The following is a 670886-nucleotide window of genomic DNA, read 5'->3' on the forward strand; positions in this document are numbered from 1 at the left end:
GACGGAGAGCTGCTGCCGCAGGCCGTGGCCGTCGCCCTCGGCATCGGCGAGCGCGGCGGCCGGGTGGGCGTCGAGGCGCTCGTCCACGCGCTGGGCACCCGCCGCATGCTGCTCGTGCTGGACAACGCCGAGCATGTGATCGAGGCCGGCGCAACGCTGGCCGCGACCCTGCTCAGCCGTTGCCCCGGTCTGCGGATTCTCACCACCAGCCGGGAGGCGCTGCGGGTGCCCGGCGAGGTGGTGTTCCGCGTGGGGGTGCTCGCGCTGGCCCCCGACGACGAGGAGCCCGGTGCGGACGGGCAGCAGCCCGTGGAGGCGGTCCGGCTGTTCGTCGCGCGGGCCCGGACCTGCGCCCCGGATTTCACCCTGGGGCCCGGCAACGCCCATACCGTGGCAGAGATCTGCCGGCGGCTGGACGGCCTGCCGCTGGCCGTCGAACTCGCGGCCCGCAGGGTCGGTTCCCTGACGCCGGCGGACATTCTGCGCGGGCTGGACGACCAGCTCGGCCTGCTCACCGACGGCAGCCGGACGGGACCGGGCCGCCATCGCGAACTCGGCGCGGCGATCGACTGGAGCCATCGGCTGCTGGACCCCGCGGAGCGGATCGTCTTCCGGCGCCTGTCGGTGCTGGAAGGCGGCTTCGACGCCGCCGGGGCGGCCGCGGTCTGTGCCGGCGGTACGGAACTCGGCATCGATGCGGTGGATGGGACAGGCGACGGTGCGACGCCGGTCGCCGGGGTGCCTTCCGGGCAGGTGCTACGGGTGCTCTGCGCGCTGGAGGCCAAGTCCTTGATCGTCCGGGTGCCCGGTGACGCACCGCACGCGGCCCGCTTCCGGCAGCTGAGCGCGATCCGCGCCTACGGAAGGAACCGGCTCACCGAGGCGGGAGAGCTGCACGCCACCTGGCACCGCGCGCTCGACCGGCTGGCCGGCCAGGCGGCCGAGGACCACGGTTCGGTGTTCGCCGACGCCACGGTGCGTCCGCCGGTCATGGAACGGGAGAACCTCGTGGCAGCCGTCGCGTACACCACGGACCGGCCCGACCCCCGTTATGTCCCGCTCGCGCTCGCCCTGGCCCGACTGCACTACCACCAGGAACAGTTGACACTTGCCCGCGCCCTGCTGACCGGAGTGCTGGCCCGGGCCCGGGACGGCGGGGCCCGGGGCGCGGCGCTGGCGCTGGCAACCCGTGCGGCCTGCCTCCAGGCAGACCACGGGGCCGCCCTCGCCTTCGCCGAGGAGGCGGTCGCCGTGGCCCGCACACAGCGCCGCCCCGCCGCGACGGCCAATGCGCTGGACGCACTGGGGGCCGCCCGGCTGTGCCGGGGCGAATTCGCCGAGGCGGTCGCCGCCTTCGCCGAGTGCCTCGACGTGGTCCGCCCGCTCGCCCGCCCGCTGGACACCGCGCTGTGTCTGCACCACCTGGCCTGGGCGCAGCTCCAGACGGGCAGGGTGGCCGCGTCCGACGCGCTGATGGCCGAATGCCTGCCCACGCTGCGCGCCGAGGCCCCTCCGGGGCAGTTGACAGCAGCACTGCACACCGCCGGTGCCGTCCGGCTGGCCCAGGGCGACACCGGCGGCGCGGAGGAGTTATTCGTGGAGGTGCTCCATCAGGCGCCCATGGAGAGCTACCACTCGCTGTATCCGCTGGAGGGCCTCGCCATAGCGGCGGCCGGACGAGGCGAGGCGGAACGGGCACTGCGGCTGTGTGCGGCGGCCTCGGAGATGCGACGGCGGATCGACACGGAGCCCGAGCCGCACTGGCAGCGGCAGGTGACCACAGCCACCGCACGAGCGCGGGAGCGATTGCGTCCGGCCACCGCGGACCGGGCCGTGGCCGCCGGCCGAAGGCTGCGCGGAGAGCGGCTGACCGGGTACGCCCTGCGCCGTACGGACAGCGCATCCGCGGGCATCGAAGCCGCCGCAGACGGCTACCGCTCCTCCGACGCCGAAGGACGCGTATCCGGCCCGCCCGAGGGTCTCGGCGGTGCGGACCCCTACGGATACCCGGGCGCCGGGCCGGCGTTGACCGCACGTGAGGCGGCGGTCGCCCGACTGGTCGCCGAGGGCCTGACCAACCGGCAGATCGCCACGCACCTGGGCCTGTCCCCGAGCACCGTGGGCGGCCATCTCGACCGGGTCCGCGACAAGTCGGGGCTCCGTACCCGCACGCAGATCGCCCTGTGGATCACTGGGCGGAACCCCCGGCCCGCTCGGTGAGGCCCTGCGGTCCTGCGCCTGCTGATGAGTGACGAGGGGGCCCGGCCCCGCCGTTTCGTTACGCGCGCAAGTCACCGGTCATCCGACCCGTGTACGGAACGGCGCGGCCCCGGAAACTGTGCGGAACGGGGCGCTCCGGGGCTGCCGGACCCTGCGGCTTCCTTCCCAACGGGGAGCCCCGCCCACCGAGTTGGAGCCGATGCCCGGCTCGACGCCGATTCCACCTGGAGGCGCAATGCGGTACGACGACGAAGCGAAAGCGCCGGACGCCCACGGCGGCGCCCGGCGCCCGGACGCCATGCGCGTCCCGGACGGCACGGACGCAACGGACGGCAAGCGGGGCAACTCCCGAAGGGCGTTCCTCAGGACCACCTCCGCGGGCGTGACCTCCGCCGCCCTGGCGGCAACGGCCGGCGTTGCGGCCACCTCGGCCGCCTCGGCGCAGCAGACCGTACCGGCCACCACGCCGAAGCAGCCGTCACGGGTGCGCCCCGCAGGACTCACGAAGCCCGTCACGCCCGCCTGTTCAGGCCAGGAGACTCCGGCGTCGGTCGAAGGCCCGCTCTTCAAGCCCGCCTCCCCCGAGCGCGGTGATCTCGTCACGCCCGGTACCCAGGGGGTGCGGATCGACCTCGCCGGCGTCGTCTACGACACCTCCTGCACCCCGCTGCCGGGCACCCTCATCGAATTCTGGCAGTGCGACCAGAACGGGGATTACGACACCTCGGGATTCGCCCTCCGCGGCCATCAGTACACCAACAACCGGGGCGCCTATCTGCTCCGGACCATCATCCCCCGTGACTACTGGGGCCGTTGGGGACAACGGGCGCCGCATATCCACACCCAGGTCCAGGCACCGGGCAGCCCCGTCCTGGTCACCCAGCTGTACTTCCCCGACGACACCGAGGCGTACGGCCGGGACTTCGCCGCCCTCAACGCCGCGGACCGGCTGCTCAACCGCGCCTGCACCATCGCACTCACCGCACGGCCCGGCGCGGCCTACTCCGGCACCTTCGACTTCGTCCTCAAAACCACCGCCTGAGCCCCTGCCCCCCACCGCCCATGACTCCCCACCGACGGAGGACCCCATGACGCCCGCACACCCCTCCACCACCCCGGCACGGGAGCCGAGGCGCCGCCGAGCGCCCCTGCTCGTGGCGCTCGCCGCCGCCGTTGTCGCCGCGCCCCTCGGCCTGGCCGCCCTGGCCGGCGACCCCGCCGCGTCGGCCGCGCCCGCGACACCCGTAGGGGCCGTCGTGCACGCCGGCACGTGGCAGCGCACACCGGTACCCGTGGCGAAGGGCGACCTGACCGCCATCGCCGCACTCAGTGACACCCAGGCCTGGGCCGTGGGCTACCGGCTGAAGAGCGCCACCGCCCTCGAAGCGGTCGCCCTGCGCTGGAACGGCACCACCTGGAGGCAGGAATCCACGCTGCCGGCGAACAGCTTTCCGCAGGCCCTCGCCGTCCGGTCGGCCGACGACATCTGGGCGGTCGGTTCCGCGACGGAGCACTGGGACGGCAGCACCTGGACCACCCGTCCCCTGGACCGGGATCCGGCGGGCCGGGTCGTCCCGGACGCCGTGGCGAGCGCGCCCGGCGGTCGGGCATGGACGGTGGGGCGGGCCATGTCCCGCTCGGTCAAGGACGGCGTGCCGGCCGTCCAGCTGTGGGACGGCACGTCGTGGAAGCGACAGACCTTGCCCGACGTGGGCACCGGCGAGCTGAGCGGAGTGACCGTCGTCGCCGCCGATGACGTATGGGCCGTGGGCACGTCGTACACCGCGGACGAGAAGACGCCACAGACCGCTCTGTTGCTGCACTGGGACGGCACCGCCTGGAAGAAGATCACCGCTCCCGGTCCGGCAGGCGCCCACCAGTGGCTGACCGGCGTCACCGCGCTCGGTGCCGATGACATCTGGGCGGTCGGAGGCAGTGCGACAGGCGGCTCCGAGCGCCCGTACGCGGTCCACTGGGACGGCACGAAGTGGACCACGACCACGACTCCCGACGTCCCGGACGGCCGGCTGCGCGCCGTGGGCCGGGCCGCGGACGGCACGCTGCGGGCGGTGGGCGGGAAAGGGAGCGCCCCCGTGGCCCTGCGATGGAACGCACCGGCCGAACGGTGGCAGCAGACCACCGGCCCAGGCATCGTCGTCCGCGGATTCACGACCGTCCCGAAGAGCTCCCGGCTGTGGGCCGCGGGCATCGCCACACACGGCGACCTCGTCCCGGCCATCACCCGCTTCTCGGGGACGTCCGGCAAGTAGCCCGCGGTCGTGGGAAGAGGACGGAACGCTGACGGCTGGTGGTCCGGACCGCCGGCCGTCAGACCGCACTGCCCGCCTTCCCCTCGGACCAGGACATGTTCCGTCCATGGAGTCCGTTGTCCGGCTCGATGGTCTTTCGTGCGCGTTCTTCACGACGACGCCATCGTCGATCAGGGGGCGCATGCCGGTGACGGACGGCCGGACCGGCGCTCAGAGGAGATACGCCGGGCCCGAGCGTGCCCCGGACCCGGCGTGGTGGCCTCAGACGGAGGCCATCGGGCGGGCGTCGTCGGGGGTGGCAACGGCGGCCGGGTCGGCTTCCGTGGGGGTCGGAGCGCTGGTCAGGCCGCGTGCGTGGGCCTTGACCCCGGAGCGGACGGCCCAGAAGTAGAAGACCGGGGCGGTGACCGCGATCAGGGCGGTGCCGAGTACGCCGGGGAGGACGCCCCGGCCGCCGAACTCCTCGCCGCCCAGGGCGGACACCGTGGCCGTCCACACCAGGAAGGCGATCATCCACCAGGCCGGCGCGAACTGCCGCAGCAGCTGCCGCTCGCCCCGGCGCCACAGCACCAGGGCCGCGACCGGTGCGGCCACCAGCGTCAGCACGGTGATCTTTCCGGTCTCCGGCCACTTCGACCAGTACAGCGCGCAGGCGGCGAAGGCGAAGGTGACCGGGCACAGCACCCCGGCGGCCGGCAGCCGGAACGGACGGGGCAGCTCCGGGCGGGTGCGCCGCAGCACGCCGACCGCGATCGGGCCGATCAGATACGAGATGACCATGGCCGCCGACACCACTCCGGCCAGCGCCTGCCAGCTGCGGCCGACGGTGAGCAGCAGCACGACGGAGAAGGCGAGGTTGAGCCACATCGCGGGGCGGGCGGTGCCGTAGCGGGGGTGCACGGCCGCCAGCTTCCGGGGGAAGAATCCGGTCTCGGCGAGGTTGGTGACCATGTACGCGGCCGAGGCGACATTGGCGATGTTGGACCCGGCCGGCGAGATGAACGCGCCGAACTGGAGCATGGTGACCACCCAGTGCAGCATCAACAGCCCCGCCAGGTCGGCGAACGGCGAGTTGAGGTTCACGCCCTGCCACCCGCCGGCCCGCTCCAGCAGCTCGGGCGGCACCGACCCCAGGTACGCGACCTGGAGCGCCGAATAGATCACCAGGCCCAGCGCGAGCGCACCGATCAGCGCGACCGGGATGGCCCGGCCCGGGTTCTTCGCGGCCCCGCCGAGGTTGACCACGGCCTGGAAGCCGTTGAAGGCGAAGACCACACCGCAGGTGGTGACGGCGGTGAGCACGGCCGGCCAGCCGTACGGGGCGAAGCCGCCGTGGTCGGTGAAGTTCGAGGTGTGGAAGCCGGACCCGACCAGGGCGAGCACCGCCAGCACCGGGATGGCGAACTTGACCAGGGTGAGCACGGTGTTGGCGCGGGCCAGCAGCTGGACCGACCAGAAGCAGGTCAGCCAGAGCGCGAGGGTCAGGATCAGCGACACCACCGTGCCGGAGAGGGTCAGCTGATGGGTGGCCGGATCGACCAGGCCCTTCGCCCAGCCGAAGCTCCAGGACGTCATGTACTGGGTGGCCGCGATCGACTCGATCGGAATCAGCGAGGCGGTCGCGATCCAGACCGCCCAGCCGGTCAGGAAACCGAGCACCGGCCCGTGCGAGAGGTGCCCGTAGCGGGCCATGCCGCCGGGGATCGGGTAGGCGGAACCGACCTCCGCGTACGACATCGCGATCATCCCGATGAAGATGACGCCGATCACCCAGGCGACCAGCGCCGCGGGGCCCGCCACCTGGGCAGCGGAGCCGGCCCCGAAGAGCCAGCCGGAGCCGAAGATCGAACCGATGCCGATCATGATGAGGGCGAAGAGGCTGAGCCCCTTGCGCTCGCCGGCGCTCATATCCATGGGAAGTGTTGTCCGTCCTGGTGGTGCGCATACCCCCGCACTATCGGCGGGGCCGCTCTCGTCTGCCGCCGACCACCTTATTTCCGGCCACACCGCGCGAACGCCCGCTGAGCTGCCGGAACACCCCGCGGCCCGGCCCCGCCGGACCACGTCCCCGGCACCAACAGCCCCGCACCTACGGCCCGTTCACTTCCCGCCCGCCACTCATCGGCGGCCCGGGAGATCACCGCATGAGACGCGTCACAGCTAGGGGTGGAGGGGGCGTTTGTCCGTGGGTGGGGGGCGTCATCGCGCGGGCCCGGTGCGACATCACTGTGACGGCGGGTCCCGCCGGGCTGACGACGGGGCCGTCGCCGGGGGCTTCGAGGGGCAACCGCCGTACGGTCGCGGAGATCAGTAAACCGAAGTATTTCCCTGGCCGAATTCCTCATTCCGTAAGCGCTATTCGGCCTCAGTGGCCGAGAAACGCCACCTAGCCCCGTGATGTGAGTCACGTTTCGGCGTTGATGTGCACCCTTTGGGGGGTTTTGCCGAAGGCTCAAAGTCGCCCCTACTTCAACAACCCGCCATTTCGGCCATGTCGGGCGGCTCGTGCGACGAATTCCCGTGTGAATAGAGTCCTGGTGTCCGGCGGGAGTTCGCCGGTTGGCCTTGAGAGCGGAAATTCTGATTCCCCTTCGCGGATTTCTGGATTCCGTTTCAACGGGCCGTCGCGCTACGGCAAGGGGGTGCCATTATGCGTTACGCGTACTGAGGTATATGAGGCGTCGGCCGGGGTCACTGGACCCCGGCCCGCGCGACTTTTGATTTACGTAGCCCTCGTGTTCCTCTCACTCGCTCAGGACGGAATGTGTCTGACTACGATCCGCTTGACGCGGCCACGGTGGCCGATCCTTATCCCGTCTATGAGCGGCTGCGGAAGAATTCGCCGGTGTTTTGGAGTGAGCGTTTCGGCTCGTGGATCGTGACGCGCTACTCGGATTGTCACAGCGTGCTCAGCGATGTGGACGTATTCGCCAGCGACTGGCGCAGGGCGGGGCATGAGGCGCCACCCACCGCGGCCCTGAGCATGCAGGAACTCGACCCGCCCGACCACACACCGGTCCGCCGGCTGTTCACCACGGCCTTACGCGACCAGGATCTCGATGCGATAGCGGCCTTCGCGGTGCGGGACACCGCCGTGGTCTTCGAGCAGCTGGCCGATGCGCCCTCCTTCGACTTCACCGCCGAAGTGGCCCGCCCGGTGGCGCTCCAGGCGGTATGCCGTCTGCTCGGTGTGGACCCCCCGCCGGTCGCCGCTTTCGCCGAGCTGTCCGACGCGCTCGTACGGGGCATGGACGCGGGCCTGCTGCCGGAGGTACTGGAACCGGCGATGGCGGCCCGAGGCCGGATCAACGAGCTCATGGCCGAGTGGTTCACCGCCCACCGCAGGCCGGGCCTGCTCACCCAGGTCCTCCACGGCGCGGGCGCCGCGGGCGTCACGGAAGACGCGGTGTGGAACAACGTCCGCGTACTCTTCCTGGCCGGATTCAGTACCACCGTCGGCGCGGCCGCCAACGCCGTGCTCGCCCTCCTCGAACATCCCGGCGCGCTGGAACGCCTGCGTGACCCGGCCCTGCTGGACTCCGGAGTGGAGGAACTCCTCCGTTACGACGGCCCGGTTCAGGGCACCACCCGCGCCTGCGTCGACACCACCAAGATCGACGGCGTCACCGTGGAGCGCGGCCAGCTGGTGCTGGCGCTCTTCGGCGCCGCCAACCGCGACCCCGAACGGTTCGCGTCCCCCGACGAGTTGCTGCTGGACCGGCACCCCAACCGGCATCTCTCCCTGGGCTGGGGCCCGCATGCCTGCTCGGGCGCCCTCCTCGCCCGGATCATCATCAGGGCCCTCGTCCAGCAGCTGCTGGACGCACCCGCGCCCCCGCGACTCGCCGCCCCGCCCGTCAGGGTGCCGCGTGCCACCCTGCGCTACCCGGACCGGCTGCCCGTCACGTTCCAGAACGCTGAGCCCGAACGCTGAGAGTGAGAGCCATGACCACTGACGCCGCAGTCGAATACCACCCACTCGACCCGCACACCCTGCTCGACCCGTACCCGGTGTACGCGTCCCTGCGGGCGACCGGCGCACCCGTGTGGAACCAGAAGCTCGACAGCTGGGTGCTCACCTCGTACCGGGACTGCCGTCAAGTCCTCCTGGATCACGAGAACTTCGCGGCCGACTGGCGGCGGGCGGGCGAGACCGTCCCCGACCCCGCGCTGGACGTCCACACCATCGACCCGCCCGACCACACCGCGATCTACGGAGTACTCGCCGACTCACTGCGGGACATGGCTTCGGACGGCCTCGCCGCCCGCACCAGGGACCACATCGCGGCCATGCTCGACGAGCGGCCGGCCGGGCCCTTCAACGCGATCACCGAATTCACCGAGCCGCTGGCACGCTGGTTCATCCCCGAGGCCATCGGAGTTCCCCCCTTCGATCTGACCACCGTCCGGCCGATGGCGGAGGCCATCACCCAGGCCATGGACTCCGGCCTCAACCCGGCAGCCAGGGAGCCGGGCGTCGCGGCACAGCGTCAACTGGCCGCGATGATCGAGGACTGGGTGACCGGGATGGACGCGGGCCACCCCATCCGCGAACTGGTGGCCCATGCCATGGCCGCCGGTGTGCCACGCCATATCGCGATGAACTCGCTGCGCACCCTGGTCGTCAACGGATTCACCGCCGTACCGGCCTCGCTCGGCAACGCGCTGAACGTGCTGTCCAGGGATCCGAGCCTCCTGGCCGATCAGCTCGGCAGCCCCGAGGCGATCGACCGGGCGCCTCATGAGTTCTTCCGTTACGAGGCCCCCATCCAGGGAACCACCCGCCTGGCCGTCCGGGACATCGAATTCAACGGTGTACAGGTACGCCGCGGCCAGGGAATGCTGATGCTCTTCGCCGCCGCCAACCGCGACCCCGAGCAATTCGACGCCCCCGACACCGTACGGCTCAACCGGTGGCCGAACCACCATCTCACCTTCGGCTACGGCGCCCATGCCTGCACCGGATCGCTGCTCGCCCATCTGCTCCTGCGTGAGTTGCTGACCGTACTGGTGGAGCGCGGCACCACTCTCAAGCCGGCCGGGCCCGCCGTACACAAGAAACTCGCCACCGTCCGCACCCTCGCAGAACTGCCCCTGGAAATCGGTAAATGAGCAGGTACCGCACTGCGCTGGGCATCCGCGAATTCCGGGCGATCTTCACGGCACATGTCGTCTCCATGGTGGGAGCGGTCACCGCGAATTTCGCGCTGGCCATGCTCGTCTACTCCCGCACCGGCTCGTCGCTGCTGTCCGCACTGGTCTTCGCACTGGTCCTCGCACCACATCTGATCGCGGGCACCCTGCTGTCCGCACTCATCGACCGGCTCCCGGCCCGGCGCCTGCTGGTCTGCTGCAATCTGCTCTCCGCGGCGCTCGTCCTCGTCATCTCGCTGGCCGGCACCCCGGTGGCCGCCGTACTGGCGCTGGCCTTCGCCCTCGGCCTGATCGAGCCGGTGTTCTCCGGCGCCCGCGCGGCCACCCTGCCCGACGTGCTCCCCGGGGACGCCTACGTGCCGGGCCGCAGCCTCATGCGGCTGGTCGCCCAGGGCGCGCAGCTGGGCGGATTCGCGGTCGGCGGCCTGCTGATGGCGGCCTTCTCGCCGCAGGTGATGCTGCTCATCAACGCGGGCTGCTTCCTCTTCTCGGCCCTCGTGCTGCGGCTGGGGACCAAGGAACGCAGGCTGCACCCCGACGACGGCACCACCGGGCGGACCTCCCTGCTGCGCGACTCCCTCAACGGGATCGGCGCGGTGATGCGGGTTCCGGCCGTACGCCGCACACTGCTCCTCGGCTGGGCGGTCCCCGCACTGGGAGTGATACCGGAGGCCCTGGCGGTGCCGTACACCGCCGGGCTCGGGGGCGGGGCGACCGCCGCGGGCCTGCTGCTCACCGCGATCCCGCTGGGGACCGTGGCCGGCGAGGTCCTCACCAACTGGCTGGTCCCGAAGGCACGGCAGATCCGCATGATCGGGCCGGCCGCCCTGCTGGTGTTCGTGCCGATGCTCCTCTTCGCGCTCCGCCCCGGCCTGGTGCCCGCGATCGCTGTGCTGTTCGTGTGCGGCCTGGGGTTTTGCACCCAGCTCGGCCAGGACCGGCTGCTGCTCCAGGTGGTGCCCGAGGAACTGCGGGCCAGGACGCTCAGCCTCCAGACGGCCGGGCTCATGTTCTGGCAGGGGCTCGGCTTCGCCGCGGGTGGCGCGGTGGCCGAGCTGTTCAGTCCGAGCGCCGTGATCTGCGCGGGGGCGGTGGCCGGCCTGTTCGCCGTCCTCCTGCTGCTGCGAGGCGCGGTGTTCGACACCGAGAAGTGGAGTTCCAGGAGTGCGGACGGAGTCGTCAGTGGCTGAGACGGGTGACGGGGTCGATGAGGAGCGGTGGAAGGCACGCATCGGAGTCGCCCATGTGACGGTGCCCCGCTGGGCCCGCGACGCCCCCGACCGCTGTGTCTACCGGTCGAACGCCACCGGTACATGGGAGTTGTACGAGTGGGACCGGGCCAGTGACACACGCCGCAGGCTCACCGACCGCCCCCACGGCACCGCCCTGGGCTTCCTCGACCCGGCCGGCGCCTGGGTGTGGTGGTTCGCCGATACCGACGGGGACGAACGTGGCGTCTGGATGCGCCGACCGTTCGGCGGTGACCACGACGAACCCGCCGTGCCCGCTCTGGGCCCCGCCCACCAGGCCGGACTGGCCCTCGGCGGGAACGGCCTCGCCGTCATCGGCACCACCATGACCGGCGGCACCACCATCCATGTCTGCCGCCCGGAAACCGCACCCCGGACGCTCTACACCCACCCCTCGGACGCCCACGTGGGGGCCCTGTCCGCCGACGACACCCTCGTCGCGATCGGCCACAGCGAACACGGCGACAGCCGGCACAAGGCGGTGCGCGTACTGAACCTGGACGGCACGGTGGTTGCCGACCTGTGGGACGGCGAGGGGCGCGGCCTCGGCGGGATCTGGGACGGCCCGGGCAAGGGCCTCGGCGGTATGGCGTTCTCCCCGGTCCCCGGCGACAACAGGCTGCTCATCGAGCACGAGCGCCACCGCCGGCCCGAGCCCATGATCCTGGACGTCGCCACCGGCGAACAGCGCGAGATCGCACTCGACCTGCCCGGCGAGGTCAGCGCCGCCTGGTACCAGGACGGCTCGGCACTGCTGATCTGGCATACCCATCACGCCCGCGACGAGCTCTACCGACTGGACCTGGGCACCGCGGAGACCGGCGAACTGATCCGCCTGGACACCCCCAAGGGCGTCATCAGGGGCGCCGGGACACGTCCGGACGGCACCGTGGAGTTCGTCTGGTCGAGCGCCGCACACCCGCCGGTCGTCAGGTCCACCTCGGGCGGGACCGTACTGGCCCCGCCGGGACCGACGGCCCCGCCCTCCGTCCCGGTGACCGACGCCTGGGTCGACGGCCCCGGGGGCCGCATCCACGCGCTGGTCTCCCGGCCCCCGGGGGCCGACGGCCCGCTCCCGTGCGTCTTCGAGGTACACGGCGGCCCGATCGGTTACGACGACGACGCCTTCGACCCCGTGGTCGCCGCCTGGGTCGACCACGGCTTCGCAGTCGTCCAGGTGAACTACCGGGGCTCCACCGGCTACGGCTCCCGATGGCGGGACGCGATCGAGGGCCGCCCCGGCCTCACCGAACTGGAGGACATCGAGGCCGTCCGCGAATGGGCCGTCACCAGCGGCCTCGCCGCCCCCAAGCGCCTCGTCCTGTCCGGCCGTTCATGGGGCGGCTACCTCACCCTGCTGGGCCTCGGCACCCGCCCGGACAACTGGGCTGTCGGTATCAGCACCATGCCGGTCGCGGACTACTTCGCCGCCTACGAGGACGAAATGGAGGCCCTGCGCGCGTACGACCGCTCCCTCTTCGGCGGATCCCCCGACGAAGTACCCGAGCGGTACCGGGCGTCCTCCCCCCTCACCTACGCGGACCGCGTCACCGCACCGGTCCTGGTGATCGCGGGCGAGAACGACCCCCGCTGCCCGATCCGCCAGATCGACAACTACGTCAACCGCCTGGCCGCACTGGGCAAGCAACACGAGGTATACCGCTACGACGCGGGACACGGCTCCCTCGTCGCCGACGAACGCATCAAACAGATCGGGGCGACGATCGCGTTTGCCCGCGCTCACCTGCCGTCATAGGACCCCCTCGGGAAGTCCCTCTCCATCGCGCGGAAGAAGCGGAACGGATCCGCATGCTCCGTCACAGATCTGGATGCTTCGTCGCCACGTGGTAGTACCCCGAGTGGAAGACCAGAGGGGTACCGCCGTCGGCCTCGTACTGTTCGACCTCGCCGAGGAAGATGATGTGGTCGCCGGCGTCGAGGCGTTGGACGGTGCGGCACTGGAAGCGGGCAACCGCGCCGTCCAGGAGGGGGGTGCCGGCGATGCCGGGGGTGGTGGGCGTACCGCGGAATTTGTCGTCGGCCGGGGTGGCGAACTGGCGGGAGAGGTGGTGCTGGTCGGCGGCCAGTATGTGGACGGCGAAATGCGAGGCGTCGGTGAAGTCCGGGAGGCTCGGGCTGTTTTTGCCGGGGCACCACAGGACGAGGGGCGGGTCCAACGAGACGGAGGTGAAGGAATTCGCCGTCATGCCGACGTTGCGGCCGTCGGGGGCGCGGGCCGTCACCACGGTCACGCCGGTGGCGTACTGGCCCAGCGCACGGCGCAGTTCGCGGCCGTCGAAGCGGGCGGCGTGCTGGGCGCGCTTCTCGGCGAGGAAGCGGTGCGCCTCGGCCTCCTCGAACCACCAGCGGTAGAGGGTGCGCGGGTCGTCGAATCCGGCGGCGAGGGCGCCGGCGACAGCGGGGATTTCGGCCGCCGCTGTCAGGAGGTCGTGGTGGTGGGGACTCAGGTCGGTCAGGAGCGAGTTGGTCCAGCCGACGGCCCATTGAGCCCAGCCGCGCCAGAAGTTGTCGAAGGTGCGCTGCATCCACTGCGGGGTGAATTCGGCGGTGCCGTGGCGGAGGATGCTGTCGAGGTAGTGGGTCGCGGCCTGGGCCGCGTTGTTCGAACCCTGGCCGGTGATCGGATCGTTGAGGACGACGGCGTCGGCCATGCCGAGGACGTGCCGGCCGGAGGCCAGACGGGCGACGGGGTGCCGAACGGTCGGAGTGATCCTGCCGCGCAACACGCCCTGGTTGTCGGTGAGTCGGGCGTGCCGGCAGCGCTCGTATTCGTCGGGGAAGAAGCGGTGGAGGATTTCCAGTGAGCGGGTGAGGTGGCCTTCAGGCGTGCGGATGTCGTCCCAGCAGTCCATGGGGCCGCCGGGGACGCCCTCGAAGACCATGATGTCGCAGGGTCCGGTGGTGGTGAGGGCGGGGAAGGAGAAGTACTCGCCGACGCCGGGGACCATGCGGTAGTGGACGGCGGCCTCCCCTTCCCGCGGCCCCGTTCCCGTGACGTACGTCAGGGCAAGCGCACGGCGCGGCCGGTCGTACGGGGAGAGTTCGGAGTTGCGCGGGAAGAGTTGGCTCAGCTCGCCCTTGCCCGTGGAGACCACGACGAGATCGTGCGTACGGGCATACCATTCGAGGTCATTGACGCCCGCCTCGTGCAGCACGATCTCGCCGCGGCCGCCGTCCGCGAACTGCTCGATCCAGGCGGCACACTTGACCCGCTGGTCGACGGAGTGGGCAGGGCCCTCCAGCGGCGCGCGCCAGGAGACGTCCGGAGTACCGTGCGGACCGATGAGAGAGAGCGCGATACCGGAGATGTCCGGGGCCTGGTCCTCCCAGTGGTGCAGGCCGAGTTCGCGCTCGCTCTGGAGCGCGGTGTCGAACATGCACTGGCTGGACATGACCGGGCCGCGACGAATCTCGTCGGGGCCGCGGTCGGTGACCAGGGTGACGTCATAGCCGTGCGCCTGGAGTCCCAGGGCGAGTTGGGCACCCGCCTGCCCGGCGCCGATCACCGCGATCCTTCTCATGGTCCTGCTGTCCTGCTCTCGTTACGTACGTACCACTGACGAGCCGTCAGTCTGCTGACCGGGTCCTGAGGGACCTCAGGCACTGACCTCGGTCAGGTAGTTCTTCGCGGCGACCGGGTCCATGAACCAGTGGAAGAGGTCGCGCGGGTCATCGAAGCCGTTGACGAAGCGGGCGGCGATACGGGAGTTGGCGCTCGCCGCGCCGAAGAGCTCCAGGACGTGCTGCGGCGGGGCGCCGAGCATCGCGTTGGTCCAGGTCGTGGCGGACTGCGCGGTGTCCCAGAAGCGGCCGAAGGCCAGCTCCATGAACGCGGCGTCGTACGGGCGCTCGCCGTGGTCCAGGATGGTGGCGAGGTAGGAAGCCGCGCACTTCGAGGCGTTGTTGGACCCCTGGCCGGTGATCGGGTCGTTGAGGACGACGACGTCGGCGAGGCCGAGCACCTGCGCGCCGGAGGGCAGCGTGGCGACGGGCTTGCGGACGGTCGGCGCGAAGCGGCCCGCGAGGGTGCCGTTCTGGTCGGTGAGCGCGACATCGGTGCAGCGCTCGGCCTCCCACGGAACGTACGTCCGCAGCAGCTCCTGGAACTTCGCCAGCTGCTGGTGGGGGGTGAGCCCGTCGAAGCAGTCGAGCGGGCCACCCGGGATGCCCTCGAAGAACATGATGTCGCAAGGGCCGCTGGTGGTGAGGCTGGGCATGGTGAAGTACTCACCCACACCGGGGATGACGTTGAAGCTGACGCCGGGGCGGTCGGGCAGCGGTGCCATGCCGGTGACGTACGCCAGGGCCAGCGCGCGCTGCGGAGCGTCGTACGGGGAACGCATGGCGTCCCGCTCGAACAGCCCGGCGATCTCGCCCTTGCCGGCCGCGACGATGACCAGGTCGGACTCGGCGGCGCAGCGCTCCAGGTCCTCGATGCCGGCCTCGCAGAGCTCCAGACGGCCGCCGCGGCGCGCGAACTCACCCATCCAGAGCGGCATTTTGACGCGCTGGTCGATGGAGCGGGCGGTGGCCTCAAGACGGGCGCCGAAGGAGAGCGCCCGGCCACCCTGGCCGTCGGCGATGCTCACGCCGAGACCGGCGATCGACGGGCAGGCGTCGCCCCAGAAGTCGAGGCCGAGGTTGCGCTCGTGGGCCAGCGCGGTGCCGAACATGGCCTGGCTGGACATGACCCGGCCCTCGCGGATCTGGTCCCCGGTGCGGTTGGACACGAGGGTGACGTCAAAACCGTGGTCGATCAGGCCGATGCCGAGCTGGAGACCGGCCTGGCCGGCTCCGACGATGGTGATCTTGCGCATGAGGGGGATCTCCGGGGTTGGATGTGCGGTTTTTTGAGCGGTGCCGTGCGGTGCCGTGCGCTGTGCAGCGTTGCGGCGCGTAGCGGCGGCAACGAGAGGGCAGCGGCGGTGGGGGATGCGGCTGCCCGCCGGAGGGGGGGTTGGCGGGCAGCCGCGGGAGGCCGGGGCACCCGTAGGACCGGGGGAGGGGCCCCGGGTAACCCGGCCGGCTAGAGGGGCCCGGCCGCATCGGCGAGCCGGGGCAGCAGAGGCAGGGGTGCCGCGATGTGCGGGGGTACGGCCATGGCGGCCCCCGCCGCGCCGGTCGCGCGTAATAAGCGCAGCGCGCATGCGACGGGCTGTCCGCTGGGCGTGACTGCGCCTCTGACGAGCGCAGTCCGGCCCGGCACTCCCTGCATTGTTGATTCCCAGGATTCTCTCGGGTCCGCGGCGTTCAGGCAGCAATCTTGGTATGGCAAGATCACCTTCGCTATCCGGATCACGCGGGTTGCTGTCCCGATCGCGCATCTCGGCGGTGGAGGTTTATATGCCCGCTGAAGAGTCCCCCCTCGCAAATCACCAGCGGTTTCATACAACGGACATCTGGGAAGCGCGGGCCGAGGTCGGCCGCGCCTTCTGTCCGCATGAGCTGCGCATCACGCGGCGCTCGGCGACGCTCGACGCCAGGCTGCACGGCGCACCCTTCGACCGGACAGGTCTCTATTACCTCGATTACGGAACGGAAGTCCGGATCACACCGGGCGATCTGGAGAGCTTTTTCCTTGTCCAGATCCCGCTCGCCGGTTACGCCGAAATCACCTGCGGCCGCGAGGAGATCATTTCCTCCCCGGAACTCGCTTCTGTCCCCTCTCCGACCGGAAAGTTGGACATGCGCTGGGGTGACGGCAATCCGCAGCTGATCGTGTGGTTCGACCGATCGTCACTGGAATCGCACCTGGGCAGTTTGCTCGGCCGCGCCGTGCGCCGCCCGATCTTCTTCTCGCTCGGCATGAACCTCACCACACCGGGCTCCCGGTCCTGGCTCAACATCGTCGACCTCATGCGCCGGGAGGCGGAGGGACCTGGCGACATGACAAGCCGGCCCCTTGTGACAAAACAGCTTGAATCACTCCTCATGACCCAGCTGTTGATGGCTCAGCCCCACAACTACACATCGGCGCTGCTCGGCGAGCAGCCGCGCGTCGCACCGCCCGCGGTCCGCCGCGCCATGGAGGTCATCGAGGGACACGCCGCTGAGCCGCTCACGGTCGCGGAGATCGCGGAATGTGTCGGCGTCGGCGTACGGGCCCTTCAGGAAGGCTTCCGCCGGCACCTCGACACGACACCGCTCGCGTACCTGCGCGAGGTCCGCCTGGACCGCGTACGCAAGGAACTCCTGGCCTCCGATCCCGGTGCCGCGACCGTCACTGCCGTCGCCTCCCGCTGGGGTTTCCTGCACCCGGGTCGTTTCTCACTCGCCTACCGCCAACAGTTCGGGGAGTCGCCTTCGGAGACGTTGCGGTCATAGGAGGAATTCGGTCTTTCGACGGCCCTGCCGATCAGCGGGCGGCGGGCGGCGAGCGGCGGGCAGGACGATGCAGGCCGTTCTGTCCATCCTCAGTCCTGACCGTGCCGCTCGGCCTCGACCAGGCAGGGCCGCCAGGCGGTGGCGTCGCCGCAGGCACCATGAAATCCGGGAGCCGGGCCGAACGCCGGCTCCCTTTCGTGCCGGTGCGTACTCGCCGGCCCGGTGGTCACGGCGTCAAGTCGAGAAATTCCCAGTGCGCTCGCGGTTGCGCTCCGCTGAGCCATTTCCCGCAGTTCTGCAGGACCGTGGGGCTTGAGGTGATGTGCTGGGTACCTGTGCCGAGATCACGCAGAAACCGGTCGATCGGCCCGCGCCGGATCGCCGCCGTCCCCGCCCATCGGTGCACCGTCTGACCCACGTCCTGCACGGTCCATGTCGTGTGGTTGAGCGCCAGCCTGAGCAGAGTGTCCTGCTCGGTACTCGGCAACTCGCCTGCATCCAGAATGTCTTCGATACCTCGCCACACCTCCATCGCCCACGCCCGTGCCGAACGAAGCTTGGCCTCGGCGGTCGCGTACTCCGCGTGGAACTGCGCGGTGTCGACGGCGGCGTTACGTGTGCCGGATTTGGCCGCGGCGACCAACTTCAGTTCATCGAGCAGGCGCCGCCCGACACCGAGCGCCCACCCGGTGTGTCCGATTGCGGACATGTTGACCAAGCCGAGGCGGTAAATCGCGCCGCCGTTGGCCGGGTTCATCGTCGTGGCGAGATAGGTGTGCGACTCCGGGACAAGCGCATCGGCGCAGTGGTAATCAATACTGTGCGTCGCACGCAGCCCGAGCACATCCCAGTTGTCGACGAGTTCCACCTGCGACTTCGGCATCGCCAGCACCCGCAGCTCCCCGGTGCCCTCGACCTGGATCGCGCTGTGGATATGGGTGGCGTGCGCCATACCGGAGGCGAACTGCCAACTGCCGCTCACCAGATATCCACCCTCCACCGGGACGGCCCGGCCGGGCCGGGTGCCGTGCCCAGCCAATAACGCGTGATCCCCATCCGCGACATCAGGGAACAAGTCGGCCGCCGCAACGGCATCGAGATAGGCCGCAGTGGTGCCGGTCATCAACTGAAGCGCCATCATCGTCCAGCCGGCCGCGGAATCGTGGTAACTGACCCGCTCGACGGTCTCTATCAATTGGCGTGGGGAGAACTCGTAACCGCCGAGGCTCAGCGGCAGTGCGGCTCGCACGACCCCAGCCCCCAGCAACGCCCGCGCAATGTCCTCGGTGAGTCTGCCGAGTTCCTCGGCCGCGTCCGCGTCCGCCTCCAGCGCCCCGCCGAGTGCGTCAATCCGCTCGCGCATCGCGGAAAATTCCGGGCTGACATGCAATCCGATCGAGACCGCCATCGATGGTCGCTCCTCGCTCGCAGTATTGAGTCAGCGTCACCATAAGGGAGGAGCCGTACCCGTTCCCCGTCCTGCTCAAAAAACCTCCGTGCTGCCGGGGCTCGCAAAAAGGGGCTCCGGTAGGCGAACCGGGCGACCATGCCATCGACCGGTCCCGCGGCGGGCTGACCACAACGATCCACCTTGCTGCCGACGACCGCTGCCGGCCACTGAGCCTCGTTCGCACCGCCGGTCAGGCCGCGACGCGCCAAGCATTTTCCTCCGGTCCGCCCGATGACGAGCGAACTGCCTAGTCGGCACGGAGGACCAGGTCGAGAAGGCCGGGGAAGCGGGCGTCGAACTCTTCGCGGCGCAGGCGGTTGAGCCGTTTGGTGCCCTGGTCGCGCTGTTCGACGAGGCCGGCGTCGCGCAGGACGGAGAAGTGGTGGCTCTTGGCGGCTCTGCCCACGGACACGTCGAAGTTGCTGCAACTGAGCGTCCAGTCGGAGTGGTCCGCCAGAGTGCGGATCAGATCCATGCGCACAGGGTCCGCGAGCGCGGACAGGGCGGTGAGCACGGGGACATCGTCGGGGTGGGTGTGCACGGGCGCCGGTCGGTGCCCTGCGGCTGCAGCCTGCTCCGGCATCCCTCAGCCTCCTCCGCGGCTCCGCACTCGCTTGCTGAATGTTCGATCCCCATCGTACATTGCTAATGTTCGCTTCCGGTTGAACATTCCCCGGCAAGCAGTTCACGACGCAGGCCGCCTGCAAGACCCACGGCCCGGGCAGCCCCCTGCCCGGGCCCAGAACCGCGGACGGAGAAATGCAGCAACGAAGTGCGGACCGAGGATTCTCCGCCGTCGCGGGCAAGGTGCCCGCGCCCTGCCTCGTACTGGCCGGAGTGAGCGGGATCCAGTTCGGAGCAGCCCTCGCCCCCAGCGCCTATCCCCAGGCAGGAGCCGCGGGCGTGGTGTTCCTGCGGCTCCTCATCGCCGGCCTGATCCTCTGCGCGCTGTGGCGCCCGAGGCACCAAGCACTCAAAGCGGCCAAGGGAGCCTGGAAGACCGTGCTCGCCGCCGGAACCCTGCTCGCCGGACACCACATCGCCTTCTTCGAAGCCGTCAATCACATCCCGCTGGGGATCGTCGCCACGATCGAATTCCTCGGCCCCTTCGCCATCGCCCTCGCCGGCTCCCGCCGCGCGCTCGACCTGCTCCCCGCGTGCCTGGCCGTAGGCGGTGTACTCCTGCTCGGCGGCGGAGGCAGCGCCTCTCTGCCCGCGGTCGGCCTCGCCCTGGCCGCAGGGGCGGCCTGCTGCTGGGCCGGGTACATCCTGGTCTCCGCCCGCATGGCCACCCGCCTCAGCGGTGGCCAGGGCCTGGCCGTGGCCATCGCCTGGGCGGCGCTGCTCAGTGCCCCCTATGGCATCGCGCGCGCCGGCTCCGGCCTGCTGGACCCGCATGTCCTGTGGGTGGCGGCCGTCGTGGCAGTGGTATCCAGCGTGCTGCCGTACTCGCTCAACCTGGAAGCCCTGCGCCGGATTCCGCCGCGCGTCTTCGGCGTACTCACGAGCCTGGAGCCGGCCGCGGGCGCCCTGTTCGGCCTGCTCGTCCTCGGCCAGCGCCTCGACCGGTCCCAGTGGCTCGGCATCGCCGCAGTCGCCTGTGCCTCCATCGCCGCCACCTATCTGGGACCCGGGAAGCGCAGGATTTCACGCGTCCGGGCAACGAGCGGCTCTCTCCCCGAGAATGGATCTACGCGGAACGGGACCGGCATTCCCGAGGGCACCCAGGGCGCCCGGTAAGGCGACAATTCCCGTCTGGAAGCCGTCGGGCAACGCCGTGAGCCGGATCAGGCGGTGATCGAGTGCCGGGTCACCGAGCCGCGTTCACCGGTGAGCGGCCAGCACTGCCGCGAGGCCTTCTTGCAGGTCCTTGACGAAATACTCGGGAACCTCCAGCGACGGGAAATGTCCCCCGGCTTCGGGCGACCTCCATCGGACGATCTGTCGGTACCGCTCCTGCGCCCAGGGGCGCGGACACTTCTCGACGTCGCGGGGATACATGGTGAGTGCTGACGGGACGTCGACCCGAAGTTCGGGATCGAGCGAGTTGTGGCTTTCGTAGTAGATGCGGGCCGACGATGCGCCGGTCCGCGTCAGCCAGTACAGCGTGACGTTGTCAAGAACCCTGTCCCTGGACATCGTCTCGAACGGGCTGTCCTCGGTATCTGACCACTCGGCGAACTTGTCAAGGATCCAGGCGAGCAGCCCGACCGGTGAGTCGACGAGCGAGTAGCCGATGGTCTGCGGTCGGGTCGCCTGCTGCTTCGCATACGCCGCGCGGTGGCGCCAGAAATCGCGGGTGTCCTCGGTCCACTCGCGCTCGTCCGCCGTCAGCCCGTCCGTCGTCAATCCGGGTGGCGCCGCCGCGAACGTGGTGTGGATGCCGAGAACGTGCTCCGGGAACCTGCCGCCGAGCACCGTGGTGATATTGCCTCCCCAGTCGCCGCCGTGGGCTGCGAACTTGCGGTAGCCGAGCCTTCCCATGAGTTCCACCCACGCGGCCGCGATCTTTTCGGTTCCCCACCCGGTGGTGGCCGGCTTGTCGCTGTAACCGAAGCCCGGCAGCGACGGGACCACGACGTGGAACGCCGGTGCGTCTGCGTCTTTCGGATCTGCCAGCTCGTCCACTACATCGATGAACCGGGCAATGCTGTCCGGCCAGCCGTGCGTCAAGAGCACAGGAGTGGCATCTGCGCGCGCGGATCGGCGGTGCAGGAAGTGGATTCCCAGATCGTCGATGGTCGTGCGGAACTGGCCGATCCGGTTGAGGCGCTCTTCGAACGACCGCCAGTTGTACCCGGTGCGCCAGTAGTTCACGACATCGACGAGGTCCGCGAGCGGAACACCCTGTTCCCATCGGCGAGGGCCGGGCGCGGCGCGATGGACCGTCTCGGCCTCCGGCAGCCGCGCCGCCGCCAGTCGCGCGCGCAGATCGTCGAGGTCGGCGTCGGTTGCGTGGGCTTCAAATGCTTGCACGTCGCTGGTTGGACGGGGCATGAGACCTCCTGGCCATCGCGGAACCGGCTAAGACGGTTCTAGCAGTTCTCCGAGCCGCGCTGCAACCGTCTAAGGTGGTTCCATGCGTGCTGGATTCCCTGACTTCCGCCTCGGCAACGTGCTGGCGACCAGCTTCACGGGGACGCTGTCGGAGCGCCATGGCGACGCTGTGGAGCGCATTCCCACGCCGCACCGACTCGTCGACTGGCTGACGGTGTACGGCCTCGCCGTGGACTCCTGCACCCCTGCCCAGCTCGACCTCGCCCGGGAACTGAGGGAGTCGATTCACGCCGCCGCGACAGCGGCCGCGATCCAGGACGCTCTCCCTGCATCTGCTGTCCAAGTCATCAATGACTGCAGCGCTCAGGGGCGGGCCGCGGCGATCCTGACGCCCGAGGGCAAGCGGCGATGGCGGCTCAGCTCGGCTTCCTGCGTGGAAGATGCCCTCAGTGTGATCGCCGCCGACGCGATCAGCATCATCGCAGGTGAACGCGACGGAAAATTGGCGTTGTGCGCATCACCCACCTGCCGAGCCGCCTTCTTCGACACCAGCCAAAGCCGCACCCGCAAATGGTGTGACATGAACACGTGCGGGAACCGTCAGAAGAAAGCGCGCTTCCATGCCAACCAGCGCAAAAACCCCAGATCAGCGGAGTGATCGTTACCTCGGTACAGCCAGGTGGGCCCCACAACGCCCCACCCGCGACCCTGACCCCGTAGCTATCCGAGCGAGCTCTTCACCACCTGAGATGTGTCTCCTGCGGGCCGTGGTCCGTGGATGTACTGGTCGGCCCAGGCGCTGATGATGCGGGCGGCTCGCTGTGCTTGTCCTCGGGCGGTCAGGAGATGGTCTGCTCCTTCGAGTGAGACGAAGCTTCGCGGGTGTCGTGCCTCGCGGAAGATCTCTCCGGCGTTGTCGATGTGGACGGTGTTGTCGGTCGGCGAATGCAGGACGAGTAGGGGTAGGTCCAACTCGCCGATCCGGTCCCGCAGATGAGCACGGCGGACGTCTTCGACGAAGGCGCGCTTGAGGACCAGGGTCCTCCCGCCGACGAACCACTCGTGCGACCCTTCGCTGAGCACGCGATCCACGACCGCGTCGTACTGTCGCTCGACGTGGCTGGGATCGACCGGCGCCCCGATCGTGGCGACCGCGCGGACGCCGGTTGCCTCGGCCGCCGCGGCGAGGGCGGCGGCGCCTCCCCATGAGTGCCCCACCAGCAGGTCTGCCGGAGTCCCTCGCTCCGCCATCATGGCCGCGGCACGGATCGTGTCCTGGACCTTGACGGTGAAGGAACCGTCCCCCCAGTCGCCGTCGGAGTCCCCGATCCCGAGGTTGTCGAAGCGCAGCATGCCGATCCCCTCGCGGGCCAGCTGCTTGCTGACACGCGACGCGGCCGGCGAGTCCTTGCCGAGCGTGAATCCGTGCACGAATATCCCCCGGCCGCGGATCTCGCCGTCCGGCAGGTCGATCGCTCCGGCCAGTTCGGGGCCGACGACGCTCGGGAATCTCACTTTTTCGCTCATGTTCTGATCACCTAGGCAGGGGCTGTTCGTGGAGCAGGGAAGACAAGGGTGCCACCGGCCGGCGCCACGCGCGCGCTCCGGGCAGGGGAGCGGCGAGCGCGGTGCCTGCCGTGATCGGCGCGTCAGGCGGTCGGCTTCTGGTCGGAGGACTGCTCGGTGGTGAGCAGCGCGGTGATCTCCTCGGCGAGGTGCGGGCCGAGCTCGCCCCAGCCGTCCTTGTAGCCGTAGACGCCGGCCAGGGTGCGGGCCTCGTAGTCGCCGTTCATGATCTCGATGTCCGTGGCCGTGATGAGCGCCGGGTGGGCGACACCGACGGCCGCCGAGATCTTCATCAGCTCCGTGCGGAGGGTCCGTAGGTAGACAGCGGCCCGGGTGGCCTTCGAGGCCGGGTCGAGGCCGCGGGCCAGCCACGGACTCTGGGTGGCGATGCCGGTGGGGCACTTGTCGGTGTGGCACTTCTGCGCCTGGATGCAGCCGATCGACAACATCGCCTCACGGGCCACGTTGATCATGTCGGCACCCAGAGCGAAGGCGACCGCGGCGTTCTCGGGCAGGCCGAGCTTGCCGGAGGCGATGAAGGTCAGGTCGTCGGTCAGCCCCCGCTCGGCGAAGACGCCGTAGACCCGGGAGAAGCCCATCCGGAAGGGCAGCGACACCGAGTCGGAGAAGGTGAGCGGCGCCGCCCCGGTGCCGCCCTCGCCACCGTCGATGGTCACGAAGTCGACACCACGGTCACCACGCGCCATCAGCGTGGCCAGCTCCTGCCAGAACTCCATCTCGCCCACCGCGCTCTTGATCCCGACCGGCAGGCCGGTCTCGGTGGCGAGCAGTTCGACGAAGTCGAGCATCGAGTCGACGTCGCCGAACGCGGTGTGTCGCGACGGGGAAGCGCAGTCCTCGCCGAGCGGGATGCCGCGGATCTCGGCGATTTCCGGTGTCACCTTCGCGCCCGGCAGCATTCCGCCCAGCCCGGGCTTGGCACCCTGGGAGAGCTTGATCTCTATCGCCTTGACCGGGGCGCCGGCGACCACATCCTTGAGCTTGTCGATGTTGAAGCTGCCGTCCTCGTTGCGGCAGCCGAAGTAGGACGTACCGATTTGCAGGACGAGGTCGCCGCCGTTGCGGTGGTACGGCGAGAGACCACCCTCGCCCGTGTTGTGCAGGGTGCCCGCCAGTGCCGCCCCCTTGTTGAGCGCCGTGACGGCCGCGCCGGAGAGCGATCCGAAGCTCATCGCCGAGATGTTCACCACGCTCGCCGGCCGGAACGCCTTGGCACGCCCGCGCGGCCCGCCCAGCACCTTGGCTGACGGCAGTAGGGCCTGTGGGTCGTGCAGGTCGGGCAACGCGCCGGCGAACGTGCGCTGCTTCAGGTACGCGTGCCCCTGCATGTGCTCAACGTCATTGTCGGTTCCGAACCCGAAGTAGTTGTTCTCGCCCTTCGCCGACGCGTAGATCCAGGTGCGCTGGTCACGACTGAACGGGCGCTCCTCGTCGTTGGAGGTCACTATGTACTGCCGCAGCTCCGGCCCGATCGTCTCCAACAGGTACCGGGCGTGCCCGAGCACCGGGAAGTTCCGGAGCAATGCGTGCTTCTTCTGGACAAGGTCACGAGCGGCCACCAGTGCCAATGCTGTTGCGGTGGCCGTGGCGATGCTCCGGGCGCGCATGAACGTTCCTCTCCTCGATGCTCGACTCCACTGCCATGCGGCGGAGTCGTCGTGTCGTGTCGGGCGTTGGGCACGACTCAGCGGGCGTCAGCGTTCGTCGGAGAACGCCAAGTGATAGTAGGGGCTCGCCCGGAAAGAGGGTCGCGGGTGGGGTGGTCTTCCCAGTGGTGGGTGGTCCAGGCGCGTCAGAACAGGCTGTGCACGGTGACGCTCATGTCACACGGCGTAACGCCTGAGCGCCGGCCGAGCCGGGCGAGGCAAGGGCTGATCGAGTACGCGCAGCAAGGAGGCGGTGACGACGCGGGTTCCGCGGCCCCTACGCAGGACTCGGCAGGGGGGCTCCCCGCGTCGAACCAGGTCGTAGCCTTTGGCACGCAAGAGCCCGAATGCCCTGGAGGCCGGAGAGCACTCCCGACCATCCTTGAGCTTGCGTTCCTCCGCCGGCTCACCACCGACAACCGCACCCTCGACGATCGGCTCAAGGCCGCCCGCTCGAACCTGCGCTTCCAGGACCGGCGGGTCGCCGACCTCGAAGCCCGCATCGCCGAACCGGCACCGACGTCCTGATCCCCCCCCGCCCAACCACTCCACGGCCGTTCACCGTCCCGGTGGACGGCCGTCCCATGAGACATCCCAGGCGAGTTACCGCAACTGTCCTTTGACAGTGAACCCAGTCGCTCCGTCATCCGACCCAGTCGACGCCGACAACGCCGCCGGCGTCGCCCCGGCACACCGGCTTGAGCGGGATTGTCGATGCTGCTTCTCGGCATTTGCCGGTCCGATGCGGACTTCCACGGCGGCAGGCAGCGCCACCGCCCCAGATCCTGAAAAGACCTGTGCAAGAGGGCACTTGGACAGGGAAATCGCAACTTCGACATGGCTCGCAGAGGCAGCTACCTTCACCTGGTCTTCGGCGATCGCCCACGGTCGCACAGGAGTTCCTTCAGGCTGAGCCACCCGCGACGGGCTGAGTTGGTCACGCCCCACGAATCCGCGCCCCCATGCGTAAGCCACCGAACCGGGTCCACACCAGGCACCCCCCAACCAAGGAGAGACGCATGCCCCATCTTGCGCTGTACACATTCGGTGTCCTGAAGTCACCTCTCGCCGATCCCGCACCTCTCACGCGCGAGTTCTACGACATTGGTGAGGACGTCTACCGGAAGATCAGTCAGCACCCCGGATACCTCGGGCGTGCTGAAGCGGCAGACGGTGACCGGGGCATGCTCTTCGGGGCGGACTGGGGTGCATGGGGAGAATTCGCCGTACCGACCTGGTACGGCAAGGGCCGCACGGTGGAAACCACCGCCCTGGCCGCGACACTCTCACTATGGACCGACCTGCGCCCCGCCTTCGACGCCGTCTACACCGGTCTGCACCGTGAGGCGCTGAACAGGCGTTACGACTGGTTCGAGAGGGCAGAGCACCCGAATTACGTGTGCTGGTGGGTCTCCGACGGCGTGATACCCACCTGGCAGGACGGGGTTTCCAGGCTGGAACACCTCCACGGCCACGGCGCCGTGCCGCACGCCTTCACCTTCCACCACTCATTCGCCCCGGACGGAACTCCGACCAGGATCAAAGGCATCGGGCCGAAGAGCGACCAGGTTCGCTGACAAGGAAGCCTCAACGACTGGATTCGCTGTCAAACGCCTCGATTGAATGACGGCGAACAGCAACGGCCTGGCTTTGTTCACGAGAACCCGGTTCTCGTGAACAAAGCCAAACGGCTCCGACTCCCCGTCACGGACCTGTGGCCTATGAGTCGTCGCATTTCAGAGCCGGTTCACGAGTTCCTGCGGTCGGTAAAGTCGAGTACAAGCGCGGCACCGATGCAGACGTGATCAACCAAAGGCACTTCTACCTGTCCTGGCTTATGGATCACCGGGCCGAGTTCGAGCACCTCGTCCGCGACCGGCTCGGGTCCACAGCCGCGCCCCAGGTGTTGTGGAGCGCACCGAGACGTCCCGGCCGCAGCTGATTGCTTCTGGATGTGCCCAGGACCGCTTAGCAGGACCCGTGGTTCCGTACGCGACAAAGGGTGCTTGCAAGGGGCGGATTCGGCGGGGCCAGGCATCCCGTGAGGAGAGGCCCCGGGGGAGGGAGACGGCCCCGGACTCCTCGGCTCTCTCCGCGGTTGCCAAGGCCCCCTGCCCGCACGCCTCACCCACCTCAAACCCGATGTACCGGTTTCGGTCATCTGTGACAGAAATTGGCTGTGGAACGCCTGTGAAGGTTGTGATGATCAGGTGAAGATGGATTGACCTGACCATGCCGGGACCATCTCCGCAGGGCATGACCACGGAACCGCGCGCCCCGATCTGCCGCGACGCGCACCGAGCCGACCGACATCTCTGATCGCATCGGCGTTCCGCATGGCTGGTCTTTGACATCCATGTATGGGGGGAGTTCGTATGAGGTGGCGTGGTGTGCTGGGGCGGCCGATGTCAGTGACACTGGCCGCGCTGACCGCGGTGGCCGCCTGGGGCACGGGCCCCATGGCCGGAGTGTCGGCGGCGGCGCCCGGTGATGGATCGGATTCCCTGGTGGAGGATTTCGCTTACCCCGACCGGGACAAACTGCTCGCGGAGAAGGGCTTGAAGCTCGTCTCAGGTGACGGCCACATCACGCTCGTCGACTGCGCCTCCGGTGGCAGCGATCTGGTCCGGGTCAACAGCCGTACCAGCGGCGACGCGTGTTTCGCGGTCTCCGGGCCGGTGGGGTACCTGGCTCTGGAGATCAAGCGCTCCTACCTGGCCAAGTCCGACAGCCGGGAAGGCGTCACAGCGACGGTGCGGACGGAGAACCCCGCTACCAATGAGAGCAAGGTCGAGGAAGTCGTCCTCGAACCCGGTGCCTGGAAGTCGCTGGGCGAGGGGCTCGACCCCGCCCTCGATTCCACCGTGCTGGAACTCAGCGTGGGTGAGGGCAAGACGCCCGTGATGACCGGAGACTCCGCTCGCCCATGGCTGGCCCGGGTGACCGTGGGCCGGCCCGGGCAGCAGGGGGGCAAGGGGTGCAGCGGCGCCCTCGTCGACCGGACCTGGGTTCTCACGGCGGCGAGCTGCTTCTCCGGCGACCCGGCCAAGCCGGTGCCGGCGGGCGCGCCGCCGCGTGAAGCGACGGCCGCTTTCGCGGGCAAGGCGCCGGTGCGGATCAACTACGTGGTGCCGCGCGACGACCGTGACGTGCTGCTGGCCCGGTTGGCCGCTCCGCTGACCGACATCGCCCCTGCCAGGATCGCGGGCAGCTCCCCCGGCGACGGGGCGGCACTGGTCGCGGCCGGATACGGGCGAACCGGCACGGCGTGGGTGCCCGCCGGTCCGCATAACAGCAACGTGACCCGGAGCAGCGCCACGGACACCACCATGGCGCTGACGGGCGGCAGGATGTGCAAGGGCGATGCCGGAGGGCCGGTCCTCGACGGGAACGGGCGCATCACGGCGGTCCAGAGTCTCGCGGCCCACGCCGGCTGCCTGGGCCAGTCCGGAGACGGCGACGGCTCCACCGCTGCGCGTACCGACAACATCGTCTCGTGGCTCACGGGCAGTGCCTTCAACGGCAAGGCCGCCTTCCCCCTGGATGAGGATGCGGGTTCGCGGCGGGTGCTGGGTGGTGCGGCGCGAGAGTTCACGGCGGAGCTGGTCGGTGGAGCCGAGCCGGGGACGGTCGGCAAGGTCGGCACTGCCCTGAAGCTGAACGGCACGTCTGCCTATGCGGCCACCGCCGGGCCGGTCGTCGACACCACCAAGTCGTTTGCCGTTTCCGCTTGGGTCAAGCTCGACAACAAAGACAAGAACCAGACGTTCCTGTCTCAAGCGGGTAATCGCGCCAGCGGATTCCAGCTGTACTACTCGAAGAACTACGACAAGTGGGTCTTCAACCGGCACAACGGCGACACTGACGACACCACCATCGCCCGCTCGATCAGTACGGACACGGCACAGACCGGGGTGTGGACCCATCTGACCGGCGTCTATGACAGCGCCGCGAAGAAGGTCCAGCTTTTCGTGAATGGCAAGCCCCAGGCGGCAGCTGACTTCACCACCCCCTGGCGGGCCGGTGGTGCCCTCCAGATCGGCCGCCTGCGGTGGCAGAACACCTGGCAGGAGAATGCGGCGGGTGCGATCGATGAGGTTCGTACGGTGCAGTCCGCTGTGACGCAGGCGGATGCCATGGCGCTCTCCGTCGGCCAGTTCCCCGCGCACTTGCAGGAATTGGCGTCCTTCCCGCTGGATGAAAGTGCGGGGGCGACCCAGGTCAGCGGAGGTATGGGTGCCGGTCCGGTTGCCACGGTGGCCGGTGGCGGCGCTCAGCTCGGCGTACCGGGCAAGGTCGGCACCGCTCTGAAGTTGAACGGCACCTCTGCTTATGCGGCCACCGCCGGGCCGGTCGTCGACACCACCAAGTCGTTTGCTGTTTCCGCATGGGTGAAGCTCGACGCCAGGGACAAGAACCGCACGTTCCTGTCTCAGGCGGGTAATCGCGCGAGCGGCTTTCAGCTCTACTACTCGAAGAACTACGACAAGTGGGTCTTCAACCGGCACAACGGCGACACTGACGACACCACCATCGCCCGCTCGATCAGTACGGACACGGCACAGACCGGGGTGTGGACGCATCTGGCCGGTGTCTATGACAGCGCCGCGAAGAAGGTCCAGCTTTTCGTGAATGGCAAGCCCCAGGCGGCAGCCGACTTCACCACTCCCTGGCGGGCCAGTGGTGCCCTCCAGATCGGCCGCCTCCACTACCAGGGCACCTTCCAGGAGCACTTCGCCGGGACCATCGACAACATCCGCATCTGGGATCGGGCCGTTGGCGTGGACGAGATCTTCAACGACGGGATCCAGACCAAGAATTAGCGGTCTCCGGAGTCATTCCCCACCGGGGCCTTGACCGGCGATTTGCGCCGGGCCGGGCCCCGGCTTCCGTAAGCACGGAGACGCGCTCTCCGCATGCCCCAACGCTTGATGAACAAGGATCAGAGATGAAACTCCACGGTCGATTAGTGCTGCCCTTGATGGTGGCAACCGTATTGGCCACCGGTACCCCGGCGATGGCGTCGAGCGATCCGCTCGCGGCTTCACCGGCCGGGCGCGCCCCCTCCGTCCGGTCGGCCGGCGTGGCCGAGGACGCGGCCTTTTCCCTGGATGAGGACGCCGGTTCGCGGCGGGTGCTGGGTGGTGCGGCACGGGAGTTCACCGCAGAGCTGGTCGGTGGAGCCGAGCCGGGGACGGTCGGCAAGGTCGGCACCGCCCTGAAACTCAACGGCACCTCTGCCTATGCGGCCACCGCCGGTCCCGTCATCGATACCACCAAATCCTTCTCCGTATCCGCATGGGTCAAGCTCGACACCAAGGAAAGGAACCAGACTTTCCTCTCCCAGGCCGGCAACCACGCCAGCGGATTCCAGCTTTACTACTCAAAGGCCTACGACAAATGGGTCTTCAATCAGCACACCGCCGACACGGACGGCCCGGACCTCGTGCGCGCCGTGAGCAAGGATGCCGCGCAGCCGGATGAGTGGACCCATCTGACCGGTTCCTATGACGCGGAAAAGCGCTCGCTGTCGCTGTTCGTGAACGGTCGACTCCAACAGTCGGTGCAGGCAGCCGCCGTGTGGCGGGCCACCGGCGGTCTTCAGATCGGCCGGCTGCGCTCGCACAGCGCCTGGAAGGAGAATGCGGCGGGCGCGATCGATGAGGTTCGTACGGTGCAGTCCGCTGTGACGCAGGCGGATGCCACGGCGCTCTCCGTCGGCCAGTTCCCCGCGCACTTGCAGGAATTGGCGTCCTTCCCGCTGGACGAGACCGCGGGGGCGACGCACGTCAGCGGAGGTATGGGTGCCGGTCCGGTCGCCACGGTGGCCGGAGGCGGCGCCCAGCTCGGCGTACCGGGCAAGGTCGGCACCGCCCTGAAGTTGAACGGCACCTCCGCTTATGCGGCTACCGCTGGGCCGGTCGTCGACACCACCAAGTCGTTTGCCGTTTCCGCATGGGTGAAGCTCGACAACAAAGAAAAGAACCGCACGCTCCTTTCCCAGGCCGGTAATCGCGCGAGCGGCTTTCAGCTGTACTACTCCAAGAACTACGACAAGTGGGTCTTCAACCGGCACACCGCGGACGCCGACGACACCACCATCGCCCGCTCGATCAGCACGGACACGGCACAGACCGGCGTCTGGACCCATCTGACCGGCGTCTATGACAGCGCCGCGAAGAAGATCCAGCTCTTCGTCAACGGCAAGCCCCAGACCGCAGTCGACTTCACCACCCCCTGGCGGGCCAACGGTGGGCTCCAGATCGGCCGCCTCCACTACCAGGGCACCTTCCAGGAACACTTCGCCGGGACCATCGACAACATCCGCATCTGGGACGAGGCCGTCCTGGTCGGCTGCTCGCGCACGAATGCCATCGGGCACCGTGGCGCGCCGGAAATAGCCCCGGAGAACACGCTGGCCTCCTTGGAGGCCGCGGCCGATCGCGGTGCGGACTGGGTCGAGACCGATGTGCAGTTCACCAAGGACGGCCGGCCGGTCATCATGCACGACGCGACCGTGGACCGGACGACCGATGGCACCGGGCGGGTCGACGAGCTCACCGCCGAGGAGATATCCCGGCTGACGGTCAAGGGCGGAGGCCAAGTCCCAACGCTGGAACGGGTGTTGGCCTCGCTCAAGGACAGGCCGGCGCGGCTCCTCCTGGAGATCAAGGGACCGCAGTCGTCCGCCGCGGTCAACCGGGCCCTCGGGCTCGTCTCCGAGGCGGGGATGAGCGAGCGCACGCTGCTCCAGTCCTTCGACGAGCAGGTGGTGCGGGACGCATCCGCCTCCCCGCACCGGACGAAGGTGGCGTTGCTCCGGTCGGTCCTGGACGCCGACCCCGTGGCCACCGCACGGCAGTTCTCGCTCAGCGCGTATGCGGTCAAGTTCAGTGGCCTCTCGGCTCGTCCCGCGGCCGTGGAAAAGCTCCGGGCCGCCGGCGTCGAGGTGTTCGTCTGGACGGTCGACATCGAGGCCCAGTGGCAGACCGCGACGGCATGGGGCGTCGACGGCGTCATCACCAACCGCGCCGATCACTTCGTCCAGTGGCGGAACGCGCACTGCGCCGAACGCTGACGCGGACTTCCGGCGCGCCTCGGGCCGTGCCGCCCGAGGCGCGTCGGGAGACGCACCGTCTGGCTGTCCATGAGAACCGTTCACTCACTCACAAGGAGAAACCGTTGTGGTAGCAGGATTACGGAGCGCCTCGGGCCGGCGCGGTGTCGTGGCGACGCTGCTGGCCCTGGCGCTGATAGCGGGCGCGGATCTGCCTCCCGCCGCGGCCGATGAGGGGCCGGAGTACGACAGAACCGACGTTCTCTGGGAATGGAAATTCGGCGGACCGGGCGTGCGCAAGGCGGCCGAGGCCGTCCTGCTGGAGCCGGATCCGGACGTCGACACGTTCATGGAAAAGGAACTTCCGTCGGTCAGGGAAGACGACCTGCGGGTTCAGGTGGCGCAGGTCATGGCCATGGGCGGGCCGGGCGTACGGGAGGCCGCGAACAAGGCGCTGGACGGCGGGGTCCAGGAGTTGCAGGCGTTCCTGGACGGCGGGCTCGTTCAGCCCTATGACGACGATCTGCGTGTCGAGGTGTCGCAGATCATGGCCGCCGGTGGGCGGGGTGTGAAGGAGGCGGCCGGCAAGGCGCTGGACGGCTCGGCCGACGAGTGGCGCCGGTTCATCGATGACGGGCAGTTCCGGGCGGGGGAGGAGGACAACCGGGTTCAGGTCGCCCAGTTGATGACCGCGGGTGGCCCGAATGTGAAGAAGGTCGCGCAGCAGGCTCTCGACGGTTCTCCGGAGGATGTGCAGGAGTTCCTGGACGAGGGGTGGCAGGTCGCTGCCGCGCGGGACCAGGAGGCCCTTACGGTCTCGCAGTTGGCCGCACTCGCTGACCGGGCGCAGAAGAAGGCCAAGGAACTGACCGAGGAGGCCAAGGAGGAAGCGGCCAAGGCGGAGAAGGCGACTCAGCGGGCCAAGGAGGCCGCGCAGGTCGCGGCGAAGGAAGCCGAGGGGGCCAAGTCGTCGGCTCACAAGGCGGCGGCAGCGGCGTCGCGGGCGGCTGCCGCGGCCGACCGGGCGGCGCAGGCGGCGCGTACGGCGGTGGCGGCGGCTGCTGCGGCGAACCGGGTGGCACGGGTGGCCGCGACGGCTGCGGCGCAGGCGGCGTATGCCGCCGGGCGGGCCGGGAGCGCGGCCTCTTCGGCCCGGTCGGCGGCAGCGGCGGCGGCCGGTAATGCGTCCAAGGCCAAGGAGGCCCGGCTGGCGGCGCAGAAGGCGCGTGATGCGGCCGCCGGGGCGAAGAAGGCGGCGGACGCCGCTGATCAGGCCGGTATTGCCGCGGACAACGCGGCGAAGGCGGCGGGTGCCGCGGCCAGCGCGGGCGCCAATGCGGCCGCGGCGGCCACGTCGGCCGCCGAGGCGGGGCGCTGGGCCGGTGAGGCCGGTGCGAAGGAGGCCGAGGCGAAGGCGGCGGCGGCCCGGGCCCAGCGGCTGGCGGGCCAGGCCACGCGTGCGGCGGAGGCGGCGCAGACCAATGCTCGTCAGGCCGCGGTGGCCGCACGGCAGTCGCGCAACGCCGCCAACGATGCAGCGAAGCATGCCGAGGCCGCGGCGAAGGCGGCGGACAAGGCCGCGGACGAGGCGGGGCAGGCGGTGGATGCGGCCAAGGAGTCGACGGCTGCGGCGGACGCCGCCACGGAGGCCGCCAATGACGCGCAGACGGCAGCCGGTCAGGCCAGGACCGTGGCGGAGCTGGCCCGCAAGGCCGACGCCGAGCGGCTGGCGGAGCAGCAGGAGGAGAACGTCCTCGCGGCCGAGGAGGCCAAGAAGGGACACGACGCGAGCGTCGCCGCCGCCCAGTGGCAGGCCGGCCGGGTCCAGCAGTTCAACACCGCGACCCAGAAACTCCGGGAAGAGGCCACCGCGGCGTCCGACCCCCAGGTCATGGCGGCCAAGGGGCGGCAGCTCGCGGTCAACCTCGCCTCCAGCGGTGGCCCATGGGTCCGCGCCGTCGCCGAGCAGACCCTGATAGGGACCGACGCGGAAGTGGTCGAGTTCGTGCGCACAGGGCTGACGGTGGCCATGGAGCAGGACGACCGGGCCAGCGTGGGGCACATCGCCGCCACGAGCGACAACCCGGCGTTGCAGGGGGCCGCTCTGGCCGTGATGGACAAGCCGGCCGACCAGGTGCGGGAGTTCCTGCGCACCCAGGCCTACCCGGGCAAGGAGCACGACGACCGCATCGCGGTCTCCCGGATCATGGAGGCGGGCGGCCCGGGGGTGAAGGCTGCGGCCAACAAGGCCCTTGACGGCACCCCCGCCGACCTGCACCAGTTCCTGGAGACCGGGCAGTACAAGGCGCGCGAGGGCGACGAACGGGTCGCGGTCTCCCAGGCCATGACGGCCGGCGGCCCCGAGGTCAAGGCAGCGGCCCAGGCCGCGCTGTCGGCACCGCCGTCCGATCTGCACGACTTCCTGCAGATCGGGCTCCACCGGGCGCGGCAGCGCGACGCCAACGCCGCCGCCCACATCGCCGAGATCGACATCCTGCTGGCGGGGGCGGACCGGTCCGCGGCGCTCGCCCACAAGGACGCCGCCCAGGCACAGAGCGTCGCCGCCGACGCCCGCGACGAGGCCACGCAGGCCGTCACCTGGGCGGAGAAGGCGCGTAAGTCCGCCGAGAAAGCAGACACCTACGCCAAGCAAGCTGACAAGTCCGCCGACCAGGCCGCCGACTCGGCCAGAAGCGCGGCCGAGTCCGCCAGGAAGGCCAACAGCGCCGCGGCGTCCGCCCGCAAGGACGCGCAGGCGGCGGCCCGCTCCGCGGAGCGGGCCGAGCACTCCTCGGGCATCGCGTCCTCCTACTCCCTGCAGGCCAACTCCGCCGCCTACGAGGCGAGCGTCTCCGCTCAGGCGGCGGGTAAGGACGCCACCGCGGCGGCCAAGGCCTCGACCGAGGCGATGAAGACCGCGGCCGACCTGCTGCTCTCGGAGATGAAGGCGCAAATCCAGGACGAGCTCCTCAAGAAGAACAAGCCCCTGTCCGACAGCGAGATGCGCAAGACCCTCGACAAGCGGCTGATCGAGTACCGCAGAAGCCTCCTGGGAAGCGGGGGGCTGAAGCCCGGCCAGGTGGTCCTGGTCTGCGCGGGCGACGGAGCAGGCGGGATGAGCTGCACGAACAGCACCTACCTCGACCGCCTGATCGCCTGGTACGTGGGCGCGGAAGAGATCGAACAGTGCCTCCAGACGAAGAAACTCTCGTGCCTCAAGGGCCTCGCGTTCAGTGCTCTCAAGCTCAAATTCCTGAAGAAGGGCAAGCCCTGCGGGAAGAACAGCTTCATCCCCGGCACCCGCGTCCTGATGGCCGGTCACCGGAGCAAACCGATCGAGGACATCCGCACCGGAGACCGGGTCATCGCCACGGACCCGCGGACCGGCCGCACCGCGGCGAAGCGTGTTCAGGCGACCATCACCGGCTTCGGCCGGAAGGATCTCGTGCGAGTCACCGTCACCGGTCCCGGTGCACGGACCTCCGGCACGGTGACCGCCACCGGCAAGCACCCGTTCTGGGTGACGGGTGGCAGGAACGCCTGGCGCGACGCCGAGCAACTCAAGCCGGGCGAAAGGCTGCTGACCGAAGCCGGAAGCCAGGCGCGGATCGACACGACCAGGTCCTGGACCACGTCCCGGCAGCGCGTCCACAACCTGACGGTCGCCGACCTGCACACGTACTATGTGCTGGCAGGCAGGACCCCGGTCCTGGTGCACAACGCTTCCTGCGAATTCATCCCCGGAGACATTCCTGACGCGGCGAACATCGATCGTGGTTCCCTGGTCAAGATGCGGGAGAAGCAGCTTGAGAAGGCGCTCAAGAGCCTTGATGAGGACCCGCACGGCTTCAAAGCAGACTGGGTCGGGAAGAACAATGTGTCGAGATTTGATGCGATGCGCGACGGCGACGGCAGGCTCATTCTTGTGAGCAAGGATGGAAAGATCTTGGTTCCGACGAATTACAAGTACGTGCCATGAGCGCCTTTCGCATGTATCTCAGGGTGGTCAGTGATTCCTTGCAGCCGGAGGACATCTCCAGGAGGCTGGGAGCGCAGCCCGACGAATCGACGTCGATCGGAAGTCGCAGACATCCGCAGTCGCCTCCGCGGTCGCATGCGACCTGGATCCGATGGGCCGCAACGGCAAAAGGATGCGCGCGGCCTGAGGATCTGGAGCCGGTGGTCGTCGGGTGGGGGCCGGATCTCGCCGATGCCCTGGGGCGACTGGCCGACTCCGGGGAGGCCGTTGTCTCGCTGGAGATCGTTCAGGAGATCAGAGACCTCGACGACCCGCGGCAGAAGGGCATTCTCCTCGGGGCCGACCTGCTGGCCTGGATGAGTAAGGCCAAGGCGTCCCTCGACATCGACCAGTACATCTACCACGAGTGCGGCGATGACCAGGACGATGCCATTCCGTAGAGTCGGGTCTCTCGACTGAGGAACGCGCCGGGTGAGGAACCCCCGCCGGCTTGCCGGCGGGGGTTCTGCGTCCGGGGAGGACGCGGTGAGGTGTTCGGCACGGTCTTGCTGTGCTCCGGTGCCCCCCGCCCAGGTGCCTGCCCGGCATCTGCCGGACAGGCACCCTTCGGACGGTTCCCGGGTATCGGGGGTGGGGGCCTACTGGGGGGTGGGGTGGAGGTAGAAGGTCTCGTTGCCCACGGGGTAGGACCCGCTGCCGGTCTCATAGGGGGACTGGATGGCCCAGGCGCCGTCACGGGTGGAGTTGCCGCTGATGCTGACGTAGTCGCCGGTGGCCTGGTTGCGGAGCACGGTCATGTTCGGCTGGTGCGCAACGGGATGCTCCACGGTGAAGTTCTGGGTGTCGTGCAGGTAGCCGCCCGGCTCGGGCGCCCCATCGGGCAGGTGGCACGTATCGATCTCGAGGTAGTCACCGTCCTTTGAGTGCTGGCCGTTGTGCACGTCCAGGCACTTGTAGCCGGTCGCGCTCACGAGGCGGTACAAGGGCTGGCCCGGTGGATTGGTTCGATGGAGAGGGCGCAGGAACCAACGGGAGGCTTCGCCGTGGTCCTGGGACTGGACGACATGCGTTCCGTTGGCCGAGTTGCCGTGGTCGACGTTCAGCAGCAGGTCGCTGTGCTGCGCCTCCATGGTGAACGAGCGGGGCCCGGCGGCGCCCAGCAGCGCGCCGAACCGTACGGGCCAGTGGTCGCTGCCGGGGTTGGAACGCACGGTGGCCTGCCACCTGTCGGTGGTCAGATTCGCGACCATGTAGTCGTATTCGCTGCCGTTCACGTGCGTGGGCTGACCGGGGTTGTACACCCGGTAATTGCCCGGCGGGAAGAGCCGCCCGATGCTTTCCGGGGCGATGTTGAAGTCACCAATCGCGGCCCAGTGCGCGATGCCCTCAGCGGCGGCCTCCAACGCGACTTCCCACAGCAGTCTCCCGGAGTCACCGCCCTGGCGGGACGACGCGTGCACGGAGGCGAACATGATGCCGTCGGCGCGGTCGATCACACCGAGCGCGGGCCGGTAGACACTGGTGATGTTCAGGACGTCGTCGGGCGTCCACGAAGTGATCATTCCGAGGTTCCGGCTGGGCGTGCGCAGGATGTACAGGTGACGCTCTTCGCCCCGCTCGCCTTCCTGCCACAGGTAGTGGTCGACACCGTTGACCGTGCCCTGGTGGCGGGCAGCGTGCGGTGGGGTACTGGGGACTTCCTGTAGGGCGACCACGTCGTGAGTGATTGCCAGCTCGTAGGCGCCTGTCCAGCGGGCCCTGCTCTGATCCATGTTCCAGGTCGCCGGCCTGTGACTGTCCGGGGCGGCCGCCTGTGCGGTACCGGTCGAGGTGGCGATGCCGGCGCAGGCCAGCAGAAAGGCGACCAGGAGGGATACCGCCGAGCGTAATCGCCGGGTTCTGCCCGACTGCCGGACGTCGGTGCCATCGTGTCGGATGAGGCTATGAGGGCTCATCAACTCGCCTTTCTTCACTGGGTTCGATGCACGCACCGGGCCAGTTGCACAGGTTGACGTTCGTCATGGTCAGGCCATGAATGACGCCTGGTGTGCGTGAGTGCGCAGACCGCTTCCGCCGCTATGGCGGTGGGGCCGCCCCGCCGCAGCCGGGCGGGTCTTTACTTGTGGGCGCTGATCACACCGCCGGCGCTGAGCACGATGTACCCGCCGTTGGCTTCGACCCCCACGTCGTGCCCGTTCGTCTCCAGCGTGGCGGCCACGCCCTCGAAGCCGATGATCTGCGCGCGGTACCGCAGCTCGCCGACCTTCGTGACCTTGGCCGTCCAGCCGCCCGCGAGCTTGAAAGTGCCCGGTCCCCGGTGCTCGCCGCCCATCCAGGAGTGCACCTCGCCGCCCATCGTGAGCACGACGAACATGCCGTTGGCGTCGAGCCCGGCGTCGGCGTCCTGTCCCGTCGTCTCCATCGCGGCCACGACCGAACCGTCGCTGACGATCTCGGCGCGGTAGCGCTGGGAGCCGAGGTCGTAGATCTTGGCCGTGCTGCCGTCCACCAGGGTCTGGGTGCGGACCGGGGATCCCGTCTTGGCCCTGGCGGACTGCGCGCCGCCCGACTGCTTGCCCGCAGCGACCGACTTGGTGCCGATGTGGGCATCGGGGCTGGCCTTGCCCTCAGAGCTCTGAATTCCGGACCAGCCCGAGGCGGCGGACTTGGCGGCGGAAGAGCTCGTGCTCGGGTGGCCCGCGGACTTCGCGTCGGCGGCGTCCGAGCCGGAGCAGGCGGTCAGGGTGAGGCCGGCGGCTGCGGTCAGGGCCGCCGCGGCGATGCGCAGGGTGCGGCGACGGGCGGTGCGGGCGGTGGTGCTGGAGCTCATTTCAGGTCCCCCGGGGGCGGTCGGGTCGTTGTCTCTCGTACGTCACCCACTCTGGTCCGGGCCACTATCGAGAAGCTGCCGCTCCGCCAACACCCGGCTAACACAGATCGGAGAGACAGGCCCTAAGGGGTGTCCCGTAACTGGCCTGTGGAATAAGGGTGGTTGGTTGGTCAGTACTGGATCCTGGGGACCACCGCTGGGAGGCGGAGCCCCTCTGATATGTTGCGCCGATGTCAGCGATCAAGAAGTTGCAAGTCACCTTTGACTGCGCAGAACCTGAGCGCCTCGCTCGATTCTGGTGCGAGGTGTTGGGGTACGTCATACCGCCGCCACCGGAGGGCTTTGCCACTTGGGACGATTTCAAGTGCTCGCAGCCACCTGAGCAGCGGGATTCCTGGTTCGCTTGCAGTGATCCCTCAGGTGTGGGCCCGCGACTGTACTTCCAGCGCGTTCCCGAAGGAAAGGCCGCCAAGAACCGGGTGCATCTTGATGTGCGGGTCGGCACCGGGCTCGTGGGGAAAGAGCGCCTCGCCGCACTTGAGGCCGAATGCGCACGACTGGTCCCACTCGGCGCGGTACACGTGCAAACGCTGTATGACGGCAATGATTCGTGCATCCCCATGCTGGACATCGAGGGCAACGAGTTCTGTATCGACTGAGCACGCTCCGAGCCGGAATGATGCCGCGAGCGGCCGACTTCGCCCCCCCCCGAACAGCGGGGCGAGCTGCCGCAGCGTCAAGTTCGTACGTCAGTAGGCCGCTACCAACAGGATCCGGGCCGTGGTGGGGATCGCTGAGCGGCTGGTGCTGCTTGCAACACGTCTCTTGGTGTGGCGCTCAACCACCAGACGCGGATGACTCGTGCGCGGGTTGGAGCGGCAGAGGTGGAGGACCGTCCGGTCTTTCCGGCTCGTGTGACGCGGCGGCGCGGCTTTACGAGACTGTTTCGGGCGCACGGAGACGCGCCCGCCTGGTCGCGGTACTGGTGGCGCTTGCCCGGGCTGTCACGGGGGGAACCGCTCCGGGCAGAAGTCCGCGAGCATCTCATTTCTCTTGCCGCTGAGGATCTCCGAGGCAAGCAGCCGGCCGATTACCGGCCCGAGGGTGATGCCGCTGTGGGAAACGGCCTCGTAGTAGCCCGGCACGGACGGCACCGCTCCCACCGAGGGGAATCCGTCGGCCGGGATGGGCCGGTGGGCTACCCGTGTCTGTGCGATGCGGGCGTTGCCGAGTTCGGGAACGACCTGCCGCGCCGATTCGTGGAGCAGCCGTGCGAGTTGCGCTGGATCTTCGCCTGTGTCGATGAGTGCGTCGATCTCGCGGCTGTGGAGGACCACCGAAGCATCTCCGTCAGGACGGATCTCGATGTGCGGCGCGTGCATGGCCCGGTGAACCGGGACCTGAGTGCAGTCGATCCGGGTGACGGCGCCGGGTTCCCGGCGCATCGGCAAGTGCCGTGCGATGAGCTCGGCGACGTGCGAGGCGCTGGGGCCTGCTGCGTTCACGACGATGTTGACGTCGAGACAGCTCCCATCCGATAGAGCAACCTTCTGGACGCTCCCGTCGGCACCTGTGTCGATGTCACAGACCGCGGTGCCGGACCGGAGCTCGGCGCCGGATGCAACGGCCTGGCCGACCAGGCGGCTGACGAGATGACGTCCGTGCACCCAGGCTTCGTCGGGGTAGAACACGACTGGAACCTCACTGGGCATCGTGAGAGCAGGTTCGAGGCGGCGGCGCACCTCGGCCCCCGTGTACACCTCAGCCCGGTAGTCCCAGTTGGCCAGCTGTTCGGCCGTTTTCAGGAGCTTCGTCTCCGCTGCGGGATCGTCTGCCCAGCGCAGGTGGCCGCTGGGATACCACCATGAGTCTGGCCCGATGGTCCTGGCAAGCTCACGGTGGGCTGCCATGCCCGCGACGTTCAGGTCGAAGTAGGACTTGAGCGTGGTCTTGTTGCTGGCGTTGACCCAGGAGAAAGACCAGTTGGTGACGCCTTCGCCCGGCTGGCCTGCGTCGACGAGGACGACCTTGGCGCCGTGCCGGGACAGGTTCCAGCCCACGCTGGCTCCGATGATGCCCACTCCGATGACAGCAACACGTTCCGGCCGCTTCACGGACTCGGTCCTCACGAACGCCCCCTTCCCGGATTACGGGCGAACTCAACTCCCGTTTCTAGCATGCAGGCATGTGGAACGGTGAGCACTATGAGGTCAGCTCATTTGGTGAGTCTGCGGAAGCAGATGAGGGTGCAGGCGATGCGGTGATCAAATGAATCTTTGAGCCGTAATTGCCTCGGTCGACAGGATTCGGACCTGTCAGGTCCCCCTTTGCAGGGCCCTCATGTTCACCGAGTCGATCGCGCATCGCGACCAGTCCAGCTCGCCGCGGGAGCCGAGTTCATCCAGGACCAGGCGGTGCAGCTTGGCAAAGACCCGGGCCTTCGTCCACTCGGCGAAGCGGCGGTGGGCCGTCGCTCCCGAGGGCCCGAACGACGCGGCGGGCAGCTGCTGCCAGGTGCACCCTGCGTGGCCGCGAACACGATGGCGGCCAGCACCTCGCGGTCCCCGTGAAGGCGTCGGCCACCGCCCTGCGGGCGCGACGGTGCCTCCGGCACCACCCGCTGGAACAACGCCCACAACTCGTCCGGCACCAGCCGCTCAACGATCCCCATCACGGTCCTGAGCCTACGGACCCCACCACATGAGATGACTTCTTAGAACATGGGTGGGGCCCGGACCGTTTGCACCACCCTCGGACCGGGTCCGTCCCGAGGGTTTCTTCCGCGGCGGCCGCCACCGCCCGCGGCATGACGGGGTCGACCGCCCGGTCGTGGCCGTCTACGGAGTTCTCGTCGCCAATCGACAAAGGCTGAGACGGCTTGCCGGAGAACGGGCCGCGTAGAGGTCCTGTGTCGCGCTGCTGGGCTCAGCGCGAACGCCTCCCCCCCCCGTAAGGACGGTTAGAACAGATCGCGGTACTGGTTGAAGCCAGAGCCGACCTTCACCCGGGACGTGAATGGCGACGACGCCTTGCCCGTGCCGTGGTACAGCCACAGGTTGCCCTTGGGGTCGCGGGCGAGGAGGTCGCTGTGGCCGTCGCCGTCGACGTCACCCGTGGCCACCAGCTTGTTGAACTGGTTCCAGCCGGGACCCACCTTCACGCGGGACGCGAACGGCTTCCGCAGATCGCCCGTGCCCTTGTACAGCCAGAGGACGCCCTGCTTGTCGCGGGCGACGATGTCCGGCTTGCCATCGCCGGTCAGGTCGCCCTGACCGGCGATCTGGGTGAACTGGTCCCAGCCGGCGCCGACCTTGACGCGCGGTGCCAGCGAGCCGTCCGCCTTGGTCTGAAAGCGCCACAGGACGCCCTGCTTGTCGCGGGCCAGCAGGTCGGGGTGCTTGGCGCCGCCCAGGGTGCCGGGGGAGAAGACGACGTTGTACTGACCCCAGCCGGTGGCCACCTTCTTGAGGCGCCCGTTGCGCCAGAGATTCAGCGCGCCGTCGTCCATGACGTGGTACGCACCGTCCTGGTAGCCGGTCAGATCGGGGTCAATCGCCACCCCGTGCCGGAAGTGCGGCCAGACGTAGGCGCCCGACCTGTCGTCGAAGCCGCCCTTCCCGTCGGGCATGTAGGCGTACATCTGGCCCGACGGCAGGATTCCGGAGAGGAAGAAGAACGGCGCGGCCGGGGTGGGCTTGTGCTGCCCGGCCGTGGCGGCGCTCCGGGCGACGTTCTTCGCCGGACCGGTCGTCGCAGGAGCGTCGGCCAGAGCGGTGCCGGCGGTGGCACCGACCAGGACGACGGAGACCGCCGAGGTGACGAGCCGCGACAGGGCGCGTGCACGCCGGGAAGACTGGGTCACGTATGACTCCATGAGGTATGCGGAATGGGGCGGTGCGCTCCGCATAGGAGTGGGGAGCGCACCGCCTCATTGTCCGGATCTTTGCACGTCTGTCCCAGTGGTTTTGCGATGGGGTGTGGAATGCTGAATTCCGTCCGGAGGGCAACGCGGACGGGCGGCAACTCCGCTGGGGACAGCCGCCCTTGGTGATGTCGATTTCGTCTCACGGCCCAGGCGCATCCCGACAAAGGGCGCCTGCCGGGCATCTGCCCTGGCCAGGCGCCCTTTTTTTGGCGTCTAGAAGAACCCGAGCTTCTTCGGGGAGTACGACACCAACAAGTTCTTCGTCTGCTGGTAATGATCCAGCATCATCTTGTGGGTCTCCCTGCCGATACCGGACTGCTTATAGCCGCCGAAGGCCGCGTGAGCCGGGTAGGCGTGGTAGCAGTTGGTCCAGACGCGGCCGGCCTGGATGGCGCGGCCCGCGCGGTAGGCGGTGGAGCCGTCCCTGGTCCAGACGCCTGCGCCCAGGCCGTAGAGGGTGTCGTTGGCGATGCCGATCGCGTCGTCGAAGTCGCTGAACGGGGCGACGGCCACCACGGGGCCGAAGATCTCCTCCTGGAAGACCCGCATGTCGTTGTTGCCCTCGAAGATGGTGGGGCGGACGTAGTAGCCGCCTTCCAGTTCGCCGCCGAGTTCGGCGCGGGAGCCGCCGGTCAGGATGCGGGCGCCCTCCTTCTGGCCGATGTCCAGGTAGGAGAGGATCTTTTCCAGCTGGTCGTTGGAGGCCTGGGCGCCGATCATGGTGTCGGTGTCGAGCGGGTGCCCCTGGACGATCTTCTCCGTACGGGCCACGCCGGCTTCCAGGAAGTCCTGGTAGTGGCCGCGCTGGATCAGCGCCCTGGACGGGCAGGTGCACACCTCGCCCTGGTTGAGGGCGAACATGGTGAAGCCTTCCAGCGCCTTGTCGTGGAAGTCGTCCGCGGCGGAGGAGACATCGTCGAAGAAGATGTTGGGGCTCTTGCCGCCCAGTTCGAGCGTCACCGGCCGCAGGTGCTCGGACGCGTACTGCATGATCAGACGGCCGGTGGTGGTCTCACCGGTGAAGGCGACCTTGGCGACCCGGGGGCTGGAGGCCAGTGGTTTGCCGGCCTCGGCGCCGAAACCGTTGACGATGTTGACCACGCCGGGCGGCAGCAGATCGGCGATCAGGCTCATCCAGAAGTGGATCGAGACGGGGGTCTGTTCGGCCGGCTTGAGGACCACGGTGTTGCCTGCGGCCAGGGCCGGGGCGAGCTTCCAGGTCGCCATGAGGATGGGGAAGTTCCAGGGGATGATCTGGGCGATCACCCCGAGCGGCTCGTGGAAGTGGTACGCGACGGTGTCCTCGTCGATCTCCGACAGCGAGCCCTCCTGGGCGCGGATGGCGCCCGCGAAGTAGCGGAAGTGGTCGATGGCGAGCGGGATGTCGGCCGCCAGGGACTCCCGTACGGGCTTGCCGTTCTCCCAGCTCTCCGCGACCGCCAGGGCTTCCAGATGCTGTTCCATCCGGTCGGCGATCTTGTTCAGGACGGCGGCGCGTTCGGCGGCGGCCGTGCGGGCCCAGCCGGGGGCGGCCGCGTGTGCCGCGTCCAGGGCGCGCTCGACGTCCTCGGCGGTGCCGCGGGCGACCTCGGTGAACGGTGCTCCGTTGACCGGGGTCGGGTTCTCGAAGTACCGGCCCAGGGCGGGCGCCACGTACTCGCCGCCGATCCAGTGGTCGTAGCGGGGCAGATAGCTCATCACGGCATCGGCGGAACCCGGGCTGGCGTAACGGGCCATGGTGCGGCCTCCCAATCGCTCTCGGCGCGGTGCCCGGCACTCCGTGTGACGGGCGTTGCGCGCAGGCTAGAACCGGGGAGGTTGCGTGAACGTTGCGACGCGCGCGGCGGCCGGTGCGCCCACCGCCCCGCCACCGGTCAGGCCGTACGCCGCGCGCAGCCGGTGCGCGGTGGCCAGCGGTGCGCTGCGGGCCGGGGAGCGCTCCGGGAGGGCGTCGACCAGGGCTTCCCAGATCTCCAGGTCGTCCTCGCCCCAGGGAGTGCGCGACCACTCGCGCAGCAGGCCGGGATCGCGGGCGCTGAGCAGCGCGGACCGCATCCGGTCCGCCAGCGCGCCGCGCAGCCGCTGGACACCGGGCGCCTCCGACGACGGCAGCAGCGGGCCGCGATAGGCGTTCAGCGCGGAGCGCACCTCGCCGACGGCCAGCGCCTCCTCGACCGCGTCCAGGTCGGTCTCGACGGACCTGCTCAGCCGGTACGGACGGGAGTGCAGCAGGGTGCCGGCCAGCTGCCGCAGCCGGGACAGTTCGGCCCGCAGTGTCACCGGGCGCCTCTCGCGCTCGCCGTACAGCAGCACCGAGAGCTGATCACCCGTCAGGCCCTCGGGATGCCGGGCCAGCAGCGTGATGATCTCGCTGTGCCGGCGGCCCAGCCGGAGCCGCTTCCCGTCCATGACCAGCAGTGCCTCGTCCCGGCCGAGGGCGGAGAGACAGACACCCAACTCCGGTACGCCCGACGTGAGATGGGCTTCCGCGGCGCGGGCGGTGGCCTGCACCAGCGCCAGGCTGTGCGGACTGGCCACATGGTCCCCGCCGGTGAGGTCCACCGCGCCCAGCAGCCGGCCGGTCCGTGGATCGTGCAGCGGGGCGGCGGCACAGCTCCAGCGCTGCACCTGCCGGTTGTAGTGCTCGGCGGCGAAGATCTGTACGGCGTGCTCGGCGGCGAGGGCGGTGCCCGGGGCGTTGGTGCCGGCGTGCCGCTCGTCCCAGCGGGCGCCGACGACGAAGTTCATCCGCTCCGCACTGCGCCGTACTCCGGGGTGCCCCTCCACCCACAGCAGCCGTCCCTGCGGATCGCAGACGGCCAGCAGATGCGCGCCGTCCTGCGCGAAGCTGCCCAGCAGCTCCCGGAAGACCGGCATGGCGCGGGCCAGCGGATGCCCGTCCCGGTAGGCGTGCAGCGCGGCCTCGTCCAGCTCGATGGGCGCGGCGCCGTCGGCTGCCGCGTGCGCGTCGGCGGACCGGCGCCAGGAGTCGGCGACCACCTGGCGGACCGGCGGCGCGACCGTCCCGTCGGCCAGGAACGCCGCATGGGCCCTGCGCACCGTGCGGGTGCGCTCCACCGGATCGGCTCCGGCCTCCATCGCCAGCCAAGGGTTGACCACGTGTCACCTCTCCGATGCGGCTCCTGCACCCGTACGGCCGATGGTGCTCGTAGCGGGCGGGACCGTAAACCCCGCGGGGCGCGCCGGGTGCCCACGAGGGGCGCGCATCGAGCGGTCGTGCGCCCGTTCCGGCAGCCCGCGGGGACGGCAGCCCGCGGGCAGCCGGGGATGCCGGACGACGAACGGGCGGAAGGCCGCTGCCCCCCGCCCGACTCCGCGCCGGTTACCGCTACTTGATCGCCTTGATCAGCTCACCATTGGTGGTGTCGCCGCTCAGCTCCCAGAAGAACGTGCCGCCCAGCCCCTGTGCGTCCTTGAAGGCCATCTTCGTGCCGATGGTCTCCGGGGTGTCATAGCTCCACCACTGGTCGCCGCACTTGGCGTAGGCGGTGCCGCCCACCTTGCCGGTGGCCGGGCAGCGGCTCTTGAGAACCTTGTAGTCGTCGATGCCGGCCTCGTACTTGCCCGGTGCCGCGCCGGTCGCCGTACCGCCCGGTGCGTCCTGGGTGACGCCGGACCAGCCGCGGCCGTAGAAGCCGATGCCCAGCAGCAGTTTGCTCGCCGGCACGCCCAGGCCCTTGAGCTTGGCGAGGGTGTCGGTGCTGTTGAAGCCGGCCTTGGGGATGCCGCTGTACGACGTCAGCGGGGAGTGCGGAGCCGTCGGGCCCTTGGCGTCCCACGCGCCGAAGTAGTCGTAGGTCATGGGGTTGTACCAGTCGACGTACTGGGCCGCGCCCGCGTAGTCGGCGGCGTCGATCTTGCCCCCGGCCGAGGCGTCCGCGGTGATCGCGGCGGTCACCAGATTGCTCTGGCCGAACTTCGACCGCAGCGCCCGCATCACCTTGGTGAAGGCGTCCCGGCCGCTGGTGTCGCAGGTCAGACCGCAGGCGTTGGGGTACTCCCAGTCGATGTCGATGCCGTCGAAGACATCGGCCCAGCGCTTGTCCTCGACCAGGTCGTAGCAGGACTGCGCGAAGGCCGCCGGGTTCTTGGCGGCCTCGCCGAAGCCGCCCGACCAGGTCCAGCCGCCGAACGACCAGATCACCTTGAGGTTCGGGTGCAGCTTCTTGAGCTTTCCGAGCTGGTTGAAGTTGCCGCGCAGCGCGCCGTTGTCCCAGGTGTCCGCCTTGCCGTCGACGCTCTGGTCGGCGGTGTAGGCCTTGTCGTAGTCGGCGTAGGAGTCGCCGATGGCGCACCTGCCGCCCTGGACGTTGCCGAAGGCGTAGTTGATGTGCGTCAGCTTGGCCGCCGAGCCCGATGTCTCGATGTTCTTGACGTGGTAATTGCGGTCGTAGACACCCCAGTTGGTGAAGTATCCGACGACCTTGCCACCTGCCGCGGCGGGTGCCGCCGGGGCGGTGTCGCGCGGTGCGGTGGGGGCGTTCGCGGGGCTGGCGGAGGCCGGTCCGGCGAGCAGGGTGCCGGCCAGCGCCGCCGTACACAGCGCGGTCACGGCGGCGATCACTCTGCGCGGGGCGCGCAGCCGGTGCGGTATGGGCATGTCGTCTCCTCGGAGGGGGGTAGGGGTGTCCGCGCTCCCCAACGGCCCGCGCTCCAGACGGACGGCGGGGCTCTGCGGACACTCCCTGGAGGGAGCCTGACCTGCGTTCCGAATTGGCATGAACGCGTTGAACGTTGAAGGTGAAGGTAGAAGGACTAGACCAGTGAGTCAATGGTTCGGACCAATTTCCCGTCCGGCCGGTACCGGGGCCGGATCCCCTTGGCCAGTAATGATCAACCCGTGACGCGGAGCCTCCGATCGGGCATACTCCTAGCGCCACAGTCGCAGGTCATCGCCTTCCGAGACCCGGAACGCGATCATCGGCCTGGCACTACGGAAACCGGCGCCGCCGCCCACCCCGCGCGTGTCGCCGCAGCGCCCGACAGGGAGGAGAGCGCCGCCATGACCGAGTACGGCCCCCGGCCGGTGGACCGCAGGCTGCCCACCGAAGAAGCCCGTGACCTGATGACGCTCGTACGCGAGCTCGCCGACCGCGAGATCCGGCCAACGGCCGCCGAGGAGGAGGACGCCGGCCACTTCCCGCGCGCGACCTTCACCCTGCTGTCGGAGTCCGGCCTGCTGTCGCTGCCCTACGACGAGGAATTCGGCGGTGGCGGCCAGCCGTACGAGGTGTACCTCCAGGTGCTGGAGGAGCTCGCCGCGGCCCGGCTCACCGTCGGCCTCGGCGTCAGCGTGCACACCCTTGCCTGTCATGCACTCGCCGGATTCGGCAGCAAGGAGCAGCGCGCCGAACGCCTCCCGGAGATGCTCGGCGGCGGACTCCTCGGCGCGTACTGCCTCTCCGAGCCCTCCTCGGGCTCCGACGCCGCCTCTCTGACCACCCGGGCCACCCGCGACGGCGATACCTGGACGCTGGAGGGCACCAAGGCCTGGACCACCCATGGCGGCGTGGCCGATTTCTATACCGTGCTGGCCCGCACCGGCGGCAGCGGCGCCCATGGCATCACCGCCTTCCTCGTGCCCGGTGACGCCGAGGGCCTGAGCGCCGCGGCACCCGAGCGCAAGATGGGCATGAAGGGCTCCCCGACCGCCCAGCTGCACTTCGACGCCGTCCGGGTCCCCGACTCCCGCCGCATCGGGGAGGAGGGCCAGGGCTTCGCCATCGCCCTGTCCGCCCTCGACTCCGGGCGCCTGGGCATCGCGGCCTGTGCGGTCGGCGTCGCTCAGGCGGCGCTGGACGAGGCGCTCGCGTACACCGCCGAACGACAGCAATTCGGCCGCCCGATCGCCGACTTCCAGGGTCTGCGCTTCATGCTCGCCGACATGGCGACGCAGATCGAGGCGGGCCGCGCCCTCTACCTCACCGCCGCCCGGCTGCGGGACGCCGGTCTGCCGTTCTCCAAGGAAGCGGCGATGGCCAAGCTGTTTTGCACCGACACCGCGATGCGGGTGACCACCGACGCCGTCCAGCTCCTCGGCGGCTACGGCTACACCCTCGACTTCCCGGCCGAGCGCTATATGCGCGAGGCCAAGGTGCTGCAGATCGTCGAGGGCACCAACCAGATCCAGCGGATGGTCATCGCCCGGCACCTCGCCGGCCCCGAGAAGCGCTGAGCGGGACGGGGTGGGCGGGGAGGTTCCCGCCCACCCCGCGGCTCCCGCCCGACCGGGTCCCGGTGTCAGCCCCCCAGCCCCTTGAGCCCCGTCGCCGTCCCGATCGCCACCACCAGCGCGCCGGACGTACGGGCCTGCGCACGTGCCACGGCGACCCCCACGGCGGACGACGGTTCCAGGAGCAGGCCCTCGGCCGCCAGCCGCCGGTGCTCGGCCGAGATCGCCTCGTCGTTCACCGCGACCGCCGTGCCTCCGCTGCGCCACAGCGCGTCCAGCCCCTGCCAGCACGGCCGCTCCTCACCGAGGGAGAACGCCACCGTCGGCCCGGCGGCCACCCGGGTCCGCTCCTGGTCCGCGCGGTCCGGGTGGCGCAGCGCGGCGGTGAACGGCGCCGCGGCGGCCGGTTCCGCGGCCACCAGCCGGGGCTCCCGGGCGATCAGCCCGGCGGCCGCCAACTCCCGGAAGCCGCGGCCGATTCCGGCCAGCAGATCCGCCCGGCTGGTGGGCACCACCACCGTGTCGAGCCGCCGCCCGGCGAGGTCCCGCGCCAGCTCGTAAGCCACCGACTTGTACCCCTCGTTGGCATACGGATTCCCGCCCGGTGAGGGGGCGGAGTAGCTGGTCAGCGGGTACCACCCGGGCTCCTGGACGGCCCGCGCCATGGCCGCGTTCCGGTCCGCGGTGGTGCCCGGGTGGACCACCCGCTCGGCGCCCAGCGCATCGATCTGGGCCCGCAGTCCCGCCGGTACCGCCTCGTTGGTGAACACCACACAGCGCAGCCCGGCCCGCGCCGCGTACGCCGCGGCCGCCGCCCCCGCGTTGCCGGAGGACGCGGCGACGACGGTGTCCGCACCGGCCGCCACCGCCGCGGCCACCCCGACGGCCATCGCCCGGTCCTTGTGCGAACCGGTCGGGTTCCCGCCCTCGTGTTTCAGCCGTACCTCACCGGCGGGCCCGTCCGCGCCGTCCCGGTCCTGGTCGTTCCGCAGCCGGATGAGCGGGGTGTTGCCCTCGCCCAGCGTGACCGGCGGACCGGACACCGGCAGGGCCGATGGCAGCCCCCACGGCCCGCCGGGATACCCGGTGAGGTCCACGCCGCCCAGGTCCGCGAGCGGCGGCATCGTATTGACGCCGATGCCCTCCGCGGCGCAGGTCCGGCAGCCGTCGAAACCCTCCGCGGGACGGGCGCAGCGCAGACAGTGCAGAGATCGTGAGATCACCATGGCTCCAGGGAATCAGTGGCGCGTGGACCAGAAGACGGTAACAGGCGAAGTGTATTGGCGCCCCCTACTTCTCTTCCGGGTCTGGCCGTCCGTCCATAGCTGACGTACCGTCAATTTCCGTTTGTGAGCGTCGTACCGGGGTGACGCCCGGCCGCCCGCGCGCCCAGGAGGAGACCGTGCCCGACCGCCCGATCGCGCTCGACGAGTACCCGATCCATCAGGTCCCGCTGTCCCTGCGGCATGTCGCCACCAGTGACCGCAACGCCTACGACCGGTGCATCTTCCATGTCATGGACCACTCCGGCCGCGCCCTGCTGATCGCCGGTCTCGGCGTCTACCCCAACACCGGTGTCATCGACGCCTATGCCACCCTCCGCCTCGGCGACCGGCTGTATGCCGTACGGGCCTCCGACGCGCTCACCGACGACCGCCTCGCGCTCACCGTCGGCCCGCTCACCGTCACCGTCGAAGAACCGCTCGCCCGCCTGCGGCTGACCTGCGCCGCGGACCCCGATGACCCGGACGGCCTGGCCTACGACCTGACCTGGAACGCGGCGTGTCCCGCCACCTGGGAGCCGCACCACACCCAGTACCGCGGCGACCGGCTGATGCTGGAAGGCCGCCGGTTCGTCCAGGCGGGCACCTGCACCGGCAGCATCCGCGTCGCAGGCCAGGAGCTCGCCGTCACGGCGGGGGAGTGGACCGGTACCCGCGACCGCAGCTGGGGCGTCCGCCCGATACCCGGCGAGGACGGCGGACGGGCCGCGGAGGAGCTGCGGCCCGAGGGATTCCACTGGGTCTGGTGCCCGGTGCGCTTCGACGACCGCTTCGTGATGGTCATCGTCCAGGAGGACGCCGACGGCCACCGCACCCTCAACGAGGCCCTGATGGTCCACGGCGACGGCCGCGAGGTCCAACTCGGCTGGCCCTACACGGACATCGCCTACCGCCCCGGTACCCGCCACCCCGAACGCGCCGTCATCCACCTCACCGGCCCGGGCCGCAAGCCTCTGGAACTCACCGCCGAGATCCTCACCTCCTCGCCCCTCGCCCTCGGCGCCGGCTATGCCCCCGCCGACGACTGGCAGCACGGCACCTGGCGGGGCCGGGGCTGGACCGACCGGCGCAGCTACGACCTCACCGACCTGGCGGCCCACCCGCTCGCCGCCTACGGAGTCACCGACCACGCCGCCCGCTTCACCCTCGACGGCCGGACCGGCTACGGCATCTTCGAGCACGGCAGCTTCGGCCGGCACGACCCCAGCGGCTTCACCGGCTATGACTCCGTCGCGCGGGAGGCCGGCCGATGACGGCGCACCCGCCGCCCGCCGCCACCCCCGGCGGAAGGGAGCCCGGGGGAGTGCCCGCCGGGCGGCGCCCCCGCACCACCACCCGCGACCCCGAAGCCCTCACCCGACGGCTCACCGCCTGGCTCGGCACCCGGCTGCCCGGCACCCGCGCCGTCGCCGCGACCGTCCCGGACTCCAACGGGATGTCCAGCGAGACGCTGCTCTTCGACATCGAGCACCCCGAGCCGCCGTCCCCCGCGCCCCCGGCCGGGCCGGAACAGAGCGCGGCACCTGTCTCCTGCGCACTCCGGCTCGCCGCCGACCCCGCCGCGTACACCGTCTTCCCGCGGTACGACATGGCCCGGCAGTACCGCACCATGCGCCTGGTCGCCACGCACACCGACCTCCCGGTGCCCCGCACCCTCTGGCTGGAGGAGGACCCGGGACACCTCGGCGCGCCGTTCTTCGTCATGGCCCGCGCCGACGGCCGCGTCCCGCCGGACGTCATGCCCTATACGTACGAGGGGAATTGGCTGCACGACGCCACCGATGCCCAGCGCGCCCACCTGGAAGCCGCCAGTGTCTCGGTCCTCGCCCGGCTGCACGACCAAGTCCCGCCCGCGGCGGCCGACTTCCTCGCCACGCCCGGCACCGGGAGCGCGCTGCACCGGCACGTCGAGGCCCAACGGGACTACTACGCCTGGGTCGTTGACGGCCGTCCGCGCTCACCGCTCATCGAGCGGGGCTTCGTCCGGCTGGCCGACCACTGGCCGTCGGACCCCGGCGAGACCGTGCTGAGCTGGGGCGACGCCCGGATCGGCAATATCGTCTACGACGGGTTCGAACCGGCCGCCGTCCTCGACTGGGAGATGGCCGCCCTCGGCCCCCGCGAACTCGACCTGGCGTGGATGATCTATCTCCACCGCTTCTTCCAGGATCTCGCCGAGGCCGGCGGCCAACGGGGACTGCCCGGCCTCCTGACCCGCGACCGCGTCGAGAGCCGCTATGCCGCACTCACCGGACACCCGCCCCGCGACATGGACTTCCACACCCTCTACGCGGCCCTGCGGCACGCCATCGTCATGCTGCGAGTGGCCTACCGGCAGGTCCACTTCGGTGAGATGCCGGTTCCGGCCGACGCCGATGCGCTGATCCTCCACCGGGAGACGCTGGAGGCGATGATCGAGGGCCGCTACTGGTGAGCGCGGCCCCTCGTGAAGACTCGGAAACCTCTCAGGCGCCCGGACGCATCCCCGGCACCCGCACCGGACGGGTGCCGGGCCCGCCGATGTGCGAAAACGGCTGACGGCGCCAGTCCAGGCTCTCCGGGAGCGTCAGCAGCATCGCCGCGTCCTGCTCCTGGGCGTCCAGGGTGTCCTCGGACTCCGGTGCCTCGGACGCCGCCCGGCCGGAGCCCTGGCACACCGTCAGCCCGAAGGGGTTCCACGGCGAGGCGCACAGGGCGTGCTCCGGCAGTGTGTCCTCGTCCGCCAGCAGCGCGATCGGCTGAAGGCAGTCGGGGCAGGTCACTCGGTAGATCTCATAGGTGTCGAAAGAGTCGTACGCACCGTCGTCGCCGGAGAGGCCGGTACTGTCGCCCTCCTGGGCGCCGATGTTCGCGGCAGCGGAGTCCTGCTTAAGGCGTCGCATGATGTCCATCCCCCTCGGGTGGGCCGGTCGTACCGCTGACTTCCTGTGACGGGCGGTCCCGGCCACCAGCAGCAATTCCCTTCATGCCGCACGCATAATCGCCGGCACCCCACCGACACCGGATCGCGTGTGTGGCATTGGTCACATGGCCCGGCGCAAGGGTGTCCACGATCCGGCGCGCGGTGCGCACACGCGCCCGCGCGCAGTAGGTTGAGTGCGTGGAGGAGTTGGACCGACAAATCGTGGATCTGCTCGTCAAGGACGGGCGGATGAGCTACACCGACCTGGGCAAGGCCACCGGCCTGTCCACTTCGGCGGTGCACCAGCGGGTGCGCCGCCTGGAGCAGCGCGGCGTCATCCGGGGCTATGCCGCCATCGTGGACCCCGAAGCGGTGGGCCTGCCGCTGACCGCCTTCATCTCGGTCAAACCCTTCGACCCCAGCGCGCCGGACGACATCGCCGACCGCCTGGCCGAGGTCCCCGAGCTGGAGGCCTGCCACAGCGTCGCGGGCGACGAGAACTACATCCTCAAGGTACGGGTCGCCACCCCCTTGGAGCTGGAGCATCTGCTCACCCGTATACGGACCCTCGCCGGCGTCTCGACCCGCACCACGGTCGTGCTCTCCACGCCCTACGAGGCCCGCCCGCCGCGCATCTGACCGGTGATCGCCCCCCTGTGCGCGGCCCGTCCGCGCACAGGGGCCAGACTGTCCGGTATGAGCGAGCACATCCCCGATCCGGCCCGACCGCACCCCACCGGCCCGGCACGCCCCCGTACGGTCCTGCTGCGCGGCGGTGAGGTGCACAGCCCCGCGGACCCCTTCGCCACCGCCATGGTCGTCGAGGGTGACCGCATCGCCTGGGTCGGCGAGGAGGGTGCGGCCGACTCCTTCGCCGAAGGAGTGGACGAGGTCGTCCGGCTCGACGGCGCGCTCGTCACCCCGGCGTTCACGGACGCACATGTGCACACCACCGCGACGGGGCTCGCGCTCACCGGTCTCGATCTGTCCGGCGCCGGCACGCTGACCGAGGCGCTGGCCCGTATCCGCGAGTATGCGGCCGCGCGGGACGCGGACCGGATTCTGCTCGGCCACGGCTGGGACGCCAGCGCCTGGCCGGAGGGCCGTCCGCCGTCCCGCGCGGAACTGGACGCGGCCACCGGCGGCCGGCCGCTCTACCTCACCCGGGTGGATGTGCACTCCGCGGTCGTCACGACGGCGCTGCTCGATCTGGTCCCCGGCGTGCGTGAGCTGGCCGGATTCCGGGCCGACGCCCCGCTGACCGGCGACGCCCACCACGCGGTGCGGCAGGCCGCGTACGCCACCGTCACCCCCGCCCAGCGCGCCGAGGCGCAGGCCGCCGCGCTCGCCCGCGCCGCCTCGCTCGGCATCGGCAGCATCCACGAGTGCGCCGGCCCGGACATCTCCGGTGCGGACGACTTCACGGCGCTGCTCGCCCTCGCCCGGGAGGGCAACGGCCCGCGCGTCGTCGGCTACTGGGCCGAGCTGATCGCGTCCGCAAAGGACGCGGAGCGGATCCGGGAGCTCGGGGCCATCGGCGCCGCGGGCGACCTTTTCGCCGACGGCTCGCTCGGCTCGCACACCGCCCATCTGCACGCCCCGTACGCGGACTCCGGCCACACCGGCGCCGGGCACCTCGACGCCGAGGCCGTCGCCGCCCATGTCGCCGCCTGCACCGAGGCCGGACTCCAGGCCGGCTTCCACGCCATCGGTGACGCGGCCCTGACCGGCGTCGTCGACGGTGTACGGGCCGCCGCCGAGCGCATCGGCCTCGACCGGATCCGGGCCGCCCGGCACCGTGTCGAGCACGCCGAAATGCTCACCGAGCAGACCATCGCGGGCTTCGCCGACCTGGCCCTGACCGCCTCCGTCCAGCCCGCCTTCGACGCGGCGTGGGGCGGCGCGGAGGGCATGTACGCCGCCCGGCTCGGCGTCGACCGGGCCCGCACCCTCAACCCGTACGCCGCGCTGCTCAAGGCCGGGGTCCCGCTCGCCCTCGGCTCCGACAGCCCGGTCACCCCGCTCGACCCCTGGGGCACCGTGCGGGCCGCCGTCTTCCACCGCACCCGCGCCCATGGCATCTCCGCCCGCGCCGCGTTCACCGCCCACACCCGCGGCGGCTGGCGCGCCATCGGCCGGGACGACGCGGGCGTCCTGGTGCCCGGCGCGCCCGCCGACTACGCGGTCTGGCGCACCGGCGAACTGCTCGTCCAGGCCCCCGACGAGCGGGTGGAACGCTGGTCCACCGACCCCCGATCCGGCACCCCTGGCCTGCCCGATCTCACCCCCGGCAACGACCTCCCGGTGTGCCTGCGCACGGTCGTCGGCGGGCGGACGGTCTTCGGGCCGCCGAACGAGTGACATCGCGCAGGCAGGTGCCACCACGGACCGTGCTTGCTGCTCCTTGGCCCACCGGCGGGCGCTCGCGGCTGACCTGGGGCGACGCGAAAACGACGCAGGCGGAGCACCTGTTGACAGCAGGCGGTCGGCGGCCGGTAGGTTCGGCCGAGTCCACCACAGGACGTCCGACCGGTAGATCTCCGCGCAGTCGTCGAACGCAGCTGGGCCATGGGGCGGTGCGCCACTGGGGCACACCGCCACTGGGAGCCAGGTCCAGGACCCGCGGCACGGGGCGACGGAAGGTTTCGGCCGGCCGGCGGGTGCGACCCGGGTGGGGCCCGGACGCTCAGTAGACAACGGCTCTCGGTCGACCCGCAGCCAGCGGGTCCCAGGTCGGCCCGAAGGGCGCCGGGCCCCTATCCGCACCGCACCGCCTCCCTGCGCCCTCCCCGGATGCCCCTTCACGTTTTGTGCACCCCGCATCCGTAACCCCGGCCTCCCGATGTACGGTCAGCTCACCACCACGACCTGCAGGAAGGCTCGCGACCGTGCCATCGGGCTCCGACACCACCGAAGAAGCCGTCAGCGGCAGCACGCCCGACGGCCCGGTGCCAACCGCCGGGACGGGCTCCCCGGCCGCCGTGCCCGTACGCCCCGGACGCGCCCGGCGGCTCGCCGCGCTGGCCCGCCGTGAGGCGCCGCGCACCGGCCTCGCGGTCCTCGCCGGTCTCGTGCTCGGACTCGCCTTCCCGCCGTACGACCTGTGGCCGCTGTCCCTGGTGGCCGTCGCCGCACTGTCGCTGCTGACCCGCGGCCGGACCGCCCGCCAGGGCGCCTGGACGGGCTTCGCGTTCGGGCTGCCGTTCTTCCTGATCCTGCTGAAGTGGCTGCATGTCGTCGGCTGGGACGCGGTGGTGGGCCTCTCGATCGCCGAGGCGTTCTTCCTGGCGCTGCTGGGCGCGGCGCTCGCCGTCACCTCCCGGCTGCCGGGCCGGCCGGTGTGGGCCGCCTGTCTGTGGGTCGCCGAGGAGTGGGCCCGCGACCGGCTGCCGCTCGGTGGCTTCCCGTGGGGCCGGCTGGCGTTCGCCAACACCGGTTCGCCGTTCACCCCGCTCGCCGCGCTCGGCGGCGCTCCGCTGGTGACCTTCGGCGTCGCGCTGGCCGGTGCGCTGCTCGCCGCCTGCGCCGCCACTCTCTGGGGGCTGCGCGGGAACGGGTCGCTGCGCCGGGCCGTGCCGGCCGTGGAGGCGTTCGGGCTCGCCGCCGCGATCACCGCGGCCGGTGTGCTGGTGCCCGTGCCCACCAAGGCCGATGACACCGTTGACATCGCTGTCGTCCAGGGCAACGTCCAGTCACCCGGTATGGACTTCCTGGGCCGCCCCATGATGATCACGGACAACCACGCCACCGCCACCGAGAAGCTCGCCGCGGACGTCAAGGCCGGCCGGGTCAGGAAGCCGGACCTGGTCATCTGGCCGGAGAACTCCTCCGACCTCGATCCGTACAAGTACCCGCAGGCGTACGACCGGATCGACGAGGCCGTGAAGGCCATCAATGTGCCCGTCCTCGTGGGCGCCCTGGTGGATCACCCCACCAAGGAGGGCTATGTCTTCAACGAAGGCATCGTCTGGGATCCGAAGAAGGGGCCGGGCGCCTCCTACACCAAGCAGCACCCGGTGCCGTTCGGTGAGTACGTGCCGTTCCGGGAGCAGCTCAGCAAGATCATCACGCGCTTCAAGCGGGTGCCGCGCAACTTCTACCCCGGGGACCACACCGGCCTGCTCAAGGTCGGCCCCGCCCGGCTCGGCGACGTCATCTGCTTCGAGGTCGCCTACGACCAGATCGTCCACGACACCGTCAACGCCGGCGCCCGCGCCCTGGTCATCCAGACCAACAACGCCACCTATGGCCGCACCGGCCAGCCCGAGCAGCAGCTGGCGATGTCCAAGCTGCGCGCCGTCGAACACGGCCGCGCCGTGGTCACCGCCGCCACCAGCGGCATCAGCGCGGTGGTCGCCCCCGACGGCACGATCACCCACCGGATCCCCGAGTTCACCCAGGGCGTGGTCTCCGCGCGGATTCCGCTGCGGGACGAAACGACGCTCGCCGACCGCGTCGGTGCCGCTCCGGAGTGGGCGCTCGCTATCGTGGGCCTTCTGTCCTGCGCCGCCGCGGCAGTCCTCGGCCGGCGTGGGCGTACGAAGGACGAGAAGGGGCAGCAGTGACAGACGGTCAGCGGAAGTACGGTCCGCTCGGCACCACGTTGGTGATCATCCCGACGTACAACGAGGCGGAGAACATCAAGCCGATCGTCTCGCGGGTGCGGTCCGCCGTCCCCGAGGCACATGTCCTGGTCGCGGACGACAACAGCCCCGACGGCACCGGCAAGCTGGCCGACGAGCTGGCCGCCGGGGACGACCAGGTCCATGTCCTGCACCGCAAGGGCAAGGAAGGGCTCGGCGCCGCCTATCTCGCCGGCTTCCGGTGGGGCATCGACCACGGCTACGGCGTGCTGGTCGAGATGGACGCCGACGGTTCGCACCAGCCCGAGGAACTGCCCCGGCTGCTCACCGCCCTCAAGGGCGCCGATCTCGTCCTCGGTTCGCGCTGGGTGCCCGGCGGCCGTACCGTCAACTGGCCCAAGTACCGCCAGCTGATCTCCCGCGGCGGCAGCACCTACTCCCGGCTGGCGCTGGATCTGCCGCTGCGCGACGTCACCGGCGGCTTCCGGGCCTTTCGCGCGGAGGCCCTCAAGGGACTGGGCCTGGACGATGTCGCCTCCCAGGGCTACTGCTTCCAGGTCGACCTCGCCCGCCGCGCCGTGCAGGCCGGCTATCACGTCGTCGAGGTCCCGATCACCTTCGTCGAGCGCGAGTACGGCGACAGCAAGATGAGCCGGGACATCGTCGTGGAGGCGCTGTGGCGCGTCACGGCCTGGGGCGTCGGCTCACGGGTGGACAAGCTCCGCGGTCGCTGACGCCCGGCCCGCCACCGGAGTGGATCTTTCCGGCGACCCTTGGGAAAGGCGGCCGGACGGGCCAGGCACACTTGAGGCATGACGTTCGGAGCCACGCCCTCGCCGAGTCCCCGCCCGCCCCAGCGTTCGCGCGCCCGTAGGTTCGTCCCCTTGGGCATCGCCGCCTGGATGGTGCTGGAGATCTGGCTGCTGACCGTCGTCGCCGGTGCCACCAACGGTCTGACGGTGCTGCTCCTGCTGGTTGCCGGAGTGATCGTCGGCGGTTATGTGATCAAGCGGGCCGGCCGTCGTGCCTGGCGGAACCTCACCGAGAGCTTTCAGACCGCCGGCGATCCGGCAGCGGCCGGTAACTCCCCGTCCGGCAACGGCAGATCGGGCAACGACAAGCCGGGCAGCGGCAATACGCTCCCCATGGTGGGCGGGCTGCTGCTGATGCTGCCGGGGCTGGTGTCCGACGCCCTGGGGCTGCTCTGCCTCTTCCCGCCGACCGGGAAGCTGATGCAGCGCCGCGCCGAGAAGCTGCTGTCGCGGCGGGCGGGCTATGCCCCGGGCTCGTTCGGTGACGCGTTCCAGCAGGCCCGGATGCACCGGCCGGACGGCAAGGTCGTCCAGGGTGAGGTCATCCGCGACGACGAGCCGCCGGCCCCGCGCCGGCAGGACCCGCCGCTGACCGGCTGAGCGCGCCGACGGACCGGCCGTGCGGACGGCAAAGGCCGGGGCCACTGCGTGATGCAGTGGCCCCGGCCCTTGTTGCTTGCTTGGCGCAGGTCCGTTGTCAGGCGGACTTGCGGTTGCTGTCGCGCGGATGCACGGCGATGTTCATGGTGCCGGAGCGCAGGACGGCCAGCCTTTCGGCCAGCACCTCCTCCAGCTCCTCGCGGGTGCGCCGCTCCATGAGCATGTCCCAGTGCGTACGCGCGGGCTTACCCTTCTTCTCCTCGGGGCCGTCGCCATCCACCAGAAGAGAGGGTGCACCGCATACCTTGCACTCCCACTCCGGCGGAATCTCGGCCTCAACCGAGAACGGCATCTCAAATCGATGTCCGTTCTGGCATGCGTACTCCACCGCCTGGCGCGGGGCCAGGTCGATGCCGCGGTCGGTCTCGTAGCTGGTCACCACGAGTCGCGTGCCGCGGAGAGCTCGCTCACTCATGAATCGTGCCTCCCGGGCTTGTCGCCCACAGGACAGGTGTCGCTGTCGTCGTCATCCGGTCAACGTCCGGTCGGCGGTGAAGATTCCCGAATCCGGGATATGAGCCCACCCGTCGCCCACCACCGCCCTTGACGGAGGCGCTGTGCGCCGCTGCCTACCTTCGTGCCGCCCCTTGTTGTACCCACCGGCGCCCGGTTTGTCACATCTGGCAGCAGATGTCACCCAGCGCCTTCCATGCTTGAGCGCGCAGTAACGGTCCGCCTGGTGAGCCAAAGGCGTACACTACCGCCCCACACGCCCGGAGGCTAAATCCGGTCAGGTACCGGATTTCCGGCCGCCGCGATGGCCCGGCTCACCGGGACCCGCGCCAGCAGCACGAAACCGACCACGAAGAACGCCACCAGGGACACGATCGCGTCCCGGTAGCTCCCGGTGAGCTGATAGGCCACCCCGAACACCAGCGGTCCCAGCCAGCTCACACCCCGGTCGCTGATCTCGTACGCGGAGAAATACTCCGCCTCCTTGCCGCGCGGCACCAGATGCGAGAAGAGCGAACGCGACAGCGCCTGGCTGCCGCCCAGGACCAGGCCGATGCCGACGGCGAGGGCAAAGAACCACAGGGGCGCCTTCGCGGGCAGGAAGTAGCCGGCCGCGAGGGTCAGCGCCCAGGCCACCAGTGAGCCCAGGATCGTGCGCTGCGCGCCGTACCGCCTGGCGAGGCGGCCCATCAGCAGGGCGCCCGCCGCGGCCAGCACCTGCACCAGCAGGACCGCGACGATCAGCGTCGTCTGGTCCAGCCTCAGCTCCTCGGCGCCGTACACGGAGGCCTGGGTGATCACCGTCTGCACCCCGTCGTTGTAGACGAGATAGGCCAGGAGGAAGGACAGGGTGAGGGGGTGGCGGCGCATCCCGCGCAGCGTCTCGCGCAGCTGCCGCCATCCCCGGCGGGGCGAGGCGCCGAGGCCCGCGCCGGGCGCCCCGGTGGTGGCCGTTCGCCGGTCGCGCAGCCGGCGCAGCGGAATCAGTGCGAAGGTGCCCCACCACAGCCCCGCCGACGCCAGGCAGATGCGCACCGCGGTGCCTTCGGATATGCCGAGGGCGTCGTGCTTGCCGTAGAGCGCCAGATCGGCGACCAGGACCAGTGCCCCGGCCGCGTAGCCGAAGGCCCAGCCCCGGGCGGAGACCGCGTCCCGTTCGTCGGGCCGGGCGATCTGCGGCAGGAAGGAGTTGTAGAGCATCATCGACACCACGAACGACACATTCGCGATGATCAGCAGCGCCCCGCCCAGCAGATAGCGCTCGCCGTCCAGGAAGAACATCCCTGCCGTCGCCGCCGCGCCCGCATAGGCGCAGCAGCCCAGCAACGGCTTCTTCCGGCCGGTCCGGTCGGCCAGCGCCCCGGCGAGCGGCATCGCCACTACGGACAGCAGCAGCGAAGCGGACACCGAGTACGCATAGAAGGAGCCTGCGCGCACCGGGAGGCCCAGTGGATGCACAAAGCCGTGCGCGTCCGCGGCGGCCTTCGCCACCGAGGTCAGATACGGCCCGAGGAACACCGTCAGGACGGTGGTCGAGTAGACGCTGTTGGCCCAGTCGTACCAGTACCAGCCGCGCTGTTCGCGGCGCCGGCCGGCCGACTCGTCCAGAGCCTCCGCCGGTGTGCCGTGCACGCCCGTCCCCGTCATCCCGCCCCCGTTCACCGCGGCGGACGGCCGACGGCTCACGGGCGGCTCAGACCCAGCACCCACGCTCGGTCAGCACCGTCCGCAGCGTCTCGATGTGATCGGTCATGATGCCATCCACGCCGAGATCCAACAGGGCGGTCATCCGATCCGCGTCATTGACCGTCCAGACGTGCACCTGCATGCCCAGCGCATGCGCGGCGCGCAGGAACAGCGGATCGACGACCGGGAGGCCGGACTGCCGCTCGGGGACCTGCACGCAGACCGCGCTGCGCCGCACCGCCGCGCCCAGCAGCCGGTCGAGCGGCAGCACTCCGCGGCCGTACGAGCGCAGCCGCAGCCCGGCCACCCCACGGGTGCCGAGCGAGCTGGCCATCCGCCGGCCGGCCAGCCGCTGGGCCCGGGCCACCCGGGCCTCCGAGAACGAGCCGACGCACACCCGGTCCCAGGCGCGGGTGCGGCGGAGCAGGTCCAGCAGCGGCGGCAGCGCGGCCTCGGCCTTGAGGTCGACGTTCCAGCGCGCCTCGGGGAACTCCTCCAGCAACTCCTCGAACAGCGGCAGCGGCTCCCGGCCGCCGACCCGGGCCCGGCGCACCGCCCGCCAGGGAAGCGCTCCGATCGCGCCGCGGGTGTCCGTGACGCGGTCGAGTGTCGCGTCATGGAAGGCGACGAGCCGGCCGTCCGATGTGGCGTGCACATCGGTCTCCAGATAGCGGTAGCCGAGGCCGACCGCGCGCCGGAAGGCGGCCGCGGTGTTCTCCAGGCCCTCCGCGTCCCCGCCCCGGTGGGCGAAGGGGAGCGGTCCGGGGTGGTCGAGATAGGCGTGGCGGATGCGTATCGCTGAGGTCACTCCGGCAGTATGGCGCGCTCAGGTGAAGGCTCTCCGCGGGCCACCACCGGGGACCGCTTCTCGGGTGCCCGGACCGCGAAGCGGCGGAGGAAGAACTGCGCCAGGGGGCCGATGGCCAGCGCGTAGACGACCGTGCCGACGCCGACGGACCCGCCGAGCGCAAAGCCCGCCGCCAGCACCGTCACCTCGATGCAGGTCCGCACCAGCCGCACCGGGCGGCCGGTCCGCCGGTGCAGACCGGTCATCAGCCCGTCGCGCGGCCCCGGGCCGAAGTCGGCGGAGATGTACAGCCCCGTCGCGGCGCCGTTCAGGAGGACGGCGCCCGCCAGCAGCGGGATACGGGCGCCGAGCGAGTCCAGCTCCGGCACCCAGGCCAGCGTCGCGTCCATCACCAGGCCGAGGATCACCACATTGGACACCGTGCCCAGGCCGGGGCGCTGGCGCAGCGGTATCCACAGCAGCAGGATCAGCGCGCCGGAGACGATGGTGACCGTGCCGATCGACAGACCCGTATGACGTGATATGCCCTGGTTCAGCACGCTCCATGGCTCCAACCCCAGCTCGGCCCGCAGCATCAGGCCCATGCTCACGCCGTACAGCGTCAGTCCCGTATAGAGCTGGACCAGGCGGCGCACCGGCAGGCCCCTCCGCGGGCCGGGCTCACTGATCATGGACACGACTTTTCCCCCTCCTGGCAGGATTGGACCGACGCATGACACCATGTGGCGTGTCCGGGCTCGGGAAGTAGAGCCAATTCGGGGAAGGTGGACTGATCTTCATGGCTCAGTGGACTTCAGCGGTTGGCGCGACCCAACTCGCCCGGCTGCTCCGGTCGCAGGACCCGCGCGATGCCCAACTCGCGGTCGGCGGCCGCCGGTTGCCCGCCTACCGCAGCCTCGCCGACGGTGTGCGCCTGCTCGTACTGGAAGGCCGGATACCGGTCGCCGCCCGCCTGCCTGCCGAGCGCGAACTGGCCGCGGCCTTCGGCGTCAGCCGCACCACCGTCGCCGCCGCCTACGAAGCGCTGCGCGCCGAGGGGTTCCTGGAGTCCCGCCGCGGCTCCGGCAGTTGGACCGCCGTCCCGGCCGGCAATCCGCTGCCCACCCGCGGTCTGGAACCACTGCCCCCGGAAGCCGCCGGCTCCATGATCGACCTCGGCTGCGCCGCCCTCCCGGCCCCCGAACCCTGGCTCACCCGCGCCGTCCAGGGCGCCATGGCCGACCTTCCGCTCTACTCCCACACCCACGGCGACTACCCGGCCGGGCTGCCCGTCCTGCGGCAGGCCCTCGCGGACCGCTACACCGCCCGCGGTATCCCCACCATGCCGGAACAGATCATGGTCACCACCGGCGCGATGGGCGCCGTCGCCGCGATCTGCCGGCTCTGTACCGGCCCCGGCGAGCGGGTGGCCGTCGATTCGCCGTCGTACGCCAATATCCTCCAGCTGATGCGGGACGCCGGTGCCCGGCTCGTACCGGTCGCCCTCGGGGACAAGCTGGCCGGCTGGGACATCCCCGTCTGGCGCCAGGTGATGCGCGATGCGGCCCCCCGTATGGCCTATGTCGTCGCCGACTTCCACAACCCCACCGGCACCCTCGCCACCGAGGACCAGCGCCGCCGCCTCGTCGACGCCGCCCGGTCGGCCGGCACCCTGCTCGTCGTCGACGAGACCATGACCGAGCTCCGGCTGGACGAGGACGCCGAACCGCCCCGGCCGGTCTGCGCGTTCGACCCGGCCGGCAGCGCGGTGATCACCGTCGGCTCGGCGAGCAAGGCGTTCTGGGCCGGGATGCGGATCGGCTGGGTGCGCGCCGCTCCCGACATCATCCGCAGCCTGGTCGCCGCCCGCGCCTACTCCGACCTGGGCTCACCGGTCCTCGAACAGCTCGCCATCGCCTCGCTCCTGGAGACCGGCGGCTGGGAGCAGGCCATCGGCATCCGCCGCGAGCAGGCCCGCGAGAATCGCGACGCCATCGTCGAGGCGCTGCACCGGCATCTGCCCGACTGGGAATTCAGCGTGCCCCGCGGCGGCCTCACCCTCTGGGCGCGGACGGGCGGACTCTCCGGCTCCCGGATCGCGGAGGCGGGGGAGCGGCTCGGCGTACGGGTGCCCTCCGGCCCGCGCTTCGGCGTCGACGGCGCCTTCGAGGGCTTCGTACGGCTGCCGTTCACGGTCAGCGGGGCGGTCGCCGACGAGGCCGCGGTCCGGCTGGCCGGCGCCGCGCGACTGGTGGCGACGGGCGCGCCGGTGGAGGCGGAGCTGCGGCACACGTTCGTGGCCTGACCGCTCGCCCCGGCCCCGTCCTTCAGGGCTGGGGCAACCCGCCGGGAGCCGGTCCGCCCCACCGGGCGGCGGAACTCACCCCTCCGCTCGCACGGCCTCCACCGACCCCTTGATCACCCGGGGCTCGCCGCCCTTGTCGGTCCGCACCCGCGCGCTCGCGCCCACCGGTTCGGCCACGGACCCGGACTCCTCGGCCTGCGGTGCCTTGGCCGCCGCGGATCCGTCGTCCGCTTCCGCTCCATCGGCGCGCGCGGCCGGGCCGGCCGCCACCGCCTTGCCGACGTCCACCCGCTTGCCGCCGGCCACCGGCTCGCCGGGCCCCGCCCCGTCGGCCGGCATCGTGTGCTCCGGCAGCAGCGCCGTGACCGCCTCCCGGTGTGCCTGGCCGGTGGCGTCATCGAGCGGATCGGGTGTGGCCGGCACCTGGAGCCGCAGTACGGGTGCGTTCCCCAGCCGCGCGTAGCCGCGGCCCGGCGGCACCTGTGCCGGCGGTGTGGTGTGCGGCGGCGCCCCCAGCACTGCCCGGACCTCTTCCGCCGTGGCGGGGCCGAGCACCACCCGCGCCTTGGTGTGCGCCCGCACCGGGTCGCTCAGCAGCTCGGCGGTCTCGAACTGGTCGGCCACCACCACCGTGACCTGGGCGGCCCGGCCGTGCCGCAGCGGCACCTGGAGCCATCGCTGCGGATCGTCCCGCTCCTCGGCGACCGCGATATGGGACAGCGCCGTCGGACGGTCCGCGATGATCCACAGCGGCCGCCGGGTCTCGTCCGGCGCCGCCCCGCCGGCCTGCCGCGCCCGGTTCCCCGCGATCAGCCGCCGCTCGGTCTCGTGCGAGGCCCACTCCAGCGTCGCCAGCGCCCCCGCCAGCCCGCTCTCCACTCCCAGCACGCCCTGGCGCCCGACCAGACAGCCGTACTCACCGGTGCCGCTGCCGTCGATGACCAGTACATCGCCGTGCTGGAGCGCCTGGAGGGCGATCGAGCGCAGCAGCGTCGTGGCGCCGGTCCCCGGCTGCCCCAGGACGAGCAGATGCGGTTCGGTGGAGCGCTGCCCGGTCCGCCAGACCACCGGCGGGGCATCCCGGGTCTCCTCCCCGCCGGTGACCGGCAGGGTCCGCTGTACGGAGTCCGGGTCGGTGAAGCCGAGCACCGTCTCGCCCGGCGAGGTGACGAAGCGCTGGGCGGCGATATCCGTGGGCAGCGCGTCGAGCACGGTCAGCGTGAGCTGATTGGCCAGCTCGTCCCATGTGAAGCGGTACTCCCGGCCCCGGCCGGCCTTGGCGTACAGCACCTGCTCGATGCGGACCCGGGACCGGTCCTCACCGTCGGTGAAGTACGCCGGGTACTTCAGCTGGAGTCGTTCCAGCCGCCCGCTGTCGTCGAAGGCGTACTCGGCGAAGGCCCGCTCCCAGTCACCGCCGTGCGCATACAGCGGGCTGGGGTCACCCTCGGCGGAGAGGTAGGGCACCAGCGCCTCGTACAGCGCCCGCAGCCGCTCGGTCTCGGCCTCGCTGGGACCGGTCACCACGGGCGTCCGCTCCCGCCCCGCCCAGGCCCCCGCGCCCATCACCCCGATCAGGGCGAGCAGCGGCCCGTACGGCACCAGCCACACCACCAGCACACACGCGCCCACGAAGAACGCCAGCGGACCGCGCTGATCCTTGGGCGTCCCGGCCCAGCGTTCCCGGCCGGCCGCGCCCAGCCGGCGCAGCCCCCGGCCGATGGTGATCAGCGGATGGAACACATCGGAGGCGCTGTCGGCGGCGGTGCGCGCGAGTTCGCGGCTGCGGGCGAGCGAGGCGCTGTGTGCCATACGGGCGAGCGGTGCGCTGTTGGTCAGGATGCGGGGCAGAGGGCGCCGGGCCACATCTTCTCCTGTTGCTCGTGCGGTGGTTGTGGGGGATCGGCGGGGCTGCGGGCAGGGGGCGCACACGGAGCCGCCCGGACGGGAGCCGGTGCGGCCCGTTCGGGCGGGTCCCGTGGCGGTGCGCCGGAAGCGGACTGCGGGACAGCCCCTAGATCTTGATCCCCCCGAGGAGGCTCGCCAGGCTCGCGCCGCCGGCCTTGATGCTGGGCGCGATGGCGGAGCTGGCGAGGTAGAACCCGAAGAGCGCGGAGACCAGAGCGTGGGACAACTTCAGGCCGTCTTTCCGGAAGAAGAGGAAGACGATGACACCGAGCAGGACGACGCCGGAAATGGACAGAATCATGGGGGGTTCTCTCCTGGGTGGTGGGGACGGTCACCATGAGTTCTTCCAGCCTCACAGCACGTATCAAGCCATGAAAAGCTGCAAATGGGTGATTTATCAGGGAAATTCCCTAAATGGACGCAACGCCAGGGCGTGCCGGGTCCGGGTGTGCTCGGCGTGTCGCGGAGCGGCCCCGCCGAACCGGCACAATCGTGGGGTGTCGAAGCAGAAGAACAAGCCCCGCCGCCCCGCCGCCGTCACCCCCGCCTCGCCGTGCCCCTGCGGACGCGCCGAGACCTACCGCGACTGCTGCGCCCCGTTCCATCAGGGGCATGCCACGGCCCCGACCGCGGAGCGTCTGATGCGCTCGCGCTACAGCGCCTTCGCCGTCGGTGACACCGGATATCTGCTGCGTACCTGGCACCCGACGACCCGCCCGGCCGGCCTCGACCTCGAACCGGCCCAGCGCTGGACCGGCCTGGACATCCTCGGCGCGACCGGCGGCAGTGCCTTCCACGCCGAAGGCACCGTGGAATTCCGCGCCCACTACAGCCTGCACGGCCAGGCCGACAGCCAGTACGAGCACAGCCGCTTCGTCCGCGAGGGCGGCCAGTGGGTCTATCTCGACGCGCTGCCGTCGGCGTAGCCCGCACCCGTCGGGGCGGGCCCGTCCCCGTGCTCGCAGCGGCCGGGCCGGGTCACCGTCCGCCGCGCAGCTGGTCGATCTCGCGGCGGTCGCGCTTGGTGGGACGGCCGGTGCCGCGGTCGCGATGCCCGGCCACCGGAATCTCCTCGCGCGGCGGGGCCGGCGGGCTGTTGTCGATGAAGCACTCCGCGGCGATGGCCGCGCCCACCCGCTTGCGCACCAGCCGCGAGACGACCACGATCCGCTCCCGGCCCGCGTGCCGCAGCCGCACCTCGTCACCGTTGCGTACGCCGTGGGCCGGCTTCACCCGCTCGCCGTTGACCCGTACGTGCCCCGCGCGGCAGGCGGCCGTGGCCAGCGAGCGCGTCTTGGTGAGCCGTACGGACCAGATCCAGCTGTCGATGCGGGTGGTCCCCTCGTCTGAAGCCATACCAAGACTCTAGAACGGACGCCCGCCGGTGCGGCGGCCCGACGGCCCTACGCGGACGACCTCTTGCTCGTCTTCTTGGCCGCGGTCTTTTTTGCCACCGTCTTCTTGGCGGCGGTTTTCTTGGCGGCGCTCTTCGACGTGGTCTTCGTCGCCGTGCTCTTCCGGGAAGTACCGGCGGCTGCGGTCTTCTTGGCCGTCGACGTGCCCTTCGCCCGACCGCCGGCCGTCTTCGGGGCGGCCGCCGTCTTCTTCGCCGGAGCCTTCTTGGCGGCGGCCGGGGCGGTCTTCTTGCCCGGGGCCTTCTTCGCCGCCGTACCGCTCTTCTTGGCGGCGCCCCGCTCCGCCTCACCCTTCTTCGCCGTCTTCCGCCCCCGTATGGGCGTCACGGACGCCGACTCCGCCTCCGCGTCCGCCTCCCCGCCGCCCCGTGCCGCCCGCACGCTCTTCTCCAGCGCCGCTGTGAGATCGATGACCTGGGCGCCGGACGTGCTCGACGCGGCGGGGGCGACCGGCTCGCCCTCCAGCTTGGCGGCGACCAGTTCCTCGACGGCCTCGCGGTAGTCGTCGTGGAGTTCGGCGGGGTCCAGCTCGCCCAGGGAGTCCATCAGGGTCTCGGCCAGCGTCAGCTCGTTCTCGCGGAGCTCGACATCGTCGGGTGCCACACCGGTGACGGGCCGGATCTGATCCGGCCACAGCAGCGTATGCATCACCAGCGCCCCGTCGTGCGCCCGCAGCATCGCCAGGGATTCCCGTCCCCGCATCGCCACCTTGCCGATCGCGACCTTGCGATGGTCCTCCAGCGCCTCCCGCAGCAGCGCATACGGCTTGGTGGCGGCCGCCCCGTTGGGCCCCAGGTAGTAGGCCTTGTCCATCTGGAGCGGGTCGATCTCGTCCGGGTCGGCGAACGAGAGGATCGACAGCGTCTTGGCGGTGGGCATCGGCAGCCGGGACAGATCGTCGTCGGTGATCGGCACGACGGTGTCGTCGCCCGGCGCCTGATAGCCCTTGCCGACCTCCTCGTTCGGGACTTCCTCGCCGTCCAGCTCACAGATCTTCCGGTACTGGATCTGCGCGCCGTCCTTCTCATGGATGCGTACGAAGGACACCGACGAGGTGCGGTCGGTGGCGCTGTAGGTCTTCACGGGGATGGTGACCAGGCCGAACGATATGGACCCATTCCATATAGAACGCATATTTCATCCCTTGTGTGGGATTCTCATCGTATGTCGCCGATCACCGTCGTGGAGGGGCGGCGCCTCTCGCTGACCAATCTGGACAAGGTCCTCTATCCCGAGACCGGCACCACCAAGGGTGAGGTGCTGCACTACTGCACCACCACCGCGGGCCCGCTGCTCGCCCACCTCCACGACCGGCCGCTCTCCTTCCTGCGCTACCCCGACGGGCCGGACGGCCAGCGCTTCTTCACCAAGAACGTGCCGCCCGGCACGCCCTCCTGGGTGACGACGTGCGAGGTCCCCCATTCGAGGTCGGGGCCCACCCGGCAGGTCCTGCTCCAGGACCTGCCCGCGCTCGTCTGGGCCGCCAACCTGGTCGTCGAACTGCACACCCCGCAGTGGACCCGGCAGGCGCCGGGCGTCGCCGACCGGCTCGTCTTCGACCTCGATCCCGGCGACCCGGCCACGATCGTGGAGTGCTGCACCGCGGCACAGTGGCTGCACGACCGGCTGGCCGCCGACGGCCTCGATGTCTATGCCAAGACCAGCGGCTCCAAGGGCCTGCACCTCATCGTGCCCGTCGAGCCCACACCGTCCGAGCGGACCACCGCCTACGCCAGAAGCCTCGCCGTCGAGGCCGCGGCGGCCCTCCCGGACCTGGTCGTGCACAAGATGACCAAGGCGCTGCGCCCCGGCAAGGTCTTCATCGACTTCTCCCAGAACGCCGCCGCCAAGACCACCGCGGTCGCCTACACCCTGCGCGCCCGTGCCACCCCCACCGTCTCGGCCCCGGTCACCTGGGACGAGATCGCCGCATGCACCGACCCGCAGCAACTCACCTTTCTCTTCGACGAGATCGAGCCCCGCTGCGCCCGGTACGGCGATCTGCTCGCCCCGCTCCTCGACCCGGACCACGCCCGCCCGCTGCCGGCCGCGGCGTCCCGTCGGCCGGGAACGGCCCGGGGCGAGCCCCGGGCCGGCGGCTCATACCGCGTGCGGCCGCGGCCATGACGCGCGCGCGGCGGTCCCGAGCCAGTTGATGACGGCACCGGCCGTGGTGTCGCCCAGGGCCGCGATCTGCGCCAGGGCGGCCAGGTCCCCGTCCGTCGGAGCGACCCCGGCCGCGGTCAGCGCCGCCTGGAGGTCCTGCCGCCGGCGATCGGGCAGGGCCACCGGCCCCTGCCGCTGCTCCTCGGGGCGCGGGGGCAGGAACGGCCGGTCCTGCTGCTGCGGCGGGCCGAACGGAAGCCGGTCCTCCGGGCGCGGCGGCGGCAGCACATGGTCCACATGGGACGGGGGCGGCGCCCCCTGCGGATCCGTGGGCGCGCCGAGGCGTTCCTCGGGGCGCGGGGGAGCGAGCACATAATCCGGCGTCACGCCGTACGGCGGGGGAGTGGGGCGAAAGTGCGCCATGGGGCCTCCACAACTCACGGTCCGAAGAATCCAAGGGATTCGGAGAATGCGGCTGTCACTTCTTCGGAAGCCGGGCGGCGCCTGTTCGGTTGCGCAGGGCGCGTGGGTTCACCCGATGAGCCCAAAGTGCGCCGCCGTCCTCGCTACGGTGGCCGGATGTCTCGCCGTGACGCAGCACCCCACCCGTACTGGAACCACAACGTGCACTACCACCGGCTGGTGCTCGACGCGGTGCCGGACGGCTGTGGCCGGGCGCTGGACGTCGGCTGCGGTGACGGGCTGCTGGTCCGCAAGCTGGCGGGGCGGGTCCGCGAGGTGACCGGGGTGGACCGTTCGGCCGCGATGGTGCGGCTGGCCCGCGAGCGCAGTGCACAGGTCCCGAACGCACGCTTCGTCGAGGCCGACTTCATGACGCCGGACGGTGCCCCGTCCGGCGGTTTCGACCTGCTCACCGCCGTGGCGGTCGTCCATCACCTGGACTTCGCCGCCGCGGTCCACCGGATGGCCGAACTGCTCGCCCCCGGCGGCCGCCTCGTCCTCGTCGGGCTCGCCAGGAACCGGACGCCCCTGGACTGGGCCCTCAGCGGCGCGGGCGTGCCCGCGGCCCGCTTCCTCGCCCGGCGCCACGGCGGCAAGACCGGGCCGCCGGAGATGCCGGTCCTGGACCCGGCCATGGCGTGGGGCGAGGTCCGGCGGGCCGCCCGGGAGTGTCTGCCGGGCGGCCGCTTCCGCCGTCATCTGCTGTGGCGCTATTCGCTGGTGTGGGACAAACCGCGTCGTTGAACGACGCGCAGGGGGCCGGTACTTCGGCCGCGGTCGCCGAGCCCGGCGGGCCGAAGGCAGGCAACTCGGCGACGAGGCAAGGTCCTTGGTGAACCGGCGGTATTTTCAGGCGAATTCGGTGATTGCCACGGGGCGGACACATAACTCTCCCCTGATGTTCACACTGTGGTGATTACCGCGATGGAAAGCTGTTAACGGCCGCTCCCAACGGCCGGTGCCGGTCGTGCCCCACATTTTCACGACTCGGCGCCACAATTCGGGGAGAGGACACCCCTCGTGGACAACAAACGCGTGACCCGTCGCGCCCGTATCGCGCTGGCTCTCGCCGGCGGCACGGCATTGACTGCGGTGGTCGCACAGATTCCGGCGAATGCGACGGCCGGCCAGGCCGCACCGCACCGTGCCGCATCCGCTGCTCAGCATGCGTCCCGGTCCGCCGGCACGGCTGACGGTACGTCGTATGACGACACGTACTACAAAGACGCCGAGGGCAAGACCGGCAAGGCGCTCAAGGATGCGCTGCACCGGATCATCAGCAGCACCCAGACCGGAAAGCTGACGTACGACCAGGTCTGGGACGCCCTCAAGGAAACCGACCAGGACCCGGACAACAGCGGAAATGTCATTCTGCTGTACACCGGCCGCTCGCAGAGCAAGGACGCCAACGGCGGCAACCCGGACGACTGGAATCGTGAGCACGTCTGGGCGAAGTCGCATGGTGACTTCGGCACCGATACCGGTCCCGGTACCGATATCCACCATTTGCGGCCGGAGGATGTGTCCGTCAACAGCATCCGCGGCAACAAGGACTTCGACAACGGTGGTACGAAGGTCGACGAGGCGCCCGGAAACAACACCGACGACGACTCCTTCGAGCCCCGTGACGCGGTCAAGGGCGATGTCGCCCGCATGATCCTGTACATGGCCGTCCGCTATGACGGGGGCGACGGATTCGCCGATCTGGAGCCCAATGACAACGTCGACAACGGCACCCAGCCGCATATCGGCCGGCTTTCCGTCCTCAAGAAGTGGAGCGAGCAGGACCCGCCGGACACCTTCGAAAAGCACCGCAACCAGGTGATATTCGACAAGTACCAGCACAACAGGAACCCGTTCATCGACCACCCCGAATGGGTCGGCGAGATCTGGTAGCCCTGCCGGCCGGGCCCGGTGGTCATTCCGCCGGGCCCGGCCCACCGCCTACGGCAGTCGGGGCGCTCGCGCATCGGATGGAGTAGGCCAACCAGCGCTTGGCCGCGGTCGTTTTTAGCGTGGGCCACATGTCTAGCGTGAGTTGGGCCTCCGTCAGAGTCGTTACCGCCGCCACTGTTTGTGCCGCGAGCCTGTGGGCCGTGCCCGCCCCGGCGGTCGCCGATGGCCCGCACGGCATCGACGATCTGCGGCCCGCGGCCCACACGGCCGACCCGGCCGAGGCCGAGGCCGAGAGCCGGCTGGACGGGCGCGGAGTGCAGTTCCGGCCCCGGCCGGACGTGCCCGAGCTGCCGGAGGTCACCGCCCTGTCGTGGATGGTGACCGACGTGGCGAGCGGAAAGGTCCTCGCGGCCAAGGACGCCCACCGGCCCCTGCCACCCGCCAGCACACTCAAGACGCTCTTCGCCCTGACGGTGCTGCCGAAGTTCTCCCAGGGGGAGGTGCACACCGTCTCCCTGGAGGATCTGGCCGGGATCGAGTCGGGCAGCTCCCTCGCCGGTCTCAGGGAGGACATGCCCTACCAGGTCGCCGACCTGTGGCACGGCGTGTTCCTCAGCTCGGGCAGCGATGCGGTGCACACCCTGGCCAGCATGAACGGCGGCTGGCGCAAGACGATCGACGATATGCAGGAGACCGCCCGCCGCCTCGGCGCCCGCGACACCCGGGTGGCGTCAGCGGACGGCTTCGACACACCGGGACAGGTCTCGTCCGCCTACGATCTGACGCTCTTCGGGCAGGCCGGGCTGACCAACGCGGACTTCGCCCACTTCGCCTCGACGAAGCGGGCTCAGCTCCCGCAGGACGGCGGTCCGGACTCGTTCACCATCCAGAACACCAACCGGCTGCTGGTCGGCTCACACGGCGTCAGACCGTACGACGGCCTGATCGGGGTGAAGAACGGCTATACGACCCACGCCGGCAACACCCTGATCGCCGCCGCCCGGCGCGACGGCCGGACGCTGCTGGTCACCCTCATGAATCCGCAGTCCGGCGGCCGGAACGCCGTCTACGAGGAGACCCGCGCCCTGCTGGACTGGGGCTTCGAGGCGGCGCCCCGGGCCGCGGCCGTCGGCGTGCTTCCCGTCATGGAGCCCGATGAGCTCACCGGTGAACCGCGGCCCGTCGCCCACCGGCCGCGGCCGGTGCCGCTGCACAAGGCAGGGATCGCGGCGCAGACCGACGGCGCGCCGTTCACGCGGTACTGGTGGTTCCTGTCCGCGGCCGGAGCCGTCGGGGTCATCGGCGCCGCCGGGCTCGGTACCGCGCTGTGGCGGCGCCGGCGCACCGCGCGCGCGAGCGGGGGCGGCGAGTCCGAGCCCGGGGCCTCCTGAGGCCGTAGCCGCGCCGCCGGCCGTCGTACATCCATCCGATCGGTCAGGAATACGGAGGACAGCCGATGGCCTTGCCCGGTGAAGGGCGACGCGTCAGTCACGGTTGTGCGGCCTGCCGGGCGTTGCTCGGTGTAGCGTCCTGATCAGCTGTCGTGGTTCCGAAGTGCCGGACGCCCGTGTCGCCTTCACGGGCGTCCTTGCTGTGTAGCGCGTCTCCGGGCCAGGGCGATCACCTCCGGGTTCCGCAGCACGCGGAAGCCGATTCGAGCCCATTGAACGAAGGAGACGGAATATGGCTTCCGGCACAGTGAAGTGGTTCAACTCGGAGAAGGGCTTCGGCTTCATCGCCCAGGACGGCGGCGGCGCCGACGTCTTCGCGCACTACTCGAACATCGACGCCACGGGCTTCCGCGAGCTTCAGGAGGGCCAGAAGGTGACCTTCGAGGTCACCCAGGGCCACAAGGGCCCCCAGGCGGAGAAGATCCGGCTGGCGTAGGTCCGCCCGGCTCGCCCCTCGGTGCCCGCTCCCGACCCCCGGGGCGGGCACCGTCGTGTGGCGCGCGGCCCGAACGGACCACGCGGTGCTCATCCGTACGGCGCAATCGGTGGGGCGGCGGTGACCGCCGCCGGTTCAGGGCCGCTGTTTCAGGGCCGCGGCGGCTGATCCGGGCCCGGCCCGCCGCCGAATTCGTCCCTGAGCTTCTCCTGGCCGGTGTCCACCTGGCCCTTGAACTTGCCCCGGCTCTTGTCGTCGGCCATGTCGCCGGTCTTGTCGATGCCCTTTTCCGTCTGGCTTTCGTGGCCCTTCAACATGCTCTTGATCTTGTCCATCATGGACATGATGCGTCCTCCTCACGAAGGTCCCCCACGACTCCAGCATCACCCCCTCCCAGGCGATCTGCATCCGCGCGCCAGGGGCACCGCCGGGCGCCCCGGCCGCCGGGGCGCCCCGTTCAGGAACCGCTCGGGACCGGGGCCTTCATTTGGTCGCTGATGAACTTGATCGAACCGGCCGCCATGCCCTTCTGGTAGTCCCAGGCGTTGTGCCGGCCGTCGGGGATGATCTGTAGGGCGGTGTGGATCGGGCCCTTGCCGTAGGTCTGCCGGAAGCGGTGTATGGGGGCGGTGACCTTGGTGCCCTCCCTGGAGCCGGCCTGGAAGGCGAGATAGACGTCCGGGCCGCCCTTCCGCAGCAGGCGCTGGGCGAGCTTCGCCGGATCGTTGGCGTCCTTCTCCGCCTGGTGGCCCGCCCACAACGGCGAATCGGGCGCCAGATCCGGACCGCTGGCTATCGCCGCCTTGAACTTCTCCGGGTGTTTCAGTACCGACTTCAGCCCGGCGAAACCGCCCGAGGACGACCCCATGAAGGCCCAGCCGTCGCGGGACTTGAAGGTACGGAAGTTGGCCCGGGCCAGCTGGACGACGTCCTCGGTCAGCCAGGTCCCCATCTTCTGGCTGCCGGGGATGTCGCTGGCGTCGTGGTACAGGGTGTCCGGGTTGAGCATCGGCATCACCACGAGGAACGGCAGGCTCTTGCCCTCCGCGGTCCACCGGGTGAGGTTCTCCTGTAGCTCGATGTCGCCGCCGACCCAGTAATTCGTGACCCCGCCCGGTTCCTTGGGGCTGCCCAGACCGCCCGGCAGGGCTATCAGCACCGGAAATCCGCTCTTGGCGTATTTCGGGTCCCCGTATTCCTTGGGCGCCCAGACCCAGACGCTTCCGGTGACGCCGGATTTCTGGCCGTGCAGCGTCGCCCGCGCTATATGGGTGCCGTCGTCCAGTGTCCGGGTGTTACGGAAGTCGCTCTTCGGGCCGGTCGGCATCAGGGTGTCGTCGTCGACGGGCTTGGCCCGCGCGGCGCCGTCGCCCTTCCCGCCGGCATTGAAATCGACCGGCTGACCGGTGTCCGAGCAGCCGGCGAGCAGCACGGAGGAGGCGGCGAGCGCGGTGGCGAGCACGACGGCGTAGGGGCGTTTCACAGGGGGACTCCGCGGCTGAGTGATCACGTTCAAGTGCTCATAAAGAGGGAAAAGGGGTGCCGCGGGTTCCCTTGCCGCGAGCCGGGCCGCGGGGCTCGTCCCACCCGTATGGAGCAGCGTCTCCCGGGCGGTTTCCACGGGGCGGTCCCCGGCTCGCTCGACGGGCACGGTCCCGTGGTCCGGCCGAGAATGCAGCGGTGAGCGATGAACACCGCAGTGCCGATGACCCCGCGCCGCGCGCCGTGCCGTGTGACGAGGAACGACGGCTCGCCAGGAAGGCGCTGGCCGGCCGTGCGCGGAACGCGGACGACCTGTCGTTGTTGATGGACATGCTGGGCCTGGATCCGAGCCGTGATCGGGACCATGAGGCGGCGTACGGCCATGAGAGGGGGCGCGGGCAGGACTGTGGCGGCGGCCCGGGGAACGGGCGCGGCTCCGGACGGGAGCGGCGGCCGGAGCTGCGCCGGGACGCCCGGTCGCGATGGGGCGGGCCCCGGGCGTAAACCCACGCCCCAGGGCGTCCCGCCCCCGTCAGAGCGCCCCGCCCCCGTCCGGCCGCTACCGGCCGCCCGCCCGGGGCAGCCGCACGGTCACGATCTGGAACGGGCGCAGCCGCATCCGCAGGGTGTTGCCCTGCCGCTCGATCGCCGGACCGTCCTCCGTGGGGCGTTCGAGCAGATCCGTGGTGACCGCGCCGGCCGGCTCGAAGGCGGTGGTGAGGGTGGTGACGGCCCGCCCGCCGTGTGCCTCGTGGAGGCGGACGATCACATCGCCGCTCCTGTCGTCGGCGAGCTTGACCGCGGTGATCACGGTGGCGTCATTGTCGGCCGTGACCAGCGGTGCCACCGCCGCGGCGCCGGTGATCCGGCGCTCGGGCAGATTGATGCGATGGCCCTCGCGCACCGCGTCCCCGATGGCGGCGCCCGGTACGAGGGCATGGCGGAAGCGGTGGACGCCCTGGTCGGTCTCCGGGTCGGGGAACCTCGGGGCGCGCAGCAGGGAGACCCGGACGGTCGTGGTGGTGCCCCGGTCGCCGTCCTCCCGGACCGTACGGGTGACGTCATGACCGTAGGTGGCGTCATTGACCAGTGCGACGCCCCAGCCCGGCTCCTCAAGGTGCACGAACCGGTGGGCGCAGGCCTCGAACTTGGCGGCCTCCCAGCTGGTGTTGGTGTGAGTGGGCCGGTGGTAATGGCCGAACTGGGTCTCGGCCGCATAGCGCTCGGCGTGCAGGTCCAGCGGGAAGGCGGCCTTGAGGAACTTCTCGGTCTCGTGCCAGTCGACCTCGGTGCCGAGATCCAGCCGCCGCTGTCCGCGCGCCAGCGTCAGTGTCTGCACCACCCGCGAGGCACCGAAGGTCCGGGTGACGCGCACCGTCGCCGCCTCCCCGGACACCGCGCCGAGCACGACCTCGTCCGCGCCCGTCAGATCGGTGACGACATTGCGGTAGAAGGCGTCCACGTCCCAGGCGTCCCACATATTGGGGAAGTCCGGGTGGATCTGGAGCAGGTTCGCCGCCGCGCCGGGCGCCACCGTCTCGCGGTCGGCCACCCGGTCGTACACGGAGACCACCAGGCCGCGCCCGTCGATCCCGACCCGCAGCAGACCGTTGGTGAGGGTGAATCCGCCGCCGTTGCGGGGTACGGCGGAGACCTCGGGCCCCTCGTTCCCCCCGGGCCCTACGGCCCCCGCCGCGACGCCGCCGCGGGCGTGCGGGGCGGAGTTCACCACCAGCTCCGCCCCGCCGGGGCCGGTCAGCGCGGTCAGCGCGGCGGCGATGAGGCCCTCCAGCTCGGCGGCGACCGCCGCATAGGTCGCGGCCGCCTCACGGTGCACCCAGGCGATGGAGGAACCGGGCAGGATGTCATGGAACTGATGGAGCAGCACGGTCTTCCAGATGCGGTCCAACTCCGCGTAGGGGTAAGGGTGTGGTGTCATCACTGCTGCCGTGGCCGACCAGAGTTCGGCCTCCCGGAGCAGCTGTTCGCTGCGCCGGTTGCCGCGCTTGGTCCGCGCCTGGCTGGTGAGCGTCCCGCGATGCAGCTCCAGATACAGCTCGCCCACCCACACCGGCGCCTGCGGGTACTCCGCCTCCGCCTTGGCGAAGAAGTCCGCGGGCCGCTCCCACTCGACCCTCGGTGAACCGTCCAGATCGCGCAGCCGCCGCGCCTTGGCGATCATCTCGCGGGTGGTGCCCCCGCCACCGTCGCCCCAGCCGGTCGGCGCGAGCGAGTGCCGGGCCACCCCCTTGTCCTTGAAGTTCCGTGCCGCATGGGCGACTTCTCCGCCCGCCATCTGGCAGTTGTAGGTGTCCACCGGCGGGAAGTGGGTGAAGATCCGGGTGCCGTCTATGCCCTCCCAGCGGAAGGTGTGATGCGGAAAGGCATTGGTCCGACTCCAGGAGATCTTCTGCGTCAGCAGCCATTTCGACCCGGCCGCCCTGATGATCTGCGGCAGCCCGGCGGCGAAACCGAAGGTGTCCGGCAGCCACGCCTCCTCGTTCTCGACGCCGAACTCCTCCAGGAAGAACCGCTTCCCGTGCACGAACTGCCGGGCCATCGCCTCCGACCCGGGCATATTGGTGTCCGACTCCACCCACATGCCGCCCGTCGGCACGAACCGCCCCTCCGCGACCGCCTTCTTGACCTTGGCGTAGACCTCGGGCCGGTGCTCCTTGATCCAGGCGTACTGCTGCGCCTGCGACATGGCGAAGACGAACTCCGGCTCGTCCGCCAGCAGCGCCGTCATGTTCGACGTCGTCCGCGCCACCTTCCGCACCGTCTCGCGCAGCGGCCACAGCCACGCCGAATCGATATGCGCATGCCCCACCGCGCTGATCCGGTGCGCGGAGGCCCCGGCGGGCGCCGACAGCACCTCCCGCAGTTCCGAACGGGCCGCCGTCGCCGTCCCGTTGACGTCCTGGAGATCCACCGCGTCCAGCGCCCGCCCCGCCGCCCGCAGCAGCTCCCAGCGCCGTGGGCCGTCCACCGCGAGCTCGGCCATCAGCTCACCGAGCACTTCGAGGTCCTGGACCAGCTCCCACACCTCGGTGTCGAACACCGCCAGATCCATCCGCGCCAGCCGGTACAGCGGTGCGCTGCCCGCCGTCTCCGGGTCGCCGAGCGGCGTCGGCCGAAACGGGTGGACATCGAGGATGACGGGGTTGGACGCGGCCTCCAGATGCCATTCGACGCGCTCCCCGCCGCGCACCGGGGCGCCCACCCGCACCCACTGGTTGCGCGGGTTGAGCGCCTTGACCGGGCTGCCGTCCGGCAGATACACCAGCGCCTCGCACTGGAAGCCGGGCATCCGCTCGTCGAAGCCCAGGTCCAGTACCGCCTCCACGGTGCGGCCGGCCCACTCCCGCGGCACCTCACCGCAGACCTTGAACCAGGTCGTGGCCCAGGGCGCGCCCCAGGCGTCGCCCACCGCCACCGGCGTATGGGCGGCGGTCAGGCCCTCCGCCACCGGCATGGTCTGCGGCGCTCCCGATTCCGCGCCGGTGGCAGAGGCCCCCATGTCCGGTGCGACCCAGGCCGCCACCTCCAGGGGAACCGACGCCGGATACAGGGCGGGCCGGATGCGCTCGTCCAGGACGCGCTTGAGGCGGGCTTCGGTCAGGGCACGGTCGTCATGCATGGGAGAGGCTCCGTAGCGTCGTGAGGTGGGGCCGGCGGGCTGACAGCCACTTACCAGGGGAGCTGGACCGTCGACGGCTTCGAGATGGTGAACAGTTCATGCACCGCGCGTACTTCGAGCCGGGCGGCCGGCTCGTGCCCCGCGCGCCGCAGGCCCGCGACGTAGTACGCCGTGCCGCAGGTGCCACCGAGGAACTCCCGCCGCCCGTACGGGAGTTGGCGATGCAGTTCGTAGTGGCGCACCGGGCCCGTGGCGCGCCGCCAGCTCAGCCGTACCGCGGTCGCCCCGTCCGCGGCGGCAGTGCCGGTGACCGTCAGCCCGCTCGGCGCAGCGGGGGACGCGGCGCCGTCGCGGACCGCGAGTGCCCCCAGCCGCCAGGCCACCGCCGCGCCACCCCGGCCGGTCAGCCGCACCCCCAGGGCATACAGGGTCCCGGTGCCGAGGGCGCCCAGGCGCACGGAGAGGGTGCGCCAGCCGTCGCCCGGCTCCAGGGTCCCGGCCGGCAGATGGACGTACGGGGCGGGCTCGCCCGGTGCCGGGGCGTCCCGCGGTGCGACGGCCACCTCGACGGTCACCGGCCCCGACGACGGGTCGAGGCGATGGGTGAGGTCGAGGACGGTGGCGGCGCCGGCCGGCAGCCGGGCGGGGAACAGGTCCAGGGTGGCCGGCCGGTCGAGGGCGCCCCGCACCAGCAGACTGCTGCCACCGCGCCAGGCGTCGGCGAAGTCGAAGGACACCTCCGGGCGCCGGCCCTCGGTGCGTATGGCCCAGCGTCTCGGTGGCAGCCGGTCCTGTAGCCCGAGGTGGTTCCAGGGGGTGTCGGAGGTGGCCGCACCGTCCTCGTACCAGCGCAGGCCGTGCCCCGTGTTGAAGGTGGTGGCGAAGGGCAGCGCGGTGAGCGTCGAACGGTCGGCGACGGCGGAGGCCGGTGCCCGCCAGCCGTCGCCCGTGCCGCCCGGCCCGGCCGGATCCAGTCCCTCGCCGCACCAGAACCGGTCGTCCGCGGCATGGAACCGGCCGGGCGTACGCCCCGCGGGCAGATGGCTGAGCGTCCACTCGGGACGGTAGAAGCCGTACGAGACGACATGGTCGCGCCCGGTGGGGAGGATCGCCTCCCAGTCCGTGACGCTGTCCCAGCCCGCCGCTTCGACATCGACCCCGGCCCACAACTCATAGCGGCTGCGTCCGAGTTCCTCCGCCAGCCGCCCCGAGTCCGCCAGCCGCCCGGCGGTCCACCGGAAGTCCAGGAACATCGAGTCGGCGACCGGCCCGGCACCGTCCTGGAAGAACGGCCGGTTCAGCTCGTCGAGCGCGCCCTGCCAGCCGACCTGCCCGGTCCGGTTCATCGCGTCGTACCAGGTGATCCGCAGACCGTGCCGGGCGCCCGCGGTACGCAGGGCCCGCAGGAACGCCTGCATCTCGGCGGCCAGCGCGGCGTCGCCGCCACCGGTCTCCGCGTTGAGGAACCAGCCGTCGAAGCCGTACACCCGCGCGACCTGCACCAGCTTCGCGGCCAGTGGGAAGCGTCCCGCCGCGTCCCGCCGCACCAGATCGCGGGTCCAGCGCAGCTGCCCGCCGTAGGCGACCGGCGGGAGGAAGACCGTGCCCAGTACGGGGACCCCGTTGCGGTGGGCGGCATCGACGACCGGGGCGTTCGGCGCCAGGATCAGGCCCTCGCCGGACGAGCCGCCCCAGAAGACCAGCTCATCAAGGTAGGCCCAGTGGGTCGGTGCGTAGTAGTCGGCGGTGGCCGAGCCCTGCGACGGATTGCCTGCGGTGTGGTCGAAGGCCGCCAGCGCACTGATCCGGGCCTGCCCGGCGCGAGCGGTGGTGTTCGCCGGGACCGGCGTGAACCGCTCGGCCAGCGGCACCGTCGCGGTGTTGAACGGCAGATCCCGGTCGGTCGCGGGCGTCCAGGCCGCCAGACTCCGCCAGGTGATGCCGTCGCCCGGGGTGCCCGACGGCAGCGAGTCGGGGAACCAGTAGGAGGCATGGGGCTGCAAGGAGTCCGCGGCGCCGGCCCCGGGCGGTCCGGCGGCCGCCGCCGCACCACCCCCGGGGGACGGCCCGAGCAGGGCGGCCGCGGTGCCCGCCCCGGCCAGCAGCACCCGGCGGCGGGAGACGGGGAACGGTTGCCGGTTCATGAGGTGCTCCTCCGGTGGGGGACGGCCGGTGACGAGCGGCGCCGGGGCCGTCCGACGTCCTCGGGTGTGCGGACCTCGGTGATGCCACGTGACGTCAAATGCGCGGTGTCAGTGGCGAGTTCGGACAGTACGAGGGCGGGGCGGGCCCCCTGGGCGGTGAGCTCGGCCCAGGCCTCGAAGACCGGACCGCCGGGGGCGCACACCGAGCGGCGGGGTGCGGCCTCGGCCCCGCCGGCATCGACGGTCAGCGCGGTGCCGCGGACCGGCGGCCGGTGTGTGCGGCGGCGCTGCTCCGCGATCAGCGCTGCGAGGGCCCGCCCGGCCGGCTTGAGCGTACGGTCGCTGCCGAGCAGCCCCAGCCCGTACTCCAGCTCGGGGAAGTCCGCGAGCGACCGCGGCACATCGTGCGAACACCACCAGGTGACGCCCCAGACGTCCGGACAGTCCAGCGCGGCGGTGACGGTGGCCTCGGTGAACCGCGCCGCGCCCGCCGCCGGGATGTGCGGGGCCGGCGCGCCGACCTCCTGGAGCCACACCGGGCGGTGCGGGTCCGTCGCCCACGCCTTGGACAGCTCGATGAGATAGGCGGCGTGCTGTTCGGTGGCGGTACCCGTCGGACCGTGCCGCTGCGCGGTGCCGTTGAAGACCCAGGAGTGCACGGCCGTGACGGCGCCCAGCCGGGCGGCGTGCGCCGGGGTGAAGGGATGCCCGTCCCGGTACCAGGCCGCGTCGTAGGCGGCGTGCAGATGCATCCGGCCCGGCGCGCCCCGCTCGCACGCGGCCAGCATCCGCGCCAGCCAGGCCCCGGCCTGCTCGTCGGTGATCCGGTCGGGGTCAGGGTGCGGCCGGTCCGAGAACTGGTTGAACTCGTTGCCGAGCGTCATCCCGAGGAAGTGGGGCCGGTCGGCGAGCGCGGCCGCCAGCGTCCGCAGATACTCCTCCTGGCCGGACAGCACCTCGGGGTCGGTGAAGAGGTTGCGGCGGTGCCAGGTCCGCGTCCAGGCGGGCAGGAAGTCGAAGCTCGACAGATGGCCCTGCAACCCGTCGACATTGACGTGCAGACCGCGTTCGCCCGCGGCGTCCACGAGCTGCACCAGCTGTTCCACGGCGCGCGGCCGGATCAGCGTGCGGTTGGGCTGGAACAGCGGCCAGAGCGGGAAGACCCGGATGTGGTCCAGGCCCAGGCCGGCGAGGGAGTCGAGGTCGGCGCGTACGGAATCCAGGTCGAAGTCCAGCCAGTGGTGGAACCAGCCCTGGGTGGGCGTGTAGTTGACACCGAAGCGCATGGGGCTCCTGTGGGTATGGGGGTGGGGACTCGGCGGGGCGGGCAGGTCAGCCCTTGACGGCGCCCTCGCCGACGCCGCGGAAGAAGAAGCGCTGGAGGCCCGCGAACAGCACCAGCAGCGGGAGCACGGCGATGACGGTGCCGGCCGCGACCAGCCGCTGATTGTCCGCGAAGGTGCCGTGCAGAAAGTTCAGCCCGATGGTCAGGGTGAACTTCGACTGGTCGCTCAGCACGATCAGCGGCCACAGGAAGTCGTCCCAGGCCCCCATGAAGGCGAAGATCGCGACCACCGCGAGGGTGCCCTTGACCGACGGCAGCGCGATCCGTACGAACCGCTGCCAGGCATTGGCGCCGTCGACGTACGCGGCCTCCTCCACCTCGTACGGCAGCGCCGCGAAGGCATTGCGCATCAGCAGCACATTCAGCGCGCCGATACAGCCGGGCAGCACCACCCCGAGCAGGGTGTTGTTCAGCTGGAGCTCCCGCATCGTCACGAACTGGGCGATCAGGATGCTCTCGACCGGCACCAGCATCGCCATGACGAACACCACCAGCGCGCTCCGACGGCCCGGGAAGCGCAGCCGGGCCAGCGCATAGCCCGCGAGCGCCGCGCCCGCGCAGTTGGTGAGCACATTGGTGACCGCCACCTTGAGGGAGTTCAGCGCGAAGTCCCAGACCGGGATGGTCTCGGCGACGCCGGCGTAGTTGTCCAGGGTGACCTGGTGCGGCAGCAGGCTCGGGGAAGAGCGGTAGATGTCCTCGCCGGGCCCCTTGAGGGAGGTGGACAGCTGCCACAGGAACGGCCCGATGGTCAGGGCCAGCACGGCGAGCAGCAGCAGATAGCGGAGCAGCAGCTGCCACCGCGGCATCCGGCGCCCGGCGCGCGCCCACCCGGCCCGGCGCTCCGGCTCCCGCTCAACGATGGCGCTCATGCGTCCTCCGTGCGGTGGGCCCGCAGCACCAGCAGCATCAGCCCGAGCGTGAGGACGAAGACCACGACGGACAGCGCCGAGGCATAGCCGACCCGGCCGCTGAGGCCGGTGCCGACCTGCTGGACGAGCATCACCAACGTGGTGTCCTCACCGCCGGGGCCGCCGGTCGGACCGGCCATCAGATAGACCTCGGAGAACACCTTGAACGCCCCGACCGAGGACAGCGCCGCGACCAGCACCATCGTGGAGCGCACCGCGGGGACGGTGACGGTCAGGAAGCGGCGCACCGCCCCCGCGCCGTCCACCGCGCAGGCCTCGTGCAGCTCCCGGGGGACGTTGGCCAGCGCCGCCAGATAAATGATCATGTAGTAGCCGAGGCCCTTCCAGACCGTGACCGCCATCGCGCTGAGCAGCAGCAGCCAGGGATCGCTGAGAAAGCCGACCCGGCCGAAGCCCAGGCCCTCCAGCAGCGCATTGATCAGCCCCCGGTCGTCCAGCAGCCACACCCAGATCAGCCCGACCACCACGACGGAGGCGACCACCGGCGTGTAGAACGCGGCCCGGAAGAAGGTCATCCCGGGAAGGTGCCGCTGCACCAGCATCGCCAGCAGCAACGGCAGCATCACCAGGAGCGGTACGACCCCGAGGACGTACAGCAGGCTGTTGCGCAGCCCTGTCCAGAACATCGCGTCATGGATCAGCTCCTGGTAATTGGCACCGCCGACGAATTGCCCCGCGGTGAGGGTGCGCGCATCGGTGAAGGAGTGGGCCACCGTGCTCAGGAACGGATACAGGCTGAATGCGGCCACGACCAGCAGCCCGGGAGCCAGGAAAAGCCAAGGGCTGGACGGAAGTTGTGTACGGGGGCCTGCGGCGCGCCGCCGTGACGGGGCCGGCGGGGGAGCGGGGGCCGGTGCCCCAGCCGTCGCGTGCCGGGCTCGCGCGGTCATTCCGGTCTTCACCGAATACCCCGGGCTCAGGCGGTCTTGAGCAGGCGATTGCACTCGGCCACCGCGCCGTCCAGCGCCGCCTCGGGGGACTGCTTTCCCTGTACGGCCTTGGCGACCGCATTGCGCAGCACGGTCTTCATCTGGTCACTGAGCAGCACCGGGGTGTAATTCACCGCGGTCTTCAGCGACTTGGCCGCGGCCACCCGCACCCGGGTCGCATCGGTGCCGTCCTCCTTGGTGAAGTACGGATCGTCCAGCGAGCCCTTGGTGCTGGGGAAGATCGTGACCTCCTTGGCGAAGGCCATCTGGTTCTTCCTGTCCGTGACGAAGTGCGCGAACGCGACCGCCGCCGGCTTGACCTTGCTCTGCGCGTTCACCATCAGGCCCTGGACATACATATTGGCCTTACCGGTGTTGTTGACCGCGTCGGTGATGCCGATGTGCCGGTAGAGTCCCGGCGCCTCCTTCTTGAAGTTCTCCAGGTCGTGCGCGCTGCCCGGATTCATCGCCACCGACTGCTGCTGGAACTTCCGTCCCGCGGACTCGGCCTGTGCGGTCAGCGCCTGGGAGTCCAGGGCCCCGGCCGCATACAGCTTCTTGTAGTGCTCCAGCAGCTCGACGCCCGCCGGCTCGTTGAAGGTGAACTCCGTGCCCCGGGCGTTCATCAGCCGCACGCCATAGCGGCCGAAGTCCTCGATCGACGGCGTGCCGGCGAGCATCGCTATCTTCCGGTCGCTCTTCCGCGCCATCGTCAGGGCGTCCCTGAAGAGCTGGTCGTACGACGTCGGCGGCCGCCGCGGATCGAGCCCGGCCTTGCTGAAGAGCTCCTTGTTGTAGAACATCGGGCCGGTGTTCAGATACCAGGGGAAGGCATAGACGCCCGTCATCCCCGGCATCCGATGGCTCTCCCAGGCGCCGTCGAGATACTCCTTCCGGTATTTCCCGGCGGCCTTTTCCAGATCGAGAGCCAGCCCGGCCCTGGCCAGCGGATAGGCGAGATCCGGCGACACATTGACGACATCGGGCAGCGTGCCGCCGGCGGCGTCCGCGCTCAATTTCTCCGGATATCCCTCGGCCGGCTGGTCCACCCAGGTGACCTTGGTACCCGGATATTTTTCCTCGAAGTCCGAGATCACACCCTCGAAATATTTCTTGAAATTGGCCTTGAGGTTCCAGGTCTGGAAGGTGACCCGGCCCTCGACCTTCCCCGCGGCGCTGTCCGGTCCGCCGGCTCCCGGGGAGCCGCATGCGGTCAGGACGAGCGCCGAGGTGACCAGGGCCGCGGCGGTGGCGGCTGCTCGACGGAGTGGACGCATGGCTGGCGGCTCCTTTGCTCGGACCGGACACCAGGAGAATTGTCACGAGCGGCCGGAAATTCCCATTGTTTTATGGCAGCCAGAAATGACGTGGCGACCTTTTCGGCCATTGAGCAGGTGATTGCGCGAGTCCTCGGGCGACGATGCGGCAGACGCTACTAATGCGTTTTAGTAGGTGTCAATACCCCGTCGGACAACTTCCCTTACGGTGCGACGGACCGACCTGATTCCGGACGCCCCAGCGACGTTTGACAGGCCACTCGACGCTGATCAAACTATGCGCACTAATGCGGTTCAGTACGAGGGAGAGCCCGCCATGACAGCGCCCGGTGAGGCGGCCCGGCGGAAACCGGCCCGCCGCCCGACGATCAAGGACATCGCCCGCCGGGCCGGGGTCTCGGAGAGCGCCGTCTCGTTCGCGCTCAACGACCGGCCGGGCGTCTCCCAGGAAACCCGCGCCCGGGTACGCCGGGTCGCGGAGGAACTCGGCTGGCAGGCCAACAGCGCCGCCCGCGCCCTGTCCGGCGAACGCGCCGGCGCCCTGGGACTGGTGCTCGCCCGGCCCGCCCAGACCCTGGGTGTGGAGTCCTTCTTCCTCCAACTGGTCTCCGGCATCCAGGAAGTGCTCTCCGCGCGGCAGATCGCGCTCCTCTTCCAGGTCGTCGAGGACCTCGGCACCGAGTGCGCGCTCTACCGCCGCTGGTGGGCCGAACGACGGGTGGACGGCGTCCTCGTGGTCGATCCGCGCACCGAGGATCCCCGCCCGGAACTGCTCGCCGCACTCGGTCTGCCCGCCGTCGTCGTCGGCGGCCCCGCCACACCCGGGCCGGACCCCTCGGAACCGGCCGCCGGACCCGCCGCCGCCCCGGCCCACCCGCTGCTCTCCACCGTCTGGGCCGACGACGCCAAGGCCATGGCACGGGTCCTGGACCACCTCTACGGCCTCGGCCACCGCCGGATCGTGCATATCGCCGGGCTGCCCGGCCTCGCCCACACGGCACGCCGGATCCGCTCGCTGCGTACGGAAGCGGACCGGCGGGGCCTCGACCACCGCCAGGTCCACTCGGTGACCACCGACTACTCCGACGCCGAGGGAGCCGAGGCCACCCGCCGTCTCCTCGACGCTGAGCGGCCGCCGACGGCGATCGTCTACGACAACGATGTGATGGCCGTGGCCGGCGCCTCGGTGGCCGCCGAGCGCGGTATCCCCGTACCGGGCGCGCTGTCGATCGTGGCCTGGGACGACTCGGCGCTGTGCCGGGTCACCCACCCCCGGCTCACCGCACTCGTCCGCGACACCCCCGGCTTCGGCAGGCTCGCCGCCCAGGAACTCCTCGCGGTCCTCGACGGCGGCCCGCTGCGCACCGTCCAGGGTGAACTGCCGCACCTGGAGGCGCGGGAGAGCACCGCGTCGCCCTCGCCCCGCTGACCGGACGAGTCACCGCGCGGTGCTTTGCCGGGCACCGCCCGCTGCGCCAGGTGCGCCTGATCAGGACAGCCCGGCGGAGGCACCCTGGCCCGCTGCCCCCTGACCAAGCCGTGATGCCTGGCAGCCGAACCGGTGACAGACTTGGCGGGCAGGCTGATCATGCTGCTACCGAGCCCGGAGGAGGCCGCGCGGATGGCCGGCACAGGCGGCAGGCGGCGCCCCACGGCGGCCCCGTGCGCCCTGGTCACCGGCGCCACCGGCTATATCGGCGGCCGTCTGATCCCCGAGCTGCTGACCGCCGGATACGCCGTACGGGCCCTGGCCAGGACACCGGAGAAGCTGCGCGATCACCCCTGGGCCGGGCGGACGGAGGTGCTGCGCGGCGATGTCACCGACGAGGACTCGGTCCGTACCGCGATGGCCGGCGTCGAGGTCGCGTACTACCTGGTGCACGCCCTGGGAAGTGGCGGCCGGTTCGAGGACACCGACCGCCGGGCCGCGCAGATCTTCGCCCGGCAGGCCCGCGCCGCCGGAGTCCGCCGGATCGTCTACCTCGGCGGCCTCACCCCCGAGGGAATCCCGGAGCAGGAGCTCTCGCCCCACCTGCGCTCCCGTGCCGAGGTCGCGGACATCCTGCTGGCGTCCGGTGTTCCCACCGCCGTGCTGCGCGCCGCCGTCATCATCGGCTCCGGCTCGGCCTCGTTCGAGATGCTGCGCTACCTCACCGAGCGGCTGCCGGTCATGGTCACCCCCAGCTGGGTGCGCACCTGCATCCAGCCGGTCGCCGTCCGCGATGTGCTGCGCTATCTGGTGGGCTGCGCCCGCCTCCCCGACGACGTCAGCCGGGCCTTCGACATCGGCGGACCCGACATCCTCACCTACCGCGACATGATGCAGCGCTACGCACGGGTCGCCGCACTGCCGGAACGGCTGATCCTCCCCGTGCCGATGCTCACCCCGCGCCTCTCCAGCCTCTGGATCGGCCTGGTCACCCCGGTGCCGCCCGGCCTGGCCCGCCCGCTCGCCGAATCACTGCGCTATGAGGTCGTCTGCCACGAGCACGACATCGCCCGCTACGTCCCCGACCCGGACCCGCCGGGGCACCCCATCGCCTTCGACGACGCACTGGAACTGGCGCTGCGCCGGGTACGGGACGCCGAGGTCGCCACCCGCTGGTCCAACGCGGCGGTCCCCGGGGCACCGAGCGACCCGCTGCCGACCGACCCCGACTGGGCCGGCGGCAGCCTCTACACCGACCGGCGGGTGCGGGCCGTGGACGCCCCGCCCGAGGTGCTGTGGCGGGTGGTCGAAGGCATCGGCGGCGACAACGGCTGGTACTCCCTTCCGCTCGCCTGGGCGGTGCGCGGCTGGCTGGACCGGCTGGTCGGCGGGGTGGGGCTGCGCCGCGGCCGACGGGACGCCGGCCGGCTGCGGGTCGGCGACTCGCTCGACTTCTGGCGCGTCGAGGAGGTCGAGCCGGGCCGGCTGCTGCGGCTGCGCGCCGAGATGCGGCTCCCCGGCCTGGCCTGGCTGGAACTGACGGTCGGCCGCGACGCCGACGGCCGTACGCTCTACGGCCAGCGGGCCCTGTTCCACCCGCACGGACTGACCGGCCACGCCTACTGGTGGTCCGTCTCCCCCTTCCACGCCGCGGTGTTCGGCGGTATGGCCCGCAACATCGCGGCCGCCGCGGCGGCCGAGCACCGGAGCCGTCCTCAGTGACCGGACCGCGCCCGAGCCTGAGCGCCGTCAAGTGGTCCCACAAGCAAGCGAGTTGAGGCTCGCGACCCGCCCCACAACCCGCCCCGCGATACGCCGACGGCGGGTTCCCGGGCGGACGCTGCCCGGGAACCCGCCGTCGTGGGGGATCAGTGGTGTGTCACCACACCGGGCGCCATCCGGCCGCAGTTGGAGCCGGAAACGCTGACGCTGACCGACTCGATCGCGCCGCCCCAGTCCACACAGATGCCCTTTCCGGGCAGATAGACGGGGCCGGCGTACGAGGTGTACTGACCGCTGTCGTAAACCCAGTCGGAACTGCCGTCGGTGGCCGTGAGATAGGTGTACATGTACACCCGCTTACCGGGGCTGTTCCGCACGGTCACGACACAGTTCTTTCCGGTCCTGGCGCTGTATGTCAGGTACACGGTCCCCTTTCCGGTGACCGGTACGGAATTCACTACGCTGTAGCCGCTTCCGCAGGCTCCGTTGTAGGCGGCGGCGGCCGTCGGTGCGGCGGACGCGGTGGTGGCTGTCGCCATCGTGGCGATACCGGCCACGGCCAGTGCCGCGGCTCCTGCGATGGCACGAGAACGCTTCATGGAAAACCCCCCGTTGGGTGAAGTGCGTCGCGTGGTCATTTCACAGTGTTGGACAGCGTTCGGCCGTGGATGGTTGTACCGCGGCGGGAATTCGCGGTCATCCCGGAGCAGTTGTCCAAAAAGCGGTGCCCGGCCGTCGCCGCGCACCAAAAAAGGCCGGTCCCCGGCGCCGCAGGGGGCGCGCCGGGGACCGGCCGTGGCGTATGGGGTCAGTTGCCGTCCGCGAGGACCTTGAGGCGGGTGTACGAGCCGTTGAAGCGGTTCCGGTCGCCGACCACATGGCCCGAGGAGGTGTGCTGCCAGATGCTGTGGAAGTGCCAGCCGGCCGGCAGCGCGCCCACGGACGAGCCGTAGCGCGGGATCCACAGCGGATTCGTCCGGCCGAACTTGCCGGAGTTGCCGGTGCACTTCTTCCACCAGTTGGTGGAGGTGTAAATGACCGCGTGGCGGCCCGTCTCCTCCCGGTAGGTCCGCACGAAGTCGCGGATCCAGCTGACCATCGCCTTGTGGCTCTTGCCGTAGCAGGTCGCGCCGTAGGGGTTGTACTCCATGTCGAGCGCGCCGGGCAGCGTCCGGCCGTCCCGGGACCAGTCGCCGCCGTGGTCGACGAAGTACCGCGCCTGGGAGCCTCCGCTGGAGTGGTCGGGCAGGGCGAAGTGGTACGCGCCATGGATCATGCCGGAGTGGTACGAGCCCCTGTACTGCTGAGTGAAGTACGGGTTCGTGTAGCTGGTCCCCTCGGTGGCCTTGACGTAGGCGAAACGCACCCCGGACCTGCGCAGCGAGGACCAACCGACCTTCTTGTTGTGGCTGGAGACGTCGACGCCGGACACGCCTCTTCTGGACGAGGCCCGCGCCCCGGAACCGCCGGCCGCCGCCCGGTCGCCGCCCTCGTGGGCCATGATCGTGGACCCCATCCAGTCCTGCTCGGGGTGGGCGGGTCTCTTCTCGGCGTCCGACGCCGTGGCGGAGCCGGGCAGCGCGAGGGGCAGAGCGAGCACGGAGAGAAGAGAAACGAGAGTTCCGGCCGCAAGAGGGACTGTACGGCGGGCCGGACCGGATCTGCGCAAGGGCATCGCATGCCTCCGAAGGCCTTCGGTTGAGTCAGGTTCGGCAGCTTTTGAGCAGAATCCTGCCGATAAGTGACATATACGCAGAACCGCCTGACTCTATGACCCAATGGCCCGTCAGTCCGCCGACCGGCCCTGCATCTCACCCGTCCGGCGGGCGGAAACCGTCACCCACGCCCCCGTTGCGGGCCTCCGGGTCGCACGACAGAGCGAAGCGGGCCCCGGCAATGCCGGGACCCGCTCCACCGCGCAGCGGCGAACGCGCCATTCCGCCGCTTCGCAAGCTGCTCTATGCCGAGCCTGCCGGCTCGCTTGTGTGGTCCGTCATATCCCTCGCCTCATCTGGCTCGGCCGGCCTCGGGTGCCGGTGACGGCTCTTCCGCTCTGTCGGCTCAGTAGGCCGAGTCGACGTTGTCGATCGAGCCGTACCGGTCGGCGGCGTAGTTGGCCGCTGCGGTGATGTTGGCGATCGGGTCGGTGAGCTTATGGGGGGTGCCGGCGACGTGGTAGGCGTCGAAGGTCGGCTGGATCACCTGGAGCAGGCCCTTGGAGGGCACGCCGTTGATGGCGTTGATGTCCCAGTCGTTGACGGCGTTGGGGTCACCGGCGGACTCCCGCATGATGTTGCGGTGCAGGCCCTCGTACGAGCCGGGGATGCCCTTGGCCTTCATGATGTCCAGCGACTCACGGATCCAGCCGTCGAGGTTGTTCGGGTACTCCTTGACGTCCTTGCGCTCGGCGGAGCGGTTGGCGGCCTGCTGGGCGCTGTGCTGCTTCTCGACGGCGGTGACCTTGACGTGGTCGGCGACCGAGGCGGTCACCGGACGGCTGGTCTTGGCGTCGTCCGCCTTTGCCGGCTGACCCTTCGCGCTGACCGGCTTGACCGCGGCGGGGGCGTGCTCAGAAGCGGCCTGAGCGGTGTCCGGGGCGGAGGTGAGGGCCAGGCCCGAGGTGGCACCCGCGGCGGCCAGGACGGCCACGGCGACCTTGTGGGTACGGGTGATGCGGGTGATACGGGCAGCGCGGGGCAGGGTGAAGCTGGGCATGCAGAGTGACCTCTTCCAGGTACTGGGGACGGGGAGGCGGCCTTTTTTGGCGGCGCGTAACGAACCGGAGGTCTTTGTTGCGTCCGCCTTGGGGCGTGACTCGCAAACTCGCTCTCGGTGCGTCGGAATCCATGGTTAACGCCGGTCCCGAATCGAGGCAATGGTGCTCTGTACTACTCATCTTCGTGAGATAAACCCGTATCCCGGAAGTGGTAAGCGTTTCCGGCGGCGTTGGCCCGGAATGGGCGCATGGGTATCGACTAGGCAGGGTCGTAAGTGACATACATCGCGTGCCTCGGGTCACCCGATAACGCCCTCAAAGGCCGCTCGCACCCCGCCCATAAGTTGCCTGGCTCACACCGGATTTAGCGTGATCCGGCGCCGGTTCGAGCGCCAGTGGCAGCAAATTCAGCCGGGTGCGGGCACGGCGGGACGGGCCGGTGATCCGTAAATGTGGCGCGGGGCACTGTGGCGGCGGCCAAAAGGGCGGCAATTGTGCCCCGATTCACTATCGGCCACGGCCGGATTTTGCCGCGGTGCGGAGCGGGAGAAGGTCGGAGGGGCTCGGCCGTTGGTGAGGGCTCCGCTACGGCAATACGGCGGTGCCGCTGGTCCGTTCGCAGCAGCGCCCGGAGCTGTCGCATGACTCCGGGCCCGCCGCCCCGGAAGGTGGCAGCGCACACAGTCACCACTCACGGTAGGGACATCCATATGCTCCGTCGTATTTCCGTCGTGCTCACCGGTCTTCTCGTCACCGGCTTCCTCGCGACCGGTGCGGCCGCCGCGGCACCGGCCGATGGCCGCCACCAGGACCGCCTCACGGCCAAGGAACGGCAGGGACTCCGTATCGCCTCCGAGGTTCTCGACACGCTCTTCGGCGAGGGCCTGCCCCGGCGCGACCGCTACTGACCGGCGGCGCCGGGCGCCAAAACCTGGCGCCGGACCACACATGGCAACGGCAGTGGCCCCACCCGCGGGATGCGGGCAGGGCCACTGCCGTTGCTGTGTTCGGGGCCGCGGCGCGGCTCCCGGATCAGTCTGCTCCGACCGTCCTGGCGGTCGCGTTTGCCCGGCTCAGTAGGCCGAGTCGACGTTGTCGATCGAGCCGTACCGGTCGGCGGCGTAGTTGGCCGCTGCGGTGATGTTGGCGATCGGGTCGGTGAGCTTATGGGGGGTGCCGGCGACGTGGTAGGCGTCGAAGGTCGGCTGGATCACCTGGAGCAGGCCCTTGGAGGGCACGCCGTTGATGGCGTTGATGTCCCAGTCGTTGACGGCGTTGGGGTCACCGGCGGACTCCCGCATGATGTTGCGGTGCAGGCCCTCGTAGGAGCCCGGTATGCCCTTGGCCTTCATGATGTCCAGGGACTCACGGATCCAGCCGTCAAGGTTGTTCGCGTAGCGCTTCGGGGCGGCCTTGTGGACCTTCGGGGCGGCCTTGGGGGCGGCCTTGGGGGCGGCCTTCGGCGCGACCAGGGCCTTGCGCTCGATGGAGCGGTTGGCGGCCTGCTTGGCGGCGTGGCTCTGCTTCTCGGCCGGGGCCACCTTGAGGCCGGCGGCGACGGAGGAGGCGACCGCACGGGCCTGCTTGCCGTCGTCGGACCGGTCCTTCGCGGTGAGCGGCATGCCGTTGGCGCTGACCGGCTTGACCGCGGCCGGCGCGTCGGCGGCCGTGGTGGTCTCGGCGTTGCCGGGCGCCGCGGTGAACGCCAGGGCGGCGGCGCAGCCCGCGCCGGCCACGAGTGCGGCGGAGACCTTGTGCGTACGGGTGAGGCGGGCAGCGCGGGGCAGGGTGAAGTTGGGCATGCGGAGGTGACCTCTTCCAGGGCTTGGTGGCGGGGGAAACGGCCTTCGGTTGGCGCGTGAGGACCGAGGGTCATTGCCGCGTTACGCCGCTCCGGCTGAGATCGCGGGCTCGTTCTCGGTGCTAACGGGAAACATGGTTAGCGCGGGCCCGGGATGGTGGCAAAGATGCCTTGTACTACCTATCTTCGTGAGATTGGGCGGAATGTCCGTTGTAAATGCCGCGAATCGCGGTAAGTACGGGGTCGGCCGCGACTAGGAATGCTCGTACGTGACGTACGTCGCGTGCCACGCATCACGCGGCCCGGGCGCGGCATTCCGTTTCACGGCGCCGCGGAGTTGCCTGGCTCACACCTCGCGGGGGCAATTTCCGCGGCCGTTGCCGACGGGTCGGCAATGCCGAGGAGCGGCCCCATGAGTGGCCCCATGCGCGACGCCCCCTATGGAGTCCATAGGGGGCGCGAGTATGCGGCGGTAAAGGGGGAGGCGGGAATTCAGTCCGCCATCAGCTGCGCGGCGAGCTGCTCGATCCGTTCGTGCCAGGCGTCCAGCGCGGCATCCGTATCGAAGTCCTGCGGGCCGGTCTGGGTGAGGATGAGCCGCGGGCCATGGCCGGTGCCCCGGCCCAGCTCCCAGCGGACCGTGCCCTCCGGGTGCCAGCGGTACGCGAGCACCGCCGGGGCCGCGACCTCGGTGACGGGCCCGGCCGGTGCCTGTCGACTGGTGAAGCCCGCCGGCGCGGGCGACCCCGCGGTGGGCTCGTCCCCCGAGGTCAGCGTGGCCCAGACGGTCTCGGTGGACCGTACGAGCTGACGCTCGAAACGGACGCGCGGCCCGTCGGCGGTGTCCTCGACCACCCCGCGCCCGAGGTCGAACTGCTCCAGATACGCCTCGTGCAGCTCGCCCGTGTCCCGCTCGACATGCGGCGAGTCGCCGTCGAGCAGCTGTGACAGTGCGGTGAGACACAGGTGCCAGCCGGAGGCGAAGCTGGCGCCGCCGAACCGGTCGCCGAAAGTGTGCACCAGGACCAGCAGTGAGCCGTCGCCATCCGGGGTGATCTCCCAGCGCAGATGGTCCTCGCCCCAGGTGAACGCGAACAGCCGGGGCTCCTCGGCGTCGGTGACCGTGCCGGTCATGGCGATATCGCTCACCCCGGGCATGGCGAAGGTCATCGCGCCGCCGGGGCGGAGCTCCACGGTGACCTCGGAGGGGAACCACTGTCCGAGGTGCGCCGGGTCGGTGATCGCCGACCAGACCTTCGCGGGCGGATGGGCGAGCCTGCGCTCCATACGCAGTGCGGTGCGGCCGTCGCCGGTGGTGAGGGTGTCGGAGTGCGGATTCATCGGGGGTCGTCCTCCATGGCGTCGAGGTGCCGTTCCAGGGCATCCAGGCGGCCGGTCCACAGATGCCGGTAGTGGGCGAGCCAGGCGTCCAGCTCCGCCAGGGGCTCGGGCCGGAGCTCGTACCAGCGGCGCTGGGCGTCCTGCCGGACCTGGACGAGCCCGGCCTCGCGCAGCACCCGGAGGTGCTTGGAGGTGCCGGGCTGGCTCAGCCCGAGCTGCTGCGTGAGCTCACCGACCAGCCGCGGGCGCTCCAGCAGCAGGTCGAGGATCTTGCGCCGGCTCGGCTCCGCGAGTACGTCGAACGGTAGGGGCATGCCGTCAGCATGCCATTCGGGTTATATAGCCGCAAGGGAATGCTGTGGCCCCGGGCTCACACACAGGCCGGATCGGCCGGCGACGGCTCCTCGCGCACCACCGGCGCCAGACAGGGCGCCGAGCTCAGCGGACCGTCGGTGAAGAACCGGGCCGCCAAGTCCGCGACCTCCTGCGGGCGTTCGAGCACCACCCAGTGATCGGCGTCGGGAATCGTCAGAAAGCGGCTGTCCGAGATGGTGGCCGCGAAGTCCCGCTGGCGGGCCGGGGAGGTCACCGTGTCGTGCTCGCCGCTGAAGACGAGGGTGGGGACGTCGGTCAGCCCGCCGGAGAAGTCCGGACGGTCCAAGATCCCGCGGTGCAGCGAGTCGACCGCATGCCGGGAGTTCCGGGCCGCGTGCAGCATCGAGCGCCGGACATAGCGGTAGGCCAGCTTCCGGCGGGCGACGTGCCGACGGTCGTCGAGGCACATCAGGCCCTGGGCGACCAGGGTGGCGAAGGCCTCGTTGTCGCCCTTCGCGAGATGGTCGGAAGCCCGCCGCCACAGCTCGACCTGGGCGTCGCTGATGTGTGCCGGCACCCCGCCGAGGGCGAGCCGTGCGATGCGCCCGGGAAACCGCCGGGCACACCCGTAGGCCAGACCCGCCCCGTACGAGAACCCGAAGAGGTTGATCCGTGGGACCTCCAGATCGTCGATGATCCGCTCGATCGCCGCGCACACGACATCGATGCTCGGCCCCGGGGGGAGCGGGTCCGCGCTGCCCATGCCCGGCAGATCGGCGGTGACCACGTCCGCCACGGGCCCCACGTGATCCTCCATCTGCGGCCAGCCGTACATCCCCTGAAGGGCGCCGCCCAGCACCAGAACGGGCTCGGTGATCCGCTCCGGCTGGCACAGCCGCCGGTAGGAGTAGGACACCCCGCGCACCGACAAAGAACGGATCATTTCCTCGGACATGGCAGATTCCTTCTCGGGGCACCGGCGGGAGGGGCGCGCCGGCAAGGGCGCGCGATGGCGGACAGGCCCTAGGGGGTGTCTCTGCGATCTCCGTGGGCCTGCGGACATCGAAGAGACACCCCCTAGCGGGTCAGTACGAGCGCGGCATTGTGCCCGCCGAAGCCGAGCGACGTCTTGACCGCGCAGTCGAATGCCGCCTGCCGGGCCTCCTTGCGGACGATGTCGATCGGGATCCGCGGATCCGGTACCTCAAGATTGGCGGTCGGTGGCACCAGCTGCTGTTCCAGGGCGAGCACGGTGAGCGCGGTCTCGATCCCGCCGGCGGCACCCAGCGCGTGCCCGGTCATCGCCTTGGTCGAGGTGACCAGCGGGTGATCGCCGAGGACCCGTCGCAGCACGGTGGCCTCGACGCGGTCGTTGACGACCGTCGAGGTGCCGTGCGCGTTGACATGGCCGACGTCCCGGCCCCGCACCTGCGCGTCCGCCAGCGCGCTGCGCAGCGCCCGCTCGATGCCGTTGCCCTCGGGGTCCGGGGCGACCGCCGCATAGGCATCGCTCGACGCGCCGTAGCCGCGGATGTGGGCACGGACGGGGGCCCGGCGGGCGCTCGCGTGCTCGGGCCGTTCCAGTACGAGGAGCCCGGCGCCCTCGCCGACCACGAAGCCGTCCCGGCCCGCGTCGAAGGGGCGGCAGGCGGTGGCAGGGTCGTCCCGGCGGGTGGAGACCGCCTTCATCTGGCAGGCGCTGGCGATCAGCAGCCGGGACAGCACCGACTCCGCGCCGCCGGCGACGGCGATATCGCAGACCCCGGCGCGCAGCAGCTGGTGTGCGGTGCCCACGGCGACCGTGCCGGAGGAGCAGGCCGTCGCCACGCCCATGCTGGGGCCCTGGGCGCCGAGGTCCATGCAGACGCTGCTCGCGGCACTGTTGACGACGGTCAGCGGGGCGAGCTTGGGGGAGACCCGGCGGGCGCCGCGCCCGGCCATCGCGACATGCTGCTGGTCGTAGAAGGGCAGCCCGCCGTGCGCGGAGCCGATGACCACCGCGACCCGGCTGCTGTCCCAGGACTCCGGGTCCAGCCCGGCATCGGCGACGGCCTCCCGGGCGGCGATCACCGCGAGCTGCGAGAAGCGGTCCATCAGCCGCTGGGTGGCCACTCCGAGCAGCTCGGTCGTGTCCAGATCCGCGATGGTGTACATGAAGTCGCAGGGCAGATCGGCGAGTTCTTCCTGGTGGCTCACGCCGCCGGGCACGGTTTCCTGGGTGACGGTGTGCCAGGTGGCCTTCGCCCCCACGCCCGCCGCGGTCACCAGTCCCAGTCCTGTCACGGCCGCGGAGAACGGCTCCTGGCGGGCCGTCATGCCGGCACGTTGCCGTCGACGGCCGTCACCAGCTGGCCCACGGTGTTCCGCGGGGTCAGCGACACCTCGTCGAGGTCGATGTCCAGCCGCTCCTCGATGAGGACGCGGAGCTCCTCCAGGGCCAGGGAGTCCAGGCGCAGGCTGCGCAGCGGAGTCTCGTCGGTGATGTCGGCGGGGGAAACCCCGAATCGTTGGACCAGCAAGGTGTTGACAACTTCTGCCGCGTTCACGTGGCGCTCCTCCGCTTGTCGTAGGCGATGCTGCCAACCGCGTCGTGGGCGGGATATCACCGGCGGCTCCGGCTGGTTTGACCACCCTTTATACGCCTTTGTCCCGATGACTCCCCAACCTTGGTAGCTCAATGGGGTGATGAGCGACCGGGGTGGACAACGTGTCCGCACCTCGCCTTGCGGACACCGCGGAAAGCACCTACGTACGTAACGCCGCGGGCCACCGAGAGGTACGGGGCGAAGGCCGGCGGACTCGGGAAGCGCCCGGGGTCAGGCCTCGTCGAGGGCGCTCGTCACCCGGCCCAACAGGCTCTGGAGCGTGCGCAGTTCCTCGATCGTGAGGCCGGTCGCGGCCAGCATCCTGCGGGGGACCGGCAGGGCCTGTTCGCGCAGCTCGTCGCCGGCCGGGGTGAGGTGGATGGTGACCGACCGCTCGTCCTCGGTGCTCCGTTCGCGGCGGACCAGGCCGGCCGACTCCAGGCGTTTGAGCAGCGGGGAGAGGGTTCCGGAGTCCAGCCGGAGCTGTTCGCCGATGGTTTTGACCGGCTGGGAGCCGCGCTCCCACAGGACCAGCATGACCAGGTACTGGGGGTAGGTCAGGCCCAGGCCCTTGAGGGCGTCCCGGTAGACGCCGCCGAAGGCGCGCGAGGCGGCGTGCAGGGAGAAGCAGACCTGGTGGTCGAGGCGGAGCAGTTCGGCGTCGGGTACCGGGGGCCTGGTCGCAGGGGTCATGGCCCCAGGTTAGCTCGCCGAGCTATTTAGTTGTGCGCAATTGAGTTGCGCGCAATTTAGATGTGTGCGACGGTGTGGGACATCGGGCGGCCGGGGAACGGCCGCCGCGCTACCGAAGGGGAACCGTGATGGACGCGCTGTACACCGCTGTCGCCACCGCCAATGGCCGTGAGGGCCGGGCCGTCAGCTCCGACGGCAAGATCGACCTGGCCCTGGCCATGCCTCCCGAGCTCGGCGGCAACGGCGCCGGCACCAATCCGGAGCAGCTCTTCGCCGCCGGATACGCGGCCTGCTTCGCCAGCGCGATGGCCAATGTCGGCCGGCAGATGAAGATCGACACCAAGGACGTCTCGGTCACCGCCGAGGTCTCCATCGGCAAGGACGACACCGGCTTCGGGCTGGCGGTCGTCATGCGGGTGGAGCTGCCGGAGACCCTCGCGGGCGAGACCGGCCGGCAGCTGGTCGAGGCGACGCACCAGTACTGCCCGTACTCCAAGGCCACCCGCGGCAACATCGAGGTCGAGCTGGTCATCGAGTAGCGGCGCGCCGCGTGGCGGACCGCCGGCCCCGGCCAGGGTGCGGGGGCCGGTCCGCCGGGCGGGGACGGCTCAGGACAGGGGCGGGGCGCCGCGGCGCGCATGGCCGCGGATCAGCCCGGCGTAGTGCCGGCCGCTGTCCTTGAGGGTGCGGATCTGGGTCGCCCGGTCGACATGGAACAGGCCGAAGCGCTTGTCGTAGCCGTAGGCCCATTCGAAGTTGTCCATCAGTGACCAGGCGAAATATCCGGCGAGCGGGGCACCCTTACGGGCCGCGCGGGCGCAGGCCGCCACATGCCGGTGCAGATAGTCGGTGCGCTCGGGGTCGGCGACGGTGCCGTCGGGGCGGAGTATGTCCGGATAGGCGGAGCCGTTCTCGGTGACATACAGCGTGCGTGCCCCGTATTCGTGCGTCAGCCGCAGCAGCAGGGTCTCGATGCCGTCCGCGTCGATCTCCCAGTCCATGCCCGTACGGGGGGCCTGTGGGCGGCGCACCGGGCGGGCGAACGGGGGAGGGCCGTCCGGATCGGCGGCGACCACGGCCGGGAAGTAGTAGTTCAGCCCCAGCCAGTCCAGCGGCCGGGCGAGGATCTCCGGGTCACCGGCGCGCTCCGGCAGCGGCACGCCGTACACCTCGCGCATGTCCTCGGGGAAGCCGCGGCCGTGCACCGGATCGAGCCACCAGCGGTTGGTGTGCCCGTCCATCCGCCGGGCCGCCGCGGCATCGGCCTCGGACCCGGTGGCGGGCTCGACGGTGCTGAGGTTGTTGACGAGGCCGATCCGGGCGTCCGGCGCCGCGGACCGGATCGCCTGGACGGCCAGACCGTGCCCGAGCAGCAGGTGGTACGAGGCGCGCACCGCCGCGGTGAGATCCGTGTGGCCGGGCGCCATCCGGCCTTCGAGATGGCCGATCCAGGCCGAGCACAGCGGCTCATTGAGCGTGGCCCAGTGGGAGACGCGGTCGCCGAGCTTCCCGGCGGCCACGGCGGCGTACGCCGCGAAGTGCTCGGCGGTCTGCCGCACGGGCCAGCCGCCCCGGTCCTGGAGGGCCTGCGGCAGATCCCAGTGGTAGAGGGTGACGAAGGGGGCGATGCCCGCTTCGAGGAGCCCGTCGACCAGCCGGTCGTAGAAGGCCAGGCCCGCGGCGTTGACCGGGCCGTCCCCGTCCGGCCGGATCCGCGGCCAGGCGAGGGAGAACCGGTAGGCGCCGACGCCCAGTTGACGCATCAGGCCGATGTCCGCGCGCCAGCGGTGGTAGTGGTCGCACGCCCGGTCACCGGTGTCGCCGTTGTCGATCATTCCCGGGGTGTGGGCGTAGGTGTCCCAGATGGACGGGCCGCGGCCGTCCTCGGCGACCGCTCCCTCGATCTGGTACGCCGACGTGGCCACGCCCCAGGTGAAGCCGTCCGGCAGGGCGGCGAAGTCGATCCGGTCGCTCACGGAGTTCCTTTCGGCGGGGGTCATTTGACGGCTCCGGCGGTGAGCCCGGCCACCAGATAGCGCTGGAGCAGCAGAAACCCGGCGACCACCGGGACGCTGACGACCAGGGAAGCGGCCATCACCTGGTTCCAGTAGACGTCGTTCTGGGTGGCATAGCCCTGGAGGCCGACCGAGAGGGTGCGGGTGGTGTCGTTGGTCATGACGGAGGCGAACAGCACCTCGCCCCAGGCCGTCATGAAGGCGTACACGGCGACCGCGATGATCCCCGGGAGCGCGGCCGGCACCACGACGCGGAAGAGCGCGCCGAGCGGACCGCAGCCGTCCACGTACGCGGCCTCGTCCAGCTCGCGCGGCACCGAGGCGAAGTAGCCGGTCAGCATCCAGAGGGAGAAGGGGAGGGAGAACGTCAGATAGGTCAGCACCAGCCCGCCGCGGGAGCCGTAGAGGGCGACACCGGTGGTGTTGCCAATGTTGACGTAGATCAGGAAGAGCGGGAGCAGGAAGAGGATGCCCGGGAACATCTGGGTGGACAGGACCGTGACGGTGAAGATCCGCTTGCCGCGGAAGTGATAGCGGCTCACCGCGTAGGCCGCGAAGACCGCGACGAGCACCGAGCAGACGGTGGCCGAGCCCGCCACGATCAGCGAGTTGAGGAAGTACCGGGCCAGCGGCACCGTGTGCCAGATGTCGAGGTACGGACGGACGGTCAGCTCGCTCGGCAGCCAGCGGAAGGCGCCCGAGACGTCCTCCAGGGGCTTGAGCGAGCTGCTGAACATCACGTACACGGGGAGCAGGACGAAGCCGGTCAGCGCGGTGAGGAAGATCCGCCGGGTCCAGAGGAAGGTGCGGGGCGGAGCGGTGGGGGAGCGCCTGCGGCCACCGGGGCGGGGCGTGCGGGCAACGGGGCTACGCATCGGCGGATTTCCTTCCGCGCGAGGTGGCCAGGAGGTAGCCGGCCGTCACCACCAGCAGGAAGAGCAGCAGCAGGACGGACATGGCCGAGCCGGTACCGAAGTTCCAGGTGACGAAGGAGGACTGGTAGATGTGGATGGAGAGCAGGTCCGCGGCCTCCGGGGCGGCCTTGCCGAACAGCACATACGGCGTATTGAAGTCGTTGAAGCTCCACAGGAAGAGCACCAGCAGCAGGACCTGGTTGATGGGCCGTAAGGACGGCAGGGTGATCCGCCGGATCTGCCGGATGAGGCCCGCGCCGTCGAGCGCCGCCGCCTCGTAGAGGTCCTTCGGAATGCTCTGGAGCGCGGCCATCACCACGAGGAACGCGAACGGCCAGGTCTTCCAGACGGAGACCACGAGCAGCGCGACGAAGCTGTTGTCGCCGAGCAGCCAGAAGGGCCGGTCGCCGGTGAGCCCCAGTTGATCGTGCAGTACGTGATTGACCAGGCCGTTGTCCCGCTGGAAGAGGAAGGCCCAGGTGATGACTGCGGCGTAGACCGGCAGGGCGTACGGCGTGAGGAAGACGGCCCGCAGCAGGCCGCGGCCCCGGAAGTTCTCCTGGAGGAAGATCGCGGCCGCGGTGCCGAGGAGCCAGCACAGGCCCACCGTCAGCACGCTGAACGCACAGGTGACGACGAACGAGTGCAGCAGTGTGGCGCCGGCCGGGGCGTCGAAGTCCACGGTGACGCGGTAGTTGCCCAGCGCCTTCCAGGGGGCGGTGCCCCAGTGGGCGATGTGGAGCTGGGTCAGTTCCTTGAAGCTCATCACGATGCCGATGACCATCGGGACGAGGTGGACCAGCAGTTCCAGAAGCAGCGCGGGAAGCAGCAGGAGATAGGGCAGGCCGACGCGGCGCAGCCGGGCGCGGCCCCTCATTGCGCCATCTGCTGCTGGGCCTTGGCCAGCCGCGCCTTGACCGAGGCGGTGGTCACCGGGTGGCCGGCGGCCGCGTCGGCGAACAGGTCCTTGATGGCGGTGCCGACGGACGTCTCGAACTGGGACTCCTCGGCGATCTGAGGCAGCGGCGCGGCGCTTTTGGTGAGCGTTTCGCGCAGCACCTTGGTGTCCTTGCGGTCGAAGGCCGGGTCCCGCTGGGCGGCCTTGACGGGCGGGATGGAGCCGTAGGCCTTGTTGAGCAGCCGCTGTTCGGCGTCGCTCGTCATGAACCGCACGAATTTCTGCGCGCCCCGGAGATTGCGGGTGTTCTTGAAGACGGCGATATTGATGCCCGCGAGCATGGAGTTGATCTGCCGGCCGGTACCGGGCGTGCCGGACGGGACGGGGACCGGCGCGACGCCCCAGTCGCCGGGCTTCATTCCGTCGGCGCTGAAGGTGGTGGCCGCGGCCTGCCACAGCACCATCGCGGTCCGGCCGGTGGCGAAGTCCCTGAGCGACTGGTTCTGTCCGTACTCCGCGTTGCCCGGGGCGATGATCTTGTCCTTGGCCATGAAGTCGATGTACTGCTTGACCGCCGCGACCGCGCCGTCCGAGGTGAAGCTGGGCTTGCCCGCGGCGTCGAAGAAGTCGGCGCCGTGCTGCTTGCCGAGGGCGAACGCCTGGTGGATGTTGTTGGTCAGCTGACCGCCTTCGGCGCCCAGGCCCCACTTGCCGTCCTTGGCGATCCGCTTGCCGTCCGCGACCAACTCGTCCCAGGTGGCCGGGGGTTTGCTGATCCCGGCCTCCTGGAACATCCGCTTGTTGTAGTAGAGCGCATAGGCCAGTGAGTACAGCGGTACTGCGGCCGGGTCCTTGCCCGCCGCGCCCGTCGCGTCCAGGGCCGGCGCCAGGAACCGGTCGCGTCCGCCGATCGCCGCGAAGTTCTTCCGGTCCCAGGAGAGCAGCGCACCGGTGGCCTGGAGCGAAGCGGACCAGGTGTTGCCGATGTTGAGCACATCGGGGCCCTGGCCCGAAGTGGTGGCGGCCAGGATCCGGTTGAGCAGCTCGGGCCAGGGGATGACCTCCAGCTTGACCTCGATCCCGGTCCGCTGCTCGAACTTCTTCAGCTCGGGGCCGAGGATCTTCTTGTCCGCCTCGACGTTCGGCCCCTGATTGGACGCCCAATACGTCAGCGACCGGGGGGAGTCGTCACTGCCACCGCCGCCGAAGCCCGACCCGCCGCCGCAGCCGGCCGCCACGGCGGCGAGTGCGGTAACGGTGGCGGTGACGGTCGCGGCTCGGAGTATGCGCATGACGGATACGCCTCTCTCTGAGGAGTCCGAAGGCCGGCCATGTTCCGTTCCTGAACAGCCTCATGGCTTAACTTAGGGTGTGAGTTAAAGCCCGGGGGAAGGGCGCGTCAAGAGAGCGAGAACCGGCACCGGCCGGCCGGGAGGGGAACCAGATGGCCGAACGCACCCAACGGACCGTGCGTGACCTGCGCAGGGCCAATCGCACCGCGGTGCTGCAACGGCTGTATGCCGACGGTCCGATGAGCCGGCAGGAACTCGGTCCCGCAACGGGCCTCAGTTCGGGCTCCGTCAGCAATGTGGTCACCGAACTCACCGAGGACGGACTGCTGGAGGAGGCCGGTGTGGTCGGATCCGACGGCGGCCGGCCGCGCACCCTGCTGCGCGTCGCCCCGGGGAGCGGCTCGCTGATCGGGGTGGACGTGGGCGAGACCCGGGTCAGGGTCGAGCTCTTCGACCTCGCCATGGGCGAACTGGCCCGCGCGGACCTCCCGCTGCGGCACCACGGCTACGACGTGGACCTGGTCGTCCGCCATATCGCCGACGGCATCGCGACCGTGCTGCGGGACAGCGGGGCGTCCCCCGGCCGGCTGCTCGGTGTCGGCGTCGGCGTCCCCGGCATCCTCGACCGGAGCCGGCCCGGCGGCGCGGTCGTGCACGGCCAGACCATCGGGTGGGACGCCGTTCCGCTGGAGGAGCTGCTGCACCGCAGCGTCGAACTCCCGCCCGGGGTGGGCTTCTTCCTCAGCAACGGGGCCAAGGCCCTCGGTCAGGCCGAGATGTGGTTCGGCGGCGGCCGCGGCGCCCGGAACGCGGCCATCGTGCTCTTCGGCTCCGGCGTCGGCGCCTGCCTCGTCACCGATGGCGTCATCGACGGCGGGGCACGCGACAGTGCCGGGGAATGGGGGCATCTGACGGTCAGCGTCCGCGGCCGGCGGTGCCGCTGCGGCGCCCGCGGCTGCCTGGAGGCGTACACCGGATCCGAGGCGCTGCTGGAGCGCTGGCAGGAGGCGGGCGGCCAACCGCCCGCGGACGCCGACGAGGAGACGGCGCTCGCGGCCCTGGTCGCCGCCGCCCACCCACCGGAGGGCGGTCCGGCCGCCGACCCGGTCGCGCGCACCGTCCTGGACGAGACCGCGGAGTACCTCGGCGCGGGCATCTCCGGCCTGATCAACCTCTTCAGCCCCGAACGGGTCCTCATCGGCGGCTGGGCCGGCCTCCAGCTCGGCCCGCACCTCCTCCCCGCCGTCCGCGCCCATGCCACCGCCTACTCACTGGCGCACCCCGCCGGCCGGGTCACCATCGGCCTCGGCACGCTCGGACCCGACGCCGTCACCGTCGGCGCGGCGACCCTGCCGCTGGCGGCCTTCTTCGCCGACGGGGGCCGGCGGCGCGCCGCCCCCCTCGAACCGGGGGAGCGGGTGACGGTGCCGGGGTGGCGTACCGCACTGGAGGCGCGGGCACGGGCGGGGCGTGGCTGACGGGCCCGGCGGTGTGGCGCCCTGACCCGTGCCCGAGCCCGCGGACGGGACGCCGGAGCCCGTCGGACGCGGTCCGGCCGGACGCTCCGACGGGCGAGCCCGCTACACCGCGCCCTCAGGCGTCATCGGCCGCGTACACCCGCTCTCCCCCGACGAAGGTCTGCAGCACCCGGGTCGCGGCGATCTCCTCGTCGGCGCCGTCGAACGGGTCGCGGTCGAGCACCACCAGGTCGGCGAGCTTCCCCGGCTGGATGGTGCCGGTCTCATCGAGGTGGTTGGCGTAGGCGCTGCCGGCCGTGTACGCGGCGAGCGCCGCACCCAGGTCGATGCGCTGCTCGGGCAGGAAGACCGGCGCCGACGGCGGGTCCTCCGGCGCACGGCGGTTGACCGCGACATGCAGTGCGGCGATCGGGTCGGGGGAGCTGACCGGCCAGTCGCTGCCCGCCGCCAGGGTGGCGCCGGAGCGCAGCAGATCACCGAACGGGTACTGCCAGGCGGCGCGCTCGGGCCCCAGGAAGGGAATGGTCAGCTCGTCCATCTGCGGCTCGTGGGCCGCCCACAGCGCCTGGATGTTCGCGGTCGCCCCGAGCCGGCGGAAGCGCGGGATGTCCTCGGGGTGCACGACCTGGAGGTGGGCCAGGTGCGGCCGGGTGTCACGCAGCCCGTTCGTCCGCCGGGCCGCCTCGACCGCGTCCAGCGCCTCGCGTACGGCCCGGTCGCCCAGGGCGTGGAAGTGCACCTGGAAGCCTTCCGCGTCCAGCTCGGTGACGTAACTCCGCAGCGCCTCGGGGTCGATGAAGGAGATGCCGCTGTTGTCGGAGGCGCAGCCGCATGCGGTGAGGTAGGGGGTGAGCATGGCAGCCGTGTGGTTCTCGGCGATGCCGTCCTGCATGATCTTGACGCTGGTCGCCCGCAGCCGCCCGGCCGTCAACTCCGCCCGCCGCGCGATGAGTTCGGGGATCTGCTCCGCCCCGCGGGCGCGGTCCCACCACAGCGCCCCGGTCACCCGCGCGGTCAGCTTCCCGTCGCGCCGGGCGGCCACATACGCGGGGGTGGCATCGGGCATACCCGGGGCATGGCCCAGCATCGCGTCCTGCCAGGCGGTCACTCCGTACCCGTGGAGGAGTCGCTGGGCCCGGAGCAGCCCCTCGGTCTGCTCGGCGAGCGTCGGTTCCGGGATCAGGCCGGCCACCAGCTGCATGGCGCCTTCCTGGAGCATGCCGGTCGGCCGGCCGTCGGCGTCCCGCTCGATCCGCCCGTCGGCCGGGTCCGGCGTACGCTCGGTGAGCCCGGCCCGCTCCAGGGCACAGGAGTTGGCCCAGCCGCCGTGGTGGTCGCGGTTGACCAGGAACACCGGGCGGTCGGGGACCAGCGCGTCCAGGAACTCACGGGTCGGTGTGCCGCCGGGGAACGCCTCCATGGACCAGCCGCCGCCGGTGATCCAGGCAGTCTCCGGATGCGCCGCCGCGTACGCGCTGATCAGTTCGCGGTACGCCTCGGCCGTGACCGCCGCGCTCAGGTCGCACAGCGCCAACTCCCGCCCGCCGCCGACCGGATGGACATGCGCGTCCTGGAATCCGGGGATCAGCAGCTTGCCGTGCAGATCGACGATCTCCGTGGCGGGCCCGATCAGCGGGCGGACCTCCTCCTCGTGCCCGACGGCGAGGATGCGGTCGCCGCGCACGGCTACGGCGCTCGCCCGTGTGCGCGCGGAGTCGACGGTGTGCACGGGACCGGAGAGGAAGACGAGGTCCGCGGGGCCGCCGTCGGCGGAGCCGGGGGTGCGGGCGTCCGGGGTGGTGCTGAGGTCCATGGGGTGGCTGCTCCAGTGGTGTGGGGAGTGTGGTGGATGGAGAAGGGGCTCGGTGGCTGGGTTGCAGGGGTCGCTTCGGGTGTGGTCAGCCCTCCACGGGGTTGGGGAGCGGGGCGCCGTCCCCGTCCATCGGCAGGGTGATCGCGTCGGCGTCCGTTCCCTGGCCGGTGCGGAAGTACGGGGCACGGCGTACCCACTTGGCCCAGGCGGCGGTCGCCAGGCCGGCCAGGATGAACAGGGCGGGGAGCAGCAGCATGAACCAGCCGTTGTCCGGGCTCACCTCGAAGTGGTCGCTCATGGTGGCGTAGTCCCAGACGAGATAGCCGCCGAGACCGAACAGCGCCAGCGCACTCGCCGCCGGAACGACCACGTCCCGGAGCGCGCGCACGGCTCCGGCGCGCAGGCTGTCCCGGAAGCGCACCGCACAGGCGAGCGCGGTGAGTCCGTAGTAGAGGGCCACGGTCAGACCGATCGAGTTGACGGCCGTGAGGATCATGTCGTTGAGCTTGGGGATGCCGACCGCGAGCACGGCGAGCAGCGCCGCGATGGCCATGATCAGCAGGGTGCCCACGGCGGGGGAGCCGTAGCGCGGGTGCACGCGCTGCCACACCGGGCCCAGCGTCCGGTCGCGGGCCATGGCAAGCGCGCCACGGGCGGTGGGGATGACGCTCGACTGGAGCGAGGCGAAGGCGGAGCACATCAGGGCGGCCAGGGGCAGCGAGGCCCAGGGTTCCGGGGCCAGGGCGCCGCCGAGGAAGGTGAGCGCCTGCGGTCCGTTGTGCAGGAGTTCCCCGGTGCTCATCACCCGCTGGAACGCGAGCGCGCCGACGAGGAACAGACCCATCATCACCACCAGCGCGATCAGTCCGCCGCGGGCCGCGTCGGTGGAGTTGCGGGTCTCCTCGTTGACGCTGAACGCGGCGTCCCAGCCCCAGTAGAAGAACACCGCCAGCACCATCCCCTGGGCCACGGCTTGCAGTGACCCGATCTCGAAGGGGTTGATCCAGGACAGCGAGAACGGCTGGTCGCCGACGAAGAGCGCATAGCCGCAGAAGACCAGCAGAACCGCGTACTCGAAGATCAGCAGCCCCATCTGGAGCCGGGTCGCGGCCCGTACGCCCGTGATGGCGGTGACGGTGACGACGACCAGTGCGACCAGACCCACGGCCGTGCTGATACCGGTCGAGGCCGGATCCAGCCGGAGCCCCCACACGCTGTGCAGGCCCAGCTTGTTGAGGAACTGGAGCACGACGGAGCCGGTCACCGCCCCCGTGTACGCCATGAAGATCACGTTGCCGACCAGCACCACCCAGCCGGTCAGGAAGCCGGGCCAGGGGCCGATCGACCGGCCCACCCAGGTGTAGCCGCTGCCGCAGTTCGGCTCGCTGCGATTGAGCCGGGCGTACGAGAGCGCGATGCCGAGGATGGGCACGAAGGCCAGCAGCAACAGGGCGGGCGTCTGCCGGCCGGCGTAAGCGGCCAGGGTGCCCATACCGATGCCGATGCTGGTGGTCGCGGCGGTGCTCGACGCGGCGATCGCCACCCCGTCCTTCACGCCCAGTGAGCGGCGCATGCTCGGTGGGCCGGGGTCCTGCTGCACTGCGGAAGGCATGGCACTCACTCCTTGGACGGGCGGGCCGGGCCGGTCTCGGCCGGACCTGGGGGAACGGGGAGGTGCGGGGCGGGGGGCGGAGCAGGGCGGCGCGGGCCGGGCCCGGGATCGGGGCCAGGCCGCGTCGTACGGAAGGGGGTGGTGCGGGATGCGGCACCGCGGTGGTCCGTGTATGTCCGCCGATGAAACAGGCCGTTGATTCTTGTGTCAACGGTGTTGACGTAACCTGGTGATTAACTGGCTCCGAGAACGGCCCGGGGGCCGGGGCGGAGCGAAGCGGAGGGGTACGGCGTGGCGGAGAGCGAGCGCGTCCCGGTCGAGCGCAAGCGGCGCCGGCCGACCAGTTCAGGCGTGGTCCTGTCGGCCGACCTCATCATCGACGCGGCATGTGAACTCATCGACGCCCAGGGGGCGCAGGCCTTCACCGTGCGCAAACTCGGTGCGGCGCTGGGCGCCGACCCCTCCGCGGTCTACCGCTACTTCCGCAACACCGAGGATCTGCTGCTGGCGCTGGCCGACCGGCTCATCGGTGAGTCCATGGCCGACTTCGCGCCCGGCGGCGACTGGGCCGCCGATCTGCGCGACCTCGCACTGCGGGCCTACCGTTCCGCACTGCGGCATCCGCAGATCGCGGTGTTCAGCACCGTGCGGGTCACCGGCCGGCCCCATGAGCAGCGCGCCGTCGACACGGGCGTCGGTCTGCTGCTCCAGGCCGGCTTCGACGACGCCACCGCCGTCCGGCACTACCACACCCTCGTGGACACCGCCCTCGGTCATGCCGCCGTGGACGCCGGCGTCCTGCGGCTGGCCCCCGCCCAGCGCGCGGCGGACGAACAGGCCTGGCAGGACGAGTACGGCAACCTGCCCGCGGACGAGTACCCCAGCCTGCACCGCGTACGGGAGCAGCTGCCGCTCATGGGGGGCTCGGCCGTCGAGCCGGCACTCGATCTGCTCATCGCGGCCATGCGGCAGGAGGCGGCGGAGCGCTCGCGATAACGGGATGAGCCGGGCATTCCGCCCGCCCCGGTGCCACCATGAGGCATGCCCTTTCCTTGGCCGAGGCAGCTCCGGGGACGACGGGAACTGAGTCGTGTCCTGGTGCTGATCCCGGTCGGGATCATCGTGGCGGTCTGCACCATCGACGTCCTCGCGCCGCCGGACATCCATCTGGGGCCCCTGCTCGTCGCGGCTCCCGCGATCACCGCGGCCTTCGCCGGGCCCCGTCTGACGGCGGCGATCGGTGTGCTGGCGGTGGCCGCCCAGGTGTTCATCGGCATCGCGCGCCATGTGCTGTTCACCGAGAACCTGGAGGCCCAGATCGCCGCGCTGGTGATGGTCTCCGCGCTGGTCGTGCTCTTCACCGTCGTCCGGGAGCGCAATGAGCGCCGGCTCACCCGGAGCCGCTCGGTGGCCGGAGTCGCCCAGCAGGTCCTGCTCCGGCCGCTGCCCGCGCGCAGCGGCTTCCTGGAGATCGCCTCCCTGTATTTGGCGGCAGAGGAGGAGGCGGAGATGGGCGGTGATCTGTTCGCGGCCGCCCGCACCACCAGCAGCACCCGGCTGATCATCGGCGATGTCCGGGGCAAGGGGCTGCCCGCCTACAGCCATGCCGCCCTGATCCTCGGCGCCTTCCGCGCGGCCGCCCACCGCGAGGCCACCCTGCCCAGACTGGCCATCCACCTCGACGGCGCCGTCCGCTGGGACAGCAGCCAGTGGCACCACGCACCGGGGGCCGAAGGCGTGGCGGACACGGCGGCCGACCCCGCCCCGGACGCCGCCCCCGACCCCGCCGCTACGGAGGCCGCACCCGGCCCCGACATCGACACCGATGAGACCTTCGCGACCGTGATCCTGCTGGACATCCCCGATCACCGGCCCGTCGTGGACACCATCACCTGCGGCCACCCGCCCCCGCTGCTGCTGGCCGACGGGCGGGTGCGCACCCTGGCGGCGGAGCGGCCCGCGCTGCCGATCGGGCTCGGCGCTCTGCCCGGCGCCCCCGATTACGAGGTCGAGAGCTTCCCCTTCGAGCCCGGAGAGCTGCTGCTGCTCTACACGGACGGGGTGAGCGAGGCCCGCGACGACAGGGGCACGTTCTACCCGCTGGTCGAGCGGGCCGGCGCCTGGAGCGACTTCGGCCCGCAGCAGGTGCTACGGCAGCTGCGCACCGACCTGCTGGCACATACGAACGGCCGGCTGGGCGACGACGCCGCCGCGGTCGCGGTACGACGCCTGCCCGGCCGGCCGTCGGACGACGAAGGTTCAGGCGCCCGCTGGCGTCGCTCGCCGGACGGGCAGCCACCACAGTTGTAGTACGCCACATCCCGGTGGACGTACGAGGTGCCGGCCGCGGCCACCGGCGCAGCCACTGCGAGCATGACAACGCTGAGCCCGGTCGCCGCCATGCGTCGGGGCATGAATACGTCCTGGGAGCGGGCTGGAAGCCCGAGCGTGGCCCGGCCCGCGGGGCGCGTCAACGGGGCCGGCGGCCCAGGCGCCCCGGCGGGCAGCCGATCTGGTACGGATGAATTTCATCACGCCATGAATTCACGCACATATCGGGCATATCGTGATGAATATTCCATCAACCCTTCCGAATTGCCCCTATCTGTAACCCTTCACTCCATCACGCTCTGTAACCACTCCTCCCCTCCATTGGCCCCCTGCTCAGGCCCGCCCCCTCTGACGCTTCCTCAGTGCCGCCCCACTTGATAGACACGTCCGAATCATCCGCAAGTGGCATGGGACGCGCACCATGAACGACCGCAACACCTCGGAACCCCGGATACCGGAACACCGGACATTCGAGTTCGACCTCACCGCGCACGAAACCCAGCGGCGGACCGAGGTCCTCGCGGCGCTGGGCGACACCTGGGACCCGATCGCGGTCATGGAGGGCGAGGCGGACGCGTACCGGCTCCTCTACTCCGGCCTGGACGCGGAGCAGCAGGCCACCTACGACGCGCTGGTCGCCGCCGGGGTGCTGCCGGCCTCCGGTCAGGGCTGAGCATGCTGCCGCTCGACCCCACCGCCGATATCGGCCGCCGGGCCTGGGTCCCCTGCCCCGGCTGCCAGGACCACCGAGATTGCGGAACCTGCCTCGACGGCCGCACCTGCGCCGACCACTGGCGCTACCTCCTGTCGAACAAGGGCAGTGTGCTGCACCTCCAGTGCCCCAACTGCACCCACCTGTGGGCCTGGCAGTCGGGCTTCGGAGCCGGCGGCCGTACGGACGCTTGACGGCGGACGGCGGACGGCTGAGGCGCAACGGTCGGCCGACGGCCGAGGCCCGCCCGCCCCTCCTGCCGCTCCGCCCCCTGTTACGCGAGGCGTCGTATCGCCTCCTGATACGCCGTTTCGAGCGCCTTATCGGCCGCCACGGCACGATCCGGCCGCACCCCGACGCCCTCCCAGTTGGTACCCGTGACGGCATTGATCGTCCGGGCCGTCGGGACCGTGACGGTGATGTGCGCGGTCACCGGATGCCGCTCGGTGGGGTGCGCCCCGCCCCCGGTCGTCTCACCGACCAGCTCGGCCCGCCCGAGCGCCTGCAAGGTGTACGCCACGTCCTCGCCGCCCGAGAACGTGGTCGCGCTGGTGAGGACGTACACCGGCCGGCCGAGATAGCGCGGCGCGGGCAGCTGCGACAGGGTCCAGAACTGCCGCGTGGAGTCGGTGGCGCGGTGGTAGAAGTCGTTGAGGTGCACCTGATCGTCGGGGAAGAAGTAGCTGCACCACATCGCGGCCCCCGCGGGCGAGCCGCCCCGGCACTCCCGCAGATCGAGAATCAGGGCGAGGGTGCCGGCGACCAGCTCCATGGCCGCGCCGATCGCCCGGGCCCCTTCCCCCGCGTCGGCGATCCACCGGATATCGAGGCAGCCGATATTGCCGTCGAGCTGCTCGACCCGCCGGATGCCCTGGTTCTGCTCCCGCAGCAGTGCGAGGAAGGCGCGGCCCGCGTCATCGTCCTCGGGCTCGGTGGACCGCGGCTCGTCCTGCCACAGCAGCCTGAGGTGTCTGTCCGGGCAGACCTCCTGAAGATGCGCGGTCACCGCCTCGCAGAGCGCGGCCCCGCCCAGTGCGTCGTACGCACCGGTGGCCAGCCGGGCACGGATCGCCCGGTCGACCTCCTCGGCGCGCTGCGGAAAGACATAGCCCGCGACGATCCGGCCGAGGGCACGGTCAATGATCTGCGCGTTGTCGGTCATCGCTGGTGCCTCGATGTGTGCCTTGCCGGTCATGGACGATGCCTTTCGATGCGGGTCGGGTCCGCCGACGGGGGCGGCGGACCGGGCGGTCTTCGCCTTCGGTGTGCTGCGGCCGGCGTCGGGCGGCGGTAGCGTGCGCTGCATGGAGCTGCAAGCACGATCGCTTTGGCTGTTGACCGAGCCGCTGCACGCCGTGTGCTACTTCGACGAGCGATGCCGTGGCCTGGGTAAAGATCTCGGTCTCAAGGGTTTCTGGATGGGGTATTTCGCCTCGCGCACCGCGCCGTTGGGAGCCGTGGAGCCCGCGGCGGCCACGGCCATCCTCGGGGGCTTCGCCCCGGGGATGGTCGCCCGTGCGCTGCCGGCGGCCTGGAGCATCGTCAGCCCGGCACATGTCCTCGACGAACGCGGCAGCCGCGCGGCGCACGCCCTGCGCCGGATCGACCCCGAACTGGACGACGCGGCGGCCGAACTGCTGCCTCCGCTCCAAGCGGTCGTGGACGAGGCACCGGCCACCGCGCGGCCACTGTTCGCCGCCAACCGCGCGCTGTGCGACCACGCCGACCCCGTCGAGCGCCTGTGGCAACTGGCGACGGCGGTCCGGGAGTTCAGGGGCGACGCCCACCACGCCGTGCTCGCCGATGAGGGCCTGGACGGATGCGAGGCCCTGGTCCTGGCCGCCGCGTCCGGACGCGTCCCCAAGGACACCATGCGGGAGGACCGCGGCTGGACCGAGGAGGAGTGGGCCGCCGCGGCGGACCGGCTGCGCTCCCGTGGCCTCGTGGACGCACACGGCGATGCGACCGACCACGGCCGCCGGGAGCGCGAGCGCATCGAGGAAGCCACCGACCGGCTGGCCGGCCGACTGCTGCGCGCACTGCCCGAGGCGGAGACCGAGGGGCTGCTGCACGGCTTGGAACCCGTGGTCCGCCGCATCCTGGCTGCTGATGTCCTCCCCTTCCCCAACCCGATCGGCCTGCCCCACCTCGACGAGCCGGTACGCCGCGACACCTGAGGCGTGTCCGCGAAGTCCCGCCTGGCTCGCGATGCCTAGCCCAGCCGCCGGCTCGCCTCCTTGAGCTTCTGTTCCGGATCCACGGTGTCGGATGCGGGCGGCGCCTGGACCGTGACCGGCTTGTCGATGTCGAGGAACCGTATGGACACGTCCAGCGGCCCCTGGGCCGCCCGCGCCCGCTGACGGAACTTCACCGTGCGGTCGCCGGGACCGACCCAGAGGTCGAGCTTCAGCTCGCTCACCCCGAGCTCCTTGTACTGCTCGATGACCTTGCTGCGGCGCTCGCCGGCCGATGGACGCTCGCCGGCCGACTGCTTCGCCGCCTCCGCCACCTCGACCACCCCGGCGTAATGCGCCGTCCGCACCCCGTCGACGATCTCCTCGCCGACCTTCCGGACGTCATCGGACCCGGGGAGCAACGACGCCTGCGCCGCCGGGTCCTGGTCGGCCTGCCGCTGCATGCCCCCGAAGCCGCCGGCCTCCTGGTCCTTCAGGGCGAGCTTGAGCCAGTGCTTGCCGCCCAGCACGGCAGCCGCTTGCCCGCCCCCGCCGACATACACAGCCTCTCCCACGAGCCGCACCGAGAACTCGCCCTCCCGCACGCCCCCGGACGCCGTCATCCGCATCTCGGCGACGCGCGGGCGGAGGCTGAACGACGCCTTGCCCTTGACGGACCCCTGCCCGGGGACCTGGCCGGCGACGCGATACGACAGGGAGTTGAGCCCCGCGCCCTTGGTGACGGCCCGCTGCACCGCAGCGACCGTGGTGGCGTCGGGCCGCCGCGACGCGCCGGAGCGGTCCCCGGCCGCGCCGTCGGCCGTGCATGCCGCCGTGCCGCCCAGCACGGCGCCGGTGAGCAGCGCCCCGACGAAGCGGGACGCGGTGCGGGAGCGATAAGCCATGGTTCCCCCATGAACACCTGGAAATGCGAAGATGCGACTGATCAGGACAGTAGCTCACGGCACTGACAATCCGCGTTGCGTATTTTCGCGGGCCTGTGGCCAGGGCATATGACCCCGGACGGGGTACGGAGCGATGCGGAGTCGCGCACCCGGGACGATTTTCATCTGGTGGTTCGATGGGTGCTTTGGGGTGCTTTGCTGAGCCAGATCGGGACACCTGCGCCGAAGAGGCGTTGAATGAGTATGGATCCTAGAGAGTTGTGGGACCGCAACGCCGTGCTGGCGGAAGCGTTTTGCCTGGGGGACGAGCGGGTGCGTGAGGCGCAGGCCAGGCTTGACGAGGCCCAGGCCGACCGGTCGCGGGTTCTGGCGGCATTCGCGGTGACGGTGGGGAGCACCGGCGCGGTGGCCGGGCTGTTCGGTCTGAACGAGCGGGAAGTGCGCATCGCCCGGCGCACGGTGGGCAAGGAGGACGCCCGCGCCGTCGCCGACGAACTGCTGGCGGCCGCTACGCCCGCCGCACCCCCGCCCGAGGAGACCACCCCGGCTCCGGAGCCCGCGGCCGAATATTCCCACCAGAACCCGTCCGCCGGAGCGCGCCCGGCCGGCACCACCCGCGAGGCCACCGGCGGCGTAGGGGCCGCGGAGCAGACCTGGTCCCCGGCGATGGACGCGGTGCTCATCGGCAGTTGGCAGACCGGAGTGGATCTGCGCGAACTCGCCGCTGAATTCGGGCTCGACCTCACCCGCTTGGTCACCCGGGCCCAACAGCTCTCCGCCCAGGGGCGGTTCTATCCCGGCCCGGTGGAAACCCACGCGGGACGCCACCGGCGCGGCCCCGGCGATGTTCATGAATCCGAATACTCCATCCCCGCCCAGCAGACCGCCTCCTGGAACGCCGCCCCCTCGGCGCACCCCATGGCGTCCGCGTGGCACACCGGCGCGATGCCGTCCACGGACTCCGTCCCGGACATGGCCGCCCTGGCCTCCGAGTGGGACAACGCGCTCGCCCCGTGGGGCACCCTCGCGCCCTCACACGAGGAGACCGCGCCGGCCCATCAGCCCTGGGCCCAATATCACCTCAGTTCCTGACGCCACCCCGGTTCCTGACGGACCCGATTCGATGCCGATACGTACGTACCCTGCCTCGCAGACCGTCCCCGGCCCGGCCCGGGACGACGCGTCCCCGCCCGGGACTCCCTGGCCCGGGGTGACGAAAGGGATGACAAGAGAGCAGGCCACAGACCTGATGGGCGCGACGCGCGGGCAGGCGCGCCGACGCCCAAGGGGGAGGACGGGAGGGGGAGGTGGCGCCGGTGGCCGGCGCCACACGAGGTGCCCGGGCGCCGACGTTCGCCGACAGCGCGGCGTTTCAGTCCACCAGCAGAGGCGAGTAAGGCTCGCCCTCCGGCGTGAAGATGAGGACGAAGTCCTTGCCGGCCCCGACGGCCACGTCCCGCAGGCGAGCCAAGGCGGCTGCCTCGGTGGGCAGGTCAAGGCCAAGAGCCGCGGCGGCACGGTCCCGACGGGCCACCAGGTCCGGTATGTCCTCCAGGTAGTCGGCTGCGAGCTCCTGGCTCTCCTCTGCGGTGAATGTTCGGCAGTCGCGCCACCACGGGGCGACCAGCAGGAGCCGCAGGAGTTCGGGCAGACCGATCGCGAGGAGTGCGGCACCTCCCTCGGAGTCCGCGTACAGGACCGGACGTTCCTCGCCGCCCGCACCGCAGAAGAAGAAGGTGCCCCCGGCACCGTCGCCCGCGAACCCCTCCAGCGCGGCGCCCGAAGCGAGGTGGACCTCCTCGACATGGTCGCCCCGGTCCAGCTCGAAATCCCCGGGCCAGGCGAGGAGATCGGCGGCCTCATCCCGTTCGCGGATGGCAGTGATCAAGGACTTCAGGTGTGGCACGGACCGGCCCTAGCCCGCCAGCTCTCCCGCATGGGGCGACAGCGTCCCCGCCGCGACCAGGGCGAAGAGGGCTATGCCCAGGAGGATGCGGTAGATGACGAAGGGCATGAAGGACTTGTTGGAGATGAACTTCATGAACCAGGCGATCACCGCGTAGCCGACGACGAAGGCGATGATCGTGGCGAACACGGTGGGGCCCCAGGAGACATGGCCCTGGCCGGCGTCCTTGAGTTCGTAGACGCCGGAGGCCAGTACGGCGGGGATGGCGAGCAGGAAGGAGTAACGGGCCGCGGATTCACGGGTGTAGCCCATCAGCAGTCCGCCGCTGATCGTGGCGCCGGAGCGGGAGACGCCGGGGATGAGCGCCATGGCCTGGCAGACGCCGTACAGGAGACCGTCCTTGACGCTGAGGTCGGTCAGGGTCTTGCGCTGCTTGGCGGCGCGGTGCCGGCCGCCGGTCTCGTCGCGGGCGGCCAGCCGGTCGGCGATGCCGAGGACCACACCCATGACGATGAGGGTGGTGGCGATCAGCCGCAGATCACGGAACGGGCCCTCGATGGCGTCCTTGAGCGTGATGCCCAGCACACCGATCGGGATGGAGCCGACGATCACCAGCCAGCCCATCTGGGCGTCGTGATCGTGCCGCAGCTCCCGGTTGAAGAGTGAGCGGGACCACGTCGAGATGATCCGCCCGATGTCCTTGCGGAAGTAGATGATGACGGCCGCTTCGGTGCCGATCTGCGTGATGGCGGTGAACGCCGCACCGGGGTCCTGCCAGCCGGCGAACGCCGCGGTCAAACGGAGATGCGCGCTGGAGGAGATGGGCAGAAACTCGGTCAGCCCTTGGACAAGTCCGAGGACGAAAGATTCAAACCAAGACATGGAAAATACGCTATCCAAGGGTGATCAAGCGCTGACCTGCGCGAGACGGGAGAAAGCGGACAGTGGCGGCGGATGCGGATCACCGCCGACCCGGGCAGCGTAACGTCCGAAGATGTCCGGGCGGCCAAAGGGGCCTGGACTGCCGTACTTGCCCCGCGGCGGCCGAGGTGATGTCCGTCGCCCGCCCTGCCGTGTTCAGCGCCCGCGCAGCGCCTTCCGTTTGCGCCACGCCACCGCCAGCGCGCCAAGACCGCTGACGGCGATGAAGCCCAGGGCGACGAGGAAGACCGGCGAGGTGGGCGTCGCGGCCCGCGCACCGGCGACGGCGTACGCCGCGGTGTTCGGGATGCTGCCGAGCGCCGTCGCGAGGAGGAAGGGGAACCAGCGCATCCGGGAGACCGCGGCGCAGTAGTTCGTGGCGCAGAACGGCAGGCCGGGGAAGAGCCGGAGGGCCAGCATCGAGCGGAAGCCGTGCTCGCTCAACTGCCGGTCGGCAGCCGTCAGCCAGCGGGCGCGCAGCAACGGACGCAGGGCGTCCTGGCCGAGGACCCGGCCGAGCCCGAAGGCCAGCCCGGCGCCCAGCACCGTCCCGGCCAGTGCGGCGGCCAGGCCGGCCTGGCCGCCGAAGAGGGCACCCGCCGCGAGGTTGAGGACCGGGCGCGGCACGAAGGCGGTGGTGCACCCGCCGTAGACCAGCGCGAAGAGCAGGAGAGCGGTCGGGCCGGACAGCCGGCCGGGCCAGCCACCCGTGAGGAGGTGCTGCGGCTGCCAGAGCAGCATGGCGGTCGCGGCGCAGGCCAGCAGGGCCAGCAGCAGCCCCAGCCGGGCCCAGGGGGAGAACAGCACACGCGTGCAGCGCGCGGCGAGGCCGTCGGGCGTTGCGGCGGGCGGGAACATCCCGGGAGCGTAACCGACCGGGACGCCCGGGAGCCGTCACCGGGCCCGTACGCCCCGTGAGCCGAGCGCATCGCCGTTCTGGCCCGGTCCTCGGCGGGCCGGGCATGGTCGAGGCGCCGCGGCCCGTGTCCCGGATAAATCGTTCGACGCCGGGGAGGTCGACCGGCACTATATGACGCATGTTCCGGCATGCCTTCCTCGCGCTCCCGTCCGCAGTCGCGGACGCGCCGAAGGCTGCCGTCGATCATCTCGCGGCCCTCGCCGCAGCGGACTTCGCACCCGTAGGTGCCGATGCGGTGGCAGCGGCCACCGCCGTCGCAGCAGCCGCCGTCCCGGCCGCCGCAGCGACCGACGGCGCACGAAGCTGACCCTCTCCGGATCGTCCGGCGGACCCCGCAGGGGGAGGGTCGGCCGGTCTCAGGGGTCCCCACGGCGTCAAGTCGCCGTTCTCACCGCATTGTTGCGAGGAAGAACACCATGCCCAAGACGGCATATGTGCGCACCAAGCCGCACCTGAACATCGGCACCATGGGCCACGTCGACCACGGCAAGACCACTCTGACCGCGGCCATCACCAAGGTGCTCAGTGACCAGGGGAGCGGGACGTTCGTGCCGTTCGACCGTATCGACCGGGCCCCGGAGGAGGCCGCCCGTGGCATCACCATCAACATCTCGCACGTCGAGTACGAGACCGGCACCCGGCACTACGCCCATGTCGACATGCCCGGCCACGCCGACTTCATCAAGAACATGGTGACCGGCGCGGCGCAGCTCGACGGCGCGATCCTGGTCGTCTCCGCGCTCGACGGGATCATGCCGCAGACCGCCGAGCATGTGCTGCTCGCCAGGCAAGTCGGCGTCCGGCACATCGTCGTGGCCCTCAACAAGGCCGACGCCGGCGACCCGGAGCTCACCGACCTGGTGGAGCTGGAGGTGCGCGAACTGCTCGGCGCGCACGGCTACGACGGGGAGCATGTCCCCGTCGTCCGGGTCTCGGGGCTGCGCGCGCTGGAGGGCGACCCGCGCTGGACGCAGGCGATCGAGGCGCTGCTGGACGCCGTGGACACCTATGTCCCGATGCCCGAGCGGTATGTCGACGCGCCGTTCCTGCTGCCGGTGGAGAACGTGCTGACCATCACCGGGCGCGGCACGGTCGTCACCGGAGCCGTCGAGCGCGGCACGGTGCGGGTCGGCGACCGGGTCGCGGTGCTCGGCGCGGAGACCGAGACGACGGTCACCGGGCTGGAGACGTTCGGCAAGCCCATGGAGTCCGCCGAGGCCGGCGACAATGTCGCGCTGCTGCTGCGCGGTCTCCACCGTGACCAGGTGCGCCGTGGGCATGTGGTCGCCGCGCCCGGCAGCGTCACACCACGGCGCCGTTTCACCGCCGAGGTGTATGTGCTCTCCACCGAGGAGGGCGGCCGCCGGACGCCGCTCTCCACCGGCTACCGGCCGCAGTTCTACATCCGTACCGCGGACGTGGTCGGCGACCTCGACCTCGGCGAGCGGGGCATCGCCCGCCCCGGCGAGACGGTGACGGTGTCGGTGGAACTCGGCCGCGAGGTGCCGCTGGAGCGGGGGCTGGGCTTCGCCATCCGTGAAGGCGGCCGGACCGTCGGAGCGGGCACCGTACGCACCGTCGAGGAGTGAGAAACCGCAGGTCATCAGGCTGTGCCCGGCGCCTCTTCGGTGCCGGGCGCAGCCGCCCGCTGTCCCGGGGACAGGCGGGTGCGAGACTGCTCGCCACGGATGACGAGGGTGATCCGGCCGCGCCGTACTGGTGCGGCCGGTCGTCCTGAAGGCGCGAGGGAGACCCCATGGCGGGCACGGCACTGGTCCTGGGCGGCGGCGGGCTCACCGGGATCGGCTGGGAGATCGGGATGCTGGCCGGACTCGCCGAGGCGGGCGTCGACCTCACCGGGGCCGATGTCGTCATCGGCACCTCCGCCGGCTCGATCGTCGGCGCCCATCTCACCTCCCGGCAGCTGTCCCTGGAGGAGATGTACGAACGCCAGCTCGCCGTACCGGAGGCCCGGTCGGCCGCCCGTATGGGCCCGGCCGCCCTGGCCCGGTTCGCGGCCATCGCGCTGCGCTCCCGTGACACGGTCGCCTTCGGCGTCCGCATGGGCAAGCTGGCGCTCGCGGCCCGTACCGTCCCCGAGGAGGAACAGCGATCGGTGATCGCCCGGACCCTGGGGATGACCGACTGGCCGGCCCGCCGGCTGGTGATCACGGCGGTGGAGGCGGTGACGGGGGAGCGGACCGCGTTCGACGACACGAGCGGGGTGCGGCTGCTCGACGCGGTGGGCGCGAGCTGCGCGGTCCCCGGCATCTATCCGCCGGTCACCATCGACGGCACCCGCTGGATCGACGGCGGGGTGCACTCCAGCGCCAACGCCGACCTGGCCGCCGGATATGGCCGGGTGGTGGTCGTCGCGCCGATGGCGGCCTCCGGCGGGCCGATCGCCGGACCGCGGGCGCAGGGCGCGCGACTGGCGCGCGGCGGCGCCCGGGTGTGTGTGATCACCCCGGACCGGGTGGCGAGGTCGGCGTTCGGCCGTAACGTCCTCGACCCGGCCAAGCGCGCGGACGCGGCCCGTGCGGGGCGCCGGCAGGCCGCCGCGCATCTGGCGGAGATCCGGCGGGTCTGGTCGGACTGACCGGTCGGCAGGTACCCGCGGCGACCGTGGCCCGGGCGCCCCACCCGCACCGGCACAATGGGACGGTGGACGAAGCACCCGAGCCGATACCCGTCACCAGGACCGTGGACTGCGGCACCGCCAAGCTGCTGCCGGACGTCGACCGGCCCCGCGCCTGGCTGCTGACCGTGGACGGCGCACCGCAGTCGTACGTGGACCTCGACGCGCCCGCCCATCTGGAATTCGAGTACGTGCGCCGGCTGGCATACGTCCTGGACGAGGCGGCCGCGCCGGGGCAGCCGCTCGACGTGCTGCATCTGGGCGGCGGGGCGCTGACCCTGCCGCGCTACCTCGCCGCCACCCGTCCGCACTCCCGGCAGGACGTCGTCGAAGCCGACCGCGGGCTGCTCGCCCTGGTCACGGAGCATCTGCCGCTGCCCGGCGGCAGCGGGATCACCGTGCATGCCGAGGACGCCCGCGCGGCACTGGAGGCCGCGCCGGAGGACAGCGCCGATGTCATCGTGGCGGATGTCTTCGGCGGGTCGCGGGTGCCGGCCCAGCTCACCTCGGTCGAGTACGCACGGGCCGCCGCACGGGTGCTGCGGCCGGACGGCCGCTATGCGGCGAACCTCGCGGACAGCGCGCCGTTCGCCTTTCTGCGCGGCCAACTCGCCAATTTCGCCACGGTCTTCGAGCATCTCGCCCTGATCGCCGAGCCCTCGGTGCTGCGCGGCCGCCGGTTCGGCAACGCCGTGCTGCTCGCCTCGCGGGAGCCGCTCCCCGTCGCCGACCTGGCCCGGCGGACGGCCGGTGACGCCTTCCCGGCCCGGGTCGAGCACGGCGCGGCGCTGCGGCGGCTGATCGCGGACGCGGATCCCGTACGCGATGCCGAGGCGGTGGCGTCCCCGGTGCCGCCGGACGGCGCGTTCAGCGTGGGCTGACCCCGGCCGGCTACGGCCCGGCGCCGCCGCTACCGGCTACTCCGCCGCCGCGGTGTCGGGTTCCGTCGCCCCGGCCGTGCGGGCGGCCGGCACCCCGGCGGCCGGCTCCGGCGTCGTACGCCGTGTCAGACGCCGGATATCCGGTACGCACAGCACCGCCGCCGTCAGCAGCACGATCAGCGCGGAACAGCCCCACAGCGCGGCCCGCCGGCCGATGGCGTCCTGGACGGGGCCGGCCAGTGCGGTGGCCGGCGGGACCAGGGCCAGGGACCCGAGCCAGTCGTAGGACGAGACCCGGGAGAACTTCTCCTCAGGGATCTCCTGGTGCAGCGCCGTCATCCACGTCACCGCGAAGACCTCGATCGCGATCCCGGTGGTGAACATGACCGTGGTGAGTCCGGCCGCGGGCAGCGGGACGGCGAGCGCGGCGGACGGGAGGGCGAGCGGGAAGACGCACAGCGCACCGGTCAGCAGCATCCGGCGCGGTCGCACCCGGGCCATCAGCAGGGCGCCGCCCACGGTGCCCACACCGAACGCGGCCAGCGCCAGCCCCCAGGGCCCGGGGCCGCCCAGATGCTGCTCGGCGACCAGGGGGCCGTAGACCGCCTCGGCGGCCGACACCACCGCGTTGACGATGGAGAACTGGACCACGACCGCCCACAGCCAGGGCCGGGAGGCGACCTCGCGCCAGCCGTCCCGCAGATCGTGCAGCATTCCGCCGCCGGGGCCCCGCTCGGGGACCCCGCTGACGTCGAGGAACGCGCGCAGCGCCGCCGCGAGCGCGAAGGCGGCCGAGTTGACGGCCAGCACCCAGCCGGGCCCGACCGCGGCGACCAGCGCGCCGCCCAGGGCCGCGCCGCCGATGTTCGCGCCGTTCATGCCCATGCGGAACACGGCGAAGGCGCGCCCGGCCTGGTCGCCGGAGACGCTGGCCAGCACCATGCCCTCGGAGGCCGGAGCGAAGAACGCCTGCCCGGTACCGCCGAGCGCGGCCAGCAGCGCCATCTGCCACAGCCGCGGCTCCCCGGCCAGTACGAGCAGCGCGAACAGGCCCTGGGAGAAACAGCTGAGGGCGTTCGCGGCGACCATGACGCGATGCCGGGGGAACCGGTCGGCGACCGCGCCGCCGACCAGCAGGAAGCAGAGCAGCGGAACCGTCCGTGCGGCGGCGACCAGACCGACCTCGGTGCCGGAACCGCCGGCGGCGAGCACCGCGAAGGCGGTCGCGATCAGTGCGCCGGAGCTGCCGAGGTTCGCGATCACCGTGGCGCCGGTGAGCAGCAGATAGTTGCGCCCCGCCCATGGGGGGACGGCCTTCACCACGACCGCACCGGCCGGGAAGGTGCCGTGGCGGACCGCTTCCGGCTCGGGTCGTCCGGCCGGTGCACGGGGCGTGCAGGGCACGTCACCCGTCCGTCTCCGCTGTGCTGCTGTCCTGGCCACATGAGCGTCAACGATAAGGCGGGCGGGACACGGGCAGCACGGGTTGTTGCCGGGCGTCCGGCGAAGAGCCGGCCCATGACGCGGCCGGCTCTTCACACCTAAGCTACCGCTAGGTAACATGACCGTATGTCCTCCGAGACCCTGCCGTCGATCGGCGAAATGATGGCGGCATCCGTGCCGATGGCCCGCACCCTGAACCTCGAGTTCACCGAGACCACCGCCGAGCGCGCCGTGGTCCGCATGCCCGACCAGCCCGACTTCCACAACCACGTCGGCGGTCCGCACGCCGGCGCGATGTTCACCCTCGCCGAGTCGGCGAGCGGTGCCATCGTGATGGCGGCCTTCGGTGACCAGCTCGGCCGCGCGGTGCCGCTGGCGGTGCGCGCCGAGATCGGCTACAAGAAGCTCGCCATGGGGCCCGTCACGGCCACCGCGGAGCTGGGCCGGCCGGTGGCCGAGGTCGTCGCCGAGCTCGACGCCGGAGAGCGCCCGGAATTTCCGGTGAACATCGCCATCACCCGCGAGGACGGCGCGGTGACCGGCGAGATGAGCATCGTGTGGACCCTGCGCCCCAATAAGTGAGCTGCCTCTCCATCGGGCCCTCACGGCCCGCCGTGCACCGCGCGGCGGGCCGTCGTGGTGTCCGGGCGCCAGATGTTGCGTAGCGCACGTGGATTCGGCCCCCGGGCGGCCCGATCGAGTACTCTTCCCGGGGCGCGCTGCGGTGCGCCAGGGGACTGATCGGCACGGTGTCACGGACGTCGGGCCACGGCCCACGGGGCCCTACACCAGCGGAGGAATCGGCGTTGCACATCCAGGAGTGGCTCGAGTCGGTACCGGCCGTGAGCGTCTACCTCCTGGTGGGGGTGGTCATCGGCCTGGAGAGCCTGGGCATTCCGCTGCCCGGCGAGATCGTCCTCGTCAGCGCGGCGATCCTCGCGGCGACCCAGGACCACATCAATCCGTTCGTGCTGGGCGCCTGTGCGACCGCTGGCGCGATCATCGGTGACTCCATCGGGTATCTGATCGGACGCAAGGGGGGCCAGCCCCTGTTGCAGTGGGCCGGCCGCAAGTTCCCCAAGCACTTCGGCCCCGACCATGTCGCGATGGCCGAGGCGAAGTTCGACAAGTGGGGTATGTGGGCGGTCTTCTTCGGCCGTTTCATCGCGCTGCTGCGCATCTTCGCCGGCCCGCTCGCCGGTGTCCTCAAGATGCCGTACTGGAAGTTCCTGATCGCCAACGTCCTCGGCGGCATCGTCTGGGCCGGCGGTACGACCGCGCTGATCTACAGCGTGGGTGTCGTCGCCGAGGAGTGGCTCAAGCGCTTCTCCTGGCTCGGGCTGGTCGCCGCCCTGCTGTTCGGCCTCGGCTCCTTCCTCCTGATGAAGCACCGGGCGAAGAAGGCGGCCGCCGCCCGCGAGGCGGCCGAGAGCCCGGTCCCGGCGACGGTCGACTGACCGCGCGGCCGTTTCCCGCGGCTCGGTCCATGGGGCGTAATCGCTGGTGAACACCGGTAGTTGAACGCCCGAGCACGGCAACTCACCTACAGGCGACGCCCGTCCGGTCCGTCACGGACGGGCCTCGCGTCAGGGCATCAGCCAGACGTCGGGTCCGCCGTCGCGCCATTCGAAGACGCCGGTGTCGTCCCAGACGAAGGTGGAGGCGCAGAAACCGGCCCGGCGCAGGATCGCGGCCACGTCACCGGGGCGCAGCGCCCGGCCCAGATCCTGTCCGTAGAGCGTCACACGGCGACCGCCTGTGCAGGGCGGATGCACGATCACGGGGGCACGCTTCATACGCCCCAGCATGCGACCGTCACGGCGCCCCCGCATCCCGAGCGCGACAGGCCCGTCACCCACCGTGTCCGCCTTCCGGGCGGCCACCGGCCACCCCGGCCTTCACGGCCCCGTCCGCAGCCGCGAGAAGAACGGCTGCGGCGGTACGTCCGGCCCGCCGGGCCGCCACCACGGGGCCTCCTCGTCAGGGTCCGGCGGCGGCTCCCCGTCGCGCACCTCACGCCGCAGACCGGCCAGCAGATCGCGGGCCCCGGCGATGAACAGGGGGTCACCGATGAGCTTTTTGGCTGCCAGTGCCGCATGGCAGGCCCGCAGCGCCGCCGCCGGCTCCCCATGGGCGCGCTCGGTCGCCGCACAGGCATAGAGGATCGTGGAGTACAGCCAGAAATCGCCGTCCGAGTGCCGGCTCTCCCAGGCGCGACGGGCCGCGTCCCGGGCCCGCTCCGGGTCGTGCGACGACAGGGCTACGGCGAGCAGCGCCCAGCTGTGGGCGGGCCCCGGGCCGAACCACGGGTCCCGGGAACGGTGCCGGGCCGCCTCCTCCAGACAGGCCACCGCCGCCTCGGTGTTCCCCCGGTACAGCGCCAGTACGCCGTGCGCATGCGCGATACGGGCCAGCCCGTCGGAGTCCGCATGCATCACGGCCGCCGTCCACGCCTCGTCGAGCAGCGCCTCCGCGGCGCCGAGCGCGTGCTCCTGCGCCGCGAGGTATCCGGCCAGCCACAGCGCGCGGGCCCGCAGCGCGGTGTCGTCCCGCGAGAGCAGCAGCAGCCGGTCCAGATGTGCCCGCCCCTCGCGGCGGAAGCCGCAGGCCGCCCAGTGGAACCACAGCGATACCGCGATCTCCAGCGCGCCGAGCGCATCCTCCGCGTCCTGCGGGGGCCGGGTCAGCGCCGCATCGAGATTGGCCTGTTCGTCCTCCACCAGACGTACGGCGATCTGCTGATGGGGGCCCTGCCAGGCGATCTGGGCCTCGGCCGCGAGCGCCGCGCAGGCCTGCCGGAACCGTCGCAGCGCCGCGGCCTCCTCGCCCGCCTCACGCAGCTGCGTCCGCCCGAAGTCGCGGGCGGCGCGGGGGAGTCGGTAGCGCGGTGGCAGCGCCGCCCCGGTGTCCTCCTGCGTGCCCCCGGCGTCGCGTACGCGCTCCACGACCGAGGCGGTGAGCAGTCGTTCCAGCGCGCCCTCGACTGCGGCCGCAGGAACGTCACAGCTGGTGCAGACACAACCGGCGAGCCAGGGATCGAAGTCGCCGGGCAGCACCGAGAGCCGCGCCCAGACCCGCCGGTCGAGGGGCGAGCAGAGGGCGTAGCCCGCGGCCTGCGCGGCGTAGAGCGAGGTGTGCCGCACGGTCGCCGCCGGCCCCGAGTAGAACAGCGGACCGTCCGACCCCACCTGTGCCGCGAGCTGTGGCAACGACATCCGGTCCAGCTGTTGCGCGGCCAGCGCGATCGCCAGCGGCGAGCCCTCCAGCGCCTGGCACACGGCGACCAGGAGCTCCGGCGTGGCGGCCCCGGCGCGTGCGGCCAGCAGCTCGACGGCCGGCCCGGCGACCCCCTCGCCCAGTGTCACCGGAAGCGGTGCGATGGCGACGGTCCGCTCCTCGGGCAGCCCGAGCGCACCACGTGCGGTCGCCACGATGCGCAGCGTGGGATCGGCCCGCAGCAGCCGGCGTACGAGCTGTACGCATTCGTCGCGCAGTGGATCGCAGTCGTCCAGCAGCACGGTCGCGCGATAGCGCCGGCAGTGCGCGGCGAGCGCGGCAATCGCCGTATCGCCCGCCGGAGCAGGCCCAGTTGGCGCCTCCGCCGGCCCCGTCCGGCCCTGCACCGCCTCGCCGACGCAGGACGGGGCAGTCCGCCGGACGAGGGCCGTCGTGGTGTCCCGGCGGGTGCTGTCCGCCGGCCGCGCCGCCCTGAGCAGCGCCTCCGCCAGCCCGCCCGCGGGCAGCCCGTCCCAGCAGCCGACGCGGAGGACCGTGCCGTCGTGCCGGGCGGTGTGCTCCTCCAGGACGGCGCGGGCCAGCACGCTTTTGCCCACTCCCGCGGCTCCGGTGAGCGTCACGAGCGGTGCGCTGCCCAGCAGCCCGGAAACCAGCTCGTGCTCAACGGCCCGCCCCACTAGGCCGGGCAGCGGCCGGCGATCGGCACTCGCGGTCATCGGTCATCCCCAACCACGGCACAGCGCCGCGCCCTTCGGAATTGGGAACCCACCTTGCCAGAACCGACCGACCGGTAAACAACTCGTGGCCTCATCGAACGAGGGAAACCCGGCCGGTGTACTTGACGTGCCGGTGCGTCGTTGCGCGGAACCGCGCGTGCGGACCACCAGGTCAGGGCCCCCGGGGGCGGCATCGAGGGTGCCGCGGGCGATCTCAAGGCGATGTCTTGCGACCGGTGGCTTGGTGGCAGCGTGACTGCTCGCGGCCGGCCCGAGGAGCCAAGGAGACGTCCCGATGAAGTGCCTGCGCGTCCGCGCTGTGGTGAGTGTGGTGGCCCTGGGGCTGCTGGCCGGCTGCGGCGACGGCCGGGACACCGTCCACGCCTCCGGCATGCCGCAGCCGCCGGCCCATGCCGCGGACGCCCGCAACGGACAGCCCCGGGTGGTGCCGCCCCGCGGACCGCGCTCGTCCTTCACCGTGTTCCGTCCGACCGGGGGCGGGACCCGGGTCGTGACGACGAAGTGGCACGGCCGCAAGTCCGGTTTCACCGGCGGCATATGGGCCTGGGTGCCGCCGGAGTACCACCAGGCGCGCTACGCCAGGAGCGGCTTCCCGGTGCTGATCGCGCTGCCCGGTGCCTACGGCTTTCCGTTCAACTACTGGGCGGGGGAGGCCTTCGCGCTGGAGGAGCGGATCGCGAAGTGGTCGCGGCAGGGCCGGACGCTGCCGTTCATCGTCGTGATGCCGGTGCTCAATCCGGGCCGGACGTACTACGACGGCAGCGACATCCCCGGGCAGCCCAAGATGGGCACCTGGCTGACCGAGGACGTGCCGGACTTCGCGCGGGCCAACTTCCGTACGTACGACAGCCGTGACGGCTGGGCCTTCATGGGTTCCTCGTCCGGTGGCTTCGCCGCGCTGAAAGCCGTCCTCAAGGAACCGCAGAAGTTCAAGGCGGCCGTCGTCAACGGCCCTGACACCGCGCCGGATTCACCGCTGTGGCAGGGGCACCCGGCGGAGATGCGCGCCAACGACCCACGCCATCTGGCCCGTCGGCTGGCCGCGCGCAAGGACTTGCCGGTCTATCTCGCCTTCGAGCTCGGGAGAAAGGAGGCGGCGGTACCCGATGTGAAGCGCTTCATCAAGGAGTACACCGGCGGGCCGGTCCATTCCACGCTCTTCGAGATACCGGACGGCGTGCACAGTGGCCACACCTACATCCGGCGGATGGCCGAGTCGCTGCACTGGATCAGCCGGCGGATGCGGGGCCCCGAACCGTCCGCGTGACGCACCGTCGCCCGGCCGGGCGCACGACGGGGACTCCTGTTGCCGCAACCGGGCCACCGGCAAGAATTGTCCGTGACCCGGCACGTGGGCACGGCCGGTGTCCGTGTGGTGCCCAGGCCGAAGGAGAACTGTGCGGAATCTGCGAGCTGTCGGCCTGGTGCTGGCCGGTACGGCTCTGCTGGCAGGCAGCTTCACGGCGGGCAGCCGGTGGCTGACGGACCGGGATGCGACCAGTGAGGTGGACGGGACGTCCGACACCGTCCCGCGCGACGAGATCGCCCGCTCGATCTCGGGCCATCTGTCGCTTCCGGTGATCCCCAGGGGACCGCGCTCGGTCGACTGCGCGAAGGACCTGCGGGCCGTCAAGGGGGCCCGGACCCAGTGCACGGCCCACTATCTGCGGGGCACCGACCGGGACATGACCGTACGGGGCGTACGCGTCCGCGGCGGCGAGATCACCTATGTCCATGACGCGCCCCATCGCTGACCTTTGCTGAACCCGGTTGCACGTTGCGTTCGCTACGGCGCAGGGGGCAGCGCGTCAACGGTCCGTCAGGAAGCGGGCGGTCCGGTTGCGCCGTCAGGACCGGCATCAACGCCCAATGGACCCAAAGTGGGCCTTTGTTGAATCTGCTTCAGATGCTGCAACTGTTCAGATCGCCGTTGGACGACGGGTGTTGCTGTGATGCTAAGATCATCGCACTTGCCAACCGGGTAGTCACCTGCTAAGGCAAGAAAGAAATTCCGCGCATTGGCCTAAGAAAACCGCCACCCCGGGGAGAACTATGCCATTAGCCGGCCCTTCGATGGCTTTCTGGCAGGCGACTGTGCGCGGCCGTACACGTATGTCTGGGGCCGTGGGTGATTCTCTGCGTCGCGGCCAGGCATACGACACCTGGTGGCTCCGTCGTCCGAAGAGAGTCTTATGACGCAATATTTCCAGGATCCAGCTTTCTGGGGATTGATCGCTGGTACCCCTGTTGCTGCAACCGCGGTTATTCGCGGCAGAATGAAGATCGCGGATCTTCGAAAAGAAAAGGCCGAGCTCAAGCAGCACTACGCCAATCTTGAAGATCACTACACGGAGGCCGTCGAAGAGGCCAAGGACCGGGCCGAAGAGGCAACCAAGACGACCCTGAAGGCCGCCATGCGGACCCTCCAGGGGCTGGCCAGCGAACAGCAGCTGGCGATTTCCAAGCTCCAGGAAACCTATGGCGAGCACAAGATCCTTCAGGATCTGCTCGACATCGACCACATGAACTCGCAGTTCGCGCGACGTGCCCAGTCCATCGCCGTGCTCTGTGACGGCTGGCTCGGCCGGCGCCGGCACAATGCCTCGCTCTACGATGTGGTCCGCAGCGCCAAGGGCCGTATTCGCCATTTCACCCGCGTCGAGATCCGGTCCCAGAGTAATTTCGCCATCGTGAGCCGCGCGGTGGAACCGGTTGCGCTGGTGCTTGCCGAACTGCTGGACAACGCCACCAGCTATTCGGCGCCGGAAACGATGATCGAGATCAATATCCGGCCGGTGCCCAAGGGCGTCTGCATCATCGTCGACGACGCCGGTGTCGGTATGAACGAGGAGGAGAAGGCACGGGCCGCTCAGCTGCTGTCGAGCGAGAATGCGGCCAGTGTCTCCAGCCTCGGTAACCCGCCGCAGTTCGGATTCACGGTCATGGGTGTGCTCGCCGCCCGCTACGGCTTCAGCGTATCGGTGGATTCGACCTCTCCCTACGGTGGCGTGCGCGCGGTCGTCCTGCTCCCCGACGATCTACTGACGTCTCTGCACGAGCCCGAGGAGAGCCCTGCCGTGGCCGCGTCCGCTCCGTTGCCGCCTGAGAACGCCCCTGGTCACCCGGCCCATGGCACCCCGGCGCCGGCCGCGCCCGGATACCCGCCGGCCGGCCCTCCGGCTCCCGGCCCGTCGCCGCTGGGACAGCCGTCCGGTGCCCGTCCGGTCCCCGAGACCACGGCCGGCGGTCTGCCGAAGCGCCGCCGCCGCGGGGCGATTTCCATCGTGCCGACCGAATCCGAGAGCACGGAAACCCCGGTGCGTGACAGCGCAAAAGCGGCGTCCGTCATGGGCGCATTCCAGCGCGGCACGCAGTCCGGCCGACGTTCCACCAATGCAAGCAGTGAAGGGCCTGAGGTTCAGTGAACTACGATCTGTCGTGGATGCTTGACAGTGCTCTGGAATTGCCGGAAGCGCAGCATGCCATCCTCGTCTCCGCGGACGGTCTGCTCATGGCCCGTTCGAAGGACGTCGGCCGGGACCACGCCGATACCGTCGCCGCGGCCATGAGCGGAATGCAGTCGCTGAGCCGTACGGTCGCCGACTTCTGCCACGGCGGTGCGCCTGCCAACCGGCCGCAATGGCGGCAGACACTCGTCGAGTTCGACCATGGCTGGGTCTTTCTGATCTCGGCCGGCGAAGGCGCCTATCTCGCGGTTTCGGCGTCGCCCGATGTCGACATGGCAGAGATCACGTTCCGTATGCAACAGCTGGTGGGCCAGCTCGGTAAGGCACTGACCAGTCCGCCTCGTGAGAGGGCTGATATCCAGCCATGACCACTGACGACGAGCCGGAGCTGGAACACGAAGCAGCGGAATTAGTACGGCCGTACGTCATCACCAACGGCCGCGATCTTCTTGACGGCAGTGACTTCTCGCTGATCACCCTGGTCACCGTGCACGCGGATCCACCGCGCACGAAACCCCTCGATCCGGAGAAGCTCAGCCTGCTGGAGCTGTGTTCGGGGGGTTTCCTCTCGATCGCCGAGATAGCCGGGCACACCCGGCTGCCGGTGGGCGTCGTCAAGATTCTGGTGTCCGATCTCGCGCGCGAGGGATATCTCTTCTCCCGCGCGCCCATACCTACCGCTCAGCTTGTCGACCGGCAAATCCTAGAGGAGGTGCTGAATGGGCTCCAGGCTCGCTTTGGATGACGGCGTGTACCTGCGCAATTCAGTGCAGACCGCGGCAAAGATCCTCGTGGTCGGACACTTCGCCGTGGGGAAGACGACATTCATCGGCACCATGTCCGAGATTCCGCCGCTGCGGACCGAAGAGATAATGACCCAGGCGGGCGCCGGAATTGACGACCCGAAAGGCGCGCCCGATAAGACCACCACCACGGTCGCCATGGACTTCGGCCGGCTCACGCTCAGCGAGAAGCTGGTCCTCTACCTGTTCGGAACACCCGGCCAGCAGCGCTTCGTTCAGGTGTGGGAGGACATGACGCGTGGTGCGCTCGGGGCGCTGGTCCTGGTCGACCCCCAGCGGCTCGACGAGTCGTTCCCTGTCATGGACCTGGTGGAACACTACGGAATCCCCTACGCCATCGCCGTGAACCGCTTCGACGGGACGCCTGCGCACTCGCTCGACGAGATCCGGGAGGCTCTGGACCTGCTTCCCGAGACGCCTGTGGTCAGTTGTGACGCACGGGACCAACGTTCCTCGGCCGATTCACTGATCGCACTCGTCCGATATCTCCAGTCCCGCCTCAACTAGGAGTTCAGGCATGCAATCTCACTCGGAATTCCAGAGCCCGCCGCCCGGCTGCCCCGCACACGCCGGCGGCGAAAGGGCGCCCCTGCACGGGCCGGAGTTCGCCGCGGCGCCGGAAGCCTTCTACGACATGCTGCGGCAGTACGGACCCACCGCGCCCGTCGAGCTGGCTCCCGGAGTGGAGGCCGAACTCGTCACGGAGTACGCCACGGCGCTCCATGTCCTTCAGAACCCGGACACGTTCGCGCGGGATTCCCGCCGCTGGCGCGCGCTGAACGAGGGGCGTGTTCCGCTGGACAGCCCCGTGCTGCCGATGATGATGTACCGGCCGAATTGCATGTTCTCGGACGGTGCGGAGCATCTGAGGCTGCGTCAGGCAGTGACGGAGAGCTTCGGACGTCTGGACATGCACCGGGTGAGCAGGCATGTCGACCGCGTCGCGGCGTACCTCACCGACCAGTTCAGTGCCCGGGGCAAGGCCGATCTGATCAGCGACTATGCGCAGCTGCTGCCGCTGCTGGTCTTCAACGATCTCTTCGGCTGCCCGGCGGAGATCGGCGACCGGCTGATCAGTGCCATCTCCAACCTCTTCGACGGGGTCGATGCGGAGCGGGCCAACGAGGTCATGGCGGGCGCCCTGTTCGAGCTGGTGGCCCTGAAGCGCGTCACGCCGGGTGAGGACATCACCTCGTGGCTGATGCAGCACCCGTCGCGGCTGACCGACGAGGAGATGGTCCATCAGCTCGCCCTGCTCATCGGGGCCGGCACCGAGCCGGTGCAGAACCTCATCGCCAACGCGCTGCGGCTGCTGCTGTCCGACGAGCAGTTCGCCGGCGGCGGTGGCGATCTCCTCGTCGAGGACGCCATCAACGAGGTGCTGTGGAACAGCCCGCCGATCGCCAACTACGCGACCCACTACCCCGTGCACGAGGTGGAGCTCTCCGGGAACAAGCTGGCAGCCGGAACCCCGGTGCTGGTCAGCTTCGCGGCGGCCAACGGGGACCCCAGCCTGTCCGCGACCCGGCAGACGTTCAGCAAGCGGGCCCATCTGGCCTGGGGAGCCGGGCCGCATGCCTGCCCGGCGAAGGATCCCGCGCTGCTGATCTCCATACGGGCGATCGAGAAGCTGCTGAACACGCTGCCCGACATCGAGCTGGGCGTGCCGGCCGAGACGCTGACCTGGCGGCCCGGTCCGTTCCACCGGGCGCTCAACGCGCTGCCCGCGCGCTTCACCCCCGTACGCAGCGAGCGGCGGGGCCAGCAGCCCGGCGCGGCGGCCGGTCCGGGCGGGGATGCCCGCAACCGGGGGCAGCAGAACAAGCCGCAAAAGGGAAGCTGGTGGAGCGGATTCCTCAGCTGGTGGCGGGTGTGATGTTCACGACAGCTTGAATGTCCGTGCGTCGCATGAACGTTCGGCAGTAGGGGTATGCAGGGCAGGCGACTTATTGAGTGATCTTCCGAAAGAAGGTGTCGCCTTGCAGCCCGCCCTGGCCGCTGCCCCCATTGACCGACGCAGTGTGGTTTCGCTTTTTTCCCGTCTGCGCACGGCCGATGGCCAGTCGAATTCATTGCCGTTGTACGCGAAACTCAGGGCGATGGGGGATATCGTTCAGGCGCCCTGGGGAGGCTACTTGGCGACCTCGTACGGGCTGTGTCATCAGCTTTTGCGAAGTAGATCCTGGCGGGTCCCGGACAGCGCCTGGCGGGCCCGCCAGGACGATGCGGCCCGCTGGAACGCCTCTGCGTCACGCCAGATGGGTGACACCCTGCCGATGCTCAACCCACCGCACCACACACAGGTGCGGCGCTCGTTGGGCAACGTTTTCGACCGTAAATCCCTGGCCGACATGAAGAGTTCGGTCGAGCAGACGACGAGCCGGCTGCTCGACCGTTTCGAAGAAGAACTCGCGTACGGCCCGGCCGATTTCTGCGCCCTGGTCAGTGAAGAACTTCCGGTGATCACCATCGGTGAATGGCTGAAAATCCCGCCCGCCGACTATGCGCTGCTGCGTTCGCTCACCCATGACCAGGTGTACACCCAGGAATTGTTTCCGACGCCGAGTCAACTCGCGCTCTCTGATGAATCGACTCGCCAATTGCGGGAGTATTTCACTGCCTTGGTGAGTGAACGAAGGCGAAAACCGGGCAATGATCCGGTCTCGTCATGGCTGCGCGTCTGGGACGCACAGGAGCCCGACCGGGAAGCCGCCGGCGAGGCGGTCTACGCCCTCACGCTGTTCATGGTCCTGGCGGCACTGGAGACGACCGCACATGTCCTGTCCAGCGCGGTCCGGCTGCTCCTGGAGCACCCCCGCCAGCTGAACTGGCTGCGGGTCCACCCCGAGCAGATACCGGACGCGGTCGACGAGGTGCTCCGCTACGACGCCCCGATCCACATGATCAGCCGGGTGGCTCCCGAGGACACCGAACTCGCCGGGGTGACCGTCCGCAAGAACGAGATGGTGCAGCTCATGGTCGGTGCCGCCCATCACGACCCGAACCACTACGCCGCCCCGGAGGACTTTGACATCCGCCGTCGGGCGTCCCATCTCAGCTTCGGCGGGGGGATTCACTTCTGCCTGGGCAACGCGCTGGCCCGTATGGAGGCGGACTGCCTGCTCACCGCGCTGCTGGAGCGGCTGCCGGGGCTGCGGATCGGCGCCCCGCCCCTCTGGGAGCCCCGGGTGGCCTTCCGCCGCATGATCACACTTCCGGTTGTCCGTGGCTGACATCGGCGGGCACCGGTCTCCCGCACAGCGGAACAACGAAACAAGGAACACCATGATCCACGACTTCAAGTCCCTCCTCGTGACACAGGAAGGGCCCGTCCTCACGGTGCAGTTGAACAGCGCCGAGACAGGTAACGCCATCTGCGGTGAGATGCTCGACGAGCTTCTCACCGTACTGGGCGCCCTGGACGACGACTCCGGTATCAGGGTCCTGGTCTTCTCCGGCGCGGGCGAGGACTTCTGTCTGGGCGGTGACCGCGCGGAATTCCCCGCTCTGCTCGCCGAGGACCCCAGCGGGGTGGGGCTGCGCGCCCTCGGGAACAAGGCGCGCCGGGTGTGCGATGCCCTGGCGAGCACCGACGCGGTGACCATCGCGCGGCTGCACGGCGGGGTGGTCGGGGCCGGCGTGGGGCTGGCGGTCTTCTGCGATCTGCGGGTCGGCGCGGACACCTGCCGCTTCCGGCTGCCGGAGCTGGGGCTGGGGGTGCCGCCCGCCTGGGGCGGGATCATGCCGCGGCTGCTGCACGAGGTGGGCGCGGCGAGGATCCGTGAGCTGATATTGACCGCCGACAACTTCGACGCCACGACCGCGCAGGAGCTGTCCATCCTGCACAAGGTCGTCCCGGAGGAGCAGCTCGACCGTGCCGTCACGCAGTGGATCAAGCCGCTGGTCCGCCGGTCCCCCTCGGCTCTGCGGACCGCGAAGCTGATGCTGAACGCCTACGCCAACGTCAACCGCCTCGCGGACGCCACCCTGTTCGACGCCGAGCTGCTGTCCTCCGCGCTGACCGTCGCCGCCTCCACCCGGCGCTGAGCCGCCGGCCGCGGCGCGGGCCCGTCCCACGGCCCGCGCCGCGGCGTCCGGACCCCGCGCCGTCCCCGTAGGCCGGATCAGTCCCCGGCGCCCGCGACCGCTTCCCGGTGCTGTGCCGCCAACTCCAGATACATGGCCGCGTTGAGCTTGATGGTCTCGCGCTCCTCGTCGGTCAGCTGCCGCTTGACCTTCGCCGGCACCCCGGCGACCAGCGAACCGGGCGGGACCTGCATGCCCTGGGGGACCAGCGCCTGTGCGGCGACCAGCGAGCCGGCGCCGATGTGCGCGCCGTTCAGCACCGTGGCACCCATCCCGATCAGGACATCGTCCTCGACCGTGCAGCCGTGCAGCACCGCGTTGTGCCCGACCGAGACCCGTGCGCCGACGGTCACCGGGAAGCCGGGATCGACATGGACCGTGCAGTTGTCCTGGATGTTGCTGTCGGCGCCGAGCGCGATCGGACCGCAGTCAGCCCGCAGCACCGTGTGGTACCAGACGCTGGTGCCCGGAGCCATCGTGACCTCGCCGAGCACGACGGACGTGGGGGCGGTGAACGCCTTCTGATCGATCTTCGGCTCCTTGCCGCCCACCGGTGAAATCAACGCCCGTGCCGTCATCCTGGACCTCCTCGTCGTTCTGCGCCGCGCCGACAGCACCGTAGACGACGGGCGGCTGCGGGCGGTGCCGGACGCCGGTGGGGCGAAGATCACAGCCCGTGGCGGGGCCGTCCGGCCGCGGGCTGAGTACGGTGTCCGAGTGCCGATAAACCAGAACGTGTTCTCGTCTGTCGCGGCCTGGCGGCGCCGGGCCGTGTCGCGCGCCGTCCACCGTGGCGCGCGCTGGGTGCGCGAGGCCGCGGCCGTGACGGCCGAGCGCCCGGGCCCGTACCGCTTCCGCCGGATCGGCACCGGCACCCGGCTCGCCTACCCGCAGGGCACGGTCTTCGGTGACCCGTGGATCGAGCTCGGCGACCACTGCATCATCGCCCAGGACGTGACGCTGACGGCGGGCATGATGCCGGACCTCGATCTCGGTGCGGAGCCGATCCTCACACTGGGAAACGGTGTGGTGCTGGGCCGCGGCAGCCATGTGATCGCCGATGTCCGGCTGACGATCGGCGATGACTGCTTCTTCGGTCCCGGCGTCTATGTGACCACCACCAACCACAGTTATGACGACCCCGAGGTGCCGGTCGGCAAGCAGTGGCCGCGCAGTGACCCGGTCGCCATCGGCCCCGGCGGCTGGATCGGGACCGGTGCGGTGATCCTGCCCGGGGCGCGGCTGGGCCGGAATGTGGTGGTCGCGGCCGGGGCGGTGGTGCGTGGTGAGGTCCCCGACCACGCGGTGGTCGCCGGCGCGCCCGCCCGGATCGTCCGGCGCTGGGACCCGCGGCAGGGCTGGCAGCCGCCGCTGCGCACACCGGCGCCGGTGCCGATCCCCGAGGGCGTCACCCCGGAGCAGCTGGTCGCGCTGGAGGAGTGGCAGGCGGCGCAGTCCGGCGAGGCGTACGAGTCGTCCTGATCCGGCGTCAGGCGCGGCGGAGCGCCGACGGCCCCGATGTGGTCAGCCGCCGGAGGCGAGCAGGGCCGAGCCGACCAGGGCGAGGGAGGCGCCGGCCGTCTGGACGGCCCGCAGCCGCTCCTTGAGGATGCCGAGTGCGGCGAGCGTGGTGACGACCGGGTAGAGGGAGGCGAGCACCGCGGCGATGGTGACCGGTCCGCTCTGCGCGGCGAGGGCGTAGGTGCCGTTCGCGGCGACATCGGCGATACCGACGAAGCCGAGTGCGGGCAGCGCGTCCCGGAGGGCCGGCAGCCCGCCCTCGGGCAGGGCCGGGGTGCCGCGCCGCACCGACGCGTACAGCGCGACGCCGCCGACCGCGACATTGCACAGCCGCTGGACGAACAGGGCGAGAAAGAGCCCGGTCACGGTCGTTGACGCCTCCGAGATCAGCGCCATCACCGCGCCGAAGCCGAGCGCCGAGATCACCGTCAGTGCGATCGTCCGCCGGGCCACCGAGGCGCCGCTGATCCGCGGGCCGCCGGCCAGCACGACACCGACCACGGCCACCAGCATGCCGGTGACCTGGAGCAGCCCCGGCCGCTCACCTGCCACGATCCCGACGCCGAGCGGGACGAGCACGGTGCCGAACGAGGCGAGCGGGGAGACCACGCCCATCGGGCCGAGCGCCAGCGCGCGGTAGAAGCAGAGCATGGCGGTGGGGCCGACGACACCCGCTCCGACCGCGAACCACAGCTGCGGCCCGGCCTCCCGCCAGCCGCCGGTGGCCAGCACGATGGCGCCCAGCACGACGGCGGCCAGGGCCTGGGAGACCACCACTACGGTCAGCGCCTGGAGGCGTCGGGTGAGCAGTCCGCCGCCGAAGTCGGCGAGCCCCCACAGCAGGCTGGTGGCCAGGGCGAAGACCGCTGTCATGGTGAAACCTCGCAGTACAGTGAACCGGACGCTGAAGTACAGCACACCGTAGTGCAGCAGACTGTACTGGGGTATCGAATATATTGGCCTCGACTTGGACGGACCGTGACGGATCTCGACCAGCTCACGCAGTCGCTCGCCCGCAATCTCAAGCACTGGCGCGCCGAGCGCGGCTTCACCCTCGATGCGCTGGCGGCCCGCGCCGGTGTCAGCCGCGGCATGATCATCCAGATTGAGCAGGCCCGTACGAACCCCAGCGTGGGGACCACTGTCAAGATCGCCGACGCGCTCGGCGTCAGCATCACCACGCTCCTTGACTACGAACAGGGCCCGCAGGTACGCATCGTGACCCCTCAGGAGGCGGTCCGGCTCTGGTCCACCGACGCCGGCAGTTTCACCTCGCTCCTGGTAGGCGCTGAGGCACCCGGCCCCTACGAACTGTGGGACTGGCGGCTGATGCCCGGCGACGGCAGCACCTCCGATCCGCATCCGCCCGGCACCGTCGAACTGCTGCATGTCCGGGCCGGCACGCTGACGCTGGTCGTGGACGGCGAGGAGCACGAGGTGCCCGCCGGTGCCTCGGCGACCTTCGAGGCCAAGGTCGCGCACGGCTACCGCAACGACGGCACGGAACCGGTCGAGATGACCATGTCGGTGATCATCCCGCCCGTACGCTGAGACGGCCCGCCGCCGGGCCGTCCCGGCTGTTAGCTTGGCGGGCATGCCCGTCCCGATGGATGCTTTTGACGAGGTCCGGCCCGCCGTCGAGTGCCTGGACCTGCTGCCCGAGCCGGTGGCCGCCGCGATCCGTGCCTGGGGCGGCTCCGTGCCCGTCGAGGAGCTGCGCCACGTCGACACGGATCCGGCGATCGCCGACACCGCGCCGCTCGTCGAGCGCTACGGCCCCTGGCTCCTGGAACAGTCGGCGAACTGTGTGGTGGTGGCCGGCAAGCGCGGCGGCGAGACCACCCTGGCCGCCTGTGTCGTCCTCTCGCACACCCGCGTCGACGTCAACGGGGTGGTACGCCGTCAACTGGGCGCTCGCAAGGCGTCGTTCGCGCCGATGGACAAGGCCGTCGGCGACAGCGGGATGGAGTATGGCGGCATCACCCCGATCGGCCTGCCCGCCGACTGGCCGCTGTTCGTGGACGCCGCCGTCGTCGACACCCCCTACGCCCTGATCGGCAGCGGCAGCCGCCGCGGCAAGCTCATCGTCCCCGGCAAGGCCCTGGCCGAACTGCCGGGCGCGACGGTGTTGGAGGGGCTGGGGATCGCCTGAGGGCTGCGCGCCCGGCCGGTCCGCGCGGAACGGCGGCTCGCGTCACGCTCCCGTACGGACGCCCGCCGCCCACCGCTCAGCCCAGACGGGGCAGCTCGATCGCCGGACAGCGGTCCATCACCATGTCGAGACCCGAGTCGCGCACCCGGTCCCAGGCCGCCTCGTCGACCACCCCGAGCTGGAACCAGACGGCCTTCGCCCCGACCGTCACGGCCTCATCGGCGACCGGGCCCGCCAGCTCGCTGTTGACGAAGACATCGACCACATCGACCGGGAAGGGGATCGCGGAGAGCGAGGGGTACCCCTGCTCGCCATGGACGCGCTCGGCCTTCGGATGCACCGGCACGACCCGCTTGCCGTAGCGCTGGAGCACCTCCGCGACGCCGTGCGCCGGGCGCTGCTCGTTGTTGGACAAGCCCACGACCGCCCAGGTGTCGCCGAGCTCGGTCAGGATTCTGCGGATCGTACCGGGGTCGCCGTACACGCACTGCCTCCTGCGGATGGAAGGGTCCTGTGCCGCTCAACGGACGGCGTGACCCGGAGATTCCCGTCGCGGAGGGCGACCCCTGCGCGGGGTGACGGCAGCCGGTGCGCGCCGTACGGCAGACGCCCCGCCCGAAGGGGAAGACGGGCGGGGCGGGTCTTCTGCGCGGTGGTTCAGTTCGCGCCGCGGGCCATTCCGCTGCCGGCCATCCCGGCCCCCACCACGGTGCTGCCCTTCGCGGCACGGGCCGGTTTGCCGATGCCCCGGCCGCTGCCGACGGGCTCGGCGCCGCCGGCCCCGGTCCCCGGACGCGGTGCCACGGGCGCGGCCGGTTCCCGGGATTCCGTCCCGGTCACCCCGGCCAGCGCCGCGCGCAGCTCCTCGGTGTCCACCAGCATGCTCACCGGCCCGGTCGGGTTGAGGTACAGGGCGTGCCCCGGCGGCAGCTGCTCGACGAGCTCGGCCACCGGCCGGCGGTCGTACAGCAGCCGGCCCACCGATTCGAGGTAGCTCTGCGAGGTATAGACAGGGATCACCGGGGTGCCCTCGGGCGAGGCGGCGGCCAGTGGCGTACCGGTCGCGGTCACCAGGACGGAGACCTCCGCGCGCGCCAGCGCCTCCGAGACGTCCTGCCCCGGCCCGTAGCCGGTCGCGGCGAGCTGGAGTGCGCCGTCGACCGCGTCCGTCGGCTCGGACCAGTCCAGCATCTGGGGCGACGGCCGGTACTCCGGATTGTCCCGCCACTCCTCGATCTCGCCCGTCGGACCCGACCGCCACTGGCCGATCAGCGCCCACAGCGGTGGCGGCCCCTCTCCCCGCCAGGTCAGATCCACCATGGCCAGCCAGTGGTCGGGCGCCGTGCGCGCCGCCTCGATGACCTCCGGCGGGGGCTCGGGCATCTCCTCGCCCGTTACCGGAACGCCCGCCGTCATCGCCGACTGTGTGCTCTCTTCCATGCAGCCCTCCGCAAACCCGCCGTTCCTACCTGTACGAGCGGGGCCCCGGAAACACGAGGCTCTCGCACCGCCCTCACAGTGCCCACGGGCAGCGCGGACGTCTCCCCGACGCACCGTGCGGACGGGGCGGGTACGCCGCGTGGCCGTGCGCACTGCGCCCGTACGGCGGACCCCCGCGCCCTTACGGCGGACACCCCCGCGCGGCGCGGACCACCGGGACCGGCCGGTGCCCGAGGTCGCCGGCGCCGCATAGGCTGGCCCGATGCAGGAGCAGTACCGCACGCTCGCGCGCGAGGGTGTCCACGAGATCGAGATCAACAAGTCCCGCTTCCTCTGCGCGCTCGCGCCCGTCGCGACCGAGGCCGAGGCCCAGGACTTCATCGCGCGCATCCGCAAGGAGCACCCCACCGCCCGCCACCACTGCTTCGCCTACGTCCTGGGCGCCGACGGCGGTATCCAGAAGGCGAGCGACGACGGCGAGCCGGGCGGTACCGCGGGCGTGCCGATGCTTCAGATGCTGGTGCGCCGCGAGGTCCGCTATGTCGTCGCCGTCGTCACCCGCTACTTCGGCGGCGTCAAACTCGGCGCCGGCGGCCTCATCCGCGCCTACGGGGGCGTCGTCGGCGAGGCGCTCGACACGCTGGGCACGGTCACCCGGCAGCGCTTCCGGCTGGTGACGGTCACCGTCGACCACCAGCGGGCCGGCCGGGTGGAGAACGACCTGCGCACCACGGGGCGGGCGGTGCGTGAGGTGACGTACGGGGCGGAGGTGCGCCTGGAGATCGGGCTGCCGGAGGCCGATCTGGACACCTTCCGCGCCTGGCTGGCGGACACCACGGCCGGTACGGCGCGGCTGGAGCTCGGCGGCGAGGCTTATGGGGAGCTCTGACCGGGCGGGCCTGGCGCGCAGTTGCCGTTTTTCGACGGTGGCCGGTCGCGTCGCCGCCCGGCACCGGCGGTGGGTCCCTCCGCGGCAGGCGTTCCGGTACCGCACCGGCAAGCCGAGGCTGCTTCTGTTCGCCTGAACGGCCGGGCAACTGCGGACACCTGCACCGGCCACGGATGCAAGAATGAGGCCCGCAAGGAACGGGGCGCGGACAGTGGTCGCCGTGGTGGGAGCCGGTGGCCCGGGCCGTGGTGGCAGGGTGCCGGTTCGTGGGCTCTCGGAGGGGAAATATGCAGGTCGGAGTGGCTGGGTGAGATTTCTGCACACCTCCGACTGGCATCTCGGGCGGTCCTTTCACCGGGTGAATCTGCTCTCCGCCCAGCGCGCGTTCCTCGATCATCTCGTCGAGACGGTGCGTGCCCGGGAGGTCGACGCGGTGCTGGTCGCGGGCGATGTCTACGACCGTGCCGTGCCGCCGCTCGCCGCCGTCGAGCTGTTCGACGACGCCCTGCACCGGCTCGCCGGGCTCGGTGTCCCGACGGTGATGATCTCCGGCAACCATGACTCGGCCCGCCGGCTGGGCGTCGGCTCCGGGCTGATGGAGCGGGCCGGAATCCACCTGCGGACCGACCCGGCCGACTGCGGCACCCCCGTGCTGCTCGCCGATGCCCATGGTCCGGTGGCGCTCTACGGACTCCCGTATCTCGAACCCGCCATGGTCCGCGACACCCTCGGGGCGCGGCGTGCCGACCATGCGGAGGTGCTCGGCGCGGCCATGGAGCGGGTACGGGCCGATCTCGCCGGGCGGCCCGCGGGGACGCGTTCCGTGGTGCTGGCGCATGCCTTCGTCACCGGCGGCGCGGTCAGCGACAGTGAGCGCGATATCACCGTCGGCGGGGTCGCCTCGGTCCCGGTGGCCGTCTTCGACGGGGTGGACTATGCCGCCCTCGGGCATCTGCACGGCTGCCAGACCCTCACCGAGCGGGTCCGCTACTCCGGCTCTCCACTCGCCTACTCCTTCTCCGAGGCCGAGCACCGCAAGTCGTCATGGCTCGTCGATCTCGACGCGGACGGCGCCGTGCACGCGGAGCGGGTGGACTGCCCGGTGCCGCGGCCGCTGGCCCGTATCCGCGGACGGCTGGAGCAGCTGCTGGAAGACCCCGGACCGGCCCGGCACGAGGACTCCTGGGTCGAGGCGACCCTCACCGACCCCGCTCGCCCGCATGAGCCCATGGCCCGGCTGCTCAAACGCTTCCCGCACCTCGTCAGCCTGGTCTTCGACCCCGACGACGGGCCCACCCGCTCGCTGGCGTCGTACGCGCAGCGGCTGCGCGGACGCAGCGACCAGGAGATCGCCGAGGACTTCGTGGAACACGTACGGTCCGGCCGCGCGGCCGATGAGCAGGAGCGGGCCGAACTGCGTTCGGCGATCGACGAGGTACGCGTCGACGACATGGCGGCCGAGGTGGCGCGTTGAGACTGCACCGGCTCTCCGTCACCGCCTTCGGGCCGTTCGGCGGCACCCAGACCATCGACTTCGACCGGCTGACGAGGGACGGTCTCTTTCTGCTGCACGGCGCGACGGGTGCGGGCAAGACCTCGGTCCTGGACGCGGTGTGCTTCGCGCTGTACGGGTCGGTTCCCGGGGCGCGGCAGAGCGGCCAGGCACTGCGCAGCGATCTGGCGGACCCGCTGACGCTCACCGAGGTCGTGCTCGAACTGACCGTGGGCGAACGGCGGTTGGAGATCACCCGGCTGCCCGAGCAGCCACGCCCCAAGAAGCGGGGCAGCGGCACGACGAAGGAGAAGGCGCAGAGCAGGCTGCGGGAGTTCGTGCCGGCCGGGGCCGGGGGACCGGCGGACGGCGACGGGCCGGAGGGTGATGGCGGGCCGGGACGCGGCGACGAGCCCGGGGGCGTCGGCCACTGGAAGGCGCTGAGCCGCTCGCATCAGGAGATCGGTGAGGAGATCGGCCAGCTGCTCGGTATGAGCAAGGAGCAGTTCTGCCAGGTGGTGCTGCTGCCGCAGGGCGACTTCGCGCGCTTTCTGCGGGCCGATGCCGAGGCGCGTGCCCGGCTGCTGGGGCGGCTCTTCGACACCCGGCGGTTCGCCGCGCTCGAAGAGCAGTTGACCGCGCGCCGCAAGGCCGCCGCGGACACCGTCACGGCCGGTGACGAACGGCTGCTGGCGCTGGCGCACCGGATGGCGCAGGCGGCCGGGGAGAGCGCCGACCTCACCGATCCGTCGGTCCCGGCGCCGGACCGGGCCGGGGCGGCGCAGCAGGGCGCACCGGCGCGCGGACGTGGCGCGGCGGCTGCCGGCGGGCGCGGGCGGGCGACGGCGACGGCCACGAAGCGGGCGACCGTACCGGGGCAGGCCGGGGCCGTGGAGCCCGGCGGACCGGCCGCATCGTCCCGTGCTGGCGCCACGGAGGATCCGGCCGCACCGGGCCCCGGCGAGCCGGGCTTCGCGGACGCGGTGCTGGTCAGAGCGGCGGTCGCCCGGGTGAGCACACGGGAACGGCTGACGGTCGCGGACTCCGCGCTGCACGCCGCCGAGGCCGCCGAGCGGATGGCGGCAGAGAGCTGGGAAGAGGCCCGTGAACGCGACCGGCTCCAGCAGCGGTACGCGGACGCCCGGCGGCGGGCCGCCCGGCTGGAGGCCCATGCCGAGGAGCGTGCGCACACCCGCGAGAGGCTGGAGCGGGCCCGTGCGGCCGCGGAGGTCGCGCCCGCGCTCGCGCTGCGCGACGCCGCCTGGCGTGAGCTGGACGCCGCCCAGCGTGCCGAGCGGCAGCGCCGGATCCCGCTGCCGCCGGATCTCGCCGATGCGGAGAGCGATCGACTAGCCGCGCTGGAAAGGGAGTTGCGGGAAGATCTGGGATCGCTCGGCGCGGCCCGGCGGGCCGAGCGGCGGGCCGCCGACATCGGCCGGGAGCGCGCCGCCCTCGACCGCGAGACGCGCGCCGACGAACAGACGCTGCTGGACGCCGCCGAGTGGCTCGCCGCGTGGGACGACGCCCAGCGTGCCCATCAGCAGCGCATCGAGACGGCACAGGAGGCCACCACCCGGGCCGAACAGCTCGGCGCCCGGATCGAACCGGCCACCGAGCGCTGGGAAGCCGCCCGCCGCCGCGACCGTCTCAGCGAAGAGGTGCGGTCGGCGGAAGCGGAGTTGCTCGCCGCCAGAGAGCGGTCCGCGGCGGCTCACGAGCACTGGCTCGACCTCAAGGACCGCAGGCTGCGCGGGATCGCCGCCGAGCTCGCGGACGGACTGCGTGACGGCGAGCCCTGCGCGGTGTGCGGTGCGACCGAGCACCCCCGGCCGGCCCGGGCCGGTGCGGGCCATGTCGACCGGGCGGCCGAGGAAGCCGCGCTGACCGCGTACCGGCAGACCGAGGACGCCCGGCAGCAGACGGAGGCCCGCTGCCAGTCGGCCAAGGAGGCGCTGGCCGCCGCGGCGGCCACGGTCGGGGATACTCCGGCGGACGAACTCGCCGCGGAGGTCGCGGAGTTGCGCGCCGCATACGCCGACGCCCATGCGCAGGGGGCCGACCTCCATGCCGCCCGCGAGGCGCTCGCACGCGCCGAGCGCGAATACGAACGGCGTCGCGCCGAGCAGCAGCAGACCGAGCGCCGGGCCGCCGCCCGTACCTCCCACCGGGAGGCGCTGGACCGCGAACGGGCCACCCTGGAAGAGGAGCTGACCCGCGCGCGCGGCGACAGCCCGAGCGTCGCCGACCGGGCCGCCCGGCTGGAGCGCCAAGTGGCCCTGCTGGCCGCGGCGGCGGAGGCGTCCCGTACGGCCCACTCCTGTGCCCAGCGGCTCAAGGAGGCCGAAGCCGGGCTGTCCGACGCCGCCTGCCGCGCCGGATTCGACACCCCGCGGGCCGCCGCGGAGGCGCTGCTCCAGGACGACGCCTGGCGGGCACTCCAGCGACGGCTCGATGAGTGGCAGGCCGAATCCGCCGCCGTGGAAGCCGAGTTGGCCGAACCGGAAACCGCTGCCGCGGCGGCGCTGCCGCCCGCCGACCCGGCCGCCGCACAGTCCGCGCACCAGGCCGCGGCAGCCCGGCTGCGCACCGCCTCGGCCACGCATGCCGCGGCCCGGGAACGCTGCACCGAGCTCGACCGGCTGTCCGCCCGCGCCGAGGCCGACGCCCGCACGCTGGCACCGCTGCGCGCCGCCTACGACCGCATCGCCCGCCTGGCCGCACTCGCCTCGGGCACGTCCAGCGAGAACGAGCGGCGGATGCGCCTGGAGTCGTATGTGCTCGCCGCCCGGCTCGAACAGGTCGCGGCGGCCGCCAGTGCCCGGCTGCACCGGATGTCCGCCGGCCGCTACACCCTCGTCCACTCCGACGAACGGGCCGGCGGCGCCCGGCGTTCCGGCCTGGGGCTGCATGTCATCGACGCCTGGACCGGTCATCAGCGGGACACCTCCAGCCTCTCCGGCGGCGAGACCTTCTTCGCCTCGCTCGCGCTGGCGCTCGGCCTCGCCGATGTCGTCACCGACGAGGCGGGCGGCACACGACTGGACACCCTCTTCATCGACGAGGGCTTCGGCAGCCTGGACGAACAGACCCTGGACGAGGTGCTGGACGTGCTGGACTCGCTGCGCGAACGGGACCGCAGCGTCGGCATCGTCAGCCATGTCGCCGACCTCAAGGCACGGATCCCCGCCCAGCTGGAGGTCGTCAAGGACCGGTCGGGCTCGACGGTCCGGCACCGCGTACGGAGCTGAGCCCGGGGGCCGTCACCGGCTGCCGGTCGCGGGCCGCCCGTCACGGGCCGCCGGTCACCGCCCCCGAAAAGCGGGTGACGCCCCGGCCGGCGGCGGCGAGGGTGGGGTGTCATGACCTACGACAAGAGCAGCTCCGCCGAAGGCCTCCGGCCCGCCACCGGGGCCGCCGCACCTCACCGCGACCCGTTGCCGCTCCTCGGCCGTACCGCCCTGGTCACCGGAGCGAGCCGGCGCCGTGGCATCGGTTACGCCGTCGCCCGGCGCCTGGCCGCCTACGGGGCCGGCGTCTATCTGCACCATCATGTGCCGCACGATGCCGGCCAGCCGTGGGGAGCGGACCCGGGCGGCCCGGACGCGGTCGCCGACGGGGTGCGCGAACTCGCCGCCCCCGGCGCGGTGGTGGCCCACGGACCGGCGGATCTGTCGCAATCCGACGCCCCCGCCCGCCTCCTCGACACCGCCGCCGAGGCGCTCGGCGGCCGGCTGGACATCCTCGTCGCCAACCATGCCCTCAGCAGTGGCGACGGCGCCCTCGACACCATCGACGCGGCGATGCTCGACGCCCACTGGGCGGTCAACACCCGCTCGGTGATCCTGCTCGCGCAGGCCTACGCCCGCCGTCGCCCCGCGGGGCTGCCGGGCGGGCGGATCGTGCTGATGACCTCCGGCCAGGACCTCGGTGACGGGATGCCGGAAGAGATCGCCTACGGTCTGGCCAAGGGGGCGCTGGCCTCGGCGACCCGAAGCCTGGCCACCACGTTCGCCGGTCTCGGAGTCACCGTGAACACCGTCAACCCGGGCCCCGTGGACACCGGTTACGCGGTCGGCGAGCTCCGTGAGCGGGTCGCCGGATGCTTCCCCGGCGGGCAGTGGGGCACGCCCGACGACCCGGCCCGTTTGATCGCCTGGCTGGCGACCGACGAGGCGAGCTGGATCACCGGTCAGGTCATCAACTCCGAGGGCGGCTTCCGTCGTTGACACCCGGATACCGCCGCCATCCCACCCGTTCCGTCCCGCTGTGATGCCGACGGGCCCACGGACGGGGGCGGCGGCCGGCCATCACTGGCCATGGCCGGCTGCCGCCCCCGGAAGACCTGGTCAGAGCGCCGACAGCTCGCTCAGCAGATCGTCCAGGCCCAGCGAACCCTGCGACAGCGCCGCCATGTGCCAGGCCTTGAGGTCGAAGTCCGCGCCGTGCCGGGCGCGGGCCGCCTCCCGGCCTTGCAGCCACACCCGCTCGCCGAGCTTGTAGCCGATGGCCTGGCCGGCCATGCCCTGGTAGCGGATGATCTCGCTCTCGACGAAATCGGCCGGGCGGCTGCTGTGCCGGGCGAAGAACTCGTGCGCCAGCTGTGGCGTCCAGCGCTCACCCGGGTGGAACGGCGAGTCCGCGGGGATCTCCAGCTCCAGATGCATCCCGATGTCGATGATGACCCGGACGGCCCGCATCATCTGCGCGTCCAGGTAGCCCAGGCGGCGTTCGGCGTTGGTCAGGAAGCCCAGTTCGTCCATGAGCCGCTCGGCGTACAGCGCCCAGCCCTCGGCGTTGGCGCTGACGATGCCCACCGTCGTCTGGTACCGCGAGAGCGAGTCGGCGACATGGGCCCACTGCGCCAGCTGGAGGTGATGGCCGGGGACCCCCTCGTGGTACCAGGTGGAGACCAGGTCGTACGCCGGGAAGCGGGTCTCCCCCATCGTCGGCAGCCAGGTCCGGCCGGGGCGGGAGAAGTCCAGCGACGGCTGGGTGTAATACGGGGCCGCGGCGCCACCGGGCGGGGCGATCCGGGACTCGACCCGGCGCACCCGCTCCGCCAGCTCGAAGTGGGTGCCGTCGAGCGCGTCGATGGCCTCGTCCATGAGCGACTGGAGCCACTGGCGGGTCTCCTCGACGCCCTCGATCGCCTCGCCGTGCTCATCGCACCAGGCCAGCGCCTCCCAGGGCGTCTTCGCGCCGGGCAGCACCTTCTCGGCCTCGGTCTCCATCTCGGCCAGCAGCCGGTGGAACTCGGACCAGCCGTACGCATACGCCTCGTCCGCGTCGAGGTCGGCGCCGTTGAAGTAGCGCGCGAGGCGGGCGTAGCGCTCCCGGCCCACCACGTCCGGAGCGCCCTCGATGGCGGGGGCGTAGGTGTCGCGGAACCAGTCGCGCAGCTCCACCAGCGCGCCGGTCGCCACCTCGGCGGCCTCGGTCAGCTCGACGCGCAGGGCGTCCGGGCCCGGGTCGGTGAACTCGGCGAACCAGCTGCGGTCCGTGCCGATCCACTCGTCCAACTGGCCGATGACGGTGCGGACTTGGAGCGGACCCGCGGGCAGGTTCTGCTTGCGGCCGGCGTCCAGCGCGGAGCGGTAGCCCTCCAGCGCGGCGGGTACGGCCCGCAGCCGCCGGCCGATCGCCGCCCAGTCCTCGTCGGACTCGGCGGGGGTGACCGTGAAGACCTCACGGACGTGGTGCAGCGGCGAGCTGAGGTTGCTGACCGTGCGCAGGCCCTCGCCCGCCTCGTGAACCGCCAGCTCGGCGGTCAGCCGCTCGCGCAGCAGCCGGGCGCAGACCTGCTCGGCGGCGCTGTCCGCGCCCGGCCTGGCCTCGGCCTCGGTGAGCTTCTCCAGGGTCGTCCGGGCGAGCTGGGCCACCGCTTCCTGGCCCGTCGGGGAGAAGTCGGGGAGCTTGTCGGAGCTCTCGGCGACGCCGAGGAAGGTGCCGGTGATCGGGTCCAGTTCGACGAGGGCGTCGACATAGGCGTCGGCGACCTCGCGGGGCAGCGGGCCGCCCCCGGAAGTAGTGGTGTTGGACATACGGCCATCCTCGTACGGATCGCCCCGCCGCGTCACCATCAAAAAGCTGTACGTTGCTGTCGCTTTTCGGCGTCCTTGCCGGCTGCCGCGGCCGGTCGGGCGTCCGTACGCCCGGCCGGCCGGGGTCCCGTGTCCGGTGGCCCGGGGACTCAGCGGCGCCCGCTGCCGTCATGGATGCGTATGCTCTCGCGCGGCTCCCGTGGGGCGGTCAGCCCCGTCGGGCGGGCGGTGATCACCAGGGTGCCTTCCTCGATCTGGTAGTCGAGCGGCAGCCCGAGGCCGCGCATCGCGGCCACCATGCCGGTGTTCGAGGCCTGGGTGATCGCGTACACGCTCTCGCAGCCGGTCTCGGCCGCCATCGCCACCAGCCGCCGCAGCAGCTCGGCGCCGATACCGCGCTGCTGCCAGGCGTCCTCGACCAGCAGGGCGACCTCGGTCTCGTCGCCGTCCCACAGCAGATGGCCGAGCGCCACCAGCCGGCCCGAGGCGGTCTCCACGGCCAGGGTGCGGCCGAACCGCGGGCTGAGCAGATGGCTCAGATAGCGGTCCGCGTCGCCGACCGGGCCGTGGTAGCGCAGCCCCAGGGTCTTCGACGAGCAGCGGTCGTGCATCTCCCGGGCCGCGGACAGGTCGGAGGTGTCGGCGCGGCGGACCGTGATCTCGTTGCCCTCCGGCAGCGTCAGCACATCACGCCGTGGCGGCACCCGCTGGCCGAGCCGGGCATCCAGATCGACCAGCGCCCGGACCCGGGCGAACTCGGTGGGGGTGAACGGCAATTGCGGCCTTTCGATGGTGAGCGACCCCCCGGAGGGGTCGCGGAACTTCATGCGGTGCTCCTCCAGCACGCCCTCCGTGGGGACCTGCTCGGCGAGCGGGTGCCCGTGCAGGGAGCGTGCGGGCACCGAATGGATGGTGCAGCGGCCCAGCAACTGCCGTAGTGCGAGGGGGAGTTCGGCGGAGTCCAGGGCCGTGCGGGTCGCCAGGCCCAGCATCCGGGTCGGCGCGTCGACGAGGTCGTGTGCGTCGGCCCGCTCCAGCCAGCTGTGCCTGCCGCCCGCGCCGGCGACCGTACGGGTGAGCTCGTCAGCGGTCAGCGCATCGGGCGCGCGCAGCAGGAACTCGTCGACCGTGCCGTCGGAGAGCGGATGGGTCTGGAGGCTGAGGATGTCCACCCGGCGGGCACCCAGCGCCGTGCACAGCGCGGCCAGGCTGCCCGGCTCGTCCCGGACCGTGGTCCGCATCCGCCACAGCACCGTCTCCTGGCCGCCGGCCCCCGGGGCGCGGTCGGTGGAGGACGGCGCCGCGGCGCCGGTATCGGTCGGCGGCGGCGCGTTTTCGTGGCGTCGTGACCACCAGAAGCGGAAGCCGGCCGTGGCGGCCGCGAAGAGGCCGGCCGGCTGGAGGGCGTCCCGCCGCCGGTGCGGGCGGCGGGCGGAAGGGGCAAAGGATGCTTCAGTCATGCACACAAGCCTGACGGACAGGTGTTGCCTGATCACCAACACCTTGTGTCCGACGGGTAAAAGACGCAATCGGCGCATTGGGCCCTACTGTCCTACCCGTCCTGGTTGCAGCACCTTGCTGAACAACACCTGGCCACCCTCCTGACGCAGCCGCACCGTCAGCTCCCCGCTGCCCCCGTCGATATCGACCTCGCCGAAGTACTGCGGACTCTCCGCGGGGGAGGTGTTGGCACGGTCCGGCGCCTTGATGAACGGTTGCTCGGGCCCGAAGGTTCCGTCCATCTTCAGCGCCTGGAACCCGCCCGCGTTGAGCGGACCCGACACGAACTCCCAGAACGGCTCGAAGTCCTTGAACGCGGCCCGCTCCGGCGCGTAGTGCTGTGCCGAGGTGTAGTGGACGTCCGTCGTGAGCCAGACGGTGCCGGTCACCCGGTCGTGCTTGATGTGCCGCAGCAGCTCGGCCAGCTGTAGCTCACGCCCCAGGGGAGCGCCCGGATCGCCCTGGGCCACCGCCTCGAAGTTCGTCTTGCCGTCCGGGACGACCAGCCCCAGCGGCATATCGGAGGCGATCACCTTCCACACCGCGCGGGACCGGGAAAGCTCCCGCTTGAGCCAGCGCAGCTGCTCCGCGCCGAGGATGCCCTGCGGGTCGTCGGTCTGCCGGCCCGGCGAATTGGCGTTCCGGTAACGGCGCATGTCCAGCACGAACACATCGAGCAACGGGCCGTGCGACACCACGCGATAGACCCGCCCGCCCCGGTCGGGCCGGAGCGTACGGATCGGGAAATACTCGCTGAAGGCGCGCAGCGACCGTGCGGAGAGCACATCCGTGGCCTTCTCCGTGTACCGGTCGTCGTCGAGCAGCTGCCCCGGGTACCAGTTGTTGTGCACCTCGTGGTCGTCCCACTGCGTGATCGTCGGCACCTGCGCGTTGAAGCGGCGCAGATTGTCGTCGAGCAGGTTGTAGCGGAACGCGCCCCGGAACTCCGCGAGCGTCTCGGCGACCTTGGACTTCTCCTCGGTCGTCACATTCCGCCAGATCCGGCCGTCCGGCAGTGTCACCCGCTCGGGGATCGGGTTGTCCGCGTAGATGTTGTCGCCGCTGCACAGGAAGAAGTCCGGGTTCCGGCGGCGCATGTCCTCGTAGATGCGGTAGCCGCCGCGGTCCGGATTGATGCCCCAGCCCTGCCCGGCCAGATCGCCCGACCAGTGGAAGCGGAGGTCCGTGCGACGCCCCGTGGGTGCCGTGCGGAAAGTGCCGGAGACCGGCTCACCGGTGCGCCGCGGGTCATCCGGGTCGGCGAGCAGCACCCGGTAGTGGACCTGCTCACCGGACGGCAGGCCGTGCAGCGAGGTCACGCCGGTGAAGTCGGTGTCCGGCCCGAGCACCGGGCCGTGCCAGGACCGGGCATGCCGGAACGACTCGGTCGCCGCGGTCTGCACCACCATCCGGGCCGGCCGGTCGGACCGCACCCACACCAGGCCCGAGGAGGTGGTGACATCCCCGACCTGGACGCCCCAGTCGGCGCTCGGCCGCCCGCTGCGGGCCTGCGCCGGTGCGGCGCAGGAGAGCGCGGGCAGTGCCAGCGCCGCCGAACCCGCCGCCGCACCCCGCAGCAGCGACCGCCGTCCGAAGCCGCTGCCGGATCCCTGCGCCATCTCCAACCTCCATGCCTCGCCCGACTTCACTGCCCGCCCGTTCGTATCGCTGTCCGGTGCCCCACAGCCGAACGGACGGTGAACACCGGCCCGTTCGTCGATCACGGTGCACCGTTCGCCCGGCCGGCCCCGGGTCCCGCGACCGGCGGACCCGGGCCATGGTCGCAAGACCACCGTCCGATCGCCAGGACGCTGACGTGGTGCATACGTCCCCGATACGAGGCACCGGAACGGGTGGACGCGGGGAGAACGGCACCGCGGGCTCAGCCCACCGTGTCGAGGATGATCCGCGCCACCAGCGCCGGATCGTCGTTCATCGGCACATGCCCGCAACCCGGCAGCCGTACGAGCCGGGCGCCCGGGATGGTGTGCTTGGCGCGTACGCCCTGGCGGGGGAGGAGCAGCCGGTCGCGGCTGCCCCAGGCGATCGTCACCGGGACGCCGGGTACATCGGAGGTGAACCGCACCTCCCGGCCGGCCGCCAGCGTCGGCGCGAAGCCGGGCGCCTCGCGCAGCGCCCGGGTCTCCGCCACGACGGCCTCGGCCGAGCGGCGCCCGGGGTGGGCGTAGATGGTGCCGGTGAGCGAGGCGCGGCCGAGGGCGCTCCGGGCCAGCGACTCCACCACCGGCTGGGGCAGCGCCTGGGCGCCGGCGTACATCCCGCGCAGCACACCGAAGGCGTACCGCCGCTCGGCCGGGGTCCAGAAGCCGGCGGGTGAGAGCGCGGTGACCGACCGCACGGCGTCGGTGCGGCCCAGCTCCAGCGCGAGCAGCCCGCCCAGCGAGTTGCCCACCACATGCGGGCGCTCGACGCCGAGTTCGGTGAACGCCGCGGTGAGCAGCGGGATGACCGACGTCAGGTCGTACGAGGAGCCGCCGGGCAGCGCGGGGGAGGCGCCGAACCCCGGCAGATCGAGCGCGATGACCTCATGAGAGGCGGCGAGGATGTCGCACACCGGGCGCCAGGCCTGGAGATGGTGGCCGATGCCGTGCAGCAGGACGATGGGTTCGCCCGCGCCCTTGCGGTCGTAGGCGACCGTGAACGGCGGCCGGTCCGCGGGGGTGATACGGGCGAAGGAGACCGGGGCGGCCATGGGTGAACTCCTCTGGGGGTGCGGGACTTCCGGTGGTGCGAGCGTGCGCTGACACGATGCCAGCTGGGGCTACTGAGCGGTATGGGGCAGCCGGGGCGAGGGCCAGTGTGCCGCACACCACGCGTCCGCGCGCCGGCCCGCCACCGTTTTCGCTGGACAACGCCGGGGCGGCCGAGTGGGATGGAGGGGTGCTGAAGGATTCCACGACCGAGGTCACCGACGTTTTCGAGGAACACCGCTCCGTACTCTTCGGGGTGGCCTACCGGATGCTCGGCCGGGTGGCCGATGCCGAGGACGTGCTCCAGGACGCCTGGCTGCGCTGGTCGGACGCGGACCGTGCCGCGGTACGGGAACCGCGCGCCTTTCTCGTACGGATCACCACCCGGCTGGCCATCGACCGGCTGCGTCAGGTCCAGTCACGACGCGAGTCCTATGTGGGGCCCTGGCTGCCGGAGCCGCTGCGGACGGACGTCGGCGGCATCGCCCCGGACACCGCCGAGCGCGCGGTGTTCACCGAGTCGGTCACCCTCGCCGTGCTCGTCGTCCTGGAGTCACTCTCCCCTCTGGAGCGCGCGGTGTTCGTGCTGCGCGAGGCCTTCGGCTATCCGTACGCGGAGATCGCCACCACTCTCGACCGCAGTGAGGCGGCGGTCCGGCAACTGGCGGGCCGGGCCCGGCGGCATGTGGAGGAGGGCAAACCACGCTACGAGGTCGATCCGGACCGGCAGCGGGAGCTGACCGAGCGGTTCCTGGCCGCGGCGGCCGGCGACGATCTGGACGGGCTGCTGAGCCTGCTGGCGGCCGACGCCCGGCTGGTCGGGGACAGCGGAGGGAAGGCCAAGGCCCCGCTGCGGATCATCGAGTCCGCGGACAAGGTCGCCCGCTTCCTCTTCGGCGTCACCAAGTCCCTGCCGGCCGGCCTGGAGTTCTCCGTCCTCGAACTCAACGGCGGGATCGCGGTGTTGGCGCTCCTCGACGGTGTGCCGGACACCGTCATCCAGCTCGGGATCGCGGACGGCGAGATCAAGACCGTCTACATCGTCCGCAACCCCGCGAAGCTGGAGTCGCTCGCGGCCCGCTGAGCGGCGGCCAGCAGACCGAGCCGCGGACTCGACAGCACCGGGACATCGCCGTCGAGTCCCTCGGCGGCCGGCGCCATGGAGGCCTGCGCCAGGACGATCACATCGGCGTCCCGGACCTCCCGTACCGCGGCGGCGACCGTCGACAGATAACCGTCGGTGTCGCCGCTCTCGAAGCGCTCCCAGGCGCCGGGCACCAGGACGCTACGCACCCCGACCGCGCGGCCGGCCCGTAGCGCCTCGTGGTTGATCAGGGCTTCCGTGGGGGCGAGGGTGCTCTCCAGAGCGGCGAGTACGGCGATCCGCGGGCCGGTGGCGACCGCGGCCGCGGCCATCGGACGGTCCACCCGGAGGGCGGGGAGGCCGAGCGCGGCGCCCGCCGTCTCCGCCACCGCACCGATCGTCGAGCAGGTGCAGAGCACGGCCCGTGCCCCGTGGCCAGCCGCGTCTGCGAGTACGGCGGAGATCTCGGCCGAGACGGCCTCCGGCCCCTGCTCCCTTGCCCGGGCGAGGAGTTGAGGGTGTACGAGGTGACGCAGTGCCAGGCCGGGGGTCTCCGCGTCCCGTAGTGCGTCGAAGACCGGGACGTGGACGGGCGAGGTGTGCAGCAGCGCGAGCATGACGGAGACGGTACCCAGCGGCCCCGCTGAGGGCGTGGGCGGGACGGCCCGTTCGGGCGTGCGGGCGGGCCGAAAGTGATCCCGGATTGGTCTTGACCAAGGGTGGGGGCGGCCATATCGTCGGGATACTGCAACAACCTTTAATAAAGAAGCGCTCATAATCGGGCGCGCAGCGGGCTCACATCTGCCGAACGCGCGCGGCCCGAGTCCCATGGGGGAGCAGCCCCGGTAGCGGCCAGTGCGGAGGACAGGGTGGGGACCACGCAGCTCGAAACGGTGCCGGAGCCGAAGTACTGGCACCTCAAGACCGTGCTCAGCGAGGCGCTGGACTCGGAGTTCGCGGTCGGCGAGATTCTGCCCAACGAGCGTGATCTGGCGGCGCGGTTCGGCGTCGCGCGGGCCACGCTGCGGCAGGCGCTCGAACAGCTGGAGCTGGAAGGCAGACTCCAGCGTCGCCGCGGTGTGGGCACCACGGTCGCCCCGCCCCGTGTCGGTGTCGCCGTCGCACCCGCCCGCCACAGCTGGCCCGGCGCCGCGGGCGACGACTGGCAGCCGGTCGGCTGCGACGTAAGCGACACGGTGCCCTCCGTGGTGGCCCGCCTGCTGGAGACCGCCGCGGGCGACCGGGTGCACATCGTCCGCCGCAGCCGGGTCACCCAGGACCGGCCCCTCGCCGCCGAGTCGCTGTACGTCCCGGCGGCCGTGATCCCCGGCAGCGCGCAGTTCGACCTGCTGACCGGCCCGGCGCGGGCCCATGCGGTCCTACAGGAGCTGCAGTCGCTGGAGTTGGAGGGCCAGGACCGCACCGTCGAGCTCGGCTCGGCCCGTGCGGAGGACGCCAAGCAGCTGGACCGGCTGCCCGGCGCACCCGTCCTGGTCGTCACCACCCGCTATGTCTCGGGCGGCCGTACGACAGCCGTCGCGGTCTCCACCTACCGGGCGGACACCTGCCGTCTGACCTTCGGTGAGAGCGACGCGGTCGCGTTTCTCGCGGGGTGAGACGGCCCGGCAGCTGAGGGGGCCCGCTCCGTTGTGGCGGGCCGCCGCCGCTCCGTAGTGGCCGTCAGCGCGCCGCGGTTCGGCGGCGGCCGGTCACCGTGCTCTCCACCGCGAAGAGTTCACCCTCCACGTGGTCGAGCGCGAGCCGCAGCGCCCCGGTGGCCACCGCTGCCTCGCCCAGCTGCGACAGGGCGACCTGTGGTGGGCGCAGGCAATAACGCGCCAACTCCCGGCGCAGCGGCTCCAGTACACCCGCCAGGCCCGCCGCCCAGCCGCCGATCACCACCAGCTCCGGGTCCAGCGCCAGCACCAGTGCCGCGACATCGTGCACCAGCCGCCGGAGGAAACGGTCCACCGCTTCCCGCGCCTGTGCGTCACCGTCCCGCGCCGCTGCGAAGACCGCCGCCACCTGCGCCTCGTCCAGGGGATGCAGCGGTTCTCCGGTCGTCGACAGCAGCTTCTCCGGTGTCGCCTCCCGGCCGAGCAGATGCAGTGCGCCGATCTCCCCGGCGGCTCCGCCGAAGCCGCGGTGCAGTCGGCCGCCGATCAGCGAGCCGGCCCCCGGGCTGAGACCCGCCAGCACGAAAACGATGTCATCGGAGCCGGTCGCCGCGCCCTGCCAGTGCTCGGCCACCGCGGCGGCGTTCGCGTCGTTCTCGACCAGCACCGGGCAGCGGAACGACCGTCGCAGCCGCTCACCCAGCGGGAGACCCGTCCAGCCCGGCAGCGCGGTGCTCAGCCGGACGGTGCCGTCGGCCTCCACGATGCCGGGGCCGGCCACCCCGACGGCCCGCAGCGAACCGCGGGACACTCCCGTACGCCGCAGCAGATCGGCCACCACGGCACGGACCCGCTCCAGCCGCTCGTCGGCGGGAGCGCGCTCCTCCACGGGGCGCTGTGCGCTGTCCAGCACCCGGCCGCCCAGATCGGACAGCAAGGCGGCGACGCGGTGCGGGCCGATCTCGATGCCCAGCAGATGGCCGGCCTCCGTACGGAAACGGAACCGGCGGGCGGGCCGTCCCTGGCGACGCGTCGCACCCTCCCCGACGGCCGCCTCGACCACCAGACCGGTCTCGATGAGCCCCTCGACCACACCCTCGACCGTCGGCCGGGACAGCCCCGTCACCTGGACGAGGTCGGTGAGCGTGGGGGAGTCCGCGGCGCGCAGCGCCTGCAGCACCACCGCGGAGTTGATCCGTCGCAGCAGGGACGGGTCCCCGCCGGTGAGCCGCCCCAACGTCCGTCTCCCTCACTTTGTGTGTGGGGCGGATCGTAGCCGGTCAGAGGGTGCGCGGCGAGCCCCGCGGGAGGGGGCCGCCGGCCGCCGTGCCGCCCGCCCGTCGGTCGCGGTGCGCGCGAGACCCACCCGTGCCGGGCCGCGGGAGGGCCAATTGTCAGACCCGCGCGGTTTACTGACGACATGACCATTGACAAGCATCTGACGGTCATCGACCGACTGCGGCTGCGGGAGTTCCCGGCGGTGCCGGACCGGTCCGCCATGGTCGAGAGCGGACCCGGCTACCACATAGCCGGGCTGCGGGTCAGCGAGGAGTTCTGGGACGCGGACGCCGCCGAGGTGGCGGAGGCCGAGGAGGACTTCACCGCCGAGCTGACGGCGCTGGTGCAGGCGCTGTCGTTACGGTGGGGCGCCCCCGAAACCGTCGATCTCGGGGCCCACTTGGAACGGACCGCGCGGGGCCTGCCGGTCCGGCCGCCGCTGGACACGCTGTGCGGCTATGTCCCGCGGATGCACGGCTGGCGGGTGCAGGGCCGCTGGATCGGTGTGGGGGTGGGGCAGGGCGCGCGCGAGCTGCCGTTCCAGCTGCTGGTGGCTGTGGGGGAGGGGACGGTGGTTCAGGGTTCGCCCCCGGACAGCCCCTAGCGGGAGAAAGCGGGGGCGAGGGCCGCGGAGAGGAGGCGGTGCGGGGCGCCGGTGCCGTCGGCGGGGACGGTCCAGAGGTCCGATCCGTAGTCGCCCGGCAGCGAGTAGACCAGCGTTCGGCCGTCGCGCCAGACGGCCTGGTCGTCGATGTTGCGGTGTTCAGCGGTCGCGGTCTCGCGCAGGGTGCGCAGGTCGAGGACGTACAGCCGCCACGGAGCGTCGGGGTCGGCGCCCGCGACGCGCTTCTTGTAGGCGATCCGGGTGCCGTCGGGGGACAGCGAGGGGCATTCGACGTTGGGGTGCAGGGCCCGGAGGGTTCCGGTGTTGCGGTCGCCGCGGACGAGATAGGTCTTTCCGCCGGTGGCGGCGGTGGCGTAGAAGCGGGTGTCATCGGCGAAGGTGACGCCCCAGACGTTGATGTCGGCGGCGCGGACCCGGTGTCCGTCGACGGTCAGCGCATAGGTTTCCAGATTGGCGTCCAGGTGCCGTCCACCGGTGTCGACGACGGAGGTGCGGGTGGAGAAGGCGGTGCCCGCGTAGGAGTCACCGCTGACGAAGACGGTCCAGGCGACGGTGCGGCCGCTGGGGGAGACCCGGGCACGGGTGGGGGTGCCGGCCACGTCGTAGTGGCGCACTTCGCGCAGCCGGTTGTCCAGGAGGACGGCCCGGTAGCTGTCCCGGAGTTCGCCGTGGACGGCCTGGAGACAGATACCGGTCCCGGCGGCCGCGTGGAACCGCAGACAGTGCACCCCGGACGCGGTGCGCGGCCCGCTGAGCCGCCCTTCCGGCACGGCGGTGATCTCGTCGCGGTGCGGCCCCCAGGCCATGTTGCGGAAGAGACTCTGGTCCGGCCCGTCCAGGCGTACGGTTCCGGGGGTCACCTTCGGGCCCCCGGACTGTGTGCGGTCCTTCCGGTCGGCGCGCCCGGCGGCGGCCAGGGTCGCGCCGACGGCGACCGCGCCGAGGACGACGACGGTGGCGAGCAGGATGAGCAGGCGCGCGGTACGGCTCAGCGGGATGCGGTTCACGATGTCTGCTCCGAGGGGGAGTTCGGGCCGGCCGCCGGTCCGGCCGGGCGCAGCAGCCGGGCGCTGAGGGCCGCGGCCAGGGCCAGTCCGACGGCCGCGGCGAGGACGGCGGTGTGGGCGCCCCAGGCGGTCCAGGCGGCACCGAAGGCGAGGGAGCAGACGAAGCGCGCGGCCGTCTGGCCGGTCTGCACCACGGCCAGGCCGCTGCCACGGGCGTCCTCGGGCACCGCGTCGGCGGTCGCGGCGGCCAGCACTCCGTCGGTCGCCGCGTAGAACGCACCGTGCAGGACGAGCACGGCACAGACCGGCGCCGCGCCGTCGCCGAGGGGTGCCAGCAGCAGCCCGTAGGCGCACAGCAGCACCAGATGCCCGGCCAGGAACAGCCGCCGCCGGCCGATGCGGTCGGCGATCGCCCCCATCGGCACCGCCAGCGACAGAAACGCCGCGGCGGTGCCCAGCGGGAGCAGCGGGAACCACCCCGCCGGGAGGTCCAGCCGCCGCTGGAGGGTCAGATACAGGAAGGAGTCGCTGACGGTGGTCAGCCCGAGCAGCACGGCGCATCCGGTCAGCCGGCGTATCTCCGGCTGGCCCAGCAGCGCGCGCACCGGCGTCCGTGGCCCGGCCGATGTCCGTGGCTCGGCCGAGGTCCGTCCGGCGGTGTCCGCCGCGGCGGGCAGGGCGCGGCCCGGGACGAACAACAGCAGCACGACCACGCCCAGTACGGCGACACAGAAGCTGACCGTGAACACCGCGTCATAGCCTTCGGCCGCCGCCCGCAGCAGCAGGAACGCCACCAGCGGGCCGCACAGGGCGCCCGCGGTGTCCATCGCCCGGTGCACCCCGAACGCCCGGCCACGGGCGGCCGGTTCGGCGGCCAGCGAGATCATCGCGTCCCGCGGCGCGGTCCGCAGCCCCTTGCCGGTCCGGTCCACCGCCAGCACCGCCCCGATCAGCGGCAACGAGTGCACCAGCAGCAACAGCGGTTTGCAGAGGGCGGAGAGCCCGTACCCCACCGCGGCCACCGCCTTGTGCCCGGCGCCCCCGCCGCGGTCCGACAGCCGGCCGCCCACCAGCCGGACCAGCGCGCTCACCCCGTTGTAGACCCCGTCCAGCACCCCGAACCCCAGCGGGGACAGCCCGAGTTCGGCGACGAGGTACAGCGGGAGCACGGCGGTGACCATCTCCGAGGAGATGTCGGTGATGAGGCTGACGGTGCCCAGGACCAGCACCGTGGAGGGGACGGCGGCGCGGACGCGGCGGCTGCGGCCGGTGCGCCGGCCGCCCGGCGATGCGGAGGTGGCGGGTGCCGGGCGGCCGTCTGCGAGATACACGGGTCAGCCGGCCCAGATACCGCTGATGTCCTTGGCGTCGGCGGCCCGGCCCGCGTGCGAGGTGCCGTACATGTCCTCAAGGGTGCGTAGCACGTCGTAGTGGTTGTAGGTGGTGGCCGAGGTGGAACCGGCCTGTACGGGCTGGCCGTACAGCACGGTCGGGATGCGGTTGCCGCTGAGCCGGTTGTCCTCGTCGAAGGTGACCAGCAGCAGACTGTTGTGGGTCTTGGCCCAGTCGGCGTAGCTCTTGAGGTGGTTCTTCACCCAGGTGTCACCCGTGGACACCGAGCAGTCGTGCATGTCGCTGCACAGGTTCGGCACCACGAACGAGACGGTGGGCAGCTTCGAGAAGTCGGTCGGGAAGGCGTCGAAGGTGTGGGCCGAGCCGGTGGAGACGTTGCTGAAACCGAACCACGGGTTGTGCTTCTGCGCGTAGTTGCCGCTCTTGCAGGTGGTCGAGCCCTCGGACGGCAGCGATTCGTTGTAGCTCGCCCAGGACTTGCCGGCCGCCGTCAGCTCGGAGGCGAGGTTGGGGGCGTCGCTGAACCCCGGGTCGACGCAGCTGTCGTCGGTGACGCCCTGGGTGTCGCCGGAGAAGAGGGCGTAGTAGTTGGGCTGGCTGGGGTGGGTCTCGGCGTAGGAGGCGGTCAGGTTGGCGCCGCCGGAGGCCAGGGAGTTGAGGTACGGGGCGCTGGAGCTGCCCATCACCTGGTCGTAGGCGTGGTTCTCGAAGACGACCACGACCACATGGTCGGGGGTGGGCACGGCGGCCGTGGCGGCCTCGGCGCCGAAGCCGTTGCCCGCCCAGATGCCGAGACCGGCGGTGGCCAGGGCGAACGCCCCGGCGAGCGCGGTGACTTTGCGGCGTCGTGAGCGGCGGATGCGGTGGGAGGAGGGGGCTTCGGCGGCGGAGGGCGACGCGGACGTGGCAGGCACAGGAGTCTCCGTACGGGAGTGGGGGCTGCGCGGGCGGCGTCAGAGTAGAACCGTCCGGTAGGCATGTACATGCCTTCAAGGTGACGACCGGCCGAACGGTGCACGGCTTTATCCGCCGTCGCCCTCCGCGAACGCCGCGGCGCGCAGCCGTCCGTACTCCTCCGCCATGGCCGCCACCGTCCAATGGGCGTTCAGCCCGCTGGGGTTGGGCAGGGCCCAGATGCGGGTGTCGCCCAGTGTGCGCCGCTGGGGCCCGATCGCGGCCTTCTTGTCGTCGAAGGCGACGCGGTACGCGGTGACACCGGCGACGGCCAGCCAGCGGGGGCGCAGCAGCGCCACCTTCTCGGCCAGCAGCCGGCCGCCCTCGCGGTACTCCTGTGCGGTCAGCTCGTCGGCCTTGGCCGTCGCCCGTGCCACGACATTGGTGATGCCGAGGCCATGGGCGAGCAACTCCTCCTGCTCGGCGGGCCGGAACTGGCGCGGGGTGAAGCCGGCGGCGTGCAGCACCGGCCAGAACCGGTTGCCGGGCCGGGCGAAGTGGTGGCCGGTGGCGGCCGTCATCAGCCCGGGGTTGATGCCGCAGAAGAGCACGCGAAGGCCGCTCGCGGCCACGTCGGGGACGAGGCGGTCGCGAGCGGCTTCCAGCTCTTCGGGGGTGAAGCCCATGGGCCCTCGCGTCAGAGGATCGAGCCGGGGGTGTACGCCGCGGCCTCCGGGTGCTGCTTGGCGATCTCCCCGATCCGGGTGACGACGGCCGTCACCTGGTCGGCCGCGGCGCCGGTGAAGGAGAGCTTGTCCGCCATCAGGGCGTCCAACTGTGCCTTGTCCAGCGGGATCCGCGCATCGGCGGCGAGCTTGTCCAGCAGCTCGTTGCGCTCCGCGCCCTGCTCCCGCATGGCCAGCGCCGAGGCGACCGCGTTCTCCTTGATCGCCTCATGCGCCTCTTCGCGGCCCACACCGGCGCGCACCGCACCCATCAGTACCTTCGTCGTGGCGAGGAACGGCAGATAGCGGTCCAGCTCGCGGCCGATGACGGCGGGGAACGCGCCGAACTCGTCGAGCACGGTCAGGAACGTCTCCAGCAGGCCGTCCAGCGCGAAGAACGAGTCCGGCAGGGCCACCCGGCGCACCACGGAGCAGGACACATCGCCCTCGTTCCACTGGTCGCCGGAGAGCTCACCGGCCATCGAGGCATAGCCGCGCAGGATCACCATCAGGCCGTTGACGCGCTCGCAGGAGCGGGTGTTCATCTTGTGCGGCATCGCCGAGGAGCCGACCTGGCCGGGCTTGAAGCCCTCGGTGACCAGCTCGTGGCCGGCCATCAGCCGGATGGTTTTGGCCAGCGAGGAGGGGGCGGCGGCCAGCTGCACCAGCGAGGTCACCACGTCGTAGTCCAGCGACCGGGGGTAGACCTGGCCGACGGAGGTGAAGGCCCGGCCGAAACCGAGGTGCGCGGCGATCCGCTGCTCCAGGTCGGCGAGCTTGGTGGCGTCGCCGCCCAGCAGGTCGAGCATGTCCTGGGCGGTGCCGACCGGGCCCTTGATGCCGCGCAGCGGGTAGCGGGAGAGCAGCTCCTCCAGCCGGGCGAACGCCACCAGCAGCTCGTCCGCGGCGGTCGCGAAACGCTTGCCGAGGGTCGTGGTCTGGGCGGCGACGTTGTGCGAGCGGCCCGCCATGACCAGCTCGGCGTGCTGGGCGGCCAGCGAGCCCAGGCGCGCCAGCACGGCGACCGTACGGTCCCGCATCAGCTCCAGCGAGAGCCGCACCTGCAACTGCTCGACGTTCTCGGTCAGGTCGCGGGAGGTCATGCCCTTGTGGACCTGCTCATGGCCGGCGAGGGCGTTGAACTCCTCGATACGGGCCTTGACGTCGTGCCGGGTCACCTTCTCGCGCTCGGCGATGGAGGCCAGGTCGACGTCGTCCAGGACCCGCTCGTAATCGGCCAGCGCCTGCTCGGGGACCTCCACCCCCAGGTCCTTCTGCGCGCGCAGCACGGCAAGCCACAGCTTCCGCTCCAGCTTGACCTTGTATTCGGGGGACCAGAGCACGGCCAGCTCCGCGGAGGCGTAGCGGCCGGCCAGAACATTGGGGATGCGAGGCTTCGCAGACACAGCAGTCACGTGGTCAGAGTCTACTGGCGGTTTGCGCAGGCCAGCGCCCCGGTCCCGGCTGTATGTTCCTCCAAGCCGGATGCGGGGCCCCAGCCCGGTGCGCCGCCCGGTGTCAGCCCTCGTACGGCAGCAGCTCGGGGCGCTTGGCCGGACGGCCGTCACCGGAGGACCGGCCGGTGAGCCGACGGACTGTCCACGGCCCCAGATGTTCGCGCGCGAACCGCAGATCCGCGGCGCGCCGCGCACCCCAGCCCGGCGGTGCGGCGGCCGGCAGCGGCGCGTCCCACTCCGACTCGGCGGCCAGCCCGAGCGCCTGCCAGACCGCCTCCGCCACCCGGCGGTGCCCCTCGGCGTTCAGATGCAGCCGGTCATCGGCCCACAGTCGCGGGTCGGACAGCGCCTTGGAGGCGTACAGATCCACCACGACGGCACCGTGCCGCGCGGCCACCGCGTCGATCCGCGCGAACAGCTGCTCCATGCGTGGCCGGAAGCGCTCCAGTACGGGACCCTGCCGCCCCGGGCTGCGCATCAGCACCAGCTGCCCACCGCCCTCGGCCAGCCGCCCGGCGGCGTCCTCGAACCGGGCGCACACCCGGTCCACGTCGCACCGGGGCCGCAGAACGTCATTGAGCCCGCCGACCAGCGTCACCAGATCGGCGCCCATCGCGGCCGCCGGCCCGCACTGCTCGTCGGCGATCTGCCCGATGAGCTTGCCGCGCACCGCGAGATTGGCGTAGCGGAAGCCCGGTGCGGCGGCGGGTTCCCCGGCCGGGCCCCGGGCCGCGGCCGCCAGCCGGGCGGCGAGCAGATCGGCCCAGCCGCGGTACGAGCCGTCCGGCAGGGCGTCCGACATTCCCTCGGTGAAGCTGTCGCCGACCGCGACGAAACTGGTGTAGCGGGCATTCATCTCCATGGCGCGGTGATCCTACCGCCCGCCGTACCGCGCGGTATGCCCGGTCCCCGGGGAGGCGGATCCCCATCAGGCCGCGGGGCGTTGCAGCACCAGCTCCCGGAGCACGTCCTCCATCGTCACCAGCCCGGCCAGCCGCCCGTCGTCGCCGATCACCGCGGCCAGATGCGTACTCGATCCGCGCATCGCCGTCAGTACGTCGTCCAGCAGCGTCGAGGCCTTCACCCGGGCGATCGGGCGCAGCGTGGAGACCGGGAAGGCCAGATTGCGGGGGCTGGCGTCCAGGGCGTCCTTGACGTGCAGATAGCCGAGGATCCGCCGGGTGTCGTCGACCACGGGGAAGCGGGAGAAGCCGGACTCGGCGGCCAGCCGCTCCAGCCCCTCGGGGGTGATCCCCATCTGCGCGGAGACCACCTTCTCGACCGGCAGCACCACGTCCCGGACCGGGCGGCGGCCCAGCTCCAGTGCGTCGCGCAGCCGCTCCTGCGCCCGCTCGTCGAGCAGACCGGCCTCCCGGGAGGCCTCGACCATCTTCGCGAGCTGATCGTCCGAGAACGTCGCGGCCACCTCGTCCTTGGTCTCCACCCGCATGAGCTTGAGCAGCCCGTTGGCGAGCGCGTTGATCGCGAAGATCGCCGGACGCAGCGCCCGGGTCAGGGCGACCAGGGGCGGCCCGAGCGTCAGGGCGCTGCGCACCGGCTCGGCCAGGGCGACGTTCTTCGGCACCATCTCGCCGAAGAGCATGTGCAGATAGGTGGCCAGCGACAGCGCGATCACGAATGAGATCGGGTGGATCAGCGCGGTCGAGATGCCCACCGCGTGGAACACCGGCTCCAGGAGATGGGCGATGGCGGGCTCGGCGACGGCGCCCAGCACCAGGGTGCACAGGGTGATGCCCAACTGGGCCGCCGCCAGCAGGGCCGAGACATGCTGGAGCCCCCACAGCACGCTGGTCGCCCGGCGGTCACCGCGCTCCGCGTACGGCTCGATCTGGCTGCGGCGCACCGAGATCAGGGCGAACTCGGCGCCCACGAAGAAGGCGTTGACGACCAGCGTCAGCAGACCCACGAACAGCTGGACCGCGGTCATCGGCGGGCCTCCTTCTCCTGCTCGCCGGTGCTGCCCGGCAGCGGGGCGTGCAGCAGCACCCGCGCCGCGCGGTGGCCGGTGGCGTCCAGGACATCCATCGACCAGCCGGCCACCTCCAGGGTGTCGCCGGCTTGCGGTATCCGGCCGAGTTCGGTGGCGATCAGACCGGCGAGGGTCTCGTACGGGCCTTCCGGGAGCCGCAGGCCGATCCGCTCCAGCTGGTCGGTGCGCGCGGCGCCGTCGGCGTGGTAGGCCTTGCGGCCCGCCGCATCGGTTCCGGCGGGCGCCAGATCGGGGGTCTCCAGCGGGTCGTGTTCGTCGCGGACCTCGCCGACCACTTCCTCGACGATGTCCTCCAGCGTCACCACCCCGGCCGTACCGCCGTATTCGTCGATGACCACGGCCATCGTGCGCTTGCCGGAGAGCCGGTCGAGCAGCCGGTCCACGGTCAGCGTCGTGGGGACCAGCAGCGGCTCGCGGACCAGCTCGGAGACCGGGTGGCGGGGGCGGCGCTCAGCGGGGATGGCCAGCACGTCCTTGATGTGCGCCACCCCGACGACGCTGTCCAGGCTGCCGCGGTAGACGGGGAAGCGGGACAGCCCGGTCGCCCGGGTCGCATTGGCCACGTCCTCGGCGGTGGACTGCACCTCCAGCGCGATCGCCTGCACCCGCGGTGTCATCACGTTCTCCGCGGTCAGATCGGCGAGATTGAGGGTGCGGACGAAGAGCTCGGCGGTGTCGGGCGCCAGCGCGCCCTCCTTGGCGGAGTGCCGGGCCAGCGCCACCAGCTCCTGCGGGCCGCGGGCCGAGGCCAGCTCCTCGGCGGGCTCCAGGCCCATCCGGTGGACCGTGCGGTTGGCGGTGTTGTTGAGATGCCGGATCAGCGGCCGGAAGGCGGCACTGAAACCGCGCTGGGCGGTGGCGACCTTCTTCGCGATGGCCAGCGGGTGGGAGATGGCCCAGTTCTTCGGGACCAGCTCGCCGACGACCATCAGGACGACGGTGGAGATCGCCGTACCGAGGACCACGGCCAGCGAATCCGCCACCGAGCGCGGCAGGCCCATCGCGTCCAGCGGTCCCGCCAGCAGAGTGGCGATGGCCGGTTTGGACAGCATGCCGATGACCAGGCCGGTGACGGTGATGCCCAGCTGGGCCCCGGAGAGCTGGAAGGTGAGACCGCGGACCGCCTTCAGGGCGCTGTCCGCGCCCCGCTCGCCGCGCTCGGCGGCGCGCTCGAGTTCGCTGCGCTCGACGGTCGTCAGCGAGAACTCGGCCGCGACGAAGACACCACAGGCCAGGGTCAGGAGGAGCGCCACGCCCAGAAAGAGCAGGTCGGTCATCGAGTCACCTCCGTCCCATGATCGAACAGGATCGGGAGGTTCGCGCTCTGTCGGGAGGGTGCCCGGCAACTGGGAGGCTCGCCCATGGCTGGACGCTCACACACCTTTCACTGAGGAGGGGGAACACCATGGTAAAGGATCAGCAAAGTCGCTGGTGGGCCAAAGTCGCTGGTGAGCAAAGAGCCCGCCCCGGGGCCGGGGCGGGCTCTGCGTGCTCTGGGGATGCCGGGCTCAGCTGTCGAGGTGTTTGACCCAGCGGCTCCACTGGGGCTCGGGCGCGTAACCCGCCGCGCGCCACGCATGCTGCGCCGGCTCATTGCGGTCCAGCACCATCGCATCGCCGCGCCGGCCGCCCAGCGCGCGGAACCGCTCCTCGGCGGCCGCCAGCAGTGCGGTGCCGATGCCCTGCCTGCGGTACCCGGGGTGGACCGCCAGCCGGTAGAGATGGCAGCGCCAGCCGTCGAAGCCGGCTATCACGGTGCCGGTGAGGACGCCGTCGCGCTCGGCGAGGAGCAGGGCCTCCGGGTCCCGGGTGACGAGCCGGGTCACTCCGTCGTGGTCGTCGCTGATGCTGGTGCCTTCCGCGGCCGTGCGCCAGAACGTCAGCACGGTGTCGATGTCCGACGCGGTGGCGCTGCGGATGTGGAGATCGCTCATGGGGTGAGCCAAGCAGAGCGCCGAAGTGATCGGCGACCCCTTTCCGTATGGACGGACCCGGACCCGAAGCTCAGACGTAGAAGCGCGTGACGCTCTGGAGTACGGCGGCGGGTTTGCTGCCGCCCTCGATCTCTATCGTGCCGTCCACCGTCATCTGCACTCCGCCACTGATGTCGTCGACGGAGGCGAGGACGGCGCTCAGCCGGAGGCGGCTGCCGACCGGGACGGGCGCGGGGAAACGGACCTTGTTGAGGCCGTAGTTGACCTTGGTGGTGACGCCCTCGACGTCCAGCAGGTCGGTGAAGAGCGGGATGAACAGCGCCAGGGTCAGATAGCCGTGCGCGATGGGGCCGCCGAAGGGCCCCCGTCGCGCGCGTTCGACGTCCACGTGGATCCACTGGTGGTCGCCGGTGGCGTCGGCGAATCCGTTGACGCGGTCCTGGGTGAGGTCGATCCAGTCACTGGTGCCGAGCGGGCTGCCGGACAGTTTCTTGAGCTCGTCGATGCCGTGGACGGAAACAGTCACCTTGATTCTCCTCGGGGAGGGGCGGAAAGGGGGGCGGTCAGAACGGAAGGGGGTGGTCAGAGGGCGCCGTACCGGGCGCGGACCTGCTGCTTGAGGAGCTTTCCCGAGGCGGTGCGCGGGAGTTCACCGGCCACGACCAGGGTCTTCGGGATCTTGTACTTGGCGAGCCGGCCGGCCAGCGAGGTGAGGATTCCGGCCGGGTCGGGCGCCGCCCCTTCGCGGGGGACGACCACCGCGCGGCCGACCTCGCCCCACTCGTCGTCGGGGACGCCGATGACCGCGCACTCGGCGATATCGGGGTGGGCGAGGAGGGCGTTCTCGACCTCGGCGGGGTAGATGTTCTCCCCACCCGAGATGATCATGTCCTTGAGCCGGTCGACGATGGTGACATAGCCGTCGGAGTCGATCCGCGCGGCGTCGCCGGTCCGGAACCAGCCGTCGGTGAAAGCCACCGCACTCTCCTCGGGAAGACCCCAGTACCCGGGCATGACATGCGGCCCGCGTACGACCACCTCGCCGGTCTCTCCCACGTCCACCGGCGTCAGGTCGGGCCGGGCGACGCGTACCTCGCTGAAGAAGTGCGGGACGCCGGCGGAGCCGCCCTTGCTGACGGCGTGCTCGGCGTCGAGGAAGAGGGCCCCGGGGGCCGCCTCCGTCATCCCGTACCCCTGAAGGAACGACAGGCCGCGGCGCTGGTAGGTCTCGATGAGCGAGCCGGGGACCGGTGCGCCGCCGCAGGTGAGGGTGCGCAGCGAGGAGAGGTCCGCCTGCTGCCAGCGGGGCCGGCCGGCGAGCCGGCTGTACATGGCCGGCACCCCGAACATGAACGTCACACGGTGCTCCTCGATCAGATCGAGGGTCGCATCGGGGTCGAAGGACCCGGTCAGGACACAGGCGCCGCCCTTCAGCAGTACGGGCAGGGTGAGCATGTTCAGCGCGGCGGTATGGAACAGCGGCGCCGACACCAGCGCCACCTCGTCGGCCGTCAGATCGCTGTCCACCAGGACATTGACCGCGTTCCAGGTGAGGTTGGCGTGGGTGAGCATCGCGCCCTTGGGGCGGCCCGTCGTGCCCGAGGTGTACATGATGAGGCCCACCTCGTCGCCGCCGACGGGTTCGTCGACGGGGTCGCGCGAGGAGGCCGCGAGGAGGTCCTCGTACTCCGGGCCCACGGTGACGGTTCTCCGCAGGTCCACGGCGCCCCGCAGCTCGTCGACGACGGCTGCCTGCGCCGGGGAGTGCACCAGCACACTCGTCCCGGAGTCCATCAGCTGGTACGCGATCTCGGGTGCGGCGAGGCGGGTGTTGAGCGGCACGAACACCGCGCCGAGCAGACCGGCCGCGAAGAACGTCTCCAGGAAGGACGGGTGGTTGGGGCCGAGGTAGGCGACCCGGTCGCCGCGCCGGACCCCCGCTTCGCGCAGCGCGTGGCCCAGACGGGTGGTGCGCTCGTGGAGTGCGGCATAGGAGGTCGGCGCGCCCTCGTGGAGGAGGGCGGTACGACCGGGGGTCTTACGGGCCCGGCGGGCGGGCCATGACCCCAGTCCCTCGTTGCGCATCACAATCTCCTTGTCAGGAGCGGGATTCGGGGTCCGGACCGACGAGCCCGAGGAGCCGGGCGGCGTTGTCCCTGAGGATCTTCGGCCTGACCTCGTCCTTGAGCGGAAGTTTGGCGAAGTCGGCGAGCCAGCGGTCGGGCGTCAGGACGGGGTAGTCGGAGCCGAAGAGCACCTTGTCCTGGAGCAGCGTGTTGGCGTAGTGGACGAGCTGTTTCGGAAAGTACTTGGGTGACCATCCGGACAGGTCGATATGCACGCCCGGTTTGTGTGTCGCGACGGCGAGAGCCTCGTCCTGCCAGGGGAACGACGGATGCGCCAGGATGATCTTCATCTGTGGGAAGTCGGCGGCGACGTCATCGACATACAGCGGGTTGGAGTACTTCAGCCGGATGCCCCCGCCGCCGGGCACACCGGCGCCGATGCCGGTCTGGCCGGTGTGGAAGAGCGCGATGGACCCGGTCTCCTCGATCACCTCGTACAGCGCGTAGGCGAGGTCGCGGTCGTTGGGGAAGAAGCCCTGGATACTGGGGTGGAACTTGAAACCCCGGACGCCGTACTCCGACACCAGCCTCCGGGCCTGCTTGACGGCGGTCCTGCCCCGGAAGGGGTCGAGCGAGGCGAAGGGGATGAGTACGTCGGGGTTGGCGGCCGCGGCCTCCGCGACCTCCTCGTTGGGCACCGGAGGTGTGCCGGTGGCGGATTCGGCGTCGACGGTGAAGACGACGGCAGCCATCCTCCGTTCCCGGTAGTACGCGGCCATCTCCTCCAGGGTGGGCTTGCGCTCGCCCTCGACCTTGAAATAGGCGCTGGAGGCGGCATACAGGTCGTTGTCCAGGGCATGGTCGCCCTTGGCCGACACCTCGGCATGGGTGTGGACGTCGATCGCGACGAGCTCGTCGGTGTTCATCGGCTCACCGGGCCTGGGGAGCGGGGATACCGACCGTCTGCGGAGCGCTGCCCACCGAGTGATGCCAGGTGGCGGCGATGCCCTCCGGCGTCCAGCCGCCATCGGCGTAGGCGACCGAGACCTCCTGCGGATGCGACCACAGCGCGAGCTTGTCACCGCCGATGCCGATGCACTGCCCGGTGACGTCCCGCGCCGCGTCGGAGGCGAGGAAAGGCAGCAGCGCGGCACAGTCCTCGGGGGTACCGAACCCCTCGCCCTTGCGCAGGAACTCCGGCAGCGGCTCACCGCGGTGCAGGGCCTCGATGTACGGGGCGAAGGCCGGGATTGTCTCGGTCATGGCGGTCGCCGCCACCGGGACGACGGCATTGACGGTGATGCCCGCCCGGCCCAGCTCCATGGACCAGGTGCGCACCATGGCGCCGATGCCGGCCTTGGCCGCGGCGTAGTTGGTCTGGCCGAAGTTGCCGCGCTGGCCGGCCGGCGAGCCGATCAGGATCAGGCTGCCGCCCTCGCCCTGTTCGCGCATCCGGACCGCGGCGGCGCGGGCGCAGGTGAAGGTGCCCCGCAGATGCGTGGTGACGACGCTGTCGAAGTCGTCGTCCGTCATCTTCCACAGGACGCGGTCCCGCAGGATCCCGGCGTTGGTGACCATGATGTCGAGCCGCCCGAACTCCTGGACGGCACGGGCGACCAGGCGGTCCGCGGCCTCGGTGGTGCCGACGGCCGCCACCTCGGCCACCGCCCGGCCGCCCGCATCGGTCAGGGACCGGACGGCCTGCCCGGCGATCCCGGCGTCCACGTCATTGATGACGACGGCGGCGCCGGCCCTGGCCAGCGCGGTGGCGTAGGCGAGGCCGAGGCCCCGGCCGGAGCCGGTGACCACGGCCACCTTGCCGCTGAGGTCGGTGGAGGAAGGGGGAGTGGGGTCTGACATGGCGATGTGCTCCTTCTCTTGGGAGGGAGGGTGCGGGAGCCCTGGGCTGCGGCTCGGCGCGGTCCGACTCTCCCGAAGGAAGCTAAGACCAATCATTGTTGTCGTCAATAGTTGCCGTGGACCTCGGTATGCTCCATGCTGAGACGGCCCCACCCCGCCCACGCTCCCGTTCCCACGGGACCTCACACCGGAGCCAGAGATCGCCGAGACCGACGCCGACGTCCCCTGGATGCGCGCCCTCCACGCCGACACCGGCTACCTTCTGTACCGCCTCGGCCTGCGGTCGGGGAGCATGTTCAACACGGCGCTCCAGGAGTACGGCCTGCGGCTGCGCCACTACGCCCTGCTCCGGTATCTGACGACCGTGGAAGGGGCCCTGCAACGGGAATTGAGCGAACGGCTGGGCTACGACCCGAGCGCGATCGTGAGCCTGGTCGACGACCTCCAGGACCTCGGTTACGTCGAACGCCGGCCCGCGCCCGGCGATCGCCGCAGCCGCATCGTCGTCCTCACGGACCAGGGCCGCAGCGCCCTGCGCGACACCGACGAGTCCAGCCGTGAGGTCACCGACGAGCTGCTCGTCCCGCTCGATGCCGATGAACGGGAGCTGCTGCACGCACTACTGCTCCGGGTCGCCGAGCCGGAGCAGTAGCCCCGCCGGCCCGGACCCGCGCTACCGGGCCGGGCCGGTAGCGCGTTCCTCGTTCCGGGGCCGGGTGCGCCGGCGCTGCGTCAGGTAGCCGGCGGCGGCGACCGCCAGCAGCAGCGCGACCGTGCCGAGGGTGAACGCCTCGAAGCTGAGCCGGGAAACGCCCCAGACCGCCCGGAAGTCGTACGGGAGGCCGAACAGCCGCTCCAGCGTGCCGGGAAACAGCGCCACCCATGAGCCGAGCACGATCCAGCAGTAGACGAGCAGCGTCGCCACGGTGAAACCGCGGGTGCCGAAGGGGACCTGGTAGGGCCGGGGCACCTCGCGGTGGCGCAGCCGCAGCGCCAGCAGCGAGGGAACGACCGCGAGATAGGACAGCAGCAGGGTGGTGATCGCGACGGTCAGCACCACGCCGAAGACCGCCGAGGCGTCCCCCTTCGCCAGGTTCATCGCGGCGGCCATGAACACGGTGGCGGTGACGCCGGAGAGCAGATTCATCCGGACCGGCGTACCCAGCCGCGGATGGAAGGCGCCCAGGCCCCGGCTGAAGAACCCGCCGTCGGCCGCCGCCATCGCCTGCATCCGGTCGGCGACGATCATCCAGGCGCTGCCCTGCGTCAGCAGCGCCACCACGAACAGCACCGCGACGAAGGTCAGCACCGGTTCGCGCCCGTCGCCGTAGATCCCGAAGACCAGCCGGGCGGCATCCATGAAGCCGCCGACGCCGGTGACCCGGCCGGGCGGCGCGGCCGAGAGAATGGCCAGCACCGGCAGCAGATAGCAGCAGGTGGCGATGGTCCCCGACACCCCGATCGCCACCGGCACATCGCGCTGCGGAGCGAGCATCTCGTCGCCCGCCGCATTGGGCGCCTCGAAGCCGACGAACGCGAACAGCAGCACCGGCACCAGCGCCAGAAACCCCACCCCCGTGGGGGAGAAGCCGGCGCCCTGGAGGCCTCGGAAGCCGTGCTGGATCCCGTACGCCACCGCCGTACCGGTGAAGAAGGACAGCGCCAGGACCTTGGCCCCGGCGCCGGCCGTGGTGATCCACTTGCCGCGGCGCAGCGAGACCACCGCGGTGAGGATCGCGGCCCAGATGAAGGCCAGCTTGAAGGCGTAGTCCGCCACCGTTCCCGAGCCGAGCCGGAGCACGAAGCCGTCCCATGCCGCGGCCGCCACGAAAACCAGCGAACCGCCGAGCCAGACGGGGTTGGTGACCCAGTAGAACATCGTGGTCAGCACGGCCGCCGGCCGCCCGAAGGCCACCTCCACCCAGACATAGGGCCCGCCTTCCTGCGGGAACGCGGCCCCGGTCTCGGCGAACACCAGGGCGTAGGGCAGCAGGAACGTCACTGCGAGGACCGCGATCCAGGTGACGGCCTGCCCGCCGCCGGCGGCGATCTGCCCGATCACATCGAAGGAGATCACGGCGGCGACGCCCATCGCCATGATGTCGAAGCGCCGCAGACTGCGCTTCAGATGCGGGACGGGGGCGGGGACGGACACGGCGTGGGTCCTCCTGATGGCCGGTGCGGTCGCGGTGGGTCCGGTCCGTCGCTGCCCTCCGTGGGCCGGGCCCGCGACGGTCACATCGTGCGGCATCGGCTCCGGCCGCATCGGCAGCGGCACGCCCTGCGGCGAATGCACCGGCCGGTATCCGTCGTTCGTCGAGTCACGCTCGGAGGCTGGTGGAGAACCGCGCGCCGGCGCCGTGCGTCTCGCACCACATGGAGATCCCGGGGAGGACGGATCTTGGTCATTGACCTGGTGGCCCGGGTGCCCGAGACTCCGTTCAGCCCCCCTCGTCGGCCGCCGCCCCACCGGTCATCCGGCAGCTCCACGCTGCCCGTCCGCCGGTTGGCCGTCCCGTCACCCACCAGCCCGCGACCCCGCGCGGGCCAGCCACGAGGAGGCCGCCGTGATCGATCGGCACGGAGCCGCGCAGCCCGGCGCGGTCGGAACCCACACCGCCGACGAAGTGCCGGAGCGCGCACGGCACGGGGGTGCCCGTGCGCTGTTCACCCTCGGATTCGGTACCCATATCGCCCCGTTGGCCCTGGTCACCGGCGCGATGACGGTGCAGGTGTTCCACCAGCCGCTGTGGTCGGGCGTCTTGGCGGTGCTCGTCGGGCAGTTGTTGGGCGGGGTGTGCACGGCGTCGCGTGGGGCGAGGGGTCCGCAGCCCGGTGGAGCGCGCAGCCCCCGGAGCCGGGTCCGGTTCGGCTCGCCGGGCGCACTGCCGAGCGTGGCCGTCGCGGCCGCCGTGTACGTCGGGTTCTTCGCCGCTCACCTCGTGCTCGCCGGGCGGTCGCTGCATGCCCTCGCGCCCAACCTGCCGGCCGGCGGGGGCATCCTGCTCGCCGCCGTCGGCTCCGCGCTGCTCTGCCTGACCGGCCGGCGCCTGCTCCACTTCCTCCACAAGACGGCGGCGGTGGTCCTCGGCCTCGGCAGTCTGGCCGGCCTCGCCGCCGTCGTGGCCCGCGGCCTGCCCTCGGACTTCCTCACCCGGGGCGGCTTCACCTTCGCCGGCTGGCTCGCGATCGTCTCTCTCAGCGCCCTGTGGCAGCCGGCCCTCGCCCCGTACGTCGCGGACCCCGCGCGCTCGCTGCCCCGGCCCGCCCGCACCGCCGTCGCCTTCCGGGCGAGGTACGGGGGCTCCTGCCTGGGCTCCCTGCTGCCGTTCCTGGCCGGTGCGGTTGTCGCCCCCGTTTGCCCGGGCCCGGACCCGGCCGCCGGATTCGACGCCGTGGCCGGGGCGTTCGGGCCGGTGCTGCTGGCACTCTTCCTCTTGATCGTCCTCCACCACAGCGCGCTCAACCTCTACCGCGCGGTGCATACGACCCTCACCTTCGGGCAGTCACTCCGGGCCCGTCGGGTCCGCGGCGCGGTGGGCGCTCTTGTCCTGGCCGGCGGGCCGGCCCTCGCCCTCGGCCTCGTCGGCGACTTCGTGCCGCGTTTCGCCGATCTGGCCCTGGTGCTGCTGGCCGTGCTGGTGCCCTGGGCGGCGATCAATGTCATCGACGTCGCTCTCCTGCGCCACGGCAGCCAGTACCCCGAGGAGGCCGACGCCCCGGACGACGACCACCACGGGCGCTTCGACCCGGTCGCGCTCGGCTCGTACGCCCTGGGCCTCGCCGTCCAGCTCCCGTTCCTCGCCACCGGCCCGTACACCGGCCCGATGGCGGCGTACTTCGGCGGCGCGGCTCTGTCCTGGCTGGTCGGGCTGACCGTGACCGCGCCGTTGTACTTCCTGTGGGCGCGGTCCCGGCGGCGGTGCGACGGGGGAGCGGTGTTCAGTGTGCGCGAGCAGGCCGCCCGCATCCTCGATCCGCTCCGGCCGCTGTACCCCGAGGACGTACGAGGCTTCGCGGACACCCGTTAGGACCCCCGCTGAAGGCACCGCCCGCGGCCCGCGGCCCGGCTGAAGCGCCCCGCACTCCCAGGCCCAGAATTTCTGTGCCTGGCCCGAAAATCGCTTTCTCTACCCCGGGGTTGAAAAGGCGCTGGGCATCGTACGGAACTCGCGGGCGATTTACCAACGGCCGCCATATCCCCGGTGCAAGTTCCTTTGTGACGATGCTTTCCGGGTCCGCCGCACCGCCGAACTTCTCCCGATACGCAGGATCCGTGTCGCGTTTTCAACTCCCCTATATAGAAGGGGAGTTGGCGGTGAAGCGGAAGGGGCGAGGTGTTGAAGGTGGCGCTGTCATGCATTCAAAGAGGCTCTAAAGCGGGCATGTTGCATCATTCCGTCCGCGCCCGGAGGGTGGTGGTGCATCTTCGGCTGAATTCGAGTCCGGAATGCTTTGTTACGGTGACCCCTGTTCCCGGAAAGGCAGTTCGGATGGTCGAACGGCCTGCGGGGAGTGGTGGTGCCGCCGTGTGCTGTCCGCTTTCCGTTCCGGCATTCCCTCATGGAGACGATTTAGTTGAACGTGAAATTCTCTTCGGTGAAGCGCGAGGCGCGTGGTGCTCACCGGCGCCGGGTTCGGATGATTCCGATCGGTATCCTGGCCGCGGCCGGTGTCCTCGGCGGATCGCTGGCCGTGTTCAATTCCCAGGACAACGCGACGGCGAGCGAAGCCTTCCCCCGGCCCTCGGGCAGCACCACCCCCGACGCCTCACCGAGCGACCGGCCCTCCACGCCGGCGCCGAAGGCGACCACGCCGGGCAACAGCAAGATCGACCGCTACGAGGCGGAAATCAACCGGCTCGTCAACAAGGCACGGGTCGAGCACGGCTGTGCGCCCCTGCACCGCGACCCCCGTCTGGACAAAGCCGCCCGGCTGCACAGCCAGGACATGGCCGCCCACAGCCACTACTCGCACACCTCCACCGACGGCAAGGGTCCGAAGGAGCGGATGGAAGCGCAGGGGTACGAGGATGCCTCGTCGGAGAACATCGACGCCTGGCCGACGACTCCCAAGGATGCGTTCGACGCCTGGATGCACAGCCCCGACCACCGGGCCAACATCCTTGGCTGCCAGTCCAAGGCCACCGGCATAGGTGTCGCCCTGGGCGGTAAGCACCGGGCCTACTGGACCCAGGACTTCGGCTACAAGTAAAGCCGGGCCGTGGGCGCCGTCCGCCCGGTTGCCGCGCAGTGGGGCGACCGGGCGGACGGGCCCCGGGGCTCCACCGCCCCGCCGCTTGCCGCTGCTAGCGGATGCGCGCTAGCTTTAAGGGGTGGCGAAGACGCAGCTGAACGTCAGGGTGGACGAGGCCACTGCCGAAGCGGCGCGAGAGCGCGCTACGCAGCGGGGAGTGAGCATGAACCGCTATATCGAGGAGCTCGTCCTCAAGGACGCCGGCGAGGTCGGCCAGACCTTCGTCGAGGCGGCCTCCGACTTCATGAAGCAGTACGAGCGCGTCTTCGCCGAGGAATTCGGCCGGCAAGAAGGCAGTCCCCCTGCCACCCCGGGCACCACCGACCACGAAGGACTGCCGGGCACCACGTGACACTGCGCATCGACCTCGCCTGGCTCCTTCTGATCGCCGAACAGCACACCCCCGGAGACCCCCAGGTCACCGACTGGGGCGCCCTGGTGGCCGCCGTCAGCCGCCATGAAGCCGAGATATTCGGTGTGCCCGTCTACACCGATCCCCAGGACCGCGCCGCCGCGCTGCTCCAACTCCTGCTCCAGGTACCGGCGTTGGAGGAGGCGAATGCGATGTTCGCGACCGCCGTCGCCTATGGCTACCTCGTCGCCAGTGGTCTGAAGATCGCCACCTCCCCCGAACAGGTCCGCGACCTCGCCCGCCTCGTCAGGGACGGTACGGCCGACGTCCGGGCCATCGCCGACGCGCTGCGCACCTGGACGGTCTGAGCGCCGCCCGCGCGCGGGCCGCTCAGTCGGCCGGCCGGCGGGCCGTGCCCAGCACCGCCGGTGAGGTCGGCAGCGTCGGCCCCCGCTCCGGCACCCGCAGCCGGCGCACCCGCAGTACCTCGAACCCGGCCGTGCGGATCTCGCCCAGCGGGTCCCGGCCGGTGTGACAGCCGCCCATCAGCAGCGGCCAGACGGTCCGGTCCAGCGACCACTGCACCGCCGCCAGCCCGCGCCCCGCGGCCCGCCCGTGCTCGAAGAACCGCAGCTCACCGCCCGGCCGCAGCACCCGCCGCAGCTCCAGCAGCGCCCGCTGCACCTCGCGCACCGAACACAGCACCAACGACGCCACCGCGGTGTCGAACGCTTCGCTCTTGACCGGCAGCGCCTCCGCCACCCCCGGCACCAGATCCACCGGGACTTCCGCATGCGCCGCCGCCGACCGGGCCACTTCCCGCAGGGTGGGCTCCGGCTCGATGGCCACCACCTCCGAGACCGTCCCCGGATAGTGCGCGAAGTTCAGCCCGGTGCCCGCGCCGACCTCGATGACCCGGCCGGTGGCGCCGGTCAGCAGCTCTTTCCGGAGCGCGGCCACCCCCGCCCGGGCATCCGCGGCCGGACCGCAGCAGTTCGCGTAGAAACGGGCGAACACCGGGTGGTGCACCGTGCCGTGCGGAACTCTTCTGCGCTGCCACATGACGGACCCCTTCGCCGACGATGCCCGCTCCTGGAGTCAGTCTCCCCGCCGGGCGGGCAAGGAGTCTTCGGGAGCCACCCCGTCAGCGGTCCGGACATCCGTACGAGGCGGGAGCGGCCCTGGCACCCGGGGCAGGGGCCGTACGTCTCCCGTCCTCGCGCACCGCGCGGCGCGTACGGCGGTGTGCCGAGGCCGCACCACCGTCACGAGGGGATGTCGAACGCGCCCGATCCGCCGAGCGCCGGAGCCAGCCAGTCCGGGGCCGCGGTGCGGAAGGCGTGGGGCGCGAGCCCGCCGGAGCCCTCCGGGACCACGCCGAGGAGCGGGGCGTCCGCGGCGTCCGGTAGGTCCGCCAGATTGCAGCGGGACGCGAGGTCGGGCTCGGCCGGCCAGCTGCCGATGACGACGCCCGGGGAGTCGAGCCCGTACGAGCGCAGGGCCAGCGCGGTCAGCGCGGTGGCGTTGAGGGTGCCCAGGCCCGCCTGGGCGACCACCAGGACGGGGGCCCCGGCCAGCCGCGCGGCGTCGGCGAGCGTATGGCCGTCCGCGTCGAAGCGGACCAGCAGCCCGCCCGCGCCCTCGACCAGCACCAGGTCGTGCGAGGCGGCCAGTTTGGCGACGGCCTCGGCGATGTCCCGCGGCCCGACCGGCGGCAGCCCGGCCCGCAGCGCGGCCGTCGCGGGCGCCAACGGCTCCGGAAAGCGGGCGAGTTCGACGCCGGTGACCGGGCCGGCCAGCCGCTCGACCTCCGCCACATCACCCGGCTCATGGGCCGTGACGCCGGTCTGGGCCGGCTTGAGCACGGCCACCGAACGGCCCCGGGCGAGCGCCGCCGCGGCGATCGCGGCCGTGGTCACGGTCTTGCCGATCTCCGTGCCCGTGCCCGTCACGAACAGCACCGACATGGTTGTGCCTCCGACTCTGCGCGGCCGATCCCGCGCGCAATGACTGGGAATGTTGCTGGGTGCCCGGTGCGTACCGGCACCGGTACCGGGGCGCAGGCGGCGGCGCCGGGCGGCGGGGGCGCGGACACCCGGCCACCGCCGCCCGTACGGTCAGCCCTCGCGCGCCGCCGCGCACACCGCGGCGCAGATGCGGGCCACATCGTCGTCGCCGGTGATGTACGGCGGCATGGTGTAGATCAGATCCCGGAACGGACGCAGCCATACGCCCTCCCGGACCGCCGCCCGGGTCGCGGCCGCCATGTCCACCTCGTGGTCGAGCTGGACGACGCCGATCGCGCCGAGCACCCGCACGTCACGCACCCCGGCGACGCTCCGGGCCGGGGCCAGACCGTTCACCAGCCCGGCCTCGATCCGCTTGACCTCCTGCGCCCAGTCCTGGGACAGCAGCAGTTCGATCGAGGCATCGGCGACGGCAGCGGCCAGCGGATTGCCCATGAAAGTCGGGCCGTGCGCCAGCACCGGCAGTGCGCCGCGGGAGATCCCGTCCGCCACCGCCGCCGTGCACAGCGTCGCCGCCAGGGTGAGATATCCGCCGGTCAGAGCCTTGCCCAGGCACATCACATCGGGCGCGACGCCCGCATGTTCAGCGGCGAACAGGGCGCCCGTACGGCCGAAGCCGGTGGCGATCTCGTCGAAGACGAGCAGCACGCCATGGGCGTCGCAGGCCTCCCGCAGCACCCGCAGATAGCCGGGGGAGTGGAACGACATCCCGCCCGCCCCCTGCACCACGGGCTCCACGATCACCGCCGCCAGCTCCTCGGCGTGCCGGGCGATCAGCTCGCGCAGCTGCGCGGCATACGCCTCGTCCGGCGCCGCGTCGAAGCCGGCCGGCGGGGTGTCCGCGAAGATCTGCCGCGGCAGCACCCCCTGCCACAGCTCATGCATTCCGCCGTCCGGATCGCACACCGACATCGGCTGCCAGGTGTCGCCGTGATAGCCGCCCCGCCAGGTCAGCAGCCGCTGTTTGCGCGGCTTCCCGAGCGAGCGCCAATACTGGAGGCACATCTTGACGGCGACCTCGACCGACACCGAACCGGAGTCGGCGAGGAAGACATGTTCCAGCGGCTCCGGGGTGATGTCGACCAGCCGCTTCGTCAGCCGGACGGCCGGCTCATGGGTCAGCCCGCCGAACATCACATGGCTCATCCGCCCCAACTGGCTCTGTGCGGCGTCATTGAGGACCGGGTGGTTGTAGCCGTGCACCGCCGACCACCAGGACGACATGCCGTCCACCAACTCGTCCTGACCCTCGACCGGTTCGGCCAGCCGGAGCCGGACACCGGACGCGGACTCCACCAGCAGCGGTGCGGTCCGGCCGGGCATCGGCCCGTACGGATGCCACACATGCTGCCGGTCGAGCGCGAGCAGTTCGCCGGGGGTGAGCGGCTCAGGCATTGGGCGGCAGGTCGGTACCGGCACCGCGGCGGCGCACCGAGACCAGATCACGGCGGGTGTCGTCGGACGGTGCCGGGACGGTGGCGGCGATCTCCTCGGAGTCGCCGTCCGCGTCGTCGGCCTCGTCGGCCGCCGCCGCGCCGCAGTCCTGCCTGCGGTGCTCCGGCAGTGTCGTGGTGTCCGTGCCCTCGACCTCGAACCCGGCGTCCGCGATCATCGCGAGGTCGTCCTTGCCGGCCTGGCCCTCACTGGTCAGATAGTCGCCGAGGAAGATGGAGTTGACCAGGTGCAGGGCGAGCGGCTGGAGACTGCGCAGATGGACCTCGCGGCCGCCGGCCAGCCGTACCTCGATGTCCGGGCAGACGAACCGCACCATCGCCAGGATCCGCAGCGCACGCTGCGGAGTGAGGTTCCACTCCTTGGCGAGCGGGGTGCCCTCGAAGGGGATCAGAAAGTTGACCGGGACCGAGTCCGGGTCCAGTTCGCGCAGTGCGAAGACCACATCGACGAGGTCGGCGTCGCTCTCCCCCATACCGGCGATCAGCCCGGAGCAGGCGGACATACCGGCCGCCTGGGCCTGCTGGACGGTGGACACCCGGTCCGAGAAGTCATGTGTGGTGCAGATGTCGCCGTAGGTGGCTTCCGAGGTGTTCAGGTTGTGGTTGTACGCATCGGCGCCCGCCGCGCGCAGCCGGCCGGCCTGGCCGTCGGAGAGCAGACCGAGACAGGCGCAGACCTCCACGCCCTCGTTCTGCTCCTTGATGGCGGAGATGGTCTCCGAGACGCGGTCCACGTCCTTGTCCGTGGGGCCCCGGCCACTGGCCACCAGACAGACGCGCTTGGCGCCGCCGGCCACCCCGGCGGCCGCCGCCTTGGAGGCGTCATCCGGCTTGAGCCAGGTGTACTTGAGGATCTCGGCCTTCGAGCCCAGCCGCTGGGAGCAGTACGAGCAGTCCTCGGGGCACAGACCCGACTTGAGGTTGACGAGATAGTTGAGTTTGACCCGCCGCCCGAACCACTGGCGGCGCACCTTTCCGGCCGCGGCCACGACATCGAGCAGTTCGTCATCGGAGGTCGCCAGCACGGCCAGCGCCTCTTCGCGGGTCGGCAACTCGCGCCGCAGTCCCTTGTCCACCAGTGTGTTCAGCAGGTCCATGGCGTTGATCCTGGCGTACGCCACCGCCTCCGGCCAAGGAGGATCTCCACAACGAGCCCCGATCGAGGTGTGTGTATCACCACACCGTGAGCGTGCGGAACGACCGCTAACGTCTATCGACAGCCGACAATCGAGGCCGACAGACGAAGGACGCCGATGCCGCAGGACTCCGCCCCGTCGCTGCTCCACGACACCGCGCCGGCGACCCCCGGCGAGCCCCCCGCCGCTGCCTCCCGGCCGGTGTACGACGCGGCGTTCGACTGGATCGACACGGCCCGCGCCGCACGCCATCGTGCCGGTCTGGTCCGCACGCTGCGCCCCCGCCCCGCCGACTCCCCGCTGCTCGATCTGGCCAGCAACGACTATCTCGGACTCGCCCGGCACCCCGAGGTCACCCGCGGTGCGGCCGCCGCCGCGCACCGCTGGGGAGCCGGTGCCACCGGCTCCCGGCTGGTCACCGGCAGCACCGAGCTGCACGCCCGGCTGGAGGCGGAACTCGCCGCGTTCTGCGGCTTCGAGGCCGCTTTGGTGCTGTCGTCCGGTTATGCCGCGAACCTCGCCGCCGTCACCGCGCTCACCGCCCCCGGCACCCTGCTCGTCTCCGACGCGGGCAACCACGCCTCCCTCATCGACGGCTGCCGGCTCTCCCGGGCCCGTACCGAAGTGGCCCCGCACGCCGACCCCGAGGCCGTGCGCGCGGCGCTGACCGGCCACGACGGCCGGGCGCTCGCCGTGACCGACTCGGTGTTCTCGGTCGACGGCGACGCCGCGCCGCTGCCCGCGCTCGCCGAGGTCTGCCGGGCCGCTGGCGCCGCGCTGCTCGTCGATGACGCGCACGGCCTGGGCGTCCTGGGCGACGGGGGCCGCGGCGCGCTGTGGGCCGCCGGGCTCGCCGGTGACGGCGATGTGGTGACCACCGTGACGCTCTCCAAGTCCCTCGGCTCCCAGGGCGGTGCGGTGCTCGGCCCGGCCCGGGTCATCGAGCACCTGGTCAACACCGCCCGGTCGTTCATCTTCGACACCGGACTCGCCCCGGCCGCGGCCGGCGGCGCCCTGACCGCGCTACAACTGCTGCGCCGCGAACCACAGCGCGCCGCCCGGGCCGGCCAGGTCGCACGGGAGCTGCACGAACGGCTCACCGCGGCGGGGCTGGCCGCGGTCCGGCCGGACGCCGCGGTGGTCTCGGTCCGCGCCCCCTCGCCGGAGGCGGCGGTCCGCTGGGCCGCCGACTGCCGTGCGGCCGGACTCGCGGTCGGCTGCTTCCGGCCGCCGTCCGTGCCCGACGGGATCTCCCGGCTGCGGCTCACCGCCCGCGCGGACCTGACGGATGCTCAGCTCGACACGGCGGTCGGCACGATCGTGGCCACGGCGCCGACGGCCTGACGCGTACGGCGTTCCGGCCCGGGGGCGGCCGCCGCCACCGGCCCGGAAGCATCCGAACCCCGCTGGTGCGGTGCTCCCAAATCCGGTCTCGTGTGGCAGAGTTCACCGCAACGAGCGATAGGGCTCCGTATATGTGGGTGGATCGGGTATCTCATCGCCGGCGGGGGTGGCAGTCTGGCTGCCCAGCAGAAGCCCGAGGCCGCACCGGTGTCCGGAGCGGCATCCCGGCTCCGGTGCGCACCGGACCCGGGCCTCGGTGGGAAAGGGACGGCGCCTCGATGGCAGACCACCAAGCATCCTCACTGACTCTGCCGAGCGCCCCCGCCTCGGTCCGCACCGCCCGCACCCACGCCCTCGCCGTGCTCGCCGAATGGGGCCTGCCCGCCGGCTCCGCACTCGCCGACTCCCTCCGGCTGATCGTCTCCGAACTCGCGACCAACGCCGTCGTGCACACCGTCGGCCGGTCACCGGACTTCACCGTCGAGCTGCGGCTGGAGCGCGACGAACAGCTGCGGGTCGGCATCACCGACAGCCATCCCCGCCGCCCGCGCCGGCTACCCGCCGCCGTCCAGCAGGACAACGGCCGGGGTCTGGTCATCATCCGCTGCCTCGCCGCGGAAGCCGGCGGCCGGCTCTCGGTCGTCCCCACCGAGTCCGGCGGGAAGACCGTATGGATCACCGTGCCGTGGCAGAACGCGGTCCGCTGACCACCTCTGCCGCACCCGACACCTGGGACTACGGCGCGGGGACGTGGCGGGTGAAGGCCCCGCGCAACAGGGCGCGCAAGGTGTCCGCGGCCGGGGCGCCGCCGTCGGGGCGGTAGGCCACCGAGATCCGGCGGAGCAGTTCCGGCGGGTCCAGCCGGCGGACACCCAGCGGGGTCACCGAGCCCTCCGCCATCATCTCCGGGACCACCGCCACCCCGAGCCCCGCGCTCACCAGCGCACACACCACCGCATAGCTCGGCGACTCGCAGCGCACCGCCACGCTCGCCCCGGCGGCCGCCAGCACCGCCTCCACGGCACGCCGGTTCGGGTTGGCCGGTGCCATGCTGACCAGCGGCTGACCGGCCAGCTCGGCGAGCGGCAGACGTCCGGCGCCGGCCGACAGGGCGTGGCCGGGCGCGGTGACCAGCACCAGTTCCTCGGTCAGCAGCGGTTCGAGCCGCACCCCCTCCGGCGGCGGCATCGCCTCGCCCGGCACATACGTGTGCGTCAGGGCCAGGTCGACCTCGCCCAGCGCCACCGCCGCGGTGGCCTGCGGAGGCACGTACTCGATGACGCTCAGCTCCACATCGGGGTGCGCTCGCCGGAACGCGCTGAGCGCGGGCGGCAGCAGATGCGTCCCGGCGGTCATGAACGTGCCGACCCGCAGCCGGCCGCCGGACAGCCCCGTCAGCCGGGACAGCTCGTGCCGCGCCTGATCCAGCTCGTCGAGCACCCGCCGGGCCCGTACGAGCAGCAGCTCACCGGCCGCCGTCAGCCGTGCCCCGCGGTGGTGGCGCACCAGCAGCGCCGTACCGGCCTCCCGCTCCAACTTGGCGAGCTGCTGGGAGAGCGCGGGCGCGGTGTAGCCCAGCCGGTCGGCGGCTCTGCTGATCGAACCGGCCTCCGCCACCGCCACCAGAGCGGCCAGCCGCGTGGGGTCGTACATAAGAACCTCTTTAGGCCCCCCAAGAACATTGCCACTCCCCATTAAAGGCTCTGACCAGCGAAACTGCTCCCATGGACGGACAGCTGATCGCCTTCACCGGAGTCGCCGCGGGCATGGTCGCCATGCCGGGCGCGGACTTCGCGGTCGTGGTGCGCAACGCGCTCGACTCGCGCCGGGCGGGGGTGGCGGCCGCCGTCGGAGTGGCGGGCGGGCTGCTGGTGCACACCGCACTGGCGGTGGCCGGGCTCGCGGCCGTGCTGGTCGCCGTGCCCGCGCTCTTCGGCGCCGTCCAACTCCTGGGCGGGGTCTATCTGTTGTACCTCGGTGTCGGTGCGCTGGTCGCGGCCGTCCGCCGCAGGGGGACGCCCGACGGTGCCGCGACCGGCCCTGCCGCGGCACCGGCCGACGCCCCGGCCGCTCGCCCGGGCACCGCGCGGAGCCTGCGCCAGGGCTTCCTGACCAACGCCCTCAACCCCAAGGCACCGGTCCTCTTCCTCAGCCTGCTCCCGCAGTTCGTCCCGGCCGGCGAGCCCGCGCTGCCCCGTACGCTGCTGCTCGCGACGATGGTCGTCGCCATGGCGCTGGTGTGGTTCCCGGCCGTCGCGCTGCTGGTCGACCGCCTGGGCAGCTGGCTGCGCCGCCCACGGGTCACCCAAGCGCTGGAAGCCGTCACCGGAGCGCTGCTCACCACGCTGGGCGGCATCCTGCTCGTCGAGGTCGCGCTGGCCTGAAGGACGGGCACGGGCCCTAGGCCGGCCGCGCCTTTCAAGGGCACACCAAGTGCGCCAATCCCACTGTGAATTGATCACACGTGAGACGAAATTCCGGTCAGCCCACACGTCCGTAGGAGACCGCGCCGCTCCAGATCCGTTCCAGCCGCACCACGCTCCCGGCCTTGGGGGCATGCCACATCCGGTCCCGGCCCGCGTAGATGCCGACGTGGTAAATGCCGCGTGCGGAACGGAAGAAGACCAGGTCACCGCGTCTGCGCAGGGAGGCCGGGAGATGCCGGGTGCGGACGTACTGCTCGGCGGCGGTACGGGGCAGGGCCCGCCCGGCGCGCTTGAACGAGTACAGCGTCAGCCCCGAACAGTCGAAGCGGTACGGCCCTTGGGCGCCGTACTGGTAGGGCGCGCCCCTTTTGGAGGCCGCGATCCGCAGCGCGTAGGCGGACACGGAGGCGGCTTCGGCGTTCCCGGTCTCTCCCGGGGCGACGGTTGTCCCGCCCAGGGTGACCAGCGTCAGAGCGGTGACGGTGCCGGCGCGCGCCAGCAGATTCGGCGTATGCATGCGCACAGTCATGCGCAAACCCTTCGTCAGCCGCCTGCGAAGGAAGACCTGTCGGGTTCGGGCAGGCGAAGATGCCCGGCCGTGCGTACGGCTTCACCCCAAGGAGCCCTCGGCCGTCAGGCCGGGACCCCGTCCTGCTCGGGTCCTCCGCTCCCGCCGATCCACAACGTCGACCGGACATCCGGTACGGCGGCGGGATTAGGCGCCCGTCCGGACCGCCCCGTCGCTGTGGCGGGGTCTTGCCGTCGAAGGGATCGTCACGCACCCGCCACCGGAATTCCGAGCTGAAAATGCCGTATGTGACATGGGTCACACTTCGCCTGAATGGTTACTTTTGTTCCGTCAAGTGCCAAGGCGCGGGGCGTCGCACCCTCTGGACCAGGGACGAAACATCCAAGGTCCAAGGAATTGTGTCTCCCTGCGCAATTCGTCGCCTCCTCACATCGGGCCCGGACGCTACGCCGTATGCGCAGCCCCGTGTGCGTGTCGCGTCAACTCTCCGTGGCCGGCGGCACCATCACGAGCCCGGCCCGGCGCTCGCCCTCCAGTACCCGGAGCGCCCGGGCCAAGGTCTCGCGGTGCAGTTCGCTCTCGCCCCGGTCGTGCATCAGCGTCAGCGCGTCGCGCAGTCCGGCGGCCTTGCCGACCAGTGCCTGGGCGGCCCGCAGCCCGGTGTAGGTGTCGCCGCCCCGGGCCGGGTTGATCCTGCCCAGCAGGTCGAGCACCTCCAGGTAGCGGTCGATCAGCTCACCCTCGGCCCGCGTCAGGGCGGGCAGTGGCGGCAGTTCCGGCAGCAGCATCCGGGCTCACCGCGCGCCGAGTTGGGGGACGGACTGCTTGCGCTGACGGGTGAGCCCGTCGATCAGGCCGTACTCTCGGGCGGCTTCGGCGTCGAAGATCTTGTCGCGCTCGATATCGGCGGCGATCCGCTCCCGGGGCTGTCCGGTGTGCTCCGCCAGCATCCGCTCCAGCATGTCCCGGGTGCGCAGCAACTCCTCGGCCTCGATCTGGAGATCGGTGGCCTGGCCCTGGATCGGCTCGTGGAGCGACGGCTGGTGGATCAGGATCCGGGCGCCGGGCAGGGCCAGTCGCTTGCCGGGGGTGCCGGCGGCCAGCAGTACCGCGGCGGCGGAGGCGGCCTGCCCCAGGCAGATGGTCTGCACATCGCACGACACGAAGCGCATCGTGTCGTAGATGGCGGTCATCGCCGTGAAGGAGCCGCCGGGGGAGTTGATGTAGAGCGAGATGTCCTGGTCGGGCGCGGCGTGTTCGAGGTGGATGAACTGCGCCATCACATCGTTGGCGGAGGCGTCGTCGACCGGGGTGCCCAGGAAGATGATGCGCTCACTGAGCAGCTTGGAGTACGGGTCCATGGTGCGCGTCCCCTGGGACGTGCGCTCGGTGAACTCGGGAAGGACATAGCGGGCCATCGGTCGCAGCATGAGCTTGCTCCTCTCTCTGTAAAAAATGTACAGGATGTACGTCCAGTTAGAATGGGAGCATGGCCTACGAAATTCCGGTGACGCAAGCCCGGGCGGAGCTGGCGGATCTGATCAACCGCGTTGTCTACGGCGGTGAGCGGGTGGTCGTCACCCGGCACGGCAAACCGCTGGTGGCGCTGGTATCCGCCGCTGACCTGGAGCTTCTTGATGAGCTCGGGCGGCGTGAGCAGGGTGCGGAGGACGAGCAGGTGATCAGCACGGTCTCGACCGTGCGGCAGTTCCCGTCCGCTCCGGGCGAACGGCGGCGGTTCGGGATCGCCGCGGAACACCGCGACCCGGCTGCCGGGGACCGGCGGCCGGGTCGCGAGAGCTGACGGTCAGCTGGTGCTGACCGTGCGGGGGTGCGGGTGGTTCAGGAGCTGAGCTCCCACAGCGCGTGGGCGATGGCGTCGGTGTTGTTGTCCAGCGCCTTGTCGTCGATGTTCTTCGAGGTGTCGCAGGACTGGTGGTAGCAGGCGTCGAAGGCCTTGCCGGCCTCGCCGCCCCAGTTCTTCGCCTGCTCCTCGGTCTTCTTGTAGTCGGCGCCGGAGAAGAGGCCGCCGACGGCGATGCCCGCGTCCTTGAAGGAGGCGTGGTCCGAGCGGCCGTCGCCCTCGGTCTCCTTCTCGGTGGCGATGTTCTTCTTGGCGAAGAAGTCCTTGAAGACCTTCTCCAGGCGGGTGTCGTCGTCGTAGACGAAGTAGCCCGGGTTCGGTGAGCCGATCATGTCGAAGTTCAGATACGAGTCGATCTTCGACTTGTCGGCGCCGAGCTTGTCGACGTAGGCCTGCGAGCCAACCATGCCGTCCTCTTCGTCGCCGAACCAGGCGAACCGGAGGTGCTTGGTGGGCTTCAGCTCCGCCTTGGCGACGGCGAGCGCCACCTCCAGGATGCCGGCCGAACCCGAGCCGTTGTCGTTGATGCCGGGGCCGTCGGGGACCGAGTCCAGGTGGGCGCCGGCCATCACGGTCTTGCTCTCGTCGCCGCCCGGCCAGTCGGCGACCAGGTTGTAGCCCTTGGCGCCGCTGCCGTCGAACTCCTCGACCTTGGTGGTGAATCCGGCCTTGTCGAGCTTGCCCTTGATGTAGTCGACGGACGCCTTGTAGCCCGGCTGTCCGTGGGCGCGGTTGCCGCCGTTGGCGTCGGCGATCGACTGGAGCTGGTCCAGATCGCCCTTGACGGCCTCGACGTCGATGTCCGGGGCGGCCGCCGGCGCGGTCCCGGCGTAGGCGCCGGCCGCGGTGAAGACGGTGGCGGCAACGGCGGCGACGGCGCCCGTGGCCAGCGCGGCCCGGCGTATTCGCGTGGAACGAGTCACTGTGTTTGCTCCGATACTGGTGTGGGGGGATGGAGCTGTTTGACGCGCACATGAGAATTGCGATCACTTTGCAAACCGTCAAGAGCGCATACCGGACAGTTGTGTTCGGCGAGCGGGCCGGGTCTGGTTTACGCCGATAGTGGCGTTTCATGGCGCATGGCAGTCATCTGTTCCGTGCGCCCGCGCGGGCTTCAAGGGGTGGAATTCGCCAGCGAATTGCTTGTGCGGCCCGGGGTGTGACGGGTCGCCAGCCGCTGCGGGAGAGGGTGGCCGTGCCGTAACGGGCGGTGATAACGCCGCGTTACGCCAGGGGAAAGAAGGGGTGTCGACAGGTCCCTGGCTGTAACGCCGCTGAAATCCCGCCGAACTAGCCTCCTGGTGTGGGGCGCTTGATGGCCAAGTGCTGAAAGTCGGTTTGCTCCTCCTTTAATTACTGCGTGGTACATCTATCGACACGGGTGTGCCCACGCCTGTGACCTGGGCGAATGTGTCCGGGCGGGAAGACTGTGAGGTGGAAGGTATGCAACTGACCCCGCATGAACAGGAGCGCCTGATGATTCATGTGGCGGCAGACGTGGCTGAAAAGCGCCGCTCCCGGGGGGTGAAGCTGAACCACCCCGAGTCGATCGCGCTCCTCACCGTGCACATCCTCGAAGGCGCCCGGGACGGCCGTACCGTCGCCGAGCTGATGTCCTCCGGCCGCAAGGTGCTCACCCGCGACGAGGTCATGGACGGCGTCCCCGAGATGATCCACGACGTACAGGTCGAAGCCACCTTCCCCGACGGCACCAAGCTCGTCACCGTTCACGAACCCATCAACTGAACGGGGAGAGCAGAACATGATCCCGGGCCAGATCCTCCACGCCGACGAGCCGGTGCGCCTCAACGAAGGCATGCCCCGCACGCGGCTGACCGTCCTCAACGCCGCCGACCGCCCCGTCCAGGTCGGCTCCCACTACCACTTCGCCGAGGCCAATCCCGGCCTCGACTTCGATCGTGCGGCCGCGCACGGCAAGCGGCTGAACGTCCCGGCCGGCTCCGCCGTGCGCTTCGAGCCCGGCATCCCCACCGAGGTCGAACTCGTCCCCATCGGGGGCAAGCGCATCGTCATGGGCCTGCGGGGCGAGACCGGAGGAACCCTCGATGGCTGAACTCACCCGCCAGGCGTACGCCGACCTCTTCGGCCCGACCGCCGGCGACCGCATCCGGCTCGCCGACACCGACCTCCTCATCGAGATCACCGAGGACCGCTCGGGCGGCCCCGGCCGGGCCGGCGACGAGGCTGTCTTCGGTGGCGGCAAGGTGATCCGTGAATCGATGGGCCAGTCCCGCGCCACCCGCGCCGAGGGCACCCCCGACACCGTGATCACCGGCGCGGTCGTGCTCGACCACTGGGGCATCGTTAAGGCCGACGTCGGCATCCGTGACGGCCGGATCGCCGCCCTGGGCAAGGCCGGCAACCCCGAGACCATGGACGGCGTCCACCCCGACCTGGTCATCGGCCCGGAGACCGAGGTCATCGCGGGCAACGGCAAGATCCTCACCGCCGGTGCCATCGACACCCATGTGCACTTCATCTGCCCGCAGCAGGCGGACGAGGCGCTGGCCTCCGGCGTCACCACGATGATCGGCGGCGGCACCGGACCCGCCGAGGGCAGCAAGGCCACCACCATCACCCCCGGCGCCTGGCATATCGCCCGGCTGCTGGAGTCGATGGACTCGCTCCCGGTCAACGTCGGTCTCCTCGGCAAGGGCAACACCACCTCCCTCGCGTCGATGCGCGACCAGCTGCGGGCCGGGGTCCTCGGATTCAAGATCCATGAGGACTGGGGTGCCACCCCCGCCGTCCTCGACGCCTGTCTGACCGTCTGCGAGGAGAGCGGCGCACAGCTCGCGATCCACACCGACACCCTCAACGAGGCCGGCTTCCTCGGTGACACCCTCGCCGCCATCGCGGGCCGTTCGATCCACGCCTTCCATGTCGAGGGCGCCGGTGGCGGCCACGCCCCCGACATGATCGCGATGGTCTCCGAGCCGAACGTCCTGCCCGCCTCCACCAACCCCACCCGGCCGCACACCGTCAACACCGTCGAGGAACACCTCGACATGCTGATGGTCTGTCACCACCTCAACCCCGCGGTCCCCGAGGACCTGGCGTTCGCCGAATCCCGGATCCGGCCCTCCACCATCGCCGCCGAGGACATCCTGCACGACCTCGGCGCCATCTCGATCATGGCCTCGGACGCCCAGGCCATGGGCCGGATCGGCGAGGTCGTACTGCGCACCTGGCAGACCGCGCACGTGATGAAGCGGCGCCGCGGCGCGCTGCCCGGCGACGGCGCCGCGGACAACCACCGGGCCCGCCGCTATGTCGCGAAGTACACCCTCAACGCGGCCATCGCCCAGGGCATCGACCACCTCGTCGGCTCCGTCGAAGCGGGCAAGCTCGCCGACCTCGTGCTGTGGGACCCGGCGTTCTTCGGCGTGAAACCGCAGCTGGTCATCAAGGGCGGCCAGATCGCCTATGCGCAGATGGGTGACGCCAACGCCTCCATCCCCACCCCGCAGCCGGTCCTGCCCCGCCCGATGTTCGGCGCCACCGGCCGGGCCCCGGGCAGCAACTCGGTCAACTTCGTCGCCCCGCAGGCACTGGCGGACGGTCTTCCCGAGCGCCTCCCGCTGGCCAAGTCCTTCGAGGCGATCCGCAGCACCCGCGGCGTCACCAAGGCCGATATGCGCAACAACGATGCCCTGCCGCGCGTCCAGGTCGACCCGGACACCTTCACCGTGACCATCGACGACGAGGTGGTCGAACCCCGCCCCGCCGCCGAACTTCCCATGACGCAGCGGTACTTCCTCTTCTGAGGGGACACCCATGAGCACCCCGACGAAGGGCATGTACCCCCGATGAGCCGCGCAGCGCTGCTCGTCCTCGCCGACGGCCGGTTCCCCGCCGGCGGGCACGCCCACTCGGGCGGCGCCGAACCGGCCGTCGCCGCGGGACGCATCAAGGACGCCGCCACCCTGGAGAGCTTCTGCCGGGGCCGGCTGCACACCGCTGGCCTGGTCGCCGCGGGCCTCGCCGCCGCGGCCGCGGCCGGCCACGACCCGCTCCTTCTGGACGACGCCGCCGACGCCCGTACCCCCGTCCCGGCGCTGCGGCAGGTCGCCCGGCGGCTCGGCCGGCAGATGATGCGGGCGGCCCGCGCCACCTGGCCGAGCGCCGCCCTCGACGCACTCGCCACGGCCCGTCCCCGCGGCGCCCACCAGCCCGTCGTCCTCGGCCTGGCCGCCCGGTCCGCCGGTCTGCCGCCGCTCGATGCCGCGTACGCCGTCGCCTACGAGAACATCAGCGGCCCGGCCACCGCGGCGGTCCGGCTGCTGAGCCTGGACCCCTTCGACGCCACCGCCGTGCTCGCCCGCCTCACCGCCGACCTCGACCGGGTCGCGGAGCAGGGCGCCGAAGCCGCGCGGCGGGTCGCGGCCGAAGGAGTCGGCGCACTGCCCGCGGCCTCCGCGCCGCTGCTCGACATCACCGCCCAACAGCACGCTGCCTGGCCGGTACGCCTCTTCGCCTCCTGACCCGCCGGCCCTCCTGCCGGACCCCACCACCGCCCGCGGCCGCACCCACCACCGGAGTGACCATGCACCTCGACCACAAGGACACCTTCCCCGAGCGCCACACCTACAGCGCGCCCGAGCCCGTACGGGCCGGCTCGGCAGCCAAGGAGCGAAAGGAGAGCCGAGGCGGAGCGCAGCGGAGCGGCACCCGGCGGGCCCTGCGCATCGGGCTGGGCGGTCCGGTCGGCACCGGCAAGACCGCCACCGTCGCCGCGCTCTGCCGCGCCCTGCGCGACGAGCTGTCCCTCGCCGTCGTCACCAACGACATCTACACCCGCGAGGACGCCGAATTCCTGCTCCGCGAGGCGGTGCTGCCCGCCGAGCGGATCTCCGCAGTCGAGACCGGCGCCTGCCCGCACACCGCCATCCGCGACGACATCTCCGCCAACCTCGAAGCCGTCGAGGACCTGGAGGAGGCGGTCGGCCCGCTCGATCTCGTGCTGGTCGAATCCGGCGGCGACAACCTCACCGCGACCTTCTCCAAGGGCCTGGTCGACGCCCAGATCTTCGTCATCGACGTCGCCGGCGGCGATGACATCCCCCGCAAGGGCGGGCCCGGCGTCACCACCTCCGACCTGCTCGTCGTCAACAAGACCGACCTCGCTCCGTACGTCGGCGTCGACCTGGAAGGCATGGCCCGCGACGCCAAGGCCCAGCGCGGCGAGCTGCCGGTCGTCTTCACCGCGCTGAAGTCGGAGAACGGCGTCCGTCCCGTGACGGAGTGGGTCCGGGAGCGGCTGGCCGACTGGGCCGCGGGCCCGGCATGACCACCGCGCTCCGCACACCGCCGCAGACCGCCGCCGCTCCGGCCGCCGGTCTGCGGGCCACCGCCCGTATCGTCGCGCGGGTTGACGAGGAAGGCGGCGCCACCCGGCTGCCGGTCCTCGACGGCGACGGCCCGTTCGCGCTGCGCCGGGTCCGCGGGCCCGGCGGACAGGCCCGGGTCTGTGTCGTGGGCGCCATGAGCGCTCCCCTCGGCGGTGACCGGCTGGCCATCGAAGCCACCGCAGAGGCGGGCGCCGCACTGCACCTCACGGCCGCCGCCGCGACCGTCGCGCTGCCCGGCCGCACGGCCGACCACGCCACCTACGACGTGCGGCTGAGGGTGGACGACGGTGCCCGGCTCGACTGGCTGCCCGAACCGCTGATCTCCGCGGCCGGCAGCGCACTGCGGATGACCACCACCGTCGAACTGGCTCCCACCGCCCACCTGGTACTGCGCGAGGAGCAGGTCCTGGGACGCAGCGGCGAGGAGACCGGCGCGCTGCGCAGCCGGATCGTCGTCCGCCGGGGCGGCCGGACCCTGCTCGACCAGGAGACGGCGTACGGGCCCGGCGCCCCCGGCTGGGACACCTCGGCCGTGCTGGACGGACACCGCGCCCTCGGCCAACTCCTTGTGGTGAAACCGGAGTTCGACCAGTGTCCGGCCGAGGTGCGGCTGCTGGGCGAGGCGGCGGGGGAGCGGTCCGGCGACGGCGCGGGGCAGGGCGTACTGGCACCGCTCGCCGGTCCCGCGGCCCTGGCCACGGCCGTCGCCCCGGACGCGCTCCGGCTGCGGCGCCTCCTGGACGAGGCCGCCCGGAGTGCCGCCGCCGGGTGACGGCGGCGGTGACGGGGCGGGCCGGCTCAGACCTCCAGGTCGGCCTCCAGCCGGGCGAGGCGGTGGCGCGCGAGTGCGAGATTGGCGCGCTTGCGGTCCAGCACCAGATAGAGGAAGAGACCACCGCCGTTCTTGCCCGTCACCGGGCGGATGATGTGGTACTGGGCGGTCAGGGTGATGAGCATGTCCTCAATGGAGCCCTGGAGTTCCAGCATCTCCATGGTGCGCATCTTGGCGCGTACGACATCGGTATTGCCGGCCGCCGCGATATTGAGGTCCAGCGCCTGATTGTCGCCCAGGGTGGCCAGTGCCATACCGCTGGTGTAGTCGACCAGGGCGACGCCGACCGCGCCCTCGATGGTCGACATCGCGTCGGCGAGAGCGGTTTCCATTTGAGCCATGAGGGGTCAGACCTTTCGATTTCTTGACGGTGTTTCAGCGGTTCCGGGGTTGCGCGGTTCCGGGATTCCGGGGTGTCGAGGTGTCACGCGTTCCGGGGGTTTCTGCATGCGTGCGGGGACGGTGGGGGCGTTGTCGTGTCGGGGGTGTGCTCTTATCGGTGGGGCGCCGCGTCCACGAGGGCGCCGATGCGTTCGGCGGCCTTCCGGGCCTGGAGATGCAGCCGCCCCACGTTGGTGTCCGTGCTGGCCACGGCCGTGAGGACCGCGCGGCGCCCGGCCGAATAGGCGGCTATGTAGCCGGTGGCACCGCGGGTCAGGGATTCCTCGAAGGCGCCCTGGCCGGTCGCCTCGGTGAGGCGTTTGGCAACGCCGATCGCGGCGGCGGTGAGCGCGGCCAGCCCGTCCGGTTCGATATCCGGCAGATCGTGGGCGATCACCATGCCGTCCACACTCGCGACCATCCCGCCCTGGAAATGGCGCACTTGATCGCGCAGTGTGTGCAATTCATCCCGTATCCGGGGTTCGATCGTCATCAGTCTCCTTTTCCGGGCGCGTTTTCCGATGACGCGCCTCATGGTGTGCACCGTCTTCGTGCGTCAGGGCTCACAGGTTTTCCTCCAGCGCCGTACGCAGTCGGACAAGGAGGGCAATATCCGGATCGGCGGTATCGAGCAGGTCCGGAACCGGTAGTTGCCAGGTCGGGGTGGGGTGTCCCTCGGAGGCGGGGGCGTCGGGCCCGTCCAGGCAGGCGCCGGGCCGGCGCCGGGGGAGCGCCGTCGGTGCCGGGGGCAGTTGGACGAGGCCGGCGGCCGCGAGACGGCGGATGTCGAGCAGGGTCGCGAACGCGGACTGGCCCAGCAGCCGGGCCAGTTCCTGCGGGGTGTGCCGGCCGTCGGCGCGGTCGAGCAGCCGCCGCTGCCGGCCCGTGGTGGGGGCGGCCGAGGTGCGCGGCCGGACGGGTATGACGGGGGAGGAGTCGACCGCCGCCCACGGGTGGAGCCGGTCGAGCAGCGCCCGGCGGCGGGCCGTCGCCTGCTGGAGTGCGCCGGCGCTGATCGGCCGTACGACACCCAGCCAATGGGCGGTCCCGGGCGTGAAGGAGGTGGACTCGGGCGGCAGCGGCAGGGCGAAGAACGCCGCGTCGAGCAGGGCGGCGAGATGGCATATCTCCAGTTCGCTCTGGGTCAACCAGCCCTCGCTGACCAGGATTTGAGCGACCTGCTGCTGTGGCCCCGCCCGCTCGACGGCGTACTGCCAGCCCTGTGGCGGCACCTTGCCGGCCGCGATGAGGAGGATGTCGAGACCGGGGGCGGCGGTGCCCTCGACGCAGTAGACCGCGCCGTCGAGAAGGTAGAAGCAGCCGTGCGGACCACGGAGGGCGCCGGTGACCCGCTCGGCGGCGCACCGGTCGAGCAGCCCTGCCGGTGCGGGCGGGGGAGGGGATATGGGCAGGCCCATGGCTGGTTCCTTTAACGTGCGTGCGGTGTGGCGGAGCGCGTGCTCAGGGCGCGACCAGCTCCGCCGCCAGATCGCGCAGCCGGAGCCGCGCGACGGCGAGATTGGCCTGGGTACGGTCCAGCCAGAGGTAGAGGTAGGTCTGGCTGTCGAAGGCCGTGTGCACAAAACGGATGAGGTGGTAGCTGCTCTCGGCCGTGATGATCAGGTCTTCGAGGGCCGGGCCGCCGGCGCCCGAGGTGTCGAAGGTGGCGTTGCGGGCCACGGCCTGCACCACCTCGGCGGTGTCGGCGGCGGCCGCATCATGATCGCCGTGCGGAGCCTGCCCCGCCGTGCCGAGTGTGAGACCACTGGTCCAGTCGATCAGTCCGGCGCCCAGAACGCCCGGGATCCCCATTGCCTGGGACAACACCTGATCGATACCCGGCACTTCGGATCTCCTTCGCGACAACTCTGACAGCGCGAAAACGCCGAAGCCCTCCCGTGGCAGTGAGTGGGAGAGCCTTCACGGAAGGTTACTGAAGCTGTGCGGCTGGCACATGCCTGTGGGGCAGGTCTACGGCAATTGACGTATTCTCGCCCCTGCGCGCCCCCTTGGCGGCCATCGCGCCGTACCGCGCTCCGGCAGCTCGCCCACCGTGCTGCGCGCCCTGTCGAACCGCCCGGCCTGCTGGTTCGCCTTCTCCGTCCGGCATCGGCCGTAAGTCCGGACCGAGTTGAGGATGCCACCGCGGGGTCCGAATGGCGGGGGAAAGTTCGTCATGGGGCGGCGGCCTTGGCCGGAATGGTGAGGTTCCCCTGCGAGGACCGGCCGTTCGGCCGCGGCCGGTCCGGGCCCGGGCGCACCGCCGGCGGCGGGGCAAGAAACCTACAGGTTGGTAAAGAAGTGTGGGCCAAACCTGTTCAGGAGGGGACGGCGCACGACAGGATCCCTCTGTAAGCCTGTGATCAACGCCGCCACAAGTGGCGCACCATGCAGGGGGAATTGACCACGTGAGAAAAACAGCAGCGCTCGGCGCCGCCGGAACTCTGGTCTCCGGCGCGCTTCTCGCCGGAGCGATAACCGCCACGCCCGCCCAGGCGGGTGAGCAGCACCAGCGCGGTTCGGCCGAAGCACGCGGTGTGGCCACCGCCGCCGCGCGCGCAGCCAAGAAGGGCATCGACTGGCAGGACTGCCCCGCGGACTGGGGCCTCAAGTCGCCGGTCCAGTGCGGCTATGTCACCGTCCCGGTCGACTACGCCCGGCCGAACGGCCGCACCATCAAGATCGCCGTCGACCGTGCCCTCGGCACCGGCGGCAAGGAGCAGCACCAGGGCTCCCTCCTCTACAACCCCGGTGGCCCCGGCGGTTCGGGCATGAAGTTCCCGACCCGCATCACCACCAAGAACCCGCTCTGGGCCAAGACCGCGAAGGCGTATGACTTCGTCGGCTTTGACCCCCGCGGCGTCGGCCACTCCGCGCCGATCTCCTGCATGGACCCGCAGGAGTTCGTCAAGGCGCCCAAGGCCGATCCGGTGCCGGACAGCGAGGCCGACAAGCGCGCCCAGCGCAAGCTCGCCAAGCAGTACGCCGAGGGCTGCGCCGAGCGCAGCGGCCGCCTGCTGCCGTACATGACGACCCCGAACACCGCCCGCGACATGGACGTGATCCGCGCCGCGCTCGGTGAGAAGAAGCTCAACTACCTGGGCGTCTCCTACGGCACCTACCTGGGCGCGGTCTACGCGACGCTCTTCCCGGGGCACGTGCGCCGGATGCTCGTCGACAGCGTCGTCGACCCCTCCCGCGAGAGGGTCTGGTACCAGGCCAACCTCGACCAGGACCTCGCGTTCGAGACCCGCTGGGGCGACTGGAAGAAGTGGGTGGCCAAGAACGACGCCACGTACCACATCGGCAACACCCCCAAGAAGGTCCAGGCGGCCTGGGAGAAGCTGCGGGCGACCGCCAAGAAGAAGCCCATCGGCGGTGTCGTGGGCCCGGCCGAGCTGACCGGTTTCTTCCAGAACGCTCCGTACTACGACTCCATGTGGGCCTCGGTCGCCGAGGTCTGGAGCGCGTACCTCACCGGTGACAGCAAGCCGCTGGTGGAGAACGCCGGTCCGAACCTCAAGGACACCGCGGGCAACATCGCCTCGGAGAACGGCAACGCCGTCTACACGGCCGTCGAGTGCACCGACGCCAAGTGGCCCACCAGCTGGAAGAAGTGGGACCGCGACAACACCCGCATCCACCAGCAGGCACCGTTCATGACCTGGTCCAACGCCTGGATGAACCTGCCCTGCGCCACCTGGCCCGTCAAGCAGCAGCGGCCGGTCGACGTCAAGACCGGCAAGGGTCTGCCGAACGTGCTGATCGTGCAGAGCGTCCGTGACGCGGCCACCCCCTACGGCGGCGCGGTCGAGCTGCACCGTCGCCTCAAGGGCTCCCGTCTGATCACCGAGCGGGACGCCGGATCGCACGGTGTCACCGGTCAGGTCAACCCCTGCATCAACGACCGGGTCGACGCCTACTTCCTGTCCGGAAAGACCGACGCCAAGGACGTGACCTGCGCCCCGCACGCCACGCCCAAGCCCAGCAAGCTGTCGGCGGCGAAGTCCCTCCTGGGGGCTTTGGACGTGCCCGCCGTGCACTGATGATGACGGCATGAACGGTGCCGGCATGAACGCTGCCGGCACCCCATGACGGCACGCAGGGGCGGCCGGGAATTCTCCCGGCCGCCCCTGTCGTTTCGGCCCGCCTCCCCGCTCCGGCGCTCAGGCCGGAAAGACCTCGGCGAAGGCGGCCCTGGTCGGGGAGTCCTCCCGGCGGTCCAGCACGGCGAACACGACCCGGTCGAACCAGCCGGCGAACCGGCCGCCGTCCAGCAAGGCCGCCGCGAACGCCCGTGCCACATCGGCCGGTTCATTACGGAACACCCCGCAGCCCCAGGCACCGAGCACCAGCTGACGGTGCCCACCGGCCGCCGCGACCTCCAGCACCCGCTCCGCCCGTACGCCCAGCGCCGCCGCGATCCGCCCCGTCCCGTCCGGGCTGCGCCGGGCGATCACCCCGGCGTTCGGTGCCGCGGCCGTCAGGAAGCCCGCCTCGTACGGCACATCGAGCAGCCTGCCGCGGTCGTCGCGGAACACCGGGACGCCGGGGGAGAGGATCACCCGGTCGCTGTAGAAGGGGCTGGGGTCGGCCCGATGGGCGCCGTAGAAGTCCGGGGCCTCGCGCACACAGGCGTAGAGCGCCGACCCACGGCACAGCGCCTCCTCCTGGGCCTGCGCGCCGTTGAGATAGCCGCCGCCGGGATTGCGCGCCGAGGCGAAGTTCAGCACGGCGAGCGGGCCCGGGCCCGACTCGGCCAGCCGCCGCCCCGCCGTGAGACTGCCTTCCCCCGTCACCTCGAAGACCGTGTCCACGCCCGGTGGCGGCCCCGCCACGGCGACCGGCTCCGGACCGTACAGCCGGGTGCCGGCCCGGGCCCGTCCGACCGCCGCCGCGATCTCCACCAGCCGTCCGCTCGGGGTGCGGTACGCACCCGCCGCGACGATCCGCTCCGTCTCCTGAGCCATGCCACGCAGCCGGGCGCTCATCGTCGGCACCCCCGTATCCATTGCTTCACAGCGATCAAGGTACGGGCCGGCCGCGCGCCCCGCGAACGGATATCACCGGCCGGTGCGGTCCTCAGCGCTGCCCGCCCCGCTCGGCCAGCCACCGGTCCTCGGCCGCGTACCCGAACAGCTTCTCGTCCGGATAGAAGCCGGCCATCCGCGGGAACACCTCCCACCAGTCCCGCCCCTTGACCTGGTCGGCCAGCCAGGCCACCGTCGTGGGAAGCGACTCCTCGTATGTCGTCACCGCGCGATAGCCCAACTCCCGCTCCGCCGCGGTCATGTCGTAGACCAGCGGATGCGGGACGGACCACGGGGTTTCGCCGACGTCGGACGACGGCGGGGGGCCGTCCACCGTCACGATCTCGCTCCGCGGCGCGCCCATCGCCGCATCCACCGCCGCCGAGATCTCGGCCACCGTCGGCGCCTGCGGATCGGCCGCGTTGAGCACCCGCGAGCCCGGCCGGCGGGCCGCCAGCCGGACCAGCTCCGCGAGGTTGTCGACATGCACCGGATGGAAGCGGCTCTTGCCGCCGTACGCGAGCACCCGCACCCGGCGCCCGTCCAGCACCCGCTTGACGAAGTACAGCTCCCGGGGCAGCGGACTGTACGGGCCGTGCACGGCGCAGGCCCGCAGCAGCGTCACGGGCAGCCGGTCGCCCAGCGCCAGCAGGGCCTGTTCCAGGGCGGCCTTGCGGGTGCCGTAGTCCTCGTCGCCCGGCCGCACGGTCGGCTGGGACTCCGGGACGGGCAGCGGATAGACCGGGAAGCCGTCCGGTTCCTCCATCGTCGCGAAGCTGCGCCCGCGGTCGTCCTCGTACACCACGCAACTGGAGATCACCACGGCCGACCCGATTCGGTCCGCCAGGGATGTCAGCTGCTCCGCGTGCGCGGCGCCGTACGCCACACAGTCCAGCAGTACGTCACAGCCCTCGCCGATCAGCCCGGCCAGTGCCGTGTCGTCCTCCCGGTCCATCGCGACCGCGCGGACCTCCCCGGGCCACGAGGCGTCGCGTCCGCCGTTCCGTGACGCGGCCCGTACCTCCCAGCCGTCCCGCGCCAGGGCCCGCACCGCCGCGCGCCCGATCTGTCCACTCGCCCCGATCACCACTGCGCTGCCTGAGGTCATGCCGGGACCCTACGGACCGTCAGGCCATGCCCGCCGCACGGTTCGCCCTCGGCGCAAGGCACCCCCCGGACGCCGGACCCGCGCCGCCGCTCAGCGCGCGGGCCCCTTCCCGCCCCCGTGCCCCCGCCGCCCCTGTGCCCGCGCCTGTGCCTGCGCCTCGGCCTTGGCCTCGCCCGCGTAGGTGTCGACGTACTCCTGCCCGGACAGGGTGAGGATCGCGTACATGATCTCGTCGGTGACGGCACGCAGCGCGGTGCGTTCGTCCGCCAGCCCGGCATAGCGCGAGAAGTCCAGTGGCGCGCCGAAGCGGATGGTGATCCGCATGGCGCGCGGCAGCCGCCGGCCCGTCGGCTGTGCCTCGAATGTGCCGATCATCGCGCACGGCACCACCGGCACCCCCGCGGTGACGGCCATCGAGGCGACGCCGGTACGCCCCTTGTAGAGCCGTCCGTCGTGCGAGCGGGTGCCCTCCGGGTAGATGCCGAGAAGCCGGCCCTTGCGCAGGACGGCGAGCCCCGAGGAGAGCGCCGCCCGCGAGGCGCGGCCGCCGGACCGGTCGACCGGAATCTGCCCGACCCCCCGGAAGAACGCCGCGGTCAGCCGCCCCTTCAGACCGGGCCCGGTGAAGTACTCCGCCTTGGCCAGAAACGTCACCCGGCGCGGCACGATCGCCGGCATCACGAAGTGATCGGCGAACGACAGATGATTGCTCGCGATGATGGCCGCGCCCTCTTCCGGCACATGCTCCAGCCCCTCGATACGCGGCCGGAACACCAGCCGCAGCAGGGGCCCGAGAAGAAGGTACTTCAGCACCTGATAGAGCACAGCGCAGCTCCCTGATCCGTCGGCCCGCCTGGGCGGCTACCTCGTCCCAGGTGACGAGCGGCCCGGAGACGGCCAGTGAGTTTATGGGCAAGTGCCGCGGCGGGTAACCACCTTGGGCCGGATCGGTACTGACTCCTTCCCAGCAGGCCGCGGACCTCCTGACCGCGGGCACCCGGCTGATCCGACGGGGCGAGGCGCAGGACGCCCGGGGCACTCCTGCCCTCTCAGTGCGGTGCGGCTTCCAGAAGCGCACGGAACCGGCGGGCGAAGGGGTACGCATCGCCAGGCCGGCGCGCGGACAGATAGCTGCCGTCCTGCACCACGAACGCCGGGGGCATCGGTCGCGGTGCCCCGCGCGGCAAGGACCCCCGGCCCGCGCGCGAACTGCGTGCCCTCCTCCGCGGCACCGAGCTGTCCGAAGAGGACGCCGCGGAGGAGCCGCGGGTCGCCTGCCGGCCGGGTCCCGGCGTGTTCGGTGGCGAAGACGACCCGGTGGCCGGCGTCGGTGAGCAGCCGCCAGGGCACCGCCACCTCGGTGACATCGAAATCGCGGTCGGGGACCGGCATCAGTACGCGCACCGGGCAGCGTCGCACCCGCTTGTTACCTTTCGGTATCCACTTTGGCATCCGCGGACAACTTTCTACTCGCCCTGAAACGCGGTGAGTTGGTGCGACGTACTGTCCGGCAACCGAGCCCACCCCCACGGTCCGGGCCGAGGACAGGAGTCATGGATGTCCCGCAAGAAGAAAGCCGGCCGGCGTCAGAAGATCATCGTCTGTGTCAGTGCCGCGGCTCTGGTCGGCGGTATCGCCATCGTCACCACGGGCACCAGCCAGGCATCGGCGGCATGCGACGGACTGGCCACCGCGCTGAGCAACAATCAGAAGTTCATCGCCGACCAGAAGGCCAAGCCGGACGCCCAATCGGCGGCACGGATCGCCAACCGGGAGGCCGTGATCAAACAGATCCAGTTGCAGCAGCGGGAAGCAGGCTGTTCCGGGGGCGGCGGGGCGGCCGCGGGAGCTCCACCGGCGGCGGACCAGCCACCCGCCGACGACGCGGCCGCGCCGCAGGAGCCGTCCGGATCGGCGCAGCCACCCGCCTCGGACGACCCGCCCGCGTCCGATGACTCGTCCGCCGCCCCGCCGGCCGGCGACGGCGACGTGGTGTGCCCCGGCTCGACGGTGACCCTCTCCGGCGAGGGCGGCGCACCGGCGGCGTCCAGCGGCGAGTTCCCCACCGGGACCAAACTGAAGGTCACCAACCTGGACAACAACAAGTCGACGACGGTCTCCGTCACGTCCACGTCGGGCAGCTGTGTGCTGCTGAACAACGCGGCGTTCGAGGAGGTACGTGAAGAGGGCAAGAACCTGATCCGGCGCGCCCGCATCGAGCGCGTGGGGTAACCCCGGTCCGGTGGCCGGCAGCGGAGCCGCCTCCTCCGCTGCCGGCCACCCTGTCTCCCGGGCGGCTTCCGCAGGCCGTACGGGCGACCTCACGGCGTGGCCGCTTGTCCGCCGGGTCGCGGCGAGATGCCCTGGGGCCGCCGGGCGCCGCGTGACCCTGTCGGGCTCCGGCATGTGATCCCACCGAGCGTTCCCAGGAGACCACGATGCCCGTGAGCCGTCGACGCCGATCCGCCCGTGCCACCCTGCCCGCCACCGCGCTTGCCACCCTGTCGCTGGCCCTGCTCTGCGCCGGTCCGGCCGGCGCCGATGAGCCGCCGGCGCCGGCCGGAGACCAGGGACTGGTGCTCACCATGTCCGGAGCGGGCAACACCTGGACCCGGGGGGTGCGCCTCAGCTGCCCGGACATCCACCGCCGACATCCGCACGCGGGCGCCGCCTGCGACGCGCTGACCTGGGCCCGCGGGGACCTGGACGCCCTGCCCGGCGAACCGCACACCTGCACCAGGGAGTACGACCCGGTCACCGCCACCGCGACCGGCACCTGGCGAGGTGTCCCCATCAACTGGCGCAAGGAGTTCCCCAACGCCTGCACGATGGACTCCGCCACCGGGCCCGTCTTCCGCTTCTGAGCGGCGCCCCGCGCCGGCGGGTTCAGACCGGCCGGGCGGCCACCACCCCGATCGTCACCAGTGCCACCACCACCCAGGAGAACCAGAGCCACCCATTGGCGCCCAGCGCCACGGTGTAAGCGGTCGCGGCCACCAGCCCGCCCACCGTGCACACGGCCATCGTTTTCGCAGATCCGGGCATACCCGCACCCTCCTCACGGCGGCCGGGCGCCGAGGAAAACGACGCGGGCCGCGGCCATGGGACCATCGTCCCCGGCCGCGGCCCGTACCGCCAGAGTGGCGACGCGCGGTCACTGCCCCCGGGCGTTGAGCGAGGCGAGATAGGCGTTGTAGTCGGCCAGATCCTTGTCGCCGTTGCGGTCGGCGGCCCGGTCCGCGCGCTGCGACTGACGCTCCTCGGACTTGTACCACTGGAAGACCAGGGCGATCAGCACCACTACGGACGGGATCTCGCTGAAGGCCCAGGCGATACCGCCGGCGGCCGACTGGTCGGACAGTGCGTCGATGCCGAGCGAGGCGGGCGGGTTCAGGAAGGTGGCGACCATCGGCTCCGAGGCCATCATCAGCGCGATACCGAAGAACGCGTGGAACGGCATGCCCGCGAACAGCTCCAGCATCCGCATCACATAACCCGGCCGGTGCGGACCCGGGTCAACGCCCATGATCGGCCAGAAGAACACCAGGCCCACCGCGAGGAAGTGCACCATCATCCCGATGTGCCCGGCCCGGGACTCCATCAGGAAGTCGAACAGCGGCGAGAAGTAGAGCGCGTAGAGGCTCGCGATGAACAGCGGGATGGTGAACGCCGGGTGCGTGATGATCCGCATGTAGCGGCTGTGCAGCAGCGCCACCAGCAGTTCGCGCGGACCCTTGCGGCCCCGTCCGGCGGTGGGCAGGGCGCGCAGCGCCAGCGTCACCGGTGCCCCGAGCAGCAGCAGGATCGGCGACAGCATGCTGATGACCATGTGCTGGACCATGTGCACGCTGAACATCGCCATGCCGTAGTCATTCAGCCCGGTGCACATCACCAGGGCCACCGACACCACGCCCAGGGCCCAGGCGACGGTCCGGCCCACCGGCCAGGCGTCCCCCCGGCGCCGCAGCCGGATCACCGCCCAGCCGTACAGTCCGAGCCCCAGCAGACAGCCGACGAGAAAGACCGGATCACCACCGAACTCCAGGCCCCTCCCCAGCGTGAACGGCGGCAGATCCATGTTCATGCCGTCCATGCCGTGCCCGCTGTGATCCATCCGCTCGCTCCTGATTCGTACCAATGCTCCGGCGACAAGAGTAGAACCGCCCCCGGCCATGGCGGTGGCCGGGGGCGGTTCGTGGAGCGCTGAACTACCGCTGGATCACAGCACGCACTCGGCCTCGTCGTAGCGCTCCACGGGCACCGTCTTGAGCGTCTCCACGGCCTCGGCCAGCGGCACCAGCGTGATGTCGGTGCCGCGCAGCGCGGTCATCATCCCGAAGTCCCCGCGGTGCGCGGCCTCGACGGCGTGCCAGCCGAAGCGGGTGGCGAGCACCCGGTCGTAGGCGGTCGGGGTGCCACCGCGCTGGACGTGCCCGAGGATGACCGGACGCGCCTCCTTGCCGAGCCGGTTCTCCAGCTCCACGGACAGCTGCCGGGCGACCCCGGCGAACCGCTCGTGGCCGTACATGTCCTTACCGCCGACATCGAAGGACATGGTGCCCTCACGCGGCTTGGCGCCCTCGGCGACGACCACGATCGCGAACTTCTTGCCGGCCTCGAACCGCTCGGAGACCCGCGCGGTCAGCTCCTCGATGTCGAAGGGCCGCTCCGGCACCACGATCGCGTGCGCACCGGCCGCCATGCCCGAGTGCAGCGCGATCCAGCCGGTGTGCCGTCCCATCACCTCGACGATCATCACCCGCTGGTGCGACTCGGCGGTGGTCTTGAGCCGGTCCAGCGCCTCGGTGGCGACGCCCACCGCGGTGTCGAAGCCGAACGTCACATCCGTGACCGCGATGTCGTTGTCGATGGTCTTCGGTACGCCCACGATCGGCAGCCCGGCGTCCGACAGCAGCCGCGCCGCCTTCAGCGTGCCCTCGCCGCCGATCGGAATGATCGCGTCGAGGCCCAGCTCGGCGACATGGCCGCGGGCCCGCTCCACACCGTCCCGCAGATGCGCGGGCTGCACCCGGGACGATCCCAGGATGGTGCCGCCGCGCGCCAGGATGCCGCCGACGGCATCGAGGTCGAGCTTGCGGTAATCGCACTCCAGCAGGCCCTTCCAGCCGTCGCGGAAGCCGATCACCTCATCGCCGTGATCAGCGGTGGCGCGGTGGACGACGGACCGGATGACGGCGTTCAGTCCGGGGCAGTCGCCGCCGGAGGTGAGGACACCAATACGCATTGCTCGAAAAACCTCTGCAACTCAACCGGGGGCCCGGACCCCGTCGTCCGGTTGGATTCCGCACACCCTACAAGCGCGGAGCCGCCGGGAACACGTACGCCCGCAGTGCGGACTGCGGGCGTACGGAATGCCGTCATTGCGGGCACGGAGCGGATATCGGCAAACCGCCCGAAAGCGCGCCAACGGTATTAAGCGGGCTGGGTCGCCGCGGCGATCCGCTCCTGGCGCAGCGCCTCGTACCACTGGTCGTCCACCGGAGGCAGGGCGTTGACATCCAACGCCAGCTTGATCAGCAGGTCGGCGATATGCGGATTGCGCGCCATCACCGGGCCGTGCATGTACGTACCGAAGACGGTGTCGTTCCACGCGCCCTCGTAGCCGTCACCGACGCCGTTGCCCTTGCCGAAGCGCACCTTGGCGAACGGCCGGGCGGTCTTGCCCAGATGCGTCACGCCCTGGTGGTTCTCGAAGCCGGTCAGCGGCGGCAGCCCCAACTGCGGGTCGATATCGGCGAGTACGTCGCCGACGCAGCGCTCGGCCTCGCCGCGGGTGCTCACCACGTCCAGCAGCCCCAGGCCCTGCTGCCGCTCCCCGAGGTCATTGATGAACTCATGGCCCAGGATCTGGTAGCCGGCGCACACCGAGAACACGATCGCGCCGTTGGAGACCGCACGGCTCAGCCCGCCGTCGCGGATCAGCCGCTCGGAGGCCAGCCGCTGCGGCCGGTCCTCACCGCCACCGATCAGGTAGATGTCGCCGGAGGTCGGGATCTGCTGGTCGGACCGTACGTCCAGCCGCTGGACGTCCAGACCGCGCTGGCGCGCCCGCCGCTCCACCACCAGGGCGTTCCCCTGGTCGCCGTACGTGCTCAGCAGGTCCGGGTAGATCCACACCAGACGCAGGCTGTTGTCACTCATGCTCGCTCGTCCTTGTCCGCGCATCACGTCAGTTGCCCACCCGTCGGCGCAGGTCCTGGAAGGCCGTGTAGTTGGCGATGACCTCGATCCGGCCGGGCGGTGCCAGCTGCACCGCCTCGTCGAGACTCTCGCAGACCTGGAAGTCGAGGCCCGCGACCTCCAGCCGCACCGCCAGGTCCAGCTTGCGGTCGCCGAGCACGAAGATCGGGTGCCCGGCCAGCCGGGTGTAGTCGACGTCCCACAGCCAGGAGGTGTCGGTGCCGTCCGCGCCGCGTGCGTTCACCGACATGATCACCGGGGTCGGCGGCGGGTCGATCAGCGAGAAGGTCTCCAGCCAGCCGGCCGGGTTCTTCGCCAGCAGCAGCCGCAGCTCCCGCTCCATGAAGCTGACCACGTCATAGCGCCCGGCCACCGCCTGCACCGAGAACATCCGCTCCAGGGCCACCTGCGGCGGCACCCCGAAGGCGGCGGCGACCGCGGCGGACGTGGTGGCGTTCGCCTTGTTGGCGCGCCCCGGCAGCTGGAGCTTGATGGGCCAGGCGCTGCCGTGCGGGTCGAGCACATGATCGCCGGACAGTGCCCAGCTGGGCGTCGGTCGGCGGAAGCCGCACTCGGCGCAGAACCAGTCCTCGCCCGGCCGCTGCATCACACCACCGCACGAGGGGCAGGACCAGGCGTCGTCCTTCCACTCCTGCCCGGCCGCGACCCACACCACGTTCGAGGACGACGAGGCCGCCCACACGATCAGCGGGTCGTCCGCGTTGGCGATGATCAGCGCCTTGGAACCGGACAGCCCCTCCCGCCAGTGCTCGGCCAGCATCCGGGTCTCCGCGGCGCGGTCGAGCTGGTCGCGGGAGAGGTTCAGCAGCGCTATGGCCTTCGGCGTCACATCGCGGGCGACACCGGCGAGGTACTTCTCGTCCACCTCGATGACGCCGTAGCGGGCGTCCGATCCACCGGCCAGCGCGGACGTGATACCGGCCGGCATGTTGGCGCCGAGCGCGTTGGAGACCACCGGGCCGCTGGCCCGCAGCGCCTCCGCGATCAGCCGTGTCGTGGTCGTCTTGCCGTTGGTCGCCGACACCAGGATGACGTCCAGGTGCCGGGCCAGCCGCGCCAGCAGGTCGGGGTCGAGCTTCAGCGCCACCCGGCCACCGATCACCGATCCGCTGCCGCGGCCCGCCGCGCGCGATACCGCCGCCGCGGCCTTGCCTGCCGTCACGGCCAACTTGGCCCGCGGCGACAGCGGCTCCGTGTTGCCTGCCATCGTCTTTGATCCTCCTTGCATCCGGCGCCCGCCTGCCGTGGGGCTGCCGTGGAACGCCTCCTCCGCAGCCGATGACCGGCCGGGGCTTCGGTCGGGGATCAGCCTATCGAGATCCGGCCGCAGCCCCGAACCCCGCCACCCGTGCGGCGACATCCGCTGTGTGCAGGACCGTACGCTTGTCCCCATGCGTCCCCGCACCATTCCCGGCAGTTCCGGCCATGTCCGCCCGCTGCGATTGCTGGGCGATCCGGCCCTGACCGAGCCCTGCCAGGAGGTCACCGTCTTCGACGACGAGCTGGCCCGGCTGGTCGAGGACATGTACGCGACGATGTACGCCGCACACGGAGTGGGCCTCGCCGCCAACCAGATCGGCGTCCCGCTGCGGGTCTTCGTCTATGACTGCCCCGACGACGAGGACCGCCGTCATCTGGGGCATCTCGTCAACCCCCGGCTCGTCGAGGCCGACGGCCAGGTCATCCGCGGACCCGAGGGCTGTCTCTCGCTGCCCGGTATCGAAGCCGGCACCCCGCGCCACGACCGTGCCGTGGTGACCGGGGTCAGCGTCACCGGTGAGCCCGCCACGGTGACCGGCACCGGCTTCTTCGCCCGCTGTCTCCAGCACGAGTGTGACCATCTCGACGGGGGGCTCTACGTCGACCATCTGACCGGGCTGCGCCGCCGGCGGGCCCTCCGGGCGGCGGCGAAGGCCCCGTGGGCCGCGCCGACGGAGGCGCCCGGCCGCTGAGCGACCGGCGCCGACCGCCGCTTCACGGACCGGCGCTCAGAATCCGGGGCCGTCCGTGCGGTCGTCGACCGCGGCCAGCTGTCCCCAGAGCAGATCGGCCAGCTGCTTGACCAACTGCTCGCGCGAGCACGGGCGTTCGCGCAGCCACCAGTCACCGGCGTGCTGCATCATGCCGACGATGCCGTGGCCCCAGACGCGCGCCGTCAGCTCGCCGCCCGGACCCAGGTCGAGCCGGTCGGTGATCACCTTGGCCAGCTCCTCGCCGAGCCGGCGCAACAGGGGTGCGGAGTGCCGTCCGACGTCGAAGCCGGACTCGGAGGCGTTGTCCTCGTCCGACGGGTGCATCAGGAAGCGGTACACCTGCGGCCGGGCCTCGATCGCCGACAGGTAGGCGTCGAGGGTGGCCTCGACCCGGTCCCGGCGCAGGACGGGGGCGTCCAGCGCGGTCGCCAGATTGGCGAGCAGGGCATCGGTGTGCCGGACGGCGAGCGCGCGGTAGAGCCCGCCCTTGTCGCCGAAGTGCCGGTAGAGGATCGGTTTGGTGATGCCTGCCTCGGCGGCGATGGCGTTCATCGAGGCGTCCGGGCCGTCGCGCAGCACAATGCGCTCGGCGGCCTCCAGCAGCTCCCGCCGTCGGCGCTCGGTCGCCGTCTGCCGGCGGCCGCTGTGCTCTGTGCTTTCCATGGTCGTGCTCCCCACCCTTGTGAATCCGTGGCGCTGGCGCAACGTAACACCCGATCTCCACGGCGATTTCGTTCCCAGGGGAGTTGACAGCCTTTACTGGCGAGTAACACACTTCGGGTTACCGCTAGTAACACCGCACTGCCGCAGCAGCTGGAGGGGACATGGCCGAGTTCACCATGGAGCTCAATGACGAGCAGAAGGAAGTCCGTGACTGGATTCACGGCTTCGCCGCGGACGTCATGCGCCCCGCCGCCGCCGAGTGGGACGAGCGCGAGGAGACCCCCTGGCCCGTGATCCAGGAGGCCGCCAAGATCGGCCTGTACTCCCTCGACTTCTACGCCCAGCAGTTCTTCGACCCGACGGGCCTCGGCATCCCCATGGCCATGGAGGAGCTGTTCTGGGGCGACGCCGGTATCGGCCTGTCGATCGTGGGCACCGGCCTGGCCGCCGTCGGCGTGCTCGCGAACGGCACGGAGGAGCAGATCGGCACCTGGGTCCCGCAGATGTACGGCGATGTCGATGACGTCAAGGTCGCCGCCTTCTGCTCGTCGGAACCGGACGCCGGCTCGGACGTGGCCGCGATGCGCACCCGCGCGGTCTACGACGAGGCCAAGGACGAGTGGGTGCTCAACGGCACCAAGACCTGGGCCACCAACGGCGGCATCGCCAATGTCCATGTCGTCGTCGCGGTCGTCGACCCGGAGGCCGGCTCCAAGGGGCATGCGTCCTTCATCGTCCCCCCGAACACCCCCGGCCTCTCCCAGGGGCAGAAATTCAAGAAGCACGGCATCCGCGCCTCGCACACCGCCGAGGTCGTCCTGGAGAACGTCCGGGTCCCCGGGCACTGCCTGCTCGGCGGCAAGGAGAAGCTCGACGAGCGCCTCGCCCGGGCCCGCGAGAACGCCAGGAAGGACGGGCAGGAGAGGGTGAAGAACGCCGCCATGGCCACCTTCGAGGCGTCCCGGCCCGCCGTCGGCGCGATGGCGGTCGGCACCGCGCGGGCGGCCTACGAGGAGGCCCTGGAGTACGCGAAGACCCGCTCCCAGTTCGGCCGCCCGATCATCGACAACCAGGGCGTGGCCTTCCAGCTCGCCGATATGCGCACCCAGATCGACGCCGCCCGCCTGCTGGTCTGGCGCGCCTCCTGGATGGCGGTGACCGGTAAGCCGTTCACCTCCGCAGAGGGCTCCATGTCGAAGCTCTTCGCCAGCGAGGTCGCCAAGAAGGTCACCGCCCAGGCCGTACAGATCCTCGGCGGCAACGGCTTCACCCGCGAGTACCCGGTCGAGCGGATGCATCGCGACGCCGCCATCTACACCATCTTCGAAGGCACCAGTGAGATCCAGCGCCTGGTGATCGCCCGGACGCTGTCCGGGATGCCGATTCGCTAGGTCAACTGGAAGGCGAGCGCGCCGACTTAGCGTCCAGCAAGGCCCCACCCAGTCATTGGGTGGGGCCTTCGGCGTTTCCGGCCCCGTCATGACGTCACGCCAGCGCCCCGCCTCCCCTCCCCTTGACGACGGGAACGCCGCGCTCTACTTTCCTTCCATAAAGCAAAACATTAGTTCCACGATACGGAATCAATCCTCTTCGCCGCTTCGCTGGAGCTTGCCCGTGACAGGTCGACGCAGGAGTACTCGATGCCTCGAATGACAGCCGCCCGCGCCGCGGTGGAGATCCTCAAGCGGGAGGGCGTGGCCCACGCCTTCGGAGTGCCGGGTGCCGCGATCAACCCCTTCTACGCGGCACTCAAGGGCGCGGGCGGCATCGATCACACGCTGGCGCGCCATGTCGAGGGCGCCTCGCACATGGCCGAGGGCTACACCCGGACCCACCCGGGCAACATCGGCGTCTGCATCGGGACCTCGGGACCGGCCGGCACGGACATGATCACCGGGCTCTACTCCGCGATCGGTGACTCGATCCCGATCCTGTGCATCACCGGCCAGGCCCCCACCGCGGTGATCCTCAAGGAGGACTTCCAGGCCGTCGACATCGCCTCGATCGCCAAGCCGGTCACCAAGGCCGCCACCACCGTGATGGAGGCAGCACAGGTCCCCGGTGTCTTCCAGCAGGCCTTCCACCTGATGCGCTCCGGACGCCCCGGGCCGGTTCTCATCGACCTGCCGATCGATGTCCAGCTGACCGAGATCGACTTCGACCCCGAGACGTACGAGCCGCTGCCCGCTTTCAAGCCGGCCGCGACCCGCGCCCAGATCGAGAAGGCCGTCACGCTCCTCAACGCGTCCGAGCGCCCGCTGATCGTCGCCGGTGGCGGCATCATCAACGCCGACGCGTCCGAGCTGCTGGTGGAGTTCGCCGAGCTGACCGGTATCCCGGTCGTGCCCACCCTGATGGGCTGGGGCATCGTCGCCGACGACCATGAGCTGAACGCCGGCATGGTCGGCCTCCAGACCTCGCACCGCTACGGCAACGCGAACTTCCTGGAGTCCGACTTCGTCCTCGGCATCGGCAACCGCTGGGCCAACCGCCACACCGGCAAGCTGGACGTCTACACCCAGGGCCGCACCTTCGTCCATGTCGACATCGAGCCGACCCAGATCGGCAAGATCTTCGCCCCGGACTACGGCATCGCCTCGGACGCCAAGGCCGCGCTGGAGCTGTTCGTCGAGGTGGCCGGGGAGCTCAAGGCCGCGGGCAAGCTGCCCGACCGCAGCGCCTGGGCCGCGTCCACCCAGGAGCGCAAGGCACAGCTCCAGCGCCGTACGCACTTCGACAACGTCCCGATGAAGCCGCAGCGCGTCTACGAGGAGATGAACAAGGCCTTCGGCCCGGAGACCCGTTACGTCACCACCATCGGCCTCTCCCAGATCGCCGGCGCGCAGATGCTGCACGTCTACAAGCCGCGCCACTGGATCAACTGCGGCCAGGCCGGCCCGCTCGGCTGGACCATCCCGGCCGCGCTGGGTGTTGCCACCGCCGACCCGGAGACACCGGTCGTCGCGCTCTCCGGTGACTACGACTTCCAGTTCATGCTCGAAGAGCTGGCCGTCGGCGCCCAGCACAAGATCCCGTACATCCATGTCCTGGTGAACAACGCCTACTTGGGCCTGATCCGTCAGGCGCAGCGCAACCTCGACATCAACTTCCAGGTCAACCTGGAGTTCGAGAACATCAACGCGCCGGAGCTGGGCGTCTACGGCGTGGACCATGTCAAGGTCGCCGAGGGCCTGGGCTGCAAGGCCATCCGGGTCACCGACCCGAGTGGGCTGGGTGCCGCCTTCGAGGAGGCCAAGAAGCTGGCCGCCGAGCACCGCGTCCCGGTCGTCGTCGAGGCCATCCTCGAACGGATCACCAATATCTCGATGAGCGGTTCCGACATCGCCAGTGTCAACGAGTGGGAGGACCTGGCGACCGAGCCCGGTCACGCACCCACCGCGATCAAACCGCTCAAGGTCTGACGCCGGACCGGCACCGGACCCGATCCGGACGGTGCGCCGGGGGCGGTGCGAACCCCCCGCGCCCGGCGTCACCACCTCACCCGTAAAGCCCCGGACGGCACCCCTCCGCCGCCGTCCTCCCCTTCCGTGATGTGAGAGAGGCACCGCATGAGCAATCTTCCCAAGGTCGCGTGGATCGGTCTGGGCATCATGGGCTCGCCCATGGCCGAGAACCTGATCAAGGCCGGTTACCCGGTGACCGGCTACACCCTGGAGGCCGACAAGCTGGAGCGGCTGGCCAGGAACGGCGGAAGCGTGGCCGGCTCGATCGCCGAGGCGGTCGCCGACGCCGACGTCATCATCACCATGGTCCCCGCCTCCCCCCAGGTCGAGGCCATCGCCTACGGACCCGACGGCATCCTGGCCCACGCCCGCCGCGGGGCCCTGCTGATCGACATGTCCTCGATCACCCCGCAGACCTCCATCGACCTGGCCCACGCCGCCGCCGACAAGGGCATCCGGGTCCTGGACGCCCCCGTCTCCGGCGGCGAGGCCGGCGCCATCGAAGCGGTCCTGTCCATCATGGCCGGCGGCGACCAGGCCGACTTCGACGCCGCCCGCCCCCTGCTGGAAGCCCTCGGCAAGACCATCGTGCGCTGCGGCCCGCACGGCTCCGGCCAGACCGTCAAGGCCGCCAACCAGCTCATCGTCGCCGTCAACATCCAGGCCTGCGCCGAAGCCGTCGTCTTCCTGGAGAAGTCCGGCGTCGACCTCACCGCCGCCCTCGACGTCCTGGGCGGCGGACTGGCCGGCTCCACCGTCCTGGCCCGCAAGAAGGACAACTTCACCACCCGCGACTTCCGCCCGGGCTTCCGCATCGACCTCCACCACAAGGACATGGGCATCGTCACCGACGCCGCCCGCGCGGTCGGCGCCGCCCTCCCCGTCGGCAGCGTCGTCGCCCAACTCGTCGCCTCCCTGCGCGCCCAGGGCGACGGCGGCCTCGACCACTCCGCCCTCCTGCGCGGCGTCGAACGCCTCTCCGGACACACCACCGAAGGCTGAGCAGGGCCGGGGGCGTGTCTCCCGGTGGGCGGGGCGTACCGCGCGCGGGCGGGTGACGGTCATCACCCCGCCGGCCTGGAACGCGCAGCTGTTGTTCACCGTTCAATTGGGTGTGGGTGCTGCGGCACCCCTCCCGAGCCGCCCCGGCCAGTCACCCCCCGTCTGGCCGGGGCTTCCTCTTGCCGCGGGCGACGGCCACGGCCCGCAGGTCCAGGGGCCCGGGCCCGCTACGCCCCGTCCGCGTCCAGCGGATTGGCGGCGATCCGCGCGGCGATGCCCTGGCGGACCGAGGCGGCGGCGGAACTGTCCGGCTTGCGCTCGGCCTGGTCCCGGAAGCACGCCAGGAATTCTTCGCCGAGGCCGAGCCGTGGATAGCGCGCCAGCACCTCGGTACGGAGGTCCGCCGGCAGCGCGTCGGGCCGCCGTCCGGAGATGTCCAACGAGGTGGAGTACACCAGCAGATGGGCCTCCGGATCCATGGCCACGTCCACCTCGTCCCACATGTGCCGGACGACCACCTCGGACGCCCGCACCCGCCGCTCCACCGGCCACCCGGCACCCGCCGCGAACACCCACGCCACATGGCCACCCGCCTCGTCGAAGGGCACGGTGTGGCTGTCGAACTCCTTCACCAGCCCCATGTCGTGGAACATGGCCGACACATAGAGGAGCTCCGGATCGAAGGCGATGTCGTGGGCCGAGGCGTAGGCGGCCGCCCAGAGATACGCCCGCACGGAGTGGTTCAGCAGCGCGGGCGAGCAGTAGGCGCTCGCCACCTCCAGCGCGGCACGACAGGCGCGGGTATCGGGAATCACAAGATCATCCATGGTCATGGCCATGATTCTGGCGCATCCCCCTGTGCCCGTCGCGGAGGATTGACGCTCACGGCGGCTGCCGAAATGCGCGAGCGCGGACCCCGGCGCACGCTGGATGCATGACCGAGCACCCGCCTGTCATCGTGCACCCGCCGACGCCGTCCGGTGGCCGACGGGTGACCGTGCGTGGGCAGATCGTCGGCCTGGCCCATGGCCGCGGCGATGTTGCCGAGTTCCTCCGTCGCGCGGGCGTCACCGGCCCGGCCGGGAGTATCGCGCTCGACGATCCCCGCCTCGTCGAATGGCGCGGTGGCTCGCTGGACGACTGGCCGATGCCACCGGCGTGACATCCGGGCCGATCAGCCGTTCGCCGTGGCCGTACCCGTCTCTCGGTGCCGCGGGCCCGAGGGATACGCTGACCTCCGGCGATCGGCAGGGCCGTCGGTCGGTGAGCCGGCGGCAGGGAGCGGAGCAGGGCGTGAGCGACGACAGCGGGAACAGCGGCAGCAGCGACGACGGCGTGTTCTCGACGCGCAGTGGCGGGTCGGGCGGCTCTTCGGACCTGAGTGTCCTGCGGAGGGCGATGCGCTGGGAGACTCTCGTGATCCTCCTGATTCTCGTGATCCTCACGGTAGTGGCCTCGTAGGACGGGTTCGATACCGGGGAATCCCTGAACTCGCGTCGGCCTCTTGGGAGTTCAGGTGCTCACGTGCTGACCGGGCACGGTCCCGGAATCCTCCCTGGCAGGGCCCGTGGGCCTGAACTCCCTTACCGTTAAAGGCTGTTGTCCGCCGGGCCGGCGGTGACCCGCGGTCCGGCGGTGTGCCGCGATCCTGTGGGGCGGCACGGCCTCAAGGGGGGCGGGCGCCCGCACCCCCAAGCGCGTACGCGTGGCCCCGTGGGCCCGCCCCGGCTCCCCGAACGCACCGTCCGATTTCCGCCAGCACCGCCGCCTGACCTGCTGCACAGTGGAACCGTGATGAACGAGGACAGCAGGTACGAGGCGGTGCGCAGCAGGGACGCCCGATTCGACGGCGCCTTCTTCTTCGCGGTGTCCACGACCGGGATCTACTGCCGGCCGAGCTGTCCCGCCACCACGCCCCGGCGCCGTAATGTCGCTTTCTTCCCGACCGCCGCGGCCGCCCAGGGCTCCGGATTCCGCGCCTGCCGGCGCTGCCGCCCCGATGCGGTGCCCGGCTCGGCGGAGTGGAATGCCCGCGCCGATGTCGTCGGGCGGGCGATGCGGCTGATCAGCGAGGGTGTGGTCGACCGGGAAGGCGTCGCCGGGCTGGCGGCCCGGCTCGGCTACAGCGCCCGGCAGGTCCAGCGGCAGCTGAACGCCGAGCTGGGCGCCGGGCCCGTGGCCCTGGCGCGGGCACAGCGCGCCCACACCGCCCGGGTCCTGCTTCAGACCACCGGACTCCCGGCGGCCGAGATCGCCTTCGCGGCGGGCTTCGCCAGCGTGCGGCAGTTCAACGACACCATCAAGGAGATCTACGCGCTCACTCCGAGCGAACTGCGCGCCGCCCGCCCCGGCAAGGGGACCCGCTTCGGCCCGGTGGCGCCGCCCACCACGCCCGGGGTGCTGCCGCTGCGGCTGGCCTTCCGCGGGCCGTATGCGGCGCGGCAGCTCTTCGACCACCTCCAGCGGCGTGCGATCACCGGCATCGAGGAGGTCAGCGGCGAGCCCGGGGCCCGTACCTACCGGCGGACCCTGAGGCTGCCGCACGGCGCCGGGATCGCCGAGGTCGACGAGGCGGCCGGGGACGGCTGGCTGGACTGCCGGCTGCACCTGGCGGAGCTGCGGGATCTCACCACCGCGAGCCAGCGGGTGCGCCGCCTCTTCGATCTGGACGCCGATCCGTACGCGGTCGCCGAGCGGCTGCGCGCGGATGCCGTACTGGCGCGGCTGGTGGACCGGCACCCCGGGCTGCGCTCGCCGGGCGCTCCCGCCCCGGACGAGCTCGCCGTCCGTGCCGTCCTCGGCCAGCAGGTCTCGGTCGCGGCCGGCCGCACACTGGGCGACGCCCTGGTCGCCGCGTACGGAGAGCCGCTGCCCGAACCGGCCGGTGCGCTCACCCACCTCTTCCCCCGCGTCGACGACCTGGCGCAGGCCGCGCTCACCGAACTCGGGATGCCCGAATCCCGGCGCGCGACCCTGCGAACCCTGAGCACCGCCCTCGCCGACGGCACGGTCGTGCTGGACGCCGGAGCCGACCGGGACGAGGCCGAACGCGCGCTTCTCGGACTGCGCGGCATCGGCCCGTGGACCGCCGGATACATCCGGATGCGCGCCCTCGGGGACCCCGATGTCCTGCTGGTCGGCGATGCGGCCGTACTGGCCGGGATGCGCCGGGCCGGCGCTCCCACGGCCGGTCTGCGGGAGCGGGCGAACGCCTGGCGCCCCTGGCGCTCGTACGCGATGCACCACTTCTGGAACGCGCCGGTCACGGAGCCGGCGAGCCCCCGCCCGACCACCACGGAAAGCACCCGACCATGACGCTCTACACCACCCTCGACAGCCCGCTGGGCGAACTCCTGCTGGTGGGCGAGGAATCGGCCACCGCCCCGGGCGGCACCGCGCTCGCTTCGCTGTCCGTACCCGGGCAGAAGGGCGGGGCGACCGTCCAGGACGGCTGGACGTACGCCCCCACCGCCTTTGCCGGCATCGCCCACCAGCTCCGCGCCTACTTCGACGGGGAGCTGACCCGCTTCGCCCTTGCCTACGCCCCCAGCCGGGGCACCGACTTCCAGCAGCGCGTGTGGCAGGCCCTGGAGGCCATCCCGTACGGCACCACCACCACATACGGGAAGATCGCCGCCGACATCGGTGCGGCGCGCGGTGCGGTACGCGCCATCGGAACGGCGATCGGCGCGAACCCGCTGCTCGTCGTCCGGCCCTGCCATCGGGTCATCGCCGCGAACGGTTCCCTGTCGGGCTACGCGGGCGGGCCCGCACGCAAGCAGCAGCTCCTCGGCATCGAGGGCGCTCGGCCGGAGCTCCGCTGAGCTGCCCCCACCGCCGAGCGCCGCACCGACCCACGCCCACTGGAGCGCTCCATGACCACCACGACCACTGCGACCACCGAGCGCCACACCCGCCCCGGCACCCTCGCCCGGCGCGTCACGGCCGCCGACTGGACGGCGCTGGCCGAGGAACTGAACACCCTGGGCTGCGCGGTGACGCCACGTCTGCTCACTCCGGCCGACTGCCGTGCCCTCAGCGCGCTCTACGACGGATCCGCCGCGGTCGACGGCACGGACCCCGCCAGCCGGGCCCGCTTCCGCTCGACCATTGACATGGCACGGCACCGCTTCGGCTCGGGCCAGTACCGCTACTTCGCCGACCCGCTGCCCACACCTGTCCAGGCCCTGCGCGAGGCGTTCTACCCGCACCTGCGGGAGATCGCCCGCGACTGGGCGGACAAGCTCGGCAGACCGGCCCCCTGGCCGGACACCCTGGAGGAGTGGCTGACCATGTGCCACGAAGCCGGGCAGACCAAGTCCTCGCAGATTCTGCTGCGTTACGGCGCGGGGGACTGGAACGCGCTGCACCGCGACATCTTCGGGGAGATGGTCTTCCCCCTCCAGGTCGTCATCGGCCTGGACGAGCAGGGCACCGACTACACCGGCGGCGAATTCCTCCTCGTCGAGCAGCGGCCGCGCGCCCAGTCCCGCGGCACCAGCACCGTCCTGCCACAGGGCCACGGACTGATCTTCACGACCCGCGACCGCCCCGTACGCTCCGCCCGGGGCTGGTCGGCCGGCCCCGTACGCCACGGTGTGAGCACCGTCCGCTCCGGCCGGCGGCACTCCCTGGGCCTGGTCTTCCACGACGCCTGAAGCGGCTGCCGCTGCACGCGGGCCCAGGGGGCCGACGGCCTCAGAGCATGGAGCCGCCGGTGACATCGATGCGCTGGCCGGTGATCCAGCGGGACTCGTCGGACGCGAGGAAGGCGGCGACGTCGGCGATGTCCTGGGGCTGGCCGATCCGGTTGAACACCGAGAGGGAGGCCAGCGCGGCGTGCGCCTCCGGAGTCGCCCGCATCGACGCGTTCATATCGGTCTCGATGAAGCCGGGGGCGAGGGTGTTCACCGTGATGCCCCGCGCTCCGAGATCCTTCGCCAAGGTGAGGGTGAAGGCGTCCACCGCGCCCTTGGAGACGCTGTAGGCGATGGTCGAGGGGAACGCCGTACTCGTCACCGCCGACGAGACGTTGATGATGCGTCCGCCGTCCCGCATCCGCCGCAGACCGTGCTGGGCGATGAAGAACACGGCCTTGGTGTTGACCGCGAGGGTGCGGTCGAAGTCCTCGGGCGTCACCTCGTCGATGTGCCCCGGGATGCTGATCGCCGCGTTGTTGACAAGGATGTCGAGACCGGGCTCGGCGCCGTACGCCGCCAGCCCCTCGTCGAACGCAGCGTAGAGCGCCTCGGCATCACCGGGAACACCCAGTTCCGCACCGATTATGAAGGCCCGGCCGCCCGCGTCGAGGATGCTCTCGGCCGTTTCCTTGGCCGCGGTGTCATTACTGCGGTAGTGGACGGCGACCAGTGCCCCGTCGGCGGCGAGGCGCTGCGCGATGCCCCGGCCGATACCCCGGCTGGATCCCGTCACCAGCGCGGTCTTTCCCTTGAGTTCACCCATGGTGGTCTGGCCTTTCACGTGCCGGTGGTGGGCATACCGCCCCCGAGGACTGTCGAGTGGTGTGGTGGTGACGTGGCCGGACCGGGCCGGCTGCTCCGCGTGGTGCGTCGGCCGACGGCGAACGGTCCGCCGTGAGAACGGGTCGTCAGTCCCGTGGGTCCAACGCCGTCAGGGTGGAGACGAAGACCGGACTGCCGTTCTGCAAGCCGGTCACCTGCACCGTGGTGGTGCAGGGCAGCGCCGACGGGACGCGGTGAGCTTCGATCACACAGGGGGTGCCGTGCTCGGCGTACCGGTGGAAAACGGTCCCGAAGGCGTACGGGACGAAGGCGCCGGGCGAGGTGAGGGTGCGGGCGGCCTGCTGGGCGGCGTCGAGCAGCACCATGCCGGGGACATGGTCGTTCGCCGGGTTCACCACCGCGGGGTGGCCGGGCGCGATGCGCAGCAGCCAGCGGTCGGGCCGGCCGGTGGGGGAGAGCAGGACGTCGTGTTCCTTGGCGCTGCCGGTCGGCCGGGGCGGAACGGGGGCGGGGAGGGGGCCGGGGGTGTGCCGCGCACTCAGTCGATCGCCGCGGAGCCGGCGGTAGACGGCGGGTGAGGTGACCGTGACGTCGGAGTGGCCGGTCGCGACGATCCGGCCCGCCTTACGGAAGGTCATGTCGAAGCGGCCACTGGTCAGCGTGCCCGCCCGCATACGCGTCCGACTGCAGAGGACGTCGATGGTCAGTGGCGTGGGCCCGCTTCCCACCGCGAGATGCTCGGGGTGGGTGGTGTACACGAGGTCGCCGAGGATGAAGTGGTGGCCGAGCGGGACACCGAGTTCGGCGTGGCAGAGCAACAACCCGGCCTGACGGATGGTCTCACCCGTGAGGATGAGATGGTGTCGCCCGCGATTGGGGGTGAAGTAACCGTGATCGTGCGGCCACTGGGCGGTCAGCGAGAAACGCGTGTCACCGACCCGGCGCCATGAGGTGACCAGCATGTCGTCGGCGAGAGGGCGGTGTACGAACTCCTGGGGGACCTGGGCGCCGTGGGGGCTCCGCGGTCCGGTCGCCCGGTCCCCGACGGGGGCCGGCAGTTGGTGTGGAGACCTGGGCTGAACAGTGCTGACCTGCATCGTGTCGCTCATGACTACCCCCAGGCGTCGCTACGGGTGGAATTACATCGCTGATAAGATACGTACCATCCGGTTTTATTTTCAATGCCGGGCCGTCGAAAAGGGGAAAGTAGCTGATCGAGCGACGACTTGAGCTGTAGCTAACTGTTGCGGAACGTAGAGACATCGAGAGACAGGAGGCGTCCTGTGGCACAACAGGACCGCGCGATTCGGACCCGGCGAGTGATCTTGGAGGCGGCTGCGTCGGTTTTCGACGAGCAGGGTTACGACCGCGCGACGATCGCCGAAGTCCTCGAGCGCGCCGGCGTGACGAAGGGCGCCTTGTACTTCCACTTCGCCTCCAAGGAACAGTTGGCGCTCGCGGTGATCGAGGAGCAGGTGGTCGATATCGCCGTGCAGCCGCAGACGATCAAGCTGCAGGAATTCGTCGACTCGGGCCAGGTGCTGGCCTTCCGGCTGCGCAGCGACCCGATCCAGCGGGGAGCGGCGCGACTGGCGGTGGAGCAGGGCTCCAATCACCTCGACCGCAAGCAGTCGATGCTGTCGTGGACCCGGTTCGTCGAGGGCTTGCTGAACGACGCCCGGAGCCGCGGAGAAATTCTGGAGAGCGTTGTCGTGGGGGAGACCGCCGAGTTGTTCGTCGGCGCCTTCGCGGGGCTGCAGATGATGTCGCAGGCCCTGACCAACCGGGCCGACCTCAGTCGTCGGCTCACCGTCTTCTTCGAACACACCCTCCCGAGCATCGCCGTGCCGGCCATCCTCGCCAAACTCAACCTGGACTCCGAACGGGGTGCCCAACTCGATGCCGCCCTGCAGGCGAAGGCGGTGGTGAAGGTTGCGGCCGACGCCGATGCCGGAGTGGCCGCCGGCTGATCCCGCCCCGTCCGATGTGCAGTTGCGGTCGCGGGAGGCGGAGGATGTTTTGGTGCATCACGACCGCTGAAAACATACCGCGTGTGCGGTGTTGAATATCGAAGTGTGTGCAATGCGTGGGTGAGCTGTGCAGGTCAGGGGCGTCGCGGAAGAGCCGCGGCGCCTCTCGGCGTTGAGGTGGCGGCAGGATGTGCGGGAGCCGCGAACGGTGGCCGGCGAAGGCGCGGCACTTCGGGCTCGGGTGGATGTCAGTGGTGTGCTGTTCACTGGACTCGGCGGGCTCGGAGAGGCCGCGTCCGGGACGAACGGGGGAGGTCCGGTGCACGGGTTGAGGGAGAGCGAAGGCCGGGGCGGCGTGACGGAGATCACCGATGCCGGGATCGGGTGCCGGGTCGTACGGCGGAATAGAACGCCGGGGTAGAAGCGTTCGTCATGCACGTATCAGCCGTGCGCGGAGAACTCCCCACTCGTCAGCGGCCTGATCACGCCGATGCCCGTAGACGACACCACACTTCGACCGCTCCTCCGACGATCCCTCCGCCGCCCTCGTGCTGTGCCGTCCCATGTCCCGACGACGCTCACACCCCAGGCCGCGTCCGCCTCCCTCTGCTCACCCCTGCTCCGTCACCCGCTGATGACATCCATCCACCTCTGCCGCCCTGGAGGCCGCACGCATGACCCGGACGACGACGGACCAACTCCCCGCAAGGGCCGCGGAGATCGCGGCCACGCCCCCGGGGTCCGACCCGGCCGTGGGCGGGCGGCGGAGATCTGCCGGCGGCATCGTCCCGGTCCTCGCCTTCGCGGGCATCGTCGTCGCGGTGATGCAGACGCTGCTCGTGCCGGTCATCAAAGACCTGCCGTTGCTGCTCAACACCGCGCCCAGCAACGCCACTTGGGTCATGACGGCCACCCTCCTCGCCGGTGCCGTCTCGACCCCCATCATGGGGCGCCTCGGCGATCTGTACGGCAAGCGGCGGATGCTGCTGACCAGCCTCGCGGTCATGGTCGTCGGCTCGCTGGTCTGCGGCTTCACCAGTGATCTGGTCACCATGATCGTGGGCCGGGCGCTCCAGGGCTTCGCCATGGGCGCCATTCCTCTCGGGATCGGCATCATGCGCGACGAGCTGCCGCGCGAGCGGCTCGGCTCGGCCATGGGCCTGATGAGCTCATCGATCGGCGTCGGCGGCGGGCTCGCCCTGCCGGCCGCGGCCCTGGTCGCCCAACACGCCGACTGGCACACCCTGTTCTTCGGCGCCGCCGGGCTCGGCGTGCTGTCGATGGTGCTCACCCTCCTCGTCGTCCCGGAGACCGCGGTACGGGCCCAGGGGCGCTTCGATGTGGCGGGCGCCCTCGGGCTGTCGGCCGGTCTGGTGGCCCTGCTGCTGCCCCTCACCAAGGGCAGCGACTGGGGCTGGGGTTCGCCGACCACCCTCATACTCTTCGGTGTTGCGGTCGTGATCCTGGTGCTGTGGGGCGCGATGGAGCTGCGTCTCGCCGACCCGCTGGTCGATCTGCGGACCACCGCGCGCCGTGAGGTGCTGCTGACCAACCTCGCCTCGATAACGGTCGGTGTGGCGTTCTACGCCATCTCCCTGGTGCTGCCGCAGCTGCTCCAGCTGCCCACGTCGACCGGCTACGGGCTGGGTCAGTCGATGGTGGTGGCCGGGCTGTGCATGGCGCCCCTGGGTCTGACGATGATGTTCGTCGCCCCGCTGTACGCCCGGATCGCCGCCCGGCGCGGCCCCAAGGTCTCGCTGCTGCTCGGCATGCTCGTCATCGCGCTCGGCTACGGCGCGGGCATCGGCCTGATGAACGCCCCCTGGCAGACCGTCATCATCGCGGTGGTCGTCGGCGCCGGTATCGGTCTGGCGTACTCCTCGCTGCCCGCCCTGATCATCGGGGCCGTCGACGCCTCGGAGACCGGTGCGGCCAACGGCCTGAACACCCTGATGCGCTCCATCGGCACCTCGGTGTCCAGCGCGGTGATCGGCATGGTCCTGGCCGATATGTCCCAGAAGACGGGGCCGGTCACGGTGCCCACGATGGCCGGCTTCCGGGTCTCCTTCCTCATCGCCACGGCCGCCGTCCTCGTCGGCGTCGCGCTGGCGTGTTTCCTGCCGTCACAGCGCAAGGCGTCCCGCCCGACCCTGCTCGCCCAGAGCACCGACGGCGCGGCGGACGCGGTGGACGCCGATGGAACGCGGGGTGCGGCGCGCCCGCCGGCGATGCCCGCTGCGCCGCTCACCGCCACACCGCCCGTACACGCTGCCCCCGCCGCAGCGGACGACGCAGCCGAATCGGCCGTCCCGGCCGAGGCAGTTGAACCGGCCGCCCCGGCGAAAGCAGCCGAACCGGCCGCCCCGGCGAAAGCAGCCGAACCGGCCGCCCCGGCGAAAGCAGCCGAACCGGCCGCCCCGGCCAAAGCAGTTGAACCGATGGCCGCGGGTAACGCAGTCGCACTTACCGCCGCAGAGGAGCAGCCGGCCCCGCTGGTGAAGTCGGCGCCGTCCTGGGCGCGGCCGGTCACCGAACCGGACGAGGTCCGCACCCCGCCGTCCTCCGGGGCGACGGCCGCCAGCGCAGACCCCGCCGGGTTCCGGGGCCGGGTGGCGGACACCTCCGGCGGCCCGGTCCCCGGCGCGAGCATCACCCTGATCGACCGGCAGGGCCGCCAGGCCGGCATCGCCACGGCCGACGCCGACGGTCACTTCGCAGTCGACGCCCCCACGGCCGGCACCTATGTCCTCACCGGCGCCGCGCCCGGCCACACACCCCACGCGGCCTCCGCCACCTACCGCGGCGAAGGCGCCGCGACCCGGCTCGACCTCGTCCTCGCCGGCACCGGCCGACTGGGCGGCACCTTGCTCGGCGGCACCGAGGGCACCCCGCTGGCCGGCGGGAGCATCGTCGTCACCGATGCCGAAGGCGCTGTGGTGGCCCGTACGGCCTCCGGCGCCGAGGGGAGCTGGGATGTTGCCCCACTGCCGCCCGGCCACTACACCCTGGTCCTCAGTGCCGCCGGTCACCAGCCGCAGGCCCGTGCCGTGGACCTGTCCGGCAGCGCACCGGAACGCCAGGACGCCCGCCTGAAGCCGGCGGCCACCGTTCGCGGGACGGTACGGGGCCCGAACGGCCGACCGCTCGCCGAAGCTGCCGTGACCCTCGTCGAGGACGACGCGATCGCCGGACACACCGTCACCGGACCGGACGGCGCCTTCGCCTTCTCCGGCATGAGCGGCGCCCACTACACCCTCACAGCGGCCGGTTACCCACCCCACGCCGTCCCGATATCCCTCACCGCCGGCGCCCACGAAACCCTGGACCTGGACCTGTCCCAGCCACCGACAGCCGGCGGCTGACGGCCTCCGGCACGCGGACGCACGACGGCAGACAGACACCAACGCCCTGCCGAGAGCCACTCATCCGGCAGGGCGGCGGCTGCTCGGCCGCGGCCCCAAGTCGGCTTCTCCGCCGACGACCTGGCACGCAGCCGTCCGCCGCCGGCCCCGCCTTGCCGTGGCGTGCTTCAGGGCTTCGGTGCGGCCGGAGGGAGAAAGTCGTCGAACTTCGGTGTGCCGGGTTCCGGGGTGAGCCTGCCGGCGCGGGCGGTGAAACTGATGGCGTGGTACCAGCCGCACAGCATCAGCAGGTCCAGGAGCTGTTCCGGGCTGAACTCCGCGCTGAGACGCTCCCACAGCGCGTCATCGATGTCGTGGCCGGTGTGCAGGGCATCGGCCGCGTCGAGGAGGAGCCGGTCGCGGTCGGTGGTCCAGCAGGCGTCCGCGCTGTTGCCGTGCGTCAGGGAGCTGATGTGCGCCGGGGTCAGTCCGACGCGGGGTGCGAAGCGCGCGATATGCACGCCCCATTCGTACTCGCAGCCGCAGCGGGCGCAGGTGCGGTCGATGAGGATCTCGCGGTCCCGCAGGCCGAGGCTGAGTTGCCGGCTGAGCTGGTACGAGCCCCAGGCGTGCAGCGCCTCGGCCAGCGGGAGGTTGCGTGCGTACAGCCGGAAGAGCGCGATCGGCTCCTCGTCCCCCGGCATCATGCGGTGCAGTACCGCCGCCACCTCTGACGAGTGCGGCGCTTCGGCCGGTGCAATCCGGGCAGGCACGACTCCCCCTTCCACTGATTCGCGTTTCGAAGCAGCGAAAGGAGGCTAGTGCTTCTGAAATCGAATCGCTAGCGCTGCCGGCGGCCCGCTCAGCCCTGGTACTCCGTGAGATCGATGCTGTGCACCGTCAGTGCATGGCCGTACTCCGGATGTGTCGCCTCCCTTTCGAAGGCCATGCCGAGCTTGCGTACGACGTTCAGGGAGGACTCATGGCCGAGCCGGTTGACGGCGATGACGCGGTCGAGGCCGCGGTCCTGGAGGGCGAACTCCAGCACGGCCTGGGCGGCTTCGGAGGCGTAGCCCTGGCCCCAGTACTGCCGGCCCAGGCGCCAGCTGATCGCCACCTCGTGCCGGACCTCCGGGAGGAACGCGGGAACGGACAGGCCGGCGCATCCGGCGAGTTCGCCCGAGGCGAGGAGTTCGACGGCGAAGATGCCGAAGCCCTCGTCATCCCACTCCTCCTCCCATCGCTCGATCTCCTCGGCGGTTTGGTCCAGGCCGAGGGTGGAGCCGTCGCCGATCCAGCGCATGACGAGCGGGTCCGCGTGGATGTCCGCCATGGGGGCGAGGTCGTCGTCGGTCCAGCGGCGGAGGATGAGGCGGGGGGTGCGGATCTCGGTCATGCCGCCCATCCTGTCGAATGCGGGGGCGCGACGGTAATCGGCGGGTGTCCGTTCGCGGGCCGTCCGGTGCAGGTCAGCGACCCAGGAGCGGCGCCGGCGTGGCCTGTGCGGAACTCGCCGTGTAGCCGGGGCGCAGCGAGTGGAGGGCTGTCGCTGATGCCGATGACGGATGAGGTCTTCGACCCGGTCACGGACGGCAGCGCCGCGGAGGTTCTGGGGTTCTGGCGCCTCCCGGGAGGGTTCGAGAGGCTGCGGCCGTTGATCGGCGAGATCAGGGGCCGCTGATCTACTTCCCGATGCGATGGAGCATGGCTGAGGAAGCCTCCGCCTTCGCAGCGGACGTCGCGCAGTCCATGGGACTGGCCTGCTTCGACCCTCAGCATCTTTCGGTCGTCTGCGTCCCGGCGACCCGTACGCCGACGCACCACGCCACCGTCGACCACCTACGTCCCGGCAGGGCGGGAGCCATCGGCGCGACGGCCCGGCGGCGTCACCGTCCGTGACCCTCGATTCGCCGGTGCCACGGCGCACACTCCCCGCTCGCCGATCCGCAGCACGCCTGCCACACCACCTCTCCGCCCGCAACTCGGGGAGTCCGGGCGGGTGACACCGGAGCGGTGCCACCGGGACGAGCGGGCGCGCAGGGGTTCGTGGGGCCGGTGGTCTCGGTCGACGGAACGGCCGAACCCGGCGGTGCCGCATCCGCAATTCGGGAATTTTCTGCGAGTCTGAGCGGCACGCCCCACATCCCGGCTGGTCACGCCGGTTGCCGGGGTTTTCGGCGTGTCGGTGACCCACGCTCGTTAGTGGTGTGTTAGTGCCTCGTTAGCGGACCGGCAGTGCCCACGGCCACGCTGGAACGAGCAACGGACGGACCGCACCCCACTACGAGAGCTCGCACCTACCAGACGAGGGGGACACTTATGTCGCTCACCATCAAGACGCTCGGCCGCGGTCGTCGTGTCGCCGCCGGATCGCTGATCGCTGTCGCGGCGCTTGCGCTCACCGCCTGTGAGGGCGGCCCCGACGCCGCATCCCGCCCCTCGTCGGCCGCCGCATCCGCCACGTCCCACGGCAAGGAGAGCGGTGGCTCCTCGTCGTCCCACGGCAGCGCCGAGTCGGCCGGTGCGAAAGCGCAGTCCTCCGCGGGCGGTCAGCGGCCGTCGGCGAAGGCGGCGGCCACGCCCGGTGGCAAGCCGACGGGCAAGGCCCCCAGCGCCGCAGAGGCCCACACCTCCGCCGAGGCGACCTCGGACCGCTGCACCGCCGCGAATATGTCGCTGCGCCTGGGCGCCGCCGACGCCGGCGCGGGCAACATCCGCTACCCCCTCGTCTTCACGAACAAGGGTACGAAGGCCTGTTCGCTGCGCGGTTTCCCGGGCGTTTCACTGATCAACCGTGACGGCTCGCCCGTCGGCAAGCCCGCCACCCGCGAGGGCGGTGCCGGCGGTGTCGTCCGGCTCAAGCCGGGCCAGAGTGCACACGCCCTGCTGCACACCCTCAACGAGGGCGTCTCGGACACCCCGTGCTGGGCCAAGTCGCAGATCGTCTTCGTCTACCCGCCCGGCTCCAAGGAGTCGATGACCACCGGCAGCCGCGGACTGCGGGTGTGCGGCGGACGGTTCGACGTGACCGCGGTGGAGGCCGGTGCCCTGGGCTGACGGCCCGGTCCGTGGACCGCGACCAGGACAGCCGCGGGCGACTCCGCCACGACAGCACGCCCCCGGCGCACGGTGCGCCGGGGGCGTGCGGTGCGTAGGGGCGGACCGGCATCCGGCAGCGGAACGTGACCGTCGCCGGCGGTGACCCGTTGTGGTGCTGTGGCCTTCGATTCGGACGCTCGGGTGGTGTGTCACCGCAACGGCCCCTGGTGACCGCTCCGGGTCCGGGAATCGGTGTTACCAAGGTGGATGGAAGCCTTGAATGAGCGCTTTCGTTGCATATCTGCCTAGGAGACATGCCCATGTCCGCAGCTTCGAGCGTGGCCGACAAGGCCGCTGCGAACGGAAAGCCGTCCGCCGAGGACGAGTCCCCGATCCACATTCTCTGGATCAACGCCGGCCTGAGCTGTGATGGCGACTCGGTGTCGCTCACCGCCGCGACGCAGCCGAGCATTGAGGAGATCGCGCTCAGTGTGCTGCCCGGGCTGCCCAAAATCGCCGTCCACTGGCCACTGATCGATTTCGAAAGCGGTCCGGTCGATGGCGCGGACACCTTCATCGAGTGGTTCTTCAAGGGCGAACGCGGCGAGATCGACCCGTTCGTGCTGGTCATCGAGGGGTCCATCCCCAACGAGTCCATCAAGCCGGAAGGCTATTGGTGCGGCTTCGGTGACAACCCGGAGACCGGCCAGCCGATCACCACCAGCGAGTGGATCGACCGGCTCGCCCCCAAGGCGCTCGCCGTGGTGGCGATCGGCACCTGCGCCACCTACGGCGGTATCCACGCGATGGCGGGCAACCCGACCGGAGCCATGGGCGTGCCCGACTACCTGGGCTGGGACTGGACGTCCAAGGCCGGGATCCCGATCGTCTGTGTGCCGGGCTGCCCGATCCAGCCGGACAACTTCTCGGAGACGCTGACCTATCTGCTCTACCAGGCGACGGGCGCGGCACCGATGATCCCGCTGGACGACCAGCTGCGGCCCACCTGGCTCTTCGGCGAGACCGTGCACGAGGGCTGTGACCGGGCCGGCTACTACGAGCAGGGCCAGTTCGCCGCCACCTACGACTCGCCCAAGTGTCTGGTGAAGCTCGGATGCTGGGGTCCCGTGGTCAAATGCAACGTGCCCAAGCGGGGCTGGATGGACGGCATCGGCGGCTGCCCGAACGTCGGCGGTATCTGTATCGCCTGCACCATGCCCGGCTTCCCCGACAAGTTCATGCCGTTCATGGACGAGCCGCCCGGCGGCAAGATCTCCAGCAGCGCCAGCTCCGCGTACGGCAGCATCGTCCGCCGTCTCCGGAGCATCACGGCCAGGACCGTCGACCACGAGCCCAAGTGGCGCCACCGTGGCGACCAACTGACCACCGGCTACCGGAAACCGTGGTGAACACACCCCGCCCGTAGCCGTCCGGCAGCACCCCGGACCCTCCGTCCGACCTCACCTCCGCGCGCACGCAAAAGAAGGGCACGGCACTCACGATGGCACCGAGAACGAAGGCGGCCGACGGCAGCGGTCTGACGGAGATGTCCTGGGATCCGATCACCCGGATCGTGGGAAGCCTCGGGATCCACACCAAGATCGACTTCAAGCAGAAGCGGGTGGCGGAGTGCTACAGCACCTCGTCCGTCTTCCGTGGCTACAGCGTCTTCATGCGCGGCAAGGACCCGCGTGACGCGCACTTCATCACCAGCCGGATCTGCGGTATCTGCGGTGACAACCACGCCACCTGCTCGGTGTACACCCAGAACATGGCCTATGGGGTGAAGCCCCCGCACCTGGGGGAGTGGATCATCAACCTCGGCGAGTCCGCCGAGTACATGTTCGACCACAACATCTTCCAGGAGAACCTGGTCGGGGTCGACTACTGCGAGAAGATGGTCCGCGAGACCAACCCCGGTGTCTGGGAGCTCGCCCAGCGCACCGAGGCCCCCCACGCGGGCGACCACGGCTACCGCACCATCGCCGACATCATGAGCTCCCTCAACCCCATCGAGGGCGAGTTCTACCGCGAGGCCCTCCAGGTCAGCCGCTACACCCGGGAGATGTTCTGCCTCATGGAGGGCCGCCATGTGCACCCCTCCACGCTCTACCCGGGCGGTGTCGGCACCATCGCCAGCGTCCAGCTGTTCACCGACTACCTCAGCCGGCTGATGCGCTATGTCGAGTTCATGAAGCGGGTGGTCCCGCTGCATGACGACCTGTTCGACTTCTTCTACGAGGCGCTGCCCGGGTACGAGGAGGTCGGCCGGCGACGCGTGCTGCTCGGCTGCTGGGGTGCGCTCAATGACCCGGACCACTGCGACTTCACCTATCGCAACATGACGGACTGGGGACGGAAGATGTTCGTCACCCCGGGCATCATCGTCGACGGCAAGCTGGTCACCAACGACCTCACCGAGATCAACCTGGGTATCCGGATCCTGCTGGGCAGCTCCTACTACCAGGACTGGGAAGGCCAGGAGCAGTTCGTCACCCACGACCCGCTCGGCAACCCCGTCGACCCGCGCCACCCGTGGAACCAGCACACCATCCCCGCCCCGCAGAAGCGGGACTTCAACGACAAGTACAGCTGGGTGATGTCCCCGCGCTGGTTCGACGGCAAGGAGCATCTGGCACTGGACACCGGCGGCGGCCCGATCGCCCGGCTGTGGTCCACGGCCCTGTCGGGGCTCGTCGACACCCCGTACGTCAAGTCCACCGGCCACAGTGTCACCATCGACCTGCCCCGCTCCATGACGCGGCCCGAGGTCCGCTTCGAGTGGAAGATCCCCAAGTGGAGCAACGCGCTGGAGCGCAACCGGGCCCGCACCTACTTCCAGGCGTACACCGCCGCCATGGCGCTGCACTTCGCGGAGAAGGGCCTGGAGGAGGTCCGCGCCGGACGCACCCAGACGTGGGAGAAGTTCGAGGTCCCCGACGAGTCCATCGGCTGCGGCTTCACCGAGGCGGTGCGCGGCGTCCTCTCGCACCACATGGTCATCCGGGACGGCAAGATCGCCAACTATCACCCGTACCCGCCGACCCCGTGGAACGCCAGCACCCGGGACACCTACGGCACCCCCGGCCCGTACGAGGACGCCGTCCAGAACACCCCGATCTTCGAGGAGAACTCCCCGGATAACTTCAAGGGCATCGACATCATGCGCACGGTACGCAGCTTCGACCCGTGTCTGCCGTGTGGCGTCCACATGTACGTCGGCAACGGCAAGTCGGTGGAGAAGATGCATGTGCCCACCGGTCTGAGCGGGCTCTCCGGATGAGCGCCCGCGCCACCACGGCAGAGGCCGCCGCACCGCGGACCGGTGTGCCCGAGGCCGCCGCTCCGTCCGCCGCCTCCGCCGCCGTCCCGAACGCCGAGGCGACCGGCCGGCGTGTGGAAGAGGTGCTGGACCGGCTCGCGCAGCGTGACGACCGCGAGGCGAGCGCCGCCGCCGAGGAACTCGTCCGCGTCCTGATGGACTTCTACGGCGCGGGACTCGCCCGGATCATGCACCTCATGGGCAGCGCCACGGGCGACGACGGCCCCCGGCCGGCGCTGCTGCGCGACGAGCTGGTGACCAGCCTGCTGGTGCTGCACGATCTGCACCCCGAGGACACCGCGACCCGCATCGGCCGCGCCCTGGACAGTGTCCGTCGCCAACACCCCGCCGAAATCGCGGAGTTCGACGCGGACACCGGAACGCTGCGGCTGCGCGCCGCCGACTCCGGCGGCTGTGGCTGCCCGAGCACCAGCCAACAGGCCCAGCAGGCCGTCGAGGCCGCCGTCTCCTGTTTCGCGCCCGAGGTGACCTCGATGGGGTGGGAGGCGGCGGGCGAACGGGCCGAGCCGGCGCTGTTGCAGATCTCTCGTCGCCCGCCGACCGCCGCCACCGCCTCGTGAGCGGCCGGCCATCGGCGCTCCCGCGCCTCGGACCGCCGCCCGCCCACCGTGGCCTGCGCCGCTTCCGGGCCCCGGTGCCGGCCGCCGCCGAGCGCTGCGAACTGTGCGCCGTGGTGCTCGCCGAGCACAACCACCGCCATCTGGTCGACACCGCACGCCGCGCGCTGGCCTGTGCCTGCACCCCGTGCGCGCTGCTCTTCGACCGGCCCGACGCCGGCACGGGACAGTTCCGTACGGTCCCCGACCGCTATTTCGTCGACCCCGGCCACACCCTCGACGACACGTCCTGGGACCGGCTCCAGATCCCCGTCGGTGTCGCCTTCTTCCTGCGCACCGCCGACCCGGACCGGCTGGCCGCCCTGTACCCCAGCCCGGCCGGCGCCACCGAGAGCGAACTCGACCCGTCGACCTGGCAGACCGTGCTCTCCGCCAGCCGGCTGGCCGCGCTCCTCCGGCCCGATGTGGAGGCGCTGCTGCTGCGGCGCGCCGAGGGACGGATCGACTGCTACTTGGTGCCCGTCGACATCTGCTACGAACTCGTCGGCCGGATGCGCCTGTTGTGGCAGGGCTTCGACGGCGGCGCCGAGGCACGTGCCGCGCTCGCCGACTTCTTCACCAAGGTCGCCCGCCGGGCCCGCGAGCCGAGAGAGGACGACCGGCTGTGACCGAGCTGTCCTTCGTCTGCACCGGCGTACGCGCCGACCGCTACGCGGCCGCCCCCACCCTCCTCTTCCGGCTGCGTATCACCGCCGCCGAAGCGGCCCGGGTGCACGCCCTCGCGCTGCGCTGCCAGCTCCGTATCGAACCGGCCCGCCGCGGCTACCGGTCCGACGAGGCCGATGCGCTGTCCGACCTCTTCGGCGAACGGTCCCGCTGGGGCACCACCCTGCACCCGCTCCAGTTCGCCCAGGTCTCGCTGGTCGTCCCCGGCTTCACCGGCGAGACCGAGGTGGATCTCCCGGTCCCCTGCACCTACGACCTGGACGTCGCGGTCGGCCGCTACTTCCATGCGCTGCGCGAGGGCGAGGTCCCGCTGCTGCTGTTGTTCTCCGGCACGGTGTTCGCCGGCGCGGGCGGCTTCCAGGTGCACCCGGTGCCCTGGAACAAGGAAGCGTCCGTACGGATGCCGGTGGCCGTCTGGCAGGAGATGACCGAGGCACACTTCCCCGGCTGCGGCTGGCTGCGGCTGCCCCGCGAAACCCTCGACGCGCTGCTCGCCTACCGCTCCCGGCACGCCCTGCCCTCCTGGCAGGCGACCGTCGAGTCGCTGCTGGCCGCCGCCGACGGAACCCCACCGCCCGCACCGCGTGCCCGGCTCTTCCCGGGCGCCGCCGTCCGCCCCGTCACCGAGAGGACCGCGCCGTGACGACCAGCGTGCTGCCCGAGGAGATGGCGGACCGCTTCGCCGCCGCCCGTCAGGTGGCGGACGCCGTGCTGTTCGAGGGCTATGTGCTCTACCCGTACCGCGCGTCCGCCGCCAAGAACCAACTCCGCTGGCAGTTCGGGGTGCTCGTCCCGCCCCACTGGGGCGCCGGCAGCGCGGAGCACTCCTTTCAGCGCACCGAATGCCTGATGGAACCCCGCTCCGGTGCCCGGCTCTCGGCCGAGCTGCGGTTTCTGCGCGCCCAGCGGCGCACGGTCCAACGCCGTTCTCCGGACGGCGGGTTCGAGACCGTGGCCGAACTCGAACTGCCCGACCGGGTGCTGGTCCCCTGGGACGAGGGTGTCGAGGAGCGCGTCACGCTCACGGCCGATGTCTCCAAGCTGACCGGCGAGGGCGTTACCGTCCCGTTCACCCGGCCCGCGCGGGACGAGACCGAGCCGGTCCATGACGCCGACGGACAGCTCGTCGGCCGGCTGGTGCGCCACACCGCCCGGATCGACGGCCGGGTCCGGCTGACCGCGAGTGAACTGGACGGCCCGTACGCGGCGTTCCGGCTGACCGCGACCGTCGAGAACACCAGTAGCTGGCAACCGGACGACGCCGGCGCCGACCGTGCCGCGGCACTGCCCCGCTCGCTGGTCGGGGCCCATCTCCTCCTCGGCCTGAGCGCGGGCGCGTTCGTCTCCATGACCGACCCGCCGGAGTGGGCCAAGGCGGCCGTCGCGGCCTGCCGCAACGAGCACGCCTGGCCCGTGCTGGCCGGCGAGTCCGGCCGCACCGATGTGGTGCTCTCCGCGCCGATCATCCTGGAGGACCACCCGGCCATCGCCCCGGAGAGCCCCGGCGCGCTCTACGACGCCCTGGAGATCGACGAGATCCTGACCCTGCGCACCGCGGCCCTCACCGACGAGGAGAAGCGCGAGGCCCGCGGCACCGACCCCCGCGCCGCCGAGGTCATCGAGCTCGCCGACACCATGCCGCCCGAGGTGCTGGAGCGGCTGCACGGCGCCGTACGGGCACTGCGCGAGGTCACCGGACCCGGCCCGGCCGCCCCGGACACGCTCGCCCCGGACGTGCCGGGCGTCCGCCCGGACACCCCCTGGTGGGACCCGGAGAGCGACCGCAGCGTCGATCCCGTCCGCGACCGGATCACCCTCGACGGGCGGTCGGTCGGCGCCGGCAGCCGGGTACTGCTGCGCCCCGGCCTGCGGCGCACCGACGCCCAGGACCTCTTCCTCCAGGGCCGCACCGCGCAGGTCGAGGCGGTCCTGCACGACGTCGACGGCGGGGTGCACCTCGCGGTGACCGTGGAGGGCGACCCGGGCGCCGACATCCGGCGCGAGCAGGGCCGGTTCCTGTACTTCCAACCCGACGAAGTCGCTCCCCTGGAGGACGCGTGAGTCCCGAGGCATCCGTCGCCAGGCGGCCCGCGAAGACGCTGATCGCCGGCGTCGGCAACATCTTCCTCGGCGACGACGGCTTCGGCGTCGAGGCCGTCCGCCGGCTCGGTGAGCGGCAACTCCCCGACGGGGTCGAGGTCGTCGACGTCGGCGTACGGGGCGTGCACCTCGCCTACCAGATGCTGGACGGCTACCACACCGTGCTCCTCGTCGACGCCTCCGCGCGCGGCGGCGATCCCGGCACCGTCTACCTCCTCGACGCCACCGCACCCGCCGCCCGCCCGCCGGACACCGCGCTGGACGGCCACCACATGACCCCCGACGCCGTGCTCGCGCTCCTGGACACCCTCAGCGCGGGCACCGGCGGCCGGCGCCCGGAGCGCGTCCTGGTCGTCGGCTGCGAACCCGCCGATGTCGCCGAAGGCATCGGGCTCAGCGAACCCGTCGACGCCGCGGTCGACGAGGCCGTACAGCTCATCCTGCGGCTGGTCGGCGCGGAGGAACCGACCCCGGCCGCCGCCGGACCGCACACCAGTGAGAGGAACACGACACCATGCTGAAGCTCGCCCTGAGCGGAGCGCTCGCCGCCGCACTCGCTCTCATCGTGAAGTCGATGCTGCCCGACCTCAAACGCTATCTGCGCATCCGCGCCATGTGACGGGGCGGCGCTGCACCGAACGGTGTACGCCACCGCGCCGCCCCGGCGAGGCACCCCGGCCGCCCTCCGGCCGCGCCGTCTAATGAAGCCGAGCGGCACCCGGTCGTCCCCGCACCAGAGAGGGACCGATGCACGAGATGTCCATCGCGCTTGCGGTCGTGGACCAGGTCGAAAGCGCGGCCCGGCCCGCCGGGGCCACCGCCGTCCACAGCGTCCGGCTGCGGGTCGGGGAACTGGCCGGGGTGGTCCCCGACGCGCTGGCCTTCTCCTTCGAACTCGCCTGTGCCGGAACGGTGCTGGAGGGCGCGGAGCTGGTGACGGAACCCGTCGCGGCCCGCGCCCGCTGCGAGCCCTGTGCGGACACCTGGCCGGTGGGCATGCCGCCGCAGCTCAGCTGTCCGGGCTGCGGCGGAGCCACGGCCGAGCTGCTGTCCGGCCGGGAATTGCAGATCGTCAGTGTGTGCTGGAACGACGCCCCGGTACACGCACCGACCCACGAGGAGCGCTGAACCATGTGCCGTGTCGTCGACCTGCAACAGGCGGTCCTTGCCAAGAACGACGCCTGTGCCCACACCCTGCGCGAGGACCTCGCCGCCCGTGGCACCGCGCTCGTCAATCTGCTCTCCAGCCCCGGCAGCGGCAAGACCGCGCTCCTGGAACGTGAACTCACCCTCGCCCGCAGCCGGGGCATTCCCGTCGCGGCGCTCACCGCCGACCTCGCCACCGAGAACGACGCCGTCCGGCTGGCCCGCTCCGGAGTACCCGTCAAACAGGTGCTCACCGACGGGCTGTGCCACCTGGAGGCCGAGATGCTCGGCGGGCACCTGCACGGCTGGCTGCCCGCGGACACCCGGCTGCTGTTCATCGAGAACGTCGGCAATCTGGTCTGCCCCGCCTCCTACGACCTCGGGGAGGCACTGCGCGTCGTGCTGGCGTCGGTGACCGAGGGCGAGGACAAGCCGCTGAAGTACCCGACCGCCTTCGGTCTCGCCCATCTGGTGGTGGTCACCAAGACCGATATCGCCGATGCGGTGTCGTTCGACGAGAAGGAGTTCCGCGCCAACGTCGAGCAGATCAACCCCGGTGTGGAGGTCGTCCTCACCTCGGCGCGCGGCGGGGAGGGCGACGGGCTGCTGCTGGACCGGGCGCTGGCGGCGCGGGACGGCGCACCGGTGCACATCCCGGTCATGACCCGGAAGTCCCACCACGTCCATGACGCGGAGGACGGCCAGCCGTGCGACGAGGGGCACACCCACACGCCGGACCACTCGCACGGGGAGCACACCCACGCCGGGGAACACACCCACCCGCACCGGGCACCGGGCGGCCGTGCGCACACCACCGACCCCGACACCGTGGCGTCGAGCCGCTCATGACCATCCGGCAGGCCGAGGGGAGCACCGTGACGGCCCCTCCCACCGCCGCACGCCGCCGGATCACCGTGCGCGGTGTCGTCCAGGGCGTCGGCTTCCGTCCGTTCGTCCACACCCTCGCCACCGAAATGGGCCTGACGGGCCATGTGACCAACACCGGTGAGGGCGTGGTCGCCGAGGTCGAGGGCGCCCCCGCGGCGCTGGCCCGCTTCGGCGAACGCCTCAGCGGCGAGGCCCCGCCGCTGGCCGTCGTGGAGACCGTCGACGGCCAGGACATCGCCGTGGCCGGCGACTCCGGCTTCCGGATCCTCCCCTCCCGCGCCCACGGCCCCTCCCGCACCCTGGTCGCCCCGGACGCCGCCACCTGCGCGGCCTGCCTCGACGAGCTGACCGACCCGGCCGACCGCCGCCACCGGCACCCCTTCCTCAGCTGCACCCACTGCGGGCCGCGCTTCACCATCGTCACCGCGATCCCCTACGACCGGGCGCTGACGACCATGGACCGCTTCCCGATGTGCCCCCGCTGCGCGCGGGAGTACGCGGACCCGGGCGACCGGCGGTTCCACGCCCAGCCCATCGCCTGCCATGACTGCGGCCCCCGGCTGCGGCTGCTGACCGCGGACCCCGCCGACCGCGCCTGCCCACCGCGCCCGGCCCCCGGCACCGACCCGGTCGCCGACACCCGGCAATTGCTGGCCGACGGCGCGATCGTGGCCGTCAAAGGTCTCGGCGGCTACCACCTCGTCTGCGACGCCTCCGACGACACCGCCGTCGCCCTGCTGCGCCATCGCAAGGCCCGCGGCGACAAGCCCTTCGCCCTGATGGCCCGTCATGTCGACGAGGTGACCCATCTGGTGCGCGTCGGGGCGGAGGAGCGCGCACTGCTCACCGGGCCGGTGCGCCCGATCGTCCTGCTGCGCCGCACCCCGCATCCCGCCGCCCCGGCCCCCGGCGCACCCACGCTGTCCGACGCCGTCGCCCCCGGCAGCCCCGACCTGGGCGTGATGCTGCCGTACACCCCGCTGCACCACCTGCTCCTCGGACTGCCCGGCGACCCTCCGGGGCCCCGGCTGCTCGTCATGACCAGTGGCAATGTCGCGGGCGAACCGATCGTCACCGACGATGACGAGGCCGTACGGCGCCTCGCGCACCTGGCGGACGCCTGGCTCACCCACGACCGGCCGATCCGGATTCCCTGCGACGACTCCGTGGTCCGGATCAGCGACGGGGAGCCGCTGTTCGTCCGCCGCTCCCGCGGCTATGCCCCGTTCCCGGTCCCGCTCCCGGTGCCGGTCCGGCCCGCGCTCGCGACCGGCGGCGACCTCAAGAACGTGTTCTGCCTCGCCGAAGGGCACCGTGCCTGGCTGTCCGCGCACATCGGCGACATGGACGATGTGGCGACCCAGTTCGCCTTCGAGCGGGCCGAGGAGCATCTGGAGACGGTCACCGGGGTACGCCCCCAACTCCTCGCCGCCGACCGGCATCCGGGCTACCGCTCCGGCCGGTGGGCGCAGTGCCACACCGACGGCCGGCCGCTGGTCCGCGTCCAGCACCACCACGCCCATGTCGCCGCGGCCATGGCCGAACACGGGCTCCGCGACGGCCACCCGGTCATCGGGGTCGCCTTCGACGGCACCGGCTACGGCGACGATCACACCATCTGGGGCGGCGAGATCCTGCTCGCCGACTACGACGGCTACCGCCGCTTCGGACAGCTCGCCTACGTGCCGCTGCCCGGCGGCGACACCACCGTACGGCGCCCCTACCGGATGGCCCTCGCCCACCTGCGCGCCGCCGGTATCGACTGGGCCGCGGAGCTGCCCCCGGTGGCGGCCTGCCCACCGGACGAGCGGCGGCTGCTGGCCCGGCAGCTCGAACGGAACCTCAACTGCGTGCCCACCTCCAGCATGGGCCGGCTCTTCGACGCCGTCTCCTCGCTGGCCGGGGTCTGCCACCAGGCCGGGTACGAGGCCCAGGCCGCCGTCGCCCTCGAAGCCGCGGCCCTGAGCGCGGGCGAGGACCCCGGCCCCGGCTACACGTTCGCGCTGCGCGCCGGGCAGACCGGACCGGCGGCCGCCGACCTCGTCGCCGACCCGGCGCCGGTGCTCACCGCCGTCGTCGAGGACCTCCGTGCGGGCACCGCCGTCCCGCTGATCGCGGCCCGCTTCCACACCGCGGTCGCCGACCTCGTCCGGCGCTGCTGCGCGTCGGCCCGGGAGCGGGCCGGCCTGACGACCGTGGCCCTGACCGGCGGGGTCTTCGCCAACACCCTGCTGGCCGAGACCACCGCCCGCCTCCTGCGGGAGGACGGCTTCACCGTCCTGCGCCACCGCCGCGTCCCGCCCAACGACGGGGGACTGGCGCTCGGTCAGATCGTCGTGGCGGCGCGCACGGCAGGAGCCGCCGTGCGCTGAGCGGCACCGCGGCGCGGCGGACGCAACGTACCCACGACGAGGAGAGGCCCCATGTGCCTGGCGGTACCCGGCAAGGTATTGGACATCGAGGAACGGGACGGCACCCGCATGGCGACCGTCGACTTCGGCGGTGTGGTCAAGGAGGTGTGCCTGGAGTACGTCCCCGACCTGAAAGTCGGTGAGTACGCCATCGTCCATGTCGGCTTCGCGCTACAGCGGCTGGACGAGGAATCCGCCCGGCACACCCTCGCCCTGTTCGAGGAACTGGGCCTGCTCCAGGAGGAGTTCGGCGACCCCTGGGAGGCGGCTGCCGCCCCCGAGGGATGGGACGGGGCGGGCGGCACACCCCCGGCCGTCCGCAACGACGGAGCGCGGGAGGCGAGCCGGTGAAGTACCTCGAAGAATTCCAGAACCCCGAGCTGGCCCGGCGGCTGCTCGACGAGATCCGGGCCACGGCGACCCGGCCCTGGGCCCTGATGGAGGTCTGCGGCGGGCAGACACACACCATCATCCGGCACGGTATCGACCAACTTCTGCCGGATCAGGTCGAGTTGATCCACGGGCCGGGCTGTCCGGTCTGTGTGACGCCGCTGGAGGTCATCGACAAGGCCCTGGAGATCGCCGCCCGCCCCGACGTGATCTTCTGTTCCTTCGGTGACATGCTCCGCGTCCCCGGCAGCGACCGCGATCTCTTCCAGGTGCGCGGCCAGGGCGGTGACGTCCGGGTGGTCTACAGCCCGCTCGACGCCCTGAAGATCGCCCAGCAGAACCCGCACCGCGAGGTGGTGTTCTTCGGCATCGGCTTCGAAACCACCGCACCTCCCAACGCCATGACGGTCCATCAGGCCCGCAAGCTCGGCATCCCCAACTTCAGCATGCTGGTCTCCCACGTCCGGGTGCCGCCCGCCATCGAGGCGATCATGACGTCGCCCAGCTGCCGGGTCCAGGCGTTCCTCGCCGCGGGCCATGTGTGCAGTGTGATGGGCCTGGGGGAGTACCCCGAACTGGCCGACCGCTTCCAGGTGCCCATCGTGGTCACCGGCTTCGAACCACTGGACATCCTGGAGGGAATCCGCCGCACCGTCCGCCAGCTGGAGCGCGGCGAACACTCCGTGGACAACGCCTATCCGCGCGCCGTCCGCAGCGAGGGCAACCCGGCCGCGCAAGCCATGCTCGCCGATGTCTTCGAGGTCACCGACCGCTCGTGGCGCGGTATCGGCACCATCCCCGCCAGCGGCTGGCGGCTGTCGGAGCGCTACCGCGACTACGACGCCGAATACCGCTTCTCCGTCGACGGCATCACCACCCGCGAACCCGCCGCCTGCCGCAGCGGAGAAGTCCTCCAGGGGCTGATCAAACCGCACGAGTGCGAAGCCTTCGGCACCACCTGCACCCCGCGCTCCCCGCTCGGCGCCACCATGGTCTCCAGCGAGGGCGCCTGCGCCGCCTACTACCTCTACCGCCGACTCGGCATCACGCCCACCCCGCAGGAGGCGAGCCCCGTTGCCTGACACCAAGCACCCCACCCCCGGTGGCCCCACCCCGGCCGACCGCGGTCTGCCCACCGTCGACATCTCCGGCTGGACCTGCCCCACCCCGCTCCGTGACCAGCCCCGGGTCGTCATGGGGCACGGCGGCGGCGGTGCGCTGTCCGCCGAACTCGTCCAGCAGATCTTCGCCCCCGCCTTCGGCGGCGAGATCCTCGCCCAGCTCGGCGACTCCGCCGCGGTGTCCCTCGGGGGCGTCCGCCTGGCGTTCTCCACCGACTCCTATGTCGTGCGGCCGCTCTTCTTCCCGGGCGGCTGCATCGGCGACCTCGCCGTCAACGGCACCGTCAACGACCTCGCCATGAGCGGCGCCAGAGCGTCCTATCTCTCCTGCGGCTTCATCCTGGAGGAGGGGGTCGAGATGCCGGTGGTCGCCGGGGTCGCCGACGCCATGGGCGCGGCGGCGCGGGCCGCCGGGGTCGAGGTGGCGACCGGTGACACCAAGGTCGTCGAGGCGGGCCACGGTGACGGCGTCTACCTCAACACCGCCGGCATCGGCCTGATCCCGCCGGACGTCGATCTGCGTCCGCAGCGGGTCGTCCCCGGCGATGTGGTGATCGTCAGCGGGGACATCGGTCTGCACGGTGTGGCCATCATGAGCGTCCGTGAGGGCCTGGAGTTCGGCGTCGAGATCGAGAGCGACTGCGCGGCCCTCGGCGGCCTCGTCGAGTCCATGCTCGCGGTCACGCCCGATCTGCATGTGCTGCGCGACCCCACCCGCGGCGGGCTGGCCGCCGCCCTGTGCGAGATCGCCACCGCCTCCTGCACCGGCATCGTCGTCCAGGAGCGCGCGATCCCCGTGCCGTCGGCCGTCGCCAACGCCTGCGCCATCCTGGGTCTGGATCCGATGTACGTCGCCAACGAGGGAAAGCTGGTGGCGTTTGTCCCCCGCGAGCACGCCGACGCGGTGCTGGACGCGATGCGTGCGCATCCGCTGGGAGCCGGTGCCGCGATCATCGGGGAGACCGTCGAGACGCACCCCGGCATGGTCGTGGCCCGCACTCCGCTGGGCGGCACCCGGGTCGTCGATCTGCCGCTGGGCGAGCAGCTGCCGCGGATCTGCTGAGGCACGCATGAGGGCGGCGCCGGACGTCGGGCGCCGCCCTCGTGCCGTGCGGTCGGGCCCGCTCAGGTCTTCTGAAGCAGCCGGGACCCGAACCAGTCGTCGGCGTCCCGTACCCCGGGCAGGATGAAGAAGTAGCCGCCGCCGATGGGTGTGATGAACTCGGACAGCGGCTCGTGGCGGAGGCGCCGCTGTACGGTCGCGAACTGCCGCTCCGGGTCCTGCTGGTAGCCGCAGAACACCAGCCCGAGGTCCATCCGTCCCTTGCTGTCGTAGCCGGCGTCGTAGTTGTAACTCCGGCGCAGGAAGCGGGACTTCTCGGTCTTCTCGGTGCGGGGGTTGGCCAGCCGGATGTGTGAGTTGAGCGGGATCTTGCTGCCGTGCGGGTCCTCGCGGTACCGCGGCGCATCCGACTCGTGCGTGCCGTCCAGCGGCGCACCGCTCGCCTTGCGCCGGCCGAAGATCTTCTCCTGGCGCTCCAGCGGCACCTTGTCCCACTTCTCGATCTGGAAACGGATCAGCCGCAGCACCTGATAGCTGCCGCCCAGCGCCCAGTCCGGCTCCCCGCAGGGCGGGGTCACCCACAGCAGCTGGTCCATCTCCCGCGCCGAGCCGGTGTCCGGATTGACGATCCCGTCCTTGAAGCCGACGAAGGTACGCGGCGCCCCCGAGGGCCGCGACGGGTTGAGAAAGGCGTCCGCGCGCCAACGGGGCCGCAGCAGCCCCTCCGTCTCCCGCGCCAGATCGCGCAGCACATGGACGACCGCGTCCGGGTGCTGGGCACAGACCTGCAACGACAGATCACCGTGGCAGCGGGCCGGCTCCAGCCGGTCGTCGGGGAACGCCGGCATCGCCTTGAGGTGCCGGGGCTTGTGCCCGGACAGGCCGAAGCGGTCGTCGAACAGGGAGGCGCCCACGCCGAGGGTGATGGTGAGGGAGTCGGGGGTGGGCTCCTCCGAGGCGCCCTGCTCGTCCCGCGGCTTCACACCGGCCGCCAGCACCCGCGACCGTCGGGTGAGCCGCTGGAACAGGGAGATCAGGCCGTCGCGGTCCTGGGCCAGCACATCGAAGCCGACGAAGCCGGCGAAGAGCTGCTGCGGGGTCACGATGCCGGCCTGATGGTCACCGTGGAAGGGCACCTTGTCGGGCAGCGGCCCGCCGTCGCGCAACCCACCCACGGGCCGGTCCGCCGCGGTGGCCGGCCCGCCGAGCCCGGCGGCGGCCACCCCCGCGATCCCCGCCGCACACTTCAGAAACCCCCGGCGTCCGTCGTGCCGCGGAGCGGCACACCCGTCCTCGGCCTGATCACGTCTCATGGTCCCGCCATCCTGACTGCGTCATCCGGCAGCCGCGTGCCTGCACATACCTGTGCGCGATGCTCGCCGCCCACGACGTGAGGGCCGGGAGCAACACGGCCCCGGCCCCGGATATCACGCCTGGGCCCCCGGCGGGTCGTCCGAATGGCGCAGCCGAGGGGCCCAGCGCGCGACAGCGCCCCGGCACGCTTCTAGCGTCGGCCCTGTGACCTGCCCGAACTCTCCCCGTGCACCGTCGGGTGGCAGGTCAGCCACCGCGCCCCACCGCCGAGCCATGGACCCCCACACATGAGCACATCCACCGACGCGAGCACCGTCCTCAGCGAGGCCACCCGCCTCGGCGAGGACACCACCCTGGACGAGCGCGCAGCCGAGGGCGCCGCCGTCTCCCTCGGCGAGGTCCCCGCCGTCAACGGGGCGCCAGCCGTAGCGGCCGAAGAGGACACCGTCGCCGACGCGGGCGGGGGCCCGGACGAGAGCGTGCCCGTCGGCGGCACACCGCCCACCGGGGGCGGCGGCCCGGCCGCCGGAGGGGAGGGCGCAGCCGTCGACGGCCCCACGCCCCTCGACGGAAGCGCGCCCGACGGTCCGCCCGTCTCCTGGCTGCGTATCGAGAAGGGCCATGCCGAGCCGGAGGAAATCGCGGCGATCAGCGTCGTGCTGTGCGCCCAACTCGCCGGACTGCACGCCCTCGCCGAGGACGGCCGGCCCGCGGAACCGCCCCCGGGACGGCGGCGTCCGCCGCACCGCTCGGCCTGCTGGTCGGGTTGCTGGATCTGCGGCTGAGCCCCTGCGGCAGCCTGGCCGGCGGTCAGCCGAAGGCGATCAGGAGTACCGACACCACGGCGACCACGACTGCGCCGATGGCGAAGCCGGAGATCACCGTGCGCTGCCAGGGCGCCGGACGGCCCCCGTGCAGTGCGCTGCCCATCCGGCCGTACTGCTCGATCCGTCCCATGGGTGTCAGGGGCTCGGTCCGCCCCTGCGGCATGCCCTGCGTCCAGTCGGGCCCCGGCTGCGGGTACCGTCGCCGCCAGCTCTCGTCCTCACGCCACGGCAGTGTCATCCGATTGCTCCTCGCCTCGTTACCAGTAGTCGCGGCGGAGCCGGCATCCCCCTGTGCCGATGCGGCTTCCCCCGCCGGTCTCCTACCCGTCTCCCGCGAATGATGTGCGCCCCCGTCGCGTGAGTCGGGAGGATCACATGGCGTCACCTACGCGGTGCCCGGGCCCGGGCCGGCGCGTGCCGGTCAAAGCCGCTGCCCGTGGTGCCGCCCACCGCGCTGACCAGGGGTGAGTGCTGTGTCCCGCGCTGCACGCTCCGTGCCCCGACGCTGCGCTCCGTGCAGGAAGTGTCCGCTGGTGGAACGCGGAATTCCCCCTCGGTGATCGTCGAGTAGGGTCCGGCGAGCCGGAACAGTGAATCAAGGAGGCCGTTCTCGTGGCGGAGCGTCAGGTATCGGGTGAGGGCGACGGGGCGGCTGCCCCGGAAGTGCAGGCGCAGGAGCGCCGATTGCGCCGTGACCTGGGCTTCTGGGGGCTGACCGGCATCGGCTTCTCCAATATCGTCGGCTCCGGCTGGCTGTTCGCCGCCCTGTACGCGGCCCAGACGGCCGGCCCCGCGGCGCTGCTCTCCTGGGTCGGCGCCGGTCTGCTGTGCGGGCTGGTCGCCCTGGTCATGATCGAGCTGGGCGCGACCCGGCCGGAGGGCGGCGGCACGGTCCGCTGGCCGCTGTTCGCCAGCGGCCGGCTCGTCGGCACCCTCATCGGCTGGTCGACGCTGCTGTCGGTGGGCGGCACCGCGGCCGAGATCAGCGCGATCATGCAGTACGCCGCGCACTACCTGCCGGGCCTCTACAACGGCCACACCCTCACGCTCTCCGGGCTGGCCCTGGCCGCCGGACTGAGCACCGTGCTGACGGCGCTGAACTGGTTCGCGGTGCGGATGTTCGCCCAACTCAACAACCTGGTCTCGGTGTTCAAGATCGTGATTCCGGTGGTCACCGTGATCGCGCTGATCGCCTCCGGCTGGCACTCCGGCCGCCTGACGGACCACGGCGGCTTCGCCCCGTACGGCTATGTCGCCTGCCTGACCGCGCTGGCCGGCGGCGGCATCGTCTACTCCGTCAACGGTTTCCAGGCTCCGCTGGACTTCTCGGGCGAGACCCGCAACCCCCGCCGGACCATTCCCGCCGCGGTGCTCACCGGCATCGGCCTCGCCGTGCTCATGTACCTGGCCCTTCAGGTGGCGTTCCTCTTCACCGTCCCCGAGCACCTGCTCGGCAACGGCTGGAAGGGAGTCTCCTTCGAGTCGCCCTTCGGCCAGCTCGCCCTGATCCTCAATCTGCACTGGCTGGCCAGCCTGCTGTACGCGGACGCGGTGATCTCGCCCGGCGGTTCGGCGTACGTGGGGGTGGCGCTCAACGCGCGGCACACCTACGCGCTCGCCAAGAACGGCACCATTCCCCGCTACTTCATGAAGGTCAACGAGCGGTTCGGCATCCCGCGCCGGGCACTGGCGATCAACCTCGTCGTCATCATGGTCTTCCTGCTGCCGTTCGGCGGCTGGCAGGACATCGTCAGCGTCATGGGCGACATGTATCTGCTGATCTACGCGGCCTCCGCGGTCGCGGTCGCCGTCTTCCGCGCCGAACCGGGCGGCCGCACCGCCGGCTGGGTCCCGGGGCTGCGCTGGATCGCGCCGCTCAGCTTCGTGGTGGCCAGCGAGTTCGTCTACTGGTCGGGCTGGCACGACCTGCGCCTCGCCCTGCCTCTCGTGCTCGGCGGCCTGCTGATCTTCCTGGCCATGCGCCGCCCCGGCGCCCGCGACAAGGCCGCCCTGGAAAGCGACGGTGGTGGCCCGAGCCGCTCGCTCGGCGCGGAACTCCGCACCGGCGCCTGGATGGTGGCCTACCTCGTCGGCCTGACGGTGCTCTCCTGGCTGGGCACCTTCGAGGGCTCCGGCCGGCTCCCGGCCCCGTACGACTCGGTCACCGTGGCCGCCCTCGCGCTCGCGGTCTTCTTCTGGGCCGTGCGGTCCGGCGTCCGGCATCTGGAGGTGGCCCATCCGGCGACCGCCTGAGACGCGGCCACCGAGGGCGAGGGGGCGGGCCGGGCCGCGCCTGCGTCGTCAAGCGGAAGTCCCCCCGCAGAAATATGATGAATCGGGAGAGGCGGGCTCCCCGAGAGCCCCCATGAGGCCTGGTCCGGCGGCCACTGCGGAGACGCATGAGCGCGCCCGCGGTGGCCTTCGCACCGACGCACCTGGGAGCGGCCCATGCTTCGGCGTCGTCCCCCGCGGTCGGCGAGCGCGGACGATCTGCTGACCACGCTCGGGCGGCTGACCGCCCAGGCGCGGGAGGGCGCCGAGAAGCAGCGGGCCCGGGTCGAGCTCGCCGAGGCGCTCCAGCGGGAGATGCTGCCCGCCGTACTGCCGGGGATACCGGGGCTGCGCGCCGCCGCCACTTACGCACCCGCCCGGCACGGCCTGGACATCGGGGGCGACTGGTACGACGGTTTCCCGCTGCCGGACGGCTCGCTCGCCTTCTGCGTCGGCGATGTCCAGGGGCATGACGTCGAGGCGGCCGCCTTCATGGGGCAGATCCGCTTCGGGCTGCGCGCCGTCGCCGGCCACGCCGCCGACCCGGGGGAGGTGCTGAGCCGGGCCAACGACCTGCTGCTCTCCGTCGACTGCGGGCTCTTCGCGACCTGCACCTTCGTCCGCTTCGACCCGGTCGCCTGGGAGCTGACCAGCGCCCGCGCCGGTCATGTGCCCGGCATCTGGGCCACCACCAACGGCCGGTCCGGCATCGCCGACGACCCGGGGGGCCTGCCGCTCGGCATCGTGCCGGGGGAGAGCTATCCGGTCACCCGCCGCCGGTTCGCCACGGCGGGGGCATTCGTCCTGCTCACCGACGGCGTCGTCGAAGGGCCGTCGTTCCCGATAGAGGCGGGACTGAGCCAGGTGACCCGGCTGGTCAGCGCCAACGCCGACGGCGATCCGGCCACCGTGGCGGACGTGGCGATGAGCGTGGCCGAGTTCACCGGGCACACCGACGACTCCGCGGTCCTCGTGCTGCGCTTCGACGCGGCCGCCCCCAGAGCCGGGTGAAGCGCGGCCCGGGCGCGCGTGTCGCGGACGGCGCCCGGCCGTCCGCGTTGTCTGATGGCTGATGTGGTGCGCACCGAGGAACTCCGCCGTCCCGCACCAGCAGCCCTGACGATCCTCGTGCTCGCCGGCGTCTACTACGGCACCGCGCAGATCGGGCTGCTGGAGCAGGTGGTGATCGCGGGTGCCAGGGTCACACCGTTATGGCCCCCTACGGGTATCTCCCTGAGCTGTCTGCTGCTCCTGGGCCTGTGGACCTGGCCGGGCATCGCGCTCGGCACCCTGCTGGTCGTCGCCTCCCTCAGCCCGCTCGACGTCTCGGTCCTCGGCATCATGGCGGGCAACACCCTGGCCCCGGTGTGCGCCTTCCTGATGCTCCGTCGGGTGGGCTTCCGTACCGGGCTGGACCGGCTGCGCGACGGGGTGGCGCTGGTCGCCCTCGGCGCCTTCGCCGGGATACTGGTCAGTGCGACGGTGGGCAGCGGCACGCTCCTCCTCAGCGGGGCGCTGCCGCCCGGCGGCTTCTGGCGGACCTGGGCGGCGTGGTGGGTGGGCGACGCCATGGGCATCCTCGTCGTCACCCCGCTCGTCCTCGCCTGCCGCAAGGTCCGCCGGCCTACGGGCGTCCCCGCCTATCGGTGGGCCGAGGCCGCAGCCCTGCTGGTCGCTTCCTTCGCGGTCTCGCTGGTGGCGGTCACCAGCGAGCTCTCGCTGCTGTTCCTGGTCTTTCCGCTGATCGTGTGGGCGGCGCTGCGCTTCCAGCTCGCGGGCGCGGCGCCCTGTGTGCTGCTGGTGTCCGTCCTGGCCATCATGGCGGCGACGCGCCGCACCGGACCGTTCGAGGGCCAGAGCCTGCTGGAGGCGATGGTCAACCTTCAGGCCCTCAACGCGTCGGCGGCCCTCACCGCGCTGCTGCTGTCGGCCATCGTCACCGAGCAGAACAGCATCCGCCGCAAGATCGAGCAGGCCTGCCGCGAACTGGCCGAAGTGGTGGACCGGCTCGCTCCCGGGGAGAGCCGGCGCCGCTGGCCGTCGGAGGGGGAGGAGAGCTGATCCGCCCGGGTGTGGTCGGTGGCCCGTACGGTCAGCCCCGCAGCAGTTCCTCCAGGTCGTAGCCCACCGGCTCCTCCAGCTGCGCGTAGGTGCAGCTCTCCGGCGTACGGTCGGGACGCCAGTGACGGAACTGGGCGGTGTGCCGGAAGCGGCTGCCTTCCATGTGGTCGTAGGCCACCTCGCACACCCGCTCCGGGCGCAGCGGCACCCACGACAGGTCCTTGCCGCCGCTCCAGCGGCTGGGCCCGCCCGGCATCCGTCGCGCCGCATGCGCCGCCTCGTCGGTCCACTCGCCCCACGGATGGCCCGTGACGTCGTCCATCCGCAGCGGCGCCAGCTCCTCGACCAGCTTGCGGCGCTTGGCCATGGGGAACGAGGCGCACACCCCGACGTGCTGGAGCTGCCCGGCGTCGTCGTGCAGCCCCAGCAACAGGGAGCCGACCACCGGCCCGCTCTTGTGCAGCCGGTACCCCGCGACGACGCAGTCGGCGGTGCGGGCGTGTTTGATCTTGTACATGGCCCGGTCGCCCGGCCGGTACGGCAGATCGAGCGGCTTGGCGACCACCCCGTCCAGCCCCGCCCCTTCGAACTGGGTGAACCAGCTGCGCGCCAGCTCCTGGTCCCGCGTCGCGGGCGCGGTGTACACCGGTGGACGGGCCGGCCGCAGCGCCTCGACCAGCGCTTCCCGCCGCGCCGACTGCGGCTCGTGCAGCAGCCCGGCGGAGTCGAGGGCCAGCAGGTCGAAGGCGACGAGCGAGGCGGGCGTCCGCTCGGCGAGTGTACGGACCCGGGAGTCCGCCGGGTGGATGCGCTCCAGCAGCTCCTCGAAGTGCAGCCGGCCGTCATGGGCGATCACGATCTCGCCGTCGATGACGCAGCGCCGGGGCAGCTCGGCACGGGCCGCGTCGACCACTTCGGGGAAGTAGCGGGTGAGGGACTTCGTGGTGCGGCTGGCGATCTCGATGTCGTCGCCGTCCCGGAAAACGATGACGCGGAAGCCGTCCCACTTGGCCTCGTACTGCATACCGGCGGGAATCTCGGCCACCAGCTTCGCGAGCATCGGGGAGACCGGGGGCATGACGGGCAGGTCCATGTCCCGATCCTGCGGGCTGCGGACGCATCCCGCGCGCCGGGGGCGCGGCCCTTCCGGCGCGCGGCGGCGGCGCACGGTACTTAACGTGGAGTCATGGCCGGAGCCGGAGCTGTGGAGCTGGATGTCGCGGGACGAAAGGTGCGCCTGTCGAACCCCGACAAGACGTACTACCCGGAGCGCGGCTTCACCAAGATGGATGTCGCGCAGTACTACCTCGCCGTCGCCGAGGGGGTGCTGCGGGGGCTGCGCGACCGGCCCACCACCATGCAGCGCTTTCCCGACGGCATCGAGGGCGAGTTCTTCTACCAGAAGCGGGCGCCCAAGGGCATGCCGGACTGGCTGCCCACCGCCCGGATCGCCTTCCCGAGCGGACGGTTCGCCGACGAGATGTGCCCCACCGAACCGGCGGCCGTGCTCTGGGCGGCCAACCTGGGGTGTCTGACGTTCCACCCCTGGCCCGTCCGCCGCGGTGACACCGAGCACCCCGACGAGCTGCGGATCGACCTCGACCCGCAGCCCGGCACCGACTTCGCCGACGCCGTCAAGGTCGCCTTCGATCTGCGCGAGCTGCTGGCCGAGCACGGGCTGCGCGGCTGGCCCAAGACCTCCGGCGGCCGCGGAGTGCACGTCTATGTACCGATCCGCCCCCGCTGGACCTTCACCGACGTCCGACGGGCCGCGATCACGCTGGCGCGGGCGCTGGAACGCCGGATGCCGGATCTGGTGACCTCGGCGTGGTGGAAGGAGGAACGCGGCGAGAAGGTCTTCGTCGACTACAACCAGATGGCCCGGGACCGGACCATCGCCTCCGCCTACTCCCTGCGCGCCCGGCCCCGGGCGACCGTCTCCACCCCGCTGCGCTGGGACGAGCTGTCCGACGCCGCCCCCGAGGACTTCGATCTGCGCACGGTCCCGCCGCGGTTCGCGGAACTCGGTGATGTGCACGCGGACATGGCGGACCACGCCTTCGGCCTGGATTCCGTCCTGGAACTCGCGGACCGGCAGGCGGTGGACGAGGGCCTCGGCGATCTGCCCTATCCGCCCGACCACCCGAAGATGCCGGGCGAGCCGTCCCGGGTCCAGCCGAGCCGGGCCCGTAAGCGTTGAGGGCGGGGCGGTCCGTAGGGCGGCCCCGGAGCCCCGTGGCGGCTCCGCTCTCTTGGACGGCGCTGTTCGCCGTGGGGTTACCGCTGGGTCTGCCGCCGGTGCCACCGATGCACAGGCCCTCGTCATCGTGCGGCTCTGACCAGCCCGTTCGCCGGTTTGCTTTGCCAATTCATTGCCGCGACTGGAGCAATTCTTGGGGCCGTTGGAGTGGCTGTCCGTCGTGTCTGCGGGGTTTTCGGTGAGACGCGGTACTCATCGAATGTCAGATTTCCTGCCACACAGGAGAAACGCAATGCGCAAGTTCATAGGCCGCTCCGTGGCCACCGCGGCCCTTGCCGCCGCTACCGTCCTCCCGCTCGCCGGCATGGCTTCGGCCACCCCGCAGGCGCCGGCCGCATCGTCAAATGGCGACCACCACGGTCGTCACCACCATGGTCGTCACCACCATGGGCACCACTGCCACCACAACGGCGGCTACAACGGCTTCAACGGCTTCGGCGGCTTCGGCGGCTTCGGCGGCTACAACGGCTACAACGGCTTCGGTGGCTGCGGCTACGACAACTACGGCTACGGCTTCTGGGGCTTCCCCTTCGGCCTGCTGGGCATCCTCTGACCGGCAGTAGCACTGACAGGCCGCCGCAGCCCTTGGCTGCGGCGGCTCGTCGCTGTCATGCCAGGGTGCCGGCCTCCTGCTCGGCCCGCCGGCGCAGCTCCTTCTTGTCCGGCTTGCCCACATCGGTCAGCGGCAGCGCCTCGACGAAGGTGATCCGGTGCGGCTCGTACATCGCACCGCGCTCCGTGCGCACCATCGCACGCAGCTGTTCCCCGTCGACCTCGCTGCCCGGTGCCCGCACCACCGCTGCGTGCACCCGCTCCATCCGGTCGGCGTCCCGGACACCGAACACCGCGCTCTGAAGTACCTGCGGGTGCGAGTTCAGCAGGTCCTCCAGCTCCGTGGTGTACACATGGCCGCCGACCACGACGATCATGTCCTTGAGCCGGTCAACGATGGTCAAGTACCCCTCGTCGTCGAGGAATCCGATGTCCCCTGTGTGCAGCCAGCCGTCCCGCAGGACCTCGGCGGTCAGCTCGGGCTGCTTCCAGTACCCCTTCATGATCATGGCGGAGCGCACACAGACCTCGCCGTGCTCACCGGCCGGCAGATCGCGGCCGGACTCGTCGCGGATCGCCACCTCGACGTCGGGCAGCACCTTCCCCGCCGAACGCAGCCGGTCGGGGCGCTGCGGATCGTGGTCGTCCTGGGCGAGCACGCTGATGCCGCCGGCCTCGTTCTGCCCGTAGCCCTGCATCAGCACCGGGCCGAACATCCGCACCGCGTCGGCTATCCGGGCCGGGGAGGCCTGGCAGCCGCCGTACGTCAGCATCCGCAGACTGGAGGTGTCGGTGTGCGGGGCGTCCGGGTGGTCCATCAGCTGATAGAGCAGCGGCGGCAGCAGGAACAGCTCGCTGATGCGCTCCCGTGCCAGGGTGGCGAGCACGGTGCCGGGGTCGAAGTCGTCGAGCAGGACGACCGTACCGCCCGCGTGCAGGGTGCTGTCGGCCATCATGCCGGCGGCGTGCGCGAGGGTGGTGCAGACCAGCTGCCGGCGCTCGAACTCCGGCTGCTGCGGCAGCACTCCGTGGAACCAGCGCGCCTGCTCGAAGGTGGTGCAGATGCCCTTCGGGTGGCCGGTGGTGCCGCCGGTGTGCCGGATGGTGCACACATCGTCGGGCCGGGCCCGGCTCGCGAACGGCTCGTCCGACTGTCCGGCCGCCAGCTCCAGCAGATCCGCGCCCACCTTCGCGGGGCCGAGGACGAGGACGTCCGGCACCGGCGCCAACTCGGTGACCTCGGCGGCCCGTTCGGCGTACCGCGGGTCGACGATCAGGGCCCGGGTCTCGACATCGCGGACGATGGCGGCCTGCGACTCGGCGGACAGCTTGTTGTAGAGGTGGTTGACCCGGGCGCCGATCAGATTGGCGGCGTAACGGGCGGCGAGGGTCTCCGGGAGATTGCCGCTGAGCAGGGTGACGGTCGCTCCGCGGTCGACACCCCGGGCGCGCAGGGCGCGGGCCAAGCGGTGGATCAGCGAGCGGAGTTCGCCCGCGGTAACGCGGCGGCCCTGGTGGACCAGGGCTTCGCGCGCCGGGTCGGCGCTAAGTGCATCGAGGTTCTCCTCCACGTAGGTACGGAATGTCCGGGCGGCGATGGGCATGATGTAGGGCTTCCTCCTGACGCCGGCGGGTGCGGGCACGTACGCCGGGGTGGGGCGTTTGGTTGCCACAGGCAACTAATGTCAGGGTAGTCGCTGGAGATCAACATCTCCAAGTCGGCTGCCGGGGACGGGGTGTGCGCCGGTCACGGGCTGCCGCGGCCGGTCTGGCGGCGCGCGGTGGTCGCCGGTAGCGGCGGGCCGCACGGTGCCCGGTGATCACCGGCTGCGGTCGGCCGCGCGACGTACGGTCACCGGCCCTGCTGCCCCCTCGGAATCCCGTCCGGAATCATCGCCCCGAATATCGTCAACGCGGTCGCCGACCTGGGAACCGCGTCGGATAATGCTCCCTCGCGCACGGGACGCGGACGCCCTGCGGATCTCGCTCTCCCTGCGGGTCCGTCCCGTGTCGAGAGATGATGGGGAGCAACGGAAGCACAGCGAGAACCGGCCGATGTACGGAGAGCGCCACGGCTGTCGGTCTGTGATGACCGGCGGAAGGAGTGCCTGGATGGGTGCGACCGACGCGTTCCCCGAAGGTGCTGCCCAGGTGGGGGCCACACCCGGGCAACCCGGCGGCCTGCTGGACGTGCTGGGCGTCGCCGCGGTGATGCTGGACGCGGACGGACGGATCACCCTCTGGAGCCCGCAGGCCGAGTCGCTGTTCGGCTGGACCGCGGAGGAAGCGCTCGGCCGGCCCGCCGCACAGCTCCTGGTGGGACCGGAGCACTTCGATCTGGTCCTGGGGCTGTTCTCCCAGGTCATGGCGGGCGGCGAGAGCTGGGCCGGAGTCTTCCCCGTCCAGCACAAGGACGGCAGTACCCGCCTCGTGGAATTCCGCAATATGCGGCTGCTGGACGAGCGCGGTGAGTCCTACGCCCTGGGCATCGCCACCGACCAGGCCGTGCTGCGGCGGGTCGAGCGGGACCTGGCGCTGTCCGTCCGCCTGGTGGCCCAGTCGCCGATCGGCCTGGCGGTCCTGGACACCTCGCTCCGCTTCGTGATGGTCAACCCGGCGCTGGAGCGCATCAACGATCTGCCCGCCGACCAGCACATCGGCCGCGATGTCCGGGAGGCGCTGTCGTTCCTGGACACCGAGACCATCGTGTCCAGCATGCGCGCGGTCCTCGACACCGGCACGCCACTGCTCGACCAGTACACCGTCGGCCGCACCGCCGCCGACCCGCACGCCGACCGGGCCTGGTCGGTGTCGTACTACCGGCTGGAGGATGCCCACGGCCGGGTGCTGGGGCTGGCCACCTCCGTCGTGGACGTCACCGAGCAGCACCGGTCCGCCACCGAGGCGGCCCGCGCCCGCAGGCGACTGGCCGTCATCGCCGACGCCTCCGCCACCGTCGGCACCACCCTCGATGTCGACCAGACCGCGCACGAACTCGCCGATGTCATCGTGCCCGAGCTGGCGGACCTGGCCGCGGTCGATGTCCTCGACGCCGTACTGGACGGCCGCCGTCCGACCTCGCTCTCCCGCGGCGGCCCGGCCCGCTTCCGGGCGCTCGCCGTGTCCGCGGCCTACTCCACCGAAGCCGTCCGGGCCGCCGACCCCACCGGCCAGATCGCCTCCTACGAGGCCGACCGGCTGATCACCCGGTGTGTGACCGAGGCCCGTCCGGTGCTCATCCCTCAGGTCAGCGAGGGCGATCTGCCGCATATCGCCGCCGGCCCGCAGGGCGCCGCGCTCCTCGGAAAGGCCGGACTGCACTCCTACCTCGCCGTGCCGCTGATCGCCCGCGGCGAGGTCCTCGGCGCGCTGTCGCTGTACCGCGTCCGCAATCCGGTGCCGTTCGACGAGGACGACGCGGTGCTCGCCGTCGAACTGGCCGCCCGGGCGGCGGTCTGCATCGACAACGCCCGTTCGTACCAGAGCGAACGCCGCACCGCGCTCACCCTCCAGCGCCATCTGATGAACCACCGGCCGCCGCAGCCCACGGCCATGGAGATCGCCTACCGCTACCAGCCGGCCCAGGCGGCCAGTGAGGTCGGCGGTGACTGGTTCGACGCCATCCCGGTGGCCGGTGACAAGACCGCGCTGGTGGTCGGCGACGTGATGGGCAGTGGCATCAACGCCGCCGCCACCATGGGCCAGCTGCGCACCACCGCCCGCGCCCTGGCCGACCTCGACCTCGACCCCGCCGAAGTGCTCCGCCACCTCGACCACATCGCCGTCGGCCTCGACCCGGCCTTCGCCACCTGTCTGTACGCCGTGTACGACCCGCACCGCATGGAGTGCCGGATCGCCGTCGCCGGGCATCTGCCCCCCATCGTCGTACGGCCGGACCGGGCGCCCGAGTTGCTCGATCTGCCCACCGGGGCGCCGCTCGGGGTCGGTGGCGTCCCCTTCGAGCAGACCACGGTAAGGCTCCGCGAGGGCGACCAACTGGTGCTCTACACCGATGGGTTGATCGAGACCCGGGACCAGCCCATCGACGCCCGTCTGGACACCCTGCTGGAGCTGCTGGCCGAGCCCCAGCAGGATCTGGAGGGCCTGTGCGACCGCCTCCTGCGCTCCCTGCGCGATGAGCACGACCACGACGATGTCGCGCTGCTCATCGCCCGCCCGCATACGTACAAGGACTGACGGGACGGGCGGGCAGCGCGGGGCGGCGGACCGGCCCGCGGCCCGGGAGACCGGCAAGAGATCCGGCGGCGGCCCGCGGGAATCCGCACCTTCCGTCCGGCCGCGGAATTCGCTTGATTTCCGCGATGGATCATGGATAAGCGTTTCGAGAGTCCGCAAAAGCAACGGATTTCGTTGTCTGCGGGGCTTAACGAGGCCTTGACGTGAGTCGTCGGCAGGGGTTGTATTCGGTCACCGAAGCGGGGCCCGTGGGAATCCGGGTCTGCACCGTTTTGCGGCGCTCGTCCCCCGAAGCGCCACCCCTCATGCCGCCAGCACCGATGGGATACGGATAGCGATATGCCCTACACGCCTGTTGCCCCCGCAGCACCTGAGCGGGACACCCGTAGCGCGACGGAGGGGGACGCCTCCACCGGCCCCAAACTCACCCGGTCGATCGGTGTGGTCGGCGGCACCCTGCTCACGCTGTCCTGTCTGACCCCGGCGTCCTCGCTCTTCGTGATCGTGCCGGACTCCTTCGCCGGCCTGGGCACGGGCACCGCACTGACCATCGCCGTCGCGGCCCTGCTGTGTATCGGGGTGGCCTTCACCTACTCCGAGCTCGGCACGCTGATCCCGAGCTCCGGCGGCGAGTACGCCATGGTCGGCACGCTCATGGGACGTCTGGCCGGGTGGCTGGTTTTCGTGCTTTCGCTGATCGTCGTCATGATCGTGCCGCCCATCATCGCCCTGGGCACCGCCGACTATCTGGCGCCGATCGTGCACCTGGATCCGCAGTACACCGCCGCCGCCGTGATGCTGCTGGCCACCGCGATGGGCCTGCTCGACCTGCGCGCCAACGCCTGGATCACCGGCATCTTCCTGGTGCTGGAAGTCGTGGCCTGCGCGGTCGTCGCCTTCCTGGGCTTCACCCACACCGAGCGCTCCGCGTCCGTGCTCGTGCACCCCGTGGTCGATGCCGGCGGCGGCCACAGCACCGCCGTCACCGCCGGGCTCATCGTGACCGGGCTGGCCACCGCGCTCTTCATCCTCCAGGGCTTCTCCACCGCCGTGTACCTCGCCGAAGAGATGGACAACCCCCGCCGCAACGTCTCCCGCACCGTGCTGTGGACGCTCGGCATCGGTGTGGCCGTCGTTCTGATCCCGGTGGTCGCGATCACCCTCGGCGCCCCCGACCTGAAGACCCTCGGTGCCGGTGATGTCGCCGGCATGGTGCAGGACTGGAGCAACTCGGGCATCGGCACCTTCGTCAGCCTCTGTATCGCCCTGGCGATCATCAACGCGGCGATCGTGATGGTGATCCAGAACTCCCGCGTGGTCTTCTCCTCGGCGCGCGACGCGGCCTGGCCGGCCGCCGTCAACCGTGTCTTCTCGCACGTGGGCCGGCGCTTCGGCTCCCCGTGGGCGGCCACCCTCGCGGTGGGCGTACCCGGCGCGGCGCTGTGCTTCGTCAACCTCGACACCCTGAGCGAGGTCACCGGGGTGGCCGTCGCCGCGATGTATGTCTTCGTCGCCCTGGGGGCCCTGGTCTCGCGCCGGGGTGAGCACAAGCACCGGGCGGCCTGGCGGATGCCGCTGTGGCCGGTGGTCCCGGCGCTGCTGGTCATGGTGCTGGCGTGGGTGCTCTACCAGCAGAGCACCGAGAGCCTGGTGATCACCGGCGTCATCGTGGCCGTCGCCGCGCTGTACTGGGCGTGCTATCTCCGGCCGCGCCAGGAGACGCACTGGGTGATCTCGGTCCCCGAGGATGAGCAGGCCCCGCCCGAGAAGCCCGCCTCGCTGCCCGTATAGGGGCCGTGGAAGCCGCAGAACCGCCCGCCCGGAGCTCTCGCCCGGGCGGGCCTTCTGTTTACCGCCCGGTGAGCCGGGAGAGCGCCAGCGCGTCCAGGAGGAGGCATACGTGGTCGACGGCGTCCCGCCCGGCGGGGCTCTCGGCCACCGGTGCGTCGTCGAGCAGCCCGGCGGTTCCCCGCAGCAGGTCCAGCAGTCGCCCGGTCATGTCGGCAGCCGGTTCCGTGTGCGCAAGGGCGGACCGGATCTGCTCGCTCGTGAGCGGCAGACCGGTTTCGAGGAAGTGGAACAGCGCCACGGCGGTACGCCGGTCGGCATCGTTCGGCTTCCACAGTCCGAGCGCGTGGTGGTCGATGAGCGCGGCCGCCTCGGCTCGGATCTCCTCGGGAACATGCATGCCCACGAACGTCTCATACCGTCCCGACGGCGAGTGCGACGCCAAGGGTGCCCCCTGGGCCGGTCCGGTGTGGCCCCCGGGGTCCCGGTGAACCGCGCTGACCAGGCACGTTGCGCGGGCGTTGAGCTCACTCGACCGGCAGAGCCCGATCAGGCAAGCGGCCGGGCCTGTGGGAAGAGTTACATGAACCCCCGGCGCCTTGGGCGATTTGTTCCCGATGCGGTGGCGCCCGGCCGCGGCCGGGTATGTCCCCTTAGTCGGAGAGGTTCGCATGTGTGCAGCAGTAAAACCTACCCGGGGGTCTTCCCGCCCTCTGGCGCCCCGCGGCGGATCACGGGATCATCCTCGGAAAAGCCGTGAGGCCGCCCGGCGGGACGGGACCTCGCGGACATGCCCTGGTGGCTGCTGCGCTCCGCATCGCGCGGCTCGCCCACCGTATGCGGGAGGTGTAGAAAGAGGACATGGCCGGACGCTACGGCCGCCCGCGTTCGGTTCTCAGGATGCGAACTGTCGCAGGTCAGGTCTTTCTCCTGCAGGTGGCGATCGTGGTGTTGCTCGTCGCCGCCGCCATTGCGGCACTTGTGCTGCAATCCCGGTCCGACGCAGACCGCGAAGCCCGCAACAGGTCCGTCGCCGTCGCTGAAGCCTTCGCGAACGCGCCGGGCATCGAGGCAGCGCTGAAGAACGACCACCCGACCACCGTGCTGCAGCCGCGGGCGGAGGCCGCCCGCAAGCGCTCCGAGGTCGACTTCATCGTCGTGATGAACACCCAGGGCATCCGCTACACCCACCCCATCGCCAACCGGATCGGCAAGAAGTTCGTCGGCACGCTGCAACCGGCGCTGGCCGGCCGCGTGGTCACCGAGAAGATCACCGGCACCATCGGGCCGCTCGTCCAGGCCGTGGTGCCGGTCTTCAGCCACAGCGGCACGGACAAGGGAAAGGTCATCGGGCTGGTCTCGGCCGGGATCACCGTCAACCGCGTGAGCGGTGTCGTCGACGATCAGTTCCCGCTGCTGTTCGGCGCCGCGGCCGGCGTCCTCGCGCTGACCACCGGCGGCACCGCGCTGGTCAGCAGGCGTCTGCGGCGGCAGACCCACGGCCTCGGCCCGGCCGAGATGACCCGGATGTACGAGCACCACGACGCGGTGCTGCACGCCGTACGCGAAGGCGTGATCATCGTGGGCGGCGACGGCTGTCTGCTGCTCGCCAACGACGAGGCGCGCCGGCTGCTCGGCCTGCCGCCGGACGTGGAAGGGCGCCAGGTCGCCGATCTCGGGCTCGACCCGGCCACCGCCCATCTGCTGGCCTCCGGCCGGGTCGTCACCGACGAGGTCCACCCGGTCGGCGACCGGCTGCTCGCCGTCAACCAGCGCTCGACGGACCAGGCCGGCGGGCCGCCCGGCAGCGTCACGACGCTGCGCGACACCACCGAGCTCCGGGCGCTGACCGGCCGCGCCGATGTGGCCCGCGGCCGTCTGAAGCTCCTCTACGACGCCGGTACCGAGATCGGCACCACCCTCGACGTGGTGCACACCTGCGAGGAGCTCGCACAGTTCGGCGCCACTCGCTTCGCCGATATCGTCACCGTCGATCTGGCCGAGGACGTGCTGATCGGCGAGGAGCCCACGCCCCCCGGCGGCGCGATCGTCGAGATGCGGCGGATAGCGTCCAGAGGTGCCCCGCCGGACAGCGGCCTCTACCCCGTCGGCAAGCTGATCCGCTTCGAGCCGGCCACCGCCCTCGGCGCCGGCCTCACCAGCGGCGAAGCGGCCCTGGAAGCGGATCTGACGGCGTTCGCCGGCTGGCATCTCCAGAGCCCCGAGCGTGCCAGGAAGATCGTCCAGCACGGTATCCATTCGAGGATCGCGGTGCCGCTGCGCGCCCGCGGCGTCATCCTGGGCGTGGCCATCTTCTGGCGCTCGAACGAGCCGGAGCCCTTCGAGGAGGAGGATCTCTCCGTCGCCGAGGAGCTGGTCGCCCGCGCCGCGGTGAGCATCGACAACGCCCGCCGCTACACCCGCGAACACACCATGGCGGTCACTCTTCAGCGCAGCCTGCTGCCGCGCGCCCTGCCGGAACAGAACGCCGTCGAGGCGGCCTACCGCTATCTGCCCGCCCAGGCCGGCCGCGGCGGGCTCGGCGGCGTCGGCGGTGACTGGTTCGACATCATTCCGCTGCCCGGCGCCCGGGTGGCGCTCGTCGTCGGCGATGTCGTGGGGCACGGACTGCATGCCGCCGCCACCATGGGCCGGCTGCGCACCGCCGTCCACAACTTCGCCAACCTGGACCTGCCGCCCGACGAGATCCTCTGGCACCTCGACGAGCTCGTCACCCGCATCGACCAGGACGAGGGCGCCGAGGAGGCCGAGGGCTCGGTCACCGGGGCCACCTGCCTCTACGCCATCTACGATCCGGCGTCCGGGCACTGCACCATGGCACGCGCCGGGCACGTCCAGCCCGTCCTGCTGCGGCCGGACGGCACCGCCGAGGTCGCCGACGTGCCCGGCGGCCCGCCGCTCGGGCTCGGCGGCCTGCCCTTCGAGACCTGGCAACGGCAACTGCCCGAGGAGAGCCGTCTGGTGCTCTTCACCGACGGCCTCGTCGAGGACCGGAACCGGGACCTCGACGAAGGCATGGCGCTGCTGAGCCGCACCCTGGCCGACCACCCCGGCCGGACACCGGACGAGACCTGCGAGGCCGCGCTCGGCGCGCTGCTCCCGGACCGGCCCAGTGACGACATCGCGCTGCTCGTCGCCCGCACCCGGGTGCTGGACACCGAGCATGTCGCCGACTGGGACGTGCCGCCCGACCCCTCGGCGGTGGGCCAGATACGGGCCGCGGCGGTCCGCAAGCTGATCGAGTGGGGCCTGGCGGAGGAGGCGTTCACCGCCGAGCTGATCCTCAGCGAGCTGGTCACCAACTCCATCCGGTACGCCGCCGGTCCCATCCGCGTACGCCTGATCCGGGACACCTCCCTGATCTGCGAGGTCTCCGACCGCAGCAGCACCTCGCCGCATCTGCGGCAGGCCGCCACCACGGACGAAGGCGGCCGCGGACTCTTCCTGGTCGCCCAATTGGCCGAACGGTGGGGGACCCGCTACACCACCAGCGGCAAGGTCATTTGGACGGAACAGGCCCTCAGCGGCCTGGATGTGGTCGCGGCGGAGGCCGACGGCGAGGGATCCTTGAGCTGACGGAAGGATGAGCTCGGGGGCTCCCAGCGCCATAGGAGGCCGTGATGGACTACCCGCTGCTCAACGCGTTCTGGACCATGTGCCTGATCTTTTTGTGGGTCATGTGGCTGATCCTGCTGTTCCGCATCATCGGTGACATCTTCCGCAGCCATGACCTCAAGGGGTGGGGCAAGACCGGCTGGCTCGTCCTGGTGATCCTGCTGCCCTTCCTGGGTGTCTTCGTCTATGTGATCGCCCGCGGTCACGGGATGAGCGACCGGGAGATCGCCCAGGCCGAACGGCAGCAGAAGCAGTTGCAGGAGTATCTGCGAAAGACCGTGGCGACCGGTGACGACGAGACGAGCCGGCACGCGGATTCCCTGGCGAAGCTCGCCGAGCTGAAGAACCACGGGGACATCACGGAGGAGGAGTTCCAGAAGGCCAAGGCGAAGATCCTCGCCTGACCGCACAGCACCCTGAGGTGGCGCCCGCCGCTGCCTGCTCGACTGCTACTCTCGAATTGCGCGAAACACGCAACTTGAGAGGTCCCTTCGGGACGCCGGCAGCGACGGCAGGCAGAGGCGGGCAGTGACGTGACCAGTGGGGAACGCTCGGCCACCCGGCGCCGGCGCGAGCGGATGGTGGAGCTGCTCGGCGCCGGCGACATCAGCGTGCACGATCTCGCGGCGGAGTTCGATGTCTCGCTGTCCACCGTCCGCCGCGACCTGGCGACACTGGCCGCCCTCGGCCGGATCACGCGCACATACGGCGGCGCTGTCGACCACCGGGCCGTCGAGCGGTCCTGGCACGACAAGGAGCACGAGCAGCGCGGCGAGAAGGACGCCATCGCCCGCGCCGCGGCGGCGCTGGTCCGCAGTGGCGATGTCGTCCTCCTCGACGCGGGCACCACCGTCGCCCGGCTGGCACATGAGCTGCGGGACCGCGGCGACCTCACCGTCGTCACCAACGGCCTGTCCACTCTGGTCGAGCTGGCGGACGCGGAGGTGGAGGTCGTGGTGCTCGGCGGCCGGCTGCGGCGTCCCAACGAGTCGCTGCTGGGCACCCGGACCGAACAGGCGCTGCGCCGGCTCACCCCGGACATCGCGTTCCTCGGTGTCGACGGTCTGGATCCCCGGCGGGGCATCAACTGCCCGGACCCGGAACAGGCCGCGCTGAAGGAGACGATGGCCGAGTGCGCCCGGGCCGCCTGGGTGCTCGCCGACCACTCCAAGCTCGGCGGGGGAGGGGGCTTCCCCTACTGGGCGCCTATGCCGGCGGGGACCGGTCTGATCTCCGGGGGCGGGGAGCGGGAGCTGGCCGCGTTCACGGACGCGGGGTGGTCGGTGCACTCGGCCGCGGTGAGCCCCGGGGACGGCGCCGAGGGCGCCCCGCTGCACACCTCTTGACAGCCCGTTCGGCGAGTCGCCACCCTGAATTGCATGAACCGCGCAATAAAAATGCGCGGTTCGGTCACTTCGGGGTCGGCGACGGCACCGGAGCCGACGGGAGGAGACCGGGTGGCCCAGGTGCTCGTCATCGCAGACGACCTCACCGGCAGCAATGCGACCGGTGCCCTCTATGCGCGCCAGGGCCTGCGGGCCGTCACCGTTGGCGACCTCGACCGCATCACGCGCTACGCGGACCGGGTGGACGTCCTCGTCGTCAACACCGCCTCGCGCCACTGGAGCCCCGCCCGCGCCTACGCGGCCGTCCGGGCCGCCGCCGAAACCGCGGGCACGGCGCCACTGATCGTCAAGCGCGTCGACACCACCCTGCGCGGCAATCCCGGCAGTGAACTCGACGCGGTGGTGGATGCCCTCGCCGTCCGCGAGCCCGAGGCCCGGATCCGGACCCTGGCCGTCCCCGCCTTCCCCGACGCCGGCCGGACCACGGTGGGCGGTCTGCATCTCGTCGACGGCGTTCCGCTGACCCGGACGGCCGTGGCCCACGACCCGTTCGACCCGGTCCGGCATGCCCGGGTCGCGGCCGTACTGGGCGCCCAGAGCGGGCGCAGCACGGCCGAACTGGCCCTGGACGTGGTGGAGCGGGGAACCGAAGCGGTGGCCGCGGCGTTGCGGGAGAGCCCGGCCGACATCGTGGTCTGCGACGCCACCGAGAACGCACATCTGCGTACGGTCGCGGTCGCCGCGGCCCGCCTCGCCGCCGAATCCCGCATCCGCTGGGTCGCGCTGGACTCGGGCCCCTTCGGCGCCGCCCTCGCCGCCGAAATGGGCCTGCGGCCCGAAGGCGGCGCCCCCGCCACCGTCCTGGCGGTCGTCGGCAGTGTCACGGACCGCACCTGCACCCAGCTCGCCCGCACGGAATCCGCGCTCGGCGCCCGCTGGGCGGACCTCGACCCCACCGCCCCGGACCCCGACCGGGTGCTGACGGCACTGCGCGCGGCGGCGGGGGAGGGGGCCGCGGTGCTCGGCGTCCGGGTCGCCTCCGAACCGCCGACCGCCGCAGGTTCCGGCCCCGTACGAGATCCCCGCACCGCGGCCCGCATCCTGCGCGCGCTCGCCGAGGTCGCCCACCGTGCGGTCGCCGAGCTTCGCCCCGGCGGGCTGTACGCCTCCGGCGGCGATGTCGCCGCGGCGGTCACCTCCGCGCTGGGCGCCGACGGTTTCGCCATCGAGACCGAGGTGCTCCCGCTCGCCATCGCCGGACACCTGGTGGGCGGCCCCCACGACGGACTGCTCTTCGCCACGAAGGGCGGCCTGATCGGCGGCCCCGACGCCGCCCGCGACTGCCTGGAACACCTGCGCGCGGCCTGCACCCGGCGCACCCTCGGCCCCACGTTGAGCGCGAAGTGAACACCGCACCCCGAAAGGTGATCCCATGAACGACCCTCAGCCCGCGACCGGCCCCCGGACGGACCGTCACCGTCCGGATGCCGACGGCCCGCTGCCGCTCCTGGCCGTCACCCTCGGCGATCCCGTCGGCATCGGCCCCGAGATCACCGCGCGTACCCTCGCCGACCCGGCGATCACCGCACTCGGCCGCGGACTCGCCGTCGGCGACGCCGCCGTACTGCGCCGTGCCGTCGCCGTCTGCGGGCTGGACGTCGAGGTCAACGCCGTCGGTGCGCCCGGCGAGGCACGGTTCGAGCCCGGCACCATCGATGTACTCGACCTCGGGATCGCCCCCGCGGACCTGCCCTGGGGCACGGTCGACGCGGTGGCGGGCCGCTCCGCCGTGGCCGCGATCGAGGCAGCGACCCGCGCCGCGCTGGCAGGTGAGGTGGACGGCATCGTCACCTCGCCGATCAACAAGGAGGCCATCTGGGCGGCCGGTTCGCAGCACCTCGGCCACACCGAGATGCTCGGCGAACTCACCGGCGCCGCCCACTTCGACACCATGTTCGTGGTCCGTGGCCTCAAGATCTTCTTCACCACCCGCCATCTCGCCCTGCGCAAGGCGCTCGACCAGATCACCGAGGAGCGGGTCGCATCGAGCATCCGGCACGCCACCACCGCACTGCGCGTCTTCGGCCATGACGAGCCCCGGCTCGCCGTCGCCGCGATCAATCCGCACGGCGGCGAGGGCGGCCACTTCGGCGACGAGGAGATCACCGTCCTGCGTCCGGCGGTCGAGAAGGCGGCCGCCGAGGGCCTCGGCGTGGTGGGGCCGGTCCCCGCCGATTCGGTCTTCCATCAGGGACTCGAAGGCCGCTTCGACGGCGTGCTGTCGCACTTCCACGACCAGGGCCATATCCCCGCCAAAACCGTCGACTTCGACGGCACCGTCTCCGTCACGGTGGGGCTGCCGATCCTGCGGACCTCCGTCGACCACGGCACCGCCTTCGACATCGCGGGCAGCGGCCGCGCCTCGTACGGCACGATGGCCGCGGCCTTCCGCGCCGCCGCCGGCTTCAGCCGCTTCACCGACCGGATCCGGGCCGCCTACGGAACGGCGGCCGCCCGGTGACGGACGCCCGCCCGCAGCCGATCCCGCCCTCGCCCTCGCCCGCGGTCCCCGCCAAGCGCTGGGCGTACGTCATTCCGGTCGCCGCGATCATGTACATGCTGGCGTATCTCGACCGGAACAATGTCTCCGTCATCCTCCCCTACATGCACGGCGACCTGGAGCTGTCCAACGCCGACAAGGGGCTGGCCGGCGGCATCTTCTTCGTCGGCTATGTCTTCCTCCAGATCCCGGCCGCGATCCTCGCCCAGCGCTGGAGCGCCCGGAAAACCGTCCTCATCCTGATGGTGGCGTGGGGGCTGGCCGCGTCGCTGTCCGGTCTCGTCCAGACCAAGTCGCAGTTCTACGCGGCCCGTTTCGTGCTCGGCTTCTTCGAAGGCGGTGTCTGGCCGGCCGTACTCATCCTGCTCGCCTCGTGGTTCCCGCTGCGCGAACGGGCCCGCGCCAACGCGCTGTGGATGGCCTGCCTGCCGCTCTCCTCGGTGTTCATGGCGCCCCTGTCGGGGTGGATGCTCGACCATGCGAGCTGGCGCTGGGTGCTGGTGCTCCAAGGGATGCCGCCTCTGGTGTGGGCGCTGGTCTGGTGGTTCGCGGTCGCCGACCGGCCCGCGCAGGCCCGGTGGATCTCCCGCGCCGAGGCCGACCATGTGGAGCGCTCCATCGCCGCCGACGAGGCCGCGAAACCACCGGCGGGCAGCGGCTCGTACCTCGACGCGGTCAAGCAGAAGTCCGTCCTCGTCCTCATCGGCGTCTACTTCTTCTGGATCACCGGCTTCTACGGCTTCAATCTGTGGCTGCCCTCGGTCATCAAGGAGCTGACCCACGACGGCTCGTCCACCGAGGTCGGGCTGCTCACCGCCATCCCCTTCACGATCGCCCTCGCCGTGATGATCGCCAACGCCGCCTGGTCCGACCGCACCGGCAGACGCCGCCAGGCGGTGGCCGTCCCGCTCGTCGTGGGCATCGCGGCACTGCTGCTGGGACAGGCCGTGGACGGCGCCCTGCCGCGGATGCTGCTGTTGTGTGTGACGGCCGCCGCGGTCTACGCGCCGTACGGCCCGTTCTGGGCGATCCCCGGTCAGTTGCTGCGCTTCGAGGTGGTGGCCGTCGCCATGGGCCTGATCAACGCCCTGGGCAATCTCGGCGGCTTCGCCGGGCCCTATCTGGTCGGCTGGCTGACCGACGCCACCGGCTCCAGCGTGACCGGTTTCGCGGTGCTCTCCGGCTTCCTCGCCGTCGCCGTGGCGCTGGTGACGCTGGGCCTGCGCACAGGAACTCGCCCCGTACGCCGGCTGTCCGAAGAGGCGCCGGAAGGGGCCTGACGAGTCGTCGCCTGATGCTCCATCAGTACTGCGCGTGCAGGCTTCTCATGCAGCCGTCCCCGTCGAGATCGCCGACGGGGACGCTGCTTTTTCCTCAACGCGGCGTATCCGTACACGAGAGGGAGGATCGGCGGGTTGATCAATTACTCCAACTCGCCCAATTCACGACGTGTCAGGTTTTGGGAGATTCCGTAAAGGTGCATCCTGAAAAGGTCGATATACCCCTTTGATCCTCTCGAGGAGCAGACATGCGCATCCGCGCCGCGATCGCAGCCAGCGCCCTGGCCACCACCATCGTCATGGGCGGTGCGAGCGCCGCCCTGGCCTGCAACATGGGCAAGGAGCACAAGGACCGTCACCACCACCACTACAAGAACCACCACGGCCACGGCCACCACGCGTCCTGCTGGCTCTCCGCGGGTGTGATCCACCATGTCGGCCCGGTCTTCAGCGAGGGCTGCGAGCGCGGCGGCTGGGGCTGGGGCGGCGACGACGACCACCGTCGCAATCACTGAGTCTTTCCAGCCGGTGCCGGCCGAACGGACCCACGGGTCCGTTCGGCCGGCACCGTCGGCATGTGCGGGCCGCGCCGCCCGCCCGGCGGATCAGGTACGGGGTGAACCCCGGCCGGGCTTCCGCGCCGTCAGTTCCGGCAAGGTGGAGAGGGTTTGCAGTGCCCGCAGGAGGCCCGCGCGGTCGGCGGCCGGAAGCCGGCCGAGCAGCCGTTCCTCACCTTCCTGAATCGCGGCCTGTGTCGTATCCCGCAGCCGCCGGCCCTCGGCGGTGAGGGACAGCAGGCGCACCCGGCGGTCCTCGGGGTCCGGCTGACGGCGGATCAGCTCCCGGCCCTCCAGGTCGTCCAGGACGGCGATGATGCGGGTCTTGTCCGCCCGGATGGCCTCGGCCAGCGCCGCTTGCGTACGGATCGGCGTCTCGTCGAGATGCAGCAGGACCGCGTAGGCCCACATCGTCAGACCGTGTGCGTCAAGGACCGGCTGCTCCGCCGCCATCAGCGCACGGCCCAACGGCACGACCATCGCCGCAAGGTCGGGGCGGGGCGGCCGCCCTCCGGATGGGGTGCCCTTGTCGGCTGCGTTCTCGGCCATGGTCACGAAAATACCCGTTGACAATTCATGGGCTTGAGCTGATCGTAAGCGCATGCATACGAATACTGTGAACGCCTCCGCACCGCACCCGGACTTCGCCGGCCTCCGGCGGCTCCACACCGAGGCGGTCCGGGACAGCGTGACCCTGGTCCGACGGATGACTCCTGGCGATCTGTCCCGGCCGACCCCCTGCTCGGCATGGACGCTGGCCGATCTGCTCGCCCATATGACCGCCCAGCACCACGGCTTCGCGGCGGCAGCGCGGGGAGCGGGGCGGGAACCGGCGCACTGGTCGGTCCGGCCGCTCGGTACGGACCCCGTCGGGGAGTACACCGCCGCGGCAGAGAACGTCATCGCCGCCTTCGCGACCGTGGAAGGGCCGGACCAAGCGTTCGCCCTCCCCGAATTCAGCGTCGGCCGGACCTTCCGCGCCGCCCGTGCGATCGGCTTCCACCTCATCGACTACGTGGTGCACAGCTGGGACGTCGCCCGCACCCTGGGCCTGGCATACACCCCGGCCCCTGAACTCCTGCGGGCCGCCCTGCCGATAGCCCGCGCCGTCCCGGACGACGACTCCCGGCTCGCTCCGGGCAGCGCCTTCCGGCCGGGGCTGACCGCCGGGGAGGACGCGGACATGTTGGAGCAGATCCTGACGGCTCTCGGCCGCTCGCCGCACTGGCCCGGCCCGGAGCGCGGAGCGGCCACGCGCGACGTCGGCCGCTGAGCATCGCGGAGGCGGCCGAGCCGTCGGCGCCGCCCAGGGCGCTCAGCTCTGGAGAAACGCCAGCAGATCGGCGTGGAAGTCGTCCTTGTACGAGCCGACCGCCGAGAGGCCGTGCGGTGCCCCCGGGTAGATCTTGAGCGTGGCGTTCGGCACCAGCTTCGCCGACTTCTTTCCGGAGGCCACGAAGGGCACGATCTGGTCGTCATCGCCGTGAATGATGAGGGTGGGGATATCGAAGCGCTTGAGGTCCTCGGTGAAATCGGTCTCCGAGAACTCCTTGACGCAATCGAACGCCCCCTTCAGGCCCACCTGCATGCTCCACATCCAGAACGCGTCGCGAATGCCCTGGGAGGCGGCGGAACCGGGCCGGTTGGCGCCGTAGAACATCTCGCTGAGGTCCTGGTAGAACTGCGACCGGTCGCCGGCGACACCGGCGCGGATGCCGTCGAAGACCTCGCGCGGCAGGCCCTCCGGGTTCGCCTCGGTCTTGAGCATCAGCGGCGGGACCGCGCCGAGCAGCACCGCCTTGGCCACCCGGCCGGTGCCGTGCCGGCCGATGTAGCGGGTCACCTCACCGCCACCGGTGGAGTGCCCGACCAGCACCGCCTCCCGCAGGTCCAGGGCCTCCATCAGCTGCGCCAGGTCGTCGGCGTAGGTGTCCATGTCGTTGCCCTGCCACGGCTGGCCGGAGCGGCCGTGGCCCCGGCGGTCGTGGGCGACCGCCCGGTATCCGTGGGCGGCGACCAGATGCATCTGGTCGTCCCAGACATCGGCGTTGAGCGGCCAGCCGTGGCTGAACACCACGGGGCGGCCGGTTCCCCAGTCCTTGTAGAAGATCTCCGTGCCGTCGGTCGTGGTGAAGGTGCCCATGAGGTGGTCGGTCCTTTTCTGTCGTTCACCGGCGTCGGCAATGCGGGCCGCGGGCGGCCGGGAGTGGCTGGAGAAGACGGTGTGCTGGATCTCAGCGTTTCCGGCCTCGGCCGGCGAAGCGTGCCCGGACAGGCAGCGGGGTGAAGACGGCCGTCCATCCGGGTGGCGAGCGGCGGTGCCGTTCATACGGGAGCGCGGGGGAGGGGCGCCGGGCGGGTGGCGCGCTCTGGACGGGCCCCAGGCGGTGCTCTAGCGTCAACAGCCGGCCGTGCACCACCGTCCGAGCCCGATGCCGCTCAGCGAAGCCGAGGACGTGTTGTGACCACTCTCCCGCAGCCGCCCGACATCCTGTCACCGCAGTTCGCGGCCGACCCCTACCCCGCGTACCGCATCCTGCGGGAGCACTACCCGGTCTTCCACGACCCGGGCACCGACAGCTTTCTGCTCTCGCGCTACGAGGACGTGGCCCGGGCCTTCCGCGATCCGGTGTTCACCAGCGACAACTACGAGTGGCAGCTCGAACCGGCACACGGCGGCCGGACCCTGCCCCAGATGAGCGGCCGCGAGCACTCCGTACGCCGGGCCCTGGTGGCCCCCGCCTTCCGGGGCCGGGAGCTGCGGGAGAAGTTCCTGCCGGTCATCGAGCGCAATGCGCGGGAGCTGATCGACACCTTCCGCGACGCGGCGGAGACCGATCTCGTGGCGCAGTTCGCGACCCGCTACCCCATCAACGTCATCGTCGACATGCTCGGGCTCGACCGGGCCGACCACGACCGCTTCCACGGCTGGTACGGCTCCGTCGTCGGCTTCCTGTCCAACCTGGCCCAGGACCCCGAGGTCGCGGAGGCCGGCCGGCGCGCCGGCCGGGAGCTCGCCGACCACCTGCTCCCGGTCATCCACGAACGGCGGGCCGCCCCCGGCGACGATCTGCTCTCCACGCTCTGCACCGCCGAGGTCGAGGGCACCCGGATGAACGACCAGGACATCACCTCGTTCGTCAGCCTGCTGCTCGCGGCCGGCGGCGAAACCACGGACAAGGCCCTCGCCGCCCTGTTCCGCAATCTGCTGTGCCACCCGGACCAGTTGGCCGCCGTACGCGCTGACCGGTCGCTGGTCCCCGCGGCCTTCGCCGAAACCCTGCGCTATACACCGCCGGTCCAAATGATCATGCGTCAGACCGCCGTTGAGGTGCCCCTCAGCGGCGGCACCATCCCCGCGGGCGCCACCGTCACCTGTCTGATCGGCTCCGCGAACCGCGATGAGCGCCACTATGCCGCGCCGGACACCTTCCACGTGCTTCGCGACGATCTGACGCCCACCACCGCCTTCAGCGCCGCCGCCCAGCACGTCGCCTTCGCCCTCGGCCGGCACTTCTGCGTCGGTGCGCTCCTGGCCAAGGCCGAGGTGGAGATCGCCGTCAATCAGCTGCTCGACGCGTTTCCCGCGATGGACTTCGCGGAGGGTACGCCGCCCACCGACGCGGGTGTCTTCACCCGTGGGCCGGAGCGGCTGCGGGTGCGGCTGGTGCCGGCGGACGACCGGGGCCGGACGAACGAGGACTGACAGACCGTCGGAAGAACGGTGCGGGTTCCGGTACCCGGCGCCGGTCAGTTCTCGTCGGCCGGCGGGTGTCGCAGTACGTAGAGGCCGACGGCGACGGCGAGCACGATGACACAGGCGGAGAAGGTCAGCCCCGCGCCGCGCAGGCCGAGCACCAGGGTGAGGGCACCGACGCCGACCACCGGCAGCGAGATGCCGAGATAGGCGACGAGGAAGAAGGCCGAGATGGTGCCGCCGCGGTGCGCGGGCGGTGCCGCGCGTCCCACGGCGGTCAGCCCGGCCCGGAACGCCAGGCCCTGGCCGACGCCGCCGCACACCGCGCCGGTGACCAGCAGCGGAAGGGAGGTCACGGCCAGCGAGGTGGCCACCAGCAGAAGGCCCACCACCAGCACCAGGCAGCCGCCCGGCAGCGCTCGGCGGACGCCGATCCGTTCCGTCAGGGACTGCCCGGCGGTGGAACCGAGGAACACCGTGAAGACGACCGCCCCGGCAACGGCCAGATTGCGCACCCCGAGAGTCTCGTGGAGGAAGCTCGGCGCGACCGCGGTGAACAGTCCCAGGAGGGCGAAACCGGCGAACGCGGCGACGGCCGAGGGGGTGAAGACGCCCCGCACCTCGGGCGGGAGCCGCAGGCCCTGGGGCCGCAGCTTGTGGAGGCGGTGCGGAGCAGCGACGGTCTCCGGCAGGAACCAGGTCACCCCGGCCGCCCCGGCCACCAGGAGGAGATGCACCAGGAACGGCAGGACCAGCGGCCACGGCGCGTACTGGGCCAGCAGCCCGGACAGCAACGGGCCGCAGCCGAGGCCGCCCATGTTCGCGGCGGTGGCGGCGAACCCCGCATGCGCTTCCTGGCCGGGCCGGGCGAGCTCCAGTACGGCCGCGGTGGCGGCGCCGCTGAACAATCCGGCGGCGAAGCCGGACAGCACCCGTCCGAGCAGCAGCATCGGCAGCCCGCCCTCGAACACGAAACACAGCGCGCTCGCCGCCGACAGCCCCAGCGCGCACAGCAACACCGGCCGCCGGCCCACCTCGTCGGAGACATTGCCGGCCAGCAGCAGCACCGTGATCACCCCGAGGGCGTACACGGCGAAGACCACGGTCACGATCAGCTCGGAGAAGCCGAGCTGGGCGCGGTAGAGCCCGTACAGCGGGGTGGGCAGGGTCGTCCCGGCCATGCCGACGGCGAACACACCCGCCGCAGCCGGATAGCCGAGCCGCCGGGTCCCGCTCGTGCGATCGATGATCATGGCGACAAACGTAGGCTTCCGCTGCCACCCCGTCGAGGACCCACCGCAGGGGCCCCGACGAGCGGGAAAAGCCGAGCGTGGCACCCCCGCGGTCGGCGGGGGCACCACGCAGGGCCCGGTCCGGGACGGATCAGTGCTTGGAGGGCGTGTTGGACGCCTTCACATTCACGGCCGCCCAGGCCTTGTTCACCGTCTTGTACTCGGTGCTGTTGGCGCCGTACATGTCCTTGGCCGCACGCAGGGTCGCGGTCCGGGCGTCGTGGAAGTCGGTCGTGGAGACCATGTACCGGGTGAGTGCCCGGTAGAAGATCGCCGTGGCCTTCTTCCGGCCAATGCCGGTCACCTTGGAGCCGTCCACGGTGGGGGAGTTGTAGGCGACCCCGCCGATGGTCTTCTTCCCGCTGCCCTCGGCGAGCAGGTAGTAGGCGTGCGAGGAGACGCCGGAGCCGGCGTGCACCTCGGTGTCGTAGGACGCCTTCGACCAGTAGTCGACCGTGCCTTCGAGCTTGTCGAGGGACGGCTTGTCCAGGCGGCGCAGGAACTTCTGGTCGAGACCGAGCTTCTCGCCCAGCAGGTAGTTCGGCGGGTTCTTCGGGTTGTTGGTCGAGAACTCGACCGCGCTGCCGAAGATGTCCGCCAGCGACTCGTTGAGCGAGCCGGGCTCACCGAACTGGTTGCCCTCGATGTCCACCCGGGTGGGCTGGAGGTTGGCGGTCGCGTCGACGACGCCGTGGGAGAGCTCATGGCCGGTGACGTCCAGGACGACCAGCGGCTTGGTGAACGTCCGGCCGTCGCCGTCGCCGTAGAGCATGCAGCCGCAGTTGGGGGACCAGAAGGCGTTGCCGACCTTCTTGCCGAAGTGCACCAGGGCCCGCGCCCCACGGCCGTCGTTCTTGATGCCCTTGCGGCCGAAGGTCTTCTTGTAGAAGTCGAGGGTGCTGGCGATGCCGTACTGGGCGTCGACGGCGGCGGTGGCCCGGTTGCTCGTGGTGCCGTTGCCCCAGCGGTTGGTGGTGCTGGTGAACGCCTTGCCGCCGCTGAACTTCTCCAGTTCCTTGTCGCCGGCGTCCCGGGTCTCGGTGTTGCCGCGGGTGGAGTCCTTCAGGGTGAAGGACTTCTTCGCGGTCTGGGTGGTGGACAGCGGCACACTGCCGACGAAGAAGGACGCGCCGGTGCCCTTGGCCGCGGCCGGGAAGCCGGCCGACTTCGCCGTCTGGCCGGTGGCGGGCGCGGCGGGGGTGAACAGCCCGGTCGAGGGGTTGAGCCGCTCGCCCCGCGCGCGCAGCTTGCGCTGGAGGGCGGGCGACAGGAACGAGTCGTCGGCCTGGACGTTGCTGAGCACCGCGCCGGTCGCCGCGTCGAGGACGACCGTACGGTCGCCACCGGACTCGGCGGTACGGCTGTCGGTCACCTGCACCTGATAGGCCAGCGTCGTACGGCCGTTGCGGGCGTCCACGACCAGTTCGGCGTCGCCGGCCTGGCCCTTGCCCACGGCAGCGGCCTTCGTCCGTGCCTCGCCGGCCGACAACTTCGGGTCCGAGCCGGACATGTCGACCTGATGACGGTAGGCCCGGGTCACGCCCTCGTACGCCGAGTCGGCCGTCAGGTGGACGACGAGGTCGCCGCCGAGCACCGGCATTCCCCGGTGGGTCCGGACGAAGCGGACATGCTGCCGGCCGTCCGGGTCGACGAGCGTGTCGGTGGCCTTGAGGGTGTCCTTCTTGCTGACCCCGGTGGCCGAGGCGTGCGCGTACGCGGCGTCGCGGGCCGCGTCAACAGCCTTCTGCAGGGCGGGAGTTGCGGAGGAAGCAGCGACCGGCGAGGCCGGCGGGGTCGCGGAGGCACTGCCCGCCACACCCGCTGTCAGGGTGGCGGCCGTCGTCACGGCGACCGCGATGGCCAGGCGGTGTCTGCGTATGTGGGGTCTACGCACTGATGTCGATCCTTAGTGCTGCGGGGGCGGTCGGCTCGCCAACCGCCCGTACGCGCGGTGCTGTTGTGCACCACGGGGGCCGCGGGGCCCCGCGCAAACCCTGGTATGCCTGGCATGGGCATGTAAAGAGAAAAAAACAGGAATCGAGTTTCGTGGGCGAAATTTAACAATTGGTCAGCATTAAGTAGCCAGCAGGTGACCAACTGTGGTCCACCTGAGGAGACATGCGGTGGCGCGAAATGGTTGCTCGGAAGATGAGCGAATCTGCGGGCTGCTACGGGAGCGGGCTCGCCTGCGGCAAACGGCCGTCAGCGCGGGGTCGTCGGAGTGGGGGAGCGCTCTCATCCCGTGCAGATCGCGACGATCTGGCCCGCGCTGTGATCCGGTCCGTGGTGCGGCGGGGACGGCTGCCCTATCGGCGGATCAAGGCATGGCCGGCTGGCCACTTCCTCAGGCTCGGCCGCCGCCCAGAGCCGTGCCGATCAGGGCCTCCGCCGCCCCGGGATCGCCGGCGAGCCGCCCGGCGTCGCGGATCTGCTCCTCGTCCAGGGCCCCGGCCTTCGCCAGCTGGATCGCCTCGTGGATGCCGTCTCCGTCGCCGTGGGCGAGCATGACGAAGAACCAGCGCACCGCCTGCACCGGGTCCGGCGTGGTGCCAAAGCCGTCGCGGTACCAGCAGGCGGCGGCGTTCATCGCCCCCGTATGCCCGCGCTCGGCCGCCCAGACGTACCAGCCCAGCGCCTCCTCGTCCCGGTCCAGAGCGGACAGCCGGTCGGCGAGGACGGCAGCGGCGGCGACGATCCCCTCGCGTGCCGCAGCCTCCAACAGCCGCAGGGACTCGTCAGGGTCGTCGACCAGCTGGGCGAGGTTGAACACGGCGTAGGCGTCCCCGCCCTCGGCGGCCGCCCGGAACAGCTCGGCGGCACGGGCGCGGTCCTCCGCGACGCCCAGACCCATCACCAGCATGTGCCCATAGGTGCGCTGCCCGGCCGGAAGCCCGGCCTCGGCCGCCGCACGGGCATAACGCACAGCTGCGGGCAGGGCCGACTCGTCGAAGTACTCCAAGTAGATCCCGGCGAGCAGCGCGGCGGCCTCCGCCGACCCGCCATCCGCCAGCGGTACAAGCTCGGCCGTCACTTGGGCCGCCAGCTCGGCACCCTCCGTACTGCCCTCCATCGCGGCCCGGACGAAGGCGTGCGCCGCAGCTACCCAGTCCCCGGCCTCGGCTGCCCTTCGGCCCTCGTCCAGTTGCATGCGGGAACCTTATGCCATCGGAGCCACCCCATTGTCCCGGCGTGATCAGCAAGGCCATGGGGCGGCAGCCGCCTTCACCGGCGAGATGGTCATTGCAGGTCAGGCCGCCCCGGGACCGTCCGAGTCCCTCGTCGGCCAGAACATCCGCAAGGGTTCTTGTCCCACGTGCCGTCCGCCGTTCGGTGTCTGTGCCGCTCGGCTCATCCAACGCCCGCCGCGCCGACCGTACTTGGGTAGCTGCGGCTTCGGCCGGGTCCATGCCCGGTTCGTCGGATCTCCCCGCCCCGTGCCCATGCCGGCGACCCGAACCTGAACGCAGTCACAAGATCCGCCGGACCCGCCCCAGGGCCTGATCCAAACGACAGGCCCTAGTGGTGAAACAGCTCCTCCAGGGAGGCGTCGGCGCGCTCTCCGCCGCGTACGGCTTCGACGACGGCCTGGTGGAAGGTGCGGCTGGCCTCTTCGGAATCGCACGGGACGGGGCTGCCGGCCATGGTGTACCAGTCCGACGCCCCGGTGTACTGCACAGCTACGTGGGCCAGGTTCTCCGACCAGGTCGTGTGAATGGTCAGGTCACCGTTGATCACGCCGATCTCCGCGGTGTGAACCGCGCCAGGTAGGGCGTGGATCCCCACAGTGGTCCAAGATGCCCAGGTCATGATGTTCCCCTCGGCGACAAGGGCCCCGGCCGGCGGCCGGGCGCGGTGACTCAAGTTTGGCACTTGAGGTGCGGCAGCGCACCGCATGCGGTGCCACGGATTCCGCTTGAGGCGTGGAGGCCGGGCCGGGCCTGCAAACCTCAAGCTATTTGAAGGAACAACTTGAAGGTGTGGGCCCGGTGCCTGGGCGTCCGGCCGGGCGGAGCCAAGGGCGGACCCGGAGGTCCGTGGGGAAGCTCAGTCGATGACCGTATGGAAGAAGGTGACGGCGGCACCGAAGGCGGCGCCGCCGACGAGGGTGGCGGAGGCCGGGGTGCCGCCGTTGAAGAAGGTGAGCACCCCGGCGGCGATAGCGGTGAGGGCGCCAAGGAGGAAAATGACGGCGGCGCGCTGACTCAGCAGGGTTGATCTGTTGTCGGACACATCAACTCCGATCTGCGCGGGAGCGAAGGGTCGCTCGGTGCGGATGCTGATGCTCTGACTGATCATCTCATCCCTTGTCCAGAATTTTCGGCAGCACACGACGAAATTCCCAAAGGGATGGGGAAATGCCGCGATGTGGCGGCGGCCGTGGAGTGATGACGGGGAGTCATGCCGGTCGACGGGTGTCGTGGATCAGTTGCGTCCGCGAACGGGCACCGGCCGTGGCCCCGCCGCCGCGCCCCGCCGCCACGTCACCGGACGGGGCTGCTCCCCCTGTGCGGGGCCCGCATCCCGCCCTCCATCTGCCGGGTGACCGCGAGCACCGCCATATCGTCGTCGCGCGGGCCGCCGGTCCAGTGCTCGACGTCCCGCACCAGGCGGTCGATCACGTCCCGTGGCCCCCGGAACGGGCCGTGGCCCGCCAGCTGTGCCGCGGGATCGTAGAAGCGGCCGGTGGCGTCGCGGGCCTCCGTCACACCATCGGTGATCAGCAGCAGGGTGCTGCCCGCCGGGAACGGCCGGTCGGCCGGGAGGGTCCGTTCCACTCCCAGCGTGCCCATCCCCAGCGGCAGCCCCGGATCACCGGCCTCCAGGACGCGTACCTCGTCGTCGTGGCAGAGGTAGGGCGCGGGGTGGCCGCAGTTCAGCATCCGCAGGCCCGCGGCTCCCGGGAGGACTTCGCAGAGCAGGGCCGTGATGAAGCCCTCCAGCCGGTCCTCCTCGGAGGTGTGCTCGCTCTCCCGCAGCAGGGCGCGCTCCATCCGGTCGGCCAGCGTCGCGAGGTCCGGCTCCTCCTCGGCGGCCTCGCGGAACGCGCCCAGCAGCACCGACACCGCGCCCACCGCGCCCAGCCCCTTGCCGCGCACATCGGCGATCAGCAGCCGGACGCCGAACGGGGTCCGCTGGACGGCATAGGCGTCGCCGCCGATCCGGGCCTCGCTCTGGGCGGCCTGGTAGCGGGCGGCGATGGCCAGCGGGCCGATGCGTTCCGGCGGTGCGGGCAGCACGGCACGCTGGGCGGCCTCCGCCACCGAACGCACCACATCCAGATGGCGTCCGTGGCGGGCGATCACCCGGTTGACGCCGACCCCCATGAGCGCGGCGAAGAGGGTGTTGATGAGCTCCAGATAGCCCACGATGTCGCCGGCGGTGCCGTCCTTCACGGTCAGTGCGAAGACGCCGCCGACGAGAGCGGCGCCGATGGCGAGGGTGTGCCGCAGGGAGAGCAGCGCACCGGCCATCACGCTGGCGGCCGTCAGCATCGGGTCGCCCCAGTAGTCGGCCGGTGAGAACGCGTCCCAGACGAGCCCTCCGGCGACCAGGACGCTCGGAGCGAACTCGACGTATCGGGGCCATCGAGGGGCGAGGGAGGGCATAGGCATTCCTGACCAGCGGTCCATGTCGGCTAGCAGGAATATGCCTTTTTTGTGCTGTTTTATACCGGGGGTGCGGTGGTCGGCACGCGCCGTTGTGTCCAGTCTGTGGGTCACCGCGGGACGCCGGCTGTGGGGAGCCGGGGAGCGGGGATGCCGCCCACCGGTCCGGGCCGTCCCGCACCCGGCTCCGTACTCGGCCCCGGCCCCCGGCCCCCGTGTCACCCCTTCGTCGCGAGCCGGGCGTAGGCGCGGACATCGGCGTCCGGGTCGTCCGCGACCGTGGCCAGTGCCTGGCGGGCGTCCGCGCGGGACGCGTGCGCGCGCAGGGCGAGTACCCCCGCCTTGCGCACATCCGCGTGCCCGTCGGAGAGCGCGGAGCGCAGTGCGGCCACGGCCGGCTCGGGGGCGGCGGCGGTCAGGGCCGTGGCGGCGCCGGACCGGACCTGCCAGGCCGGGTCGCCGAGCGCCGCGACGGCCGCCGCGTCATAGGGCGGCGGGCAGCCGGTGGTGGCCAGCGCCGCGAGCGCCGCGGCCCGTACGAGGACGTCCTCGTCGCGGAGCGGCACCGCCAGATCCCCGGGGCTGCCGACCGTGCCGAGTCCGTGCGCGGCGGCCACCCGGACCTCACGGGAGGCGTCCCGGGCGGCCCGGCGCAGCTCGTCCGCGGCATCGACGGAGACCAGGGCGCGGACGGCCTGGACGCGTACCTCCACGGCGGGGTCGGTGAGCGCGGTGACGAAGAGGGCCCGGTCGCCGAGGCGCAGCGCACGCAGCACCTCCACGGCCGCCGACCGGACGACCGCGTCGGGTCCGTGCACCGCGGCGGCCAGCGGCGCACGCAGACCGGGCTCCGGGGGGAGGACCTCGATCAGCTCACGCAGTGAGGCGCCCGCGGCCGCCCGTACGGCGGGGTCGGGGTCGGCGAGGGCGGTGGCGAGGGCCTGGCCGGTGCCTGACGGGACGGTTTCGGTGAGGGTGTCGACAGCGGCGCGCCGTACGGCCGGGTCGGGGTCGGCGAGGTAGGGACGCAGCGCCGGGAGGTCCGGCTGGTCCTCGGCGAGGGCGAGGAGTTCGAGGATGCGGGGAGACGTGCCGGCCCCGGGCCCGACCCCGGTACCCACTCCGGCCGCCGCACCGACTCCGGCCCCCGCTCCGGGCGTGGTCCCGGCCGTGGCGTCGGCACCGGCAGCCCCCGGCGTGGCTACGGCCGTGCCACCGCCACCGCCGGCCCCGCCGTCCGCCCCCAGAGGCGCCACCCCTTCCGCACCCACCGCCGGAGCCCCCACCACCGAAGCCCCCACCGGCGGCCTGTCCCTCCGCCCCGCCGTCGCGACCTGCTCCGGGTGGACCTCGCCGAGGAACCGGGGCGCGCCGCCCACGGGTCGGTACTCGTCGACCGGGACGAGGTACGGCGCCACCGGGCGGGCCGTGAACTCCATCCGTCCCGTCGCCGATTTCCGCAGATCGAGGTGGTGCAGCCATTCGGTGTCATCGGTCTCCGGGTGGTCCGTGCGTGCGTGGTAGAGGCCCCAGCGGGACTCGGTGCGGGCCAGCGACGAGCGGGCGGCCATCTCGGCGCAGTCGCGGATGAAGCCGACCTCGGCGCAGCGCATCAGCTCGTGCGGGGTGCGGGCGCCCATCGCGGCGAGGTCGGTGTGCATCCGCGCGAAGTGCTCGACGGCCAGCGACAGCCGGGCGCCGCTCTTGGGCGGGGCGACATAGTCGTTGACGAAGCGCCGGAGCTTGTACTCGACCTGCGGCTGCGGCGGGCCGTCGGGATTCCGCAGTGGCCGGTAGATCAGTTCATGGGCGTCGCGCAGCTGGTCATGGGGCAACTCACCCTCGTACGCCCGGTATTGGGCCGCGTCCGCGCCCGCCAGATCACCGAAGACGAACGCACCGATCATGTAGTTGTGCGGGACACAGGCCAGGTCCCCGGCCGCGTACAGGGCCGGCACGGTGGTGCGGGCGTGGTCGTCGACCCGTACCCCCGACGCCGAGTGCCCGCCGCACAGGCCGATCTCGGAGATGTGCATCTCCACGTCATGGGTGCGGTAGTCGTGGCCGCGTCCGGCGTGGAAGGTGCCGCGGGTGGGGCGCTCGGTGGTGTGCAGGATCGTCTCCAGGGCGGAGACGGACTCCTCCGGGAGGTGACTCAGCTTCAGATAGACCGGACCGCGTTCGGAGGCGACCTCGGCCGCGAACTCCGCCATCATCTGCCCCGACCAGTAGTCGGATTCCACGAACCGCTCACCGTGCCGGTTGACCTGGTAGCCGCCGAACGGATTGGCCACATAGGCGCAGGCCGGGCCGTTGTAATCCTTGATCAGCGGATTGATCTGGAAGCACTCGATGCCGGTCAGCGCGGCGCCCGCGTGATAGGCCATGGCGTAGCCGTCACCGGCGTTGGTGGGGTTCTCGTAGGTGCCGTACAGATAGCCCGAGGCGGGCAGGCCGAGGCGGCCGCAGGCGCCGGTGGCGAGGATCACCGCGCCCGCCCGGACCGTGACGAAGTGCCCGGTGCGGGTGTGGAAGCCCGCCGCCCCGACCGCCCGGCCGCCGGAGGTCAGCACCCGCACCGGCATGATGCGGTTCTCGATGCGGATCCGCTCGCGCATCTCACGGCGGCGCAGCTGCCGGTAGAGGACCTTCTTGACGTCCTTGCCCTCGGGCATCGGCAGCACATACGAGCCGGAGCGGTGCACCTGGCGGACCGCGTACGCGCCGTGTTCGTCCTTCTCGAACTTCACGCCGTACGCCTCCAGCCGCTGCACCATCGCAAAGCCGCGGGTGGCGGTCTGGCGGACGGTGGACTGGTCGACGATGCCGTCGTTGGCGCGGGTGATCTCGGCGACATAGTCGTCGGGTTCCGCGCGGCCCGGGACGACGGCGTTGTTGACCCCGTCCATCCCCATGGCGAGCGCACCGGAGTGCCGGACGTGCGCCTTCTCCAACAGCAGGACGGATGCGCCGTGTTCGGCCGCGGTGAGCGCCGCCATCGTTCCGGCGGTGCCCCCGCCGATGACGAGGACGTCGCAGGACAGCTCCTCGGCGGAGTCGAGGGCGGGGATCGCCATGGCTTCCGTGGTCCCGCCGACGGTGCCTTCCGGCATGACAGTGCCTTTCGCTCGCCGGTCACGTACGAGGACGTGCCGGTCAGGTCGGTGATGTTCGGGCCGCGCCGGTGCCGGGCGCCGGTCAGGAACCGGGCCGGCCGTCCAGGGAGGCGAGGACCTCGCGGCGCAGGGCGAGCGTTGCCGGATCGGTGTGCGCCCCGCGCAGGCGTGGCCGTGGTACGTCCAGCACCCGGCCGGTGCCCAGCAGCGCGACCCGGTCGCCCAGGAACAGCGCCTCGTCGACGTCGTGGGTGACGAACACGACGGTCGCCCGGGTACCGCTCAGCGCCGTGACCAGCAACTGCTGCATGCCGGCCCGGGTCTGTGCGTCGAGCGCGCCGAACGGTTCGTCCATCAGGACCGCGCGCGGCCGCCCGGCCAGCGCGCGGGCCAGCTGGGTGCGCTGCCGCTGGCCGCCGGAGACCTGGTGCGGCAGCCGGGCGGCGTGCTCGGTGAGCCCGACCCGGGCCAGCCACTCCTCGGCCAGCGCCCGGCGCCGCGCACGGGCCACTCCCCGGATGGCCAGCGGGAGTTCCACATTGGCCCGCAGGCTGCGCCAGGGCAGCAGCGCGTCCTCCTGGAAGACCAGCGCCCGCTCGGCGGCCGGCCCCGCGACCGGCGCACCGTCCTGGGCCAGCCGGCCGCCGAGGAGCGGCAGCAGCCCGGCCAGCGTGCGCAGCAGGGTGGACTTGCCGCAGCCGGACGGTCCGACGACGGTGAGGATCTCGCCCGCGGCGACATCGAGGTCCACCTGATCGAGGACGGGGGCACCGGGCCGGCCGAGCACGGCATCGCTGAGGGTCAGTTGGAGGCCCGGTGCGGGTGCTCGCTCCGGGGCCGCCGGGGCGGTCTCGATGTCGGTGCCGGTCTCGGTACGGGTCATGACGGCTCCCCGACTGCCGTCCGGGCCGTTCGCCACCGGGCCCGGCCGCCCGCGGTGGCCCCCTGGCCGCGCGCGGTGCGCGGCAGCCAGCGCGTCAGTCGCCGCCCCAGCAGTTCCACCGCCGTGGACGTGAGCCGCCCGAGCAGGCCGATGGTGGCCATCCCGACGAAGACCCCCGGGTAGTCGACGATGGTGTAGTCCTGCCAGGTGCGATAGCCCACGCCGTACTCGCCGGAGATCATCTCGGCGGAGATCACACAGATCCACGAGACGCCGATCCCCACCGACAGTCCGCCGAGGATGCCGGGCAGCGCCCCCGGCAGCACCACCGACCGCAGCACCCGCCACCGGCCCCCGCCCATGGTGCGCACGGCCTCCTCCCAGACGGGCGTCAGTGCCCGCACCGCGTGCCGGGTGGAGACCGTGACCGGGAAGAACGCGGCGGTGAACGTGATGAAGACGATGCCCTGTTCATTGCTGGGGAACAGCAGGATCGCCACCGGGACCAGCGCGATCGCCGGTATCGGGCGCAGCACTTCGAGCAGTGGACCGAACAGATCGGAGACGACGGGGGAGCGGGCGAGGGCGGTGCCGATGGCGATGCCGAGCACGGCCGCGAGGAGGAAGCCGCCGACGATCCGGGTCAGGCTGTCGGAGACGTCCTGCCAGTACGTGGCGGTGCCCAGCCGGCGGGCGAACTCCCGCGCCGTCTCGGCGACCGTGGGGAACTGGGCGAACCGCAGCCACAGATTCACCCGGTACTGGGCGAGCAACTGCCAGCCGGTGAGTGCCGCGAGGACCGCGGCCGTGATCCGCGCGTAACGGAGCCAGGCCACTCGGTGCGGGCCGGTCCGTCCCGTGCCGTCGGCCGTGGCGGGGGGCGCGCTCATCGGGCCTCCTTCAGAGCGGCGGCGTAGCCGACGGTGCGGGCACCGTGGTGCCGCCGCGTCCAGGCGTCGGCGGTGGCCCGGGTGGCGAAGGGCAGCAGCCGTGCGCCGTCGCGGACCCAGACCGACTTGTCGGCGAACCAGCGGGTGCCGGTCGTCGTATCGGCCACATACGCGGCACGCACCTTGTCGCGATGCGCGGCGACGAACCGGAGCAGCGCCTGAGGACCGGCGAAGGAATGGGTACGGTCCGCGCCGCGCAGCCACACCTCGTCGGGTGACGGGTGCCCGGTGGCGCGCACGGACCGGGCGTAGTCCCGGCCGTAACTCGGCCTGAGATAATGGTCGTTGACGAACGAATCGACATCCACCGGCCCGGTCAGCTTCGCCGCGCGCAGCACCGGGACGTCCTTCTTCAGCGCGGCGATCAGCTGCGGTTTGAGGGTGGGATCGAAGGTCGCGATGCCGCCGGCGCCGTTGTAGAGGTAGACCACCTCGGGCGGCAGCCCGGTGGCCCTGGCGACCCGCTGTGCGGCGTCGACGGGGTGGGCCCGCAGCGAGCGGGTCGCCTCCCGCTGTGCGGCGAGGAACGCCCGGACCACGGCCGGGCGCCGGGTGGCGAACGCCTCCCGTACGGTCACCCCGTGGAAGGTGGGCAGGCCGAGCGCGCCCCCGTCGTAGAGCGCCCGGGCCTTGCCCTGGAAGGCGAGCAGCCCCGGCCAGGCCACGAACTGCGACAGCGCGTCCACGCTGCCCGACTGGAGCGCCGAGGCACCCACCGCCGGCTGCTGGTTGAGTTTGTGGATGTCCTGCTCCGGATCGAGCCCGGCTTGCCGCAGCGCCCGCACCAGCGTGCCGTCGGATGCCGAACCGACGCTGCTGGAGACTTTCTTGCCACGCAGGTCCCGCACCGAGCGCAGCGCCGAACCGGGCCTGGTGACAACGGTGTTGAGCGCCCCGCGCAGGTTGTAGCCGGTCACCGAGACCAGCCGGGTGGGGGCCCGCAGCTGCTTGCCGCGGGCGGCGTTCAGCAGCAGCGGGAAGTCGCCCATCGAGCCGATGTCGACCTTCCCGGCGACCATCTGCGCGGTGATCGGCGCACCGGTCGCATAGTCCTGCCACCGCACCTTGTACGTCCTGCCGTCCCGCTTGCCCTGGGCGCGCAGGGCACGCTCGAAGAAGCCGAGCGAGCGCAGCAGCGTACCGGCGGTGACCGTGTTGATGGTCTTGGACTGGTAGCCGACGGTCACGGTGACGGTCTTGCCGTCCGAGGCGTCCGCGGGTGTGCCGCAGGCGCTGAGCGAGCCCAGCAGCGCGCACGCCAGCGCCGCGGCGAGCGCACGGCGGCGAGCCGGGCGCGGTGCGGCAGGCGGGGAACCGGGAGCGGCCGGGGCCGGGGACGGGGACGGGGACGGCGGAAACGGGGAGCCCGGAAATCGGGAGCTCATGAACGGGGGCCTCTCATCGCAGCAGATAGGGCATGTTGACCGTGACCGCGCCGGTGGGACAGCGAGCGGCGCACGGGCCGCAGTACCAGCACTCGTCGACGTGCATGTACGCCTTGTTGCTCGCCGGGTCGATGGCGAGCGAGTCCAGCGGGCACATGTCGACGCACAAGGTGCAGCCGTCGATGCACTTCGATTCGTCGATGGTCACCGGCACATCGGCGCGTTGCGGCACAAGAGGCATGGCGGTCTCCAGGGCATGGCGGGGGAGCGGGAGCGGTCGGGGAGGGGAGCGGTGCGGGAGTGGCTCAGATCGTGCGGTGCAGCAGGCCCCGCATGGTGAGGCGATCGCCGCGGAAGCGGATGAACTCCAGGTCGACGGGGGTGCCGTCGGCGAGATGGGTGAGGCGTTCGAGCATCAGCACGGCGGCGGCGCGTGGGGCCTCCAGGACAGCGGCGGAGTGCGCATCGGCGTTGACGGCCTCCAGGGTGATCTCGGCGGTGCCCAGCGGCTGTCCTGCGGTCTCCTCGATCAGCCGGAAGACGTCGTTGTTCTCCAGGTCGGCGTCGAGCAGCGCCAGCCCGACGGGCATCGGGATATAGGTCAGGTCCAAGGACAGCGGCAGACCATCGAGCCTGCGCAGCCGCTCCACGTAGAGCACCTCGGTGCGCGGCGGAAGCCGCAGCCGGTCCGCCACCGGGGCCGGCGCCGCGACCGGGCTGATGGTGCGTACCTCATTGGTGACCCTGCCGTGCGGGTGCAGGGTCTCGGCGAGCCCCCTCAGCCGGTCGAGCGCATGCGGGTACTTCTGACCCACCACCACCGTGCCCACCCCCGGCTGACGCTCCACGAGCTGTTCGGCGCGCAGTAGATCGAGGGCCTGGCGGACGGTGTTGCGGGACACGCCGTAGTCCGCGCCGATCGCCTCCTCGTGGGGCAGGACGCCGCCGGGGAATCCGCCCCCGAGCACCTGGTGGCGCAGCAGGTCGGCGAGCTGCCGGGCGTGGTCCGCGCGGCGCCGGCGACGGCGCGCGGCCGCTACCGGAGTCGTGTGCTGGCGGGTCCGTTCGGCTGGCATGCGGTGGACCATACCGACGAGATCCGGCCATTGGTGTTGCCGCAGTGTTGCGCCACCTGCCGCCGCCGGGGCCACGGCTGTGACCTGGCGTTTCGACACCGGGGTGCCAAGATCTGCCACCCCGGGGACGGCCGCCCGGAGGCCGGGCCGCGGCCGCCCGGCGCCCCGGACGCAGCCACCCCGGCACCCGGGAAGCATCCGTCCGGCTCAGCGAATACGGCCCCGGCGCCCGTGTCGCCGGGGCCGTCCCGTCGGCCGCCGGATAGCGTCGAGGACCGGTACAGCGCCGCCCCGCCGCCGCCCGGCCACCACGGCGCGGGCCCCGCCCCGGTGCCCGGGTGGCCGACGAGGAGGTGGGCCGTGACCACGTGGCCGGCCGTACTGTTCGCACTGCTCGCGGCGGCCAGCAACGCGCTGGCCACGGTCCTCCAGCGCCGGGCCGCCCGCACGGTCCCGCTCTCCGCCGGACTGCGTCTGGGGCTGCTGGTCGACCTGCTGCACCGGGCCGTCTGGCTCGGCGGGATGCTCGCGGTCGTCGCCGCGGCCTGTTTCCAGGCGCTGGCACTGTCCCAGGGAGCGCTGTCCGTGGTGCAGCCGCTCTTCGTCCTCGAACTGCCCCTCGCCCTGCTCATCGGACGGGTCCTCCTCGGGGGACGGATCCCCCGCTCCGGCTGGGTCGGGGTAGCGCTGCTCGTCGTCGGTCTCGGCTCCGCCCTCGCCGCCGCCGCGCCCACCCTCGGCACCACCCACGCCCCCTTCGACCGCTGGGTGCCCGCCCTGGCGGTCTGCGCCGCGGTGATCGTCACTGCGGTCGGTGCCGCGCTCCGGCGCGGGGCGGGCGGCGTACGGGCCGCTTGCTTCGCCGGGGCGACCGCGGTCGGGTACGCCCTCACGGCGGCCATGCTGAAGGACGCCACGCATGCCTGGCAGACCGGCGGCCCCGCCGCGTTCTTCAGCACCTGGCAGACCTATGGCTTCGCCCTGACCGGCGTACTGGCCATCTTCCTGCTGGAAAACGCCATGCAGTCGGGCCCGCTGACCGCCTCGCAGCCGGTCCTCACGCTCGGCGACGCGCTGCTGAGCCTGTCGCTGGGCGTCACCCTCTTTGACGAACGGGTACGGACCGGCTGGTGGCTGCTGCCCGAGGCGGTGGGCGTCGCGCTCGTCCTGTGGGGCGCCGTGCTGCTCTCCCGCGTGGCGCTGGCCCGGGATCTGACAGGTGCTCAGGACGAGGCCCCGGCAGCCGTCCGCGAGGGTACGGAGCCCGGGCCGGCGGACATCTGAGCACGCCGCACGCCGCCCGTAGCCCGGGGCCGTGGGTGTTCACCCGGACGATCCCGGTGTGCGGGGCGCGGGTGGCCCGCATGGCCCGCGCGTGGTCGTGGGTCCACACGCTCGCGGCGTCGCGGTCCCCGGCTGCTCCGGAGCCGTGCCTCACCCCGTGCCGCTGATGCTCTGCGGTTCGATGACGAAGAGCACGCGTTCCTCGTCGCGGCCCCCGTACCAGGGGTAGGGCCTGCCGAGGTACTTCTGGGCGAGCTGTTCGATGTGCTCGACCGCGCCCTCGGTCGTGGTCTCGACCACCCGGCCGCGCACCTGGAAGTAGCGCGCGGGGTGATCCGGATCGGAGACGGCGACGGCCACGCGGGGGTCGCGCCCGATGTTCCGGGTCTTGACGTGGCTCCGGACGCTGTTGATCAGCACATGGGTGCCGTCGGTGTCGACCCAGGTCTGGGTCAGCTGAGGGGACCCGTCGGGCATCGAGGTGGCCAGAAAGCAGACGCTCGGCCGGCGCAGCAGCGCGAGAAGTTCAGGGGGAAGGTGCACAACGGTCTCCGGCCGGTCGGATGGCGGCGGTCTTCCGGTTTCCGTACGCCGCCGGGTTCACCTGCGCCGCTCGTAGAGGGGGCGTGGCGGAGCATATACGGCCGGACCGTTGCCTCCGCACCCCCATCTCCGCGCCCGTACCCCGGGGTTGGGCGGTGCGGAGCGGGCGATTCCAGCCGCTATGCTTGCTGGATACAAGCAAGATATCCACGGTCGATGACCGCACCGCGAAGGATCACGACGATGAGTAAGGGCACGGTCCATGACTGTGACCGGGCTGCCCCGGAGGTCACCGCCTCGTCGGGGCTGGAGGAGGCGGCCGCCGGGCTGGGCACGGAGATCGTCCGCTTCTCGCGGCTGATCGCGGCCTGGAAGCAGCGGGCCAAGGGCGACGGCGGTGCCGCGGACCGGGTGCTGCTGGCCAGGCTGGTGGTCGGCGGGGATCAGCGGGCGACCGACCTGGCCGCCGATGCGTTCCTCGACCTGTCGACCGTCAGCCGGCAGGTGCGCTCGCTGGTGGAGAGGGGCCTGGTGACCCGCCGCCCGGACCCGGAGGACCGCCGCGGGTCGCTGCTGGCCGCGACCGAGGCGGGGCGTGCCGCGTTCGCGCACTACCGCGCGCAGCGCGACGCGGAACTGGCCGGGCTCCTCGAACCGTGGTCGCCCCAGGACCGGGCCGACCTGATCCGGCTGCTCGGCCGTCTCAACGAGGACATGGCAGAACGACAACACACACGGCTGGGTCCCGGGGGAGACCAGGGTGCCACCGTGGAGCAGGGAGACCTACGTACATGAGCACCGCCACCTCCCCGCCCGGGGCGGGAACCGGGGAGATACCCGGACCAGGAGTCCTGAGCCACCGTCAGATCCTCACCATCCTCAGCGGTTTGATGCTGGGGATGTTCCTCGCCGCGCTCGACCAGACCATCGTCAGCACCTCGATCCGGACCATCTCCGACGATCTGCACGGCCTCAGCCAGCAGGCCTGGGCGACCACCGCCTATCTGATCACCTCGACGATCGCCACGCCGCTCTACGGCAAGCTGTCCGACCTGTACGGCCGCAAGCCGTACTACCTGGCCGCGATCACCATCTTCGTCGTGGGTTCGGTGCTGTGCACCTTCTCCACCTCGATGACCGAACTCGCCGCGTTCCGGGCGGTGCAGGGCCTGGGCGCCGGTGGTCTGATGTCGCTGGCGCTGGCGATCATCGGGGACATCGTCCCGCCCCGTGAACGCGCCCGCTACCAGGGCTACATGCTGGGCACCTTCGCCACCTCCAGTGTCGCCGGGCCGCTGATCGGCGGGGCCCTCGCCGGGCAGGACCAGCTGCTGGGCATCACCGGCTGGCGCTGGGTCTTCCTGGTCAACGTCCCGATCGGGATCATCGCGCTGTTCGTGGTCGCCAAGGTCCTCAACATTCCGCACACCCGGCGCGACCACCGCATCGACTGGTGGGGAGCGCTCACCCTCTCCGTCGGTGTGGTGCCGCTGCTGCTCGTCGCGGAGCAGGGCCGGGAGTGGGGCTGGGACTCCTCCCGGTCGAACGCCTGTTATGCGATCGGTGGCGTCGGCATCATCGCCTGGATCTTCGTCGAGCGGTGGATCGGCGACGACGCGCTGATCCCGATGCGGCTGTTCCGCAACGGCACCTTCAGCAAGACCAGTGTGCTGTCCGTGCTGATCGGTATGGGGATGTTCGGCGGGATGCTGATGATCCCGCAGTACCTCCAGATCGTGAAGGGTGCCAGCCCCACCAGCTCGGGTCTGGAAATGCTGCCGCTGATGGCGGGCATGTTCATCGCCTCGATCGCGTCGGGCCAGATCACCGCCAAGACCGGCCGCTACAAGATCTTCCCGATCATCGGGACCGCGCTGATGATCGCGGCGATGCTGCTCTTCCACTTCCGGGTCCAGTGGGACACCCCGCTGTGGGAGACCATGATCTACATGCTGGTCTTCGGCCTCGGCCTGGGCGGCTGTATGCAGACGCTGGTGCTGGCGGTGCAGAACGCGGTACCGCCGCGGGACATGGGGGTGGCGACCGCCTCGTCCACGTTCTTCCGTCAGATGGGCGCCACCGCCGGTACCGCGGTCTTCCTGTCGGTGCTGTTCAGTACGGTCGGTGACAAGATCTCCGCGGCGTTCAAGGACGCGGTGTCCACCGAGCGGTTCCAGGCCGCGCTGCATGACCCCGCGGTGCTGCACGACCCCGCCAACAAGCCCGTGCTGGACATGCTCAAGCACCCCGGCAACGCGGACTCCTCGGGCGTGCTCAGCGACTCGTCGTTCATCCAGCACCTCGACCCGCGGCTGGCCGAGCCGTTCAAGCGCGGCTTCGCGGACTCGATGCACACGGTCTTCCTCATGGGGGCGATCGTCGTCGCGCTGGCCTTCCTGCTGATGTGGTTCATCAAGGAGGTCCCGCTGCGGCAGATCTCCGGGCTCCAGGCCCGTGCGGAGGCCGACGCCGAAGCCGATGCGGCGGCGGATTCCGCCGGTGGTGCGACGGACGCCGTCGACGGGGCGGCGGACGGTGCCGAAGACGCGGTGGTCACCCCGCCGCCGTCCGGGCCGTCCGAGCCCGCCGGTGCGCCGCGCGCCGACGCCGTACCGGCCGTGGCCGCGGCATCCGCACCCGCCGCGGACCGTGGTATCGGCACGACCGGGCCGGAGATCCGGGGAACCGTACGGGACGGTGACGGCCGGCCGGTGGACCGGGCCGCGGTCACCCTGATCAGCGTCGACGGCCGGCAGCTCGGCCGTGCCGCGACCGCGGCCGACGGTGGCTACGCCCTGCCCACGACGGGCGCCGGCAGCTATGTGCTGATCGGCTCCGCGGGGGCCCGGCAGCCGCAGGCCGTGACCGTCGTGGTGGGCGGCGAGCCGGTCTCGTACGACCTGACCCTCGGCGGCGCGGCCGGTCTTGAGGGCGAGGTCCGCGACGAGAAGGGCGAGGACCCGGTGCCCGGCGCGCTCGTCGTGGCCACCGATGTCACCGGCGAGGTGGTGGCGTCAGGAGTGGCCGGCCAGGACGGGAGCTTCGCGTTCGGTGAACTGGCCCCCGGCAGCTACACCCTGGCCGTCAGTGCCGCCCGCCACCGCCCGTCCGCCCTCCCGGTGGAGGTCACCACCGGCGACCGCAACTGGTACGAGGTCCGGCTGACGCCCGGTGCCCAGGTCCGCGGCACCGTACGCACGGTGCACGGCAGCCCGGTCGACGACGCCCGGGTGACCCTGCTGGACCCGGCGGGAAATGTGGTGGGCACCGCCACCAGCGGGCACGACGGGGAGTATGTCTTCACCGACCTCGACAGCGGTGAGTACACGCTGATCGCCAGCGGCTACCCGCCGGTGGCCACTCCGCTGCAGGTGGCGGCTGCCGGAGACGGTGAGTTCGACATCGAGCTGGGGCACGACCCGGTGCGGTGACGGCCGGGGGAATACGGCAGGACGAGGGCCCGGCACGTGCGGAGTGCCGGGCCCTCAGCCCTGACCGGTGGGGCGCCGCTCCACCGCCCCGCGCCACGCTCACCAGCACGAGCGCCCGCCACCGGGTTTGTTCGCAGCAGCCCGGGCTCAGTACAGTTCCGCCGAAGCTTGAATAGAACACACGATCCCAGGAAAGCGGCAGCGGCGATGACGGTGACCGAAACAGGCCGGGCCGATGGCACGGGTATCGACTCGGAGCGGATGGCGGTCTGCCTGAGCGTGCTGGAGGAGCTCGACGCGCTGCCCGTCGACCACCCGGACGCGATCACCATACGGCGCGCCACCGCCGGCATCTACCGCAAGGTGAAGCAGCGGCGGCGGCAGGAACGCCGGGCGGCCAAGAGCGCCAACGACAGGGCGGTGACCGCCGCCACGGCCACCGGGGCCCCCGACCGGATCGACGACGAGACCCAGGGCCTGGCCCTCGCCAGCTCCGTGAGCACCGAGCTGGCCGGCATCCTGGAGCGGCCCCGTTCCTGCTACACCTGCAAGACCCGCTATGTCGAGGTCGATGCCTTCTACCACCAGCTCTGCCCGCCCTGCGCCAAGGAGAACCGGGCCCGCCGCGACGCCGGCACCGACCTCACCGGCCGGCGCGCGCTGCTCACCGGCGGCCGGGCCAAGATCGGCATGTATATCGCGCTCCGTCTCCTGCGCGACGGCGCCCACACCACCATCACCACCCGCTTCCCGAGCGACGCCATCCGCCGCTTCAAGGCGATGCCGGACAGCGCGGACTGGCTGCACCGGCTGAAGATCGTCGGGATCGATCTGCGGGATCCGGCCCAGGTCATCGCGCTCGCCGAGACGGTGAGCGCCGAAGGCCCGCTCGACATTCTGATCAACAATGCCGCGCAGACGGTCCGCCGGTCACCCGAGGCGTACGGACAGCTGATCGCCGCCGAGTCGGCCCCGCTGCCCGCCGGGGAGCTGCCCGCCTCCGTCGTCCTCGGGCACTTCGGCAGCGGCGTCCCCGCGGCCCTCCCCGCCGCCGCGGGCACCTCCGGCGCGCTGACCGCGGCCGACCTCACCGCCCTCGCCCTGACCACCGGCTCCGCCACGCCTGCCCGGATCGAGGCGGGCACCGCGATCGACGCGGGTGGGCTGGTACCGGATCTGCACGCCACCAACAGCTGGATCCAGAAGGTCGACGAGGTCGACCCGATCGAGCTGCTGGAAGTCCAGCTGTGCAATATGACCGCCCCCTTCCTGCTGGTGAGCAAGCTGCGCCCGGCGATGGCGGCGGCCCCGGCCCGCCGCAAGTACGTGGTGAACGTCTCCGCCATGGAGGGCCAGTTCAGCCGCGGCTACAAGGGCGCCGGCCACCCGCACACCAATATGGCCAAGGCGGCGCTGAACATGCTCACCCGCACCAGCGCGCGGGAGATGCTGGAGACCGACGGCATCCTCATGACCGCCGTGGACACCGGCTGGATCACCGACGAGCGTCCGCACCCCGACAAGATGCGGCTGGCCGACGAGGGCTTCCACGCCCCGCTCGACCTGGTCGACGGAGCGGCCCGGGTGTACGACCCGATCGTCCGCGGCGAGCGCGGTGAGGACCTGTTCGGCTGCTTCCTGAAGGACTACGCGCCCACGGCCTGGTGACCGGGGGCGGCGCCGACGGCCTGCCGGGCGTTCCCGGCACCCGCTGCCTCTCGCGCGTCTCCGGCAGGCCCGGCGGCCGCTGTGCCGCCACCGCTTCCCACCGCGGGGAGCGCGGCGCACAACCGTTCCAGGAGGGCCCGGGCGGCGGGGCCGACGGGGCCTGCCGCCCGCCAGGCCAGGGCGACCCGGCCGCGCGGCCGCGGCGCGGTGATCTCCAGCGTGCGCAGACCCGCGGCGGCCGCCTCGTCCGCCGGCAGCGCCGGGACGACGGCCACCCCGAGGCCACGCGCCGCCAGCCGGGCCAGGACGTGCGGGGCGGCCGCCTCGAAGGCGATCCGGGGCCGGAACCCCGCCTCCGCACAGGCACGTTCGAGCGCTCCGCGCAGTCCGGTACCGCGCGGCAGGCTGATCAGGGCACGGTCGCGGAGCGCGGTCAGCGGGATGCCCGTCCGCTCAGCGTCCGCCGTCAGGAGGGCGTCGTCCGGTGCGACGGCGGCGACGAGCGGCTCGTCCACCACGATCTGGCAGGCCGTACCCGGCGGCGGCTCCTCGTCCATGAGGCCGATCACGGCGATATCGAGCGCACCGTGCTGGAGTTCGCCGAGCATCCGCTCCGAGGTGTCCTCGGTGAGCGAGATCTCGACCTTGGGGTGGGCGTCGTGGAAATCGGCGAGAAGGGAGGGCATGTCGAACCGGCTACTGGCGGCGCCCGAGAGCAGGCCGATTCTGACGCGGCCGCGGAGCAGCCCGCTGAACTGGTCCACGGTCTGCCGTATCCCTTCGGCGGCGGCGAGCGCGGCCCGCGCATGGGTGAGGACGGCCTCACCCACCTCCGTCACGGTCACCGACCGGCCGGAGCGGTCGAGCAGCGGCTGCCCCAACTCCCGTTCCAGCTGCCGGATCTGGGCGCTCACCCCCGGCTGCGCCAGATGCAGGCGGGCGGCGGCCCGGGTGAAGTTGGCCTCCTCCACCACAGCGACGAAGTACTGGAGCTGTCGAAGTTCCATAACCGGTGATTCTAGAGAGCAGAACCACCGGCTCTTGGACTTATGGCGACGCTGCCAAGATCCTTGACACCAGGGGCGGTTCGAGAGGAGAACTCCGATGGACACCAAGGCGGCGATCGCGGCCGAACGCCGGGAACTGGCGGCCATGCTGGACGGTTTGCCGGCCAAGCAGTGGGACGCACCGACGCTGTGCGCGGGGTGGCGGGTGCGGGAGGTCGTGGCGCATATGTCGATGGGGTTCCGCTACTCGCTCCCCAAGACGCTCGCCGAACTCGTCCGCGCGGGAGGCAATCTCCACCGGATGACCGACCGGTGCGCCCGCAGGGACGCGGCCGCCGCTTCGACGAGCGAGCTCGCCGGCTTCCTCCGGGAGCATGCGCACCATCCCTGGACGCCGCCGGTCGGCGGCTTCGCGGCGGCCCTGGGGCACGACGTGGTGCACGGCCTGGACATCACGGTCGCCCTGGGCCACGACCGGCGCGTTCCCGAAGACCGGGTGCGCCTCCTCCTGGAGAAGATCACCCCAGGGACGGCCAGGTTCTTCGGCGCCGACCTCCGCGGCATCCAGCTCCGCGCCGACGACCTCGACTGGTCCTTCGGCACCGGCACACCGCTGTACGGCTCGGCCCAGGACCTGCTGCTGGTCGCCTACGGCCGCAAGCTGCCGCCCGGCCGCCTCCACGGGGAGCCGCACCCGCGCTTCGTCGCCGGCTGAGCGGCGCGGCGGTACGACGGCCGCTCCGCCGGTACGGAGCGGCCGCCACCCGTGATCAGCCGGGCGCCGGGGACCTCCGGGGTTCAGCCCGTCAGCCCGTCAGCCCGTCAGCCCGTGACGGTCCAGCAGCGGTCCGATCTCCGCGTCGCGGCCGACCACCGCGCGGAACGCCGCGAGCGGGTCGACACTGCCGCCCCTGCCGAGGAGTTCCCGGCGGAAGATCTCACCGCTCTCCCGGATCGTCCGCCCGTTCTCCCGGAACCAGCGCACGGTGTCGGCGTCCAGCACCTCGGCCCAGCGGTAGCCGTAGTACCCCGCCGCGTAACCGTCGCTGAAGATATGGGCGAAGTAGCCGGTGCGGTAGCGCGGCGGGATCGCGGCCATCGCCAGCCCGTAGCGCTCCAGCGCGGCCGCCTCGAACGCCTCCGCCTCGTCCGCGCCCGGCATGTCGCCGTCCGTGGAAAGGGTGTGCCAGGCCCAGTCCAGCACCGCGGCGGCCTGGTGCTCCACCATCCGGAAGCCCGCGCCGAAGTTCTCCGCCTCGCGCAGCCGGGCGGGGAGTTCGGCCGGCATCGGCTCACCCGTGACGTGGTGCCGGGCGTAATGTGCCAGCACCTCGGGCCAGTCCGCCCACATCTCGTTCACCTGCGAGGGGAACTCGACGAAATCTCGGGGCACTTGGGTGCCGGAGAGCAGCGGATAGCGGACATCGGAGAACAGGCCGTGCAGGGCATGCCCGAACTCGTGGAACAGCGTGTTGACCTCACTCCAGCTCAGCAGCACCGGCTCGCCCGCCGGAGGCTTGGCGACATTCATGTTGTTGACCACCACCGGCCGTTGCCCGAGCAGCTTCGACTGCGCCACCAGTGAGTCCATCCAGGCGCCGCCCCGCTTGGACTCGCGGGCGTGGAAGTCACCGATGTACAGGCCGAGCGGACTGCCGTCGGCGTCGTGCACCTCGTAGACATGGGCGTCCGGGTGGTACGAGACCAGATCGGGACGCCGGGTGAAGGTGATGCCGTAGACCAGCCCGGCGGCGTGGAAGACACCGTCGTGCAGCACGGTGTCCAGCTCCAGGTAGGGCCGCAGCGCCGCCGCGTCGAGGTCGAACCGCTCCTTGCGCACCCGCTCCGAGTAGTACTGCCAGTCCGCCGCGCCGATCTCCGCCACCCCGGCCGCCTCGGCCAGCGCCGCGCCCTCCCGCTCGGCGTTGGCGACGGCCGGGGCGACCAGCCGGCCGAACAGCTCCTCGACGGCCGCCGTGGTGCCGGCGGTCCGGTCCGCGACCTCCCAGGCGGCATGATGGGGGTAGCCCAGCAGCGCGGCGCGCTCGGCGCGCAGCCCGGCCAGGGCGACGGCGACCGGGCCGTTGCTGTCGATACCGCGCCCGAGGGAGGCGGCGAGCAGCCGCTCGCGCAGCGCGGGATCCTCCAGCGCGGCGAGTTCGGTCTGGCAGGAGAAGTTCTTCAGGGTGAGCGCGAACTTGCCGGGGTGCCCGAGGGCCTGCGCCTGCTCGGCGGCGGCCGCGATCCGGTCCGCGGGCAGGCCGGCGAGTTCCTCGGCCCGGTCCAGCACCAGCGCGGCGGCCGCGGTGGCCACCCGCAGGTTCTGCATGAACTCGGTGCTCAGCGCGGCGATTTCGGCATTCAGCTCGCGCAGCCGCCGCTGCTGCTCGGGGGCGAGCCGGGCACCGGCCCGTACCCGGTGGGTGTGGTGGCGTTCCAGCAGCCGCAGTTGCTCCTCGTCCAGCCCGAGTTCCCCGCGCTGCTCGTACAGCGCGTCCAGCCGGTCGAACAGAGCGGGGTCGAGCAGCAGCAGGTCGGCATGGGCGGCCAGCCGGGGCGCGATCTCGACCTCAAGTGCCTGGATCTCCTCGTCGGTGTCCGCCGCCACCTTGTTGAAGAACACCCGGCGCACCCGGTCCAGCACCGCACCGCTGCGCTCCAGCGCCTCCACGGTGTTCTCGAAGGTCGCCGGCTCGGCACAGGCGCCGATCGCCGCCACCTCGTCCCGCTGGTCGGCCATGCCGCGGGTGAACGCGGGCAGAAAGTGATCGTTCCGGATCCGCGCGAAGGGCGGCAGTGCGTACGGCAGATCACTCGGCTCGAAGAAAGGATTCGACGTCGTCACGGACCGACACTACGCCCGGAGACGGCGCCGGGTCCGGCAGTCGTCCCAGGAGGCAGCCCCCGTCCCGCCGCGGCCGGATGTTCCGGCCGTCCCGGTGAGCATCTCGGGGGCATCCGTGATGTGATCGAAGGCGAGGCATGCAAGCACACTCCTGCGACAGGAGGAATCATGGCCACCAAGTTGCGAGCCCGAGACATCATGTCCGGCGGAGCGCACTGCGTGGGTGCACACGAGTCCTTGCACGACGCGGCGAAGATGATGCGGGATCTGGACGTCGGCTGCCTGCCCATCTGCGGCGACAACAACAAGCTCATGGGCCTTATCACCGACCGTGACATCGTCATCGCGTGTTGTGCCGAAGGGATCGACCCGGCGACGGTGCAGGCCGGTTCCATGGGCGGGACGCTGCACTGGATCGACGCGGACGCGGGCGCCAGTGAGGTTCTCCAGACCATGGAGCAGCACCACATCAAGCGGCTGCCGGTGATCGACGTCAAGGGCGGCCACCGTCTGGTGGGAATGATCACCGAGGCCAACCTCGCCAAGAACCTCAGCGACGCGGAGATCGCGGAGTTCGCCAACAAGGTGTACGCGACCGCGTAGCACGGCGGAAACGGAGCCGTCCGCCCGCGCCGGCCGCACCGTCGGCCGGGCGGCAGCGACGCCCTCGCACCTGTCCCCATCACGCACTCGTATCCACCCGTCCCCTGACGTCTTGTCAGGAATGCCTGGCGCCGGAGGCGGGGGAGCGCTCCCGCCTCCGGCACTCCCGGCGGCCGATCACCACACCCGGCCGTCGCCACCCCTTTCCGCGCCGGCCCGTCCCCTCCGGCGGGCCATCTCGCGGTGTGGGTAAGGAGTTTCAGCGGAATTCCCCCGCGTCTGCGTCATGATGTACCGGGAATTCCGGAAGGTGCTCAGCGGGTGCCGGAGTGCGGCAGAGCCAGTCGTGTGCCGGGGAAAATCAGATGCGGATTCGCCCCGATCACGCGACGGTTCAGCCGATAGAATTCCTGCCAGCCACAGCCGTGTGCGTAGGCGATACCGCTCACGGTGTCCCCGGCGTTGACGACGACCGAGCCGCCGGTACTCCTATGGCGCCCCACTTTGTAGCGCTTCTCATGGGACTGCGGATGCCGGACCCGGCCGCGGGACGACGGGGCGGCGTGCCGCTGCGGCGCGGGGCGGGCCGTGGTGCTCCGTGGAGTGCGGTGCTCGGTGGCCGAGTTGAGACCCAGCGAGGCCGAGCAGGCCGGCCACGCGCCCCAGCCCTGACGGGCCAGCACCCGCTTCGCCACCTGGATCTGCTGGGCCCGGGTCGCCCGCGCCGCCCGTGCCGCATAGGCGCCGCCACCGAACGAGTGCCAGGTGGAGTGGGCGAGCTGAAGCCCTCCGGAGAACCCGTTCCCGGTGTCGATACGCCAGTTCCCGCCGCTCTCGCAGCCGGCCAGGCGGTCCCAGGTCCCGCCGCCCCGGGCCTCGGCGGGCTGCGCGGTGACCAGGTTCAGCGCACCGGCCGCCAGCAGGACGGCTGCTGCCGTGATGCCCCGGGCCCCGTAGCCCCGGAATTCACTCCGGGTCGTCGATTCCGATACCTGAGGAAATTGCATGCCTTTACTCCCGTCGCTCGCCGCGCAGTTGCCTGGCAGCCATTCAGGAAACCTGGCGCCGGTGCGGCGTATCGCGTTCGAATGGAGCTCGAACTGCGATTTCCGCGCGGCGCCATGAATTCGACGGGGAAGAGACAACCACGCCCCGAGTTGTTATCGGCAGAGCGCGCGGTAGCGCCGCCGCGGACCGGCCTGCCCCCTTGCCGTCGGCGCGCGGCCGTGCCTGCACACGGCGCACCTGTTCAGGCGGGCGGGGGCGCACCCCGCAGGCCGTGGGCGCATGACCTTCAGAAGCCCGGCGATCACCTGCTCGGCCGGGGGGTGTCCGCCGAGCGCAACCGGCGCACTTGATGCACGCGCTGCGCAGGTACGCATGCACCGCGCACGGGTCCTGAGCGGTGTAACGGCCCGTTCTCCGGTGGGGCCGTCCATCGGAAATGGACAGCCCCACCGCGCTGTGTTCCCTTGGGAAGGAGTGTGGTTCCGCCCGGGAGGCAGCCATGGCCGATGTGGATGTCCTGGTCGTCGGTGCGGGCCCGGTCGGGTTGACGGCGGCCTGTGAACTGCGGCGGCGCGGCGTACGATGCCGCATCGTCGACCGGCTGCCCGCCCCGCAGCCGTTCGCCAAGGCGGTGGGCATCCAGCCCAGGACGCTGGAGATCTGGGACCTGATGGGGGTGGCGTGGCAGGTCCTGGAGGCCGCGGCCCCGCTCCGGGGACAACTGATCTACGTCAACGGCGCGGAGCAGGCGCGGATCGAATTGACCCTGCCGCCGGATGTGCCCTATCGCTTCGCCGCACTGCCGCAGTACGCCACCGAACGCATCCTTGCCGAACGGCTCGCACGCTGGGGAACCCACGTCGAACGCGGCACGGAGCTGCTGAGCTTCGAGCAGGACGCCGACGAGGTCCGGGCCTGCCTCGCGCTGCCGTCCGGCGCACAGGAGCGGATCCGCACCGGATTCCTCCTCGGCTGCGACGGCGCCCACAGTGTCGTCCGCAAGGCTCTCGGCCTGAGCTTCGAGGGCGGTTCCTTCCCCGAGGAGTACATGCTGGGGGATGTCGAGGTCGACTGGGAACTGCCCCACGGCTACGCGGTACGGGCCATGCACCAGACCGACGGCCGCACCGACGACCTGCTGGTCTGCATCCCGCTGCCCGGTCGTAACCGCTACCGGATGTCCATGCTCGTCCCGCCCGAACTCTCCCTGCCGCAAAAGCCGCACGAGGAAGACGTGGCGCACGGTCTGGAAGCCGGGCCCGCGCCCGGCCTCCCGCACATCCAGGCGGTCCTCGACCGGCTCTCACCGCAGCCCACCCGCGCCTCCTCGCTCCGCTGGTCCTCGGTCTTCCGCATCAGCCACCGTCTGGTGGACCGCTACGGAGCGGGCCGGGTGTTCGTCGCGGGAGACGCCGCCCATATCCATCCGCCCACCGGCGCCCAGGGCATGAACACCGGCATCCAGGACGCCTACAACCTGGCCTGGAAGGTGGCCCTGGCGGTGCGGTCGAACGCGAGTGAGGGGCTGCTGGCCAGCTATCACGCGGAGCGCCACCCCGTGGGCGAGGAAGTGGTGCAGCGGACGGTCCGGCACGCCGGCAGCGGCGTCCAGGCGGACCCCGACGACCCGTCGACGGTGATCCGGCGCGAGGCCCAACTGCTCGTCGGCTACCGGGGCAGCCCGATCGTCGGGCCGGACCGGCAATGGCCCGAGGGCCCCGCCCCCGGCGACCGGGCACCGGACTGCGACGGCCTCCGCCACGACCTCACCGCGTTCCCGTCCCGCCTGTTCGACCTGCTGCGCGGGCCGGACCACACCCTGCTGCTCTATGCGGACGACGAGGCCCAACTGGCGCCGTACGACGAGGTGGTGGCGTCGGCGCGGCGCGGCGCGCAGGGGCAGCTGAGCGCCTGGGTGGTCGCGGCCCCGCACCTCCGGACGGACGGCCTGTCGCTGCCCGTCGTCCACGACGGCCTCGACACGTTCCGGAAGATGTACGGGGCGCGGGGCGGTGAAGGGTTCCTCATCCGCCCCGACGGCTACCTGGGACTGCGCGAGAGCCCGGTGAGCGCTCCGGGGCTGAGGGCGCACCTCGCACTGACCTTCCGCGGCTGAGAGTCGGCTGAGAGCCGGGCGAGGCTTCGTGGCCGGGCCCTGGGGCGCCTACTCGGCCGGCCAGGCCTCGACCAGCAGCCGCCCGTCGCCGTCCCGGTCCAGCGCCGCGAAGGCCTCCGCCGCCTGTGCGGCCGAGTACCCCGCCGCGCGGTGCACCACCGCGAAGTCCTCCCGGCTGACCACACCGTCCCCGTCGGCGTCGGCGAGGGCGACGGTCGCGGCGATCGACGGTCCCACCACCTGGCCGAGAGACCCCGAGGCACCCGCGCGCGCGAACGCCGCGACGAACTGCTCCCGGTTCAGCCGCCCCGTGGCGTCGACCTGCGCCAGCGCGGCGAGCTGCTCGAAGGTGTGGCGCATCCCCGCACCCAGCGCCCGCGCCTTGGGGGAGTCCGCCGGCTCACCCACCGCGTCCGTCAGCAGCCGGGCCCGGTCGGTGAAGTCCTGGGCGGTCAGGTAGCCGTCGCCGTCGGTGTCGTACATGGCGAAGCGGTGCTCGTACTCCGCACGCACTGCATCGGTGATCATGCGTCGTCCCTTCTGGGCGGGGGTGACTCCAGGGGGAGCCCGGGAAGGCGGCCGTCCGCGGGCGCCGCAGCCGGCCGCCATAAGCACATTAAGTGGCGATGCGACAGCGGAGGGTTATCGGGAGGGGCGTGTTCGCCGTCGGCCCTGTCGTCCCGTTGTGGTGGAAAACCTCCTGGCGCCGCACGGGAGATCACGTATGATCGCCGTCAAATTGAACATCTGTCGCAGTCGCCCGCACAGACGGATATTTCTCCGTCCATGACCAGACCAGGGCGGCTGCGCGGGGGGAAGGAAGCCACCGATGAAGTCATCCCGTATACGGCGCCGTCTCGTCGGCGCCTCGGCCGCCGCGGTCCTGGCCGGTGCCGGCGTACTGGTCGCCGCGCCGGCGGCGGTCGCCAAGGCCAACATCCTGGCCATCGACAACGTCTCGCTGCACGAGCCCGGCCTGCAAGTGAAGGTCACCTACTCCTGTGACGTCGACATCAACCACCAGCTGGTGGCCAGGGCGGTCAAGATCAACGGGACCGGCCACGACGCGCCGTACGCCGCCGGCACCGTCAAGATCGACAAGCTGGTCTGTGACTACCGCGACCACACGGCGCTGGTGAACCTGCGCCCGGCCGCCGTGTCGCACTTCGCCAAGGGCGACAAGCTCAAGGTCACCGTCTTCTACTTCGACGACGACGGCTTCAGCTACGCCCACCAGAAGAAGGTCGTGGTGCTGTAAGGCGGTCCCGCTTCCCCGGTGGACGGGACGCCGTTCCGTCCACCGGGGGCGCGGATCACGTACCAGATATTTCGGGTCGGTCACGCCTGCAACCGGCGGGTCGGGCAAACAGTCCTACGGGGCATGAAAAGACGACTGAACCTGCGTGTCCCGCGGTCCGGCGCCGGTCGTCGGGCGGGCGCGGCGCTCGCCCTCACGGCGCTGACCGTTCCGCTGACGGTGGCCTTCGGCTCGACCGCTCAGGCCGCCACCGCGTCTTCGTGCACCGCGAGCCGCGGCCCCTACCAGAAGCAGGCCGAGAAATTCCTCGGACTGCGGGTGGACGGCCGCCAGTCGGCCGCCGACTGCCGGGCGATCCGTGCCTTCCAGACCACCCACGGCATCACCCCGAACATCGGCTACGCCGGACCCGTCACCTGGGGCGTGATGCGCGTCGTGGCACAGCAGAACGCGGCCGGGCGCACCCCCAACAAGGCGGGCCACTGCCCCACCAACAAGGGGCGGATAGCCTGCGTCGACCTCACCCGCCAGCTCAGCTGGATCCAGGACGGCGGAAAGCTGGTCTTCGGCCCGGTCCCGGTCCGTACGGGCCGCGACGGCTACGAGACCCGCACCGGCGCCAAGAAGATCTACTGGCGCCATCTGCACCATGTGTCGACCCTCTACAACGTCCCCATGCCGTACAGCCAGTTCTTCGATGGCGGGCAGGCGTTCCACTCCATCAGCGGCAGCGTCTGGTCGGCCCCCGGCTCGCACGGCTGCGTCAATATGCGCAGCAACGACGCCAAGAAGTACTGGTCGCTGCTCAAGAACGGTGACGACGTCTACGTCTACGGCCGCAAGCCCGGCACCTGACGGTGTAGCACCTCGGCCGGGCACCGCCGCGGACCGCCGGAGGAGCGCCGGGGAAGGGGCGGATGGGCCGGCGGCACGGCGCTGACGCGTCCCGCGGATCCCGCTACGGCTGCTTCCGGGCGGCGGGGGAGGACGGCAGCGCACAGGCCGCCGTCCCGCCCGGCATCCGGTGCCGGTTGCGTGCGATCAGCCGGTACACCCCATGGGCGGCCCAGCGGAGGGGCGGGAGGGTGAGCAAAGCGCCCACCACCGGCCACCCGCGGGGCGCGCTCAGCAGCAGCTTGGCGACCGCCTGCGCCCCGCCGTGCACGGCACCGGTCGGCGTCACCCACAGCACCTCGTGCTCGGCGCGACGCCGGCTGATGCCGAGCTCGGTGAGATCGGTGAACTGCCAGGGCGTGGCCGCACAGCGCGGACGCAGCCGCCGTTCCGCGAACCGCACCGAGGACGTACAGAAGGCGCAGTCGCCGTCATAGACAAGAACGGGTTGCTGCCGCATGGTCCGTCACCCCTCGCACCGATGGCTCAATGATATGCGCCACGTTACCGGGAGGAATTCCGGTGCCGTCGGGTGCGCCCGCGCGGGGGTCAGTCGGCCAGCAGGTTGTACAGGGCCATCGGTGTCACATAGCCCGGCCAGCGGCCGTCCGTGAACAGATGGACCCCGCCGTCCTGATAGCTCTGGTCGACGAGTTGGGAGCAGATCATGTGCCCCGTGCCGGCCACATAGCGGCGCAGCCCCGGGAGGGGAAGGTGGAAGCGGTGCGCGGCGATCGCCAGATAGTCGAGGAAGCTGTAGGGCACCCCGACGTAGGCGGTGGCCGCGGCGCAGATCGCGGTGCGCTGCTTTTCGGTGAGCCCTTCCGGGCAGACGTAGCACACCGGGGTGCCGTCGTAGGTGGTGAGGGGCTTGATGCGGGCCCCGCCCGGCTCGGCTTCCAGCAGCCGGCCGTCGGGCAGGACGAGAAAGGCGTGCTGATAGTCGGCGAAGCCGTCTCCGTTGATCCATTGTCCGAAGCGGATCAGCCGGCCGGTGATGCCGGATATTCGGGTGAGTCCGATGTCGCCGGGCAGGGGATGCGTATGCCTCATGAGCAGCTCCCGGGAGCAAGGGGGTTCTCTGGGTATTACCCGGTGTCCGGCCGTGCGCACCGCGTCCGGGGAATGCCGGCCCGCATTTCTTGGCCATCCGGCTTTCTCCGTGGGGCAGATGAGAAATACGGATACCAGAGGGGGAAGGGAATTCTGTGGCCCGACGGGGTACGGATTTCCGGACCGTGCAGTCGGCCACCCCGACCGAGGAATCCGAGCGCGAGGAGCGGGACGCGATGGGCACCGGAGAGACCGAGCACGCCGCGACGGCACACCGGAGCGCCTCCGGGGCGGGCCGCGGCGTCGACCGGAAGCCGCTGACGGGCAGTGTGGCGCTGGTGACCGGCGCCTCCAGCGGCATCGGTGCCGCCACCGCCCTGGCGCTCGCCCGGCAGGGCTGTTCCCTCGCGCTGGTGGCCCGCCGCACCGGGCGACTGGAGGAGCTGGCGGAGGAGATCGGCGCGCAGGGCGGCGCGTCCCTCGCCGTGACCGCCGACCTCGCCGCCGCCCCCGAGGCACGCCGGACGGTCGATCAGACCGTGGGCCACTTCGGGCGGCTGGACCTCCTGGTGAACAACGCCGGATTCGGCGCCCGCGGGGCGGTGACGGACAGCGACCCCGAGGACTGGGAGCGGATGGTCGACCTCAACCTGAAGGCGGTGCTGCGGATGTCCCATGCCGCGCTGCCGCATCTGCTGCGCGCGGCGCACGAGGGGCCGCGCGGCGTGGCCGACCTGGTCACCGTCAGCTCGGTCGCGGGCCGGGTGCCCCGCAAGGACAACAGCGTCTACTCGGCCACCAAGCACGCGGTGTGCTGCTTCAGCGAGGCGCTGCGCCAGGAGGTGACCGGGCGTCAGGTCCGGGTCGGGCTGGTCGAACCGGGCATGACCTCGACGGAGATGACGCGCGGTGGCAGCCAGGCCGCGTCGGCGCACGGACTCCCGCCCGAGACCTGGCTCCGGGCCGAGGACATCGCCCGCTCCGTCGTCTTCATGGTCACCCAGCCGCCCCATGTGGCGGTCAACGAGCTCACTGTGCGGCCCACCGCGCAGGAACGCTGACCGCCCGGCCCGCGTCCGTGAGCACGTCCCGAGGAGAGTTCCCGTGCGACTCCTGCTGCTGTCCGACACCCATCTGCCCAAGCGCGCCAAGGCGCTGCCGCCCCAGCTGCTGGACGAGGTGCCGGACGCCGATGTCGTCGTGCACGCCGGTGACTGGGTCGACACCGCCACCCTCGACCTCTTGGAAGGCCGCGCCCGGCGGCTGATCGGGGTGTACGGCAACAACGACGGCCCGGAACTACGGGCGCGGCTGCCCGAGGTGGCGTACGCGGAGCTGGCGGGGGTGCGGCTCGGCGTGGTGCACGAGACCGGCCCCGCGCAGGGCCGGGAGCGCCGGTGTGCCGAACGGTTCCCCGAGCTCGATGTGCTGGTCTTCGGACACAGCCACATCCCCTGGGACTCCACGGCCGGCGACCGGCTGCGCCTGCTCAACCCGGGCTCGCCGACCGACCGCCGCCGGCAGCCGTACTGCACCTATATGACGGCGGAGATCACCGCCGGCCGGCTCACCGCTGTGGAGCTGCATCGCCTGCCCCGCAGACGATGAGCCCGCCGCTCAACGGCCGAGCAGGCCCCGCACATAGGCCGCCTGCCCGGCGTGCTGGAGGTCGTCGGCGATGACGCTGACGAGCCGGACGCCCAGGGTGACCGGCGGTGTCCAGGCGCGGTCGACGACGCGCTTCATGTCCTTGTCGTCGACCCCGGCCAGGTACTGCACGGTGTTGTCGTGGACCGCGCCGTGATAGCCCATCAGCAGCTCATCGGTCAGGTCCCGTACGGCCGCCACCTCCTTCGCGGAGTGGCCGTAGCCGGTGTCGTCGGGTGAGAACGGGAGGCCGAAGCGGTCGTACCAGCCGTCCGAGGTCCAGATCTGCTCGGTGCCGGCCACACCGGCGAGGTGGTCGTCCTGGATCCGGGTGAGATGCCAGACCAGCCAGCCGATCGAGTTGGCGCCGTCATCCGGGCGGGTACCGAGCTCATCGGGGTCGAGCCCGGTGACCGCGTCCTCGACACTCTCCCGGATACGTCCGAAGGCATCGACGAGCAGGTCCGTGCTGGCGTTCATGGGGGGCTCCTTTGCGGCGACGGAGGGCGTCAGCCCGGCAGCCCGCCCATGGTCGCAAGCCGGGCGCGGGAAACCGCGAGGGGCAGGCCGGGGGAGAGGTGATTTCCCGGAGCACCATGTCCCCGGCACGGCGTGACGGCAGCAGCGCCCGGTGGCCGAGGGGGCACCGGGCGCTGCGTCGTCACACCGATCGGGTCACCGCTCGGACGGGCCGGCCATCTCGGCCAGTACGGAGCGCCAGTCCTCGCCCGGCTGGAGACGCAGGGACGGGGACAGCCGGTCGGCGTGGTAGTGCCAGCGGTGGTCGAGGTCCGGGTGGACCTCGTCCGCTTCGCGGATCTCGCTGTCACTGCCGAGCAGCTCGGTCAGCGTGGCGGCGAGATCCCGCCAGGTGACATGGCCGCTGACGGCGTTGGCGACGCCGTGCACGGGAGCATCCAGGCAGGAGACCACGGACCGGGCCAGGGCCGCGGCGTGCACCCAGGCCGCGCCGAACCAGGCATGGCCACCGGTACCCGGCCGGGGCAGCACCAGCGGCCGGCCCTCCCGTGCGGCCTGGTAGAGCAGACCCGTCGCGCCCCAGCGCAGCTGGTCCCGCAGCCGCTGGTGCGGGCCCCAGACGAGGGGGGAGCGGACGGCGCTCGCCCCGCCCCGGCCTTGCGAACCGGCGGCCCGCAGCAGCAGCGCTTCACAGTCGAGCTTCGCCTGCCCGTACGGGCTCAGCGGCTGCCCCGGGGCGGACTCCTCCGCCACCCACTCGCCGGCGGGGTGTCCATAGGCGTCCACGCTGCTGACGAAGACGAACGGGCCGCGCGACCAGGCGCCGACCATCGCCGCCATCGCCGTCACATCGACCTCGGGGCGGGTGAACGTACAGGCCGCGTGGATGACCGCATCGGCGCTCTCGACGGCCTTGCGCAGCCCGGCCACGTCGGTGAGGTCGCCCTCGATGACGTCCACGCCGTCGCCGGCGACCAGGTGCGCGGACTCGGGGCGGGCCAGGGCCAGCACCGGGCGGCCCTGTGCGGCCAGTTCGCGCAGGACGAAGGCGCCGACCCCGCCGGTGCCGCCGGTGACCAGGACCGTGCCCTCGCGTGAGCGCCGCGGACGGGACGCGGTGACCGTGGGCGCGGCGGCCCGTTCCTCCGCCCGGGCGTCCAGCAGCGCGGTGACCGCGCGCGGGGTGCGGGCCTGCATGATGTCCAGGCCGGTCAGCGGCAGTTTCAGCGCCCCGCGCAGCCGCTCGGCGAGCTGCACGGCGACCAGCGAGTGACCGCCGAGGAGGAAGAAGTCGTCGTCCGGCCGGGGCTGACGGCCCAGCAGCGCGGCGAAGCCTTCGGCCACGGCCTCGGCGCGGGCGCCTTCCGGCGCGGGCGCGGACGGCAGTCCGGGCAGCCGGGCCGGGTCGGGCGCGCCGTCGGCCGTCCGCGGCAGCGCGTCCAGCAGCGTCACGGCGGCGGGCACCAGTTCCGGAGCCAGCACCGCCCGCAGACGGGAGCGGAGTTCGGCCGGTGTGGGACCGCCGATCCCGCGCAGCACGGCATAGGCCAGGAGGGGGCCGCCGGCCGGTGCGAGCACCGCCGCCTCGGCCACCCCGGGGTGCGCGCGCAGCAGCGTCTCGGCCGGGTGCGCATCCGTCTCGTCCCGCGGCGCCGGTACCTCACCCGGCAACTGGGACAGCCGCAGGTCCGGGTCGTCGGCGACGGCGGTGAGCAGCGCGCCGTAGTGCACACCGAGAGCGGCCGCGGCTTCCTCGTCCAGCGCGGCCCGGCCGTACTGGACGAGGCCGGCCGGGGCATCGGTGTCCACCAGCGCGAAGGAGAGGTCGAACTTGGCCTCACCGGCGCCGACCTCGACATACTCGCTCACCGTGCCCGGCAGCCGCAGGGTGGTGGGTTCGCCCAGGACGTCCGCGCTGACCCGTATCAGGGCCGTCCCGTCCGTGTCGCGGGCGGCCGCCCCGAGCCGTTCCAGGATGAGATCGAAGGGCACCTCACGGCTCTGCTGGGCATCGAGCAGCGCCTCCCGTACGCGCTCCACGAGCACGGTGAAGGACGGGTCGCCGCCCGCGTTCACCCGGACCGGGAGGGTGTTGACGCACAGGCCGACCAGGCCGCGCATCTCCGCGCCCTGCCGGTGGCTGCCGGCGACGCCGATCACCAGGTCGTCCTGGCCGGTGAAGCGGTGCAGGGCGGCGAAGCCCGCGGCCAGGGCCACGGTGAAGAGGGTGGCCCGGCGCTGCCGGCCCAGTTCGCGCAGGGCCGCCGGCACCCGCGGGTCGAGCGGGGCGGTGTGCGTTCCGGCGGACCGGGTGCCACCGTCGGCGGGCGGGTGCGCGGGGCGGGGCAGACGCAGCGGGGAGATGCCGTCGAGGCGGGCCTCCCAGTGGCGCAGCCCCTGTTCGAGGCGGTCGGTGGCGGCCTGCTCCCGACGGGCGAAGTCCGCGTACTGCGGGGGAGCCGGCTGCTCGGCGGCGGTGCCCCCGGTGGCGGCCGTGTACAGCTCGGCCAGTTCCCCGGCGACGGTCTCCAACGAGGCGCCGTCCAGGGCGATGTGATGGAACGTCAGCAAGATGGTGTGGTCCTGCGGTCCGTGCCGCAGGACCAGGGCGCGCGGCACGGGGCCGGCGGCGAGGTCGAACGGGCGGTGCGCCTCCTCGGCCAGCAGGCCGCCGGCGCCCTCGGCGGCCGTCTCCACGACGCGCGGCGCCATCGCCTCGGGTGCGGGCAGCACCTCCTGGTAGGGCTCGCCGTCCTGCTGCCCGTACCGGGTGCGCAGAATCTCGTGGCGGCGCACCAGGGCCGTCAGCGCGGAGGCCAGCGCGTCCAGGTCGAGCGGACCGCGCAGCCGGGTGGCGAACGGCACGCTGTAGGAGGCGCCGCCCTGGCCCAGCCGGTCCATCAGCCACATCCGGCGCTGGGCGTGGGAGAGCGGCGCGGGCCCGTGGCGGACGGTCTCGGGGGCGGGAGCGGGGCGGGCGGCGCGGGAGCGCGCCCGGCGCAGCAGTTCCTCCTGGAGCGCCGCCGTGGTGGGGGTGTCAGTGGGCATCGGTGTCCTCCGGGGCGCCGGGGCGCAGATCGCTGTGCGCGGCGAGCAGGGCCCGCTCGACCAGCGCGGCGTGTCCCGCCACCGTGGGGGCGGCGAAGAAGTCGGCGAGGGTCAGCTCGACACCGAGCTCCTCGCGCAGATCGTCGGTGACGGCCAGCGCCAGCAGCGAGTGGCCGCCCAGCGCGAGGAAGTCGGCATCCGCACGGGCGACTTCACGGCCCAGCGACCGGCTCCAGATCTCGGCGACCGCCTCTTCGAGCGGGCCGAGCGGACCGGCCGGGGCGCCGGGCGCGTCCGTCGTGACGAGGTCCGTCAGGGCGCGGCGGTCGACCTTGCCGGAGGGCGTGAGCGGCAGCGCGTCGACGAGCCGCACCTCGTCGGGCACCAGATGGGCGGGCAGGACGGTCGCGAGCCGCTCGCGCAGCGCCTCGGGTCGGGGGACCGGCCCGGACGCGGCCACGACGAAGGCGGCCAGCCGGGCGTCGTCGGGGGAGGGGCGGTGCACGGTCACGGCCGCGTCGGCCACCTCGGGCCGCTCACGCAGGGCGTGTTCGATCTCGGCCGGCTCGATCCGGAAGCCGCGGATCTTCACCTGGTCGTCGGTGCGCCCGTGGTAGTCGAGGAGCCCGTCCGGACGCCGGGAGACCAGGTCGCCGGTGCGGTAGAGGCGCCCCAGTTCAGGGTGCTGGACGAACCGCTCGGCGGTCAGCTCCGGCTGCCCGGTGTAGCCGTGTGCCAGCCGGCTGCCGCCGATCCACAGTTCGCCCTGTGCACCGTCCCGGACCGGCCGGCCGGCGGCGTCGAGAAGATGCACGGCCGCCCCGGCGACCGGCCGGCCGATGGGCACCTGACCGTCGCAGTCGGCGTCGGTGACACGGTGGGTGGTGGTGAAGGTCGTCGCCTCCGTCGGCCCGTAGCCGTTGACCAGCTCCAGCCAGGGGAAGGCCCGCAGGACCGCGCGGGCATGGTGCGCGGACATCGCTTCGCCGCCGACGATCACCGTGCGCAGCGGCGCGAAGATCCGGGAGCGGCGGCCGGCCAGCTGGTGGAAGAGCGCGGTGGTGAAGAAGGCGACGGTGACGCCGTGGCGCTCCACGTGCCGGGCCAGATCCTCGAACGACGGCCGTTCGTCGGTGCACACCACCACCGCGGCGCCGTTGGCCAGGGCACCCCACACCTCGAAGGTCGAGGCGTCGAAGGTCATCGGAGAGTGGAAGAGCACCCGGTCGCGGGGGGTGAGGGTGAGATACGCGGGGTCGGAGACCAGCTCGGCGATCGCATGGTGCGGCACGGCCACGCCCTTGGGGCGGCCGGTGGAGCCCGAGGTGAACATGATGAACGCCGTGGCGTCCGGGCCCGGTTCGGCCGCCGGGGCGGGGTCGCCGTCCACCAGCGGGTCACCGGGCAGTGCGAGGGTGGCCCCGGTGAGCGCCGCGGATTCCAGGAGCTTGCTGTCGCCGACGGTCAGCGTGGCACCCGCTTCGGCGGCCAGGGCCTCGGAACGGGCGCGCGGATGGGCCGGATCGAGCGGCACACACACGGCGCCCGCCCACCACAGCGCGAGCTGGGCGACGACCGTCCGGGCGCAGCGGGGCATCAGCAGGGCGACGGAGTCACCCGGGCCGACGCCGTGCGCCCGCAGATGCGCGGCGAGCGCGCGGCCCGCCGAGACCAGCTGCGCGTAGGTGAGCGTGCTGTCGCCGTCCGCCACGGCCAGGGCGTCGGGGGTCCGGGCGGCGTGCCAGGCCACGAGGGCCGGCAGACCGGCCGAGGGCGCGGGCCGGTCGGCCGCGGCGCGCTCAGCGGACGGGCGGTGTGCGGGGGACGGGGTGCCTTCGGTGGGCACGGGGCCTTCCTTCCGGGTGTCGGGCAAGGACGGGAACGCGGGGGTGCGGGCGGTCATCTCAGGCACCCGCCGGCTGCCGGGAGGCACGCTCATCGACGAGCCGGGCCACGGCCCGCAGATCGGGCTGGCGGAGCAGCTCGGGGGCGCGCAGCCGTATCCCGCTGTCCTTCTCGATGACGGTCAGCAGCCGGGCGGCGAGCACGGAGGTGCCGCCGGCCTCGGTGAAGTTGTCCGCCAGGGAGATCCCGGGCCGGCCGAGGATGTCGCGGGCGGCGCTCAGCACGAGGCGCTCACCGGGAGTGGCGTCGGCTGCCCCGTCGCCGTCCGCGGCGGTCCCGTCCGGAGCGGTGCCGCCGGAGCGGGACAGGCCGGACTCGGCCGCCCGCCGGGTGAGTTCGGCGCGGTCCACCTTGCCGTTGGCGTCCAGGGGGAAGGAGTCCACGATCCGTACGTCCGAGGGAACGGCCTGCTCGGGCAGCCAGGTCCGCAGGGCCGGCAGCAGCGCGTCCGCCGTGAGCCCGGCACCGGCCGCCGCCCGTACGTACGCCACCAGGCGGGCCCGGCCGTCGGCGGTGCGCGGCGCGGTGACGACGGCGCTCAGGACCGCCGGGTCCTGCTCGAACGCGGCCTCCACCTCGGCCGGTTCGATCCGCACCCCGCTGATCTTGACCTGGTCGTCGAGGCGGCCGAGGAACTCCAGCTGCCCGTCGGCCGCCATCCGCACCCGGTCACCGGTGCGGTACACCCGCTCCACACCCGGCAGTTCGAGGCCCCCGGGCACGGCAAGGAAGCGGCACGCGGTCAGCTCGGGGTCCAGATAGCCGAGCGCCAGCCCGCTGCCGCCGATGAGGAGTTCACCCTCCGTACCGCGCTCGACGGGCCGGCCCTCCGGGTCGGCGACGAGCACGGTCACGCCCGGTACGGGGTGGCCGATCGGCGGCGCGGAGTCCGTGCCCGCCGCGCTGTCCGTGCCGTGCATGGCGTAGGTGGTGGCGACCACGGTCGCCTCGGCCGGGCCGTAGGCGTTGTGGACGGTGGCGGTCACCGCCGCGCCGGGACGGCGGCGCATCCGGTCACCGCCGACGATCAGATGACGCAGCCTCAGATCCTGCGGCCAGGGGCGGTCCAGCAGCGGCTCGACCATCGGGGTCGCCGCGACCGCCACCGACACCTCGGCGGTGCGCCACCAGTCGGCGAGCACCACGGAGTCCCAGCGGACCTCGTCCGGGGCGGGCACCAGCGCCGCTCCCGACGTCAGCCCGGCCCACAGCTCCAGCAGATGGGGGTCGAAGGCGACGCCGATCAGCAGCGACTGCCGGTCACCGGGGCCCAGACCGGTCGTGGCCCGGTACCAGTCCAGCAGCCCGGCGAGCGCGGGCTCACCGACGGCCACCGCCTTGGGGCGGCCGGTGGAGCCGGAGGTCAGCACGGCGTAGAACGTTCCGGCGGGCGCGGAGTGCGCGCCGGCACCGGGCGCGGCGAAGGCCGCCACGACCGTGGTGGTGGCATTGGCTCCCTCGCCGGGCAGCGCCAGATCCAGCCGGTCGCCCGTCCGGTGCCGGGGCGGCAGCAGCTCGGGATCGCCGATCAGACAGCCGACGTTCAGATCCTCGGTGACGGCGTCGGTGCGGTGCTCCCCGGGGCGGGGCCCCAGCGGCAGATAGACGGCGCCGAGCCTGGCGAGCGCGACGGCGGTCACCACGAGGGCGGCCGAGCGGTCGAGGCAGACACCGACCAGGTCTCCGGGCCGTACCCGGGCACGCAGCGCCGCGACGGCCTCGTCGGCGGCGGCGCCGATCTGCCGGTACGTCCAGCTGTGCGCCCCGTCGATCACCGCGGGCGCGTCGGGGGAGCGGCGGACCCACTCCTCGAAGCGGGCGAGGACCTCGGTCCCGCCGTCGGTGGCGGGGCGCGCGCCGTGGGCGATGCTCAGCGTGCCGGCGGGCGTCGGGGCCGGCGTCCGGGCGGTCATCGGCTGGGTCATCGGGACTCCGTCACGGTGGTCGAGGCGGCGGGAACGGGCGAGGTGTGGCCGGCGGCAGCGGTGCCGACGGCGGCGAGCGCGGCGGCCTGGTCGGTCAGCACCGGGTTCTGGAACAGCAGCCGCAGTGGCGGGCGCTGCCCCAGCCGCGGCTCCAGCCAGGAGGCCAGCTGCGCGGCGAGCAGCGAGTGGCCACCGGACCGGAAGAAGTCCGAGGACGGGTCGAACCGCTCGTGGCCCAGGGCCTCGCGCCAGCCCTCGACGAGCAGCGCCGTCATCGGATCGGCCGGCTCCACCGGTTGCCCGGCGCCGGACTCCTCGGCGGGGACGGCCGGTTCCAGCGCGGCGGCGCTGCGGGTCAGCGCGGTCCGGTCCGGCTTGCCGCCGGCCAGCCGCGGCATGACGTCGAGCCGGGCCCAGCGTCCCGGGACGAGGGCGCTCGGCAGCCGTCGGCTCAGCTCCGTGTGCAACGCCTGCTCGTCCCAGGGCCCGTCGTCGTCCGCGTTCTCCAGGAAGCCGACCAGCCGGGGCCCGCCGGGGGCCTCGCGGTCCAGGACGACGGCGCAGGACCGCCCGCCGAGCGCGGCCGAGGCGGCCGCCTCCACCTCTTCCAGTTCGATGCGGTAACCCCGCAGCTTGATCTGGTGGTCCAGGCGTCCCAGGAAGTACAGCAGCCCGTCGAGGCCCCGGTAGCCGCGGTCACCGGTGAGGTAGACCCGCTCACCGCCGAGCGCCTCGACGCGGCGGAACCGGGCGTCGGTGACCTCGGGGTTGCCCACATAGCCCTCGGCCAACCCTGCCCCGGCGATGGCCATTTCACCGACCGCGCCGTCCGGCAGCGGCCGGTGGTGGGCGTCCAGGACATGGACCCGCTCGCCGGGCAGCTCGGTGCCGAGCGGGATCTCCGCCCCTTCGGTGAGGCCGTCCCGGGTGATCTCGTGGACGGTGGTGCTGATCGCGGCTTCGGTGACGCCGTAGACGTTGAGCACGGTGCTGTCGGTGTCGGCCAGGAACGCGCGCAGCGCATCCGCCGGCAGACGTTCACCGCCGAGCACCAGCAGGCGCGGCGCCCAGTGACCGTCCCGCAGCGCGGGGCGCATCTCCTGACGGGTGGCCAGGAAGTAGCTGGTGGGCAGGTTGGCCACGGTCACCCGGGCGGCGACCAGCAGTTCGGCCAGCTCGGTGCCGGTCGGGACCTCGCGCTCGGGGGCGACGAGGCACGCCCCGGCGTACAGCGACGGCAGCACCTCTTCGAGGGCCACATCGAACGACGGCTGGGCGAACAGCAGCACCCGGTCACCCGCACCGAGGCCGAACCGCTCAGCAGCTCCGGTCAGATGGTTCTCCAGCGCCGCGCGGCCGACGGCGACGGGCTTGGGTATGCCGGTCGACCCGGAGGTGTGAATGAGGTACGCGGCGCCGGGCACGGTCTCCGCCGCCCGCGCCGGGGGCAGGACCGCGGCGTCGACGGTGGCCGACGGCAGCCCGTCGGGAACGGAGACGGGGGCGTCCGCCGAGGTCAGCACCAGTGCCGGGGTCAGCCGCTCCAGCAGCAGCGTCAGCCGGGCCGGCGGATCGGACGGCGAGAGCGGGCAGTACACCGCCCCCGTGCGCAGACAGGCCAGCAGCGTCACGACCGAGTCGGCACCGCGGGGCAGCACGGCGGCCACCGGCTGACCGGCGGTCACCCCCGCCGCCAGCATCCGCTGCGCGAGCGAGGCGACCCGGTCCGCCAGGTCGCCGTAGGTGAGCCGGCGGGCGCCGACGAGCAGCGCGGGCAGCGAAGGGTCGTGGGCGGTGGCGGGGTCGAGCGGGTCATGAGCCGGCGCCTGCGGAGCGGCGGCCGGCAGGGCCGACGGTGCCGGCGGCGGCGCCAGGTCCGCGAGGGCGGTGCCGGGCGCGTCGAGATACGCCCGCAGCAGGTCGAGGAACCGCCCGGCCAGCAGCTTCGCCACGTCCTCGCCGAACAGGTCGGCGTCGTAGTCCCAGACCAGCGTCATGCCCGGTGCGCCGTGCCGGGGACCGACGCCGCGGCGGTCGTCCGGCAGCAGCACCACGTCCAGGTCGAACCGGGTGGTGCCGGTGTTGAAGCCCTCGAACAGGGTGATGTCCAGGCCGGGCACCTCGATGTCGGGCAGTTCGGCGTCGTGCGCGCTGAACATGACGTCGAACAGCGGGTTGTCCGCCCCCGAGGTGTGCAGCCCGAGCGCGCGGGTCAGCTCCTGGATCGGCACCTCCTGGTGCGGCAGCGCACGGATGAGGGTGTCGGTCACCTCGTCCATGGACTCCTCGGCCGGTGCGGCCGGGTCCAGCCGGAGCGGGAGCGGGATGGTGTTGACGAACATGCCCACGGCGTCCTCGAAACCGCGCGGACGGTTGCCGACCGCGGTGCCGATCACCATCTGCGCGCGGCCGCTGTGCCGGCGCAGCAGCTCGGCGAAGAGCCCGAGGAGCGTGGCGAACGGGGTCAGACCACGGTCACGGGCGTGGGCACGCAGGCGCTCCGCCAGATCCGCACCGATCGACTGGCGCAACTGGCCGCCGTGGTGCCGCCGCCGGGCACCGGGCCGGGCCAGACCGGGCAGCGGCAGGTCGTAGGACTTGTCCCGCAGCGCCTCGGCCCAGAACTCCAGACCCTCCCGCCGCTCCGCGGTTGCCTCGTCCCCGGACCGGGCCCGGACATGGTCGGCGTACGAGGAAGCGGGCGGCAGCTCCACCGGCTCACCCAGGACGCGGCCCCGGTAGACGGTGAACACGTCCCGCAGCAGGATCGCGAACGAGTGGCCGTCGTGGATCAGATGGTGTTCGACGTGGATGAGCCGGTGCCGGTCCTCCGCCAGCCGGACCAGTGTCCAGCGCAGCAGCGGTGCCTCGTAGGTGTCGAGCGGGGTCTCCGCCTCGGTGCGCAGCAGCTCCTGGAACGCGGCCTCCGGGTCCGCCGCTCCGCTCAGGTCCACCGTGCGCAGCCGCGGCGCACAGGCCCCGGCGACCCGCTGTCCCGGCATCGCCCCGGCCACGGCGACGAGTTCCAGTCGCAGACCGGCGTGCCGGTCGAGTGCGGCGGCGAGCCCGTCGCGCAGCGCGTCGGTGTCGAGCGTGCCCCACAGGTCGAGGGCGGCGGTGAAGTTGTAGGCGCGGCTGCCCGGTTGCACCTGTTCGTGCAGCCAGACGATCTCCTGCGAGGAGGAGAGCGGAAGCATGGGCGATCCCTGAGGTCGTCGGGTCTTGGTGTGCTCGGCCGGGGCATGGTCGGGCCCGGCCGGTGGGGTGCACGGACCGCGCCGCGGATCGCGCGGCAGGTCCGGCGGGTTCGGTGGACGGGTGCGGGGCGGGCCCCGGGTCAGCCGGCCGTCGGCACGGGTGTCCGTACCGCGTCGGCCAGTGCGGTGAAGGCGCTCTCGGCGGCGTGATCGGGGAGGACCGCGCGGTCCCACACCATGCGCAGCCGCAGTTCGGGGCCCTGGGAGACGGAGACCGCGAAGGGTCCGCGGACCGCCCGGCCGTCGACATGGATCTCCCGGCCGGTCACCCCGCCCAGGCGGAGCGGGGGTTGGCGTCGGGTGTCGTCGACGGTCAGCATGCCGTCGAGCCGCCCCCGCCAGCCGGAGCCGGCCGCGCGGGCGGCGTGCACCACGGCGTCGAAGGGGGTGGCGGCATGGTCCAGGTCGTCCCACCAGGCGGCCGCCGTGGCCGAGGCGGTGGGCGCGTCGCCCGTGGTGGTCGGGAAGACCACGGTGTTGAGGAAGCAGCCGAGCACCGGCGCGGCACCGGCCGGCCGCCCTCCCCACGGGTAGCCGAGCGGCACCACGTGGCCCGCTCCGTAGAGCACCGCTGCCGCGGCGCGACAGGCGTTGAGCAGCTCGGGGAAGGGCACCCCGCCGGAGGGCGCGGGCATCCGCAGTGCGGCCGAGCCGCTCGGCGGCGTACCGGGGGAGAGGGGTTCCGGCCGGGCCACGGGGGCCTGTTCGCACACCGTGCGCAGGCGTTCGCCCCAGTAGACCATCGCCTCCGGCGCCCCCGCGCGCTCCTCCGCGTCGAGCTGCCGCAGCACGGCGTCCTGGTAGGCGGCCAGTTCGGCCGCGACATCGGCGGGAGAGGGGCCCTCGGCCTCCAGGCCCTCGTCGTAGCCGGCGCCGAGTTCTTCGACGAGCCGGGCCAGCGACTGGCCGTCGCACGCGCTGTGGTCCAGTACGACGGCGAGGACCTCCTCGGTGCCCTCCGGACCGTCCGGCACCAGGAACAGCCGCAGCGGTGCGCCCTCCGGCTCCCACCGGCCCAGCGCCCGGCGCAGCACGGTGGCCGCGTCCTCGCCGGGCGCGCAGGTCTCCTGGATCACGGGGACCTGCGGCCGCTCCAGGCGGAGTACGGGGGTGCCGCGCAGCACGGTGGGCCGGGCACGGAGTACGGGGTGCCGGGCGGCGAGACGGTTCGCGGCCGCCGCGAGGCGTTCGGGGTCCACCGTGCCGCGTGGAAAGGCGAAGAACATCGGCACGAGATCCGGCCGCCCGTGGGGGTCCATGGCACGCACCAGCGCGAAGCGACGCTGGGCGCCCGTGACGGGCAGCAGGACCGGGGTGCCGTCACCGGCGTCCAACCGCCGGAAACGGGCCAGGTACTGGCTCGTGATGCTGAGCACGTGATCCTCTTTGTCGTGACGGTCGCGCATCGCCGGGAGGTGATGCGGGTGGGAAGGCCGTGCGCGGAGAGAGAAGGGGCGGGCCGGATACGGCGGCCGCGGGGTCAGCCGACGGACGCGGGCTCGGCCGGGTCCGTGGTGTCGGCGGGGGTGTCCTCGGCCGCCCCGGCGGCCGGCAGGTCCCGCATCCGGCGCAGCGGGGAGAGCAGCAGCGGCAGCGGCACGACCAGGATTCCGGCCGCGCACCACGCCAGCGCCGTGCGGGCGCCGAACGCGTCGGCCAGCGCACCGCCGGCCAGGGCGCCGAGCGGCAGGGTGCCCCACATCAGGAACCGCAGGGTGGCGTTCATCCGGCCGAGCAGCCGGGGCGGGCAGAGCGCCTGACGGAAGCTCACCTGGGCGACGTTGTAGACGACGGCACCGAAGAAGACCACGCCGGAGCCGACGGCGAACAGTGCGGCGCCCGCGCCGCGCCCGGACAGCGGCCACAACAGCGCGAACGGGCCGGTGGCCAGCACGGACAGCCAGATGATCCTGGCCTGGCCGAACCGGGCGGCGAGCCGCCCCGCGCACAGTGCCCCGGCGAGCCCGCCCACCGCCGAGGCGGCCAGCACCAGGCCGACCACACCCGGCGCCAGCCCGAGCACCCGGACCAGGAAGACGGACTGGGTGGCCATCAGCGTCGCGGTGAAGAAGTTGGCCAGGCCCGTCGTCACCGCGATCACACGCAGCAGGCGGTGCCCGAACACGAACCGCAGTCCCTCACCGATGTCCTGGCGCAGGGACGTCTCCGCGACGCGCTCCGGGCGGCTCTCGGGCTGCTTGATCCCCCACAGGAACAGCGCCGAGAGCACATAGCCGACCGCGTCGGCGACGATGGCGAGGGAGGCCCCGAGCAGCTGGACGAGTCCGCCGCCGAGCCCGGGACCGGCCACCTGCGCCGAGGAACGGATGGTCTCCAGCGCCCCGTTGCCCGGGACCAGCTGATCCTTGGGCAGCAGATGCGGCACAAAGCTCTGATGCGCCACGTCGAAGAAGACCGTCGCCACTCCGGTGACCAGGGCGACGAGATACAGCTGAGCCATCGTCAGCACCCCGGCGACGGCGGCCAGCGGGATGCTGGCCATCGCCACGGCCCGTACGACATCGGCCCGGATCATCAGCGGCAGCTTGCGCATCCGGTCGACCCAGGCCCCGGCCGGCAGTCCGACCAGCAGGAACGCGGCGGTCTCCGCGGCCGTGAGCAACCCCACCTGAAAGGCGGGGGCGTTGAGCTCCAAGACCGCGACGAGGGGCAGGGCGACCAGGGTGACCTGGGCGCCGAGTTGGCCGGCCGCGGCACCGGCGAGCAGAAGACGGAAGTCGCGCAGGCGCAGCGGGCCGCTGGCCGCGGGTCGGGGTATGACGGGCATGCGAAGGACCATCGCTGAGCGGCCGATCAATGGTCAAAAACCGATGCACACTTTCGGTCGCCTTTCTTCACCATTTACCCACACAGACAAAAAATTTTCCGTCAGATACGGGCAACTGCCGGAGCATCGCCACCTGTCGCGCCCCTGGCGGGCGAGGGATCCCATGGTGGGGGCCTGCTAGGAACGGGCGATCATACGCAGAGCGTTACGTGCCGGACTCCGACCGAAAACAGTCGTTGATGTCCGCTTATTCACCGAAGCGCTGAGTTCATCCGCTATGGCGGCCGTGCCGACGCCGTAACCGTGTGGTGGCGGGGCCTCCCACCGGTGTAAACATGCGGCTGCCCCCGCCGTGGGGCGGGGGCAGCCGGGGTTCAAGATCGGTCAGACCGGCCGGAGTTCCGTCTCGACGGCGCCGCGGAGCAGCTCATGGGCCCGCTGGAGCGAGGTGGTGCCGCTCAGCCAGCGTTCGCTCAGGCCCTCGACGAGTGCGGTGAGCCGCTCGGCCGCCGCATGGGGGTCCGTCCCGGCTCCGTTCGGAACGGCATCCTGAGCGCGGCGCAGCAGCCCGGCGAGATCGTCCACCCACTCCTGGGTCGCGGCCGCCAGCAGCTCCCGCAGGTCCGGGTCGAAGACGGCGGTGGCACGCAACTCGCCCCAGGCCGCGCTGTTCTCCCTGACCTGGGGGCTGTCCTGGAGCTCCAGCAGCAGCATCTCGGTGAGCTGCACCCGGGGATCGTCGGAGGCCTCCAGCGCGGCGTCCGTGTGGCGGACCGCGCGCCGGCTGATGAACTCCAGGGTGCGGCGCAGCAGTCCGGCGCGGTCCTTGAAGTGGTAGTAGATCAGCGCGGTCGAGACGGCGGCCTCCGCGGAAACCTCCTCGACGCGCAGCCCGCGGACGCCCCGCCGGGCGATCAGCCGGGCGGCGGCTTCGAGGATCTGGGTGGGCCTGTCCGGCATCGCATGCTCCCGCTGTCCGAGGAAATCAAGGTGGCTCGGATCCGATCATGCCCTACCATCGTCCTGACCAAATTTTCAGTCAGGGAGCTGATCGTGGAAATATCCCGACGTCAGACACTGCAAGCGGCGGTCGCCACCGCCCTCGGGGGAGCCCTGAGCGGCTGCGGCACACCGGACCGCGACGGGGCCGCGTCGCCCGGGGCCGACGCCGTCCCCGCGGCGGCGCGGCCCGGCGGCGGATGGCGGCTGCCCGATGAGGCGCATCCGCACGAGGCGACCTATATGTCCTGGCCCAGCCGGCGGATCTGGGGGCCGGACACCGCCGGAGTGCGGGCCGACATCGCCCGACTCGCCCGGACCGTCGCCGAGTTCGAGCCGGTGCTGCTGCTGGCCGGGGACCGGGACGCGAAGGCGGCACAGCGGGCCTGCGGGTCCGGGGTGGAGGTCGTCCCGGTCCCGGTGGATGACCTCTGGATGCGGGACACCGGACCGGTCTTCGTGCTCGGCCCCGACGGCGTCGCCGGCGTCGACCTCAACTTCAACGGCTGGGGCGGCAAGCAGGAGCACGGCCATGACCGCCGGGTCGCCCGCGCGATCCTGGCCGACGCACGGATCCCGCGGATCAAGGCCCCGCTCATCAGCGAGGGCGGCGCCGTGGAGGGCGACGGCCGGGGCACCCTGATGGTGGCCGAGAGCTCCCTCGTCAACGACAACCGCAACCCCGGCAAGACCCGCGCGGACCTGGAGCGGGAGCTCAAGGACCTGTTCGGCGCCCGGAAGGTGATCTGGGTGAAGGGCGTCAAGGGCAAGGACATCACGGACTATCACATCGACGCGCTGGCACGGTTCTCCGCGCCCGGCGTCGTGGTCCTCAGCACCCCCGCGCAGAACGCGCCCCGCAACGCCTTCACCGGTGCCTACGAACAGGCCCGCAGTGTCCTGGACCGGGCCGTCGACGCCCGCGGAAAGCGGATCGAGGTCGTCGAGCTGCCCGAGCCGTCGGACTTCGGGCGGCGCGGGAAGGAGTTCCTGGCCTGCTACGTCAACTACTACGTGGCCAACGGCGCGGTCGTCATGCCCCGCTTCGGCGACCGGAAGGCCGACAGCAGGGCGGCCGCGATCCTGCGGGAGCAGTATCCGGGACGGAAGGTGGTGCAGGTGCCGGTCGACAACATCGGTGAGGGCGGGGGCGGTATCCACTGCTCCACCCAGCAACTCCCCACGGCGGACCGGCGGTCACCGGACCCGGTAGCAGACCCGCTGACCGCACCCCGCGGCTGACGGGCCGGGGACCGTCCGGCCGGCGGCACGTCAGATGTGCCCGTCGCGGACGGCCTCCTCGGTCCGCCAGCCCCAGGCGGTGAGCATCCCGGGGGAGAGACCGGCGCAGTCGTCCGACGACAGCTCGCGCCCGGCCCGCTCGATCCGGGCCGCGTCCACCTGCCCCGTCGCCAGCATGGCGTCCCGCGCCCGGTCCCAGGTATCGGCCCAGAAACCGCTGAGGGGGCTGCCGGGCACCAACGGGGGGACATGGATCTCGGCGGCCACCCGGCTCAGGCCCTCCTCCCGCAACAGGTACGGACAGTCGGGCACCCAGGAGATGTCCGTACCGATGGACTGCCGGAGCCCGTGCCACATCGCCCGCATGACCGTGGTGTACGGGGTGGCCGGCGCCCCGGCGGTCGTCAGGTCCACGGCGTCGCTGAGCACCAGCACACCACCGGGCGCGACCAGTGAGGCCAGCTTGGTGATCATGCGGCGCCAGGAGCGCAGGTGCATCAGTACGAACCGTGCGTGGACCAGCTGGAACCGGCCGGGGGCAAAGTCCGGCGCGGTGATGTCGGCGGTCAGCGTCGACAGTCCCGGTGTCCGGTCGGCGTCCAGGGACCGGGTGTCACGGTCGACCGCGAGGACCGCCGTGACACCCGCCGACTCCAGCAGCCACCGCGCGAGGGTGCCGGTTCCCGCGCCCACGTCCAGACAGGACCACCCGGGCCCGGCGCCCAGCGCCGCCAGCCGGGCCGTGCTCACCTCGTCATAGGCGAGCGCACCCAGGTCGATACGGTCGGCCTCGCCGGTCTCCTCCGGACGGAACAGGCCTTCGCCGTAGCGCCCGGCTTCGGTACCCCGCACGTCCCCAGTATGACCGTGCCGCTCAGGGGTTTCCTGCTGTGGTGACCAGCTCCGTCTCCGGCTCGGCCACCGGAGCGACCCTGCGCCGGCCCGGGGCACGCCGCAGGACCAGCTGGAGGACCACCATCACCACACCGGTGGCCAGCGCGCTGTGCCACAGCAGCGCGTCCAGCCGGCCCGCCGAGAGATAGGCCCCCGCGGCCACCGCCGCCAGCGCACACACGCCCCGGTCCACGATGCTCTCGACGGACAGCAGGGTGGCCCGGGGCGCCCCCGCCGGGATGGCGTCGTTCACCAGCTTGCGCTGGAGCGGATAGGCGAAGCCGGTGACCGCGGCGAACACGCACAGCAGGGCGACCACGGTCCACGGTCCGCCCAGGGTGCTGCCCGCCAGCGTGCCCGCCATCGCCAGACTGAGCAGCGACACCCAGGCCACCGGTGACAGCCGCCTGCCGAGCCACTGCGGACGCGCCGAGGCCACCGCCTCCGCGACGGTCATCGCGGCCAGCACACCGCCGTGCGAGCTCTCCGGGATGCCATGGTCCAGCAGCACCGGCTGGAAGAGATTGACCTGGCAGATCCGGGAGAGCGTGAACACCGCGACGCCCTGCACCATGAGCAGCGCGAGCCAGGGAGTGGCCCACACCCAGCGCAGCGCGGAGACGGCATCGCGCAGGAACACCGGCCCGCCCGATGTCCCCTTGCCGCGGCCGGGGCCGCTGTGCCGCACCGTCGCCTGCCGCGGCAGCACCACGGCACAGACGAGCGAACCCGCCGCGCTCGCGGCGCTCAGCACATACGGCGTGGGGTGCGCGACGGCCATCAGCGGACCGACCAGCGGCCAGCACAGCACCTTCGCCGCCAGCCCCAGCGCCCGCGCCTGACCCTCGGCCTTCAGATAGTGCTCGCCCGCGCCCTCGGCCTCCAGGCCGTCGTAGAGATAGGCGCTGGCGGCGCCGGAGGTCAGCGAGCGGCCCGCGGCGATGGCCAGGAAGTGCACCAGGAAGCCGGTGTAGCTGGGCGCGAAGGCCGGCGCCAGGTTCGCCGCGGTCATCACGACGGCCCCGGCCCGCAGGCAGTTACGGGCACCGATACGGTCGGCCACCATCCCGGTCGGGATCTCGAAGAGGCAGAACGCGACGTAATAGATGCTCTGGATGCCGAAGATCTCCCCGTCGGAGAGTCCCGCCTCCCGCTGGTAGGCGTAGAAGACCGGCATCCACCACAGCAGGTTGAACAGCAGCTGGAAGCCGTTGTTCAGCCGGATGATCCGTCGGGCCCGTGGTGGCAGGGGCGCACCCGCCGGCCGGGACCGGCGGGTGCGCAGCGGGCCGGTGAACCGGCGGATCACAGCGCGTAGGGGCGGATCTGGACCAGGCGGAAGTCACCCTGATCGGTCATCAGCCACTCGATGTCCAGCGGATGGTCCACGTCGGTGTCGCTGAAGTGGGACTGGAGCAGCCGCCCGGTCAGCGCCAGCCGCGCCAGCTTGTCCCGGGTACCGACGGGCAGGTCCTGGCCGGACGAGCCGAGCGCGACGGTACGGCCGCCGCCCTCCACCGTGTTGTACAGGTACTGGAGCGGCAGCGTCGTCCCGTCGACGACCGTCTCGGGCGAGCCGGGGGAGCAGTTGAGGTAGACGTTGCGGAAGTCCTCGCGCCTGGTCGGATTGCAGGTGACCAGCACACCGCCGAGGTCCGCGGGCGCATACTCCTGGATGATCACGCCCATGTAGGTGTCGTCGAGGGAGATGCCCGCCTGGTGGCGCAGCCGGACACTGCGCGGCGACAGCAGGGAGGCCCACACCTGGCGTACCGCGTCGAGGAGTTCGTCCGCGCCGTGGACCGTGGTGATCGACTCGTAGACCCCGGCCGCGGAGAACCCGGGCAGGTCCTCGGCGTTGGAGGAGGACCGCACCACCAGACGCCTGCCGGTGGCCGGGCCGCCGGGCAGCGCCTGGGTGATCTGGCGGCTCACGTCCTCGGGCAGCGGGGTGTTCCGGATGAGCTGCTGCAAATGCAAACAGAGCGCGTCCAGCACGTCGACGGCGTCGAGTTCGAGCGCCATCTTGAGCTTGCCCAGGCCCTGTTGCACGGCCGGCGAGGACGTCAGAAAGCGGTGCTGAAGGGCGAAGGGGAGGGCGACCCCGTCGGGCGCCGCGATGACCCCGGCCACGAAGTCGGCCGCCAGGGCGCGCAGTTCCTCGGGTGTCGCGTCCTTGGCGCCGAGACGGGCCGCGAGGTGGCCGTAGAGGTCGGCGCGGGGTGGCCTCGGCCGCCCGTAGAAGGCGGTGAGGTCGGCGGTGCGGCTGTCGAGGACGTGATGGAGCTCGCCGAGGTTGGCGGCCTTGGTCCCGTACCGGTCCCGGTCGGCGCGGCGCAGCCGGTGCAGCCACAGCGCCGGCACGTCCTCCAGCAGCGGCGGTTCCATCCGGATCCGCTGCTGGTGCCAGGCCGGGGCCTCCAGCGTCGGGGCATGGGCCAGCGGGACGAGCGTGATCTCGTCGTCCTGGACCCGGTAGCGGACCCAGGCGCCGTCCAGCACGTCCGCGTCGACCATCCGCTCCAGGTCGCGGACGATCGCGTTGGGGATACCCCAGCCGGAGGCGAGGACATTGGTGTGCGAGAGCGGGGTGCCCGGCGAGGTGTTGAGGAAGCCGGCCACCCGCGGTACGTCGTCCGGCAGACACGGCATGGCCACGATGTCGGACCAGCCGAGCCCGTCAGCCGCGGCCGTGTACTCCTCAAGGGTCCGGAAGTAGCGGAGCCGGCCGACGGCCTCCCCCGGGTTGAGCGGGGTGCGGGTGCGGTTGCCGAACAGCTGATGGCCGAGGATCCGCGGCACGTGTACGTCGCTGATCGCGGCGAGTTCGTGCTCCTGCCCGTGGTTCGCCGGTTTCAGCAGCAGCGGCAGACGGCCGTCGACCCGGTGCCGGACGAAGGTGTAGAACTCCTCCAGCAGCCGGCCGTTCATGGTGTCGGCCTCGGTGGTCTCCAGCACGAGGAAGGGCCGCTCCCGGCCCTCGGCGTCCTCATCGGTGTGCAGCGAGAGCACACCCAGCAGGAAGCGGCGCTCGGGGTCCATGTAGACCGAGGCGTTGAAGGCGTCCAGGCAGGAGTCCAGCTCCGTCAGTTCCATGCCGAGGACGCGGGTGGCGATGTAGTTGACGTGGAAGGGGTGGACGGCGGTGTCGAGCAGATGCCAGGTGTCCTCGATCCGGTCCACCACGACCTTGAGGTACGGGTGACCGGCCAGCACACCCGAGAGCGTGCGGAACAGCGGCAGGGAGAGGTTCTCACCGATGACGGTGCGGTCGGTGACCGGGCCCGGGGCACCGGCGGGCAGAACGGCGGTGGTGGTCATGGGCGCACCTCCGTGGTGGGGCCGGCCGTGGGGAGCACCTTGGGCAGGGCGTCCACCAGGTTCCGGAAGTCATGGATCACGGTCTCCGGGTCGGTGGCGGACAACAGGCACAGCGCCGCCATGGTGTTGGCGCCCGCGGCCGGGTCGTACACCGGGACCGGCGCCCCGTCCGGGAGCGAGTTCTCGGCGACCACGGACAGATGGCTGCCGGCGCTGAGCGGTACCGCGTCCCGCACCGTCGGGAAGTCCCAGACCCGCTGGTCCGGCCAGGCATCACCGGCGCCGTCGACGGCCAGCACGACCAGGGAACCGGCCGCGCCGTGCGCCTCCTGCGGGGTGCGCACCTCGGCGGGCCAGGAGACCGGGCGCCCCAGCAGATGGTCGGTGAGCATGCCGATGAGGTCCAGGCCGAAGACCTCCTCGATCTGCGGGACGGTCATCGCCCCGCCGAACCGGGCGGCGGTCTCGATCACCCACATCTGCCCGTCGGCGCCGAGCTTGATCTCGGTGTGCGTACCGCAGTTCTGCAACCCCAGCGCATCGACGGCCTCGCGTGCCAGGGCCACGATGCGCCGCTGCGCGTCATGCGGCAGCGCCGCCGGGGTGATTCCGGCGCGTTCGGTGAACGGCTCCACCGTCGGCATCCGCCCGCTGAGACAGACCGGACGGAAGTCGCCGTGCACGACGACGCCCTCGACACTGACGTAGTCGCCCCAGCCCTCCTGGCCGAACCACCCGGTGGCGGTGCCCGGCACGATCTCCTCGACGAGGAAGTCGGCCCCGGCGCCGGCCACATGCAGCTCGGCATAACCCAGTTGCGCGGATTCGGCCATCACCTCCCGCGCCCGTTCCCAGGCCGCTGGGACGTCGTCGGCGGAGCGCAGGATCCGGTGGGCGGTGGAGCCGGCGCTCCAGGCGGCCTTCAGCAGCAGGGGGAAGCGGAGCGCGGCGGCCGCGTCGTGCAGATCCTGGGCGGTGGCGACCGGCCGGAACCGGGGCTGGGATATGCCCCGTTCCTGCCAGGTGCGCCGCATCATCCGCTTGTCGCGGGCCAGGGCGCAGCAGCCGCCGGCCCCGGCGAGGCCCAGCTTCTCGCAGGCCTCGGCGACCGCGACGACGGCGTACTCGGAGAACGTGACGACCGCGTCCGCGCCCACCGCCTGGGCCCGGGAGACGATCAGGGACACCAGGTCGCGCCGCTCGGACTCGGCGGGGCACAGCACCGAAGCGCACAGCCGGTCCGCGGACGCGGCCACGGTGGGAGGGAGCGCGCTGAGCGCCAGCAGGTGCACTGCCGACCGTGCGGCGACCCGTGACAGGGCGTACCCCAAGGGCGGACCACCCTTGGCATACACGAACAGCACCTTGCTCACTGGAATCCGACTCCTTTTCATACGTGGGAACCATCGGAACGGCTGGCAACGCCCGGCCCCCCGGATCCGAACGCCGTTCCCTCTAGCGAAGCAGCCGTGCGGCCCACCGTTCCCCTCTTCGGGCCGCAACCGCTCAGGCAAATGCCAGAGTTGTGGATACCGTCATTCCGTCGTGGAGGTTCCGTGATGCCGTATGGCGTCCCCGCGGCGCGGCAGATGTGAACGCGCGGATGTCGCCAGATCGGCCGAGAACCGGGCATGCCTGCCCGCACCGGGGGATACGCATGGCGGGGACGCGCCGTCCGAAACCCGTTGATCTCCTCACCACTAAGGGGCCCGTCGTGGACGAGACCAGTCTGAAGTCGCTGCTCGAACGCCTTCCGGTGTCCTGGTGGGAGGCCGACCGTGAGCTACGCGTGATCGACAGCGGCGGAGGCGCCTTCGACGACACGGTGACCGCCCAGCGGTTCCTCGACACCGTGCGCAAGGAACTCGCCGGGCCGGCCGAGGCACCCGAAATCAGCCATTGGCAGGCCCGCTTCGACGGCCGTGTCTTCGATGTGAACTGGCCCCTCGGCGTGCCCCGTCAGGGCCGCTCCCGTGGACTGGCGGTGGAGGTCGGCCCCCATACGGCCGGTCCCCGCCGCTACGACGCCTTCGCGGACCTCGCCCCCGCCGCGGCCTTCATCCGGGACGCGAACGGGCGCTACCTCTGGGCGAACCACGCCTACGCCCATCTGTACGGCACCACACCGGAGCACATCATCGGCAAGGACGTCGCCGACGTCGACGGCCCGGCCGACGCCGGCCAGGTCCTGAGCCTGGACCGGGAGGTGCTCGAACGCGGCAAACCGGTCCGGCACACCCTCACCTACCACCGCTTCGACGGCACCGGCGGCCAGGCGGTCGGCCATCGCTTCCCCGTCCGGGAAGGCAGCCAGCGGTGCGTGGCCGGCATCTACATCGACATCAGCGACTACACCCGCGCGCTGCGCCAGCGCCGGGAGGCCGAGGAGAGCCTGCATGCGCTGCGCGATCACAGCGGACTGCCGTGCGCCCTGATCTCCGCGGGCGGACGCATCCAGCAGGCCAGCGCCGCGGCCGCCGACCTGCTGCGGACCCGGCTCTCCGACCTCGTCGGCCGCCGCGCGCACACCGTGCTCGGCCCGGCTCCGGAATTACCGGGGCTGCACCGCAGCTGGCTCGATCTCATAGCCCGCCGCAGCCGGCGCATCCAGACCACCGTGGTGCTCATGGACGCCCGCGGTCAGCAGCGCCGCGCCCGGCTGCACCTGACGACGGTGGGCCGGAGTGCGGACCGTGCCACCAGTGTCTGGGCGGTCGTCACCCACCAGGGGCTGGCCCACGATCCGCACCCGCCGCTGACGGCCAGTCAGGTACGGATCCTGTCCCTGCTGGCAGCCGGCCACAGCAACGCGGAGATCGCCACCTCCCTGCACCTCTCCCGGCAGACCGTCGACTACCACCTCAGCCGTCTGCGCGATCTCCTGGACGCCCCGACCAGGCCCGCCCTGATCGCCCGCGCCTACGTCCTGGGCATCCTCGCCCCCCAGGCCTGGCCGCCCCGCTCGGCGACGGCCTGCCATCCGCACAGCGTCACCTGACGGCCCCGCCGCCGACAGCGCCTCCGGAGTGTGGGCCACCCGGCTGATTGTGGCCGTCAGGGGTTTGCTCCCCGCGGGTTGAACGCCGATGTGGGCCGACCGCGGCAGCACGATACGTCTGGCATCGGAAGGCAGAAGAGGCGAGGAGCGTCGTGAGAAGAATTGTGCAGGCGGGAACGGTCGTCGGGGCGTGCGGGCTGGTGCTGTTCGGCGGCGGAGCGGCCCAGGCGGTGACCTTCCCGGACTCGCTGCTCTCCGCGGTGGCGGACGCCGATGTGGGCACGCTGAACGGCACGGTCAACGGGGTGGTCTGCAACAACCGCCTGGGCCAGATCCACTACAGGTCACCGGTGTTGGCGTCTCCCCACGCCTGTGTGAACGGGCCGGTGCACAGCGGCAACAGCCTGAACAGCGGCAACTTCATCAACCACGGGAACCCGAACAACAGCGGGAACCTCTCCAACACCAACGGAACCACCAACGGCGCCAACTCCGTCACGGGCGCTTCGTCGGGCAGCGGCAACAACATCCAGCGCATCCTCGGACTCGGGCTCTTCCACCACTGATCCGGACACCGCGCCGACGGATACGGCACCGCTCCGGCCCCGGAACGCCCGGGGCCGGAGCGGCTCAACGCGCCCGAAGCGCCTCAGTCGCGGTGATGGTGGATGTGCTGCTCGTTGTTGCCGGACTTGGTCGCCGTGCCGGTCGTGCCGCCGGTGTCCTCGTTGGTGTTGCCGTTGGTGTTGGTCGGACTACCGCTGTTGCTGACCGTGCCGGCGACATGCACGTTCTGCGATCTTCTGGGGTTTCCGCTGAGGACCGGGCCGTTGATACAGAATCGGGCCCGGTGCGCGCAGCGGAATCTGGCGTCGAAGCGGGCGACGGTGTCGCTGTTCGAGACCCCGTCGCCGCCGGACGATTCGGCCCACGCCAGGGTGGGCGAGACCGTACCCGCGGCCAGGAGCAGACCGCAGGCTCCTGCCATCACGACATTGACGCGTGCCGAATTCTTCACTGTGTGCTCCTGCACTCATGGTGGGTCCCCGGGGATCTTGCTATCCCGGATGCCCCGCACCACCAAGCCTGAGCAACGGCCAGTCCCGACTATTCACCCTGTCCGATTATGGGATTCACCGTGACGGCCCTGGACCGCGCCGCCCTTCCCGCGGCCCGCGGGAAGGGCGCGCGCTCCTACCGTCCGGCGATCGCCTCGGCGAGGGCGAGAACCCGGCGGGCGTCCTCGACATGCAGGTTCTCGATCATCCGGCCGTCGACGGTGACCACGCCGCGCCCTTCGCGGGTGGCTTCGTCGAAGGCGTCAATGACCTTCCGCGCGTGGGCGATCTGGTCGGCGGACGGAGCGAAGGCCCGGTTGCACGGTTCGACCTGCGACGGATGGATGAGCGTCTTGCCGTCGAACCCGAACTGCCGGCCCTGCACGCACTCGGCCTCGAACCCCTCGGCGTTCTTCACGTCGTTGTAGACGCCGTCCAGGATCGCCTTGCCGGTGTCACGGGCCGCCAGCAGTGCCAGGGAAAGCCCGGTCAGCAGCGGGGCCCGGCCGGGAACATGCTCGGCGTGCAACTCCTTCGCCAGGTCGTTGGTGCCCATCACCAGCACGGTGAGGCGTTCGCTGGCGGCGGCGACGGCACGGGCGTCCAGCATCGCGCGCGGGGTCTCGACCATGGCCCAGATGGCCGTACGGTCCGGAGCGCCGGCGGCTTCGAGGGCGCGCTCGACCTCCCGGACGGTGTCGGCGGAGTCCACCTTGGGCACCACCACCGCGTCCGGGCCGGCCTCGGCGGCGGCCCGGAGGTCGTCGGCGTGCCAGGCGGTGCCGGGCCCGTTGACCCGGATCGTCACCTCCCGGTAGCCGTATTCCCCCGAGGCCGCGGCGGCCGCGACCCGCTTGCGGGCATCCGCCTTCGCATCGGGGGCGACGGCGTCCTCCAGGTCGAGGATCAGCGCGTCGGCGGGGAGGGACTTGGCCTTCTCCAGGGCGCGTTCATTGGCACCGGGCATGTAGAGCACGGAGCGGCGCGGTCGCAGGATCGCGTCGGACACGGGTCTTACTCCTTTTCGGCCGCGGCGTAGGCGTCGCGCAGCTCGGGGTCGCGGGCGGCGAGGGCATCGGCGAGTTCGGCGACCACCTGGCACTGCTTGTACGTGGCGTCGTCCTGCATCTTGCCGTCGATCATCACCGCACCGGTGCCGTCGCCCATCGCCTCGATGACCCGGCGGGCCCAGGCGACATCGGCGGGCGCGGGGGAGAAGACCTTCTTGGCGATGGCGATCTGCACCGGGTGCAGGCTCCAGGCGCCGACGCAGCCCAGCAGGAAGGCGTTGCGGAACTGGTCCTCGCAGGCGGTGACGTCCTTGATGTCACCGAACGGCCCGTAGTACGGCAGGATGCCGTGCGCCGCACAGGCGTCGACCATCCGCGCGAGGGTGTAGTGCCACAGGTCCTGCTGGAAGGTGGCCCGCGGTGCGTCGGCGTCCGCGCCGTGCGGGTCCTCCCGGACCAGGTAGCCGGGGTGTCCGCCGCCGACCCGGGTGGTCTTCATCCGGCGGCTGGCGGCGAGGTCGGCGGGACCGAGCGAGATGCCCTGCATCCGGGGGCTGGCTCCGGCGATCTCCTCGACATTGGCGACGCCGGTGGCGGTCTCCAGGATGGCGTGCACCAGGATCGGCCGCTGGATCCGTGCCTTGGCTTCCAGCTGGGCGAGCAGCCGGTCCACGTAGTGGATGTCCTCGGCGCCCTCGACCTTGGGCACCATGATCACGTCGAGCTTGTCACCGATCTCGGTGACCAGCGTCAGCAGATCGTCCAGCGCCCACGGCGAGTCCAGGCTGTTGATCCGCGTCCACAGCTGGGTGTCACCGAAGTCCGTGGCCTTGGCGATCTTCACCAGACCCGACCGGGCGGCTTCCTTGCGGTCGGCGGCGACCGCGTCCTCCAGATTGCCGAGCAGTACGTCCACGGTGGGCGCGATGGCCGGCACCTTGGCGGCCATCTTCTCGTTGCCCGGGTCGAAGAAGTGGATCATCCGGGACGGCCGGAACGGTACCTCGCGTACCGGTGTGGGCGCCCCGACTGCCAGCGGGCGGAAGAAGTCCTTCGGGGAACGCATGCAGTCTCCCTGGTCGGCTCGGAGGGAGGATCGCCGCCGGTGCCCGGCGGCGCCCTTGCGGCCCTCACTCTAGGCCCGACCAGCGGCAACATTACTGACCAGTATGTGTGCCGTTGGTCACCGTCGGCGAGGGGACGGCATCGGGCACACAGGGCGTCAGCGGCGTTTCCGGACCCCTGGATTCCCGCCCGTCGCGACCCGTTCAGGACCCCAGACAGTCGACGAACTTCACCCGGTCGCCCGCACCCTTGATGAAGTCCTGCGGGGAGTGATTGCGCAACCGGCACATGTCATAGCGGGCCCGGGGCCCGGCGCCGCCGCCGTCCTGCTCGTAGGAGTGCTGCCCGGACAGCTGGCAGGAGTCGTACCGCACGAGCGGGCCCTGGGAGCCGATGCGGTAGCGATGGGGGCTGCTCTCCTCGGCGAAGGACTTGAAGGCGTTCGCGGTGTCGTCACAGTCGTTGAAGTGCACCGTGCCGCTGTCCCAGGCGCAGTCGATCACGACGGTGTCCGGGGCACGCACCTCGAAGCGGATGTCCTCGGCGTGGAAGCGCTGTACGGAGTCGTGGTGCGGACCGCGCGGGAAACGGAAGAAGGTGCTGGTGCGCCCGTAGTCGCCGGAGTCCTCGGGGCGGCGGCCGGTGATGATGTAGGAACCGCCGCGGCAGGTGATGGAACCCCCGTAGGGGAACTCCAGGAAGTTGCCCCAGGCGTACTCGACCTTCATGTCGTTGAACCAGTAGTTGAGGAACTGGTCCTGCTGGCGGTGGCTCACCGACTTCTCGGACAGCCCGGAGTACAGGAACGCCTTGCGATAGGCCCCGCCCACCCGGCAGGCGTCCCAGCGCATCTCCGAGTTGGTGTTGCTGCCGTCGAGGGCCAGACCGTAGGTCCACTCGCCGGTCCACTCGCATTCGGTGAAGCGGTAGTCCTGCGCCTGACCGGTCGAGTAGGAGTAGAAGAACGAGGCACCGGGGGTGGCGGAGACAAAGCCCAACTGCTCGAACATCACATTCGCCCAGCTGTCCTCGTTGCGGCACAGATAGGTGGTGTCGCCCTCGGGCGGCGCGAAGAGCAGCTGCGTCATACGTTTGCCGGCCCCGCGGAACCGTAAGCCATTGGCCTTGAGCTTTCCCCCGGTGGCGTTGAGCAGCGCATGGGGCTTGCGGATGAGATAGGTGCCGGCCGGTATGTCGATCACGGTCCGGCCGATGTGGTCCCACACCCGGCCGGCCGCGTAGGAGTACGCACGGGCGAACGCCCGGCTGTCGTCGGTGCGTCCGTCGCCCTTGGCCCCGAAGTCCGCGACCACATCGATGACGTCCTTGCCCTTGGGCTTGTGGCCGGTGACCACGGGGGCCCTGGCGTCGTCGGACGACTGCCGGGAGGCAGGGGCCGCCGGATCGCATCCGGTGAGCGCGGCCGCCAGCGCCGCGGCCGTACCCGCCAGCACCGTCCGGCGATCGGCGCCACCGGTTGACGAAGAGGTCCTGCCTGTCATGATGTTGCTCCTTCGGGGGTCCATTCATCAGGTGGGGGACATGAGCCAGTTCGGATATGCGATCAGACAGCTGTCTGCGGCCCAGAAATCCGCGAAGGGAGTGTCCCTGTACTCGCGCTATGTGAACCGGCCGGCCGGCCGGGTATTAGCCGCCGTGGGCTACAGCCTCAAACTGACACCCAATCAAGTCACCATGATCAGCGGGGTTTTCACCTTTGCCGGCGTGGTCATGATTGCGGTGCTCCGCCCCTCGCCAGCCGCGGCGGTGGCCATTTTCGCGGCACTGGTCCTCGGTTTCGCCCTCGACTCCGCCGACGGGCAGCTCGCCCGGCTGACCGGCACGGGCAGCGCCGCGGGGGAGTGGCTGGACCATGTGGTCGACTGCGCGAAGATGCTCGCCCTCCACATGGCCGTACTCGTCTCGTTCTACCGCCACTTCGGCCTCTCCGACCCTCGGTATCTGTTCGTACCCGTCGCCTTCCAGTTCGCCGCGGTGATGGTCTTCTTCGGTGGCATCCTCACCGAACAGCTCAAGCGCGCCGACCGGCTGCGGAGCGGTGCGGGCGGGCCGGCGCCCGCGGCACCCGCCTCCACGCTGCGCTCCGTCGCCCTGCTTCCGGTCGACTACGGCGTCTTCTGCGCCCTGTTCCTGCTGTTCGGCAGCCGGGATGTGTTCCTGGTGCTGTACTGCTGCCTGCTCGTCGCCCATCTGCTGTTCATGGTGGCGTTCCTGGTGAAGTGGTACCGCGAGTTGTCCGTCCCCGGCCGCTGACCGGCCGGGGACGGACACTCACCAGGGCGGACGCCCCGGGCCGGTCACGCGGAATTCGCGAGCCCGTCGAGCACCTTGCGCAGCAGGGTGCTCGACGTGTGCACGGTGTAGGGGAAATAGATCACATCGACCCCGACCGTCGCGAAATCCCTTTCGAGCTTGTCGCCCTTGCTCGTCCCCCGCCAGTCGTCGCCCTTGAAAATGACGTCGAACCGTACCTGCTGCCAGGTCTCCAATTTGTCGGGCACCGTCTCGACGAACGCCGCGTCCACGAATCGGACGCTGCGTACGATCTCCAGCCGCTCGGCCAGCGGAATGACCGGTGCCTGCCCTTTCGCCTGCACCGCCATTTCGTCCGAGACGACACCGGCCACCAGATAGTCGCACTGGCTTTTGGCGTGCCGGAGAATGTTCAGATGCCCGACGTGGAATAGGTCGTAGACCCCGGGCGCATAACCTACTCGGTGCGTCATTTACCCCCCACTCGGCATACGGTCAGTTTCTGGCGGTCACATAGACCGGGCCATTGCGCCCGGACACATTGGTGCCGTCGGTGACCTCGATCGAGTACCGGTGCTGAGCCCCGGGCTCCACGGTGTCCGTGTAGCTCATGTTGGGCCGGTTCCAGTAGCGCGAGTCCTGGTTGAGCGAGGTCAGATACTCGCCGTCCCGGTAGATCTTGTAGGTCAGGACACCGTCGTCCCGGTCCCACGAGGCCTTCCAGTTCAGCGTGATCTTGCCCCGGGACCCGCTCGCACCGCTGAGCAGCGGCACCTGCGGCGCCCCGGTGTCCGGCGCCGCCGTGAACCGGGTCAGGCCCTGCTGCGGCGCGTCATTGACGGTGGTGAACTCGCCGCCCGCCCACAGAACGCCGTCCGCCATGGTCAGCGCCCGCGGGCCGATCTGCTCGCCGATCCCGTCGTTGGTGTCCGGGAACCACGGCAGGATCGTCTTGTCCGAGATCGACTGCGCCAGGAAGTGCTGACGGTTGCCGATGTCGGTGAAGCCGCCCGGGGTGTTGGAGCAGTCGTGCGCGTGGGAGCCGCTGTAGAGGACGCCCTTGTAGGGCAGGACCGCCTGGGTGGCGCCCAGACAGGTGTCCTTCCAGAGCTGCCCGCCGTCCGACAGCCGGCCCGCCGCGCGGCCGTCGAAGACCCCGCCGCCGGTGCCCTCGGCGCCCAGATAGAAGTTGGTCCCGTCGTTCACGAGGGACTTGACCGCTGAGCGGTTGGGGATCCAGCCGGTGAAGGAGTTGACGACCCGGCCGGTGGTGGCATCGAGCCCGGCGAGCGCGTGCACCCCGAAGAGGCTGCCGTTCACCGAGGTGAACCGGCCACCGATGATGACCTTGTTGAGCTGGGGGGCGACCGTGATGGCGTTGACCGACGGGGTGGGGTCGTTGCCGACCGAGGAACCACGGATCGTCGCCTTGAACGGGAGCAGCTCGCCGTCGGGCCGCAGGGCGGCGACCCGCTCACGGGTCTGCCCCTGGACGGTGCCGAAACCACCGCCGATGTAGACGGTGTCGTCGGTGACGTCGAGGGCCCGTACGGTCGAGCTGACCGTCGGCTGCCAGTCCGCCCCGATGGTGCAGTCATCGGTGTTGAGGGCGGCCGTGTTGGACCGGCCCACCGGGCCGGCCTTCCCGAACGAGCCGCCGATGTAGACCGTCGAGCCGTCGGGTGAGGCCTTCATGGCCCGGATCGTGCCCGTGCCGCCGGTGAACGCCGGGGCGCACGACAGCGGTTCACCGGTCTTGGCATCGAAGGCCGCGAAGTTCTTACGGGCGAGTTCACCGGTGCCGGGGGCGGCGCCCGGCGGCCGGATATGGCTGAAGGTGCCTCCCACATAGACGATGCCCTTGGCGTAGGCCATGGCCCACACGATGCCGTCGGTCTGCCAGGTGCGCAGCGGATCGGCGGTGAGGGTCGTTTCGCCGGCGGCCTGAGCCGGGCCGGCGGAAAGGGCCGTTGACGCGGTGCCGAGCACCGCGGCGGCGAGCAAGAGATGGACAGGTCTGCTTCGTTGGCGCACAGGTCCCCCCTGGAAGCATGGCGCGATCGGAATTGTCAGGGTAGGACGTGGGTACGCGACGAGTTCTGTGCGGAAATGAGCCCAACGTTCACGGTGAGTTTCCCGAACCGCGCTTGCGCAGCGCCCCGAAGAACTCCCCTACCCCCAGCGGCAAACGATAGCGCCAGACGGCGGCACAGAAAGCCCCAATGGCTAAAACAATTCCCAAAAGCGCGCCCGGAACGGTGTCCCCGAAAAGCGTCCGCAGAGCGAACACCGGGAGCGCCACCGTCACGACGCCGAGCACCGCGGCACACCGATAGCCCCGGTCGACGGTGCGAAAGCCCAGGCGGTAGCGGGCCAGCAGCGCGGAGGCACCGTTGTCCACCACGATCGCCAGGCCCCAGGAAACCGCCGCCCCCAGCACCCCGTAGCGCGGAACCAGCCAGATTCCGCTGCCCAGTTGGACCACGAACGCGGAGCCCGCAACCACCAGATTCCAGACGCTCCGCCCGGCCATGAGGATGACCGTCTGCGCATTGCCGACACCGACATTGACCAGACAGGCGGCCGCCAGGACCACCAGCCCCGCCGCGCCACCGCCGAAGCCGGGACCGAAGAGCGACAGCACGGTCCGGGGGAAGGCGGCGAGGACCAGGAACACGGGCCAGGAGAAGAGCGCGATCCAGCGGGTCGACAACCGGTGCAGATGCCGCGCCCCGTGCCGGTCGTCGCCCGCCAGCAGCCGGCTGATCTGCGGTGCCACCGCCAGCCTGATCGCCAGCTGGAGCAGGCTCCCCGCGGTGACCAGCCGTCCGATCGCCGTGTAGATGCCGGCGTCGGTGCCGGTACCCAGCACCGACAGCAGGATCACCCCGATCCACACCGCGGCGATGTCGAAGACGGAGGAGACCGCCCGCGGTCCGGCGAATGCCCAGAACTCCCGTACCCGCGACGGCGGTTGCCCGGATCCCGGATGCGTACGGCGGGACCGGCGCAGCGAGACGCCGGCCGCCACCGCACCCAGCACCCCGGGCGCCAGCCAGGCCACCGAGAGACCGGTCACGCTCGGTGCGACCAGGACCAGCGGCACCGCGAGGAGTACCCGCAGGGCCGGCTTGCCGATCTGTTCCACGCCCACGAAGGGCACCACCGAGCCGTAGCCCCGGGTGGCCCCGAGCAGCACCAGCGCCACCGTCGTCACCGGCAGGAACACCGCGAACAGCCGAATGAGCGCGGCGGCCTGGCCCGGGTCCAGCTCGGGCAGCAGCAGACCGGCGAGCCCGGGGGAGCACAGCAGCACGGCCGCACCCGTGGTGCTCGCCAGCAGCGTCGGCAGGACCGAGATCCGCAGCAGGGCCGGTACCCCGGCGCCGCCGCTGAGCTCCAGGTCCCGGGAGACGAAGCGGACCAGCGCGGTATCGGCGCCCAGCTTCAGCGCGTTGCTCAGGATGGTGAAGGCCGCGACCCCCGTGAACACCGCACCGGCCCCGCGGGCCCCGAGACCGTGGGTGATGACGGCGACGAGGACGAACCCGAACAGCGCGTTGGCGGCCGAGCCCGCCAGGCCGAACATGCTGCCGCGGGCGGTGCTGCCGACCCCGCGCCCGCCGGCCCCGGCCGCTCCCGCCGCCGGTGGCGCGGGCCGCCCGCCCGACCCCGCCGGACGGATGGCCGTCATCCGCGCAGCGAGGTGGTGTCGGTGTCGACGGACGCGCCGTCCTGCGGTGCCGGTCCGAGAAGAGGCGGCGGCGGGCCCGGCCGCGGCGGCGGTGCCACCGGGGCCGTCCGCGCACGGCCCCGGCCGCGCTTGCGGTGGGTCGGTCCGCCGTCCGTCAGCCGGCGCAGCGACGTCCCGCGGCTGCCCTTGTCCAGGACGGCCCCCAGGATGTGCCCGCCGGCGCCGGTGATCAGCTCCCACACCCGGTCCAGATCGTCCCGGCGGACCTCGTTGAGATCACACACCACCACGACACCGGCCGCCTGCTTGGCGACGGCCAGCCCGTCCGCATGCGACAGCAGCGGCCCGGTGACGACCACGACATTCTCGTTCGGGCCGGACGGGGTGTTCAGCAGCCGCGCGAACTGCGGTGAGGACAGGGCACGCGCCGGGTTGGGCACCTCCCGGCCCGGCAGCAGATCGAACCGCCCGTCCACCCCCGCGTCCACGGCGAGCCGCTCGCCGTCCGCCCAACTGCCCGGCACCGGACGGCCGTGACCGTGATGCAGCGGCAGCCGCCGGGCGAGCTGCGGAGTACGCAGATCGGCCTCCACCAGCAGGATGTCGTTGCCGATCTCGGCGAAAGCGCCGGCCAGGTTGACCGCGACCGACACCGCCTCCGCATGCTCCCGGGGAGAGACGACCAGCAGACTGCCCCGTCCCGCGAAGCGCTGGTCGTGCACCAGCCGGAAAGCGATCGTCCGGTAGGCCTCCGCCCGGTTGCCGCGGCCGGTCCGCCCGACCTCCAGCAGCTCCGCACCGCCCTGCCGGCGCGGCAGGATGCCGAGCACCGGTGCCCGCAGATTGTCCTGCACATCCGCCACCGACCGGACCCGCGGCTCCAGCACCGAGCGCACCCAGGCCGCCAGAATGCCCAGCACCAGCCCGACCACGGCCCCGGCGAGCAGCAGCACGACGAGACCGGGGCTGGACGGGAAGGCCGGCGGATCGCCCTTGCGGACGATGTCGCCGGGCGTGGTGTCGAGGGACTTCAGGCTGGAGATCCGCCCTTGCAGATCCGCTATCTCCGACACCAGATTGCTGCGCTCGGACTCATCGGTGGCCCGCCCCCCGCTCCCGGCCGCGATCCGCCGGTCCAGCACCTTGCGCTGCTCCTGGAGCGGCTTGAGTTCGGTGCTCAGCTTGCCGACGGTCTTGTCTATCCGCTGGGTCGCGGCGTCCTGCCGGTAGTTCAGATACGCATGCACGAAGGCGTTGACGAGCGCGGCCGCCCGGTCCGGGGAGTCCGCGTCGTACTCGAACATCAGGGTCTGGGTCTCGGGCGGATTGCTCACCCGCAGATCCCGCTGGAGCCGGGCCGGATCGGTGGTCAGCTTCAGGGCCTTGGCCGCACCGGCCGCGACCGACGCGCTCTGCGCGATCTGCCGCTCGGTGCCCATGCTGATCTGCTTGTCCACCGAGACCCCGCCGGCCTCGAAGGGCGCCGTACTGATCGCATGCACCACGACCTCGCCGGTCGCGGTATAGGTCGAGCCGCCGAGCAGGGACACGGCGCCACCGCCGAGCATGCCCAGCACCAGCCCCAGCACGACCAGGGCCCGGTACCGGAAGAGCTGGCGCAGCTGGTCCCGGATCTGGTCCGGCTCCTCCGCGGGCTCGTCGAAGACGCTCACGTACGTGCTCCTCCTGTGGGTAGCGGCAAGGCGGTGCGGTGTGCGGGGGACGCCGGGGCGCCCGCGGGGTCCGCCGCGGACGGCGGAAGGGTCCGCCGTCCCGGCTTACGGGTGATCAGTAGCGGGATGCAGACCAGCAGGGCGAGCGGGCCCACGATGGCCATCAAACTGCCGCGGAGCAGCACCAGTTGATAGAAGCCGAAAGCCGGCACCAGCAGCGCGGCGAGGGTCCCCGGGCGCCGCCGCAGCCGGTGCCGGAGGTCGTCGATCCGCCGCCCCACCGCGCCGATCAGACCGAAGACGGCGATGACCGACGGGAAGCCGGCCCACATGTACGACTCGATCCACAACGGCGCGGAGAGGTTCTCGAAGGTGTAGCCGGCGTGCCGGGCGAGCAGGATGCCCGCGTCATCGGGCTTGCCGGGCCAGACGGCACGCGGCACGAAGAACAGCGGGGGCCCCAGCGCGGCCGTCGGCGTGAAGCCATGCGTACGGACGTAGTCCACACCCGTCTCGATCTGCTGGAACGCGTCATAGTCACCGTTGGACGTGAACTGCTCGGCCAGCGACACGACATGGACCGGCTCCCGCTTGTCGTAGCGGAAGTAGTCGCTGTAGGGGAAGACGATCAGAACCACGGCCGCCACGGCCGCCGCGCCCATCCGGAACGCCCGCGGTCCGCGCAGCCAGGAGGCGCTGAAGACCAGCGCCAGCAGAACCGTTCCGGCCCAGAAACGCGGCTGGCTGATCGGGTTGTTGACCACCACGTTCACCGCGATCAGCAGCGGCAGCAGCAGCCACCGCAAGCCGCGCAGGGTCCGGTCCCCGGCGGTGAACCGCGGTACGTGCACCAGCCCCACCAGCGCCCAGAAAGCCGGCACCGAGAGGGCCCAGGCGGCCATCGCCCGGTCCGCGGACGCGGCCGGCGCGGCCTGTGCCGCGGCCTCGTTGGCGGCCTGCCGGCTGAGGAAGAACGCCGACAGTCCGCCCTGCCCCGGGATCAGCGCGACCGCCAGCAGCAGCGCCAGACCGCACAGCAGCAGCACCCGCCCCGGCGACAGCCGCCGGGCCAGCACCGGTTCGAGGAGCACGGAGGTGCGCGACGACCGCCAGGACGCCACCGCCGACCCGGCGCTGTAGGCGAGAAGTCCCGTCTCCACCACGGCCGTTGTCAGGAACGCGGTGTTCGCGTCGACCATGAATCCCCGGGGGTAGGCGTCCGTCGCGAGCATCGCCAGCGGCGCGAGTCCCAGCCACACGTAGGAAAAGAGCCAGAAACCGAGGGCGATCAGCCGCGCCCGGACGTCCGTCAGCACCCGTGCCAGCGCCGCACCCGTGTGCACCACCACCACGCACTGCACGGCCAGCGCCGCTCCGAGGCGGGCGTCGAGCGACTGGAGGATCAGCACCGGAAGCAGCACCACCAGCAGCAGCGCCCAGCAGCACAGTGCGGCGACGCCCCGCACGGGCACCACGGCGCCCGGACGTTTTCCGCGCAGCATCGGCCCACCTCCCCCCAACTCCCCACCAGCGACCACAATCTAAGGGACATCAGGAAAACAAGGTCGCCTTCGGGACACAATCGCAACGCAATTCACAGCCCGCGGGCCCCGGCAGCCTCCTACGATGACCGCACATCCAGAGGGGGGCCATTCGTGGAAGACTCGTTCGCGGGCCGGTGCGTGCTCGTGGTCTCGACCAACTACGCACCCGAACACACCGGCATAGGGCCGTACTCGACCCAGATCGCCGAGCACCTGGCCGCATCCGGCGCCGACACCCATGTCCTGGCGGGCATGCCGCACTATCCCGCCTGGCGGGTCGCGGACGGCTACCGCGGCCGATGGCGCGTCCGGGAACGCCGCGGCGGGGTGACCGTGCACCGCCGGCGGCACACCGTTCCGCCGCACCAGACCGCCCTGCGCCGGGCCCTGTTCGAGGCGAGCATCCTGGCCCACAGCGCCCTGACACCACCACGTATCCGACCCGACGTGGTGCTCACCCAGATGCCGAGCCTGGCCGGGGGAGTACTCGGCGGGCGGCTGGCACGGCAGGCCGGCGTACCGCACGTCGTGGTCGTCCAGGACCTGATGGGGGCCGCCGCCGAGCAGAGCGGCATCCAGGGCGGGGGCCGGGCCGCTGCCCTGGCCGGGGCGGTGGAGGCGCGGGTGCTGCGCCAGGCGGCCGTCGTCGGCGTGGTGCACGAATCGTTCGTGGACCGGGTCACGGCGATGGGCGTGCCGCGTGCACGGGTGCATGTGGTGCCCAACTGGACCCATGTGCGGGGTCCGAGCGGCGACCGGGACCGCACCCGGGCGCGGCTGGACTGGTCCGCCGGGGAGACCGTGGTGCTGCACGCCGGCAACATGGGCCTCAAACAGGGGCTGGAGGTACTGGTCGAGGCCGCGCGGCTCGCCGGTCAGGAGGCCGCGCCCGTGCGCTTCGTGCTCATGGGAGACGGCAACCAGCGGGCGCAGCTGGAACGGCTCGCCGCGGATGTCCCCGCGCTGTCCTTCCTGCCGCCCGCCGACGCCGAGGACTTCCCCGAGGTGCTGGCCGCCGCCGATGTGCTCGCGGTGACCCAGAAGGCCTCGGTATTGGACATGAGCCTGCCGTCCAAGCTGACCTCGTACTTCATGACCGGCCGGCCGGTCATCGCCTCGGTGGCCGCCGAAGGGGGCACCGCCCAGGAGGTCCTGCGCTCGGGCGCCGGGACGGTGCTCGCCCCGGAGGACCCGAAGGCGCTCCTCGCGGAGGTCCGGGCGCTCGCCGACGATCCCGGGCGGGCGGCGCGGCTGGGAGCCCGGGGCCCGCAGTACGTCGAGCAACGGCTCAGCAGCCGGGCCGGTCTGGAGCGGATCACCGAACTGCTGCGGATCGCGCGGGCCGCCGGACGGTAGCCGCAGGCGGCGGGGGCGCCGGCCCCCGCCGCCCCGGTCATCGTGCGCCGGGCCGGGTGAGGGACCCGTACCACCCCTCCAGCCGGTCGGCCACGGCCGCCAGCGAGAACTCCGCCTCCACGGCCGCCCGGCCGGCCCGGATGACGCGCTCCCGCAGCGGACGGTCCTCCAGGAGCCGCAGCACCGCATCCGCCAACTGCTCCGGCGAACCGTCGGTCACCACGGCGGCCTCGCGCCGCCGGAGCGTACCGGCGATCCCGCAGCTGCCGGTGCAGACCACCGGGGTGCCCACCGCCAGGGACTCCAGCACACTCATCGGGAACGGCTCGTCGACGCTCGGCAGCACATACACGGTGGCCCGCGCCGTCCGCCGCACCGCGGCGTCATGGTCGAGGGCCCCGCCGTACGTCACGACCTCGCCCAGCCCCTCCTCGGCGATCAGCCGCCGCACCTCCGCCAGCCGCCCCTCGTCCGAACCGTGCAGGGTGAAGGACACCTCGGGCCGTTTGCGGTGCACCAGCGCCGCCATCCGTACGAAGGCCTCCGGGCGCTTGCGGCTCTGTAGCCGTGCGAGGAAGAGCACATCGGTGTCGCTGCGCTCGCCGTCGGCCGGGCGGGAGCGGACCCCGTTGGGGAGTCTGACCAGCCGCGGTCCGCGCGGGCCCAGCACCTTCCGCAGCCCGGTCTCCTCGTCGTCGGTGAGCACCAGGGCCGCGGCCGCCCGCCGCAGCAGTGGGACATACACCCGGTCGAAGAGCCGGGCCACCGCCGAGCCCCGGGGCTGGACCATGCCATGGGTCTGCACGAGGAAGGGCCGGCGGCGCACCACGGCCACCGCGAGCGCGGCCAGGGACACCAGGTCCCGCCCGGCGTGCAGATGCACTGCGTCGGCCCGGCCCACCCGCCGCCAGAGCGTGGGCAGCAGCCCCGGGTGGAACAGGCCCAGGAAACCCTGCCCCGGCACCAGCGTGCGCGCGGTCCGGGCGCGCAGCGGCACCCCGTCCACCGACCGCGGGGGCGCGCTCCGGCCCCGCCACAGCGAGACCAGCTCCACCTCGTGTCCCCGTGCGGCCAGTTCGCCCAGCTGCCCGGTGGCCACGCTCACCGGACCGCCGTAGGCCCCGTCGTCGCTGACCAGCGTCACCACATGGGTGATCCTCATACGGCACCTCCGGTGGTGTGCACGGCCCCCGGCGGCACATCGCGGTGGGCGACCACGCCGGCCCCGACCACCGCATCGGCTCCGACGGTGACGCCGCGCAGCACCATGGCCCGGGCGGCCACCCAGGAACCGGGCTCCAGCCGGATCGCTGCGTTGTCGAACTCGAAGGTGGGCGACCGGCGTTGGTGGCTTCCGGTGCACAGCACGGCGCCCTGGGACACGCAGACATCATGGCCGATACTGATCGGCTCCAGGTTGATCAGCCAGGAGTCCTCGCCCACCCAGACGTCATCGCCGACCGTCAGCTTCCACGGCCACTGCACCCGTACCCGGTGCCGGATGAGCACCCGTTCGCCGACCCGGGCGCCGAAGAGCCGCAGCAGCGCGGGCCGCAGCCGCGGCGGGAACCACCACTTCATGAACAGGACATTGAGCACGACGAACCAGGCGACCTGGGTCAGCAGTCCCCGGCCCTTGTCATAGCCGGCGCCGGTGAAGCCGCGCAGCCGGCGGTCGGTGGCGGTGACCGTCATCGGTCCACCCGCACCCGGTGACCGGAGAGCTCGTCCGCCAGCTGCCGGACGTCCGACTCGACCATGATCCGGGCGAGTTCGTCGAACTGCACCTTCGCCGACCAGTCCAGCCGGCTCTTGGCCTTGGACGCGTCACCGATGAGCGCGTCCACTTCGGAGGGCCGTTCGTACTTCGGGTCGAAGCGCACACTGCGCTCCCAGTCCAGCCCCACCGCGTCGAAGGCGGCCTGGAGGAAGTCCCGTACGGTCGCGGCCACTCCGGTCGCCACCACATAGTCGTCGGGTTCGTCCTGCTGGAGCATCAGCCACATGGCCTCGACGTACTCCGGGGCGTAACCCCAGTCGCGGACGGCGTCGAGGTTGCCGAGGTAGAGGTGCTCCTGTAGGCCCGCCTGTATGCGGGCCACCGCGCGGGTGATCTTACGGGTCACGAAGGTCTCGCCGCGCCGCGGGCTCTCGTGGTTGAAGAGGATCCCGTTGACCCCGAACAAGCCGTATGCCTCGCGGTAGTTGACCGTGGACCAGTACGCCATGACCTTGGCGCAGCCGTAGGGGCTGCGCGGGTGGAAGGGCGTCGCCTCGTTCTGCGGCGGCGGGGTGGCGCCGAACATCTCGGAGGACGAGGCCTGGTAGAGCTTGGTCTGCACGCCGCTGGCGCGGATGGCCTCCAGTAGCCGTACGGCGCCCAGCCCGGTCACATCGCCGGTGTACAGCGGAGCGTCGAAGGACACCCGGACATGGGACTGGGCCCCGAGGTTGTAGACCTCGTCGGGCTGCACATCGCGCAGCAGATTCACCAGGGCCACCCCGTCCGACAGATCGACGTGGTGCAGCAGCAGCCGCCGGTCGGGGGTGTGCGGGTCCTGGTAGATGTGGTCGATGCGCTCGGTGTTGAAGCTCGATGAGCGTCTCATCAGCCCGTGTACCTCATAGCCCTTGCTCAACAGCAATTCGGCCAGATACGAGCCGTCCTGACCGGTGATTCCGGTGATGACCGCGGTTTTCGGCATGGCTTCCCCCCACGAGAAGTGATGTGCATCGGTTCTGACTTGCTGGATTACCCACGCGCCGGCGGACCGCGGGGCGTGGACGCTACCCGCTCCGCCGCCGCCGGTCGAGAGCGAGGAGCGGTAGATATTTCCTGAAATAGCCGGTGGGCGTATCGGGTTGACTGGCACAATCCGGCCCATGGATGACTTGCTGCCCACACCCGCCCGTGTCTTCGTCGCGGGCCACCGAGGCCTGGTGGGATCCGCCGTGGCCCGGCGGCTGTCCGCGCAGGGCTATGACGTGCTGACCCGTACCCGCGCGGAGCTCGACCTGCGGGACGCCGGGGCCACCGAGGCGTATCTGCGCTCGGCGCGGCCCGACGCCGTCGTCCTGGCGGCCGCCAAGGTCGGCGGAATCATGGCCAACAGCACCTACCCCGTGCAGTTCCTGGAGGACAATCTGAGCATCCAGCTCAGCGTCATCGCAGGAGCGCACCGGGTCGGGGTGCGCCGGCTGCTGTTCCTCGGATCGAGCTGTATCTACCCCAAGCACGCCGCCCAGCCGATCACCGAAGACGCCCTGCTGAGCGGGCCGTTGGAGCCAACGAACGAGGCCTACGCGATAGCCAAGATCGCCGGTCTCGTCCAGATCCGCTCCTACCGCCGGCAATACGGTGCCTCCTTCATCTCCGCCATGCCGACGAACCTCTACGGGCCGGGCGACAACTTCGACCTGGAGACCTCGCACGTCCTGCCCGCGCTCATCCGCCGCTTCCACGAGGCGAAGGAACAAGGGCTGCCGGAACTCACCCTCTGGGGCACCGGCACCCCGCTGCGCGAGTTCCTGCACGTCGACGACCTGGCCGCCGCCTGCGAGGTGCTGCTGCGCCGCTATGACGGCGACGACACGGTCAACGTCGGCTGCGGCAGTGACCTGACCATCGCCGACCTGGCCGCCTGTGTCGCCGACGCGGTCGGGTACGAGGGCCGGATCGCCTTCGACCCGTCCCGCCCCGACGGCACCCCGCGCAAGCTGCTCGACATCAGCAGGATGCGGGCCCTGGGCTGGACGCCCACCATCCCGCTGGCCGAGGGCATTGCCCGGACCTACCAGGCCTGGCGGGCGGAGCCGGCCGCGGTGTGACCGCCCTTGATCCGTACCGTGCACCCGGCGCCCGCCTCTCGGCGAGGCGCCGGACACACACCGTGGCGCGCTAGTACGCACCGCGCCCGTCCACGACGGCCCGCACGGTACGGACCAGCACATTGATGTCGCGGACGTAGGACCAGTTGTCCACATAGCTCAGATCCAGCGCGACGGTCTCGTCCCAGGAGAGATCGGACCGCCCGCTGACCTGCCACAGCCCGGTCAGCCCCGGCTTGACGGACAACCGGCGGAGCTCGGTCCCGTTGTACCGCTCCACCTCTTCGGGCAGCGGGGGCCGCGGGCCGACCAACGACATGGGGCCGGTCAGGACGTTGAACAACTGGGGCAGTTCGTCCAGGGAGAAGCGGCGCAGCAGCCGCCCCACCGGCGTCACCCGCGGATCCCGCCGGATCTTGAACATCGCCCCGTCGTGCTCGTTCGACGTCTCCAGCGCGGCCCGCATCCGGTCGGCGGTGACCACCATCGTGCGGAACTTCCACATCCGGAACGGTCGCAAATCCTGGCCGACCCGGATCTGCCAGTAGAAGACCGGCCCGGCGGAGGAGAGCCTTATCGCCGCCGCCACCAAGGCGAACACCGGGGAGAGCAGCGCCAGCAGCAGCAGTGCCCCCAGCCGGTCCGTGACCTGCTTCAGCAGAACCGGCATCCCGCGCCGCGCCGCGGGGTCTATATGCATCACCGTCAGGCCCGCCGCCTTCGCGAGCCGGACCCGGTGCTGCGAAACATCGATCAGGCCCGGCAGTATGGCCAGATTTCGACCCCCGTCGTGCAGGGCCCAGGCCAGCCGCCGTATTCGCCCCGCGGACAGCCGGCGGCCCGGCGCCACGAAGACGAGATCGGCGTCGAGGTCGGCGGCGCACCGGAGCACGGTCTCGCCGTCCAGCGCCGCTTCGGGCGCGCTCCCGTCCGACGCGAGCCGGGCCGGGACCGGCACCGCCGAGTCGGTGGCCTCCTCGCCGACGAGACAGCTGCCGACCACGACATATTCATGATCGGTACGGTGTGCCAGCTCCGCGAGCACCACATCGACGGTGCCCGCCTCGCCGACGATCAGCACCCGGCGCAGCGCCTGCGCACGGCGTCTGGCGGCCACCAGATACCGGTGCACCAGCCGGCGCCGGGCGACGCCCAGCGCCAGGCACGGCAACAGGGCGAGTATGCAGATCTTGAGCGAGACCTCGACCCGCGCCACGACGCAGACGACGGCCAGTACGCCCAGCATGGTCAGCCAGTCCCGTAAGACCGCAAGTGCAGTGTCGTCACCGGCGGGCTCCTCCCGGCTGTAACGATTCTTCGATGCGCCCACGGCCAGCCATGAGGCGCCGGCCAGCACCGCGGTGAGCAGCGGCTGGGGCTGCTGTGTCATGGCACAGAGCAGCCCCACCGGCAGCAGGGCACCCACGGCATCGACGGCCGGCGCCAGCTGCCGCAGCCGGCGCTCCGTCGGCCTGTGCCTGCTTTTGTCGTCGCGTTCCGGTACGCGGTCCAACTTGGCTGTCCCGGCAGGTGAATCGATCACCCTTGCTCCGGCAGCTTCGAACAACCCCATGGCCCCCCACTTGGTCGTCCCCTTCACTTCCGGCGCGGCTGGAGCCCCCCGGCCCCACAACCGCCCCCGTGTCGGACGTGACGCTAGAGCACGCTGCGCCCGACTGCTGTGGTTTACCTATTTTGAGTGTTCTTGTGTCCGATTGTTTACAACGGGACGAGCGCGTGATCCGGTCTCGGCCAATGTGCCGGGGGTGGCACGGGGCCGTGGCCCGGAGTGCTCCGATACCCGGCTCCCCGACGTTTCCGGTGCGCCCAGCAGACCCCCGGCTAGCATTCCGGCCATGAACAGTGACCTTTTCGCCTCGGAGAACATGGCCGCACCGGCCACCGCGCCCGGGATGACGCAGCAGAACGCCAAATCCCTCAAGTATGCGCTGGACGGCGAGTGTTATGCCCGGCAGGGCGCGATGATCGCCTACCGCGGCGAGCTGCAATTCGAGAAGCAGGGGCAGGGCATCGGCAAGTTCCTCAAGCGGGCGGTCACCGGTGAGGGGCTGGCGCTGATGGCCGTGCGGGGCCGCGGCGAGGTGTGGTTCGCGCACGAGGCCGCCAACTGCTTCATCATCGACCTCGCCCCGGGCGACGGCATCACCGTCAATGGCCGGAACGTGCTGTGCTTCGACCCGTCCCTCTCCTACGAGATCAAGGTCGTCAAGGGTGCCGGCATGGTCGGTGGCGGGCTCTTCAACTCCGTCTTCAGCGGCCAGGGCAAGCTCGGTGTGATGTGTGAGGGCAACCCCATCGTCATACCCGTCTCCCCGCAGTCCCCGGTCTTCGTCGACACCGATGCCGTGGTCGGCTGGAGCAGCGCACTCCAGACCACGCTGCACCGGTCGCAGAGCCTCGGCTCGATGCTCCGGGGCGGCTCCGGGGAGGCCGTCCAACTCCGCCTCGACGGCGAGGGATTCGTGATCGTACGGCCCAGTGAACTCCGCCCGGAGAAGGAATCCGGCAACTGATCCGGATCAGCCCCGCGCCGGCGGCTTCGCGCGCCGCGCCGCTGCCTGGCATGATCGCGCGCATGGCTGAACGCGTGATCGCCGCCTGTGACGGCGCTTCGAAAGGAAACCCCGGGCCCGCCGGCTGGGCCTGGGTCATCGCCGACGGTGCCGGAACCGTCGTCCGGTGGGAGGCCGGGCCGCTGGGCACCGCGACCAACAACGTCGCGGAACTCACGGCCCTGGAACGTCTGCTGACAGCCACCGATCCGGCCGTCCCGATCGAGATCCGGATGGACTCCCAGTACGCGATGAAGGCCGTCACCACCTGGCTGCCCGGCTGGAAGCGCAAGGGGTGGAAGACGGCCGCGGGCAAGCCGGTCGCCAATCAGGAACTGGTCGCCGGCATCGACGCGCTGCTCACGGACCGCTCCGTGGAGTTCCGCTATGTCCCCGCGCACCAGGTGGACGGCGACCCGCTCAACGACTTCGCCGACCGGGCGGCGAGCCAGGCGGCGACCGTCCAGGAGGCCGCCGGCAGCGCACTCGGCTCCCCGGAACCGCCGTCCGCCCCCGACACCGTGCGGCCCGCCGGCACCCGTCGACGGGCCTCCGGTCCGGCGGCGAGGACCGCCTCCGCACCGCAGCGGCGCACCTCGGGAAAGACGCGGACCCTGAACGCCAAATTCCCCGGCCGCTGCCGCTGCGGGCGCTCCTACGCGGCGGGCGAGCCCATCGCCAAGAACCCCGACGGCTGGGGCCACCCCACCTGCCGCTCCGGGGCGGGGGACGACACGGCCGGCTGAGCCTTGGGAGGGCGCGGGAACTGCGCGACCGGCCACGATGCCGCCGCAGACGAAGCGCCCTCTCCCGGCACCTTCAGCGGAGCGCCTGGGCACACCCGGCGCCGAACGGCCCCTCGGCGCCGAAGGCCAGCGCGGCGAAGCGCTCGCCGATGCGGCGGTGGGTGGCGGCGTCCGGGTGGAGCTGGTCGGGCAGCGGCAGTTCGGCGAAGTCCGCCTCGCCGTAGAGGTCGCGGCCGTCGAGATGGTGCAGGTTCGGGTCGTCGGCCGCCCGCTGCTTCACCACGCGGGTCAGTTCGTCCCGGATGACGTTGAGTGTCAGCTTGCCCATGGCCCGTTCCGCGGGGTCGCCCGCGGCCTTGAACTGGAGCTTGCCCTCGCTGAGGTTGCTGAAGTCCGGGGCGGTGGGGCCGGGCGTGTCCTCGTGGATGGGGCACAGGAGGGGGGAGACGAGCAGCAGCGGAGTGGTGGGGTGGCCCTCGCGGACGGTGTCGAGGAAGCCGTGGACCGCCGGGCCGAAGGCACGCAGCCGCATCAGGTCGGCGTTGACCAGATTGATGCCGATCTTGATGCTGATCAGGTCCGCGGGGGTGTCCCGCAGGGCGCGGGCGGTGAACGGGTCGAGCAGGGCGCTGCCGCTCAGGCCCAGGTTGGTCAGTTCCACGCCGCCGAGGGTGGCGGCCAGCGCCGGCCAGGTGGTGCTGGGGCTCGCGGCGTCGGAGCCGTGACTGATCGAACTGCCGTGGTGCAGCCACCTCTTGCGGCCTCCCTCCGGGAGGGGCTCGACGGGGGCATCGGTGCGCAGCGCGATCAGCTCGGTGATCTCGTTGTGCGGCAGCCAGATCTCGACGTCCTTGACGCGGTCGGGGAGACCGGTGAACCGGACGGTGCCGGCCGGGCCGGGCTGGATTTCCGCGGTCCCGGTGGTCATGTCCACCAGGGAGACATTGCCGCCGGTCACACTGTCCTGCCCGGTGAGCTGCCCGTCGACGAAGAGGTCGTAGACGCCGTCCGGGCGGGGCGGGGCGCCCTCGTAGGCGTTCTTGGTGCGCAGCGCGTCCAGTTCGACGGCGGTGGCCCGGGTGCGGAACACCAGGCGTACCCCCGAGGGCTGGGCCTCCGCCATGGCCAGCAGTCCGTCAGCGCACTGGGCGCGGGCCCGGGCGGGCAGCCGGTGCGGCAGCACCCCGTGCGCGGTGTGCTCCAGATCGAGCGCACCGCGCAGGAGATCCGCGGTAACGGGCGTGCTGATCCAGCCAGTTGCCGGGGGCGTGGCGGCCGGGTGAGGGGCGGAGGCAGACTCAGAGCTCATGATCCCAGCGTGTCAACCGGATACCGGATGCGCACATGATTTTCCGGCCCCTTGCCCGCGCCGGGACGCCATGGTCGGTAGCGTCGGGAACCATGCGGATTCTGGTACTGGGCGGGACATTATTCGTGGGCCGCGCCATTGTGGACGAGGCGCTGCGCACCGGCGCCGAGGTGACGTTGTTCGGCCGGGGAAAGACCGGGACGGAGCTGTTCCCCGGGGTGCCCCGGCTCCTCGGTGACCGGGACACCGGCGACTACCGGGCCCTGCGCGAGGGCAGTTGGGACGCGGTCGTGGATGTCAGCGGCTATGTGCCGCGCCATGTGGGGCAGGCGATGGACGCGCTGGGGGACCGGGCCGGGCGGTATCTGTTCGTCTCCAGCCATGCGGTGTACGAGCGCGAGGGGGTGGGGCCGGGGTCGACCGAGGACACCCCGCGCCGTCCGCCCGTGCGGGACACCGAGGAGCTCAGCGAGGACACCTACGGCCCGCTCAAGGTGGCCTGCGAGGACGATGTGGTGGCCCGGTACGGCGCAGGGGCGACGCTCGTGCGGCCGGGAAGGGTGGCCGGGCCGTACGACCCGGCGGACGCCGTCCCGTACTGGGTACGCCGGGCCGCCCGCGGCGGACGGGTGGCACTGCCCGCCGACCCCGGACAGCCGGTGCAGCTCATCGACTCGCGGGACCTGGCCCGTCTGGTGGTGCGGTTGCTCGTTGACGCGCGTCCCGGCGCGTTCCACGCGGTGGGGCCGGAGGAGCCGACCACTCTCGGCGGGCTCATCGAGACCTGTGCGCGGCTGGCGGGCGCCGAGACCGAGATCGTTCCGGTGTCGCCCGCCGGACGGCCGCCGATGTTCCCGCTCGTCCGGCCGCAGTGGACGACACAGCAGCGCAGTCCGGCGCGCGCCCGGGCGGCGGGGCTGCCCGCGACTCCGCTGGAGGTGACCCTGGCCGACGTTCTGGCCTGGGACCGGGAGCGCGGTGAGCCGCCGCTGCGCGCCGGTTACTCCCCCGAGGAGGAGCGGGCGGTGCTCGCGCGGCACGATGCCGAGGCCGTCGGCGGATGACTGGCACGGGCCCCGGGGAGCCCGCCGGTCACGGACCGGCCTCCGCTCAGCCGGCCTTGCTCCCCTTGCTCGCCTTGGGGCCGGCCACCGGCACATCGAGCGGTCGGGCGAGACCCACCACACCCTCGTCGAGCCGCTGGAGATGCCGCAGCACGCGGAAGGTGACCGTGCCCGACTGAAGCGCCCCCGCGCCGGCCGCTTCCAGCATCGCGGCGATGCTGAAACCGGAATCGACCTCGCCCTCGGTGCTCTCCTCCAGCACCCGGGCGACGAGGAGATCGATGTTCTGGCCGATGCGCCGGCCGGCCCGGGCGAGCCGTGGGTCGGCCGCGATGGTCTTGCTGTACGGCACGAGTTCCGCCGTCGCCGCCAGGGAACGGGCGTGATAGGCGCAGGTCTCCAGGAGCGCCACCAGATAGCGAGCGGTCCGGCGGCGGCCGCGCAGCGGGGTGATCGGGTGGGTCAACGGCTGGGTGGAGGCACGCAGCTCGTCCAGCGCGGTGTCCAGATCGCGTGCCATGCCCAGCAGGTCGACGGCGGGCCCGCCGCTGAGCTGCTCCACCGCGGCGGACACCACGTCCCGCAGCCGGACCAGCACCGTGCCCAGCAGCTCGTCCGTGCGGCGGTCCGTGTGCACCGGCAGCACCAGGACGGCGGCGATGATCCCGCACGCGGCGCCCAGCGCGGTCTCCTCGATGCGCAGCACCAGCACGTCGAGGCTGTAGGTGTTGAGCAGGGTGTAGAGCAGCCCGAGCATCGCGGTGGTGAAGAAGGACATCAGCGCGTACGACAACGGCGCGGTGAACCACATCCCGAAGATGCAGAGCAGCACCAGGGCGAACGCGGTCCAGGTGTGGTTGCCGACCAGCCCGGCCAGTGCGACACCGGCCACCACGCCGAGGACCGTGCCGACCAGCCGGCGATAGCCCTTCACCAGGATCTCGCCCGTGGACGCGGTGTTGAGGAAGACCACCCAGCAGGTCAGCACCGCCCAGTACCAGCGCTGGCTGGACAGGAACTCACCGCCGATGATGGCCAGCGTCGAGCCCACCGCGACCTGGAACGCGGCCCGGGTGGTGGGCCGTTCGAGCCCGGTGCGGTCGTCCGCCGGCTCCTCGGTCTCGTCGGCCCCGACGATCGAGAGGTCCTCGGCGTCGAACTCCTCACGCGAGCGTGTGGTGGCCGGGGAGTCGTCCGACTCGTCCTGCGGCCCGTCCAGCGCCAGCCGCAGACCCAGGACGGCGCGCGCGGCCTCGCCGAGCCCGCGGAAGACGTCCTGGACGGCGGCCGAGGCACGCGGCAGATCGTCCTCTTCACGGTAGCCGAGCAGCCGGTTGCGGACGAGGGCCAGTGCGGTGCCGCGGTCGTCGGGCGCGCGCCGGGCGACCAGCAGCAGCAATGCGCGCAGATCCCGGCGCAGGATGGCGAGCGCTTCCTCCTCGGTCCCCAGCCGGGTGGCCGTGGCCGGCACGGGGGCGTGCGGCAGATGCATGGTGATGGTGTCCGCGCGCTCGGCACTGCGGGCATTGAGGATCAGCATCCCCAGTCGTTCCGCGGCGATCTCGGCGTCCGCGACGCGGCGTTCCACCAGCCCCGCCGTGGCCGCGTCCCGGGTGCCCTCCTCCAGGTGCCCCTGGATCATCAGGGCCGCTTCGTGCAGCCGGGCGGTGTGCCGCCGCAGGTCGTCGAGGACCCCGTCGAGGTCATCGGGACCGGCGTCCAGAAGCTCCATCTGGGTCGCCATCAGCTGGGCGAGACGGGCCCGGAAGGCCTCGCGCAGCCGCGGCAGGGTGCGGGTGGGGGTTTCCGGGACGACGGCGAACCGTACGACCGCGCTGCATACGAAGGCGATGCCCAGCGTCAGACACAGCTCGGGCAGGGCCGGGCCGGTGGCGTGCACGAACAGCGAGACGAAGTAGACCTGAAAGCCGATCAGTCCGAGCGCGGTGCCACGGTCACCGAACCGCCGGCAGTAGACGGCGCCGAAGATCAGCAGGACGAAGAACAGATCGCCGGCGATGACCAGGGTGTGCAGCAGCGCCCCCAGCGACATCGCGGTGAGCGCGACGGGCAGGCCCAGTGCGAGGGTGACCGCCTGGCCGCGCACCTCCTTCTCCTTGATCGCGAAGGTGGACACCATGGCGGTCATGGCGCCCGCGACCATCAGCGTGACGCCGGTGTCCAGCAGCGCCAGGACGACGAGGGTGAGCACGATCGCCCCGACCGTGCGCAGCCCTGCCATCAGCCGCAAGAGACCTGGGTCGGATGCCGCGAAGCGGTCCCAGCTGTGCGTCCCAGTCCGCCGTATCGCTGCCAGCACGCTGCCGTACACTCCCCATTTTTGCCATGATCCGCAGTGCACCAGCATCGCACGCCTGCTCGGACCGGCTTCCGCCGCACTGCCCTCGGCAGCGCCGCGGCCCCGCTGTTCCCCCAACTCCCGGCATTACACGTGTTCTTCGTATGACGCACATAAGTAGTTCTCCGCTTATTCCAGCCTTATCGGGTGTTAGTGAGGCGTTAGTCGATCATCAGTGGGGGCGCTCAGGGTGGGTGGTGCGTAAACGAACGAGAACGCACCGACTGTCCTTGAGGCCTGGTTCATGCGCTCCCGGCCCCTTCGCGGGGGTGCGGGGCGGAGCCGGGCGGGCGGGTCGGACGCGTTCCACCGAGGTTCTCCGGGCACCGGAGAAGAGGGAGTTGATGACTGATGACGATGCGTGGTCTGCGCACCGCCGCCACCGTCGCCGCCGCCGTCGCGCTGTTCGCCGGCGCGAGCGCCGGGATGGCCTCCGCGGCGGGATCGGGCGCGTCGGCGGCCGGTGCGTGCCAGCCGGGGACGCTGAAGGTCACGACCACCGACGCGGGTTCCGGCCAGGCCGGAATGAACCACGAGGGCACCTATCTGAAGGTGACCAACACCGGAAACAGCACGTGCGGGATAAGCGGCTACGCGGGGCTGGCGCTGGAGGGCGCCGGACACACGGCCATCAAGACCACCGCGCACCACGGTGACACCTACTTCGCCAAGGACCCGGGCGCGCACCAGGTCACCCTGAAGCCGGGTAAGAGCGCCTACGCGGACCTGGTCTGGACGCACGCCGGTCCGTCGTCCGCACAGGCCAAGTACCTCCAGGTCTCGCCGACGGGGAGCAACGCGCACAGCGTCGTGGGCTTCGACAAGGCGGTCGACGGTGCCGCGCTGTCGGTGACCGCCTGGTCGGCGACGCCCCCGAGCGCTTCCTGACCCGTACCGGCAGACCGAGGGCCGACGCACGGTGCGTCGGCCCTCGGTGTCTGCGTGCCGCGCCCGGCCTCCGGTCGCGCGGCCGGGTCAGCTCCGGGAACCGGCCAGCAGTGCGCGGTACCACTCGACGGTGGCGTCCAGGGTCGCGTCCAGCGGTGTCGGGCGGACGCCGAAGGTCCGCTCGAAGGCCGTCGAGTCCACGATCTGCGGCTCGGTGTGCTGATAGAACATCTCCGCGTACTCGCCCATGAACTCCGCGTCGAACGGCCCGAAGGGGCGGGGTTCGGTGAGGACCACCCGCTGGAGCGGGTGGCCCACCCGCTCCTCGATCATCGCGTGGATCTCGCGGGTGGTGACGGCGGGCGCGGTGGGCAGGTGCCAGACCCGGCCGTCGCCTTCCGGGCGGGTGCCGAGCGTGGCGAGTCCGGCCGCCACGTCCCGGATGTCGGTGTAGCTGTGCGGCAGATCGATGTCGCCCAGGCCGAGGATCTCGCCACCGCCCAGTGCGGCCGGGAAGACCGCTCCGCCGAGCGTCGAGTTGAGCACCCCGGGACCGACGAAGTCGGCCGACCGGCCGAGGACGACACGGGCCCGCCCCGCCCGGTGGGCGTCGAGATAGCGCTCGTCCAGCTGTGCCCGCATCCGTCCCTTGCGGCTCGTCGCCCGCCACGGGGTGTCCTCCGTCATCACCTCACCCCGGGTCGGCCCGTACGGGTACAGCGTGTCCAGGACGACCAGCCGGGCCCCCGTGGCCTCGGCGGCGGCCAGCACCGCGCACTGGATCCGCGGCATCACCTCGACCTGGCGGTGATAGGGGACGTTCACGCAGTGGTAGATGACGGCGGCGCCCGCGACGGCGGCCAGCGCCCCGTCGGCCGTGCTCACATCTGCGGCGAAAGGCTGGACGCCCTCGCCGGTGTTCTCCGGCGCCGAGCGGCTGACCAGTCGTACGGCGTGACCGCGGCGCACGAGCTCCCCGGCGAGCGTGGTGCCGGCGGGGCCGGCGCCCAGGACGACGTGCAGCGGTTCCGAGGCGGCAGACATGGCGATTCCTTCTCTCCGGGCCGAGGGGCCGAAAGGCGGGGGAGTGGCGAGCGGACCGAGTGGTGCTTCGTTCCGCCTTCTTTCGTCTGTTAGAGACTGTAACTCTTGCGAGTATCCATGGCAATCGCTTTGTTGGCCAGGATCGGAAATGGCCACTCACGCTTCCGGGGCGATCTGCTGAGCGAACTGATCCGGGACGCCTATGACGAGATGGCGCAGGCCACGCTGGGGCCGGGCGCGCCCCCGGCGGGCCTGGCCACCGGGCGCCGCGCGCGTCGGCGCCCGGTGGGCGGTGGTGGATCACTGCTGGGCGGACTCGCGCGGCGGCATCCAGTGGTGAACCTTGAAGTCGCCCTTCTCCAGGGTCTCGAACGGGGCCGAGCCCAGGCACTTGCCGACGCTGTTCTTCGGCACGCCGTCCATCGCCCAGCTGTAGCCCAGCCGGTCCTTCTTGCCGCTGTCCAGGACGGTGAAGCCGAACCGCTTGCCCCGGAGGTCCCCGATCTCCGGCATGCCCGGTGCGTTCGTGAAGTGCGACTCGGTCACCACGCCGGTGGCGACGGCCACCGGGCCGCCGGTCACCAGGCAGTCGATCCGGCCCTTGAAGTGGCCGCCCCAGGTCTTGCCGAAGTGGTGGCTGACGTAGAAGGTGCCGCGCGCCTTGTCGGCGAAGCCACGGGCGTCGATGCGGAAGTGGACGTTGTCGCCGGGCTGTCGGGCGAGCTTGACGGAGCCCGTCAGTGACGGTGCGTCGGTGGTGTGCCGGGCGGCCCGCACCTCGGGCCCGGCCGCAGTGGCCGTTTCGGCGGTGCCCAGGGGCAGCACGAGCGCCGTGCAGACGGCGAGGGCTGTGCCGGCCATGAGGAACGGGCGGCGAATTCGGGGCATGGCATCCTCCTGCGGATGAGAGCGGCACCGGACTCGGTGCGGCAGGGCGTCGATTCCCCGCTGATCACCACGGTCCCGTCCGCCGCGCCGCCGGGCATCGCTCCACAGGCGGGTGCCGCTCCGCCTCGCGGCGGAGTGGGAAGGAGTACCCAGGGCCGATGCCGGCACGGGGCCACCTGCCGCATCGGCCGGTTCCCCGTCCATCCGCATCGCGCCACTCGGGCCGCTCAATACCCGGTCGGGCGGACCACTCCCGTCTCATACGCGAAGACGGCGGCCTGAGTCCGGTCCCGCAGGCCCAACTTGCCCAGGATCCGGCCCACATGGCTCTTCACGGTCTGTTCCGCCAGTACCAGCCGCTCCGCGATCTCGCCGTTCGTCAGGCCCTGGGCGATCAGGGACAGGACCTCGGTCTCGCGTTCCGTGAGGTCGCCGACGCGCTCCTTGAGCGGGGCCCGCGGTGAGCTGGTGACCCGGGAGAACTCGGCGATGAGCCGCTTGGTGAGGTTCGGGGCGAGCAGCGCGTCACCGGCCGCCACCACCCGTACGGCCTGGGCGAGTTCATCCGCCGAGGCATCCTTCAGCAGGAATCCGGAGGCGCCCGCGCGCAGCGCCTCGTACACATACTCATCGAGGTCGAAGGTGGTCAGGACGAGGACCTTGACGGTGGCCCCGGCCGGCGCGGTGAGGCGACGGGTCGCTTCGATACCGCCGAGCCGGGGCATCCGGACGTCCATCAGGACGACGTCCGGGGCGAGCCGGTCGACCTGGGCGAGGGCGTCGAGGCCGTCGACGGCCTGGCCGATGACCTCGATATCGGGTTCGGCGTTGAGCAGCACCGTGAAGCCCTGACGGACCATCATCTGGTCGTCGGCGATCAGCACGCGGATGGTCGTCATGGGGCGGGCTCACGGGGGTCGGCAGGCTGCGCGGCCTGGGTGGGCAGAATCGCGGTCACTTCGTAACCGCCGTCGGGGGTGGGGCCGGTGGCGAGTTCGCCGCCGAGCATGGCGGTGCGCTCATGCATCCCCAGCAGGCCGTGGCCGGCGCCCGGCGAGGGCGGGGCGGGCCGGTCCGGCGCGGTGTTGGCGACCCGGATGGTGAGACCGCCGGACCGGTACCCGAGGGCCACCCGCACCTTCGCGCCGGGCGCATGCCGGAGCGCGTTGCTGAGCGCCTCCTGGACGATACGGAACGCCGACAGCTCGACTCCCGGGGACAGCGGGCGCACCTCACCGGTGATCTCGGTGGTGACCCTGAGCCCGGCTCCCCGCACCGTGCCGACCAGTTCGTCCAGCCGGCCGAGAGTGGGCTGCGGGGTGTGCCGCACGCCGTCCGCCAGGGCTTCCTCCGAGCGCAGCACGCCCAGCACCCGCCGGAGTTCGGTCAGCGCCTCGACGGCGCTCCCGCGGATGCCCGCGAGGTTCTCCTTGAGCTCGTCGGTGGGGTCCTTGACCAGGTGCGGGGCGACCTGGGCCTGGATGGATATCACCGACATGTGGTGGGCGACCACGTCGTGCAGTTCGCGGGCGATCCGGTTGCGCTCCTCCAGCAGGGTGCGCCGGGCCCGCTCCCCGGCGGTGAGCACCTCCTGCTCGACGAGCTGGGTACGGGCCACCCGGCGGCCGCGCAGCGAAGTGCCCACCACCACCGCGAGCGTGAAGGTCACGACGTCCTGGACGACCGTCACGTCCTGGGCGGAGGTCTGGAGGACCGGAGCGGCCGCACCCGGCAGGGTCGGCTCCGGTGCCGGCGTCACGAAGACCAGGGCGGCCACCGCCGCCAGGAGCGAGAACCCCAGCGCCTCGGCCGCGATGCGGGGGCGGACCCGCAGCGCGAGAAGGAACAGCACCAGGGCGTGCAGCGAGATGCCCGGGATGCTCCAGGACCACAGCGGGGCGTGGCTGACCTTGAGCGAACCGACGTTCCTGGCCAGGAAGAGCGCGATCGTCGACAGCCACCAGGCGGGCACCGGACGGGACAGCGCGAGGACCACGGCACCTGATTGGAGCGCCGCGAGCACCAGGACGGACGTCATCACGGCCGGCCCGAAATCCCCTTCACCCTGCACCGCGTTGAGCCAGCCCATGAGCACCGCGGCCAGCACCACATGGGCGTGCGGCAGCCGGCCCAGCCAGCGCAACCGGGGCAGTGGATCGCGAGCCACCGTCCACAGATCCGCGCGCAGGGTATGCGGAATCCCCCGCACGGCCGCCCACAGCCGCGGCCCCCTGCTCTTCCAACCCCCCTGGCTCACACGGTGCATCCTAAGCACGCCGCACCGCCCTGGCCTCAGCGGGACGCCCCGCCCGGACCACCGTGGCGCCGCGCCGCCGCCCCTGTTCGTACGTGCGGAACGCGGCCCAGCACACCATCAGCGCGAGCGCGAACACCGGCAGCCAGACCAGCCGGGCGAGGACCCAGCCGGCGCCGTCGGGCAGGGTGTGCAGACCGGGCAGGAACCCACCGGTGAGCAGACCGACCGCGGTGACCGCCATCATCGCGGTCTGATGCCACAGGAAGAGCGTCATCGCCGAGAGGTTCAGCAGCGCCACCGCCGCCCGGACGGCGGGGCGTTGGAGCAGCCGCCGCAGCGGGCCGAGCAGCAGCAGGGCCGCCCCGCACTGGGCGAGACCGAAGGTGACCGCCGCGAGAGTGGGCGGGTTGAGGTTGGAGATGCCGGCGCCGGGCACCCCGACCATGGCGGCCGGGTAACCGGCCCACAGGACGAGTCCTGCGGTGGTCGCGGCGCCGCCGAGCAGCAGCACCCAAGCCGTCGCCCGGCCCCGCAGCCCGCCCCGGGCCCAGGCCGCGCCCAGGCAGTACGGCACCAGCCAGCCGGCCGCCACATTGGTCCAGCCGAGCCAGGCCGGGCCGCCGAGCCCGAACCGGATCAGATCGATGTGCAGGACGACGGCGAGTGGCCACAGCGGATGCAGCCGGGCGACCAGCGGAGTCGCCGCCGTCAGCGCGGCGAACACCAGCAGGAACCAGAGCGGGGACAGCGCCAGTTTGCCGAGTGTCCAGACGGTGTCCAGACCGGCCCCGGCGACGAGCAGCGCGCCCGCCACCACGCTCCAGACGGCCAGCATGGCCACCACGGGCCGGAACAGCCGAGCCGTCCGGGCGCCGAGCCACCGGCGGTAGGTTCCGCCCCGGGCACGGGTGGCGGCATGGCTCGTCGCCGCCATCTGACCGCCCACCAGAAAGAAGACCGCCAGGGTCTGGAGAAGCCAGGAGACCGGGGTGAGGTAGGGCAGCTGATGGAGGGGGCTGACGACCCGCACGGTGCCGCTGTCGGCGACCAGGGCGGTCACCAGCCAGTGGCCGAGCATCACCCCGAGAATGGCGAGCGCACGCAGCGCGTCGACGCCGCGGTCACGGTCGGCCGGTGTCGCGGCGGCGATCCGCCGGATGAGCTCACGCATCGCTTCTCTCCTCGGAAGGGGCCTGGCCGGACACGATCCGGGCGAGGTTCCGCAGGGACACGGAGCCGGGCTTGAGGTAGTCGCTGTGGCCTCCCGGGCCTGCCGCGAAGACCCGGGCACCGAACTCGGGCGTGACCGGGTCGGCGCCCAACCCGAGCGTGCCGAAGGGAAGTTGCAGCTGCCCGTGCGGCACATCGGCGATCCAGTCGTCGTCGCCCCGGCCGGCCCACACGGTCGCCGGGGTGTGCAGCGCGGAGACGTTTTCGACGCCCGCGCCGGGGCTGCCGAACAGCACCAGGTCCGCGACGTTCAGCCCTGACGCGGCCCGGCCGCAGACCACGGCTCCGTACGAATGGCAGAGCACCGAGAGCCGGGCCGTGGGACGCAGCTTCGCCACGGCGCCGACGAAGGCGCGGAGTCCGGGAGCGGCCTCCGCCGCGCGGCCGGGGGTGAGCACATCGGGACTCACCGTGCTCGGCGTCCGGTACCCCACCCAGGCGAGCACGGCGGATCGGCCGCCCAACTCCCGCTGGAGCGCCAGCGCACCGGACCGCAGACGTGCGTACCTGTCGAGGTGGGTGTCCGACCCCGGCACCAGTACGGCGATCCGCTCGGCCCGTGCCAGGTCGCCGAAGACCTCGGTGGTGCGGCCTCCGTTGCGGCCGTCGAAGAACAGGAACTGCCGAGCAGGGCCGGCCATCCCGCGCAGCGCCTCGGCCCGCGCCCGGTCGCCGTGGCCCTCGGCCATCCGCTCCGCCGCACGGATGCCCGCACGGTTGACGGCGTAGCGCTCGGCGAGCGCGCCGGGTGTGGCGGACCGCAGCGGAGCGAGGGCCTTGGGGGCGGGTGCCGGGACGGCCGCGGGGCGGGCCGCACCCGACACGGGCACCACCACCGAGGTGACGACGAAAGCGGCGAGCAGAGTGCGCAGCGGACGGCTGCCGCGCGGGCGGGACGCCATGATGACTGGTCCTTCCGTACCGGAAGCCGGTCGTGGCTTCCGGTACCGAAGCTATGGAGCAGGGCACTTGGTCGACGTCCCGCCGGGGAGCGTACTTCCGTCGTAGCTCTCAGGTATCAGGGGTAGGGGGCATCGGTGGGCGGCGTGATCCACCACGCCCGGCGCGGACCGGCCGCCGGCACGGTCGACGCGCCGGGCCGGCCGCCGGCTCCGCTTCTCGCGGTCTGTGCGGGCTACTTCATGGTCATCCTGGACGTGACCGTCATCAACGTCGCGGTTCCGGTGGTGGGACGGGACCTGTCCGCCTCGCTCACCGGGATCCAGTGGATCACCGACGGCTACACCCTGGTCTTCGCCGGTCTGCTGCTCACCGGTGGCGCGCTGGGGGGCCGGCCGGCCCAGTGCGCGCTGATCGCCACGGTCGCCCTGCTCACCACCGTCCTCAACGAGGCCGGACGACGGGGCTGGGCCGACCCGCTGATCCTCACCGGAGCCGGTCTGTGTCTGCTGTCGGCCGTCGCGTTCGTCCTGCGCGAGCGCCTGGCCCGGACCCCCGTGCTGCCCCTGCGGCTGCTGTGCTCCCGTCCGATGAGCGGGGCCGCGGCCATCGGGCTCCTCTTCAACTTCGCCTTCTACGGCATGATCTTCACCGCCAGCCTCTCCTTCCAGCACCACCGCGGCCTGAGCGCGCTGCGCACCGGGCTCGCCCTCTTCCCGGCGGTGGCCATGACCATGTTCGCCTCCGTCCTGTCCGGGCGGCTGGCCCGCCGTACCGGCCACCGACCGCTCGTGGTCACCGGCATGCTCCTGGGCGGCCGCCGGCCCGGATCCGGACTACGGCCGGCTTCCCGGCCGGGCTGCGGACGAGCATGGCCATCGGCGCCGCTGCGTATCTGATGGCTGCCGCGCTCGCGTTCTTCTGCGTCCCGCCGAAGGGGCACCGCCAGGCCGCCGGCTGACGGGCGGCGCGCCGCGACGTACGGACTGCGGCGATATGTCGTGGTATGTAGCCAGGGCCGGCCGGTCGCGCGGCGAGCGATGAGTTCTCGCCGGCCCGGGAGTCCACCCCTGTACCGGCAGATTCCGCACCCGAAGGGCAGCACCATGAGCACACTGATCGTCACCGCGTTCATCACCCTGGACGGCGTCATGCAGGCCCCCGGCGGCCCGGACGAGGACGTCGACGCGGGCTTCGCGCACGGCGGCTGGCAGGTCCCGTATGTCGACGACGACTTCATGGATCTCATGACCGGGGTCTTCGAGCGCACCGCCGACCATCTCCTGCTCGGCCGGAAGACCTACGACATCTTCGCCACCTACTGGCCCCGCGTCACCGACCCGGACAACCCGATCGCCGTGAAGCTCAACAGCATGCCCAAGTACGTCGCCTCGCGCACCCTGACCAGCCTGGAGTGGAACAACTCCCAGCTGCTCGCGGGCGACGCCGCGGAGGCGGTCGCACGGCTCAAGGGGCAGCTCGACGGGGTGCTCATGACGCAGGGCAGCAGCGACCTCATCCGCACCCTCCAGCAGCACGACCTCGTCGACGAGTACCGGCTGCTGATCAACCCGGTGATCCTCGGCACCGGCAAGCGGCTGTTCGCCGAGGGCGCCGCCCCCACCGCCTGGCGGCTCACGGAATCCCGCACCACCGGCACGGGCGTCCAGTACTGCGTCTACCAACGGGCCGGGAAGCCCGAGTACGGCACCTTCGAGCTCGACGAGCAGGACTGAGGACACGGCCGGGCTCCCGGCTCCCGCGCGCCGGCCGGCCCGGCTGCCGCCGTTGGTGTCAGAGGGGGGCGGCGCCTTGCGTGGTGTGTGGAGTGCGGGGGCGGGGGAGGGCAGGGTCGGCGTGGGCACCGGTCCGGTGTCCGGCCGGAGGTCTCCGGACCCCGCCGGCCGGCGGGCCGCGCGGCCGGAACGCCCCGGGCCGACGGCCGCACCCGGCCGGTCCGGGGCGGCCGGCGGTGCACGGGCGGAGCCCGGACCAGTGGAGCGCGAGGCGAAGGGCGTGTGTCGTGGGTGTCGGTTTCGCAGAAGAGTCGACGTCGGTGACGGTAGCGGCGTCGGCGGTGCCGGAGCGTGTCGTGCTGGCCGCCCGTCCGCAGGCGGCGCTGCGCTTGTATTGCGTGCCGCCCGCCGGGGCCGGGCCGGACTGCTATCTGCGCTGGGCGCCGTTGCTGCCGTCCTGGATCGAGCCCTGCTCCGTGGCACTGCCCGGCCGTGGCACCCGCGCCGCGGAACCCTCGCTGACCGACCCCGCGTATCTGAGCGCCCGGCTCGCCGCGGTGCTGGACGACTGGACCGACCCCCGGCCGTTCGCGGTCTTCGGACACAGCGCGGGCGCCCTGTTGGCCTACGAGGCGATCCGCCATCTGCGGCGCACCCACGGCCGGCTGCCGTCGCTGCTGGCGGTGTCCTCACTGTCCGCGCCGCATATCGACGCCTACAGCGCCGGCCTGCCGCCCCGGCTGACCGCCGGGCTGGAAGGCATCCGCGAACTCGTCGGCCCGATCCCCGACCAACTCCTCGCCGACGCCCGTTTGATGGCCGCGGCCTGCACCCCCCTGCTGGCCGACTGTCTGCTGCTCCTGCACTACCGGCACCGCCCCGAGCCACCGCTCGACGTGCCGCTGGCCCTCTACGGGGGTGAACACGACCCCGTCACCAGCGTGCCGGACCTCCAGGCCTGGAACGACCTGGTCACCACACCGGCCCCGGTCCAGCTCTTCCCCGGCGGGCACACCTACCTCCAGACGGAGACGAAAGCCCTGGTGGACCGGCTCACGGAGACCCTGGACCCGGCCCTGTACGCCCGCCCCGTGGCGACGGCATGACGGCCGCCGCGCCGGCCCGCACACCGGCCGCACCCGTACGCCGGGCGGCAGCGGCCGCCGTGGTGTGCCTCGGACTCTTCATGCTGGGCCTGGATCTGACGGTCCTCAATGTCGCGGTGCCCGACCTTCAGGGCGGCCTCGACACCTCCACCGCGCAGGTCCAGTGGATCGTCGACGGCTACGCCCTGGTCCTGGGCGGCACGGTGCTGGCCGTGGGCGCCTTCACCGACGCCTGGGGCCGGCGGCGTTCCTTCGTCTGCGGGGTGGCGGTCTGCGCGGGCGCCTCGCTGGGCGGCGCGGTCTCCGCGCAGCCGTGGCAGGTGATCGCCGCACGCTGCATCATGGGGGCCGGGGCCGCGCTGCTGATGCCGGCGACGCTGGCGGTCATCCACCAGCTGTTCCCCGAGGCCCGGTTGCGCAGCCGGGCGATCGCCGCCTGGGCCGCGGTCGGCGGCATGGGCGGCCTGTGCGGTCCGGTCATCGGCGGCTGGCTGGTGGAGCACTTCTCCTGGCGCGCCGCCTTCTGGATCAATCTGCCGCTCGCCGCCGTCATCATCGTCCTGGCCCTGCTCCTGGTACCCGAGTCCCATGCCCGGCGGCGCGCCGGCTTCGATGTGCCCGGCGCCGCGCTGTCCGCCGCGGGCCTGCTGGTCCTGGTGTGGTCCATCACCGAGAGCCCGCACCGCGGCTGGACCAGCCCGGCCGCGCTGACCGGATTCGCCGCCGCCGCGCTGCTGCTGGCCGCGTTCGTCCGCCGCCAGCTGCACACCCCCGCACCGATGCTCCCGTTGTCCCTGCTGCGGGTACCGGCCATCGGGGTGGCCGCGGCGGCTCTGGCGCTGATGTCCTTCGCCATGTTCGGCGCGCTGTTCGTGCTGACCCTTTACCTCCAGGGGGTGCTGGGCTTCAGCCCCTGGCAGGCCGGGTTGCGGACGCTGCCCCTGCCGGCCGGGCTGGCGCTCGGCGCGGTGTGCGCGGTGCCGGTACGGGCACGGCTGGGCGGCCGGGTCCCCGTCGTGGGCGGACTGGCCCTGGTGACGGTCGGTTTCGCGATCCTGGCGACCACCACCCCGGACTCCGACTACCCGCACTGCGCGGCCTTCCAGCTGGTGGCGGGGGTCGGGGCCGGGCTGGTGGCGGCCGCGGCCACCGAATCGGTGATGGGCTCGGTCGCCACCGAAAGAGCCGGACTCGGCTCGGCCATCAACGACGCCACCCGCCAGGTCGGTTCCGCCCTCGGGGTGGCCGTGCAGGGCTCCCTGCTCGCGGCCGTCTTCACCTCCCGGCTCACCGCCTCCCTCACCGATCTGCACGCCCCCGCGCCGGTGGCCGCCGCGGCCCGGCACAGCATGCTGTCGGTCCCCGCACAGGCGATGCGGCTGCCCGGCCCGCTGCGCAGCAGTGTGCTGTCCGCCGCGCGACGCGCCTTCACGGACGCCATGACGCTCACCGCCGTCGTCGCCGGAGCCGTCACCCTGCTCACCGCCGCGGCCGCCGCACGCTGGCTGGGCCGGCCGGACCGCCCGGACGGCACGCCCCGGGCCGGCGCTGCCCGGCTCCACGGACCGCAGCCGGCGCCCAGGGAAGAAGAGCGTCCGGCGCTATAGAGCGATAAGTCACTCGTTCAGAGGTGCCTTCATGACCCTGGCCGGAGGAGACGGTCGGCGACAGTAGAGCGCGAGCCCGACCCTGCGCACCGGCCCCCGGTGCCGGCCGCCCCCGCCCGCCTGGAGCCACGATGCACACCCCGTCCGCACCAGCACCTCCCACGGTGCCCCGGGCTCCTGCCGCGCGGCCTCGCGGCGCCCGTCCGCAGCGACTCCTCGCGCCCGGACGGCGCCCCGCCCGCGGCGGCCGGCACCCCCACCCCAACCGAAGGAGCCACCCGTGCCCACCAGTGCAGAGCTGATCACCAGCACCCTCACCGAGACCTTCGACCTCGACCCGGCCGAGGTCACCCCCGAGCGCACCTTCGAGGACCTCGGCCTGGACTCCCTCGCGCTGGTCGAGATGGGCCTGATGCTCCAGGAGCGCACCGGGATCTCGCTGGACGACGTTCCGCTGCGGACGACCCTCGGCGAACTCGCCGCGCTGATGGACAGCGGTACGGCCGACCAGGCCCTGACCACCGCGCCGAACAGCGGCAGCTGATGTCCGGTCAGTGCCGTGAGGCCGCCGTCACCGGCCTGGGCGTCATCAGCCCGGCCGGGATCGGTGCACGGGCCACCTGGGACTCCCTGCTCACCGGCCGGTCCACCGCCGCCCGGGACCCGGGGCTGGCGGGGCTGCCGGTGGACATCTCCTGCCAGGTGCCCGACTTCGACACCGCGCGCCTGGTCGGCAGGAAAACCTCCTGGCGGCTGGACCGTTTCGTCGCCATGGCGCTGCTCGCCGCCCGGCACGCCGTCGCCGACGCCGGTCTCGACCCCACCGAGTGGGACGCCTCGCGGGTCGGCGTGGTCATCGGCACCGGCACCGGCAGCATGGAGCGCTACGTCACCGAGTTCGCCAAGCTCGCGGCGGGCCGCCCGCTGGACATCTCGCCCCTCGCCATCACCCGCAGCGTGCCCAACATGGCAGCCGCCGAGATCGCCCTCGACCTGACGGCCACCGGGCCCAACTTCGCCGTCTCCACCGCCTGCGCCTCCGGCAGCAGCGCCCTCGGCGTGGCCCGTGACCTCCTGCGCGCCGGGACCTGCGACCTCGTGCTGGCCGGCGGCGCGGAATCCGCCCGCCACCCCATCCCTGCGGCCTGCTTCCACCGCATGGGCGCCCTGTCCCGGCGTACGGACGACCCCGCGGGCGCCTGCCGCCCCTTCGACGCCGCACGCGACGGCTTCGTCCTCTCCGAAGGCGCCGCCGTCCTGGTGCTGGAACGCCCGGAGCACGCCCGCGCCCGCGGTGCGCGATCGCGCGCACAACTGGCCGGCTACGGGGCGAGCTGCGACGCCTACCACTACGCGGCTCCCGACCCCGAGGGCCGGGGAGCAGCGGCCGCCCTCACCGCGGCCCTGGCCGACGCCGGACTGGCGCCCCGGGACATCGATCACGTCAATGCGCACGGCACCGGCACCCGCCTGAACGACCTTGCCGAAGCCAGGGCCCTGCGCGCCGTCTTCCCCGAGCCGCCCGCCGTCACCTCCCTCAAGGGCGCGCTCGGCCACGCCATCGGAGCGGCGGGCGCCATCGAGGCGGCCGTCACGGTCATGAGCCTCCAACACGACACCATCCCGCCCACCGCCAACCACGAGGACCCCGACCTCGATATCGACCTGGACATCGTGGCCAAGGCACCTCGCCGCACGCCCCTGTCCGCCGCCGCCAGCACCTCCTTCGGCTTCGGCGGCCAGAACGCCGCCCTCGTCTTCCGGTCCGCCTGACCACGGACCGGACCGCGCACGGCCGCCGTGCCGCACCCCGTCGCACCCGGCGGCGGGCTCCCGGTACGCGGCCCGCCGCCGACCTCCGCCGACCGACGCGACGAGAGGAACCACGATGCGCCGTCGTACCGGGGCCACCGCGCCCCGCACGCCGCGCGATACCGGCCCGCCGCCCGGTCTCCGTACCGTGACGGCCGGACCGGACCGTGCTGACACCTGCTCAGCCGGTCCCGGACCGGAGACCGTCGACGCGGATGTACCGGCCGCCGTGGGACGGACGCTCGTCGGCGTTCTCGGCGAGCAGGTCGCGCGGGCGGCCGGGGTCGAGCGCACCTTCGCACGGGACGTCGCCGCCCGGGTCGCGCGCTTCACCCTGGACGGCGGCAAGCGCACCCGCTCCCAGTTTCTGTGGTGGGGGCTGCGGGCCTGTCAGGACCGCCCGGGCGCCGGTGACGTGGAAACGGCGCTCCGGGTGGCCGCCGCCGTCGAACTCCTCCAGACGTGTGCGCTCATCCACGACGACGCCATGGACCGGTCACCGCTGCGCCGCGGCCGGCCCGCGGTGCATGCCGCGTTCGCCGGTCAGTACGCGACACCGGACACCGCGGAAGCGGCCGGGCGGTTCGGCACCGCCGCCGCCGTACTCACCGGCGATCTCGCCCTCGCCTGGGCGGACGACACGGTCGCCGGTATCGAACTCGGCGCGGCGGCCGGCCCGCGGGTGCGGCACCTCTGGCGGGCGATGCGGATGGAGATGGTGGCCGGTCAGTACCTCGACCTCTACGGCCAGATCGCCGGCTCCCGCTCCGTGGCGCTGGCCGTCCGCACCGCGTACCTCAAGAGCGCGCGGTATTCGGTGGAGCGGCCGCTGGCCCTCGGCGCGGCGCTGGCCGGGGCCGATGAGCCCACCACCCGCGCCCTCGGTGCCGCCGGCCGCTGTGCCGGGGTGGCCTTCCAGTTCCAGGACGATCTGCTGGGGGTGTTCGGGGACCAGGAGCGGACCGGCAAACCGTCCGGCGGCGACATCCGGGAGGGCAAGCACACCTATCTGCTCGCGGTCGGCCGGGCCCGCGCCGTGCAGCGCCGCGACCGGGCGGCTCTCGCGCTCCTCGACCGCTGTGTCGGTGACAGCGGGCTGGACGCCGCTGACCTGGAGCGGGTGCGCGCCGTCCTCGTCGCCACCGGCGCCCCCGGCCTCGTCGAGCGGCGCATCCACCGGCTGGTCGCCCGCAGCATCCGCCATCTGGACGCCGCCGCCCCGGAACCCGCCGCGGCCGCCCGGCTGCGCGGCCTCTTCGCTTCCGTCGCCGGCCTCCGCACCGCCACCGGCCACCCGCGCCCGGCAGCACGAACCGGCAGCGCATCCGAGCCCGTTCCCGCCCGGGCGGACGAAAGGGGCACCGTATGAGAACCGTCAAGGGCCCCACCGACCATGTGGTGGTGGTCGGCGCCGGTCTCTCCGGACTGGCCGCCGCGCTGCATCTGCTCGGCGCCGGACGGCAGGTGACGGTCGTCGAGCGGGCGGCGCTGCCCGGCGGCCGGGCCGGCCGTATCGAAAGCCGCGGCTACCACCTCGACACCGGACCGACCGTGCTGACCATGCCGGACCTCATCGACGAGGCGTTCGCCGCGGTCGGCGAGCGCCTCACCGACCGGATGGAGCTGCGGGCCCTGCACCCCGCCTACCGCGCCCGGTTCGCCGACGGCAGCGAACTGGACGTCCACACGGACGCGGAAGCCATGACGGCCGAGGTCGAACGGTTCGCCGGCCCCCGGGCCGCCGACGGCTACCGCCGGCTGCGCCGCTGGCTCCAGCAGCTGTACGACGTCCAGCGCCACCGCTTCATCGACACCAACTTCGACTCACCGCTCCAGCTGATGCACCCGGACCTGGCCCGCCTCGCCGCACTCGGCGGCTTCGGCCGGCTCGACGACCGGATCGGCCGCTTCCTGCCCGACGCCCGGCTGCGCAGGGTCTTCTCCTTCCAGGCGCTGTACGCCGGGGTCCCGCCCGCGCGCGCCCTGGCCGCCTACGCCGTGATCGCCTACATGGACACCGTCGCCGGGGTGTACTTCCCCCGCGGCGGGATGTACGCCCTGCCCCGGGCCATGGCGGACGCGGCCGCCGACGCCGGTGCCGCCTTCCGCTACGGACACCCCGTCACCCGGCTGGAACGCACCGGCGAACGGATCACGGCGGTGGTCACCGCGCAGGACCGCATCCCCTGCGACGCGGTGGTCCTCACCCCCGATCTGCCGGTCGTGCACCGGCTGCTCGGCCGGCGCCCCCGCCGCCCGGTCCGGCTCCGCCACGCACCGTCCGCGGTGATCCTGCACGCCGGCACCGACCGGACCTGGCCGCGGCTGGCGCACCACACGCTCTTCTTCGGCGCCGCCTGGGAGCGGACCTTCGAGGAACTCACCCGCACCGGCCGGCTGATGAGCGACCCCTCGCTGCTGCTCACCCGCCCCACCGCCTCCGACCCGCAACTCGCCCCGCCGGGGCGGCACTTGCACTACATCCTGGCGCCCTGCCCCAACACCGAGACCGGCCCGGGAGCCGGGGAGTGGCGCGACCTCGCCCCCCGGTACCGCGACAGCCTGCTCGCCGTCCTCGAACGCCGGGGACTCACCGGCATCGGCGCCGCCATCGAGGAGTACCGCATGGTCACCCCGGCCGACTGGACGGCACAGGGGCTCGCCGCCGGAACGCCGTTCTCCGCCGCCCACACCTTCGCGCAAACCGGTCCCTTCCGCCCCCGCAACCTCGTACGCGGCACGGCCAACGCCGTACTGGCGGGCTGCGGCACCACCCCAGGGGTCGGCGTCCCCACCGTCCTGATCTCCGGCAAGCTCGCCGCGGCCCGGATCACCGGCCTGCGGCACCCACGTCCCGCCGCCGGTTCGTCCCGCCCCGCCACGAGAGGCATCCCGGCATGACCGCACGCGAACTCGACGCCGCAGGCGTCACCGACCCCGGCCTCCGTGAGGCCTACGCCCACTGCCGCCGGCTCAACGCCCGGCACGGCAAGACCTACTTCCTCGCCACCCGGCTGCTGCCCGCGGCCCGCCGCCCGGCCGTACACGCCCTGTACGGCTTCGCCCGCTGGGCCGACGACATCGTCGACGACCCCGCCACCGGCCACACCCCCGCGGACCGCGCCCGGGCGCTCGACGCCCTCCACCGCTGCCTCGACGACGGACTGCGGGGCGGCGGGAGCAGGGAACCGGTGGTGCGCGCGGTGGCGCACACCGCGGCGGTGTACGGCATCGACCACCGCCATTTCGCCGACTTCATGGCCTCGATGCGCAGCGATCTGACGGTGACGGACTATCCGACCTACGCCGACCTGCGGCGCTATATGCACGGCTCCGCCGCGGTGATGGGGCTCCAGATGCTGCCGGTGCTCGGCACCGTCGTACCGCAGGAGGAAGCCGTGCCGCACGCCGCGGCCCTCGGCATCGCCTTCCAGCTCACCAACTTCCTGCGCGATGTCGGCGAGGACCTCGACCGGGGCCGCGTCTACCTCCCCGCCGACCTGCTCGCGGCGCACGGCGTCGACCGCGCACTGCTCCGGTGGAGCCGGGACACCGGCCTCCCGGACCCGCGGATCACCGCGGCCCTTCAGGCGGCCGCCGCACTCACCCGAGGCGTCTACCGCGAGGCGCAACCCGGCCTCGCCATGCTCGACCCGGTCTCCCGCCCCTGTATCCGCACCGCGTTCGTCCTCTACGGCGCCATCCTCGATGCCGTGCGCGACGACGGATACGCCGTGCTGCACCGCCGCGCCGTGGTCTCCCGCCGACGCCGCGCGGCCACCGCCCTCGGCGGTCTGGCCCGTCTCGCCGCCACCCGTGTCACCGCCCGGCCGCCCGCGGTGCGGTCCGGCCGGGTGCCGCACTACGCGCAGGAGGAAACCCCATGACCCAGGAGGTCCGCCGGGCCCCGCGCCTCCCACTCCGGCTGCGCCGCCGGCCCGAGCTGTGGGAACAGCAGCACCCCACCTGGCGCGACGCGAAACCCGCGCGCATCGCCGGCGCCGTCAAGGCCGCCCTCGCCCGCCCGTCCGGCAACTGGTTCGTCCTCGGCGCGGCCCGCGACATCGGAGCGCACCGTGCCTTCGGCCGCACCGTCGCCGGGGTCGAGGTGGTCGCCTGGCGGGACGCCGGCGGCCGCCTGATCGCCGGCCCCGGGGCCTGCCCGCACCTCGGCGCGCCCCTCGCCCAGGGACCCGTACGCTGCGGCATCCTGCGCTGCCGGTGGCACGGACTCGCCCTGGACGGCGCCCCGTTCGCCGGCTGGGAACCCTTCCCCGCCCATGACGACGGACTGCTGGCCTGGGTACGGCTCGACGAGGCGGGCGGCGAACGGCCGCTGCCGCAGCCCGTGCTGCCCGACCGGCCGCGCCCGGCGGGCGCCGTCGCCGCCGTCTACACCGGCACCGGCCGGTGCGAACCCGAGGACGTGGTCGCCAACCGCCTCGACCCTTGGCACGGCGCCTGGTTCCACCCCTACTCCTTCGTCGACCTCACCGTGCTCGACACCCCCGCGGAGCACGGTGCGGAACGGCCCGACGGCCTCACCGTCCAGGTGTCCTTCAAGGTCGCCGGACGCGCGGTGGTGCCGGTCACCGCGCTGTTCACCGCCCCGGGGCCCCGTACGGTGGTGATGCGCATCCTGGAGGGCGAAGGGCAGGGATCCGTGGTGGAGACCCATGCCACGCCCCTGGGCCCGGACGACCTGGGACGCCCGCGCACCGCGGTCGTCGAAGCGATCGTCGCCACCTCCCGGCGCCCCGGCTTCGCCCTGGCCCGCGCGGCCGCGCCCGCCCTGCGTCCGCTGATGCGGGCCGCCGCGGGCCGGCTGTGGCGGGACGATCTGGCCTACGCCGAACGCCGCTGGCACCTGCGCACCAGCGGCCGGCATCCGGGCTGACACCGGGCTGCGGGCCGTCGCCCGGCCCCGTCGAGCCGCTGCTCGCAGGCCCGCCGCCTGGACCGCAGCGCGTCCCGGTCACCGCCCGGCCCGCCCGGCCGCCCACCGCAGGGCCGCTGACCGCCCCCGGTCCGGCACGGTCCACAGGGTCTGGCCGCGCAGGCCCCAGCGTGCCAACAGCGCGTTCGCCGCGAGGAATCCGGTCGTCGCGGCCCGCTCCATCAGCGCCACCGGGAACCCGGTCCGCACCGTGTCGCCCGCGACCACCAGCCGGGGGTCGGGGGTGTGCACGGTGGGCCGGTCGTGGAAGCCGCCCACCGGGAACAGGGGGCAGTCCGCCCGCCACTCATGGCGGCGGTCGATGATCCGGACACCGCGGGTCTCCGGGTAGACGGCGTTCAACTGCTCCACCAGGCGGCGCTGTTCACGTTCCCGGTCGGCTCCCGGGGCGACGGCGTAGGCGTGCAGTTCGAGCACCGAGCCGCCGGTACGGGCGGACCACCGGGCCGCCTCGCCTTCCCAGCGCTCCAGCACGCTGACATTGTCCAGGGACCCGAAACCGCTGGTGCCCAGGAAACCCGGCCGGTCGGCGGCCACCCGACGCGCCAGCCACAGCCGCGACACCAGGAACGGCGGCGCCGTCCGCAGCCGCCCGATCCGCGCCCGCCAGGCGGCATCCGCCACCTCGGGTGAGGCGGCGACGAGCCGGCGCAGCCCGCCCGGGTCCAGCGCCAGCACCACCGCGTCGAACCGGCGGTCCGCACCCTCCCCGGCCGCGACCCGCATCCCACCACCCGCCACCGGCGCGACCCGCGTCACGTCCGTGCCCGTGCACAACCGGACGCCGTGCCCTTCCAGATACCGGCCGAGGGGCTGCCACAGCGCCTGCGGAAACGGCTCACCGGGCACATCGAACAGCAGCCCCTCACTGGAGCCGAGGAAGTAGATGTGGAACATCAACACCAGCTCCGCGGCCGACAGTTCCCGCGGGTCCGCGAAGAAGCTCCGGGAGAAGACCTCGAACGCGAGATGACGCGCGGCCTCGGGAAACCGGATACGGGCGAGGAAGTCCGCGGCGCTGACGCGGTCCAGGCGCTGATAGACCTGCGGCACCCGTACGTCCAGCAGCGGCAGCGCGGCGCCGGGGCGCATCCGTACCAGGTCCCGCCAGGTGAAGCTGGGACTGAGCGCCACGAAGCCCAGTGCGCTCCAGGGTGGTGTCCGGGGCACCCGGGCGAAGCTGTCCCGCAGGCCCGACCGGTGGTGCAGCGGATAGTCGGGCAGCCGTCTGAGCATCCCCAGCCCCGGGTCGACCCGACGCAGCAGCCCCCGCAGGTTGTAGTACTGGGGAAAGAACGCATGGAAGCCGCGGCTCATGGTCGCCGCCGAACCGTCGGCGAGCCGCACCGGCCAGCCCGCCAGCCGGCCGCCGAGGACTCCGGCACGTTCGTACAGCGTCACCCGCACCCCGCGCTCGGCCAGCGCGGTCGCGGCGGAGAGGCCCGCGATCCCGCCGCCGACCACCGCCACCTCCGGACCGCCGGCCGCCGCCCGGTCCCGCCCCGGTGGCCCCGGCACCGTCCGGGCCCGCCGGTCACGTCCACGTCGCGCGGCCCCGCCGTCATCGTGTCGAGGTGTCACGCCCCCTCCTCGCGGGCGCCGGCCGTGGCGGCGACGAAGGTGTGGGTGATACCGGTCTGCCAGCCGGTCAGCGGCAGGGCCCGCACCTGCCGGAAGCCCGCCCGGCGCAGCCGCCCGGTGAACTCCGCGGCGGTGTCGAACGCGAGGACGCTGCGCCACAGATGGCGGTACAGTCCGGCGTCCCCCGCGAGCCGCCCGGCCGGCCGCAGGACGCCGGTGCACACCGCCGTCCACACGGCGCGGGGCACCGCTCCGCCGGACAGTGAGTACTCATGAACGGCCAGCCGCCCGCCCGGCACCAGGGCCTCCCGTACCGCCCCGAGGACCGCGTCCGGGTCCGTGACATTGCGGAACAGGTACGCGGCGAAGACGGCGTCGAAGCCACCGGCCACCCCGGCGTCGGCCAGCCGTTCCACCGGTGCGTGCACGAAGGAGACCCCGGGCGGCCAGGGCTTGCCGGCGGCCCGCGCCAGCATGCCGGCCGAGGCGTCGACGGCGGTGATCTCGGCATGCGGGGCGACGGCGAGCAGCGCCGCCGTCGAGGCGCCGGTGCCGCACCCCAGATCCAGCACCCGCAGTCCACGGCCCGCGCGCGGCAGCCCCAACCGCCGGGCGGAACGCCGTAGTTGGCCGTGGTAGCCGGGGTTCACCGCGACCAGCCGGTCATAGCTGCGGGACGCATGGTCGAAGGCGGCGGTCAGTTCGCCGTCGTGCAGCAGGGCCATGGATGTCTCCTCCGGTGACGGGGCGAGAGCGGGCGGGGTCACCGCACGGTGGTGCGGCGGGGCAGCAGCGGGAGTTCGGCGACGGTGCGGAGCATGGGCAGCACCGGGGTGCGCAGGCCGATGCTGACGTCCTCCCACAGCCGGGAGCGGCCGTCGAGGAACCGCAGCAGCCGCTCCATCGGCACCGTGCGGAACAGCCCGGTGAAGAACTCGGCGCCGTCCACCCGGCCGCTGTCCAGCGCCCGCAGCAGCACGGCGTCCATCGCCCGGTGCCAGGCGTTGTGCGGGGGAGGGGGCACCGGAGGACGGCCGGCCAGCAGCGCGGCCGCGATCAGCGCCGTCTGCCGCTGCACGGAAGCGAAGGTGTACCCGGTCGACGGACGGGTGGCGCCGCCGGCGGTCCCGATCCGGAACACCGCCCGGCCCACCCGGCGTGGGAAGCGGCCGTCGGTCATCGGGATCGCGCCCTGCTCAACGGCCGTGACACGGAAGGCACCCAGCCGCAGCACCTGCCCGGTGTAGTGGCGCAGGGCCCGCTCGTAGGCGGCGGTGGCCACGGTGCGCCGGGAGAACTCCGTGTACTCCACCAGCGCCGCACAGTCGTTGAGCGGCAGCACATACCCGAAGGACAGACCGTGGTCGGGCTGCGGGGTACGGAAGTCCATCAGATCCGCGACCGTGGGGTCGAACGCCGGGCGCCGGGTGCGGACGAACCAGCCCCGGAAGTGCTGCTGGAGGGTGGTCCGCGCCGGAGGGAGCCGCCCGGCCGGCCGGGAGTCGAAGGCCCAGCGGGCCCGGAGGGCCACCGGCCGCCCGGCCGCGTCGTGCCCCCGCACCTCGGCCCCGCCGGTGACGTCCCGTACGGACTCCACCGTCGCCTCGGTCCGGACCACGGTGTCCTGTCCGGCGAGCCGGGCGGCCACCAGGGCCTCGAAGTCACGCGACCGCAGCATCTTGTACCGGAAGGGCTCGGGCCGCCCCGCCGTCGCCTCACCGTTGGGCCCGTGCACCCGCAGCCGTTCCCACGACGCGGTCAGGGCCTGGTCGAACGCGCCACCCGGCGCCTCCCAGTAACACCAGGTCCGCTCCGGCGGGGTGAGCGGCCCCCGCGGTGCGTCGACCAGCACCACCCGCAGCGGCCGGCCGCCGGCCGCCGGTGCGCACAGCCGGTGGGCCAGCGACAGCCCGGCCGCTCCCGCGCCCACGATGACGGCATCCGCGTCCTGCACGCCCGGTCCTCTCGCCGCCCGATGCCCCCGCGACGATCTTTCCGCAGTCCCGGGCCGGGAGGCGGCATCCGACGCGCGGGAATCCGGGGCGCGTTGTGTCCGCCGCCCCGGGTGCGGTTCCTTGGCGGGCGTCCGCAAGAATCCTCTCCCGACCAATCCAGGTGTCGCCCGGCGCCGAATCACTCGTGACCACGTCACGTAACGGAGGTGTCCATGCCCGTCGCAGCCCGCGGCGACCGATCCCCCGCACCGCATACCGGTGCCCTGGAAACCCTGCTCACCCGCGTCTCCCGCGGCGACCAGTACGCGTTCGAGAGTCTCTACACGGCGGTGGCCGGCTCCGTACTGGGCCTGGTGCGCCGGGTGGTACGGGATCCGGCGCAGTCCGAGGAGGTCGCGCAGGAGGTGCTGATCGAGGTGTGGCGGTCCGCGGCCCGCTTCGACGCACGGCAGGGCAGCGCCATGGCCTGGATCATGACTCTGGCGCACCGTCGCGCCGTGGACCGGGTGCGCTCCGTCCAGGCGGCGGCCGACCGCGACCACCGGGCCGGCATGGGCGCCTACACCGCCCCCTTCGACGAGGTCAGCGAGCAGGTCGAGCGGCGGCTGGAGCGCGAGCAGGTGCGCCGCTGCCTCCAGCAACTCACCGACCTGCAAAGGGAGTCGGTGACGCTCGCTTATTACCGCGGCTACACCTACCGGGAGACCGCCGATCTGTTGGGCGCCGCGCTGGGCACGGTCAAGACACGACTGCGGGACGGACTCATCCGGCTCCGCGACTGCCTGGGGGTGTCGGCATGAGCACCGTCGATCTGCACACACTGACGGGTGCCTACGCACTGGGCGCGCTCTCCGAGCAGGAGTCCGCCGAGTTCACCCGCCATCTGGCGCAGTGCCCGGCCTGCACCCAGGAAGTGCGGGAACTCCAGGAGACCGCGGCCCGGCTGGCGCTGGCCGTGGCCGAGGTGCCCCCGGCCGGGCTGCGCACCCGGGTGATGGCCGCCCTGCCCGAGGTCAGGCAGCTGCCGCCGAGGGGGCGCCATGCGACCGCGACCGTGGTCCCGCTGCGCCGGGGCATACGCTTCCGGCTGCCGTACCTCGCGGCCGCCGCCTGTCTGGTGGTCGCCGCCCTCGCCGGCGGGCTGGCCGTCCACGCCCGGAACGAGGCCGACCAGCAGCGGGACCGCACCGTCCGCGCCGAGCAGCAGGCCGCCGCGGTCAGTGCCCTGATGACCGCCCCGGACGCCACCTTCCACACCACCGCGCTCAAGGGCGGCGGCAGCGGCACCGTCGTCGCTTCCAAGCGGAGGGGCCAGACCGCCTTCCTCTACCACGGCCTGCCGGCGCTCTCCGGTCAGCGGGTGTACGAACTCTGGTACAGCCGCAACGGCGCGATGGAGCCCGCCGGACTCGTGCGGACCGGCAGCTCCTCCGGCGCGATGCTGCTGACCGGCGGCCCCCAGGGCGCGGACGGCGTCGGCGTCACGGCGGAACCCCCGGGCGGCTCCAGCCGGCCCACCACCACGCCGCTGGCCGTCCTCCGGCTGTGACCTCCGGCCCCACCGGATCCGACCCCGGCCGCCGGCCCCCGACACGGGCCGGCGGCCGGCCCACGCGGTCGCCATGCCATGCGGCGGACACCCCGTGCTGCGTGACGCGTCTCACTGACATCGGCTGACCGTGGACCTCGTCGCCGCCCTTCTGGAGGCACCCCTGTGCCCCACGCGATCGGCGGGGTGCGCCCGGAGTAGCGCCCCGAACGGGTACACCGTTCTTTGACGGCCGGTCAGCCTCGCCCCTGCGGGCGGGCCATGACGCGTTTTTGTGCCCTCTTGCCTACTCGGTGACACATGACGGAGACAGCGCGTACGTGCTCGCCGCTTTTCAGTCAAGTGGAACGCTGGAAACGAGCAAAAGAGGCAACTAACTGACCAGATTGTCGCGTCTTCCGTGCAGAGTCATAAGAAGGGGCTTTCCACCCCTGCCCCGTGCCAGGGGCTCGGAAACCGGTCTTTGAGGAGATGGAATGCGACCGTTTGCGTTGAGCTACGCCCGTCCGGCGGCGAAGTCATCGACCAGTACGCCGTACAGCTACGACGCCACGCGGCAACTCAACGTCCTCCCGGACGGACGCCCGGCCACGTGCAGCCGGGCGGTGCTGCTGGCCACCGGCACCACCGCCTCCACCGCCGGTTCCAAGACCCACTTCGACGACTGAGCCCATGACCGTCCTGGTCCTGACCTGCGAGGAAGATTTGACGGCGGACATCGTGGTGTCGACGTTGCAGGACCTCGGTGTCCCGCTCGTCCGCCTCGACCCCGCCGACCTGCCCGGCCGGGTCGCCCTGTCGGCGGAGTACGCGGACAACGACTTCCACGGATATCTCAAGTCCGGCGAGCGCATGGTGAGCCTGGGCAGCCTGCGTTCGGTATGGGTGCGCCGGCCCGGTACCCCCGGGGCCCGCGCCGCGGAACAGTCCGCCTGGATCACGGCCGAGGCCGAGCAGGCGCTCTACGGCATGCTGACCAGCACCCAGGCGCGCTGGATGAACCATCCCGTCGCGGCCGCGCAGGCGCGCTACAAGCCCTGGCAGCTCCGGCTCGCCCACCGCAGCGGCTTCCTCGTGCCCGCCACGCTGGTCACCACGTTCCCGGCGATGGCCCGGCAGTTCGCCGCCACCCACCAGGACCTGGTGGTGAAATCGGTGAGCGGAAAGCACCCCGGTGACCCTCCGATGGTGCTGCCCACCACCCGTATCAGTCCGGACACGGACTTCTCCGGGGTGGCAGCCGGGCCGACCCTGCTCCAGCAGCACATCCCCAAGGAGGCGGATATCCGGCTGACGTGTGTCGGTGACCATCTCTTCGCCGCCCGTAAGAAAGCCGATCCGGAGGAAGTCGACAGCCGCTTCGCCCACCAGGGCACCTGGGAGCCCGTCGAGGTGCCCGACGCCGTCCACCGGTCCGTGAATTCCTATATGAGTGCTGCGCAACTTGCCTACGGTGCTTTTGATTTCGCCGAAGACCCGGACGGCGCCTGGTGGTTCCTGGAATGCAACCAGGGCGGCCAGTTCGGCTTCATCCAGTTGGAGACCGACCAGCCCATCGCCCAGGCCATCGCCACCTGGCTCGCCGTGGAACCCTGAGGCCGGAGCGGTGGCTCCGCCCGCACCCCGCCGCCCTAGTGGATCAGCATGTTCGCGATCACGATGAGCAGACCGATCAGCACATCCACCCCACCCACCCGAAAGGACGCCGCCCAGCGCCGGCCCGCCACCCGGGCCGCCCAAACCCCCCAGCCGAACAGCGCCACCATATTGATGGTCAGGGCGACGTCGACCGCGCCGTCCTCACCCCACCATTCCGCGTAGGCACCGAACAGCGCGAACATGGTGGGCACCATCGCGGCCACCAGCGGCCACTCCATCAGCACCGAACGCACCGCGCTCGGGGTGACGTGCTTGTCGTCGCTCGTCCGGTGCGCGATCGAGTGCGCGTAGCCGTGCGCCGCGGCCGACGCCGCGGCCGTCAGCGCCACCCACAGCGCGTCGTAGCCCGGGTCCGGCGGTCTGCCCTCATGGCCCAGCGCGGCCACCAGCGCGCTGGCGAGCACCGAGCCGTACACCCCGCCGAACAGCAGTCGCTGTAGGGGCTCCGCTCGTCTGGGGGGCGGCTGCACGGGTACGCTGCGGCTTTCTGACAAGGCGCCACCTCACAGGACCGACGGGCTTCCCCGCTCCGGGATCAACCCCCGAGATGTAGCAGCCCCCGGCGCCGATCCGTCCGAAGCTGCGCCGACGGCCCCGGCGATTTACCACCGCGTGGCGCGCCCCGGTCAGCTGTGCAGCGTCAGCGGCGGATGCGTCCCGTTCAGGTAGTGGTCACCGATGTCGCGGAGCCGGGTGGTGGGGGAGACCCGTGCCGTCAGTACCCGGGCGTTGCGCCAGAACCTGTCGAAACCCAACGGGTCGGCAGCGGAGTCGGCGCCCTGGGTGAGTTCCAGGACGCGGGTGGTCAGACGCATCGCGCAGCGGCTGGTGACGGCCTCGGCGGCGGCTACCAGCACCGCGATATCGGCCCGCTGGTCGACCCCGAGCCCCGGGCCCGCGCGGAGCCCCCGTGCCAGGGCCTCCGACGCCGACTCGACGACGGCCGCGGCGGTCCGGGTCTCGGTCACCAATTCCCCGTACGCGAGAAGGAGATAGGGGTCCGCGCCCGGCCGCTCCGCGTACCCGTCCTCGTCCGGCCCCTCGGCCGCCCGGCCGTGCGACCCGGCTCGGGTGATGTCCCGGGCCTCCGCCAGCGCTCCTTCGGCGATGCCTAGACCGACGTGAACGAGGGCGAGCCGGAGCGCCAGCGGGGCGAGCGTGGCGAACGGCGCGAGGGCGTGCTCATCGCGCGGGACGGCGCCGAGCACCTGGTCCGCGGGGACCGGGACGCCGTCGAAGCTGATCCGGCCGGCCGCGGTGAGCCGCTGGCCGAGGCGGTCGTGCTCGGGGGCGGCCGCCACGCCGGGGTGGGCCGGGTCGACGCAGACCACGAGGGACTCGCCCGTATCGGTGTGCACCGCACCGAGCACCAGCCGGTCGGCGACGGCCACGCCCGCGGCGAACGACCGGCATCCGTGGAGGAGGTATCCCTCCGCGGCCGGGGTGAGGGTGAGCTCCGGCCCGGTCGCCGGTTCGGGGTCCGGGAAGTCGATACCGCCGCCCCAGAGCCACTGTCCCGCGCTCGCCCGGAGTTCGAGCTCGTCGGCCCGTTCCGGGGTGCCGAAGAAGCGTGCGCTCCACGACAACGCCCAGTGGCGGCCCAGCAGTTCGCCGATGGAACCGTCCGCTGCCGCGATCTCCCGGATGACCGCGCAGGCGGTGCGCCAGTCGGTGCCCCGCCCGGCGGGTCCGGGGGGCGCAAGCAGCGCCGGCAGACCCGCCTCGCGCAGCCGGGCGAGCTCGTCGAACGGGGGCTTGCCGGCCCGGTCGCGGACCAGGGCGTCGACCGCCAGGTCATCGGCGACTTCCCGGGTGACGCGCCGCCAGATCTCGTCGTCGGTACAGGACTTGACGGGCGGGGAAGCGGGGCGTGCGGGGGACTTCTCCGGCATGGTGACCTGCCTCGTCCCGGCCGTGTCCGGTGCGGGCGGGCAGATCAGGCCGGCGGCCGACGGGACGGAACGCATCGGTGCGGGCACGCCCACCTCCTGGCTTCCCTAGTTTTCCCACTGGATTGGTAGGGAAAGAATGCTTCCAGGGCCGTGGACGGATCAAGGGGCGTTCAAGGGATGGACAAGCGCGTCTTGGCATACGGGACATGGTCCGGACGCGCCGCGCTCCGGACGCGCCTCGCTCCGAACGACATCCGTTAGGGATTCGTCCAGGACTCGGGATGCTCGGTCAGCTCCGCCACCTGCGGCGGCAGCTCGGCGGAGGCGACATCGGCCAGGGTCACGCCGTCGAGGATTTCGCGGACGTTCGCCCGCAGCGCGATCCACAGCGGCAGCAGGGACCGGGCGGGGCCGGTGTAGGACAGCTCCGGCGGGCGGACTCCGCGTACCGACACCAGCGGTCCGTCCACGACCCGGATGACATCCGCGATGCTGATCGCCTCCGCGGGCCTGGCCAGCCGGTAGCCGCCGCTGCCGCCGCGGCGGCTCTGCACCAGCCCGCCCCGGCGCATATCGTTCAGAATGCCTTCGAGGAACTTGTGCGGAATGTCCTGGGCCTGGGCGATGGCCTCCGCCTTGAGCGGCCCCGCGTCCCGGGCGTCAGCGAGTTGCAGTGCGGCACGCACGGCATAGTCCGCTCTGGCTGAGATCCGCATGCTCCGCATTATCCCGCAGCGGACCCGGCATCCCGCAGGGGGCCCGGCGCGGATCCGCCGGGTGCCCGGGCGCCGGCCGCCCGGCACGTCTCCGCCGTCCGGTTGCGAGCCCGGACGACCGGACGGAGGCTCGACATACGGCATGGACTCACGGCATCGACTCCGAGGTGAGTGTCGTGGCAGACAAAGGCGCGCCGATACCCGTCACCCAGCCCGCCGTCCTGGAGACGCGAGGGCCGGGCAGCGTGAAGGTGGCCCTCGACGTCAACGGTGTCTCCCGGGTCGTGCATCTGGAACCACGGGTGAGCCTGCTGGACGCGCTGCGCGAGCAGATGGCCCTCACCGGCTCCAAAAAGGGCTGTGACCAGGGAACCTGCGGTGCGTGCACGGTCTGGGTCGACGGCCGCCGGGTGCTGTCCTGTCTGACCCTGGCCATCAGCTGCGAAGGCCGGGAGGTGACCACCATCGAGGGCCTCGCCGAGGGCGATGAGCTGCACCCGATGCAACGCGCCTTCCTCGAACACGACGCCTTCCAGTGCGGCTATTGCACGCCGGGACAGATCATGTCGGCCGTCGCGCTGCTGAACGAAGGACATGCCGGGACCGACGCGGAGATCGCCGAGTGGATGAGCGGCAACATCTGCCGCTGCGCGGCCTATCCCCCTATCCGCTCCGCCATCCGCGAGGTGCGGGACCGGAAGACAGGACAGTGAGGTGCGTGCCATCAGCTACACCCGCGCGACGGACGTGCACAGCGCCGTCGAGGCGGTGACGAGTGACCCCGGCAGTTCCTTCCTCGCGGGCGGCACCACGGAAATCGATCTGCTGCGGCTGGATGTGCTGCGGCCGCATCGTCTGGTGGACATCAACCGGCTGCCGCTGACCGGCGTCGAGGAGCGTGCCGACGGGGGACTGCTCATCGGCGCCCTGGCCCGGATGAGCGAGGTCGCCGAGGACCGAGCGGTCGTGGAGCGCTTCCCGATGCTGTCCCAGGCACTGCTTCTCGGGGCCTCCGCCCAGCTGCGGCACATGGCCTCCATGGGCGGGAACCTGATGCAGCGGGTGCGGTGCGCCTACTACCGCGACCCCGAATCGGCCTGCAACAAACGCGTTCCGGGGAGCGGCTGTTCCGCACTGGAGGGCGTCCACCGCGGCCATGCGGTCCTCGGCACGAGCGAGCACTGCATCGCCACCCACCCCTCCGACCTGGCCGTCGCCCTCGTCGCCCTGGACGCCGTGGTGCACGTGGAAGGCATGGACGGCGCCCGCACCATCCCCGTCGACGACTTCTTCCTGCTCCCCGGCGATACGCCCGAGCGCGAACACCCGCTCACGCCCGGCGAACTCATCACCGCGATCGAGGTGCCCGCGCTCCCCATGGCGCGCAGATCGCTGTATCTGAAGGTGCGCGACCGTGAGTCCTACGAATTCGCCCTCGCCTCGGCGGCGGTGGCGCTCGCGCTGGAGGACGGAGTGGTCCGCGAGGTCCGGCTCGCCCTCGGCGGGGTGGCCACCAAGCCGTGGCGCGCCCGCCGGGCCGAGGACGTCCTCGTGGGCGAGCGCGCCGACGACGCCGCGTTCACCCGGGCCGCGACCGCCGAACTGGCCCCCGCCGACACCCGGCCGATGAACGCTTTCAAGGCGGAACTCGCCCGGCGGACCCTCGTCCGCGCCCTGCGCACCGTTGCCACGACCGGAGGCGGGACGGCATGACCACCGGCGCCACCCTCGAAGCCATCGGCCGGCCCGTCGATCGCGTCGACGGTCCCGCCAAAGTCACCGGACACGGCCGCTACTCGGCGGAGATCACCCTGCCCAACACCGCGTACGCCGCCCTGGTCGGCGCCCGTACGGCCAGCGGGCGGATCACCGGCATCCGCACGGAGGCCGCGGAGCGCGCCGACGGTGTACTCGCCGTACTGACCCACCAGAACCTGCCGAAAATCGCCGGCCGGCCCGCTCTGCTGCCGTCCCTGGCCGGCCATGCCGCCCCGGGGGAGAGCTTCTTCCCGCTTCAGGACGATGTCGTCCACTACTTCGGTCAGCCCGTCGCCGTCGTCATCGCGGACTCGCTCGAACGCGCCCACTTCGCGGCCCGGCAGCTCCATGTCGACTACGACCGGCGTCCGTCCGTCACCACTCTGGACGAGGGCCGGGACCAGGCCTATGAACCCGAGGCGATCTTCGCCGGGTTCCTTCCCGCCCGCAGTGTGCGCGGCGATGTCGAAGCCGGTTTCCAGGCCGCGACCCAACGCCTCGATGCCACCTTCCATTTCGCGGCCAACCACCACAACCCCATCGAGCCGTCGGCCACCACAGCCGTCTGGGACGGCGACCGGCTCACCCTCTACGACGCCACCCAGGGCATCGTGGCGACCCAGAGCACCGTGGCCGCACTGCTGGGCATCCCGCCGTCGAAGGTACGGGTCCGGGCGTCGTTCGTCGGCGGGGGATTCGGCTGCAAAGCCATGATCTGGCCGCATGTCACCCTGGCGGCGCTGGCCGCGCGGGAGGTGGGCCGGCCCGTCAAACTGGCGCTCACCCGGGAGCAGATGTTCACCTCCTGCGGCCACCGCGAGGAGCAGGAACAGCGCATCGAACTCGGGGCGACCGACGACGGCCGGCTCACCGCCCTGCGCCACCACAAGCTCTCGCTGACCTCGCCCTTCGACGAATGGGCCGAACCCTCGCTCGGCATGGCCGGCCAGGTCTACGCCTGCCCCCACTACGAGGGCGTCTACCGGCTGATCCGCAGCAACACCATGACACCCACCTTCACCCGCGGCCCCGGCGAGACCACGGGCATGTACGCCATGGAATGCGTGATGGACGAGCTCGCCCACCGCATCGGCGTCGACCCGGTGCAACTGCGGCTGCGCAACCACGCCGAGGCCGACCCGCACACCGGCCACCCCTGGTCGAGCGACGGTGCGGAGGAGTGCTACCGACGCGGCGCGGCCCGCTTCGACTGGCAGTCGCGCAACCCCGAACCCCGCTCCGAACGGGACGGCAACCGGCTCATCGGCAAGGGCATGGCCACCGCCGGCTACCCCGTGCTCTTCCCCATGCAGCCGCAGCGTGCCCGGGCCCGGCTCTACGCCGACGGCACCGCGGTGGTGCAGGCCGGCACCCAGGAGTTCGGCACCGGAGCGGGCACCGCCATGACCCAGGTCGCCGCCGACGGCCTCGGCGTCGCGCTGCGGAACGTCCGGTTCGAGTACGGCGACACCGACCTGCCCAACGTCGCGGCCGCGGTCGGCTCGGCCGGCGCCGGAATGATCAGCGCCGCGGTGTACACGGCCGCCACCACGCTCCGCGACCAGATGATCGAGCAGGCGATCGCCGACCCCGGCTCCCCGCTGCACCAGGCGGACCCTGCCACCGTCGTCGTCCGCGAGGGCCGGATGCAGCTGAGGGACCGGCCCGACACGGGGGAGAGCTACCGCTCCCTGATGGCGCGTCACTTCATGACCGACCTGGAGGCACTGGGCAGCTGGAGCCCGCCACCGCAGGATCTCCCGTACGGGCTGGCCACCTTCGGCGCCCAGTTCGCCGAGGTCGCCGTCGACCCGGACCTCGGTACGGTCCGGGTGCGCCGTATGGTCGGTGCCTTCGCCCCCGGCCGGGTCCTCAACGCCAAGACGGCCCGCAGTCAGGTCGTCGGCGGCATGCTCTGGGGCCTCGGCCAGGCGCTGCTCGAAGGCAGTTCGACCGACCCCCGCGACGGCCGCTGGGCGAACGCGAGCCTCGGCGAGTACCTGGTGCCGGTCAACGCCGACGCCCCCGACGTCGCCGTCGAGTTCGTGGAAGTGCCGGACACCGTCGTCAACCCGCTCGGCGTCAAGGGCCTCGGCGAAGTCGGCATGGTCGGCGCGGCGGCGGCCATCGCCAACGCCGTCTTCCACGCCACCGGATACCGGGCCAGGGAACTGCCGATCAGGATCGAGCACCTGCTGTAGGGGCGACCGGCCCGCCGGCGAAGGAAGGACGTCACCATGCCCACGGACGCACACCCCGGCCCGCTGCGGGTACTCGTTCTCGGTGCCTCGATGCGCACCGGATCGACCAACGCCCGCCTGGCCTCCCTTGTGGCCCGGATGGTGACCACGGCCGGCGCCACCGTGGATCTCGCCAGGATGCGGGAATTCGACATGCCGCTGTACGACGGTGATGTGGAGGAGACCCAAGGGCTGCCGGACGGCGCACTGGCACTTCGCGACCGGCTGGAGCGGTGCGACGCCTTCGTGCTCTCCTCACCCGAGTACAACGCCTCCGTACCGGGAGTGGTGAAGAACGCGATCGACTGGGTCTCCCGGGTCCGGCCGCAGCCCTTCAAGACCAAGCACGCGCTGCTCGTCTCCGCCTCCCCGTCCCTGGTCGGCGGCAACCGGGGACTGTGGGCGCTACGGGTTCCGCTGGAACATCTCGGCACCCGCGTCTACCCGGACATGTTCAGCCTGGCCTCGGCCCACCAGGGCTTCACCGAGGACGGGCAGCTGACCGACCCCGCACTGCAAACGCGCCTGGAGGAGACCGTCGACGCCTTCCTCCGTCTCGTCGAGGCCGATGTGCGCTACGTCTGTCTACAGCGCCGGTGGTACGAGTTCCCGGGGGACCGTACCGGGGCCCCCGTCACCCAGCGGGCGGAGGGCTGAGCGGACGTCCGACGGCGGCTCTCCGGCCCCTTGCGCGCGCCGTGACAAAGGGGCGGCAGCGGACCTCATGCCGCTACCGCCCCCTGACACGTGCGGGGACGCCGTACCGGTGCGGCACCCGTCGGAACGAGTGCCCCCACGGCCTCCCTAGGCGGAGGCAAGCCGAGCCCGGTGCCGGGCGGCCCGGCGCCGCATGGCGCGCCGCTCGTCCTCGCTCATGCCGCCCCAGACACCCGTGTCCTGCCGGGATTCGAGTGCCCATTGGAGGCACTGCCCCATCACCGGGCAGCGGTGGCAGACGGCCTTGGCCTCCTCGATCTGGAGCAGCGCGGGACCTGTGTTGCCGACGGGAAAGAACAGCTCCGGGTCCGCTTCGCGGCACACCGCGTCGTGACGCCAGTCCATGAGTAACCTCCGTTCTCCGCGGCGGGGCGCGGTTGATGGGCAGTGCGGCACGGCTTCACCGGGTCGGCCGGCTGCTTCGGCAGCCTCCTTACCCGGACGCCTGCTGTCCTCGCGTGCCCGATCCTGCGCCCACAATGCGCCGCCGTTCCCAACGATCACATTCCTCCCCGAATCGCTCACATTCCGGCCCGGCACGGCCACGGCCAGGGACCGCGTCCGGCACCCGGCCGAACGGCCCGAGACCGCGAGGGCCTGGGGCCAAGACGCCCTGCGACCAGGCATCTTGACTCCCGTGAACAACCGTGAACTGATATGCAAGAGGGGCGACGGAGAGGGGCGGCATGCTGGACGGGCTGAGCGAGTTCTGCACCGAGGTGCTGACGGAGCACGGGTGTCCGTCGGTCTCCGTCGCGGTGGCCGAGCGCGGCGAGGTGGTGCGCGCCGCGGCCTACGGGACGGCCGATCTCGCCACCGGCCGCCCGGCCACGCCGGAGACGGTGTACGGGCTGGCGTCCGTCACCAAGCCGATGACGGCAACCGCCGTCTGTCATGCGGCCGACGAAGGACTCCTGGACCTGGACGCTCCCGTTCCGCTGCCGGCCGCCGAGCGCGGGCCGGCCCCCACCGCACGCCAACTGCTCCAGCACCGGGGCGGTTTGGGTGCGTACTACGACTGGGACTACGGCGACGGCGAGCGGGTGCCTGACCCGGACCGCTACGCCGTGCCCTCCCGCGCGCCGGGCACCGGCTTCGGCTACGCCAACCTCGGCTACCGCCTCCTCGGCCGGCTGCTGGAGCAGGCCACCGGCCAGGAACTGGGCGCCTGCCTCCGCGAACGGGTCTTCGCGCCGCTCGGGCTCACCGGCTGCCGTCTCGCGCGGGTGTACCCGGGCCCGGGACCGTCGGCGCGGAAGTACACGCCCGACGGCCGGGCCTACCCCGCCTACGATTGCAGCCACCCGGGCGCCACCCTCGGCTGGGCCCCGGCTGGTGAGCTGGCGCTGTTCGCCCAGTCGTACGACCGGCTGCTGAAGCCGGAGACCGCGGCGGCCGTCCGGCACGCGCTGCCGGTCAATGAGCATCTGGGGTACGGGCTCGGCTGGTGCCTGTCCTCGGGCGACGGGCCACTGGTGCAGAGCCACGGCGGTGGCGGCCCCGGCGTGGCCGCGATGGCCGTCGCGGTACCCGAGCGGCTGCTCTCCGTCGCGGTGCTCACCAACTCCACGAACAAGGCGGCCCGCGACGCGATCCTCCGATACGTGCTGGATGAACTGGCCCCGGACTGCACCCCCGAGGCGATCACGCCCCTGATCGCTGATCCGGCGCGCCCGATGACGCTGCCGGAGGGCGACTGGACGGGCCGGATCAGCGCACCCGAGCGGGAGGTGCCGCTCACCCTCCGCGTGCTGCCGGACCGTCAGGTCGCCCTCCGGCTGGACGGCGTGCGCGCCACCGCTCCGGCGACCGCCACGGTGGCCTGGGACCTGCGCGCCTCCTTCCCGTTGCAGCTACCGACCGCCGACGCCCGGATCAACAGTCCGGAGCTGGGACTGGTCCTCCGGCTCGCCGACGGTGCGCTGACCGGTGAGGCCCACGCCTACAAGAACGGCGATACCGAGGGCCGGCTCGGCAACTTCCTGAGCCACTCCTGCACCCTGGCCCCGGCCTGAACACCCGCCCCCGCAGGGCGCCTCAGCGGTTACAGCTGTAGTGCCCCTTGTGCCACTGCTTCTCCCAGTGGCCGGGGTGCCAGTGCTTGCTCCAGTGCCCCTTGTGCCAGTGGTGGTGGCTGTCATACCAGCCCGAGTGCCACCGGTACTCCCAGTGCCCCTTGTGCCAGTGCTTGGTCCAGTGGCCGGGGTGCCAGCTGCACTTGGCATGAATCTGCTGGCCGGCCGCGGTGGTCGTGGCCGGTGCGGCGGGAGTCGCCGCCGCCGACATGCCCGCGGTCCCGACGGCGGCTCCGCCGGCCAGCAGCGCGCCCGCCAGCGCCGTCGCGAAGGAGCGCCTCACCTGCTGTGCCCGCATGGGGTCCACATCTCCTCTCCGAAGCTCCGCGGCTCGTGACGGGGCGCTCCCCGGCGGCACCGTGACGAGCACGCAGTCGATCCAGATAAAAGCGGCATAAGTAAAATTTACCTCAGATCAGGAGGAAGGGAGCCGGTGGCTTTGAGTGGCGAGCGGTGACTCACCGGCATGCTGTCGCGGGGGCGTCAGGCCGGCCCGAAGCCGCGCTGAGCGCGCCCGGTTGGAGGCCGGTCCGGCCACCGGTCCGGCCGCCGCTCCGGGCTCGACGGCGAACCGCCCGGCCCGCTGGATCGCCGAGCCGGTCAGCGGCAAACAGCTCGGGGGCCACCTCGTGGAGACGGCCGGCGTCCGGGATCAGGGCGCGGTCAAGGGGCCGGGGTCCTGCGCGCAGACGGGAACGCAGGGAGGGACTACGGTCGGTTCCTCGGCCCGGCGCAGTCGGCCGGGCAGCTCTGATCAGGAGGTGGAGCCGGATGCTGGTACTGGGGCGTTCGCAGGTCGAGGCGCTGCTCGATGTGGATGCGCTGATCGACGCGCTGGCGTCGGCCATGACGGATCTCAGCGCGGGCCGGGCTTCCGCCCCGGACCGCGTCGCCGTGACGGTACCGGAGCGGGACGGCTTCCTGGCGGCCATGCCGGGCCTCGTTCCGTCGGCCGGTGTGCTCATGAGCAAGCTGGTCTCCGTCTTCCCGCACAACGGCGGGACCCCCGTGCCGACCCACCAGGCGCTGATCGTCGTCTTCGACCCGCACACCGGAGAGCCCACGGCGCTGCTGGACGGTACGGCGATCACCGCGGCCCGGACCGCCGCCGGTTCGGCGCTCTCGGCGCGCCTGCTGGCCCGTGAGGACGCCTCGGTGCTGGCCGTTCTGGGCACCGGCGCCCAGGCCAGGTCGCACGCCGAGGCGATGTGCCGGGTGCGCCCGATCCGGCGGATCCGGGTGGCCGGCCGCGACCGGACGAAGGCGGCCGCGCTGGCCGGCGAACTGTCCGCCGCACTCCGGGTACCCGTCGAGGCGGCGGCCACCTGGGCCGAGGCGCTCGACGGGGCCGATATCGCCGCCGCGACCACCCACTCCGTCGAGCCCGTCATCCGCCGTGCCTGGCTGACACCAGGAGTGCATGTGACCTCGGTGGGCTTCAACCCGGATGGCCGGGAGATCGACGATGCCACGGTCGCCGAAGCGCTGGTGTGCGTCGAGTCGCGGCAGGCGGCGCTGGCCCCCTTCCCCGCCGGCAGCAACGATCTGCTGAGCCCCCTCCGCGACGGCGTCATCACCGAGGGACATGTGCACGCCGAGCTGGGGGAACTCCTCGCGGGCAACAAGCCGGGCCGCTCCTCGGACCAGCAGATCACCCTCTACAAGTCCGTCGGGGTGGCGGTGCAGGACGCCGCGGCCGCGGCCCTGGTCGTCGCGGCCGCCCGGGAGCGGTCGGTGGGGGTGGAGATCGGGCTGGAGTGAGGGGGCGGCGGCCTTTTGTCTCCCCACGTTTTTGGCTTTCCCGCCGTGGTGGTTGCTCGCCGTTGCGCCTGCGGCGGGCTGGGTGGTTTGTGGGTGCGGTGACGGGCCTCCGGGGCCTGGTGTGTGGACTGCTTCGCTTTACGTCCACACACCAGGCCCCTCCGGCCCGTCCCCTCCCGTTGTGGGAAGAGTGACGGTGAGTGGGGGCGGGCCTTGCGGCTTTCTTGCCCGCCCGTTGAAGCGCGGCCATATCCGTTTTCCTCGGCCGCCGGGGCAGCGGACCCGGAGTGCAGATAGTGCTGAGCGCGGCCGGTGTGGAAGTCCGCCATGTCACCGAAGAGGGAATCGATCGTGGTGTGATCCTGGAGGTCGTATCCCAAATCCTCCATGGGGGAGGAGAAGAACGGTGAAGCCACAGCGTGTCGATTCCTGGCCACGCGAGAGAGGGAATCCGGTGGCTGATACCGCGCAGATCGCCCACGCCGTCGGTGTCGAGGAAACTCCGTGGCTAGACGTGGTGGATCAATGCGTCCTGCCACCAGGAGTGCGGGGTGCGGGGTGTGTGTCCGGTCGCGTTCAGAAGGATCCGGTCTCGCAGCGCCGGACCCAGTCGGTCGCGGCGATCGCGTACGACGGATCGGGGCTCAGCCGGTCCTCCCGGCGGCAGGCCTCCACATACTTGATGGCGTGCGGGTCCTCGGTCGCCAGGGCGCGTTCGGCGAGCGTGACGTAGTCCTGGACCGGCTCCTCGGGGTGGTGCTCGCGTCGTCCCGTGCCGTACGCGCTGCGGATGGCGGCCGAGAAGCGGACCGCGGCGGCGACGCTGGGCCAGTGGAGTTCGGCGGGCAGGCTCGGCAGCACGAGGCGTACCGCGGCGGGGGTGGTGAGGGCGTGCACGAAGGCCATCGGGGTCTTGTGCTCATCGGTGAGGTAGCTCCCGGCGGCGGCCCTGGTGAGCCGGCTCAGCGCCCGGTCGGCGTCGTCCTCGGGGAGCAGGGAATCCACGGCCGGCGCGAAGTCCGGTTCGAGCCACACCGTTTCGAGCCGGATCCGGAAGATCATGCCCATGCCCTGGTCGCTGCGCAGCTTGGGGACCGCCTCCCATGCCTGCGCCAGATCCCGTTTGCGCGGGGTGGACGGTTCCTCGGGGAGCTCCTGGTAGCGGGCGGCCCAGTAGCCGAGCCCACGGGCGAGCTCCTCGATGCGCCATGGACCGGTGGATTCCTTGAGCATCCGCACCGCGTGCCCGGTGCGGATGACGCCATGGCCGCCCCCCGCGGCGAAGCCCGGCAGCAGCCGGGGCCACCAGCGGGCGAGCACATCGGTCCAGGCGGCACCGGCCAGCTCCCGCCGGAAGAATTCGGTCCAGTCCCCCAGGAGCCGCATATTGCCCAGGGCCGGGCGCCAGTTGTCGTGGGTGATCTCCTGGAATCGTCCGTAGGTGTCCTCGTAGAGCACCTTGCGGTACGAGCTCACCCACGCCCCGATCGCCGCGGAGTGCCCGAGCTGTCCCAGGGCCTCCGCCGCCATGGGGCCGTGATTGCTCACCCCGGGGCCGAACTCGGGGCCGGAGTTGCTGAGGTACTTCAGTGCGCCGTCCAGGTCGTTCACTGTGCCCCCTAGATCGATTCCTCTTCATGGAAGGACGCGACGGGCTGTTCAGCAATATGACCCGCCATATTGGCCGGATTCCAGAGTGGGTGGGTGGTGTGTCGTCCGGCATTGTGCGGCACGGGTGAGCGGATTCCGGCAGGGGCGTACAACGTGGTGCGGGCGGGTTGGCACGGGATCGTCCAGGCTGGTGCGGTGCGGGCGGCGAGTCCGTGCATTGGATCTTGGCGCGATTCAGGGGCTGCTTTTCGTCGGCACAAGCCAGTGAAATCAAGACAGTTGGCCAATCGCCGTTGACGTGGGCATGTGACAAAAACTAGTGTCCTGCTTCGGCCCGGAATGGGCCCCATTTAGTCGCTGGTCGATTTTGATTTCTTTTTCGTTGGCGTGAGTCTCGCCGGCTGGTCATTCGGCGTTATCGCCCACCATCCGCTGTGGTGCCATACCTCCGCACGGGCGCACCGGTATGCCCATTGCGGGGTCGGATACGTAACGACGAGGAGAATGCATGATCAAGCACACTTCGCCGATCAGTGGAATCGATGCACATGGCGACCTGGTGGTGACCGCCGGCTATGACAACCGGGTAATTCTCTGGAATGCGGTGACCCATACCGCCATTACCGAGGCGCGCCACGACCACCTTGCCAACCAGTGCCGGTTCTCCGCGTCCGGCCGGATCGTGGTGACATCGAGCAGCGACTACTCCGCCCGTTTATGGTCCGTGCCCGATCTGCGTCTCATCACGGTGCTCACGGACCAGAAGGACGACGTGGAGACGACCGTGATCTCCCCCGACGAAACCCGGGTGGCGACGGCCTCCCGCGATCACCTCGCCCGCATCTATGACCTGGACGGCCGGCTGATCCACCGGCTGGAAGGGCATGAGGCGGACGTGCTGTCCGTCGAATGGGTGCGGAACGGCACCGAGTTGGTGACCACCAGCGACGACGGAACGGTCCGCCGCTGGGACAGCGCCGACGGCACCCTGCTGCGCACCATCGACCTCGGGGACGTCGAAACGGACACCGTCGCGGTCCTGGGGGTGGACAGCTTCGCGCTCGGCAACGACGAGGGCGAGCTGATCCTGGTCGACCCGTCCGGGACGCGGCGCCACCGGGTGCACGACGCCGGCATCAAGCGGCTCGCGTACGACGCCGAGGGCGGCATTCTGCTCAGCTCCAGCTACGACCGCACCGTACGGCTGTGGCGCCTGGACCAGGGCGGGGACCCGGCGCATCTGCTGACGAGCGAGGTACCGGCCGACGTCTGGCTGCGCTCCTGCGCCAAGCTGAGCGCCACCCGCTGGGTCTTCGGCACCTTCGGCTCCAGTTACGCGGTCTTCGACCGGGACGGCGGGACCTGGGACCTGACCGCCGTCGAGCCCACACCGGGACTCAACGCGGTCGCGAGCACCCCCGCAGGACGGTTCACGGTGGGCGACAGCGGCACGGTCCGGCGGGACGACGAGGTGGTGGCCGAACTCGGCAGCTGCTGCAACTTCGTCACCCCGGTCGCGGGCACCGTCGTCAGCGGCGGCCAGCTGGGCGCCCTGTACGACGCGACCACCGGCGCCCTGCTGTACCAGCACCGCTCCCCGCTCAACTGCGCTGCCGTCCATGCCACTTCGGACGGTGAGATGCTGATCGTCGGCACCTACACCGGTGAGGCACTGGTCCTGCGGGATGTGGACGGCACCGGACTGAAGCTGGTCGATGTGCGGCGCATCCAGGACAACGCCGTCAAGGGGGTCGCCGTCCAGGGCGAGGTGCTCTTCAGCGTCTGCGCCACCGGCGCCGCGAGGTGGCACACCCTGCCGGACCTGAAACTCCTGGCCGCGAAGGAAGCGGCACACGCCCGTATAGCCAATGCCGCGGACGCCCTGCCGGACGGCCGTTTCGTCAGCGTGGGCCGCGATCTGACGCTCCGGATCTGGACCGCCGCCGGTGAGGAACAGGCCGTGGTGACGACCCCGCACCGCAACAGCATCAAGTGCGTCGCGGTCGACCCGCTCACCGGACTGATCGCGACGGGCGGCTACCACGGACGGGTCGCCGTCCACGACCCCGCGGCCGGCACCTGGGTGTGCGACGAACGTCCCACGACCGCCGGGATCTCGGCACTGGCCCCGGCCGGCTCACCGGGCCGGTTCCTGGCCTCCTCCTACGACGGCCGGGTCTACGGCATCGAGGCGGCCGCCGCCGTGCCGTCCGCCCGGAACCGGTAGGGGCCGCCCGATGACGACATCCGATGAGGCGGTGGTGGTCCGCCTCGCCAGCGCCCCGGTCCCGGTCGGCGCCACCCTGATGCAGCTGACCGTCTTCGGGCAGGTCGGCGCGGACGGCGGGGAGACGGAAGAAGTGGTCACCCTGCGGACCCTCGCACCACGCAGCGAATCCGCCGCCCCGCCGCTCGTGCGGATCCACAGTGCCTGCTTCACCGGCGATGTCCTCGGCTCCGAGAAGTGCGACTGCGGGCCCCAGCTCTCCGCCGCGCTGGCCGCCATCGTCCGGTCGTACAACGGTGTGCTCGTCTATATGCTCCGGCAGGAAGGGCGGGGCATCGGACTGGCGAACAAGATCCGTGCCTATGCGCTCCAGTCGGTGGGGCACGACACCATCAGCGCCAACCTCGCCCTCGGCTTCCCGGCGGAGGGCCGGGACTTCCGGATGGCCGCCGACTGCCTGCGCCACCTGGGCATCACCCGGGTACGCCTGATGACGAACAACCCGGAGAAGGTCGCCCAGCTCGCCGCGCAAGGGACGGTGGTCGAGGACCGGGTCCCGCTCGGCGGCTTCCGCACCCCCTTCAACGAGGCCTATCTGGAAGTCAAGGACCGGCTGATGGGCCATCTCGACGCGCTGGGCACGGCACAGCAGGTCACCGGGCTGCGGGCGGCCCTCCCGGGGCAGGTGCCGCAGTGACCCCGGACGGGTCCGAGGCCGGCCCGGCCTTCTCCGACGGCGAGCGGGCCGCGATGCGCCGCGCCGTGACGCTGGCCCGGCGCGGGCTCGGCACGGTGGCACCGAACCCGGTCGTCGGGGCGGTGATCCTCGACCCCAACGGCCGGACGGCAGGGGAGGGGTGGCACCGGAAGGCCGGCGGACCGCACGCCGAGGTCCACGCACTGCGCGCCGCGGGCTCCCGCGCCGAGGGCGGCACCGCCCTGGTCACCCTCGAACCGTGCAGCCGGCAGGGCCGCACCGGCCCCTGCACCCGGGCACTGCTCCGGGCCGGCATCCGCCGGGTGATCTACGCCGTATCCGACCCCACCCTCTCCGGCGAGGGCGCCTCCGCGCTGTGCCGCTCCGGGGCCGAGGTGCGCTCCGGCCTCCTCGCGGAGCAGGCCGCGGAGGCCAATCACGCCTGGCTGACCGCGGTGGTCACCCGGCGGCCGCATGTCACTCTCAAACTCGCCACCACCCTCGACGGGCGGATCGCCGCACGCGACGGATCCAGCCGCTGGATCACCGGTCCGCCCGCCCGCCGCGACACCCACCGGTTGCGGGCCCGGGTCGACGCGATCGCCGTCGGCAGCAGCACCGTCCTGGCCGACGACCCCGCCCTCACCGCACGCACCGCCGCCGGCCGCCCGTGTGCCCGGCAGCCGGTCCGGGTGGTCTTCGACCGCCGGCTGCGCACCCCCGCCTGCTCCCGGCTCGCCTCCGACGGCGCGGCCCCCACCTGGATCCTCACCACCCGCCCGGCGGCGGACCACGCCCTCGGGTCGGCCGAACCGGTCACCATCGGCCCGGGCTCGCGCTATCTCACCGAGGCCCTGCACACGCTGTACGACCGGGGTATCCGGTCGCTGCTCGTCGAGGGCGGGGCCACGCTGGCCGGTGCCCTCCTCGGCGAGGGGCTGGTGGACCGGGTCATCTGGTACAGCGCCCCCCGACTGCTCGGCCAGGACGGCGCCCCCGCGGTCCGCGGCCTCGAAGTCCCTTCCTGCGCCGGGACCCCGGGCTTCCGCGTCCTCGGCGTGCGCCGGGTCGGCGAGGACGTACGCACCGTACTGGAGCCGGATCCCGTCCGCAGGAAGTAGGAGCGACATGTCCCACATCGTGCACAGGAACCTGGTCGACGCCGATATCAACGCCCTGACCGACCGGGCGGCCATGGGGCTGCCGGAAGGCTATGTGGAACCACGGGCCGAGCGCCTGGCGGACTTCCCGCGCCTGGCCGGCCGCCCGGCCGAGCAACTCGCCGCCCTGGTGGAGGATCCGTCCCTCACCCTCGAACGGCGCCTGGCCGCGGGCACCGCACTGGCGCTGACGGGCGACCCGCGGACCCGCTGGGACGCCCCGGTCATGCTGCCCGTCCCCGCGGGCCGGGCGCTCATCGGCACACCCGAGAGCGCGGTCGACGCCCTGCACGCCGACTCCGCCCGGTTCGGTGTGCAGCGGTCCTGGGTGGCGAAGGAGTGCCCACGGCACACGGTCGGGATCGCGGCCTTCCATCTCGCCAAGTACCCGGTCACCAACGAGGAGTTCGCGGTCTTCCTCAAGGACACCGGCCATGCCGGGCTGCCGAGCAACTGGAACTACGGACGCTACGACCCCGCCGCCGCCAACCACCCCGTCTACACGGTCACCGCGGAGGCCGCCGACTGGTACGCGGACTGGCTGAGCCGGCGGACCGGCCGCCGCTTCCGGCTGCCCACCGAGCAGGAGTGGGAGTACGCCGCGGGCGGGCCGGACGGGCTGCGCCACCCCTGGGGCGACGCCTGGGACGCCGCCGCGGCCAACACGCTGGAGACGGGCCTGCTCATGAGCAGCCCGGTCGGAGCGTTCCCCGGCGGCCGGTCGTGGTGCGGGGCCCTGGACCTGGCCGGCAACGTCGAGGAGTACACCAGCAGCACCTACGAGCCCTACCCGGGAGGGGAAGTGGTGCGGGATGACCTGTATCTGCGGCTCGGTGCTTACCGCATCGCCCGGGGCGGGGCCTTCAACCGGTTCCGGGACCTCGCCCGGTGCCAGCGCCGGCACGGCCCCTACCCGCGCTCGCTGTACGCGATGGGGTTCCGGCTGGCCGAGGACGTCCCGATGACCGAGGAGGGCTGACAAGCGGTGCGTATCCTGCATGTCCACTGGACCGGATCACCGGTCACCGGCGGCGTGGAGACCCATCTGCGGGCGGTCGTCGGCCAGCTCGGCGCCCTGCCGTGCGAGGTCCGTGCCGTCGTCGGCACCCCGCGGTCACCGGACTGCGACTACGACGCGGCCCTCGACATCGAGGTCCCCTTCGCCCCGGACGGTGCCGCCGCGCTCACCGAGCGGTGTCTGAGCGCGGACGTCGTGCACTGGCACAACCCGCAGTGGCACAAACCCGAGGTCGTGACCGCCCTCGTGGCGCGGCTGCGGGACCGCCGCTGGCCCGGCCGCTTCGTCTTCGATCTGCACAACATCGACGAACGGCCGGAGCGGTGGGAGTTCCTCGCCGCGCTCCCCGGCCCGCTCGCCGTGCACTCCGACTTCGTGGCCGGCGAGGTCCGGCGCAGACTGCCCGCGGCCGAGGTCATCACCCTGCCCCTGGCGCTGCCGTTGTGCGAGGCCCCCTTCCGGCTCCCCGGCGGAGCGGGCGGCACCACCGTGCTGCAACCCACCCGGATGACCCGGTGGAAGGGCTCCCACCTGAGCCTGGAGGCGTCCCTGACGCTGCTGGACGAGGGCGCCGATCTGCACTTCGTGCACGCGGGAACCCAGCACCTCATCTGGCCGCCCGGCATCCCCGACACCCTGCTGGAACGGGCCGGGGTCTGGCAGGAGAAGGGGCGGGTGCACTTCACCCACTACCGGCCCGAGCAGAGCTGGGCCGCGATCCGCGCGAGCGATATCGTCATCCACCCGACCATCGACCGCGGCGCCCACGGTGAGCCGTTCTCGCTGTCCGTCGCCCAGGCCGTCATCTGCGGCCGCCGCATCATCGCCAGCGACTCGGGCAACCTGCCGCTGCTGCTGGCCGATTACTCGGCCGCCACCCTCGTCCCCGCCGGCGATGTCCGGGCCCTGACCGAGGCGCTCCGGGAAGCGGTGGACCGGCCGGCCGTCGCACCGACCACCGCCGACCGCGCCCTGGCCCAGCACCTCCGGGACGGCTTCGCCACCGCCGGACGGCACCACCTGGCCTTCTACCGGACCCTTGCCGGCCCCACGTGACGGACCGTTCGCCCGCACCCCGTCCGGCGCCATGCCCCGCCGACCCACCGTACTTTCCCCGCCCCACCCACCAGGGAGCCCCGCATGCCCACCCCCATCATCCTGGACTGCGACCCCGGCCACGACGACGCGATGGCCATCCTGCTCGCCGTCGGCGACCCCCGCGTGGAGCTGAAGGCCGTCACCACCAGCGCGGGCAACCAGACCGTGGCGAAGACCGCGCTCAACGCGCGGCGGATGTGCGCCCTCGCCAAGGCCTTTGACGTCCCCGTCGCCGCCGGATACCCCAAGCCGCTCACCGGCATGCTGCTGATCGGCGACGATGTGCACGGCGAAACCGGCCTGGACGGCTGGGACTTCCCCGAACCTGAGGTGCCGCTGCACTCCGCGCACGCCGTGGACCTGATCCACGGCATCCTGTCCGACAGCCCCGAACCCGTCACCCTGGTGGTCACCGGGCCGCAGACGAATATCGCCGGACTCCTCGCCCTGCACCCGGAGGACAAGGCGAAGATCAAGGAGATCGTCTGCATGGGAGGGGCCACCCACCGGGGCAACACCCTGCCCTACTCCGAGTACAACATCCTGGTCGACCCCGAGGCCGCCCACGAGGTACTCGCCACCGGCGTCCCCCTCACCTACTGCGGCCTCAACGTCACCCACCAGGCCCCGGTCACCCGCGAGGTGCTGGACCGGATCCTCGCTGTCGGCACCCACATCAGCGAGGTCTCCGCGGCACTCCTCGCCTTCCGTTCCCGCACCTACGACCAGATCTGGGATCTGCCGGACGCGCCGCTGCACGACCCCGTGGCCATCGCCCGGGTGCTCGACCCGAGCCTGGTGGACTGCGTCGAGGCCCCCGTCTCGATCGAATTGCGTGGCGAGTTCACCCGTGGCGCGACCGTCATCGACCTCTACGGTGTGACGGGGAGAGCCCCCAATGCCCTGGTGGCGACGCATCTGGACACCGAGCGGTTCTGGGACGTGTTCCTGAAGGCGCTCGCCGCCCTGGGCTGATCTGTTGACCTACGGAGGCCGACCGACCGTGCCCGCTTCTCCCGTACCGACTCCGGGTGCCCGCTTACTCACGGCATTGGCCGGGGCGCAGCTGCTGGTGGCGCTCGACTTCTCCATCATCTACGTCGCGCTCCCCGACATCGGGGGAAGCCTGCACTTCTCCGCGGTCGCGCTCCAGTGGATCGTCAGTGCCTACGCCATCTTCTTCGCCGGATTCCTGCTGCTGGGCGGGCAGTTGGCCGATGTCTTCGGACCCGGCCGGGTCTTCCTCACCGCCCAGCTGCTCTTCGCCGCGTCCTCGGTCGGTGCCGCGCTCTCGTCGTCCGCCGCCCCCCTGATCGCGGCGCGCGTCGGGCAGGGGGTGGCGGCCGCCCTGCTGGTGCCGGCGACGCTGGGGCTGCTCAGTTCCGCCTACCCGTCGGGGCCGGAACGGGACCGGGCGGTGAGCGTGTGGGGCACCACGGGCGCGGTCGGGCTCGCCCTCGGTGTCACGGCCGGGGGAGGCATCCTCGAAGTGGCCTCCTGGCAGTGGATCTTCTGGATCAACCTCCCCATCGTGGCGGTCTGTCTGCTCGCCGCCGGACGGGCGGTCCGCTCCACCACCCCTACGGAGCGGGCCCCGCTCGCCACCGCGGCCACCCTCTCCGCCTGTGCCGCGGTCGTCGCCGTCGTGCTGGCCTGCACCGAACTCTCCCGCGCCCACCCCTCGCTGCCCGTCGTCGCCGCCGCGCTGGTGGTGGCGGTGCTTGCCGGCGGTGTCCTCGTCCGCAGCCGGCGCCGGCCGCTGGTGCCCCGCGCCCTGCTGGGCGTACGGGCACTCCAAGTGGCCTGTCTGGTCGCGGCGTTGTACATGGCGAGCTTCGGCGCCGAGTTCTACCTCGTCACGCTGTACCTCCAGGACGTACGGGGCTACAGCGCGCTCGCCGCGGGCATGGCCTTCCTGCCGCTGGCCGGGACCATCGTGGTGGGCAACACGGTCGCCGGACGGCTGGCGGGCCGTCTGCCGCTGGGGCGGCTGCTGTCCCTCGCCTACCTCACCGGAGCGGCCGGACTGGTGGTGCTCGCGCTGGCCGTCGGCACCCGGGGCGGATACGCGGCGGCCATCCTGCCGGGGCTGCTGTTCAGCGGCTTCGGTCAGGGCATGGCGTTCACCGGAATGTTCATCACGGGCACCCGCGACCTCCCGCCGGAGAGCAACGGCACCGGGAGCGCCCTGGTCACCACGGCGCAGTACCTCGGTGGCTCCCTCGGCCTGGCGCTGCTGGTGCTCCTCCACGGGGAGCATCCGGTGGCCGAGGACTTCGTGTGGACCTTCTGCGCCACCGCGGTCATCGCCGCGGCCGCCGCGCCGGCCGCGCTCCTCCGTCTTCCGCGTACCGGGCCCACGCCCGCCCCCGTCCCCTCGCACGACCCCTCTTTCGAGCCACGGACCGGAGGTCATCGATGAACACCGCTCGCTTGTTCGACAGGCCCGGACTCCCGCCGGACGCCCGGCGTACGGTGGACGACTTCGAGAAGGAACACGACACCTACTTCAGCCACTTGGTCCACTTCGGCCCGGAACTGCTGGACGCGCTGCACACCCCGGGACCCCTGCCGGAGAACGTCGAAGTCGCGTCCGCCGTCCGCCCCGACGTGACCGAGCGGATGGCCACCGTCACCGCCGTAGCCAACCTCCCCCACCAGCAGGACGCCGACCGCACCCGCTACCTCCAGGCGCTGCTCGACATCTACGGCATGCTGCCCGTCCCGCCGGCCCGTCGCGCCTCCGCATGGGGAACGACCGTCATAGCGCCGGAACGCGAAGGCCGCATCCTCGCCGAACGACTCGGAGTCATGCCCCAGCGCCAGGGCTGGACGCCCCAGGCCAAGCGCATGCCGGTGGGCGGCGGACTGCTCGTCGGGGTGGACGAATGGCTGCCCTCGCAGGCCGACCGGCTGGTGATCATCGACGGTGTGGTGGCCAGCGGGGTGACCCTCATGGCCCTCATGCAGCTGACGGTCCGGCCCGGTGCCGACGTCGAGATCTTCACCTGCCACTCCACCCAGCAGGGCGCACTCGCCCTGGCGCGCTACGCCGAGCAGCTCCAGGTGTCGCTGACCCTCCACGTCGGACAGGTGTCGGGCGCGCTGAACGGGAAGTTCTACGCTGTGCGGCCGGACGCCCCCGAGCAGCTCGTGCTGGGCGATGTCGGGGACACCATCAGCCCGGTGGCGCCCGCCTCCCCGCCCCGGGGGACCCCGGCATGACCACGCCGGAATGCCCGGGGCGCGGCCCGGAACTGCTCCGGCGCCACTCCACGGCCGGGCCCGGAGCCGTCGACCGCTACTTCTCCCTGAGCGCGCGCGGCTCGACCTGGCGCCGCGAGATCGTCGCCGGGATATCGACGTTCCTGGCGCTCTCCTACATCGTGGTCGTCAACCCGGCCGTGCTCGCCCAGGGAGGCATCCCGCACACCGCCGCCTTCTTCGCGACGGCGGCGGTCGGCGGCCTCGCCACCATGGCCATGGGGCTGTGGGCCCGGCTCCCGTTCGCGGTGGCACCGGGCATGGAGATGAACGCGATGGTGGCCTTCTCCGTGGTCGGCACCCTCGCCTACACCTGGCCCCAGGCACTGGGCATGGTGTTCTGGTCCGGCGTGGCGATGCTGGCGGTGTCGCTGCTGCGGCTGCGCGCGGCGGTGATCAACGCCATCCCGCCGGAGCTGCGTTCGGCCCTCGCCGCCGCGGTCGGCGCGTTCATCGGCCTGGTGGGGCTACAGATCGCGCACCTGGTCCGCACCTCCGACGGGCGGCTGTCCGGCCTGGGCGACTGGACGGGGCCACCCGCCGTGGCGCTGTACCTCGGCCTCGCGGTCGCCCTGGTCCTGGACCGGCTCGGCGCGCGGGCCGCGGCCGTCCTCGGCGGCATCGCGGCCGCCGCGCTGTACTGCGCCGTCGCGGGCCTGCGCGCCGGCGCGGTCCACGACGGCTTCCACGGAAGCGGCGCGGCGCTCTTCCGCTTCGACCTCACCGTCCTAGCCGATCCCCGGGCGTGGAGCGTCATTCTGGTGCTGTTCGCACTCGACTTCTTCGGCAGCATCGCGAAAGCGGTGGGCCTCTCGGCGCACACCCCGTTGCAGGACGACCAGGGGCGGGTACCCGGGATGCGCGAGGCGCTGCTGGTCGACGCCGGGGCCACGGTCGCCGGGTCCGCCGTGGGATCGTCCAGCTTCGTGGCGTTCGTGGAGAGCGCGGTCGGGATCCGGGCCGGTGCCCGGACCGGGATCGCGGCGGTCGTCACCGGACTGCTCCTGCTCTCCTGCCTGTTCCTCGGCCCGGTCCTGGTCCATGTCCCGGTGGAGGCCACCACGGGCGCCCTGGTCTTCGTGGCGGTCAAGATGCTGACCACCCGCCCGCCGGGCGGCACCGACCGCCTGGGCGTGGCCGTCACGGTGACCGCCGTGGCCGTCACCGTCGCCACCCTCGCGATCGACCAGGCGATGGCCGCGGCCTTCGTGGTGAGCGTGGCCGCGAGCGTCATCGGCCGCCGGCGGTCGCATCCCGCGCTATGGGTGACGACGTTATTGCTCATGGCCGGCGTCGTTCTGCAATACCTCCACCGCTGAACGGCGCGTCCATCACCCCCTCCAAGGAGCCCGCCATGCCGCACGACGACGACAATGAGACCCCCCTGCTCGCCGATGCCGTCCGGCAGCCCGACGGCACCCCCGAACGGCTGCGCCGCCAGATCGAGTTCATCATCGAGGCCGACCGGCTCAAGAACGTCTTCCGGCGCAGTCCGCTGCTGAGCGCGGACCGCAGGGAGAACGACGCCGAGCACTCGTGGCACCTCGCGCTGATGACCCTGGTGCTCACGGAGTACGCGGACGAACCCGTCGACGCCGGCAAGGTGCTCGCCCTGGTCGTCGTGCACGACCTGGTGGAGATCTACGCCGGAGACACCTTCCTGTACGACACCGCGGCCGCCGCGGACCAGGAGGAAAGGGAGCAGCGGGCGGCGGACAAGCTCTTCGCGCTGCTGCCCGATGACCAGCGGGAACACTTCCGCGCCCTGTGGGACGAGTTCGAGGCCCGGGTCACCCCCGAGGCGCGTTTCGCCAAGGCCATGGACCGGCTCCAGCCGCTGCTGCTCAACTACGGCAATCGCGGCGGGACCTGGCGCACACCGGGCGTCACGGAGGAGGACGTACTCGCCCGCAAGTCCGTGATCAAGGACGCCTCCGCGGACCTCTGGCGCTACGCCCAGGACCTGATCCACACCGGGGCCGCCAACGGCTGGGTCCCCCGCGCCGACTCCCGTTCCTGACCCTCACCGGTGCGCGCGGCCGGGACCGGCCCGGCGGCCGCAGCGCCTCAGCGTCCGTACGTCCGATGACACAGCCGCAGCAGATCTCCCCGGACCCGGCCGGCCGCCATCCGGCACACCACGCCGGGATCGATCGTCGAGCGGGGCCGCGGCGGCCGCCGGTGCGCGCGCGGCGCCGCCACATGATGCCGCTTCCTCGGCACCGCGCGGACCGGCACCGGACGCGGCCTCGACGCCACCGAACGAGCGGGCCGCGGCACCGGCCGTCCCACGGGCCGCCGTTCCGCTCGGTGCCCCGGCGCGGCGTGCCGCGGGGCCGCGTGCCCCTTCCGTGACGCCGCGGGCCGCTTCGCCTTCCGCCGTGCGGACGCCACGTCCACCAGCCGCTCCCGCGCCGACCCCTGGGTGGGCAGCACCAGCGGCGAGGGCCGGGCCGGAGCGACCGTGCGTCCGCCCGACGCGGGACCGGGGTCGTGCGGGGAGCCGTCGGCGGGAAGGGACACACAGCCACCGACCGCGAGGAGAACGGCCGTCGCTGCGACGAGGCGAAGGAGGAGAGGGCGCACGCCTTCACGGTGTCGGAGGCCCGTGAGCTGTCCAAACGACGCGCCGGGCGGCCACGCGGACGAAGGACACATACGAACTCCCGTGGCAGTCCCGAGCCGGCGCGGGCGGCGCGCCCATGAGGAGGGGTCAGCCCAGCCCTCGACGTCGGGCTCGCTCACATGGGCAGCGATCGCAGCCGCACCGGTCCCACCGGCCACCGCGCCCCCTCGCGCAGCGGCACCCACATGGTCCGCAGCGGCATGATCGCGGTGGTGTCCTCGGGCTGCTCGACCTCCACCTCCTCATGGAGCTGCTGCCAGCCGAACCGCTCGTACAGGGGGAGGAGATGCGGCATGCAGAAGAGGAGGCCGTACTCCGGTCCCCTCTTGCGGGCGTGCTCCAGGGCGGCGGTCATGACGATCCGCACCAGCCCCTGTCCTCGCAGGTCGGGCGCGACGATCACGCCTCCGACGCCGACCGCCCGGGTCTCCACGGCGCCGATCGACAGTGGAACCGTCACCAGACCGGTGTGCGCCACGAGACGGCCGTCCCGTTCGATGCCGAAGTGCTCCTCCTTGGCCCGCCAGGTCAGCCCGGTCCAGGAGACCCCGAAAGCGTCCTCACCGTCCCCGGCGATGTCGCTCAGTTCGGTCCGCGTGAACCGCGTCAGCCGGACCACGGCCGGCGACGCGGAAGGCAGGTTCGCTGTCATTCCTCGATCTTGCTGCCCTCCGCGACCGTTGGCAATGCTGCTGCTCCTGCGTCACCGGCCAGTGGTCACCCGTCGAACTCTCCCGTGCCGTAGGGACGTTGCCGCCACCGCGCCCACCTGCGGTTGGGCCACGTGCGTGCATGCGGCCCGGCCGTCCCGCATGCACGCCCCCCCCATGAGCACCGAACCTGTGCCTCGGGGCGTGGCTGGCCTACAGCCCGAGGTCGGGGCCGAAGACCTCGTAGTGGATCGCCGCGGACGGTACGCCGGAGTCCAGCAGCTGGGCCCGTACCGCCTTCATGAAGGGCACCGGCCCGCACAGATACGCGGTGGTCCCGGCCGGAATGGCGAGCCGCGTCAGATCCATCAGCCCGGTGTGCACGGTGACCGCGTCCACCGCGCCGCCTGTCTCCCGCCCCGCGCCCTCCTCCTCGACTCCGGCCCCCTCCTCGTACCAGAGTTCCGCCGTCGCGTCGGCGAGCTTGCCGGTGAGCCGGCGCAGATCCGTACGGAACGGGTGCGTGGCGGGGGAGCGGTCGGCGTGCGCGGTGATGATCCGGCGCCGGGAGCCGGTGGCGGCGAGGTGCGCGAGCATGCCGACCATCGGGGTACAGCCGATGCCCGCCGAGGCGAAGAGCAGGGGCCCGTCGCCGTCGTCGGACAGCACCACATCGCCGAACGGCGGGCTCACGTACAGGGTCTCCCCGCCGTGCACCTGCGTGTGCAGATACCCCGACACTTCGCCCGCAGGGGCGCCGGACGGGCCGCCCGCCACCACCCGCTTCACGGAGATCTGCAGCCCGCCGTCCGGCTGCCCGGACAGGCTGTACTGACGTATCTGCCGTGCGCCGTCCGGGAGTTGGACCCGTACGGAGACGTACTGGCCGGGCCGGGACGCCGGTACGGGCGCGCCGTCGGCGGGCCGCAGGAGGAAGGTGGCCACCTCGTCGGTCTCCTGCACTCGGCCGGCCACCCGGTAGGGGCGCCACCCCGCGCCGTCCCGCACACCCGCCTCCCGCACGAGCCGCTTCTCGACGGCGATCAGGGCATGGGCCATCAGCCAGTACACCTCGTCCCAGGCCCGTACCACGTCGTCGGTCACCGCCTCACCCAGCACCTCGGCGATGGCCGCGAAGAGGTGCTCCCGCACGACCGGGTACTGGTCCTCACGCACCCCGAGGGAGGCGTGCTTGTGCGCGATCCGCGCGAGCAGGGCGTCCGGCCGGCTGTCCGGGTGGTCGAGGAGATGGCGCGCGAAGGTGGCGATGGACCCGGCGAGCGCCTGCCGCTGACTGCCGTTGGCCTGGTTGCCGCGGTTGAAGAGGTCGCGCAACAACTCGGGGTGGGCGGCGAAGAGCTTCTCGTAGAAGAGCGTCGTGATCTCGTCGAGGGCTCCGCTCACGGCGGGGAGGGTGGCACGTACGGTCTCGGCGGACTTCGGCGACAGCATCGGTAACTCCGGACTCTCGAAGGTGGGGGAGAGGAAAACTCGCATCTTGGATGCGTATTTCCAGTCGTGAAAAGCGGGGCGCGCGGGGTGGGTTGGCCTGAGCAGGCTTCCCGAGGTGGGCCCGGTCGGCCGGGCGGCGCGGCTCAGTCCGTGGGTGGCGCGGGCGTCAGGCTGAGCAGCAGCGGGCCGGTCGGCGATTCGACCAGGTCGGCGACGGAGAGCGGATCGAGCGAGGCGTAGAATGCTTCCTGTGCCGCCCGCAGCGCGCCGCGCAGCCGGCAGCCGCCGCGCAGCGGACACGGCGGATCGTCCTCGCACCCCACGACGTCATCGGTCCCCTCCAGCTCACGCACCAGCCGCCCGAGCGACCCCGTACGCCCCGCCGTCGTCAGCGCCAGCCCGCCACCTCGCCCGCGCCGCGCTTCGACGGCGCCGAGATGCTGGAGCTTGCTGACCACCTTGGCCGCATGGGTGTACGGCACCTGGACGGCGCTCGCCACCTCCCGGGTGGTGGGCGCGTCGCCTGCGTCCCCGAGCACCGCCAGGCGCATGGCGATGCGGAGGGCGATGTCGGTGCTTTTGGTGAGTCGCACAGCGGCACTCTATAGAAGTTGCATCCAAGATGCCAATTAAGGGCTCGGGGAAGGGTGAGTGGATCCCTGGGGGCTCACCGGGGAGTCAGGGGGCGGTGAACCCGGCGGGACCGGATCAGGCCGCGAGGCGGTGCACGAGCCCGAGAAGCTGGGGCAGTTCCAGCACACGGTCACCGAAGCCCGGCAGCGGAACGTGCAAGCGCGTGGTCCAGCGGGTGGGGATCACGTCCAGCCCGTAGTAGGCGCCCGCGAGACCACCGGTGACCGCGGCGACGGTGTCCGTGTCACCACCGAGGTCGACCGCCGCCCGGAGCGCTTCCTCGAAGCTGGCGGTGGTGCGCAGGGCCCACACGGCGGAGCCCAGGCACGGCCACACGGCCCCGTTGAACTCGGTGGCCCGGTCGGGGTGCCAGTCGGGCGCGAGGACCGTGGCATACCGCGGGCGGTGGTCGGGGTGGACGAGCGTCAGGATCTCGGGGAGAGCGGCGAGGGGATCGCCGCCTTCCAGCGTGACCCGGACGAGTTCGTGGAAGAGGGCGGTGCCTTCCCAGGCCGCCGGGTCGCCATGGGTGAGTGCGGCGATGGCGCGGGCGGCGTCCATGGTGGCCCGCTGTCCGTCGCGGGCGAAGTAGACCGCGGAGGTGGCGGCCCGCATCAGGGACCCGTTGCCCGCGGCTCGTTGACTGACCTGGAAGTGCCGGGCCGCTGCCGTCTCCCAGGAGCCACCGTTGGTCAGAACCTCTTCGGTCTGTAGGCCGATGTCCTTGGGCGCGCCGGAGGCCCACCGCTGGAAGCGGCGGAAGATGTCCGGCAGGTCCAGCCCCTCGCGCTCCAGCAGCGACTCGGCGACCAGGACGGCCATCTGTGTGTCGTCCGTCGCCTCACCGGGATCCCAGCCGCCGCCACCGCACATCTCCTCGGCGGCGCCGGACGCCGGAAACCGCGCGGAGAACGCGCCTGCCGGCCCGAACTCGAAGGGCGCGCCCAGAGCGTCGCCCACCGCCGAGCCGATGACCGCGCCGGCCGTCTGCTCCGTCCACCGCTTCCCCTGTATTCCGTTCACCGCCTCAGGCTAGCGACGGGCCGGGGACCGACCCGCCCCGGGGCGTCGAGAGCCGCGCCCCGCGCCCCTCAGTGCCCGCCGGCGGCCTGTTGCTGGAGGTAGGCGGCGACATCGGCCACGTCGTTGGCGATGGTCAGGAGGCCGGTGATGTCGGCGGTGGGGGTGGCGGCGCCGTTCACTCCGGCGAAGAAGACATCGAAGTGGCCCTTACGGGTCTCCAGATAGCCCGCTGTGGTTTCGGCGCCCACGGCCAGCCGGTCGTTGAGGAGGTCGCCGCCCGCCGCGGTGCCGGTCTTGGCGAAGACCTTGCCCCGTGACGGGCAGCTGCGGCAGGAATCCGCCAGCGTGCCGTCGACGCCGAGGACCGGCAGCGAGGTGCGGAAGCGCCGCGCCTCGGGGGTGCGCTGCCAGTACGTCAGGATCTGCGCCATGGCGCGCGGGGTGGTGCGGTCGGCGGGGTTGCCGCCGCGGCCGTCGGCGAGTTGTACGGCCTTGCGGTCCACCTGGGCACGCTCCAGGAACGTGGCGAGGACGGGGAAACCGTCGTCGCAGTGGGTGCTTCCCGTGCTGGTGGCCATCAGGCAGATCCCCAGGTTCGCCCCGAGGTTGTGGCTCACCTTGAGGATGAGCTTGGCGTACTGGGCGTACACGGGGGAGGTGTAGCGGGCCACGGTGGGGGCGCCCTGATAGGAGCGCGGCAGCCGGCGGACGGGGTTGGGGCCGACGGGCTTCGCGCGGACCTCGACGCCGGCCCGCTGTAGTGCCTCGATCAGTGCGGTGCGGCCGAAGGCGTTCGGGTCCTTGACGGCGGACACCCGGAGGACGGGGGCCGAGTCGGCGGCGATGGTGCCGGACAGCTGGATGCGGGTGCCGTCGGGGGAACTGCTCACGTTGATGTCGGAGGGCTTGCCCGCCGCGACCGTGCGGACGGAGGACGTGACGTGGTACGGCGCGACCTTCGGGCGCCACTCCAGCCCGGCGGGGGTGCCGGCCTGGCTGCCGGGGGTGCTGAGCAGGTCGATGACGTTGTCATTGATGATCAGCGGGGTGGGGACCGGATCGAGGCCGGGGTCCGGCTTGAACAGCCGCGCGTCGATGACCACATCGCCGTCGACCCGGCGGATCCCCGCCTGCCGTACCTGCCGGGCCAGCTGGTCGATACCGGCCAGCGGGTTCTCCGGGGTGAGGGTGGCTCCCGGGACGTCGTTGGCGTAGGTGTGGTCGATGCTGGTGAACGCGACCGTGCCGTCCTTGCGTGTTCTGCCGCCGAGGGTCAGATCGCCCTGCGCCACCAGGTCCAGATCGCCCTTCAGCGTCGCGTTCCGGCGCTGTCCGACGGCGTGGACCGGCGTGACGAAGCGGTGGTCGCCGCCCAGCGTGTGCCAGGTCCCGCTGACGCTGAACAGCTTGGCAGCCGAACCGGGGATGAAGAACTGGTCGGCGTAGCGGGAGTGGGTCACCTTGCCGGTCCGCGGGTCCTGTTGGAACAGGCCCCACTGGGCATGCCGGTAGTCCGGCTTCCGCATGACCGCGGCGATCCGCGGATCGAGCGCGCGGGGCGTGGTGGACGGCGCCGCCTGGACCAGGCCGGTGATGACGACGCCGACGGCCAGCAGCACGCACAGGGTGCCGGCGAGGCGTCGCCGGGCCGACCGCGAGGGGACGGAGGGGGACATACAGACTCCACCAATGGTGTTGTTCTGCCGCATATCTGCCGATATGCCCGCCCTGACAGTACTGCCCACCGCCGTCGCGAGACCGCGGCACGTCGGCCGGGGTCCCCCGGACGCCCCAGCGCCCAGGTCATGACGGCAGGGGCGGGAGGCCGTCGGCGCCGAGCCCCACGGCCTACGACAGCGGGGAGGGCGGCGGCGCGCGCACCGCGAGTGCTGCGGTGCGGGGCGAGCTGTGGTGGTGCTGGTGCCACCCCGCGAACGGGCACCAGGGTGATCGACCGGGGACCGGCGGGACGCCGAGGATTCTTGCCGTGGCAGCGCACTCCGCGCGCCGACGGGAGGATCGATGTCCGCGTTCAGAAAACCACGGTGGCCGAAAGCCGCGCTGTCGGGAATGGCCGCCGCCGCATTGTTGACGGCGGCGCTGCCCACGGCGCCGCCTGCCCGCGCGGCGGACCGGCCCGGTCCGCCGGTACCCGCCCGCTACGCCCACCAGCAGCTCAACTGGCAGCCCTGCGCGGGGAAACCGTCGCTGGAGTGCGCGCGCATGACCGTGCCGCGCGACTGGCATCACCCGGACACCGGGGCCGACCTCACCCTCGCGGTGTCCCGGCACCGCGCGAGCGACCCCGGCCGGCGGCGCGGCGTCCTGATGATGGCGGCGGGCGGCCCGGGGGCCTCGGGGCTGACCCGGCCCGCGGACTTCGCCGAACGCTCGCCCGCCGTGGGCGCCGCGTACGACGTGGTCGGCTTTGACCAGCGCGGCGTCGGCAGCAGCGCACCCGCGCGGTGTCAGACCGACGCCGAGTTCCAGGACTTCTACGCCCACGACTTCCGTGACCGATCGCCCGCGGCGCTGCGCGGTGTCCTCGACCGCTCCCGGCGGCTCGTCGCCGGCTGTCTGCGGCGCAGCGGCGATCTGGTGCCCTGGCTGACCACCGAGCAGGCGGTGCGCGACATGGATCTGTTCCGTGCCCTGCTCGGCGTACGCAAGATCTCCTATTACGGGCCCTCCTACGCGACCTGGCTCGGCGCCTACTACGCGACGGAGTTCCCGCAGCGCGTCGAGCGCGCCGTACTGGACAGCAACTTGGACTTCAGCGGCACCTGGCAGGACGCCGAAGCAGGCCAGCCGAGAAGCTTCCAGCGCCGCTTCGAGCAGGACTTCCTGCCCTGGATCGCGCGGCACGGCGCCACGTACCACTACGGGCGCACCGCGGCCGAGGCGAAAGCACGGTGGGAGGCGCGCCGCCACGCCCTGCGCGACCACCCGCTGACCGTCGGCTCCCTGACGATCGGGCCCAACCAACTCGACAACGCCACTCTTCAGAACATCTACAACGCACAGCGGCAGTTCCCCCAACTGGCGTCCGCGCTCAGCGCCCTCGACCACTGGCCGGCCGCCACACCGGCCGAGCGCACCCTCGTCAAAAAGCTCTTCGGGAGCTATCTGTCCCCGGGTTTCGCCGCCACCTTCTTCTCGGTGACCTGCAACGACACCCCGTGGCGCGGTGACCTCGGCTACTGGATCCGGCGCAGCGCCGAGGACACCGCGGCCCATCCGCTCGCCGGGGCGCGCGAACTCGCCTACGCGGCGACCTGCGTGGCCTGGCCGGTCCCCGCCGCACCCCGGGTACGGGTCACCGGCAAGGGGCTGCCGACCACGCTGATGCTCAACTCGGAGCACGATCCCGCCACGTACTACGAGGGCGCGCTTGCGGCACACCGTGCGCTGCGCGGTTCGCGGCTGGTCACCGTGCGGGGCGGCGGCGATCACGGCCAGTATCAGAACGGCAATGCGTGCGTCGACGGCCTCGTGAACGCCTATCTCCTCGACGGAGCCGCTCCGGAGCACGATGTGACCTGCGCGGCCGGCCCGCTGCCGGCGCCGTCGGGACGCGGATAGCGCACGGCACACACAGCGGCCCGGGAGGCGGGGGCGACTCACCGGTGGTTCAGTGGAAGGAGAGGCAAAGCCCATCCATGTGTGTTCCGAAGGTGAGAGCGATGTCGGAGTTCAACCTCGGCGATCCGCTGGACAAGAACTCGGAAGAGTTCGTCAGGACGCCACCCCCCGTCGTCCTCCGGGTCCAGCCGAGCGGCTTTGTGCGGCTGAAGACCCCCGAGCAACTCCGGGCGTGGGAAAACGCGGTGCGGCTGACCACCGGCCTGGACATCGTCGCCGACAACCTCGCGGGTGTGGCCGCCGAATCGGGCTGTGAATTCGGCGAGGCAAGCCATAGCGACGCGTGCGACATGGAATGATCCTGGCCGTCTCCTTCCACGACGACCTGCATGCCCTCGCCGTCCAGCACGCGGTGCGCAGCCGCGGTCACGCCTTCCATATCGTGGAATGCGACACCATCAGCGGCCGGCAGAGCCTCTCCTGGCGCTCCCACCGCGAGGAAGCGGACGGTCGCGCCGGTGCCGCGACCGTCCTGACGTCCGAGGGCGTGCCGGTGTCCCCGGAGGAGGCGGCGCTGCTGTGGTGGCGGCGGGCCAGGGCCGATCAGGACATCACCGGGGCGGCGGGCAGCGCCCATGAGCGCAGTCTGGTCAACAACGACTGTCGTGGCGCGCTGGGCGGAATTCTCGCGGCAGCCTTTCACGGCGACTGGATTTCACCGCCCGCCGCTACGGACCTGGCCGCCGACAAGCTGTATCAACTGGCCGTGGCACACGCGTCCGGCTTCCGGGTGCCACGGACCCTGATTTCGCAGTCACGGGAGGAGGTCATCGCCTTCACCCGGCAGGTCGGACGGACCATCGTCAAGCCCGTGGTCGGCGCCCGCGGGCCTTCCCTCTACACACGCTGGATCGACGCCCCGGAATTGATTCCGGCGCAGTCGTTCGAGATCTGCCCTGCGACGTATCAGGAGTACATCGAGGGAAGCCGCCACATCAGGCTCAATTGCTTCGGCGACCGGATGTACGCGGCGCTGATCGAGACGACCGCGCTCGACTGGCGCCCCGACCTCAATGTGCCCATCTCCCCGTGGCCCGTCCCCGACGACATCCGACAGCGCGTCGGCACGGTACTGCACCAACTCGGCCTGCGCATGGGCATCGTGGACCTGAAGCTGACCCCGGAAGGGGAGCCGGTCTGGCTTGAGGTGAATCCGCAGGGGCAATTCCTGTTCCTGGAACCGCTCACGGGGGAACCGCTGACCGAGCACTTCGCCGACTTCTTGCTCTCCGCGGCCTGAGCGGGGCCGGCCCGGACCGATGACGGGCGGGCCCCGGTGGAACCCCCGGCTGACGCGGCCCGCGCCGAATCAGGCCCGTCGCACGAGGAGTTCGGTGTTGCGGTCCGCCGGGGTGCCCGCCAGTTCTTCGTGGACCGCGCCGGTCATACCGGCGAGACCGGGTGCGTTGTAGGACAGCTCGCGGTAGAGGGACGCGAGTCCGACGGCCGACAGGTCGTCGAAGTCCGTGTGGTGCGGTGCGGCGGACTCGATGAGGGTGGTGAACAGGGACAGCGTCCCGTCGTGGTTGTCGACGAGTTCGATGACCCGGGCATGCTGCGGATAGTCCAGATGTGAGGCGGTGTTGACCTCCCAGAAGGAGCGGGCGGCCGTCGGGTGGGCGTGCGGCGTGATGCGATTGACATGGCTGTGGCCGTTGATCCACGCCACCACGTTCGGGAATCGGCTCAGCAGGGCGATGACCTCCTCGCCGTCGTGCCGCCGCTCCTCCGCGCGCGCCGCGTCGGGCCGCCGGGTCATGCTCGGGCTGTGATGGTGGCTGAACACCAGGATGTGCGCGTCATCGGCACCGTCATTGCGCACCAGCCTTCCGTCCGCGTCGTAATGGCGGGAGCTGTGGTCGGCCAACGTCCGCTCCAGCCACTGGAGTTGCTCGGTTCCCAGCGACCCCTCGTAGTGACCGCTGCGGTAGGTGGTGTCGATGCTGATGCCGACGACGCCCTCCGCGACGGGGAAGGAGTAGTACATCCGGTCGCCGTCGAGGTGGTTGTCGGTGTAGCCGTGTCCGACGGGTCCCGCGCCCGCGAAGGCTGGGTCCAGGTGGGCCCGCAGATACTCGTGCGGGGTGGCCATCCGCCGGCGCTCGTCGGGGGTCACGGTCCGTGCCCGGCGGGCGTTGCGGGCGAGGATGTCCTTGAGCACCGTGCTCTTGGGGTCGTCGCCGGAATCCAGCACCTTCTTGAACGCGGCGACATCGGTGTCCGGTACGGAGAACAGCTTGCGTGACCCGGTGATGTACTCCGTCAGCATCGGGTCCTGCGGGGCCAGACAGCCGCCCGGCAGGTCGTCGTGGTTGCCAGGCGTCGAGTACCACGGCATACGCAGACCGGGGCTGGTGACCGGGCGCATCGCGGCTTCGAGGTAGCCGGGTATCCGCGGCAGACCCCGCTTCTTGTCCTGGTCGCGCAGACCGTCGTCCGGGTGCCAGTACAGGGGGAGGCCGGAGTTCTGTACGCCTTCGAAGGACGCCGAGTCTCCGGTGTTGGGGGTGATGCGGCCGCCGCTCATGAGGGTGAGGAACCACTCCAGCTCGACCATGGAGTGGTTGTCGATGTTGTCGCCCGTGGACATCACGAACGCCGGCGGACGGCCCGTGTGCGGTCCGCCGCCGAGCGCGTTGGCCTGCTCCACCAGCGAGACCGAACCGGCGACCGACAGCGCCTCCTGCGCCCGCCACGACCCCGGTGACCCGGCGCGCAGGAACTCGCTGCGCAACGGGCTCTGGACGTCGACCACATGGAGGTCGGTGAACTGGATGAAGCACGCCAGAGGGGTGCGCCGGTCCTGGCGTCCGGTCGACGCGGCGGCGAGTTCACCCCGGACGACCAGCGGCCAGCCGGGGCCGGAGGTGAGGCGGCGGTAGCCGCTGCTGCCGGCGAGGCGCGCCGCGGTGTCCAGCGTGGTGGCGCCGTACGGTGCCGCGCGGCGTACGGCCGGGCGGGCGGGAGCGGTGCGGGGGAGCGTCCGCGCGGGTCCGGCGCCCGGCGCCGCGCTGCTGCTGCGCTGGCCCGGCAGCGCCCAGGCGGCGCCGGCTCCGGCGACGGCGGCACCGGACGTGAGGAGGAAGTGACGACGGTTGGTGGGGATCTGGGTCATACCGGCCATGCGGCCCTCCGTGCCGTGGCGGGGAGGCCCGACCACAGCGGTGTCACCAATCGGAATGTCTCATTCCAGAGCTTGGGCGGTGCGCGTGACCGGTAGCTGAACGAACCCGGAACGCGGTACACCCATTGCCTGTCGGTTATCGTCCGCCGCTCGCCCGGCCGTGCCGACCGGGACGCCCCGCTCCGAAGCCGCCACATGGCGACGCGATGTCCGGTAGATCTGTCGAAGGCAAACCGCAGGGAAACCTGCCGCCCGCCGACGCCGACGGCGACGCGGGAGCAGGTCTCCCGTCCCGCACCGTCCCCGTTCCCCACGGCAGGAGAGCCCATGTCCAGCAGCCCCGCCCCGATCCGCATCACGTCCTACGGCGCCCGCTGGGGCGCCCCGCCCCGGCACGACACCGGCGCCCTCGTACTGGACGTCCGGGACCGGATGTGGGACCCGGCCGACGCAGCGATCACCGCGCCGCTGGTCGTGCTGACGGGGCTGGACCCCGAGGTCCGCGACTATGTGCTGTCCGCCCCGGACGCCCGGCAGACCGTCGAGCGCACCGGCCGTCAACTGCTCGCTCTCCACCGGGCCGGCACCGACGAGGCGGTGCACCTCTACGTCGCCTGCTGGTACGGCCGCCACCGGGCGCCGGCCGTCGCCCGTGCCGTCGCCGACTGGCTCGCCGAGCGCGGAACGGCCGCCGACGTCGAACACCGCGACATCGCCCGCCCCTTGATCCACCGCGAACCCGCGAAGCAACTGGAGGCCTGCGCCTTCTGCCGGATGGCCGCCGGCACGGACCCCGCCCCACTCGTCCGTGACTGGCCGGACGCCTTCGCGATCGTGCCCCGTCGCCCGGTCACACCCGGACACCTCCTGGTCATTCCCCGCCGCCATGTCCGGGACGCGACGACCGACCCCGCCGTGACCGCCGCGGTGATGCAGCGCGCCGCGGAGCTCGGCGGAGAACTCGCAGAGGACCTGAACATCATCACCGCAGCCGGCCCCGCGGCGACTCAGACCGTCTTTCACGCCCATGTCCACCTGATCCCCCGACGCCACAGCGACGGCCTGCCACTGCCCTGGACCCCACAGCGTCAGTGAGTCCCGCCCCCGATGCCTTGCCCAATACGGACCCAGCGGCATTCGGTAGCGCCACCGCCGCACTAGAGTGAAGCGGTGACCCCGTTACCGGAAGACCTGCCGCCACGGATCAGTGAAGACGAGCGCGACACGGCCGTGCAGCGCCTACAGGACGCGTACACCCAAGGGCACCTCTCGCACGAGGAGATGGACGCACGCCTCCACCAGGCACTCACCGCCAAGACGCCCAGCGAGCTCGCGGCGGCTCTGACCTCGCTGCCCGAGGAGAAGGCGGGGACCACGGCCACGATCGCCGCCGCCGGTGGACGGATCCGGCGGGGCGGCGCATGGCGGGTACCTCGCACGCTCAAGGTCGCGTCCGCATTCGGAAGGGTGCACCTGGACCTGTCCCGGGCGGTGATCGAGCATCCGGTGGTCGACATCGAGCTGCAACTCGGCACCGGCAGGGCCAAGATCACGGTGCCTCGCGCCGCGATGGTCGAGGTCGAGGACCTGCACGCCGGGTGGAAGGACCCGCTCTACAAGATCCGGCGGCGCTCCCGTAGCGGCGGACCAACGATCCGGATCTCCGGAACCATGGGGTTCGGACGGTTGAAGATCCGCCACGCGCGGCGCTGAGGCCCCCGCCGGCACCAGGTCCGTCCATCCCGCACGGAGTCGACGAGCCGACCCCGCACCCCCGTATCACCACTCCCACGGCACCCCTCCGCCCGCGACCCCGGCCGAGCGGCGGCCTGCGTCGGTCGAGGCCGGGCGATGGCCGAGGTTGAGGGCGGTAGCGAGGTCGACGGACCGGTCGAGAGCGGCGTCGATACGGGCGTGGAGCAGCGGGCCGCCGCCGGTGAAGCCGGTGGTGCCGAGGGCGGCGTTGAGCTTGGCGGCGGCCGCCGCGGTGACCGTGATGCCGGTGTCCATACGCAACGCCGCGGCATGGGTGTCGATGGCGGAGGCGATGGCCGGGCGGGTGAAGGTGCCCACGGTCATGCTCGGGCCGCGGTTCAGCCGGGCGCGGAGGGTGCCCTGGCCGAGGTCGACGGTGAAGCCGGTGACCTTGACGGTCTTCTTGGCCGTGCGGTTGACCAGCGCGATCCCGGCATCGGCGAGCCGCAGTTCGCCGCCTGCCTTGCCGCCGCTGTTGGTGACCGCACCGCCCTTGATGGCCAGGCTGATGCCGCCGGAGTCGTGATGCGGAGTGACGGTGCCCCGGCGGTCGACGTCCGCGAGCGCCACACCGCGTGCCTTGAGCGCGGCAAGAAGGGCGGGCGGCGTGGCGAAGCGGGCCGAGCCGCCCTCGACGGGGACCTCGGTGTGACCGGCCGGGCGGGCCGGGGCGGGCCGGCTGCCCGACGGCGGGGTGGTGGCCGAGGGCTGTGCCGGGGCCGGGGTGGCGGCGAGAAGAGCGGTGGTGAGCGCCAGAGCGGCGGCTGTGGCGAGGTGGCGAGCGCGCATGCGTGTCCCTTTCTCCGTGTGACCGGGTGCCGGAATCGGATGCCGGGAGACCCACGGCCGACGGGCGGTCGCCGGGGCATCCGTACCGTGATCATCTGGTCACTTTAAGTGGGCGTCTCCGGGGTCCTCGGTAGCCCGGCCCGGGACTGGGCCAGCCGCCTGAAAACCGGCACTTCGCAGACGACCCATTGCCACCCTCACCAGGTCGCCGCCGGAGACCGGCCTCGCTGCCCTACCGTAGGGCGCCATGAAGGTTCTGGTCATCGGTGGCAGCGGGTTCCTGGGGACGGCACTGGTGCGCCAGGCGACGGCTGCCGGCTGGGGCTCGGCCGCGACGTACTGTTCCCGCCCCAGCAGCCTTCCCGGGGTCTCGTGGCATCAGCTCGACCTTCGCGCCCCGGGCCACATCGATGAGGTACTGGCCGCGTCCGACCCCGAGGTGGTCATCAACGCGACGAGCGGAGGAAGCGACTGGGCGGTCACCGCCGACGGCTCGATCCGCGTGGCGATGGCCGCGGCGCAACGTGGTTGCCGACTGGTCCAGGTCTCCAGCGACGCCGTGTTCTCCGGTTCCCCAACTCCCTACGACGAGACCTGTCTGCCCGACCCGGTCACCCCGCATGGCGCGGCAAAGGCCGCCGCCGAGACCGCTGTACGGCTCCTGGCACCGGCCGCCGCGGTCGTCCGCACCTCATTGATCATCGGGCACGGCGGCTCCGCGCACGAATGCCTGGTCCATGCCCTGGCGGCCGGCACCCACGACGGCGTCCTGTTCACCGACGACATCCGCTGCCCGGTGCATGTCGACGATCTGGCCTCCGCCATGTGGGAACTCGCGGTGTCCGACGGGGCCGGGGTCTTCCACCTCGCCGGGTCGGACGCCATCAGCCGTCATGAACTCGGCGTTCTCATCGCCCGACGCGACGGACTCGACGCCGGCCGGCTGGCTGCCGGGCGCCGCGCGGACACCCGTATGCCCGGGGCCCTCGACGTCCGCCTCGACAGCAGCGCCACACAGGGGCGCGTCCGCACCCGGCTGCGGGGAGCCCGGGAGTTCCTCCAAGGGCGGTGAGCGGAACCGTCGTTGCCCGTCGGCAGCCGCGGATCGATCCGTCTCCGCGGGTATGGTCACCTCGGCCACCCGTCGGTAACTTGTCCACGGCCGTCGGTGGTGCCCCTGCCGAGCGGCCGCTTGTCGGACGAAGCCGGCGAGCACGCCCGATGAAGCAGGCGATGACGTGCAGCCGTTCTTACGTTCCGTGTGCCGTGCCCTGGCGATGTGCCTCGTACTGACGGGGCTCGCCGTCCCCGGGGCGGCCGCGGCTCCGGCCCTGCGGGATGCTTCCGCGTCCGGACCGTCAGCCGCCGGCAAGGCCGTGGAGGCGTGGACCGCTCCGCTCTCCACCAGGGGCCGCTACATCGTCGACGCCGACGGCCGGCGCTTCCGGCTGAAGTCCGCCAACTGGGACGGGGCGCAAGGCTCCTGGAACGGTTCGGGCGATATCGATGACCCGGCCGGCCACCACGGCGGCCAGAACTCCCACGGCATACCCCTCGGCCTCGACCGCGTAAGGATCGCCGCTCTGCTGGACGACTTCCGGGCGCTGGGTCTGAACAGCGTCCGGCTGCCGTTCTCCAACGAGATGCTGCATGCCACGGCCCCCGTGCCCGATGCCGCGGTCGCGGCCAACCCGCAACTGCGCGGCAAAACTCCCCTGCGCGTCTTTGACGCCGTGGTCGAGGCGCTGACCGCGGGTGGCTTCGCGGTCATCCTCAACAACCACACCAACACCACCCGATGGTGCTGCGGCCTCGACGGCAATGAGCGGTGGAACAGCCGCCAGTCCACCCGGCAATGGGCCGATGACTGGGTCTTCATGGCCCGCCGCTACCAGCACAACAGCCGCGTGGTCGGGGCGGACCTCTACAACGAGGTGCGCCGGGACGTCCTGGACGACCCCAACTGGGGCCTGGGCGACGGCCACGACTGGCAGGCCGCCGCGCAGGAGGCGGCGGACCGGATCCTCACCGAGGCCAACCCCCGTCTCCTCATCGTCATCGAGGGCATCAACTGGACCGGCGTGCCGGTGGACGGTCTGCCCCACGACCGCCCCACCCTCGCCCCGGTCCGTACGCTCTCGCACACCCTCGTCACCTCCGGGAAACTCGTCTACTCGGCCCACTTCTACGGCTACACCGGCCCGCACCACAGCGGCGCCACAGGGGTGGGGGAGACCAGTGACCCCCGCTACCAGGACCTGACCCGCGACCAGCTCCGTGCCGTACTGCACGACCAGGCGTTCTACGTCTCAGCGGAGAGCGGTCAACATTTCACCGCGCCCCTGTGGATCAGCGAATTCGGCGTCGGCTCCGAGGAATCAAACCCGGCCGCCCGTACCTGGTTCGGCAACCTCACGGACTACCTCGCCGACACCGATACGGACTTCGCCTACTGGCCGCTCGTCGGCTGGAGCACCGACGGCCAGGGCCGGCCGGCCGGGGACAACTGGGCCATGCTGCGGTACGACAACGCCGGGCGCCGCAGCGGAATCCTCGACGGCGCCGACTGGCGGGCGGCCGCATGGCACCGGCTCATGACCGCGCCACAAAAGACGGGACCGGTGCCACCGGCCCCCGCCTGGCACCTGCTCACCACCGACCACCGCGACTTCGTGCAGTCCCTGAGCGCCCGCTCGCTGGGCGACTGGGACAGCGGGGCCCGCAAGGCGGCCTGCCCCGACGGCGAACGGCTCATCGGCCTCAGCCACACCCGGGGCCGCGGGCTGTGCACCGACGCCCCCACGGCCCGCCCGCTGCACGCACCCGGCAGCACCCCCACTGTGGTGCGGGACGAACGCTATGTCCCCGCCGGTGGGGACTGGGCGCCCGGCTACAGCAAACTCCAGTGTCCCGACGACCACTTCCTCACCGGCTACAGCCTGCGGGGTGAGAAGGTCTCCGCCGCGTTGTGCACACCGGCCCGCACCGCTCTCGGCACGGGCGGCAGCACCCTCTGGTTCGACCGCGGCGACAACCGTCCGCCCGGCGGTCCCGGCGGCGACTTCGCCCACGGCCACTACAAGGGACAGTGCCCTTCCCGCTCCTATGCGGCAGGCATCGCCTCCACCCAGCGCATCGGCCACCTGGGCCGCCCCGACGCCCTGCTCTGCCGCCCCCTGACCGGAGAAAACTGAGTCGCCCCGAAGGACCGGCCGGGGTATCAAGGGACGCTGTCCACGACACTGTTCCGATGCGGAGGGCGCCCATGTGCGCGCGTAAGATGCACACCGACGAGACGGACACCGACGTGCCTCTCGTGCGCCGGCTGGTGGCTGCGCAGTTTCCCCGGTGGGCTGACCTGCCCGTCACGACGGTCGACTCCGCCGGCACGTCCAACGCCATGTTCCGGCTCGGCGACGACATGGTCGTACGGCTCCCGCGCATCGAGGGGGCCGCCGCTGACGTGGCGAAGGAGCACCACTGGCTGCCACGGCTGGCCCCCTCGCTCCCGGTTGCGGTACCCGCACCGCTGGGCAAGGGCGCGCCCGCCGAGGGCTACCCCTGGCAGTGGTCCGTCTACCGCTGGCTCGACGGGGAGACACCGACTACCGGCCGCCTGGCCGCGCCCCACGCGCTCGCGGCGGATCTGGCGGAGTTCATCACCGCGCTGCACCGGGTCGACCCCGCGGACGGGCCGCCGTCCTACCGCAGCGAATCCCTGGCGGCCCGGGACCAGGCGACCCGCGCCGCGGTGGCGGAGCTGCCCGGCCTCGTCGACACCGGCGCGGCGATCGCCGCCTGGGAGACGGCCCTCCAGGCGCCCGCCTGGCCCGGCCCGGCCGTCTGGATCCACGCAGACCTGCAACCGGGAAATCTGCTGACCTTCCGTGGACGGCTCGCCGCTGTCATCGACTTCGGCTGCCTCGGGCTCGGCGATCCCGCCGTCGATCTGATCGTGGCGTGGTATCTGCTGCCCGCCGACGCGCGCGGCGCCTTCCGTACGGCCCTGGGGGCCGATGACGCCACCTGGGCCCGCGGCCGCGGCTGGGCGCTGTCGATCGCGCTCAACGAACTCCGCTACTACCGCGAGACCAATCCGGTGATGGCGGTCATCGCCCGGCAGGTCATCGAGGAAGTCCGCATCGAGCACGCACAGGCCGCCGTCTGACCCCGGACCACCGTCGGGCGTGGCATCCGGGCCCGGCCGCACGGCCTCCGCCCGGGCGCGTGGGGCCGGTTGTGGAACCGTAGGTGACCGAAGCCCGGAATGATCGTTCTCAGGTGGTGAAACGTATCGTCACCATCTCGTTCCTTGTCCTGTCCTGCCTGGTCCCGGCCGCTCCGGCGCAGGCCGACGGCCCCGAGCGGATGCCACAGGTGGCAGGCCAGGGCCTGGTCGCCGCCTACCGGGCCCTGAACTTCGACACCTCCGTCCAGCTCAGGGACGGCCGCGGCGCCGGCCGCCATGTGCTGTGGCCGGCGAGCTGGAAGGTCTGCTCACAGAGCCCGGAGGAAGGCGCATCCCTACAGGGCCGCCATGCCACGCTCACCGTCGTCAAGACCCATGAGGCGTGTCCGGTCTGATACCCGTCGCCCGCGGTGCCGCGGGGCTCAGTCGCGCGGGAGACGGCCCTTGCTGCGCATGGCGGCGCGGACACGGTCCTCGGCAAGGCGGCGGCCGGCGGCGTGCGGGGTGATGTCCTGCTGCCGGGCCTCGTTCAGGACCGTCACCGTGTTGGCCCGCAGCCTGGCCGAGACCGACTCGAAGATGCTCGCTGTGCCGGGCCGGAACCCGGAGTAGCGGGCATCCATCGCGAAGGCGGCCGCGACCACACCGCCGGCGTTGGCCACGAAGTCGGGCAGCACGGTGACACCGCGCTCGGCGAGAATGCTCCGGGCCTCCGCCGAGGTCGGCAGGTTCGCGCCCTCCACGATGAGCTTCGCCTTGATCTCGTGCGCGGTGCCGCGGTGGATCACGTCCTGGAGCGCGGCGGGCACCAAGATGTCGCAGTCCACGGTGAGTTCGGCGCCTGCGGGGAGCGCGGTACCGGCCGGGTGACGGGTGACGAAGTGGTCGCCGTGCTCGTCACGCGCCGCCAGCAGGGCCCCCACATCGAGACCGCTGGGGTCGTACCGCACCCCGTGGGCCGTGGACACCGCCACGATGGTGGCACCCAGCTCCGCGAACCGTGTGGCGGCCGCGCTGCCGACCGCACCGAAGCCCTGAAGGGCGACCCGGGAGCCGGCCAGCGGCAGCCCCTGGTGCTGCGCCGCGGCGTCGGCCGCCTCGGCCACCCCGTAGCCGGTGACGCCGAGCTTGTCGTAGGCCACCCCGCCGAGATGCTCGGGAGTGCCGACGGCGGCACCGCGGTCGCCCAACTCGTCCTGGATGATGGCGGCATCACTCTCGGTCAGGCCCATGTCGAGCCCCATCACATACTCGCGGGGCACCTCGTTGGACAGCGCACGGGCGAAGGCCCGCAGCACCGCCTCCTTGTCGCGGGACGCCGGGTCGGCGACGATGCCGGCCTTGGCGCCGCCGTAGAAGAGGTCGACAGCCGCCCACTTCCACGTCATGACACGGGCCAGCCGGGAGACCTCCTCCACGGTCACGCCGGGGCTCATCCTCGTTCCGCCCTTGCCGATACCGCGGGCGGTGTTGTCGATCACCAGGACGCCCTTCATGCCGGTGCGCCGGTGCGAGACGACGACGATTTTCTCCGGGCCCCACTCGTCGACGAGAGAGAGTGCATCAGTCACAGGAGTGTTCCTTGTCGGTAGGAAGCGAAGGGAGGCCGGCACGGGCAGTCGTGCCGGCCGGGCGCAGTGCCTGGGCGATCAGCTGGGCGAGATGGGTGCCGCGGCGTGAGGTCTGCTGGGCGATCTGGGTGCGGCAGCTGAAGCCGTCGGCCAGGATCCGGGTGTCCGCCGGGGCCGAGCGCACCGCGGGGAGCAGGACCTGTTCGCCCGCGGCGACGGAGACGTCGTAGTGGCCGCGTTCGAAGCCGAAGTTGCCGGCCAGGCCGCAGCAGCCGGAATCGAGTGCGGTGTTGTCGATGCCCAGACGGTCCAGCAGCGCGCTGTCGGCGCTGAAGCCGGAGGTGGCGTGCTGATGGCAGTGGGTCTGGCTGATCGAGCGGGCCTCGATCCGCGGGGGCTGCCAGTCGGGGGCGTGGTGGACGAGGAGTTCGGCGAGGGTGAGCGTGGCGTGGGAGAGGGCGCGGGCGTCCTCGTCGCCGTCGAGGAGTTCGGGCAGATCGGTCTTGAGGGCTGCCGTGCAGCTCGGCTCCAGTCCGACGACGGGGAGGCCGGCGGCGACGGCGGGGGCCAGCGCGGCGGTGGTGCGCCGGGCGATGCGGCGGGCCGTGCCGAGTTGTCCGGTGGTGATCCAGGTGAGTCCGCAGCACTGCGTGCCGTCCGGGACCCGCACCCGGAACCCGGCGTCTTCCAGTACGGCCACCCCGGCCTGGAGGACCTCGGGGCTGAAGTGGTTGTTGAAGGAGTCGACCCACAGCACGACCGGGCCGCGCCGGCCGTCGCCCCGGGGCGTCCGGCCGCGGAACCAGGCCAGGAAGGTCTGCCCGGCGAAACGGGGGAGTTCCCGCTGTGGAGCGATCCCGCCGAGGCGTTTGACGGCCGGGGCCAGGCGGGACGCGGTGAGTGCGTTGACCAGGCCGGGGGCCCGGGCGGCCAGCCGTGACAGCAGTGGCAGCCAGCCCATGGTGTAGTGCGAGGCGGGCCGGAGCCGTCCCTTGTAGTGGTGGTGCAGGAACTCCGACTTGTAGGTGGCCATGTCCACTCCGACGGGGCAGTCGGCGCTGCACCCCTTGCAGGACAGACACAGATCGAGGGCGTCGCGGACTTCGGTGGAGCGCCAGCCGTCGGTGATCACTTCGCCCTGTGTCATCTCGTACAGCAGACGGGCGCGGCCGCGGGTGGAGTCCTTCTCGTCCCGGGTGACCCGGTAGCTGGGGCACATGACGTCGCCGCGGTGGTCGGCGGAGCGGCATTTGCCGACGCCGACGCAGCGGCGGGTGGCCTTGGCGAAGTCCCCGTCGTCGGCGCGGAAGGGGAAGACGGTGGTCAGGGGCAGCGGAGTGCGGTGCGGGCTGACGCGCAGATTTCCGTCGACCGGCAGCGGCTGGACGATCATGCCGGGGTTGAGGCCGTTGTCGGGGTCCCAGATGCTCTTGAACTCCTCGAACAGCGCGATGACGTCGGGGCCGTACATCAGCGGCAGCAGCTCGGAACGGGCCTGCCCGTCGCCGTGCTCACCGGACAGCGAACCACCGTGGGCGGCGATCAGCCGGGCGGCGTCGGTGACGAAGGCGCGGAAGACGGCGGTGCCCTGCTCGGTGCCGAAGTCGAAGTTGATCCGGACGTGCAGACAGCCTTCGCCGAAGTGCCCGTAGACGGCGCCCTGGAGCCCGTGGTGATCCAGCAGCTCGGTGAACTTGCGGAGGTAGGAGCCCAGTTGGCCGGGCGGAACGGCCGCGTCCTCCCATCCGGGCCAGGCCTCGGCCCCGTCGGGCATACGGGTGGCCAGCCCCGCGCCGTCCTCGCGGATCCGCCACAGGGTGCGGGCGCGCACGGGGTCGGTGATGACTTCGCTGCCGGTGCACCCCGCGGCTTGGCGCGCGGTCTCGGCCAGCGCCTCGGCCTGCCGGGGCAACGCGTCCGCGGTGCCGCCGAGTTCGGCGAACAGCCAGGCCCGTGCGGCCGGCAGGGTGTCGATGGCGGCCCGGGTAGCGGGCCGGGCGACGATGTCGGTCAGCGCGTGGTCGAGCCCTTCCAGCGCCAGCGGCTGATGCGCCAGCAGGGCGGGAACCGCGTCCGCCGCGGCGCACGCGTCCGTGAACCCGAGGACGACCAGGGCCCGCGCGGGGGGAGGGGAGAGGAGACGGACGGTCGCCGAGAGGATGACGGCCAGTGTGCCCTCGCTGCCGACCAGCGCGCGGGCGAGGTTGAAACGCCGCTCGGGCAGCAGCTGTTCCAGTGCGTAGCCCGACACCTGCCGCGGGAACCGCCCCAGTCCGGTGCGCAGCACCGCCAGATTGCGCTGGGCGAGACCGTGCAGCGACGCGATCAGCTCGCCGCGGTCGCCGCCCGCCGCGACGGCCTCGTCGATCTCCTCCGCGGTCATCTCGCCGAGCCGGACCACCGTGCCGCGGTAGGTGATCACTTCGAGTTCCACGATGTTGTCCGCGGTGCGCCCCCAGGCCAGGGAGTGTGATCCGCAGGCATTGTTGCCGATCATGCCGCCCAGCGTGCAGCGGCTGTGGGTGGACGGATCGGCACCGAACAGCAGACCGTGCGGGGCGGCGGCCCGCTGGAGATCGTCCAGCACGATGCCGGGCTCGACGGTCGCGGTCCGGGCCTTGGGGTCCAGCGCGAGCAACCGGTGGAAGTACCGGGAGAAGTCGAGCACCACGCCCGGCCCGACGGCCTGCCCGGAGGTGCTGGTGCCCGCACCGCGTGCGGTGACCGGCACTCCCAGCCGGCGGCAGACATCCAGCGTGTTCCGGATGTGCCGCCGCTCACCGGGGAAGACGACGGCCAGCGGGATCTGCCGGTAGTTGGAGGCATCGGACGCGTACTGTGCCCGGCGGCCGGCGTCGCCGGCGACCTCGCCGCAGTCCCCCGCGCCGAGGGCCTCGGCCACGGCTGCCGCGTCGAGGCTGCCGGGGCCCTGGGCTGTTGTGGTCACCGTGCTTGCTCCTTTGTGCTCACCGGTCACGTTCGGCATGGTGAGACCACGATGTGGGCCCGAGGAGGCAGGGACAAGGCCCAGCAGGGCGAGAGTATTGACGCTCGAGGGCAATGAATGCTTATGCTCGCCCACCGCGTCCCGGGGAGCCCGCCTTGCTGAAGCCACTGCATCTGCTCACGCTGAAGGCCGTCGTCCGCAGCGAGTCGTTCGCACTCGCGGCCCGCGACCTCGGCTACACCGCCTCCGCCATCTCACAGCAGATCTCCGCCCTGGAGAAGGAGACCGGGCTGGTGCTGTTCGAGCGGGAGGCGCACGGTATCCGCCCCACCGCCGCCGCCCACCGGCTGGTCGATCTCAGCACCCATGCGCTGGCCGCCATGGACGATCTCGACCACCAGGTGCAGGAGCTCGCCACCGGCGCCACCGGCCGGCTGCGGCTGGGCAGCTTCCCCACGGCCGATGTCCGGCTGGTGCCCTCGGCGCTGTCCGCCCTCGTCGAGACCCATCCACGCGCGCAGATCCAGTTGGAGGAGGCCGAACCCGACGAGCTCCTCACCGCGCTCAGCCAGGGTGATCTGGACATCGCGCTCGTCTACGAGTACGGCCTCAGCCCCCGTCAGTGGCCCGCCGGCCTGACCCGCCATCATCTGCTGCGGGAGGACCTCATCCTGCTCAGGCCCCGGGGCAGCGGCCTGAGCGCGCAGCTGTCCCAGCTGTCCCGGGCCCGCTGGATCACCAGCCGGGAGGACACCGCCGGGGCGCGGTCCTTCGTCCGGCTGTGCGCGGCCGCGGGCTTCGAGGCCGCCGTCGCCTTCCGCAGCAACAACTACGCCGTGGTGCGGGAGCTGGTCTCGGCCGGCCTCGGCGTGGCGGTCGTCCCGGCGCTCGGCCACCTGCCCAGTGACGAGGTCGAAGCCACCCGGCTCACCCAGCGCTCCGCGCACCGTCAGGTGATGGCCCTGCACCGCGGTGAGAACAGCAATCCGCTGCTCCCCGCCGTGCTGAGCTGTCTGCGCCAAGCGGTGCCGTCCGGTGAGCCGTATCTGCATCCGGCGGAGGACGCATGACGGTCAGGGCGGAGGCGGGCTCCGTCCCTCCCGGGGAGGGGGGAGGGACGGAGCGCCGGCAGGGGTGGCCGACCGCCCGTCACGGGACGGGTGTGGGCTCGGCCTCGTCGGATTCGGACAGGTCGTCCAGGGTGTCGAGATCCACCGAGCCGCCCGGCATGACCTGGCGGGTGTGCCGGTAGCCGTACGCGGCGTAGATGACCAGGCCGACGATCAGCCAGCAGCCGAGCCGCACCCAGGTCTCCCACTGGAGGAACGACATCAGCCAGATGGAGAAGACGATGCCGAGGATGGGCACCACCGGCATGCCGGGACACCGGAAACCCCGCTTGAGGTGCGGCTTCCTGTAGCGCAGCAGCAACACGGAGGCGGACACCACCACGAACGCCAGCAGCACGCCGATGTTGGTGAGTTCGGCGACGGCGTTGATGGGCAGTAGGCCCGCCAGCACGGCGGACACCCCACCGATCAGCCAGGTGGCACGGTGCGGAACCTTGCGCTTGGGGTGGATGGCGCCGAACCAGGCGGGCATCAGGCCGTCGCGGCTGAGGGCGTACCACAGCCGGGAGGCGCCCATCATGAAGGAGAAGGTCACGGTGACGATGCCGATGACCGCGCCGACCGCGATCACATTGGCCAGTCCGCTCAGCCCCACGCTCTGGAACGCGCTGGAGATCCCGCTCTTCGGATTGATCTCGCTGTAGTGCTGCATACCGGTGAGCACCACGCAGACCAGCACATACAGCACCATGGAGACCGCCAGCGACAGCATCATCGCCTTCGGCAGCTTGCGCCGCGCCTCCAGCGATTCCTCCGCGGCCGTACTCAGCGCGTCATAGCCGAAGACGGCGAAGAAGACCGTCGCCGCCCCGGTGAACGCCCCGCCGAGACCGAACGGCGCGAAGGGCTGGAGATTGCCGCTGTCGACCTTGGTGAAGCCGACCACGATCACCAGCAGCACGATCGCGATCTTGACGATGGTCAGCACCGTCTCCACCCGGGCCGAGGTGCGGGTGCCACGGGTCAGCAGCCAGGCCACACCGAGGCAGATCGCCACCGCCAGCAGGTCGATCCGGTGCCCGGCCCCGGTGCCGGGAGCACCCAGGGCCCAGGCCGGCAGATGGATACCGACGGCCTCCAGGAGGAAGCCCAGATAGCCCGACATCCCGATCGCCACGACGGCGACGATCGCGGTGTACTCCAGGAGCAGATCCCAGCCGACGATCCAGCCCACGATCTCACCGAGCACCGCGGCACAGTAGGTGTAGGACGAGCCGGCCTTTGGCACCATGCCGGCGAACTCGGCGTAGGCGAAGGCCGCGCAGAGCGAGGCGGCTCCGGCCACCAGGAACGAAATCAGGACGGCCGGACCGGCGACATCCCGGGCGACGGCCGCGGCCAGACTGAAGATGCCGGCCCCGATGATGGCACCGATGCCGATCATCGTCAGCTGGGTCAGGCCCAGCGTGCGCACCATGCGCGCACCGGTGGGCTGTTCATGGGGAAGGGTTCGCCTGAATACCCCCTTGGGGCCTCTTCCCAGCAGCGCGGGGAGTGTGGATTTCGGGGTGTGATGAGGGGACATCGATCGCTCCCTGTCAGGCACCGGCAGCACGACGGGCCACCGTTGTGGCGTGGGTCACCACTGGCCTGAAACCATCGCTCACGAGGTCCCCTGGCAAAAGAGACCGCAGGGCGACAACTTGCGGTGCTGAGCACAAGGAGAACTGGCGCAGCTGCGTCACAGGATGAGGGCGCCGGGCTCTCGTGTAAGCGGCATCTTGTTCCGCAGGGCAGGCCAACCCGCCTCGGAATCAAGGGTGTTGTGCGGGCGTGTGGGGCGTCCCTGACCCACGGGACGGGCCCGGTCCGGAGGGCTCGTTGCGCTCCCCGGACACCGCCCGCAGGACATCGACCAGAGCCGTCACCGTGGGCCGGTGCTCCACGGAGGAACGGAACATCACCACGATGTGCCGCTCGATCCGCTCCCGCAGCCGCACCACGTCCAGGCGGGACGCCCGCAGGCCGAGCATCAGATCCGTCACCGTGCTCACCCCGATCCCCGCCTCGACGAGCGCCAGCGTGGCCGCGGTATCGGTCACCTCGTGCCGGACCCGCGGTTCGACACCCGCCCGCCGGCAGGCGGTGCGCACCGCACGCCCGTAGTAGCTGTCCGCCGACGGCAGGATCCAGCCCAGCTCCTGGGTCTCCGCCAGGCCGATCACCTCGCGGCCCGGCATCGATCCGGCCGGTACCGCCAGCGCGAACCGCTCGCGGTACAGCCGCCGCACCCGCAGGGCGGGCTCGCGCGGAATCGGCACATCGGGGTAGTCCAGACCGAGCGCCAGGTCCACCGCGCCGGACGCCACGGCGTCATACACCTCGTCCACATCCATATCGCGGCTCTGCACCGTCAGCGCGGGATGGGCCCGCCGGACCTCCTGGAGCGCCGGCGGCAGCAGCTCGGCGGCCGCCGTGGCGAACAGCCCCACCTGGAGGACGCCGGAGATCTCGTGCCGGGTGCGCTCCAGGGCCTCGACGGCTTCCGCCTCCGTGGACAGGATCCGCTCCGCGTGGCGGGACAGCGTCCGGCCGGCATCGGTCAGCTCCACCCGCCGTCCGACCCGCCGCAGCAGCTCCATGCCCGCGGCTCGCTCCAGCGCGGCGATCTGCTGGGAGACGCCGCCGGGCGTGTATCCAAGGGCCTGGGCCGCCGCGGTGATCGTGCCGCGCCTGGTCAACTCCACCAGGGACCGCAGCTGGGCACTCGTCCAGTCCATATAGAGATCGTAATAGATCAGACGCAGGAACTGTTCGTAGACGTCAACGGTCGGGGTGCTGCACGATGACGGGCAGCTAGCTGATCAGCACTCCTCGCCATGCATTGACAGCCCAGTCCATGTGCCGGACGGACGCCCACCGGCACCGGGCCGGGCCTCTGGAAGGGATCGGCCTCTTGTCCATGTCATCCACCTCCCGCACCGTCCCGCCCACGGCCGACGTGGTGATCATCGGCGGCGGTGTGATGGGCACCAGCATCGCGTTCCATCTGGCCGAGGCCGGGGTCCACAACATCGTCGTCGTCGAACGCGGTGAGCTGGGCAGCGGCAGCTCGGGCAAGCCGATCGGCGGCGTACGGGCGCAGTTCTCCGACCCGCTCAACATCGCCCTGGGCAGCAGGAGTCTGCGTGCCTGGCAGGACTTCCCGCAGCGGCCCGGCGCCGACATCCGGCTGGACAGCGTCGGCTACCTCTTCCTGCTCACCAGCGACCAGCAGGCCGCGGATTTCGAGACCGGCGTCCACCTCCAGAACAGCCTCGGCGTCCCCAGCCGCATGATCGGCCCCCGCGAGGCACAGCAGCTGTGCCCCTACCTCAGCACCGACGGGCTGGTGGCCGCCGCCTACTCACCGACCGACGGCCATGCCCGGCCCGGACTCGCGGTCCAGGGCTACGCGCGCGCCGCCGCACGGGCGGGGGTGGTCTTCGCCCCGCACACCGCCGTCACCGGCCTCGACACCACCGGCGACCGGGTCACCGCCGTCCACACCGACCACGGCCGGATCTCCTGCTCCACGGTCATCTGTGCCGCGGGCGCCTGGTCCGCACGGATCGGTGCGATGGCGGGCGTTCACCTCCCGGTGCGCCCGGTGCGCCGCCAGCTCGCCTTCACGGCGCCGCTCGCGCCGCCCGCCCCGCGCATCCCCTTCACCATCGACTTCGCCTCCACGGCCTACTTCCACAACAGTGACGACGGACTGCTCTTCGGTCTCGCCGACCCCGAGCAGGCCGACGGTTTTGACACCACCTGGACCCCGGACTGGCTCCGGCTCTTCCGCGCCGCCGCACGGCGCCGGGCCCCGGCCCTCGCCGACATGGAGACCCACGACGGCTGGGCCGGACTGTACGAGGTCACCCCCGACCACAACGCACTGATCGGACGCTCCGGCACGCTGCCCAACTTCCTGTACGCCACGGGGTTTTCCGGTCATGGCTTCCTCCAGGCCCCCGCGGTCGGCGAGATCATGCGCGACCTCCACCTCGACCGCGCACCGTTCGTGGACGTCACCCCGCTCAGCGCCGACCGGTTCACGACCGGTGCCGAAACCCGCCCCGAAGCACACGTGGTGTGACTTCCCCCGACCGAAAGGCAGACCTGTCGATGTTCAGTCAGTGGCAACTGCGCGCCGCCTTCGCCCGGCGGCTCTCCGACATGTACGGGCGGGAGGTCCCTGCCTACACCACGCTGGTGGACGTCTCGCACGAGGTCAACGAGGAAGTGCTGCGTGAGCGGGGCGCCGACGCCGAGCGCCTGGGGTCGATCGGCCGGGTGACCGCGGAACGGCACGGCGCCATCCGGGTCGGCACACCCGAGGAACTGGGACAGGTCGCCCGGATCTTCGGCGCCCTGGGCATGCACCCGGTCGGCTTCTACGATCTGCGGGAGGCTGCGGGCAGCGCGATCCCCGTCGTCTCGACCGCCTTCCGCCCCGTCGACGGTGAGGAACTGGCCAGGAATCCCTTCCGCGTCTTCACCTCCCTGCTCACCCCGGCGGACCCCCGCTTCTTCGACCCCGGACTCCGCGCCCGGCTGGAGAACTTCCTCGCCGGACGACAGCTGTTCCCCCCGGAACTGCTGGCCCTGGCCGACCGCGCGGAAGCCGCCGGAGAACTGTCCGACACGGACGCCGAACGCTTCCTCCACCTCGCCGTGCAGGTCTTCGAACTGTCCCCGGAGCCGGTCGACAAGGCCTGGTACGAAACCCTGGAGAAGGTCTCCGCGGTCGCCGCGGACATCGGCGGCGTACGCAGCACCCACATCAACCACCTCACCCCCCGCGTGCTGGACATCGATGCGCTCTACCGGCGGATGACCGAGCGCGGTATCGAGATGATCGACGCCATTCAGGGGCCGCCCCGGTGGCCGGGCCCCGATGTCCTGCTGCGCCAGACCTCCTTCCGTGCCCTCGCCGAGCCCCGGGCGATGCGCACCCCGGACGGCGAGGTGATCAGCGGGGCCCTGCGGGTGCGCTTCGGTGAGGTCGAAGCCCGCGGCATCGCCCTCACCCGCCGGGGCCGGGCCCGCTACGACGCGCTGCTCGCCCGCGTCGACGAACTGACCGCCCGTGACCCGCAGGCCGACCGGGCCGATGTCGCCCGCGCCGTGTGGATGGCGGAACTCCCCGACACCGAACACGCCCTCGCCGCCCAGGGCCTGGCGCACTTCACCTATCACGTCGTGCCCGGCCGGCCGGCGGACGGCAGCCGCCCGCCCGCGGGCCTCGACGCCCTGCTGGACCAGGGCTGGGTCCGGGCCGAACCCCTCGTCTACGAGGACTTCCTGCCGCGCTCCGCAGCAGGCATCTTCCAGTCCAACCTCAGCGACGAAGGCTCCAGGAACAACGACCGCACCGGCATCGCCTACGACAGCGCCTGGCTCTCCGGTGCCATCGGACGCGAGGTCCTGGACCCCTTCGACCTCTACGAGGAACAGCAGAACCGCTCCCTCGCCCAGGTCGCCCGAGAACTCGCCCTGGACGGACTGCCCGGCTGACCCGGCCGAGCCGTCACCCCACCCCTCCCCACCCCAAGGAGCATCATGACCGCCACCGCCCTCCCCACCACCGAGGACCTGCGCACCCGCGCCCGCGCCGCCCTCACCCGCGTCGGCGTCACCGTCGAGGAAGGCGGCGACTTCCACGCCCGCAGCCCCATCACCGGTGAAGACCTCTTCGGCCTGCGCGCCGCCACCGCCGCCGACACCGAGGAGGCCCTCGCCGCCTCCCGCGAGGCGTTCCTCACCTGGCGCACCACCCCGGCGCCCCGCCGCGGCGAACTCGTCCGCCGACTGGGGGAGTTGCTGCGGGAACACAAGAGCGACCTGGGCGACCTCATCACCATCGAAGCGGGCAAGATCCGCTCCGAGGCACTCGGCGAGGTCCAGGAAATGATCGACATCTGTGACTTCGCCGTCGGGCTGTCCCGCCAGCTCTACGGCCGGACGATCGCCTCCGAGCGCCCCGGCCACCGTCTCGCCGAAACCTGGCACCCCCTCGGTGTGGTCGGTGTGATCTCGGCGTTCAACTTCCCCGCCGCCGTCTGGTCGTGGAACACCGCCGTCGCCCTGGCCTGCGGCGACACCGTGATCTGGAAGCCCTCCGAGCTCACCTCGCTGATCTCGCTCGCCTGCACCCGGCTGCTGGACCGGGCCGCCGAGGAGGTCGGGGCACCGCGTGATGTGCACCGCCTGCTGCTGGGTGACCGCACCGTCGGGGAAAAGCTCGTCGACGATCCCCGGGTCGCGCTGGTCAGCGCCACCGGTTCGACCCGTATGGGACGCGAGGTCGGCCCCCGCGTCGCCGCCCGCTTCGGCCGCAGCCTGCTGGAACTCGGCGGGAACAACGCCGCTGTCGTCGCCCCCTCCGCCGACCTGGACCTCGCCGTCCAGGGCATCGTCTTCGCCGCGGCCGGCACCGCGGGGCAGCGCTGCACCACCCTGCGCCGTCTCATCGTTCACCAGGACATCGCCGACACCCTCATCGCCCGGCTGACCGCCGCCTATCAGAAGCTCCCCATCGGCGACCCCTTCGACGAGACCACCCTCGTCGGGCCGCTCATCACCCCGCAGGCCCTGGACACCATGCAGGACGCCCTCGTCCGCGCACAGGCGGAGGGCGGCAAGATCCTGGCCGGCGGCAACCGGCGCCTCACCGACGCCGCACCCCGGGCCAGTTACGTCGAGCCGGTCATCGTCCGCGTCGACGCACAGACCGACGTGGTCCGCGAGGAGACCTTCGCCCCCATCCTGTACGTCCAGACCTACGAGAACCTGGAGGAGGCCATCGCGCTGCACAACGATGTCCCGCAGGGCCTCTCGTCCAGCATCTTCACCCGTGACCAGCAGGAGGCCGAGCTCTTCCTGTCGGCGGAGGGCTCCGACTGCGGTATCGCCAACGTCAACATCGGCACCTCCGGAGCCGAGATCGGCGGAGCCTTCGGCGGCGAGAAGGAGACCGGCGGCGGCCGCGAGTCCGGTTCCGATGCCTGGCGCGCCTACATGCGCTCCGCCACCAACACCATCAACTACTCCAGCCGGCTCGCCCTCGCGCAGAACGTCAGCTTCCTTTAGGCCGCGACTGCTTGACGTAACGTCATCCGCGTGAGCGGAACCTGTGCCCCCGCCCTGGCTTCCCAGCCGGGGCGGGGGTTCATCGTGTCGCGGAGGGCCCGGCGCCGGGTCCGGCAGCCGTCACGGGCACGGGTAAGTGCCCGGATATCGGGCGCCACCTGCCGTTTTTCGACAAACACCGCTCCACGCGGGGACATCCGTTGACGCCGTGGGTGCGGCGGTGTGATGGTACGGCGGCTTGGGTCATGGACATGCCTTCCCCCGCCGCGCATGAGCCCCACCTCGTCGCAGCCGGCCGGACGGCAAGGCGCTGCCACGGCCCGGCGCTCCACCAGAACCTCCGTCGGTAGCACTCCCTACCCCCTCAAGGAGTCATGGTGTTTCGAAGATTCGCGGTGGCCGGGGTGTCCCTCGCCGCCACCATCGGAGCGGCCGCACTGGCCGTGGCCCCCGCGGCCGCGGTGACCCCCCGGACCCACCCGCCCCACTCCGCGATATCCACCGGCCAGGCCGCGAGCAGCGCTCCCGGAACAGCGGTCAACGGCCCCTCCGTCCCCGGTACTTCTGCGGCCGATGCCCCGGACATCGATGTGGCCAAGGTCCAGGCACATCTCACCGAGCTGAACGCCATCGCCACCCGTAACGGCGGCAACCGCAAGTCCAGCGGGCAGGGCTACCGGGACTCCGTCGCCTACGTCAAGAACAAGCTCCAGGCGGCCGGCTACACCGTCACCGAACAGCCCTGCACCTCCGGCTGCGCGAGCGGGGCCGGGCCCAACCTGATCGCCGAATGGCCGCAGGGCGACGCCACCAAGGTGTATATGTTCGGCTCCCACCTCGACAGCGTCGGCGCCGGTCCGGGCATCAACGACAACGGCTCCGGCTCGGCCGCGCTGCTGGAGACGGCACTGACCCTCGCGGAACAGCACCCGGCCATGGCCGCCCGGGTTCGCTTCGGCTGGTGGACCGACGAGGAACAGGGCCTCAACGGCTCCGACTTCTACGTCGGTTCGCTCTCCTCCACCGAGCGGTCGAAGATCAAGGCGTACTACAACTTCGACATGATCGCCTCGACCAACGGCGGCTACTTCATCAACCACGTCAACTCCACCGCCGCCCAGCCGATGAAGGCGTACTGGGACTCCCTCAACCTCCAGCCCGAGGAGAACACCGAGGGCGCCGGCCGCTCCGACGACTACTCCTTCGAGCAGGCCGGCATCCCGACCTCCGGATACGCGATGGGGGCCAGTGCCAGGAAGACCTCGGCGCAGGCGGCCAAGTGGGGCGGCACGGCCAGCCGTGCCTACGACCCCTGCTACCACCAGTCCTGCGACACCACCGGCAACATCAACGCCACGGGACTGAACCGCAGCGTCGACGGCATCGCCTACACCCTGTGGAAGCTCGCCGTCACCAACTCCACCCCGGCGAACGACTTCTCCCTGGCCACCAGCCCGGCCACCGGCAGCGTCGACCCGGGCGCCTCGGCCACCAGCACCGTCTCCACGGCCACCACCAGCGGATCCGCCCAGACCGTGCAGCTGTCGGCCACCGGCGCTCCGGCCGGGGTGACCGTCTCCTTCAACCCCGCCTCGGTGACCTCCGGCAGCAGCTCGGCCATGACCGTCGCCACGACCTCGGCCACCGCAGCCGGCACCTACCCCCTCACCATCACCGGGACCGGGTCCGTCACCCACACCACGACCTACACCCTGACCGTCCGGGGAACCGGCGGCTGCACCGCCCAACAGCTCCTCACCAACGGTGGATTCGAGAGCGGCACCACCCCGTGGACGGGCGACACCGGGACGATCGGCGCCCACGCGGGGCAGTCCGCCCACAGCGGCAGCAGATTCGCCTGGCTCGGCGGCTACGGCTCCTCCGCCACCGATACCCTCAGCCAGTCGGTGACGGTGCCCGCCGGATGCGCCAAGGCCACTTTGACCTACTGGCTGCACATCGACACCGATGAGTCCGACCGCGTCGCCTACGACACCTTCAAGGTCAAGGTGGGCAGCACCACCCTGACGACCCTCTCCAACACCGACGCCTCCAGTGGCTACACCCAGCGCACCCTGGACCTGAGCCGCTACGTCGGACAGCGCATCACCCTGACCTTCACCGCCACCGAAGACGCCAGTCTCCAGACCAGCTTCGTCGTCGACGACGTGGCGCTCCAGACCGGCTGATCCCGGCTGTTCCCGGCTGATCCGACGGCATCGGAGGGGCGAGGGCCGGTGTGCCCCGCCCCTCCGGTGCCGGAGGCGTCAGGCCGTCGTATCGCCCGTCGGGTAGCACGCCGCGCTGTAGTGGCCCCGGTCGCCGGTGGGTGTCCAGCCGCCGGTGCCGTGGTCCGGGTCGGCGAGGGCGAAGCCGTTCTCGTGCAGTTGCACGCCGAGCGGCCCGGCGGGGAAGCCACTGCCGTCGGGGGTGTCCTCGACGGGCCACAGGGTGACGAGCAGGGCCTCGGTGTCGCCGGTCTCGGGCTCGCGGTCGAGGCTGGCGATTTCGAGGTGCCAGCGACCGTTCCGGACGAAGGCCTCCGCCCGGAACACCGCGCGTACCGTTTGGGCCTTCTGATGGGTCTCGGTCATGCGAGAGGAACTCCTGTCATGGGGCAGGGGAGTGGTCGGCGTGCTGGGCGCATTCCGGTGGGCCACCGTGCGGTGAGGCTGGAGAGCCGTGCAATGAGGCTGGAGAGGCGCCGGCCGCTCGGCGCGACGTGGTGTGGCGTGGTCAGACGTTGCGCCACCGGGCCATGGTGAACGAGAAGAGGCCGAACAGGGCGAGACCCGCGGCGATCGCGGCCAGCAGCCAGGGGCCGGCCGAGGTGTCCGCGAAGGAGCGGAGGGTGTCGTCCATGCCCTTGGCCCGGTCGGGGTCGTAGGTCACCGCGGCCTTGACGACGAACACCCCGGCGACCGCGAACACCCCACCACGGGCGAGACCGCCGGATATGCCGAGCACATCGACCCCGCGCCGTAGCCGTGGCGACATTCCGCTCCGGTCAAGATGTTTGTGGAACCTGCGGAGGACGGCGCGCACCGCGATCCAGATCCCGGCGAGGGCAATGCCCACACCTGCGGCGGCCACCAGCCAGGGGCCACCGGGCAGGCCCAGGGCCTGGGCCGTGGCATCCCGGGACTGCTGATCGCTCGACCCGCTTCCGCTGCCCTTCTCACCTGCGGCGAAGGACACCACGGAGAGCGACACCACGGCATAGAACACGAAGCGGGCGAACGACAGCAGTCGGGTACCGGCCTTGTGCCCGTCGGGCCCGGCCGCGCCGAACCCCGCCTCGGACAGGCGCCACAGCGCCATCCCCGCCAGGCCCACACCGAGCGCCCAGATCAGCACATTGCCGAACGGCCGGGCGGCGAGCTCTGCCAGCGCCCCGCCCCGGTCGGCCTGCTCACCGGAGTCACCGAACGCGATCCGCAGGGCCAGCACCCCCACGAGCAGGTAGATCACGCCCCGGGCCACGAAACCCCCACGTGCCGCGACGCGGACCGCGGAGCTGCGGGCCGCGCGGTGGGCCGTGCCTCGTCCGATGTGGGGTACCGCGGTGGTGGTGTGCATATGTGGCCTCCAGAGGCTTGACCCAGCCGTCGGGTGCACTCCGTTTGCCCCTGGCCGCAGAACGGAAACCACCGGGCCCGCCGGCCGCAGCCGGTCCGCGTATGCCCTCGTCGTCCCGCTCCACCGCGACGGCGCCCCCGGCGCGGACCGCGTCACGGGGCGTCCGTGCCGGGCGTCGCCCACGGGGTGGGCAGGGCGGTGGCGGGGGTGGTGTGCTCGGGGAGACCGGCGAGGGCCTCGACACGGGCGGGGCGGTACGGGGTGGGGCCGCTCCACTCCAGCAGCAGTACCGTGGCATCGTCCTCAAGCCGTCCGTCGTGGTAGGCGAGATGACGCCGGATCAGCCGCCGTAGCGTCTCGGGTACGGGCAGTCCATCGGCATGGTGCTGGATGAGGAAGTCGGTGAAGCTTTCCAGGCCGAATTCGTGTCCCCTGCGATCACGCGCCTCGGTGATGCCGTCGGTATAGAGCAGCAGCCGGTCGCCGGGCTCCAGTTGGTCCCGGCAGAGTGTCGGCGGCACGCCCAGGTCGGTGCCCATGGGAGGAGCGGGCGAGCAGGACAGGGTCACGGCCGTACGCCCCTGGCGGATGATGACCGGCGGAGGGTGTCCGAGGCTGGTCCAGGTCAGCGCGCCGGTGCCGGCGTTCAGCTCGGCGAGGATGCCGGTGGCGAAGCGGTTCGAGCTGAACTGCGCCACGAGGGCCCGTTCCACCTCCTCGGCGATCTCCAGGATGCCGCGGTCCTGCCGGCGGTGGTTACGGCTGGCGGCGAGCGCGAGGTTCGCGGTCAGCCCGGCGGCCGTGTCGTGGCCCATGGCGTCGAAGAGCGCCAGGTGCACGGTCTCCTCGGCGATGGCGTAGTCGAACACATCGCCGCTGACCTCATAGGCGGGCTCCATCACCGCACTGATCAGCACCCGGTCGGTGGCGAAGGTCCGGGGCGGCATGACGCGCCACTCCATCTCCGCGGCCACATTCATCCTCCGGCGCCGCACCAGCCGGGCGTAGGTATCGCTCACGCCTCGCTTGCTGACCATCATCAAGGCGATCAGCCCGCCGAGGTTGCGCAGGTCCTGGGCCGCTTGGGCGTCCATCTCCGAGTCCGGGGCGGCGGTGGCGCGCAGCACCCCCAGCCGTTCGGTGCCGTCGAGCATCGGCACCCACCACTGGCCCGCCTCAGAGCTGCTGCCCGCGACGATGCCTCCTGTCTGGAACGCCCGGCCGGCGAGCGTGCCTTCCACCCGCACCACGTCCGCCGCCGACTCCGTCTCCTCACCGGGAACGGAGTCCTGCCCGCCGAGCCGGCACAGGATGACCTGCTGGAGATCGGCGAGGTAGATCTGCACATCCAGCCAGCCGACCTTGGCCGCGTGCTTGGCGACCAGGTCCGGGATCTGCTCCAGGGTGACCACATGGCTCGCGGCGATGAGGTCACCCAGCATCCGCCCCCGGGCGGCAGGACTGCTCATGGAGGCACCTTTCCTCGGGCGTCGGCCCGCCGGGCCGTCCGGCCCGTGGGCTGTCCCTTCCGCGGCATCCTCGGCTGCCCCTGCGGCCAGTGGCGATGCCTGTGCTGTCGATGGTGACACCCGGACGGAGCTCGGCGACAGCGACACCGCGGTACGGCACCGGAGCGACACCTCCGGGTTGCGGACGGTGGGCGCTGAGTGACCGGAAGCGATACGTCGCTCACGCCGCGACCCGGCGGGGGAGACAAGGCCACCGGTTCCGTGCCGCCATCGCCCGCAGGCAGCTCTGCCGACGCAGCCGCAGACAGAGGCGAACCGCGCGCTCCCTCCTAGAGCACCAGCCGGGCAACCACACCGACCTCCAGCGCCACGTAGAGAGCACCGTCCGGCCCGAAGGCCAGGCCATGCGGTTCGGACGAGGCGATCGGCAGGTCGTACTCCTCGATGCGGCCGTCAGGGGTGATGGACCCGACGCGGTTGGCTCCCCATTCGGTGAACCAGCAGTCACCGGCCGGTCCGGCGGCGATCGCATGGGGCCGGGACGAGGGGTCCGGGAGGGGGAACTCGTCGATCCGGCCGTCGGTGGTGATCCGGCCTATCCGGCCGGCGCCTATCTCCACGAACCAGAGTGCGCCGTCCCTGCCGCAGGTGATGCCGACCGGCGCGGCGTTCTCGGTGGGGAGGGGGTGGAGGGTGATGTCCCCGTCGAAGCTGATGCGACCGATCGCATGCGCTTGATTGAGGGTGAACCACAGGGCGTCATCGGGCCCGGTGGTGAGGGCTGAGGGGAACGCGCCGCTGAGCGGCAGCGGAAATTCCGTCACCCGGCCGTCCGTGGTGATCCGGCCGATCCGGTCGCCGTGCAGCTGGGTGAACCACAGCGCTCCATCGGGGGCGGACACCATGCCGAAGGGGCCACTGCCGGGAGTGGGGAGGGGGAACGAGCTCACCTCGCCGGTCACGGTGATCCGCCCGATCCGATGGTCCCGGCTTCGGGTGAACCACAAGGCGCCGTCGGGGCCTGAGGTGATGACGGACGGTCCACAGTCCGCGGAGTCGAGGGCGAAGCGGTCGAGTTGGCCGTCCGGGGTCAGGCGGGCGATCTGCCCCGCGTGGACCAAGGTGCACCACAGGGCGCCGTCCGGGCCGGTGGTGAGGGCATACGGGCCCGCGTCCGCGTCGGAGACGGGGATCTGCTGGAACGAGGCGGTACGTCGGGTCATCGGTTGGGCTGGTCCTTTCGGCGGGGTGCGGGGTGCGGGGCCGTCGTCGGGGGTGGGGGAGCGGGAGTAGGTGCGGGAGCGGCAGCGTCGGAGCAGGCCGACCGGAGCGCCGCTACTGCTACTTAAGTTGCATTAAGAATGCTGCCACGACACCCCCGCAGAAGCAACAAGAATTTTTGGCGAGCTCTCCGCCGCGGGCGAGCGGCGCAGCCGGCGGGTCGAGTGCGTCCGCAGATCTCAGCCGGCGGAGGGGCTGACTCCGGAAATCTCCAACGTCAGCTACACCGCGGCCAGTTGATTCCCCGTCGACGGCTGCTCGCCGAGGGAACGCCGCGCGCCGCCCGCACTCACCACAAACTCCAGTCGCCACCGCTCGCCCCGGGCCAACGCACCGGAAAGAGTGGACATGCATGTGTCAGCGTCGGGTAGGGGAGCGTGCGACGGGGGCTCAGCAACAAGGCGGGAGCCAGAGCATGAGGACCAACAGCACCATGACGGCCGGGATGGAGCCGGAGACCACGTCGAAGGTGCGTGCCGTTCCGGCTCCGACGGTGCTGCCGCACATCGAGGCGCCGCAGCGCGTCGCCCCGGCCGACGCACGGGAGTTGTCCAGGCTCTTCCTCGCGCGGCTGGAGTCGGTGGAGGAGGGCACGCCCGAGTACCAGTACGTGCGGAACACCCTCATCGAGATGAACCTCTCCCTGGTGCGCTATGTCGCCCGCCGGTTCTCCAGCCGCAGGGAATCCATGGAGGACGTCCTCCAGGTCGGGACGATCGGTCTGATCAAGGCGATCGACCGCTACGACCCCTCCCGTGACGTGGAGTTCACCACGCTGGCCGTCCCCTACATCCAGGGCGAGATCAAGCGGTTCTTCCGCGACACCACCTGGTCGGTGCGGGTGCCGCGGCGCCTCCAGGAGCTCCGGATCGACCTCGCCCGGGCCCGGGAGCAGCTGGAGGGGGAGGGCGGCCACGAGCCGTCCGTCGCGGAACTCGCCGACCACCTCGACATGCCCGAGAGCGAGGTGGCGGAGGGCCTGGTGGCCTGCAACGGCTACGACAGCGACTCCATCGACCGGCCGATCCAGGCCGGCGGTGGCGGCAAGCAGCAGACCGGTCTCGTCGCCGACCTCATCGGTGCCGAGGACCCCGCCCTGGGCCTCGCCGAAGACATCCAGGCCCTCAAACCACACCTGGCCAGGCTCGACGACCGCGACCGCACCCTCCTCCAGCTGCGCTTCGGGGCGGAGATGACACAGGCCGAGATCGGCGAGGAACTCGGCCTCTCGCAGATGCATGTCTCGCGCCTGCTGACCCGCGCCTGCACCACCCTGCGCGAGGGATTGCTCGCCGAGGGCTGAAGCGCCCGCTGTGACGGTGGCTCAGAGGTGTGACGAGGAAGTGGCCGGAGGCCAGGGCAGGTGCCGACCGGGTGCGGGTCCGACCCCCGCCGTGCCGGGCCGGCCCGTCATCAGCCGGCCTGGCTGCTGTCCTTCAAGCTGCCCCAGCCGTGCCAGCGGTCGATCTCGATCCAGGCGCTGACCCGACGGCGGTCCCGCTGAGGGTACGGCTTGCCGAGGTAGTGCTGTGCCAGTCGGTCGATATCGGTGAGCGCGTCGTCCGCCCGGATTTCGGCGACGTGGCCGATGAGGCTGAGGTGCGTGTACCAGTTGCCCTCGTCCAGCACGGTGAGCGTGACCCGCGGATCGTTGCGGAGGTGCGCCAGCCGTTTGCGGCCTTCATCCATGTTGACCAGCACCCGGCCGTTGTCCCAGAGGTACCAGGTGGCCGTGGAGACCGGCTGCCCATCCGTCCGCAGCGTCGTGATGACCGACGGGTTCGCCTTCCCCAACATGCTGACTGCCGCATCGGGAAGCGGTGGTTTCGACATCTGAGGTGCCCTCCACTACGGTGCCGCCCGCCGGTCGGAACGTTCGACATGACCGGCATCAACGACTGTACTCAGCCCACCGCTCACCTTCCTGCTGACCGGGGCGACGGAGCGACCATGGCCCGGCGTCCCCGGCCACGCCACCGCCGTCAGGCCGGGCCACTGATCACGAGAACGAGGCCCAAGGCCCGCCCCGCCCCCGCGTCCTATTCGGCGGCCACCGGCCGCGAGGGGCACCGTTCGACCGGCTCATCGACGGCACTCGGTACCACCGCGGCGACGGCCGGCTTCCGGAGCAGCAGCATCGCGGCGTCGTCATGGAGCTCTCCGCCCACATGCGTGAGCAGATCTTCATGGAGCGCGGCGAGCGTGCGGGACGGCTCCTCCGAGAGATGCACCGACAGCCGCTCCCCGAGCGGGTAGAACTCCCGCTCGTGGTCGCGGGCCTCGGTCACGCCATCGGTGTAGAAGAGCAGCTGGTCTCCGTCGGCCAGCGCTACTTCCTGGAGGACCGGGGACTCGTCGGCCAGGGCCCGCAGGCCGAGCGGCGGGGTCGGCCGGGCAGGCTCCACGGGCAGCACGCCCGAGTCCTGGACCAGCAGCGGAGCGGCATGCCCGCAGTTGACCAGCTCCATCCGGTCGGCGTCGGGGTAGCCGGCGATCACCGCGGTGACGAAGTCGTCCGGTCCGAGATTGCGCGCCAGGCTCCGTTCGATGCGGTGGACGACATCGAGGAGATCCGGTTCGTCGTAGGCCGCTTCCCGGAAGACACCCAGGACCAGAGCGGCGACGCCGACCGCCGGCAGTCCTTTGCCGCGGACGTCGCCGACGATGAGCCGGATGCCGTAGGGGGTGGGCACCAGGGCGTACAGGTCCCCGCCGATCCGCGCCTCGGCCGCGGCGGCGCTGTACCGGACCGCCGCCTGGAAGGGCCCCACGGTCGCGGGGACCGGCTTGAGGAAGGCGTGCTGCGCGGCCTCGGCGACCGAGCGGACCGCGGCCAGTACCTGTTCACGACGCCTGCGCAGGGTCGCGGCCAGAGCGCTGGCCAGGGTCACGGCGGACAGGGCGGACAGCACGATCGCCAGCTCACGATCCGGCGTCCCGGCATGGATCCCGATGGCCGCCCCCAGTGCCACGGCCAGCGCTCCGATCCGGAGCACTCCCCACCGCCCGCTGGTCGTGGCGGCCAGCGCGGGACCGACGGCGAGCAGCGGCAGCCAGCTCATCCCGGTACCGCCCGTCAGGGCGAGGAGCGTGACGGCCGCGATGATCAGAACCGGTACTACGGAGGCGAAGTGCCGGCGGACGCCCGCGCCGCGGGGCGAGGCGCCGTCCCGCGGCGGGACGGGCCGCCGGGCAGCCATCCGCAGAGCGGAGAACGAATGCGCAAGCTGCCACTGCGGCCGGTGGTCGTGGTGGGTTCGGGCTGGGCGCATCCTCGTCCGGGGCTCGCTTCCCTACTCATGGCACTTACGTACCTAAATGTCTGTTTCATCTAGGAAACGGGTGCAGGGTGGCGGCCGCAAGGGCCGGAATTTCAGATAGTGAGCGACAGTCCCCTGGTCACGCGGTCCGCGGTCGGAAGCAGCCGGTCCCGGATCTCGTCGATGTGGGCGACCCGGTCCGCCCGGAGAGAGACGCCGAGGGAGCCGAGCGTTTCACCGCTGTACACCGGTACCGCGACACAGAACGTCCCGAGGGCGTACTCCTCCATGTCCGTCACCGCCGGTGTCAGGGGTGTCGTGCCGAGCCGTCGGAGGAGTTCGGCACGGCCGGTGATGGTGCGCGGCGTGAGATCAACGAGGGGATGCCGTGCGAGGTAGTCGTCGCGGGCCTCGTCGTCCAGCTCGCGCAGCACGCATTTGCCCAGCGCCGTGGCGTGCCCGGCGTCCTCGAAGCCCACCCAGAGATCCACCCGTGGCGCCCGTGGGCCGTCGACGATCTCGGCGACCCGGATCTCGCCGTCCTCGTAGAAGGTCAGGTAGGCGGCGGCCGAGAGCTCGTCGCGCAGCGCCGCGAGCGCGGGGCGGACCCGGCTCAGCAGTGCTTGGCCCCGTCCACCGGCATGCAGTGTGGTCAGCTTCTCGCCCAGCACAAAACCGCCGTCGTCCAGCTTCCGGATGTATCCGTCGTGCGCCAGTGTGCGCAGCAGGTGGTACGTGGTGGCCAGGGGCAGTCCCGTCTCCCGTGCCAGCTGCTTCGCCGGCGCACCGCCCTCGTGCGCGCCGACCGCCTCCATCAGCCGGAAGGCTCGCTGGACAGAGGTGATGAGGGTGGGGCCCTCTCCGTTGCCCATACGTTCAGCCTGCCCCTGGCGCCCCACCCGGGCAAGGGCCGTCCCGCCGAAGCTCGCCCTCGATTGCGGACCGTATGTGCCGGAGCACACACGGCGAGCGGGAGAGGGGAACAGGCCACTCGGCGGTGGCGGTCAGATCTCGTCCCACGGGGCGGCCCCGTACAGGCTCCGCACCGTGCGCACCAGCTCCGTATCCGCCGGATACCGGGTGTCGTCGATCGCCGAGACGGCGGCCACCCCTTGGGAGTTGGAGACGAACGCCCCGTCGAAGGAGGCCAAGTCGTCGGTGTGGACCGGCCGTTGGGTCCAGGGGATCCCGGCCCGGTCCAGTTCCTGTCGGAGCACCAGCATGGTGGTGCCCTGGAGGGCAGGGGCGTCGGGCCAGACGATCGTCGCGCCCGCGATGAAGCCGATGTTGGTGGTCGCGCCCTCGGCCACCGCACCGTCCGGCGCCACAAGAAGCGCCTCGTCGTACGCCTCCTGCCGCACCCGGTCCAGGTGGTACCGCTGCCCGAAGCCGCCGAGATGCTTGAGATGGGCCGCGGGCCGCTGGTACGCCACACTGCGCAGCCGCTTCGCGGCCTCGGGCTCGGGGACCGGGGGGCGGACGGTCACCACCGTGACGGGCCCGTCGCCGGGCTCGGGGTGGTAGACGTAGACCCGGACCGCGGCGTCCTGGCTCCGTTCCCGCAGCGCGTGACGGATCCTGCCGCGGACCAGCTCGCCGTCCAGCTCCACACCGAAGAGCTCACGGGTGGCCGCGTCCAGCCGCTTCAGATGGAGATCCAGCCCGCGTACCCGGCCTCCCCTGACCTGCATGGCCGTGAAATGTCCCTGGCCGCTCAGCATCTCGAACAGCAGGGGATCGGCCTCGGTGCCACGGCCGTTGATCTCTATGCGGGGTGCGGACGAATCGGTCATGATCAGCATCTTAGGTGCCGGCCGGGTGGTGAGGGCCCCGGTCTCAAACGGTGGGAGGGGACGCCCGCGACGATGCCGAGGTCGGGCGGCGCCGGACCGGCTACCACGGTGGCACGGTGCGTGCCCGTCCGCAGCCGGGCGGGCACGCACCGTCCGGGTCAGCCTCGTTCGGGCGGGCAGGCAGGAACGATGGTGTGAACCCAACCGATGATCTGGAGGCCGGGCTGGGTCAGCGTCCGGCCGTCCCACTGTGCGCGCATGTGGTGGCTCTTGGCGCTGTCGCTGGAGTGGAAGCCACCCATCTTGAACGGTCCCCATCCGACGTCCGCGCTGGATTTGCTGGCCCGTTGGGCGTTCTCGATGTCCTTACGGCCCCACTTCGCCGTGATTTTCACGTCCCGTACGCACAGAAAGGCCGTGGGCAGCATGGGGAGCGAGGTGCCCTCCTGGGCGCGGGTCCCGTCCGACACCTGGTGGGGCGGCCAGCCCGAGACGCTCCAGTACGGGGCCCGGAAAAGCGTGCCGTCGAGCCAGGGGCGCGAAATGGTGCAGAGGCAGTATTTGAAGGAGACCTCCAGATCCTTCGTCGCCTCGTCGGACCGCTCCCGCTCTTCCCTCCCTTCGCCGCTGCCGCCGACATTGAAGCCCCAGAAGCCGAGGCCGTAATTGCCGTTGACCGCGTAGTCGTATGCTTCCTTGCTGTCGTTCTCCACCGTCGTGCCGGCTGAGATGGTCACGGTCGGCCAGTCCTCCGCCTCCTCCGCCGACACCCAGCCGCTGGGAATGACGGTGCTGCGGTAGGTCACCGCGGCCGAGGGCCCCTGAAGGCTGGTCGCATATGACGAGAACAGTTCGCCGGCCTTGCTGAAGGCGATGGCCACCGCCTTGTTCTCGGTGGTGTTGACGACCGCGAGGGCGCTCTCGATGATGCCGGCGTCCGCCCCGCGCCAGTCGTCCCAGGCCGCGGTGACGGGCATCCGCTGGGTGGGGGCGATCAGCGGCCAGGTCTCCGCACCCTCGGGCGTCTTGTGGGCCTCCAAATAGGCCCCCTGATAGGCGGAGAGGGCCGCTTGGTAGGCCTGTTCGAGCTTCCGGTACTCGCGGTACGCGACGGAGGGGACGGTCTTTTCGGTGACCTCGCCGGTGTCCTCATCCGTCACCTTGACCGTCCGGTAGAGAACCCTGAACGCCGCCTCGTGCTTTTCCTTGATCTCTTGGGAAGGTTCGGGTTCATTGACGTTGGCGCGCAGAATGGTGCCGTACACGGCCGACAGCTTGTCCGTCGACCGGGTGGTGACCGGGTTCGTCAGGTGGATCTCGTCGGCGAGTTGGGCCAGATTGAGCGCAGCGCTGAGACTGCCCTTCATATTGCCCGGCGTCCAGGGCCGCGCGTAGTCCTTCGGATCGACGAACCGTCCGGCCGGTTCGAGCGTCAGATACGTCTGGTCGGCCGGGAACGCCGGTTGCAGACTGGAGCCGCCGGCCCCCGGCGAGGTGCCGGTCAGTGCGGCGAAGAGCTGGTTGTAGATGGTCAGCGCCATCAAGTGGTCCTTGTTGAGGGCCGGGCTGTCAGTCATGGTTCTCTCCGATCCTTCCGTTGTCGGCCGTCCCCGAGGGCACCGGGGAGAGCGCTGTGTCAGGAGGCGTGTTGGTCGGTGACATCGGGCCGGGTACGGCCTTGAGCCGCATGTGTGTGAAGTCCTTTCCGGGGGTGTTCTCGCAGGGCCCATTCCTGGGGCCGGTCGCTGTCCGCCACCTTCTTGTGGAACCGTTCGAGGCAGTTGCCGAGCGCACGTTGTCCGTAGTAGTTGGGGTGGAATGCCTCTTCCGTCTGCCCCTGGGAGTAATAGAGGCCGGTTCCCAGGAAACGCACCCATTCCGCCTCCTCCGCGGGAAGGGGGTGGTGCAGGCTTTCGCCCTGATGCGCCTGACGGGGGCCCTGGGCACAGACTTCGCGGTGCGCGAACGCACGGCGATCTGGGCGCCGCTCTGCCGGCGGCGGCGCGCTGTGTCCCCGCGGCCGGGGAGGCGGCAGGCACCAGAAGCCAGGTGAAGACGGTGCACCCCGCAGCCAGCGCCGGCAGCCTGGGCGCACGTGACCGGCTGCGATTCGATGGCGAGTGCTGCCGTATGGGGACGTCAAGTCGCTTGCCGAAAGGGGGGAGTTGGTCGGGTCCAGTGAGTGGGAGGTGTCATGGGGCAGGTTCCCTTCCCTGGGTTCCCACGGCTGCGTCAGGTGTTGCGGCGCTCATGACGAAGCCCGCGCCGTAGGGAATTCCACGGGGTGACGCGGCGCCGGAGAGGGCATACCCGTGGCACCGGCCCAGCCCTTCGGCGACGCTTCCTGTCACCCGGAGAAGAGTCAGGGCGCACGAAAGTGTGAGAGAAAAACGTTTCGCAGACGCGGTTTCCCTCGTACGGAGGAGCGAGAGGCGGAATCTCGGCCGCCGGACCCCGGACGGCACGTACCGGTCACCCGCCCGGCGCCGCTCCGGGCCCATGAGCCCCCACCCTCTGCCCCATCTCTCGCCCGCTCGCCCCCCGCGACAGAACACACATTCGATTACTGGCGTACCCTTGCGGCATGGCCAGGCATCTTCAGGGCTCGCTCTTCGATCAGACCGACGAGGTTCGGCTCGGTCCGCTGGGCGGGATGCACCGCTCCGAGCTCGGCGACGGTGCCTGGATCGACCTGCTGCCCGGTTGGCTGAGCGGGGCCGACGCCCTGTTCGAGCGGCTCGCCGCGGAGGTTCCCTGGCAGGCCGAGCGCCGACGGATGTATGAGCAGGTGGTGGACGTACCGCGACTGCTCGCCTTCTACCAGGCCGACGAGGCTCTGCCGCACCCCGTCCTGGATGAGGCGAGGGAAACCCTCTCCGCCCACTACGCCACTGAGCTCGGCGAACCGTTCACCACGGCCGGCCTCTGCTACTACCGGGACGGCCACGACAGCGTGGCCTGGCACGGCGACCGGATCGGCCGCGGCAGACGGGAGAACACGATGGTCGCGATCCTGTCCGTGGGCGCGCCGCGTGATCTGCTGCTGCGACCGCGGCGCGGCGGCGGCTCGATACGGCATCCGCTCGGGCACGGCGATCTGCTCGTGATGGGCGGCTCCTGCCAGCGGACCTGGGAACACGCGATCCCCAAGACCGCCCGAGCGGCCGGGCCGCGGATCAGCATTCAGTTCCGGCCGCACGGCGTGCGCTGACGCCGGGACGACGTTCCCGCGTGAGGACAGAGGGCCCCCGAGCCGGTGATCGGCTCGGGGGCCCGGGAACTGCTGGGGGTGCCGCGATCAGTGTCTGTGGCACACCAGGTGGCCGCGGTGCCACGTCCGCATCCAGTGGCCCGGGTGGCGGTGGCCGTGCCGGTCACGCCAGGCCGGGTGCCAGACCCGGACCCAGTGTCCGCGGACAATATGACACCGGCCCCGGTCGACATGCTTCGTGGCGGAGTGGTCGCCGTGGTGCGACGGCGTGGCCGAGGCGACCCCCACCGAGGAGAAGGCCGCGCCTCCGGCGAGGGCCACGGTGGCGGCGCCGAGAGCGAGGGCGCGCTTGAACCCGTCAATCATTGCGGATCATGCCTTTCTGCATTGCCGTGATGTTGACCGCCCCGCCGTTGGCCGGGCAGGAATGACCATGCACCCGTGGCGCTCACTCCATCCCGCCAACGCCCGTGGTTTTGCACAATGCAGACAGAGGCCGGAGAAAAGCAGAAATCCTATGAATGTGGTCGATGGGCGCGGAATCGCAGGATCGTGGCCGATCCCGAAAACATCGACCGGGGCGTGACGGGAATTCCGTGCGCCCCTGGGCCCGCCCGCCTCAATCCGGCGCGTTCTCCTCCAGCAGCGCCACAATGGCGGCGTGCCCCGTCTCCCGGTGGTACTCGGCCGCGTGCGTTCCGTCCGGCGCGCGGACAATGAGCTCGACCAATTCGGTGCCCTCGGGACGGGGGCTGCGGCGGACCTCGCACCGGCTGTCCGGGGACGCGCCCGCTTGCCGGCGCAGTTCGCTTTCGACGTCCTTGCCACTCTCCTCACGGGCCATGTGCCATGCCGTTCGGCCCTGTGCGTCGGTGAGCTGTGGGCTGGCGCCATGGCGCAACAGAGCCCGTACGACTGCGATCGATCCCCGCTCGGCCGCCATCATCAACGGGGTCCGGTCGCCGTGGCCCGCGTCCGGATCCGCCTGTCCTTCCAGCAGGAGCTGAGCGGTCTGGTGGTGGCCATTGGCGGCCGCCCACATCAAGGGGGTGTAGGAAGTGCCGTCATCCTCCCTGAGGTTGGGATCGGCGCCGTGGGCGAGCAGTGCGCGCACCACCTCCTCATGGCCCCAGCAGGCCGCCGCGCACAGCGGCAGCCCCTCGCTTCCCGGCTCTCCCCTGCTCTCCGCGTCGGGGACGGCTCCGGCTTCGAGCAGCAGTCGCACCAGTTCCGCCTGCCCCGAGACGGCAGCCAGGTACAACGGCGTCTCCCCGTCGGCGTCCGGCGCGGACGGGGAGGCACCCTGCCGCAGGAGCGCAGCCACGGTGCCCGCCTGGTCCTCGTAGAGGGCGGAGATGAGTTGTGGGGTCAACGCCTCGGTCATGCAGGGTCCTTCCTCGGGGGACGGTTCGGCGCAGCGTACGACGTCCCGCCGCAGGCCGCCGCGGCCGTGGCGCACCTGGCGACGGCGGGGCGGGGCACGGCGTGCCGTGGGTTCAGCTCTCGTTCGGGAAGAGCCGGTCCAGGTGATGGCGGAGGATCGCCGTGGCGGCCTCCGGGGTGCGCTGGCCGACCAGGACGCTGGTGCCGAGGCCGGCCGACAGGGCGAGCAGGCTGATGGCCTCGGTGCGTACCTCCAGGCCGGGTGGGGTGAGACCGGCCTCGCGCGCCCGTTCCAGCTGGTCGCCCAGTGCGTCCTCGGCGGCATTGGGGCCGTCGATGAACGGCTGCGCGGCCAGTGCCTCGTCGGTCACGGCCAGGACGGCGTAGGCGGTGTGGACGAGGTGAAAGGCCCGGCTCTCCTCGTCCGTGGGCAGTGCTTCGAGGAGTACGGCCTCGATCACCGCGCGCGGCCCCGGCGCCTCCCCGGCGGCCCGGACCCGGTCGGCGATACGGCTGCTGAGTCGGGTGGTCAGCCACTGGAGCCCGTGGAGCAGCAGCTTTTCCTTGGTCTCGAAGTAGTACTGCACCAGCCGCAGGGACACCCCCGCCTCGGCGGCCACCTCGCGCATCCCGACGGCGTGCAGTCCGCGCCGCCCGGCCACCCGTACCAGCGCCTCGGTGATCTGCGCGCGCCGCTCCTCGTGGTCCACCCGCTTCGGCATCAGCCGCCGCCCTCCGCTCAGTTCGTTCCGTCCGGCCGGTGAGACCGTTTCATGATACCGCTGTACCATCTTGGTGGTACGGTGGTACCACTAAACCTGATGTCCGGAGGGGACCTGCCATGCCTGAAACCACGACGCGCGACCGTGATCCCGCGGTCGGCCGCTATGTGAACGAGGCCCTGCGGGACCGGTACTTCGCCGCATGCGACGCGGTCTATGCGCTGGGACCGGCCCCGCAGGAGGAGTTGACGGTAGCGACCCGCTTCGGGACCACACACGTCTACCGGTACGGACCGGCCGACCCCGGCGCCGCCGCCCGGACCCCCGTGGTGCTGGTGCACGGTGCCGGGGGCAACTCGTCGCAGTGGTATCCCAACGTCGGCGCGCTGAGCGCGGAGCGCCCGGTCTATGCGGTGGACACCGTCGGCGATCCGGGCCGCAGCGTGCAGCACGCACCCATCCATCAGCCCGAACGTGCCGCCCGGTGGCTGGACGAGACGCTCGACGGCCTCGGGCTCGACCGGGTCCACCTCGTCGGGGCCTCCTACGGCGGATGGCTCGCGCTGAACCAGGCGCTGCACCGGCCCGGCCGACTGGCCTCGGCCACTCTGCTGGACCCGGGCGGCCTGGAGAAGGTGGGGGTCCGGTTCTTCAGCTGGGTCTTCATCAGCCTGCTGGCCACCTTCGCGCCGAAGGCGATGCGTCCGCGCCTCGCCGCCTGGCTCGAACAGCCGGTCCTGGTGGTGCCGGAACTACGGACCATGGTGCGGCTGGGCGTCCGCGCCTACCGCATCCGCCGCCCGGCTCCGCTCCCGCTCACCGAGGGCGAACTGCGCAGTATCCGTACCCCGTTGTATGTGCTGCTGGGGAAGCGGAGCCTGTTGGTGCACCCGGAGTGGCAGCGGGAACGCGTCCCGCGTCTGGTGCCCGGCGCCCGCGTCGAGATCATCGCCGACACCGGTCACGGACCGCAGATCGACCACGCGGCACAGGTCAACAGCCGCATGTTGAGCTTTATGGACGACATCAACTGAGGGGAATACTGGGCCGGTTGGCGATGACGCGGGGCGGTGGGCTCCTCGCCGTCCGCCCCGACCGACCGGCCCGTCCTCTCATCGGGCGGCCGCTCCGCCCCTCCTCAAGACCTCGGCCTCGGCGCCCCGGCCACCCCCGTCACCGCCCCGCCAGCTGCTCCACGGCCGTCAGGACCCGGCCGGCACCGTCCTCCGTGCCGATCAACGCCGAGACCTGCCGGGCACGATGACGGTACCGGGGGTCGTGCACGGCCTTCCGTAGCGCCTCCGCCAGGTTTTCCGTGGACAGCCGCCGGAACGGCACCTTCCCCGGGCTGACCCTCAGTGCCGTGAGGCGCGAGGCCCAGAACGGCTGGTCCAGCATCATCGGCACCGGGACCGCCGGTACCCCTGCGCGCAGACCGGCCGCCGTCGTGCCGGCCCCCGCGTGATGGACGACGGCCGCCATCCGCGGGAACAGCCAGGAGTGCGGCACCTCGCCCACGGTCAGCACATCGTCCCCGTCCACCGCCAAGCCGGCCCAGCTTGCCTGGATCACACCGCGAACCCCGGCGAGCTTCAGGGCCCGGGCCACGAGCCGCCCCAGTCGCTCCGGGTCGCTGGGCTGCATACTGCCGAACCCCACGAACACCGGTGGCGGTCCGAAGGACAGGAAGTCCGCGAGCCGGGGCTCCGGCGTCCAATCGGGGCTCTCCGACGGCCACCAGTAGCCCGCCACCTCCATCCCCCGCCGCCAGTCGGCAGGCCGGGGGACCACCACGGGACTGAAGCCGTGCTGAACGGGCCAGGTGGCCCGACGCCGTTCGAGGGCGGCCGGCGACACGCCCAGCCGGCGCTCCAGATGGCGCACGCCAGGGGCGAAAGCCCGGGTCAGCAGGGACTCGGCGCACCGTGCCGCGGCCCGGTTGGCGAACGGCCCCATCGACGGCACGTCGAAGATGACCGGCGGGAACTCCCGGGTGGGCGCGAGGGGTTGCAGAAAGACACCGAGGCTGGGGAGCCCCAGACCCTCCGCCGCCACGAGCCCCAAGGGCGCCAAACCGCTGGACAGCAAAACGACTTCGGCTCCGGCCGCACAGGCATCCGTCACCGCGTCGGCCATCTCCGGCGCCAATTCCCGGGCCAGCTTTATCTGTTCGACCTTGGAAAGACCGGCCCCCGAGCCGCGCTTACCCGGCCCGGTTCCCTCCTGGGAATCCGCTCCGGAGGTGGCGTACCGGTCGAGTGGAAGCGGGCGGAAACCGAGACCGCTGCGGCGGACCGCCTCGGCCGAGCGCGTATGGGTGGCCATCACCACCCGGTGTCCGGCTTGCCGCAGCCGGGCACCGAGGCCGGTGTAGGGAGCCACGTCGCCGTGCGACCCCGCGGTAGCGATGAGGATGTGCATAGTCGGCAGTGTTCCGTTCCCTGAGTTCCGGCGATTCCGACCACGTACTGCTTCACTCGGGTGGGCTATCCGCCGCAGCCCCGTGGAGCCGAAAACGCTTGTCTTCCTGCACGGTTGTGCAGGGCGCCGGTTGTCAGTCCCGGCGTGCGATCACCCGGTAGGCGTTGGAGAGACGGGTGCGCCGGGTGAGCGGCGCGAGCAGGATGTCGATTCCGAAGAGGACGAGGAGGGCCGGCGCTGCGGCCAGCAGGGACAGCCTGCGGACCCAGCGGCTGACCGGGCCGGGCTTCCTGGGCAGCCACGGCAGATCTTCGCCCGGCAGCACGCAGTTGAGCACGTTCACGGCCGCGGAGGTCAGATCGGTCGGGATGTGCGGCTCCCGCCGGTTGGTGGCCACCACGGTGAAGCCCTGCTCGGTCAGTGCGCCGCAGAGGTTGTCCAGCGGGATGAGGTGCAGATGCTGTGGCTGTAGCCAGGGGCCCCACCAGCGGCCGAGCAACCGGGCGGCGGCGGACTGGGGGTCGGGTACCTCGATCAGGAGATGCCCGCCGCGCCGGAGCGCCGTATGCGCGGCGGCCAGCTCCTGCCGTGGCGCCAGAGTGTGTTCCAGGTAGTGGTACATGCTCACCACGTCGTACTGGGAGGTGAGTTGACCCGCCAGACCGGCGAAGGAGCCCCGGTAGGCACGGGTGATCCGGCCGTTGCGTACGCCGATCTCGACGCCTTCGCCCCAGTCGAGCCCGTGGAATTCGGTACGCGGGTGGATTCTCCGGGCCTCGGCGCAGAAGTGGCCGTGGCCAGTACCCACGTCCAGCCAGCGTGCGGGGCGGCTGAACGGAAGCAGTGCCCGCGCACGGGCACGGTAGAGCTTGACCGCGAGGGGCGAAGCGGCCATCCGCGCCATCGTGGCCTCGCCCAGGCCGTCGTAACAGTCGCGGTAGTAGAAATCCAGGCCGTCCGCGCTGAGCCGGGGATTCTGGAATACGTGCCCGCAGTTGCGGCACTGGTCGAGTACGAAGTGCCCCGGCTTGCGCTGGGGATGGTTGGTGGTGCACAGACGGCGGCGCAGGCGGGCGGAGGTGCACCAGGGGCAGGTGGCGCGCTCCGGATCGAAGAACCGGTCCAGCCCGTGCGCCAGCTCGTCCTGGTAGCGGGGTCTGTGGGCGGCGATCTGCTCGCTTCGCTTGTTCCTCACGGGGAGCCCCTTTCAGCTGTAGTCCTGGTGGCGTGGGCGTGGCTGTCGGTGTGGACGGTGAACGCGATACGCGAGGTTGGATTTCCTCGGCCGTACGGCCAGCAGACCGAGCCGGAGCGGCGGGTCGGGACGGGCGGCCGGCTGCCGGTGCGTCGCCCCGAGCACGCACCGCGACGGGAGGGCCGGACCGTCCGGCTGCGGCCGGCCGGGGCACCGTCCGGCGCTCACGAGGCCGCTGCCGTACGGGTGCGGTTGCGAGCACGGGCACGTGGTGTGGAGAAGCGACGCACACAGGGGCGCTCCACCCCCGCGTACAGCAGCCATGAGGCCAGCAGAACGATGGGGAGGCCGACCAGCACCACAGCGAGATTGCTCCAGCCGTGGCCCCGCAGCCCCAGGTACAGCAGCCCCAGCACCAGGAAATGCACGAGATACATGGCGTAGGAGAGTTCACCGAGGAACACACAGGGCCGGCTGCGCAGCAGCGAGGGCCGGTCGCGCAGATCCAGCTCCGCGGTCGCGTACACCAGCATGACGAGCGGTGCCACGGTCGAGGCCGCGTACAGGAAGCGCTGCGGCAGAAACGCGGGGTTCATGATGATCGCGCTGATGACACCCAGCGCGGCCGGCAGCACGCCGATCCGCGGAATCCGGAGACCCGACGAGGCGAACCGCGCCGCCATCATTCCGAGGACGAACTCGGGCAGCCGGACGATCGGCAGCATGTACAGAAACCAGTACTCGGAAAACGAGGAGCTGTCCGGGCTGACCACGAGCGCACAGAACAACGGCAGCGACCACACGATCGCGATCGCCGTTACCGCGCCGATCAGCAGTCCACGGGGCGACAGCCGCTTGACCATGGGCAGCAGTACGGGGAAGAGGAAGTAGAAGAACATTTCGGCGGCGAGGGACCAGGAAACAGGGTTGCCCGCGGAGACGAAGGCGTGGCTGGGAACCCAGGTGTGCACCAGGAAGAGGCTTGCCAGGCCGGCCGCTATCCCGGAGCCCGTGGTGACGGCGGCCGTACCGGCACAGGCCAGCGCGGTGACCACCACACACCAGGTGAGCAGGTGATTGGGAAAGATTTTGGCGGCCCGCCGTCGCCAGAAGGCGCGTGCGGTGTCGTCCGGGCGGGCCGAGTGCGTCAGCACATAGCCGCTGAGAATGAAGAAAAGCGATACCGAGCTTCCACCCAGCCACACTTCGGGCCCGAGGGTCTCGGCGAGATGCGGATCGATCATCAGCCTGCTGTGCGTATAGAGGACCCCGACCGCGGCGGCAAAGCGCAGACCGGTCAGCGACGGCAACCGTTTGGGGAGGGCGGACGCGCTGTCCGCAGCCGGCGGTGCCGCCTCCCCGTGCTCGGCAAGGGGGCTTCCCGCCATGCCGGTTGACTCGGACGACGGACCGGAAAGAGGGTGCACGAGGGGCCTCCTGCGGGGGAAACTCCCGGGCCCGTGGCATCACTCATTGACGTATGGCTGCGCCGGTGGGTCGCCCGGGATCGGATGGAAGGACTGGTCCTTGCCCCGTGCGGAGGAATGGGCGGCCCGTCGCGCGGATAGCACGATTGACCCACCGCGGCACGCCCCGTGCATAGGGCGGGTGGCCCGATTTCACTCGTACGGTCCAGCGTTTGGTGAAGACGCCGGGCCGCCGCCGTACAGGTGATTCCTGCGGTCCTGTGGCCGGGCGGGTGTGGGGCGCGGCGGGGCCAGGAAGAGATACGTCCGCGCCGCGATGTCACGCCCTCGGGCCGCAGAACGGTGCCGACAGCCCCTCAAGGGTGGGGCAGGAAACGACGCGACCGCATCCGGGCCCGACCCCTTGCCCGGTCCAACCGCCACCAGAGGTTCCGAGTTGAAGCACACCCGCGTACCGACGCCCCGCACCGTCCTCACCGGTGCCGCTCTGGTGGTGGCCCTGACCGCCGCCACACTCACCCTGAAAACCGCCGAGGCCGCCCCCGCCAAGGCCCCCGATCCGCCGACGGCCACCGCCGCCGGACAGCGCGCCAAGGGCATCAGCTCCACCCTCGGTGCCGACGGCGCGGGTGCCTACTACGACGCCAAGCACCGCAAACTCATCGTCAATGTCACCACCGAGGCCGCCGCGGCCAAGGCGCGGGCGGCCGGTGCCGAAGCCAGGGTCGTCAAGCACTCACTCGCCTCGCTGGACGCCGCCCGCGCCACCCTCAAGAGGCAGGCCACCATCCCCGGCACCTCCTGGGGGATGGACCCCAGGATCAACAAGGTGGTCATCACCGCCGACCGCACGGTCCGGGGCGCCAAGCTGGCGCAGCTCAAGCGGGTCGCCGCCGCGCTAGGTGACCGAGCCGTCCTCAGACAGTCCACGGGCACCCTCCGGCCGCTGATCGCCGGCGGCGACGCCATCTGGGGGACCCGGGCACGCTGCTCGCTCGGCTTCAACGTCACCAGGGGCGGACAGCCGTACTTCCTGACCGCGGGGCACTGCACCAACGCCGTACGGAGCTGGTCCGCGACACAGGGCGGCGAGGAGATCGCGGTGACGGAGGCCGGCACCTTCCCCGGTGACGACTACGGGATCGTGAAGTACACCGCCGCCGGCATCGTGCACCCCGGCCAGGTGGATCTCTACAACGGCGGCATGCAGTCCATCACCCGGGCAGGCGATCCGATCGTGGGCCAGAAGGTGCAGCGCAGTGGCGGCTCCACGCATGTGCACGACGGTGACGTCATCGCGCTCGAAGTGACCGCCAACTACCAGGAGGGCGCGGTCGACGGTCTGATCCAGGCGACCATCTGTGCGGAGGCCGGGGACAGCGGCGGATCGCTCTTCGATGGTGACACCGCCCTCGGTCTGACCTCGGGCGGCAGGGGCGACTGCTCCGCGGGCGGGGTGACCTACTACCAGCCCGTGCGCGAGGCCCTCGAAAAGACCGGAGCGCAGCTCGGCTGACAGGCCCTGTCGCTGCCTTGACCAGGTCACCTGTCGGGACGTCAGCCGACAGGTGAAAGAGTGTCCCGTTGAGTGACAACGGGGCCCGGTGACGGGCCGGGGGCGGACGAGGTGGGGCAGGCATGGATGCACAGGGGCGGGAGAACGACGGCCGGGGTCAGGGGGGCCACGTCCTGCCGGATGACACGGTCCCGCTGCGGCCACGCCTGGGGAACCACCACGCGACCCCGTCTCGTGCGGCGCACGACGGCGGGGTAGCCCACCCGGCGGGTGAGCAGCGGGCTCCGATCCCGTCGCCGGCCGGTGAGCCGATAACCGAGCCCAAGCGGTCGGGGAGTGGCTCCTCGGGTCTGCTGAAGTCCAGCGCCGTCATGGCGGCGGGCACCTTCGTCTCCCGCATCACCGGTTTTCTCCGTACGCTCGTCATGGCCGCGGCGATCGGCGTCGGCACCCTCAACGACTCCTACCAGGTCGCCAATGTCCTGCCCACGATGATCTACATCCTGGTCGGCGGCGGGGCGCTGAACGCCGTCTTCGTGCCGCAACTCGTGCGCGCCATGAAGCAGGACGACGACGGCGGCGACGCGTACGCCAACCGTCTGATCACCCTGGTCATGGTGGTGCTGGGGAGTGTCACGGTGCTCTGTGTGCTGGCGGCGCCGCTGCTGGTGCACATGATGTCGCCGGATATCGCCGCCGACCCGCGCCGGATGGCGGTCACGGTGGCCTTCGCCCGGTACTGCCTGCCCACCATGTTCTTCATGGGCGCACATGTGGTGCTCGGCCAGATCCTCAACGCCCGGGGCCGCTTCGGCGCGATGATGTGGACCCCGGTACTCAACAACATCCTGATCATCGCCACCTTCGGCGGCTTCATCTGGGCCTTCGGCGGCTTCACCGACTCCCGCGTCAGCCCCGCCACCACCACCCCCGAAGGGGTACGGCTCCTGGGCCTCGGCACCCTCCTGGGCCTCGCCGTACAAGCGCTGGCGATGCTGCCGTATCTGCGCGACGCCCAGTTCAGACTCCGCCCGCGCTTCGACTTCCGCGGTCATGGCCTGGGCAGGGCCATGGGCCTGGCCAAATGGACACTGCTCTTCGTACTCGCCAACCAGGCCGGCCTGATCGTCGTCACACAACTTGCCACCAAGGCCGGCTCGCTGGCCGAACGGGCCGGGCACTCCGGCTCCGGGATCACGGCCTACAACTACGCCCTGCTGCTGTGGCAGATGCCGCAGGCCATCATCACGGTGTCGGTGATGACCGCGGTGCTGCCACGGATGTCCCGTGCGGTCCAGGACGAGAACGTGACCGCGATCCGCGAGGACATCTCCCACGGACTGCGGACCTCCGCCGTCGCCATCGTGCCCTGCGCGTTCGCCTTCCTGGCGCTGGGTGTGCCGATGGCCACGCTGCTCTACGCCGGCTCCGATGCCGACGGCGCCCGGGGCATCGGCTACGTCCTCATGGCCTTCGGCCCGGGGCTCATTCCCTACTCGGTGCAGTACGTCGTGCTGCGCGGCTTCTACGCCTACGAGGACACCAAAACCCCCTTCTACAACACCGTCATCGTCGCCGCGGTGAACGCCGCCGCGTCCGGGGCGTGCTTCGTCCTCCTCCCGGCGCGCTGGGCCGTCGCGGGCATGGCCGCCTCCTACGGTCTGGCCTACGCGGTAGGGGTCGGCACCGCCTGGCGCCGACTGCGCAAGCGGCTGGGCGGTGATCTGGACGGCTCCCGCGTGCTGCGTACCTATGCCCGGCTGTGCACTGCGGCGCTCCCCGCGGCGCTCGCCGGCGGTGGTGTGGCATACGCGCTCACCCGGGCAGTCGGCAGCGACGCCCTGGGCTCACTCGTGACGCTGCTGGCCGGTGGGGGTGTCCTGCTCGGTGTCTTCGTGCTCCTCGCGCACTGGATGCGGGTGTCGGAGCTCAGCGCGATGGTCGGCATGGTCCGGGGACGCCTCGGACGCTGAACGCGGGTGGGGCGGGGCGGCCGACGGGCCGGCGCCGTCAGTCGGCGAAGCGGCGGACGTAACGCTTCTGCCAGGGGGTTTCGACGGCCCGGGGATCGTAGTTCCGCCGTACGAAGTCCACTGCCTCGCCGGCCGGTACGCCGTCCAGGACAGCGATGCAGGCCAGGGCCGTGCCGGTCCGGCCACGGCCACCGGCGCAGGCGACCTCGACACGTTCGGTGTCGGCCCGCGCCCAGGCCGCACGGAGCGCGGCCTGGGCCTCGGTGTGACTGCTGGGCAGCCGGAAGTCGGGCCAGCGCAGCCACTGGGATTCCCAGGGGACCTCGGGTGGCTGCTTGCCGAGGAGGTAGACGGCGAAGTCCGGCGTCGGGCCGTCCGGCAGCGGTCGGCTAAGCCCCCGGCCTCGGATCAGACGACCGGAAGGAAGCCTCAGGATCCCGGCGTCGGTTGCGTTCCAGGTAGCGGTCATCCGGACACCGTATCGATGCGGCCCATCAAGGACGGGGAGTTCAGCGGTAGTTGGTGCCGTTCGCTCGTGACGTCAGTCGGCGGCCGGCGCGCGGTCGGCGTATCAGGACCGGAGCGAGCCGAGCGGCAGCGCCGGTGTTTTGCGGCGCCTTCGATGCGCGCTCTGCCATTCGAGTGAGGGGGCGTCAAGGCGCTTGCAGCTGTGCTCACCCCAATGGATAACTGGTCACATTCCAAACCGGTGGGCTGCCCATTCCTCTCGGGGGAGTGGCAACTGGCCTGCCCTTACGCCCGATTGAGAGTGCAGGCGGCGATGTGTCTGTGGCATCCGCGGCAGGCGCCCTCCCACGCTTGAGGAAGTGCATTCATCACTCGGTGCCCCTTCGCGTGCACCGGCTGGTGCGGTAGCTCACGTCACCTCTTTCTGGGGGCGTCATGCGAACTGTCCGCACGTTGCGATCCCTCCTCGGGATCTGCGCGCTGACCCTGGGACTGACCGTGGCGATGGCCGCGGCTCCGACCAAGGCACACGCTCAGGTTCCGGTCCTGTGCAGCGAGACCTCGCTGGTGAACGCGATCGACTCGGCCAATGCGGTCGGCGGGGACACCTTGGCACTCTTTCCGTTCTGCACCTACCAGCTCACCAGCGCTCACGGGACCTCGCCCCACGGGGCGGTGGGACTGCCGCCGATCACCACCCCGATCACCCTGCTGGGTCTGGGAGTCACCATCACCCGTGCCCCTGGCGCGCCGGCCTTCCGGATTCTTCAGGTGGAGGGCGCCGCGAACGTGCCGGGCACCAAGGGTCAGTTGAGTGCGGTGGGTCTCACCATCCGCGGTGGCAGCGCGGTGTCTCCGTATCCGGGAGGCGGCCTCTCGAACCTGGGCGGCACGGTCTCGATGCTCTCCAGTTCCGTCACCGGCAACTCCGCCATCGCCGGGGGCGGCATCTACAACGACAACGGCAGCATCACGCTGACCACCAGCTCCGTCACCGGTAACCAAGCCACCTCCAGCGGGGGCGGCGTCTATGTCAACTCGGGTGGGGTGACATTGCTGGGCACGTCGGTGCGCGACAACACCCCGGACAACTGTGCTCCGTCAGGCAGCGTCATGGGCTGCACCTGACGGTCGGCCGAGGTCTCGGCCACCTGCTCCACCAGGCAACACCCCCTCAACCGTCGACGGCGAAGGCCGCCATCCGGTTCCGGTTGAGCACTCCCTCTCACACACCTCACCGAAGGAGCACCAACATGCCCATCTCCCCCAACCAGGGATCGACCGGCGGCGGGACCACGGTCGTCATCACCGGCACCAACCTCGGTGGCGCCACCGCCGTGAAGTTCGGCACGAAGAACGCCACCATCACCGCCAACACCCCCACCTCGGTCACTGTGACATCGCCCTCCGGCACGGGCACCGTACCGGTGACGGTGACCACCCCCGGCGGTACCAGCAACCCGCTCCAGTTCTTCTACGTCGGCGCGCCGTTCAAGTCCTCCCTGTCACCGGTGAGCGGCATCACCGCGGGTGGCAACACCGTCACCATCAACGGCACCGGCCTCACCACCGCCACCTCGGTGCAGTTCGGCGCCGCCAGCGCGACCCCGACCGTGGTCAACGACGGCCAGCTGACCGTCACCGTGCCGGCGGGTGCGGCACCCGGACCGGTGGGTGTCTCGGTCACCACCGCCGGCGGCACCAACAACGGCCTGTCGTACACCTACATCGACGCGCCCACGATCGTCAGTCTGAACCCCACCTCCGGTCCGGCGAGCGGCGGTACGGTCGTGACGCTCACCGGCACCAACCTCAGCACCACCCAGTCGGTCGACTTCGGCGGCACCCTCGCGCCGTTCTCCGTCCTCAGCGAGACCAGCCTCTCGGTCGTCACCCCGCCCGGCACTGCCGGTGCCGTTGATGTCACCGTGACCACCAGCGGTGGCAGCGCCACTTCCACCGGTGCCTTCACCTACGTCGCCGGGCCCGGCATCTGACCGGACCCCGATCCGCCGACGGCCTGGTCCTGCGACCAGGCGGGGCGGACCACCTGCCCGGACAGGAGACACCGTCCCTGTCCGGGCTCTCCCTCCCTTCCCATGACGAGCCTCGGCCCGGACCTCTCCTCGGGGCCGGCCGGGGCTCACGCCCACGAAGGACCATGGCCGTGAATCGCTCCGCACACCCGCCCACCTCCTCCGTCGCGCCGTCCCTGGCGGCCACGCCCACCGTCACATCCGTTTCTCCGACGTCCGGTTCCACCGCGGGTGGCACGGCGGTGACGGTGACCGGCACCGGCTTCACCGGCGCCACCGCCGTCCGCTTCGGCGCCACCCACGCGGCGTCGTTCACGGTCAACTCCGACACCCAGATCACCGCCATCAGCCCGGTCGGCAACGGAACGGTGCAGGTCACCGTGACCACCCCCGGCGGTACCAGCAACCAGTTCGTCACCTACGCCTATGTCACCGCCCCCGTGCCGAGCCTCACTTCGGTGAGTCCCACTTCGGGTCCGGCGTCGGGTGGGACGGTGGTGACCTTGTCGGGTTCGGGGTTTTCGGGTGCGACGGCGGTGCGGTTCGGTGGGGTGTCGGCTGCGTTCACGGTGAATTCGAGTGCGCAGATCACGGCGACGGCGCCGGCGGGTTCGGGGACTGTTGCGGTGACGGTGACGACGCCTGGGGGGACGAGTAATGGTGTGTCGTTCACCTATGTCTCCACGCCTGCGCCGGTCCTGACCTCGGTGAGTCCTGCTTCGGGTCCGGCGTCGGGTGGGACGGTGGTGACGTTGTCGGGGTCGGGGTTTTCTGGTGCGACGGCGGTGCGGTTCGGTGGGGTGTCGGCTGCGTTCACGGTGATTTCGGGTACGCAGATTTCGGCGACGGCGCCCGCGGGGTCCGGTACTGCTCAGGTCACCGTCACGACGCCCGGCGGCACCAGCAACGGAGTGTCGTTCACCTACGTCTCCGCGTCCGTGCCGGTCCTGACCTCGGTGATTCCCAACTCCGGCCCGGCAGCCGGTGGGACGACGGTCACGCTCACCGGCACCGGCCTGGCGTCCGCCACCGCGGTGCGGTTCGGCGCCACACCGGCAACCTCCTTCACCGTCGTCTCCGACACCCACCTCACGGCCGTCGCCCCTCCCGGCACCGGCACCGTACAGATCACCGTCACGACCCCGGGGGGCACCAGCAACGGCCTTTCCTACACCTACACCGGTGCCCCCACACTGAGCGGCATCAGTCCCAACCAGGGGAGCACCTCGGGCGGGAACACCGTCACGCTCACCGGCACCAACCTCACCGGCGCCACCTCGGTCACCTTCGGCGGCACCCCGGCGACCTCCGTGACGGTGCTGTCCCCGACCCAGATCACCGCCGTGGTCCCGGCGGCCACCGCCGGGCCGGTCGATGTCACCGTCATCACCCCCGGCGGCACCAGCACCCTCCCGAAGGGCTACTTCTACGTCAGCCCCCCGGTGCTCGCCGGCGTCACCCCGTTCTCGGGCCCGCTCTCGGGCGGCAACACCGTCACCCTCACCGGCACCCACCTCATCGAGGCCACCGCGGTGCGCTTCGGGGCCACACCGGCAACCTCTTTCACCGTCGTCTCCGACACCCAGATCACCGCCGTGGCCCCGGCGGGAGCCGCCGGCCTGTCGAGCGTCACCGTCACCACCGTGGGCGGGACCAGCAACCCGGTCTCCTACACCTACCTGGCGGCGCCCAGCATCACGAGTCTGGTGCCGAACCAGGGGACCACCTCCGGTGGCAGCACCGTCACCCTCACCGGCAGCAACTTCGCCCAGACGACCACGGTGCTCATCGGCGGCGCGCCCACCGGGTTCACCGTCGTCTCCGACACCCATCTCGTCGCCGACATCCCGGCCGGCGCCGCCGGCCCGGTCGGTATCACCGTCACCAGCCCCGGCGGCACCAGCGCACCGGCGGTCTACACCCGAGTCGCGTCCCCCCATATCTGAGACGCCGAATCGCCTGACAGCCCGTCTCCCGCGGGCCGTCAGGCCCGGAGGGGCAGCGATGCGTCCTCTCCCCGCTCGCGGGAGGCGGGGACGCATGTAAAGCAGATGCCGCGGCACCACCCGGCAACGTAATGTGCACTCCCGATAGGTGACACTTACTTCGGGAGGGCTTGATGATTCCGGAACTGGTCAGGACCTGGGCGTCCGGCTGGGCCATATCGCGACACACGCCGACGCCAGTGGCGAAGCCCTGGGGGGTCTATATCGAGGTGGGCCGGCCGGACCAGGTGGGGCGCCATGTCCTCCCGGAAGCCAACGAGTTGGCGGTGCGCGCGGCCGCTGCCTCGGTCACCGTGCCGCACACCTGGCTCAAGGTGCCCATGGATCCGGAGGAGGTCGGACGCCGGCTCCCTGCGGGCTGGGTGGTGGACAAGGGCGAGACAGGCCATCTGATGGCCACGGACCTCCGCATCACGGCACCGACGGCACCCGAGGGCTACACCGCAACGGTGGAGACCCGCGACGGCGTCACCTGCGTCCAACTACGCGACACCGAAGGGGAGTTGTCCGCGCAGGGCCAGATGGCCGTCCTCGGGCGGGCCACGGTCATCGACCGTGTCACGACCGAGCAGGCCCATCGCCGACGCGGGCTGGGCGCCTTCGTGATGCGCACCCTCGCCGATCACGCGGTGGCCGACGGCGCGACCCTCGGCGTTCTGGGCGCGACGGACGAAGGGCGTGCGCTGTACGAGACCCTGGACTGGAAGACGTACGCGCCGCTGGCGGCGTGCATCTATCGCCCCTAGGGTCCCTCGCGAAACGCTCGGCCCGGTGCGGAGGTTGTCCCTCCACCGCGGACGACGAAAAACAAAGGCAAGGAGATAACTCACTCCTTGCCACTCTTAACGTATAGCGCATGGGGAGCCTTGCGGCAAGGCCCCCGTGGTGCGTCAGAATCTCCGCTCGAAGCCAGAAGCTGCGGAAATCCGGAATTCACGAAGTGCGTGCGCTTTGTGCTCCCGAATCGCGCGGAGCGGCTGGCCGGAATTCCTTCTCGGTGAACGGGCGTTTTGATGATTGACGTGATCGTGGTCGGCGGCGGACCGACCGGCTTGATGCTGGCCGGCGAGTTGCGGCTGCACGGGGTGCAGGTGGTCGTGCTGGAGAAGTTGGCCGAGCCGACCGAGCAGTCCCGCGGGCGTGGCCTGCATGCGCGCAGCGTCGAGATGCTGGACCAGCGCGGCATGCTGGACCGGTTCCTCGCGGCCAGTGAGAAGTTCCAGGCCGGCGGTCTCTTCGGCGGCATCATGAAGCCGTGGCCGGACCGGCTGGACACGGCGCACCCGTACGGCCTCGCCATCCCGCAGCCGGTCACCGAGCGGCTGCTCAACGAGCGTGCCCTCGAACTCGGTGCCGAGATCCGGCGCGGCTGCGAAATGGTGGGGCTGAGCCAGGACGAGGACGGGGTGACCGTCGAGATGGCGGACGGTACGCAGCTGCGTGCGCGGTATCTCGTCGGGTGTGACGGCGGCCGCAGTGCGGTGCGCAAGCTGCTCGGCGTCGGCTTCCCCGGCGAGCCCGCCAAGGTCGAGACGATGCTGGGCGATATGGGGGTGGCCGAGGATCCGGCGACGATTGCCGCCGTCGTCGAGGAAGTCCGCAAGACCCAGCTCCGGTTCGGCGCCGTTCCCGACGTGGACGGGAAAGCGGGGGTGTACCGCATCATCGTGCCCGCCGACGGTGTCGCAGAGGACCGTACGACCCCGCCGACCCTGGAGGAGTTCAAGCAGCGGCTGCGGGCCGTCGCGGGTACCGATTTCGGGGTGCACTCGCCGCGCTGGCTGTCCCGGTTCGGTGATGCCACCCGGCAGGCCGAGCTCTACCGGGTCGGCCGGGCGCTGCTGGCCGGCGATACGGCGCACATCCACCCGCCGGCCGGTGGGCAGGGACTCAACCTCGGCGTACAGGACGCGTTCAACCTCGGCTGGAAGCTGGCCGCGGCGGTCAACGGCTGGGCGCCGGAGGGGCTGCTGGACAGCTATCACGCCGAACGGCACCCGGTGGGCGCCGCCGTGCTGGACAACACCCGCGCGCAGATCACGTTGCTGGGGACCGACCCGGGGGCGACCGCGCTGCGGGAGCTCTTCGCGAAGCTGATGGACTTCGAGGAGGTGAACCGGTACGTGACCGAGATGATCACCGCGGTCGGAGTCCGCTACGACTTCGGCGAGGGCCATGACCTGCTCGGCCGGCGGATGCGGGACGTGGCGCTGAAGCGGGGGCGCCTCTACGGGCTGATGCACGGCGGCCGCGGACTGCTGCTCGACCAGACCGGCAGGCTCTCGGTGACGGGCTGGGCGGACCGGGTCGACCATGTCGTCGACACCAGCGGGGAACTGGACGTGCCCGCGGTGCTGCTGCGGCCGGACGGGCATGTGGCGTGGGCCGGTGAGGACCAGCAGGAACTGCTGAGCCGGCTGCCCGAGTGGTTCGGCGCGCCCGTCAACTGAGCACGCAGGACGGCACGGTCCGGCCCGCCGACCCGCCGCAATTTCCTCACCCGCAGCACATCATCGCTGATATCGCGGAAAGCACAGCGGGCGGACGGCGGATTCTCTCCCAAGAGCGTTTTCTGCGGGGGCGCAAAGGCGGCTCCGCGGCGGGCGACGCTTAACGCTCTTTCTGAGTAGATCATCCATCATTCGCAGAACGGCCGGTCTTCTACTCGGCCGTTCGGACCCGTTTCCCACATACTCGGGCCACGACGGCCGGGGCCAGCACGGAGAGGCGGGGGGAACGATGCTGGTGAACAACTTCAGCACCGAGATGGTGGCTGCGCAGGACCGATTCGAGCTGTGGGAGGAATTCGCCGTTCACTCGCATATGCGCAACTGGATCCGCAGCGACCACGAAGACGACTTCCGTGCGACGATGCGGGTGCTGAACATGGGGGACACACAGATATCCAAGATGACCTTCCCGAGTCTGGAGGTCGTGCGGACTCCGAAGCTCATACGGCAGCAAAGTGATCGGGAATTCTATCAAGTCAATTGTGTCCTCAGCGGTGCCGGTGACGTTTCCCAGGGGGAGCGGAATACGTCCATCCGGCAGGGGCAGCTGGTGCTCGTGGACAGTGGACTTCCGTTTCGTGGGCGGCTGCGCGGCGGGTCGGAGGACTATGCCGCGATGATCATTCAGCTGCCCCGGGAGCTGCTGCCACTGCCACGGAAAACCGTCCAGCGGGTGGCTGCTCGCCCGATATGCGGCGGCCGGGGAATGAGCGGGGTGCTCTGGCGCTGGCTCGCCGAAGTCCATGCCCGAGCCGATGAGTTCACTCCCGCCGATATCCCCACCCTGCGTTCGGTCACCGCGGATCTCCTCGCCGCGGCACTCGGCGGCTGCCTGGACGCCGAGGACACGATGACCCCGGAATCCCGGCGACGTGCCTTACAGGTGCAGATCCGCGACTTCATCCGCCGGAACCTCGGCGACCCCTCCCTCTCCCCGGCCACCATCGCCGCCGCCCACCGGATATCGGTCCGCTACGTACACCAGTTGTTCGCCGAGGAAGGCACCACGGCCGCGGCCTGGATCCGTGGCCGCCGCCTGGAGCGCTGCCGCCGCGACCTCGCCAACCCCCACCTCCAGCTGCGCCCCATCCACGCCATCGCCGCCCAGTGGGGCTTCATCGACTCCGCGCACTTCAGCCGCGCCTTCCGCACGGTGTACGGCATGCCGCCCCGCGACTACCGGCAGCACGCCCTCCGCGGCGCCGTGCGCGAATCGACAAGCGCTCTGCACGGATAGTCAACGAGTTCCGCCGCTCTTCTCGGCATCGTCGTGTCCGGGCACCGACGCAGTAGGTCCGAGATCTCAGCCGGGCGTACCGGGGCCGGTCCCGCACAGCCCTTCACGCTCCACGACCGGAGTCGTGGGCCGAGCAGAACTTGGAGCATTCATGTTCACAAGGACGGAAACACTGGGGAGCAGACTCCTCGAACGGATCCTGCCGAAGGTGGCAGCCGACGCGTCGAGCACTTCGTGCGACTACCAGTACCTGTGCGTACGAGGCACCAGCGGATGTAACGCGACCCGCCACACGTGGTGGAAGTACCGGCTGCGCTGCTCGGACGGCTCCACGGGCGACTGGATCTTCGGCTACTGCGACAACTGCAGGGACTGACCGCCCACATGCCGTGTTCCCGGGGCGGGCTGCCGCGCCCGCTCCGGGAGCGCTCCCCGGAGGGACACCATGGTCTACCTGATGACCGGTCTGAAGTGCCTGGTCGGTGTGGTCTTCCTGCTCGCACTGTGCGGGAAGACGGTGGTCCGCGGTGGGTTCGGCGGCTTCGAGCGGTCTCTGCGCGATCTGCGGGTGGTGCCCCGGGCGTACCTGCGGACGGTTGCGGTGCTCGTCGTCGCCGGTGAAGCGGGCGTGGTACTGACCCTGGCGGTGCCCGGCCGGGTGACGGCTTTGGCGGGCTTCGGGCTGGCCACTGCCATGCTGCTGGTCTTCACCGCCGGTATCGCGCGCGGGCTGCGACACGGAGCCCGGACCCCCTGCCGCTGCTTCGGCGCCTCCACGACTTCGCTGGGGCCACACCATCTCCTCCGCAACCTGCTGCTCACCGTGCTCGCCGTCCTGGGCGCGACCACCACAGCCGTCGCCGCGCCGGACGGCCACCCGGCCGGGGCACTTGTGGCGGCAGCGGCCGGCCTCGTCCTCGGCGCGCTCGTCGCCGCCCTCGACGAACTGCTCGCCCTGTTCCAGCCGATGACGCCGCAACGACGATGAATCCGGAGCCGCTATGCCCTTCCTGACCGCCGCGGTCGTACTCGTCGGAGCGCTCAGTGCGCTCAACCTGGTCCTCGTCCTGGGGATCATCAAACGGCTGCGGGAACACAGCGCGTTGCTGACCGGCCGCCGGGGCGCCCCGTCCGCGGACATCGAAGTCGGCACGCGGATCGCCGAGTTCGAGACCGTGACCGAGGCCGGTGAGCCCCTGACCCGGGCGTCACTGACCGAGGGCGGGGACCTGCTGGTGGCGTTTCTCTCGCCCGGCTGCGCCCCCTGCGTCGAAAAGCTGCCGGTGTTCGTGGCCCACGCGCGATCCCTGCCCGGCGGGCGCCGCCGTGTCCTGGCCGTCGTGGTCGGCGAGCCGGGGGAGGCCGCCGCGTTCGCCGCGCCGCTCGGCCCGGTCGCCCAAGTGGTGGTCGAGGAGCCCAACGGTGCGCTGAGCAGAGCCTTCGGCGTGCACTCCTATCCCACGCTGCTGCGCCTCGGCCCCGATGCCGAGGGCCGGCCGGTGGTCACCTCCAACGCCGTGGACCTGACGCGCCCGACGGCGATGGCCGTATGAAGTCCGTACCGAAGCCCACGCCATCCGGTCCCGTGCCGAGCACACCCCCGCAGTCCGCACCGGACGAGGCCGCTCCGCTCCGTCTGGCCCGGTCGGCCTGCACTCTGGTCGCGGTGGCGGCGCCCCTCCTGGTCACCGGCTACGCCGTCCTCACCCTGGCCGCCGGCGTGCTGCCCGTGGCGACGGCGTGGCTGACCAAGCTCGTCCTGGACGCCCTGGCCGACGCAGCGCCGCTCTCGCAGGTCGTCCGGCCCGCGGCGGGACTCGCGGCGGCCGGGGTCGCCCTGGTGCTGACGGGGGAGGCCGCCCAGTACCTGCGGGCGCAGCTGGGCCGTGAGGTCGCCGTCGCCGCGCAGGAACGCCTCTACCGGGCGGTGGACGGCTTCGTCGGTCTGCGCCGTCTCGAAGACCCCGCGTTCCTGGACCGGCTGCGGCTCGCCCAGCAGTCCGGCGGTGCCGCACCGGGCCAGGTGCTCGACGCGGTCCTCACCGTCGCCGGATCCGTCTTCACCGTCACCGGCTTCCTCGGTTCGCTGTTCGTCCTCAGCCCGCTGATGACCCTCCTGGTCGCGGCCGCCTCGGTGCCGGTGCTGGCCGCCGAGCTGTGGCTGTCGCGGCTGCGGGCACGCCTGGCGTGGGACCTGGGCCCCGTGGAGCGCCGCGAGTTCTTCTACAGCACGCTGCTGTCGCGGATGGAAGCGGCGAAAGAGGTGCGGCTGTTCGGCACCGGCGCCTTTCTGCGCGGACGTATGGTCGCCGACCGCCGGGCCGTGAACGCGGCACGCCGCGGCCTCGATCTGCGGGAGGCACGGGTACAGACCGCACTCGGACTGCTCGCGGCTCTGGTCTCCGGGGGCGGCCTGCTGTGGGCGGTGGCGGCGGCCAGGGCCGGCCGGCTCTCCGTCGGCGACGTCACGATCTTCGTCGCCGCCATCGTCGGGGTGCAGAGCGCGCTCGCCTCGCTCGCCACCGCCTTCGCCCGGACCCATCAGGCGCTGCTGCTCTTCGGCCACTACAGCGCCGTGGTCGAGGCCGGCCCGGACCTGCCCGTATCGCGGGAGCCCCGGACGCTCCCACCACTACGGCACGGCATCGAGCTCAAAGACGTGTGGTTCCGCTACTCGGACGACCACCCGTGGGTGCTGCGTGGCATCGATCTGTTCCTCCCGCACGGCACCTCGCTCGCCCTCGTCGGCCTCAACGGCGCCGGAAAATCGACCCTGATCAAGCTCCTGTGCCGCTTCTACGACCCGACGCGGGGAGCCGTGCTGTGGGACGGCGTCGACCTCCGCGACACCGACCCGGCCGAACTCCGCAGCCGCCTCGGCGCGGTTTTCCAGGACTACATGAACTACGACATGACCGCGACCGAGAACATCGCGCTCGGCGACATCTCCGCGCGGCCCGACCACGCGCGGGTCGCCGCGGCGGCGGCCCGGGCGGGAATCGCCCCCCAACTGGCCGCCCTGCCACACGGATACGACACCCTGCTGTCCCGGATCTTCTTCGCCGGAACGGACCGGGACGACCCCGAAACGGGCGTCGTCCTCTCCGGAGGGCAGTGGCAACGGCTCGCCCTGGCCCGCGCCTTCCTGCGGGACCGCCGGGACCTGATGATTCTGGACGAACCGTCGTCGGGCCTGGACGCCGAGGCCGAGACCGAGATCCACTCCTCGCTGAAGCGCCACCGCAGCGGACGCACCAGCCTGTTGATCTCGCACCGGCTGGGCGCGGTGCGGGAAGCGGACACGATCGCCGTGCTGCGCGAGGGCCGCATCGCGGAGCTCGGCAGCCATGACGCCCTGATGGCAGCCGGGGGTGAGTACGCCCGGCTGTTCGCGCTCCAGGCCGCCGGCTATCGCGACACCGCCCCGGCCCATGACGGACGGCAGCCATGAGGCCCGCGACGGCTGCCGCCCTGCTCGGCCTCGCCGCAATGGTGCCCGCGGGCGCCGTCCTGCTGGGCCACCGCCTCGTGGTCGTGACCGTACGGGGCATGAGCATGGCCCCTGCCTACCTGGACGGCGACCGGGTGCTCGTCCGCCGCACCGCCCGCCTCACCCGAGGTCAGGTGCTCGTCGTGGAACGGCCCGCCCTCCGCACCCGGTGGCCGGGCGGACCGCTGCCCGCCACCGCCGGAGCCAGGACGGTGGGCCGGCGCCAGTGGCTGATCAAGCGGGTGGCGGCACTCCCCGGCGACCCGGTACCGGAGGCCATGCTGTCCACGTGGCCCCCCGGCCTCCCCGGGCCACCACCCCGGGTGCCGGACGACAGTCTGGTGCTGCTCGGTGACAACCCTCAACACAGCGTGGATTCACGGAACTTCGGGTTCTACCCCGTCGAGCGTGTGCTGGGGACGGTGGTCCGGCCGCTGCGGCCGGGATCGGGCCCGGCGGCCGGGTGAGGCTTCCGGTGGCCGGGACGGGGGCGGGGCCGGGGCGCCCAGGGCCTGTCCGGCGGATCTTGTGAGGGACGCCGCCTCCTGGCCCTGCTGATCACTCCGGGGCAGTGGGGCGATGCCCCACAGCTCATCGCGTCATGGAACGCATCCGCACTCTGGCTCCGCCCATGATCCGCCGCTCAGAACCTGGCGGTGAGGCGCTCGAAAACCGGTGGAGCAGTGCCGCTGTGTGCCAATACCGTGCTGCCGAGCCAAGTCGTCAAAGCAAGGACGTGCCGTTGTACACCCTGTGAGACCTCCCGAGTGCTGATCTGTCGCGCGTCGCGCCTGTGCGCCGCGCTGCTTTTTGCTGCGGACTTCTCACTGAAACCGGTGTACTTCTGTGCTCAACGACTGGGTGGTCATGCCCACCTGCCTGCCTGCCGTTCTCCGCCGCTGCCCCGCGTGCGCGTCCAACCGCTTCCGGCCGAACGGCAAATTCCGCGTCAACGCGAACCACAAGCTCCTCGACGCCTGGCTCCTCGTGCTCTGCACCCTTTGCGGGGACACGGCAAAGCTCACGGATTCACGCTCAAGCGCTGAGCCCTCCTCGGTACCAGGGGCCTGTCCGGCAAGATCCGCCGGACAGGCCCTAGGTGTATTGCCCCGGAGCGTTGTTCACTCGGCTGATGGCTGGTTGGCCTGCGAGTGCGGTGTGGCTGCGGTGGTGGTTGTAGGTGTGGAGGAAGTCTGGCAGGGCTTGGGTTCGCTGGTCGGTCTGAAGCGGCCGGGCCCGACCCGATCGGCCGACATCTGTCCGGGATCTCCAGCCCGTCGCGGCCAGGCATCGGGCCCGGCGGTGTGGCGGCCCCTCGACCACCGCCCGCTTCGAGGTCCGTAACCGCCCTCGCCGGACCATCCGAGGATTGACATGCCTCCGGGCCGCCTCGAAGATCGGCGCAGGGCCCAAGGGCGGCAACAGTGCCGCTCTCCGCACCGGACGGAACCGTCCGCCGGGAAGCGGGAAACGGGAAGCGGGAAGCGGGGAGCACGGGCAGGCGCCGACCCCTCACGTCCGAAAGGAGCCCGGTCCATGTCCGTACCTCGTTCCGCCGAACCTCAAGTCCTCGCGCTGCTACGCGAGTTGGGTGCCGAGACCATCGCGCATCCCGGGGGCACCCTCCTCGCGCACCTTCGCCGCGTACAGGAACAGCTCGCCGCCTGGGGCGCCCGCCCCGCCTTGCGACTGGCGGGCCTGTGCCACGCGTTCTACGGCACCGACGGCTTTCCCACGTCCCTCCTGCCACTCGACCGGCGCGCGGAGCTGGCGGCGGTGATCGGCGCCGAGGCCGAGGCGCTGGTGTACTTCTACGCCGCGTGCGACCGGCGGTCCTCCTACCCCACACTCGCGGATGCCGACGCCGCTTTCCGGGACCGTTTCACCGGCCGCACCTTCACACCGGACCTCGGGCAGCGACGGGACTTCGCCGAGCTGTCGGCAGCGAACGAACTCGATATCGCCCGTATCGACCCCGCCTTCCGGGAAACCTCCGGCGCCGGTCTGCTCACCCTGTTCACCCGCCTCCGTCCGCTCCTGAGCCGGTCGGCCTGGACGGACTGCCATACGGTGCTCACCCCGGCCGCCCCCACCTCGTAGACATCCACCCCCGCCGCACGCTGCTCCGACGGCGACGGCGACGGCGACGGCAAGCCACCGGAGCAGGGGCAGGGCGGCAAAAGGCCAGGCCGGGGCCCGACGGGCGCGCCGGTGTGGCACTATTTCGGCCGCGGTGCACAAGCGGCGGAGAGCCGGCGCCGCTCGCGCCGGGTCCATGCAGCAGGAGAGCCGGCGCGGACGAGAGCCGTGTCGGACGGGGGAACCGGATGTTTGCGATATCGCTGAGTGATGACGGTGCCGAGCTGCGGCCGCTGGAGCCGTGGCATGCCGGGGAGTACCTCGCGCACATGGACCGGGGCCGTGAGTACATCGGCCGGTATGTCGCACTGCCGGACCACACCACCGACCTCGCAACCGCCACGGCGTTCCTTCAGATGTACGCGGACAAGGCGGCTGCCGACAGTGGTCGTCTCTACGGCATCTGGAGTGACGGCGTGCTCGTCGGCGGTGTCCTGTTCCGGACGTTCGACGTCACCTCCGGCACCTGCGAGGTCGGCTGCTGGCTGGAGGAGTCGGCGGTCGGGCGCGGTCTGATCACCCGCGCGATCCGGGTACTCATCGACTGGGCCGTCGAGCAGCGCGGGATCCACCGTGTGGAGTGGATCGCGTCCTCGGCCAACACCCCCAGCCTCAAGGTCGCCCAGCGGCTCGGCATGGTGCGCGAAGGAGTACAGCGGGAGAGCTATCCGCACCGCGGCGTACGCCACGACATGGAGGTCTGGTCGGTCCTGGCTCCCGAGTGGCGCCGCCGGCGGGAAACCACCGGCTGACCGTGGCAGGGGCGGGTTCCGAGGGTTGACCCGCGACTTGAGGGTTGTCCGCCCCCTGGGCCCGGCACCGTAGGCCGGATCCGACCGAAGTCTCCGGGCTCAGTTCAATGGAACGCTGGAAGTCATGAGCGTCGACAACAGCGAACTCCCAGGTCCGCGGCCTGCTTTGGAGGCCCCGAAACCCCTGTCCCGCCCCGCTGGCGCGAGCTGCTCGGCCCGGCGCATCGTGGCGCCGCGATCGTGCTGGCCGCCGGCGTGCTCGTCGGCGCGGTCAATATCTATCTGGCGTCGAGCATGCTGCCCACCGCGGTGGCCGAGATCGGCGGTGAGAGTTTCTATGCGTGGAACATGACGCTCTATCTCGTCGCCATGGTGATCGCGACGATGCTCGTCAGCCGGTTCCTCGCACGATGGGGGAACGCCGGTGCCTACCTCATCGGGTTCGCCCTGTTCATGGTGGGCTCACTGGCTTGTGCGGCGAGTCCGACGATGCCGGTGTTGCTGGTGGGCCGCTGCTTCCAGGGCCTCGGCGCCGGGTTGTTGTCCGGGCTGGGGTTCGCCGTCATCCGCTCGGCCCTGCCGCGTCGGCTCTGGACCCGTGGCAATGCGCTGATGTCGGCGATGTACGGCGTCGGGAACTTCGCCGGTCCCGCGCTCGGTGGCCTGTGCGCCCAATTCGGCTCGTGGCGCCTGGCGTTCGTCCTGATGGCGGGGATCGCGGCGGTGTGCGGCGCGGCGGTGCCCCGCGTGCTGCCCCGCGGGGAACGCAGCGATGCGGCGTCCCCCGTACCGGCCACCTCGCTGGCGCTGGCCGTGGCCGCCACCGTGGCCGTCAGTGTGGCCGGAATCCTGCACGACACCATGGCGAGGGCAGCCGGCATCGCGATGGCGCTGCTGCTGGTCGTCGGGTTCGTCGCCCATGAGCGGCGCAGCGCGCGACGGGTCTTCCCCGCCGCGACGTACCGGGCGGGTTCCACGCTGAAGTGGGTCTATCTGACGCTCGGGCTGCTGTCCTTCGGCGTCGCCGTCGAGTCGTTCGTCCCGCTGTTCGGCCAACGCCTCGCCGGGCTGCCCCCACTCGCGGCCGGCTTCTTCGGGGCGGCGGTCTCCCTCGGCTGGTCGCTCACCCAGATCGCCGGCTCATCGGCGGTCCGGGAGCGCACCGTACGTCAACTGCGCACCACCGGGCCGGTGTTGCTCGCCCTCGGCTTCCTCGTCCAGGGGCTGCTCCAGCGCGAGCACGCGTCGATCTGGTGGGTGATCATCTGGGCGCCGGTGTTGTGCGTCGCCGGATCGGGCATCGGGCTCGCCTACCCGCACCTGTCCGTGGCCGCGATGTCGGCCGCCACTGACCCGGAGGAGGGACGGCAGGCGGCCGCCGCGATCGCCCCGTGACGACGATGTCCACCGCGTTCGGCACGGCGGTCGCGGGTGCCCTGGTCAGCCTGGGCGGCCCGTCGATACTCGGCTCGGCACGATGGCTGCTCTTCGGCTTCGCCGTCCTCTGCGCCATCGGCATCGTCACCGCGCGCGCCGCGGATCGGACGAGCCGCCCCAGGCGGTCAGCGGCGGCCGAGGACAGCTCGGCGGTCACCCAAGACTCGTGATGAGGGGGTGAGGCGGGGGCAGGGCCCGGCATGACAACAACGTCTGCTCGTGCGGGCGGGGGGGGAGGAAGCCGGGTGATCGGAGCGGCGCTGACCGGAACCGCCGCCGTCCTCAGCGGGCGATCCGTACCGCAATACCGTCAAGCGTCGTTCCCCGGCGAGCGGCGCCGACGGCGGTAAATGTGCAATATGCCTGCGCCCGTCGTCCTGCTGCGTCATCATGTGGCCAGCGCGCGCCGGGACCTCGGATCGGCCACGTACAGGTGACGCGCATCAGTTAAGCGTCCCAACGGGCGCTACACAGGGGGAATTTCAATGAGGACCGTACAGCGAACACTGCTTTCCGGAGCGCTGACCGGCGTGCTGGCACTGACCATGGGAGCGGGCACCGCCGGTGCCTCGACACCGGCCGGGCCGGGGCCCGACACCGCGACCGGCGCCACCACCGTACGCACGATGGACGCCCGCAGCGGTGACGTGATCACCTGCAAGATCACCACGCATCTCCCGCACTACTCCCACCACGCGCACGCCGACAACCGGCACATGGTGAACGTCACCGCCGACATCAAGTGCAGCAAGTCGGTGGCGCAGTTGGCCCTCCGTGTCGGCCTGTACAAGAACGGAACGCTGTACAAGCAGAGCGGCGCCAAGGTCAACCGCGGACGGAACAAGGTGAGCCAGAACGCCGCGCGGCGCTGCATCAAGCGGCAGAACTACACCGGCTACTCCGTCGGCGTGGTCACCTTCCCGCCCGGCTACACCCCGCACACCAAGCAGGTGAAGCACACCAGCGCGACGGTCCGGATCAACGCCTGCAAGAAGCGCTGACCCCGCCGTCCGGGCAGGCGTCCGGGCGTGCAGGAGAGGTGTTCGACGACCGGCTCAACCGAGCCGGTCGTCGAGCGCTACCGGAACCACCTCGATGGCCGGTTCGCCCGCCAGCCGCTCGGCCAGGCGGGCGGACCCACCGATGTAGGTGGAGTCGAGATCCACATCCGTGGCGACGCACCAGGCCCGGTCCTGTGGCCACCACAGATTCGGCGACTGCGGAAAGAAGACCCCCGCACTCCGGTCTCCCGTGGCCAGCGCCGCCTCGATCGGCCCCTCGTACAGCGCGTAGGCACGTCCGCTCAACTGCACCATCGGCCCGCCGGCGTCGGACCAGCCCCACCCTTCCCAGAGCCCGAAGAGGCACTGCCGCGGGGTGTCGGTTTCCGCTGCCAGCACCGAGCACAAGGCCGCCAGCACATGCGGGGGCAGCGAACCCTGCCACGGCGGCTCGTCACCCGGGCCGGCCACGTCCTCGAAGCGCGCCAGGGGGTGCAGGTCGCGCCCCGACCGCTGGGCCACCTCCGCCCACCGCTCGAACCGGCCGTCCGACGGCTCGCTGGGATGCAGCAGCCGTACGTACGCTTCGAACCCGGCCGGCAGCAGGGCATGGACACCACTGTCGAACCCGCCGACGCTCTCCTCGATCCAGCGGGCGGACGACACGTCCTCGACCCGGTGCGGCGGCTCCACCTCGTCCGGCGACCACGTCATGGCTTCGGTTCCCCCTCATTTGCGGTCTGGCTCCCAGTATGAACCGTGCACGCGGTCAGCGGCGGCCGGCCGCCGCAAGCCGTCCGGAACGGAAGCACTCGTGCCGACGCCGCCGACCGGCGATGACCGGTCGGCGGCGTCGGACGGACGGAGCGTCAGGCGGCCTGTTGCAGCTGCTGTAGTGAGGCCACCAGCTTGTCCACCTCCTCGGATGTGTTGTAAAGCGCGAGTGAGGCACGGGCCGCGCTCGCCAGGCCGTAGTGGGCCAGCGCCGGCTGGGCGCAGTGGTGTCCGGCCCGGATGGCGATCCCGTCCCGGTCCAGCCAGGCGGCGATCTCCGACGGGTCGTGGCCGGCCAGGGTGAAGGTCAGTACGGCGATACGGTCGGGCGCGGAGCCCAGCAACTCAAGTCCCGGGACCGTCGCCAGGGCTTGTTGTGCGTACGCCATCAGCGAGGTCTCGTAGGCGGCGATGGCGTCGCGGTCGAAGGAGGTCAGCCAGTTCAGGGCGGCCAGCAGACCGACCACGCCGGAGATGTGACCGGTGCCGGCCTCCAGCAGATGAGGGACGGGGGCATAGGTGGTACGGGTGAAGTCGACCGACTCGATCATGTTGCCGCCGCCCTGCCACGGCGCCATGTCCCGCAGGATCTCCGGTTTCACATACAGCGCGCCGATGCCCGTGGGGGCGTACAGCTTGTGGCCGGAGAACACATAGAAGTCGGCGTCCAGGTCCTGCACATCGACGGGGAAGTGTGCCACCGCCTGAGCCCCGTCCACCAGGACCTTGGCCCCGTAGCGGTGGGCGAGAGCGGTCATCTCGCGTACCGGCGGGACGGTGCCGAGCACATTCGACGCCTGGCTGAGCGCGACGAGCTGGGTGCGCATGGACAGCAGATCGTCGTACGCGGTGAGGTCGATCTGCCCGTCCGGTTGCAGTGGTACGGGTACCACCCGGGCCCGGGTCTGCTGGGCGATCAACTGCCAGGGGACGATATTCGAATGGTGTTCCAGCACCGGCACCAGGATGTCGTCCCCGGGACCGAGGTTGGCCCTGCCCCAGGTCTGGGCGACGAGATTGATGGCCTCGGTGGTGCCGCGTACGAAGACGATGTCCTCCGGTGACGGCGCCCCCAGGAACTGGGCGACCGCCGACCGGCCCGCCTCGTACGCCTCTGTGGCCTCGCGGGCCATGGTGTGCGCACCGCGGTGGATATTGGAGTTGGCGGATCCGTAGAAGCCGGCCAGTGCCTCGATCACCTGGCGTGGCTTCTGTGTGGTGGCCCCGTTGTCCAGCCAGACCAGCGGGTGTCCGTTCATGGTCCGGTGCAGGATCGGGACATCGCGTCGGGCCAACTCCGGTGAGAAGGCGGCCGTTTGACCGGGGAGCCCGGTGAACTGTGCGGGGTGGGCGGCCGGGACGGCCGGTTCCGTGACCGGGACCGTGGCCGGATCGGGCGACAACAGACCGTCGCCGAGGAGGTTCGGAGTCGGCGCCCCGGGCCACAGACCCCGGACGACGTCAGGAGTAGTCATAGTAGTTGGAGACCTCGACGTTCTGGAGCACCGCGACGGCGTCCTCCACCAGCACCGCCGTGTTGAAGTACGCCGTCATCAGGTACGACGTGATGCCCTTCTGGTCGACGCCCATGTTCCGCATCGACAGACCGGGCTCCACCTCGTCCTCCACCTTCGCGGGACGCAGACCCACCACGCCCTGCTCGGCCTCGCCCACCCGCATCAGCAGGATCTCGGTGGTACCGACACCCGCATTGCCGGAGAACCGCACCTTGTCGGAGGGGAGCAGCGGGACACCGCGCCAGCTCAGCAGCGGACTGCCGAACCGGTTGTCGATGACCGGGGGCACACCCCGACGCGTACACTCCCGGCCGAACGCGGCGATGGCCCTCGGGTGCGCGAGGAAGTAGCCGGGCTGCTTCCAGACCCGGGTCAGCAGCTCGTCCAGATCGTCGGGGGTCGGGGAACCGGTGCGGGCCTGGACCCGCTGCCCGGGAGCCACATTGTTGAAGAGACCGAACTCCGGGTGGTTGAGCAGCGAGGCCTCCTGCCGCTCGCGCAGGGCGTGCGCGGTGAGGTTGGACTGGGCCCGGATCTGGTCGATGGGCCCGTTGTAGAGGTCGGAAACCCTGGTGTGCACGCGCAACACGGTCTGGGCGAGGCTCATGTGGTACTCGCGGGGCGTGTCTTCGTAGTCGACGAATGTCGCGGGAAGGTCGGGTTCGCCGATGTGCCCGGAACTGAGATCGACCGGCACCTCGGCGCCCGGCAGCATGCCGTCCGCCGAGAGGTAGGCATCCATCGCTCCCCGCACTGCGGTGTCGCGTTCACACAGCCCTTCCAGCACACTGCGCTCGACACACAGCGCCACACCGGGGGTGAGCGCGCGGACGCGGTACGGCAGGGGCTCGGAGCGGGTCCAGGCGTCGAGGTCGAAGAACTGGCCGTCGCCGATCACTTCGAGCACGGCATCCTCGCCGTAGCGGCCGCTCACCCGCTTCTCGGCGCGGCCCTGGGCGATTACCCACAGCTTGTCGTGGGCATCGCCGTCCTGCGCCAGCATCTGTCCGGCCTCGAAGCTGACTTCCGTGAAGGAGCCCGCGAGTTCGGAGAGCAGGGCGTCGTCGGCATCCCGCAGATACGGCAACTCCCGCAGGTCGCCGGGGATGACGCGGGGCGAACCACCGTCGTTGTGGATGCTGATGCGATCGTCGCCGAGGACGTAGGTCCGGCGGCGGTTGACGCGGAAGACACCGGCTTCCACATCCACCCATGGCAGGGCCCGCAGGAGATAGCGCGGGGTGATGCCGCGCATCTGCGGGCTGGTCTTGGTCGTGGTCGCGAGTTGCCGTGCTGCATCCGGGCTGAGACTAGTCTGGTCGTTCATCAGGACCTCCTCGCCTACGGGCATGCCGCTCGGCCGGCACTCGGCCGACCGGCACGCGGGAGTCTGAATCGTCTGGTCGAAGCCCACCGCTCGCAACCAGTTGTCCGCCGGCGCGCGGCCGGAAATGCTCGCTGCGCCGCAGACGCAACCCCGAATACCTGCGCGATTACCTGCCGTTCCAGCGCCGCTACCTTGCGTAGTAATGTCGCGGAGGCGCGTGAGAGGGCACCCGGATCTCTCGTGTGACATCACCTGAAGCCTGATTTACGACGGGATTTACCCTCATAACGGTGCTTTGTATTTCCTAAAGGCAGGCTTATGACGCTGTCTCATGACGCGCGGATGCCTCAACTCCGTGAGGAGGCATGGCTGTTGCACACGGTGGGGGAGAGGCGGCCGGGCGGGCGGTGCACCGCCCTCACACCAGCCCGGTCTGCGACTTGCTGAACATCACGCCCTCGGAATAGAAGAACACCGCGCTGCTGCCGTCGGCGCCGTAGCACGTCCAGGTGGTCGGGTAGTCATCGGCGCGCTCGGAAGCGCTGTTCTGCCGGCACGTGTTGGTGTAGGCGAACAGGGCTTTCTCGCTGCTGCCGGCCTTGATCTTCTTGTATTCGGCGAGACTCAGCGGGTCGCTGGTGTCGACGCCGCCCTTGTAGGCGCAGGCGATCACGAAGAGACCGAGGAGGCAGCCGCCGGCTATCGCGCTCTTTTTCACGGGTGGGGTCGTCCTTTGGTGGGTGGTGGGGCGGGTGGATCGGTGTGGGGTGGGCCCAAGGGGTGTGCCCCCGAGGGGGAGTTGGTGATGGTCCGGCTTCGGTGGCCGGCGTCTGCGCGTGGGGAGTCAGCTCACCGTGCTACCGCCGATGCGTTGGTTTCCCGTGGCGGTGCTCCTCCGGTCCGGTGCTCATGTGGCTCGCCGCGCAGGAACCGTTCCAGGATGAGGAGCAGGGTGGGCAGTTGCCCGGCCGGGTCGAAGGACGGCTCGGTGGCCGCGCTGGTGTACATCGAGGCGACGAGGGCCATGACCCATGAGGCGGCGTGGCCCGGATCGAGGTCGGGGTCGATCCGACCGGCCGCGGCGGCCTTGGTAAGCAGTTCCGTGATCACGGTGTGCTCGTCGGTGTTGTCCTGGCTCAGGAGTTCCGCGAGCTCGGGGTCGCGGTGCGCCTGAAGCATGGCCTCCATCACCAGTGGCGGTGCCAGGGGTTCCGCGGCGGGTGCGGCCAGGAAGCGTACGACATCCAGGAGGGCGGCCCATGGGTCGGCGCCGGCCTTCGCCGCGGCCAACCGCTCCGCCTTCTCGTCCTTGTCGTCCTGGAGGAGGGCGATGAAGATCGCGCGCTTGTTGGGGAAGTAGTGGAACACATTCCCCGAACTCATCCCGGCGGCCTTGCAGATCTGCGCCGTCGTGGTGCGCTCGAAACCCTGCGTGGCGAACAGCTCGCACGCCGCGTTCACGATGTGCTGACGCCGCGCTGCATGTTTCGCCGGATCGATCGTCCTCATGGCATCACCTTATGACTGGCCGCTTCAGCTGACGGACGGCTCCTTCGCCGTTCGCCAATAATAGATCGCGCGCTCGGTTTATGATTCGTGTCCGCTCCTGCACCGCACCGCGTCGGCTTCCGTCGGCCGCGGCGACGCAGACTGCTTCAAGGGGGACACCACCCATGGATGAGCTGCTCCCGCAGCGCCACCGGACGGACAAGGTCAGGGTGCTGACCCAACCGGCCTGGATGACGGTGCTTGTTTATGTCGTCCTCATGCTGCTGGGAGCCGGGGCCGGCTGGCTGGTCAAGATCCTGGCGGAGTGGCTGGTGACGTTGCCCTGGGCGCCGATGCAAGGGCCGGCCAAACTCCTGGCCTCGGTTCCGGAGCCCTGGCTCACCGTTGGCCTGCTCTCCGCCGGGACGGTCCTGGGGCTGATCGTGGGCCTCATCGCCCAGCACGAGGAGCTCTCCGTCGTCGTATCGGCCGAGCGGATCACCTTTACCCGGAAGAAGAAGGACCAGGAGTTCGCGCGCGACCGTGTCGTCCAGGCGTTCCTGGACGGCAGACAACTCGTGCTGCTTGGCGACGACGAGGGTGAACTCGCCCGGGAGACCTGTGATCTGGACGCCCAGCGTGTCGCCGATGCCTTCAGGGCGCACGGCTACGCCTGGGTGGACGAGGACCCCTACAAGGACGACTTCCGGCGCTGGGTGCCGGACATGCCGGGACTGTCACAGGAAGCCAACGCGCTGCTCAAGGCCCGCGCACGGCTCCTCGAAAAGAAGAGCTCCGCCGAGGATCTCCGGGAGCTGCGCGAGGAGTTGGCCAGGCTGGGGGTTGTCGTGCGGGACGAAAGGCGGCGTCAGCACTGGAGGTTGATTCGGGGGCGGGGGTGAGGTGGTGGGGCTGAGTGGCCGGGCTGAGGTGACTTCGGTCCCCTACTGGTTGATCACCCGTCTCACCAGCGGTTTTTCGTCCTCTGCTCGGTCCCTCGCGGAGTCCGTCGGCAGCAACCCTGACGGTGGGTCAGGGGTGTTCGCCCCGGAGTATGACCACTGACGCGACCACGGTCTGACTACTTCCGCCGTCCCCGCCGCTAATTTCGACTCATGGCACCCGAGACGAGGTGCGGGAGACGGGGGAGCGAAGTGAGCGAAGAAGCGCAGCGGCGACAGGTGTGGCGTGATCGGCGGAGTCGTACGGGGGCGGTGCTCGGTGCGGTCATGGCTGCTGTGGCGCTGAGTGTGAGCACGGGCAGTCCGGTGCACGCCATGTCCGGGGGCACGCCGTTGCCGCAGCGCGGCGCGGCCCCGTGGCTGGCGACCCTGGCGGTGAAGGGTGATGCCCCGCTGCTGCAACGCGCCTCGTGCGGTGGTGCGCTGATCGCTCCCGACCGAGTCCTGACCGCGGCCCACTGCCTCGACGGACAGGACACGCGGCGGGCGGAGGTGCACATCGGGTCCTCGGTCCTGTCGCAGGACCCCGGCACCGTACGCGACATCCGCAGCGTCACCGCCCACCCCCGGTACGAACTGCTGCCCTCCCCCGCGGACCCCGACAACGTCGCACTCTCCTCGGCGGCCGACGACATGGCGGAGATCCGCCTCAGCGCTCCGGTCCGAGGCGTCAAGCCGCTCCGCATCGCGCACCACCGGCCGCTTCCCGGCACCCCTGTGTCCCTCTTCAGTCACGGCACCACTGCCGCACCCGACCCCTCCCAGCCGGGGAAGGAGATCCGCGGTGATGTACTCCGCCGCGGCGACCTCACCGTCCGCACCCATGCGCAATGCGCCGCCCAGACGCCCGCCACAGTGGACGAGGTCTCGGTCTTCTGCGCCCGTGACATATCCGGCGGCGAGACGACCATGTGCTTCGGAGACAGTGGCAGCCCCCTCGTCATATGGGGACGTCGCGGCCCTGAACTGGTCGGCGTCTTCAGCTTCGCCGGCGAAACGGCCGGCAAGGTCTGCGGCCAGGCCGCTGACGCCGCGTTCGCCGACGTTCCGGCGCTCATGGCAGGGGTGACATCGGCATAGGTGTGTTGTTCGGGAAATGAGTGTGCAGCGAAGGATGCTGCTCAGGAGGGGGGATTCGGCTGATCTGCTGCCCGCGGCGTCGGCAGCTCGCTACGGTGACGGGCATGGATTCCAGTGACGTGCCTGGTGCCGATGAGTGGCCGCTGCCTCCTTCATGGATGTGGAGCTGCCAGGAGTGCACCGAGCTGTACAAGGCGATGAAGCACGCGCCCGAGGTGGTGAATGCCGCACGGGAGGAAGGGGAGCCGGGGGTGGACTACGACCCCCTCGACACGGTGGTGTCCACTCAGATCCGGCTCGCCCGGCACATCGCCACCCACCATGCTCCGGACGTTCCCGACATCGATCCGTCCTGCGACAGGTGCACGTCCGACGAGAGCCGGCAGATGCCGGAAGTCCTCGTCCTGGAACACCGCGCCCGGCACGTCTTTGCCCCGCCGAGCATCGCCGGTCTGTTGTAGCGCTCGCAGTGTCTGACCAAGGCGTGGTCGTGGTCATCGGCGCCACCTGAAGGGCGCAGTCCGAGGGGGCACCGCGACGACCGGCTGGGTGCGCCGCCCCAACGGGCGGGGCGCCGGTGCTTCGGCTCACCGAGAGTTACAGCGCTACGATCACGGCGTAAGCGATGAAGAATGCCGCACAGAGCACGACGAGGATGCCGAGGGCGATGGCGGGGCCCTTGGCCCAGCCGCGCGTCTGCTTGTCGCGGGGACCGGTTTCGGCCCCTGTGCTGCCCTCGCCCGCGGGCGTTTCCTCGGGCGGCACCCCGTCACCGGGCCCGAGGCCTGGTGCGTTGCGTGGATCCGGTTCCGGATATTGAGTACCCATACTGGAAGCTTGCCCGATATCGACCGGATTCATCGATGGGTGGCGGCGCGGGTTGGGCCATGCGGATGCGGGTTACTGCTCTCTCTGCGGATGCGCTGCTTAGGTGCTAGGGGCGGGCGGGGCAGCCTTCCGCGCACGCGCCCGCGCCCGCCTCGCAGGGGGAACGTCACGGAAAGGGTGCTCGGCGAAGGGGCGCGCTGTCCAGGGGTGTCGCCCGGCGGGGCGGCGGGGCCCAGCCGAAGGGGGCGACGCCCCGCGGTGCCGCCTGGCGCCCGGCGATGCCGCCCGGTGCCTCGCGTTGCGGCGGGGCGCCCCATCGAAGGGCCACGGGGGCCGCCGAGGCGGCAGGACCCCAGCGAGGGATCACGGCTCCCCGCACAGCGGCACAAACGCTCACCGATGGGGGTCGGCGCTCACCAACAGGAAGCGCTGCTCACCGACGGGATGCGGCGCGCACCAAGGGCGAACGGTGCTCACCGACGGGATGCGGCGCGCACCAAGGGCGAACGGTGCTCACCGACGGGAAGCGGGGTCCACCAGGGGCGAACGACGCCCACCAGAGGGGCGCACGGCGCTCACCGAAGGGGAACCGTGGCGGTGATGCGGAAGCCGCCGGATTCCAGTGGTCCGGCCTCGAAGGTGCCGCCGAGGACGGTTACCCGTTCGCCCAGGCCCACCAGACCGTGGCCTCCGCTCGGCAGCAGGGTGGGTACCGGTCCGTCCGGGGCCTCGTTCTCCACGATCACTCGCACCGTGTCCTTCTGATACCGCACCTCCACCCGGGCGGCCACCTTGCCCGCGTGCTTGCGGGCATTGGTCAGCCCTTCCTGGATCACCCGGTACAGGGTGGGCTGGACCGTGGAGTCCGCGGCCGGCGGTTCGCCGATGACGTCGAAGGCGATGCGCATCCCGGCGGCCCGCGACTCCTCCACGAGGGTCGCGATGTCGTCCGGTGTCGGCTGCGGGGAGAGCGGAACCTGCTGGTCCCCGTCGTCCAGGCGCAGCACCCCGAGTACCTGCCGCAGCTCGTTCAGCGCCTGCCGGCCCATGTCCCCGATCAGACGGCCGGTGTCCGAGGCCACCCCGGTGCCGCCGGCCCCCGCCTCCAGCGCCCCGGCGTGGACCACCATCAGGCTCACCCGGTGGGAGACCACATCGTGCATTTCCCGGGCGATGCGGGTGCGCTCCTCCATCCGGGCCTGCGATGCCAGGAGGTGCTGCTCCCGTTCCAGCCGGTCCGCCCGGTCCTGGAGGGTCACCATCAGACTCCGCTTGGCCCCCCGGTACATGCCGAACAGCACCGGCACGACCACGGAGGGCACCACGAGAAAGATCGAATAGGGCACGAACGCCTCGGCCTTGAAATGCGTGGCGATCATGGTCCACACGACGAGAACCACGGCCGCCGCGCCGGAGCCGAGGAGGAGATTGCGCCGCGACGCCCCGTACTTCGCCAGCGCGTAGAGACTGACGGGGAGGATGCTGAAGGACGGCAGTACGAGCGGGATGAGGAGCACCGAGGCCGCGGCGAGCGCGTCCGGATACCGCCGCCGCCAGATCAGCGCCACTCCCTGCACCGTCACGAGCATGACGACCACCGGAGCCGGCAGCAGCAGTGGATCGTTCTCCGAGCCGTTGAGGCCGCTGACCAGCGCGATCGGATTCGCCAGCGGGAAGAACAGCACGAGCAGGATGTCGAACAGCATCGCGCTCCGGTGCTCCCACCACCAGGGCTGCCGCGGAGTTCTCGGGTAGAGGCCGGCCAGGACGGGCAGCACCACCGCGATCAGACCGGCGAAGACGAGGAGCATCGTCTCCTGAGCGAAGGCCGTCCCGTGACGTGGGGCGTACTGCCGCAGATGCAATGCGGCGATGCCCAGAATGAGCAACAAGCCCGTCGGCGCGGCGATGAACACCGTACGCAGCCGCGGGGTGTGCCGGGCCAGCGAGTAGTACGCCACCATCGTGGCCAGGACGGAGCCGGTCCCCAGGAGGAGACCGCCGGTGATGACCGCGGCGACCGCCACAGGGAATCGGCGCCGCAGCACCAGCAGCAGAGCGGCCACGACCGTGCACCACATCGCCCAGCTCTGGGGCAGCAGGCTCTGTATGTGTCCCTCGGGGAAGGCAGTGCGGAACTGCGCGTCGAACGGCGCACAGGCCATGGCTATCAGCACGTCCAGGGCGATCGCGCCCCACGGCCGCCACCACCGGGGAAGCGCAGGAAGCCGGAAGAGCGGGCCCGGAGCGGGCGGCGCCCGGTCCGGCAGGGGGGCGGGCGCGGCGGCGGGGCCGGCAACCTTGGCGGACATATCGGCGACCAAACGGACGTGCGGACAATTCCCGGTATGTTACGTCGCCCCCGCCCGGTCCGGACCCTCCGGCGAGGGTCTTTGTGCAGGCCCGGGAACAGCTCAGTACGCCGAAGTGCCCGGGCACGCGGCTCGCTGGCGGCGGGAAGCGGACCTCCAACCGGGCTCGGAGGGAGACCCGCCGCTGACGCCCGCCGCTGCCTCCACTGCCCGCCGACGCCCGCCGCTGCCCGGCGGTGCCGCGTCGCGGGCTGCGGACCCTGTGCGCCCCATGCCGGATGCCCACGACAGCCGGGGCGAGGCATAGCGCACACCGCCGGGCGCTGGGAACACGACGAGCTGTCGTGACCTGCTGCCCCCGGCGGGCGCGGGGGAGAGGGTGCCTTTGGTCGGCGTCCCGCCCCGTGCTCCGTACGCTCCCCTCCAACGGGGGCTCACAGCACTCGCGTTGGGGCAAACCCCGCGGCCGGCACCGGCCCCCCTCCCGGCCTATTGCGGCCTGAAGGAACGGATTTGGTAGTTGCCCTGCAAGTTGCCGCCCGCGTGGGAGGGCGTGGAGCCGACGCGTGCGTGGTAGTTGGTCTGCGTGTAGTACTGCACACGGTGTCCGGTGTTGTTCCATACGGAGCGCACGTTCTGGCCCCGCTGGATGAAGGAACAGTTGTCGGCCGTGTTCGCCTTGCTGGGTTGTGACCACTGGCAGCGGGTGCCGCCACCGTTCCAGTCGCTGTAGATGCAGAAGTACCCGGAGGAGCAGTTGAAGGCGGCCAGGCCGGCCGGTGCCGTGGGGGCCGCGGTGGCGAGGGGCGCGGCAGCGAAGGCGGTGGCCAGGGCGGCTGCGGTGATGGCGAGCGAGTGAAGACGACGCATGGCGAAGGTCCTTTTCGTGGTGAGGGTGGGAACGTCACGCCGCGGTGGACCGGCTGGGAAAGGATCGCGTCGGGGCGGGAGAGCCACGGCTGGTGGGTGGCGTGGGAGGGTCGGCCCGCGAAGGGCGCCGGGCGGCCTGACGAAGCACCAGTATGGTCCGGGCCCGCGGCCGTCCTCAGGGCATTTCGCGCCGGACCACCAGCTGTTGGAGCGCGGCAGCGTATGTACCGGGCGTACGCGGCGCGCCGCGCTCCGACGCCTCGCGGCACAACGTCCGACACCGCCTTCGCAACGGGACCGGCATGCGCAACCGGCACCGGCCGGGCACCCGTTCCCGTTCTCCGGTCTTCGCAGCTGCCTGACGGAACGCACGCACGGCTGAGACGATCCGGGACGTGTTTGCCTGGATGTACCGCACCCCGCGGTGGGTGGTGACAGTGGTGTGCGCCATCGCGGCCGTTCTGCTCCTGGTGGGCGCCGTCGCGCATGTCACCGACCTGCTCCGCCACGGACTTCAGGTCTATGACTGGGCTCCGAGGTGGCTCAACTTGTACTGGTCCTCGCTGGCGCTCCTCGACCCGCTCGCGGCTGCTCTGTTGATCAGCGGCAAGCGTCACGGGGCAGACCTCGCTTGCGCCATCATGACGACCGACCTCGCCGCCAATGCGTACGCGGCCTACGGCATCCAGCACAGCAGCCTCGCCGCGGAACCCGGGCTCCAACGGCTGCTCGCCTTCGCCGTGCTCGTCCTGGGAACGGCCCCCTTCGTCCGACGGCATCTCACCAATTAGGCGCTGGCGCTCCGAACTTCGGCCGGAGAAGGCAAAGAAGGTGGAGGAGGCGGAGGAGCTCAAAACAAGTAGTGCGGATGATCTTCCGTTGAGTAGGGTGAACCCTCGGATACCGGGCAACCGTCCGCGCGCTGCGCTCGAGACTCCGCGCTTGGTCGTGTGGCGCCTGCCACGCGCGAAATGTCCCTGCGGTGCGGACGGTGCGCAGGACGACGGCCCCTTCCTCGGCCGCGAGGCGGCCTGCGGCGCCGGGAAGTGGTGCGGTGTGTGCGGGCGGACACTCGGCGGCAAGAAAGTGAGTAAGAACAAGATGCAACCGACCTTCGTACTGGTTCATGGAGCCTTCTCGAACTCCTTCTGCTTCGCGCCGCTCCAGGCCGAACTCGGCCTCCTCGGACACCGTTCGGTCGCCGTCGACCTGCCCGGCCACGGATTCGGGGCCACCTACTCGCGCGCCTATCAGGCGCCGCAGGATCTCGAAGGGCTCGCCGCCGTGCCCGGCGCGATCAAGGGCGTCACGCTCGCCGACAACGTCGCGCACCTGATCGGAGTCCTGGAGCGGGCCAAGGAGAACGGGCCGGTGATCCTCGTCTCCCACAGCCGTGGCGGCATCACGGCCACCGCGGCGGCCAACGCAAGGCCGGACCTGATCGACCGCATCGTCTATGTCTCGGCATGGTGCCCGGTCGATCTCGACGTCAACGACTACTACGCCGAGCCGGAGATGGCCACGGTCGACGCCGGTTCCCTGGCGATGGCGCTGGCCGGGAACCCGGCCGAACTCGGCCTGCTGCGCATCAACTTCCGCACCGCGGACCCGGCCGCCCTCGCGGCGTTCAAGGAGGTCCTCCTCACCGACGGCACCGACGAGGAGTTCCTGACCTTCCTGAACACCTTTCAGCCCGACGAGAACCTGGACGTCGGCACCTCCGCCGACCGGGCGCAGGCCGCGACCTGGGGCCGCATCCCGAAGACCTTCGTGCGTCTGGCCGAGGACGCGACCCTGCCGCTCGCCCTACAGGACCGGCTGATCCGCGAGGGCGACGCGCTGACGCCGGACAACCCGTACGACGTCCGCACCCTGGAGGGAAGCCACCTGAAGTGGCTGATCGACCCGGCACCGGCGGCCCGCGTCCTGGGTGAACTCGCCGAACCCTGGCGCGCCGGGGACGAGCGCCAGGTGTGACCCCCGCGTCCATCGGTGGTAGCAGCTGATCCTGTACGGAGCAGGTCGGCCCCGGCCGAGTGCCCCATGGCCGACCTGCGAGGACGCACTGCGAGCCGGGTGACGACGCGGCACGGCGCCGGCCGGGCGGCGTTTGTCGCCAGGGGCGTGGTGCGGTTTGCGAGGCGGGTGTGGCGCGGGGCACCCTTGCGGCATGTCATACGTAAGGCTTGAGGCCTGGATCGGTGGAGAGTGGCTGGAGGTCGACGCGGTGAGCGTCACCGTGATGGACTCCGCACTGACCCTCTCCTTTGAGCATCAGCGGACCGAGTCCGGGTACCGGAGCCTGATCTGGGAGCCCCTGGAGAAATTCCTCAGGGAGTACCGTGACGAGCCGCTCGTCGTCGTACCGCTGGGCCGCAACCTGCCGGTGATGTTCGGTCCCGGCGCGGCGGGGCCGTTCCGGCTGGCGGAGATGCGGGACGCGTGACCTGGCCTTACGGCCCGATACGGCCACGGTGACGCCGAGGCCGGGCATCGACCGCCCGCCGGCCCGCCGGATTACGGCGGGCCGGCGCGATCATCGGGCGGACGCTCCCCGTGCGGAGGTCGCCACCAGTTCCCCCATGCCGTCGGAGGTCACCCGACGGTGGCCATGCGGCCAAAGCCGCCAAAGCCGTCAGTCCACAGTGGTGGCGGGTACCCGGCGACGGCGGCTGAGCGCTCCGAGAGTGATGTCCACGGCCAGGAACGCGACCAGCGAAATGCCCAGCAGTGGCACCAGCCAGCCCACCACCCCTACGGCCGCCACGAGCGGAATGAGTACGGGCAGCGGCACCTGCCGCCACGCGCCGCGCGGAAGCGGACGCCCGAAGGACAGTGCACGGTCGCGGGTGGGGCGGCGCTGCCACCACATCCGGTAGCCCCAGAGGATCAGGAAGATCAGGGCGAGGGCGAGCGCGGCCAGCGCGATCTGGTTGGCGAGGCCGAAAAGGGTGCCGGTGTGCAGGTCGATGCCGTAGCGGGTGAGCTTGGCCAGGACGGGGTAGTCGGCGAAGCGTGAGACGTCGGTGACCTTGCCGGTGGCCGGGTCCACGGCGAGGGCGTCCTGCTTCTCCGGCCAGCTGCGCTGCACCTGCTTGACGACATAGGCGGTGCCCTGGTCCGTCGGCAGACCGATCTCGACGGGGTTGGTGAGGCCCTGGGCGCGGGCCGTTCGCAGCACCTTGTCGATGCCCACGTCCGCGGGTGCGGATCCGCCCGACCGATTTCCCTTCGACTCATCCATGCTCGGCATGTCAGGCATTCCCGGCATACCCGAGGAGCCGTCGTGTCCGGCGTGCTGCTCGGCCACGGCCGTCGAAACGGTCGGGGTCGCCTGTCCCAGGGACTCCCGGAGTTCGCCGATGTTCGCCCCGGCGTACGCGGACCAGGTCAGACCGGTCGCGGAGAGGGCGACCAGACCGAGCGCGGCCCACAGGCCGACCGCACCGTGCCAGGAGAGGGTCCGGCGGCGGCCGGTCGCGGTGCGGTCCGGCAGCGCGAGCGCCCGCAGCCGGCGGTTCCCGCGCTGACGGCCGATCCACAGCGCCACCCCGCCTCCGGCGACCACCCACAGCCAGCTGGCGGCCAGTTCGCTGTAGAGCCGGCCGGTCTCGCCCATGTGCAGGTCGCGGTGGAGGGCGTCGAGCCAGGTGCGCAGGGGCAGCGCGCCCGTGGAACCGTACGTCTCCAGAGCCCCTCTGATGTTCCCGGTGTAGGGGTCGACGAAGACGGCGAGCTGGTGGTCGGCGGAGACGCCCGGTACGTCGGACAGCAGGACCCGGGTGGTGTCCCCGGGCCGCGGTGCCGGGCGTACGGCGGCGAGCTTGCCCTCGGGATGGGCCTTGCGGGCATCGGCGACCTGCTGCGACAGCGGCCGCTCGGCCTTACCGACCGGCACGCTCAGCTCATGCGCGTAAACGAACTTCTCCGCCTGGAAGGAACCGGCGTACAGCAGCCCGGTGACCGCGGCGACGAGCAGGAAGGGCGCGATCAGCACCCCGGCGTAGAAGTGCAGACGCAACACCAGCGGACGGAGCGCGGCCCACCCGGCACGCAGGACCGCCCGCTCCTCCCCGGAGCCGATGGTGTCCGGGGTGTCCGGGGAGTCCGGTGCACCGCTCGGTGCGAGACGTTGTTCAGTGGACACGCGGGGCTCCCGGCTCGTAGATCAGGTGGCCCGGCCCGCTGCCGGTACCGCTCAGGGAGTCGGACGGACCGGAGGATGAGTTCCCGCGGGTGATGTGAGCTGTCCCATACAGCGGGCTGTCCGGCCCGCACCCACCTCAAGATGTGTCGGCACCGGATGGCACGATGGCGGCCATGACAAACGGGCCGACCTTACCTGCTGACGTGCTGATGTCGCGTGTGCTGTGTGGGCTGCTGCGCCGGGTCCTTCCCTCCCGCACGCACCGCCCGAAGTCCCCGGATCCGGCCCGTGGCAGACGGAGTCTTCCGCCCGTCCCCCCGTGCCCCAGGTCCGAACAGCACTGCCCACCCCCCACCGTTGGAGGCAGCCCGATGATGACGCACCCCGCAGACGCGCACGCTTCCCGGCGGAGCCGGAAGCGGAGGGCGACCGCCCTCGCGGCGGTGACGGCCGTGACAGCTGCGTCCCTGCTCGCCGGCTGCTCGTCAGAGGAACCGGCGAAGCCCAAGCGCCCGCATCCGGTGTCGCCTTCCCCGCACTCCCCGCAGCCGAGCAGCCCCGCCCCCACGCCGAAGACCGCCGAGTTCTCGCCATATGTGGACACCTCGCTCAAGCCCTCGTTCGATCTCGTCAAGGGAGCCGAGGAGACCGGCGTGAAGGAGTACAACCTGGCGTTCGTCTCGCCGGGAGGCGGCTGCGTGCCCAAGTGGGGCGGCAGGCAGACGCTCGCCGCCAACCCCGTGGCGCGGCAGGCGGACGCACTGCGCGCACAGGGCGGCGATGTACGGATCTCCTTCGGCGGGCAGAGCGGCAATGAACTGGCCAGGGTCTGCGGCTCGGTGGACAAGCTGGTCAACGCGTACCGCAAGGTCATCGACGCCTACCACCTGACCAAGGTCGACTTCGATATCGAGGGCCCCGCGCTGACCGACACCGAGGCCAACGACCTCCGCGCGCAGGCGATCGCCCGGCTTCAGCAGGACACGAAACTGGATGTCTCCGTCACCCTCCCGGTGCTCCCCTCCGGCCTCAACCGGCACGCCGTCGCGGTGCTGAAGAACGCCAAGAAGAACGGCGCCCGGATCTCCACCGTGAACATCATGGCCATGGACTACGGCACCTACTACGACGGCGACATGGGCAAATACGCCATCGCGGCCGCCACCGCCACCCAGAAGCAGATCAAGGGGGCGCTGGGCATCCGGGACGAGGCCACGGCGTGGAAGAGCGTCGCGGTCACCCCGATGATCGGCGTGAACGACGTCAAGGGCGAGGTCTTCCGGCCCGACGACGCGGCCGAGCTCAAGAAGTTCGCCGACGAGAAGGGGCTCGGCCGGCTGTCGATGTGGTCGGTCACCCGCGACAAGCCCTGCCCGGGAGGCGCCAACCTCAAGGCAGTGGCGACCTGTTCGAGCCTCGGGAAGAAGACGAACGAGTTCGTGCGCGCCTTTACGGGCTGAGCCGGGGGAGCCGATGGGCGGGCCGGGCACCGTCGTACCGGGGGCCGGTCACCGCGGTTCACCGGTGACCGGGTTCCGCTCGCCCGTTCGGGTGAGCTCGGTTCCGCTGCGTTGCCTGCACCTGACCGGGATGGGTTACTGAATCCGTCCGATTCCGGTGGGCCGCCCATCCTTTCCGGGGGAGTGGAAGGCGCCCTGCCCGTTTCGGAGCACCGGTGTGCTGACGGTGCCGTCCGAGCGCTCCTCCGTGGGGGATGTGCAGGGCCGGCCATGTCGGCGCGCGTACACGGGCGTCTCATGGTGCGGCGGGCCCGCAAGTTGGCCTGGAGCCGTCATGCCTGCTGCCCGCGCTGTGTGCCCCGTCCGCGTCATCGCTCTCCTATGGGTGGCCCCGCCGGGCCGGTACGCCGCCCTCCTCCAACTGTCCTACGGAGAGCGTCCCGTTGACCCGGCCACCGGGCGCACCGCATCGGCGGTGACACCGCCATGCTGACTCCGGAACGCCCCTGCGCGCTCGCCCTCGTCACCGACCGCGACGGCAACTGGCTCGCCGTCATCGACCCGCTGTCCCACCGGGTGGTCCCCACCCTCGGCGCGCCGGTCCCACTCGTGGCACGGGCCGATGCCGGAGGCCCGGTCGTCCGCACCGTGGTCGACGGCACGGATCCGGCGGCGTCGGGGGACGGCGCCGCCCTTCTGGGTGCGCTCACCGCACTGCACAACAGGCCTGCCCAAGGGGCGAGTTGGGGGCGATTCGATGCCGGGGTCCGTCCCGGCCTGTTGGCGGCGCGCAACCGGTTCTCCGGTGTCTTCCCCGACCAGGGCTCCTCCAGCGGCGGCACGCTGGTGACCATCATCGGGCGCAACTTCACCCACGCCACGGCCGTGACCTTCGGATCGCGCCCGGCGGCGAGTTTCACCGTTCTCGACGACGAGACCATCGTCGCGGTGACTCCCTCGGGGCACGGCGCGGTCCCGATCACGGTCACCACTCCTGGCGGATCCGCCAGGGTCGGCTACTTCTTCTACCTCACCTGGCCCAGCCTGGCGGCAATCGTCCCCGCCACCGGGCCGATCGGCGGGGGCAACACCGTCGTCCTCACCGGCGCCAACCTGCGCACCACGCTCCTGGTCCATTTCGGCAACGCCGTCGCCTTCCCCACGGTGCTCTCCGACCGACAGGTCAGTGTCACCGTCCCTCCTGCCGCGGGCCCCGGCACGGTCCCGGTGCACGTCACCACCCTCGGCGGGGTGAGCAACCGACTGCTCTACACCTACGCGGCGGTGGCTCATGTCACCGGTGTCACCCCGGCCACCGGGCCGATCGCGGGCGGCACCACCGTCGTGCTGACCGGCAGCGGCCTCGCCCGCGTCAGCGGGGTCACCATCGGCGGCGTCCCCGTACGGTCCTTCCGCGCGTACTCCGACAGGGTGCTCGTCGTGGTGACACCCGCGGGCGTCCCCGGCCCCGCCGACATCGTCGTCACCACACCGGGGGGCAGCGTCACCTTCCCTGGCGCCTTCGACTACAAGGCGCCGTCGGCGATGACCGTCACCTCCACGCCGGATCCCTCCCTCGTCGGCCAGCCGGTGACCTTCACCGCGGAAGTGGAGGGCGTCCCGTCCACGACGGGTACCCCGACCGGCACCGTCACCTTCGACTTCGGTGACGGCACCGCGCAGGTGACGGCGTCCCTGACGGACGGCACGGCCACGGTGGAGCACGCCTACACCGGCCCGTCCGCCACCCCCTACGCCGTCACCGCCACCTACGGCGGCGACCTCTCCTTCATGCCCGCCACCGGGACGGACACCCAGGCCGTCGAGGCGGCGCCGACCACCACCACGGTGACGTCCGGGCCCGACCCGTCCCTGGTGGGCCAGCCGGTCACCTTTGTCGCACGGGTCGCTCCCGCCCCACCGGGAGCCGGTGCGCCGACGGGCACGGTGACCTTCGACTTCGGTGACGACTCCGCACCCGTCACCGTGCCGATGGACGGCGGTGCCGCGACCGCGATCCACTCCTATGCGGACGCCGCCGGACTGCCGTACCCGGTCACCGCCTCCTACAGCGGCGACGACAACTTCACGCCCTCCACGGGGACGGACAGCCAGACCGTGCAGCAGGCGGCCACGACCACCGCGGTGGACCTGGCGCCCAACCCGTCCGTGGCCGGGCAGCCGGTGACCGTGACGGCCACGGTCACCGCCGTCCCGCCCGGAGCTGCCGTCCCGACCGGAACGGTCACCTTCGACTTCGGCGACGGCAGCCCGCCCGTCGACGTACCGCTCACCGCCGGCACCGCCGCCACCAGCCATGCCTTCGCCGGTACGGCGGGCAGCCCCTACACGGTCACCGCCACCTACCAAGGCGACGGGAACCTCGAACCCTCCACGGGGACCGGCACCCAGTCGGTGGGAGCGAGCGCGTCGTCGACGGCGGTGGTCTCGGCGCCGGATCCGTCGACGGTGGGGGAGTTGGTGACGTTCAGTGCGACGGTCAGCGCGCTCGCGCCCGGCGCCGGTACCCCGACCGGGACGGTCACCTTCGGCTTCGGCGACGGCACCCCGCCCGTCAGCGCACCGCTCACGGCCGGCACCGCCACCACCGGCCATGTCTACACCGCCGCGGCGGACAGCCCCTATACGGTCACCGCCACCTACGACGGTGACGCGGATTTCACGACATCGTTCGGTACCGACACCCAGAGCGTCCAGCCGGCCGGTACCGCCCTCGCCGTGGTCTCGGCGCCGGATCCGTCGACGGTGGGGGAGTTGGTGACGTTCAGCGCGACGGTCACCGCGCTCGCGCCCGGCGCCGGTACCCCGACCGGGACGGTCACCTTCGACTTCGGTGACGGCACACCGCCGCACACCGCGTTCCTCACCGCGGGCACCGCCGAGATCACCCACGCCTACACCGACGCGGCCGAACTGCCGTACCCGGTCACCGCCACCTACAACGGTGACCCGGACTTCACCACCTCCCTCGGCAGCGACACCCAGACCGTTCAGCCGGCCGACACCACCACCTCGGTGGCCTCCGTACCCGACCCGTCCACGGTGGGGCAGTTGACGACCTTCGTCGCGCAGATCTCCCCCGAGGCCCCCGCGGCCGGCGCGCCCACGGGAACCGTGACATTCGAGTTCGGCGATGGCAGCCCGCCCGTCACGGCACCCGTCGAGGGCGGTACGGCGACCGTCACCCACGTCAATCCGGAGGTGGCGGAGAGCCCGTACACGGTCGCCGCGACCTACAGCGGTGACGACAACTTCAACCCCTCCTCGGGGGCGGACAGCCAGTCGGTCGCCAAAGCGGTGTCCACGACGACGGTGACGACCTCGCCGGAGCCGTCGGTCACCGGCCAGACGGTCGCCTTCACCGCGACCGTCGCGGCCGCCCCGCCGGCCTCGGGTGCCCCGACCGGGACGGTCACCTTCGACTTCGGCGACGGCACCGCACCCGTCATCGCGCCCCTCACGGACGGCACCGCCGCCCTCACCCACGCCTACACCACCGCGCCCCTCAACCCGTTCGCGGTCACCGTCATCTACAGCGGGGACACCAACTTCACCGAGTCCGTCGGGATCGGTACGCACACCGTCGAGCAGGCCGCGACCACCACCACGGTCACGGCCGAACCCGACCCGTCTGTGACGGGGGAGTCGGTGACCGTCACCGTGACCCCCACCGCACCCGCCTCGGGCACCCCGACCGGGCCGGTCACCTTCGACTTCGGCGACGGAAGCCCGGTCCTCACCGCCCAGTTGGTGGATGGCACGGTGACCGTCACCCACCCCTACACCAGCGTGTCCGGCAGCCCGTACACGATCACCGCGGTCTACCTCGGGGATGCCAACTACGCCGGGTCCGAGGACACCATCGTCCATGCCGTCGACCCGGCCGAGACCGCCACCACGGTGACCTCCTCGCGGATTCCCTTGGCGGTCGGCGAGAGCGTGACGCTGATCGCGCGGGTGGTCCCGGTGCCGCCGGGCGCCGGCGCTCCGACCGGCACGGTCACCTTCGACTTCGGTGACGGCACCACGCCCACCAGCGCACCCGTCTCCCACGGCGTGGCCATGGTGTCGCACACCTACACCAGCACCGCCGGCAGTCCCTACACCGTCACTGCCACCTACGGCGGGGACGCCGACTTCGCCGCCTCCACCGGGACGGTCGCCCAGGGCGTGGAGACCAGTGTCTCGGGTACCTCGACGACGGTGAGCTCCGTTCCGGACCCGTCCATCGTCGGCCAGGCGGTGACCGTCACCGCGACCGTCGTGGCCGTGCCGCCCGCCTCGGGCACCCCGACCGGTACGGTGACCTTCGACTTCGGCGACGGCACCCCGACCGTGACGGCCCCGCTCACCGGCGATACGGCGACGGCCACCCACACCTATACCGCGGCCGCCGGCTCCAGCACGATCACCGCGGTCTACAGCGGTGACGGTAACTTCGCGGGCTCGGCCGGCTTCGACACCCAGACGGTCGTACCGGCAGCCACGTCGACAACCGTGGAGTCCGCCCCGGACCCGTCCGTGACCGGCCAGGACGTCACCTTCACCGCGACCGCCATCTCGACGGACGCGGGCGCCGGTACCCCGGCCGGGACGGTCACCTTCGACTTCGGCGACGGCACCCCGACCGTCCGGGCACCCCTCACCGACGGCACGGCGACCGCCGTACACGCCTACCCCCACACCTCCGGCAGCCCGTATCAGGTCACCGCCACCTACAACGGTGCGGCGAGCTTCACCCCGTCCACGGACACCGACACCCAGACCGTGAACCCGGGAACGGTGTCCGTCGCCGTCTTCTCGTCGGAGGATCCTTCCGCGGTCGGCCAGCCGGTGACCTTCACCGCGCATCTCACGGCGGACGCCCCGGCGGTGGGCACGCCGACCGGGACGGTCACCGTCGACTTCGGCGACGGCTCCCCGACCGTCACCGCCACCGCTGTGGGCGGCACGGTGACGGTCACTCATGCGTACACCACCACGGCCGGCAGCCCGTACAGCGTCTCCGCCACCTACAGCGGGGATGCGGACTTCAGTCCTGCCACGGGCACCGGTTCCCAGTCCCTCTACCCGGCCGCGACCACCATGGAGGTGACTTCCGGCCCGGATCCCGCGGTCGTGGGGCAGCCGGTGACCCTCACCGCGACGGTCGCCCCGGTCCCGCCGGGTGCCGGCACCCCGACCGGCACGGTCACCGTCGACTTCGGCGATGACACCCCGCCCGCCACGGCCACCCTGGTCGGCGGAGCCGTCACGCTCATGCACACCTACACCAGCAGCGTCCACAGCCCGTACACGATCACTGCCACCTACAACAGCAGCGACGACTTCACCGGCTCGGTGGCCACGGCCAACCAGGCCGTCCTGCCGGCGGCGACGACCACCACGGTGACCTCCGTACCGGACCCGTCCGTCGCCGGTCAGCCGGTCACCTTCACGGCGATCGTCGCTCCGGCGGAGCACGGCGCGGGTGCGCCGACCGGAACAGTGATCTTCGACTTCGGGGACGGCACGGACCCGTCCGCACAGCCGGTCGTCGCCGGAGTGGCGACCGCCGTGCACGCCTACCCCAGCCCGTCCGGCAGCCCGTACACCGTCACCGCCACCTACGGCGGGGGCACCGATTTCACCGCTTCCAGCGGCACCACCACTCAGTCCGTCGGCCAGGCCGCGTCCACGACGGTGGTCACCTCGCTGCCCGAACCGGCGGTGACCGGCCAGCCGGTGACCGTCACCGCGACCCTCTCGGCCGCCGCGCCCGGGGACGGGACACCGACCGGCACGGTCACCTTCGACTTCGGTGACGGTACGTCACCCAGCACGGTGCCGGTCACGGCCGGGGTCGCCACGACGACACACACCTGGGCCGGCACCTCCGGCAGCCCGTACACCGTCACGGCTGTCTACAGCGGGGACATCAACTTCACCCCGTCCACCGGTACCGGCACGCAGACGATCGCCCCAGCCGCGACCACGACTACCGTCAGCGCACTGCCGACGCCCTCGGTGACGGGGCAGCCGGTGGACCTCACCGCGACGGTCTCCGCCGTCGCACCGGGTGCCGGCACCCCCACCGGCACCGTCACCTTCGACTTCGGCGACGGCACCCCGGCCCTCACCGCACCCCTGACGGACGGCACCGCCACCCTCACCCATGCCTGGGACGGTACGTCCGGCAGCCCCTATACCGTCACGGTCACCTACAGCGGGGACGCCGACTTCAGCCCCTCCACCGGTACCGGCACACAGACCGTCGGCCCGGCCGCGACCACCACCACCGTCAGCGGACTGCCGGAGCCCTCGGTCACCGGCCAGCCGGTGACGTTCCTCGCGCGGGTGAGTTCCGACGTCCTGGGGGGCGCCCCGCCGACGGGTACGGTCACCTTCGACTTCGGCGACGGCACCGCTCCCGTTACCGTCGCCGCGGCGGGTGGCGTGGCGAGCGCCGTGCACACCTACACGAGCGCCACGGGCAGCCCGTACACGGTCCACGCCACCTACTACGGCGACGACCGGTTCACCGCCTCCGTGGGCACCGAAACGCACACCGTGCAGCCGTCGTTGTCGGCGACGGTGGTCAGCTCGTCGCCGGATCCCTCGGTGACGGGCGGGCCGGTGGACATCACCGCGACGGTCTCCGCGGCCGCGCCGGGGGCCGGGACGCCCACCGGCACGGTCACCTTCGACTTCGGTGACGGCACCCCGTCCGTCACCGCACCCGTGACGGACGGCACCGCCACCGTCTCCCACGCCTGGGCGAGCACCTCCGGCAGCCCCTACGCCCTCACGGCCGACTACAGTGGGGACGCCGATTTCAGCTCCTCCACGGGGACCGGAACGCAGACCGTCGCCCAGGCCGCGACCACGACCATCGTGACCTCCTCGCCCGATCCCTCGGTGACGGGCGGGCCGGTGGACCTCACCGCGACGGTCTCCGCGGTCGCGCCGGGGGCCGGGACGCCCACCGGCACCGTCACCTTCGACTTCGGCGACGGCACCCCCTCCGTCACCGCCACGGTCACCGCCGGCGTGGCCACCGTGCGGCACACCTGGACCGGCACCTCCGGCAGCCCGTACACCGTCACGGCCGACTACGGCGGGGACCTCGACTTCGGCCCCTCCACCGGCACCGACAGCCAGACCGTCGGCCAGGCCTCCGCCGCCCTGTCCCTGTTCTCCTCCCCGGATCCGTCCGTGGCCGGACAGGAGGTCACCTTCACCGCCCTGGTCTCCGTGGTTCCCCCGGGCGCGGGCACCCCCACCGGGACCGTCACCTTCGATTTCGGCGACGGCACCGCGCCCGTCACCGCACCGGTCGTCTCCGATGCGGCGACCGTGACGCACGCCTACGCGAATTCGACCGGCAGCCCCTACACGGTCACCGCCACCTACCACGGTGACGACGACTTCGCCGCCGTCACCACCACCGACCTCCACAGGGTGGCGGTCAGCGCCGCCACCACGCTGACGACCGTGAGCTCCTCCCCGGACCCCTCGGTGACGGGCCGGCCGGTGACCTTGACGGCGACCGTGGCTCCGACCCCGCCCGGCGCCGGGGTGCCGACCGGAACGGTCACCTTCACCTTCGGCGACGGAACGCCGGCCGTCACGGCCTCGCTCTCCGGCGGGGTCGCCGGCGTCACCCACGCCTACACCACCGCGACGGGCAGCCCGTACACCGTGACCGCGCGCTACAGCGGGGACGCCAACTTCAGCTCCTCCTCGGGCACGGACAGCCAGACGGTCGACCCGGCGTCGACACTGACCACGGTGGTCACCGCGCCGGACCCGTCCGTGGTCGGCCAGCCGGTGACCCTCACCGCGACCGTCGCACCGGTCGCACCGGGTGCCGGGGTGCCGACCGGCGCGGTCACCTTCGACTTCGGTGACGGCACTGCGCCCACCGTGACCTCGCTCTCCGACGGCGTCGCCCGGATCAACCACACCTACTCGGCCGCGGGCGGCCCCTACACGGTGACCGCGCTCTATGAGGGGAACGACAGCTTCTCCTCGTCGAGCGGCAGTGACACCCAGACGGTGGGCAGGTCCGCGACGACGACGTCGGTGGTGTCCTCTCCTGATCCCACGGTGGTGGGGCAGTTGACCACGGTGACGGCTTCGGTGGCGTCGGTCGCGCCGGGGTCGGGGGCGCCGTCGGGTACGGTCACGTTCCATTTCGGTGATGGCAGTCCGACGTTGACGGCGCCGGTCAGTAATGGTCTGGCGGTGGTGACGCACGCTTATGGGAGTACGGCGGGCAGTCCGTTCGCGATCTCCGCGATGTATGACGGGGATGCGAACTTCTCCTCGTCGAGCGGGAGTGATACCCAGACCGTCGGTAAGGCGGCCACCACCACGTCGGTGGTGTCCTCTCCTGATCCCACGGTGGTGGGGCAGTTGACCACGGTGACGGCTTCGGTGGTGTCGGTCGCGCCGGGGTCGGGGGCGCCGTCGGGTACGGTCACGTTCCATTTCGGTGATGGCAGTGCGACGTTGACGGCGCCGGTCAGTAATGGTCTGGCGGTGGTGACGCACGCTTATGGGAGTACGGCGGGCAGTCCGTTCGCGATCACTGCGATGTATGACGGGGATGCGAACTTCTCCTCGTCGAGCGGGAGTGACACCCAGACCGTCGGTAAGGCGGCCACCACCACGGCGGTCATCTCCTCGCCGGATCCCACGGTCGTCGGCCAGCCCACCACCCTCACGGCCTCCGTCGCGTCCGTGGTGCCCGGGGCCGCCGCCCCCACCGGTACGGTCACCTTCAGCTTCGGCGACGGCACCCCCTCGACCACCACCACGCTCTCCGACGGCATCGCGACCGTCACGCACACCTACACCACCAGGTCCGGCAGCCCCTTCCCCATTACGGCGACCTACAACGGGGATGCCGGCTTCACGTCGTCGAGTGGCAGTGATGTGCAGACGGTGGGCCGGGCGGCGACGACGACGGCGGTGGTTTCTTCGCCGGATCCGTCGGTGGCGGGGCAGGCGGTGACGTTGACCGCGACGGTTGCTGCGGTGGCGCCGGGGGCCGGTACTCCTACGGGTACGGTCACCTTCAGTTTCGGTGATGGCACCAGCGCCGCCACCGCCACCCTCTCCGGCGGCACCGCGACCGTGACGCACACCTTCAGCGGGACCTCCGGCAGCCCGTACACCGTCACGGCCACCTACAACGGCGACGGCGACTTCACCTCGTCGAGTGGCAGTGATGTGCAGACGGTGGGCCGGGCGGCGACGACGACGGCGGTGGTTTCTTCGCCGGATCCGTCGGTGGCGGGGCAGGCGGTGACGTTGACCGCGACGGTTGCTGCGGTGGCGCCGGGGGCCGGTACTCCTACGGGTACGGTCACCTTCAGTTTCGGTGATGGCACCAGCGCCGGCACCACCACCCTCTCCGGCGGCACCGCGACCGTCACCCACACCTACGCCACCAGGTCCGGCAGCCCCTTCCCCGTCACGGCCACCTACAACGGGGACGCCAACTTCGCGCCCTCCACCGGCGATGACACCCAGACGCTCACCAAGAATGCGACCACCACCACGGTGACCTCCTCTCCCGACCCCTCGGTGTCCGGCGGGACGGTGACCGTCCGGGCGACGGTCTCTTCCGCTTCCGGTACGCCGACCGGCACGGTCACCTTCAGTTTCGGTGACGGCACCAGCACCGCCACCGCGACCCTCTCCGGCGGAGTCGCCACCGTCACCCACGCCTATACGACCACCACCGGGAGCCCGTTCACCCTCACGGCCACCTACGGCGGGGACGCCAGCTTCAACGGCTCCACCGGCACCGACACCCAGACCGTCACCCGGGCCACGACCACCACCACCGTGGTCTCCACGCCCAACCCCGCCACGACGGGTGACCGGATCACGGTCACCGCGACCGTGGTTCCCGTTGCCCCCGGAACGGGCACGCCTACCGGAACCGTCACCCTCGCCATCACGGGACGCAGCCCCCTGACCGTGCCTCTCGTCGGCGGCACGGCCAGTACGTCGTTCAACCCGCTGTCGAAGGGCTCCCACGTGGTCACCGGCAACTACAACGGCGACGTCAGCTTCGCGCCGTCCACCGGAACCACTGTCCAGACGGTGAACTGACGGAGCGGTCCGGTTGGCGCGTCCGTTACTTACCCGCGCCCGGGGAGTCGTGAAGAATCCGGACGCGACGACGGGCGCTGAATCCAGGGGAGTTGCGACCGGATCAATGCGTCACCCTTGGCAGCGTCAGTGCAATGTGAAATATTACTGACGTGCCCACGAGAAGAAGCTCGGATGTCATCGTCGTCGGAGCGGGCGTGGTCGGCGCTGCCTGCGCCTACTACGCGGCCCGCGCCGGCCTCTCCGTCACCGTGATCGACCGCGGCCCCGTCGCGGGCGGCACCACGGGAGCCGGGGAGGGCAACCTCCTGGTCTCCGACAAGGAGCCCGGCCCCGAACTCGATCTCGCGCTGCTGTCCACGGGGTTGTGGCAGGAACTGGCGGAACTGCTCCCGCCGCAGATCGAGTTCGAGCCCAAGGGCGGCCTCGTGGTCGCCGCCGACGAGACCGGGATGCGGGCCCTGCGGGACTTCGCGGCCGGACAGGGCAAGGCCGGTGTGCGGGCGGAGGAGGTCCCCGCGGACCGCTTGCGGGAGCTGGAACCGCATCTGACATCCGGCCTGGCAGGGGGCTTCCACTATCCGCAGGACGCTCAGGTGATGCCGGCCCTGGCCGCCGCCCATCTCCTGCGGGCGGGCGGTGAGCGGGTGCGCCTGAGGCTCGGTGAGGAGGTCACCGGCCTGCTGACCACGGCGGACGGGGCGGTGCGGGGGGTGCGTACGGCGGCCGGCGAGGTCTCTGCCCCGTACGTGGTCAATGCGGCCGGCACCTGGGGCGGCGAGTTCGCCCGGCTCGCGGGCGTCGAACTCCCGGTGCTGCCGCGCCGCGGCTTCGTGCTCGTCACCGAACCGCTGCCACGGGTGGTACGGCGCAAGGTGTACGCGGCCGACTACGTGGCCGACGTCGCCAGCGGCTCGGCGGCACTCCAGACCTCGGCGGTGGTCGAGGGCACCGCTGCCGGACCCGTTCTGATCGGCGCCAGCCGGGAACGGGTCGGCTTCGACCGGACGGTGTCGACCGAGGTGTTGCGCCGCCTGGCGGCCCAGGCCACCGCCCTGTTCCCGGCGCTCGCCGGGGTCCGCGCGATGCGGACGTATGTGGGCTTCCGGCCGTACCTGCCCGACCATCTGCCGGCCATCGGCCCCGATCCGCGGGTGCCCGGTCTGCTGCACGCCTGCGGTCACGAAGGCGCGGGAATCGGCCTCGCCCCGGCCACCGGGCTGCTCATCGCGCGGTCCCTGAGCGGGGGCGAACCGCCCCTGGACCCGGGCCCGTTCAGCCCCGCCCGCTTCGAAGCCGCCGCCTGACCCGTCCGCTACGAGAGGAGGCCCGCAGTGGCCCGTACCCCCGCCGAACTGGCAGGGGCGAACCCCGGCCCGCCGTTCGAGATCACGATGGACGGCCGTCCGGTCCCCGCCCTGCCCGGCCAGTCCGTCGCCGCGGCCCTGTGGTCCGCCGGCATCCTCGCCTGGCGCACCACCCGCACCACCGGCCGTCCGCGGGGTGCCTTCTGCGGTATCGGGCAGTGCTACGACTGCCTCGCCACCATCAACGGGGAGCCCAACCGCCGGGCCTGTCTGGTGCCCGCAAGCCCCGGCGACGTGATCACCACCCAGGAGGGACACGGCCATGCCCGCATCGGCGTCTGACCCGTACGACCTCGCGGTGATCGGCGCGGGGGCCGCCGGTCTCGCCGGCGCCGTCACGGCAGCCGAACTCGGTCTGACGGTGGCCCTGTTGGACGCCGCACCGCAGACCGGCGGCCAGTTCTACCGGCATCCGGCACCGGCCGTGGGCGCGGCCCGGCCCGAAGCCTTGCACCATGACTGGGCGGCCTTCGCCGAACTGCGCCGGCGCCTGGAGCGGAGCGATGTCCGCCGGCTGTCCGGGCACCATGTCTGGGCCGTCACGAAGGAGGACGGTGACCTGTGGGCGGTGCACGCCGTCACCGGGCCCGACGGCACCGGGGAGCAATCGGTCCGGGTGCGGGCCCGTACGGTCCTGTTCGCGACCGGCGCCTATGAACGCCAACTCCCCTTTCCCGGCTGGACCGTACCGGGGGTCGTGGGCGCCGGGGGAGCGCAGGCCATGCTCAAGTCGGGCTTGGTGCTGCCCGGTAAGCGGATCGTCGTGGCGGGCAGCGGGCCCCTGCTGCTCGCGGTCGCCGCGTCGCTGGCCGCCGCCGGTGCGCAGGTTCCCGCCGTGATCGAGGCGTCCGGCTATCTGGGGTACGCACGACACCCCCGTGCGCTCGCCGCCAATCCGCACAAGCTCGTGGAGGCGGCGGTCCACGGGGCCGCCCTGCTGCGGCACCGGGTCCGGCTGCGCACCCGCAGTGCGGTCACCGAGGTGCACGGCACCGACCGGGTGGCGGCCGTCACCGTCACCCGGCTCGACCGCGACTGGCGGCCCGTGCGGGGGACGGGCCGGCGGATCGCGTGCGACGCGCTCGCGGTGGGCCACGGCCTGGTCCCGCAGATCGAACTGGCCACCGCACTCGGCTGCGCCACCCGCCGCACCGCGGACGGAACATCCGGCCTGGCCCTGACCGGCCTTCAGGAAACCTCCGTACGCGGGCTGTGGGCGGCGGGGGAGACCGGGGGAGTGGGCGGCGCCCCGCTCGCCCGGGTGGAAGGGGAACTGGCCGGGCTCGCGGCAGCCGCCCGGCTCCAGGGGCGCCCGGCCGACGAAGGGCGCGTACGGGCGCTGCGGCGTCGGCAGGACCGGATGCGTGCCTTCGCCGAGGCGATGGCCGTCAGCCATGCACCGGCGGCGGGCTGGACGGGCTGGCTGACCGATGACACGGAGGTCTGCCGCTGCGAGGAAGTGACCGCCGGAACGATCCGCGAGGCCGTCACCGGCCTCGGCGCCCGTGACGCCCGCACCGTCAAACTCCTCACCCGGGCCGGTATGGGCTGGTGCCAGGGACGGATGTGCGGGACGGCAGCGGCGTGCCTCGCGGCAGGTGACGGAGCGGCGGAACCACTCGCCGAACGCCGTCCGTTCGCGGTACCCGTTCCGCTCTCGGCGCTCGCCTCGGCCGGCGACCCCGCCGGAAGCCGGCCGGACGCCGCCCCGCCCGTCGACGACTGACCGCCCGTCGCCCTTGTGGCGGCCGCGGACGACCCAATAAAATGTCACACGCTACAGAAGGGTTCACCGGCATGACCGCCCTCACCTGGAACAGCACCCGCCCCTGGCGCGGCATCATGGTCGCCACGGCGCTGCCGCTGCGCGACGATCTGTCCGTCGACCATGACGCCTATGCCCAGCACGTCCGTTGGCTGATCGAGCAGGGCTGCGACGGCGTCGTACCGAACGGCTCGCTCGGCGAGTACCAGACCCTCACCGACGACGAGCGGGCCCGCGTGGTGCGGACCGCGGTCGAAGCGGCGGGCGACGGCGCGCGGGTCATGCCCGGCGTCGCCGCCTACGGCAGCGCCGAGTCCCGCCGCTGGGCGGAGCAGGCGGGCGAGGCGGGCTGCGGCTCGGTCCTGCTGCTGCCCCCGAACGCCTACCGCGCCGACGAACCGGCCGTCCGCGCCCACTACGCCGAGGCCGCCAAGGCGGGGGTGCCGGTCGTCGCGTACAACAACCCCCTCGACACCAAGGTGGATCTGACACCCGGGCTGCTGGCCCGGCTGCACCAGGACGGCAGCATCGTCGCGGTCAAGGAATTCTCCGGCGACGTACGGCGCGCCTACGAGATCGCCGAACTCGCCCCGGAACTCGACCTGTTGATCGGCGCGGACGATGTCCTGCTGGAACTCGCCGTGGCCGGTGCGGTCGGCTGGGTCGCCGGCTACCCCAACGCCTTCCCCGCCACCTGCGCCGCGCTGTACCACGCCGCCGTCGCCGGTGACCTGGACACCGCCCTGCCGCTCTACAAGTCCCTGCACCCGCTGCTGCGCTGGGACTCGAAGACGGAGTTCGTCCAGTGCATCAAGCTGTCCATGGACCTCGTCGGCCGCCACGGTGGCCCCGCCCGCCCGCCGCGCTCCCCGCTCACCGGGGAGATCGAGGCCGAAGTCCGGGCCGCCACCGAGAAGGCCGTCGCCGCCGGACACCACTGACCGCATCCGTGCCGCTTCGAAAGGACTCATGGTGCGTACGCGTCATGTCTTCCACGCCGTCGACTCGCACACCGAGGGCATGCCCACGCGGGTGATCACCGGTGGCGTCGGGGTGCTGCCCGGCGCCACCATGGCCGAGCGCAGACTCCACTTCATCGAGCACCTCGACCACCTCAGGACCCTCCTGATGTACGAGCCGCGGGGGCACTCCGCCATGAGCGGCGCCATCCTCCAGCCGCCCACCCGCGCCGACGCCGACTACGGCGTCCTCTACATCGAGGTCTCCGGTCTGCTGCCGATGTGCGGGCACGGCACCATCGGGGTCGCCACTGTCCTCGTCGAGTCGGGCATGGTGCCGGTGACCGAGCCGGTCACTCCGGTGCGGCTCGACACCCCGGCCGGTCTGGTCGCCGTCGACGTACACGTGGCGGACGGGGTGGCGAAGTCGGTCACCCTCACCAATGTGCCCGCCTTCTGCGCCGGCCTGGACCGGACCGTGGAGGTCCCGGGATTCGGGAGGGTCACCTACGACCTCGCCTTCGGCGGCAACTTCTACGCCTTCGTCGAACTCGACGCGCTGGGGCTGCCGTTCGACCGGGCCCGCAAGGACGATCTGCTGGCCACCGGACTGGCCGTCATGACGGCGATCAACGCCTCGCCGGACCGTCCGGTCCACCCCGAGCAGCCGGAGATCGCCGGCGTCAAGCATGTCTACCTGGCCGCCCCCGGCTCGGACGCCCAGCACTCGCGGCACGCGATGGCGATCCATCCGGGCTGGTTCGACCGCTCGCCCTGCGGCACCGGCACCTCGGCGCGGATGGCGCAGCTGCACGCCCGCGGTGAACTGCCCCTGAACCGGGACTTCGTCAACGAGTCCTTCATCGGCACCCGTTTCACCGGCCGGCTGGTCGCCGAGACCGAGGTCGGCGGACGGCCCGCCGTGGTGCCGACCGTCACCGGCCGCGCCTGGATCACCGGCACCGCCCAGTACTTCCTCGACCCGGACGACCCCTTCCCCGGAGGCTTCCTCCTGTGACCACCGCCGTCGCTTCCGTCACCTCCCGCAATCCGGCCGATCCGTCCGATGTCCTGGTGTCGGTTCCGGCCCCCGGAGCCTTCGCCGCGGCGGATGCCGTCGAGCGGGCCCGCGCGGCCCAGCCCGCCTGGCTGGCCGGTGGTGCCGCCGCCCGCTCGGCCGCCCTGGGCGCGGTCGCCACCGCCCTTGAGGCCGCCGCGGACGAACTGGCCGCGCTCGCCGTACGCGAAGTGGGCAAGCCGCTCACCGAGGCGCGCGCCGAGATCGCCAGAAGCGTCGCGATCTGGCGCTACTACGCCCAGGCCCCCTACGAACCCCTCGGTGCCGTGCACGAGACCGCCGTCGGCCCGGGGCTGCTGCTGACCCGCCGCCGTCCTTACGGGGTCGCCGGCCTCCTCACCCCCTGGAACTTCCCGTTCGCCATTCCGAGCTGGAAGGCGGCTCCGGCACTCGCCGCGGGCAACGCGGTGGTCCTCAAGCCCGCCCCCGAGGCGACGGCCTGCGCCCGGCGCCTCGCCTCCCTCGTCGAGCAGGCCCTGCCGACCGGGGTGTGCACGGTGCTGCCCGGCGGAGCGACCGAGGGCAACGCACTCGTCTCCGTCGCCGACGTCATCTCCTTCACCGGCTCGACGACCGTCGGCCGCGCGGTCGTGCAGGCCGCCACGGCCCGGGGCGTCCCGGTCCAGGCCGAGATGGGCGGTCTGAACGCGGCCCTGGTCCTCCCGGACGCGGACATCGAGCAGGCCGCGCGCCATATCGCCACCGCGATCGCCGGATACGCGGGCCAGAAGTGCACCGCCACCCGTCGTGTGATCGCGGTCGGACCGGCGCTCGGCCCCCTGCGGGAAGCGCTCGCGGAAGCCCTGCGTGCGGTGCCGGTCGGTGACCCGGCCGACCCCGCCACCGTGTGCGGGCCCCTCATCAACGAGCAGGCCCGCGACCGGGTCACCCGCGCCCGGGACGGCCTCTCGGTCCTGGCGGGCGGAACCGCGCCCGGCCTCCCCGGCTGGTACGCGGCCCCTACCCTGGTCGAGCAGGTGCCCCCGGGCCATCAGCTGCTGCGCGAGGAGGTCTTCGGACCGGTCGCGGCGCTGCTGCCCGCCGACGACCTGGCCCATGCGGTCCGGATCTCCAACTCGGTCCCGTACGGCCTGGTCACCTCGGTCCACTCGGCCGGTCTGGATCCGGTCCTGCACGGGCTCGACCAGCTCGACACCGGAATGATCAGAGTCAACGCCCCGTCCACCGGAGTCGACTTCCATCTGCCGTTCGGCGGCGCCAAGGAATCCGGCCACGGACCGCGGGAACAGGGCCGCGCCGCCCTGGAGTTCTACACCTCCAGCCGTACGTACACCCTCTCCACGGTGGGAGCAATGTGAAATTGTATGCTGGTGATCCGCTCCGCCAGGAAGGGATCACCACCGCCATGGGGCACCTGAAGCACCGCGATCTCAACGCCACCCGGGAGCGGCTGCGCGACCAGGTCGCCCATGCCCTGCGCGCCGCCCTGATCTCCGGTGAACTGCGGCCGGGGGAGGTGTACTCGGCGCCGGTGCTGGCCGAGGACTTCGGGATCTCGGCCACGCCCGTGCGCGAGGCGATGCTCGACCTGGCGCGCGAGGGCCTGGTCGAGCCCGTCCGCAACAAGGGCTTCCGGGTCACCGAAGTCAATGAGCGCGACCTCGACCAGTACACCGAGATCCGCGCACTCATCGAGATTCCCATGGTCGGGCGGATCACCCGCTCCGCCGCCCGCGCGGAGCTGGAGGCGCTGCGGCCGGTCGCCGAGGAGATCGTGCGCGCCGCGCGCGACCACGACCTCATCGGCTACCTGGAGGCCGACCGGCAGTTCCACCTCGAACTGCTCGGCCTCAGCGGCAATGACCGCCTCGTCGAGACCGTCGGTGACCTGCGCAAGCGCTCACGGCTCTACGGGCTCACGGCCCTGGACGAGCGGGGCGAGCTGATCCCGTCGGCCGAGGAACACCTCGAACTCCTCGACCTGATGCTGGCGGGCGAGGCGAAGGCCGCCGAGAAGTGCATGGCCAAGCACCTGGGCCATGTCCGCTCGCTCTGGGCCAGGAGCGGGACCGCGGCGAAATCCGCCACGTAGCGGGCCGACGGCAGCGGGCCCTGTCCCCTTACGGACAGCGACGCCGTCCGCCCTCCCGCCGGTCCATGCGATGTCACGCTTCATGCCGCCCCCGGGCTGTGGAAGGGACCCATGAACCCCGCATACACCACCGTCGACCACCTCTTCACCGTCCCCCTGGACCACTCCGCCCCCACCGGGGAACACATACAGGTCTTCGCCCGCGAGGTCGTCGACCCGGTCCGTGCGGACGAGCGGCTGCCCTGGCTGCTGTACTTGCAAGGCGGTCCGGGCGGCAAATCCCCCCGCCCATCGGCCGGCTCACCCGGCTGGCTGGACCAGGCACTCCAGACCCACCGGGTGCTCCTGCTCGACCAGCGCGGCACCGGCCGTTCCACCCCGGTCACCGCCCGAGCCGCCGCCCGCTTCGCCTCACCCGCCCAACTCGCCGCCTACCTGGGCCACTTCCGCGCCGACTCGATAGTGGCCGACGCCGAACTGATCCGCCGGCAACTCTGCGCGGACGAACCCTGGGAGACCCTCGGCCAGAGCTACGGCGGCTTCCTCACCCTCACCTACCTCTCCCGCGCCCCCGAGGGCCTGCGGGCCTGCTACGTGACCGGTGGTCTGCCCGGTCTCACCGCCACCGCCGACGAGGTCTACGCCCGCACCTACCCGCGGGTGCGGGACCGCGTCCTCGACTTCTACGCCCGCTACCCGGACGACGCCCGCCGCCTCCGCCGGATCGCCGATCTCCTCACGGCCACCGAGGTCCGGCTGCCCGACGGCGACCGCCTCACCACCCGCCGGCTGCGCACCCTCGGCCTCGCCCTCGGTATGGGCGACGGCTTCGAGCGGCTCCACTGGCTGCTCGATGAATCCCTGGACGCCGACGGCGAGTTGACCGACACCTTTCTCCATCAGGTGCGGAATCTGACCGGCTTCACCGACAATCCGCTGTACGCCGTGCTTCAGGAGACGCTCTACGGGCAGGGCGCCGGCCCGACGGGCTGGGCAGCCTCCCGGGCCCTCGACGGCTTCGCCGAATTCACCGAGGAGGCGGACCCCCTCCTCCTCACCGGAGAAATGATCTACCCCTGGATGTTCCGGGAGATCAGCGGCCTGCGACCCTTCGCCGACGCCGCCGACCTGCTGGCCGCCCGCCCCGACTGGCCGCCGCTGTACGACCACCGGCGCCTCGCCACCAACCGGGTCCCGCTCGCCGCGATCGTCTACCACGACGACATGTACGTCGACGCGGGCCTCTCCCTGCGCACCGCCCGCGAGGTCGGCGCCACCCGCGTCTGGGTCACCAACGAGTGGGAGCACGACGGCGTCACCGCCTCCGGTGGCCGGGTGCTGGCCCGCCTGATGGACCTGGCCGCGGGCCGCGCGTAACCCCTCCCGCCCGTCCCCCGGCTTCCTTCTCCTGCCACTGCCTCCGATGGGAGAGTCATGCCCGCCCTGCCCACCCGTCTGCGTCCCCTCGCCGCGGCCTTCGCCCTCCTCGCGGGTCTCGCGCCGCCGACCACCGCGGCCGCCACGACCCAGCCCAACTCCCTTGCCCCCGCCGCAGATTGCGCGCTCCCCGGCAAGACCGGCTGGACCGACGAGGGACACCACACCGACCGCACCCGGTTCCAGCACGCCGGTGGCACCCACCGCGTGCTGACCCTCTTCGTGGACTTCCCCGACGCCCGGGCCACCGACTCCACGGACGCCTACGCCGCTCACCTCGCCCCGGCCGCCGCCTGGATGAGCCGCGCCAGCTACGGCCGCTCCCGGCTCACCATCCGCTCGCTGCACCGCTGGATCCGGATGCCCGCGGACTCCACCTCGTACGGGTTCACCCGCGGCCTCACCTTCGAGGCCCACGAGAAGTACCTGCGCGATGCGGTCACCGCCGCCGACCCCTTCGCGGATCTCTCCCGATACGACATGGTCTACGTCGTCCCCGCGAAGGCGGCAGCCGCGATCTCCTTCTCCCCGACCTACCTCTACGACCCGGCCACGCCCGGCGTCACCGCCGACGGCCGCCGCATCAAATGGGCCGTCACTTTCGGCCAGGACATGTGGCGTTGGGGACACAAGGTCGCCGCCCACGAGACCGGCCACACCTTCGGCCTCCCCGACCTGTACTCCTTCACCGGCGCCACCCACCAATACGCCGGCGGCTGGGACGTCATGGGCAATATCGCCGGCCCGGCGCCGCAGTACCTCGGCTGGCACTCGTGGAAGCTCGGCTGGGTCCGCGACGACCAGGTCGCCTGCCTGCCGCGGACCGGACGCCGTACGGTACGGCTCTCCCCGGTGGAGCGCCCCGGTGGAACCAAGATCGCCGTACTGCGCACCGGCGAGACCACGGCGTACGTCGCCGAATCCCGCCGCGCCGAGGGCGCTGACCAGAACGCCTGCTCCACCGGCGTCCTCCTCTACAAGGCCGACTCCGCCACCCGGACCGGCGACGGGCCGATAAGGATCATCAACGCCCACCCGGCCCCCACTCCACCCACCGGCTGCACCCCACTGGACCTGGCCGCCTACACGCCCGGTCAGACTTTCACCGACCCGGACACCGGAGCCCGCATCGAGGTCCTCGCGGGCGGTCCGACGGGGGATACGGTGCGACTGAGCAAGGGGTGAGGGGGAGGGGCGCCCCACGGGAAGGGTCGGCGTTGCGGCCGCGGTGAGGACCAGCGGCGAGGCTCCCGCCGAACTGACGCGTCACGGCCGCCGGCCGACTCGCTACGCGCGCGGCGGCGGGCCGGCCAGGGCGTCCAGGACGGTGTTGTACCGGTCGTCGAAGTCGATGCGGGTGATGTCGTCGTAGCGGAAGGACGACGGTGCGGCGGCCCAGCGGGCTCTCGGGTTGACTTCGAGCAGCTTGAGCCGCTTCTTTCCCGTGCGCACCGGTGCGCCGATGTACACCGCGCCGGGGTTCAGGTCCTCTTCGAAGACGGATATCAGGTGGTAGTGCCTGCTCACCGACTCCACCAGGGACCGGACGTCCGTCAGTGAGAGTTCACCACGCGGCTGCGGGGGCGGCCACGGGCCGTGCCGCTGTAGCCAGCGCACCGTCAGATCGTGCGGGCCCCGGCGTCGGACCTGCACGATGTCGCGGGTTCGGAGCGCCACGAAACCGTCCAGGGCGAGGCGGCCGCACTCCGCGATCAACGTCCATGAGGGGGTCACCTCGATCACGAAACCCTCAAGCTCGTCACTGTCCGGAAGGGCGCGCACGAGACGGGTGAACTGATGCTTCTCGGCGGCCTCTTGCAGCTGCCGGCGGATCTCCTTGGCCATGGCGTCCATGTTCCTCGCCGTATGTGCCGGGCACCATGTGTTTTGTTCCCGAAGGTGCCGTGCACGGCCCCAACAGCACTCCCTGTCACGGTGGTTGGTGCCCAGGTGAAACCGGACGCTCAGATCTGGCTGAGATTTCCCCTGCTCGCGCCCGGTGTTCCGTATGCTCGCAGGACCGGACTATTTCGAACGGAGGACCGATGAAAGCCACCCTCAGTCGTCTGGCCTCCCGTGCCACGTCTTTCCTGTTGCACGGGCGCCGGCCTCGACTCGATCACCCCGACTCGCACCGGGCCGGCCGGGCCGGCCAGCACGCGGGTGTGATCGACCACTACGTTCCCTCCTCGGTCAACGGGAGCGGCGGAGGAATGTCTCTCCCCGGCTGACCGCGTCACCGCTCACCGGAAGGACGCCGCCTCGGGTGCCGCACGCAGGCCCGGCCTGCGGCGGGCCCCGGGCGCTTCGAGGCCGAACTGATCGAGCACCCCGTCCACCGTGTGGCCGACGAGGTCGTTGACGGTCTCCGGACGCTGGGAGAAGGCCGGCATCGGCGGCTGGATGACCGCGCCCCTCCGGGAGAGCGCCAGCATGTTCTCCAGGTGGATGTCGTTCAACGGCGTCTTCCGGGGCACCAGTACCAGCTTGCGGCGCTGCCTGAGCGTGATGTCGGCCGCGCGGGAGATCAGGCCGTCCGTGCAGCCGGCGCGGATCACGGCCAGCGTCGTCATGCTGCACGGGATGATCACCATGCCGTGCACGGGGAAGGCGTCGGAGGAGATGGCCGCGCCCAGGTCCTCCGGGGGGTGGGTGAAGGCCGCGAGCGCGGCAACCTCCCGGGCGCTGAGAGAGGTCTCCCACTCCAGGGTGCTGTGTGCCCAGCGGCTCATGATCAGATGCACTTCGACCCCGCCGTGCTCCCGCAGCCGCTCCAGCAGCCGTACGCCCAGCACGGCGCCGGTCGCGCCGGTGATGCCCACCACGAGGCGCAGCGGAGCGGACGGGGATGTCGCGCCGATCATGCGCCGCCTCCCGGGAAGCGGCGGTCCTGACGGGGCGTCACGATCCGGCAAAGAGGTGGGGCGAGAGGGGCGTTGCCCTGTCCGTGCATGAGGTTTCCGCTCGGTAGGGGTCATCGGTATGAGGTCCCGCGGACCCATCCTGCGGTATGGCCCTTGCGGCATCCTGCTCCGGCCGCTGACCTGCTCTTGCCGAGGGCCGGGTGCTCCTTGCCGGAACCTTGCCGGTGGCTGATTTCGACGTCTGGAGAGCGCCCGCCGACTGTGCCAAGATCACGTTTTCGGGACGTCGTCGTCCCTTTCGGGCCGCACCCCGTGGCCGGCACGTGTGAGAACGATTGAGGCTCCTGATGTCCGCAGCTCCCCTGCCCGGCCCGCACCAGCGAGCGGGAGCCTCCGGACCTCTCCTTCGCGTCCTGGGGCCCATGACGGCGCAGCACGACGGACGGGAGCTGCCGCTCGGTCCGCCCCGCCGCCGGGCCGTGCTCGCCCTGCTGCTCATCCGGCTGGGCCGGGTCGTCCCCACCGAGGTACTCGTCGAGGAACTCTGGCGGGACGCGCCGCCCCGCCGGCCGGTGGGCGCGCTCCAGAGCCACGTCTCCCACCTGCGCCGGGCACTGGACGTCGCGAAGGGTCCGGGCGAACCGTCCTTGGTGCGCCACCGCGCGCCCGGCTACGTGCTGGGCCTGGCACCGGAGCAGAGCGACGCCCATCGCTTCGAGCAGCTGGTGGCGGAGGGGCGCCGACTGCTGGGGCGGCGGGACGCGGTGGCGGCACGCGACCGGATCGCCGAGGCGCTCGCCCTGTGGCAGGGCTCCCCGTACACGGAGTTCTCCGCCCACCCGGTGCTCCTCGACGAGCGCGGCCGGCTCGAACAGTTACGGCTCACGGCCGTCGAGAGCGGTGCCGAGGCGCGGCTCGCCCTCGGCGGGGCCGAGGAAGTGGCGGCCGAGCTGGCGCAGGAGGCGCGTCGCCATCCGGCCCGGGAACGGCTCATCGGTCATCTGATGACCGCCCTGTCGCAGCTGGGCAGGCAGGCCGAGGCGCTGGAGCTGTACGAGCGGACCCGGAGCCATCTCGTGGCGGAGTTCGGCGTCGACGCCGCGGCCGAACTCCAGCGGATACGCACCGCGATCCTCCGGCAGGAACTCGACGACGGCCCGGCCGCCGCACCGGCCGTGCCGCCCGCCGTCCGGCCTGCCGTGGCGCTGTCCCCGCCCGCGCCCACTCCGGGCGAGGCCGAGCGGCCGGCCCCGCCCGGTGCGGGCGGTGAGCCGGCGGAGCCCGCCGGGCCGTCCCTGTTCGCCGGCCGCGCCCGCGAACTGCGCCTGGTGACCCGGGCCGCCGCCGCGGCCCGCGCCGGACACGGCCATGTGGCCTGTGTCCTCGGTCCCGCCGGTGTCGGCAAGACCCGCTTGTTGACCGAGCTCGCCACGTCCCTGCACGCGTCAGGCGACGCTCCCGACGTGGTGTGGAGTCACTGCTTCCCGGGGGAGGGGGTACCGCCGTACTGGCTCTGGGCCCAGGTCCTGCGCGGGCTGTCGGCCACCCGGCCGGACGCCTTCCGCGCCGCCTGCGCGCCGTTCGAAGCGTTACTGGCCCCGGTGATGCCGAGGCATCCGGCCGACGCCGCGGAGCGGGTGGCGCCCGGCGGTGACTGGGGCCATGCCCGCTTCCTCACCCATGACGCGGTCTGCGAGGTGCTGCTGGAACTGGCCGCCGCCCGCCCGCTGGTGCTGCTCCTGGAGGATCTGCACTGGGCCGACGCCGCCTCGCTGGATCTGCTCAGACTGCTCGTCACCCGGCGCCATGACCGTCCGCTGAGCATCGTGCTGACGACCCGTCAGCCCGAGATGGAGTCCGACACGTCCCTGCGCCGGGCGCTCTCGGAGGTGCTGCGCGGGCCCCGCACCGAGACCCTGCGGCTGGGCGGCCTCTCCCGGCAGGCCGTCGCCTCCCTCGTCGAGGCCCAGGCCGGGCCCGGCGTCCGCGCCGATGTCATCGATGTGCTCCACGAGCGCAGCGGCGGCAACCCGTACTTCGTCACGCAGCTGCTGACCCTGCTCGGCGATGTGCGCCGGCTGCACGAACCGGGAGCCATCGAGGTGCTCCTCGCGAGCGTTCCGGCCGGGGTCCGGGACGCGCTGCGCCAGCGCTTCACGGCGCTGCCCGAACCGGTCCTCCGCGTGCTGCACCTGTGCGCCGTCATCGGCACCGAGGTCGACACCCACCTCCTGGCGCGCACGGCCGGCCCCGACGAGCCCGTCAGCGCCGCCCTGGAGCCGGCGATCGCAGCGGGACTGCTGGCCGAGGACCCGCACCACCCCGACCGCCTGCACTTCGCACATGCGCTGGTGCGGGAGACCCTCACCGACGAACTGGACCGGCAGGTACGCCACCGGCTGCACGCCAGGGTCGCCGAGGCGCTGGCGACCCGGCGCCCCGGCGACGAAGCCGGGGGAGCGGAGGCCGAGCGGGTCGCCCACCACTCCTGGCACGGCCGGTCCGAGCTCCCCGCCGCCCGGGTGCTGCCCCGCCTGCTGCGCGCCGCCGAGGACGCCGAACACCAACTCGCCTACGAACAGGTGGAGATCTGGCTGCGGCGGGCCGTGCACCTGGTCGGCACCCTGCCGCCCGACGACCGGGAGACGCTGCGCCTGGAACAGCGGCTGCACATCCAGCTCGGGCAGGTGCTGGCGACCACCCGCGGCTACGGCGCGGCCGAGGCGGAGGCCGCGCTCCACCGGGGCCGGGCGCTCGGCACGGCGCTCGCCGCCCCCGAGGACCCCTCGGTGCTCTGGGCCCTGTGCGCGGCGCAGCTGGTCACCGGCCGGTACGACGGGTCCCTGCGGTACTCGGGGCTGCTGCGCGAGATCGGCGGGCGTACGGGCGATCCGGTCGCCCTGCTCGGCGCCGCCTACGGCGCGGGCATCGTCCTGCACGTCCGTGGCCGGCTGCCCGAGGCGCTGGCGAAGCTGGAGGAGGGCGTGGCGACGGCGGACCGCTTCGCGCACCAGGCGCTCACGCTCGCCCGCACCTTCCAGCACGACCCCCGGGTCTCGTGCCGCTCCTACAACGCCTTCACCCACTGGCTCATCGGCGACCGTACCGCCGCCGCCGAGCGCCGCCGCGAGCTGCTGCTCCTGACGGAGTTCGACAGCCGGCCCTCCGACCGGGCCTTCGCGCTGTACGTGGACGCGGTCATCGCGGCGTGGGAGGGCGACGTGGACACCGCCGGGCGGTCCGGCGCCGAGGGCACTGGCCTGGCCGAGAACCATGGGTTGCTCTACTGGAAGGCGATGCTCAGCCTGCCCGAGGGCTGGGCCCGGACGCACTCCGGTCAGGCGGCGGACGGTCTCGCCCAGATGCGCTCCGCCCTCGCTGAACTGGGCCGGTCCCGGACCCACTTCCGCCTGCCGCTCCACCTGGGCCTGCTCGGCCAGGCCGAGTACCTGGCCGGCGACCCGGAGGCCGCCGCGCGGACCTTCGGCAGACTCGCCGCCGCGGTCGAGCTGCGCCGCGAACACGTCTAACTCCACCCCGACCTGCCGGCCACCGGGCTTCTGCACGCACTGTCGCCCCGGCGCGTCCCCGAAGGCATCTGACCGGCGGCGCCGGCCCCGGACCGACCACGACCGGCGGTGCACGGGACCGCCTGAACGCTCCGGCCGCCGCACGCCAGGTCCTTGCCATCATCGTGAAATCCGGGGCTTGAAGTTGTCCCTGCGGCAGCTTCTACCGTCATGACCAGGGCCGCAGAGAGCGGCCCGGTGACACATGTGTGAGGAGGCGGCGATGGCCTGGCCGATTGCGGAGGTCGCCCGGATGTCGGGTGTGACGGCCCGGACGCTGCGGCATTACGACGAGATCGGACTGCTGCCGCCGGCCCGGATCGGCACCAACGGTCACCGCTACTACGAGGAGCGCGAGCTGCTGCGGTTGCAGCAAATCCTCGTACTGCGGGCGCTGGGCCTGGGGCTGACCGAGATCGGCCGGGTGCTGGCCGCGCAGATCGACGAACTGGCGGCCCTGCGCGGCCACCACCGCCGGCTGCTCGCCGAGCGCGACCGGCTGGATGCCCTGGCCGGCACCGTCTCCCGCACGATCACCGAACTGGAGCAGTCCGGGAAGGACGGCAGCCCCATGACCGGCATCAACAGACCGGAGAACCTCTTCGAAGGGGTCCAGCCCGCCCAGTACGAGGAGAGCCTGCGTGCCTTCCCGGAACTGGCGGGGGAGGTCGAGCGGAGTACGTCGGCGATGAGCGAGGCGGAGATCGAGGCCGGGCACCGCAAGCGCACGGCGCAGATGATCCGGCTGGCCGAACTGCTGGCCGCCGGAATGCCGGCCGACGCCGAACCGGTGCAGGCCGAGATCGATGCCCAGTACCGGGGGCTGGCCGAACTCCGGGCCGCCTCCGCCGAGGAGTATCGCGCGATCGGCCGTTCCTGCGTGGACAACGAACAGTGGCACGCGGCATACGAGGCGATCGCACCGGGCCTGGCCGCGTATCAGCGCGATGCCATCGAGGTGTACGCCACGACGCGGCTGAGCTGAGGGGGAGCGGGGCCGCCGCCAGGGCATGGTTCGCCCGTGGCGGCGGCTCCCATCCATGGCCTGCCCGCCGGTCCGCAAGAAAGCGGTCCGGTCAGTCGAGGTCAGGCGCCATCCCCGAGAGGGCGGACGGGTTCCTCGCGAACGCGGCCACATTGCGCGGGCACCGCATGCGTGTGCCGAAGTCCGCGCCGTACGGAGCCTCGTCGTCCGGGTACTCCGGATCGGGCTCCCACTCGTCCGCTTCCTGAATCTCGTACATGAACGTCGTGAGATCGTCCGGGACGACGAACGGCCCTCCATCCCACGGATGCGCGTCATGCGTACAGCTGTCCTCGTGTCGGCGAAGGACAGCAACCGCCCCCTCCAGCGCCTTCTCCGCCCGCCGGACGAGATCCGGCCGCTCGTCACACCACTCCATCCACGGCCCGACCGCAGCGACACCGAGGACCCAGTAGACAGTGGCATCACTGTCCACATCGGTCTCCAGCTGGCCTATGCACAGCTCAATCGTCGCCCACGGGTCCCCGGTGGGGTAGCCACCGATGATGTTCTCGATCCGGCTGGTGAACTCGTCAATGTCACTCCAAGGTCCAAACACGTGGTGACTGACGAGAGGGGGCGGAAGAAGGTTCCCCACCCGTCACTCGGCGCCAAGGATGCCCGAAGCTGCCCGGCGTTCCTTTCCAGCGTTCCAGGTGACGCGTATATCTGCTGGTCACGGCTGGTTCAGACGTTCCCGTATCCCGAACTGCCCGTCGCTGGTGGGGGCTGGGACGGAGCATGCCGCAGGCTCGAATCGAGCCGCCTCGGCAACGCAACAGCCAAACACCGAGGCACGTAACAGCGCAGCACGGTCGAAGCGGCCGAAGGCTGCCGCACCGCCCAGGGCGTTGACCCGATGGAAAGAGCTTGGAGTGCCTTGGTGGCCTTACGGATAGCGATCACCGCTGAACCGATACCTTCACATGTGTCCGCGCTGGACTACGTCACCTGCCCGGCCCTTGAACAGGGCCACCACGTCACGCTCCACGCCCCCCTCATGTTCCGCCGCGAAGCCCGGCGACGCGGGGTGGCGTTCTCCGGGGCCGGTACGAACTGGACGTGCGAGCCCGGCGTCCAGCAGGCGGCGAGCGAGGTCTGGCAGAGGTACGGAAACGCCCCCTTCAACCGGTACGTCTTCGGCCGGCTCTGGCCCGAACAGGCCGAGGCGAAGGCCCATGACCTGCTCACCGCGTGGACCCGGGAGCGGCCCGATCTGGTGATCGCCGAGTGCAGCGACCTCGGCGCGCACCTCGCGGCCAGGGCCTTGCAACTGCCCCTGCTCGCAGCGGACAACGGCCTCGGGCCGGTGCTCCTGGATCTCTGGGACACGCACATCGCGCCCGCGCTGCTTCCCCTCTACAAGCAGTACGAGCAGGACACACCCACGCTCCCCCCGATGCTCACCCCCGCGCCGGTCCACTGGTTCTACGAGGCGCCCCCACCCTCGGCGCGCGCGGTCCGACGCACCGTCGCGGCCTTCCGCACCGCCCTCCCCGAGTGGCTGGACCGTGTCCCCTCCTTCCGCCCGTCGCGCCCGCTCGTCTACGTGAGCCTCGGCACCCTGACCACCGCGATGTCCGGCCTGCGGACCGCCATCGAGAACGTCTACCGGGAGATCATGGCCGCCCTCCACGCGATCGACTGCGACGCGATCGTGTCCGCGGGAGACCTCGCGCCGCACCTGCCGAGCGCGAGCCCTCACATCAAGGTCGTCGAGCACGCCCCGCAGCCCGCGCTTCTGCACCGGGCCGACCTGTTCGTGACGCACGGAGGCCGGGCGTCCCTGCTCGACGCGGTACAGGGGGCAACACCCGTCCTGGGCCTGGGTGTTCTCGCCGATCAGCCCGACAATACCGCCGCGTTCGCCCGCAGCGGCCTGGGCCGGGCGCTGGACGTCACGGCCATACGCGGCGAGATCGCCGACGCCCTGACGGCGCTCCTGGGCACCCCGCGCTACGCCGCCGCCATGAGCGCGGCCGGCGCCGAGCTGTCTCAGCTGCCGCCCTTGGACCTCACGGAAATGCGGGACAGCCTTTAGGGGTAGTGACAGCACCCCGCAGATTAGGGGCTGGTTACGGGTGTGAGGGCGCTCGGCGGCCGGATAGCTTTCCCGTGCGGGGGCATCGGCCTCGACCCCTCGGAGGAAGGGGCGTGATGTCCGTGTGTGTGATGCCGCTGCGGGTCACTGACCGTTCGCCGAACTCGTCTTGAGGAATGCCATGTCACGTCCTCCTTCCCGCCGGGCCCTGCTGGGTACCGGGCTCGTCGGCGCTGCTGCCGCGCTGACCGGCACCCTCCCGGCCGGTACGGCGGTTGCCCAGCCATTGGGCACGCGGTGGAAGGAGGACGAGGGGCAGAGATATTCCGTGCCCGGGCTGAAGCGGCCGGTGCGGATGACGGTCGATATCTGGGGTGTGCCGCATATTTTTGCCGACAACGTCGGTGATCTGTTCCAGGCGCAGGGTTTCAATGTCGCCCGGGAGCGGCTTTTCCAGATCGACACCTGGCGGCGGCGCGGTCTGGGCCGTTTCAGCGAGGTGCTGGGTGCGTCCTACGTCGAGCAGGACAGAGCCGCGCGGTTGTTTCTCTACCGCGGTGACATGGCGGCGGAGTGGGCGAGTTATGGGCCCGAGGCGCGCGAGGCGGCGACGCGTTTCGTCGCCGGGATCAACGGCTACCTCGACTGGCTCGGTGACCACCCCGACGCCATGCCGACCGAATTCCAGAAGCTGGGCTACCGGCCCGCACGCTGGATTCCGGAGGACGTGGTGCGCATCCGTACCCACGCAATCGGGAACACCCTGAGTTCGCAGGTCGCCCGTGCCCGGCTGATGAACGTCGGAGGGAATAAGGCGAGCGGCTACTTCCGCAAGCTGGAGCCCGACCACACCGTGCAGGTGCCGGAGGGGCTCGATCTGAGCCTCATCCCCGCCGATGTCCTCGGGGTCTACAGCCTCGCCACGTCTCCCATGGTGTTCGCGAACGGCACCTTACGCAGGATGTCGGACGGGCAGAATGCCCTGCGGGAGAGCGTGACCGGCAGCAATGCCTGGGCGGTGGCGCCAACGCGGACGGCGACCGGCCGGCCGATCCTCGCGGGCGATCCGCACCGGGAGGATTACACACTGCCCGCCAACCGCTATATCGCCCATCTCAGCGCTCCCGGACTGAACATCATCGGTGCCGGTGAACCGTGGAATCCCGGCATCAGCATGGGGCACAACGGCAATGTGGCGTTCGGTCTCACCAATCTCCCCGCCGACCAGGCGGATCTCTACGTGTATGAACTCGATCCGCAGGATCACAGCAAATACCGCTACCGCGATGGCTGGGAAAAGCTGACCACCGTCACCGAAGACATTCCGGTGGCCGGCGGCGAACCCCGCCAGGCTCAGCTCTCGTTCACCCGACACGGCCCGGTCGTCAAGATTGACGAAAAGAACCACAGGGCCTACGCGGTGCGCACGGTCTGGACCGAACCGGGCTCCTCGCCCTATCTCGGCAGCCTCAACTACCAGCGTGCCGCGGACTCGCGCGAGTTCGTCGAGGCGATCAGCACATGGAAGACCCCCGGCTCGAATCTGGTCTACGCCGACACCAAGGGCGACATCGGCTGGGTTCCCGGAGCGATCCTTCCGAAGCGCAGCGGCCGAGGGTATGACGGTCGGCTTCCGGTGCCCGGTGACGGGCGTTTCGAATGGGACGGGTTCTACAAGAACGCGCAGCTGCCCACCTCGCACAATCCGCGGTCGGGTTTCTTCGTGTCGGCCAATGAGTACAACTTCCCCGCCGGCTATCCGACGCCCACATACGAGTGGCAGCCGGCCTATCGGAAGGACCGGATCCACGAGGTCCTTTCCCAGCAGCGACGTACCTCCCTCGCTGACACCGTGGCGCTTCAGAACGATGTGAAGTCGGGAGTGGCCCGGCAGATCCTGCCCTATGTGAAGAAGCTGCGTTCGGCCGACCCGACGACGGCCAAGGCGCTGCGGCTGCTGTCCGGTTATGACGGCGTCGCCGACAAGGACTCGGCGGCAGCGGCCCTGTTCGAGACGTGGGTCATGCGGTTCCTGTATCCCGCGTGGGCCCAGCTCCTGCTGCCGAAGCCGGCGGCCGATCAGCTCGTGGGTATCAGTATCGATCTGGACCTGCGCCTCGTGAACGACTCATTCGTCCGCCCCGACGACTGGTTCGGCGCCAACGGCGCGCGCAAGCGGGACGAACTGCTGCTCAGCACGCTCCCGAAGGCCTACGCCGAGGTCGCCTCGAAACTCGGCGCCGACGAGAACGCGTGGCGGTGGGGCGCGATGCACATCCACGTATTCATCCACCCACTCGGCGGCCCGAACGTGGGGCCCACCGAGAGAGGCGGCACCTTCGACACGGTCTGCGCCTCGTACTTCCACTACCCCGAGTATCCGTACGCGGAAGTCGTCGGCGCGACCTTCAAGATGGCCATCGACGTCGGCGGATGGGACAACTCGCGCGTCATCAACGCCCCCGGCCAGTCCGGCGATCAGCGCAGCAAGCACTACAGCGACCTCCACGACAAGTGGAGCGCGGGGGAGTACTTCCCGCTGCTGTACAGCGAGCAGGCGATCGAGCGCAATGGCGGGGTGAGGATTCTCCTGGAGCCGTAGCGGTGGCCTGTAGCGGTGGCCGTGGTGGTGCCAGCGGTGGTCGGTGCCCGGCGACGGTGGGTGTCGTAGCCGGTGAAGAGGTGAAGGTGCCCGGACCGTGGGTGGAAACCCGGTCCGGGCACTTTGCTCCACCTCACCCCGTTCCTCCACGGCTGATGTCGCCCCGCGGGTCACCCGACCGGCCCCCGCCGCCGCCCGGCCGAGTCACCCACCGGGCGCCGCGGGCCCCGGCAAGCGAGGCTGCTCTGTGGAGGTAGGTCATGGAACAGCTGACAGCGGACGTGTGTGTCGTGGGCGCCGGATTCGCGGGACTGGCGGCCGCGCGGCAGCTGGCCGAGGCCGGGCGAGAGGTCGTGGTGCTCGAAGCCAGGGACCGGGTGGGCGGCCGGGTCTGGAACCGGGAGCTGCCCGACGGCACCGTGGTGTCCGCGGGCGGTACCTGGCTGGGCAAGGGCCAGGAACGGATGTTCCAGCTCTGCCGCGAGCTGGGGCTGGAGGTCTACCCGCAGTACGACGACGGCGATCACCTGGTCTGCCTCGACGGGCACAACCGCCGTCACCGCGGCATCCCCAAGACCGGCCCGGCGGCACTGGCCACCCTCGGGTGGGCGTTCCTGCGCCTGAACCTGATGGCGCGGCGGCTTCCGAAGGATGCTCCCTGGCAGGCCCGGCGCGCACGGGCCTGGGATGCCCGCACGCTCGGGCAGTGGCTCTCCCACCCGCTCAACGTGCCCTCGGCAACCGCCCACACCCTCCTCAAATCGACGATGAATCTGCTGTTCTGCGCCGACCCGGCGGAAGTCTCACTGCTGGGCGCACTCGTCCTGGCACGCGGCGGCGGGCGCAGCGGCTTCGGCTACTACACCGACAACCGGAAGACGGAATCCCACCTCGTGGACGGCGGAGCCCCCGAACTGGCCCGGCGGATGGCCGCGCGCCTGGGCGCGGCGGTGCACCTGTCCAGCCCGGTCCGTCGGATCGTCCAGAACGCGACCGACGTAGAGGTCGCCTCCGACGCGTTCGCCGTAAGGGCACGACGGGTCATCGTGGCCACTCCGCCCGTGCTCGCCGGCCGGATCCTCTTCGATCCGCCGCTGCCCGCCGCCCACAGCCACCTGCGGCAACGTCTGGTGCCCGGGGCGATCATCCGCGTGCACACGCAGTACGCCGAGCCGTTCTGGCGGGGCCAGAAGCTGTCGGGCCAGACGCTCGCGCCCCGGTCGCCCGTCCCGATCACCATCGACCAGACTCCCCGCTCGGGAGAGCCGGGCGTGCTGAGCAGCTACGCGTTCGGAGCCGGGGCCGTACGGCTGGGCCGTCTGGATCCCCAGGAACGGCGGGACGTCTGGCTGGACGCGCTCGCCGAGCGTTTCGGCCCGGAGGCACGCCGTCCCACCGCGTATCTGGAGACCGACTGGTCCGAGGAACCGTGGTCGCTGGGCGGCATGGTCGCCCACTTCCCGCCGGGCGCACTGACCAATTACGGCAGCGCGCTGCGCGAGCCCGTGGGCCGGATCCACTGGGCGAGCACGGAATCGGCGACCTTGATGCATGGACTGATGGAGGGCGCGGTGCGCTCCGGCGAACGGGCGGCCCGCGAAGTCCTGACGGCAAACTGACCGGGAACTGACCGCGAACCGGTCGCGCCCCGCTCTCCGCCGAGGTGCCGTAGCTGTCGTCGTGCGCCCGCCAGGGATGACGGGACAGCCCTTAGTCGCCGTCGCCGTCGCCGCCGCTGCTCCGGTTCAGGCTCCAGGCCGTCTGCCTCCGGTGCCCGCACTGCGCCATCTGGCTCCTGTGGCGCGCCGGGAGCCCGGCCCCATGAGGTGATGGAGAAGCCGCCTTCGCGCGGGAGCCGTCGAAGCCAGTCAACGAAGGAGTACGTGATGGCTGTTTGTGAGGTCTGCGGAAACGACTATGAGATGGCCTTCGAGGTCCACGCGGCGGGTGCCGTGCACACCTTCGACAGTTTCGAGTGCGCCGCTCACCAGCTCGCGCCCATCTGTGACAACTGCGGCTGCCGCATGCTCGGCCACGGCCTCCAAGCCGGCGGCAAGTTTTTCTGCTGCGCTCATTGCGCACGCATCCAAGGCCACTCCGACCTCGCCGACAACGTCTGAACCGGCACGGCCCTTCTCTTTGCCTTTTCAACGGAACGTCGCGCAGCCACACCGGAGTTGCTCTACCGTCGTCTTCGTACCAGGGTGAGCCCGGCGGGCGACCATCCTCCGGACGCGGTGTACGCCCGGACCGGGGGAGAACGGATCGCGCCGCCGGCCCACGTGGCTGTCGGTCTGAGGAGGCAGTTCATGGCGGAGACGACTGTGACCATCGCTTCGCCGGGCGGCTTGCGGGTGCGCCCGGCGTCGCGGATCGCGCAGGAAGCAAAGGGCTACGTCTCGGACATCAGGTTCCTGGTCGATGGCAAGGAAGCCAGCGCGAAGAGTCTGTTCAGCCTACAGATGCTGGAGATGAGCCACGGCAAGGAAATCGTCATCGTCGCCAACGGGCACGATGAACAGACGGCCGTAGAGGCCATGGCGAGGCTCGTCGAGTCCGTCGTCGTGTAACAAGCCGTGCGGAAGCCCGCGCGCAGTGTTCTCGACCCACGCCGCCCCGGGGCAAAGCCACGAACCGCCCGGATTGCGGAACCGCTCCGTCCCTGATGTCGCGCCCCGCGCCCTTTGGGCGTGAACTGGTAGATGCATGGCCGCGGCCCATGGATCCGCCCGGCCGTGGAGACAACATCCAGCAGATGGCGAACGAGGAGCTGCATCATGCCTGCGGGTTCGAGCAAGAAACGTGAGCGGCAGTACGAGCACATCAAGGAACAGGCCGAGGAACGGGGCACCTCCGAGAAGCGGGCGAAGGAGATCGCCGCGCGCACCGTCAACAAGGAACGGGCCCGTTCCGGCGAGGCGAAGACGGCGAGCAGGACCTCCGTCCGGGACCCGAAATCCGCCCCACAGCGTGGCGGCGAGCGCTCCCACAAGGGGCCCCAGGGCCCCACGAAGGACCAGCTGTACGAAGAGGCCAAGAAGAAGAACATCGACGGCCGCTCCCACATGAACAAGGAGCAGCTCCGCAAGGCCGTCGGCCGCTGAACCGACGCCGGCCCCCGCCTCGCCGCCGCTGCCACCTCCACGGCCCCGTAACGGGCTGGAGATTTCACCGCGCGAGCCTCGGGGCGGGGGTCCGCGTCGCGCCGGCTGACCTCGGATGCGTGGCCGGCACGGCACCGGCACAATGCTCCGCAGATCACAAAACCGCTGGCTGCGCGGCACCCCTCAGCTCTACCATCCACGAGCATGATCACTCGCAGGGAAGACGGCTACGAGGTCGCCACCGACCCGGACCGGCTCGACATCGACCTGGTGCACCACTGGCTTTCGACCGACGCGTTCTGGGCCCTGGGCCGCAGCCGCGAAACGGTCGAACAGTCCATCCGCGGGTCTCTCAACTTCGGCCTCTACGACGCCGGGGGCGCCCAGGTCGCCTACGCACGTGTCGTCACCGACCTAGCGACGTTCGCCTGGCTCTGCGATGTCTATGTCGCCCCCACGCACCGCGGCAAGGGTCTCGGCACCTGGCTCGCTGCCGCGGTCCGCGACCACCTGGCTCCCTACAAGCTCAAGCGGACCCTGCTGTCCACCCTCGATGCCCATGAGGTCTATGCCAAGGTCGGCTTCGTCACGGTCCCTGACCCCGAGCACTTGATGATCATGAAACCTGCGCACTGAGGCCCACCCCCATGGCTGGGCCTCAGACGCCGCGGCGCAGTGCGGACGCGAGAGCCGCCGGGGCCTCGGTCAGCTGCCGACGTAGGCCGCGAGGTGCTCGCCGGTGAGGGTGGAGCGGGCGGCGACGAGGTCGGCGGGGGTGCCCTCGAAGACGATCCGGCCGCCGTCGTGGCCGGCGCCGGGGCCGAGGTCGATGATCCAGTCGGCGTGTGCCATGACCGCCTGGTGGTGCTCGATGACGAGGACCGACTTGCCGGAGTCGACGAGCCGGTCGAGCAGTCCGAGCAGCTGCTCGACATCGGCGAGATGCAGGCCGGCGGTCGGCTCATCGAGCACGTAGACGCCGCCCTTCTCGGCCATGTGGGTGGCCAGCTTGAGCCGCTGCCGTTCGCCGCCGGACAGCGTGGTGAGCGGCTGGCCGAGGTTGAGATAGCCGAGCCCGACGTCGTCGAGCCGCTTCAGGATCCGGTGGGCCGCCGGTGTGCCTGCCTCGCCGTCACCGAAGAACTCCTCGGCCTCGGCCACTGACATCGCCAGCACCTCGCTGATGTCGCGGCCGCCGAGACGGTACTCCAGCACCGCCGGCTGATACCGCTTGCCCTCGCAGTCCTCGCAGGTGGTGGCGACACCGGCCATCATCGCCAGGTCGGTGTAGATGACGCCGGCGCCGTTGCAGGTGGGGCAGGCGCCCTCGGAGTTGGCGCTGAACAGTCCCGGCTTCACCCCGTTGACCTTGGCGAACGCCTTGCGGATCGGGTCGAGCACCCCGGTGTACGTCGCCGGGTTGCTCCGTCGCGAGCCACGGATCGGAGCCTGGTCCACCGAAACCACCCCTGCCGAGGAGGGCAGGGAACCGTGGAGCAGCGAGCTCTTGCCGGAGCCCGCCACACCGGTGACCACGCAGAGCACCCCGAGCGGGACGTCGACGTCGACATTGCGCAGATTGTGCGTGGACGCGCCGCGGATCTCCAGCGTGCCGGTGGGCGTCCGCACCGTCTCCTTGAGGCCGGCCCGGTCGTCGAGATGGCGGCCGGTGATCGTGCCCCCGGCCCGCAGTCCCTCGACGGTGCCCTCGAAGCAGACGGTGCCGCCCGCCGTTCCGGCACCGGGGCCGAGGTCGACGACGTGGTCCGCGATCGCGATCGTCTGCGGCTTGTGTTCCACGACGAGCACCGTGTTGCCCTTGTCCCGCAGCCGCAGCAGCAGATCGTTCATCCGCTGGATGTCATGGGGGTGCAGGCCCGCGGTGGGCTCGTCGAAGACATAGGTGGTGTCGGTGAGCGAGGAGCCGAGGTGGCGGATCATCTTGACGCGCTGCGCCTCGCCGCCGGAGAGCGTGCCCGCCGCCCGGTCGAGTGAGAGGTAGCCGAGTCCGATCTCTACGAACGACTCAAGGGTCTGATGCAGCGTCGTGAGCAGTGGTGCCACCGAGGGCTCGGAAAGGCCGCCGACCCATGTGGCCAGGTCCCTGATCTCCATCGCGCAGGCGTCCGCGATGCTGATCCGCTTGATCTTCGACGACCGGGCCCCCTCGCTGAGCCGGGTGCCCTCGCACTCGGGGCAGGTGGCGAAGGTGACCGCCCGCTCCACGAACGCCCGGATGTGCGGCTGCATCGCCTCCTTGTCCTTGGAGAGCATCGACTTCTGGATCTTGGGGATCAGCCCCTCGTAGGTGAGGTTCACCCCCTCGACCTTCACCTTGGTCGGCTCCCGGTAGAGGAAGTCCTGCATCTCCTTCTTGGTGAACTTGCGGATCGGCTTGTCCGGGTCGAGGAGACCCGACTCGGCATAGACCCGCACGGTCCAGAAGCTGTCGGACTTCCAGCCGGGGATGGTGAACGCGCCCTCGGCGATCGACTTGGAGTCGTCGTAGAGCTGGGTCAGATCGATGTCGGAGACCGTGCCCCGGCCCTCGCACCGCACACACATGCCACCGGTACGGGAGAAGGTCGCCTTCACCGTCTTCTTGGCGCCGCGCTCGACGGTGATCGCACCGCTTGCCCGGACCGAGGGGACATTGAAGGCGTAGGCGCTGGGCGGGCCGATGTGCGGCTTTCCGAGCCGGCTGAAGAGGATGCGCAGCATGGCGTTGGTATCGGTGACGGTGCCGACCGTGGAGCGGGGGTCGGCGCCCATCCGCTGCTGGTCGACGATGATCGCCGTGGTCAGCCCGTCGAGGACGTCGACCTCGGGCCGCGCCAGTGTCGGCATGAAGCCCTGCACGAACGCGCTGTAGGTCTCGTTGATCAGCCGCTGCGACTCCGCGGCGATCGTGTGGAATACCAGCGAGCTCTTGCCCGAGCCGGAGACGCCGGTGAACACCGTCAGCCGGCGCTTCGGGATCTCGATGCTGACGTCCCTGAGGTTGTTCACCCGCGCGCCGTGCACGCGGATCAGATCGTGGCGGTCGGCAACGTGGGCCGCAGACGACTGCGTATCCGTCCTCGGGGCCATGCTCATCGTGTCTCCAACTGTTACGCGGGGCCGCTTCGGCGGTGGTGGTCGGCGGGCCGTGGATCGCCGTACGCGGCCTGGCAGGGGTGGTGAGGTTTTCCTGTGTTGCGGCTGGTGGGGCTTTGGGGGACTCGGCCGGGGGCGGGCCGGGCGCCGGGGGTGCCGGTGCCGCTGCCCGCCCCCACGGCTACATCGTCCGTCCGCCCCCACATCCGCTTGAGGGGACGGTCAGCTCCGGCGCGACGAGCCGGCTTCGGGCCGCTCCTGGATACGGATGAGGTTGCCCGCGGGGTCGCGTACGGCGCAGTCGCGAATGCCGTAGGGCTGCTGGGTGGGTTCCTGGACGATCTCGGTGTCGCCGGCTTGCAGTCGTGTGAAGGTGTCGTCGAGGTCGGGGGTGGCCAGAAGGATGGCGCCGTAGGTGCCCTTGGCCATCATCTCGGTGATCGTGCGGCGTTCCTCGTCGGTGACGCCGGGATCGGCGGCCGGCGGGGTCAGCACGATGGAGGTGCCGGGCTGGTCGGCGGGGCCGACGGTGATCCAGCGCATCCCCTGGTAGCCGACATCGTTGCGGACCTCGAAGCCGAGGGTGTCGCGGTAGAAGGCGAGGGCGGCGTCCGGGTCGTTGTGCGGGAGGAAGCTTGCGTGAATGGTGATGTCCATGGCAGTCACGCTAGAGCCGGGGCGGGGACGGCGCTTCTCGATTCCTGATCGGTCTGGTGATCTGCTTCGCCACGCATGACGGCATGCCCGCGGTGGCCTGAGCGGCCTGGCGCCGGTAGACGCTGGGCGGCACGCCGACCAGTTCGGTGAAGCGGCTGCTGAAGGTGCCCAGCGATGAACAGCCGACGGTGAAGCAGACGTCGGTGACGCTCAGGTCGCCGCGTCGCAGCAGCGCCATCGCACGTTCGATGCGCCGGGTCATCAGGTAGCCGTAGGGCGACTCGCCGTAGGCGCGCTTGAACTGGCGGCTGAGGTGTCCGGCTGACATGTTCACGCCGCGCGCAAGGGCCTCGACGTCGAGCGGCTGCGCGTACTCGCGGTCGATCCGGTCACGGACGCGCCGCAGCCGCGCGAGATCGCGCAGGTGCTGCGCCGGGTCGGCTTTGCTGGTCACTCACGAGATCGTGCCACGCCGCACCGGGGTTGCCCAGTGCGGCGGATGGCTGGGCGGCGGGGCCCGGTGCCGGAGGTTCTTCGGCTGGGGGCGCCCGGGCCGGCCGGAGTGCTGTGGGCCGGCCGGCCCGGACGTCACCTTCAGACGAGGTCGAAGCGGTCCAGCTCCATCACCTTGCTCCATGCCGCGACGAAGTCGTGCACGAACTTCTCCCTGGCGTCATCGCTGGCGTAGACCTCGGCGAGGGCGCGCAGTTCGGAGTTGGAGCCGAAGACGAGGTCGGCGCGGGTACCGGTCCACCTGACCGCGCCGGTGGCGGCGTCGCGGCCCTCGAAGGTGCTGGAGTCCTCGGAGGTTGCCTTCCACGTCGTGTTCAGATCGAGAAGGTTGACGAAGAAGTCGTTGGTCAGGGTCTCAGGGGCGGTGGTGAAAACGCCGAGCGAGGACTGCTGGTGGTTGGCGCCCAGGACGCGCAGACCGCCGACGAGAACGGTCATCTCGGGGGCGCTGAGGGTCAGCAGATTGGCCTTGTCCAGCAGGAGGTGTTCGGCGGGCAGGCGGTTGCCCTTGGCGACGTAGTTCCGGAAGCCGTCAGCGGCGGGTTCCAGGGCCGTGAAGGATTCCACATCGGTCTGGTCCTGGGAGGCGTCGGTGCGGCCCGGGGTGAAGGGAACCTCGATGTCGACACCGGCGCTCTTGGCGGCCTGCTCGACGGCCGCGCCGCCGGCGAGCACGATCAGGTCGGCGAGGGAAATCTGGGCGCCGCCCTGGTGGGAGCCGTTGAAGGACTGCTGGATGCCTTCCAGGGCGCGCAGGACCTCGGCCAGCTGATCGGGGTCGTTGACCTCCCATCCGTTCTGCGGCTGGAGACGGAGGCGTGCACCGTTGGCACCGCCGCGCTTGTCACTGCCGCGGAAGGTCGAGGCCGACGCCCAGGCGGTGGACACCAGCTGGGAGACCGACAGGTCCGAGGCCAGGATCTGGCCCTTGAGGGCGGCGATGTCCTCGGCGCCGACGAGGGGGTGCGTCACAGCGGGCAGCGGGTCCTGCCACAGCAGTGTCTCGGCGGGGACCTCGGGACCGAGGTACCGGACGGCCGGGCCCATGTCGCGGTGGGTGAGCTTGTACCAGGCACGGGCGAAGGCGTCGGCGAACTCATCGGGGTTCGCCAGGAAGCGACGTGAGATCTGCTCGTAGGCCGGGTCGGTCCGCAGCGCGAGGTCGGTGGTCAGCATCGTGGGGGCGTGCTGCTTGGCGGGGTCGTGCGCGTCGGGAACGGTGCTGGCTCCGCCGCCGTCCTTGGGCCGCCACTGGTGCGCGCCGGCGGGGCTCTTGAACAGTTCCCATTCGTAGCCGAAGAGGATCTCGAAGAAGCTGTTGTCCCAGGCTGTCGGGGTGTTCGTCCAGATGCCTTCGAGGCCGCTGGTGATGGCGTCGCCGCCCTTGCCGGTGCCGTAGGTGTTCGACCAGCCCAGGCCCTGCTCTTCGAGCGAGGCGGCCTCCGGGTCGGGGCCGACGTGCTCGGCGGGGCCCGCGCCGTGCGTCTTGCCGAAGGTGTGTCCGCCGGCGACGAGAGCGACGGTTTCCTCATCGTTCATCGCCATCCGGCGGAACGTCTCACGGATGTCGCGGGCCGCGGCGAGCGGGTCGGGGGTGCCGTTCGGGCCCTCCGGGTTGACGTAGATCAGGCCCATCTGGACGGCGCCGAGCGGGTTCTCCAGCTGCCGGTCACCGCTGTAGCGCTGGTCGTCGAGCCAGGTGGTCTCGGGACCCCAGTAGACGTCCTCCTCCGGCTCCCAGACGTCCTCCCGGCCGCCGCCGAAACCGAAGGTCTTGAAGCCCATCGTCTCCAGCGCGACGTTGCCGGCCAGGATCATCAGGTCGGCCCACGACAGGCTCTGCCCGTACTTCTTCTTGACCGGCCACAGCAGACGGCGGGCCTTGTCGAGGTTGGCGTTGTCCGGCCAGCTGTTGAGCGGGGCGAAGCGCTGCTGACCGGCTCCGGCGCCGCCACGGCCGTCGCTGATGCGGTAGGTGCCCGCGCTGTGCCAGGCCATCCGGATGATGAACGGGCCGTAGTGGCCGAAGTCGGCCGGCCACCAGTCCTGGGAGGTGGTCAGTACCTCGGCGAGATCCCGCTTCACGGCCGGCAGGTCGAGGCTCCGGAACGCCTCGGCGTAGTCGAACTCCTCGCCGAGCGGGTTCGCCACGGCAGGGTTCTTGGCGAGGATCTTGAGGTTGAGCCGCTCCGGCCACCACTGGCGGTTTCCACCGCCCTGGGTCGGATGCAGGGCACGGCCATGGGCGACCGGGCAGCCGCCTGCCTCCTCGGGCTTGGGGTCGGTGACGAGGGCGTCGTGGTTCTCAGACATGGGAATCCTTCCGGGCTGGGCGGATCACATTGCTCAGGAACTGCGTACGGTCAACGGCCGGGCACGGGCCCGCTGGGGGCGGCCTCGTGGGGTGGTAGGCGACGGTGGGGGACGATTCCCGCCGCGGTGAGCGCTTGCACAGACCCTCATGCGCGACCTATGCGGCTCGGCGGAGGGCGGCATGCCCGGCGGCATACACGGCCTGCGCGGCGCGACGGCGGATCAGGCCGGTACGGCCGCGCGCACGGCGGGCGCTCCTCGGTACCGGGGTGGCTGCCGCCCACGTGCTGCCGTGGCACGTGGGGGCGAGGTTCTCGCGACGAAAGCCGGCGAGGCCCGCCGGCGGAACCCGGTCCCGGAGCGGCGGAGTGCCACCCACACCGACCTGCTCGCCGTTCTGACTGTCCGCGACCAGGGCACCGGATGCGATGGTGAGCGGACCCGTTTCCTGCATCACGGGCGTGTCCCTGCTGTTGTCCTGACCCTTGGCTGCCGCCGGAGCCGATCTTACGATGGACCAAGTCCAAGTCAATACAACAGTCAGATCCGTACGGAACCGTTCATCCAACGACGCACAGTAAGGCTGGTGGGCATGAGTGACCTGCTGGACCGGCTCCGCGGACGCGGCTGGCGGATGACCGCCCAGCGCCGGGTGGTCGCCGAGGTACTCGACGGCGAACACATCCACCTCACCGCGGATGAAGTGCTCGTACGCGCCACCGCACGACTGCCGGAAATCTCCCGCGCGACCGTCTACAACACCCTCGGCGAACTGGTCTCCCTCGGCGAGGTCCTCGAGGTCGCCACCGACGCCCGCGCCAAGCGCTACGACCCGAACGCCCACCGCCCCCACCAGCACCTGCTCTGCTCCCACTGCGGCACCATCCGAGACGTCCACCCCACCGACGACCCGCTCTCCGCCCTACCCGCCCACGAACGCTTCGGCTTCACCGTCGTGGCCGCCGAGGTGACTTACCGGGGGTTGTGCGCTGAGTGCGCCGCCGGGGCGTGAGCGGGCAAGGCGCAATGACGTAGCGAGGCCCTCAGCGATTCCGCGCCCAACTCCCACGGCAGGCGCAGTGATTGCTTCTGCAAGGAGGGCCTCGAAGCCCGCGTGGGCAGGACGCTCGACCGGGGCGGCTTGGTTCGGCTACACGGCTTTATGCCGGTCGTCGTTGCACGACATCGGCGATGACTGCCGTCACGAGCTTGTTGACGACTGTCGTGGTCGGTGGGCCTGGGTCGCGGTCCGCGAACACGAGATGCCCGCCACCGACCAGGGAGAGGGTAAGTGAATTGATATCGGCGTCGGCCGCGATGCGGCCCAGTTCACGCTCGTCGGCCAGATAGGCGGAGATCGCGGTCGTGGCCTGGTCCAGGATCGCGATTCCGCCTCCTGGCCTGGCTTGCCGCAGCCGTGTGCGCAGCTCGTCCCGGAAGGTGATGAGCGGGATGATTGCCACGGGAATCGGCCCGAACAGGGTGGTCAGCGCGCTGGTGAGATTGCCGGCCACCGTGCCGGTGCCGGCGGACTCGCGCAGCGCACTCGCCTGCGTCTCGAGCTGCGCGGCCCGGTCGAGCACGAGGTCGGCGAGGAAGGCATCGAAGTCGGTGAAGTGCCGGTGCAGGACTCCTTTGGCGCAGCCCGCCTCGTCGGTGACGGCCCGGCTGGTCAGTGCGTTCGGTCCGTCTCGCAGAAGCACGCGTTCGGCGGCGTCGAACAGTTGCTGTCGCGCGTCGCGAAGATGCACCCCAGTCGGCATTCACAGATCCTCTCGTGCCGTACCCGCTGGCATCGTTGCCCAGTGGGCATGTGCCCACTAAGGTGGGCGCATGCCCACCTTACCGCGAGAGCAACCAGAACCGTCCCCGGCGGAGCCGCGTGCGGCCCGGCGGATGGCCCAGTCGTTCGGCGTGGACGCGCAACGCTACGACCAGGCCCGGCCCGGCTACCCCGATGCGTTGGTAACGCGGATCGTCGCCGGGAGCCCCGGGCCTGACGTGCTCGACGTCGGCTGCGGAACCGGCATCGCAGCCCGCCAGTTTCAGGCCGCCGGCTGCGCCGTGCTCGGCGTCGAGCCCGATGCGCGAATGGCCGACTACGCGCGAGCCCATGGCCTGGAGGTCGAGGTGGGGACCTTCGAAGCCTGGCAACCAGCCGGCCGGACGTTCGACGCGGTCATCGCCGCCCCAGTCGTGGCACTGGGTGGATCCGGTCGCCGGCGCCGTAAAGGCGGCACGTGTGCTGCGTCCAGGGGGACGGCTGGTGATCTTCGGGCACGTATACGAGCCGCCTGCCGAGGTCGCCGAACCGTTCGCCACTGCCTACCGGCGGGCAGTGCCCGACTCCCCGCTCAGCGGGCAGCCGGCCCGACGTCCGCTCGACCTCTACCAGGCGGCATACGCGAAGTTCGCCGACAAGATCCGCGAGACAGAACAGTTCAACGATCCCGAACAGTGGCGATACGACTGGGAGCGGTCCTACACGCGCGACCAATGGCTGGACCTGCTGCCCACCACCGGCGGCCTCACCCAACTCGGTCCCGATGAGCTGGCCGAAATACTGGAAGCGGTCGGGGGCGCCATCGACTCCCTGGGTGGACGCTTCACCATGAACTACACCACCCTGGCCACGACCGCCGTACGCGCCGACACCTCCTGAGCCATCCACCAAGTCGCCGCCGGCCTAGGAATCCGCGCGACCGTGCGACGCTCTGCGCCATGTCCAGGGCCCGCTGCGGATCCGCCGGAGACAGTCGCCGGAACTCCGCCCGCAGCACGATCTCCCCCCCCCATGCCCGGTCATCACTCAGCCCAGCGCGTCCATCAGGGCGGTGACATAGGCATCCAGCCGCTCCTCCACAACCCGCGTCGTCAGCTCTGTTCTCCCTGCCTTCCGCCATGGCTGCGCCACCTGCTGCACTTCTTCTGAGCACGCCAGCCCGTCCCGCACTCGCCAGTACAGCCGCTCGCTCGCGGCCGTGGCCAGCACCCCGCCGGCCTCCTCATACGCCTCAGCGAACCGCAGACCCCACGCCGGTCCGTGCAGCAGCGCGAGATTGGTCGAGCAGTGCGCCACATCGAGGTCCGCCGGGCCCCAGGAGGTCGCTGCCCAGTCAACGACACCGGTGAGCCGGGCATCTGCCGCCCCTGGGAGCGGCACGTCGAACAGCACGTTTCCGGGTTGGAAGTCCCGGTGCAGGAATCGCCCTTCATAGGGCGGCGCGGGCTTGCGGATCACGTCGATCGCCGCGGCCCATACCGCCGCGTCGGCGCCCTTCGGGACCACGACGGTGTCGGCGGTCGTCCACGCCACATACTTCCGGGGCCGCTCGACGGGTCGCAACGCATGGATTGCTACGAGTTGACGGGCCAGCAGGGGAACGCGTGTCGCCAACCCCTCATCGTCGAAGACCGTCCGGCCCGCCAGATGTGTCATCAGGAGCGACGGATACTCGCAATGCGCGGCGGTCGGATCAACCGCGACCAGTCCAGGAGCCGGCACACCGGTCCCCGCGAGCAGGGTCAGGGCGCCGGCCTCCCTATTCAGCCACTCCTCGGCGTGCCCCACGTAGAACGGGTCGAGGAAACTCCGCAGCACCAGGTGACGGGTTCCTCCGTCCCGTGTGCCGATGCTCAGCCTCCGCATTTCGGCAGTGATGCCGCCGTGCAGAGCTTCGGTCCTGACGATCCGTTCGCCGGCCTCCAGGTGCCGGCTCACCCAAGCCAGTGTCAACGGTCGGACAGCCGCCACCTCAGCGCGATTGGTCACCGTGTCACCCCATCATCCGGACGACGGCACGCACAAAGAGCCTTCATTGGAGGCAATGGCAACCCTGCTCTGTTCCTCTCGCAGCTGCCGTAGGCACCGTTCAGGCACTCGCATCGAGCCATGGCCACAGGAGCTTGTTACTGCATGCCGTGCCGTACTCAGGTCGCGATGCCGAGCTCAGCTCAGAGTCAACTGCACCAGGTCGATCTCCTCGCCACGAGCCCGGGCGAAGCACCGGCTCTTCCCCGTAACGATGAAGCCGCACTTCTCCAGCACGCGGAGGGAACCGGCATTGTCGGCAGCGGCCTCGGCGTACAGCGGCCGAGTGGACTCCAGCTTGATCAGTTCGGCGAGCGCCGTGGTGGCGATGCCCTGACCCCAATGAGCTCGGCCGATGACGTACGTGACCTCACGCTCCGACCGCGGTCCGAAGACAGCGGCGTGCCCTGCTACCGCGCCGTCGGCGAGAACGGTTCGCAAGATGACGGACGGGTCCGAGCGCACCTTAGATCGGTACCAAGGTGGCCGGCTCAGCCTAAGGCCGGCTCACAGTTGCGGTGCGGCCTTTCAGGTTCGTCGGCGTTGGTGCCTTCAGCTGGTGTGAGCGGCGGGGGAGTCGGGGAGGGTGCCGGCCGGCCAGAGGGCGTCGGGGAATGCGGCGTCGTCGGTGTCGGTGTCGGTGTCGGGCATGAGGGTGGCGAGCATGTGCTGGGCGGTCTTCGCGTTGTCGAGGGCGCGGGGGAGCATGACGCTTTCGTAGGTGTCGAGGGCTTCGTCGAGGGTGGGGTGCCCGATCACGGCGTGGGCGAGCTCGGCGCCGTCGAGCAGGGCGAGGTTGGCGCCGACGCCGACGGGCGGCATCAGGTGGGCGGCGTCGCCGAGCAGCGTGATGCCGGGGACGCGCTGCCAGGAGTGGGGGACGGGAAGGACGAACATCGGCCGGTTGATGAAGCCGCCCTCGTTGTCGCGCAGGATGTCCAGCAGGCTCTCGTGCCAGCCCTGGTACTGGGTGAGGAGGCGGGCGCGTACTGCTTCGGTGTCTGCGAGGTCGATGCCGGTGTGCCAGTCCTGGGGGCCGCGGAAGGTGATGTAGACGCGGACGTGGCCATTGCTGTTGCGCTGCATCACCAGGCTGCGGCCGCCTGCCTTGGCTGACATGGTGCCGCGGCCGACCAGGTGGGCGATGCCGGGGTGACGGTGGTCCACGTCGTCGAAGTGGGTTTCCACCATCGTGACACCGGCGTAGGACGGTTGGCCGTCGGAGAGCGCGGGGCGTACCCGGGACCAGGCTCCGTCGGCGCCGATGACCAGGGCGAAGTCCTCGGTGGTGCGGTCGTGATGGTGCACGCGTGCGGTGCCGTGGGGGAGCGGGGTGACGGCCCTGACGGGATGGTTCCAGCGGACCGTGCCGGGGGCGAGGGAGTCCAGCAGGAGGGTACGCAGCTGGCCACGGTCGATCTCGGGCCTGCTCAAATCGTCCTGGCCGGCCTGGTCGTGGCGTATCAGGGTCGCGTGGCGGTCGTACAGGCGCCACTCCTGACTTTCGGGCCGGGCCAGGTCGAGGAACTGGTCGAACAGCCCGGCTGCGCGCAGGGCGACCTGCCCGGTGTCTTCGTGAATGTCGAGGGTGCCGCCCTGCGAGCGGGAGTGGGGACCACTCTCACGCTCGAAGACCGTGACCGGCACGCCGTGCCGTTGGAGGACGCCGGCGCAGACGAGGCCGCCAAGACCGGCGCCGACGATCGCGATACGAGGGGTGGTGGACATGAGGGCCATGCTCCGTTCTACGAGTGAAGAGGGGGCTGGTGCTGGTACTGGTGCCTTTGGTGACGCTCCAGGAGACCGGCAGCTAACTGCCAGTCAGGAGCACCCGCTAAACAGAAACACAGCCGATTCAAAAGTGCAACTGCTCCGACTTTCTATCGGATCTCCTTTGTGATCGAATCTCCTCAAGGAGGTAAGGTGAGGGGATGGTCGAGACGAAGACAGGGCGCCGAGAGCGCAAGAAGGCCCAGACCCGGCAGGCCTTGGCGGATGCGGCAGTGCGGCTGTTCACCGAGCGCGGCTTCGACAACGTCGGCGTACGCGAGGTGGCGGAGGCGGCCGATGTCTCGCTGAGCACGCTCTTCAAGCACTTCCCCAGCAAGGAGGCGCTCGTCTTCGACTTGGACGCGGACGTCGAGAACGCTCTGATCGCCGCCGTTCGCGACCGAGCCCCCGGCCAGTCCGTACTGCACGCCCTGCGCGACCACATGGTGCACACCCGTACCGCGGTGCGGACCGACGACCCCACCTTCGTCCTCGTCGAATCCACCCCCGCGCTGCGGGACTACGCCCGGCGCATGTGGTTGCGCCACGAGAAGACGCTGACCGCCACCCTCGCCGACGCCACCGGGCTCGCCCCGGACGCCCCCGCAGTCACCGGCCTGGCACGCTTCACCCTGGAAGCCCCCAGCATCGCCCGAGCCAGCGAAGACCCGCCCCGGACCATGCGCGACTTGTTCGCCCTCCTGGAAGGCGGCTGGTCCACGACCCCCTTGGCGCGAGAGGAGAACCAGCTCGGCCAGGAGGGCTGACCGCCCGCCCCGCCTGCGACCAGACGCCGCATCAGGGCACCAGCGAAGCCACCTCCAACTCGCCTGCTTCATCAACTGTTTGAACGGTCGGGCGGCCGTGGTGCTGGTTTCGGTGAGCCCGTCGCCAAGACGAAACGGCGTGCCGGTTGGCACGCCGCTCCGCCCGCAACGGTGATCAACGTTGGTAAGTGCCCACGAGCGTGCCGCTCGCCAACTCCTGGCCTCTCACGGCGCGATGCACAGCGTCGACCGTCGGCTTGCCGTGCAGTGAAAGCGACTCCGAAACGGCCCACAGGCGGAAGAAGTAGCGGTGCACCCCATGCCCTGGCGGAGGCATCGGACCGCCCCAGCCCACCCGGCCGAATCCGTTGGGCCATTCCTGGCCGCCGTGAGGTGACTCTCCCTCCGCTACACCGGAGCTGCCCGGATCGATACCCGTGACCAGCCAGTGCAGGAACGACCCGCCCGGCGCGTCCGGGTCCTCGCAGAGCAGCACCAACTCCGACGCGCCGGCCGGCACCGCCGACCAGGTCAGCGGCGGTGAGACATCGCCGCCCTCCCCACTGTGGCGTCGAGGGATTGCCGCATGGTCGTTGAACGCCGCACTTCTGAGCTCAATTCCCGTCATGCGCGCGGCTCTACCCCGATCGGACCGGTCGGCACCGGTCCAGGCGGACAGAACACCCGATTGGCCGCGTACGCCGATCAGCGCGCCGGGAATCCTGTACGAAGCACCCGGCCCCGCCTCCCATACGGAGCACACGATGCCGACGAGGATCCTGCTTGAGGGACGCCCCGGAGTGGGCAAATCGACCGTTGTCCGCCGACTGGCCGCGCTGCTGCTCAACCGCAGGGCAGTCGGCTTCACCACGGAAGAGATCCGGCAACGCGGCGCCCGGACCGGGTTCGCGCTGGAAACCGTGGACAGCGGTCTACGGGCCGTACTCGCCCATGTCGACCTGCCAGGTCCACCGCGGGTGGGCCGGTACGGCGTCGACCTGGGTGTCATGGAGCGGCTCGCCCTGCCACCGCTCAGGTCAGCGGACCCGGCTCGTGGAGAGCTCGTGCTGATCGACGAACTCGGACGGATGGAATTGGCATGCACCGCGTTCCAGGACGTGGTCCGGTGGCTGTTCACGTCCGAGATCGACATCGTCGCCACGGTCCACGTGAAGAGCGACCCGTTCACCGACGCGCTCAAGCGGCGCGCCGATATCGAGCTCGTCCAGGTGAACCGGGGGAACCGGGATGCGCTCCCCGAGGATCTGGCGGCCCGGTTCGACAGCCCATGACGACCGTCATCGTGTCGAGTGGCGTCGGGCCCTGGTCCACATGGCCAGGAGGGGCTGGAGGCCCAGGGCTTGATAGGAGGTCAGGCCCTCGTAAGGCATCTGGAGAGGCCCGCCGTACGGTCAGCACTGGTGGGCGGCGGTGGCGAGGTTGACGACGATGTCCTGGTGGGCGCCCGGCGCACCGTGACGCGGTGGCGGGACCGGCCGGGGCTGCTTACGGTTGAGGTAGGCACAGGAAAAGCGCGGCCGTCGACGCGAGGAGACGGTGAGGCAGCGAGAATCCGTAAGGACAAGGGTCGCTCAGCGGAACAAGGTGCGAAAAATGCGCCCTGAGAAACTTGGCTCCGCCGCTCGGCAGATGCTGTTCATGGCCGGCCAAGAAGGCACCTCGGGCGACTCGACTCCCATCAGGGTGCTCATCCGGGTCCGGGACGAGCCCGACGACCAGCAGCGACGCCACCTCACTGAGGCCGGCGCCCAGGTGCACACCGTCGCCGGCGATGTGCTGACCGCGAGCCTGCGGGCCGGAGATCTCGGGCGGCTGACCGAGGTTGACGCTGTCGCCTATGTCGAGCTGTCCGAGCCGCTCCGCCCCGAGAAGGGCACCGAGACACCTGACAAGTGATCGACACCTGCACACGCGAGGGCTCCGTCGGCCGTGCAGGCCGGCGAGTTCGTCGGGGCGGCCTCGTCGGCCCGTCGGGGCGATCTCGCGGAGAGAAGTTTTCCCATGCTCGACTCACGGCTGAAATTCTTGACATCGCAAGCGGAGGAAGGCCAGGCGGAGCTGGCAAGCCTGGAATCGACCGGTCGCTTCGGGCTCACCGTGGAAGGAGTGGAGACACCACGGGTGCGGGTGCTCGTCCGCATCGCCGAGGGTGCCGAGGACGATGCGGAGGTCCTCGGCAAGCACTTCGACGACGCGGGACTGTCGGTGTTCACCCGGGCCGGGGACATCATCAGCGGTGAGATCGGGGTGGACCGCCTCGCGGAGCTCGACGAGATGGACTCCGTGGGGTACGTCGAGGCGTCCCGGCCCACGCAACCCGAGCTGGACGCGTCCATACCGGAGATCCACGCCGACCAGGTGCACGAGGGCCCGCCGTCGTTCCGCGGGGCCGGAGTGATCGTCGGGGTGGTCGACAGCGGGATCGACTGGCGCCATGGCTGCTTCCGCGATCCGACGGGGCGGACCCGCATCCTGCGCGTCTGGGACCAGAGTCTGACCCCGAATACCGGGGAGACCTCGCCGACACCGTTCGGCTACGGGGTCGAATACCAGCGTGCCGCGATCGATCTCGCGCTCTCCGCACCCAACCCGCTCGGCGTCGTACGGCACATGGACAACCGGGTCGGACACGGTACACATGTGGCCGGGATCGCCGCCGGCGACGGCTCGTCACCCGGCAACGGCAAGCCCGGATTCACCTTCATCGGTGTCGCGCCGGAGGCCGAACTGATCGTGGTGGCCAACCGGTTGACCACCGAAGCCATGGGCGACTCGGCCAGCACGCTGGACGCCGTGCGCTATATCTTCGATGTCGCCGAGGCCCTCGGCCGGCCAGCGGTCATCAACATCAGCCAGGGGGACAATCTGGGCCCCCACGACGGCTCCAGCCTGCTGGAACGCGGTATCGACAATCTGCTGCGGGATGCCGGGCACGCCCTGGTCAAATCCGCGGGCAACGCGGCGAACGCCGGTGTGCACGCGACCGGGGAGCTGGCGGAGGGCGAGGTGGACACCGTGCGGTTCGCGGTGCCCGCCGGCGACGACACACCGGACACGATCGACCTCTGGTACTCCGGCAACGACCGTCTCTCCTTGCAGATCACCCCGCCCGGTGACATCCCCAGTGCCGAGGTCACCCCGGGCTCCACCACCGAGCTGACGCTGCCCGGCGGAAACCGGGCCTTCGTCGACTCGGTCGTCCATCACGGAGAGAACGGTGACAACCGGATCTATGTGCAGCTGCACCCGGCGAGCCAGACGGCGCTCGTGCCCGGCAGCTGGAGTCTGACGCTCACCGGCCTCGCGGTGGCCGACAGCGGCCGCTGGCACGCCTGGGTGGAGCGGGGCGATATCGTCCCCCAGTTCATCGGCAGCCACCGCAGGGATGACGTCACCATCTCCGTACCCGGCACCAGCCGGAAGGTCGTCACCGCCGCGTCCTACATCACCAAGGGCGCCGGCCAGGGCAACCTGTCCACCTTCTCCAGCCGTGGCCCCACCCGCGACGGCCGGGACGCACCGACTCTCGCCGCTCCGGGGCAGGCCATCACCTCGGCGCTGGTGGGAGCCGCGGGCACGAACCAGTACCGGTCCATGTCCGGCACCAGCATGGCCGCGCCCCATCTGACGGGCGTCTGCGCCCTCATGCTGCAGGCCCGCCCCACGATGACGCAGTCCGAACTGATCCGGCTCCTCATGGACTCCGCCCGCCTCGACGCCTTCACCGGCGCGGCATCCGGAAACGACTGGGGTGCGGGCAAGGTGGACAGCGCAGCCGCCGTAAGCTCCGCCACCCCCTGACGGCCAGGCTCACCCTGGCGGCCCGCCGAACCACACACCCGCCCTGCTTGGCCGCCCCGAACTTCCCTTCGCTGGCGTGTGCCCCGGTGGCGCGTCCGGTCCGGAGCACGGCCGCTAACCGTCGGCTCCGGGCCCGTTGCGGGTCGTGAACGCCTCCTCCAGACGATCCTGGAGCCGGGCGTGGCGGAACTGGAATACGGGCCCCACGGTCCGCAGGACGTGACGCTCGCGAGCATCCGAGAGAAACCTGACCAGGCGGATTGGAGCCTCGTTCCTCATGCGCAGCTGGAGGCTCGCGAGGAAGGTGCGCCAGGTCGCCGACCCCACCAGGCTCAGCGCCAAACTGAGCAGGAGGCCACCTTCCGTCACCAGCGCGACCCCGGGCAGGAATCCGTCGATGACTCCGAAGATGCGCTCGTTCGCCAATTCGGCGAGCAGCCCCAGGCATGCTCCACCGATGAGACTGCCGGCGAGGCCGCCGGCGATCCCGGCGGTGAGGGTGTACTGGCGGTCCTGTCTCCAGCAGGAGACGGGACCGATGGGAGTCCGGCTGTCGGCGCTGCGATTGCTCAGCCCCGTGACGAATCCTCCCACCACACCGGCGAGGAGGCCGATCACCAGCCCTCCGAAAAGCATGACGACGCGGTCATGGGTGAGGAGGAGGGCGACGCCTATGGCCACTCCGACCGCCCCACCGCCGGCGATCCCGAAGAGGAAGTTCTCGCGGACGACGAAGTCCCTCCACTGCAAACGGCCCAACAGCTGGGGCGAGTCCCCGGCACGTCCGTACGTGAGTGACATCGTTACGGAGAGACCCACCACCGCACCGGCTCCGAGCCCGGCGGACGGCCCTGCCCAGAAGAGGCCCGCCGCCCCGGCGAGGAGGCCCGCGAAGAGGCAACTGGCTGCCGTCCTCGGCCAGGCCGGCCGCCACCGGGGGACCTGCCACCAAGCCAGGTCACGGCTTCTCTCGCTGTTCATCTGGTGCGCGATGACACCGAGCCAGCGCTCGGCCTGGCCGAGGCTGTAGCGACTGCGCGGTTGGCCGGGCCGGTCGTCGCTATAGGCGGCGGGCAGGACGCGGTCAAGGAGGTGGTCCTCCACTGCGGCCCTGTCCGCAAACCGCTCGGGATCGAAGCGCTGATCCGCGCGATAGGTGTCGCGCATCAGCGTGAGCATCAATGGCGTGTCCAGTGCCTCAGCCACTGCGCCTGAAGGGTTCATACGGATGTGCCGCACCAGACTGCGCCAGGCATCCGGGGGCGGCTGCGCCTGGCAACGCGTCAGGTACTCCGCCGCGTCCTGGGCGCTGACCGGAAGCAGTTCGAGCCCGGCGGAGCCGGAAAGCGGTCCCTCCGCGGCGACGGCCGTCACAAGCTCACCAACACGGCTCAACAGGACCAGGCGGAAGTTCGCCTGCTCGTTCAGCGCCCGCAGAGCGGCTGGGCGTACGGCTTCGGGTATCTCGTCCAGCCCGTCGAGAAAGGCGGCGATTCGACCGGTGCCGATGAGCCTGGAGACAACACCGCCCGCGTGTTCTCCGGACTTCCTGAACATGTAGTCCGTGGCCAGTCGAGTGGCGAGCCAGTCATGAAGCCGCTGGTTCAGCGGGTCCCATCCGCTCAGCGTCAGCAGCACCGGTACGGGAACTCTCGCGCGCGCGTCAGGTTCGAGCGCCTCGCGATGGCTGAGGGCGTCGAGCAGCAACCGAATGGCGGCGCCGCTCTTTCCCGCACCGCCCGCTCCGACGATCACCATCCGCCCGGAGTCCAGCGCACCATAGAGGCGGAACAGGTCCCGGACGGCGCCCGACTCCAGATCCGCCGCGGTGATCGGGGCCAGCCCGGGCAGGGGCCGGAACCGCGATGAGGCGGTCCCGATGCCCACTGCGTCGGTCACCGGACCCGACACGGGAAGATGGGACCACCGCCAGCGCACCGGCACGGGGCTCGGATGTATCAGCCGTCGTTCGCTCGCCGCGGCACTCCACTGCGCCCTTACCCGCTCTGCCAGCTCGTCGGCGAAGTCACGCAGTGCCGGTTCGGTGAGTTCCGTCCGCGGCCTTCGGTTCGTCAGCCATAACGCCGCGCTGGCGGCGGGAACCACGACTGCGCCGATCCCCTGGACGAGGGTGGCCGCGGAATCTCGGTCGTGGGACCGGAAAACGAACCCCAGGACGACGAAGACGACGACCGCGATGAGTGCCAAGCCCACGATGACCATGCATGTCCCCCTCCTGCCACCGCACTTGGAGTGTGTCAGACAGTTACGGGCCATGTCCTTCCATCAGTCATGCAGGACATCGCGTGAGGCCGACCGCGAGACGTCTGGCCGGCCCGAATCCCGTGCTACCCGCAGGTATGACGACTCCACGACACACTCGTCGTCCCTCTGGCCGTCTGTCCGCGGTCGCGGCGAGCAGCCAGTCGATGCGCTGCCACTCCGCGAACTCCGCTTCCGCCGGCTCTACCGGTGCCTCAGCAGGCGAGCCTGCTCTGCCTTCAGGCGAGTGAATTCCTCTCGGGCATAGGCGCCTAGGCCCGTTTCGTTCGGATCGCGCCGTGCCACAAGCCGGGTATACCGAGCTAGTTAGAGTGGCAGCCATGAGCGATCGCCCCGGACCTTGGACCGTATCGCCGGTGCTGCTCGGCGTGGACGACGGTGACTGGTTGCCTGTCACCTCGGGTGAATCGGGAGCAGCCGTCTTTCGTAGCGCGGACGCCACCCGGTATGCCAAGTGTGTGCCTGCTGCGGATGCAGCCGGCCTGAAGGCCGAGCGCGACCGGGTCGCCTGGCTGAATGATCAGGGTGTACCTGGTCCTCAAGTGCTCGACTGGCACTCTGGTGAGGCAGGCGCCTGTCTGGTGACCAGAGCCGTCTCCGGCATACCTGCTGATCAGGTGTCCACTGACGACCTGCGAGGCGCCTGGGAACGCATCGCGGACGCGGTCCGTCGGCTGCACGAGGTGCCCGTGTCGCAGTGCCCATTCCGCCGGGGCCTGGACGCCATGGTCGCCGTGGCGCGTGACGTCGTGGCCCGTGGCGCCGTCAACCCGGAGTTCCTTCCCGTCGAGCAGCAGAACACGCCCGCTGCGGAGCTGCTGGACCGCATCACTTTGCAAGTCCCACGGCGACGGGAGCAGGAAGCCGCCGACACAGTCGTCTGCCACGGGGACCTGTGCCTGCCCAACATCATCCTCGATCCGCGGACCCTGGACGTGTCAGGTTTTATCGACCTGGGCCGCCTCGGACTGGCCGACCGCTACGCCGACTTGGCGCTGCTGCTCGCCAACGCGCGAGAGACATGGACAGACGAGGAGCGGGGGCGGGCGGCTGACATGGCGTTCGCCGAGAAGTACGGCATCGACCTGGACCACGACCGCCTGCGCTTCTACCTCCATCTCGACCCGCTCACGTGGGGCTGATCGATGGCGATCAGCGGGCGGACCAGAGGAAGATCCCGGCGATGTGGAGTCCGGCCAGGTAGATGGTCGCGGTCTTCTCCGGCAGGTGCACCCACTGGGTACCGGTCTGGGACTTGAAGGCGATCGCGTCGATCACCTCGCGGTTCCCTCCAGCGGCCGCCCCTGCTTCGGCGCCCGGTCCGGGAGCAACGGCTCGATCCGCGCCCACTGCGCATGAGCCAACGGCACACCCGGACCAACGCTCGACTGATCCGCTTGAGGACCAGGGCGCGCAAGGCTTGGAGTTCGGGATGAAGACAGTGGTTGCCCACAGTCGCCACTCGGCGGCTTCCTCCCCGGTGGGCGGGGTCTCGTGCTCGAAGGGCGATGTGCCGTCGGGGCGAGCATGGCGCTCCAGGAAGGTTCTGAAGGTACGAAGCGCTGTGGCCCAGCCGGTCGTCGCCCCGGCAGCGAAAGCCGTCAGCCGAAGAAAGGTGACGCAAAACCTTCGCTTTGCCGTGCCATGACTTTTTCTTGACCAGCAATTGCCGGTAGCGTCCAGCCCTGGTCGGTTGTCCCGATCAGGGCCGCCCCAACGTCCGAGGCATCCCGCGCCGCAGACGTATCCGTGCCCGGGCCACACAGGCGGCCCGGGCCGGCCCAGCACGTCATCTGCTCGTCGGCTCCCCGTGAGCCATTGGATGTCACCGGAGGATGTATGACCTCTCGAATAGCTGCCGCCATCGCCACCTGCGCGCTGAGTCTCGGTGCCCTCGCCTCGGGCGCAGGCGTCGCCACAGCAGCCCTGCCGGCCCCCGTCGCCGCACCTGCCGGCGACGCGCCGTCGCTCCAGCCGGCGATCAACGCGCGCGCCGCGGCCGTGGACCGGTGCAGCTACCAGGTGGTCCGCTCCCACGACTCCCGCTACGTCTACTCCGTGAGCGGGGTCTTCGGCGGCGGCGCCCGCGAGCTGACGCCCCAGAAGGAGGACTACGTAAGGATCTCCGACGACTGGCGCAAGGTCGTCCAGGTCGACGCGTGCGCGGGCGGTGGGGGCCAGGCCCCCACCGCGCTCCGCGTCACGGGGAAGCTGGGCAACCCGGAGAACTACGATCCGTCCGTACCGCGGACCATTCACAGCAACGACCTCAAGCCCGCCGCCTCTTCGGTGATTCCGAAGGCGCCGGTGCTGACGTCCGTCGACCGCCTCGACCCGGCCACCGTCCGCGTCACCTGGAAGCCCGCGCAGGGCAACCCGGACCAGGTCATCCTGATGGAGCGCAAGCCCTTCTACTCCAGCGAGATCGGCGTGTGGCATCCCTACACGTTCCAACGGAACGTCCAGGCCGGCGCCACCTCGATGGACCGCAAGCTGGAGCGTCACCCCGACATTCCTCCCGCGGACCGCTCGCACTCCTACTGGATGCGCGTGGTCAACGGCGGCTTCGTCAGCGACCTTCGTGCTGAGAAGCCGGTCACGATCGAGCCGTAACCGCCTGCCGATGCGTGCCGCGCTCTGCACCACGGTGGTGCCGCGCGGCCTTGGCTGACCGTCTGTCAGGGCCGGTCCCCGCCAGGATCGGGAGGTGTTACGGGAACGCGTAGCCGAGCATGGACTCCCTGGTGTGGCCCTCGCAGACGGTCGAGCTGGAGACGAAGTGGTCTCCGTTGGAGAGCCGGCCTGGCCATGACTCTCCTGATGCGCTTGGCGTGGTGGTGAACCGGCCCGTCCCTTCACCGTACGGAGAGAGATCCTGGAGCGGCGGTCTTACGTTGTCTGCCCGCCCACGGCTGGCCCGGGCATACCGCGACGTCAGCGGGACGGTGTTCAGCGCACGAAGTCGATCTCCGGGAAATGGCGCGAGGGGCCGTCGAGCAGGCTCCTGTCCCGGTGGCGCAGATGCTTGTCGAAGAAGGCTGCGACGTAGGTGCGCTGGACCTCGATGGAGCGATTGGGGTCGATCGTGCCGAGCGCCTGCTGCATGACTTCCGGGGTGATCCCGAATGCGCCCGGCGCCTGGGGGAACAGGACCTGGTTGTCGACGAAGGAGTTGTGCCCGGAACCGCGCAGCTTCAGGTCGAGCCGCTCTCCGTGCAGGTGTTCCCAGAGCCGCGCCCAGCTCCCGTCGGTGTTGCGGTTGTGGTGCTCGGAACTGAACAGCATGTAGGGGCGGTCGAGCCGCTTGTATTCCGACGAGCCGAAGAGCTGGCCGTCCAGGTTCACGCCGGCGTCGATCCTGGAGTCCGCGTGCATGGCAGCGGCCACCGATCCTCCGCCGAGGGAAGCGCCGAACATCCCGACGTGTTTCGTGCTCGCGGCCTGGGTCAGCCCGTGGGGGAGCGGCTTGTGTTCCACATCCGGGTTGTGGCCGCGGGCGATCTCGGCCAGCTGGTCGATGACGAAGTGGGTGTCCGCCGCCCGGACGTCGATCAAGTCGCGCGATTTGGTGCCTGGCGGCAGCATGCTCACCTCATGTCGCCCGCCAGGGAACACCACATCGCTGGTGTCGTGGGTGTGGTCGATGGTGACGACCAAGTAGCCGCGGCTGGCCAGGTCCTGAACCAGTGCCGTGCCCGTCGCACGGTTCCCACGCCCGCCGGGCGAGTAGAGCAGCACCGGCAGCTTGCCGGCTTTGCGGTCAACCGGGGCGCCGGTGTGCCCGGCAGTGGTGGGCAGGGTAACCCCGCCCGGCAGCACCTGCTGGCTGTTGGGGAGAAGTGCGGCGGGATAGCGGGAGGTGTGTGTGGCCGGGTACCACAGCGAGACCATCAACTCGCGCTGCTGTCCGGGCACCCACGGATCCATGCGTTTCGAGTCGCGCAGGTGGAGATCGACCGTTCCGACGCGATGGCGCCCGGTCGGGGCGGGGAGAGTCAGCTGGCCCGGGGCCGGCGCCACCTTCAAGGACGCCGTCCGGCGCGGGTGTGGCGCCGCGTCCAAGCCCACCGCCTGGCCCGGGGCTTGCGCCGCGTCGTCCAAGGCCACCATCTGGCCCGGGGCTTGCGCCGCGTCGTCCAAGGCCGCCGCCGTGGTCGTGGGCGCACTGGCGGTCTTCTCGGCGGCGGTGGCCGGCGCGACCGCGGCGCCCAGGGCGAGGGTCAGTAGTCCTGTGGTGCCGGCGACCCGCGTGCGCAACCGGCTCTGGCGCCTTCGGGCGTGTTTCATGGGCAGCCCCCTCCATGGTGGTGATCGCCACGTGAACCGGCGATCGGCTGGCGATCATCGTATAGGCAATTTGCCATGGTCGTGCCAACCCCGCTGATTGTCCGGGGAGTTATGCCCATGGCGGTTGGTGAGATGGGCGCTGCTGACGCGTCCAGAAAATGCAGGGTGTGACTTCGTACCCCGTCCGTTGCCCGGCCGCTGTGGCCGGCCATTTCCCTGGACGTATCCGTGCTGGGAACGGTCTGTCGGCGCTCGTGGAGTATGCCACCGAGGTGAGCGGCGTCGGGTGCCGATACGGACACGTGCGGGACAAATACCCCGGTGCGGCCGGTGGTAGTTGTCAAAGCCTGACAACTTGGCAGCCTCAGGGAACCAGTCGCAACAGCAAAGGCCGATGTCAGTGAAGGGGCGACGTGCGCTGCTGTTTCGTTGCCTCGGCGCGGTGGCTGACGGCGCGCTGCCCCCGGTCAGAAGGTCTCTGCGGAAGATGGCCGATTCATGCCATCGCCGGACGGTCGCCATCGGATCCAGAATTCGCTGGCGTTGCTTACGTTTTCACTGAGCGTTTTTGTTACGCGCCAGTTCGTGATCGCTGAGCCTTGCCGGCAACCCCCTGCGGGTTTGCGTATTCCTTGAGAAGGGGCGGTTTCAGGGGCGGTCTTGGGTGGACCCGCGACTGTGTGTGACGCGGCGAATGCGGATGGGAAACCTTGCAGGCAATCGCCCTGTTCGGCAGGGGTGTTGGGAATTACGCCACGCCGGGGCCGCACCGGGGAGGCATAAGCGACCTCTCCCAAGGGCGAGTTGAGCGCAGTTCCGGCGAGCCGGTATACAAGGACCCAGCACGAACGGACTTGTGATTATCCTGTGCTCCCAGTATTCCTACTGGTCGAGTTGTCGCACGGCCATTCCCCACATGCCGAGAGGACGCTGTCCTGCACGCTGTTTACCGCGCGCCCCGTCCGCACCGCACCCGACGCCGTGCCGACATGCCTCTGCTCGGAGGCGTCCGCCCACCGATCGCCGCACTGCTCTGCACCCTGCTGGCAGTTGCCGCGTTCACCGCACTCGGTCTCGGTACCGTTCACGAACAGGATGTCCCCCAGGCCTTACGCGACGCGGAACGTCAGATCGCTGAGGATGCCGCCGACACGGTCGGGACCTCCATCAACGCCAGAGCCACGGCAGTGCGCCGCGCTGCGGCCTCGGGCGCACCCGCGGGCAGCAGCACTCCGGTGGCACTCCTGCGCTCCCTTCTCCCGTCCGGGCACCCTGCGGGAGGCGGTGCGCTGCTCGACCCGCGCACTGGCAGGCCGCTGGCGGCCAGTGGCGAGACGGTGCCGCTGACCGGGGTGGATGTGCCGGCGCTGGTGCGGACCGGTACCGCGAACATCGCGCCCCGGCTGGCCTTTTCGGGCCGTGGCGAACCGCGGCTGTTGCTCTTCGCCCGGGTGGCCGCCCCCGCTTCGGACGCCAAGCAGGACGAGAACCACGATCAGGCAGGAGACCTGAGGGAGGATCAGGGCGCGGAAGCACGCGAACTCCTGCTTGTCGTCTCGGAAAAGGTCGCTGCTCCAGCGGTGTACGGAGACGGACGCACCGGCCAACTGGCGGACCGGAACGGAAAGGTGCTTGCCACCGCCGCCACCACCGGCGCTGCCCTGGCACCCCGTACCGACCACCGTGCTCTGCCTGCCGCTGCGGCGAACGCCGCGAACGCCGGTCTCGCCACCGGCGACGTCTCGGGCAGCGAGCTCGGCGACGGTCACAAAGGGCTGCGCAGGGTCATGGGGTGGGCATCGGTCGCCGCGACGGACGGCAAGGACGACACCTCCGGCCTGGGGCTGACCGTTCTCACGGCCAGGGATGTGCCGCCGGCCAAGGAGGGAGCCGACCATACGTGGTTTGCCCTCGTGGCCGCGGGTGCGCTGGTGGTGATCACCGTGCTGGTCACCCTGGTGCTGTGGGGCAGCATGCAGCGTCCGCTGCTGCGGTTGCATCTGTCCGCTGCCCGGCTGGCCAGGGGTATCGGTGAAACGCCCAGTGACCGCGAGGAGTTGGCGCGGCCGGTGCCGGTTGCCGCGTTCGGCGAGCCCGGCAGGGCCGGCAGGGCGCTGGAGTCGATCCGCCGCCAACTGCTCGGCGAGACGGGACCGGAGCCCGTGCGGCCGGTGCGGCGCCGCCCCGGTGTCCGGGCGCTGGTCCTCGTCTGCGCACTCGTGATCGCCGCGTGGGGGATACCGCTGCTGTTCCTGCTCAACCGCGTACCGGCAGCCAAGGCCGTACCGGCAGCCGCCGTCGCCGACCAGCAGGCACGCACCGAGGCCGCCGCTGACCGGGTGCGGCGGTCCCTCGGCCGGAGCTGCACCGACCTTGCGACGGCGGCGTCAGCCCTCTCCGGTGCGCCACGCGAGCGGGCGGCGGAGGTACTGCGGCGCGAACGGGCCGACCACCCCACGTTCCGGTCGCTGTATGTGCTGGACCGCACCGGAGCCGTCGTGCTGCGGGTGGGCAGGCAGCCCCTGCGCACCCTCGCCCATGCGCCGACCGGCGACGGAATCACCCAGGTCAACACGTCGGGCCCGATCCCCGCGATCGCCGCCTACGCCCAGGTCCCGGCGGCCCGGAAGGCCAGGAACACCAAGGACGCCGCCCCGGCGGTCGTCGTCGCCGAGATCGGCGTGAACGCGCTGAACTCCCTGGTTGAGCGTCAGGGGCTCGGCAGTGTGTGGCTGACCGACAAGCGCCACAGAGTGCTCGCGGCGAGCGCCGGCTTCCAGGCCTTCCAGTCTCTTCCCCACCGGGGCCTCACCCGTCTGGCGGCCAGGACCGAGGCAGCACCTGGAAGCGCGGGCAGCCCGGCATCGGCCGTACTGCACACGGGGACGGCCCCGGGCGAGGGCCCGTCGGTCGCGGCCGCAGCGCCACTGGCGCAGAAGGGGCCCCTCGCCGGACTCGGTTGGCAAGTGGTCTCCGCCGAGCCTGCCGCAGCGCTCAAACTGGCGGCATTTCAGCTGCAAGCGCGCACCATGCTGGCCGGTCTGCTCGCCCTGTCCGTGGGCGTCGCATGCCTGAGCTGGCTGCACATCGTGGTGGTCAGGCCGCTGCGCGCCGTCACCCGATGCGCGGAGCGACTGGCCGGCGGTGACCGCCGCACCGTCCTGTACCCGGTTCACCACGACGAGTGCGGCTCGGTCACCCGCAGTCTGGAACTGCTCCGGCAGGCGCTGGTGGAGAGGGACCGCGGCGGCGGGCGAGCTTACGCGGCCTCTGTCCCTGCCCCATCGTTCCGAAGCGGCGGCCCGCCGCAGCAGTGAAGGACCAACTGACGTGCTTTTTCTCTATGTTGTGCTGCTGTTGAGCTGTGCCGTGCTGCTGGTCGCCGGCGTGCTGGAGCAGCGGCGCCATTACGCCGCGCTGGCGCAGGTCCCCACTCGGGTGCTGGTCAACGGCATTCGCGGCAAGAGCTCGATCACACGGCTGTGCGCGGGGGCGCTGCGCGGGGGTGGGCTGGTCACCGTGGCCAAGACCACCGGCACCGCTGCCCGGTTCATCCACCCGGATGCCACCGAGGAACCGGTGTACCGGAAGCTGGGCATCGCCAACGTCGTGGAGCAGATCGGCATCGTCCGGCGCGGGGCGGCCTACCGGCCGGACGCTCTGGTGATCGAGTGCATGGCGGTGACGCCTGCACTTCAGGAGATCAACCAGGAGAAGCTGATCCGTTCCACGATCGGCGTGCTGTGCAACGTTCGCGAGGATCATCTCGCCGAAATGGGACCGACGTTGGACGATGTGGCCCGCTCGTTGTCCCGGTCGATGCCGGTCGGCGGGGTCTGTGTCACCGCCGAGCGGGAGCGGCTGCACATTCTCCAGGAGGAGGCGGACAAGCGGAGGTGCCGCCTGATCGCGGTGGATCCGGAGTCGGTCACGGATGAGGAGCTGCGCGGGTTCAGTTGGTTCACTTTCAAGGAGAACGTCGCCATCGCGCTGACAGTGGCCGAACTGCTCGGTGTCGACCGGGCCACCGCACTGCGCGGTATGTGGGACGCGCCGCCGGACCCCGGTGTGCTCTCCGTCGAGCGCTATCGCACACCGGACGGCAAACGACTGCGCTTCGCCAATGTCTTCGCCGCCAACGATCCCGAGTCGACGCTGATGAACGTCCGTCAGCTGGAGGAACTCGGTGCGATCCGCCGTCCGCTGAACGTGGTCATCAACTGCCGCCCGGACCGGGTCGAACGCAACGGGCAGATGGGAGCGATCGTCCCCGACCTGGACCCGGAGACGGTCTTCCTCATCGGGCATCCGGCCAAGAGCGCCCGCGACGGCATCCCGTCGGGCTGGTCGGGTCGGGTGGTGGACCTGGGCGGCGACCGGCGCGACGCACAGGAGCTGACCCGCGCTGTCCTTGACGAACTGGGGCCGGATTCCTCGCTGGTGGCCGTCGGCAATATCCACGGCCAGGGAGAGCTGCTTCTGGAGCACCTCGGCAAGCTGCTCCCTGACGACGCCGACGAGCCGCTTCCGGTCGCGCACCCGCCCGAGCCGGAGCCGTACAGCTGGGTGGCCTCGCTGAACCGCGCCGTGCCCGGCCCGCATACCCCGAGCCCCGCCTCCGCCCATGCCGACGCCCTGTACCAGCCGACAAGGAACTCGCTGTGATCCCCGTCAACGTCACTCCGCAGACCATCGCGCTGGGGATAGCCCTCGGACTGGTCTTCTCACTGGTCTGCTATCTGACCACCAACCTCTCTCCCGGCGGCATGATCACCCCCGGCTGGCTGGCGCTGACCCTCGTCACCGATGTCGTCCGGGCCGCAATGGTGATCGGCGTCACCGCGCTCACCTTCCTCGCGACCAAGGTCCTTCAGCGCCATGTGATCCTTTACGGGAAGCGGCTGTTCGCCGCCGTGGTCCTGTCCGCGGTGCTGCTCCAGACCACGGTGCTGCTCGCGCTCCAGCACGAGTTCCCGCTCCTTTACACCGCCCAGACCCTGGGCTTCATCGTGCCCGGCCTCATCGCGTACCAGTTGGTCCGCCAACCGCTGGCCGCCACCGTGATCTCCACAACGGCGGTGACCCTCGGCACGTATGTGGTGCTCGTCGCCGGGCTGCTGCTGGGGGCGCTGCCCATCGGCTGATCTCGCCGTTCCGCCCGCGTCCGCCGCGCCCGTCCGCACGTCGAAGAGGTCATCATGGGCACCGTCCCCACCCCGCGCCGCCGGCCACCAAGGGCGAGCGCCCGGCCGCGCGACGCCCTACGGCGACGGCTTCCACGCCCGAGGTGACGCAGGGACCGCCGCCTGTGAAGCCTACGAACGATCCCGTTCCCCAGCCCGACGTCCCATGAGAGACCCCGCCATGGCTACGACCGCCCTCGCCCGGAACTCCGTCGACCGCCGTCGGCGCACCACCGGGTTCCGTCAACATCTCACCGCGGGCTGGGAGTTGCCCGCGCTTCTGCTGATCCTGGCCCTTGCCACGGTGCTCTACGCCTGGGGCATCGACCGGTCCGGGGTACAGCCGTACTACAGCGCGGCCGCGCGGTCGATGGCGGCGAACTGGCACGCCTTCGTCTTCGGCGGGCTCGACCCGAGCGGCTCGATCACCGTGGACAAGATCCCCGGTGCGCTGTGGCCGCAGGCCCTTTCCGTCAAGCTCTTCGGACCGTACAACTGGGCGGCGGTACTGCCGCAGGTACTGGAAGGCGTACTGGCCGTCTGGGCGCTGCACCGGATCGTCCGTGCCTGGGCCGGCCCACGGGCAGGGCTGCTCGCCGCGCTGGTACTCACGCTCACCCCGGTCACCGTCGTACTCGACCGGCACACGATCCCCGACACCCTGCTCGTCCTGCTGCTGGTCCTCGCCGCGGGATCGTTGCAGAAGGCCGTCTCCACCGGGAGGCTGCTGCCGCTGCTCCTCTGCGGGACATGGGTGGGGCTGGCCTTCCAGGCCAAGATGCTCCAGGCGTGGCTCGTCCTGCCGGTCTTCGCCGCCGTGTACCAGATGGCAGCGCCCGGCTCCCGGTGGAACCGGGCCTGGCGGCTGCTCCTCGCCGGGGCAACCGCACTCGTCGTCTCCTGTTCCTGGCTGCTGCTGGTGTGGGCGACCCCCGCACCGGACCGTCCCTACATCGACGCGACCACCAACAACAACCCCTTCACCCTGGTCTTCGGCTACAACGGGCTGAGCCGCTTCGGCCACGACCCGAACGCGCTGGGCGCCGTCGCCGGCACCGCGGCAAGCCGCACCACCGAGAACACGGGGTGGACCATGCTGGTCAACCAGAGCGTGGGCCCGCAGATCGCCTGGCTCCTGCCGCTCGCCGTACTGGCCTTGGCGCTGGGAGTGTGGTGGCGCGCCGGACAGCCGCGCACCGACGGGCCGCGGACGGGCTTCCTGCTCTGGGGCGGCTGGCTGGCGGTTCACGTCGTGGTCTTCAGTAACTCCAACGGCAACCACGGCTACTACACCGCCGTACTGGCCCCGGCCCTCGCCGCGCTGACCGGTGGCGGAGTCGCCCTCTTCTGGGCCGAGTACCGCGCCGGTGGCCGACGTCGAGCGGCGCTGCCCCTCGCCATCGGGCTCACGGCGCTGTGGGCCGTGGCAATCCAAGGCCGGCACATCGAATTCGCGCCCTGGCTGCTGCCGATGGTGCTGATGCTCGCTCTGTGCGGGACCGTCGGCCTGTGCACCCGCGGACCACGCACCACGCGACGGGCGGTGCACAGTGCCCTGGCAGCCTCCGTGGCGTCCATACTGCTCGCCCCGGCGGTCTGGGCCACCTCCTGCTTGAACCCGCGGTACGCCGGCTCAACGCTGTCGCCGCTGGCCGGACCGGTGGGACCCGACTACCGCGACCGGCCCCACCATCGGGTCACGTTCCGGCGGTACCCCTTGAGCCAGCCGTCCGCGCGTGACACCGCACTGCTGAACTACCTTTCCGCGCACCGTTCCGGGGAGAAGTACCTGCTCGCCACCCAAGCCGCCTACGGTGCCGAGCCGCTGCTGCGCGCCACCTCCCAACCCATACTGGTCATGGGCGGCTTCACCGGCCTGACCCCCTATCCGGCCACACGACACCTCAGTGACCTGGTCTCCACCCACCAACTGCGCTACGCCCTGCTGACCACGCGCCGCCCGCCCACACCGGCATCGTCCTGGGTGAAGAGGAACTGCACCCCCATCTCCCCAAGCGCCTACGGTCGAACCTCGGAGGGCAGCTTTACCCTCTACGACTGCGCTCGACGAGCCAACTGACCTGCGATGACCCGGCGCCCACTAGTTCGCCGCCTGTTCCTCCACACCTACAACCACCACCGCAGCCACACCGCACTCGCAGGCCAGCCACCCATCAGCCGCGTGAACAACGCTCCGGGGCAGCACACCTAGGCCGAATGCCGTGCGATGGCGTGCCGGGTGCGGCACGCTGAGCGACTCTGGCCGGGCTGGACACGAGCGGTCCGGGCTGGAGGAGCGAGGGCATGGATGTGAAGCAGGTCGGTGCGGACACGCAGGAGATCCGTATCGCCACCGCGATGACGGGAGGCGTGAGCCTCGCGATCTGGATGGGCGGTGTCGCCCGCGAGCTGAATCTGCTCCAGCAGGCGGCCTGGCGGCGGTACCCGGCGACCGACCACCCGTTCGAATCCGAGCTCGGAGTGCCGACGCGATGCGACGGCAGGGTGAGAGACCTCTATGTCCGCCTCCTCAATCTGCTCGACGTCACGGTCAGCATCGACATGCTGTCCGGAACGAGCGCAGGAGGAATCAACGGGGCACTGCTCGGGCTGGCACGGGCGAACTCGCTCGACCTGGGTGACCTGCGCGACTTCTGGCTGACATCCGGCTCCTTCGAGACCCTGCTGCGGGACCCGAAGGAGTCCAAGCCGCCCTCGCTGCTTCAGGGCGACGGCGTGCTGTTCAAGGACCTGCTGGCGGGGATCGGGCAGCTGAAGGCGGCGGATCGGCACTTCCAGGCGCCCGCCCTGCCCGACGGAAGCGCACGGAAGACCAAGCTCTTCATCACCACCACCCTGCTCACGGGGGAGACGAGCCGGTTCACCGACAGTCTGGGGACCCTGGTCCAGGACGTGGACCGGCGAGGTCTGTTCGTATTCGACGAGGAACAGCTCACGGGCCCCGACCGCAACGACCTGGTGGCCCTCGCGGCGCGTTGCAGTGCCTCCTATCCCGGCGCCTTCGAGCCCGCGTTCGTTCCGTACGAGAAAGAGATCCCCGCTTCCGGCGCCAAAGTCCCCAGGCACCCCGCGATGGGGAAGTTCGTGAACATCACCCGTGATCACTGGGTGGCCGACGGCGGCCTGCTCGCGAACCGCCCGATCGGCCCACTGCTGCAATCCATCTTCGACCGCCCGGCCGAACGCCAGGTCAGACGGGTGCTCCTGTACGTCGTCCCGTCCCCCGGCGAAACACCCGACCCGCGCGAAGCGCCTCAGGAGAAGGAATCCTTCGACGCCCCCTGGACCTTGGGTGAGGCGCTGCTCAAGGACCTCGGCGGCGTCCTCGGCCAGAGCATTCAGGCGGACCTGACAGCCCTGCGCCGCCACAACGAGCGGGTCGATTCGATCCGTGACACCCGGCTGCGGATGACGGAGATCGGCGTACGGTGCCGCTCCATCGGCCGCCTGCTCACCAAGGAGATGCTGACCGACTACCGCGCACGCGAGGCCGTCTGGCTCGTCCGGCCTGTCATCGCTTCACTCATGCGGGCCGTGACGACGATGCCGAAGGAACGGATGCCGAAGGCCTGGCTCAAGGCGCTCGAACCGGGGCTCAGCGCGGAGCAGGTCTGCCGGGACGCGGCCGCGGCGGCGGTCTCCGCCGAGTGGATCCATCCCCGGCCGGGAGACAGCGCCCGGCTGGCCAAGTTCGGGCGACCCGCATTCGACGGTGCCAAGGCCACGGTCCTGGCGATGCTGCAAGCGGCGTACATCAGCAGGCCGGACGCCTGGACCCAACTGTCGGCACTGACCCGCCGGACACACGAAGCCTTCGTCACCAAGGCGCGGCCGGACACAGACGCTCTCGTCGACGAGACGCTGAGGGCTCTTGAGGGGACCGGCTGGCCCGCTCTCCCCGAGGTGGCCAAGACCGTTGCCCAAAAGTACGAAGCACAGCTGAGGGCACCTGCCAATCCCTCCGAGGGATCGCTCCAGGACGGCTGGGAAAAGCTGGCGGCGATCGTGGGCGACCTGCGCTTGCTCATCGGCGACGACGACGGCGCGCCGCCGGCCACGGAGCGTCCCTTCGGACGGAAGACGGCAGTGGAGCGACAGCGGAGCGCCTCGCGGGAGCTCAGGTGCTACCTGCAATTCCTCCGCGAAGACCTCGGAGCCGTCCCGACCTATCTGCTCGACCTGCACGTCGCTACGCGTTCCGTGCTGCCCGTCGACGTGGAGGTGGAGCAGCCTGTCGAGCTCATCCAGGTGAGCGCGGACACCCGCAGTATTCTCGCCCCGAATCGGGTCACGGCGGCCGCCAAGCTCAACGGAATGCAGCTGCATCACTTCGGGGCCTTCTACAAGCCCTCGTGGCGGGCGAACGACTGGACCTGGGGCCGACTGGACGGCGCCGGCTGGCTCGTCCACATGCTGCTCGATCCTCGGCGTGTCCAACAGCTCGCCGAAAAGTCACCCGCCCCGCAAGGGGAACGGAGCCTCTGGTTCTACGAGGAACTGCGCCTGAACGTGCTCGATGGCATGGAGCCGGCGGGCTGGCCGGTGCAGAGGTCGGGCGAGCCCGCGATCCTGCTCACCGCCGACAGGGTCCGGGATGAGCTGAAGTATCTCGACGACCCTGCCCAGCCCGTACCGGCCGGCCTCCCGTTGACCTCCCTGTGGGTGGCACTGCGCTGGCAGGAGTGGATCGCCGCGAATGAACTGCCGGTCGTGGCACAGCAGATGCTCAGTACGCCCGCCACCCGGCACGACCCATGGGCCAGAAAGGTGCTCGATGAGGCCGGGAGCCTGGACAGAGCGCTGGCGGCGGCTCAGGCAGCCACCTCGGCCGCCGTGAGCCGCAACTGGAGCCGGCAGCAGCGGAAGCTGATCGACTCCGCGCGCGAGCCCGGTGCGGCAGTAGAGCCCGTGAACGCGCAGGCGGTGGCCGCGACCCTCGCCACCTGCCCGGTCCCGGACGAAACACTCGCCAAGGAGCTGGGCCAACCACTCTTCACACGCACGGTCACCAAGGCCCTGGCCACGGCGACCGGCGCCCTCACCGGATTCAAGGAGCCACCGGCGTCGGTCAAACCCTTCTTCTCGTCCGCCCGCACCGTCACGATGATGTCCTACCGGGCGGCCGGCCTCACCAGCGGCTCGCCCCGGGTGCTGACGGTCCTCGGGCTGGTCTTCATGGCCTTGGCGATCTGGGCGATGAACGGGGGCGGCGCCCTCCTGGGTCTCACCGCGGTGGTACTCCTGGCCATCGGATCCTTGCTCATCGCTCTGGCCGCCTGGGGCCTGAGCAGACGGCTGCTACCGGCCTTCCTGACCCTGATACTGGTCGCCCTGATCGTGATCGGTGCGACAGTCAAAAGGCAATGGCTGTTCGGGAAGAAGGCCGAGGAGCCCCCTTGCTGCGGCGCCGAGCCCAAGGCCGACGTCGGCTGGGTCGGAAGGAATGTGCTCCCCTGGCTACAGGAGTCTCCATGGCATCCCCTGATCATCTTCGCCGGGCTGGTCGTGCTGAGCGTGCTGATCAGCGGTGCGATCGGCAAACTGGCGAAGATCGTCCGGCGACGGCGGACGGAACGATGACGAAGTCCCTCGTCAGGCACCGCGCCGGCAGACACCGCACGGGAGCGGTGGCCTGAACAGCAAGTTCACCGCGCCAGACGGCCACGTCACATGTCCGGAGCATCGGGCATCCGAATGACTCACCACACGGAGCCGGGCCCACAGGAACTCACTGGGCCCGGCTCTCTGTGGATCACAGCGAGGTGGCAGCGCCTCGGTTGTGGATGGATCGGTACGTCGCTGTACCACCGACATCCGCCACGACCGCCGGACAGGCCGCGCATGCTGCCGCACCCCGCTGCGAGAACCAGCGGCAGTCACGGCGGATACCGCAGGTCGGGAGCGATCGGTCCTCGTCCGCCGTCGCCAGCCGGAGGCGGGCTCGCTCGGCCTCGTCCGGTTCGTCCAGAAGATGGTCGATGACGTCACAGGCGCTGCCTGTCCACTGAGGGCAGCCGCCCTCAGCACACGGCCCGGTGAACCGGTAACGGCTCTCCGGTCTGCCGGATGCTTCCAGCCGGTCGGCGAACTTCTGGTCGACGGACACCGGCACAGGGAGATAGGCCAGTCGCCCGGCATCAGTCATCACACCGAGCAGGGAGACACCAGGCGTACACGAGGCACTCGGACAGGCTCGCGGTGAGCCGGAGCAAGGCCCCGCCCCGCCCGCCCCACCGTGACTCATCGGTCGATCCCAGCCTCCGAGAAGGCGAACTCCTGGAGCTCCTCGATCACGCCGTCAATCGGCCTGCCGTACCAGCGGATCCTCGGGTCCAGGCGCACCCCCACGGCATCGCGCGGCACGAGGCCGCCCAGCGCCAGCGCGCCGGCCTGGGCGATCGCCCGGCTGACCTGTTCCTGCTGCTCCTCAGTGAGGTCCACGCCGGTGACGACGAACTTGAACTCATTCTTGCTGTTGGTCTTCATGACACTCCTTCACGGCAGAAGGTGAGAGCGGCCCGGGGGATCGGCTACTGCTTGAGGATGACCGGCGGCTTGCGCGGATCCTTCGGGTCCGGCGGGCCGGCACCGACCGAGTACGTGATCAACGCCGGCGGTGCGATCGGCGCACCACCAGGTAGCTCCTGGCGAACGACGATGCTGAGGTCGTCGCCGGAGGATTGAGGTCCAGAGGTGGGTGGTCCAGAAGTGGGTGGTGAGTTCAGGGGCAGACCGGCCCTCCCGTCGTCAGACCGCTCGCCAGTGTTTCTGTCGCGCTCGAACCGGAGGGTTTCTGCACCGGGGCACGCGGCGACGATCACCCGGCTGGCGCACTCATTGCCACTCGGAGAACGGAGCGTCGAGTGAGCCCCCTGCTCTGGGGCCCTTCGGCCCCCACACCGCGCCGAACAGCCCCTGCACCGGTCACCGTCCGCGTGTGCACTCTGGTGGTGACCGGCTGGTGCAAGGCCGGTGGCCGCACGTCGTCGGCGAGATCCGGGAGAAACCGCCATGACCACCACGCCACTTCTCAGTGTTCTTCCCGCCGACGGGCGCGAACGCCTGATGCAGTTCGCCCAGGAGGTGTCGTTTCCGGCAGGTACGCGGCTCTTCGAGGAACACGGGTCCGCCGACCGGTTCTGGATCATCCGCACCGGTTCGGTGAATCTCGACATCCAGGTAGCGGGCGGGCGGTCGGTGGTTGTCGACATGCTGGGCCACGGTGACCTGGTGGGCTGGTCATGGGTGGTGCCGCCGTATACCTGGCGTATGGGAGCGGAGGCATTCACCCCCCTCCGGGCGTACGAATTCGATGCGACGGCGGTACGTGCACTCTGTGAGGCGGACCCGGACCTCGGCCTCGCAGTGACCCGTAGCGTCCTCGGTGTGGTCGCACGCCGTCTTCAGGCCACACGGCTTCGTCTCGCCGATATGTGCGGGCCCGGAGCAAGCAGCATGCCGGCACCCTCGTGAAGGCAGCCAGGCGACGCTCTCCGTACATGCCCGGGACACGGAGTGCTTCGACGGCTGCTGCAAGGAGAGCCGAGCGACCCACCCGTCCCACTCCATCCGGCCCTGCTCCCCGACGGCTGACGCTGCAACGATGACGTAGCGGGCACTTCTTCGCTGATCTGGGAAGGCGGTGGGGACGATGGTGCGCCCCCTGGTCGTCGGCGTCGACGGATCGGATGCGAGTTTCCTGGCGCTCGACTGGGCCGTGGACGAGGCTGCCCGCCACGCACTGCCGCTGCGTCTGGTGTATGCCTCCCGGTGGGAGCGTTACGAGGACACGGCGCTCGGGCTGAGCCTGAAGCGTCCTGCCGGGGAAGTACTCGCCGACAACATCGTCGGGGCCGCGGTCGAACGCGCCAACCTGCGCAACGCGGACGTCAATGTCTCCACACAGGTCCTGGGGGACGACCCGGAGTCCGTGTTGCTGCGTGAATCCGACCATGTGTCCGCGGTGATCGTCGGCTCGCGCGGTCGCGGCGCGTTCACCGGCCTGTTGCTGGGATCGGTCGGACTGGCAGTCGCAGGCCGGGCCCATTGCCCCGTGATCGTCGTACGCGGAGACAAGGCGGGGCTCGCAGGGACGCATGAGCGCGTCCTGCTTGGCGTCGGCGACTCGGCCAAAGGCTCGGAAGCCGTCCGATTCGCCTTCCAGGAAGCAGCAGCCCGTGGCTGCGCCCTCGATGCCGTCCGCGCCTGGCGCTGTCCCGCGCACGAGAGCACCGACCACCCGCTGCTGCCCGGGGATCCGGAGCGCTACCACGAGGGCCGGGCATCGGCCGTGCTGGACGAGGCGCTGGAGGAGACGGCCGGTGAGTTTCCGACGGTGCGGGTACGGCGCGTCACGGTTGAGGGCCCGGCCCACAAGGTGCTGCTGCAGCGCTCCGCCGCCGCGGATCTGCTGGTGATCGGAGCACACCGCCGTGACAGCCATCTGGGGCTCCAACTGGGGCGTGTGGCGCACACCGCTCTGCACCACGCGGAGTGCCCCGTAGCGGTCGTGCCTCAGCCGGCGTGAACGCAGTCAGACGGTCCAAGGGGTCGTCACGGGCCGGGACCTGACCGTACGCGGGCTTGCGGCGCAGGCCAGTGCGGCCACTCCGGTCGGTGACGGGATGACGGGATGACGGACTATGAAAACTCGCGCGTCCGACCGGCGTCAGTCCTCAACTCCTCGTCCTCATGAGGTGGTTGCCCTTGGTGCATGCGAGCCCATGACGCGAATGCGCCGGCCGGTGATCCGCGTCGGGTGGATGGCGATCCATTGGTGACGGCCGTCGCCCACCCAAGGGCAGGTGTGCGCATGCTCCTCCAGACGGCGGGACGGTGTCAGCGGCGGTCGTGGCTCGCCCAGGGGTTGCGGCTGCGGTCATGGGGCGGCGGGCCCGTTCAGGACGACCTTGAGCGCGCCGCTGTCGGCCGGGGTGGAGAAGACGTCGTAGGCCTCTTCCATATGCTCAAGGGGGAACGTGTGGGTAACCAGCGACGACAGGTCGAGCCGTCCCGCTGACGCCATCCGCAGCAGCACCGGGGTCGTGCAGGTGTCCACGAGCCCGGTGGTGATGGTCACGTCCTTGATCCACAGATCTTCGAGGTGCAGCGTTGCCGGCTTTCCATGGACGCCGATGTTGGCGATGTGTCCGCCAGGGCGTACGACGCGGGTGCACAGCTCGAAGCTCTCCGGCACCCCTACCGCCTCGATGGCGACATCGGCACCGAACCCGTCGGTGAGGTCCGAAATCAGGTCTTCGGGGCCCTCCGAGGCCTTGACGATTGCGTCCGCTCCGAGCTGACGAGCCGCCTGTAGACGGGGCTCGGCCAGGTCGACGGCGATGATCCGGGCGGGGGAGAGGAGCCGCGCCGTGATGATGGCAGCCAGCCCGATGGGCCCCGCACCGATCACGGCGACGGTGTCGCCCGGCCGGACGGCCCCGTTCAAGACCCCCACCTCATAAGCCGTGGGGAAGATGTCGGCCAGCATGACCGCGTCGTTGCTCGCCACGGAATGCGGCAGGGGATGGACGGACAGGTCGGCGAAGGGAACGCGTACGTATTCGGCCTGGGCCCCGTCGATCAGGTGCCCGAGCACCCAGCCGCCGCCTCCCAGGCACTGGCCGTACCGCGCTTCCTTGCAGAAGCGGCAGCGGCCGCAGGCGCAGATGCACGAGACCAGCACCCGGTCGCCCGGCCGGACGGTCCGTACGTCACCGCCGACCTCCACGACCTCGCCGACGGCCTCGTGCCCCAGCACCGTGCCCGTTGCCACGTCGGGCACATCGCCTTTGAGGATGTGCAGGTCCGTGCCGCAGATCGTGACGGCGTCGACGCGGACGACGGCGTCGGCGGCGTCCTTGATGCCAGGATCCGGGACCTGGTCCCAGGAGGACTGTCCGGGCCCGTGATAGACGAGTGCCTTCATGATGCGCATCTCCCTGCACGAGGAAGGTGAGTTGCCTTCATGGCCAGCCTCGGGCTGAGTGCGTAGGCGGCACATGGGCCGGTCGGCCCCGACGCGGGGTGCATCGGCCCCAACAACACTCCACGGTGCCTCCCCACGGGGCGTGCTGTGCCATGGGATCAGTCGTGAGGGACGATCGCTACCGGACACGGGGCGTGGTGCACGGCTGCCTGTACGACGTGGCCGATGCGAGGGGGCAACAGGCGGCCGCGGTGCCGACGGCCGACCATCAGCAATTCCGCGTTCGCGGTGCCGTGCAGAAGTGCCGGCGCCGGACTCTCCAATATCACCTGCTCGTCGACGTGCACGTCCGGAAACTTCGCCCTCCACGGGCGCAATGCCGCAGCCAACTCGTCTCGTGCGATCTGAGCCGATTCCTCGGCAGCAGTCCGGTCCACTCCGCCGCCGCGGTTGTAGGCGTACGCAGACAGATGTCTGCCGTGCACGGCGCGCAGCGCGACGGCCCGCCGGGAGGCGGTTTCGAAGGCGAAGGCCAGCAGGCCGTCGCAGGCGGCGTGCAGACTGACGCCGACCGTTACATTGCCGCTTCCGATACTGGGCGGGGTGTCCGGCTGGGCACGGACAAGAATCGTCGGGATGGCGGTGCGGGTCACCAGCTCCAGACCGATCTCTCCCAGGGTGAAGCGTGCGGCGGCGCCCAGGCCTCGCGAGCCGAGAACCAGCAGGTCCGACTGTTCAGCCGCCTTGGCCAGGGCGTCCAACGGGTCTCCGCGGACCAAGCTCACGTCCACCGGAAGGTCCGGGTGGGACGATGCCACCGCTGCCTGAGCCTCCTCGGTGATCCGGTGCGGCCAGTGGTCCTCTTCCGCTTCCGTGGGCGGCGCGCCGGTTGGCTCCCGGCCGAGCAGGATCCAGGCGTGCAGAAGCCGCAGCCGCGCCTTGCGCAACTCCGCCTCCCGCGCCGCCCACAGCGCGGCGGACAGGGACTGGAGGGTGCCGTCCAGACCGACCGTGATGAGGTCCTTCATGAGCGTGCTGCGCTCCCTTCGGCCGAGCCGGCGACGATGGCCGGCTTCAGGTCTTCGGAGACCGAGACGACGCCGTCGACGCCGGCGCACATGCGGACAAGAACGGGGGTCAGGAGAGGATCGTCCACGGAGCCGTGCAGTGCCACCTTCCCCTGGACGACGTCGGCGGCCACGCCTGCCGCGCCGAGACGGGCAGTGCGCCCGATGATCTCCCGAGAGATCTCCTCCTGGATCGCCTTGTCCTGGCGGAGGAAGACGCGCAGCAGATCGCTGCGGCTGACGATGCCCAACAGCACGTCCGTCTCATCGACCACGGGCAGACGCTTCACGTTCTGTGCCTCCATCAGCCGTGCCGCCTCCACCACGGTCCATTCCGGATGAGCGCAGACGGCCGGAGCGGACATGAGCTCGCCGGCGGTGCGCCCCTCGGCCCGGGCCCGCTCCCACGCCTCAAGGTGGGGCAATGGTGTCCTGCCGGAGAGATCGGGCTGGTCAGCCGCCTTCCGCAGCAGGTCGGCCTCGGAGACGATCCCAGCCGGCCTGCCGAGGCTGTCGAGTACCGGCACGGCACTCACCGCGTTGTCCGCGAGGATCTGCGCGATGTCCTTGAACGGCGTATCGAGCTCAACGCTCACGACCTGCCTCGTCATGAGCTCACCTATCGTGCGGTGCTCCATCTCCGGCTCCCTTCACCGTGGCGGACCACGCATCGCTCCACTTCTTCAGCGTGGCCGGAGCAGGGGCCGTCCCGGCATGAGCCACTCGGCCCCATCGGCCCGCCGGCAGGCCCGAAAGGCCCGAGTGGCCTGAGGCAAGGGACCTATGGCCCCTGACACGACCAGATCGGCCCCGCAAGGCTGAAGGAGCCCACCGATCCACCGTCCGCCCCGTCCTGGAGGCCCCGGTGTTCACCCAGACCCTCGACGACACGCTGGTGAAGACCCTCGTCGCCGACGCCGTCATGGCGCCGTCCATGCACAACGCCCAGCCCTGGCACTTCAGCTACGCCCGCGGCAGCCGTACGTTCACCCTCTCCGCCGACCTAGAGCGCGCGATGCCGCACGCCGACCCCACGACCCGAGCCCTGCACCTGGGCTGCGGCGCCGCGCTGCTGAACCTGCGAGTGGCCGCATCTCACGCCGGGCATCGCACCTCAACGACCCTCCTCCCCGACCCGCACGCCCCGGCGTGCCTGGCCGCCGTGCGGCTGGACGACCCTCATGAGCACATGGACGAGTCCCTCCCCGGCCTCCATCCCGCCCTCCGCAACCGCCACACCAGTCGCTCCCCCTTCACGGAACGCCAGATCCCGGAGAACATCCGCGCCACTCTCGCCGAGACCGCGGCCCGAGAAGGGGCACAGCTGAGCTTCCTCACCACCCCGCACCGCGAGACCGTGCTCGACCTGATCATGCATGCCGAGGGCTACAACCGGATGGACGACGGCCGCGATGCCGAACAGCGCCGCTGGACCCACGACACCGCGGCCGAACCAGCGGTCGACGACGGCATCCCGGACTACGCCTTCGGACCCCGCAAGCGCACCGGCTCGGCCCCTCTCAGGGACTTCGCCGGCCGGGGCACCGTGCCCGACCGCGCCTACGCCGACTTCGAGGAACGCCCCCAACTGGCAGCGCTCAGCACCGTGGGCGACACCCCGGCCGACTGGCTACGCGCCGGTCAGGCGTTGGAGCGGGTCCTGCTCCTGGCCACCCTCCAAGGGCTCGCCAGCTCCTTCGCGACGCAGCCCGTCGAATGGCCGGATCTGCGATGGATCCTGCGCGACCCGCAGTCCGGCACCGGTTATGTGCACATGATCCTGCGCCTGGGGTACGGCCCAATGGGCCCCAGGACCCCGCGACGCTCGGTGGATCAGGTGTTGACGATCAAACCGTGATGCTTGCCGGACGGGTTCAGCACGTCGATTGCCATGCTCCGGGTCACACGACAGCGATCTCCCGTCCGCCGCCGGGGCGGTCCCGCTCCACACCTGACCCCGCCGCAATCTCCGGCTTGCCTGCGCCTGCGCCTGCCGCCTGAGCGGAAGGACCCCACTACCAGTACCTCGTCCGCTAGCCGAACAGCTGGCTGATGCCGCCTCGGCCATCTGCTCCGCTCCACATCATGGCCCCCACCCAAAAGGGGAACCAACGCGCCTGCTCCGGCAGCAGTGGAGCGGCCATTAACCAGACGAGCGGCAGGACAGCGAACGTCAGGCAGCAACACAAGCCACGTTTGCCAGAAGCGGACGAGTCTCGCGAATCCGTAGTCATCTCGTGAAAGTAAGCGGTGCCTACGACGCGCGCATGAGTACCCGTACTTACGGCGGTCACTTGCGGTAGCTCTGGGAGGTCCTCCGTGGTCGGATCTGCGGCCGTGGCCGGCCGGTGACGCCGCAAGCCTCCGCCGTCACACCGCTCCATCGATTCATCGCCGCTTTGCTCGCCGCTGCCCTTCGCCCGCGGTCCTTCCTCGCCCCGCAACCGGCCGCGGTGCCGACGGGAGCGGCACCCGGTCGGCCCGGCGGTGCCGGCGCTCCGTATGCTCGCGGCGCGGGGAACCGGAAGCTGACCACCTTCGGAGGCGAACGACCATGTCGGAACAGCGTGTTGTCCTGGTGACGGGCGGGGGAACGGGAATCGGGGCCGCCACCGCCCGGCTGCTGCGCACGGCCGGGCACCAAGTCGTGATCTCCGGGCGGCGGCCCGAGCCACTGCGCCGGGTGGCCGAGGAGACCGGAGCGCTGGCCCACCCTTCCGACGCCGCCGACCCCGAGGCCGTGCGCGAGCTCGTGGAGACGACGGTGACGGCGTACGGGAGACTCGACGGTGTGGTGCTCAACGCCGGAATCGGGCGGGGTGGCGCGGTCGGCGACACCGCGGTCGAGGACTGGGAAGAGCTGCTACGGACCAACCTCACCGGCCCGTTCCTGCTGCTGCGTGCCGCGCTGCCGCATCTGCTGGCGGCCCGTGGCGCGGTGGTCGGGGTCGCCTCGGTCGCCGCGCTCCGCAACAGCGTCGGCAACGCCGCCTATGCGACGTCCAAGGCGGGTTTCCTCCACCTCTGCCGCTCCCTCGCCGTGGACTACGGGCCGCAGGGGCTGCGGGCCAACGCGGTGTGCCCGGGCTGGGTGCGTACGGAGATGGCCGACCAGCGGATGGCGCGGTTCGCGGCGGAGGCGGGGCTCGCGGGCGGTGCCGAGGCGGCATACGAGGAGGCGAACCGGCTGACTCCCGCCGGACGGCCGGGCGATCCGGAGGAGGTCGCCGAGGCGATCGACTGGTTGCTGTCGCCGGCCGCGTCCTACGTCAACGGGGCCGTCCTCACCGTCGACGGCGGAGTGACCACGGTCGGCGTCGGCGGTGCCGCCTTCGACTACCGGATCGAGGCGCGCACCCCGCGCCTGTAACGGACTATCGGACAGGCCTGGTGACCTGTCCGGCTGCGCATCCGGTCACGGAACGCGTGCTCCCTGCCGACATGGGGCTGACATGGGGCGGAAGGCCGTGCCGCTGTTGAGAAGCAGGGCGCGGCCGGGCGCGCGACCAGAGGAGCCTTGTCCGCATTCCGACGCTGTCCCGCTGCGTTATCGCTCCTGCGCGCTTTGTAAGGTTCATGTCCATGGCGATGTGGAACCCATTAGCGGCCGTGGTCCAGCCGCAGCCTTCAGCGGCCTGGCAAGCGCCGACCGAGAACGAGCGAAAGCTTTACGAGGCAAAGGCGCGCGGTGACTGGGTTGGATACTTCGATGTGCTCGCCGACTGCGACCTCTTCATCTCGATGTCCCGGTGGGAGGCCGACGGGCCTGACACGGGTCCACCGATGTCCTATTGGAGCCCGGTCGTCGGCCGGTGGTGCGAAGTCGTCCTGACCGAAGGCGTCCTGCCGGCCCCCGCGCCCGATCCGGTGTTCGGCCTCATCTCCCTGGGCGACTTCGCCGAATCGTGGGGCAACGATGAACGGTGGCTGGCAGTCAACCCGGGCACTCCGTGTGAGGCGTACTTCCCGCCCAATCCGGGGTTGTGGAAGGCACATGCGGACCGGGGGAAGGGGTCGGACGTGCAGCGTGGCACTCTGCGAACCCTGTGGGTGGGCGCCCCGCTCCAGGGACCCGTCGCCCACGGGCTTGGGTGCGGGGCGCTGATGAACGTCGCCAACGGTGCCCTGTGGAACGCCATGGGCACCCATGGCAACGGCTACTTCCTGGAGCGCAAAAGTCTGGAACAGTGGTGGGGAGTGACCGACCGAAGCAGCTGGCAAGGTGCACTGGACGGCCTCCTCAAAGGCAGGGGTGTCAGAGGCCCGTGGGAGTTCGTACTGGAGGTTCGCAGCTCCCTGTCCCAGCAGTTCGGGGGCCAGGTCGATCCGGCACTGTGGCGGGAGACGGCTGAAAAGGCGTTGCTCCACAGTGCTGCCGAAAGAGGCGGTACCGTCTCCGACGCCGAGGTCGCCGGGGTGAAGCAACTGATCGGCCGTATCACGCGCTACGAAGGCCGTTTTCGCGCGGACGGCATCCTTACCGCCAACGGTCGCGTGCGGTCCGCGCTGGCGTGGGACTACGGACGGGCTTCCTGCATGGCCCGCTGGGGAGTCGGCGCCCGCTTCACGGATATCCCGGAGGCTGAACAAGCCGTATTGCACGTCTCACGTCTGAGCAAGATGACCTACAACTCCTGGGAGGAATTCGCGGCCGGCTACATCCTCGGGCGCTGCCTGCACTTCGACGACGAGCAATTCGGGCACTGGTACACGCAGATGCTCCACGCCCATCAAGTGCTGGCCACCCGCGCCGAAAGCCCCTGGCGGGCCATCTCCTGGGCCTGACACGTGTAGGGCCACCCCCCGCAACCCCCTCGATCCACGCGGCGCTCGGGCACGGCGCCGACTCCGACTTCGGCGCCCGCTGCGTAGGTATCTCGAAGACTGTGCACCACTTGGTTCGAGTGCCTGGGCTGTGGTCGCATGGTGGCGATGCTCTCCAACGAATCTTCCGCAGACTCCAAGGCGCGGGTACCCGCGAGCCGTGCTCCCCAGGACGGCCCGGTCTCGAACAACCGGGGCCCGGATGTGCCGTCGGCCCAGGGCGGCGAAGAGCCGGACGCCTCGTCGCCCCAGGGCAACACCGCCGGCCCCGACTCCGTTACAGGCACCGGCACCGGCAGCGCCACCGCCGCTGACTCAGCTGCTGCCGCAACCGCAGCCGACGCAGGCACTGACAACACGGTCACCGGCGACCAGAAGAAGCACCCGCGGGCCGCGCGCAAGCCGCGGCGGATCGTGCGGAGAACTGCGAAGGTGGTCGTCGCGCTGGCCGTCGTTCTTGCGTTTCTTGCGCTCGGGGACCGGTGGGCCGTGCTCTACGCGGAGAACCTGGCGGCGCAGCAGGTGCAGAAGGCGCTGAAGCTGCGCGCCGAGCCCGAGGTGCACATCGACAGCTTCCCGTTGATCGGGGAGGTGCTCGCGGGCAACATCGACCATGTCGAGGTCGACGTCCCCGATGTCGACGCCGGGCCGGTCTCCGTCGCTCAGGTGAAGGGGACGGTGGACGACATCCGGATCGTCGGCAGCCTGCCGTCCTCGGTCAAGGGTGCGGTGCTGAGCCGGGTGCGCGGTGACATCCTGCTGGATTTCAAGGACCTGAACCGCGAAGTCGGCGCGTCACAGATCCACTTGATGCCCGGCCCTGAGAAGAACACAGTGCTGGCCGGCGGCGACGTGCCGGTGGGCGACAAGCAGGCCCAGATCCGGGGGCGCGCACAGTTGCAGCGCACCGGGGACCGTGGCCTGCGCATGACCGTGCGAGACACGCGCGTGGTGGTGCCCGGCCTGCTCACGTACGTACCGGGCAAGGGCGGTGGCTTGCAGCTGACTGCACCCGTCGCCGACAAGATGGACAAGGGCGAGCTGCAACAGGCGACCGGGAAGCGCGTCCTTCCGCAGCAGATGATGAAGGGCGGTGTGCTGGACACACTCGTGGACCATCCTTCGCTGCTCAAGCCCACCGGCATCGATCCCTCGCTCATCCAGGGCCTACAGAAGCTCCGGGAGCCGAAGGTCGCGCAGAAGATGGAGTTCTCCGCTCAGCTGCCGGACAACCTGCCGGGCGACATCCGGCTGCGCGACATCTCCGTGACCAAGAACGGTATTCGGGCGCATCTGACCGGCAAGGACGTACCGGTGGGCTAGCGGGCTCGTGCATGGTTGGCGGTAAGGCGTCGAGTTCCTGATCGTCGGCCATGGTCGTGTGGTGGGGAACGCGTCTCGTGCAGCGATCATCAGCGACCGGAGGATCAGGGGGCTGTCGGCTAGCGTGATCGCACCCACCGCGGGTGCGGACCGTCCGGTCGATGGCGAGGGCAACGCGACAATCAGTGCCCTCGCCCAACCCTGGTCATAGGCTCGCTATCTGCCGTCGCCGGATGGCTGGGGCAGCGACGCGGGTACGCGGGTGAGGTGGAAATAGAAGTCCGTGGGGGTTTCCTTCTTGTCCATCACACACAACAGGACGTTGTCGGTGAGCCGGCGGAAATGGTCGATGATGGGCAGCTGGTCGTAGACCATCGCGGTGGACTGCTTGCCGCGGTAGATGACCTCGCGCAACGTTGCGAGGCCCATCTCCTCGTACGAGAAGACCGTCCCGTCCTCGTCGCGGCACAGCAGCGGCTCCACGTGATCGGCGTCGACGAACCGCTTGCCGTACCACCGCATCTTCGTCAGCAGCGCGGCGTTCTCGCTGGTGTGCTCGAACCCGCCACCCTGCCAGGTGCCGAGGAGGAGATCGGTGTCGACCGGTTCGAGCCGGTCGAAGAGCTCTGCCAGCTTCGCGTTGTCGCACTGCCCTCCGGACGCGATGACGTCCAGGACTTCCTGCTCGATGCTCATGTCCGGGGCCTCCCTTGATTGGGGGACGAACGGTGTGTGGCGGGCCTGCGCGGCGCTGCCCGGTCCGCCCGGCAGGGATGAGGTGGTGGCCCGGCCGGGTCGTACGGGGTCGAAACGGTGGTACATCCGCGCATGCCAGAGCGCCACCCGCTCCAGTGCCACCGCGGAACCGTACCCGGCCGCGGTGAGCGGAGCCAGTGCCCGCCGGCAGTTTTCGAGCCCTGCCTCGGCGCGCTGGTACGTCTCCTGCTCGGTCAGGCCGATGGCGAGTGCGTCGGTCTTCCCTTCGGTCTGTTCCCGTTGGTGGCCGCGCAGGTCGTTGAGCAGACGGATGGCGGTCGCGGCCTCGCGCAGCGCGCCGAGCAGCACGGGAAGGCGCCGGGGCAGACCTGGCTCGTCCATGAGGGCCCACAGGGCGGTGACCTGTTGTTCGACGCCGATGGTCCAGGCGCCGTGCCGAAGATAGTCCGCCAGCCGGGGCACGCCGCCACCAGCCGCCGCTGTCCGGGCCGTCTCGCGTTCGTACTGCATGCCGATGAGCGTCTGATGCATGCTTTTCCGCCAGACGGCGAGGAGTTCGGGCCGGCCGTCGCGGTGCAGACCCCGGGCGATCTCCGCCAGAGCGCGCGCCATGGGATCGTCGCTGTCGCTGCCGCCGTCGCTGCCGTGCCCCGCGAGGACCCGGTGCCAGGCCCGGACGCGGGTCGGGGTCTCATCCGGGCCCGCGGAGTCCGCTGTATCCGGTGCGTCCGCTGCATCCGGTGCGTCCAGGACATTGTCGACCGCCATCAGCCAGACCGTGAGCCGGGACATCTGGTAGCAGGTCTCCGGCGGCAGCCAAGGGGTGAAGAACGCAGTCTGAAGACACATCAGGGGAACCAGTGCGGTGTCCACGGGCAGCCCGCGCTCTTTGAGCCAGATCTCCAGTCGCGGCATGCTCTGCAATGCGGCGGAGCATGTGTCCGCTATGGAGACGATCTCCCGGGGAGGGTGGCTGTGCGGTCGCGAAGAGTCCACACCGTCAGGCTACGTCCCGTGCTCATGCGTGTTCCGGCGCTCCGTTGCTTTTCGGCACGCACCCGGGCCGGTGCACACGCCGCAGCCGCGTCGCCTCGCCCGCCCACCCGGTGGGCCGGCAGCGCGTCGGGCCGTCGTCCACTCCAGTGAGTCACGCCGGTGAAGCACGCCTACGAAGCGGAAGCGGAACTCGGGAAGACAGGGGTTAGATGTCAACAGGACCTGCGTTACCGTCCCTGCCGGACGCGCATCTATCGCCCACGCTCGCCACACGGGTGAGCCGTGCGCTGGCCCTCGCCACCCGGCACACCCTCTCCACCCAGCGGGACAACGGTTCATGGCTGGCCACCCCCGACCCTCGCATCACTGAGACCGCACTCTGCACGCTGGCGCTGGCGCGCTCTCCGCACCCCGGCGCCGACCGAGCCGCCGAGCGGGGCAGGGCGTGGCTCGCCAACGGTGCAGTCCCGCAGAACCACCATCCGGTGGCCCACGCCGTGGAGACCGCGCTGCTGTCCCTGGCCCTGGACACCGGCGGCCCCATCGACGTGAGCCACCCCTCCTTCGCGGACCGGACGCTGTCGGCCCGCGCCCGGCTCCTCCAGGCCATCGCTCTGTACACCGGCCGAGCGACCAGTGGCGGCACCGGTCCCGCCGCACTGCGCACCCTGCTGGCCACCGCGGTCGCAGCCCTGGGGCGGCTCAAGCGCTGGACCCGGGTGGAACTCTGGTCTGCGCACGCACTGGTGGAGACCCACTTCGGCGACCGGACGTCCGCCCGGCACGCCGCCCGAATGGTCGCCGACCAGCAATCCCCATCGGGCGACTTCTTCGCCAATCCCGTCACCACCGCTCTCGCGGCGCTCGCGCTCCAGGCCGCCGCCCCCGGCACGGCCGCCGCCCGCCGCTCCGCGGAGTACCTTCTCAGCAGCCAACTCGCCGACGGGACCTGGCGCTTTTCGCACAGCGATGTCTGGGACACCGCGCTGACCATGCGCGCCTTCCACGGCGCGGCGGCCTTCGACCGCCACGGACTGCCGGCCGCCGTCGGGTTCCTGGTCGCGGCACAGAACCCGGACGGCGGCTGGCCGTACCGGTCGGGCGTCGAGTCCGACAATGACACCACCGCTGCCGTCCTGATCGCTCTGGGCGACGCAAGTGGCGCGCCCGGCGCGACGATCCGGGCCGGGCTACGCCACCTGGTCCGACAGCAGACGGCCGACGGTCTCTGGCGGACCTGGCAGCACGCCGGGGACCCTCCGGTGGACGACGTGGTGGCGCATGTCGTCACCGCACTGGACCGCCACTCCGGCCGCCATCGCGTGCAACTGGCAGCGGCGCGTGGCTGGCTCGCCGAACGCCTCGGCGAACAGGGACGCTGGCACGCCGGGTGGTACCGGGGGCTGCCGTACGCCACCGCCGAGGTCCTTCCCGCCCTCGACGAGGCAGTACCTGCGGGAGGCCATCCGGCCGCCCGGACTCTGGCCGAAACCCGTAATCCCGATGGTGGTTGGCCCGTCGAAGGGTCCGGCCCCAGCACTCCCGCCGCAACCGGACTGGCGCTCGCGGCCCTGGAAAGCGGCGACCTGCTCAACGAGGAACTCTGGGCGCCGGCGCTCTCCTACCTTGTGGAGACCCAGCGCGACGACGGCACCTGGCCGGGCGTACCGCTCATGTACGGCCCGCGACCGCTCCTCACGCACTACCCCACCCACACCCATGCGTTTGCCGTCGGTGGCCTCATTGCCGGGCAGCGCCGTCTCCGAACCGCTGGGGCGGCCACCGACTCCGCTCACGAGGAGGGCTGACATGCGGCCGGGCACGAGAAGGACCGGCATGAGCAGAATCGGTGCACGGCTGACCGGCGGACCGGGACGTACCGCCGCCGATGCCCCCGCCGATACCCCCACTGATGCCGGCACCGATGCCCCCGTTGCCCCCGGCCGAGTGCCGCTGGCCGGGCACGCTCCGTGGATCCACCGTGATGCTCCGGGCTTCGTCCGTGAGCTGCGGCACCACGGACCGGTGACGAAGATCTACATCGGCCCCCGGCAGGTCCACGTCGTCAACTACCACGAACTCGTCCGGGAGTTGCTGACCGTGCAGGCCCGCGCCTTCGACAAGGGCGCGATGTTCGACGCCCTGCGCGTGCCTCTCGGCGACGGGCTGATCACCGCCGCCGGCGACCGCCACCTCCGCCGCCGTCGGCTGATGCAACCCGCCTTCCACCACGACCGGATCGCCGGCTACGCCCGCATCATGTCCGAACGGTCCCTGGCACGGGCCGCCGCCTGGGAACCCGGTACCACTCTCGACCTGGTGCCGGAGATCCACCGCCTGACGCTCGACATCCTGCTGCGAACCCTCTTCGCGGATCCCCAGGACCCCGAACTGCGCACCGCCGTCAAGGAGTGGCTGTCCGTCAAGTACCACTCGATGCGCCTTGCCCTCTCCCCGCTGCACGCCTGGGCGGAACGCCTTCCGCTGCTGGCGGGATGGCGGCCGCCGCACGCCGGCCCGCTGCGTCGGCTGGTGGCCGTCCAGCACCGCATCATCGAGACCTACCGTGCCGACGGCCGGGATCGCGGTGATCTGCTCTCGATGCTCCTGGCCACGGGCGGCCCGGACGATGCCCTGACCGACGCCGAAGTGACCGACGAACTGATCACCCTGTTCCTGGCCGGTACCGGCACCGTCAGCGCGTCGTTGGCCTGGGCGCTGCACGAGATCTCCCGTCGCCCCGACGTCCAACGGGGTATCCACGACGAACTCGACGCCGTTCTCGCCGGACGGGCCCCCGGGTTCGAGGATCTTCCCGCACTGGTCTACACACGACAGGTGCTGACCGAAGTGCTGCGGCTGCATCCGCCGTCGTGGCTGCTGATGCGCCGCGCGGTGCGGCCGGTCACCCTCGGCGGCGTACGGCTCTCCCCGGGCGCCGAGGTGTTCTTCAGCCCGTACGCCCTGCATCGCGATCCGCAACTGTACGAGAACCCGGACGACTTCGCTCCTGAGCGCTGGTCGCACGACGCCGCCGCGAAGGCGCCGCGTCACACCTATCTGCCCTTCGGAGCGGGCAGCCGGCTGTGCATCGGGGAGGAGTTCGCCTGGACCGAACTGACCCTGGCGCTGGCCGCGTTCACCGCTCACCGGCGCCTGACACCGGCCGGCTCCACCCCCGTGCGGGCCCTGGTCGGCACCGTCCTGCGCCCGGACCGGCTGCCGCTCACGGCCCATGCCCGCCCGTCCTGATCCACACGGCCTCCCACACATCCCTCCACACGCTTGCCCCCCTTGCCAGGAGCCGCACATGCCAGCACACGCACAGACGTCAGGTGACGGACCGCAGTCCGGTCGACTACGGGACCGGGTCGCCCTGGTGACCGGCGGCGCCTCCGGGATCGGCGCCTCGTGTGCGCGGCGACTGGCCGCGGAAGGCGCTGTGGTGGTGGTCGCGGACCTCGACGAGGACGGGGCGACCCGCGTGGCCCGGCAGATCACCGCAGCCAGTGGCACCGCCCTGCCCCGCCGCATCGACGTCACCGACCCGGACAGCGTCACCCGCGTCGTCACGGAAGCCGCCACCTTGCGCGACGGCCTGCAGATCGCGGTCAACAGCGCCGGAATCAACGGCCCCCTCAGTCCACTGGCCGAACTCCCGCCCGCCGACTTCGACACCGTGATGAAGGTGAATCTGTACGGCGTCTTCCACGCGATGCGCTGTCAGCTCCCCGCGATGGCCGCCACGGGTGGCGTCATCGTCAACCTTGCCTCCATAGCAGCACATGCGGGCTTCCGAGGGCACGCCGCCTACGCAGCCGCCAAGCAGGGTGTCCTCGCCCTGACCCGGACCGCGGCGCGCGAATACGCCGACCACGGCATCCGGGTCGTGTCGGTATCACCAGGCATCGTCGACACCCCTATGGTCACCTCGCTGCCGCCCGGAGCCACCGACGGCCTCCTCACCGCCGTCCCCCTGCGGCGCACCGCGCAGCCGGCCGAAGTCGCCGCACTCATTGCGTTCCTGGTGTCCGACGACGCTTCGTACGTGACGGGCAGCGACCATGTCGTCGACGGCGGCTACCTGGCCAAGTAGCCGACCGGAACACTTGCGGGAAGATCCGCGGCAGCTGGGCAGCTGGGCAGCCGGGCGCGGCCTGTGCCCTTCCGCGTTATCGCGACCTGGTACGTCACGGCACTGCCCCTCCCAACTGCCGGGGTCTGCCCGGACGGTTCGGTCGCCGTGGGAACGGAGGCAGGCCATGGAGGCTTCGCCCCGGCTGCCGGGCAAGGCCAGGTCCCAGCGCAACAGCCCAGGACAGAAGTCCTCGGCAGGGGCGAACGCAGGGAACGGTGCACCTGACTCCGCATGAGCAAGAGCGCTCAGTGATGGAGGAGTTCCCGAAATGATCGAGACCGTGCAGGTGGAGGCCACGTTCTCCGAGGGGACGAAGCTGGTCACAATCCGGGAAAAGGTCTCCTCCCTCTCGCGAATGACACGCTCCTCTGTCCAAAGGTAGAGCCGCAGCCCGAGACGGTCTTGAGTCGCTCGCGGCATCTTTCTGCTGGTCAAGGCCCCTCCGCCGGAATTCCCCCGTCTGCACTGCCACCTGCGCTCGGAAAACCGCCGGGAAAGGCAATACCTGAGGCGTAGGCCACCCGATAGATACGGATTCGCTCCCCTCAGATACGGGTTCGCTCCCCTCGCGTTCGCCTCACTCTGAGTTGACTGGGAGATGCGCGGGCAAGTCGCTCAATGGGGACCATGCGTCAACTCATGGAAACTTGCGGAAGTTACCGGGGAGTCCGGGGAACCCATAGTGAGCAGCGGCGCTCTCCCTAAATGCCAAAGGGCGGAAACCTCCGTGCCGCAATCTTCAGGCGAGTTCGGGAACAGGCTGATGCATCAGCCACCCGGCACAAGGAAGGAAAAAGAGATGTCACACGACAGGACACACTCGGCCCGCACTTCCCGCCGCACGCCACCGACAGGGAGAGCCCGGCGTGCCGCCCTCATCACCGCGACCGCACTCATCGCGGTCCCGCTCGCTGGTGCTCCCGCTACGGCCTGGGCCGCCGACGACGCGCCCCCCAAGACCCCCTTCTACAAGACCGACCAGGAGGTCCTCAAGTACCTCGAAGAGGGAAACCAGGGAAAGCGGCACCTCGAAGACACGGCAGCCATCCAGGGCTACCCGGTCAACGGTCGGGACACCGAGGAGATCACGCTCGATCAGGTGAAGGGGAAGGGGTATTCACCCGAGCAGGCGGTCCAGGATGCCCAAAAGAAGCTGGAGGGCTTCGGTTCCACCCCTGGTTTCGAAAATTACGGCACGGAAGAACGCCCGAACAGTAAGGAGGACAAGGATCCTGGCTGGCTGGGTAACTGGGATGCGAAGTCCATATGCGGCCAGTCCAACGACATGCTCGCGAAGGGAGGCAAGAAGCTGACGTGTGGCTTTGTGGGAAAGATCGACCAGAAGTACCCGGTGATGGTGACCACGGACAGGGTTCCCGGTGGGACGAAGCTCACCTACGTGACCGAGGCCAGCGTCGGCGCGGAAGACAAAGAGGTCAAGGGCTGGAAGGTGGGCGGCAAGCTCACCATCAACGCCTACCCGGAAAACAAGGGGCCCGCTGGCGAAGTCTCCGGCGAGTACAACCAGTCGACCGAAACCACGAAGAAGTGGATGAGCCTGGCCAGGAGCCAAAGGGAATTCACCGTCCCGGACGGAGTGGAGGGCGGAACGTTCCAGGCGCACGCGAACGCCGGGTGGTACATCGGATACATCGTCCAAAAGATCGACAACACCGATGGAAAGGCGGAAAAGATCGTCGCGATTCCCGCACGTGTGCTCATCCAGGCGCCGAACGACGAAGTTCCCCTTACGTGGGTCGGGCAAGGAGAGTAGGGCCTGATCGGTAGCGGCTGGTCACGAGTCGGATGTTCTTGCTGTGGCTGGTGTGATCACGGCGTCGGAGCCGTCCTGGACAGCCCGCTCACCCGGGCTGAGCCCGCGGTAGTTCGGCAGATTGATCCCCGCCTTGCGCTGCGAAGCGCTCGGGGAGGATGGTCCTTCTGTGGGGCTCGGGGGCCGGTTTACGGGCTCTCGGGTGGCTGGCGTACGGCGCTGGTCAGGTCGAGGACCGCCCGCGCACCGCCGTCGGTCGCACGGGTGAAGGTCAGGTGTGCGCCCAGGACTTGGGCCTGGCCCACCGCGATGGTCAACCCCAGTCCGAGTCCCTTGCCCTGCGCGCCGGTACGGAACCGCTGAGGGCCGTGGGCGACCAAGTCGTCGGGGAAGCCGGGGCCGTGGTCGGATACCGCGATCCGTGCCCCGTCCACCTCCACCACGACGGGTTCCTGTCCGTGGCGCAGGGCGTTGGTGACCAGGTTGGTCAGGACGCGTTCCACTCGCCGGGGGTCGGTTTCCACCCACGCGTCCGCGATGGTCCGTACCGATACGTCCACGGTGCGGTCGGCGGTCGCGGCACGTACCGCTCGCTGGGCCAGCGTCCCTGCTTGCACGGTGTGGATGTCGGCCTGTTCGGTCCCGCCGTCCAGCCGGGCGACTTCCAGGACGTCTTCCATCAAATCTCTGACACGGCCGGCGCGTTCTTTGACCATGTCCTCGGGCTTGCCGGAGGGGAGGAGGCCGGCGGCGGCGACCAGGCCGGCAACGGGGGTGCGCAGTTCGTGAGCGATGTTCGCGGTCACCTCGCGTTCGGCCTCAAGGCGTGCGGCAAGGGCGTCGGCCATGGTGTTGACCGCCCGGGTGAGCTGGGCGATTTCGTCGTCGCCGTTCTCGGGCAGTCGTACGTCCAGGTCGCCGTCGGCGATCCGGGTGGCACTGGTGGCCGAGTGCCTCAGGCGGCGGCCCAGGCGGGTGGCCAGGGCCAGGCCACCCAGCGTGGCGACTGCGGTCCCGAAGGCGCCTGCCTGCCACAGCGCTTGGTCCAAGCCGGCAACAGTGGGGACCGGAAAGGGGGGCAGCGAGAAGGTCTTCCCGTCTTCTGTGCGCGCTGCCCAGATCCGCGCGGTGCCGTTGCGGTCCTCCACATAGGTGGCCTGATGCGCATCCTTGAGCTTGTTGCGCAGGGGGGCGGGCAGGCCAGTGGAGTCGATCTTCATGTCAAACAGTGCCCGGCCGGATTGCACGTAATCGCGGTAGGCGAAGGAGAGGCGAGCCATCGACACTTCGCAGGCTTGATCCTGCAGCTTTCCCGGCACCTGCACCCCGGTGGCGGCCGCCGCGAGCGCCGCAGCGGCCGTAATGACCAAACCTATCTTGACACGCAAACCCATGCTTGCCCCTCTGTACACAATCTCCCGCCGGAGGGCCAGCGCCCCGCGTACCGGGCCATTCCGCCGCCGAGGACGCCCTCTCGATGCTGCGCACCATCGTCAGCGAATGGGCAGCGCAGGCCGAGGAGGGAGAGACGGTGTGGGCACCGCCCGGTGGCCGGGAGATGACGCCGGACCGAGGCACACTGTCCGTGCCGGCGGGCATACCGACCTCCCAGGGAGACAACCTCGACGTTCAGCTTATTGGCATGGCCCAGCCCCCGCCGGGACCGCGGTACGAGGAAGCCTCGTAGCAGCCTGCCCCGGGGACGACCGACCGAGCCAGAGCCACTGCCACGTCGAAGACGTCGAAGACGACGCCGGGGATGTCCCCTTCACGACAGGTGTTGTGCAGGGTGTCGCGCCTCCACCACCTCTGAGCTGTGTGAACTCCAACCGAACGCTCGCGGAGCCCGGGAGAATCTCCTGCGCAAGAGCTGCCGCGCCACGGTCGAAGCCCGACGGGCCAAGCCGCCGGCCGCATAGCCGACAGGTCGCCGGACACGACCGGGCTCGCGAGTCTCCGCTGGGGTTCCTGGCCGCTCACCGCACCTGCCACGGGCGGCTTCGGTGCGGGGCGTGGGTGGCGATCCCGGGGCGTTCCAGGGCATGCAGGTGGCAGGTGGTAGGCGACTGTCGAGGCGGACAGGGCGGCCGCGTCGGCGATCTCCCGTATCGACGGCGGGTAGTCGGCTTGTTCGGTCAGCTGCCGCAGGGCCCGGGCGATCCGGCGCTGGCTGTCGGTGAGGGGGCGGTCATCGCCGGGCTTCTTCGGTATCCGGTGCCCAGGTCCGCTGCTTGAGCGCCATGCGGGCAGCTGGTGCCCGGCCGGGGAGGCTCGCCCGGTACGGGTGCGTGGCGATCCGTACGGACAGCCGCTGCAAGGTGCGGCGCAGGACGTTGATCAGTCCGGGCCCCCGCCGTCCCGCGGGCCGCGTACGCGGCACCCAGGAGAGGTCCGTCACCGGGCATCGCGTAGCTGAATGAGGTACGCCGCAGTAAGCGCAACGGCACGGTCCTCGTCATGCGACAGCTTCACGAGGGCACGTGCGGCTGTGGTCCCCGGGATTCCCGCCAGCGCCTGGGCCAGCCGTCCGCGTGCAGGCGCCTTGGTGGTGTCGTGGGCGAGGCGGTCGACGAGCCCGGTCGCGATCCGATCCGCCGTCGCGGTGTCGCTCGCCAGCACGCTCAGTGCATCGGCTGCGTCGGTGTCGTTCCTTCCCTCCACGATCATGTCGATGAGCGTCGGGATCGCATCGGCCATTCCGCGTGTCCCGAGCGCCAGAGCCGCATAGCCGCGGACCACGACGTCGGGGTGTGCGAGAGCGTCCCGCAGCCGGGCGGTGGCCTCGTCGCCGGGCATTTCGGCGAGGGACTGAACGGCACGTTCCCGCACCGCGGCCACCGGTGAGCCGAGGCCCTCCGCCAGCAGTGCCGGGCCGCCGTCGCCGGCTCGCGCCAGCGCCCATCGAAGGGCTCCTGCGACGTTCGGCTCCGTCTCGCTCAGTGCCGCCTCGACCAGGGCCTCCACCGGCACCGGAACCTCGTCGACCGAGGAAAGGGCCGCGCGCTGGCGTGCGTCGGCGCTCTTCGACCCCAGTGCCTGGAGGAGCGCGACGACCTGGAGGACGCCCTCCCAGCCGGCGGGGTCTGCGGCATCGATCCGGCGCAGCCGCGTGAGCAGCTCGGTCTCCGCCGCGATGCGTTCGTGCGTCTGACGGATGAGGTCGTCGACGAGTGCCGAGGGCGTGAAGCCGGGATCGTCCAGCGCGCGCCCGATCTCGCGCAGCGACAGCCCCAGCGACCGCAGGCTCTCGATATGGAAGATCCGCCGGATGTCCTCCGCGGAGTACTCCCGATAACCGGAGCCCGTACGACCCGAAGGCCGCACCAGGCCGAGCGACTCGTAGTGCCGGAGCATGCGGGCACTGACCCCGGACCGCCGCGCCACCTCACCGATCAACACGTCCTACCGTCCCACCTGGCCGGACCCGCCGAGGGCCACGACGCGCTTCGCCTCGTCGATCGCGAACTCGAATCCGGTGTCCGGGTCGCGCAGCAGCCGTTGTGTGGCGAGCGCGTGCGCGCGCACGCGCGGTCCGGGTGCCGTCGTCGCAGTATGCAGTGCCGGCAGAATCACTTCACCCAGCGCGACCAGCGCGCGGCTGAGACTCAGCTGAGTCTCCCGCTCACCGCGCCCGAGCTGCGTCGCCAGCACCGCGGCCAAGGCGGATTCCTCGCCTTCCGGCACGAGCACGACCGCGGCCCGCCAAGCGCTCCGCGCCACCTCGTCGTCGGCGTCGCACAACAGCGCCGGTGTGATCGCCGGCCAGGCCTGCCGGTCCCCGATCTTGGACAGCGTGTGCAGCGCCTGGCTCCGTGCCTGCACACGCTCCGAGCGGACTTCGCGGACCAGCTCGGGGAGCGTCATGGACACCGGGTGGCGGGTGAGCGCCCAGGTCAGCATGTCCCGGACCAAGAACTCCGGCTCGATCGCACACCGCTCGATGAGCTTGTCGACGAAGCGCGGGTCAGGCGTCGTGCCGACCGCCAGAGCAGCCCGCAGTCGCACGGACGAACGGTCGTCCTCCAACCCCTCAAGCGCTCGCATCCCATCGGTGTCCTGTCGCGTGATCGTCATTGAGACCACCTCCTCGGCAAGCAGTGAAGACCCTGACACCGTGTCAAGGTCAAACACGGCCCGCCGCACGATCACCGGTCACACGCTGCGTCCCGTTCCCGACCGCAGACGGATACCCCGACGGCGGATCGCCGTCCGCACGGTAAACAAGGAACGGGGGGCGGCCTTTGCCGGCGACGTGATGCTGGCCGGCCCTCGGACCGAGTCAAGGGCTGCCGGTAGCTTCCCGCTGCCGTCACAGGCTCAGCAGCAGGTCCCGGACCGCAGCAGGCTGGGACAGGAACGGGTGGTGGCCGGCGTCGAGTTTGACGACGCTGCCGGCCCGGCGGGCGAACTCGCGCTGTAGGTGCGGCGGGGTGCCGCGGTCCTGGGTGCAGATGAGGTACGTCGAGGGCACCTGCTGCCATGCGGCCGCCCCGACCGGCTGCCCGGTCACCTGCACGCTCTGGCGGGCGAGGTGGTCCGCAGCCTGCGCCTGGACCTCGGGGTCGCAGTCCTGGAGGAACGTGTCCACGAGCAGCTCGGGGCGGACCCCGAAGGTGCCGGCCTCGGGGTCGACGTCGAGGAACGGGGCGGGGCTGCCGTCCCCGAACTCCGACAGGCTCTGCCCGACCTCGGGCAGGTAGCTGGAGACCAGCAGCAGGTGGCGCACCGACCCGACGCCCGCTGCGGCTTCCGCGGTGATGATGCCGCCGTAGCTGTGGGCGACTACAACGGTCGGCTCGTCGCTGTCCAGCAGTGCCTGCCGCACCGCCGCGACGTCCTCGGGCAGCCCCGGACCGCCGGCGCCCCCGGGCAGGCCCGCCTCGCCGCAGCTCGGCAGCGCCGGGGCCACGCTCGGCACCCCTCGCTCCTGCAACAGCTCGGCGGTGCGGTGCCACCACCACGACCCGTCCCGTACGCACGCACCGTGCACGAACACGACCCTCATCGCCATCTCCAAGTCGGTCTCGACTGCCCCCAGGCCGGCTTCCCGATCATCATGGCCCGGGTCTCGTCTCGGTAGGCCCAGGTGGGGAATAGCCTTGAGTCTCCAGTGACTGGAGACAGCAGAGTGGGGGACATGGACGTTACGACCCTCTACTCGATCGGGGAGCTTTCCCGGCGGACCGGCTTGTCCGTGAGGACCATCCGGTTCTACTCCGATTCGGGGGTGGTAGCGCCGACCACCCGAAGTCCCGCCGGCTATCGGCTCTACGACCTCGACGCACTGCTTCGTCTGGAACTCCTCCGCACACTACGCGAGCTGGGTATGAACCTGGCCACGATTCAACGGGTACTGGATCGCGAGCTCTCCGTGGCGGAAGTCGCCGCGGCGCACGCCGATGCCATAGACGTCCAGATCCGGGTGCTGCAACTGCGTAAGAGCGTTCTGCGAGCGGTGGCCAGACGCGGGGCCAGTCCCGAGGAGACCAAGCTCATGCACAGGCTCACGCAGTTGTCCGGCGCGGAACGCCGACGGTTGATCGACGATTTCGTGGAGGGCACGTTCGGCACCGTGGATGCCGACCCGGCGGCGGTGGCCATGGTTCGCGCTGCCACTCCAGACCTCCCCGGTGATCCGTCCAGCGAGCAGGTCGCCGCGTGGGTGGAACTCGCTGAGCTGGTCGGCGACGAGGACTTCCGGGCGCGGATGCGCCGGACGGCCAGGTGGCAGGCCGCCGGGCGCAGGCTCGACATCGAGAGCGGTGCCGGAGAGGAACTGATGGAGCTCACCCGCCGGAAGGTGGCCGCGGCCATGGAGTCGGGCATCGATCCGCTCAGCGACAGGGCCGCACCCGTCATTGACGACCTCATACACCGCTTCGCCGAGGTGTTCGCGCGCACCCCTGACAGGGAGTTCCGGGACTGGATGGCGCGACAGTTCGAAGAAGCACACGATCCCCAGGTGGACCGATACTGGCGGCTCGTGTGGATCGTCAACGGCTGGAAGGTCGTACCGAACCTGATGCCGGTGTACCCCTGGCTCATCCAGGCGCTGCGAAATGACCGTGCCGCATAGTCACCGCAGCGGGCACCGCTCCGGATCCCTTGAATGAGCCACCTGAGCGCGGACGGCCGCTGCCGCCCGCTGTCCCCGGTCGTCACGCCTGCCACGCGGCCTTGAGGCCCAGCGCGAGTGGCAGCAGACCGAGGTAGGGGATGACGGACTCGGGAAGGAACGTGGCGCCGAACGCTGCGGCCACGGCGTCAGCCCGCTTGCTGACGCGTGGCGGGAACTCGGCAGGAGATTGTCCCGACTACTGAAGCAGGTAACGGAGGTTGGTCCGCTTACCGAGTGGATCTGGGAGGGTATGGATGCGTGCTCGTGTGTGGGGCGGTACGGCGGCCGTTGTACTGGGCGGTCTGCTGGCCGCCGGCTGCGGTGGCGGAGGGAAGGACGCGGCGGACGAGAGCACCGGGAAGGCCGGGAAGTCCGCAGCCGGGAGCTACCCGGTCTCCGTCACCGACTGCATGGGCGCCAAAACCACCTTTTCCGACGCCCCGAAGAGGATCGTCACCAGCAACGCCTCCAGCTTGGAGCTGCTGCTCCGCCTCGGTGCAGGGGACAAGGTGATCGGCACCGGCTTTCCGCCGGGCAAGGGCACACTGCCCGGCGCACTGGACGCGCAAGGGCAGAAGGTCAAGGTGCTCAGTCAGAACGTGATCCCGAAGGAGAAGCTCCTCGGCTCCGGCGCCGACCTGTACATCGACACGTTCGCGTCCATGGGGGGCATGGGCGGGGGAGGGATGGGTGATGCGCCGACCGTGGAGGAGTTCAAAGCGGCCGGCATCAACCACATCTACCTGAAGTCCACTGCCTGTGCGGCGCAGGGCAAGAAGCCCGTGAGGGATCTGTCGGCGGTCGAGGCCGACATCACCTCGCTCGGCGCGGTCACCGGCACGAGTGCCAAGGCGAAGGAACTCGTCGCCGGGATGAAGGAGAAGGTCGGCGCAGTCCAGAAGGCGGTCGGCGGTACGGCGGCGGGCAAGCGGCCGACGTACTTCTTCTTCGACTACGACGCCGGCACCAAGCAGCCCACCGTCGTCTGCAACCGCCAGGTCGCCAACGCGGTGATCACCCTGGCCGGAGCCCGCAACGCCTTTGCCGACTGCGATGGCGACAACAAGCAGGTCGGCTGGGAGGACGTGATCGCCAAGAACCCGGACTGGATCCAGCTCGGCGTGCGCAACCGGGGCAGCGAGGCGGCGAACAAGAAGGCGTTCGACGAGGCACAGAAGTGGCTGGAGACCAACCCGGCGACCAAGGGCCTGAAAGCGGTCAAGGAGCGCCACTTCCTGCGCATCGCCTCCGAGCCGACCACGATCGCCGGCGTCGAGAACGCCGAGACGGTCGAGAAGATCGCCAAGACCCTCTACCCGGGCAAGGTCGGCTAGCCGTGCTCTCCACTCTGTCCGCGTCCCGCCGCACGTCCACGGAAGTGAGCCAGGACGCACGCAGTCTGCCCGCCGGACCGCTGGCGTTCGTTCTCGGCGTCGCACTTCTCGCCGCGCTGACGGCCGCTGTGGCCTGGGGATCGACGTCCATCTCGCCCGGCGAGGTGTGGAGCGTGGTGTGGCGGCGGCTGTCCGGTGAGGCCGCGCGGCCGGGCACGAATGATCTGATCGTGTGGCAACTGCGCGTCCCCCGTGCAGTGCTGGCCGCGCTCGTGGGTGCCGGGCTGGGTGTCGTCGGTACGGCGGTGCAGGCGCTGGTGCGCAACCCGCTGGCCGACCCGTACCTGCTGGGCATCTCCAACGGAGCGTCCCTCGGAGCGGTCGCTTCCCTTGTCCTCGGCCTCGGCGCAGGCGGGGTGCTCGGTTTGGGGCTGTCGGGTGCGGCCTTCGCCGGAGCCCTGGCCACCTTCGCCCTCGTGTGGGCCGTCGCCCGCCGGGGCGGGGGGTTCGCGCCGCTGCGACTGGTGCTGGCCGGGGTGGCGATCGGCCAGTTCCTGTCCGGCTTCACGAGCTTTCTGGTGTTGCAGGCCGGGGACGAACAGCAAACGCACAGCGTGCTGTTCTGGCTCATGGGCAGTTTGAGCGGCGCGAGTTGGCCGGTCCTGGCCATGCCCGCGATCGTGGTTCCGCTCGCCCTGCTGTGGCTCCAGGCGCGGGCCCGGGGGCTGAACGCCCTGATGATGGGCGACGAGACCGCGGCAGGGCTTGGCGTCCACGTCTCCCGGCTGCGCCGGGAGCTGTTCACGGTGACCAGCGTGCTGACCGGCGTCCTGGTGGCGGTGTCCGGCGCGATCGCCTTCGTCGCGCTGATGGTGCCGCACGTCTGCCGCTTGGTCGTCGGCGGCGACCACCGTCGCCTGCTGCCGGTCTCGGCGCTGTTCGGGGCGCTGCTCCTGGTGGTGGTCGACATCGTCTGCCGTACGGCGATGGACTCGCAGGAACTGCCGGTCGGCGTGGTCACCTCACTCATCGGGGCTCCGGCCCTGCTGTACCTGCTGGACCGGCGCCTTGGGAGCGGCAGTTGAGAATCGACATCGAAGACCTGAGCATCGCCTACGCCGGTCGTACGGTCGTGGCGGGGGCCCAACTGGTGGCGGCCGAGGGCGAGATCACCGGCCTGGTCGGGCCGAACGGCAGTGGCAAGTCCACGCTGCTGCGCACCGTCTACCGGCACTTGAAGCCCACTGCCGGACGGGTTCTGCTCGCCGGTACCGACCTCCGCGAGCTGTCCGCGGTTCAGTCGGCGAGACATGTGGCGGCGCTGCCGCAGGAGAGGCAGAGCGACTTCGAACTGTCCGTCCACGAGGTCGTCGCGATGGGGCGCACACCGTACAAGCGGGCCTTCGCGGGGGATGACGCCACCGACCGGGACATCGTCGCCCGAGCGCTCGCGGACGTGGGCATGGCAGCGGCGGCCGGACGCCGGTTCACGGCCCTGTCCGGCGGAGAACGCCAACGCGTCCTGCTGGCCCGCGCGTTCTGCCAGGACCCCGAGGTGCTGGTGCTGGATGAGCCGACCAACCACCTCGACATCCGCCACCAGGTCGAACTGCTCGCCCTGCTGCGCGCCCAGCGCCGTACGACGCTGGTGTCACTGCACGACCTCAACGCTGCCGCCTCCGTGTGCGACCGACTGCATGTCCTGCATGGCGGAGCGGTGATCGCGTCCGGAGCACCGCGCGATGTCCTCACTCCCGCCTTGCTGGCCGAGGTGTTCGGCGTGCGGGCGGCTGTGGTCGACCACCCGCTCACCGGTGATCCGCTGATCGCCTTCGACCACCGGGCGCCGGTCGGCACGGAGACGCCTGCGCCGGCGGAGGTACCCATCGGCGGATGAACGCGGGCCGGGCAGAGACGACAGCGTCCTGCCCGGCCCGTCGGAGTGTGAGATCAGGCGGCGACCGAGTCGGCAACGACGTAACCGGCCTCGACGATGGCAGCGCGCAGCCGCTCGTCGTCGAGGTCCGTGCCGTGCACCGTGACGGTGTTCGCGGCGAGGTCGACCACGACCTCGCTCACCCCCGGCACCTCGGAGACTTCTTCCGTGACGCTCGCCACGCAGTGCTCGCAGCTCATGCCGGTGACGTCGTACTGCTTCTGGGCCATGGGGAACTCCTGGAGGTCAGGGGGCTTTCGCCGGTGTACGGATTCGCGGAGAGGGGTGTTCAAGTCGACGCCCTCATCTCAGGAGTCGGCTGAGTAGAGGGCGGAGTTCCACGGCGGGTGGCCGTTGGGGATTGGGGAGGCTGAGGAGGGGGAGGGGAGTGGCGCCGATGCGCCATCGGGCCTCGTCAGCATCGGAACGCACCATGGCTGTTTCGCTCTCTGGCCATAACTCCGCTCCGGAACGCGACCGGTGTCGGCTGTCCGCGCAGAAAACCATCCCAGCAGTCATGTTCATGGGCATCACCGGGAACTCACCCCATTTCCTCCCCGACTTATGGAGCGAGGCTGCCGCCCGGCAGCCCACCCGTGACGGTGAGGGGGAGACGGGTGACCAACGACGGTCCCGGTGCGGAACAGACCGGTCACATACCCATGGGCGAGGACCGCTGGCCGCTGGTCGCCGTGGCGGGTGTGCTGGCGTTCGTGGCGATGCTCGACATGAACATCGTCAATGTGGCCCTGGCCGACATCGCTGATGGTCTGCGGGTGTCCACGGCAACTGCTCAGTGGGCGGTGCTGGGCTATCAACTGCCGGTAGTGGCACTGCTGTTGCCCGTGGGCCGGTGGCTCGACGGGGTGGCGCTGCGCTCCGCCGTGCTGGCCGCGACCTGCGGCTTCGGTCTGTGCAGCGCCCTGGCTGCCGCGGCGCCCTGGATGGGCTGGTTGATCGCCGCCCGTCTGATGCAGGGCGCGTTCGGTGCGGTGCTGTTCGTGCTGATGCCGGTTCTCGCGCTCCGCTCCGTACGACCGGAGCTGCGCGGACGGGCGATGAGTGTGCCCGCCACCCTGGGCCCGCTGGGCGCGGTGATCGGGCCCGCCGTGGGCGGAATGTTGCTGGACCACCTGGGCTGGCGTTCCGTCTTCCTGGTGAAGATCCCTTTCTGTGTGCTCGCCCTGGTCGTGGTTTGGCGGGCGATGCCCCGGGACGGGGGACTGCGGGCGCCTGACCGTCGGTCGGTGGCCGACGCACTGCTGGTGGCCACGGGTGTCGCGATCGTGCTGCTGGCGTTGACGCTGGCGCCGGACGGCCCGGCCTGGCTGCTGCTCGTCCTCGCCGCCGTACCGCCGCTGTGGTGGTGGCTGCGCGGGCCGGGCGGGCGTCCGGTGGCCGGCGCGCTCCGGACGGCGGGGCTGTTCCGGGCGCACGGGGCTGTGCTGACCCTGGCCGCCGGGTTCGCCGCCATGCACTACGTCGTCGCCCTGCACCTTCAGCGCGATAACGGTGTCAGCGCCACCACGACCGGACTGACCGTGCTGGCCTTCCCCCTCGGCATGGGGATGGCCGGGCCCCTCGGCGGACGCCTCGCCGACCGGTACGGCGCCCGGCCGGTCGCGGTCACCGGCGCCGCCCTCACCGCCACCGGCCTGCTCCTGCTGCTCCCCCTGGGCGACGGCTGGGCACCGCTGGACGTGGCCTGGCGGCTGGCGCTGGCGGGCGTCGGACTGGGCCTGAACGGGGGCCCGACCCAGGCCCTCGTCATGGGCGCGGCCCCACCGGAACGGGTCGCGACCGTGGGGGCCACGGTGCAGCTCGCCCGCAGTCTCGGCTTCACCCTCGGTCCCGCGCTGGCCACCGCCGCCTGGGGGCTGACCGGACCTCATGAGGGCGTACGGGCCGCGCTCGCGCTGGCCGCCATCGCCGCCTGCCTGTCCGTACCCCTGCTCGCCCCGCCAGGCAGCAGGCCCGCTTCCGTCCCCGAGAAGACGACCGACGCAGCGTCGGCCGCTCACGACTGACCCCAGGAGCACTCCTATGTGCGGAATCACCGGATGGGTGTCCTTCCACCACGACGCCCGCACCCAGGGCCCGGTACTCGAAGCCATGACGGCCACCCTCACGCCACGAGGCCCGGACGCGGGCGGCGTCTGGCTCGGCGAGCACGCGGCGATCGGTCATCGCCGCCTGGCCGTCATCGACCCGGCTGGTGGTGTGCAGCCGATGACCGACCGGCCCGAGCGCCCGACCACCGTTCTCAGCTACAGCGGCGAGGTGTACAACCACCACCAGCTGCGCGCCGAACTGCGCGGCCGGGGGCACAGCTTCCACACCCGCAGTGACACCGAGGTGGTCCTGCGCGCGTACGCCGAATGGGGTGCGGATCTGGCCGACCACTTGGAGGGCATGTTCGCCTTCGCCATTTGGGACGAGCGCGCCCAGCGGCTGCTGCTGGTACGCGACCGCCTCGGCGTCAAACCGCTGTTCTGGGCAGCCGTCGACGGCGGCCTGGCCTTCGCCTCCGAGCCGAAGGCCCTGTTCGCGCATCCGGAGATCCGGCCACGGGTGGACGCCGACGGGCTGCGGGAGGCCTACAGCCTGCTTTTCAACACCGGGCCGACGGTGTGGTCCGGGGTGCGCGAGGTGGAACCCGGCGGCCTGCTCGTGCTGGACCGCGACGGCATCCGCGAACGCCGTTACTGGCAGCTGGAGGCCGCCGCTCATGGCGACGACAGGGACACGGCCGTCGACCGGATCCGTGAACTGGTCGGCACGGCCGTCCGCAGTCAGCTGGAGGCCGATGTCCCGCTGTGCAGCCTGCTGTCCGGGGGCATCGACTCCACCGTTCTGACCGCGCTGCTCGCCGACGAACTCCGGCTGCGCGAGGGACCGGACGCCCGCATCCGCTCCTACGCCGTCGACTACAGCGACCAGGCCGAGCAGTTCACCGGCGATGTGCTGCGCACCGGCCACGACACCCCGTACGCCGCCGAGGCCGGCGCCTTCATCGGCACCGAGCACAGCACGGTCGTCCTCGACCCGCGCGCGCTGCTCGACCCCGAGCACCGCAAGGCGGTCGTCGTGGCGAGGGACTCACCGATCGGTGTCGGCGACATGGACACCTCCCTGTATCTCCTCTTCGGCGAGATCCGTCAGCACTCCACCGTGGCCCTCTCCGGCGAGGCGGCGGACGAGGTCTTCGGCGGCTACCCCTGGTTCCACTCCCCGAAGGCACTGAACGCGGCCACCTTCCCCTGGCTGCTCGTCACCGGCGACGAGGCCGCCATGCCGCTCAACCCGGCACTCGACCTGCGCATCGGGGAGTTCCGCGAGGACACCTATCGCAGCGCGCTGGCCGCCGTACCGCACCTTGACGACGAAACCCCCGCCGAGCACCGGCAACGCGAGATGCAGCACCTGTCCTTGACCCGCTGGCTGCGTCAACTCCTGCACCGGAAGGACCGGTTGAGCATGGCGCAGGGGCTGGAGGTCCGCGTCCCCTACTGTGACCACCGCCTCGTCGAGTACGCCTTCGCCACGCCCTGGAAGCTGAAGAGCTTCGACGGCCGGGAGAAGAGCCTGCTGCGCGCCGCCGGCGCCGGGCTCGCGCCCGACTCCGTGCTGCACCGGCCCAAGAACCACTACCCGGCCACCCACCACCCCGACTACAACCGCGGCCTCCAGGACCTGGCCCGCGACGCCCTGTCCACCGATCAGGTCCGGGCACTGGCCGACGAGACCCACCTCAAACCCTGCCTCGACACCCCGCCCGACCGGCTGGAATGGGGCCACCGCCTCCGTCTCGAACGCGTCGTCGACCTGGCCCTGTGGCTGGACCACTACCGGCCCGAACTCGCCCTCTGAGGAGCCTTCGCATGACCCTCCACGAACCCGAGACGGCCACCGAGGCGCTCCCCGAGCCCGTGCCGCTGATGGGCTGCCCCTACAAGAGCAACCCCTACCCCCTCTACGAGCGGATGCGCGAGGCCGGGCCCGTCCACCGCGTGCTCTTCCCCAGCGGCGTACAAGCCTGGCTGGTCACCGGCTACGAGGCCGCGCACGCCGCCCTCAACGACGACCGCCTGGGCAAGAACCACGACCGCGGCAACCACCGCTGGCGCGCCCGCGCCTCGATCATGCCCGAGCCGCAGCACTCCCAGCTCCAGGTCCACCTCCTCCACCAGGACCCGCCCAAGCACACCCGTATGCGGCGCTTCGTCACCGACGCCTTCACCCCGCGCCGCATCGAGAGCCTCCGCCCTCGCTTCCAGGAGCTGGCCGACACCCTCCTCGACGCGCTCCCCGAAACCGGTCCCGCCGACCTGGTCACCGGCTTCGCTGCCCACTTCCCCTTCCAGGTCCTCGCCGAAGTCATCGGCCTCCCGCAGGATCTGGCCGCCCGCTTCGACCGCGACTGGGGCAAGGTCGTCCAGCCCGTCGGCCCCACCGACCCGGGCCGGCCGCTGTACGAGGCCAGGCTGCACGGCCTACAGGGCTACATAGCCGACGTCGTCGCCCACAAGCGCGAACACTGCAAAGACGACCTGCTCAGCCGCCTCGTCGTGGCCCGCGACCGTCGCGAACTGTCCCAGGAGGAGTTGGACTCCATGATCTTCCAGCTCCTCGTCGCCGGACAGGAACCGGTCACCAACCAGATCACCACCGCGCTGATCGCCCTCTTCCGCCACCCCGACCAGCTCGCCCGCCTGCGCGACGAACCCGGCCTGCTGCCCCGCGCGGTCGAGGAACTCCTCCGCTACGACAGCGCCTTCGAACTGACCACCTGGCGCTTCTTCGACCAGGACAGCGATCTGCACGGCACCGAAGTCCCGGCGGGCGACTCCGTGATCGTTTCCCTATGCGCTGCCAATCGCGACCCGCGCGGCTTCCCCGACCCCGACACCCTCGACCTCGATCGCGCCCCCAACCCCCATCTCGCCTTCGGCCACGGCATCCACTTCTGTCCCGGAGCCGCCCTCGCCCGCGCCGAGCTCCAGATCGCCCTGGGCGCCCTGCTCGCCCGACTCCCGGGCCTCCACCTCGCCGTCAAGGACGAAGACCTCCAGTGGACCCCGGCCGTCCTCGGCCGCGGCACCCCCCACCTGCTCGTCGGCTACGACCGACGCCTCTGACACCGTCCGTCGGCTGACCGGGGCCGGCCACACCGCCCGTCCCGGACCCAGCTGACCGACTCGCCCCACCGACAAACGGCGCCTGGCCGAAGGCCAAGGCGTCATGCCGTCATGCCCTCCCGGAGGAACGACATGTCGCCAACGACCGCGCCAGACACCCTTCCCATAAGCATCAGCACCACGATCCTGAAACTGCTGCTGCCGCACCACCGCACGACCGACCAAGCTCCGGCCGCGGCCGAGAGCTTTCCCCATCAACTGCGCCAGGTCTCCGACTTCACACGCGACGGTGCCCCCATCGTCTTCACCCTGCCCGGCTTCCCCTGCAAGTCACCCAACCCCGCCAAAGTCCTCGGTCACCTCCCCGACCAGGGAGAACGCCTCTCCCTCAGCTTCCTGCACTCCCTGTGCACCGAGATCGAGCGGAGCTACCCGCCCGGCGCCCGCGTGATCATCTGCTCCGACGGCCACGCCTTCGGCGACCTCATCGGCGTCCCCGATGCCCACATCGATGCCTACGCGGACGAACTACGCACCGTCATCGACCAATTGGGCCTGACGAACCTGTCTGTTTTCGACCTGCGCGACGTACTCGGCGACCTCCCGCACGACACCAAACGCGCCCACCTCCACAAGCGCTACGCCCCCACCCGGGACGCCCTGCGTGCCGAAGTCCGCACCGACGACACCACCCTCGCCCTCTACCGGGGGATCACCCGCTTCCTCGTAGAGGACACCGCCGATCACACGGGCACCCGCTCCGCCCTCCAACGCGAGTGCCGGCAACGCGCCTACGGCGTCATCCAGCGCAGCCGCGCCTGGGGCGACCTGATCGCCGACCACCACCCCTGCTCCGTACGCCTGTCCATCCACCCCCAGCCCATCGGCACCCTCAAGTTCGGCATCCGACTGCTCGACGCGCCCGACGTCTGGACGACACCCTGGCACTCGGCAGCCCTTCGTCGCAGCGACGGCACCTGGACCCTCATGCCCCGGGGCAAGGCCGCCCAGTTGGGGCGCCTGATCGAGCGCGACGGCAGACCCAGCCACTTCGCCCAGGACTGATCGTCGCTCGAAGGCGGGAGGGGCACGCACCACTCACGTGGCGCCCGCCCCTCGCCCCGGCCACGGCGGGGAAACGATGGTTTGCGGTCGAGGGCGTAGAGCAGGAGCGCGTCATCGCCCTCGAAGGTGAACGGGTCAACGGTCAGGCCGGTTCAAGGTGGCGGTGCAGCCCCGGCCGTGTGGCGTCAAGTGCCGGACAGCCGGACAGCCGGACAGCAGCGCCGGGATGAAGGCGGCTGCTGAAGCGGGGGCCTGGGCCGGAAAAGATCGTCCGCGAGCTTCAGTGATGGTGGAGACTGTGGGGCAGTTCTCCGCGATGTGATCAGGAGCCCAGTGGACGACATGGAATGCGCCGAAGCTCTGGAGACGGTCCTGCGGGACCTCCAGGCGCAGTGCGCGGTGCAGCCGCACATACGTGCGGACGACGAGTTCGGGATCACGCTCTGGGCCCCGGACGGTTCAGGCCGGGGCCTGACCTCACCACTGGGTGGCACCGCCGCGGAGCGGCTGGTGCACCTGGCAGATCAGGTCCAGGACTGGGCGGTGGAGGCACTGTGGTCCGAAGGTGCATCGGCGGTCTGGCCACAGTGCCCGACGCACCCGGACACGCATCCGCTGACGGCGACAGTCCGCACGGACACGGCAGTGTGGGTATGCCCGAAGAGGGGAACGGCAGTGGCACGGATCGGGGAACTGAAGACCCAATAGAGCGGGCGGGGCCTGCGGCCGGCGACAACCGGAGCCGGCTGTGCAGCGGAGCCAGCTGTGCAGCGGCTGCGGCCCCGATCTCCGTATGTGGGTGGCATCGCTCAGCCCGAACCGGGCACGGGCACCTGCTTGAGCCCACTGCGCACCGCATTCTGACAACGATCAGTCAGGCTGGGCGGTTCCAAGGGCATTGCGCAGAAACGCCGTTGCCTGGTCGATGGCTCCGCGGGCGGCTTTGGAGTGACTCAGTGAGTTGAGCATCATGAAGTCGTGGACCGTGCCGTCGTAGCGCACCGTGGTCACCGGAACGTCGGCTGCTCGGAGCTTGGCGGCGTACTCCTCGCCCTCATCGCGCAGTACGTCGGCCTCGTCGACGATCAGCAGGGCGGGCGGCAGGCCGGCGAGCTGCTCGATGGTGGCGTGGTTGGGAGACGCGGTGATCTCCGCGCGTTGGTTCGGGTCGGTCGTGTAGGCGTCCCAGAACCATTCCATCAGCTTGCGGCTCAGGTAGTAGCCGGTGGCGAATTGGTCGTAGGAACCGGTGTCCATGGCCGCATCCGTGACCGGGTAGTACATCGACTGCTGCACGAACTTGACGTCACCGCGCTCCTTGGCCATGAGGGCGAGTGCGGCGGTCATGTTCCCGCCGACCGATTCCCCGGCCACTGCCATGCGCTGTGCATCCAGCCCCTTGGACGCCCCTTCGTGGACGATCCACTGCGCGGTGGCGTAGCCCTGCTCGATGGCCACGGGATAGTGCGCCTCGGGCGACGGCGTGTACTCCACGAAGGCCACTGCCGCACGGGCGCCGACCGCCAACTCGCGCACCAGGCGGTCGTGAGTACCGGCATTGCCCAGCACCCAGCCACCGCCGTGCATGTACAACACGACGGGCAGCGTCCCGGTGGCGCCTTGCGGCTTGACGATGCGTACCCGGACATCGCCCACCGCTGCCGGAACCGAAACCCACTCCTCGTCGACCGGCAGCTTGTCGACCGGCGCGGCCTGGAGGTCGTCGAGCACCTTGCGCGCTGCGGTCGGATTCAGCTCGTACAGGAACGGATGTTGCGAGGTTGCGTCGGCGAGCTCCTGTGCCTCGGGCTCAAGGACGATTGAGGCGGTTTGACCAGCCATGGGAATGCTCCCTGGAGCGCATCGTGACGAGCGCAGGGCACTGAAGAGCGCCGCGCTGCGCTCGGGCTGCGGGGCGGTCAGCAGAGCCTCCGCCCTTGTTCAAGCCCCTGATGGGTGTATATGTCCAGTGTAATTGCGCATCCTCCGCAGATGCATTCCAGGGAACCGCCTAATCCGTCCCGCACCGGGTGCTCGGCTCGGTGACGACACGACCTCGTCGGTGACAGGCTCACCGACGAGCGGATACATCGACCGACCGCCACCGGTGGGATCGCGTGTGATTCAAGGGTGAATGCCTCAACGCCGTGGCCGGTCCATCACGGGCGGTGGTCCCGATCTGCTGCGCCCCATGGCGTCACGCACTGCGTCGTCGACCAGGGTGAGCATGGGCTGGCCCGGTGCGCACATCAGATTGACGACGCCGTCGGCTCCAGCCACCGCCTCCTCCACGCCCTGACCGGTGATCACATCGACACCTGTGGACAGCGAGTGCGGCACGGCCTCGTGCCCGGCGGCGGTCAGCTTCTTCACGACCTGCGACAACTAGGAGCTGTCCGGCCGATCATGTGTGGAGCCAGATGACGAGGGCTGCCGCGGGCCGCCCGCCGCGGGGGAACCCTCCCGCAGGCGGGCGGCCTGACTGTCGGTCTTCTCCGGGATCGTGTGCCGGATGCCGCGCCTGCGCGGGTGGTCGTGGCACGGCCCGTTGCTGTAGGCCTTGTCGGCGGCCAGGCTGCCGGTCGTCTTTCGGGGGCGGCCGGCTCGGGACGTGGGATGCGGATCTTCTCCAGCACGAGCTCGATCTGGGTGCAGTCCACCCGATGCCCGAGCCGACAGCCGACGACCCAGACCGACGGTAGCCACATGATCGGGCGAACAGGTCCGGTACGGGCCGCCCAGGGCAACCCGCACGTGTCGTGCCCGGCCCCGGCGCCGGCCGCAGCGCGCCGGCGTCCCCGGCTCAGGGCGCGGTGGCTTCCCAGGCCGCCTTGATCATCCGGAAGACCTCGTCCACCGTGGCCCCGGGATCGTCCGCCCGGCAGGCCAGCGCGTAGGCGTCGATGGCGAACCGCGCGGTCGCTCGGCAGGCCGTCGCACTCCGGGACAGGTGAGGATCGGCGGCCAGCGCCGCTGCCAGCGCCTGCGCGTGACGCAGGCTCATCGACTCCTCGTATTCCCGCAGGGCGGGTGATCCCTCAATCATGCGTCGGACGGGGGCGCTGCCCTCCGCCGTGCAGTGCCGCACCAGGGCCTGGACCTCGCGGTGCAGCGCCGGGATGAGCGGCTCGTGCGGAGGCCGGTCGGTTACTGCCCTCGTGAGGCGCTGCTCGAAGTCCTGGTCGCGCTCGAACACCAGGGCCTCCTTTGAGGCGAAGTGGGCGAAGACGGTGGTGACGGCCACGTCGGCCTCGGCCGCCACGTCGCGGATGCCCACAGCGTCGTACCCGCGCTCCAGGAAGAGTCGCAGCGCGGTGTCAGCGATCTTCTGACGGGTCGCGGCCTTCTTGCGTTCGCGGCGTCCGGACGGCTCGGTCATGCCCTGACGCTACCAGGTATGAATCCCTAACCGTTGTGAAATCCTAACGGTTAGGGTTACCTTCGGTCGCATGAGGAAAATTTGCTTCGCCGAGTTCGGCGGTCCCGAGGTCCTGCAACTGGTGGAAGCCGAGGAGCCCCACGCGAGCCCCGGTCGGATACGCATCGCCGTACGGGCGGCGGGTGTCAACCCCGTCGACTGGAGGATCCGGGAGGGCCAGGTCCTGGGAGCCCATCCGGTCGAACTGCCCGCCGGGGTCGGACTGGACGCCGCCGGGGTGGTGGATGAGGTCGGCGAGGGCGTCGAGGGGGTCGAGGTCGGCGACCGCGTGTTCGGCGAAGGCACCGACACGTACGCCGAATTCGCCGTGCTGTCGGCCTGGGCCCGGATGCCCGAGGGACTGGCCTTCGAGGAGGCGGCCGGGTACCCGTCGGTGGTGGAGACCGCGCTGCGCATCATCCGCGAGGTCGGCGTGCGGCCCGGGCAGACGCTGCTGGTCAGCGGCGCGTCCGGTGGCGTCGGGTCGGCGGTGCTGCAGATCGCCCGCGAGCGCGGCATCAAGGTGATCGGCACGGCCGGGGCTGCGAACCAGGACTACCTGCGCGGCCTGGGCGCCCTCGCCACGACCTACAACGAGGGCTGGGTCGAACGGGTGCGGCACCTGGGCCGGGTCGACGCGGCCCTCGACCTGGCCGGCTCGGGCGTGATCCGCGAACTCGTCGAGCTGACCGGGGACCCGCGCAAGGTCGTCTCCATCGCCGACCTCGGTGCGCCGCAGCTGGGCGTCCGGTTCTCCGGCGTGGCCGGCAGCGTGCCGGACGCGCTCGCCGAGGCCGTCGACCTCATCTCGCGGGGCATGCTCCACATCCCGGTCGAGAAGTCGTACTCGCTCACCGAGGCAGCGGCGGCGCACACGGACAGCCGCGCCGGCCACACCCGGGGGCGCCGGGTCCTGGTCGTCTGAGCCGCGGCCCGCCCGGCGTCCCGCACCGAACGGCCGGTCACTAGCGGGTGGTGAAGCGGCGTCGGACGAAACCGGGGCGGTTGCGCCTCGCTCACCAGGGCGACCGCGGAGCCCTCCACCGAGATCCGGTTCAGGCCGTTGGCGTTTCCGGACGGGCCGGTCGCTGCCCGGTGCGGAGACGGCTAGGACCATCGCCTGTCTCGCTCGTTGGTGACGATCGTGCGTGCCCACCAGCAAGCGGCCGGCGCCCGCGCCGACCCGCCGTCGGCGCTGGCCTCAAAGGGGGCTGGGCGCGGGAACCACCAGGACGAGACGCCGTGGCAGAGCCTCGCCGCCCGCCTGGTGGAGGTGGTGCGGGAGGCGAGGGCCTGGGCCGCTCGCGGGGCGGGTTCACCACCAAAGTCCACCTGAGCGCGGACGGTTGCTGCCGCCCGCTGTCCCTGGTCGTCACCCCGGGGCAGCGGGCGGACTGCACGCAGTTCGAGCCCGTGCTGGAGAAGATCCGTGTTCCCCGGACCGGTCCCGGCAGGCCCCGCAAGAAGCCCGACAGCCTGGGCCGCCGACAAGGCCTACAGCAACGGGCCGTGTCGCGCCTACCTGCGCGAACGGGGCATCCGGCACACGGTCCCGGAGAAGGCCCTGCACCGCTGCCCACGGGCAAACGGCTCCGGCCACCGTGCACAGGCCGACTCCCCACACGGCTTGCGACATGCATCATCCCTTCGCAGCAGGACACGACTTCATACGCGCGACGCGCGGGACAGTGCTTCGGTTCACATGGCGGCTGTGGATGCGGGGCGTGTTGACCATTGCAGGTGGCATTGCCCTGGCAGGAATACGACATCAACTGCTGGCGTGAGGATGCTGTCGTATTCCTGCCAGCTGACCGGGGGCACCACCTGCTGAGCTGTTTGCCGACGCACTGCCCATCACAGGACGGAACTCATGTCCCCCACCGTTACCGCTGCCGTCGACGACGCACCTCTGCCCACTCGGTCGCCGCTCATCGGCTGGCTGGCCGTAGTCTCGGTAATGCTCGGAATATTCGCCATCGTCACCACGGAGATCCTGCCTATCGGCCTGCTGACCTCGATCGGCTCCAGTTTCACCGTCTCCGATGGTGTGGCAGGGCTGATGATGACCATGCCGGGGCTTCTCGCGGCCGTCTCTGCGCCGTTGGTCACTGTGGCCACCGCACGCGTCGACCGTCGCCTCATGCTGTGCGTCTTCATGCTCCTGCTGGCCCTGGCGAATTTCCTTGCTGCTGCGGCATCTGACTACGGGCTCATGCTGATCTCCAGGGTCATGGTGGGGGTCACGATCGGTGGGTTCTGGTCGATAGGCGCTGGGCTGGCCGAGCGGTTGGTGCCGCCGGCCTCGGTCAGCAGAGCAACCGCCGTGATCTTTTCCGCTGTCCCGTTGGGCTCCGTCCTCGGGGTACCGACCGGAACCCTCATCGGGGGTCTCGCAGGGTGGCGTACGGCATTCACGGCCATGGGTGCGCTGACGGTCGGGGTGCTGGTCATGCTGCTCCTCGTCGTGCCCCCGCTGCCTCCCGTCCAGGCCACCCGGCTGAGCATTCTCAGAGGCATGTTCCGCAGCAGCAACACCCGCTTCGCGCTGCTGCTGACGTTCTTGATCGTGCTTGCCCACTTCGGCACCTACACCTACGTGACACCGTTCCTGGAACAGGTCACTCATGCCGACGGCAGCCTGATCACTACGTTTCTGCTGATCTACGGTGCTGCGGGCATCCTCGGCAACTTTCTCGGGGGTACTCGGGCGGCGCAGTATCCGCGGACGGTCTTCGGACTTGCGGCCGGACTCATTGCGGCTGCGACTCTTCTGCTTCCCATGGTGGGCCGCTGGGAGGCCGGTGCTGTCGCCCTGTTGATCGTGTGGGGCGTTGGCTATGGCGCGGTGCCGGTCGCATCCCAGACCTGGTTTTCCAAGGCGGCGCCGTCTGTCCCCGAAGCAGCATCGGTCCTGTTCACGGCGTCCTTCCAAGCCACGATCTCCATCGGCGCGTTTCTGGGGGGAGTCGTCTTGGACCGCACCTCTCCATCCGCGGTCATGGTGCTCGGTGGCTGTACTGCGGTCTTCATGGCCCTGGCAGCGGGAGCCCACTTCGCCAGGCGTCTCACCTGGCCAGCCAGCGCAGAAGACGCCTGACCGAGCTGCCCACCGCATACCCACCTGGAGCGATCCGGCAGGCCAGGAATCCGACATCACACACGGCCGAGCGAATCGGCGGGCCGGATCCTTCCGCCTAAGGGCTGTCCCATAATGACCTCCGGTGTGATGGTGGCCAGCGCGGCTCCTCCTATCCAGCCAGCGTGAGGTTGTGCAGACGGGCGATGCCGAGCATGGCGTAGTGGACACCGTCGCCTTGGAGGCGGCAGTCGCGCAGGATCTTCCACGCCTTCATGCGGGCGAAGGCGTGCTCGACGCGAGCACGGACTTTCCGGTGGGAGGTGTTGTGGTCCTCTTTCCAGGCTGGGAGTTCGCTCTGGCCGGGTTCGCGTCGGTGCGGGATGACCAGTCCAGTGCCCCGGTAACCACCGTCGGCGATCACGGTGGTGTGTGACCGACAGCGGCCTTTGCGCCGGAGATTTCCCATGCCTTGCAGTCGTTGCGGTTGCCCGGGACAGGCCGGCCGACGGCGACCACGAACCGGGTGTCGGCGTCGATGACGACCTGGTGGTTGGTCGAGTAGCGGTAGTTTTTCGACTGCTCGGCGACGGTGTGATCGCGGGTGGGGACCAAGGTGCCGTCCGCGATCAACACGGTGCCGTCGCGGAACCGCTTACGGGTCTGGAGAGCGAGTAATGGCCCGAGGTGGTCGATGATGCGGCCAGCGGCCGACTTCGACACCCCGAACAACGACGCCAACTGCCGAAAGGTCAGGTTCGTCCGCCAATACGCGACGACCAGCAGGACCCGGTCCTCCAGCGGCAAGCTCCACGGCCGGCCCCTGCGTGCCTGGTCGGTTCTTTCACGCCGCAAGGCTGTGATCAGCTTGCCGAACTGCTGTGGGCTCAGCCCGGTGAACGGGGCTGTCCAGGATGACTTCGACGCCGTGATCACACCAGACACGTGGGAATGATCCCGGAGGTGAACAGTCACCTGACGCTGATCAGTCCGTCTCCGCTGGCAGGACCCACCGATGCGTCCGTCGGCCACCGCAACTCGGCATCCTGGTAATGATCCGCGACGCCAGACCATGCCAGGCCACGACCTGCCGGATGTGGACGGTGACGGCCGGAGTGACTTCGCGGGACGGCACCGCAGCTCACCAGCCAGTGCGCACAGCGGCGTGCGCCAGCGGGCCCCGGTCTCGGTGCGGCCGGATCTCCCCCGGCCAGGCGTGATGCCGTTGAGTAACCCAAAACCAACGTGGAGAAGATAAAAATCTACACTGTGTAGACTTTCTGGGCGGGGAGCAGTCCCGCTCCCCGCGAGACCTTCCTGGAGGAGCAATGCAGAGGCAGAACTGGCTCATCACCGGCGTCAGCACGGGCCTGGGACGTGCCTTCGCCCAGGCCGCCCTGGCTGCCGGTCACACCGTTGTCGGCACGGTCCGCTCCGAGGAGGACCTGCGGGCCTTCGAGGGGCTTAAGCCCGGTTACGCTCGCGGCCGCATCCTGGACGTGACGGACGACCACGCCGTCTCGGATGTGATCACGGAGGTGGAGCGAGGCGTCGGCCCCTTGGATGTCGTCATCGCCAACGCCGGCTACGGCCTGGAGGGCACCTTCGAGGAAACCCCGCTGGCCGAGGTGCGGCGGCAATTCGAGATCAACGTATTCGGGGCAGTGGCCACCCTGCAGGCAGCACTGCCCCACATGCGCCGACGCCGCCGCGGACACCTGATGGCCGTCACCTCCATGGGCGGGCTCATGGCCGTGCCCGGCATGTCCGCCTACTGCGGCAGCAAGTTCGCCCTGGAAGGCATCCTCGAAGCACTGGGCAAGGAGGTCGCACAGTTCGGGATCCACGTGACGGCGATCGAGCCCGGCTCCTTCCGCACCGACTGGGCCGGACGGTCCATGACACGCGCCGCGCGGACCATCGACGACTACGACGAGCTGTTCGATCCCATCCGTGAAGCGCGGCAGAAAGCAAGCGGGAACCAGCTCGGCAACCCGGCCAAGGCCGGAGAAGCCGTCGTGCGCATCGCCTCGGTCGACCAGCCGCCGGCCCACCTCGTCCTGGGCTCGGACGCGCTGCGGCTGGTCACCACTGCGCGCACTGCCGTGGACGAGGACATCCGCGCATGGGAGACGCTCTCCCGCACGACCGACTTCGACGAGGGTGCTCAGCTCTGATGCCCAGCCACCACCCCGCGCGGAGCCGACGCAGCACCGAACGCAAGGGCGATCTGCGGGAGCGGGCCATCCTGGACACCTGCGAAGCCCTGCTCGCGCACAAGGGCTACAACGCCATGACCGTCGGCGACATCGCCCAGGGCGCCGGCATCACACGCGGCGCCCTGTACTTCTACTTCGGCTCCAAGCAAGAAGTAGTTGTGGCACTCGTGGCGCGTACCGTCGAGCATCTGTGGGAGCGGTCCCGGACCACCGCGCAGACCGACGAGCCCCGCCAGGCCATCGCAGAAGCCATGCAGCGCACGGTAGAGCTGTGGAACGAGCACGGCCTGGTCATGCGCACGGCGATCGACCTGTCGTTGACCGTGCCGGAGATCGGCGAGCTGTGGAGCCATACAGCGGACTTGTTCATCACGGCCATCACCGCCGTCCTGGAACGGGCCGGCATCCAGGCCGGCACCGAACCAGAACAAGCCTCAGCGATGGCACGCGCCCTGTGCTGGATGATCGAGCGGACCTTCTACCACGCCTCACAAGAGTCCCGCGAGACGCTGCAAGGGGCATCCGCGACCTGCGAACACATCTGGCTGACCAGTGCCGGTCTGACCACCTGACGGACGTGGCGTGACGGTCAGGCGCGAAGCCGAACCCCGTGGCTTCCAGCCCTACCGTCCATTGTGCTTCCCCGGTGGACACCCCACGAGGCACAAACATCCTCTCCCAGCTCGATCACCAACAGTTGACGTTCAAAGCTCTCGTGCATGACCCTTCCGAACTAGGGGGTGTCCGACGGATCGAGGCAAGGCACCGCCCTTGATCATTAACGGGGCGTACGCGTAAGTTAGTTGGCTGACCACAACTCGGTCATGCGAACCAACGGGGAGTCAAATGTTCCACGCACGCTCTGTCGTAGCTGCTGCACTCACACTGACGTGCGCTGCCGCGCTTACAGCTTGTGGTGATGGCGCGCCCAAGGGCGGCAACGGCTCGGGGGGTAAGGCTGGCCAGTCGGCTCACTCAGCTATGCCCTCCTACAACCCGGATGGGGATGACGCAAATAGGGACATCACGGGTTCGAACTGCCGCTACTCCGGAACCACCGCCACTGGCTACCACCGCTACAAGTATGACCTCACCATCAAGAACCCGTCCGATGTGGCTTTCCGCTACAGGATCAACTACCTGATTCACCCCGCTGACAGTTCCTCCGCCGAGGAGTACGTCGTAGAGGCGAAGCAGCAGCGCAAGGTCACGGTCTACGAGGACGTCTCTGCCACGGAGGAGAGTCAGAGCCCCAAGTGTGAGGTCGGTATCGCCCTGAAAGTACCGGCGAGCGCACCGCACCCCAAGAGCTGGTACTAAGGACTGTCCGGCGGGTCAAGAGCGGAGCCAGGGCCGCACCGCAGCCGCGGTCACGGTGCCGTGAATGACGTAGGCCCGCTTGTCAAAGCGGGTCGCTACGGCCCGGAAGCCCTTGAGCTGATTGATTGTCCGCTCGACCTCGTTCCTGCGGGCGTAGCGCGATGGGTCGAAGCTGGTGGGCCGACCTCCTTGGCTGCCGCGGTTCTGGCGGTGGGTCCGCTGGTCGCGGCGCTCGGGAATGGTGTGTTTGACCTGCCGGCGCCGTAGGTAACAGCGGTTGCGGCGGGAACGGTACGCCTTGCCGCCACTCAGATGGTCCGGCCGGGTGCGCGGGTGCTCGCCTGCCGGGCGGGGAACGCGGATCCGGTCCAGGACCGGGACCATATGTGGGGCGTCGCCCCACTGTCCGGGCGTGACCAACAGGGCCAGAGGCCGCAGCCCTCCTTCAGCAGCCAGGTGGATCTTTGTGCTCAGCCCGCCGCGTGAACGGCCGAGGGCTTCATCGGGGCGATGCTGGGCAGGCTGGGTGCGCTTACCGAGTTTCCGCGGTGCCCGCTTGCGGGCACCGGCAGCGTGCTGGTGTGAACGCCCGCCGCGTCCAACGTTTTCGGCAAGTGAGGCCCCAGACGGGCCCATTCCTCGTTCGACAGATCACCCCGCGCCACGCCGACCAGAACGATCGCCATGTAAGGCAGTCACGCGGACCCGTCGGACAGGCCCTAGGTAGCGAGATCTGGAAGATCACTTACGGGACAGCCCTTAGACATGAGCACCTGCCTTGACTTGTCCACGGGGGCCATCCCCGGCCGGCGCATGCCCGGCAGCGAGCTCGTGGCCGTGACCGGCCGAGTAGGGGTGCCGTTACGAGCGGCGAACCAAGTGACGAGTAGCTCAGCGTGACATCTACCCAAGGAGCTGTTGCCGAGCGAACCGCACCCACCCCAAACGATCGACAGATCTACCGCTTCTCAAGCGGCGTTGCGGCTCAGCGGCCGTGGCTCTGGCTGCGGCTGGGCGGCGCTCGTGGAGTAGGAGTTGACGGGCAAGGTGATGAGACAGCCGATCATTGCTGCGAGCAGGGCCGCGGAAGAGGCGAGGAGGGTCGGGGTGTAACTGGCCGTCATGTCGAAGAGGAGGCCCGGCAGATACGAGCCGAGTGCGGAGCCGACCTGGTGTGCCATCGACAGCAGGCCGAAGACGAGGCCCAAGGACGCGGCCGGGAAGTTCCGGGTGGCGATCAGATGGGTGGGTGCCACGGTGGCGAAGTCGACGAGGCCGAAGGCGATGCTGAGCACCACGAGCCACGCCCCATAGGGGGCGAGTGCCAGCAGGGTCAGGATCAGCGCGCGCACCCCGTACAGGACGGCGAGGAGGCGGGCGCAGCTGTAGCGGTCGCTCAGCGGACCTGAGGCAACCGTGCCCGCGATGTTCGCCAGGGCGAGCAGGCTTACCGCCGTGCCGGTCAGCGCGGTGGAGGCACCGTGCTCATGGGAGATGGAGACCAGATGGGTGTCCATCAGACCCGTGGTCGTCAGCCCGCACACGAAGAACGGCGCGAGCAGTCCCCACAACAGAGGGGAACGCAGCGCCTCTCGTGCGGTGGGGCGCCCGCTGTCCTGGTCCGCCTGGTGCTGCGGTACCTCCGTCAGGTCGGGGCCGCCGTACGGTTCAAGGCCCCGGTCGGCGGGCGTCGACCGCAGCAGCAGGGTGACCAGCGGTCCCACGACGGCCGTCAGCAGGACGCCCTCGACGACGAGGGTGTTGCGCCAGCCGTACGCCTCGATCAGGAACAGGGAGAGCGGGGTGAAGATGAACTGGCCCGCGCCGAAGCCCGATTCGACCAGGCCGAAGGCGAGGCCGCGGCGCTCGGTGAACCAGTGCCGCACCACGAGTCCCGCGGTCACGCCGGAGGCCGCGCTGAAACCGAGCGAGGCGAGCGCCCCGTACAAAAACATCAGGCCCGGCACGGAGGACGCCGTGGACGAAAGCAGCAGGCCCACGCCCGCGACGAAGACGCCGATGCAGAGCACCGCCCGTGAGCCGAAACGTCCGGCGAGCTGGCCGACGACCGGCTGTGTGAACCCGTAGACGAGGTAACTCACCATGCCGATCAGGCTGATGGTGCCGAGGTCGGTGTGGAGCCCCTCTCTCCAGGCGGGGACGAAGGCGCCGAAGGCGATCCGGGCGCCCTGGGCGGTCAGCAGTCCGAGAAGGACCAGGGCGAGCATGCCCCAGGCCGGGTGGACGCGTGGTTCGGTCGCCTTCGTCACCGTTCTCCCGTCGCTATCGTGCGCAGCGCGGCGCGCAGCGGCTCCGCCTCCTGGGGCGGGAGCAGTCGCAGGAGCTCCCCGTTGAGTTCGGCGACCGTGCGCTGCACCTCCTCGCGCAGCGCGGTGCCCGCCTTCGTGAGCCGCAGGCGCACGAGGCGCCGGTCCTTCTCGTCGGGGGACCGGACGACAAGGCCGGAACGTTCGAGCCGGTCGAGGACGCCGGTGAGAGTGGCGCTGTCCATGGTCAGACGCTCACGCAACTGGGCCGCGGTACGGCCGTCCTGTTCCCACAGGCCGGCCAGCACGGAGTACTGAGGCACCGTCAGACCTAGTGGTTTCAGGCGGTGTTTCAGTTCGCCGTGCGCCTTCTGATACGCCTTGCCGAGGGCGAAGATGACGCACTCGTCGATCTCCATGGCCGCCTCCCGCTCTATCGCTTGTGTACGAGAGAGTAGTGTGCGAGAGGTTTCCCGGTCTTCCTCCACCGGCTTCCGTCTCGACTGGTGGGATAAGGGGCACTGCACGGCGGCTTCGGGCAGCTCGGCGAGCGGCCGGTGTGGCGTCGGTCGGTACCTTTCGGACTCTGAGAGGGCGTTTGGGGAGTCGTGTCCGTTTCTTCGCGTGGCTTGAATTAGTTGGGCCCGGCGCCCCCGCCCATTCACCGAGCCGAGGGATGCCGGCTCCCGCGGGTGACTAGACATGCGTGAAGTCGTGCAGATACGCCTGCCGTCGAGCCACCCAGGGAGCACTGACCATGGCAATCCAGCGACGCCAACTCCTGCGATCCGGCCTTTTGTTGGGCGCCGGAGCCGCCCTGCCCGCCGCCCTCGCGAGTGCCGGACCCGCTCTCGCCGCGCCGGCCCTCGTGCGGAGCGGGCGCCCCGCCCTCACCCACGGAGTGCAGACCGGCGACGTCACCGCGCACGGCGGCGTCGTCTGGACCCGGGCCGACCGGCCCGCCCGGATGGCGGTCGAGGTGAGCACCCGCCCCGACTTCGCGCGGTCGGTGACCATACCCGGCCCCGTCCTCACGGCCGAGACCGACTTCACGGGCAAGGTCAAGGTGTCCGGGCTGCCCGCCGGGAGCGACATCCACTACCGGGTGCGGCTCGCCGACCCCGGCGACGCCTCGCTCGTGGGCGAGCCCGCGAACGGCAGGCTGCGCACGGCGCCCGCGGTCCGCGACGACGTGCGCTTCGTCTGGTCCGCCGACCTGGCGGGCCAGGGCTGGGGCATCAACCCGGACGCCGGTGGCTACCGCATCTTCCGGGCCATGGCGGAGCGCGACCCGGACTTCTTCCTGTGCAGCGGCGACTTCTGGTATGCCGATGGCGTGATCCCCGAGACCCGGACCCTCCCGGACGGCCGTGTCTGGCGCAACCTGGTGACCCCGGAGAAGTCCAAGGTCGCCGAGACCCTGGCCGAGTTCCGCGGCCAGCACAAGTACAACCTTATGGACGAGAACCTCCGCGCCTTCGCCGCGGCCGTCCCGCAGATCAACCAGTGGGACGACCACGAGGTCCTCAACAACTGGTATCCGGGCGAAGTGCTCACCGACACCCGCTACACCGAGCGGCGCGTGGACGTCCTCGCCGCCCGCGCCCGGCAGGCGCTCTTCGAGTATCTGCCGATCGAGACGGGTCCCAGCGGCAATGGCCGCGTCCACCGGGTCATCCGTTACGGGCCGCTCCTCGACGTCTTCGTACTCGATATGCGCAGCTACCGGGACGCCAACAGTGCGAACGCCGGACCCGCCACGGACAGCGGGATCCTGGGTGCGAAGCAGGTCGCATGGCTTGAGCGCGAGCTCGCGGCGTCGCGGGCGACCTGGAAGGTGATCGCCGCGGACATGCCGCTGGGCCTCGTGGTCCCGGACGGCGCCGCCCAGGAGGCGATAGCGCAGGGCGACGGCGGCGCCCCGCTGGGCCGCGAAGGGGAGATCGCCCGGGTCTTGTCCTTCATCCACCGGCGGCACATCGCCAATACGGTCTGGCTCACGGCGGACGTGCACTACACCGCCGCCCACTACTACGACCCGGACAAGGCAGCCTTCCAGGACTTCACGCCGTTCTGGGAGTTCGTCTCCGGACCCCTCAACGCCATCGTCGCCAACGAGCCCAACAGGCTCGACGGCACCTTCGGCCCCCAGGTGCGCTTCCAGGCCCTCGCCCCGGACGCGGAGCACAACAATCCGGCGTTCGGCTACCAGTACTTCGGCGAGGTCGACATCGACGGCTCGTCCAAGGTCATGACCGTACGGCTGCGCGACATCGACGGGAAGGTGCTCTATTCCGTGGCAATCGACCCGCAGGGCTGAGGAGTCCGCAGGACCAGGAAGGCCCCGCACGCCGGCACGTGCGGTGACGTTCACACCGGCACCGCCGACCGCCGCGTAAGGGGATCCGCGCAGCACTCTGCCCGGGCAGGGCCCTGGCATTAATCGTCTGGTCCCGTCGCCCTTGGCGTCACCGGGGTATCGGGTGCACCGCGGTCAGTCCGCTGTCGGCCCTGTCGGCCCTCTCCGTCCTCTCCCTCCTGGGCCCGGCTATCGAGCGGAGAGGGGGATGACTCGGGCATCGTCCGGGGGAAGGCCCGTCGGTAGTTGCTGGGCGACACCCCGATCTGTTTGAGGAAGTGGTGGCGGAGGTTGTTCGCCGTGCCGAGGCCGCTGAGCTCCCCGACCTTCTCGATGGGCAAGTCTGTTGATTCCAGCAGGTGTTGGGCCCGTACCAGGCGCTGGTTGAGGAGCCACTGAAGTGGAGTGGTCCCGGTGGCTGCCTGGAGTCGCCGGTGGAGGGTCCGCGGGCTCATCGCTGCGCGCTGAGCCAGGTCCTCGACCGTCAGGGGTTGGTCCAGGTGCCTACGGGCCCAGTCCAGGACGGGCCCCAGGCTCCCGGCGTCGGTGGTGGGTACGGACAGGTCGATGAACTGCGCCTGGCCGCCGGGCCGGTGGGCGGGCACCACCATCCTCCGGGCCAGCTGATTGGCGACGTGTGCGCCCAGGTCACGGCGCACCAGATGGAGGCAGAGGTCGAGTCCAGCGGTCAGCCCGGCGCTGGTGAGCACATCGCCGTCGTCCACGTACAGCACCGAGTCGTCGACTTGCACCTTCGGGTAGCGCTCGGCCAGTTGAGCGGTGTGCATCCAATGGGCGGTGGCGCGTCGTCCGTCGAGCAGCCCCGCCTCGGCGAGTGCGAAGGCGCCGGTGCACAGGGAGACCATGCGGGCGCCTGCGTCGTAGGCATGGCGCAGGGCCGTGATCAGTGCCGACGGCAGCGGTCTGCCCTCCTCGACGCAGGGGTCGGGCACCGAGGGCACGATGACGGTGTCGGCACCGACAAGGTCATCGAGCCCGTAGCGGGTCCGCATTGCCAGCCCGGCCCCGGCCGTAGAGCTGTCCTGCTGACGCTGCCCCGTACTGCACAGCCGCAGGTCGTACCAGGGGTCGGCCAGGTCCGGCTGCGGCTTCCCGAAGACGGTGCAGGGGATGCTCAACTCGTACAGATCCCATGAGGGGACGTCGATGTCCTCGGCCACGACCACGGCGACGGAACCAGGATTCATACCCCGAAGGGTATGGCAGGAATTTGGTGGTTGCTGTCACCAGCGTCACTGTTCCCGGCCGTCGCACGCTGCGATCTTGGTCCTTACGTGACCAGCCGCCGCAGGCGGACATCCAGGGAGTTGTGGCATGCATTCTGATCGCCCGGCAGTAACCGTCATCGGCTTGGGCTCAATGGGGTCGGCGCTGGCCGCCGCATTGCTGGAGCGGGGCCACGAGACCACCGTGTGGAACCGCTCGGCGCACCGGGCCCAGCCGCTGGTCGACCGGGGCGCCCGCCTGGCCGCGACACCCGAGGAGGCGATCGCAGCGAGCCCGCTGACCATCGCTTGCGTACTGGACTACGAGGTGCTGCATGCCGTCCTCGACCCTGTCGCCGGCTCCCTCGCGGGCAAGGTCCTGGTCAACCTCACCTCCGGTTCCCCGGAGCAGGCCCACGAGGCCGCCGCGTGGGCCCGGGCACACGCCGCCGACTACCTCGACGGCGCGATCATGACCACCCCGCCGGGGGTCGGCAGCCCCGAGATGATGTTCCTCTACAGCGGTTCACACGCCGTCTTCGAAGCCCACCGTCCGACCTTGGCGACCCTGGGGGACCCCTTGCACCTGGGCACCGACCCGGGCCTGGCTTCCCTCTACGACGCCGCGCTGCTCGGCCTGATGTGGTCCACCATGACCGGCTGGCTGCACGGCACCGCGCTGGTCGGCGCGGAGAAGACACCGGCCACGGCCTTCACCCCTGTCGCGATCCGCTGGCTGACCGCCGTGGCCGGCTTCCTGACCACCTACGCGCCCCAGGTGGACGCCGGCCGCTACCCGGGCGACGACGCCACCGTTGACGTACAGATCGCGGCCATCGACCACCTCATCCACGCGGCGGCGGCCCGCGGCATCGACAACGCCCTGCCCGAACTCCTCAAGTCCGCCATGGAACGGACCAAGGCCGCAGGCCACGGCTCCGACAGCTACGCGAGCGTGATCGAGATCCTGAAGAAGCCGGCGGACGACAAGTGACCGTGACACCCACAGCCACCACTCAGCTCCCGCCCAACCCGACGGCTCCCGCTACCACCGTGCCATGGACGGACCTTCTGGCCGCTGCCGCCGACGACTGCCTGGCCGCCCTCCTCAAGGGAGCCGACCAGGACTGGTCACGCCCCGCCCACGCCCTCGACTGGACCTGCCGCCAGACCCTCGACCATCTCGCCCTCGGCCTGATGGGCTACACCGGCCTGCTCATCGCCCGCCCCGACGACCGCTACATCACCCTCTTCGCCTCACTCGACCCCCAAGCCCCCATCCCCGCCTGCCTGGAAGGCCTCCGCATCGCCGCCTCCCTCCTCACCTCGACCGTCCGCGACACGCCTGCCGAAGCACGTGCCTGGCACCCCTGGGGCCACTCCGACGCCACCGGTTTCGCCGCCATGGGGATCACCGAACTGGCCCTCCACACCTACGACATCACCCGCACCCTCGGCCTGCCCTGGGCCCCGCCCGACGGCCTCAGCACCGCCGTCCTCGCCCGGCTCTTCCCCGACGCTCCGTCCGGGCACGCCCCGTCCGACACTCTGCTGTGGTGTACGGGCCGCACCCCGCTACCCGGCCTGCCCCGGCGCGCGGACTGGCAGTGGGACGGAACCGTGCGCTGACACGCCCGCAGTGGCCCAGTGCCGCTGGGGGATCGTGAGCGGTGCCCTCAGATCCCCCGGCTTTTCCGCCTTCCTCGGCGGTGCGGCGCCCGGATGCTCATACCAGGACGTCGGCGGGGTCGGCTTCAACTGCGAAGTGACTGGAGCGATCCTGCGTGAAGACGCGGTGCTGGCCACCGCATCGGCGTCAACTCCGCACTCGTCGGGCAGGGGGCTGGTGGCCTCGTGCGGTCCTCGTCCCGCCTCGGTACCCCGTCCGCGGGGGAGGCGACAGTGGAGCCCGGGGCCGCCCCCCACCAAGCCCGAGGCTCGCCCGGCGACGGAGCCGGGCACACAGCCGCGCGCGGTCCAGCAGACGGCCCCGGTGCACGGCTGCTTCGGCCCACCGACGCGGCGACGGCTCAGCCAGGGGCGACGGGAACGTCTCCGGGGTCGTCGTCGACGGTGGCGATAGTCAGGAGCGCCAGAGGTGACCCGGTGGGGCAAGCTCTTCGCCGGCCCTCTGACCGGCTCGGAGTCAATCCGTCTGGCCGACGTGCGGCAGGACGTCCTCCAGTTCCTGCACCAGCCGCCGCTTCGGCCGCGCGCCCACCATCTCCTTCACCAGCTCGCCCTCTCGGTAGAGCTGCAAGGTGGGGGCGGCAAGGACATTGCAGGCGATCATTGTGGCGGGATTCTCGTCGGTGTTGAGCTTGGCGACGGTCAGACGATCGGCCTCCTCATGGGCGATCTGGTCCAGCACTGGCGCCAACTGCCGGCACGGACCGCACCAGGGTGCCCAGAACTCGACGAGGACGGGCCGCGCGCTGCGCAGCACCAGTTGGTCGAAGGTGGCGTCGGTTACGGTGACGACGGCGGAGGCGGTCGTGGTCATCAGGGCATCCTTTGCTCTCGGGCCGGCCGGTCTGGATCATCCGGAAACTCACGGGGAGAACTCGCAGCGCGGATCGGCCAACCGGGCGGCGACAGCGCGCTCCAACTGCCCGGCGACCCGCTCGCGCACCTCGCCGAGGCGGGTCATGCATGCGTCCAACTCGGCGAGCTTGTGCTGGTAGACGGCGATCGAGTCAGGACAGCGGTCGCCGGTCTCGTGCCCGTCGCGCAGGCACTCGACGAACGGCCGGGTCTCCTCCAGCCCGAAGCCGAGGTCCAGCAGCGAGCGGATCTCCCGCACCATCCGCAGATCCTCGTCCCCGTACTCGCGGTAGCCGTTGGCGGCCCGCCGGGCTCTCAGCAGCCCCTGCGCCTCGTAGTAGCGCAGCGACCGCGTGCTCACCCCGGCCAGCTCGGCCAGCTCCCCAATCCGCACGGCGGCTCCTCCCTGTTCACTCGAGACGCTAGACCTTGACACCGGCGTCAAGGCCAGCGCCGGGGTCGGCATGTCACCGGGCTCCCAACTGGTCGCCGAGGTGACGAGGGGTTTGCGGCTTGCTCGTCCAGCGGAATTCCTCCGCATGCTCTTCCGCCCATGAGCGGAAGGTGCGCGCCGGCACTCCGGTGATCTCTTCCACCGTGGACGTGATCACGTTCGATACGGGCCGCGATTCAGCGCTCGCCAACAGCGCCTCAACGAGAGCAGGCGGCCTGCCGTCGGCGAGCATCTGCCGGCGTGCGACCTGTACGGGGACCCCTTCGAAGGTCACCAGGCGGCCGATCGCTTCCCCGATCGTCTGCACCTGCTCGGCTCTGCTCAGTACCTGCGGACCGGTCAGGACGTACTTCGCGCCGACATGCCCGTCCTCGGTCAGCGCATGTACCGCCACGGCCGCGATATCGCGCTCGTGGATCACCGCCGTGGCGGCGATGTCGGGGCCGCGAACTGCGTGCGTGGTGCGGATCTGCTGGGCCCACCCGCGCCCGTTGGAGGCGATGGTGTTCGACCGCAGGATGGTCCACTCCAGGCCGGATTCTTCGATCAGGCGCTCCATATCGGCGTGGAGCTGGGTGATCGGATCGGTCTGCCGTTCGGCGTCCTCGTTCACACCTGACTGCGAGTGCACGCGCAGCGGTGCCCCTGGCCAGGAGCTGGACCACAACTTGTCGGCCGACATTGCCGGTCGCGCCCGTTACGAGAATCTCACTCATGATCAGGTCAGCCCCGGTCCTGCTCGGAGAATTCCGCCGGTCGGCCCGATGCGCCGAGGCCAAGGCCTGCCTCACGTGCGGCATTTGGCTTGCAGGGTGCTGCTGGACCTCAAGACGCTCACACCGGCCGAGCGGGTGGTGTTCGTGCTCCGCGAGGTGTTCGACCTCCTCTTCGGGCAGCGTCCGGCGACAACCACGCCGTGATCAGCCACGGCGGTTCCCCGCCGCAGCGTGTGCACTGCTGCACCAGAGCCCCGGGGAGGAAGCCAGTTGGTGTTTGGGCGAATTACCCACTCCCTGGCTTGGTTCACGAGTCGTCGTTCGGTTGGGTCGGCTCGTTCCCTGTCCTGGTGATGCACCGGTGGAAACCCCATGGGGCGTCTGGATGCATGTACGGGGCGTCGCATCGGAGCTGGTGAGCGCGGGGGAGTGTGCGCCTGGCTTGCTGGGGTTGTGTATATGTCCGTGTTTTGTAACACCAAACCGGATTTCTTCCGCCAAGGCGTGACCGGCCGTCACTGTGTGGGGGCCCGGTCAAACCGGCCGGGCGTCCGGTTTCCGGCGCCCTGTCGTGGCGCCGTATCCAGGGGGTTTTCGTGTCCCGTAACGCTTCACGTATCGCCGCCGCTGTCCTCGGCTCTGCGGCTCTCGCGGCCACCGCTGTCCTCCCGGCCGCCGCGGCCGGCCACGGCCACCACGCTCCGGCCCCGCACCACCACCACCGCTCGGCGGTGAGTCTCGGGGCGATCCAGTACGACAGCCCCGGGCGCGATGACTACTCCAACCGGAGCCTGAACGCGGAATATGTGACGGTCAAGAACAATGGTCACCGTCCGGTCAACCTCCGCGGATGGACCCTGTCCGACCGCTCGGGGCAGACCTACCGCTTCGGCAATGTGCGCCTGAGGGGCCACAGCCAGGTCCGTGTCCACACCGGCATCGGACGCGACAACCGCTGGGACCTCTACCAGGACCGCCGCACCTACGTGTGGGACGACAGCGACACCGCCATCCTGCGCAACGACCACCACCGCATCGTCGACATCGAAAGCTGGGGCCGCCACAGCGGACACCACCACGGTCACTGGGGCCACAGCCACTGAAAATGAGCCGCTGGTGAGACGGTGAGACTTGGTCACTCCCACCAGCCCCTGGTGCGCCGCAGTCCTGCGTCTGCGGCGCACCGCCATGTCCGGCTCCGGGCCGCGGAGTATGTCCCCGCGGGCCGGGCGGGGGCAGGCCCACGTGGTGTCTGGGGCCGTTTGAGCGGGTGCCGAGGTGGCCGAGGTCGAGTCGACGGCCAGCCCAGGTCAGGGCATCCGCAGGAGGCATGGGGAGTGCCGGCAAACCGTAGACAGACCACGGCCCCACGCCGGTCTCCAGGACGGCATCACCAGTTCGGGAAAACCCCCGTCGCCCAGGCTACGAGCGCGCGGAGCAACAGCGGCCGGAGAGCCGCGCCGCGATGGTCGCGGTTCGCGGGGGAGTGAGGCGAAGTGCAGCAGGCGGGTAGTGAGGAAGCCGTTACACGGCATCAGTTCGCACGGTCACCAGCTCAGTCGGAGCTGTAGCCGCTCTTCGCGCCCGCGGTGTCGAGGCGGCAGAAGCACGACGCCTCGACAGGGACGTCGGCGAGTGCGGTGGCCACAGTGAGTTGCTGGGCGACGATGCCGGCTTCCCCCGTCTTGCCGAGCTGCACGAGGCATTCATGGAAGCCGTGGAGGGCCCAGACGTTTCCTGGATGCTGCAAGGGCCTGGGCAGGGTGTTGTCGAGCCCGAGGTCGGCCCGGTAGACGGCCTCGGCCTCTTCGACCCGGCCCTGTTCCAGCAGAAGCGCCCCGTAGGCGTGACGGGTCGGCTGCATCCAGCCCCACGGTTCGTCGTAGGGCAGGTTGTCGTCGAGCTCGATGGAGCGCTCCAGGGAGGCGAACGCCGCGTCGTACTCGCCCTTGCGGTAGGCGAGTTCGCCGTCAAGCATGGCGGAGGCGATCGCCAGGATGTCCCGGCACGTGTTGTTGAACAGCATCCGCGTCTCGGGAACCCGTTCGGCCGCGCGGCGGAACAGCTCTCGTTCGGCCTCGGCCTCGTCGGTTGCCCCCGTGGCGGAGTAGGCCACTGCGCGCGCGTAGTGCAGCATTGCCGTGGTGACGCAGTACAGCTCCAGGTCGGAGGGCATCGGCAGCGCGAGGATGTCTGTCCACCGGCCGAAGCGGATCAACACGTGCACCCGCATGGCGAGGAAGCCCTCCAGCCAGTCGGCCATGGGCGGGCTCTCCACGCGCAGCAGCTCCTCGGGGATGGACGCCTCCAGTTGCGCGGCCGTCTCCAATGCCGTCCTGGACTGGCCGAGGAACATCGCGCCGTAGATCTTGAAGTGGTAGTTGTGCGAGCGGTACAGGGTGTAGAAGTTCATCGCGCCGGCTCGCCGCAGGTACCTCTCGTCGGCCTTGATCGCGTCGCTGTTGCCCGACACGACCCGTCGGTAGTCCCCGCACAGCACGTCGAGATGTGAGGGCATGTGGTGCAGATGGCCCCCGTCCGGGACCAGTCCTCGCAGTCGGTCGGCGACCGAAAGAGCCTTCTCCGGTGTCGGCGACATCTCCATCAAGTGGATGTACATGTGGAGCGTGCCCGGATGATCGCTGCCGGTCGCGGTCAGCAACGCGCGGTCTAGGACGGCCTTCGCCTCCAGCGTGCGCGCGCCGACAACGGGCTCGCCCGTGCGCAGGTCCCACAGCTGCCACGGGGTGAGGTTCATCAACGCGTCCGCGTAGAGGGTGGCGATGTCCAGGTCGTCGGGTGCGAGTTCGTATACGGCGCGCATGGCCTCGGCATAGGGCTCGTTCCAGAGGGAACAGTCCGTCGCGGGGCGCGAGGCCGGGTAGCGCTCGCGCAGCGCCTCGATGAGCGCGCGCTCGGTCGGGGTGGCGCCGTCGCACAGTGCGTGGGCCCGTTCGACGGCGGTATGCGCCCGTTCCACCGAGCGCCGCAGATCGGCATCGTCGAAGAACTCCCAGGGCTTGTTGTAGTTGGGGCCCAGGGCGTACGCAATGCCCCAGTACGCCATGGCGCAGCCGGGATCCGCTGCTGCCGCCGCTTCGAAGCAGGTGACCGCCTCTTCGTGGTTGAACGCGTAGCTCCATACGAGGCCACGGTCGAACCAGAGCTGTGCTTCCGGTGAACGTGTCGATACGGGCCGGGTGAAGGTCCCGAGGTCGAAGTAGTCCATGAGGATCTCCTGCGGAGGGATGTGACTCGACGACAGTCGGCGCTCAGTGCGAAGAGGGCGCCGATCGAGGCTTTGCGGTTGGCCTCCGCATTCGACGAACAGAGCAGCCCGCAGTGCCTTCTTCCTGCTGACAGCGGGCGCAGACAGCTATCCGCAGACTCTTTCTGTGCTCTTCGGCCGGAGCGCGGCGGGGCATCTCCAGCGCACGCCGCGTGATCGGGTCGGCTCCGGCCACAAGCCCCCGGTGTCGGCGCACCGGGTGATCACGTCCGACTTCCTGACGCAGGGACGTTCCTGGAAGCGACCGGGAGGCCGGCGAAGGAGGCGAGGCGCATGACGTGGCTGTCGAGCACACTGTTGTCGATCTTGTACACGCGAGACACGGCATCTCCTTGCCCTCCGTTGAGCCGCCTCGGTCAGCGCCGCCTTCGTTTCGTTGGACTGCTTCAGCGTGGTGACCATGTCCACCGGGCGGACCAAGGTGCCCTGGATGGACGAACGTCGCTGCACCGCCTCGACGAGGTCCGCCTGCTCCTGGCGGAGCGCTCCCGGGGAGTCATTTTCGACTGTAACCCGGCTGTGGCCGGCGCCCGGATACTGCTCGGGTGCCACGCCGAGGAACACCGCCAGAATGCAACCGGCCACCAGATCCACCCCGCCCGCCACGCCCCGAGCCGATCGCTGACGAGGTAGCCGAGCCGCAGTTGCGCGACTGGCACCGGCCGCTCGATCTCCTGCCAGGCGGCATCGAGACAAGCATCGACGCCGACAGCACCCTCACCGACACGGTCGACCGCATCATGCTCGCCACCGGTCTGGCCTGCCTTCCGCGCGCTCAAGCGCTGAGGGCGATGCCCGTCGACTCGCCTGTTGCCCTCGGGCAGTGTGAGCGATCCGCGGTGTGGGATGGCTCGGCCGGAGCCGTGGGAAGTTGCCTGACCAAGCTTGGTGGCGCGAACGTCCTGGACTTCTCCCGGGCGGCCGTCGACGGCTCCCGCTCACGGGCAGCGCGCAGCGACATCCGCCGATGGATCGACCTCGGCCAGGGCGCCGAGCCGCGCCCCTTCCGAAGATCCGGCGGGGGCTCCCGGTATGCCTACCAACGGGGCGCCCCCTGAATGCCACCCGGCCCGCGGGCCCGCGGCCCGTCACGGAGTCTGCCGCGGGCCGGGCCGCCGTCATGCGGTCGTGGTCCCGGGCGCAGTGCCCTGGGCAGGGATGCGGGCGTCGGCCCATCCCTGCACCGCCGGCTCTGCCAGCGAGTGGACCCACCAGTCGGCCAACGCCGTCTCCCTGTCGCTGGGGCGGGGACCGACTCCGAGTACCCGCATGCCCGCACCTGCGGCAGCTTGGATGCCGCAGTGGGAGTCCTCGACGGCCAGCGTGTCAGCGGGGTCCACCCCACAGAGTTGGGCGGCGGTGAGGTAGACGTCCGGATGAGGTTTGGGTCTCGTGGTGTCGTCGGGCACCACGATGTGGCTGAAGCAGTCCCGGAGTCCAGCCATTCCCAGACAGGACTCGACGACTTCCAGCGGGCAGTTACTGGCCACGGCCAGCGGGGCGAACTGCACGGTCGAATGCACCAGTTCCGGCGCCCCGGGCATGGTGGTGGGGTCTGCGGCGACGAGTTCACGGAAGTGCTTGAGCAATGATTCCGTCATGTCCCCGGTCAGTTCCGGTCGCCCGGCCACCTCGGCCATTAAGCGCCCGCATTCGGTGTAGTGCAGCCCTCGCGCCTTGTCCGCGAATTCGTCCGAGGGTGCGCAGCCGTAGCTGTTCAGCACCATGTCACGGGCGTCCTCCCAGTGGCGTTCGGTGTCCATCAGCGTGCCGTCACAGTCGAAAACGACGGCCGCGGGGGTCCAGGAAAGGATGCTGTCTGCGGTCATTCGGCATTCCGTTCTGGTGGGGCCCGAAGGCGCCGATGCGACCGGTCGCGAGAGAGGCAGGGCAGCGTCGGTTTCACGGACGCCCGGCACCGGGCCGAGGGATTCCGGCAGGGCAGCTCTCACGGATAGGAGTTCATCCGCTCCAGCCGGAAAATAACGATCGTTACGTTACGGACGGCAACGCAGAAAGGTCAACCAATTCATAAATGTCAATATTATGTGCTCTACGTATAACCGAACGTGCCGCAAGCCGTCTCCGTGCCGCCCTGGAGGATGCGGAATGCACACGTCGAGCCATGCCGGGTGCACAGCACACGTGCGGGTGGGGTCAGTTCGGTGAACCGGGAGGCTTTCAGCCGGCCGAAAAGCGGCCGGCTCAGTCTGCCCCGACTGCGGTACGAGACGGCCTGGCGGGCGGCTTCCAACAGCACCATGCCAGGCACGTGATCGGTGGGGTGGTCGAAGAAGAACGGGTGCAGCGGGTCGGCCGGCGAGACCAACAGCTCGCCCTGGTCGAGAGCGAGGACCGCATCATGCGGGTGATTGACGGTCAGCTGTGCGGCCGGCGGGCGGTACCCGCCCTCCGGAGTGCGAGCCGGGACGGCATGGACCGCGCTCCTGGCGCGCAGCGCGGCGAAGCGCGCGCCGTCCAGGAATCGCACGCCCCCGCCGCCTCGGCCGAAAGTCACCCCGCACGCGGCGAAGGTGACATTCAGTCGCAGTCCGACGGCCGACTCGTCCGGCACCCGCCGTACGGCGCTGACCCGTGCCGAGCAGGTGATTTCGGTCGCTCCGGCGCGGGCCGGCAACTCGTCGGCGGGGCTGAGGTGGAAGTGCAGGTCGGTGATGACCGCACGGAAGACCTCCGGAACCGCGTAGAACCGCAAGGGAATGTAGAGACCGAGCTGACGCAGTGTTTCCACCAGAATCAGCGGACTGTGCCGCTGCGAACCGTCGCGGGGGAACGTCGCATGCGCGCGTGGCCATGACGCCGCCGCCAGGAAGACGTGCGGGGTATCGGTCGGACGTACATCCGTAAGGAGGACCTCTGCCACCGAGGTCCGGTGCACCAGCTCCCGCTCGACGGTACGGGACCAGCTGAGCGGCTCACTCTTTCCGACGGCCCTGACCGTTGAGGTGCTCATACGACCAGGGAATACCGAAATTCGAACATGCGCACCCTTGAATTCCGGGGCGCGGGGAGCGGTAGGTTGCCTTCCGGCGGAACGAGAACAACGTTTGAGGTGTACGTGCAGATCCGGGCGGAAACGACGCGCAGGTTCCTTCTCGAGGCGGCGGCAACCTTGTTCGACGAGAAAGGGTACGCCGGTACCAGCATCAGCGACATCAGTGCGCATTCCGGTCGCACCAGCGGGGCCATCTATTTCCACTACGCCAGCAAGGAGAAGCTCGCCCTCGCCATCGTCGAGGAACATTTCGCCACGTGGCCGCATTTGATCAGCCGCTACCGGCAGCCCGGCCTGCCGGCCTTGGAGAGACTCGTCGGGCTGAGCTTCGAGGTGGCACGCGCCTTCCGAGACGACATCGTCGTCCGGGCCGGAGCCCGCCTTTGGGCCGAACGCAAAGCCATCGACGCCCAGCTCCCCGCACCGTTCCTCGGCTGGATCGAAGCCGTGACACAGCTCCTCGAAGAAGCCGCCCGTAACGGTGAACTCGCTGCCGATGTGCCACCTGCCGCCACCGCCCACGGCATCGTCTGCTCCTTCTTCGGTCTGCACACCGTCTCCGACGCCCTGGAGGGACGCCGGCACATCGAGGAGCGCCTGCGCGACCTGTGGACTCTGTTGCTCCGCGGCCTCCAGGCCGAGCCTGACCCCGCGGCTCTGCTCGCTCGCGTGCGCTGAGCGGCGCGCGACACCCACCGATCTTGCAGACGTTGAGGAAGGCCGCAGTCCGCAGCTGCGCCTGTTCCAGTGGACGGGCCGCGGGGATCGTCGGGGGGCGTGGCCGTGCACCAGGGTGTGCAGTGCGGGGTGCCCGGTGAGAGCGCCCGCGCTGCGGCGGTCCTCTGTGCGAACTCACGGGGTCGCCCCGCGTCCGCACCGGCCTCGGCCTGGCCGCTGGCGTGCGATGTCGAGGTGGTCGACGGGGCAGTACGGCACGGATGCTTTGCAGGTGAGGGTGAGCAGCATTTGTCGACGGTTTCGGGCAGCACTGAGCGGTCACAGAGCTTGGAAAAGTCGACGAGAACTAGGAACGCTGTCAGAGCGTGTGGACCCTTCTCCGGTGTCGTGATGGTGGCTGAACTTCGGGCTCCGTCAAGGTCGTTCGTCTTCGGCTTCGCCTGCGGGCGGCTCCACCGAGACGCGGTGCGAAGTCCAGCGATGCGGTTGCGGCCTGCCGGCAGGGCGGTTCTTCTTCTTGCGCGGACATGGCCTCCCGCCGGACTTGGTGTACGGCACGTATCACGAGGCGCGCGCCTTCTTCCGGCAGCCGCTCAACGAGCAGGTGCGCTTCAACTCCGGGGGCAAAGAGTGGCGCACGCCGGGCCGGGCCGCGTCGCCGTGGCCCGGCCCCTCGAACTCACGTGGGCGGCCCCGGAGTCACCTGGGGCCACCTCGGGCGCCGGCCGCCCGGTCAGCGGATCAGATGCACGGTGAGCTGCGTTTCCCTGCCACTGACGTTGTCGCCGTGAACGGTGCCGTGCGCGGTGCGGTAGCGTCCGGTACCTCCGGTGCTCGCGAGGACGATGTTGCCGGGGCCGGCACCTATAGCGGTTAACCGGCCCTGGACGGTGAGCTGTCCCAGGGGAAGGGCGAGGTCGGCCGCGCTCTGGAGGTCGAACTCATCGGCGGGGGCGGTGCGGGTCAGCGTGCAGATCTGGCTGTAGGTGCCGACCGGGACGCCACCGCGCGAGAGGTTCCCGCTGATGACGAATTCATCCCGCTTGCTGGGCCCGGACGACCCGTCCACATCGACAAAAGTGACCTGCGTCTGCTGCGCGGTCAGCTGGAATACTTCTTCTCTCGGATAGTGGTCGACGCCGGTACCGGTCGCGGCCGATGCCGAATTCGGTCAGAAAAGAAGGGCCGCGAATCCGGTGGCCGCGCTCAGGGCGATGCGCTTGAAGCTGAAGTGACGCACGATTTCTCCTGTGGGACGGGAAGGGAAATGCACTTGGCCGGCTGCCGGAAGGTGTTTTCCTGCCCGGGCTGGCATCGCGAGGTCGGCACGGCTCCGGCGCTCAGGGCCCGTTGCCGGGCAACCGAGCGCCCGGCTGGCCGGGATCTCGCTGCTCCGGCCCGGATGCGGCGCCCGCCCGGACGGCGGGCGCGGGTGGGTCAGACGCCGGGTGGGAAGACGTAGGTGAACGATCCCGAAGAGCTGCCGCCGGGGGTGGTGACGGTGACGTCGAAGGTGCCCTCGGTGGCGCTGGGCGGGGACACGGCGGTCACGGTGGTGTCGGAGATGACCGCGAAGGGCGCCGGCGTGCCGTTGAAGGTGACCTGTTCGGTGTAGGCCAGGCCGGTGCCGGTGATCGTCACCCCGGTGCCGCCGGTGGTCGGTCCCGCGCTGGGGCTGACGTCCGTGATGGTGGACTGGCCGACGTAGGTGTAGAACGGTCCGTCAGCGCTCCCGCCGCTGGTGATCACGGTGACGGCGACGGCGCCCGGGGCCGGGGCAGGGGCGGCTCTGACGGTGACCTGGGTGTTGGAGACACTCTGGATGACGGCTCGGGTGGTGCCGAAGTACACGTCGATCGCTCCGGCGAGGTTGCGGCCGGTGATGACGATCTCCTGGTCGCTGCCCGAGACGGGGCCGGCGTCGGGGCTGATGCCGGTGAGGGCGGGCGTCGGCATGTAGTAGAAGGACCCGAGGGTGCCGGTGCCGCCCGCGGTGGTGACCGTCACGGGGACGACACCGGCGCCGGCGGGGGAGGTGACGGTCACCGATGTCGCCGTATTGGCGGTGATCACGGCCTGGGCGGTGCCGAAGTGCACGGCGGTGGCGTTGGCCAGGTGGTGACCGGTCAGCGTCACGGTGGTTCCGCCTGCCATGGGCCCCTGGTCGGGGATCACGGTCGTCGCCATGACTTCGACGGTGCCGGCATTGACGTTGCCCACATAGGCGCGTGTCCCATCGGGGAAGACGGCGAAGCCGGTGGGGCCGTCTCCCGCGCTGATGTTCTCGACGACGGTGCGGGTGGCGGTGTCGATCACACTCACCGTGTCCGGTTCGGAATTCGGCACGTACAGATGGGCGCCGTCGGGGCTCAGCGCCGGGAAGCGCGGCTGGGCGCTGACGCCGATGTTGTCGGTGGTGGTGTTCGTGGCGGTGTCGATCACACTCACCGAGGAGCTGCCGGCGTTCGTGACGTAGACGCGGGTCCCGTCGGAGCTGACCGCCAGCAGGATGGGGACGTCGCCGGCGAGGATCGTGGCGATCACGGTGTTCGTGGCGGTGTCGATCGCGCTGACGGAACCCGAGAAGCTCGCCACGTAGGCCCGGGTCCCGTCCGGGGTGATGACCACGCCGGTCGGCCCGGTCCCGACGGTCACGGTGTCGGTGACCGTGTTGGTGGCAGTGTCGATCACACTCACCGTGTCGGTGGTCTGCCGCGTCACATAGACGCGCGTCCCGTCCGGGGTGACCGCCGCCATCGTCGCCCCGGCCCCTACGGGGATGTCCGTGACGAGGGTGTTGGAGGCGAGGTCGAACACGCTGACCAGACCGTCGTCGAAGACGGCCACATAGGCGCGGGTGCCGTCGGGACTGATCGCCACGTCGGTGGGACCGGCCCCCGTGGCGATGGTGTCGATCACGGTGTTCGTGGCGGTGTCGATCACGCTCACCGTGTTCGAGCCCCGGTTGGCCACATAGGCGCGGGCCCCGTCCGGGGTGAGGGTAATCCCCTCCGGGGTGTCCCCCACGGGAATAACAGCGCCTGCGACAAACGCGGCATTCAATGCGGCGTAGGGTGCCCGGGCATGCTGCGGAGATGGTGACGCTAAGGCGAACATGACACTCCCCAAAGAAGGCGGGACGGTCTTTGTCCCGCGTATGGAAATGTCTGCTCCGCCGCATGGGCGAACAGCGAGCAGTCAACCGGCCGCGAATCCGGCCGGCGAAATACACACGCAAGCGGAGAATACCCTCCCGGGGAAAGTATTTAAAGACCGCACGATATCTCGGATAATCGCTTTAAGGTGCGGGGTGGGCGGACCTGGCCGCGACCCACCGGGCGGACGGGGCTGCCGCCTGGCGTGTCGCGCCCTGCCCGCCCGGCCACGTCTGATGTGCCGTCAGATTCATGACCTCAGGGACCACTTCATGACCTCAGGGACCACTTCATGACCTCAGGGACCACTTACGGGAATCGCAAGGTCGCCGTCGCCGGAGTCGCGCTGTCCGACCGCGGACGCGTGGACCGGGCCACCCCGTACGCCCTGCACGCCCAGGCCGCCCGCCGGGCACTCGCCGACAGCGGGCTGGACCGGGCGGTGATCGACGGCTTCGCCTCGGCCGGTCTGGGCACCCTCGCGCCCGTCGAGGTCGCCGAGTACCTGGGGCTGCGCCCCACCTGGGTCGACTCGACGTCGGTGGGCGGCACCACCTGGGAGGCGTTGGCCGCGCACGCCGGTACGCCAACTCCGAGGTGAGGCCGGCCGGACCGCCGGGTCCGCAAGGCCGACGGCGCGCTGCCCCGGCAAACACCGTTGCAGCACTAGCACTCCTGCGGTCGGCGGACCTCGCCCGTGCCCAGTGTGATCACGGCCCGCGGCCGCATGGGCCCCTCGCCGCGTCGGGAGAGCAGGACCACCTCTTCGACCACCGCCGACAGCGCGCCGAGCCGGACGGCGCACTCGGTGGCCAGGTGCTTCGGGTCCTGGGTGCGGCCGAGGGACAAATGCGGGGTGAAGCGGCCGGCGCGCCCGTGGCAAAGCGGGAACCGCAGTCCCAGTTCCCGGTGGAGATGGGCCCACGGCGCCGGGTCCGCCGCAGCCGGATCGAGCCACAACGTCGCGTAGTGCCGGTGCCGGAAGTACCGCACTCCGGCCAGGCGCGCCGTGAACGCCGTGCTCTGCGCCGCAACGGCGGAGAGCAGTGGCACGGCCCGCGCAAACGCTTCCTCCGGCACGAAACCGAACAGCAGATTCACATGCGGCGGCCACCGCCGGACCTGCGGATCGTGTTCCCAGCGGATGTCCTGAATCACCGGCCAGAGCTTCCGCGGCGGCAGCCACGCCACAGCCGTCCGGGCCGTCGGCGCCACCTCAAGCGCATCTACCGGCTCGGCCCCGCCGAAATCCGGATTCCCGTTCACATGGCCATGGTCCCAAATCGGGCTCGAAAACCGTCCAGAGCCTCTCCGAAGGGCCGCGCGCCGAGGCATGGCCTGTCACTCGGCACCGCCCACCGGTCGTCTCCGCCCCGTCCTGAGGATCACGGCACACTCTGCCGACCGCTTTCTCACCCGACCTATCGGGCACGCCCTAACTGCCGCCCCCGCTGAAGCCCCACCAGTGCAGGTCTTCGCCACCGGCTCCGGTGGCCGGCTGGGACTCGGTGCGGCGCAGCAGATCGCCAAGAGCACGGGATGTGCTTCGGGTGTGTGGGTGCTCCTCACCGAGAAGCCGGATCTGGCCGTCGAGTGCTGGACGGTACTCGGCTTCCGCCGCTGCCGGATGGCCCCGCTGGCTGAGTTCCCACGCCAGTGCGCGATGGCCTCGGGTACGGCCGGCGCAGCGCTGTAGCCGCGACCGAGCACAGGTACCAGTCGGAGCCGGGCGCTGCTCGCATGGTGGCACCGGTTACAGCTGCGCCCCTGGCCTTCTGTCGAGTGCCTGCCGGTACAGCCGTCCGGCGCGGTAGGAGGAACGGACCAGAGGTCCGGACAGCACACCGGCGAAACCGATCTCCTCGGCCTCTGCCTTCAGCTCGATGAACTCCTCGGGCCTGACCCACCGGTCCACCGGGTGGTGCCGCGCCGAGGGGCGCAGGTACTGGGTGATGGTGATCAGGTCGCAGCCGGCGGCGTGTAGGTCGGCCAGCGCGGTGGAGATCTCCGCCCGGGTCTCGCCCAGGCCCAGGATCAGGTTCGACTTGGTGACCAGGCCGAACTCCCGCGCCGCGGTGAGCACACCGAGCGACCTGTCGTAGCGGAACGCGGGCCGGATCCGTTTGAAGATCCGCGGCACCGTCTCCACGTTGTGGGCCAGTACTTCCGGACGCGACTCGAATACCTGGGCCAGCAGCTCGGGGACGCCGTTGAAGTCCGGGACCAGGTTCTCCACCCCGGTGCCCGGGTTCCGTGCGTGGATCTGCCGGACCGTCTCGGCGTACAGCCAGGCACCACCGTCGGGCAGGTCGTCGCGGGCCACCCCGGTGATCGTGGCGTAGCGCAGCTTCATCTTGGCCACCGACTCCGCCACCCGGCGCGGCTCTTCGCGGTCCAGCGTCTGAGGCTTGCCGGTGTCGATCTGGCAGAAGTCGCAGCGCCGGGTGCACTGGTCACCGCCGATGAGGAAGGTGGCTTCGCGGTCCTCCCAGCACTCGAAGATGTTGGGGCACCCCGCTTCCTGGCACACGGTGTGCAGCCCTTCGGCCTCCACCTGCGCGCGCAACGCGTTGTACTGCGGCCCCATGCGTACCCGCGTCCTCATCCACTCCGGCTTTCGTTCGACCGGGGTCCGGCTGTTGCGCACCTCAAGTCGCAGCAGCCTGCGGCCGTCAGGCGCAGCGGAGGGTGTGGTGGCGTCGCTCATGTCACAGCTCCGGGTACAAGGGATGGGCGTCGGCGAGCGTGGCCACACGAGACCGCAGCTCGGCGGCGAGGCCCGGGGCGCAGGCCGGCTTGAGGGCCTCGGCGATGATGTCGGCGACCGCCGCGAATTCGGCTTCCGCGAAGCCGCGGCCGGCCAGCGCCGGCGTACCGATCCGCAGTCCCGAGGTCACCATCGGCGGGCGTGGGTCGAACGGTACGGCGTTGCGGTTGACCGTGATGCCGATGTCGTGCAGACGGTCCTCCGCCTGCTGTCCGTCGAGCTCCGATTCCCGCAGGTCGACCAGGACCAGATGGACGTCGGTGCCGCCGGACAGCACGGACACGCCCGCGTCCGCGACATCGGGTCCACGCAGCCGTTCGGCGAGAATCCGGGCACCCGCGAGGGTGCGCTCCTGGCGCCGGCGGAACTCCGGCTCGGACGCCATCTTGAACGCCACCGCCTTGGCCGCGATCACATGCTCCAGCGGCCCGCCCTGCTGTCCGGGGAAGACCGCACTGTTGACCTTCTTCGCCACGTCCGCACGGTTGGTCAGCACCACTCCACCGCGTGGCCCGCCGAGCGTCTTGTGCGTGGTCGTGGTGACCACGTCGGCGTGCGGCACCGGGTTGGGGTGCAGGCCCGCGGCGACCAGACCGGCGAAGTGCGCCATGTCGACCATCAGGTACGCGCCGGCCTGGTCCGCGATCCGCCGGAAGGCGGCGAAGTCCAGCTGCCGGGGGTAGGCCGACCAGCCCGCGATGATCAGCTGCGGCCGGTGCTCCATGGCCAGCCGCTCGACCTCGGCCATGTCGACGCGGCTGTCCTCCGCGGAGACGTGATAGGCGACGGTGTTGTAGAGCTTGCCGGAGAAGTTGAGCCGCATACCGTGGGTGAGGTGCCCGCCGTGCGCGAGGTCCAGGCCCAGGATGGTGTCTCCCGGTTGGAGGAGCGCCGTCATCGCGGCGGCGTTCGCCTGGGCACCCGAATGCGGCTGCACATTGGCGAAGGACGCGCCGAACAACGCCTTGATCCGGGTGAGGGCGAGCCGCTCGATGACGTCGACGTGCTCACATCCGCCGTAGTAGCGGCGGCCCGGGTAGCCCTCGGCGTACTTGTTCGTCAGGACCGAGCCCTGCGCCTCCATGACCGCGACCGGTGCGAAGTTCTCGCTCGCGATCATCTCCAGTGTGCTCTGCTGTCGCTCCAGCTCGGCGCGCACGGCGGTGTGTACCTCTGGGTCGAAGTCGGCGAGCCGACGGTCGAGCACGGACATGTCACGCTCCTGTCGTGAGTGCCGCGTAGGCGGCGGCGTCCAGCAGTTCCGGCGTACCGGCGATCCGCATCCGGAACAGCCAACCGGCCCCGAACGGGTCGGTGTTGACCAGACCGGGGTCGGCCACGGCGGCTTCGTTGACCTCGACGACCTCGCCGTCCGCGGGGGCGAACAGGTCGCTCACGGACTTGGTCGACTCGATCTCTCCGCATGCGTCGCCGGCCTTGACCGTTGTGCCGACGGCAGGGAGGTCGAGGTAGACGACGTCGCCGAGCGCGTCGGAGGCGTGGGCGGTGACACCGACGGTCGACACGTCGCCCTCGCTCGCGATCCATTCGTGGTCGCGGGTGTACATCAGGTCGGGGGGCAGGCTCATGATCTGTTCTCCTGTGGTGGTCAGGTCCTGTGGTGGTCAGGCTCGGCGGCGGTAGAAGGGCAGCTCGACGACCTGGGCGGGCTCCTGGCTGCCCCGGATGTCGACGAGCACCTCGGTGCCGGGTGTGCTCCGGCCGGTCGGCAGGTAGGCCATGGCAACGGGGTGGCCGAGGGTGGGCGACAGCGCGCCCGAGGTGACTTCGCCGATGCGCTCGTTGGTGTCCGGGGCGAGTACGGCGTAGCCGGTGCGCGGAGCTCGTCGACCGGTCGTGGCCAGCCCGACCAGCACATGGGTCGAGCCCTGGTCACGACGGGCGGCAAGAGCGGCCTCGCCGACGAACCCGCCGGGCTTGTCGAACGCCACGACTCGGCCCAGCCCCGCTTCGAACGGCGTGTTGCGGGCGGTGAGCTCCTGCCCGTACAACGGCATCCCGGCCTCCAGACGCAGCGTGTCACGGCAGGCCAGGCCGCAGGGGAGGAGTCCGTGCCCCGCGCCCGCCGCGCTGAGGCTCTGCCAGAGGGCCACGGCGTCCGCGGGACGGCAGTAGATCTCGAAGCCGTCCTCACCGGTGTAGCCGGTACGAGCGAGCAACACCTCGCGGCCCGCCAACCGCGCCGGGGCGATCGCGTAGTACTTCAGCGACAACACGTCGATGTCGGCCACTTCGCCGACGATCGCCGGGGACGCCGGGCCCTGTACCGCGATCAGGGCGCACCGGCCGGACACGTCCCGGATCGTGGCGGCGTAGCCGTCGATCCGGTCACGCAGTTGGGAGAGCACGATCAGCGCGTTTCCGGCGTTGGCCACGAGCAGGTATCTCGCCTCGGCCAGACGGTAGACGACGAGGTCGTCGAGGACTCCGCCGGTCTCGTGGACCAGCATGGAGTAGCGCGCGCGGCCGACGGCGATCTTCGACGGCTGTCCGACCAGGGCGTAGTCGAGGGCTCGCCCCGCCTCGGGGCCGGAAAGCTCGATCTCTCCCATGTGGGTGAGGTCGAAGATGCCGGCGGTGGTCCGTACCGCGTGGTGTTCGGCCAGCTCGGAGGTGTAGCGCAGGGGCATGGACCAGCCGGCGAAGCCGGTGAACGACGCACCGAGCTCCACGTGAAGGTCGTGCAGGGGTGTCTTCTTCAACATGGTGGTTCCTCTTCGGACCGTGACCGGTCGGGGGTCAGGACGCGAACGCTTCGGGAGGCGGGCAGGAGCAGACCAGGTTCCGGTCGCCGTGCGCCTGGTCGATCCGGCCGACCGGCGGCCAGTACTTGTCGGGTGTGACGCCCGCAGGGAAGGCGGCCTGCTCGCGCGAATAGGCCCGGGTCCACTCGCCGGCGATCGCGGCGGCGGTGTGCGGCGCCTGTCGCAGCGGGCTGTCCTCAAGGCCCCAGACGCCCTGGTCCACCAGATCGATCTCCGCGCGGATCGCGATCATCGCCTCGCAGAAGCGGTCCAGTTCAGCGAGGCTTTCGCTCTCCGTCGGCTCGACCATCAGGGTGCCGGGGACCGGAAAGCTCATCGTCGGCGCGTGGAACCCGTAGTCGATGAGCCGCTTGGCGATGTCATCGACCGTCACACCCGTGGTGGCGGTGAGGGGCCGGACGTCGAGGATGCACTCGTGCGCGACGAGGCCCGACTCTCCGGCGTACAGGACGGGGAAGTATGAGGCGAGGCGGCGGGCCACGTAGTTGGCGCTCAGCACGGCCGTCCGGGTTGCCTCGGTCAGCCCCTCCGCGCCCATCATCCGGATGTAGGCCCACGGGATCGGCAGGATGCCGGCGCTGCCGAACGGTGCGGCGCTCACCGCCCCGATGCCGTCGCGGCGCCCGGTGTCGGGGTGCAGCGGGTGGGTCGGCAGGTACGGCGCGAGGTGTGCGGCCACCGCGACCGGTCCGACCCCCGGCCCGCCGCCGCCGTGCGGGATGCAGAACGTCTTGTGCAGATTGAGGTGTGACACATCGCCACCGAACTCGCCGGGCTTGGCGACTCCGAGCAGCGCGTTGAGGTTGGCGCCGTCGACGTACACCTGTCCGCCGTGCTCGTGCACCAGCTCGCACAGCCGGGTGATGCCGGCCTCGTAGACGCCGTGCGTGGAGGGATAGGTCACCATGATCGCGGCCAGGTTGTCGGAGTGCTTCGCGCACTTCGCCGCGAGGTCGTCGAGATCGACCGTGCCGTCGGGTCGCGATGCCACCACGACGACGCGCATCCCGGCCATGGCGGCCGAGGCCGCGTTGGTGCCGTGCGCGCTTGCCGGGATCAGGCACACGTCGCGTCCGGCCTGGCCGTTGCTCTGGTGGTAACGGCGGATGGCCAGCAGGCCGGCGAACTCGCCCTGCGATCCGGCGTTCGGCTGGATGGAGACCTTGGCGTACCCGGTGACCTCCGCCAGCCACGTCTCCAGCTGCTCGACCAGGGCCAGGTACCCGGCAGCGTCCGTGAGGGGCGCGAAGGGGTGCAGGTCGGCGAAGCCGGGGCAGCTGACCGGCTCCATCTCCGTGGTCGCGTTGAGCTTCATCGTGCAGGACCCGAGCGGGATCATCCCGCGGTCCAGCGCGAAGTCACGGTCGGAGAGCCTGCGCAGATAACGCAGCATCGCGGTCTCCGACCGGTGCCGGTGGAAGACCGGGTGGGTGAGGAAGGGGGAAGTGCGACGCAGGTCCGGCGGAAGCGCCGCCGCAGCGCCCGCAGTCGGCCCGTCCAGGTCGTCCCCCACGCAGCCGAAGGCGTCGAGCACGAGACGGACGTGGTCCCGCGAGGTGACCTCGGAGCAGGAGATGCCGACGTGGTCACCGTCCACCAGCCGCAGGAGCAGCCCCTTGTCATGCGCGGCCGCGACGACCTCCTCGGCACGGCCGGGGACCCGCACCAGCAGGGTGTCGAAGAACTCGCGGTGCACCACCGTGATCCCGCTGTTCCGCAGACCAGCGGCGATGAGCGTGGCGTGCCGGTGCGTCCGTCGGGCGATCTCGGTCAGACCATCGGGGCCGTGGTAGACGGCGTACACCGACGCGACCACGGCGAGCAGGACCTGCGCCGTGCAGATGTTGGAGGTCGCCTTGTCACGTCGGATGTGCTGCTCGCGGGTCTGTAGTGCGAGGCGGTACGCCGGCCGGCTGGAGTTGTCCACGGACACGCCCACGAGCCGGCCGGGCAGGTGGCGTTCGAGCCCTTCACGGACCGCGATGTAGCCGGCGTGCGGCCCGCCGTAGAACAGGGGGACACCGAACCGCTGGGACGATCCCACGACGATATCGGCGCCGTACTCACCGGGTGGCACGAGCAGCGTGAGCGCCAACAGGTCGGCGGTCACGGTGACTTGCGCGCCGCGCGCTCGTGCCGCGGCGGTCACCTCGCGCAGGTCGCGGACGGCTCCCGAGCAGCCGGGGTAGGAAAGCACCACCCCGAAGAAGTCGTCCTCCGGCAGCGGTTCGGCCACGTCGATCTCGACGATCTCGATGCCGACCGCGGCGGCACGCGTGCGCAGGACGTCGAGGGTTTGCGGCAGGGTGTCGCGGTCGACCAGGACGCGGGAGCGACCACCCTTGCCGGCGACACGACGCATGACCGTGACGGCCTCGGCGACCGCCGTGGCCTCGTCGAGCAGCGACGCGTTGGCGGTCGGCAGTCCGGTGAGGTCTCCGACCACGGTCTGGAAGTTGATCAGCGCTTCGAGCCGGCCCTGGCTGATCTCCGGCTGGTAGGGCGTGTAGGCGGTGTACCACGACGGGTCTTCCAGCACATTGCGCCGGATCACCGCCGGCGTGGTCGTCGCGTGATAGCCGAGTCCGCTCATCGGGACGGCCACGGTGTTCCTGCTCGCGAGCTCCTGTAGCTCGGCGCGGGCCTCGGCCTCGGTGGCGGCGGCAGGCAGGTTCAGGTCGGAAGTGCTTCGGATGCCGCTCGGGACGGCGGCGTCGATGAGGGCGGTCAGCGTCGGGTAGCCGACTTCGGCCAGCATCTTGGCGCGGTCGGCGTCGCTGACGCCGATGTGGCGGGTGGCGAACTCACCCGACGCGGAGGACTCGGGGAAGGTCATGGTGGGAGGCTCCCTGTGGGGGCACCGCAAACGCGGCACCGTGGATGGGTGGCCTCCCCGCTCTGTCATCGGAACCTGAGAGCTTCACCGCCGGGTCCGGCGGTTTGCACCGTGGGCGCAGGACATTGACGTCCTGTCTTTCCAGAGTCGCCTAGCCGAAGCGGTAGTTGGGCCTGAGAGATTCTGGGGAGAGTTGCTCCTTCGGCGCCTCGCCAAGGGTGGACGAGGGCTCTCCCGCTTCGGTTCGAACAGCGCGATGTGGAGTTGTGGGGCCCGACGGTAAGGCCGGGGAGTTTCCGGGGAGGATTGGCTCCTTCGGCGCCGCGTCGTCACATGACGTGGGCTCTCCCGCGCAGAATCGGCAGCGGTGTAGATGCTGTCGGATCTTGCCGGACGCAACGTACGGGCACCGGAACACAGCCGTCAAGAGTCCGCTCGGTCTACGTGCCGGTAACGGCTCGGCCCGGGATGCGCGCCGTGAGCTGCACAAATGCCGTCCCGCACGGGTGAGTGCCGCACTACTCGAAAGTAATGTCCAGCGTTCGGTCGGTCCCTTGACCGGCCGCTCATGTCGACCTAATCTCACCGCACATTGCCGTTCACCCCGGAGCGGGAGAGCACTGGATCAGCCAGACCCAGTCGCCGAAGGAGCAAATCCTCCCCGGAAACTCTCAGGCACCCCTACCGCTCGGGCAGGCAACTCTGGAAAGCAGGCGCCGACGCGCCTCGCCGACGGTGCAAGCCGCGCGCTGAGCGCGGCGAAGCTCTCAGGCTCATGACAGAGGGGGAGGCTCACTCGGCCGCACGGACTCCTGCCCGTGCTCGACAATCGAGGAGTCCCCTGATGGCTCTCCCGCCGCCTCTTCCCTGACCGCCGCCCCTGCCGGCTCCCGGGCTGATCTTCGATCTTCTATGTGGGCCCGTTCAGCATACTGACACCGCTCGGGTCGGCTACCGCACGCCCGCGCGCAGTCCCACCCTGCCGCTCGCCCCCTGGGGGCGCGTGGTCATTCTCCGAGATACCGCCTGTCCCGTGCCCGCACGGGACTTGAGATCCGCGAGGTTTGCCCATGCCTGAACGCAGTGACACCGGCTCGACCACCGTGCCGGACCAACCGGCGGCCGGATCGACACCCCCGCCCGAGGGCGAGCAACACCTCTCCCGCCAACTGTCCAACCGGCACATCCAGCTCATCGCGATCGGCGGTGCGATCGGAACCGGCCTGTTCATGGGCTCCGGCAAGACGATCTCGCTGGCCGGGCCCTCGGTGATCTTCGTCTACATGATCATCGGCGTGATGCTCTTCTTCGTGATGCGGGCGATGGGGGAGCTGCTGCTCTCCAACCTGCGCTACAAGTCCTTCGCCGACTTCGCGGCCGACCTGCTGGGGCCGTGGGCCGGCTTCTTCACCGGCTGGACCTACTGGTTCTGCTGGATAGTCACCGGCATCGCCGACGTCATCGCCATCTCCGGGTACGTGTCCTACTGGTGGCACGACCTACCGTTGTGGATACCGGCGTTGGCCGCCGTCATCCTCTTGATCGCCTTGAACCTGCCCACCGTGAAGGCGTTCGGCGAGACCGAGTTCTGGTTCGCGCTGATCAAGATCGTCGCGATCGTGGCGCTGATCGTCGTCGGGCTGGTCATGGTGTTCGGTCACTTCCAGGCGCCCGGGGGTGCCGCGGCAAGCTTCTCCAACCTCTGGAACGACGGAGGGTTCTTCCCCACCGGCCCCATGGGGTTCGTCGCGGGATTCCAGATCGCGACCTTCGCCTTCGTCGGCATCGAACTGGTCGGCACCACCGCGGCCGAGGCGGAGAACCCGGAACGGAACCTGCCCAAGGCGATCAACTCGATCCCGGTGCGCGTGATGCTGTTCTATGTCGTCGCGCTGATCGTGATCATTTCGGTCACGCCCTGGCGCGAGATCAGTGCGGACCGCAGCCCGTTCGTCGTGATGTTCACTCTTGCCGGTCTGGGTTTCGCCGCCTCGGTGATCAACTTCGTGGTGCTGACCTCGGCCGCATCATCCGCGAACTCGGGCATCTACTCCACCTCACGGATGGTGTACGGGCTGGCCCGGGAGGGCGACGCCCCGGCGCGCTTCGGCAGACTCACCTCCAGGAAGGTACCGGCCAACGCCCTGCTCCTCTCAGGGGTGTTCCTGCTCGCCGGAGTCGTCATGGTCGCCATGGACAACTCGATCATCGAGGCCTTCACCTTGGTGACGACCGTGTCCGCCGTGCTGTTCATCTTCGTCTGGTCGATCATCCTGATCAGCTACCTCGTGTACCGCAAGCGCCGTCCGCACCTGCACGAGGCGTCGAAGTTCAAGATGCCCGGCGGCATCGTTATGTGCTACGTCGTGCTCGCGTTCTTCGCGTTCCTCATCTGGGCACTGACCCAGGAGCCCGACACGCTGCGGGCCTTGCTGGTGACCCCGGTGTGGTTCGCCATCCTCGGCATCGCGTGGGCGGGTCTCCGCCGTCGCCCCCGCCATGTGGCCCGTGAGGCCGCCTTCCGGTCCGAACTCGACGGTGCACAGCAGGACTGACGCGCCACCGGACCCTCAGACCGGCACCGATCGCAAGCGCCGTTCCCGGCAGATGGGAACGGCGCTCGCCTTCGGAGTGCTTACCACTCTCACCGCAGCACACGTCTGACAGGCACTCGGGACTTCATATTCCGCCGCTGGGTTGCGCTTCCACCACGGACGACCGATGCGAGGACACGGCGCGTCCGTACCCCGCGTGGCCCAGCTCTTCAGGCACGCCCAGCTGTGAGAGCCAGACGAGAAGCCCCGCCGGAATGCTTCCGGCGGGGTTTCTTCTGCGTGCGGTGGGGCTATTGGGCGTCGCCGGAGCGGGCCAGTCGGACGAGCCGGGTTTCCGCGAGGCGGGCGCCTATGTGCCTTCCTTTGGTCGGGGGCCCGTGCCTGCCCCGGCGCCCGAGTAGTACGCCTCGGGACGTTATGGACCGGTGATGCGGGTGCAGGCGTCCGGGACACACCGGGAATCACCCGCCTGGCGACGTCCCCGCAGGTCGAGCAGGGCGCACATCACGGAGTTAGCGCCATGGGCACTCAGTGCGATACCTGGATCTCGGTCAGTCGAGGGCGCCGGGGACTGGAATCAGCCGGTGGCGTGTCCCGGATGGGTGAATTCGGGAGCCTGGCCGCTCCCGGATGCCGGTAGGACCGTTGGGCTGGGCGGATAGCCGGATGATCGCTCTTCGGGCGTCCCCTGTTCATTTCTGTACGCGTGCTTGAGGAGACGTCCCCTTGGCTACCACTGATCTTCCTGGTCCTGATTCGCTGCTGCGCCGCACGCTGGGGGAGTGGCGGATCGGGTTGGTGGCGTGGCGGCTGCTGGTTCTGCAGACCGCGGATCCGGCGGTCGCCGCCGGCATGGCCAACTTCTCCACCTACCGTGCGCACCCGTGGCGGCGTATCGAGCACACCATGGACAGCGGGAAGCGGCTGTTCTTCTCCGACCGTGAAGGGCTACGCCGTGAGGTTGCCCGTCTGGAGCGCACGCACCGCCGTCTGGCCGGGACCGACGAGCAGGGCAGGCCGTTCACAGCGTTGGACCCGGCGGTGCGGGTGTGGGTACTGGTCACCTTGTACGAGTGCATGACGGCGATGCGGGAACTGTCCGGACGCCCGCTGGCGCCGCCTGAACTGGATCAGATGTACGGAGAATTCCGTGCGGTGTGTACCGAGTTCGGCCTCTCCGACGACCTGCTCCCGGCCACGGCCGCGGACGTGCCCGCGTATATGGACCGCACGATCCGCGAGCGCCTCGAATACAGCGAACCCGTGCGCTACCTGCTCTTCGACATGCTCCGTGAAGCACCGGCACCCCGCCGCCTCGGCCACCTGAAGCCGGCCTGGCCGCTTGCGCGCACGGTGGCCGCCCACGTGATCGGTGCGCTGACCATCGCGGACCTGCCGGAAGCCTTCCGCGAGCGCTTCAACTTGCCCCGTACCCGCCGCGCGGCCCTGTTGTCCTTCATCCTGCACCGTGGCATGCGCGTGCTGATGAATGCGCTGCCCGAGCACCGCCGCTACCGCACCCCGCTGGCGGGCAACTCCTCGACTTCGCAGCCTCCCACCGCCTCCACTGACCGCCCTTCCTCGCCGGAGGCAAGCCGTGTCCGGCTTCCCGCACCACGCCGCCGCAAGGGTGCCGATTCCCGCCCGGCGCGTCTGCGGACCTTCTTCCGCCAGGTCCTCGACCAGACCGGCGACGGCCGCATCAGCTCGGTCGATCTGCAGGCCATGGCGCACAACGTGTGCTGGCCGCTCGAACTCACCCCTGAGCGCGAAGCGCGCGTCTATGCCGCCTTCGAGACCTGGTGGCAGCACCTGCGGACCGGCATGGATGCTGACGACGACGGACAGGTGACCTGCGAGGAGTTCGTCACCGCCATGCTCACCGGGATCGACGCCGGGCCGGCCTATCTCGAGCAGGGGCTGCATGTCGCGGTGCGGGCGATCTTCCACGCTGCGGACACCGACGGCAGCGGACACCTGTGCGCCGATGAGTACCGCACGATCTTCGGCGGCTCCCGGGTCCACCCCGCCGAACTCAACCACGGCTTCCGCCAGCTCGACCACGATGGAGACGGCCGCATCACCGAAGAGGAATTCGTCCAGGCCTTCACCGACTACTTCACCGCCCGCACCGACAACGCGGCCGGCAGTCAACTCCTCGGATGTCCATAGCGGCTGATGCCGGCGAAGTGCCGGGGCAGCCACTGATGGGCCTTGGCGGTTCGGTGGCGATTCCCGCAGGGGCCTGACGCGTGTGGCGGCGGGAAGGGTGCGTCGTCGCGCTCGCGGTCTCTGACCCGATGGTGGCCGCTGAGGCGATACGCATCGCGCCGACGGGTCCAGGCTGCGTTTGTAGGGCACTGGGGTACATGGACGTGGTTGTCCCGCGGACCCTCGTTCCGAGGCTCCGCGGGGGAAGGCCGCAACCGATCCCTCGGCGGGCCCTCGGCTTCGCGATCATGTTTTCGCGGTGATTCCCCCACCGGTCGCTTAAGTCGGCTTTGGATTCCTGCTTGCGAGTAGTCCTGACTGGCCGTTCGGTCCTCCGTCTTCGCACACTATTTGAGGGGTGGACGCGTACTACTCACCGAAAGCGTGACTGAGTGCTTCGTCGAGTAGCTCTCGCAGGGCCGAGGAGGTCGGTGCGACGGCGGTGGCGAGCAGGGCCGGGCCGCCGGCCAGCGGTGCGAGGACCGCACAGCCGTCTTTGGTCCCTTCGCGGAGTAGGACGGGGGCACGCCTGACGTCCAGCTCTGGGTCCACGACGAGGAGTTGGCCGACGGCGCGGTGTCCGTCAAGGACCGCGGGGCCGTTCCAGCCGGGTTCCGGATCCCCGTAGGCGGTGTGCTGGTCGAGCAGCAGGCGGCCGGCGTGGTGGACTCGGATACGGCTGACGAGGTGGCCCGGCTTCTCGTTGGTTCTGCCTAGGAGTTGCTCCTCTCGCAGCACCAGTCGTGAGGTCGCGGCGAGGTTGACGGTGTAGGTCTGGCGCAGGTTGCTGTCGGCGGCGCTGATCAGTGGCTGTGGCAGCCAGCGCAGGCGGGCGTGCTCCCCGGCGGTCAGCCGTACGTCGTAGGTGGCCGGCGCGGTGGTGGGGCCGCGGAGGGCGAGTGTGGCGGCGGCCGTAGTGACGTCCAGTTCGGCGTGGTCTTCGGCGGTGATGTCGAGGGCGAGTCGGTCGCCGCCGAGTGGGGCGCTCATCGCGCCGATGATTCCCACCCGGGCGGTCTTCCCGTTGGTGGGCATGCGTCGTAGATGGAACGGGCCGTCGCTGCGCAGCTGGGGGAGCGTGGTGACACGTCCGTTGTACGTGGCGCGGATGCGGGCGGTGGCATGCACGCCGTCCGGGTGTCCGCAGGTTTCCTCGGTGCCGACGGCGGGAGCGAACGGGGCTCCGGGTTCGGCGAGTTGGGCGCCGGAGCTCATGCCGCCGCCTTCGCGCGCCACCGGGTGAGGTGCCCGGTGATCCAGTCGGCGATTTCGCGGATGCCGTCGTCGGAGGTGAGGCTGGTGAAGACGACGGGAAGGTCGCCGCGTTGCCGTTCGGCGTCGGCGGCCATGGTGGCGAGGTCGGCACCGACGTGCGGAGCGAGGTCGGTCTTGTTGACGACGAGGAGGTCGGCGGTGGTGATGCCGGGGCCTCCCTTGCGGGGGATGTCGTCGCCGCTGGAGACGTCGATGACGAAGATCTGCACGTCGACGAGGCCCTTGGAGAAGGTGGCGGTGAGGTTGTCGCCGCCGGACTCGATGAGCACGAGGTCGAGGGGGTCAAGGGTCTCGTCGAAGTGCTCGACGGCCTCCAGGTTGGCGGAGATGTCGTCCCGGATCGCGGTGTGCGGGCAGGCTCCGGTCTCCACCGCGGTGATCCGCTCGGGCGGCAGCACGGCCTCGCGCAGCAGGAACTCGGCGTCCTCGCGGGTGTAGATGTCGTTGGTGACGACGGCGAGGGAGAGTTCGTCGCGCAGGGTGCGGCAGAGCGCGGCGACGGTGGCGGTCTTGCCGGAACCGACGGGGCCACCCAGGCCGACGCGGAAGGCGCGGCGGCTGCCGTCCGTGCGCTGCGGCTCGGCGCTGTAGGTGTGACGGTGGGGCATGGTCACGGGGTGATCGAGGTGCATGGGAACTCCAGGAAGCAGGGGTGGGTTCAGGAGGCGAAGAGCCGTATGGTCCAGGCGGCGTGCTGCTCTCCGGTGATGTCCAGCAGCGGGGCGGATGCCGTCGGCAGGGCGTCAGGGCCCTCGGTCGCCACGCGGGCCGCCGCGTCGGCGGCGGCCGCGGCGACGGTGTCGGTCTCCACGCTGAGGCGTGCCAGCAGCCGCGAGGCGTCGAGCGGGTCGAGGCTGAGCAGGCGCACCGCTGCGGTGGCCGGGCCGCCGACGGTCTCGTACGCCGCGGCACAGGCGGCGTCCTGCGGGGTGAGCCCGGCGGCCCGGGCGGCGAGGCCCTGGACGATGGGCTGATGGGCACCCTGGGGTCGCTCGGCGGCCAGGCGGTCGAGTTCGGCGGACGGGAAGGTGGCGCATGCCGCGCGCATCATCTGCCGGCCGAGCTTGCGGGCCACGGCGCGGAGTGCGGGGACGGGGGTGCGTGCGTCGGCGGCATCGTCCAGCATCAGGGGGTCGCATCCGGCGGCGGCCGCGGCAGCCAGGCCGGCCGTGGTCAGGCCGGTGGTGTGCAGGCGCCCGCGGCAGAAGGCTTCGAGGCTGTCGATGTCGTGTACGGCCTTGTGGGCGACGGCGGCTTCGACGCCGCCGGAGTGGGCGTACCCGCCGGCGGGGAAACGGCCGTCGGCCAGCAGGAGCAGTGCGGCACGGCTCATGGGCGAGCGGTTGCCTTTCGCAGGGTCGGAGGTGTGCCGTGGTCCAGACGGGCAGGATTGTCTGCCTGGACCACGGCCGCGGTGACGGCGTCGTCGGCCGGGAAATGGCTGGTCAGAAGAGGAAGTACCGTTGGGCCATGGGGACTTCAGTGACGTAAGCGCGCGGTACGGTCGCTCCGTTGAGTTCCGTGCGGGCGTCCCCTGTGGTCTCACCGCCGATGGTGACCTCGAAGCTGTTGTGGTCGACGTTGAGGCTCTCCGGCACCGTGTCGTTCAGCTTCATGTCGGCCTTGGTGACGTCCCGGATGCTCGTCGAGATGTCCACGAACTTCTTGGCGAGGCCGAGCCCACCGATCGTCATCTCGGTGACGTTCCCGCTGCTGTCCTGGACGGTGACGACTCGCGAGTTCAACCTGTCGGCCACGCCCGGTGCCACGAAGTTGTACGAGTTGCTCTGCGGCGAGCCCCCGGTGGCGCCCCAGACCGCTCGCGGCAGGAAGGGCTGCGGTGTCGTGATCGACGCGTTGGCGTCGCCCACCTGCGCGTACGCCAGCTGCCCGCCCTTGAGGACCATGTGCATCTTGACGCCGAAGAACTTCGGCTCCCAGAGCACCAGGTCCGCCAGCTTCCCGGTCTCCACGGAACCGACGTGACCGTCGATGCCGTGCGTGATGGCCGGGTTGATCGTGTACTTGGCGACATAGCGGCGCGCCCGGTAGTTGTCGTTCGGGATCAGCCTGTCTGCGTTGTGCGAGTGGTCGGTGTCGTCGGCGATCGGGCGGACCTTCGCGTTGGCGAGGTCCTCCTTCAGTGGGCCGTAGCGGGACTTCATGACGTGCGCGGTCTGCCAGGTGCGCATGACCATCTCGCCGATGCGTCCCATCGCCTGGGCGTCGGAGGACATCATCGAGATGGCGCCCATGTCGTGGAGCAGGTCCTCCGCGGCCATGGTGGACGGCCGGATGCGGGAGTCGGCGAAGGCCATGTCCGCCGGAATGTCGGGGTTGAGGTGGTGGCAGACCACCATCATGTCGATGTGTTCCTTGACGGTGTTCACCGTCAGGGGGCGGGTCGGGTTGGTCGAAGCGGGCAGCACGTTCGTCTCTTTGACCAGCTCGATCATGTCCGGGGCATGGCCACCGCCGGCGCCCTCGACGTGGAAGATATGGACCGAGCGCTCCTTGAAGGCACTTCGGGTGCTGTCCAGGAAACCGGATTCGTTCAGTGAGTCGGCATGCAGGGCCAGTTGGACCTTACGGCTCTCACACACGTCCAGCGCCGCGTCGATCACAGCGGGCGTGGCTCCCCAGTCCTCGTGGACCTTGAAGCCGATGACGCCGGCGTCGACCTGTTCGTTGAGGGCGTCGGTGTTCACCGTGCTGCCCTTGCCGAGCAGGCCGATGTTGACCGGGTACGCGTCCAGGCTCTCGAAGACCCGGGTGATGTGCCACTCGCCCGGGGTGACCGTGGTGGCCGTGCTGCCCTCGGCAGGACCGGTGCCGCCGCCGATGAGCGTGGTCACGCCCGAGGCGAGGGCCTCGTGGATCTGTTCCGGACAGATGAAATGGACGTGGGTGTCCACGCCGCCCGCGGTGAGGATCCGCCCGTTGCCCGAGATGACCTCGGTGCTCGGACCGACCACGAAGTTCGTCGGCTGCACCGGCAGCTCGTCGCTCGGGGACGTACGCGTCGGCCTCTCGAACTCGTCGTCCGGGATCGGGTCCATCGTCTCGGGGTTGTACGCCTTGCCGATGGCGACGATCTCACCGTCGCGGAGCCCGACGTCGGCCTTGACCACACCCCACCAGTCAAGGATCAGCGCACCGGTGATGACCGTGTCCACGGGCTTGCGGCCTGCGGCATCCCCGTCTCTGGCGATGTGGGACATGCCCATCGACTCGCGGATCACCTTTCCGCCGCCGAAGATCATCTCGTTGCCGCTGTGCTTCGGTCCGCCGCTCCAGTCAGCCTCGATCTCGACGGTCAGAGCGGTGTCGGCCAGGCGGACACGGTCCTTGGTGGTGGGCCCGTACAGAGTGGCGTACTCGGCCCGCTTCAGCACGTTGCTCGCCGCCGAGTTCTCCGGTGAACTCGCCGACCTGCCGCTCGACAGGGTGGTTCGGTAGTTGCTCACTGGTGCGTCTCCTCGCGCAGTCCCTTGGCCTGTCGATCGCCCTGGATCTCCACCAACTCGACGCAGCACTCGTCGCCCGGCTCGAAGCGCACGGACGTACCCGCGGCGATGTTCAGCCGCCGCATCCACGCCGCCTCGCAGTCCTTGAGCTCCTGGGGCGACTCCAACCCCGGACCGGAAGGGACCTCCACCTTGAGGACCTTCAGTCCCGGGTTGACCTCGGCGAAGTGATAGTGGGAACCGACCTGGATCGGGCGGTCCGACACGTTCTTCACCCTGATCCTCGTCCTGCCCTCACCCGGCAGCGTGGGGGCGTCCTCCTGTAGGTCCGCGTTGAACTCAATCGCCTCGTACCAAGACACCGCCTCCGCCTCCCGGCACTTGTCACAGCACGACGACGAGCCGTCGCCGCGGCAGTCGACCGGGCAGTCCGGCTTGCGAGGCGGCCGCGGGTGCTCGACCTTGCCCGGATAGACCTCGGGTTCCTCGGTCGCCTCCGGGAAAGGATCGTGGAGGGTGACCAGCTTGGTGCCATCCGGGAAGGTGGCCTCCACCTGCACGTTCTTGATCATCTCCGGAACGCCGTCCATCACCTCGTCCCGGCTCAACAACTGCCGACCCGAGTCCATGATGTCGCTGACTGTCTTGCCGGCGCGCGCCTGCTCAAAGACGTGCACCGTCAGCAGGGCCATCACCTCGGGGTAGTTGAGGAGCAGCCCACTGTCACGGCGCCGCTGCGCCACGTCGGCCGCCACATGGATCAGCAGGCGCTCCTGCTCATGCGGAGTCAAATGCACGATGAGCCGTTTCTCTTGAGCGGACAGTGCATGCGGCCAGGCATGCCGAGGGACACGGAAGATGGCCTCGGACGGCGTCAGTCGCGCCTCGATCATCAGCGGGAGAAAACATCGAGAAGGCCAGGTCACGGATCGTGTACACGATCCGGTGAAAACGAGTTGGAGGGTGCGTAGTCTCTGCTCCGCCGTACAGCAAGGGGTGGTGGCTGAAACCGCGGTGCGTGCCGCGCGTCGCCGGTCAGTCCAGCCGCGGCTCCGGCCCCTTCGTATGCCTCCCGGTAGATGCGGGTCGTATCCAAGCGGCGTCATGGTGGAGTCGGGTATGGGAGCTGGCTGAGTAGCCCTATGGCCGCGCGATCGGTTTGCCCAGCCATGCGTTGACGATCCGAGTCGCGGTGTCGCTGACGGGCTGGTCACTCGTGTCGATGACTTCTGTGCCGGTGGGGTCCGACTGCCTCATCTGGTCAAGCTGCCGGATTGTCCGGCGGAGCTGGTCGCGGGCCCCTGAGCCGATCTCTCTGCGGTAGATCCTCGCCTTGAGGGTGAGGAGGTCAGCGATCAGGCGGATGGACGTGATGTCGGCGTTGGGGACCGCGTCGGAGATCCAGGCAAGTTCGCAGCTGAGGGTGGTGAACACGCCTGTGACGAGGAGCCGCGTGTGGCCGAGAGCGGCAAAGTTGGCCCATAGGGCGCTCAGGTTGCGGCGGGGCGAGTCTGTCCGGGCGAGGACGGCATGGTTGCGGCGAACCCTGACCTGTTGGAGGGCCGGTTCAGCGACGGGTGCGGGAAGTGTGTCCTGGATGTGCCGCCAAGGGCACATCCAGGACGGGCGCCGGACGTCAGTGCTGCTGGGCCTTGCGGCGGCGGAACGCGAGGTAGCCGCCAGCTGCGACGAGCATGGCAGCTGCCGTGGACAGCAGGCCGATGGGAGCGCCGTTGCCGGTCTCGGCGAGGTTGTCGCCGCCTTGTGCGGACGGGGAAGCCGAGGGTGCAGCAGGCGCTGGGACGGCGCTCGCGGGGGCGGATGACGTGGGCGTGGCGGTCGACTGCGCGAGGCCGGACGGGGTAGCGGATGCCGACGGCTTGCCGCTGCCGGGCTGGGTGGTGTCGTCCTGGCAATCGGTCCAGAAGACCTTGTGCTTGGCCCGGCCGTGCTCGCTGTCAAAGTTCCAGAACAGCTTGTAGTGGCCGTCGGGCAGGGACAGGTCCTGCGTACGGCTGTGCCCCTCGCCGTCGAGTGTCAGGGAACCGGTCTTCACGGTCGTGCCCTTGGCGTTGGCGGTCGGGGCCCAGGTTTCGATGTGCCAGTCGACCTGCTGGCCGCCGTCGAAGCCGAAGGCGTCGAGGTAGAAGGTGCACACGTGGGGCTCGTTCTTGCGGAGTTCCTCGCCGGTCTTGGCGTCGTGGATCTTCACGGTGCCGTTGTCGCCGGGGGGAGTGGCGTACGCAAAAGGGGCGAGCAGCAGGGTCGCGGCCACGGCGGCCGTGAGCGTGCCTGCGGAAACAAGCGGGCGCATGGGCATTCCATTGGGGAAGAGGAGAGTTGCCGTGGGGGGCGGCTCAGCTTCCTGCGCCCCCAGGAGACCGTCAAGGCACCTCAAAACACTTATGTCATATAGCGCATTGCTTGCCCCATTAGTCCCGCATAACGATTGGGTACGGGCGCCGCTGCCCTCAACCGCGTCCTCGGTAGGAGGTGGGTGGGCGGTGGATCGCGATGAGGGCGGCGTCGTCGCCGAGACGACCGCCGACCGTCGCATGCGTCCTGACCGGCATGGGCTCCTGCTACGAGTCCAAGCTCTTCACACGGGACCTGGTCCCTGTCGGCATCGCCCACAAACGCATCCGGTCCTATCGCCCCCGCCTTGAGGTGAGCAGGACCCTCATCGCGCTGTACGAGGAGGTCAGGGACGCGGCGGTCGCCGAGGGCCTGCTCACGCCGACGTCCGGGCCCGTCGCCTCCTGAGCGCTGAAACTCCGACCACCGGACAAGACCGCAGCGCTTGCCGCATTGCCGCCGGCCGCCTGGCCGTGGCCCGCCACGCCATCTCCGGGCTCGCATCTGGAGCCAAGGCCTGACCAACCTGCTGGTCGGCCATGCCGGTCCGCGCTCGGAGCTTGTTCACGGGCGGCGACCCATCAGGCGGACCAAGCCGTCCTGCCGGGAGCCCGGGCCGGACGGCGGACTGATTCCTTCCATGCCCTCCCGAAGCCCGACACGATCCGCCCCGCGAGGCGTCGGCCCGCCACTGCGAGAGCGCGTATCGGTGGGATGACCGATGTGCGGGGATGGGGGCGTGGTTCATAGTCCTCGGGAGATCGTTTGCGGGCGGCCGAGGTGCGCCCGGTTTTCGAAAGGACCCTTCTGTGGACACGTTTGCGGATCTGGTGTTTCTCGGCGGGCAGGTGGTCACGGTCGATGCGGAGTTCTCCGTCGCCTCGGCCCTGGCGGTGACCGGCGGGGTCATCAGCGCCGTCGGCGGGCGGGACGACGTCGCGCCGCTTGTCGGGCCCGACACCCGCGTCGTCGACCTGCGGGGAGCGACGCTGCTTCCCGGCATCAACGATTCCCACCTGCACGGATGTGCCTTCGGCATGGCGACGCCGCCGCTCTCCCTGGACCTCGGCCATCCCGCCGTGACCTCCCTCGCGGACGTGGCCGAGGCGGTACGGGAAGCCGTCGGTCGGGTACCGGGCGGGCAGTGGATCACGGGGCACGGCTGGGATCCCGGATTCCTCGACGAGTGCGTCACCGATCCTTCGCGGCAGCCCTCCCGGCGCGATCTCGACGCCGTGAGCCCGGACCACCCCGTCGTCCTGTACTCCTTCTCCGGGCACGCCACCTGGGTCAACTCCAAGGCACTTGAGCTCATCGGGATCGACCGGCACACCGTCGCGCCGCCCGGCGGTGCCATCGTCGTGGACGACGCCGGGGAGCCGACCGGGCTGCTCCACGAGGGGGCCCAGGCTCTCGTGCAGAACGCGCTGCCGCCGCTCAGCCGGCAGGAACGAACCGACGCGATCCGGTCGACCCTGGCCACGCTCGCCCGGCTCGGCGTGACCAGCTACACCGAGCCCGGGCTCGGCCCCGGCGGCGACGGCATCATGCGGGGCGCGCTCGGCGCGCAGACCCTCGACGTCTACCGCCAGCTGCTTGCCGACGGCGAACTGACCGCCCGCGTCGGCGTCCTGGTCCTGCCCACCGGAATGGCGAGCACCGCCGAGGAGTTCGCCCGCACCCTCACCGCCCTCGACGACTCCGGTGCGTCCGGCGACGCCGATCCGCGCCGCCTCGCGATCCACGGCGTCAAGATCTTCGGCGACGGCATCGTCCCCAACAAGACGGCCTGGATGCACGAGCCGTACGTCGGCGGCGGCTGTGGCTCCCTGTGCGTCGGCGGCGAGACCGACACCGAGCGGATCGCCGAGATCGACGCCATGATCCGGCATGCCCACGCCGCCGGGCACCAGCTGGGCGTCCACGTCACCGGCGACCGGGCCTGCGACGCCGTCGCGGACGCCTTCGCCGCGGCCGTGGCAGAGCACCCGCGGCCCGACGCCCGCCACTACGTCATCCACGGCGACTTCCTCACCGCGCACAGCATGAAGGTGCTGGCCGCGCACGGCTTCGGCGTCAACATGAACCCCACCATCAAATGGACCGTCGCCGACATGGAGGAGGAGTTCGTCGGCGCCGAACGGGCCGCGTACGCATGGCCCTACCGCGATGCCATCGACGCCGGCGTGCGGGTCGCGAGCGGGTCCGACGCCCCCGTCACATACCCGGACTGGCGCCAGGGCGTCGCCACCATGGTGCTGCGCGAGTCGAAGGCCGCCGGCCGGGTCAGCGGACCCGAGCAGCGCATCGGCCTGGCCGAGGCGATCCGCACGTACACGATCGACGCGGCCTGGCAGGACTTCGCCGACGGCTGGAAGGGCTCCCTGGAGCCGGGCAAGGTCGCCGACCTGTGCGTGCTCGACGGCGACCTGCTCAGCGCCGACCCCCACGACATCCCGCAGATGCCCGTCGTCCTCACCGTCGTGGACGGGCAGGTCGTGCACGACGCCCTTCGCGATTGACCTGTTCCGGAGAAATGATCATCCTTGGAGGATGGCAGCGGAACGGAGCACGGCGGACATCCTGGACGCGGCCGTCCACGTCCGTGAGGCCGCCAGGAACGCCACGAGCGGCGCGAGTGGCTTGGACACGGTCCTGACGGCACTGTCAGAGGTGATGGAGTACGACCACGCCTCCCTCACCCGGTGGGATCCGGTGCACCGGTGCCACACCACCCTGGCCGGGAGCTACCCGGACGACGCCACGGCCTACATCGAGACCCACCTCCACCACGACCCGGTCTTCCCCGTGCTCCGCAGCCCGGCCCGAGGTGGTCTCTGGCTCAGTGACGTCCCCCGGCAGCTCCTGGCCACATCTCCGGGCTTCCAGGAAGTGCTGCGTCCCCTCGGCATCGAGGGCGGCGTGGCCCAGTGCCTGTTCAACGCCGACGGCCGGTACGTCGGCATGCTGAACGTCAGCACCCGCCGACCGCGGCGCGCGCCCGATCCGGCGCGCGCCGTGGTCACCCTCCTCACCGAGGCCCTCGCCGCGGCCGTCGCCCGAGGAGGCCCGCCACCCGAGGAGGCCACCGCGGCCGACCCCGCCGCGGACGCGCGGCGGCGCGGCGGGCTCTCGCCACGGGAGGTCCAGGTGCTGGCCGAACTGACCACCGGCCGCACCAACAAAGAGATCGCCGAGCGGCTGTGTATCACGCCGCGCACCGTAGGGACCCACGTCGAGCACATCCTCGCCAAGCTGGAGCTCCCCAACCGCGCGGCCGCCGCCGCCCGAGCCGTCGCCTGGGGAATCGAACCCTCCCGCTGACGCGAGCCCCGCGGCGCACAACGCCCGGACCGCGGGCGTGCCCGTGCAAGGCAGTCCGTTTCTTACCTGCTGAGGCAGCAACAGAAAGCTGAGGCAGGGCCGGTGTGGTCGCACGCCCGTGGGCTGGCCGATCTCGTGCCGCTGTGCGCGCTGCCCGCCCCGTGCTCAACCCGCCAGGTTCGCGCCGGCGTCGATCCTGGAGTCCGTATGCATGGCCGCCGGCACCGCTCCTCCGCCGAAGGAGGCGCCCAGGTCCGGTCGCGCCGGCCGACCTGTACTTCGACGTCTGTGAGCAGGCCGAGCACCTCCGCACGCAGGAGGCGGAGCGACTGGAGGCCGCGAGCGTGGGGCTTGACGCCGACCCGCTGCTTCTGGCCCTTGAGGACGCCCGGGCGCGCAAGGCTACGGCGGATGCTGAGGTCCGCCGACTCCTCGCCTACGGCCGGGAGTTCCCCGGCGCCCGCCCGTATCGTCTGGACACACAGGCCCAGGCCGGCGGCATGACGATCTCGGCATCCGCACCGCCTACGGGACGGGCAGGATCGAACAGGTGGAGCATGCGCGTGGACTGGACGGCCTGGCCGGCGAGCCACGGCCTGGTGTCCCGCGGAAGTTCACCGATGCGGAGGTCGAGCGGGTCATCGTCACGACACTGGGGGAGAAGGCGAAGAACGCCACACACTGGTCGACCAGGTCGATGGCGGCAGCGCTCAGCAGGGAGCAGACCCGCCGAGGTTCGCCGCCACAAGCGTTCACATAGCCGCCAGTTGCGGCGTTTCCGATTTCCCTCCCCGGAGTGGTTTCGCCCAGCCACCGGGCCGCATCCGGTGATCTTCCGGTTGTCTCTCGGACAGCAGGCATGGCGCGCACGAGCAGTCCATGCGCCGACACGCGCACAGCAGAGGGGCCACTATGACCGATGGGACGGTTCTGTTCGCGGTACACGAGTTCCCACAGGGGCAAGGTGTCGCCGCCGAGCAACTACGCAGGATCCGCGATGAGTTGGAGAGCCGAGGCTTTGACGTGCGCTGGGCCACCACAGCCGACGATGCCCGGGCAGTGCTGCGGACCGAGGCAGGCCTGGCCGCCGCCGTGATCGACTGGGACCTTCCCCAGGCCGCCGGAGAAGGCGGCGAAACAGGCGGCGCCGAGGTACTGCGCCACGCCGGTCGGCGCTTCCAGAATCTCCCCGTCTTCCTGGTCACGGACGGCGAAGACCTGGAACACCTGCCCTTGTGGGTGGCCGAAACGGTGATCGGCTACATCTGGCCGCTCGAGGACACCGCACCCTTCATCGCCGGACGCATCACCAGCGCTGCCCGCGGCTACCAGCACAACCTGCTCCCACCGTTCTTCAAGGCACTGCGCCGCTTCGACCACGCGCACGAGTACTCCTGGCACACCCCTGCCCACTCCGGCGGTGTCGCCTTCCTCAAGTCCCCCGTCGGCCGGGTCTTCCACGACTACTTCGGAGAACGGCTGCTGCGCAGCGACCTGTCGATCTCCGTCGAGGAACTCGGTTCCCTCTTCGAGCACACCGGCCCGGTCGGTGCCGCCGAACGCAACGCCGCCCGTGTCTTCGGCGCCGACCGCACCTACTTCGTACTCCACGGCGACTCCACCTGCGACCGGATGGTCGGTCACTTCAGTGTCACCCAGGACGAGATCGCACTGGTGGACCGCAACTGCCACAAGTCGGTGCTGCACGGCCTGGTCCTCTCCGGAGCCCGGCCGGTCTACCTGGTCCCCACCCGCAACGGCTACGGACTGGCAGGCCCCCTGCCGCCCGCCGAGATTCAGGCACAGTCGGTCGCCTCCCGGACCAGCCGCAACCCACTGGCCCAGGGCTCCGTCTCGCCCAAGGCCCAGTACGCGGTGCTGACGAACTCCACCTACGACGGCCTGTGTTACGACACCCTCCAGGTCGCCCAGGCCCTCGCACCCAGCACCCCCCGACTCCACTTCGACGAAGCCTGGTTCGCCTACGCCCGCTTCCACCCCCTATACGCCGGCCGCTACGGCATGGCGGTGGGCCCCGAAACTTTCCCCGGTCCCGAACGCCCCACCGTCTTCTCCACCCAGTCCACCCACAAGCTGCTGGCCGCCCTGTCACAGAGCGCCATGGTGCATATCAAATCCGCACCCCGGGCGCCGGTGGAGCACGACCGGTTCAACGAGGCGTTCATGATGCATGGCACCACCTCACCGCTGTATCCGATGATCGCCTCCCTCGACGTGGCCACCGCGATGATGGACGGCCCCCAGGGCCGTTGCCTTGTCGACGAAGCGGTTACCGAAGCCATCCGCTTTCGTCAGACGGTCGTACGCGTCGCCCGGCGCATCGCCGCCGCCGACGACCGGCCCGACTGGTTCTTCGGCGTCTGGCAACCCGAGACCGTGACCGATCCGGCCACCGGCGAGCGTCTACCCTTCGCCGACGCACCGCTCGAACTGCTGCGCACCGAACCGTCCTGCTGGCAGCTGGAGCCCGACGCCGACTGGCACGGCTTCACTGGACTGACCAAGGGCTACTGCCTGCTCGACCCCATCAAGGTCACCCTCACCTGCCCCGGCATCGACGCCACCGGACAGATGTCCCACTGGGGCATCCCCGCCCGCGTCCTCACCGCCTACCTGGCCACCAGGGACATCGTGGTGGAGAAGACCGACAGCTACACCACGCTCATCCTCTTCTCCATGGGGATCACCAAGGGCAAGTGGGGAACCCTGATGGATGCCCTCATGGACTTCAAAACGCTCTACGACCACAACGCACCCCTGGAGCAGGTACTGCCCGAGCTGGTCGCTGCCCACCCCCACCGCTACACCGGCCAGACCCTGCGCGAACTGTGCCAGGAGATGCACAACCACCTGCGCGATGCCCGCCTGGTCGAGCTGCTCGACACCGCCTTTCACGACCTGCCCGAGCCCGTTACCCCGCCCCAGCACTGCTACCAGCGCCTCATCCGCGGCGGCACCGAGCGCGTAAAGCTGACCGACGCGGCCGACCGGGTGGCCGCCGCCATGGTCACCGTCACCCCGCCGGGCATCCCCGTCCTCATGCCCGGCGAAAACACCGGCACCCCCGACGGCCCGCTGCTGCGGTACCTGACCGCCCTGGAGTCCTTCGACCGGCGTTTCCCCGGCTTCCGCAGCGAGACCCACGGCGTCACCGTCGCTCCGGACACCGGCGACTATCTCATCGAATGCGTACGCCAGATCCCCGCCCAGCAAACCGGCCGCACAGCTGGAGAGCACCACAAGGCACCGACGCCGCACCCGCTCAGCCCCCGACTCTCCACCGGCTGACCCCAAGGCATCAGGTATGCCCCGCCCCCGGCCGGAGGGGAGCGGCCAGAAGCTCCGCTGCTCGCGGGGGGCTAGGAGGTTGTCGATGTCGTCCGGCCCGCCCCGGGCCCAGGCGTCCACCGCGCGGCTCAGCGGCTCCGTACTCCATGGCGTGGACGGTGAAGCTCAACTTCTCCATCAGGCGAGTTGGCCCGGAACGCGGAACTCGGTGAGAAGCGCGGCGTAGGCACGCTCGTAGTCGGCCCACGGGCCGTCGGCGAGCGGATCCGGCTCCAGCTGTGTGAGGAACCCGTCGGCCGAGCCGCCCGTGCATCATTGTCGCCCGCCGCCCCGTCGTCGAGCCGGAACGAGCGCCGGGCTGTGGTCGTCTCCCGGCGGGGGACGGCACTCCTACCATGGCTACCAGGGCACGGGCTGGTCCTGGTAGTTGAGGAACTGCAGACCCGGTTCGCCGCTGTGGCGGCCGATCGTGTCCGCCACGCCAGAGAGGTTGTACTTGGTGAGTTGCCGTCGGTGCGAGCTGGCGGGCCAGTGAAAAGCCGTTCCATGGCCTCCCGCAGGGCTGCTCGGCCCTGGGCGAGACCTTCGACTCTGCCGGCACGGTCCTGTCTCGTTCCACTTCCGGCCGCTGGAGGAGCACAGCGCCGCCGTGGTCGTACTCATGACGGCTTGCACCAACCGGGTGTGCGCCGCGCGGTCCTGGGACACCGGCCGAGTTCCATGCCGAGCCGCCCGACCGGGCCGTACACGACGGTCACCGCACCACCCCTGCCCTCGAGGCACCCAGCGCATCGGCAGCGTCGTTGATGCGCTGCGCCAGGCGGGACGCCAGTTCCGCGTTGCTGCCATGCACTCGGAGAGGTCAATTGGAAGGCGTTCGCCGAACTCGATGCCGGGCCGCGCGATGCGCGCGACGAGCCCGCGCTCATGTAGCCAGGCCAGGTGTTCGGCGGAGAAGTACGCCTTGTCCGCACGGAGTTTGACGGGTCGGCGCCGCCGTGGTCCCCGGCGGGACCGGACGGCGGGTATGCCGCGGATGAGCGGTTTGAGGGCGAGGCTGTCGTGCATGTTCGCGCCGGACACGGCGACGGCGAGCGGGATGCCCTGGGTATCGGACAACACGTGCAGCTTGGGTCCATATCGTGAAGCGGCGATGCGCGGTGGCGGGCGACGTGCCGAACGTCGGCGGCAGATGCCGCCAGGCGCAGCCGCTGGTCAGCGCGTACACCACTGCCGAGAACATGGCCCGCTCGTCACACGGAGCGGTCCCACCACCTTGAGGACGAGCAGCGAACGACGGCAGCAACGGGGCGGCCCAGCTCCCAGAGTTCATCAGGAACCAGACGCTTCGATAGATCAGCACCCACGACCGGCAGCATGCCGCACGAACATCAAGTCACGTGAGACAACCTCTAAGCCTTGATGGGTGCGGCCGACCTGGCGGCCTGCTCGATCTTCGCGCAGTAGGCCGCACGGGCTTCCTCGTCGATCTGCTTCTCGAGTTCGGCGCGCAACCCGGTCCGGCCGTCGAGGCCCTCGCGCAGGATATCGGCGTGCCCGGCATGCCGGATGGACTCGCCGAGGACATGGACCATGATGGCGAACAGGTTCGTGTCGGCATAAGGCTCCGGCCACCACGGCACGTGGCCGGGGGCGTCGAGGGGAAGCTCGTTGATCGTCGCGTCCGAGTGTTCCCACGTGTGCCGGTAGAACCCGATGATCTGATCGCGGGTCTCGTCCTCGGTCGCCCACAGATCGCTGCCGTTGGAGTCCTGCCACCGGGGCAGCGGTTCCGGGGAAGGGCGGTCGAAGACCTCGCCGAAGTACCTGGCTTCGACGGTGGCCACGTGTTTGACCAGGCCGAGGAGGTTGGTCCCGGTCGCTGTCAAAGGCCGGCGGGCGTCGTATTCGGACAAGCCGTCGAGTTTCCAGAGCAGCGCCTTGCGGTCCCGCCGCAGTCTCCCGTGCAGGTTGTCTTTCGCGAATTCATCGATCATGCGGCATGAGCCTGCCATGGGCTGTAATGGTTTATCCAGTGCGGCACCCAGGCCATGCACGGAGCCCCTCGCCCAGGGCCTGTCCGGTGAGTCAGACCGTCGTGCGAGTGCGACCGGCCTGCCGGGCTTAGCCCTCATACCAAGCGACTCGGATGTACGGGGGTGACGCCGAGCGTGCTGAGGTCGCGCTGCCTGTGATCATCAGCGAGGGGAGTGAGGGCAGGCGCGCCGGCGGGTAGCGTCGCACCGCGATCCTGCCCTGTGCTGGTCGACAGCCGAAGTGGAGACTGCGGGCTTTTGCCTGCCATGCCGGCAGGGGGGCGAACCGCGAGGAAGCGCCGGCCGGAGGTCAGCTGTCGGCTTTGAGGGCGTCCAGGTGCCGTCGCAGTACCTGCCTGAGCAGCTTGGGCGGATAGCGGTCCGGCAGCAGCGTTGCCTGGAGATTGAGTCCGTCGAGGAGGGCGGCCAGACGCGTGCTTTCCAGTTCGACGTCCAAGCCGTCTGGCAGCCCGCCGGCGCACCTGGCTTCGTGTAGCACGCGCGACATCAGGGTGTGCAGGTTGGCCTGCATTTCTGCGGCGCAGGGCCGTAGTTCGGGGCGGGTGAGCGCTGCGGTGGTGAAGGCGAGCCAGAGTGCGGTCTCCTGGCGGCGGGCCTCGTCCAGGGGGAGGAGCTCGGCCAGGAGCTCTTCTGTTGCGGCCCGGCGGTCGGTGCCGCTGCCGGGAGTCAGGAGTCGCTCGGAGTGGGTGCGGACGCGGTCGCCGATGCGCCGGCTCAGCTCCCTCATCGCGAAGGTCATCAACTCGTCGTGGTCGGCGAAGTAGTGGCGGACCGAGCCGACGGCGAGTCCGGCTTCATCGGCGACGTTGCGCAGCGACGCATGCTCCAGCCCGTGCCGGGCGGCGACGGACAGGACGGCCTGCGCCACTGCCCTGCGGCGGGCCACGGGATCGACGATTTTTGGCACGTTGCCTTTATAGCACGCCCGGGCTAACATCCTTTTTAGCTCAAGCGCGCTATAAAGATTGGGTGGTACCCGCGTGAACCCCTGGCTGCTCGCTGCGATCATCGTGGTGGTCGTGATCGCGGTCGTGATCAAACGGATGATCGGTGAACCGGTCAACGCGAAGGACCTCTTCGTGGCCCCGGCGATCCTGACCGGGATCGGCATCCTGTCCCTCATCAAGAAAACGGATCTGACCGGCACCGACCTCACCTGGGTCATCACGGGCGCCGTCCTCGGTGTGGCACTCGGCGCACTCCGCGGCGCCACCGTTCAGCTCATCGACAAGGGAGGTGTCCTGTGGCAGCGATACACCGGCCGCACTTTCCTCGCCTTGATCGGCTCCCTGGCGGTCACGGCCGGGTTCAATGTCCTGGCAGTGAAGATGGGCATGCACGAGAGCGCACGTCCCCTCCAGCTCGCCATCGGCGTGAGCTTCCTCGGCGAGTCCCTCATGGTGAGCCGCCGCGGCATGACTTCGGGAATCCCGTTCGCCCCGGCACGTACTCGCTGACTCGTTGCCATACCGTGCCCGCACATGTCGGATCCGCTCGGCCGGCACCGTCCGGCGGTCATGAGCGAAGCCGAAGGTGAATAGCAGCGGAAGTCACGATTCCCTGGAAGAGGTACGCCCTCTTGCCGAATCGGGTGGCTACGGCGCGGAAGCCCTTGAGCGCATTGATCGTTCGCTCGACCTCGCTTCGACGCTCATAGATCGCCTTGTCGAAGCCGGCGGGCCGGCCACCCGTACTGCCTCGGCGTCGGCGGTTGGCCCGCCGGTCCTTGCGTTCGGGGATGGTGTGCTTCATTTGGCGCCGCCGCGGATACCGGCGGTTGCGGCGGGAGCTGTGCGCCTTATCGCCACTCAGATGGTCCGGGCGGGTGCGCGGGTGTCCGCCTCTGCCCCTCCTGGTCGGTCAACCTGCTCACACGAACAGGCTCGGTCGCCGCGCCTCCAGCGGTCGGATCAGACGTGACCGCACATCCAACCGCCGTGACCACGACCCGTGCGAACCTTCCTGGTCGGATAGCTACTTCTCGCGCAGAGTCTCGATTTCGGCTGCCAGCACGGCCAGGTCGCGCACGTGCGTGTAGTACCTGGCCGCGTACTCGTCGTCGATCGCCGGGAGAACCTTCTCGAACACCGCCGTCAGCCGGATCAAGCCTTTGCCGCGCTGTTCGTCGAGCGGGCCTTTGAGAACGCCCAGGGCGTAGCCGTAGGTGTCCGCACCGAGCATCACCATGTCCTGGTCCTCGATGTCCAGGCCGCGAAAGCCTGGCGGGAACGGCATGGCCATGTGCTCGGCCATCATTTGCGAGAGCGTGTCGAGCTTCTCTTCGAACATGCGTGAGATCCTGCCGGATCACACCCGGCGGATCAAAGCGGTCACGGCCACTGGTGAGCCACCTGTCAAGGGGGCGCCTGCGCAAGGGAGTTGTTGTAGAACCCTCGTCCTGCGCGCCGCCTTGGCGAGTCCGTACCGCCGTCTTTGCTGACCTCGGGTGGTGGCTGCCGTCCGGGGCGGGCTGTCGCGAGCCCGGTGGCCTGTGCCGTGGCGGAGTGCCGCGGTGGCGCTAGAGGTGAGCCGAGCGGCGCTGGCGCGAACCCGTCGGTTACCAGGAGGCGCTGGGTGGCGTGAACGGCTACGAGCAGGTCCGGCTGTGGTGGACCAAGAGCGGGCCGGCTTGGTGAGGACGGCCGCTGTCGAGGCCCCGCGCTGGGGGCCCGACAGCGAGTGACGTCAGGCGGACCGACTGACGTCGTCGAAATCGGTGGAGGCCGACAGCTCGGCCCATGCCAGCATGTCGCGCTCGAAGGCGTCGCGTCCGGCCTGGACGAGCCGAAGCGCGTCGGTGCCGAGCAGCAGGCGCGTCGGCGGCTGGTCGGCCGCCGCGATGCGCAGCACCGCGGCCGCGGCCTTGTCCGGGTCGCCCGGCTGGTGCCCGCTGCCGTGGATGCGCCGGGCGCGCAGCGGCTCGAACAGCTCGTCATAGTCGGCGATCACACGAGGTGCGCGGATCATCGAGCGGCCGGCCCAGTCGGTCCGGAAACTTCCCGGCTCGACGGCGGTGACATGGATACCGAAATCGGCGACTTCCTTACCGAGCGTTTCGAGGATGCCCTCCACCGCGAACTTGCTGCCGTGGTAGAAGCTGAGGCCCGGCATGGTGATCAGCCCGCCCATCGAGGTGACGGCGATGATGTGGCCCGAACGGCGCTCCCGCATGTGCGGCAGCACGGCCTTGATCACCGCCACGGTTCCGTAGACGTTCACCTCGAACTGACGGCGAAGGTCATCCATCGACGACTCCTCGAAGAGGCCGTCATGGCCGTACCCGGCGTTGGCGACGAGTACGTCGACCGGGCCCAGGTCGCGCTCGGTCTCGTCCACGACCGTGTCCACCGCGTCATGGTCGGTCACGTCCAGGATGCGGGCGTGCGCGTCGCCGGCGAGCGCCTCAAAGGGCCGTGCGTCGGCGGGCGTACGCACCGTGCCCACCACTCGGTGGCCCGCGGCCAACGCCGCGCGCGCGAGTGCGCGGCCCAGGCCGGTGCTGACGCCGGTGATCAGAAATGTCTTGGTGTCCGACACAGGAGTTCCCTTCGTGCGATGCGAACAGAAGCAGACCGGGGCGGTTAGGCCCCGGTCGGTCTCGACACGTTCCACTTCAGCACCGGAATCGGCTGCTGATCGGCTTCCGGGGGGTCCGCTTCGCCCCGGGGGCAGCCGGACCGGGGGACTGCCAGTCCTCCTTTCGCGGGCCGTCGGGGCGATCTTGGGCCGTATCGTGAACGGCATGGACCGCAACACAGCTCTCGGTGAGTTCCTCCGCTCTCGGCGGGCACGGATCACCCCGCGCCAGGCGGGCCTGTCCGACGACGGCGGCTCTCGGCGAGTGCCAGGACTGCGCCGCGAAGAGATCGCGCAACTGGCGGGCGTGAGCGTCGACTACTACGTACGTCTGGAACGCGGACGCCGACTGAACGTCTCCGAGTCCGTGCTGGACGCCATCTCCCGCGCGTTACGACTCGATCCCGTCGAACGCACCCATCTGTTCCAGCTCGCCAAGCCCGCCGCAGGCCGGCCCCGCCGCACGGCGACGCGTCCGCAGCCGGTACGCCCGGGGCTGCGCGACCTGCTCCGGATCCTTGAGCACACCCCCGCTCTTGTGCTGGGGCGTCGACTGGACGTCCTTGCGTCCAACCAGATGGCACGTGCGCTGCTCACCGACTTCGACGCGCTGCCGCACCGCGAGCGGAACCTGGTGCGGTTCATGTTCTGCGACGAGACCGCCCGCTCTCTGTATACCCACTGGGACACCCACGCCCAGGACATTGTCGCCTCGCTCCGTCGCGACGCCGGACGCCATCCCCACGATCCGCTGCTGGCCGAACTCGTCGGCGAACTCTCGGTCAAGGATGAGGACTTCCGCCGCTGGTGGGCCGACCAGAACGTGTATCGGCACACGCATGGCAGCAAACACTTCCACCACCCGATCGTCGGCCCGCTGACCCTCCATTACGAGTCCCTCACCCTGCCCGCCGACCCGGACCAGCGGCTGAGTGTCTACACCGCCGAGGCAGGCTCCAGCTCCGAAGAGGCGCTTCGGCTACTGGCCGCGTGGATACGGCACCCCGAGACCTCGCACGGCCAGCACGCAGATCATTAGACGCCCGTCCTCGTCGTCGCTGCGGCATGATGCGCCGATCAAGTCAAGCTCCACGCGGACAAGGGCTACGACTACGACCACCTGCGCAGATGGCTCCGTAAGAGGGGCATCCGCCACCGCATTGCCCGTAAGGGCATCGAGCCCTCCGCACGACTGGGCCGTCACCGCTGGGTCGTCGAGAGGACGGTCTCCTGGCTGGCTGGCTGGCTGGATGGATGCCGGCACCTGCATCGCCGCTACGAACGCAAGGCCGAGCACTTCCTCGCCTTCGTCGGTACGGCCGCAGCTCTCATCAACTACCGCCGACTCGCTGGGTGGACAACAACGACTAGGATCTACCGGGACATCGCGTGTCGGTCACCGGCTGGGTGAGGCATGGAGGTGTCGGGAGGTGCCTTCGGAGGCATTCCTTGTCAGTTGAGTTGAACCACACGATCGTCCACGCCCGGGACAACCGGGAGTCCGCCCAGTTCTTCGCGGACCTGCTGGGTCTTGAGATCACCGCGGAGTGGGGCCCGTTCATCGCGGTCGGCCTGAGCAACGGCGTCACGCTGGACTTCGCCACGATCCCCGCGGACCAACTCGCCATGCAGCACTACGCCTTCCTGGTCTCCGAGGAGGAGTTCGACGCGGCGTACGCGCGGATCAGCGAGCGCGGCATTGAGCACTACGCCGACCCGCACCGGCAACAGCCCGGAGCGATCAACCACAACGACGGCGGCCGCGGGGTGTACTTCATGGACCCGGCGGGCCACGCCATGGAGCTGATCACCGTGCCGTACGGCGGCTGGACCTCGTAAGCACATGCGCCGAGTGCCGCACCCCAGCCCGGGGTGCGGCCCGGCGGCCCAGGTTCTGTCTCTTTGGTTACGTGAACGAAGCCAGGAGGTTCAGGTCGCGACAGTAGACCCTCCGGTCGGGCGGCTTCGGTGTCGACTGGCCGGCCGGCTAAAGGCGATGACGGCGACCGGTACGCAGACCAGCGGGAAGAGGCAGCCGACAGTGAGTGCACGAGTGATGCCTTCGGCAAGGGCGTCGTAGAGACGCGCTGACGCGTCCTCGGCCGCTTGGCTCGCCTGCGAAAGCCGCAAGGCGACGACTGACTGCATGACAGAGGTCCCCACGGCCGAAGCCAGGCCGTACACGCCTACCCATTGAGCGGAACCCAGCGCAGCGGCACCCAGGCCGAGGGCCGCAGCTGGTGCTGTGACCGCATAGGTTGGCCGGGGTGATGGCCGTGGCGGTCGGATGTGCGGTGACGTCCGTTCCGACCACTGGGAGGTGTGGTGGCCGAGCGGGAGGCCGCCCCCGCCTGCTCAGCGGTGACGACGAGGACTTCGTCATCCAGACGGCCACTACTCGCCCCACAAGCTCGGTCAGCCCTTCACCCGCTGGTCGATCCGTAAACTTGCCGCCTACCAGCGCCGCGTGCGCGGACGTGTTATCCGTATCAGCCGTGAGGCTTTACGGTGTCTGCTCCTGCGTCGCGGCATCTCCTTCCAGCGCACCAAGACCTGGAAGGAGTCCCGCCCTTGAGCGTGACGCCAAGCTGGACCGCATCGAGCACGTCCTGGAGCACTTCCCGACCGGGTGTTCGCGTTCGATGAGTTCGGCACGCTGGGTATCCGGCCCACCCAAGGATCCTGCTGGGCGAAGCAGGGCAAGCCCAACCGTCTGCCGGCGACCTTCCGTCGCACCCAGGGTGTCACTTACTTCCACGGCTGCTACGCCGTCGGCGACGACCGGCTGTGGGGCGTCAACCGGCGCCGCAAAGGCACCGCCAGCAGCCTGGCCGCACTGAAGTCGATCCGCGCCGCACGGTCCGACGGCGCCCCGATCTACATCATCCTGTACAACCTTTCCGCGCACACCGGCGCGGTCATCCGTCGCTGGGCGAAGAAGAACAAGGTCGACCTGTGCTTCACCTCGACCTACGCCTCATGGGCCAACCCGATCGAGGCGCACTTCGGCCCGCTGCGGCAGTTCACCCTGGCCAACTCCCACCACCGCAGCCACCCCGCGCAGACCCAGGCCCTGCGCCGCTACCTGCGCTGGCGCAACACCAACGCCCGCCACCGCGACATACTCGCCGCACAGCGCAAGGAACGCGCCCACATCCACAGCGAGAAGGGCATCCGCTGGGGAGGGTCGTCCGCTTCCAGCAACAGCTTGATCAGACAGGGACTTCAAATATGAGTTCGAGGCCGTCTTCCTCGTCCCATTGCTCTCCGACCTCGACGAAGCCAAATCCAGAAATCGTGGCCAGGGATGCCGTGTTGTCAGGACTGATCGCCACGCGCACGGTCCTGACTCGGGCTTCTGCAACGGCCCGACGTACCAATGCGGTCAGTATCGCTCTGGCGTAGCCCTGACGACGGTAGAGGGGGATCACCGAATAGCCGAGCTCCACCATGCCCGCCTCATCCGGCGGCCCATGGAACCCGGCATAGCCCACGACGGCACCTTCCGGCTCGGCTACCACGATCTGCGTGAGCCACCCCGCGCAACCCGGGTCCGAGGTCAGCTGGTTGTCCCGGTACTGCCACACCCACTTTGCCGTGTCGGTGATGAAGTACTCGGTGAGAGCGACACCTGCTTCGGCACTGGCTTGAGCCAGGTCGTCCTTCAGCAAGGCGACCATGGTCGTGCTCGATAACTCAACGAATCGCACGGACTTCCCCCTCGTGGAGGCTGGGGTCCGGCGCTCGGCTTTGTCTGACACAGCGGGAATCTTCGTGGCGCGTCCAGGAGGTGTCCAACGGTTTTCACACCGGCCCATGCATACCCCGGCCAGATTGCGGCCCCGTCCCATCGACCTTAGCCGCGCCCCGGTGAACCTTCCCGGTCCACGTCACTCAGATCGCCCCGCCCCCCACGAACATGAATGATCAATGAGGCTGGCCCGTCCCACCGACCCATCAGACACGCTCCAGTTGGGCGTGCCCTATGTGACGATTCGGCCGTCGGAAGGGTGCGAGTACTGGTCCGTGGTCGTGGACGACGACTTGTGGGATGCCGGCGGCGCAGGATGCGCCTGTACGGACGGCGGGCCGTGGACCGCCCCTGCGGTGCTGACCGGGGCCGTGCCCGCCGCGTTCGACGAGTGGCGCACTGCCCGGAAGACCTCAACTCCTACGATCCGACACGATCCGACACGGGTGTTCTCCAACACCTTCCTCGACACCCTGTTGCCCTGAGGGCGCCCCGGGGCCCGGCGCCGCCCCCCTGACGCCGGCGTCGTACCGTGCGGATACGGAGTTGCTGACGGTGCCCCTTCCGGGGAAGTCTCCGTGCATGATCGAGTTGGTGGTACTGACACCGGATGACTGGGGCAGCTGGCGCGAGCTCAGGCTGGCCGCGCTCGCCGAGGCGCCGTACGCCTTCGGGTCCACGCTGGCGGACTGGCAGGGTGACGGCGACCGGGAGGAGCGGTGGCGCTCCCGGCTGAGCATTTCCGGCTCGCACAACCTCCTCGCGCTGTGGGACGGGGAACCGGCCGGGATGGTCAGCGGTGTCCCCGGCCCGCGGGACGGCGTCGTCGAGTTGATCTCCCTGTGGGTCGCCGAGAAGGCCAGGGGGCGCGGTGTGGGCGACCGGCTGGTCGAGGCGGTCGTGGGGTGGGCCGAGCGGGAGCGGGCCGAGGTGGTGGAGCTCGCGGTGACGCCCGGGAACGCACCCGCGGTCGCGCTGTACCGGCGCCATGGATTCGCAGACACCGGACAGCTCGGCGACGTGCTGCCGGACGGCGGCCGGGAGAACGTCATGGCCCGACGCCTCTCCCTCAGCCCGGGCTGAGGGACCGTTCCACCGCTCCGCCGGTAGCCGCGGGGTTCCCCGTGGCCACCGGCGGGCGGGGCGGCTCAGTCGAGCTTGCAGGCTTCGGAGGCCGGCTGTTCCTTGGCGAGGAATATCGTCTGGGCCATCATCTTGTAGCCGCTGATTCGCTCGCGGAACGTCTCGACGGACTCCTCGGGGTGCACCGAGTCGATGACGGCGTGCGGGCCGTGCGCGTTGAACTGGTGGCTGACGCCGCGCGGGATCTGCATGTCCGCCCAGGAGTTCTCCGGGACGACCAGGTTGTAGCGGGTGCGGTGCACGCCGTCGGGGGCGTCGGAGGCGGCGTCCTCGAAGACCTCCGGCCGGAACGGCGTGACGCCCTCGATGTGGGTCACGTCGATGGGCGAGAGGCTGGACACCCGGATGCGGGTGCCGGGGCCGGTCATCATGCGTACGAAGCGCAGCCCGGTGTGCAGGTGCATCCGGGAGCAGATGTCCCGGTCGATGACGTCGTAGAAGTCCATGAGGTAGCGGTCGGCGAAGAACCCGTCGAAGGGGGCGTCCAGCATGTAGACGTCACCCTCCTCGAAGGTCTGGGCGCGCTGGATGCCGTCCCTGTCCTGGGTGGTCGCGGCCGGGGTGTGGTGCGCGGCGCGTACCACACCGCCCAGGGCGTCGGTGATGGCGAGGGAGATTTCGGCGGGCAGTTGGATGACGGGTGTGACATGACATCGGCCCGGGTCGCTGAAGTCCACCACGTCATGGACTTCGTTCTCGTCGTCGGGGGTGAACTTCATGAACTCGGTCATGCGAACTCCTTGTGCGATCGGTGCAACCGGCTCGGGTCCCTTGTCCCTTACCGAGAAGGGGACTTCACGGCGCGGTAGTTGGTGCGGCAGGGAGCCGGCGTCCTGGAGCAGGACCCCACTCGCACTTGACGTAGGACGGCTCGATGTCGTGGTCCGCCGGGGTGCGTCCGGTGCCCTTGAGGGCGGTGGTGATCGCGTCCGGCGCGTAGGAGCGGCTGCGCAGGGTCTGGTTCACCCGGTACGCCCCGCCGTCGTCGGTGTCGCCGTGGCGCAGCAGGTGGACAGCGCCTTCGCCGACCAGCGCGCGGCTGCGTTCGAGACGGCGCTCCGGGACCGGCAGGCCGTACAGCTCGGCCGTGTGGAGGTCTGAGGCGCGCAGCAGTGTGTGGACTTCCTCGGCGCTCTCAGCCGTTTCCAGGCGGGGGCCGGCGCGGGATGCGAGGTCATGTGGGATGCCGTTCGTGTGGGGGGAGGGCCCGGGGTGCGGTAGGGGTGTGCGGTCAGCGACGGAGAACGCGTAGCGCGTGGTGGCGGTGTAGGTCTGCCCCGGATCCAGCCGGGCGGAGGGGAAGTCCGGGCGGTTGGGGGCGCGGGCCAGGGCCGGGTGGAGGCACGGTCCGGCGCGGGGCGGGTGGAGGCCGTCGCCGGTGGAGACGCCCATGCCGGTCTGGTCCGTGGACAGGCACAGCTGCCGTCCGGAGTCCGGGTTTCGTGGAGGTCGGCCGCCCAGGTGTGCGGCGTGTCGAGCACGTAGAAGTTGTCCAGCCGCAGGCCGTCGACCGGGGCGTTGCCAGTGAGGTGGAGCGGGGTGCCGGCGACCGGGGCCGGTGGGCCCGGGCAGCGGGACCTGGTCCTCGTCGAACCGCAGGACGCGGGCGGCGTTGACGGCGACGTGGTGGCCGTCGACGGGCCGGTGCGCGCCGGGGCCGGCCAGGTTCCAGAAGGCGTGGTTGGTCAGGCCGACCACCGTGGGGGCGGTGGTGGCCTGGAAGGCGATCGTTCGCCCCGTAGGTCCAGACCACCACGACTTCCGTGCCGTTGCCGAGGGTGTATGCGTTCACCGCACAGCAGCGTGTGCGCGTAGTCGAGTACTTCACTCTCGGTCAGCGCAAGGCCGTCTTTCATGTCTCACCTGTCCTGGGTAGATGTTCCACCGGCACGGGACGACGTGTGCGCCGGCCTCGCGGTATCGGCCGTTGCTGCGTCCGCCCTGGGGAAGATCGCCACTGCGCGATGAACGTAACGCGGCCGGATCACCGCACGGGTAACTACAGCGCCACCCTTCCGGCAATTGGTCCGCCCCGTTGAACGGATACTTCCGAATGGCCCGCCAAGTGAGGCCAATGGACCGGCAATTACCGCAGGGTGGGCGCGACGCAAGGCCCGCGTGATTGGTGTCTGGCGGTCACCGCACGCCGGTGCCGAGAGGAGACCTTGTGGCATCGCGTCCCACCATCGAGCGCACCACCGTCGGTGTTGCGCCCGCCCGCGCCGGGTACTCCGCCGCCGCGGTGGAGTCCTACGGACCATCCCCGCGCGTGCGGGGAGCAGCCGTCGGAGCCATCGCCGGTCTCGCCCTGCGAGGGACCATCCCCGCAGGCGCGGGGAGCAGCCGATGACGGTGTTCGCGAAGATGTCGCCGTCGGGAGGATGGATGACCCTCCCGAGGGTTACTTCACGTCGACGTAGTCCGCCGCGGAGGCGACCGCCGGGGTGGTGGACGTGCCTGCGAAGGAGTAGCGGAAGTAGCCGTCCGCCGTGGCCTTCGTCGTCGTCCTCAGGTTGCCCTTGCTGTCCGTCGTGACGGTCTTGAGGGTCTTGTAGGTGCTGGTTCCTTTCTTCTTGAACTGGAGCTTCACCGGCTGCTTGGTGTAGCCCCCGTACTTGTAGGTCTCCCAGCTAGCGCGGGTCAGGGCGCCTGCGACGGTGATCGTCTTGTTCTTCTTCACCGGTTCCGGCGAGGCGTTGACCCACAGCCTGGAGTTGCGCAGGACCTTCGCCTTCGCGGCGGAATCCTTGGTGATGTAGTCACCGTCGTTGGCCAGGACGTGGGCTCTCACGGTCCAGGTACCGGCCGTGATGTTGTCCTGGAGCTGGATGCGCGGGTTGATTTTCAGCGTGTAGGTGCAGGTGGTCGTGGTGAAGCTCTGGCGCACGCACTTGCCCGCGATGTTGTCAGGCATAACGAGACCGTAATAGTCGCCGTTCGGCAGGGGCGTGTGCCACATGACCGGGAAGGTCCTTCCGACCTCGATTCCCGAGTCGTCCGTGGCGGTCACCGCGATGGTGAACGTCTTCACGTCCGTGGTCCCCACGACGATGTCCTTCCCTCCGTTGACGACCACCTTCGTGATCTTGATGTCACCCGAGAAGTCATCCGCCTGGGCGGCCGCCGGAATCGTGAGCGCGGACAGGGCGAGGGCCCCGGCGAAGCCTGCCACGGTGGTGCGGTGATGCATGAAGGCGTTTCCCCATGTTCCAGCGCCTCAGGAACGTCCCAAGGCGGAGCTGACAATGCCCACCCAGAACGGGGGTGGCACGGACATGACCATCAGCTCGCAGGAATGGTTGCCCATCGATCACACGGCTGCCAGGACGAGCGCGGGCTCACGCCATCTTCCGGCCTCGGTTTACTGGTGTGCTCTCGTATTCAATGTCACCAGTTCACCGAGGAACCCAGCCTGTTGGTGACCGCGTGTGATCGCCAGCGGCGTATCGGCCCCATGTCCCGCCGGCCTCTCTGATGAGGCGGCTGGTGGACTTGTCGTGGTAACCGAGAGCGTCCGCGACGACGAGGCCGGGTAGTTCGAGGAGTTGCTGCCGGAGGGCGACGGCGCCGCGGGCAGCAGCGGCCGGGACCCCGACCTCGTTCAGGAGCGCGGACAGGTGGTTGGGGCGAAACGGCTGGCCCGCCCGGCGCCCGGGAAAGAGCCGGCGGGATGCAGGGTTGGTAGCGGTTGTCTCACGGGCCCCTGGCACGGACAAGGACGCCGTTGTGCTCGTGTTCGCCGAGGCTTGCACACAGGCGATTGACAGGGCGAAAGGTCCCGACAGGTACGACGACTGGTGATCGTTGAGGGGGTTCTCCACCGACAGGTGGCGAGACCCCTCCTAGTGAGCCATGTCACTTGTCGGGGGTGCATAGCGGGGCAGGGGCCAGTGTCTTTATCCAGGGTGTAGGGGCGTGTTGAGGTGAGGGGGACGTTGATGGGGCAGTTGCGGGCCGATGAGTTCGACCGGTTCGTGGCGGCTCGGTGGTCGGCGTTGCTTCACCTGGCGCGGCTGTTCACCGGAGGAGACCGGCACCGGGCCGAGGACCTGCTGCAGGAAGCGCTCGTCAAACTGTGGTTTGCCTGGCCGAAGGTGGCCAAACAGGCGCCCGAGGCGTATGTGCGCAAGGTCTTGGCCCGTGCCGCGGCTCGCTCGGCACGGCGTCGCTGGTGGGGCGAGCACCCCGTGGACCAGCTGCCCGATCCGCCCGAGGTGGCAGATGAGACCGCTGCGGTGGACGAACAGAACCGGTTGGAGGCCGTGTTGGCGTTGCTGCCGGCGCGGCAGCGGGCTGCGGTGGTGCTGCGCTACTACCAGGACCTGCCCGAGCGGGATGTCGCGGAGGTGCTGGGCTGTCCGGTGGGTACCGCCCGTTCACTGACGGCACGCGGCGTTGCACGGTTGCGTCAGCTTCTGGCTGAGGCAGAGCCGGTGGAGTGAAGAGGGAGCTATGGATCACTTCGAGCAGGAGCTGGCGCGGATGATGCGCGACACCCAGGAGGACACGCTCTATGAAGACCGGCACCGAGACCGACTGCACGCCGGCGTGCGCGCACGTCGGCGGGCGCGAGCGGCCTGGACGGCCACCGGATCCGTGCTGACCGTTGCCGGACTGGGAGTCGGACTGATGGTCCTGCCAAGCTCCTTCGCTCAGGACGGCCCCAGCGGCCCTCAGCACCGCCGCGGCACTCCTGCGGAGTCGGTCCCGATGCCGTCGACGCCCCGCCCCGCGCCCAGTGCCACGGCGCCGAAGCCGACTTGCACGTCAACCGCCCGGTCGGTGCCGATGCCGTACCACCTCTCGACCGCCGCGCCTTCGATGCCCACCCGTACCTCACCCCTCAAGCCAGTTCCGATGCCGACCTGCACCTCAAATACCGGTCCGGTTCGGACGCCGACACCAACCTCGACCGCCAGGTAGCGCCCTGGCCGCGTTCAAGCCGTCCGATGGATGTGTACGGAAGCCCAGTGTTCGTACACCTGGGCGAGAGGGAGACGGCGACTTCGTTTGCGCGCGCACCGCGCCCTGGGCAACCAAGTCGGCCACGGGCTCTGCCTCGGATCCCGCCGAGCGGGCGAGCTCCGCACAGTACAGCCGCTAGATATTCGTCGACCCTCAAGACCGTCGCCTCCCGGCCCTGAAAGTGGCGGGAGGCGCAGGAGGCACCGTGCTCACCGCGTTCGCCCGAGCGTTCAAGACGCCCGACCTGCGCAAGAAGCTGCTGTTCACATTGGGCATCATCGTGCTCTACCGGATCGGAGTGCATATCCCGGCCCCAGGGGTGAACTACGCGAACGTTGAGTTCTGCATGGAGCGGCCCCACGCCAACAGCGGGTTGTTTGGCCTGGTGAACATGTTCAGCGGTGGTGCGCTGCTGCAGATCACGATCTTCGCGCTGGGGATCATGCCGTACATCACGGCGAGCATCATCCTCCAGCTGATGACCGTGGTGATCCCGCGGCTGGAGGCCCTCAAGAAGGAGGGTCAGTCCGGCCAGGCGAAGATCACCCAGTACACCCGCTATCTGACCGTGGCGCTCGCCGCCCTGGAGGGCACCGGTCTGGTGGCCGCCGCCCGCGCCGGTACGCTCTTCCCGGGCTGCACGCGCCAGATCGTGCCCAGCGGCTCGGTCTCCATCACCATCACGATGGTGATCACGATGACCGCCGGTACCTGCCTGACCATGTGGTTCGGTGAGCTGGTCACCGCCCGCGGTATCGGCAACGGCATGTCGATCCTGATGTTCATCTCGATCGCCGCCCGCTTCCCGGGCGCGCTGTGGCAGGTCAAGCTCGAGGGCGAGCTCGCCGACGGCTGGATCGAGTTCTTCGCGGTGATCGCGGTGGGCCTGGCGATGGTCGCCCTGGTGGTCTTCGTCGAGCAGGCTCAGCGGCGCATTCCGGTGCAGTACGCGAAGCGCATGATCGGGCGCCGGTCCTACGGCGGAACGTCCACCTACATCCCGCTCAAGGTGAACCAGGCAGGTGTGATTCCTGTCATCTTCGCGTCATCGCTGCTCTCCATCCCGCCGCTCATCGCACAGTTCAGCGGATCGAAGGCGGCATGGGCGACATGGCTCGCCACCAACTTCAGCAAGGGGGACCGTCCCGTATACATCGCCGCGTACTTCCTGCTGATCGTGTTCTTCGCCTTCTTCTACGTGGCCATCAGCTTCAACCCCGAAGAAGCCGCCGACAACATGAAGAAGCACGGTGGCTTCATCCCGGGCATCCGGGCTGGTCGCCCGACGACCGAGTACCTCAGCTACGTGCTCAACCGGATCACGTGGCCGGGCTCGCTGTACCTGGGGCTGATCGCGCTCGTACCCACAATGGAGTTGGTGCTCTTCAACGCGAACCAGAACTTCCCGTTCGGCGGGACAAGCATCCTCATCATCGTGAGTGTGGGCCTGGAGACCGTGAAGCAGATTGAGAGCCAGCTTCAGCAGCGCAACTACGAAGGATTCCTCCGCTGATTCTTCGAGGTGGGTGGATCACTCCGGGACCGGTGATCCGGAGGTGTGGGGTGGCGAAGAGTATGCGGTCTCAACAGCTTGCCGCGTCCCTGGGCCTTCATGCGGTTCCGGCGAAGGACGAGGGGCTGCGGTCGAAGGTGAAACGCCTGGTGGAGCGGGGTGGGTGCTCCAGGTGCTGCCGGGGGTGTTCACCCAGCTCGGGGCGTCGGCCGGCTGAAGGCGTCTGCATGGCGGGCAGCGTCTCGTAGTCGCGCACCAGGCAGCGTGAGCGCATCAGCAAGCTCTGAGTGCGCTTCACCACCCACCTGCGCGGCAGCACCACCTCGTGTCGTCGGTGCCTGCGCACCGGCGACCGCCTCGCCGGCCTCCACGGCCTGATCTACTTCGGAGTGCCCTCCGCCGGTCGTTCGGCGGCGGCCGTGAGCCGTTGGGCCAGGTCTTTGAGTGATTGGCGCAGTTGGTCGGGGCTGTGGACGGTGAACGGCCATTCCAGGGAGGCCAGCAGGCGCGCCACGCTGTCCAGCTGTGCGGCCTGCGCGCGCATCAGTACGCCGATGGGTGTGGTGGTGAGGGTGGCGATCGTGCGGGGCAGCCGGCGCGCGATGTCCTCGATGGGGCCCTCGATCAGTACCTCGACCTGCCACGGTGCGGGTGTCCGGGCCAGGGACGCGGTGAGGTGGGTAACCGGGTCGAAGTCGTCGGGGGTGGTGAACGTTGCTGCGCTGGGCGTGGCGGATGCGATCCGGTCGATGCGAAAGGTGCGCAGGCTGTCACGGAGGTGGTCGTGACCGACGAGGTACCAGCACCCGGAATGGAAGACCACGCCGTACGGGTCGACATCGCGCTCTGTGTGTTCCTGGTGCCAGGAGCGGTAGCGCAGGCCGACGGTGTGACCGGAGTGGCATGCCTGCGCCAGGGTCAGCAGGACGCCTGCTTCGGGGGCCTGCGCGAGCACGGTGTTGGCGGTGAAGGACAAGGTGTTCCGCATGGCGGCCAACGGTGCACGCAGAGAGTCCGGGAGGACGCGTTCGAGCTTGGCAAGGGCGCCGGCGCCGGCGGGAGCGGTGGTGCTCATCCCCAGACGCTCCCCGGCGAGCAGGCCCAGCATGACCACGAGGGCTTCTTCGTTGGTGAGCATCAGCGGTGGCATCCGGTAGCCGCGGGCCAGCCGGTAGCCACCGAAGCGGCCTCGGTCTGATTCCACCGGGATGCCCAGCTCGCGCAGGCGTGACGCGTAGCGCCGGACCGTGCGCACGTCGGTCCCCAGACGGTCCGCCAGCTGTGCACCGGTCAGTCCTGGGTGTGTCTGGAGGAGTTCCAGCAGGGCCAGTACGCGCGTCAAGGGGTATGACATGGATCACTCGGCATTTCAGGGCGGAAACTGTCCTGTATGGACTCTACTCTCGCCACAACCCCTGAAATCCAAGGAGAAATCGCATGGCTACCTTCGTACTCGTTCCTGGTGCCTGGCTCGGAGCCTGGGCGTGGGAGGCCACTGCCCATGCCCTGCGGGAGCGTGGGCACACGGCGCTGCCGGTGACGCTGACCGGCCTGGGCGAACGATCCGCCCTCGCCACCCCGGAGGTGGGCCTGGACACTCACATCGACGACATCACCGCGTTCGTCGTGGAGCAGGACCTGCGCGATGTCACCCTCGTGGCGCACAGCTACGCGGCGGTCCCCGTCACCGGCGCTGCGGGCCGCCTCGGACCGCGGCTGGAACGCCTGGTCTATCTCGACAGCGCTCCCTTCGCGGAGGGCACGTGCCTGCTCGACGTCATGTCGGGCGACGTGGTGGACCAACTGCACCGGCAGGTGGCCGAGCACGGAGACGGATGGCGGCTGCCCTTGCCGCCCTTCGAGCTTCTCAGCACGTTCAGCACCCTCGAAGGGCTCGACGAGGACCAGCTCGACCTGATGCGCACCCGGGCCACGTCCCAGCCTTTTTCCACCTTCGAACAGCGGCTGGTCCGGACTGATGAGCTCGGCCCTGACGTCGACCGTGTGGTGGTCGCCTGCCACGACGCCAAGGCCCTACTGGATGCTGGGATGCCGACGCTGGCCTTCCTCAACCAGCCGCCGTGGCGGCGCTTCCATCTGCCCACCGGGCATTGGCCCATGCTGTCCACACCCGTCGAACTCGCCAAGACCCTCGACGCAGTCGTCTCTTCCGGAGGCTCCGGGTTCTGACAGCCATGACCTGCTCCGCTGCATGCCCTGCGCGTCGTGGATCGCCTGTCATGCCCCCTCGCACAGCAGGGCGGCGGCCACGGAGGTGCCAAGCGCTTGGGGATGGGCGGGCCCGCCTCAGTCGAGGGCGTTGAGAACGGTCTTGTCGTCCGGGTGAAGGCGGCTGGCCGGGTCGCCGAGCGCACGCGACCAGGGCCTCGCCTGCCAGACGGATCCCGGCGGCGTTAAGGGCGCCGGTACTTCGGCGGTTTGGAGCGTGGCGGGCCTGTACGCCGGCCGGGCCGCGTCCGGCCCTCACCTCGTGCGTACCCGTTGCCGCTCCGCCTCTCGTCAGGGCATCTGTCTTTTGGCATAGGCGGGGTCGCCCCCAAGGAGCAGGGAAGCCCTGCTGCGGGGGCGTGATAATCGGCGCTATGTCGTTCAGCGCTCCGCCCGTCACCCAGAACCGCCCGGCCCGAAGCCTCTTTGCGGGGCCCGAGGAGTGCGGGTGGCGGCTGTGGAGAGCGGTGGGCGAGGCGGTCGCGGCCGGGGCGCTGGTGCTGCTCGTGTGCCGGGGCGGCGAGGCGGTGAGCTACCTCAGGTTGGAGGGCGGGGCGGCGGCCCTCGGGCTCATCGGCGTCGCGGTGGCGCTGGTGTTGGTGCGGCGCCGGTTCCCGGGGGCCGGCGTGGTCGGGCTGGCGGCGCTGATGGGGGTCGTGCCCGCCGTGGCGCCGCTGACCGCGGTGGTCGCCTACACCGCGGCCCGGCAGATTCAGATGTCGCGGCGCCATGCCGGGCTGCTGTTCGCGGCGGTCGCCTCGGCACCGGTGACCTGCGTGGTGTTCGCGCCCTGGATGGGGTTTTCCAGATGGGAGTTCGGTCTCGCCGTTGGTGCGGTGCTCGCCACCATCACGGTCGTCGTGCCGGGGCTGGTCGGCGTCGCCGCGGGGCAGCAGGACCGGCTGCTGCGGGCGTTGCGAGAGCGCGCCGCCGCCGCCGAGGAAGCGCGACGGCTGGCGGACAGTGAATCCCGGATGCGTGAGCGGTCGCGGATCGCCGCGGAGATGCACGATCTGGTGGGGCACCGGCTGAGCCTGGTCTCCCTGCACGCGGGCGGGCTGGAGATGGCGCTGCTCAAGGAGGCGCCCGCGCTGCGGGAGGAGGCCGCGCTGGTGCGGAGTGCCACGCGCGATGCGATGCAGGAGCTGCGAGCGGCGCTGGGGGTCCTCGGCCCGCTGGCGAGGGACCCCGGTACGGATGCGCTGACCGATGCGACAGGCACCCGCGCGGACATCGAGGCGCTGGTCGAGGAGTCGCAAAGCGGCGGTATTCCCGTTGCCTTCACCTGGGAGGGGGCGGATCTGGACGCTCGGCCGGCCCGGGTGCGGCGGGCGGTGCACCGCGTGGTGCGCGAGTCGCTCACCAACGTTCATCGGTATGCGACCGGGGCGCATGTGACCGTCGCCGTCCGCCA

Annotated in this window: 581 protein-coding genes, 19 pseudogenes and 4 riboswitches (1 of these 604 running past the window's edge); of the genes and pseudogenes, 310 read left to right on the forward strand and 290 right to left on the reverse strand. The window is 70.9% G+C overall.

Features of this window, described 5'->3' with window-relative positions; all coding sequences use genetic code 11:
• The 3 genes from TU31_RS23510 to TU31_RS23520 form a co-directional block, all read left to right on the forward strand.
• Positions 1 to 2220: the 3' portion of a LuxR C-terminal-related transcriptional regulator gene (locus TU31_RS23510; protein ID WP_052719023.1), read on the forward strand. It extends 429 nt beyond the left edge of the window; 2220 of the gene's 2649 nt are visible here — the last part of the coding sequence; the start codon falls outside the window, past its left edge; it ends in the stop codon at positions 2218 to 2220.
• A gap of 235 nt (positions 2221 to 2455) precedes the next feature.
• Positions 2456 to 3262: a dioxygenase family protein gene (locus TU31_RS23515; RefSeq protein ID WP_052719024.1), complete on the forward strand. Its 807-nt coding sequence runs from the start codon at positions 2456 to 2458 to the stop codon at positions 3260 to 3262.
• A 46-nt stretch (positions 3263 to 3308) separates the two neighbouring features.
• Positions 3309 to 4490 (forward strand): hypothetical protein, encoded by a 1182-nt coding sequence (locus TU31_RS23520; protein WP_042158037.1) that lies wholly within the window; start codon positions 3309 to 3311, stop codon positions 4488 to 4490.
• 261 nt (positions 4491 to 4751) lie between these two features.
• Here TU31_RS23520 and TU31_RS23525 read toward each other — a convergent pair whose 3' ends face one another.
• Complete coding sequence (locus TU31_RS23525) at positions 4752 to 6404, reverse strand: APC family permease (RefSeq protein WP_052719025.1); 1653 nt, start codon at positions 6402 to 6404, stop codon at positions 4752 to 4754.
• Between the two features lie 850 nt (positions 6405 to 7254).
• Between TU31_RS23525 and TU31_RS23530 the strand changes: the two genes are divergently transcribed.
• From TU31_RS23530 to TU31_RS23545, 4 genes are read left to right on the forward strand one after another with little or no spacing between them, the layout of a single operon-like run.
• A complete protein-coding gene (locus TU31_RS23530) occupies positions 7255 to 8424 on the forward strand; it encodes a cytochrome P450 (protein ID WP_042158038.1) in 1170 nt (389 codons plus the stop codon).
• Between the two features lie 11 nt (positions 8425 to 8435).
• Positions 8436 to 9602: a cytochrome P450 gene (locus TU31_RS23535; protein ID WP_042158039.1), complete on the forward strand. Its 1167-nt coding sequence runs from the start codon at positions 8436 to 8438 to the stop codon at positions 9600 to 9602.
• Entirely contained in the window at positions 9599 to 10834 is a 1236-nt protein-coding gene (locus TU31_RS23540; protein WP_042158041.1) for an MFS transporter, read from the forward strand. The genes TU31_RS23535 and TU31_RS23540 overlap by 4 nt, the downstream gene beginning before the upstream one ends.
• Positions 10827 to 12650, forward strand: coding sequence for an alpha/beta hydrolase family protein (locus TU31_RS23545; RefSeq protein ID WP_219819215.1), 1824 nt, complete (start codon positions 10827 to 10829; stop codon positions 12648 to 12650). The genes TU31_RS23540 and TU31_RS23545 overlap by 8 nt, the downstream gene beginning before the upstream one ends.
• Positions 12651 to 12711: 61 nt before the next feature.
• Here TU31_RS23545 and TU31_RS23550 read toward each other — a convergent pair whose 3' ends face one another.
• On the reverse strand, positions 12712 to 14436 hold the full coding sequence (locus tag TU31_RS23550; protein ID WP_042158044.1) for a flavin reductase: 1725 nt from the start codon (positions 14434 to 14436) through the stop codon (positions 12712 to 12714).
• 75 nt (positions 14437 to 14511) lie between these two features.
• Positions 14512 to 15732 carry a styrene monooxygenase/indole monooxygenase family protein gene (locus tag TU31_RS23555; protein WP_042158046.1) on the reverse strand — a complete coding sequence of 407 codons (1221 nt, stop codon included), beginning with the start codon at positions 15730 to 15732 and terminating at the stop codon, positions 14512 to 14514.
• Between the two features lie 526 nt (positions 15733 to 16258).
• Between TU31_RS23555 and TU31_RS23560 the strand changes: the two genes are divergently transcribed.
• Positions 16259 to 17239 carry an AraC family transcriptional regulator gene (locus TU31_RS23560; protein ID WP_042158048.1) on the forward strand — a complete coding sequence of 327 codons (981 nt, stop codon included), beginning with the start codon at positions 16259 to 16261 and terminating at the stop codon, positions 17237 to 17239.
• Between the two features lie 226 nt (positions 17240 to 17465).
• Here the strand turns inward: TU31_RS23560 and TU31_RS23565 are convergent, their stop codons facing one another.
• Positions 17466 to 18647, reverse strand: a complete 1182-nt coding sequence (locus tag TU31_RS23565; protein ID WP_078885922.1) for an acyl-CoA dehydrogenase family protein — start codon at positions 18645 to 18647, stop codon at positions 17466 to 17468.
• A gap of 143 nt (positions 18648 to 18790) precedes the next feature.
• Here TU31_RS23565 and TU31_RS38105 point away from each other — a divergent pair.
• A pseudogene (locus tag TU31_RS38105) lies at positions 18791 to 18904 on the forward strand (IS5/IS1182 family transposase); the annotation flags it as partial.
• 32 nt (positions 18905 to 18936) lie between these two features.
• On the opposite strand, the gene TU31_RS23570 reads toward TU31_RS38105, so the two are convergent.
• A complete protein-coding gene (locus TU31_RS23570; protein ID WP_042158050.1) occupies positions 18937 to 19272 on the reverse strand; it encodes an ArsR/SmtB family transcription factor in 336 nt (111 codons plus the stop codon).
• A 176-nt stretch (positions 19273 to 19448) separates the two neighbouring features.
• Here TU31_RS23570 and TU31_RS23575 point away from each other — a divergent pair, with 176 nt between their 5' ends.
• Positions 19449 to 20429 carry an EamA family transporter gene (locus TU31_RS23575; protein ID WP_245698652.1) on the forward strand — a complete coding sequence of 327 codons (981 nt, stop codon included), beginning with the start codon at positions 19449 to 19451 and terminating at the stop codon, positions 20427 to 20429.
• An 84-nt stretch (positions 20430 to 20513) separates the two neighbouring features.
• On the opposite strand, the gene TU31_RS23580 is transcribed toward TU31_RS23575, so the two are convergent.
• Positions 20514 to 21686 carry an epoxide hydrolase family protein gene (locus TU31_RS23580; protein WP_042158052.1) on the reverse strand — a complete coding sequence of 391 codons (1173 nt, stop codon included), beginning with the start codon at positions 21684 to 21686 and terminating at the stop codon, positions 20514 to 20516.
• 82 nt (positions 21687 to 21768) lie between these two features.
• Here TU31_RS23580 and TU31_RS23585 point away from each other — a divergent pair, with 82 nt between their 5' ends.
• Positions 21769 to 22344: a CGNR zinc finger domain-containing protein gene (locus TU31_RS23585; protein WP_042158053.1), complete on the forward strand. Its 576-nt coding sequence runs from the start codon at positions 21769 to 21771 to the stop codon at positions 22342 to 22344.
• 62 nt (positions 22345 to 22406) lie between these two features.
• Here TU31_RS23585 and TU31_RS23590 read toward each other — a convergent pair whose 3' ends face one another.
• Together TU31_RS23590 and TU31_RS23595 are read right to left on the reverse strand one after the other, a co-directional pair.
• The gene (locus tag TU31_RS23590) at positions 22407 to 23213 is read right to left on the reverse strand and encodes an alpha/beta hydrolase family protein (protein ID WP_042158055.1); all 807 of its coding nucleotides are present in this window, start codon (positions 23211 to 23213) and stop codon (positions 22407 to 22409) included.
• Positions 23214 to 23335: 122 nt separating this feature from the next.
• Positions 23336 to 24880 carry an FMN-binding glutamate synthase family protein gene (locus TU31_RS23595; RefSeq protein ID WP_042158056.1) on the reverse strand — a complete coding sequence of 515 codons (1545 nt, stop codon included), beginning with the start codon at positions 24878 to 24880 and terminating at the stop codon, positions 23336 to 23338.
• Positions 24881 to 25938: 1058 nt separating this feature from the next.
• On the opposite strand from TU31_RS23595, the gene TU31_RS23605 reads away from it, so the two are divergent.
• The 6 genes and pseudogenes from TU31_RS23605 (at position 25939) to TU31_RS23625 (ending at position 36395) form a co-directional block, all read left to right on the forward strand.
• Entirely contained in the window at positions 25939 to 26496 is a 558-nt protein-coding gene (locus TU31_RS23605; protein ID WP_042158059.1) for a DUF3291 domain-containing protein, read from the forward strand.
• 137 nt (positions 26497 to 26633) lie between these two features.
• Positions 26634 to 26843 (forward strand): annotated as a pseudogene (locus TU31_RS39875) (hypothetical protein); the annotation flags it as partial.
• Positions 26844 to 27387: 544 nt separating this feature from the next.
• Positions 27388 to 29742: a LamG-like jellyroll fold domain-containing protein gene (locus TU31_RS23610; protein WP_158894635.1), complete on the forward strand. Its 2355-nt coding sequence runs from the start codon at positions 27388 to 27390 to the stop codon at positions 29740 to 29742.
• A 125-nt stretch (positions 29743 to 29867) separates the two neighbouring features.
• On the forward strand, positions 29868 to 31997 hold the full coding sequence (locus TU31_RS23615) for a LamG-like jellyroll fold domain-containing protein (protein WP_078885924.1): 2130 nt from the start codon (positions 29868 to 29870) through the stop codon (positions 31995 to 31997).
• A gap of 106 nt (positions 31998 to 32103) precedes the next feature.
• Complete coding sequence (locus tag TU31_RS23620) at positions 32104 to 35955, forward strand: polymorphic toxin-type HINT domain-containing protein (protein WP_245698653.1); 3852 nt, start codon at positions 32104 to 32106, stop codon at positions 35953 to 35955.
• 11 nt (positions 35956 to 35966) lie between these two features.
• Positions 35967 to 36395 (forward strand): DUF4279 domain-containing protein, encoded by a 429-nt coding sequence (locus tag TU31_RS23625; protein ID WP_245698748.1) that lies wholly within the window; start codon positions 35967 to 35969, stop codon positions 36393 to 36395.
• A gap of 198 nt (positions 36396 to 36593) precedes the next feature.
• On the opposite strand, the gene TU31_RS23630 is transcribed toward TU31_RS23625, so the two are convergent.
• Together TU31_RS23630 and TU31_RS23635 are read right to left on the reverse strand one after the other, a co-directional pair.
• Complete coding sequence (locus TU31_RS23630) at positions 36594 to 37910, reverse strand: RICIN domain-containing protein (protein ID WP_042158063.1); 1317 nt, start codon at positions 37908 to 37910, stop codon at positions 36594 to 36596.
• 161 nt (positions 37911 to 38071) lie between these two features.
• Positions 38072 to 38785: a hypothetical protein gene (locus TU31_RS23635; RefSeq protein WP_042158064.1), complete on the reverse strand. Its 714-nt coding sequence runs from the start codon at positions 38783 to 38785 to the stop codon at positions 38072 to 38074.
• A 230-nt stretch (positions 38786 to 39015) separates the two neighbouring features.
• Here TU31_RS23635 and TU31_RS23640 point away from each other — a divergent pair, with 230 nt between their 5' ends.
• Complete coding sequence (locus TU31_RS23640) at positions 39016 to 39444, forward strand: VOC family protein (RefSeq protein WP_042158065.1); 429 nt, start codon at positions 39016 to 39018, stop codon at positions 39442 to 39444.
• Between the two features lie 345 nt (positions 39445 to 39789).
• Here the strand turns inward: TU31_RS23640 and TU31_RS23645 are convergent, their stop codons facing one another.
• The 6 genes and pseudogenes from TU31_RS23645 to TU31_RS23665 form a co-directional block, all read right to left on the reverse strand.
• Entirely contained in the window at positions 39790 to 40914 is a 1125-nt protein-coding gene (locus tag TU31_RS23645) for an NAD(P)/FAD-dependent oxidoreductase (protein WP_181018650.1), read from the reverse strand.
• 133 nt (positions 40915 to 41047) lie between these two features.
• Positions 41048 to 41456, reverse strand: a pseudogene (locus TU31_RS37055) (transposase); the annotation flags it as partial.
• Positions 41457 to 41744: 288 nt separating this feature from the next.
• On the reverse strand, positions 41745 to 42647 hold the full coding sequence (locus TU31_RS23650) for an FG-GAP repeat domain-containing protein (RefSeq protein ID WP_052719027.1): 903 nt from the start codon (positions 42645 to 42647) through the stop codon (positions 41745 to 41747).
• Positions 42648 to 42923: 276 nt separating this feature from the next.
• The gene (adh, locus tag TU31_RS23655; RefSeq protein WP_042158067.1) at positions 42924 to 44447 is read right to left on the reverse strand and encodes an aldehyde dehydrogenase; all 1524 of its coding nucleotides are present in this window, start codon (positions 44445 to 44447) and stop codon (positions 42924 to 42926) included.
• A gap of 66 nt (positions 44448 to 44513) precedes the next feature.
• Entirely contained in the window at positions 44514 to 45830 is a 1317-nt protein-coding gene (locus tag TU31_RS23660; RefSeq protein WP_042158069.1) for a helix-turn-helix domain-containing protein, read from the reverse strand.
• 229 nt (positions 45831 to 46059) lie between these two features.
• Entirely contained in the window at positions 46060 to 47331 is a 1272-nt protein-coding gene (locus TU31_RS23665; protein WP_042158070.1) for a glycoside hydrolase family 18 protein, read from the reverse strand.
• A gap of 402 nt (positions 47332 to 47733) precedes the next feature.
• Between TU31_RS23665 and TU31_RS23670 the strand changes: the two genes are divergently transcribed.
• Complete coding sequence (locus tag TU31_RS23670) at positions 47734 to 48906, forward strand: acyl-CoA dehydrogenase family protein (protein WP_042158072.1); 1173 nt, start codon at positions 47734 to 47736, stop codon at positions 48904 to 48906.
• Between the two features lie 65 nt (positions 48907 to 48971).
• Here the strand turns inward: TU31_RS23670 and TU31_RS23675 are convergent, their stop codons facing one another.
• Positions 48972 to 50129 (reverse strand): pyridoxal-phosphate dependent enzyme, encoded by a 1158-nt coding sequence (locus TU31_RS23675; RefSeq protein WP_042158074.1) that lies wholly within the window; start codon positions 50127 to 50129, stop codon positions 48972 to 48974.
• 176 nt (positions 50130 to 50305) lie between these two features.
• Here TU31_RS23675 and TU31_RS23680 point away from each other — a divergent pair, with 176 nt between their 5' ends.
• Positions 50306 to 51439 (forward strand): Rv3169 family protein, encoded by a 1134-nt coding sequence (locus tag TU31_RS23680; protein ID WP_042158869.1) that lies wholly within the window; start codon positions 50306 to 50308, stop codon positions 51437 to 51439.
• Complete coding sequence (locus TU31_RS23685; protein ID WP_245698655.1) at positions 51436 to 52620, forward strand: phosphotransferase family protein; 1185 nt, start codon at positions 51436 to 51438, stop codon at positions 52618 to 52620. Before TU31_RS23680 ends, TU31_RS23685 begins: the two co-directional genes overlap by 4 nt.
• 31 nt (positions 52621 to 52651) lie before the next feature.
• On the opposite strand, the gene TU31_RS23690 is transcribed toward TU31_RS23685, so the two are convergent.
• Positions 52652 to 53077, reverse strand: coding sequence for a hypothetical protein (locus TU31_RS23690; protein WP_107070735.1), 426 nt, complete (start codon positions 53075 to 53077; stop codon positions 52652 to 52654).
• A 209-nt stretch (positions 53078 to 53286) separates the two neighbouring features.
• Here TU31_RS23690 and TU31_RS23695 point away from each other — a divergent pair, with 209 nt between their 5' ends.
• From TU31_RS23695 to fxsA, 5 genes are all read left to right on the forward strand, one after another.
• Positions 53287 to 53727, forward strand: coding sequence for an Lrp/AsnC family transcriptional regulator (locus tag TU31_RS23695; protein ID WP_026170119.1), 441 nt, complete (start codon positions 53287 to 53289; stop codon positions 53725 to 53727).
• A 57-nt stretch (positions 53728 to 53784) separates the two neighbouring features.
• Positions 53785 to 55449, forward strand: coding sequence for an amidohydrolase (locus tag TU31_RS23700; RefSeq protein ID WP_042158077.1), 1665 nt, complete (start codon positions 53785 to 53787; stop codon positions 55447 to 55449).
• A 527-nt stretch (positions 55450 to 55976) separates the two neighbouring features.
• Positions 55977 to 57653, forward strand: coding sequence for an apolipoprotein N-acyltransferase (gene lnt, locus TU31_RS23705; protein ID WP_042158078.1), 1677 nt, complete (start codon positions 55977 to 55979; stop codon positions 57651 to 57653).
• Positions 57650 to 58405: a polyprenol monophosphomannose synthase gene (locus tag TU31_RS23710; RefSeq protein ID WP_042158080.1), complete on the forward strand. Its 756-nt coding sequence runs from the start codon at positions 57650 to 57652 to the stop codon at positions 58403 to 58405. Before lnt ends, TU31_RS23710 begins: the two co-directional genes overlap by 4 nt.
• A 78-nt stretch (positions 58406 to 58483) precedes the next feature.
• A complete protein-coding gene (gene fxsA / locus TU31_RS23715; RefSeq protein WP_042158081.1) occupies positions 58484 to 59083 on the forward strand; it encodes an FxsA family membrane protein in 600 nt (199 codons plus the stop codon).
• A gap of 97 nt (positions 59084 to 59180) precedes the next feature.
• On the opposite strand, the gene TU31_RS23720 is transcribed toward fxsA, so the two are convergent.
• The 4 genes from TU31_RS23720 to yczE form a co-directional block, all read right to left on the reverse strand.
• A complete protein-coding gene (locus TU31_RS23720) occupies positions 59181 to 59558 on the reverse strand; it encodes an RNA polymerase-binding protein RbpA (RefSeq protein WP_026170122.1) in 378 nt (125 codons plus the stop codon).
• A gap of 305 nt (positions 59559 to 59863) precedes the next feature.
• Entirely contained in the window at positions 59864 to 61243 is a 1380-nt protein-coding gene (locus TU31_RS23725) for an MFS transporter (RefSeq protein ID WP_042158082.1), read from the reverse strand.
• Positions 61244 to 61289: 46 nt separating this feature from the next.
• Positions 61290 to 62090, reverse strand: a complete 801-nt coding sequence (locus tag TU31_RS23730; RefSeq protein ID WP_042158083.1) for a glycerophosphodiester phosphodiesterase family protein — start codon at positions 62088 to 62090, stop codon at positions 61290 to 61292.
• Positions 62087 to 62761 carry a membrane protein YczE gene (yczE, locus tag TU31_RS23735; RefSeq protein WP_042158871.1) on the reverse strand — a complete coding sequence of 225 codons (675 nt, stop codon included), beginning with the start codon at positions 62759 to 62761 and terminating at the stop codon, positions 62087 to 62089. The genes TU31_RS23730 and yczE overlap by 4 nt, the downstream gene beginning before the upstream one ends.
• Positions 62762 to 62868: 107 nt before the next feature.
• On the opposite strand from yczE, the gene TU31_RS23740 reads away from it, so the two are divergent.
• Positions 62869 to 64374 carry an SCO1417 family PLP biosynthesis transcription factor gene (locus TU31_RS23740; protein WP_042158084.1) on the forward strand — a complete coding sequence of 502 codons (1506 nt, stop codon included), beginning with the start codon at positions 62869 to 62871 and terminating at the stop codon, positions 64372 to 64374.
• A 75-nt stretch (positions 64375 to 64449) separates the two neighbouring features.
• On the opposite strand, the gene TU31_RS23745 is transcribed toward TU31_RS23740, so the two are convergent.
• Together TU31_RS23745 and TU31_RS23750 are read right to left on the reverse strand one after the other, a co-directional pair.
• Positions 64450 to 66240 (reverse strand): membrane protein, encoded by a 1791-nt coding sequence (locus TU31_RS23745; RefSeq protein ID WP_042158085.1) that lies wholly within the window; start codon positions 66238 to 66240, stop codon positions 64450 to 64452.
• Between the two features lie 148 nt (positions 66241 to 66388).
• Entirely contained in the window at positions 66389 to 66583 is a 195-nt protein-coding gene (locus tag TU31_RS23750) for a hypothetical protein (protein ID WP_018092434.1), read from the reverse strand.
• A gap of 196 nt (positions 66584 to 66779) precedes the next feature.
• On the opposite strand from TU31_RS23750, the gene TU31_RS23755 reads away from it, so the two are divergent.
• Positions 66780 to 67208: a YchJ family protein gene (locus TU31_RS23755; RefSeq protein WP_042158087.1), complete on the forward strand. Its 429-nt coding sequence runs from the start codon at positions 66780 to 66782 to the stop codon at positions 67206 to 67208.
• 52 nt (positions 67209 to 67260) lie between these two features.
• Here TU31_RS23755 and TU31_RS23760 read toward each other — a convergent pair whose 3' ends face one another.
• Together TU31_RS23760 and ku are read right to left on the reverse strand one after the other, a co-directional pair.
• The gene (locus TU31_RS23760) at positions 67261 to 67638 is read right to left on the reverse strand and encodes an RNA-binding S4 domain-containing protein (RefSeq protein ID WP_042158088.1); all 378 of its coding nucleotides are present in this window, start codon (positions 67636 to 67638) and stop codon (positions 67261 to 67263) included.
• 47 nt (positions 67639 to 67685) lie between these two features.
• Entirely contained in the window at positions 67686 to 68831 is a 1146-nt protein-coding gene (ku, locus tag TU31_RS23765) for a non-homologous end joining protein Ku (protein WP_042158089.1), read from the reverse strand.
• A gap of 30 nt (positions 68832 to 68861) precedes the next feature.
• On the opposite strand from ku, the gene ligD (TU31_RS23770) reads away from it, so the two are divergent.
• Positions 68862 to 69824, forward strand: a complete 963-nt coding sequence (gene ligD / locus TU31_RS23770; RefSeq protein WP_042158090.1) for a non-homologous end-joining DNA ligase — start codon at positions 68862 to 68864, stop codon at positions 69822 to 69824.
• Here the strand turns inward: ligD (TU31_RS23770) and TU31_RS39205 are convergent.
• Positions 69798 to 70226 carry a hypothetical protein gene (locus tag TU31_RS39205; RefSeq protein ID WP_181018651.1) on the reverse strand — a complete coding sequence of 143 codons (429 nt, stop codon included), beginning with the start codon at positions 70224 to 70226 and terminating at the stop codon, positions 69798 to 69800. The two genes, ligD (TU31_RS23770) and TU31_RS39205, sit on opposite strands and share 27 nt — an antisense overlap.
• Before the next feature lie 156 nt (positions 70227 to 70382).
• On the opposite strand from TU31_RS39205, the gene TU31_RS23780 reads away from it, so the two are divergent.
• The 4 genes from TU31_RS23780 (at position 70383) to TU31_RS23795 (ending at position 74048) form a co-directional block, all read left to right on the forward strand.
• Positions 70383 to 71009 carry a class I SAM-dependent methyltransferase gene (locus TU31_RS23780; RefSeq protein WP_042158091.1) on the forward strand — a complete coding sequence of 209 codons (627 nt, stop codon included), beginning with the start codon at positions 70383 to 70385 and terminating at the stop codon, positions 71007 to 71009.
• Positions 71010 to 71285: 276 nt separating this feature from the next.
• Entirely contained in the window at positions 71286 to 72161 is an 876-nt protein-coding gene (locus TU31_RS23785; protein WP_042158092.1) for an endonuclease I family protein, read from the forward strand.
• A gap of 128 nt (positions 72162 to 72289) precedes the next feature.
• On the forward strand, positions 72290 to 73552 hold the full coding sequence (locus TU31_RS23790) for a D-alanyl-D-alanine carboxypeptidase family protein (protein WP_042158093.1): 1263 nt from the start codon (positions 72290 to 72292) through the stop codon (positions 73550 to 73552).
• A gap of 292 nt (positions 73553 to 73844) precedes the next feature.
• Positions 73845 to 74048 carry a cold-shock protein gene (locus TU31_RS23795; protein WP_006601696.1) on the forward strand — a complete coding sequence of 68 codons (204 nt, stop codon included), beginning with the start codon at positions 73845 to 73847 and terminating at the stop codon, positions 74046 to 74048.
• 149 nt (positions 74049 to 74197) lie between these two features.
• Here the strand turns inward: TU31_RS23795 and TU31_RS23800 are convergent, their stop codons facing one another.
• Positions 74198 to 74392 (reverse strand): antitoxin, encoded by a 195-nt coding sequence (locus tag TU31_RS23800; RefSeq protein WP_042158094.1) that lies wholly within the window; start codon positions 74390 to 74392, stop codon positions 74198 to 74200.
• Between the two features lie 113 nt (positions 74393 to 74505).
• The gene (locus TU31_RS23805; RefSeq protein WP_042158095.1) at positions 74506 to 75531 is read right to left on the reverse strand and encodes an alpha/beta hydrolase; all 1026 of its coding nucleotides are present in this window, start codon (positions 75529 to 75531) and stop codon (positions 74506 to 74508) included.
• Positions 75532 to 75728: 197 nt separating this feature from the next.
• Here TU31_RS23805 and TU31_RS23810 point away from each other — a divergent pair, with 197 nt between their 5' ends.
• Positions 75729 to 76034, forward strand: coding sequence for a hypothetical protein (locus TU31_RS23810; protein ID WP_042158096.1), 306 nt, complete (start codon positions 75729 to 75731; stop codon positions 76032 to 76034).
• A gap of 55 nt (positions 76035 to 76089) precedes the next feature.
• On the opposite strand, the gene TU31_RS23815 is transcribed toward TU31_RS23810, so the two are convergent.
• From TU31_RS23815 to TU31_RS23840, 6 genes are read right to left on the reverse strand one after another with little or no spacing between them, the layout of a single operon-like run.
• Positions 76090 to 79170: an alpha-mannosidase gene (locus tag TU31_RS23815; RefSeq protein WP_042158098.1), complete on the reverse strand. Its 3081-nt coding sequence runs from the start codon at positions 79168 to 79170 to the stop codon at positions 76090 to 76092.
• A gap of 50 nt (positions 79171 to 79220) precedes the next feature.
• Positions 79221 to 81314 (reverse strand): endo-beta-N-acetylglucosaminidase, encoded by a 2094-nt coding sequence (locus TU31_RS23820; protein ID WP_042158099.1) that lies wholly within the window; start codon positions 81312 to 81314, stop codon positions 79221 to 79223.
• The gene (locus TU31_RS23825; protein ID WP_042158101.1) at positions 81311 to 82600 is read right to left on the reverse strand and encodes a glycoside hydrolase 5 family protein; all 1290 of its coding nucleotides are present in this window, start codon (positions 82598 to 82600) and stop codon (positions 81311 to 81313) included. The genes TU31_RS23820 and TU31_RS23825 overlap by 4 nt, the downstream gene beginning before the upstream one ends.
• A 46-nt stretch (positions 82601 to 82646) precedes the next feature.
• Complete coding sequence (locus tag TU31_RS23830; protein ID WP_042158102.1) at positions 82647 to 83531, reverse strand: carbohydrate ABC transporter permease; 885 nt, start codon at positions 83529 to 83531, stop codon at positions 82647 to 82649.
• Positions 83528 to 84481: a carbohydrate ABC transporter permease gene (locus TU31_RS23835; protein ID WP_042158103.1), complete on the reverse strand. Its 954-nt coding sequence runs from the start codon at positions 84479 to 84481 to the stop codon at positions 83528 to 83530. Before TU31_RS23835 ends, TU31_RS23830 begins: the two co-directional genes overlap by 4 nt.
• A 26-nt stretch (positions 84482 to 84507) precedes the next feature.
• Positions 84508 to 85797 carry an ABC transporter substrate-binding protein gene (locus TU31_RS23840; protein ID WP_042158104.1) on the reverse strand — a complete coding sequence of 430 codons (1290 nt, stop codon included), beginning with the start codon at positions 85795 to 85797 and terminating at the stop codon, positions 84508 to 84510.
• Between the two features lie 316 nt (positions 85798 to 86113).
• On the opposite strand from TU31_RS23840, the gene TU31_RS23845 reads away from it, so the two are divergent.
• Positions 86114 to 87226, forward strand: coding sequence for a LacI family DNA-binding transcriptional regulator (locus TU31_RS23845; RefSeq protein WP_042158105.1), 1113 nt, complete (start codon positions 86114 to 86116; stop codon positions 87224 to 87226).
• 192 nt (positions 87227 to 87418) lie between these two features.
• Positions 87419 to 88948: an SDR family oxidoreductase gene (locus tag TU31_RS23850; protein ID WP_042158107.1), complete on the forward strand. Its 1530-nt coding sequence runs from the start codon at positions 87419 to 87421 to the stop codon at positions 88946 to 88948.
• A 146-nt stretch (positions 88949 to 89094) separates the two neighbouring features.
• On the opposite strand, the gene TU31_RS23855 is transcribed toward TU31_RS23850, so the two are convergent.
• The 3 genes from TU31_RS23855 to TU31_RS23865 all read right to left on the reverse strand — a co-directional run bounded on the left by TU31_RS23855 (position 89095) and on the right by TU31_RS23865 (position 91663).
• Positions 89095 to 89547, reverse strand: coding sequence for a hypothetical protein (locus tag TU31_RS23855; protein ID WP_042158109.1), 453 nt, complete (start codon positions 89545 to 89547; stop codon positions 89095 to 89097).
• 209 nt (positions 89548 to 89756) lie between these two features.
• On the reverse strand, positions 89757 to 90623 hold the full coding sequence (locus tag TU31_RS23860) for a lysozyme (RefSeq protein WP_042158110.1): 867 nt from the start codon (positions 90621 to 90623) through the stop codon (positions 89757 to 89759).
• A gap of 386 nt (positions 90624 to 91009) precedes the next feature.
• Positions 91010 to 91663 carry a transglycosylase SLT domain-containing protein gene (locus tag TU31_RS23865; RefSeq protein ID WP_078885925.1) on the reverse strand — a complete coding sequence of 218 codons (654 nt, stop codon included), beginning with the start codon at positions 91661 to 91663 and terminating at the stop codon, positions 91010 to 91012.
• 711 nt (positions 91664 to 92374) lie between these two features.
• Between TU31_RS23865 and TU31_RS23870 the strand changes: the two genes are divergently transcribed.
• Positions 92375 to 92572, forward strand: a complete 198-nt coding sequence (locus tag TU31_RS23870) for a hypothetical protein (RefSeq protein WP_042158112.1) — start codon at positions 92375 to 92377, stop codon at positions 92570 to 92572.
• Between the two features lie 165 nt (positions 92573 to 92737).
• Here the strand turns inward: TU31_RS23870 and TU31_RS23875 are convergent, their stop codons facing one another.
• The 7 genes from TU31_RS23875 to TU31_RS23905 all read right to left on the reverse strand — a co-directional run bounded on the left by TU31_RS23875 (position 92738) and on the right by TU31_RS23905 (position 98399).
• A complete protein-coding gene (locus tag TU31_RS23875) occupies positions 92738 to 93466 on the reverse strand; it encodes a transglycosylase SLT domain-containing protein (protein ID WP_042158113.1) in 729 nt (242 codons plus the stop codon).
• 491 nt (positions 93467 to 93957) lie between these two features.
• The gene (locus tag TU31_RS23880; RefSeq protein ID WP_042158114.1) at positions 93958 to 94806 is read right to left on the reverse strand and encodes an SRPBCC family protein; all 849 of its coding nucleotides are present in this window, start codon (positions 94804 to 94806) and stop codon (positions 93958 to 93960) included.
• Complete coding sequence (locus tag TU31_RS23885; protein ID WP_042158115.1) at positions 94803 to 95120, reverse strand: ArsR/SmtB family transcription factor; 318 nt, start codon at positions 95118 to 95120, stop codon at positions 94803 to 94805. Before TU31_RS23885 ends, TU31_RS23880 begins: the two co-directional genes overlap by 4 nt.
• Before the next feature lie 56 nt (positions 95121 to 95176).
• Positions 95177 to 96076, reverse strand: a complete 900-nt coding sequence (locus TU31_RS23890) for an alpha/beta fold hydrolase (RefSeq protein ID WP_042158116.1) — start codon at positions 96074 to 96076, stop codon at positions 95177 to 95179.
• A 122-nt stretch (positions 96077 to 96198) separates the two neighbouring features.
• Entirely contained in the window at positions 96199 to 97437 is a 1239-nt protein-coding gene (locus tag TU31_RS23895) for a beta-ketoacyl-[acyl-carrier-protein] synthase family protein (protein ID WP_042158117.1), read from the reverse strand.
• Positions 97434 to 97667, reverse strand: coding sequence for an acyl carrier protein (locus TU31_RS23900; RefSeq protein ID WP_042158118.1), 234 nt, complete (start codon positions 97665 to 97667; stop codon positions 97434 to 97436). Before TU31_RS23900 ends, TU31_RS23895 begins: the two co-directional genes overlap by 4 nt.
• Before the next feature lie 270 nt (positions 97668 to 97937).
• On the reverse strand, positions 97938 to 98399 hold the full coding sequence (locus TU31_RS23905) for a MarR family winged helix-turn-helix transcriptional regulator (protein ID WP_042158120.1): 462 nt from the start codon (positions 98397 to 98399) through the stop codon (positions 97938 to 97940).
• A gap of 128 nt (positions 98400 to 98527) precedes the next feature.
• On the opposite strand from TU31_RS23905, the gene TU31_RS23910 reads away from it, so the two are divergent.
• Positions 98528 to 98938: an organic hydroperoxide resistance protein gene (locus TU31_RS23910; RefSeq protein ID WP_042158122.1), complete on the forward strand. Its 411-nt coding sequence runs from the start codon at positions 98528 to 98530 to the stop codon at positions 98936 to 98938.
• Positions 98939 to 99007: 69 nt separating this feature from the next.
• On the opposite strand, the gene TU31_RS23915 is transcribed toward TU31_RS23910, so the two are convergent.
• Genes TU31_RS23915 through TU31_RS23930 form a run of 4 tightly spaced genes read right to left on the reverse strand, consistent with a single transcriptional unit; the run spans position 99008 to position 103518 of the window.
• On the reverse strand, positions 99008 to 100399 hold the full coding sequence (locus TU31_RS23915) for a GH1 family beta-glucosidase (protein ID WP_042158123.1): 1392 nt from the start codon (positions 100397 to 100399) through the stop codon (positions 99008 to 99010).
• Positions 100396 to 101289 (reverse strand): carbohydrate ABC transporter permease, encoded by an 894-nt coding sequence (locus TU31_RS23920; protein ID WP_042158124.1) that lies wholly within the window; start codon positions 101287 to 101289, stop codon positions 100396 to 100398. The genes TU31_RS23915 and TU31_RS23920 overlap by 4 nt, the downstream gene beginning before the upstream one ends.
• Complete coding sequence (locus TU31_RS23925; protein WP_042158125.1) at positions 101282 to 102205, reverse strand: carbohydrate ABC transporter permease; 924 nt, start codon at positions 102203 to 102205, stop codon at positions 101282 to 101284. The genes TU31_RS23920 and TU31_RS23925 overlap by 8 nt, the downstream gene beginning before the upstream one ends.
• Positions 102202 to 103518 carry an ABC transporter substrate-binding protein gene (locus TU31_RS23930; protein ID WP_042158126.1) on the reverse strand — a complete coding sequence of 439 codons (1317 nt, stop codon included), beginning with the start codon at positions 103516 to 103518 and terminating at the stop codon, positions 102202 to 102204. The genes TU31_RS23925 and TU31_RS23930 overlap by 4 nt, the downstream gene beginning before the upstream one ends.
• A gap of 152 nt (positions 103519 to 103670) precedes the next feature.
• Between TU31_RS23930 and TU31_RS23935 the strand changes: the two genes are divergently transcribed.
• On the forward strand, positions 103671 to 104996 hold the full coding sequence (locus tag TU31_RS23935) for an ROK family transcriptional regulator (RefSeq protein ID WP_042158127.1): 1326 nt from the start codon (positions 103671 to 103673) through the stop codon (positions 104994 to 104996).
• 115 nt (positions 104997 to 105111) lie between these two features.
• On the opposite strand, the gene TU31_RS23940 is transcribed toward TU31_RS23935, so the two are convergent.
• The gene (locus TU31_RS23940; RefSeq protein ID WP_042158128.1) at positions 105112 to 106809 is read right to left on the reverse strand and encodes an amidohydrolase; all 1698 of its coding nucleotides are present in this window, start codon (positions 106807 to 106809) and stop codon (positions 105112 to 105114) included.
• Between the two features lie 85 nt (positions 106810 to 106894).
• Positions 106895 to 108421: an APC family permease gene (locus TU31_RS23945; protein WP_042158129.1), complete on the reverse strand. Its 1527-nt coding sequence runs from the start codon at positions 108419 to 108421 to the stop codon at positions 106895 to 106897.
• Between the two features lie 291 nt (positions 108422 to 108712).
• Here TU31_RS23945 and TU31_RS23950 point away from each other — a divergent pair, with 291 nt between their 5' ends.
• From TU31_RS23950 to TU31_RS23965, 4 genes are all read left to right on the forward strand, one after another.
• Positions 108713 to 109417, forward strand: coding sequence for a TetR/AcrR family transcriptional regulator (locus tag TU31_RS23950; RefSeq protein WP_042158130.1), 705 nt, complete (start codon positions 108713 to 108715; stop codon positions 109415 to 109417).
• A gap of 102 nt (positions 109418 to 109519) precedes the next feature.
• Positions 109520 to 110731, forward strand: a complete 1212-nt coding sequence (locus TU31_RS23955; RefSeq protein ID WP_078885927.1) for a PP2C family protein-serine/threonine phosphatase — start codon at positions 109520 to 109522, stop codon at positions 110729 to 110731.
• Positions 110732 to 111173: 442 nt separating this feature from the next.
• Positions 111174 to 111425, forward strand: a complete 252-nt coding sequence (locus TU31_RS23960; protein WP_042158132.1) for a DUF6400 family protein — start codon at positions 111174 to 111176, stop codon at positions 111423 to 111425.
• A gap of 2 nt (positions 111426 to 111427) precedes the next feature.
• On the forward strand, positions 111428 to 111658 hold the full coding sequence (locus TU31_RS23965; protein ID WP_042158133.1) for a hypothetical protein: 231 nt from the start codon (positions 111428 to 111430) through the stop codon (positions 111656 to 111658).
• Positions 111659 to 111738: 80 nt separating this feature from the next.
• On the opposite strand, the gene TU31_RS23970 is transcribed toward TU31_RS23965, so the two are convergent.
• The gene (locus tag TU31_RS23970; protein WP_245698661.1) at positions 111739 to 112659 is read right to left on the reverse strand and encodes a S41 family peptidase; all 921 of its coding nucleotides are present in this window, start codon (positions 112657 to 112659) and stop codon (positions 111739 to 111741) included.
• A gap of 109 nt (positions 112660 to 112768) precedes the next feature.
• On the opposite strand from TU31_RS23970, the gene TU31_RS23975 reads away from it, so the two are divergent.
• Positions 112769 to 113641 carry an SCO6745 family protein gene (locus TU31_RS23975; RefSeq protein ID WP_042158877.1) on the forward strand — a complete coding sequence of 291 codons (873 nt, stop codon included), beginning with the start codon at positions 112769 to 112771 and terminating at the stop codon, positions 113639 to 113641.
• A gap of 35 nt (positions 113642 to 113676) precedes the next feature.
• On the opposite strand, the gene TU31_RS23980 is transcribed toward TU31_RS23975, so the two are convergent.
• Positions 113677 to 114543: an SCO4651 family lipoprotein gene (locus TU31_RS23980; RefSeq protein WP_052719029.1), complete on the reverse strand. Its 867-nt coding sequence runs from the start codon at positions 114541 to 114543 to the stop codon at positions 113677 to 113679.
• 237 nt (positions 114544 to 114780) lie between these two features.
• Between TU31_RS23980 and TU31_RS23985 the strand changes: the two genes are divergently transcribed.
• Positions 114781 to 115635 carry a hypothetical protein gene (locus TU31_RS23985; RefSeq protein ID WP_245698664.1) on the forward strand — a complete coding sequence of 285 codons (855 nt, stop codon included), beginning with the start codon at positions 114781 to 114783 and terminating at the stop codon, positions 115633 to 115635.
• A gap of 280 nt (positions 115636 to 115915) precedes the next feature.
• On the opposite strand, the gene TU31_RS23990 is transcribed toward TU31_RS23985, so the two are convergent.
• From TU31_RS23990 to TU31_RS24000, 3 genes are all read right to left on the reverse strand, one after another.
• Positions 115916 to 116431: a hypothetical protein gene (locus tag TU31_RS23990; protein WP_370682758.1), complete on the reverse strand. Its 516-nt coding sequence runs from the start codon at positions 116429 to 116431 to the stop codon at positions 115916 to 115918.
• Between the two features lie 27 nt (positions 116432 to 116458).
• Entirely contained in the window at positions 116459 to 117331 is an 873-nt protein-coding gene (locus tag TU31_RS23995; RefSeq protein WP_042158134.1) for an undecaprenyl-diphosphate phosphatase, read from the reverse strand.
• Between the two features lie 195 nt (positions 117332 to 117526).
• A complete protein-coding gene (locus TU31_RS24000) occupies positions 117527 to 118228 on the reverse strand; it encodes a TVP38/TMEM64 family protein (RefSeq protein WP_042158135.1) in 702 nt (233 codons plus the stop codon).
• A gap of 179 nt (positions 118229 to 118407) precedes the next feature.
• On the opposite strand from TU31_RS24000, the gene TU31_RS24005 reads away from it, so the two are divergent.
• From TU31_RS24005 to TU31_RS24020, 4 genes are all read left to right on the forward strand, one after another.
• The gene (locus tag TU31_RS24005) at positions 118408 to 118596 is read left to right on the forward strand and encodes a hypothetical protein (protein ID WP_042158137.1); all 189 of its coding nucleotides are present in this window, start codon (positions 118408 to 118410) and stop codon (positions 118594 to 118596) included.
• A 109-nt stretch (positions 118597 to 118705) separates the two neighbouring features.
• Positions 118706 to 119878, forward strand: coding sequence for an elongation factor Tu (gene tuf, locus TU31_RS24010; protein ID WP_042158138.1), 1173 nt, complete (start codon positions 118706 to 118708; stop codon positions 119876 to 119878).
• A 167-nt stretch (positions 119879 to 120045) separates the two neighbouring features.
• Positions 120046 to 120888: a patatin-like phospholipase family protein gene (locus TU31_RS24015; protein ID WP_042158139.1), complete on the forward strand. Its 843-nt coding sequence runs from the start codon at positions 120046 to 120048 to the stop codon at positions 120886 to 120888.
• Between the two features lie 65 nt (positions 120889 to 120953).
• Positions 120954 to 121808, forward strand: a complete 855-nt coding sequence (locus tag TU31_RS24020) for a spermidine synthase (RefSeq protein ID WP_042158882.1) — start codon at positions 120954 to 120956, stop codon at positions 121806 to 121808.
• Between the two features lie 36 nt (positions 121809 to 121844).
• Here TU31_RS24020 and TU31_RS24025 read toward each other — a convergent pair whose 3' ends face one another.
• On the reverse strand, positions 121845 to 123131 hold the full coding sequence (locus TU31_RS24025; RefSeq protein ID WP_042158884.1) for an MFS transporter: 1287 nt from the start codon (positions 123129 to 123131) through the stop codon (positions 121845 to 121847).
• Between the two features lie 246 nt (positions 123132 to 123377).
• Between TU31_RS24025 and TU31_RS24030 the strand changes: the two genes are divergently transcribed.
• Together TU31_RS24030 and TU31_RS24035 are read left to right on the forward strand one after the other, a co-directional pair.
• Complete coding sequence (locus tag TU31_RS24030; protein WP_042158140.1) at positions 123378 to 123833, forward strand: DUF4442 domain-containing protein; 456 nt, start codon at positions 123378 to 123380, stop codon at positions 123831 to 123833.
• 224 nt (positions 123834 to 124057) lie between these two features.
• Positions 124058 to 124708 carry a DedA family protein gene (locus TU31_RS24035; RefSeq protein ID WP_042158142.1) on the forward strand — a complete coding sequence of 217 codons (651 nt, stop codon included), beginning with the start codon at positions 124058 to 124060 and terminating at the stop codon, positions 124706 to 124708.
• A gap of 129 nt (positions 124709 to 124837) precedes the next feature.
• On the opposite strand, the gene TU31_RS24040 is transcribed toward TU31_RS24035, so the two are convergent.
• On the reverse strand, positions 124838 to 125047 hold the full coding sequence (locus tag TU31_RS24040; protein ID WP_042158885.1) for a hypothetical protein: 210 nt from the start codon (positions 125045 to 125047) through the stop codon (positions 124838 to 124840).
• Between the two features lie 102 nt (positions 125048 to 125149).
• Positions 125150 to 127204, reverse strand: a complete 2055-nt coding sequence (locus TU31_RS24045) for an ATP-binding protein (protein ID WP_042158143.1) — start codon at positions 127202 to 127204, stop codon at positions 125150 to 125152.
• Positions 127205 to 127499: 295 nt separating this feature from the next.
• On the opposite strand from TU31_RS24045, the gene TU31_RS24050 reads away from it, so the two are divergent.
• From TU31_RS24050 to TU31_RS24090, 9 genes are all read left to right on the forward strand, one after another.
• On the forward strand, positions 127500 to 128492 hold the full coding sequence (locus TU31_RS24050; RefSeq protein WP_042158144.1) for an alpha/beta hydrolase: 993 nt from the start codon (positions 127500 to 127502) through the stop codon (positions 128490 to 128492).
• A 130-nt stretch (positions 128493 to 128622) separates the two neighbouring features.
• Positions 128623 to 128979, forward strand: a complete 357-nt coding sequence (locus TU31_RS24055; protein ID WP_042158145.1) for a DUF4333 domain-containing protein — start codon at positions 128623 to 128625, stop codon at positions 128977 to 128979.
• A gap of 438 nt (positions 128980 to 129417) precedes the next feature.
• A complete protein-coding gene (locus TU31_RS24060; RefSeq protein ID WP_042158147.1) occupies positions 129418 to 130650 on the forward strand; it encodes an ATP-binding protein in 1233 nt (410 codons plus the stop codon).
• A complete protein-coding gene (locus tag TU31_RS24065; RefSeq protein WP_042158148.1) occupies positions 130647 to 131060 on the forward strand; it encodes a roadblock/LC7 domain-containing protein in 414 nt (137 codons plus the stop codon). The genes TU31_RS24060 and TU31_RS24065 overlap by 4 nt, the downstream gene beginning before the upstream one ends.
• Positions 131057 to 131437, forward strand: a complete 381-nt coding sequence (locus tag TU31_RS24070; protein WP_042158149.1) for a DUF742 domain-containing protein — start codon at positions 131057 to 131059, stop codon at positions 131435 to 131437. Before TU31_RS24065 ends, TU31_RS24070 begins: the two co-directional genes overlap by 4 nt.
• Positions 131412 to 132002, forward strand: coding sequence for a GTP-binding protein (locus TU31_RS24075; RefSeq protein ID WP_042158150.1), 591 nt, complete (start codon positions 131412 to 131414; stop codon positions 132000 to 132002). The genes TU31_RS24070 and TU31_RS24075 overlap by 26 nt, the downstream gene beginning before the upstream one ends.
• Positions 132003 to 132012: 10 nt before the next feature.
• The gene (locus tag TU31_RS24080; protein WP_042158151.1) at positions 132013 to 133371 is read left to right on the forward strand and encodes a cytochrome P450; all 1359 of its coding nucleotides are present in this window, start codon (positions 132013 to 132015) and stop codon (positions 133369 to 133371) included.
• Between the two features lie 103 nt (positions 133372 to 133474).
• Positions 133475 to 134728 (forward strand): cytochrome P450, encoded by a 1254-nt coding sequence (locus tag TU31_RS24085; RefSeq protein ID WP_042158153.1) that lies wholly within the window; start codon positions 133475 to 133477, stop codon positions 134726 to 134728.
• 52 nt (positions 134729 to 134780) lie between these two features.
• On the forward strand, positions 134781 to 135542 hold the full coding sequence (locus TU31_RS24090) for an enoyl-CoA hydratase/isomerase family protein (RefSeq protein ID WP_042158155.1): 762 nt from the start codon (positions 134781 to 134783) through the stop codon (positions 135540 to 135542).
• 77 nt (positions 135543 to 135619) lie between these two features.
• Here the strand turns inward: TU31_RS24090 and TU31_RS24095 are convergent, their stop codons facing one another.
• The gene (locus TU31_RS24095; protein ID WP_042158156.1) at positions 135620 to 136159 is read right to left on the reverse strand and encodes a gamma carbonic anhydrase family protein; all 540 of its coding nucleotides are present in this window, start codon (positions 136157 to 136159) and stop codon (positions 135620 to 135622) included.
• A 139-nt stretch (positions 136160 to 136298) separates the two neighbouring features.
• On the opposite strand from TU31_RS24095, the gene TU31_RS24100 reads away from it, so the two are divergent.
• Positions 136299 to 137063: an acyltransferase gene (locus TU31_RS24100; protein ID WP_042158157.1), complete on the forward strand. Its 765-nt coding sequence runs from the start codon at positions 136299 to 136301 to the stop codon at positions 137061 to 137063.
• Between the two features lie 42 nt (positions 137064 to 137105).
• On the opposite strand, the gene TU31_RS24105 is transcribed toward TU31_RS24100, so the two are convergent.
• Complete coding sequence (locus tag TU31_RS24105) at positions 137106 to 137975, reverse strand: DMT family transporter (protein WP_042158158.1); 870 nt, start codon at positions 137973 to 137975, stop codon at positions 137106 to 137108.
• 105 nt (positions 137976 to 138080) lie between these two features.
• On the opposite strand from TU31_RS24105, the gene TU31_RS24110 reads away from it, so the two are divergent.
• Together TU31_RS24110 and TU31_RS24115 are read left to right on the forward strand one after the other, a co-directional pair.
• Positions 138081 to 138653, forward strand: coding sequence for an XRE family transcriptional regulator (locus TU31_RS24110; protein WP_042158159.1), 573 nt, complete (start codon positions 138081 to 138083; stop codon positions 138651 to 138653).
• A gap of 43 nt (positions 138654 to 138696) precedes the next feature.
• Positions 138697 to 139254 (forward strand): YbaK/EbsC family protein, encoded by a 558-nt coding sequence (locus TU31_RS24115; RefSeq protein ID WP_042158886.1) that lies wholly within the window; start codon positions 138697 to 138699, stop codon positions 139252 to 139254.
• A gap of 76 nt (positions 139255 to 139330) precedes the next feature.
• On the opposite strand, the gene TU31_RS24120 is transcribed toward TU31_RS24115, so the two are convergent.
• Entirely contained in the window at positions 139331 to 139738 is a 408-nt protein-coding gene (locus TU31_RS24120) for a CoA-binding protein (RefSeq protein ID WP_042158160.1), read from the reverse strand.
• 173 nt (positions 139739 to 139911) lie between these two features.
• A complete protein-coding gene (locus TU31_RS24125) occupies positions 139912 to 140694 on the reverse strand; it encodes a type VII secretion system-associated protein (protein WP_052719031.1) in 783 nt (260 codons plus the stop codon).
• A gap of 262 nt (positions 140695 to 140956) precedes the next feature.
• Here TU31_RS24125 and TU31_RS24130 point away from each other — a divergent pair, with 262 nt between their 5' ends.
• From TU31_RS24130 to TU31_RS24145, 4 genes are all read left to right on the forward strand, one after another.
• Entirely contained in the window at positions 140957 to 141583 is a 627-nt protein-coding gene (locus TU31_RS24130) for a YigZ family protein (RefSeq protein WP_042158161.1), read from the forward strand.
• 307 nt (positions 141584 to 141890) lie between these two features.
• On the forward strand, positions 141891 to 143057 hold the full coding sequence (locus TU31_RS24135) for an exonuclease SbcCD subunit D (protein ID WP_042158162.1): 1167 nt from the start codon (positions 141891 to 141893) through the stop codon (positions 143055 to 143057).
• The gene (locus TU31_RS24140) at positions 143054 to 146323 is read left to right on the forward strand and encodes an AAA family ATPase (RefSeq protein WP_042158163.1); all 3270 of its coding nucleotides are present in this window, start codon (positions 143054 to 143056) and stop codon (positions 146321 to 146323) included. Before TU31_RS24135 ends, TU31_RS24140 begins: the two co-directional genes overlap by 4 nt.
• Positions 146324 to 146434: 111 nt before the next feature.
• The gene (locus TU31_RS24145; protein ID WP_245698669.1) at positions 146435 to 147301 is read left to right on the forward strand and encodes an SDR family oxidoreductase; all 867 of its coding nucleotides are present in this window, start codon (positions 146435 to 146437) and stop codon (positions 147299 to 147301) included.
• A 120-nt stretch (positions 147302 to 147421) separates the two neighbouring features.
• On the opposite strand, the gene TU31_RS24150 is transcribed toward TU31_RS24145, so the two are convergent.
• From TU31_RS24150 to TU31_RS24165, 4 genes are all read right to left on the reverse strand, one after another.
• The gene (locus tag TU31_RS24150; RefSeq protein WP_042158889.1) at positions 147422 to 149116 is read right to left on the reverse strand and encodes a DUF885 domain-containing protein; all 1695 of its coding nucleotides are present in this window, start codon (positions 149114 to 149116) and stop codon (positions 147422 to 147424) included.
• A gap of 149 nt (positions 149117 to 149265) precedes the next feature.
• Positions 149266 to 150576 (reverse strand): GNAT family N-acetyltransferase, encoded by a 1311-nt coding sequence (locus tag TU31_RS24155; protein WP_042158165.1) that lies wholly within the window; start codon positions 150574 to 150576, stop codon positions 149266 to 149268.
• A gap of 84 nt (positions 150577 to 150660) precedes the next feature.
• On the reverse strand, positions 150661 to 152235 hold the full coding sequence (locus TU31_RS24160) for an alkaline phosphatase D family protein (protein ID WP_042158167.1): 1575 nt from the start codon (positions 152233 to 152235) through the stop codon (positions 150661 to 150663).
• Positions 152236 to 152498: 263 nt separating this feature from the next.
• A complete protein-coding gene (locus TU31_RS24165; protein ID WP_042158168.1) occupies positions 152499 to 153329 on the reverse strand; it encodes an alpha/beta fold hydrolase in 831 nt (276 codons plus the stop codon).
• Between the two features lie 188 nt (positions 153330 to 153517).
• Between TU31_RS24165 and TU31_RS24170 the strand changes: the two genes are divergently transcribed.
• The gene (locus TU31_RS24170) at positions 153518 to 154411 is read left to right on the forward strand and encodes an RNA polymerase sigma-70 factor (protein WP_042158170.1); all 894 of its coding nucleotides are present in this window, start codon (positions 153518 to 153520) and stop codon (positions 154409 to 154411) included.
• Here the strand turns inward: TU31_RS24170 and TU31_RS24175 are convergent.
• A complete protein-coding gene (locus TU31_RS24175; RefSeq protein WP_042158171.1) occupies positions 154363 to 155028 on the reverse strand; it encodes an aspartate/glutamate racemase family protein in 666 nt (221 codons plus the stop codon). The genes TU31_RS24170 and TU31_RS24175 overlap by 49 nt on opposite strands.
• 252 nt (positions 155029 to 155280) lie before the next feature.
• On the opposite strand from TU31_RS24175, the gene TU31_RS24180 reads away from it, so the two are divergent.
• Entirely contained in the window at positions 155281 to 156027 is a 747-nt protein-coding gene (locus tag TU31_RS24180; protein ID WP_042158172.1) for a GntR family transcriptional regulator, read from the forward strand.
• A 64-nt stretch (positions 156028 to 156091) separates the two neighbouring features.
• Here TU31_RS24180 and TU31_RS24185 read toward each other — a convergent pair whose 3' ends face one another.
• Positions 156092 to 157264, reverse strand: coding sequence for an ROK family transcriptional regulator (locus TU31_RS24185; RefSeq protein WP_042158173.1), 1173 nt, complete (start codon positions 157262 to 157264; stop codon positions 156092 to 156094).
• Positions 157265 to 157447: 183 nt separating this feature from the next.
• Here TU31_RS24185 and TU31_RS24190 point away from each other — a divergent pair, with 183 nt between their 5' ends.
• On the forward strand, positions 157448 to 157909 hold the full coding sequence (locus TU31_RS24190; protein ID WP_042158175.1) for a hypothetical protein: 462 nt from the start codon (positions 157448 to 157450) through the stop codon (positions 157907 to 157909).
• Here the strand turns inward: TU31_RS24190 and TU31_RS24195 are convergent.
• From TU31_RS24195 to TU31_RS24255, 13 genes are all read right to left on the reverse strand, one after another.
• Positions 157906 to 158922, reverse strand: a complete 1017-nt coding sequence (locus TU31_RS24195; RefSeq protein ID WP_042158890.1) for a TolB family protein — start codon at positions 158920 to 158922, stop codon at positions 157906 to 157908. The genes TU31_RS24190 and TU31_RS24195 overlap by 4 nt on opposite strands.
• Positions 158923 to 158933: 11 nt before the next feature.
• On the reverse strand, positions 158934 to 160268 hold the full coding sequence (locus tag TU31_RS24200) for an MFS transporter (protein ID WP_042158176.1): 1335 nt from the start codon (positions 160266 to 160268) through the stop codon (positions 158934 to 158936).
• Positions 160269 to 160271: 3 nt separating this feature from the next.
• A complete protein-coding gene (locus TU31_RS24205; RefSeq protein WP_042158891.1) occupies positions 160272 to 161150 on the reverse strand; it encodes an alkaline phosphatase family protein in 879 nt (292 codons plus the stop codon).
• A gap of 162 nt (positions 161151 to 161312) precedes the next feature.
• A complete protein-coding gene (mug, locus tag TU31_RS24210; RefSeq protein ID WP_042158177.1) occupies positions 161313 to 161870 on the reverse strand; it encodes a G/U mismatch-specific DNA glycosylase in 558 nt (185 codons plus the stop codon).
• Between the two features lie 11 nt (positions 161871 to 161881).
• Complete coding sequence (gene purB / locus TU31_RS24215) at positions 161882 to 163315, reverse strand: adenylosuccinate lyase (RefSeq protein WP_042158178.1); 1434 nt, start codon at positions 163313 to 163315, stop codon at positions 161882 to 161884.
• A gap of 112 nt (positions 163316 to 163427) precedes the next feature.
• The gene (locus TU31_RS24220; RefSeq protein WP_042158179.1) at positions 163428 to 164228 is read right to left on the reverse strand and encodes an SGNH/GDSL hydrolase family protein; all 801 of its coding nucleotides are present in this window, start codon (positions 164226 to 164228) and stop codon (positions 163428 to 163430) included.
• 66 nt (positions 164229 to 164294) lie between these two features.
• Positions 164295 to 165314 (reverse strand): hemolysin family protein, encoded by a 1020-nt coding sequence (locus TU31_RS24225; RefSeq protein ID WP_042158180.1) that lies wholly within the window; start codon positions 165312 to 165314, stop codon positions 164295 to 164297.
• Positions 165311 to 166654, reverse strand: a complete 1344-nt coding sequence (locus tag TU31_RS24230) for a hemolysin family protein (RefSeq protein WP_042158181.1) — start codon at positions 166652 to 166654, stop codon at positions 165311 to 165313. The genes TU31_RS24225 and TU31_RS24230 overlap by 4 nt, the downstream gene beginning before the upstream one ends.
• Before the next feature lie 231 nt (positions 166655 to 166885).
• Positions 166886 to 167311 (reverse strand): GNAT family N-acetyltransferase, encoded by a 426-nt coding sequence (locus TU31_RS24235; protein WP_042158182.1) that lies wholly within the window; start codon positions 167309 to 167311, stop codon positions 166886 to 166888.
• Between the two features lie 70 nt (positions 167312 to 167381).
• Complete coding sequence (locus tag TU31_RS24240; protein WP_042158183.1) at positions 167382 to 167837, reverse strand: MaoC family dehydratase; 456 nt, start codon at positions 167835 to 167837, stop codon at positions 167382 to 167384.
• Positions 167838 to 167893: 56 nt separating this feature from the next.
• On the reverse strand, positions 167894 to 169396 hold the full coding sequence (locus tag TU31_RS24245; protein WP_042158184.1) for an acyl-CoA synthetase: 1503 nt from the start codon (positions 169394 to 169396) through the stop codon (positions 167894 to 167896).
• Between the two features lie 13 nt (positions 169397 to 169409).
• Positions 169410 to 170303, reverse strand: a complete 894-nt coding sequence (locus tag TU31_RS24250; protein WP_042158185.1) for an amidohydrolase family protein — start codon at positions 170301 to 170303, stop codon at positions 169410 to 169412.
• 4 nt (positions 170304 to 170307) lie between these two features.
• A complete protein-coding gene (locus tag TU31_RS24255) occupies positions 170308 to 171237 on the reverse strand; it encodes an SDR family NAD(P)-dependent oxidoreductase (protein ID WP_042158186.1) in 930 nt (309 codons plus the stop codon).
• A 229-nt stretch (positions 171238 to 171466) separates the two neighbouring features.
• On the opposite strand from TU31_RS24255, the gene TU31_RS24260 reads away from it, so the two are divergent.
• Positions 171467 to 171889 (forward strand): MarR family winged helix-turn-helix transcriptional regulator, encoded by a 423-nt coding sequence (locus TU31_RS24260; RefSeq protein WP_042158187.1) that lies wholly within the window; start codon positions 171467 to 171469, stop codon positions 171887 to 171889.
• 21 nt (positions 171890 to 171910) lie between these two features.
• On the opposite strand, the gene TU31_RS24265 is transcribed toward TU31_RS24260, so the two are convergent.
• The gene (locus TU31_RS24265; protein WP_042158892.1) at positions 171911 to 173392 is read right to left on the reverse strand and encodes an APC family permease; all 1482 of its coding nucleotides are present in this window, start codon (positions 173390 to 173392) and stop codon (positions 171911 to 171913) included.
• Positions 173393 to 173804: 412 nt separating this feature from the next.
• On the opposite strand from TU31_RS24265, the gene TU31_RS24270 reads away from it, so the two are divergent.
• The 4 genes from TU31_RS24270 (at position 173805) to TU31_RS24285 (ending at position 177213) form a co-directional block, all read left to right on the forward strand.
• Positions 173805 to 175268: a purine-cytosine permease family protein gene (locus TU31_RS24270; RefSeq protein ID WP_052719032.1), complete on the forward strand. Its 1464-nt coding sequence runs from the start codon at positions 173805 to 173807 to the stop codon at positions 175266 to 175268.
• A gap of 610 nt (positions 175269 to 175878) precedes the next feature.
• A complete protein-coding gene (locus TU31_RS24275; protein WP_052719033.1) occupies positions 175879 to 176451 on the forward strand; it encodes a CAP domain-containing protein in 573 nt (190 codons plus the stop codon).
• Between the two features lie 121 nt (positions 176452 to 176572).
• On the forward strand, positions 176573 to 176845 hold the full coding sequence (locus tag TU31_RS24280; RefSeq protein ID WP_063770822.1) for a toxin-antitoxin system HicB family antitoxin: 273 nt from the start codon (positions 176573 to 176575) through the stop codon (positions 176843 to 176845).
• Positions 176842 to 177213 carry a hypothetical protein gene (locus tag TU31_RS24285; RefSeq protein WP_042158188.1) on the forward strand — a complete coding sequence of 124 codons (372 nt, stop codon included), beginning with the start codon at positions 176842 to 176844 and terminating at the stop codon, positions 177211 to 177213. The genes TU31_RS24280 and TU31_RS24285 overlap by 4 nt, the downstream gene beginning before the upstream one ends.
• A 22-nt stretch (positions 177214 to 177235) precedes the next feature.
• On the opposite strand, the gene TU31_RS24290 is transcribed toward TU31_RS24285, so the two are convergent.
• From TU31_RS24290 to bioB, 4 genes are all read right to left on the reverse strand, one after another.
• Complete coding sequence (locus tag TU31_RS24290; protein WP_042158189.1) at positions 177236 to 177907, reverse strand: class I SAM-dependent methyltransferase; 672 nt, start codon at positions 177905 to 177907, stop codon at positions 177236 to 177238.
• Positions 177908 to 178110: 203 nt separating this feature from the next.
• The gene (gene bioD / locus TU31_RS24295) at positions 178111 to 178812 is read right to left on the reverse strand and encodes a dethiobiotin synthase (RefSeq protein ID WP_042158190.1); all 702 of its coding nucleotides are present in this window, start codon (positions 178810 to 178812) and stop codon (positions 178111 to 178113) included.
• Between the two features lie 150 nt (positions 178813 to 178962).
• The gene (locus TU31_RS24300; RefSeq protein WP_042158191.1) at positions 178963 to 180267 is read right to left on the reverse strand and encodes an adenosylmethionine--8-amino-7-oxononanoate transaminase; all 1305 of its coding nucleotides are present in this window, start codon (positions 180265 to 180267) and stop codon (positions 178963 to 178965) included.
• Positions 180260 to 181423: a biotin synthase BioB gene (gene bioB / locus TU31_RS24305; protein ID WP_042158192.1), complete on the reverse strand. Its 1164-nt coding sequence runs from the start codon at positions 181421 to 181423 to the stop codon at positions 180260 to 180262. Before bioB ends, TU31_RS24300 begins: the two co-directional genes overlap by 8 nt.
• A 156-nt stretch (positions 181424 to 181579) precedes the next feature.
• Here bioB and TU31_RS24310 point away from each other — a divergent pair, with 156 nt between their 5' ends.
• Together TU31_RS24310 and TU31_RS24315 are read left to right on the forward strand one after the other, a co-directional pair.
• Entirely contained in the window at positions 181580 to 182806 is a 1227-nt protein-coding gene (locus TU31_RS24310) for an 8-amino-7-oxononanoate synthase (protein WP_245698672.1), read from the forward strand.
• Between the two features lie 278 nt (positions 182807 to 183084).
• Positions 183085 to 183513: an ATP-binding protein gene (locus tag TU31_RS24315; RefSeq protein WP_042158193.1), complete on the forward strand. Its 429-nt coding sequence runs from the start codon at positions 183085 to 183087 to the stop codon at positions 183511 to 183513.
• A 28-nt stretch (positions 183514 to 183541) separates the two neighbouring features.
• On the opposite strand, the gene TU31_RS24320 is transcribed toward TU31_RS24315, so the two are convergent.
• Positions 183542 to 184459, reverse strand: coding sequence for a LysR family transcriptional regulator (locus TU31_RS24320; RefSeq protein WP_042158194.1), 918 nt, complete (start codon positions 184457 to 184459; stop codon positions 183542 to 183544).
• Between the two features lie 71 nt (positions 184460 to 184530).
• Here TU31_RS24320 and TU31_RS24325 point away from each other — a divergent pair, with 71 nt between their 5' ends.
• Positions 184531 to 185190 carry a LysE family transporter gene (locus TU31_RS24325; RefSeq protein WP_042158195.1) on the forward strand — a complete coding sequence of 220 codons (660 nt, stop codon included), beginning with the start codon at positions 184531 to 184533 and terminating at the stop codon, positions 185188 to 185190.
• 97 nt (positions 185191 to 185287) lie between these two features.
• Here TU31_RS24325 and TU31_RS24330 read toward each other — a convergent pair whose 3' ends face one another.
• From TU31_RS24330 to TU31_RS24340, 3 genes are all read right to left on the reverse strand, one after another.
• Positions 185288 to 185761 carry a C40 family peptidase gene (locus TU31_RS24330; RefSeq protein ID WP_042158196.1) on the reverse strand — a complete coding sequence of 158 codons (474 nt, stop codon included), beginning with the start codon at positions 185759 to 185761 and terminating at the stop codon, positions 185288 to 185290.
• Positions 185762 to 185765: 4 nt separating this feature from the next.
• Positions 185766 to 185951, reverse strand: a riboswitch (cyclic di-AMP (ydaO/yuaA leader).
• Positions 185952 to 186240: 289 nt separating this feature from the next.
• Complete coding sequence (locus TU31_RS24335) at positions 186241 to 186549, reverse strand: hypothetical protein (RefSeq protein ID WP_042158197.1); 309 nt, start codon at positions 186547 to 186549, stop codon at positions 186241 to 186243.
• Positions 186550 to 186555: 6 nt separating this feature from the next.
• The gene (locus TU31_RS24340; RefSeq protein WP_042158198.1) at positions 186556 to 187191 is read right to left on the reverse strand and encodes an ATP-dependent Clp protease proteolytic subunit; all 636 of its coding nucleotides are present in this window, start codon (positions 187189 to 187191) and stop codon (positions 186556 to 186558) included.
• Positions 187192 to 187250: 59 nt separating this feature from the next.
• Between TU31_RS24340 and TU31_RS24345 the strand changes: the two genes are divergently transcribed.
• Positions 187251 to 187565, forward strand: coding sequence for a type II toxin-antitoxin system Phd/YefM family antitoxin (locus TU31_RS24345; RefSeq protein WP_042158200.1), 315 nt, complete (start codon positions 187251 to 187253; stop codon positions 187563 to 187565).
• Positions 187566 to 187603: 38 nt separating this feature from the next.
• On the opposite strand, the gene TU31_RS24350 is transcribed toward TU31_RS24345, so the two are convergent.
• A complete protein-coding gene (locus tag TU31_RS24350; RefSeq protein WP_042158202.1) occupies positions 187604 to 188548 on the reverse strand; it encodes a M28 family metallopeptidase in 945 nt (314 codons plus the stop codon).
• Between the two features lie 520 nt (positions 188549 to 189068).
• On the opposite strand from TU31_RS24350, the gene TU31_RS24355 reads away from it, so the two are divergent.
• The 6 genes from TU31_RS24355 to TU31_RS24380 all read left to right on the forward strand — a co-directional run bounded on the left by TU31_RS24355 (position 189069) and on the right by TU31_RS24380 (position 193769).
• Complete coding sequence (locus tag TU31_RS24355; RefSeq protein ID WP_026170153.1) at positions 189069 to 189371, forward strand: urease subunit gamma; 303 nt, start codon at positions 189069 to 189071, stop codon at positions 189369 to 189371.
• Between the two features lie 16 nt (positions 189372 to 189387).
• Positions 189388 to 189699 carry an urease subunit beta gene (locus TU31_RS24360; protein ID WP_042158204.1) on the forward strand — a complete coding sequence of 104 codons (312 nt, stop codon included), beginning with the start codon at positions 189388 to 189390 and terminating at the stop codon, positions 189697 to 189699.
• Positions 189692 to 191413 carry an urease subunit alpha gene (locus tag TU31_RS24365; RefSeq protein ID WP_042158206.1) on the forward strand — a complete coding sequence of 574 codons (1722 nt, stop codon included), beginning with the start codon at positions 189692 to 189694 and terminating at the stop codon, positions 191411 to 191413. Before TU31_RS24360 ends, TU31_RS24365 begins: the two co-directional genes overlap by 8 nt.
• Before the next feature lie 42 nt (positions 191414 to 191455).
• Positions 191456 to 192130, forward strand: coding sequence for an urease accessory protein UreF (locus tag TU31_RS24370; RefSeq protein ID WP_042158208.1), 675 nt, complete (start codon positions 191456 to 191458; stop codon positions 192128 to 192130).
• A gap of 62 nt (positions 192131 to 192192) precedes the next feature.
• Positions 192193 to 192936, forward strand: coding sequence for an urease accessory protein UreG (ureG, locus tag TU31_RS24375; RefSeq protein WP_042158210.1), 744 nt, complete (start codon positions 192193 to 192195; stop codon positions 192934 to 192936).
• Positions 192933 to 193769 carry an urease accessory protein UreD gene (locus TU31_RS24380; RefSeq protein ID WP_042158212.1) on the forward strand — a complete coding sequence of 279 codons (837 nt, stop codon included), beginning with the start codon at positions 192933 to 192935 and terminating at the stop codon, positions 193767 to 193769. The genes ureG (TU31_RS24375) and TU31_RS24380 overlap by 4 nt, the downstream gene beginning before the upstream one ends.
• Before the next feature lie 26 nt (positions 193770 to 193795).
• On the opposite strand, the gene TU31_RS24385 is transcribed toward TU31_RS24380, so the two are convergent.
• The 4 genes from TU31_RS24385 to TU31_RS24400 form a co-directional block, all read right to left on the reverse strand.
• The gene (locus tag TU31_RS24385) at positions 193796 to 194170 is read right to left on the reverse strand and encodes a roadblock/LC7 domain-containing protein (protein WP_042158213.1); all 375 of its coding nucleotides are present in this window, start codon (positions 194168 to 194170) and stop codon (positions 193796 to 193798) included.
• 152 nt (positions 194171 to 194322) lie between these two features.
• Complete coding sequence (locus tag TU31_RS24390) at positions 194323 to 194703, reverse strand: roadblock/LC7 domain-containing protein (RefSeq protein WP_042158214.1); 381 nt, start codon at positions 194701 to 194703, stop codon at positions 194323 to 194325.
• A 70-nt stretch (positions 194704 to 194773) separates the two neighbouring features.
• Positions 194774 to 195628 (reverse strand): hypothetical protein, encoded by an 855-nt coding sequence (locus TU31_RS24395; RefSeq protein WP_042158215.1) that lies wholly within the window; start codon positions 195626 to 195628, stop codon positions 194774 to 194776.
• 43 nt (positions 195629 to 195671) lie between these two features.
• Positions 195672 to 196055 carry a hypothetical protein gene (locus TU31_RS24400; RefSeq protein WP_042158216.1) on the reverse strand — a complete coding sequence of 128 codons (384 nt, stop codon included), beginning with the start codon at positions 196053 to 196055 and terminating at the stop codon, positions 195672 to 195674.
• Positions 196056 to 196618: 563 nt separating this feature from the next.
• Here TU31_RS24400 and TU31_RS24405 point away from each other — a divergent pair.
• Positions 196619 to 198256: an alpha/beta hydrolase gene (locus TU31_RS24405; RefSeq protein ID WP_042158218.1), complete on the forward strand. Its 1638-nt coding sequence runs from the start codon at positions 196619 to 196621 to the stop codon at positions 198254 to 198256.
• Between the two features lie 120 nt (positions 198257 to 198376).
• Here the strand turns inward: TU31_RS24405 and TU31_RS24410 are convergent, their stop codons facing one another.
• The 4 genes from TU31_RS24410 to TU31_RS37060 form a co-directional block, all read right to left on the reverse strand.
• Entirely contained in the window at positions 198377 to 199201 is an 825-nt protein-coding gene (locus TU31_RS24410; RefSeq protein WP_042158219.1) for a TIGR02452 family protein, read from the reverse strand.
• Positions 199202 to 199292: 91 nt separating this feature from the next.
• Positions 199293 to 200348 carry an NAD-dependent epimerase/dehydratase family protein gene (locus TU31_RS24415; protein ID WP_042158220.1) on the reverse strand — a complete coding sequence of 352 codons (1056 nt, stop codon included), beginning with the start codon at positions 200346 to 200348 and terminating at the stop codon, positions 199293 to 199295.
• Positions 200349 to 200438: 90 nt separating this feature from the next.
• A complete protein-coding gene (locus tag TU31_RS24420; protein ID WP_042158221.1) occupies positions 200439 to 201173 on the reverse strand; it encodes a lysophospholipid acyltransferase family protein in 735 nt (244 codons plus the stop codon).
• Positions 201174 to 201254: 81 nt separating this feature from the next.
• Complete coding sequence (locus tag TU31_RS37060) at positions 201255 to 201800, reverse strand: type 1 glutamine amidotransferase domain-containing protein (RefSeq protein ID WP_306304273.1); 546 nt, start codon at positions 201798 to 201800, stop codon at positions 201255 to 201257.
• A 105-nt stretch (positions 201801 to 201905) separates the two neighbouring features.
• On the opposite strand from TU31_RS37060, the gene TU31_RS24430 reads away from it, so the two are divergent.
• On the forward strand, positions 201906 to 202580 hold the full coding sequence (locus TU31_RS24430; RefSeq protein ID WP_052719034.1) for an SCO2207 family protein: 675 nt from the start codon (positions 201906 to 201908) through the stop codon (positions 202578 to 202580).
• A gap of 206 nt (positions 202581 to 202786) precedes the next feature.
• Complete coding sequence (locus tag TU31_RS24435) at positions 202787 to 203212, forward strand: SSI family serine proteinase inhibitor (protein ID WP_042158223.1); 426 nt, start codon at positions 202787 to 202789, stop codon at positions 203210 to 203212.
• 22 nt (positions 203213 to 203234) lie between these two features.
• Here TU31_RS24435 and TU31_RS39210 read toward each other — a convergent pair whose 3' ends face one another.
• The 5 genes from TU31_RS39210 to TU31_RS24460 all read right to left on the reverse strand — a co-directional run bounded on the left by TU31_RS39210 (position 203235) and on the right by TU31_RS24460 (position 207777).
• Entirely contained in the window at positions 203235 to 203393 is a 159-nt protein-coding gene (locus TU31_RS39210) for a hypothetical protein (RefSeq protein ID WP_042158224.1), read from the reverse strand.
• A gap of 109 nt (positions 203394 to 203502) precedes the next feature.
• Positions 203503 to 204462, reverse strand: coding sequence for a cytochrome c oxidase assembly protein (locus tag TU31_RS24445; protein WP_042158226.1), 960 nt, complete (start codon positions 204460 to 204462; stop codon positions 203503 to 203505).
• Positions 204463 to 204567: 105 nt separating this feature from the next.
• A complete protein-coding gene (locus TU31_RS24450; protein WP_042158227.1) occupies positions 204568 to 205593 on the reverse strand; it encodes a 6-phosphofructokinase in 1026 nt (341 codons plus the stop codon).
• 188 nt (positions 205594 to 205781) lie between these two features.
• Positions 205782 to 206510 carry a type 1 glutamine amidotransferase gene (locus TU31_RS24455; protein WP_042158228.1) on the reverse strand — a complete coding sequence of 243 codons (729 nt, stop codon included), beginning with the start codon at positions 206508 to 206510 and terminating at the stop codon, positions 205782 to 205784.
• A gap of 28 nt (positions 206511 to 206538) precedes the next feature.
• On the reverse strand, positions 206539 to 207777 hold the full coding sequence (locus tag TU31_RS24460; RefSeq protein WP_042158230.1) for a MurT ligase domain-containing protein: 1239 nt from the start codon (positions 207775 to 207777) through the stop codon (positions 206539 to 206541).
• Between the two features lie 184 nt (positions 207778 to 207961).
• Here TU31_RS24460 and def point away from each other — a divergent pair, with 184 nt between their 5' ends.
• A complete protein-coding gene (def, locus tag TU31_RS24465; protein ID WP_042158231.1) occupies positions 207962 to 208522 on the forward strand; it encodes a peptide deformylase in 561 nt (186 codons plus the stop codon).
• Positions 208523 to 208558: 36 nt separating this feature from the next.
• On the opposite strand, the gene TU31_RS24470 is transcribed toward def, so the two are convergent.
• A complete protein-coding gene (locus TU31_RS24470; RefSeq protein WP_042158232.1) occupies positions 208559 to 209206 on the reverse strand; it encodes a TetR/AcrR family transcriptional regulator in 648 nt (215 codons plus the stop codon).
• Between the two features lie 161 nt (positions 209207 to 209367).
• Between TU31_RS24470 and TU31_RS24475 the strand changes: the two genes are divergently transcribed.
• From TU31_RS24475 to TU31_RS24485, 3 genes are all read left to right on the forward strand, one after another.
• Complete coding sequence (locus TU31_RS24475) at positions 209368 to 210597, forward strand: acyl-CoA dehydrogenase family protein (RefSeq protein ID WP_042158234.1); 1230 nt, start codon at positions 209368 to 209370, stop codon at positions 210595 to 210597.
• Positions 210598 to 210846: 249 nt separating this feature from the next.
• On the forward strand, positions 210847 to 212628 hold the full coding sequence (gene gcl / locus TU31_RS24480; RefSeq protein ID WP_107070737.1) for a glyoxylate carboligase: 1782 nt from the start codon (positions 210847 to 210849) through the stop codon (positions 212626 to 212628).
• A gap of 147 nt (positions 212629 to 212775) precedes the next feature.
• Positions 212776 to 213672, forward strand: a complete 897-nt coding sequence (locus TU31_RS24485) for a 2-hydroxy-3-oxopropionate reductase (RefSeq protein ID WP_042158237.1) — start codon at positions 212776 to 212778, stop codon at positions 213670 to 213672.
• 227 nt (positions 213673 to 213899) lie between these two features.
• Here TU31_RS24485 and TU31_RS24490 read toward each other — a convergent pair whose 3' ends face one another.
• The gene (locus TU31_RS24490) at positions 213900 to 214505 is read right to left on the reverse strand and encodes an HD domain-containing protein (RefSeq protein ID WP_042158900.1); all 606 of its coding nucleotides are present in this window, start codon (positions 214503 to 214505) and stop codon (positions 213900 to 213902) included.
• A gap of 101 nt (positions 214506 to 214606) precedes the next feature.
• On the opposite strand from TU31_RS24490, the gene TU31_RS24495 reads away from it, so the two are divergent.
• From TU31_RS24495 to TU31_RS24515, 5 genes are all read left to right on the forward strand, one after another.
• Entirely contained in the window at positions 214607 to 214834 is a 228-nt protein-coding gene (locus TU31_RS24495) for a hypothetical protein (RefSeq protein WP_042158238.1), read from the forward strand.
• 131 nt (positions 214835 to 214965) lie between these two features.
• On the forward strand, positions 214966 to 215133 hold the full coding sequence (locus TU31_RS24500) for a hypothetical protein (protein ID WP_245698675.1): 168 nt from the start codon (positions 214966 to 214968) through the stop codon (positions 215131 to 215133).
• A 333-nt stretch (positions 215134 to 215466) separates the two neighbouring features.
• Positions 215467 to 216987, forward strand: coding sequence for an AlkA N-terminal domain-containing protein (locus TU31_RS24505; protein WP_042158240.1), 1521 nt, complete (start codon positions 215467 to 215469; stop codon positions 216985 to 216987).
• Positions 216984 to 217496 (forward strand): methylated-DNA--[protein]-cysteine S-methyltransferase, encoded by a 513-nt coding sequence (locus TU31_RS24510; RefSeq protein ID WP_042158241.1) that lies wholly within the window; start codon positions 216984 to 216986, stop codon positions 217494 to 217496. Before TU31_RS24505 ends, TU31_RS24510 begins: the two co-directional genes overlap by 4 nt.
• A 51-nt stretch (positions 217497 to 217547) precedes the next feature.
• On the forward strand, positions 217548 to 218330 hold the full coding sequence (locus TU31_RS24515) for a 2OG-Fe(II) oxygenase (protein ID WP_181018653.1): 783 nt from the start codon (positions 217548 to 217550) through the stop codon (positions 218328 to 218330).
• Between the two features lie 40 nt (positions 218331 to 218370).
• On the opposite strand, the gene TU31_RS24520 is transcribed toward TU31_RS24515, so the two are convergent.
• Together TU31_RS24520 and TU31_RS24525 are read right to left on the reverse strand one after the other, a co-directional pair.
• Entirely contained in the window at positions 218371 to 219135 is a 765-nt protein-coding gene (locus tag TU31_RS24520; RefSeq protein WP_042158242.1) for an SDR family oxidoreductase, read from the reverse strand.
• A gap of 145 nt (positions 219136 to 219280) precedes the next feature.
• Positions 219281 to 220264, reverse strand: a complete 984-nt coding sequence (locus tag TU31_RS24525) for a ScbA/BarX family gamma-butyrolactone biosynthesis protein (protein ID WP_078885933.1) — start codon at positions 220262 to 220264, stop codon at positions 219281 to 219283.
• A gap of 174 nt (positions 220265 to 220438) precedes the next feature.
• On the opposite strand from TU31_RS24525, the gene TU31_RS24530 reads away from it, so the two are divergent.
• Complete coding sequence (locus TU31_RS24530) at positions 220439 to 221125, forward strand: ScbR family autoregulator-binding transcription factor (RefSeq protein WP_042158244.1); 687 nt, start codon at positions 220439 to 220441, stop codon at positions 221123 to 221125.
• A 674-nt stretch (positions 221126 to 221799) separates the two neighbouring features.
• Complete coding sequence (locus tag TU31_RS40465) at positions 221800 to 224487, forward strand: MFS transporter (protein ID WP_042158245.1); 2688 nt, start codon at positions 221800 to 221802, stop codon at positions 224485 to 224487.
• 167 nt (positions 224488 to 224654) lie between these two features.
• Here the strand turns inward: TU31_RS40465 and TU31_RS24540 are convergent, their stop codons facing one another.
• The gene (locus tag TU31_RS24540; RefSeq protein ID WP_042158246.1) at positions 224655 to 225239 is read right to left on the reverse strand and encodes a carboxymuconolactone decarboxylase family protein; all 585 of its coding nucleotides are present in this window, start codon (positions 225237 to 225239) and stop codon (positions 224655 to 224657) included.
• 89 nt (positions 225240 to 225328) lie between these two features.
• The gene (locus tag TU31_RS24545) at positions 225329 to 225862 is read right to left on the reverse strand and encodes a GNAT family N-acetyltransferase (protein WP_042158247.1); all 534 of its coding nucleotides are present in this window, start codon (positions 225860 to 225862) and stop codon (positions 225329 to 225331) included.
• A 156-nt stretch (positions 225863 to 226018) separates the two neighbouring features.
• On the opposite strand from TU31_RS24545, the gene TU31_RS40325 reads away from it, so the two are divergent.
• From TU31_RS40325 to hypE, 17 genes are all read left to right on the forward strand, one after another.
• The gene (locus TU31_RS40325) at positions 226019 to 226147 is read left to right on the forward strand and encodes a hypothetical protein (protein ID WP_275451856.1); all 129 of its coding nucleotides are present in this window, start codon (positions 226019 to 226021) and stop codon (positions 226145 to 226147) included.
• 23 nt (positions 226148 to 226170) lie between these two features.
• Positions 226171 to 226365 carry a hypothetical protein gene (locus tag TU31_RS37065; RefSeq protein WP_158894639.1) on the forward strand — a complete coding sequence of 65 codons (195 nt, stop codon included), beginning with the start codon at positions 226171 to 226173 and terminating at the stop codon, positions 226363 to 226365.
• A gap of 420 nt (positions 226366 to 226785) precedes the next feature.
• Complete coding sequence (locus TU31_RS24550; protein ID WP_042158248.1) at positions 226786 to 227523, forward strand: DUF4232 domain-containing protein; 738 nt, start codon at positions 226786 to 226788, stop codon at positions 227521 to 227523.
• A 302-nt stretch (positions 227524 to 227825) separates the two neighbouring features.
• The gene (locus TU31_RS24555; RefSeq protein WP_042158249.1) at positions 227826 to 228914 is read left to right on the forward strand and encodes an NADH-quinone oxidoreductase subunit B family protein; all 1089 of its coding nucleotides are present in this window, start codon (positions 227826 to 227828) and stop codon (positions 228912 to 228914) included.
• A gap of 92 nt (positions 228915 to 229006) precedes the next feature.
• Entirely contained in the window at positions 229007 to 230788 is a 1782-nt protein-coding gene (locus tag TU31_RS24560) for a nickel-dependent hydrogenase large subunit (RefSeq protein ID WP_042158250.1), read from the forward strand.
• Positions 230785 to 231408: a NifU-related iron-sulfur-binding protein gene (locus tag TU31_RS24565; protein WP_181018654.1), complete on the forward strand. Its 624-nt coding sequence runs from the start codon at positions 230785 to 230787 to the stop codon at positions 231406 to 231408. Before TU31_RS24560 ends, TU31_RS24565 begins: the two co-directional genes overlap by 4 nt.
• Positions 231405 to 232073, forward strand: a complete 669-nt coding sequence (locus TU31_RS24570; RefSeq protein ID WP_042158251.1) for a DUF5947 family protein — start codon at positions 231405 to 231407, stop codon at positions 232071 to 232073. Before TU31_RS24565 ends, TU31_RS24570 begins: the two co-directional genes overlap by 4 nt.
• The gene (locus TU31_RS24575) at positions 232070 to 232774 is read left to right on the forward strand and encodes a DUF6084 family protein (protein ID WP_042158252.1); all 705 of its coding nucleotides are present in this window, start codon (positions 232070 to 232072) and stop codon (positions 232772 to 232774) included. The genes TU31_RS24570 and TU31_RS24575 overlap by 4 nt, the downstream gene beginning before the upstream one ends.
• Before the next feature lie 23 nt (positions 232775 to 232797).
• The gene (locus tag TU31_RS24580; protein ID WP_370682765.1) at positions 232798 to 234192 is read left to right on the forward strand and encodes a hypothetical protein; all 1395 of its coding nucleotides are present in this window, start codon (positions 232798 to 232800) and stop codon (positions 234190 to 234192) included.
• Positions 234189 to 234752: a hydrogenase maturation protease gene (locus TU31_RS24585; RefSeq protein ID WP_042158254.1), complete on the forward strand. Its 564-nt coding sequence runs from the start codon at positions 234189 to 234191 to the stop codon at positions 234750 to 234752. Before TU31_RS24580 ends, TU31_RS24585 begins: the two co-directional genes overlap by 4 nt.
• Positions 234746 to 234850, forward strand: a complete 105-nt coding sequence (locus TU31_RS40775) for a DUF6893 family small protein (RefSeq protein ID WP_423606229.1) — start codon at positions 234746 to 234748, stop codon at positions 234848 to 234850. The genes TU31_RS24585 and TU31_RS40775 overlap by 7 nt, the downstream gene beginning before the upstream one ends.
• A 128-nt stretch (positions 234851 to 234978) precedes the next feature.
• Positions 234979 to 235359 carry a hydrogenase maturation nickel metallochaperone HypA/HybF gene (locus tag TU31_RS24590; RefSeq protein ID WP_042158255.1) on the forward strand — a complete coding sequence of 127 codons (381 nt, stop codon included), beginning with the start codon at positions 234979 to 234981 and terminating at the stop codon, positions 235357 to 235359.
• Positions 235360 to 235362: 3 nt separating this feature from the next.
• Positions 235363 to 236226: a hydrogenase nickel incorporation protein HypB gene (gene hypB, locus TU31_RS24595; protein WP_042158256.1), complete on the forward strand. Its 864-nt coding sequence runs from the start codon at positions 235363 to 235365 to the stop codon at positions 236224 to 236226.
• A complete protein-coding gene (gene hypF / locus TU31_RS24600; protein WP_042158257.1) occupies positions 236223 to 238637 on the forward strand; it encodes a carbamoyltransferase HypF in 2415 nt (804 codons plus the stop codon). Before hypB ends, hypF begins: the two co-directional genes overlap by 4 nt.
• A gap of 51 nt (positions 238638 to 238688) precedes the next feature.
• Positions 238689 to 239027 (forward strand): HypC/HybG/HupF family hydrogenase formation chaperone, encoded by a 339-nt coding sequence (locus tag TU31_RS24605; RefSeq protein WP_042158258.1) that lies wholly within the window; start codon positions 238689 to 238691, stop codon positions 239025 to 239027.
• Positions 239024 to 240148, forward strand: coding sequence for a hydrogenase formation protein HypD (gene hypD / locus TU31_RS24610; RefSeq protein ID WP_042158259.1), 1125 nt, complete (start codon positions 239024 to 239026; stop codon positions 240146 to 240148). The genes TU31_RS24605 and hypD overlap by 4 nt, the downstream gene beginning before the upstream one ends.
• A 46-nt stretch (positions 240149 to 240194) precedes the next feature.
• Positions 240195 to 241250: a hydrogenase expression/formation protein HypE gene (hypE, locus tag TU31_RS24615; protein WP_042158903.1), complete on the forward strand. Its 1056-nt coding sequence runs from the start codon at positions 240195 to 240197 to the stop codon at positions 241248 to 241250.
• Between the two features lie 62 nt (positions 241251 to 241312).
• Here the strand turns inward: hypE and efeB are convergent, their stop codons facing one another.
• On the reverse strand, positions 241313 to 242563 hold the full coding sequence (efeB, locus tag TU31_RS24620; protein WP_042158260.1) for an iron uptake transporter deferrochelatase/peroxidase subunit: 1251 nt from the start codon (positions 242561 to 242563) through the stop codon (positions 241313 to 241315).
• A gap of 288 nt (positions 242564 to 242851) precedes the next feature.
• Here efeB and TU31_RS38115 point away from each other — a divergent pair, with 288 nt between their 5' ends.
• Positions 242852 to 243349 carry an acyl-CoA carboxylase epsilon subunit gene (locus TU31_RS38115; RefSeq protein WP_052719035.1) on the forward strand — a complete coding sequence of 166 codons (498 nt, stop codon included), beginning with the start codon at positions 242852 to 242854 and terminating at the stop codon, positions 243347 to 243349.
• 25 nt (positions 243350 to 243374) lie between these two features.
• Here TU31_RS38115 and TU31_RS24630 read toward each other — a convergent pair whose 3' ends face one another.
• Complete coding sequence (locus tag TU31_RS24630; protein WP_042158262.1) at positions 243375 to 243629, reverse strand: hypothetical protein; 255 nt, start codon at positions 243627 to 243629, stop codon at positions 243375 to 243377.
• Positions 243630 to 244003: 374 nt separating this feature from the next.
• Between TU31_RS24630 and TU31_RS24635 the strand changes: the two genes are divergently transcribed.
• The 3 genes from TU31_RS24635 to TU31_RS24645 all read left to right on the forward strand — a co-directional run bounded on the left by TU31_RS24635 (position 244004) and on the right by TU31_RS24645 (position 247723).
• A complete protein-coding gene (locus tag TU31_RS24635; protein WP_042158264.1) occupies positions 244004 to 245644 on the forward strand; it encodes an APC family permease in 1641 nt (546 codons plus the stop codon).
• Positions 245645 to 245839: 195 nt separating this feature from the next.
• Positions 245840 to 246673 carry a PP2C family protein-serine/threonine phosphatase gene (locus tag TU31_RS24640; RefSeq protein ID WP_042158265.1) on the forward strand — a complete coding sequence of 278 codons (834 nt, stop codon included), beginning with the start codon at positions 245840 to 245842 and terminating at the stop codon, positions 246671 to 246673.
• A 63-nt stretch (positions 246674 to 246736) separates the two neighbouring features.
• Positions 246737 to 247723 (forward strand): MASE1 domain-containing protein, encoded by a 987-nt coding sequence (locus TU31_RS24645; protein ID WP_042158905.1) that lies wholly within the window; start codon positions 246737 to 246739, stop codon positions 247721 to 247723.
• A 31-nt stretch (positions 247724 to 247754) separates the two neighbouring features.
• Here TU31_RS24645 and TU31_RS24650 read toward each other — a convergent pair whose 3' ends face one another.
• Entirely contained in the window at positions 247755 to 248816 is a 1062-nt protein-coding gene (locus TU31_RS24650) for an ATP-dependent DNA ligase (RefSeq protein ID WP_042158266.1), read from the reverse strand.
• A gap of 93 nt (positions 248817 to 248909) precedes the next feature.
• On the opposite strand from TU31_RS24650, the gene ligD (TU31_RS24655) reads away from it, so the two are divergent.
• Both ligD (TU31_RS24655) and TU31_RS24660 read left to right on the forward strand, forming a co-directional pair.
• Positions 248910 to 249923, forward strand: coding sequence for a non-homologous end-joining DNA ligase (gene ligD, locus TU31_RS24655; RefSeq protein WP_245698678.1), 1014 nt, complete (start codon positions 248910 to 248912; stop codon positions 249921 to 249923).
• Positions 249924 to 250215: 292 nt separating this feature from the next.
• A complete protein-coding gene (locus tag TU31_RS24660; protein ID WP_045867331.1) occupies positions 250216 to 250536 on the forward strand; it encodes a hypothetical protein in 321 nt (106 codons plus the stop codon).
• Positions 250537 to 250591: 55 nt separating this feature from the next.
• Here the strand turns inward: TU31_RS24660 and TU31_RS24665 are convergent, their stop codons facing one another.
• Positions 250592 to 252139 (reverse strand): AMP-binding protein, encoded by a 1548-nt coding sequence (locus tag TU31_RS24665; protein ID WP_042158268.1) that lies wholly within the window; start codon positions 252137 to 252139, stop codon positions 250592 to 250594.
• A 508-nt stretch (positions 252140 to 252647) separates the two neighbouring features.
• Here TU31_RS24665 and TU31_RS24670 point away from each other — a divergent pair.
• Complete coding sequence (locus tag TU31_RS24670; protein WP_042158269.1) at positions 252648 to 254732, forward strand: SpoIIE family protein phosphatase; 2085 nt, start codon at positions 252648 to 252650, stop codon at positions 254730 to 254732.
• 339 nt (positions 254733 to 255071) lie between these two features.
• A complete protein-coding gene (locus TU31_RS24675; RefSeq protein WP_245698680.1) occupies positions 255072 to 256523 on the forward strand; it encodes an APC family permease in 1452 nt (483 codons plus the stop codon).
• A 58-nt stretch (positions 256524 to 256581) separates the two neighbouring features.
• Here the strand turns inward: TU31_RS24675 and TU31_RS24680 are convergent, their stop codons facing one another.
• Entirely contained in the window at positions 256582 to 256920 is a 339-nt protein-coding gene (locus TU31_RS24680) for a hypothetical protein (RefSeq protein WP_042158910.1), read from the reverse strand.
• Between the two features lie 461 nt (positions 256921 to 257381).
• Between TU31_RS24680 and TU31_RS24685 the strand changes: the two genes are divergently transcribed.
• The 7 genes from TU31_RS24685 to TU31_RS24715 all read left to right on the forward strand — a co-directional run bounded on the left by TU31_RS24685 (position 257382) and on the right by TU31_RS24715 (position 265857).
• Entirely contained in the window at positions 257382 to 260117 is a 2736-nt protein-coding gene (locus TU31_RS24685) for a SpoIIE family protein phosphatase (RefSeq protein WP_042158270.1), read from the forward strand.
• Positions 260118 to 260161: 44 nt separating this feature from the next.
• Positions 260162 to 260560 (forward strand): SHOCT domain-containing protein, encoded by a 399-nt coding sequence (locus TU31_RS24690; protein ID WP_042158272.1) that lies wholly within the window; start codon positions 260162 to 260164, stop codon positions 260558 to 260560.
• A 129-nt stretch (positions 260561 to 260689) separates the two neighbouring features.
• Positions 260690 to 261502 (forward strand): DeoR/GlpR family DNA-binding transcription regulator, encoded by an 813-nt coding sequence (locus TU31_RS24695; protein WP_052719036.1) that lies wholly within the window; start codon positions 260690 to 260692, stop codon positions 261500 to 261502.
• A gap of 33 nt (positions 261503 to 261535) precedes the next feature.
• Positions 261536 to 262909, forward strand: coding sequence for a four-carbon acid sugar kinase family protein (locus tag TU31_RS24700; protein WP_245698683.1), 1374 nt, complete (start codon positions 261536 to 261538; stop codon positions 262907 to 262909).
• 25 nt (positions 262910 to 262934) lie between these two features.
• A complete protein-coding gene (pdxA, locus tag TU31_RS24705) occupies positions 262935 to 264023 on the forward strand; it encodes a 4-hydroxythreonine-4-phosphate dehydrogenase PdxA (protein ID WP_107070739.1) in 1089 nt (362 codons plus the stop codon).
• On the forward strand, positions 264020 to 265342 hold the full coding sequence (locus TU31_RS24710) for an MFS transporter (RefSeq protein WP_042158279.1): 1323 nt from the start codon (positions 264020 to 264022) through the stop codon (positions 265340 to 265342). Before pdxA ends, TU31_RS24710 begins: the two co-directional genes overlap by 4 nt.
• A gap of 248 nt (positions 265343 to 265590) precedes the next feature.
• Positions 265591 to 265857, forward strand: coding sequence for a hypothetical protein (locus TU31_RS24715; protein WP_042158281.1), 267 nt, complete (start codon positions 265591 to 265593; stop codon positions 265855 to 265857).
• 90 nt (positions 265858 to 265947) lie between these two features.
• On the opposite strand, the gene TU31_RS24720 is transcribed toward TU31_RS24715, so the two are convergent.
• On the reverse strand, positions 265948 to 266448 hold the full coding sequence (locus TU31_RS24720; RefSeq protein WP_042158283.1) for a MarR family winged helix-turn-helix transcriptional regulator: 501 nt from the start codon (positions 266446 to 266448) through the stop codon (positions 265948 to 265950).
• A 52-nt stretch (positions 266449 to 266500) separates the two neighbouring features.
• On the opposite strand from TU31_RS24720, the gene TU31_RS24725 reads away from it, so the two are divergent.
• The gene (locus tag TU31_RS24725) at positions 266501 to 267172 is read left to right on the forward strand and encodes a TIGR03086 family metal-binding protein (protein ID WP_042158285.1); all 672 of its coding nucleotides are present in this window, start codon (positions 266501 to 266503) and stop codon (positions 267170 to 267172) included.
• A 42-nt stretch (positions 267173 to 267214) separates the two neighbouring features.
• Here TU31_RS24725 and TU31_RS24730 read toward each other — a convergent pair whose 3' ends face one another.
• Positions 267215 to 268042 carry an alpha/beta fold hydrolase gene (locus TU31_RS24730; protein WP_042158287.1) on the reverse strand — a complete coding sequence of 276 codons (828 nt, stop codon included), beginning with the start codon at positions 268040 to 268042 and terminating at the stop codon, positions 267215 to 267217.
• 318 nt (positions 268043 to 268360) lie between these two features.
• Between TU31_RS24730 and TU31_RS24735 the strand changes: the two genes are divergently transcribed.
• Positions 268361 to 269605, forward strand: a complete 1245-nt coding sequence (locus TU31_RS24735) for a cytochrome P450 (protein ID WP_042158289.1) — start codon at positions 268361 to 268363, stop codon at positions 269603 to 269605.
• 44 nt (positions 269606 to 269649) lie between these two features.
• Here the strand turns inward: TU31_RS24735 and TU31_RS24740 are convergent, their stop codons facing one another.
• From TU31_RS24740 to TU31_RS24795, 13 genes and pseudogenes are all read right to left on the reverse strand, one after another.
• A complete protein-coding gene (locus TU31_RS24740) occupies positions 269650 to 270849 on the reverse strand; it encodes an MFS transporter (RefSeq protein WP_042158292.1) in 1200 nt (399 codons plus the stop codon).
• 130 nt (positions 270850 to 270979) lie between these two features.
• Complete coding sequence (locus TU31_RS24745; protein WP_042158294.1) at positions 270980 to 272782, reverse strand: M4 family metallopeptidase; 1803 nt, start codon at positions 272780 to 272782, stop codon at positions 270980 to 270982.
• Positions 272783 to 273232: 450 nt separating this feature from the next.
• On the reverse strand, positions 273233 to 274036 hold the full coding sequence (locus tag TU31_RS36035; protein WP_052719037.1) for a tetratricopeptide repeat protein: 804 nt from the start codon (positions 274034 to 274036) through the stop codon (positions 273233 to 273235).
• Positions 274014 to 274330 (reverse strand): annotated as a pseudogene (locus TU31_RS40640) (hypothetical protein); the annotation flags it as partial. The gene TU31_RS36035 and the pseudogene TU31_RS40640, both read right to left, overlap by 23 nt.
• 74 nt (positions 274331 to 274404) lie before the next feature.
• Positions 274405 to 274695, reverse strand: a complete 291-nt coding sequence (locus TU31_RS24755) for a hypothetical protein (protein ID WP_042158296.1) — start codon at positions 274693 to 274695, stop codon at positions 274405 to 274407.
• Positions 274696 to 274932: 237 nt separating this feature from the next.
• A complete protein-coding gene (locus TU31_RS24760) occupies positions 274933 to 275184 on the reverse strand; it encodes a hypothetical protein (RefSeq protein ID WP_042158299.1) in 252 nt (83 codons plus the stop codon).
• Between the two features lie 185 nt (positions 275185 to 275369).
• Positions 275370 to 276494, reverse strand: coding sequence for a PP2C family protein-serine/threonine phosphatase (locus TU31_RS24765; protein ID WP_078885936.1), 1125 nt, complete (start codon positions 276492 to 276494; stop codon positions 275370 to 275372).
• A gap of 218 nt (positions 276495 to 276712) precedes the next feature.
• Positions 276713 to 279607 carry a fumarate reductase/succinate dehydrogenase flavoprotein subunit gene (locus tag TU31_RS24770; protein ID WP_063770823.1) on the reverse strand — a complete coding sequence of 965 codons (2895 nt, stop codon included), beginning with the start codon at positions 279605 to 279607 and terminating at the stop codon, positions 276713 to 276715.
• A gap of 85 nt (positions 279608 to 279692) precedes the next feature.
• Entirely contained in the window at positions 279693 to 280493 is an 801-nt protein-coding gene (locus TU31_RS24775; RefSeq protein ID WP_042158302.1) for an ABC transporter ATP-binding protein, read from the reverse strand.
• Entirely contained in the window at positions 280490 to 281383 is an 894-nt protein-coding gene (locus TU31_RS24780) for an ABC transporter permease (RefSeq protein WP_042158305.1), read from the reverse strand. Before TU31_RS24780 ends, TU31_RS24775 begins: the two co-directional genes overlap by 4 nt.
• On the reverse strand, positions 281380 to 282828 hold the full coding sequence (locus TU31_RS24785) for an ABC transporter substrate-binding protein (RefSeq protein ID WP_078885937.1): 1449 nt from the start codon (positions 282826 to 282828) through the stop codon (positions 281380 to 281382). The genes TU31_RS24780 and TU31_RS24785 overlap by 4 nt, the downstream gene beginning before the upstream one ends.
• A gap of 13 nt (positions 282829 to 282841) precedes the next feature.
• The gene (locus TU31_RS24790; RefSeq protein WP_042158306.1) at positions 282842 to 283069 is read right to left on the reverse strand and encodes a 4Fe-4S dicluster domain-containing protein; all 228 of its coding nucleotides are present in this window, start codon (positions 283067 to 283069) and stop codon (positions 282842 to 282844) included.
• 64 nt (positions 283070 to 283133) lie between these two features.
• Complete coding sequence (locus TU31_RS24795) at positions 283134 to 283904, reverse strand: GntR family transcriptional regulator (RefSeq protein WP_245698685.1); 771 nt, start codon at positions 283902 to 283904, stop codon at positions 283134 to 283136.
• Positions 283905 to 284264: 360 nt separating this feature from the next.
• Here TU31_RS24795 and TU31_RS24800 point away from each other — a divergent pair, with 360 nt between their 5' ends.
• Positions 284265 to 285188: a DMT family transporter gene (locus TU31_RS24800; protein ID WP_042158309.1), complete on the forward strand. Its 924-nt coding sequence runs from the start codon at positions 284265 to 284267 to the stop codon at positions 285186 to 285188.
• Positions 285189 to 285338: 150 nt separating this feature from the next.
• Here TU31_RS24800 and TU31_RS24805 read toward each other — a convergent pair whose 3' ends face one another.
• Complete coding sequence (locus tag TU31_RS24805; RefSeq protein WP_042158311.1) at positions 285339 to 285731, reverse strand: PPOX class F420-dependent oxidoreductase; 393 nt, start codon at positions 285729 to 285731, stop codon at positions 285339 to 285341.
• A 243-nt stretch (positions 285732 to 285974) separates the two neighbouring features.
• Here TU31_RS24805 and TU31_RS24810 point away from each other — a divergent pair, with 243 nt between their 5' ends.
• The 3 genes from TU31_RS24810 (at position 285975) to TU31_RS24820 (ending at position 290830) form a co-directional block, all read left to right on the forward strand.
• Entirely contained in the window at positions 285975 to 286526 is a 552-nt protein-coding gene (locus TU31_RS24810) for a MarR family winged helix-turn-helix transcriptional regulator (protein ID WP_042158313.1), read from the forward strand.
• Entirely contained in the window at positions 286523 to 289162 is a 2640-nt protein-coding gene (locus TU31_RS24815; protein WP_042158316.1) for an MFS transporter, read from the forward strand. Before TU31_RS24810 ends, TU31_RS24815 begins: the two co-directional genes overlap by 4 nt.
• Before the next feature lie 207 nt (positions 289163 to 289369).
• Positions 289370 to 290830, forward strand: a complete 1461-nt coding sequence (locus TU31_RS24820) for an SDR family NAD(P)-dependent oxidoreductase (RefSeq protein WP_042158318.1) — start codon at positions 289370 to 289372, stop codon at positions 290828 to 290830.
• Here TU31_RS24820 and TU31_RS24825 read toward each other — a convergent pair.
• The gene (locus TU31_RS24825) at positions 290809 to 291837 is read right to left on the reverse strand and encodes a LysR family transcriptional regulator (protein ID WP_042158320.1); all 1029 of its coding nucleotides are present in this window, start codon (positions 291835 to 291837) and stop codon (positions 290809 to 290811) included. The genes TU31_RS24820 and TU31_RS24825 overlap by 22 nt on opposite strands.
• Positions 291838 to 291934: 97 nt before the next feature.
• Here TU31_RS24825 and TU31_RS24830 point away from each other — a divergent pair, with 97 nt between their 5' ends.
• A complete protein-coding gene (locus TU31_RS24830) occupies positions 291935 to 292552 on the forward strand; it encodes a maleylpyruvate isomerase family mycothiol-dependent enzyme (RefSeq protein WP_042158321.1) in 618 nt (205 codons plus the stop codon).
• Positions 292553 to 292651: 99 nt separating this feature from the next.
• On the opposite strand, the gene TU31_RS24835 is transcribed toward TU31_RS24830, so the two are convergent.
• Positions 292652 to 294682 (reverse strand): M3 family metallopeptidase, encoded by a 2031-nt coding sequence (locus TU31_RS24835; RefSeq protein ID WP_042158323.1) that lies wholly within the window; start codon positions 294680 to 294682, stop codon positions 292652 to 292654.
• Between the two features lie 168 nt (positions 294683 to 294850).
• On the opposite strand from TU31_RS24835, the gene TU31_RS24840 reads away from it, so the two are divergent.
• The gene (locus tag TU31_RS24840) at positions 294851 to 295285 is read left to right on the forward strand and encodes a CBS domain-containing protein (RefSeq protein WP_042158325.1); all 435 of its coding nucleotides are present in this window, start codon (positions 294851 to 294853) and stop codon (positions 295283 to 295285) included.
• Positions 295286 to 295599: 314 nt separating this feature from the next.
• On the opposite strand, the gene TU31_RS24845 is transcribed toward TU31_RS24840, so the two are convergent.
• Positions 295600 to 296292, reverse strand: a complete 693-nt coding sequence (locus TU31_RS24845; RefSeq protein WP_042158328.1) for a LysM peptidoglycan-binding domain-containing protein — start codon at positions 296290 to 296292, stop codon at positions 295600 to 295602.
• A 500-nt stretch (positions 296293 to 296792) separates the two neighbouring features.
• Between TU31_RS24845 and TU31_RS24850 the strand changes: the two genes are divergently transcribed.
• On the forward strand, positions 296793 to 298409 hold the full coding sequence (locus TU31_RS24850; RefSeq protein WP_042158331.1) for an FAD-dependent monooxygenase: 1617 nt from the start codon (positions 296793 to 296795) through the stop codon (positions 298407 to 298409).
• Between the two features lie 48 nt (positions 298410 to 298457).
• Here the strand turns inward: TU31_RS24850 and TU31_RS24855 are convergent, their stop codons facing one another.
• Entirely contained in the window at positions 298458 to 298937 is a 480-nt protein-coding gene (locus TU31_RS24855) for an EF-hand domain-containing protein (protein WP_042158334.1), read from the reverse strand.
• A 301-nt stretch (positions 298938 to 299238) separates the two neighbouring features.
• On the opposite strand from TU31_RS24855, the gene TU31_RS24860 reads away from it, so the two are divergent.
• Positions 299239 to 299667 carry a hypothetical protein gene (locus TU31_RS24860; RefSeq protein ID WP_042158338.1) on the forward strand — a complete coding sequence of 143 codons (429 nt, stop codon included), beginning with the start codon at positions 299239 to 299241 and terminating at the stop codon, positions 299665 to 299667.
• 123 nt (positions 299668 to 299790) lie between these two features.
• Positions 299791 to 300522: a L,D-transpeptidase family protein gene (locus TU31_RS24865; protein ID WP_042158342.1), complete on the forward strand. Its 732-nt coding sequence runs from the start codon at positions 299791 to 299793 to the stop codon at positions 300520 to 300522.
• A 103-nt stretch (positions 300523 to 300625) separates the two neighbouring features.
• Here TU31_RS24865 and TU31_RS24870 read toward each other — a convergent pair whose 3' ends face one another.
• Positions 300626 to 301021, reverse strand: a complete 396-nt coding sequence (locus TU31_RS24870; protein ID WP_042158344.1) for a thiol-disulfide oxidoreductase DCC family protein — start codon at positions 301019 to 301021, stop codon at positions 300626 to 300628.
• 89 nt (positions 301022 to 301110) lie between these two features.
• Positions 301111 to 301614: a C40 family peptidase gene (locus TU31_RS24875; RefSeq protein ID WP_042158349.1), complete on the reverse strand. Its 504-nt coding sequence runs from the start codon at positions 301612 to 301614 to the stop codon at positions 301111 to 301113.
• Between the two features lie 236 nt (positions 301615 to 301850).
• Here TU31_RS24875 and TU31_RS24880 point away from each other — a divergent pair, with 236 nt between their 5' ends.
• Together TU31_RS24880 and TU31_RS24885 are read left to right on the forward strand one after the other, a co-directional pair.
• On the forward strand, positions 301851 to 302675 hold the full coding sequence (locus TU31_RS24880) for an SDR family oxidoreductase (protein WP_078885967.1): 825 nt from the start codon (positions 301851 to 301853) through the stop codon (positions 302673 to 302675).
• Positions 302676 to 302718: 43 nt separating this feature from the next.
• Positions 302719 to 303222 carry a metallophosphoesterase family protein gene (locus TU31_RS24885; protein ID WP_042158352.1) on the forward strand — a complete coding sequence of 168 codons (504 nt, stop codon included), beginning with the start codon at positions 302719 to 302721 and terminating at the stop codon, positions 303220 to 303222.
• A gap of 9 nt (positions 303223 to 303231) precedes the next feature.
• Here the strand turns inward: TU31_RS24885 and TU31_RS24890 are convergent, their stop codons facing one another.
• The 8 genes from TU31_RS24890 to TU31_RS24925 form a co-directional block, all read right to left on the reverse strand.
• Positions 303232 to 303741, reverse strand: coding sequence for a mycothiol transferase (locus tag TU31_RS24890; protein ID WP_042158355.1), 510 nt, complete (start codon positions 303739 to 303741; stop codon positions 303232 to 303234).
• 195 nt (positions 303742 to 303936) lie between these two features.
• The gene (locus TU31_RS24895) at positions 303937 to 306789 is read right to left on the reverse strand and encodes a condensation domain-containing protein (protein ID WP_042158359.1); all 2853 of its coding nucleotides are present in this window, start codon (positions 306787 to 306789) and stop codon (positions 303937 to 303939) included.
• On the reverse strand, positions 306779 to 308635 hold the full coding sequence (locus tag TU31_RS24900) for a non-ribosomal peptide synthetase (protein ID WP_078885968.1): 1857 nt from the start codon (positions 308633 to 308635) through the stop codon (positions 306779 to 306781). Before TU31_RS24900 ends, TU31_RS24895 begins: the two co-directional genes overlap by 11 nt.
• 58 nt (positions 308636 to 308693) lie before the next feature.
• Positions 308694 to 310619 (reverse strand): non-ribosomal peptide synthetase, encoded by a 1926-nt coding sequence (locus tag TU31_RS24905; RefSeq protein WP_042158363.1) that lies wholly within the window; start codon positions 310617 to 310619, stop codon positions 308694 to 308696.
• A complete protein-coding gene (locus TU31_RS24910) occupies positions 310616 to 313816 on the reverse strand; it encodes a non-ribosomal peptide synthetase (RefSeq protein WP_042158365.1) in 3201 nt (1066 codons plus the stop codon). Before TU31_RS24910 ends, TU31_RS24905 begins: the two co-directional genes overlap by 4 nt.
• Positions 313817 to 313956: 140 nt before the next feature.
• Positions 313957 to 315252, reverse strand: coding sequence for a condensation domain-containing protein (locus TU31_RS24915; protein ID WP_042158366.1), 1296 nt, complete (start codon positions 315250 to 315252; stop codon positions 313957 to 313959).
• 104 nt (positions 315253 to 315356) lie between these two features.
• Complete coding sequence (locus tag TU31_RS24920; protein ID WP_042158367.1) at positions 315357 to 316664, reverse strand: MFS transporter; 1308 nt, start codon at positions 316662 to 316664, stop codon at positions 315357 to 315359.
• A gap of 384 nt (positions 316665 to 317048) precedes the next feature.
• A complete protein-coding gene (locus tag TU31_RS24925; protein ID WP_042158369.1) occupies positions 317049 to 317624 on the reverse strand; it encodes a TetR/AcrR family transcriptional regulator in 576 nt (191 codons plus the stop codon).
• 93 nt (positions 317625 to 317717) lie between these two features.
• On the opposite strand from TU31_RS24925, the gene TU31_RS24930 reads away from it, so the two are divergent.
• Complete coding sequence (locus TU31_RS24930; RefSeq protein WP_042158373.1) at positions 317718 to 318905, forward strand: agmatine deiminase family protein; 1188 nt, start codon at positions 317718 to 317720, stop codon at positions 318903 to 318905.
• A gap of 30 nt (positions 318906 to 318935) precedes the next feature.
• Here the strand turns inward: TU31_RS24930 and TU31_RS24935 are convergent, their stop codons facing one another.
• The 4 genes from TU31_RS24935 to TU31_RS24950 are packed head-to-tail and all read right to left on the reverse strand — an operon-like array spanning position 318936 to position 324493.
• Entirely contained in the window at positions 318936 to 319757 is an 822-nt protein-coding gene (locus TU31_RS24935; RefSeq protein WP_042158376.1) for a class I SAM-dependent methyltransferase, read from the reverse strand.
• A gap of 22 nt (positions 319758 to 319779) precedes the next feature.
• A complete protein-coding gene (locus TU31_RS24940; RefSeq protein WP_052719038.1) occupies positions 319780 to 321108 on the reverse strand; it encodes an MFS transporter in 1329 nt (442 codons plus the stop codon).
• Positions 321105 to 323120: a PEP/pyruvate-binding domain-containing protein gene (locus TU31_RS24945; RefSeq protein WP_042158378.1), complete on the reverse strand. Its 2016-nt coding sequence runs from the start codon at positions 323118 to 323120 to the stop codon at positions 321105 to 321107. The genes TU31_RS24940 and TU31_RS24945 overlap by 4 nt, the downstream gene beginning before the upstream one ends.
• A complete protein-coding gene (locus tag TU31_RS24950; protein ID WP_042158380.1) occupies positions 323117 to 324493 on the reverse strand; it encodes an ATP-grasp domain-containing protein in 1377 nt (458 codons plus the stop codon). The genes TU31_RS24945 and TU31_RS24950 overlap by 4 nt, the downstream gene beginning before the upstream one ends.
• A gap of 341 nt (positions 324494 to 324834) precedes the next feature.
• Between TU31_RS24950 and TU31_RS24955 the strand changes: the two genes are divergently transcribed.
• Positions 324835 to 326118, forward strand: coding sequence for a PAS domain-containing protein (locus TU31_RS24955; RefSeq protein ID WP_042158382.1), 1284 nt, complete (start codon positions 324835 to 324837; stop codon positions 326116 to 326118).
• A gap of 164 nt (positions 326119 to 326282) precedes the next feature.
• Positions 326283 to 326684 carry a hypothetical protein gene (locus TU31_RS24960; protein ID WP_042158384.1) on the forward strand — a complete coding sequence of 134 codons (402 nt, stop codon included), beginning with the start codon at positions 326283 to 326285 and terminating at the stop codon, positions 326682 to 326684.
• Positions 326685 to 326767: 83 nt separating this feature from the next.
• Here the strand turns inward: TU31_RS24960 and TU31_RS24965 are convergent, their stop codons facing one another.
• The 4 genes from TU31_RS24965 to TU31_RS24980 all read right to left on the reverse strand — a co-directional run bounded on the left by TU31_RS24965 (position 326768) and on the right by TU31_RS24980 (position 330753).
• Positions 326768 to 327136 carry a hypothetical protein gene (locus tag TU31_RS24965; protein ID WP_042158385.1) on the reverse strand — a complete coding sequence of 123 codons (369 nt, stop codon included), beginning with the start codon at positions 327134 to 327136 and terminating at the stop codon, positions 326768 to 326770.
• Positions 327137 to 327312: 176 nt separating this feature from the next.
• The gene (locus TU31_RS24970) at positions 327313 to 328185 is read right to left on the reverse strand and encodes an HpcH/HpaI aldolase/citrate lyase family protein (RefSeq protein WP_042158388.1); all 873 of its coding nucleotides are present in this window, start codon (positions 328183 to 328185) and stop codon (positions 327313 to 327315) included.
• Positions 328186 to 328190: 5 nt separating this feature from the next.
• Positions 328191 to 329252, reverse strand: a complete 1062-nt coding sequence (locus tag TU31_RS24975; RefSeq protein WP_042158390.1) for an HpcH/HpaI aldolase/citrate lyase family protein — start codon at positions 329250 to 329252, stop codon at positions 328191 to 328193.
• 202 nt (positions 329253 to 329454) lie between these two features.
• The gene (locus TU31_RS24980; protein ID WP_245698690.1) at positions 329455 to 330753 is read right to left on the reverse strand and encodes a glycosyl hydrolase family 28-related protein; all 1299 of its coding nucleotides are present in this window, start codon (positions 330751 to 330753) and stop codon (positions 329455 to 329457) included.
• A gap of 40 nt (positions 330754 to 330793) precedes the next feature.
• Between TU31_RS24980 and TU31_RS24985 the strand changes: the two genes are divergently transcribed.
• Positions 330794 to 331525: a CDP-alcohol phosphatidyltransferase family protein gene (locus TU31_RS24985; protein ID WP_042158394.1), complete on the forward strand. Its 732-nt coding sequence runs from the start codon at positions 330794 to 330796 to the stop codon at positions 331523 to 331525.
• A gap of 44 nt (positions 331526 to 331569) precedes the next feature.
• Here TU31_RS24985 and TU31_RS24990 read toward each other — a convergent pair whose 3' ends face one another.
• The 5 genes from TU31_RS24990 to TU31_RS25010 form a co-directional block, all read right to left on the reverse strand.
• Entirely contained in the window at positions 331570 to 331998 is a 429-nt protein-coding gene (locus TU31_RS24990) for an FAD synthase family protein (protein ID WP_042158396.1), read from the reverse strand.
• A 22-nt stretch (positions 331999 to 332020) separates the two neighbouring features.
• Positions 332021 to 333559 (reverse strand): hypothetical protein, encoded by a 1539-nt coding sequence (locus tag TU31_RS24995; protein WP_042158398.1) that lies wholly within the window; start codon positions 333557 to 333559, stop codon positions 332021 to 332023.
• Between the two features lie 88 nt (positions 333560 to 333647).
• Positions 333648 to 335219: an oligosaccharide flippase family protein gene (locus TU31_RS25000; RefSeq protein WP_042158400.1), complete on the reverse strand. Its 1572-nt coding sequence runs from the start codon at positions 335217 to 335219 to the stop codon at positions 333648 to 333650.
• The gene (locus tag TU31_RS25005) at positions 335216 to 336892 is read right to left on the reverse strand and encodes a polysaccharide biosynthesis tyrosine autokinase (protein ID WP_042158402.1); all 1677 of its coding nucleotides are present in this window, start codon (positions 336890 to 336892) and stop codon (positions 335216 to 335218) included. Before TU31_RS25005 ends, TU31_RS25000 begins: the two co-directional genes overlap by 4 nt.
• Entirely contained in the window at positions 336889 to 338394 is a 1506-nt protein-coding gene (locus TU31_RS25010) for a hypothetical protein (RefSeq protein WP_042158404.1), read from the reverse strand. Before TU31_RS25010 ends, TU31_RS25005 begins: the two co-directional genes overlap by 4 nt.
• A 186-nt stretch (positions 338395 to 338580) precedes the next feature.
• Between TU31_RS25010 and TU31_RS25015 the strand changes: the two genes are divergently transcribed.
• Positions 338581 to 339792 (forward strand): glycosyltransferase, encoded by a 1212-nt coding sequence (locus TU31_RS25015; protein ID WP_042158917.1) that lies wholly within the window; start codon positions 338581 to 338583, stop codon positions 339790 to 339792.
• 37 nt (positions 339793 to 339829) lie between these two features.
• On the opposite strand, the gene TU31_RS25020 is transcribed toward TU31_RS25015, so the two are convergent.
• The 3 genes from TU31_RS25020 to gmd are packed head-to-tail and all read right to left on the reverse strand — an operon-like array spanning position 339830 to position 342497.
• A complete protein-coding gene (locus TU31_RS25020; RefSeq protein ID WP_042158406.1) occupies positions 339830 to 340954 on the reverse strand; it encodes a glycosyltransferase in 1125 nt (374 codons plus the stop codon).
• Positions 340951 to 341487 (reverse strand): DapH/DapD/GlmU-related protein, encoded by a 537-nt coding sequence (locus TU31_RS25025; protein WP_042158408.1) that lies wholly within the window; start codon positions 341485 to 341487, stop codon positions 340951 to 340953. The genes TU31_RS25020 and TU31_RS25025 overlap by 4 nt, the downstream gene beginning before the upstream one ends.
• The gene (gene gmd / locus TU31_RS25030) at positions 341484 to 342497 is read right to left on the reverse strand and encodes a GDP-mannose 4,6-dehydratase (RefSeq protein ID WP_042158410.1); all 1014 of its coding nucleotides are present in this window, start codon (positions 342495 to 342497) and stop codon (positions 341484 to 341486) included. Before gmd ends, TU31_RS25025 begins: the two co-directional genes overlap by 4 nt.
• 178 nt (positions 342498 to 342675) lie before the next feature.
• Between gmd and TU31_RS25035 the strand changes: the two genes are divergently transcribed.
• Complete coding sequence (locus TU31_RS25035) at positions 342676 to 343620, forward strand: GDP-L-fucose synthase family protein (RefSeq protein ID WP_042158412.1); 945 nt, start codon at positions 342676 to 342678, stop codon at positions 343618 to 343620.
• 70 nt (positions 343621 to 343690) lie between these two features.
• On the opposite strand, the gene TU31_RS25040 is transcribed toward TU31_RS25035, so the two are convergent.
• Complete coding sequence (locus TU31_RS25040; RefSeq protein ID WP_042158918.1) at positions 343691 to 345010, reverse strand: sugar transferase; 1320 nt, start codon at positions 345008 to 345010, stop codon at positions 343691 to 343693.
• A 466-nt stretch (positions 345011 to 345476) separates the two neighbouring features.
• Between TU31_RS25040 and TU31_RS25045 the strand changes: the two genes are divergently transcribed.
• Together TU31_RS25045 and TU31_RS25050 are read left to right on the forward strand one after the other, a co-directional pair.
• On the forward strand, positions 345477 to 346154 hold the full coding sequence (locus tag TU31_RS25045) for an AIM24 family protein (RefSeq protein ID WP_042158414.1): 678 nt from the start codon (positions 345477 to 345479) through the stop codon (positions 346152 to 346154).
• A gap of 50 nt (positions 346155 to 346204) precedes the next feature.
• The gene (locus TU31_RS25050; protein WP_042158417.1) at positions 346205 to 346939 is read left to right on the forward strand and encodes a ribonuclease H family protein; all 735 of its coding nucleotides are present in this window, start codon (positions 346205 to 346207) and stop codon (positions 346937 to 346939) included.
• A gap of 73 nt (positions 346940 to 347012) precedes the next feature.
• On the opposite strand, the gene TU31_RS25055 is transcribed toward TU31_RS25050, so the two are convergent.
• Positions 347013 to 348248 (reverse strand): GDSL-type esterase/lipase family protein, encoded by a 1236-nt coding sequence (locus TU31_RS25055; RefSeq protein ID WP_042158419.1) that lies wholly within the window; start codon positions 348246 to 348248, stop codon positions 347013 to 347015.
• A gap of 92 nt (positions 348249 to 348340) precedes the next feature.
• On the opposite strand from TU31_RS25055, the gene TU31_RS25060 reads away from it, so the two are divergent.
• Positions 348341 to 349312 (forward strand): NAD-dependent epimerase/dehydratase family protein, encoded by a 972-nt coding sequence (locus TU31_RS25060; protein WP_042158919.1) that lies wholly within the window; start codon positions 348341 to 348343, stop codon positions 349310 to 349312.
• 46 nt (positions 349313 to 349358) lie between these two features.
• Here TU31_RS25060 and TU31_RS25065 read toward each other — a convergent pair whose 3' ends face one another.
• Entirely contained in the window at positions 349359 to 351554 is a 2196-nt protein-coding gene (locus TU31_RS25065; protein ID WP_107070741.1) for an FUSC family protein, read from the reverse strand.
• Positions 351555 to 352022: 468 nt separating this feature from the next.
• On the opposite strand from TU31_RS25065, the gene TU31_RS25070 reads away from it, so the two are divergent.
• The gene (locus TU31_RS25070; RefSeq protein ID WP_078885938.1) at positions 352023 to 352559 is read left to right on the forward strand and encodes a DUF4232 domain-containing protein; all 537 of its coding nucleotides are present in this window, start codon (positions 352023 to 352025) and stop codon (positions 352557 to 352559) included.
• Between the two features lie 87 nt (positions 352560 to 352646).
• Here the strand turns inward: TU31_RS25070 and TU31_RS25075 are convergent, their stop codons facing one another.
• From TU31_RS25075 to TU31_RS25100, 6 genes are all read right to left on the reverse strand, one after another.
• The gene (locus TU31_RS25075) at positions 352647 to 353603 is read right to left on the reverse strand and encodes an NAD-dependent epimerase/dehydratase family protein (RefSeq protein ID WP_042158422.1); all 957 of its coding nucleotides are present in this window, start codon (positions 353601 to 353603) and stop codon (positions 352647 to 352649) included.
• Between the two features lie 300 nt (positions 353604 to 353903).
• Positions 353904 to 354491, reverse strand: coding sequence for a hypothetical protein (locus tag TU31_RS25080; RefSeq protein ID WP_042158423.1), 588 nt, complete (start codon positions 354489 to 354491; stop codon positions 353904 to 353906).
• Between the two features lie 227 nt (positions 354492 to 354718).
• Positions 354719 to 355390, reverse strand: coding sequence for a response regulator (locus TU31_RS25085; protein ID WP_042158425.1), 672 nt, complete (start codon positions 355388 to 355390; stop codon positions 354719 to 354721).
• Entirely contained in the window at positions 355387 to 356757 is a 1371-nt protein-coding gene (locus tag TU31_RS25090; protein ID WP_042158427.1) for a sensor histidine kinase, read from the reverse strand. Before TU31_RS25090 ends, TU31_RS25085 begins: the two co-directional genes overlap by 4 nt.
• Before the next feature lies 1 nt (position 356758).
• Complete coding sequence (locus TU31_RS25095; RefSeq protein WP_042158429.1) at positions 356759 to 357919, reverse strand: acyltransferase family protein; 1161 nt, start codon at positions 357917 to 357919, stop codon at positions 356759 to 356761.
• Positions 357912 to 358880 carry an alpha/beta hydrolase gene (locus TU31_RS25100; protein ID WP_042158431.1) on the reverse strand — a complete coding sequence of 323 codons (969 nt, stop codon included), beginning with the start codon at positions 358878 to 358880 and terminating at the stop codon, positions 357912 to 357914. The genes TU31_RS25095 and TU31_RS25100 overlap by 8 nt, the downstream gene beginning before the upstream one ends.
• A gap of 135 nt (positions 358881 to 359015) precedes the next feature.
• Between TU31_RS25100 and TU31_RS25105 the strand changes: the two genes are divergently transcribed.
• The 10 genes from TU31_RS25105 to TU31_RS25150 all read left to right on the forward strand — a co-directional run bounded on the left by TU31_RS25105 (position 359016) and on the right by TU31_RS25150 (position 370036).
• Complete coding sequence (locus TU31_RS25105) at positions 359016 to 359777, forward strand: MFS transporter (protein ID WP_052719039.1); 762 nt, start codon at positions 359016 to 359018, stop codon at positions 359775 to 359777.
• Between the two features lie 207 nt (positions 359778 to 359984).
• Complete coding sequence (locus tag TU31_RS25110) at positions 359985 to 360614, forward strand: dihydrofolate reductase family protein (protein WP_042158434.1); 630 nt, start codon at positions 359985 to 359987, stop codon at positions 360612 to 360614.
• A 320-nt stretch (positions 360615 to 360934) separates the two neighbouring features.
• Positions 360935 to 361720 (forward strand): thioesterase II family protein, encoded by a 786-nt coding sequence (locus tag TU31_RS25115; protein ID WP_052719061.1) that lies wholly within the window; start codon positions 360935 to 360937, stop codon positions 361718 to 361720.
• Positions 361717 to 363327, forward strand: coding sequence for an MFS transporter (locus tag TU31_RS25120; RefSeq protein WP_245698694.1), 1611 nt, complete (start codon positions 361717 to 361719; stop codon positions 363325 to 363327). The genes TU31_RS25115 and TU31_RS25120 overlap by 4 nt, the downstream gene beginning before the upstream one ends.
• A 280-nt stretch (positions 363328 to 363607) precedes the next feature.
• Complete coding sequence (locus TU31_RS25125; RefSeq protein ID WP_042158436.1) at positions 363608 to 363871, forward strand: acyl carrier protein; 264 nt, start codon at positions 363608 to 363610, stop codon at positions 363869 to 363871.
• On the forward strand, positions 363871 to 365100 hold the full coding sequence (locus TU31_RS25130; protein ID WP_042158438.1) for a beta-ketoacyl-[acyl-carrier-protein] synthase family protein: 1230 nt from the start codon (positions 363871 to 363873) through the stop codon (positions 365098 to 365100). Before TU31_RS25125 ends, TU31_RS25130 begins: the two co-directional genes overlap by 1 nt.
• A 115-nt stretch (positions 365101 to 365215) precedes the next feature.
• On the forward strand, positions 365216 to 366508 hold the full coding sequence (locus TU31_RS25135; protein WP_052719040.1) for a polyprenyl synthetase family protein: 1293 nt from the start codon (positions 365216 to 365218) through the stop codon (positions 366506 to 366508).
• A complete protein-coding gene (gene crtI / locus TU31_RS25140) occupies positions 366505 to 368040 on the forward strand; it encodes a phytoene desaturase family protein (protein ID WP_042158441.1) in 1536 nt (511 codons plus the stop codon). Before TU31_RS25135 ends, crtI begins: the two co-directional genes overlap by 4 nt.
• The gene (locus TU31_RS25145) at positions 368037 to 369026 is read left to right on the forward strand and encodes a phytoene/squalene synthase family protein (protein ID WP_042158443.1); all 990 of its coding nucleotides are present in this window, start codon (positions 368037 to 368039) and stop codon (positions 369024 to 369026) included. Before crtI ends, TU31_RS25145 begins: the two co-directional genes overlap by 4 nt.
• Entirely contained in the window at positions 369023 to 370036 is a 1014-nt protein-coding gene (locus TU31_RS25150) for a DUF5914 domain-containing protein (protein WP_042158446.1), read from the forward strand. The genes TU31_RS25145 and TU31_RS25150 overlap by 4 nt, the downstream gene beginning before the upstream one ends.
• A 78-nt stretch (positions 370037 to 370114) precedes the next feature.
• Here TU31_RS25150 and TU31_RS25155 read toward each other — a convergent pair whose 3' ends face one another.
• Genes TU31_RS25155 through TU31_RS25165 form a run of 3 tightly spaced genes read right to left on the reverse strand, consistent with a single transcriptional unit; the run spans position 370115 to position 373631 of the window.
• A complete protein-coding gene (locus tag TU31_RS25155; RefSeq protein WP_042158448.1) occupies positions 370115 to 371677 on the reverse strand; it encodes an FAD-dependent oxidoreductase in 1563 nt (520 codons plus the stop codon).
• Positions 371674 to 372402: a class I SAM-dependent methyltransferase gene (locus tag TU31_RS25160; RefSeq protein WP_042158450.1), complete on the reverse strand. Its 729-nt coding sequence runs from the start codon at positions 372400 to 372402 to the stop codon at positions 371674 to 371676. The genes TU31_RS25155 and TU31_RS25160 overlap by 4 nt, the downstream gene beginning before the upstream one ends.
• A gap of 38 nt (positions 372403 to 372440) precedes the next feature.
• A complete protein-coding gene (locus tag TU31_RS25165; RefSeq protein WP_042158452.1) occupies positions 372441 to 373631 on the reverse strand; it encodes a lycopene cyclase family protein in 1191 nt (396 codons plus the stop codon).
• Between the two features lie 213 nt (positions 373632 to 373844).
• On the opposite strand from TU31_RS25165, the gene sigK reads away from it, so the two are divergent.
• The 4 genes from sigK (at position 373845) to tgmB (ending at position 376777) form a co-directional block, all read left to right on the forward strand.
• Positions 373845 to 374432 carry an ECF RNA polymerase sigma factor SigK gene (gene sigK / locus TU31_RS25170; RefSeq protein ID WP_042158454.1) on the forward strand — a complete coding sequence of 196 codons (588 nt, stop codon included), beginning with the start codon at positions 373845 to 373847 and terminating at the stop codon, positions 374430 to 374432.
• Entirely contained in the window at positions 374429 to 375181 is a 753-nt protein-coding gene (locus TU31_RS25175) for an anti-sigma factor (RefSeq protein ID WP_042158457.1), read from the forward strand. The genes sigK and TU31_RS25175 overlap by 4 nt, the downstream gene beginning before the upstream one ends.
• A gap of 476 nt (positions 375182 to 375657) precedes the next feature.
• Positions 375658 to 375849 (forward strand): putative ATP-grasp-modified RiPP, encoded by a 192-nt coding sequence (gene tgmA, locus TU31_RS25180; protein ID WP_026169961.1) that lies wholly within the window; start codon positions 375658 to 375660, stop codon positions 375847 to 375849.
• Positions 375850 to 375853: 4 nt separating this feature from the next.
• Positions 375854 to 376777, forward strand: coding sequence for an ATP-grasp ribosomal peptide maturase (tgmB, locus tag TU31_RS25185; protein WP_042158461.1), 924 nt, complete (start codon positions 375854 to 375856; stop codon positions 376775 to 376777).
• A gap of 35 nt (positions 376778 to 376812) precedes the next feature.
• On the opposite strand, the gene TU31_RS25190 is transcribed toward tgmB, so the two are convergent.
• From TU31_RS25190 to TU31_RS25200, 3 genes are all read right to left on the reverse strand, one after another.
• Positions 376813 to 377310 (reverse strand): hypothetical protein, encoded by a 498-nt coding sequence (locus TU31_RS25190; RefSeq protein ID WP_078885939.1) that lies wholly within the window; start codon positions 377308 to 377310, stop codon positions 376813 to 376815.
• A gap of 156 nt (positions 377311 to 377466) precedes the next feature.
• Positions 377467 to 378732 carry an acyl-CoA dehydrogenase family protein gene (locus tag TU31_RS25195; RefSeq protein WP_042158925.1) on the reverse strand — a complete coding sequence of 422 codons (1266 nt, stop codon included), beginning with the start codon at positions 378730 to 378732 and terminating at the stop codon, positions 377467 to 377469.
• 257 nt (positions 378733 to 378989) lie between these two features.
• Positions 378990 to 379448, reverse strand: a complete 459-nt coding sequence (locus tag TU31_RS25200) for an RrF2 family transcriptional regulator (protein ID WP_042158464.1) — start codon at positions 379446 to 379448, stop codon at positions 378990 to 378992.
• Between the two features lie 176 nt (positions 379449 to 379624).
• On the opposite strand from TU31_RS25200, the gene TU31_RS25205 reads away from it, so the two are divergent.
• The 4 genes from TU31_RS25205 to TU31_RS25220 are packed head-to-tail and all read left to right on the forward strand — an operon-like array spanning position 379625 to position 384103.
• Positions 379625 to 380161, forward strand: a complete 537-nt coding sequence (locus TU31_RS25205) for a (2Fe-2S)-binding protein (protein WP_042158466.1) — start codon at positions 379625 to 379627, stop codon at positions 380159 to 380161.
• A 1-nt stretch (position 380162) separates the two neighbouring features.
• Positions 380163 to 381161 (forward strand): FAD binding domain-containing protein, encoded by a 999-nt coding sequence (locus TU31_RS25210; protein WP_042158468.1) that lies wholly within the window; start codon positions 380163 to 380165, stop codon positions 381159 to 381161.
• Entirely contained in the window at positions 381158 to 383407 is a 2250-nt protein-coding gene (locus TU31_RS25215) for a xanthine dehydrogenase family protein molybdopterin-binding subunit (protein ID WP_042158471.1), read from the forward strand. The genes TU31_RS25210 and TU31_RS25215 overlap by 4 nt, the downstream gene beginning before the upstream one ends.
• A 36-nt stretch (positions 383408 to 383443) precedes the next feature.
• Positions 383444 to 384103 (forward strand): NADPH-dependent FMN reductase, encoded by a 660-nt coding sequence (locus TU31_RS25220; RefSeq protein ID WP_042158474.1) that lies wholly within the window; start codon positions 383444 to 383446, stop codon positions 384101 to 384103.
• A gap of 147 nt (positions 384104 to 384250) precedes the next feature.
• Here the strand turns inward: TU31_RS25220 and TU31_RS25225 are convergent, their stop codons facing one another.
• Complete coding sequence (locus TU31_RS25225) at positions 384251 to 384508, reverse strand: WhiB family transcriptional regulator (protein WP_042158476.1); 258 nt, start codon at positions 384506 to 384508, stop codon at positions 384251 to 384253.
• Between the two features lie 341 nt (positions 384509 to 384849).
• Between TU31_RS25225 and TU31_RS25230 the strand changes: the two genes are divergently transcribed.
• Complete coding sequence (locus tag TU31_RS25230; RefSeq protein ID WP_042158479.1) at positions 384850 to 386178, forward strand: serine hydrolase domain-containing protein; 1329 nt, start codon at positions 384850 to 384852, stop codon at positions 386176 to 386178.
• Positions 386179 to 386200: 22 nt separating this feature from the next.
• Here TU31_RS25230 and TU31_RS25235 read toward each other — a convergent pair whose 3' ends face one another.
• A complete protein-coding gene (locus TU31_RS25235; RefSeq protein ID WP_042158482.1) occupies positions 386201 to 386536 on the reverse strand; it encodes a hypothetical protein in 336 nt (111 codons plus the stop codon).
• A 473-nt stretch (positions 386537 to 387009) separates the two neighbouring features.
• Between TU31_RS25235 and TU31_RS25240 the strand changes: the two genes are divergently transcribed.
• The gene (locus TU31_RS25240) at positions 387010 to 387999 is read left to right on the forward strand and encodes an ornithine cyclodeaminase family protein (protein WP_042158485.1); all 990 of its coding nucleotides are present in this window, start codon (positions 387010 to 387012) and stop codon (positions 387997 to 387999) included.
• On the opposite strand, the gene TU31_RS40645 is transcribed toward TU31_RS25240, so the two are convergent.
• The gene (locus TU31_RS40645) at positions 387897 to 388538 is read right to left on the reverse strand and encodes an alpha-amylase family glycosyl hydrolase (RefSeq protein WP_370682759.1); all 642 of its coding nucleotides are present in this window, start codon (positions 388536 to 388538) and stop codon (positions 387897 to 387899) included. The genes TU31_RS25240 and TU31_RS40645 overlap by 103 nt on opposite strands.
• 37 nt (positions 388539 to 388575) lie before the next feature.
• Positions 388576 to 389610: a questin oxidase family protein gene (locus TU31_RS25245; RefSeq protein WP_052719041.1), complete on the reverse strand. Its 1035-nt coding sequence runs from the start codon at positions 389608 to 389610 to the stop codon at positions 388576 to 388578.
• A gap of 508 nt (positions 389611 to 390118) precedes the next feature.
• On the opposite strand from TU31_RS25245, the gene TU31_RS25250 reads away from it, so the two are divergent.
• The 10 genes from TU31_RS25250 (at position 390119) to TU31_RS25295 (ending at position 401094) form a co-directional block, all read left to right on the forward strand.
• Positions 390119 to 391837: a WD40 repeat domain-containing protein gene (locus TU31_RS25250; RefSeq protein WP_042158487.1), complete on the forward strand. Its 1719-nt coding sequence runs from the start codon at positions 390119 to 390121 to the stop codon at positions 391835 to 391837.
• Positions 391838 to 391847: 10 nt separating this feature from the next.
• Positions 391848 to 392534 (forward strand): GTP cyclohydrolase II RibA, encoded by a 687-nt coding sequence (gene ribA, locus TU31_RS25255; protein WP_042158489.1) that lies wholly within the window; start codon positions 391848 to 391850, stop codon positions 392532 to 392534.
• The gene (ribD, locus tag TU31_RS25260) at positions 392531 to 393655 is read left to right on the forward strand and encodes a bifunctional diaminohydroxyphosphoribosylaminopyrimidine deaminase/5-amino-6-(5-phosphoribosylamino)uracil reductase RibD (protein ID WP_245698696.1); all 1125 of its coding nucleotides are present in this window, start codon (positions 392531 to 392533) and stop codon (positions 393653 to 393655) included. Before ribA ends, ribD begins: the two co-directional genes overlap by 4 nt.
• Positions 393656 to 393662: 7 nt before the next feature.
• On the forward strand, positions 393663 to 394673 hold the full coding sequence (locus tag TU31_RS25265; protein ID WP_042158491.1) for a formylglycine-generating enzyme family protein: 1011 nt from the start codon (positions 393663 to 393665) through the stop codon (positions 394671 to 394673).
• Between the two features lie 6 nt (positions 394674 to 394679).
• The gene (locus TU31_RS25270) at positions 394680 to 395768 is read left to right on the forward strand and encodes a glycosyltransferase family 4 protein (RefSeq protein ID WP_042158493.1); all 1089 of its coding nucleotides are present in this window, start codon (positions 394680 to 394682) and stop codon (positions 395766 to 395768) included.
• An 84-nt stretch (positions 395769 to 395852) separates the two neighbouring features.
• Positions 395853 to 396785, forward strand: a complete 933-nt coding sequence (locus TU31_RS25275) for a nucleoside hydrolase (protein WP_042158494.1) — start codon at positions 395853 to 395855, stop codon at positions 396783 to 396785.
• A gap of 76 nt (positions 396786 to 396861) precedes the next feature.
• Positions 396862 to 398232, forward strand: coding sequence for an MFS transporter (locus TU31_RS25280; RefSeq protein WP_052719042.1), 1371 nt, complete (start codon positions 396862 to 396864; stop codon positions 398230 to 398232).
• Positions 398229 to 399035 (forward strand): hypothetical protein, encoded by an 807-nt coding sequence (locus tag TU31_RS38760; protein ID WP_042158496.1) that lies wholly within the window; start codon positions 398229 to 398231, stop codon positions 399033 to 399035. Before TU31_RS25280 ends, TU31_RS38760 begins: the two co-directional genes overlap by 4 nt.
• A complete protein-coding gene (locus TU31_RS25290) occupies positions 399032 to 400393 on the forward strand; it encodes an NCS2 family permease (RefSeq protein ID WP_042158498.1) in 1362 nt (453 codons plus the stop codon). The genes TU31_RS38760 and TU31_RS25290 overlap by 4 nt, the downstream gene beginning before the upstream one ends.
• A gap of 35 nt (positions 400394 to 400428) precedes the next feature.
• Entirely contained in the window at positions 400429 to 401094 is a 666-nt protein-coding gene (locus TU31_RS25295; protein WP_042158500.1) for an HD domain-containing protein, read from the forward strand.
• Between the two features lie 721 nt (positions 401095 to 401815).
• Here the strand turns inward: TU31_RS25295 and TU31_RS25300 are convergent.
• From TU31_RS25300 to dacB, 5 genes are all read right to left on the reverse strand, one after another.
• A complete protein-coding gene (locus TU31_RS25300) occupies positions 401816 to 402352 on the reverse strand; it encodes a GNAT family N-acetyltransferase (RefSeq protein WP_042158502.1) in 537 nt (178 codons plus the stop codon).
• Positions 402353 to 402563: 211 nt separating this feature from the next.
• Positions 402564 to 403802: a globin domain-containing protein gene (locus TU31_RS25305; protein WP_042158504.1), complete on the reverse strand. Its 1239-nt coding sequence runs from the start codon at positions 403800 to 403802 to the stop codon at positions 402564 to 402566.
• A 143-nt stretch (positions 403803 to 403945) separates the two neighbouring features.
• Positions 403946 to 404395, reverse strand: coding sequence for an RrF2 family transcriptional regulator (locus TU31_RS25310; protein ID WP_042158505.1), 450 nt, complete (start codon positions 404393 to 404395; stop codon positions 403946 to 403948).
• Between the two features lie 115 nt (positions 404396 to 404510).
• Complete coding sequence (locus TU31_RS25315) at positions 404511 to 405458, reverse strand: ADP-ribosylglycohydrolase family protein (RefSeq protein WP_245698697.1); 948 nt, start codon at positions 405456 to 405458, stop codon at positions 404511 to 404513.
• Positions 405459 to 405526: 68 nt separating this feature from the next.
• Positions 405527 to 407134, reverse strand: a complete 1608-nt coding sequence (dacB, locus tag TU31_RS25320) for a D-alanyl-D-alanine carboxypeptidase/D-alanyl-D-alanine endopeptidase (protein WP_042158507.1) — start codon at positions 407132 to 407134, stop codon at positions 405527 to 405529.
• 346 nt (positions 407135 to 407480) lie between these two features.
• Between dacB and TU31_RS25325 the strand changes: the two genes are divergently transcribed.
• From TU31_RS25325 to TU31_RS25335, 3 genes are all read left to right on the forward strand, one after another.
• Entirely contained in the window at positions 407481 to 409040 is a 1560-nt protein-coding gene (locus TU31_RS25325; RefSeq protein ID WP_245698698.1) for an alpha/beta hydrolase, read from the forward strand.
• A gap of 101 nt (positions 409041 to 409141) precedes the next feature.
• Positions 409142 to 409399 carry a hypothetical protein gene (locus TU31_RS25330; RefSeq protein ID WP_042158512.1) on the forward strand — a complete coding sequence of 86 codons (258 nt, stop codon included), beginning with the start codon at positions 409142 to 409144 and terminating at the stop codon, positions 409397 to 409399.
• Positions 409384 to 410340: an ATP-grasp domain-containing protein gene (locus TU31_RS25335; protein ID WP_245698699.1), complete on the forward strand. Its 957-nt coding sequence runs from the start codon at positions 409384 to 409386 to the stop codon at positions 410338 to 410340. The genes TU31_RS25330 and TU31_RS25335 overlap by 16 nt, the downstream gene beginning before the upstream one ends.
• A gap of 69 nt (positions 410341 to 410409) precedes the next feature.
• On the opposite strand, the gene TU31_RS25340 is transcribed toward TU31_RS25335, so the two are convergent.
• Positions 410410 to 412224: a TIGR03767 family metallophosphoesterase gene (locus tag TU31_RS25340; RefSeq protein WP_042158517.1), complete on the reverse strand. Its 1815-nt coding sequence runs from the start codon at positions 412222 to 412224 to the stop codon at positions 410410 to 410412.
• Between the two features lie 327 nt (positions 412225 to 412551).
• On the opposite strand from TU31_RS25340, the gene TU31_RS37070 reads away from it, so the two are divergent.
• Positions 412552 to 413319 (forward strand): HIT family protein, encoded by a 768-nt coding sequence (locus TU31_RS37070; protein WP_158894643.1) that lies wholly within the window; start codon positions 412552 to 412554, stop codon positions 413317 to 413319.
• Between the two features lie 75 nt (positions 413320 to 413394).
• Positions 413395 to 413937 (forward strand): DUF1707 SHOCT-like domain-containing protein, encoded by a 543-nt coding sequence (locus TU31_RS25350; protein WP_042158518.1) that lies wholly within the window; start codon positions 413395 to 413397, stop codon positions 413935 to 413937.
• Positions 413938 to 414003: 66 nt separating this feature from the next.
• On the opposite strand, the gene TU31_RS25355 is transcribed toward TU31_RS25350, so the two are convergent.
• Positions 414004 to 414768 carry a hypothetical protein gene (locus TU31_RS25355; protein WP_042158520.1) on the reverse strand — a complete coding sequence of 255 codons (765 nt, stop codon included), beginning with the start codon at positions 414766 to 414768 and terminating at the stop codon, positions 414004 to 414006.
• Positions 414769 to 415015: 247 nt separating this feature from the next.
• On the opposite strand from TU31_RS25355, the gene TU31_RS25360 reads away from it, so the two are divergent.
• From TU31_RS25360 to TU31_RS25375, 4 genes are all read left to right on the forward strand, one after another.
• The gene (locus tag TU31_RS25360; protein WP_042158522.1) at positions 415016 to 415840 is read left to right on the forward strand and encodes an SDR family oxidoreductase; all 825 of its coding nucleotides are present in this window, start codon (positions 415016 to 415018) and stop codon (positions 415838 to 415840) included.
• A gap of 205 nt (positions 415841 to 416045) precedes the next feature.
• On the forward strand, positions 416046 to 417962 hold the full coding sequence (locus tag TU31_RS25365) for a cellulase family glycosylhydrolase (protein ID WP_042158931.1): 1917 nt from the start codon (positions 416046 to 416048) through the stop codon (positions 417960 to 417962).
• Positions 417963 to 418033: 71 nt separating this feature from the next.
• Positions 418034 to 418936 (forward strand): aminoglycoside phosphotransferase family protein, encoded by a 903-nt coding sequence (locus TU31_RS25370; RefSeq protein WP_042158524.1) that lies wholly within the window; start codon positions 418034 to 418036, stop codon positions 418934 to 418936.
• A gap of 113 nt (positions 418937 to 419049) precedes the next feature.
• Positions 419050 to 419352: a hypothetical protein gene (locus tag TU31_RS25375; protein ID WP_042158526.1), complete on the forward strand. Its 303-nt coding sequence runs from the start codon at positions 419050 to 419052 to the stop codon at positions 419350 to 419352.
• A gap of 27 nt (positions 419353 to 419379) precedes the next feature.
• On the opposite strand, the gene TU31_RS25380 is transcribed toward TU31_RS25375, so the two are convergent.
• Positions 419380 to 420528: a Glu/Leu/Phe/Val family dehydrogenase gene (locus TU31_RS25380; protein ID WP_042158528.1), complete on the reverse strand. Its 1149-nt coding sequence runs from the start codon at positions 420526 to 420528 to the stop codon at positions 419380 to 419382.
• Positions 420521 to 423475, reverse strand: coding sequence for an FAD-binding and (Fe-S)-binding domain-containing protein (locus TU31_RS25385; protein WP_042158530.1), 2955 nt, complete (start codon positions 423473 to 423475; stop codon positions 420521 to 420523). The genes TU31_RS25380 and TU31_RS25385 overlap by 8 nt, the downstream gene beginning before the upstream one ends.
• Before the next feature lie 155 nt (positions 423476 to 423630).
• Here TU31_RS25385 and TU31_RS25390 point away from each other — a divergent pair, with 155 nt between their 5' ends.
• Positions 423631 to 424545: a LysR family transcriptional regulator gene (locus TU31_RS25390; RefSeq protein ID WP_042158532.1), complete on the forward strand. Its 915-nt coding sequence runs from the start codon at positions 423631 to 423633 to the stop codon at positions 424543 to 424545.
• 79 nt (positions 424546 to 424624) lie between these two features.
• On the opposite strand, the gene TU31_RS25395 is transcribed toward TU31_RS25390, so the two are convergent.
• Both TU31_RS25395 and TU31_RS25400 read right to left on the reverse strand, forming a co-directional pair.
• Positions 424625 to 426022, reverse strand: coding sequence for an amino acid permease (locus TU31_RS25395; protein ID WP_181018656.1), 1398 nt, complete (start codon positions 426020 to 426022; stop codon positions 424625 to 424627).
• Positions 426023 to 426359: 337 nt separating this feature from the next.
• Positions 426360 to 427325, reverse strand: coding sequence for a LysR family transcriptional regulator (locus TU31_RS25400; protein WP_042158535.1), 966 nt, complete (start codon positions 427323 to 427325; stop codon positions 426360 to 426362).
• A 182-nt stretch (positions 427326 to 427507) separates the two neighbouring features.
• Between TU31_RS25400 and TU31_RS25405 the strand changes: the two genes are divergently transcribed.
• From TU31_RS25405 to TU31_RS25420, 4 genes are all read left to right on the forward strand, one after another.
• Positions 427508 to 428677, forward strand: coding sequence for an NAD(P)/FAD-dependent oxidoreductase (locus TU31_RS25405; protein ID WP_042158932.1), 1170 nt, complete (start codon positions 427508 to 427510; stop codon positions 428675 to 428677).
• Positions 428678 to 428706: 29 nt separating this feature from the next.
• Complete coding sequence (gene hglS / locus TU31_RS25410) at positions 428707 to 430098, forward strand: 2-oxoadipate dioxygenase/decarboxylase (protein WP_042158536.1); 1392 nt, start codon at positions 428707 to 428709, stop codon at positions 430096 to 430098.
• 45 nt (positions 430099 to 430143) lie between these two features.
• The gene (amaB, locus tag TU31_RS25415; RefSeq protein ID WP_042158537.1) at positions 430144 to 431673 is read left to right on the forward strand and encodes an L-piperidine-6-carboxylate dehydrogenase; all 1530 of its coding nucleotides are present in this window, start codon (positions 430144 to 430146) and stop codon (positions 431671 to 431673) included.
• 377 nt (positions 431674 to 432050) lie between these two features.
• The gene (locus TU31_RS25420; RefSeq protein WP_370682766.1) at positions 432051 to 433862 is read left to right on the forward strand and encodes a M28 family peptidase; all 1812 of its coding nucleotides are present in this window, start codon (positions 432051 to 432053) and stop codon (positions 433860 to 433862) included.
• A 78-nt stretch (positions 433863 to 433940) separates the two neighbouring features.
• Here TU31_RS25420 and TU31_RS25425 read toward each other — a convergent pair whose 3' ends face one another.
• The 4 genes from TU31_RS25425 to TU31_RS25440 form a co-directional block, all read right to left on the reverse strand.
• On the reverse strand, positions 433941 to 434267 hold the full coding sequence (locus TU31_RS25425; RefSeq protein ID WP_042158538.1) for a hypothetical protein: 327 nt from the start codon (positions 434265 to 434267) through the stop codon (positions 433941 to 433943).
• 142 nt (positions 434268 to 434409) lie between these two features.
• Positions 434410 to 435252 carry a DUF1206 domain-containing protein gene (locus tag TU31_RS25430; RefSeq protein ID WP_042158539.1) on the reverse strand — a complete coding sequence of 281 codons (843 nt, stop codon included), beginning with the start codon at positions 435250 to 435252 and terminating at the stop codon, positions 434410 to 434412.
• Positions 435253 to 435404: 152 nt separating this feature from the next.
• Complete coding sequence (locus TU31_RS25435) at positions 435405 to 436694, reverse strand: PP2C family protein-serine/threonine phosphatase (RefSeq protein ID WP_042158542.1); 1290 nt, start codon at positions 436692 to 436694, stop codon at positions 435405 to 435407.
• A gap of 356 nt (positions 436695 to 437050) precedes the next feature.
• Positions 437051 to 437944: a Vgb family protein gene (locus TU31_RS25440; RefSeq protein ID WP_042158543.1), complete on the reverse strand. Its 894-nt coding sequence runs from the start codon at positions 437942 to 437944 to the stop codon at positions 437051 to 437053.
• 473 nt (positions 437945 to 438417) lie between these two features.
• Between TU31_RS25440 and TU31_RS25445 the strand changes: the two genes are divergently transcribed.
• Positions 438418 to 439305 carry a SigB/SigF/SigG family RNA polymerase sigma factor gene (locus TU31_RS25445; protein WP_370682760.1) on the forward strand — a complete coding sequence of 296 codons (888 nt, stop codon included), beginning with the start codon at positions 438418 to 438420 and terminating at the stop codon, positions 439303 to 439305.
• A gap of 110 nt (positions 439306 to 439415) precedes the next feature.
• On the opposite strand, the gene TU31_RS25450 is transcribed toward TU31_RS25445, so the two are convergent.
• From TU31_RS25450 to TU31_RS38765, 6 genes are all read right to left on the reverse strand, one after another.
• Positions 439416 to 439835 (reverse strand): PPOX class F420-dependent oxidoreductase, encoded by a 420-nt coding sequence (locus TU31_RS25450; RefSeq protein ID WP_042158545.1) that lies wholly within the window; start codon positions 439833 to 439835, stop codon positions 439416 to 439418.
• A gap of 206 nt (positions 439836 to 440041) precedes the next feature.
• Positions 440042 to 441202 carry a PP2C family protein-serine/threonine phosphatase gene (locus TU31_RS25455; RefSeq protein WP_370682761.1) on the reverse strand — a complete coding sequence of 387 codons (1161 nt, stop codon included), beginning with the start codon at positions 441200 to 441202 and terminating at the stop codon, positions 440042 to 440044.
• 173 nt (positions 441203 to 441375) lie between these two features.
• Positions 441376 to 442134: an IclR family transcriptional regulator gene (locus TU31_RS25460; RefSeq protein WP_042158547.1), complete on the reverse strand. Its 759-nt coding sequence runs from the start codon at positions 442132 to 442134 to the stop codon at positions 441376 to 441378.
• Between the two features lie 132 nt (positions 442135 to 442266).
• Positions 442267 to 443055, reverse strand: coding sequence for an aminotransferase class IV (locus TU31_RS25465; protein ID WP_042158938.1), 789 nt, complete (start codon positions 443053 to 443055; stop codon positions 442267 to 442269).
• 158 nt (positions 443056 to 443213) lie between these two features.
• Positions 443214 to 444632, reverse strand: coding sequence for a hypothetical protein (locus TU31_RS25470; RefSeq protein WP_042158549.1), 1419 nt, complete (start codon positions 444630 to 444632; stop codon positions 443214 to 443216).
• A 59-nt stretch (positions 444633 to 444691) separates the two neighbouring features.
• Positions 444692 to 444928: a hypothetical protein gene (locus TU31_RS38765; protein ID WP_158894646.1), complete on the reverse strand. Its 237-nt coding sequence runs from the start codon at positions 444926 to 444928 to the stop codon at positions 444692 to 444694.
• Positions 444929 to 445639: 711 nt separating this feature from the next.
• Between TU31_RS38765 and TU31_RS25480 the strand changes: the two genes are divergently transcribed.
• A complete protein-coding gene (locus TU31_RS25480; protein ID WP_042158553.1) occupies positions 445640 to 446266 on the forward strand; it encodes an alpha-ketoglutarate-dependent dioxygenase AlkB in 627 nt (208 codons plus the stop codon).
• Positions 446267 to 446885: 619 nt separating this feature from the next.
• Here TU31_RS25480 and TU31_RS36245 read toward each other — a convergent pair.
• Together TU31_RS36245 and TU31_RS25495 are read right to left on the reverse strand one after the other, a co-directional pair.
• Positions 446886 to 447650 (reverse strand): ankyrin repeat domain-containing protein, encoded by a 765-nt coding sequence (locus tag TU31_RS36245; RefSeq protein ID WP_042158556.1) that lies wholly within the window; start codon positions 447648 to 447650, stop codon positions 446886 to 446888.
• A 112-nt stretch (positions 447651 to 447762) separates the two neighbouring features.
• Positions 447763 to 448371, reverse strand: a complete 609-nt coding sequence (locus TU31_RS25495; RefSeq protein WP_042158940.1) for a TetR/AcrR family transcriptional regulator — start codon at positions 448369 to 448371, stop codon at positions 447763 to 447765.
• Positions 448372 to 448490: 119 nt separating this feature from the next.
• Between TU31_RS25495 and TU31_RS25500 the strand changes: the two genes are divergently transcribed.
• Complete coding sequence (locus tag TU31_RS25500) at positions 448491 to 449405, forward strand: alpha/beta fold hydrolase (protein WP_042158559.1); 915 nt, start codon at positions 448491 to 448493, stop codon at positions 449403 to 449405.
• Between the two features lie 139 nt (positions 449406 to 449544).
• On the opposite strand, the gene TU31_RS25505 is transcribed toward TU31_RS25500, so the two are convergent.
• The 3 genes from TU31_RS25505 to TU31_RS25515 all read right to left on the reverse strand — a co-directional run bounded on the left by TU31_RS25505 (position 449545) and on the right by TU31_RS25515 (position 453375).
• Positions 449545 to 450792 carry a glycosyltransferase gene (locus TU31_RS25505; RefSeq protein ID WP_042158560.1) on the reverse strand — a complete coding sequence of 416 codons (1248 nt, stop codon included), beginning with the start codon at positions 450790 to 450792 and terminating at the stop codon, positions 449545 to 449547.
• Positions 450793 to 450925: 133 nt separating this feature from the next.
• Entirely contained in the window at positions 450926 to 451987 is a 1062-nt protein-coding gene (locus tag TU31_RS25510; protein ID WP_042158561.1) for a class I SAM-dependent methyltransferase, read from the reverse strand.
• A 224-nt stretch (positions 451988 to 452211) separates the two neighbouring features.
• A complete protein-coding gene (locus tag TU31_RS25515) occupies positions 452212 to 453375 on the reverse strand; it encodes an acyltransferase family protein (RefSeq protein WP_245698700.1) in 1164 nt (387 codons plus the stop codon).
• Positions 453376 to 453850: 475 nt separating this feature from the next.
• Between TU31_RS25515 and TU31_RS25520 the strand changes: the two genes are divergently transcribed.
• Complete coding sequence (locus tag TU31_RS25520; RefSeq protein WP_042158564.1) at positions 453851 to 454930, forward strand: S1 family peptidase; 1080 nt, start codon at positions 453851 to 453853, stop codon at positions 454928 to 454930.
• Positions 454931 to 455052: 122 nt separating this feature from the next.
• The gene (gene murJ / locus TU31_RS25525; RefSeq protein ID WP_042158566.1) at positions 455053 to 456903 is read left to right on the forward strand and encodes a murein biosynthesis integral membrane protein MurJ; all 1851 of its coding nucleotides are present in this window, start codon (positions 455053 to 455055) and stop codon (positions 456901 to 456903) included.
• A 37-nt stretch (positions 456904 to 456940) separates the two neighbouring features.
• Here the strand turns inward: murJ and TU31_RS25530 are convergent, their stop codons facing one another.
• Positions 456941 to 457372: a protein-tyrosine phosphatase family protein gene (locus TU31_RS25530; RefSeq protein WP_042158568.1), complete on the reverse strand. Its 432-nt coding sequence runs from the start codon at positions 457370 to 457372 to the stop codon at positions 456941 to 456943.
• Between the two features lie 452 nt (positions 457373 to 457824).
• On the opposite strand from TU31_RS25530, the gene TU31_RS25535 reads away from it, so the two are divergent.
• The 12 genes and pseudogenes from TU31_RS25535 to TU31_RS37080 all read left to right on the forward strand — a co-directional run.
• A complete protein-coding gene (locus tag TU31_RS25535; protein WP_245698701.1) occupies positions 457825 to 458499 on the forward strand; it encodes a hypothetical protein in 675 nt (224 codons plus the stop codon).
• 125 nt (positions 458500 to 458624) lie between these two features.
• Positions 458625 to 459368, forward strand: coding sequence for an IPT/TIG domain-containing protein (locus TU31_RS25540; RefSeq protein ID WP_042158572.1), 744 nt, complete (start codon positions 458625 to 458627; stop codon positions 459366 to 459368).
• A 170-nt stretch (positions 459369 to 459538) separates the two neighbouring features.
• Positions 459539 to 461353, forward strand: a complete 1815-nt coding sequence (locus tag TU31_RS37075) for a beta strand repeat-containing protein (RefSeq protein WP_370682762.1) — start codon at positions 459539 to 459541, stop codon at positions 461351 to 461353.
• Positions 461354 to 461592: 239 nt separating this feature from the next.
• The gene (locus TU31_RS25550; RefSeq protein WP_306304275.1) at positions 461593 to 462159 is read left to right on the forward strand and encodes a GNAT family N-acetyltransferase; all 567 of its coding nucleotides are present in this window, start codon (positions 461593 to 461595) and stop codon (positions 462157 to 462159) included.
• 267 nt (positions 462160 to 462426) lie between these two features.
• Positions 462427 to 463863, forward strand: a complete 1437-nt coding sequence (gene rox / locus TU31_RS25555; protein WP_042158577.1) for a rifampin monooxygenase — start codon at positions 462427 to 462429, stop codon at positions 463861 to 463863.
• Between the two features lie 289 nt (positions 463864 to 464152).
• The gene (locus tag TU31_RS25560; protein WP_042158580.1) at positions 464153 to 465160 is read left to right on the forward strand and encodes an AraC-like ligand-binding domain-containing protein; all 1008 of its coding nucleotides are present in this window, start codon (positions 464153 to 464155) and stop codon (positions 465158 to 465160) included.
• Positions 465161 to 465617: 457 nt separating this feature from the next.
• The gene (locus tag TU31_RS25565) at positions 465618 to 466148 is read left to right on the forward strand and encodes a MauE/DoxX family redox-associated membrane protein (protein ID WP_158894649.1); all 531 of its coding nucleotides are present in this window, start codon (positions 465618 to 465620) and stop codon (positions 466146 to 466148) included.
• Between the two features lie 13 nt (positions 466149 to 466161).
• Positions 466162 to 466713 carry a TlpA disulfide reductase family protein gene (locus tag TU31_RS25570; RefSeq protein WP_042158586.1) on the forward strand — a complete coding sequence of 184 codons (552 nt, stop codon included), beginning with the start codon at positions 466162 to 466164 and terminating at the stop codon, positions 466711 to 466713.
• Between the two features lie 32 nt (positions 466714 to 466745).
• The gene (locus tag TU31_RS25575) at positions 466746 to 468611 is read left to right on the forward strand and encodes an ABC transporter ATP-binding protein (protein ID WP_370682763.1); all 1866 of its coding nucleotides are present in this window, start codon (positions 466746 to 466748) and stop codon (positions 468609 to 468611) included.
• Complete coding sequence (locus tag TU31_RS25580; protein ID WP_042158589.1) at positions 468608 to 469117, forward strand: S26 family signal peptidase; 510 nt, start codon at positions 468608 to 468610, stop codon at positions 469115 to 469117. The genes TU31_RS25575 and TU31_RS25580 overlap by 4 nt, the downstream gene beginning before the upstream one ends.
• Positions 469118 to 469138: 21 nt before the next feature.
• Positions 469139 to 469278 (forward strand): annotated as a pseudogene (locus TU31_RS38130) (IS5/IS1182 family transposase); the annotation flags it as partial.
• A 218-nt stretch (positions 469279 to 469496) separates the two neighbouring features.
• Positions 469497 to 469676: pseudogene (locus tag TU31_RS37080) on the forward strand (DUF1062 domain-containing protein); the annotation flags it as partial.
• Between the two features lie 69 nt (positions 469677 to 469745).
• On the opposite strand, the pseudogene TU31_RS39885 reads toward TU31_RS37080, so the two are convergent.
• Positions 469746 to 469862 (reverse strand): annotated as a pseudogene (locus tag TU31_RS39885) (IS481 family transposase); the annotation flags it as partial.
• Positions 469863 to 470186: 324 nt separating this feature from the next.
• On the opposite strand from TU31_RS39885, the gene TU31_RS25590 reads away from it, so the two are divergent.
• The 5 genes from TU31_RS25590 to TU31_RS25605 all read left to right on the forward strand — a co-directional run bounded on the left by TU31_RS25590 (position 470187) and on the right by TU31_RS25605 (position 473979).
• Positions 470187 to 470750 carry a DUF6817 domain-containing protein gene (locus TU31_RS25590; RefSeq protein WP_042158594.1) on the forward strand — a complete coding sequence of 188 codons (564 nt, stop codon included), beginning with the start codon at positions 470187 to 470189 and terminating at the stop codon, positions 470748 to 470750.
• A 227-nt stretch (positions 470751 to 470977) separates the two neighbouring features.
• Complete coding sequence (locus TU31_RS25595) at positions 470978 to 471541, forward strand: GNAT family N-acetyltransferase (RefSeq protein WP_042158596.1); 564 nt, start codon at positions 470978 to 470980, stop codon at positions 471539 to 471541.
• 240 nt (positions 471542 to 471781) lie between these two features.
• Complete coding sequence (locus TU31_RS25600; protein ID WP_219819216.1) at positions 471782 to 472936, forward strand: MFS transporter; 1155 nt, start codon at positions 471782 to 471784, stop codon at positions 472934 to 472936.
• A complete protein-coding gene (locus TU31_RS39405; protein ID WP_219819217.1) occupies positions 472933 to 473148 on the forward strand; it encodes a hypothetical protein in 216 nt (71 codons plus the stop codon). The genes TU31_RS25600 and TU31_RS39405 overlap by 4 nt, the downstream gene beginning before the upstream one ends.
• A 315-nt stretch (positions 473149 to 473463) precedes the next feature.
• The gene (locus TU31_RS25605) at positions 473464 to 473979 is read left to right on the forward strand and encodes a hypothetical protein (protein WP_042158598.1); all 516 of its coding nucleotides are present in this window, start codon (positions 473464 to 473466) and stop codon (positions 473977 to 473979) included.
• Positions 473980 to 474033: 54 nt separating this feature from the next.
• Here TU31_RS25605 and TU31_RS25610 read toward each other — a convergent pair whose 3' ends face one another.
• The 5 genes from TU31_RS25610 to TU31_RS25630 form a co-directional block, all read right to left on the reverse strand.
• Positions 474034 to 474693 carry a hypothetical protein gene (locus TU31_RS25610; RefSeq protein WP_042158601.1) on the reverse strand — a complete coding sequence of 220 codons (660 nt, stop codon included), beginning with the start codon at positions 474691 to 474693 and terminating at the stop codon, positions 474034 to 474036.
• Between the two features lie 155 nt (positions 474694 to 474848).
• Positions 474849 to 476228 (reverse strand): cysteine desulfurase, encoded by a 1380-nt coding sequence (locus TU31_RS25615; protein WP_042158603.1) that lies wholly within the window; start codon positions 476226 to 476228, stop codon positions 474849 to 474851.
• Positions 476215 to 477597 (reverse strand): family 2B encapsulin nanocompartment shell protein, encoded by a 1383-nt coding sequence (locus tag TU31_RS25620; RefSeq protein ID WP_042158605.1) that lies wholly within the window; start codon positions 477595 to 477597, stop codon positions 476215 to 476217. Before TU31_RS25620 ends, TU31_RS25615 begins: the two co-directional genes overlap by 14 nt.
• Before the next feature lie 418 nt (positions 477598 to 478015).
• Positions 478016 to 478315 (reverse strand): hypothetical protein, encoded by a 300-nt coding sequence (locus tag TU31_RS25625; RefSeq protein WP_042158607.1) that lies wholly within the window; start codon positions 478313 to 478315, stop codon positions 478016 to 478018.
• 131 nt (positions 478316 to 478446) lie between these two features.
• Complete coding sequence (locus TU31_RS25630) at positions 478447 to 479106, reverse strand: TetR/AcrR family transcriptional regulator (protein WP_042158609.1); 660 nt, start codon at positions 479104 to 479106, stop codon at positions 478447 to 478449.
• A 164-nt stretch (positions 479107 to 479270) separates the two neighbouring features.
• Between TU31_RS25630 and TU31_RS25635 the strand changes: the two genes are divergently transcribed.
• The 3 genes from TU31_RS25635 to TU31_RS25645 all read left to right on the forward strand — a co-directional run bounded on the left by TU31_RS25635 (position 479271) and on the right by TU31_RS25645 (position 481588).
• Positions 479271 to 479987 carry a YqeB family protein gene (locus TU31_RS25635; RefSeq protein WP_042158611.1) on the forward strand — a complete coding sequence of 239 codons (717 nt, stop codon included), beginning with the start codon at positions 479271 to 479273 and terminating at the stop codon, positions 479985 to 479987.
• A 327-nt stretch (positions 479988 to 480314) separates the two neighbouring features.
• Positions 480315 to 481127: a S1 family peptidase gene (locus tag TU31_RS25640; protein ID WP_042158945.1), complete on the forward strand. Its 813-nt coding sequence runs from the start codon at positions 480315 to 480317 to the stop codon at positions 481125 to 481127.
• 104 nt (positions 481128 to 481231) lie between these two features.
• The gene (locus TU31_RS25645) at positions 481232 to 481588 is read left to right on the forward strand and encodes a hypothetical protein (protein WP_245698702.1); all 357 of its coding nucleotides are present in this window, start codon (positions 481232 to 481234) and stop codon (positions 481586 to 481588) included.
• Positions 481589 to 481724: 136 nt separating this feature from the next.
• Here TU31_RS25645 and TU31_RS25650 read toward each other — a convergent pair whose 3' ends face one another.
• The 3 genes from TU31_RS25650 to TU31_RS25660 form a co-directional block, all read right to left on the reverse strand.
• A complete protein-coding gene (locus tag TU31_RS25650) occupies positions 481725 to 481988 on the reverse strand; it encodes a DUF6480 family protein (RefSeq protein ID WP_306304276.1) in 264 nt (87 codons plus the stop codon).
• A gap of 542 nt (positions 481989 to 482530) precedes the next feature.
• A complete protein-coding gene (locus TU31_RS25655) occupies positions 482531 to 484267 on the reverse strand; it encodes a sensor histidine kinase (protein ID WP_245698704.1) in 1737 nt (578 codons plus the stop codon).
• Between the two features lie 489 nt (positions 484268 to 484756).
• A complete protein-coding gene (locus tag TU31_RS25660; RefSeq protein ID WP_042158619.1) occupies positions 484757 to 485137 on the reverse strand; it encodes a peptidase inhibitor family I36 protein in 381 nt (126 codons plus the stop codon).
• Between the two features lie 395 nt (positions 485138 to 485532).
• On the opposite strand from TU31_RS25660, the gene TU31_RS25665 reads away from it, so the two are divergent.
• The 3 genes from TU31_RS25665 (at position 485533) to TU31_RS25675 (ending at position 487583) form a co-directional block, all read left to right on the forward strand.
• Complete coding sequence (locus TU31_RS25665; RefSeq protein ID WP_245698706.1) at positions 485533 to 485928, forward strand: hypothetical protein; 396 nt, start codon at positions 485533 to 485535, stop codon at positions 485926 to 485928.
• A gap of 310 nt (positions 485929 to 486238) precedes the next feature.
• On the forward strand, positions 486239 to 487114 hold the full coding sequence (locus TU31_RS25670; RefSeq protein WP_042158948.1) for an alpha/beta hydrolase: 876 nt from the start codon (positions 486239 to 486241) through the stop codon (positions 487112 to 487114).
• A 193-nt stretch (positions 487115 to 487307) separates the two neighbouring features.
• Positions 487308 to 487583, forward strand: a complete 276-nt coding sequence (locus tag TU31_RS25675) for a hypothetical protein (protein WP_042158621.1) — start codon at positions 487308 to 487310, stop codon at positions 487581 to 487583.
• Positions 487584 to 487772: 189 nt separating this feature from the next.
• Here TU31_RS25675 and TU31_RS25680 read toward each other — a convergent pair whose 3' ends face one another.
• On the reverse strand, positions 487773 to 489284 hold the full coding sequence (locus TU31_RS25680) for a PepSY-associated TM helix domain-containing protein (protein ID WP_052719044.1): 1512 nt from the start codon (positions 489282 to 489284) through the stop codon (positions 487773 to 487775).
• 452 nt (positions 489285 to 489736) lie between these two features.
• Here TU31_RS25680 and TU31_RS25685 point away from each other — a divergent pair, with 452 nt between their 5' ends.
• From TU31_RS25685 to TU31_RS25735, 11 genes are all read left to right on the forward strand, one after another.
• Positions 489737 to 490744, forward strand: a complete 1008-nt coding sequence (locus TU31_RS25685; protein ID WP_052719063.1) for a chitinase — start codon at positions 489737 to 489739, stop codon at positions 490742 to 490744.
• Between the two features lie 486 nt (positions 490745 to 491230).
• Complete coding sequence (locus TU31_RS38140) at positions 491231 to 500872, forward strand: Ig-like domain repeat protein (RefSeq protein ID WP_042158623.1); 9642 nt, start codon at positions 491231 to 491233, stop codon at positions 500870 to 500872.
• A gap of 152 nt (positions 500873 to 501024) precedes the next feature.
• Entirely contained in the window at positions 501025 to 502179 is a 1155-nt protein-coding gene (locus TU31_RS25695) for an NAD(P)/FAD-dependent oxidoreductase (protein WP_042158625.1), read from the forward strand.
• A 27-nt stretch (positions 502180 to 502206) separates the two neighbouring features.
• On the forward strand, positions 502207 to 502521 hold the full coding sequence (locus TU31_RS25700; RefSeq protein WP_042158626.1) for a (2Fe-2S)-binding protein: 315 nt from the start codon (positions 502207 to 502209) through the stop codon (positions 502519 to 502521).
• Positions 502502 to 503965 carry an NAD(P)/FAD-dependent oxidoreductase gene (locus TU31_RS25705; RefSeq protein WP_042158628.1) on the forward strand — a complete coding sequence of 488 codons (1464 nt, stop codon included), beginning with the start codon at positions 502502 to 502504 and terminating at the stop codon, positions 503963 to 503965. Before TU31_RS25700 ends, TU31_RS25705 begins: the two co-directional genes overlap by 20 nt.
• A gap of 71 nt (positions 503966 to 504036) precedes the next feature.
• On the forward strand, positions 504037 to 504945 hold the full coding sequence (locus TU31_RS25710) for a dihydrodipicolinate synthase family protein (RefSeq protein ID WP_042158630.1): 909 nt from the start codon (positions 504037 to 504039) through the stop codon (positions 504943 to 504945).
• A 31-nt stretch (positions 504946 to 504976) separates the two neighbouring features.
• Entirely contained in the window at positions 504977 to 505981 is a 1005-nt protein-coding gene (locus TU31_RS25715) for a proline racemase family protein (RefSeq protein WP_042158952.1), read from the forward strand.
• Entirely contained in the window at positions 505978 to 507360 is a 1383-nt protein-coding gene (locus TU31_RS25720) for an aldehyde dehydrogenase family protein (protein ID WP_042158631.1), read from the forward strand. The genes TU31_RS25715 and TU31_RS25720 overlap by 4 nt, the downstream gene beginning before the upstream one ends.
• Before the next feature lie 47 nt (positions 507361 to 507407).
• The gene (locus TU31_RS25725) at positions 507408 to 508094 is read left to right on the forward strand and encodes a GntR family transcriptional regulator (RefSeq protein ID WP_042158634.1); all 687 of its coding nucleotides are present in this window, start codon (positions 507408 to 507410) and stop codon (positions 508092 to 508094) included.
• Between the two features lie 111 nt (positions 508095 to 508205).
• A complete protein-coding gene (locus TU31_RS25730) occupies positions 508206 to 509471 on the forward strand; it encodes an alpha/beta fold hydrolase (protein ID WP_042158637.1) in 1266 nt (421 codons plus the stop codon).
• Positions 509472 to 509528: 57 nt separating this feature from the next.
• Positions 509529 to 510716 (forward strand): M6 family metalloprotease domain-containing protein, encoded by a 1188-nt coding sequence (locus tag TU31_RS25735; RefSeq protein WP_042158640.1) that lies wholly within the window; start codon positions 509529 to 509531, stop codon positions 510714 to 510716.
• Positions 510717 to 510818: 102 nt separating this feature from the next.
• Here TU31_RS25735 and TU31_RS25740 read toward each other — a convergent pair whose 3' ends face one another.
• Together TU31_RS25740 and TU31_RS25745 are read right to left on the reverse strand one after the other, a co-directional pair.
• A complete protein-coding gene (locus TU31_RS25740; RefSeq protein WP_158894652.1) occupies positions 510819 to 511376 on the reverse strand; it encodes a hypothetical protein in 558 nt (185 codons plus the stop codon).
• 398 nt (positions 511377 to 511774) lie between these two features.
• Positions 511775 to 512365 (reverse strand): UbiX family flavin prenyltransferase, encoded by a 591-nt coding sequence (locus TU31_RS25745; RefSeq protein WP_042158953.1) that lies wholly within the window; start codon positions 512363 to 512365, stop codon positions 511775 to 511777.
• Positions 512366 to 512817: 452 nt separating this feature from the next.
• On the opposite strand from TU31_RS25745, the gene TU31_RS25750 reads away from it, so the two are divergent.
• Both TU31_RS25750 and TU31_RS25755 read left to right on the forward strand, forming a co-directional pair.
• Positions 512818 to 515925, forward strand: coding sequence for an ATP-binding protein (locus TU31_RS25750; RefSeq protein ID WP_042158954.1), 3108 nt, complete (start codon positions 512818 to 512820; stop codon positions 515923 to 515925).
• 262 nt (positions 515926 to 516187) lie between these two features.
• Positions 516188 to 516949: a MerR family transcriptional regulator gene (locus TU31_RS25755; protein WP_042158645.1), complete on the forward strand. Its 762-nt coding sequence runs from the start codon at positions 516188 to 516190 to the stop codon at positions 516947 to 516949.
• Between the two features lie 91 nt (positions 516950 to 517040).
• Here the strand turns inward: TU31_RS25755 and TU31_RS25760 are convergent, their stop codons facing one another.
• The gene (locus TU31_RS25760) at positions 517041 to 517547 is read right to left on the reverse strand and encodes a hypothetical protein (RefSeq protein WP_042158647.1); all 507 of its coding nucleotides are present in this window, start codon (positions 517545 to 517547) and stop codon (positions 517041 to 517043) included.
• A gap of 369 nt (positions 517548 to 517916) precedes the next feature.
• Between TU31_RS25760 and TU31_RS25765 the strand changes: the two genes are divergently transcribed.
• From TU31_RS25765 to TU31_RS25795, 7 genes are all read left to right on the forward strand, one after another.
• On the forward strand, positions 517917 to 519029 hold the full coding sequence (locus TU31_RS25765) for a glycosyltransferase (protein WP_245698708.1): 1113 nt from the start codon (positions 517917 to 517919) through the stop codon (positions 519027 to 519029).
• A 328-nt stretch (positions 519030 to 519357) separates the two neighbouring features.
• Complete coding sequence (locus TU31_RS25770; protein ID WP_042158650.1) at positions 519358 to 521631, forward strand: penicillin acylase family protein; 2274 nt, start codon at positions 519358 to 519360, stop codon at positions 521629 to 521631.
• 260 nt (positions 521632 to 521891) lie between these two features.
• Positions 521892 to 523250 (forward strand): flavin monoamine oxidase family protein, encoded by a 1359-nt coding sequence (locus TU31_RS25775; protein WP_042158654.1) that lies wholly within the window; start codon positions 521892 to 521894, stop codon positions 523248 to 523250.
• A gap of 267 nt (positions 523251 to 523517) precedes the next feature.
• Positions 523518 to 523751, forward strand: a complete 234-nt coding sequence (locus TU31_RS25780) for a metallothionein (protein WP_042158656.1) — start codon at positions 523518 to 523520, stop codon at positions 523749 to 523751.
• A gap of 189 nt (positions 523752 to 523940) precedes the next feature.
• Entirely contained in the window at positions 523941 to 524201 is a 261-nt protein-coding gene (locus tag TU31_RS25785) for an HPr family phosphocarrier protein (RefSeq protein ID WP_042158657.1), read from the forward strand.
• Positions 524202 to 524408: 207 nt separating this feature from the next.
• On the forward strand, positions 524409 to 524735 hold the full coding sequence (locus tag TU31_RS25790) for a hypothetical protein (RefSeq protein ID WP_042158659.1): 327 nt from the start codon (positions 524409 to 524411) through the stop codon (positions 524733 to 524735).
• A 204-nt stretch (positions 524736 to 524939) separates the two neighbouring features.
• Positions 524940 to 525371, forward strand: coding sequence for a GNAT family N-acetyltransferase (locus TU31_RS25795; RefSeq protein WP_042158662.1), 432 nt, complete (start codon positions 524940 to 524942; stop codon positions 525369 to 525371).
• A gap of 69 nt (positions 525372 to 525440) precedes the next feature.
• Here the strand turns inward: TU31_RS25795 and TU31_RS25800 are convergent, their stop codons facing one another.
• From TU31_RS25800 to katG, 4 genes are all read right to left on the reverse strand, one after another.
• Entirely contained in the window at positions 525441 to 527831 is a 2391-nt protein-coding gene (locus TU31_RS25800) for an ATP-binding cassette domain-containing protein (RefSeq protein ID WP_042158665.1), read from the reverse strand.
• 222 nt (positions 527832 to 528053) lie between these two features.
• Positions 528054 to 528488 carry a VOC family protein gene (locus TU31_RS25805; protein ID WP_042158956.1) on the reverse strand — a complete coding sequence of 145 codons (435 nt, stop codon included), beginning with the start codon at positions 528486 to 528488 and terminating at the stop codon, positions 528054 to 528056.
• 10 nt (positions 528489 to 528498) lie between these two features.
• Entirely contained in the window at positions 528499 to 528942 is a 444-nt protein-coding gene (locus TU31_RS25810; protein ID WP_042158667.1) for a helix-turn-helix transcriptional regulator, read from the reverse strand.
• Positions 528943 to 529082: 140 nt separating this feature from the next.
• Positions 529083 to 531314, reverse strand: a complete 2232-nt coding sequence (gene katG / locus TU31_RS25815; protein ID WP_042158670.1) for a catalase/peroxidase HPI — start codon at positions 531312 to 531314, stop codon at positions 529083 to 529085.
• A gap of 592 nt (positions 531315 to 531906) precedes the next feature.
• Here katG and TU31_RS25825 point away from each other — a divergent pair.
• Complete coding sequence (locus TU31_RS25825) at positions 531907 to 532326, forward strand: Fur family transcriptional regulator (protein ID WP_042158957.1); 420 nt, start codon at positions 531907 to 531909, stop codon at positions 532324 to 532326.
• 148 nt (positions 532327 to 532474) lie between these two features.
• Here the strand turns inward: TU31_RS25825 and TU31_RS25830 are convergent, their stop codons facing one another.
• Positions 532475 to 533077: a TetR/AcrR family transcriptional regulator gene (locus TU31_RS25830; RefSeq protein ID WP_042158674.1), complete on the reverse strand. Its 603-nt coding sequence runs from the start codon at positions 533075 to 533077 to the stop codon at positions 532475 to 532477.
• 70 nt (positions 533078 to 533147) lie between these two features.
• On the opposite strand from TU31_RS25830, the pseudogene TU31_RS25835 reads away from it, so the two are divergent.
• A pseudogene (locus TU31_RS25835) lies at positions 533148 to 533976 on the forward strand (class I SAM-dependent methyltransferase).
• Positions 533977 to 534123: 147 nt separating this feature from the next.
• On the opposite strand, the gene TU31_RS25840 reads toward TU31_RS25835, so the two are convergent.
• The 3 genes and pseudogenes from TU31_RS25840 to TU31_RS25850 form a co-directional block, all read right to left on the reverse strand.
• Positions 534124 to 535035, reverse strand: coding sequence for a phosphotransferase family protein (locus TU31_RS25840; protein ID WP_219819218.1), 912 nt, complete (start codon positions 535033 to 535035; stop codon positions 534124 to 534126).
• 228 nt (positions 535036 to 535263) lie between these two features.
• Positions 535264 to 535596, reverse strand: a pseudogene (locus TU31_RS25845) (GNAT family N-acetyltransferase); the annotation flags it as partial.
• An 81-nt stretch (positions 535597 to 535677) separates the two neighbouring features.
• Positions 535678 to 536853: an FAD-dependent oxidoreductase gene (locus TU31_RS25850; RefSeq protein ID WP_042158959.1), complete on the reverse strand. Its 1176-nt coding sequence runs from the start codon at positions 536851 to 536853 to the stop codon at positions 535678 to 535680.
• Between the two features lie 203 nt (positions 536854 to 537056).
• Between TU31_RS25850 and TU31_RS25855 the strand changes: the two genes are divergently transcribed.
• Positions 537057 to 537662, forward strand: a complete 606-nt coding sequence (locus tag TU31_RS25855) for a TetR/AcrR family transcriptional regulator (RefSeq protein WP_042158680.1) — start codon at positions 537057 to 537059, stop codon at positions 537660 to 537662.
• A gap of 175 nt (positions 537663 to 537837) precedes the next feature.
• Here TU31_RS25855 and TU31_RS37170 read toward each other — a convergent pair whose 3' ends face one another.
• Positions 537838 to 538290: a YbhB/YbcL family Raf kinase inhibitor-like protein gene (locus TU31_RS37170; protein WP_078885975.1), complete on the reverse strand. Its 453-nt coding sequence runs from the start codon at positions 538288 to 538290 to the stop codon at positions 537838 to 537840.
• A 136-nt stretch (positions 538291 to 538426) separates the two neighbouring features.
• Between TU31_RS37170 and TU31_RS25860 the strand changes: the two genes are divergently transcribed.
• From TU31_RS25860 to TU31_RS25870, 3 genes are all read left to right on the forward strand, one after another.
• A complete protein-coding gene (locus TU31_RS25860; protein WP_042158681.1) occupies positions 538427 to 538954 on the forward strand; it encodes a nucleoside-triphosphatase in 528 nt (175 codons plus the stop codon).
• 322 nt (positions 538955 to 539276) lie between these two features.
• Positions 539277 to 539579, forward strand: a complete 303-nt coding sequence (locus TU31_RS25865; protein WP_158894655.1) for a hypothetical protein — start codon at positions 539277 to 539279, stop codon at positions 539577 to 539579.
• 105 nt (positions 539580 to 539684) lie between these two features.
• Positions 539685 to 541484 (forward strand): S8 family peptidase, encoded by a 1800-nt coding sequence (locus TU31_RS25870; protein WP_042158687.1) that lies wholly within the window; start codon positions 539685 to 539687, stop codon positions 541482 to 541484.
• A gap of 114 nt (positions 541485 to 541598) precedes the next feature.
• Here TU31_RS25870 and TU31_RS25875 read toward each other — a convergent pair whose 3' ends face one another.
• Positions 541599 to 543590 (reverse strand): NACHT domain-containing protein, encoded by a 1992-nt coding sequence (locus TU31_RS25875; protein WP_158894658.1) that lies wholly within the window; start codon positions 543588 to 543590, stop codon positions 541599 to 541601.
• A 497-nt stretch (positions 543591 to 544087) separates the two neighbouring features.
• Between TU31_RS25875 and TU31_RS25880 the strand changes: the two genes are divergently transcribed.
• Complete coding sequence (locus TU31_RS25880; protein ID WP_042158690.1) at positions 544088 to 544909, forward strand: APH(3'') family aminoglycoside O-phosphotransferase; 822 nt, start codon at positions 544088 to 544090, stop codon at positions 544907 to 544909.
• A 10-nt stretch (positions 544910 to 544919) separates the two neighbouring features.
• Here TU31_RS25880 and TU31_RS40330 read toward each other — a convergent pair whose 3' ends face one another.
• Positions 544920 to 545045, reverse strand: coding sequence for a hypothetical protein (locus tag TU31_RS40330; RefSeq protein WP_275451857.1), 126 nt, complete (start codon positions 545043 to 545045; stop codon positions 544920 to 544922).
• Between the two features lie 561 nt (positions 545046 to 545606).
• Between TU31_RS40330 and TU31_RS25885 the strand changes: the two genes are divergently transcribed.
• Positions 545607 to 546380, forward strand: a complete 774-nt coding sequence (locus tag TU31_RS25885) for a hypothetical protein (RefSeq protein WP_042158692.1) — start codon at positions 545607 to 545609, stop codon at positions 546378 to 546380.
• A gap of 336 nt (positions 546381 to 546716) precedes the next feature.
• On the opposite strand, the gene TU31_RS25890 is transcribed toward TU31_RS25885, so the two are convergent.
• Positions 546717 to 548054: an alpha/beta hydrolase family protein gene (locus tag TU31_RS25890; RefSeq protein WP_245698711.1), complete on the reverse strand. Its 1338-nt coding sequence runs from the start codon at positions 548052 to 548054 to the stop codon at positions 546717 to 546719.
• Positions 548055 to 549043: 989 nt separating this feature from the next.
• Here TU31_RS25890 and TU31_RS25895 point away from each other — a divergent pair.
• From TU31_RS25895 to TU31_RS25915, 5 genes are all read left to right on the forward strand, one after another.
• Entirely contained in the window at positions 549044 to 551371 is a 2328-nt protein-coding gene (locus TU31_RS25895) for a cache domain-containing protein (protein WP_042158695.1), read from the forward strand.
• 13 nt (positions 551372 to 551384) lie between these two features.
• On the forward strand, positions 551385 to 552719 hold the full coding sequence (pgsB, locus tag TU31_RS25900) for a poly-gamma-glutamate synthase PgsB (RefSeq protein ID WP_042158697.1): 1335 nt from the start codon (positions 551385 to 551387) through the stop codon (positions 552717 to 552719).
• A complete protein-coding gene (locus TU31_RS25905) occupies positions 552716 to 553198 on the forward strand; it encodes a poly-gamma-glutamate biosynthesis protein PgsC/CapC (RefSeq protein ID WP_042158699.1) in 483 nt (160 codons plus the stop codon). The genes pgsB and TU31_RS25905 overlap by 4 nt, the downstream gene beginning before the upstream one ends.
• Positions 553199 to 553418: 220 nt before the next feature.
• On the forward strand, positions 553419 to 555317 hold the full coding sequence (locus TU31_RS25910; protein WP_042158702.1) for an ArnT family glycosyltransferase: 1899 nt from the start codon (positions 553419 to 553421) through the stop codon (positions 555315 to 555317).
• Positions 555318 to 555541: 224 nt separating this feature from the next.
• Positions 555542 to 558838 carry a patatin-like protein gene (locus TU31_RS25915; protein ID WP_052719047.1) on the forward strand — a complete coding sequence of 1099 codons (3297 nt, stop codon included), beginning with the start codon at positions 555542 to 555544 and terminating at the stop codon, positions 558836 to 558838.
• 172 nt (positions 558839 to 559010) lie between these two features.
• Here the strand turns inward: TU31_RS25915 and TU31_RS25920 are convergent, their stop codons facing one another.
• Both TU31_RS25920 and TU31_RS25925 read right to left on the reverse strand, forming a co-directional pair.
• A complete protein-coding gene (locus TU31_RS25920; RefSeq protein ID WP_158894661.1) occupies positions 559011 to 559403 on the reverse strand; it encodes a hypothetical protein in 393 nt (130 codons plus the stop codon).
• 95 nt (positions 559404 to 559498) lie between these two features.
• Positions 559499 to 559744 (reverse strand): hypothetical protein, encoded by a 246-nt coding sequence (locus TU31_RS25925; RefSeq protein WP_042158706.1) that lies wholly within the window; start codon positions 559742 to 559744, stop codon positions 559499 to 559501.
• Positions 559745 to 560269: 525 nt separating this feature from the next.
• Here TU31_RS25925 and TU31_RS25930 point away from each other — a divergent pair.
• Together TU31_RS25930 and TU31_RS25935 are read left to right on the forward strand one after the other, a co-directional pair.
• Positions 560270 to 560731 carry a Crp/Fnr family transcriptional regulator gene (locus TU31_RS25930; protein ID WP_042158710.1) on the forward strand — a complete coding sequence of 154 codons (462 nt, stop codon included), beginning with the start codon at positions 560270 to 560272 and terminating at the stop codon, positions 560729 to 560731.
• 178 nt (positions 560732 to 560909) lie between these two features.
• Positions 560910 to 561785 (forward strand): universal stress protein, encoded by an 876-nt coding sequence (locus TU31_RS25935; RefSeq protein ID WP_107070745.1) that lies wholly within the window; start codon positions 560910 to 560912, stop codon positions 561783 to 561785.
• A gap of 351 nt (positions 561786 to 562136) precedes the next feature.
• Here the strand turns inward: TU31_RS25935 and TU31_RS25940 are convergent, their stop codons facing one another.
• The 3 genes from TU31_RS25940 to TU31_RS25950 all read right to left on the reverse strand — a co-directional run bounded on the left by TU31_RS25940 (position 562137) and on the right by TU31_RS25950 (position 564891).
• Positions 562137 to 563186, reverse strand: coding sequence for a zinc-dependent alcohol dehydrogenase family protein (locus TU31_RS25940; protein ID WP_042158963.1), 1050 nt, complete (start codon positions 563184 to 563186; stop codon positions 562137 to 562139).
• Positions 563187 to 563344: 158 nt separating this feature from the next.
• A complete protein-coding gene (locus TU31_RS25945) occupies positions 563345 to 564214 on the reverse strand; it encodes a universal stress protein (protein WP_042158716.1) in 870 nt (289 codons plus the stop codon).
• On the reverse strand, positions 564211 to 564891 hold the full coding sequence (locus TU31_RS25950; RefSeq protein ID WP_042158719.1) for a CBS domain-containing protein: 681 nt from the start codon (positions 564889 to 564891) through the stop codon (positions 564211 to 564213). The genes TU31_RS25945 and TU31_RS25950 overlap by 4 nt, the downstream gene beginning before the upstream one ends.
• A 227-nt stretch (positions 564892 to 565118) precedes the next feature.
• Here TU31_RS25950 and TU31_RS25955 point away from each other — a divergent pair, with 227 nt between their 5' ends.
• The 4 genes from TU31_RS25955 to TU31_RS25970 all read left to right on the forward strand — a co-directional run bounded on the left by TU31_RS25955 (position 565119) and on the right by TU31_RS25970 (position 570400).
• Positions 565119 to 566111, forward strand: a complete 993-nt coding sequence (locus tag TU31_RS25955) for an Acg family FMN-binding oxidoreductase (RefSeq protein WP_370682764.1) — start codon at positions 565119 to 565121, stop codon at positions 566109 to 566111.
• Between the two features lie 696 nt (positions 566112 to 566807).
• Entirely contained in the window at positions 566808 to 567623 is an 816-nt protein-coding gene (locus tag TU31_RS25960; RefSeq protein ID WP_042158721.1) for an SDR family NAD(P)-dependent oxidoreductase, read from the forward strand.
• Positions 567624 to 567835: 212 nt separating this feature from the next.
• The gene (locus TU31_RS25965) at positions 567836 to 569038 is read left to right on the forward strand and encodes a DUF1266 domain-containing protein (RefSeq protein WP_245698714.1); all 1203 of its coding nucleotides are present in this window, start codon (positions 567836 to 567838) and stop codon (positions 569036 to 569038) included.
• A 138-nt stretch (positions 569039 to 569176) separates the two neighbouring features.
• A complete protein-coding gene (locus TU31_RS25970; RefSeq protein WP_245698716.1) occupies positions 569177 to 570400 on the forward strand; it encodes an LmeA family phospholipid-binding protein in 1224 nt (407 codons plus the stop codon).
• Positions 570401 to 570616: 216 nt separating this feature from the next.
• Here TU31_RS25970 and TU31_RS37180 read toward each other — a convergent pair whose 3' ends face one another.
• Positions 570617 to 572113 carry a DUF4334 domain-containing protein gene (locus tag TU31_RS37180; protein WP_245698720.1) on the reverse strand — a complete coding sequence of 499 codons (1497 nt, stop codon included), beginning with the start codon at positions 572111 to 572113 and terminating at the stop codon, positions 570617 to 570619.
• A 275-nt stretch (positions 572114 to 572388) separates the two neighbouring features.
• Here TU31_RS37180 and TU31_RS25980 point away from each other — a divergent pair, with 275 nt between their 5' ends.
• The 5 genes from TU31_RS25980 (at position 572389) to TU31_RS25995 (ending at position 578025) form a co-directional block, all read left to right on the forward strand.
• A complete protein-coding gene (locus TU31_RS25980) occupies positions 572389 to 573921 on the forward strand; it encodes a prenyltransferase/squalene oxidase repeat-containing protein (protein ID WP_052719050.1) in 1533 nt (510 codons plus the stop codon).
• Positions 573922 to 573949: 28 nt separating this feature from the next.
• Positions 573950 to 575365 (forward strand): cytochrome P450, encoded by a 1416-nt coding sequence (locus tag TU31_RS25985; protein ID WP_245698721.1) that lies wholly within the window; start codon positions 573950 to 573952, stop codon positions 575363 to 575365.
• A 58-nt stretch (positions 575366 to 575423) separates the two neighbouring features.
• On the forward strand, positions 575424 to 576209 hold the full coding sequence (locus TU31_RS25990) for an SDR family NAD(P)-dependent oxidoreductase (protein WP_078885948.1): 786 nt from the start codon (positions 575424 to 575426) through the stop codon (positions 576207 to 576209).
• A gap of 310 nt (positions 576210 to 576519) precedes the next feature.
• Positions 576520 to 576633, forward strand: a complete 114-nt coding sequence (locus TU31_RS38145; RefSeq protein WP_107070747.1) for an urease subunit gamma — start codon at positions 576520 to 576522, stop codon at positions 576631 to 576633.
• Positions 576634 to 577050: 417 nt separating this feature from the next.
• Positions 577051 to 578025, forward strand: coding sequence for a hypothetical protein (locus tag TU31_RS25995; protein ID WP_042158724.1), 975 nt, complete (start codon positions 577051 to 577053; stop codon positions 578023 to 578025).
• Between the two features lie 188 nt (positions 578026 to 578213).
• Here TU31_RS25995 and TU31_RS26000 read toward each other — a convergent pair whose 3' ends face one another.
• From TU31_RS26000 to TU31_RS26020, 6 genes are all read right to left on the reverse strand, one after another.
• Positions 578214 to 579419 (reverse strand): sensor histidine kinase, encoded by a 1206-nt coding sequence (locus TU31_RS26000; RefSeq protein WP_042158727.1) that lies wholly within the window; start codon positions 579417 to 579419, stop codon positions 578214 to 578216.
• Positions 579420 to 579654: 235 nt separating this feature from the next.
• Positions 579655 to 580275 carry a LexA family protein gene (locus TU31_RS40650; RefSeq protein ID WP_078885976.1) on the reverse strand — a complete coding sequence of 207 codons (621 nt, stop codon included), beginning with the start codon at positions 580273 to 580275 and terminating at the stop codon, positions 579655 to 579657.
• Entirely contained in the window at positions 580214 to 580423 is a 210-nt protein-coding gene (locus tag TU31_RS37190; protein WP_107070748.1) for a DUF8825 domain-containing protein, read from the reverse strand. The genes TU31_RS40650 and TU31_RS37190 overlap by 62 nt, the downstream gene beginning before the upstream one ends.
• On the reverse strand, positions 580420 to 581424 hold the full coding sequence (locus tag TU31_RS26010) for a MerR family transcriptional regulator (protein WP_042158732.1): 1005 nt from the start codon (positions 581422 to 581424) through the stop codon (positions 580420 to 580422). The genes TU31_RS37190 and TU31_RS26010 overlap by 4 nt, the downstream gene beginning before the upstream one ends.
• Before the next feature lie 3 nt (positions 581425 to 581427).
• Positions 581428 to 582099, reverse strand: coding sequence for a HEAT repeat domain-containing protein (locus TU31_RS26015; RefSeq protein ID WP_042158735.1), 672 nt, complete (start codon positions 582097 to 582099; stop codon positions 581428 to 581430).
• A 235-nt stretch (positions 582100 to 582334) separates the two neighbouring features.
• Entirely contained in the window at positions 582335 to 583030 is a 696-nt protein-coding gene (locus tag TU31_RS26020) for an alpha/beta hydrolase (RefSeq protein WP_042158972.1), read from the reverse strand.
• A gap of 132 nt (positions 583031 to 583162) precedes the next feature.
• On the opposite strand from TU31_RS26020, the gene TU31_RS26025 reads away from it, so the two are divergent.
• The 4 genes from TU31_RS26025 to TU31_RS26040 all read left to right on the forward strand — a co-directional run bounded on the left by TU31_RS26025 (position 583163) and on the right by TU31_RS26040 (position 587374).
• A complete protein-coding gene (locus tag TU31_RS26025; protein ID WP_042158973.1) occupies positions 583163 to 584101 on the forward strand; it encodes a MerR family transcriptional regulator in 939 nt (312 codons plus the stop codon).
• Positions 584102 to 584397: 296 nt separating this feature from the next.
• The gene (locus TU31_RS26030) at positions 584398 to 585477 is read left to right on the forward strand and encodes an ABC transporter substrate-binding protein (RefSeq protein WP_181018659.1); all 1080 of its coding nucleotides are present in this window, start codon (positions 584398 to 584400) and stop codon (positions 585475 to 585477) included.
• Positions 585478 to 585479: 2 nt separating this feature from the next.
• Complete coding sequence (locus TU31_RS26035) at positions 585480 to 586562, forward strand: FecCD family ABC transporter permease (RefSeq protein ID WP_042158737.1); 1083 nt, start codon at positions 585480 to 585482, stop codon at positions 586560 to 586562.
• Positions 586559 to 587374, forward strand: coding sequence for an ABC transporter ATP-binding protein (locus TU31_RS26040; protein ID WP_042158739.1), 816 nt, complete (start codon positions 586559 to 586561; stop codon positions 587372 to 587374). The genes TU31_RS26035 and TU31_RS26040 overlap by 4 nt, the downstream gene beginning before the upstream one ends.
• A gap of 53 nt (positions 587375 to 587427) precedes the next feature.
• Here the strand turns inward: TU31_RS26040 and TU31_RS26045 are convergent, their stop codons facing one another.
• Positions 587428 to 587643, reverse strand: a complete 216-nt coding sequence (locus TU31_RS26045; protein WP_042158741.1) for a heavy-metal-associated domain-containing protein — start codon at positions 587641 to 587643, stop codon at positions 587428 to 587430.
• A gap of 387 nt (positions 587644 to 588030) precedes the next feature.
• Between TU31_RS26045 and TU31_RS26050 the strand changes: the two genes are divergently transcribed.
• From TU31_RS26050 to TU31_RS38150, 5 genes are all read left to right on the forward strand, one after another.
• Positions 588031 to 589440, forward strand: coding sequence for an MFS transporter (locus tag TU31_RS26050; protein ID WP_245698723.1), 1410 nt, complete (start codon positions 588031 to 588033; stop codon positions 589438 to 589440).
• A 16-nt stretch (positions 589441 to 589456) separates the two neighbouring features.
• Positions 589457 to 591283, forward strand: a complete 1827-nt coding sequence (asnB, locus tag TU31_RS26055; RefSeq protein WP_042158743.1) for an asparagine synthase (glutamine-hydrolyzing) — start codon at positions 589457 to 589459, stop codon at positions 591281 to 591283.
• Positions 591284 to 591294: 11 nt separating this feature from the next.
• Positions 591295 to 592551, forward strand: a complete 1257-nt coding sequence (locus tag TU31_RS26060; RefSeq protein WP_042158744.1) for a cytochrome P450 family protein — start codon at positions 591295 to 591297, stop codon at positions 592549 to 592551.
• A 132-nt stretch (positions 592552 to 592683) separates the two neighbouring features.
• The gene (locus TU31_RS26065; protein WP_042158746.1) at positions 592684 to 593616 is read left to right on the forward strand and encodes an L-tyrosine/L-tryptophan isonitrile synthase family protein; all 933 of its coding nucleotides are present in this window, start codon (positions 592684 to 592686) and stop codon (positions 593614 to 593616) included.
• Between the two features lie 342 nt (positions 593617 to 593958).
• Entirely contained in the window at positions 593959 to 594324 is a 366-nt protein-coding gene (locus TU31_RS38150; protein WP_042158976.1) for a hypothetical protein, read from the forward strand.
• A 162-nt stretch (positions 594325 to 594486) separates the two neighbouring features.
• On the opposite strand, the gene TU31_RS26075 is transcribed toward TU31_RS38150, so the two are convergent.
• From TU31_RS26075 to TU31_RS26085, 3 genes and pseudogenes are all read right to left on the reverse strand, one after another.
• Positions 594487 to 595458, reverse strand: coding sequence for an alpha/beta hydrolase (locus TU31_RS26075; RefSeq protein ID WP_042158748.1), 972 nt, complete (start codon positions 595456 to 595458; stop codon positions 594487 to 594489).
• 396 nt (positions 595459 to 595854) lie between these two features.
• Positions 595855 to 596001 (reverse strand): annotated as a pseudogene (locus tag TU31_RS37200) (LysR family transcriptional regulator); the annotation flags it as partial.
• A gap of 418 nt (positions 596002 to 596419) precedes the next feature.
• Positions 596420 to 596995: a TetR/AcrR family transcriptional regulator gene (locus tag TU31_RS26085; RefSeq protein ID WP_042158753.1), complete on the reverse strand. Its 576-nt coding sequence runs from the start codon at positions 596993 to 596995 to the stop codon at positions 596420 to 596422.
• A gap of 70 nt (positions 596996 to 597065) precedes the next feature.
• Between TU31_RS26085 and TU31_RS26090 the strand changes: the two genes are divergently transcribed.
• Positions 597066 to 597959: an NADP-dependent oxidoreductase gene (locus TU31_RS26090; RefSeq protein ID WP_042158755.1), complete on the forward strand. Its 894-nt coding sequence runs from the start codon at positions 597066 to 597068 to the stop codon at positions 597957 to 597959.
• A 945-nt stretch (positions 597960 to 598904) separates the two neighbouring features.
• On the forward strand, positions 598905 to 600131 hold the full coding sequence (locus TU31_RS26095; protein ID WP_042158758.1) for an MFS transporter: 1227 nt from the start codon (positions 598905 to 598907) through the stop codon (positions 600129 to 600131).
• A gap of 151 nt (positions 600132 to 600282) precedes the next feature.
• On the opposite strand, the pseudogene TU31_RS26100 reads toward TU31_RS26095, so the two are convergent.
• Positions 600283 to 601055: pseudogene (locus tag TU31_RS26100) on the reverse strand (transposase).
• Between the two features lie 383 nt (positions 601056 to 601438).
• On the opposite strand from TU31_RS26100, the gene TU31_RS26105 reads away from it, so the two are divergent.
• The 3 genes from TU31_RS26105 to TU31_RS38770 all read left to right on the forward strand — a co-directional run bounded on the left by TU31_RS26105 (position 601439) and on the right by TU31_RS38770 (position 603649).
• Positions 601439 to 602287: an oxidoreductase gene (locus TU31_RS26105; protein WP_042158760.1), complete on the forward strand. Its 849-nt coding sequence runs from the start codon at positions 601439 to 601441 to the stop codon at positions 602285 to 602287.
• Positions 602287 to 602901, forward strand: coding sequence for a TetR/AcrR family transcriptional regulator (locus TU31_RS26110; RefSeq protein ID WP_018093608.1), 615 nt, complete (start codon positions 602287 to 602289; stop codon positions 602899 to 602901). The genes TU31_RS26105 and TU31_RS26110 overlap by 1 nt, the downstream gene beginning before the upstream one ends.
• Before the next feature lie 541 nt (positions 602902 to 603442).
• Positions 603443 to 603649, forward strand: coding sequence for a hypothetical protein (locus TU31_RS38770; RefSeq protein WP_158894664.1), 207 nt, complete (start codon positions 603443 to 603445; stop codon positions 603647 to 603649).
• Positions 603650 to 603664: 15 nt separating this feature from the next.
• Here TU31_RS38770 and TU31_RS37210 read toward each other — a convergent pair.
• The 3 genes and pseudogenes from TU31_RS37210 to TU31_RS38775 all read right to left on the reverse strand — a co-directional run.
• Positions 603665 to 604237: pseudogene (locus TU31_RS37210) on the reverse strand (IS5 family transposase); the annotation flags it as partial.
• A 380-nt stretch (positions 604238 to 604617) separates the two neighbouring features.
• Positions 604618 to 605919 (reverse strand): MFS transporter, encoded by a 1302-nt coding sequence (locus tag TU31_RS26125; RefSeq protein ID WP_052719051.1) that lies wholly within the window; start codon positions 605917 to 605919, stop codon positions 604618 to 604620.
• Complete coding sequence (locus TU31_RS38775) at positions 605916 to 606335, reverse strand: MarR family winged helix-turn-helix transcriptional regulator (RefSeq protein ID WP_042158765.1); 420 nt, start codon at positions 606333 to 606335, stop codon at positions 605916 to 605918. The genes TU31_RS26125 and TU31_RS38775 overlap by 4 nt, the downstream gene beginning before the upstream one ends.
• Before the next feature lie 338 nt (positions 606336 to 606673).
• On the opposite strand from TU31_RS38775, the gene TU31_RS26135 reads away from it, so the two are divergent.
• A complete protein-coding gene (locus TU31_RS26135) occupies positions 606674 to 608236 on the forward strand; it encodes an alkaline phosphatase D family protein (RefSeq protein ID WP_042158768.1) in 1563 nt (520 codons plus the stop codon).
• A gap of 119 nt (positions 608237 to 608355) precedes the next feature.
• On the opposite strand, the gene TU31_RS26140 is transcribed toward TU31_RS26135, so the two are convergent.
• Positions 608356 to 609462: a GlxA family transcriptional regulator gene (locus TU31_RS26140; protein ID WP_423606674.1), complete on the reverse strand. Its 1107-nt coding sequence runs from the start codon at positions 609460 to 609462 to the stop codon at positions 608356 to 608358.
• A 148-nt stretch (positions 609463 to 609610) separates the two neighbouring features.
• Between TU31_RS26140 and TU31_RS26145 the strand changes: the two genes are divergently transcribed.
• On the forward strand, positions 609611 to 610495 hold the full coding sequence (locus TU31_RS26145) for an NAD(P)-dependent oxidoreductase (protein WP_042158771.1): 885 nt from the start codon (positions 609611 to 609613) through the stop codon (positions 610493 to 610495).
• Entirely contained in the window at positions 610492 to 611130 is a 639-nt protein-coding gene (locus tag TU31_RS26150; RefSeq protein WP_042158773.1) for a maleylpyruvate isomerase N-terminal domain-containing protein, read from the forward strand. The genes TU31_RS26145 and TU31_RS26150 overlap by 4 nt, the downstream gene beginning before the upstream one ends.
• Positions 611131 to 611647: 517 nt before the next feature.
• Here TU31_RS26150 and trxA read toward each other — a convergent pair.
• The 3 genes from trxA to TU31_RS26165 form a co-directional block, all read right to left on the reverse strand.
• Entirely contained in the window at positions 611648 to 612004 is a 357-nt protein-coding gene (trxA, locus tag TU31_RS26155) for a thioredoxin (RefSeq protein ID WP_042158775.1), read from the reverse strand.
• A gap of 48 nt (positions 612005 to 612052) precedes the next feature.
• Positions 612053 to 612439 carry a MerR family transcriptional regulator gene (locus tag TU31_RS26160; protein ID WP_042158777.1) on the reverse strand — a complete coding sequence of 129 codons (387 nt, stop codon included), beginning with the start codon at positions 612437 to 612439 and terminating at the stop codon, positions 612053 to 612055.
• A gap of 73 nt (positions 612440 to 612512) precedes the next feature.
• Entirely contained in the window at positions 612513 to 613112 is a 600-nt protein-coding gene (locus TU31_RS26165; RefSeq protein ID WP_245698724.1) for an NAD(P)H-binding protein, read from the reverse strand.
• A 699-nt stretch (positions 613113 to 613811) separates the two neighbouring features.
• Here TU31_RS26165 and TU31_RS26170 point away from each other — a divergent pair.
• On the forward strand, positions 613812 to 614318 hold the full coding sequence (locus TU31_RS26170) for a lamin tail domain-containing protein (RefSeq protein WP_042158778.1): 507 nt from the start codon (positions 613812 to 613814) through the stop codon (positions 614316 to 614318).
• Between the two features lie 452 nt (positions 614319 to 614770).
• On the opposite strand, the gene TU31_RS26175 is transcribed toward TU31_RS26170, so the two are convergent.
• Entirely contained in the window at positions 614771 to 616444 is a 1674-nt protein-coding gene (locus tag TU31_RS26175; RefSeq protein ID WP_042158779.1) for a tetratricopeptide repeat protein, read from the reverse strand.
• A 704-nt stretch (positions 616445 to 617148) separates the two neighbouring features.
• Between TU31_RS26175 and TU31_RS40655 the strand changes: the two genes are divergently transcribed.
• The gene (locus TU31_RS40655) at positions 617149 to 617562 is read left to right on the forward strand and encodes a P-loop NTPase family protein (RefSeq protein WP_063770827.1); all 414 of its coding nucleotides are present in this window, start codon (positions 617149 to 617151) and stop codon (positions 617560 to 617562) included.
• A gap of 60 nt (positions 617563 to 617622) precedes the next feature.
• Here the strand turns inward: TU31_RS40655 and TU31_RS26185 are convergent, their stop codons facing one another.
• Positions 617623 to 618333, reverse strand: a complete 711-nt coding sequence (locus tag TU31_RS26185; protein WP_042158780.1) for an HAD family hydrolase — start codon at positions 618331 to 618333, stop codon at positions 617623 to 617625.
• Between the two features lie 224 nt (positions 618334 to 618557).
• A complete protein-coding gene (locus TU31_RS26190) occupies positions 618558 to 619478 on the reverse strand; it encodes a ScbA/BarX family gamma-butyrolactone biosynthesis protein (protein ID WP_042158781.1) in 921 nt (306 codons plus the stop codon).
• A 99-nt stretch (positions 619479 to 619577) separates the two neighbouring features.
• Here TU31_RS26190 and TU31_RS26195 point away from each other — a divergent pair, with 99 nt between their 5' ends.
• Complete coding sequence (locus TU31_RS26195) at positions 619578 to 620198, forward strand: ScbR family autoregulator-binding transcription factor (RefSeq protein ID WP_078885952.1); 621 nt, start codon at positions 619578 to 619580, stop codon at positions 620196 to 620198.
• Positions 620199 to 620931: 733 nt separating this feature from the next.
• Here TU31_RS26195 and TU31_RS26200 read toward each other — a convergent pair.
• Both TU31_RS26200 and TU31_RS26205 read right to left on the reverse strand, forming a co-directional pair.
• Positions 620932 to 621438: pseudogene (locus TU31_RS26200) on the reverse strand (allene oxide cyclase barrel-like domain-containing protein).
• A gap of 197 nt (positions 621439 to 621635) precedes the next feature.
• Complete coding sequence (locus tag TU31_RS26205; RefSeq protein ID WP_042158782.1) at positions 621636 to 623225, reverse strand: IPT/TIG domain-containing protein; 1590 nt, start codon at positions 623223 to 623225, stop codon at positions 621636 to 621638.
• Positions 623226 to 623645: 420 nt separating this feature from the next.
• On the opposite strand from TU31_RS26205, the pseudogene TU31_RS26210 reads away from it, so the two are divergent.
• Positions 623646 to 623933, forward strand: a pseudogene (locus TU31_RS26210) (acetyl-CoA acetyltransferase); the annotation flags it as partial.
• A gap of 86 nt (positions 623934 to 624019) precedes the next feature.
• Here TU31_RS26210 and TU31_RS26215 read toward each other — a convergent pair.
• Positions 624020 to 624619, reverse strand: a complete 600-nt coding sequence (locus TU31_RS26215) for a 2'-5' RNA ligase family protein (RefSeq protein ID WP_042158784.1) — start codon at positions 624617 to 624619, stop codon at positions 624020 to 624022.
• Between the two features lie 199 nt (positions 624620 to 624818).
• On the opposite strand from TU31_RS26215, the gene TU31_RS26220 reads away from it, so the two are divergent.
• Positions 624819 to 625049 (forward strand): hypothetical protein, encoded by a 231-nt coding sequence (locus TU31_RS26220; RefSeq protein WP_042158785.1) that lies wholly within the window; start codon positions 624819 to 624821, stop codon positions 625047 to 625049.
• A gap of 57 nt (positions 625050 to 625106) precedes the next feature.
• Here TU31_RS26220 and lipA read toward each other — a convergent pair whose 3' ends face one another.
• The 5 genes from lipA to gcvP are packed head-to-tail and all read right to left on the reverse strand — an operon-like array spanning position 625107 to position 631742.
• On the reverse strand, positions 625107 to 626060 hold the full coding sequence (gene lipA, locus TU31_RS26225; protein WP_042158786.1) for a lipoyl synthase: 954 nt from the start codon (positions 626058 to 626060) through the stop codon (positions 625107 to 625109).
• Between the two features lies 1 nt (position 626061).
• Positions 626062 to 627333 carry a serine hydroxymethyltransferase gene (glyA, locus tag TU31_RS26230; RefSeq protein ID WP_042158787.1) on the reverse strand — a complete coding sequence of 424 codons (1272 nt, stop codon included), beginning with the start codon at positions 627331 to 627333 and terminating at the stop codon, positions 626062 to 626064.
• 1 nt (position 627334) lies between these two features.
• Positions 627335 to 627709: a glycine cleavage system protein GcvH gene (gcvH, locus tag TU31_RS26235; RefSeq protein ID WP_042158788.1), complete on the reverse strand. Its 375-nt coding sequence runs from the start codon at positions 627707 to 627709 to the stop codon at positions 627335 to 627337.
• Positions 627710 to 627745: 36 nt separating this feature from the next.
• Positions 627746 to 628846 carry a glycine cleavage system aminomethyltransferase GcvT gene (gene gcvT, locus TU31_RS26240; protein WP_042158790.1) on the reverse strand — a complete coding sequence of 367 codons (1101 nt, stop codon included), beginning with the start codon at positions 628844 to 628846 and terminating at the stop codon, positions 627746 to 627748.
• A 34-nt stretch (positions 628847 to 628880) separates the two neighbouring features.
• Positions 628881 to 631742, reverse strand: coding sequence for an aminomethyl-transferring glycine dehydrogenase (gene gcvP, locus TU31_RS26245; protein ID WP_042158791.1), 2862 nt, complete (start codon positions 631740 to 631742; stop codon positions 628881 to 628883).
• Between the two features lie 151 nt (positions 631743 to 631893).
• Positions 631894 to 631989: riboswitch (glycine riboswitch) on the reverse strand.
• A gap of 353 nt (positions 631990 to 632342) precedes the next feature.
• Positions 632343 to 632439, forward strand: a riboswitch (glycine riboswitch).
• A riboswitch (glycine riboswitch) is annotated at positions 632440 to 632531 on the forward strand.
• Positions 632532 to 632812: 281 nt separating this feature from the next.
• On the opposite strand from gcvP, the gene cycA reads away from it, so the two are divergent.
• Positions 632813 to 634297 (forward strand): D-serine/D-alanine/glycine transporter, encoded by a 1485-nt coding sequence (gene cycA / locus TU31_RS26250; RefSeq protein ID WP_042158792.1) that lies wholly within the window; start codon positions 632813 to 632815, stop codon positions 634295 to 634297.
• A 726-nt stretch (positions 634298 to 635023) separates the two neighbouring features.
• Complete coding sequence (locus tag TU31_RS26255; RefSeq protein WP_042158793.1) at positions 635024 to 636469, forward strand: oxygenase MpaB family protein; 1446 nt, start codon at positions 635024 to 635026, stop codon at positions 636467 to 636469.
• A 408-nt stretch (positions 636470 to 636877) separates the two neighbouring features.
• Here the strand turns inward: TU31_RS26255 and TU31_RS26260 are convergent, their stop codons facing one another.
• From TU31_RS26260 to TU31_RS26290, 8 genes and pseudogenes are all read right to left on the reverse strand, one after another.
• Positions 636878 to 637723: an urease accessory protein UreD gene (locus tag TU31_RS26260; RefSeq protein ID WP_042158983.1), complete on the reverse strand. Its 846-nt coding sequence runs from the start codon at positions 637721 to 637723 to the stop codon at positions 636878 to 636880.
• Positions 637720 to 638415: an urease accessory protein UreG gene (gene ureG, locus TU31_RS26265; RefSeq protein WP_042158794.1), complete on the reverse strand. Its 696-nt coding sequence runs from the start codon at positions 638413 to 638415 to the stop codon at positions 637720 to 637722. Before ureG (TU31_RS26265) ends, TU31_RS26260 begins: the two co-directional genes overlap by 4 nt.
• Positions 638416 to 638441: 26 nt before the next feature.
• Positions 638442 to 639116: an urease accessory protein UreF gene (locus TU31_RS26270; protein WP_042158795.1), complete on the reverse strand. Its 675-nt coding sequence runs from the start codon at positions 639114 to 639116 to the stop codon at positions 638442 to 638444.
• 112 nt (positions 639117 to 639228) lie between these two features.
• Positions 639229 to 641178: an urease subunit alpha gene (gene ureC, locus TU31_RS26275; RefSeq protein ID WP_042158984.1), complete on the reverse strand. Its 1950-nt coding sequence runs from the start codon at positions 641176 to 641178 to the stop codon at positions 639229 to 639231.
• A gap of 68 nt (positions 641179 to 641246) precedes the next feature.
• Entirely contained in the window at positions 641247 to 641612 is a 366-nt protein-coding gene (locus tag TU31_RS39900) for an urease subunit beta (protein WP_245698751.1), read from the reverse strand.
• A gap of 141 nt (positions 641613 to 641753) precedes the next feature.
• A pseudogene (locus TU31_RS39905) lies at positions 641754 to 642047 on the reverse strand (urease subunit gamma); the annotation flags it as partial.
• Between the two features lie 343 nt (positions 642048 to 642390).
• Positions 642391 to 642684: a hypothetical protein gene (locus TU31_RS38780; protein WP_158894667.1), complete on the reverse strand. Its 294-nt coding sequence runs from the start codon at positions 642682 to 642684 to the stop codon at positions 642391 to 642393.
• Positions 642685 to 642886: 202 nt separating this feature from the next.
• Positions 642887 to 643564, reverse strand: coding sequence for an LPXTG cell wall anchor domain-containing protein (locus tag TU31_RS26290; RefSeq protein ID WP_042158796.1), 678 nt, complete (start codon positions 643562 to 643564; stop codon positions 642887 to 642889).
• A 257-nt stretch (positions 643565 to 643821) separates the two neighbouring features.
• Between TU31_RS26290 and TU31_RS26295 the strand changes: the two genes are divergently transcribed.
• The 5 genes from TU31_RS26295 to TU31_RS26310 all read left to right on the forward strand — a co-directional run bounded on the left by TU31_RS26295 (position 643822) and on the right by TU31_RS26310 (position 650238).
• The gene (locus TU31_RS26295; RefSeq protein ID WP_042158798.1) at positions 643822 to 644013 is read left to right on the forward strand and encodes a hypothetical protein; all 192 of its coding nucleotides are present in this window, start codon (positions 643822 to 643824) and stop codon (positions 644011 to 644013) included.
• A gap of 401 nt (positions 644014 to 644414) precedes the next feature.
• Positions 644415 to 646127, forward strand: a complete 1713-nt coding sequence (locus TU31_RS26300; RefSeq protein WP_042158799.1) for an amidohydrolase — start codon at positions 644415 to 644417, stop codon at positions 646125 to 646127.
• A gap of 31 nt (positions 646128 to 646158) precedes the next feature.
• On the forward strand, positions 646159 to 646929 hold the full coding sequence (locus tag TU31_RS26305) for a helix-turn-helix transcriptional regulator (RefSeq protein WP_042158800.1): 771 nt from the start codon (positions 646159 to 646161) through the stop codon (positions 646927 to 646929).
• 550 nt (positions 646930 to 647479) lie between these two features.
• Positions 647480 to 647689: a helix-turn-helix domain-containing protein gene (locus tag TU31_RS37230; RefSeq protein WP_078885955.1), complete on the forward strand. Its 210-nt coding sequence runs from the start codon at positions 647480 to 647482 to the stop codon at positions 647687 to 647689.
• A gap of 152 nt (positions 647690 to 647841) precedes the next feature.
• Positions 647842 to 650238, forward strand: coding sequence for an Orn/Lys/Arg family decarboxylase (locus TU31_RS26310; protein ID WP_042158801.1), 2397 nt, complete (start codon positions 647842 to 647844; stop codon positions 650236 to 650238).
• Between the two features lie 399 nt (positions 650239 to 650637).
• Here TU31_RS26310 and TU31_RS40660 read toward each other — a convergent pair whose 3' ends face one another.
• From TU31_RS40660 to TU31_RS26320, 4 genes and pseudogenes are all read right to left on the reverse strand, one after another.
• Positions 650638 to 651432 carry a transposase gene (locus TU31_RS40660; protein WP_078885956.1) on the reverse strand — a complete coding sequence of 265 codons (795 nt, stop codon included), beginning with the start codon at positions 651430 to 651432 and terminating at the stop codon, positions 650638 to 650640.
• Positions 651377 to 651571 (reverse strand): annotated as a pseudogene (locus tag TU31_RS40665) (transposase); the annotation flags it as partial. The gene TU31_RS40660 and the pseudogene TU31_RS40665, both read right to left, overlap by 56 nt.
• 79 nt (positions 651572 to 651650) lie before the next feature.
• Positions 651651 to 652235 (reverse strand): DinB family protein, encoded by a 585-nt coding sequence (locus TU31_RS26315; protein ID WP_042158802.1) that lies wholly within the window; start codon positions 652233 to 652235, stop codon positions 651651 to 651653.
• A gap of 349 nt (positions 652236 to 652584) precedes the next feature.
• A complete protein-coding gene (locus tag TU31_RS26320) occupies positions 652585 to 653202 on the reverse strand; it encodes a TetR/AcrR family transcriptional regulator (protein WP_042158803.1) in 618 nt (205 codons plus the stop codon).
• 73 nt (positions 653203 to 653275) lie between these two features.
• On the opposite strand from TU31_RS26320, the gene TU31_RS26325 reads away from it, so the two are divergent.
• Positions 653276 to 653752, forward strand: a complete 477-nt coding sequence (locus TU31_RS26325) for a DUF1453 family protein (protein WP_042158804.1) — start codon at positions 653276 to 653278, stop codon at positions 653750 to 653752.
• Between the two features lie 58 nt (positions 653753 to 653810).
• On the opposite strand, the pseudogene TU31_RS37245 reads toward TU31_RS26325, so the two are convergent.
• From TU31_RS37245 to TU31_RS26335, 3 genes and pseudogenes are all read right to left on the reverse strand, one after another.
• Positions 653811 to 654146: pseudogene (locus TU31_RS37245) on the reverse strand (transposase); the annotation flags it as partial.
• A 123-nt stretch (positions 654147 to 654269) separates the two neighbouring features.
• Complete coding sequence (locus tag TU31_RS26330; protein ID WP_042158805.1) at positions 654270 to 654584, reverse strand: hypothetical protein; 315 nt, start codon at positions 654582 to 654584, stop codon at positions 654270 to 654272.
• Between the two features lie 396 nt (positions 654585 to 654980).
• Positions 654981 to 655832 (reverse strand): oxidoreductase, encoded by an 852-nt coding sequence (locus tag TU31_RS26335; protein WP_042158806.1) that lies wholly within the window; start codon positions 655830 to 655832, stop codon positions 654981 to 654983.
• A 205-nt stretch (positions 655833 to 656037) separates the two neighbouring features.
• On the opposite strand from TU31_RS26335, the gene TU31_RS26340 reads away from it, so the two are divergent.
• The 4 genes and pseudogenes from TU31_RS26340 to TU31_RS26350 form a co-directional block, all read left to right on the forward strand.
• Positions 656038 to 656910 (forward strand): helix-turn-helix transcriptional regulator, encoded by an 873-nt coding sequence (locus TU31_RS26340; protein WP_042158807.1) that lies wholly within the window; start codon positions 656038 to 656040, stop codon positions 656908 to 656910.
• 45 nt (positions 656911 to 656955) lie between these two features.
• A pseudogene (locus tag TU31_RS39920) lies at positions 656956 to 657282 on the forward strand (transposase); the annotation flags it as partial.
• Positions 657283 to 657320: 38 nt separating this feature from the next.
• Positions 657321 to 657710, forward strand: a complete 390-nt coding sequence (locus TU31_RS26345) for a VOC family protein (RefSeq protein WP_042158808.1) — start codon at positions 657321 to 657323, stop codon at positions 657708 to 657710.
• Between the two features lie 494 nt (positions 657711 to 658204).
• Positions 658205 to 659106: pseudogene (locus TU31_RS26350) on the forward strand (IS630 family transposase); the annotation flags it as partial.
• Here the strand turns inward: TU31_RS26350 and TU31_RS26355 are convergent.
• Positions 659084 to 659551 carry a GNAT family N-acetyltransferase gene (locus TU31_RS26355; protein ID WP_042158987.1) on the reverse strand — a complete coding sequence of 156 codons (468 nt, stop codon included), beginning with the start codon at positions 659549 to 659551 and terminating at the stop codon, positions 659084 to 659086. The pseudogene TU31_RS26350 and the gene TU31_RS26355 overlap by 23 nt on opposite strands.
• A 250-nt stretch (positions 659552 to 659801) precedes the next feature.
• Here TU31_RS26355 and TU31_RS26360 point away from each other — a divergent pair, with 250 nt between their 5' ends.
• Positions 659802 to 660107, forward strand: a complete 306-nt coding sequence (locus TU31_RS26360) for a hypothetical protein (RefSeq protein ID WP_042158809.1) — start codon at positions 659802 to 659804, stop codon at positions 660105 to 660107.
• Between the two features lie 97 nt (positions 660108 to 660204).
• Positions 660205 to 660705 (forward strand): GNAT family N-acetyltransferase, encoded by a 501-nt coding sequence (locus TU31_RS26365; RefSeq protein WP_042158810.1) that lies wholly within the window; start codon positions 660205 to 660207, stop codon positions 660703 to 660705.
• A gap of 65 nt (positions 660706 to 660770) precedes the next feature.
• Here the strand turns inward: TU31_RS26365 and TU31_RS26370 are convergent, their stop codons facing one another.
• The 3 genes from TU31_RS26370 to TU31_RS26380 form a co-directional block, all read right to left on the reverse strand.
• The gene (locus TU31_RS26370; RefSeq protein ID WP_219819219.1) at positions 660771 to 661496 is read right to left on the reverse strand and encodes a hypothetical protein; all 726 of its coding nucleotides are present in this window, start codon (positions 661494 to 661496) and stop codon (positions 660771 to 660773) included.
• Between the two features lie 64 nt (positions 661497 to 661560).
• Entirely contained in the window at positions 661561 to 662493 is a 933-nt protein-coding gene (locus TU31_RS37255; RefSeq protein ID WP_078885957.1) for an aldose epimerase family protein, read from the reverse strand.
• Positions 662494 to 663166: 673 nt separating this feature from the next.
• A complete protein-coding gene (locus tag TU31_RS26380; protein ID WP_042158811.1) occupies positions 663167 to 663955 on the reverse strand; it encodes a DUF5707 domain-containing protein in 789 nt (262 codons plus the stop codon).
• Positions 663956 to 664703: 748 nt separating this feature from the next.
• On the opposite strand from TU31_RS26380, the gene TU31_RS26385 reads away from it, so the two are divergent.
• Positions 664704 to 665207: a SigE family RNA polymerase sigma factor gene (locus TU31_RS26385; protein WP_042158989.1), complete on the forward strand. Its 504-nt coding sequence runs from the start codon at positions 664704 to 664706 to the stop codon at positions 665205 to 665207.
• A 231-nt stretch (positions 665208 to 665438) separates the two neighbouring features.
• On the opposite strand, the gene TU31_RS38785 is transcribed toward TU31_RS26385, so the two are convergent.
• Positions 665439 to 665594: a hypothetical protein gene (locus TU31_RS38785; protein WP_158894689.1), complete on the reverse strand. Its 156-nt coding sequence runs from the start codon at positions 665592 to 665594 to the stop codon at positions 665439 to 665441.
• A gap of 341 nt (positions 665595 to 665935) precedes the next feature.
• Here TU31_RS38785 and secY point away from each other — a divergent pair, with 341 nt between their 5' ends.
• Positions 665936 to 667243 carry a preprotein translocase subunit SecY gene (secY, locus tag TU31_RS26390; protein WP_042158813.1) on the forward strand — a complete coding sequence of 436 codons (1308 nt, stop codon included), beginning with the start codon at positions 665936 to 665938 and terminating at the stop codon, positions 667241 to 667243.
• Positions 667244 to 667340: 97 nt separating this feature from the next.
• Here secY and TU31_RS39925 read toward each other — a convergent pair whose 3' ends face one another.
• Entirely contained in the window at positions 667341 to 667541 is a 201-nt protein-coding gene (locus TU31_RS39925; RefSeq protein ID WP_245698730.1) for a hypothetical protein, read from the reverse strand.
• Between the two features lie 81 nt (positions 667542 to 667622).
• On the reverse strand, positions 667623 to 668585 hold the full coding sequence (locus TU31_RS26395) for a helix-turn-helix transcriptional regulator (protein ID WP_245698732.1): 963 nt from the start codon (positions 668583 to 668585) through the stop codon (positions 667623 to 667625).
• A 95-nt stretch (positions 668586 to 668680) separates the two neighbouring features.
• Here TU31_RS26395 and TU31_RS26400 point away from each other — a divergent pair, with 95 nt between their 5' ends.
• Together TU31_RS26400 and TU31_RS26405 are read left to right on the forward strand one after the other, a co-directional pair.
• A complete protein-coding gene (locus TU31_RS26400; RefSeq protein WP_042158816.1) occupies positions 668681 to 669433 on the forward strand; it encodes an alpha/beta fold hydrolase in 753 nt (250 codons plus the stop codon).
• Positions 669434 to 669846: 413 nt separating this feature from the next.
• The coding region (locus TU31_RS26405) for a sensor histidine kinase (protein ID WP_042158990.1) at positions 669847 to 670886 on the forward strand (1040 nt) is incomplete at its 3' end.

It is taken from the genome of Streptomyces lydicamycinicus, assembly GCF_000829715.2.
In the GTDB taxonomy this organism is placed as follows: Bacteria; Actinomycetota; Actinomycetes; order Streptomycetales; family Streptomycetaceae; genus Streptomyces; species Streptomyces lydicamycinicus.

Coding starts and splice junctions, on each gene's coding strand:
- TU31_RS24115 (WP_042158886.1), top strand. CDS start 138,697: ATGCCCGTCCCGATGGATGCTTTTGACGAGGTCCGGCCCGCCGTCGAG.
- TU31_RS24760 (WP_042158299.1), bottom strand. CDS start 275,184: ATGATCAGTCAGAGCATCAGCATCCGCACCGAGCGACCCTTCGCTCCC.
- TU31_RS24320 (WP_042158194.1), bottom strand. CDS start 184,459: ATGTACGACCCCACGCGGCTGGCCGCTCTGGTGGCGGTGGCGGAGGCC.
- TU31_RS25050 (WP_042158417.1), top strand. CDS start 346,205: ATGATCGCGCGCATGGCTGAACGCGTGATCGCCGCCTGTGACGGCGCT.
- TU31_RS25515 (WP_245698700.1), bottom strand. CDS start 453,375: ATGGCGGGAAGCCCCCTTGCCGAGCACGGGGAGGCGGCACCGCCGGCT.
- TU31_RS23865 (WP_078885925.1), bottom strand. CDS start 91,663: ATGCCCAGCTTCACCCTGCCCCGCGCTGCCCGTATCACCCGCATCACC.
- TU31_RS26090 (WP_042158755.1), top strand. CDS start 597,066: ATGAGGAAAATTTGCTTCGCCGAGTTCGGCGGTCCCGAGGTCCTGCAA.
- TU31_RS23940 (WP_042158128.1), bottom strand. CDS start 106,809: ATGGACCTCAGCACCACCCCGGACGCCCGCACCCCCGGCTCCGCCGAC.
- TU31_RS24345 (WP_042158200.1), top strand. CDS start 187,251: ATGGCCTACGAAATTCCGGTGACGCAAGCCCGGGCGGAGCTGGCGGAT.
- TU31_RS38760 (WP_042158496.1), top strand. CDS start 398,229: ATGAACACCGCTCGCTTGTTCGACAGGCCCGGACTCCCGCCGGACGCC.
- TU31_RS25880 (WP_042158690.1), top strand. CDS start 544,088: ATGAGCGATCGCCCCGGACCTTGGACCGTATCGCCGGTGCTGCTCGGC.
- TU31_RS23780 (WP_042158091.1), top strand. CDS start 70,383: ATGTCTCGCCGTGACGCAGCACCCCACCCGTACTGGAACCACAACGTG.
- TU31_RS23595 (WP_042158056.1), bottom strand. CDS start 24,880: ATGCGCGCCCGGAGCATCGCCACGGCCACCGCAACAGCATTGGCACTG.
- TU31_RS24165 (WP_042158168.1), bottom strand. CDS start 153,329: ATGGCCGCCCCGGTCTCCTTCGCCCGTATCACCCCCGCGGACCGGCCG.
- TU31_RS24685 (WP_042158270.1), top strand. CDS start 257,382: ATGGCCGGACGCTACGGCCGCCCGCGTTCGGTTCTCAGGATGCGAACT.
- TU31_RS23995 (WP_042158134.1), bottom strand. CDS start 117,331: ATGTCTTGGTTTGAATCTTTCGTCCTCGGACTTGTCCAAGGGCTGACC.
- TU31_RS25705 (WP_042158628.1), top strand. CDS start 502,502: ATGCCCGCATCGGCGTCTGACCCGTACGACCTCGCGGTGATCGGCGCG.
- hypB (WP_042158256.1), top strand. CDS start 235,363: ATGTGCCGTGTCGTCGACCTGCAACAGGCGGTCCTTGCCAAGAACGAC.
- TU31_RS25215 (WP_042158471.1), top strand. CDS start 381,158: ATGACCACCGGCGCCACCCTCGAAGCCATCGGCCGGCCCGTCGATCGC.
- TU31_RS24325 (WP_042158195.1), top strand. CDS start 184,531: ATGGACGGACAGCTGATCGCCTTCACCGGAGTCGCCGCGGGCATGGTC.
- TU31_RS25135 (WP_052719040.1), top strand. CDS start 365,216: ATGCGCCGTCGTACCGGGGCCACCGCGCCCCGCACGCCGCGCGATACC.
- TU31_RS39205 (WP_181018651.1), bottom strand. CDS start 70,226: ATGGCGCACTTTCGCCCCACTCCCCCGCCGTACGGCGTGACGCCGGAT.
- TU31_RS25250 (WP_042158487.1), top strand. CDS start 390,119: ATGATCAAGCACACTTCGCCGATCAGTGGAATCGATGCACATGGCGAC.
- TU31_RS25970 (WP_245698716.1), top strand. CDS start 569,177: ATGGTGGCGATGCTCTCCAACGAATCTTCCGCAGACTCCAAGGCGCGG.
- TU31_RS24725 (WP_042158285.1), top strand. CDS start 266,501: ATGCATACGAATACTGTGAACGCCTCCGCACCGCACCCGGACTTCGCC.
- TU31_RS36245 (WP_042158556.1), bottom strand. CDS start 447,650: ATGACCGAGGCGTTGACCCCACAACTCATCTCCGCCCTCTACGAGGAC.
- TU31_RS25430 (WP_042158539.1), bottom strand. CDS start 435,252: ATGCACACCACCACCGCGGTACCCCACATCGGACGAGGCACGGCCCAC.
- pdxA (WP_107070739.1), top strand. CDS start 262,935: ATGAACGACCCTCAGCCCGCGACCGGCCCCCGGACGGACCGTCACCGT.
- TU31_RS23640 (WP_042158065.1), top strand. CDS start 39,016: ATGTCAGCGATCAAGAAGTTGCAAGTCACCTTTGACTGCGCAGAACCT.
- TU31_RS25455 (WP_370682761.1), bottom strand. CDS start 441,202: ATGGCTGCCCGGCGGCCCGTCCCGCCGCGGGACGGCGCCTCGCCCCGC.
- efeB (WP_042158260.1), bottom strand. CDS start 242,563: ATGAGACGTGATCAGGCCGAGGACGGGTGTGCCGCTCCGCGGCACGAC.
- TU31_RS26095 (WP_042158758.1), top strand. CDS start 598,905: ATGTCCCCCACCGTTACCGCTGCCGTCGACGACGCACCTCTGCCCACT.
- TU31_RS23525 (WP_052719025.1), bottom strand. CDS start 6,404: ATGGATATGAGCGCCGGCGAGCGCAAGGGGCTCAGCCTCTTCGCCCTC.
- TU31_RS24605 (WP_042158258.1), top strand. CDS start 238,689: ATGTGCCTGGCGGTACCCGGCAAGGTATTGGACATCGAGGAACGGGAC.
- TU31_RS25120 (WP_245698694.1), top strand. CDS start 361,717: ATGACGGCCGCCGCGCCGGCCCGCACACCGGCCGCACCCGTACGCCGG.
- TU31_RS24680 (WP_042158910.1), bottom strand. CDS start 256,920: ATGCATGTTCCCGAGGAGATCCGAGCCGAGGCGGCCGCGCTCATCGAC.
- TU31_RS25095 (WP_042158429.1), bottom strand. CDS start 357,919: ATGCGTGAGCTCATCCGGCGGATCGCCGCCGCGACACCGGCCGACCGT.
- TU31_RS24190 (WP_042158175.1), top strand. CDS start 157,448: ATGACCATTGACAAGCATCTGACGGTCATCGACCGACTGCGGCTGCGG.
- TU31_RS25650 (WP_306304276.1), bottom strand. CDS start 481,988: ATGAATCCGGTCGATATCGGGCAAGCTTCCAGTATGGGTACTCAATAT.
- TU31_RS26000 (WP_042158727.1), bottom strand. CDS start 579,419: ATGGGTTTGCGTGTCAAGATAGGTTTGGTCATTACGGCCGCTGCGGCG.
- TU31_RS25355 (WP_042158520.1), bottom strand. CDS start 414,768: ATGCGCGCTCGCCACCTCGCCACAGCCGCCGCTCTGGCGCTCACCACC.
- TU31_RS25530 (WP_042158568.1), bottom strand. CDS start 457,372: ATGACCGCTACCTGGAACGCAACCGACGCCGGGATCCTGAGGCTTCCT.
- glyA (WP_042158787.1), bottom strand. CDS start 627,333: ATGTCCGTGCTCGACCGTCGGCTCGCCGACTTCGACCCAGAGGTACAC.
- TU31_RS24260 (WP_042158187.1), top strand. CDS start 171,467: ATGCGCGCCCTCCACGCCGACACCGGCTACCTTCTGTACCGCCTCGGC.
- TU31_RS24470 (WP_042158232.1), bottom strand. CDS start 209,206: ATGGAAAGCACAGAGCACAGCGGCCGCCGGCAGACGGCGACCGAGCGC.
- TU31_RS24670 (WP_042158269.1), top strand. CDS start 252,648: ATGGGTGCGACCGACGCGTTCCCCGAAGGTGCTGCCCAGGTGGGGGCC.
- TU31_RS24300 (WP_042158191.1), bottom strand. CDS start 180,267: ATGCCTGAGCCGCTCACCCCCGGCGAACTGCTCGCGCTCGACCGGCAG.
- TU31_RS38150 (WP_042158976.1), top strand. CDS start 593,959: ATGGAATGCGCCGAAGCTCTGGAGACGGTCCTGCGGGACCTCCAGGCG.
- TU31_RS38115 (WP_052719035.1), top strand. CDS start 242,852: ATGAGCACATCCACCGACGCGAGCACCGTCCTCAGCGAGGCCACCCGC.
- TU31_RS25085 (WP_042158425.1), bottom strand. CDS start 355,390: ATGACGACCATCCGCGTGCTGATCGCCGACGACCAGATGATGGTCCGT.
- TU31_RS25360 (WP_042158522.1), top strand. CDS start 415,016: ATGAAGGTTCTGGTCATCGGTGGCAGCGGGTTCCTGGGGACGGCACTG.
- TU31_RS25610 (WP_042158601.1), bottom strand. CDS start 474,693: ATGACGTGGTCGCCGGACGAGGTGGAGCCGCCGCACCGGGTCGAGGAC.
- TU31_RS25200 (WP_042158464.1), bottom strand. CDS start 379,448: ATGCGGATCTCAGCCAGAGCGGACTATGCCGTGCGTGCCGCACTGCAA.
- TU31_RS26110 (WP_018093608.1), top strand. CDS start 602,287: ATGCCCAGCCACCACCCCGCGCGGAGCCGACGCAGCACCGAACGCAAG.
- TU31_RS26260 (WP_042158983.1), bottom strand. CDS start 637,723: ATGAGCTCCGGCGCCCAACTCGCCGAACCCGGAGCCCCGTTCGCTCCC.
- TU31_RS25655 (WP_245698704.1), bottom strand. CDS start 484,267: ATGTCCGCCAAGGTTGCCGGCCCCGCCGCCGCGCCCGCCCCCCTGCCG.
- TU31_RS23835 (WP_042158103.1), bottom strand. CDS start 84,481: ATGACCGCGCGAGCCCGGCACGCGACGGCTGGGGCACCGGCCCCCGCT.
- TU31_RS26190 (WP_042158781.1), bottom strand. CDS start 619,478: ATGAGCACCTCAACGGTCAGGGCCGTCGGAAAGAGTGAGCCGCTCAGC.
- TU31_RS24740 (WP_042158292.1), bottom strand. CDS start 270,849: ATGATCATCGATCGCACGAGCGGGACCCGGCGGCTCGGCTATCCGGCT.
- TU31_RS25645 (WP_245698702.1), top strand. CDS start 481,232: ATGGATTCCAGTGACGTGCCTGGTGCCGATGAGTGGCCGCTGCCTCCT.
- TU31_RS24030 (WP_042158140.1), top strand. CDS start 123,378: ATGTCCTCCGAGACCCTGCCGTCGATCGGCGAAATGATGGCGGCATCC.
- TU31_RS23515 (WP_052719024.1), top strand. CDS start 2,456: ATGCGGTACGACGACGAAGCGAAAGCGCCGGACGCCCACGGCGGCGCC.
- TU31_RS23590 (WP_042158055.1), bottom strand. CDS start 23,213: ATGAGCGAAAAAGTGAGATTCCCGAGCGTCGTCGGCCCCGAACTGGCC.
- TU31_RS24130 (WP_042158161.1), top strand. CDS start 140,957: ATGCAGGAGCAGTACCGCACGCTCGCGCGCGAGGGTGTCCACGAGATC.
- tgmB (WP_042158461.1), top strand. CDS start 375,854: ATGACCGTCCTGGTCCTGACCTGCGAGGAAGATTTGACGGCGGACATC.
- TU31_RS23825 (WP_042158101.1), bottom strand. CDS start 82,600: ATGCGCTTCGGTGTCAACTACACGCCCACCCAGGGCTGGTTCCACCAC.
- gcvH (WP_042158788.1), bottom strand. CDS start 627,709: ATGAGCCTGCCCCCCGACCTGATGTACACCCGCGACCACGAATGGATC.
- TU31_RS23925 (WP_042158125.1), bottom strand. CDS start 102,205: ATGAGGGGCCGCGCCCGGCTGCGCCGCGTCGGCCTGCCCTATCTCCTG.
- TU31_RS23820 (WP_042158099.1), bottom strand. CDS start 81,314: ATGAACCGGCAACCGTTCCCCGTCTCCCGCCGCCGGGTGCTGCTGGCC.
- TU31_RS26030 (WP_181018659.1), top strand. CDS start 584,398: ATGCGTGCTCGTGTGTGGGGCGGTACGGCGGCCGTTGTACTGGGCGGT.
- TU31_RS24290 (WP_042158189.1), bottom strand. CDS start 177,907: ATGTGGCAGCGCAGAAGAGTTCCGCACGGCACGGTGCACCACCCGGTG.
- TU31_RS24275 (WP_052719033.1), top strand. CDS start 175,879: ATGATTCCGATCGGTATCCTGGCCGCGGCCGGTGTCCTCGGCGGATCG.
- TU31_RS25045 (WP_042158414.1), top strand. CDS start 345,477: ATGAACAGTGACCTTTTCGCCTCGGAGAACATGGCCGCACCGGCCACC.
- TU31_RS26270 (WP_042158795.1), bottom strand. CDS start 639,116: ATGAGCCGTGCCGCACTGCTCCTGCTGGCCGACGGCCGTTTCCCCGCC.
- TU31_RS25785 (WP_042158657.1), top strand. CDS start 523,941: ATGGCGGAGACGACTGTGACCATCGCTTCGCCGGGCGGCTTGCGGGTG.
- TU31_RS23535 (WP_042158039.1), top strand. CDS start 8,436: ATGACCACTGACGCCGCAGTCGAATACCACCCACTCGACCCGCACACC.
- TU31_RS23860 (WP_042158110.1), bottom strand. CDS start 90,623: ATGCCCTTGCGCAGATCCGGTCCGGCCCGCCGTACAGTCCCTCTTGCG.
- TU31_RS25800 (WP_042158665.1), bottom strand. CDS start 527,831: ATGAGCATGGCCCCGAGGACGGATACGCAGTCGTCTGCGGCCCACGTT.
- TU31_RS24785 (WP_078885937.1), bottom strand. CDS start 282,828: ATGAGCTCCCGATTTCCGGGCTCCCCGTTTCCGCCGTCCCCGTCCCCG.
- def (WP_042158231.1), top strand. CDS start 207,962: ATGCGTCCCCGCACCATTCCCGGCAGTTCCGGCCATGTCCGCCCGCTG.
- amaB (WP_042158537.1), top strand. CDS start 430,144: ATGACCGCCACCGCCCTCCCCACCACCGAGGACCTGCGCACCCGCGCC.
- TU31_RS24660 (WP_045867331.1), top strand. CDS start 250,216: ATGCGCAAGTTCATAGGCCGCTCCGTGGCCACCGCGGCCCTTGCCGCC.
- rox (WP_042158577.1), top strand. CDS start 462,427: ATGATTGACGTGATCGTGGTCGGCGGCGGACCGACCGGCTTGATGCTG.
- ribA (WP_042158489.1), top strand. CDS start 391,848: ATGACGACATCCGATGAGGCGGTGGTGGTCCGCCTCGCCAGCGCCCCG.
- mug (WP_042158177.1), bottom strand. CDS start 161,870: ATGGGCTTCACCCCCGAAGAGCTGGAAGCCGCTCGCGACCGCCTCGTC.
- TU31_RS23690 (WP_107070735.1), bottom strand. CDS start 53,077: ATGGACATCATGCGACGCCTTAAGCAGGACTCCGCTGCCGCGAACATC.
- TU31_RS25865 (WP_158894655.1), top strand. CDS start 539,277: ATGCGCCCTGAGAAACTTGGCTCCGCCGCTCGGCAGATGCTGTTCATG.
- TU31_RS25450 (WP_042158545.1), bottom strand. CDS start 439,835: ATGTCGAAACCACCGCTTCCCGATGCGGCAGTCAGCATGTTGGGGAAG.
- TU31_RS24235 (WP_042158182.1), bottom strand. CDS start 167,311: ATGAGCGATCTCCACATCCGCAGCGCCACCGCGTCGGACATCGACACC.
- TU31_RS24810 (WP_042158313.1), top strand. CDS start 285,975: ATGAGTAAGGGCACGGTCCATGACTGTGACCGGGCTGCCCCGGAGGTC.
- TU31_RS26290 (WP_042158796.1), bottom strand. CDS start 643,564: ATGCGCCCGCTTGTTTCCGCAGGCACGCTCACGGCCGCCGTGGCCGCG.
- TU31_RS24490 (WP_042158900.1), bottom strand. CDS start 214,505: ATGACCATGGATGATCTTGTGATTCCCGATACCCGCGCCTGTCGTGCC.
- TU31_RS23935 (WP_042158127.1), top strand. CDS start 103,671: ATGGCCGAACGCACCCAACGGACCGTGCGTGACCTGCGCAGGGCCAAT.
- crtI (WP_042158441.1), top strand. CDS start 366,505: ATGAGAACCGTCAAGGGCCCCACCGACCATGTGGTGGTGGTCGGCGCC.
- TU31_RS25025 (WP_042158408.1), bottom strand. CDS start 341,487: ATGACGGTCACCGCCACCGACCGCCGGCTGCGCGGCTTCACCGGCGCC.
- TU31_RS26400 (WP_042158816.1), top strand. CDS start 668,681: ATGGCTACCTTCGTACTCGTTCCTGGTGCCTGGCTCGGAGCCTGGGCG.
- TU31_RS25730 (WP_042158637.1), top strand. CDS start 508,206: ATGAACCCCGCATACACCACCGTCGACCACCTCTTCACCGTCCCCCTG.
- TU31_RS40775 (WP_423606229.1), top strand. CDS start 234,746: ATGCTGAAGCTCGCCCTGAGCGGAGCGCTCGCCGCCGCACTCGCTCTC.
- TU31_RS25435 (WP_042158542.1), bottom strand. CDS start 436,694: ATGCTGGGTGACCTCATCGCCGCGAGCCATGTGGTCACCCTGGAGCAG.
- TU31_RS26045 (WP_042158741.1), bottom strand. CDS start 587,643: ATGGCCCAGAAGCAGTACGACGTCACCGGCATGAGCTGCGAGCACTGC.
- ligD (WP_245698678.1), top strand. CDS start 248,910: ATGGCCGGAGCCGGAGCTGTGGAGCTGGATGTCGCGGGACGAAAGGTG.
- TU31_RS23970 (WP_245698661.1), bottom strand. CDS start 112,659: ATGACCGGCAAGGCACACATCGAGGCACCAGCGATGACCGACAACGCG.
- TU31_RS23570 (WP_042158050.1), bottom strand. CDS start 19,272: ATGCCGGAGCAGGCTGCAGCCGCAGGGCACCGACCGGCGCCCGTGCAC.
- TU31_RS23960 (WP_042158132.1), top strand. CDS start 111,174: ATGAACGACCGCAACACCTCGGAACCCCGGATACCGGAACACCGGACA.
- TU31_RS25175 (WP_042158457.1), top strand. CDS start 374,429: ATGAGCACCGTCGATCTGCACACACTGACGGGTGCCTACGCACTGGGC.
- TU31_RS25605 (WP_042158598.1), top strand. CDS start 473,464: ATGAGGACCGTACAGCGAACACTGCTTTCCGGAGCGCTGACCGGCGTG.
- TU31_RS24840 (WP_042158325.1), top strand. CDS start 294,851: ATGGCCACCAAGTTGCGAGCCCGAGACATCATGTCCGGCGGAGCGCAC.
- TU31_RS25265 (WP_042158491.1), top strand. CDS start 393,663: ATGTCCCACATCGTGCACAGGAACCTGGTCGACGCCGATATCAACGCC.
- TU31_RS24365 (WP_042158206.1), top strand. CDS start 189,692: ATGGCTGAACTCACCCGCCAGGCGTACGCCGACCTCTTCGGCCCGACC.
- TU31_RS24340 (WP_042158198.1), bottom strand. CDS start 187,191: ATGCTGCGACCGATGGCCCGCTATGTCCTTCCCGAGTTCACCGAGCGC.
- TU31_RS24890 (WP_042158355.1), bottom strand. CDS start 303,741: ATGAACGCCAGCACGGACCTGCTCGTCGATGCCTTCGGACGTATCCGG.
- TU31_RS24455 (WP_042158228.1), bottom strand. CDS start 206,510: ATGAGTGACAACAGCCTGCGTCTGGTGTGGATCTACCCGGACCTGCTG.
- TU31_RS40465 (WP_042158245.1), top strand. CDS start 221,800: ATGACCCGGACGACGACGGACCAACTCCCCGCAAGGGCCGCGGAGATC.
- TU31_RS25065 (WP_107070741.1), bottom strand. CDS start 351,554: ATGGCAGGGCTGCGCACGGTCGGGGCGATCGTGCTCACCCTCGTCGTC.
- TU31_RS24920 (WP_042158367.1), bottom strand. CDS start 316,664: ATGCCCGTCATACCCCGACCCGCGGCCAGCGGCCCGCTGCGCCTGCGC.
- TU31_RS24875 (WP_042158349.1), bottom strand. CDS start 301,614: ATGAGGCATACGCATCCCCTGCCCGGCGACATCGGACTCACCCGAATA.
- TU31_RS25300 (WP_042158502.1), bottom strand. CDS start 402,352: ATGACAGCGAACCTGCCTTCCGCGTCGCCGGCCGTGGTCCGGCTGACG.
- TU31_RS25505 (WP_042158560.1), bottom strand. CDS start 450,792: ATGCACATCCTCATCGCTACCGCGGGGTCGCACGGCGACGTGGCTCCC.
- TU31_RS25935 (WP_107070745.1), top strand. CDS start 560,910: ATGGTGCGCCCCCTGGTCGTCGGCGTCGACGGATCGGATGCGAGTTTC.
- TU31_RS26305 (WP_042158800.1), top strand. CDS start 646,159: ATGGCAGCGGAACGGAGCACGGCGGACATCCTGGACGCGGCCGTCCAC.
- TU31_RS26365 (WP_042158810.1), top strand. CDS start 660,205: ATGATCGAGTTGGTGGTACTGACACCGGATGACTGGGGCAGCTGGCGC.
- TU31_RS24510 (WP_042158241.1), top strand. CDS start 216,984: ATGACGCTCTACACCACCCTCGACAGCCCGCTGGGCGAACTCCTGCTG.
- TU31_RS24700 (WP_245698683.1), top strand. CDS start 261,536: ATGAACCGCGCAATAAAAATGCGCGGTTCGGTCACTTCGGGGTCGGCG.
- TU31_RS39210 (WP_042158224.1), bottom strand. CDS start 203,393: ATGCCCGGATCTGCGAAAACGATGGCCGTGTGCACGGTGGGCGGGCTG.
- TU31_RS26385 (WP_042158989.1), top strand. CDS start 664,704: ATGGGGCAGTTGCGGGCCGATGAGTTCGACCGGTTCGTGGCGGCTCGG.
- TU31_RS25330 (WP_042158512.1), top strand. CDS start 409,142: ATGTCGGAGTTCAACCTCGGCGATCCGCTGGACAAGAACTCGGAAGAG.
- TU31_RS25660 (WP_042158619.1), bottom strand. CDS start 485,137: ATGCGTCGTCTTCACTCGCTCGCCATCACCGCAGCCGCCCTGGCCACC.
- ku (WP_042158089.1), bottom strand. CDS start 68,831: ATGCGTTCTATATGGAATGGGTCCATATCGTTCGGCCTGGTCACCATC.
- TU31_RS24045 (WP_042158143.1), bottom strand. CDS start 127,204: ATGACCGCGAGTGCCGATCGCCGGCCGCTGCCCGGCCTAGTGGGGCGG.
- TU31_RS23930 (WP_042158126.1), bottom strand. CDS start 103,518: ATGCGCATACTCCGAGCCGCGACCGTCACCGCCACCGTTACCGCACTC.
- TU31_RS26185 (WP_042158780.1), bottom strand. CDS start 618,333: ATGACCGCAGACAGCATCCTTTCCTGGACCCCCGCGGCCGTCGTTTTC.
- TU31_RS25965 (WP_245698714.1), top strand. CDS start 567,836: ATGGCGATGTGGAACCCATTAGCGGCCGTGGTCCAGCCGCAGCCTTCA.
- TU31_RS25915 (WP_052719047.1), top strand. CDS start 555,542: ATGGATGTGAAGCAGGTCGGTGCGGACACGCAGGAGATCCGTATCGCC.
- TU31_RS24770 (WP_063770823.1), bottom strand. CDS start 279,607: ATGCCGGAAGGCACCGTCGGCGGGACCACGGAAGCCATGGCGATCCCC.
- TU31_RS24730 (WP_042158287.1), bottom strand. CDS start 268,042: ATGGGCACCTTCACCACGACCGACGGCACGGAGATCTTCTACAAGGAC.
- TU31_RS24355 (WP_026170153.1), top strand. CDS start 189,069: ATGCAACTGACCCCGCATGAACAGGAGCGCCTGATGATTCATGTGGCG.
- TU31_RS25990 (WP_078885948.1), top strand. CDS start 575,424: ATGCCAGCACACGCACAGACGTCAGGTGACGGACCGCAGTCCGGTCGA.
- TU31_RS25895 (WP_042158695.1), top strand. CDS start 549,044: ATGCCTCTGCTCGGAGGCGTCCGCCCACCGATCGCCGCACTGCTCTGC.
- TU31_RS25805 (WP_042158956.1), bottom strand. CDS start 528,488: ATGGACATCACCATTCACGCAAGCTTCCTCCCGCACAACGACCCGGAC.
- TU31_RS24880 (WP_078885967.1), top strand. CDS start 301,851: ATGGGCACCGGAGAGACCGAGCACGCCGCGACGGCACACCGGAGCGCC.
- TU31_RS25795 (WP_042158662.1), top strand. CDS start 524,940: ATGATCACTCGCAGGGAAGACGGCTACGAGGTCGCCACCGACCCGGAC.
- trxA (WP_042158775.1), bottom strand. CDS start 612,004: ATGACCACGACCGCCTCCGCCGTCGTCACCGTAACCGACGCCACCTTC.
- TU31_RS23750 (WP_018092434.1), bottom strand. CDS start 66,583: ATGATTCTGTCCATTTCCGGCGTCGTCCTGCTCGGTGTCATCGTCTTC.
- TU31_RS25670 (WP_042158948.1), top strand. CDS start 486,239: ATGCAACCGACCTTCGTACTGGTTCATGGAGCCTTCTCGAACTCCTTC.
- TU31_RS24545 (WP_042158247.1), bottom strand. CDS start 225,862: ATGACCGAGATCCGCACCCCCCGCCTCATCCTCCGCCGCTGGACCGAC.
- TU31_RS25145 (WP_042158443.1), top strand. CDS start 368,037: ATGACCGCACGCGAACTCGACGCCGCAGGCGTCACCGACCCCGGCCTC.
- TU31_RS25740 (WP_158894652.1), bottom strand. CDS start 511,376: ATGGCCAAGGAGATCCGCCGGCAGCTGCAAGAGGCCGCCGAGAAGCAT.
- TU31_RS24755 (WP_042158296.1), bottom strand. CDS start 274,695: ATGACCTGGGCATCTTGGACCACTGTGGGGATCCACGCCCTACCTGGC.
- TU31_RS24560 (WP_042158250.1), top strand. CDS start 229,007: ATGGCACCGAGAACGAAGGCGGCCGACGGCAGCGGTCTGACGGAGATG.
- TU31_RS25195 (WP_042158925.1), bottom strand. CDS start 378,732: ATGCCGGAGAAGTCCCCCGCACGCCCCGCTTCCCCGCCCGTCAAGTCC.
- TU31_RS23700 (WP_042158077.1), top strand. CDS start 53,785: ATGAGCGAGCACATCCCCGATCCGGCCCGACCGCACCCCACCGGCCCG.
- TU31_RS24315 (WP_042158193.1), top strand. CDS start 183,085: ATGGCAGACCACCAAGCATCCTCACTGACTCTGCCGAGCGCCCCCGCC.
- TU31_RS24975 (WP_042158390.1), bottom strand. CDS start 329,252: ATGCGTTCCCCGAAGGACTTCTTCCGCCCGCTGGCAGTCGGGGCGCCC.
- TU31_RS23585 (WP_042158053.1), top strand. CDS start 21,769: ATGCGTGCTGGATTCCCTGACTTCCGCCTCGGCAACGTGCTGGCGACC.
- TU31_RS24310 (WP_245698672.1), top strand. CDS start 181,580: ATGCCGCAGGACTCCGCCCCGTCGCTGCTCCACGACACCGCGCCGGCG.
- TU31_RS24590 (WP_042158255.1), top strand. CDS start 234,979: ATGCACGAGATGTCCATCGCGCTTGCGGTCGTGGACCAGGTCGAAAGC.
- TU31_RS25290 (WP_042158498.1), top strand. CDS start 399,032: ATGACCACGCCGGAATGCCCGGGGCGCGGCCCGGAACTGCTCCGGCGC.
- TU31_RS23615 (WP_078885924.1), top strand. CDS start 29,868: ATGAAACTCCACGGTCGATTAGTGCTGCCCTTGATGGTGGCAACCGTA.
- TU31_RS26310 (WP_042158801.1), top strand. CDS start 647,842: ATGACCGATGGGACGGTTCTGTTCGCGGTACACGAGTTCCCACAGGGG.
- TU31_RS25160 (WP_042158450.1), bottom strand. CDS start 372,402: ATGGCCCTGCTGCACGACGGCGAACTGACCGCCGCCTTCGACCATGCG.
- TU31_RS25235 (WP_042158482.1), bottom strand. CDS start 386,536: ATGCGGGCACAGCAGGTGAGGCGCTCCTTCGCGACGGCGCTGGCGGGC.
- TU31_RS25070 (WP_078885938.1), top strand. CDS start 352,023: ATGACGATGCGTGGTCTGCGCACCGCCGCCACCGTCGCCGCCGCCGTC.
- TU31_RS24520 (WP_042158242.1), bottom strand. CDS start 219,135: ATGGGTGAACTCAAGGGAAAGACCGCGCTGGTGACGGGATCCAGCCGG.
- TU31_RS24855 (WP_042158334.1), bottom strand. CDS start 298,937: ATGATCACCGATGCAGTGCGTGCGGAGTACGAGCACCGCTTCGCCATG.
- TU31_RS24475 (WP_042158234.1), top strand. CDS start 209,368: ATGGCCGAGTTCACCATGGAGCTCAATGACGAGCAGAAGGAAGTCCGT.
- TU31_RS23665 (WP_042158070.1), bottom strand. CDS start 47,331: ATGCCCATACCGCACCGGCTGCGCGCCCCGCGCAGAGTGATCGCCGCC.
- TU31_RS25985 (WP_245698721.1), top strand. CDS start 573,950: ATGAGCAGAATCGGTGCACGGCTGACCGGCGGACCGGGACGTACCGCC.
- TU31_RS25710 (WP_042158630.1), top strand. CDS start 504,037: ATGACCGCCCTCACCTGGAACAGCACCCGCCCCTGGCGCGGCATCATG.
- TU31_RS24225 (WP_042158180.1), bottom strand. CDS start 165,314: ATGACCGCGGTCCAGCTGTTCGTGGGTCTGCTGACGCTGGTCGTCAAC.
- TU31_RS23795 (WP_006601696.1), top strand. CDS start 73,845: ATGGCTTCCGGCACAGTGAAGTGGTTCAACTCGGAGAAGGGCTTCGGC.
- TU31_RS26330 (WP_042158805.1), bottom strand. CDS start 654,584: ATGTTCGAAGAGAAGCTCGACACGCTCTCGCAAATGATGGCCGAGCAC.
- TU31_RS23910 (WP_042158122.1), top strand. CDS start 98,528: ATGGACGCGCTGTACACCGCTGTCGCCACCGCCAATGGCCGTGAGGGC.
- TU31_RS26085 (WP_042158753.1), bottom strand. CDS start 596,995: ATGACCGAGCCGTCCGGACGCCGCGAACGCAAGAAGGCCGCGACCCGT.
- TU31_RS25150 (WP_042158446.1), top strand. CDS start 369,023: ATGACCCAGGAGGTCCGCCGGGCCCCGCGCCTCCCACTCCGGCTGCGC.
- TU31_RS23625 (WP_245698748.1), top strand. CDS start 35,967: ATGTATCTCAGGGTGGTCAGTGATTCCTTGCAGCCGGAGGACATCTCC.
- TU31_RS25755 (WP_042158645.1), top strand. CDS start 516,188: ATGGCCTGGCCGATTGCGGAGGTCGCCCGGATGTCGGGTGTGACGGCC.
- TU31_RS25090 (WP_042158427.1), bottom strand. CDS start 356,757: ATGCACCGTGTGAGCCAGGGGGGTTGGAAGAGCAGGGGGCCGCGGCTG.
- TU31_RS24040 (WP_042158885.1), bottom strand. CDS start 125,047: ATGAAGCGTGCCCCCGTGATCGTGCATCCGCCCTGCACAGGCGGTCGC.
- TU31_RS25910 (WP_042158702.1), top strand. CDS start 553,419: ATGGCTACGACCGCCCTCGCCCGGAACTCCGTCGACCGCCGTCGGCGC.
- TU31_RS24015 (WP_042158139.1), top strand. CDS start 120,046: ATGGCGGGCACGGCACTGGTCCTGGGCGGCGGCGGGCTCACCGGGATC.
- TU31_RS24005 (WP_042158137.1), top strand. CDS start 118,408: ATGTTCCGGCATGCCTTCCTCGCGCTCCCGTCCGCAGTCGCGGACGCG.
- TU31_RS24385 (WP_042158213.1), bottom strand. CDS start 194,170: ATGGCTCAAATGGAAACCGCTCTCGCCGACGCGATGTCGACCATCGAG.
- TU31_RS23965 (WP_042158133.1), top strand. CDS start 111,428: ATGCTGCCGCTCGACCCCACCGCCGATATCGGCCGCCGGGCCTGGGTC.
- TU31_RS25790 (WP_042158659.1), top strand. CDS start 524,409: ATGCCTGCGGGTTCGAGCAAGAAACGTGAGCGGCAGTACGAGCACATC.
- hglS (WP_042158536.1), top strand. CDS start 428,707: ATGTTCAGTCAGTGGCAACTGCGCGCCGCCTTCGCCCGGCGGCTCTCC.
- TU31_RS26060 (WP_042158744.1), top strand. CDS start 591,295: ATGACCCTCCACGAACCCGAGACGGCCACCGAGGCGCTCCCCGAGCCC.
- TU31_RS23520 (WP_042158037.1), top strand. CDS start 3,309: ATGACGCCCGCACACCCCTCCACCACCCCGGCACGGGAGCCGAGGCGC.
- TU31_RS24715 (WP_042158281.1), top strand. CDS start 265,591: ATGCGCATCCGCGCCGCGATCGCAGCCAGCGCCCTGGCCACCACCATC.
- TU31_RS24080 (WP_042158151.1), top strand. CDS start 132,013: ATGCAATCTCACTCGGAATTCCAGAGCCCGCCGCCCGGCTGCCCCGCA.
- TU31_RS24580 (WP_370682765.1), top strand. CDS start 232,798: ATGGCGGACCGCTTCGCCGCCGCCCGTCAGGTGGCGGACGCCGTGCTG.
- tuf (WP_042158138.1), top strand. CDS start 118,706: ATGCCCAAGACGGCATATGTGCGCACCAAGCCGCACCTGAACATCGGC.
- gcvP (WP_042158791.1), bottom strand. CDS start 631,742: ATGACCTTCCCCGAGTCCTCCGCGTCGGGTGAGTTCGCCACCCGCCAC.
- TU31_RS24690 (WP_042158272.1), top strand. CDS start 260,162: ATGGACTACCCGCTGCTCAACGCGTTCTGGACCATGTGCCTGATCTTT.
- TU31_RS24640 (WP_042158265.1), top strand. CDS start 245,840: ATGCTTCGGCGTCGTCCCCCGCGGTCGGCGAGCGCGGACGATCTGCTG.
- TU31_RS25855 (WP_042158680.1), top strand. CDS start 537,057: ATGGTCGAGACGAAGACAGGGCGCCGAGAGCGCAAGAAGGCCCAGACC.
- gcvT (WP_042158790.1), bottom strand. CDS start 628,846: ATGTTGAAGAAGACACCCCTGCACGACCTTCACGTGGAGCTCGGTGCG.
- TU31_RS24910 (WP_042158365.1), bottom strand. CDS start 313,816: ATGCTTCCGCTCTCCTCCTCGCAGGAGATCGTCTGGCTGCACGAACAG.
- TU31_RS25540 (WP_042158572.1), top strand. CDS start 458,625: ATGCCCATCTCCCCCAACCAGGGATCGACCGGCGGCGGGACCACGGTC.
- TU31_RS37065 (WP_158894639.1), top strand. CDS start 226,171: ATGGCTGAGGAAGCCTCCGCCTTCGCAGCGGACGTCGCGCAGTCCATG.
- dacB (WP_042158507.1), bottom strand. CDS start 407,134: ATGTCCCCCTCCGTCCCCTCGCGGTCGGCCCGGCGACGCCTCGCCGGC.
- TU31_RS26105 (WP_042158760.1), top strand. CDS start 601,439: ATGCAGAGGCAGAACTGGCTCATCACCGGCGTCAGCACGGGCCTGGGA.
- TU31_RS25675 (WP_042158621.1), top strand. CDS start 487,308: ATGTCATACGTAAGGCTTGAGGCCTGGATCGGTGGAGAGTGGCTGGAG.
- TU31_RS23550 (WP_042158044.1), bottom strand. CDS start 14,436: ATGAGAAGGATCGCGGTGATCGGCGCCGGGCAGGCGGGTGCCCAACTC.
- TU31_RS24360 (WP_042158204.1), top strand. CDS start 189,388: ATGATCCCGGGCCAGATCCTCCACGCCGACGAGCCGGTGCGCCTCAAC.
- TU31_RS25020 (WP_042158406.1), bottom strand. CDS start 340,954: ATGAGGATCACCCATGTGGTGACGCTGGTCAGCGACGACGGGGCCTAC.
- TU31_RS25725 (WP_042158634.1), top strand. CDS start 507,408: ATGGGGCACCTGAAGCACCGCGATCTCAACGCCACCCGGGAGCGGCTG.
- TU31_RS24630 (WP_042158262.1), bottom strand. CDS start 243,629: ATGACACTGCCGTGGCGTGAGGACGAGAGCTGGCGGCGACGGTACCCG.
- TU31_RS25075 (WP_042158422.1), bottom strand. CDS start 353,603: ATGTCTGCCGCCTCGGAACCGCTGCACGTCGTCCTGGGCGCCGGCCCC.
- TU31_RS24380 (WP_042158212.1), top strand. CDS start 192,933: ATGACCACCGCGCTCCGCACACCGCCGCAGACCGCCGCCGCTCCGGCC.
- TU31_RS25440 (WP_042158543.1), bottom strand. CDS start 437,944: ATGACCCGACGTACCGCCTCGTTCCAGCAGATCCCCGTCTCCGACGCG.
- TU31_RS24865 (WP_042158342.1), top strand. CDS start 299,791: ATGAAAAGACGACTGAACCTGCGTGTCCCGCGGTCCGGCGCCGGTCGT.
- TU31_RS24825 (WP_042158320.1), bottom strand. CDS start 291,837: ATGGAACTTCGACAGCTCCAGTACTTCGTCGCTGTGGTGGAGGAGGCC.
- TU31_RS24095 (WP_042158156.1), bottom strand. CDS start 136,159: ATGACGGCACGGGCGTTGATTTCACCGGTGGGCGGCAAGGAGCCGAAG.
- TU31_RS25885 (WP_042158692.1), top strand. CDS start 545,607: ATGACCTCTCGAATAGCTGCCGCCATCGCCACCTGCGCGCTGAGTCTC.
- TU31_RS23855 (WP_042158109.1), bottom strand. CDS start 89,547: ATGAAGCGTTCTCGTGCCATCGCAGGAGCCGCGGCACTGGCCGTGGCC.
- TU31_RS24980 (WP_245698690.1), bottom strand. CDS start 330,753: ATGACAGGCAGGACCTCTTCGTCAACCGGTGGCGCCGATCGCCGGACG.
- TU31_RS25445 (WP_370682760.1), top strand. CDS start 438,418: ATGAGGACCAACAGCACCATGACGGCCGGGATGGAGCCGGAGACCACG.
- TU31_RS24815 (WP_042158316.1), top strand. CDS start 286,523: ATGAGCACCGCCACCTCCCCGCCCGGGGCGGGAACCGGGGAGATACCC.
- TU31_RS26020 (WP_042158972.1), bottom strand. CDS start 583,030: ATGAGGGTCGTGTTCGTGCACGGTGCGTGCGTACGGGACGGGTCGTGG.
- TU31_RS23885 (WP_042158115.1), bottom strand. CDS start 95,120: ATGCCCCTACCGTTCGACGTACTCGCGGAGCCGAGCCGGCGCAAGATC.
- TU31_RS25110 (WP_042158434.1), top strand. CDS start 359,985: ATGAGCACACTGATCGTCACCGCGTTCATCACCCTGGACGGCGTCATG.
- TU31_RS24550 (WP_042158248.1), top strand. CDS start 226,786: ATGTCGCTCACCATCAAGACGCTCGGCCGCGGTCGTCGTGTCGCCGCC.
- TU31_RS26355 (WP_042158987.1), bottom strand. CDS start 659,551: ATGGTCGCCTTGCTGAAGGACGACCTGGCTCAAGCCAGTGCCGAAGCA.
- TU31_RS24485 (WP_042158237.1), top strand. CDS start 212,776: ATGAGCAATCTTCCCAAGGTCGCGTGGATCGGTCTGGGCATCATGGGC.
- TU31_RS37070 (WP_158894643.1), top strand. CDS start 412,552: ATGTCCAGCAGCCCCGCCCCGATCCGCATCACGTCCTACGGCGCCCGC.
- TU31_RS24795 (WP_245698685.1), bottom strand. CDS start 283,904: ATGCCAGCCGAACGGACCCGCCAGCACACGACTCCGGTAGCGGCCGCG.
- TU31_RS24445 (WP_042158226.1), bottom strand. CDS start 204,462: ATGGATCACAGCGGGCACGGCATGGACGGCATGAACATGGATCTGCCG.
- TU31_RS25225 (WP_042158476.1), bottom strand. CDS start 384,508: ATGGACTGGCGTCACGACGCGGTGTGCCGCGAAGCGGACCCGGAGCTG.
- TU31_RS23985 (WP_245698664.1), top strand. CDS start 114,781: ATGAGTATGGATCCTAGAGAGTTGTGGGACCGCAACGCCGTGCTGGCG.
- TU31_RS25365 (WP_042158931.1), top strand. CDS start 416,046: ATGTGCCTCGTACTGACGGGGCTCGCCGTCCCCGGGGCGGCCGCGGCT.
- TU31_RS25480 (WP_042158553.1), top strand. CDS start 445,640: ATGGCCAGGCATCTTCAGGGCTCGCTCTTCGATCAGACCGACGAGGTT.
- TU31_RS24415 (WP_042158220.1), bottom strand. CDS start 200,348: ATGACCTCAGGCAGCGCAGTGGTGATCGGGGCGAGTGGACAGATCGGG.
- TU31_RS24175 (WP_042158171.1), bottom strand. CDS start 155,028: ATGCTCGCGCTGCTGCACACCTCGCCCGTCCACGTCCCGGTCTTCGAC.
- TU31_RS23565 (WP_078885922.1), bottom strand. CDS start 18,647: ATGGCGGTCTCGATCGGATTGCATGTCAGCCCGGAATTTTCCGCGATG.
- bioD (WP_042158190.1), bottom strand. CDS start 178,812: ATGTCGGTGCTGTTCGTGACGGGCACGGGCACGGAGATCGGCAAGACC.
- TU31_RS23915 (WP_042158123.1), bottom strand. CDS start 100,399: ATGACCCCCGCCGAAAGGAACTCCGTGAGCGACCGGATCGACTTCGCC.
- TU31_RS40325 (WP_275451856.1), top strand. CDS start 226,019: ATGCCGATGACGGATGAGGTCTTCGACCCGGTCACGGACGGCAGCGCC.
- TU31_RS24050 (WP_042158144.1), top strand. CDS start 127,500: ATGAAGTGCCTGCGCGTCCGCGCTGTGGTGAGTGTGGTGGCCCTGGGG.
- TU31_RS24075 (WP_042158150.1), top strand. CDS start 131,412: ATGGGCTCCAGGCTCGCTTTGGATGACGGCGTGTACCTGCGCAATTCA.
- TU31_RS38775 (WP_042158765.1), bottom strand. CDS start 606,335: ATGGAGATCGACGAGTGCGTCATCTTCGCCCTCGGCAAGGCGTATCAG.
- TU31_RS25630 (WP_042158609.1), bottom strand. CDS start 479,106: ATGAGGACGATCGATCCGGCGAAACATGCAGCGCGGCGTCAGCACATC.
- TU31_RS23830 (WP_042158102.1), bottom strand. CDS start 83,531: ATGAGCGCCATCGTTGAGCGGGAGCCGGAGCGCCGGGCCGGGTGGGCG.
- ligD (WP_042158090.1), top strand. CDS start 68,862: ATGTCGCCGATCACCGTCGTGGAGGGGCGGCGCCTCTCGCTGACCAAT.
- TU31_RS36035 (WP_052719037.1), bottom strand. CDS start 274,036: ATGCAACTGGACGAGGGCCGAAGGGCAGCCGAGGCCGGGGACTGGGTA.
- TU31_RS25305 (WP_042158504.1), bottom strand. CDS start 403,802: ATGCTGTCGCCGAAGTCCGCCGAGACCGTACGTGCCACCCTCCCCGCC.
- TU31_RS25825 (WP_042158957.1), top strand. CDS start 531,907: ATGAGTGACCTGCTGGACCGGCTCCGCGGACGCGGCTGGCGGATGACC.
- TU31_RS26370 (WP_219819219.1), bottom strand. CDS start 661,496: ATGACCGAGTTCATGAAGTTCACCCCCGACGACGAGAACGAAGTCCAT.
- TU31_RS23720 (WP_026170122.1), bottom strand. CDS start 59,558: ATGAGTGAGCGAGCTCTCCGCGGCACGCGACTCGTGGTGACCAGCTAC.
- TU31_RS24990 (WP_042158396.1), bottom strand. CDS start 331,998: ATGACGCACCGAGTAGGTTATGCGCCCGGGGTCTACGACCTATTCCAC.
- bioB (WP_042158192.1), bottom strand. CDS start 181,423: ATGGACCTGCTGAACACACTGGTGGACAAGGGACTGCGGCGCGAGTTG.
- TU31_RS24220 (WP_042158179.1), bottom strand. CDS start 164,228: ATGGAGATGAATGCCCGCTACACCAGTTTCGTCGCGGTCGGCGACAGC.
- TU31_RS23555 (WP_042158046.1), bottom strand. CDS start 15,732: ATGCGCAAGATCACCATCGTCGGAGCCGGCCAGGCCGGTCTCCAGCTC.
- TU31_RS24160 (WP_042158167.1), bottom strand. CDS start 152,235: ATGGCGCAGGGATCCGGCAGCGGCTTCGGACGGCGGTCGCTGCTGCGG.
- TU31_RS26065 (WP_042158746.1), top strand. CDS start 592,684: ATGTCGCCAACGACCGCGCCAGACACCCTTCCCATAAGCATCAGCACC.
- TU31_RS25500 (WP_042158559.1), top strand. CDS start 448,491: ATGCCTGAAACCACGACGCGCGACCGTGATCCCGCGGTCGGCCGCTAT.
- TU31_RS24720 (WP_042158283.1), bottom strand. CDS start 266,448: ATGGCCGAGAACGCAGCCGACAAGGGCACCCCATCCGGAGGGCGGCCG.
- TU31_RS25775 (WP_042158654.1), top strand. CDS start 521,892: ATGGAACAGCTGACAGCGGACGTGTGTGTCGTGGGCGCCGGATTCGCG.
- TU31_RS25565 (WP_158894649.1), top strand. CDS start 465,618: ATGACCGGTCTGAAGTGCCTGGTCGGTGTGGTCTTCCTGCTCGCACTG.
- TU31_RS25995 (WP_042158724.1), top strand. CDS start 577,051: ATGTCACACGACAGGACACACTCGGCCCGCACTTCCCGCCGCACGCCA.
- TU31_RS23575 (WP_245698652.1), top strand. CDS start 19,449: ATGCAGCAACGAAGTGCGGACCGAGGATTCTCCGCCGTCGCGGGCAAG.
- TU31_RS24060 (WP_042158147.1), top strand. CDS start 129,418: ATGACGCAATATTTCCAGGATCCAGCTTTCTGGGGATTGATCGCTGGT.
- katG (WP_042158670.1), bottom strand. CDS start 531,314: ATGTCTGAGAACCACGACGCCCTCGTCACCGACCCCAAGCCCGAGGAG.
- TU31_RS25465 (WP_042158938.1), bottom strand. CDS start 443,055: ATGACCGATTCGTCCGCACCCCGCATAGAGATCAACGGCCGTGGCACC.
- TU31_RS26315 (WP_042158802.1), bottom strand. CDS start 652,235: ATGATCGATGAATTCGCGAAAGACAACCTGCACGGGAGACTGCGGCGG.
- TU31_RS23685 (WP_245698655.1), top strand. CDS start 51,436: ATGACGGCGCACCCGCCGCCCGCCGCCACCCCCGGCGGAAGGGAGCCC.
- TU31_RS24790 (WP_042158306.1), bottom strand. CDS start 283,069: ATGCCTCTTGTGCCGCAACGCGCCGATGTGCCGGTGACCATCGACGAA.
- TU31_RS23870 (WP_042158112.1), top strand. CDS start 92,375: ATGCTCCGTCGTATTTCCGTCGTGCTCACCGGTCTTCTCGTCACCGGC.
- cycA (WP_042158792.1), top strand. CDS start 632,813: ATGCCTGAACGCAGTGACACCGGCTCGACCACCGTGCCGGACCAACCG.
- TU31_RS24230 (WP_042158181.1), bottom strand. CDS start 166,654: ATGACCGACCTGCTCTTTCTGGGCGTGGCGCTCCTCCTGACCCTGGCC.
- gmd (WP_042158410.1), bottom strand. CDS start 342,497: ATGCCGAAAACCGCGGTCATCACCGGAATCACCGGTCAGGACGGCTCG.
- TU31_RS25570 (WP_042158586.1), top strand. CDS start 466,162: ATGCCCTTCCTGACCGCCGCGGTCGTACTCGTCGGAGCGCTCAGTGCG.
- TU31_RS24905 (WP_042158363.1), bottom strand. CDS start 310,619: ATGACCCAGCCGATGACCGCCCGGACGCCGGCCCCGACGCCCGCCGGC.
- tgmA (WP_026169961.1), top strand. CDS start 375,658: ATGCGACCGTTTGCGTTGAGCTACGCCCGTCCGGCGGCGAAGTCATCG.
- TU31_RS24820 (WP_042158318.1), top strand. CDS start 289,370: ATGACGGTGACCGAAACAGGCCGGGCCGATGGCACGGGTATCGACTCG.
- TU31_RS24000 (WP_042158135.1), bottom strand. CDS start 118,228: ATGTTCCCGCCCGCCGCAACGCCCGACGGCCTCGCCGCGCGCTGCACG.
- TU31_RS25850 (WP_042158959.1), bottom strand. CDS start 536,853: ATGTCCACCACCCCTCGTATCGCGATCGTCGGCGCCGGTCTTGGCGGC.
- TU31_RS25960 (WP_042158721.1), top strand. CDS start 566,808: ATGTCGGAACAGCGTGTTGTCCTGGTGACGGGCGGGGGAACGGGAATC.
- TU31_RS25620 (WP_042158605.1), bottom strand. CDS start 477,597: ATGAACGACCAGACTAGTCTCAGCCCGGATGCAGCACGGCAACTCGCG.
- TU31_RS24390 (WP_042158214.1), bottom strand. CDS start 194,703: ATGACGATCGAACCCCGGATACGGGATGAATTGCACACACTGCGCGAT.
- TU31_RS24565 (WP_181018654.1), top strand. CDS start 230,785: ATGAGCGCCCGCGCCACCACGGCAGAGGCCGCCGCACCGCGGACCGGT.
- TU31_RS26025 (WP_042158973.1), top strand. CDS start 583,163: ATGGACGTTACGACCCTCTACTCGATCGGGGAGCTTTCCCGGCGGACC.
- TU31_RS25470 (WP_042158549.1), bottom strand. CDS start 444,632: ATGACTGACAGCCCGGCCCTCAACAAGGACCACTTGATGGCGCTGACC.
- TU31_RS26380 (WP_042158811.1), bottom strand. CDS start 663,955: ATGCATCACCGCACCACCGTGGCAGGCTTCGCCGGGGCCCTCGCCCTG.
- TU31_RS23760 (WP_042158088.1), bottom strand. CDS start 67,638: ATGGCTTCAGACGAGGGGACCACCCGCATCGACAGCTGGATCTGGTCC.
- TU31_RS24845 (WP_042158328.1), bottom strand. CDS start 296,292: ATGCAATTTCCTCAGGTATCGGAATCGACGACCCGGAGTGAATTCCGG.
- TU31_RS25460 (WP_042158547.1), bottom strand. CDS start 442,134: ATGGGCAACGGAGAGGGCCCCACCCTCATCACCTCTGTCCAGCGAGCC.
- asnB (WP_042158743.1), top strand. CDS start 589,457: ATGTGCGGAATCACCGGATGGGTGTCCTTCCACCACGACGCCCGCACC.
- TU31_RS24255 (WP_042158186.1), bottom strand. CDS start 171,237: ATGTCAGACCCCACTCCCCCTTCCTCCACCGACCTCAGCGGCAAGGTG.
- TU31_RS26075 (WP_042158748.1), bottom strand. CDS start 595,458: ATGGCTGGTCAAACCGCCTCAATCGTCCTTGAGCCCGAGGCACAGGAG.
- TU31_RS26135 (WP_042158768.1), top strand. CDS start 606,674: ATGGCAATCCAGCGACGCCAACTCCTGCGATCCGGCCTTTTGTTGGGC.
- TU31_RS25080 (WP_042158423.1), bottom strand. CDS start 354,491: ATGCCCCGAATTCGCCGCCCGTTCCTCATGGCCGGCACAGCCCTCGCC.
- TU31_RS24505 (WP_042158240.1), top strand. CDS start 215,467: ATGAACGAGGACAGCAGGTACGAGGCGGTGCGCAGCAGGGACGCCCGA.
- TU31_RS25940 (WP_042158963.1), bottom strand. CDS start 563,186: ATGAAGGCACTCGTCTATCACGGGCCCGGACAGTCCTCCTGGGACCAG.
- TU31_RS25340 (WP_042158517.1), bottom strand. CDS start 412,224: ATGGCCGGTATGACCCAGATCCCCACCAACCGTCGTCACTTCCTCCTC.
- adh (WP_042158067.1), bottom strand. CDS start 44,447: ATGGCCCGTTACGCCAGCCCGGGTTCCGCCGATGCCGTGATGAGCTAT.
- TU31_RS24650 (WP_042158266.1), bottom strand. CDS start 248,816: ATGGACCTGCCCGTCATGCCCCCGGTCTCCCCGATGCTCGCGAAGCTG.
- TU31_RS25780 (WP_042158656.1), top strand. CDS start 523,518: ATGGCTGTTTGTGAGGTCTGCGGAAACGACTATGAGATGGCCTTCGAG.
- TU31_RS25950 (WP_042158719.1), bottom strand. CDS start 564,891: ATGGAGCACCGCACGATAGGTGAGCTCATGACGAGGCAGGTCGTGAGC.
- sigK (WP_042158454.1), top strand. CDS start 373,845: ATGCCCGTCGCAGCCCGCGGCGACCGATCCCCCGCACCGCATACCGGT.
- TU31_RS24555 (WP_042158249.1), top strand. CDS start 227,826: ATGTCCGCAGCTTCGAGCGTGGCCGACAAGGCCGCTGCGAACGGAAAG.
- TU31_RS24460 (WP_042158230.1), bottom strand. CDS start 207,777: ATGGCAGGCAACACGGAGCCGCTGTCGCCGCGGGCCAAGTTGGCCGTG.
- TU31_RS23905 (WP_042158120.1), bottom strand. CDS start 98,399: ATGACCCCTGCGACCAGGCCCCCGGTACCCGACGCCGAACTGCTCCGC.
- TU31_RS23790 (WP_042158093.1), top strand. CDS start 72,290: ATGTCTAGCGTGAGTTGGGCCTCCGTCAGAGTCGTTACCGCCGCCACT.
- TU31_RS25425 (WP_042158538.1), bottom strand. CDS start 434,267: ATGACCGAGACCCATCAGAAGGCCCAAACGGTACGCGCGGTGTTCCGG.
- TU31_RS25750 (WP_042158954.1), top strand. CDS start 512,818: ATGACGGCGCAGCACGACGGACGGGAGCTGCCGCTCGGTCCGCCCCGC.
- TU31_RS24665 (WP_042158268.1), bottom strand. CDS start 252,139: ATGCCCATCGCCGCCCGGACATTCCGTACCTACGTGGAGGAGAACCTC.
- TU31_RS25590 (WP_042158594.1), top strand. CDS start 470,187: ATGTCCGTACCTCGTTCCGCCGAACCTCAAGTCCTCGCGCTGCTACGC.
- TU31_RS25580 (WP_042158589.1), top strand. CDS start 468,608: ATGAGGCCCGCGACGGCTGCCGCCCTGCTCGGCCTCGCCGCAATGGTG.
- TU31_RS23560 (WP_042158048.1), top strand. CDS start 16,259: ATGCCCGCTGAAGAGTCCCCCCTCGCAAATCACCAGCGGTTTCATACA.
- TU31_RS23725 (WP_042158082.1), bottom strand. CDS start 61,243: ATGACGGGGACGGGCGTGCACGGCACACCGGCGGAGGCTCTGGACGAG.
- TU31_RS26340 (WP_042158807.1), top strand. CDS start 656,038: ATGGACCGCAACACAGCTCTCGGTGAGTTCCTCCGCTCTCGGCGGGCA.
- TU31_RS24870 (WP_042158344.1), bottom strand. CDS start 301,021: ATGCGGCAGCAACCCGTTCTTGTCTATGACGGCGACTGCGCCTTCTGT.
- TU31_RS24675 (WP_245698680.1), top strand. CDS start 255,072: ATGCCCTACACGCCTGTTGCCCCCGCAGCACCTGAGCGGGACACCCGT.
- TU31_RS24495 (WP_042158238.1), top strand. CDS start 214,607: ATGACCGAGCACCCGCCTGTCATCGTGCACCCGCCGACGCCGTCCGGT.
- TU31_RS25405 (WP_042158932.1), top strand. CDS start 427,508: ATGTCATCCACCTCCCGCACCGTCCCGCCCACGGCCGACGTGGTGATC.
- TU31_RS24250 (WP_042158185.1), bottom strand. CDS start 170,303: ATGAACACCGACGAGCTCGTCGCGATCGACGTCCACACCCATGCCGAG.
- TU31_RS25100 (WP_042158431.1), bottom strand. CDS start 358,880: ATGGCGTCCCGCCCGCGCGGCAGCCGTCCGCTGCGCACTCTGCTCGCC.
- TU31_RS23630 (WP_042158063.1), bottom strand. CDS start 37,910: ATGAGCCCTCATAGCCTCATCCGACACGATGGCACCGACGTCCGGCAG.
- TU31_RS23880 (WP_042158114.1), bottom strand. CDS start 94,806: ATGAATCCGCACTCCGACACCCTCACCACCGGCGACGGCCGCACCGCA.
- TU31_RS24410 (WP_042158219.1), bottom strand. CDS start 199,201: ATGAGCGCCCGGCTGCGTGGCATGGCTCAGGAGACGGAGCGGATCGTC.
- TU31_RS24150 (WP_042158889.1), bottom strand. CDS start 149,116: ATGTCCAACACCACTACTTCCGGGGGCGGCCCGCTGCCCCGCGAGGTC.
- TU31_RS24395 (WP_042158215.1), bottom strand. CDS start 195,628: ATGGGCCTGCCCATATCCCCTCCCCCGCCCGCACCGGCAGGGCTGCTC.
- TU31_RS23675 (WP_042158074.1), bottom strand. CDS start 50,129: ATGGTGATCTCACGATCTCTGCACTGTCTGCGCTGCGCCCGTCCCGCG.
- TU31_RS24155 (WP_042158165.1), bottom strand. CDS start 150,576: ATGACTGAAGCATCCTTTGCCCCTTCCGCCCGCCGCCCGCACCGGCGG.
- yczE (WP_042158871.1), bottom strand. CDS start 62,761: ATGATCAGTGAGCCCGGCCCGCGGAGGGGCCTGCCGGTGCGCCGCCTG.
- TU31_RS25635 (WP_042158611.1), top strand. CDS start 479,271: ATGGATGAGCTGCTCCCGCAGCGCCACCGGACGGACAAGGTCAGGGTG.
- TU31_RS25055 (WP_042158419.1), bottom strand. CDS start 348,248: ATGAGCTCTGAGTCTGCCTCCGCCCCTCACCCGGCCGCCACGCCCCCG.
- TU31_RS25640 (WP_042158945.1), top strand. CDS start 480,315: ATGGCTGCTGTGGCGCTGAGTGTGAGCACGGGCAGTCCGGTGCACGCC.
- TU31_RS25870 (WP_042158687.1), top strand. CDS start 539,685: ATGCTCGACTCACGGCTGAAATTCTTGACATCGCAAGCGGAGGAAGGC.
- TU31_RS25325 (WP_245698698.1), top strand. CDS start 407,481: ATGTCCGCGTTCAGAAAACCACGGTGGCCGAAAGCCGCGCTGTCGGGA.
- TU31_RS25860 (WP_042158681.1), top strand. CDS start 538,427: ATGCCGACGAGGATCCTGCTTGAGGGACGCCCCGGAGTGGGCAAATCG.
- TU31_RS23890 (WP_042158116.1), bottom strand. CDS start 96,076: ATGTCCGAGGAAATGATCCGTTCTTTGTCGGTGCGCGGGGTGTCCTAC.
- TU31_RS24860 (WP_042158338.1), top strand. CDS start 299,239: ATGAAGTCATCCCGTATACGGCGCCGTCTCGTCGGCGCCTCGGCCGCC.
- TU31_RS25060 (WP_042158919.1), top strand. CDS start 348,341: ATGCGGATTCTGGTACTGGGCGGGACATTATTCGTGGGCCGCGCCATT.
- TU31_RS24450 (WP_042158227.1), bottom strand. CDS start 205,593: ATGCGTATTGGTGTCCTCACCTCCGGCGGCGACTGCCCCGGACTGAAC.
- ureG (WP_042158794.1), bottom strand. CDS start 638,415: ATGCACCTCGATCACCCCGTGACCATGCCCCACCGTCACACCTACAGC.
- TU31_RS37060 (WP_306304273.1), bottom strand. CDS start 201,800: ATGCCAAAGTGGATACCGAAAGGTAACAAGCGGGTGCGACGCTGCCCG.
- TU31_RS25000 (WP_042158400.1), bottom strand. CDS start 335,219: ATGACGGCCATCCGTCCGGCGGGGTCGGGCGGGCGGCCCGCGCCACCG.
- TU31_RS23635 (WP_042158064.1), bottom strand. CDS start 38,785: ATGAGCTCCAGCACCACCGCCCGCACCGCCCGTCGCCGCACCCTGCGC.
- TU31_RS25615 (WP_042158603.1), bottom strand. CDS start 476,228: ATGACTACTCCTGACGTCGTCCGGGGTCTGTGGCCCGGGGCGCCGACT.
- murJ (WP_042158566.1), top strand. CDS start 455,053: ATGGATGCACAGGGGCGGGAGAACGACGGCCGGGGTCAGGGGGGCCAC.
- TU31_RS25595 (WP_042158596.1), top strand. CDS start 470,978: ATGTTTGCGATATCGCTGAGTGATGACGGTGCCGAGCTGCGGCCGCTG.
- TU31_RS23580 (WP_042158052.1), bottom strand. CDS start 21,686: ATGCCCCGTCCAACCAGCGACGTGCAAGCATTTGAAGCCCACGCAACC.
- TU31_RS25010 (WP_042158404.1), bottom strand. CDS start 338,394: ATGCTGCGCGGAAAACGTCCGGGCGCCGTGGTGCCCGTGCGGGGCGTC.
- TU31_RS24335 (WP_042158197.1), bottom strand. CDS start 186,549: ATGCTGCTGCCGGAACTGCCGCCACTGCCCGCCCTGACGCGGGCCGAG.
- TU31_RS25495 (WP_042158940.1), bottom strand. CDS start 448,371: ATGCCGAAGCGGGTGGACCACGAGGAGCGGCGCGCGCAGATCACCGAG.
- TU31_RS23895 (WP_042158117.1), bottom strand. CDS start 97,437: ATGACGGCCCGCCAGGAGCCGTTCTCCGCGGCCGTGACAGGACTGGGA.
- TU31_RS26015 (WP_042158735.1), bottom strand. CDS start 582,099: ATGACGATCACGCGACAGGACACCGATGGGATGCGAGCGCTTGAGGGG.
- TU31_RS23845 (WP_042158105.1), top strand. CDS start 86,114: ATGACAGCGCCCGGTGAGGCGGCCCGGCGGAAACCGGCCCGCCGCCCG.
- TU31_RS23540 (WP_042158041.1), top strand. CDS start 9,599: ATGAGCAGGTACCGCACTGCGCTGGGCATCCGCGAATTCCGGGCGATC.
- TU31_RS24765 (WP_078885936.1), bottom strand. CDS start 276,494: ATGCCCTCCCTCGCCCCTCGATGGCCCCGATACGTCGAGTTCGCTCCG.
- TU31_RS25890 (WP_245698711.1), bottom strand. CDS start 548,054: ATGAAACACGCCCGAAGGCGCCAGAGCCGGTTGCGCACGCGGGTCGCC.
- TU31_RS24245 (WP_042158184.1), bottom strand. CDS start 169,396: ATGCGCAACGAGGGACTGGGGTCATGGCCCGCCCGCCGGGCCCGTAAG.
- TU31_RS38145 (WP_107070747.1), top strand. CDS start 576,520: ATGATCGAGACCGTGCAGGTGGAGGCCACGTTCTCCGAGGGGACGAAG.
- TU31_RS23800 (WP_042158094.1), bottom strand. CDS start 74,392: ATGTCCATGATGGACAAGATCAAGAGCATGTTGAAGGGCCACGAAAGC.
- TU31_RS26145 (WP_042158771.1), top strand. CDS start 609,611: ATGCATTCTGATCGCCCGGCAGTAACCGTCATCGGCTTGGGCTCAATG.
- TU31_RS24775 (WP_042158302.1), bottom strand. CDS start 280,493: ATGACCCGTACCGAGACCGGCACCGACATCGAGACCGCCCCGGCGGCC.
- TU31_RS24925 (WP_042158369.1), bottom strand. CDS start 317,624: ATGCCGGACAGGCCCACCCAGATCCTCGAAGCCGCCGCCCGGCTGATC.
- lipA (WP_042158786.1), bottom strand. CDS start 626,060: ATGAGCGACGCCACCACACCCTCCGCTGCGCCTGACGGCCGCAGGCTG.
- TU31_RS24780 (WP_042158305.1), bottom strand. CDS start 281,383: ATGAGCGCGCCCCCCGCCACGGCCGACGGCACGGGACGGACCGGCCCG.
- TU31_RS25370 (WP_042158524.1), top strand. CDS start 418,034: ATGTGCGCGCGTAAGATGCACACCGACGAGACGGACACCGACGTGCCT.
- TU31_RS25230 (WP_042158479.1), top strand. CDS start 384,850: ATGCTGGACGGGCTGAGCGAGTTCTGCACCGAGGTGCTGACGGAGCAC.
- TU31_RS25040 (WP_042158918.1), bottom strand. CDS start 345,010: ATGACACAGCAGCCCCAGCCGCTGCTCACCGCGGTGCTGGCCGGCGCC.
- TU31_RS26360 (WP_042158809.1), top strand. CDS start 659,802: ATGAGGCTGGCCCGTCCCACCGACCCATCAGACACGCTCCAGTTGGGC.
- TU31_RS23815 (WP_042158098.1), bottom strand. CDS start 79,170: ATGCATGACGACCGTGCCCTGACCGAAGCCCGCCTCAAGCGCGTCCTG.
- TU31_RS24330 (WP_042158196.1), bottom strand. CDS start 185,761: ATGACTGTGCGCATGCATACGCCGAATCTGCTGGCGCGCGCCGGCACC.
- TU31_RS25295 (WP_042158500.1), top strand. CDS start 400,429: ATGCCGCACGACGACGACAATGAGACCCCCCTGCTCGCCGATGCCGTC.
- TU31_RS23740 (WP_042158084.1), top strand. CDS start 62,869: ATGGCTCAGTGGACTTCAGCGGTTGGCGCGACCCAACTCGCCCGGCTG.
- TU31_RS25735 (WP_042158640.1), top strand. CDS start 509,529: ATGCCCGCCCTGCCCACCCGTCTGCGTCCCCTCGCCGCGGCCTTCGCC.
- TU31_RS25560 (WP_042158580.1), top strand. CDS start 464,153: ATGCTGGTGAACAACTTCAGCACCGAGATGGTGGCTGCGCAGGACCGA.
- TU31_RS25400 (WP_042158535.1), bottom strand. CDS start 427,325: ATGGACTGGACGAGTGCCCAGCTGCGGTCCCTGGTGGAGTTGACCAGG.
- TU31_RS25930 (WP_042158710.1), top strand. CDS start 560,270: ATGACCACCACGCCACTTCTCAGTGTTCTTCCCGCCGACGGGCGCGAA.
- TU31_RS25035 (WP_042158412.1), top strand. CDS start 342,676: ATGGATGACTTGCTGCCCACACCCGCCCGTGTCTTCGTCGCGGGCCAC.
- TU31_RS24945 (WP_042158378.1), bottom strand. CDS start 323,120: ATGACCACCACCGCCGTTCTGCCCGCCGGTGCCCCGGGCCCGGTCACC.
- TU31_RS25220 (WP_042158474.1), top strand. CDS start 383,444: ATGCCCACGGACGCACACCCCGGCCCGCTGCGGGTACTCGTTCTCGGT.
- TU31_RS24830 (WP_042158321.1), top strand. CDS start 291,935: ATGGACACCAAGGCGGCGATCGCGGCCGAACGCCGGGAACTGGCGGCC.
- TU31_RS23920 (WP_042158124.1), bottom strand. CDS start 101,289: ATGCGTAGCCCCGTTGCCCGCACGCCCCGCCCCGGTGGCCGCAGGCGC.
- TU31_RS24435 (WP_042158223.1), top strand. CDS start 202,787: ATGCCCGTGAGCCGTCGACGCCGATCCGCCCGTGCCACCCTGCCCGCC.
- ureG (WP_042158210.1), top strand. CDS start 192,193: ATGCACCTCGACCACAAGGACACCTTCCCCGAGCGCCACACCTACAGC.
- TU31_RS25945 (WP_042158716.1), bottom strand. CDS start 564,214: ATGAAGGACCTCATCACGGTCGGTCTGGACGGCACCCTCCAGTCCCTG.
- TU31_RS25130 (WP_042158438.1), top strand. CDS start 363,871: ATGTCCGGTCAGTGCCGTGAGGCCGCCGTCACCGGCCTGGGCGTCATC.
- TU31_RS23605 (WP_042158059.1), top strand. CDS start 25,939: ATGCCCCATCTTGCGCTGTACACATTCGGTGTCCTGAAGTCACCTCTC.
- TU31_RS25830 (WP_042158674.1), bottom strand. CDS start 533,077: ATGCCGACTGGGGTGCATCTTCGCGACGCGCGACAGCAACTGTTCGAC.
- TU31_RS25395 (WP_181018656.1), bottom strand. CDS start 426,022: ATGGTGCGCACGCTGGGCCTGACCCAGCTGACGATGATCGGCATCGGT.
- TU31_RS23670 (WP_042158072.1), top strand. CDS start 47,734: ATGACCGAGTACGGCCCCCGGCCGGTGGACCGCAGGCTGCCCACCGAA.
- TU31_RS25920 (WP_158894661.1), bottom strand. CDS start 559,403: ATGACTGATGCCGGGCGACTGGCCTATCTCCCTGTGCCGGTGTCCGTC.
- TU31_RS23875 (WP_042158113.1), bottom strand. CDS start 93,466: ATGCCCAACTTCACCCTGCCCCGCGCTGCCCGCCTCACCCGTACGCAC.
- TU31_RS26175 (WP_042158779.1), bottom strand. CDS start 616,444: ATGGACTACTTCGACCTCGGGACCTTCACCCGGCCCGTATCGACACGT.
- TU31_RS24850 (WP_042158331.1), top strand. CDS start 296,793: ATGGCCGATGTGGATGTCCTGGTCGTCGGTGCGGGCCCGGTCGGGTTG.
- TU31_RS24370 (WP_042158208.1), top strand. CDS start 191,456: ATGAGCCGCGCAGCGCTGCTCGTCCTCGCCGACGGCCGGTTCCCCGCC.
- TU31_RS24985 (WP_042158394.1), top strand. CDS start 330,794: ATGAGCCAGTTCGGATATGCGATCAGACAGCTGTCTGCGGCCCAGAAA.
- TU31_RS24895 (WP_042158359.1), bottom strand. CDS start 306,789: ATGCCCACTGACACCCCCACCACGGCGGCGCTCCAGGAGGAACTGCTG.
- TU31_RS24525 (WP_078885933.1), bottom strand. CDS start 220,264: ATGAGCGACACGATGCAGGTCAGCACTGTTCAGCCCAGGTCTCCACAC.
- hypF (WP_042158257.1), top strand. CDS start 236,223: ATGACCATCCGGCAGGCCGAGGGGAGCACCGTGACGGCCCCTCCCACC.
- TU31_RS24090 (WP_042158155.1), top strand. CDS start 134,781: ATGATCCACGACTTCAAGTCCCTCCTCGTGACACAGGAAGGGCCCGTC.
- TU31_RS25925 (WP_042158706.1), bottom strand. CDS start 559,744: ATGAAGACCAACAGCAAGAATGAGTTCAAGTTCGTCGTCACCGGCGTG.
- TU31_RS24125 (WP_052719031.1), bottom strand. CDS start 140,694: ATGGAAGAGAGCACACAGTCGGCGATGACGGCGGGCGTTCCGGTAACG.
- TU31_RS24515 (WP_181018653.1), top strand. CDS start 217,548: ATGACCACCACGACCACTGCGACCACCGAGCGCCACACCCGCCCCGGC.
- TU31_RS24145 (WP_245698669.1), top strand. CDS start 146,435: ATGACCTACGACAAGAGCAGCTCCGCCGAAGGCCTCCGGCCCGCCACC.
- TU31_RS38140 (WP_042158623.1), top strand. CDS start 491,231: ATGCTGACTCCGGAACGCCCCTGCGCGCTCGCCCTCGTCACCGACCGC.
- gcl (WP_107070737.1), top strand. CDS start 210,847: ATGCCTCGAATGACAGCCGCCCGCGCCGCGGTGGAGATCCTCAAGCGG.
- TU31_RS37170 (WP_078885975.1), bottom strand. CDS start 538,290: ATGACGGGAATTGAGCTCAGAAGTGCGGCGTTCAACGACCATGCGGCA.
- TU31_RS25240 (WP_042158485.1), top strand. CDS start 387,010: ATGCTGGTACTGGGGCGTTCGCAGGTCGAGGCGCTGCTCGATGTGGAT.
- TU31_RS24070 (WP_042158149.1), top strand. CDS start 131,057: ATGACCACTGACGACGAGCCGGAGCTGGAACACGAAGCAGCGGAATTA.
- TU31_RS24430 (WP_052719034.1), top strand. CDS start 201,906: ATGTCCCGCAAGAAGAAAGCCGGCCGGCGTCAGAAGATCATCGTCTGT.
- TU31_RS23975 (WP_042158877.1), top strand. CDS start 112,769: ATGGAGCTGCAAGCACGATCGCTTTGGCTGTTGACCGAGCCGCTGCAC.
- fxsA (WP_042158081.1), top strand. CDS start 58,484: ATGACGTTCGGAGCCACGCCCTCGCCGAGTCCCCGCCCGCCCCAGCGT.
- TU31_RS23840 (WP_042158104.1), bottom strand. CDS start 85,797: ATGCGTCCACTCCGTCGAGCAGCCGCCACCGCCGCGGCCCTGGTCACC.
- TU31_RS26295 (WP_042158798.1), top strand. CDS start 643,822: ATGGGCTCCTGCTACGAGTCCAAGCTCTTCACACGGGACCTGGTCCCT.
- TU31_RS23980 (WP_052719029.1), bottom strand. CDS start 114,543: ATGGCTTATCGCTCCCGCACCGCGTCCCGCTTCGTCGGGGCGCTGCTC.
- TU31_RS23945 (WP_042158129.1), bottom strand. CDS start 108,421: ATGCCTTCCGCAGTGCAGCAGGACCCCGGCCCACCGAGCATGCGCCGC.
- TU31_RS25275 (WP_042158494.1), top strand. CDS start 395,853: ATGCCCACCCCCATCATCCTGGACTGCGACCCCGGCCACGACGACGCG.
- TU31_RS24105 (WP_042158158.1), bottom strand. CDS start 137,975: ATGACAGCGGTCTTCGCCCTGGCCACCAGCCTGCTGTGGGGGCTCGCC.
- TU31_RS23850 (WP_042158107.1), top strand. CDS start 87,419: ATGGCCGGCACAGGCGGCAGGCGGCGCCCCACGGCGGCCCCGTGCGCC.